The sequence below is a fragment of the Parashewanella spongiae genome (assembly GCF_004358345.1).
Lineage (GTDB): Bacteria > Pseudomonadota > Gammaproteobacteria > Enterobacterales > Shewanellaceae > Parashewanella > Parashewanella spongiae.
Genome location: NZ_CP037952.1, coordinates 1,672,476 through 2,595,221 on the forward strand (window position 1 = coordinate 1,672,476; position 922,746 = coordinate 2,595,221).

The 922,746-nt window shown below is 38.9% G+C and carries 661 protein-coding genes, 17 tRNA genes, 3 rRNA genes, 2 other RNA genes and 28 pseudogenes (2 of these 711 running past the window's edge); 398 read left to right on the plus strand and 313 right to left on the minus strand.

Annotation, left to right across the window (positions count from 1 at the left end):
- Window positions 1–612 carry the 3' end of a hypothetical protein gene (locus E2I05_RS06490; RefSeq protein WP_121852325.1) on the plus strand. Its footprint begins 906 nt before the window's first position, so 612 of the gene's 1,518 nt are visible here — the last part of the coding sequence; its start codon lies off the left edge, out of view; the stop codon is at window positions 610–612.
- A gap of 48 nt (window positions 613–660) precedes the next feature.
- On the opposite strand, the gene E2I05_RS06495 is transcribed toward E2I05_RS06490, so the two are convergent.
- Genes E2I05_RS06495 through E2I05_RS06515 form a run of 5 tightly spaced genes read right to left on the minus strand, consistent with a single transcriptional unit; the run spans window position 661 to window position 18,296 of the window.
- Window positions 661–2,283, minus strand: coding sequence for a PfaD family polyunsaturated fatty acid/polyketide biosynthesis protein (locus E2I05_RS06495; protein ID WP_121852324.1), 1,623 nt, complete (start codon window positions 2,281–2,283; stop codon window positions 661–663).
- A gap of 3 nt (window positions 2,284–2,286) precedes the next feature.
- The gene (locus E2I05_RS06500; RefSeq protein ID WP_121852329.1) at window positions 2,287–7,914 is read right to left on the minus strand and encodes a hotdog fold thioesterase; all 5,628 of its coding nucleotides are present in this window, start codon (window positions 7,912–7,914) and stop codon (window positions 2,287–2,289) included.
- A 22-nt stretch (window positions 7,915–7,936) separates the two neighbouring features.
- On the minus strand, window positions 7,937–10,123 hold the full coding sequence (locus E2I05_RS06505) for a PfaB family protein (protein WP_121852323.1): 2,187 nt from the start codon (window positions 10,121–10,123) through the stop codon (window positions 7,937–7,939).
- Window positions 10,120–17,493, minus strand: coding sequence for a type I polyketide synthase (locus E2I05_RS06510; protein ID WP_121852322.1), 7,374 nt, complete (start codon window positions 17,491–17,493; stop codon window positions 10,120–10,122). The genes E2I05_RS06505 and E2I05_RS06510 overlap by 4 nt, the downstream gene beginning before the upstream one ends.
- Window positions 17,490–18,296 (minus strand): helix-turn-helix domain-containing protein, encoded by an 807-nt coding sequence (locus tag E2I05_RS06515; protein ID WP_243641036.1) that lies wholly within the window; start codon window positions 18,294–18,296, stop codon window positions 17,490–17,492. Before E2I05_RS06515 ends, E2I05_RS06510 begins: the two co-directional genes overlap by 4 nt.
- A gap of 424 nt (window positions 18,297–18,720) precedes the next feature.
- Between E2I05_RS06515 and E2I05_RS06520 the strand changes: the two genes are divergently transcribed.
- Window positions 18,721–19,569 (plus strand): 4'-phosphopantetheinyl transferase family protein, encoded by an 849-nt coding sequence (locus E2I05_RS06520; protein WP_121852321.1) that lies wholly within the window; start codon window positions 18,721–18,723, stop codon window positions 19,567–19,569.
- Here E2I05_RS06520 and E2I05_RS06525 read toward each other — a convergent pair.
- On the minus strand, window positions 19,540–20,361 hold the full coding sequence (locus E2I05_RS06525) for a hypothetical protein (protein WP_121852320.1): 822 nt from the start codon (window positions 20,359–20,361) through the stop codon (window positions 19,540–19,542). The genes E2I05_RS06520 and E2I05_RS06525 overlap by 30 nt on opposite strands.
- 472 nt (window positions 20,362–20,833) lie before the next feature.
- Here E2I05_RS06525 and E2I05_RS06530 point away from each other — a divergent pair, with 472 nt between their 5' ends.
- On the plus strand, window positions 20,834–22,249 hold the full coding sequence (locus E2I05_RS06530; protein WP_121852319.1) for a M16 family metallopeptidase: 1,416 nt from the start codon (window positions 20,834–20,836) through the stop codon (window positions 22,247–22,249).
- Window positions 22,246–23,766: an insulinase family protein gene (locus tag E2I05_RS06535; RefSeq protein WP_121852318.1), complete on the plus strand. Its 1,521-nt coding sequence runs from the start codon at window positions 22,246–22,248 to the stop codon at window positions 23,764–23,766. Before E2I05_RS06530 ends, E2I05_RS06535 begins: the two co-directional genes overlap by 4 nt.
- A gap of 454 nt (window positions 23,767–24,220) precedes the next feature.
- Here the strand turns inward: E2I05_RS06535 and E2I05_RS06540 are convergent, their stop codons facing one another.
- The 6 genes from E2I05_RS06540 to E2I05_RS06570 form a co-directional block, all read right to left on the minus strand.
- A complete protein-coding gene (locus tag E2I05_RS06540; RefSeq protein WP_165905434.1) occupies window positions 24,221–24,538 on the minus strand; it encodes a DUF2834 domain-containing protein in 318 nt (105 codons plus the stop codon).
- Window positions 24,539–24,940: 402 nt separating this feature from the next.
- Entirely contained in the window at window positions 24,941–25,189 is a 249-nt protein-coding gene (locus E2I05_RS06550) for a DUF4282 domain-containing protein (protein ID WP_121852316.1), read from the minus strand.
- A gap of 162 nt (window positions 25,190–25,351) precedes the next feature.
- Window positions 25,352–25,717, minus strand: coding sequence for a hypothetical protein (locus tag E2I05_RS06555; protein WP_133309521.1), 366 nt, complete (start codon window positions 25,715–25,717; stop codon window positions 25,352–25,354).
- Window positions 25,718–25,833: 116 nt separating this feature from the next.
- Window positions 25,834–26,256, minus strand: a complete 423-nt coding sequence (locus tag E2I05_RS06560) for a hypothetical protein (RefSeq protein WP_121852314.1) — start codon at window positions 26,254–26,256, stop codon at window positions 25,834–25,836.
- Between the two features lie 542 nt (window positions 26,257–26,798).
- Window positions 26,799–27,251, minus strand: a complete 453-nt coding sequence (locus E2I05_RS06565; protein ID WP_121852313.1) for a DMT family transporter — start codon at window positions 27,249–27,251, stop codon at window positions 26,799–26,801.
- Window positions 27,251–27,727, minus strand: a complete 477-nt coding sequence (locus E2I05_RS06570; protein WP_121852312.1) for a DMT family transporter — start codon at window positions 27,725–27,727, stop codon at window positions 27,251–27,253. Before E2I05_RS06570 ends, E2I05_RS06565 begins: the two co-directional genes overlap by 1 nt.
- 361 nt (window positions 27,728–28,088) lie before the next feature.
- Here E2I05_RS06570 and E2I05_RS06575 point away from each other — a divergent pair, with 361 nt between their 5' ends.
- On the plus strand, window positions 28,089–31,604 hold the full coding sequence (locus E2I05_RS06575; RefSeq protein ID WP_218939898.1) for a hypothetical protein: 3,516 nt from the start codon (window positions 28,089–28,091) through the stop codon (window positions 31,602–31,604).
- Between the two features lie 84 nt (window positions 31,605–31,688).
- Here E2I05_RS06575 and E2I05_RS22205 read toward each other — a convergent pair whose 3' ends face one another.
- From E2I05_RS22205 to E2I05_RS06585, 3 genes are read right to left on the minus strand one after another with little or no spacing between them, the layout of a single operon-like run.
- A complete protein-coding gene (locus E2I05_RS22205) occupies window positions 31,689–31,949 on the minus strand; it encodes a DUF5062 family protein (protein ID WP_121852310.1) in 261 nt (86 codons plus the stop codon).
- Window positions 31,950–31,964: 15 nt separating this feature from the next.
- Complete coding sequence (locus E2I05_RS06580; RefSeq protein ID WP_121852309.1) at window positions 31,965–32,546, minus strand: VOC family protein; 582 nt, start codon at window positions 32,544–32,546, stop codon at window positions 31,965–31,967.
- A 33-nt stretch (window positions 32,547–32,579) separates the two neighbouring features.
- Entirely contained in the window at window positions 32,580–33,077 is a 498-nt protein-coding gene (locus tag E2I05_RS06585) for a L,D-transpeptidase family protein (RefSeq protein WP_121852308.1), read from the minus strand.
- A gap of 318 nt (window positions 33,078–33,395) precedes the next feature.
- On the opposite strand from E2I05_RS06585, the gene E2I05_RS06590 reads away from it, so the two are divergent.
- Both E2I05_RS06590 and E2I05_RS06595 read left to right on the plus strand, forming a co-directional pair.
- Complete coding sequence (locus E2I05_RS06590) at window positions 33,396–34,229, plus strand: ion transporter (RefSeq protein WP_121852307.1); 834 nt, start codon at window positions 33,396–33,398, stop codon at window positions 34,227–34,229.
- Window positions 34,230–34,287: 58 nt separating this feature from the next.
- Window positions 34,288–35,736: an MATE family efflux transporter gene (locus E2I05_RS06595; RefSeq protein WP_121852306.1), complete on the plus strand. Its 1,449-nt coding sequence runs from the start codon at window positions 34,288–34,290 to the stop codon at window positions 35,734–35,736.
- Between the two features lie 9 nt (window positions 35,737–35,745).
- On the opposite strand, the gene E2I05_RS06600 is transcribed toward E2I05_RS06595, so the two are convergent.
- Complete coding sequence (locus E2I05_RS06600) at window positions 35,746–35,952, minus strand: DUF2986 domain-containing protein (protein WP_121852305.1); 207 nt, start codon at window positions 35,950–35,952, stop codon at window positions 35,746–35,748.
- 1 nt (window position 35,953) lies between these two features.
- Window positions 35,954–36,901 (minus strand): tRNA-dihydrouridine synthase, encoded by a 948-nt coding sequence (locus E2I05_RS06605; protein ID WP_121852304.1) that lies wholly within the window; start codon window positions 36,899–36,901, stop codon window positions 35,954–35,956.
- 809 nt (window positions 36,902–37,710) lie between these two features.
- Here E2I05_RS06605 and E2I05_RS06610 point away from each other — a divergent pair.
- The 3 genes from E2I05_RS06610 to E2I05_RS06620 all read left to right on the plus strand — a co-directional run bounded on the left by E2I05_RS06610 (window position 37,711) and on the right by E2I05_RS06620 (window position 40,174).
- Window positions 37,711–38,187: an HvfA family oxazolone/thioamide-modified RiPP metallophore gene (locus tag E2I05_RS06610; protein ID WP_121852303.1), complete on the plus strand. Its 477-nt coding sequence runs from the start codon at window positions 37,711–37,713 to the stop codon at window positions 38,185–38,187.
- A 401-nt stretch (window positions 38,188–38,588) separates the two neighbouring features.
- Window positions 38,589–39,428 carry an HvfB family MNIO-type RiPP peptide maturase gene (locus E2I05_RS06615; RefSeq protein ID WP_121852302.1) on the plus strand — a complete coding sequence of 280 codons (840 nt, stop codon included), beginning with the start codon at window positions 38,589–38,591 and terminating at the stop codon, window positions 39,426–39,428.
- Entirely contained in the window at window positions 39,428–40,174 is a 747-nt protein-coding gene (locus E2I05_RS06620) for an HvfC family RiPP maturation protein (RefSeq protein ID WP_121852301.1), read from the plus strand. The genes E2I05_RS06615 and E2I05_RS06620 overlap by 1 nt, the downstream gene beginning before the upstream one ends.
- A gap of 302 nt (window positions 40,175–40,476) precedes the next feature.
- Here E2I05_RS06620 and asnB read toward each other — a convergent pair whose 3' ends face one another.
- Complete coding sequence (gene asnB / locus E2I05_RS06625) at window positions 40,477–42,156, minus strand: asparagine synthase B (protein ID WP_121852300.1); 1,680 nt, start codon at window positions 42,154–42,156, stop codon at window positions 40,477–40,479.
- Between the two features lie 226 nt (window positions 42,157–42,382).
- On the opposite strand from asnB, the gene glsB reads away from it, so the two are divergent.
- From glsB to recR, 12 genes and pseudogenes are all read left to right on the plus strand, one after another.
- Window positions 42,383–43,291: a glutaminase B gene (glsB, locus tag E2I05_RS06630; protein WP_121852299.1), complete on the plus strand. Its 909-nt coding sequence runs from the start codon at window positions 42,383–42,385 to the stop codon at window positions 43,289–43,291.
- Between the two features lie 715 nt (window positions 43,292–44,006).
- On the plus strand, window positions 44,007–48,059 hold the full coding sequence (locus E2I05_RS06635; RefSeq protein WP_121852298.1) for a pentatricopeptide repeat-containing protein: 4,053 nt from the start codon (window positions 44,007–44,009) through the stop codon (window positions 48,057–48,059).
- 313 nt (window positions 48,060–48,372) lie between these two features.
- A complete protein-coding gene (locus tag E2I05_RS06640) occupies window positions 48,373–51,387 on the plus strand; it encodes a pentatricopeptide repeat-containing protein (RefSeq protein WP_121852297.1) in 3,015 nt (1,004 codons plus the stop codon).
- A gap of 325 nt (window positions 51,388–51,712) precedes the next feature.
- A complete protein-coding gene (locus tag E2I05_RS06645; protein ID WP_121852296.1) occupies window positions 51,713–52,081 on the plus strand; it encodes a YbaN family protein in 369 nt (122 codons plus the stop codon).
- A gap of 202 nt (window positions 52,082–52,283) precedes the next feature.
- Entirely contained in the window at window positions 52,284–53,753 is a 1,470-nt protein-coding gene (locus E2I05_RS06650) for an ISKra4 family transposase (protein WP_133309522.1), read from the plus strand.
- Between the two features lie 402 nt (window positions 53,754–54,155).
- A pseudogene (locus E2I05_RS22265) lies at window positions 54,156–54,248 on the plus strand (DUF4277 domain-containing protein); the annotation flags it as partial.
- A gap of 92 nt (window positions 54,249–54,340) precedes the next feature.
- Window positions 54,341–55,480 carry an ISAs1 family transposase gene (locus E2I05_RS06655; protein ID WP_133309523.1) on the plus strand — a complete coding sequence of 380 codons (1,140 nt, stop codon included), beginning with the start codon at window positions 54,341–54,343 and terminating at the stop codon, window positions 55,478–55,480.
- A gap of 18 nt (window positions 55,481–55,498) precedes the next feature.
- A pseudogene (locus tag E2I05_RS06660) lies at window positions 55,499–57,037 on the plus strand (IS1634 family transposase); the annotation flags it as partial.
- Between the two features lie 197 nt (window positions 57,038–57,234).
- Window positions 57,235–57,780, plus strand: coding sequence for an adenine phosphoribosyltransferase (gene apt, locus E2I05_RS06665; RefSeq protein ID WP_121854189.1), 546 nt, complete (start codon window positions 57,235–57,237; stop codon window positions 57,778–57,780).
- Window positions 57,781–58,276: 496 nt separating this feature from the next.
- Entirely contained in the window at window positions 58,277–60,661 is a 2,385-nt protein-coding gene (gene dnaX, locus E2I05_RS06670; RefSeq protein ID WP_121854190.1) for a DNA polymerase III subunit gamma/tau, read from the plus strand.
- 72 nt (window positions 60,662–60,733) lie between these two features.
- A complete protein-coding gene (locus E2I05_RS06675; protein ID WP_121854191.1) occupies window positions 60,734–61,066 on the plus strand; it encodes a YbaB/EbfC family nucleoid-associated protein in 333 nt (110 codons plus the stop codon).
- Window positions 61,067–61,068: 2 nt separating this feature from the next.
- Window positions 61,069–61,668: a recombination mediator RecR gene (recR, locus tag E2I05_RS06680; protein WP_121854198.1), complete on the plus strand. Its 600-nt coding sequence runs from the start codon at window positions 61,069–61,071 to the stop codon at window positions 61,666–61,668.
- 83 nt (window positions 61,669–61,751) lie between these two features.
- Here recR and astB read toward each other — a convergent pair whose 3' ends face one another.
- Window positions 61,752–63,086 (minus strand): N-succinylarginine dihydrolase, encoded by a 1,335-nt coding sequence (gene astB / locus E2I05_RS06685; RefSeq protein WP_121854192.1) that lies wholly within the window; start codon window positions 63,084–63,086, stop codon window positions 61,752–61,754.
- A gap of 331 nt (window positions 63,087–63,417) precedes the next feature.
- On the opposite strand from astB, the gene topA reads away from it, so the two are divergent.
- A complete protein-coding gene (topA, locus tag E2I05_RS06690) occupies window positions 63,418–66,066 on the plus strand; it encodes a type I DNA topoisomerase (protein WP_121854199.1) in 2,649 nt (882 codons plus the stop codon).
- 69 nt (window positions 66,067–66,135) lie between these two features.
- On the opposite strand, the gene E2I05_RS06695 is transcribed toward topA, so the two are convergent.
- The 4 genes from E2I05_RS06695 to E2I05_RS06710 all read right to left on the minus strand — a co-directional run bounded on the left by E2I05_RS06695 (window position 66,136) and on the right by E2I05_RS06710 (window position 74,081).
- Entirely contained in the window at window positions 66,136–67,077 is a 942-nt protein-coding gene (locus tag E2I05_RS06695; RefSeq protein WP_207805300.1) for a phosphatidylinositol-specific phospholipase C, read from the minus strand.
- A 202-nt stretch (window positions 67,078–67,279) separates the two neighbouring features.
- A complete protein-coding gene (locus tag E2I05_RS06700; protein WP_121854194.1) occupies window positions 67,280–69,532 on the minus strand; it encodes an aminotransferase class V-fold PLP-dependent enzyme in 2,253 nt (750 codons plus the stop codon).
- Window positions 69,533–70,667: 1,135 nt separating this feature from the next.
- On the minus strand, window positions 70,668–71,636 hold the full coding sequence (cysK, locus tag E2I05_RS06705) for a cysteine synthase A (RefSeq protein ID WP_121854195.1): 969 nt from the start codon (window positions 71,634–71,636) through the stop codon (window positions 70,668–70,670).
- Between the two features lie 180 nt (window positions 71,637–71,816).
- Window positions 71,817–74,081 carry a carbohydrate binding family 9 domain-containing protein gene (locus E2I05_RS06710; protein ID WP_121854196.1) on the minus strand — a complete coding sequence of 755 codons (2,265 nt, stop codon included), beginning with the start codon at window positions 74,079–74,081 and terminating at the stop codon, window positions 71,817–71,819.
- A gap of 289 nt (window positions 74,082–74,370) precedes the next feature.
- On the opposite strand from E2I05_RS06710, the gene E2I05_RS06715 reads away from it, so the two are divergent.
- The 3 genes from E2I05_RS06715 to E2I05_RS06725 all read left to right on the plus strand — a co-directional run bounded on the left by E2I05_RS06715 (window position 74,371) and on the right by E2I05_RS06725 (window position 78,626).
- Window positions 74,371–74,742, plus strand: coding sequence for a hypothetical protein (locus E2I05_RS06715; RefSeq protein WP_121854197.1), 372 nt, complete (start codon window positions 74,371–74,373; stop codon window positions 74,740–74,742).
- A gap of 1,119 nt (window positions 74,743–75,861) precedes the next feature.
- Window positions 75,862–77,142, plus strand: a complete 1,281-nt coding sequence (gene ltrA, locus E2I05_RS06720) for a group II intron reverse transcriptase/maturase (RefSeq protein WP_133309525.1) — start codon at window positions 75,862–75,864, stop codon at window positions 77,140–77,142.
- Between the two features lie 653 nt (window positions 77,143–77,795).
- Complete coding sequence (locus tag E2I05_RS06725) at window positions 77,796–78,626, plus strand: hypothetical protein (protein ID WP_145964466.1); 831 nt, start codon at window positions 77,796–77,798, stop codon at window positions 78,624–78,626.
- A 319-nt stretch (window positions 78,627–78,945) separates the two neighbouring features.
- On the opposite strand, the gene cysZ is transcribed toward E2I05_RS06725, so the two are convergent.
- Window positions 78,946–79,713, minus strand: a complete 768-nt coding sequence (gene cysZ / locus E2I05_RS06730; protein WP_121852816.1) for a sulfate transporter CysZ — start codon at window positions 79,711–79,713, stop codon at window positions 78,946–78,948.
- A 174-nt stretch (window positions 79,714–79,887) separates the two neighbouring features.
- Between cysZ and smc the strand changes: the two genes are divergently transcribed.
- The 3 genes from smc to ligA all read left to right on the plus strand — a co-directional run bounded on the left by smc (window position 79,888) and on the right by ligA (window position 86,339).
- Window positions 79,888–83,307 (plus strand): chromosome segregation protein SMC, encoded by a 3,420-nt coding sequence (smc, locus tag E2I05_RS06735; RefSeq protein ID WP_121852817.1) that lies wholly within the window; start codon window positions 79,888–79,890, stop codon window positions 83,305–83,307.
- Between the two features lie 23 nt (window positions 83,308–83,330).
- Window positions 83,331–84,263 (plus strand): cell division protein ZipA, encoded by a 933-nt coding sequence (gene zipA / locus E2I05_RS06740; RefSeq protein WP_121852818.1) that lies wholly within the window; start codon window positions 83,331–83,333, stop codon window positions 84,261–84,263.
- A gap of 63 nt (window positions 84,264–84,326) precedes the next feature.
- On the plus strand, window positions 84,327–86,339 hold the full coding sequence (gene ligA, locus E2I05_RS06745; protein WP_121852819.1) for an NAD-dependent DNA ligase LigA: 2,013 nt from the start codon (window positions 84,327–84,329) through the stop codon (window positions 86,337–86,339).
- 61 nt (window positions 86,340–86,400) lie between these two features.
- Here the strand turns inward: ligA and E2I05_RS06750 are convergent, their stop codons facing one another.
- A complete protein-coding gene (locus tag E2I05_RS06750) occupies window positions 86,401–87,567 on the minus strand; it encodes an ankyrin repeat domain-containing protein (protein ID WP_133309527.1) in 1,167 nt (388 codons plus the stop codon).
- Window positions 87,568–88,258: 691 nt separating this feature from the next.
- On the opposite strand from E2I05_RS06750, the gene E2I05_RS06755 reads away from it, so the two are divergent.
- The 4 genes and pseudogenes from E2I05_RS06755 to E2I05_RS06770 all read left to right on the plus strand — a co-directional run bounded on the left by E2I05_RS06755 (window position 88,259) and on the right by E2I05_RS06770 (window position 94,373).
- Entirely contained in the window at window positions 88,259–89,314 is a 1,056-nt protein-coding gene (locus E2I05_RS06755; protein WP_133309528.1) for a beta propeller repeat protein, read from the plus strand.
- Between the two features lie 188 nt (window positions 89,315–89,502).
- A pseudogene (locus E2I05_RS22970) lies at window positions 89,503–89,776 on the plus strand (transposase); the annotation flags it as partial.
- A 576-nt stretch (window positions 89,777–90,352) separates the two neighbouring features.
- Window positions 90,353–90,796, plus strand: a complete 444-nt coding sequence (locus tag E2I05_RS06765) for a copper resistance protein CopD (protein ID WP_121852843.1) — start codon at window positions 90,353–90,355, stop codon at window positions 90,794–90,796.
- A 154-nt stretch (window positions 90,797–90,950) separates the two neighbouring features.
- Window positions 90,951–94,373, plus strand: a complete 3,423-nt coding sequence (locus tag E2I05_RS06770) for an ankyrin repeat domain-containing protein (RefSeq protein ID WP_121852823.1) — start codon at window positions 90,951–90,953, stop codon at window positions 94,371–94,373.
- A 39-nt stretch (window positions 94,374–94,412) separates the two neighbouring features.
- Here the strand turns inward: E2I05_RS06770 and E2I05_RS06775 are convergent, their stop codons facing one another.
- Window positions 94,413–94,991: a hypothetical protein gene (locus E2I05_RS06775; protein ID WP_121852824.1), complete on the minus strand. Its 579-nt coding sequence runs from the start codon at window positions 94,989–94,991 to the stop codon at window positions 94,413–94,415.
- A gap of 94 nt (window positions 94,992–95,085) precedes the next feature.
- Between E2I05_RS06775 and E2I05_RS06780 the strand changes: the two genes are divergently transcribed.
- From E2I05_RS06780 to lolE, 3 genes are read left to right on the plus strand one after another with little or no spacing between them, the layout of a single operon-like run.
- Window positions 95,086–96,312 (plus strand): lipoprotein-releasing ABC transporter permease subunit, encoded by a 1,227-nt coding sequence (locus E2I05_RS06780; RefSeq protein ID WP_121852825.1) that lies wholly within the window; start codon window positions 95,086–95,088, stop codon window positions 96,310–96,312.
- Window positions 96,313–96,316: 4 nt separating this feature from the next.
- Complete coding sequence (lolD, locus tag E2I05_RS06785; RefSeq protein WP_244935420.1) at window positions 96,317–97,051, plus strand: lipoprotein-releasing ABC transporter ATP-binding protein LolD; 735 nt, start codon at window positions 96,317–96,319, stop codon at window positions 97,049–97,051.
- Entirely contained in the window at window positions 97,051–98,304 is a 1,254-nt protein-coding gene (gene lolE / locus E2I05_RS06790) for a lipoprotein-releasing ABC transporter permease subunit LolE (RefSeq protein ID WP_121852827.1), read from the plus strand. Before lolD ends, lolE begins: the two co-directional genes overlap by 1 nt.
- Window positions 98,305–99,388: 1,084 nt before the next feature.
- Here lolE and E2I05_RS06795 read toward each other — a convergent pair.
- The gene (locus tag E2I05_RS06795; protein ID WP_121852828.1) at window positions 99,389–99,892 is read right to left on the minus strand and encodes a DUF2062 domain-containing protein; all 504 of its coding nucleotides are present in this window, start codon (window positions 99,890–99,892) and stop codon (window positions 99,389–99,391) included.
- A 40-nt stretch (window positions 99,893–99,932) separates the two neighbouring features.
- On the opposite strand from E2I05_RS06795, the gene E2I05_RS06800 reads away from it, so the two are divergent.
- From E2I05_RS06800 to E2I05_RS06820, 5 genes are all read left to right on the plus strand, one after another.
- A complete protein-coding gene (locus E2I05_RS06800; protein ID WP_243641048.1) occupies window positions 99,933–102,212 on the plus strand; it encodes a DNA internalization-related competence protein ComEC/Rec2 in 2,280 nt (759 codons plus the stop codon).
- Between the two features lie 39 nt (window positions 102,213–102,251).
- Entirely contained in the window at window positions 102,252–104,060 is a 1,809-nt protein-coding gene (gene msbA, locus E2I05_RS06805; protein WP_121852830.1) for a lipid A export permease/ATP-binding protein MsbA, read from the plus strand.
- On the plus strand, window positions 104,060–105,034 hold the full coding sequence (gene lpxK / locus E2I05_RS06810) for a tetraacyldisaccharide 4'-kinase (protein ID WP_121852831.1): 975 nt from the start codon (window positions 104,060–104,062) through the stop codon (window positions 105,032–105,034). Before msbA ends, lpxK begins: the two co-directional genes overlap by 1 nt.
- Window positions 105,035–105,258: 224 nt before the next feature.
- The gene (locus E2I05_RS06815) at window positions 105,259–105,435 is read left to right on the plus strand and encodes a Trm112 family protein (protein ID WP_121852832.1); all 177 of its coding nucleotides are present in this window, start codon (window positions 105,259–105,261) and stop codon (window positions 105,433–105,435) included.
- Window positions 105,436–106,080: 645 nt separating this feature from the next.
- Window positions 106,081–106,800: a lipopolysaccharide kinase InaA family protein gene (locus tag E2I05_RS06820; RefSeq protein ID WP_121852833.1), complete on the plus strand. Its 720-nt coding sequence runs from the start codon at window positions 106,081–106,083 to the stop codon at window positions 106,798–106,800.
- Window positions 106,801–106,852: 52 nt separating this feature from the next.
- Here the strand turns inward: E2I05_RS06820 and E2I05_RS06825 are convergent, their stop codons facing one another.
- From E2I05_RS06825 to E2I05_RS06845, 5 genes are all read right to left on the minus strand, one after another.
- Window positions 106,853–107,713 (minus strand): MBL fold metallo-hydrolase, encoded by an 861-nt coding sequence (locus tag E2I05_RS06825; protein WP_121852834.1) that lies wholly within the window; start codon window positions 107,711–107,713, stop codon window positions 106,853–106,855.
- 84 nt (window positions 107,714–107,797) lie between these two features.
- Window positions 107,798–110,848 (minus strand): efflux RND transporter permease subunit, encoded by a 3,051-nt coding sequence (locus E2I05_RS06830; protein ID WP_121852835.1) that lies wholly within the window; start codon window positions 110,846–110,848, stop codon window positions 107,798–107,800.
- Window positions 110,845–114,093: an efflux RND transporter permease subunit gene (locus tag E2I05_RS06835; protein ID WP_121852836.1), complete on the minus strand. Its 3,249-nt coding sequence runs from the start codon at window positions 114,091–114,093 to the stop codon at window positions 110,845–110,847. Before E2I05_RS06835 ends, E2I05_RS06830 begins: the two co-directional genes overlap by 4 nt.
- 122 nt (window positions 114,094–114,215) lie before the next feature.
- Window positions 114,216–115,307, minus strand: coding sequence for an efflux RND transporter periplasmic adaptor subunit (locus E2I05_RS06840; protein WP_121852837.1), 1,092 nt, complete (start codon window positions 115,305–115,307; stop codon window positions 114,216–114,218).
- Between the two features lie 719 nt (window positions 115,308–116,026).
- Entirely contained in the window at window positions 116,027–117,226 is a 1,200-nt protein-coding gene (locus E2I05_RS06845; RefSeq protein ID WP_121852838.1) for a hypothetical protein, read from the minus strand.
- 934 nt (window positions 117,227–118,160) lie between these two features.
- Here E2I05_RS06845 and E2I05_RS06850 point away from each other — a divergent pair.
- Complete coding sequence (locus E2I05_RS06850; protein WP_121852839.1) at window positions 118,161–119,054, plus strand: hypothetical protein; 894 nt, start codon at window positions 118,161–118,163, stop codon at window positions 119,052–119,054.
- Between the two features lie 431 nt (window positions 119,055–119,485).
- On the opposite strand, the gene E2I05_RS06855 is transcribed toward E2I05_RS06850, so the two are convergent.
- The 9 genes from E2I05_RS06855 to E2I05_RS06895 form a co-directional block, all read right to left on the minus strand.
- Complete coding sequence (locus E2I05_RS06855) at window positions 119,486–119,938, minus strand: hypothetical protein (protein ID WP_121852840.1); 453 nt, start codon at window positions 119,936–119,938, stop codon at window positions 119,486–119,488.
- Window positions 119,935–120,291, minus strand: a complete 357-nt coding sequence (locus E2I05_RS06860) for a hypothetical protein (protein WP_121852841.1) — start codon at window positions 120,289–120,291, stop codon at window positions 119,935–119,937. Before E2I05_RS06860 ends, E2I05_RS06855 begins: the two co-directional genes overlap by 4 nt.
- Window positions 120,292–120,335: 44 nt before the next feature.
- On the minus strand, window positions 120,336–120,710 hold the full coding sequence (locus tag E2I05_RS06865; RefSeq protein WP_121852842.1) for a hypothetical protein: 375 nt from the start codon (window positions 120,708–120,710) through the stop codon (window positions 120,336–120,338).
- Between the two features lie 343 nt (window positions 120,711–121,053).
- A complete protein-coding gene (gene tnpC / locus E2I05_RS06870; RefSeq protein ID WP_133309531.1) occupies window positions 121,054–122,634 on the minus strand; it encodes an IS66 family transposase in 1,581 nt (526 codons plus the stop codon).
- Between the two features lie 96 nt (window positions 122,635–122,730).
- Window positions 122,731–123,078, minus strand: a complete 348-nt coding sequence (gene tnpB / locus E2I05_RS06875) for an IS66 family insertion sequence element accessory protein TnpB (RefSeq protein ID WP_133309532.1) — start codon at window positions 123,076–123,078, stop codon at window positions 122,731–122,733.
- Entirely contained in the window at window positions 123,075–123,377 is a 303-nt protein-coding gene (gene tnpA, locus E2I05_RS06880; protein ID WP_133309533.1) for an IS66 family insertion sequence element accessory protein TnpA, read from the minus strand. The genes tnpB (E2I05_RS06875) and tnpA (E2I05_RS06880) overlap by 4 nt, the downstream gene beginning before the upstream one ends.
- A gap of 387 nt (window positions 123,378–123,764) precedes the next feature.
- Window positions 123,765–125,372 (minus strand): IS66 family transposase, encoded by a 1,608-nt coding sequence (locus tag E2I05_RS06885; RefSeq protein WP_133309534.1) that lies wholly within the window; start codon window positions 125,370–125,372, stop codon window positions 123,765–123,767.
- A gap of 90 nt (window positions 125,373–125,462) precedes the next feature.
- Complete coding sequence (tnpB, locus tag E2I05_RS06890; protein WP_133309535.1) at window positions 125,463–125,795, minus strand: IS66 family insertion sequence element accessory protein TnpB; 333 nt, start codon at window positions 125,793–125,795, stop codon at window positions 125,463–125,465.
- Entirely contained in the window at window positions 125,792–126,163 is a 372-nt protein-coding gene (locus E2I05_RS06895) for a hypothetical protein (RefSeq protein WP_133309536.1), read from the minus strand. Before E2I05_RS06895 ends, tnpB (E2I05_RS06890) begins: the two co-directional genes overlap by 4 nt.
- A gap of 589 nt (window positions 126,164–126,752) precedes the next feature.
- Here E2I05_RS06895 and E2I05_RS23105 point away from each other — a divergent pair.
- From E2I05_RS23105 to E2I05_RS23115, 3 genes are all read left to right on the plus strand, one after another.
- The gene (locus tag E2I05_RS23105) at window positions 126,753–127,313 is read left to right on the plus strand and encodes a reverse transcriptase N-terminal domain-containing protein (protein ID WP_243641026.1); all 561 of its coding nucleotides are present in this window, start codon (window positions 126,753–126,755) and stop codon (window positions 127,311–127,313) included.
- Window positions 127,240–127,635: a reverse transcriptase domain-containing protein gene (locus E2I05_RS23110; RefSeq protein ID WP_243641025.1), complete on the plus strand. Its 396-nt coding sequence runs from the start codon at window positions 127,240–127,242 to the stop codon at window positions 127,633–127,635. The genes E2I05_RS23105 and E2I05_RS23110 overlap by 74 nt, the downstream gene beginning before the upstream one ends.
- Before the next feature lie 77 nt (window positions 127,636–127,712).
- Entirely contained in the window at window positions 127,713–128,153 is a 441-nt protein-coding gene (locus tag E2I05_RS23115; RefSeq protein WP_244935421.1) for a group II intron maturase-specific domain-containing protein, read from the plus strand.
- A gap of 987 nt (window positions 128,154–129,140) precedes the next feature.
- On the opposite strand, the gene E2I05_RS06905 is transcribed toward E2I05_RS23115, so the two are convergent.
- A complete protein-coding gene (locus E2I05_RS06905; RefSeq protein WP_121852112.1) occupies window positions 129,141–130,925 on the minus strand; it encodes a DUF3413 domain-containing protein in 1,785 nt (594 codons plus the stop codon).
- 81 nt (window positions 130,926–131,006) lie between these two features.
- Window positions 131,007–131,225: a YejL family protein gene (locus E2I05_RS06910; RefSeq protein ID WP_121852115.1), complete on the minus strand. Its 219-nt coding sequence runs from the start codon at window positions 131,223–131,225 to the stop codon at window positions 131,007–131,009.
- 76 nt (window positions 131,226–131,301) lie between these two features.
- Here E2I05_RS06910 and yejK point away from each other — a divergent pair, with 76 nt between their 5' ends.
- Complete coding sequence (gene yejK, locus E2I05_RS06915) at window positions 131,302–132,330, plus strand: nucleoid-associated protein YejK (protein ID WP_121852111.1); 1,029 nt, start codon at window positions 131,302–131,304, stop codon at window positions 132,328–132,330.
- Window positions 132,331–132,941: 611 nt separating this feature from the next.
- Here the strand turns inward: yejK and E2I05_RS06920 are convergent.
- Complete coding sequence (locus E2I05_RS06920; protein ID WP_121852110.1) at window positions 132,942–134,288, minus strand: dihydroorotase; 1,347 nt, start codon at window positions 134,286–134,288, stop codon at window positions 132,942–132,944.
- A gap of 314 nt (window positions 134,289–134,602) precedes the next feature.
- Between E2I05_RS06920 and E2I05_RS06925 the strand changes: the two genes are divergently transcribed.
- From E2I05_RS06925 to E2I05_RS06935, 3 genes and pseudogenes are all read left to right on the plus strand, one after another.
- A complete protein-coding gene (locus tag E2I05_RS06925; RefSeq protein ID WP_121852109.1) occupies window positions 134,603–135,481 on the plus strand; it encodes a 6-pyruvoyl trahydropterin synthase family protein in 879 nt (292 codons plus the stop codon).
- Window positions 135,482–135,548: 67 nt separating this feature from the next.
- Window positions 135,549–136,397 carry a M23 family metallopeptidase gene (locus E2I05_RS06930; protein WP_121852108.1) on the plus strand — a complete coding sequence of 283 codons (849 nt, stop codon included), beginning with the start codon at window positions 135,549–135,551 and terminating at the stop codon, window positions 136,395–136,397.
- A gap of 451 nt (window positions 136,398–136,848) precedes the next feature.
- A pseudogene (locus tag E2I05_RS06935) lies at window positions 136,849–137,615 on the plus strand (IS110 family transposase).
- A 355-nt stretch (window positions 137,616–137,970) separates the two neighbouring features.
- Here the strand turns inward: E2I05_RS06935 and E2I05_RS06940 are convergent.
- Entirely contained in the window at window positions 137,971–138,381 is a 411-nt protein-coding gene (locus E2I05_RS06940) for a YccF domain-containing protein (RefSeq protein WP_121852107.1), read from the minus strand.
- A 140-nt stretch (window positions 138,382–138,521) separates the two neighbouring features.
- Between E2I05_RS06940 and E2I05_RS06945 the strand changes: the two genes are divergently transcribed.
- Window positions 138,522–139,439: a 1-aminocyclopropane-1-carboxylate deaminase/D-cysteine desulfhydrase gene (locus E2I05_RS06945; RefSeq protein ID WP_121852106.1), complete on the plus strand. Its 918-nt coding sequence runs from the start codon at window positions 138,522–138,524 to the stop codon at window positions 139,437–139,439.
- A gap of 587 nt (window positions 139,440–140,026) precedes the next feature.
- Here E2I05_RS06945 and E2I05_RS06950 read toward each other — a convergent pair.
- Together E2I05_RS06950 and E2I05_RS22980 are read right to left on the minus strand one after the other, a co-directional pair.
- Window positions 140,027–140,317: a hypothetical protein gene (locus E2I05_RS06950; protein WP_121852105.1), complete on the minus strand. Its 291-nt coding sequence runs from the start codon at window positions 140,315–140,317 to the stop codon at window positions 140,027–140,029.
- Window positions 140,220–140,741 carry a DUF6268 family outer membrane beta-barrel protein gene (locus E2I05_RS22980; RefSeq protein ID WP_425325191.1) on the minus strand — a complete coding sequence of 174 codons (522 nt, stop codon included), beginning with the start codon at window positions 140,739–140,741 and terminating at the stop codon, window positions 140,220–140,222. The genes E2I05_RS06950 and E2I05_RS22980 overlap by 98 nt, the downstream gene beginning before the upstream one ends.
- Before the next feature lie 588 nt (window positions 140,742–141,329).
- Here E2I05_RS22980 and uvrB point away from each other — a divergent pair.
- The 14 genes from uvrB to E2I05_RS07020 all read left to right on the plus strand — a co-directional run bounded on the left by uvrB (window position 141,330) and on the right by E2I05_RS07020 (window position 152,911).
- Window positions 141,330–143,330, plus strand: a complete 2,001-nt coding sequence (uvrB, locus tag E2I05_RS06955; RefSeq protein WP_121852104.1) for an excinuclease ABC subunit UvrB — start codon at window positions 141,330–141,332, stop codon at window positions 143,328–143,330.
- A gap of 750 nt (window positions 143,331–144,080) precedes the next feature.
- Window positions 144,081–146,534, plus strand: coding sequence for an ankyrin repeat domain-containing protein (locus E2I05_RS06960; RefSeq protein ID WP_121852103.1), 2,454 nt, complete (start codon window positions 144,081–144,083; stop codon window positions 146,532–146,534).
- Window positions 146,535–147,118: 584 nt separating this feature from the next.
- Complete coding sequence (gene ybgC / locus E2I05_RS06965) at window positions 147,119–147,517, plus strand: tol-pal system-associated acyl-CoA thioesterase (protein WP_121852102.1); 399 nt, start codon at window positions 147,119–147,121, stop codon at window positions 147,515–147,517.
- Window positions 147,507–148,196 carry a protein TolQ gene (gene tolQ, locus E2I05_RS06970; protein WP_121852101.1) on the plus strand — a complete coding sequence of 230 codons (690 nt, stop codon included), beginning with the start codon at window positions 147,507–147,509 and terminating at the stop codon, window positions 148,194–148,196. The genes ybgC and tolQ overlap by 11 nt, the downstream gene beginning before the upstream one ends.
- Window positions 148,193–148,630 carry a protein TolR gene (gene tolR, locus E2I05_RS06975; RefSeq protein ID WP_165905425.1) on the plus strand — a complete coding sequence of 146 codons (438 nt, stop codon included), beginning with the start codon at window positions 148,193–148,195 and terminating at the stop codon, window positions 148,628–148,630. The genes tolQ and tolR overlap by 4 nt, the downstream gene beginning before the upstream one ends.
- The gene (tolA, locus tag E2I05_RS06980; protein ID WP_121852099.1) at window positions 148,631–149,566 is read left to right on the plus strand and encodes a cell envelope integrity protein TolA; all 936 of its coding nucleotides are present in this window, start codon (window positions 148,631–148,633) and stop codon (window positions 149,564–149,566) included.
- Between the two features lie 8 nt (window positions 149,567–149,574).
- Window positions 149,575–150,909, plus strand: coding sequence for a Tol-Pal system beta propeller repeat protein TolB (gene tolB, locus E2I05_RS06985; protein ID WP_121852098.1), 1,335 nt, complete (start codon window positions 149,575–149,577; stop codon window positions 150,907–150,909).
- 18 nt (window positions 150,910–150,927) lie between these two features.
- Complete coding sequence (pal, locus tag E2I05_RS06990; RefSeq protein WP_121852097.1) at window positions 150,928–151,467, plus strand: peptidoglycan-associated lipoprotein Pal; 540 nt, start codon at window positions 150,928–150,930, stop codon at window positions 151,465–151,467.
- Window positions 151,468–151,521: 54 nt separating this feature from the next.
- Entirely contained in the window at window positions 151,522–152,259 is a 738-nt protein-coding gene (gene ybgF / locus E2I05_RS06995) for a tol-pal system protein YbgF (RefSeq protein ID WP_121852096.1), read from the plus strand.
- 132 nt (window positions 152,260–152,391) lie between these two features.
- Window positions 152,392–152,467 (plus strand) — tRNA-Lys (locus E2I05_RS07000).
- A 35-nt stretch (window positions 152,468–152,502) separates the two neighbouring features.
- Window positions 152,503–152,578: transfer RNA gene (locus E2I05_RS07005), tRNA-Lys, on the plus strand.
- Between the two features lie 35 nt (window positions 152,579–152,613).
- Window positions 152,614–152,689, plus strand: a tRNA-Lys gene (locus tag E2I05_RS07010).
- Between the two features lie 35 nt (window positions 152,690–152,724).
- Window positions 152,725–152,800: transfer RNA gene (locus E2I05_RS07015), tRNA-Lys, on the plus strand.
- 35 nt (window positions 152,801–152,835) lie between these two features.
- A tRNA-Lys gene (locus tag E2I05_RS07020) sits at window positions 152,836–152,911 on the plus strand.
- A gap of 8 nt (window positions 152,912–152,919) precedes the next feature.
- Here E2I05_RS07020 and E2I05_RS07025 read toward each other — a convergent pair.
- From E2I05_RS07025 to E2I05_RS07045, 5 genes are all read right to left on the minus strand, one after another.
- On the minus strand, window positions 152,920–153,153 hold the full coding sequence (locus E2I05_RS07025; protein WP_121852095.1) for a hypothetical protein: 234 nt from the start codon (window positions 153,151–153,153) through the stop codon (window positions 152,920–152,922).
- A 175-nt stretch (window positions 153,154–153,328) separates the two neighbouring features.
- The gene (tnpC, locus tag E2I05_RS07030; protein ID WP_121852094.1) at window positions 153,329–154,930 is read right to left on the minus strand and encodes an IS66 family transposase; all 1,602 of its coding nucleotides are present in this window, start codon (window positions 154,928–154,930) and stop codon (window positions 153,329–153,331) included.
- Between the two features lie 96 nt (window positions 154,931–155,026).
- Window positions 155,027–155,374 (minus strand): IS66 family insertion sequence element accessory protein TnpB, encoded by a 348-nt coding sequence (tnpB, locus tag E2I05_RS07035; RefSeq protein ID WP_121852093.1) that lies wholly within the window; start codon window positions 155,372–155,374, stop codon window positions 155,027–155,029.
- Window positions 155,371–155,673: an IS66 family insertion sequence element accessory protein TnpA gene (gene tnpA / locus E2I05_RS07040; RefSeq protein ID WP_121852092.1), complete on the minus strand. Its 303-nt coding sequence runs from the start codon at window positions 155,671–155,673 to the stop codon at window positions 155,371–155,373. Before tnpA (E2I05_RS07040) ends, tnpB (E2I05_RS07035) begins: the two co-directional genes overlap by 4 nt.
- Before the next feature lie 758 nt (window positions 155,674–156,431).
- Entirely contained in the window at window positions 156,432–158,984 is a 2,553-nt protein-coding gene (locus E2I05_RS07045; RefSeq protein ID WP_121852091.1) for a TonB-dependent receptor plug domain-containing protein, read from the minus strand.
- A gap of 601 nt (window positions 158,985–159,585) precedes the next feature.
- On the opposite strand from E2I05_RS07045, the gene E2I05_RS07050 reads away from it, so the two are divergent.
- Entirely contained in the window at window positions 159,586–160,161 is a 576-nt protein-coding gene (locus tag E2I05_RS07050; protein WP_133372163.1) for a hypothetical protein, read from the plus strand.
- 141 nt (window positions 160,162–160,302) lie between these two features.
- Entirely contained in the window at window positions 160,303–160,698 is a 396-nt protein-coding gene (locus tag E2I05_RS07055) for a hypothetical protein (protein ID WP_133309538.1), read from the plus strand.
- Between the two features lie 84 nt (window positions 160,699–160,782).
- On the opposite strand, the gene E2I05_RS07060 is transcribed toward E2I05_RS07055, so the two are convergent.
- A complete protein-coding gene (locus tag E2I05_RS07060; RefSeq protein WP_121852088.1) occupies window positions 160,783–161,841 on the minus strand; it encodes a 3-deoxy-7-phosphoheptulonate synthase in 1,059 nt (352 codons plus the stop codon).
- A gap of 162 nt (window positions 161,842–162,003) precedes the next feature.
- Complete coding sequence (gene ppsR, locus E2I05_RS07065) at window positions 162,004–162,816, minus strand: posphoenolpyruvate synthetase regulatory kinase/phosphorylase PpsR (RefSeq protein WP_121852087.1); 813 nt, start codon at window positions 162,814–162,816, stop codon at window positions 162,004–162,006.
- A 125-nt stretch (window positions 162,817–162,941) separates the two neighbouring features.
- On the opposite strand from ppsR, the gene ppsA reads away from it, so the two are divergent.
- Window positions 162,942–165,311, plus strand: coding sequence for a phosphoenolpyruvate synthase (ppsA, locus tag E2I05_RS07070; protein WP_121852086.1), 2,370 nt, complete (start codon window positions 162,942–162,944; stop codon window positions 165,309–165,311).
- Between the two features lie 68 nt (window positions 165,312–165,379).
- On the opposite strand, the gene E2I05_RS07075 is transcribed toward ppsA, so the two are convergent.
- Window positions 165,380–168,829, minus strand: coding sequence for a serine/threonine-protein kinase (locus E2I05_RS07075; RefSeq protein WP_121852085.1), 3,450 nt, complete (start codon window positions 168,827–168,829; stop codon window positions 165,380–165,382).
- A gap of 682 nt (window positions 168,830–169,511) precedes the next feature.
- Entirely contained in the window at window positions 169,512–172,883 is a 3,372-nt protein-coding gene (locus tag E2I05_RS07080; protein WP_121852084.1) for a protein kinase family protein, read from the minus strand.
- Window positions 172,884–173,400: 517 nt separating this feature from the next.
- Here E2I05_RS07080 and E2I05_RS07085 point away from each other — a divergent pair.
- From E2I05_RS07085 to E2I05_RS07115, 7 genes are all read left to right on the plus strand, one after another.
- Window positions 173,401–175,056, plus strand: coding sequence for an acyl-CoA dehydrogenase family protein (locus E2I05_RS07085; RefSeq protein WP_121852083.1), 1,656 nt, complete (start codon window positions 173,401–173,403; stop codon window positions 175,054–175,056).
- Between the two features lie 12 nt (window positions 175,057–175,068).
- Window positions 175,069–175,635: a pyridoxamine 5'-phosphate oxidase family protein gene (locus tag E2I05_RS07090; RefSeq protein ID WP_121852082.1), complete on the plus strand. Its 567-nt coding sequence runs from the start codon at window positions 175,069–175,071 to the stop codon at window positions 175,633–175,635.
- A gap of 1,497 nt (window positions 175,636–177,132) precedes the next feature.
- A complete protein-coding gene (locus E2I05_RS07095; RefSeq protein WP_121852081.1) occupies window positions 177,133–177,291 on the plus strand; it encodes a periplasmic nitrate reductase, NapE protein in 159 nt (52 codons plus the stop codon).
- Window positions 177,292–177,337: 46 nt separating this feature from the next.
- Complete coding sequence (locus E2I05_RS07100; protein WP_121852080.1) at window positions 177,338–177,595, plus strand: chaperone NapD; 258 nt, start codon at window positions 177,338–177,340, stop codon at window positions 177,593–177,595.
- 2 nt (window positions 177,596–177,597) lie between these two features.
- On the plus strand, window positions 177,598–180,087 hold the full coding sequence (gene napA, locus E2I05_RS07105) for a nitrate reductase catalytic subunit NapA (protein WP_121852114.1): 2,490 nt from the start codon (window positions 177,598–177,600) through the stop codon (window positions 180,085–180,087).
- Between the two features lie 10 nt (window positions 180,088–180,097).
- Window positions 180,098–180,592 (plus strand): nitrate reductase cytochrome c-type subunit, encoded by a 495-nt coding sequence (locus E2I05_RS07110; protein WP_121852079.1) that lies wholly within the window; start codon window positions 180,098–180,100, stop codon window positions 180,590–180,592.
- Window positions 180,593–180,607: 15 nt separating this feature from the next.
- On the plus strand, window positions 180,608–181,195 hold the full coding sequence (locus E2I05_RS07115) for a cytochrome c3 family protein (protein WP_121852078.1): 588 nt from the start codon (window positions 180,608–180,610) through the stop codon (window positions 181,193–181,195).
- Window positions 181,196–181,527: 332 nt separating this feature from the next.
- On the opposite strand, the gene E2I05_RS07120 is transcribed toward E2I05_RS07115, so the two are convergent.
- From E2I05_RS07120 to queC, 3 genes are all read right to left on the minus strand, one after another.
- Window positions 181,528–184,779 (minus strand): hypothetical protein, encoded by a 3,252-nt coding sequence (locus E2I05_RS07120; RefSeq protein ID WP_133309539.1) that lies wholly within the window; start codon window positions 184,777–184,779, stop codon window positions 181,528–181,530.
- A 336-nt stretch (window positions 184,780–185,115) separates the two neighbouring features.
- Window positions 185,116–185,733 carry a rhombosortase gene (gene rrtA, locus E2I05_RS07125; protein ID WP_121852076.1) on the minus strand — a complete coding sequence of 206 codons (618 nt, stop codon included), beginning with the start codon at window positions 185,731–185,733 and terminating at the stop codon, window positions 185,116–185,118.
- Window positions 185,702–186,403: a 7-cyano-7-deazaguanine synthase QueC gene (gene queC, locus E2I05_RS07130; RefSeq protein ID WP_121852075.1), complete on the minus strand. Its 702-nt coding sequence runs from the start codon at window positions 186,401–186,403 to the stop codon at window positions 185,702–185,704. The genes rrtA and queC overlap by 32 nt, the downstream gene beginning before the upstream one ends.
- A 224-nt stretch (window positions 186,404–186,627) precedes the next feature.
- Here queC and queE point away from each other — a divergent pair, with 224 nt between their 5' ends.
- Window positions 186,628–187,296 carry a 7-carboxy-7-deazaguanine synthase QueE gene (queE, locus tag E2I05_RS07135; protein ID WP_121852074.1) on the plus strand — a complete coding sequence of 223 codons (669 nt, stop codon included), beginning with the start codon at window positions 186,628–186,630 and terminating at the stop codon, window positions 187,294–187,296.
- 73 nt (window positions 187,297–187,369) lie between these two features.
- Here the strand turns inward: queE and E2I05_RS07140 are convergent, their stop codons facing one another.
- Complete coding sequence (locus tag E2I05_RS07140) at window positions 187,370–189,742, minus strand: pentatricopeptide repeat-containing protein (protein ID WP_121852073.1); 2,373 nt, start codon at window positions 189,740–189,742, stop codon at window positions 187,370–187,372.
- Window positions 189,743–190,301: 559 nt separating this feature from the next.
- Between E2I05_RS07140 and tnpA (E2I05_RS07145) the strand changes: the two genes are divergently transcribed.
- Window positions 190,302–190,574: an IS200/IS605 family transposase gene (gene tnpA, locus E2I05_RS07145; RefSeq protein WP_243641023.1), complete on the plus strand. Its 273-nt coding sequence runs from the start codon at window positions 190,302–190,304 to the stop codon at window positions 190,572–190,574.
- Window positions 190,575–190,605: 31 nt separating this feature from the next.
- Window positions 190,606–190,707, plus strand: coding sequence for a hypothetical protein (locus E2I05_RS22750; protein ID WP_312018409.1), 102 nt, complete (start codon window positions 190,606–190,608; stop codon window positions 190,705–190,707).
- 26 nt (window positions 190,708–190,733) lie between these two features.
- On the opposite strand, the gene E2I05_RS07150 is transcribed toward E2I05_RS22750, so the two are convergent.
- The 7 genes from E2I05_RS07150 to E2I05_RS07180 all read right to left on the minus strand — a co-directional run bounded on the left by E2I05_RS07150 (window position 190,734) and on the right by E2I05_RS07180 (window position 194,062).
- Window positions 190,734–191,015, minus strand: coding sequence for a type II toxin-antitoxin system Phd/YefM family antitoxin (locus tag E2I05_RS07150; RefSeq protein WP_121852072.1), 282 nt, complete (start codon window positions 191,013–191,015; stop codon window positions 190,734–190,736).
- Window positions 191,016–191,126: 111 nt separating this feature from the next.
- The gene (locus tag E2I05_RS07155) at window positions 191,127–191,570 is read right to left on the minus strand and encodes a tyrosine-type recombinase/integrase (protein WP_121852071.1); all 444 of its coding nucleotides are present in this window, start codon (window positions 191,568–191,570) and stop codon (window positions 191,127–191,129) included.
- A complete protein-coding gene (locus tag E2I05_RS07160; RefSeq protein ID WP_133372161.1) occupies window positions 191,567–191,767 on the minus strand; it encodes a hypothetical protein in 201 nt (66 codons plus the stop codon). The genes E2I05_RS07155 and E2I05_RS07160 overlap by 4 nt, the downstream gene beginning before the upstream one ends.
- Window positions 191,768–191,817: 50 nt before the next feature.
- Window positions 191,818–192,003, minus strand: coding sequence for a hypothetical protein (locus E2I05_RS07165; protein WP_133309406.1), 186 nt, complete (start codon window positions 192,001–192,003; stop codon window positions 191,818–191,820).
- Window positions 191,961–193,184: an IS4 family transposase gene (locus tag E2I05_RS07170; protein ID WP_133309541.1), complete on the minus strand. Its 1,224-nt coding sequence runs from the start codon at window positions 193,182–193,184 to the stop codon at window positions 191,961–191,963. Before E2I05_RS07170 ends, E2I05_RS07165 begins: the two co-directional genes overlap by 43 nt.
- A gap of 74 nt (window positions 193,185–193,258) precedes the next feature.
- Window positions 193,259–193,516 (minus strand): phage integrase central domain-containing protein, encoded by a 258-nt coding sequence (locus tag E2I05_RS07175; RefSeq protein WP_376707921.1) that lies wholly within the window; start codon window positions 193,514–193,516, stop codon window positions 193,259–193,261.
- A 78-nt stretch (window positions 193,517–193,594) separates the two neighbouring features.
- Complete coding sequence (locus E2I05_RS07180; RefSeq protein WP_165905598.1) at window positions 193,595–194,062, minus strand: Arm DNA-binding domain-containing protein; 468 nt, start codon at window positions 194,060–194,062, stop codon at window positions 193,595–193,597.
- Between the two features lie 277 nt (window positions 194,063–194,339).
- Here E2I05_RS07180 and E2I05_RS07185 point away from each other — a divergent pair, with 277 nt between their 5' ends.
- Entirely contained in the window at window positions 194,340–195,068 is a 729-nt protein-coding gene (locus tag E2I05_RS07185) for a DUF4937 domain-containing protein (protein ID WP_145964468.1), read from the plus strand.
- 129 nt (window positions 195,069–195,197) lie between these two features.
- Here the strand turns inward: E2I05_RS07185 and E2I05_RS07190 are convergent, their stop codons facing one another.
- Window positions 195,198–198,980, minus strand: a complete 3,783-nt coding sequence (locus E2I05_RS07190; protein ID WP_133309542.1) for a pentatricopeptide repeat-containing protein — start codon at window positions 198,978–198,980, stop codon at window positions 195,198–195,200.
- Window positions 198,981–199,300: 320 nt separating this feature from the next.
- On the opposite strand from E2I05_RS07190, the gene E2I05_RS07195 reads away from it, so the two are divergent.
- The 6 genes from E2I05_RS07195 (at window position 199,301) to E2I05_RS07215 (ending at window position 202,358) form a co-directional block, all read left to right on the plus strand.
- A complete protein-coding gene (locus E2I05_RS07195; protein ID WP_133309543.1) occupies window positions 199,301–199,597 on the plus strand; it encodes an FtsB/FtsL family cell division protein in 297 nt (98 codons plus the stop codon).
- Window positions 199,594–200,169, plus strand: a complete 576-nt coding sequence (locus E2I05_RS22270; RefSeq protein ID WP_218939900.1) for a hypothetical protein — start codon at window positions 199,594–199,596, stop codon at window positions 200,167–200,169. Before E2I05_RS07195 ends, E2I05_RS22270 begins: the two co-directional genes overlap by 4 nt.
- Window positions 200,170–200,367: 198 nt before the next feature.
- Entirely contained in the window at window positions 200,368–200,685 is a 318-nt protein-coding gene (locus E2I05_RS22275) for an IS66 family transposase (protein WP_218939901.1), read from the plus strand.
- Window positions 200,686–201,076: 391 nt separating this feature from the next.
- Complete coding sequence (locus tag E2I05_RS07205; protein WP_133309544.1) at window positions 201,077–201,919, plus strand: IS4 family transposase; 843 nt, start codon at window positions 201,077–201,079, stop codon at window positions 201,917–201,919.
- 55 nt (window positions 201,920–201,974) lie between these two features.
- Complete coding sequence (locus tag E2I05_RS07210; RefSeq protein WP_133309406.1) at window positions 201,975–202,160, plus strand: hypothetical protein; 186 nt, start codon at window positions 201,975–201,977, stop codon at window positions 202,158–202,160.
- Window positions 202,161–202,184: 24 nt separating this feature from the next.
- Entirely contained in the window at window positions 202,185–202,358 is a 174-nt protein-coding gene (locus tag E2I05_RS07215) for a DUF234 domain-containing protein (protein ID WP_133309545.1), read from the plus strand.
- A 30-nt stretch (window positions 202,359–202,388) separates the two neighbouring features.
- On the opposite strand, the gene E2I05_RS07220 is transcribed toward E2I05_RS07215, so the two are convergent.
- The gene (locus E2I05_RS07220; protein ID WP_121855102.1) at window positions 202,389–202,760 is read right to left on the minus strand and encodes a helix-turn-helix transcriptional regulator; all 372 of its coding nucleotides are present in this window, start codon (window positions 202,758–202,760) and stop codon (window positions 202,389–202,391) included.
- Window positions 202,760–204,103: a type II toxin-antitoxin system HipA family toxin gene (locus E2I05_RS07225; protein ID WP_121855103.1), complete on the minus strand. Its 1,344-nt coding sequence runs from the start codon at window positions 204,101–204,103 to the stop codon at window positions 202,760–202,762. The genes E2I05_RS07220 and E2I05_RS07225 overlap by 1 nt, the downstream gene beginning before the upstream one ends.
- Before the next feature lie 489 nt (window positions 204,104–204,592).
- Between E2I05_RS07225 and E2I05_RS07230 the strand changes: the two genes are divergently transcribed.
- From E2I05_RS07230 to E2I05_RS07255, 5 genes are all read left to right on the plus strand, one after another.
- Window positions 204,593–206,329 (plus strand): hypothetical protein, encoded by a 1,737-nt coding sequence (locus tag E2I05_RS07230; RefSeq protein WP_121855104.1) that lies wholly within the window; start codon window positions 204,593–204,595, stop codon window positions 206,327–206,329.
- Window positions 206,330–206,413: 84 nt separating this feature from the next.
- Complete coding sequence (locus E2I05_RS07235; protein ID WP_279387050.1) at window positions 206,414–206,689, plus strand: group II intron maturase-specific domain-containing protein; 276 nt, start codon at window positions 206,414–206,416, stop codon at window positions 206,687–206,689.
- Between the two features lie 1,462 nt (window positions 206,690–208,151).
- Window positions 208,152–208,373, plus strand: coding sequence for a hypothetical protein (locus tag E2I05_RS07240; RefSeq protein ID WP_121855106.1), 222 nt, complete (start codon window positions 208,152–208,154; stop codon window positions 208,371–208,373).
- Between the two features lie 620 nt (window positions 208,374–208,993).
- Window positions 208,994–209,284: a helix-turn-helix domain-containing protein gene (locus E2I05_RS07250; protein ID WP_121854928.1), complete on the plus strand. Its 291-nt coding sequence runs from the start codon at window positions 208,994–208,996 to the stop codon at window positions 209,282–209,284.
- 2 nt (window positions 209,285–209,286) lie between these two features.
- Window positions 209,287–210,615, plus strand: coding sequence for a HipA domain-containing protein (locus E2I05_RS07255; protein ID WP_121854929.1), 1,329 nt, complete (start codon window positions 209,287–209,289; stop codon window positions 210,613–210,615).
- A 285-nt stretch (window positions 210,616–210,900) separates the two neighbouring features.
- On the opposite strand, the gene E2I05_RS07260 is transcribed toward E2I05_RS07255, so the two are convergent.
- Both E2I05_RS07260 and E2I05_RS07265 read right to left on the minus strand, forming a co-directional pair.
- The gene (locus tag E2I05_RS07260; RefSeq protein ID WP_121854930.1) at window positions 210,901–212,103 is read right to left on the minus strand and encodes a J domain-containing protein; all 1,203 of its coding nucleotides are present in this window, start codon (window positions 212,101–212,103) and stop codon (window positions 210,901–210,903) included.
- Window positions 212,104–212,341: 238 nt separating this feature from the next.
- Entirely contained in the window at window positions 212,342–215,614 is a 3,273-nt protein-coding gene (locus tag E2I05_RS07265; protein ID WP_121854931.1) for a pentatricopeptide repeat-containing protein, read from the minus strand.
- Between the two features lie 577 nt (window positions 215,615–216,191).
- Between E2I05_RS07265 and E2I05_RS07270 the strand changes: the two genes are divergently transcribed.
- The 5 genes and pseudogenes from E2I05_RS07270 (at window position 216,192) to E2I05_RS07290 (ending at window position 220,032) form a co-directional block, all read left to right on the plus strand.
- Window positions 216,192–216,560, plus strand: coding sequence for a hypothetical protein (locus tag E2I05_RS07270; RefSeq protein WP_121854932.1), 369 nt, complete (start codon window positions 216,192–216,194; stop codon window positions 216,558–216,560).
- Window positions 216,561–217,098: 538 nt separating this feature from the next.
- Window positions 217,099–217,542 (plus strand): annotated as a pseudogene (locus E2I05_RS07275) (IS110 family RNA-guided transposase); the annotation flags it as partial.
- 63 nt (window positions 217,543–217,605) lie between these two features.
- A pseudogene (locus tag E2I05_RS07280) lies at window positions 217,606–218,735 on the plus strand (IS701 family transposase); the annotation flags it as partial.
- 777 nt (window positions 218,736–219,512) lie between these two features.
- Window positions 219,513–219,758: a type II toxin-antitoxin system Phd/YefM family antitoxin gene (locus E2I05_RS07285; protein WP_425325195.1), complete on the plus strand. Its 246-nt coding sequence runs from the start codon at window positions 219,513–219,515 to the stop codon at window positions 219,756–219,758.
- On the plus strand, window positions 219,748–220,032 hold the full coding sequence (locus E2I05_RS07290; protein WP_121855082.1) for a type II toxin-antitoxin system RelE family toxin: 285 nt from the start codon (window positions 219,748–219,750) through the stop codon (window positions 220,030–220,032). The genes E2I05_RS07285 and E2I05_RS07290 overlap by 11 nt, the downstream gene beginning before the upstream one ends.
- A 306-nt stretch (window positions 220,033–220,338) precedes the next feature.
- On the opposite strand, the gene E2I05_RS07295 is transcribed toward E2I05_RS07290, so the two are convergent.
- The 11 genes and pseudogenes from E2I05_RS07295 to E2I05_RS07345 all read right to left on the minus strand — a co-directional run bounded on the left by E2I05_RS07295 (window position 220,339) and on the right by E2I05_RS07345 (window position 234,118).
- Window positions 220,339–221,211 carry an SWIM zinc finger family protein gene (locus tag E2I05_RS07295; protein ID WP_121855081.1) on the minus strand — a complete coding sequence of 291 codons (873 nt, stop codon included), beginning with the start codon at window positions 221,209–221,211 and terminating at the stop codon, window positions 220,339–220,341.
- Window positions 221,211–224,249: a DEAD/DEAH box helicase gene (locus tag E2I05_RS07300; protein ID WP_121855085.1), complete on the minus strand. Its 3,039-nt coding sequence runs from the start codon at window positions 224,247–224,249 to the stop codon at window positions 221,211–221,213. Before E2I05_RS07300 ends, E2I05_RS07295 begins: the two co-directional genes overlap by 1 nt.
- A 12-nt stretch (window positions 224,250–224,261) precedes the next feature.
- On the minus strand, window positions 224,262–224,792 hold the full coding sequence (locus E2I05_RS07305; RefSeq protein ID WP_121855080.1) for a hypothetical protein: 531 nt from the start codon (window positions 224,790–224,792) through the stop codon (window positions 224,262–224,264).
- Window positions 224,793–224,921: 129 nt separating this feature from the next.
- Window positions 224,922–225,684 (minus strand): annotated as a pseudogene (locus E2I05_RS07310) (IS1 family transposase).
- Window positions 225,685–225,883: 199 nt separating this feature from the next.
- Window positions 225,884–227,074, minus strand: a complete 1,191-nt coding sequence (locus E2I05_RS07315) for a Wadjet anti-phage system protein JetD domain-containing protein (RefSeq protein WP_121853933.1) — start codon at window positions 227,072–227,074, stop codon at window positions 225,884–225,886.
- A gap of 17 nt (window positions 227,075–227,091) precedes the next feature.
- Window positions 227,092–230,490, minus strand: a complete 3,399-nt coding sequence (locus E2I05_RS07320; protein WP_121853934.1) for an ATP-binding protein — start codon at window positions 230,488–230,490, stop codon at window positions 227,092–227,094.
- Window positions 230,480–231,091 (minus strand): DUF4194 domain-containing protein, encoded by a 612-nt coding sequence (locus E2I05_RS07325; RefSeq protein ID WP_121853935.1) that lies wholly within the window; start codon window positions 231,089–231,091, stop codon window positions 230,480–230,482. Before E2I05_RS07325 ends, E2I05_RS07320 begins: the two co-directional genes overlap by 11 nt.
- The gene (locus E2I05_RS07330) at window positions 231,091–232,560 is read right to left on the minus strand and encodes a DUF3375 domain-containing protein (protein WP_121853936.1); all 1,470 of its coding nucleotides are present in this window, start codon (window positions 232,558–232,560) and stop codon (window positions 231,091–231,093) included. Before E2I05_RS07330 ends, E2I05_RS07325 begins: the two co-directional genes overlap by 1 nt.
- A gap of 108 nt (window positions 232,561–232,668) precedes the next feature.
- The gene (locus tag E2I05_RS07335) at window positions 232,669–233,028 is read right to left on the minus strand and encodes a hypothetical protein (RefSeq protein ID WP_121853937.1); all 360 of its coding nucleotides are present in this window, start codon (window positions 233,026–233,028) and stop codon (window positions 232,669–232,671) included.
- Window positions 233,029–233,406: 378 nt separating this feature from the next.
- Complete coding sequence (locus tag E2I05_RS07340) at window positions 233,407–233,703, minus strand: nucleotidyltransferase domain-containing protein (protein WP_121853938.1); 297 nt, start codon at window positions 233,701–233,703, stop codon at window positions 233,407–233,409.
- Complete coding sequence (locus E2I05_RS07345) at window positions 233,696–234,118, minus strand: nucleotidyltransferase substrate binding protein (protein WP_121853939.1); 423 nt, start codon at window positions 234,116–234,118, stop codon at window positions 233,696–233,698. The genes E2I05_RS07340 and E2I05_RS07345 overlap by 8 nt, the downstream gene beginning before the upstream one ends.
- Before the next feature lie 518 nt (window positions 234,119–234,636).
- Here E2I05_RS07345 and E2I05_RS07350 point away from each other — a divergent pair.
- From E2I05_RS07350 to galU, 4 genes are all read left to right on the plus strand, one after another.
- Window positions 234,637–235,572: an AraC family transcriptional regulator gene (locus E2I05_RS07350; RefSeq protein WP_207805293.1), complete on the plus strand. Its 936-nt coding sequence runs from the start codon at window positions 234,637–234,639 to the stop codon at window positions 235,570–235,572.
- Between the two features lie 121 nt (window positions 235,573–235,693).
- Window positions 235,694–236,191, plus strand: coding sequence for a YHS domain-containing (seleno)protein (locus E2I05_RS07355; RefSeq protein ID WP_121853940.1), 498 nt, complete (start codon window positions 235,694–235,696; stop codon window positions 236,189–236,191).
- Between the two features lie 159 nt (window positions 236,192–236,350).
- The gene (locus E2I05_RS07360; RefSeq protein WP_218939903.1) at window positions 236,351–236,815 is read left to right on the plus strand and encodes an MAPEG family protein; all 465 of its coding nucleotides are present in this window, start codon (window positions 236,351–236,353) and stop codon (window positions 236,813–236,815) included.
- Window positions 236,816–237,892: 1,077 nt separating this feature from the next.
- On the plus strand, window positions 237,893–238,774 hold the full coding sequence (galU, locus tag E2I05_RS07365) for a UTP--glucose-1-phosphate uridylyltransferase GalU (RefSeq protein ID WP_121853942.1): 882 nt from the start codon (window positions 237,893–237,895) through the stop codon (window positions 238,772–238,774).
- Between the two features lie 784 nt (window positions 238,775–239,558).
- Here galU and ushA (E2I05_RS07370) read toward each other — a convergent pair.
- The 4 genes from ushA (E2I05_RS07370) to E2I05_RS07385 form a co-directional block, all read right to left on the minus strand.
- A complete protein-coding gene (gene ushA / locus E2I05_RS07370) occupies window positions 239,559–241,292 on the minus strand; it encodes a bifunctional UDP-sugar hydrolase/5'-nucleotidase UshA (RefSeq protein ID WP_121853943.1) in 1,734 nt (577 codons plus the stop codon).
- A gap of 94 nt (window positions 241,293–241,386) precedes the next feature.
- Window positions 241,387–244,047: an endonuclease gene (locus tag E2I05_RS07375; protein ID WP_121853944.1), complete on the minus strand. Its 2,661-nt coding sequence runs from the start codon at window positions 244,045–244,047 to the stop codon at window positions 241,387–241,389.
- Between the two features lie 73 nt (window positions 244,048–244,120).
- Window positions 244,121–247,366 carry an ExeM/NucH family extracellular endonuclease gene (locus E2I05_RS07380; RefSeq protein ID WP_121853945.1) on the minus strand — a complete coding sequence of 1,082 codons (3,246 nt, stop codon included), beginning with the start codon at window positions 247,364–247,366 and terminating at the stop codon, window positions 244,121–244,123.
- 33 nt (window positions 247,367–247,399) lie between these two features.
- The gene (locus E2I05_RS07385; protein WP_121853946.1) at window positions 247,400–248,452 is read right to left on the minus strand and encodes a porin; all 1,053 of its coding nucleotides are present in this window, start codon (window positions 248,450–248,452) and stop codon (window positions 247,400–247,402) included.
- Window positions 248,453–250,401: 1,949 nt separating this feature from the next.
- On the opposite strand from E2I05_RS07385, the gene ltrA (E2I05_RS07390) reads away from it, so the two are divergent.
- From ltrA (E2I05_RS07390) to ltrA (E2I05_RS07405), 4 genes and pseudogenes are all read left to right on the plus strand, one after another.
- Window positions 250,402–251,682, plus strand: coding sequence for a group II intron reverse transcriptase/maturase (ltrA, locus tag E2I05_RS07390; RefSeq protein ID WP_133309548.1), 1,281 nt, complete (start codon window positions 250,402–250,404; stop codon window positions 251,680–251,682).
- 215 nt (window positions 251,683–251,897) lie between these two features.
- Entirely contained in the window at window positions 251,898–252,974 is a 1,077-nt protein-coding gene (rfbB, locus tag E2I05_RS07395) for a dTDP-glucose 4,6-dehydratase (protein WP_121855278.1), read from the plus strand.
- Window positions 252,971–253,833 (plus strand): annotated as a pseudogene (gene rfbA, locus E2I05_RS07400) (glucose-1-phosphate thymidylyltransferase RfbA). The gene rfbB and the pseudogene rfbA overlap by 4 nt, the downstream one beginning before the upstream one ends.
- A 1,001-nt stretch (window positions 253,834–254,834) precedes the next feature.
- On the plus strand, window positions 254,835–256,115 hold the full coding sequence (gene ltrA / locus E2I05_RS07405; RefSeq protein ID WP_133309549.1) for a group II intron reverse transcriptase/maturase: 1,281 nt from the start codon (window positions 254,835–254,837) through the stop codon (window positions 256,113–256,115).
- Window positions 256,116–256,627: 512 nt separating this feature from the next.
- Here ltrA (E2I05_RS07405) and xthA read toward each other — a convergent pair.
- From xthA to E2I05_RS07420, 3 genes are read right to left on the minus strand one after another with little or no spacing between them, the layout of a single operon-like run.
- Window positions 256,628–257,437, minus strand: coding sequence for an exodeoxyribonuclease III (xthA, locus tag E2I05_RS07410; RefSeq protein WP_121854838.1), 810 nt, complete (start codon window positions 257,435–257,437; stop codon window positions 256,628–256,630).
- Entirely contained in the window at window positions 257,437–257,736 is a 300-nt protein-coding gene (locus tag E2I05_RS07415; RefSeq protein WP_121854837.1) for a YciI family protein, read from the minus strand. Before E2I05_RS07415 ends, xthA begins: the two co-directional genes overlap by 1 nt.
- Before the next feature lie 2 nt (window positions 257,737–257,738).
- Window positions 257,739–258,281 carry a septation protein A gene (locus tag E2I05_RS07420; RefSeq protein WP_121854836.1) on the minus strand — a complete coding sequence of 181 codons (543 nt, stop codon included), beginning with the start codon at window positions 258,279–258,281 and terminating at the stop codon, window positions 257,739–257,741.
- Window positions 258,282–258,483: 202 nt separating this feature from the next.
- Between E2I05_RS07420 and E2I05_RS07425 the strand changes: the two genes are divergently transcribed.
- From E2I05_RS07425 to E2I05_RS07435, 3 genes are all read left to right on the plus strand, one after another.
- The gene (locus E2I05_RS07425; RefSeq protein ID WP_121854835.1) at window positions 258,484–258,801 is read left to right on the plus strand and encodes a YqcC family protein; all 318 of its coding nucleotides are present in this window, start codon (window positions 258,484–258,486) and stop codon (window positions 258,799–258,801) included.
- Window positions 258,791–259,645, plus strand: coding sequence for a tRNA pseudouridine(65) synthase TruC (truC, locus tag E2I05_RS07430; protein WP_121854834.1), 855 nt, complete (start codon window positions 258,791–258,793; stop codon window positions 259,643–259,645). Before E2I05_RS07425 ends, truC begins: the two co-directional genes overlap by 11 nt.
- A gap of 85 nt (window positions 259,646–259,730) precedes the next feature.
- Window positions 259,731–260,174, plus strand: coding sequence for a flavodoxin (locus E2I05_RS07435; RefSeq protein WP_121854833.1), 444 nt, complete (start codon window positions 259,731–259,733; stop codon window positions 260,172–260,174).
- A gap of 235 nt (window positions 260,175–260,409) precedes the next feature.
- Here E2I05_RS07435 and E2I05_RS07440 read toward each other — a convergent pair whose 3' ends face one another.
- Entirely contained in the window at window positions 260,410–261,918 is a 1,509-nt protein-coding gene (locus tag E2I05_RS07440; RefSeq protein ID WP_121854832.1) for a hypothetical protein, read from the minus strand.
- A 671-nt stretch (window positions 261,919–262,589) separates the two neighbouring features.
- Between E2I05_RS07440 and E2I05_RS07445 the strand changes: the two genes are divergently transcribed.
- Window positions 262,590–263,933, plus strand: coding sequence for an RNA ligase family protein (locus E2I05_RS07445; RefSeq protein WP_121854831.1), 1,344 nt, complete (start codon window positions 262,590–262,592; stop codon window positions 263,931–263,933).
- A gap of 827 nt (window positions 263,934–264,760) precedes the next feature.
- Here the strand turns inward: E2I05_RS07445 and E2I05_RS07455 are convergent.
- From E2I05_RS07455 to E2I05_RS07470, 4 genes are all read right to left on the minus strand, one after another.
- The gene (locus tag E2I05_RS07455) at window positions 264,761–264,991 is read right to left on the minus strand and encodes a hypothetical protein (protein ID WP_121854829.1); all 231 of its coding nucleotides are present in this window, start codon (window positions 264,989–264,991) and stop codon (window positions 264,761–264,763) included.
- A 97-nt stretch (window positions 264,992–265,088) separates the two neighbouring features.
- Window positions 265,089–265,358, minus strand: a complete 270-nt coding sequence (locus E2I05_RS07460; RefSeq protein WP_121854828.1) for a hypothetical protein — start codon at window positions 265,356–265,358, stop codon at window positions 265,089–265,091.
- Window positions 265,359–265,754: 396 nt separating this feature from the next.
- Window positions 265,755–266,117 carry a hypothetical protein gene (locus E2I05_RS07465; protein WP_121854827.1) on the minus strand — a complete coding sequence of 121 codons (363 nt, stop codon included), beginning with the start codon at window positions 266,115–266,117 and terminating at the stop codon, window positions 265,755–265,757.
- Between the two features lie 1,005 nt (window positions 266,118–267,122).
- Window positions 267,123–268,684, minus strand: a protein-coding gene (locus E2I05_RS07470) for an IS3 family transposase (RefSeq protein ID WP_425325192.1) whose coding sequence is annotated in 2 segments (ribosomal slippage) — window positions 267,123–268,204 and window positions 268,204–268,684 — 1,563 coding nt in all. Because the reading frame shifts where the segments join, the coding sequence is not laid out codon by codon here.
- 887 nt (window positions 268,685–269,571) lie between these two features.
- Between E2I05_RS07470 and E2I05_RS07475 the strand changes: the two genes are divergently transcribed.
- The 3 genes from E2I05_RS07475 (at window position 269,572) to E2I05_RS07485 (ending at window position 275,548) form a co-directional block, all read left to right on the plus strand.
- Window positions 269,572–269,808 (plus strand): HP1242/YdcH family protein, encoded by a 237-nt coding sequence (locus E2I05_RS07475; RefSeq protein ID WP_121855311.1) that lies wholly within the window; start codon window positions 269,572–269,574, stop codon window positions 269,806–269,808.
- 201 nt (window positions 269,809–270,009) lie between these two features.
- Entirely contained in the window at window positions 270,010–271,143 is a 1,134-nt protein-coding gene (locus tag E2I05_RS07480; RefSeq protein ID WP_133309449.1) for an IS110 family RNA-guided transposase, read from the plus strand.
- An 814-nt stretch (window positions 271,144–271,957) separates the two neighbouring features.
- Complete coding sequence (locus E2I05_RS07485; RefSeq protein ID WP_121851971.1) at window positions 271,958–275,548, plus strand: hypothetical protein; 3,591 nt, start codon at window positions 271,958–271,960, stop codon at window positions 275,546–275,548.
- A gap of 419 nt (window positions 275,549–275,967) precedes the next feature.
- Here E2I05_RS07485 and E2I05_RS07490 read toward each other — a convergent pair whose 3' ends face one another.
- A complete protein-coding gene (locus E2I05_RS07490; RefSeq protein WP_121851972.1) occupies window positions 275,968–276,579 on the minus strand; it encodes a hypothetical protein in 612 nt (203 codons plus the stop codon).
- Window positions 276,580–277,169: 590 nt separating this feature from the next.
- Between E2I05_RS07490 and E2I05_RS07495 the strand changes: the two genes are divergently transcribed.
- Entirely contained in the window at window positions 277,170–277,739 is a 570-nt protein-coding gene (locus tag E2I05_RS07495) for a PhnA domain-containing protein (protein WP_121852017.1), read from the plus strand.
- Between the two features lie 5 nt (window positions 277,740–277,744).
- Here the strand turns inward: E2I05_RS07495 and E2I05_RS07500 are convergent, their stop codons facing one another.
- From E2I05_RS07500 to E2I05_RS07540, 9 genes are all read right to left on the minus strand, one after another.
- Window positions 277,745–277,966, minus strand: coding sequence for a hypothetical protein (locus E2I05_RS07500; RefSeq protein ID WP_121851973.1), 222 nt, complete (start codon window positions 277,964–277,966; stop codon window positions 277,745–277,747).
- A 143-nt stretch (window positions 277,967–278,109) separates the two neighbouring features.
- Window positions 278,110–278,814, minus strand: coding sequence for a DUF3379 domain-containing protein (locus E2I05_RS07505; protein ID WP_121851974.1), 705 nt, complete (start codon window positions 278,812–278,814; stop codon window positions 278,110–278,112).
- Complete coding sequence (locus tag E2I05_RS07510) at window positions 278,807–279,370, minus strand: sigma-70 family RNA polymerase sigma factor (protein ID WP_121851975.1); 564 nt, start codon at window positions 279,368–279,370, stop codon at window positions 278,807–278,809. Before E2I05_RS07510 ends, E2I05_RS07505 begins: the two co-directional genes overlap by 8 nt.
- Before the next feature lie 87 nt (window positions 279,371–279,457).
- A complete protein-coding gene (locus tag E2I05_RS07515) occupies window positions 279,458–281,098 on the minus strand; it encodes a BatD family protein (RefSeq protein WP_121851976.1) in 1,641 nt (546 codons plus the stop codon).
- Window positions 281,092–283,002, minus strand: coding sequence for a vWA domain-containing protein (locus tag E2I05_RS07520; RefSeq protein WP_121851977.1), 1,911 nt, complete (start codon window positions 283,000–283,002; stop codon window positions 281,092–281,094). Before E2I05_RS07520 ends, E2I05_RS07515 begins: the two co-directional genes overlap by 7 nt.
- On the minus strand, window positions 282,999–284,042 hold the full coding sequence (locus tag E2I05_RS07525; protein ID WP_121851978.1) for a vWA domain-containing protein: 1,044 nt from the start codon (window positions 284,040–284,042) through the stop codon (window positions 282,999–283,001). The genes E2I05_RS07520 and E2I05_RS07525 overlap by 4 nt, the downstream gene beginning before the upstream one ends.
- Window positions 284,036–284,530, minus strand: a complete 495-nt coding sequence (locus E2I05_RS07530; protein ID WP_121851979.1) for a DUF4381 domain-containing protein — start codon at window positions 284,528–284,530, stop codon at window positions 284,036–284,038. Before E2I05_RS07530 ends, E2I05_RS07525 begins: the two co-directional genes overlap by 7 nt.
- Window positions 284,527–285,462, minus strand: a complete 936-nt coding sequence (locus E2I05_RS07535; protein WP_121852018.1) for a DUF58 domain-containing protein — start codon at window positions 285,460–285,462, stop codon at window positions 284,527–284,529. The genes E2I05_RS07530 and E2I05_RS07535 overlap by 4 nt, the downstream gene beginning before the upstream one ends.
- Before the next feature lie 12 nt (window positions 285,463–285,474).
- Window positions 285,475–286,431 (minus strand): AAA family ATPase, encoded by a 957-nt coding sequence (locus E2I05_RS07540; protein ID WP_121851980.1) that lies wholly within the window; start codon window positions 286,429–286,431, stop codon window positions 285,475–285,477.
- A gap of 286 nt (window positions 286,432–286,717) precedes the next feature.
- Here E2I05_RS07540 and fadI point away from each other — a divergent pair, with 286 nt between their 5' ends.
- The 3 genes from fadI to E2I05_RS07555 all read left to right on the plus strand — a co-directional run bounded on the left by fadI (window position 286,718) and on the right by E2I05_RS07555 (window position 291,033).
- Window positions 286,718–288,028 carry an acetyl-CoA C-acyltransferase FadI gene (gene fadI, locus E2I05_RS07545; RefSeq protein WP_121851981.1) on the plus strand — a complete coding sequence of 437 codons (1,311 nt, stop codon included), beginning with the start codon at window positions 286,718–286,720 and terminating at the stop codon, window positions 288,026–288,028.
- Between the two features lie 22 nt (window positions 288,029–288,050).
- Window positions 288,051–290,171 (plus strand): fatty acid oxidation complex subunit alpha FadJ, encoded by a 2,121-nt coding sequence (gene fadJ / locus E2I05_RS07550; protein WP_121851982.1) that lies wholly within the window; start codon window positions 288,051–288,053, stop codon window positions 290,169–290,171.
- A gap of 655 nt (window positions 290,172–290,826) precedes the next feature.
- Window positions 290,827–291,033 (plus strand): hypothetical protein, encoded by a 207-nt coding sequence (locus E2I05_RS07555; RefSeq protein WP_121851983.1) that lies wholly within the window; start codon window positions 290,827–290,829, stop codon window positions 291,031–291,033.
- A 244-nt stretch (window positions 291,034–291,277) separates the two neighbouring features.
- Here E2I05_RS07555 and E2I05_RS07560 read toward each other — a convergent pair whose 3' ends face one another.
- The 4 genes from E2I05_RS07560 to E2I05_RS07575 all read right to left on the minus strand — a co-directional run bounded on the left by E2I05_RS07560 (window position 291,278) and on the right by E2I05_RS07575 (window position 299,192).
- The gene (locus tag E2I05_RS07560) at window positions 291,278–291,685 is read right to left on the minus strand and encodes a hypothetical protein (RefSeq protein ID WP_133309551.1); all 408 of its coding nucleotides are present in this window, start codon (window positions 291,683–291,685) and stop codon (window positions 291,278–291,280) included.
- A gap of 147 nt (window positions 291,686–291,832) precedes the next feature.
- Window positions 291,833–293,035, minus strand: coding sequence for a putative bifunctional diguanylate cyclase/phosphodiesterase (locus E2I05_RS07565; RefSeq protein ID WP_342354319.1), 1,203 nt, complete (start codon window positions 293,033–293,035; stop codon window positions 291,833–291,835).
- Between the two features lie 7 nt (window positions 293,036–293,042).
- Entirely contained in the window at window positions 293,043–296,132 is a 3,090-nt protein-coding gene (locus E2I05_RS07570) for a PAS domain-containing protein (RefSeq protein WP_133309553.1), read from the minus strand.
- A gap of 273 nt (window positions 296,133–296,405) precedes the next feature.
- Window positions 296,406–299,192, minus strand: coding sequence for an insulinase family protein (locus E2I05_RS07575; RefSeq protein ID WP_121852019.1), 2,787 nt, complete (start codon window positions 299,190–299,192; stop codon window positions 296,406–296,408).
- 422 nt (window positions 299,193–299,614) lie between these two features.
- On the opposite strand from E2I05_RS07575, the gene sixA reads away from it, so the two are divergent.
- Window positions 299,615–300,082, plus strand: coding sequence for a phosphohistidine phosphatase SixA (gene sixA / locus E2I05_RS07580; RefSeq protein WP_121851986.1), 468 nt, complete (start codon window positions 299,615–299,617; stop codon window positions 300,080–300,082).
- A gap of 92 nt (window positions 300,083–300,174) precedes the next feature.
- Here sixA and smrB read toward each other — a convergent pair whose 3' ends face one another.
- Window positions 300,175–300,699, minus strand: a complete 525-nt coding sequence (smrB, locus tag E2I05_RS07585) for an endonuclease SmrB (protein WP_121851987.1) — start codon at window positions 300,697–300,699, stop codon at window positions 300,175–300,177.
- A 322-nt stretch (window positions 300,700–301,021) separates the two neighbouring features.
- Here smrB and E2I05_RS07590 point away from each other — a divergent pair, with 322 nt between their 5' ends.
- The 7 genes from E2I05_RS07590 to E2I05_RS07620 all read left to right on the plus strand — a co-directional run bounded on the left by E2I05_RS07590 (window position 301,022) and on the right by E2I05_RS07620 (window position 309,969).
- Window positions 301,022–303,910, plus strand: a complete 2,889-nt coding sequence (locus E2I05_RS07590) for a hypothetical protein (protein ID WP_133309554.1) — start codon at window positions 301,022–301,024, stop codon at window positions 303,908–303,910.
- A gap of 380 nt (window positions 303,911–304,290) precedes the next feature.
- Window positions 304,291–305,229, plus strand: coding sequence for a 50S ribosomal protein L3 N(5)-glutamine methyltransferase (gene prmB / locus E2I05_RS07595; RefSeq protein ID WP_121851989.1), 939 nt, complete (start codon window positions 304,291–304,293; stop codon window positions 305,227–305,229).
- Between the two features lie 2 nt (window positions 305,230–305,231).
- Entirely contained in the window at window positions 305,232–306,326 is a 1,095-nt protein-coding gene (aroC, locus tag E2I05_RS07600; protein ID WP_121851990.1) for a chorismate synthase, read from the plus strand.
- A 73-nt stretch (window positions 306,327–306,399) separates the two neighbouring features.
- Window positions 306,400–307,524, plus strand: a complete 1,125-nt coding sequence (locus E2I05_RS07605; RefSeq protein WP_121851991.1) for an ATP-NAD kinase family protein — start codon at window positions 306,400–306,402, stop codon at window positions 307,522–307,524.
- Between the two features lies 1 nt (window position 307,525).
- Window positions 307,526–307,792, plus strand: coding sequence for a YfcL family protein (locus E2I05_RS07610; RefSeq protein ID WP_121851992.1), 267 nt, complete (start codon window positions 307,526–307,528; stop codon window positions 307,790–307,792).
- Between the two features lie 123 nt (window positions 307,793–307,915).
- Window positions 307,916–309,043 (plus strand): death domain-containing protein, encoded by a 1,128-nt coding sequence (locus E2I05_RS07615; RefSeq protein ID WP_121851993.1) that lies wholly within the window; start codon window positions 307,916–307,918, stop codon window positions 309,041–309,043.
- Window positions 309,044–309,483: 440 nt separating this feature from the next.
- The gene (locus E2I05_RS07620) at window positions 309,484–309,969 is read left to right on the plus strand and encodes a hypothetical protein (RefSeq protein WP_121851994.1); all 486 of its coding nucleotides are present in this window, start codon (window positions 309,484–309,486) and stop codon (window positions 309,967–309,969) included.
- 76 nt (window positions 309,970–310,045) lie between these two features.
- Here E2I05_RS07620 and mnmC1 read toward each other — a convergent pair whose 3' ends face one another.
- Window positions 310,046–312,007: an FAD-dependent 5-carboxymethylaminomethyl-2-thiouridine(34) oxidoreductase MnmC1 gene (gene mnmC1, locus E2I05_RS07625; protein ID WP_121851995.1), complete on the minus strand. Its 1,962-nt coding sequence runs from the start codon at window positions 312,005–312,007 to the stop codon at window positions 310,046–310,048.
- A 251-nt stretch (window positions 312,008–312,258) separates the two neighbouring features.
- On the opposite strand from mnmC1, the gene fabB reads away from it, so the two are divergent.
- From fabB to E2I05_RS07690, 13 genes are all read left to right on the plus strand, one after another.
- On the plus strand, window positions 312,259–313,470 hold the full coding sequence (gene fabB, locus E2I05_RS07630; protein ID WP_121851996.1) for a beta-ketoacyl-ACP synthase I: 1,212 nt from the start codon (window positions 312,259–312,261) through the stop codon (window positions 313,468–313,470).
- 329 nt (window positions 313,471–313,799) lie between these two features.
- Window positions 313,800–313,896: signal recognition particle sRNA small type (gene ffs, locus E2I05_RS07635), an RNA gene on the plus strand.
- Between the two features lie 205 nt (window positions 313,897–314,101).
- Window positions 314,102–316,555, plus strand: a complete 2,454-nt coding sequence (locus tag E2I05_RS07640) for a TnsA endonuclease N-terminal domain-containing protein (RefSeq protein WP_121851997.1) — start codon at window positions 314,102–314,104, stop codon at window positions 316,553–316,555.
- The gene (locus E2I05_RS07645) at window positions 316,555–317,685 is read left to right on the plus strand and encodes a TniB family NTP-binding protein (RefSeq protein ID WP_121851998.1); all 1,131 of its coding nucleotides are present in this window, start codon (window positions 316,555–316,557) and stop codon (window positions 317,683–317,685) included. The genes E2I05_RS07640 and E2I05_RS07645 overlap by 1 nt, the downstream gene beginning before the upstream one ends.
- An 86-nt stretch (window positions 317,686–317,771) precedes the next feature.
- The gene (locus tag E2I05_RS07650) at window positions 317,772–318,965 is read left to right on the plus strand and encodes a TniQ family protein (RefSeq protein ID WP_121851999.1); all 1,194 of its coding nucleotides are present in this window, start codon (window positions 317,772–317,774) and stop codon (window positions 318,963–318,965) included.
- A gap of 5 nt (window positions 318,966–318,970) precedes the next feature.
- The gene (locus E2I05_RS07655; RefSeq protein ID WP_121852000.1) at window positions 318,971–321,055 is read left to right on the plus strand and encodes a type I-F CRISPR-associated protein Csy2; all 2,085 of its coding nucleotides are present in this window, start codon (window positions 318,971–318,973) and stop codon (window positions 321,053–321,055) included.
- Entirely contained in the window at window positions 321,052–322,086 is a 1,035-nt protein-coding gene (gene csy3 / locus E2I05_RS07660) for a type I-F CRISPR-associated protein Csy3 (protein WP_121852001.1), read from the plus strand. Before E2I05_RS07655 ends, csy3 begins: the two co-directional genes overlap by 4 nt.
- A complete protein-coding gene (gene cas6f / locus E2I05_RS07665; RefSeq protein WP_121852002.1) occupies window positions 322,083–322,682 on the plus strand; it encodes a type I-F CRISPR-associated endoribonuclease Cas6/Csy4 in 600 nt (199 codons plus the stop codon). The genes csy3 and cas6f overlap by 4 nt, the downstream gene beginning before the upstream one ends.
- Window positions 322,683–323,829: 1,147 nt before the next feature.
- On the plus strand, window positions 323,830–326,181 hold the full coding sequence (locus E2I05_RS07670) for a type I restriction-modification system subunit M (protein WP_121852004.1): 2,352 nt from the start codon (window positions 323,830–323,832) through the stop codon (window positions 326,179–326,181).
- A 123-nt stretch (window positions 326,182–326,304) separates the two neighbouring features.
- Entirely contained in the window at window positions 326,305–327,705 is a 1,401-nt protein-coding gene (locus E2I05_RS07675) for a restriction endonuclease subunit S (protein ID WP_121852005.1), read from the plus strand.
- The gene (locus tag E2I05_RS07680; protein WP_121852006.1) at window positions 327,705–331,022 is read left to right on the plus strand and encodes a type I restriction endonuclease subunit R; all 3,318 of its coding nucleotides are present in this window, start codon (window positions 327,705–327,707) and stop codon (window positions 331,020–331,022) included. The genes E2I05_RS07675 and E2I05_RS07680 overlap by 1 nt, the downstream gene beginning before the upstream one ends.
- Window positions 331,023–331,146: 124 nt before the next feature.
- Window positions 331,147–332,046: a hypothetical protein gene (locus E2I05_RS07685; RefSeq protein WP_218939904.1), complete on the plus strand. Its 900-nt coding sequence runs from the start codon at window positions 331,147–331,149 to the stop codon at window positions 332,044–332,046.
- A 14-nt stretch (window positions 332,047–332,060) separates the two neighbouring features.
- On the plus strand, window positions 332,061–332,663 hold the full coding sequence (locus E2I05_RS07690) for a hypothetical protein (RefSeq protein WP_121852008.1): 603 nt from the start codon (window positions 332,061–332,063) through the stop codon (window positions 332,661–332,663).
- Here the strand turns inward: E2I05_RS07690 and E2I05_RS07695 are convergent.
- Window positions 332,632–333,588: an IS1595 family transposase gene (locus E2I05_RS07695; protein WP_121852009.1), complete on the minus strand. Its 957-nt coding sequence runs from the start codon at window positions 333,586–333,588 to the stop codon at window positions 332,632–332,634. The genes E2I05_RS07690 and E2I05_RS07695 overlap by 32 nt on opposite strands.
- Window positions 333,589–333,612: 24 nt before the next feature.
- Between E2I05_RS07695 and E2I05_RS22755 the strand changes: the two genes are divergently transcribed.
- From E2I05_RS22755 to E2I05_RS07730, 7 genes are all read left to right on the plus strand, one after another.
- Window positions 333,613–333,954 (plus strand): OST-HTH/LOTUS domain-containing protein, encoded by a 342-nt coding sequence (locus E2I05_RS22755; RefSeq protein WP_165905423.1) that lies wholly within the window; start codon window positions 333,613–333,615, stop codon window positions 333,952–333,954.
- A 358-nt stretch (window positions 333,955–334,312) separates the two neighbouring features.
- On the plus strand, window positions 334,313–334,813 hold the full coding sequence (locus E2I05_RS07705) for a hypothetical protein (protein ID WP_121852011.1): 501 nt from the start codon (window positions 334,313–334,315) through the stop codon (window positions 334,811–334,813).
- The gene (locus E2I05_RS07710) at window positions 334,806–335,543 is read left to right on the plus strand and encodes a hypothetical protein (protein ID WP_121852012.1); all 738 of its coding nucleotides are present in this window, start codon (window positions 334,806–334,808) and stop codon (window positions 335,541–335,543) included. The genes E2I05_RS07705 and E2I05_RS07710 overlap by 8 nt, the downstream gene beginning before the upstream one ends.
- Before the next feature lie 157 nt (window positions 335,544–335,700).
- Window positions 335,701–336,663, plus strand: a complete 963-nt coding sequence (locus E2I05_RS07715) for a reverse transcriptase family protein (RefSeq protein ID WP_121852013.1) — start codon at window positions 335,701–335,703, stop codon at window positions 336,661–336,663.
- Window positions 336,664–336,873: 210 nt separating this feature from the next.
- Window positions 336,874–336,970: signal recognition particle sRNA small type (ffs, locus tag E2I05_RS07720), an RNA gene on the plus strand.
- 737 nt (window positions 336,971–337,707) lie between these two features.
- Entirely contained in the window at window positions 337,708–340,548 is a 2,841-nt protein-coding gene (locus E2I05_RS07725; protein WP_121852014.1) for a hypothetical protein, read from the plus strand.
- Window positions 340,549–340,838: 290 nt separating this feature from the next.
- A complete protein-coding gene (locus tag E2I05_RS07730) occupies window positions 340,839–343,661 on the plus strand; it encodes a hypothetical protein (RefSeq protein ID WP_121852015.1) in 2,823 nt (940 codons plus the stop codon).
- 295 nt (window positions 343,662–343,956) lie between these two features.
- Here E2I05_RS07730 and E2I05_RS07735 read toward each other — a convergent pair whose 3' ends face one another.
- The 3 genes from E2I05_RS07735 to E2I05_RS07745 form a co-directional block, all read right to left on the minus strand.
- On the minus strand, window positions 343,957–347,955 hold the full coding sequence (locus E2I05_RS07735; protein ID WP_133309556.1) for a hypothetical protein: 3,999 nt from the start codon (window positions 347,953–347,955) through the stop codon (window positions 343,957–343,959).
- A 1,523-nt stretch (window positions 347,956–349,478) separates the two neighbouring features.
- Window positions 349,479–353,990 carry a hypothetical protein gene (locus E2I05_RS07740; RefSeq protein ID WP_133309557.1) on the minus strand — a complete coding sequence of 1,504 codons (4,512 nt, stop codon included), beginning with the start codon at window positions 353,988–353,990 and terminating at the stop codon, window positions 349,479–349,481.
- Between the two features lie 326 nt (window positions 353,991–354,316).
- Window positions 354,317–358,201, minus strand: coding sequence for a hypothetical protein (locus tag E2I05_RS07745; RefSeq protein WP_133309558.1), 3,885 nt, complete (start codon window positions 358,199–358,201; stop codon window positions 354,317–354,319).
- Between the two features lie 600 nt (window positions 358,202–358,801).
- Between E2I05_RS07745 and E2I05_RS07750 the strand changes: the two genes are divergently transcribed.
- Window positions 358,802–359,935 (plus strand): IS110 family RNA-guided transposase, encoded by a 1,134-nt coding sequence (locus tag E2I05_RS07750; RefSeq protein WP_133309449.1) that lies wholly within the window; start codon window positions 358,802–358,804, stop codon window positions 359,933–359,935.
- Window positions 359,936–360,806: 871 nt separating this feature from the next.
- Here the strand turns inward: E2I05_RS07750 and E2I05_RS07755 are convergent.
- The 4 genes and pseudogenes from E2I05_RS07755 to E2I05_RS07775 form a co-directional block, all read right to left on the minus strand.
- Entirely contained in the window at window positions 360,807–364,580 is a 3,774-nt protein-coding gene (locus E2I05_RS07755) for a hypothetical protein (protein WP_133309559.1), read from the minus strand.
- Between the two features lie 1,255 nt (window positions 364,581–365,835).
- Complete coding sequence (locus E2I05_RS07760; RefSeq protein ID WP_121855214.1) at window positions 365,836–366,156, minus strand: hypothetical protein; 321 nt, start codon at window positions 366,154–366,156, stop codon at window positions 365,836–365,838.
- A gap of 166 nt (window positions 366,157–366,322) precedes the next feature.
- A pseudogene (locus E2I05_RS22985) lies at window positions 366,323–367,539 on the minus strand (ISAzo13 family transposase).
- Window positions 367,540–368,930: 1,391 nt separating this feature from the next.
- On the minus strand, window positions 368,931–370,316 hold the full coding sequence (locus E2I05_RS07775) for a hypothetical protein (RefSeq protein WP_121854393.1): 1,386 nt from the start codon (window positions 370,314–370,316) through the stop codon (window positions 368,931–368,933).
- 727 nt (window positions 370,317–371,043) lie between these two features.
- On the opposite strand from E2I05_RS07775, the gene E2I05_RS07780 reads away from it, so the two are divergent.
- Window positions 371,044–373,050, plus strand: coding sequence for a hypothetical protein (locus E2I05_RS07780; RefSeq protein WP_133372204.1), 2,007 nt, complete (start codon window positions 371,044–371,046; stop codon window positions 373,048–373,050).
- A 245-nt stretch (window positions 373,051–373,295) separates the two neighbouring features.
- On the plus strand, window positions 373,296–374,387 hold the full coding sequence (locus E2I05_RS07785; protein WP_121854395.1) for a phosphatidylserine decarboxylase: 1,092 nt from the start codon (window positions 373,296–373,298) through the stop codon (window positions 374,385–374,387).
- A gap of 225 nt (window positions 374,388–374,612) precedes the next feature.
- On the opposite strand, the gene E2I05_RS07790 is transcribed toward E2I05_RS07785, so the two are convergent.
- Both E2I05_RS07790 and E2I05_RS07795 read right to left on the minus strand, forming a co-directional pair.
- Window positions 374,613–375,110 carry a hypothetical protein gene (locus E2I05_RS07790; protein WP_121854396.1) on the minus strand — a complete coding sequence of 166 codons (498 nt, stop codon included), beginning with the start codon at window positions 375,108–375,110 and terminating at the stop codon, window positions 374,613–374,615.
- A gap of 649 nt (window positions 375,111–375,759) precedes the next feature.
- A complete protein-coding gene (locus E2I05_RS07795; RefSeq protein WP_165905532.1) occupies window positions 375,760–378,141 on the minus strand; it encodes a TonB-dependent receptor in 2,382 nt (793 codons plus the stop codon).
- A gap of 189 nt (window positions 378,142–378,330) precedes the next feature.
- Here E2I05_RS07795 and E2I05_RS07800 point away from each other — a divergent pair, with 189 nt between their 5' ends.
- The 9 genes from E2I05_RS07800 (at window position 378,331) to E2I05_RS07840 (ending at window position 388,931) form a co-directional block, all read left to right on the plus strand.
- The gene (locus E2I05_RS07800; protein WP_121854398.1) at window positions 378,331–378,615 is read left to right on the plus strand and encodes a hypothetical protein; all 285 of its coding nucleotides are present in this window, start codon (window positions 378,331–378,333) and stop codon (window positions 378,613–378,615) included.
- Between the two features lie 2 nt (window positions 378,616–378,617).
- Window positions 378,618–380,234, plus strand: coding sequence for a PepSY-associated TM helix domain-containing protein (locus tag E2I05_RS07805; RefSeq protein ID WP_121854399.1), 1,617 nt, complete (start codon window positions 378,618–378,620; stop codon window positions 380,232–380,234).
- Window positions 380,231–380,449, plus strand: coding sequence for a hypothetical protein (locus E2I05_RS07810; RefSeq protein WP_121854400.1), 219 nt, complete (start codon window positions 380,231–380,233; stop codon window positions 380,447–380,449). The genes E2I05_RS07805 and E2I05_RS07810 overlap by 4 nt, the downstream gene beginning before the upstream one ends.
- Before the next feature lie 732 nt (window positions 380,450–381,181).
- Window positions 381,182–381,739 (plus strand): hypothetical protein, encoded by a 558-nt coding sequence (locus tag E2I05_RS07815; RefSeq protein WP_121854403.1) that lies wholly within the window; start codon window positions 381,182–381,184, stop codon window positions 381,737–381,739.
- A 19-nt stretch (window positions 381,740–381,758) separates the two neighbouring features.
- The gene (locus tag E2I05_RS07820; protein WP_121854401.1) at window positions 381,759–382,007 is read left to right on the plus strand and encodes a hypothetical protein; all 249 of its coding nucleotides are present in this window, start codon (window positions 381,759–381,761) and stop codon (window positions 382,005–382,007) included.
- Between the two features lie 216 nt (window positions 382,008–382,223).
- A complete protein-coding gene (locus tag E2I05_RS07825) occupies window positions 382,224–384,422 on the plus strand; it encodes an OsmC domain/YcaO domain-containing protein (protein WP_121854402.1) in 2,199 nt (732 codons plus the stop codon).
- 783 nt (window positions 384,423–385,205) lie between these two features.
- Window positions 385,206–386,345: an ISAs1 family transposase gene (locus E2I05_RS07830; protein WP_133309433.1), complete on the plus strand. Its 1,140-nt coding sequence runs from the start codon at window positions 385,206–385,208 to the stop codon at window positions 386,343–386,345.
- 264 nt (window positions 386,346–386,609) lie between these two features.
- Complete coding sequence (locus E2I05_RS07835) at window positions 386,610–386,912, plus strand: YkgJ family cysteine cluster protein (RefSeq protein ID WP_121852934.1); 303 nt, start codon at window positions 386,610–386,612, stop codon at window positions 386,910–386,912.
- Between the two features lie 237 nt (window positions 386,913–387,149).
- Window positions 387,150–388,931 (plus strand): ABC transporter transmembrane domain-containing protein, encoded by a 1,782-nt coding sequence (locus E2I05_RS07840; protein ID WP_207805266.1) that lies wholly within the window; start codon window positions 387,150–387,152, stop codon window positions 388,929–388,931.
- A gap of 93 nt (window positions 388,932–389,024) precedes the next feature.
- Here E2I05_RS07840 and E2I05_RS07845 read toward each other — a convergent pair whose 3' ends face one another.
- The 3 genes from E2I05_RS07845 to E2I05_RS07855 all read right to left on the minus strand — a co-directional run bounded on the left by E2I05_RS07845 (window position 389,025) and on the right by E2I05_RS07855 (window position 395,704).
- Entirely contained in the window at window positions 389,025–391,613 is a 2,589-nt protein-coding gene (locus E2I05_RS07845; RefSeq protein WP_121852932.1) for a TonB-dependent receptor, read from the minus strand.
- 535 nt (window positions 391,614–392,148) lie between these two features.
- Window positions 392,149–394,272 (minus strand): hypothetical protein, encoded by a 2,124-nt coding sequence (locus E2I05_RS07850; RefSeq protein ID WP_121852931.1) that lies wholly within the window; start codon window positions 394,270–394,272, stop codon window positions 392,149–392,151.
- A 388-nt stretch (window positions 394,273–394,660) separates the two neighbouring features.
- Window positions 394,661–395,704 carry a sulfite exporter TauE/SafE family protein gene (locus tag E2I05_RS07855; RefSeq protein ID WP_121852930.1) on the minus strand — a complete coding sequence of 348 codons (1,044 nt, stop codon included), beginning with the start codon at window positions 395,702–395,704 and terminating at the stop codon, window positions 394,661–394,663.
- Between the two features lie 260 nt (window positions 395,705–395,964).
- Between E2I05_RS07855 and E2I05_RS07860 the strand changes: the two genes are divergently transcribed.
- The 5 genes from E2I05_RS07860 (at window position 395,965) to rfbC (ending at window position 401,948) form a co-directional block, all read left to right on the plus strand.
- Window positions 395,965–397,443 carry a DNA-3-methyladenine glycosylase 2 family protein gene (locus tag E2I05_RS07860; RefSeq protein ID WP_243641054.1) on the plus strand — a complete coding sequence of 493 codons (1,479 nt, stop codon included), beginning with the start codon at window positions 395,965–395,967 and terminating at the stop codon, window positions 397,441–397,443.
- Window positions 397,444–397,457: 14 nt separating this feature from the next.
- Window positions 397,458–397,994: a methylated-DNA--[protein]-cysteine S-methyltransferase gene (locus tag E2I05_RS07865; protein ID WP_121852928.1), complete on the plus strand. Its 537-nt coding sequence runs from the start codon at window positions 397,458–397,460 to the stop codon at window positions 397,992–397,994.
- 563 nt (window positions 397,995–398,557) lie between these two features.
- Entirely contained in the window at window positions 398,558–399,913 is a 1,356-nt protein-coding gene (gene glmM / locus E2I05_RS07870) for a phosphoglucosamine mutase (protein ID WP_121852927.1), read from the plus strand.
- A 596-nt stretch (window positions 399,914–400,509) separates the two neighbouring features.
- The gene (gene rfbD / locus E2I05_RS07875) at window positions 400,510–401,409 is read left to right on the plus strand and encodes a dTDP-4-dehydrorhamnose reductase (protein ID WP_121852926.1); all 900 of its coding nucleotides are present in this window, start codon (window positions 400,510–400,512) and stop codon (window positions 401,407–401,409) included.
- Window positions 401,406–401,948, plus strand: coding sequence for a dTDP-4-dehydrorhamnose 3,5-epimerase (gene rfbC / locus E2I05_RS07880; RefSeq protein ID WP_121852925.1), 543 nt, complete (start codon window positions 401,406–401,408; stop codon window positions 401,946–401,948). The genes rfbD and rfbC overlap by 4 nt, the downstream gene beginning before the upstream one ends.
- A 111-nt stretch (window positions 401,949–402,059) precedes the next feature.
- On the opposite strand, the gene E2I05_RS07885 is transcribed toward rfbC, so the two are convergent.
- Window positions 402,060–403,826, minus strand: a complete 1,767-nt coding sequence (locus tag E2I05_RS07885) for a hypothetical protein (protein ID WP_121852924.1) — start codon at window positions 403,824–403,826, stop codon at window positions 402,060–402,062.
- A gap of 344 nt (window positions 403,827–404,170) precedes the next feature.
- Here E2I05_RS07885 and E2I05_RS07890 point away from each other — a divergent pair, with 344 nt between their 5' ends.
- A complete protein-coding gene (locus tag E2I05_RS07890) occupies window positions 404,171–404,758 on the plus strand; it encodes a hypothetical protein (protein WP_121852923.1) in 588 nt (195 codons plus the stop codon).
- Between the two features lie 332 nt (window positions 404,759–405,090).
- On the opposite strand, the gene E2I05_RS07895 is transcribed toward E2I05_RS07890, so the two are convergent.
- Both E2I05_RS07895 and E2I05_RS07900 read right to left on the minus strand, forming a co-directional pair.
- Window positions 405,091–405,492: a hypothetical protein gene (locus E2I05_RS07895; RefSeq protein WP_133309561.1), complete on the minus strand. Its 402-nt coding sequence runs from the start codon at window positions 405,490–405,492 to the stop codon at window positions 405,091–405,093.
- Between the two features lie 14 nt (window positions 405,493–405,506).
- Window positions 405,507–405,716: a hypothetical protein gene (locus E2I05_RS07900; RefSeq protein WP_121852921.1), complete on the minus strand. Its 210-nt coding sequence runs from the start codon at window positions 405,714–405,716 to the stop codon at window positions 405,507–405,509.
- A 749-nt stretch (window positions 405,717–406,465) separates the two neighbouring features.
- On the opposite strand from E2I05_RS07900, the gene E2I05_RS07905 reads away from it, so the two are divergent.
- From E2I05_RS07905 to purF, 9 genes are all read left to right on the plus strand, one after another.
- Entirely contained in the window at window positions 406,466–407,632 is a 1,167-nt protein-coding gene (locus tag E2I05_RS07905; RefSeq protein WP_121852920.1) for a nucleotide sugar dehydrogenase, read from the plus strand.
- Window positions 407,633–407,703: 71 nt separating this feature from the next.
- Window positions 407,704–408,489, plus strand: a complete 786-nt coding sequence (gene truA / locus E2I05_RS07910; protein WP_121852919.1) for a tRNA pseudouridine(38-40) synthase TruA — start codon at window positions 407,704–407,706, stop codon at window positions 408,487–408,489.
- Window positions 408,490–408,502: 13 nt separating this feature from the next.
- On the plus strand, window positions 408,503–409,759 hold the full coding sequence (gene folC / locus E2I05_RS07915) for a bifunctional tetrahydrofolate synthase/dihydrofolate synthase (protein ID WP_121852918.1): 1,257 nt from the start codon (window positions 408,503–408,505) through the stop codon (window positions 409,757–409,759).
- A gap of 3 nt (window positions 409,760–409,762) precedes the next feature.
- Complete coding sequence (locus E2I05_RS07920; protein WP_121852917.1) at window positions 409,763–410,305, plus strand: SPOR domain-containing protein; 543 nt, start codon at window positions 409,763–409,765, stop codon at window positions 410,303–410,305.
- A 109-nt stretch (window positions 410,306–410,414) separates the two neighbouring features.
- Window positions 410,415–411,668 (plus strand): metallophosphoesterase, encoded by a 1,254-nt coding sequence (locus E2I05_RS07925; RefSeq protein WP_121852916.1) that lies wholly within the window; start codon window positions 410,415–410,417, stop codon window positions 411,666–411,668.
- A gap of 294 nt (window positions 411,669–411,962) precedes the next feature.
- Window positions 411,963–412,109: an SPOR domain-containing protein gene (locus tag E2I05_RS22490; RefSeq protein WP_279387028.1), complete on the plus strand. Its 147-nt coding sequence runs from the start codon at window positions 411,963–411,965 to the stop codon at window positions 412,107–412,109.
- A gap of 553 nt (window positions 412,110–412,662) precedes the next feature.
- Window positions 412,663–413,922 (plus strand): hypothetical protein, encoded by a 1,260-nt coding sequence (locus tag E2I05_RS07935; RefSeq protein ID WP_121852914.1) that lies wholly within the window; start codon window positions 412,663–412,665, stop codon window positions 413,920–413,922.
- Window positions 413,923–414,176: 254 nt separating this feature from the next.
- Window positions 414,177–414,662 carry a CvpA family protein gene (locus E2I05_RS07940; protein WP_121852913.1) on the plus strand — a complete coding sequence of 162 codons (486 nt, stop codon included), beginning with the start codon at window positions 414,177–414,179 and terminating at the stop codon, window positions 414,660–414,662.
- Window positions 414,663–414,755: 93 nt separating this feature from the next.
- Window positions 414,756–416,270 carry an amidophosphoribosyltransferase gene (gene purF, locus E2I05_RS07945; RefSeq protein WP_121852912.1) on the plus strand — a complete coding sequence of 505 codons (1,515 nt, stop codon included), beginning with the start codon at window positions 414,756–414,758 and terminating at the stop codon, window positions 416,268–416,270.
- Between the two features lie 669 nt (window positions 416,271–416,939).
- On the opposite strand, the gene E2I05_RS07950 is transcribed toward purF, so the two are convergent.
- Entirely contained in the window at window positions 416,940–419,120 is a 2,181-nt protein-coding gene (locus tag E2I05_RS07950; protein WP_121852911.1) for a M3 family metallopeptidase, read from the minus strand.
- A 507-nt stretch (window positions 419,121–419,627) separates the two neighbouring features.
- On the opposite strand from E2I05_RS07950, the pseudogene E2I05_RS07955 reads away from it, so the two are divergent.
- From E2I05_RS07955 to E2I05_RS07970, 4 genes and pseudogenes are all read left to right on the plus strand, one after another.
- Window positions 419,628–419,969 (plus strand): annotated as a pseudogene (locus tag E2I05_RS07955) (SDR family NAD(P)-dependent oxidoreductase); the annotation flags it as partial.
- Window positions 419,970–420,271: 302 nt separating this feature from the next.
- Window positions 420,272–420,409: an SDR family oxidoreductase gene (locus E2I05_RS07960; RefSeq protein ID WP_376707895.1), complete on the plus strand. Its 138-nt coding sequence runs from the start codon at window positions 420,272–420,274 to the stop codon at window positions 420,407–420,409.
- A gap of 18 nt (window positions 420,410–420,427) precedes the next feature.
- Entirely contained in the window at window positions 420,428–421,018 is a 591-nt protein-coding gene (locus tag E2I05_RS07965) for a LysE family translocator (RefSeq protein WP_121852909.1), read from the plus strand.
- A gap of 690 nt (window positions 421,019–421,708) precedes the next feature.
- A complete protein-coding gene (locus E2I05_RS07970) occupies window positions 421,709–426,772 on the plus strand; it encodes a magnesium transporter (protein ID WP_121852908.1) in 5,064 nt (1,687 codons plus the stop codon).
- A 55-nt stretch (window positions 426,773–426,827) separates the two neighbouring features.
- Here the strand turns inward: E2I05_RS07970 and E2I05_RS07975 are convergent, their stop codons facing one another.
- Window positions 426,828–428,198 carry a DEAD/DEAH box helicase gene (locus E2I05_RS07975; protein WP_121852907.1) on the minus strand — a complete coding sequence of 457 codons (1,371 nt, stop codon included), beginning with the start codon at window positions 428,196–428,198 and terminating at the stop codon, window positions 426,828–426,830.
- A 376-nt stretch (window positions 428,199–428,574) separates the two neighbouring features.
- On the opposite strand from E2I05_RS07975, the gene E2I05_RS07980 reads away from it, so the two are divergent.
- Window positions 428,575–429,591, plus strand: coding sequence for an ISAs1 family transposase (locus tag E2I05_RS07980; protein ID WP_133309562.1), 1,017 nt, complete (start codon window positions 428,575–428,577; stop codon window positions 429,589–429,591).
- Here the strand turns inward: E2I05_RS07980 and E2I05_RS07985 are convergent.
- Window positions 429,572–429,757 carry a hypothetical protein gene (locus tag E2I05_RS07985; protein WP_133309406.1) on the minus strand — a complete coding sequence of 62 codons (186 nt, stop codon included), beginning with the start codon at window positions 429,755–429,757 and terminating at the stop codon, window positions 429,572–429,574. The genes E2I05_RS07980 and E2I05_RS07985 overlap by 20 nt on opposite strands.
- Before the next feature lie 55 nt (window positions 429,758–429,812).
- Window positions 429,813–430,940, minus strand: a complete 1,128-nt coding sequence (locus E2I05_RS07990) for an IS4 family transposase (RefSeq protein WP_133309563.1) — start codon at window positions 430,938–430,940, stop codon at window positions 429,813–429,815.
- 93 nt (window positions 430,941–431,033) lie between these two features.
- Here E2I05_RS07990 and E2I05_RS21980 point away from each other — a divergent pair.
- Window positions 431,034–431,204, plus strand: a pseudogene (locus E2I05_RS21980) (transposase); the annotation flags it as partial.
- Window positions 431,205–431,349: 145 nt separating this feature from the next.
- Here the strand turns inward: E2I05_RS21980 and E2I05_RS07995 are convergent.
- Both E2I05_RS07995 and E2I05_RS08000 read right to left on the minus strand, forming a co-directional pair.
- Entirely contained in the window at window positions 431,350–431,949 is a 600-nt protein-coding gene (locus E2I05_RS07995; RefSeq protein WP_121854914.1) for a pentapeptide repeat-containing protein, read from the minus strand.
- A 92-nt stretch (window positions 431,950–432,041) separates the two neighbouring features.
- Window positions 432,042–432,875, minus strand: coding sequence for a 23S rRNA (adenine(2030)-N(6))-methyltransferase RlmJ (locus E2I05_RS08000; RefSeq protein ID WP_121854915.1), 834 nt, complete (start codon window positions 432,873–432,875; stop codon window positions 432,042–432,044).
- A 274-nt stretch (window positions 432,876–433,149) separates the two neighbouring features.
- Here E2I05_RS08000 and E2I05_RS08005 point away from each other — a divergent pair, with 274 nt between their 5' ends.
- The 7 genes from E2I05_RS08005 to E2I05_RS08035 all read left to right on the plus strand — a co-directional run bounded on the left by E2I05_RS08005 (window position 433,150) and on the right by E2I05_RS08035 (window position 446,406).
- The gene (locus E2I05_RS08005) at window positions 433,150–434,805 is read left to right on the plus strand and encodes a hypothetical protein (protein ID WP_121854916.1); all 1,656 of its coding nucleotides are present in this window, start codon (window positions 433,150–433,152) and stop codon (window positions 434,803–434,805) included.
- A 414-nt stretch (window positions 434,806–435,219) separates the two neighbouring features.
- A complete protein-coding gene (locus E2I05_RS08010) occupies window positions 435,220–436,551 on the plus strand; it encodes a hypothetical protein (RefSeq protein WP_121854917.1) in 1,332 nt (443 codons plus the stop codon).
- Between the two features lie 497 nt (window positions 436,552–437,048).
- The gene (locus E2I05_RS08015; RefSeq protein WP_121854919.1) at window positions 437,049–439,475 is read left to right on the plus strand and encodes a M1 family metallopeptidase; all 2,427 of its coding nucleotides are present in this window, start codon (window positions 437,049–437,051) and stop codon (window positions 439,473–439,475) included.
- Entirely contained in the window at window positions 439,475–439,975 is a 501-nt protein-coding gene (locus tag E2I05_RS08020) for a DUF6702 family protein (protein ID WP_121854918.1), read from the plus strand. The genes E2I05_RS08015 and E2I05_RS08020 overlap by 1 nt, the downstream gene beginning before the upstream one ends.
- A gap of 1,071 nt (window positions 439,976–441,046) precedes the next feature.
- Entirely contained in the window at window positions 441,047–442,327 is a 1,281-nt protein-coding gene (gene ltrA / locus E2I05_RS08025; RefSeq protein WP_133309564.1) for a group II intron reverse transcriptase/maturase, read from the plus strand.
- Window positions 442,328–443,002: 675 nt separating this feature from the next.
- On the plus strand, window positions 443,003–444,961 hold the full coding sequence (locus E2I05_RS08030; protein WP_121851744.1) for a hypothetical protein: 1,959 nt from the start codon (window positions 443,003–443,005) through the stop codon (window positions 444,959–444,961).
- Between the two features lie 44 nt (window positions 444,962–445,005).
- Complete coding sequence (locus tag E2I05_RS08035; RefSeq protein ID WP_165905416.1) at window positions 445,006–446,406, plus strand: M14-type cytosolic carboxypeptidase; 1,401 nt, start codon at window positions 445,006–445,008, stop codon at window positions 446,404–446,406.
- A 547-nt stretch (window positions 446,407–446,953) separates the two neighbouring features.
- On the opposite strand, the gene E2I05_RS08040 is transcribed toward E2I05_RS08035, so the two are convergent.
- Complete coding sequence (locus E2I05_RS08040) at window positions 446,954–450,082, minus strand: hypothetical protein (protein ID WP_121851742.1); 3,129 nt, start codon at window positions 450,080–450,082, stop codon at window positions 446,954–446,956.
- Between the two features lie 536 nt (window positions 450,083–450,618).
- Window positions 450,619–451,611: a LacI family DNA-binding transcriptional regulator gene (locus E2I05_RS08045; RefSeq protein ID WP_121851741.1), complete on the minus strand. Its 993-nt coding sequence runs from the start codon at window positions 451,609–451,611 to the stop codon at window positions 450,619–450,621.
- A 131-nt stretch (window positions 451,612–451,742) separates the two neighbouring features.
- Here E2I05_RS08045 and E2I05_RS08050 point away from each other — a divergent pair, with 131 nt between their 5' ends.
- The 3 genes from E2I05_RS08050 (at window position 451,743) to E2I05_RS08060 (ending at window position 456,093) form a co-directional block, all read left to right on the plus strand.
- Window positions 451,743–452,789 (plus strand): UDP-glucose--hexose-1-phosphate uridylyltransferase, encoded by a 1,047-nt coding sequence (locus tag E2I05_RS08050; protein WP_121851740.1) that lies wholly within the window; start codon window positions 451,743–451,745, stop codon window positions 452,787–452,789.
- Window positions 452,786–453,937: a galactokinase gene (galK, locus tag E2I05_RS08055; protein ID WP_121851739.1), complete on the plus strand. Its 1,152-nt coding sequence runs from the start codon at window positions 452,786–452,788 to the stop codon at window positions 453,935–453,937. Before E2I05_RS08050 ends, galK begins: the two co-directional genes overlap by 4 nt.
- 269 nt (window positions 453,938–454,206) lie before the next feature.
- Complete coding sequence (locus E2I05_RS08060; RefSeq protein WP_165905415.1) at window positions 454,207–456,093, plus strand: methyl-accepting chemotaxis protein; 1,887 nt, start codon at window positions 454,207–454,209, stop codon at window positions 456,091–456,093.
- 53 nt (window positions 456,094–456,146) lie between these two features.
- Here the strand turns inward: E2I05_RS08060 and queF are convergent, their stop codons facing one another.
- Window positions 456,147–457,004, minus strand: coding sequence for an NADPH-dependent 7-cyano-7-deazaguanine reductase QueF (gene queF / locus E2I05_RS08065; protein WP_179952737.1), 858 nt, complete (start codon window positions 457,002–457,004; stop codon window positions 456,147–456,149).
- Window positions 457,005–457,063: 59 nt separating this feature from the next.
- Between queF and syd the strand changes: the two genes are divergently transcribed.
- The gene (gene syd / locus E2I05_RS08070; RefSeq protein WP_121851736.1) at window positions 457,064–457,714 is read left to right on the plus strand and encodes a SecY-interacting protein; all 651 of its coding nucleotides are present in this window, start codon (window positions 457,064–457,066) and stop codon (window positions 457,712–457,714) included.
- Window positions 457,715–457,761: 47 nt separating this feature from the next.
- Here syd and E2I05_RS08075 read toward each other — a convergent pair whose 3' ends face one another.
- Both E2I05_RS08075 and E2I05_RS08080 read right to left on the minus strand, forming a co-directional pair.
- Window positions 457,762–458,538 carry a Zn-ribbon-containing protein gene (locus E2I05_RS08075; RefSeq protein ID WP_121851735.1) on the minus strand — a complete coding sequence of 259 codons (777 nt, stop codon included), beginning with the start codon at window positions 458,536–458,538 and terminating at the stop codon, window positions 457,762–457,764.
- On the minus strand, window positions 458,538–458,894 hold the full coding sequence (locus E2I05_RS08080; protein ID WP_121851734.1) for a hypothetical protein: 357 nt from the start codon (window positions 458,892–458,894) through the stop codon (window positions 458,538–458,540). The genes E2I05_RS08075 and E2I05_RS08080 overlap by 1 nt, the downstream gene beginning before the upstream one ends.
- A gap of 147 nt (window positions 458,895–459,041) precedes the next feature.
- Here E2I05_RS08080 and E2I05_RS08085 point away from each other — a divergent pair, with 147 nt between their 5' ends.
- From E2I05_RS08085 to E2I05_RS08105, 5 genes are all read left to right on the plus strand, one after another.
- The gene (locus E2I05_RS08085; RefSeq protein ID WP_121851750.1) at window positions 459,042–459,440 is read left to right on the plus strand and encodes a DUF3192 domain-containing protein; all 399 of its coding nucleotides are present in this window, start codon (window positions 459,042–459,044) and stop codon (window positions 459,438–459,440) included.
- Between the two features lie 204 nt (window positions 459,441–459,644).
- Window positions 459,645–461,552, plus strand: coding sequence for a molecular chaperone HtpG (gene htpG, locus E2I05_RS08090; protein ID WP_121851733.1), 1,908 nt, complete (start codon window positions 459,645–459,647; stop codon window positions 461,550–461,552).
- Window positions 461,553–461,608: 56 nt separating this feature from the next.
- On the plus strand, window positions 461,609–462,469 hold the full coding sequence (locus E2I05_RS08095) for a tetratricopeptide repeat protein (protein ID WP_121851732.1): 861 nt from the start codon (window positions 461,609–461,611) through the stop codon (window positions 462,467–462,469).
- Between the two features lie 198 nt (window positions 462,470–462,667).
- Window positions 462,668–463,312 (plus strand): adenylate kinase, encoded by a 645-nt coding sequence (adk, locus tag E2I05_RS08100; RefSeq protein ID WP_121851749.1) that lies wholly within the window; start codon window positions 462,668–462,670, stop codon window positions 463,310–463,312.
- Between the two features lie 550 nt (window positions 463,313–463,862).
- The gene (locus E2I05_RS08105; RefSeq protein ID WP_121851748.1) at window positions 463,863–465,167 is read left to right on the plus strand and encodes an inosine/guanosine kinase; all 1,305 of its coding nucleotides are present in this window, start codon (window positions 463,863–463,865) and stop codon (window positions 465,165–465,167) included.
- A 69-nt stretch (window positions 465,168–465,236) separates the two neighbouring features.
- Here E2I05_RS08105 and E2I05_RS08110 read toward each other — a convergent pair whose 3' ends face one another.
- Entirely contained in the window at window positions 465,237–466,541 is a 1,305-nt protein-coding gene (locus tag E2I05_RS08110; RefSeq protein WP_121851731.1) for a dicarboxylate/amino acid:cation symporter, read from the minus strand.
- Between the two features lie 210 nt (window positions 466,542–466,751).
- Between E2I05_RS08110 and E2I05_RS08115 the strand changes: the two genes are divergently transcribed.
- Together E2I05_RS08115 and E2I05_RS08120 are read left to right on the plus strand one after the other, a co-directional pair.
- Window positions 466,752–469,592, plus strand: coding sequence for an Ig-like domain-containing protein (locus E2I05_RS08115; protein ID WP_121851730.1), 2,841 nt, complete (start codon window positions 466,752–466,754; stop codon window positions 469,590–469,592).
- A gap of 458 nt (window positions 469,593–470,050) precedes the next feature.
- Window positions 470,051–470,677, plus strand: coding sequence for a GNAT family N-acetyltransferase (locus E2I05_RS08120; protein WP_121851729.1), 627 nt, complete (start codon window positions 470,051–470,053; stop codon window positions 470,675–470,677).
- Between the two features lie 1,441 nt (window positions 470,678–472,118).
- Here the strand turns inward: E2I05_RS08120 and E2I05_RS08125 are convergent.
- From E2I05_RS08125 to E2I05_RS08135, 3 genes are all read right to left on the minus strand, one after another.
- A complete protein-coding gene (locus E2I05_RS08125; RefSeq protein WP_121851728.1) occupies window positions 472,119–472,502 on the minus strand; it encodes a DUF3301 domain-containing protein in 384 nt (127 codons plus the stop codon).
- 2 nt (window positions 472,503–472,504) lie between these two features.
- Window positions 472,505–473,515, minus strand: a complete 1,011-nt coding sequence (locus E2I05_RS08130; protein WP_121851727.1) for a DUF3549 family protein — start codon at window positions 473,513–473,515, stop codon at window positions 472,505–472,507.
- Window positions 473,516–473,793: 278 nt separating this feature from the next.
- Window positions 473,794–474,147 (minus strand): DUF2200 domain-containing protein, encoded by a 354-nt coding sequence (locus E2I05_RS08135; RefSeq protein WP_121851726.1) that lies wholly within the window; start codon window positions 474,145–474,147, stop codon window positions 473,794–473,796.
- Window positions 474,148–474,336: 189 nt separating this feature from the next.
- Between E2I05_RS08135 and E2I05_RS08145 the strand changes: the two are divergent.
- Window positions 474,337–474,755, plus strand: a pseudogene (locus E2I05_RS08145) (ISAzo13-like element transposase-related protein).
- On the opposite strand, the gene E2I05_RS08150 reads toward E2I05_RS08145, so the two are convergent.
- From E2I05_RS08150 to E2I05_RS08180, 7 genes are all read right to left on the minus strand, one after another.
- On the minus strand, window positions 474,714–475,010 hold the full coding sequence (locus E2I05_RS08150; RefSeq protein WP_121851723.1) for a hypothetical protein: 297 nt from the start codon (window positions 475,008–475,010) through the stop codon (window positions 474,714–474,716). The pseudogene E2I05_RS08145 and the gene E2I05_RS08150 sit on opposite strands and share 42 nt — an antisense overlap.
- Window positions 475,011–475,203: 193 nt before the next feature.
- Window positions 475,204–476,022: a tryptophan synthase subunit alpha gene (gene trpA / locus E2I05_RS08155; RefSeq protein WP_121851722.1), complete on the minus strand. Its 819-nt coding sequence runs from the start codon at window positions 476,020–476,022 to the stop codon at window positions 475,204–475,206.
- Window positions 476,022–477,227 (minus strand): tryptophan synthase subunit beta, encoded by a 1,206-nt coding sequence (gene trpB, locus E2I05_RS08160; RefSeq protein ID WP_121851721.1) that lies wholly within the window; start codon window positions 477,225–477,227, stop codon window positions 476,022–476,024. The genes trpA and trpB overlap by 1 nt, the downstream gene beginning before the upstream one ends.
- Before the next feature lie 14 nt (window positions 477,228–477,241).
- Entirely contained in the window at window positions 477,242–478,636 is a 1,395-nt protein-coding gene (trpCF, locus tag E2I05_RS08165; protein WP_121851720.1) for a bifunctional indole-3-glycerol-phosphate synthase TrpC/phosphoribosylanthranilate isomerase TrpF, read from the minus strand.
- Window positions 478,636–479,673: an anthranilate phosphoribosyltransferase gene (gene trpD, locus E2I05_RS08170; protein WP_121851719.1), complete on the minus strand. Its 1,038-nt coding sequence runs from the start codon at window positions 479,671–479,673 to the stop codon at window positions 478,636–478,638. Before trpD ends, trpCF begins: the two co-directional genes overlap by 1 nt.
- Window positions 479,670–480,260: an aminodeoxychorismate/anthranilate synthase component II gene (locus tag E2I05_RS08175; protein ID WP_133309565.1), complete on the minus strand. Its 591-nt coding sequence runs from the start codon at window positions 480,258–480,260 to the stop codon at window positions 479,670–479,672. Before E2I05_RS08175 ends, trpD begins: the two co-directional genes overlap by 4 nt.
- The gene (locus E2I05_RS08180) at window positions 480,257–481,819 is read right to left on the minus strand and encodes an anthranilate synthase component 1 (RefSeq protein WP_121851717.1); all 1,563 of its coding nucleotides are present in this window, start codon (window positions 481,817–481,819) and stop codon (window positions 480,257–480,259) included. Before E2I05_RS08180 ends, E2I05_RS08175 begins: the two co-directional genes overlap by 4 nt.
- 1,302 nt (window positions 481,820–483,121) lie before the next feature.
- Here E2I05_RS08180 and rnm point away from each other — a divergent pair.
- The 5 genes from rnm to rluB all read left to right on the plus strand — a co-directional run bounded on the left by rnm (window position 483,122) and on the right by rluB (window position 486,927).
- Window positions 483,122–483,976, plus strand: a complete 855-nt coding sequence (gene rnm, locus E2I05_RS08185) for an RNase RNM (protein WP_121851716.1) — start codon at window positions 483,122–483,124, stop codon at window positions 483,974–483,976.
- The gene (locus E2I05_RS08190) at window positions 483,973–484,593 is read left to right on the plus strand and encodes an L-threonylcarbamoyladenylate synthase (RefSeq protein ID WP_121851715.1); all 621 of its coding nucleotides are present in this window, start codon (window positions 483,973–483,975) and stop codon (window positions 484,591–484,593) included. Before rnm ends, E2I05_RS08190 begins: the two co-directional genes overlap by 4 nt.
- A 76-nt stretch (window positions 484,594–484,669) precedes the next feature.
- On the plus strand, window positions 484,670–485,458 hold the full coding sequence (locus E2I05_RS08195; protein WP_121851714.1) for a segregation and condensation protein A: 789 nt from the start codon (window positions 484,670–484,672) through the stop codon (window positions 485,456–485,458).
- A 4-nt stretch (window positions 485,459–485,462) separates the two neighbouring features.
- The gene (gene scpB, locus E2I05_RS08200; protein ID WP_121851713.1) at window positions 485,463–486,056 is read left to right on the plus strand and encodes an SMC-Scp complex subunit ScpB; all 594 of its coding nucleotides are present in this window, start codon (window positions 485,463–485,465) and stop codon (window positions 486,054–486,056) included.
- Window positions 486,049–486,927, plus strand: a complete 879-nt coding sequence (gene rluB / locus E2I05_RS08205) for a 23S rRNA pseudouridine(2605) synthase RluB (protein ID WP_121851712.1) — start codon at window positions 486,049–486,051, stop codon at window positions 486,925–486,927. Before scpB ends, rluB begins: the two co-directional genes overlap by 8 nt.
- A gap of 70 nt (window positions 486,928–486,997) precedes the next feature.
- Here rluB and E2I05_RS08210 read toward each other — a convergent pair whose 3' ends face one another.
- On the minus strand, window positions 486,998–487,735 hold the full coding sequence (locus E2I05_RS08210; RefSeq protein ID WP_121851711.1) for a YciK family oxidoreductase: 738 nt from the start codon (window positions 487,733–487,735) through the stop codon (window positions 486,998–487,000).
- Between the two features lie 261 nt (window positions 487,736–487,996).
- Between E2I05_RS08210 and E2I05_RS08215 the strand changes: the two genes are divergently transcribed.
- The 4 genes from E2I05_RS08215 (at window position 487,997) to E2I05_RS08230 (ending at window position 493,637) form a co-directional block, all read left to right on the plus strand.
- Window positions 487,997–490,594, plus strand: coding sequence for a VolA/Pla-1 family phospholipase (locus tag E2I05_RS08215; protein ID WP_121851710.1), 2,598 nt, complete (start codon window positions 487,997–487,999; stop codon window positions 490,592–490,594).
- Between the two features lie 116 nt (window positions 490,595–490,710).
- A complete protein-coding gene (gene sohB, locus E2I05_RS08220) occupies window positions 490,711–491,730 on the plus strand; it encodes a protease SohB (protein WP_121851709.1) in 1,020 nt (339 codons plus the stop codon).
- Between the two features lie 466 nt (window positions 491,731–492,196).
- Entirely contained in the window at window positions 492,197–493,105 is a 909-nt protein-coding gene (locus tag E2I05_RS08225; protein WP_121851708.1) for an AEC family transporter, read from the plus strand.
- Between the two features lie 34 nt (window positions 493,106–493,139).
- Window positions 493,140–493,637 (plus strand): GNAT family N-acetyltransferase, encoded by a 498-nt coding sequence (locus E2I05_RS08230; RefSeq protein WP_121851707.1) that lies wholly within the window; start codon window positions 493,140–493,142, stop codon window positions 493,635–493,637.
- Window positions 493,638–493,698: 61 nt separating this feature from the next.
- On the opposite strand, the gene fur is transcribed toward E2I05_RS08230, so the two are convergent.
- Window positions 493,699–494,130 (minus strand): ferric iron uptake transcriptional regulator, encoded by a 432-nt coding sequence (gene fur / locus E2I05_RS08235; protein ID WP_121851747.1) that lies wholly within the window; start codon window positions 494,128–494,130, stop codon window positions 493,699–493,701.
- 247 nt (window positions 494,131–494,377) lie between these two features.
- Here fur and E2I05_RS08240 point away from each other — a divergent pair, with 247 nt between their 5' ends.
- The gene (locus tag E2I05_RS08240; RefSeq protein WP_121851706.1) at window positions 494,378–495,127 is read left to right on the plus strand and encodes an NAD-dependent deacylase; all 750 of its coding nucleotides are present in this window, start codon (window positions 494,378–494,380) and stop codon (window positions 495,125–495,127) included.
- Between the two features lie 6 nt (window positions 495,128–495,133).
- On the opposite strand, the gene bioA is transcribed toward E2I05_RS08240, so the two are convergent.
- The gene (bioA, locus tag E2I05_RS08245) at window positions 495,134–496,495 is read right to left on the minus strand and encodes an adenosylmethionine--8-amino-7-oxononanoate transaminase (RefSeq protein WP_121851705.1); all 1,362 of its coding nucleotides are present in this window, start codon (window positions 496,493–496,495) and stop codon (window positions 495,134–495,136) included.
- A gap of 99 nt (window positions 496,496–496,594) precedes the next feature.
- Between bioA and bioB the strand changes: the two genes are divergently transcribed.
- The 4 genes from bioB to bioD all read left to right on the plus strand — a co-directional run bounded on the left by bioB (window position 496,595) and on the right by bioD (window position 500,337).
- Window positions 496,595–497,647: a biotin synthase BioB gene (gene bioB / locus E2I05_RS08250; protein ID WP_121851704.1), complete on the plus strand. Its 1,053-nt coding sequence runs from the start codon at window positions 496,595–496,597 to the stop codon at window positions 497,645–497,647.
- A 20-nt stretch (window positions 497,648–497,667) separates the two neighbouring features.
- The gene (locus E2I05_RS08255) at window positions 497,668–498,867 is read left to right on the plus strand and encodes an aminotransferase class I/II-fold pyridoxal phosphate-dependent enzyme (protein ID WP_243641004.1); all 1,200 of its coding nucleotides are present in this window, start codon (window positions 497,668–497,670) and stop codon (window positions 498,865–498,867) included.
- Window positions 498,868–498,958: 91 nt separating this feature from the next.
- Window positions 498,959–499,636, plus strand: a complete 678-nt coding sequence (locus E2I05_RS08260) for a methyltransferase domain-containing protein (RefSeq protein WP_170179622.1) — start codon at window positions 498,959–498,961, stop codon at window positions 499,634–499,636.
- Between the two features lie 2 nt (window positions 499,637–499,638).
- Window positions 499,639–500,337 (plus strand): dethiobiotin synthase, encoded by a 699-nt coding sequence (gene bioD, locus E2I05_RS08265; RefSeq protein WP_121851702.1) that lies wholly within the window; start codon window positions 499,639–499,641, stop codon window positions 500,335–500,337.
- On the opposite strand, the gene pepE is transcribed toward bioD, so the two are convergent.
- Window positions 500,334–501,044 carry a dipeptidase PepE gene (pepE, locus tag E2I05_RS08270; RefSeq protein ID WP_121851701.1) on the minus strand — a complete coding sequence of 237 codons (711 nt, stop codon included), beginning with the start codon at window positions 501,042–501,044 and terminating at the stop codon, window positions 500,334–500,336. The two genes, bioD and pepE, sit on opposite strands and share 4 nt — an antisense overlap.
- Window positions 501,045–501,230: 186 nt before the next feature.
- On the opposite strand from pepE, the gene E2I05_RS08275 reads away from it, so the two are divergent.
- Together E2I05_RS08275 and htpX are read left to right on the plus strand one after the other, a co-directional pair.
- A complete protein-coding gene (locus tag E2I05_RS08275) occupies window positions 501,231–502,550 on the plus strand; it encodes an oligosaccharide flippase family protein (RefSeq protein ID WP_121851700.1) in 1,320 nt (439 codons plus the stop codon).
- A gap of 980 nt (window positions 502,551–503,530) precedes the next feature.
- Window positions 503,531–504,394 (plus strand): protease HtpX, encoded by an 864-nt coding sequence (htpX, locus tag E2I05_RS08280; RefSeq protein WP_121851699.1) that lies wholly within the window; start codon window positions 503,531–503,533, stop codon window positions 504,392–504,394.
- 49 nt (window positions 504,395–504,443) lie between these two features.
- On the opposite strand, the gene E2I05_RS08285 is transcribed toward htpX, so the two are convergent.
- Window positions 504,444–506,048: a M4 family metallopeptidase gene (locus E2I05_RS08285; RefSeq protein WP_121851698.1), complete on the minus strand. Its 1,605-nt coding sequence runs from the start codon at window positions 506,046–506,048 to the stop codon at window positions 504,444–504,446.
- Window positions 506,049–506,450: 402 nt separating this feature from the next.
- On the opposite strand from E2I05_RS08285, the gene E2I05_RS08290 reads away from it, so the two are divergent.
- The gene (locus tag E2I05_RS08290) at window positions 506,451–507,809 is read left to right on the plus strand and encodes a M20 metallopeptidase family protein (protein ID WP_243641002.1); all 1,359 of its coding nucleotides are present in this window, start codon (window positions 506,451–506,453) and stop codon (window positions 507,807–507,809) included.
- 500 nt (window positions 507,810–508,309) lie between these two features.
- Here E2I05_RS08290 and E2I05_RS08295 read toward each other — a convergent pair whose 3' ends face one another.
- The 3 genes from E2I05_RS08295 to E2I05_RS08305 all read right to left on the minus strand — a co-directional run bounded on the left by E2I05_RS08295 (window position 508,310) and on the right by E2I05_RS08305 (window position 513,830).
- Window positions 508,310–510,070, minus strand: a complete 1,761-nt coding sequence (locus E2I05_RS08295; protein ID WP_121851697.1) for a M61 family metallopeptidase — start codon at window positions 510,068–510,070, stop codon at window positions 508,310–508,312.
- Between the two features lie 404 nt (window positions 510,071–510,474).
- Window positions 510,475–512,553, minus strand: coding sequence for a polyamine aminopropyltransferase (locus E2I05_RS08300; RefSeq protein WP_121851696.1), 2,079 nt, complete (start codon window positions 512,551–512,553; stop codon window positions 510,475–510,477).
- Between the two features lie 248 nt (window positions 512,554–512,801).
- Window positions 512,802–513,830, minus strand: a complete 1,029-nt coding sequence (locus tag E2I05_RS08305) for a hypothetical protein (RefSeq protein ID WP_121851695.1) — start codon at window positions 513,828–513,830, stop codon at window positions 512,802–512,804.
- Window positions 513,831–514,372: 542 nt separating this feature from the next.
- On the opposite strand from E2I05_RS08305, the gene E2I05_RS08310 reads away from it, so the two are divergent.
- The 3 genes from E2I05_RS08310 (at window position 514,373) to E2I05_RS08320 (ending at window position 516,231) form a co-directional block, all read left to right on the plus strand.
- A complete protein-coding gene (locus tag E2I05_RS08310; protein ID WP_121851694.1) occupies window positions 514,373–514,888 on the plus strand; it encodes a hypothetical protein in 516 nt (171 codons plus the stop codon).
- Between the two features lie 288 nt (window positions 514,889–515,176).
- Entirely contained in the window at window positions 515,177–515,692 is a 516-nt protein-coding gene (locus E2I05_RS08315) for a hypothetical protein (RefSeq protein WP_121851693.1), read from the plus strand.
- Window positions 515,693–515,709: 17 nt separating this feature from the next.
- Entirely contained in the window at window positions 515,710–516,231 is a 522-nt protein-coding gene (locus tag E2I05_RS08320) for a hypothetical protein (RefSeq protein ID WP_121851692.1), read from the plus strand.
- Window positions 516,232–517,394: 1,163 nt separating this feature from the next.
- Here the strand turns inward: E2I05_RS08320 and E2I05_RS08325 are convergent.
- Window positions 517,395–520,157, minus strand: a complete 2,763-nt coding sequence (locus tag E2I05_RS08325) for a pentatricopeptide repeat-containing protein (protein ID WP_121851690.1) — start codon at window positions 520,155–520,157, stop codon at window positions 517,395–517,397.
- Between the two features lie 445 nt (window positions 520,158–520,602).
- Window positions 520,603–521,196, minus strand: a pseudogene (locus E2I05_RS08330) (reverse transcriptase N-terminal domain-containing protein); the annotation flags it as partial.
- 1,391 nt (window positions 521,197–522,587) lie between these two features.
- Between E2I05_RS08330 and E2I05_RS08340 the strand changes: the two are divergent.
- From E2I05_RS08340 to E2I05_RS08350, 3 genes are all read left to right on the plus strand, one after another.
- Window positions 522,588–523,040, plus strand: a complete 453-nt coding sequence (locus E2I05_RS08340) for a GNAT family N-acetyltransferase (RefSeq protein WP_121851688.1) — start codon at window positions 522,588–522,590, stop codon at window positions 523,038–523,040.
- 38 nt (window positions 523,041–523,078) lie between these two features.
- A complete protein-coding gene (locus tag E2I05_RS08345) occupies window positions 523,079–523,474 on the plus strand; it encodes a hypothetical protein (protein WP_121851687.1) in 396 nt (131 codons plus the stop codon).
- Window positions 523,475–523,573: 99 nt separating this feature from the next.
- Window positions 523,574–523,948, plus strand: coding sequence for a hypothetical protein (locus tag E2I05_RS08350; RefSeq protein ID WP_121851686.1), 375 nt, complete (start codon window positions 523,574–523,576; stop codon window positions 523,946–523,948).
- A 48-nt stretch (window positions 523,949–523,996) separates the two neighbouring features.
- On the opposite strand, the gene E2I05_RS08355 is transcribed toward E2I05_RS08350, so the two are convergent.
- A complete protein-coding gene (locus tag E2I05_RS08355; RefSeq protein ID WP_121851685.1) occupies window positions 523,997–525,307 on the minus strand; it encodes an aminopeptidase P N-terminal domain-containing protein in 1,311 nt (436 codons plus the stop codon).
- 148 nt (window positions 525,308–525,455) lie between these two features.
- On the opposite strand from E2I05_RS08355, the gene gmhB reads away from it, so the two are divergent.
- From gmhB to E2I05_RS08405, 10 genes and pseudogenes are all read left to right on the plus strand, one after another.
- The gene (gmhB, locus tag E2I05_RS08360; RefSeq protein ID WP_121851684.1) at window positions 525,456–526,019 is read left to right on the plus strand and encodes a D-glycero-beta-D-manno-heptose 1,7-bisphosphate 7-phosphatase; all 564 of its coding nucleotides are present in this window, start codon (window positions 525,456–525,458) and stop codon (window positions 526,017–526,019) included.
- Window positions 526,020–526,467: 448 nt separating this feature from the next.
- A 16S ribosomal RNA gene (locus E2I05_RS08365) occupies window positions 526,468–528,009 on the plus strand.
- Window positions 528,010–528,212: 203 nt separating this feature from the next.
- Window positions 528,213–528,289: transfer RNA gene (locus E2I05_RS08370), tRNA-Ile, on the plus strand.
- Window positions 528,290–528,420: 131 nt separating this feature from the next.
- Window positions 528,421–528,496, plus strand: a tRNA-Ala gene (locus tag E2I05_RS08375).
- 368 nt (window positions 528,497–528,864) lie between these two features.
- Window positions 528,865–531,874 (plus strand): 23S ribosomal RNA (locus E2I05_RS08380).
- Between the two features lie 160 nt (window positions 531,875–532,034).
- A 5S ribosomal RNA gene (gene rrf / locus E2I05_RS08385) occupies window positions 532,035–532,150 on the plus strand.
- The 16S, 23S and 5S rRNA genes sit together here with 3 tRNA genes alongside, the layout of an rRNA operon.
- 91 nt (window positions 532,151–532,241) lie before the next feature.
- Window positions 532,242–532,318 (plus strand) — tRNA-Asp (locus E2I05_RS08390).
- 167 nt (window positions 532,319–532,485) lie between these two features.
- Window positions 532,486–532,668, plus strand: a complete 183-nt coding sequence (locus E2I05_RS08395) for a hypothetical protein (protein ID WP_133309567.1) — start codon at window positions 532,486–532,488, stop codon at window positions 532,666–532,668.
- A gap of 246 nt (window positions 532,669–532,914) precedes the next feature.
- Window positions 532,915–533,694, plus strand: a pseudogene (locus tag E2I05_RS08400) (reverse transcriptase domain-containing protein).
- A 43-nt stretch (window positions 533,695–533,737) separates the two neighbouring features.
- On the plus strand, window positions 533,738–534,883 hold the full coding sequence (locus E2I05_RS08405; protein ID WP_133309417.1) for an ISAs1 family transposase: 1,146 nt from the start codon (window positions 533,738–533,740) through the stop codon (window positions 534,881–534,883).
- A gap of 102 nt (window positions 534,884–534,985) precedes the next feature.
- On the opposite strand, the gene E2I05_RS08410 is transcribed toward E2I05_RS08405, so the two are convergent.
- Window positions 534,986–535,816 carry a hypothetical protein gene (locus E2I05_RS08410; protein ID WP_121855181.1) on the minus strand — a complete coding sequence of 277 codons (831 nt, stop codon included), beginning with the start codon at window positions 535,814–535,816 and terminating at the stop codon, window positions 534,986–534,988.
- A 1,476-nt stretch (window positions 535,817–537,292) separates the two neighbouring features.
- Between E2I05_RS08410 and E2I05_RS08415 the strand changes: the two genes are divergently transcribed.
- Complete coding sequence (locus E2I05_RS08415) at window positions 537,293–539,149, plus strand: hypothetical protein (protein WP_121855180.1); 1,857 nt, start codon at window positions 537,293–537,295, stop codon at window positions 539,147–539,149.
- A gap of 87 nt (window positions 539,150–539,236) precedes the next feature.
- Here E2I05_RS08415 and E2I05_RS08420 read toward each other — a convergent pair whose 3' ends face one another.
- The gene (locus E2I05_RS08420; protein WP_133309568.1) at window positions 539,237–540,097 is read right to left on the minus strand and encodes an ISAs1 family transposase; all 861 of its coding nucleotides are present in this window, start codon (window positions 540,095–540,097) and stop codon (window positions 539,237–539,239) included.
- A 45-nt stretch (window positions 540,098–540,142) separates the two neighbouring features.
- Here E2I05_RS08420 and E2I05_RS08425 point away from each other — a divergent pair, with 45 nt between their 5' ends.
- On the plus strand, window positions 540,143–541,207 hold the full coding sequence (locus tag E2I05_RS08425) for an IS701 family transposase (RefSeq protein WP_133309569.1): 1,065 nt from the start codon (window positions 540,143–540,145) through the stop codon (window positions 541,205–541,207).
- On the opposite strand, the gene E2I05_RS08430 is transcribed toward E2I05_RS08425, so the two are convergent.
- Window positions 541,180–541,503: a transposase family protein gene (locus tag E2I05_RS08430; RefSeq protein ID WP_133309570.1), complete on the minus strand. Its 324-nt coding sequence runs from the start codon at window positions 541,501–541,503 to the stop codon at window positions 541,180–541,182. The two genes, E2I05_RS08425 and E2I05_RS08430, sit on opposite strands and share 28 nt — an antisense overlap.
- Before the next feature lie 775 nt (window positions 541,504–542,278).
- Here E2I05_RS08430 and E2I05_RS08435 point away from each other — a divergent pair.
- The 5 genes and pseudogenes from E2I05_RS08435 to E2I05_RS08455 all read left to right on the plus strand — a co-directional run bounded on the left by E2I05_RS08435 (window position 542,279) and on the right by E2I05_RS08455 (window position 548,257).
- Window positions 542,279–543,019 (plus strand): hypothetical protein, encoded by a 741-nt coding sequence (locus E2I05_RS08435; protein ID WP_121855079.1) that lies wholly within the window; start codon window positions 542,279–542,281, stop codon window positions 543,017–543,019.
- A gap of 292 nt (window positions 543,020–543,311) precedes the next feature.
- Window positions 543,312–543,485: a transposase gene (locus E2I05_RS08440; protein ID WP_121855078.1), complete on the plus strand. Its 174-nt coding sequence runs from the start codon at window positions 543,312–543,314 to the stop codon at window positions 543,483–543,485.
- Window positions 543,486–543,765: 280 nt separating this feature from the next.
- Window positions 543,766–545,117, plus strand: a pseudogene (locus E2I05_RS08445) (IS3 family transposase); the annotation flags it as partial.
- 1,002 nt (window positions 545,118–546,119) lie between these two features.
- Complete coding sequence (locus E2I05_RS08450; protein WP_121855077.1) at window positions 546,120–546,962, plus strand: death domain-containing protein; 843 nt, start codon at window positions 546,120–546,122, stop codon at window positions 546,960–546,962.
- 332 nt (window positions 546,963–547,294) lie between these two features.
- Window positions 547,295–548,257, plus strand: coding sequence for a hypothetical protein (locus E2I05_RS08455; protein WP_121855076.1), 963 nt, complete (start codon window positions 547,295–547,297; stop codon window positions 548,255–548,257).
- Window positions 548,258–548,357: 100 nt separating this feature from the next.
- Here the strand turns inward: E2I05_RS08455 and E2I05_RS08460 are convergent, their stop codons facing one another.
- Window positions 548,358–548,735, minus strand: a complete 378-nt coding sequence (locus E2I05_RS08460; protein WP_121855075.1) for a hypothetical protein — start codon at window positions 548,733–548,735, stop codon at window positions 548,358–548,360.
- A 67-nt stretch (window positions 548,736–548,802) separates the two neighbouring features.
- Between E2I05_RS08460 and E2I05_RS08465 the strand changes: the two genes are divergently transcribed.
- Window positions 548,803–549,930: an IS4 family transposase gene (locus E2I05_RS08465; protein WP_133309407.1), complete on the plus strand. Its 1,128-nt coding sequence runs from the start codon at window positions 548,803–548,805 to the stop codon at window positions 549,928–549,930.
- A 55-nt stretch (window positions 549,931–549,985) separates the two neighbouring features.
- Entirely contained in the window at window positions 549,986–550,171 is a 186-nt protein-coding gene (locus E2I05_RS08470) for a hypothetical protein (RefSeq protein WP_133309406.1), read from the plus strand.
- Between the two features lie 3 nt (window positions 550,172–550,174).
- On the opposite strand, the pseudogene E2I05_RS08475 reads toward E2I05_RS08470, so the two are convergent.
- Window positions 550,175–550,624: pseudogene (locus tag E2I05_RS08475) on the minus strand (protein kinase domain-containing protein); the annotation flags it as partial.
- Between the two features lie 136 nt (window positions 550,625–550,760).
- On the opposite strand from E2I05_RS08475, the gene E2I05_RS08480 reads away from it, so the two are divergent.
- Window positions 550,761–552,041 (plus strand): transposase, encoded by a 1,281-nt coding sequence (locus E2I05_RS08480; protein WP_121855312.1) that lies wholly within the window; start codon window positions 550,761–550,763, stop codon window positions 552,039–552,041.
- Between the two features lie 390 nt (window positions 552,042–552,431).
- Here E2I05_RS08480 and E2I05_RS08485 read toward each other — a convergent pair.
- From E2I05_RS08485 to E2I05_RS08495, 3 genes and pseudogenes are all read right to left on the minus strand, one after another.
- Window positions 552,432–553,046 (minus strand): annotated as a pseudogene (locus E2I05_RS08485) (IS630 family transposase); the annotation flags it as partial.
- A gap of 4 nt (window positions 553,047–553,050) precedes the next feature.
- Complete coding sequence (locus E2I05_RS22990; RefSeq protein ID WP_133309856.1) at window positions 553,051–553,365, minus strand: helix-turn-helix domain-containing protein; 315 nt, start codon at window positions 553,363–553,365, stop codon at window positions 553,051–553,053.
- A 720-nt stretch (window positions 553,366–554,085) separates the two neighbouring features.
- Window positions 554,086–557,559, minus strand: a complete 3,474-nt coding sequence (locus tag E2I05_RS08495) for a hypothetical protein (RefSeq protein WP_121855050.1) — start codon at window positions 557,557–557,559, stop codon at window positions 554,086–554,088.
- Between the two features lie 1,250 nt (window positions 557,560–558,809).
- Here E2I05_RS08495 and E2I05_RS22995 point away from each other — a divergent pair.
- From E2I05_RS22995 to E2I05_RS08515, 5 genes and pseudogenes are all read left to right on the plus strand, one after another.
- A complete protein-coding gene (locus E2I05_RS22995) occupies window positions 558,810–558,878 on the plus strand; it encodes a hypothetical protein (RefSeq protein WP_424450118.1) in 69 nt (22 codons plus the stop codon).
- Window positions 558,851–559,213, plus strand: a complete 363-nt coding sequence (gene tnpA, locus E2I05_RS08500) for an IS200/IS605 family transposase (protein ID WP_424450119.1) — start codon at window positions 558,851–558,853, stop codon at window positions 559,211–559,213. The genes E2I05_RS22995 and tnpA (E2I05_RS08500) overlap by 28 nt, the downstream gene beginning before the upstream one ends.
- Window positions 559,214–560,111: 898 nt before the next feature.
- Complete coding sequence (locus tag E2I05_RS08505; RefSeq protein ID WP_121854880.1) at window positions 560,112–561,059, plus strand: chemotaxis protein CheV; 948 nt, start codon at window positions 560,112–560,114, stop codon at window positions 561,057–561,059.
- Window positions 561,060–561,236: 177 nt separating this feature from the next.
- Window positions 561,237–561,431, plus strand: a pseudogene (gene tnpA / locus E2I05_RS08510) (IS200/IS605 family transposase); the annotation flags it as partial.
- A gap of 275 nt (window positions 561,432–561,706) precedes the next feature.
- Window positions 561,707–564,628, plus strand: coding sequence for an ankyrin repeat domain-containing protein (locus E2I05_RS08515; protein ID WP_121854879.1), 2,922 nt, complete (start codon window positions 561,707–561,709; stop codon window positions 564,626–564,628).
- A 408-nt stretch (window positions 564,629–565,036) separates the two neighbouring features.
- Here E2I05_RS08515 and E2I05_RS08520 read toward each other — a convergent pair whose 3' ends face one another.
- Window positions 565,037–565,690, minus strand: coding sequence for a hypothetical protein (locus tag E2I05_RS08520; protein WP_121854878.1), 654 nt, complete (start codon window positions 565,688–565,690; stop codon window positions 565,037–565,039).
- A 220-nt stretch (window positions 565,691–565,910) separates the two neighbouring features.
- On the minus strand, window positions 565,911–566,282 hold the full coding sequence (locus E2I05_RS08525; RefSeq protein WP_121854877.1) for a DUF2750 domain-containing protein: 372 nt from the start codon (window positions 566,280–566,282) through the stop codon (window positions 565,911–565,913).
- A gap of 90 nt (window positions 566,283–566,372) precedes the next feature.
- Between E2I05_RS08525 and E2I05_RS08530 the strand changes: the two genes are divergently transcribed.
- The 7 genes from E2I05_RS08530 to ushA (E2I05_RS08560) all read left to right on the plus strand — a co-directional run bounded on the left by E2I05_RS08530 (window position 566,373) and on the right by ushA (E2I05_RS08560) (window position 575,636).
- Window positions 566,373–567,563: a lytic murein transglycosylase gene (locus E2I05_RS08530; RefSeq protein ID WP_121854881.1), complete on the plus strand. Its 1,191-nt coding sequence runs from the start codon at window positions 566,373–566,375 to the stop codon at window positions 567,561–567,563.
- Between the two features lie 2 nt (window positions 567,564–567,565).
- On the plus strand, window positions 567,566–568,438 hold the full coding sequence (locus E2I05_RS08535; RefSeq protein ID WP_121854876.1) for a helix-turn-helix transcriptional regulator: 873 nt from the start codon (window positions 567,566–567,568) through the stop codon (window positions 568,436–568,438).
- A 75-nt stretch (window positions 568,439–568,513) separates the two neighbouring features.
- A complete protein-coding gene (locus E2I05_RS08540; RefSeq protein WP_121854875.1) occupies window positions 568,514–568,996 on the plus strand; it encodes an FKBP-type peptidyl-prolyl cis-trans isomerase in 483 nt (160 codons plus the stop codon).
- A gap of 724 nt (window positions 568,997–569,720) precedes the next feature.
- Entirely contained in the window at window positions 569,721–570,605 is an 885-nt protein-coding gene (locus E2I05_RS08545) for a prohibitin family protein (protein ID WP_121853802.1), read from the plus strand.
- Window positions 570,606–570,608: 3 nt separating this feature from the next.
- Window positions 570,609–571,283 carry an alpha/beta hydrolase gene (locus E2I05_RS08550; protein ID WP_121853803.1) on the plus strand — a complete coding sequence of 225 codons (675 nt, stop codon included), beginning with the start codon at window positions 570,609–570,611 and terminating at the stop codon, window positions 571,281–571,283.
- Between the two features lie 363 nt (window positions 571,284–571,646).
- Window positions 571,647–573,575 carry a bifunctional metallophosphatase/5'-nucleotidase gene (locus tag E2I05_RS08555; protein ID WP_121853804.1) on the plus strand — a complete coding sequence of 643 codons (1,929 nt, stop codon included), beginning with the start codon at window positions 571,647–571,649 and terminating at the stop codon, window positions 573,573–573,575.
- Between the two features lie 291 nt (window positions 573,576–573,866).
- Window positions 573,867–575,636, plus strand: a complete 1,770-nt coding sequence (gene ushA / locus E2I05_RS08560) for a bifunctional UDP-sugar hydrolase/5'-nucleotidase UshA (RefSeq protein ID WP_121853805.1) — start codon at window positions 573,867–573,869, stop codon at window positions 575,634–575,636.
- Between the two features lie 89 nt (window positions 575,637–575,725).
- Here ushA (E2I05_RS08560) and E2I05_RS08565 read toward each other — a convergent pair whose 3' ends face one another.
- The 4 genes from E2I05_RS08565 to ppk1 all read right to left on the minus strand — a co-directional run bounded on the left by E2I05_RS08565 (window position 575,726) and on the right by ppk1 (window position 582,152).
- A complete protein-coding gene (locus E2I05_RS08565; protein WP_121853806.1) occupies window positions 575,726–576,919 on the minus strand; it encodes a multidrug effflux MFS transporter in 1,194 nt (397 codons plus the stop codon).
- Between the two features lie 889 nt (window positions 576,920–577,808).
- Window positions 577,809–578,477 carry a glutathione S-transferase gene (locus E2I05_RS08570; RefSeq protein WP_121853808.1) on the minus strand — a complete coding sequence of 223 codons (669 nt, stop codon included), beginning with the start codon at window positions 578,475–578,477 and terminating at the stop codon, window positions 577,809–577,811.
- 45 nt (window positions 578,478–578,522) lie between these two features.
- A complete protein-coding gene (locus E2I05_RS08575; RefSeq protein WP_165905499.1) occupies window positions 578,523–580,010 on the minus strand; it encodes a Ppx/GppA phosphatase family protein in 1,488 nt (495 codons plus the stop codon).
- Between the two features lie 30 nt (window positions 580,011–580,040).
- Complete coding sequence (gene ppk1, locus E2I05_RS08580; protein WP_121853809.1) at window positions 580,041–582,152, minus strand: polyphosphate kinase 1; 2,112 nt, start codon at window positions 582,150–582,152, stop codon at window positions 580,041–580,043.
- A 782-nt stretch (window positions 582,153–582,934) separates the two neighbouring features.
- Here ppk1 and E2I05_RS08585 point away from each other — a divergent pair.
- From E2I05_RS08585 to E2I05_RS08600, 4 genes are all read left to right on the plus strand, one after another.
- The gene (locus E2I05_RS08585; protein ID WP_121853810.1) at window positions 582,935–584,929 is read left to right on the plus strand and encodes a methyl-accepting chemotaxis protein; all 1,995 of its coding nucleotides are present in this window, start codon (window positions 582,935–582,937) and stop codon (window positions 584,927–584,929) included.
- 129 nt (window positions 584,930–585,058) lie between these two features.
- A tRNA-Ser gene (locus E2I05_RS08590) sits at window positions 585,059–585,148 on the plus strand.
- 317 nt (window positions 585,149–585,465) lie between these two features.
- Window positions 585,466–585,666, plus strand: coding sequence for an Arm DNA-binding domain-containing protein (locus tag E2I05_RS22285; protein WP_121853811.1), 201 nt, complete (start codon window positions 585,466–585,468; stop codon window positions 585,664–585,666).
- 135 nt (window positions 585,667–585,801) lie between these two features.
- Window positions 585,802–586,866: a tyrosine-type recombinase/integrase gene (locus E2I05_RS08600; protein WP_279387033.1), complete on the plus strand. Its 1,065-nt coding sequence runs from the start codon at window positions 585,802–585,804 to the stop codon at window positions 586,864–586,866.
- Between the two features lie 77 nt (window positions 586,867–586,943).
- Here the strand turns inward: E2I05_RS08600 and E2I05_RS08605 are convergent, their stop codons facing one another.
- Together E2I05_RS08605 and E2I05_RS08610 are read right to left on the minus strand one after the other, a co-directional pair.
- Window positions 586,944–587,702 carry a hypothetical protein gene (locus E2I05_RS08605; RefSeq protein WP_121853813.1) on the minus strand — a complete coding sequence of 253 codons (759 nt, stop codon included), beginning with the start codon at window positions 587,700–587,702 and terminating at the stop codon, window positions 586,944–586,946.
- A 189-nt stretch (window positions 587,703–587,891) separates the two neighbouring features.
- A complete protein-coding gene (locus E2I05_RS08610) occupies window positions 587,892–588,203 on the minus strand; it encodes a hypothetical protein (RefSeq protein ID WP_121853814.1) in 312 nt (103 codons plus the stop codon).
- Window positions 588,204–588,251: 48 nt separating this feature from the next.
- Between E2I05_RS08610 and E2I05_RS08615 the strand changes: the two genes are divergently transcribed.
- Together E2I05_RS08615 and E2I05_RS08620 are read left to right on the plus strand one after the other, a co-directional pair.
- Window positions 588,252–588,950 (plus strand): SDR family NAD(P)-dependent oxidoreductase, encoded by a 699-nt coding sequence (locus E2I05_RS08615; protein WP_165905501.1) that lies wholly within the window; start codon window positions 588,252–588,254, stop codon window positions 588,948–588,950.
- Between the two features lie 193 nt (window positions 588,951–589,143).
- Window positions 589,144–590,127, plus strand: coding sequence for a receptor L domain-containing protein (locus E2I05_RS08620; protein ID WP_121853816.1), 984 nt, complete (start codon window positions 589,144–589,146; stop codon window positions 590,125–590,127).
- Between the two features lie 23 nt (window positions 590,128–590,150).
- Here the strand turns inward: E2I05_RS08620 and E2I05_RS08625 are convergent, their stop codons facing one another.
- Together E2I05_RS08625 and E2I05_RS08630 are read right to left on the minus strand one after the other, a co-directional pair.
- Complete coding sequence (locus tag E2I05_RS08625; RefSeq protein WP_165905502.1) at window positions 590,151–590,792, minus strand: VUT family protein; 642 nt, start codon at window positions 590,790–590,792, stop codon at window positions 590,151–590,153.
- On the minus strand, window positions 590,782–591,429 hold the full coding sequence (locus E2I05_RS08630; protein WP_121853818.1) for a hypothetical protein: 648 nt from the start codon (window positions 591,427–591,429) through the stop codon (window positions 590,782–590,784). Before E2I05_RS08630 ends, E2I05_RS08625 begins: the two co-directional genes overlap by 11 nt.
- 170 nt (window positions 591,430–591,599) lie before the next feature.
- Between E2I05_RS08630 and E2I05_RS08635 the strand changes: the two genes are divergently transcribed.
- On the plus strand, window positions 591,600–591,905 hold the full coding sequence (locus tag E2I05_RS08635; RefSeq protein WP_121853819.1) for a flagellar transcriptional regulator FlhD: 306 nt from the start codon (window positions 591,600–591,602) through the stop codon (window positions 591,903–591,905).
- Window positions 591,898–592,431 (plus strand): FlhC family transcriptional regulator, encoded by a 534-nt coding sequence (locus tag E2I05_RS08640; RefSeq protein WP_165905503.1) that lies wholly within the window; start codon window positions 591,898–591,900, stop codon window positions 592,429–592,431. Before E2I05_RS08635 ends, E2I05_RS08640 begins: the two co-directional genes overlap by 8 nt.
- Here the strand turns inward: E2I05_RS08640 and E2I05_RS08645 are convergent.
- From E2I05_RS08645 to E2I05_RS08655, 3 genes are read right to left on the minus strand one after another with little or no spacing between them, the layout of a single operon-like run.
- Window positions 592,428–593,132 carry a queuosine precursor transporter gene (locus tag E2I05_RS08645; RefSeq protein WP_121853821.1) on the minus strand — a complete coding sequence of 235 codons (705 nt, stop codon included), beginning with the start codon at window positions 593,130–593,132 and terminating at the stop codon, window positions 592,428–592,430. The genes E2I05_RS08640 and E2I05_RS08645 overlap by 4 nt on opposite strands.
- Window positions 593,099–593,560, minus strand: coding sequence for a hypothetical protein (locus tag E2I05_RS08650; RefSeq protein ID WP_121853822.1), 462 nt, complete (start codon window positions 593,558–593,560; stop codon window positions 593,099–593,101). Before E2I05_RS08650 ends, E2I05_RS08645 begins: the two co-directional genes overlap by 34 nt.
- Window positions 593,560–594,273 carry a class I SAM-dependent methyltransferase gene (locus E2I05_RS08655; RefSeq protein WP_121853823.1) on the minus strand — a complete coding sequence of 238 codons (714 nt, stop codon included), beginning with the start codon at window positions 594,271–594,273 and terminating at the stop codon, window positions 593,560–593,562. Before E2I05_RS08655 ends, E2I05_RS08650 begins: the two co-directional genes overlap by 1 nt.
- Before the next feature lie 209 nt (window positions 594,274–594,482).
- Here E2I05_RS08655 and E2I05_RS08660 point away from each other — a divergent pair, with 209 nt between their 5' ends.
- From E2I05_RS08660 to E2I05_RS08670, 3 genes are all read left to right on the plus strand, one after another.
- A complete protein-coding gene (locus E2I05_RS08660; protein WP_121853824.1) occupies window positions 594,483–594,932 on the plus strand; it encodes a hypothetical protein in 450 nt (149 codons plus the stop codon).
- Window positions 594,933–595,022: 90 nt separating this feature from the next.
- Window positions 595,023–596,069 carry an alkene reductase gene (locus tag E2I05_RS08665; RefSeq protein ID WP_121853825.1) on the plus strand — a complete coding sequence of 349 codons (1,047 nt, stop codon included), beginning with the start codon at window positions 595,023–595,025 and terminating at the stop codon, window positions 596,067–596,069.
- 367 nt (window positions 596,070–596,436) lie between these two features.
- On the plus strand, window positions 596,437–596,703 hold the full coding sequence (locus E2I05_RS08670) for a hypothetical protein (RefSeq protein WP_121853826.1): 267 nt from the start codon (window positions 596,437–596,439) through the stop codon (window positions 596,701–596,703).
- A 9-nt stretch (window positions 596,704–596,712) separates the two neighbouring features.
- Here the strand turns inward: E2I05_RS08670 and E2I05_RS08675 are convergent.
- Window positions 596,713–597,476 (minus strand): IS1 family transposase gene (locus tag E2I05_RS08675; protein WP_425325193.1). Its coding sequence is split into 2 segments (ribosomal slippage): window positions 596,713–597,209 and window positions 597,209–597,476, totalling 765 coding nucleotides; the frame shifts between segments, so codons are not numbered across the junction.
- A 118-nt stretch (window positions 597,477–597,594) separates the two neighbouring features.
- Here E2I05_RS08675 and E2I05_RS22830 point away from each other — a divergent pair.
- Both E2I05_RS22830 and E2I05_RS08680 read left to right on the plus strand, forming a co-directional pair.
- On the plus strand, window positions 597,595–597,666 hold the full coding sequence (locus E2I05_RS22830; RefSeq protein ID WP_342354320.1) for a hypothetical protein: 72 nt from the start codon (window positions 597,595–597,597) through the stop codon (window positions 597,664–597,666).
- Between the two features lie 34 nt (window positions 597,667–597,700).
- Window positions 597,701–599,515, plus strand: coding sequence for a type I restriction endonuclease subunit R, EcoR124 family (locus E2I05_RS08680; RefSeq protein WP_243641120.1), 1,815 nt, complete (start codon window positions 597,701–597,703; stop codon window positions 599,513–599,515).
- Between the two features lie 143 nt (window positions 599,516–599,658).
- Here the strand turns inward: E2I05_RS08680 and E2I05_RS08685 are convergent, their stop codons facing one another.
- The 12 genes from E2I05_RS08685 to E2I05_RS08740 all read right to left on the minus strand — a co-directional run bounded on the left by E2I05_RS08685 (window position 599,659) and on the right by E2I05_RS08740 (window position 610,579).
- Window positions 599,659–601,146, minus strand: coding sequence for a CCDC34 family protein (locus E2I05_RS08685; RefSeq protein ID WP_121854468.1), 1,488 nt, complete (start codon window positions 601,144–601,146; stop codon window positions 599,659–599,661).
- 308 nt (window positions 601,147–601,454) lie between these two features.
- Window positions 601,455–602,018, minus strand: coding sequence for a topoisomerase DNA-binding C4 zinc finger domain-containing protein (locus E2I05_RS08690; protein ID WP_121854466.1), 564 nt, complete (start codon window positions 602,016–602,018; stop codon window positions 601,455–601,457).
- Between the two features lie 385 nt (window positions 602,019–602,403).
- Window positions 602,404–603,402, minus strand: coding sequence for an ArdC family protein (locus E2I05_RS08695; RefSeq protein WP_121854465.1), 999 nt, complete (start codon window positions 603,400–603,402; stop codon window positions 602,404–602,406).
- A gap of 215 nt (window positions 603,403–603,617) precedes the next feature.
- On the minus strand, window positions 603,618–604,544 hold the full coding sequence (gene virB9, locus E2I05_RS08705) for a P-type conjugative transfer protein VirB9 (protein WP_179952738.1): 927 nt from the start codon (window positions 604,542–604,544) through the stop codon (window positions 603,618–603,620).
- A gap of 1 nt (window position 604,545) precedes the next feature.
- The gene (locus E2I05_RS08710) at window positions 604,546–605,271 is read right to left on the minus strand and encodes a VirB8 family type IV secretion system protein (RefSeq protein ID WP_243641118.1); all 726 of its coding nucleotides are present in this window, start codon (window positions 605,269–605,271) and stop codon (window positions 604,546–604,548) included.
- A 156-nt stretch (window positions 605,272–605,427) separates the two neighbouring features.
- On the minus strand, window positions 605,428–606,441 hold the full coding sequence (locus tag E2I05_RS08715; protein ID WP_121854463.1) for a TrbL/VirB6 family protein: 1,014 nt from the start codon (window positions 606,439–606,441) through the stop codon (window positions 605,428–605,430).
- Window positions 606,442–606,465: 24 nt separating this feature from the next.
- A complete protein-coding gene (locus tag E2I05_RS08720; protein WP_121854462.1) occupies window positions 606,466–606,714 on the minus strand; it encodes an EexN family lipoprotein in 249 nt (82 codons plus the stop codon).
- A 38-nt stretch (window positions 606,715–606,752) separates the two neighbouring features.
- The gene (locus E2I05_RS08725; RefSeq protein WP_133309572.1) at window positions 606,753–607,478 is read right to left on the minus strand and encodes a type IV secretion system protein; all 726 of its coding nucleotides are present in this window, start codon (window positions 607,476–607,478) and stop codon (window positions 606,753–606,755) included.
- Complete coding sequence (locus E2I05_RS22290) at window positions 607,412–608,605, minus strand: TraG/VirB4 family ATPase (RefSeq protein ID WP_207805308.1); 1,194 nt, start codon at window positions 608,603–608,605, stop codon at window positions 607,412–607,414. Before E2I05_RS22290 ends, E2I05_RS08725 begins: the two co-directional genes overlap by 67 nt.
- A gap of 50 nt (window positions 608,606–608,655) precedes the next feature.
- Entirely contained in the window at window positions 608,656–609,864 is a 1,209-nt protein-coding gene (locus E2I05_RS22295; protein ID WP_207805307.1) for a VirB4 family type IV secretion/conjugal transfer ATPase, read from the minus strand.
- Complete coding sequence (locus E2I05_RS08735) at window positions 609,861–610,193, minus strand: VirB3 family type IV secretion system protein (RefSeq protein WP_121854460.1); 333 nt, start codon at window positions 610,191–610,193, stop codon at window positions 609,861–609,863. Before E2I05_RS08735 ends, E2I05_RS22295 begins: the two co-directional genes overlap by 4 nt.
- Before the next feature lie 11 nt (window positions 610,194–610,204).
- The gene (locus tag E2I05_RS08740; protein ID WP_243641117.1) at window positions 610,205–610,579 is read right to left on the minus strand and encodes a TrbC/VirB2 family protein; all 375 of its coding nucleotides are present in this window, start codon (window positions 610,577–610,579) and stop codon (window positions 610,205–610,207) included.
- A 248-nt stretch (window positions 610,580–610,827) separates the two neighbouring features.
- On the opposite strand from E2I05_RS08740, the gene E2I05_RS21995 reads away from it, so the two are divergent.
- The 8 genes from E2I05_RS21995 to E2I05_RS08775 all read left to right on the plus strand — a co-directional run bounded on the left by E2I05_RS21995 (window position 610,828) and on the right by E2I05_RS08775 (window position 617,486).
- Complete coding sequence (locus tag E2I05_RS21995) at window positions 610,828–610,989, plus strand: hypothetical protein (protein WP_165905539.1); 162 nt, start codon at window positions 610,828–610,830, stop codon at window positions 610,987–610,989.
- 90 nt (window positions 610,990–611,079) lie between these two features.
- A complete protein-coding gene (locus E2I05_RS08745; RefSeq protein WP_243641119.1) occupies window positions 611,080–611,406 on the plus strand; it encodes a DUF2750 domain-containing protein in 327 nt (108 codons plus the stop codon).
- 73 nt (window positions 611,407–611,479) lie between these two features.
- Entirely contained in the window at window positions 611,480–611,689 is a 210-nt protein-coding gene (locus E2I05_RS08750; RefSeq protein WP_121854458.1) for a hypothetical protein, read from the plus strand.
- Between the two features lie 10 nt (window positions 611,690–611,699).
- Window positions 611,700–612,110 carry a GFA family protein gene (locus E2I05_RS08755; protein WP_121854457.1) on the plus strand — a complete coding sequence of 137 codons (411 nt, stop codon included), beginning with the start codon at window positions 611,700–611,702 and terminating at the stop codon, window positions 612,108–612,110.
- A gap of 61 nt (window positions 612,111–612,171) precedes the next feature.
- On the plus strand, window positions 612,172–612,963 hold the full coding sequence (locus E2I05_RS08760) for a crotonase/enoyl-CoA hydratase family protein (protein WP_121854456.1): 792 nt from the start codon (window positions 612,172–612,174) through the stop codon (window positions 612,961–612,963).
- A 149-nt stretch (window positions 612,964–613,112) separates the two neighbouring features.
- Window positions 613,113–613,364: a type II toxin-antitoxin system Phd/YefM family antitoxin gene (locus tag E2I05_RS08765; protein ID WP_121854455.1), complete on the plus strand. Its 252-nt coding sequence runs from the start codon at window positions 613,113–613,115 to the stop codon at window positions 613,362–613,364.
- A complete protein-coding gene (locus tag E2I05_RS08770) occupies window positions 613,354–613,638 on the plus strand; it encodes a type II toxin-antitoxin system RelE family toxin (protein ID WP_121854454.1) in 285 nt (94 codons plus the stop codon). The genes E2I05_RS08765 and E2I05_RS08770 overlap by 11 nt, the downstream gene beginning before the upstream one ends.
- A 311-nt stretch (window positions 613,639–613,949) precedes the next feature.
- Window positions 613,950–617,486: a pentatricopeptide repeat-containing protein gene (locus E2I05_RS08775; RefSeq protein ID WP_133309573.1), complete on the plus strand. Its 3,537-nt coding sequence runs from the start codon at window positions 613,950–613,952 to the stop codon at window positions 617,484–617,486.
- A 409-nt stretch (window positions 617,487–617,895) separates the two neighbouring features.
- On the opposite strand, the gene E2I05_RS08780 is transcribed toward E2I05_RS08775, so the two are convergent.
- Window positions 617,896–618,783: a hypothetical protein gene (locus E2I05_RS08780; protein WP_121855313.1), complete on the minus strand. Its 888-nt coding sequence runs from the start codon at window positions 618,781–618,783 to the stop codon at window positions 617,896–617,898.
- Window positions 618,784–618,952: 169 nt separating this feature from the next.
- On the opposite strand from E2I05_RS08780, the gene E2I05_RS08785 reads away from it, so the two are divergent.
- Entirely contained in the window at window positions 618,953–620,098 is a 1,146-nt protein-coding gene (locus tag E2I05_RS08785; RefSeq protein ID WP_133309574.1) for an ISAs1 family transposase, read from the plus strand.
- 398 nt (window positions 620,099–620,496) lie between these two features.
- On the opposite strand, the gene E2I05_RS08790 is transcribed toward E2I05_RS08785, so the two are convergent.
- Entirely contained in the window at window positions 620,497–621,711 is a 1,215-nt protein-coding gene (locus E2I05_RS08790) for a peptidase MA family metallohydrolase (RefSeq protein WP_170179623.1), read from the minus strand.
- A gap of 95 nt (window positions 621,712–621,806) precedes the next feature.
- Between E2I05_RS08790 and E2I05_RS08795 the strand changes: the two genes are divergently transcribed.
- From E2I05_RS08795 to E2I05_RS08810, 4 genes are all read left to right on the plus strand, one after another.
- The gene (locus E2I05_RS08795; protein WP_121855149.1) at window positions 621,807–622,346 is read left to right on the plus strand and encodes a cold shock domain-containing protein; all 540 of its coding nucleotides are present in this window, start codon (window positions 621,807–621,809) and stop codon (window positions 622,344–622,346) included.
- A 5-nt stretch (window positions 622,347–622,351) separates the two neighbouring features.
- Entirely contained in the window at window positions 622,352–622,687 is a 336-nt protein-coding gene (locus tag E2I05_RS08800) for a hypothetical protein (protein ID WP_121855150.1), read from the plus strand.
- A 425-nt stretch (window positions 622,688–623,112) separates the two neighbouring features.
- Window positions 623,113–623,373: a type II toxin-antitoxin system ParD family antitoxin gene (locus E2I05_RS08805; protein ID WP_121855151.1), complete on the plus strand. Its 261-nt coding sequence runs from the start codon at window positions 623,113–623,115 to the stop codon at window positions 623,371–623,373.
- Window positions 623,374–623,378: 5 nt separating this feature from the next.
- On the plus strand, window positions 623,379–623,678 hold the full coding sequence (locus E2I05_RS08810; protein WP_121855152.1) for a type II toxin-antitoxin system RelE/ParE family toxin: 300 nt from the start codon (window positions 623,379–623,381) through the stop codon (window positions 623,676–623,678).
- A gap of 570 nt (window positions 623,679–624,248) precedes the next feature.
- On the opposite strand, the pseudogene E2I05_RS08820 reads toward E2I05_RS08810, so the two are convergent.
- Window positions 624,249–624,959, minus strand: a pseudogene (locus tag E2I05_RS08820) (reverse transcriptase N-terminal domain-containing protein); the annotation flags it as partial.
- 848 nt (window positions 624,960–625,807) lie between these two features.
- Here E2I05_RS08820 and E2I05_RS08825 point away from each other — a divergent pair.
- The gene (locus E2I05_RS08825; protein ID WP_133309575.1) at window positions 625,808–629,824 is read left to right on the plus strand and encodes a pentatricopeptide repeat-containing protein; all 4,017 of its coding nucleotides are present in this window, start codon (window positions 625,808–625,810) and stop codon (window positions 629,822–629,824) included.
- Window positions 629,825–630,203: 379 nt separating this feature from the next.
- Window positions 630,204–630,719: a hypothetical protein gene (locus tag E2I05_RS08830; RefSeq protein WP_121854498.1), complete on the plus strand. Its 516-nt coding sequence runs from the start codon at window positions 630,204–630,206 to the stop codon at window positions 630,717–630,719.
- A gap of 679 nt (window positions 630,720–631,398) precedes the next feature.
- Here the strand turns inward: E2I05_RS08830 and suhB are convergent.
- A complete protein-coding gene (gene suhB, locus E2I05_RS08835; RefSeq protein ID WP_121854499.1) occupies window positions 631,399–632,202 on the minus strand; it encodes an inositol-1-monophosphatase in 804 nt (267 codons plus the stop codon).
- A 163-nt stretch (window positions 632,203–632,365) separates the two neighbouring features.
- Here suhB and trmJ point away from each other — a divergent pair, with 163 nt between their 5' ends.
- From trmJ to fdx, 9 genes are all read left to right on the plus strand, one after another.
- On the plus strand, window positions 632,366–633,106 hold the full coding sequence (trmJ, locus tag E2I05_RS08840) for a tRNA (cytosine(32)/uridine(32)-2'-O)-methyltransferase TrmJ (protein ID WP_121854500.1): 741 nt from the start codon (window positions 632,366–632,368) through the stop codon (window positions 633,104–633,106).
- Between the two features lie 22 nt (window positions 633,107–633,128).
- Window positions 633,129–633,950: a serine O-acetyltransferase gene (gene cysE, locus E2I05_RS08845; RefSeq protein ID WP_121854501.1), complete on the plus strand. Its 822-nt coding sequence runs from the start codon at window positions 633,129–633,131 to the stop codon at window positions 633,948–633,950.
- 274 nt (window positions 633,951–634,224) lie between these two features.
- On the plus strand, window positions 634,225–634,686 hold the full coding sequence (iscR, locus tag E2I05_RS08850; RefSeq protein ID WP_121854502.1) for a Fe-S cluster assembly transcriptional regulator IscR: 462 nt from the start codon (window positions 634,225–634,227) through the stop codon (window positions 634,684–634,686).
- Window positions 634,687–634,760: 74 nt separating this feature from the next.
- Window positions 634,761–635,975, plus strand: coding sequence for an IscS subfamily cysteine desulfurase (locus E2I05_RS08855; protein WP_121854503.1), 1,215 nt, complete (start codon window positions 634,761–634,763; stop codon window positions 635,973–635,975).
- A gap of 34 nt (window positions 635,976–636,009) precedes the next feature.
- Window positions 636,010–636,402, plus strand: coding sequence for a Fe-S cluster assembly scaffold IscU (gene iscU, locus E2I05_RS08860; protein ID WP_121854504.1), 393 nt, complete (start codon window positions 636,010–636,012; stop codon window positions 636,400–636,402).
- A gap of 13 nt (window positions 636,403–636,415) precedes the next feature.
- Complete coding sequence (gene iscA / locus E2I05_RS08865) at window positions 636,416–636,739, plus strand: iron-sulfur cluster assembly protein IscA (RefSeq protein ID WP_121854505.1); 324 nt, start codon at window positions 636,416–636,418, stop codon at window positions 636,737–636,739.
- Between the two features lie 81 nt (window positions 636,740–636,820).
- Window positions 636,821–637,348, plus strand: a complete 528-nt coding sequence (hscB, locus tag E2I05_RS08870; protein WP_121854506.1) for a co-chaperone HscB — start codon at window positions 636,821–636,823, stop codon at window positions 637,346–637,348.
- An 87-nt stretch (window positions 637,349–637,435) separates the two neighbouring features.
- Window positions 637,436–639,298 (plus strand): Fe-S protein assembly chaperone HscA, encoded by a 1,863-nt coding sequence (gene hscA, locus E2I05_RS08875; RefSeq protein WP_121854507.1) that lies wholly within the window; start codon window positions 637,436–637,438, stop codon window positions 639,296–639,298.
- Window positions 639,299–639,307: 9 nt separating this feature from the next.
- A complete protein-coding gene (gene fdx, locus E2I05_RS08880) occupies window positions 639,308–639,646 on the plus strand; it encodes an ISC system 2Fe-2S type ferredoxin (RefSeq protein ID WP_121854508.1) in 339 nt (112 codons plus the stop codon).
- Window positions 639,647–639,987: 341 nt separating this feature from the next.
- Here fdx and E2I05_RS08885 read toward each other — a convergent pair whose 3' ends face one another.
- Window positions 639,988–640,443, minus strand: coding sequence for a hypothetical protein (locus E2I05_RS08885; protein WP_133309576.1), 456 nt, complete (start codon window positions 640,441–640,443; stop codon window positions 639,988–639,990).
- Window positions 640,440–640,808 carry a hypothetical protein gene (locus tag E2I05_RS08890; RefSeq protein WP_133309577.1) on the minus strand — a complete coding sequence of 123 codons (369 nt, stop codon included), beginning with the start codon at window positions 640,806–640,808 and terminating at the stop codon, window positions 640,440–640,442. The genes E2I05_RS08885 and E2I05_RS08890 overlap by 4 nt, the downstream gene beginning before the upstream one ends.
- A gap of 212 nt (window positions 640,809–641,020) precedes the next feature.
- Here E2I05_RS08890 and ndk point away from each other — a divergent pair, with 212 nt between their 5' ends.
- From ndk to E2I05_RS22300, 4 genes are all read left to right on the plus strand, one after another.
- Window positions 641,021–641,452: a nucleoside-diphosphate kinase gene (gene ndk / locus E2I05_RS08895; RefSeq protein WP_121854510.1), complete on the plus strand. Its 432-nt coding sequence runs from the start codon at window positions 641,021–641,023 to the stop codon at window positions 641,450–641,452.
- Between the two features lie 167 nt (window positions 641,453–641,619).
- Window positions 641,620–642,654, plus strand: coding sequence for an ankyrin repeat domain-containing protein (locus E2I05_RS08900; RefSeq protein ID WP_121854511.1), 1,035 nt, complete (start codon window positions 641,620–641,622; stop codon window positions 642,652–642,654).
- 514 nt (window positions 642,655–643,168) lie between these two features.
- Window positions 643,169–644,293, plus strand: coding sequence for an ISAs1 family transposase (locus E2I05_RS08905; RefSeq protein WP_121855319.1), 1,125 nt, complete (start codon window positions 643,169–643,171; stop codon window positions 644,291–644,293).
- A 70-nt stretch (window positions 644,294–644,363) separates the two neighbouring features.
- A complete protein-coding gene (locus E2I05_RS22300) occupies window positions 644,364–644,753 on the plus strand; it encodes a hypothetical protein (protein WP_207805360.1) in 390 nt (129 codons plus the stop codon).
- A gap of 537 nt (window positions 644,754–645,290) precedes the next feature.
- Here the strand turns inward: E2I05_RS22300 and E2I05_RS08915 are convergent.
- Window positions 645,291–648,839: a pentatricopeptide repeat-containing protein gene (locus tag E2I05_RS08915; RefSeq protein ID WP_133309578.1), complete on the minus strand. Its 3,549-nt coding sequence runs from the start codon at window positions 648,837–648,839 to the stop codon at window positions 645,291–645,293.
- Window positions 648,840–649,550: 711 nt separating this feature from the next.
- Here E2I05_RS08915 and E2I05_RS08920 point away from each other — a divergent pair.
- Both E2I05_RS08920 and E2I05_RS08925 read left to right on the plus strand, forming a co-directional pair.
- Window positions 649,551–650,033 (plus strand): hypothetical protein, encoded by a 483-nt coding sequence (locus tag E2I05_RS08920; protein WP_133309579.1) that lies wholly within the window; start codon window positions 649,551–649,553, stop codon window positions 650,031–650,033.
- 77 nt (window positions 650,034–650,110) lie between these two features.
- Window positions 650,111–650,890, plus strand: a complete 780-nt coding sequence (locus E2I05_RS08925) for a hypothetical protein (RefSeq protein WP_121855268.1) — start codon at window positions 650,111–650,113, stop codon at window positions 650,888–650,890.
- Window positions 650,891–651,926: 1,036 nt separating this feature from the next.
- Here E2I05_RS08925 and E2I05_RS08930 read toward each other — a convergent pair.
- The gene (locus tag E2I05_RS08930; RefSeq protein WP_243641053.1) at window positions 651,927–652,496 is read right to left on the minus strand and encodes an arylesterase; all 570 of its coding nucleotides are present in this window, start codon (window positions 652,494–652,496) and stop codon (window positions 651,927–651,929) included.
- Window positions 652,497–652,551: 55 nt separating this feature from the next.
- Between E2I05_RS08930 and E2I05_RS08935 the strand changes: the two genes are divergently transcribed.
- Window positions 652,552–653,265, plus strand: coding sequence for an ABC transporter ATP-binding protein (locus E2I05_RS08935; protein ID WP_121852858.1), 714 nt, complete (start codon window positions 652,552–652,554; stop codon window positions 653,263–653,265).
- A complete protein-coding gene (locus E2I05_RS08940) occupies window positions 653,265–655,727 on the plus strand; it encodes an ABC transporter permease (protein ID WP_121852859.1) in 2,463 nt (820 codons plus the stop codon). Before E2I05_RS08935 ends, E2I05_RS08940 begins: the two co-directional genes overlap by 1 nt.
- A gap of 25 nt (window positions 655,728–655,752) precedes the next feature.
- On the opposite strand, the gene gltS is transcribed toward E2I05_RS08940, so the two are convergent.
- The 3 genes from gltS to folX all read right to left on the minus strand — a co-directional run bounded on the left by gltS (window position 655,753) and on the right by folX (window position 658,327).
- On the minus strand, window positions 655,753–656,979 hold the full coding sequence (gene gltS / locus E2I05_RS08945) for a sodium/glutamate symporter (RefSeq protein ID WP_218939905.1): 1,227 nt from the start codon (window positions 656,977–656,979) through the stop codon (window positions 655,753–655,755).
- A gap of 6 nt (window positions 656,980–656,985) precedes the next feature.
- Window positions 656,986–657,882, minus strand: a complete 897-nt coding sequence (locus tag E2I05_RS08950; RefSeq protein ID WP_121852861.1) for a TIGR01777 family oxidoreductase — start codon at window positions 657,880–657,882, stop codon at window positions 656,986–656,988.
- 82 nt (window positions 657,883–657,964) lie between these two features.
- Window positions 657,965–658,327, minus strand: coding sequence for a dihydroneopterin triphosphate 2'-epimerase (gene folX / locus E2I05_RS08955; RefSeq protein WP_121852862.1), 363 nt, complete (start codon window positions 658,325–658,327; stop codon window positions 657,965–657,967).
- A 128-nt stretch (window positions 658,328–658,455) separates the two neighbouring features.
- Between folX and E2I05_RS08960 the strand changes: the two genes are divergently transcribed.
- Window positions 658,456–659,490: an AI-2E family transporter gene (locus E2I05_RS08960; protein ID WP_121852863.1), complete on the plus strand. Its 1,035-nt coding sequence runs from the start codon at window positions 658,456–658,458 to the stop codon at window positions 659,488–659,490.
- A gap of 12 nt (window positions 659,491–659,502) precedes the next feature.
- Here the strand turns inward: E2I05_RS08960 and E2I05_RS08965 are convergent, their stop codons facing one another.
- The 3 genes from E2I05_RS08965 to E2I05_RS08975 form a co-directional block, all read right to left on the minus strand.
- Entirely contained in the window at window positions 659,503–660,975 is a 1,473-nt protein-coding gene (locus tag E2I05_RS08965; protein ID WP_121852864.1) for a hypothetical protein, read from the minus strand.
- Between the two features lie 838 nt (window positions 660,976–661,813).
- On the minus strand, window positions 661,814–663,241 hold the full coding sequence (locus tag E2I05_RS08970) for an HlyD family type I secretion periplasmic adaptor subunit (protein WP_165905454.1): 1,428 nt from the start codon (window positions 663,239–663,241) through the stop codon (window positions 661,814–661,816).
- A gap of 2 nt (window positions 663,242–663,243) precedes the next feature.
- Window positions 663,244–665,400: a type I secretion system permease/ATPase gene (locus tag E2I05_RS08975; protein ID WP_121852866.1), complete on the minus strand. Its 2,157-nt coding sequence runs from the start codon at window positions 665,398–665,400 to the stop codon at window positions 663,244–663,246.
- A gap of 201 nt (window positions 665,401–665,601) precedes the next feature.
- On the opposite strand from E2I05_RS08975, the gene E2I05_RS08980 reads away from it, so the two are divergent.
- The 4 genes from E2I05_RS08980 (at window position 665,602) to E2I05_RS08995 (ending at window position 678,421) form a co-directional block, all read left to right on the plus strand.
- Window positions 665,602–666,333 (plus strand): DNA/RNA non-specific endonuclease, encoded by a 732-nt coding sequence (locus E2I05_RS08980; protein ID WP_121852867.1) that lies wholly within the window; start codon window positions 665,602–665,604, stop codon window positions 666,331–666,333.
- Window positions 666,334–666,476: 143 nt separating this feature from the next.
- Window positions 666,477–671,315 carry a calcium-binding protein gene (locus tag E2I05_RS08985; RefSeq protein WP_133309580.1) on the plus strand — a complete coding sequence of 1,613 codons (4,839 nt, stop codon included), beginning with the start codon at window positions 666,477–666,479 and terminating at the stop codon, window positions 671,313–671,315.
- A 179-nt stretch (window positions 671,316–671,494) separates the two neighbouring features.
- The gene (locus E2I05_RS08990; RefSeq protein ID WP_121852869.1) at window positions 671,495–677,134 is read left to right on the plus strand and encodes a calcium-binding protein; all 5,640 of its coding nucleotides are present in this window, start codon (window positions 671,495–671,497) and stop codon (window positions 677,132–677,134) included.
- Window positions 677,135–677,188: 54 nt separating this feature from the next.
- Window positions 677,189–678,421, plus strand: coding sequence for an SGNH/GDSL hydrolase family protein (locus E2I05_RS08995; RefSeq protein ID WP_121852870.1), 1,233 nt, complete (start codon window positions 677,189–677,191; stop codon window positions 678,419–678,421).
- A gap of 38 nt (window positions 678,422–678,459) precedes the next feature.
- Here the strand turns inward: E2I05_RS08995 and E2I05_RS09000 are convergent, their stop codons facing one another.
- The 5 genes from E2I05_RS09000 to E2I05_RS22210 all read right to left on the minus strand — a co-directional run bounded on the left by E2I05_RS09000 (window position 678,460) and on the right by E2I05_RS22210 (window position 680,300).
- Window positions 678,460–678,753, minus strand: a complete 294-nt coding sequence (locus E2I05_RS09000) for a hypothetical protein (RefSeq protein WP_145964469.1) — start codon at window positions 678,751–678,753, stop codon at window positions 678,460–678,462.
- Window positions 678,754–679,051: 298 nt separating this feature from the next.
- Entirely contained in the window at window positions 679,052–679,243 is a 192-nt protein-coding gene (locus tag E2I05_RS09005) for a hypothetical protein (protein ID WP_121852872.1), read from the minus strand.
- Window positions 679,240–679,377 (minus strand): hypothetical protein, encoded by a 138-nt coding sequence (locus E2I05_RS22000; protein WP_165905455.1) that lies wholly within the window; start codon window positions 679,375–679,377, stop codon window positions 679,240–679,242. The genes E2I05_RS09005 and E2I05_RS22000 overlap by 4 nt, the downstream gene beginning before the upstream one ends.
- Window positions 679,378–679,808: 431 nt before the next feature.
- The gene (locus E2I05_RS09010; RefSeq protein WP_243641052.1) at window positions 679,809–680,021 is read right to left on the minus strand and encodes a transposase; all 213 of its coding nucleotides are present in this window, start codon (window positions 680,019–680,021) and stop codon (window positions 679,809–679,811) included.
- A gap of 33 nt (window positions 680,022–680,054) precedes the next feature.
- Complete coding sequence (locus E2I05_RS22210) at window positions 680,055–680,300, minus strand: hypothetical protein (protein WP_179952739.1); 246 nt, start codon at window positions 680,298–680,300, stop codon at window positions 680,055–680,057.
- Between the two features lie 295 nt (window positions 680,301–680,595).
- Between E2I05_RS22210 and E2I05_RS09020 the strand changes: the two genes are divergently transcribed.
- Both E2I05_RS09020 and E2I05_RS09025 read left to right on the plus strand, forming a co-directional pair.
- On the plus strand, window positions 680,596–681,507 hold the full coding sequence (locus tag E2I05_RS09020; RefSeq protein WP_121852873.1) for a class I SAM-dependent methyltransferase: 912 nt from the start codon (window positions 680,596–680,598) through the stop codon (window positions 681,505–681,507).
- A gap of 408 nt (window positions 681,508–681,915) precedes the next feature.
- Window positions 681,916–683,054 (plus strand): annotated as a pseudogene (locus tag E2I05_RS09025) (IS630 family transposase).
- 352 nt (window positions 683,055–683,406) lie between these two features.
- Here the strand turns inward: E2I05_RS09025 and E2I05_RS09030 are convergent.
- Window positions 683,407–683,922 (minus strand): GNAT family N-acetyltransferase, encoded by a 516-nt coding sequence (locus tag E2I05_RS09030; protein ID WP_121855033.1) that lies wholly within the window; start codon window positions 683,920–683,922, stop codon window positions 683,407–683,409.
- Window positions 683,923–684,367: 445 nt separating this feature from the next.
- Here E2I05_RS09030 and E2I05_RS09035 point away from each other — a divergent pair, with 445 nt between their 5' ends.
- Window positions 684,368–685,810 (plus strand): aminotransferase-like domain-containing protein, encoded by a 1,443-nt coding sequence (locus tag E2I05_RS09035; protein ID WP_121855034.1) that lies wholly within the window; start codon window positions 684,368–684,370, stop codon window positions 685,808–685,810.
- Here E2I05_RS09035 and E2I05_RS09040 read toward each other — a convergent pair whose 3' ends face one another.
- Window positions 685,811–686,227 (minus strand): hypothetical protein, encoded by a 417-nt coding sequence (locus E2I05_RS09040; RefSeq protein WP_121855039.1) that lies wholly within the window; start codon window positions 686,225–686,227, stop codon window positions 685,811–685,813.
- A gap of 423 nt (window positions 686,228–686,650) precedes the next feature.
- Between E2I05_RS09040 and E2I05_RS09045 the strand changes: the two genes are divergently transcribed.
- On the plus strand, window positions 686,651–687,862 hold the full coding sequence (locus E2I05_RS09045) for an RsmB/NOP family class I SAM-dependent RNA methyltransferase (protein ID WP_121855035.1): 1,212 nt from the start codon (window positions 686,651–686,653) through the stop codon (window positions 687,860–687,862).
- 85 nt (window positions 687,863–687,947) lie between these two features.
- Here E2I05_RS09045 and E2I05_RS09050 read toward each other — a convergent pair whose 3' ends face one another.
- Window positions 687,948–689,228, minus strand: a complete 1,281-nt coding sequence (locus E2I05_RS09050) for a hypothetical protein (RefSeq protein ID WP_121855036.1) — start codon at window positions 689,226–689,228, stop codon at window positions 687,948–687,950.
- An 85-nt stretch (window positions 689,229–689,313) separates the two neighbouring features.
- Here E2I05_RS09050 and E2I05_RS09055 point away from each other — a divergent pair, with 85 nt between their 5' ends.
- A complete protein-coding gene (locus E2I05_RS09055; RefSeq protein ID WP_121855037.1) occupies window positions 689,314–689,592 on the plus strand; it encodes a peptidylprolyl isomerase in 279 nt (92 codons plus the stop codon).
- A 500-nt stretch (window positions 689,593–690,092) separates the two neighbouring features.
- Here the strand turns inward: E2I05_RS09055 and E2I05_RS09060 are convergent, their stop codons facing one another.
- The gene (locus E2I05_RS09060; protein WP_121855038.1) at window positions 690,093–691,097 is read right to left on the minus strand and encodes a D-alanine--D-alanine ligase; all 1,005 of its coding nucleotides are present in this window, start codon (window positions 691,095–691,097) and stop codon (window positions 690,093–690,095) included.
- A 979-nt stretch (window positions 691,098–692,076) separates the two neighbouring features.
- On the opposite strand from E2I05_RS09060, the gene ltrA (E2I05_RS09065) reads away from it, so the two are divergent.
- Window positions 692,077–693,357 (plus strand): group II intron reverse transcriptase/maturase, encoded by a 1,281-nt coding sequence (gene ltrA, locus E2I05_RS09065; RefSeq protein ID WP_133309582.1) that lies wholly within the window; start codon window positions 692,077–692,079, stop codon window positions 693,355–693,357.
- Window positions 693,358–694,212: 855 nt separating this feature from the next.
- Here ltrA (E2I05_RS09065) and recD read toward each other — a convergent pair.
- From recD to rmuC, 4 genes are all read right to left on the minus strand, one after another.
- The gene (gene recD, locus E2I05_RS09070; RefSeq protein ID WP_121853487.1) at window positions 694,213–696,192 is read right to left on the minus strand and encodes an exodeoxyribonuclease V subunit alpha; all 1,980 of its coding nucleotides are present in this window, start codon (window positions 696,190–696,192) and stop codon (window positions 694,213–694,215) included.
- A gap of 2 nt (window positions 696,193–696,194) precedes the next feature.
- Window positions 696,195–699,782, minus strand: coding sequence for an exodeoxyribonuclease V subunit beta (recB, locus tag E2I05_RS09075; RefSeq protein WP_121853486.1), 3,588 nt, complete (start codon window positions 699,780–699,782; stop codon window positions 696,195–696,197).
- The gene (gene recC / locus E2I05_RS09080; RefSeq protein WP_121853485.1) at window positions 699,779–703,246 is read right to left on the minus strand and encodes an exodeoxyribonuclease V subunit gamma; all 3,468 of its coding nucleotides are present in this window, start codon (window positions 703,244–703,246) and stop codon (window positions 699,779–699,781) included. Before recC ends, recB begins: the two co-directional genes overlap by 4 nt.
- Window positions 703,247–703,834: 588 nt before the next feature.
- Window positions 703,835–705,316, minus strand: coding sequence for a DNA recombination protein RmuC (gene rmuC / locus E2I05_RS09085; protein ID WP_121853484.1), 1,482 nt, complete (start codon window positions 705,314–705,316; stop codon window positions 703,835–703,837).
- 177 nt (window positions 705,317–705,493) lie between these two features.
- On the opposite strand from rmuC, the gene msrP reads away from it, so the two are divergent.
- The 3 genes from msrP to E2I05_RS09100 all read left to right on the plus strand — a co-directional run bounded on the left by msrP (window position 705,494) and on the right by E2I05_RS09100 (window position 708,939).
- Window positions 705,494–706,531: a protein-methionine-sulfoxide reductase catalytic subunit MsrP gene (gene msrP, locus E2I05_RS09090; RefSeq protein ID WP_121853483.1), complete on the plus strand. Its 1,038-nt coding sequence runs from the start codon at window positions 705,494–705,496 to the stop codon at window positions 706,529–706,531.
- Entirely contained in the window at window positions 706,531–707,130 is a 600-nt protein-coding gene (gene msrQ, locus E2I05_RS09095) for a protein-methionine-sulfoxide reductase heme-binding subunit MsrQ (protein WP_121853482.1), read from the plus strand. Before msrP ends, msrQ begins: the two co-directional genes overlap by 1 nt.
- 159 nt (window positions 707,131–707,289) lie before the next feature.
- A complete protein-coding gene (locus tag E2I05_RS09100) occupies window positions 707,290–708,939 on the plus strand; it encodes a hypothetical protein (protein ID WP_133309583.1) in 1,650 nt (549 codons plus the stop codon).
- A 43-nt stretch (window positions 708,940–708,982) separates the two neighbouring features.
- Here E2I05_RS09100 and gap read toward each other — a convergent pair whose 3' ends face one another.
- The gene (gap, locus tag E2I05_RS09105) at window positions 708,983–709,993 is read right to left on the minus strand and encodes a type I glyceraldehyde-3-phosphate dehydrogenase (RefSeq protein WP_121853480.1); all 1,011 of its coding nucleotides are present in this window, start codon (window positions 709,991–709,993) and stop codon (window positions 708,983–708,985) included.
- Between the two features lie 710 nt (window positions 709,994–710,703).
- Here gap and E2I05_RS09110 point away from each other — a divergent pair.
- The 5 genes from E2I05_RS09110 (at window position 710,704) to E2I05_RS09130 (ending at window position 714,354) form a co-directional block, all read left to right on the plus strand.
- On the plus strand, window positions 710,704–712,140 hold the full coding sequence (locus E2I05_RS09110; protein ID WP_121853479.1) for a glyceraldehyde-3-phosphate dehydrogenase: 1,437 nt from the start codon (window positions 710,704–710,706) through the stop codon (window positions 712,138–712,140).
- 314 nt (window positions 712,141–712,454) lie between these two features.
- Window positions 712,455–712,528, plus strand: a tRNA-Cys gene (locus E2I05_RS09115).
- 64 nt (window positions 712,529–712,592) lie between these two features.
- Window positions 712,593–712,678 (plus strand) — tRNA-Leu (locus E2I05_RS09120).
- A gap of 182 nt (window positions 712,679–712,860) precedes the next feature.
- Window positions 712,861–713,412 (plus strand): DsrE family protein, encoded by a 552-nt coding sequence (locus tag E2I05_RS09125; protein ID WP_121853478.1) that lies wholly within the window; start codon window positions 712,861–712,863, stop codon window positions 713,410–713,412.
- Window positions 713,413–713,430: 18 nt separating this feature from the next.
- Complete coding sequence (locus E2I05_RS09130) at window positions 713,431–714,354, plus strand: pyridoxal-phosphate dependent enzyme (protein ID WP_121853477.1); 924 nt, start codon at window positions 713,431–713,433, stop codon at window positions 714,352–714,354.
- Between the two features lie 50 nt (window positions 714,355–714,404).
- Here the strand turns inward: E2I05_RS09130 and E2I05_RS09135 are convergent, their stop codons facing one another.
- From E2I05_RS09135 to msrA, 5 genes are all read right to left on the minus strand, one after another.
- Complete coding sequence (locus E2I05_RS09135) at window positions 714,405–715,646, minus strand: ABC transporter permease (RefSeq protein WP_121853476.1); 1,242 nt, start codon at window positions 715,644–715,646, stop codon at window positions 714,405–714,407.
- Window positions 715,639–716,337: an ABC transporter ATP-binding protein gene (locus E2I05_RS09140; RefSeq protein WP_121853475.1), complete on the minus strand. Its 699-nt coding sequence runs from the start codon at window positions 716,335–716,337 to the stop codon at window positions 715,639–715,641. The genes E2I05_RS09135 and E2I05_RS09140 overlap by 8 nt, the downstream gene beginning before the upstream one ends.
- Window positions 716,337–717,512, minus strand: coding sequence for an efflux RND transporter periplasmic adaptor subunit (locus E2I05_RS09145; protein ID WP_121853474.1), 1,176 nt, complete (start codon window positions 717,510–717,512; stop codon window positions 716,337–716,339). Before E2I05_RS09145 ends, E2I05_RS09140 begins: the two co-directional genes overlap by 1 nt.
- Before the next feature lie 73 nt (window positions 717,513–717,585).
- A complete protein-coding gene (locus tag E2I05_RS09150) occupies window positions 717,586–718,296 on the minus strand; it encodes a YIP1 family protein (protein ID WP_121853473.1) in 711 nt (236 codons plus the stop codon).
- A 347-nt stretch (window positions 718,297–718,643) separates the two neighbouring features.
- Window positions 718,644–719,123, minus strand: coding sequence for a peptide-methionine (S)-S-oxide reductase MsrA (gene msrA, locus E2I05_RS09155; protein ID WP_121853472.1), 480 nt, complete (start codon window positions 719,121–719,123; stop codon window positions 718,644–718,646).
- Between the two features lie 266 nt (window positions 719,124–719,389).
- On the opposite strand from msrA, the gene astE reads away from it, so the two are divergent.
- From astE to nadA, 5 genes are all read left to right on the plus strand, one after another.
- The gene (gene astE / locus E2I05_RS09160; protein ID WP_121853471.1) at window positions 719,390–720,424 is read left to right on the plus strand and encodes a succinylglutamate desuccinylase; all 1,035 of its coding nucleotides are present in this window, start codon (window positions 719,390–719,392) and stop codon (window positions 720,422–720,424) included.
- A gap of 181 nt (window positions 720,425–720,605) precedes the next feature.
- Entirely contained in the window at window positions 720,606–721,784 is a 1,179-nt protein-coding gene (locus tag E2I05_RS09165; protein WP_121853470.1) for a thiamine pyrophosphate-dependent dehydrogenase E1 component subunit alpha, read from the plus strand.
- 3 nt (window positions 721,785–721,787) lie between these two features.
- Complete coding sequence (locus E2I05_RS09170) at window positions 721,788–722,765, plus strand: alpha-ketoacid dehydrogenase subunit beta (protein WP_121853469.1); 978 nt, start codon at window positions 721,788–721,790, stop codon at window positions 722,763–722,765.
- A gap of 9 nt (window positions 722,766–722,774) precedes the next feature.
- A complete protein-coding gene (locus tag E2I05_RS09175) occupies window positions 722,775–724,307 on the plus strand; it encodes a dihydrolipoyllysine-residue acetyltransferase (RefSeq protein ID WP_121853468.1) in 1,533 nt (510 codons plus the stop codon).
- Between the two features lie 139 nt (window positions 724,308–724,446).
- Window positions 724,447–725,514 carry a quinolinate synthase NadA gene (gene nadA / locus E2I05_RS09180; protein ID WP_121853467.1) on the plus strand — a complete coding sequence of 356 codons (1,068 nt, stop codon included), beginning with the start codon at window positions 724,447–724,449 and terminating at the stop codon, window positions 725,512–725,514.
- An 847-nt stretch (window positions 725,515–726,361) separates the two neighbouring features.
- Here nadA and E2I05_RS09185 read toward each other — a convergent pair.
- On the minus strand, window positions 726,362–727,138 hold the full coding sequence (locus tag E2I05_RS09185) for an IS110 family RNA-guided transposase (RefSeq protein ID WP_133309584.1): 777 nt from the start codon (window positions 727,136–727,138) through the stop codon (window positions 726,362–726,364).
- Complete coding sequence (locus E2I05_RS09190; RefSeq protein WP_133309585.1) at window positions 727,131–727,430, minus strand: IS110 family transposase; 300 nt, start codon at window positions 727,428–727,430, stop codon at window positions 727,131–727,133. The genes E2I05_RS09185 and E2I05_RS09190 overlap by 8 nt, the downstream gene beginning before the upstream one ends.
- 136 nt (window positions 727,431–727,566) lie before the next feature.
- On the opposite strand from E2I05_RS09190, the gene E2I05_RS22305 reads away from it, so the two are divergent.
- On the plus strand, window positions 727,567–727,689 hold the full coding sequence (locus E2I05_RS22305) for a transposase (RefSeq protein ID WP_218939906.1): 123 nt from the start codon (window positions 727,567–727,569) through the stop codon (window positions 727,687–727,689).
- Here the strand turns inward: E2I05_RS22305 and E2I05_RS09200 are convergent.
- Window positions 727,672–729,141: an ISKra4 family transposase gene (locus E2I05_RS09200; protein ID WP_133309465.1), complete on the minus strand. Its 1,470-nt coding sequence runs from the start codon at window positions 729,139–729,141 to the stop codon at window positions 727,672–727,674. The two genes, E2I05_RS22305 and E2I05_RS09200, sit on opposite strands and share 18 nt — an antisense overlap.
- Window positions 729,142–729,326: 185 nt before the next feature.
- Between E2I05_RS09200 and E2I05_RS23000 the strand changes: the two genes are divergently transcribed.
- Window positions 729,327–729,488, plus strand: a complete 162-nt coding sequence (locus E2I05_RS23000) for a transposase (RefSeq protein ID WP_425325196.1) — start codon at window positions 729,327–729,329, stop codon at window positions 729,486–729,488.
- Between the two features lie 53 nt (window positions 729,489–729,541).
- Here E2I05_RS23000 and E2I05_RS09210 read toward each other — a convergent pair whose 3' ends face one another.
- Window positions 729,542–730,090 (minus strand): HPP family protein, encoded by a 549-nt coding sequence (locus E2I05_RS09210; RefSeq protein ID WP_121855122.1) that lies wholly within the window; start codon window positions 730,088–730,090, stop codon window positions 729,542–729,544.
- Window positions 730,091–730,232: 142 nt separating this feature from the next.
- Between E2I05_RS09210 and metA the strand changes: the two genes are divergently transcribed.
- From metA to E2I05_RS23120, 3 genes are all read left to right on the plus strand, one after another.
- Window positions 730,233–731,147 carry a homoserine O-acetyltransferase MetA gene (metA, locus tag E2I05_RS09215; protein ID WP_121855123.1) on the plus strand — a complete coding sequence of 305 codons (915 nt, stop codon included), beginning with the start codon at window positions 730,233–730,235 and terminating at the stop codon, window positions 731,145–731,147.
- 151 nt (window positions 731,148–731,298) lie between these two features.
- Window positions 731,299–732,291, plus strand: coding sequence for a hypothetical protein (locus E2I05_RS09220; RefSeq protein ID WP_121855124.1), 993 nt, complete (start codon window positions 731,299–731,301; stop codon window positions 732,289–732,291).
- Between the two features lie 17 nt (window positions 732,292–732,308).
- A complete protein-coding gene (locus tag E2I05_RS23120) occupies window positions 732,309–732,605 on the plus strand; it encodes a hypothetical protein (RefSeq protein WP_207805339.1) in 297 nt (98 codons plus the stop codon).
- Between the two features lie 47 nt (window positions 732,606–732,652).
- On the opposite strand, the gene rnt is transcribed toward E2I05_RS23120, so the two are convergent.
- The gene (gene rnt / locus E2I05_RS09230; protein WP_121855126.1) at window positions 732,653–733,300 is read right to left on the minus strand and encodes a ribonuclease T; all 648 of its coding nucleotides are present in this window, start codon (window positions 733,298–733,300) and stop codon (window positions 732,653–732,655) included.
- Between the two features lie 144 nt (window positions 733,301–733,444).
- On the opposite strand from rnt, the gene E2I05_RS09235 reads away from it, so the two are divergent.
- The gene (locus E2I05_RS09235; RefSeq protein WP_121855128.1) at window positions 733,445–734,314 is read left to right on the plus strand and encodes a flagellar protein MotY; all 870 of its coding nucleotides are present in this window, start codon (window positions 733,445–733,447) and stop codon (window positions 734,312–734,314) included.
- An 18-nt stretch (window positions 734,315–734,332) separates the two neighbouring features.
- Here the strand turns inward: E2I05_RS09235 and E2I05_RS09240 are convergent, their stop codons facing one another.
- The 8 genes from E2I05_RS09240 to dapA form a co-directional block, all read right to left on the minus strand.
- Window positions 734,333–735,193: a hypothetical protein gene (locus E2I05_RS09240; RefSeq protein WP_121855127.1), complete on the minus strand. Its 861-nt coding sequence runs from the start codon at window positions 735,191–735,193 to the stop codon at window positions 734,333–734,335.
- A 103-nt stretch (window positions 735,194–735,296) separates the two neighbouring features.
- The gene (locus tag E2I05_RS09245) at window positions 735,297–736,337 is read right to left on the minus strand and encodes an IS701 family transposase (protein ID WP_133309586.1); all 1,041 of its coding nucleotides are present in this window, start codon (window positions 736,335–736,337) and stop codon (window positions 735,297–735,299) included.
- Window positions 736,338–736,781: 444 nt separating this feature from the next.
- A complete protein-coding gene (gene rarD, locus E2I05_RS09250; protein WP_165905552.1) occupies window positions 736,782–737,729 on the minus strand; it encodes an EamA family transporter RarD in 948 nt (315 codons plus the stop codon).
- Window positions 737,730–737,878: 149 nt separating this feature from the next.
- Entirely contained in the window at window positions 737,879–738,946 is a 1,068-nt protein-coding gene (locus E2I05_RS09255) for a ketoacyl-ACP synthase III (RefSeq protein ID WP_121854819.1), read from the minus strand.
- A 58-nt stretch (window positions 738,947–739,004) separates the two neighbouring features.
- Window positions 739,005–739,676 (minus strand): GntR family transcriptional regulator, encoded by a 672-nt coding sequence (locus tag E2I05_RS09260; RefSeq protein ID WP_121854820.1) that lies wholly within the window; start codon window positions 739,674–739,676, stop codon window positions 739,005–739,007.
- A gap of 105 nt (window positions 739,677–739,781) precedes the next feature.
- A complete protein-coding gene (locus E2I05_RS09265; protein WP_121854821.1) occupies window positions 739,782–741,359 on the minus strand; it encodes an aldehyde dehydrogenase (NADP(+)) in 1,578 nt (525 codons plus the stop codon).
- A 12-nt stretch (window positions 741,360–741,371) separates the two neighbouring features.
- Window positions 741,372–742,367 carry a 4-hydroxyproline epimerase gene (locus tag E2I05_RS09270; RefSeq protein ID WP_121854822.1) on the minus strand — a complete coding sequence of 332 codons (996 nt, stop codon included), beginning with the start codon at window positions 742,365–742,367 and terminating at the stop codon, window positions 741,372–741,374.
- A 341-nt stretch (window positions 742,368–742,708) separates the two neighbouring features.
- The gene (gene dapA, locus E2I05_RS09275) at window positions 742,709–743,620 is read right to left on the minus strand and encodes a 4-hydroxy-tetrahydrodipicolinate synthase (protein WP_121854823.1); all 912 of its coding nucleotides are present in this window, start codon (window positions 743,618–743,620) and stop codon (window positions 742,709–742,711) included.
- A gap of 173 nt (window positions 743,621–743,793) precedes the next feature.
- Here dapA and E2I05_RS09280 point away from each other — a divergent pair, with 173 nt between their 5' ends.
- On the plus strand, window positions 743,794–744,834 hold the full coding sequence (locus tag E2I05_RS09280; protein ID WP_121854824.1) for a proline racemase family protein: 1,041 nt from the start codon (window positions 743,794–743,796) through the stop codon (window positions 744,832–744,834).
- 32 nt (window positions 744,835–744,866) lie between these two features.
- Entirely contained in the window at window positions 744,867–746,153 is a 1,287-nt protein-coding gene (locus E2I05_RS09285; protein ID WP_243641144.1) for an NAD(P)/FAD-dependent oxidoreductase, read from the plus strand.
- A 566-nt stretch (window positions 746,154–746,719) separates the two neighbouring features.
- Here E2I05_RS09285 and ltrA (E2I05_RS09290) read toward each other — a convergent pair.
- The gene (ltrA, locus tag E2I05_RS09290; RefSeq protein WP_133309438.1) at window positions 746,720–748,000 is read right to left on the minus strand and encodes a group II intron reverse transcriptase/maturase; all 1,281 of its coding nucleotides are present in this window, start codon (window positions 747,998–748,000) and stop codon (window positions 746,720–746,722) included.
- 141 nt (window positions 748,001–748,141) lie between these two features.
- Here ltrA (E2I05_RS09290) and E2I05_RS09295 point away from each other — a divergent pair, with 141 nt between their 5' ends.
- Window positions 748,142–749,287, plus strand: coding sequence for an ISAs1 family transposase (locus tag E2I05_RS09295; protein ID WP_133309417.1), 1,146 nt, complete (start codon window positions 748,142–748,144; stop codon window positions 749,285–749,287).
- 927 nt (window positions 749,288–750,214) lie between these two features.
- On the opposite strand, the gene ggt is transcribed toward E2I05_RS09295, so the two are convergent.
- The 4 genes from ggt to E2I05_RS09315 form a co-directional block, all read right to left on the minus strand.
- Entirely contained in the window at window positions 750,215–751,951 is a 1,737-nt protein-coding gene (gene ggt, locus E2I05_RS09300) for a gamma-glutamyltransferase (RefSeq protein ID WP_121853893.1), read from the minus strand.
- A gap of 387 nt (window positions 751,952–752,338) precedes the next feature.
- Window positions 752,339–752,662, minus strand: coding sequence for a PilZ domain-containing protein (locus E2I05_RS09305; protein WP_121853894.1), 324 nt, complete (start codon window positions 752,660–752,662; stop codon window positions 752,339–752,341).
- 76 nt (window positions 752,663–752,738) lie between these two features.
- Window positions 752,739–753,911 (minus strand): NnrS family protein, encoded by a 1,173-nt coding sequence (locus E2I05_RS09310; RefSeq protein WP_121853895.1) that lies wholly within the window; start codon window positions 753,909–753,911, stop codon window positions 752,739–752,741.
- Between the two features lie 224 nt (window positions 753,912–754,135).
- Window positions 754,136–756,517 (minus strand): ankyrin repeat domain-containing protein, encoded by a 2,382-nt coding sequence (locus tag E2I05_RS09315; RefSeq protein WP_121853896.1) that lies wholly within the window; start codon window positions 756,515–756,517, stop codon window positions 754,136–754,138.
- A 461-nt stretch (window positions 756,518–756,978) separates the two neighbouring features.
- On the opposite strand from E2I05_RS09315, the gene pssA reads away from it, so the two are divergent.
- Window positions 756,979–758,292, plus strand: a complete 1,314-nt coding sequence (pssA, locus tag E2I05_RS09320; protein ID WP_121853897.1) for a CDP-diacylglycerol--serine O-phosphatidyltransferase — start codon at window positions 756,979–756,981, stop codon at window positions 758,290–758,292.
- 139 nt (window positions 758,293–758,431) lie between these two features.
- Window positions 758,432–759,196, plus strand: a complete 765-nt coding sequence (locus tag E2I05_RS09325) for a tRNA-uridine aminocarboxypropyltransferase (RefSeq protein WP_121853898.1) — start codon at window positions 758,432–758,434, stop codon at window positions 759,194–759,196.
- 11 nt (window positions 759,197–759,207) lie between these two features.
- On the opposite strand, the gene E2I05_RS09330 is transcribed toward E2I05_RS09325, so the two are convergent.
- The gene (locus E2I05_RS09330) at window positions 759,208–759,516 is read right to left on the minus strand and encodes a hypothetical protein (RefSeq protein WP_121853899.1); all 309 of its coding nucleotides are present in this window, start codon (window positions 759,514–759,516) and stop codon (window positions 759,208–759,210) included.
- A gap of 386 nt (window positions 759,517–759,902) precedes the next feature.
- Between E2I05_RS09330 and E2I05_RS09335 the strand changes: the two genes are divergently transcribed.
- Window positions 759,903–761,708 carry an AsmA family protein gene (locus E2I05_RS09335; RefSeq protein ID WP_121853900.1) on the plus strand — a complete coding sequence of 602 codons (1,806 nt, stop codon included), beginning with the start codon at window positions 759,903–759,905 and terminating at the stop codon, window positions 761,706–761,708.
- A gap of 63 nt (window positions 761,709–761,771) precedes the next feature.
- Here E2I05_RS09335 and E2I05_RS09340 read toward each other — a convergent pair whose 3' ends face one another.
- Window positions 761,772–763,325 (minus strand): lytic transglycosylase, encoded by a 1,554-nt coding sequence (locus E2I05_RS09340; protein WP_121853901.1) that lies wholly within the window; start codon window positions 763,323–763,325, stop codon window positions 761,772–761,774.
- Between the two features lie 80 nt (window positions 763,326–763,405).
- Window positions 763,406–764,179 (minus strand): hydroxyacylglutathione hydrolase, encoded by a 774-nt coding sequence (gene gloB, locus E2I05_RS09345; protein ID WP_121853902.1) that lies wholly within the window; start codon window positions 764,177–764,179, stop codon window positions 763,406–763,408.
- Window positions 764,180–764,459: 280 nt separating this feature from the next.
- On the opposite strand from gloB, the gene E2I05_RS09350 reads away from it, so the two are divergent.
- A complete protein-coding gene (locus tag E2I05_RS09350) occupies window positions 764,460–765,182 on the plus strand; it encodes a class I SAM-dependent methyltransferase (protein ID WP_121853903.1) in 723 nt (240 codons plus the stop codon).
- Between the two features lie 245 nt (window positions 765,183–765,427).
- Here the strand turns inward: E2I05_RS09350 and rnhA are convergent, their stop codons facing one another.
- A complete protein-coding gene (gene rnhA / locus E2I05_RS09355) occupies window positions 765,428–765,904 on the minus strand; it encodes a ribonuclease HI (RefSeq protein ID WP_121853904.1) in 477 nt (158 codons plus the stop codon).
- Window positions 765,905–765,964: 60 nt separating this feature from the next.
- Here rnhA and dnaQ point away from each other — a divergent pair, with 60 nt between their 5' ends.
- A complete protein-coding gene (gene dnaQ, locus E2I05_RS09360; RefSeq protein WP_121853905.1) occupies window positions 765,965–766,693 on the plus strand; it encodes a DNA polymerase III subunit epsilon in 729 nt (242 codons plus the stop codon).
- 7 nt (window positions 766,694–766,700) lie between these two features.
- Entirely contained in the window at window positions 766,701–768,029 is a 1,329-nt protein-coding gene (locus tag E2I05_RS09365) for a TIGR03503 family protein (protein WP_121853906.1), read from the plus strand.
- Between the two features lie 56 nt (window positions 768,030–768,085).
- Here the strand turns inward: E2I05_RS09365 and E2I05_RS09370 are convergent, their stop codons facing one another.
- From E2I05_RS09370 to E2I05_RS09395, 6 genes are all read right to left on the minus strand, one after another.
- Complete coding sequence (locus E2I05_RS09370) at window positions 768,086–769,027, minus strand: nucleoside hydrolase (protein WP_121853907.1); 942 nt, start codon at window positions 769,025–769,027, stop codon at window positions 768,086–768,088.
- A 460-nt stretch (window positions 769,028–769,487) separates the two neighbouring features.
- Window positions 769,488–769,706 carry a hypothetical protein gene (locus tag E2I05_RS09375; RefSeq protein ID WP_179952740.1) on the minus strand — a complete coding sequence of 73 codons (219 nt, stop codon included), beginning with the start codon at window positions 769,704–769,706 and terminating at the stop codon, window positions 769,488–769,490.
- A 353-nt stretch (window positions 769,707–770,059) separates the two neighbouring features.
- Window positions 770,060–770,803 (minus strand): iron-containing redox enzyme family protein, encoded by a 744-nt coding sequence (locus tag E2I05_RS09380; RefSeq protein ID WP_121853908.1) that lies wholly within the window; start codon window positions 770,801–770,803, stop codon window positions 770,060–770,062.
- A 74-nt stretch (window positions 770,804–770,877) separates the two neighbouring features.
- Window positions 770,878–771,618 (minus strand): HalD/BesD family halogenase, encoded by a 741-nt coding sequence (locus E2I05_RS09385; RefSeq protein WP_121853909.1) that lies wholly within the window; start codon window positions 771,616–771,618, stop codon window positions 770,878–770,880.
- A 24-nt stretch (window positions 771,619–771,642) separates the two neighbouring features.
- Window positions 771,643–772,290 carry a 2OG-Fe dioxygenase family protein gene (locus E2I05_RS09390; RefSeq protein ID WP_121853910.1) on the minus strand — a complete coding sequence of 216 codons (648 nt, stop codon included), beginning with the start codon at window positions 772,288–772,290 and terminating at the stop codon, window positions 771,643–771,645.
- Window positions 772,291–772,599: 309 nt separating this feature from the next.
- Window positions 772,600–772,857: a LexA family protein gene (locus E2I05_RS09395; RefSeq protein WP_121853911.1), complete on the minus strand. Its 258-nt coding sequence runs from the start codon at window positions 772,855–772,857 to the stop codon at window positions 772,600–772,602.
- 52 nt (window positions 772,858–772,909) lie between these two features.
- On the opposite strand from E2I05_RS09395, the gene E2I05_RS09400 reads away from it, so the two are divergent.
- Window positions 772,910–774,031 carry an IS630 family transposase gene (locus E2I05_RS09400; protein WP_121853913.1) on the plus strand — a complete coding sequence of 374 codons (1,122 nt, stop codon included), beginning with the start codon at window positions 772,910–772,912 and terminating at the stop codon, window positions 774,029–774,031.
- A 147-nt stretch (window positions 774,032–774,178) separates the two neighbouring features.
- On the opposite strand, the gene tnpA (E2I05_RS09405) is transcribed toward E2I05_RS09400, so the two are convergent.
- Window positions 774,179–774,625: an IS200/IS605 family transposase gene (gene tnpA, locus E2I05_RS09405; protein ID WP_121853912.1), complete on the minus strand. Its 447-nt coding sequence runs from the start codon at window positions 774,623–774,625 to the stop codon at window positions 774,179–774,181.
- Window positions 774,626–775,073: 448 nt separating this feature from the next.
- Here tnpA (E2I05_RS09405) and E2I05_RS09410 point away from each other — a divergent pair, with 448 nt between their 5' ends.
- Window positions 775,074–775,502 (plus strand): hypothetical protein, encoded by a 429-nt coding sequence (locus E2I05_RS09410; protein ID WP_121853189.1) that lies wholly within the window; start codon window positions 775,074–775,076, stop codon window positions 775,500–775,502.
- A gap of 119 nt (window positions 775,503–775,621) precedes the next feature.
- Here E2I05_RS09410 and E2I05_RS09415 read toward each other — a convergent pair whose 3' ends face one another.
- A complete protein-coding gene (locus E2I05_RS09415) occupies window positions 775,622–776,104 on the minus strand; it encodes a YfbM family protein (RefSeq protein ID WP_133309587.1) in 483 nt (160 codons plus the stop codon).
- Between the two features lie 657 nt (window positions 776,105–776,761).
- Here E2I05_RS09415 and E2I05_RS09420 point away from each other — a divergent pair.
- The 4 genes from E2I05_RS09420 (at window position 776,762) to E2I05_RS09435 (ending at window position 786,014) form a co-directional block, all read left to right on the plus strand.
- Window positions 776,762–779,155, plus strand: a complete 2,394-nt coding sequence (locus E2I05_RS09420) for a pentatricopeptide repeat-containing protein (protein WP_133309588.1) — start codon at window positions 776,762–776,764, stop codon at window positions 779,153–779,155.
- Between the two features lie 33 nt (window positions 779,156–779,188).
- Window positions 779,189–780,324 (plus strand): IS630 family transposase gene (locus E2I05_RS09425; RefSeq protein WP_133309589.1). Its coding sequence is split into 2 segments (ribosomal slippage): window positions 779,189–779,612 and window positions 779,612–780,324, totalling 1,137 coding nucleotides; the frame shifts between segments, so codons are not numbered across the junction.
- 250 nt (window positions 780,325–780,574) lie between these two features.
- Window positions 780,575–781,267, plus strand: a complete 693-nt coding sequence (locus tag E2I05_RS09430) for a pentatricopeptide repeat-containing protein (protein ID WP_133309590.1) — start codon at window positions 780,575–780,577, stop codon at window positions 781,265–781,267.
- Window positions 781,268–781,733: 466 nt separating this feature from the next.
- Window positions 781,734–786,014, plus strand: coding sequence for a pentatricopeptide repeat-containing protein (locus E2I05_RS09435; RefSeq protein WP_121855120.1), 4,281 nt, complete (start codon window positions 781,734–781,736; stop codon window positions 786,012–786,014).
- Window positions 786,015–786,248: 234 nt separating this feature from the next.
- Here E2I05_RS09435 and E2I05_RS09440 read toward each other — a convergent pair whose 3' ends face one another.
- The 7 genes from E2I05_RS09440 to cmoA all read right to left on the minus strand — a co-directional run bounded on the left by E2I05_RS09440 (window position 786,249) and on the right by cmoA (window position 794,045).
- Window positions 786,249–787,571, minus strand: coding sequence for a S41 family peptidase (locus tag E2I05_RS09440; protein ID WP_121855121.1), 1,323 nt, complete (start codon window positions 787,569–787,571; stop codon window positions 786,249–786,251).
- Window positions 787,572–787,949: 378 nt separating this feature from the next.
- Window positions 787,950–789,530: an IS66 family transposase gene (tnpC, locus tag E2I05_RS09445; protein ID WP_133309591.1), complete on the minus strand. Its 1,581-nt coding sequence runs from the start codon at window positions 789,528–789,530 to the stop codon at window positions 787,950–787,952.
- A gap of 83 nt (window positions 789,531–789,613) precedes the next feature.
- Window positions 789,614–789,961 carry an IS66 family insertion sequence element accessory protein TnpB gene (tnpB, locus tag E2I05_RS09450; protein WP_133309592.1) on the minus strand — a complete coding sequence of 116 codons (348 nt, stop codon included), beginning with the start codon at window positions 789,959–789,961 and terminating at the stop codon, window positions 789,614–789,616.
- A complete protein-coding gene (tnpA, locus tag E2I05_RS09455) occupies window positions 789,958–790,260 on the minus strand; it encodes an IS66 family insertion sequence element accessory protein TnpA (protein ID WP_133309533.1) in 303 nt (100 codons plus the stop codon). The genes tnpB (E2I05_RS09450) and tnpA (E2I05_RS09455) overlap by 4 nt, the downstream gene beginning before the upstream one ends.
- Before the next feature lie 248 nt (window positions 790,261–790,508).
- A complete protein-coding gene (locus E2I05_RS09460) occupies window positions 790,509–792,185 on the minus strand; it encodes a gluzincin family metallopeptidase (RefSeq protein ID WP_133372225.1) in 1,677 nt (558 codons plus the stop codon).
- A gap of 139 nt (window positions 792,186–792,324) precedes the next feature.
- Window positions 792,325–793,317, minus strand: coding sequence for a tRNA 5-methoxyuridine(34)/uridine 5-oxyacetic acid(34) synthase CmoB (gene cmoB / locus E2I05_RS09465; RefSeq protein ID WP_121855158.1), 993 nt, complete (start codon window positions 793,315–793,317; stop codon window positions 792,325–792,327).
- On the minus strand, window positions 793,314–794,045 hold the full coding sequence (cmoA, locus tag E2I05_RS09470; protein WP_121855159.1) for a carboxy-S-adenosyl-L-methionine synthase CmoA: 732 nt from the start codon (window positions 794,043–794,045) through the stop codon (window positions 793,314–793,316). The genes cmoB and cmoA overlap by 4 nt, the downstream gene beginning before the upstream one ends.
- 206 nt (window positions 794,046–794,251) lie before the next feature.
- Between cmoA and E2I05_RS09475 the strand changes: the two genes are divergently transcribed.
- The 7 genes from E2I05_RS09475 (at window position 794,252) to E2I05_RS09505 (ending at window position 803,624) form a co-directional block, all read left to right on the plus strand.
- Window positions 794,252–796,996, plus strand: a complete 2,745-nt coding sequence (locus E2I05_RS09475) for a transporter substrate-binding domain-containing protein (protein ID WP_244935431.1) — start codon at window positions 794,252–794,254, stop codon at window positions 796,994–796,996.
- 233 nt (window positions 796,997–797,229) lie between these two features.
- Window positions 797,230–799,008: an aspartate--tRNA ligase gene (aspS, locus tag E2I05_RS09480; protein ID WP_121853628.1), complete on the plus strand. Its 1,779-nt coding sequence runs from the start codon at window positions 797,230–797,232 to the stop codon at window positions 799,006–799,008.
- Between the two features lie 60 nt (window positions 799,009–799,068).
- A complete protein-coding gene (locus E2I05_RS09485) occupies window positions 799,069–799,815 on the plus strand; it encodes a YebC/PmpR family DNA-binding transcriptional regulator (RefSeq protein ID WP_121853629.1) in 747 nt (248 codons plus the stop codon).
- A gap of 8 nt (window positions 799,816–799,823) precedes the next feature.
- Window positions 799,824–800,345: a crossover junction endodeoxyribonuclease RuvC gene (ruvC, locus tag E2I05_RS09490; RefSeq protein ID WP_121853630.1), complete on the plus strand. Its 522-nt coding sequence runs from the start codon at window positions 799,824–799,826 to the stop codon at window positions 800,343–800,345.
- The gene (gene ruvA, locus E2I05_RS09495) at window positions 800,342–800,959 is read left to right on the plus strand and encodes a Holliday junction branch migration protein RuvA (RefSeq protein WP_121853631.1); all 618 of its coding nucleotides are present in this window, start codon (window positions 800,342–800,344) and stop codon (window positions 800,957–800,959) included. Before ruvC ends, ruvA begins: the two co-directional genes overlap by 4 nt.
- Before the next feature lie 21 nt (window positions 800,960–800,980).
- On the plus strand, window positions 800,981–801,994 hold the full coding sequence (ruvB, locus tag E2I05_RS09500; protein WP_121853632.1) for a Holliday junction branch migration DNA helicase RuvB: 1,014 nt from the start codon (window positions 800,981–800,983) through the stop codon (window positions 801,992–801,994).
- A gap of 229 nt (window positions 801,995–802,223) precedes the next feature.
- The gene (locus tag E2I05_RS09505) at window positions 802,224–803,624 is read left to right on the plus strand and encodes a hypothetical protein (protein WP_121853633.1); all 1,401 of its coding nucleotides are present in this window, start codon (window positions 802,224–802,226) and stop codon (window positions 803,622–803,624) included.
- A gap of 41 nt (window positions 803,625–803,665) precedes the next feature.
- Here the strand turns inward: E2I05_RS09505 and gloA are convergent, their stop codons facing one another.
- The 14 genes from gloA to E2I05_RS09575 form a co-directional block, all read right to left on the minus strand.
- Window positions 803,666–804,076, minus strand: a complete 411-nt coding sequence (gene gloA / locus E2I05_RS09510) for a lactoylglutathione lyase (RefSeq protein ID WP_121853634.1) — start codon at window positions 804,074–804,076, stop codon at window positions 803,666–803,668.
- Between the two features lie 459 nt (window positions 804,077–804,535).
- A complete protein-coding gene (gene nth / locus E2I05_RS09515; RefSeq protein ID WP_121853635.1) occupies window positions 804,536–805,177 on the minus strand; it encodes an endonuclease III in 642 nt (213 codons plus the stop codon).
- A 6-nt stretch (window positions 805,178–805,183) separates the two neighbouring features.
- Entirely contained in the window at window positions 805,184–805,879 is a 696-nt protein-coding gene (locus E2I05_RS09520; protein WP_133309595.1) for an electron transport complex subunit E, read from the minus strand.
- Entirely contained in the window at window positions 805,872–806,510 is a 639-nt protein-coding gene (gene rsxG / locus E2I05_RS09525; RefSeq protein WP_121853637.1) for an electron transport complex subunit RsxG, read from the minus strand. Before rsxG ends, E2I05_RS09520 begins: the two co-directional genes overlap by 8 nt.
- Window positions 806,511–806,525: 15 nt before the next feature.
- Window positions 806,526–807,569: an electron transport complex subunit RsxD gene (gene rsxD / locus E2I05_RS09530; RefSeq protein WP_121853638.1), complete on the minus strand. Its 1,044-nt coding sequence runs from the start codon at window positions 807,567–807,569 to the stop codon at window positions 806,526–806,528.
- A 5-nt stretch (window positions 807,570–807,574) separates the two neighbouring features.
- Complete coding sequence (gene rsxC / locus E2I05_RS09535; protein WP_121853639.1) at window positions 807,575–809,674, minus strand: electron transport complex subunit RsxC; 2,100 nt, start codon at window positions 809,672–809,674, stop codon at window positions 807,575–807,577.
- The gene (gene rsxB / locus E2I05_RS09540) at window positions 809,668–810,240 is read right to left on the minus strand and encodes an electron transport complex subunit RsxB (RefSeq protein ID WP_165905489.1); all 573 of its coding nucleotides are present in this window, start codon (window positions 810,238–810,240) and stop codon (window positions 809,668–809,670) included. Before rsxB ends, rsxC begins: the two co-directional genes overlap by 7 nt.
- The gene (gene rsxA, locus E2I05_RS09545; RefSeq protein ID WP_121853640.1) at window positions 810,240–810,818 is read right to left on the minus strand and encodes an electron transport complex subunit RsxA; all 579 of its coding nucleotides are present in this window, start codon (window positions 810,816–810,818) and stop codon (window positions 810,240–810,242) included. The genes rsxB and rsxA overlap by 1 nt, the downstream gene beginning before the upstream one ends.
- Before the next feature lie 121 nt (window positions 810,819–810,939).
- Window positions 810,940–812,835: an EAL domain-containing protein gene (locus tag E2I05_RS09550; protein ID WP_121853641.1), complete on the minus strand. Its 1,896-nt coding sequence runs from the start codon at window positions 812,833–812,835 to the stop codon at window positions 810,940–810,942.
- Window positions 812,836–813,049: 214 nt separating this feature from the next.
- A tRNA-Asn gene (locus E2I05_RS09555) sits at window positions 813,050–813,125 on the minus strand.
- A gap of 30 nt (window positions 813,126–813,155) precedes the next feature.
- Window positions 813,156–813,231 (minus strand) — tRNA-Asn (locus E2I05_RS09560).
- 26 nt (window positions 813,232–813,257) lie between these two features.
- A tRNA-Asn gene (locus E2I05_RS09565) sits at window positions 813,258–813,333 on the minus strand.
- Window positions 813,334–813,355: 22 nt separating this feature from the next.
- Window positions 813,356–813,431: transfer RNA gene (locus tag E2I05_RS09570), tRNA-Asn, on the minus strand.
- A 32-nt stretch (window positions 813,432–813,463) separates the two neighbouring features.
- A tRNA-Asn gene (locus E2I05_RS09575) sits at window positions 813,464–813,539 on the minus strand.
- Window positions 813,540–813,948: 409 nt separating this feature from the next.
- On the opposite strand from E2I05_RS09575, the gene E2I05_RS09580 reads away from it, so the two are divergent.
- The gene (locus E2I05_RS09580; RefSeq protein ID WP_121853642.1) at window positions 813,949–815,811 is read left to right on the plus strand and encodes a hypothetical protein; all 1,863 of its coding nucleotides are present in this window, start codon (window positions 813,949–813,951) and stop codon (window positions 815,809–815,811) included.
- A 47-nt stretch (window positions 815,812–815,858) separates the two neighbouring features.
- On the opposite strand, the gene asnS is transcribed toward E2I05_RS09580, so the two are convergent.
- From asnS to pabB, 3 genes are all read right to left on the minus strand, one after another.
- Window positions 815,859–817,259, minus strand: a complete 1,401-nt coding sequence (gene asnS / locus E2I05_RS09585) for an asparagine--tRNA ligase (RefSeq protein WP_121853643.1) — start codon at window positions 817,257–817,259, stop codon at window positions 815,859–815,861.
- A 565-nt stretch (window positions 817,260–817,824) separates the two neighbouring features.
- Complete coding sequence (locus E2I05_RS09590; RefSeq protein ID WP_121853644.1) at window positions 817,825–818,430, minus strand: CoA pyrophosphatase; 606 nt, start codon at window positions 818,428–818,430, stop codon at window positions 817,825–817,827.
- A gap of 9 nt (window positions 818,431–818,439) precedes the next feature.
- On the minus strand, window positions 818,440–819,843 hold the full coding sequence (pabB, locus tag E2I05_RS09595; RefSeq protein WP_121853645.1) for an aminodeoxychorismate synthase component I: 1,404 nt from the start codon (window positions 819,841–819,843) through the stop codon (window positions 818,440–818,442).
- A gap of 159 nt (window positions 819,844–820,002) precedes the next feature.
- Here pabB and E2I05_RS09600 point away from each other — a divergent pair, with 159 nt between their 5' ends.
- From E2I05_RS09600 to E2I05_RS22005, 3 genes and pseudogenes are all read left to right on the plus strand, one after another.
- Window positions 820,003–821,544 (plus strand): fumarate hydratase, encoded by a 1,542-nt coding sequence (locus tag E2I05_RS09600; RefSeq protein WP_121853646.1) that lies wholly within the window; start codon window positions 820,003–820,005, stop codon window positions 821,542–821,544.
- Window positions 821,545–821,645: 101 nt separating this feature from the next.
- Window positions 821,646–823,717, plus strand: a pseudogene (locus E2I05_RS09605) (S9 family peptidase).
- Between the two features lie 613 nt (window positions 823,718–824,330).
- Window positions 824,331–824,492, plus strand: a complete 162-nt coding sequence (locus E2I05_RS22005) for a hypothetical protein (RefSeq protein WP_165905491.1) — start codon at window positions 824,331–824,333, stop codon at window positions 824,490–824,492.
- 20 nt (window positions 824,493–824,512) lie between these two features.
- On the opposite strand, the gene E2I05_RS22010 is transcribed toward E2I05_RS22005, so the two are convergent.
- A complete protein-coding gene (locus E2I05_RS22010) occupies window positions 824,513–824,677 on the minus strand; it encodes a hypothetical protein (RefSeq protein WP_170179624.1) in 165 nt (54 codons plus the stop codon).
- A gap of 90 nt (window positions 824,678–824,767) precedes the next feature.
- Here E2I05_RS22010 and E2I05_RS09615 point away from each other — a divergent pair, with 90 nt between their 5' ends.
- The 3 genes from E2I05_RS09615 (at window position 824,768) to E2I05_RS09625 (ending at window position 827,166) form a co-directional block, all read left to right on the plus strand.
- Window positions 824,768–825,139, plus strand: a complete 372-nt coding sequence (locus tag E2I05_RS09615; RefSeq protein ID WP_133309597.1) for a hypothetical protein — start codon at window positions 824,768–824,770, stop codon at window positions 825,137–825,139.
- On the plus strand, window positions 825,136–825,468 hold the full coding sequence (gene tnpB, locus E2I05_RS09620; RefSeq protein ID WP_133309535.1) for an IS66 family insertion sequence element accessory protein TnpB: 333 nt from the start codon (window positions 825,136–825,138) through the stop codon (window positions 825,466–825,468). The genes E2I05_RS09615 and tnpB (E2I05_RS09620) overlap by 4 nt, the downstream gene beginning before the upstream one ends.
- Before the next feature lie 90 nt (window positions 825,469–825,558).
- Window positions 825,559–827,166, plus strand: coding sequence for an IS66 family transposase (locus tag E2I05_RS09625; RefSeq protein WP_133309534.1), 1,608 nt, complete (start codon window positions 825,559–825,561; stop codon window positions 827,164–827,166).
- Window positions 827,167–827,216: 50 nt separating this feature from the next.
- Here the strand turns inward: E2I05_RS09625 and E2I05_RS09630 are convergent, their stop codons facing one another.
- Window positions 827,217–828,347 carry an ISAs1 family transposase gene (locus E2I05_RS09630; protein WP_133309598.1) on the minus strand — a complete coding sequence of 377 codons (1,131 nt, stop codon included), beginning with the start codon at window positions 828,345–828,347 and terminating at the stop codon, window positions 827,217–827,219.
- Window positions 828,348–828,428: 81 nt separating this feature from the next.
- A pseudogene (locus E2I05_RS09635) lies at window positions 828,429–828,650 on the minus strand (reverse transcriptase domain-containing protein); the annotation flags it as partial.
- A gap of 168 nt (window positions 828,651–828,818) precedes the next feature.
- On the opposite strand from E2I05_RS09635, the gene E2I05_RS09640 reads away from it, so the two are divergent.
- The 4 genes from E2I05_RS09640 to E2I05_RS09655 all read left to right on the plus strand — a co-directional run bounded on the left by E2I05_RS09640 (window position 828,819) and on the right by E2I05_RS09655 (window position 832,634).
- Window positions 828,819–829,957, plus strand: a protein-coding gene (locus tag E2I05_RS09640; protein WP_133309599.1) for an IS630 family transposase whose coding sequence is annotated in 2 segments (ribosomal slippage) — window positions 828,819–829,244 and window positions 829,247–829,957 — 1,137 coding nt in all. Because the reading frame shifts where the segments join, the coding sequence is not laid out codon by codon here.
- Window positions 829,958–830,235: 278 nt separating this feature from the next.
- Complete coding sequence (locus tag E2I05_RS09645) at window positions 830,236–830,607, plus strand: hypothetical protein (protein ID WP_133309600.1); 372 nt, start codon at window positions 830,236–830,238, stop codon at window positions 830,605–830,607.
- A complete protein-coding gene (gene tnpB / locus E2I05_RS09650; RefSeq protein WP_133309535.1) occupies window positions 830,604–830,936 on the plus strand; it encodes an IS66 family insertion sequence element accessory protein TnpB in 333 nt (110 codons plus the stop codon). The genes E2I05_RS09645 and tnpB (E2I05_RS09650) overlap by 4 nt, the downstream gene beginning before the upstream one ends.
- A gap of 90 nt (window positions 830,937–831,026) precedes the next feature.
- Complete coding sequence (locus tag E2I05_RS09655; protein WP_133309601.1) at window positions 831,027–832,634, plus strand: IS66 family transposase; 1,608 nt, start codon at window positions 831,027–831,029, stop codon at window positions 832,632–832,634.
- A 50-nt stretch (window positions 832,635–832,684) separates the two neighbouring features.
- Here E2I05_RS09655 and E2I05_RS09660 read toward each other — a convergent pair whose 3' ends face one another.
- A complete protein-coding gene (locus tag E2I05_RS09660) occupies window positions 832,685–832,939 on the minus strand; it encodes an ISAs1 family transposase (RefSeq protein WP_133309602.1) in 255 nt (84 codons plus the stop codon).
- Between the two features lie 76 nt (window positions 832,940–833,015).
- On the opposite strand from E2I05_RS09660, the gene E2I05_RS09665 reads away from it, so the two are divergent.
- Window positions 833,016–834,155, plus strand: a complete 1,140-nt coding sequence (locus tag E2I05_RS09665; protein ID WP_133309603.1) for an ISAs1 family transposase — start codon at window positions 833,016–833,018, stop codon at window positions 834,153–834,155.
- 16 nt (window positions 834,156–834,171) lie between these two features.
- Here E2I05_RS09665 and E2I05_RS09670 read toward each other — a convergent pair whose 3' ends face one another.
- On the minus strand, window positions 834,172–835,077 hold the full coding sequence (locus tag E2I05_RS09670; protein ID WP_133309604.1) for an ISAs1 family transposase: 906 nt from the start codon (window positions 835,075–835,077) through the stop codon (window positions 834,172–834,174).
- Window positions 835,078–835,158: 81 nt separating this feature from the next.
- Window positions 835,159–835,380 (minus strand): annotated as a pseudogene (locus tag E2I05_RS09675) (reverse transcriptase domain-containing protein); the annotation flags it as partial.
- A gap of 541 nt (window positions 835,381–835,921) precedes the next feature.
- Here E2I05_RS09675 and E2I05_RS09680 point away from each other — a divergent pair.
- The 3 genes from E2I05_RS09680 (at window position 835,922) to E2I05_RS09690 (ending at window position 838,989) form a co-directional block, all read left to right on the plus strand.
- On the plus strand, window positions 835,922–837,985 hold the full coding sequence (locus E2I05_RS09680) for a hypothetical protein (protein WP_121855188.1): 2,064 nt from the start codon (window positions 835,922–835,924) through the stop codon (window positions 837,983–837,985).
- A gap of 460 nt (window positions 837,986–838,445) precedes the next feature.
- Window positions 838,446–838,715 carry a type II toxin-antitoxin system RelB/DinJ family antitoxin gene (locus E2I05_RS09685; protein WP_121855189.1) on the plus strand — a complete coding sequence of 90 codons (270 nt, stop codon included), beginning with the start codon at window positions 838,446–838,448 and terminating at the stop codon, window positions 838,713–838,715.
- A gap of 1 nt (window position 838,716) precedes the next feature.
- Window positions 838,717–838,989 carry a type II toxin-antitoxin system RelE/ParE family toxin gene (locus E2I05_RS09690; protein WP_121855187.1) on the plus strand — a complete coding sequence of 91 codons (273 nt, stop codon included), beginning with the start codon at window positions 838,717–838,719 and terminating at the stop codon, window positions 838,987–838,989.
- Window positions 838,990–839,238: 249 nt separating this feature from the next.
- Here the strand turns inward: E2I05_RS09690 and E2I05_RS09695 are convergent, their stop codons facing one another.
- Together E2I05_RS09695 and E2I05_RS22015 are read right to left on the minus strand one after the other, a co-directional pair.
- Complete coding sequence (locus E2I05_RS09695; RefSeq protein ID WP_133309605.1) at window positions 839,239–839,841, minus strand: IS630 family transposase; 603 nt, start codon at window positions 839,839–839,841, stop codon at window positions 839,239–839,241.
- On the minus strand, window positions 839,723–840,004 hold the full coding sequence (locus E2I05_RS22015) for a hypothetical protein (protein WP_170179598.1): 282 nt from the start codon (window positions 840,002–840,004) through the stop codon (window positions 839,723–839,725). Before E2I05_RS22015 ends, E2I05_RS09695 begins: the two co-directional genes overlap by 119 nt.
- Window positions 840,005–840,778: 774 nt before the next feature.
- Between E2I05_RS22015 and ltrA (E2I05_RS09700) the strand changes: the two genes are divergently transcribed.
- Window positions 840,779–842,059 (plus strand): group II intron reverse transcriptase/maturase, encoded by a 1,281-nt coding sequence (gene ltrA / locus E2I05_RS09700; RefSeq protein WP_133309606.1) that lies wholly within the window; start codon window positions 840,779–840,781, stop codon window positions 842,057–842,059.
- Window positions 842,060–842,175: 116 nt separating this feature from the next.
- Here ltrA (E2I05_RS09700) and E2I05_RS09705 read toward each other — a convergent pair whose 3' ends face one another.
- Window positions 842,176–842,628, minus strand: a complete 453-nt coding sequence (locus E2I05_RS09705; RefSeq protein ID WP_133309607.1) for a helix-turn-helix domain-containing protein — start codon at window positions 842,626–842,628, stop codon at window positions 842,176–842,178.
- A gap of 22 nt (window positions 842,629–842,650) precedes the next feature.
- On the opposite strand from E2I05_RS09705, the gene E2I05_RS09710 reads away from it, so the two are divergent.
- The gene (locus E2I05_RS09710) at window positions 842,651–842,908 is read left to right on the plus strand and encodes a LexA family protein (protein ID WP_179952741.1); all 258 of its coding nucleotides are present in this window, start codon (window positions 842,651–842,653) and stop codon (window positions 842,906–842,908) included.
- 43 nt (window positions 842,909–842,951) lie between these two features.
- On the opposite strand, the gene E2I05_RS09715 is transcribed toward E2I05_RS09710, so the two are convergent.
- A complete protein-coding gene (locus tag E2I05_RS09715) occupies window positions 842,952–845,702 on the minus strand; it encodes a pentatricopeptide repeat-containing protein (RefSeq protein ID WP_121855059.1) in 2,751 nt (916 codons plus the stop codon).
- A gap of 628 nt (window positions 845,703–846,330) precedes the next feature.
- Here E2I05_RS09715 and E2I05_RS09720 point away from each other — a divergent pair.
- The 8 genes from E2I05_RS09720 to E2I05_RS09755 all read left to right on the plus strand — a co-directional run bounded on the left by E2I05_RS09720 (window position 846,331) and on the right by E2I05_RS09755 (window position 861,742).
- The gene (locus E2I05_RS09720; protein ID WP_121855060.1) at window positions 846,331–849,594 is read left to right on the plus strand and encodes a hypothetical protein; all 3,264 of its coding nucleotides are present in this window, start codon (window positions 846,331–846,333) and stop codon (window positions 849,592–849,594) included.
- A gap of 302 nt (window positions 849,595–849,896) precedes the next feature.
- Window positions 849,897–853,670, plus strand: coding sequence for a pentatricopeptide repeat-containing protein (locus E2I05_RS09725; protein ID WP_133309608.1), 3,774 nt, complete (start codon window positions 849,897–849,899; stop codon window positions 853,668–853,670).
- Between the two features lie 192 nt (window positions 853,671–853,862).
- Window positions 853,863–854,990 (plus strand): IS4 family transposase, encoded by a 1,128-nt coding sequence (locus E2I05_RS09730; protein ID WP_133309609.1) that lies wholly within the window; start codon window positions 853,863–853,865, stop codon window positions 854,988–854,990.
- A gap of 55 nt (window positions 854,991–855,045) precedes the next feature.
- Complete coding sequence (locus E2I05_RS09735; protein WP_133309406.1) at window positions 855,046–855,231, plus strand: hypothetical protein; 186 nt, start codon at window positions 855,046–855,048, stop codon at window positions 855,229–855,231.
- Between the two features lie 136 nt (window positions 855,232–855,367).
- Window positions 855,368–856,501 carry an IS110 family RNA-guided transposase gene (locus tag E2I05_RS09740; RefSeq protein ID WP_133309449.1) on the plus strand — a complete coding sequence of 378 codons (1,134 nt, stop codon included), beginning with the start codon at window positions 855,368–855,370 and terminating at the stop codon, window positions 856,499–856,501.
- A 651-nt stretch (window positions 856,502–857,152) separates the two neighbouring features.
- A complete protein-coding gene (locus tag E2I05_RS09745; protein WP_121854625.1) occupies window positions 857,153–858,760 on the plus strand; it encodes a hypothetical protein in 1,608 nt (535 codons plus the stop codon).
- Window positions 858,761–859,274: 514 nt separating this feature from the next.
- On the plus strand, window positions 859,275–860,081 hold the full coding sequence (locus E2I05_RS09750) for a hypothetical protein (protein ID WP_121854624.1): 807 nt from the start codon (window positions 859,275–859,277) through the stop codon (window positions 860,079–860,081).
- Between the two features lie 434 nt (window positions 860,082–860,515).
- Window positions 860,516–861,742, plus strand: a complete 1,227-nt coding sequence (locus tag E2I05_RS09755) for a nucleoside recognition domain-containing protein (RefSeq protein ID WP_121854623.1) — start codon at window positions 860,516–860,518, stop codon at window positions 861,740–861,742.
- A gap of 20 nt (window positions 861,743–861,762) precedes the next feature.
- Here the strand turns inward: E2I05_RS09755 and E2I05_RS22765 are convergent.
- From E2I05_RS22765 to E2I05_RS09795, 8 genes and pseudogenes are all read right to left on the minus strand, one after another.
- Window positions 861,763–861,909: pseudogene (locus tag E2I05_RS22765) on the minus strand (DUF2897 family protein); the annotation flags it as partial.
- 61 nt (window positions 861,910–861,970) lie between these two features.
- Complete coding sequence (gene kdsB / locus E2I05_RS09765; RefSeq protein ID WP_121854621.1) at window positions 861,971–862,708, minus strand: 3-deoxy-manno-octulosonate cytidylyltransferase; 738 nt, start codon at window positions 862,706–862,708, stop codon at window positions 861,971–861,973.
- Window positions 862,709–862,805: 97 nt separating this feature from the next.
- Window positions 862,806–863,426, minus strand: coding sequence for a carbonate dehydratase (gene can / locus E2I05_RS09770; protein WP_121854620.1), 621 nt, complete (start codon window positions 863,424–863,426; stop codon window positions 862,806–862,808).
- A 110-nt stretch (window positions 863,427–863,536) separates the two neighbouring features.
- Window positions 863,537–864,676: a succinyl-diaminopimelate desuccinylase gene (gene dapE / locus E2I05_RS09775; protein WP_121854619.1), complete on the minus strand. Its 1,140-nt coding sequence runs from the start codon at window positions 864,674–864,676 to the stop codon at window positions 863,537–863,539.
- Between the two features lie 7 nt (window positions 864,677–864,683).
- Window positions 864,684–865,028 (minus strand): ArsC family reductase, encoded by a 345-nt coding sequence (locus tag E2I05_RS09780; RefSeq protein WP_121854618.1) that lies wholly within the window; start codon window positions 865,026–865,028, stop codon window positions 864,684–864,686.
- Window positions 865,029–865,236: 208 nt separating this feature from the next.
- Window positions 865,237–865,746 (minus strand): PTS glucose transporter subunit IIA, encoded by a 510-nt coding sequence (crr, locus tag E2I05_RS09785; RefSeq protein WP_121854617.1) that lies wholly within the window; start codon window positions 865,744–865,746, stop codon window positions 865,237–865,239.
- Between the two features lie 37 nt (window positions 865,747–865,783).
- Window positions 865,784–867,481: a phosphoenolpyruvate--protein phosphotransferase gene (gene ptsP, locus E2I05_RS09790; protein ID WP_121854616.1), complete on the minus strand. Its 1,698-nt coding sequence runs from the start codon at window positions 867,479–867,481 to the stop codon at window positions 865,784–865,786.
- A 56-nt stretch (window positions 867,482–867,537) separates the two neighbouring features.
- Window positions 867,538–867,795, minus strand: a complete 258-nt coding sequence (locus tag E2I05_RS09795) for an HPr family phosphocarrier protein (protein ID WP_121854615.1) — start codon at window positions 867,793–867,795, stop codon at window positions 867,538–867,540.
- A 231-nt stretch (window positions 867,796–868,026) separates the two neighbouring features.
- Here E2I05_RS09795 and E2I05_RS09800 point away from each other — a divergent pair, with 231 nt between their 5' ends.
- Entirely contained in the window at window positions 868,027–868,716 is a 690-nt protein-coding gene (locus E2I05_RS09800) for a DUF3334 family protein (RefSeq protein ID WP_121854614.1), read from the plus strand.
- 58 nt (window positions 868,717–868,774) lie between these two features.
- Here the strand turns inward: E2I05_RS09800 and E2I05_RS09805 are convergent, their stop codons facing one another.
- The 3 genes from E2I05_RS09805 to E2I05_RS09815 form a co-directional block, all read right to left on the minus strand.
- Window positions 868,775–870,106 (minus strand): anti-phage deoxyguanosine triphosphatase, encoded by a 1,332-nt coding sequence (locus E2I05_RS09805; protein ID WP_121854613.1) that lies wholly within the window; start codon window positions 870,104–870,106, stop codon window positions 868,775–868,777.
- Window positions 870,107–870,391: 285 nt separating this feature from the next.
- A complete protein-coding gene (locus tag E2I05_RS09810) occupies window positions 870,392–871,522 on the minus strand; it encodes an ISAs1 family transposase (protein ID WP_133309610.1) in 1,131 nt (376 codons plus the stop codon).
- A gap of 82 nt (window positions 871,523–871,604) precedes the next feature.
- Window positions 871,605–873,791 (minus strand): hypothetical protein, encoded by a 2,187-nt coding sequence (locus E2I05_RS09815; RefSeq protein WP_121855270.1) that lies wholly within the window; start codon window positions 873,789–873,791, stop codon window positions 871,605–871,607.
- 347 nt (window positions 873,792–874,138) lie between these two features.
- Here E2I05_RS09815 and E2I05_RS22505 point away from each other — a divergent pair.
- The 6 genes and pseudogenes from E2I05_RS22505 to E2I05_RS23005 form a co-directional block, all read left to right on the plus strand.
- Window positions 874,139–875,265 (plus strand): annotated as a pseudogene (locus tag E2I05_RS22505) (ISAzo13 family transposase).
- 197 nt (window positions 875,266–875,462) lie between these two features.
- Window positions 875,463–876,589, plus strand: a pseudogene (locus E2I05_RS22510) (ISAzo13 family transposase).
- 67 nt (window positions 876,590–876,656) lie between these two features.
- Window positions 876,657–877,784: an IS4 family transposase gene (locus E2I05_RS09840; RefSeq protein WP_133309613.1), complete on the plus strand. Its 1,128-nt coding sequence runs from the start codon at window positions 876,657–876,659 to the stop codon at window positions 877,782–877,784.
- A 189-nt stretch (window positions 877,785–877,973) separates the two neighbouring features.
- Window positions 877,974–879,100, plus strand: a pseudogene (locus tag E2I05_RS22515) (ISAzo13 family transposase).
- Window positions 879,101–879,322 carry a hypothetical protein gene (locus E2I05_RS09855; protein ID WP_145964471.1) on the plus strand — a complete coding sequence of 74 codons (222 nt, stop codon included), beginning with the start codon at window positions 879,101–879,103 and terminating at the stop codon, window positions 879,320–879,322.
- Window positions 879,323–879,348: 26 nt separating this feature from the next.
- Window positions 879,349–879,430: pseudogene (locus tag E2I05_RS23005) on the plus strand (hypothetical protein); the annotation flags it as partial.
- A gap of 199 nt (window positions 879,431–879,629) precedes the next feature.
- Here E2I05_RS23005 and E2I05_RS09865 read toward each other — a convergent pair.
- The 3 genes from E2I05_RS09865 to E2I05_RS09875 form a co-directional block, all read right to left on the minus strand.
- On the minus strand, window positions 879,630–881,237 hold the full coding sequence (locus tag E2I05_RS09865; protein ID WP_133309504.1) for an IS66 family transposase: 1,608 nt from the start codon (window positions 881,235–881,237) through the stop codon (window positions 879,630–879,632).
- 90 nt (window positions 881,238–881,327) lie between these two features.
- Window positions 881,328–882,026: an IS66 family insertion sequence element accessory protein TnpB gene (gene tnpB, locus E2I05_RS09870; protein ID WP_133309616.1), complete on the minus strand. Its 699-nt coding sequence runs from the start codon at window positions 882,024–882,026 to the stop codon at window positions 881,328–881,330.
- Between the two features lie 711 nt (window positions 882,027–882,737).
- A complete protein-coding gene (locus E2I05_RS09875; protein ID WP_341538253.1) occupies window positions 882,738–883,775 on the minus strand; it encodes a LacI family DNA-binding transcriptional regulator in 1,038 nt (345 codons plus the stop codon).
- Between the two features lie 618 nt (window positions 883,776–884,393).
- Here E2I05_RS09875 and E2I05_RS09880 point away from each other — a divergent pair.
- The 7 genes from E2I05_RS09880 to E2I05_RS09910 all read left to right on the plus strand — a co-directional run bounded on the left by E2I05_RS09880 (window position 884,394) and on the right by E2I05_RS09910 (window position 895,758).
- Entirely contained in the window at window positions 884,394–886,982 is a 2,589-nt protein-coding gene (locus E2I05_RS09880; protein ID WP_121854514.1) for a TonB-dependent receptor, read from the plus strand.
- Between the two features lie 138 nt (window positions 886,983–887,120).
- A complete protein-coding gene (locus E2I05_RS09885; protein WP_243641122.1) occupies window positions 887,121–889,832 on the plus strand; it encodes a family 20 glycosylhydrolase in 2,712 nt (903 codons plus the stop codon).
- A 136-nt stretch (window positions 889,833–889,968) separates the two neighbouring features.
- On the plus strand, window positions 889,969–890,874 hold the full coding sequence (nagK, locus tag E2I05_RS09890; protein ID WP_121854515.1) for an N-acetylglucosamine kinase: 906 nt from the start codon (window positions 889,969–889,971) through the stop codon (window positions 890,872–890,874).
- A gap of 24 nt (window positions 890,875–890,898) precedes the next feature.
- A complete protein-coding gene (nagB-II, locus tag E2I05_RS09895; RefSeq protein ID WP_121854516.1) occupies window positions 890,899–891,900 on the plus strand; it encodes a glucosamine-6-phosphate deaminase NagB-II in 1,002 nt (333 codons plus the stop codon).
- Window positions 891,901–891,917: 17 nt separating this feature from the next.
- Complete coding sequence (gene nagA / locus E2I05_RS09900; RefSeq protein WP_121854517.1) at window positions 891,918–893,057, plus strand: N-acetylglucosamine-6-phosphate deacetylase; 1,140 nt, start codon at window positions 891,918–891,920, stop codon at window positions 893,055–893,057.
- 2 nt (window positions 893,058–893,059) lie between these two features.
- Window positions 893,060–894,199, plus strand: a complete 1,140-nt coding sequence (nagX, locus tag E2I05_RS09905; RefSeq protein WP_121854518.1) for a transmembrane glucosamine N-acetyltransferase NagX — start codon at window positions 893,060–893,062, stop codon at window positions 894,197–894,199.
- Between the two features lie 242 nt (window positions 894,200–894,441).
- Window positions 894,442–895,758, plus strand: a complete 1,317-nt coding sequence (locus tag E2I05_RS09910; protein ID WP_243641123.1) for a sugar MFS transporter — start codon at window positions 894,442–894,444, stop codon at window positions 895,756–895,758.
- A 124-nt stretch (window positions 895,759–895,882) separates the two neighbouring features.
- Here E2I05_RS09910 and E2I05_RS09915 read toward each other — a convergent pair whose 3' ends face one another.
- The 3 genes from E2I05_RS09915 to E2I05_RS09925 all read right to left on the minus strand — a co-directional run bounded on the left by E2I05_RS09915 (window position 895,883) and on the right by E2I05_RS09925 (window position 901,893).
- Window positions 895,883–897,964, minus strand: a complete 2,082-nt coding sequence (locus E2I05_RS09915; protein ID WP_121854519.1) for a hypothetical protein — start codon at window positions 897,962–897,964, stop codon at window positions 895,883–895,885.
- Between the two features lie 393 nt (window positions 897,965–898,357).
- Window positions 898,358–899,493, minus strand: a protein-coding gene (locus E2I05_RS09920) for an IS630 family transposase (RefSeq protein ID WP_133309486.1) whose coding sequence is annotated in 2 segments (ribosomal slippage) — window positions 898,358–899,070 and window positions 899,070–899,493 — 1,137 coding nt in all. Because the reading frame shifts where the segments join, the coding sequence is not laid out codon by codon here.
- A 618-nt stretch (window positions 899,494–900,111) separates the two neighbouring features.
- Window positions 900,112–901,893, minus strand: coding sequence for an ATP-binding response regulator (locus E2I05_RS09925; RefSeq protein WP_121854685.1), 1,782 nt, complete (start codon window positions 901,891–901,893; stop codon window positions 900,112–900,114).
- A 443-nt stretch (window positions 901,894–902,336) separates the two neighbouring features.
- Between E2I05_RS09925 and E2I05_RS09930 the strand changes: the two genes are divergently transcribed.
- Both E2I05_RS09930 and E2I05_RS09935 read left to right on the plus strand, forming a co-directional pair.
- Window positions 902,337–902,978 carry a response regulator transcription factor gene (locus E2I05_RS09930; protein ID WP_121854686.1) on the plus strand — a complete coding sequence of 214 codons (642 nt, stop codon included), beginning with the start codon at window positions 902,337–902,339 and terminating at the stop codon, window positions 902,976–902,978.
- 117 nt (window positions 902,979–903,095) lie between these two features.
- Window positions 903,096–903,185, plus strand: a tRNA-Ser gene (locus E2I05_RS09935).
- 251 nt (window positions 903,186–903,436) lie between these two features.
- Here E2I05_RS09935 and E2I05_RS09940 read toward each other — a convergent pair.
- The 4 genes from E2I05_RS09940 to sppA all read right to left on the minus strand — a co-directional run bounded on the left by E2I05_RS09940 (window position 903,437) and on the right by sppA (window position 910,008).
- On the minus strand, window positions 903,437–903,826 hold the full coding sequence (locus tag E2I05_RS09940) for a hypothetical protein (protein WP_121854687.1): 390 nt from the start codon (window positions 903,824–903,826) through the stop codon (window positions 903,437–903,439).
- 131 nt (window positions 903,827–903,957) lie between these two features.
- A complete protein-coding gene (gene adhE, locus E2I05_RS09945) occupies window positions 903,958–906,555 on the minus strand; it encodes a bifunctional acetaldehyde-CoA/alcohol dehydrogenase (protein WP_121854688.1) in 2,598 nt (865 codons plus the stop codon).
- Window positions 906,556–907,015: 460 nt separating this feature from the next.
- Window positions 907,016–908,032, minus strand: a complete 1,017-nt coding sequence (ansA, locus tag E2I05_RS09950) for an asparaginase (RefSeq protein WP_121854689.1) — start codon at window positions 908,030–908,032, stop codon at window positions 907,016–907,018.
- A gap of 119 nt (window positions 908,033–908,151) precedes the next feature.
- Window positions 908,152–910,008 carry a signal peptide peptidase SppA gene (sppA, locus tag E2I05_RS09955; RefSeq protein ID WP_121854690.1) on the minus strand — a complete coding sequence of 619 codons (1,857 nt, stop codon included), beginning with the start codon at window positions 910,006–910,008 and terminating at the stop codon, window positions 908,152–908,154.
- A 164-nt stretch (window positions 910,009–910,172) separates the two neighbouring features.
- Here sppA and E2I05_RS09960 point away from each other — a divergent pair, with 164 nt between their 5' ends.
- The 4 genes from E2I05_RS09960 (at window position 910,173) to E2I05_RS09970 (ending at window position 916,689) form a co-directional block, all read left to right on the plus strand.
- Complete coding sequence (locus E2I05_RS09960) at window positions 910,173–912,191, plus strand: NADPH-dependent 2,4-dienoyl-CoA reductase (RefSeq protein WP_121854691.1); 2,019 nt, start codon at window positions 910,173–910,175, stop codon at window positions 912,189–912,191.
- A 1,178-nt stretch (window positions 912,192–913,369) separates the two neighbouring features.
- Window positions 913,370–914,650: a group II intron reverse transcriptase/maturase gene (ltrA, locus tag E2I05_RS09965; protein WP_133309525.1), complete on the plus strand. Its 1,281-nt coding sequence runs from the start codon at window positions 913,370–913,372 to the stop codon at window positions 914,648–914,650.
- A 349-nt stretch (window positions 914,651–914,999) separates the two neighbouring features.
- Window positions 915,000–915,137, plus strand: coding sequence for a hypothetical protein (locus E2I05_RS22315; protein ID WP_218939907.1), 138 nt, complete (start codon window positions 915,000–915,002; stop codon window positions 915,135–915,137).
- 37 nt (window positions 915,138–915,174) lie between these two features.
- Window positions 915,175–916,689: a peptide MFS transporter gene (locus E2I05_RS09970; RefSeq protein WP_165905597.1), complete on the plus strand. Its 1,515-nt coding sequence runs from the start codon at window positions 915,175–915,177 to the stop codon at window positions 916,687–916,689.
- Between the two features lie 234 nt (window positions 916,690–916,923).
- Here E2I05_RS09970 and E2I05_RS09975 read toward each other — a convergent pair whose 3' ends face one another.
- Entirely contained in the window at window positions 916,924–918,069 is a 1,146-nt protein-coding gene (locus E2I05_RS09975) for an ISAs1 family transposase (RefSeq protein WP_133309417.1), read from the minus strand.
- A gap of 138 nt (window positions 918,070–918,207) precedes the next feature.
- Between E2I05_RS09975 and E2I05_RS09980 the strand changes: the two genes are divergently transcribed.
- The 8 genes from E2I05_RS09980 to tnpB (E2I05_RS10010) all read left to right on the plus strand — a co-directional run.
- A complete protein-coding gene (locus tag E2I05_RS09980) occupies window positions 918,208–918,465 on the plus strand; it encodes a hypothetical protein (RefSeq protein WP_121855310.1) in 258 nt (85 codons plus the stop codon).
- Window positions 918,466–918,846: 381 nt separating this feature from the next.
- Window positions 918,847–918,990 (plus strand): hypothetical protein, encoded by a 144-nt coding sequence (locus E2I05_RS22020; protein ID WP_165905600.1) that lies wholly within the window; start codon window positions 918,847–918,849, stop codon window positions 918,988–918,990.
- Between the two features lie 429 nt (window positions 918,991–919,419).
- Window positions 919,420–919,722, plus strand: coding sequence for an IS66 family insertion sequence element accessory protein TnpA (tnpA, locus tag E2I05_RS09985; RefSeq protein ID WP_133309533.1), 303 nt, complete (start codon window positions 919,420–919,422; stop codon window positions 919,720–919,722).
- A complete protein-coding gene (gene tnpB / locus E2I05_RS09990) occupies window positions 919,719–920,066 on the plus strand; it encodes an IS66 family insertion sequence element accessory protein TnpB (RefSeq protein WP_133309592.1) in 348 nt (115 codons plus the stop codon). The genes tnpA (E2I05_RS09985) and tnpB (E2I05_RS09990) overlap by 4 nt, the downstream gene beginning before the upstream one ends.
- An 83-nt stretch (window positions 920,067–920,149) precedes the next feature.
- Window positions 920,150–921,730, plus strand: a complete 1,581-nt coding sequence (gene tnpC, locus E2I05_RS09995; RefSeq protein WP_133309618.1) for an IS66 family transposase — start codon at window positions 920,150–920,152, stop codon at window positions 921,728–921,730.
- Window positions 921,731–921,856: 126 nt separating this feature from the next.
- On the plus strand, window positions 921,857–922,054 hold the full coding sequence (locus E2I05_RS10000) for a hypothetical protein (RefSeq protein WP_121855331.1): 198 nt from the start codon (window positions 921,857–921,859) through the stop codon (window positions 922,052–922,054).
- 80 nt (window positions 922,055–922,134) lie between these two features.
- A complete protein-coding gene (locus tag E2I05_RS10005) occupies window positions 922,135–922,506 on the plus strand; it encodes a hypothetical protein (protein WP_133309597.1) in 372 nt (123 codons plus the stop codon).
- Window positions 922,503–922,746, plus strand: the 5' portion of a protein-coding gene (gene tnpB / locus E2I05_RS10010) for an IS66 family insertion sequence element accessory protein TnpB (protein WP_133309535.1). The gene runs 89 nt beyond the window's last position; only the first 244 of its 333 coding nucleotides appear in the window; it begins with the start codon at window positions 922,503–922,505; its stop codon lies beyond the right edge, outside the window. The genes E2I05_RS10005 and tnpB (E2I05_RS10010) overlap by 4 nt, the downstream gene beginning before the upstream one ends.

A 922,746-nucleotide genomic window follows, 5' to 3' on the forward strand; every position in this document is an offset into this window, starting at 1 on the left:
AAAGATATAAAGAGCTTACCAAAGCTTAAGGCTTATCTTACAAAGCACCCTGCTGTGCAAATACCTAAAGTACCGGATATGTATTGGAAGAAAGAATGGGAAGGATGTTATAAATTCTTCGGTACAAAGCCTAATAAGTTTGAAAGTACTGTTACCTTTGAAGAATGCATTGATCTATTCAGAGAAAAACAACTCAAAACATCTAAAGGTTGGTTAGAATACGTGCGGGAAGCAAACAAAACAAGACCTCAAGAGAGCCGGTTGCCTTCAAAACCAAACATATATTTTTCAGATCGTTGCTCCAGTTGGAGTGAGTTTGCAGCCTCAGCACGCCTAGAAGGCTATGATGTAAATCAAGCAAGAATTAAAAGTTTATCGGCAACGAAAGATCCAGAGCTTGATAGATTACCCGTTTTGGATTATGAGAAACATAAAATCGTTGCAAGAAATTGTCTAGTCAAAAATCAAATTGGTTGGGAAGCGTTTGTAGAAGATTGTAGTTATCGACCCCAAGCTTTTGAAGGTTATAGAATTGTTTGTAGGGTTAAAGATTATTTTTCTAAGAGTGGTGAATGGCAAGGCTGGGACAATTTTTGGGGAGAGGGGAACTGAATAAAAAAGGAGACAAAATGCCTCCCAATTTTCATAAAAGCCGCAAGATTATTCTACCTGCCAGCGTTGCAGCTCGACAGGAATATGAGCGCCTTGAGACTGCAACAAATTAATCCTTGCTTGGTAGGCGGCGCCAACCATTAAATGTTTCGCTAAATCAGCCGCGTTTCGTGATTTGTAATCATCTAAATAACTGCCTTTTGCCCACGCATTAAACGCGCCTAAAGCAGGGCCTGCCCATATTTGATAATCCATTTCGCGGCCTGATTCACCGGTGTTTGACCAACGGCTCGACAAACCTAAATACCATCTAAAAATTAGTGCCATTTTTCGCTTAGGGTTATCTAAAGCACGCTCGATTTGTTTTGGATCACGTTCGTTAAAATGGGTAACAGTCCCAGCCCAAATTTCTTCTAATGGCGCTCTGAAAACTTGCTGTTCAAGCTTGCGTTTTTCGTCTGCGGGAATCGCTTCAATAGAGTCATATCGAGTATATATCTCGTAAAGTTTATTCGCGCGCATTGGAAATAAGGTGCCACGTTTCACCACTTGTAATTTTACGCCCATTTCAAACATGTCTGCGGCGGGAGCCATGGTCACATCAGCCATTTCAGTAGTCGAAAGCAGCTTGCGAGTATGCTCGCTTGCACCAGCTTCAATGCAAGTTTGATTAATGGAACCTGTAACAATGTAAGCCGCGCCCATAGTGAATGCTGCGAGTGCAGCGTCAGGTGTGCCAATGCCACCTCCAGCGCCAACACGAAGTGGTACAGGGTACTGGTATTGAGCTTGCATTTTATCTTTTAACGCCAATAAAGTCGGTAAGAGTGTTACTAATGGGCGATTGTCTGTGTGGCCACCGGAATCAGCTTCTGCGGTAATGTCATCAGCCATTGGGACTTGTAATGCCATTTTCATTTGTTCTTGGCTGATCAAACCTTGGTCGACAAGCTTAGTGAGCATTTTTTCGGGTGCGGGAGCCATAAAGTGTTTTGCTACTTCAGTGCGGCTGACCTTGGCAATAACTCTATTATTAATTTGAATGTTCTTGTTCGCATCACGGCTTAAACCAGCGGCACGATAATACACAATTTGTGGTGTGAGCTTTAAAAATGCTGATGCTTCAACAGTACGAACTTTATGTTTTAAAAATAATTCAACACTGCCACGCTCAAGTGCTGGTTCACTTGGACTGTGAATTAAGTTAAATGCATAAGGGCCATTCGGCAATTCAGCTTGAATACGTTGAATGGCTGATTCGACACGGCTTGGGATCAAGCCTGCAGCGCCAAAAGAACATAAGATACCAGCTTTACCAAGTGCAATAACAAGTTCTTCAGACGAAATACCATTAGCCATCGCACCAGCATAATAGGCATATTTAACACCATGAACACGGCGAAAGTTATTGTCTCCCAAACTCTCTGTCCCTAATGCTGGAGCGTAGGCACTGACAGGGAACTCATCATCTTTGGTTTTATGGTTATCACTGACTACTTGAGCTTGTTGACTGATCCCAAGACCTTTACTCGCTCGATTCACTAAGTAACAGGGTTGGTTGAGATCTTTCAGTGCTTTTTTTAGTGAGCTCGTTTCAAAACTCAAATTGGTCTTACGCACTTGCCACGGCCATGGGCTGAGTTTGTTGTTAGTATCTAATTGAATGCTCATTTATTATATTTCCTTCGTCTCAGCCTCTGTGATGCAAATTGCGATATCACTGAGTTCATAAATTCGTAAACCATCTTTGCTTAAGCTGGCATCACCGACGACGACAACTTGTTTATCTTCGGTTCGTATCTCAGTGATGTGTACATCCAATGACATTTGCTTATTATGTGGCGTAATTTGGCCGCGATACTTCCACTTGATATTCGATAGTATCTGCCCGAATCTAGGGTTGGAATAGCCTGCCCCAAGATCTTTTTCGATTGCAAAGGTTTGCATCAACTCGATAATTGCTTCCACACCTAAAGAGCCCGGCATAACGGGATCTTGATGAAAATGAAATTGAAAGAACCAATCACTTGGGTCGACGGTGCGTTCAGCGTAAAGGTAACCTAGTTTTGCTTTGCCGCCATTGCTTACAATGTCTACTTTATCAATAAAATTAAGCTGACCGCCAGCCAGCCTATAATGCGGCTTGTTGGCTGGTGGATTGAAGCTGCGAACCGTTTTATCGAGCAGGTTTATTTGGCAATCTGCTTTAATGCCATTTTCGATGTGCCAAGCTTGTTTAACTTGGCCGTTATCTAGGCCTAGTTGATGGGTTAATGCTTGTTCTTTAAAGTAACCAAACACGGCCGTACCGCGGTAAAAAACTTCGCCATCTGTACTCAACTCAAAAGTGAAGTTTTGAATAATATTACTACCAGCAACAACAGTAGACAGTAACTTTGAGTCATTGACTATGGTTTTGCCTCGTAAGTCGACTTCACGCAATAAAGTTCCTGAGCCGTCCAGATTTCGGAAAAACAACTCATCTTTAGGGAACTTTAATGTGGTGCCCATATAGGCAGATACAAAACCATTCGGTTGCAGTGAAATTTCCATTAACACTGAATAAGGCATCACGCTGTGATGGTTATTTTTAGCAAAATACCATGCATCAGTCGGTACTTCGTACTCAGCGATACAAGATGAAGCTTGCTTTAAATCTCCACGTTGTCCTTGAATATCGATCACTCGTGTAGTTAATTGCAAGTCGCCGCAAGGTGTACGAGGTGGTGTTAATTCTCGGTAAATATTAAATTCTGAACCAAAGCATTTCTCAATATCACCGGTGGCAAATTCAAACAAGTGATAGGGCGTAAACGGCAATGAGTCTGGTTGTCTATTTGGGTAATCAACACAAATAGGCGCTTCAACATGCTGCAGTGGAATAACGCCTTTATTCTTTGGTGCGTTTAAGTCAGGCTTTTGTGCCATTAATGGCGCATTCGGGTTATAACCGAATGGATACACTATGTTGCTTAATTGCTTATTTTGCGCTGGCATTTTTGCCGAATAACGTGCGCATTCGACTTCTTCTTTGATCATCACACCAAGGTTTTGGAAATCGACGACCACTTTTCCATTGAGCAATATATCAATGTTGGCTTTGGCGAATGGGCGGGGTTTCATGCTTATTTCTGTCACTTCCATCCGATAAGTTAATGTGCCATGTTGTGGAAGTACTTGCCCACGACAACGCACTTTTTGGGACGCATCTTTTAGGGGTTGGAAACGACCTTGTTTGACATTAGTGTGCATGCCTATGTGCAACATGAAGAGTTGCAATAACTGACCACATCCTTCCGCCATGAGTGATCCCGCCATCACAGGGTCGTCTTTAAAGTGACAAGGGAAATACCAGTGATTTGGAGCGATTTGTTTCTCGCCTTCAACAAAACCGAGTCCCCAAGCTCCACCTTGTGTATCGAGTTGATTAATTTGCTCGATCATCAAAAACTTCTCAGAAGCAAAGCTTAAGCCTTTTTGCTGAGATGTTTCGGTTTGATGCTGACCACCGAAGCAAGCGCCAATATCACCATTGAGTAAATGATGAATTTGCTGATAGTTAAACTGAGTTTGAGCGCAATGCAGCAAAGGATTAAATTTTGCTTTATTAGGAGAGGTTATCGCTAACTGTCTGGCCTTTATTTCATCCTCGCTGCGAATCACCCCTTTACCATCGGCCAATTCTTGATCGGTAAAGAAACCCGCACAGCCGCCATCCATTTTCAGGATCATTTTATCATTGACAAAACATTCATAAGAGAAGAAAAACAGTAATGTGTCACCATTGCGCGCAAAATGATTGATTGAAATATCGTAACGTAAGGTGTTGCCTCCACGAGGTAAATCGCCTAAGAAAGTTAGTGTGCAATCTAATAGTCGATAGACACGGTCACCTTGATTTTCAAAGTCTATACCGAGATAGCTTATCAACATTAAGTCACATTGCCCCGACTCAACCGCAACCGCCCAAGGAATTTGACCATTCACTAGATAAGGCGCATCCACAGGAATATCATATTCGGTTGTCATGGTGCTGGGTTTATATTGATGAACTGCAGCATTCAACTTCGTCACTCGAGAAACCAATAAGTAATCACTGGTTGGTAGGCGTACTCGACGAGGATAGTTGTCAATGACAGCGTATTCTTGACCAAACACATTGGCGATATCACCTTCAGCGTATTCGACTAAGTCATGGTAATCCCAAATGCATGGCTTAGACGCAGGGATTGGAGGAGTATAAGCTGGCACTTGTGCGTGATTTGGTGCTGTTACATTTTGTTGTGGGCGAGGAGCATGTGTCACAGCTTGGGGTAAACGAGCTGTTTGTTGTAGAAGTGCATCAGCGATTTGTAAACCTTGATGTCTGGTTTTTAAATAAGCTGAATGAGCCTTTCTAGCGAACTGTTGATTAGCGGCCAAGGCTTGCCAGTCAGTTTGACTGGTAGCAGAGTGATCCACATTGGCTGTTGATGTTTCAGGCTTAGTTGACGGTTGAGTTTTCATGTTGTTGGTTTTGTTATCGACACTAGATATCGCTTTTTGTGTGGATGTTTCCTTTAGTGTTCTGTTCGAGGTTGATACTTTTGTGCGAATTGAATCTAGAGCAGAAATGTCAGCATCAGTGATATGTTTAACTATATCTCGACCGCCAAGGGTGACGGTTTTTATCAGATGTTTTTGATCGGACCAAGTTAATTCTTGGCTTAATCGTGTCAGTAAATGGTCTTGTTGACTGACAGATTGACGGATCAATAACTCCGAGCACACTTGTTCGGAGTAGGTCGAGACTTTGGCAAGCTTCTTGTGCCAATTAGGTAAATTCAGCAAGCAGTTTAATATCGACGCCATGCCTGATGCCGAAAAGCAATGACCAATTAAATGTTGAGCACTAATATGCGCGGCTGGGCTATTTTCGCTCTCTGAAATGTTGTTATTAACTTCGGTAAAAGCAATATTTTCAGGATCAACGTGATTTACGGTTAGTAAATCAGTTTGAGTACCTTGGCTGAACCGCGGAGCCAGAATATCACCATAGCTTGTTGAATTAGAGTTTGGTTTAGTCAGGACAAACGCGCCAGCGCCTTCACCCACATTCCAACAATTTTCAGTCGAACTTATGTTTACAGGACGGATTTGATTATGGGTCAGCACTTGCTCTGCACTGCCACTTAAATCAACGGCGGCGATGACAACGGCATCAAGAGACTCTTGGCTCATTAAATTTTCAGCGACATCAATACAACGTGCCACTGAATGTTCAGCTGCTGAAATTGTAAAAGCAGGGCCGTTAAAATCCCACAGCGAAGCAATACGTGACGCCATGATATTGCCAATAAAACTGGTGTACTGATTGAGCTTCGCAGCATCAAGGACGCTGTCCATTGTGATGGCTTCTAACTGTTGATATTCCTCGTCACTTAGTGTGATGCCTTGTTGTTTAAAGCTTTCAGAAAGCTGAGTGTGTAGGTTTACTCGACCTCGGAATAGGTGTAATTCAGGCTCGGTTTCCATTGCAACTAAAACAGCAACTTTACTGCCCGATGTAAGCTTGGCGTCACGAATGGCTTCATCTGCGACTTTTATCAGCAATAACTGTTGAGCGATGAGTCTATCGTCTTCGTTTGGTGGCACTTTAAATCGTAAAAAATCAAAGTCGAAATTTTCGATGTACGCGCCTTGTGGTGCTTGGCTTAAACCAAATTCATTAAGCAGTTCATGATGATGTTGCAGACCTTTCCAACGATTTGGTGGTACAGAAACAAAAGCGGGTTGCTTGAGTTTTACGGCATTGTGTAAAGCGTTAATGCTGGATAGAGGACCAAAGTGCGCCGCAATACCCGCGATGGATAAAGTTTCTGGTTGAGTTTGGCTAAACTCAGATTGTATTGTGTTGGTAGGGAGATAAGATTCTAAAAGAAGGTGTGCATTACAACCACCAAAACCAAAAACGGAAACCCCAGCTTGACGTCGGTCATTTTGCTTTTTATCAGGCCATTGCTTCGTTTCAGTGGGAATATTTTCACCATTAAACAAACCGTTTGGTGAATTGATTGGCTCAGATAAATTAATGCTGGCGGGTAATTTTCCTGATTGCATGGCAAAAATCATTTTCATGATTCCGGGCATACCCGCCGCTGTTAGTAGGTGACCAAGGTTCGATTTAGCAGAGCCGATGAGTGGCGCTTGGCTGTCACGGAGTTTATCGGTAAAAAACTGCTCCATTGAGGTCAGCTCAACTTTGTCGCCTAGTGGGGTACCTGTGGCGTGACATTCGATAACTTCAATATCGTTAGGTGATATTTGAGCCGATTCATAGGCGCGCTCGAAAGCTTGAACTTGGCCTTTGCTGTTAGGGCTTAATACAAATTGCCCTTTACCATCGTTGGATAAGCCTGTACCGCTTATCACGGCATAAATATTATCGCCGTCACGCTCGGCATCGGCTAAACGCTTAAGAGCCAAAACACCTGCGCCTTCACCCGCAAAGAGTCCTTGAGTCTTGCTGTCAAACGGTGCGGATTGATTATTTTCAGGGTAGGCATGAAAAATCGAAAAACCCATATTAATGAAAAAAGGATCAGCGCCTGATATTGCTCCGGCTAACATAATGTCAGCTTTACCTGTGTTTAAGTAATCGCAGGCCAGTTTGACGGCATACACTGAACTGGCGCAAGCCGCATCGATACTGAGCTGACAACCGCCTAAACCTAATGCTTGCTGAACTACTTTTGAAGCAGAGTGTGAGGCAAATAAATTCGAATTGCTATTTGTGGTTCGAGAAAAGGTAGCTTGTTGCTCTCCGTGCTTACCCGTTTGGAAATCCGCAATCCTAAAGTCTGATTTCTGCAATTTTTGCTGTAAGCCTTTTTCCACGGCTTTGTGATAAATCGGTAAAATTTGTTCATTTGATTTTGCTGTAGGGAAGGAGAGGTTTCCCATAACTACACCGCATCGGCTTAATAGCGTTTGATCGTTCAAATTGATATTGGCATCAATAAGTGCTTTTTTACTGCAATCCAATCCCCATAAAAAACTGTCGTCTAATTGATTTAATTGTTCGGTGCTGAGTTGATAATTTGAGGCTTCAAATTCAAACCCATCAATATAGCCGCCTTTAGTACAATAAAAGCGGTCTGATTCACCCTGTTGACCTCGATAATCGCTTGGATTGGCACCGAGCTTTTTAGCGGTTAACTCGCTACGAGAATCGTGTTTATCAAGCAAGTTTTGCCAAAATTCATTTGCGTCTTTGGCATTTGGGTAACGGGCAGCTAAGCCAACAATGGCGATTTTATTCATTGGTTGTTTTTTATTGTTTTGCTTAGGACTGAGCGGCACTTAGGCTCTCCTTGGTGTTGAATTTTTTATTCTCATTGTCAGACCCTTCGAGTGTCGCTAACAATGATGAAAGAGATGATACCAGTGGCGATACAGATAAGGGCACTCGTAAACTGATTAATTGTGCAAGGCACTTTAATAGGCTATTGATGCTAGTTTGTCCTTTGCTGTCTATGGCTATCGTATGAAGCGATGGCTTTAAATCGTGATTAACTGTAGTTTTGTCAATGATCGTGGATGTTTGCCTATCAGCGCCAAGTTCAACAAATATGCGGCTACCATGAATAATGGCTTTGTCGATGATGTCAGTAAAGTCCAAGGGCTGAGCAAAGGTATTAGCAATGCTTGCCGCGATAGTTTGGCTATTAATAGCATGAGCCGTTATTGGTGTTGCATTGGCGGCACTAATAAACTTAATCTTGGTCGTTTCAGTTGGTAGAACTGGCAGTAAAGGGCGATCGTAAAACGCTCGTAACTGTGGAAGTACACACAACGCAGCAGGAGTATGCATTGCTGTCACTTTATTACTGGCGATGCCACGTTTACCCAGTTTTTTGAGTAACTGGCGACAACTCTTTTCGCAACCAGAAAGAATGACACTGTCTCCTTGGCTTATGGCTAAATAAGCTCTAGGAAACTTATCCAATAGCGGTTTGACTTCTTCAGCTTTAGCTCGAACCACAAAACTATTCCATTGAATGTGAAACTGAGGTTTTAGTTGCCAAAGTTGACGGACAGCCAGTAATTGACCTGAAATTTGTTTGTTGAACACTTCGCTTTCGGCCGTGGCTTTTACCAGTTGTTGAGGTTTATCCCATACACCAAGGCTTGCCCACATAGCCGCTTCTCCCATTGAATAGCCGAGAGCTAATTCGGGTTTGATTCCAAATTGTGTTCTCAATAAATGAGTGAGAAGAAAGCTTGCTCCAACACCGCTGATGGCTTGTTGACTCAGGGTTGCTTGTTGGCTTGGCTTATCAGAGGTTGTTAATGAGTAGTACACGTCAGATTGTAAAATATCGGCCAGATTTACTTCGCAATCAATCTGTGAAAATAACTCTGGGAAATATTGGTGTAATGGCATCAGCATACTTGAATAAGTGGTGCCAACACCGGGGTAAACAAATGTGAGACCGTTTTTGGCTTTCGGATTTACTTCATTTTTCCTGTTTGGATTGTGAAAACAACTGCCAGCAGGAGTAGTAAGTGACCAATGCTTATCACTATGATTGTTTAGTTTTTCTTTAAATAAATTCAATTCTTGTCGCAATTGAACAGCGTTTTTGCCTTGCAACACTAGCGCTAGTTTTGCTGTGGGATCATATACTGACAAGGATTGGTGCATCAAAACTAGCAATGATTGAGCATTTGAATGCTCAATTTGTTGCTGTAATTGATTCAGCTCAATCAAAATATCGCTTTGAGTTTGTCCTTGAATAATGAACATCAGTTGTTGCTCATTAAGCAATGACTTTGCAGGCAATAAACCGCTAGCTTGCACTAGTATCAATGAAGTCCAAGTGGAATGTTGATCTGGCAGACTCAGGCAAACCACTCTTGGTTGATGTGCGGGCATGAACCAGTACTGAGCATCATGAGTTTGATAATCATTAGATGTTTTATTGGTTAATGTGTCACTAACCTGAGTCCGTCTTGCTATACATTCAATCGTGTGAGTGACTGCAGTTAACGTTTTGTTAAATACGCGACTTTCATCTTTACTTGCTTCATTGGGCGAGTGTGCTAGTTCACTAAAACGCACTTGTTGTGACTGTCTTTTAGCCTGTTCGAGTGCATTATTAATTGCTTCAGTTTTATCATTGCTATGTGACAAACCAGATAAATAAGCGTGAGGATGCAGCTTTAACTGAGCGCAGATTAACCCGTCGATCAAATATAAAGCTGTTTTATTTGCCGGAGAAAGTTGAATAAGTTTTCCTGATTGCACCAAGGGTAGAACTTCAGTTATCGCTGACGCCATTGATGTATGAGTAACATCGATATTTATTCGTTCTATGTCGATTGAATCAAACTTGTTGTTTAACTCCGAACCGGGTAACAAAAGCGCTACTCGAATTGGAGATGTTAGTGCAGAAGCAGCATGATCATTTGATGCCTGCTGCCTGTTAAGTTGCACTGTGTTAGGAGACTGAACGTCAATTAGACTCACGAATTAACGGCTCCAACACTTTCAAACCCGTTCGTGCTAACAGATGTGCTTTCGTACGGCAGGAAAGTCAGGCTTTTACTGAGTGTCACTTTTGCGTGTCTCATGCAACAACTCAGTTGTCCATTCGCATGATATAAAGCAATGTTAGCGGTCATTGAGCGAGTATTATGTTTGACGATTTGTAGCTTCAATTCACCAACTTCATTGTCGGCCAAAGATGATAAACTAACGAATTCACCAATGCTCACAGGCAAACTTGCAGAGTCGTATTTTAACCTCGCCCAAACCAGCATAGCTTGTAATAAGCAGTCAGCCGCAACGGGTTGGTACTGCTCGGTAGGAGTAAAATAACCATAATTGACATTGCTTCGTTTTGGCAGTTTGATTTCAGCGATTAACCCATCATCGGAGTAATGACTGACGGCATTAATCCCCTGCAATTGAGTACCATGAAACAAAGTACCATTTTGATACAACTCAACACCACCAAGATTTAACTCATTGAGGTTTTGGTGGCTGATATCAAGTTCAATACTTAACTCTTCATCTAATTTTTCATTTGATATAGTTGTGAGCTTTGCTTGGTATTGAGGTTTACCATCACAACTAATTTTACCTAGAGCACCTTGGTTATTTGGTGTTAACTCTAAAGATAACGACTTAGCCGCGTCAGAGTCGAACACAACGCCTTTTAGCAACTGATAATCACGTACAATCACAGTAGAATTGACTGGCTGGTTTGTTGATTGAACAAGCCATTGTAATGCACACACTGTTGGCAATACAGGGTTTCCATTTAGCTGATGCTGCTTAATAAAACCTAACTTTTGCGGACTTAACGTCAACTCGTCCCGAAAAAACTCGATACGATGAGATAAATCCGCTTTAGGCTTTTTTACTTGAGACTCAAATTCATTAGCCGATGAGCTATTAGAACCTTGCATGTCAGAGCCAACGATAATTTGACTGCCAGATTCGTTTAAGATTTTGTCAGCAAATAACTTTGCCCCAGCATCAAGTGGAATTACGTAAACACCACGGTCATCGAACATTTTTTTCAATGTCGCATTGACCATTCCACCATCCCATGGACCCCAGTCGAAACTGATGACTTTCATTGCTGGATACTTGGCGGCTAATTGCAGCGCTGATTTATTGAGTATCTCATTGGCCATGGCATAGTCGCTTTGACCTTCGTTGCCATAAAAACCGGCCGCCGAAGAAAAAAGGGCACACAACTTAAGTTGATCAATTTCGATAGCGTTAAGAATGTAGCTCAAGCCATTAACTTTAGTGCCATAAACTCTCGCAAATTCATCCAGCGTTTTATCTTGAATGTATTTATCCGCCAGTACACCCGCACCGTGAATCAACCCAGTAATAGGCGTAATAGCATTAAGGTTTGATAAGGTAGATCCGACCGCCTGAGCGTTATTCACATCAAGCGCTAAATATTCTGCACTTGCGCCAACGTTTTCGAAAGCTAGCAGTGATTGGTGAATTTCATGACTGTTTTTTACCGGAACAATTAAGGCATCAACAGACTTAGGTGTTGGTTTTTTTCCTTGGCTTTTTAATTCTGCGATTGCGGCCGCTTGCCATTCGGCAGGGACTTTGCTTTTTGACCAGTCAGGTAGTTGAGTTAAATAGTCACTGCGACCCGCTAAAATAAAATGAGCTTGAGTCATTTTGGCTAGCTCAAGGGCGCACTTTAAGGTGACACCTTTTGCGCCGCCTGTGACCAGTATTTTATCATTTTGATTCAGTTGAGCGGCGTGTTGCTGAATATCGTTGGTTGCCTGAGTCACTAAGGTTTGTCGCCCTTGGCTATTAATGGCAATTTCAGCCAGTTCATCATTTTGAGCAAACAACTCATTCACGATAGCTTCAGCGTAATTCAGGGTTTCAATATCAGGGGCGACATCTAAAGCCCGACAAAATACATTAGGCCATTCGTGATTGAGCGTCTTAGTTAGCCCAGATAGTGCACCTTGATTGAGCTCTGCATCAGCTATGATCGTTTGATTAAAGTAACCAAAACCACCGTCAATTCGACTTACACTTAAAAAAGCTTTGCGTGTATTGACAGTTTCAACTGACTCATCTTTACGCGCTTTATTTAGCTCTTTGTTTAGTGTTGGCTGCAAATGCTTCGCCCATAAAAATGCGTGCTCAACATGAGCTTTGCTCAAGTCAGACAAGGCAATCGTTTTTGTATCAAGAGCTAAAGTTGGCTGTAAGTGAATAAAACCTGCTACTTGACCAAGCTTTGAAACCTGAGCCAATACTGAACTAACAGCCTCGTCAGAAATAGTCTTTAATGTGAACTGATGAATCTCAGTGCTTAGTGGAGATTGTTGATTTAATAGAGATTGAGGCGCGTGTATTACAGCGACGATTAAGCCTTTAGCCGACAATTTTTCAGCCACTAAACCAGCGTTTTGACCATCATCAGCAATGATAATGACGCCGTTTTGTGGGAATTGTCCGTTAAAGTTAACCGCCGCTGGCAGCTTTTTTAGCGTTACTTCGCTGTGCGGTGGTAGCTCAATATTGAGTTCAATTACTGGCTCAGGAGCTTTATTTTCTTGAGATACGGCAGCCTCTGAAGCGGTATAGACCGCTTGTTCAGTCGACAATTGGCCGTTCATATAAGTGACAATTTCGCCTAAGGTGCGGCACTCGGCTAAATCTTCAGGGTTCAAGTCAGGTAACTCAGGAAGTTGATCTTGCACTGTACCAAGTATTTCAACCCGTTTAATTGAGTCGATACCTAAATCGGCTTCCATATCCATGGCTAAATCGAGCATTTCAACGGGGTAACCGGTTTTTTCAGCCACTACTTCGAGCATAGTTTGTTGAACTTGGTTGGCTGATAATGAATTTGTATTGTTGATTACAAGGGGTTCTGTAGGGGCTTCATCCGCTGATTTTAATTTCGCACTCATATAAGTGACAATTTCACCTAAAGTGCGGCATTCAGCGAGATCTTCGGGGTTTAGCTCAGGTAATTCAGGCAGTTCATCTTGCACTGTACCTAAAATTTCTACACGTTTAATGGAATCGATACCCAAATCGGCTTCCATATCAATAGCAAGATCGAGCATTTCAGTTGGGTAGCCTGTTTTATCAGCGACCACAGTCAACATGGTGAGCTGCACTTGATCGGCAGATAGCGCACCAGTAGCTGCAATCGTGGTAGGTTTCTCAGTCGATGAAGGCTCAATCTTTGCACTCATGTAACTAACGATTTCGCCAAGTGTGCGACACTCGGCGAGATCTTCAGGATTAAGTTCAGGTAAGTTTGGTAGTTCATCTTGTACAGTACCCAAGATTTCAACTCGCTTAATGGAGTCGATACCTAAATCGGCTTCCATATCCATGGCAAGATCGAGCATTTCGGTTGGATAGCCTGTTTTATCAGCCACAACATCAAGCATGGTTTGTTGTATTTGCGCAGAAGATAAGCCGCTTGCAATCGCAGTCGTGACGGTAGGAGTTATATTGCTCGCTGAAGTGGTATCAAGCTGCGTATTCATGTAGTTAACGATTTCACCAAGTGTACGACATTCAGCAAGATCTTCAGGGTTTAATTCGGGAAGTGTCGGGAGTTCATCTTGTACTGTCCCCAAAATTTCAACACGCTTAATCGAATCAATACCTAAGTCGGCTTCCATATCCATGGTTAGATCGAGCATTTCAATCGGGTAGCCGGTTTTTTCCGCGACAACGGTAAGCATCACCTGTTGTATTGCGTCACTGTTGATTGCTGTATTGCTTGACTGTGTTACTGCTGGAGCGGCGCTTAGCTCTGGAGTTGAAGTCGCTTGTATAGCTTCTACCTGTGGCTCAAAAGTTGGTTCAATGTAAGGTTGAACTTCAGGTGTTACTTTACTTGCAAAAGGTGTTTGAGTTTTAACTACTTCAGTTTGAATATTCGATGTTTGAGCATTTGGAGTTTGGGGCGCAGCAGGCGTTGAAATGGCAATTGATTGACCTGCTTGCAGCAATGCCAAAGCCGCTTGATTCTGGCTGGCTTGCAATTCCATGAATTGCTCATGGCTTTGTAGAGTTTGGCTTTGGTGCTGGTGGAACATCTGCATCGATTGTAACAAGCTTTCAGGGATTGTAATGCCTTGTGCCGCTAACTTGGCTTGTTCAGCCATCAATCCTGCAAAGGTATCGCCATATTGCTTAGGTATGTCTAAAAATTGTTGGTGAAGTTTTGCTACTTGATCTTGGGCTGCAAAAAATGAGCCCAAAGCGTCATTCGATATATTTGGCTCACCACTTATCTGACTACTATTGTTTATATTTTTATCGGTTTTGTTGTTTTGGCTCACAGGGGCTTCCACCGTTTTTACAATTTCTTTAACGATCACTTTTTCAACTTCTTTCTCTACAATGACTTCGACAGGGCGATCTACGTATTCAATACGAGATTCAACTTGTCCATTTTTGAGTGATCGTTGCATTTTTTCTTTTGTTGCAGGACTGATGTAATTTGCGCCATTAAGCTTTAATGTCATTCCTTTTACAGGTTGAGGGTGATTAATTTCGGCTTGGTATGGATCAATATTGCTGAGTTCAATACCCGCGACGGCAAGTTGTATTGCTGCAAGACGTAATTGCTTATCACTGTCGCCTTTGGTATTTGGGTTGAGGCTTACCACACAAATTTCACTTTCATGCTTGGCGAGGTTGGCTTTGACAAGTTTGTTCAAGATATCTTTAGGCCCAAACTCGACAAATATGCGTGCGCCAGCTTGATACATTTGCTGAATTTGCTCACTGAAACGTACCGATTGCAACATGTGTTGTTGGAATTCAGCTTGAATTACACTTGAGTCATTCTGATAGGCATGGCCAGTAGCATTACTGTAAACAGTACAGTTTGCTGACTTAAACACTGCGGTTTTAATTGCTTCAGCAAATGGTGCTTGAGCATGTGCAACAAGTTCAGTATGAAATGCACCCGAAACTGGTAGTGCAATGGCTTTGAAACCCAATTGAGATAAAGCCTTACCGCAAGCCGTGAGAGCATCGCTTGGCCCTGCAATAACTTGCTGGCTAGGTGAATTGTCGTTAGCGACTTTTACGCCATCGAACTGTTGAATACATTCAGCAAGTTTAGCTTGGCTTGATTCATCAGGAAGAATAACAGCCATCATACTACCCGCATCTTTACCTTCTGGCACATTGGCCATTGATTGCCCTCGGGCAAATGCCAGTTGATAGTAATCTTCTTTGCTGATGACGCCAGCTGCATGTAATGCAGATAATTCACCAAAACTGTGCCCACCAACCATATCAGCAGAAAAACCAGCTTGTTGTAATAGCTCAAACTGCGCCATAGAGGTTGCACCAATGGCACTTTGTGCAAATGCAGTATCAGTCAACGCTTGCTGTTGCTGTTTTTTGTCTGTATCTGAAAATGCTGGTATTGGAAACACTTTTGATGAAAGTAACGCCTGTTTAGCTTCAGAAAAAATACGGTCAGCGATTTCGAATTCATGTCGAGCTTCAGGGAAATTGCAAGCAAGCTCTTTGCCCATATTGACGTATTGTGAGCCTTGGCCTGCAAACAACGCCGCCACTTTTGTTTTTTTATTAACTAATGACGAGCTACGATAACTGGCACCCGATGGTAACGTCCACTTGTCTTCAGAGCTTTGTAGTTGCTTCATGGCAATTTGTAATTGCTCAATTAAATCTTCGGCATTAGTCGCAACTAACCCTAATCTGGCATGATCATTCGCAACCGACTTTATAGGGTATTTTTTGCTAACTTGCTCAAAACTCAGTGTTACTTTTTTTACATCATTTAATACAGTTTGTAGCTTATTTTGTAACTCCGTTGAATTCGCCGCTGAAAATAATAAACTTGACGCCACACGGCTTTGGCGATACTGATTATCGCGATTGTGTTCTTGATTGTACTCTTCTAAAACGATGTGGAAATTCGTGCCACCAAAACCAAACGAACTGATGCCTGCACGACGAGGTGTACTATCAGGCTTTGCTAACCAAGGGCGAGTTTCAGTGTTGATATAAAAAGGGGATTCTTCAACTTTGAGCTTCGGGTTAGGTTGTTTGACGTTAATGGTGGCTGGCAATACTTTGTGGTGCAGTGCCAATGAAGCTTTGATTAATCCTGCGGTGCCAGCGGTTGACTTAGTATGACCCACTTGTGATTTAATTGAGCCTAAAGCAATGTGTTGAGTTTGTATATTATTCTCGCTAAATGCGGCTCGTAAACCATTAAACTCTGCAAGATCTCCGGCGGCTGTACCTGTGCCATGTGCTTCAATTAAGCCTACAGTGTGAGCTTCAAAACCTGCGTCATCATAAGCACGCTTTAATGCTTTTACTTGGCCTTCAGGGCGTGGAGCATAAATACTTTTAAATTTACCGTCTGATGATGAGCCTATCCCCTTAATGACAGAATATATCCGATCGCCATCACGCTCAGCATCTTCAAGGCGTTTAATGGCTATCATGCCAATGCCTTCACCAATCATCATGCCGTTAGAGTCAGCATCGAATGGTTTAATTTGCTCCTGATCGGTAAATGCTGGTGTTTGTGAAAAGCTCATGTACATATAAGGTGAATTATCAGTACATACACCACCGGTAATCATCATGTCGCTGCGGCCTTCAACCAACTCCGTAAGCGCCATGCGAATTGCGGCGAGTGATCCTGCACAGGCTGCATCAACAACACAGTTCATTCCGCCTAAATCAAAGCGGTTGGCAATCCGACCTGCAATGACATTACCGAGAGATCCAGGGAAAGAATTTTCCTCCCAAGATACATATTGATCTTGAACTTTTTGAAGCAACATTTCGCTGTCTTCGTCGCTAATGCCACTTTGTTTAAATACTTTACGCAGAATAGGGTGTTGCAATCGCCCATTCATGTTTTGACTGATTTTTTGACCGCCACCTACACCAAGCGTAATACCAATTCTGTCCCTATCAGCGTCATTTGCCAGCTTGGCATCGGCCAGTACTTCTTTGGCTACAACTAAAGACAATAGCTGTGATGAGTCAGTAACTTCGAGGATGTTCGGTGGTAAGCCAAACTCCATTGGATTGAACTCAACTTCAGGTAAAAAACCGCCGCGCTTACAGTAAACTCTATCAGTGGTATTCTTTTTACTGTTATAAAAGTCATCGGCTTGCCAATGGCTGTCAGGTACATCAATGATGCCATCAATTTTTTCGCTGATCAGATCCCAGTATTCATTTAGATAACGAGAGTTAGCAAAAACACTGGCCATGCCAACAATGGCAATGGGGGTATCTTTTAAGCGCCTATTTAGGCGTTGATCTTGCTCTAGAGTGGCTGGTTTGGATTCGTGGCTCATACAGAGTCTCCAGGTAATCGCCTAGCTTGCTCAAGCTTAGGAGCTGACTTCGTTCTATTTATTTTTGGAGTAATATTGGTTTGTACTCCAGGAAAACGAGTCAAAAATAGGTGGTAATTGCGTACTAATAATTTTCGTAAATGAAACGGGCCGCGACTGAGTACATAACCGATGTAACGATTGGCAGCTTGGGTATTACTGTCTTGGTAAATATCGACATACACCCAATCACTTTGAGTATCAATACCAATAAACACAGAGCTGGGTTTAGCCTGAGTAAGTGCTTCAGGAATGGCTAATGACATCACTTGTACGACAGTTTCGCCATCAGAGTCAGGCAGTTTTAACGTATTGGCTAATGTTTCGGGGTTAAGTGTGTAAGTGTTTATCCCTGAGTCTTGTACGATTGGTAGTTCGTTGAAAAATGGTTCAGGAATTTCTTGAACGTCGCAATCATCAATCTTTGATACACCATATCGCTTCAAGCATCGTGCTAACCCAGAGCGTGAAACGTTTGGGTTGATGAACTCTTGAGTGGCTTTTAACAAGCGATCCAGAGACAGTTGATGTTGAGAGCGCAAACCTACCACAACGTATTCTTCGATAGGAGTAAGAGTTGTATTCAAATGATGAGGTGTATGGTTGCCGTCATTCGTTGACTCTCTATTTCGCCATTTTCTAACAGTAGCTTGGCTGATGTTCAATATTTTAGAAAGTTCAGTAACACTCATCGACGACGTTTGAATAAAACGGCGCATTTCAGGTGTTGTGGTAGCATTTCTGTGTCGTTGTGATGAAGCCATTTACTCTTTAGCCATTCCTTGGTGATACACCTTGTCTTATGACTGTTTTAAGCAGAAACAAACTCGCGGGACAAAATAGTAAAAAACTATTTTTAAACCTGAGTACTAACTGTTACTAGTGAAAAGAGTCATTTATAATAATGGAGGGGTAGGTTACCTTAGCTTTTGGGAAGATACAATCATCCGGAACAAGAACTTGTTAGTAAAGATTTCAAGCTGCTTTTTAATCTCTGAGGGTTTAATTCCCCATCCCTTGGGACGAACTACCTTCTTTTGTGAATTTAGATTGATACCCCGCTGCTTGCGGCGGGGTTGTTCATCTTCAAGATATTAAAGTTAAATTGTGCGTTTAACCGATTAATTTAGGATAATGCTTATTAAGAGCTGAGATTTTCGTCTCAACGATGATTTAAGAGAAATATTCATGTCGCCTTTAGCTTTGTATTTTGTGCCATTTAACACTTTAACAAAAAAAGAAAGCATACAGCTGAGAGGTATTATTTCCGACGATGAAGTTGAAAGAGTTGAGAGATACATTGGTGAAAAACAGCAGCAACAGTCTTTATTTGTGCGAGCAGGGCTTCGAATATTATTGTCGAATTATGCTAAAGAGCATTTAATTGGAGTTATTGAACCTCAATATTGGGTTTTTACAAAAGGCAAATACGGCAAGCCAAAGTTAACTGATGAACTATTTAATCAGACAAAAATTGAATTTAATCTTAGCCATAGTGGTGATTGGTTATTGGTTGGTATTATTCATCATACACAACCAATCAATGAAATTAATTCTGAATTCTGTTTGGGGGTTGATGTTGAGCGGGATCGAAAAAATACTAAGATTCATTCTATCTTAAACCGTTATTTTGCAAAGTCAGAAGTAGTTGATTTACTTGCATTACCATCCGAAGCACTACAAAGAGAACGCTTTTTTGATCTCTGGGCTTGTAAAGAATCTTATATCAAAGCGACAGGAAAAGGGCTTTCGACCCCTTTAGGCAGTTTTAGCTTTGACTTGAAAGATACTGCTTTGGTTTCAACTAATGTTATAGGTGATAAAAGTGAAACTACTTGTGATTTTCAATTGGCTTTATCGGAGAAGCTTAAGTTAACCCATAATCCGAACGATATCCACAGCTATTGGAACAGTTACTTAGGTCGAATTGATTCTACATACCGTTTCGCTGTGACTTACAACAAGATCAAAACGAAAATCAGTTTTAAACTCCATAAATTGGAATGTTTATTTAAATTCACGTCTGATGTTTGTTGAATCTACAATTCTGGCTTCTCGCACTGATGATTCGTCCATAAGAGAAGGGACGATAGCAACTTTAGATAATGAGAATTCACGTTGTGATTGAGGTAAAAGGTGACTGCGCAACCCTGATTTTGAAACTGTTACCCAAATTGTGTGTTTACTCCTGTCAAAACCAAGGTTTTTTTCTCGAAAGCTGAACGAAGGAAAAGCCTTTGTGTTAATCAACTCAGCTTGTATCGTGTTTTCCGGAGTTAAAACTTCATTTGATAATGGACATCTCATTAGCTTTGTAGGTTCTGATGGACTCATTCCAGCTTTATTAAGCTCGATTGATAAATCTGTGCATATTGGAATACTTTTGATTGCTTCAACAACTTTCGCTGCTGATTGTCCTTCTTCAGTTTTAATAAATTCAGTTACGTTCGATTGTGTTACGTATAGTATTGTAGCTTTAGATTGCCCATCTGAAGTTATTTCATAGTATTCGCCAAATTTTTCGAATTTTGTATTGTGGGCTTCGAGACTTTTTGTTTCGGTCTCTCTAATTTCAGAAGTAGATATTGGTGTAATACCTTCGGCATTTAGAGCCTTTTTAAGCTCATGAGAATGTGAGTAATTTTTGAGAATGTGAATTGGTTTTAAAAATTTTTTCAATCCATTAAATTGTGGGCTAGTGATTGGAGTCAGCTCCCAGGTTTTTGAATCTTTGGATGTAGAGAAAAATTGTTTTCCACCATTTTTTAAAGGTTCTTGTTTATTGCCCCAGTGAATGTCCGAAACATAATTTCTGACTTCTAAACTCATACTACTTTCCCTCTAGCTTGATGAATTATGTAAAAGTATGGCTCACTTTTTAAAATGAAACACTAGGGTCTGTTGATCTTTTAGGATTAAATTTTGTGCTATTTGAGCATTTATCTGTTCAAGGCGTGAGCAGTGATGCTTAGCCATCTAAGTGAGCTGGTCACAACACAGAACAATGAATGCTCAAAAGCATCGAAGACAGCGTAAATTGGTCGCTCTTTCTAAATAAAAGGTGCTGCGTTATCGTTTTCTTATTTGGAAATGAAGTAACGACAGTTTTGTATGTCGATAATAACCAAACCTCACAAACTCTGCCTTGCATAAAATAACCAATTTATCGCTGCAAAACAATCACGAAAGATCAACAGACCCTAGATATAATTGAGCTGTTTTTTTACCCTATGTATCTCACTTGATAACTACCTGTTTTAACTGCGATAATATATCTTTCTGAAAATATTCAAGGTTCGTTATGGTTAATCGATGGATGTTATTAGGCATATTACTACCAGCTTTCATGGTGCAAGCTGAGCAATGTGAGCTGTCAAAACAAAGCTTGCCGCTTTACGAATTGGAACAAAAAATTTCAACCCGAAAATTAACTAATGGGCTAATTGTACGTTCCCTTGACCTTACTGATAACAATACTATCTCAATTGCTAGTCAATTTAGCGTCGGTTCACGTAACGAACTGCAAGGCCAAACTGGTTATGCGCATCTTTTTGAACATTTGCTTTTTGAGGGCAGTGAACATGCCCCAGGAGATGTATTTGAACAAAAAATGGATGAGATTGGTGCCAGAAAAAACGCTTCTACACATTTTGATTGGACGAACTATTACAGCCAGTTTCCAAGCTATGCTTTAGAGCTAATATTATTTCTTGATGCCGACCGATTTATTTCGCCAAGCCTGACGACTGATACTATAAACATTCAAAAACAAGCCGTACTCCAAGAGAGAGTTATGCGATTGGAATCTCAGCCTTATTTCGAACCTGCAATGGATTTTTTACTGGGTAAGATAAAAGATACTCCTTACGGTCATAGCGTTATAGGTAGCCGTAAAGACATAAAAAATGCAACACGTGCGCAGCTCATAGCCTTCCATCAAAAATTTTATCGGCCAGATAATATGCAGCTCAGCATAGTAGGCAAGTTGCCAAAGCAAACCCGTAAATGGGTTGATAAATATTTTGGTGACTGGAAAAAACCAAATTCTCTATTAGAAAGCGAAGTTGAATTTGATATCAATCTTGAACAAATAAAAGGTGAACTTGTTGATCCTAAAGGGCCTTGGCCTGCAAGTTTACTGCTTTGGAATACTGTTGGTTATAACCATCCTGATGCTGCAGCAGTCCGATTACTGCAAGCACATTTATTTTCAGATAAGGCGAGTTTGTTTTCAATAAATAACCAATATGATCCTGATTTTATGATTTATTTCCCACTCGCTCAGGCGCTGGCCTCCCATGGTGTTGCAGGTCTGGTTATATCTCCAAGAGCTAGAGCTTCTTTGGATGAACTTGTTACAGAAATATTGCAACTAACCGAAAGCGTTAAAAGAAACGGGATGAGCCAGCAGCGGCTTTGTTATTTAAAACAGCTTGAGTTAAATCGAATGGTTGGAAATATAACAGATGACTTATTTTTAGCTAAAAGGCTATCCGCAACAAGTAGACTAGACTTTCAGCATCCCATTACCGCACCATGGGAACGGACGAATGTAGTCACTGTCGCAGATATTCAACGAGTCGCTAATAAATATTTTCAACCCAATCACCAAATTCGTCTCGATCTTTTGCCGCCTTGGTACATTCGTTGGGCTAAGCAATTATTGGAGTGGCTACCTAAAGGCACAGCAGACTCAATCGAGGAGGAAGCATTATGAAGATACCTTGCTTTATTTTGTCTTGCGTTAAATTTTTTCTACTAGTAAGCCTTTTTTTTCTAACGGCTTGCCAACAAAGCGTTATTGAGTTTACTCCAGTATCCACACCACAAGTGCCCACATTTAAAGATAACGGTGATTTTCCAATTGTTAAACCTGATTGGTCTCTTGCTGATTTTAAAAGTACTCAGTTAAAAACGATGAGGTTTGGCGCAAAAGATGGGTTTAATAACGAATTGACGGTTCACTTTCGTACTCGAAAAAAATTGGATAAATGGAGGATTCAATTAGTTGGGATTAATCGAACTGAAGCCGTAAAACATGCTGATGTGCTTGCGAGAACAATGACAAGATACAGTAAATACTTATTGAATGAATCTCAGAGCATTTGTCGAGAGAGTTTGAGTGTGTCCGCCACATATCATAGCATCAGCATTAATATAAAATGTTTTGACTTAGAGTTGTCTGATATTCGTTTACTCAGCAGTTTTTGGAGTAAACAGGCGATTGATAATATTGATATCGACTCAGTACGACGAGGATTAAAGCTCAATACTAAGATTCAGTCGGTAACAGGAAGTGAGATTGATACAGCATTTCAAAAGCGACTTTTGGGTAAAGCTCACCCTTATCTTCAAGTCACAGGTGATAGTGATTTTTATGTAGACTTAAATAAACAAAAGGTCATCGAGTTGCAGCAAAAAACAGCTGAAAAACTTGAATGGCACTTGCTGGTAGAAACGCCTAAGCAATTATCACCTCAAGAATTATTAGAGCTCAGCCAAATAGCAAGTGATCAGTTACCATCGACTATAGAAAATCGAAAGTATGTCGCAAAAGAGATTACAGAGTCTTCACATTCAAAAACTATTTACTTATTAGATGCACCAGATAGTGTAGATATAAGAGTGCGTATTGGGTTTAATTTGAACAAACAAGTTGCAGGTGATAAACACCAGCTAAATGCTTTAGAGCAACTGAATGATCAAAAATCGAGATTTGCTTGTAATACCTTAAGTGCATTATTAGGAAGAGGATCTTTCGGCAGACTTTTTTATGATTTACGTTCAACGAGAGGCTTAACCTATGGAGCCTATGCATATTGTCGTGAACAACCACTATTACGCGCCTTAGTGCTTTATGGCAGTGCATCAATTGAACACAGTGGAGCATTTACCGAGGGCATGTTGGCACACCTTGCGCTTATTCAGAATGCAAAACCTGAAAAAGCTGAAGTTGAGTCATTAAAACTTTCTTTACTTGGTAAGATGTTAATTGCCGATGATCAACGAAAAGTTTTTGAAATCCAACAATTGTTTGAACCAAATTATTATGAAAATAAGCAGCAACACATGATGTGGTTGAGAACGTTAACCAGTGAAAAGATGGCGGAAATGGCGAACAAATACTTGCAGCAAGAACCTGTTGTGGTTTTGAGGGTGGATGCCGACGCCGTCATGAAAGATTTGCAAGAAAAATTGCCTGAATGGGACTTTGTAATCATCGAAGGGGATTAATTAGGGACGTGGCGGAAGAATGTATACCAATTTTATCGTCACTCCTGCGAACGCAGGAGTCCAGAGTCTTTGGTTAATTTGGGCACAAGTCGCTGGATACCTGCGTTCGCAGGTATGACAAATTAAGCGTTGAAATTTAAATTGGTATTATTTGAACTGCGACATCCCTTACTGTAATTGGTATCATTATCCTAAATAAATCGGTTGAACGCACAATTTAACTTTAATCTATTGAAGTTAAATACAAAATTAAACAACCCGAATTCCCCAATCAGGTGAATGCTGAACATTCATATACTTGCCAAAATCACCGCTAGCGGCGTTATAAATTTTGCAAGTAGAAACGAAGTTACGACAGTTTTGTATGTCGGTAACCACTACTTGCTGCTATTCATGCCTTGCTATCAGTAATTTTTTCTGCGTATATGACCGCTCCCAACCAATTTATTTAGGATTATGTCGGTGTTTTGGTTGCTAAATTACCCTTGAGTGACAAATATAGTAATGGCCCTATTGAAACAAAAACTAATGTTAACAAAGCAAACGGTATAAAATAACCAATTGACTTATTGTTTACTTTACAATCTTGATACATCCAAATTAAAGCTAAAAACGCCATAATATATAGATCAATTACCACTTGAGCCGTATCAGGACTAGAAATTAACTGATACCCAAAACTCAATAATGACTGTTCAGCTATGGACATTGTAAATGCTGTGTATCCTGAAAAAAGGATTAGCAAAATTATCGATGTAATTCGTAAACTCATTCCAAACTCCATTTGGCTGATTCGATGATATTGATTATTCGTTATATGTAAGGCTTATCGCTACGAATATAGCCACCTAAAAACTTTTATGAGAATGAAATAAAATCCTGCAACTAAAATAGATTGAACGAGCAAAAAAATATAATAAGGCATTGTGTTAAGCACAGGCTCTTCATAGCCAACAAAACTCAAAGAGAAGTATGCCAGCGCCAATGAAAAAAATGTCGTCACAAAAGTAGTTAACCAATTGTCATTTTTTGTTGAACCATTCATAACTTGTATATATCCAGCAGCATATAACGCCGCATTAAGCTTGCAAACATTCATTGGTTGGCTAAAGTTTAGAATCCAGTAACAAAAGCCAACCAGTTTTAGTCTTTGTGTTATAGCTCGGTAGACTTACTACTCTGATTTGTCGGCAATTTTTTGAAGGTTTTCATGAATTTTGAATAGTACTATCAATAATTCACACCATATTCTAGCACCTATAACACCAAAAATGATTATGCCTAATCCACTGATAAAACCACCACCAAATGAACTAAACATTGTTGTGAGGCCAGATATAACTGAGCCAATTAACATAATCCAGTATACAAAAGTAATAATTTTAGGTGTTAACATCGAATCGAAAAAAAGTATATCACGCATTTTATATCCTTATTTAAATTGAGATTTCCATATGGTTATTAAATTTTACTGTATGTCTAATGCCGCCTCAAGAGGCGTTTTTTAGCGCTTCCTCTTTTGCTTGCCCTGTTATATTTATTCAATCCAATCGGGGTTCGCTTTGCGCCACTCTATCCTTATTTGTTAAGTTTTGCCTTTTTTATTTCTGGGTGGGTTTAATTTTTTTATTAAGTAGGTTTCTAATGCCGCAGCCAAATAGTCTTGGTTTTTGTTGAAACCTATAGTTGCCAAAAATGCTACATCAGACCACTTTTTTTGAGCCTGGTATTCGTTTTCAGAACCGGGCTTTTTTTCAAGTACATGGCTTATCAGCCTATTGACTAAAGGGTGACTTGATTTTGAAATTCCTATACCAATGTAACTAAGGTGACCACATTTATTAAAAAGTGCAACCGCCATCCCTATGATACGGAATCGACCCTTCCCAACTCCATTTTGAATTCCAAGTCGGAGTAGAACCAAGTTTTTCATTACACCAATGGCGCTCAAAAAATACAGTTGTACACTTTTCTAGATCTGTAATTGAGCTCATTGTTTCGATTTTCAAATGCATAACGCCGCCTTGAGCTTGCTTATAGCCAACCAGTATTTGTCTGCTTGAACGGCTAGCTAGCTTTCGGACGAATAACAGACTTAGTAATGTCTCCAGTTAAATTACGACTATGAAAACTAAGTAGGTCTTTAAAATTAAATTCTGTTACTTCTAAAAGATCACTCGACTTCCATGAAACTTTATACTCTAAATTTTCAGGATGTCCGTCTAACCTAATTAATAGATCTTGGTTATCTTTATCATCTGAGTCTCTGACAACCACTTGTGTCTCCCAGTTGGTTGTAGCGCCACAATTTCTTATTAAAATTACAGCTTCTTTTTGCTGGTCAGGAGAAATAAACGATTCATATTCTGTGATTCCACAACTTTCAGAAATCATTATTAATGAAAAAATCCAAAATGGTGAGCCAAAAATAAGAGCACACCAAAAGATAGCTGCACCACTATTCCATAACCATTTTAAAATTGTAGACATACTAGACTCCATAACTGCTAGCTAACGCCCCATTAAGGAGCAAATATTGGTTGGCTAAAATTTTGGTACACAGTGACAAAAGCCAACGATTTTTTGTCATGCTTGAGCGACTTGTATGACATTGTGTTGATTTAACAGTAGTTTCTACTTTACCGATTTTTTAAACGAAGTAAACTGACACGGTACAAATGAATGTGAAATTTTGAGTGTTGCTGAAAAGTAAATCGAGCAAACGCAGTAAAAGGGCAGTTAGATCTTATTTCAGTGGTAACTGCCAATTTTCAACAAACAAAAAGTAAAGGCGACAACATTGAATTATATCAATTACAGTAATTAAATGCCCAACTCAGTGCCAAGCATGCGCAAAAATTACTTTACAAAATTTTCTTAGCGTAGCAATTTAATAGCGACAGTTTTGTATGTCGGTAATAACTATGTTTTCACCAATCTTGATTGTACTTTGAACACGTACAGCGTTCTGAGTAGATCATTTAATTAGTATTAATGAGCAAGTTATTATCTCTGCTCATTATTTTTATCTGTTATTTCGGAGAGTTTTTAATTTTTAAATTAAAGAACATGCCTATTATGATGAGTATTACACCCGCTATTTGTAGTGAGAAATCAATAATACTTTGTTCACTGATAGACAGTAGTACACCTGTAATCATCTGCCCACTTATTACAAATAATGCGGCTTTTAGCGCCTCAATGTGACTCAAAATATGGCTGTTTATTGCTACATATAAAGCACCTAAAATACCACCGGTTAAACTGAGTGCAGGGACATGTTGCCATGAATCGATAGAGAACAGAGATGAAACTGAAATTGAAGTAAATAAAAAGATAATTACCGTAAGTGTTGCAGCCCCTACCCAATGATTATGGAAAGATGCGCGAAAAGGGCCTTTATTTTGACTTAGCGAACCATTTATTGAGCGACATAAGCCAATAAGCAATCCATTAATGAGTGCAATTGAAATCATCCAACCCATTAAGATAACCTCGTATAAATAATCACAAAACTGCCTAAAAGAATTGGAACAATGCTAAACATCCCTTTCCAATTGATGGCTTTTTTTTCTATGCCAAACCAACCCAAATGATCGCATACTAATCCCCAAACTATCTGCCCAACTAACCCTAAAACTAATGTGCCAGCAAGTCCTAACTCGCTATTGATTGTAATTCCAGAAAGTACAACAATAAGTGCTCCAGGTATTCCGCCAGAATACGCCCACAAAGGAGTCTTTTGCTCTGTTGAGTGCTGTTGGTTCTGTTTGCGATTTTTGACTATAAATATCAGTCCAATTGATGCCAAAGCTCCAATAACGTGAGCAAACCACGATGCATGGATTGGCGAGGTCGCTTCAGCTAACTGTCCGTTGTACTGAATCATTACTGCTAGTATCGCTCCGCCAATTAGAGCTGTAACAAGGTGAATATCAAACTTAAATTTTGGCAACGCCATTATAAATCTCTTCCTGAGAAAAAGAGGGCGATGTTACGCGATTTTGTATTATTTGTAAGTATAGAAATTTAAAATTTCTTTGAATTATTACTCGACAGTCATTCAATGAGTTTTTGGTAATTTCGAAAGGATATAAATGTACAAACATTAGTTGATTTGAAAACTCTGACGCAATAAGTACTGAATATAATTCAGTGCCCGTACAGTTAGTCACTTATAAGATAAGCTATATATTTCAGAAGAATAACCCAAAAAGCTTATGTCCCTAACTTTGAACTCCAGTTTATCCACGCTTTCAGCTTTCTTACCAGAAGTTCATGATGAGCCCACAAAACCAGAATCAGTCCAAGCGAGTCAAAGCGTGAGCGAACCTAGTGAAATATTTGAAAGTATTGACAAGCTGAAAGCCAATGACCGAGTTAAATTAGCAAAAACAATTAGAGGCTCGCGATTTGAAACGGGTCTGGTGACGGATTATAAAATGAATGAAGAACTGGAGTTCTACATTACTAACATACCCGATGATGAATTTGAAACTTTGTTGCCGTTTTTAGAGGGTACAGAAACAGATGAAGAGATTCTTTTCGATGATGCTATTTGTTTTCAATTAATTAACCTTAAAGTGAATCACAAGCCAAAGTTTCTCTTTTCCCCCACATGTACTGAGTTGCCACTGGGTGCGGCGGAAAACGTTGAGGTGGTTGATTTTGAGCTGGATTCACCTAAAAGTGATTCTGATTTTGAAGGCTTCGAAACTTCAGAGTTAATTCGGCCTGATGCCCCACAAATTCTTCCAACTGAAGAACATACTATATCTACAAGTCAACCGATGGAGCAAGTTACTACTTTAGATTTAAGATGCTCTGAGAAAATGGATATATCGTCAGAATCTGATATCGTTGAAAAAGACTCTTGCCCACATACACTAAGCGTTACTGGCGCAACACTTCTCCCTAGCCCTTCATTGGAGGAATCAAAGCCCAATCATCAAAAACAACATCTTACTGAACCCTCTGTAAAAAAAGTAAAAAGAGTAAAAACACCTTCTTTAAGGAGTAAAAAAAAGCATCTCCCAAAGGCAAATTTAAAAACTCATCATCATAAAAAAAGAGTCTCTGATCCCTCTTTAGTAAAAGACTCCCAAAAGAAGAATGAAAAAAAGATAGCATCGAAGACAAAAGCAAGCAGAAAAGTCAGTCCAAGCGGATTACGATTAAAAGGCTTAGCAAAAACCATGTATGATTTAGATAAACCTCAATTTAAAAAGCAGTTTCCCAAAAGTATTTATGAGTTTGTCAATATGTACGGCAAAGACGCAACATATGAAGTTAATTCGCAGATAGAAAAGCAGAAAGGGCTGATACAACGAATCAATTTAGCTTGTAGCCTTCAGAGACGAACTTCTAGTCAGCTAGCTGAAATTGCGACAGGCAGTAGACAGTTCATTCAAGGCATGAAACCAGGGAATAGAAACGTATACAGAAATGTTCGGCTTCTGCAAATCGCTGCCATTGCGCATGAATTAAAAGTGCACCCAATATGGTTACTAAATGGCAACGGAGATATGTACCCTAAAGATGAAACGGTGCTTGGTGAATCTGAGGGGGCAATTAGACTTCAGGATATGCCCAGAGCGCGTGTTTGTCGGTATTTACGAACCCAAGCAGCGGAAGAACTGCCTGAGTCAGTCAGGAGCTTCATTACTCAATATTTGCCTGCTCTTTACCTTAATAAGAATGTTGATATTGATTTTGATCAATTTCTTAATAGATTAGACGAAAAGCTAAAAGAACATGATACAAGCTATAGGAAGGCAGGGTTTAAGATAGACCCAAGAAAACCTCATTTAGTTATCGCAATGAGAAAGGAACCAAGTAAAATTAGTTTGATTGATTTCTGTGCCTTATCAATCGCTTTAAAATGTAACCCATTTTGGTTAGCAGGAAAAACTGATGAGACTCAATACCATGATAAGCACTTCAAAAGCTTTTCAATTGAGGTAATGCAAACCATATTCGAACATTGTGTGTCTCCCATAGATCTGGCTATGTCAGGGTTTTCAATTGACAAAAAATCGTTTTGCCGCCCATTTGAAAGCTCTGCATTATCGGAAGCGAAATCTAGATTTATACAGCAGTTTTCTGGAATGGAGATACTTCCTCAAGCTCAATTGATCAACGGCCGCTATCGATATACTTCAAAAAAGCTTGCCCGCTCAGTTCAAAATTTTATTGATGCAGGTTTACCAACTTACACCTTTAATCGTCAACGCTATAAAGTTGTTTATACAAATATGCTAGACAGTATTAAGCAGGGAAATTCAATTACTCCATTGCAAGTGATAAGCTTATCGAATGCGATGCAATGTACGCCTGCTACTCTTTTATCGGGGAAATACCAACCTAAACCAAGCTATACTAGAGAAGGCTTTGACGCTACTGTAAATACAGTGCGCTATGAAAACACTCTTGCCGTTAGACTAATGAGAGCAGGGCTATTTTCGGAAACTGAATACTCAATAAGTATTAGGTCATTACTGGAATCTCGGCCTTGCCTCGATTTTATTGGACTTAAAGATGATTCAGAAAGAAAAGTGGTTTTAAACAGAATCGATTTTCGCAGTGCCACCCTAGGCTTAACCCGAGATCAAATTTTCAGAATGATATATAACAATCCAAATGTTCGCACATACGATTTTTTAAAAGTGAATATGAACTATGTTCAGCTGTGTGGTTTCGCTCATATCCTAGGAGTCCGTCCTCAGTGGCTGTTAGCAGGTGAAGAACAACAGTGTGATCCAGAACAAACACCCCATATGATTGAAATCACTGAACATGAGGAAGCTCACCATAACTTGTTAAAGCGATTGTCTAAAGAAGAGTTTGAGGACAGTAAAAAAGATCTGCCAACAGAGATATCAATGGAGTTGCAACAATATTACGGCGATCCATCATCTAAACAGCTGATGTTAAATGATGAGGAAGAACGCAATGCTATGTGTAACAGAATGAAGCGAGAGGCGTTAGCACAAAATGTTTCACTAAATTATCTAGGCATTTTTGTAACGGGCTTCGAAAAATCAGTTACAAATCTAGTATCAAAAAGATGCCGCTCAGTTGACCGCCTGGTTTTTACTGCTATTGCATATTCGTTAAACCTGTCGCCTCATTGGTTGAAAACCGGTAATGGTCAACAGTATTTAGAACCCAGTCAACCTTCACTCCTACAGAAAAAGCAAGTAGAGAAGCTAGAAGATATACCAGCAACGCCGCCAAAAGCTTATGAGATCATTGATTCAATAATTGCAGAAAAAAATGATACTAAGATAAGTGATAACTTGAAAACATTATTTTTTACATTTTGTAAAAATAAGTCTGTCATTTCGAACAATAGTCGCCAAGAAGGAAATCAGCTAAAGTTTAAAGATGAAAAGCAACGATTGAATTTTATCAAACGACTGGAGCTTGCGGCAAACGCTCAGGGGCTTGTTGGTGATGATCTTGCTAGAGGTTGTAACAAACCTGGCATTTTAACTAGACTCAAGCATAATAGTACTCGTAACAACGAGAGAAGCTTTGTCAGTTTTTACGAAATTGCTTGTCTATCTCTACTTATCGGCGTTAATCCTGACTGGCTAGCGACTGGAGAAGGGATCATTTCACTGCCGGAGCAAAAGCCTCTTCTAATACGATACCCTTCTTTTTGTAAGGTAACTGAAGCCAGCTCTAAACTTAATAAAGGGCTAAAGAAAAAAAGCCAAGAAAAACTGGAAAGTAACCCAAAAAGACATGCTGGCGAAAAAAGATCACATGAGAGTACAACAACTAGTGCATCGAAACGGAGTAAGCAAGAGCATGATATTCCATTAAACGTTTGAGTCTAAAATTAATGTAGATACAGTGTCTCAAATAGAGTTCGCAGAACTTAATGTATGCTGAAAACTCTCTCGAAAACAGGTGCGTTAACTTAACAAAGGATGGTTTTCTGGTAATTGACGGCTGATCCATAAGATCAATTTATGCTTCATATTTGGTCCATCTTCTTTATCTTTCGCAAGTGCTTGAACAAGCTTATCTTGCACTAATAACCGATAAATACATTCAACCTTATATTTTTCAGATACTCCTGTGTCGAATTTAGCAAAGCCACGTTTTACGGCGTAACCTTCGCCGATTTCCATAGCGAGTTTAAGAAGTTGAGCATCATGCTTTTTTTGCTTCATATTCGACCTTTCAATTTATTCCAATTCGCTATCAATAATGTCTTTTATAGAATGAGGATGCAACTTAATACATACATCTTTTTGCTTTAGCGCGATGGTCGGATTGGCTAATCTTTCATGTGTACCACGTGGACTGCTTAATTTAATTTTGATATCACTATTCGTTGAGTCAGTTAGCTTTAATGTGTTTTTCAGGTTAGGGATAATATCAACAACATCAGCGGTAAAGTGTTCACACTCTGCTGCGTTACTGGGGATCACTATTTCTATATGTTCCCAACCTTCTTGGGGATAGCGTTTTTGGCTAGGGTACGGGAGTTCTACACAAGGAATTATCATTCCACCAAGACTTAAAGGCTCATCGAGTTCGATAATTAAAATTGGGCGACCATTGATGATGTTTTCAGAAATAACAGTGCCTCTTTCCTCAAAAAAGTTTCGATATTCATCAGCCTTAGCCGTGGAGTTTGCTCTCAGGGCTACATGGTCGCACTCAAAAACGTGTTGTTCGATACCTAGGCGCTTAATGAAAGATTGAATTTTTGTTGAGAAGGTTAACCATTCAGTGGTTAATAGTGTTTCGGATTGATGCTTCATATTATAACGATGTCTTTAAATAAAGTGGAAAAGTTATGGCCAAAGTTCTATTGGGGTGCCTGTATCTACTAATTGCCAAATTTCATCCATTTCTGAGTTTGTAACGGCTATGCAGCCATTTGTCCAATTGTAGCGCTGTTGCTCACGAGGTGAAATTGTTGAGTTTGGACTTTGACCATGTATCATGATCTGTCCACCTGGAGATACGTTTAATGCATTAGCCGCTAGAATATCAGCGTCGTTAGGGTAGGAGATATGGATTGCGCGATAAAAGTCACTATCAGATTTTTTATAATCTAATATATAGCGGCCTTGTGGTGTACGCTCATCGCCTTCTTTTATTTTATGGTTTTTAGGGTAGTCACCCATCGCAATATGGTAACTTTTAATAACTTTACCTTTTTTGATAAGTTCAAGAGTTGCTTTACTTTTATAAACAATAACTAAATCAGCCTTAGCTAATACGTCAGCCAAGCTAGAGAAACTCGTAACAAGAAATAAGAAGCACATTGTTGTTAGAAAGATTTTCATTTTTTGAGAAAAATAATCTGCGATTTGTTATTTGAACTCATTATAATAGCTTAGGAAAGTTGCGGAAGAAAGTATACCGATGAGTTCTCGTCACTCCAGTTCAGGCTGGAAACGAAGTAACGACAGTTTTGTATGTCGGTAGTCAAGTGCCTTTGCTTTTTCTATAAAAGTCACTGGATACCACCCTTCGCTGACATGACAAAGATTGGTACTTTCAAAATCGCTAGATCCCTTATTCGTTGATTAAAGGTATATACCCACAATTAACGAAGATGCACAAGGCAGAGCACTTTAATTACTCATGGGTACATACATTATATGGCTGAGACTGATTTAAACGACACACCATTAAAGTTACGATTGAGAGCGGTGATTTTTGGTACGGATACACCAGCGGGTAGATACTTCGACATTACTTTAATTGTCAGTATTGTTATTAGCGTAATGCTTATTTTGCTGGACACTACTGGGTATATTCATCAAGAATATGGCGATCTAATTCAAATAGTAGAGTGGTTTTTTACTATTGTATTCACTGCCGAATACGTATTACGCCTTTATTGCAGTGCAAATTCTTGGTCTTATGCAAGAAGCTTTTATGGTGTAATCGATTTACTTTCCATTCTTCCTAGCTATTTAGTTTTTTTCTTCCCAAGTGCAAATTTCGCCCTTGTTATCCGTGTTTTCAGGCTATTTAGAATTTTTAGAGTGCTCAAGCTGTTGCGTTATCTCAGTGAAGGCAACATGCTACTTAGATCCATGTTGCAATCAGCAAGAAAGGTTTTTATTTTTTTCTTTTCTGTCAGCCTAGTTATTATGGTTCTTGGAGCGGTAATGTATGTCGTTGAGGGGCCAAGTAACGGTTTTACTTCAATACCTAAGTCTATTTATTGGACCATTGTTACTATTACCACCGTTGGTTATGGAGACATTACGCCTCAGACAAATTTAGGGCAGGGTATTGCGGCATTCACTATGCTTTTAGGTTATTCAATTATCGCAATTCCTACAGGAATTTTAACTGCTGAAATTTCACAAGAAATGACCAAGCAACGCGATTTACGCAGTTGCAGTAATTGTGCGAAAACCGGTCACCATTCAGACGCTCACTTCTGCTTAAATTGTGGAACAGAATTGCCTGACGAAATTTAAATTTTAAATTATCTCATCCGTTTTTATGAATACGGTATTTAGTTGTAAAAGGAAAATCATGCCTCAAGCTAAGTTTTTAACTGGCTCAATTATGCGTCACATTTGGGTGATGACTTCAACGGCCACAGTGGGTATATCAGCTTTATTTTTAGTTGATTTACTTGATATTTTTTATCTCAGTTTACTTGGAGAGCAAGAATTAGCGGCGGCGGTAGGTTATGCAGGTACCATTACATTCATGACCACGTCAATCGGTATTGGTTTAGCGATTGCTATGGGAGCTGTTGTATCTAAAGCTATTGGTGCTAAAGAAAAAGAACGCGCCAAAAGGCTATTACTGAATTCGACTGTAGTGACACTTATCACTGGCATCATCGTGGCCATCATTGTGTTTACCTTAATACCTACATTGTTAAGTTTAATTGGTGCAACGGGAAGAACCGCTGAGCTTGCGCAAAGTTACCTTTATATACTCGTCCCATCTATGCCGCTTATTTGTTTAGCTATGGCTTTTGGTGCTGCTTTGAGAGCAGTCGGAGATGCCAAATTATCGATGATGTCAACATTGGCTGGTGGTGGAGTTAACGCGGTATTAGATCCAATTTTGATTTTCAGTTTATCAATGGGCATAGAGGGAGCGGCGGTTGCTTCGGTTTTAGCTCGTGTTGCAGTGGTATTTATTGCTGCTCGCGGTGTGTTTAAAAAACATCAACTTGGCACACAGTTTAACTATCAGCACCTTAAAACTGATCTCAAGCCGATATTTGCCATAGCTGGGCCTGCTATGCTAACTAATGTCGCTACGCCAGCTGGCAATGCGGTAATGACGCGCGCAATTGCAGAATTTGGCGACTCATTTGTTGCTGGGTGGGCTGTTTTAGGAAGAATAGTACCAGTTGCCTTTGCGATAATTTTTGCCTTATCTGGAGCGATTGGGCCAATTGTCGGGCAAAACTTTGGGGCTAAAAAATACGATCGAGTAAAACAAGCCCTTACGAATGCACTTCAATTTACGCTCGCTTATGTAATTGGAATGTCGTTGCTGATTATTTTACTTCAAGATTACATTATTTCAGTTTTTGATTTAACTGGAGATGGCGCTAAATTGGTGGTGTTTTACTGTAAATACATCGCAGTGTTTTTTGTATTTGGTGGTGCTTTATTTGTCGCCAACGCCTGTTTCAACAATCTTGGTAAAGCCAAGTACTCAAGCTTTTTTAATATAGGTAAAGCAACATTAGGCACTATTCCTTTCGTTTATTTCGGAGCTCTCTGGGGTGGAGTGTACGGCGTATTAATTGGTCAGGTTATTGGTAGTGTGATTTTTGGGGTACTGGGAGTTATGGTTGCTTATCGATTAATTGATAATGTACATCAAAGAGAAATGGAAAATAAGAAAGATCAAGAAGAGGATGATTTTGAAAGTCTCACTCCACCAGCGAGTAGTCCATTGTCATCATCCTGCTCTCAAATGGCTTCTTTAAATAAAGACACATCGAGTGAATAAATGAAAACTTTATTCAGCTGCACTTTCTTCTGAAGGTGCAGTTGGTTCATTTTGTGCCTCAGTAGCTGCCATTTCAGCTTCAAGTTTTGCGCGGTCAGCTTTCGAAATATACTTAGATTTACTGTGGTGAACCGTAGTGTTACCACTCTTCACTTTATTTAATTTTGCTTTTGCACGTTTGGCAACCAGTTTGGTTGATTTTTGGCGTCTATTCATTTTATTTCTCAAGCTCTAATTGTGCAATTTTTAAAATTGCGACAATTTCTTCGGTTGTTTTAAATATTCGTAACTCTCTAAACAGCTCTTTAGCCTCAGGGTATTGCCGGTTTAAATAACTAAACCACTGTTTGATCCGCGAGGGCAAATAAGTTGATTTTTGGCCTTTAATTTCGCATTCAGTATAACTAAGCATTAAATCTAAAGTTTGCGACCAAGTAAACGCTAGTTTATCAGTTTTAATTACTTCTGCTAAATTGGGTAATGAAATAGCACCGCGACCGACCATGATATCTGGACACCCTGTTGCTTCTATACAACGCAAAGCATCACTTTTATTCCATATTTCTCCGTTAGCGATAACAGGTAGAGGAAGCTTTGCGTTGATGTCAGCAATATAATCCCAATAAGCGGGAGGTTTGTATCCATCTACTTTACTGCGGGCATGAACGGCGAGCTCGCTGGCTCCGGCATCATTTATCGCGATAGCATTTTCCAAATACATTGACTTATCTTCATACCCCAATCGAATTTTTGCCGTCACTGGGAACTCATCGGGTACTGCTTTTCTTACGGCACTAACAATTTGGTTCACTCGTTGTGGGTCTTTTAATAAAATCGCACCACCATTACTGCGATTTACTATCTTAGCAGGACAACCAAAGTTAAGATCGATTCCAGGTGAACCAAGCTCTACTGCTCGCAAGGCATTATCGGCCATTGCTTGCGGATGTTGACCGAGTAATTGCATTCTTACTGGAGTGCCGGAGAGTGTCTTTCCACCTTGTAGTAATTCAGGGCATGTTTTTAAGAACACTTTTTCCGGGAGTAAGCAGTCAACAACCCGAACAAACTCAGTGACAATTAAGTCATAAGGATTGATCGATGATAATATTTCACGCATTAATCCATCAACAACGCCTTCCATCGGGGCTAGAATTACACGCACAAAGTGGCCTTTAATGATCAGCTATAAATAAGGCGCGGAATTGTACCTGTTTGGGATAAAAGGTGTAAGAGCTCGACTTCAGATAAATGAGTTTAAATTCTCTTTGATATTATTGTTGTTGACAAATATGGTTATCTGAAAATATTAAGTTATCGATATAGAGCTTATAAAACAGAGTTGATTTAATGAATTAAGACGGATTTATTTGAATATTAAGTTGAGAAGATTTTTCTTAATTCATGAAAATTAATGTTTCTTATAACTGATACCAATTACAGTAATTAATCTCTTACTCAGCAAGAGATAAAGGTTTTCAGTACAAGGCGCATGTTCGAAGTACTATATTCCCAACGGCCGCCATACAAAGCTGGCGTTCAACGCACTTGGTGCTTTTGTCGGGATAATTCAAGAACGTGCAACGCAGTAATGGAAACCTTTAGCCTTGCCCTTCGGGAGCTTGTATGTGCAAAAATTATTTCACAAAATTATCTCAACGTAGATAACTATGTTTTCACTAATTTCGTTTGTACTTTGTGCGCATACATAGCTCTGAGTTGAGCATTTAATTACTGTAATTGGTATGAGGCTTTAACATATAAAGTTTTTTGGTAGGCACGCTATCTTAGTGATTATTATTGATTTTATTTTTGATTTTTAGTTCAAATTGGCGTAATTTTTTAGACGTATTAAAAAAAAACGTCCATAATGATGAAATATAATTTATGACCTCAGGGTCTTATTAAGCAAGACTGACAAATACCTTTTGGTATCCTAAGTTAAACGATTAAATGTTAAAGAGGGAAGACAAAATGAATACGATTAAGAAAACTACCGTTGCTGTTGCGTTAGGTACCGTTGTAATGGGTTCTGCTTTTGCTGCTCAAGCAAGTTCATTTGGTTTCGAAGAAATGAAAGCAGGTTACCAGTTAGTTGGTGACGAAGGCAAGTGCGGTGAAGGAAAATGTGGCGGCGACAAAGCTAAAGGTAAAGAAGGCAAGTGCGGTGAAGGCAAATGTGGCGGCGACAGCGCTAAGAAAGCACACGAAGGTAAGTGTGGTGAAGGTAAGTGTGGCGGCGACAAAGCTAAAGGTAAAGAAGGCAAGTGCGGCGAAGGCAAATGTGGCGGCGACAGCGCTAAGAAAGCACACGAAGGTAAGTGTGGTGAAGGTAAATGCGGCGGCGACAAAGCTAAGAAAGAAGGTAAGTGCGGCGAAGGTAAATGTGGCGGCGATAAAGCTAAGAAAGAAGGTAAATGTGGCGAAGGTAAGTGTGGCGGTTCTAAGTAATCACCTAGCTTAATCGCTCACAAACTAGGCCAGCTTTTGCTGGCCTTATTTTTTACTATTGTTGTACTATTTCGAATAGATTTTTTCCTTAATCCTAAATAGAACGGTTGGGAGCGTTCATATACGCAGAAAAAATTACTGATAGCAAGGCATGAATAGCAGCAAGTAGTGGTTACCGACATACAAAACTGTCGTTACTTCGTTTCTACTTGCAAAATTTATAACGCAGCTAGCGGTGATTTTGGCAAGTATATGAATGCTCAGCACTCACCTGATGGGTGAATTCGGGTTGTTTAATCTTGTATTTAACTTCAATAGATTAAAGTTAAATTGTGCGTTCAACCGATTTATTTAGGTTAATGTCTATTCGAAAGAAAAAACAAACCAATAGAGGTAGTATCATGGTGAAAACAAATAACTTGGTTGGTTTAGGCTTACGCCGTGAGATGCTGGACGAATTTTGTACTAAGGTTCCAGATCAAATTAATTTTTTTGAAGTAGCGCCTGAAAACTGGATGACATTCGGTGGTAAGTTTGGCCGCCAATTTAGAGAGTTAACCGAAAAACATAAATTCTTTTGCCATGGCTTGTCATTGTCTATCGGCAGTCCTGAAGCGCTTGATATAGAATTTGTTAAACAAGTGAAGTCCTTTATGGATTTGCATAATATTGATACCTATTCAGAACATTTGAGTTACTGTTCAGGCAAAGGACACATGTATGACTTAATGCCAATTCCATTTACCGAAGAAGCGGTACATCACGTTGCAGCAAGAGTAAAACAAGTTGAAGATATTATTGAACGACCATTTATTTTAGAAAATGTTTCTTTTTATGCAGCACCCGGCGCACAAATGGATGAGCTCGAGTTTGTAAATGCAGTTTTGGACGAAGCTGATTGTAAGTTATTGTTAGATGTAAATAATATTTATGTTAATTCAATCAATCACGGCTACGATGCAAAAGAGTTTTTGCGAGAAATGCCTACTCAGCGAATCGAGTACATTCATGTAGCAGGTCATTACGAAGAAGATGTTGATTTAATCGTGGATACGCACGGTGCTGATATTGTTGAACCAGTATGGAAATTACTTCGAGACTGTTACGAAATACACGGTGTTCATCCTACTTTACTTGAAAGAGATTTTAACATCCCGTCGACAGACGAATTATTGGTGGAAATTAATCAAATTCATGCCATGCAAAATGTACAACTTGATCACAATAAGAGGAGTGCATAATGTCTTTTGTCGATATTCAAAATGAGTTTATGGATTATATTAAAGATCCATCATTGCCTTTGCCAAGTAGTATGCCTTTAAAGCGTATGACAGTATACAGAGAGTTATTTTTCAATAATGTAAAAGGCTTTGTTTCGAACTCGTTTCCAGTGCTTGAGAGCTTATATGAAGAAGATGTTTGGGTTGAATTGATCCAGAAATTCTTTGTTACACATGATTGTCACTCGCCAATATTTATTGAGATAGCTCAAGAATTTTTACTTTTCTTACAAAATGAATATGAACTGACTGAAGATGATCCTATTTTCATGTTGGAATTGGCGCATTACGAATGGCTTGAATTAGTTGTTTCAGTTGCTAGAGCTACCCGTGAATTAACATCAATAACACCTAATGATGTTACAGAGAAAACACTGTGCCTATCTGACTCAACTAGAGTGGCTCAGTATTCGTTTGACGTACAACATATTAGTATTGATTATCAACCAACAGAGCCATTAGAAACTCCGGAATTTTTCTGTGTATTTTTAGATACAGATGAAGAAGTCAGCTTTCTCAAACTGACTCCGCTCTCAGCTCAAGTGTTGTCGTACATTGAACAAGCTGAAAAAGTAAAATTTATTGAAATAACTCAGTGGTTGGAGCAAATGTATCCGCAAATGGAGCCTGCTGCGATTCAACAAGGCTGTTTACAATTACTTTCACAAATGGTTGAAAAAAATATTGTTTTAACTCCCGCCGAATAAACCTTTTCGGTCACTATAAATTTAAGAGGTATTTTTATGAAAAATACCTCTGCTTTATGCCGCATTCCCGCTACAATAGCCGCTTTTTTGTGACTATGCTCACATTCTAATAATTATATTGCTACAGGATTAATCATGAGTCAGCCGTTTAAAGACGTATTTAATATTTACCACTTTCTTGGATTTCTTTTCGTGTTGCTTATTCCAACACTACCAGCCTCACTATCTTGGTTAAAACATGCTGGCTTAATTTGATTCTTTTTTATTGTCAAAAAGGCTCCAGGCGGAGCCTTTCACGTTTACTATACCGATTTATCTGAATAACCTTCTTGATGTACATCAAACATTGCACGACCAGATGGATCAGCATTTTCAGCAAACTTTTTATCCCATGCTAAGGCTTCTGGTGTGGAACAAGCGACTGATTTACCACCAGGTACACACTTAATTGCGGAATCGAGTGGGAACAGCTCTTCAAAAATAGATCGATAATAATAGCCTTCCTTAGTGTCGGGCGTATTATGCGGGAAGCGGAATTCAGCACTTTTCATCATTTGATCAGTGATTGATGATTCAGCCACTTCAACTAATGAGTCTATCCAGTTATAACCTACACCATCCGAAAATTGTTCTTTTTGTCGCCACAGCACTTCATCAGGTAAATATCCCTCGAATGCTTCACGTAATATATGTTTTTCCATTTTACCGTTGCCGCACATTTTCATTTCAGGGTTTATGGACATGGCAACATCGATAAATGCTTTATCTAAAAAAGGTACTCTGGCTTCAACGCCCCATGCTGACATAGCTTTATTGGCTCTTGCGCAATCAAACATGTGTAAACGGTTAAGTTTTCGAATGGTTTCTTCATGAAACTCTTTGGCATTTGGTGCTTTATGGAAATATAAATATCCACCAAAAATCTCGTCAGCGCCTTCACCAGACAATACCATTTTAATACCCATTGCCTTTATTTTTCTCGCCATTAGGTACATGGGGGTTGACGCTCTTATGGTCGTAACATCGTAGGTCTCAAGGTGGAAAATCACACTTTTGATTGCATCGATGCCTTCCTGAACTGTGAAATGGATCTCGTGATGTACTGTACCTATAAATTCTGAAACTTTTTTCGCCGCTACTAAATCGGGCGATCCTTTTAACCCAACGGCAAAAGAATGTAGTTGAGGCCACCAAGCGTTAGATTGGCCGTTATCTTCAATACGTTTTTGAGAATACTTTTGAGCGATAGCTGAAATAACTGAAGAATCAAGACCACCAGATAATAAAACACCATAAGGGACATCAGACATCATATGAGATTTTACCGAGTCTGACAGAGCATCATGTATTTGTTTCGCTGTACCAGAATTACCTTTAACGGTATCATACTTTACCCAATCTCTTTTATAGTAGGGTACGAATTTACCATCAAGGCTACTAAAGTAATGTCCCGGAGGAAATTCGTTTACGGTTCTACACACAGACACTAGCGCTTTCATCTCCGATGCGACAAAAAGCTGACCGTTCGTGTCATGACCGTAATATAGTGGAATAATACCAAGATGATCTCTAGCAACTAAATAGCTATTATTGGTTTCATCAAATAGGATAAAGGCAAACATACCTTGTAGTTTATCGATAAAGTTAAGCCCATCTTGTTGGTATAACGCTAAAATAACTTCACAATCAGATTGAGTTTGAAACGAATAATCGATATTCAAACTTTCTTGCAAAGCTTTATGGTTATAAATTTCTCCATTGACGGCGAGTATATTGGTTCGATTATAATTAAAGAGTGGTTGAGAGCCGTTATCTAAATCAACAATTGCTAATCGCTCATGAACTAATATTGCATTGTCATTACACCAGATACCTGACCAATCAGGGCCGCGATGACGCAATAAGCTCGAAAGCTCAAGTGCTTTTGGTCGTAGTTTGCTTACATCCGTTGATATGTCTAAAATCCCAAAAATCGAACACATAGGTGGCACACTCCTAAAAAAGTTATTTCATTTACATTCTATTGTCACAATCTGGCGCTCAGTGAGAAGGGGAACATTTTAAAAGTGTCATAAACTTACATTTATGCCAAGTAATTTTTATAATTTAAACCCTTAAGGCATTAAACTTCATTAAAATGGTAAAAGTTGGTGTTTTAAAAAATAGATTTTGCCAAAGTAGTCACCAAACCAATTAAGTAATATGTTTATGGATTCTCTTTTATCACAGATTTATGCTGATGTTCTCCCTTTAGTCGGACAAGGCAAAGTTGCAGATTATATCCCCGCTTTATCTAAGGTGGAGGCTAATCAATTCGGAATTGCAATATGCAGTAATGATGGAGAGATATTTAGTATCGGTGATGCCGATGTGCCTTTTTCAATTCAAAGTATCTCTAAAGTGTTTAATCTTGTACTTGCTATGGAATATTATGGTGATGCCATCTGGGAAAAGGTAGGTCGAGAACCTTCAGGGTTACCATTCAACTCAATGGCTCAACTAGAATATGAACAAGGCATTCCCCGTAATCCATTTATCAATGCTGGCGCGCTTGTGATCAGTGACATGAACCAGTCAAAGTTTGCGACACCAAATATTGCAGTTCGAGAATTTGTAAAAAAACTATCAGGCAACCCATCGATACAAATTGATAGGATTGTTGCTGATTCAGAATACGATCATCGGTCGCGTAACGCGGCCATGGCCTATTTGATGAAATCATTTAATAACTTTGATAATGAAGTAGAGAAAGTATTGCGTAATTACTTTTGTAACTGTGCTTTAACCATGTCGTGCGTTGATCTTGCCAAGTCGATTAATTTCTTAGCCAATAAAGGCTACAGCCAACTGATGGATACGCAAGTATTGACCCCAAATGAAACGAGGCAAGTCAACGCGTTAATGGCAACAAGTGGTTTGTATGACGAAGCGGGCAGTTTTGCATTTCGAGTAGGTTTACCCGGAAAAAGCGGTGTTGGTGGAGGTATTATTGCTATCGTTCCTGGGCGATTTTCGGTTTGTGTGTGGTCGCCTGCACTAAATAGTGTCGGCAATTCTTTGGCAGGAGCCGCTGCACTTGAGTCGATGACTAAGCATATTGGTTGGTCAGTGTATTAGGGTCTGTTGATCTTTCGTGATTGTTTTTGCAGCGATAAATTGGTTGTTTTATGCAAGGCAGAGTTTGTGAGGTTTGGTTATTATCGACATACAAAACTGTCGTTACTTCGTTTCCAAAATAAGAAAACGATAACGCAGCACCTTTGATTTAGAAAGAGCGACCAATTTACGCTGTCTTCGATGCTTTTGAGCATTCACTGTTCTGTGTTGTGACCAGCTCACATAGATGGCTAAGGGATGTCGCAGTTCAAATAATACCAATTTAAATTTCAACGCTTAATTTGTCATACCTGCGAACGCAGGTATCCAGCGACTTGTGCCCAAATTAACCAAAGACTCTGGACTCCTGCGTTCGCAGGAGTGACGATAAAATTGGTATACATTCTTCCGCCACGTCCCTAAGCATCACTGCTCACGCCTTGAACAGATAAATGCTCAAATAGCACAAAATTTAATCCTGAAAGATCAACAGACCCTAATACCTTAAATGCTCAACTCAGAGCTATGTATGCGCACAAAGTACAAACGAAATTGGTGAAAACAGAGTTATGTTTGAGTCTGAGGTACAACTATGAGCTACCAAGCGGCTTCCCTGTGCGGTGGATAATTTTCTGTTATACATTTATAGAATGCCTTAAAGCTGAATATTTTTGTATTTATCATTTCAGTGCGTTATTTCTTAGCTTGTTAATTCACTCACTTATTGAGTAATGTGATGGCGACAGTGCGCACTTCTGCTGAGCAACAATCAATATATAGATTCATGCTCAAAAGTCTCCAAGAATACCCAAGCGAAGCCGTATCATATCTGAACTTTGAGGTTTCAAAGTTTGATTGTGATGAAAACTTACAACAGTGTTATCAAAGATTAAGCAAAACCGATAGACAAAAGCTGTATGATTTTTTCAACAAGGAACCATCATCGACTCGCTCTAACTCTCGCACACGAGAGGCTCATTATTGTAAGAAGCCAAGTAATGCTTACCGACGTTTTGCAACCGAGCACCGCTCCATTACTCCAAAATCGAGCACTCAGTATCCCAAGCAATTACAGCAATCACCTTCCTCCCCTAATTCCTTTTTTACTCAGACCAGTGAGCTTATTCACTCTTGGAAACTTAAACAGAGAAGCAAAAATAAACTGGGTATTGAGTTAAATGCATTAATTGGTAGTTGCACTAAACTTTCGCAGCTTATTGAAATCATTCACACCCTAAAAAACGACAAACAGGTCATGGAAACATCATGGGACATAAGACTAATCCATAAAATGTTACACAAAGCGGCCGAGTTTTCTGACAGCCATTCATCTAATTTCGACGGCATTTTTAGTGACATAACACGATTTAAGTCGTCCTATGAATCGAAAACATGCACACTATTACTGAAATTAATTAAGTTAAATTTAAATTTTTCAGATGCCAAAGGATTGGTGCTAGGCGATGCAGCTGAAGCCAGCGTAATGCAACAATGGGGCATCAAGCCTGATGTTGCCATTTACAATGCCTTTATCACGGTATGTGCTAAAACGGGCCACTTTGGTAGTGCTTGGCAACTGGTGTGTGGTGATAAGCCCTTGATGGCACCTCATCTACCACTAAAGGCAGATTCAATCACCTGTATAAATTTGCTGACGGCCTGCTCTGTTACGGGGCGTTATACAGAAGCCAAATCATTGGTTTTGGGCGATACAGCTACAGCTAGCTTAATGCGGCAATGGGGCATTAAGCCTAATGTTGCCATTTACAATGCCTTTATCACGGTATGCGCTAAAACTGGCCAGTTTGATAGTGCTTGGCAACTGGTGTTTGGTGATAAGCCTGTGATGGCACCCCACCTACCACTAAAGGTAGATGAGATCACCTGCATGAATTTGCTGGTAGCCTCCGCTGAAGCGGGGCGTTATGCAGAAGCCAAATCATTGGTGTTGGGCGATGGCGATACAGATACAGACAGTTTAATGCAGCAGTGGGACATCAAGCCTAACGTTGCAATTTACAGTGCCTTTATCACGGTATGCGCTAAAACGAACCAGTTTGATAGTGCTTGGCAACTGGTGTGTGGTGATAAGCCCGTGATGGCACCTCATCTACCGTTAAAGGTAGATTCAATCACCTGCCTAAATTTGCTGACTGCCTGCGCTGAAATGGAGCATTATGCAGAAGCTAAATTATTGGTGTTGGGCGATACAGCTACAGCCAGCTTAACACAACAATGGGGCATTAAGCCTAATGTTGCCATTTACAATGCTTTTATCACGGTGTGCGCTAAAACGGGCCAATTTGATAGTGCTTGGCAACTGGTGTGTGGTAATAAGCCCTTGATGGCAACTCATCTACCACTAAAGGTAGATGAGATCACCTGCATGAATTTGCTGACGGCCTGCGCTGAAGCAGGGCGTTATGTAGAAGCCAAATCATTGGTGTTGGGCGATGGTGATACAGCTACAGCCAGTTTAATGCAGCAGTGGGACATCAAGCCTAATGTTGCCATTTACAATGCATTTATCACGGTATGCGCTAAAACTGGCCAGTTTGATAGTGCTTGGCAACTGGTGTGCGGTGATAAGCTCGTGATGGCACCTCATTTGCCACTAAAGGCTGATTCAATCACCTGCATGAATTTGCTGGCAGTCTCCGCTGAAGCGGGGCGTTATGCAGAAGCCAAATCATTAGTGTTGGGCGATACAGCTACAGCCAGCTTAATGCAACAATGGGGCATCGAGCCTAATGTTGCCATTTACAGCGCCTTTATCACGGTATGCGCTAAAACGGGCTACTTTGATAGTGCTTGGCAACTGGTGTATGGCGATAAGCCCGTGATGGCACCTCATTTGCCACTCAAGGCAGATTTAATCACCTGCATGAATTTGTTGACTGCCTGCGCTGAAATGGAGCGTTATGCAGAAGCCAAATCATTGGTGTTGGGCGATGGCGATACAGCTACAACAAGCTTAATGCAACAATGGTGCATCAAGCCTGATGTTGCCATTTACAATGCCTTTATCACGGTATGCGCTAAAACTGGCCAGTTTGATAGTGCTTGGCAACTGGTGTGTGGTGATAAGCCCATGATGGCACCTCATTTGCCATTAAAGGCCAATCAAATCACCTGCATGAATTTGCTGAATGCCTGTGCTGAAATGGATCGTTATGCAGAAGCCAAATCATTGGTGTTGGGAGATACAGCTACAACCAGCTTAATGCAACAATGGGGCATCAGGCATGACGTTGCCATTTACAATGCCTTTATCACGGTATGCGCTAAAACGGGTCAGTTTGATAGTGCTTGGCAACTGGTGTGTGGTGATAAGCCCGTGATGGCACCTCATTTGCCATTAAAAGCCAATCAAATTACCTGCCTAAATTTGCTGACTGTCTGCGCTGAAATGGAGCGTTTTACAGAAGCAAAATCATTGGTGTTGGGCGATACAACCACAATTACAGCCAGCTTAATGCAGCAGTGGGGCATCAAGCCTAATGTTGCCATTTACAGCGCCTTTATCAGGGTATGCGCTAAAACGGGCCAGTTTGATAGTGCTTGGCAACTGGTGTGTGGTGATAAGCCTGTGATGGCACCTCATCTACCACTAAAGGCTGATTCAATCACTTGCACGAATTTGCTGACGGCCTGCGCTGAAGCGGGGCGTTATGCAGAAGCCAAATCATTAGTGTTGGGCGATACAGCTACAGTTACAGCAACAGCAACAGCAACAGCAACAGCAACAGCAACAGCAACAGCAACAGCCAGCTTAATGCTGCAATGGGGTATCAAGCCTAATGTTGCCATTTACAGCGCCTTTATCACGGTATGCGCTAAAACTGACCAATTTGATAGTGCTTGGCAGCTGGTGTGTGGTGATAAGCCCGTGATGGCACCTCATCTACCACTAAAGGTAGATTCAATCACCTGCGTGAATTTGCTGGCTGCCTGCGCAGAAACGGGGCGTTATGAAGAAGCCAAATCATTGGTGTTGGGCTATGGCGATACAGCTACAGACAGCTTAATGCAGAAGTGGGGCATCGAGCCTAATGCTGCCATTTACAGTGCCTTTATCACGGTATGCGCTAAAACGGGCCAGTTTGATAGTGCTTGGCAACTGGTGTGTGGTGATAAGCCCGTGATGGCACCTCATTTGCCACTAAAGGCTGATTCAATCACCTGCATGAATTTGCTGACGGCCTGCGCAGAAATGGAGCGTTATGCAGAAGCCAAAGCATTAGTGTTAGGCGATACAGCTTCAGCCAGCTTAATGCAACAATGGGGCATCAAGCCTGATGTTGCAATTTACAACGCCTTTATAAAAGTATGCATTAAGGTTAAGCAATTAGACACTGGAATATTGTGTTTAGAAAAAATAATGAACAAATGTAACATGAGTACTCTATCACAAATACATGCTCAACTTGCGTCGCTTGAAAAAGATAATTTCGCAAGCATGGTTGATAAAGGGATAACACAAGGAATATATAAAAAAAATGTTGGCTTAATGAATCATTGTATCGATTTGCATATGGATAAAATTTGCGAAGGACATTCAGGCAATGGTACACATATTCGAGGTGTTCCATTAGCTTTCGCAAAACTATTATTTTGTTACCACAAAAAAAACAATGAACCCAAGATTACATCGGTCATAACTGGATACCATGGCAATAATACGTTAAAAAATGGAATGATAAGTTTTCTCAAAGATGAATTTGGACTTGAGTTTATCGAGGATAAATTCAACTCAGGAATAATAGTATTGAATGAGTCTACCCATTAACTTGATACTAGCGAGCACGCTTTTTAGTATGATCGCATCATAAAATGAACATCATAAAACAACGACAATATTATAATGTTAAATGCATTTTTATTTTAATATTCTAAATGTTTTTGGGACAAAACCAATTCACGCTCAATTTCATTATTTTTTGAGTCTGAGATACAACGATGAGCTACGAATCGGCTCCCCTATGCGGTGGATAATTTTCTGTTATACATTTATAGAATGCCTTAAAGCTGAATATTTTTGTATTTATCATTTCAGTGCGTTATTTATTGCTTGTTAATTCACTCACTTATTGAGTAATGTGATGGCGACAGTGCGCACTCCTGCTGAGCAAGGATCAATATATAGATTCATGCTCAAAAGTCTCCAAGAATACCCTAGCGAAGCCGTATCCTATCTAAACTTTGAGGTTTCAAGGTTTGATGGTGATGAAAACTTACAACAGGGTTATCAAAGATTAAGCAAAACCGATAGACAAAAGCTGTATGATTTTTTCAACAATAAATCATCATCGACTCGCTTTAACTCTCGCACACGAGAGGCTCATTATCGTAAGAAGCCAAGTAATATTCACCAACGTTTTGCAACTGAGCCCCGCTCCATTACTCCAAAATCGGGCACTCGATATACCAACCAAATACAGCAACCACCTTCCTCCCCTAATTCCTTTTTTACTCAAACCAGTGCGCTTATTCACTCTTGGAAACTTAAACAGAAAAGCAAAAATCAACTGGGTATTGAGTTAAATGTATTAATTGGTGGTTGCGCTAAACTTTCGCAGCTTATTGAAATCATTCACACCCTAAAAAACGACAAACAGGTCATGGAAACATCATGGGATATAAGATTAATCCATAAATTGTTACACAAAGCCGCCGAGTTTTCTGACAGCTATTCATATAATTTCGATGGTATTTTTAGTGACATAATACGATTTAAATCGTCCTATGAAGCGAAAACATGCATCCTATTACTGAAATTAATTAAGTTAAATCTAAATTTTTCAGATGGTAAAAGATTGGTGCTAGGCAATGCCGCTGAAGCCAGCTTAATGCTGCAATGGGGCATCAAGCCTAATGTTGCCATTTACAATGCTTTTATCACGGTATGCGCTAAAACTGGCCAATTTGATAGTGCTTGGCAACTGGTGTGTGGTGATAAGCCCGTGATGGCACCTCATTTGCGATTAAAAGTCAATCAAATCACCTGCACGAATTTGCTGACGGCCTGCGCTGAAATGGAGCGTTATGCAGAAGCCAAATCATTGGTGTTGGGCGATACGTCTACAGTTAAAACCAGTTTAATGCAACAATGGGGCATCAAGCCTGATATTGGAATTTACAATGCCTTTATCACGGTATGCGCTAAAACTGGCCAGTTTGATAGTGCTTGGCAACTGGTTTGTGGTGATAAACCTGTGATGGCACCTTATCTATCACTAAAGGCAGATTCAATCACTTGCATGAATTTGTTGATAGCCTGCGCTGAAACGGGGCGTTATGCAGAAGCTAAATCATTGGTGTTGGGTGATGGCGATACAACTACAGCCAGCTTAATGCAACAATGGGGCATCAAGCCTAATGTTGCCATTTACAATGCCTTTATCACGGTATGCGCTAAAACTGGCCGGTTTGATAGTGCTTGGCAACTGGTGTGTGGTGATAAGCCCGTGATGGCACCTTATTTGCCATTAAAAGTCAATCAAATCACCTGCCTGAATTTGCTGGCTGCCTGCGCTGAAGCGGGGCGTTATGCAGAAGCCAAATCATTGGTGTTGGGCGATACAGCTACAGCCAGCTTAATGCAACAATGGGACATCAAGCCCAATGTTGCCATTTACAGTGCTTTTATCACGGTATGCGCTAAAACTGACCAGTTTGATAGTGCTTGGCAACTGGTGTGTGGTGATAAGCCCGTGATGGCACCGTATTTGCCATTAAAAACCAATCAAATCACCTGCATTAATTTGCTGACAGCTTGCGCTGAAGCGGGACGTTATGCAGAAGCCAAATCATTGGTGCTGTGCGATGGCGATACAGCTAGCTTAATACAGCAGTGGGGCATCAAGCCTAACGTTGGCATTTACAGCGCCTTTATCACGGTATGCTCTAAATCGGACCAATTTGATAGTGCTTGGCAACTGGTGTGTGGTGATAAGCCCGTGATGGCACCTCATCTACCACTAAAGGCGGATTCAATAACCTGCCTGAATTTGCTGACGGCCTGCGCTGAAGCGGGGCGTTATGCAGAAGCAAAATTATTGGTGTTGGGTGATGGCGATACAGATACAGCCAGCTTAATGCAACAATGGGGCATCAAGTCTAATGTTGCCATTTACAGCGCCTTTATCACGGTATGCGCTAAAACGGGCCAGTTTGATAGTGCTTGGCAACTGGTGTGTGGTGATAAGCCCGTGATGGCACCTTATTTGCCATTAAGAGCCAATCAAATCACCTGCATGAATTTGCTGGCTTCCTGCGCTGAAGCGGGGCGTTATGCAGAAGCCAAATCATTGGTGTTGGGCGATACAACCACAATTACAGCCAGCTTAATGCAGCAGTGGGGCATCAAACCTGATGTTGCTATTTACAATGCTTTTATCATGGTATGCGCCAAAACTGGCCAGTTTGATAGTGCTTGGCAACTGGTGTGTGGTGATAAGCCCGTGATGGCACCTCATTTGTCATTAAAGGCCAGTCTAATCACCTGCCTGAATTTGCTGACGGCCTGCGCTGAAATGGAGCGTTATGCAGAAGCCAAATCATTGGTGTTGGGTGATGGCGATACAGCTACAACCAGCTTAATGCAACAATGGGGCATCAAGCCTGATGTTGCCATTTACAGCGCCTTTATTAAAGTATGTATTAAGGCTAAGGAATTTGACACTGAAATATGGTATTTAGAAAAAATAATGAACAAATGTGACATGAGTACTTTTTCACAAATACATGCTCAACTTGCGCCGATTGAAAAAGATAATTTTGCAAGCATGATTGATAAAGGGATAACACAAGGAATATATAAAAAAAATGTTGGCTTAATGAACCATTGTATAGATTTGCATATGGATAAAATTTTCGAAGGACATTCAGGCGATGATACACATATTCGAGGTGTCCCATTAGCTTTCGCAAAACTATTATTTTGTTACCATAAACAAAACAATGAACCCAAGATAACATCGATCATAACTGGATATCATGGCAATAAAACTTTAAAAAATGGAATGATAAGTTTTCTCAAAGATGAATTTGGGCTTGAGTTTATCGAGGATAAATTCAACTCAGGAATGATAGTATTGAGCGAGTCTACCCATTAACTTGATACTAGCGGGCGCACTTTTTAGTATGATCGCATCATAAAATGAACATCATAGAACAACGACAATATTATAGTGTTAAATGCATTTTTGTTTTAATGTTCTAAATGGTTTTTGGATAAAAATGAGCTAAAAAACAAAATATTATAGCTCATTAAGTATGATACTTTATTACTTGGTATGATACTTTACTGCCTAGTAAGAATCTTTATTACCTCACCGCGTATAACTGAGTTATTTTGGTGAGTAGATTAAAAAATTAGGCTTCGCAGACCAGCTGGCATGCTTACTTAATCGTGTGTTTTGGTTGTAAGAGAAGGAGGTCATTGTGTTGTTGAGAGGCTTATTAATTTTTGTTGGTTTAGTTTCAGTTTTACTTGGTGTGATTGGAATATTTTTGCCTTTGTTGCCAACAGTACCTTTCATATTACTCGCGTTATTTTGCTTTGCTCGTTCGAGTGAAAAACTTCATCAATGGCTAATTAAACATCCTTGGTTTACTGTCTCCATTTCCGATTGGCAACAGCACCGTGGAATACGACAAAAAATCAAAAAGCGAGCAATGGTCGTGAGTGCTTGTAGCTTTATTATCAGTATTATTTTAGCGCCTATATTATGGGTTAAAGCTATGCTTTTGGTTCTTATGTTTCTTCTCATGTTTTTCATGTGGCAGATTCCAACTTTGCCAGATTGATATTATCCTAAATAAATCGGTTGAACGCACAGTTTAACTTCAATCTGTTGAAGTTAATTGGGTGTAGATCTTTTAGATCGACGAAAAGCATGAAAAGATCATTAATTATCAATTGGATGGGTTTAATAAATGGTGCGAAAGGAGCAATTTTATAGTACTTATCAGTTTCCACACACAACAAGTATATAAAAAGGCTCCTTTCATGAAACTAGCATACTCAAACTCACTCGAATTTTCATTCTTTTCTGAAGCCAAATTGAAATTTGAGCGTATTATTTCGCACCTCGAAGACAAACAAGTTAAGCAAGAGAGCCATGGAGAAGTTGAAGCCTATATCGATACCGAAGGAACTGAGTTGTTGCGGTGTTTATTGCAGGGTTTCTTAGATATCAAAACCGCTGAAGAGCCCCGTCAGCAAGTTTGTTCCAACCGTGACATTGCATTGAATTATTTGAAAAATAACTGCAAACGAAACTTAGAAAGTTTATTTGGTACCGTAACGATGCATCGAAAAGGTTACAGTCAACGTCGGTGTGATAGCGTGTTTCCAATGGATGGTGAGCTGAATCTTTCGAAAGATAAATACTCTGATGGTGTACGCCTAAGACTCGCTACAGAAGCAGTCAAAGGCTCATATGATGATGCAGTAAGCTCAATAGATACCACCACAGGTGCGCACGTGCCCAAGCGACAAGCAAGGCAAATTGTGCAGGATATTGCACAAGATTTTGATGGTTTTTATCTCCAGCAGAGATACCTTAAGCCAGAAAATACATCTGATTTACTGGTATTGACTATGGATGGAAAAGGCATCGTTATGCAACCTAATAGCTTGAGAGAGGGCACGCAAAAAGCAGCGAAACAACAGAAGCTCAAAGGACGCCTAAGTGCTGGAGAAAAAAAAGACCGCAAACGAATGGCAGAAGTTGCAGCGGTATACACCACCAAGCCTTTGCATCGTACCCCAGAATCAATCATGTCTAGAAACGATAATTCAAATGTTCGTCCATTACGTGTGCCACCAAGAAATAAACGTGTGTGGGCAAGCGTAGAAAGAAGCGCTGCGACTGTGATTGAAGAAGCATTTTTAGAAGCTCTGGAACGAGACCCTACTCAAAGCCGTCAGTGGGTTGTACTCGTTGATGGTCATCCTCATCAGCTAAAACAAATTTATCGGGTGATGAAGAAACTCAACATCAATGCAACGGTGGTCATGGATTTCATCCATGTGCTTGAATATCTCTGGAAAGCGGCGTGGTGCTTATTTGAAAAAGATGATCCAGAAGTCGAAGATTGGATAGAAAATCGAGCGACTGAAATCTTACGAGGTAATGCGTCACAAGTAGCAAAAGGCCTTGGGATCAGTGCAACAAAACGGAAATTAAAACAACGAGAAGGCATTAATAAGTGCATCGGTTATCTATTGAAAAATAAATCAAGATTAGAATACGGTAAAGCGTTAGAGCAAGGTTTCCCAATTGCTAGCGGTGTCATTGAGGGAGCTTGTCGTCATCTGATTAATGATAGGTTGGATATCACTGGAGCGAGATGGAGCCTTGAAGGTGCAGAAGCTATATTAAAACTTAGGTCGTTAAGATCGAGTGGTGATATTGAAAAGTATTGGGAGTATCACAAAAAGCAATCCAAACAGAGGTTATACAGATGTGGGTAACTTCGTCGTTTTAAAAGACCCACACCCAAGTTAATTACAGGATTAAACAACCCGAATTCACCCACCAGGTGAGTGCTGAACATTCATATACTTGCCAAAACCACCGCCAGCTGCGTTATAAATTTTGCAAGTAGAAACGAAGTAACGACAGTTTTGTATGTCGGTAATAACTATCTCTTCATCAATTTCACTTGTACTTTGAACACATACATAGCTCTGAGCTGGGAATTTAATTACTGTAATTGGTATAATTTTTCTGCGTATATGAACGCTCCCAACCGATTTATTTAGGATTATTCGTTTAAAACAGACATTGATCAGAGCAATCTCAAAAAATCTATTTAATTTAAACGCAATATTTTCAATAACTTGATAGAATATCACTTCAAAACTGAGGTGAATATGAAACTAAAAATCAAACGGTTAGACCATCATGGTATTGTTGCAGGTGTTATTGAAGACTTAAAAATTGTCAATCTTTTAGATCAGTATCTTAGGGCAAACGGGTCAAAAATAAGCAATCAAATTTGATCGTTTGCCAAACTATAGCGATCGTGGTTTATAATAGTCTTTGCTTGTTAATTTCTATGAAAACTACGACAATCAGCGACTTTTTTGATGGCCTACCCGACCCTCGTATGTCACGAACTTTACATCATCCTCTGATTAACATTATAACCATTACTCTATGTGCGGTTATCTGTGGCTGCGATAATTTCAATGCTATTGAAGAATATGGGAAATCGAAGAAAAAATGGTTCGAAACTTTTTTAGATATGCCTCATGGCGTCCCAAGCCATGATACCTTTAACGATGTTCTCAACCGCTTATGTCCTAAGGCTTTTCATGCCGCTTTTATAGCGTGGGCGCAATACCTTTGTACAATTGACGAAGATATCATTCCTCTTGATGGCAAGACACTGAGAAGAACTCTGGATAAAGTGAATGAAGTTCCAGCAATACATATCGTTAATGCTTGGTCAGTAAAAAATAATCTTTGCTTAGGGCAAATGAAAGTTGACGGTAAAAGCAACGAGATAACAGCCATTCCTAAGTTGTTAGAGCTCCTCGATATTAAAGGGGCAACCATTACCACTGATGCAATGGGTTGCCAGTTTAAAATTGCAGATAAAATCATTGAAAAAAAAGCTAATTATATTTTCGCCCTTAAAGGTAGCCAAGGTGAGTTCTTTGAAGATATCAAATTATTTTTAGATACAGAACTCGAGTCTAGATTTAAAAAAATTCACTACGATATGTTTGAGGAAGTCGATAAAGATCACGGTCGAATTGAACAAAGAAAAGTTTGGGTCACGTCTGACGTAGAGTGGCTCAGAAAACGCCATAGTAGATGGTCAAGCTTAAACAGCATTGTAGTCGTAGAATCTACTAGGGAACAAAAAGGGATAGAGAAGACCATGGAAAGACGCTATTACATCAGTAGTCATTTGAAACCTAAAGCTGAGTTTATCTCAAATGCAATACGTTCTCATTGGTTTGTTGAAAATAAGCTCCACTGGCAACTGGATGTAAGCTTTGATGAAGATTCATGTCGGTTAAGAAGTGGAAACGCAGCAGAGAATATGGCTATCATGAATAAAACAGCACTCAACATGCTGAAAAATGAGAAAACAGCAAAAGTAGGAATAAAAAGCAAACGTTTAAAAGCGGGCTGGGATGAAGAATATTTGATGAAGGTATTAACTGTGGGCAAACTGGCTGTCTAATTTAGACCCGTTTGCCCTAATCAGTATCTCCCTCAAGATGAAAAACAAGAAATCACCCCTGGAGAAGCCGTCAAGGGGATGATAATGAACGGATTAGGCTTTGCTAACCGGCCTTTATCGCTTAGCCCTCAATTTTTCACTAACTTACCACTCGAACATTTATTCCGTGAAGGAGTTGAAGCTTCACATTTTAATCGTCACAAATTAGGGCGAACACTCGATCAGTGTTCAGACTTTGGTTGTGAAAGCTTATTCTCATTAGTCTCAGCTCAAGCTTGTGAGCTTGATCAAGTAGATTGTACCTTTCAATCCCTTGACACAACGAGTCACTCATTAACTGGTGAGTACGATGTTGACGATAAAAATACCGATGAAAATGTTATTACTATTACTCATGGATACAGTAAAGCTCACCGCCCAGATTTAAAACAAGTTGTCCAAGAAGTCATTGTTAGCCAAGATGGAGGTATTCCTCTGGCGTGTAAAAATTGGGATGGCAATAGCGCCGACACCGCTATTTTTAAAGCGCGAAGCAAAGCACTTGTTGATGTTTTTAAAAAGAGTCCTTCACCAAAATATCTTGTTGCTGACAGTAAGCTTTATCATGAAAAGAATGCTGAGTTTTTAACTAAGATTAAATTTCTGACGTTGGTTCCATCAACTATATCTCTTGAAAAGTCACTCGTTTCAAATGCCATTAACGCTAATCAATGGACTGAAATAGATGATAATTACCAATACGTTGTTAATGACGTCGAGCATATGGAAATAAAGCAAAGATGGGTGGTTATATATTCTAATGCCGCTAATTACAGAGCGAAAAAGAGCATTGTGAGACAAGTTGAACGGGCAAAACTGAGAATAGATAAAGAGTTGTTTCATTTACAAGCTCAACGTTTTGCTTGCCAAACAGATGCACAAAGAGCGTTAGATAAGATAACAAAAAAAATGAAGTATCATCAGCTAGCAGGAAAAAATGTTATCGAGCAGAAAATATATGAAGGTAAAGGTCGGCCAAAGAAAGATGCCCCAGTGAAACGCATTGAATGGCAAATAACGGCTGAGATAGCAGAAAATGAAGACAAAATTAATGACGCAGTAGAGCAAAAATCATGCTTTGTTTTAGCGACAAATATTGATAAAGAAACATTGTCACCTGAAGAGTTACTTAAACATTACAAAGCTCAGTCTGAAGTAGAAAAAGGCTTCCGTTTTTTAAAAGATCCCTTGTTTTTCGTTTCTTCATTATTTATCAAAAAGCCAAGTAGAATCGATGCTCTGTTGATGGTGATGACACTCTCACTCTTGGTGTACTCAATTGCTCAAAGGAGAATGAGAGCAAACATGAAAAAGCTAAAAGCGACGATACCAAATCAAATTAATCAAGAAACCTCTAATCCTACACTGCGTTGGGTATTTCAGTGTTTTGAAGGAATAAATTTACTTCAGTGTGACAATGAAGCTCGCCTAGACGGCTTTGATGAGCTAAGGGAAAAAATAGTAAAGCTAATTGGAGGTCACACATTGAAACTGTATAAAATCAAAAAAGTGACCTAGGGGTCTGATCAATGTCTGTTAAAAGAGGGATCGTTTAAATTGTGATTCGTATCCAGCATAATTCTCGAAGTTTGTTGCAACGTGATTTAAAGCACCGTAAAATTTGGCAGCATTTTATAAAGCCCTTCTTAATAGGGCTTTTTTATTTTGTCTGCTTTAAAAAGTGGACTATCAAAAAAATTTAAGTGAAGTTTGCTATGAATACTGAAACCTTAGCCATAATTAAGCAAAGCATTAAAACCATTCCTGATTACCCAAAAGTGGGCATTATGTTCCGTGATGTTATGAGCTTGCTTGAAAATGCTAAAGCGTATCAGGCTACTATTTCTCTATTAGTAGAGCAATATAAGTCTATGGGATTCACTAAAGTGGTTGGCACCGAAGCCCGTGGCTTCTTGTTTGGTGCTCCATTGGCATTAGAGTTGGGTGTGGGTTTTGTACCTGTACGTAAGCCAGGAAAACTGCCCCGTGAAACCATCTCTGAAGATTATGAACTAGAATATGGAAAAGATACGTTAGAAATCCATACTGACGCTATCGTTGAAGGTGACAAGGTTTTAGTTATCGATGATTTATTGGCAACAGGTGGCACCATTGATGCGACAGTTAAGCTAATCCGTCGTTTAAAAGGTGATGTAAGCCATGCAGCGTTTGTGATTAACTTACCAGACTTAGGCGGCGAAGCACGTTTGAAAGCACTTGGTTTAGATGTCCTCACTCTGTGTGAATTCGAAGGCGAGTAATACCAATTACAGTAATTAAATTCTCAACTCAGAGCTATGTATGTGCTCAAAGTGCAATCGAAATTGATGAAGGCATAGTTGTTACCGACATACAAAATTGTCGTTATTACATTGCTACGTCAAGACAATTTTGAGATGTATTATTTATAAACCAAAGTGAGCACAGACAAGCTCCTGAAGGGCAAGGCTAAAGGGTTCCATTACTGCGTTGGACGCCAGTTTTGTATTGCGGCCGTAGGGAATATAGTACTTCGAGCTTGTACCTTGCACTGAAACCCTTTAGCTTTTACTGAGTGAAAGATTTGTTACTGTAATTGGATAAGCTACTTTCACGGCTTAACTCGAGTATCAAATGAACTGATAATGTACGTAATATCCTCATTTGATACTCTTGCTTTATCGCTATCTGGTTTACGAACTAGTTGCATGATATGGTGATTAAATTCGCGCAACACAGGAGCCAGCCTGAATATCAGAGGCTAAATTAGGGAGTTTCATGTCATATCAGGTGTTAGCCAGAAAATGGCGGCCTGCCACTTTCGAACAGGTCGTAGGCCAATCTCATGTTCTTCATGCATTAACCAATGCATTAACTCAACAACGTCTTCATCATGCGTATTTATTTACTGGCACACGTGGCGTAGGTAAAACCAGTTTAGCTCGACTTTTTGCAAAAGGTTTAAACTGCGAGAAGGGCATAACTGCAACACCTTGTGGCACTTGTTCGAGCTGTGTGGAAATTGCCCAAGGCCGTTTTGTTGATCTTATTGAAGTTGACGCTGCATCACGCACTAAAGTTGATGACACTCGAGAAATCTTAGATAACGTTCAATATCGTCCCACACGTGGACGCTATAAAGTGTATTTAATCGATGAAGTACACATGCTTTCTCGTAGTAGTTTTAATGCGCTGTTAAAAACACTTGAAGAACCACCAGAGCACGTAAAATTCTTACTTGCGACAACCGATCCTCAAAAACTTCCTGTTACTGTTTTATCGCGCTGCTTACAGTTTAATCTGAAGAGCTTGACTCAAGAAGATATCGCAAAACAGCTAGATTTTGTTCTTGAACAAGAGCAAATGAAGTTTGAATCACAAGCACTGACGCTTCTTGCAAAATCAGCCAATGGCAGTATGCGTGACGCGTTGAGTTTGACCGATCAAGCTATTGCTTTTGGTGCAGGCGAAGTCATGCTCAACCAAGTGCAAACGATGCTTGGCAGTATTGACGAACATCATGTCATTGGTTTATTCAGCGCACTTACCACAGGTAATGTCGCAGAGTTAATGCCTGCCTGTACTAAAGTGATAGAGTTTGGTGCGGAGCCGGAAGAAGTGTTACGTAGTCTACTCGAATTGCTGCATCAAATTACATTGACACAATTCGCACCTGCTGCGGCGCAGTTGTCATTATATGCCGATCAAATTAAAGCTTTCGCTGAACAATTATCACCAGAGCAAGTACAGCTTTACTATCAGATTTTAGTGAGTGGAAGAAAAGATCTTGCTTATGCGCCAGATCCAAAATCTGGATTGGAAATGGCATTACTCCGAGCCATTGCATTTGTACCAGAAACACCCATTACGAAATGGAAAAAATCTGAGAATCCACAACAATCGGTTGCCAGTGTTCTAGTTACACCACAAGTAGAAACTAAAGCAGTTGACGTCGTTGTTGAAGCCAATACAAACGTGGAGGTTGAAGATCCCGCAGTGAAAAAAGCACTGAGTCAGAGCAGTGAGATAACGAAAGTTACAACTGAAACTGTTTCAACTGAAGTTGACAAAGAAAATGATGTGTCAGCATTAGAAGCTGAACAAGCTGTTTTGCTCAGCCAAGCACAAAGTCAGGGCTTTAATGATATTCCTCCACCAGATTTTGATGTGCCTGAAGCCGTTAACCTTGATTTGCAGAGTACGGAATCACCAGAACCTATAAACTATGAAGTTTCGAATAGCACAGAGCAAAACAACAGAGCTCCTCAAGCTATTGCAGATACCGTTGTTTCTGCTACTCAAACGGTTGATATTGACCCTCTCGAAGCTGTACTAGCATCTAGAGATGCATTGCTGTCTGACTTATCGGCGGAAGAAAAAGATAAGGAAGGTGGGGCAAAAAAGCCTAAATCGGTCGCTGAGCGCAAGCCGTTTGCGCGGCGAGACGATGCCAAGCAAACCGATTCGAACTCGGCTCCCTTAGGTGTGAGTGATAATCATGATAGTGCAGAGCTTGCAGATCAAGTTGTTGAAACACCACCATGGGAAGTATCGTCTACGCCTGTTGAACAAAAGATAGAAACAAGCAATGTAACAGATGAAAATGAAGTCGCTCAGTCGGTACAATCAACAAGCATTCCTGTGAAAAGTGAACAACTTTCAGTTGACATTGTTCAATCACAAGAAAGTTTAACCCCTAGTGCACCTTCTTCACTCACTGGTGACGCTACTGATTTATACTGGTATAAATTAATGTCAGAACTTGATTGTGGAGGCCGAATTAGGCAATTGGCTGTAAACTCAGTATGTCGAGAGTTTTCAGAACCTTTACCCTTATTGCTAAAGCCCGATCAAAAGCATTTGTCAGCAGATATTGCTATTAAGCAGCTAGAAGCAGCATTAAGCAAAAATTTTGATAAGCCTATTACAGTGAATATTGAGTTTGGACTTGATAAACACAGAGAGACACCATTAGAAGTTCGCCAGCGTTTTCAGAAAGAACTGCTACAGGATACAGAATTAAAATTAAGAAACGATCCGAGTATACAATGGCTGATGGATAATATGGGGGCAAGTTTAAATATGGACACTGTAGCCTTTCCTCCAGCTAACTTGAGTTTAAAAGGTCAGGCTATAAAGAATCTAGAGTTTGTCTCTACTTAAGTATCTTGGTTTATTTAACGACAAAACTTAAGTAAAATTGGTATCAACTTTTTATATTAAAGAGAAAAAACTATGTTTGGTGGTAAAGGCGGTATGGGTAACCTGATGAAACAGGCCCAAATGATGCAAGACAAGATGGCTAAAGCGCAAGAAGAAATCGCGCGTATGGAAATCACTGGTGAGTCGGGTGCAGGTATGGTTAAAGTTACTATGACTGGCAATCACAATGTGCGTAAAGTTGAAATCGATCCAAGCTTAATGGAAGACGACAAAGACATGCTGGAAGACTTGATTGCTGCAGCATGCAACGACGCTGCTCGCCGTGTTGAAGAAAACCAAAAGAGCAGAATGGCTGACGTCACTGGCGGTATGCAATTACCACCTGGTATGAAGATGCCGTTTTAATGATGAAATTTAGTCCGCTTGTTGACGAGCTGATCCACTCTCTGCGTTGCTTGCCGGGTGTTGGACCGAAATCTGCCCAACGCATGGCGTTTCAGCTGCTAGAACGTAATCGTAAACCAGGATTGCAACTAGCAGAAACACTGGCACAGGCGATGAGTAATGTTGGACATTGCAAGTCGTGTCGTACGTTTACTGAAGAAGAGTTATGTCCGATTTGCGCAAGTAATAAACGTGGAAATTCAGCCACTATTTGTGTCGTTGAAACGTCTGCGGATGTATTAGCTGTTGAAGCAGGTGGACATTTTTCAGGTCGATATTTTGTCCTTTTAGGACACTTATCACCACTTGATGGTGTTGGCCCTGAAGAGCTTGGGCTGTCATTGCTGGAAGATCATTTAAAATCAGGCGATATTAGTGAATTAATTTTAGCGACAAACCCAACTGTTGAAGGGGATGCAACCGCTCATTTCATTGCTGATATGGCTTCAAGACATAATATAAAAGTGAGCCGAATAGCTCATGGGGTGCCAGTAGGTGGTGAATTAGAATATGTTGATAGTACAACGCTTGCGTTGTCATTTAATGGGCGAGTACCTATTTAATTTACTTAAGATTCACCTCATAAAAAAACCAGAAATATGCGATTATTTCTGGTTTTTTTTGGTTTTATAGTGAAAATTAAAAATTAACGTTGGAACTGATAAACACTTCCAAGCTTCATTATCTGAGTTAATTCATCAAGTGCAGTACGAGATTCAATCAATAATTGAGGGTCAGCTAAGTCTTTCGTGGTTAGTCGGTCGCGATAGTGCTTATCAACCCATTGGTTCAATGTAGAAAATAACTGGTCATTCATTAGTGTATGTTGATTGACAGCACTTAATTCATGCTGGTTCATGGCAACACGTAAACGTAAACAAGCTGGGCCACCGCCATTTTGCATACTTTGCTTCACGTCGAAATAAAAGACTTTCTTAATTGGAGTCTCAAGAGTAACGAGCTCATTTAAATAAGCAAACACTGCAGGATTCTCTTGGCAATCTGTCGGTGCAATAATGGCCATCTCACCTGACGGTAAGGTGATTACTTGAGTATTAAACAAGTAGCTTTTAACGGCATCGTTAATAGAAACTTTGTTAGTTGGTACTTCGATAAAATGTGATTCAGTATTGAGTTTGCTTTGGATTTCATCGAGTTTATTTTGAGTGTCAACAAAAGCTTGCTCATGATAGAAGAGTACATTTTGATTTCCAACCGCAATGACATCATTGTGGAATACACCTTGATCAATAACATCTGGGTTTTGTTGAATAAATACAGTATTACTGTCATTCAATTGGTGTAAACGTGCTACTGCACGAGAGGCTTCGAGTGTTTGACGGGCAGGAAATTTAGCTGGACGAGGAGCGTTAGGATTCGTTGCTTCTTGACCGTAAACGAAAAGCTCAACACCAGACTCGCCGTATTGTGCACACATTCTTGTGTGGTTTGCCGCGCCTTCATCGCCAAAGCTGGCGTGTTCAGGTAAATGTCCATGATGATGAAAATGGTTTGGATCACTGAACGTAGATTGAAGGATTAGACCTGTAGTGATAGGTTCGATACTGCGATGTAATTTATCCACTAAGTTTGCTGGAGTGAAATGAATTTTTTTATCTCTCGTGTCAGCACTTGGGGAAATAGTAGCTGCGTTGGCTGTCCACATGCTGGAAGCACTACAACAAGCATTGAGTAAAAGTGGTGCTTGCTCGTGCGCACTTTTTAAAACTTGTGCATCTGTACCGGTAAAACCGATACGACGAAGTGTTGTCAGATCTGGGCGTTCTTGCGGAGCTAACATTCCTTGAACCATTCCCATCTCTGCCAGAGACTTGGCTTTTTTTAAGCCTTGTTTCGCGGCGGCTTTTGGGTTTGAGGCTTGAGCAGCATTATTAAACGAGGCAACATTACCAAAAGACAAACCAGCGTAGTTGTGAGTCGGGCCAACTAGCCCGTCAAAATTCGCTTCAAAATGCTTCATTACATATCCTTCTAAGATGAGATATCTGATTAAGCTCAAATAGGGTATTGAGATGTCGGCCAGTATACATAAGCTAAATGGCATCTCAAGTAGTCAAATTTGTAACATCTACATAAATAGGGTAATAATTGCATAACTATTATGACTAAGATGGTAAATACTGAGATATTAGGTTTTAATAGCGCAATATTATTTTTTGAACTTTATAAGCTTTTGCTTAAAAAGTGACTGGCTGACTCTATTATCTTGGATTGTGACTTGAAACTGAAGCCACAACCCTCTATATATGGAGCCAATTTATCTTCACCAGCATTTTGGCGTATATCAAACTATGGGAAAATCGCTAGTTATTGTCGAATCACCGGCTAAAGCCAAGACGATTAATAAGTATCTTGGTAAGGACTTTATTGTTAAGTCGAGTGTGGGACATATTCGAGATCTACCAACATCTTCCTCTGCTAAAGGAAGCAGTAGCTCCACTAAAACAGCTGCAGAAGTCCGTAAAATGGCTCCTGAAGAAAAAGCTAAGTATAAGAGTGAGCGTGATAAGAAAGCTCTAGTGGCTCGTATGGGCGTTGACCCTGATCGTGGCTGGAAAGCGAAGTATCAAATCCTACAAGGCAAAGAAAAAGTTGTTAAAGAGCTACAGACTTTGGCTGAATCAGCTGATCATGTCTATCTCGCAACGGATTTGGATAGAGAAGGAGAGGCGATTGCATGGCACCTTCAACAAGTCATAGGTGGAGATGAGTCGCGTTACCAACGTGTTGTTTTTAACGAAATCACTAAGACCGCAATCCAAGATGCTTTTAGTAAGCCATCTGAGCTGGATACCAACATGGTTAATGCTCAACAAGCACGTCGATTTTTAGACCGAGTGGTTGGTTTTATGGTGTCACCATTGCTATGGAAAAAAGTAGCACGTGGTTTGTCAGCTGGTCGAGTTCAATCCGTTGCAGTACGTCTTGTTGTTGAACGAGAAGCAGAAATCAAAGCTTTTGTGCCAGAAGAATACTGGGACGTATTTGCTGATCTTCATACGAGATCGAATGAATCATTGAAGCTTGAAGTGACAAAGTTTCGAGGTTCAGCTTTTAAGCCTGTAACTCAAGCAGAAGCTCAAGTTGCTGTAGATGCATTGTCTTCAACGCAATATAGCGTTATAGCTCGCGAGACTAAAGGCACAAAAAGTAAGCCTTCAGCGCCATATATTACTTCTACTTTGCAACAAGCAGCCAGTACACGTTTAGGTTTTGGCGTTAAGAAAACCATGATGTTGGCTCAACGCTTATATGAAGCTGGTCATATTACTTATATGCGAACTGACTCAACCAATTTAAGTAAAGAAGCCGTTGACAGTGCTCGTGAAATGATTGGCAAAGAATTTGGCCAAGCGTATTTACCAGAGCAGGCAATAAGGTATGGCAGCAAACAGGGGGCACAAGAAGCTCATGAAGCCATTAGACCTTCAAATGTTGGTTTAGAAGCTGCCTTTATGAATGATATGGAGCGCGACGCACAGAGGCTTTACGAGTTAATATGGCGTCAGTTCGTCGCATGTCAAATGACATCTGCACAGTATGATGCAACAAAACTTACGGTAAAAGCGGGTGATTATGAGCTTAAAGCCAATGGCCGTACACTCAAGTTTGATGGTTGGACACGTGTTCAGCCAGCATTAAAAAAGAAAAATGAAGAAGAAAGTGATTTACCTTTGCTGGCAACAGGTGATCCGCTTTTATTAGATTCCATTATCCCAACTCAACATTTTACCAAACCGACAGCACGCTTTAGTGAAGCCTCTTTGGTGAAAGAGCTTGAAAAGCGTGGTATCGGTCGACCGTCGACTTATGCAACTATTATTTCGACTATTCAAGATCGTGGTTACGTAAAAGTTGAAAATCGTCGATTTTATGCTGAAAAAATGGGTGAGATTGTCAGTGAACGTTTAGTTAATAGTTTTTCAAATCTAATGAGTTATGACTTTACCGCTGAAATGGAGCAAACATTAGATGATGTTGCTCATGGCGAATTAGATTGGAAAAAAGTGCTTGATGGCTTCTATAAGGGTTTTACTGGTCAACTAGAACAAGCAGAGAAAGATCCCGATGATGGCGGTATGCGCCCAAATGATATGGTTATCACTGATATTGAATGTAAAACTTGTCAGCGGCCAATGGGGATTCGTACGGGGTCAACTGGTGTATTCTTAGGGTGTTCAGGTTACGCTTTACCGCCAAAAGAGCGTTGTAAAACAACAATGAACTTGACGCCTGGTGAAGAAGCTATCAGCGACGATAATGAAACTGCTGAGACCGACGCGCTTAGAGCTATGCATCGTTGTGGTGTATGTGGCACAGCAATGGACAGCTACCTCATCGACGAAACCCGAAAACTTCACGTTTGTGGTCAGAACCCAAGTTGTGAAGGTTATGAAGTAGAAAAAGGTAACTTTAAAATCAAAGGTTATGACGGTCCACTGCTTGAGTGTGATCGATGTGGGCATAACATGGAATTGAAGAATGGCCGCTTTGGTAAATACTTCGGTTGTACTAATGATGATTGTAAAAATACTCGTAAGCTGTTGAAAAGCGGTGAAGCGGCACCACCCAAAGAAGATCCAATCTTCTTGCCTGAATTGAAGTGTACTAAGTCTGATGCGCATTTTGTTTTGCGTGATGGTGCTGCGGGAATATTTTTAGCGGCCAGTACCTTCCCTAAATCTCGTGAAACACGTGCCCCACTTGTTGAAGAGCTTGTGCATTATCGGGATTTGTTATGGGATAAATACAGCTTTTTAGCTGACGCTCCTGTAGAAGATGATAAAGGTAATAAGACTGTTGTTAAGTTTAGCCGTAAGACTAAAGAGCAGTATGTTGTAGGTGAAGCTGAAGGCAAAGTGACTGGCTTTGTTGCTAAGTACATCGATGGCAAATGGGTGGTTGAATCTAAAGTCAAAGTTAAAGTTAAAAAGAAATAATTAGCTTAAAAATGAGCAGGATATGGTTATCTGATACGAAAGCTATGAATAGAAATGTTCATAGCTTTTTTAATCGTCGCATGAAAGCTTTTGAAATAAGTGAGTATAGAAATATGCCCTCGCAAAAGGATTAGTGTAAATGATACTACTGATCAATCCATCACCAGGAAAGTCAGCCGCAATAATACCAACATAGCTAGGATTATACTTCTGTATATACTGTTTGGTGAGTACATTTGTACCTTCAAATGCAATCGAACAAATTCCAATGAAACATGATATACGCGGAAAATCAGGATCACTATTTTTCCATCCAGGTGTTGTTTTTCCAGTTAGCAGTCGAGGCGAGAATGTTGATGGCGATGAATGCCCACTTGCAATAAAATATGGAAAACTACCACCTGATCCACTTAAAAAATTGATGGCGTTTCTTTGATTATTATTAGCTTGCTTAAGCAAGTTTTTAACTTTAATCCACTTACTGTACAAATCCCAATTAGTCGTAAACTTAAAATCGTCTTGTTTATTAAAGTTTCCGTAGTATATACCTGCTCTCTGGCTCACTAAACTACCCATATCATCTAAAACAATAATACGCCCTCGCACACTGCCAAGTTCAGGGTCATATTCAGAGCTTGTCCACATAACATCTGAAAATTCATTTACGTAGTCATTGTATGTTTCTTGCCAGCTTCGGGTATTTTTTCCATCTTTATATTCTTTTCTCAATCGCATGAATATTGTTTCAGAAGGGTTGTTAATTAAAAAAGTTCTCGCTTCATTTAATACGGCGTCAAGGTGCAATTTTTGGGAAATAAAACCATGATAAAGTGAAAATTTATCTGAAGCGTGGCGGAGGCGGATATCGAGAAATCGAATACCACCATTAAGTTGCTGAGTAATTGAAAGGGATTGTGTTTGTGCAGAGTCGCCACCGTGTCTTGCTGCTGAATCGTGTGTACCTGGGATTGAAATGCTACGGATCGGTAGAGAATCTGGGAGCATTTTCATCCAACATTTCTGTTTTGGCAAATCGTCTCTACTATGGTGATACGAATTATCACCATGAGAGAGAACTTGTTGAGAATAGGATATAAGGAATATCATTGTAATAAGCGGTCTTTTGAACATAAGAAACCTGACTGTATTGACATTCTCTGATGAGCTTACCAAAAGATTGTTTGATTACAAGTTTCGTTACTCTTTGTTCAGGTTAATTTAACGCATACCCACCCTGAAGGTGTCCAATATTATTGAAACCGAGTCGTGCTAATGCTTGAGCTGCCACTAACGATCGGCTTCCGCTTCGGCACACCAAAATATATTGGTTGGACTTTTCATTTATGTGGTCAGCTACAAACTGTACTAACCGTGTCATGGGCACATTGATTTTTGCTTGTGTGCTGTGTTGAAGTGCATACTCATGAGGCTCGCGAATATCAATTAACGTATAGTTTTTATCGTGATTGAGAGTATCTTGAAGGCTGCTATTATCGTACTCTCTAATGTGCAATGACTCATCTATGTCCACATAGGCACCACATTGAATTTCCCCACCTTGCTGATCATCAAGATGAGAGTCAAGCTGTGCTTTCCTTTGGCAAAAGTCCTCTACAGTTAGATTACCTAAAAGGACAGAGTTTAATAATGAGTTACGATTACATTCAGATCTAAGTGTCGTGGTGAATTCATTGTGATAATCATGGCTTGAACAGATTAAGCAGTCTTTACCGATTAACTTATCAATTTTAGTTAAGCTCTTATGCATGGCTTTGGAACTACTTGATGAGAAATTAGTGCGCCCTAAGCTTCCCATTAAAATGGTGTCACCGCAAAATGCGTATTTGCATGAAGTGTGTGCATCTATCAAAATGTAGCTGACACTATCGTCTGTGTGACCTGGTGTTGGGACTTTAACGAGTTTGTTACTGCCAATTTGAATTGCAGAATAAACTTCAGACAGCCACGAATGAGTTAACGCATTTTCTGGCCAACCTAAATGATCGGTCAGTTGATTTTCAGGCAGTTGTTCGAGTAAATGATTTCTTGATGATTCATGATCGGCATGACCATGTGTATCGAGCACTGCGATTAATTCAAGTTGTTGGCAAGAAATGATACTTTTTAAACGTTCAGTTAGTTCAGGTAACGGGTCGATGATTATCGCTTTTTTAGTGCTAATGTCTGTGTACAACCAACAACAGCTACTACCTGATCTCAATTCTATAAGCCCATCTAAAGGCAAAGTTTTAACGGTGTTACTGTACAACAAACAGTTCTTACTGAGTGCGTTTGCTGCTAATGCTATTCTTTCGCAAGCTTGTTGACATTCATGCTCTGTCATCATTGGACCAAATGACATTCTGATCGCTGACTCACTCTGCCAAGCAGGTAACCCCATAGCATCTAGTACAAAACTTCTGGTCACTTTGGAGCTGCATGCGGAGCCAGAACTTACTCTAATATTGGCTGCATCAAATAGATCCATAATCTCTTTACTTGAAAAGTTAGGGACAGAAAAGTTAATGGTAGTTGGAACACTACTCTCAAGAGGATGATTTAATACTAAATTTGGAAAGGCGTTTTTAAGAGAATCAATCAGTTTAAGTCGATATTGGTGTAATGTATCTATGCTGGCAAACTGGTGTTCACTATCACCATTTAAAATATCAAAAATTACATTAAGTGCAGCCATACCAGGTAAGTTTTCTGTACCAGAGCGTAAACCACTTTCCTGACCACCGCCTGCTATAAAAGAAGTAAAAGGAGCAGTGTCTTTAATATAAATAAAACCCACACCCTTTGGGGCATAAAGTTTATGGCCACTAAATGGCGCATAATCAATACTGGTTTTTTCAAGATTTAAATTGGTTTTTCCCAGTGCTTGAACACAATCAGCCATCCAAAAAACATTGGGGTTGTTTACTCTAATGACTTGGTCAAGGAGAGTGATATCTTGAAAAATTCCAGTTTCATTATTTACTGCCATTGTACAAATCATGAGAGCACGAGGCACTTCTTTAGTGATAAAATCAACATCAAGTTTGCCATTTTCATCGACAGGTATTGCTTTTATTTCAACATTAATACCCAGTAATTGATTCCAATGCTTAAGTGATTCTGGTACCGCTTTGTGCTCTGTAGCACCATAAAGAATACAGTAATTTTGAGTGTCTTGAATGCGAGATTTTGCAGCAACCAATGCCGAAAGAATAGCCGTCTGAATACCTTCCGTTGCACCACTTGTAAAAATGAACTTCCCATTAGTGATACCCAAAAGTTTTTTACCTGATGCACGGGTTTTTTCCATCAGGCTTTTTGCTCTTAACCCTGTGATATGACTACTGCTGGGATTCCCAAACGTTTGCTCCATCGCATCAAATGAAGCTTCTGCAGCAGCAGGATGAACTCGGGTCGTGGCATTAGAATCTAAATAGATTTGTGAAAGCATATTGTTTTTAGTCATATCGATGGCCTTTGTTATAACTTTTTATTTCTTTTTGGTATATGTAATAACTAAATGCAATACTAGCAGGCTTCAGTGATCCTTCAATTGTTTTTTGACAAATGTTCAGCGAAAAGACAGTTTGAATGTAATTGATATTATACCAATTACAGTAATTAATCTCTCACTCAGCAAGAGCTAAAGGGTTTCAGTGCAAGGCACAAGCTCGAAGTACTATATTCCCTACGGCCGCCATACAAAGCTGGCGTTCAACGCACTTCGTGCTTTTGTCGGGATAATTCAATCTAGAAACATCAGTTGACTGCGTTCTTAAGCGTAGAAAAAATGGCTGATAGTAAGGCGTAGCTTGCAGCAAGTAGTTATTCTACTTGCAAAAGTTACAACGCAGAGAGCAGTCATTTTAGCAAGCTTGTGAGCGTAGAGCACTTCACTCATTGGGTGAAAGCCATGATGATAAAATCATCGTATTGCTCAAACAGTTACTCGTATACTCAGCGTTCAACTGATGTTTTAGGTTCAAGTGCTTGTAACGCAGCAATGGAACCCTTTAGCCTTGCCCTTCGGGAGCTTGTATGTGCTCACTTTGGTTTATAAAGAATACTTCTCAAAATTGTCCTGACGTAGCAATGTAATAACGACAGCTGTGTATGTCGGTAACAACTATGTCATCATCAATTTCGATTGCACTTTGAGCACATACATAGCTCTGAGTTGAGCATTTAATTACTGTAAATGGTATGAGGGTCTGTTGATCTTTCAGGATTAAATTTTGTGCTATTTGAGCATTTATCAGTTCAAGGCGTGAACAGTGATGCTTAGCCATCTAAGTGAGCTGGTAACAACACAGAACAGTGAATGCTCAAAAGCATCGAAAAAAGAGAGAGCGTAAATTGGTCGCTTTTTCTAAATAAAAGATGCTGCGTTATCGTTTTCTTATTTGGAAACGAAGTAACGACAGTTTTGTATGTCGATAATAACCAAACCTCACAAGCTCTGCCTTGCATAAAATAACCAATTTATCGCTGCAAAAACAATCACGAAAGATCAACAGACCCTAGTGGGTATCTCTTTAAACAAAAAAAGCCTAGCAAAAGGCTAGGCAAATTAGGTTGATGGGATTGATATTAGAGTTAGATCACTGGATGTTTTCTAAATCTCCAAACTCTCCAGCAAATAGAGCAGATGATAAGTAGCGCTCTGATGATGAAGGTAATACTACGACAATGGTTTTGTCTTTGAACTCAGGTAAGGCTGCTATACGATTGGCCGCAACGACAGCAGCACCAGATGATATACCGACTAAAATACCTTCTTCTTTCATTAGTCGATGCGCCATTTCAATTGATTCTTCATTACTGACAGCTTCAACACGATCCACAACGGATAAGTCTAAGTTGCCAGGAATAAAGCCAGCTCCGATACCTTGAATTTTATGAGGGCCAGGTTGTACAGGCTCGCCAGCAAGGGTTTGAGCGATAACTGGAGAATCAACAGGCTCAACGGCAACTGAAGTGATCTTTTTGCCTTTGGTGTTTTTGATAAAACGGCTGACACCGCTAATTGTTCCACCCGTACCTACACCAGCTACGAAGACATCAATTTCACCATCTGTGTCATTCCAGATTTCTGGACCAGTGGTTTTTTCATGTATCTCAGGGTTTGCAGGGTTATCAAATTGGCGAACGACATAGTACTTGCTCGGATTGGATTGACTTAACTCTTCAGCTTTATCAATAGCACCTTTCATCCCTTTTGGGCCTTCAGTGAGTACAAGATTTGCGCCTAACGCTTTGAGCAGTTTTCGACGTTCTAAACTCATACTATTAGGCATGGTGAGTGTTAATTTGTAACCGCGAGCGGCTGCAACATAAGCTAAAGCGATGCCTGTATTTCCTGAGGTTGCCTCAATAAGTTCTTTATCTTTCGTTAGCTCACCGCTTTTTTCAGCAGCCCAAATCATGTTGGCACCAATGCGGCATTTGACACTAAAGCTCGGGTTGCGAGCTTCTACTTTTGCTAATACATTTCCATTACTAACACGATTTAACCGAACTAACGGACTGTTACCGATAGTGAGTGAATTATCTTCGAAGATTTTACCCATGACTTATTAGACTCCTCTGATTTGTTGTTAAATCATAGTGATACTGTGGTCAAATTAAAATGATAGTTTAATCTTCTATATATTTTTTTGTTATAAGTGAGAGGTGTTTTGTTGGTTAATTGGAATATGATAGATAAAAGAATGAGAACTCTTTGGTTCTCATTCTGATTAAACGTTAAATTATAAAACCCATGCATAACTCATCTTCATGAAGATCCGTCTTTCATCTGCTGTCAATGAATCGACCTCATCCGAAGATATTAAGCCATCAGAATAGCCAAGATAGAATACACTTAATGGATTTAATTTATAGCCATAAAGTACCTCGTTACTAAGGCTAGAGCTCTTTTTGTTTCGATTACTATTGATATATAAAGTAGGATCTCGAACAATATTGGTAAATACGCTAGAGACTCTCAAAAAGCTGTTGACACTGAACTGCCAATTCAAACGTAAGTCGGTTAGATTCGCAGTGAATAAACGGCCGCCTTCAACGTTCAATCGAGTAAAGTTATGGCCTATTTCTAGCGCTAGATTGTTTTTTATATTCCACTCAAAACCTGGGCGAATTTGTAATCTTTTGCCTAAGCGGTTATTCGAAAAATCAATCGCATCACCCCAAGAAGTTCGATACATTAATGTTAAAGATGAAACAGGGTCAAACTCTGTATTAAACCAAAATTGTGTTTCATCAAACAGTTGAGAATTTCCTTTAACTGAAGTTGAATCGCTATTGTTTCTTCGCCCAACACGGGAGCGTGAGACAGCACCAAATGATATATAGCTTTGATATTTACCTTCAAGATTAACGAAGGATTCAATTTCTCTCTCAAGAATGTCTCCGTCATCATTGCGGCTCATATCCCAATCTCCGCCGACACGAATTAAATTGAAGAAGCTATTTTTTGGAAACCATTTGTAGCTACCACCTGAAACGACTTTATTAAAATCAACTTTATCAACGAAGCCAAGATCGGCTCGAAACCCATCGCTGAAACTTTCATAGTTCGCGAATACATCCCAATTCCGGCGAGCATGGCGATAATTTAAGCGATAAAAGCTTCCGCTAAAGTCGCCGTCTATTTGAGTTCTCAGCACGCTCTCACAGTCATTAACATCACAATTTTGATCTTGGTATAGATTTTTAGGGTATTCAGTTTGAGAAGAGGCGTACTGAAGTTGAAAAGTATCTTGTTCTGTTGATTGGTACTTTACATCTCCACTTAGGACATAGTTGTGATATTCATCAGCTTGCTTAATCGTTAACAAGCCACCTACAGATAACTTTTCTGAAAAATCATATCGATAACGACCTGCGACATTAATACTTTCGCTATCAATTGTTGCGACATTTGAACCTAAATTACCGGGTACTAAAAAGTTCGTTTTATTATCGTTTGCAACGAGTAATGCACTGGTGTGGTTGTCGACTTTGCTTGTGAGTTTTAAGCCGTAATCTGGAGCACCGATATTTCGAGTATGTAATAGATTTTCTTGAGTATCAAAATAGTCTTTATTATCTAAAAAGAAAGGACGTTTTTCGGGATAAAAAAGCGCAAAAGTTGTGTTTACGTCTAATTGTCCTGCGTCTGATTCAATTTGAGAGAAATCAGGATTAATCGTAGCATTTAATAATGTTGAGGGTGTAATAGCCCAGCGAGTATCTAAGCTAACTTCAGTCTGGGTACCATGTTCCCATTCCGATACTGGGTTAGTATCGCGGCTGCTGTGTCTTGCAGCAACTAAAGAAGGAGTTATTTGGAGCCCACGACCTTGGGAAATATTTTTCAAACCACTGGCTGTGCCTATTTGGCATAAGTTACAGTTGTTGTTCCGGTCGTGCTTGTTATTCGATAATCTTATATTTTCACCACGGGGGTAATACCGAATAAAGTCGATTCCCCAAACTTGCTCTTCGAGACTGTCATCAAAATTAAACATTGACAGCGGAAGCTCTATTTCAACTTGATATCCAGTTTGTGTTCGCTTAGCTGCACTGTACCAAATACCATCCCAAGCGTCGCTTTCCCTTCCTGTTAACTCATTCTCTATTGTGTCTGTTTGAACGCCGTATGGGTTAATGAAGAAATTATAAGCAAGGCGAGCATTGTTAAATGTGTCGAATCGAACTCCAACGAGATCTTCTCCCCAAGAACTGTCCCTATCGGTGAGGTTAGCGATAACATTATTTGGTTCAGGATCATGAGCCACGAAACTTACAAAAAGACTTTTTTTAGTCGCAAATATTTTTGCTTCTGTTGTTACTGGAGCATCAGTGTTTTCATTCGGCTGAGTTTCAAAGTTCAGCTTCGTTGTAGCAGCTTGTTGCCAGTAGCTTTCGGAAAGTTCTCCATCAATTTTTATTGTAGCGTCTAATGTTGGTATTTTAATATGGGAGCTTTTTGAATCTCTTGCAAAGGCTGGATTAAACAATCCTAAACTCATACAGCTAGCGTAAATAAGAGTCGAATATTTCAAAATGAAGGGTGCCTGTTATTAGATTGTTGTGATTGTAGTCATTGATGGCTGACTATGAAAATAATCAAAGTGTTATTTTGACAGAAATCAATATGTAATGGCAGTTTTATAATTGTTACAAAATTTTACTCTAGTCGTTTTTCTGAACACTTCTTGAAGCAATAGTCGTTTGTTTCAAAATTAACTTAACAAACACGGCTTGATCTGTTCTGAATAAGGGGGAAATTAGTCGTTTAATACCGTGATGAGGTGAATAATGAAAAAACTTTCTGTGTTGGTTAGCGCTTTTTGCTTCATACAACAAATGGCGTTTGCAAGTGATTTTACCGAACAAATCACACAACTTGATATTGATGTTCAAATGTATCAATGCCCTCAATATGATGAAGTTTTAGCAAACGAACTTGTTCAATTAACCAAGAATAATGAATTAATTCAAAGTGTATGTGAGTTTAGTGGTCACGAAGAAGAATGTCTTAATGGTGCTTTTTCTTTATTTTCAGAAGCTACTGGATTAGCTAATATTGCTTTGGATCCAAATACTGGAAAGTATGGCTGTTATATGGCGCGTTCTGATCAACAAATGTTGCATTTGTATTTCGAGTTGTTTTTAGAAAACAACTTGTAATATCAATTATACTAGGGTCTGTTGATCTTTCGTGATTGTTTTTGCAGCGATAAATTGGTTATTTTATGCAAGGCAGAGTTTGTGAGGTTTGGTTATTATCGACATACAAAACTGTCGTTGCTTCGTTTCCAAATAAGAAAACGATAACACAGCACCTTTTATTTAGAAAGAGCGACCAATTTACGCTCTCTCTTTTTTCGATGCTTTTGAGCATTCACTGTTCTGTGTTGTGACCAGCTTGCTTAGATGACTAAGCATCACTGCTCACGCCTTAAACCTAAAAACATCAGTTGAACGCTGAGTATATGAGTAACTGTTTGAACAATGGGATGATTTTATTATCATGTTTTTCACCCAATGAGTGAAATGCTCTACGCTCACAAGCTTGCTAAAATGGCTGCTATCTGCGTTGTAACTTTTGCAAGTAGAATAACTACTTGCTGCAAGCTACGTCTTACTATCAGCCATTTTTTCTACGCTTGAGAACGCAGTCAACAGATGTTTCTAGGGAGCGCCACGAAGCGCTTTATTCTGTTGTGGGATTTGTCTCAACGTATACGCAGCCAAGCGATTACATGGCCATAAACCAGAGACAGCAACGTTATTATTTATAATAAGTCCATCAGGTTGAAACGTACCTGACGGGATAATTACCAGTTCATCCCGAAATCTGACGGGCATGCATAATGGGTAACCGCTATGACATGAAGCCCTGTGACAAAGGCCTTGAATAAAGGTTGAGATGCAATGTAGGCCGCAGCATCAAGCGAATTCAGTTAAGCGTCGTAAATCAAAAAATGAAGATGGGGAGTCTTTCCTAGTTGACGAACCCTGACACAAACAGAGAAGCAACTGGTAAATGCATCTGTTTGATCTTCCGGCGTAATATGAAGTGGCATGTATTGAAGGAAATAAAGTGAACGTGGGAGAGCCTGAGTGTTGGAAGGTAGTGACTTGCACTATCCGAATATAAGGTAAACCGAAATTTCAGATAGGGCGCTCAGGCAGTCGGATGAGCCCATAGTACCGTTAACCGTGAAGACAACATAACTTTACATCAGGGAAGGGGCTCAGTGTTACACCCGTTTTTTAACGTAACTTTTGAGGTGAAATTGCCATATGGCTAACACTCCAGTAAATATCAGAATATTACAGCGAAAACTTTACTTACGCTCAAAGCTTAACTCGGAGCTTCGATTTTACAGCTTGTACGATAAACTCAGTCGCCTAGATATACTCGAAGAAGCCTATCGACGATGCAAAGCCAATAAAGGCGGAGCAGGAATTGATGGCATCACATTCAGTTATCTAGAGCAGCAAAAGAAAGTCGTTGCGCTGTTAAAAGAAATTCAAACTCAATTACAACAGAAAAACTATCGACCTAGCCCAGTCAAACGAGTAGAAATACTCAAAGACAACGGCAAAACGCGGAAACTTGGGATCCCGATAATCAGTGACAGAATTGTGCAAATGGCGATGACAATAGTGATGCAACCCGTCTACGAACCTCATTTACATGAACACAGTTATGGCTACCGTCCATGTCGAAGCGCCCAGCAAGCGGTAAAAGTCATTGAAATGAGCCTAAAACAAGGCTATCAGCACGTACTCGATGCTGACTTGAGCGCCTATTTCGATACCATTCCGCACGCTAAGTTGATGACAAAAATAGAAAGGCGAATAAGCGACAGCAGCTTTCTGAGTTTACTGAAAAGCTTTATCAAAGCGCCCATCAGCATAGAGACGGTCAACGGGAAATGGCGAATAGAAGCAAGCCGATGTGGCACTCCGCAAGGCGGAGTTATCTCTCCACTACTGGCTAACATCTATCTCAACGATTTCTGTTTGAAAATACACGAAAAAACACCGTGTAAAATCGTTACCTATGCAGATGATTTTGTTGTACTTCATAAGCAAACCTACACACAAGAGCAACTGGACTGGATAACACAGCAATTAAGTGATGAAGGTCTGAAGCTAAATCAAAGTAAAACCCACTGTGTGGATATGGGAAAGCTGATGAATGAGTTTGATTTCCTCGGTTTTAACTTTCAACGGATCACAGGCCTCATCAAAGGCACCAGTTACATCAAGATACAGGCGTCTAAGAAGAGCCAAACAAAGCTGAAAAATAAAATCAGAGACATAGTGAAACACCGAACCTCAAATACACTTGGCGTACTGATAAATAAGGTTAATCAAGTTCTGAGGGGATGGAAACACTATTTTGGTGGGATAGGTTATCCCAGAGGTGTATTTTTCAGAATAAATGGATTTGTAGTAAACCGGTTCTATCGCTGGCATCGTCGCTTAAGTCAACGTCGAAGCAAGTATCTATCACGAGGTGCTTACGAAAAATTACGCCAAGCTGGTCTTGAGTATTTACCCACGACAAGATGATAAGCAAAGTGAAGGGGCTGAGAGAAGTGTAACAACAGAGCCGTGTGAGGGAAAACCTCATGCACGGAATCGAAGAGGGGCTGCTGGATAAGCGATAGCGAAGCCAGTAGCCTACTCTACTTGAACAGATAAATGCCCAAATAGCACAAAATTTAATCCTGAAAGATCAACAGACCCTAATTAAATGCTCAACTCAGAGCTATATAGGTGCTCAAAGTGCAATCGAAATTGATGAAGGCATAGTTGTTTTACGTCAAGACAATTTTGAGAAGTAATTTGAGTGCATACAAGCTCTCGAAGGGCAAGGCTAAAGGATTCCATTACTGCGTTACAAGCACTTGAATTATCCTGACAAAAGCACGAAGTGCGTTGAACGCCAGCTTTGTATGGCGGCTGTAGGGAATATAGTACCGCAAACTTGCGCTTTGTACTGAAACTCTTTAGCTTTTGTTGAGTGAGTTATTAATTACTGTAATCGGTATAATAAACAGATTGAGTCAATTTGCCTAGGTAAAGTTGCGGAAGAAAGTATACCAATGAGTTCTCGTCATTCCAGCGCAGGCTGGAAACGAAGTAACGACAGTTTTGTATGTCGGTAGTCTAGTGCCTTTGCTTTTTTCTATAAAAGTCACTGGATACCAGCCTTCGCTAGTATGACAAAGATTGGCTTTTTTGTAGGTGTTGTTTGCCATCAATACGAGTGTGTGGTGTTTATGTCCGTAATAAAAAGTGAACCTTCTCAAACATGGACTGAATATTTGTATCAAAATTTACCCAGCATGGAAACATATCTTGGCTTTGCGGTCACAGCGGGTGCAGGTTTTGCAGTTGGCGGGCCACTGGGAGCTGGGGTGGCATTGGGAAGTCGTTATTTGATACGAGCACCACTCTCATCCGTTTCACATAGCAGTTTAGGTTATATTCAAGAAAACTTTTTTAATGAGAAAATTCAAAAACGCTCAGACTTTAGTTTTACATTTAACGTGCTTAATATTGCAGGTGATGCCGTGATTATAGGCGTTACCAGTTCTCAAGGAAAATTAGTTGGAACGTTAGCGGCTGCGGCAGGAATAGTCGGTGGAGTTAATGCTGCTAGTTTAATAGGAAAAGTGCTGAAGTGTTATAACATTGAGAATACTATTGGCGGAAGAGTCATCAAGTTTTCAGCAGGTGTTATTGTAGGTTTTTTCACCGCACGTTATTTTGTAAAAAGTATCTCTTGTATGCAAGCCAAAACAGAAAATGAGAATACTAAAAACAAAACTTTATCAATAACAGATCATCGACACCAGCAAAAAGTCAACTTCGCCAAATCGTTAGAAAGTAACGCTCCGCTCGATATCAAACTTCAAATAGCGCCAGAATCAGGTTCTTCACCTTTTACTTGTTCTGACGGTGTCTGTGCCCGTGCTCCAATAAACACAGAGGTATATGTTCAAATTGAAAAGAAGAGAAAGGAAAAGGAAAAGGATAAAAAGCAATAACAAACTTGAATTTTGGATAATCGAATCGCTACAGCACAGCTATTTTCGCCTATTTCAGTGTTGTAGTTTTCTGAAATAGACTCACTATTCCCAAAATTACAGCTCAACAAATTGTTTTAAGGAAAATTGCGGAAGAAAGTATACCGATGAGTTCACGTCACTCCAGCGCAGGCTGGGAACGAAGTAACGACAGTTTTGTATGTCGGAGTTAGTGCCTTTGCTTTTTCCTATAGAAAGACACTGGATACTAGTCTTGGCTTTGGCTGGTATGACAAAGATTGGTACTTTCTAAATCGCTAGATCCCTAAGAGCCCCAAATTTAATCTGGAGCTATCACATTGTTTCGATAAGCTTCACGGTATTTATCGACCCACATTGCCGTGGCTCCACAAATAGCGACGGGCATCACAATGAAGTTTACAATCGGGATCATTGAAAACAGTGACGCGGTTGCGCCAAAACTAAAACTCGACCCACGAGTTTGCTTTAATGCAAATTTCATATCTTCAAATTTTACTTTGTGGTTATCAAATGGGTAATCACAATATTGAATCGCCATCATCCATGCAGTAAACATAAACCAAACGATAGGAAAAACGGTTTGGCCAATGACAGGAACAAAAAAGAGCAATAGGATTAAAACTGCTCTGGGCAAATAGTATTTAAATTTCTGCCATTCTCGTCCCAAGATTCTGGGTAAATCTTTGATCAAATCCATAGTGCCGCCCGTATTCATGGGCTTCCCTGTTAACGATTGCTCAACTTTTTCAGCCAGCAAGCCATTAAAAGGAGCGGATAACCAGTTCATCACAGAACTGAATACAAAAGACATGGTGATCAACATCGTAATGATGGCAATAGGCCAAAGCAAAAAACGAAGCCAGTTCAGCATTTCTGGTAGTTGGGTATCAAGCCAATCGAACAAAATTTGAAGTTGGCTTAATGCTAAATAAAATGCTCCTGCAAATAAAATCAAGTTAATCGTTAATGGAATAAACACAAAGGTTCGAAGACCAGGCTGTTTTATTAACTTAAATCCTTCTAAAAAATAATTTACACCGCTTTTTGCTGGAATTTGTGTACTCATAAAGATTAAGATCTCAAAACTATTGTCTATTATTGATTGTGAATAACTCAATCAAGAATGACAAGTCGTAAATGGTTAACACTTTTATAAAAAACGTTACAAAATGCTGCGTGCTTTGCTAAAGTAACCATTAGATTGTTCTTCCTTTCTTTTAGAGTAACTAACAGCCCATTAATGAAACTAAAACAGATAAAGCTGGCTGGATTTAAGTCGTTTGTTGACCCAACAAAAATCCCTTTTCAAAAAGCTCTAACAGGTGTGATTGGACCCAATGGTTGTGGGAAATCTAATGTCATTGATGCTGTTCGTTGGGTTTTGGGTGAGAGCAACGCCAAACATCTTCGTGGTGGCGCCATGACGGATGTCATATTTAGCGGGTCGAGTGCAAGGCGTCCTGTATCTGTCGCTGGCGTAGAGTTGTTTTTTGACAATCAAGACGGTCGATTGCCTGGGCAATACGCGAGTTATCAAGAAATATCAGTTAAGCGGCAAGTCACTCGTGACGGTGATTCAACTTATTATCTAAATGGCCAAAAATGTCGCCGTAAAGATATTACCGATTTATTTATGGGCACTGGGCTTGGGCCTAGAAGTTACGCCATTATTGAACAGGGCATGATTTCAAGGCTGATTGAATCTAAACCTCAAGATCTAAGGGTATTTATTGAAGAAGCTGCTGGAATTTCACGTTACAAAGAAAGGCGTCGTGATACTGAAAATAGAATTAGACACACCAGAGAGAATTTAGAGCGATTAGGTGATATTCGTGGCGAATTAGCGCTGCAACTCGATAAACTGTCGGAACAATCTAAAGCAGCATTGAAATATCGAGAGCATAAAAAAGTTGAACGTCAAACTCATGCAGAACTGTTGGTTTTAAGATATGAAGATCATGTTAAAAAAACTGAAGAACTATCGGCAAAAATTAATCAGTTAGATACAGAGCTTTTAAAGGCTCAATCTGAAAATCAGACAGTCACAACCAAGCAAACCGAATTAAATATTGGACTCAGTGAGCTTGTTGGAATTGAACAGAAAAAAGTGGCTGAATTTTATCAATCAGGCACTCAAATCGCTAAGCTTGAACAACAGATTAGCCATCAAAAAGAGCGAGAAGAGCAATCAAATCAGCAAGTAAATGAGATAAAAAGCAAACAAAGTGATCTTGAAACTCAAGTAGAACAACAAATTAATCAATTAAACCGTTTGGATGAAGAAGTAAATCATGCTCAACCAGAGTTTGAGCTGATGGATGAAAAGCTTGGGCAACTGATTGATCAAATAGAACAATATGAAAAAACGGGCAGAAGCCAACAAGATAATTTTCACGCGCAAAAACAAAAATTGAGTAATGTTCATTCTCAACAGCAAGTACTTGCCACCCAAATTGAGCACAGTGCAAGTCAAATACTTCAAGTCAGCGATCAAATAAATATTTATCGGCAACAGCTTGCAGTTTTGGAAGACGAAAGCAGCGTTGATAGTGATGATTCAAAAAAATTGCAAGAATTAATCGCGCACATTGCTGATGATGAAAATAGGATACAAAACAACACGAAGGATTTGCAGTCTTTAGAGATTGATATCCATCAATCTCAACAGCAACAACAGCAAAATCAGCAAGCTGTTGCAGTGGATACATCCCGTTTAGCCTTTATCAATAGTGAATTGTTATTGAGTCAGTCAACAACGGAGAAACAATTGTGGCAAGTGATAAATGCTAGTCCTGGGTGGGAAAAAGCCGTAGAAGTGGTTTTAGGGCACTTACTATCATCAAATGTTACCTTAATGGAATTACTTTCGACTGAGCATAATGGCTTTGTCGAGTCTGACGGTAAAACTACCCATAAACTATTGAGCTCGTCTGAAGTGAATTTGTCTCCGTGGTTGGATGGCGTGCACTGCGCTGAAAATTTAACCGAGGCGAAATCGTTACTACCTGATCTTAATCAGTCTCACCTGATAGCAACAAAAGACGGTTATTTATTGGGACATGGATTTTTATTAGGTAAGGCAGAAACGAGTCAATCTCAATTGAGTTTAGTGAGTGAGCAAGAACACCTGACTCAGCAAGTGAAATCACTTGAAGTTAAACAGAAACAATTAAATGAAAGCTTAACTCAGCTTTTGGAGCAACGTACAGAGCTTAATGAAAAGCACAAACAGCTTAATTCGTCTTTACAAGAAAGTAATTTATTAAGAACCAGCATCTTATCAAAGCAAGCTGCCGTTCGGGAGCAAAAAGAAAAAGATGAAGTACAAAAAAAATTATTACTTGAGCAATTAGAATACTCAACAAAGCAACAAGTTGAGTTAGAGTTAACCCGAGAAAGCCATCATGAGAAGCAACTCCAGTTATATGCACTTTCAGAGCAAGTTCAGCAAGAACTAGTTTCTAGTGAAACCAAAGTTCAGACCTATCGCATTGAGCATCAAAATTTAAAGCAACAATCTCAACAAGCGCAACAAAGCAGAAATGAGCTACAAAGTAAGTTACAAAACCTTTTGACACAACAAGCACTTGTTAAACAACAAGTGGAACAAAACAATCTGCGAAAAATAGAATTAGCGGTTCAATTGCAGCGAATCTCGAAAGAGAGCAATGCAAATGAAGCCGTAGGTGAATCTATAAAAGATGCATCCATAGAACTTCAGTTGCAGAAACTATTAAGTAAACAAACGGATCTGCAAAAAGAGCTCAATGAGATAAGAAGCCAACAGCTTGAACTGCAACAGCAAATAGATAGTTTAAAAAGTGAGCAGCAAAAGCATGTGGTTCAAATACAAGGCTTGACTCAGTCAATCAGCGAGTTAAAGTTACAACGTGAAGGTTTAAAGGGGCAAGCTGATAGTCAATTACAATTGTTAAAAGAAGAGGGCATTCAGTTACAAACTGTTATGTCGCAGCTTGACGATAATGCCAATATATCACAATGGCAACAAAAGCTTGAAAGAGTTCGAAGCCAGATCAGACAGCTAGGAGCCATAAACCTAGCCGCGATTAGCGAATTTGAACAACAAAGTGAGCGGAAAAATTATCTAGATGGTCAATGTGATGATTTGAATCAAGCGCTTCAAAGTTTAGAATCTGCAATACGCAAGATTGATAAAGAAACACGAATTCGTTTTAAAACGACGTTCGAGAAAGTGAATGAAGATTTAAGTCAGTTATTTCCAAAAGTATTTGGTGGCGGCAGTGCTTACTTAGCGCTTACCGATGATGACTTACTAGAAACGGGTGTGACGATCATGGCAAGACCGCCCGGTAAAAAGAATAGTACAATTCATTTACTTTCTGGTGGAGAAAAAGCTTTAACCGCTTTATCATTAGTATTCGCAATTTTTAGGTTAAATCCAGCACCATTTTGTATGTTGGATGAAGTTGATGCTCCGCTAGACGATGCGAATGTTGAACGTTTTTGTCGATTATTAAAAGAAATGTCAAAAACAGTACAGTTTATTTATATTAGCCATAATAAAATCACCATGGAATTGGCTGAGCAGTTAATTGGTGTAACGATGCATGAGCCGGGAGTCTCTCGTATTGTAACTGTGGATATTGATGAAGCAGTTGCATTGGCAGATGCAGGATAATGATTGGAAGAACAGGGTAACGAATGGAAGACCTACGACTAATTTTTGGGGTACTGGGTGGAATCGCTATTTTAGGAGTGATGATTCATGGAATTTGGTCTATTCGTCGTCAACAGATGAATAACATAAAGGGACAAAAGAAACCCCATAGAAAAGTTCTTACAAAACAAGTTCGAGATGCTGATGGCTTTGATGTTGATGGCATAAGTGAAGTTCGAGTTCGTTCTGCCCAAAGAGCACGAGCAGAAGTCCAAACTGAAAGCTCAATTAAAGAGACTTCAGTTGAGCCGAATATTAAAACTGAAACACAACGTCGAGTTGAGCCAGCATTAAATGCAGATGTAATGGATGAACCCGCTATTATTGCGAAACGAGATGAGCCTGTTATGGAACCGACACAAGTAGGATTGTTTGATAATCAAGAGCTTAATGCTCAAGAACTAGAAAATCCAGACGTAAATGAAAAGTCAGAGATCACTTCTGAGCCTAGTGCTGATTCTCAAAATGAAGCATCAGTCGAACAGCCACAAGATGTGGAAGAAGAATTACCTGATCCATATGATGTGTTAGTTTTGCATGTAATGGGGAAAAGTGGAGAAATGCTTAAAGGTGCAGAGCTACTTCCATCTATGCTGAGCATGAACTTTAAGTTTGGTGAAATGGATATTTTTCATAGACATCAAGATGCATCTGGAAACGGGAAGGTACTGTTTTCAATCGCTAACATGGTAAATCCAGGCGTTTTTGATCCAGATAATATGGAGCAATTTAGCACTCAAGGCGTAGTCATGTTCATGCGATTACCTTGCCATGGAAAAGCCTTACATAACTTTTCTATCATGTTGAACTCTGCCATGCAGATGGCCGATGATTTAGGCGCAACGGTAATGGATGGTCAGCGAGAGCCGTGGGATGAAGCAAAGAAGTTGGATTACATCAGGCGCATAAAATCGTAAAAGTAAAATTAATATTTTTAGAAAAGGTCGCAATAGCGGCCTTTTTAGTTACAGAGACAAGATATGATCGATATTAAGAAAGCTGCAGCCGAAATCTCTGAATTATCAGAGCTATTAAATAAACACAATATTAGTTATTACGTAGACGATGAGCCAAGCGTACCTGACGCTGAATATGATCGATTAATGAATCAACTTAAAGAGCTCGAGAAATCGTTTCCTGAGTTGGTGAGAGAAGACTCTCCTTCACAGCGTGTTGGTGGTGTAGCGTTAAGCAAATTTGACCCAATCATTCATTTAAAACCCATGCTTAGCTTAGATAATGCCTTTGATGAAGAAGACCTCGGTGCTTTTAACAATCGAAATGTTGAAAAGGTTGGTGAGATTCAATATTGCTGTGAACCTAAGTTGGATGGGCTAGCTGTCAGCATTTTATATCGTAATGGAGTGTTAGAGCGAGCGGCGACCCGTGGTGATGGTAGTGTTGGCGAAGACATAACAATGAATGTAAGAACTATTCGTTCTATTCCATTAAAATTACGAGGGGAATTTCCTCCCTTAGTCGAAGTACGCGGTGAAGTCTTTATGCCCCATGCATCATTCAATAAAGTGAACGACGCAGCAAAAGCAAAAGGCGATAAAGTGTTTGTTAATCCGAGAAATGCGGCCGCGGGAAGTTTACGCCAGTTAGACAGTCGTATTACTGCGAGTCGAAATTTAGGTTTTTATTCTTATGCGCTCGGTGTGGTTGAGCCAGAAAGTTGGCCGCTTAAACTGAGCCACTTTGAGCAATTGATGCAGCTTAAATCTTGGGGCGTACCAGTCAGCGACGAAGTAAAAGTGTGTATAACATTGTCAGATGTGACAGCTTACTACGCGGATATTTTAAGACGTCGAGGTGAATTAGCCTATGAAATTGACGGTGTAGTGATAAAGACCAACTCAATTGATCAACAGTTAGAGCTTGGATTTGTTGCCAAAGCACCCCGTTGGGCAATAGCATACAAGTTTCCAGCGCAAGAAGAAATGACTAGGCTTGAACAGGTAGATTTCCAAGTCGGTCGAACAGGTGCCATTACGCCAGTAGCTCGTTTAAAGCCGGTATTTGTTGGTGGGGTGACGGTATCAAATACAACGTTACATAATGCTGATGAAATTGAGCGCCTTGGCGTAAAAATTGGTGATACCGTTATTGTTCGTCGTGCTGGGGATGTCATTCCGCAGATTGTATCAATCGTCCCTGAAAAGCGCATTAGTGACGCCAGTGATATTGTGTTTCCCTCATGTTGTCCAATTTGTGATTCATTAGTCGAAAGGTTAGAAGGTGAAGCTGTTGCAAGGTGTACGGGTGGTTTGTTCTGTGAAGCACAACGCAAAGAAGCCATTAAACACTTTGCTTCGCGTAAGGCGATGAATATTGATGGTATGGGCGATAAAGTCGTTGAGCAGCTAATTGATAAAGAGCTTATTAAAACACCAGCTGATTTATTTAAGTTAACCGCATCTATGGTGACCATGCTTGATCGTATGGGGATGAAGTCAGCGACGAACCTTGTTCAGGCTATTGAAAAAGCAAAAGCAACAACACTTGCAAAATTTTTATACTCACTTGGTATTCGAGAAGTCGGTGAAGCAACAGCAGCAAACTTAGCGAGTTATTTCAAATCGATAGAAGCATTGCGAATGGCAGACATTGAGCAACTTACAGCCGTTGAAGATGTTGGAACGATTGTTGCCCAGCACCTTTCTCACTTTTTGAAACAGCCACATAATAATGAAGTGATTGATGCGTTAATCGAAGCAGGCGTGCATTGGCCAGAAATTCAAGCTGTTACTGAAGACTCTCAAGCGTTGAAAGGGCAAACTTGGGTATTAACCGGTACATTAACTCAGCTCAATCGCTCAGATGCTAAAGCAAGACTGCAGGAGTTAGGTGCAAAAGTTGCGGGAAGTGTATCTAAGAATACTGATTGCGTGGTTGCAGGTGAATCAGCTGGTTCTAAACTTGCTAAGGCATTAGAGTTAGGAATAAAAGTCATTGATGAAGACGAATTACTGGCTACTATATCTTCATAGTTTATTTACGAATGTATTCAACTGCTTGAATGATTAATTTCAGATAGCTTGGTTTTTATTTTTAGCTTTTTTTTGTTTTCAACTTCAAAGTTAGATTCTCGACTTGCAAGGCTTCATTCAAATGATGAAGCCTTAATCGTTCATCTGTCAATTTTAAAACTTCTTGCTCTAGGTTTGAAATTTGCTTTTCAAGTACTAGGTTAGCTTTGGCTTGCTGAGATATTACTTGTTCTTGCGAACAAGCTTGCTGAGTTTGTTTTGTATATTGCTCTGAGTGAGTGGCAATTTTGGATTTTAAATGAGAAATCTTTTTATTATGATCAAATAAATAGGAGATCCATGCATGACTGAAATCTCTTCTTCTACCACAAGTTTGCATTGGGGTTGTTCGTTTTTTGTTTTCAGCGCCTAAAACAGACATTGAAGCGTTACACAGTAGAAACTCAACGCATTTAAAATCGCCTTTTTTCATAATGATATGTGCGGGCGTATCCCCAAATTGTGTTTCATTGCACAGCAGTTTTTCTTCCAATCCTTGACTTCCATATTGCTTGTACCAAGCATCAATTACGGGCTTGAGTATGGAGTACTCTCCTCTACTTCCTAAAAAGTGAAAGATATTTTGGTTGTTCTCATAAATTAAGTTTAGTGACGCATTATACTCAATTAAAACTTGTAGTAAGGCTATGTTTCCAGTTCTGATTGCAATACAAAGTGGTGAATCCATAGAATTAGCTATGGCATCATGTTTTAAAGCAAGCTGGCCTGTTGCAAGAAATATGGGCGTAAATGAGGGACATTCAAATAAAACCTCATTAAGTTCTGAATTATTTATTTGGAATACCGCGAATAGGTGCCTTGTTCTTAAGCACTGAGGGTATTCTTGCAAAAGATTTTTAATTCTAGAAAGTAAAATAGGCTTAATTTTGTTAGTAGGGTATTCAGAAATGTATTTACTTAGTTTTGAAGTATGCTCTGATATTTGAGCAACTAGCCTCTGATCCCCTAGAGGAACTGTAAGTTGTGCTCGAGAGCTAATGATCGATTTTCTTGTAAATCCAGTCGGTTGAAATGGACCGTTCAATATAGGCGGGAGGAGTTGCTGGTTTGGTTTTACGTCTGGCTTTGTTGTTGTGAGTTGTTTTTTAGGAGGAAATGCAAAGAATTTTCCTGTATCAAGCTCTCGAGATGATGGTTTAGAAACCTGAGAATGAAAACATGAAAGCATGGCCGTAGAGGGGGAGTCTAGCCCTAAAGGTTGCTGTTTTTTGACGTTCGGTGAGTAATAGGCTTTAAGTAAAGTGGGTTGCGGTAATTTTGGATTTTGAAATGATATTTTACTTTCATGAGGAGCAGGTTGCAATAACGGTGATGGCTCGATACTCCATGAATCTTGCCTTGAATGTGATAAAGACAATGTAGAATAGTCAGCACTCATAACGGGCTCCTCACTAGCAGTAATAGCTTAATGTACCACATTCATAGCATTGTTTGGTCAAGGCCACTTCCTTTAAAGCGGCTTTTCATTATGATGCACTGTACACTCTTTGTTTTGGTCATTAATATTATGATTACATTGGATTTAATACGAAAATGCTTTATGCTTTTTTGATGAACAACAGATTAATCTTAAAAAAGCATCAATAATTAGACGATTGAGATCCTTATCTTAATGGTTCAGTTATTACTGTAATTGGTATTAGTTCCTTCCGTCATACACACTTTCAGTATTGAAGGGGATTTATACAAGCAATGAATATTTAATACTAACTTGATATTTAGATTACCATGATAATTAGCATAGTGTTTTTCATAGGGTGTTAGAGAGGTTATTTCCTATGAGATGCATCAAATCAAACTTTATATTATCCAGTTTTATATGGTTAGTTATTACGAATTTTTCTTTTGCAAGTGAACAAATGAAAGAAAGTTACTACCTTGATTTAACTCCGATTAAAGCCTTTTCTAATAAGAATTATATTTCAATAATTAAAAGCAGTGACCCAAATATCTTACTCGCTACAAACGGTTCCACATTATATCGGTCGTATGATAGAGCTGAAACTTGGAAAGATATAAAATGGGTCACAAATCATGGCTGGTGGCAGCAAATTGTTTCCTCGCCAAAAGATTCCCATGAATTCGCTGCTGTTAATAATGATAGGTTGCTGAAATCTTTTGATGACGGAGAGCACTGGGAACAGGTAAAGACATCTTGTCCTTTGGTAATTAAAGATAAACAAAATCATAAAATAACCAGCATTATCAGTTATCTTGGTAAGAGGAATCGGCTTGCGTTTAATAGTCATTCTAACGGCGAAGGGCTATTTTTGTCAGAAGATGGCGGTTTGACATGCCATGAGACTAATTTAAAAGGAAATTATTGGCAAATAACAAGTTCGGAGGGTTCCAATCACATATTTGCTATAAATTCTTGGGATGGAGTTATGGCGCGTTCAGATAATGGAGGTGAGTTATGGAGGACATTGAATTTTAAGGGGGCTGGAGTTCCTTTGATGTTGGCTTTTCCTTTCAAGCGATATCATTTGAATAATGCAATTTATTTTACAATGATCAATCGTGATTTTAAGTATGGAAATTCATCATTAATAAGTAGCTATGATGGTGGGGAAACTTGGTCAAGATTGAAAACTGATTCAGTCCAGCCATTAACAATATTTCCTTTCCATTCGTACCTCAGTTCACTTGGATTCATTGCTTGGGATGTGAAGAGTAATTTTCATGTATTAAAAAAAGTAAGAGGAAAAGAAGAGTTTAAGAAAATGCCTTTAAAGTTTATTTCAGAGAGTGGGGAACCAGTCAGTTTAACAAATTTTAGAGGTTTTAGGTTTACAGCTATAAATACTCAACATACAGAAGGGATACTATTGCTCGTTTTACATGATAATCCAGACGCTATCGATGGAAATGGATATCACTACTTTAAATACAGGTTAAGAAGATCAGTGACCTAAGATTTTAAAGTTCATTACAAGCCAATAGTTTTCTCAACAAATTAACTCACGAATTTTTGCGTAGCTTTGCTCACAAATATCATTCGATAATTTTTACTATTTAATTTCTGTTGAACAGAAGGAGATAGGGCAAACGTTGTCAGCTTGCAGCTAACAATTCTATTTGGATTGGTATAACTCTATCTGATAATCTGCCAAAAAAGTGGGTTGTGGACTGCACCAAAGTCGGTCGAGGAAAACCGGCGTTACAATATCTGTCGAGGTATTTGTATCGCGGCGTACTGCCGGACAAAGAAATTATCAACGTGACTCAAGATGAAGTGACGTTCCGTTATAAAGACAGTAATACGAAACAAACTCAAATCCGTACACTGGCGACGTTGAAATTTCTTTGGCTTATCATTCAACATGTGATACCGAAAGGGTTTCGACGAGTGCGAGATTACGGATTACTGGCTGACGCTAATCGAAAAAAGCTGAAAGAAGTTCAACATCTGCTGGCGATACTTCTGGGCTGTGCATTACCCGAAATCGACACAGTGAGAACCAAAGCCATTAAGCTGTGCGCTTGCTGTAAGCAGCCAATGCAATTTATGGGGATAAAGAAAACATTGAACTTTAGCATGCAGTTCGACTAACCCAAGTAACATCAATAATAAGGATAATGGCACCACTCAATTGAGGGAAGAGTAACCAGAAAAATGACAACATAACGCAACAGGAATATTGGCATTTTTTTTTAAAACTCAAACGGCCAAGGAATAGGCATATCTACAGCAAAGTGAGCCTTTAAAAAGGCTTACTCACATCACAGGTTTTATACAGAGATATTTGCATATATAAAGTAGAAAACACCGAGAATGGCTTATCCAACAACCAGATAAGATGGCGGCTGCGCGCCATCTATCTTTATTTATTCGGGGCTTTTTAAGGTAATTGGTATAAATATAAACTTTTCATGTCTGCTTGCTCAAAATCAATTTTGACGACCTGATAGTTCGTTATGATGCTGTTATTACTCATTTGAAGTTTAAAAATATGTATAGTTTTTCTTTAACTCTCCATTTACTTGCTGCAACAGTTTGGACTGGAGGACATTTAGTTTTGGCCTGCACCATTCTTCCTTCCGTACTCAAGAACAAAGACTTAGCTTTTATTCAAAAGTTTGAAAGCTGCTATGAAAAGATAGGAATTCCTGCATTGATAATACAAATCTCTACAGGTGTATTCTTAATGAAAAACGCAATGGGCGATAATTTAACGCTTTTTGATTTTTCTGATCCAATATCTAAGTTAATCAGTATTAAACTTATTTTACTCGTTTTGACAGGGGTGCTTGCTATGGATGCACGTCTAAGAATAATTCCCAATTTGTCAGAAAAAAATTTAACATCTTTAGCATGGCATATTATTCCTGTTACGATAATTGCGGTGTTATTTGCATTGGCGGGTGTTTCGTTTCGAACAGGATTAATGCTCTAATTTTTATTAAAAATATAGACTTAAGTATTCGTGTTACGGAGTGAGCATAATCTGATTTAAGGTTGTGCTGGCTCTTATTATTAATCAAGTTTAACTAGGTTATCTATCTACTCATATATTATGTAAATACTATTTGTTAAATAGTAGGCATGACATGACAACGTCACATGAGTTACCAACATTACCAGATAATAGCTATTTCGGCTTTACATTACTAGACGTAGATGACGAACTTGGCTTTGATTCTGAAGTACCTTCTTTAGGTGAAATTGTTTCAGCAGATATCGGACTGATTGTTGTTCGGTTTGGCAAGGAATTGTCTACTGTTGAAGTAAAGCAGGCTCATGTTCTAGAGAAAGAATTAGGTCAACTTTCAGCTAAATTTAGTGAGGAAAAAGCATATTTGTCGACCTTTAATGAGGTGTTATCTCTTGTAAATAATGATGAAATAGATAGAAGTATAAAGGTGGTAGCGTTAAAGCAAGTATTGCACTCAAGTGAAGTATCATCATCTAAAATGCCTGATCTTATTCCTGCACTAATAACACTAAAAATGGAAAGTATTGGTGCAACATCACTTCTTAATAACGTGAAGTTCAAATTGCTAGATGAAGCAATTATTATTTTTTCAAGTAAAAACCCAGATATTGAGTTAACAAAGGATACTAAGTTCAAGTTACGCCAATATGCATCTAACTCACTTGGTTTACGTATTTTCAATACCAAGGGCTATCACTCATCAAGGGGCTGCTTACACCAAACTAAAATTCAGGAATTTCAAAAAATAGTAGATGCATTGTCTTCTCCTTATCATGTCACTCAGAAGTTAGCCGAAGTTTGCTCCGTTAACTGTAATGAGTATGTAGAGTTAAATTTGCTAATAAACAAGCTTTTAAGTGCCATGCAAATTCCAAAAGATAAAGTTTCACTTGAGAGTCAAACAAAAGTTCAGCGTTTAGTGTTAACTCAACATTTTCAGATGCAGTTCGCGTTACATTTTTTGAAACTAACTAAAACGGACTTAGCTCATGAGTCAGAGCAACCTGAAGTAGTAATCAGTATCAGAACTGACCCATCTAACCCATCTACTCCCTTGCATTCTCACAAAGGTTGTATTTTTAGTTTTGGAGCATTCACAGAAAACCAAATACCTCTTCACGCCTACCATCTAGAAAAAGTGGACATAAGAGATAATTTAAAGTTTGCTATTTGTTCTCAACTCATTGATTCTTGTAGGTCATTAGAAGATATGGTTTGTGTTTGGGAGAAGTATATTCAACTCCAAGGCTTACCAAATGAGCAGATGGGGGTAGCCGAATACCGTTACTGTGAAAAGTTAAAGCAACTCATTCACGAAGGTTTGATAACCACTAAAGCTAATTATACTTGGTCTACCAATTTACCATTATTAGATAAAATGACTATTGAGGAAATTGGCCATTATCTTAAGCAGGATTGTGCACTGTCAAAACTTGAATATGCTGATTCGTTAGATAATTTTTGTGATTGCGCGAAAGAAAGTTTGTTTGACATGAACGTAGAGTCAGTATTTAAACAAGAAAGAATGAATGAGTTTAAGCAGCAATTTGAAATTTTATATAAAGAAGGCTGCATTCAATTATCAGATGTTTTAAGTTCTCAGAAATTACTTGCAAACTCTCCTATGAAAAATTTTATACAAGAGTTGTACTTATTACAGGTGAAGCGAGAGTTGACTCAGAGTTCTAATGTTTACAAGCTGTTGTACTTCATTGAAGTTTTTAATCAACAAAATTGTTTTGATATGGATAGCGACTTTATTCGTGAAATAAAAAAAGTGTTAATTGAAGATTTATCCAGCCATATCAGCCAAAAGCAAGTGAGTTTAGGGCAGTTTAAGCAGATACAAACAAAACTGAAAAAGTTGGACAAAACGCAACAACAAGCCTTCGATAGATGCGAAGAAAAATTATTAAAAAACTTAGTTGATGACTGTAGTAACGTAACTGATTTTGAGAGAGTGATAAATGCCATTAACTTAAACAGCCTTTCAAAGAGCGCTACAGAAAGAGTGATTCAAAGTTTAAGAGGAAAAATCGAGAGCTTATTAGGAAATTGTTCGAGCTTTAAGAGCGAATTAACAACGTGGATTTCTTCGGCAACGGCTGAGCAAGTCATTAGATGTGAAAGTGCTTTAGATTTGGTTTATTTGCGGTGTAGTTGTATACAAAGGCTTGCTGCTTTAGACGCATTGTCGGAAAAGAGTAAAGCATTTGAGTCGTTAGAAGTGCTTGCTGAATTATCGACGGACTTACTAAAAACTCATTGTGATAACAGACGGCTTACAAATAGCTTAATCAAAGTTTTAAAAACTAAAAAACCGTCAGTGGAATTATGTTCAAAATTGATTGAAGCAGGTGCGGATTTAGCAATCAAAGATTGGGAAGGTAACTGCTTGTTGATGCTTGCGATCAATTCTAAATCGCTTGAAATCATTGATCTGGTTTTAGCTCAAAAAACAACCTACTGTTCAGAGAATAAAAAAGGTGAAACACCTTGTCATTGGGCTATAGGGTTAGAAGATGAGTCAATGAGAATGAAAGTATTTTTAGCTTCAAAAGAGTTAGTTAATCAAATAACACATACAGGTTACGCGCCAATTCATTTAGCTGTTTTAAGGGGGAATATAGCGCTTGTGGAACAATTATTATCTTTAGGTGTAGAAACAGAAACGCAGACCAATATAGTGAAAGCTGGCAGTGGTTCACAACATTCGGATGGTCTATTACACCTAGCTGTTAGGCATGACAAGCAAGAGATGCTCGAATGGCTTTTACAAACTGATTTTGGAAAAGAACAATTGCATATTGCAAATGAGCAAGGCGCAACACCAGTGTTGCTGGCAGCCATGCAGGGGACAATCAGTGCAGTAAGCATCTTGATTAAAGCTGGAGCGAAAGTAGGGCGCAACGATCGCGAACTCGAAGGAAGAAACGCTCTACATTTATCCGCAATGAATGAACGTTTAGACGTTTTTAATTTTTTCTGGGACCAACCACAGTTTTATAAAAAGGATAAAGATAAGAAGAATAAAGATTTAGTTAAAATTGCTATTTCTTGTGAACGCCCTGAAACTTTAAAAGTTATGTTAGCTAGCTCGCATTTTGACCCTCTCGAATATGATAAAAATGGACAAAATTACCTTCATTATGCCGCCGGTTCAAGATCTCCTAAATGTGTCGCTGTGCTAGGGAAAAAAGTACAGGAACTGGGAGGGTTACAACGGCGAATAACAAACCTTACATCAGGTGATAGCAATAAAACTGCTTTAGAAATTGCTTTAACATATAGACGAAGCGAAAATGTTGAGATTTTAAAAGAACTGCTAATGGATTCGAGAAGAGTCCAAAGACTTGTTAAAACACAAACACCAAGTCATTCTGTTAAAACAGAAAATTCGCCTAAAATACAGGATTACTATGCAATACAAAACAGTCTACTAGGGTATTTCCCTATCACTGGAAACCCATGTGCTGATCACTTGTTAAATGATCAAATTTGGCAAAGCACACAGGCAAGGATACATCATGGTCGGTGATATTAAACAAATGTTTTTATCCAAAACCGACAATAATGGTTATTGCTGTCGGTTTTGACTTCGTTTTTTCAGCATCTTTTGTTGCACACTTAAGCTTGCTTTCACGAGTAGTTCAACATCAGCTTCTATAATTTGCTGAAAACTCAATGTTAACACCCATTTGTTTGCTTCATTTGGATGCGGTTGGCAATCATCGACCGATGTTATCGCTAATAATGCAATCAGTTCATCTCGAATAAATACAGTCGATTTATAATGTTGGCCTATTTGAGCAGAAAAGTCGGTTAATACTTCAATTCCACCGCCACCAAACTTTAACCCGAGGGCTGGCTCACCATCTTGAGGTTCGCTTTCGAGAACGTATTGCAAGATGAGGTCAATTTTTTTTGATTGCAGTTTGAGGTAATCAACGACTGACTTAGTGTCACTTTCAAGTTGTCGGAGTTGCATCAAGCAGTTTGATTCAACATTTTTAACTTCACTGAGTAACTGTAATCCAATAGATTGCAGTCCTTGGAGTTCATTTTCTGTGGGTAATCCCTGATCTTTAGGCCAAAGTGTTAAAAAAGCCTTGAAGGAATGAGGCACGCTGAAATACGGGTTAGAGTCGTCGGTCAAGATTTGCCTCTTTATTTATGGGGATAATATCCTTATTATCGTGCCTATCTATATGATTTAGCAAGTTCGACGCACAGGATATCACTCATCTTCCATGAATTTTAAATTCGTTACTTATGTCGGTTATCGTTATTGGCGTTCTAAAAAGTCAAATAGCTTTGCATCTTTCATTACTTTTTTTGCGGTTACTGGGATCTTTCTTGGGGTTGCATCATTAATTATTGTCAGTTCAGTTATGAACGGCCTCGAAGGACAATTGAAAAATAAATTGCTAGGCTCTATCCCGCAGTTAACCATAAAAACAGTCGACCCTATTGATAATTTGAATGATAGATCATCAAAAATCATAAATTTGCCTCATGTGTTAGGCTTAGCGCCCAGTGTAGCGACTGAAGCTATGGCTCAATCACCCAGCACGATATCAGCTGTTCAACTGTATGGAATGTTTCCTCGGGATGCCGAATTAGTCGCTAGCGTAAGTGAGCATATCTACCCAGGGTCAATGGAAGATCTTGTTTCGGGTAAATACAGAATTATTTTAGGTGGTGAATTAGCCAGAAGACTCAAAGTCTCGATTGGTGAGCAAGTTCGCTTGCTAAGTGGTGATGGCGTTATCTATTCACCGATTGGACCGGTTCCCAGTCAGAGGAAATTTACCCTTGTTGGTATTTTTGAAACTGGCTCTCAAGTTGATGCACATGTTGCCTACGTGCATTATAAAGATGCACGTCGATTAACCAGAAAACAACCAAGTGAAGTCAATGAGCTTAGAGTATTTCTTGATGATCCATATAAAACATCGGTATTAGAGGATCAAATAAGGAAAGTATTTGATAAGCAACAAGTGTCAATAACAGATTGGCGTAGCACTTACGGCAGTTATTTCGCAGCGGTTAGGATGGAAAACAATATGATGTCCTTGATGTTGAGCCTAATCATTTTAGTAGCCGCTTTTAATATCATTTCGTCGCTGGTTATGATGGTGATTGATAAAACTACAGATGTTGCAGTATTGAAAACTCAAGGGTTATCTACAGCAAATGTAATGGGCGTATTTATGATCCAAGGGACATTCAATGCAATTTTAGGCCTAATAGCTGGCTTGGTTGTCGGTGTGATCATCAGTTTAAACTTGAATGACATTTTATCAGTAATGGGCATTTCAATATTGGGCGTTGGCCAAAGTTTGCCTGTTGTGATAGAAGGCCACAGACTTTTGGTTATTGGTATTGGTACCTTGGCGATTAGTTTGTTAGCAACAATATACCCAGCGCTAAGTGCAGCTAAAGTTGAGCCTGCAAATGCATTACGACATGAATAAATAAATGGATAAATTGATGAAACAGCAAGCCATATTAGAAATCGAAAATGTCTGTAAAAGCTATCATGATGGTGATGTTACTACTCAGGTATTAAAAAACGTCAATCTGACCGTTTATTCGGGCGAGCAATTAGCAATTGTAGGTAGCTCTGGATCGGGTAAAAGTACTTTACTTCATATTATGGGTACCCTTGATAAACCAACAAGTGGTAAAGCAATGCTTGAAGGAGAAGATCTATATCAAGCAACTGCAGCTCGGAAAAATCAAATTCGCAATCAAGATCTTGGTTTTATTTATCAGTTTCATCATTTATTGCCTGAGTTTTCTGCGGTAGAAAATGTGGCAATGCCAGCTTTGATTCAGGGAGTCAACCGCTCCCATGCGCTTGAAAAAGCAAAAAAACTGTTAGTTAGAGTTGGGTTATCCCATCGGTTGAATCACATTCCTGCTGAGCTATCTGGTGGTGAACGTCAACGAGTAGCAATTGTTAGGGCACTGATTAATTCTCCAAAGTTAGTACTTGCTGATGAGCCTACAGGTAATTTAGATGCAAAAAGTGGTGAAACCATCTATCAGTTGATTCAAGAGTTGGCTGAGCAACTTGGTACTGCATTTGTTGTTGTAACCCATGACAACCAGTTGGCTTCAAAAATGGATAGACAACTACAAATGAAAGATGGCAGTTTGCAAGAAACTACATTACAGCATAATGAGTTAGCTGTAGAAGGTGCCAACTAATGAGTCGTAGTTTGGCATTAACAGTAGGATGGCGGTTTTATCGGGCTAGGCAGTCAAATAAATTTATCAGCTTTATCGCATTTGCATCCACGGCGGGCATAGCATTAGGTGTTGGTGTATTAATTGTTTTGTTATCGGCAATGAATGGTTTTGAGAAAGCGCTTGAAGAGCGACTTCTTGGCGTAACACCTCATGCTGAACTAATTGGTGTAAATGCGCCAATTGATGACTGGCAACGGCTTATTGATGATGCAAAAAAAATACCGGGTATCGCGGCGGCGGCACCGTTTATGAAAATAAATGGATTAGTACAAAAAAAGGGTGGTTTTCAAGCCATTCAACTTGTCGGCATAGATACTCAGCTTGAAGGTGCGGTTTCAACTCTGCCTCAATTTACGGATAAAGTAAGTTGGAATAGTCTTGGTCCAAAACAAGGTAATCATGTCATTGTTGGTAGGAGTCTGCTTAAAAAGCTCAATTTGGAGATAGGCGATACATTGGCATTGTACGTGCCAAAACAAGTTTCTGGTTCATCAAGTAATTTTGCATCAGCTAAAAGTCACCGATTCGTCATTACAGGCACGTATACGCTGGGTGGAGAACTAGAGTCTACTACAGCTTATATCCCCATGGACTATTCTCAGAGTTTACAGGGGTTTGGTAATGAAGTGTCTGGCGTGCGCTTAAAAATGGATGATGTTTTTATGGCTCCTCGATTGGTAAGGCAATTAGGCTATAGCCAAGAACAGATAGTAAATATGCTGGATTGGACGAGAACTCAAGGTCATGTTTATCAAGATATTCAACTTGTTCGATTAGTCATGTATTTAGCTTTAGCCTTGGTTATTGCCGTTGCGTGTTTTAATGTGGTTTCAACCCTAGTGATGTCAGTTCGAGATAAGCAATCTGAAATTGCAATATTAATTACAATGGGGTTAAGTCGCTCGTCAGTCATGCAAGTTTTTATGGTGCAGGGCACGTTAAACGGAATTATTGGTTGTAGTATCGGTGCTTTCATTGGTGTGATTTTAGCGTTAAACCTAAGTGCACTTGCGAAACAAATAGAAGAATTATTTAATGTACAGATTATTTCTGGCGATGTTTATTTTATTGATTTTCTTCCATCTGAGCTGCAGTGGAATGACGTTTATATTTCAGTCGGGTTGGCATTAGCAATGAGCCTGTTATCAACACTCTATCCGGCGTGGAAAGCCACTAAAGTAGATCCGGCTGAAACTTTATCTGGTGGATAAGTCAATATGGACACTAGCACAGGGTTTAAGTAGAGTAGGCTACTTTAACCTAAAAACATCAGTTGAACGCTGAGTATACGCGTAACTATTTGAGCGATATGATGATTTTATCATCAAGGCTTTCATCCAATGAGTGAAGTGCTCTACGCTCACAAGCTTGCTAAAATGACTGCTATTTGCGTTGTAACTTTTGCAAGTAGAATAACTACTTGCTGCAAGCTACGCCTTACTATCAGCCATTTTTTCTACGCTTGAGAACGCAATCAACTGATGTTTCTAGCTTTAATGAACTGGTGATCTCTCCAAAATAATTCATTGAAAATATTAGTTACTATTTCGTCATACCAAGCATAGGCTGGTATCTAGGGGCTGTTTATCTTTCAGGATTAAATTTTGGGCTATTTGAGCATTTATCTGTTCAAGGCGTAAGCAGTGAAGCTTAGTCATCTAAGTAAACGGGTTACAACACAGAACAGTGAACGCTCAAAAGCATCTATGACAGCGTAAATAGGTCATTTCTACTGCGTTATCGCTTGCTTATTTGGAATACCAAACCGCACAAGCTCTGTCTTGTATAAAACGACCAATTTATCGCTGCAAAAATAATCACGAAAGATAAACAGCCCCCCTAGTGTCTTTGTAAAAATTAACAAAAATCACTGGATACTCACCTTTTGAGTATGACATAACGGTTTGAATTTACGTTATTATTAAACAGGCTTTATTTTCTTATCAAACATTAGGGTCTGTTGATCTTTTATGATTAAATTTTGTGCTATTTGAGCATTTATCTGTTTAAGGCGTGAGCAGTGATGCTTAGCCATCTAAGTGAGCTGGTCACAACACAGAACAGTGAATGCTCAAAAGCATCGAAGAAAGAGAGAGCGTAAATTGGTCGCTCTTTCTAAATAAAAGGTGCTGCGTTATCGTTTTCTTATTTGGAAACGAAGTAACGACAGTTTTGTATGTCGATAATAACCAAACCTCACAAACTCTGCCTTGCATAAAATAACCAATTTATCGCTGCAAAAACAATCACGAAAGATTAACAGACCCTAGACGGGAGAACGATTTGTTGTTCCCCTTACTTTCTTCTCTTCCAGCGATTTACTACTGAAAAGCGCCATAACTGTTTAATGATAAAGTAGCTAATAATTGACGATGTGAAACCTAATACTAAACAACCCAGTAAGAATGGAGGGCCTATGGTTGATAAAGAATGTTCTAACCATTGCCAGCTTAGTTCAAACGTAAATTCTCCAATCGGTTGATTGAGTAGTTTAGTACCAAGCCAATAAGCCGCATAAAATAGAAATGGCATGGTAAATGGGTTAGTAAGCCAAACTAATGCAACTGATAACGGCAGGTTAACGTTAAAAAATATGGCTAAAGCCGCTGCCATGATCATTTGAAAAGGAATAGGAGTCCAAGCGCAAAATAAGCCAACGGCAAATGCTCCAGGTGCCGATTTTCGATTTAATGCCCACAAGTTTGGATTGTGGAGCAAGCTCCCAAATATCCTTAAATGTTTATGCTCACGGATGCTGTGAGGGTCTGGCATAAATTTTTCAATAAATTTCTTTGGCATAATGCTACTGCTAGTTTAACTTAATGTAATGAATCGATTTATGTTTGGCTTTTGTGCCACTTCATTATCAGCGATTTTTTGGCATTCGCTGCTGCCGTTTGAATTTTTTGTCCCAGTAATAATGTTGTTAGCTATTATTCTCTATTACCGAGTATGGCTGCTTTCTGGCGCCATAATTTCACTCTTATGGCTTAGTGTTTACAGCCACTTCTTATTGAGTTTTCAAACAAAAAACGACTTAAATGAACTCAAAGTTAAAGCTGAAATCATATCACTTGTCACCCAAAACAGCGACTGGCTTTCAGCAGATATTGCGTTAATTCAACCAAATGTAACTTTTTTGCCCAGAAAAAAACTCAGGATTTCTTGGCGAACTACGCAAACCGTAAAAGTTGGGCAAGTGTACCAATGGCAATTAAAGCCTAAAAGTATTACTGGGATATTAAATAAAGGCGGTTTTAATCAACAAAAGTATTATCTGAGTCGACATATTTTTGCTAAAGCTAATGTGAAAAGTGCGGAACTTACCGGTGAACAACAAAGCTTGAGGCAGCAACTTCTTTTTAGCTTGAGTAAAGCGCTTGGTAAATTCAATAATAGTGACTTAATGTTGGCTCTGCTTTTAGGTGATAAATCTCAGTTTTCAAACCATCGCTGGGAAACATTACGGCAAAGCGGAACTGGGCATTTAGTTGCCATTTCAGGGCTACATCTTTCAGTGATAAGTGCGTGGCTGTTTTTGTGTTCGTTTTGGTTTATGACGCGGTTGAGACAGGCTCAAGGGAAGTCAAATTTAGTATTCGCAATTGTTGTTTCTTGTTTTGGTGCCTTATTCTATGCGTATTTAGCTGGTTTTGCTATTGCAACTCAGCGTGCATTAATTATGTTGCTTGTTGTCATGGGACTTGCTCTATTTCGGCGTTTTTCGTCGCCATGGGAAAGATTGTTGATGGCGTTGTTTGTTATTCTTATTATTGATCCATTAGCAGTGCTTAGTGCTGGGCTATGGCTTTCGTTTACGGCTCTAACACTTATTCTGTTAAGTATCAGTCATTATCAAAAGTCTCGTTCTATAGGGAAAAATACTTATCAAAAAATTAGAGTTCGTCTAAAGCAATTTATACTCATTCAGTTATGTTTATCTATTGGTTTAGGGCTGTTAGGTGCATTACTTTTTGGTGGAATGAGTGTTCACAGTATTTGGGTAAACCTGCTTGTGGTACCTTGGTTTAGTGTTGTAGTCATTCCTTTAGCTTTCATTAGCCTTATTATTTGGTGCGTGGGCCGATTGTTAGGATTGAACTGGGATTACGGCTTTGAGCTGACAGATTTAAGTCTTCAACCTTTTAGCTGGATAGTCGAACAAGTCCATAAGTTGCCATTCAGTTGGGTTCATTTCTCTGAAGTATTAATTATTCCATCAGTCCTTTTTTTAATTGCAATCATTAGCTTCGCGATCATTCATAAGACTCAATACAAATGGATGTCACTAATACTGATGCTGCCATTACTTTTCAATCTAGGTAAAATTCTCATTTCTCAATCAAACAGTTGGAACCTTCATTTACTCGATGTTGGACAAGGATTGGCAGTGGTAGTTGAAAAAAATGGCAAAGGGTTTATCTATGATACCGGAGCGGCTTACGGGGAAAGCTTCAGTTATGCTGAACGAGCTATAGTGCCTTTTTTGAACTCAGTTGGACTGACAGAGATTGATCATATTGTCATCAGTCATAGCGATAATGATCATGCAGGTGGACTGGCCGTGTTGAGGAAACAATTTCCTAACAGTGAAATTATTGCCAATGCAGAAAAACTTGATCCGACTCAGAACTGCTACCCAAAGCAATTTGAATGGCAGGGATTAGAGATCACTATCTTATGGCCAAATAGCCAACTTGAAGGGAATGATGGTTCTTGCGTAATAAAAATTACAGATGGCCGAAATAGCGTATTATTGCCCGGTGATATTGAGCAATACGCCGAATATTCACTTTTGAATGATAGTTCAGAGTTAAAAAGTGATGTGTTGATTGCCCCTCATCACGGGAGTCGTACATCATCATCTCCTGAGTTTGTAAAAGCTGTTTCACCTGAGTTATTACTTGTGCCTGCTGGATTTAATAATCGTTATGGTTTTCCTAAGCAGGAGATTATGCAGCGATATAAGAATATAAATAGTGAGATTGTTGTTTCTGGCTTGCAGGGACAGATTACTGTAACTTTCGATGAAAATGGATACCGATATCAAACATATCGCTCAGATTTTGCACCATATTGGTATAATCAACTGTTTAAGTTTGGCGAGTTAAATGATTAAGAGTAGAATAATGTTATTATCCAAATTCGTACGTTATCAATGACAATTACCTCAGAAGATTCTTTACGTCCTGTATTTAAGCGTTTGCTTGGCTATCTGTCACCAATGAAAGCCATGTTCATAGTGGCTGTTTTGGGTTTGATTACCTACGGAGTCGTTGATGCGACTTTCATTCTTTTCATTAAACCTTTTGTCGATGAAGGATTCTCACAGACTCCAGCAGTAGCAAGTGTTGCTGAAGGGTTAATTCCAGAAAATTCAGGCTTTAATAGTAGCAGCGATATGTTATATAAAGCCCCGTTTTTTGTGATTGGAATGTTTACGCTGCGTGGTATTGCGAATTTCGTATCAACTTATTGTATTTCCTATATGAGCTCTCAGCTTATTATGGTGATGCGACAGCAGGTATTTAATCACTATTTGTGCTTACCAGTAAGTTACATGGATAGAGAAAACACGGGTAATCTTATTTCGCGAGTGACCTTTGATACCGAGCAGATCGCACGGGCATCAGGCAGTGCTTTGATCTCAATTGTTCGAGACAGTGTTACCGTACTCGGTATGTTGTCGATAATGTTTTATTATTCGTGGAAATTATCACTGTGTATTTTGATTATTGGCCCAATGATTGGTTTTGTTGTCAGCTTTGTAAGTCGTCGTTTTAGAAAAGTATCGAAACAAATTCAATCGGCTATGGGCGGAGTGACTGCTGCAACAGAGCAAATGATAAAAGGGCATAAAAATGTATTAGCCTTCGGTGGACAAGAAACAGAGCAAGCCCGCTTTGCGAAAGTAAACAATGTCAACCGTCAACAAAATATGAAACTCGCTGTTGCTCAAGCAATCAGCCAGCCGGTAATTATGATACTGGGTTCATTTGCCTTGGCATTCGTGTTGTATGCCGCCAGCTTTGAGAGCATGAAAAGCGAATTAACTGCAGGTACATTCACTGCTGTGATTGGTGCGATGTTATCTATGCTTCAACCTATTAAAAATTTATCTCGTGTGAATGCTGAGTTCCAGCGGGGTTTAGCGGCTTGCTCAACCGTGTTTGCGCTTCTTGATACTAAGGCTGAGGACGATAAAGGCGAATATAGAACAGAAAGGGCTAAAGGGCATTTAACTTTTGAAAATGTTAAATTCCGTTATCCTGAGCAAGAGAGATTGGCATTAAATGATATTAATCTTGATGTTAAACCCGGTAAAACAATTGCCTTAGTTGGGCGTTCAGGTTCAGGGAAGTCGACCATTGCGAGTTTGGTTACTCGATTTTATTCTGGTCTCGAAAATGGCGACATTAAACTAGACGGAGTGAGTGTAAATGATTACTCACTTAAATCGCTTCGTGATCAAGTCGGGTTGGTCTCTCAACAAGTGACTTTGTTCAGTGATTCGATTGCAAATAATATTGCCTATGCGTATCCGGGCAAGGTGACGAGAGAGCAAATAATTAAAGCGGCTGAATTAGCTCATGCCTTAGAATTTATCGATCAACTGCCTGAAGGACTAGATACGCAAGTAGGCGAAAACGGCGTTCTCTTATCTGGTGGTCAGCGTCAGCGAATTGCCATTGCCCGTGCAATTTTACGAAACTCACCAGTTTTGATTTTAGATGAAGCAACTTCAGCACTAGATACAGAGTCAGAAAAAGCCATTCAATCTGGGTTAGATAATTTACGCCATAACAGGACTTCAGTCGTGATAGCACATCGTTTATCAACGATAGAAAATGCAGATGAAATTCTTGTTATTGAAAGAGGTGAAGTGATTGAACGTGGCGAACACAAAACGTTGCTTGCCCAAGAAGGTCATTACGCCAAACTTTACTCAATGCAGTTTAGTAGCTGATGCAGGGCATAGTTCATAAAATTTGGTATCAAAATCATTGGTTGCAATGGTTGTTGTGGCCTTTATCTTGGTTGTTTGGGCTGATCAGCGGTTTTAGGCGAATGAGTTTTTTGTTTGGCTTGAGTAAACAACACAAAGTCTCTGTGCCTGTGATTATTGTTGGAAACATCACCGCTGGCGGCAGTGGTAAAACGCCGATGGTGATTCATTTGATCGAGCTGCTAAGAGCAAAAGGTTATACACCGGGTGTTGTCAGTCGTGGGTATGGAGCAAAAATTGAAGGTGTAGTTAGCGTAACGGAAGACCATACACCTGAAGACATTGGTGATGAGCCAGCGATGATTTTCGCAAGAACAAAAGTTCCCATGATTGTTGGTGCTAAAAGAGTTGACGCGGCACAAGCATTGATAAATACGTGCAATGTCAACGTGATCATTAGTGATGATGGGCTTCAACATTATGCGCTTGGTCGTGATATTGAGATTGCAATTATTGATGGTGAGCGTCGTTTAGGGAATAAAAAATTGATTCCAGCTGGTCCATTAAGAGAGCCTGTATCAAGGCTTTCAAGCGTTGATTTTGTAATCGTTAATGGCGGTAATACATCGAAAACTGAGTTTTTGATGACATTAGAGCCTTCAGCGCCAATAGCGCTAAAACCGGATCATAAAACATTGTCAGCGTCTGACAGTATTGTGGCTATGGCTGGAATTGGAAACCCTCAACGTTTTTTTAATACTTTAACTCAGCTCGGTTTTAATTGTTATCAGAAATACGAGTTTGCCGATCATCAAATTTATCATCAAGATGAGCTTTTAAAAGTAGCGGTTGATAAGCCGTTAATGATGACAGAAAAAGATGCAATTAAGTGTCGCCAGTTTGCGCAGTCTAATTGGTGGTATTTACCAGTAGCTGCACGCCTTACTCCAAAATTTGATGCAAAGTTGTTACAAAAATTAGCACAAATCACCTAAAAACACGGCTAAGGGACTAGTGATATAGAAAGTACCAATTTTTGTCATACCAGCGAAGGCTGGTATCCAGTGATTTTTATAGAAAAAAGCAAAGGCACTAGACTACCGACATACAAAACTGTCGTTACTTCGTTTCCTGCCTGCGCTGGAGTGACGAGAATTCATCGGTATACTTTCTTCCGCAACTTTCCTAAGCAGTAATTCGTAAATAAAAGGAATCAATAATGGCATTTGATAATAAATTACTTGAGATCATCGCTTGTCCTGTCTGTAAAGGTAAGCTGGATTATGAAAAAGAAAACCAAAAGCTCATTTGCAAAGCGGACAAGTTAGCATACCCAATTACAGAAGGTATTCCAGTGTTGTTGGCTGAACGTGCAGAGCAGTGGCAAGAAAAGTAATATTTTTGGTTTTTAAATGATTGACTTATGAATATCAAAATACCCTTTTTGAGGGTATTTTTTTTCCTGTTTAAAAATGATTTTTACCATCGGATAAAGACTTTATTGAGTTCGAAATGTTTTCATACAACGACCCAATTAATAAATTGGGCATGTTTTTCAATTTTCTTGTTTTTAAATACAGACAAAGCAATCGTCTAGAAGTATTCCCCAGAATGAGAGTTAGCTGAACAAGTGTTGAAAAAAACTTGAAAACATCAATATGTTATAGATAATCCGAAATATAAATTTTTTATTGGTTGTCTAGGGTCTGTTGATCTTTCGTGATTGTTTTTACAGCGATAAATTGGTTGTTTTATGCAAGGCAGAGTTTGTGAGGTTTGGTTATTATCGACATACAAAACTGTCGTTACTTCGTTTCCAAATAAGAAAACGATAACGCAGCACCTTTGATTTAGAAAGAGCGACCAATTTACGCTGTCTTCGATGCTTTTGAGCATTCACTGTTTTGTGTTGTGACCAGCTCACTTAGATGGCTAAGTATCACTGCTCACGCCTTGAACAGATAAATGCTCAAATAGCACAAAATTAAATCCTGAAAGATCAACAGACCCTAGAAAACTCTATAAATAGGTTTGATGTTTTATGGTAAACATGAGTTTTGAGCAAAAGCTGGCTCAAATGCTTGAACTAAATAAGGGGAAACGGATATTTCAATTTGAACATCAAGGACAAAGATATTGGCTCAAACAGGCAGAAAAACTGAAAGGTTTTATGCGTGTACTTAAAGGCAATGCCCAAAAGGCCCTACGCAGAGAAATGTGTGCATTACAGAGATTATCTAGAAAGCATGCTGCCGTACCTAAGATGGTTTGCCATGATGCAGATTTTTTTGTACTTGAAGATTCAGGGGTAACGATTAAAGACTGGCTTTCGAAAGATATTTCACAAGACAATATGCAGCAAATCCTAAATGATTCAAGTAAAGCGCTGGCTGAGCTACATTCTATGGGCTTAAACCATGGTCGTCCTGCGTTAAGAGATATTTGTTGGAACAATGGGCAAGTAACTTTTATTGATTTCGAATCTAAATTCGGCAAAAGCAGTGAAGAGCAAAAGAAAGTACGTGATTTGGTACTCTATATCCATAGCCTATATCGCTCGTTAGGTCCTCAAAATGAAATAGTAGAACAAGCGATTCAACAATATAGAGACGCCGGAGGTGAATGGGTATGGCTTCAAACTCAGGATTTTTTACGCTCTTGGCAGTGGCTATATTATGTAAGTTTCCCATTTAGGAATAATGGTGGTCGAGATTCGAAGCCTGTTTACTGGGTGTTAAGGCATTTTAGATACACAGTATAATGAGCTTTTATTGGCGTAAATTAGTATAACTCACGCCATTAAAATAAACCTATTACTTCTTTAAATCGTAATATAAGGTTTCAATCCACTTATCTTCAGTAATAAATGACCAACTCCATGCTTGTAGTGATGCAGGTAACCCCTGTTTTTTCATTTTTTCTAGTGAGTGCTCTTGGACTAATTGTTGTTGCATCCAGTTAATACTGTCATCCAACATGATTTTGAATTTCATTAAATCATCTTTAGCAGCAAGTGTGCCATGCCCAGGGATCACTTTAGTATCCTTATTAATGCGCTTTAAAACGGCAGCAACATTGTCTCGGTAACCAATGACAGAGCCACCACCTTTAAGATCAACATACGGAAAGTGATCTTTAAAAAATAAATCACCCATATGAACGACTGAATCATCACTCCAATAAACCACACTGTCACCATCGGTATGCCCTGGCTTTAAATGAACAACATTCATTGTGGTGCCATTAAAATGGATTGATATGCCATCATCATAAGTAATAACTGGTAACGCTTTTTGATCAACTTTAGGGTTACTTTGAAGTCGCTTTAAAACATTGTGGTGCGCCATAATAGTACCGCTTTGACTGAAATGTTCATTACCGCCAGTGTGATCACCGTGATAATGAGTATTGATGATATATTTAGGCTCACCAACTTGGATTTCTGATAGGGCTTTTTCAATTTTATCGGCGAGTGGTGCAAATTGATCATCAATAATCAAAATCCCGTCTTCACCTGCAGAAACGCCAATATTTCCGCCTGCACCAGTGAACATATAGGTTGAATGAGTAAGTTTTTGAGGGACAATCTTAATGTCTTTGAAGCGATCGTCTGCGTGGGTGTTTATGGAAAATAGCAAAGCTATTGCGGCTGAAACGGTAGCGATATGTTTCATCTTTTATCCCTTAAGTATAAGTTTTATCCAGAGTAAAAGATAAGAGGCTGAATAACAGCCTCTTATTTCATCTAACTTGTAATTTTATTTTTCAGGAAGCCACGAGAGTATAGATTTCGCCTTATGGTTCGATTTCGATAATTGAATCCCTGCTTTATATCTCATCCGATAAAGTGCTTGATAGCATAAAGGGACAAGGTATAAGCTCGTCATGGTTGAAAATGCCAAGCCACCAATAATTGCAATGGCCATTGGTGAGTAAGGAGGGCCACCGCCACCGATTTTAGTTTCACCTAGAGCTAAAGGAAGTAATCCCAAAATGGTTGTACTGACCGTCATTAATACAGGACGCAGTCGTGTAATACAGACTTCGTGTATAGTCTTGGTGAGGGCGTTAAGTTTAGGTTGCATTTGGTTAATTTGATCTACCAATACAATGCCGTTGTTTACCACAATACCAATCAGGATTAATATCCCAATCATAGCCATGACTGACATTGAGTTTCCTGTAAACATCATTGCCCAAAAGACACCAGTGATGGAATATAAGATTGAAGTGATGATGGCTGTAGGCAACAGCAAAGATTCAAATAATGCCGCCATGACAATGTAAATCATTATGATGGCTAAGAGCATATTGGTTACCATTAATGCTTCGTCTTCATCTTGGCGCTCAAACGCGCCGCGTAATGAATATTTGTAACCATGTGGGAAAGTAACAGCATCCAAAGCACGGGTGATTTTATCTCTTGCTTCATCGGTAGAAAGCTCATCTAAACTGGCACCAATAGTTAAAGCTGTTTGACGGTTATAATGCCGAATATTGTCCAATCTAGGTTGTTCATGAATGGTTGCTAGATTGTCCAAACTATAAACGCGTTCGCCAATCCTTAATACAGGCAGCTGTTTTAATTTATCAAGAGATTGTCGCCAACCCTTTTCATAGGCCAGCTCGATACGTAACTCGCCGTTTGGGTTGTGGCGATATGAACGCAGTGGAACACCACGTAATGCGATAGATATATTTCGAGCAATTTGACGTAATTCGACCCCTAACCTTGATGCCATCACAGGATCAATTTTAATCACAATTTCTTTTTGACCAGCATTAATTTCAGAGCGCACATCGACGAGTCCTTCAATATTACTGATCAAAGGCAAAACTTGTTCACTGATGCGGATCAGCTCACTGGTAGAGCGTCCAGTTAAAGTGATTCTAACACCATTATTATCTCGTCCCCAACCAAATTGCGGCTTGGCGATTGAAAATTTTGGAAACCCTGCTCGTATCGTTTCCTTTAACTCTTTAATATCCGCTTTCGTATCTTTTTTAAGAATTAACGTAGATTGACCACGCTCGGGATTGTAGTAGCTGTATACGGAATCAATATGGAATTTATCTTTGTTGGCATACAAATAATCTTCCATTTCGGTTACTAGTGATTCAATAACCTCGACTGTGTGTCGACCTTCAATCATGTAGTTAATGAAGAGTCTATCGTCACCTTCACCGCCACCATTGTTTTGAACCACGCCTAAAGGAATTGCCGTTGAAACCAAGATCATGACAGCAATAAAACCCGATAGCTTTGGTCTAGATAATGACCAATTGAGTGAGCGTTGATACCAAACTTGTAGCTTATTACTTTTAGGTTTTTGTCTTGGTTTAAAGTTTAATTTCTTTAAAAATAAAGGGATTAATGTCTTAGAAACCAACAATGAAGCGAGCAGCGAAATACATATCGCAATAGCAACATGTTCTAGAAAAATAGTTAACTCGACTTTAACACCAAATATATTAGGTAAAAAAACAATTGCGGTTGTTAAGGTACCGGCCAAAACAGCTAAAGTCACTTTATGAATGCCAGATAATATGACCTCTTCCGCATTTTTATCTTTTGATTTTTCCTGCTCTTGTAGCACGCTTTCTGTTACAACGACCGCGTTATCGATGAGCATCCCAATCGCCAGTAACAGTCCCATCATTGAAAGGATGTTCAAGCTGTATCCGAGGAAATACATTGCAGCGAGCGTCATCCCCATCGAAATCGGTACAGATGACACGATAACGAGCGTCATTTTCAAATCTCGCAAGAAGAAATACAAAATTCCAAAGGAAAGAAAAGCACCTAGTAATCCAGATAAGAGAAGATCTTTCAATGAAGACTTCACACCGGCAGCTTGGTCTTCCATGATATACAGTTTAATACCGTCAAACTGAGAGTCTTTTTTAGTTTTTTCAATCAGATTGATAACACGCTCAGAAACTTGAACAAGGTTAGCCCCTGACTCTTTAAACACATCAAGCCCAACAGCGTACTTTTTATCTAAATGTCGACCTTCAGTGGCTTCTGGTAATGCAAATCCAATCGTTGCGACATCGCTCAAACGTAAATCAGGGCGCAGCCATACATTACGGATGTCGTCTAATGAACGAAACTCACCTTTAGGAGAGACTTGATAGACAGAATTATTGGCCCGAAGCGAACCTGCGTTGACAACGAAGTTTTGTGAAGCCATTTTACGATTAAGTTCAGCCATCGACATACCTGTCGCCAGCAGTTTTTCAGCATTTAACCTCACTTCAATTTGCTTTTTTTCAACCCCATAAAGTGCAACTCGCGAAATCCCGTCAATACGCTCAAGTGGACGTTTTAATTGCTTATCCAGTAAATCAAACGCGCCAGAAAGTTCTCGTTGGCTTGAAATGCGTATCGTCAATATTGACATGTCAGCGGTTGAAAATTGCTGAACAAATATTCGCTCGACATCGTCAGGTAACAAGTGGCTGACTGCGTCAATCTTTTCACGGGCCTCTAAGCCTTTAGTCGCTACATTTTCATCCCATTTCATCTTGAGTCGAATATTGGCGCCATTCTGATCAGAGTCAGAGCGCATTTCGTCAATGCCCGTCATTGTGGCTAATGATTCTTCTAATACTTGAGTGATTTCTCGCTCAACTTCAGCAGGTGTAGAACCGTTGTAGGGAACATTGATATTGATCTCAGGGACATCAATACCAGGATACATTTCCAGTGGTAATAGCCGTGTTGCTGCCATTCCAAATAATAGAATGGCAACGAAGAACATGCTGGTGGTGACAGGGCGTTTAAGTGCAAGTTTGGTTAAATTCATTGCGCCGCCTCCGCATTCACTTCTGCAGGCTCATTAGTCTCAAACTTTTTGTTATCAAACAATGCATAAAGCACAGGGATAACAACAAGAGTAAGTAATGTTGAAAGTATCAAGCCAAAAATTACGGTAATCGCCATTGGCGATCTGATTTCAGCACCATCACCCAGACCAATTGCCATTGGCAATAAACCTAATGATGTGGTGAGTGTTGTCATTAGAATTGGACGCAAACGCGAATGAGCAGCTTCAATGATTGCTGTTGTTTTCTCTTTACCTTGCTGCCTTAACTGATTGATTCTATCTACGAGTACAATGGCATTATTAACGACAATACCAGCCAACATAATTAGGCCGATAAACACAATGACGCTTAAATGTGTTTGAGTAACAAACAAGCCTAAGATACTGCCACTCACCGCCATTGGTACAGCAATCAAAATCAATAACGGATGAAGCAGAGATTCGAATTGACTTGCCATGACGAGATAGACAAGAAATACAGCTAAAGCTAAAGCAATTTGTAATGAGCGAAATGAATGTTCCATTTCTTCATTTTGACCACCAAAGCGTGCTTGTATTGAAACAGGCAATGATTGATTAGCTAATATTATTTTGGCATCGGCTACCGCTTCAGCTAAATCACCATAACCTAGATTCGCAGAAACAATAGCAACACGTTGTTGAGCAACTCGATTAATGGCTGATGGACCTAATTTCAAACTAACATCTGCAACAGCGCTAAGTGGAATAGGGCGGTTACCGTTTGGATTGATGATCATAGAACTGATATCGCTAATTTGATCTCGCTCGTCCTGTTTACTTCTTACCAGAATATCAATCTTTCTATCACGAACATTATATTGACTCGCAACTGTGCCACCGATGCGTCTGGCAATACGGTTGGCGATAGTTGGAGTATCCATACCTAGGGCTGCTATTCGAGAATGGTCAAACTCAATGCTTAATTCTGGCTGGCCATCACGTAAACTACTATTTAAATCTGTGAAACGATTTGATTCAGAAAGCGCAGTAACAAGTGTATTGGCCGTTTGTTTTAATTGGCTTAAGTCGTAACCACTTAATTCAATCTCTAGCGGTGTTTTGAAGCTAAATAGCTCCGGGTGTTGAATTTTTGAGTCAAGCTCAGGGATAACACGTGTAGCTTTGCGTAAAACATTACTGACCGTAGTGTATGCATGGCTGTCATTAAGAACGACTTGCAAACGTCCCCAATTCTCTCCGCCACGACTCGTATCAGATGACATTAGTCCGCCACTTCCCGCTTGGCTGTATAAATGTTTTACCTGAGGGTGGTCTGAAACAGAATTTGCAAGCTGCTGCAAAACTTTGTCTGTTTGCGATACTTCAGTACCAGGTGGTAATTGAACTTCAACATAGAACTCGCCTTGATTCATTGGGGGAATGAGCTCCATCCCTAATCGAGGCAAAAGACTACCGCAGGCAACAGAAATAACGATAGCTACAGACAAACTTAACCATTTTTGTGACATTGCGCCTTTAAGTAGCGCATGATAACCATGCTCGATTTGTCGATACGCAAAATTAAACCCTATTGTGGTGGGTTTTAATATCATGCCAGAGCACCAAGCTACCAGACGTCCTAAAGCTAGAGTGAAGGTAAGTAAAAATGCTGGGAGTATATTAAATATAAGCACAAGAGGGGCAAACAAGACTTTTTTGGTGTAAAACCAAAACTTACCCATACGAGTTGTTGGTACTGGCTCTGGTTCAATGTGTTGTGTCTCAGGAGCCTTTAGTGCCTGACGTGATGCCAGCATAGGGATGGCAGTTAAAGCGACTAACAATGAAGCTAATAAAGCAAAAGCTACCGTTAAGGCTTGATCTGAAAATAAAGCGCCTGCAATGCCGTCGACGAATACTAAAGGCAAAAATACAGCAAGAGTTGTGAGTGTTGATGCGAATATTGCGCCTGAAACTTCTTTTGTGCCTGCAATGGCTGCCTGTACTCGGTTCATTCCTTTGGCTTTATATCGGTCAATGTTTTCGAGCACAACGATGGCGTTATCAACTAACAAACCAACAGCCAGAGCAATGCCACCGAGTGACATGATATTTAAGCTGATACCGGAAAAAAACATCATGTTAAACGTAGCAATAACAGAGAGTGGAATTGATAATGAAATAATAATCGTAGGTACAATATCTCTTAAAAATAAGTAGATAACTAACATGGCCAGCAAGCTACCAATCAATGCCGAAGAAGTGACTTCGTTGATGGCACTTTCGATAAATTCTGATTGATCGTAAATCAGGTTTATTTCACCTAAATTTGGATTCTTATTGAGTTTTTCAATCTCAGATTTTAATCGTTTGGCGACAGCAACAGTATTGGCATCACCTTCTTTATAGATAGCAAGCTCGATTGATTCTTGATTGCCGATACGAGTGACATCGCTACGCTCTTTAAAAGCATCGGTGATGGTTGCGACTTCAAAAAGGCGAACAAGCTTTTGCTCATCGCGATAAATGATGACTTGAGACAGTTCATTCAGGTTATTGAATTGGTTGAGTGTTCTAACTAAGTATTCTTTTTCTCCTTGAACAACTTTACCTGCGGAAAGGTTTAAGTTTTCAGCGGCAATGCGGTTTTTAATATCTTCAGCGTTCAAATTTAGTTGAGCTAATTTGTCTTGATCAAGTTCGATATGTACTTCTTGCTCTAAACCGCCAGATAAACGTACCGAAGCCACACCCGATAGTGCTTCAAGCCTACGTTTAAGTTCTTCTTCACCATAGGTGCGCATTTGTTTAAGCTTTGAATCAGAGGCGTCAGGTACAGATAAAGCTAGTCTCATGATGGGATCGAGATTTGGGTTAAAGCGTAATAGCAGAGGTTTTTTTACGTCTAATGGCAATTCAATGGTATCAAGCTTCTCACGTGAATCTAAGCTGGCGAGATCCATATTGGTTCCCCATTCGAACTCAAGAATCACATCTGACATACCCGCACGTGAGACCGAACTTACTTTTCTTAATCCTTTTACTACTCCGACGGCTTCTTCTATTGGTTTAGCAATGAGTTGCTCAACCTCAACAGGGGCTGCACCTTCGTATAAAGTACGAATAGTTAGTGTTGGGTAACTTAAATCTGGAAGTAGTTTTATTGCAAGACGCGAAAAACCAACCATTCCGAAAAGGATAACGGCCAGCATGAACATCCACACTGTTACGGGCCGCTTCACTGATGTAGCAATTAAAGACATATAATGTTCCTTGCCTATTTTGTCTAACTCAAAAATTTGGTTGTCAGAGATTTTTTAATTAATAGCGTTGGTGAGCTCACTCCTGTGGCTACAGGAGTGACATCAAATTATTCTTATAAAGGCTATTTACTCACGGGTTGTTGAATTGCTGCAACTTCAGCTGAGTTTATAACTTCGACATCTGATTGATCTTTAAGATTATGCTGACCGCGGATAACAATTTGTTCGCCGAGGTTTACTCCAGATAAAATTTCTACCAAACCGTCTTGTTGATAACCAATGGTCACATCTTTCTGGTTAGCTTTACCATTATCAATGACATAAATTGCATAATTGTTGTCTTGATTCACCAGTGCGTTATATGGAACAACAGTTACCTGTTGATGGGTGTCGTACTGTAATTCGGTACGAGTAAACATGCCTGACTTAAATTGGTTGTCAGCGTTTGGCAGCAATAACGTAACTTTAAAAGTACCACTTGTGGCATCGACAACAGGGCTGATACGAATAACATTCGCACTTGCACGATAATCAGGGTTTAAAGTGCTGCTGACTGAAGCTTGCTGGTCAATTTTTAAATTAGAAAGTTGCTGCTCGGGTAGGTGAACAATAGCGTGCAACTCATCTTGGCGGACAACATGAAAAAGAGGCTCAAATTCTTTAATCATATTACCGGCTTTAACAAATCGTTTGGCTATAACGCCATCAATAGGCGAACGAACTTCACTTTCAGTTAATTGAAGCTTAGCTAAATCTCGTTGAGCGGTTGCAGCTTGTAGATTGTATTGAAGTTTAGATATTGAGTCTGCGCTGATAAATTGCTTGTTTGTCATTTTGTTCAAACGTTCAAGCTCTTGTTCAATTACTTTTACTTCAGCTTCAGATTGTTGGTATTGATAGAGTTGACGACGAGAATCAATAGTAGCTAATAGTTGGCCTTTTTTAACTTGCATTCCTTCTTCGGTATGTAATTGTTCTATAAGCCCCGCAACACGGGTAACAACTTCAGCTTCTTCTGGTGCTTCCAATGTAGCTGTGGTGCTATAAAAAGAACCAACATCGCCTGTGGTGACTATTGCAGTTTCAACGGGTATCGCATAAGTTTCTTCTTTCTTTTCTTCTGCATCCCCTTTACTGCAAGCTGTTAGTGCGCCGGATAGGGCTATCGCTAAAATGAGTGAGTAGGAGCGAGCCGTTTTGCCAAAGTTGTCCATTTCAAATCCCTTGTTCAATATAATTTTTCTTTATTAAGCTAGGATTGTGCCAACTGGTGATTGCTGAGTTATTACAATGGGTTAGTGTGTTTTATTTGATTGGTTATATGGTGGTGTTAATAATTAGTTAGTGATTATAAAAACTATTTGATGAATTTCACCAACCGTTAGTTTTGCAATGTGTTGATAGTATTTTGTTTATTATCTTAAATAAATCGGTTGAACGTACAATTTAACTTTAATTTATTGAAATTAGGCACAAAATTAAACAGCCCAGATGCACCTATCAGGTGAGTGCTGAACATTCATATACTTGCCAAAATCACCGCTAGCTGCGTTATAAATTTTGCAAGTAGAAACGAAGTAACGACAGTTTTGTATGTCGGTAACCACTACTTGCTGCTATTCATGCCTTGCTATCAGTTTTTTTTCTGCGTGTATGAATGCTCCCAACCGATTTATTCAGGATTATAAGTACCTGTCGATAAGTTCTTTGATAATTATTGTGTTCAGGTTTAGTGCTATACAAGACGCAATGTAGGGCGCATAGCCGTAGCTATGTAACCGAAGTTGCAACACCGTAGAGTGCTGAAACTGGGCACTAGAAAATCTTAAGAAACTTATGGTCAGGTACTTAGACTTGATATAGGTGGTAAAAAATTTACTTGTATTCATGAGCTTTGATGTGTTCTAGGGATGTAATGAGCTCTATAAAGTATTCATAACTCATCAGGGATAAGCTCATCAAATATAGCTTCAAGTACTTGCTGGTTTGGTTCTGTCATGTTTTTAACGAGTTCAGAAATTTTATCATAATCGTCAGGATAATTTTTCAAGTGTTTGATTAAGTAAATAGCTGTGTATGCCACGTATCGGGTGCAATTGGTAGTATCTTTAACTGCTTGGAAGTTTGTTCTAAGAGTCTTTACACCTGAATGGTGCTTTAATCTCTTTGATTCCACTACGCAAAAGCTGTCGACTTTTATGATGGCAAGAACAGCATGTTGGCTATCAAACATTCCGCATTTCGATAAACCGATAGGCACAAACCACACTTCTTGTTTTTTACTTTCAAGCAACTTACTTTGAAGGGTTATTAAGGTTGATTTTAATTCTGAAGCATCGATGTCGTGCTCTTTTATTAATTTCAAAACACTGGTGCTGTCTAATGAAACTCTATCACTAATTGCGCTGTTAATTTCTTGTGTATTTGCAATAATAGTTGTTTGAGGATTATGTGATTTTATTTTACTCCCCATCTTTTTTCGAAATACAGATATTCTACTTTCAGAACTAGAATGAACACTTAAATGCACTTCAGATTTTTTAGGAATTTCGTCAGCGTTGAATTCTTCAAATGCTTCAATCTCTTCATTTTCAACTGAAGAAGTACTTGTAGAGCCTTCGCTTTCATCACTGGAAGACATGGAAATTAATGTTTCTTCTTCGGAACCTATGTCGTTAGTTTGTTGTGGTGAAGAGGGAAAATCCACCGGAAGCCAAGTTGATTCTACTTTGAATTCATATGTTTTCTGAACTGGATTAAGAAAGGCACAAAGCATTTGATCTCTTTCTACGGGTGAAATTTTATAAAGTGCTAAAATTTCAGAATAATAAGTTTTATCTTGATTGGCCTTCTTGTGCTGTTGAAGCTTTAATTGGCATAGCTGATTCCATGCTGCCGCGATAGATGTTGAGGCCTGTATGATATCTTTTGAATTCCCTTCGTAGGAAGGAATTATTTTAAGTCCGTCGTTTTCAGTACAGAACTTAAATTTGAGTGTAACCTTGTGGTTTTTAGGAGATATATGGCATGTTACGTTGGTGGTATCATTACTGTCTTGGTTCTGTGAAGAAAGAATATCCAAACTATTTATTGCACCAGTGTTTAGATTGATTGCTATTTCACCCACACTCATTTGATTAATCCTATGTAAGTCCAGACCTCTCCTATGTCTATTTTTAATGTTAAATGATGATTTCGAACCATCAACAAAAGATAATTCGCGCATATATTAATGAATAAGAACCTCTTTTTAAATTTTATATTGTTAAATTATACTTAATTTTCAAAAAAACTAAGTGTTTTTATGGGGTTAGATTGTTTTTGCTAACTAAGTTTAATTATAAATTTATTTGAAGTTAATATGAGATTGAATTGCAAATAAAGTTGGTAGTACAATTACAGTAATTAAATGCTCAACTCAGAGCTATGTATGTGCTCAAAGTGCAATCGAAATTGATGAAGGCATAGTTGTTACCGACATACAAAACTGTCGTTATTACATTGCTACGTCAAGACAATTTTGAGAAGTATTCTTTTGTAGTCAGGCAATAAAGATTCATCCTCGATTACTCTGTAGAGCTGATTAATACGTTGAAACTTGAGCTATCAAAAGCTTAAGTTTCATACTGATTTGCTCTTAAAGGCATTTTGACTAGAAAAATGAAGTAATAAAGAATCATACCGAACGAAACACATTATTGGACATAACCAAGTTTCATCCCCTATACATTTTTGGGCAAAAAAGCATATTACTGACTCGGATAAGAAATCTAAAGGAGTTATTTGTTCGAGGCCAAAAGCTCAATGAAAGATTTCAACGAGCGAAGTTAAGATGTTAATTCGCCGTTAGTATCCGATATTCATGCTCTTGCGCTCCAGTATCAGATAAGCTCTAGATTAATATTTATTCTTATTTCATTGTATTTAAGCTAGCCAGATGTATAACAGTAATATTCTTTACCCAATAAAAAACACAAGTTATGGCAACGAGTTCTTATCTAACATCTGTGACGAACCAAAGGCATTTCAATGAAAATACCCCTAACAGTCAATTAGGAACTCGTTTAGTGAAAATAAACGAAAATCATTGGTTAATAGAAATAACGAAAGATTCTGTTATTCGTGATTGTATCCATTGTCACAGCAGGCTAGCTATGGTTAGTTTTTGTGAAAAATTGGAACATAGCGCCTGTGAGCAATGCTTTAACACTATGGGTAATCGTTGCCTTGAATGCATAGGTAAATATCAAAAGTATACAGTTAGCACCAGAATCCAGACTGAGCTGAGCTCAGCCTTAAAACACCTACAATTATCATGTATCGAGTGCGAAAAAAAAGTCAAATATAAAGATATTAATGCTCACTCTAAAGATTGTTTTCGAAAACTTGATGCTCATAGGCACCCAAATCAAACTCAAAAAGAAACAGACTTTAACTTTGCTATCCAACTGCATTTTTCTGAAAACTCTGAACTGTCTCAGCATTCAAACTCTACATCATCTATCGCTGCTACGAGTACTCTTAATGAAGTTCGATGTTCGAGCAAATCAAAGCTCGATGGTTATATTCAACTAAGTGAACCACAAACAAATTCTCACTTATCGACTACCGCAATACCACCACTGGCTGCTACCACAGAGCCACAAGATGCTGATAGTGATTTTGCACTTGCTTGTCATTTTCAGTTGAATGGAGAGCAAGATCAACAAAACTTTATTTCATCAACTGCTAGCGCAGAAACACAACCTACTTATAGTGATGATGCTCAAGAAGTGCTCCCAAGCGCCCCTCCTCTTGCGCAAATACCTTGTGGGCACCAATCGTATCAGTCACATCAGCAACCAGAGTACGCATACAGGCCTCCTCCACCCACATATGCTCAAGCGCTAATTGATGCCGCTAAAGAAGAGGATTGGGATATTATTGAGATGCCTAAGACTAATACTTCGAGCAGTTATTAATTCATGAGTAATTAGGTGTCACGAGCAGGAACTGCAAAAAATAATCTATAATTCAACACGTTCAAATGAACTTGAAACAGAATTGTCACTAATGGTATTGAGTTTTGGCCTTGGTTGGTCACTATAAATAGTATTGCAATGGATAGGTTTTCTTACGTGGATTGGGGCATTTCCGTGTTTCGTCCTGTAAACCATTTCTGGATATAAACGAGTTTCGGTTTCAAAACAATATCAACAGGTTGCATTAGAAAAAGTATCTCTAAAACCAAATTATTAACATCAAATTACTGAAAGCCACGACTAGCCCTAAAAATACAACTTAGGGCTTACACTTACAACACTCGATGCGAGTAGAGCTGCGCACAACGGGGCGTTATGGTAAATAGGTTTTTAAACTAAATAACTAATTATTTCTTTAGGTACCTTTTTAACTAAAGGTTTTCAGTTAAAAGGTACAGATATTCAGGACAATATTTACCATCATGGCAAACGCTATCATCCATTGTTGAGTTGTAGTTAACATTAGAAAAATCTGTTGCTATATTAGTCCACTTTCCAAGTTCACCATCAAAAAGTGTCACAAGAACTTTAAAACACGTTGATACAAATTTATAAACTTCAAAAGGAAATATTCTTCCGTCATCATCTGTAACCCTTACATATAAATCACACTTCATACCAATAGAATCTAGAATTCTATTTGCAGACACGCATATATCAACAAAACGATGAAGTGGTTCATTTTTTAGTTCAAATTTTGATTCATAATTTGTCAATAGCAATATAAGGAAGTCAATTTCATTAGATAATTCCTGATAAAAATCTTGGTTTAATTCAAAATTCCCAAGTTTAGAGAAGCTATAAAATCGATGGTATGCGGTCATAGACCTCTCTTGAATTGATACTCCTTCAATATACCACTTTCAATGTATTTAAGGTTTTTTCTATAGTGATCAATATGATTTTTGTATCTTAAAAGTTGATTATTACTTTTAAGCTCTTCAAGATTTTTACTTTGTATATCTATTACAATTTCTTGCTGGGACAGCCTTTGATATGAAACCAATACTCCCATTAAAATCCCGAAACCTGCAATTACTGAAAAAACCTGCTTATACTTAGTTATGAATGTAGAAATAACACTACTATCTATGCAATTTAACGAAACTAAGATTAATAGCAAAAGGCATAATAAAGAGCCAACCAAAAAAACTACTTTTAAAATCAAATTGTTCAATCTTCATTCCTAAATATGAAGTAACTAATATATTGCACCTGAGGTTAGTTGACGTTTATTGTTGAGTAAGGGCTTTCACTATGTGTAAAAGCATAATTTGCAACTACACCATTAGATATTAAAATATCGAGTATTTTTTGAGTACCAGTTGTCTCAACTTCCATAGAAACAATAAAACTTTGGGCTTTAGCTGTACCTTTGGAGTGCATGTAAATCCATTTTTCATCAGATGATGATAATACGGTTTTTGAATATGGTTCACCAAAAATTGTAAGCAGGTCTGCTGTTGTAGTTTTACCTTTAATTATTTGAGAAACCTTTTCGCTGGCAAATTCTTTACCAACCGAATAATTAGATGTTGCACAGCCAGAAAGAAAACTTAAAAAAATAACTAACCCTAAAATAAAACCAGCTTTCATGAATATCCCTTTATGTATAAATTAGTTACGTATACCAGTGTAAATGCGACTGTGCGTTATCCAATATCAAAAATCAATCAATAATGGATTTATCATAACTTATCTTGGACGCAGACCCAAAACCGACTCACCACCGATTCAGTGCGAACAGCCTGAAAGATCCAATTATCTAGGCAAAAAATGGTAGTTTTCACTACAACAGCACTTGAGGCAAACTTATAGCACGAACCCCTATGAAAGTTAATTATTAGGTCTGCTTTGTTACAAAATAGTCTGTCGAAAGGATATGATTTTTAAAGATTATTTATTAGAAATAGTATCGTGAACGTCCGCTGAACTACATCTAGCCCAGCTTAACATTCCATGGCAGCAAGCTTTCAAGCTCGGTCGGTGATTTTGCGAGTTCTTCTAAGCAATGATTGATGTAATCAAAAGGAATTAGACCGTTAGCTTTTGCAGTTTCGATTATGCTGTAGAGCATTGCACTGGTTTCAGCGCCTTTATGATTGATGTTGAACAACCAATTTTTTCTGCCGATGACGAACGGTTTCACTGCTCGCTCTGCACGATTATTATCGATATTCAGCAGGCCGCTTTCTGTGTAGCGTTTTAATTTACTCCACTGATTTAAGCTGTAAGTAATGGCTTCACCTAGTTTGCCTTTACTTGATACTTGCAGTGCTGACTTATCCAGCCAAGCTTTAAAATCTGCCAAGATAGGTTCGGACTTAATTTGTCTTTTTTTCATTTTTTCATCAACAGATAAGTCAGCAATGTTTTTCTCTATTGCATACAGTTTTTGAATGAAACTGATGGCGACATTGACCTTACCAACTTTGGTTTTCCCTTGCGCTGTCTGAGCTTCAATAAACTTTCTTCTTGCATGCGCCCAGCAACCGACAAGCTCAGCGTTAACCTTTTGATAAGCCGCATAGCCGTCAGTTTGCAGGTAACCATTAAAATCCCCCAAGAACATCAATGGACAAGCACCTGAGCGACTGCCATTTTGATAATCAAACAGCACGATATTACGCATGATGGGAATACCTTTAAATGCGACATTACTCGATGCTGGTGAATCAGCACCTGAGCAGTACACCCAAATATACGATTTCGCTCGTTCATCATTGATGACTTTTACCGTAGTTTCATCTGCTTGAATCACGGGTTGTGAGAGCTGTATTTCTCTCAACCGTTGATGCAAGGGTTTAAATAACGCACCGCATTTCATCATCCAGTCCGACATGGTGCGTCGACTGATTTCAATACCATGTTGTTTGAACATGGTTTCTTGTCGATAAAGCGGTAAGGCATATTGATATTTACTGGTGATAATTTGACTGAGCAAACTCGGCGTAGCATAACCTTTTGGTATTGGGCTGCTAGGCACAGATGCTTGCTTGATGTTGGGTTGAGTACCGCTTTTCTCACAATGCTGGCAGCTGTACTTTAAGCGAATATTTTCTATAACTTTAACTTTAGCAGGGATAAACTCCAGTTTTTCACTGACATCCTTGCCCATTTGTTGAAGCTGATGACCGCAACAGTCACACTGTTTGTCTGCTTCATCAATGTCATGGATCACTTGAACACGTGGTAAGTGTTTAGGTAATGGTTTGCGTTTAGGCTTTTCTTTTGTCTTTGGCGGAGTGGTTTCTCGCTCAGGTGTGGTATCAGCTTCTAAAATATCGTCTTCAACCAGAGTTTCAGCTTCATTAAACAATTCACCTTGAGCCTCACAAACTTCACTGCTTCGACCAAAGCGGTGATGCTGAGCTAAACGAAATTGCTCCAGTAAGGTTTGATATGATTGATTTAACTCTGCAATTTCACTGTCCTTACTCTCAAGCAAAGCCTGTTGCTTCAACAGTAATTGTTGGAGTAAGGCGTTGTCGTCGAGTAAAGATTGGATACTTTTGGTCATGGCATTATTTTACCAAAAACCGAGTGTTAATAGGTGATAACAATGATCTAATTAATGAAATCAACATCCGTTTTAGCGATCAATCAACAATAACTTTCAACAATAACTTTCAACAAAAACTTGTTGATGACCAACGACATCGTAACCTGAAAGTAACCAGTGAAATTGCTGCTCAGAAAGCACCATCTGCTCGGTATCAATCTTGGCTGGCCACTTGAACTTGTCTCTTTCCAGTTGTTTATACCAAAGCGCAAAACCTGTTTTATCCCAATAAAGGATTTTAAGTTTATCTCGGTTTTTGTTGCAGAACACAAACACGCTGCCATCGGTAGAAGGCAATTCCATTTGTTGTTCAACAACGGCGCTTAACCCATTAATCGATTTACGAAAATCAATGAAGTCACGGTATAAATACACCTTGGGCAATTGTTGAAACATAATCATGATTGCAATCCTTTGATGACATCGATAATAATTTGAGGAGGTATTTGAGCAGGGAAAATTAAATCACCTATCTTGGTTTCAAGTTTGATCACTGGCTGTTGAGCTGGAATGGGGGGAGCTGATGCAGTAGTAACAACGGCTTGAGTAAAACTTGATTGTTGCTTCGATTTTTTTTTGTGAGTGTAAAAGCAACTGATGGCCAACTTATACTTGCGGCAAAAAGCGGTAACGGTTAATTCACTTTCGCTTTGCTGCCTTACCAGAGCTTGCCATTGTTCAGGTGTTTTTCGGTTTGTCATGCCGCGTCTCAATAGTTGAAAAGTGGCAAAGATTTTAAGGGATGGTTTTTACTCTGAAAAGATGGGGTTTACTGCACGGTTACATAGTATCGCTACGCATTGGCGTCGCTAACTTGGAAAGGAGCAAGTGTGTGTTAGCAAGGATTGAAAATATCATCATTTCAAGCTGTTTAGTATGAATCTTTATTGCCCAGTATGATTCTTTATTACTCAGTATGAGTCTTTAGTGCGACATGAAGTCGTGTTGATCGCTGTTCTCCGATCTAAGAGAGAACCATCTGTATCACGATGAACCGTGAGCTTACGGCAGCATAGCGTGAAAAACTAATTTATTTCAGGTAAAGCTAGACCTAGGCGATTAGCCCAAGTCCATTTTTTACAGCTATATTATTTTTCAGTGCCGACTGTTTCTCGATAATTCCACGGTAGGTATTCTTCAGGATTGGTTTTCACTTTATCCTTCTCTCTCTGTAAAAATGTGAAATACTCAAACACATTGATGCCAGCTTCACTTGCTGTTGCAATCATTGACGTGATGACATCACCAATCGTAGCGCCAAGTAACGTCTTATGGAACATCGCATTTTTTCGGTCACGAACGATGATTTTTAACATGGCTTCGATACGGTTATTATCGATGTATACACCTTCGTAGTGGCAAAAATAGCTCAAGCCAACATAGTGTTTGACAAAATATCGCATCGCCTTACCTAAACCACTATTCTCTTCAACTGTTTCATCGTTAAGGTGTGTTGTACACCACTGCTTGATGGTTTTCATTACAGGCAACGAATGTTGCTGATGGTAACTCAGCCTTTCTGTTGCCGTAAACTTTTGCTCTTTAGTGTGCTGCTCGTAAGCCCAAATTTCACCATAACGTGTCAGTACGTGCTCGACTTCATCGGGGAAATGGTTAATGACATCAACAAATTGTCGTCTGGCATGACTGTTACACAATGACAGCAGACATTCTCTTACCGTAGGGCGATTACTGACCAGAGCGTCACTCATCATTATCGGCCTAGATTGATGAGTACCGCGTTTGTGCAACAGGCTATCGATGAATTCGCCAGCATGACCAATATTAGTTTCAAACAACACGATACTATCATTGGCTTGAGTGGTCGCAATAACACCTGATGTGTACACGCCGCTGCGCATTTGTGTCTTGTCACTGTTACGCACCGGTTTTTCTATTGGCGTAGCATCCAAAATTCGGTGAGTCGTGTCATCGAGATAATAATGCTTCGCATCGGCCGCGAGGTTAACCAACATTTGATAAACAGGGTAAATATCATTGGCCACATATTCAACTTGGTCAAACACAGTAGACGCAGTGATTTTGACACCAAGCAGCTTTTGAATGCTCCCTTGGCGATAAAACGGCAACCCGGCAAAATACTTGTGTATGGCCATTAATGACCGAGCTGAGTAGCCGTATTTTTGTTGCTCGCTCCCGTCGGCTAACACTTCAACTGGCAAAGCGGCGGTAGCGTAAGCGCCACAAGCATTACAGCGAAAGCGCTCCATGACATGCTGCTCTGGCTTAAACGGACTTTGCCCTGTGATACGCAGTAAACTGCCTGGGTCGGTTTTGTACATTTTACCCATGTGGCACTCTAGGCAGTTATCACCTTTTTTCACATCTGTACTCTGATGCACTATCACAACTGGCTTAGCGGGAGTGAAATCTTCATCGCTCTCTTTGGGTTTACGATTTTTACCCGCAGTGTGTTTACCGCTTCCTTTATTGCTTTTACTGACACGAGACAAGGCTTCTGAAGACTTTTCAATGCCAAGTAACTTACGCAATTTGTGCACGGTGACATCGTGATTGGTTAATCGTTGCTGCATCGTCGATAACGTCACTAAGGCATCAAGTAACAACTGACAATCTTCTGGAGACAGTGCTAATTCATGCTCTTTGGCTTCAGTAACACGAACTATCAGTGCTTCCAGCGCGTTGTGGTCGATATCAGTAAACGGTTTACTCATTAAAGGACAGTCCAGCTTAGGCGAATAGGAAAAATGAATTCGGCGGGCAGTATGATCCGATAAATAAAATAATCAACCGGTAAGTGCGATTTATTTCAATCGACTTGAAGATAAATAAGGTTCACCACTCAGTAATTGCCGTAATTGTGCCGCAGCCATCGGTTGCATAACGCCATGATGACGTGGCCATCCATGAAATTTTCCTTTTGATAACCGTTTGGTCATCAGCCAAAAGCCATTATGCTCATAAGTGAGGGCTCGTATCATGGTTTTGTTGCGATTAATGAAGACGAATATCGAGCCTGAACGCGGATTACTCGACAAGCGCTGTTGGCACACGGCCGCCAGTCCATCGATACTACAGCGAAAATCAGCAGGCTGAGTCGCAATGAAGATACGACTGTTGGAAGTTAAATAGATCATGATTTCATTGCCCCGATAAGGGCGCAAATAAAGTGAACATCCACCACACCTTGTATATGAATATTGTCGCCATTAGATAGATTCAGCTCAAGTTTTACTGGGGAATTGGGCTTGATGACCTCAGGTAAGTTGGGTAATTCAATGAAGTCTGTAATGGACTCTGCCGAGTTTGATACCTGGCACCATTGTTTAAATTGAGAGCCACTGATACGTAAAGCGGTGCAAATTTGTGATGATGAGTAATGCTCTAGCAATGAAGTGGCTTGCTCGCGGAGAGTGTTTGGTATTTTAGTTCCGCGACTCGGCTTATTTATGCGCCAATGGGCGAAGACTGTGGCGACGCGAGTTAATGGCTCTATATTTGGCATGATGGGCTCCGATAATTAATCTGCCATCATTACATCAAATTATTGGGTTAAAGTTGCACTATGCTGCCGTAAACTCACCAGATGAACCTAAGGTTCTGAATAAAGAAGCGAACCTGACAATGTAACGAAGTCTAATCGACGGGAAACGAATCGTGAGAGGACGTTCTTCCTGATAACCACAAAATCGGGTAAGTGCTAGGTAATCAGTATGACGAATGTAAGTGAATCCATGCAGGTGCATTATCGTACGAGCAGCGGAAGTGGTTTATACGCTGTAGCCAAAAGGCATTGAGAGTAGGAAAAGAGTTTTAAAGTTGCTCTTTCGTGATCACTATACTCTCCGCACTAATGTGGGCGACTAACCTGATATTGCGTGATATACGGAACATGGTAAGCCTGTATTGCTCCCAGTGGGAAAGCTGTCTGTGAGGATGGCCGATAGTTGTGCAGGTAAAGGAGGCTGGAGAAAGCAAATGCTGCATTGTAATGATGCAGATACAGATGAATATCTGGCACGAAAGTGAGCCCACTTTCAGCTGGTCTCCCGTTGCAAGAGAGTTTGAGGAACTTTATTAGAGGAGAAACGCAAATGATAATTTCATCAGAGATTAGTGCATCTCCTTGCGGCAAACAGTGGAAATCCATCAACTGGAAATCAGTTGAAGTAGCCGTATTAAAGCTTCAAATGCGTATTGCAAAAGCGATAAGAGATAATAAACACGGCAAGGTAAAGTCCTTGCAATGGATATTAACTCACTCAAGAGCAGCAAAACTTCTTGCTGTGAAACGAGTCTCACAAAATAAAGGTAGTAAAACGCCAGGTGTCGACGGTATCGTATGGAGTACAGACTCCCGTCGAATGGCTGCGGTTAACCAACTGAGTAGAAAAGGCTATAAAGCCAAACCGCTCAGGCGTATTTATATTCCCAAGAAGAATGGCAAACTCAGACCATTAGGTATCCCTTGCATGATAGACAGAGCGCAGCAAGCGTTATATCTTTTTGCATTAGAGCCTGTATCTGAGACATTCGCTGATCCTAACAGTTATGGGTTTAGACCTAACCGCTGTGTTGCTGATGCTATACAACAATGTTTTATATGTTTGTGTAAAAAGAGCTCAGCAAAATGCGGTTCTGGAAGGCGATATTAAAGCTTGCTTTGATAAAATTGGTCATCAATGGCTAATTGATAACATCCCGACGGACAAAAGGATGTTAAAGCAATGGCTTGGGTGTGGTTTTATCGACAAAGGAGTATTCTGCCGAACTGAAGAAGGTACTCCTCAAGGCGGTATAATATCTCCAACGTTAATGTTACTTACATTGGCAGGGTTGGAGGACTTTATCAAGTCAAAAATTCCAACTAAAGCTGATAAAATTCATTTTATATCTTACGCTGATGACTTTGTGATAACTGGTGCATCAAAGGAAGTGCTGGTTAATAAAGTTAAACCGCTGGTTTTGATTTTCTAGGATTCAACATTAGAAAATACAAAAGGAAACTGCTAACAAAACCAAGCAAGAGTAATGTGCTGTTATTTATTCAGAATATGCGTCAACTTATCCGAAAACACCCGACAATTAAAGGGGAAGAACTCATCAGAATGATGAATCCCAAACTTCGAGGATGGGCTAATTACTATAGCTTTAGTGCAGCCAAACGGATCTTCAGTTACGTAAACAGCCAAGTATTCCAAGCCTTATGGAGATGGGCTAATAGGCGTCATCCCAACAAAAGTAAGAAATGGATCGCAAAGAAATATTTCTTGAGCCGCAATGGCTACTGGAGATTTCAAGGAAAGCAGATCATTGCTGGCATGGAGTGCGCTTTAAATCTTGTTGAGATATCTAGAATACCAATTTGTCGACATAACAAAATAAAAGGTGCTGCGACACCTTATGACCCTGAATATGCTACTTATTTAAACGAACGCAAGCTTTGTAAAACAAGTAGAAATTCATGGAACACACCAGTCATGTTGGCTTTGTGATATTGCTGGGTAACAATTAAGCCTTAGTGGAGGCTTGAGCCCAGTGCAGTGAAAGTTGCACGCTGGGTTCTTAGGAGGGCGGCATCTGGTAACAGGTGTCGCCTATCCGACTTACCTCATTACATCTTTATAAACAAAGTGAGCACATACAAGCTCCCGAAGGGCAAGGATAAAGGGTTCCATTACTGTATTACAAGCACTTGAATTATCCCGACAAAAGCACGAAGTGCGTTGAACGCCAGCTTTGTATGGCGGCCGTTAGGGTATATAAGTACCTGACGATAAATTATTAAACATTTTGCTCATATCTTAAGCACTCTACAGCGTTGTGTCTCAGGTTGCATAGCTACGGCTATGCGTCCCTCCCCACGTCTTGTATTGCACTCAAACTATGAACAAAAAAGTACTCAATAACTTATACTCAGGTACTTAGTACTTCGAGCTTGTGCCTTGCACTGAAACCCTTTAGCTCTTGCTAAGTGAGAGATTAATTACTGTAACTGGTATAACGTTCGACCGTACGTTGATGAAGCCATAACGAGTAGAAAGAATTAGTATAACCAGAGATCCTGATTAATATCCCCGTGATAAGTACCCAGTCAAACGTAATCGAATATTTTTCTTGCTGAAACGTCTGTAATTAACGACTTCTTGAGAAAAAAGCATTTGACTAGGTACTTACTTGAAGATACAACTTTCAGAGCATTTTCAACGGTAAGTTTTTCAAGGCGTGAAAGTGCTTGCAGCTATATTATCCTAAAAACATCAGTTGAACGCTGAGTATATGAGTAACTGTTTGAGTCAATAAGATGACTTTATCATCATGGCTTTCACCCAATGAGTGAAGCGCTCTACGCTCACAAGCTTGCTAAAATGACTGCTATCTGCGTTGTAACTTTTGCAAGTAGAATAACTTGCTGCAAGCTACGCCTTACTATCAGCCATTTTTTCTATGCTTGAGAACGCAGTCAACTGATGCTTCTAGGATTATTGATAAAGTCTTCTGCCTTCCCGAATGACTTCAATAAGTTCAGGAGCACTCAATTTTTTCTTCAATCGCTGTGTTAAGTCAGGATTATAAATCCGGTACTTCCCATGATTATCAATGACAGTAACTTCATCATTTTGATAAATAGCGAAAGCTTTTTGATCCGAAACATAAATCCAATCCTGCGAATCAGGGCTCATTAAGCTTTGACCTGAACTGTAATCCGTTGATGGATTGGTGCAACCAAGAATCAGGCTCATTAAGGTTGGTGCAATGCCATAGTGGCTGGTGCGGTAGTTTACTTTTCTAGCGCCTAATTGTAGTCCATGTATGATCAGTGGCACATTCACATTTTCAGGAGTAAGCGAGCTTTTAGTGTTATTTGAATTAATATCAAAAGCTGCACCTTTTGCACCAGTTACGATAACGATTGTGTCTTTATCAATGTTTGAAATAAGTACTTTTAATTGTTGATCAGTAAAGTGTGCCGCTTGTCTGTATTGGTTGAATAAGACTCGTTGTTCTGGTTGGTATTCTATAGGGGCTTTGATGGTTTTAATCCCCAAAAAGCCTACGGGCGTATCGTAAGTGGCTGTGGCGTTTAAAGTGACCAGTGCTAACCAAGGCTTGATTTGTTTTTTACGCCAGTTTTTAAACGATTTAACTACAGCAACGTCAGTCATCGCGCTATTTTGAGGTTTAGGTGTTAGATTCAGCTTGAAGTCATTAAACATTGCTTTGGGTGAGCTGTAGTCGATATTAGTTTGATCTGAAAATAGCTCAAGATCATAACCAGATTTCTTTAATTGTTGAGTGATTACAGGGCTAGTATAAGAGAGCTCGATGGCACTTGAATAGCTGCCTTGTATGGCATAAAGCATAGAAAACATACCGCTATTAAAGCTTGTTCCGCCGCTAAAGTGATGGGTGAAATGTAAACTTTCTTGTGAATATTGATAAAGAAAAGGCATGGTGTCGGAGTTCACCATGTCTTTACGGAAGCTATTAACAGAGATAAAGAGAATATTTGGTTTGATATCTGATTTACATTGTGGAAAAGTTAACGGGTAAGTTAACGAACCATCGTTATGGCTGTTGAGCTTTGTGCTGTCTTGACGTTCGATGCCATGGCGTTCCATAAATGTTTTTGCTGTGGCTGGATAAGACAGTGGGTACGCATCATCATAACGAGTGATATCAGTAACATTAGTCGCATCGGCCCATATATGGGATAAGTGACTGCTAACAAAACAAATCCCAATAATAATAAGCACTTTATGGCCGAAATTACATTTTTGAAGTGTTACGATACGTTTCCATAAATAATTGGCTAAGGTTAATTGAAATGCCAAAAATAATACGGGCGCGAGTAGCAATTTTCCACCACTCAATAGCGAGTTAATATCGGTCCAAGCGAGTTCAAAAGCAAAAGGGCTCAGATGCAGACCATAGTCAGAAAATATGACTGTGTCATATAACAGTATACATTGACCGATTGTCGCAATAGTGGCTGCAAAGCCACGTAATACTCTTGAATAAGGTGCGAGTAAGGTAACTGGAAACAAGAATATCAAATAAATAATAAAAGCAAGAAAGCTGAACTGCCCGACGGTGTAAAGAATTAAATAGCTCCAACCTAACCAAGTATCTGGTTCACCTAGAGTAGAGATATACCGCGAACCAATAATAATGGCGAGTAAGCCATTAAAAAATGCGAACCAATGACCCCAATTGATTAGATTAGAAACCTTATCTCTATTGAGTTGGATATTATGTTCAAACATATTTTTTTGCATCGGTATTATTGGCCCGTCGGTCGATATTTAATTCAGTAATTACGTTTTTATTGTATTGAATTTAATTAATTAATCCAGTTTAGTTGATTGTGCTAATGCTTTTGCAAACTGCTCAGCAACAGCTGGCCTTGCAGAATCGGGGATTTTGGTTTGCAGTAAATGAGAAACACAGTTACCAAGTACCATTAAACTTAGATCTGTTGGCGATTTTTGCTTATCGAGTACTGCAAATATCTCTGTAATTAACGATTCTACTTGAGCATTATTGTATTTTGATTGGATAGCCATAAAAAAATGATTCACAAAGATAGTAATTAGCGGCATATAATACCGAATATTTCACTCACTATCACTACAAACACTTATGACAATTTCTATTGACCAAGCCATTATTCACGAAATTACTCAAGACAGTCAGGGAAAGCTGCGTTGTCGGCTGCGCCCTCAACCGCTATTAAACAGCCAAGCTGCAGAGCATATGCTTGAGGAACTTCATCAAATCTACACAAGTAAGGCTGGAAAAGGGTTTGGCTATTTTGGTGTTCATGGTGAAGATGGTGAGGCAAACTCTGCTTTTTCTGATGCATTAACAAAATATCGTGATAATGAATTAGGCTTTGTTGAGTTTTCAGGTCAAAGTAGCAAATTATTACAAGATGAACTGTCAAAGTATGACTTTAGCCAAGGTGGCTTTTTACTGATGGCTTGTTATACCAGTATCACGAGTGATTATTTGTTCGTTGCACTGTTAAATGCCAAATCGTCGATGACGGTACTTGATGATATGGAGCTAACAGAAAATAACCATCTTGATTTAAGCAACATTCAATTAGCAGCACGAATTGATTTAACCGAACTTCAAGCTGAGCCTGACTCGAAAAAGTATATCTCTTTTATTCGTGGGCGAGCTGGTCGAAAAGTGGCTGATTTCTTCTTGGACTTCATGGGATGTGTGGAAGGCGTCAATACTAAATCTCAGAATAAAAGCTTAATGAATGCCGTAGAAGATTTTGTTTCAGGTAACGAACTGACAAAAGAAGAAAGTCAGCAGGTTCGAGAGAAAGTTTACGATTATTGTACTGAACGTTCAGACGAAGGAAATGATATAGATCTTAAGCAGCTTACCGAAGAGCTCAGCGAGACAGGAATGGATTCATTTTACGATTTTGCTAATGGTGGTGAATACGAACTGGATGACGCCTTTCCTGCGGATAAAGCAACGTTAAGGCAGCTTAAGAAGTTTTCTGGCGCTGGTGGTGGAGTCAGTTTGAGTTTTGATGGTAATCATTTAGGCGATAGAGTGATTTACGATCCGATCTCAAACACCATTATGATAAAAGGTGTTCCAGCAAACCTTAAAGATCAACTTGATAGACGCCTAAAGGGTGAATAACAAAATTTATTTTTAATGCAAAACATAAAAAGCCAAACCGTTAATAGCGATTTGGCTTTTTGATCACAATTTTACGATTGGTGGTTATACCAATTACAGTAATTAAATGCTCAACTCAGAGCTATGTAAGTACCTGAGTATAAGTTATTGAGTACTTTTTTGTTCATAGTTTGAGTTCAATACAAGACGTGGGGAGGGACGCATAGCCGTAGCTATGCAACCTGAGACACAACGCTGTAGAGTGCTTAAGATATGAGCAAAATGTTTAATAATTTATCGTCAGGTATTTATGTGCTCAAAGTGCAATCGAAATTGATGAAGGCATAGTTGTTAGCGACATACAAAGCTGTCGTTATTACATTGCTACGTCAAGACAATTTTGAAAAGTATTCTTTATAAACCAAAGTGAGCACATACAAGCTCCCGAAGGGCAAGGCTAAAGGGTTCCATTACTGCGTTACAAGCACTTGAATTATCCCGACAAAAGCACGAAGTGCGTTGAACGCCAGCTTTGTATGGCGGTCGTTAGGGCATATAGTACTTCGAGCTTGTGCCTTGCACTGAACCCCTCTAGTTCTTGCTGAGTGAGAGATTAATTACTGTAATTGGTATTATCTATCAAACACTAATCGTTGACCGAATTGACGATTGATGAACTTTTCTCCATCGAAAAGATGATTACCATTAACCCAAGTACCAATAATACTGGACTGGAAATTATAGCCATCAAACGCTGACCAACCACAATGGTAGCGAGTGTTTTCTTTATTCGCATGAAAGGGTTTATTCAAATCGATCAAAGTTAAATCTGCATTATAACCCTCGCGTAAATACCCACGATCTTTCAGTTGGAAGCGTTCAGCGACAGCGTGACTGGTCTTTTGAACAATTTTTTCCAAACTAAAATGGCCATTGTGATAGTGTTCAAGCACAGAAATTAAAGCATGTTGTACCAGAGGAAGACCTGATGGCGCTTTAAAATAGCTTTCTGCCTGCTTTTCTTCCCAAGTATGCGGAGCATGATCAGTGGCAATAATGTCAATGACATCATTATTAACTGCATCAATAAGAGCCTGCTGATCGGCTGCTGTTTTTATCGCCGGGTTACATTTAATTAAGCTGCCCAGCTTCTCGTAGTTGCTATCATTGAAAAATAAATGATGAGCACACACTTCAGCAGTAATGTTCGCGCCTTTAAGATCGGCGAGTTGTTTATTTTTTTCAAACAAATACAATTCATCAGCGGTAGTCAAATGCAATACGTGCAGACGAGCTTTATGTTTTATAGCAAGGCTAGTGGCTAATCTAGAAGAAGCAAGACAAGCTTCTCTTGAACGAATTTCACCATGTAAATTCATTGGTATAGCATCACCATATTTAGCACGAGCAACTTCTTCATTAGCTTGAATGATAGGAGATGATTCACAGTGGGTTGCAATTACGGTAGGTGAGTTTGCAAAAATACCATTAAGGGTATCTTCATTATCGACAAGCATATTACCTGTAGACGCGCCCATAAAGACTTTAACGCCGCAAGCTTGGTTTGGATTTAGGCGTTTAATTTCTTCTAAATTATCGTTAGTAGCCCCTAAATAAAAACTGTAGTTGGCTAATGAGCTTGCAGCTGCGCGATGATATTTGTCTTCTAGTGCGTCTAAATTGGTTGTTTGAGGGTTTACATTAGGCATTTCCATGAAACTTGTAATCCCACCAGAAATGGCGGCACGAGATTCACTCGCGATGGTGCCTTTATTTGGAAAGCCTGGCTCTCTAAAGTGCACTTGGTCATCAATCATGCCAGGAATAAGATAATTCCCTTGTGCATCTACAACTTTTGCATCAGCAGGTGCAGTGATCTGACGCGCAATTTTACTTATTCGACCACCTTCGATTAATAAATCTTGTGTGGAAATTTGACCTTCATTTACCAGTTGAGCATTACAAATTAGTGTCTTCATAGGGTACCTAATTTTAAGTGACGACTCGTTAGTCTTAGTTCGAGTTTCTCATACAGAGGTGATTTATATGATACCTCAACTGACTAAATTTTGTGGGTTAAATCACATAAAATGAGAATATATGAGTAGCACTCATAGGTAAAAATTATCTTCTCGCTAACCTAAGTAAAATTAAGTAAAATTACAGGTTCGATTTTATACTTGTGCTGCTCCAATTGGATTTTTGAGCGGGTTATAAGTATCTGTATTCAGGTTTGTTGGCCTTCGCCGATGGAGCCTTAATTTGGCAGACTGTTTTTCTGTCGAGGAGTATTATGCTGTTGTTTGTAAAAGATCTTACTGTAATTGATTTTTCATATTTATGTGAAAAGCGTGGAATGATCGGAGAGAGTTGGATCGTTGATGTTGTGCTTGAGGGCGGCCTTGATGAGCAAAATATGGTTCTTGATTTTGCAAAAGTTAAGCGTGCAATTAAGAATACAATTGATGACGTCGCTGATCATAGATTACTTGTACCTGTTCATTCTGACGCGACGCAGTTTGAACAAACGATTGATAAGACATTTGTAGATTTCGAAAGTGAGGTTGGTGCATTGCACTTGGCTTGCCCTGATGAAGCGTTCGCTTTTATTAATTCAGATTCAATTACCTACGAGAGTGTCGTTGACTTCTTGCGTATCGAGCTTGGAAAAGTGCTGCCTGATAATGTTGAAGGAATAGAGCTTACCCTTCGAACAGAAGCACTAGATAAACCCTTTTACCATTACAGCCATGGCTTAAAAAAACATGATGGAAATTGCCAACGAATTGCTCATGGGCACAGAAGCCCAATATCAGTGTATGAAAATGGCGTAGAATCAATGAAGTGGAATGAATATTGGGCTGAACGTTGGCAGGATATTTATTTAGGTAGTAAAGAAGACATCTATGATGTAATGGCATTAACACTTTCTGAAAACGCTAAAGTTAGTTCAGATGAACACTATGGGTTTAGCTACGTTGCACCACAAGGTTTATTTCAATTAGCCATTCCTAAGTCATGCTGCGAAATAATTCCTCATGACACTACAGTGGAATTACTGGCCGAATTTGTTGCAAATGATTTATCTGCGCAAAGACCAGACAGTGATTTTAAAGTTGTTGCTTTCGAAGGTGTTGGTAAAGGAGCAATTGCTTCTAAAGCTAAACAATAGCAAATTGCTTTTTCAATCGAAATAAATTTATTATACGACCTGTAATCATTAATAATATGGGTCGTAAATGAAATCACCGTTGGTTTTCTTATCGTTATTCCTTTGTTTCTCAAATTTATCACTTGCTGAAGTGACCACCGTGGAAAATCAAGTTCAATTTAATGGTGATTTTAAGCAAGGTGCATTGATCCGAGCCAAAGTTACGCCTAACTCTAAAGTAACCCTTAATGGGAGAGTGCTTAACCTCGCTCCATCGGGTGACTTTGTTTTTGGTTTTGGGCGTGATGCAAAAGTAAAACATGAATTGAAAGTAGTATATCCCAACGGTTTGGCAGAAATAAAGCCGATTACTCTTGTCGCTCAAAAATATAATATTCAGCAAATAAAAGGGATCAGTAAAACCATCATGCAACCCGATCTTAAAGCGATTGCAAGATCTAAAAAAGACAGTAAACAGGTCAGAGAAGCTCGACATATCCATTCGACAAACAAAGCCGTTTTTAGTGATTTTATTTGGCCGTTAACTGGACGGATTTCTGGAGTATATGGGAGTCAGCGGGTGTATAACGGAAAGCCTGGGAGGCCACACTTTGGTGTTGATGTCGCGGCGAAAACGGGAACTGTAGTTATCGCACCCGCCGACGGCGTTGTCTCCCTTGCTGTTCCTGACATGTTTTATTCTGGAGGAACCTTGATTATTGATCATGGCTATGGCGTGAGTTCGAGCATGCTGCATCTCAGTAAGTTATATGTAAAAAAAGGTCAACGAATTAATAAAGGTGATGAAATTGCTGAAGTGGGCGCGACAGGAAGAGCAACAGGACCGCATTTAGATTGGAGACTAAATTGGTATCAAGAGCGGTTAGATCCAACTACTATCGTCTCTGATATGAAAACGGCAATAAAACAAAATTAATAAGTCTTATACAAATTACAGTAATTAATAGTATGGACTCTCCTCACTCCCCCTCGGCGTCAAAATACGCCATGATATGTGGAGGAAAAAGCAACGAAACTTAATGAGGAGAGTCACATGGCTAAAATAACAATCGGAATTGATATTGCAAAGAACATTTTTCATTTAGTGTTTATTAGGGTCTGTTGAACTTTCAGGATTAAATTTTGTGCTATTTGAGCATTTATCTGTTCAATGCGTGAGCAGTGATGCTTAGCCATCTAAGTGAGCTGGTCACAACACAGAACAGTGAATGCTCAAAAGCATCGAAAAAAGAGAGAGCGTAAATTGGTCGCTCTTTCTAAATCAAAGGTGCTGCGTTATCGTTTTCTTATTTGGAAACGAAGTAACGACAGTTTTGTATGTCGATAATAACCAAACCTCACAAACTCTGCCTTGCATAAAATAACCAATTTATCGCTGCAAAAACAATCACGAAAGCTCAAGAGTCCCTAACGCATCTGGAAAGGTCATTAAACGAGTTAAGCGTAAGCCTCAAGAGTTGCTGAAGTTTATAGTGAACACTGAGCCTTCAATTATTGTTATGGAAGCTTGTGGCAGTACCTATCATTGGGCGAGAGAATTTAACAAGCTGGGTCATGAAGTGAAAGCCATCGCACCTCAGTACGTAGTGCCTTTTAGAATGGGGAACAAGAACGATTACAACGATGCTTTGGCAATAGCGGAAGCATCTCAACGAAACTCTATGCGTTTCGTCCCTATTAAAACGGTTGAGCAGCAAGGAATACAAGTACTGCACCGAATAAGAGAGCAACGGACTAAAATGAAAACAGCGCTAGGCAATCAAATCCAGGAATTGGACCAATTATTGCGACCATTTTATATGCCTCAATGGGAGATGGTAATCAGTTCAAAAATGGTCGACATTTCAGTGCTTGGCTTGGCATTGTGCCTAAACAGTACACATCGGACGACAACCCGAACTTAAAAGGGGTAAGTAAGCGTGGCAATGCGTATTTAAGAAAACAATTGATTAACGGTGCTCGCTCTGTCATCACTCGGGTAGAGACGAAAAACGACCGAGTGAGCCGCTGGTGTCAGGAACTAAAGCAAGGCTTGCCGTTCAACAAAGCCGTTGTTGCTTTAGCCAACAAAATGGCTCGTATGGCTTGGGCAATGCTTAACCACAACGAAGAATACAAGCTGAAAATAGCTTAACAGTAAGAAAGAGAATGAGTAGCAAAGCTACTAATTAAGGTTAATGTTCAACGGGTTGCTCCAGAATTTGCAGCACATTAATTGATGAAAAACGGTTCAGCACCGCTCTATTGAAACCTGATAGTACCTAAGACCGTTATAGGTCGTGATAATTGATAAGGTAATAGGAGCGGATAACCATCAAGGCTACAAGGTTAATCTTTTGATAAATAAGCCGAATATATGACAGTAATGAATCCTGTTTTTTAATAATTAATGCCATTGCAAATGGGAGAGTCCATATATGGTATTATTAAAAAATCGCGAGATAGTTTATAGCTACCTCGCGATATATAGCAATGATTACAACCATAAACTATTGAGGTTTGGCTACAACAGATTGTCCAATAGGAGCAAGGCTTAGCAACGCCAGTTTGAGGTGCTGTATTCCAAATGGAATACCTATAATAGTGACAAAACAGGCAACAGCGTGAGTAAGGTGACCAATCGCTAACCAAATTCCAAATAAAAGGAACCAAATTACGTTACCAATAGTTCCAAATAGGCCAGTGCCAAAGTCTTCTCGGCCATAAAGTGTTCGACGGTTTATTTGTTCATTTCCGAAAGGCCAAAAAGCCATCTCGCCGATTACGAAACATGATCTGCCAAATGGAATGCCTATGATACTAATAAAGCAAAGAAGCCCCGCTAACCACCAAGCTAAACCCATCACAAAACCACCTAGAATGAACCACGCAATGTTAAAAATCAATCTAAAAACAGCCAATAATAGCTCCAAAATTAGTTATTGTTGGTAAAGATAAAGCGATAATCATGCCAATATGATAACTCTATGATTTTACTGAAAACCAGCATTGATTTTGATAAGATAGCTCAATATGAAATCGTAAGAAATACTATTAAGTGATGAAATTAACTCATAGCCCAGTCGATGAAATGCAGTTCTCAGAAACGAAGATATTCGTTAAACGAGATGATTTATTACATCCAGAGTTTAGCGGGAATAAGGCAAGAAAATTTAAGTACTTTTTAGACAGTGATTTATCAGGCATAACCAAATTAATTGGTTATGGTTCTTGCCAAGCCAATTCACTCTATTCTTTATCATGTTTAGCGAAGCTTAAAGAAATTCAATTAGATTTTTATGTTGATAAAATTCCTGAATATTTAAAAGAAAACCCTGCTGGAAATTTTTCTGCTTCACTCAAAAATGGTGCAAACATTCTTGAGGTTGACTCGGAGAAAGTTAAACAAAAAGGAGGGAAATTAGAGTGGCTTGAATTTATCAATCATGGGTATGAAGACCAAATTCTCATACCTGAAGGTGGGCGTTGTGAATATGCCAAGCATGGTATTTATGAGTTAGCACAAGAAATAGTGGAATGGCGCAACAATAGCAATATTGGTGGGCTACACGTGTTTTTGCCATCAGGAACAGGTACTACAGCTTTATTTTTACAGCAGTATTTTGTTGATTTGGGCTGTGATATTCAAGTTTATACTTGCGCTGTGGTTGGTGGTGAATCGTATTTATTGCAGCAATTTGAACAACTAACCAATGACACACGGTATTTTCCGAAAATATTATCTGTTGGTAAAAAGTATCATTTTGGTAAACTGTATCTAAATTTTTATTCGATGTGGCAGAAAATCTGTGAAGCAGGCATCGAATTTGAGCTTATTTATGATCCTCTAGGGTTTATTACAATTGAGAAGCACATAGAAGAATTATCGAGTTGTACCTTAATGTATATTCATCAAGGTGGACTTAAAGGGAATGAAACAATGTTGCCTCGATATTGTCGAAAATTTGATCTCAGATAGTATTGTTGTGAATTAGCGTCTAGTAGCAAAAAAATGGTGATAAACAGAGATGTTTTTTCGAATGATTTCTAAGAAAGATAAAGGAGATTAGTTTCAGGTTTTGTAATTTTATTACAGGTTTTTCACTTTGACATTTTTATGAACTTTTCATAAAAATGGCATGAATGCTAGGTTACAGGCAGTTATCCACTAAAACTGTGGATAAGCTTGTGGATGACCGTTAAAAAAGGCCTTCAACCCCTTGATACCTCTGGATTGATGTTAAAATGAGTTCATATTGTTGCAATTATAAAATAACATATAAAACAGTATGATAGGTGAAATCTATTTTTATCTTGATCTGTACAGTATTGTTTCATAAATGTAACAAATTCAAACTATGTTCTTGTGCATTATTTAGCTTTATATTGGTATTAATTCATATGAATTGCTGTTATACCGTCACCTAGAAGAGTAATTCAGGATTTTAAAAGTTTTGCAAGGTGTATCACAAATCTTGTAAATTTTCAGTTTGATTTTTTGCAAAAAGTGTTGGTAGGCGCTTTATGTTTTTTCTAAATGAAGCTTATAGGATTCAAATATCGACGTTAAAAATGGTAACTAAGTTGAATAGCACCAGCAAAATGGTTTGCTCGATCAAATTTACCTAAGCTATCGCTAAATTCCAATTGACTATTTGTATAATAACCAAGATGCATTAGTGCAGTGAATACTGGTGTTGCTTTATATTTCAAACTAATAAAGCTTAACGTATCATTTAATTCAGCAGTTACTTTGTTCTCAGAAATTATAAACCTTTCTCTTTTTACTGTTGCCCCTATACCTAGCGAAGCTTTTTCGTTGAGTTTGTACTGCAACTCTATACCTGCGGGGGCCACTAAAATTGCTTTGGAAAGGGTTTCTTATTGACCACTTGTCGTTGAAGTTCCAATTCAGATAGATGAAAGGCAAGGTTCTTACTTTACTCAAATCGTTTGAATACAAAACACCAAGTCCGAGTAGGTTATTGTTATCAAAACGGTACATCCCAATTAAGGTGGCGCCATAACTATATGCATCAGCGCTTGATAAGTTACTCGTGAAGGCGGTTTTAACTTGAGGCGTAAGAGTAAAAAGCCAGTTCCTATTATAAAAATAGGTTAAGTTTATTGATGTTCTTATACGTTTTATCCTAGTCCATGGTTCGATGAGCAAGGTGTCATATTGCGTACTCCAATCATAGCGAGCTAAGCCGTAACCAATGTTCGTTTTTATATTCCATTGTTTGTTTAGACTGATAGCGGCATTTGCATCGAATGTCAAAGTACCTTGCTGTAAGTCAGTGTCTAACCCTTTAACCTAGAAACATCAGTTGACTGCGTTCTCAAGCGTAGAAAAAATGGCTGATATTAAGACGTAGCTTGCAGCAAGTAGTTATTCTACTTGCAAAAGTTACAACGCAGATAGCAGCCATTTTAGCAAGCTTGTGAGCGTAGAGCATTTCACTCATTGGATGAAAAACATGATAATAAAATCATCCAATTGCTCAAACAGTTACTCATATACTCAGCGTTCAACTGATGTTTTTAGGTTTAACCTTAGAGTTTTGATTTACAATTTTTGTCAATTGAATAGTGTAATTTGGGGACTTCTTATCCGCTTTATTTTCCATTGCTAAAGCTAATGCGCTAAAAGAACATAGAGCGATAATCAGTACGAACTTGGTATAAGTTGTAACTATCATAAGTCACCTAATTAGATCGTTTATTTCTAAATTTAGAATACAAGTATATTGTTACAAATAATTAACATGTTGTTTATTTTACATAATAAAAAATAACTTATGAAAAACTCTGGAGCTTATCTCTGATACTGATAAAATCAATTTCTCAATTATAAGGAACTTGACCAGTGCCGAGCTCAATATTTCAGCTAGAATCTAATTTTAAACCTGCTGGTGATCAGCCGACTGCAATTAAAAAACTTAAAGATGGAATTGAGTCAGGTGTAGCCTGCCAAACTTTGCTTGGTGTTACGGGTTCTGGTAAAACATTCACTGTTGCGAATGTGATCGCCGATCTTGGTCGTCCCACTGTTATTATGGCTCCTAATAAAACGCTTGCAGCCCAGCTATATGGGGAAATGAAAGAGTTTTTCCCTCATAACTCGGTAGAGTATTTTGTATCTTATTATGATTATTATCAGCCAGAAGCTTATGTTCCAGCATCAAACACTTTCATAGAGAAAGATGCCTCGGTTAATGCCCATATTGAGCAAATGCGTCTATCAGCGACAAAGGCTTTACTAGAGCGAAAGGATGTTGTGTTGGTAGCATCTGTCTCCGCAATATATGGCTTGGGTGATCCTGATTCTTATTTAAAAATGCTGTTACATTTACGAGTGGGCGATTTTGTGATACAGCGTGATGTACTCAAAAGGTTGAGTGAACTGCAATATACCCGTAACGATGTAGAGTTGCAGCGAGGTACGTATCGAGTTCGCGGCGAAGTGGTTGATATTTTCCCAGCTGATTCAGATAGAAATGCTATCAGACTAGAGCTTTTCGATGATGAAATTGAGAATTTAAGTGAGTTCGACCCCTTAACAGGAAAGCAAGTTCGTAAGCTTGTTCGCACGACAATTTACCCTAAAACACATTATGTCACTCCTCGTGAGAAAATTCTTGAAGCGACAGAGGCAATAAAGGTCGAGTTAAAAGAGCGGAAAGAGCAATTACTCTCACTGAATAAATTGGTGGAGGAGCAGCGCATCAGTGAACGGGTTATGTATGACCTAGAAATGATGACTGAGCTCGGTTACTGCTCAGGCATCGAAAACTATTCTAGATACCTATCTGGGCGTTCAGAAGGTGATGGACCACCAACACTGCTGGATTATTTACCTGACGATGGCTTATTAATTATTGATGAGTCTCATGTCACAGTTCCACAAATTGGTGCAATGTATAAAGGGGATCGTTCACGAAAGACAACCTTGGTTGAATACGGCTTTCGATTACCATCAGCATTGGACAATCGGCCTCTAAAGTTTGAAGAGTTTGAGGCGTTAATGCCGCAAACGGTTTATGTATCAGCCACTCCAAATGATTATGAAATTGAAAAAAGTGGCGGAGAAATTGCTGAACAAGTTGTAAGACCAACAGGTTTGCTTGATCCTGAGGTGGAGATAAGATCAGTAGCAATACAAGTCGATGATTTGCTTTCTGAAATACCTAAACGTGTGGCGGTTAATGAGCGCGTGTTGGTTACGACGCTGACAAAACGAATGTCAGAGGATCTTACTGAGTATCTCGATGAACACGGAGTGAACGTTAGGTATCTTCATTCAGATATTGATACGGTAGAACGTGTTGAAGTTATCCGTGATTTGCGTTTAGGTAAATTTGATGTTTTGGTGGGAATTAACTTACTACGAGAAGGGCTTGATATGCCTGAAGTATCATTAGTTTGTATTCTCGATGCTGACAAAGAAGGTTTTTTACGGTCAGAGCGTTCATTAATTCAAACAATAGGACGAGCGGCACGGAACATTAATGGTAAAGTGATTTTGTATGCGGATAAAATCACTAAATCAATGAAAAACGCCATTGATGAAACAGAGCGACGTCGAGCAAAACAGCATCAATTTAATCTTGATAATGATATAACTCCAAAAGGTGTCACTAAACGAATAACAGATGTTATGGATGTTGGGAATGATAATGAGGTCGAATCAATACAAGTAGCTGAAGAGCCAAAGACATATCAGGTGAGGAATATCGCAACACTTAGCCAAGAGATTGATCAAACCGAAAAGAAAATGCTTGAACACGCTAAAAATCTAGAATTTGAACAAGCGGCTGCATTGCGAAATCAATTAACAAAGCTCAAAGCGTTAATGACGAGTATCTAGTCGAATAAATTATTATACCAATTACAGTAATTAATCTCTCACTCAGCTAGAGCTAAAGGGTTTCAGTGCAAGGCACAAGCTCGAAGTACTATATACCCTAACGGCCGCCATACAAAGCTGGCGTTCAACGCACTTCGTGCTTTTGTCGGGATAATTCAAGTGCTTGTAACGCAGTAATGGAACCCTTTAGCCTTACCCTTTGGGAGCTTGTATGTGCTCACTTTGGTTTATAAAGAATACTTCTCAAAATTGTCTTGACGTAGCAATGTAATAACGACAGTTTTGTATGCCGGTAACAACTATGTCTTCATCAATTTCGATTGCACTTTGAGCACATACATAGCTCTGAGTTGAGCATTCAATAACTGTAATTGGTATTGCAAGCGTTAAATAATTGTTTTTTATGTTTGTAATAAATTATATTTGTTAAATATTGTCGCTGATAAAAATTAATTACTCACAGTGTTGTGAAAGCTACTTAAAAGAATAAGAATATTTTGATTATTAAATGCTTTTTATGTAACACAGATTAAAGTCAAATTAAATCACCTTCATAGTGTTTCCATTATATATGGAAAACCCTCATCATTAATTTATTGTATTTCTAAATTATTTATATTTTTCACTTACATTTACGAATGATGAGTGAATGTTTTTTATCAAAGTCTAAAAAAATAGAGACGAATAATTTAAGAACATAAAGACTAATAACATTTATATTTGTAAAAAAATTATTTATGAGAGGTAATAATGGCTCTTGAAAAAACAAGTACATTTACTAGTGTAACGCAGGCACTATTAGACGGTTTCAATAAACACATAGCTAGAATTCCACGAGAGGTTGCTGATACCGAAGGATTCATGCAACTCGATACATTTGACGAATCTGATATTCCAAATTTTTCAGAATTAAAAACTGAGGCTTCAAGCTTTGCATCTGAAGAGGATAACTCGTTAAATGATTTTGATATCGATAGTAGATTTCAGGCATTGAAAATAGCTTATATCACAACGATAAACTTAATAGGAATTAAAGATAAAAAAAGAGATATAACGCAAAGTGAGGTTGAGAAGCTGGTCACGCCTCAGTCATTTAAATTTGGTGATGAAAGTGAGGACTGGGGTTACAGCCAGTCAAGTACATCCCAATCCTCATATAGAAGATCTACAGCAGCATCTGAGTTGATCAAAGTAGAGCAATCAACTCTTGGAACCCCAGAGCAACATGAACGCTTAGATTCATTAGAAAGCAACATGAAAGAGTTGCTACGTTTACTCAAAGATTTTGGTATATCAAAGCATGATAAGGAACTCGCTTTATTACAATTAAAGCCAGAGCAGCCGAGTAAACTAGATTCAACTGAGATTGGTTGTACAGTAGTCTCATTGGATTGCAATATCAAACGGGCAGTTGAAACACTAAAGTTGTCGGAAGCAAAAATCTTTAGTCATTTTAAAACCGCAAGAGCTGAATGTGTAGAAAAAATAGCAAGAAGTGTGGTAAAAGCTCACCCTGAATTCGCAGGTAATATTGAAGTAAATGTCAAATACTTGTGTAATCAAGTTGCGACTGAGTTAGGTTTTGAACAAAAATTCATTTCGAAAGGTGATATGGCATACTGCCATAACTTTAACAAAGCAATTTTGAAAGAGTTTGTCGAGTTGGCGCAAAACGAAACAGAGCCAGCTGTGCTAGTCGATCATATTTCTAGAATGCCTACTACTTCGGAACTTGAAACCGATTTCCCCGGATATATAAATGAGCCAACAGAATTTAGTGCAGAGCAAAATTATCAGCAAGCCCAAAGAAGGGTTATTGCAAGTAAATGTCAAACCGTTCTTAAACTAGGTTGTTATGAGTTTGTTTCTTTACCGACCCATGAAACTGTTGCTAGAGGTAGAGAGACAAGAAAAGGTGAAATTAAAAATGATGGAGTGGGCCATTTTTATGTGGCCATTAAAAATGCCAATAACATCGGAGAAACCAACAAGTTATTGACAATTGACCACCTTAAAGAAATCGATCACTTGTGCAAGCAACCTCCTGAAGTTGTACGTAGCATAACTAGACAAGCCGTCGAGCAAACAGATGATCTAGAGGCATTAATAAAGTTTGCTGAAATATATGATGTTGACTCATTAAATCGAGGTATTCAAACAGCATCTTTACAATCTTCAGAAAGTGCGCTAACAGTAATGAGTAGCGCCTTTCGTCAAGCTATGCGTTGTAAGCTACAACTGGAAGAACACACTGATATGGTTGAGAATTTGGTCGAAAAGATCCAAAAAATTTCTTCGAGAGAAGATAGAATGTTTTTTGCAAAGCTATGTGATCATCCAAAAATTACCGCAATTGTCTTATTTATTAATAGTGATTTGGTTATAGATCAAAACTATAGTTTAAACATCAATAGCGAAGTGATAGCTTGCTTAGCGACTAATGTTGTTCAAAATGACGTTGCTCCAAGTGCTTTTAACGATGATGATGATGATGGTGATGGTTTTGGCGAATTTCCATCAACTGTTACTTCAACAAATGTTCCTGGTGCAGAATTTATAAAAGCTCATATTGCCCCTATTTATATAAATGTATTGCTGTGTGAAGCTGCAGCAACCGGCAATGTTGAAGCTGCTAGGGCATTGGTGAAAGCAGGTGCAAATATTCAAACGGTTGATGGCAGAGGCTGCAGGCCAGTGTCATTGGCATGCATGAATGGACACAAAGTCCTTGTAAGTTTTTGTAAAAATACGCCTAAAAACAAACTCGACTTTTCCAGTAAAGAAGTAGAAAACGGGTTAATTTTGGCTTCTCGCTTTGGGCATGCGGAGGTAATTGATTATTTGAAAGGGTTTGATAGGCTTGCACCTCAGATAACAGAAATTAACCTGATGAAGCAAACTCCCTTAATGATCGCGATAGAAAATGGACATTTAGGTGCATCAGAGGCGTTACTTACTTTTTCAAAAGTTAAACATAACCCTATAGATAGAGATGGAAATAACATACTTCATTATGTTGGTAGGCATAACAGATTGGAAATCTATCAAGCAATTGGGCGAAAGTTTACAGGTAATCAATTAAATCAACTAAAGATTCAAACTAACAAAGCTTCTGAGCCGAATGGGCAAGGACAAACACCTGCAAACTTGGCTGCGTTTTGTAAAAATAATCAGATTGCTGGAGAGTTGAGGAAGACACATTAGATAAAAAAAGCCCACTTAAAAAAGTGGGCTGCAAAATAAGCACAAACAATCAACAAATTAAAGGTAGGGAAGTCATACAAAAGAACTGGGAAAACAGCCATTCTACTCACAGCTGTTAAAATGTTCTTGTCTTCTTTAGCTCGCCATTCAGTAAGCTATTCCAGAAAACAACTTCATTTTATGCTCCAACATGAAAACTAACAAACAAGATTTTTTTAACTGTTGATTAGAATATCTAATGCATGCGTTAGTATGTCGCGATAGGTGTTTTGTTTATTTTTATTATTTAATTTGTTGCTAGTTTTGGATGGTTATCTGTTTTTAATTAGGAAACCACTTTTTTGAAATTAGGATAAATTAAGCTTATTGACGGCGAGCGTATTGCTAAAGTGTCTAACATTCTTTCTTGAAAAAAGTTAAAACTGGTTGCTTAAAAATCAGGTTTTACACTGACGATTTGGCTTTTTTCTTGTGAGAAATCTCAACCTATAAAGTAGCAATATCTCATTAGAGTTATTCACAATTTTATCCTCTAGAGGTATAGTTAGTGATTATTGTTTTATAACTATTAATTTGGTTTGTTCATGTTTTCGTGGCCTGTAACAGTTTATTATGAAGATACCGATGCTGGTGGCGTTGTATACCACTCTAATTATTTAAATTTTTTTGAACGCGCTCGTACAGAGTGGATGAAAAATATTGGAATAAGTCAAACAAATTTGTTGACTGAAAATGTTGCTTTTGTTGTAAAACATTGTGAAGTTGACTTTAAAATTGCAGCGCGTTTTGAACAATGCCTAAAAGTGGTGTCTAAGATTACGGAGATGAAAAGAGCCTCAATGACTTTTCATCAAGCGCTAGTAGACGACGATGGTAAACTTTATTGCGAAGCAACTATCGTTGTAGCTTGTGTAAACTTATCGAAAATGAAACCGATAGCGGTTCCTAAAATTATTATTCAGGAGTTAATGCGTGCAAGCTGATATTTCTTTTTTAAGCTTATTTCTCGAAGCAAGTGTACTAGTTAAGTTAGTGATGTTAACACTGCTTGGCTTATCTATTATTTCATGGGCTGTTATTCTTCAGCGACAAAAAGTATTGAAAACCGCTCGTAACCAATCCATTAAGTTCGAAGATAAGTTTTGGTCAGGCGTAGACTTAAACAAACTATTCCAAGAATTATCCGCACGTGGTGATTCGAATGACGGCATGGGCCGTTTGTTCGTTACAGGGTTTAAAGAATACTCCCGTCTTACAAAGTTAAGTGGAAGCATGCCTGAAGCTGTAATGGACGGTACTGCACGCTCAATGAGAGTAACACTATCAAGAGAAATCGAAGAATTAGAATCAAATATCCCAATGTTAGCGACCATCGGCTCGACAAGCCCATATATTGGACTATTTGGGACAGTTTGGGGGATTATGAACTCATTTATTGCTTTAGGTGCTGTCGAAAATGCAACCTTAGCAATGGTTGCCCCTGGTATTGCTGAAGCGTTAATTGCTACTGCTATGGGACTATTTGCAGCAATTCCAGCGGTCATTGCCTACAACCGCTTTACGACTAAAATTGAAAAGTTAGAAATGTCATACGTTAATTTTATGGAAGAATTTTCAAGTATCTTGCATCGACAAGCCTACACAAAAAAGGGGACGGATTGATGCAAGTATATCAACGTAAGCGTCGTCGCCCAGTAGCAGAAATAAACGTGGTGCCTTACATTGATGTTATGTTGGTGCTTTTGATCATTTTTATGGTTACGGCACCGATTGTATCTCAAGGTGTTAAAGTCGACTTACCATCGGCACAGGCTGAAGCTCTACCAGCAGACAGCAAACCACCTTTAGTTGCCTCTATCGATGCAGTAGGTGAATACTTTTTAAATGATGGTGATGGGCCAGCGAGTTCGCCTAAAACACTTGAAGAAATCACCATCGAAGTAGCTGCAATTATAGAGTTAGAACCTGAACGCCCCGTTGTTATAAAAGGTGATAAAAATATCCCATATGACAGAGTGATACAGTTAATGGCAACACTGCAGGCGGCTGGTGTACCTTCCGTTGGATTAATGACAGAATCTCCGGAGGCTAATTAAGTGGTAAAGCAATCGACGTTAACACTATCTATTGTCATCTCACTAGTTGTCCATGTCGGAGTGATAGCTGCGCTTGCTGTCGGAGTTGATTTCAACGAAAAACCTAAAGCCTTACCTCAATCGAATGCTCCGATTGTGAAAGCTATTGTGGTTGATCAAAAATTGGTTGCTGCGCAAGTAGAAAAAATTCGTAAACAAAAAGAAAACGCTAAACAGAAAGAGATCGATAGGCAACGAGAGCTTGAACGCAAACTCGAAGATGCGCGTAAAGCACGCAAAAAAGAACAAGATAAGATTAAAAACCTTGAGAGAGAACGAAAGCGTAAGCAAAATGAAGCAGATAAAGCCGCTGCAGCTGCGAAAGCCCACCAAATAAAGCAGCAAAAAGAGAAGGAAAAAGCCGCCAAGGCTGAGCGAATTCGTAAGCAGAAAGAAAAAGAGCAGCGTTCAGCTGAGAAAGCAGCGCAACGAGCTAAAGAAAAACGACGCCAAGAGGAGGCCGCAGCGAAAAAAGCCGAGCAAGAACGTAAACGTAAAGCAGAAGCCGAACGTAAGCGAAAAGCTGATGCTGCTGAAAAAGCTCGACAAGAAAAGGAGTTGGCTGAAGCCTTAGCTGCAGAGCAGTCGGTGCTTGAAAAAACGCGTAATCGTCAAGTTTTGAGTGAAGTACAGAAATATAAGGCTCTGATCACTCAAACGATTAAACGTAACTTGGTTGTAGACCCTTCAATGAAAGGGAAAACATGCAAAGTAAATATTCGGTTAGCTAAAGACGGGTTTGTCATCTCAACTAAAACCGTTAGTGGTGATCCTGTTGTTTGCCGTGCATCAAAAACGGCAATTACCAAGGCTGGCCGTTTACCTGTTTCAGCCGACGCTCATGTTTACAACCAAATGAAAGATATTAATTTAGAAGTATCGCCAGAGTTTAATTGAGGAATATTATGAAAATCATTGGGAAGTGGCTGCTGTTATTCGTCATCTTTATTGTCAGCCCGGTTAAAGCAGCGCTAGATATTGTTATTACTGAAGGTGTTGATGCTGCAAGACCTATCGCTGTTGCGCCGTTTGTATGGGATGGAATAGGAGAAGCGCCACAGCAACTTGCAGATGTTGTGATGTCGGATTTAACGCGCAGTGGAACCTTTAGTCCTATAGATGTTCGTGCACTTCCTCAGCAGGGGATTTTTACGGCGAAAGATTTTAGGAGTGCTGATTGGGCCAATACAGAAGTTGAAGCCCTGCTTGTAGGTAGAGTAAAGCCTTATGGTAATGGTCAATATCAAGTTAATTTCGAACTCATTGATTTAATAAAATCTCAACTTCCTCAAACTAATGGGCTATTGGATCCGAAGGATTTAGTATTAGATAAAAGTGAAGTGTTGATTTCAGAATCTCAATTTCGCTCATATGCTCATATGATCAGTAATCGAGTTTATGAAAAGTTAACGGGTATTCGAGGCGCATTTTTAACTCGCATTGCTTATGTCGTTGTTGATCACAATCAAGCTTCGCCGTTTCAGTTAATGATTTCTGATTATGATGGTTACAATGAAAACATGCTCTTACGTTCAAAAGAACCATTAATGTCGCCTGTTTGGTCTCCAAACGGTCGTAAACTGGCGTATGTGAGTTTCGAAAATAGAAAAGCGGAAGTGTTCATTCAAGACATTTTTACTCAAGCACGAATTAAAGTAAGCAGTACTCCCGGTATTAATGGCGCACCAGTTTTTTCTCCGGACGGAAAAAAATTAGCCTTAACCCTTTCAAAAGATGGTCAACCAGAATTGTATACGCTTGATATTGCGACGAAACGTTTGCATCGAGTGACGAACCATTACGCAATCGATACCGAAGCCGCTTGGTTTCCAGATGGGAAATCGCTTATTTTCACCTCAGAACGCGGTGGTAGACCACAGATTTACAAGGTTGATTTGGCATCTGGTAAAATTCGTCGTATGACATTTGAAGGAGAATGGAACTTAGGCGGGTCTATTACTCCTGACGGTAAATCAATGGTGTTTGTAAACCGTACGAATGGAAAATTCCATATTGCTCGTATGGATTTATCAACTCGTTTTATGCAAATTTTAACGTCTACCAGTTTAGATGAGTCACCAAGTATTGCGCCTAACGGCACAATGGTGATTTATGGTACAGTATATCGAGGAAAACAAGTGTTATCAGCCGTTTCGATGGATGGACGCTTCAAAGCAAGATTACCAGTCGGTCAAGGTGAAGTGAAATCACCATCTTGGTCGCCATTTTTACAGTACTAAAAAGATAAGGAACAGATAATGGATCTGAATAAGTTGTTTAAAGCTATGTTAGTTGCAATCCCAATGTTGGCACTCGGGGCATGTAGCACAACCTCTGACTCAGAATCATCTCGCGAAGCTGGCGCTAATGGTACAAATAGCGGCACAGAGTTCAATGGTGGTGTTGAAACAGGTAGCGCGAATGCAATTCTGACTCCAGAAGAAAGACAAGCACAGCAAGAAGCTGAATTACGTCGTGAAAACATTATTTACTTCGATTTTGATCGCAGTGATGTTCAATATGATTTTGCACAAGTACTTCAAGCGCACGGAAATTATTTATTAGAACATCCAAATGTTAAAGTGCTTATTGAAGGCCATACTGACGAACGTGGTACGCCAGAATATAACATCGCATTAGGTGAGCGCCGTGCCAAAGCAGTAATGAAATATCTTCAAGGAATGGGCGTTCAGCCTAGCCAAATGAGTGTAGTGAGTTATGGTGAAGAAAAACCACAAGATTTTTCACGCACAGAAGCTGGTTTTGCTAAGAACCGTCGTGCAGTGATGGTTTACTAATAACGGTTTATTAAAATCGGTTTATATTAACTTGCCGGTTAACGGAGTAACACAATGAAGAGAGCCGTAACAATTGCGGCAATTTTCCTTGGTATAGGCGCAGCTCATGCTGCGCCTTCGCCTGTTGAGGATATTGCTGGTGGAACAAAAAATGATCGTGTCTCACGTCTAGAGCGTATTATTAAAGCCAGGCAGCAAACTGAGTTTGAAATGCAACAACGAGTCAGTGCGTTGCAGAGAGAAGTTTTAGATTTACGTGGTTTGAACGAACAACAGGCTTACCAACTAGAACAAATATTGCAACGCCAGCGACAGCTCTATGATGAGATAGCAAAGTTACAAACGCAACAATCGACACCTGTGGTTACAACAAAAGAAAGTAACGTTTCGGTTACAACACCAACTGGAAGTCTATCAGAAACGGATAGTTACCAGCGTGCTGTGAATATGGTGCTGAAAGAGCGTAAGTATGAAGAAGCAATTCCTGCTTTTCAGGAGTTTATTGGGCAATACCCAAAATCATCCTATTCTGCTAATGCTAATTATTGGTTAGCCCAGCTTTTATTTAATAAAGGTGATTTAAGTAAAGCTAAGGCTGCATTTCAAACTGTTATTAATAAATTTCCTGAATCAGGGAAAAGTAGTGACAGTATGATCAAACTTGGAAAAATTGCTGAACAGCAAAATGATAAGAAATTAGCGAAACGATATTATCAAAGAGTGGTTAATGAATATCAAAACAGCGCCGCAGCGAGGGTTGCGAAGTCTAATATCGCTAGATTGAAAGAGTAATTATTGTAAAAAATATGCGCTTAGACTGTTTTTCATGCAAACGATAAAAAAACCTGATATTGCACTTGCATGACAAACTGAAAACGGTATTATAGGCGCCCTCAGCACGGCATGGTCGAGTTGAGATAGAGTGGGTCGTTAGCTCAGTCGGTAGAGCAGTTGGCTTTTAACCAATTGGTCGAAGGTTCGAATCCTTCACGACCCACCACTTCTTGAACCACACAGGAAGTAAAACTCCAAGATGGGTCGTTAGCTCAGTCGGTAGAGCAGTTGGCTTTTAACCAATTGGTCGAAGGTTCGAATCCTTCACGACCCACCACTTCTTGAACCACACAGGAAGTAAAACTCCAAGATGGGTCGTTAGCTCAGTCGGTAGAGCAGTTGGCTTTTAACCAATTGGTCGAAGGTTCGAATCCTTCACGACCCACCACTTCTTGAACCACACAGGAAGTAAAACTCCAAGATGGGTCGTTAGCTCAGTTGGTAGAGCAGTTGGCTTTTAACCAATTGGTCGAAGGTTCGAATCCTTCACGACCCACCACTTCTTGAACCACACAGGAAGTAAAACTTTAAGATGGGTCGTTAGCTCAGTTGGTAGAGCAGTTGGCTTTTAACCAATTGGTCGAAGGTTCGAATCCTTCACGACCCACCATTTTTATTCTATGGCCATGAAGTTTCAAGGAAATCAAATTCTTCGTGTACCGTAGCCACCCTCTCAAAATTGATTACTCTTTGTGTGCTTTCGTCGCCTTCAAATGTATTATCTAATTCGTCAGCCTCTATACCTAACGCAGTGGAATCCTCACCAAAAAGTTGCAATAATTCTGTTTTTGAAAGTGCACTTATATCTTCTTGACATTCTAGGGCTTGAGTTGATGAAGGCTTTTTACCCACATTCCGCACCTTTTAAATCAAATAAAAACATTAAAATTTCAACAGGTTAATAACCAACTTCAAATATCAATTACTTACGATTTATTAAAATTCCTATTTATTTTCAAATAGTTGAAATTTGTATTTTATATAGAATGAAGTTCCATTTGTTTTGTGAACGTCCGCTGAACTACATCTAGCCCAGCTTAACATTCCATGGCAGCAAGCTTTCAAGCTCGGTCGGTGATTTTGCGAGTTCTTCTAAGCAATGATTGATGTAATCAAAAGGAATTAGACCGTTAGCTCTTGCAGTTTCGATTATGCTGTAGAGCATTGCACTGGTTTCAGCGCCTTTATGATTGATGTTGAACAACCAATTTTTTCTGCCGATGACGAACGGTTTCACTGCTCGCTCTGCACGATTATTATCGATATTCAGCAGGCCGCTTTCTGTGTAGCGTTTTAATTTACTCCACTGATTTAAGCTGTAATTAATTGCATCACCTAGTTTGCCTTTACTTGATATCTGTAGTGCAGACTTATCCAGCCAGGCTTTAAAATCTGCCAAGATAGGTTCAGATTTAACCTGTCTTTGTTTCATTTTTTCATCAACAGATAACTCAGTAATGGCTTTTTCAATTGCATACAGTTTTTGAATGAAGCTGATGGCGACATTGACCTTGCCAACTTTGGTTTTCCCTTGTGCTGTCTGAGCTTCTACAAATTTTCTTCTTGCATGCGCCCAGCAACCGATAAGCTCAGCGTTAACCTTTTGATAAGCCGCATAGCCGTCAGTTTGCAGGTAACCATTAAAATCCCCCAAGAACATCAATGGACAAGCACCGGAGCGACTGCCATTTTGATAATCAAACAGCACGATATTACGCATGATGGAAACGCCTTTAAATGCCATATTACTCGATGCTGGTGAATCAGCACCTGAGCAATACACCCAAATATACGATTTCGCTCGTTCATCATTGATGACTTTTACTGTAGTTTCATCTGCCTGAATCACGGGTTGTGAAAGCTGTATTTCTCTCAACCGTTGATGCAAGGGTTTAAATAACGCACCGCATTTCATCATCCAGTCCGACATGGTTCGCCGACTGATTTCAATACCGTGTTGTTTGAACATGGTTTCTTGTCGATAAAGCGGTAAGGCGTACTGATATTTACTGGTGATAATTTGACTGAGCAAACTCGGCGTAGCGTAACCTTTTGGTATTGGGCTGCTCGGCACAGATGCTTGCTTGATATTGGGTTTAGTATCGTGTTTCTCACAATGCTGGCAGCTGTACTTTAAGCGAACATTTTCTATGACTTTAACTTTGGCAGGGATAAACTCCAGTTTTTCACTGACATCCTTGCCCATTTGTTGAAGCTGATGTCCGCAGCAGCCACACTGTTTGTCTGCTTTATCAATGTCATGGATCACTTGAACACGTGGTAAATGTTTAGGTAATGGCTTGCGTTTAGGCTTTTCTTTTGTCTTTGGCGGAGTGGCTTCTGGCTCAGGTGTGGTATCAACTTCTAAAATATCGTCTTCAACCAGAGTTTCAGCTTCATTAAACAACTCACCTTGAGCCTCACAAACTTCACTGCTTCGACCAAAGCGATGATGCTGAGCTAAACGAAATTGCTCCAATAAGGTTTGATACGATTGGTTTAGCTCCAAAATCTTACTGTCTTTGGCTTCAAGTTCACTGTCTTTACTCTCAAGCAAAGCCTGTTGCTTCAACAGTAATTGTTGAAGTAAGGCGTTGTCGTCGAGTAAAGATTGGATACTTTTGGTCATGGCATTATTTTACCAAAAAACGAGTGTTAATAGGTGATAACAATGATCTCATTAATGAAATCAACATTCGCTTTAGCGATCAATCAGTCATCAACTTCAACAATAGCTTTCGACAAAAACCTGTTGATGACCAACGACATCGTAACCTGAAAGTAACCAGTGGAATTGCTGCTCAGAGAGCACCATCTGCTCGGTATCAATCTTGGTTGGCCACTTGAATTTGTCTCTCTCCAGCTGTTTATACCAAAGCGCAAAACCTGTTTTATCCCAATAAAGGATTTTAAGTTTATCTCGGTTTCTGTTGCAGAACACAAACACGCTGCCATCGGTAGAAGGCAATTCCATTTGTTGTTCAACAACAGCGCTTAACCCATTAATGGATTTACGAAAATCAATGAAGTCACGGTATAAATACACCTTGGGCAATTGTTGGAACATAATCATGACTGCAATCCTTTGATGACATCGATAATAATTTGAGGAGATATTTGAGCAGGGAAAATTAAATCACCTATCTTGGTTTCAAGTTTGATCACTGGCTGTTGAGCAGGAATGGGGGGAGCTGATGCAGTAGTAACAACTGCTTGAGTAAAACTTGATTGCTGCTTCGATTTTTTTTTGTGAGTGTAAAAGCAACTGATGGCCAACTTATGCTTACGGCAAAAAGCGGTAACGGTTAATCCACTTTCGCTTTGCTGTCTTATCAGAACTTGCCACTGCTCGGGTGTTCTTCGGTTTGTCATGCCGCGTCTCAATAGTTGAAAAGTGGCAAAGATTTTAAGAGATGGTTTTTACTCTGAAAAGACGGGGTTTACCGCACGGTTACGTATAAGTAGATAGGCTGCGCGCACTAAAATGTGTTGTTAATTTCTGGCAATCAGATTGTAGGCAAAAGTCGCTAAAAGCCCATTTTACCTTCTTAAAGTTAGAAGGTTTACGGTTATACCTTTCTACGCTTTTTACTCTATCGGGGGCATTATTCTTTAACTTAGAAACATCAGTTGACTGCGTTCTCAAGCGTAGAAAAAATGGCTGATAGTAAGGCGTAGCTTGCAGCAAGTAGTTATTCTACTTGCAAAAGTTACAACGCAGATAGCAGTCATTTTAGCAAACTTGTGAGCGTAGAGCACTTCACTCATTGGGTGAAAGCCATGATGATAAAATCATCATATTGCTCAAGCAGTTACTCATATACTCAGCGTTCAACTGATGATTTTAGGTTTAAGATAAGTAAAAATTCGGAACTAATCAAACTTGGGTAACAGTTGATATCAGTTATTTTAAATATCTAAGTGCATATAATTACTTTAACTTTAATGTATTTACTCGAAATTACTCGATAATGAGTATCGAACTGATTTGTTACCTCGATATCCTGTGATTTGATGGGTTCCAAGATATTTAAATATTGTTAATACTGGTTTTTTTTGTTGTATGACAACCAAGTAAATTATAAGAAAAAGCCGAGCACATTGGCTCGGCTTGAGTATTAAAATATTATTTACATTTTAATACTTACGCCCATATAATATTGACGCCCAATCGTATCGTAAACTTCAGGGACTGTTCCGCCAGCGCTGCCATTTGTAACACTTGACGGTAACTCATCGGTAAAGTTCTTAATGCCAACATTTAGGTCTATAGCATCGCTAAAGTGATACGTGCCAGAAATGTTGTGGTAGAGAACAGAATCAGCAGTCGTTGTCGCTAAGTAAGGTTGATCGTTAGTATCATAATCGGTGTAATTATCATCCATTGCACCTATATAACGATTAAAATACATTAAGCTCCAATCTTCTTGCCCGGCTTGAACGCTGAAATTATTTCTTACTTTCGCATAGGCACCAAAGTTACCATCAATGGTGCCAGTGTAATCTTCATCATCTTGTTCAAAGTTCAGCAAATAGGTTGTGTCATTATTGATTTTCCAATCAAGCCCAATCGCTTCAAAGTTATAAGATAAATTGAAATCGATACCTGAAGTATTTTGATAACCAACGTTTGTGAGAGGATTCGTTAAGTTATCAAGATTACCATCGGGGGTAATATTGAATGTTTCACACGCCGCGACATCACCTGATTGACAACTGTTTAACCCTGCTTGAGCATCAAGACGAGAAATTGCATCCGTAACTTTAAAGCTCCACCAGTCCAATGTCAGAGACATGCCATCGATTGCACTTGGTGAATACACTAGTCCAGCAGTATAAGATTCAGATTTTTCAGGTTTAAGGTTTTCATCTGATGTGTAGTTTACAAGAATTTGTGGATCTTGTGCGTTACCCCATGGATCAGTAAGATAATCATACGAACCAGTATTTCCGCCGTAAAGCTCACTCACACTAGGAGCTCGGAAGCCTGTAGCTGCGACAGTTCGAAGCATGAGATCATCGGTGGCTTCATAAGTGAAACCCACTTTCCAAGTCGCAGCACTGCCAAATGTTGAATAGTCATCATAGCGGAGTGCAAACTCACCGATAAGCTTATCAGAAAATGGGATACTGACCTCTTGAAAAACAGAAATGACGTTATAGCTACCGTCAGTTGGATCTTGCTGTGCAGCGGTTCCATCGCCAGCTACGATTACAGCATCAGGGTTGTAATAACCGCTTTCGTAGCGATACTCAGTGCCAATCGCAAACCCAACGGCTCCAGCATCGAGTTCGAATAACTCGCCATTTAAACCGGCAGAAATAACATGCTGCTCATTACCACCATCGGCTTTTTCTGTATAACTTATGTCGTCGATTATCGCTGAAGTGAGAGGATCGCCACTGAACCATTGATCTTGGTTGTCATAAATAGATTGTTTCATGTTGGTTGAATTAATAGAATTTGCAACTGATGTATTTGCTTTGTTATTCCCGTAGGTGTAGGAAACATCCCAATCCATTCCGGTATTAATATCCAGAGAACCAGCTAAACCTGCTGAAAGTCTATAGGTGTCTGTATCTTGAGAGTATATGCGTGGTCCAGCGTCAGTAATTCTTCGGCGATAATTAACCCGTCCTGTATCATCAGCGGCAATTCCGCCGTCTAACATTGATTGATCTAAAGATATGCAAGATTCATCAGCCGTAATATTCGGGTCATTACACACATTCAACATAACATTGGCAGGCTGTGGGGCGAGTTGTTGGCTTGATTTACGTTTAGTGTATAAAAAATCACTGGTTATTGTTAAATTATTACTCAACTCTTCCGTCATGTTAGCAAAAATACTAAATCGTTCGTTTGGAGTTTGATACCAGCTATCTTGGGTATAGTCGTAACCCGTATCACGTGCAACCCATTCACCTTGGTCATTTTGCACTTTGCCGCCTAAAGAGCCTGTTGGTATGAATGAGCTATTGCCTGGATCTGTCCATTCTCTGTCTGATTGCACAACGCCTTCACGACGTGAGTAAGCTCCGCCGAGAGTGTAATTCCCTGTTTCGGTATTGAAGCCATATAAGCCGCTTATTTCCCCATTTTCTCCGTCACTTTTGTCCGTTGCACCAGCTTGTACATCGAGCTGAAAGCCGTCGAAATCCTTTTTTGTAATAATGTTTACAACGCCAGCAATAGCATCAGAACCATATACAGCAGAAGCCCCATCTTTGAGTATTTCAACGCGTGCAATCATCGCCACAGGTATAGAGTTTAGATCAACAGAACTATCGGCACCAGAACCTGAATTGACAATGCGGCGACCGTTCAATAATACCAACGTTCTTTGAGAGCCCATACCTCTGAGATCAACTTGAGCAACACCATCGGCTCCATTATTGGTGCTCGAACCAACAGCCGCTCCCGCCATAGAAGTTTGCGCTTGTAATAACTCATCGACAGAGGTAAAACCTTCTGCACGAATTGATGCTGCATTGATAACGGTTATCGGAGAAGCTGTTTCCATATCTTTGCGTTGAATCCGAGATCCTGTAACAGCAATTCTTTCAACTGGATCAGCCGACTCTTTGGTTTGAGCGGATGCGTTGACATTGACTAGAAGGCTTGATGCGGATGTTGCAATACAAACATTTATCGCAATAGCTAACTTAGAATATTTCTTCATTGAATGCATGTTCCTAATATTATTTTTATGTTTATTTTTTCTGCTCTTAAAGTATTGCAATCCAATGTTTATTTCGTCAATTAACCATATATTTAACGTTTATTTGTAAATGTTGGTAATTTGTTTTTATATTGTTTTAAGAGCTGTATGTGTGCAGTAGATAATATTGTTTAATGTATATTGTTGCGGTATTAATGTTATATAGATGATGGTTTTGATAGAGTTATAAATATAATTTCCATTAACTTTTAAATTACAAAGAAAATAATAGTTTTGTGACACATGTCTAAAAATTACTAAGTAAGCTTGATTTTTTGAAACTTTTAACATTTTAAAATGTCGTGGTTTTTTAATTTTATCTGCGTAATTAATTGAAAATTATGGTTGTTACGATTTCACACTTAAAGTGTTAGCCTGAGTTCGAACATTATTTGAAAATTAAATGTAAATTGAACTTATTTTATTTTACTCAATCTTACCTTTTAATAATCGTGTATTAAGAGGTGATATTTTGTCTAGCGCTTTCATAAAACGAATAGATGCATGTTTAGATGCATGTTCGCTGTTTTTTATAAACTTTTCTGATTTTTGAGTGATGACTATGACTATAATGAAATCTAATATGTGTAAGTTTTTCTTCCTAATTTCTATTGTATTTTCGTTAAATATAAACTTAGCTTACTCATCAGAAAGGCGCTTAGCTAATTCGGATAGAAAAACAGTGGTTGTTGTCAAACCAAAGCCAAAAAGGAATATAACAAAACGTCCAAAAGTAATAGTTGTTGTTCCAAGAAAAAGAACTTATAAAAACATTAGAATACACAGGAGGTTTGGTCACTCTTACCCTGGATATGGTCGATTTTTAGTGGACGATTCGGCTTGGAAGTGGCTTGCTTTTACAGCAATAAGTTTAAAAATTCTTGATAACATCGATGAGCAAGCTCAGCGGGAACATGAGCAAGCACAAATATCGGCCACTACAGCGCCTGTAGGTAAAGCTATCACATGGAATACAGATAAAGCTAATGGACAAGTGCTTGCAACTAAAGAAGGCACTAATGAATCAGGCCAATTGTGTAGAGAATATCAACAGACAATAACTGTCGGAGGAAGCACTGAGCAGGCCTTCGGAATTGCATGTTTAAAAAGCGATGGCTCATGGGAGATTTCTAAGTAACATTACGGATTCATGTGTAAGTGTCTTTAGCTTGATATGGGGAGTGCTCAATGCCTTTATCAACAAAATGTACGAGCTTACTTGTTAAGGTTTTAGTTTTCTCTTATTCTTGATTCAAATGTCTAAATTAGTGATAAGTACATGAAACTGAAAATAATGTTAATTTCATCGGTATTGTTGATGGGCTGTAGTATGAGTGAAAATCTATCAGCCCAGGACAGTAGTAAAGTTGATGTATATATCAATGATGGTTCTGTTCAATGCATGGGTGGTGGTAAAACCGTTAAGCAGACAGAGCGGCTTCTCGAAAAAGAAGGGATTAACGTTTACTCATCAACCTGTGGTGACATCAATGGGATGGCGGTGATAAGTGTTTGCGGCGCAGGCGGACTTCATATTAATGTGCACAGTATTGATGAAGGTAAGGTGCCTGAAGCCGAAAAGTTAGGGTTTAAACCTGTTTCATTGTTAAAAGAAGGTTTTACAAAAAACTGTAAAACTAAAAGCAGACCTTCAAATAGCCTTAACATTCAGTAATTTTTTATACAGGTTTTATCTTGAAATAAAGAAGAGTATGACATTAATTTCATATTCTTCTTTATTGGTTTAATTGAATGTACTTTATCTTTTCAGTCGACGAGCTCGAGCAGCATTCGCAAGCTTACGAAGCAAGAGTTCAGAATCTTCCCAATGCAAACAGGCATCAGTAATGCTTTTGCCGTACTCTAGTTCTTTTCCATTAACGACTTTTTGATTACCTTCAAGAATGAAACTTTCAGCCATAATTCCAGCAATAGCGGTGCTACCATTTTGTAACTGAGTGCAAACATCATCGGCTACATTAAGCTGATTTTTATGCTGTTTATTACTATTACCGTGACTAAAGTCGATAACCATGCGTTGGAATAGGTTAACTTCTGCGAGTTGTTTTCTGGAGTGTTCAATATCTTCTGCAGAATAGTTTGGCTTTGCTCCGCCGCGTAAGATAATATGACCATAAGGGTTACCAGATGTGCGAAAAACAGCCATTGCACCTTCTTTGTCGGGCGAGTAGAAAATATGAGGCTCTCGGGCGGCACGAACAGCATCTACAGCGATTTGAATATTCCCATTCGTGCCATTTTTAAAGCCGACAGGACATGAAAGAGCAGATGCCATTTCACGGTGAATTTGACTTTCTGTCGTACGGGCACCAATGGCTCCCCAAGTGATCAAGTCAGCGATATATTGACCATTGACCATATCTAGAAATTCAGTAGCAATAGGTAGTTTTAGCTCTGTAATCTGCTGTAGTAAATGTCGGGCTTTACGCAAGCCTTTATTTGGACTAAAGGTACCGTCTAAGTCAGGATCTGAAATTAGTCCCTTCCAGCCGACTATAGTTCGAGGTTTTTCAAAATAGACTCTCATCACAATGCAAAGATCGTCTTTGAGTTCATGATGCAACTTTGCAAGACGTTGTGCATAGTCGAGTGCTGCTTCAGTATCATGAATTGAACAAGGTCCAATGATAACGAGCAAACGTTGATCTTTGCCTTCAATAATTGCTTCAACTTCTTTACGTTGCTGGACGAGATAATCAGCAGCTAATGAAGTAAGTGGGTATTCTGAAGCCAATTGTGCAGGTGAAATTACTTTACAAAGTAGCTCAGTTCTTAGTTCGTCGGTTTTAATGGTCATTCAACATCCAAACAATAAAACGGCAAAATTTGCCTAATTGGACAGGATTATAACGAATCGTGGAGTGAAGCACAGTGCTATTTGTATTAAAAGTAAGCAGCTGTGCTCTGTTTTTGCTTTAATCGATGTTTATTTTGTAATAAAAATACGAATAAATCGATCTTAAAACATGTGTCTTTCTAGCCCAGTTGTGTAAAGAATTTTTGTGGCTATTTCTTCAACAGAATGATTGGTCGTGTTTATGAAGGGTATGCGTTCTTTCTTAAACATCATCTCGACTTCTTTAACTTCTACACGGCATTGTCTTAGAGATGAGTAACGACTGTTTTGCATTCTGCTTTGGCGTATTTCATGTAAGCGCTGAGGATCAATTGTTAAACCAAATAGTTTATCTTTATTTTGTTTCAGCTTCTCAGGCAGTTTAAGGTTATCCATATCATCTTCCACAAACGGGTAGTTTGCTGCTTTTATTCCAAACTGCATTGACAAATAAAGACTTGAAGGCGTTTTACCACAACGTGAAACACCTAATAAAATAATGTCAGCTTTATCCATGTGTTTGAGGGTTTGCCCATCATCATTATCCAATGAGTAATTTATCGCATCAATACGGCTTTCATAACTGGCATTTTCTTTACTGTGAGTTCGGTGAACTTTGGGCGTTGCTTTTATCCCCAGCTGATCTTCCAATGGCGCAACAAAAGTGTTGAGAAAATCGTAATCGGCTCCTTTACTGTTTGAAATTATCTCTCTGATCTCTGGCTTTACGATGGAATGGAAAACGAGTGGTTGCAATCCTGTTGTAATAAAACAATCATCAATTTGCCGTTGAACGGCTTCAGCTTTCTTGATTGTTTCTACAAACGGAATGGTAACCTGCTCAAATTCCATAGGAAATTGTGATAAAACTGCGTGTCCAAATACCTCTGCTGTGATGGCCGTACCATCGGAAATAAAAAAAACTTGGGGTGCCATATAAGCCTCATGTAGTAATAAAATTACAAATAAAATTATAGATTTACGCCTGTTGTGACGGAGTGTAGAATGCCTCTGCCCTCGTGTGAAGGGGCCACTGAAATAAAACTTGCGGAGATAGAACTGTGCAACAATATGTACTCTGGTATCAGGAATTAGGCATGGGCGACGTCAACTTGGTTGGCGGTAAAAATGCTTCTCTAGGCGAGATGATCAGCAACTTATCGAATGCTGGTGTACAAGTTCCTGGAGGCTTTGCAACAACGTCTCATGCATTTAATGAGTTCTTAGAACAAAGTGGAGTTAACCAGAAGATTTATGACATCCTAGATACATTGGATGTTGATGATGTAAATCAACTTGCAAAAGTTGGCGCACAGATCAGGCAATGGGTTATCGATACCCCTTTCCAACCAGAATTAGAGCAAGCGATCCTCGAATCCTACAACAAGCTTGCCTCAGAAACTCAAGAAGCTTCATTTGCTGTCCGCTCCTCTGCAACTGCAGAAGATATGCCGGACGCTTCATTTGCTGGTCAACAAGAAACTTTCTTAAATGTGAAAGGTTTTGATTCAGTCTTGGTTGCGATTAAACACGTTTTTGCTTCACTATTTAATGATCGTGCGATTTCTTATCGCGTACACCAAGGTTACGATCACCGTGGTGTGGCTTTATCTGCTGGCATTCAAAGAATGGTACGTTCTGACAAAGCGGCGTCAGGTGTAATGTTCACAATGGATACTGAGTCAGGTAACAATGATGTAGTCTTCATCACCTCATCGTTTGGTTTAGGCGAAATGGTTGTTCAGGGCGCTGTTAATCCAGATGAATTTTATGTTCACAAGCCAATCTTAGCGCAAGGTCATCAAGCTGTTGTTCGTCGAAATGTTGGTAGTAAGATGATCCAAATGGTTTACTCTGATGATGTTGGTCATGGTAAACAAGTTAAGATTGAAGATGTTGATGTTGAGTTACGTCGTGAATTTTCTGTGACTGATGAAGAAGTTATGGAACTTGCTAAACAAGCTGTCATCATTGAAAAGCATTATGGCCGCGCTATGGATATCGAGTGGGCTAAAGACGGCAACGACGGTAAGCTTTATATTGTTCAAGCACGACCAGAAACAGTTCGAAGCCGTGAAGATGTTCAATTGATTGAACGTTATCATCTTAAAACACGTGGTGAAGTGTTAAGCGAAGGTCGTGCAATTGGTCATAAGGTTGGTTCTGGCGTAGCTAAAGTACTTGCTTCAATTGACGATATGGATCAAATCCAACCGGGTGATGTGTTAGTCACAGACATGACAGATCCTGACTGGGAACCTATCATGAAGCGTGCGAGCGCTATCGTCACAAATCGTGGTGGTCGTACTTGTCACGCAGCCATTATTGCCCGTGAACTTGGCGTTCCAGCTGTTGTGGGTTGCGGTGACGTTACGGACTTGATTAAAACAGGTCAAGAAGTAACGGTTTCTTGCTCTGAAGGTGATACTGGTTTCATTTACGAAGGTAAGCAAGAGTTTGATGTGGTGACAAACCGTGTCGATACGCTTCCTGACTTACCAATGAAAATCATGATGAACGTGGGTAACCCTGACAGAGCATTTGACTTTGCTCGTTTGCCAAATGAAGGTGTAGGTCTTGCTCGTCTTGAGTTCATCATCAACCGTATGATAGGTATTCACCCTAAAGCATTACTTGAATTTAATAAGCAAGATGCTGAGCTTCAAAATGAAATTCATGAAATGATTGCTGGATATGAATCTCCGGTTGAATTTTATATTGCACGTTTAGTGGAAGGTATTGCAACAATTGGTAGCGCCTTCTATCCGAAGAAAGTGATTGTTCGTATGTCTGACTTTAAGTCTAACGAATATGCTAATTTGGTTGGAGGTGATCGTTATGAGCCTGAAGAAGAAAACCCAATGTTGGGCTTCCGCGGTGCAAGTCGCTATATTTCAGAATCATTTCGTGATTGTTTTGCACTTGAGTGTGAAGCGATTAAACGTGTTCGTAACGAAATGGGCTTGACGAACGTTGAAATCATGATCCCATTTGTTCGTACGCTTGATGAAGCTTCTCAGGTTATTGATCTTCTTAAAGAAGAAGGTTTAGAGCGTGGTAAAGATGGTCTACGCGTCATTATGATGTGTGAGCTACCTTCAAATGCTTTACTTGCAGAAGAATTCCTTGAATACTTTGATGGTTTCTCAATCGGCTCAAACGATTTAACTCAGCTTACGCTTGGTTTAGATAGAGACTCAGGTATCATCAGTCACTTATTTGACGAACGTAATCTTGCTGTTAAGAAGTTACTTTCTATGGCTATTCAAGCGGCTAAAGCCAAAGGGGCTTATGTCGGTATTTGTGGCCAAGGCCCATCAGATCATGCAGACTTTGCAGCATGGTTAGTAGAGCAGGGCATTGATACCGTTTCATTGAACCCTGATACAGTGATTGACACTTGGTTGTACCTTGCTAAAGAGCACGGATAATTAATTTTCAGAGTTTTAAAAGGTCGCTAAAATGCGGCCTTTTTGTTTTTACAGTAGTTAGTTTTTATCTAGTTAGTCCAGTCGATAATTTCATGTAACGAGGCTGTTAAAGGGTTCTTTACTGGATCGGTAAGAAATTGTTGTACGCTTTCCAAATAATTTTCTTTTATAATTCTTTTAAGTACCGTACGGATTGATGCTTTGGTGTATTCGTCAGTATTTTCTTGATCTAAAATGCCGTGTTCATATGTATCGTTAGCACCATCTTCATAATCTGTATCGTTAGCACCATCTTCATAATCTGCTGGGCATAGGCATAAATTGACCGTTTCATCTCCTGAGGTATCAAGTATTGTGAGTATTGCAGCGTAATCATCACAAGATTTTAAAATTTTAGGGTTTCCACTGCATTTTAACTCGATTAATACTTTTGTGGAATAATTGAGGGTGCCGCATTCTTTGCTAACATCTTCAGGTTCTCCTGTAAATAAATCATCGAGATCGATTATGGATAATTGAGGTGAGTCTAATTTATATCTTCTTCCTTTGGAGTTGGTGACAGTTTCTTTATAAAGAAAATTACAAGGCTTTATGTCTCTAAAAAATATATGGTTTTCATGTAATTTAGCCATGTCATAACAAAATTGGTTGAAGACTCGGTAGTTTAATGACATAAAAGGGGATAATTGTTCTCTGTAATTAATAATGTCATCACCTCCAAATACAGCCGTTATCTTTCCTTTTCTGACTACAATGCCTTGTAGTCCTGGTTGTATAGAACACTGTGCCCAAGACTTTATTCCGAGTGCAGCTTTTACTTTTTTGAGCTTACTTTTAAAAATCTCATTCCGATCTGTTTCTACTGGACCACACATTGCGCTTGTGTCTGTTTGAACCGACTCTTGGGTATCTTCAGCATCAAAACTGATATATTGGGAGTCTATTGCGCTTGCCTTTTTAAAACCGCCAGATAACTTAGCAAATTCATCTTTTTTTAATCGGTGAAAAGGAAGTCTCATTGGTGGAAACACTTTATCTTTATCATAATAATATTCAATGGGTTCTACACCTGGTGTAGAACCTCTATTTGTTAATTTAACAAAGCCAATCGGAGTATTTATATGGCGAAACATTGGTTTTGCTTCTTCTAGCTTTGTGCTATGTGCTTTGTAGTTACGCTGAATAATAATTGCTTTCTTATTAGCATCTTGTAACTCACCTAATAGATATGCAATTTCTTTTTTTAATGTACTATTACCTTTTTGATCTGCTGTTTTGATTTGCCATAACAAAGTTATTAATTTCTCTGCAATTGCAGCGGGTTTAACAAAAAGAATATGAATTAGCTCTAATGTTTTACCTTCTGACAAGAAAAATAAAATGGTTAAAATATTAGTGGCTTTAGAGTGAGTCGAAATTGCTGTAATGAATTGAGCCTGAATCTCTATTGTTAGTGAAAACAACGCTGCTGCAAGTTGATAATCAGTAAAATGAGATAGTAAAGCAGACCATTCAGTGCTAGGTACGGTTCGAATAATATGTTCTAATTCAGTGGGGTCTTTGTACTTTGTTTGCCAATAACTGAGTTTTTGAGGATGCTCGAAATCAGTAAAATCTAATAAATCTTTATCTGTTAGTTCTTGTGCAATTTCAAGCCAATTCGAAAATGTAAACAATTGTGATATAGCTTTTTTCTTGACTAAAGATAGTCTTAAAAATTGGGCCATTAATTGTTCATTATGTTCCGTCGCTTCAAAAAATTTTTGTCTCCAAAATCGGTCGTTTAAACAATTTGCTATTTCATTTTTGATGTCAGGGTTGAGCAAATGAGACGTTAGCAAGGTATTAAAGTTGAAATGCTTATCACCACCACTTTCGATTAATGTGGCCAACATTTTACACGGTAAATGTTTTTGGCACTTATCGTAGTATTCTTGAAAAGTTGTTCCATCAACGTTCAATACTGCTAGCATGGATTTACAAAGCTCAGCTTGTTTACAAGGGGACATGGTGGCTGTAATTAGTGAGCAGCTTTTTAATTTAAACCCAAGCATTATTATTGTGATGAGCTCTAAATGGTGGGAGCAAGTAAATTCTCTTAATTGTTGTAATAAGTCATCATCTATTTCACCAATTACGGCTGGAATTAAACATTCATCAAAGACCTTAAGTGAGTTTAAAGGGGAAAACATTTTGCATGCGACTCTTTCAGGAAGAGTTCTGATTAAATGTATCACTTGAATTGGTAATAGCCGACATAAAACGAGATCAATAAAGTCATGATTGTTACTATCTATAATAGCGATTATCTTTTTTATTTCTGTCGTTTTTATTATTTGTGGAGGTTTTAGTATTTTATCAAAGTATAGGGTGATGAGCGGTAATTTCGATCTCCCTCTTGCTTGCTTGACTAACCAATACAAGTTTTGATCATCTAAATAATTTAGTAACTCTTTCGATTCAGGGCTGAATACAGTCGTGTTCAAGTCACAATCAAATATCAGAAACTCTCGAAGCAAAAGTTCAAGTTCATTAAATTTTGATGTATTTGAATCAAACTCAGGTGTTATGCCAAGGGTGTTAGATTCAACTACACACCAGTCATCTATATCGTTGGGCTTACTTGATTCCTCTTTGATTTGTTGAAATTGAGCATTGGTAATTAATTGCTGAAATACCACCGCGGCAACTGTTTTTTCAGTTTTTATTAATATCTTAGCTAATTCTACTATATTAAAATTAGAAGCAATTTTCACAGCAATATTGGGTGGAACTCTAGGAAAAACTTCAAAAGTAAAGGGAAAATTCTGTTGAGAAATTAATTTAGCTAATTGTTGTTGCAAATTTTCAGGGATATCCTGCCAAACTGAATTATCAGATTCAAGAGAGAGTAACGTTTTTGCGAATTCTGGTTGTTCAGTGATTACTACTTTGACTTGTTCAACAGGTAAGCAAGCGATTATTTTTGTTCTTTTAAGTTTATTCCAATATGGCGTTACAAGTAGCCTTGTTCTCATTTCATGATCCATTTGGGATAAAATGTCAGCGGCTTTTTGTGACGATAATTGTTGTAAAGCAGATTGGATAACTGTAATTTTGTTTTGCGGCTCAGAATCACTAAGGGTGTTTAGAACTTGCTTTCCTACATTATTTGGGGCTCTTTCTAAGAGTAAAATTTGTTCTTCAACGGTTACGTTTTGAGAAGAAATACTTGTTACAGCTATATCTGAAGAAAGACTAGGGTGAGTCGCGAGGGAAAGTAAAAAGTTATAGCATTTTTGGTCTGAACTGTCCTTTCCTACGACATCGCCTAATTGCAATTTTTTTCCATCATGAAAAAAACCAATATATTGACCTAATAATTTATTATTTTCTATTGTAATGAGGTATTTTTCATTTGAAAAAGTGCCAATTTTTATACTCACTGTGGCTTTTTTTGTTTCATGTAATTGAGATATTGAAGCTTCATCAATACTAGAGAAAGCCTGTTTAGATAAAAATACTTCAGGAGAAGCCATGTTGTTTCCCTGTTTTTTTACTATCTCATTATGCATTTTTGAATCAAATATAAGTTTGATCTTTTATCGCAATCAGGATAATTATTTAACCTGAATTTTGCGTAATGAAATCCATAAGAGTTTGATTCAATATATTATCTATAGTGCAGGTAGTTATTTGAATTTCAAGGCGTGTTGTGAATAAATAGCCTGCTATTTTAAGCAATCACAACGCTAAAATTCTCATAAGTAGCTGTACTGTAGATGTTTTTTTATTCAGGGTTCAGGTTGTTTTGCATAAACATTATCATTTTAGCTTAAGAGTTACGCGGTATTATTTACATAGAATTATGTTTGTATTAATAATTGTTAATTCGCGTTTTAAGTGGATAATATCTCCGTGTAACCTGAAAATGCATCTTTAACCTAAACATTCATGATAGGCATAGATGTCATATGCGTTTACTTTGACTACTATTTTTCTATCACCCTACACCATGAAAATTGTATTCGCTGAGATTTGAAGATTATTTCCAACCTAAAGCTAAAGGCGAAGTGATTTTTAGCTTTTATGCTTTCACTAACAGGCTTGGGAATAGGTGTTAGCGGCTATTTTCACGGTAAATAAATCGGTTGAACGCACAATTTAACTTAAAAATTTGGGTTGTGATTGAGTATTCATTAAATTTTTCGAGTTTTTTATTTATTTTGACCAATCTATCATGTCATGCAATGGGATTCTTAAAGAGTGACTTACTGGGTTCGCAAGAAAGTTTTTTACTGTTGTAAAGTGTTCGTCTTTTATCATTCTTTTGAGAGCAGTGACAATGCCTTCCTTCGTTTTCCTGTGAGTATTTTCAGCATTTAAGATACCATATCTAAAAATCATTTCCTCAAGAGTTCCATGTAATCTTGGGGTCGTTTTCATGTCAAAAGTTTCTGGCGCTGTCGTTAATAACATAGTTATTAAGGTTGCGTATTCATCACGGGCTTTTAATATAATTAAGTTTCCAGTGCTTTTTTTGAGTAATTCAGCTGTTATATAGGCTGGTGAACCACAAATTCTGGCTTCCTCTCCTGGCTCACCTGTATATAAGTCATCAAGGTCAATTATTGCGAGCTGTGGAGAATCTAATCTTACAGATTTTCCACTTTCAGAGGTCGCAGTCGTTTTATAAAGTAAGTTTTCACCTTTAACATCTCTAAAGAATATGTTGTGCTGATGGAGTCGCGCCATCTCATTGCAAAACCTTTCGAAGACATGATAGTCAACAATTCCATTTTCTTGAGTAAAGTTTGTAATATCTTGACCACCAGCTACAGAAGTTATTTTTCCTTTTTCTAGTACTACACCTTGTAATCCAGGCTGTATCGAGCAATTAGTCCATGATTCTATTTGAAGTGCATTTTTTATTTTTTTAAGTTTTTCTTTTAAATGGGTATTTCTACTTGTCTTTACAGAAATAAATCTTTGAGTGTATTTAGAAGCTTTATCTGTTAGAACAATTTCTTGAGCTTTAAATTGGATGTAGTGAGCGTCTCTTGCTTTGGCCCTCTTAAAAGAGCCTTTTACCTTTTGGCTTTCTTGGCTTGATAGCTCTTTTGAAGGTATTCTTATTGGAGGAAAGACTCTATCTTTATCGAAATAGTATTCTATGGGTTGACCATTTAATTTATGGTTCTTATTTTTTAATGTACGAAAGCCTTCAGGAACGTATGTGGGTCGCATCTCTAGTCGATTATTTTTTACTTTATCGAGGTGACGTCTAAAGTGGCTCTGGATCATGCTTGCTTTGAAGTTTGCCAGTTTTAATTCACCGAGGATAAAAACTATTTTCTTTTCTAAGGTGGTTCTACCTTTAATTTTTGTGGTATTAACTTGTTGTAAAAGAGATATTAATTCTTTTGTTGATTGTTCTGAGAGATACCCAAGCTGGCTAACGAGTTGTGAGGTTGAGTGTTCTGATAATTTATATAATTGAATTAAAAGTTGCACCACATTTGGCTGAGTTGAAACTGACTGTATGAATTGTACTTGCACATCAATTGGCATTTTGCACAACTCTCCAGCAAGAAGCTCGGCATCAAAACAAAGTAACAAATTAGGCCATTTATTTGCAGGAATTGTTTCGATAATGTGTGCTATTTCGGTAGGTTTTTTATGTCTAGAATGCCAATATTTAAGTTGTTGTGGTTTATCTAGATCAGTAAAATCAAGCAGGTCTTTAGGATTTAATTTTTCTGCAATTTTTAACCAAGTATTCTGTTGAAACCATCTCCCTATCATTCTTTTTTTCTCCGGTTCGAGTTTTGAAAATAATGATATAACTTTGTTGGCAGGCGAACTTAAAAACTGTCTGGCCCAGCATTTATTCTCTAAACAAACACATAGCTCATTGATATCATGCTGATCGAAATAGCTTGAGTCAGATAGATCAACCAAGCTTAATCGGGTGGGTTGTCTTCCCATTAAGCGTGCAATCATAGGTATTGGTATATGCTCTTTACATTTTTTCACGAGCTCTTGATTGGATGGAGCCGCGACTAGTTTGATCATTAGGTCGCACAGTTCATCTTGCTTTGTTTGCACTAGTAGCTGTGTAATAAGGTGGCAGTGTTTAGAACGAGATCTAAGCATAAATGTGGCAACTACATTCGGTTCTGAATTTTGGGCAAATTCTTGTAAGCCGTTTAATACTTCAACATTATCTTGATGCACTAGGGCAGGAATTAAAAGATCATTAATGATTCTAGCTGAGTAATCTTGTGAGAATAATTGTGTTGTTACTTCACTAGGAAGTACACGAATAAGAGATATCACCTGTACTGCCGAAAGTTGGCAAATTGAATCAATTATAAATTCGTTTTTGTGTTCATTGATTATGAAAGCAACATTTTCAACTTGATTTTTATCTACACTCAATGGCGATTTTAGTACTTTTTTTAAATACGCGTTGATTAAATTCGCTTTGTTTTGTCCATCTGCATACTTTATTAAGTGGTAAGCACTTTGATCATCAAGAGCATTGAATATAAATTCAAAATCAACATTGAACCCCATGAAGCTTGAGTGCTCATCATACTCAAAAAACTCTTGTAAAAATTCATTAAATTTTGCTGAGTCATTGATGAAGGATTCAGAATCTGTAACGACTCCTAAGGAATTGTCGCTGACAACACACCAGTCTTGACTTTCATTTATTACTTTGGACATTGCTAATGACTGTATGTCAGCATTGGCTATTAATTGACTGAATAATTGTACCGCCCTGTCTTTTTCAATATTTTTTAGTAAACATGCTAAATCTTTACCATTAAGCTGGCATAAAACTCTTGTTGCTAAATGATTGGGAAGATTTGGTATTTCTTGAGTTATAAATAATAAACTTCTTTGAAGTACTAATTGCTCTAATTCGGGCTGAAATGAACTGGATAAACCTTCCTTAGTTTGACATTGCGCTTCAAGAAATAATATCTGATTTGCAAATGACTCTAAGAAAACACCGCATTGCTCTGTAGACAAGAGGGCAATTACTTTGGTTCTATTTTTTATGTTCCAGTTTGCATCTGAAAGCAATGAACTCATTAATTTATCGTCCATTGATGATAAGATTTCAGCCGCTTTTGAGGCAGATAATTGTTGTAAAATGTAAAGTGCATTCTGAGTTTGATTTTTATGGTCATGCTCAAGGAGTTTACTAAGAACTCGTAGCCCGACCTTTGTAGGAGCGTGATCGAGAAGTAAAGCCTGTTCTTCTTTAGATAGTTGCTCTGATTGAATAGTGTTAACGGCAATGTCTTCAGGAAGGTTTGGGTGCACCGTGATGGTATATAAAAGTTTAAGACCTGGTGTATCCGATTTATCACCAAACCGCACTGGTTTATCTTTAAATAATCGATTAACTTGTTGACCAACAAGTTGATTGTTTTGCACTGTTACACTGTACTTATCTTCAAATAGTACGCCTTCCTTCACTGAACAATTGAGTGTATTTCCCTCACTCAATTGGCTTAATGAGTAATCATCAAAACCTGAATATACTTCTCTGTCTAATAACAACTTTGAAGAAGCCATATATTTCCTAAAAGCGCAGTAATACTGAATAAGTACATCTGACTGTTAATTTAAAATGAATATCGTTAACCTATGGATAATTTGTAGTAAGTTATATTTTGTTTGTTCAATAGTAATCCAAGTTTAGTCTAAAACTAATGCTAATTAGAGTTACAAGGCCGTTCGATTAATTAAAATTTCTTAATTTGTATTAATGCTTATTTCAATTATAAATGATGACCTTTATGTATTTAACCTGAACTCGGGATAATGAAATCTTCATCAATTTCGATTGCACTTTGAGTACATAAATAGCTCTGAGTTGAGCATTTAATTACTGTAATGGTATAAGTTTAAATTCAATCTACAGTGTGGCTGGTTTCGTTTTGTACGAGGCGTAACTATTTGTAATAGCCAGTTTATTTTAGAGAAGTCCAATATTGAAGTAGGCGAAAATAGCTGTGCTGTAGAGGTTTGCTTATCCAGAGTTCAGGTTATTTAAATCATTTGCATAATCCATTTAATGAGATAAACGTCTATGACTTCAGAAAATATTAAGCAAGCAGCAAACAGTGAGTGTGTGTTGAGTGTGTCACCTCCGCTTCTAAACCTTTATAGCAGTGATTCTATTCTACAAAAGTGGGTTAATGAATTTAAGCAGGCCTTTTCTATCAATGAATTAGCATCGCTAGGTGATGTGTACGGTAAAGATTTGTATGAATCGGGGGAAGATGCAAATCGCTCAACACCTGAGTTTCATTCCCATGACCGATTTGGCCGACGTATTGATAAAGTGGTATATCACCCTGCTTATCATCAGTTTATGCAATGCGCTATCCAAGCTCAAATGCCTTCATTGCCATGGGTTGAATCTAAATCTGGTGCACACGTTATTAGAACAGCAATGCAGTATATGCATATGCAAGTTGAAGCAGGTTCAGCTTGTCCACTCACAATGACTTTTGCTTCAGTTGCAGCGATTAAACATTCTCCGGTGATAGCTCAATTATGGATACCCAAAATACTGTCAGCTGAATATGATTATCGGGACATTCCCTATTTTGATAAAAAAGGCTTAACAATTGGAATGGCCATGACTGAAAAGCAGGGTGGTTCGGATGTGCGAGCTAATTCGACTCATGCTTTAGCTATTAGCAGTGAAGGAAATGGTGAGGCATACGAACTAACAGGACATAAATGGTTTTGCTCTGCACCAATGTGTGATGCTTTTCTCGTTCTAGCTCAAACAGAACAGGGATTATCATGTTTTTTATTACCTAGATGGCGTCCTGATGGCAGTAAAAACCAATTTCATATTCAAAGATTAAAAAATAAATTAGGTAATAGATCTAATGCCTCTTCTGAAGTTGAGTTTAATAAAGCGTTGGCTTGGATGATTGGTGAGCCCGGAAAAGGGCTGAAGTGTATTATGGAAATGGTAGCTTTAACTCGTTTTGATTGTATGGTTGGCTCTTCCGCTCTTATGCGCGCGTCACTCGCTCAAGCATTGTTATTTACTCATGAAAGAAAAACTTTTGGTGTTCAGCTTCAAAAACACCCTTTAATGCAAAATGTTTTAGCTGATCTTGCAATTGAATCGGAAGCTGCGATTGCATTTTCCATGAGAGTGGCGAATGCTTTTGATAATTCTGATTCAGAGTCAGAAAAATTATTTATTCGAATCGCAACTGCTATTGGCAAGTACTGGATATGTAAAAGAGCTCCGCATTTTGTTTACGAAGCGATGGAATGCTTAGGAGGCATTGGATATGTGGAGGATAACTATATTGCAAGAATGTACCGAGAAGCGCCAGTAAATGCAATTTGGGAAGGTTCAGGAAATATCCAATGTTTAGATTTTATGAGAACGGTAGTAAAAGAAAAGGAGTCTCTTACTGCTCTCGTAAATGAGTTGGGCAAAGGTAAAAATAAATATATTGAATATGATCATCATTTAACCGATTTACTCAAGCAGCTTAAATCTATAGGTAATAAAGAATTTAGCCTCAGAGTGTTGATTGATAAAATTGCAGTTGCAACTCAAGCATCAATTTTAATTCAATATGGCGATCCGCTTATTGCTAAAGCCTTTTGTCAATCACGACTTGTGCCTACTGCGACGGTAAATTTTGGTACACTAGGAGGAGATATAGATGCGAGCGCAATTATAAAGCGTGCAATGCCAAGTTTATGAATAAGGAATGTTATGGGGAAAGTATTTGAATCGATGACACAGCAACAAATGGAGTTCATTGAGAAACAACAAATGTTTTTTGTCGCTACCGCCGCGACAGAAGGAACGGTAAATTTATCGCCTAAGGGAATGGATTCCCTCAGAATTATCGATAGTAATACCATTGCTTGGTTAAATGTCACTGGTAGCGGAAATGAAACATCGGCTCATGTTCAGCAAAACCCTAGAATGACCGTGATGTTTTGTGCATTTGAAGGTGCGCCACTTATTTTGCGCCTTTATGGACAAGCCCGTATGCTGCATCAGGCAGACGGTGATTGGGGAAAATATAAAGATCTTTTTCCTTCGTTACCAGGCACTCGTCAGATTTATCTTTTAGATATAGATAAAACTCAATCGTCTTGTGGGATGGGAGTACCACTATATGATTTTGTTGCTCAAAGGGACTCGCTTAACCGCTCTCACGAAAAGAAAGGCCAAAAAGGTGTTGAAGCTTATTGGACAAAAGCGAATCAAAAAAGTTTAGATGGCTTTCCTACTTCTATTGTAGAGCTTTCAGGTCTCACAGTAGAAGAATAATACCAATTACAGTAATTAAATTCCCAGCTCAGAGCTATGTATGTGTTCAAAGTACAAGTGAAATTGATGAAGACATAGTTAATACCGACATACAAAACTGTCGTTATTATATTGCTACGTTGAGGCAATTTTGCGTAGTAATTTGAACACATACAAGCTCCCGAAGGGCAAGGCTAAAGGATTCCATTACTAGGTTACAAGTTTTTGAATTATCCCGACAAAAGCACGAAGTGCGTTGAACGCCAACTTTGTATGGCGGCCGTAGGGAATATAGTACTTCAAACTTGCGCCCTGTACTGAAATCCTTTAGCTCTTGCTGAGAGGGAAGTTAATTACTGTAATTGGTATAAAATAACGAATGACAATAGTCTTTTTGACACTAGAAGCGTTGTTCGGCTTCTAGGGTCTGTTGATCTTTCAGGATTAAATTTTGTGCTATTTGAGCATTTATCTGTTCAACCTAGAAACATCAGTTGACTGCGTTCTCAAGCGTAGAAAAAATGGCTGATAGTAAGGCGTAGCTTGCAGCAAGTAGTTATTCTACTTGCAAAAGTTACAACGCAGATAGCAGTCATTTTAGCAAGCTTGTGAGCGTAGAGCACTTCACTCATTGGGTGAAAGCCATGATGATAAAATCATTATATTGCTCAAACAGTTACTCATATACTCAGCGTTCAACTGATGATTTTAGGTTCAAGGCGTGAGCAGTGATGCTTAGCCATCTAAGTGAGCTGGTCACAACACAGAACAGTAAATGCTCAAAAGCATCGAAAAAAGAGAGAGCGTAAATTGGTCGCTCTTTCTAAATAAAAGGTGCTGCGTTATCGTTTTCTTATTTGGAAACGAAGTAACGACAGTTTTGTATGTCGATAATAACCAAACCTCACAAACTCTGTCTTGCATAAAATAACCAATTTATCGCTGCAAAAACAATCACGAAAGATCAACAGACCCTAGTGTCTAGTGCTGCCAGTAATCCAAAGTGCCGGTGCCATTTTTATTTCTATTTAAGCAATTTTAAGCTTATTTCTATATTTATTTCACGTCGATTACAAAGTCGTTAATATTAATTTAGTTCGTTGATATTTAACAGTTAATAAGGTTTTTAGGCTGTTTCTTGTCAGTTTGCGAAAAAATATATTTATCGAGTAGCGGGTTGTTTAAATATCACGCATAAAAAGTCAATTTTAATGGTATTTAACGCTGTTAAATCTCCAGCCGTAGTGTGACTGAGCTCACATCAAAAAAATGCTTAGAAACTATACTGTTTATCTACTGGAATACCAGTCCTCAATGAACATTAATGTTTGTATGATCTGGATCAACTAACTGAGTCATTTAGACAGCTTTTGCTATATAGCTTACCCGCAAGTCGAGTTACTATTTTTATACCAAATAAATTCGAAAACGTTGTTGGTGACGATTGACTGAAAAGTCAGAGTATAAATATTCAGATTTGAATGTCAGGGTTACCGTAAATATCCGCAAGGAGAATACATGAGTGCCACTTCGAGCGATGAAAAAAAGTTAGAGTTCAAAATTTTCATTTTTCTAACTGTGTTTTTAGCACCGCTACTGTCTGTAATATTAGTAGGAGGGTTGGGTTTTGCGATATGGATCAGTCAAATCTTAACAGGCCCTCCAGGTCCTGGCTAATAAACAAAAATCGAATAATAAAATCAATTAATTTTAGAGTGTAATAATGAGCAAAGAACTTCACGTGACCAGCCTGGTTGTCCAAGTTATTCCTGAAAAAATGTCTACCGTGCGTGAGGCCATTATGGCCATGGAAAATGCTGAGCTGTCGGTAAATGATGAGGTTAAATTGGTAGTGGTGATTGAAGGTACCAGCAAGCGCGGTTTAATGGAAGATGTCGATGCTGTGGGTAATTTACCCGGTGTACTTTCATCATCTATGGTCTATCACCAATGTGAAGAGCTCGAAGAGGGCGAAATATGAATATGAATAGACGTGAGTTTATGAAGGCAAATGCAGCGATAGCTGCAGCCAGTGCTGCCGGTTTATCGTTGCCAGCAACAGCAAGCAACCTCATAACCAGTTCAGAGCAAACAAAGCTTGATTGGAACAAAGCGCCATGCCGTTTTTGTGGAACGGGTTGTTCTGTGATGGTGGGAACCAAAAACGGTAAAGTGGTAGCAACGAATGGTGATCCAGATAGCGAAGTAAACAAAGGTCTTAACTGTGTTAAGGGTTACTTCCTATCTAAAATTATGTACGGAAAAGATCGTCTGACTAAGCCATTGCTACGTATGACAAACGGAAAATACGATAAGCATGGTGATTTCACCCCAATTTCGTGGGACAGCGCCTTCGACATCATGGCTGATAAATGGAAAGAGACCATTAAGAAAAAAGGTCCAACAGCGATTGGTATGTTCGGCTCTGGTCAATGGACAGTTTGGGAAGGTTACGCTGCAAGTAAGTTAATGAAAGCAGGATTTGGTTCTAATAATATTGACCCTAATGCTCGCCATTGTATGGCATCTGCGGTAGGTGGCTTCATGCGTACTTTTGGTATCGATGAGCCGATGGGTTGTTACAACGATATGGAAGAAGCTGACCGTTTCGTGCTTTGGGGTTCGAACATGGCAGAGATGCATCCTATCTTATGGACTCGTGTAACTGATCGTCGTCTGAGTGCGCCGCATGTACGTGTTGGTGTGCTATCTACGTATAAACATCGCTCATTTGATTTAGCTGATTTACCAATGGTATTTACACCACAAGGTGATTTAGCAGTACTTAACTTTATTGCCAACTACATCTGTCAAAACGATGCCGTGAATTGGGATTTTGTTAAAAAACACACTAATTTCCGTAAAGGTAATACGGATATTGGTTACGGCTTACGTCCAACGCATCCTGTACAGAAAAAAGCTAAGAATGCCGATAAAGCTGGTGGTTCACAACCAATTGACTACGAAGCATTTAAGAAGTTTGTTTCTGAGTACACGGTAGAAAAAGCCAGTGAAATTTCTGGTGTTCCAGAAGATAAACTTATCGAGCTAGCTAAGTGGTACGCCGACCCTAACTTGAAGATTACTTCATTCTGGACAATGGGTGCTAATCAGCATACTCGTGGTGTTTGGTGTAATAACTTACTCTATAACATCCACTTATTAACAGGTAAAATTGCGACACCGGGTAACAGCCCATTCTCACTGACGGGGCAGCCCTCAGCGTGTGGTACTGCTCGTGAAGTGGGTACATTTGCTCACCGTCTGCCTGCAGATATGGTGGTTAAAAACCCTAAGCATCGTGCAATTGCTGAAAAAATTTGGAAAATTCCAGCTGGCATTATCCCACCGAAACCAGGTTTCCACGCGGTATTGCAAAGCCGTAAATTGAAAGATGGTGAGATGAACTGCTATTGGACTCAAGTTACCAACAATATGCAAGCAGGGCCTAACATCAATGAAGAAATTCTTCCAGGTTGGCGTAACCCTGAAAACTTTATTGTGGTTTCGGATCCATACCCAACAGTTTCTACTCAAGCGGCTGACTTGATCCTTCCAACAGCAATGTGGGTTGAGAAAGAAGGGGCTTACGGTAACGCTGAGCGACGTACTCAGTTTTGGCATCAAATGGTTAAAGCGCCAGGCGAATCAAAATCTGACTTATGGCAAACCATGGAGTTCTCAAAGCGTTTCACTACTGATGAAGTTTGGCCAAAAGATGTATTAGCAGCGAATCCTGAATTTAAAGGAAAAACACTGTTTGAAGTGCTTTATCAAAACGGTCAAGTAAATAAGTTTCCAATGTCTGATATGGACGAGAAGTTCGAAAATCATGAGTCAGAAGACTTTGGTTTCTACGTTCAAAAAGGTCTATTTGAAGAATATGCTACATTCGGACGCGGCCATGCCCATGATTTAGCGCCATTTGATACTTATCACGAAGTTCACGGTTTACGTTGGCCTGTCGTTGACGGCAAAGAGACTTTATGGCGTTTCCGCGAAGGTTCAGATCCATATGTAACACCGGGTAAAGGTTTCGAGTTTTATGGTAAACCTGATGGTCGCGCTGTTATTTGGGCACTACCTTACGAGCCAGCAGCAGAATCACCTGACGAAGAATACGATTTATGGCTATGTACAGGTCGTGTTATTGAACACTGGCATACAGGCTCTATGACCCAACGCGTTCCTGAGCTTTACAAAGCGTTCCCGAATGCAGTTTGTTTCATTCACCCTGAAGATGCGAAGAAAAGAGGTTTACGCCGTGGCGATGAAATGATAGTTCGCTCTCGTCGTGGTGAAATTCGCACTCGAGTTGAAACACGTGGTCGTAATAAACCACCTGTAGGTCTGGTTTATGTACCATTTTTTGACGCCAGTCAGCTAATCAACAAGGTAACGCTTGATGCAACGGATCCACTTTCTAAGCAGACTGATTTTAAGAAGTGTGCTGTAAAAGTGATAAAAGCATAGGGAGTCGGTTATGAAATCAATAAAAAATAATATGTTGAGAGTGATTGTACTTTTCACATTAGCTTGCTCTGCAGTTACAGTTGCCGCTAAAAATGAAACAGTACCAGCCGATGATGTAGCAACTTTAAGGCTGCATCCAATTGATATTGAACCTACGCCGCCAGCATTAAAAAATGAGGTCGATCATGAGGGTACTTATGGTAGGGCTTACCCTACTCAAGCACCAATGATTCCGCATAAGGCGAATAAATATCAGATGAACCTAAAAGTCAATCAGTGTTTAAGCTGTCATGATCGCTCTCGTATTAAAGAATCGAAAGCGCCAATGGTGAGTGTTACGCACTTTATGACTAGAGATAATGAGGTTTTAGCGCAAGTATCGCCACGTCGATATTTCTGTACCCAATGTCATGTTCCACAAGATAATGCGAAGCCATTGGTTGAGAATATATTTATTGATGTTGATAAGTTGCTAGAAGCCGATGCAGCTAAAAAAGGCCGCTAAGCACTAGGAGGTAAAATGTTGGATAAGATTAAAAAAATCTGGTGCATCTTAGCTAAACCTAGTGTTCATTATAGCTTAGGTTTCCTGACAGTCGGCGGTTTTATTGCTGGTATAATCTTCTGGGGTGGTTTTAATACCGCATTAGAAGCAACTAATACAGAAACATTCTGTATTAGTTGTCATGAAATGGAAAACAACGTCTATCAAGAGTTACAGACAACGATTCATTTCACTAACCGCAGTGGTGTTCGTGCAACTTGCCCTGATTGTCATGTTCCTCATGAATGGACGGATAAGATTGCTCGTAAGATGCAGGCTTCTAAAGAAGTTTGGGGCAAAATATTTGGCACCATTAATACTCGTGAAAAGTTTGAAGGAAAACGTCGTGAACTAGCTGAGCACGAATGGGCGAGGTTAAAAGCGAATGACTCATTAGAATGTCGTAATTGTCATAACTTCGACTATATGGATTTTACGAGACAAGCACCGCGAGCAGCCAAAGCTCACTCAACATCACTTGCAAGTGGAGAAAAAACTTGTATAGATTGCCATAAAGGTATTGCTCACCACTTACCTGATATGACAGGTGTTGAAGGGTATTAGTTGATTAAATAACAGTTAATCTGTTTTATTGAAAAGCTAGGTAAACACTAGGGGCTGTTTATCTTTCGTGATTATTTTTGCAGCGATAAATTGGTCGTTTTATACAAGACAGAGCTTGTGCGGTTTGGTATTCCAAATAAGCAAGCGATAACGCAGTAGAAATGACCAATTTACGCTGTCTAAGATGCTTTTGAGCGTTCATTGTTCTGTGTTGTAACCCGTTTGATGACTAAGCTTCACTGCTTACGCCTTGAACAGATAAACGCTCAAATAGCACAAAATTTAATCCTGAAAGATAAGCAGCCCCTAGAGCTTTTTTGTAAGTAAAGTACTTAAACACCTCTTTTTAAATTAATTTTTGTTCTAATAATAGATTTTAACTCTCCATTTAAACTTTCTAAAACTGCAGCGTAGTTTTGTACCGAAAGAGTCATTAATAACGAGGTGATATTGGCTTCGTCTTTCAGCCATAGTCGGCCTATTATTGCGCTAAAAGTAGCTGTGTTAATTGTTGAAGTTAAACTTACTAAATCTGAGTTAGTTTTTTTTAACAAATATAATAATAATTCTTCTTGGGTTACTTTATCACTTATTTTACTCAGTAATTCTTCATACTCTTTTACTTGTAGTGAATCTATGAGCTCTTTGCATGTTACTGGGTCAGTTTTCCAGAGTATGCTTACGATCTGTGTTTTTACTGAGGAAAGTTGCTTGAATGCTTGTTTTAATTTGTCTAGTTCAGTATTTAATAATTCATTCAGTATGTTTGTAAAGTTTGTTTCTCTTGGTAATGAATTTAAGAAGTTGATGAAATCTTCGTGCTTTAATTGGTGGATAAATGCAACACAAAAAGTCTGTTTTTCTGTCCACAATAAATTAATTAACGCTATTTGTGCTGATAGACTGACGTTGTTAAGTAAGTCTACAAATAATCTTTGATCAGACACTCGAGTCATTACTGCCTGTTGATTCTTTAATGAATAAAAGCGAAGGGGACCTGACAAAAATTTAGAGGGATTTTGTATTAGAGCTTCTATAAAAGCATTAGCACTGCTTATTTGAGACTGTTGTTGGGGGCTTGCAACGACTCGATAACCGATCGCCATATTAAATAGTTGGCCCACATCGCGATAAGACGATAAATATTCAGAGAATGATAAAACTCTATTTATAGGCATCTTAATTAACTCTGAAAAAAGTTGATCTTTGGGTATAGTTTTTTCATCGTGAATTTGGTGTAACGGTATTGGTGGCAAGGCAGTAAGTAATTCTGTAAGTGAATCATTATTAGTGTGCATAAAATTGAGTATTAAACCTGCCAGCGTATTAACAGGAATTTCAGGGTTGTTGAAAATTTGACTAACTTGCAGTGAACTTAATTTAGTAAGTAGTTGGATTGTTTCTGCTTCTGTGAGTTTTTTGCTTGAAAAAAGCACATTAATTTGTTCATCTTCTAATTCCTCCCAACTTAATTGTAAGTTCGAAGCTGAAAATACTTCTATTATCAGTTTGAGTGAGCTGTCTTCACGCCTTAGAGCGTAAGACAAATATAGGATTAAATCTGCTTCAGTGGCTTGTGCTTGTATCACTTTTCTCGCTAGTTCTAGGTCTTCACTTAATGTAATAATTGTGAGTCTATCTTTCACCTTTAGTTTGTTGATCGAGAGTATTAATTGCTCTTCATTGAATGTGTGCAATTTATCAATGACCAATTTTTTGATAGCAGGGCTTTTAACTTGTATGATGTATTCATTAAAATCATTGAATTCGTTACGGCTAAGTAGAGTCACAAGTTGCTCTACACTTAAGCTATTTAATATTTCGGAGTAACTGAGTTCACTACAGCCTTTGTGATGTAACTTATCAATGGCTTGTATATCTAATCGTCGTAACAAACTTTCTTTAAAGGTACGGCTGCCTTTGATAGGGGTGGTTTCGAATAGCAGAGATATAACAAAAGAATTAGCAATAGTCTCATGAATTTCAGCGCTGTTAATGAATGCAGCAAGGTTTTCTTCTGGAAGGTTTTTAATCAGGGATTCAATAGATTCTCGCTCCTTTGAGGATTTGTTTTGTTTGCAAAGCGCCACGTATGAAGTAGTCCAAAAACTAGTAGGAAGATGTTTTTTTATGTTATTTACTTTACTTGGCGAAATTTGAGCTAACTCTAGGAGTATGCTGGTACGAATTTGTTGTGTTAGTTTTGAATCATTGAGCACTTGAATGGCTTCTGCTTCATCAAGCTTTGAAAGTAATAACGCTTTGTTGGAAATAGGTATGCTGCTTACTTTGAGAAATTCATTTTTTTTAACTGACGTTATTGCAGCCCATGCACTTCTTAGCTGGCTTGTGGGACAAACGGTTAAAAAATGTGGAAAATGCTGAGTTGCTTGGCACGCAGAAAATAAATTTACTATGTTTTTAGCTGATAGGGGGGCCATGTAGCTTTCGGCTGCATCTTTATTTAAAACTGAACATAGCCAAGTTATTTTTTTATTGTCGTTTAAGGAATCAATCATTTCATGTAATTGAGGTTTTGGGATCAGCACAGCTAAAGTTTTACATGTGTTGATATCTGAGATTTCTTTTAATAAAGCTTGTTGTGCTTCAGGTTTTAGTTCGAGGAAGTAATGTGCTTGTAGATGTGAGGTTTCAGTGAGAAATTTACTGATGACATCTTGTGTACCTATTAACTCTTTGTTGAAAAGTTTTATTAATTCAGAGAGCGAGAGCTGATTTAAGTTATCTGGAGATTGGCATAATAAGACGAAAAGTGTTGCTTCCTCTCTCGTTGTATCTCTTGCTTTTGCTTTGCTATTAGGAGACTCAATCAACACATAATCATCGGCTGTTTTGTTCGCTCTAGATTTCATGAGTTGTTCAACTTTTTTTACTTCATCAACAATAGAAAGTTTATCTTTGCATGAGCATATGGCTTTAAGCGCTTTATTTTTTTCTAATTGAGAAAACAGTTCAAGCCTATTTTCTTCTGGGCAAGCAAGTAAAAAGTTGGGTTGCTCTTGGTTTGTTGATAACTTCGTATAAATAAGAACAGCTTGCATGCTATTGGTTTTAACAAGTTGTGAGAAAATTTGTTCAGCTTTATGGTGTCCACCTTCTTTATCTTTGATAATTTCTATTAAGACTTCAGCAACTCGTTCTGAATTTGTTCGGCTTAAAGCTTTAGAGGCATTTTTAATACTTGCTTGCAAAATACTCTTAACAACAATAGCGATAGGGGTTTTAGGAGATGCCAATACATGAAAAAGAATGTCGTGTCGGGTGTCTTGAGACTTATGTTCTTGTCCCAAGTTTGTGTGAGTAAAGTGGAAATATACGTCAATTTGATTATTAACAACAGTCACATCATAAGTATGCTCTACCCAGTCATTTTTAGAAGGATCTTTGAAGCCTATTTGGAGCTTTTTTCCTTCTTTAAGACTAGATAATTGATCTGCTTCATTTAAATAACTCAGAGAAGATATTGAAACTTTATCAATTCGACTTTCAGACACTTTTACTTCACCTTTCGACAATACACGTATATATGCATAAATACTGTAAATAGTAGTTATTAAATGCATTGTTTTCAAAGTTTTAAGTTAATATATGTACGCTGTTCAGTTTACCTTCAGGGAAAGGCTTATTTCTTAAGTGGTTAAAGTGTTCAGAAGTATGAGTTAAAGCCCTAGCGTTTGTTTTGAACCTAAAATCATCAGTTGAACGCTGAGTATATGAGTAACTGTTTGAGCAATATGATGATTTTATCATCATGGCTTTCACCCAATGAGTGAAGTGCTCTACGCTCACAAGCTTGCTAAAATGACTGCTATCTGCGTTGTAACTTTTGCAAGTAGAATAACTACTTGCTGCAAGCTACGCCTTACTATCAGCCATTTTTTCTACGCTTGAGAACGCAGTCAACTGATGTTTCTAGGTTGAAAGATAATGATTGACATAGAGAGGATCAGTCCTGAAATGGCACCAACCAAGTGTGACTCTGTTGCAACTCGAGCTCCTATCATTGTTGTAACATCAGCGCTTGCACCATAAACTTGTTCGTAGCTTACTTTTGCAATAACACCGATAAATAATAGCCAACCAGAAGTCATCTTCCTTTTTATATCGGCTACCGCACCAAAAGCAAACAACCCATGTAGAACACCGGACAAGCCAACATAACCCAGTAATGCAGGGTAAAAGAGATACAGCCCTAAACCTTCCAGTAAACACAAACCAGCAAATAATAGCCATAAGCTTTTAGTGGAGTAATGCATATCATGGAGAGACAAAATGACCCACAAACCAGCTAGGTTCATGATAAGGTGCCAATGATTTGTGTGAAGGAGGTTGCCTGTAATAAGTTGCCAGAAATCACCTGATTGAATGTCTAATCGCTGATAGGACAACAAACTATCTACTTGGCTTGTCATTAAGCCAAGTAGATATAATGAAACTGAGAGAAAACTAATACTCAGTCCGAATGATAAAGTGTTTTTAAAGTAATCAGTTAATGTTTTTAGCACGATTTTTCTCATCCAATGAGTGCATTACTTTTTGCTTATTTTCTAAATAGTCATGTAATCCTTTGCTTCGCAGGTCACAAGCTGGGCAGTCTCCACAGCCATCGCCGATAATGCCGTTGTAGCATGTTAATGTTTGATTTCGTACCACGTCTAAAGAGTCATACTTGTCTGCCAGCGCCCATGTTTCTGCTTTATTAAGCCACATTAATGGGGTCACAATATCAAGTTTACGATCCATGCCTTGCACTAAGGCTGACTCCATTGCTTTAACAAAATCATTTCTGCAATCAGGATAACCTGAGAAGTCGGTTTCACATACACCAGTAATGACTGAATCCGCACCTAATTGGTACGCATAAATGCCTGCAAGAGTAAGAAAAAGAATATTGCGACCCGGAACAAAAGTATTGGGTAATCCATTGTCCATTAGTGTATGAGAGACTGGAATAGAATCTCGGGTTAAGGCTGAAATTGCCAATTCGTTCAGTAAAGTAACGTCCATGACTTTATGGCTAGCGATATTAAATTGTTTGGCTAATGCTTTTGCTCGCTCGATTTCTTCATCGTGACGTTGTCCGTAATCAAAAGTAATAGCATGAACTTCATCATACTGGGTTAAGGCTTGAATGAGGCAAGTAGTAGAATCTTGACCTCCACTGAATACGACTAAGGCTTTAGACATAATTAAAAAATCACTTAAAACAAACTTATTTATTCGAATCGGTCAGTTTACAATACTCTTGCGCTGTTGAGTATGAGTGCTCAGGATTTCTTTCAATATCATGACTTCATTCACGGTATTACTGTAACTTCTTCACGGTAGGATCGTATAATGCTTGCTGCTAGCTTAAAAATCTACTATAAAAGCTGCCCGAAATTAAAGTCAGCAATATTTGGTGTCAACTAATGAATTACCCAGTAAACGAAGTTTTTGAAACGATTCAAGGTGAAGGCAGCAATACAGGGGTGCCTGCTGTTTTCGTACGTTTACAGGGCTGTCCAGTTGGTTGCAGTTGGTGTGACACTAAACAAACATGGGACATGACTGCTGAAAATGAAGTCGCGGCTAAAGATGTCATTCAAGTCGATGGCACAATAGGTCGATGGGCCAACCATTCTGCAGAATCATTGATTACAGCTTTTAAAAGTAAAGGCTTTACTGCCAAGCTGATTGTTATTACGGGTGGCGAACCTTGTATGTATGATTTGACCAAATTAACCAATGAGTTAAACCGAGCAGGCTACATCACTCAAATAGAAACAAGTGGTACTTTTGAAGTGCTTTGTAGTTCGGATACCTATGTGACCGTTTCGCCAAAGATTAATATGAAAGGTGGTTATGACGTTCTCGAACAGGCTTTGAATCGGGCAAATGAAATTAAGCACCCGATTGCAAAACAAAGCCATATTGATGAGTTGGATGAGTTACTGGCCGATATTGATGTCACCCGAAAAACGATTTGTTTACAGCCTATCAGTCAAATACCACGTGCGACAGAACTCGCGATGTCGACTTGTATAGCTCGTAATTGGCGTTTATCAATACAAACACATAAATATTTAGATATAGATTAGGGTCTGTTGAACTTTCGTGATTGTTTTTGCGTCGATAAATTGGTTATTTTATGCAACGCAGTAGTGGAAGCCTTTAGCCTTGCCCTTCGGGAGCTTTTACCTCGATGATTCCAGTATTTGATGCGCAAGGCTTAAACTCTAGCTGATGTTCTTCTTTTAAAAACGAAATAAAATTCGTTTTTAAAGTCTGACCTAAATGATGGCCCGTTATAATTTTTTTAATGGCGCTCCTTCCCTTGCGACGGCAATGATATTTATATAGAGCCTTAGCAAACTCGAAGGGTACACCATAGCTGATACCCTTACTCAAACTACAACTAAATATACTGTCAACATGGCAGTTAAAAAAACTCCCTACAAGTCCAAGTCGTTTTTGACATAAGTCTAAGCGGCACAATTTATCCAGAGACTTGTCGAAATCATTTTCATTGACCAGTGCCCAGTAAGCATAAATAAGGAAATTAGGGGTTATCTTCCACTCTAAGAGGTAGCTTTTTTCTTGTTCATTACCAAACACCAAACGCTCAGCAGCCTCAAACTGTTTTGTTGCGGCATAAACGGTTAACAGGGCGACACAAGTGATGGCATCGGGCTTTATTTGGTCTTTAGGCTGTATGGCTCTGAGATTATCTTTCAGTATGGTCAATACCTTCTGAGCGGCTTTAAATTGTTCGGTTTGAGCGCATACACCAAGGAAGGCGTTATAAACCTTAATATTAATGGCTACATTCCATTCTGACATATAACTTCGCTCGCCCATTACTAAACGCTCAGCAGCCTCAAATTGCTTTGTTGCGGCATAAACAGTTAACAGTTCGATACAAGTGATGACATCGGGTTTTATTTGTTCTTTAGGCCACTTGGCTCTGACATTATCTTTCAGTATGGTCAATACTTTCTGAGCGGCTTCAAATTGTTCGGTTTGAGCACATACACCAAGGAAGGCGTTATAAACCTTAATATTAACTGCTCCCTTCCATTCTGAAATATAACTTCGTCCATGCTCATTACCCAGTACCAAACGCTCAGCAGCCTTAAACTGCTTTGTCGCGCCGTAAACAGTTAACAGGTTGGTGCAAGTGATGGCATTGGGCCATATTTCGTCTTTAGGCCTCCTGGCTCTGACATTGTCTTTCAGGATGGTCAATACCTTCTGAGCCGCTTCAAATTGCTGGGTTTGAGCACATACATCAAGGAAAGCACTATAAACCTTAATATTAACGGCTACCTCCCATTCTGACATATAACTTCGTCCATGCTCATTACCCAGTACTAAACGCTCAGCAGCCTTAAAGTGCTTTGTTGCGGCGTAAACAGTTAACAGGTCGATACAAGTGATGTCATCGGGCCATATTTCGTCTTTAGGCCACATGGATCTCGCATTGTCTTCCAGAATAGTCAATACCTTCTGAGCGGCTTTAAATTGTTGGGTTTGAGCACACACACCAAGGAAGGCACCATAAACTTTAATATTAACGGCTATCTTCCATTCTGAAATATAACTTCGTACATGCTCATTACCCAGAATCAAACGCTCGGCAGCCTTAAAGTGCTTTGTTGCGGCGTAAACAGTTAACAGGTCCATACAAGTGATGGCATCGGGCCATATTTCGTCTTTAGGCCACATGGCTTTTGTATTGTCTTTCAGGATGCTCAAGACCTGCTGAGCAGCTTCAAATTGCTGGGTTTTAGCACATACACCAAGGAAGGCGTTATAAACCTTAATATTAACGGCTCCCTTCCATTTTGAAATATAACTTCGTCCATGCTCATTACCCAGTACCAAACGCTCGGCAGCCTCAAACTGTTTTGTTGCGGCATAAACGGTTAACAGGGCAACACAAGTGATGGCATTGGGCTTTATCTGTTTTTTAGGCCGCATGGCTCTGGCATTGTCTCTCAAGATGGTCAATACCTGCTGAGCGGCTTTAAATTGTTGGGTTTCAGCACATACACCAAGGAAGGCGTTATAAACTTTAATATTAATGGCTACCTCCCATTTTGAAATATAACTTCGTCCATGCTTATTACCCAGTATCAAACGCTCAGCAGCCTCAAACTGCTTTGTTACGCCGTAAACGGTTAACAAGTTGATGCAGCTGATGTCGTCGGGAGTGACTTTCATTGCTCTCATAAGCGCTATGATTTTTTCTGCCTGTTGAGCTAAATCATTCTCTGAAAGGTGCTGTAAATGTTTATTTTTGTATAAATCCAACGCCTTGGATAAATAAGCATTGTAAGGCTCTGGTTGCTCACGCAGTACACATTTATCTTTCCTAAATATTGCTTTTAAATTATTGAGTAACGCTAGTGAGTCACTCAGGTTTTTGCTTTCATTAATGCAAAAAATTGTTACTCCGATGACGTCTATGATTGTTTTATCTTCTCCTTCCCGAACAAGAAAATTATCTATCACCCACATGTTATTAGGGATAATTCTAGACATTGGGTTAGATTTGACATTGTCTGAATGAACACGTGCACAGTGTGAGTAGTGAGATTTCCCTCGTTTGTTTGCTTGAGGATTTCGATTAGTGGTGTGTCTTGAACGACTAAATTTAAAGTGTTTATAAGAAGGCTTGGGTTTCAGTTGTGGCTCTGGTTGAGGAGAAAAGTATGATCTGATTTGGTTGCAATGTCTTTTTGACTGTGACGCGTGGTACGCTGCGGCATCAGTACGAGTGCGTTTACGAGAATATAACGCAGTGGAAATCGAGTTGTACTCAACTTCAGTATATTGGCTTGAGATTCTAGGATATGGTTGAATAGTAACCTCTCAGACAAATCAATACTTAATCGCAGCTTACCATTTTAATGTGGGAAGTAGAAAAATTTGGGTACACACGCCGCTTACCAATATCTTCTATATGTTCAGTAAGTTTTAACGCGCGTAGCGAAAATTTCGGGGGCTTGCCCCGTGCTGGATAGTGTAGACTGGGCGAAGCTCGGTCTATATTATCCTGTATATGGAACTTCTAAGAAATTCACATCACGTATACAGATTAATGTATCACCTTGTATGGATACCAAAATATCGGCGCAAAGTGTTTATAGAGCCTTATCGTGAAGGCTTAAAATCAATTAGTTATAAAATTGGTTACGACTATGACATTGATATAGTTGAATTAGAAATTCCAGTTGATCATATCCACATGGTCATTAGAGGTGAGCCGAAGATATCACCAAGCAATGTCATGCAAATAATCAAAAGTATTTCAGCGAGAGAATTCTTCAAGCGTTACCCAGATATAAAAAGGCGTTACTTTTGGGGGAGGTAAGCTTTGGACACAAAGTTATTCTGTCGAAACTATAGGAAACGCTACTGAAGAGGTCATACGAAAATATGTTCAGGATCAATTGTCGGAATTAGATAAAAAAGAGAAAAGTGCGGATCAACTTGGGCTTTTCTAAAACTCGGTTGCTTGCGGCCGAGTTTTTTATAGTGAATTAAGAAAACTTTCGCCATCGATTGCCAATCCATTTTCTAGATCGTTTTTAGCTGATTCGAAGCAATATTTAAGATAATCAGCCTTCATTGTTTCTAATTCATCAAAGTCTTTAATTGACATAACCACAACAGTATCTTTGTTGTTTTTACTGATTTTAACAGGCTCGCGTTGAGCGCTGAGGAGGAGTTCACCAAAATTTCTTTTGGCATCATTGGCGGTTAGAGTGCATTGTTTCTTCCAAGCATGAAGTTTAGTTAGATTATAATGCATTGCACAAATCAATCTAATTAAATCGTGCGATTTTGATTTTGGCGATTATTAATAACTTTGTAGAAGTATGCCTTTTACCGTGAGCTAATGAAATCCTTTTTAATATTACAGTTAAGGGGAAAATAAGTATGGGTTGACTTCCGCCGCTAACCTTTTTAACGCTTCCTCTCGTTTCTCTATATAGTCATGTTGATTATATATTGCCATTACGCTCATAAGTTCGTGATTCAGAACTTTTTCTATCACAATTGGGTCTGTATCAAGTTTTCTTAATAGAGTTGCAGATGTTCGCCTAAGATCGTGCGGAGTGAACGGCTCAAGCCCTAAGTTATCAATATTTCGATTTACCGCTCTGGCGACAGATCTTTTATCAATGTTTTTTTCACCTGGAGCCATTGAAGTGCAGGATAGACTCGGAAATATGAACTCAAATCTTAAATAACCGTATGCGTGTTTGGCTTCGTTCAGCAGTTTGATTATGTGTTCGTTGAGGGGGATGAGGTGTTCTTTTTCTGAGCTTTTTTTGCCTTCACATTTTCTTTTGGAATAAGCTATTGCATTTGGTCAAAATCGATATGGCTCCATTTGGCCGATACCAATTCATTCACTCTGCACGCTGTAAGTACAATGAGCTTGAGGATAGTAATGACTTGGTGAGTTACACCTAACGTTGGAAGTTTATCAAAAACTACTTGAATATCATGAAGTGACAAGTTACGAGTTCTGGCTGTTTCTTTGCCGCCTATCACCATACGCTTGGTTCCAGATAAAGGGTTATACTCCAATGGCACTAACTTAAGAATTACTTCTGATATACCTTAAGCCTACGTGCTTGTTTTCTTGAATGTTGTAACCTTGGTGTCGGTTTCGGTCGCCTTTTCTTTGCTCTCGGTTCTTTTCTCCCCGGGCGATTGCCAACGATATGCTCGCCGATAATATCTGCTATCACATCCAATAAAGTGTCAATGATCCCTTCGGTGGCTTGCAAAAGTAATATCTGAAAATCTTGTAATGCGTCATGTGCGGCTTTAAAACTTGCCTATCTAGGCGATATTCCTTTTTTTCTGCCGCTCGGCACATAAGTGCCCTTATCATGTTGTAAACTAACAAATGAACATCAATTTCCTTACGCACCATATCTGGACTACCACACCTTAAAATATCCATTTTCATCATGGTCTTGATTGACCTAAAATCCAACTCGATATGCCATCGTGAAACGTATAAATCAATAATATCTTGCTTCGGATAGACTTCTTTATCCGTGAGCGTGGTAACAATGATACGTTTCTTTGTTCCTACCATTCTGACGATAAGCTCTTCTGGCACTTGAGCGTAATCCTCTGGGGTCATCCATTCTGGACAGGATGGACGAATTAGCTTAAATAAACCATCTCGCTTACCCAGCTTTTCTTCACAGGTTCTGAAATCGACATTTCTGGCTCCGTTTTTTTCGAAAACAGCATCAACGCCTAACCCCATTAGTCCTGCAAGAACAAAGTAGTTTTCGAAATTAGCATCTCCCAGCACAATGTCACCTTGTTTCAAGTCTGACTGCATACTTCTTAATAGTGCCTGCTCGCCAGTACCTTTCCCTTTACAAGGTGAAACAGCCGAGTCAATGACTGCACCGCTACCCAAAGAAATTAACACTAAAATCCGCAGCTGAGGAAAGCCCAGCACTTCTTTTTGTGATTTAGGTTGAGGGAATTGGGCTTGGTTCTCGTGCGTATCAGGCATAGATAGTGTTGAGCCGTCAGTTAATAGCACTCTACGGCCATGCCATAAGTATTTCCCTTGAATCGCTTCATCTAAGTTTTTTCCTGATTTCTTCAATAGCGATTTAATTGACTCTGGAGATAACCGTTTTCTTGCTTTGCAGTAGGGACCTGTAATTGTGCTGTTTTTCTCTCGACCTATAGCAATTTGATCTCTAGCGTCACTGATTAGTGTGCAACGACAAGACTTGTTTTCACTGGCAACTTGCTTCATGAAAAGCGAAAGTGTGTGGCAGGCGGGATACTTGCGTACTCTTTGAGTATTATCTTTTTGAAAATCTTCTAAATCTTGCAGAGTGAGAATTGAAGAAAGTTCATCTTCTTCCGTTTGAGCAAAGCGACGTAACAATTCTGGGGCATCATTGAAGAATTGGCGAGTTGTAGTATTCATGGCGTGACACTAGAAAAACCTTAATCTGTATGATTTACTCTCTATTGTTCAATTAGTAAACCTTCAGCTAAATCTTAAGTTAGTGCCATTGGGTTATACTCAAGCAAACCACGTTGGATGCCAAAGTCGAACATTTGCTTGAGTAATGAGAGGGTTTTATTCGCTTGAACTTTAGAGCCTCTAGCGGTGATAGGATCTAATGCCTTACTGATCAGATTGCGACGAGTCAGTTTGCTTATTTTTATATTGCCTATGGTCGGGATAATATCCACTTGCAGCATTCGACGAACTTCTTCTGGTCGTTTTCGATGTGGCGTTAGGGATCTAGCGATTTAGAAAGTACCAATCTTTGTCATACCAGCGCAGGCAGGTATCCAGTGGCTTTTGTAGAAAAAAGAAAAGGCACTAGACTACCGACATACAAAACTGACGTTACTTCGTTTCCAGCCTGCGCTGGAGTGACGAGAACTCATCGGTATACTTTTTTCCGCAACTTTCCTTACATAAATATCCATAAATTCTTTAGATAGTAGGGCAATGTCGGGCTCTACCTTGGCTTGGTAAACTGCTGTATTTTGCTGCTGTTTGGTAAGAAAGACATCTTCGCCTAAACTGATCCTGCCCTTCAATCGTATTGCTTTCTTGCGAGCATCAGAGGTTGTTAACCTATCACCTTTACCGATAGCATAACGTCTTTGAATTCCATCTCGACCACCAAAGCGATAATAAAGATAAAAGGTGTATTTTCGAGATTGTTCAGATGTTAGATTTCCCACATGAGCATAGAACTCTGACACTTCAGTGTCGTTAATGCGATTTATTTCTTCAGGTACCTGTTTTAGAAGGGAATCGGTCAGCTTCATCTTAATACTTGTCATTTGTAGCACCATTTTTTGTGCTACAAAAAAATGTAGCACTATATGTAGCACGGAGTTTGAAGGTAGCATAGTAGGCTGAGTTCGATTAAAGATAGTCACATACTAATTAAATATGATATATATCAGTCGTATGGGTATAATAACGGGCAGTAGTAAGTAGTAGTAATAGAAAGTCTCAAAAATAGGTTTGAAATTGAAGGGGACGGAGGTTCGAATCCTCTCATACCGACCAAATTACTATATGAATTAAAAGGGATTTTTAACTCATATCGCACGATTGAATTTTAAAATGCGCAAAATTCGCGCAAAACATCAGTTGTTTTCAAAACATTTTTTCGATTTATACATCTTCGATAATTTTCGTTTAAATGGTGTTTTTACAAGGACGAAAATGTACGCCAAGTTAATCAAGTGTGATGTGCTGCCTGATAAAAAAGAACAATTCTCAATAGGTCAACAATGCTGGGAAGAAACTGCAAACGCTAAAGGTTTTATCAAACAACTTGGCGGTTGGGACGGTGATCAAGCAATCATATTTGCACTTTGGAATGACAAAAATTCCGTTGAGCAGTTTATGCAGACGCTTCATGATTCAATTGCCGCTAAAGCCAACCAAGTCAATACTTATTCATCCAGTAATGTTTCATATTTGAATCATGCAATGAATATTCCTGCTTATCACAATTCAATAATCTCTAAATCTCAATTTATCCGGATCGCTGATTGCACAATTCATGAAGGCAAGGAGCGAGAATTCTTAGATGTTCAAAATAATGTTTGGAATAAAGGGATGTCATCGGTAAGAGGAATGCTTGGTGGATATGTTTGGAGTTTTGAGAAAGAGCCATTAAGGTACTTGGTCAGCACATTTTGGAGTTCTGAGGCTGCTCATGGGCATTATATGCGTGAGTATTTCCCAGTGTTAAAGTCTGTTGCTAGTGTTGAAACATATTTCACCGAGTTGAGTAGTAATTCAGTTTTGGTTGAAAATAATTGGTTTGCCTAAGAAGCATTTGCCCCAAAATCATTTAGAACATTAAAACAAAAATGCAATTAACATTATAATATTGTCGTTGTTCTATGATGTTCATTTTATGATGCGATTATACTAAAAAGTGTGCTCGCTAGTATCAAGTTAATGGGCAGACTTGCTCAATACTATCATTCCTGAGTTGAATTTATCCTCGGTAAACTCAAGTCCAAATTCATCTTTGAGAAAACTTATCATTCCATTTTTTAACGTATTATTGCCATGGTATCCAGTTATGATCGATGTTATCTTGGGGTCATTGTTTTTTTTGTGGTAACAAAATAATAGTTTTGCGAAAGCTAATGGAACACCTCGAATATGTGTACCATCGCCTGAATGTCCTTCGAAGATTTTATCCATATGCAAATCGATACAATGATTCATTAAGCCAACACTTTTTTTATATATTCCTTGTGTTATCCCTTTATCAATCATGCTTGCGAAATTATCTTTTTCAAGCGGCGCAAGTTGAGCATATATTTGTGAAGGAGTAATCATGTTACATTCGTTCATAATTTTTTCTAAATACCATATTCCAATATCAAATTCTTTTGCCTTAATACATACTTTAGTAAAGGCATTGTAAATGGCTATATCAGGTTTGATACCCCATTGCTGCATTAAACTGGCTGAAACTGTATCGCCATCACCCAACACCAATGTTTTGGCTTCTGCATAACGCCCCGTTTCAGCGCAGGCCGTCAGCAAATTCAGGCAGGTGATTGAATCTGCCCTTAGTGGTAGATGAGGTGCCATCACGGGCTTATCCCCACACACCAGTTGCCAAGCACTATCAAACAGGCCCGTTTGAGCGCATACCGTGATAAAAGCATTGTAAATGGCAACATTAGGCTTGATGCCCCATTGTTGCATTAAGCTGGCTGTAGCTGTATCGCCATCGTCATCGTCATCGGCCAACACCAATGATTTGGCTTCGGCATAACGCCCCGTTTCAGCGCAGGCTGTCAGCAAATTCGTGCAGGTGATTTGATTGGCTTTTAATGGCAAATGAGGTGCCATCACGGGCTTATCACCACACACCAGTTGCCAAGCTCTATCAAACTGATCCGTTTTAGCGCATACCGTGATAAAAGCATTGTAAATGGCAACATTAGGCTTGATGCCCCATTGTTGCATTAAGCTGGCTGTAGTTGTATCGCCATCGTCATCGGCCAACACCAATGATTTGGCTTCGGCAAAATGCCCCGTTTCAGCGCAGGCTGTCAGCAAATTCGTGCAGGTGATTTGATTGGCTTTTAATGGCAACTGAGATGCCATCACGGGCTTGTCACCACACACCAGTTGCCAAGCACTCTCAAACTGGCCTGTTTTAGCGCATACCGTGATAAAAGCATTGTAAATGGCAACATTAGGCTTGATGTCCCATTGTTGCATTAAGCTGGCTGTAGTTGTATCGCCATCTCCAAACACCAATGATGTGGCTTCTGTATAACGCTCCATTTCAGCGCAGGCAGCCAGCAAATTCATGCAGGTGATTTGATTGGCTTTCAATGGCAAATCAGGAGCCATCACAGGCTTATCACCACACACCAGTTGCCAAGCAGTCTCAAACTGGCCTGTTTTAGCGCATACCGTGATAAAGGCGCTGTAAATGGCAACATCTGGCTTGATACCCCATTGTTGCATTAAGCTGGCTGTAGTTGTATCGCCATCACCCAACACCAATGACTTGGCTTCTGCATAACGCCCAGTTTCAGCGCAGGCTGTCAGCAAATTCATGCAAGTGATTGAATCTGCCTTTAGTGGTAGATGAGGTGCCATCATGAGCTTATCACCACATACCAGTTGCCAAGCAGTCTCAAACTGGCCTGTTTTAGCGCATACCTTGATAAAGGCGCTGTAAATGGCAACATTAGGCTTGATGTCCCACTGTTGCATTAAACTGGCTGTAGCTTTAGCTGTATCGCCCAACACCAATGATTTGGCTTCTGCATAACGCTCCGCTTCAGCGCAGGCCGTCAGCAAATTCAGGCAGGTGATTGAGTCTGTCTTTAGTGGTAAATGAGGTGCCATCACGGGCTTATCACCACACACCAGTTGCCAAGCACTATCAAACTGGCCAGTTTTAGCGCATACCGTGATAAAGGCATTGTAAATGGCAACATCAGGCTTGATGTCCCACTGCTGTATTAAGCTGGCTGTAGCTGTATCGCCCAACACCAATGATTTGGCTTCTGTGTAATGCCCCGTTTCAGCGCAGGCCGTCAGCAAATTCAAGCATGTGATTGAATCTGCCTTTAGTGGTAGTTGAGGTGCCATCATGGGCTTATTACCACACACCAGTTGCCAAGCACTATCAAACTGGCTCGTTTTAGCACATACCGTGATAAAAGCATTGTAAATGGCAACATTAGGCTTAATGCCCCATTGTTGCATTAAGCTGGCTGTAGCTGTATCGTCCAGCACCAATGATTTGGCTTCGGCATAACGCCCCGCTTCAGCGCAGGCCGTCAGCAAGTTCATACAGGTAATTTGATTGGCCTTTAATGACAAATGAGGTGCCATCACGGGCTTATCACCACACACCAATAGCCAAGCACTAACAAACCTGCCAGTTTTAGCGCATACCGTGATAAAGGCGCTGTAAACGGCAACATCAGGCTTGATGCCCCATTGTTGCATTAAGCTGGCTGTATCGCCATCGCCCAACACCAATGATTTGGCTTCTGTATAACGCTCCATTTCAGCGCAGGCAGCCAGCAAATTCATGCAGGTGATTTGATTGGCTCTTAATGGTAAATGAGGTGCCATCACGGGCTTATTACCACACACCAGTTGCCAAGCACTATCAAACTGACCCGTTTTAGCGCATACCGTGATAAAAGCATTGTAAATGGCAACATTAGGCTTGATGCCCCATTGTTGCATTAAGCTGGCTGTAGCTGTATCGCTATCGCACAACATCAATGATTTAGCTTCTGCATAACGCTCCATTTCAGCGCAGGCCGTCAGCAAATTCATGCAGGTGATTTGATTGGCCTTTAATGACAAATGAGGTGCCATCACGGGCTTATCACCACGCACCAGTCGCCAAGCACTCTCAAACTGGCCAGTTTTAGCGCATACCGTGATAAAAGCATTGTAAATGGCAACATCAGGCTTGATGTCCCATTGTTGCATTAAGCTGGCTCCAGCTGCATTGCCTAGCACCAATTCTTTGGCATCTGAAAAATTTGAATTTAACTTAATTAATTTCAATAATAGGATGCATGTTTTCGATTCATAGGACGATTTAAATCGTGTTATGTCACTAAAAACGCCGTCGAAATTAGATGAGTGGCTGTTAGGGAAATCGGCGGCTTTGTGTAACAATTTATGGATTAATCTTATATCCCATGATGTTTCCATGACCTGTTTGTCGTTTTTTAGGGTGTGAATGATTTCAATAAGCTGTGAAAGTTTAGCGCAACCACCAATTAATGCATTTAACTCAATACCCAGTTGATTTTTGGTTTTCTTTTTAAGTTTCCAAGAGTGAATAAGTGCACTTGTCTGAGTAAAAAAGGAGTGAGCGGAGGAAGATGGTTGCTGTATTTGCTTGGGATACTGAGTGCTCGATTTTGGAGTAATGGAGCGGGGCTCAGTTGCAAAGCGTCGGCAAGCATTACTTGGCTTCTTATAATAATGAGCATCTTGTGTACGAGAGTTAAAGCGAGTCGACGATGATTTATTGTTGAAAAAATCATACAGCTTTTGTCTATTGGTTTTGCTTAATCTTTGATAACACTGTTGTAAGTTTTCATCACCATCAAACTTTGAAACCTCAAAGTTAAGATATAATACGGCTTCGCTTGGGTATTCTTGGAGACTTGTAAGCATGAATCTATATATTGATTGTTGCTCAGCAGGAGTGCGCACTGTCGCCATCACATTACTCAATAAGTGAGTGAATTAACAAGCAAGAAATAACGCACTGAATAGATAAATACAAAATTATTCAGCTTTAAGGCATTCTATAAATGTATAACAGAAAATTATCCACCGCATAGAGGAGCCATTTCATAGCTCATCGTTGTACCTCAGACTTAAAAAATAATGAAATTGAGCGTAATTTGGTTTTGTCTAGAAATGTAATTACTCAATAAGTTGTGGTAAGCCGACAATTTGTAAGACTTTGTAACGATCGTGCGATCAATTTGACTGCTTATTTTAAGGCTTCATACTCTCATCAAGTTTAATTATTTCACTTGATTCTGAAGCTAAAAATTCCTGATTTATCTGGTTCAGTTTGCCCTGAATGTCGTCCTACTGTCGAAACTCTACAACAAACTATTGTAGAGCTTTCTGAGCGTGTTCAAATTTTAGAAGATGAAATCAAAGAGCTTAATACTGACCCTGATAACGATGAAAACGGCTCTAACAAAGGGAAGTCTAGCAAGCGAAAAGGAAAACGCAGTAAAACGGCTAACCTACAAATTAATAATGAAAAAGTCATAGAGCCTGAAGCTCATATTCCATCAAACAATACCATCATTGCCAAGTGACTCAGTCACTACTGCTTGAGCAACTCAGAGAATGGGGCGTTGATATTTCAGCAGGCCAACTTAACCGTTTGTTATCAGAAAAATATGATGACTTTCATCAAGAAAAGGATGATTTACTGAACAAAGGGCTAGGCAGTACCGGTTACATCACGACTGACGATACAGGTGGACGCCATCAAGGCAAAAATGGCTTTGTCACTCATATAGGTAATGAGCTTTTTGCTTGGTTTCAAAGTTCAAGAAGTAAAAGTCGAGTAAATTTCTTGTCCTTGCTGTGCGCAGACCAACTCGGATATCGCATTAATACGGCTGCGCTGAATTACATGAAACAAAAAAAATTACCCATTGCACAGCGGAAAAGTCTTGCCAATCATCCATGTCAATTTTTTAATAACGAAGCACAATGGCAAGAGCATTTACAACAGCTAGGCTTTTCCTCTGACCGTCATATGCGATGGGCGACCGAAGGGGCGTTATTTGCTCAGGCTCTTGAAGTGCAACCTATCGAATCCTTGGTTGTTGTCAGTGATGGTGCAGGACAATTTAAAGTACTCATTCATGCGTTGTGCTAGGTTCATGCAGAAAGGCTCATTCACAACCTAATTCCACTTTGCCCTGAGCACCGGAGCGATATCAAAAAAGTGAGAAATGAGATTTGGGATTTTTACCGTGAGCTTAAATGTTATAAAGTTCAGCCTTGTGCCAAAAAAGCAGAACAACTCTCTAGAAGGTTTGATGATATTTTTACGTAAAAGACCAGCTATCAAACCTTGAATCAACAACTAAAACGACTGCACAAACATAAATCGTCTCTACTTCGAGTGCTGGAACGGCCTGAAATTCCGATACATACCAACGGCAGTGGAAACGATTTGCGAGAACATGTCAAAAGGCGAAAAGTAAGTGGTGGAACAAGAAGTGATTTAGGACGCCAATGTCGAGACACCTTTTCGAGTTTGCGCAAAACCTGCCAAAAACAAAACTTGTCATTTTGGGCGTTTTTAAATGACAGGCTTTCTCTTAAAAACACCATCCCTTTACTGGGAGACTTGGTGATGAAAGGGACTCGAACTACCACAACTTATTGAGTAGTTACAAGAAATAGCCTATTTACCCATAAAAAGGCACAGGAAAATTAAAAGCGAAGCTACACCTTATGATCCTGAGTATGAAGTTATTTAAATGAACGGAAACTCAGCAAGGGAAGTAGAAACTCTTGGTTTGCGCCAATACTGTCAGCGTTGTGAGTTGCTGGGTAACATAACACGCCTTCGTGGAGGCTTGAGCCCAGTGCAGTGAAAGTTGAACGCTGGGTTCTTAGGAGGCGGCATCTGGTTACAGGTGCCGCCTATCCGACTATGATACTTTATTACTTCATTTCCTTTGTAAAAATACCTTTAAGAGCAATTCAGTATGAAACTTTAGACTTTTGATAGCTAGAGTTTCAACGTACTAATAAAGGCTACAGGCCGATTGAGGATGAAACTTTATTGCCCGACCACATCTCCAGAATCCATTAAATCGCTATTGAAGAAATCAGGAAAAAACTTAGATGAAGCGATTCAAGGGAAATACTTATGGCATGGTCGTAGAGTGCTATTAACTGACGGCTCAACACTATCTATGCCTGATACGCACGAGAACCAAGCCCAATTCCCTCAACCTAAATCACAAAAAGAAGGGCTGGGCTTTCCTCAGCTGCGGATTTTAGTGTTAATTTCTTTGGGTAGCGGTGCAGTCATTGACTCGGCTGTTTCACCTTGTAAAGGGAAAGGTACTGGCGAGCAGGCACTATTAAGAAGTATGCAGTCAGACTTGAAACAAGGTGACATTGTGCTGGGAGATGCTAATTTCGAAAACTACTTTGTTCTTGTAGGACTAATGGGGTTAGGCGTTGATGCTGTTTTCGAAAAAAGCGGAGCCAGAAATGTCGATTTCAGAACCTGTGAAGAAAAGCTGGGTAAGCGAGATGGTTTATTTAAGCTAATTCGTCCATCCTGTCCAGAATGGATGACCCCAGAGGGTTACGCTCAAGTGCCAGAAGAGCTTATCGTCAGAATGGTAGGAACAAAGAAACGTATCATTGTTACCACGCTCACGGATAAAGAAGTCTATCCGAAGCAAGATATTATTGATTTATACGTTTCACGATGGCATATCGAGTTGGATTTTAGGTCAATCAAGACCATGATGAAAATGGATATTTTAAGGTGTGGTAGTCCAGATATGGTGCGTAAGGAAATTGATGTTCATTTGTTAGTTTACAACATGATAAGGGCACTTATGTGCCGAGCGGCAGAAAAAAAAAGGAATATCGCCTAGAGAGGCAAGTTTTAAAGCCGCACATGACGCATTACAAGATTTTCAGATATTACTTTTGCAAGCCACCGAAGGGATCATTGACACTTTATTGGATGTGATAGCAGATATTATCGGAGAGCATATCGTTGGCAATCGCCCGGGGAGAAAAGAACCGAGAGCAAAGAAAAGGCGACCGAAACCGACACCAAGGTTACAACATTCAAGAAAACAAGCACGTAGGCTTAAGGTATATCAGAAGTAATTCTTAAATTAGTGCCATTGACACATAGCCAGAGATTTTGAAATCTACTCAGGTTGGGAGCTTGAGTCTTTATTTGAAGCCATTTTGATGGAATCAAATCAGTTTGATCGCATTGGTGGTTACTGGGATAGTAAAGGCAAAAATGAGATTGATATCGTCGCGATTAACGATAAGAGAAGTCCAGATACACAGTTGTGAGTCATAGAGTGTTTGTCTCTTATCTGTGATTCATTCTGAGTTTAGTTCTGTAAAAAGCGTTGCTAATAACTGAGGCGATCTCGGCATTAACCCTACTTTCAAACCAAACGGCTTAAAGACTTTATTGACCACTTCAGCGGTATAATTGCCACGGTCATTTTCAATCTCAGAAATGGTTTTACGAGACACTTTCACTAACTTAGCATAAGCATCTTGCTTTAAACCAATGATGTCCATTCGCAAAACCTTCAAAGCTTGCCCTTGAGTAAGCTCAGAAGTCACTACCTTAAAGATCACTTCACGGATTTTTTGGTTTCTCTCAAATGTGCTCACACCTTTTGTTGTTTTTGAGGTACGTTTTCTCATCGGTGTACTGAGTTCTTTTGGCTTTGTATCTTCCATTAACGTAGCCCCCAACGTGTGAGTTTTTCGGTTATGAAGTCAAAGCCAATGCTTGGCATTGATAAAATTTGCTCAGGAACACCTCTCTGTTCAAGTCGTGACTGTAAATCAATGAGTTGCTTAGCGGTTTTGTTGAGTGAATTCAGTAACACATCTTTATCAACGAATTCGGCTAATGAATCGGCAATAGCAACGAAATTATACTCTCCACCAATTTCTAATGAATTGCCCCAAATGGTTGTTCTGGCAACACCTTCAGGATCGGCTTTCATTGGTGCAAAGTCGTAAATTGGTGCTAACCGTATCTCACCTTGATGACGTATAAACGAGGTGTTTCTGCCATGGTTGTCGCTATTACCAAATACGATATTAAGTAAGTCTCTGTTTACCCACTCGATAACAAATTTTTGCTGATCAAACTTGAAGCTTTGTTTTTCGACCATATAAGAATGTGTGATCTTTGTTATTAGCTCACGAATAACGGTTCCATGATAAAGCGTTGTTCCTGCAGCTTTATTAAGTATTGAGTAGACAGACTCCATTCCAAAGCGATTCAGGCCATTCTGATCACATTCAACGTCAAATCTTGGTAACCAAATAGACGGATACTTTATGCCTTCTTCCAGACGCATATTATCGGTTGCTATGGTGCTGAATCCCATAGTGTCAAGCTCGTGATAAAAATGGTACTCGGCTCGTAAGATGTCACAATCGATCTCAGCTCGTGAGCCTCTAGGATATTTCACCAAATAATGAATATCTTGGTTGGTTAAGTCATCTTGGTAGGTATCTATCCAAATTTGCTGCTTTTCATTGCAGCGTAATAGTAGCTTTGGTGCTTCACCACCAGCACCAGTTGCACCGCCAGCTACAGCTCCTCTTTGTTGAGCATAATCTAAAAAGTCACCCGCACGATTAACGACGTCTTCAATGGTGAAGAAAAGGTTTTCTGCCAACGGGTTTTTTTGAGGCAAGGACTCTTTAATGCGAAGATTTCCTACCGGTGACATTGTGCCATTTTTTAGTAGTAGGTAATTTTGCTCATCAAGGGGGATCCCTTCAAGTCCCAAATATTTCATCCAATAGCGTCTGCTCGCACCGCTAGGCATAATGTCATCAATAAAGCCAGGCCATGTTTTATTTACAGTGTCAAAGAATAAGGCTACTGGATAATTGAGTGAAACAGCGTATTCGTCATCTTTATCTATATACTCAATAACATAGTCATCGTTGTAGATGAATTCCGCCACATTGAATTTGTTTTTGTTGCCATATGGAAAGGCGATATCCCCAACATCTTTCCATTGCTTATCTAAAAAAGCCTGTACAGTAAGATGCTTCATGTTTCTACTCGCTTGAGTTGCCAATGAGTTTTATATTACTCATAAAAGGCTGTTTTTTCAATTTGTGTAACCAATATAGCTCATAATATTGGGTTTTACTGTTTTGCAAAAGCGAAAGGGAGCTGGTTGAATTAAAATGAAGTCGTGCGTTCAACCGAACTATTTAGGTGATAGTCTTTCAAGTAAAAGCAACACTGTAACGTGCTTGAAATGGATGTTAAAAGATATAATTTCACTTGTATGGGTACTTAACATTCATATAAACACAGTTAATTGATGTGGACGGTATAATCCATTGAAAATCATGATTGTCAGATTTATACTCCCGCGTCTTGAGGTTTTATATTGTACTTTTTATGGCTTAACTTTGCGTTAGGGCAAGTTTTTAGTCAAGACGATGTCAATCTGGCAACTTTGATGAATGATTGTTTGAAGAGATGTTTGGTCATTGATTGGTATTTTAATTTTTCATTATGATCTGGGGATCCTATGACGCTTGTTCAAGCCATGATGCTGTTTACTGTCGATGAATTAAAATCTTATTATCTTACCTACTTCGGAAAAAAGCCGTCTGTAAGTAGAAAAGCCGATATAGTCGATGCGCTAGAAAAAGGCTTATCAGATCCTTTTTTGCTCAAGACATATTGGGATGCACTGCCTGAAATTGAACAACACCTTGTGCGGGAGTCTATCTACAATTATCAAGGTGTGATCGATAGGGGTAGGTTTACGGCTAAATACGGTTATCTTCCTTCATCAAAAAGGCGTAATAGCTGGCAGGTTGAAAAGTTGTTAGGTTATTCGGTATTTTTTTATAAATCGAATGTTCGCCGTGAACACTCAATCCCTTTATCTTTACAAAAACAGTTGAAACAATGGGCAATGCCACCAGAAAAAGAGTCGATAACATCGGTCGTCTTGAGTGAGCCCCTTGACGCTTCTTTTCGCATTCATCATCGTGAACCACGTGTTTTCACTGAGCTCAACTTGTTATTAACAGCTATTCAAAACCAAAAAATCAAAGTGAGCGATAAAACAGTGAGTCCAACCGCAGCAACCCTAAAATATTGCTCAAGGTCTTTAGAAGAATATTATCCCAGTTTTGACTTTTACGAGGTTTCAGGGGAAGAGCATATATTGTCGTATGGCTGGATAAAATTATTGGCCAATAGCCGTTTTACCCAAAAGAACACCACAGTGTTGACTATGTCATCCACGCCAGCCATGTCTAATGCTGAGACCATCCGCTTTATTTGGAATGACTGGGTGTTTAAGAGTGTCCAAGATGAGTTTAATCGAATTAGTGCTATCAAAGGGCAAACGGGTAAAGGTCGTCGATATATGACTGACGTGTCAGGGCGTCGCATGGATATCGTTGAAGGTTTAAAAGCCTGTCCTGTCGGGGAATGGGTAAGTTTTGATGATTTTTCACGATACCTAGAAGCCATTGGTTCAGACGTTGTCGTGACGACTGCGCCAGAATACTTGTATGCCTGTGACTCGCATTATGGACGCTTTTATGATGCGGATTGGAATGTGCTCGCCGAGCCTTATTTACAGTGTGTGTTATTGGAGTATGCGGCCACCTTAGGGTTAATTGATATTGTATTATGTGATCTCGATAAAACCGATAGCTCAAATGAGCAGTATTGGGGCTTGATGGATCTGGAGTGTTTTCATCGCTATGAAGGGGTGACGTATTTTCGGCTCACCAAACTTGGGGCTTATGTCTTGGGGGAAAGTGACCATTACGAACCAGAAACAGTCAACCTTGATGTCACCCCAGTGACGTTAATGCCAAAAGGACGATTTTACTTTGCGAGCACACCTATGCCATGGGAAATCCAGTTTATTGGTTTGTATTGTAAGCAAAAAGACGAGTTGCTTTGGGCGTTAGACCGCAAACTTATTGTGGAAGCCCTGCAGTCTGGTGGCAGTACCGATGAGCTACAAAATTTTGTACTTAAACGTGACCCTCAGCCGTTTTTACCACAAGACTGGGAAACTCTGTTTAAGCAAGTTAACCAACGTATCGATGGCGCAACAGCCCAATTTGAGGCGATGGTATACTGCTGCAAAAATAAGGAAGTGTTAGCGTTGATCTTAAGTAATAAAGTACTGACCAAATATTGTCAGCCACTGGATGAATTGCAATTGGTTATCCCTAAAAATAAAGCATTAAGTTTTAAAAATAAGCTTAATGAAATGGGCATTGGCTGTCAGTAATTTCTTATCTCATTTTTAGGAACCCATCAGATACGGGTAACAAATAGATGAGAAAATCTGAGGAGAAAAACGTTATTTATTGAGATAAAAAATAAACTCAGAGACATAGTGAAGCATCGAACCTCAAATACACTTGGCGTACTGATAAATAAAGTTAATCAAGTTCTGAGGGGATGGAAACACTATTTTGCTGGGATAGGATATCCCAGAGGAGTATTTTTCAGAATAAATGGATTTGTAGTAAACCGATTCTATCGATGGCATGGTCGCTTAAGTCAACGTCGAAGCAAGTATCTATCACGAGGTGCTTACGAAAAATTACGCCAAGCTGGTCTTGAGTATTTACCCACGACAAGATGATAAGCAAAGTGAAGGGGCTGAGAGAAGTGTAACAACAGAGCCGTGTGAGGGAAAACCTTATGCACGGAATCGAAGAGGGGCTGCTGGATAAGCGATAGCGAAGCCAGTAGCCTACTCTACTTGAAGCTCAAGAGCAGGCTAAGTTATTTAACGAAAAAGTGTCGCTATCAGCCATAAAGAGTGTGGCCATCGATGAGATGTTCAGCCAAGGTGACCCCGTACTTGCTGGGATAGATCTCAAAGGGTGCTCAGCCTAAATAATGTGAAGATATAAGAAGAAAGTTCCTTTGTTTTAAAAAGTTAGGAACATGTAAAGGTAATATGTCCACTTAGTTCTTTCTGAATGATGTTAGCTAAAATTTCAAATTCAAAAAAATGCCAGATTTTGCTGTTTTAACCTTTCCTTTCAGGATTAAATTTTGTGCTATTTGAGCGTTTATCTGTTCAACCTAAATATATCAGTTGAACGCACAATTTAACTTTAATCTATTGAAGTTAAATACAAGATTAAACAACCCGAATTCACCCATCAGGTGAGTGCTGAACATTCATATACTTGCCAAAATCACCGCTAGCTGCGTTATAAATTTTGCAAGTAGAACCACTACTTGCTGCTATTCATGCCTTGCTATCAATAATTTTTTCTGCGTATATGAACGCTCCCAACCGATTTATTTAGGTTCAAGGCGTAAGCAGTGAAGCTTAGTCATCTAAGTAAACGGGTTACAACACAGAACAGTGAACGCTCAAAAGCATCTAAGACAGCGTAAATTGGTCATTTCTACTGCGTTATCGCTTGCTTATTTGGAATACCAAACCGCACAAGCTCTGTCTTGTATAAAACGACCAATTTATCGCTGCAAAAATAATCACGAAAGATAAACTGCCCCTAACAATGCTGAATTTTACACCTTCGGATTTACACCACTAAGCACTCACAAACTTTGTGTGATTTGTGATTTACGGTAGCGGTTCAACTGTGGTTGAGCTGGCGATCTCTCTTTGATTTGTTGCCTTTAAGCCCTATGTTTTGATCAGTCCTAAAAATACAATAGATAACCTAGCATCGATTTCTTAACTTGACTCAAGGCACAAATGTTATGCTGTACTAAGAAGTAAGGGGGGCTCAGGCGAATCACATAGTACAAGAAAACTGGTTGAGGATTTAATAGCTGAAGACAAAAATATAATCGTATGTTTTCAAGATGATCAGCATGTTTTCTACCAAGCAAAGTGCCTTTGTATCAAAAACCTTAGCTCATATGAAAGCTTGTTAGTTGAAAGCCGTGGATTAATAAAATGTGATTGGACGATATTCGATCACCTAAATGAACTGATATTAGCGTTAAATAATTCTCCTAAAGACTTTGCAGTCATTTTCACATGAGGAACTTCCTCAGGAGGGAAGTTCAGCGAACGGATCAATCCAATTGCGCATTTGTGTGACTCAATCTTTATCAGTGTGAACTCTAAAATTGAAAACTCTGTTAACCCAGCAAAAGATTTATACGGTGATTCTGAACCATTTTTAGGTAGTGTTAAAATATCATGGTGGTATGAACCGACGCGAAAAGTTTTTCAAATGGGGATATTCGAATTACGAGATCTGCACCGCTATTTAGTAGATGAACTAAATAAGCAAACTTTGACATTAGACAGCTTTTCTTTGCTTAATTTTGGTTAATCAATGCATAAGACTTATTTAAAAAACGCAAGTATCGTCTCAGTGTTTGATTACAAAGATTTTGAAAAAATACACTTAGCCGATGTGTTGACCGGGACAGTATTGGAAGATGAAACATTTCGCTTTCGAGCATTCCAACAAATAGTGACATCCAAAATAGTTACTAAGGGACGTGGCGGAAGAATGTATACCAATTTTATCGTCACTCCTGCGAACGCAGGAGTCCAGAGTCTTTGGTTAATTTGGGCACAAGTCGCTGGATACCTGCGTTCGCAGGTATGACAAATTAAGCGTTGAAATTTAAATTGGTATTATTTGAACTGCGACATCCCTAAACAAATTAAAGGAGAGAAATTGGAGGTAATAACACATAGCGGTAGTTGTTACGTTATTGAGATGAGAGACATATTAAAGCAACTCAACAAAAATCGACATTGAAATTGATTGCCGCAGTGATGATCATTTCTTAACTAGATAAATAATCACTACTATCGGTTATTTATTGGGTGTACTTTTCCCGAAAGTATTACAATCACCATTATCGGTGAATATATTTGAAAATCACTCAGATTCATCTATAATCACTAAAATCGGTGATTAATTTTAATAAGGTGCGATTGATGGCTAAGAAAGTAACTGCTTCAAAAATGCCTAGCTCCGCACATATAGAGAGTGCAGAAGTTTTAGGCCAACTCATCAAGGCAAAGAGAACGGAACTCGGCTTAAAATTAGCAGATTGTGCCGCGCTATGCGGGATTGGTATCAATACTTTGTCTCGCATTGAAAATGGTAACGCTAACTGCACCTTATCTGCGGTATTTTCTGTTCTAAGTGGGCTAGGTATTAAGCTAACCTCTAAAGAATTAACCCCCATAGATAAGATTTCATCAAATAATGATGAGTGGGTTTAGATATGACAAAAGCTAACGCATACAGGCTAGACATCAAATACGCAGGTCAAGTGATTGGAAATTTATCTTTAGATAGCACGACCAACTTATTAAAGCTTAGCTATTCACCACTGTGGCAAAGCGAAGGTTTTGCTATCTCGCCTCATTTGTCACTGGATAATCAACACTCATCAGAAGTCGCATACAACTTTCTGGATAACGCCTTACCTGAAGGTGAAGCGAGAAAGTTATTAGCTGAAAATCTGGGAATCTCGGAGAAAAATGTTTATTCACAAGTCCGTGTCATTGGAAATGACTTAGCCGGGGCCGTGACATTTTTACCGTCATCAGAAAAAGAACAAAACCAGCCATCTTTTAGAATACTTGAAGAAGAAGAGTTAATTACAAGACTCGACAATAAAGAAGAATTTGGCCTACTCACATGGGACGATCAGCCACGTCTTAGCGTGGCCGGAGTTCAAGATAAATTAAATGTTTTTATTGATGAGAATGGCAATATTGGCTTTGGTGATGGCTCACTCTGTTCTACCCATATTTTAAAATTTGAAAAGAGAAACTGTCATAATCTCGTCTTGAACGAATTCTTTTGTATGAAGCTCTCTAGTGCGGTTGGATTACCAACTGCTGATGTTGAATATAGACATTTTGGACCGCACCCCTCGCTCATCGTAAAACGATTTGACCGCAAATATGATGCCGACTCCAACAAAGTAATGAGGCGTCATGTTATCGATGTCTGCCAAGCGTTAAATTTACCAAGAGACTACAAATATGAGCGAAACTTAGGTGACGGAAGAGATGTTCAACATATTAGAGATGGAGCTAGCTTAGTAAAGCTATTTGAATTCACTGAACATATGTCTTCGCCAATTGAAAGTAAGCAATGGCTTATAAACTGGCAACTCTTTAATTTAATGATCAGCAACTACGACAGTCACGGAAAGAACGTTTCACTATTCTTTGATAGAAATAACGCACGATTCACTCCAGCTTATGATCTGGTCAATATCGCGTTGTTCCCTCAATTTAAACACGTATTGGCGATGGCTATGGGAGATGAGTTTGAACCTAATGATATTCACGCTTATCAACTGGCTGATTTCGCAGAAACCTGTGGCATCGATAAAAAACTGCTATCTAGGTTGTTAACTGAATTGGCAAATAAAGTGATAAAGCAACTATCAACTGAATCGTTGATTGACAGTCTAAAAACTCAATCTCGTTTTTCTGATGCTGATGTTGGCTACTTTAAGCAACTGAGTGACAACATATTAACAAGAACTGAGTACTTAAAAGCTCAAGCAGTTGAAATACCTTATATTGAAGTATAGACAGAATTAGTCAGTCCACACTGAAGAATGGCGATTTAATAAAATAAATTTACTTCTAGATGAAGTATAAAGACTTGTAGCAGTGCTTGGATAAACATATTGCCGTTTATCTATTATCTGCTTTATTTTATATTTGGCAATGTCGTGCTTCACCTTTTCAAATAACCTGTCCAATTCATGTTCAATCTCTGCTCTTTCCTTATTAACGAATCTTCAAATTCGGCTCAAGTAAAAAGATTAAGACGTTCGTCTATTGAACGTCTCCTCTTTTATCAATATAGAGCCTTAGAATGGGCAACCATGCATATCACCAACGTTCGGGAAATAATTCCAGCGCTCTTCTTCAATTCGTTCTTTCAAATAAGCGTTAACTGATTTTACTGTCGTTAATGTATCGATACATTCTTGTATATCAGCTTGGCAAACTATCAACGAGTCAATATGTTCTTGAATGTTAGTTTGCTGCTGTTTTTTACTGCGAGCTGAAAACCGATTCCAAACTATGCCTTTTAAACTCGAATCTGAGCTGATATCTCTGTGTTGATGGTTTAAACTTTTCACTTTGGTTTCGAGTACTCTTATCATCGATTTCAATGCTGATGGACTCAAATCAAGCTCAAAATCAGGAAGCCATTTCTGTCCCATTTGAAGTAACGTAAATACATCACCATCACGCTTTGCTTTTGATAGTTGCTGCATCAACTCATGCTTTTCTCTTTTCAATGACTCATCACTTTCTTTGTCAGGATGCAGACGTGACGCCACTTTTTTATACAGTTTATTGAGGTCGGAAGATTTAAAAAGCATTTTTATATCATCAATAGAAGGAGCACTTTCTTCTTGTTTGAAATTATTAAATGCTCGCTCAAAAAAATCTTCGTCTAATTCATCTTCGTCCATTGAATCAATATTTTCAATATCAGCGTGTTTTTCTTTGTGAGACAGAGCGATATCGTGAAAATATTGTTCAAAGTCTTGAGGATTTTTCATCATTTCGACCAGCTTCTCGTGTTCGAAGTCAATATCGACGCCCAACATGTCTTCCAGCATGTCACGAAACGCCTCTGTTTCGAATTCATCTGGCTCTGGTGATTTTTCTGCTTGATTCTGCGCATCTGCTGCTATTTGGTTTTGGAAACTATTGCGTAATTCAGCTGTACTTTCAGTCCAAAACGGATTTGATTCCAGTGCAGTCAGTTCTTCATGAATTAACTCATACAGCGCATCTCTTCGTTCGCCTTTAATGGTTCTGCGAGCAATGAAACTTATCAACCGTTCGACTTTAATGGCTGTTAAAGAACAGGTTTGAATTTCATAACTTTCAAACTGAAGTTTAGCCTGCTCATAGAAAGTTGAAATTTTGGATTCTAAACGTTGGTTTCTAGTTTGTAGCTTAGAAATTTGATCCCACAAAGTGGATAGTTTTTTCCAATTTTTATTAACTGTAACGTCACTGCTTTGAATGTCAGATACTCTAACTCTAGTCATAAATTAAGTACATTAGTGAAGAATGATGACAAGATAATTGATTTTCAAAGTAAGTCAATTGTATTGAACCGTAGCAGTTACAATGTTACTAATAAGTTAATACACAAGTAACTTCTGCCCCAAAATCAATTTAAAATATTAAAACAAAAATGCGTTTAACATTATAATACTGGTCGTTGTTCTATGATGTTCATTTTATGATGCGCTCATACTAAAAAGTGTGCTTGCTAGTATCAAGTTAATGGGTAGACTCGCTCAATACTATCATTCCTGAGTTGAATTTATCCTCGATAAACTCAAGTCCAAATTCATCTTTGAGAAAACTTATCATTCCATTTTTTAACGTATTATTGCCATGGTACCCAGTTATGATCGATGTTATGTTGGATTCATTGTTTTGTTTGTGGTAACAAAATAATAGTTTTGCGAAAGCTAATGGAACACCTCGAATATGTGTATCATTGCCTGAATGTTCTTCGAAAATTTTATCCATATGCAAATCTATACAATGATTCATTAAGCCAACATTTTTTTTATATATTCTTTGTGTTATCCCTTTATCAATCATGCTTGCGAAATTATCTTTTTCAAGCGGTGCAAGTTGAGTGTACATTTGTGAAAGAGTACTCATGTTGCACTTGTTCATTATTTTTTCTAAATACCATATTCCAGTGTTTACTTCCTTTGCCTTAATACATACTTTAATAAAGGCATCGCAAATGGCAACATCAGGCTTGATGCCCCATTGTTGCATTAAGCTGGTTGTATCTGTATCGCCATCGCCCAACACCAATGATTTTGCTTCTGTAAAACGTTCCATCTCAGCGCAGGCAGCCAGCAAATTCATGCAGGTGATTGAATCTGCCTTTAGTGGTAGATGAGGTGCCATCACGGGCTTGTCACCACACACCAGTTGCCAAGCACTATCAAACTGGCCCGTTTTAGCGCATACCGTGATAAAGGCGCTGTAAATGGCAACATCAGGCTTGATGCCCCATTGTTGCATTAAGCTAGCTGTAATTGTATCGCCATCGCCCAACACCAATGATTTGGCTTCTGCATAACGTCCCGATTCAGCGCAGGCAGCCAGCAAATTCATGCTGGTGATTTGATTGGCTTTTAATGACAAATGAGGTGCCATCACGGGCTGATCACCACACACCAGTTGCCAAGCACTATCAAACTGGCCCGTTTTAGCGCATACCGTGATAAAGGCATTGTAAATGGCAACATTAGGCTTGATGCCCCATTGTTGCATTAAGCTGGCTGTATCTGTATCGCCATCGCCCAACACCAATGATTTGGCCTCTGCATAACGCCCCATTTCAGCGCAGGCCGTCAGCAAATTCATGCAGGTGATTGAATCTGCCTTTAGTGGTAGATGAGGTGCCATCACAGGCTTGTCACCACACACCAGTTGCCAAGCGCTATCAAATTGGCCCGTTTTAGCGCATACCGTGATAAAGGCGCTGTAAATGGCAACGTTAGGCTTGAAGCCCCAAAGTTGCATTAAGCTGGCTGTATCTGTATTGCCATTGCCCAACACCAATGATTTGGCTTCTGCATAACGCCCTGATTCAGCGCAGGCTACCAGTAAATTCATGCAGGTGATTTGGTTGGCTTTTAATGGCAAATGAGGTGCCATCACTGGTTTATCACCACACACCAGTTGCCAAGCACTATCAAATTGGCCCGTTTTAGCGCATACCGTGATAAAGGCGCTGTAAATGGCAACGTTAGGTTTGATGCCCCACAGTTGCATTAAGCTAGCTGTATCGCCATCGCCCAGCACCAATGATTTGGCTTCGGCATAACGCCTCGCTTCAGCGCAAGCTGTCAGCAAGTTTGTGCAGGTAATTTGATTGGCTTTTAATGGCAAATGAGGTGCCATCACTGGCTTATCACCACACACCAGTTGCCAAGCACTATCAAAGTGGCCCGTTTTAGCGCATACCGTGATAAAGACGCTGTAAACGGCAGCATTAGGTTTGATGCGCCATTGTTGCATTAAGCTGGCTGTAGCTGTATTGCCATCGCCCAACAGCAATGATTTGGCTTCTGCATAACGCCCAGTTTCAGCGCAAGCAGTCAGCAAATTCATGCAGGTGATTTTATCGGCTTTTAATGGCAAATGAGGTGCCATCACAGGTTTGTCACCACACACTAGTTGCCAAGCACTACCAAAGTGGTTCGTTTTAGCGCATACAGTGATAAAGGCACTGTAAATGGCAACATTAGGCTTGATGTCCCACTTCTGCATTAAACTGTCTGTATCTGTATCGCCATCGCCCAACACCAATGATTTGGCCTCTGCATAACGCCCCATTTCAGCGCAGGCCGTCAGCAAATTCAGGCAGGTGATTTGATTGGCTTTTAATGGCAAATGAGGTGCCATCACAGGCTTATCACCACACACTAGTTGCCAAGCACTACCAAAGTGGTTCGTTTTAGCGCATACCGTAATAAAGGCATTGTAAATGGCAATATCAGGCTTGATGCCCCATTGTTGAATTAAGCTGGTTGTAACTGTATCGCCATCGCCCAACACCAATGATTTGGCTTCTGCATAACGCCCCGTTTCAACGCAAGCATTCAGCAAATTTATGCAGGTGACTGAATCTGCCTTTAGTGGTAAATGAGGTGCCATCACAGGCTTATCACCACATACCAGTTGCCAAGCACTACCAAAGTGACCCGTTTTAGCGCATACCGTGATAAAAGCATTGTAAATGGCAACATCAGGCTTGATGCCCCATTGTTGCATTACGCTGGCTTTAGCTGCATTGCCTAGCACCAATTCTTTGGCATCTGAAAAATTTAAATTTAACTTAATTAATTTCAGTAATAGTGTGCATGTTTTCGCTTCATAGTACGATTTAAATCGTATTATGTCACTAAAAATGCCGTCGAAACTAGATGAATGGTTGTCAGAAAACTCGGCCGCTTTGTGCAACAATTTATGGATTAACCTTATGTCCCATGGTGTTTCCATGACCTGTTTGTCGTTTTTTAGGCTGTGAATGATTTCAATAAGCTGCGAAAGTTTAGTGCAACTACCAATTAATGCATTTAACTCAATACCCAGTTTATTTTTGCTTCTCTGTTTAAGTTTCCAAGAGTGAATAAGCTCACTGGTCTGAGTAAAAAAGGAATTAGGGGAGGAAGGTGATTGCTGTATTTGCTTGGGATACTGAGTGCTCGATTTTGGAGTAATAGAGCGGTGCTCGGTTGCAAAACGTCGGTAAGCATTACTTGGCTTCTTACAATAATGAGCCTCTCGTGTGCGAGAGTTAGAGCGAGTCGACGATGGTTCCTTGTTGAAAAAATCATACAACTTTTGTCTATCGGTTTTGCTTAATAGTTGATAGCACTCTTGTAAGCCTTCATCACTATCAAACATTGAAACCTCAAAGTTCAGATAGGATACGGCTTCGCTTGGGTATTCTTGGAGACTTTTGAGCATGAATCTATATATTGATTGTTGCTCAGCAGGAGTGCGCACTGTCGCCATCACATTACTCAATAAGTGAGTGAATTAACAAGCTAAGAAATAACGCACTGAAAAGATAAATACAAAAATATTCAGCTTTAAGGCATTCTATATATGTATAACAGAAAATTATCCACCGCACAGGGAGCCATTTCATAGCTCATAGTTGTACCTCAGACTCAAACAAGAAGTAATGAAATTGAGCGTAAGTTGGCTTTATTCAAAAATGAGCCAACCCACCATTCTAATGGAGTTAATAAAAAGGAACCTTGTGTGTCGAAGTCGCTGGTATATAATTTTTTGATATGAATAATCAGTATATTTGGCGAACATGCAAATGCCAGCAATTCTGCACGTATTTGTCGGCTCTGTTGTAATTTCTGTTGGTCTTAAAAATTAGAATTCTGAAAGCCTTGATATGACTGCTCTCAGCTAAAAAATACCAAATAAGGTAACTGACTTAAGAATAAAGTAAATTTTGTCATACCAAAAGGTACTTTCAACACAGCCTATTTGCCATCACTTTGCGAACCCTGCATTAGTAAATAAAGAGTGTGGGTGGTATAAGGGGCTACTGTATTTTTGATGGGTCATTGCTATGAGTAATATTGTCAAAAGGCAAAAAAGGGCGAAGCACAAAGCCAAAAGTTTCAAAATTCACAAGCAACATCAACTCGAACTAAAAAACCTCTTTAGAGATATTACATCAATCTCACCAGAGTTAGAGTACCTCTTTGAAACTCTATTGGATTACGATACAGACCTAAATTCTCTCATACCAAAGATGAAACTGTTTGTTGCTCAAACAGGCAAGGTAGGGAATGAGTTAATGGCTGAAACGGCAATTGTGTTTTCTTTGTATATGTGGTGGAAACATAACTCTAGCGAAAAAGTGTATGTGCCGATCATTGCCGAAGTTGCAGATACATTGGTTATTCAACCAGAATTTCAAATGTACTTTCGATAACGTTACAGCTTATCTTTCTCATGCAGTTTATGAAGGAACAATTAAGTGTAGACTTGCCAAAGGATATTGAGGTCACGATGGCCTGTTATACCAATTACAGTAATTAATCTCTCACTCAGCAAGAGATAAAGGTTTTCAGTACAAAGGCACATGTTCGAAGTACTATATACCCTAACGGCCGCCATACAAAGCTGGCGTTCAACGCACTTCGTGCTTTTGTCGGGATAATTCAAGAACTTGCAACGCAGTAATGGAATCCTTTAGCCTTGTCCTTCGGGAGCTTGTGTGTGCTCACTTTGGTTTATAAATAATACTTCTTAAAATTGTTTTAACGTAGCAATGTAATAACGACAGTTTCGTATGTCGGTAATAACTATGTCTTCATCAATTTCACTTGTACTTTGAACACATACATAGCTCTGAGTTGAGCATTTAATTACTGTAATTAATGGTATGGACTATCCTCATTCCCCCTCGGCGTCAAAATGCGCCATGATATGTGGAGGAAAAAGCAACGAAACTTAATGAGGAGAGTCACATGGCTAAAATAACAATCGGAATTGATATTGCAAAGAACATTTTTCATTTAGTGTTTATTAACGCATCTGGAAAGGTCATTAAACGAGTTAAGCGTAAGCGTCAAGAGTTGCTGAAGTTTATAGCGAACACTGAGCCTTCAATTATTGTTATGGAAACTTGTGGCAGTACCTATCATTGGGCGAGAGAATTTAACAAGCTTGGTCATGAAGTGAAAGCCATCGCACCTCAGTACGTAGTGCCTTTTAGAATGGGGAACAAGAACGATTACAACGATGCTTTGGCAATAGCGGAAGCATCTCAACGAAACTCTATGCGTTTCGTCCCTATTAAAACGGTTGAGCAGCAAGGAATACAAGTACTGCACCGAATAAGAGAGCTACGGACTAAAATGCAAACAGCGCTAGGCAATCAAATTCGTGGTCTATTGGCTGAGTTAGGACTTACGCATTGACAGGTTTGCGTAGTTAATGATAATCCTTCAAAAATTTAAATATTGTAACTGATGATAAGAAGTACCACTCGACCAACTACAGCCCGCTGCAATTTAACTATGTATATGGGATTTTTGATCAGTGAGCCCAAGTCATCCACTTGCACTCGATTGTCCGAGGTAACTGGTATTTCTCATCACAGTGTAAACCGTTTTCTTCAAAGAGAACTGTTTGAACCATTTGATTTATTTAATCTCAGTAGGGTAAATTCCTCGCCGCTTGCGGCGGACTAACGTCTTTATCTAACTAATAGATACCTCGCCCCTTGGGGCGGGGTGATTCATTTGAAATAAAAACCAGTGACAACTTGATTGGTGGCACTCTTAGCGTTGATGACAGCGTTCTGGATAAACCTTATAGCAAGTATATGGCACTTGTTGGACATTTTTGGTCAGGTAAGCATCATCGAGTTGTGAAAGGGATTAATCTCATCACTTTATACTACACAGATCCAGATGGTCAGCACATGCCAGTCAATTATCGTATTTATGATAAGTCTGAAGGCAAAACTAAAAATGATTATTTTCAGGATATGCTGGGTGAAGTCTTAACATGGGGTTTGAAGCCAGCATTTGTCACGGGGGACTCTTGGTACAGCGGCGTTCCAAATCTGAAGAAGGTAAAAAATCACCAAACAGGTTTTATGTTTGCAGTTGAAAGCAATAGAGCAGTATCGCTTGAAAAGGGAAAGTTGCAGCAAGTTCAAGCCCTAGATGTACCTGATGATGGTCTCGAAGTCTGGTTGAAAGACTTTGGTAAAGTGAAACTTTTTCGGACGATGCTAAAAGACCAGCAACGCCATTATGTTGTCTACTTACCAGAAGGCAACTTTAACTATTTGCTGAGAAAAGAGTTTTTAAGCATCCATGACCATCACTGGCAGATTGAACAATATCATGGTGCAATTAAACAAGTCTGCCATATTGAGCACTTTCAAGTACGCAATGAGCAACCTATAAGAAATCATATATTTGCATCAATTTGCAGCTTTGTTCATCTTCAAAAAATGCAGGCTGCTGATGTCATATCTAATGTGTATAAACACCAACGTGATCTTTACAAGGGTGTAGTCGCAGGTTTTATTGCAACATTTTCAGAAGGTAAAAGTTGTCTCGAACCAAAATTTCAAAATTTTGTCAATGCGCAATTCCTAAAACATTATTCCAAGATCCCACAAGTATTCGATGCCTTGTATGAAGAAGATTATATGGAACTATCGGATTATCAAGAACACCAAGCAAGTACAATGAAACTGGGCGAAGATGCAAGGGTAATCGCCAGCGCTATGACATAGGAGGCGATTAACAAGAAACTATTTGAAGATGTCTCTCAAATAGACAAATTGGTACTTGATATCAGCTGCACCATGCATGTGACATATGACCATGCATTTGAAATTGTAGAGCTCATTAAAAGTAGATTATGCAGGTAGACAGTTTATTACATAATAGGTAATAAACGGTATGCCAAATTCAATTTTACTGTGCTTTCATTGTGAGTTGATAAACATCAACACCCCCGCTGGGGGGTAATATTGGTAACCTCTCTAATTTTTGCCGTTAACCTTATGAAAATAAAAGTCTTTAATGATTACCATTTTTAGGTCATAAAGCGTTACCTTTAAGGTTATAGAGCAAGTAACGCATGATACTACCCTCTTGTGTGTACGGAATCTTGTACTGCGACTTCACGGCTTCTTTCAAAACATTCTGCCAGATCGGAAACATTGACCAGCCAAGGTGACATGTTGCTGCTAAATTTCAAATTAATTCGATGGCTCAAAATTGGATCGTGCCTGCTTGCTATCAAGTAAATAATCATAGCTAAAAGCTCGTTAGTATTTTTTGTTTTGATTTCACTTTTAAAAAGACCTAATATAAGACCTGTTAGTAGGTTTTAAAGGTGTTTTGTTATGTTATCAATTAGACCCATATTGGCTGAAAATTCAACAAGTATTTCTGAGCTAAAAAAAAATCCGATGGCCGTTGTAGAGCAGGCCGATGGTTTTCCTGTTGCTGTCCTTAACCGAAATCAACCTGCATTTTACTGTGTACCTGCTGAAGCCTATGAGTTGCTTATGGACAAGCTTGAGGATGTTGAACTCGCTAAGTTGGTTGAAGAACGAAAAGAGCAACCAGAAATAGAGATTAGCATAGATGACTTATAAACTTGTATTCAAACAAGATGCTGAAAAAGAATGGCGAAAATTGGATTCAACAATCAAGCAACAATTCAAAAAGCGACTTATTGAACGACTAGAAAATCCAAGAGTAGAACCTGCACGACTTAGTGGTGTGAAGGACTGCTATAAAATTAAATTAAGAAGTGCTGGTTATCGACTCGTATACCAAGTTAGAGATGAAGAAATCGTTGTTTCTGTTGTCGCAGTTGGTAAACGTGAGCGGCATGAAGTTTATAAGGCAGCTATAAAGCGAATATAGCTATATAATGTCGTGATATTCTAATTTATCTGAATTAGGGGCTGTATATCTTTCAGGATTAAATTTTGTGCTATTTGAGCGTTTATCTGTTCAAGGCGTAAGCAGTGAAGCTTAGTCATCTGAGTAAACGGGTTAAAATACAGAACAGTGAACGCTCAAAAGCATCTAAGACAGCGTAAATTGGTCATTTCTACTGCGTTATCGCTTGCTTATTTGGAATACCAAACCGCACAAGCTCTGTCTTGTATAAAACGACCAATTTATCGCTGCAAAAATAATCACGAAAGATAAACAGCCCCTAGGGTTTTATCCTAAAACCTTCTTATTTCTCTTTCTTACATTTTGATAAATTTCCTCCATAGCGGCAACAAATGAATTATTTCGATGCCAAAAAGCGGGATAATCGCCCTGTTTTTTGATTAATGGAGCAGATATGGTTTGTTGCTCAACTTCTAACTCCTTTGCTGGCCAATCGGTCATATGCCAAAACGTTTTGACTGTGTGATTTGATTTGAGAGCGCTATTGCTGGTTTTATTTGTATTGCTGTTAACTTCTTTTTTGGCAATAAAAGGGGAGTATTTAAACTTAGATGTATAGATCTCAGTATTGACTTGTGTATCAAGATGCTCAGAGAAAAGTTGCCCTAATTCTGTTTTCTTAAGTGCTGTTTGCAGTTCTTTTGTAGTCAATCCCTTAAGCTGAAATAACAGCATAGGATCATAATCAAGGATATCGGCCAACCGATAATAAACACCTGCAATGTGTTTACACGGATTAGCATAATCGGGGCAGCTACATTTCGCCGTGACATCGTTAAATGACGTAGGCAAAAAGCTGTTAGCACCAAATGCTTGCTCAATGTTTGCTGGTATTTCATTAAGCATGAGTTTGGAAATCCAGCCGGGGTTCTGACAAATCTGACTAATGATTTCTGTCCAGCGTTTTTTTTCAATAGATTTTAACGACAACGTTACTATGTACTTTGGTTCTTTGGTGACACCAAAATAGGGATTGATATTCCCTCTAATTGTGGCTTTTATGGTGTTTTTATTAAGATCAAAAGCTAGCATACGATGATCAGTGCGGTAAGCTCGACCTCGCTGTAAGCGACCTGAGTCAATAAATTGAGTCAATGAATCAATAAACGCTAATCCCCACCATGTTTTTTGCGATGTCATTAGGTGTTTTCCCGGCTTAATTGAATGAGTTTTACAAAAGCTTTCGCATCGAGTTTAGATAGCCATGACTCATCAGCACCAACGATTGAATCTGCAATTTTTTGTTTACTTTCTAGCATGTCATCGATTTTTTCTTCAATGGTTCCGATGCTAATGAACTTGTGTGCAAATACAGTTTTATTCTGACCAATACGGAAAGCTCTATCTGTGGCTTGATTCTCTACTGCAGGGTTCCACCATCGATCAAAATGAATTACGTGATTCGCTTTGGTCAGTGTTATACCTACACCACCCGCTTTGAGCGATAGAATAAAAATACTTGGTGCCGTTTCGGTTTGTTGAAATTCATCCACCATTTTTTCCCTTTTTGTACGGCTGGTGCCTCCGTGAAGGTAATAAGTATTAAAGCCATGTTGCTTCTTCAGTAGCAACTCAAGTTGTCCACAAATATCAGTAAATTGGCTGAAAATCAAAATGCTTTCCTGGTTGTTCATAGCCTCAGTACATAATTCGACTAAACGTTGCAGCTTAATAGATCGCTCAACACTGAAATCACTGCCATCTTGTAATAATTGAGCTGGATGATTACAACATTGTTTTAATTTTAGTAATGCCGATAACATCACGGCTTTTTGCTTGGCGTTATCGCTTTCAGCTTCTTCAATTTGCTCGGTGATTTCATCAACTAACGTCTGATAAAGACTGGCTTGCTCACCACTCAGTTGACAATAGACTTTTTGTTCAATTTTATCGGGCAAGTCCTGAATGATATTTTTGTCCGTTTTTAAACGACGTAAGATGAAAGGTTCGACAATACGTTTGAGTAGCTTGTTTTGAACAAGATTATTATCTCGCTGAATTGGTGTTTCGAATTGCTTTCTAAAACTAGCTTGACTGCCCAATAAGCCAGGGTTTAAAAAGTTAAATATTGACCATAAATCCATCAGTCGATTTTCAATTGGCGTACCTGTTAATGCAAGTCTTGACGGTGCTGATAAACTGAGCAAAGCTTTTGTTTGCTGAGCCATCGGATTTTTAATATTCTGCGCTTCATCAATAATGATCCTTGACCAGTCGATGTCCTTTAATATGGTTTTGTCTTTTCGGAGTAAACCATAGGACGTGATAACAACCTGATATTGTGCAACCTGATCGGCAAATGCTATATTTTTTCGATTACTACCGTGATGAATTAACGCTTTTATTTCTGGTGCGAATTTTTGTAATTCTTTGAACCAATTACCCACGACGGAAGTAGGAGCGATAAGAATTGCAGGCTGTTTCTGCGGACTTCGCAATAACAATGAAATTACCTGCATGGTTTTACCTAACCCCATGTCATCCGCAAGACACGGATTCATTCCTAGGCTTTCCAGATAGGCTAGCCAAGAAAGACCACGATTTTGATACGGCCTTAAGGTCGCTTTTAAATTTTTAGGTTGAGCTACTGACTTAAAGGCATCTTTATTCAGTAGCTGATCGAACATTTGCTGAACTTGAGTATCCAGCTCGACATCATAACTGTCTGAATCTGCACTCAGGGAAATGAGATCGGCTACGTTACCTTGTTTTCTATCCTTATTAGCGGTTTCAATCAATTTTTGCATTTTAAGCATTTCATCTTTATTGATTTCGACCCAATTGCCACGGAAATACACAAGTTCGGATTTCGCTTCTAATAATTGTTGCCATTCATTTGCATCTAATTCGTGCTCACCCATGGCGTAATTAAAGTCAAATTGAATTAAATTATCCTGACTTAAAAATCCACCGTCGGCTTTGCTTGTACTGCTATTATTTTTCTTGGCTTTTAACTTCGCTTTAGCTTTCAGTCGGCCTTTGGTTGTCCACCAAGCCGGGACGATAATTCGATAACCACAAGCGCTTAAAGACCAAGCGTCTTCTTTTAGAAATTGAAAAGCTTGATCGTGAGTTAAGGCTGCGAATGGCAGTTGCATTTTTGCTTCGAAAAAGCGTTCAATAATCGGATAAATGCGACTGGCATAGCCCAACTGCAACAGTAAAAAACGTTCTATATGTTGACCAAGGAGCTTTGTATAGAGTTTATGCTCATTATCTTTTTGCTTCCAGAACTCGCAAAGCGATACCATAAATGACGGATCACGCTTAGATTGCAGTTGAATATCCAGTCCCCAGTTATCCCCAAGTCCATCACTGGCTTCAATTAACTTAAAACAAATAGTAAACTCAGAACCTTGTTGTTCACTTTGAAGACGGCTAAACCATGTGTACCAGTGATGGTACTGTTCATCATTTAAATATATCGATTCATCTTCAATGGTTGACTGAACAAAGGTATCAGTAACGCCTTTTAACGCTTTCTGTGTAAATGAGGTTTGCTTGATGAATTGATTTAGACAAACATCCGAAAAATGGTTCAGTGCTGAAATTGCATCGAACTGATTGAAATCGCCAAGACAAGCTGAAAACGGCATACACGCCGCAATGTGATGGATTCGGTTATTAAAAGCTTCATCAACCCATTGCCACTTAGTGTAAAACGGCTGATTTGAATATTGATGTTGCTGATGCGGTAATAGCTCTGGTTTTATTAGCCTTGGTACATATAAATCTTGTTTTATTGTGTCGATAAGTTCGTAAGCAAACTTGATCCAGAATTTTGCATCATCGGCCAAGTTTAAGTCGTCGTCAAAATGGAAACTTTTAAAATTTAGCTGTTTTAGAAATTCAATCGGCTGAGATAATTCAATAATATTGAGCTTTTGTTTGCCATGTTGATGGTAATCCAAATCAATCACATCACACAAGTTAGCAATGATCGGCGACGGAATCGCATTGCTTTGCTTATTACAAGGCATCAAAACAGACTTTATTTTAGGTTTGCTGGCAGTAGAGAGTAGATCACTGCACAATTCACTAAGCAATGCAGAATCTAATTGATACGGGTAATATCCATTTTGTCTTGTGATGTGTCTGCTTTCTATCCACAAATATAATGCGCCAGAATTATCGAAATCGTCTAGGTTTGCTTGCCAAAAAAGATGAATTAATTTCATATGAACCGTCAACTATTGTTCAATTAATATGCCAGTTGTTTGAGTATCAACAGCATGCGAATCCAAAATAGGAAACACTTGGGAATAAGGCACATTCCAAAGCCCGTCTTTAAGATGAATAACCACTCTTTTGGGATTAAGCTTCATTACTGTGCCGATACATTCTTGGTTATCTCTGCTGCGAATAAAGCCTAAAGTGTCACCAAGGGCAATTTCAGCTTTAGACATTCCAACCTTCATATTACTTTGAAGACTGGTTTCAATGTGATCTAAATTCAAAAAATAAAAAGGCATATTCCAGCCCTTTCCAGTTTCAATTTCTCTAATGTTAACTTGCGTGCGGTTTACTTTTAACACTTCACATAAGATGGCTTTGTTTCTGTCTGGACAGAAGTATTCTACCTTCATGCCCAGTGACAGCTTTGCTTTTAGGTTGTTGCTTCGATCAGGATCTTCTAATACTTTGTCAATGGCACATTTTAGCCGGAATAGTTCAAAGTCACTCGCTGTTTCGAGTTGTTGGAAGACATCTTGAATGTTCATTGAATTGCCTGAGTTTATTAAAAACAAACAGAATCTAGCAAGTGATGGCTCCTATATCAATCACTTGAGTATGTTCGGTTATTCCAATTGTAAATGTCACTTGTGAGAATTATTCGGTAGTGGGCTAATTTAGTGGTAGGCATGAATATCAATCCCAAATTCTACTCGATTGATTAACAAACCTATTACCGTATCGTGCATACTTTCTAACTTTGAAAAACAAATCGTTCTTCGTGCTAATCTTTTAATCCAAGTTCTAAAATTGAGGTTTTTCCTCTCAATCTTTTGGGTATTAGTTTTTCCTACTTCATGCTGTTCTGGTGGCAAATTTCGCTTATACGCACCCCAGTCATCGGTATAATATTTCTTTATGTCTAGTGGCTCGAGCAATGTCTGTAACTCTTTGAAAGCCTCGTCTGTTCTTTTCCTCAAGACATAAGCTACAACTGTATTCGTACTATGGTCTATGGCATGCCATAGCCACCTCTGGTTAACCTTTTTACCTACAAATGACCATTGCTCATCGATCTCTGCTTCTTCGCAGACCAACTCTATATCGATTTCAATGTTTGAGTTGCTATCTCTTTGAGTGTAACTAGGATTTACGTGGACAATGCTCTTTTCTTTTTTTTAATGGCGTTTATCACTGTATTCTTGTGTATATTTAACACTCTACCTGTATCCCTTATTCCGCTAACATTAAGTACCATGTCAATGGCTGTTTCTTTTACTTCATCTTCCCAAGCACGCTTAACATAATGAAGTAAGAATGTTTTTTCGGGCACTCAGAATTGGTACATAAATATCTTTGCTGCCCCTTTGGGCTTTTTCCTGCTTTTGATATTGAAGTACTTTGACAGTGAGGGCATTGAACATCTACAGAGTGACGCATGATATTCTCTAAAATAAATGAAACTAGAGTGCAACCATGATAGATCAATTCACTGCTTCAGCCCACTACCCCTTTTTGCTCTAAAAAAGAAAAAGACGCTGGATTCCTGCCTTCGCAGGAATGACGATATGAGCAATTTCAATGAGTTATAAGATTCACACATCAGGTTGTAATTAGAGTTGAAATAGGTAACTTAGGATCATGGTAGTAAATTTAATGCATCATTTAGCCAATCAAACGGAATAATTTCTTGCTCTAAGCGTACATGTTTCGTCTTAAATCCATCAGCCAGTTGTTGATAAATCTGTTGTTCCTCGGGGCTAAGAAGAGTTAACTGCTCAAAGGTTAATCTGCAAGGGGTCACTTCAGACTGCCACTGTGTTTTGCAGGCCATTAAGACGATAGTATTCATCAATAATGATTGCGTTTTCGGATAGTAGTGTCGGATTTGAGAAAGCATGGCGAAACCATGACTGTCCATATCTCCCCAGTAATGGATTTGACATTGTCTTAGCCAATCAATGTTTTTGAGCTGTTGTATCCCATAGCCTAAGCCGAAAATCACGATACTGTTTTTTTTGTTTGGAAAAGATAAGCCATTGGTCTTATTTTCAGTAATGAACACCCGATCAACGAGTAAATCAAGCTTAGCAAATTCTTCGATGGGTAAGCTAAGATCGCTGATGTCATTAAATTCAGAGAAAAGCTGCGGATCCAGCATACGAAAACGGATTAAGGGTTGGTCGTATTTTAAACCGAAGCGTCTAGCAAACCCATGGTTGCTTAACCCGCTAACCTCATCGTTGATCGCACTTTCTGGTAATAAAATATCAAGCAATTCCTTTAACATGGCTTGGTTACCTTCAATAAACTTAGTGTCAACTTGGGGTATCGTCAGTTCACGAAGGTAGCAATTGGGTTTGGGGTTTTCTAGAAAGTAATGGCAAACCTGAATGAGCCGTGGCCATTTACCTTGATGTTGCCAGATTTTACGAGCTGATTTTTTTTGCCATTCAGCTAATTGAGGATATGTGTGTGAGAGTTGGTGTGCATCTTGTGTAAATTGTTGCCAGTTCTGATTTTCTCTCACAAAACTAAGTAGTGAAGCTAAATCTGAGATTTCAATGGCTTCTGGTACCTTTTGCGTGCCCATGACGTTAAAATTCCGTGACGTCCAGCACAGCGTTAACATCGGGTATTTAACCATATCTTGTTTGAGTGTTTGCCACTGCTCGGTGATTTTCGCAAAATCGTGCAGCAGTTGCTTGTCTGTCACTTTTGGCAGCGGAAATCGCAATGGGAACGGGCTTTCTCCACAAAGAAAGGCGTTATGCAGGGCAAAGCTTTGCCATTTCTTGTGGATTTTTTTTCGAATATCGTTCAATGTCATTGGACTTCCTTCACCGACTAGAGCTTAACGCTTTCTTGCTCAGTATTTTTAGAGGTAACCATCGCCCGATACTTCTGCAATTCTTGGCTCTGTTTCAGTTTTTCTTGGTACTGCTCAATAGTCATATTGAGCAGTATTGAACGATTATTTTTTTGATCTACAAAATGTACGTTTTGAATATAGTGCTCAATGATATCCAGTTTTTGCATGGGCGTAACCAAAAGCAATTGCAAACCGAGTTTTTTAAAGAGCTCTAATCCAAAACGAGTACTGTCTTTTGATCCTCTGGCAAAGGCTTCATCAATCACCACTAAGTTAAATTGGCGTTTTTTGTTTGATGTGGTCTGGTCGCTGATCAGTTGATACTGCAATAAAATGGCAGCAGCGAGAATTGAATAGGCCAGTTTCTCTTTTTGACCGCCTGATTTGCCGCCAGAATCTGAGTAACATTCCTTTTCAGAGTGATCTTCACGGTAGCGCTCAACCACATTAAACAAAAACCAAAAACGGACGTCGACGACTTTTTGAGTCCATTTAGGCTCATTGCGCAGTTGCTCAATCAGCGATTTTACTTGCTCAAATTTCTGCTCTGAATACAGGTTGTCGTCACTGCTGTATTCGACGCATTGTTTCAATCTTTGTTTAAATTCGCGAATGTCAGTGTCGCCAGCATTGATAGCATCAATTTCAATATACGTGCCGTTTTGGTAGTCGAGCTGTAAAAGTGCACGGTTAATTAATTGAATACGGCTTAAGATCTCTTCCTCTTGCTTATCCAATTGGCTTCGAAATAGCGCCATCGAGCGAATGGTATCTCTGTTTAGCATGTCTTTGAAGCGTTGTTCATGGCGAGGCAGATCTTCTTCAACTAACTTGGCTAAAATGGTGCAGTATTCAGCTAATGCCTGCAAGCTGGTATCGAGCTCACTGCAATCGTTAGGAAATTGATTGGCAAACTCACGCATAGCCAGAGCCATCTTTTGTTCTCGTTTACTGCGTTTGTCTTCGAGCTGGTGGATTTTTTGATTAAGCTTTTGTCTGAGCAGGCTGGTTTGCTTACTGAGCATATCAATACGCAAGCCTTTGCTGGTGCCATATTGTTCGAACACTTGTTGTAAGCTAGTGACTTGCTCTGCCGCCGCAGTGTCAAGCTCTTTTGCCACCTCCTGCGTTGAGGCCAGTGCTTGTTGAAGGTGCTCTAATGTGATTTCTAGACCACCTAAGTCTTTCAATTTTTCTGTACGCTGTTGCTGATGATCAGCGAGTAAGGTTTCAATGTGTTGTTTTTGTTTTTCTAACTCAGCTAATTGGCTGTCAGCGGACATCAGTTGTTGACGCTCGGTCTCAAGTTGCTCCATTCGCTGGCTAAGCTCAAGGTGATCTAACCGTTCAAAGTCAGGGCTGAATTCGGCGAGATTGAGCGCCTTTCGGTGCAACTGAGTGAGATCACGACTGAAAGCTTTATATTGCTCTAATGAAATCTTGATTTGTTTTTCTTTGCGCAAGGTGTGTTGCAGCTCGGCTTCAAGTAGCTCAACTTTCTCTTTGTTACTCCAACCCAACACATAACGGCTTTTATCCGCGATGTTGTGGCGGTCATCTTTTTCATGACGGGCTTTGCTGCTTTTAATTAATCCAAGCGCTGTGATGGCTTTATCGAAGCGACGAAAGTGAGTGAGATCGTCACAGCATTGGTAATTGAAGCGTTTTAGTATTTCACTGAGTAACCAAGTGTAATATGGCGTATCTGGCTTAATAATGATCTTTGCGGGCAGCTGATCTTGTGATTGGCTGTTTTCAATGGGTTTAATGTCTTCATCAGCCCGAAAATACACCAACTTTCCGCCTAAATGGGTTTGATTGATGTAGCGGTTAATGGCGTCATAATAGCCTTCGGGTACGACTAAACTGAGTGCAAAGCTGTGTAATACGCGTTCAATGACACCTTGCCACTGCTGTTGTTCGCTTTTTACCTGAATGAGTTCACCCACAAATGGCAGTTGGTCTTCACTGAGATCCAACGCATCGCAGATCATTTCTCTGATATGCAGTTGGCGAGCCGGAATATTTGAGGTGCGCTTTTTTAATGCGTTAAGTTCGTCATTAAGTAACGTTTGTTGCTGCACATGCTGGTTCAGCTGAAGTTTTAAGTCATCACTGTGATGTTCGTGCTGCTCAAGCTCTGTTTCACATTCTGAGGCTTTAACTTTAGCTTTGGCAATATTCTGAATCACTTGCTCTGGCGATAAAAAGTCGTTGAACTCCAGTGCCTGTACCAGTTTGATATATTCTTGATGGTGCAATTGCCTTTGTTGATGTTGTTTTCGATGATCTTCAATCTGGCTCGTAAGTTGTGACAAGCGGTGACCGCCACTGCTGGCAATGTCTTGCTCAATACCTCTAAGACTCTGGAGTTCTGTGCGTTCTTGGCTTTCAACTTTGGCAATTTCTTGGAAAGTTTGTTGATGCTTGAGCTGTGTACGCTGAATATTCTTTTGATAAAGGGGGAGGGCGATATTGGCCATAAAAGCATCCACTAATTCCCGACTTAGCTCAAAGTGCTGCTTTTGTTGTCCAGCTTCAAGGGCTTGTTGTCCGAACTGTTCAACCGGTTTGAGTAAGTCCACTTTCAGACGTGCACTAACTACTGCATCATGCATACGTTTTAAGTCATCATAATTGCGCTCAAGCTCCGATACCTGGGCTTCTATATCTGGCGTGCTCAACATGTTACTGCGCACAAATTCAGTTACTGAACCGACGGATTTCATGGAAATGGTTTGGTTGAATAACTCTAACGCCTTACCGTCAGCACCAAGACCAAGCAGTTTACTGAAGCTTTGTTGATATGGCCCAAAAGTGTCGAACATATCGATGTCGTTTTGTTTTCGCAGGCGTTTCCGTAAGTCGAGGATTTTGCTTCCAAAGTCGGTAAACTCTCTAGCAATGGTTAACGGTTTCTGTGCCACAACAAATAAGCGTTTCACTTTGTGTTCATCGGGTTTAATCCAGAACACTTGTGCCATAGTGATCCATTCATTACGGTTTTGTGAGTAAAATTGCCCCAGTACTACCGTATAATGGACTTTGTTTCTGAGGCCGATTGCCTGTGCTTTACCATTGGCGTCTTGCTGAGAGGTATAGTAGCCATGAAAGTAAGACTCAAAGGTACGCTCTTTGTCTTCGGCACCAGCGGCTTTGTTGAACGCCAGTTTTCGAGTTGGCACGAGTAAGGTAGTTAATGCATCAATGAGCGTGGATTTACCGCTACCAATATTACCCGTCAGTAAGCTGTTACCGCTTTGAGCGTGCAAATTCCAGATCTGTCCATCGAACGTACCCCAGTTTAAAACTTGTAAATCATGCAATCTGAAACCACCTAAAGATGTAGAGGCTGGTGTATTATTACTGATCATGATTTTCCTCATTTTCTTCGGTTTTTAGACGTTGCTCTAGCAGCAATGTGAAGCTGGCAATATCTTCGGCGGTGACAAAGGCTTTAATAATGCGCTTGATTTCAAACTCATCGCTGTGCTGTGGCAACGCTTTCAAAAAGCCCCATTCACTGACCTTTTTGATTAAGGTATCAAATTGTTTGATCTGTTTGATCTCGTTGGCAGCATCAGAAAAATAAGGCTGCAACCATTGGTGAATTTCTTGGCGATGAACAAATAATCTAGGGGCACTTTCTTCGCTGTCGTGTTCGGCGAGACGCTTACGGATCATCACCAAGAGCAGCGATTGATGAAAAGTTAAGCTGCGTCTGACAATTAAACTTGGCGTGTTATCGTCCTCCTTGTCTTCTTGCTTTAAAAACGCATAACCTTCAACATCGTCAATCCGCAGTGACAACCCAATTTGACTGAAATAGGTACGCAACAAGGTTTGATCACGCTCCAGAACTTCCCATTCTTGACGCTGGTTTTCTCGAAAAACAGGCCCTTTGAGTAAGCGTATTTTGAGTGTTTTGTGCAGGGTTTCCAGCTGAGCATTAAAGTTATTTTCTTCTGATTGCATTAATTTGTTTCTCTGAAAAAGCGAATGGTAGGCAAAGTTGCGCTCCGGGGCGCACCGTCAATGTGCCATTCAATTTTTTGTAAATTATCAAAATCAATATTGGCGGAAATTGGACCTTCACAGGCCAGCTTTACGTAGGTCAGCAGTTCGTCTAAGCCAAATTCAAGTGGGTAAGTGTTAATGATTTTCTGAAGGTTGGTTTGGCCTTTTTCATGAGTCAGTTGATGCTGAATATGCTGAACGAGTTGATCTTCGTCGATGTGGCTGAGAGCAAATAACTGGCTGAGATCAGCGCTGTGGGGATCGATTTGCTGCTCTGGCTGTATTGAAAACTGCTCTTGTTGGGGTTCTTGGTAAAGCTTGCGACTGAATAGAGATGAAATTTCAATACTTGCAGAATCGAGTTCAGTGATGGCCTCTGTTGTTATAGGCATTTTTTCGATGCTGGTGTGCAGTGTTTTTTCATAATCTCGAATGAGTTCTAAAATGCGGCGGTTATCTTGAGATTGCTCTTGTACATATCGCCGAAGTTGATCGGTAACCTGCTGTCTTGTGGTATTCACTTTACGGCCTGCATCCAATAAGTAGCTGTATAGATGACGCAATAAAGTGTCGCTTGCCACAATCTCTTGAGCTTCTTTATGTTTGAGTAACGCTTGTAAATTTTTACGCATACCATCACGCATTTCTGGCGTCATCAATAACTCAAAAAAAGTCGAAAATGATTGTCCTTCGTCGGAATTTTCAATGACGTCTTGATATTCAAAAACTTGATCCAGTACTTGACCTTTTTGCGCCTGAGAAAGAGTAATGGTTTTTCGGGTTTGTTTATCGAGGGTTCGAAAGTTGGCTTCAACTTGTCTAAAGTCACCGAGTAACTGCCGAGAAAGATCCGATAAAAAAAATAGACGCTCTTTGACTTGCGTGTCGGATAAATTGATGTCTTGCCCGTTTTCCACCGCTTCAATATCGTTTTGAATTTGTGCTTGTTTACGTTTTAGGTAAGTGAGCTTTTCCTGCGTATTTAGGTTGATGCCTTGGCTCAACTCAGTGATCAGTTGCAGTAAATTTTGCAAGCGGGATTCGGTGCCTACAAAGCGGCGACCTTGGAGATCTTCGAGCCAGCGCAGTACTTTTTCAATATCAGGTTGTAAGTCACATTCTGGTTCATCAGTCTCTTTGGGTAAGTATTTTCTCAAATAACCTGTTTGGGTGTTGATCCAATCATCTAGGTAGCTTTTCGCTGATTTTGGAAATAGCGCCTCACCGTGGGTGTCTCTGATCTCTTGAATGTGATTTTCCAATAGCCCAACAAGCTCGGTATAGGCAATGGTACGCCGATTAGAGAGGATAAAAACCTGATGTAAGAAGCTGGCAATAAATGATAGATGTGGTGAGCGTAGCAACTTAAGCGCCATGCTATGAGATTTTAGCTCTTCAATAAAACCATAATTGAAGGAAAGTGGCATGGCTTATCCTATTTTAGTCTTTGACATATTGATGCTTTAAGTGGTGTGTTATCAGTCTGTTAAATAGCAAATGTGATGGTCTAACAACAGAAATACAATGATAAAATTTTACACAAAGCGATCGATAAAAGTTAAATAACCCTGACGGCCATTCTGCTTATTCCAACGTTTCACTGATTTTCTGACGGTTTTTAAACAGTTAATTACATCTTCTACTGTTAAATCCGTCTCATCTTCAAGTAAGGTTTGAGTGGTTTGTGAAATGGTTTGATAAAGCTGTAAGTCGACACCGGAATAAGAGTTTGGTTGACTCGGCCTGTTTTTCTGTTGTGCTTTTAAGTTACTGATCACGGAACCGAGTGCTCTATCGACTTGGCTGTCGTAGGTTTCAGAGTTTGACCGATACACTTCAGCAATTGCAGTTTCAATGGCTTCAAGTTCAACGATAAATTTATCTTCAAACCTCATAGGTTGACCTATTTATTTTTAAAGGAAGCGTAAAGGTACTAAAAGATATTCATCAAATAAAGTAAAGCTGATTAAAAATAGTTCAATTGATTTAATGTAGACAAGTTTCTTGATCATTATTACCAACATACAAAACTGTCGTTATTACATTTTGTTCAGGTTTAGTGCCTTTACAAGGTGCAATGCAGGTCGCATAGCCGTATCGATGTAATTGGTATTACTTCGTTTCCAACCTGCGCTGGAGTGACGAGAACTCATCGGTATACTTTTTTCCGCAACTTTCCTTACTCAATGTCATCAAAAGCCAGTCTCGTATAAAGTACTTTGCTAAAACTATTATTTTCTAGAGGGTTAGGTTTAGGATGTTGTTGGAAGCGTTCAGAACAGTATTTCTTCGTAGCAAGTTTTTATGCTTGCTTTAAAATGTTCTGGTAAGTACTCCCATCCATAAGCTTGTACTAGGATGGGAAGCGTGGATTCTTGCAGCTTTTCTCGAAAATCAACGATATCATTCACTTTACCTTTAGGTGTGATGATAACCAAATCAAGATCGCTGGCTTCATAAGATGTACCTTTTACTCTACTGCCATAGGCCCACAGTTTTGAGCCATCAATTAATGTGTTGGCAGCAATGTGTTTAATGGTGAGTAAGTCTTTTTTTCTTATTTCAATCATAATCTTGTTCAGATAACGTTTGTGCTAATTGCGTTGCGTCATTAATAAAAGTATCAAGTAAAATTAAGGTTTTTTCAGCAAAACCTTCGCCATAATCATGGGCTGTTTGGTTACGATTATCACGATATATTAACCATCGTTCAGTTTCTTCTAAGCTGAGTAAATCAAATCGAGCCGCATGACGAAAAACGTCTTTAAATGAGAGTGTTTTTACTGCTTTGATTGAGTGAAAATAGGGGATTAACGCTTGTTTTAGTAGCTTACCCGATTGCTCAATGATAATTTCAAATTCTTTAACGCAGGCTGCCCGATATATGTCATATTGAATGTCGGTTGACTCTAACTCATTCAACTTCTTTTTTGCTTCAAAAAGGGTTTTGATGCACTTTGATAAATAACGTGTATCGATAGGCATGACATAAACTCTACTGATTTAATTAATATAATTATATAGGCTAGATGATGCTCATGGAAGACGCTAAGTCTTAATATCCGCTCGATATATGTGTAAGCCGTGAACTTCAAGTTTCATGAGGCCATTCTAGGGGCTGTTTATCTTTCAGGATTAAATTTTGTGCTATTTGAGCGTTTATCTGTTCAAGGCGTAAGCAGTAAAGCTTAGTCATCTAAGTAAACGGGTTACAACACAGAATAGTGAACGCTCAAAAGCATCTAAGACAGCGTGAATTGGCCATTTCTACTGCGTTATCGCTTGCTTATTTGGAATACCAAACCGCACAAGCTCTGTCTTGTATAAAACGACCAATTTATCGCTGCAAAAATAATCACGAAAGATAAACAGCCCCTAATCATTGGTTAAAAAGCATTATCTGTTTGTAGCCAAGCTCATTGACCGAGTTTTGTTGTTACAGTCTAGTCATTGACTTTTATGATTGATTATCATACAAATCATCCCATGTTTTGATACAAACTATGGCTTTTATGGATATTCTTGATGATGTTTTTAATACCCTTAATCTACAAGGTGCTTTGTACTTCCGTACTGATTTTTCATCTCCTTGGGGGGTAACCGTACCGCAATATTCAAATGCAGCTCGTTTTCATTTAGTACTGCAAGGACACTGCTATGTAAAAATATCAGAAGAGAAAGTCATTCACCTTACAGTAGGAGATCTTATTTTAATCCCGAGAGGGGTATCTCATATTATTTCCGATGTCCCAAACGGAAAAGCACCTCCGTTAGAACGTTTACTCACGGATGTAGGTTACACTGGTGACGGTGTGTTAACGGTTGGATCTGGTGACATAAACGCATCAACACAATTAGTTTGTGGTCACTTTTCATTTCGGGAGCAAGCTGATCACCCAATTCTTCGCGCTCTGCCAGATTACTTAGTAAGCTCTGCAACTTTTAGAGCCAAACATCCTCTTATGGACGAAATATTGCGAATGATTTCACGAAGAGTTTTCGATGATCACCTTGGCTCGGCAGCCTCTGTAACTCGGTTATCTGAAATCGTATTTATAGAGTTGATCCGCTCAGGAATTCAGCAAAATTCTGCACTTTCGTCAATTCTAGAAGCCTGCCGTGATCCTAAGATAAGTCAATCTTTAAAGCTAATACACTCACAACATTCTCAACCTTGGACAGTCGAAAGTCTGGCATCTAAAGTAGCCATGTCCCGTAGTCGGTTTTCAGATAGGTTCAGTAAACTAATAGGCACAGGCCCTATGGCCTATCTTTCAGACTGGCGCTTACAAAAGGCATTAGCTTTGTTAGACAGCTCTCGTATGAGTGTCCAACAAATTGCTGATCAAACTGGGTATCAATCTCCCTCTGCTTTCACTAGAGCATTTTCGGGTAAGTTTGGAGCTTCACCGTCTGATTATCGGCGGAATATGCTATAAATCATACAATTTGTCCCAAACAATGTGCAGAAAGTGCCAAGTTAATGCTCGTAAGTTGAAATATTGCTCATAGCTCGTCATTGTTACTCCCGAACTTATTAACTACATATTGGAGTACACAATGTCATCACTGAACTTATCAAAACTGAGCATCGCAGCAGTTATTATTGCTACCAGTCTATCTTTCACTGCACCCGCTTTCTCGGCGGATGAAAACAATGTTGCGCCTGGTTTAACTACAGTGGGAGCACCATTAGGATTACATGGAATTGATCCTGTTGCATTTTTAGATATTAATAATCGTATTGCAGGTAATGCAAGTTACGTAGAGACTTACCAGAATGTTGCGTATTATTTTTCAAGCGAAAAAAACAAAATAGCATTCAAAAACAATCCAAGTAAGTACGTTCCCCAAAATGGTGGCTTTTGTACATTTGGTGTTTCAGTTGGTAAAAAGTTTGATGGAAATCCAAATTTTGCATCTGTCGAAAACGGTAAACTTTATTTGTTTTTAAATGAAGATATTTACAATGAATTTAAAAAAGATAAAAAAGGCACCATTAAAAAAGCATCTAAAAATTGGAAAAAAATTAAACATACTGCAGCTTCAGCTTTGTAGTAATAAGCCCATGACACTAAATTAACCTAACTTTGTGAAAGCAAGTCCTTATAAACTTCATTACACAAAGTTTAGGTTAATTCAGTAGATACGTCGCGAGTAATTGTGAAGGCAATACTAGACACAATCGTAAGTTAACGGTCGCGCTGGAACGAGAGATTGTATATCAGCGAAACAACAGCTCCTTTTTATAACGATTTTAAAGGATCACCAAAGGAATTAATCATGGAAACTGCAAATTATTATTTGGCTTTAAGTGGGGTATTGACAGTATTACTCTGGATCCCTTACATACTATCTCGAATGATCACATGGGGGCTACCAGGATTTCTTCACAGCTATCCTAAAGTCATCCCTCAGCAATCAGAGTGGGAGAAACGTGCTCAACGTGTACATTTAAACATGGTTGAAACCATGCCAGCTTTTATTGCTGTAGTGTTAGCGGCTAATTATCTGGCTGTAGATACGGCTATCGACACTATTGGATTATGGGCACAAGTATTCTTTTATGCTCGAGTTGTCCATGCATTCGTCTTTAGTTTAGCGATACCTTACCTTCGAACGCCTACGTATTTGGTATCATGGGCTGCTATTCTCATGATTGGTGCACAGGTTATCATGTAGTCAGTATAATTAATTTTGTGCTGTCTCGAAATATCTAAGGGAGCTAGCGATTTATTTAGAAAGTACCAAGCTTTGTCATACCAGCGAAGGCAGGTATCCAGTGATTTTATAGAAAAAAGCAAAGGCACTAGACTACCGACATACAAAACTGTCGTACTTCGTTTCCTGTCTGAGCTGGAGTGACGAGAACTCAGCGGTATACTTTCTTCCACAACTTTCCTAAAAATGTACTTAATACCAATTACAGTAATTAAATGCTCAACTCAGAGCTATGTATGCGCTCAAAGTGCAATCGAAATTGATAAAAACATAGTTGTTACCGACATACACAGCTGTCGTTATTACATTGCTACGTCAAGACAATTTTGAGAAGTATTCTTTATCCTAGAAACATCAGTTGACTGCGTTCTCAAGCGTAGAAAAAATGGCTGATAGTAAGGCGTAGTTTGCAGCAAGTAGTTATTCTACTTGCAAAAGTTACAACACAGATAGCAGTCATTTTAGCAAGCTTGTGAGCGTAGAGCACTTCACTCATTGGGTGAAAGCCATGATGATAAAGTCATCATATTGCTCAAACAGTTACTCATATACTCAGCGTTCAACTGATGATTTTAGGTTTATAAACCAAAGTGAGCACATACAAGCTCCCAAAGGGCAAGGCTAAAGGGTTCCGTTACTGCGTTACAAGCACTTGAATTATCCCGACAAAAGCACGAAGTGCGTTGAAGGCCAGCTTTGTATGGCGGCCGTAGGGAATATAGTACTTCGAGCTTGTGCTTTGCACTGAAACCCTTTAGCTCTTGCTGAGTGAGAGATTAATTACTGTAATTGGTATTACTCAATTCCTGATGGTTGAATGCTCTTAAAAGGGCTTTCGACCATCAATATAAAATATCAGGTAAATTTTTATTTGATATCATAGAGCGATAACTGAGCAATAAGTTTTGAAAGTGCTTGGTTTATATATACACCAAAGGTACTAATGATGGATCATTTAATCGGGGGAATTAAGTTTTTCTTCACAAATAGAAGCGTACATGAAAAGATATTGTTCTTGATTTCTATGGATTGATATAAATGAAAGCTGTTATACCTGTTGCGGGTTTAGGGACTCGGATGCTACCTGCAACCAAGGCTATCCCAAAAGAAATGCTTCCGCTTGTAGACAAACCGCTCATTCAATACATCGTTAATGAATGTGTTGAGGCTGGCGTCAAACAAATTGTATTGGTGACTCATGCCAGTAAAAACGCAGTCGAAAACCACTTTGATAAATCCTACGAGCTTGAATCGACATTAGAAAAGAGGGTTAAACGACAGCTGCTTGATGAGATCCAATCGATTTGCCCCAAAGACGTAACTATAATGCAAGTTCGTCAAGGCGAAGCTAAAGGGTTAGGGCATGCGGTAATGTGTGCGAAACCTTGTATCGGTGATAATCCATTCATGGTGGTATTGCCTGATGTAATATTGGATGAGTATACCGCTAACCAAAAGACAGATAACTTAGCGGCCATGAAAGCGCGCTTTAATGAAACAGAGGCGAGTCAGATTATGGTGGCGCCAGTCCCTAAGTTTGAAGTGAATAAGTACGGGATTGCAGATTGCAATGGTGCCGTCCTTAAGCCTACTGACTCGGTAAAAATCAAAAAAATGGTTGAAAAACCGAGTGTGGATGAAGCTCCTTCAAATTTAGCGGTCGTAGGACGCTATGTATTATCAAAAAATATTTGGCCATTATTAGCCAAAACACCGACTGGTGCAGGTGATGAAATTCAGCTCACCGATGCCATTGATATGTTGATTGAACAAGAAACGGTTGAAGCCTTTCATATGTCAGGTAAGTCACACGATTGTGGCGATAAGCTTGGCTATGCTACGGCATTTGTAGAATATGGTTTGAATGATCCAAAGTTAGGCGGCGAGTTTAAGAAAAAGTTGATTGAGTTACTGAAATAGTTTGAAGTCGTATCTAACATTTTGAGTGTCAGTGGTCTAGTGGCTTTTATAGAAAAAAGCAAAGGTACTAGGGGCTGTTTATCTTTCGTGATTATTTTTGCAGCGATAAATTGGTCGTTTTATACAAGACAGAGCTTGTGCGGTTTGGTTATTATCGACATACAAAACTGTCGTTACTTCGTTTCCAGCCTGCGCTGTAGTGACGAGAGCTCATCGGTATACTTTCTTCCGTAACTTTCCTAAGTATCATTGATACATTAGATGGTGTGATTCACAGTGAAATGATTGACATAATCTAACCAAGTCAAAGTTATAGTCAGAAAATTCGTTATTATACCAATTACAGTAATTAATCTCTCACTCAGCAAGAGCTAAAGGGTTTCAGTGCAAGGCGCAAGCTCGAAGTACTATATTCCCTACGGCCGCCATACAAAGCTGGTGTTCAACGCACTTCGTGATTTTGTCGGGATAATTCAAGTGCTTGTAACGCAGTATGGAACCCTTTAGCCATGCCCTTCGGGAGCTTGTATGTGCTCACTTTGGTTTATAAAGAATACTTCTCAAAATTGTCTTGACGTAGCAATGTAATAACGACAGCTGTGTATGTCGGTAACAACTATGTCTTCATCAATTTCGATTGCACTTTGAGCACATACATAGCTCTGAGTTGAGCATTTAATTACTGTAATTAATGGTATTATCCTTTAGTCAAAACCCAACCATAAGGTTGGGCTTTGTTGTTGTACGCCGATTATCAGAGAACGAATCGCATTAAATGATAAGGCTAACTGCCACAGCCATCAGTATTTCTGGAGTTGATATAGCGAACATCTTTTGCTCTGTTAAAGTCGCCCGGGTCGAGCTGATCATGCTTTTTGATGAATTGATAAAGCATATCCGCATCAATAAAGCCGGTGTCTCTCGCCTTTTCCTTTAACTTTGGATATTTGTTACCGCCCGCCGCGTTATAGCTTGGGAGGGTAAATCGATATTTATCCTCTAGATTGAACGCTTTGCCTCCGACAGATTGGATATCAACATCTTTAGCTTTACAGTCAACCGTCATCTTGATACCACTGAAGTGAGCAAAACCTCCTGAACCTCGAGTCTTAAGTGCAACTCTAGACAGATACTTCTTTAGTTCGAGCCCATTCATTTCAGCTACAGTCACACTGTTAGAAAAAGGTTGCACCGTAAGGACATCACGATAGCGAATAGGTCCTTTTTTTATGCTGGCGCGAATACCGCCAGAGTTGATGATGCCAAAATCAGCTGGTACAGGAAGCTGAGTCTGAGCATGGGCTATCATTATGCCTAAAGGCATCGCTTGGTAACGAACAACCTTACGCTTACCAATGAAATCTGCCTTGGCAACACCAATCTTCTCCCTTAACTTCATTTGACCATTACGCTGATAAGGGCGAAGCAGTTCAAGGGTTTCTTTATCCTTAGGAGTCAGCATATGAGCCGGATAGTGGGCACCAAACTTAGTTTCTGTATTCACAGGCACTAACTGGTATTTTGCCAAATGTAACTTACCACCATAGTATTCAAAATCGGCGCGACCAATGTACTTGCCCCATTCGTGGGCTTGCATGATCCAAGTGCCATTTTGACGATCAGGTCTACAAGGCTCATCTCGGCCATAATCTTCCACGTACTTGCCTGTGTCTCCTTCCATACAAACAGGCAACTGTGAATGTCCGCCAATGATGGCTTGGATTTGACCAGTTTTTAGGCTTTTAGCAAGGGCTACATCACCAGGGGCATTACTACCATGTTCCCCATTTTCATAGTGCCCCATATGGGTGAGACCGAAAATGAGATCTGGTTGATGCTTCTCTTCAAGTTCCGCTAAAACAGATTTCGCTTCAGTTTGAGCCGCTGTAAATTTTAGATATTCAACGAACTCTGGATTGCCTATTTCAGCGGTATGCTCGGTGGTAAGGCCAACGACGGCTAACTTCAAGCCTTGAATCTCGAAAAGCTTGTAGGGCTCAAAGTAACGCTTCCATTCACCATCTACTTGACGATAAATATTGGCCGATAACCAAGGAAATTTTGACCAACCTCTCTGTTTGTCCATAACTGTTGATGGATTATCAAACTCATGGTTGCCAACGGCCATGGCGTCATAGCCAAGGTGGTTCATGCCGATAAAATCGGGCTCAGCATCTTGCAGATCAGACTCAGGCACCCCAGTGTTAATGTCGCCACCTGAGAGTAATATCGTCTCTCCACCTTGTTCGGAGACCTCTTTGCGGATTTGGTCAAGTATAGTTTTACGCGCAGCCATACCATACTCACCTCTGGAGCCTTGCCAGAAACGGCCGTGATGATCGTTGGTATGCAGCAAGGTGAAGCGCTTACAATCATCACCTGCATTTTGACAGGCATAAGAGGCTGTCACCTTGAGCGCCTTTTCAACCTGTTTGTTACCACCGTCGATCACTGCTGCCGCAAGGCCAATAGCAAATAAAGCAACAAACACGTAAGAAGGACGAAGTGAAGTATTCATAATAATTCTTCAATATAATTAAGATATATCTGTTAAGTAAAAAAGCAGCACAAAGACGACTCCCAGTGCTGCTTTTTATTCACTTAACGCATGATTAGCTCTGGCGACGACGCTGCCAAAGCAGAGGTAGTAACAGCGTCATAAGGCCACCTAAACTACCTGCACCATCAGGCTTCTTCCAACCTTCTTCAGGAGTGTTAGTTACCTTAATGCTCACTGACTTACTGAAGCTTTCTTCGCCAACAGTTGTAGTAAGTTCGAATACAAGATCTTGATCGATACTTACGCTTGGAGAAGTCACATCAAGTGTTAGATCAGTTGCAGTAAACTCAGCCGCAGAACCAGCAACCTGTTTCCAGCTGTACGTTGCACCTTCAGGAGCATCAGCAACAGTCGCTGTAATGGTTGTTTTCTCACCTTCGTTAATTGTAGTTGTACCAGCAAACTCAACATCAAAAGTTAAAGGTACGTTAACAACCTTGATGCTAACCGTTTTAGTGTTTTGCAATGTATCGTTGCTGATAGTGAGAGTGAAACTCAAAGTTTCATCTGATTTTACTTTTGGCGCAGTCAAAGATAGTACGGCATCAGTGCCCACTTCCGTTTTTTCTTCGCCAATTACCTGTTCCCACTTATAAGTAAGAGTAACGTCTTCACCTGCAGTAAGCGCAGAAGCATCAATAATATATGCACTTTCTTCGTTTACAGTTTCAGGAACAACAATCTTACCTTCTAAGTCCAAGCTAGGAGCTGGGGCAGATTCATCACCACAAGCAGCACCATAAACCTGTTGTACTAACTCTGGGCGGTCAATAAATGGGTTACGGTTACCTTGATATTTATAAACTTCGTTATTGCGATTATTCTCGAAGTCAGATACTGGATCGGCTTCATGCCAAGCGTATAAATCACACAATGTACCGATTACAGGGTTTTTATCATCTTCTGAGGTGGTTAGATGATCTACAGCCACTAGATCAGGCATACCAGTAATTGCAGTATCAGTGCCTTGATAGCGAGTATCCATATACATGATCATACGCGCGACATCACCTTTCATCTCATCACGAGGCTCCCAGCAATCTTTAGCTTTATCTAGGTAGTTACCTGTACCTTTACCATCGAACTGAACTTCTTCACCTGTATCCTTACATGCACCAAAATCGTTGTTGCTGCGTTTAGTATTGATACCTGTGTCCGCTGGACGCAAGTGATGAGCATCAGTAAAGCCCCATTGTGATTCGCTTGGGAAGCCATGACTTTTAGCCCAAACGTGTTCACGGTTCCATTTACCTACAGCGCTACCGCTTTGTTGGTTGCTGAACTTAGAAATAGATTTACCCGTGTAGATCTCAATCACATTTTTATCATTAGCAGGGTCTTGGTCTGCGTAAGTCAATACGCTCCAAACCTGCTTATAAGTTAGCTGTTTGTGATCTTTGGCAATAACGGTAGACAAAGTATTTTTGAGTGCCTCTGCATTAGCAAAGTCACCACTCAGTACATCTGAGTAATAAACTTCATCATTGAAAGTTTCTGGATCAGCTACTGGTGTCAATATTTCACAGTTTGTACAAGGTCCAGTTTCAGGATCTGGCGTTGGCTCTGGATCAGGGTTTGGTTCAGGATTTGAGTCATCACATGCGCTCTCACCAGCACAACCAAGGCCGTCAGCAGTATTTATATCAAATACAGCCCACTGATCGCCAGTTGGGAAATCAGCTGCTGCATCAGTATCACCAGAAGTTACACTTACTTTACGTCGTAATGTTTTATCCTTACTGGAAAAGTCAGCGTTACTTGAATCTTTCCATTCAGAACCAGGATCTTCTCCTAATTTACCGAATCGGTCGATTACTGCATCATCCTTTGTTAGAACTAAGGTATCATCACCGTTGAACCAAGTAATTTGAGATGCGGTGCCGACCTTAAAATCATCTCCGGCATCAGCATTATGGAAAACAATACTCTTACCAGCATCCAATGTGCCGCTCAGAGTTTCCGTCTTTCCAGCTTCAGTTTTACCATTGAAATAAAGGTTTAGCTTGTAAACGTTAGCATCCAGATCAATAGCGCTACCACCAACATTAGAAATCTCAATAGCTTTATTGCTAGCACCGCCTTCTACGTATTCAGTAATCAACAGCACACCAGGTGTAGATGTTGAGTTACAAGCATCTACGCCTGAACAACCAAGACCATCTGAAGTATTTTTATCAAATACTTCCCATTGGTCTCCGCTTGGAAAATCAGCAGTTGTTTCAGAATCACCAACGGTTACACTTGCTTTACGGCGTAACGTTCTATCCTTACTTGTGAAATCAGCGTTGTCTGCATCTTTCCACTCAGAACCAGGATCTTCACCTAGTTTACCGAATCGATCGATAACACTGTCATCCTTGGTTAATACGATAGTGTCATCACCATTAAACCAAGTGATCTGGGACGCTATACCAACTTTAAAATCATCACCGGCATCAGCATTATGGTAAACAATGCTCTCACCTGCACCTAATGTACCGCTTAGCGTTTCTGTCTTTCCAACTTCAGTCTTGCCGTTGAAGTAAAGGTTTAGCTTATAAACGTTGGCACCTAAATCGATAGCACTGTTACCTACATTAGAAATCTCCAATGCTTTATTACTGCCGCCACCCTCAACGTACTCAGTAATAACTAGATTAGCATTCGCCGCTGTAGACAAAGTACCCAAAACCATAGCTGTCGCCGCAGCAACTGCATTCATTTTAATTTTCATAATGTTATCTCTTTTTAATTTTTATAAGAAGCGCACTGCCTTAGAGCAGGCGCTTCACTGTCGAGAACAATGCTTATTTGCGTAGACGACGGCGCACTGCAGCAAGTCCGAACAGGGATAACAAGCTGATGAAACCAGCGCTACCAGCTTTACCATTACCACCAGTGTGATCGACTTCTTCTTCGATAATGTCTGGAATCAAGCTGTCGCGGTTAGATACCTTCGCTTGGAACGTTTGCTCAGATCCCTCCACAAGTTTGCCATCACGTTGAAGGCTAACAGTAACGTCGTAGATAGCTGATGGCGCACCAAATACCTCAAAATTCACTAATGCTGTAGTGTCATTAGAAATGACAACATTAGGGAGTACCATTTGAGTTAAATCTAAGCGCTCTTCATCATTTTCAGGGCTCATACTGACAGTCGCAACATCCCCAACTTGAGCAGAGATACCAGCAGGGATCTGATAAGGAACCGTTAGCAGTTTTCTAAGCTTTGGTAGGTATAGCGGCACATCTTTATCCGTATCTCCCGGCTTATAGCTAAGGGTAAGTAGTGCAGGGTCGTGATCTGATGCACGATAGATATCAGGTCTGTAGAACTTATGCGCACCTGTACCGTCAATGGTGCCTTTAAAGCTGTTTTGGTAGTCGTATAGACCTGTTTCAGCTGCATTTACGTGCCAGTCAGTAGCATCAATTACACGATCTTTAAGCGATGGAGAGACCAAAATGTGGTCAAGCGAACCAATTTCGTCACTGAAAGAGTAACTCCAAGGTGTCTTGCCTTTTTCTTTGAACTTTTCACCAACAATATCGATGTAACCGTAAGTCTTAGTAATGGTTGCTGGAGAACCATCTTCGTTAAACTGAGGCTTAGGTCCTAAGAACGTGTGGCTAGCAGTAACAATCGTTTTGTTACGTGGGTTTTCAGTCAGAACTAGAACAGGATCTTCTTTTCCGTAAGCGTTTAAGTCACCAAGGATGATCTTATCGCCAGGAATGTCTTCCATCTCTTCACCTAAGTGAACAGCACCGGCAACACGGAATTCAGCACAAGAACCTTGGAAGTCTGCATCTGGAGCATTACGATTGTTCCAAGTTGTTGCGTCACCAAACTCAACACCTTGCCATTCTTCCCAACACGTAGAACCTTTTGACTTAAGGTGATTTACAGCTAGGGTTAGGCGCTTACCTGTTTGGTTTACAACAAAGGTTACAACCAAAGCATCACGGTGATAGTTTTGACCATTCTCAAGAATCTCTTGGTTTTGATCTTTAATCACTTCGCCTAAATCGTTGACGATTGTTGGTGCTTTTTGTTGAGGCATTGGGATAACGCGGGTGCGCTCAATGCTCAATTTACTTGGGCGATAGATAATACCTGTTGCAATGGCGTCAGAGCCAATAGCGTCTAGGTTATCCAGCATTTGGTTACCGTTGTTATCAAAGCCAACGAATACATAACGGTTTTCTGTAGAAGTAGGCCCGTTGTTATCTCGAGCACGCTCATCCACATACAGGACGTTAACTTCGTTTACAATTTCAGCGATAGCACTTTCAGCACCAAAACCGTTGTTTTCGATTTCCATAAATGCCATAACATCAGCATCTTGGGCACGAATAATTTCAACTAACTTGGTTCTTTGGTTAATGTACTCATCGAAGCTCTCAGCACCACGACTTTGACCAAATCTATTGTTATCGCCACCAAACGGAGAGTTAAAGAAGTTGAACAAGTTTTGGCTAGAAATACGAATAGCAAAATCGTCTTCTGCAACTTCCTCACTAAGCTCAGGCTCGTCTGTACGAGGTAAGTTATGAATGAAGTTAGCACTTGTTAAATCGTTGCTGATAGTTAAGCTGTAGTCTTGCTCAAATTTATCAGTACCTGCGATTAACTCAGTCTCATATTGGCTGATCATACCCTGAGCATTAATAAGGCTATCGTCAATGCGAACGTAGTTAGTGTGTGGGTCACTGTTAAAATCAGGGTAATAAGGTAGAACATCATTACTTGCTTTAGTAGCACTTTCAATCACTAAACGATAGTCATTGTTTTGCTCATAAGCCGCTTTAGACTCTGGGCTACCTGCCACATACAAGTGGTTAGGCTGTAAGTTAGGGCGTTTATAAGCCGCTACCATGTTGTTACGAGTATTACCACTGTCAAACAAGAAGTTAAAGCTGAAGCTACGCGTAATACGCATATCTTGCTTACCTTCAGTATTTTCATCTAAATCTTCAGGCAGATTAACGAACATACCTTCGTAACGTTCTAAGGTCTTGTCGAAAGAACCATTATCAGAGCTAATTACCTTAATATCGGTAGCTTGAGTAGCAATGTCAGTATCGGTAACATTCCAAGCAAAAGCTGTGTCTGCAGACAGTTGAGTTTGACCGCCAAATTCAGCTACTTTACTACCAATACAGATAGTTTGACCAACTTTAAGATCGCCAGCAGCGCTGGTGCTAACGAAGATACCATCAGATGTTTCAGGGTTACCATCTGGAGTGATATTGCGAAGATAGAAACCCTCATTTGGGATAGCTCCCATCGCAGAGATAATACCTTCTACCGCCACTCTTTCATCTGACTCAGTTTTGCCTTCTGCGATTAACGGCGAAGTAAAACCTGTACCTTGAACTTGGCTAGGAGACATGATTGTATTCTGGTCGCTAGGACATTCGAAGATGTCCATGATGTCTTCTACATCAGCAGCTGGAAGCTCTGATTTACCTAAGTCATCGGTTCTTAATGGCAGAATTTGTTGCCATTGAGTGATGTCGAAAGTCGCAGCTTGTGCAGGAATAGCACCTTCTGCAGTCAATTTACGGCGTAAAGTGGTATTTGGAGCCCACTTACTGCCTTCCCCTTCCATACCTACGCGGTCAATAACTGTGTCATTATTCGTCAGGTAGAAGCCATCATCACTGCTTAAGAACAGATTAGTAAATCTGTCTTTACCTTCGGCGACTAGAACTTGACCACCGTTTTCTTCAATATCGGCTTTAAAGTCGTCTTTAGCGAATTTGTTTACTACAACGACTGATTCACCTGGCTCAAGTACAACACCAGTGAGAAGCTGAGTACCATCACCTTTTTGCAGTTTGTTGTTAAATCTGCCATTTGAATGCTGGAAAGCAACAACTGAATCGTCAAAGGTATAAGCTGCGCTACCAGTGTTAGTGATCTCAACAGTACCAACTTCGCCATTTGAACTTTGTGTCATTTCAGTGATCAGCAGATCATTAACATCAGCAAAAGCGCCCATGCTGATAGTGCTGGCAATGGCCAGCGATAAGAAACTTTTTTTCATAATGAACTCTATAAAACTTGGATTAGATTCGGATTAGAAATACATACGCGCGTAAGCGTAAGCCGCTTCAGGGGCTTCGCCTACTCGGCCTTCTAGAGACAGTACGATGTCACGGGCAGGACGATAGTTGAAACCTAAGCTGGCCCAACGACGCTCTTTTCCGTACTCAGCAGGTAGCTCTGAATAATCGTAATTAGGACCAATAAGATCCCAGCCTTCGTATTCTTCGTGGTTTACAGAGCTGATTAACTCCCAGCGTTCACCCAGATCATACTTGGCACTCACTGTCATACCTATGTTACGGAAGGTCTGATAATCTAAATATACGTCACCACTTCTTTGGGTAGACAAGTCTTCATCTTCTAAAAAGCCATTGAAACCAAGAGATAAATTCGGCATTAACTTGAGGCGAACACCTAAACCAACTTGCTTCTGTTCGCCATATCTACTGACGCCGTTGGAACCGCCACGAGTTTCTAAGCCCACGACAACAGATAACATGTCTGACATCCAACCTGCATATCCGTTAATGATGTCACCTTGCAGGGCACCACTCTTATGTTCACCGTCATATGAATATGAGGTACCAAAAATAAGATTTTCAAACTTAGCTTGATACTTTATGGTGTTCTCTTGGTCACCCGCTTCACCAGTTTCAACAGATTTATTGAATGTGAAATCACCAAAGTGGTCGAAATCATCGAATGCAGTGTCAGTTAAGCCTACTTCGATCCACTGCTGCTCAGTGATGAGATAGCCGACGTACATTTTGTCGACCGCCAGCTCGAACTCACCGTCGCCGCCAAGCCAATTACGACGCTGGTAATCCAGCTCTAGGCGATAAGTGAACTGTTCACGTTGACCCTCTACGCCCATAGTCGCAAAACTATCATCCACATAGCCTTTAGTGTCGTAGAACTCATCGTGGTTATAATCTGGATTAGTATCAAAATGGCCACCTACACCGACTTCGCCATATAAGCGAATGTGATCACCTTGACTGTCACCATCTAGTATTACAGCGCTTGCTGAAGCCGCACTAAACATAGTGAGGATAGCGATTGCAATTGTTGATTTTTTTAACATTACTGTTACTTCCGATTAGTAATTTGTCAGCCCATATTTGAAGGCCGAATTCAAAATTAAAAATGTTTTCAACATGGATTTACGTAATAAAATCAATAACGATTTGATATACACAACATCTGAAATGTCGAATATGCAGTGCAGATGATTATGTGAAGTTCAAGGTGTAGTTGTGGGCAAATAGTGTACTATTTTAAGCCAATACAACTCTGAATTTTCATAACTACCTGTACAGAAATCACGCAAAGCTCAGGTTTATTAAACTGCTAGCTGTTCAAGTCAGTGGAGAGTTCGATGGCGGAAACGCCGAGAGTGTTATCATAAATTTCATCATTTTAACCCCTGTTATTATAATGTTTACGCTATTTTTATCTAGCAACGCTGGATTTTACAGGGATACAACATAAATAAAAGTGACATATGTAGGACTATTGAGTGAGTGCTTGTTTTTTAACCAGAATTCTCAAGGCTAGTTTTAAGAAGTTTTTAAAAAACTAAATGCTCATAAAAAGGTGCTCGTGTTTAAAAACGGTAAAATAGAACAGCTTAGCTTAACAAATAATACCCATTTTAAATTCTATTGACGGTCCGGAATGACAAAAAGTAAATAAGCCGTAATGAAGTTTTTTATAATGACAAAAACTCGTTAAATTACTGGAATAGGTTTAACCTAAACGTTCATGATAGGCATAGATGTCATATGCGTTTACTTTGACTACTATTTTTCTATCACCCTACACCATGAAAATTGTATTCGCTGAGATTTGAAAATTATTTCCAACCTAAAGCTAAAGACGAAGTAATTTTTAGCTTTTATGCTTTCACTAACAGGTTCGGGAATAGGTGTTAGTGGCTATTTACACGGTAAACATCAGTTGAACGCTGAGTATATGAGTAATACCAATTACAGTAATTAATCTCTCACTCAGCAAGAGATAAAGGGGTTTCAGTGCAAGGCACAAGCTCGAAGTACTATATTCCCTACGGGCGCGATACAAAGCTGGTGTTCAACGCACTTCGTGCTTTTGTCGGGATAATTCAAGTGCTTGTAACGCAGTAATGGAACCCTTTAGCCTTGCCCTTCGGGAGCTTGTATGTGCTCACTTTGGTTTATAACGAATACTTCTCAAAATTGTCTTGACGTAGCAATGTAATATCGACATCTGTGTATGTCGGTAACAACTATGCCTTCATCAATTTCGATTGCACTTTGAGCACATACATAGCTCTGAGTTGAGCATTTAATTACTGTAATAGGTATAACTACTTGCTGTAAGCTACGCCTTACTATCAGCCATTTTTTCTACGCTTGAGAACGTAGTCAACTGATGTTTCTAGGGAGCGCCACGAAGCGCTTTATTCTGTTGCGGGATTTGTCTCAACGTATACGCAGCCAAGCGATTACATGGCCATAAACCAGAGACCGCAACGTTATTATTTATAATAAGTCCATCAGGTTGAAACGTACCTGACGGGATAATTACCAGTTCATCCCGAAATCTGACGGGCATGCATAATGGGTAACCGCTATGACATGAAGCCCTGTGACAAAGGCCTTGAATAAAGGTTGAGATGCAATGTAGGCCGCAGCATCAAGCGAATTCAGTTAAGCGTCGTAAATCAAAAAATGAAGATGGGGAGTCTTTCCTAGTTGACGAACCCTGACACAAACAGAGAAGCAACTGGTAAATGCATCTGTTTGATCTTCCGGCGTAATATGAAGTGGCATGTATTGAAGGAAATAAAGTGAACGTGGGAGAGCCTGAGTGTTGGAAGGTAGTGACTTCCACTATCCGAATATAAGGTAAACCGAAATTTCAGATAGGGCGCTCAGGCAGTCGGATGAGCCCATAGTACCGTTAACCGTGAAGACAACATAACTTTACATCAGGGAAGGGGCTCAGTGTTACACCCGTTTTTTAACGTAACTTTTGAGGTGAAATTGCCATATGGCTAACACTCCAGTAAATATCAGAATATTACAGCGAAAACTTTACTTACGCTCAAAGCTTAACTCGGAGCTTCGATTTTACAGCTTGTACGATAAACTCAGTCGCCTAGATATACTCGAAGAAGCCTATCGACGATGCAAAGCCAATAAAGGCGGAGCAGGAATTGATGGCATCACATTCAGTTATCTAGAGCAGCAAAAGAAAGTCGTTGCGCTGTTAAAAGAAATTCAAACTCAATTACAACAGAAAAACTATCGACCTAGCCCAGTCAAACGAGTAGAAATACTCAAAGACAACGGCAAAACGCGGAAACTTGGGATCCCGATAATCAGTGACAGAATTGTGCAAATGGCGATGACAATAGTGATGCAACCCGTCTACGAACCTCATTTACATGAACACAGTTATGGTTATCGTCCATGTCGAAGCGCCCAGCAAGCGGTAAAAGTCATTGAAATGAGCCTAAAACAAGGCTACCAGCACGTACTCGATGCTGACTTGAGTGCCTATTTCGATACCATCCCGCACGCTAAGTTGATGGCAAAAGTAGAAAGGCGAATAAGCGACAGCAGCTTTCTGAGTTTACTGAAAAGCTTTATCAAAGCGCCCATCAGCATAGAGACGGTCAACGGGAAATGGCGAATAGAAGCAAGCCGATGTGGCACTCCGCAAGGCGGAGTTATCTCTCCACTACTGGCTAACATCTATCTCAACGATTTCTGTTTGAAAATACACGAAAAAACACCGTGTAAAATCGTTACCTATGCAGATGATTTTGTTGTACTTCATAAGCAAACCTACACACAAGAGCAACTGGACTGGATAACACAGCAATTAAGTGATGAAGGTCTGAAGCTAAATCAAAGTAAAACCCACTGTGTGGATATGGGAAAGCTGATGAATGAGTTTGATTTCCTCGGTTTTAACTTTCAACGGATCACAGGCCTCATCAAAGGCACCAGTTACATTAAGATACAGGCGTCTAAGAAGAGCCAAACAAAGCTGAAAAATAAACTCAGAGACATAGTGAAGCATCGAACCTCAAATACACTTGGCGTACTGATAAATAAGGTTAATCAAGTTCTGAGGGGATGGAAACACTATTTTGGTGGGATAGGTTATCCCAGAGGTGTATTTTTCAGAATAAATGGATTTGTAGTAAACCGGTTCTATCGCTGGCATCGTCGCTTAAGTCAACGTCGAAGCAAGTATCTATCACGAGGTGCTTACGAAAAATTACGCCAAGCTGGTCTTGAGTATTTACCCACGACAAGATGATAAGCAAAGTGAAGGGGCTGAGAGAAGTGTAACAACAGAGCCGTGTGAGGGAAAACCTCATGCACGGAATCGAAGAGGGGCTGCTGGATAAGCGATAGCGAAGCCAGTAGCCTACTCTACTTTAAGGTGTTTTCACTTTCTTAGTGACCACTCCGTGTTAAAATTGCATTTTGAAGTGGATTTTTCTAACGTTTATAGAGTAGCTCATTATTACGATGAAAATATTGATAACAGGTGGTTCAGGCTTTATTGGTTCAGCGTTGATTCGGTATTTTATCGATAATACTCAGCATCACATCATTAATGTCGATAAAATCACTTATGCGAGCCAAATCGATGGGCTCTGTGAGTATCAAGCTCATGAACATTATACATTTTACCAATTTGATATTTGTAATGCTGAGGTCTTATCTCAAGTTTTAACACAGCATACGCCCGATGTGATTTTTCATCTTGCGGCCGAAAGCCACGTTGACCGCTCCATTTCTGGGGCCATGCCGTTTATTGATACCAATATTGTTGGGACGTTTACTTTATTAGAATCTGCAAAGGCATATTGGTCGGCTTTACCTGAATCAAAACAAGCGGATTTTCGTTTTATCCATGTTTCTACCGATGAAGTTTACGGTGATTTGCCTTTTGACAATGAGGAAAATAAACCTTCAAAATTTACCGAATCAAGTCCTTACTTACCGAATAGTCCCTATTCAGCTTCGAAAGCGGCCAGTGATCATTTGGTTCGTGCATGGCACCGCACTTATGGGTTTCCTGCGATGATTACCCATTGCTCCAATAACTATGGTTCGCATCAGCACAATGAAAAGCTGATCCCAAGAGTGATTGCTTGTGCCTTAGCAGGAAAACTTTTACCAGTATATGGTGAGGGTAAACAAGTACGTGATTGGTTGCATGTGGATGATCATATTTCTGCGTTAATTGCTGTGATGGAAAAGGGGCTATTAGGCGAAGTTTACAACATTGGTGGTGACTGTGAGATGAGTAATCTCTCACTGGTTAAGCAGCTTTGTCGTACTCTTAACGAGTTAACTCAATCCCAAACTGATTATCAAGAAAAGATTGAATTTGTGGCAGATAGGCTTGGTCATGATCGTCGGTACGCGATTGAAAATCATAAAATCTGTTCAGAACTCGGTTGGTCACCTAAGACGGATTTTACTTCTGGACTATATAATACGGTAAAATGGTATCTCGATAATCCACAGTGGCTTAAAATTGACGGCGATGAAATAATGAAACCACTTTTTTCAGGCTCCAGCCTTAAAAAGTCATGAAAGGCATTGTTCTAGCTGGGGGGGCAGGTACTCGCTTATACCCTTTAACAAAAGCCACTTCAAAGCAATTGCTGCCAGTTTACGATAAGCCGATGATATTTTATCCGTTGTCAGTATTGATGCTGGCTAAAATACGCGACATTTTGATCATTACCACAGAGCAAGATCAATCTGCTTTTCAGCGACTGCTTGGTGATGGCTCAGAATATGGGATTAATCTAAATTACCAAGTTCAAAAAAGGCCAAATGGCATTGCTGAAGCACTCATTTTAGCGGAAGAATTTATCGGTGATGAACGTGTTAGTTTGATCTTGGGTGACAATATTTTTTATGGTCAGGGGTTTGTTCATCAATTGCATGCAGCAATGGCGAGACCATCAGGCGCGTCGATTTTTTGCTATCAAGTAACACACCCTGAGCGATTTGGCGTCGTAGAATTTCATGATCAAACGCCTATCCGAATTGTTGAAAAGCCAACGTCTTACATTTCTAAGTGGGCCGTAACAGGGTTGTACGTCTATGATAATCATGCGGTTCAAACAGCTAAAGAGTTAACGCCTTCGGCTAGGGGGAACTTGAAATTACTGATATTAACCAAGCGTATTTAGAGCAGGGGCTATTACATGTTGAAAAACTTGGGCGTGGGATGGGGTGGCTAGATACCGGCACCTTTGAAAGTTTACATCGTGCCAGTGCTTTTGTTGAAACTTTGGAGCAAGTTCAAGGGCTAAAAATCGCTTGCTTAGAGGAGATTGCGTGGCGCAATCATTGGCTGACTGATAAAGATATTCAACAAATTGCTCAAAATCACATGAATAATGACTATGGTCAATATTTGAATGCGCTGATTGAAAACTAAAACACCAGCACTTAGGAAAGTTGCGGAAGAAAGTATACCGATGAGCTCTCGTCACTCCAGCGCAGGCTGGAAACGAAGTAACGACAGTTTTGTATGTCGGTTGGGTCTGTTGATCTTTCAGGATTAAATTTTGTGCTATTTGAGCATTTATCTGTTCAACCTAAAAACATCAGTTGAACGCTGAGTACACGAGCAACTGTTTGAGCAATACGATGATTTTATCATCATGGCTTTCACCCAATGACTGAAGTGCTCTACGCTCACAAGCTTGTTAAAATGACTGCTATCTGCGTTGTAACTTTTGCAAGTAGAATAACTACTTGCTGCAAGCTACGCCTTACTATCAGCCATTTTTTCTACGCTTGTGAACGCAGTCAACTGATGTTTCTAGGGAGCGCCACGAAGCGCTTTATTCTGTTGCGGGATTTGTCTCAACGTATACGCAGCCAAGCGATTACATGGCCATAAACCAGAGACAGCAACGTTATTATTTATAATAAGTCCATCAGGTTGAAACGTACCTGACGGGATAATTACCAGTTCATCCCGAAATCTGACGGGCATGCATAATGGGTAACCGCTATGACATGAAGCCCTGTGACAAAGGCCTTGAATAAAGGTTGAGATGCAATGTAGGCCGCAGCATCAAGCGAATTCAGTTAAGCGTCGTAAATCAAAAAATGAAGATGGGGAGTCTTTCCTAGTTGACGAACCCTGACACAAACAGAGAAGCAACTGGTAAATGCATCTGTTTGATCTTCCGGCGTAATATGAAGTGGCATGTATTGAAGGAAATAAAGTGAACGTGGGAGAGCCTGAGTGTTGGAAGGTAGTGACTTGCACTATCCGAATATAAGGTAAACCGAAATTTCAGATAGGGCGCTCAGGCAGTCGGATGAGCCCATAGTACCGTTAACCGTGAAGACAACATAACTTCACATCAGGGAAGGGGCTCAGTGTTACACCCGTTTTTAACGTAACTTTTGAGGTGAAATTGCCATATGGCTAATACTCCAGTAAATATCAGAATATTACAGCGAAAACTTTACTTACGCTCAAAGCTTAACTCGGAGCTACGATTTTACAGCTTGTACGATAAACTCAGTCGCCTAGATATACTCGAAGAAGCCTATCGACGATGCAAAACCAATAAAGGCGGAGCAGGAATTGATGGCATCACATTCATTTATCTAGAGCAGCAAAAGAAAGTCGTTGCGCTGTTAAAAGAAATTCAAACTCAATTACAACAGAAAAACTATCGACCTAGCCCAGTCAAACGAGTAGAAATACTCAAAGACAACGGCAAAACGCGGAAACTTGGGATCCCGATAATCAGTGACAGAATTGTGCAAATGGCGATGACAATAGTGATGCAACCCGTCTACGAACCTCATTTACATGAACACAGTTATGGCTACCGACCATGTCGAAGCGCCCAGCAAGCGGTAAAAGTCATTGAAATGAGCCTAAAACAAGGCTACCAGCACGTACTCGATGCTGACTTGAGTGCCTATTTCGATACCATCCCGCACGCTAAGTTGATGACAAAAATAGAAAGGCGAATAAGCGACAGCAGCTTTCTGAGTTTACTGAAAAGCTTTATCAAAGCGCCCATCAGCATAGAGACGGTCAACGGGAAATGGCGAATAGAAGCAAGCCGATGTGGCACTCCGCAAGGCGGAGTTATCTCTCCACTACTGGCTAACATCTATCTCAACGATTTCTGTTTGAAAATACACGAAAAAACACCGTGTAAAATCGTTACCTATGCAGATGATTTTGTTGTACTTCATAAGCAAACCTACACACAAGAGCAACTGGACTGGATAGCACAGCAATTAAGTGATGAAGGTCTGAAGCTAAATCAAAGTAAAACCCACTGTGTGGATATGGGAAAGCTGATGAATGAGTTTGATTTCCTCGGTTTTAACTTTCAACGGATCACAGGACTCATCAAAGGCACCAGTTACATTAAGATACAGGCGTCTAAGAAGAGCCAAACAAAGCTGAAAAATAAACTCAGAGACATAGTGAAGCATCGAACCTCAAATACACTTGGCGTACAGATAAATAAAGTTAATCAAGTTCTGAGGGGATGGAAACACTATTTTGCTGGGATAGGATATCCCAGAGGAGTATTTTTCAGAATAAATGGAGTTGTAGTAAACCGATTCTATCGATGGTATCGTCGCTTAAGTCAACGTCGCAGCAAGTATCTATCACGAGGTGCTTACGAAAAATTACGCCAAGCTGGTCTTGAGTATTTACCCACGACAAGATGATAAGCAAAGTGAAGGAGCTGAGAGAAGTGTAACAACAGAGCCGTGTGAGGGAAAACCTCATGCACGGAATCGAAGAGGGGCTGCTGGATAAGCGATAGCGAAGCCAGTAGCCTACTCTACTTCAAGGTGTGAGCAGTGATGCTTAGCCATCTAAGTGAACTGGTCACAACACAGAACAGTGAATGCTCAAAAGCATCGAAAAAAGAGAGAGCGTAAATTGGTCGCTCTTTCTAAATCAAAGGTGCTGCGTTATCGTTTTCTTATTTGGAAACGAAGTAACGACAGTTTTGTATGTCGATAATAACCAAACCTCACAAACTCTGCCTTGCATAAAATAACCAATTTATCGCTGCAAAAACAATCACGAAAGATCAACTGACCCTAGTCTAGTGCCTTTGCTTTTTTCTATAAAAGCCACTGGATACCAACCTTCGCTGGTAAGACAAAGATTGGTACTTTCTAAATAGCTAGGTCCCTTAGGCTGGTGTTTATTGAGGAGCTGATGGGGTTGTTTAGCTCTTGAACTTGCTCCAAATGGGCGCATGATCGGAGGGCTTTTCAATCCCTCTTAAGTCATAATCAACATCAGATTCAACAAGTCGCTCAACAAGTGATTTAGTGGCCAATACCACATCGATTCGCAGTCCACGGTTATCGACAAAGCCTTTACTGCGATAATCAAACCACGAGTAACGTGCCTCTCGAGTGGGGTGTAATTGTCTGAACGTGTCGACCAATCCCCAATTCATCAATGTTGCTAACCATTCTCTTTCTTCAGGCTGGAAACTGCATTTTCCGGTCTTCAACCAACGCTTGGCGTTCACGTCGCCAATACCAATATCTAAATCAATCGGCGAGATATTGATGTCACCGATAATCGCGATATCTTCATCAGCACTGTGATGTTGATTTAAATGAATCATTAAATCTTGATAAAATTTACGCTTCGCAGGGTATTTTGTTTCATGGGCAATATTTTCACCTTGCGGGAAGTAGCCATTAAATATCGTCAACAATCGACCATTTTCTTGTTTAAACGAGCCAATGATCATTCGGCGCTGGGCTTCTTCATCGTCCGTAGGAAACCCTTTAATCACTGATTCAGGCTCAACTTTGGATAACATTGCCACACCATAATGTGCTTTGCCACCATGATAATGTACCTTGTAGCCCATGGCTTCAACGGCTTCTAACGGGAATGCTTCATCATGCACTTTGGTTTCTTGTAGACCAATCACATCGGGTTGATGAGTGTCGATGAGGGCTTGAAGTTGGTGCAGCCTAGCTCTGAGGCCATTGATATTAAAAGATACAATTTTCATTAAGGCAATACTCGTTTAAAAGGTTTTACGATAACGTGTTCGTACACGCCTGCGGCAACATAAGGATCGTTATCCGCCCATTGCTGCGCGGCTTCAAGGCAATCAAACTCAGCAATCACTAATGAACCCGTGAATCCGGCTTCACCCGGCTCATTGTTATCAATAGCTGGGTGAGGTCCTGCGACCATTAAGCGGCCTTCTGAAGAAAGTTGAGTCAATCGCTCAATGTGTGCGGGGCGAGCTGATTTTCGCTTATCTAGGCTATTTTCAACATCTTGAGATGAAATCATATACCACATGGTTAATCGTCCTTTTTTTGTTCTTCGGGTAGATAACGAAATAAATATACTATGGTCAGTACAGTATTAATCAATGACAAAGCCGTGAGACCAAATACTTTAAAATTGACCCAGGTTTCTAAAGGCAGATTAAACGCGACATAAATATTACCTATCGCACATGCTAGGAAAAATGCAGCCCAATACCAAGTTACCCGTTTCCATACCAAATCAGGTACAACCATTTCTTTACCAAGCATGGATTTAATCACGGATCGATTCATTAATTGACTGCCCGCTAAAATGCCTGCAAACAGTATGTAAATGAAGGTGACTTTCCATTTAATAAAATTTTCGTCATGTAAGAGAATCGTTAAAGTGCCAAATACCGTAACCATGGCAAAAGTAACCAAAAGCATTTTTTCTACTTTACGATAAAGGTAGTAAGTGATGATTAATTGTATGCTGGTCGCGACAATCAATGCGCCACTCGCGATATAAATATCGGCAAATTTATAAACCGCAAAGAAAATGATCAGGGGTAAAAAATCGAGTAACTGTTTCATTCTGATAGATACTTATTGAAAATGGGCTAATTTATTGAGGAAATCAGTGTATCACGCTCCGTTCTTGTAACCCAAACTCAATGAAACCCACGCGAATTACTGAAAATGATGAATTAACATGGTACTGGCTTACGGTTTGGATTAGCATGGTCCATTCAAAAAACGTGTCGTACTTATTTAATATCGTGAAATTAACGCCCATATGAAAGTAAACTTGGTTAAAAACAAACTCGCGGAGATTGAGCTTAGCTTACAGCAACTGCAGCTTTGGTCAGACACTCTACCCTCAGCACAAGCGTTAGCCAGTACTACGCCTTTTGCCTGTGATGTCATGACATTAGAGCAATGGCTGCAGTTTATCTTTTTACCTAAAATGCATTTGCTGATTGAACACCACCAACCTTTGCCAACTAATGTAGCGATTGCCCCTATGGCTGAACATATATGGGCAAATACTGATGTTCATTCTCCTTTGATTAATCTTATAACCGAAATGGACGACTTGTTAAATGACACCTGAATCGTTCGACCACCTCGATACCCAAGAAGCCGCTTTGCCGCAAGATGAGGGCAACCGAGATGAGATCTCACCTGAACTTCATATACTTTATGAAGATGAGTTTATTGTGGCCATTCACAAACCTGCGGGCTTGTTAGTACACCGCAGTTACTTGGCTCGCCGAGAGCGTTTTTTTGCGATGCAGCTCACCCGTGACTTAGTGGGGTGCCACGTATTTCCTGTACACCGTTTAGACCGTCCAACTTCTGGAGTCTTACTGTTCGCGAAAAACAGCGAAGTAGCGAACAACCTTTGCAAACAATTTGAAGAGCACAGTATTGAAAAGCAGTATTTAGCCCTTGTGCGAGGTCATGTGACTGAGGGAGGGAAACTGGATTATGCCTTGCGAGAAGAGCTGGATGATGTTGCAGATAAATTCTCTAAAAAAGACAAAGACGCTCAAGCGGCTATCACCTTGTATCAACCACTCTTAAATACGGAAGTCCCTTACCAATCAGGGCGCTATCCAACCAGCCGTTTTGCTTTAGTACAAATGCAGCCGTTAAGTGGTCGTAAACATCAGCTACGCAGACACATGGCGCATTTGCGACACCCTATCATTGGCGATACAACCCATGGTGACGGTAAACAGAATAGATTTTTCCGCGATTTCCAAGGTCTTAACCGACTTTGGCTTATTGCTAAAAAGTTGGTCATTACTCATCCGATATCGGGAGAAAGAATAAGTATTGAAACAGAGCTAGAAGATCACTGGTTGAATATGTTTGAAATGCTCGGTTGGGACGAATCAGCATTAAGTACGGGTGATACACAAAAATCATTACTTGCTAATAGAGTAGAGTGATCTTAGTTTGGCATAATGTAATATAGTTATACAGTTATACAGTTATACTGATGTCTGTGAACTGAACACGTAAAGGATGAGCGAATTGAAAAAGGTAAATATTGTATTTGGGACGGTTTATGGTAGCGCGCAGTTTGTCGCTGAAACGTTAGCGGAAGCTGTATCAGCAGCAGGTCATGAGGTTCAGCTCGTTGAGTCAGAGGCGTTAGCTAATTTTATTCCATCAGAATCAGATTTGTTGCTTATTATCAGCTCAACTACTGGGCAGGGAGATTTGCCAGACAATATCCTTCCATGGTTTGAATTCATACGTTCCAAGGGACTGTATTTACCTAATTTACAATATGCAGTAGTAGGCTTGGGAGACTCAAGTTATGAGACATTTTGTGGCGCAGCCAACCAACTGGAAGCTTTATTTACTGAATTGGGCGCACAACTTATAACACCTACATTAAAACTCGATGCCTGCGAAACAATGGAGCCAGAAGTGGATGCGTCAGCTTGGCTTAAAACTTGGATTGATGAATGATTTTCAATGATTCATTGGTTTAAGGGATCTAGCGATTTAGGAAGTACCAATCTTTGTCATACCAGCGAAGGCCGGTATCCAGTGGCTCTTATAGAAAAAAGCAAAGGTACTAGACTATAGCCTGCGCTGGAGTGACGAGAATTCATCGGTATACTTTCTTCCGCAACTTTCCTAATACCAATTACTGTAATTGGTATAATACTTCTTATCATGTGAAAAAAGCACAAACTGGTATTTAATGACTTGTTGACCAATTAATAACTTGGTGTAGATCAAGTATAAGTGGGTATTCATGTGGTGAAGTTAAGAATAAGATCACATCACTAAGATACTGTGGTTTAATGACTTTGTTTAACCATGGGGAGAGTACTGGCGCAGTATATTCATTGTAAAAATCTGTCGTTTGATTACTTAAGCCATCAGGATCGCGTAGACCTAATTGGTGAGCCTTGTCAAAACAACTTTCAATCATTGTTAACAGCAATGCGTAATTATCAGCAGCCCTGATTAATTTTTTATCTCCTCTTTTTTTGGCTTCCATTAGTTTTATTGTGGTGTATAAATCTGTACCTAATTTATGCTCATATCTTTCATACTCTTCTGACACCATAAAATCTAAATCGATAAAATATAGTTTACTGGTTTCGAGTGGTAATAATGCACCTGTTTCAAGAGTAACATTTTGTTTTATTGTCATATTGTGAGGTTTAATATCACGCACAAAAATAAACATTTTATGGACTTTAGCAAGATCAATGCATAAGGGTTTGAAAAGAGTGTAATCGATAGTTCTTCCTATGCAAATAAAGTGTGTATATAGATCTTTGCCTACGTTACAAGCAAGCACTGTTTTTAAGCGAATGGCTCTGGTTTTGGAAAAAGAGGGAAATTCTACAAGTCTATCCATTAATTTATTGTAATTATTGACATCAAAGGATTTTGCGAACATTGATCTAGCTAGAAAGGTTAACTCTAAAAAGTCACAATCAAGCTTGGTGACTTTCTTGAACATACCTTCCATTTTGAGAGATAAATCATCGTGCACTTTGGTTGGCTCCCGAATTAGTGGAGCTTTTATATTATCGGTAACATAATAAGTTACAGGGACACCAGAAGGATGTTTGACGTGTTTGAGTGTTGATAATCTACATTCGAGAAACTTGTTCTTTTTGCTTGCTTGTTCGACTTTCTGTTTTTTTGTTACCATGAATTCAGCAAATGCTTGTTTAATTTTTTTTTGGGCACTATGCATAGTTTTAGAAGATCTATTTAAACGAAGAAACTCATCGAATTCTCTGATGCTGTTTGTTTTTTCTGTTTGTGCTTGAGCTCGTTTTGATTCAGTTTTTTTCAGTTCTGCATCCATTTCAAGAATGCTGCAGTCTCCCTTAAAGGTAACAGTTTCATCCTGCAGATGTGGAGCTACATCCCATTGTTCTAAAGCGCGTTCAATGATTTTATTTCTTATTGTTAGGTGAGAGTTTAAAAACTGGGAAACTCGTCTACAGTGTGTAGTTGATGATACAAATGTTTCTATTCGCTTTAGTGAGAACAGCTGGTGATTGTCGGGGTTAAGGTGAGTAACATGATTTACTTTCCAGTTACCTCTAGAAAAACGGACGAGAAATCGATTTCCATCATTTAAGGCTAAGACGAGTTCATTATGATCCTTCCCTGTTTCGACACTTTGGAAATTTGTGTTAGCTATGGAAAAAAGGTCGTCAGATAATGAAGGTAAACTCAATTTTCTACCCTTGGCAGTCAAGGTTCAAGTATTAAAATGAGAACTATTATTCGTTTATATTCAGTATAATAAAAGTGAATTCTTGTTTATGCTTGGATATAACTCTTTATCGATAGAATATTTAGCTTCACTGCTAACGCCTTAAACAACTAAGGGATGTCGCAGTTCAAATAATACCACTTTAAATTTCAACGCTTAATTTGTCATACCTGCGAACGCAGGTATCCAGCGACTTGTGCCCAAATTAACCAAAGACTCTGGACTCCTGCGTTCGCAGGAGTGACGATAAAATTGGTATACATTCTTCCGCCACGTCCCTAAGGGTTCAAAAAGCACAAAAATCAATCCTAAAAGCTCAACAACCTAGAAAAAGCATTTCTAAAATATTTACTTCATACTGCTTTAATGACTCAAATTGACATTCATTGAACCTTGATGAATACAATTAAAGTTCCAATCCTGATGAAAAAACGAGTTTTAAAATGGGTTAAATTAATTTGAGTTAATCTGTATGGAAATATTAATATCAATATTATAAATTGCTCTAAAGATGAACAAAATCGATTAAAGCAAAGCTACTTATTTATCGCTGTTGGCTTATACAGTGTGTTGTTTTTACAAGTTCATGTACACCAAATTTATTTCAAGTAACTTCTTATTAGGAGCTATTTATGGCTGCGATAGACGTCCAAACTAACCAACTCTTAACTTCCTCTTCAGAACCATTTAAATTTAAATCATTTCCTTCTATTCCTAGGTCTCAAGATTTGGCTCCACTATTAGAGCTTGAAGGAGTACTTGCTAGCAAGATTTGGGTTGTGACAGAAAAAGTGGATGGAGCTAACCTCAGCTATTGGTATAGCTCCCATAACGGCATATCTCACGCAAGTCGGAATGGGTGGATAAAGCCATCAGCGAAGTTAAAAGAAGTTGACCAGCAGAACCAGTCAGCATCAGGCTCTAAAACTAATGTGGAAGATAAACTGGGGGTTGAGACCTTTTCTATTCATCTTGATTATGATAGAAAAATCAAAGATTTGTTCGAAGAACTTCAAAAAGATAAACCTCAATTAGTTAAGCCAGATTCGGTTTTGGTTGTCTATGGTGAGTATGCTGGACCCAATTCACCGGGCAGCTTTGTTAGCATAACTGAAGACGGCAGATATTGTGATTCCCGGCATGCTGCAGAACTTAAGCCCATAGCCTCAGGTGATAAAACAAGTGTTACACAATATAGAATCCCTTATGTTAATAACGAATTTTATGCGTTTAAAGTTTGTATTGATGGGAAACCTTTGGACTTTGATACAATGGAAACGTATCTTGAAAAAGTTCGCATCCCATGTGTCAAGACTATTACCCGACTCAATAGCTTGCAAGAAGCTCTTAATTATGACACTAAGCGCATAGCGACTCGTCATGAGGTTTCTCAAAAGGTAGGCGACCGTCCTGTCGTGGTTTCTGATACAAAATTGAACACCTTATGCCCATCAGCCAAGTCTTTTGAAGCAGAAACGATACCACTTGATATTCAAACTGAAGGGATTGTTACTTGGGATAAAGATTACGGTGTTTTAGTCGTTGGCAACCATTCGTATGATTTGGTTTTTAAGAAAAAAACTGATCTGCACAAAGAGAAGGGAGATAAGATTGGTGAAGTAAAAAGCAAATTGTCAGTACCTGAAAACATCAAAGACGAAGTTAGAGAGATCCGCGGTGGGATGACAAGTGAAGGCGCCAAAGAGTTTATTCTCAAGAATAAAAAAGACGATAGTATGACTATGGAGGCACGAAGAAAGAACTATACCAAATTAAGAACTGGTTATATCCAAAGTGAAATAATAGGTTTTATACAAGATAGAGCTGATTCTCAGCTTGCTAAACAGATAAATGATTCAGATAAAGAGCAGCTTGAAAAAAATTCAAAAAAATATATTAGATATTTTCTTACGCAAGCGCAGGTTATTTTGAGTGATAGTGTTTTAGATTCACTATTTAGCAAAGAAAATGTGTGAACCGAATTATTTCGCATCTTAGAGAGGGCGTTTTGAATTATGCAAGCCTAACTCTTTAAAATTCTGATAAGCCATTAAGGCTAGATAAATAAGTTTAGAAAGCAAAGTAACGCCATCTTTATAGGGTGGTAAGTCAAGTTAGCGCCTGCGATTGGATATATCAAAAGTTTGGAGTGCTTGTTATAACAAACCGCGCGAGTGAGTGATATATACACAACTCCATGTGGTAATTTCGTCGTTCCCACGAAAATGGGAATCCCCTGTAACATGATGACTATTTGTTACTTTACAAAATGATAAATTATTAAGGACATTGTTTTTATAGTTGTATGTATACCCTTTTACTTTATCAGTATCTGTGAAAATTATGTTGTCGATTTCGATAGCTTGGTGATTGTTCGCTATTGCTGAGTCAACTAATGTAAGATTCATAAATTCTTCAGGGATTTCAATTTTACATTCTGCTGATGCATGTGCTCCAAAAAAATAAGGCACTCGAAACGCCACAAATTCGCAAATATTTCCTAAAGCCTGACATAAAACTCCGATTTTTTGTATAGTGCGCTTGGTTATCTTGAATTTTTGATGATATTGTATTCATCAATCACGATCATAACAAAGTAGATACAAGTGAAGAATTATTTTCAAAACAATCTATTTGTGCTGTTGATTTAAAATAAAAGCTTGTTCATCAGTTATGACACCTTGCTTCTTTAATAAACCGATGATTGAACTTGGCTTTCGAGCTTGTTCATTCGCAATTTTATCAATAGTTACCTCTGATCTGTACTGATTAACCACTGAATCAATATCATCTTCAAGCCAAGCTAAACTAAACCATAATTTTTTGGAAGACCTTTATCAATGTTTTCCTGTTGTTTTTGTTCTGTCGTTTTTTTAGTTTTCTTCACTTTCGGAATCAATTTAGTTACTTGAAAAAGGGCACGAATAACTTCAGGTTGATTATATGGAGAGCTATCCGGTAGGATTTCACCTGTTGTAGGGTCGACTCCGTTAGCTAAGGTTTCAATAATATTAATTATTCTTTCTTGATTCATATTTACACCTCCATAATGACCACTGGCAACGAACGCTCAAATAACAGTAGGCTAAATTCTAGAAGCCAACCAGTTATATCTTCGTTGATTTGCCTCGTTATATGTTGTTTCGTTTAGCGAGTTCCTTGTGAAAACTACTTTCACCAAAGTACCAGACAATTAGACCAAATACCGCTCCTGCTATTGCCCATATAAGCGCATTGACAACAATAAATTGAGAAGTGAAACCAGCTTCAGGTTTGTTGATAATAAAAGTCATGAAAATAAACATTGGAATACCCCATGATAAAACTCCACGAAGTAAAACAAATTTTAGTTTCCCTTGCACTCTAGACTTCTTCCAAGATTCAAATTGATTATTTGTCACAGTGATCTATAACCCTACCGATTAAACATATAGCCCCGCATTCAGCGAGCATAAAATAGCTGACTAGTTTTGCACAGGCAGGAACAAAAGCTAGCGATTTTTGTTCCTATTGAATGCCTGTTATAAGCAAGTTATACCAATTACAGTAATTAAATGCTCAACTCAGAGCTATGTATGCGCACAAAGTACAAACGAAATTGATGAAAACATAGTTATCTACGTTGAGAAAATTTTGTGAAGTAATTTTTGCACATACAAGCTCCCGAAGGGCAAGGCTAAAGGTTTCCATTACTGCGTTGCACGTTCTTGAATTATCCCGATAGTACTTCGAACATGCGCCTTGTACTGAAAACCTTTATCTCTTGCTGAGTGAGAGATTAATTACTGTAATTGGTATTATACGATTACAGCGTTGCCGATAATTGCAGGCAATAAGAATAACGTAGAGAACAAAAATGACCCCGTAACGACAAAACCAATTAAGCAAAAAGAAGATTGTAAGGTAAAAATCCTAGGCTTAAAAAAAGCAGCAGTTTGAATCGAATAATGTAGTTTTAACATGCTATTTGGCAAAGATTCATATTTGATTTTTAGCCAATCAGTTAAAGGTTTGAAATAAACGACTAAACAAGCAAACGCAAATTCAAGACCTGAGAAATCGATGACCAACATAACTTCTGGAGCAAGGAATGCTCCGAAAATTAAAAAAGCCCCAAAAAATAATTTCCAAAATAAGTTTAAATTCTTCCAGTGACTCATGTGACTCCCTGTGCTTATAACGTCAAGTTAAAGTTTTTTGTAATTGGCTAGAGTGTGAAGCGTAGCTGAACCACATTAAGTAAAAAGTCCAGTATTAACAGTTTGTTATATTGCTTATGATTATTTGGATATAAAGAAAGCATTAAAACTAATGAATGAAATGTTTTAACATTAATTTTGGGTTGGACTATTGGAATGACTGACATCATCCCGAATAAATAGACAAAGCTTGGAGAAGAACCTAAAAAGATATCCAAAACAAGATTGAAACCAAATATATCAGTTCTGGCTAGCTTCACTGCAATCACGATTAACCTAGAAACATCAGTTGACTGCGTTCTCAAGCATAGAAAAAATGGCTGATAGTAAGGCGTAGCTTGCAGCAAGTAGTTATTCTACTTGCAAAAGTTACAACGCAGATAGCAGTCATTTTAGCAAGCTTGTGAGCGTAGAGCATTTCACTTATTGGATGAAATACATGATAATAAAATCATCGTATTGCTCAAACAGTAACTCGTATACTCAGCGTTCAACTGATGTTTTTAGGATTAACGTCATCCATGTACCAAGCGATGCTCCGTTACAGAGCTCATACTCAAGGTGTGAGTCAATGAGATTGCAACGACTGTCAGCAACACATCGAATTTCTATTATATTGCGGCCATCGAATTTGTGGAAGAAAGTATACCGATGAGTTCTCGTCACTCCAGCGCAGGCTGGAAAGGAAGTAACGACAGTTTTGTATGTCGGTAGTCTAGTGCCTTTGCTTTTTTCTATAAAAGTTACTGGATACCAGCCTTCGCTAGTATGACAAAGATTGGTACTTTCTAAATCGCTAGAACCCTTAGTTGTGAACCTCTGACAGTTTTGAACGATAAGTACCTGTCAATAAGTTCTTTGATAATTATTGTGTTCAGGTTTAGTGCGATACAAGACGAAATGTAGGGCGCATAGCCGTAGCTATGTCGGTGTTTTGCAAGACAGTTGTCACTCTTTGCTTGAAATTTAAGCTACATATTTTTCATCTTTCTCAGTATCGTTTTCATTATCTGGGTTTAACATCACATCCCCAGCAGGTTCGCAGTTCCTAACATCACCCGACCAGCGAGATGGATGCTCAGCTTTTGCAGACTTCAATACTTCTTTTCGCTTCATTAATACCAAATTGTCTCTCTCTTCATGCCTCTCTTGAGGGGTGACGTAATTGATCTTGCTGTGTTTATGTTCTTTGTTGTACCACTGTACAAAGCTTTCAACCCAATCTTGAGCCTCTTCTAAGCTTGCGAAACCTTTCGCCTGCCAGTCTGGGCGGTACTTTAATGTTCTGAATAATGCTTCAGAGTAAGGATTATCATTACTCACACTTGGGCGACTCAATGATGGTGTAACGCCTAATTCTTCTAGCTTTGCTTTCATAGTAAAAGACTTCATTGGCGCACCATTATCTGAGTGCAAAATCAGTGGTGTATTAAAGCATTGCTCTCGTAACATCGTCCTCTGTATAAGCTCTGCGGCCTTAATTCCACACTCTTGTTCATGGACTTCATAACCAACTATTTTTCGGCTGTAAATATCTTCAAACATATACAGATAATAGAACTTACCTTTGATGATCGACGCACAATAAGTGATGTCCCATGACCAAATCTGATTCGGCTTTGATGCCTTGTAGCTCTTTGGTTTGCTTCTCTTTTTCACTTCTTTTTCTCGGCCTCGACGATTAAGTTGGTTATGTTGCTTTAGCACTCGATAGAAGCTCGACTCTGACGCAATATAAATCCCTTTATCCAACAAAGACGGAACAATTTGTGACGGTGGCAAACTGGCATATTCATTTTGATTACAGGTATCTAAAATCAGCTGACGTTCCTGCTCAGACAACTTGCTTTGAGGCTCGGGGCGAACCGAGTCAGGGCGTAAATCTTTTTGAACTTGACCATCTTTATACCAACGGCGATAGGTTCTTTTGCTCAACGGAACTTCCTTACAAGCAGGTTCTAGTCTCGCACCTGCACGGCACGCTTCTTGGATTAATTCGATAAGTTGCTGCCTTAGATTCAGTGGCGTTAATTCTCCTCGTTTTCGTCCTCCCATAAGAGGTTGAGCTTTTTTCTTAGCACCAACAAAGCCGTTGTTTCTGCTAAGGCTTTTTCCTTTCGTCTTAGATCTAATTTCAGTGATTTAATCTCAGATTTGTCGAGTTTAGCCTGTTTTTTTGCTTCTACTTTTTGCGCTGTGCTTGACTGAAAACCACTGAGGCAATCTTGTTTCCATTGCTTGACTTGCTCTTTAAATATTCCTTTCTCACGACAATACTGATTTAACTGAGATTCAGTCATTATTGCGGTTTCAATGACAACAGCTAGCTTTGCTTCGGCTGACCAATTGTCTGTATTTAAGGTTTTCCCTGACACTGGATGTCCTGCTTCTTTTGCTTTATCTCGCCAATAATACAGGGTATGTACAGAAATGCCTTCTTCTCTTGAAATCGCAGCGATTGTCATATTGTGTGGAGGAAGCATTTTACTCAGTACAGCTTCTTTACGTTCAATTGAATAATGTGTCATTTAGGTGTCTAACTTCCGCTCCCTAAACAGTTTAAATTGATTAAATTTTAGGAGTGACAACAAGTCTGACACAGGGGGATGTAACCGAAGTTGCAACACCGTAGAGTGCTGAAACTGGGCACTAGAAAATCTTAAGAAACTTATGGTCAGGTACTTATATGGGTATAAATTTGAGTGGTTGATATATCAGCATGCCTTCGGCCTTGAGGAAAGATTAGCAGGGGTTAAGTATATTCTTCGCACCGATATGTTGATCGAGTTATAACTTCGAGGAATACCGTATAGCAAATTTTTGCTTTCATTTGTCCTGCAAGCTCGTCAAAGTTTGCAGGACATCGCTAAAAGATAACAGGTGGATGTATGAAGGTATTGGTTGAAAGCCTTATGGAATAGTAGTACAAGCGGTTGTGCGAAAGTAATAAAAAGTGACGGAGGAGTGAAAGCTGTTGTACGGGAACAATCTCAAATAAAGAAGTTAAATGAGATAGACAAGGACGATGCTATCACTCTTATTTACATAACGATTCAAGCAGGTGGCTGCTGAATTGTGTTATTTAATTCTGTCTTCTCAGGTCGTCCATATAAGGGTTTGAAAACGTAGGATGTAACTTTCATGCCAATCTTACGGCTGATACTAACACTTAATCTTTAGTAATTGATTACACGATTGTAAGACCCGCCTTTTAATTGATGAATAACCAGTAGGAAAAGTTTTTATTTGTAATGCATTAGATAATAATGAAGCGAAGATCAGTCGACTAAACGTCGAATAATTCAATGTTCAATGTTTAAGTTTGGACTTCACTATTGGTAAAACATTTGTAGTAATAAAAGGTAATAAAGATATAAAAACTGCACTGATAAATTGAGTTTAAAGAGGTATAACAATGTTAGGTGAAGATCATTCTTTAATTAAAGATTTCTCTGCTCATAAAGATAAAATTATCAAACTGACAGCAAGTGATTCGTCGTTCAAAAAAATGGCGAACGAGTATCATAGGTTGGATAGTGAGATAAGAGAGATTGAACTTCAAGGGGTTCCCGTTGCAGATGAGCGTTTTAATCAGCTAAAGCATCAACGCTCAGCACTAAAAGATAAACTATACAAATTGATTATTCATTGATAACAATTTTTAGATATATGCCTTAACCGTTCGGTTAAGGCTTTAAGCATAAGGGATCTAGCGATTTAGAGAGTACTAATCTTTGTCATGCCAGCGAAGGCTGGTATCTAGTGACTTTAATAGAGAAAAGCAAAGGTACTAGAAACTATGAAGGACAGTAACTCAACTACCCTTTAGTTACCACAACACAAGGGGAATATTATGAGCACCGTCCTTCAAGTAAAAGATAACGCAAAATTTGTTAATTTGTACATTGCTTTTGAACTTAGCAGTAAAACTTGGAAGCTTGGCTTTTCAAATGGTGAAAAAAAGAGAGTCAAAACGATTGATTCCCGAGACTGGAAAGCCCTACATCATGAAATAGCCTTAGCAAAAGAAAAGCTATTCTGCGTTGAAAACTGCAAAGTCATTAGCTGTTACGAAGCAGGTAGAGACGGATTCTGGATACACAGAGCGTTAATTAAAGACGGCATCGAAAATCATGTGATTGACTCAGCCAGTATTGAAGTCAGCCGAAAACAGAAGAAAGTCAAAACCGATAGAGTTGATGTGATTGCTTTGCTCCGTTTACTGATGCGTTATCACTCTGGAGAGCAAGAAGCTTTAAATATCATCAATGTTCCAAATGTAGAAGCTGAAGATAAGCGACGAATTAACCGAGAGCGAGAACGATTAGTAAAAGAGCGTGGCAGTCACAGCGCACGAATTAAGTCACTTCTGTGTTTGCATGGTATCAGCGTGGAAAATATCTCTAAACTAAAGGGGAAAGTTAATCAACTTAAGACGGCGGTTCTCAATAAGCCTTTACCGACAGATTTAGTGACGGAAATAGAGCGAGAACTTGATAGGCATGAAATTGTCGACAAGCAAATTAAAGCAATTGAGAAATTACAAAAACAACGTGTTCTTGATGACTGTGATGACGCATCGCAAAAAATTAATCAGCTCATGCAGCTTAAAGGCGTAGGCTGGCAATCGAGCTGGGTATTAGTAACAGAGTTTTTCCATTGGCGAGAATTTAAAAACGCTAAACAAGTGGGAGCTTGTGCAGGAATGACACCAACGCCTTACGATAGTGGTGACAGTCAAAGAGAGCAAGGCATTTGCAAGTCAGGTAATCGACGAATACGAAAGATTATGGTTGAACTCAGTTGGTTTTGGTTACGGTATCAACCCAAATCAGAATTGAGTTTATGGTTCGAACAGCGTTTCGCTCATGGCAGTAAACGAATGAGACGCATCGGCATTGTTGCTATGGCACGTAAACTTCTTATCAAACTGTGGAAGTATTTAGAGCATGGAGAAGTGCCATCAGGTGCAACGATGTCACTTTAATCAAAATAACCAAGTAAAGAGTAAAATGTAGTAAAGCGTTGTTCGATGCTAACTGTACAGCCCCTTGATAAGCAAGGCTAAATCGTTTTTCTAGAAGAGTTAGTATCATTATTCAGGTTAGGCGTGATAATGCGCATGCAATTTAAGGTGACTGACTAAAGTCAGAACGGATAGAAGGTGGTTAGCCATTAAGCTGACACAACAAAACCTGAGCAACACTTTTAACCAGAGAAACTGAATGAAATAAATTAAAAACTGAAGGGCTTGACAAAGATGTCCTCATAGAAGGGGCTGTTTATCTTTCGTGATTATTTTTGCAGCGATAAATTGGTCGTTTTATACAAGACAGAGCTTGTGCGGTTTGGTATTCCAAATAAGCAAACGATAACGCAGTAGAAATGACCAATTTACGCTGTCTTAGATGGTTTTGAGCGTTCACTGTTCTGTGTTGTAACCCGTTTACTTAGATGACTAAGCTTCACGGCTTACGCCATGAACAGATAAACGCTCAAATAGCACAAAATTTAATCCTGAAAGATAAACAGCCCCTAGTATTTATTGGAATAAACGAAGATTGGATTCTGACTATAGATATACTTGCTGCTATTCATGCCTTGCTATTAGTAAATTTTTCTGCGTATATGAAGGCTCCCAAACAATTTATTTAGGTTAAAGAAAGGTGACAGACACATACGATGATTTCGATTAAATTATGTGTCATTCAAAAAATATTAAGGTTTAAAATGTTATATTAAAGTAGCTTTATTTCTGCTCAATGTTAAAAGAGATTGCACATCTAAATTCGGAGAAATGCATGGCAATATCAGGGGTGAATCAACAGGCTGTAGAATATGAAGCTTGGCCTGATATTGCGCCTAGTGTCCCACCTAAGCCACATAAACCCCTAACAACGTCAAAAACTGAATGTAGCATTCAAGAGGCGACAGATTCAGAGCCAATAAAGTCTAAAATTCAAGATGATGGACATGTCGCTGCATTTCAGCCCCTTGATACAACAGTGGACTTATATGATAAGTGTCATCCTCACGCCTTGGTTGTTGGGGGACAAACTTATGTTGAACTATATAAACAAAGAAGGTTTTCACGTTATTACACGCAAGCATTAAGCATCTCTAAAGCGTTTAAAACATTCGTTGATGACATGAATAATCCAGATTCAAGCTTGAAAGAGAAACCTACAGCTAGCGTTTTAACAAAGCAAATGAGAGCAGTAAGGTTATTAGGTGAGATTCAGGAATTAAAGGTTTTATATGGTCAGTACTTGGAGCGATTTTCTGATGAAGTAACATGGCTAAAGGCGATTCGAAAAGCAAACACCAGTACGCCGTCATCCAAAGCGCTCATAAAAATGCATACAAAGGTTGCACATTGCACAGTTGTGATCTTTGCAAAGCTTTGCACAACAGTAAATTATAAAAAGATATTATCGGAGCTTTTTTGTGAACAACTTTTAGACAGCAATAGTGTTATAAAAAAAGCTGATCTACCTGAAAAAACAATCATGAGACAGTCACTAAAAGGTAGTAATTTTTGTCAAAACTTATTGTTTCATTGTGAGATTTCACAATTATTTTTTCGCCTTTTAGAAGATGATAATAATCATAATTTGTCAAAAGAATTTTTTATTTCTCATATTGAATGTGTCACCAATTTTTCGGCAATATTCTGGGATATCGAGGTTGGGGGAGCAGAGATGGCCCTAAAAAAACAGCTTGAACCTTTTACCAGCTCAAGAAAGCAATACGAAGCATTATTTCAAAGTTTTGAACATTATGTGTTAGGTGACGAGAATTTGCTTGATAATCCCCAACATAAAAAAATTAATATGAGTTGTGATTATTTAATTTTTACAGCCTTATTTCGAGAACCCATTCATGCCGCTCCATGCTTGAAGTTAATGTATGAACATTTGCCGAGTATGAGCCATCGACAAATCAATTGTTTGCGTAGGGGCCTTATTTTTCTGTGTAATTCGATTTGCGATACTCATGAAAAATTTGAAAAAAGCACTTTGCCATGGAAGTTTCATTTACATGCTTTATCCAGTTTATTAATTCGTGATGAGTTAAAGTTGGGCAATAGTAAGGAAGGTAATCATCAAGAGTTCTCAAAAACGGTTAAGAGGTTTGAACAAGCTATTGCTCCGGCAACCATAGAAAGTTGCCCTAATTTTCCTCATTTGCCCGTAATGAGTACCGAGAAATATCAACTCCCACCATCTTTTTCAATTGAATTTAAATCCTTGAGCATCAGTGATTGTATTCCTCATTTTAAGTCACAGGCTTACAAGGGGTATTTTGGTACTATTTTTGACTGGTTTATAAAGGAAGTGTCAAAAGAAGAGGTAGATTACGGACGATTGAATGTCTATTTATCGCTTAAGAACACAGCTTTTAATGGGCATCAAACTGAGCTACAAAGTTACAGTGAAGCAGCACGTTGTTATATAGAACAAATATTTGGGGAATATCAGAATATAAATAAGTTGAAATATGGAAGTAATGATGATTTAGCTAAAAAAAAAGTAACAGCTTCAAAAGCTTGGCTTAATAAAGTTGATGAGCTTATGGAGAACTATGAAAGTTATTTATTGAAAATATCAGGGCAACGAATGCTACGAATTGCTGATGAACATAAAATACAAGGCAAAGCTCGAAATAAAATTTTCAATAGATGTAAACAGTCATTTGATAAACATGCCACCCTTTCTGAACTTGGATTTTTGCGAGATATTTATCAACTAAAAATGAGTTTTTCCGAGACTCAAGAAATGTTTATTTTGGAGTTATTAATTAAAGCGAAAACCACTCAGCAAATACAACAATTCGACAACAAAATGAGTGAGTTTTACACAAGGAAACAAAAGTTATTTTATCGAGCATGTGGGTTTCGTTTTATCTCAATTACTAAGTGTCAAAAAAAATCAGACACGGCTTTTTTAAGTAAAACTATGCTGGAACTAGGGAGAGATTTATGCCTACTCTATTCAGGCTTTTATGAAGCATTAGAGCGCATAACTTGCTTGAAACTCCATGGTGATGTAGTCGCTGTAAAAGTAAAATTGGCATTAGAGGGGATCGTCAACGATCCTACTTTGATAGATTTCACAGTTAAGACTTTGGATTGCATGCATAAATCTTTTCAACTATCCGCACCATTGTTACAGCAAATTTATATATTGGAAATACTTTATAGGCCAACGACTTTAATTGAGAGCTTAAAACAATTGGATCAATTAGATTTTAAAGCTTGTGGAATCCCCAGAGAATTTTCATTATTGAGTGTCTTAAGGCGCATCGTGGTGCTAACGGTTGAACAATGTGCTAGCTCAAAGCTTCCTGCTTCAGTGGTTGATATTAATCGACAGGAAGACTTTTTTAAAATTGTGTTTCACAGTTTGCAATGTGGCTGGTTGTCAAATGTGTATTTGCAAGCTGTCAAAACGGTCAGTGATAAAGAATTGGATTTTGCTCGTTATGACCTTTTTGCCGTTTTTGAATCGAATAAAGAAAAGGTTAGATCGATAAGTCAGGAATATTTACACATTCAGACTCAAAAAAAGCAGCAAAAGGATAGTGAAATGAGTGCATTGTCTAATATTCCAAAAGCCATGAAAATTAAGCCAGTTAAACAGCATTTTACTCCAGCTACGAGAGATCTTACTGTTGAGGAACGTCATAGTCCAATACCTCCAGAAAGATCAAAAGAAGATCAATTACTTGAGCCTATAGAGAAATTCTCCTTGGAAAACCCGAAACAAGCGATACAAAAATTTTTAGAATTGATTGCAAAAAACACTCATGATTTGCAATTGTGTATACGCGGTCGAGTAGGCATTGTTGAAGCTGCTATTTATATGATCCCAAAAGAATTAAAACAATTAACAACATATCAAAAAAAGTTAGAGACATTTTGCAATATGCTTATTAAAGCAAATGAGAAACATCCATTTAAACCCGATGATCTTCAACTATTTAGCCATATTAAAGAGGGGTGTTTAGTAATGGTGTCAGAATTACCTGAAAAATTCTTTAAGGATTTGTCAGAAATACAAATTCAGCTAATGGGTGCTGCAGATATAGCCATAAAAGATGATGAAGCATACACTTCAGCTTATATAACAATGGATAGAGTGGGAAAAGCAAAAATGGAAATTCAAGCATTTCTACATTTTTGTGAAACCGCACAAACAGCCATTTCATTGAGAAAGAAAAATACTCAATTACGCACACCAATTATAAAACAAGGAGATAGATTTGGACGAGACTGGATTCCGAAAAGTGAAAGAGAGAAATCGGCTCAGATTTTTTTATCTGCTGAGGAAAACGTAACCCGACTAAAGCATCAATTATCGGAAATAAGTGTATTACTCTCTTTTTCATAAAACCTTAAACTTAGGGATTTAGCAATTTAGAAAGTACCAATCTTTGTCATACCAGCGAAGGCTGGTATCCAGTGATTTTATAGAAAAAACAAAGGCATTAGGGGCTGTTTATCTTCCAGGATTAAATTTCGTGCTATTTGAGCGTTTATCTGTTCAAGGCGTAAGCAGTGAAGCTTAGTCATCTAAGTAAACGGGTTACAACACAGAACAGTGAACGCTCAAAAGCATCTAAGACAGCGTAAATTGGTCATTTCTACTTGCAAAATTTATAACGCAGATAGCATCCATTTTAGCAAGCTTGTGAGCGTAGAGCATTTCACTCATTGGGTGAAAACCATGATAATAAAATCATCTTATTGCTCAAACAGTTACTCATATACTCAGCGTTCAACTGATGTTTTTAGGTTCAACCGATTTATTTAGGATTGTGTAAAATATTTAATTCTTGCTTGCCTAATGTCGTCATTTTGTTGTTTTTCAATAAGTTGATGTTTTTCAGTTAAGCGCTTGCCATCTTTTGATAGTAACTGATTACCTGCTCCAGAGAAGGCACTGGTGTTTGTTTTTTGTTTTACGTCCTTGTCACTTTTCTTGATTACGTGAAAGCATTTCTGAGAACTGCTTGCATTATCGCTAGAACAAGAAGCAGGTGCCAAATGGGAAGAACCTAACTGCATCCTTTTCTTGGAAGCAGCATCTAAAATGCCACTTGAACTGTCAGTGGCTTGAACAGCTTTTACCTCCCTAGCTACATTGGAAAGAGCTCCAATATCGTCAGGGATGAATACCATTTCTCCGGCCTGCTCAGCATGTCCGGTCATATTTTCAACGGTAAGATGTGTTGTTGATGGTGTACTATTCAGTTGCATTTGTAATACTGTTTCGTGAGGTGTTGGTACGTCTCCTTCTTGCAAAGGTTTCGATTGAACTTTAGGATTTGGTGATTTTAATTCGCAACTTTTTCTATGTTCAGAATTATTATCAATAACAAAGTTTTTTGAGGACTCTACTCCTCCTATAGGCGTGGACATTATTTACATTCAGTCAATTATTATTAAGTTAACGTCATTGTTTATCAGGTTTTATAAATTAGATCCAGAAGCTGAACAATTATTAATCTATGGTGGTTCTAAAATAGTCCGAAGTGTTGTTGCACCAATTACATTAAGTACCTGATGTGTGGTTAATTTTTGGTGGGCATTATCATACCTTAGAATGATTGATTCTATGGCATGGAGAATACGATCAAGTCGCTGGGTTCCTGCTTTCGCAAGGATGACGAAATAAGCAATTTCAATGAGTTATGAAAATCTCACATTAGACAAAACCGTCGTGACTTCGTTTCTACTTGCAATTCGTTTCTACTTGCAAAATGTATAACGCAGCTAGCGGTGATTTTGGCAAGTATATGAATGTTTAGCACTCACCTGATGGGTGAATTCGAGTTGTTTAATCTTGTATTTAACTTCAATAGATTAAAGTTAAATTGTGTGTTTAACCGATTTATTTAGGATAATAGATATCTGGATTAGAGTCGCAAGATTTGACGGTCTCGATGGTACGTAAAAGCGAGAAGTGCTAGCATGCGTACCATTTAATGCATATCAAAGAAGATAGATTAATGAGTTTACCCTCCGAGTTGTTAGGCCGCTGTGGCGGTAAATGTGAATTATGTTCAGCAGAAACAGAATTAAAACAGTTTGATATCCCAGCATCAGATGGACACATTGATTCAGATATTGCACTTTGCGGCGTGTGCGCCGAGCAGGTCATTAAAACTGAAGATTTTGACGTGAACCACATGCGCTGCTTAAATGACAGCATGTGGAGTACGGTGCCAGCGGTGCAAGTAATGTCAGCACGTATGTTGAATCGTTTGAGTTCAGAAACATGGGCTCAAGACTTGAAGGATATGTTGTATCTCGACGAAGAGCTTCAGGCGTGGGTGGATGCCGAACCGTCAAACGAAGAAGACGATGATATTAAACATGTGGATAGCAATGGTGCCGTTTTGAGTTCAGGTGATACAGTAGTGATCATCAAAGATTTAAACGTAAAAGGTACAAGCTTTGTGGCTAAACGTGGCACTTCAGTTAGAAATATTGGGTTAACCAGTAATCCTGAACACATCGAAGGCCGCGTGAACGGCACTCGAATCGTAATTTTGACTCAATACGTTAAAAAAGCGTAATTGTTTTAATGTACGGCTTCGAGTTCAAGCTCGATGTCCGTACAGCCTTTCTTGCAGTATATTCCTGGGTTTTTATTGGCATTTTTTGTTTCAGGAAGAATGAGTTCTAGTTCTTTTTTACATTCAGTGCATGTCGTCGACTTTCCAAGAAGAATACGCTTGATAAGTCCTTTTTGTTTATTGAATGACTGGCTGGTGAGTTTATTTTTAATGCTAAAATCGGTCATTAAGATATGGTTACTCTCTACTCGTTGAAGCGGTTAATTTATCAAACTTTTGAAGTTTTATCTTAATATTCTCGCTCAATAGACATAAAAAAAGCAGCTAAGATAAATCCAAGCTGCTTATTAAGTTTGTAAGGAAATGAAAGTTAAATAAAAGTGCCTTCAATTTCTTTTTTTACGTAATTTAGATCCGATTGATTTTCACCAACCATAATCATATAGGCACCATCTTTTTCAAAACCCATGCCTTTATACTTGTCATCAGAGAATGACTTTTCAAATTTCATTCTTTCTTCTGCTGGCACAATAAAGAGAGTAACTTTACCGTTATCGCCTTGCATGACCATGTGTAAACTGCGTACACCTTGGAAGTCACAATAGGAGGTGTAATAGACTTCACCAGGCTGTTTCGTAAACTTAGAATCTTGCATGTTTACTAATGAAACCAATTGTTTGTTAACTTGTTGATAGCTCACATTTTGGTTTATGTTCATGGCCATACCTTCATGCTTGACATGGGCAATAGCATGATCAGCTAGATCGACAGGCGCTGCACGCAACAAAGTAAAGCTTACACCAGCGGCGAAAGCCACTGAGGCTGCCATCGCTAACATGAACCCAGTTTTTCGCTTATGGGTATGATGCTGCTTTAGTTGTTGCCGTAATATTAAATTCTCAGTCAAGCGTTCAGGTACGTCTACATTCATTGCTTTTGCAATTTGTTGGTCAAGGGCTTTTAACCCATCGACCGTCGCAGCTTTACCCGCATCATTGTTCATGGCTTGCAAAAAATCAGGTTCTTGGCAGTTGGGCTCAGCATAAGCCTTACGCCGAAACTGTAGCTCATCCATTTGATTGCCCTCTCATTTCGGGTTGTTCTAATGCATCTTTCAATTGATTACGTGCTCTAAATAACCGAGTCATTACAGTATTTCGATTTAATTCTAATATTTCAGCTATCTCTTCCCCGCTGAAACCACCGATGACTTGTAACAATAAGGGCTCGCGGTATTCCATTTCCAATTTGCCAATTTGTCTTCTGAGTAAATACTGCTCAGCGTGTTCTTCGTTACTACCTGAAAACACATCTTCAAGGTGATCTTGTTCAATATCAGAATAATCAAACTGCTTACGTTCGAAACGTCTGGCGTTTTCTCTGCGTAATATCGTAATCAACCATGCTTTAGCGGCTTTATCATCTTTTAACGAATCTAAAGCGCGCCATGCACGTAGAAAGGTCTCTTGTGTTATGTCTTCAGCAATGTGTTTGTCACCACACAGCCAATAGGCATAACGATAAATGTCAGTGTTAAGCGCCTTGATCAGGCTTTCATAACGTCGTTGTTTACTTATCATGTCTAAAGAGACCGCATCATCTGATTTTTTCTTTCGCAAAATATCAAACATATTTAATTCTTAATATTATGTTGAGGCGGTTAGCTTAAAGTGACTGAGCTGAATAACAAGTCCAATCAGTGCAAGCTCGCTTAGTTTTTATGGGTTTAGATCAATAAGTGCACTTTTTTGTCCATTTTGTTGTATATCAATAGCCGATTTCACTGCTTGAGATAACTCTTGTTCCGTAATTTCCACTTCTTTTTGACCAAAGCGTGCCATTTGTAATTTGTTAATTATTTGGGCAAGCAAAGGAGACAATGCCGTAATTTCTGTCAAATTCATATTTTTATTTTGTTTCTGAGAAAAATAATTTTGAATTGCATTCAACACCGCACTGTAATTTTTGAGTTTAATAGCCTGTTTCATCTCTTTTTCAATGTGACTTAAAGGCAGGCTTGATGAAGTGGCTGGCGTGGTTTTTATTTCAGAAGTCAACGGCTTCTTAGTGAACCATGTCACTAATGTCACAAGCCATAAACAAGCGAAAAGTAGCGTAGCCCACGGCCAATATCCAGCAGAATATTGGTTTTCAACTTGTATATCAGACGCAGGGATTGAATTAGTTGGAATCGTTGCTGGCAAAATGCCGCCTTTAACCATAATGGTTCGTGCTGGAAGTACGGCATATTCTTGACGTTTTAATTGTGGATTCCACCAAGGTACTTTTAACTCTGGCAATGTAAATTTACCGGGTTTGGTGGGAATTATCGCTTCAGTAAGGCTGAGCTCTGCCACCATATTGCCATTTCGAACATAGGTTTTTCGAACTGGCTTTTCAGGGTAACTCTTTAGTGAGTCGGGTAACGCGTAGTGAATGCTGGGTAAACTGTTATCATCAGCATTTGAGGCGAGTAGCTTCAATGTACGAGTGATTGGAGCCCCTAATTCATATTCTTCCTGCTCTTGTGGCCACTCTTCATTCAGTAACACCAAGTCTGAAACCAGCCAGTTTCCTTGGTAGCCAGCGGGTTTTTCAAGGACTTTGACTGTATTGGTTGTTGTACCAATTTCAACAGGTCGGCTTTCGTTAAATGAAAACATACTACGGCGTTGTTGAGTATTAACTAAAACATCGCCTTTAAAGCTTGCGCTCTGAATGCGAAGATCGCCGGCTTTATCGGCAATGATCCCATAGGTACGCTTGATGACTCTGAATCGGCGACCATTGACTATCTCTGTCCCATCTTGATCTTCACCAATCTGCTTGACTTGAGCCCCTTCAGCGAGTGGGGCATTCAGTACACCGCGTTGCAAATCAACGGCGAGAAACAGTTTCACCTTGTACAGTAAAAGCTGCCCGACGTAACTTTGATCGTGTGAAAGTTCAGTTTCAATATAAACGTCATCATTTTTATTGGAAGTAGGGCTGTTGCCAGAAACCACTTGTAATGCTATTGGATTGGAACTGACGCCATCAATGGTAAAACTAGGAATGGTGGCAATCCCTTTCTTCTTGGCTGCCAGTAGGATCTGCCAACGCGTTTCTTTGGCGGTATTAAAGTTTACAATCTGAGTACTGCGGCTGACATTGGTACGACCTACTATGAAATCTTTTAAAAGAGAGGTGGTTTTTAATGACTCGCCACTGACTTCGTCATCCACCACAATACTCAAGGCAAAATATTGACCTTGTGCAACAGGATTTCTGTCCACAGAAGCTTCTACCTTAGTGACCGCAAATGCAGAGCCTGTATAGCTGGATAATAATAAAAAAATAACAATAAGTCGGTTTACCACTGTTCTTTTTCCTTCAGTAGACGGCCTTTCTGACGGCGTTTTTGATATTCTAATTGCATTTTGTTGCGCAACAAAAGTTGAGGATCATCTTGAATTGCATTCAGCACTCGCTGCATTTCAGGAGGGAGATCTGCAGGTAACTCTGATGGATCTATTGGCTTAGCATGCGCCGATTGCTGCTCAGATTGAGGATTTTCTTGGTTTTGTTGTTCCTGAGTTTTTTCGGCTTCAGCTTGTTGTTGCTCAGCCTTTTGCTCTTCGTTGTTTTGTGGTTGAGGTTGTGACTCTGATTGTTGGTTTTTGTCCTCGTCTTGCTCAGATTGTTGTTGAGACTCTGACTCAGATTCAGACTGATTTTGTTGTTCTTGGTTTTGCTGATCGGCGTTTTTTTGTTTGCCTTGATCACCTTGCTGCTCAGAGTCATCACCGTTTTGCTGATTGTTCTTATCTTGCTGATCTTGTTTATCCGTTTTGTTTTGTTCTTGGTTGTTTTCGTTTTTACCTTTGTTATCTTGATCTTTATTATCGTCTCCATTGCCTGACTGGTTTTGCTTTTGCTGCTGTTCAAGCTGTTTGGCTAAATCCAAATTGTGTTTAGCGTCAGCAAAGTCAGGGTTTTTATCAATCGCTTGCTGGTAACGTTGTTGTGCCTCTTTGAGCTTATTTAGCTGCATCAGACTATTGCCTTGGTTATACAAACTTTCAGCGGAGCTATCTTGTTCAAATCCCTCTAATGCTTTTTGGTAATTGCCAGCTTTGTAATCGGCACTGGCCTGCCATTGAGGGTCGTTAAATTGCCCTGCTGCGCGTTGGTAATCTTTGTCTTGATACGCTTGCTGAGCTTGTTGATTTTGGGTTTGCCATAGGTCTTCCCACAGGGCTGCCTCAGCAGGCGCTGGTGGCAAGCTCAAAACGAAAAATAGCGCTGCAACAGAAAATCCCTTACGAAAGCTTAGTAACAACAGGGGGAGCAAAAGCAGGCTGAGATAAGGCCCTAAGTCCAACCAAGCTTCCCCTTGTTGATCAGTGAGTTTTGCTGAATCATCAACAGAAAACCAGTGAGCGATGCGTTTTACGTCACTGTCATCAACACTGTTGTGAGTGACAACCCCTTGGTAATCGTTGGTGAGCTGGCTGAGGATGTCGTATTCGGTTTTGGCAACAACCACTTGATCCGCGTTATCTCTTAGTAATTGTCCGTTAGGTAAGCGAATGGCCGCGCCTTGCTTAGTGCCAAATCCCATAATTGCGAGTCGGTAGTTTTCACCAGCTAAGGCTTTTTTAGCATCGCTTAATTGGTTTGAATTTATGCCATCGGTAAGCAAAATAATGTCACCTTTGAGGTGCCCACCATTTTTTAACAGAGTAACCGCTTGGGTTAAACCAGAAGCCGCATCAGATCCAAGTACTGGCATGATATCGGGCGTTAATGTCGGTAAAAGGTTTTGCAGAGTTGCACTGTCACGAGTTAATGGACTTATTGTGAATGCGTCTCCGGCATAGGCAATCAAGCCAGTTTCACCTTCTTTTATTTCTTTTAGCAAATCAATCGCTTTAAATTTTGCTTGGGATAGTCGATTGGGCGCCAGATCCGTTGCGTACATTGACAAGGACATATCCATAACGATGACACGACCTTGTGTGCTTGCAAAAACAGGCAGGGTTTCTTTTGTTAGTGCAGGCCCTGATAATGCCAGTATGCCGATAAGCCAAATGAATGACGCGACCAATAACGACGTTCTTGAGCTTTGTTTGCCAGAGTCCATAAGCAAATGAGCTAAGTGAGGGGCAATATAGCGACTCCATGCCGTATTTGAGTCCTGATTACGCCAAAGAAAGAATAATAAGCCAAGAAGTGGCAGCAGTGCCCATAACCATTCTGGGCGGATAAAATGAAGGCTCATGAGTGTCCTCCATTACTCTTAGGTTGGTAGACTTTAGACTGAGATCTTGCCTGAGAATGCACTTTGGCAGTGTTAAAGCGGTTAAATAAAGACAGTTTACTCATGTTTAAAATGACACTAATGATTAACATAATACTTAACGGCCAATAGAAAAGTTCAGATCGAGGGCGATAAGTTTGTTGATCGCGGCTCACAGGCTGAAGCTGATCAATCACTTGATAAATGCGTTCAAGTTCTTCGGTGTTTTTAGCTCGAAAGTATTGCCCGCCTGTCATGGCCGCAATTTTTTCTAATGTGGCTTCGCCTAGATCGCTTGAAGGGTTAACCCGTTGGCGACCAAAAATACTCCTCTTTTCTATGACGGAAGCGCCAACACCAATGGTATATATAGTGATACCACGTTTAGCGGCGATTTCAGCCGCTTGTGTTGGTTCGGCTTTACCGGCGTTATTTGTGCCATCAGTCAGCAAGATTAAAATACGGTTGCTGTCCTCGACGCGATCGAAGCGTTTTACAGCCAGTCCAATGGCTTCACCAATGGCGGTTTGTTTACCGACTAAACCGATTTGAGATTCTTGCAAATAAGTGGCTACAGACCGTCTATCCAGTGTGAGTGGTGATTGTAGATAAGCATGATCAGCAAAAAGAATTAATCCAATTCTGTCGCCTTTACGGCGTTCAATAAATTCACTGACGACTTTTTGTACCAGCGTAAATCGATCAACCGTCTTATTGTCGAGTACCATATCTTCAATTTGCATACTGCCGGATAAGTCGAGCGCGACCATTAAGTCACGGCCTTTGCTCGGCAGTTCAATGGGCTCACCCAACCATTGTGGTCTGGCAACAGCAAACACTAAAAGTACCCACATAGCCCAATACCAGCGGCGAGAAAATTTAGTGGAAATGGTACCAATCAACTGAGTAGTACTGGTTGTTGGCAGCAGTAAGTGACCACCTTGTTGTGGTTTTTGTTGGTTTTTAAAAATAAGCGGTAATGGCAATAATAGTAATAACCAAGGCCAAATTAGCGTTAACATATAGCCTCCGGTTTCATCGGTAGGGCTTTGTTTAACCAGAATTTGGCTAATTCCATGAGTTCGATATTTTCTTGAGTTGTAAGCCCGTCTTTTTGGTAACGCTTATTGAGTAACGCGGCAAATTTCCCTTGCATGTTATCTGGTAAAGATTTATCTAACCATTGATGCCACTCTTCTCCATCGCTGGATGCAACGGTAGCACGTGAAATGTAACTCATGGCGGCACGTTTTAGCACAGCATTAATTTCTACCGCGCAATTTTCACCAGAAGTGTTTATGTTATTCAGTGCATTCATTGCGGCTTTTTTGGGGGCTGTTTGCTTTACATAGCGACGGATCAATAAAAAAATGCCGACAATTAATATGATAGCGAGCACAATCAGTAACCAGTACCCGCTGGCTAATGGCCACAGTCCAATAGGATCAGGCGTGTGAATGTCTTTCATATTCTGTAAAGCGGGGTTGATAGCGGCTGTATTGGTGGTCATTGGCGCAATAACTCCAATTGATCACTCAAACGTAAACCAGCATCGATTTCATTAGGGTAAACATTAAGTTGGTTCATGATTGAAACAAATACACTCTGTTTTTGTTTTTCGCTTTCGAGCCAAATTTGATAACTCTGGCGAGTTAGAAGGGTTTTATGGCTACCTTGGCGGATAGGCAGACTGAACTGCTTAGGCAATTGAGCCGTGCCAGTTCTTAGCGGATCCGTCACTAAAAATGATTTTAACTCACAATGACGTTGTAACTCGCTTAGTGGCGCTAAACAGTCAGGAGTAAAGTTTTGACCATCAGTGATTATCCATACTAATGAACCGGGCTTAGCCAGTCGCTTTAGTCGTTGGCAAGCTTTAACAATATGATCTGGTTGATAATCTTCGTCACCAATGTGATTCAATTGATTTTTGTGTAGCTTGGTCAAAGAACTGACCAATTGTAAAATGCCCAAACGACGACTGCGCGGTTTGAGCTCAACGTGTTCGTTCTCAGTTGCGATTAAAGCGCCGAGTCGGTCACCATGATTAATGGCATTCCAACCTAAGGTGGCAGCTACGTGCGCGGCTTGTACCGATTGCAGCAATAACTTAGAACCGAAATATAAGCTATGACTGAGATCGATAAAAATCAGGATAGGGCGCTCACGTTCTTCGACAAAAAGTTTCGTGTGCGTTTTACCTGTTCGGGCTGTTACGCGCCAATCGATGGTTCTGACATCATCGCCTTGCTGATATTGCCGAACTTCGGCAAATTCCATTCCACGCCCTTTTAGGTTGCTGCTTCTATGTCCTGCAAGGTGTGCTTGCGCTCGATTACGACTTTCTGGCAAGGCACGGGCAAGGCTTTGGCATGAGAGTAGCTCTTTTTCAGTTAAGGTTAACCCGTCAGCAAAAAGTGGCAGAACTTGATTATCTGTCATCTTGCCTACCATTTAGGGTACCGCGACTAAACTGATTATCTGACGTATAACATCGTCAGTACTGATGCCTTCAGCTTGTGCTTGGTAACTGAGCAGTAAGCGATGACGCAGTACATTTGGTGCTACGGCTTGTATGTCTTCTGGTGAGACAAAGTCACGATCTTGTAACCAAGCACGAGCACGGGCACAGCGTTCAAGAGAAATGGTAGCACGGGGACTTACGCCATATTCCAGCCATGAAGCGAGTTCATCGCTGTATTGTTGCGGTTGGCGGGTTGCCATTACAATATCCACAATATATTTTTCAAGCGGCTCAGCGAGGTAGAGCTGCAATGACGCATCACGGGCAGCAAAAATATCTTCTTGGCTGATTGGTTCCATTTTTAATTGTTTGTGAGTTTGAGCTTCTTTACGAGATTGACGCAAGATTTGAAACTCAGTTTCAGCACTTGGATAATCGAGGTTCAAATGCATTAAAAAACGGTCGAGTTGAGCCTCTGGCAGCGGGTAAGTCCCTTCATTTTCCAATGGATTTTGAGTTGCCATGACTAAAAACAGTTTTGATAGCGGGTAGCTTTGCTTACCAACAGTGACTTGACCTTCTGCCATCGCTTCTAATAATGCCGATTGCACTTTTGCTGGTGAGCGGTTAATTTCATCAGCGAGGATCAGATTATGAAAAATAGGCCCTTTTTCGAATTCAAATTCACCGGTTTGCGAACGGTAAATATCGGTTCCGGTTAAATCGGCTGGTAATAAGTCAGGCGTAAATTGGATCCGCTGAAAATTACCTTGGATACCATCGCATAATGCTTTTACCGCGCGGGTTTTGGCTAACCCCGGTGGGCCTTCGACTAATAAATGACCATCAGCGACTAATGCTGTCATTAAGTTCTCGGTCAAAACAGGTTGACCTAAAATCACCATGTTTAAATATTTTCTAAGCGTTTGAAAGCGGTTCAAGGACATGTGTTAACTCATATAATTAAATCAAATACGTTCTTATTAAAGCGCATAATACTAAATGAAATCTTTAGTATCAGATAGTAATGCTATTTTTAACATTTATAGATAATAGAGGGCAAGAGGTGATGTAAGTTCCTTTGGTTTGGAAATATTCTAAACAAGTGTTTGAAACTTTCTATTAAATAGTTAGAATCAGATCACAAAACTTATGGTCTGACCTGTAAAATTTTTCTTAAATATGGGAAGTGGCAGCTAGACTTTGATGGATGAACAGTAATAGGGGTTATACATGGGTGGTAAGCAACAGCTCACTAACAGTAAAGGTGAACGGATAGCCATAGTCGCAGGCTTGAGAACACCGTTTGCTAAACAGGCAACCGCATTACACGGTTTGTCGGCTTTGGATTTAGGGAAAATCGTTGTCAATGAAATGTTGGCTCGCTCAGAGTTAGACCCAAAATTAATCGAACAACTTGTTTATGGACAAGTTGTTTTAATGCCAGAAGCCCCAAATATTGCCCGTGAAATTGTACTTGGTACGGGCATGGACGTGAAAACCGACGCTTACAGCGTAACTCGCGCCTGTGCAACCAGTTTCCAGTCTACTGTTAATGTGGCTGAATCAATATTAACTGGCAACATTGATATTGGAATTGCTGGTGGTGCTGATTCATCATCAGTGGTACCCATTGGCGTTTCAAAAAAACTTGCTCGTGGTTTAGTTGATTTAACGAAAGCCAGAAGTTTAGGGCAAAAATGGAATATCATCCGCAAACTGAATTTAAAAGATTTACTGCCTGTACCGCCTGCTGTAGCCGAATACTCTACCAATTTGAGTATGGGACAAACCGCTGAGCAGATGGCAAAAACTCATAATATTAGCCGTGACGATCAAGATGCGCTTGCTCATCGTTCTCATACGTTGGCAACCAAAACATGGGATTCAGGTGTACTCAAAGACGAAGTGATGATAACGCACGTACCGCCTTATAAATCCTACCTTGAGCGCGATAATAATATCCGTACGAACTCAACACTAGAAGGTTACGCCAAACTGCGACCTGTGTTTGATCGCAAACACGGCACGGTTACTGCGGCCACAAGTACGCCGCTTACCGATGGTGCATCGGCGGTTATTCTAATGAATGAAGCTAAAGCCAAAGCACTGGGATATCAACCAATTGGATACATTAAAAGTTATGCCTTTAGTGCCATTGATGTGTGGGAAGACATGTTAATGGGGCCATCGTATGCCACTCCGCTTGCATTGCAACGCGCGGGAATGCAATTAGAAGATCTCGACCTAATCGAAATGCATGAAGCTTTCGCAGCACAAACATTAGCGAATATGAAAATGTTTGAATCGAAAAAGTTTGCTGAAGAGCAGCTTGGTCAGTCCCGTGCGATAGGCGAGATTGATATGGACAAATTTAATGTATTGGGTGGTTCATTAGCATACGGGCATCCATTTGCGGCAACAGGTACACGTTTGATCACTCAAGTTTGTCGAGAGTTAAAACGTAGAGGTGGTGGTACAGGACTGGCAACAGCATGTGCGGCTGGTGGATTAGGTGCTGCAATGATAGTTGAAGTGGAGTAACGGCTTTATGAGTACGAATACAATGGAAAAAACATTCAATTTAACCCGCCGTGATGATGGCATCGCCGTATTAACTATGGATGTTCCGGGCGAGTCAGTAAATACACTTCGTGCTGAATTTTCAGCCGAAATTAATGAACTGTTATCTGAAATAAAGTCAGACAGCAGTATTAAAGGTTTAGTGATCATTTCAGGCAAAAAAGATTCATTTATTGCAGGCGCAGACATCAGCATGCTGGATAAATGCAAAACGTCAGAAGATGCGAAAACGCTATCTCAGCAAGGGCATCGAGTCTTTTTTGATTTAGAAAATCTGCCTTTCCCTGTAATTGCGGCGATCCACGGTAGTTGTTTAGGTGGCGGGTTAGAGCTCGCCATGGCATGCCATCAACGCATTTGTAGTGACGACACTAAAACGGCATTGGGCTTGCCTGAAGTGCAGCTTGGTTTGCTTCCCGGCGGTGGCGGTACACAGCGTTTACCGCGCTTAGTCGGGATTGCCTCCGCACTTGATATGATGTTAACGGGTAAGCAGCTTCGCCCGAAACAAGCCAAAAAATTAGGTATTGTGAGTGAAGTGGTACCTAAAACCATATTGCTAGAGGCCGCCATTAAGCTTGCCAAAGCGGGTCACAAAAAAGCTAAGCCAGTAAAGCAATCGTTGGTTAACCGAGTATTAGAAGCTACGCCAATAGGTCGAAACATTATGTTCGATCAAGCGACCAAACAGGTTCAGCGTAAAACACAAGGTAACTATCCAGCGCCAAATAAGATCATTGATTGTGTAAGAGTAGGGATGTCAAAAGGCATTCATGCTGGCCTTGAAGTCGAAGCTCGTCACTTTTCTGACTTAGTGATGACCAAAGAGTCAGCCGCACTACGCAGTATCTTTTTCGCGACAACGGAAATGAAAAAAGAAGCTGGTGAAGCCAATTCAAAATCCGTCAAAAAAGCGGTTGTTTTAGGTGGCGGTTTGATGGGCGGAGGTATTGCCTCTGTCACATCAACCAAAGCAAAAGTGCCTGTACGTGTAAAAGACATTAACGAACAAGGTCTGAGTAATGCTTTGTCTTATGCTTATAACCTGCTGGATAAAAAAGTAAAACGCCGACACATGACAGCCAATGACCGTGACAATATTATGGCACTCATGACAACCACTACTGAATATAAAGGCGTACAAGACGCCGATATTGTGGTCGAAGCCGTGTTTGAGGATTTGTCGCTTAAACACCAAATGGTAAAAGATATCGAGCGTGAATGTAGCAAAGAAACCATTTTTGCTTCTAACACATCGTCTTTACCAATCGGGCAAATTGCTGAAGTGGCAGAGCGCCCTGAAAATGTCATTGGCTTACACTATTTTTCACCCGTAGATAAAATGCCATTGGTAGAAGTGATTGCTCACGAGAAAACATCAGCTGAGACGATTGCAACAACGGTTAATTTTGCACGTAAACAGGGTAAAACGCCAATTGTGGTAAAAGACGGCGCTGGTTTTTATGTAAATCGTATTCTTGCGCTTTATATGAATGAAGCTTCGCAAGTATTGTTAGAAGGGCAACGCATCGAGCACTTAGATAAGTCTCTGGTGAAGTTTGGGTTCCCTGTTGGACCAATGACATTGCTGGATGAAGTAGGCATTGATGTCGGTGCCAAAATATCGCCAATTCTTGAAAAAGAACTCGGTGAACGATTCGTAGCCCCGCAAGCTTTTGATAAATTACTCGGCGACGGTCGTAAAGGCCGTAAGAGTGATAAAGGTTTTTATCTTTATGGCAAACAGGCTAAAAAAGGTAAAAAGCAAGTCGATGAGTCGGTTTATGCTTTATTTGGTTTAACCCCAAAGCCTAATAAAGAGGCGAGTAAATTGTCACAGCGATGTGTTGTGCAAATGCTAAATGAAGCTGCACGATGTCTAGATGAAGGCATAATTGCTTGTCCAAGAGATGGCGATATTGGTGCTATTTTTGGCATCGGCTTCCCCCCGTTTTTGGGTGGACCATTCCGTTACATGGATGAGCTCGGTGCTAAAGCCCTCGTTGAAACATTGCAAAAGTATCAAAATGAGTTTGGTGATCGATTTACTCCGTGTGATTTGTTAGTAAAAATGGCACAAGAAGAGCGTAGCTTTTATGAATAACTTTCTAAGGACTAGCAGCGAAGGGAAAGGGAACTAGCGATTTAGAAAGTACCAATCAATATTTTAAATTTTTTTGTCATACCAGCAAAGGCTGGTATCCAGTGACTTTTATAGAAAAGCTTAAAGGCACTAGACTCCAGCCTGCGCTGGAGTGACGAGGATTCTTCATCGGTATACTTTCTTCCGCAACTTTCCTATGAACTAACGGCTATTGTAAGTAAGAGTTTGATAAGTTAATTAATGTCAAATAAATGGCGTTACCAATTTTAATCTAGAAACATCAGTTGACTGCGTTCTCAAGCGTAGAAAAAATGGCTGATAGTAAGGCGTAGTTTGCAGCAAGTAGTTATTCTACTTGCAAAAGTTACAACGCAGATAGCAGTCATTTTAGTAAGCTTGTGAGCGTAGAGCACTTCACTCATTGGGTGAAAACCATGATGATAAAATCATTATATTGCTCAAACAGTTACTCATATACTCAGCGTTCAACTGATGATTTTAGGTTTAAGGTGGCGTCATTTTTTTATCTCTGAACAACTCAGGTGTGTCTTAAAAAGCCGCAAGAAAATAATAAAAAATTTGAGGTTCGTGGGTTTAACTGTAATAAAGAAGTGATTATAATCTGCGCGATTTTGAAATGTGCGGTGGTTGAGATATGTTATTTATATCAGCAGTAGCTATAGGTTTGATAGTGTCGGGCGCATTAATTGGTTTTAGCGCCTATTACTCAGGCATGGCCGTAAAGCGTTGGGGGTTGGCTGGTTTGTTATTAGGCCCTGCAGCGTATCCGTTATTTAACGCGCATAAGCAGTTAGCGAACCGAAAAGTTGTTGCGTTTAGTGATGTCAGCGTTATTTGTTAACACTAAAGTGGTTAAAATAAAATATCAGCAATGTTGGAGGATAACTCCAACACATGCTGGTACTTTTTTCACAATATTTCCAAACTTTTTCTTAGCTCAGTAGACTAATTCCACCAAGCTTTTGCTTGAACAACTTCCATTTTATTTAACCCTTCAGGAAGCTTAACCTTTATACGCTCTGGCTTAGCTAGCCCAAGTGAAATAAGTAGTGATTTAAACATAGCATTCTCCTTAGGTTGTTTGGTTAAGCTATGGCTTGGGGTTTATATTTCACATTAGGTGCACCAGCGAGCTGAGTTTGTGTATATTTCACGTTAGGTGCGGCAGCGAGCTGAGTTTGAATATATTTAACATTAGGTGCGGCAGCTAGCTGAGTTTGAATATATTTAACATTAGGTGCGGCAGCTAGCTGAGTTTGAATATATTTAACATTAGGTGCGGCAGCTAGCTGAGTTTGAATATATTTAACATTAGGTGCGGCAGCTAGCTGAGTTTGTATATATTTAACATTAGGTGCGGCAGCTAGCTGAGTTTGTATATATTTTACGTTAGGGGCAGCAGAAAGTTTCTCTTTTTCACTATTCTTTATTAAAGCAGAAAAACTAAGTGCTGAAACAGAAGTTACGACAATAAAGGCAGTTATTTTTTTCATTTTTATTCTCACTAAGTAAGTTTTTTGACGACACATACAGAACTGCATGTGTTATGCCAAAACTTATTAAAAGAATAATTAACAACATCAATTCATCTGTTCGAAAATACAAACAATGGTTCACTTGTAGACAACATTGAATTAAGCTCATTTCTGTTTTAGTAACTCTCCAAAATCAGATCTTGGTACGGGTTTACTGAAAATGTATCCTTGAATTTCTTCGCAGTTCAGTGCGCGTAATACGCTGAGTTGGCTTTGCTCTTCAACCCCTTCTGCAACGACTTTTAAGCCCATATTGTGGGCAATGGTAATAATCGAGTCGACCATTTTTAAATCGCGATCAGATTTATCAATATCATCGATAAAGGCTTTGTCGATCTTTAAAGAATGAATTGGGAATCGCTTCAAATAGGTTAAAGACGAATAACCCGTACCAAAGTCATCCAATGCCAAGTGAATACCCATTCTCGTGAGTTTTTGCATAACTCGAATGGCTTTTTCGGGGTGTTCAATCACTGTGCCTTCAGTAATCTCAATTTCTAGGTTAGAGGCTGGTAACCCAGTGTTAAACAAAATTGTTTTGATGCGTTGCTCTAAGTCTGGTAATGCAAACTGCCTTGACGATAAGTTAACGGCAACTCGGCCTGTAAAACCATAATCTTCACGCCATTGTTGTGTGGCTACGCAGGCTTTTTTAAGTACAACCTCACCGACATCGACAATTAAACCCGTTTCTTCCGCAAGGGGGATAAATTCTGCAGGTGATACTATGCCATTTTCAGGGTGTATTAATCGAACCAGCGCTTCCATGCCGATAATGTTGTTGGTTTTTAAGCACATTTTTGGTTGATAATAGACTTCGAAATAATCGTGACGGAGCCCTTCACGGATCTGATTTTCAACGTCTAATTGTCTTAGGGCATTGTCATTGAGTGAATCCGAATAAAAATGATATCGGTTACCGCCTGCGGTTTTAGCGGCATACATAGCAATATCAGCTTTTCGTAATATAGCTTGCTCGTCGGTTTCGTCATCGGGATAAAATACAATACCTAAACTCACACCTACTACTAACTGTTGGTCTTTAATAGCTAATGGGGAATCGAGCGTGCCAATTACACTACTTGCAAGGGTAGCTGCTGAGCCAATATCCAATTGGCTTTCGATCAAAATTGCAAATTCATCACCGCCTAAACGGTATAAATTAGCACCAGATGGCAAAGCAAGGTTGATGCGATTTGCAATCATTTTTAATAGTTGATCACCAACGTTATGTCCTAATGAATCATTAATCTTTTTAAAGTTATCCAAGTCCAAGATCATCAGTACATGGGGCACTTGGCGTTTCACTAAGTTATTAATGGTGACTTGTAAAAAGGATCGGTTCGGTAGGGCCCGTTAAATTATCGCTGGTGGTCAGTTTGCGCAATGCCAACTGTTGCTGCTTTTTATAAGTAATATCTGTAAATACCGCGACATAATGATTGGTTTGATCGCGCTCATCAAAAATTGCATCGATGCTCATTTCCATTTGGAAAGGTGTACCATCGCCGCGAAGGGAATCAACTTCATTGGTCCAACGACCATGATTACGAAGCATATGCATGACTTGGTGTGAAAAGCTGTCAGGGTATTCCTTAAACTTTAAACGCTGACCAATAAAATGGTTACGATTAGTTTGAGTAATGTCACAACAAGCTTGGTTTACCTGAATAAATCGGAACGAGTGATCTAAAATAAACATACCTTCTGAAATATTCTCAATCGCACGTTCAAAAAGAGTAAGCTGCTCTTCGGTTTGTTTAAATTCATTAATATTTTTAATGGTTCCCGTCATACGTAACGGCTTATTATCGTGTGAACGCTCAACGACTTTGGCTCTATCAAGGATCCAAATCCACTTTTTGTCTTTACTTTTTACTCGATAAGAAACTTCAAAATGTTCAGTTTTATTTTTTAGGTGATCTTCGAGTAGCTGCTTGACACGGTTTCGATCCATAGGGTGAATATTACTGCTTTGCCCTACGGTATTTACTCGTTGACCTACTACAGGGAAGTCTAGAGTACCCCACACATTTGAGCGATATATTTTGCCTGTCTCTAAGTCCCAATCCCATATTTCGTCACCACTACCCCAAAGAGAAAGTTTTAAACGTTCTTCACTTTTATTAATTTGTTTTTGGATTTCACGGCGGCGAATAATTGAACGAATAAATAAAGCTATGATCAGCAAACACAAGAAGGCATATGCAATTTTAGCTTCAAAAGAAAGCCACCAAGGTGGGGTTATTTCGATGAATAAAGACTTAACTCTACTTCTTTCTTTTGTAAGCGGGTTAACGCCGTAAATATTAAAAGTGTAGTGACCTGGCGACAAGTTTGTGTAAGTTGCACTATTAATACCTTCGGATTTAATCCAGTCTTCAGATAACCCTTTTAACTGATAGTAATGCTCGACACTCTTTGCTTGCATTTTTAAAGATGCAAACTCTATTGAAAATGGGTAATCAGTAAATTTTAATTTAATTTTGTCTGTTTTATCTACGACTTTGGTTAGAACGCTATTATCAAGTGATAATGGAACATTAAATAAAAATAAGCTTGTTAACGTTATAGAGGTATCTAGGTTATTTGCAATATCAAGTAAAGTGTTGATGTTAACAATGGAAACACCATCCATGCCGCCCAAGAAAAAATTATCTTTCCAAAAAGTAGCGCTTTGTGTGTTATATTCATTTTGACTGCCATACTTGTCATTAATTTTATATTTAATGTTATTAATGATATCAATTACTAGCACTTCTTTTAATGAGCTGGCAACTATTATTCCGTTGTTTTCTGCCAAGGAATAAACTGGTTTTCCAATATTCTCGATTAAAGTTATAGAATGATTCTCTATATTGAAAGAGTATATTGATGTACTGGTTCCGAAAAAAACTAGTTTATCATTCGATGCAATGCTGTAAACGATATCTTTATTAAATAGTTTTGTTTTTTTATTTTCACTGAAAAGAGTAAGACCTTCTTGTTCAGCTATAAATATATGATTGCGACTGTACTCATGCATCTTAAATATAGAAGAACTTTTTGAAAGTTCTAGAATTTTATTAAAGCTTTTAGTTTTTGTAGAGTATTTTAGAATATTATTTTCAGAAGTTGCTATTAGAAGGTGACCGTCAAGTGATAACTCTAGTGACGAAATGTTTAAATCTAATATTTTTTTTTCTTTCTTTGTATGTAACGATTTTTCTATCAATCCTTTGTGGCTACCAATGAATATGTCATTATCTATCACTCTTGCTGTTTTATAACCCATGACTCCAGAGTCAATTTTTTTATTCCCATCATCAGTGATAAAATTTATAATATTGTTGTCACTAGTTATTAGCATTCCATTATTTGTGGAGTTTATGTTCCAAACACTACCTTTCAAATCGAAAGTTTTAATTAAGTTCGAATGCTTCCTAATAATCTTAAACCCTGAAGAAATAGAAGGAATTAAGATGGAGTTATCGTTTGAAATAATCCTAGAGTAGTCAAGTTTAGTTGAGGAGTTTGAAATTTCGCCTATGAAACTAGAAAGATTTCCGTCTTCAGATAAATAGTATAATTTCCCATTAGTCACACCAATTATTTTGTTTTTATATCTGGTGACTCCATTGAAATTAATTCTGTTGGTTTTTTTTAATTTTCCATTTATTAAGGTTTGAACTCCGAGTGGTGAAAATATCAAAGTTTTGTTATTTATTGTTAATATATTATTAGTATCTGATATTATCTTTTTTGTTTTTTCTGTTTTAGGGTTTAAATAATATGTGTCACCGTTGTAATTTGTGAAAAGGTAACCATTATCATACTTAGATATTTTCTTTACGTTTTTAAAAATATTGTTTGAGTGTATTTTTTTAATTTTATATGTTTTATTTTCTAGAATATATATGTTTTCATTAGTTCCGATAGCTATGCTGTTGCCAACTTTTTGAATAGACCATATATCTTCTTTTATATTTATAATAGGGGTGAAGTTATCTGTGTTTTTGTTGTAAGTAGAAACACCTTTATTAGTAGCAATAAAGAGTGTTTCTTCAATAATTACTATTTTTTTTATAAATGAGCTTTGTAATTCTGGGTGTGTATTTAAAAAGTACTTTTTAAAATTACGACCATCGAATCTATTCAGACCATTAAGTGTACCAACCCAAAGATATCCATCATTATCTTGAACAATAGAAGTTACCGTACTCTGCGACAACCCCTCAGCTACGCCATACGTCTCAGTGTTCAGGATAATATGCGAATCTGGAATAGGCTCAAACAGCTCTTTAAGTTCTGACTCAACAGCAATGTCGCTGGTTTTTTGGTCAGCTGTGGTGTTGGCGTGTGCTGAAATAGCGAAAGAAGCACTGAAAAGAAGAAAAAAAGTGGCACAAATGTGTCTAAAAAGCATAAGTAATTATAATTTTTGTTAGTTATTGCATCTAGGATGCTAATTTTTTTAGTCACTTTTTCAGAAACCGATGCATTTGTCAAAGCGTTCTGTTTAATTATTCGTTTTTTGTGCTCACTAGGTGTAATTATTGTCATAAAGCTGTTGAGTGACAGAAAATTGACTCAAAAGTTTCTGTTGTATATAAGGTTAAATCTATATTTGCTCACTAAATTGTGGCTGTTTTTTAGTTTATAATGTTTATGGTTTGTTAATTCGTGGTGAGTAGAAAATCTACAGCTTAAATTTCTTTGAGTCACTTTTAAAATCAGTAATGCTAGTGTCGATTTTTTGGCCTTTTGTGATGTGCTCGTTAAGATGCGTTTGTCCGCAACTGTATAATATCAACCTATCTTTTTTGCTGTTATTCATTTTATCCATTAAAAACTTAATGAGATCGGCTCGTGTTAAGTGATTTATCTCATTAACGACTTGTTCTCTGTGGTCGAACTTATGATCTTTGTTACCAATGCTTGTCCAAAATCTCTGGCCTCGTGTTTTTAGATTTGGATCATGCTCCATGATTTGGTTGGTTAATCCTTGTTTAGTTTGAGCCCATTGTTGCTCGGTGAGCTCCATGACTGTGTATGCAAAGTCTGAAAGGAAAGTATCTATTTCGTTTAATAGTGTTTTCGGGCCGCAGTTAGGTGACTGAATGTAGAAAATCATCCCGGGGTGTCGATTAAGTGGTAAGTAATTTGTACCGACCATATAGCCCAACTGTTTTCGGGTGCGTAGCTCATGGAAAAATTTTGATGACATAGTGTGGTTTAATAAACTGAATAAAGCCATTTTCAGAATACTGGTTTGTTTTGATTGATAGTAGACCAATATTGCACTGTCTTGATGATCAATATTAAGCTGTCTCACTAACGTACCTCGGTTAGTGAGTTTAATCAGTTCTCGGTTAGCTTCAGGACTAGGAATCGATACTAAGGATAAGATATTCGATAAATTATTACTCAGTTCTTGGGCTTCTTCTTTAAGCCAGTCACCGTATATGAGTCCTTCAAGATACGTTGCTTCGTAAAAATTACGCACATGCTGGTGCAACTCATCGAGCGATGCCGTTTCTAACTCATTGGCCAGTTCAAGTGGTTCGTAACTACGCTGTTGTATGGTTGCGGTCAAGCTTGAGAATAGCTGAGAAATCGGCCGAGTTTTACTGATGTTGTTCCAGTTACGTAAAATCTGCTTTTTAATGAGCTTGAATCTATCTTCACTGAAATTTCGTTCTTTAGCTTTGTTGATGATCAGTGTCAGCAAGTCTCTTTGTTTTGGTGTGAAGCCACTGATATGCAGAGTTAATCCGGCTTGATTAGGGTAAATATTGAAATTGAGACCTGCTACTTCTGCCGCATAAGTATGTTCGGTTAAATAATCGAGCAGCATTTCAATGTACAAGCGGGTAAGGGCGGCTTGCCGAACATCGTTACAAGCATGCAATGAGTCAATAGCTAAATAAATGTGTCCTTTTGGTAGGTTGAACGTTTCATCTTTTTTATACCAAAACCGATAACCTTTGTTTTCAGATATTACTATGGGCACTTTAAGCTGATAATTTGTTGAGCGGGGTTTTACTTCTGAAAGCACAAAAGGATTTACTTCTGGCAATTGAAGTTCTGTGCGAGGTATGCCGTTTTTCCATTTAGATAACCGTTGTGGACAGATGGCTTCTACTTTATAGGGTGTTTTGTACCATTTGCTTTCGTTTGACGTCGTAATCCCTTGCGCGACGATTTGTATTCGCATGTTGTCACAGTTAAGGCGTTCTAATTGCTCATTCACTTCTGCTACATCAAGTTTATCCATGCGGTAGTCGCCAAAAATGACATCTTGTGGCGGATAATGCTGCAAGTTCAAACTGAGATGACTGGCTAACTCAATAGGGTTGGCTTGTTCTTGAAACTCGAAGGCTTGTTTGAGTAAATTAGACCGTTCAAGGTAGCGCCATTGCTCGATGCCTGAAGCTTGGATAAGTACCAAAAACTCAAAGGTTGACTGCACAATATCATCTACATTTTCCAAGCCCTTATCAGTGAGCTGAAAATTTATTGCAAAATCTTTAAAATTATAGCCTGATACACCACCACCTGAAGTTAGGTTATTGACTAAGCCCTGATCCTTTAGATAGGACAATAAACTGCCTTTTGACTCATTGCCTAGTAAATGACTAATAAAAGTTAATGGTTTATTTGGATAGTTTTTCTCAATTGATGGAAACGCAAAACTCAAGTTGAGTCGCTTTTGCTTTTTTACTGGGCATATCGTGATTTGATTGGCTAGGTTCTCAGGGTTGTAAAGGGGCACACTCGGATAATTTTTTTTGTAATTATGGTTAGGTACATCGCTAAAAAAATGCTGTATATATTCTTGCTGCTGATGCAAACATATTGGTGCCACCAAGCAAACGGTCATGAGATTAGCGCTATAGTGCTTGTGGTAAAAGCTTAACAGTTCTTCTCGTAAATCGTTTTCATTACCACTTAGTGTTGATAAATTACCGACTGAAAACTTTGATAAAGGGTGTGCTTGATTACAGGTTTCTTTTTCTACATCGTAAATTCGGCGCAGATCATCATTAAGCTTTAGGCTAAATTCGGACTCAATAGCATGACGTTCACGATCGACTAACTCAGGGTTAAACAGTGGAGCAATGAAAAACTGGCTAAAACGGTCGAGTAAGGATTCAAGTGCATCGGTTTCTACAGAGCAGTAAAAATTAGTATGCTCTGTGCCTGTCCATGCATTGTGGCTACCACCGTGATGATTTATAAAACTGTGGTATTCGCCAGCATCAGGGAATTTCTCAGTGCCGAGAAAAAGCATGTGCTCTAAAAAATGCGCCATGCCGGGACGATTTTTGGGATCATCAAAATGGCCAACGGCCACCGTGAGAGATATCGCTGATTGAGTTATTTTATTATCTTCAACTAATAAAACCTTGAGTCCATTATTGAGCGTGAGAGAACGGTAACTACGGTGATCGTTCGGGCTTTGAATAACTGAATCTATTGGGATCAATTACTATTCCTATTAGCTGAAAGTAGTCATACTTTTGTATCATTCTAGCCGACTAATAAAATAAAATTTGTGAGTGTTGTGACATAGTTCAAAAAAATGTGTGAAAAGTATTGTGTCGCAACCACAATATATAGTGGTAGTGGATCTGATTTTTAGCAAATGTAGATATGAATATTTAACAATAAAAATTGGAACTAAGGTTTTTTTAATGTCTTAGACTTTTGGTTATTGTGTTCATATTTTGTTAAATCATAAAAATATTGTGGGGCTATGGCACTGATTTCTGGTTCCAATTTGTCGTTACTGAACAGCATGAAAGATAGGTTTGATGTAAATAAATAGAAGATTTTTTTTGTTGATTATCGTTTTAGCGTTACAATTGGGTTAACTTAGAAGTAACACCTGTTCAAGAGATCGATATGCAACTATTTTTGATGCGTCATGGCGAAGCAAGCTTTGAAGCCAACTCTGATAAAGAGCGCATCCTAACTTCATTAGGGCAGCAGCAAGCCGCTCAAATGTCCTCAACGTTAACGCAATATGCATCAGAGTTCGATTTGGTGTTGCTTAGCCCTTATATAAGAGTGCAACAAACTTGGGCGCAAGTGAGTCAAATCTTTTTAACTAGTTCAAATGTACATATTCTTGACGATCTTATTCCTTCGGCTGATCCCAAGCAAACCGCCGTGGTAATTCAAGCCTATGCGGAACAATTTGAGGCAAAAAAAGTATTGGTTATCGCACATATGCCATTATTGGGGTATTTAGTGAGTGAAATGGTTGCAGGAACAGAACCGCCGCTTTTTGCGACCGCCGGTGTCAGTTTAATTGACTTTTCGACAGGCTCTGCTGAATATGTGTGGCAACAAAGCCCGTTAACAAAATAGCACTTATCCTATTTGTGTGATTTTTATAGCTTGTTGAATTTACTTGTTTCGCTGGTATGACAGTGATTGGTACTTTCTAAATCGATAGATCCCTAAGGGTGTAATTCTTCGATATCAATTAAAATGAGTAGGGCGGCATCGCTTCCCCATTCTTTTGAAGCTTGATGAAACGCGAGCACCTTCGGGTGCTGAGCTAACCAAGAAGGCACTTTCTGCTTTAGTATCCCCGTTCCGTAGCCATGCATGATGCTGCAACAATTAACGCGTTGTTTTACACACGCTTGGATGAGTGCAGCTATCTCCAGCTTGGCTTCAGACTGCCTTAACCCGTGCAAATCGAGTAATAATTCTGGTATGTAGTCACCACGACGTAATCGTTTTAGCTCAAAACTGTCAACACCATCTTGCTTCCAACGCATTGGTCCTTCACTGGGTAGTAAAGGGTGATAGGTGTCCGAAAAATAGCTATCGACATGAATTTTTTGTTCATTTAACTCGAGCACTTTTTTTGATTTCTTGGAATGTTTAAAATGAACTTTGTCTTGCGGAATTGGCTTAACGCCTTTCATTAAATCAGCAAATGAATCAAATTCATTGTTGTCAGTCTTCTTATTCATTTTTTTATTTTACTTCATTTTAATATGAGAGACGTGAGTATTTTATTTAATGGAGATAATGTTTGTTTATTTGTCAAAGATAAAGTTTGTGAGGTTAAATTTTCAACTTTTTAATTGATAGAAATTTACAGTGCAAATCGAAGAATTTAGCTGCTGTTGGGTCATTGAGTGGTGAGTGATTACTTTGAGGGTTTTCGTTTTTATGAAAGATAATTAATTTGTTTGTGATTAATAAGACAAATAAAATCATTGTGATAGTGTAAGTTTTACTGTCTTTAACTCATCACAACTGTCTTTAAATCATCACAGAATAAGGTACGCAATGGCTTCTTCTTTCGTATCAGCATCAGCTTCAATTACCCCATACATGAGATCAACACCACCTTCTGATATTTATATAGGTAAAGAGGATGGTTTCCCGTTAGCTTTAGCATTGCAAGAAGCTATAAAAAATAAAAACTTAAGGGAGCTGACAATATTTTGCCAATTATTGGTTCAAAAAGGCTGCCTTGATAAAAAAGCATTGTGTAAAATTCACGAGTTTAGTGAGAAGCCAAGTAGCCTAGCAGTAATGTTGTGTTCAAGACGTAAGATGCTGAACATGTCAATATTACTGGAAGCTTTAGCTAATAGTGGGTTGATGAGTAATAAAGTAAATTTCACCCAATTATTTCTTGCAAAAAAGGCAAGTTTCGTAAGCACTTTGACGGATCTTGTTGCAGAACCTATCTCCATTTCAGGATATCAAACACAGATAGTTCAACGGCTTAAATCAATAAATGAAGAACCTGAGGCTTTAAATTTACTTGCGATGGGTCTGAAACTTATGCCCGTACACCATCAAAGTTTAGAGTCGATCGTTGAGTCTTGGTTACAAGAGCCTACTGCAAGTTTAAAACATTTAGATGCTGTGTTAACGCTAATAGGCCAAACTGAATTAGCCACTAGGATGCGGGAAATTAATGAGAAAGCCACTGAAGATAGCTTTCAGTCACAGCAGTGTCATTTTTTTAAGCCCTGTGCGTTCATAGGGGTACAAAAGACTGCAACTGTAACCAGACATGACGAAGCAGCAAATATAAATAGTTCTCACGGCCAAAACATGGCTAACTTCAAAGCATCAATAGAATTATTAGACATAAAAAGTGCCAGCGCTATCTGCGTGGCAATAAAGGAAATATCGCCGAATAATTTAGAAGAGCTTGGTGTTTATTTAGGCTTAAGTCTTTCAAGGGTACAAAGTTTAAATGGTAACTTGATGAATTTGATTTGTTATTGGTTAAATGGTGCCGATCAGGTTCTAACGGAGTCAAGTTGGCCATCATGGGGTAGCTTAGTTCAGGTGCTTCAGGAATTAGATGAAAATGTCATAGCGAAGAGTATCAGCGAAGCACACCCATATATAGTAGGGGCTTCAACACCCATAATAAATATGCAAAGCACGGCAAATTCTCAGAAGCTTAGCACAGGTGCTCACTCAGCAATTGTGAGGTTACTATCAGATCTTCTTCCTGAAGACTTTTTGGAACTTGGAGGAGAGCTTGGCATAGCAAGTAGTAGCTTAGCAGTTGAGAGAAGAGTGTTAAATTATCATGTGATTCAATGTTGGCTAGACAGTATTGACTCAGTGAGTAAGTATTGTAAGTACCCTTGTTATAACGTCTTGGTTGAAGCTTTGCTTAATTTAGGCTTGAATGGTACGGCCTATAAAATTGCAGCAAAACACCCGAGCGTACCTAATGCCGAATTGGTGCATTTGACACCTCCTTTAGACATTGGATTTGATGATGAAATTGATTATTCAAGTATTGAGTTAAGCGAGCCTGAAAAAGCAGATATTCAAACTGAAATGGCTCGAGCGTTAACCACCTCTGATCATTATGAGGTTTTTAAACCGATATTTGAATTAGATCTTGAAGGTTTTATGGCCTTAAGCATGGCTCTAGGGGTAAACCATACCAGAATATCAAGATTAGATTTACAACACAGAAAATTGGAAATTATAAATAGTTGGATAATGAAGAGTGATAATGTTAGTAAAATATCAGGCGAGCCAACTTATAATTCTTTAGTCTCCAAGCTGACCGAGATACGTCAACTTGGATACGCAAAAAAAATTGAAAACAGTGTAATAAAAGGTGTTGTTACAAAACGTGAAAATGTATCAAGCAATAAAAACACAAACCATTTTGAAGCTGAATCTAAGATTTTAACAACAGTAGATTTAAGTAATATACTCGTTTATTTAAACTCGTTGGATGAAGGAAAGGCTCTCTTGTTAGGAATCTCGCTAGGGGTTAAATACTCAACAATGAGAAGGGTTTATAGAGCAGAAGTAATTAAAGTTGTAATTGAAACATGGATAGTTGGCGAAGATAATACTCGTATAAAAGGGGCTGCGAACTATAAGACATTAATGGAAAAACTGAGGGAGATAGGCGAGCATGGCCTTGCTGATTCTCTTGAAGTAGACATAAAAAATGACCTTTTGCAGGTTGGCGTTTGTGGAATTATTCCTTCAACCAGTAGCTTAGAACCCATTAGTGTCGATGTGTCGACATGTGTTATTCAAACCTGTGAAATTCATTGGGTGGCGTTTTATTTAAGTGGCCTAAGTCTAGCTGAACTGGGCGAGTTAGCAGGCCAGCTTGAGTTAGCTCCTCATTATACTCGAGATTATGATTCACATAAAAAATTATATGTTGAACTGATGATTTCAGACTGGCTTGTTGATGAATTTAACGAGATTAACAATACTCAAACTTGGGCACAACTATGCTTAGCGCTTACAAACATTGGTAAAACAGGTTGTGCAAAAGAAATAGCGCGAACACATGGTAAGGATGAATACCAGAGCCACGCAACACATCAGTTACCAACATTTGAATGTGTTAAGCCTGAAAGCACTATGTGGAATAACGATTTAAGTGATTTGATTGATGATATTGCTATAAAACAAATTTTTGCTGATTTTGCTGATTTTGCTGAATTGTTTATGTCAGATCTTGTTAAAATAGCATCCTGTTGCAAGCTTTTTTTTAGAGGAAGTCAGATTGATATGAGTATTAGAGATCTGTTGCTATTAGATATTGATCAATTACAGGATGCTGTTATCAACGGTATTACCCTTAAGCAGTTTTATAATGCTTTAAAGTTTACTAATCATACTGGCTTAGCATTGAAAGTGAATGAATACGTCAGAAATAGTTAATCAATCACAAACACAGGGTAAACGAATGAATGTTTTTCGATCAAAAACCGTAGGTTTTATAATACGTCATTCCAGTGAAAACGGGAATCCAGTGACTTTAGGTATTTAATAATAAGGCACTAGATTCCCACTTTAGTGGGAATGACGAAATTACCACATGGCGTTGTGCATATATCACTCACTCACGCGGTTGCCCTGTTCACAAAGGTTGTTAGGCTTTAATTACCTCTTTTTTGTAGGTAATTCAGTTACGATATCAACAAAGTTTCGATCGCTTCTCGTTCTGAGTTGTGGTTAATCAAATTATAAGTATGACGGATTCACATTTCCATGAATAATCCAATAGGGTAGAATATTAAAAAAGTATATTGGAGCCTATTTTGGACAGAATTTTCGTGGAAGAAGCCGTAAGCGAGTTGCGGACAGTCGGAGACATGTTGCGCTGGTCTGTGAGCCGCTTTAACGATGCTGGCATTTATTATGGACATGGAACAGATAATGCGTGGGATGAAGCGATTGCTTTAGTATTCCATGCTTTGCATTTGCCACATGAAATTGGTCAGCAGGTCATCCACTCAAACTTAACCAGTTCTGAAAAGCACAAAATTGTTGAATTGATCATTCGTCGCGTTCAAGAACGTCTACCCGTTCCATATCTAACTAATAAAGCATGGTTTTCTGGCCTTGAGTTTTACGTTGATGATCGCGTTCTCGTACCAAGATCGCCAGTATCTGAACTTATTGGAAACCGTTTCAGCCCTTGGTTATACAACAAACAAGTAAATCGTATTTTAGATTTATGTACAGGCAGTGCTTGTATCGCTATTGCTTGTGCCTATGAGTTTGAAGATGCAGAAGTTGATGCATTAGACATCAGTGGTGATGCGCTTGAAGTCGCTCAAATCAATGTTGAGTCTCATGGCATGATGGAGCGAGTGTTCCCAATGCAATCTGATGTTTTCGCATCCATTCCTAAGGGGCCGCAATACGATCTTATTGTGTCTAATCCACCTTATGTTGACCAAGAAGATATCGACGATATGCCAGACGAATATCATCATGAGCCAGAATTAGGCTTAGCTTCTGGTCGTGATGGTTTAGATCTTACCAAGCGTATTTTGGCGAATGCGGCTGATTACTTAACAGAAGAAGGCGTACTTGTAGTTGAAGTGGGCAATTCTATGGTTCACTTAATGGAGCAGTTCCCTGACGTACCGTTTACTTGGATTAACTTCGAACACGGTGGTGATGGTGTATTTGTATTGACTCGAGATCAATTAGTTGAGCATGAAAGCTTATTTGCAATCTTTAAGGATTAAATGTGTCAGGAAATAGCATTGGATCTAGTTTTATCGTAACTACTTTTGGTGAAAGTCACGGCAAAGCATTAGGCTGTATTGTCGATGGCTGCCCACCGGGTATTGAGATTTCAGAACAAGAAATTCAAAAAGAATTGGATAGACGCCGCCCTGGTACATCTCGTTACACCACAGCTCGTCGTGAGCCTGATGAAGTTAAAATTCTTTCAGGTGTGTTTGAAGGCAAAACGACAGGCACATCGATAGGATTATTGATTGAAAATACCGATCAGCGTAGCCAAGACTATTCGAATATTAAAGATAGCTTCCGCCCGGGTCACGCAGATTACACTTACGAACAAAAGTATGGCTTTAGAGATTATCGTGGTGGAGGGCGTTCTTCTGCGCGTGAAACCGCAATGCGTGTTGCAGCTGGAGCCATTGCTAAAAAATTCCTGTTAGAAAAGTATGGTATCCAAATAACTGGCTACTTATCTCAGTTAGGGCCTATTAAAGCGGAAAGCTTAGATTTAGAACTCATTGAAACAAATCCATTCTTTTTCCCTGATCCATCAAAGCTTGAAGCATTAGATGAATATATGCGTGATTTAAAAAAGGAAGGGGACAGCGTTGGTGCAAAAGTTTCAGTTATCGCAACGAATGTTCCTGTAGGCCTTGGTGAACCCGTATTTGATCGTTTAGATGCTGATATTGCTCATTCTCTAATGAGTATTAACGCTGTAAAAGGCGTTGAAATTGGTGATGGCTTTGGTGTGATTGAACAAAAAGGTTCACAAGGTCGTGATTTGATGTCATCAAAAGGGTTTGACTCCAATCATGCTGGCGGCGTATTGGGTGGAATATCTTCTGGTCAGCCAATTGTTGCTTCAATTGCATTAAAACCAACATCAAGTATTAGTATTCCGGGTAAGACAATTGATAAGCAAGGTAATGAAATTGATATCGTGACAAAAGGTCGTCACGACCCTTGTGTTGGTATTCGTGCAGTACCAATTGCAGAAGCGATGTTAGCCATTACTTTAATGGATCATATGTTACGAAACCGTGGTCAGAATTCCGATGTTGCTCGTAATACTCCTGAACTAGGAATGACTTAAGAGATTAAGATTTTAATTTTAAGTACAGTGTAAAGTTGTAATTGGAAATAAAAATAATAAAGAGGATTTAACTATGCAGTTTCGACTTGGGTTGATTGTGAATCCGTATGCCGGTCTTGGTGGAAGCGTAGCTCTAAAGGGCAGTGATGGTGTTGCAGAGGAAGCTATAGCGCTAGGAGCTGTGCCCAAAGCTCATCTTCGCATGGTTGAAGCTCTGAAAGTTTTATTACCTTTCAAAGATAAAATTGAGATCTACACCGCAAGTGGTGAAATGGGTGAGAATATTGCCAGTGAACTTGGTTTCAATATCAAAATGGTCTATCAAGCCCCTCACAGTCCTGAAGCTAAAGATACTCAAGAGTCTGTAAAATTACTCAATCAAACAAACCTCGACTTATTACTATTTGCCGGAGGTGACGGTACTGCAAGGGATGTATTCCAAGTCGTTCGAGAAGACTTACCTGTTTTAGGCGTACCAGCTGGTGTGAAAATTCATTCTGGTGTTTATGGTATTACGCCTAAAGCTTCAGGTTTAGTTGTAAAACTACTACTTGAAGGTGAGTTGGTGAGTTTGATGCACGCTGATGTCATGGATATCGATGAAGCCGCATTTAGAGATGGCGTAGTAAAAGCGAAGCGTTTTGGTGAAATGCTGGTACCGGCTGAGCCTCGCTATGTGCAAGCCGTTAAAATGGGCGGCAAAGAAAGTGATGAGCTTGTGCTTTCTGATATCGCAGCTGATGTTATCGAGTCAATGGAAGATGAATTCTATATTATGGGCTCTGGTTCAACCGTTGCAGCGGTTATGGAGTCACTTGAACTTGATAACACCTTGCTTGGAGTCGACTTAATCTTAAATGAAGATATTGTTGAATCAGATCTTACTGCTCAACGACTTCTTGAATTAACAGAAGAAAGACCAACTAAATTAGTCATAACTCTAATTGGTGGACAAGGGCATATTTTCGGACGTGGTAATCAACAACTCTCACCTGAATTGATCCGTCGCATTGGAAAAGAAAATATTATTATCTTAGCGACAAAAACTAAGTTAAAAGCACTTGAAGGTCGACCATTAATCGTGGATAGTGGCGACCCGAATTTAGACAGTGAATTGAGTGGGTATTATCAAGTCATTACCGGTTACCATGACAGCGTAATGTATCAAGTTGCCACACCAGAAGAGTTGGAGATGTAAGATGTTAGAACAATACGAAGCAGCACTAGAAAACTGGATTGGAGAAGTTGTTGCTCATGGTGATGATGATGCACTGTTTGCTAGTGGATACTTACAAGGCCATATTGCAGTAGTGCTTTCTGAACTTGACATTGAAGGTGATTGCTCTTACGTAGCCTTGGAAGATAAAGTGAAAAGTTGCATGTTGTTAGCAAAAGATGAATTAAATGAAGGGGATTTTAAATTGGTAGATACCGCTTGGCTTGAGTTAAAAAACAGGTTGAAATGAATTCAGGATATCTTCTAGTATTATTTATTCCTGAATAATAGCTTAATAAATAAAAGCTTTTTAAAAACTATAAACAATATGAGGGTAAAGTGTTTCCAATTATTCATCTATTGGGAGACTATCATGGCTTTACCCACAGTGGTCAATCCTCCAAATTCAATAAATTTTCATTTATTATTACCGAATAATAGAGGGCTAGTGACTTGCAATGGAACAGAACTATTTTTTTGTTTTAAGGATGGAGCTAAACGCAGTTTTAATTTAACTGAGGTTCCGCGTGATGGCAATCTAATGAGTTTTCAGCAAGTGAGCCTCTCTGATTCTACAGAACCAACCGAGAAACTATCTACTCCTAGAAAACAGCTTTTGAGTACCGTGCAGCGGTATGCGATTGCGAAGAACATTGCAGATCAATTAAAGATTTATGCTTTTAAATGGAGAGAGATTGGATCTGGTCTAGATTTACAGTACGGAGATTTAGAAATTATTAAACAAAATACAGCTTACAACCCTTATGAAAGACTAGAATCTGTTCTTATCGAATGGATAACGAATTCTAAAAATACCATTTACTCGAATAGCGAATTAGAAGGAAAGTTAAGAGTAGCTCTGCGCAGTAGAGTTGTAGCTCTTGGTGCTGAATCGCAAAGTATAAAGTGGCCAATTACAGATGAACAAGGAGAAGTTACTAGTTATACAAATTCATTGGACGAAATAAATCCACACGCAAGCTCTAGAGGTAGCACTCATAATGCTTTATCGTCTTCGGCTCCATATAATCCTCAGAATACCTTTACACCAGCTGCATATTCTCCAGCACCAACGCAGACTCGTGCGCAAGACCATCAAGCCCCAACGTATAATTATTATTCAAAACCTCACTCGGTTGGGGCGCAAGCTATTGATCCAGATAGAATATTAGAGAAAGGTATAAACAGTAAACAAATGAGCACGCCTTTTAAGAGTAGACATGTTAATCATGTTTTTAATTTTCTGTTTGTTCGAGCTGCTCAATGGAAAGAGTTTGGAATTGCTTTAGGTTTTCAACTATGCGCACTTGAATGTATCGAACTTGAGAGGTCTAATTTAAACCAGCGTTTGATGGGGGTTTTGACTGCGTGTGCTGATTCGGGCGATAAAACTTTTGACGATTTAATTGAAGCAGCGAAAAAGGAATTTGTTATGTTTGGTTTTGAGATAATAGAAAAATTGGAAGCAGCTAAACGAAATCATGACATTATAGGTAGTTAATCGTCACTTTTGGTTCTAAGGAAAGTTGCGGAAGAAAGTATACCGATGATTTCTCGTCACTCCAGCGCAGGCAGGAAACGAAGGAACGACAGTTTTGTATGTCGATAATAACCAAACCGCACAAGCTCTGTCTTGTATAAAACGACCAATTTATCGCTGCAAAAATAATCACGAAAGATAAACAGCCCCTAGTATAAATCGGTTGGGAGCCTTCATATACGCAGAAAAAAAGGCGGATAGCAATGCATTTTTTCTACGCTTGAGAACGGAGTCAACTGATGTTTCTAGGATCAAATATCTTTATTGCGCTTGAGGGTGGGCACTGGTCAGACATCTTTAATGGTTTTAGTTAGTATTTACAATATCTAAAATTTTTACGTTCTATAGACTTTAAATGCTACACCCATTTTTTGATTGTAATTGGTATAAGTGAGGTATTTATGAATATTAGCTCAACATCTACTGACACTTTGAACGGAGTATCTTCAAGCTCGACAGATATACATGATCAAAATACCGACTCTCAATGGCAGGCTATTCAAGTTTCGATGCAACAGTTGATGGGGCAATTAATGCTGCTACAGCAACAAATGGGTTCATCAAACAGTGATTCTGATAAACGGAAAAGAGAAACCGATTTATCCCATGTGAAAAGCATGAGCGATATTATTCGTGATGCTGTTTTAAAAAATAGCAAATTCAGCGCGGGAGCAGAGATTTTTTGGGTTGTTGATCATACTTTATTTCATCAAGTGAGTGATGGTATAGGCCATAAAATAACCCACAGTGAAGCAATGGTTAAGCCTGAAGTCCACTTACAGCCTTTGAAATATGGACTGATTGAAACATCTAAAAATATGAGCGCTTTATACAAAGGTTTAAATGATTTAATGCAGCCACTTAATCAAGCACTTGTTAATGGATAAAACTGATAATACCAATTACTGTCATTGGTATAACCTTTTCATTCCCATTTGAAGCGAACGAGCTCAAACCGCTTGGTCAAAGCGGTTTACTGCTCGCTAATTTTCTTATCCAAATTCGATTTGGATTCATTTTTGTGAGTAAGTCGTAGCTAACAGGTGGAAGTTCGTCACACAACAATGCAGCTAATGTTTCTGCTGCAAGTGGACCTGAACATAAACCACGAGATCCCAAAGCTCCTAGAATGTATAAGCCTTTGAACACTGGTGCGTCGATATTTTTCCAGAAAGCCATTTCTACTTTGCCTTGTCTGGTTTTTCGGCTATCACGGATCTGCAAAAGTGAATGATAGTCTGGAGCACAGCCTAACATAGGGAAATGATCGCGAGTAACCATTCGTACTCCAACTCGTGCGTTATTTTCAGTTATATCTATGTCTTCAAGCCAGTTTTGATGTGGGTAGCTTTGCTGAACTTTTTCAAGATTCTCTGTGTGTTCTTTAAGCACAAAATTTCGATCCAAAGTATCTTTTACATAACTGGCGCCAATACAGTGATGTTGATTGTGCATTGGCGTTACGTAACCATGAGCGCATAACACTGCATTGAGTTTAGAAAGATTAGGTGTCGTTGGAATGTGACTGACCTGACCGCGAAAGTTAGAGGCAGGGAGCTCATGAGTTTGGATAAATTGAGTTAAGTCAGAACCCGTAGCGTTTACTACTTGCTCGAACGGGCCAAAGCTGGTTTCACCACAATGCAGCAGCCAACCTTCAGGCTGATGTTCTAGTCGAGTAATTTTTAAATTGAATTCTATGCTAATGTCAGACAGTTGCTGTGCTTTGGCAAATGTGGCTCTGGTGTACTCGGCAGGGCAAACCCATCCTGCAAGAGGGTAATAGGCGCCAGCTTTATCGATATTTAATCCTGCTAGCTGGTTTGCTTGTTCGGCATCAATTGAATGGATGATATCTTGCGGCCAATCTTGAACAGAGAGAATTTTATTGATTCTGGCACTTGAGCGATCATTGTGGCCTGTTTGAATCACACCACAAAAGTCATGACTGATCTTATAACCCTCTTTAACTAACTGTTGAATACGGCGACGACTGAACAAATAAGCTTGTTGATAAAACTGACTTAACAGATCATTTTCAGGAGTAAGAAGTGGATATAAAGCACCTTGCCTATTCCCTGAAGCACCTTCGGCTAATGAATTGTCTTTACAAAAAACTTTAACTGACTTTCCTCGCTCAGCAAGCGATAAAGTAAGGTGAGCACTCGCTAATCCACCACCAATAACTGCAATAGGTGTATCGTTATCGCAAGAACTTGATTGAGGCAATGGGCAATAAGGTCGATCATTCTCTATAGGATTTTTGTCATTTTGTTCGGCATTCTGAGCAGAAAGCATACCTGTCAATTTATCAGATAGCTCAGAATGAATGGGTGAAAATGTAGATGCATATGGCTCGCTTACTCGAGCGAAAGATTCAACCAAACTCGAAGGTGTGGGCTTACTGTTATCATCAGATATCAGCCAAGCTTGAATTTTGTCACGATTCTTTGTTGGTAGTGTATTGAGCTGATGAGAAATATCACCCAAGTAATAATCAATCACGAAACGGTTGTCATCAAACTTTAATCGTTGGCACCCTAAAATATCTAAAAGAGAAATATTCCTAAATGTGTTACTGGTTGATGTCCAAGCAGGATCTGGAATTTGCAGTAGTTCACTAATTATGGTTTTATCTTGAACACCGCCAAACACCTTAGCGTTGATCTGAATCTGTCCGGCCTTCTTCTCAGGTAAATTCTGTTGTAAAAAATATAAACAGAGTAGCTCGACAATAGTTTGTGATCCAAAGAAGCCGAGAACAATCGGCTGATTGCGAACGAGCAGTTGGCTTTGAAATGTAAATAGTTGTTCAGCGTAATTAGGCGTTGAAGGGTATAGTTGACGAAAGTGCTTGATAATAGCATCTGGATAGCGCTTAATTTGTGCGGTTTTATTGTTATCGATGTGAAAAGTCAAAGGCATACCCAATTCGTCTACTGCAATATGTTTATTTTACCCATGGATATGGAAAGCTGACCACTTAATAAAAGGAAAACAGCTACTATTGTCGCAGAAAAATGGGTGCCAATGCCAAATCGCACAGATAATAAGCGATATTTCAAAAGGTGAAGGTGCGGTAAGACTGCAAAAATTTAGTTTTACAATAAGTACTTAAAATTCTCGCTGAATCAATATCAGCGTGGGTTGGTATAGACAAAATGGATAGTTAACAAATGAAAAGAGTCGTCATTAGCGGTATTGGTGTTGTTTCAAGCATTGGTAACAATAAACAAGAAGTCACAGAATCATTAAAAGCTGGCCGTAGTGGTATAACTCACTCTGAGCAATTCGTAGAAATGAAACTGCGTAGCAATGTGTGGGGGAAAGTTAACATTAATCCTGCCGATCACATTGACCGTAAAGCTTTTCGTTTTATGGGCGATGCAGCAGCATACTCCTACATTGCAATGAAAGAAGCGATTGAAGATGCACAGTTGACAGAAGAACAAGTCAGTGATCCAAGAGTTGGTTTGGTGACAGGTTCAGGTGGCGCTTCATCAGCTTGCCAAGTGCGTTCAGCCGATACATTACGTGAACGTGGAATTAAGCGTGTAGGCCCTTATATTGTGCCAAAAATTATGGCCAGTACCACCAGTGCCTGTTTAGCGACTCCATTTAAAATCAAAGGTGTTAACTATTCTATCAGTTCAGCTTGTGCAACGAGTGCACACTGTATTGGGCACGCTGTCGAGCTTATTCAGCTTGGCAAACAAGATATGGTATTTGCTGGTGGCGGTGAAGAATTAGACTGGACATCGGCCATGGGTTTTGATGCTATGGGCGCGTTATCAACTAAGTATAACGACACACCAGAAAGAGCCTCACGTACTTATGATGCTGATCGTGATGGCTTTGTGATTTCAAGTGGTGGCGGTATCGTTGTCGTTGAAGAACTTGAACATGCCTTGGCACGTGGTGCAAAAATTTATGCTGAAGTAGTAGGTTATGGCGCGTCTTCTGACGGTTATGACATGGTTGCTCCGTCAGGTGAAGGCGCTGTGCGTTGTATGCAAATGGCACTTGCTGATGTAGATACTCCTGTTGACTACGTAAATACACATGGTACATCGACTCCAGTGGGTGACGTGCGTGAACTTGAAGCCATCAAAGAAGTGTTCGGTAATGATTGCCCTGCGATTGCATCAACTAAGTCGCTGACGGGTCATGCACTTGGAGCAGCAGGTGTACATGAAGCAATTTACAGCATGTTGATGATGGAAAATAGCTTTATTGCACCAAGCATTAACGTTGAAAATGTAGATGAAGCGGCAGCTGGCCTACCGATCGTTACAGAATACCGTGAAGCTGAACTGAATACTGTTATGAGTAATAGTTTTGGTTTCGGTGGTACAAACGCTTCACTTGTTATGAAAAAGTATAAGTAGTTATACTTTCAGGCGCCCTCAGTCTATGGGGGCGTTATTTCATTAGGTTATTCGTTCTATTCATGCTTATTTCTCATGAGTTGCATGTAATTTTACGCTAAATTCTTAAACTTGATACTTTCTTGCCTATTTTCAACTTGCTGTCATGCAAAGAGCAATGATTAAAGATAAAGTCCCGCAAGCGTTCCTTGACATTTATTTTTTAAAGATATTGCCCATTTGTTACGCGATCAACACAGTCTAAGTTAATCTTTGCTTGAACCGTATCGTTTGATTGTGGATAATGCATGCGTTCTTTAAAGTAATTCTTAAAGAAATCTATGGTGACTCTAGGGTCCCTTCGCAATGATAATTCGTGAACTCGGCCAGATCCGGAAGGAAGCAACCGCAGCGAATGACTCATGTGCCGGAGTGTGGCTCTAGAGGAACCTCCAAAACTTCCTCTTTTTTTGTCGCTTTCAACATAAGTTGTCATTATTTTCAGGAAAAGCTGTCGAGTTTTCAGGAAAAACTGTCATAACGTTAATTCTAAATTAACTTCAGATTAAGATTTACGAAAAGCTCTCAAAAAAATTGAGTTTATCCGATAAGCGTTCAGTATGTGATCTTCAGTTAGTTGAAGGTGAGCGCTATGCCTATATCGCGTCGAAATATTAGTCACTCAAGAGTTAAAAATCTTTCTAAGCTCTCTAACTTCAAAAATCCTAACAGTGAAAAACGAATTGCTGAGTCTCACAATGAATTTTTAGCTGCTCATTTTCTGAATTATTTTCCTATTGTTAAGTCTTTCCAGTTCCAGCCATTAGCTTTTGATTATGAAAATCAAGATGAAATACATTCATACACTAGTGATTTTCTAGTAGAACTAGAAACAGGAAAATTTGTTTATATAGAAGTAAAAGAAGAGAAAGCATTATATTCAGAAGACTTTAAATCAATTTTTGAAGCTAAAAGAGCAGCTGCAAGACAGTTAAATAAAGAATTAATTCTTATTACAGAGAACCAGTACAACATCCCTCCTCGAATAGACAATATAAAATCTCTTTTGAACGTTGGAGGTTTTTGGGCTGACGACAATATATCTAACCTAGTGGTTGGTATAGTAAAAAAAAGTGAAACGATCGATATAGAGGGTATTGCTTATCATTTAAGTCAATTTTCTAGAGAGGAAATCTTTAAAGCAATACGTATATTGATTCTAAAACGAGAGATATATTTTGATTTATCTAGTTCTGAACTCACATTTGATTCGAAAGTATCAAGCGATACTACGCAATACAATAATGCAGAGTTTTTCATTGATGAATTCGTTGAGTTTGATTTCAACAAAAAGCCGGCAAAAAATGAGGTGAAATTATTTCCAAAAGATATGGATATTTTCCCTGAAAAGTATAAACAAGAAGCTCTAGCTAAGAAGCGCTATATTAAATGGGTTGAACGTAAGCTCGTAGGAAAGTGGACAGAAAAGAATATAAATTTACTTTTACATGAAATACCAAATTTTGGGGTTAATCCGACACCGTGTTCGAGAAGTATAATGCGTTGGAAAGATGCGTACACGAAAGGAAGTCGAAAACTAATAGCTCTTGTTCCCAAGCATGTGTCTAAAGGCAGGACTATTGCTGTCAGTGAACATGACGAGTTTATCGAACATGGAATCAGTAACTATCTAACTGAACTAAGATTATCAATTAATGAATGTTATAAGAAATATGAAACACAACTGCGAACTAATACCGACTTAGAACCTGTCAGTTATAATACTTTTAAGTTGCGCATAGATAAATTGCCTAAGTACGATGTTAAATGTGCGAGAGAAGGGAAAGCAGCTGCTGATATAGACTTTAACAATTATGACGAACATTGCCCACCCAAAAGGCTTTACGAACAAGTAGAAATAGACCATACGGTATTGACTGTTATTTTGCTTGATTCTGAGTATTTATTTCCAATTGGTAGGCCAACCTTAACCGTTTTAATTGATAAATTAAGTCATTGTATTTGTGGTTTTTATGTTAGCTATGAACCTCCATCTTACAATAGTGCTAGGCAGGCAATTCTTCACAGTATCAAGCCTAAAGATTATATTAAAAACTTATATCCTTCGATAAAAAACGAGTGGAACTGTCACGGAAAAATTGAAAATTTGATAGTCGATAACGGTGCCGAATTTTGGAGTACCAATTTAGAGGTTGCTTGCGAGAATTGGATGAACATTCAGTTTAATCCTGTAGGGAAACCTTGGAAGAAGGCATTTGTTGAGAGGTTTATTGGAACTACTTGCCGTGAATTTACTGCACGGTTTAAAGGAAAAACATTTTCTAATATTTTAGAGAAAATGAAATACGATCCTAAAAAAGATGCTGTCATGAGGTTTGATTTGTTTCTTGAGCTATTTCATAAGTGGATTATCGATGATTATCATCAAAGAGCAGACAGTAGATTCAAATACATTCCAAATGAGCTCTGGCAGAAAAATTATCTTAAAAGCCCAGTTTTAAAGTTAGATCAAGCTGAGGAAGAAAAACTGGAAAATGACTTCCTTTGTACTGAATGGCGTGAGTGGCGAAAGGGTGGAATACATATATTTAATCTTCGTTATGATAGCGAATATCTTTCAAAGGTGAGAAAACAGTACGTTAAGGAAGGAAATGATAAAAAACAGAAGATTTTAGTTAAATACTCTCCTGAAAATATTAATACTATTAGAATTTACATTGAAGACTTAGGTAAATACATCGAAGTCCCTTGTGTGGATAGCGTAGGTTATACAAAAGGTCTATCCCTATTTAATCATCAGGTAAACCTTAGAGTTCATCGAACTTACATTAAATCGAAAATTGATGTCGTGTCATTAGCAGAAGTAAGAAAATATGTTAATGATCGTGTTGAAGAAGAAGAGGAGTTTGTAGAAAAGGGTAGAAAGAAGAACCTTTCGGCCAATAAAGCAAGATCGAGGTATAAATCAATAAACAGTAAAAACAGTATAAGTAAAAAAGACAATAAATTTGAAGATATTGAAAAAAGTGAAGATGCTTCACCTGAAGATTGGAATAACTTCGCTGAAGGTTTGGAGGGTTTCTAATGGCTAGACTTTCTACAGAGCAATGCGTTTTACTTAAAAATTTCAAAAATGAATTTATTCCCCATGCTATAGCTGAAACTATTCATGACGATTTCGAACGTTTGAGAGAGAATCATAGGTTAGGCGGCGAACAATTGTGCATGTTGATTTATGGCGACGAAGGAAGCGGAAAAAAATCTATTATAAAGGCTTATGAAGATAAATGTAAAAATGAAGAGGTTATTGATGAAGGGAAATTTAAAGTACCCGTTTTATTTTCTGAAGTGAAACTGCCAATAACTGTGAACTCATTCTTTACGCAACTTCTTATAGATTTAGGTGAGTTCGCTGGGGCATATAGAAAAGCTGAGGGTAAGAATAAGAATAAGGATATGAGTAAACAGCTAGAAGATATATTGAAAGAACGCCTTATAAAGCTTGAAACTGAACTCATTATAATTTACAAATTTGAACTGTTATTGCAATTTGATAAAAAAATGAGGATAGATGAGCTTGCAAACCAATTAAAAAGCATGGCTCAAGAGCTTGGAATCCCTTTGGTGATCATCGGAATGCCATGTATCAAAAGGTTGATGTTAACTTCAGGATGGAGAAGCTATATTCATATTTGTCGGTTAATTCCATATTTCAAATTAAGTAATGAACTTGAAAAGGCATTTTACGTTAAGGTTATCAAGGGGCTTTCGAATAGAGCCCAAAAACTATTTTCTTTTGCACCAAAATTAGAGGATAAAAGCATTTCTTATCCTCTATTTGCTGTTTCGTCAGGATGTTTTAGAACAATTAGAAACTATACTAATAAAGCTGTATTACTAGCAGTAAATGAAGGTGCTGAAGAATTGACAATAGAGCATTTTTCTAAAGTTTTCGAAAGGGATAATGAGTACCCGTTATTAGGAAAGGTTGATTCAACGAATGATGATTCCATGAAAAAGTTGAATGAAAGTATTAAAGATGAAAGGGACAAAAGAGATTCTATTAACCCTTTTAAAATATCTGTAGATAAACTAATGGTCAATGAGGTGATAGATTATGCAACTTATAAATATGACGAAGAGTCTGCTTCAGAAGTAAAATTTGACACTAGGTTTGCCGATAAAATTTCAATAAATGATTTATTGAGAAAATAATATCTAAGTGTTCAGGAAAATTAAGTTAATTTAATTGGGCTTTTTGCCTTAAAAGGTTAAGGATAAGTAAAAATTAGTGGTGCATTATGAGATTTACAGTTCAAACCGAGCTGTTTAAGGATGAATCGCTTGAAAGTTATTTGCTTAGATTAGCAGTTGATAATACGTACATTGATTACAGTGAGTTCGCTGACGTCATTGGCCGCTGGCTGGTCGATCATGATCATGAATTAGAAGGTGCATTTCCCTGTTCTTTAGACTTGGTCAATCTTTATCATGCTAAAGACAGTAGTATTTTTAGAGTACGAGCATTAAAACTCTTCGAAACCCTTACGAGCTTTAAACCTTCAACGTTATTATCTCAATCTCTTTTACGCACGAACTATAAATTCGCTCAATATACGGCATTAAAATTTGGTTCCAGCTTAATACCAAGAGTAATGCTTCGAGAAAACAAAGCACCAATTCCTATTTGCCCACAATGCATAAAAGAGTCAGCTTATATAAGGCAATGCTGGCACTTAAAACCTTATACCTTTTGCCACAAGCATAATCTAAGGCTTCTCAATGAATGCCCTAAATGCGGCGACGAAATCAATTATATACGCTACGAAGTAATTGAAAAGTGTATATGCGGAGCTGACCTGTCAAAAATGGCAGCAGTACACGGAGATATTAAGTATCAGAAATGCATTAAAAATTTATTTAACGAAATAGAAGGCGACAAATCATCAGAAATAGGTAAGTTGCTTTGGTTTTCAAAGTATAAAAATATTGAGTTAGATGATACTGAATTACTCAATGAGTTTTATGATTATTTTGAATTCTGGCCCGCTACCTATCTAAGCGAACTTGAGCAATTTGAATTAGGTGGAATTAACAAGCAAATAAGACCTTTCAACCAGACTCCAGTAAATGATATTTGGAAGGAACAAATAGCACTGTCAAAATTGGCGTCCCCATTTAAACAGAACAATGAAGTATTGAAGGTGCTCTCAGAGTATTTTGTTGATCTTGTTTATCGATATCCTAAATCTGAAACACTAAACCCTGCGGACACATTGCTTACAAAGTTAGAAGCATCAATTTTGTTGAGAACGCCTCTAGAGCAAGTGAATCGACTATTGAACGAGAACTATTTACATCGAGCTATTAAGCCAAAAAAACACGAAATAATAGAGCCGTTCAAACCGCTTTTGTATTTAAGGCAAGTCATTGAGCTAATGGAAGTAAGAGGAATCAATCAAGCTTATTCTAATTTATATACAACAACTTGGTGAAAGCGATGCTGACTATAAATGAGTTGTTAGAAATTGCTGATATTGAAGAGCGCAACAAAGCTATCAGGAGCAGACTTAGGCCTTTTCATGAGCCATTAAATGTTGACGGTTCTGAAAAAGAAATACTCATTGTGCTGTTAAATTTGGGTTACAGCTCAAAAGAACAAGTTGATTTGCTAGAGCAGAAGTCAGCACAACAATTTCTTAAAGGCGAAGAGCTTTTTGGAAAGACGATCTCTGAAGCTGAATGGATACATACGCACAATTTAAAGTATCCGGACATCAGAGTAAGTAAGCAAACAATTCGAGCGACCCTTCCTGAAGATGTAGAAGGCGTTTGCAGTAAAGATATCCTAGAAAGCATAGAGTTAGGTTGGTCTCATAATGCAACGTTTGTCGGTAAAGTAACACCATTAATTACAGAGTTTAAATGGCAAGGTAAAGTGACCTGTCTTATAAATTTACTGTTAAGTGAGAGTGCCTTCTGGGTTAACTTGCTCATAACGTTAGGTGTCTCAAAAAGGTGGGTGAACCGAACTAAAATACAACTTGCAGATATAACGGCAAATTCTTTTCCTGAAGAAGTAGATCGTTACTCTCCACAGTTAAGATTCTATAATCAACGAGGCTATGTATCAGTCACACCAGTTACAAACCATAAACTACTATCTGAAATACAAAAGCGTTGTTTTAATAAAGAATTTCGATGTCGTAAGGTCAAACATCCAAGGGCAACATGCGCAGGTCACTTGATAACATCATTGGGCGGATACGTTTCAGTATTGGCTTACTATCCCGACAGAGGCTTTAATCGAAATATTAACCAGTATATTGACGACAAGACTGATAGTAACTTTTTTAATTCGAAGTACCTCAACAATCATAACTTCTTAGAGGCTTTAGGTGAGCTGGTTTTTTCACCGAAACGAGAAACGTTGAAGCTAACTCGCATTGCTAGGGTAGCAGCAATAAAGTCAATAAGGCAGACACTGTATTGGTGGTTAGCTAAAGCTACAGATTACAAAAAGCATGCGAATATATCATCGGATGTTTCTTCTAACGCAAAGTTATTCAAAAGGTATTTGAATCAAGGCGAATCAAAGAATGAATTAGCGAGTGAGCTTAGTAACTTAATTCATGAGCAGTTAGCACAAGCTAATCAAACAAAGCAGTTTGCATATCACTCTAAGCTAATATCACCAATTAAACGGCAACTCCAATTCTTACTAAAAAATAGAGCTAATAGTGAAACAGAGCAGCAAGAACAAAGAGTTTTTTATCTTCATCTAAAACGACTTAGGGTTGAAGATCTGGAAACCCTGAGTTGTCCATATTTATGGGGGATGCCTTCAATAATAGCTTTTGCTGGTTTTGCCCATAAATTTGAACTTAATTTAAAAAAGCTGGGTTTTCATAATATTCGAGTAATGGGGGTCGCTTGTTTTGTTCATTTATATCAAGTAACAGCTAAAACATCATTGCCTGCATATTCACATTTAAAGAAAGAAAAACAAAGTGATCAATTAAGGCCTACACGACCTGCTTTAGTTTCAGCGCCAAAGAGTCAAATGCTATTTGATTTGGTGTTAAGGCTTTGGAATGGAGGTAATGAGTACAATTTAGAAAGTTTACCTAATCCTGTACAGATAAGGGAAGCATTACCCACTCGCTATGCAGGTGGAACTATTTTCCCAACAATCCGGAAGCTAGAGGAGCGATTTACGACCTCACATAACCTTACAGAGTTATTTAACTCTCTAAGCTTTATGCCAGCAAAAGGTTGTTGGCTATACCCATCTCAATTCAAAGTTCATTCATTAGATGAACTCCATAAGGCATTAGATACAGATTTGAATCTAAGACCAGTAGCTATTGGCTATCAGTATCTTGAAGAACCAAAGTATAGGGATGGTGGCATAAGTGAACTGCATTGCTATGCAGAAAACTTACTTGGCCTGACTCGATGCACTAACAGTGTGGATGTTAGAGTTGGTGGAGCTCAAAGGTTTTTAAGAGAGGCGTTTTGGGCTCAAAAAACAACTGATTCTGAAGTGCTTATGGTTAAATCACGTTTCGAGTTTAAATTATGAAAATACCTACACATCTATCTTACATGAGATCATTGTCGCCATCGCCAGCGTTATTCTTTTATAAAACAGACGAGTCCGACTTTAATCCTATTGAAGTCTTTAGCGAAGGAATCAATGGCAGGATGTCAGGTTCCGCAGTTGCATATAATAAAGATGGTAAACTTAAAAATGTAACGGCTAATGATCTTGGTCACGCAAATTTACATGCGAGTGAATATTGTTATGTACCTCCAAAAATTAAGGAATTTTACTGTAAGTTTTCATTGACCATTGCTCCCAATAGTCTTTCTCCCTATATATGCAATGATCAAGATTTAGTAATGTATTTGGAAAAGTTAGCTCAATGTTATGCTGAGAAAGGCGGTTATCAAGAGTTAGCAACCAGATATGCAAAGAATATTTTAAATGGATTGTGGCTATGGCGGAACAAAAAGTCTCCTAAAGTTGATATTTCTGTGTATGACTTTTTGAGTGAACAAGAGGTTGCTAATACAGCGGGTGTTCAATCGCTGTCTTGGGATGGAAACTGGGGGAAATATCACGATGAGCTACAAAAATTATCTAAGATAATTGCTCAGGCTCTTCATAATAATGAAGCATGCGAACTGGAAGTTGTTGCAACAATTCGCAATCGCTTTATGCAAGAAATATATCCAAGTCAGCTTTTACCTGAAGAAAACAAAGTCCACAAGCAATTAGCTACAACAAGGGTTGAAGATGGCTCTGAAACTACCTGTTTGGGTCGTTTTAAAGTTGGAGCAGCAATACAGATAATTGATGATTGGCATGGTGGAGATAAGCCTCTAAGGGTGAGTAGTTATGGTTCTGTACCAGAAAGGTTAGTCGCATTACGAACTCCTTCAAACAAAAAAGATGTTTATTCACTCTTACCTAAAATTATCGATTACATTAACTTTTTAGAATCTAATAACCTCGGTGAAAATGAGACTTCAAATGAAATTAATTATCTAATGGCTATGTTGGTAAAAGGTGATGTATTAGGCATGGGATCGGAGAAAAAAAGCAAATGAGAAGTTATTTTTATATCACTTATTTGCCTGAAAATGTGAACAATGAACTGCTTGCAGCTCGATGTGTCAATGTGCTACATGGTTTTGTTGCTAAAGAAGATGTTGTCGATATTGGTATTAGTTTTCCGGCGTGGAGTGAACATACAGTAGGGAATCAACTTGCCTTTGTATCGACAAGTAAAAGTAAGCTGACAAGGATACTTCATCACAATTATTTCTCAATGATGAAAGAAGATGGTCTTTTTTATATTTCTAACATTGAGCCAGTGCCAACAGGGTTAAAAGAGATTCAATTTTTAAGAAATAATACAATTGCAAAAACAACGCTTGGTGAAAAACGACGCAGAAATAAAAGAGCGTTTGAAAGGGCTGAAGCTAGAGGAGACGAATACGCGCCTGTTCAAAATAATCAAGCTCAATTCATCCACAATTATCATATTCTCAATTGTACAAGTGGTAGTAAAAACATGTCATTCCCTCTTTATATTCAAAAGAGGGAAGATACCTCTCACCAAAACTGTGACTTTAATCACTACGGCCTCGCTTCTAATAAGTTATATAGTGGAACTGTACCAGAGTTTAACTTTGACCAATAAATTGTCTGTTAATATTTATATCAACCTTTTCAATGAGTTGGGTTTGTGGTGTAAATAATAGGTTTTACAAGGAAAGTGATGTTAACTAGTTGATTTTCTATTTATTAGAGGTAAAGCAACTCTAGTGCTCCGCCGAATAGGCAGCTAAAAAGAAATTAGAAGACATCACTTTTTTTTTCTTACTGTGCTCCGCCGAATAGGCAGCTAAAAAGGGTTACACTTGCGCCCGTTACAAAATTATCGGGTGCTCCGCCGAATAGGCAGCTAAAAAGAAATACGACACACCACCATCTTGCAGAGTCGAGTGCTCCGCCGAATAGGCAGCTTTAAAAATTATTAACTCAAAATGACATTTGTTTAATAACAACCTAATTAAATTGACTAAATATAAGTTTGTGGTTTTATGTTCGGTAAAAGGAACTGCCGAACAGGTAGCTAAAAAAAGACCAGGAAGTAAGCAGCCACAACAGGTAGCCTTCTGCCGAACAGGTAGACTAAAGGCACTTTAGAAATCTAAAGTGCCTTTTTATTTTAAAATGAGTATTAGAGCAGTCAAAAAGGCCTGTACGAGTATCAAAATTACGAAAGTTTAAATGTTAGTAAAATAAAAAATATCGTATATATTTGATAATAAAAATAATTTAATTATTATTCATTTGATTGCCCGCAGGTGTTCATATAAATTTATTCGTAATATTCCAAAGTAAATACCGAAAAATAGATATGAACTTATTTCAAGCAGCTTTACTTGTTATTCCAACCATGATTTTAAACCTTGTTATAGCCACAGTCCCTGCTTATTTCCTTTGGAACTGGATAGTGCCAAGCTTATTCTCACTCCCGAATATTGGTTTTTTTCAAATGTTAGGGCTGATCGTGTTAGTTAAATGCATATTCAATGAAGGCTACTTTAAAATAAATACTGCTGAATAGAAGTGGATAGAGTTAATTTGAGTGTGAAATGATGACTTTCTCGTTGTTATTGAGTTAGGTTTTTAGTAATTCTTTTATTTTATTAATAACAGTCGCTTACTAAAAAACGACATTGCTCAAACTCTAATCAATCAAAACCAAATTCTTCACGACAGCAAATAAAAAGTGAGTATACTCGGGTAATTATTTTTCCGAGCAGTAGTGAACTTCATTAATGTCTTCTTCGCACAATAACCTTGCCGCATTCATCTGGTCTGTAGCTGACCTTCTCAGAGGTGATTTTAAACAATCGCAATATGGGCGCATCATTCTTCCGTTTACCCTCCTGCGTCGCTTAGAGTGCGTTCTAGAAGTCACTAAAGATGATGTGGTTGCTCAACACGAAAAAGTAAAAGCGATGAGCCTGCCTGAAGATGGTATGGAGAAAATGCTGCTCAGGGCGGCCAAGCTGTCGTTTTTTAATATTTCACCCATGAACCTGTCAAAAATGGGGCAAGGTGATATTAAAGACAACCTAGAAAACTACGTTCAATCTTTCTCTAAAGATGCCCGTGAAATCTTCGAGCACTTCAAGTTTGATGAATTTGTTGGCACCCTTAACGAAGCGAACTTGCTGTTTAAAGTGGTGCGTAAGTTCGCCAACATCGATCTCAGCCCAACAGCCGTGTCGAACCACGAAATGGGATTGGTGTTTGAAGAGCTTATCCGCCGTTTTGCGGAATCCTCAAACGAAACCGCTGGTGAACACTTTACCCCACGAGATATCGTCGAACTCACTACCTCGCTGGTGTTTATGGAAGACGACGATGCCCTGACCAAAGAAGGCATTGTTCGCAGTATATACGACCCAACGGCAGGTACAGGCGGCTTTTTGTCTGCGGGAATGGAGTATGTCTACAAACATAACGCTCAAGCTCGAATGACAGCCTTTGGGCAAGAGCTAAACCCAGAGTCCTACGCTATCTGTAAAGCCGATATGTTGATCAAAGGTCAAGACGTCAGCCGCATCAAACTGGGGAACACACTTTCGAACGATCACTTAGTCAATGATAAATTTGACTACATGCTGTCTAATCCGCCGTTTGGGGTAGATTGGAAGAAAATCGAAAGCAGCATTAAAGACGAGCACACCTTTAAAGGATTCGATGGACGATTTGGCGCAGGCTTACCAAGGGTCTCCGATGGCTCATTGTTATTCTTAATGCACCTCATCAGCAAGTTTAAAGATGCGCCAGCAACCCAGAATGCACAAGACAGCGATACACCCAGTCGTATCGGTATTATTCTAAACGGCTCGCCTTTGTTTACAGGCAGTGCAGGCAGCGGTGAAAGTGAAATACGCCGTTATATTCTTGAGTCTGACTTGCTCGAAGCCATTGTTGCTTTACCCACCGATATGTTTTACAACACAGGTATTGCCACTTATGTGTGGGTGTTGAGTAATAAAAAATCCACCGAACGCAAAGGCAAAGTGCAACTCATTAACGGGGTCGATTTATACGGCAAAATGCGTAAGTCATTAGGCTCTAAGCGCAACATTATGAGCGATGCAGACATTAAAACCATCACTCGTTGCTATGGTGGCTTTGAAGCTGTTGAACAGCAAGTGCTTGATAAAACGCCAGAGCAAAAAAGTAACCGTGGTAGGCAATCAGCAAATCCGAAACAAGAAGCACCAAAAACCTTTGCCAGCAAAATATTCGACAGCCATAAATTCGGCTACCGTCGTATTACCGTTGAGCGCCCATTGCGTCTATCTGCTCAAATTACCGATGAAGCCGTAGCAAGCTTACGCTTTGCACCCAAGCCGTTTAATGCCGTAATGCGCTGGATGTTTGAAACATTCCCTCTTGATGGAAAGAGCGAGTACCAGACACTGCTAGCAGACAACGAAACCGCCATTCGCACTAAAATAAAAGCTGACTTCAAAGAGCTGAAAGAAAAGCAAATCAAAGAGGTTTTGAGCGACAAACTCTGGTTGTTCCAAAAGGGTTTGATGGAGAAAGCCCAAAAGCTACAAACTGAGATTGGAACGCAGTTATCTAACGACTTTAACCAGTTAGACAGCGACCTAAAAGCGGCGCTTAAAGCCACCAATCTCAAGCTCGAAGCCAAAGAAAAGAAACAATTCCTCGATGCCGTTACCTTCAAAAATCCAGCGGCGCAGCCAGTAATTAAAAAGGTACTCAAGGAAGACGAACAACCACTTTACGGTGCATTTACCTACAACGGCACCATAAAAGAATACCAAGGTAAAGTGGTTGAGTACCAAACTGATGGCGACCTGAGGGATAACGAGAACATTCCACTCGATCCATCTGTTACCACCACTGAGCTGATTGAAACTTACTTTAAGCGTGAAGTAGCACCTCATGTACCTGATGCGTGGATAAATGCTGACAAGCGGGATGAGCAAGATAAAGAAATCGGTATTGTCGGTTACGAGATCCCATTTAACCGACACTTCTATGTGTATCAGCCACCACGTAAATTAGAAGAAATTGATGCGGATTTGGATGCGGTGAGTAAGCGGATTATGAAGCTGCTAGCGGAGGTACACTCCTGATGGTCTTTTTCACCGATAGCGGCGTTGTGGCTGTGCTCACTCAGTCACATAGTTTATCTATGCTCCCTCGCTGTGCGCAGGCACGCCTTGCTCTAGGCGAAAAATCCACATCAGGAGGCCAGTATGAATAAATACAAGGCTTATCCAGAATATAAGGATTCTGGGGTTGTGTGGTTGGGGAATGTTCCAAAAGACTGGAATATCATTCCAATAAAACATTTAGCTGAATTGACCCCGAAAAAATCAACTATTGATTCATCATTGATGGATAAAGAGTGCAGCTTTCTCCCTATGGAAAAGCTAAAGCTGAACTCTATTGTTTTGGATGAAAAGCGCAAAGTCAGTGATGTTTGTGATGGTTACACATACTTTGAAGATGGTGATGTTCTCATAGCCAAGGTAACACCATGCTTTGAGAACAAGAATATGGCTGTTGCCTCTGGGCTCACCAATAGCATTGGCTTTGGATCTTCAGAAATTTATGTTCTCCGTACTAACAAGCGGATGAATAATCGGTTTCTGTATTATCGCTTGCAGGAAGACAGTTTTATGGACATTGCCACAGCGGCAATGACTGGAGCTGGAGGATTAAAGCGTGTTCCTGCTGAAGTAATAAACACTTATTCGCTTGCGAGTCCTAAGTTTGCAGAGCAAACGCAAATCGCCAACTTCCTCGACCACGAAACCGCCAAAATCGACACCTTGATCGAAGAACAGCAATCTTTGATTCGGTTGTTGAAAGAAAAACGACAGGCGGTGATCAGTCATGCCGTCACCAAGGGGCTAAACCCCAACGCCCCAATGAAAGATTCCGGCGTAGAGTGGCTTGGGGAAGTGCCAGAGCATTGGAATGTCTGCAATCTGAGCCATGTCCTTAATGCTATCGGGGATGTAGATCATTATATGCCGAAATCTATTGATGAAGGCGTGCCATACGTGATGACAGGGGATTTAACTGAGTTTGCAAGTGATATTAATTTTGCGAAGTGTAAACAAGTCAGTCAGGGCGATTATCTAAATCTGTCGAAGAGAATAAAGACTTCTGCGGGAGATGTCATCATGGCTCGGTACGCTACCATTGGAACGGCATCATACGTAGATATAGATAGAGACTTCCTTGTTTCATACTCGTGTGTAACGATCAAGCCCTCTCCTTCCAAGGTTTTGGGGCTATATCTATTTTATTACTTCAAATCTCAAACATTTTTGAATGGTATTCAAAGTCATATAAACACCAATACACAAGGAAATGTTGGAGTAAATGATTTAAAAAAAGTTAAAATCACACTCCCAGATTTGGTCGAGCAACAAAAAATCATTGCCCATTTGCAATCAGCCATAAGTAAATTCGATCACCTGACAACGAAGTCGGAATCAGCCATTAAATTAATGCAAGAACGCCGCACCGCCTTAATCTCTGCCGCTGTCACTGGAAAAATCGACGTCCGAGAATGGATTGCGCCTGTGGATTCCCGCCTTTGTGGGAATGACGGAATAGAACAACAAGAAACAGAGGCCATGTAATGAGCAAGGATGCCACGTTTATTCATACCATCGACAACACCAAAGAATCCGTATTCCAGAACGACATGATTGCCCGTATGCAAGCCAAAGGTTGGTTGTTAGGCAACAGTGACCAATACGATTGCAAAACGGCGTTGTACACCAGTGATGTGCTGGATTTCGTGAAGCACACTCAACCAAAAGAGTGGACGAAGTTTTGTAAAAACTTCCCCGTTGATTCAGAGCAGCATTTTATCAGCCACTTGGTCACTCAGCTAAAAAAAGCCGATGCTAATGCGGTGGATAAAGAGCTTCGCAGTTTCGGTACGTTGGGCGTATTGCGTCATGGTTTGAAAATCCGCAATGCACGTTTTTCGTTATGCCAGTTTATGCCTGAGCACAAGCTAAACCCTGACACCTTGGCTCGTTTTGAGCAAAACCGCTGTCGCATTGTACCTGAGCTAGTGTACTCGCCTTACGCAACGGCTGAGCACATGGCGCTGACGGGTAAAAAAGCCAAAGCATGGCGCATCGATTTAGTGTTATTTGTTAACGGCTTACCCGTAGCAACATTAGAGCTGAAATCAGAGTTTAAACAGGCCATTGAAAACGCCAAGCGCCAATATCAAAAAACTCGCTTACCAAACGACCCTGAAACTAAAAAGCCAGAGCCACTGCTGACCTTTAAACGAGGGGCATTAGTGCATTTTGCCGTGAGTCAGTTTGAGGTCTACATGGCGACCAAACTGGCAGGTGATGACACCTTCTTTTTACCCTTTAACAGAGGCACAGCAGAAGGTGGTGCGGGTAATGAAATACCCGCAAATCAAAACGAGTACGCCACCGAATATCTGTGGAATGAAGTGCTGCTGCCAAGCAACCTGCTGAACATTCTTGGTCGATTTGTGCATTTGCAGATTGAAGAAAAAGAAGACTGGGAAGGTCGAAAGTCGAAAAAAGAAACCCTGATATTCCCACGTTATCATCAGTGGGATGTGGTAAGCCGCTTAATTAATGCAGCAAAACAAGAAGGCACAGGCCACAAATACTTAGTGCAGCACAGCGCTGGCTCGGGTAAGTCGAACTCAATTGCGTGGACGGCGCATCAGCTGTCGACCTTGCACGATGACGAAGGCAATAAACAATTTGATTCAATCATTGTTATCACTGACCGAACGGTATTGGATGACCAGCTGCAAGACACCATTTATCAGTTTGAACACGCCGATGGAGTAGTGGGACGGATCAACAAAAAAGAGGGCGATGGCTCTAAGTCAGAAAAGCTTGCCACCGCACTGGAAAATGCTCAGCCTATCATCATCGTCACCATTCAAACCTTCCCGCATGTGTTAGAAGCCATTGAAAACAGCGTCAGCTTGCAACAACGCCGTTATGCCGTGATTGCCGATGAAGCGCATTCCTCACAAACAGGCAGCACGGCAAAACGCTTAAAGGAAGTGCTGATGGTAGAAGGCGAAGCAAAAGACGCTGAGCTTGCGGCAAATAACCCTGAGTTGTCGTCAGAAGACCGATTAAATGCCTCGTTAGCGGCACGAAAGCACAACAGCAATTTAAATTATTATGCATTTACTGCAACGCCTAAAGCTAAGACCTTGGAGCTATTTGGTCGTCTGCCTTACTCTGATTTACCTGCATCTAAAAACGGTTCTAAAAAGAACTTACCGCAAGCCTTTCATGTGTATTCGATGCGCCAAGCCATTGAAGAAGGGTTTATTCTTGATGTGCTGAAAAACTACACCAACTACAAAGTAGCGTATCAGTTAGCACAAAAGATTGAAGCCGCCGATGAAGAGGTCGACAGTAAAAAAGCCAAAGTGAAACTGAGCCGCTGGGTAAGGCTGCATGAGTACAATATTGCGCAGAAGGTGAAAGTCATCATTGATCACTTTAAAGAGCACGTAATGGGCTTATTAGGCGGTCAGGCGAAGGCGATGGTGGTGACCAGCTCTCGTAAAGAGGCTGTGCGCTATAAGTTAGCTTTTGATAAGTATTTGGCAGAGCATTCGGCGACTAACAAGCAAAGTGCCATTGCGGTGATGGTTGCGTTTTCTGGTGAGGTGGAATTTAATCAAGACGACCCTGATAGCACCGCTTTATTGGATCAAAAGTTTACCGAAAAAGGCATGAACCCAAACTTAAAAGGTCGGGATATGCGTAAGGCTTTTGATTCTGATGATTACCAAATTATGTTGGTGGCGAATAAGTTTCAAACAGGTTTTGACCAGCCAAAACTTTGCGCCATGTACGTCGACAAGCCTTTAGGCGGCGTCGAATGCGTGCAAACACTGTCACGACTAAACCGAACTTATCCTGGCAAGGCAGAAAGCGGTACCTTTGTATTGGATTTCGTTAATGAACCCGACGAGATTTTAAGCGCCTTTCAACCTTATTATCAAACCGCTGAACTGGCGGATGTGTCTGATCCCGACAAGCTTTACGATTTAGAAGAAAAGCTCAGAGCCAGCGGCATTTTTACTTGGAATGAAGTCGAGCAATTTTGTGATGCTTTTCTCACGCAAAAAAAGAGCAATGCAGCGGTAAGTAACATTTGTAAGCCAGCGGTAGATCGCTGGCAAAAGCGTTATAGCTCGGCAGTTGATGCTTATATTCAGTCAAAAGAAATGTTTGAGCGCACCAAGAAAACCAAAGATGCCGTGTTGATCGCCAATGCGGAAAACAGCTTTAAAGAATGCAAACAAGAAAAAGACCGTCTGGAAATTTTCAAAAAGGATTTAGGCAGTTTCACCCGTTTTTATGAGTTTATGTCTCAGATTGTTGACTACGACAATATGGAGTTAGAGAAACTGAGCCTTTATGCCCGTTATCTACGCCCATTGCTGCGTGAAAAGGTGATTGAAGAAGACGACATCGATTTGGACAATGTGGTGATGAGCCATTATCGCCTGTCTAAAATCCGTCAACAGCACATCAAGCTAAAAGAAGACGAAGAAGGCAATGAGCTAGAACCCAGCGATGACGTGGGTACGGCTAAAGCTAAAGATAAGAAAGAAGAGTTCATGTCACAAATTGTGGCAAAACTGAATGAGTTATTTATCACAGATGGGTTAACCGATGGCGATATGATCAGCTTTCTGTACAGCAAAACAAGTAAAGTCGCTGAGAATGAGACTGTGATGAAACAGATCAAGAATAATACGGCTGAACAAGCATTTCTGGGCGATTTCCCACAAGCCTTTGATAACGCAGTGATGGACAGTGACGAAGCGCACCAAGAAATGATGATGCAATATTTGTCGAATCCGTTAATCGCAGAAGGACTAAAACGATTAGCGTTTGATATGTTGAAGAGCAGGTAGGTGCCTGCTTTTTTTATTATGGATTTATACATTAAGGATAAGTATGACAAGGCAGTATTGGGGATACCGAATCAACAAATCTCGTATTTCATTTTTCAGAAGTGAATTAGAGCAAAACCACCGTTTGCGCCAAGGTTGGGGTTGGGATGAACGTCAGAATCTCAGAAAGCTTGAATTAAATGAAGGGGCTAAGCGCAACTTACCTATCTTCAACAAAGTCAAAAAAGGCGATATCCTAATTATTCCAAGGCTCCCTACTTGGAGTGAAGTTGCTATTGTTGAGGCAACTGAAGATTTTTGTGACGGTTACGAATTTAAAATTGATTCGGAATTGAAAGACTTTGGACACTGCTTCCCTGCAAAAATTATTAAACCATTTGTTCGCCAGAATAAGCATGTAAATGGCGATATTCGAGCCTCAATAAAGAATCCAAGCCGCTTTTGGAATATGAATCAATGTGCAGATTCAATTGAAGCATTGATAAAGCAAAGTAGTGACTTAAAAGATACTGTTACGCATAGCGCTAGATTCAATAATGCACTTAATGACGGTATCTGTATTGCTCTAGACCAGAGTGATTTCTACGAAAACCTCTACTCATCTTTAAATGAAACTTTAAGCAACGAAGAATGGGAATATGCCCTTGTTGAAGGTTTAAGAAAGATTCTCCCTGAACCAATAATGGTTGAACGAACTGGTGGAATAACTGAAAAAGAGCACGGAACCGATATTTTGATTAAGTATCCGGGGTTATTAGGACGAACTTATGGTGTTGCTATACAGGTTAAGGATTACGAGGGTGTAATGAGTGGCTTAGCCATTCATCAGATTAATAAATCCACAACGTATTGGGACAGCGAAAACATTAAAATCATTGAAAAGTACGTGATTGTCACTAAGTGCAAGAAAGAGAATAACCAGCAGTTAGAACATATTTCTGGCGATGTGAGCATCATCTTCTCTTGTGAGTTGAAAGACTTATTGAAACAGATAGCTGATGGTTATATCGGCTTGTCAAATTGAGCTTTGTGTCAGTTATGAAAAGTGAAGTCGCTACAAACCATGCTCCTGAATTAAAGAGTGCTGTTGATGAGGTTTTAAGGAAGATTGGCAGAAATATGCTGCTGTTCCAACAGCTTGAAGGATTGCTGAAGTATATCATTGCGAATGGCCAGTTTTCTGGTTACAGCAGTGAACTAAAACGCATTATAGAAAAGCGAACATCAACCGTAAATAAACAAACTATGGGGCAGTTGGTTGGGCAATATATTGAGCAAACCACATCTCAAACCAGCAATGAACAATCAGATGAAGAAGAGCTAAAAGAAGCTCATTTTGCATTTAATTTTCACATTGAAACAGATGAAGCTTATGCAGCAGAAAGAAAAGAGTCGTTAGCTAAATTGGTTTCTGAGCGAAATGAATTAATTCATCATTTTTTACCAAAATTTGATTCAACTTCAATGAGTAGTTGTGAAGAAGTTGATGAGCTTCTTGAAAAACAAAGCAAAACAATTCGTCGAGAAATCGAAAATGTTAAGGCTATAGCAAAAGCATTAATGGATGGTCGAAAAGCTCTTGCTGAAACCTTAACATCTAAAAGTGTGGCTATGTTCCCACTAACTGTTGTTGAATTTTAAACAAGCTGTTTTCGTTACAATTTTCTTTATTGTCCATAAATCTGAACCAACCTAGATAATGAGTTAGATATTTCGTAGCGACACCGTGAAACTTTGCAAGCCACAGCTTTAATTTGCTGTGGTAAGAGTTTACATTCTGTATGTGGAAAACATTTTCGATTACCCTGATACCAGCTGATACATTCAGGCGTTTATGAGTGAGTTCATTGTCTTTACTAAACTTGATGTAGGTTTTAAATCCATCAGAGCACAACACACTGTCTTTCTGAACTTTTCCTTCTAGCTCTTTCGTGAGTGCATCACTTGTCACATGAGCAAAAGTATTATCGTATGTATGCTGGTTCCTATCCCTGACGGTAACGACTTTTACCCAATCATCACTCGAACGTCCTGATTTTTTTGCTTTCATTCCTCGCTTTCTTGGTTTACGAATTAAATGACGTTCACCCTTTTCTGAATAAGGATAAAATGTTTCGTCAGCTTCAATAATTCCTTCTAACGTAGAAGGTTGGAGGAGTGTTGGTATTTCAAGAAATCTATGGCGCCAACGAAAAGACGTGGTAAGAGTAATACTGCAATGGCTAGCGGCTTCCCTTAAAGGCATGCTCTTAATCATGCAATAAAAGTAATCTTTCCAGCGTTCTTTATGTCTTAGTCTGGCAAGTGGTGTTCCTGTTGCGGCAACAAAGGTTTTAAGACAATTTTTACAGCGATATCGTTGAGTGCTTTGTGTTTTTCCATGTCGGTTGATAAGGCTGCTATGGCAATGTGGACACTCAGGTTGTTCAACTAAACGTTCTTCGAGTAAGTGATATATCGACTCTGATGATGAGTATTGATGGAGCGCTGATTCAATTTCCAATCTTTGTTTGTCATTCAATCCTTGTAGACTTTTTATCAGCTTATGAAAATTGGCTATGTTCATAATTGATGGCCTGACGCTACAATTTTGCTCAGTATACGCCTACCAACAGTTTATAGAAACATAGCCAAAAGTGTTAGGAAATTATGGTTTTTAAGAAGTAGCAAAATAATACATCTACTTTGTGATATCTCAGAGCAAAGTATAGAGAACAATGGCTGGGTGCTATTAAGTACGGCAGGAAACATCATCAAAAAGCAATTACCTGATGAACTTGAGCATATGAAAGAAAGGTATGGTCATAGCTCGCTGAAGAGTTTGATTCTAGCCTCAGAATTGTTTGATGTGGGTGAAGAGAAAACGCCTAAAGGTGGAAAGCGGGTTTTGTTTAGGTTGAGTGATTTAGGAAGTACCCCTGATTATTCATAACCTTGTTGAAGCCAGTGCTCTAACGAGGCTATGCTCCAAAGTGTACTTGAATTGCGGTTCATAAAGTGCGGTTTGAGATTTACGAACGGGAAGCTTTTGCTCCAAAGTAAGTTTAAAAAGATCTGGGGAGTGAGGAATTGAGCTTATAAAACGTAAAGTTCATTCATACTAATACTATCTTAATAGTTTTTTGTAGTTCGTTGAATCGTTGGTCATTAAAGTGTAGATTTGCTATTTACATTTAATTGGTATGGCTCCGGCCTCAACTAATCCTATAGAGCTTATAAACAATGATTCTATATGATTTAGGTAGAGAACTGTTTAAAAATGCCTATGGATATATAGATGAGCATGATTAATGCAATATGTGGGTAGCGAATTAGAGCGATTGGCGCTGAAAAATACAGATATTAACCATGCAGATTTGTTAGGAAGGAGTGCATTTAATCGATACTATTATGCAGCTTTTCTTATTACAAGAGAAACACTTGGATTTATGCAATCAAATTGGATAGGGACTGCACATGCAGAGATCCCTAATTTGTTGGAAAAAGGGCTTCGTAAACCTGCGAAAGCAGCTTTGAGAAAGCAAGTTAGTTCAGGGCTGCTTGATAAAGGTAATGAGAGTCGATTGTTAACGGAATTAAATGCCACAGGAAGTGAATTGTCACAGCTTCTTAGACAAGCTTATGATGCAAGAATTTTAGCCGACTATGAACCAGAAGTTAAAACAAAGAAAGATGGCGGTGTAATCTATCTGAGAACGCATAAATTGACTACTGCAAGCCAATGGCCAAACCAAGCGGAAAGGCAGTGTGCGAAGCTCAAACGAATTTGGAAGGAGATAGGTCTTGCCTAATCAACTTATGATCCCTGGTTTTGAAGAAATACAGGCTGAGTATTTTATTTCTGATTTTTTTGTTCGAACATCCGATGATTGCATTGTTCTATATGTTCCTAAAGATAAGGTTAGCGATAAGGCTCAAAAAGGATCTGTGTCTTTAAAGCAACTAGACAAATTGCAATGCACGTTAAAGCAGAAATATGGTGTAAACAGTGAATTGGTTTTGTTGGATTCAGACAATTTAGCAAAGATGAGTCAAGGCTTTGAAACACTTATTAAAACAACTTTTCCAAAAATTGTAGATAGGGCGGAGGTTTCTTTTTTAAATGTTCAAAAGGTGAGCGTAAACATTAAGACTTCTGATGCTATTGAAAGTACCCAGAAGGAATCTATTGAAGCTTTTTTAAAAACAGTTTTAACCTCGGCAAAAATTGAAATAATGGCTCTACATTGGGATCAAATAGAGCTGCCATCCTTAATTGAAATATTAACGGTTATAAAAAAATTGCAGCCAGTGAAACTAGAATTGGCATATACAAACTTGTGTGAGGGATACTCGTCTTTACAACAGGATTGGCTTAATAAACAATTAGATAAGTTAATAAAAAAACAGTTTCTAGTGCGAGAGCAGTCTAAAGAAACATATGTATTGACGGCTCAAAGCTTAAACGTATTACCTAAAATAGCTAACCGCAACAACTCTGATATAGTTCGTGCACTTGATTTAGGAAGAAGAAAATGGTGAAATTCAAATACGGAGCGGCGAAAAATTGTCGCGAGGGTGTGCATCATGCCCGTTTGCGAAGGCTAGACACAGAAACACCGATGGACAAACGTCCATTCGTGCTTCGCCCGACTGGACGTTTGTCCATCGTTGTAAATTTGATGAAAAGTACAGTGTCATGAATGCCGCGCCGCTCCTAGTTTCCTTTGATACCTTAAAAAAATTTTTAGATGCTTTACCAGAAAAGCATCGTAAGAGTTATCAACAGCAAATCGAAAAACTGTTTACTCAGTCCCTCCCTCCTAGTGTATCGGAAACTTGTTTAGCTGTACTATTTGGTTATTCCGTTGATTTTGTGTATGCCTTGTCCAAAAAACAACACAAGTTCTATCGAAGTTTTAAAATTAAACAAGGTAAGAAGGTTCGTATAATCCACTCACCAAGAGTTGCACTAAAGGTTGTTCAAAAGTGGTTAGGAACTCACCTAAGTAACGCTATATCATTTGAACCTCACGTCTGTGGTTTTGTGAAAGGTAAATCTTTTGCTGATGCAGCTAAAATTCATCAGGGAGCTAGGTGGGTTTACTCTGTGGATATCGAAAATTTTTTCCCTTCTATAACAGTTGTCCAAATATCAGGTGCTTTAGAAAAGCTAGGTTACTCGGAGGAGTCAGCAAAGTTTCTTGCTAACATTTGCTCACTCAACGGCACTTTAGCTCAGGGATCACCTGCTAGCCCAGTAATTTCAAATATTATTATGAAGGATATAGATCAGCGACTAATAGAGCTGGCAGAAAAATATGTTTTGAAGGTTTCACGTTATGCCGATGATATTGTTTTTTCGGGTAAAGAACCGTTCAGCACAGATATTCCGAACGAGCTGAGTTCTATTTTCGGCCTGACACCATTTTTACTTAACAAAAACAAAGCTTACTTTGCTGATTCTCAAAAAGGCCAAAGACTGAAAGTTCATGGATTATTAGTTAAGGAAGATAAAATTTTGCTGACCAAAGGGTATAGAAATAAAATCAGAGCTTTTCGTCATATGGTTGCTCAAGGGAAAGTTTCTGAGGGTGATTTACCAAGATTAAAAGGACACTTAACTTTTGCTGAGTTCATTGAGCGCAATAACCAAGTTTAGAGGGCTAGATATTTATTTAATCTTTTTACTCTGTTCTTTTTACTTTGTTGTTAAAGCAAAAGCTCTAACGCATTTTCCCCCAAAATGTGCCATGGCAGGTAGAATTAATTATTGGTTAAGGATGTATCCAGCCTACATCTTGCTTTGTTTGTTACATCATTAGATAATCAGGCGATCTTCAATTTCCAACTGAAGAATTCAATGGTGACTCTAGGGTTCCTTCGCAATGATAATTTGTGAACTCGGCCAGGATCGGGAGATAGCAACCGTAGCGAATGATTCATGTGCCGAAGTGCAGCTCTAGAGTAACCACCACTCTTATACATTATCCTCTATAATTTCACTTTTTTCTTCTAATCGAAGGGGCTAATCAAATCGAGTTTTCTGGTACTATTTTAGCATTGGAAACTGAGCAGTTTTATGACAGTTATTACTGCAATAAATTTGCTTTATGACAGCTATTACTGAAAATTATGACAGCATTAACTGACAAACCGTTCTTTACAGTCCGCATTCACTTGTTCGTCTTATGACAATAATTCCTGAAAGCAACATTTTTTGTCGCTTTCAATTTTGAATTGCATAATTTTCAGAATTAAATGGCATATTTTCAGAAATCCCTGAAAGCAGCATTTTTTGTCTTCATCAATTTCGATTGCACTTTGAGCACATATAAGTACCTGACCATAAGTTTCTTAAGATTTTCTAGTGCCCAGTTTCAGCACTCTACGGTGTTGCAACTTCGGTTACATAGCTACGGCTATGCGCCCTACATTGCGTCTTGTATAGCACTAATCCTGAACACAATAATTATCAAAGAACTTATCGACAGGTACTTATAGCTCTGAGTTAAGCATTTAATTACAGTAATATAATGGTATTAGAACAAGCAATTTCGAATTACCAGACACAATAAAGTGCTAATATCGACTAACTATAATTGGTATAAGCTCAGCTATAGTAAATGATGAATTAAGATTCACTTGAGGTTGACTAATCTTTAAATAATACTGCCGTAAGCAGAAGTTTAACAATGAATTACTCATGACAGCAATATCCAGAGTTTGCGATAACAATGCGTTATCCCCAGAGTACGCAAAAGGTCAGGATTTATCGGGCTCATGTCAACTTTCTACTGATGACAGAACATATTCATTAGCTCCAGAAGACAATACCATAGCAAAGCCAACGGGTTTTTCTAATTTTCATGGTGATAAACATAACATTGAGTCCGACAGGGCTGGTGGTACGAAACGTTTAAAAGCACCTGCCCCAGATGCTGTGTTTCTGGCAACATTGCGGCTAAGACTGGGTGACGCTCTTAAGTCGGCATTTTGTGGTGATGTCTCATCACTTAACCAAGTGATTGGCGAAGCGATCTTCGAGTTGGACTTTGGTATACTAAAAAATACTTTATTTGGCAGACATAAAGAAGCACGAATTTTTGAGATAGAATTAGCCTACATTTTAATTATTAAACTGCAATTAGAGAGTCACCTTTCTTATACTACAGCCACGGCCCAAGCCTACCACCGATTTCATATTGAACTATTAGAAAAATTCATCGGTATTACTGGTAAGCATACTGATTTTAACTGGGACGCCCATCACTTGCTTTCCGCCTGCGGACAAACAACACATCCTTTGATCATCAACCAACAAGACTTTGTCGTCTGGTTAAGCGAGCATAAAGAAGCGGACTGGAGAAAACTCTCAGATACAAGCCTAGAAAAATTAGACTCTGTAATTGCAGATGAAAAGGAATCAAAAAAAAATTACCGCTCACAGCGCTCACAGCGCTCACAGCGCTCACAAGATTGCTATCAAGAAATACTATTAAAGCAGCTCAATCTTTTACACATACAAATCCGTTTATCTAAATTAGACGGGAGTATAAGTGAGCAAGAAGTGAAAGTAAAAACGTTGTGGAAACAGGCTTGTAGAAGGTCTTATAAGGAAATATATGAGCCCCCTTGTTTTTCAGAATATCGACTCTACCAGGATTTGGATGAAATGGAATTGTTTCTCAAGCACGAGCGAGTCAGACAAACACCGCCAGAAGACTATAAGGATTTGCTAGAACTGAGATCTTACGCTGAAAACTTGCTAAGTAATAACCCAATTGACGAGAATATTAAAGCTTTTTATGAAGATGTATCCAGAAAGTATTTTTTAAGGCTCGCAGTTCGAATCGCCAATGAGCATGAACCCATTTCTAAGAGAGAAATTGATTCATTCGTTAAAGAAAGAGCGGCTAACGAAACCAGATTAGGTGCGGAACAATTAACATCAGTAGACAGACATCTTCTCGCCGAAGCCGAATACAAATCGGCTGAATATCTCTCGTTTCGGCTAGTGGTCAATAGGACTACACGCTTATTTGAGGATGATCTTTCCACGATAGAAAAATTACACAGCAGCGCCACCGAGCACGGGATATTTCCCGGTGATGAATTTTTAAACCAGCTGACCTTGCTTCGGCTTGAAAGGCAATGCCGGGTGAGCATTCGCGCTCATGGTATTATTGAGGCTAAGCCTGAGTTACTAAAAAAGCAGCACTATGCCGATGTGCCATTAATTCCGAAAGATAACTTGAAATTAAATGCATTGGCGGAATATAGGGAAACACTAAACACCCAGCTCACGTATTATAGTAAAATGCCATTTGAGCATGGTTTATCTCAGTTTCTTACCCTTATTCAACAAGTAAAGCAACAGTCGGAGCATGATGAAGTTTACTTGCCTGTTTTAAATAAAGTGATTTTCGAGAGCGCAACATTTTCATATCATTGTGAGAAAGCTATTCCAGAAGCATTAATCACCGAAGCGCAAACCGTTTGGAAATTAGGAAAAACGGAGCTAAATGAAGTGCTCAGCTTGCTCAGTAAACACGCTGTTATCCAAGAAATTCAAAATTCCAACGACAGGCTGTTAGCACTGGATGAATTTGTTACCGAGATTTTTGCCGAAAATAGAAAGTTGACTTGTGTTCTCTTTTCAAAGCCTCCAAAATCAGCCCCCATCGACCGATTGATGTGTGAAAAGTCATCTATTGGCTACGACGCAGACCATTGTTTAGAATGGAAGTCCCCCCCCAAAAATAGAATTAAACAGCAAATTCTTTACGAGTTTCTTTATGAGCTAACAATTGATAAAGTGAGGGCGCTGTTATCTCTAGGCAAGGATGCGGTAATAGCTGAGGAGCACAGCGAATACATATGGCACCTATTTTCGGTTGTGACCGATCATGCACTATTTAAAAATATTGCTTTTGCTGATCTCTGCATGCTTGAGCTGAAGGTTAAGGTATTTGCTATAGTGACACAATCACTTTACGATTCCCCTAACCATTTATGCGGCTGGAGAAATGTGTATCTGGAGCTCACCTCAGAAAAACGTAAATCAGCTTTAGAGCCTGACTCCGCAAAATATCAGCTCGCTGAGCAACAGCTATCTGGGGCCTTGATTTTTGTCTCATATTCAAAGCAGCAAGTGAATTTGAAACAGCTTACACAATGTCTATATCAGTTTATTGCAACTTATCGCTCACCAAATGAGTATCCACCTTTAGAAATTGTAGAATTATACGCAAAGCAGATATATACGCTTTTGAGGGCTAATCCTGATGGCACCTGGTTAGACGTTCACTTAATGCGCTTAATCCCCTTACTTAAGAGAAAGTTAAGTTGGGTGCACAGCAGACCTTCAAAGCAATTAGTTCAGGTATCTTGGTTGATTTGGACTCATTTAATAAAAAGTCAGAGTAAGTATGAGGAAGAAAGGAGGGGTATCTCAAAATTATCACAAGAAACGGGGTTTTCAGCGGTTATGGTAGCAATAAGCAAGGCAAATCTTTTACCTGTGTTTGGCATAAAGGAAGTATAATTAATGGCTTTCTGTGATGGTTGCTTATGGGGGCAAGGCACTCGCATAACGGGAGTCCATTTACCTGTTGATACTATCTAAGTTGACTCAGTGAAATCAATGTGATGTTGGATATAGGAGTGAAGTGGGATATCACAAAGATGAACAATAAGGCTCTTCGTCGTTTAGGGAGGCTACGATTTATCTCATTAATTACTGTAATTGGTGTAAATGATGAATCAATATTCACTTGAGGTTGACTAATCTTTAAATAATACTGCCGTAACCTGATGTTTAACAATGAATTACTTATGACAGCAATATCCAGATCTTGCGATAACAATGCGTTATTCCCAGAGTACGCAAAAGGTCAGGATTTACTGGACTCATGTCAACTTTCTATTGATGACAGAACATATTCATTATCTTTAGAAGACAATACTATAGTAAAGCCAACGGGGTTTTCTAATTTTCATGGTCGTAAACATAACATTGAGCCCGTCACGCCTGGTGGTACCAAACGTTTAAAAGCATCTACGCCCGATGCTGTGTGTCTAGCAACACAGCGGCAAAGATTGGGTGACGCTCTTGAGTCGGCATTTTGCGGTGATGTCTCATCACTTAACCAAGTGATTGACGAAGCGCTCTTCGAGTTGGAGTTTGGTATGCTAAGCAATACTTCATTTGGCAGACCTGAAGAAGCACAAATTTTAGAGGTAGAGTTAGCCTACATTTTAATCATTAAACTGCAATTAGAGTGTCACCATTCCTATACTACGGCAACGGCTCAAGCCTATCACCGATTTCATATTGAACTATTAGAAAACTTTATCGGTATTACTGGTAAGCCTACTGATTTTAACTGGGACGCCCATCACTTGCTTTCCGCCTGCGGACAAACAACACACCCTTTGATCGTCAACCAACAAGACTTTGTCGCTTGGTTAAGCGAGCATAAAGAAGCGGACTGGAGAAAACTCTCAGATACAAGCCTAGAAAAATTAGACTCTGTAATTGCAGATGAAAGGGAATCAATAAAAAATGGCCGCTCACAGCTCACACAGAAAGAATACTATCAAGAAATACTATTAAAGCAGCTCGATATTTTACACTTACAAATCCGTTTATCTAAATTAGACGGGAGTATAAGTGAGCAAGAAGTGAAATTAAAAACGTTGTGTAGACAGGCTTATGGACTGGCTTATAAGGAAAGATATGAGCCCCCTTGCTTTTCAAAATATCGACTCTACCAGGACTTGAAAAGTATGGAATTGTTTTTCCAGCACGAGCGAGTCAGACAAACACCGCCGGAAGACTATAAGGATTTCCTAGAACTGAGATCTTACGCTGAAAACTTGCTAAGTAATAACCCAACTGACGGGAATATTAAAGCTTTTTATGAAGATGTATCCAGAAAGTATTTCTTAAGGCTCGCAGTTCGAATCGCCAATGAGTATGAACCCATTTCTGAAAGAGAAATTGATTCATTCGTTAAAGAAAGGGCGGCTAACGAAACCAGATTAGGTGCGGAACAATTAACAGCAGTAGACAGGCGGCTTCTCGCCGAAGCCGAATACAAATCGGCTGAATATCTCTCGCTCCGGCTATCGGCCAATATGACTACACACTTTTTTGAGGATGATCTTTCCACGATAGAAAAATTATACAGCAGCGCCGCCAAACACGGGATACTTCCCAGTGATGAATTTTTAAACCAGCTGACCTTGCTCCGGATTGGAAGGCGATGCCGAGTGAGCATTAGCGCTCATGATATTATTGAGGCTAAGCCTGAGTTACTAAAAAAGCAGCACTATGCCGATGTGCTATTAATTCCGAAAGATAACGTGAAATTAAATGCATTGGCGGAATATAGGGAAAAGCTAGACACCAAGCTCACGTATTATAGTAAAATGCCATTTGAGGATGGTTTAGCTGAATTTCTTACCCTTATTCAACTAGTAAAGCAACTGTCGGAGCATGATGAAGCTTACTTGCCTGTTTTAAATAAAGTGATTTTCGAGAGCGCAACATTTTCATATCATTGTGAGAAACCTATTCCAGAAGCATTAATCACCGAAGCGCAAACCGTTTGGAAATTAGGAAAAACCGAGCTAGATGAAGTGCTCAGCTTGCTCAGTAAACACGCTGTTCTCCAAGAAATTCAAAATTCCAACGACAGGCTGTTAGCACTGGATAAATTTGTTAGCGAGATTTTTGTCGCAAATAGAAAGTCGACTTATGTTCTCTCTCCAATGCCTCCAAAATCAGGCCCCATTAACCGATTGATGTGTGAAAAGACATTTGTTGGCTACGGAGACCAATATTTAAAAAGGAAGTACCCCCCAACTAATAGAGTTAAAGAGCAAATTTTAAGCGAACTTTTTTATGAGCTAACAATTGATAAAGTAAGGGCACTGTTAACGTTAGGCAAGGACGCGGTAATACTTGAGGAGCACAGCGAATACATATGGCACCTATTTTCGGTTGTGACCGATCATGCAATGTTTAAAAATATTGCTTTTGCTGATCACTGCATGCTTGAGCTGAAGATTAAGGTATTTGCTGTAGTGACACAATTACTTTACGATTCCCCTAAACATTTATACGGATGGATAGATCTATATCTGATGCTCACCTCAGAAAAACGCAAATCAGCTTTAGAGTCTGAATCCGTAAAATATCAGCTCGCTGAGCGTCAGCTATCTGGAGCCTTGATTTTTGCCTCATATTCAAAGGAGGAAGTGCTTTTGAGTGAGCTTACACAATGTCTATATCAGTTTATTGCAACTTATCGCTCACTAAATGAGTATCCACCTTTAGAAATCGTAGAATTATACGCAAAGCAGATATATACGCTTTTGAAGACGGCTCCTGATGACACTTGCTTAGACGTTCACTTAATGCACTTAATCCCCTTACTTAAGAGAAAGTTAAATTGGGTGCACAGCAGTCCTTCAAAGCAATTAGTTCAGGTATCTTGGTTGATTTGGACTCATTTAATAAAAAGTCAGAGTAAGTATGAGGAAGAAAGGAGGGGGATCTCAAAAATATCACAAGAAACGGGGTTTTCAGCGGTTATGGCGGCAATAAGCAAGGCAAATCTTTTACCTATGTTTGGCATAAAGGAAGTATAATTAATGGCTTTCTGTGATGGTTGCTTATGGGGGCAAGGCACTCGCATAACGGAAGTCCACTTAATCTGTTGATATGGTATTAGGTTATACCGAGGTATAATCCAAACAGTGAATGCTCAAAAGCATCGAAGACAGCGTAAATTGGTCATTTCTGCTGCGTTATCGTTTTCTTATTTGGAAACGAAGTAACGACAGTTTTGTATGTCGGTAGTCTAGAGCCTTTGCTTTTTTCTATAAAAGTCACTGGATACCAGCCTTCGCTGGTATGACAAAGATTGATGGAGATAATGTGTAATCAGATAAAACCCATAACGGAAAGCTCGTCCACACGGTTTGCGGCATTTTTAAGTAACATGGTTTTTTGCTGGATATCATATGCACTTTCTAGTTGTTTGACTAACCTATTATTGACATCACTGCTTATTTTGCTCAGCATAATTGTTAACTCTGAGAGGGGGAAGTCCTCAATACTCGCTAACAGCACCTCAACGTCTTCTGTACCCAGTTGAGGCTTGTCTAAAAGTGGGTTGGGGCTTGCTTTAGGTGGTAAATCTACAAATAAACTGCTGGTCCATTCCTCATCAAACACACTGATTTTCACAGGCTGATTAACCTTGCTTAACGAGGCCGTACCCCAAAAGGCATCGTCTTTTATTAAAGGAGACAAAGCCTCATCTTCACTACCTTGGCTGACGCTCGTTTCCATAGGCTCAGGCTCTTGCGCAGTGTCACTCGTTGTTGCACTATCCTGGTGCCATGAAGCGAGCTGTATATTTTGGTACCGCACGGATAAACTTAATCTCTCTCTTAATTGGCTAGGTATGTCGCAGAACGAATACTTATCAACGAGCGCTTTTATTGCAGGAGTACTCAGAGAATCTGCATGATATACGAGACTGCGGCAGACTTCCGAGGTCAGGCGCAAGCCTTTTTGTAAACACTTTTCAATGAAGGCCAAATCAAGTAAGCTTTCCTGCTGTGCCTCCGTGTTGCCTGTGGCGCTTGGCACTTGCTTTTGTGATAACCGTTCTTCTCGTCGTGTAACATAAGTACTGACAATACTTTGTTCACTGCTGTCAGCAAACTCAATTGGAAAGTCACTGCTTAGTGTATCAATAAACAAAGAAAGCTCATCGGCAGACCAGTTGCTAATAGTGACACTATTTTGACGACTTTGGCTTAACTGAGGAAAGGGCAGCTCAATCATTTCCTCATCAATATTGAGCAGCGTTATTTGAGCTTGGCTAATATGGTAAGGAGTCGGGGCACTGGCAAAGGATAAACTGAACCAATAACTAAAAAGCACCATGGGGCAATCTGTTTGTTGTGCTTGTGTATTAATGCATAATGTGACCCCTTTATCTGTATCCATACTGTCGGAAGATACACTAAACGTCACGGCATTTAATGTTGAAGGATGCTTTACTGGCAAGACTAACCCTCTGGTGACTAGCCCTAAATTCAGTGTGTTCATGGTTTTCACTTTGGGTTTTACGGCCGTGTTTAGATACTGACCGTAATCTTTCCCTGCTAGGCAAAGGGTATGAAATTTCTTAGCTGGTAATGACATCGATAATTGATATAGGTCATTAGCGGTACTGAACACTTTGCATAACATTCGGCAACAGTTGGTATCGTTAAGCAATTTCTTAGTTTCAGGCGTAGATGAAAGCAGGCAGGCCGCGATTAAATACGCCTGAATCTGATTCACATCTTCATCCTCAACGCCCTTTAGGACGACCGGATACAATGTATTAATCCATTGTTCTGATGTGGGGCATGAGCGGATTACTCTGCAAAAACGGAAGTAATGGCTTACACTCTCATGGCTCAGGCCTTTCAAATCGAGCGCACAGGACAGGATGGTTTTATTAATTGGCTGACTGAGCAAACGTTCCCAGTGGGATAGTTTCTGCACTTCCTCAGCGGCCAGAGTGTGCCCTCTCTCTGGACAAGGCGCATTTGCAAAGAACAATTTTAATCCCAGCTGGCCGTTGGCGAAACAGATTTTACCGAGCGCGTTCAATATTCCTTGATGGCTTTCTATTACGCATGGGAATGTTGATCCCATTATTTCGATCGAACTCAATGAGCAGTGGTTATTCAATTTATCTAGCAGCTCAGGCTCACCTTTAACGGCTAGCGCCAGTGCTTTTATCGATATTAGTTCATTGTTCTTATGAAAGTGAACGAGCAACTTTGCGACAAGCGAGCAGGAAAAAGCCTTTTCCACAGCTAAAAGAGATGATTGTTTCCACTCGTGAATGCAGAGTTTCAGTAGTTTATCGTTGGGTTGACCATCAATGCTTAATAAAGACAGCAGCTTAGTTACCTCATCCTGTTTCGGCGGCAGAGGGAAAACCGCAAAGACACAAGCTAATCTGAGAAGGTGGAATTGACCATTTAGCTGCAACTCTGGGTGATCAAGTAAGCAAAGCCAGCCGTTTGCCTTATCTGGCCGATTCATCACTTTAACTAATAACAGCTTATACAAGGGAAGGTTTAACGTGCCACCCTCCTGCAGTTGCGGCAGTTTCAGCAGTTCAATAAATAGTGTTTTTGTCGCTTCGTCAGGCAGGCCGCGGCTATGAAATATCGATGATAAGGATTTGAACAGTGGAAGGTTCAATCTGCCGTGCTCCTGCAGTTGCGGCAGTTTCAGCAGTTCAATAAATAGTGTTTTTGTCGCTTCGTCAGGCAGGCCGCGGCTATGAAATATCGATGATAAGGATTTGAACAGTGGAAGGTTCAATCTGCCGTGCTCCTGCAGTTGCGGAAGCTCCAGCAACTCAATAAAGCGCCTCATCGCCGTTTCGTCAGGTAGACCGCAGCCATTAAATATAGACGATAGGGATTTGAGCAGCGGCAAACATAATCTGCCACCCTCCTGCAGTTGAGGTAATTTCAACAATTTAATAAAACGCGCCATCTCCGATTCGTCAGGTAAACCGCGGCCACTAAATATCGACGACAGGGATTTGAACCTCGGCAGGCTCAATGTGCCGCCCTCCTGTAGCTGCGGTAGTTTCAGCAGATCAATAAAGCACTCCATTGCCACTTCATTAGGTAGACCGCGGCCACTAAATATCGACGACAGGGATTTGAACAGCGGCAGGCTTAATCTGCCGCCCTCCTGCAGTTGCGGCAGTTCCAGCAGCTTATTAAAGTGTGTCATCGACGCTTCGTCAGGCAGGCCGCGGCCATTAAATATCGACGATATGGATTTGAACAGTGGCAGGCTAAGCCTGCCACTGTCCTGTAGCTGCGGTATTTCCAGCAGCTTAATAAAGTGCTCCATTGCCACTTCGTCAGGTAAACCGCGACCATTAAATATTGACGACATGGATTTGAGCAACGGCAGGCTAAGTCTGCCGCCTTCCTGTAGTTGCGGTAGTTTCAGCAGCTCAGTAAATTGTGTCATCGCCACTTCGTCTGGTAAACCGCACCCATGAAATATTGACGACAAGGATTTGAACAGCGGCAGGCTTAATGTGCTGCCCTCCTGTAGCTGCGGCAGTTCCAGCAGCTTAATAAAGCGCGCCATCGCCGCTTCGTCAGGTAGGCCACTACCATTAAATAACGACGACAGGGATTTGAGCAATGGGAGACTTAATTTTCCGCCCTTTTGCAATTGCGGCAGTTCCAGAAACTTAAAAAAGCTTGTTATCGCCGCGTTACTAGGCAGACCACAGCCATGATATATCGACGACAGAGATTTAAGCAGCGGCAAATTTAATGTGCCGCCCTCTTGCAGTTTCGGCAGTTTCAGCAAGTTATTAAAACCCTGTATCGTCGATTCGTTAGGCAAGCCGCAGCGATGAAATATAGACGAAAGGGTTTTCATGGGTTGGGTTTTTGCCACCAGAATGATGTGTTTATTACTGTAGAGAAAGAACTGTCTTATTTTACATGATGTATTAATTATGCTAGTAAAAAAGCTGGTATCTTTCACCTTTGTATCGGCGATGTTTATGAAAAAAAGTGTTAGTTTATTGCTATAGTCCTTTTGTTGCTCTAGGGATTTAATATTGACCGCTGATAATAACTTTGTGAATGCAGATGTAACTTTAATGCCTTTGCTGTTCATTGTATCCTGAAGCTCTTGAGGCAGTTTGTTATCCTGCGATACTAAGTAACATTTACTTGCCGGAGATGTGATACATAATCTTTTAGGGGCAGGGTTGCCTTCATTATTCCTCCCTCTCTTACGGTTTGACTTCCTAGCGCCATTTGAAGTCGAGGGAGTTTCATACATGGCATTGGAAGTAGCATTTGAAGTGGAGGTGATTGCCATATTTATTACCTTTTTTAAGGACAGATAAGTACAGCTGTTTTTGAGTTTATAAATCCGTGTTACCTAAAAATGCCCTGAAAGCTGCATCTTTAAGTATCACGGTGATAGTTTGATGAAATCTACTATCCCCTTTGCCAACCATCCCACTGCATTCAGAATTTTTCAAAGCAAATCTCTCTAAAACTCAAGCCGCAACTAGCAGCTGGGATTCGAAATGGTAAATGTCATTTAAAACGAGTACAAATGAAATATAGTTAAGATTTATACCAATTACAGTAATTAAATTCCCAGCTCAGAGCTATGTATGTGTTCAAAGTACAAGTGAAATTGATGAAGACATAGTTATTACCGACATACAAAACTGTCGTTATTACATTACTACGTTGAGACAATTTTGCGTAGTAATTTGAACACATACAAGCTCCCGAAGGGCAAGGCTAAAAGATTCCATTACTAGGTTACAAGTTTTTGAATTATCCCGACAAAAGCACGAAGTGCGTTGAACGCCAGCGTTGTATGGCAGCCGTTAGGGTATATAGTACTTCAAACTTGCGCCTTGTACTGAAATCCTTTAGCTCTTGCTGAGTGGGAAGTTAATTACTGTAATTGGTATTACAAACTGCGGCAAGGAGTTAATTGCGCGAAATTAATCACTCATAAAGCCAAGACATAAGGAAAGCTGCGCAGCGGAAGAAAGTATACCGATGAGTTCTAGTCACTCCAGCGCAGGCTGGAAACGAAGTAACGACAGTTTTGTATATTGGTAGTCTAGTGCCTTTGATTTTTCTATAAAAGTCACTGGATACCGGCCTTCGCTGGTATGACAAAGGTTCGTACTTTCTAAATCGCAAGATCCCTAAGTTGTCAAACTTCTAAAGTCCGTCATTCCCGTATGTTGTAAGCGGGAATCCAGTGCCTTTTTGCTCAAAAAATAAAAAGTCTCTGGATTCCTGCTTTCGTAAAAGTGACGAAATAAGCAATTTCAATGAGGTATAAAAATCACACATTAGGGGCTGTTTATCTTTCAGGATTAAATTTTGTGCTATTTGAGCGTTTATCTGTTCAAGGCGTAAGCAGTGAAGCTTAGTCATCTAAGGGAACTAGCGATTTAGAAAGTACCAATCAATATTTTAAATTTTTTTTGTCATACCTGCAAAGGCTGGTATCCAGTGACTTTTATAGAAAAGCTTAAAGGCACTAGACTCCAGCCTGCGCTGGAGTGACGAGGATTCATCGGTATACTTTCTTCCGCAGCGTCCCTAAGTAAACGGGTTACAACACAGAACAGTGAACGCTCAAATGCATCGAAAAAAGAGAGAGCGTAAATTGGTCGCTCTTTCTAAAGAAAAGGTACTGCGTTATCGCTTGCTTATTTGGAATACCAAATAAGCAAGCTCTGTCTTGTATAAAACGACCAATTTATCGCTGCAAAAATAATCACGAAAGATAAACAGCCCCTAGGTTCATTACCTAAATTTTTCCAGTAAACGATGATATTGATGTTATGGCGGTGGGGTTGGATGTTATATGCAATCAGAAAAATCCATAATGAAGAATTCGTCTTCATGGTTCTCGGTATTAAAATGTAATCTGGTTTGTTGCTGGATATCATATGCATCATCTAGTCTTTTGACTAACCTACTATCGACATCACTGCTTATTCTGCTCAGCATAATTGTTAACTCTGAGAGGGTGAATTCCTCAATACGAGCTAGCAGCATCTCAACGTCTTTTGAATCCAGTCGGGGCTTATCTAAAATTGGGTTAGGATTTGCTTCAGATGATAAACCTACAAATAAACTGCTGACCCATTCCTCATCAAACTCTTTCAATTGCACAGGCTGATTATCCTTGCTTAACGAGGGGGTGTTCAAAAAATCACCGCCACCCATTAAAGGCAACAAAGCCTCATCTTCACCACCTAGGCTGACGCTGGTTTCCATAGGCTCAGGCTCTTGCGCCGTGTCACTCGTCGCTGCACCATCATGATGCCATGAAGCAGGCGGAATGTTTTGGTACTGCACGGATGAACTTAATCTCTCTCTTAATTGGCTAGGCATGTCGGCGAGGGGATATTTCTCAACGAGCGCTTTTACTGTAGGAATGCTCAGAGAATCGGCATGATACACGAGATTGTGGCGAATTTCCTGGTTCAGGTGCAAGCCTTTATGTATACACTTTTCGATGATGGCCAAACTAAGCCAACTTTCCTGCAGTGTCTCTGTGTTGCCTGTGGCGCTTGGCGCTTGCTTTTGTGATAACCGTTCTTCTCGTCGTGTAACGTAAGTACTGGTAATGCTTTGTTCACTGCTGTCAGCAAAATCAACCGGAAAGTCACTGCTTAATGTTTCAATAAACAAAGAAAGCTCATCGGCGGACCAGTTGCGAATTGTGATACTACTTGGATTGCTTGGACTACTTTGGCTTAACTGAGGAAAGGGCAGCTCAATCATTTCCTCATCAATATTGAGTAGCCTCATATGAGCTTGACTAATATGGTAAGGAGTCGAGGCGCTGGCAAAGGATAAACTGAACCAATAACAAAAAAGCACCATGGGGCAATCTGTTTGTTGTGCTTGTGTATTAATGCATAATGTGACCCCTTTATCTGTATCCACATTGTTGGTAGGTACACTAAACGTCACGGTATTTAATGTTGTAGGATGCTTTACTGGCAAGACTAACCCTCTGGTGACTAGCCCCAAATTCAGTGTGTTCATGGTTTTCACTTTGGGTTTTACGGTCGAATTTAGATACTGACCGTAATCTCTCCCTGCTAGGCAAAGGGTATGAAATTTCTTAGCTGGTAATGACATCGATAATTGATATAGGTCATTAGCGGTACTGAACACTTTGCATAACGCTCGGCAACAGTTGATATCGTTAATCAATTTCTTAGTTTTAGGTGTAGATGAAAGCAAGCAGGCCGCAATTAAATACGCCTGAACCTGATTCACATTTTCATCCTCAACGCCCTTTAGGACGACCGGATACAATGTCTTATCCCATTGTTCTGATGTGGGGCATGAGCGGATTACCCTGCAAAAACGAAAGTAATGGCTTATACTCTCATGGCTCTGACCTTTCAAATTGAGTGCGCTGGACAGAATGGTTTTATTGATTGGCTGACTGAGTAAACGTTCCCAGTGGGATAGTTTCTGCACTTCCTCAGCGACCAGAGCGCGGCTTCCCTCTGGACGAGGCGCATTTGCAAAGAACAATTTTAATCCCAGCTGGCCGTTGGCGAAACAGATTTTACCGAGCGAGTTCAATATCCCTTGATGGCTTTCTATTACGCATGGGAACGTCAATCCCTTTATTTTTTTTGTGCTCAGCGAGCAGTAGTTACGCAATTTTTTCAGCATCTCAGGCTCACCTTTAATGGCCAATGCCAGCGCTTTTAGCGATGTTAGCTCATCATCGCTAACGCGAAAGTGAGTGAGCAGTTTGGAGAAAGGTGAGCAGGAAAAAGCCTTTTCCACAGCTAAAAGAGATGATTGTTTCCATTCGTGAATGCAGAGATGCAGTAGTTTATCGTCGGGTTGACCATCAATGCTTAATAAAGAAAGCAGTTGAGTTACCTCATCCTGCTTCGGTGGCAGAGGGAAAACAGCAAAGACACAAGCTAATCTGAGAAGGTGGAATTGACCATTTAGCTGCAACCCAGGGTGACCAAGCAAGCAAAACCAGCAGTTTGCCTTATCTGGCCGATTCATCACTTTAACTAATAACAGCTTATACAAGGGAAGGTTTAACGTGCCGCTCTCCTGCAGTTGCGGCAGTTTCAGCAGTTCAATAAATTGCGTCATCGCCTTTTCGTCAGGCAAACCGCGGCTACTAAATATCGACGACAGGGATTGGAGCAACGGTAGAATTAAACTGCCGCCCTCCTGCAGTTGAGGCAACGTCAACAATTTAATAAAACGCGCCACCTCCGATTCATCAGGCAGACCGCGGCCATTAAATATAGACGATAGGGATTTGAGTAGCGGCAAACTTAATCTGCCGCCCTCCTGCAGTTGAGGCAACGTCAACAATTTAATAAAACGCGCCACCTCCGATTCATCAGGCAGACCGCGGCCATTAAATATAGACGATAGGGATTTGAGCAGCGGCAAACTTAATCTGCCACCCTCTTGCAGCTGCGGTAGTTTTAGCAACTCAATAATACGTGCCATTGTCGCTTCGTCAGGCAAACCGCGGCTACTAAATATCGACGACAGGGACTGGAACAACGGTAGAATTAAACTGCCGCCCTCCTGCAGTTGAGGCAACGTCAACAATTTAATAAAGCGCGTCATCGCCTTTTCGTCAGGCAGACCGCGGCCATTAAATATAGACGATAGGGATTTGAGCAGCGGCAAACTTAATCTGCCGCCCTTCTGCAGTTGAGGCAACGTCAACAATTTAATAAAACGCGCCACCTCCGATTCGTCAGGCAGACCGCGGCCATTAAATATAGACGATAGGGATTTGAGCAGCGGCAAACTTAATCTGCCACCCTCTTGCAGCTGCGGTAGTTTTAGCAACTCAATAATACGTGCCATTGTCGCTTCGTCAGGCAAACCGCGGCCATGAAATATCGACGACAAGAACTTGAATAGTGGAAGGTTCAATCTGCCGACCTCATACAGCTGCGGAAGTTCCAGCAACTCAATAAAGCGCGTCATCGCCTTTTCGTCAGGCAGACCGCGGCCATTAAATATAGACGATAGGGATTTAAGCAGCGGCAAACTTAATCTGCCGCCCTCCTGCAGTTGAGGCAACGTCAACAATTTAATAAAACGCGCCACCTCCGATTCATCAGGCAAACCGCGGCTACTAAATATCGACGACAGGGATTGGAGCAACGGTAGAATTAAACTGCCGCCCTCCTGCAGTTGCGGCAGTTTCAGCAACTTAATAAAACCCCTTATCACCGCTTCGTCAGGTAGACCGCAGCCATGGAATATCGACGACAGGGATTTAAACAACGGCAGGCTAAGTCTGCCGCTGTCCTGTAGCTGCGGTATTTCCAGCAGCTTAATAAAGTGCTCCATTGCCACTTCGTCAGGTAAACCGCGACCATTAAATATTGACGACATGGATTTGAGCAACGGCAGGCTAAGTCTGCCGTTTTCCTGTAGCTGCGGCAGTTCCAGCAGCTCAATAAATTGTGTCATCGCCACTTCGTTTGGTAGACCGCATCCATGAAACATCGACGACAAGGATTTGAACAGCGGCAGGCTTAATCTGCCGCCCTCCTGTAGCTGCGGCAGTGCCAGCAGCTTAATAAAGCGCGCCATCGCCGCTTCGTCAGGCAGGCCACTGCCATTAAATATCGACGATAGGGATTTCAGCCGCGGCAGACTTAATTTCCCGTCCTCCTGCAGTTGCGGCAGTTTCAGCAGCTTAAAAAAGCGAGTTATCGACACGTTATCTGGCAGACCACAGCTATGATATATCGACGACAGAGATTTAAGCAGCGGCAAATTTAATGTACCGCCTTCTTGCAATTTTGGCAGTTTCAGCAAGTTATTAAAGCCCTTTATCGTCGATTCGTTAGGCAGACCACAGCGATGAAATATAGACGAAAGGGTTTTCATGGGTTGGGTTTTTGCCACCAGAATGGTGTGTTCATTGCTGTAGCGAAAAAACTGTCTTATTTTACATGATGTATTAATTATGCTGGTAAAAAAGCCGGTGTCTTTTACCTCTGGATCGGCGATTTTTATGAAAAAAAGTGATAGTTTATTGTAATACTTCTGTAGTTGGTCTTCGGAATCAATCTCGACCTTTGATAATAACTTTATGAATGCAGGTAAAACTTTAATGCCTTTGCTATTCATTGCATCCTGCAGCTCTTTAGGCAGTTTTTTATCTTGCGATACTAAATAACATTTACTCGCCGCCGATGTGATACGCGATTTTTTAGAACTGGGTTTGCCTTCTTCAGCCCTCGGTCTTTTACGGCTTGATTTAATAGCATTGCTTGAGATCGAGGGAGTGTCATACATGGCGCTGGAAGTAGCATTTGAAGTGGAGGTGAGTGCCATGTTGATTACCTTTTTTAAGGACAGCTTTTTTGAGTTTATACACGGGTATAGATTGATGAAACCTATTACCTTCCTTGCTAGCTATCCTCATTTTACTCTGGATTTCTCAAGGTAAATCGGTTTATTTCCCGCTTGAAACCAAATCGCAACTAGTTGCAGGAATTTAGAATGGTAAATATTATTTAAAATGAGTACAAATGAAATTTTTTTAAGATTTACAAAGGTGTGGCAAGAAGTTATACCAATTGCTGTAATTGGTATTAGGTTCATTACCTAAGTTTTTCCAGCAAACGATGGCCTTGATGTTATGGTTGTGGGGTTGGATATTACATGCCATCAGAAAAATCCATAATGAAGAATTCGTCTTCATGGTTCTCGGTATTAAAATGTAATCTGGTTTGTTGCTGAATATCATATGCATTATCTAGTTGTTTGACTAACGTATTTTCGACATCACTGCTTATTTTGCTCAGCATAATTGTTAACTCTGAGAGGGTAAACTCCTCAATACGAGCTAGCAACATCTCAACGTCTTTTGAATCCAGTTGGGGCTTATCTAAAATTGGGTTAGGATTTGCTTCAGATGATAAACCTACAAATAAACTGCTGACCCACTCCTCATCAAACTCTTTCAATTGCACAGGCTGATTATCCTTGCTTAACGAGGGAGTGTTCAAAAAGTCATCGCCATCCATTGAAGATAACAAAGCCTCATCCTCACTACCTTGGCTGACGCTCGTTTCCATAGGCTCAGGCTCTTGCGCCGTGTCGCTCGTCGCTGCACCACCCTGATGCCATGAAGCAAGCGGTATGTTCTGGTACTGCACGGATGAACTTAATCTCCCTCTTAATTGACTAGGTATGTCGCAGAACGAATACTTCTCAACGAGCGCTTTTATTGTAGGAGTGCTCAGAGAGTCTGCATAATACACAAGATTGCGGCGGACTTTCTGGTTCAGGCGCAAGCCTTTTTGTACACACTTTTCAATGAAGGCCAAATCAAGTAAGCTTTCCTGCTGTGCCTCCGTGTTGCCTGTGGCGCTTGGCACTTGCTTTTGTGATAACCGTTCTTCTCGTCGTGTAACATAAGTACTGACAATACTTTGTTCACTGCTGTCAGCAAACCCAATTGGAAAGTCACTGCTTAGTGTATCAATAAACAAAGAAAGCTCATCGGCAGACCAGTTGCTAATAGTGACACTATTTTGACGACTTTGGCTTAACTGAGGAAAGGGCAGCTCAATCATTTCCTCATCAATATTGAGCAGCGTTATTTGAGCTTGGCTAATATGGTAAGGAGTCGGGGCACTGGCAAAGGATAAGCTGAACCAATAACTAAAAAGCACCATGGGGCAATCTGTTTGTTGTGCTTGTGTATTAATGCATAATGTGACCCCTTTATCTGTATCCATACTGTCGGAAGATACACTAAACGTCACGGCATTTAATGTTGAAGGATATTTTACTGGCAAGACTAACCCCCTGGTGACCAACCCAAAATTCAGTGTGTTCATGGTTTTTACTTTGGGTTTTGCGGCCGTGTTTAAATACTGACTGTAATCTTTCCCTGCTAGGCAAAGGGTATGAAATTTCTTAGCTGATAATGACCTTGATAACTGATATAGGTCATTAGCGGTACTGAACACTTGACATAACACCCGGCAACAGTTGATATCTTTAATTAATCTCTTAGTTTCAGGCGTAGATGAAAGCAGGCAGGCTGCAATTAAATACGCCTGAATCTGGTTCACATTTTCATCCTCAACGCCCTTTAGGACGATCGGATACAATGACTTAGCCCATTGTTCTGATGTGGGGCATGAGCGGGTTACCCTGCAAAAACGAAAGTAATGGCTTACACTCTCATGGCTCTGACCTTTCAAGTAGAGCACACAGGACAGGATGGTTTTATTGATTGGCTGACTGAGTAAACGTTCCCAGTGGGATAGTTTCTGCATTTCCTCAGCGACCAGAGCGCGGCTTCCCTCTGGACGAGGCGCATTTGCAAAGAACAATTTTAATCCCAGCTGGCCGTTGGCGAAACAGATTTTACCGAGCGCGTTCAATATCCCTTGATGGCTTTCTATTACGCATGGGAATGTTGATCCCATTATTTCGATCGAACTCAATGAGCAGTGGTTATTCAATTTATCTAGCAGCTCAGGCTCACCTTTAACGGTCAACGCCAGTGCTTTTATCGATATTAGTTCATTGTTCTTATGAAAGTGAACGAGCAACTTTGCGACAAGCGAGCAGGAAAAAGCCTTTTCCACAGCTAAAAGAGATGATTGTTTCCACTCGTGAATGCAGAGTTTCAGTAGTTTATCGTTGGGTTGACCATCAATGCTTAATAAAGACAGCAGCTTAGTTACCTCATCCTGTTTCGGCGGCAGAGGGAAAACCGCAAAGACACAAGCTAATCTGAGAAGGTGGAATTGACCATTTAGCTGCAACTCTGGGTGATCAAGTAAGCAAAGCCAGCCGTTTGCCTTATCTGGCCGATTCATCACTTTAACTAATAACAGCTTATACAAGGGAAGGTTTAACGTGCCACCCTCCTGCAGTTGCGGTAGTTTTTGCAGCTCAATAATGCGTGCCACTGTCGCTTCGTCAGACAAACCGCGGCCATGAAATATCGACGATAAGGATTTGAACAGTGGAAGGTTCAATCTGCCGTGCTCCTGCAGTTGCGGAAGTTTCAGCAACTCAATAAAGCGCCTCATCGCCGTTTCGTCAGGTAGACCGCAGCCATTAAATATAGATGATAGGGATTTGAGCAGCGGCAGACTCAATCTGCCGTCTTTTTGAAGCTGCGGTAGTTTTAGCAACTCAATAATGCGTACCATTGTTGCTTCGTCAGGCAGACCGTGGCGACTAAGTATCGACGACAGGGATTTGAGGCGCTGCAGGCTCAATGTGCCGCCCTCCTGCAGCTGCGGCAGTTCAAGTAGCTGGATAAAACACTCTATTTCTACTTCATCAGGCAGTCCGCGTCCGCTAAATATCGACGACAGGGATTTGAGCAACGGCAGACTTAATCTTTCATCCTGTTGCATCTGCGGCAGTACCAGCAACTTAATAAAGTGCTCCATTGCCGCTTTGTTGGGTAGGCCGCGGCGATTAAATATCGACGACAGGGATTTGAGTCGCGGCAGACTTAATCTACCGCCTTCTTGCAGCTGCGGCAGTTTCAGCAACTTAATGAAGCCCTTTATTGCCGCATCGTCAGGTAGACCGCGGCCATGAAATATTGACGACAGGGATTTTAGTAACGGCAGGCTTATTCTGCCGCCCTCCTGCAGTTGCGGCAGTTCAAGCAGCTTAATAAAATGCGCCAATACCGATTCGTCAGGCAAACCGTGGCAACAAAGTATCGACGACAGAGATTTGAGGCGCGGCAGACTTAATCTGCCGCCCTCCTGCAGCTGCGGCATTTTAAGCAACTCAATAAAACGCGTCATCGCCGCTTCGTCAGGCAGACCGCGGGCATGAAATATCGACGACAGGGATTTCAGCCGCGGCAGACTTAATTTTCCGCCCTCCTGCATTTGCGGCAGTTCCAGTAGTTTAAAAAAGTGCGTTATCGGCACTTTACCTGGCAGACCACAGCCATGATATATCGACGACAGAGATTTAAGCAGCGACAAATTTAATGTGCCGCCCTCTTGCAGTTTCGGCAGTTTCAGCAAGTTATTAAAGCCCTTTATCGTCGATTTGTTAGGCAAGCCGCAGCGATGAAATATAGACGAAAGGGTTTTCATCGGTTGGGTTTTTGCAACCTGAGTGATGTGTTTATTACTGTAGTGAAAGAACTCTATTATTCTATATGGCGTATGAATTATGCTGGTAAAAAAGCTGGTATCTTTCACCTTTGTATCGGCGATGTTTATGAAAAAAAGTGTTAGTTTATTGCTATAGTCCTTTTGTTGCTCTAGGGATTTAATATTGACCGCTGATAATAACTTTGTGAATGCAGATGTAACTTTAATGCCTTTGCTGTTCATTGTATCCTGAAGCTCTTGAGGCAGTTTGTTATCCTGCGAAACTAAATAACATTTACTCGCCGCCGTTGTGATACGCGATTTTTTAGAGCTGGGTTTGCCTTCTTCAGCCCTCGGTCTTTTACGGCTTGATTTAATAGCATTACTTGAGGTCGAGGGAGTGTCATACATGGCGCTGGAAGTAGCATTTGAAGTGGAGGTGAGTGCCATGTTGATTACCTTTTTTTAAGGACAGATTTTTTGAGTATATACACGGGTATAGATTGATGAAGCCTATTACCTTCCTTGCTAAGGGACGTGGCGGAAGAATGTATACCAATTTTATCGTCACTCCTGCGAACGCAGGAGTCCAGAGTCTTTGGTTAATTTGGGCACAAGTCGCTGGATACCTGCGTTCGCAGGCATGACAAATTAAGCGTTGAAATTTAAATTGGTATTATTTGAACTGCGACATCCCTAACTATCCTCATTTCACTCTGGTTTTCTCAAGATAAATCGGTTTATTTCCCGCTTGAAACCAAGCCGCAACTAGTTGCAGGGATTTAGAATGGTAAATACTATTTTAAATGAGCACAAATGAAATATATTTAAGATTTACAAACTGCGGCAAGGAGTTAATTGTGCGAAATTACTCATTCATAAAGCCAAGGCGTAAGGAAAGCTGCGTGGCGGAAGAAAGTCCGATGAGTTCTAGTCACTCCAGCGCAGGCTGGAAACGAAGTAACGACAGTTTTGTATGTCGGTAGTCTAGAAACTATGAAGGACAGTAACTCAACTACCCTTTAGTTAACACAACACAAGGGGAATATTATGAGCACCGTCCTTCAAGTAAAAGATAACGCAAAATTTGTTAATTTGTACATTGCTTTTGAACTTAGCAGTAAAACTTGGAAGCTTGGCTTTTCAAATGGTGAAAAAAAGAGAGTCAAAACGATTGATTCCCGAGACTGGAAAGCCCTACATCATGAAATAGCCTTAGCAAAAGAAAAGCTATTCTGCGTTGAAAACTGCAAAGTCATTAGCTGTTACGAAGCAGGTAGAGACGGATTCTGGATACACAGAGCGTTAATTAAAGACGGCATCGAAAATCATGTGATTGACTCAGCCAGTATTGAAGTCAGCCGAAAACAGAAGAAAGTCAAAACCGATAGAGTTGATGTGATTGCTTTGCTCCGCTTACTGATGCGTTATCACTCTGGAGAGCAAGAAGCTTTAAATATCATCAATGTTCCAAATGTAGAAGCTGAAGATAAGCGTCGAATTAACCGAGAGCGAGAACGATTAGTAAAAGAGCGTGGCAGTCACAGCGCACGAATTAAGTCACTTCTGTGTTTGCATGGTATCAGCGTGGAAAATATCTCTAAACTAAAGGGGAAAGTTAATCAACTTAAGACGGCGGTTCTCAATAAGCCTTTACCGACAGATTTAGTGACGGAAATAGAGCGAGAACTTGATAGGCATGAAATTGTCGACAAGCAAATTAAAGCAATTGAGAAATTACAAAAACAACGTGTTCTTGATGACTGTGATGACGCATCGCAAAAAATTAATCAGCTCATGCAGCTTAAAGGCGTAGGCTGGCAATCGAGCTGGGTATTAGTAACAGAGTTTTTCCATTGGCGAGAATTTAAAAACGCTAAACAAGTGGGAGCTTGTGCAGGAATGACACCAACGCCTTACGATAGTGGTGACAGCCAAAGAGAGCAAGGCATTTGCAAGTCAGGTAATCGACGAATACGAAAGATTATGGTTGAACTCAGTTGGTTTTGGTTACGGTATCAACCCAAATCAGAATTGAGTTTATGGTTCGAACAGCGTTTCGCTCATGGCAGTAAACGAATGAGACGCATCGGCATTGTTGCTATGGCACGTAAACTTCTTATCAAACTGTGGAAGTATTTAGAGCATGGAGAAGTGCCATCAGGTGCAACGATGTCACTTTAATCAAAATAACCAAGTAAAGAGTAAAATGTAGTAAAGCGTTGTTCGATGCTAACTGTACAGCCCCTTGATAAGCAAGGCTAAATCGTTTTTCTAGAAGAGTTAGTATCATTATTCAGGTTAGGCGTGATAATGCGCATGCAATTTAAGGTGACTGACTAAAGTCAGAACGGATAGAAGGTGGTTAGCCATTAAGCTGACACAACAAAACCTGAGCAACACTTTTAACCAGAGAAACTGAATGAAATAAATTAAAAACTGAAGGGCTTGACAAAGATGTCCTCATAGAAGGGGCTGTTTATCTTTCAGGGTTAAATTTTGTGCTATTTGAGCGTTTATCTGTTCAACCTAGAAGCATCAGTTGACTGCGTTCTCAAGCGTAGAAAAAATGGCTGATAGTAAGGCGTAGCTTACAGCAAGTAGTTATTCTACTTGCAAAAGTTACAACGCAGATAGCAGTCATTTTAGCAAGCTTGTGAGCGTAGAGCACTTCACTCATTGGGTGAAAGCTATGATGATAAAATCATCGTATTGCTCAAACAGTTACTCGTATACTCAGCGTTCAACTGATGTTTTTAGGTTCAAGGCATAAGCAGTGAAGCTTAGTCATCTAAGTGAGCTGGTCACAACACAGAACAGTGAATGCTCAAAAACATCGAAAAAAGAGAGAGCGTAAATTGGTCGCTCTTTCTAAATAAAAGGTACTGCGTTATCGCTTGCTTATTTGGAATACCAAATAAGCAAGCTCTGTCTTGTATAAAACGACCAATTTATCGCTGCAAAAATAATCACGAAAGATAAACAGCCCCTAGGTTCATTACCTAAATTTTTCCAGTAAACGATGATATTGATGTTATGGCGGTGGGGTTGGATGTTATATGCAATCAGAAAAATCCATAATGAAGAATTCGTCTTCATGGTTCTCGGTATTAAAATGTAATCTGGTTTGTTGCTGGATATCATATGCATCATCTAGTCTTTTGACTAACCTACTATCGACATCACTGCTTATTCTGCTCAGCATAATTGTTAACTCTGAGAGGGTGAATTCCTCAATACGAGCTAGCAGCATCTCAACGTCTTTTGAATCCAGTCGGGGCTTATCTAAAATTGGGTTAGGATTTGCTTCAGATGATAAACCTACAAATAAACTGCTGACCCATTCCTCATCAAACTCTTTCAATTGCACAGGCTGATTATCCTTGCTTAACGAGGGGGTGTTCAAAAAATCACCGCCACCCATTAAAGGCAACAAAGCCTCATCTTCACCACCTAGGCTGACGCTGGTTTCCATAGGCTCAGGCTCTTGCGCCGTGTCACTCGTCGCTGCACCATCATGATGCCATGAAGCAGGCGGAATGTTTTGGTACTGCACGGATGAACTTAATCTCTCTCTTAATTGGCTAGGCATGTCGGCGAGGGGATATTTCTCAACGAGCGCTTTTACTGTAGGAATGCTCAGAGAATCGGCATGATACACGAGATTGTGGCGAATTTCCTGGTTCAGGTGCAAGCCTTTATGTATACACTTTTCGATGATGGCCAAACTAAGCCAACTTTCCTGCAGTGTCTCTGTGTTGCCTGTGGCGCTTGGCGCTTGCTTTTGTGATAACCGTTCTTCTCGTCGTGTAACGTAAGTACTGGTAATGCTTTGTTCACTGCTGTCAGCAAAATCAACCGGAAAGTCACTGCTTAATGTTTCAATAAACAAAGAAAGCTCATCGGCGGACCAGTTGCGAATTGTGATACTACTTGGATTGCTTGGACTACTTTGGCTTAACTGAGGAAAGGGCAGCTCAATCATTTCCTCATCAATATTGAGTAGCCTCATATGAGCTTGACTAATATGGTAAGGAGTCGAGGCGCTGGCAAAGGATAAACTGAACCAATAACAAAAAAGCACCATGGGGCAATCTGTTTGTTGTGCTTGTGTATTAATGCATAATGTGACCCCTTTATCTGTATCCACATTGTTGGTAGGTACACTAAACGTCACGGTATTTAATGTTGTAGGATGCTTTACTGGCAAGACTAACCCTCTGGTGACTAGCCCCAAATTCAGTGTGTTCATGGTTTTCACTTTGGGTTTTACGGTCGAATTTAGATACTGACCGTAATCTCTCCCTGCTAGGCAAAGGGTATGAAATTTCTTAGCTGGTAATGACATCGATAATTGATATAGGTCATTAGCGGTACTGAACACTTTGCATAACGCTCGGCAACAGTTGATATCGTTAATCAATTTCTTAGTTTTAGGTGTAGATGAAAGCAAGCAGGCCGCAATTAAATACGCCTGAACCTGATTCACATTTTCATCCTCAACGCCCTTTAGGACGACCGGATACAATGTCTTATCCCATTGTTCTGATGTGGGGCATGAGCGGATTACCCTGCAAAAACGAAAGTAATGGCTTATACTCTCATGGCTCTGACCTTTCAAATTGAGTGCGCTGGACAGAATGGTTTTATTGATTGGCTGACTGAGTAAACGTTCCCAGTGGGATAGTTTCTGCACTTCCTCAGCGACCAGAGCGCGGCTTCCCTCTGGACGAGGCGCATTTGCAAAGAACAATTTTAATCCCAGCTGGCCGTTGGCGAAACAGATTTTACCGAGCGAGTTCAATATCCCTTGATGGCTTTCTATTACGCATGGGAACGTTAATCCCATTATTTCGATCGAACTCAATGAGCAGTGGTTATTCAATTTATCTAGCAGCTCAGGCTCACCTTTAACAGTCAACGCCAGTGCTTTTATCGATATTAGTTCATTGTTCTTATGAAAGTGAGTGATCAGCTTTGCGACAAGCGAACAGGAAAAAGCCTTTTCTACAGCTAAAAGAGATGATTGTTTCCACTCGTGAATGCAGAGTTGCAGTAGTTTATCGTCGGGTTGACCATCAATGCTTAATAAAGAAAACAGCTTAGTTACCTCCTCCTGTTTCGGCGACAGCGAGAAAACTTCAAAGACACAGGCTAATCTGAGAAGGTGGAACCGACCATTTTGCTGCAATGCAGGGTGTTCAAGCAAGTTAAACCAGCTGTCGGTATCATCAGGTTGACTTTTCTTCACCTTAACTAATAACAACTTAAACAAGGGCAGATTTAATCTGCCGTCCTCATGCAACTGCGGCATTTTCAGCAGTTCAATAAAGCGCATCATCGTCGCTTCGTTAGGCAGACCGCCTTGGTGAAATATCGACAACAGTGATTTGTGTAGCGGCAGGCTCAATCTGCCGCCCTCCTGCAATTGCGGAAGTTCCAGCAGATCAATAAAGCGCTTCATCTCCGATTCGTCAGGCAAACCTCGGCCACTAAATATCGACGACAGGGATTTGAGCAAAGGCAGATTTAAACTGCCGCCCTCCTGCAGTTGCGGCAGTTCCAACAACATAATAAAGCGCGCCATTGCCTTTTCGTCAGGCAGACCGCGGCGACCAAGTATCGACGACAGGGATTTGAACCTCGGCAGGCTCAATCTGCCGTCCTCCTGCAGTTGCGGCAATTCCAGAAGATTAACAAAGCGCGTCATCGCCGTTTCCTCAGGTATGCCGCGACCACAAAATATCGACGACAGGGATTGGAGCAGAGGTAGACTTAATCTGCCACCCTCATGTAACTGCGGCAGTTTTAGCAGCTCAATAAAGCGCTTCATCTCGACTTCGTTAGGTAAACCGCGGCCATTAAATATTGATGAAAGGGATTTGAACTTCCGCAGGCTTAATCGACCACCCTCCTGCAGCGGCGGCAGTTCGAGTAGTTTAATGAAACGCGTCATTTCCACTTCGTCAGGCAGGCCGCGGCAATTAAATATCGACGAAAGGGATTTGAGACGCGGCATGCTTAATCTGCCACCCTCCTGCAGCTGTGGGAGTTCCAGAATATTAACAAAGCGCGTCATCTCCGCTTCATCAGGTAGACCGCGGCCATGAAATATCGACGATAGAGATTTAAGCAACGGCAGATTTAATGTGCCGCTCTCCTGCAGTTGCGGCAGTTCCAGTAACTTAACTAAGCGCTTCATCTCCGATTCGTCAGGCAAACCGTGGCCATTAAACAATGATGACAGGGATTTGAACTGCGGCAAATTCAACGTGCCTTCCTCTAGTAGTTGCGGCAATTTCAGCAGCTTATTAAAGCGCTCCATCTTCGACTCGTTAGGAAAACCGCGACACCTAAATATCGACGACAGTGATTTCATCGGTTTGGTTTTCGCCACCTGAGTGATGTGTTTGTCACTGAACCTAAAGAACTTTTTTATCTTACTCGGTATATGAATCATGCTGGTAAAAAAGCCAGTATCTTTTACCTTTGCATCGGAGATGTTTATGAAAAAAATTGTCAGTTTTTTGCTGTACTCGGTTCGTTCCTCTTCGGATTTAATCTCGACCTTAGATAATAACTTTATGAATGCAGGTAAAATTTTAATACCTTTGCGATTCATTGCATTTTGAAGGTTTCTAGGCAGCTCTTGATCCAGCAAAAAAAAATAACGTTCACTCGCCGTAGTAGTGGTACACAATCTTTTAGGAACGGGGCTGCCTTCATCAGTTCTCGATCTTTTACGATTTGACTCACCAGCATAATCTGAGGGCGAGGATGTGCCATGCATGGCACTGGAAATTGTATTTGAAGTGGAGGTGAGAGCCATGTTTACTACCTCTTTTAAGGAAAGTTATTTTTAGTTTATACAAGGATATAGGTTGGTGAAATCTATTACCTTTTTTGCTAGCCACCCTCATTTTACTCAGGTTTTCTCAATGTGAATCGTGTTACTTTATACCAATTACAGTAATTAACTTCCCACTCTGCAAGAGCTAAAGGATTTCAGTACAAGGCGCAAGTTTGAAGTACTATATTCCCTACGACCGCCATACAAAGCTGGCGTTCAACGCATTTCGTGCTTTTGTCAGGATAATTCAAAAACTTGTAACCTAGTAATGGAATCCTTTAGCCTTGCCCTTCGGGAGCTTGTATGTGTCCAAATTACTACGCAATACTGTCTCAACGTAGCAATGCAATAACGACAGTTTTGTATGTCGGTAATAACTATGTCTTCATCAATTTCACTTGTACTTTGAACACATACATAGCTCTGAGCTGGGAATTTAATTACTGTAATTGATATTATTATTATTATTGAACTCAAGACGTAACCAGCAGAGATTTAAAAGAGTAAATGTCATTTAAAATGAGTACAAATGAAATTATTTTAAGGTTTACAAACTGTGGTAAGGAGTTAATTGTGCGAAATTAATCATTCGTAAAGCCAAGACATAAGGAAAGTTGCGGAAGAAAGTATACCGATGAGTTCTCGCCGCTCCAGCGCAGGCTGGAAACGAAGTAACGACAGTTTTGTATGTCGGTAGTCTAGGGACTGTTTATCTTTCGTGATTATTTTTGCAGCGATAAATTGGTCGTTTTATACAAGACAGAGCTTGTGCGGTTTGGTATTCCAAATAAGCAAGCGATAACGCAGTACCTTTTATTTAGAAAGAGCGACCAATTTACGCTCTCTCTTTTTTCGATGCTTTTGAGCGTTCACTGTTCTGTGTTGTAACCCGTTTACTTAGATGACTAAGCTTCACGGCTTACGCCTTGAACAGATAAACGCTCAAATAGCACAAAATTTAATCTTGAAAGATAAACAGCCCCTTCTAGTGCCTTTTGCTTTTTTCTATAAAAAACACTAGATACCAGCCTTCGCTGGTATGACAAAGGTTGGTACTTTCTAAATAGTGAGATTCCTAAGGCAAAGTATCACGGGTATATCAGTGCGAAATGTCAGATTTATACTTGATAACTCATACAAGGGCAGATTTAATCTGCCCTATTCCTGCAGTTGCGGCACTTTCAACAGTTTAATAAAAAGCGCCATCTCTGACTCGTCAGGCAAACCGCCGCCATTAAATATCGACGACAGGGGTTTGAATGTTGGGTAGTTTCAATAGCTCAATAAAGTGTTCAATCTCACCTTTCTCAGGCAAACCGCGGCCATTAAATATCGACGACAGGGATTTGAGCAGCGGCAGGCTTAATCTGCCACCCTCCTGCCGTTGCGGCATTGTTAGCAATTTTTTAAAACGCTCTATCTCCCATCCTTCTGGCTGACCGGCGTGATGAAACATTGACGACAAGGGGGGCATCGGTTGGGTTACCGCTATCTGAACGATGTGCTCATCACTGAAGTTACAGAACGTTTCTATCGTATGTTGTGCATCAAGCATGCTGGTAAAGAAGCCGGTATCTTTTACCTTTTTATCGGCGATGTTTATAAAAAAAAGTGTTAGCTTATTGCTGTACAGTGTTCGTTGCGCTTCGGATTTAATCTCGACTTTTGATAAAAAATCAGTGAATGCAGATAAAACTTTAATGCCTTTGGGGATCTAGCATTTAAAAATCTACCGCAATTGGAGTGATTGTAAGATCCCACTTTGGTAATTCACTATTTCTGACTATTTTACTTTCCAGCTCTTCTTTTTCTTTGTTATTGAGCTTGACTCCTTTTGAGTAAATTTTATCAATTAAATTGACTACTGGGCTCATCGCTTTCCATGTCATTGTTTTTGTCCATTCTATTACCGTTTTGGCTGTACTCAGTAATGTGCCATTCCAATGCCTCTCTAACGATGACCAGACTCGTTCTATCGGGTTGTACTTACTGTGGTATGGCGGGTAGTAGACGTTTCGAATCTTGAGTTTCGATTGTTCACTAAACGCTACTAATCTAAACAGGTATTGAGTACGACAGCCACTATTTTCAGGACCATTATCTGAAAAAATAATGAGTTCTTCCACTTCTAGATTTTCACTTTTAACTGAATCCCACCACCATTCAAGTGCGTCACAAATGAAGTCACTTGTTTTATTTGAGTTGCCATAAAAAACATGAAGTTGATCATTGTCGAGGTTAAGAATTCCGAACGGGATCATTTTCTTTTTTATTTCCATATCATGATCCAACGCTTGAACAGCATCAGCACTACGAGATTTACCGTAACGGGAATACTCACCAACATTAACTGTCGCTTTACAGTCGATACTAATACGGATGACTTTTTTATTACCGGTTGTTTCTTTATTGATTTTGTTTACGTTTTCAAAGATAGCGTCTGTTTGAGGAATTTTTTTTGGGGTTTAGTTTTTTGGACTCGTCGAAGTCTGTATCCCAGTCGATTTAATATGTCGTTAATGGTTCTTTCTTTAGGTAATTCTTCAGGTAGCCAGCCTTTTTCTTCAATTAACTTTTTTCTGACGCCTTTCGCTGTAATTCGGGTATACACAAACGTATTTTTAAACTTCGGGTCGGCTTGCGATTCAGGATCTACTAACGCTCTAATATCTATTTCTAATTGAGGCTGACTCACTTCACTTCGAGGTTTTCCGTCATAGTTTCCGAAACACTCGAAGCCCGTTTCTTGTTCATGAAGCCCAAGCGCAACAGCCTTTCGACACCAGCCAAATTCTGTTTCAGTTAAGCGTGGACTCCCACAGCAGAAGGTTTTGGATACTTCGGCCATAAAAACTCTTTTCTCCATCCCATGAAGTTTACTGGATGCAAGTTTAATTATCCTTTTGGACTCACTAGAAAGGTAAATTGAAGTAGACATTTGGCTGCAACCGTAAATTACTCTGTTTGGATTATACGTCGGTATAACCTAAGTCGCAGCATCCCTTGAGATTCATTGCATCTTGAAGTATTTGGGGTAGCTTTTTATCCTGCGATACTAAATAACATTTACTCGTCGCAGTTATGGTACACAATCTTTTAGGAGCGGAATTGCCTTCATCAGTCCTCTCTATTTTACAGTTTGACTCATCAACGTAATTTGAGTACGAGGGTGTGTCATACATAACTCCGGAAGTAGTATTTGAAGTGGAGATGAGTGCCATTTTTACGACCTTTTTTAAGTACAAGTGTTTTTGAGTTTATAAACCCGTGTTACCTGAAATGCCCTGAAAGTTACATTTTTAGGTATCACAGTAATAGGTTGATGAAGCCTTACTCTTGAACTCATGCAGTAACTAGCAGCAGGATTTAAAATGATAGATGTCATTTTAAATGAGGGCAAATGAAATTTAATTAAGATTTATAAACATCGGTAAGGGCTTACGGGAACGAAATCAATCATTCGTAAAACAAAGTGTCACGGGTATATCAGTGCGAAATGACGGACTTATAGTGGGTGGAGTATAAATAGTGGGTGGAATATAAAATTGCATCTAAAACTAAAAATTTGATAAGAGGTTTACTTTTTTAATATATCCCCGTGATAATTGAAGGTGAAACTTTCAGGGTATTTTCAACGGTTCATTTTTCAAGGCGTGAAAGTGCGGGGCTAGTTAGCCAATTTAAGCTGACATGGTCAACTAAATTTTGACACCTCAGGGATCTCGTGATATTAGAAAGTAACTATCTTTGTCATACCAGCGAAGGCCACTACCCCAGAATGTAGAGTTACAGTAGTTCATCGTCGAGTTTATTATCAATGCTTAATCCTAAATAAATCGGTTGAGAGCGTTCATATACGCAGAAAAAATTACTGATAGCAAGGCATGAATAGCAGCAAGTAGTGGTTACCGACATATAAAACTGTCGTTACTTCGTTTCTACTTGCAAAATTTATAACGCAGCTAGCGGTGGTTTTGACAAGTATATGAATGTTCAGCACTCACCTGATGGGTGAATTAGGGTTGTTTAATTTTGTATTTAACTTCAATAGATTAAAGCTAAATTGTGCGTTCAACCGATTTATTTAGGTTAATAAAGAAAGCAGATGAATTACTTGAACCGATGTCTGCGGCAGCGAGAAAACAGCAAAGACACAGGCTAAACAGAGAGGATGGAACCGACCAATACACTGCAATGCAGGGCATTCAAACAAGCAAGCAATGCCAGCCTTCGGTATCATAAGGCCGACTCATCACTTTAACTAATAACAACTCATACAAGGGCAGATTTAATCTGCCGTCCTCCTGCAGTTGCGGTACTTTTCATTGTTTAAAAAAGCGCCACATTTGATTCATCAGGCAAACCGCGGCCATGAAATATCGACGACAGGGATTTGAGCCTCGGCAGACTTAATGTGCCGCCCTCCTGCAGCTGCGGCAGTTCCAGAAGCTTGAAAAAACGTGCTATCTCTGATTCGTCAGGCAAACCGCGACCATGAAATATCGATGACAGGGAATTAAGCAGCGGCAAACTTAATGTGCCGCCCTCCTGCAGCTGCGGCAGTTCCAGAAGCTTAATAAAGCGCATTGTCACGGCTTCGTCAGGCAAACCACGACCATGAAATATCGACGACAGGGATTTGAACCTCGGCAGACTTAATGTGCCGTCCTCTTGCAGTTTCGGCAGTTCCAGAAGATTAATAAAGCGCCTGATCGTCGCTTTGTCAGGCAAACCGAGACCATGAAATATCGACAACAGGGAATTAAGCAGCGGCAAACTTAATTTGCCGTTCTCCTGCAGTTGCGGCATTGTTAGCAGCTTTATAAAGCGCCTCATCGTCTCTTCGTCAGGCAAACCGCGGCCATGAAATATCGACGACAGGGATTTGAGCCTCGGCAGACTTAATGTGCCGTCTTCCTGCAGTCGCGGCTGATTCAGCGTATCAATAAAGCGCATCATCGTCTCTTCGTCAGGCAAACCACAGCCATTAAGGATCGACGACAGATAATTGAGTCGCGGCAGGTCTAATTCGCCGTCAACCTGCAGCAGAGGTAGTTTCAGCAGCTTATTAAAGCGCTCCATATCCCATTGGTCAGGCACTTCACAACCAAGAAATATCGACGACAGGGATTTTAGCCGCGGCAGGCTTAATCTGCCACCCTCCTGCAGTTGCGGCATTGTTAGCAACTTATTAAAACACTCTATCTCCCATCCTTCTGGCAGATCAGCGTGATGATACATTGACGACAAGGGGAGCATCGGTTGGGTAAACGCTATCTGAACGATGTGCTCATCGCTGAAATTAAAGAACGTTTCTATCTTATGTTGTGCATCAAGCATGCTGGTAAAGAAGCCGGTATCTTTTACCTTTTTATCGGCGATGTTTATGAAAAAAAGAGTTAGCTTATTAATGTACAGTGTTCGTTGTGCTTCGGATTTAATCTCGACTTTTGATAAAAAATCAGTGAATGCAGATAAAACTTTAATGCCTTTGCGATTCATTGCATTTTGGAGTATTTGAGGTAGCTTTTTATCCTGCGATACTAAATAACATTTATTCGTACTCGTACTCGTCGTAGTTGTGGTACACAATCTTTTAGGATCGGGATTGTCTTCATCTGTCCACGCTCTTTTGCGGTTTGACTCATCAATAGAAGGCGAGGGAGTATCATACGCGGCACCAGTGGTAGTATTTGAAGTGGAGATGAGTGCCATTTTTACGACCTTTTTTAAGTACAAGTGTTTTTGAGTTTATAAACCCGTGTTACCTGAAATGCCCTGAAAGTTACATTTTTAGGTATCACAGTAATAGGTTGATGAAGCCTTACTCTTGAACTCATGCAGTAACTAGCAGCAGGATTTAAAATGATAAATGTCATTTTAAATGAGGACAAATGAAATTTAATTAAGATTTATAAACATCGGTAAGGGCTTACGGGAACGAAATCAATCATTCGTAAAACAAAGTGTCACGGGTATATCAGTGCGAAATGACGGACTTATAGTGGGTGGAATATAAAATTGCATCTAAAACTAAAAAATCAGATTTAGGCTTCTACCAATTACAGTAATTAAATGCTCAACTCAGAGCTATGTATGCGCACAAAGTACAAACGAAATTGGGGAAAACATAGTTATTACCGACATACAAAACTGTCGTTGCTTCGTTTCCAGCCTGTGATGGAGTGACGAAAACTCATCGGTATACTTTCTTTCGCAACTTTCCTTAGTTAAGAGACTTTTTACATAAACACTTTAATTGAACTTCCCCTGTCATACAGGGATTAAAATCCAGCAATTGATTGTATTAAAGGTGAGAAAAATTAGACTGAGCAATTAGAGAACAAGAATGTCGTGCCAATCTCCCTCCTAATTGTTCTTTTGCTAACATTAATCGAAGTTAGAGGTAAGTATCATGCTGTCTGAACTAAACGTTAATTGTATGTCGAAATTATTACCTCCTGCAAAACAACTTACGCAAGATCTTACAGATATCTGCGGGCAGACATATCATACAGTGGCAACATCCAGCCAGAAAGTTATGGAGTTTCTGGCTTCATCGACATCCGATGCGGCTTATTCAGTATCCGTTGGGGCAACGACGGGGGCGTTAGTCGGTTCAGTAACTGGCCCCGCTGGTGCAGCGGCAGGAGCCGTTGCAGGTGCCACAGTGGGGGCTGGTCATGTCGCGTTGAAAAAAGGCCTTCAATTAGCTTTGTCGCCATTTGTTTCAAAACAAACAGCAGAAACCACAGCCTCTACTGTGCAATTGGCTTGTGGCGTGGGTACGACGTATGCAGTAACCGAAAGTATTCCTAAGGCGGCCTTGTCTATCGCTTGCAGTTTCGCAGGTAAAAAACTGTCAGATAAATTAGTCGACACTAAGTCGGCTAATCCCGTATTTAAAGGTGCAACAGATGCTACCTTTGCAGCCTTAGGAACCCTTGCAGGCCACGCCATCGGCTCCAGAATTGACACGGCGACGAGTAAAGCACCCAATGACTTTTCCGATAGTCACAATGTCAGGCGGCAGGCTGATACATCACACCCTTGCGGCAACAATAGAGCTAGCACAAGATTTATCAATGGGGATACTACGGTAAATGGATCTAATGGCGAGTGTGGTCACTTTGTTGTATCTGGAACAACTTTAATTCTTGAACAGCAAGCGGCTCAAAAAGCTAAAATTGATTTGAATATAGACAGTACTGTTATTGCTAGACAGCAATCTGCAAAAAAAGCAGAGATTAATGAAAATTCTGATTATCACTATGAAGAATTTTATGATGATGCAGCAGAAGAAGCTGTGATTAATCGTAATGGAGATAGTGTCAGCCGTAGGCGTCTAAACTTCCATAATGATGCGGGACGAAAAGTAACAATAAATGAAAATATTGACAACGACCAGCAGGTACTTTTTGTAAACAATGCAGGAAGAGAGGCAACTATAAACCAAAAAAGTAATCAAAATAGGGTTGTTTTTTCTGATTATTCAGGGAAAGAAGCGACAGTAAATCAATTGGCTAATAATGATAGAGCTGAATTTCGAGATAATGCAGGCCAGCAGGCCAGAGTGAATTTGAACGGCGATGCTGATGAGACTTTGCTGCAGGGTGATTCATTATTTCAGGCACAAATTGATGTTAAAGATCGTCTAAACAGGACAGCCAACGATACTCATATTAATTTGCAGGCCACTAATGCTTCAGGCGCGGAAGCTGACCTTACCGTAGGTCAAAACGGCTATGTTGTCTCCAGTGGTAACGCATTCATAAATGCAAGTGTTCAGATTCAAGAAGGTGGGCAATTTGATGCAATTGATAATGCCTGTCAAGGGTGTTCAATTTCCGTCTCTGGCGGTAAACTAAAATTCAACCCGAACTCAGCATTAGCGAATGCGGATATCGTTATTTGTAAGGGTGGTCAAGTATTTGACCAAGATGGTACACCACTCAATCGCACTGAAGTTGAGCAAAGTCACGTGCGTTCCATAAATGAGCTAAGCGGACAAGATTTCGATGCATCATGTAATCCAGTCACTCCTACTAATCCGACCATTCCTTCCGAGAATACTAGCGGTACCAGTAAAGCGGCAGGTATCGCTCTTGGTATTTTGGTTCCTGTAACCGTGGTCGTTGTCGTGGTCACACCGACAGGCATCATTTTATATGTAAAACGAAATGAGGTTAAAAGGTGCTGTCAGAGCTTGAGACAAAAAAATATCTCTTTTATTAAGCCTAGATTCTCAGGTAGCCCTGACAAGCAAACAAAGGGGGGCGCTGTCGATTTGGTCGCAATTAATATTGATTTACCAACAGAAGCAAAAACTAAATCTAAACCTCTACCCACTAAGAAAACTAAGACTAACCCTGCTTCAGCCAACGAATTGCCTAAAGTAAAAACTAAAGAGGTTGGTGATACAGTAATAATCGATATGAAGAGACATTAACTTCCTCTTGGTCAGCCTTACGCCGAATGCCGACTAATCACTCATTTGGAAACGAAGTAACGACAGTTTTGTTTATCGGTAAATAACCAAACTGCATAAGCTCTTCTTTGCATAAAATAACCTTGGGTTTGTGAGGAGCTCTTTTGACAATTAAAAGTAAAAATTAAAACATGTACTAAACTTTAGCTTTGTAATCAGCAATTACTATATTTACCAAATGAATAAAAGCTAAGTTGAGGGACCACATGAAAGCTATCAGCCTTTTACTCGCAATTGTTACTTACTCGTGTTTTATTTCAACATCTTTCGCAAGCCAAACTTGTATTTCTAGTCAAATCCATTTAGACAAAATGTTAAAAGAAGATGGTAATTTACAACTTAAATTAATGGATGCACTCGATAGTAGACCTTCTACTTCTTATTGGTATAAGAAAAAAAACAAGGATTTTATTATATTTTTTAAAGATTGGCAGTGCTATGTTCCTCACCCTGATACTTTATCAAAATACAATATAATAATGGCAGATTTTGTAGAAACAAAAGAAGGCTATTACTTCATGTCAATACCATTTGTAAGGTCTTGGTTTATATCTTTTTTAAACGAAAGAAAAGCTTTTTTGAACTCACCTGAATCAGCGGCGAATATTCAAGAGTTTATTGATGACACTAAAACAAAAATTAATGAATTTATCGTACCTAAGTCCGGTTTTATGAACTTCAATAGTTTCTTCCAAAGAAAACTTAAAAAGAATGCTCGCGTTGTTTCAATGGCGAACAATGAAAAGTGTTTAAATTCTCCAGTTGATGGAACTTTTAACAAAGAAGACAGTATATTGCCCAATTTTTTGAACACTCAGGTTAAGCTTAAAACTGACACATTGAGTACAAAAGAAGTTTTCAATAATTCACCATACGCATCAAAGTTTGTAGGTGGTAATGTATTGAACATTACACTGAATTATTACAACGCGCATTGGCTTTATTCTCCAGTAAACGGAAAAATTGTCGATCAAAATATCCTTGCGGGACTTTATAACTTAGAGTCAAGTAATCAAGATCTTCCTCAGCATAAAAGAGGATACCTAATTGTTAATACTGAAAAATTTGGATATGTAGGCATTGTGGCTGTCGGTCTGCAAACTGTTTCTGAAGTAAACTTTTTATCATCTATTAATGACGATGTAAAAAAAGGTGATGTACTTGGACACTTTGGCTATGGCGGCTCTACCGTCATCGTATTCTTTGAGTCAAATTTGCAAATGGATTTTAAGATTGACCTAAACAAAAGTGGTACTTCACTTGAGATAGGTCAAATATTAAGCTGCATAAGTAAATAAAACTTTTGTTGATTTCGTGGCACAAAGCTCAGGTTGATTACTTTAATTGAGTAAATCTGTAATTCAATTTTCTTTTAGGGACGCTGCGGAAGAAAGTATACCGATGAATCCTCGTCACTCCAGCGCAGGCTGGAGTCTAGTGCCTTTAAGCTTTTCTATAAAAGTCACTGGATACCAGCCTTTGCAGGTATGACAAAAAAAATTTAAAATATTGATTGGTACTTTCTAAATCGCTAGTTCCCTTAAGTCACTTTTCAATTTATAAAAGTAGTCTGTCAAATATGAAACATACAAAGACTTAAGAACAAGGAACATTGCAGAGCGTTTGGGTAATTTAAAAACCTCTGCCACCATTTCAAACATCATTACAATTGCTTTTTCTAATGTATGTTTTGCAACAGATAATGATTTTGAAAAAGTCACCTTCTTATCTTGGTTGATTACACATTTAACCGCCCAACCGGATTTCTTTTGTGGCGGGGCAATAATGATATGCTTGAGCCGACCGTTTGGGTGACAAAACTGAGACATAACAGACTGGTTTGATGAAGTTTGCCTCGCTGCGAGTTCTTTATCAAGAGTCTTAGCATCATGTTTTTTAAGTGCTAACTCTTTACCGAATAACCCCGTAATATTGATAAATCGATTAAACTCTTCTTTGTTCACTTTTCTGTGGACATGGAGGTACTCTCTACCATTGAGTTCTCTATAAACTACCGACATAACGACTCACTTAACAGGCGCATTCTTGCGAATGGTTTTATTGTTAATGTATTTAAACTACATTGGGTCATGCGTTTGAAAGAATACCCAATGAAGCACAATATTGATTTAAGGCGCATATTATAATATTGAAAGATAAAAATTTAAAAGTAGTACATTATTTTGGTTATGCGAGAGGATATTTAACATTTCGATTTGGCTTATCTAAGGAAAGTTGCGGAAAAAAGTATACCGATGAGTTTGCGTTACTCTAGTGCAGGCTGGAAACGAAGTAACGACAGTTTTGTATGTCGGTAACAACTATGCCTTCATCAATTTCGATGGCACTTTGAGCACATACATAAATAATAAGTTCTTTGATAATTACTGTGTTCAGATTTAGTGCTATACAAGACGCAGTGTAGGGCGCATAGCCGTATCTATGTAACCGAAGTTGCAACACCATAGAGTGCTGAAAATGGGCACTAGAAAAACTTAAGAAACTTATGGTCAGGTACTTAGCTCTGAGTTGAGCAATTAATTACTGTAATAGGTATTACTCGAGTCTTGCCAACAAAATGTTGGCAAGACTCGGTTTAGAGTTTTAAAACAGCAAGAACGCTTGAATCAAAATCCTTTAGATTTCATTCTGCAAAGCTCAGGTAACGGATTAAAATTTAGCTTCAAAACTTAAGCTAACTTGACGCTCTGCACCATATTCAACTGATGAAGTTGTACGAGTACCACCTTCAGTTCTAAATGCATAATAGTCATTATCAAGTAAGTTTTTAGCCGTTAAGAACAAGCCAAAGTTATCCCAGTTGTACCCGACACGTGTATTAACAATAGTTCGAGCACTACTTCGAGTTGCTGCATTTTCATTCATCGCTACTAACTTGTCTGCAGAAGAGTCTTGATAGTTAGCGTTAACATTCATGAAAAAACCATTATCAGCGGTATAAGTCGCACCGAAGTTCGTGGTCCATTTAGGCGCACGAGCAAAAGACTGACCCGTATAGATTTTGTCTTTACTTCTGTCGTCTTGATTTACGATATCTATAAAGTCTGTAAATTCACTTTCTGAGAAACCAAATCCGAAATTGATTTTCAAGTTGTTATTTAGGGCATAAAATGACTCAAGTTCGAAACCTTTTACATTAGAGCTACCGGCATTAACTGTTTTATAGTTAAAGCGACTGGTTGAGCGTTGACCTGTGCGAGGGTCAAGCGCATCACCTTGTACTGAAACTTGCTGATCTTTCCAATCAAGGTAGAACAAGTTTGCATTCACGACTAAATCATCATTTAACCATGCAGAACGAAGTGAGATCTCATAATTATTTGTGAACTCGGCATCGTACTCATAGATTTCGTTGTTTGCGATGTTTCGACCTACGCCACCACTACGATAACCACGTTGATAGGTAATATGAGTGCTCATCGAGTCATTGATGAAGTAGCTTGCACCTAGTTTAGGAAGTAACTCAGAAAAACTTTCGTCAACAGGATTTTCTTTACCTGTTGCTTCAGCCGCAAATTGAATGATTTGACTGTTAAGTGTAGCTAAAATACCAGGCAAGTACTGCCCGAATACAGGATGTAAAGAAGGGTATAGTGGGTTAGTCGGGTCGGGTAATTGATCAACGTTCTCAATTGTAGTGATTGTTTCGCTATGGCGAGATTGCTTCTCGTAATCGTAACGAAGACCACCAAACACTTCAAAATTGTCATTGAGTTGATAGCTTAGCTCTGAGTAGAGTGCAGCGCTGGTAATTTCTTCACCTGAATTTCCGTATGCGCGAACTGCGGCAGGATCAAACCCTGTTTGTGAATAGATTGGCATCACCAGCTGATTAGTCACAAGTGTGGCAACCTCTTCAGTAAGGCCAAAACCTCTTACTAACTGACCTGTTAGCAATGCTGGTACACCAAGATCTTCGTCTAAACTCAGCTGTCTTGGACCATCGAACACATCTTTTACTTTAATGTTTGAATAGTAAGCACCGAATACCGCGTTTAGCTTGTCACCTTCATAAGTAAAACGTATTTCTTGGCTCTTAGTCTTATCGTTTCTGTCATCAATTAATTGTGATTTAGATTCAAGACCTTGATCGCCATCCCAACGATAGCCATAGTCTGAGTTCAAGTAAGTACTGATTGCATCAAATGACCAATCATCACTGATGTCGTAGGCAACTGTTAGCGTTAGAATATCATTATCAGTGAACTCATAAGTTTCATCATTGAAAATGTTAAAGCGATTATCTGAAGTAGATTCTGGAGCTACAAAAGGTACGCCAATTTCACTGTCGTTATAGGTATAGCTTAGGGTTGCACTTAGACCTTCAATCGCATTTGGTTCAAACAAGAACTTTAAGCGATATGTTTGGTTTTCGTTGTAGTCAGAATAGTCATTACGAGTGATATTTTTATTGACGCCGTCAAAGTTGTTGTTTTCACCACTAAAACGGAATGCAACTTGGTTATCAACTAATTCACCACCAACAGCGACTGCGGCTTCGCGCTGGCCGTTTTCTCCAACAGTAATTCGAGTTTTGCCACTCCAATCATAAGTTGGCTGCTCGGTAGTGATCCAAATTGCACCAGCTAAAGCATTTCGTCCTTGAAGTGTAGACTGAGGGCCGCGCAATACCTCAACTTGATTAACATCCCAAACATTGAATGCGCCTTGCTGAATCATACGGTATGGAAGAATTGCACCATCAACATAAACACTGGTTAGATAACTTGTACCACCGCCAGAGACATTAAATGAGTTGATACCACGAATACTAAAATCGCGACCAAATTGACCAGATACATTAGGGATTTGATCCAAAACTTCATATAAGTTAATTAATTGTTCATCTTCAATTTGAGATTCAGTGATGACAGCAACACTTGTTGGTGTTTCTTGGAGTTCGCGGTCAATTTTTTGTCCTTTAACGATGATTCTTTCTATTTGATCATCAGCAAAGGCTGTTAGAGAGGTTGACGCTATTGCTGTGAAAAGTGCGAGCTTTACATAACGGGCGAGTAAGCTGTGTTTCATTGTACCTTCCATGTATTAAAAATGATAATGATTTGCATTTATTTTATTGTATGGAAAATAATATGTGAAGTGTTTTATGGTACGAAGTTCTAATTTAATTACTATTGCTAATGTTAATAATTTTTATTTGCACTTAATGTTGTGAAAACGTTATCCTTATGTTGTTCTATAAACAGTTGATGAATGATCATGAGCAAGAAACAAACTTTTAGTGCGATAAAACGAAGGAACGTAATGGCAATGCTCTTAGCACTCATTACGGCAACAATAATGATTCCAGGGATGACGACTTATCTTCCGTTTGAAATGGAACAACAAATCTTAATTCCAATTTTATTATTTCCATTCATATGGGCTGGGTTATTTATATATACATATATGGCTGAAAAAGCGTGGCAGCCATTTGTCTTAATGTTGTTGCTCATTATTAGTCACCTTGCTCTTAGCTATGATGCTTTGATGGGAGGCGCTTAATAATGAAAAGTTTAACCATTAAAAAGTTATTTCGAATGCACAGTTGGGTAGGAATCGTTACGGGTATTCTGCTGTTTGTTGTTTCGTTCACTGGCGCGCTTGCTGTGTTTGCAAAACCTCATTTGAGTATTTGGGCGAGTGCAAGTGAAAGTTATGTCACTAGTCATGTACCAACTCAAGCTGTAGAAAATCTCATTAACGAATACGCTCAAAAAGTACCACAAGCGTTTCGTGAAAATATTCATGTTTTTATGCCAAACGGTTATGGCTTTACTAAATTGGTATTACTTTACGAGTCTCATGATGGTGACGAAAATTACCAAAAAGAGGCGGCATATGTTTATGAATTCAACAGTCAGACTTATGCGCTCGAACATAAATTTTATGGGGAAACAGGAGACTATTATGAAAACCGCCAGTCAAATATGGCACGTTATATTGGGCATTTTCATGCGGATCTGCATTTAGGACGACCAATAGGATTGATATTAACAGGTTTCTTAGGGTTGACTTTGATGGTGTCCGTCATCACCGGATTATACATCCATCGTGATATGTTTAAGCAGATGTTTACCTTCAGAAGAAACAAAAGTGTCGATGTAGTCGTTGCTGATGGACATAAACTCTTTGGGTTGTGGGGCAGTCTTTTTCATATTGTCATTGGTTTTACAGGGGCAATTTTAGGTTTAGCGACAATCATTATGCTGCCAGCAGCGGCATATGTAAGCTTTAACGGTGATCAAGAAAGATTAATAGAAACCTTCACAGCAATGCCTGAAACAGTAATTTCACATGAATATCAAAAAACTCAAATTGTTGACGTAATGGTAAACGTGAAATCGCTAGACGATAAAGCGGTATTACGTGATTTAACGATTATGGCGCTGAATGACAAAAACTCGGTTGTTTATGCCAGAACGATAGGCGGTGAAAATGTAGCATCCAGTATTGTTAAATATTCTGGAGAAGGCGAGTTTATTAAGCGAATGAGTAGCCTAGGAGATATTCTGGGGCCCGCAATCAAAGTGGTAGAGTGGATTTATCCTATGCACTTTGGCAACTTCGGAGGCTTGTTCGTTAAATTTATATGGAGTGTACTCGGCTTAACCACAGCTCTTATTCCATTATCTGGCGTCATGATGTGGCTTGCTAAACGCAGTCGAGGGCAAAATCCTGATTTATCCTTGAAAGCATACCAGAGATGGAACCGCTTAATCATAGGAAGTTGTGGAGGTGTCGTGCTCGCGTGTGCATTGTTATTTCCCGCACAAGTTTTGATGAATACCTTTATTGAAGGTTCGCAGCATAATGCTTATTTTGGCTCCATTTTCTTTGGTAGTTGGTTAGCATGGTTGTTAGTTTGTATTGCACCGATGGGTTATCGTTATTTATTAAAGATAAATGCGCTACTTGTCGCTGTTTGCTTTACTTTTGTTGTGCCACTTAAACTGGTTTTTCAACATAACTATCTAAGTCAATTGACGAATAGCAACTATCAAATCGTCACTTCAGTCGATTTAGTGTGCATTGTTTTTGCTGCTCTGTTTTTCTATCTATTCAATAAAGTTGAGATGAAAGAAGTAGAGATGTTGGCTGGATTAAAGGAGCAAACCCTATGAGCTTTATCGCACTCGCTTTATTATTGATTGCAATGTTTCTTATAAGAAAGCAGCTATTCATTCCGGCAATTCGTTTTGCTTTAATCGGTGCTTTAATTTTGAGCGCGGCTTTAATTTTAGTGACAACGCTAGGAGTGGCGCCTGCTATTGTGTTGGTTTTAGCTTGCCTTATGCTTTCAGGAATTGTTATCACTAGCATTGTTTCAAAGTTATAGGTTTTAATCACTCCGAGTTTAACTCCTCGCCCCTTGGGGCGGGGTGATTCATTTCGAGCAGAGCTATTTTAGGATCTGTTGATCTTTCGTGATTGTTTTTGCAGCGATAAATTGGTTATTTTATGCATGGCAGAGTTTGTGAGGTTTGGTTATTATCGACATACAAAACTGTCGTTACTTCGTTTCCAAATAAGAAAACGATAACGTAGCAGAAATGACCAATTTACGCTGTCTTCGATGCTTTTGAGCATTCACTGTTCTGTGTTGTGAACAGCTCACTTAGGGACGTGGCGGAAGAATGTATACCAATTTTATCGTCACTCCTGCGAACGCAGGAGTCCAGAGTCTTTGGTTAATTTGGGCACAAGTCGCTGGATACCTGCGTTCGCAGGTATGACAAATTAAGCGTTGAAATTTAAAGTGGTATTATTTGAACTGCGACATCCCTTAGATGGCTAAGCATCACTGCTCACGCCTTGAACAGATAAATGCTCAAATAGCACAAAATTTAATCCTGAAAGATCAACAGACCCTAATGTCGGTAATAACTTAATTGGTATTACACTGACCTAAAGTGAACTTTGGGTTATGATAAGAAAAACTTAAATCGGTAGAACCAATTAATCACGCTTTTAAGGGTTATGGATAAAAACTATGATAAAAAAATTAGCCTACGTTAGCTTATTATTAGCGCCATGTTCCCTATATACGTTTGCCGCTGAATCGCCCAAAATGAGTAAAGCTAACGTCATTAAACCAGCGAAGTTAGTGAGTATTGCAACTCATGACGCTTTTTTTGAACGTCTAAAAATGTACTGTGGAAAAGCTTTCCAAGGTAAAGTGACCGTAGACAATCAAGATAACGGATCTTTTAGTAATAAAAAATTGGTTATGCATGTAAGAAAGTGCACAGATATAGAATTGCAAATCCCATTTCATGTCGGAAATGATGCATCTAGAACGTGGATAATCACCAAAACGGGTTCTGGCCTGAGTTTAAAACACGATCATCGCCAAGGAAACGGTGAATATGATGACTTAACCATGTATGGTGGCCATACTCTCGATGCTGGTAAAGACCATGCTCAATCGTTCCCAGCGGATCAATATTCGAAAGAGTTATTTGTGAAACAAGAAATTTCACAGTCTGTTGGTAACACTTGGCAAATTTTGATACGTCCTGAAAAGTATACTTATCGCTTATTTAGACAAGGGCGAGAGTTTCAAGTTGATTTTGATCTCACTCAGCCAATTACTGCACCATCAGCGCCTTGGGGTTACCAAGACTGATAGCGCTATTAGCTGTTTTTTGAACCGTTATACTCGCTGGATATTTCCGCAAGGTGATGATGGTCTTAGGGGTGAATCATCTGTCTCTCTTTCCGATGGAAGTGGCCCTGTTAAATATTCTAGATGGATAACACCAGAAACCTTATCTGTTGTGACTAAAAGCTTTTGGGTTCAAATTGATACGTTTACTGATAATGATGAAGAGAATCAGCACTTCGACCACGTAGAGATAAAGCGCAACAAAATTTGGGATAACGCCTGTGTGTAATTGGTATAATAGGTGTGTTCGAGTTTAAACCAATGAAATAGCGCCAAACAGAAGACAGATTTATTTGTCAATTTGTATGATTTTCCAAGACTAATGCCACAAAAAAAACGATAATCTCCACCATTAATGTCATTTCGCAGGCTGGTAGTAGCATAACACTTTACGACTACACCGATTTATTGCTCAGTGTGCGAAGTTTTACTGTGGAAGTATTCAATGGAAATCAAAGTCAATTTTCTCGATAACCTCAGGCTTGAAGCAAAGTTTGATGATTATACTGTCGTTGCTGATCAGCCTATTCGCTACAAAGGAGATGGTTCAGCACCTAGCCCGTTTGATTACTTTTTAGCTTCATCGGCACTTTGTGCGGCTTACTTTGTAAAAGTGTACTGTGTAAGCCGAGATATCTCGACCGATGGTATTAGGCTGTCACAAAACAACATTGTTGATCCAGAAAATCGTTACAACCAAATATTTCAAATTCAAGTAGAGCTTCCAGAAAACCTATCTGAAAAAGATCGCACGGGTATTTTGCGATCTATTGACCGTTGTACAGTAAAAAAAGTGGTTCAAACAGGCCCTGAATTTAAAATCGAAACTGTCGAAAATCTTGAAGAAGATGCACAAGCCATGTTGATGGGGCAGGCCGATGAGGGTTCGAAGACTTTTATTTTAGGTAAAGACCTACCGCTTGAGCAAACTATTGCAGATATGACAGGCTTATTAGCCGATCTTGGGATGAAGATTGAAATTTCATCTTGGCGTAATATTGTACCAAACGTTTGGTCATTACACATCCGTGATGCCGCTAGCCCAATGTGTTTCACTAACGGTAAAGGTTCAACGAAAGAAAGCGCGCTTTGCTCAGCACTTGGCGAGTTTATTGAACGCTTAAACTGCAATTTCTTTTATAACGAACAATTTATCGGGCAAGATATTGCTAACAGTGAGTTTGTTCATTACCCAAATGAAAAGTGGTTTAAGCCCAGTGATGATGACGCACTCCCAACTGGTATTTTGGATGATTATACTCGGGCAATTTATGATCCAGAAGGAGAACTTCGGGGCTCTCAACTTGTTGACACCAATTCAGGTAATCGTGAACGTGGTATTTGCTCCATTCCCTATGTTCGTCATTCAGACGGAAAAACAGTGTACTTTCCATCGAATTTGATTGAAAACTTATACCTGAGTAACGGGATGAGCGCTGGAAACAACAGTAATGAAGCCAAAGTGCAGTGTTTATCAGAAATTTTTGAACGTGCAGTTAAACGACAAATCATTGAAGAAGAAATTGTCTTACCTGACGTACCACAAGATGTGCTGAATAAATACCCAAGCATTGTAGAAGGGATAAAGGGTTTAGAGGCACAGGGCTTCCCTGTGCTTGTTAAAGACGCTTCATTAGGTGGTCAGTTCCCAGTGATGTGTGTGACCCTAATGAACCCTAAAACCGGCGGCGTTTTTGCATCATTTGGTGCTCACCCTAGTTTTGAGGCCGCATTAGAGCGCAGTTTGACAGAACTCCTGCAAGGGCGCAGTTTCGAAGGACTCAATGACGTACCAAAACCGACGTTTAATAGCATGGTTGTGGCTGAGCCAGAGAACTTTGTTGAACACTTTATTGATTCAACGGGTGTCATTTCTTGGCGTTTCTTTAGTGCAAAACATGATCACGCATTCTGTGAGTGGGATTTCTCAGGCACGAACGAAGAAGAATCAGAGTGTTTGTTTGGTATATTAAAAGATCTAGGCAAAGAGGTTTATATCGCCGAGTTTTCTGATCTAGGTTCAGCTTGTCGAATTTTAGTACCAGATTATTCTGAAGTGTATCCAGTTGAAGATCTTATCTGGGATAACACCAACAAAGCACTCACATATCGTGAAGACATATTAAACCTACATTCGCTCAATGATGACGCTTTAGAAGGCTTGTTAGAGCGATTAGAAGAAAACCAGCTAGATAACTACACCGACATTATCACGCTTATTGGTATTGAGTTCGACGAAAACACCGTCTGGGGTCAGCTGACAATTTTAGAGCTTAAGATTCTAATATATCTCGCCTTAGGTGGACTGGAAGATGCGATTGAACTTGTCGAAACCTTCTTACAGTTTAACGATAATACAGTCGAGCGCAGATTGTTCTATCAAGCGGTTCACGCTGTCCTTGAAATCACACTCGATGAAGAGTTAGAGCTTGAAGATTTTATCGCTAATCTTAATAGAATGTTTGGTGAAGGTATCATGAATAATGTGGTGGGCTCCGTCACTGGTGAAGTGAGATTCTTCGGTTTAACTAAAACAAGTATGAAATTGGAAGGATTAGATAAACATTTAAGGTTGATTGAAAGTTACAAAAAGCTACACAAAGCCCGTGCGTTAAAGGCTGGTATAAGTCTGACAAATCAATAAATTCAGCTGTGAAAGATGAATTTATTGAGAGATTGATGAAGTCAATACCCATGAGCCGTTTAATACTCATGGGTATGAACCCGATTTTATAAATGTTGTATACACGTGATGCTTGAACCTAGAAACATCAATTGACTGCGTTCTTAAGCGTAGAAAAAATGGCTGATAGTAAGGCGTAGCTTGCAGCAAGTAGTTATTCTACTTGCAAAAGTTACAACGCAGATAGCAGTCATTTTAGCAAGCTTGTGAGCGTAGAGCACTTCACTCATTGGGTGAAAGCCATGCTGATAAAATCATTATATTGCTCAAACAGTTACTCGTATACTCAGCGTTCAACTGATGTTTTTAGGTTGAATATGTAACTTTCAGGGCATTTTCAACGGTTCATTTTTCAAGGCGTGAAAGTGCTGGACTAGAGGGCTAATTCAAGCTTTCACAACGTAGAAAAATAAGCGTTGAAATGCCCACGTAGTAAGACTTCTCTTAACGACAAGTATTGCCATTTATTTTGTGTTGCTTATCCTTGTAATTGAGTCACTATTACCTCGAATAAGCGCCTTGTCTAAACGGCAATTTACTCTCGCTGAAATCGAAATTGATGAAGGCATAGTCGTTCTACGTCAACACAATTTTGAGAAGTAATTTGAGTACATACAAGCTCCCGAAGGGCAAGGCCAAAGGGTTCCATTATAGGGCAAACGGGTCAAAAATAAGCAATCAAATTTGATCGTTTGCCAAACTATAGCGATCGTGGTTTATAATAGTCTTTGCTTGTTAATTTCTATGAAAACTACGACAATCAGCGACTTTTTTGATGGCCTACCCGACCCTCGTATGTCACGAACTTTACATCATCCTCTGATTAACATTATAACCATTACTCTATGTGCGGTTATCTGTGGCTGCGATAATTTCAATGCTATTGAAGAATATGGGAAATCGAAGAAAAAATGGTTCGAAACTTTTTTAGATATGCCTCATGGCGTCCCAAGCCATGATACCTTTAACGATGTTCTCAACCGCTTATGCCCTAAGGCTTTTCATGCCACTTTTATAGCGTGGGCGCAACACCTTTGTACAATTGACGAAGATATCATTCCTCTTGATGGCAAGACACTGAGAAGAACTCTGGATAAAGTGAATGAAGTTCCAGCAATACATATCGTTAATGCTTGGTCAGTAAAAAATAATCTTTGCTTAGGGCAAATGAAAGTTGACGGTAAAAGCAACGAGATAACAGCCATTCCTAAGTTGTTAGAGCTCCTCGATATTAAAGGGGCAACCATTACCACTGATGCAATGGGTTGCCAGTTTAAAATTGCAGATAAAATCATTGAAAAAAAAGCTAATTATATTTTCGCCCTTAAAGGTAGCCAAGGTGAGTTCTTTGAAGATATCAAATTATTTTTAGATACAGAACTCGAGTCTAGATTTAAAAAAATTCACTACGATATGTTTGAGGAAGTCGATAAAGATCACGGTCGAATTGAACAAAGAAAAGTTTGGGTCACGTCTGACGTAGAGTGGCTCAGAAAACGCCATAGTAGATGGTCAAGCTTAAACAGCATTGTAGTCGTAGAATCTACTAGGGAACAAAAAGGGATAGAGAAGACCATGGAAAGACGCTATTACATCAGTAGTCATTTGAAACCTAAAGCTGAGTTTATCTCAAATGCAATACGTTCTCATTGGTTTGTTGAAAATAAGCTCCACTGGCAACTGGATGTAAGCTTTGATGAAGATTCATGTCGGTTAAGAAGTGGAAACGCAGCAGAGAACATGGCTATCATGAATAAAACAGCACTCAACATGCTGAAAAATGAGAAAACAGCAAAAGTAGGAATAAAAAGCAAACGTTTAAAAGCGGGCTGGGATGAAGAATATTTGATGAAGGTATTAACTGTGGGCAAACTGGCTGTCTAATTTAGACCCGTTTGCCCTAGGTTCCATTACTGCGTTACAAGCATTTGAATTATCCCGACAAAAGCACGAAGTGCGTTGAACGCCAGCTTTGTATGGCGGCCGTTAGGGTATATAGTACTTCGAGCTTGTGCCTTGCACCTTGCACCTTGCACCGAAACCCTTTAGCTCTTGCTGAGTGAGAGATTAATTAATGTAATTGGTATAACACGGGTATGTTAGGTTAATTTAAGGTAAAATGCAGCATTCTTCCTGCTGATGATACTCATGGCGGCTCACATTAAACATATTCCCGAAACCACCATTACATGCTCAGACTGTCAGGCCTGTTGCTGTCGATTAGAAGTTATGATCATCACAGATACTGGTGTGCCGGAAGAACACATATCCCGTGATCAATGGGGTGCTGAAACAATGTTACGCTTAGATGATGGCTGGTGCTCCGCATTAGATCGTGAAACTTATATGTGCACCATTTATGAAAATCGACCTTGGATCTGTCGTGAATTTGAAATGGGTTCACATGAATGCCGTGAAGAAAGGGCGATACCAGTGGTTGTTTCCTATTGACTAAGGGATCTAGCGATTTAGAAAGTACAAATCTTTGCCATACCAGCGAAGGCTGGTATCCAGTGACTTTTATAGAAGAAAGCAAAGGCACTAGACTACCGACATACAAAACTGTCGTTACTTCGTTTCCAGCATGCGCTAGAGTGACGAGAACTCATCGGTATACTTTCTTTCGCAACTTTTCTAATTTATACCAATCCGCTCCCATCCAATTTATTTAGGTTTAAGTAGGAAATGATGTCGTCAGAATTGTCTTCACCGAGTGTCAAAAATAACAAACTGAGTATTTTGGCTGAGCTCATTAAATACGTAAGGCCTTATAAAGTCAGAGTATTTGCTGCTGCAGTTGCATTGTTATTTACAGCGGTCGTTATGCTATCCGTTGGACAAGGTGTTCGAATGTTGATTGATCAAGGCTTTTCTCAGCAATCCCTTGAACAACTTAAAATGGCCGTTATGTTTATTTTTACTGTGACTATTTTGATTGCTGCAGGAACATTTGCACGATTTTACTTAGTGTCTTGGTTAGGTGAAAGAGTCAGTGCAGACATTCGACTGGCTGTATTTAATCATGTCATTACTTTGCACCCTAGTTATTTTGAAACCAGTGGCAGTGGTGACATTATGGCGCGCATCACAACCGATACGACCTTACTCCAGAGCATCATTGGCTCTTCACTTTCGATGGCACTACGCAGTGCACTGATGTTTTTAGGCGCATTAGTAATGTTATTTGCAACCAATATCAAACTCACATTGGTTGTACTGGTAGCCGTGCCTTTCGTGTTATTACCCATTTTATTTTATGGTCGCCGAGTAAGAAAATTATCTAAAAAAACTCAAGATTCAATGGCAAATGTAGGCAGTTATGCAGGTGAAGCTATTGAGCATATAAAAACGGTGCAAAGCTACACTCATGAAAATGAAGAAAGGCTGGCTTTTGCTAAAGAAGTCGAAAAAACATTTGTAATAGGACGTCGTCGAATTCAGCAGCGAGCAACCCTTGTGGCTGGGGTTATTGTTATTGTGTTTGGTGCCATAACAGGAATGCTCTGGGTAGGTGGTCGTGATGTGATTGCAGGGACCATGACTGGTGGCGATCTGGGCGCTTTTGTTTTTTACGCCATTTTAGTGGCTTCATCATTAGCAACCATTTCAGAGGTACTTGGTGAATTGCAACGGGCAGCGGGTGCAACAGAAAGGCTTGTTGAGATTTTACAAGTTAGTAGTCATATACATTCACCAACTCATCCAGCATCGGTTGAAGGAATAAAACCTGAACTTAGGTTTGAAAGTGTTTCTTTTAGTTATCCATCTCGGCTTGAGCAGATTGCGACAAAGTCACTTTCATTAAACGTAAACGAAGGGCAAGTGTTAGCACTTGTCGGGCCGTCAGGGGCGGGTAAGACAACATTATTTGAATTACTGCAGCGATTCTATGATCCTCAAGAAGGCCGAATTTCCCTCGGTGGGATTGATATTCGTCAGTTTGAACCTCAAGAGCTACGTCAACAAATGGCACTTGTGCCGCAACAACCCGCATTGTTTAGTGATGATGTATTTCACAATATACGTTATGGCAGAGCGGAGGCGAGTGATGAAGAGGTTATCGCCGCAGCCAAGAAAGCACATGCTCATGAGTTTATTGTTAATTTACCCGAAGGCTATAACAGTTTTTTGGGCGATAAAGGCGTAAGGCTTTCAGGAGGTCAGCGACAGCGTATCGCCATTGCTCGTGCGATTTTAAAAAATCCAAAAATTTTATTATTAGATGAAGCAACTAGTGCGCTAGACAGTGAAAGTGAGAATCATGTTCAGCAAGCTTTAAAAGAACTGATGCAAAATCGCACCACGATTATTATTGCTCATAGATTATCAACGATTCAACATGCGGACAAAATTGCGGTGTTAGAGCAGGGTGGTCTGGTTGATTTAGGAAAACATCAGTCGCTAATGGAAAGCTGTGAGCTTTATCAACGACTTGTTGAACTTCAGTTCAAACAAGCGGTAAGTGAATAATTTAAACTGACTCAATTGTATTAAAAAAGGCTTGTTTGAGCTGTTGAGTCTCAAACAAGCCTATCGAATAAGCAAATTAAATCAATTCTGTGATTAGAATTGGAAGCTTAATTTAGTGTAAATGTATCGCCCTCTCGGGTTGTGAGTCGCCAATACGTATCCGTATAAATCACTATCAGCATCACCGATGGCAAACGGAGGTGTCTCATCCAGTAAGTTATTAATACCAACAGTCCACTTAAGGCTATCTGTGAGCATATAACTGCCTTGAACATCAACCAATATTTGAGACTTTACGATTCGAGATTGATTTTGCTCAAAATCGAGTGAGCCATCAAAATTGATATCTGGCGTATCTTCAAACTCACCAATGTAAGATAAGTTAAGATTTGCTGTGAACCTGTCCATGGACCAATTCGATGTCGCTAACCAGCGGTACTGAGGGTAGCGGTACTCACCAGTATAATCTAAGCCGTCTTTCTCGAAGTTGTGCATGTAGTTCCATTCTAAACCAAACTTCAAGTCGCCATAGTTATCCATTTCTAACCCATAGTGGGTTGAAATATCTAAGCCTTGCACTTCTTGTGAACTCAAATTTTTCAGGCTTGTGTGGATAACATCAAGTGTACCTAATCTTTGTCCAGCTAAGGGTTGCAAACGAACACAAGTTTGACTGTTTTGGTCATTACAATTTGCTTGATAGATATCACCTAACGATTCAGCATCAATTTTACCGTCTTGGGTGATGCTCCAAATATCGAAACCTATGTCGAATTGCTGACTTGGAGCCCAAATCATGCCGACATTCCAAGTCTCAGACTCTTCTGGTTTTAATGGTTCGCCACCCGAATAATCGCTACCCGCAAATAATACGTTGTAATCTAACACACCACAGTCGGCGTTATCCGCACTACAGCGATAAGTGTCTTCAAAAAAGATACTTTTTTCAGATGGGCCTAAACCAACTTGTGCCAGCGATGGTGCTCTAAACCCTGTAGACCATGAACCTCTAGCACTTAAATCGTCCGATATTCCCCATTTGAAGGCGATTTTAGGGTTGGTGGTTGAACCAAAATCGCTATAGTGATCGTAACGGCCTGCTAATTGGAGTTCAAACGTGTCAGTAAGTGGTACTGAAAACTCTAAATAACCCGCATATTGGCTACGTCCACCTACAGCCATTACGGCTTCAGTACCAAAGATTAAGCCTTTTTGAAATTGGATGTCAGGAATGTCCGAAACGTCTTCTTTACGGTATTCTGCGCCTGCCGCCATCATAACTTCTCTACCTGCAAACTCAAAAGCGCTTCCCGTAATGTGAGCGTCATAAGAGGTCAAGTTTGATTTACCAAGGCGGGTAAGGTTGGTTGTGATGTCATTAATGACTTCTTGTGGGTTAATTGTTCCCCCAAATGGATTGTAACGGCCAGCATCAATTTCACGTTGCAAATAATCGACGCGTATCCAACCTTGGGTCTGATCACCCGTTTGAACGCTTTTACTACGACCCTTCTGTGCGGAAACTTCCCATTCCCATTCGTTGATGTGACCGCGTAATCCTAAAACTGCACGTAAAGAGTCAGACTCGATATCCCAGCGACGAGGGCCAGCATCAACTGTGCGGAATCGACCAATTTTAATGTCTTGAGCCCAAGGGTTATTAGGATGCGTTCCCGGAACAGTTAAACCCGCTTTTTCATCTAATGGTGTTGCTGCACCACCGGCTTCAGAAGTATTGTGCTGAACGGCAACTTCTAAAAATGCGGTTAAATCTTCACTGAGGTGATATTCAAATTGACCTATCGCTCCGATACGCTCTGATGCAGGGATTGAAAGATTGTATGGACCGTAATCAAATAAGCAGCTTCCACTTGACGTTGCTGAGTCTGCAGGGCAATTTGGGTCAATGGTTTTCACGTCATTTACATAAAAATAGCCCGGAAACCCACGAGATGAGCGAAAATCTTCACCACCGTAAGGCGTTTGATTGGCTGTACCAAAACGACCTAATTGATCAGCGGTTAATGCATCATTCTTAAAATAATCTAATATTATCGAAGCATTACCTTTATCTGACGTATTGCCCCAAACAATGCTTGCCGTTTCTTCATTATAATCGGTGCCATTTTCTTCACCGTAACCAAGATTGACCTGCAACCCGTCAATATCTTTTTTAAGGATAATATTGACAACACCCGCTACAGCATCTGAGCCGTAAATGGCTGATGCGCCGTCTTTTAATATATCAACGCGCTCAATCGCGGATACAGGAATACTATTAATATCGACAAATGAGTTAGTGGCATCTTCAGCGAAGGCACTTATAGAAACACGTCGACCGTTAATTAAAACAAGAGTCGCATCTGCGCCTAGTCCTCTCAAACTGACTGCTGCACCACCATTTGCTGTCGAATCTTGGCTATTACCACGGGTTGAAAAGGTTCCTGCGCCGACTGCGGGCATACGCTCAAGTAATTGCTGTAAATTATCAAAACCAAAGTTAGCAATATCATCTTTGTTGATAGATTGAACTGGCGAAGGTCCTGCTATATCAGTACGTTTGATGCGCGATCCAGTGACTTCAATGCGTTCAACATTTTCGTCAACAGCATAAGCTTGAGGCGTGAGGCTTAAAGCAACACCGAGAGCACAAAAACTTAAACTAAAATGTTTCTTGTTCATAATCATCCTTAATGTTCTAGAATTATCGTCAGCGAGAACGACTGCTTTCTGTTACCGCTTCCATTTGTTACAAATACCAACATAAAGGTATAAAAAACAAAGTCAATTACTTGGAAGATAAAGATATGTAACGAAATGATAGTGTTATTTAAGTAAATTAGAGTAATTACTCAATATTATAAGGTGTTCCGATGCTGAGTTTATTAGGGTCTGTTGATCTTTCAGGATTAAATTTTGTGCTATTTGAGCATTTATCTGTTCAAGGCGTGAGGAGTGATGCTTAGCCATCTAAGTGAGCTGGTCACAACACAGAGCAGTGAATGCTCAAAAGCATCGAAAAAAGAGAGAGCGTAAATTGGTCGCTCTTTCTAAATAAAAGGTGCTGCGTTATCGTTTTCTTATTTGGAAACGAAGTAACGACAGTTTTGTATGTCGATAATAACCAAACCTCATAAACTCTGCCTTGCATAAAATAACCAATTTATCGCTGCAAGAACAATCACGAAAGATCAACAGTCCCTAATGAAGCGTTTTTTTAAGCAAAACTAGGTTGAGAGACATGTTCAAAATATTGCTTTGATACTTCAGTAGCATCGATCCTCATAAATTTTTTAAATTGTTCGTAGGTGAGCTTGGCTTGTGCCGCCTTAATCGCCGCCTCTTTTTCAGCCGATTCGGCTGTATATGCTTTTGTATCTAGTGGGGAGTATCGTATGGGTTCGTGAAGTTGTTGTTGCTGGTGAAGGAATTTTAATCTCCCAAGAATGTATTGTGTATCTGCATCAATTTCTTCAGCGTTTCTTGGGCAATGAAAAAAACGAAATTCTACAGTGCTTGATGGCTTCACATTCATATCAATAGAATGTTCGGCATCATCAATATGCTGAAGATTTAATGGTATGTTTTTCATGCCAAATGAACTGTAAATTTTAAGTAGGCGTACAAACTTAACAAATTCTTTGTAATTCAGACTTTTTCTTTGATCCTTATTTAGGATCTTTTCATTGAGTTTAGCAACTAGCTTTTTTAGCTCGCTGAACTCTTTTTTGTCGCCTTTTGCAAAAAAAAAGAACATCATATCTTCGACTCTTTTTAATACTACAGGTAACCAAGTAGACTCTTCAATGTCGGCGAGAAGCCTAAGAGATAGTTCAGGGTTTTTAGCTAACACATTATACGTATCCATATGTTTGTGTCCGGATACACCTGTTAATTGTTCAGACTCTACGAGTGGAGTTATTATTTTTTTGACGAGTTGGCTTGTTTCTAGTAATTTTTCCTCTCCATCTTGTTCTATACAGAACTGTTGACGAAACTTGTATGGTTTTGTGTGAAACTCAAGAAAATGTCCGTCAAAAAAGAATGCAAACTCCCAATCGCCAAGTTTAAATGATTTTTTTTCGGAGTAATCAATGCTTTGAGAAGAATGGGCGATTTTTTCTTTTTTGAGCTGTTTTTGAAAAGTAGTTTCAAGCTCATCAAGATAAGCTCTTCTAGTAGCCTCATTTTTTAAGTGTTTTTCTTTAACACTATACTCATGTTCTTCACCAAATGTGATTTCATCAAGGTTAAGTTCACTGTCATCGACTCTTTCAGATAATGACTGCTCATATACCATCGACACTAATAAGCGAAATGAAATTCGTTCGAATTGATCGTATGGAGGGAGTCGATGTTCAATACTTGCTATAGGGACGCATTCTGGTTGAATGATTGGAAGGTTGCCGAGCAATTGGGGAAAAAGTATTTTTTCTCTATATGTGTTTAAGTGCAAAATACACTCATCGTTTAATTTTAATGAGTTAAGCTTTTGGGTTAATTTTTCTTGATTTCCAGTTAAATGGGCCTGAATGAATTTTTCAGCATAGCCATCAAAAAATATTAATAGCTGATGATGAGTTAATTTGGTGCTAAAAAATATTAAATCAATATCCAAGGATTTTGTGTAGTTATAAAATATGAAGTTTATAGAGTTTAGAAGTTTAAGCTTGAATAAACATTTTGCTAACATGAACCGAGTAAATAATAATTGTTTTGATATGCCACTAGAATCAAAAATACATTTAGCAGTATCTACAGAGAAAGGATGAAAAGACGATTGAGCTAACCGATATATATCTTGATGGCTATGTTTATTTAATATAAATTCGCTTTCAATTAATTTAGCGAAACTTAAAAGCATATCTATATTATTTTCATTATCTTCACTTTTTTTTAATAAATTGATTAAATGAACCATAGTGTTTGGAAGGCACAAGTAATTGAAGTCCGCTCTTGGTGCATACCTCTCACTAACAGTACTTTTAATTGAGCTAATAGTGTGAAATAGCAAACAAAGGGTCTCTCTTAACTCTGTGGATTTTATCTTTGATAATGAAGGCGTAATCTGAGCTGTTACTATGGTTTCAAAATCATCACTTTCACTTCCAATCTTGTTGTCGATAGCTTTTAATAATTTCTTTAATTGGTTTGGATTTCTAGTTGAAATTGGCTTAGCAGATTCAGTTTTTAATTCAGGTCGACTTGAAAACCATTCGTGATTAAGTCCTTCTGATTGCGCAGTGTTAACAGAATATTCATCATATAACAGCGCTTCGGAAGTGAGAGAACAAGAATGTGCGCTATTCGAAGCCTCTGCAATTGAACCAACAGATAACAATTTTATTCACCTAGTAACTAGTTTTAACATTATTATTACTAATTTTTACTTTACACAGGCTGAATAAAGGCGTGAAAATTGAAATATTAACGGGTTGATAGTGATTAGGGGCTGTTTATCTTTCAGGATTAAATTTTGTGCTATTTGAGCGTTTATCTGTTCAAGGCGTAAGTTGTGAAGCTTAGAAACGGGTTACAACACAGAACAGTGAACGCTCAAAAGCATCTAAGACAGCGTAAATTGGTCGCTCTTTCTAAATAAAAGGTACTGCGTTATCGCTTGCTTATTTGGAATACCAAACCGCACATGCTCTGTCTTGTATAAAACGACCAATTTATCGTTGCAAAAATAATCACGAAAGATAAACAGCCCCTAGAATAATGATGGCTCAAATAGCCTTTAACCACTTAATTTTGTGATGGGTGATACCACGGTTTTTATATAAACAATGTATCTCATAATCAGTGCCGTGAAATCCGAATCTCTCACGTATGAACATGCGTTGGCTTTGAACGCACATATTGCGAAGCTGACGTCTCTGTAGGGGCGAATAACGAGTAAATTCAATGTGTTTTTTTATGTTTAGGCCCTCGTCTTTTTTAAAAGTGAGGAAATAATGTTGGTTGTCCCAAATCATCTGCAACAAATCACCTTCTGGAGTGAAATAGCTAGTGATATGGGGATCATGTTCAGCTTTGATATTAACCGCCGCGTCGTTAAGCATGAAAAGACCTGATACCACCATTGCAGCGTAGCCTATCTTTACAAATATCTTTCTAGGGATTTTGTTAATGAATAACTTAACGATAAGCGTTGCTAATATTGACGATATGGCAACTAAGGCTCCAAACTTGAATGTTTCTAAGCCTAAGATTCCTAACCATGTATAAATACCTAATTTAATAAGATGAATCACTATTTCATTAGCTGCTCTTGTTGCGATCACTTCTTCATTGGTAAGGCCATATCTGAAATATATTCGATTGTAGAGGACACCAACCGCACCGATTAAGGACGATATAATTCCGATTGAGAAACCCACTATAATAAGTATCCAATTGGGCAGTTTGTTACTAAACTCCTCCTTAGATCCTTTTTTAAAAATCATGACTAAGTTACTGATTAAGAACAAACTTAAACAGAGTTCAATAATGATTGGATTGAGGTAAGAAAGTAAATAAGCACCAACGGCAACACCAGGTAGAGAAGACAGTACGATCCAGCTAACCATTCGCCATTGAATATTCTTGTAAAACATTAATATTCTGGTAAGAGAACTGGTAGCAGTACCTATGGTTATAGCAGCGGGAACCTGCGCAGGGTTTAAAAATTGACTGAGTATAGGAATTAATATTAAGCCAGCTCCACCGCCAGATAATGCACTGATGCAAAAAGCGATGAATGAGATAGTAAAAATAATTAAAAAACTCATAATCTTGACTCCGTAGACTGTCTAGCATGCTTTTATGGCAACAGCTAAGCAGTATATTCGTCCAAAACTATTAGACCTCAGCGTATTGTTAAAGCTCCTCATGTTATTGAACGAGACCTGAACAGAGTTCATCAAAGATGACTTAACTTTTTGGATCCGTCACAGTGAGGTAGAGTTCCGTTTTCTGCTAGTTATTCACACTTACTTTCATATACAGTGTCATTAACGATATTTTTCAAAGTAGTGCGAGATAGATTGATTTGATCCATGCAATATGTGAAGCCACAAAGCAAAATTACCAGCAAGCTCGACTGTCGAGAGATCCGAGGTTTGATGGTTTATTTTTTATAGGGGTAAAAACGACTGGCATTTATTGTCGCTCGATTTGCCCTGCTGTTGCCCCTAAAGAAGAGAATATTGATTACTATCATAGTGCAATAGCAGCGGCTCAAGTCGGGTTAAGGCCTTGCTTACGCTGTCGCCCAGACAGTGCTCCACACTCTTATGCTTGGAAAGGAGTAAAAACAACGTTAGAGCGTGCCATTAAACTCATTGATTATGCCCGACAAAATAACCAAGTGATCGAGATGGAGCATTTGGCTGAGCGGCTAGGCATAACCAGTCGATATTTAAGAAAATTATTTCAAGATCAGTTTGGCACTTCGCCTAAGCAGTTTATGCAATATCAACAATTGCTCTTTGCTAAAACCTTACTTCATCAAACCAAATTAAGTATTACGGATATTGCTTTAATTTCAGGATTTCACAGTGTTAGAAATTTCAATCAAATTTTTAAACAAAAGTTGTTATTAACACCGTCACAGTTTAGAAAAGGCCGCCACGAAATAAATGGTGATCAAACGAAACCTTTACAACTCTACCTTTCATATCGACCGCCATTTAATTGGGATCATATGCGAGCATTTTTATCTTTTCGTGCAGTCCCAAATATGGAATGGTTGCCTGACGATAACACTTATGTAAAAACCTTTAGTATTGACGAAATGAAAGGTTACTTTGTTGCTGAACATCAAGCTGAAAAATACCGATTTAAGGTGAAGGTTTTTTTGTCTGATCAATCAAATTTATCCAGTCTCTATAAGCTGGTGGCAAACATCAGGCGCATATTGGATCTTGATGCAGATATGCAACAGATAGACGAGGGTATCACTCACTTAAAGCTGCTTGGTGTAAACGCTATCTCAGGGCTACGTGTAGTGGGGACTGGTAGCGTGTTCGAAGGATTATGCCGTGCAGTGCTTGGTCAACAAGTATCAGTGAAACAGGCTATTAATTTACTGACTAAATTGGTTCACCATTATGGGGATCAAGAGGTAGTTAATGGTAAAACGATTTACTACTTTCCAGAGCCTCAATCTCTTAGTGATTCAGACTTTGAGATGTTAAAAATGCCCGGTGCAAGAAAACTTGCGTTACGGAGTTTAGCCGCTTTTTTGCGGAATAAACCCAATGCTGAAGTCGAAGAATGTTTAGACGTTAAGGGCATTGGTCCATGGACGGTAGAGTACGCTAAAATGCGAGGATTGAGTGATCCTAATGTGTTTTTAGCCACCGATTTAGTGGTTAGAAAACGCTTAATGGCATTATTGGCGCAAGAAAATAGTTCGTACCCTCCCATCAACACGAATGCGGATTACGGTGGTGTAATTACTTCGCTCAAAAATGCTACCAGTCCATGGTGCAGTTATGTCACCTTTCAATTGTGGAATTTACAGTGAGTAGGGAATTTAGAATGAAACTAACAATAATGAGTACAACAAACACTCAACCGTCTTTGGCGGCGATAATTTTTGATTCTCCAGTAGGAAAGTTATTACTAAAAGCAAATAGCTATGGATTAACTCATCTAACCGTTACAACAGATTGCGAATATGAGAAACAAAATTTAACAGCGAGTGATGCTGAATTGTCCGATGAATACAATCGAGCTGTCCAACATGTTAACCAGACTCGTGAGCAGTTAAGTGAATATTTTGATGGAAAACGAACTTCTTTTGACTTGGCACTTGCCCCCAAAGGAACAGAATTTCAACACCAAGTATGGCAAGCGCTAGTCGAAGTTAATTATGGCGCAAGTTGTAGTTACAGTGATATTGCAAATAAAATAAACCGTCCCAAGGCGGTGAGAGCGGTCGGGGCAGCCAACGGTGCAAACCCAATCGCTATTATTGTGCCCTGTCATCGAATTATAGGTAAGAGCGGTAAATTAACGGGTTATGCCTATGGCCTAAAAATGAAACAAAGTCTGCTTGATTTGGAAGCGAAATAACCTGAGCTTTGGGTGACGAAATCGATAAATGTTTGATTTACAAAAATTGCCGTCGAACAAATATGCTTATTGGGTGCAAAAAAATACGACGGTATATTGCTGAGTTTTGAAGATTTTTGCAAAATTCCATTACTGCGTTGTATGTTTTTGAATTATCCCGACAAAAGCACGAAGTGCGTTGAACGCCAGCTTTGTATGGCGGCCGTAGGGAATATAGCACCTCAAACTTTCGCCTTGTACTGAAATCTTTGATCTCTTGCCTGTTTCTGTAGGACTTGTTTTACTGTGTTGCCATGTTAAGTCATTGAGGATTAAGGTTTTAGAGATAAAGTTGGTTACATCGCCCTGAACGGAGTCATTACCAAAACCTATATCTGGTCATAAAGAAGCGTCGCGAGTTAGGTCTTCGTTTTGATACCTTGATCACATGCCTTAAAAAAGAACTACATGGTTTAGAGTTTACCTTTCAAGCACATATCCACAGAATAAGCTATGTGGCAGCAATTTTGAGGTGTGTTATCATTCGATGCTTATAGGTAAGGATATAAATAGAAAGGAAGAATATGTCTCGGAAGTATTTTGGTACTGATGGTGTACGTGGCAAAGTTGGCGAATTTCCAATAACACCTTCATTCGCGATGAAATTAGGTTGGGCAGCTGGAACCGTTTTGGCTTCTACTGGCACCAAAGAAGTACTCATTGGTAAAGATACACGCATAAGTGGTTATATGTTGGAATCAGCAATGGAAGCTGGTTTTTCTGCTGCAGGTGTTAATGTTGCACTTGTGGGGCCTATGCCGACACCAGCTGTCGCTTACTTAGCATCAACGTTTCGGGCTGATGCAGGTGTTGTGATCAGCGCATCTCACAATCCTTTTTATGATAATGGCATTAAATTTTTTGGTAATTCAGGCATAAAGCTGAATGATGCCCAAGAGCAAGAAATCGAAGAGCTTCTTGAGCAAGCCATTAAGTTCAATGCAATGGGATGCGTAGAGTCTGATAAATTAGGCAAAGCTCGCCGGATTGATGATGCGGCCGGCCGTTACATTGAGTTTTGTAAAGGCACGTTCCCTAAACATCTATCGCTTTCAAATTTAAAAGTTGTCGTCGATTGTGCTAATGGTGCGGCATATCATATCGCACCTAATGTGTTCTCAGAACTTGGCGCTAATGTAATCAACATTAACGATAAGCCTGACGGTTTAAACATTAATGAAAAGTGTGGTGCAACGCATTTAGAAAGTTTACAAAAATCCGTAATTGAAAACGAAGCTGATCTAGGAATTGCAGTCGACGGTGATGCCGATAGAGTGATGTTTGTCGATCATTTAGGCGAAGTCGTTGATGGCGACGAGATATTGTTCATTCTTGCACAAGCAGCAAAGAAAAATAATGAACTTGATGGCGGTGTTGTTGGCACCTTAATGTCGAACTTAGGTTTAGAGCTCGCACTAAAAGGTATGGATATTCCTTTTATTCGTGCAAAAGTGGGTGATCGTTATGTAGTTGCACAGCTTAAAGAAACGGGCTGGCAATTAGGTGGTGAGGGCTCTGGTCACATATTAAGTTTACGTCATACTTCGACGGGTGATGGTATTGTGGCGGCATTGCAAGTGATTAAAGCCGTACAAGAGTCAGGAGTATCACTGTCTGAATTGAAAAAGGGTATGTCAAAACTGCCTCAAGTATTAATCAATGTAAAACTGAAAGCGGATAATGCTGATGAGATTATGGCGTCAGATGTGGTGGCACAAGCGGTAAGAGACGCAGAAGGTGTGCTAGCTGAAAATGGCCGAGTATTGCTTCGTAAATCAGGCACTGAGCCACTCATTCGCGTCATGGTTGAATCAACAGATATTACTATGACTCAATCTCAAGCGGAATTTATCGCTAAAGCCGTTAAGCAAGCATCATAATATTGCTCAGATATCATTCAGAGTAAGGAAGGTTGCGGAAGAAAGTATACCGATGAGTCCTCGTCACTCCAGCCTAGGCTGGAAACGATAACGCAGCACCTTTTATTTAGAAAGAGCGACCAATTTACGCTGTCTTCGATGCTTTTGAGTATTCACTGTTCTGTGTTGTGACCAGCTCACTTAGATGGCTAAGCATCACTGCTCACGCCTTGAACAGATAAATACTCAAATAGCACAAAATTTAATCATGAAAGATCGGCAGAGCCTAGTGCGTTTGCTTTTTTTCTATAAAAGTCACTGGATACCAGCCTTCGCTGGTATGACAAAGATTGGTACTTTCTAAATCGCCAGAGCCCTTAACTCATGAATGTTGTTCGAGCAAAAACCGTAGACGTTATAGTCCGTCATTCCCGTTGAAAACGGGAATGACGTAATTACCACATGGAGTTGTGCATATATTACTCATTCGTGCGGTTGCCCTACGATATGATGGGTATAATTGTTAATTAAAAAACTCCATGTTATAAGCGTGTAATTTTTGTTTTCAGTTTGGGCTTATTGAGTAAAAATTAATTGATATTTTTGGGGTTGGATAAATGAAAGTTGTTCAATCAACCGTTAAATTAGCTATTACGGGTGCTTCTGGCCAGTTAGGCCAAGAGCTAATTAATTTGTCTCTTGATGGTGTAGAGATTATAGGTTTTACTCATCAAGATTTAGATGTAACGGATTTTGATGCTGTAGACAGAACCATAATAAGTTTAAAACCAGACGTAATTATTAATGCAGCAGCGTTTACTGATGTTGAAAAGGCCGAGTTATCTTGTGAACTAGCTCATCGAGTGAATGGTTTGGGAGCTGAAAATTTGGCTTGTGCGGCAAATACAGTTGGTGCGGCACTTATTCATATTTCAACGGATTATGTTTTTGATGGCAAAAAGCAAATCGCTTATTGTGAAACAGATACTCCTAACCCGATAAATCAGTACGGCAAGTCTAAAATGTCGGGTGAGCAGGCTGTAATTTCGCACTGCCAGCGACATATTATCGTTCGAAGTTCTTCATTGTTCTCAGCAGCCGCTAAAAATTTTTGTCGCACTATGCTTCAACTTGGTGTCTCACGTTCTGTATTGAATATTGTGAGCGATCAAGTTTCAGGGCCTACGAGTGCGGCGGACTTAGCAAAAGGAATTATGATCATCGCAAAAGAAATAAGAAACTGGCCAGCGTCTTCCGAAAAGTGGGGCATTTACCACTTTTGTGGTGAACCATTGGTGAGTTGGTTTCAGTTAGCGAAACAGGTTGTTCAGTCACAATCGAATAAAGTCCTTATTGCTCCCAATTTAACGATAAACCCAATTCAGGCTAAAGATTATCAAAGTTATGTAGAACGCCCAGCTTTTTCTGGATTGGATAACAGTAAAATAAATAAAGTGTTTGGTATTAAACCAAGCAATTGGCAACATGCACTGACCGAGATTGATTTCAAACTATGAATATTCTTGATACAAGGTTTGATGATGTAAAAATTCTTGAACCTCAAATTTTCGAAGATGAACGAGGCTTTTTTCAAGAAAACTGGCATCAGAACAAGTTTAAGAAAAACATAGCCGATGTAGATTTCGTGCAAGACAATTATTCACGTTCCATCAAAGGCACGTTAAGAGGTCTGCATTTTCAGCAACAACAACCGCAAGGGAAGTTAATACAAGTGCTTGCAGGTAAAATATTTGATGTCGTGGTTGATGTAAGGTCTGATTCAGCCACATATGGTCAATGGTTTGGGGCCACATTATCGGCAGAAAATTATCGGCAATTATGGGTTCCTGCAGGTTTTGCTCATGGGTTTTATGTTTTGTCAAATACTGTTGATTGTTTATATAAATGTACTAATTTTTATCATCCAGAATCTGAGGTTTGTATTAAGTGGGATGATCCTGAACTTGCTATTGATTGGCCGTTATCTCAAGCCCCATTACTATCTGACAAAGATGCTAGGGGCATCAATTTTTCGAGTTTATTTGTAGCAGTGTGAAATACCCATTATTGCCAAAATAAGTGGCGAAATTACTGTAGTGAGGTAATAAAGTCTCATACTGGGCAATAAAGTATGATGCGATCATACTAAAAAGTGTGCTCGCGAATATCAAGTTATATGGGTAGACTCGCTCAATACTATCATTCCTGAGTTGAATTCATCCTCGATAAACTCAAGTCCAAATTCATCTTTGAGAAAACTTATCATTCCATTTTTTAATGTATTATTGCCATGATATCCAGTTATGACCGATGTTATTTTGGGTTCATTGTTTTGTTTGTGGTAGCAAAATAATAGTTTTGCGAAAGCTAATGGAACACCTCGAATATGTGTATCATTGCCTGAATGTCCTTCGAAGATTTTATCCATATGCAAATCTATACAATGATTGATTAAGCCAACATTTTTTTTATATATTCCTTGTGCTATCCCTTTATCAATCATGCTTGCGAAATTATCTTTTTCAAGCGGTGCAAGTTGAGCATGTATTTGTGAAAGAGTATTCATGTGACATTTGTTCAATATGTTTTCTAAACACCATATTCCAGTGTCAAATTCCTTAGCCTTAATACATACTTTAATAAAGGCACTGTAAATGACAACATCAGGCTTGATGCCCCATTGTTGCATTAAGCTGGCTGTAGTTGTATCGCCATCACCCAACACCAATGATTTGGCTTCTGCATAACGCCCCGCTTCAGCGCAGGCCGTCAGCAAATTTAGGCAGGTGATTAAATCTGCTTTTAATGGTAGATGAGGTGCCATCACGGGCTTATCACCACACATCAGTTGCCAAGCACTATCAAACTGGCCCGTTTTAGCGCATATCGTGATAAAGGCATTGTAAATGGCAACATTAGGCTTGATGACCCATTGTTGCATCAAGCTGGCTGTATCGCCATCGCCCAACACCAATGATTTGGCTTCGGCATAACGCCCCGTTTCAGCGCAGGCCGTCAGCAAATTCGTGCAGGTGATTTTATTGGCCTTTAATGACAAATGAGATGCCATCACGGGCATATCACCACACACTAGTTGCCAGGCACTATCAAATTGGCCCGTTTTAGCGCATACCGTGATAAAGACATTGTAAATGGCAACATTAGGCTTGATGCCCCATTGTTGCATTAAGCTGACTTCAGCTGCATTGCCTAGCACCAATCTTTTGGCATCTGAAAAATTTAAATTTAACTTAATTAATTTCAGTAATAGTATGCATGTTTTCGCTTCATAGGACGATTTAAATCGTGTTATGTCACTAAAAACACCGTCGAAATTAGATGAGTGGCTGTTAGGTAAATCGTCGGCTTTGTGTAACAATTTATGGATTAATATTATATCCCATGATGTTTCCATGACCTGTTTGTCGTTTTTTAGGCTGTGAATGATTTCAATAAGCTGCGAAAGTTTAGTGCAACCACCAATTAATGCATTTAACTCAATACCCAATTGATTTTTGGTTTTCTGTTCAAGTTTCCAAGAGTGAATAAGCGCACTGGTCTGAGTAAAAAAAGAATCAGGGGAGGAAGGTGGTTGCCGTATTTGCTTGGTATATCGAGTGCTCGATTTTGGAGTGATGGAGCGGGGTTCAGTTGGAAAGCGTCGGTAAGCATTACTTGGCTTCTTACAATAATGAGTTTCTCGTGTGTGAGAGTTAGAGCAAGTCGATGATGATTTATTGTTGAAAAAATCATACAACTTTTGTCTATCGGTTTTGCTTAATAATTGATAACACTGTTGTAAGTTTTCATCCCCATCAAACCTTGAAACCTCAGAGTTCAGATAGAATACGGCTTCGCTTGGGTATTCTTGGAGACTTTTAAGCATGAATCTATATATTGATTGTTGTTCAGCAGGAGTGCGCACTGTCGCCATCACATTACTCAATAAGTGAGTGAATTAACAAGCTAAGAAATAACGCACTGAAAAGATAAATACAAAAATATTCAGCTTTAAGGCATTCTATAAATGTATAACAGAAAATTATCCACCGTACAGGGAGCCGTTTCGTAGCTCATAGCTGTATCTCAGACTCAAAATATAATGAAATTATGCGTAAATTGGTTCTGTCCAAACCTGTGCCATTTCAAGCTGGCAATGGCAATCCATAAAAATACTAATCTTATAATGAGCTTTTAAAGCTCATTTTCAAATGACCCGCGAATAGTATGATTTTAAGTTATAATAAATACATGAAATCAGATTCTTATGGACATATTATGATCACAGCTTCAAATCTCCCCCCTGCTGTACCTAGCAGTGTTCGAGGTGATATAAAATCTACAAACCCATCATCATTGCAATATAAAATCAATAATCATCAGTACCGAGTTACATCTTCATCAACGGAATCCAAATCAACATGGTGGCACAGCATAAAAACACGGCTTATCGAGTTCTTTCGTTCATTATCTGATAGTAGTCCTTCAATTCAGCATCATCCTTTGCATAAGAAATCATTCAAGTGTTCAACACAAGCTGTTGATGTTGACAGTAAAAAATTAGAAGTGATATATAAAGGCCGCTATACCAAAGTTGAAACTGAGCAAATAACACAACAATGGCAACAATATAAGCGAAGTGAAATTGAATCCACGCTATTATTGTTCCGACCTGAAGATGGATGTTTAGCAGACTCTAGAATACTTCCTGCAAGAATGGAAACGGTAATGGATATGGGGTATTACCCACATTACGACGAAGCCTCAGATACGGTTTCGGTTGGTGAAAAACTTACTTTTGAGAAAATGCAGAGTAAATATAAAGGACAAGAAATGTGGATATTGGTTAAGGATAAGTTGGAGTAATGTCATCTTCAATTTTACCTAGCTTTACGTCGCAGAAGCATTTTTGTTTGGACTCAGTTAAGTGAGTAAAGCTAAGATAAAATTAAGTGATACTAAACGTAAACAGAGATAACCTCGTTGATAAAAGTTACTTCCCTACTAACCAACTTATGTCCAATAACGTGTTTCGTTCGGTATGATTCTTGATTACTTCATTTTTCTAGTCAAAATGCCTTTAAGAGCAAATCAGTATGAAACTTTAAGCTTTTGATAGCTCAAGTTTCAACGTATTAATGAACTCTACAGAGTAATCGAGGGTGAATCTTTATTGCCCGACTACAATTACAGTCAGTTCATAACTGTTCGTTAATAGCATTTTCTGTTTGTCCAAAACGAGGGGAAGCAAAGTTGGCTGGTTTCAGATTGGGTTTTGATTTTGATTCTAGCTCTGGTTCAGGTTTTTCTATTATATCCCAATAGCTTAACTCAATTTGAAAGTTAATAAAGACAACCAAAGGATGTTGAGCTTGTAGCTCTTTGAATTTTCGATTAGGTTCTTCTCTGCCTTTTAGAAAAGCTTGAGTCGCTTTACCATTCATAAACCGGACTTGATAACTGATAATTCCACATAATGTAGATTCACAGGGAAATGTTACATCAGTGCCATTCTTTGCTTCAGGTTTTTTTTTTACTTCTTCTAATGCTTTAACACCTTCTGGCAGTAAAGAAAGAGTCTTATCTATCGCTATACTCATCGCTATGCCCCTCATTATTCAATCACATTAAACCTAAAAACATCAGTTGAACGCTGAGTATATGAGTAACTGTTTGAGCAATATGATGATTTTATCATCATGTTTTTCACCCAATGAGTGAAATGCTCTAGGCTCACAAGCTTACTAAACTGGCAGCGATCTGCGTTGTAACTTTTGCATGTAGAATAACTGCTTGCTGCAAGCCACGCCTTAATATAAGCCATTTTTTCTACGCTTGAGAACGCAGTTAACTGATGTTTCTAGGTTAAAAATAACAGTTTTGTTACTTACAAAATTTTCATGTTTGTTATTAAGGAAAGTTGCGGAAGAAAGTATACCGATGAGTTCTCGTCACTCCAGCGCAGGCTGAAGTCTAGTGCCTTTGCTTTTTCCTATAGAAAGTCACTGGATATCAGCCTTCGCTGGTATGACAAAGATTGGTACTTTCTAAATCGCTAGATCCCTAAATGAATTTTTGGTAACAAAATCTACCTGTTTTCATTTTAATATTAACGTAGTTAGCGCGTAACGATAGGCTTTTAAACTGGAATTAATCTTTTGTTTAATCGAAATTTAAATTATAAGGGCATTTGGTATGAGTTATGTGGATGAAACATTTTAACGGATCTTATACCTTGTAATCGGTTATTCATAAAAGTCGACTAAATTGAATTGGTATTACTTCGTTTCTACTTGCAAAATTTATAACGCAGTTAGCGGTGATTTTGGCTAGTACATGAATGTTCAGCACTCACCTGATGGGTGAATTCGGGTTGTTTAACTTTGTACTTAATTTCAATAGATTAAAGCCTAAATTGTGCGTTCAACCGGTTTATTTAGGTTCAAGGCGTAGTAGCGAAAAAATAGCAGGTTATTTCGAGCTGCTACAACGCTTAATCCTTATAAATAGCTGTGTTGTAGAGGTTTGCATACATAGTTCTCTGATTACCTATATTGCAACAAGGAAGGTTCAATGAAAATAGCCGTCGCTGGTCTCGGATACGTAGGGTTGTCTAATGCGATTTTGTTTGCACAGCATCATCAAGTTATAGCGTTTGATATTGATGCCGAAAGGGTGGATTTAGTTAATCATAAGTTTTCACCAATTGTTGATCATGATATCGCTTATTTCTTGCAACACGAGTCGTTAAATTTACAGGCCACTTCTTGCTCTAGAACAGCGTTTAGAGAGGCTGATTTCATTGTTGTTGCTACGCCAACTAACTATGATGACATTACACATGGCTTTGATACCTGCTCTGTCGAAACCGTGATTAACATGGTGATTGAAGTCAACCATTTTGCGACTATCATTATCAAATCCACCGTTCCAGTCGGTTATAGCGCTTCGCTTAATAAAAAGTTTAATTGTGATCGTATTATTTTCTCACCTGAGTTTTTACGAGAAGGAAAGGCATTACATGATAATTTATATCCTAGTAGGATTATTGTGGGTGAGCGTTCTGATCGGGCACAGCTATTTGCAGATTTGATGCTTGAAGCAGCCAAGAAAGAGGGCGTTCCCGTTTTACTTACAAACTCAACAGAAGCTGAGGCCGTAAAACTCTTTTCAAATACATACCTTGCAATGCGTGTCGCTTATTTTAACGAGCTTGATACTTACGCTGAAATGCATGGATTAGAAACAGAGCAAATAATTAATGGTGTTTGTTTAGATCCAAGAGTGGGCGAAGGTTATAACAATCCATCATTTGGATATGGCGGTTACTGCTTACCTAAAGATACGAAGCAGTTGTTAGCGAATTATAAAGACGTGCCAAATAATATGATCTCCGCGATAGTAAAAGCGAATGTTACTCGAAAAGATCATATTGCTGATGAAGTCGTTGCTCGCAACCCCAAAGTCGTAGGAATTTATCGACTGGTAATGAAGGCTGATTCCGATAATTTTCGATCATCAGCGGTTCAAGGAATAATGAAACGTATTAAAGCAAAAGGCATTGAAGTGCTTGTTTATGAGCCGCAGCTGACAGAAAGCACTTTTTTTAATTCGAAGCTCGTGAATGATATTGAGTTGTTTAAACGATTATCGGACGTCATAGTGGCGAACAGGTTTGCAGCAGAACTCGCAGATGTTGAAAGTAAAGTGTATTCCAGAGATATATTTCATACCGATTAATTTATTCAGCCTTTGAAGTATTTGCTCCCTACATATAGAATGCGCGACAAATAGTGATTAGAGACAAGTTTATGCGCATTGCCTTAGGTATCGAGTATTACGGCAACAATTATTTTGGTTGGCAAAGGCAGAGAGAAGTAGACTCTGTTCAAGCTCAGCTTGAAAAAGCCTTATCCAAAGTGGCTAATGAGCCTATTCAAGTTCAATGTGCAGGCCGAACCGACTCTGGCGTTCATGCGACAGGGCAAGTTGTTCATTTTGAAACAACAGCAGAAAGAAAACTCAGCGCATGGACCTTAGGTGTCAATGCCAGTTTGCCAGATGATATTGCTGTTCGCTGGGTGAAAGAAGTTGATGAGAGCTTTCACGCTCGTTTTACCGCCACAGCAAGGCGTTATCGTTACGTGATTTATAACCATAACTTGCGGCCTGGTATATTAAGACATGGCGTGAGTCATTACTCCGGTGAAATCGACGAACAAAAAATGAATGAAGCCGCGCAGCAATTACTGGGTGAGAATGATTTTACCAGTTTTAGAGCTGTTCAATGCCAATCTAAAACCCCTTTTAGAAATTTGCACCATATCAAAGTAAGTCGCCAAGGCATGTATGTGGTGGTGGACATTGCGGCTAATGCTTTTTTGCATCACATGGTGCGCAATATTGTTGGCTCTTTGCTTGAAATTGGTCTAGGACGTCAACCAATGGATTGGATGAAAATTCTGTTGGAACTTAAAGATAGAGATCAAGCGGCGGCTACAGCCAAAGCTGAAGGGTTGTATTTGGTGGATGTCACTTATCCAGAGCGTTATGAATTACCAAAACTAGCGCTCGGTCCACTATTTTTTGTTGACTAATCGAGGCTTTCTAATGGCAAAATCTACACTTGGCGCCCATTCAACTCTTCAAGAATGGCTTGATTACATCTTTGCAAAGCATCCGACTGAAATAGATATGGGTACAGTCAGGGTTTCTAGCGTTGCCAAGCGCATGTCTTTAATGGAGTTATCACCAGCTAAAGTTATTACCGTTGCGGGAACAAATGGTAAAGGCAGCACCTGTGCATTGTTAGATAGCATTTTGAGGCAATCTGGGCAAAAAGTCGGTGTATACAGCTCTCCGCACTTAATTCGGTTTAATGAACGTATCATAATTAATGGTGAGGAAGTAAGCGATAGCCAACTCATTGAAGCCTTTGTGGCGATTGAAACAGCCCGCGAAGAAATCTCTCTAACTTTTTTTGAGTACGCGACGCTAACCGGATTGTACTTATTTAAAGCGGCTAACCTTGATACTATCTTGCTTGAAGTGGGGCTTGGTGGACGTTTAGATGCCACCAATATTGTCGATGCCGATATCAGTGTAATCACTTCGATCGATTTAGATCATCAAGAATATTTAGGTAATACACGCACAGTGGTGGCTCTTGAAAAAATGGGCATATGTCGTGAAAATCGTCCAGCCATTATTGGTGAACCAAACTTTCCTCCATTAGCCATGCAGCAATTGAAAGCAACGGGCATAGCTCCTTTTATTGTTGGAGAAAACTTTACATACATTCAACAAGCTTTTCATTGGCAATATCAAGGGAAGCGTACCATAAGCGAGATTGCTCTGCCTCAGTTGCCGTTACCAAATGCCGCGACAGCGATTGCAGTAGTAGAACATTATTTACCTGATTTGGACGAAGGAATCATTCGTAAAGGTATAGAGGCTGCAAAGGTGGCAGGGCGGTTAGAAGTAGTCAGTGAAGCACCTTTGGTTTTGTTGGATGTTGCTCACAACCCTCATGCCGCTCGTTATTTGAATCAACAATTACAACAATACTCAGGAAAACGACTTTTTGCTTTATGCGGTATGCTTAAAGATAAAGATTACTCATCGGTGCTTAATTTATTATCTAAAACCATTCATCATTGGTCTTTCGTTACTTTGGATGAAGCCCGTGGTGCAAGTGCTTTAGAGCTATTAAAATCCTTGCCTAAAACGGCGTCAGCTGATTGTTATGATGAAATGAATGAAGCTTGGGAAAATTTACAACAACAAATATCTGCGGATGATGTGGTAATTGTGTTCGGGTCATTTTACACTGTAGCAGGCTTTAAGCTAATAATGAGTAAAGGATAAACTGTGTCGAATCAATTTCAGAATCGTTTAGTCGGTACAATCGTTGTCGTTGCCCTCGGGGTGATTTTTTTGCCTGATATGCTTGATGGCAAAAAGCCTCGGCAAGAAGAAAACTTTTCTGAAATTCCTTTACGTCCAGCATTTAGTGGTGACATTAACAAAAACAATAGTGAAGTGATTGGGGCTATTGAGTTGCCTCAGCCTGAAACCGTTGACTCAACTCAACCTGAAAGCTCGACAACGGAGGTTGTTAATTCTGAACCCGTCAAAACAAAATCGACGCCTAAAAAAATAGAAGTGGGATTTACTTTACAGTTGGGTAGTTTTAAAAATGCCGCCAATGTAAACGCCCTCGTTAAAAAATTACGTAAATCGGGTTTTCCTGCTTATACACTACCAAAAATTCCAGTTGATAAGGAGTTGACCAAAGTTTTTGTTGGGCCAAATGTCTCGAAAGAAAAGTTAATTGCTATTCAAGCTCAAGTTTTAAAGCAAACAGGGCTTAAAGGAAGAGTGATAACCTATAACCCATTAGAAAGAAAATAAGATAATATCTCTTGACTGACTTATGCCTATTAATTCTATTCGTTTTATTGTTTTAACATTGGTCATTAGTTAATACTTTAAAGTAGTTATACTTCAGAGTTCTGATATTATGAAAGCACTACTTTTGAGTTTTATGTTATTGGTCGGTCATATAAACTTGGTTTTTGCTGAAAGTCATAGTGACTGTGTTCAGACATTTAAACAAATAAACTACCAATCGAAATATAAACAATTTTGTATTACAGACGAGCGACCAGAGTTATATACTTTTAACGACGCCGAACCAATCAAAATTGCATCAATAATTATCCCAAAAAATAGAGCAGCTAGGCTGTGTATACGAAATGATTCGGATGGTGATAAGTTGTGTCAAACGTTTTTAGAATCGCAGACACATCTACCAGAAAAATTCCAACAGATGGTGATTGAGCTTAACGTTCTCAAGTTCACCCCGAAAGATTTTTATATGGCTATTGATGCAGACCCACAATATCCGTGGACTTGTAAAACACATTACGAGAAATGTGATGATGAAATAAGGGCACAATTAGATAATAAAATTCGAGTTCAAAGTATCAATGATTTAAATAACAAACTCAAAGGAAAGCTTGCGGGTTTGATCACTAATGGAGATTTAACGGCTTTTGGTCATGACTGGCAACTTGAAAAATACCAAGAGTTTTATGAAAGAGATTTACAAGTTAATAATTATCCTGGGCTTGGAAATCATGACTATTCAGATAATGTTAATGATTGCTATGAAAACAACTGTGCAGAAAGAATGATTCATTACTTCATTGATAAAATTCAAAGCATTCCAGTACATTCTGACTTTAGTATAAGTGGAGCTTATTATAAATTCCCTTCTTATCGAAAAGATTACGATGGAAGCTTTGGCTATTCGTGGGATATTGGTAATGTTCATTTTGTACAATTAAATTATTACCCTACTTACGAAACAGAATGGAGCCTTTGGAATTTTGGTCATGCCAGAAGAGATTATTTTTATATTCGCTCGTCACTAAATTGGTTAGATCAAGACCTGACAAATGCAGAAGAACAGGGTAAAAAAACAATACTCAATTTTCATTCCTTAGATTTTACTAAAAATTCCGACTTTCAACACATACTAGAGAAGCATCCGGTTTCAGCAATATTCGCGGGGCATTATCATGTATGGAATGGTTATTTTAAAACAATCACTGCAAACAATAGATCAATACCAGTGTTTCAAAGTGCAGCGGCCTATAAAAAAAGGTATCTTTTAGTGCATTTTCAAGGTGACCGTTTTTCATTACAATCAGTGTGGAATAATGATGATGGAAGTTATAATCTGTTTGATATAGGAAGCTATATGTTGTAGTTCGTCTGATTGCTAAGGAAAATTACGGAAGAAAGTATACCGGTGAGTTCTCGTCACTCCAGCGCAGGCGGGAAACGAAGTAACGACAGTTTTGTATGTCGGTAGTCTAGGGGCTTTGCTTTTTCCTATAGAAAGTCGCTGGATACCAGCCTTCGCTGGTATGACAAAGATTGGTGCTTCTAAATCGCTAGCTCCCTAATAGAAATAAACAAACTTATTGTTAACTCTGAAAAGATTGCAAGCAGTCCAACCGACCCTAAAACGACGCCTAAAAAAATTGAAACGGGGTATATATTGCCGTTGGAGAGTTTTAAAAATGCTGCCAATGTAAACACGCTCGTTAAAAAATTACGTAAAGCTGGTTTTCCAGCTTATACATTGCCAAAAGTATCTGTTGATAAACAGTTAACCAAAGTCTTCGTTGGTACTAGGGGCTGTTGATCTTTCATGATTGTTTTTGCAGCGATAAATTGGTTATTTTATGCAAGGCAGAGTTTGTGAGATTTGGGTATTATCGACATACAAAACTGTCGTTACTTCGTTTCCAAATAAGAAAACGATAACGCAGCACCTTTGATTTAGAAAGAGCGACCAATTTACGCTCTCTCTTTTTTCGATGTTTTTGAGCATTCACTGTGTTGTGACCAGTTCACTTAGATGGCTAAGCATCACTGCTCACGCCTTGAACAGATAAATGCTCAAATAGCACAAAATTTAATCCTGAAAGATCAACAGCCCCTAATGTCTCGGAAGAAAAGTTAATTGTTATTCAAGCTCAAGTTTTAAAGCAAACAGGACTTAAAGGAAGAGTGATAACGTATAATCCATTAGAAAGAAAATAAGATAATACCTCTTGACTGACTTATACCTATTAATTCTATTTGTATAATTGTTTTTAAATTGGTTATTAGTTGATACTGACGCGGTTTGACTTTTTTGACTTTTTTGACTTTTTTGACTTTTTTGACTTTTTTGACTTTAGAGTTCTTATATTATGAAAGCATTACATTTGAGTTTTATTTTATTGGTAGGCCATATAAATTTTGTTCTTGCTGAAAATCACAGTGAGTGTGTTCAGGTATTTAAACAAATAAACTACCAATCGAAATATAAACAATTTTGCATTACAGACGAACGACCAGAGTTATATACTTTTAATGACACCGAACCAAGCAAGATTGCATCAATAATTATCCCAAAAAATAGAGCTGCTAGGCTATGTGTTCGAAATAATTCGGATGGTGATAAGTTGTGTCAAACGTTTTTAGAATCGCAGACACATCTACCAGAAAAATTCCAACAGAGGGTGATTGAGCTTAACGTTTTTAAGTTCATGCCGAACGATTTCTATATGGCTATTGATGCAGACACACAATATCCATGGGCTTGTGGTCCAAATCTAGAGGACTGTGATGATGAAATAAGAGCGCAACTAGATAATAAAATTCGAGTTCAAAGTATCAATGATTTAAATAACAAACTCAAAGGAAAGCTTGCGGGTTTGATCACTAATGGAGATTTAACGGCTTTTGGTCATGATTGGCAATTAGAAAAATTTCAAAAATTTTATGAAAGAGATTTACAAGTTAACAATTATCCTGGGCTTGGAAATCATGACTATTCAAATAATGTTAATGATTGTTATGAAAACAACTGTGCAGAAAGAATGATTCATTACCTCATTGATAAAATTCAAAACATCCCAGCAAACTCAGACTTTCGTATAAGTGGAACTTATTATAAATTCCCTTCTTTTCGAAAAGACTACGTTGGAAGCTTTGGCTATTCGTGGGATATTGGTAATGTTCATTTTGTTCAATTAAATTATCACCCTACATACGAAACAGAATGGAGCGTTTGGAATTTTGGTCATGCCAGAAGAGATTATTTTTACATTCGTTCGTCACTGAATTGGTTAGAACAAGACCTGACAAATGCAGAAGAACAGGGTAAAGCAATAATACTCAATTTTCATTCCTTGGATTTTATTAAAAATTCCGATTTTCAATATATATTGAAGAAACATCTGCATCAGGTTGCTGCAATATTTGCTGGGCATTATCATACATATAATGGTTTATATAGAATTATTGTAAATGGTATGTACTTACCAGTGTTTCTAAGTGCATCGGCCTATAGAAGAAAGTATCTTTTAGTACATTTTCAAGGTGACCATTTTTCAATACAGTCAGTGTGGAATAACGATGATGGAAGTTATAAGCTAGTAGATGATTTAGGAATCTATTTGTTGTAGTTCGTCTTATTGCTAATAAGTGCCTAATCAAATTTTTTCTCAAGAAGTCGTTAATTACAGGCGTTTCAGCCAGAAAAATATTCGATAAGATTTGACTGGTTACTTATAAACAAAAAAACTTATTGTTAAATGATAACAACAAACACGTTTATTATTTTTTGTAAACACTCTGTTTGCATTAATAAATGGTGAGCTTTTGTTAAAGCTCTGCTAAAATCTTGCCGTCAAAAAGCCCATTCAGGACTGCCCATTTAATGGTTTGGATCGATTACGCAATACTCGGCATTATCGGATTATCAACAATAATAAGTTTGATCCGAGGCTTCGCAAAAGAAGCCATGTCATTAGTCGTTTGGTTTGCTGCATTTTTTGTTGCTAGCCAGTTTTATTTAGATCTCGCCGTATTTCTCACTCAGTTACAAGATCAGGTGCTCCGTAATGGTATCGCCATTACGATTCTTTTTGTTACTACTTTGATTCTCGGCGCATTACTCAACTATTTACTCGGCCAACTTGTTTCAAAAACAGGGTTAACCGGAACCGATCGCGTTCTAGGTTTATGCTTTGGCGCTCTTAGAGGAGCACTGGTTGTGAGTGCATTATTATTTTTTATGGATGCTTTTACTGGCGCACCGAGCGCAGAATGGTGGAAAACCTCAAAATTAATCCCAGAATTTGGTGTTGTTATCCAGTGGTTTTTTAACTACTTGGAAACAACCTCTAGCTTTGTACCTAAATGAAAAACACTGCACTCATTCATTGAATTGTTCCAGAGAGAACGAGCAATCGTAGTGCAAGAGTATTAGAACATCTTAATATGAGGAAACACACCCATGTGCGGGATAGTCGGAATTGTTGGTCATTCTTCTGTTAACCAAACGATTTATGATTCATTAACAGTATTACAACACCGTGGTCAGGACGCTGCAGGTATTGTAACGGTCGATAAAAATGCATTTAGATTACGTAAAGCAAACGGCTTGGTAAAAGATGTCTTTGAAATTAAACACATGCAACGGCTACAAGGGAATGCAGGTATTGGGCATGTCCGATATCCAACCGCAGGCAGTTCAAGCTCGTCTGAAGCGCAGCCATTCTATGTGAATTCCCCTTTTGGTATTTCACTGGCTCATAACGGGAACTTAATTAATACCTTAGAGTTGTTAGAAGGCCTACAACGTAAGCGCCGTCATATTAACACTTCATCTGATTCAGAAATCTTGTTGAATCTATTGGCGGATGAACTACAACAAGTCAGCGGTTTGTCTTTGACTCCTGATGAAGTGTTCTTAGCGGTAAAGCAAGTTAATAAGAAAGCAAGTGGTGCTTATGCCGCGGTAGCAATGATTATTGGCCAAGGCTTAGTGGCATTTCGAGATCCTTATGGTATCCGTCCATTAGTGTTGGGTAAAAACGAAACTGAAAACGGCACTGAATACATGGTCGCATCAGAGTCAGTAGCGCTTGACGCTGTTGGATTTGAAGTGATCCGCGATGTTGCACCGGGTGAAGCCATTTATGTTGATTTAGAAGGTAACTTGCATACCAGAATGTGCACAAACATTCAGCAGCACGCACCTTGTATCTTCGAGTTTGTGTATTTTGCTCGCCCTGATTCATCCATTGATAAAATGTCTGTATACGCGACACGACTGAATATGGGCACTAAATTAGGCGCTAAAATCAAACATGAGTGGGATGAGCACGACATTGACGTAGTAATACCGATTCCTGAAACTTCTTGTGATGTTGCATTGCAAATAGCCAAAACGCTTGATTTACCATACCGCCAAGGTTTTGTGAAAAACCGTTATATTGGGCGTACTTTTATTATGCCGGGCCAAGTGGAGCGCAAAAAGTCGGTTCGCCGTAAGTTGAATGCGATTGGAACAGAGTTTAAAGGCAAAAATGTATTGCTTGTAGATGATTCTATCGTCCGTGGCACAACGTCCGAGCAGATCATTGAAATGGCTCGTGAAGCTGGGGCTAAAAAGGTGTATTTTGCATCAGCAGCGCCTGAAGTCCGTTTCCCGAATGTATATGGGATTGATATGCCAACATCAGAAGAGTTAATCGCATACGGCCGTGAAGTGGATGAAATTGCTAAAATGATTGGTGCTGACGGCATGATTTTCCAAAATTTGGACGATTTAATCAGTGCTGTGAAAATGGAAAATCCTGAAATTGAGCAGTTTGATACTTCAGTGTTTGATGGCAAGTATGTTACAAGTGATGTTGATCAAGCTTATTTAGATCACTTAACTCAATTACGAAACGATGATGCTAAAGCTTCACGTGATCAAGATTTAGGTACCAATTTAGAGTTGCATAATGTTTGTCATCCTTAAGTAGATAAGCATTATTTGCTGCTTATTCTTGCAAATCAAATCTTAAATACCTCGCTATAGATAGCGAGGTATTTTTTTAGCTAATGGTATGTAATATCACTATTAACAGTACACTATGCCAATTACAGTAATTAAATGCTCAACTCAGAGCTATGTATGCGCACAAAGTACAAACGAAATTGGTGAAAACATAGTTATCTACGTTGAGATAGTTTTGTGAAGTAATTTTTGCGCATACAAGCTCCCGAAGGGCAAGGCTACAGGTTTCCATTACTGCGTTGCACGTTCTTGAATTATCCCGACAAAAGCACTAAGTACGTTGAACCTAAAAACATCAGTTGAACGCTGAGTATACGAGTAACTGCTTGAGCAATATGATGATTTTATCATCATGGCTTTCACCCAATGAGTGAAGTGCTCTACGCTCACAAGCTTGCTAAAATGACTGCTATCTGCGTTGTAACATTTGCAAGTAGAATAACTACTTGCTGCAAGCTACGCCTTACTATCAGCCATTTTTTCTACGCTTAAGAACGCAGTCAACTGATGTTTCTAGATTGAACGCCAGTTTTGTATGGCGGCCGTAGGGAATATAGTACTTCGAACATGCGCCTTGTACTTAAAACCTTTATCTCTTGCTGAGTGAGAGATTAATTACTGTAATTGGTATTACTGGCTTAACAACCCACGGCTGCGAAGTAATGGCTCAATGCCAGCTTCTTTACCACGGAACTGCTTATACAGTTTCATTGGATCGTCACTACCACCTTGTGATAATACGTTATTCATAAACGCATCAGCAGTCGTTTTATCGAAGATACCGTTTTCTTTAAAGGCTTCAAAGGCATCAGCACCTAAAATGTCAGACCAAATGTAGCTGTAATAACCTGCACTATATCCACCTGAGAAAATGTGTGAAAAATAAGTGCTGCGGTAACGCGGTGCTATCTCGTTGATTAACCCCATGCGCTTTAAAGAAGCGGCTTCAAATTTAGCGGCATCTTTAGGCGTGGTATCAGTAATGGTGTGCCAATCTAGATCAAGTAAAGTTGCCGCCATGTACTCAACAGTTGCAAAGCCTTGGTTGAATTTGCTTGCCGCTTGAATTTTATTCACAAGCTCTTGTGGAATTACTTCACCAGTTTTGTAGTGTTTAGCAAATGTGGCTAACACTTCTGGTTGCGTCATCCAGTTTTCCATAACTTGTGATGGAAATTCTACATAGTCGCGTGGTACAGAGGTACCAGACTGTGAACGATAATGAACGTTAGAAAGCATACCGTGCAGTGCATGCCCAAATTCATGGAATAGAGTGCTGGCTTCGTCGAATGTCAATAATGCAGGTTCACCAGCAGCAGGGTGAGGGTAGTTAAGTACGTTAACGATGATTGGCTTAGAGTCAACGCCATTCATGTTGTACTGTTGGCGGTATGCATTCATCCATGCACCACCACGCTTACTATCACGGACGAAATAGTCACCTAAGAACACAGCCATTAAATCACCGTTGCGATCATAAACTTCCCATGTACGTACTTCTTCATTGTACTTAGGTAAGTCTGTGCGCTCTTTTACGGTAATACCGTATAAACGGTTTGCTGTGTAGAACACGCCTTTTAAGGTGTTTTCTAGTGAGAAATAAGGACGAGTTTGTTGCTCGTTAAAGCTGTATTTAGCGACACGGATTTTATCGGTGTAATAAGCCCAATCCCAAGCTTCAATTTTGAAGTTACCGCCGTTTTTATCGACCATAGCTTGCATGTCAGCTTCTTCAGCTTTTGCTTGAGCTAGCGCAGCAGGCCAAATACGGTTTAGAAGTTTATAAACATTTTCAGGGCTCTTAGCTGTACGTTCTTCTAATACAAAAGCAGCATGATTTTTATAGCCCATGAGTTGGGCGCGATCAGCACGTAGAGCTGCAATTTCAGCCAACACTTTCTTATTGTCATTGGCGTTGTCTTGATTCGCGCGTTCTACATAACCTTTGTAGAGCTTTTCACGAAGTTCGCGATTGTCGGCGTAAGTCAAAAATGGCGTGATGGATGGACGTGCAGTAGTAAATACCCATTTTCCTTCATGACCACGCTTTTTAGCCACAGCGGCAGCACTTGCGATTACATCGTCTGGCAAACCAGCAAGTTGAGCTTTGTCATCTACAACGAGTTCGAAAGCATTAGTTTCAGCCAGTACATTGTCACCGAATTGAAGATTAAGCTTGCCGATCTTTGCATTCAAATCACGAAGCTTTTGCTTGTCTTGCTCGTTTAGATTTGCACCACCGCGAGTGAAGGACTTGTAAGTCGAATCGAGCAAACGAGCTTGAGAGGTGCTTAAATTCAACGAATCACGTTGCTTGTATACAGCTTTCACTTTTTGAAATAGCTTATCATTCAGTGAAATATCGTCACCAAGTGCTGAAAGCATAGGTGATACTTCTTTGCTGATTTCTTGCAGTTGGGGCGTTGTATCTGCGCCTGTAAGGTTATAGAAAACAGAAGCGACTTTTGTCACTAAGTCACCAGAAAACTCCATGGCTTCGATGGTGTTTTCAAAAGTAGGCTTTTCTGGATTATCAATGATGGCTTGAACTTCAGCTTTTTGCTGAGCAACACCGGCTTTAAATGCTGGTAAATAATGCTCTTCTTTAATTTTAGAAAAATCAGGGATGCCGAAGAAAGTATCGTATGGTTTGAAAAATGGATTATTCGCATTCTTGGCAATGATATTTTGAGCTACAACGGCGTTGTTGACTTCCACAGAACCTGAAGTGTTGCTTGTGCTATTACAGGCCGTTAGCGATATCGCTAAGGTAATGGCTGCAGCGAGAGGCTTGAGTGCCGATCCTTTCATAATTATTTCCTCAGAGAGTTGTAGAGCTGATTAGTCCAAGTAGGTACAGCTCAATATTTATGGTGTGTTTATTTACCACGGTAGAAAGCGCAGTGCTATCAGTTTTTGAATATTGTTTGTAACAAATGATTGTGTGGTTGTGTTTTAGCCAATCACCCATTCTTGTGTTTTAAAATTGTTAATAAACAGATGTTAAATGTTACAGTTGAATTTTTGGAGGATTAGAAATGGTAAAAGTGGTTGTTGTAAGGAACTGTCTCAAAATAACTTACCGATTTGTTACTGCTTAAAATTGTCAATATCAAGGCACGAAGAATGAAGTTTAGTATTCTAAATAAAAAATGAGTAACGCAGAGAGTGGCAATTTTAAGCGTAACCCTTTGGGCTGTGTTTATTTTTGGCTTCTACTGTGTTGTCGAAAGCTTATGTAGAGTAACTACACCACACTTTCTTCGCCTTGTATAAGCTCAAAAATAAACGACAGCAAAACAGGGAAGTTATTTGGGGACAGTTCCTAAACAGTTTGGGGCAATTACCCATCTCGTCAACAATGCAGGCAGTTTAATGAAGCAATCAAGACTAATTGATATTAGCGCAGAACGCATAAGAAAGGTCATTAATACTAACGTAATAGGTAGCTTCATTTGTTGTCGTGAAGCCATTAAACATATGCCATTTGGCGGTTCTATCGTTAATGTGGGCTCTGCGGCGTCACGCTTAGGTGCTCCAAACGAGTATATTGATTATGCCGCTTCAAAAGGTGCGATTGACTCCCTCACTACGGGCTTATCGTTGGAACTAGCAGCACAAAATATACGAGTAAACTGTGTTCGACCTGGTTGTATATACCCGTGATACTTGAAGATGCAATTTTCAGGGCATTTTCAACGGTTCATTTTTCAAGGCGTGAAAGCGCTGGACTAGCGGGCTAATTCAAGCTTTCACAACGTAGAAGAATAAGCGTTGAAATGCCCACGTAGTGCGAGTTTAATTGCCATTTATCCTGCGTTGCTTATCCTTACAATAGAATAACTATTACCTCGAATAAGCGCCTTGTCTAAACGGCAATTAACTCTCGCTGAAATCATGCATCTTCAGGTAACACGGGTATTGATACATAAATACATGCTGATGGTGGAGAACCTGAACGAGTGAAACGGCTAGCGTCTCAAATACCGCTACAACGCGGAGGTACAACTGAAGAAGTGGCGCAAGCTATCTGTTGGTTGCTGTCAGATTACGCCTCTTATGTAACAGGCGGTTTTATAGATTTAGCTGGTGGGAAATAAAAATAAAAGGAACAATCAATGTTTGAAGCTTGGTTCACTCTAATTGTTACAACTGGAGCGTTATTCGGCTCACCAGGACCAGCCCCATTAGCGTTAGCGGCTGTGGGTGCTACATCTGGTTTTCGAAAAGGGGTTCCTTTTCTTTTTGGCATATTAACTGGGCTAGTTGTTGCTATTTTAGGTACTTTGTTTGGGCTGGCCGCATTGTTTTCTGCAGTGCCAGAGGCCAAGCTAATTTGCCAAATTGTAGCTTCTCTTTATATGGTCTATGTGGCTTACAAAATTGCTTCTGCCAATTTTGTCGCAGGTAATATAGACGAAAAAATCCCTGACTTTAAAGATGGGTTCGTTTTAAATCTTTTTAATCCTAAGGCTTATGCTGCTTTCTTAGCCATTTTTTCACAATTCCTATTGCCAGTGGAGTCAATTGAACTTAGTTATGCGCTCACTGCAATAAGTTGTTTTTTGATTGCATTAATAGTAGACATCTTATGGTTAGCGGCAGGTGGAATGCTAAAGCCAGTATTTAACAAACCTAAACAGGCTCGAATGATCCGTTTAATTTTTGCTGCTGTGATGTTGATTGCCGTAGGTTGGGCACTATTTTGATATTAATTGAATGAGGAGTAATAGTGTTTGTTTTTTTCTTTAAAAAAGGGGCTATTTATGTCAAGTAACCCCTTTTGCTTTGGGAGGTACGTATTAGGAAAGTTGCGGAAAAAGTATACCGATGAGTTCTCGTCACTCCAAATAAGAAAACGATAACGCAGCACCTTTTATTTAGAAAGTGCGACCAATTTACGCTCTCTCTTTTTTCGATGCTTTTGAGCATTCACTGTTCTGTGTTGTGACCAGCTCACTTAGATGGCTAAGTATCACTGCTCACGCCTTGAACAGATAAATGCTCAAATAGCACAAAATTTAATCCTGAAAGATCAACAGCCCCTAATCAGGGTTAACGCATGGATGTTTTTCGAGCAAAAACCGTGGACTTTATAATCCGTCATTCCCGTGAAAATGGTAATCCAGAGACTTTGGGTATTCCAATATAAGGCACTAGATTCTCACTTTCGTGAGAATGACGAAATTACCACATGGAGTTGTGCATAAACCATTCACTCGTGCGAATGCTCTGAAATATTTACACTAATTTAGCTTGTTGGTGATAAACAAAGTTTTAACGATAAATTAAATTATATTAACTGGTGGCATACAACCTATAGATTGTAACTATAGTTATAAATGAGTTTCCTTATATTGGGCACTTGTTTATCTTGAATTTTCTATATGGAGATATTTATGGCTACGCCAACACCAAAAGGAGAAAAAATACTTTGGGCGTTTGCTCAAAATTTTAATCCAGAAGAAGGGGCTGATTCGGAAAAAGACCTCTCAGTTTCTGGGTATAGCCTTATAAATAATACATATAAAATAATCTATAAAGATGGCCGAATAGGAGTGCAAAGAGTTAAGTTTGCGTCTTTTTTAGGGAAGTCTGAAATTACATACCTTGATTCTCCCCAAGAAAGCTCTCCTTCGACACGAAGTTGGATTGTTCGTTCCTTGGTCGTCTCTGACAAAGGAATTGCTGCTAAATTTGTTTCATCAACGTTAAATCATACGAGCAAAAGAGCATTAGTTGAAACTTATAAACAGATTGGCGAAATAAGTCATGAACGACAGCGAGAAGTGTTAAGTGGATTAGGTTTCATTAAAAGGAAAGAGCTTATCACTGAGCTGGGTGTGAATGAATGTGCCGAGATGTTGCATGAATTATCGTTAAACACTAATCCACATGCTGCAAAAGTAATTTCCATCAACAATCAAAAGGTTAAAGAACTTTATCATTTTTTGGTTCAATCGGATCCTGAAAAAGCTATCCAAGTCTTTGAAAAGCTATCTGACTGGGACGTTGAGGTTCAGTTACTGGAAAAGTTATCTAAAGATGAAAAATCCTATGTGTTAGAGCATCTAAGTCCTGAGACAATTGCACAAATATTACCTAAACAGGAAGAAAGCCAGCTCGATATTTTTTTGCAATCAAGTATGCCATGCACTACAAAGTCTCCAATGGATTCTGATGAGTTAAATGAAGACGTAGTAGACGATGACAAATTAGACGATAATTGGGATTGGCAAATAATAGATGCTGATAATGAAGAGGATATTAGTGACAAGCCACATGTAGATCATAATGAGGTCGCTCTACAGGATATGGTTTCAACTAGTAATCCAAAAACTTCTCATTCAAAGCCAGCTGTAAGTGGTCAGCCTCTGAAAGTACAAGTAGAAACCCCTGAGAAACCAGAAGTATCAATACAAAGAGCTAATTCTATTCTTAGAGCGTGTTCAGTAAAAATAGCAGCAAAATTACTGCTAGATTTAAGCGATTCTGATAAAAAGCTCGCTTTCAATTTATTAACTCAATCGGCTAGAAAAACTGAAATTTTTCAAGCTATGGTTTCTCAAGCTGCCAATGTTGGCGAACCATCAATATCTTCTGTTAGTGTTCTTTTTTGCCAACTTGAGGCTACAGATAAAGAGCATGCGAAACAGCTCCTTCGTCGAGTTGAACATGAACAAGATTATGGAGTGCTATTTAAAGAAGTTAGAGCAGACAAAGCCGCTGAAATTTTATTTGGTGAATCCCCTGAACTAGTTTCAGAAATAATTAAACACGTATATCCAAAAAATGTAGAGTTAGTTTTAGAAGTTTCAGGTTTAAACCCTAGAACAGGCTTGGCCAAAGAAGGCAACAAAAATAATGAGTGTTTAAATAAATTTAAAGCGGTTTTTGTTTTACTACCTGAACACCTTCAAATTCAATTATTATCTTTATTGCCTGAAGAACAAACGATAATTGTTGCGGCTGATATAGAAGCAAAGCTTATTATTAGTTTATTACTGAAAGTAGATCCAAAAATAGCGGCAGCAATTATTAATCAAGACGCTTTCAAAACAAAATCATTGGCTGATTTTATTTCTGAAAATAATTCTGAAGCAAGAATGTCTGATGTTTTGCAATTGGTAAAAATATCCAAATTGCATGAGGCGTTAATACGTGTCTCATCTGAAATAGCAAAGGTCTGTATTTCTCAACTAAAGGGTGAGCAATATATAGAAGTATTAAAACAGGATTTAAAAACTCAAGAATGTTTTTTGGCTAAAAAATTTCCTTCACTTTTTAGACGAGAATTAGGCCAATTTTCTGTATTGGAGCAAGCAACATTAGTTAATGCATATTTCAGTGTTGATGACTTAAGACAAGATGCAAGATTAATTTATGGTCTTGTAATTTCAGCAAAAGAAGTTTCTCACCAAGCTGTGTTTTTACTGGCTATGAACCCTGATTGTTTCTGTGAAGCTGTTGTAGAGTCAAAATTATCGCCTGAAGCCATTACATGTATTATTAAGAAAGTTGAAGAAGGTGAATTTGAAAGTAGTAATTTGGCAAAAAAAATAAACTTATTGCCGCTGGATAACCGCATTAAATTTTTTATGGTTCCAACGACTAAAGCTCAAGTTAAAAATTACCTCTCTCAAATGGAACCTAAAGCTGCAGCTGAAGTAATGTTTGAGTTGCTACAAGCTGATAGAGAAACTTGGGCCACAGAATTTATGAACTATGAGGTGGAAGTTCTGTATCCAAGGCTTGGAGCGGGTGTGATAATTAGTTCGGCTATTAAATATTGCCTAATGAAAAGGGATGTCGAGTTTCAATTAAACACTTTGATTTATTTTGGAAAAAAATGTCCAGCTATAGGGATTTCAGTATGGGGTAAATTGCATAATGCCCCTGAAGGATTTTCTGAGCGTTTAATAAGAAAGCCTGCATTTGAGATTGCGCCGCTTATTGCTGCAGGGATAGATAAAAAAGTTGAAGGGATTGCTAATATTTGTTCTCAATTATCAACTGAAGAACTACAAGAATTATTGGGTAACCTTAATAAATTAAATAAAGTTGACCAAGCCGCCAAATTAACATTTGCGATAAGCCAATTGAAAGATGGCAAACAAAAAATTGTAGATTTACCGACAGCTCTAATCGTATCAATGCTTAAGGCAATTGTGCCAGAAGAAAACAAAAATCATTTTTTAACTTTCTTAAGCCGTGAAAATTCTGAAAAATTACTTAACTGTTGGGCTGCCATTCCTACAAGAGAATTAGCTGAATTTGTTAAAAACTGTGATGAGCAAAACCTGTCATTCATTTGCCAAGCATTGCCAGAAGGTGAGCTTATAGAAACCATTAAAGCGATATTAAAAAGTAATGTTGAAAAATGCTATCAAGCTATCAATGTGGTTAACCCTGTGGTAATTGTTTCTGTTTTTAATCAATTATCGCGTCAAGAACAATTGAGAGCCCTACCTAAGATTATCGCTCAACAGATAGAACAATCGACTTATCTTTTACAAACATTAGATGATGACAAATTGTTGTCATTACTCAATGATTTAGAAAAAGAATATATAGAACTTGTTGTGCTTTATATGATCAACAATACCCCAATAAAGTTGAAAAATCTTTCGCATAACCCGAGTAGTTACCCAATCATTCAAAGTGTGTCAGATCAAATTTTTGTAAGTGAGTTAGCAGTATTTGATGTACCTGTTGTAAAAAAAATATTGAACTCGATGTTAAATCGAGACTTAGTAAGGATTACTAAAAGCTGCGCTGAACATGATGGCGTAGTTATTTTGCAAAATTCGAATGACTGGGTTCGCAAAGAAATACTCGAAGATTTAGTTAACAATGAAGAACGAGTCACTCTGTCTCATTTACTCAAAACGATTTCTCAAGATGAACTAGCCGCGTTATTTATGCTTTATCCTGAGTTTAATAATTTGAATATGACAGGGAGTATATGCGAGTGTGCGCCGAGTGAACTGATTATTCCGGCATTAAATCAAGCGGATCAACAAGCATACCTTAGCTTTAGTTCATTATCAGCTTGTGACGTTCTTCAAATGAAAATGGCGTATGAAAAGTCGGTTGAAGAATTAGGTAACAACGAAACAATATATGACGCCAGTCATTTGATCCAAGAATTTAATGTGCTTTTATTGGAGCAAACCAAATTCACTCAAGAATTCATAGAGTGCATTCCAGCAACAATTAAATGGCAATTACTCGCTGACAACTGTGACGAAGAATGGTGTAAGGAATATTTGCTTACGGCCTCTGAAGAGTCGATAATGAACATTCATTCGAAGCTAATAGGCGATGGAAAACATCACAAAGCTGAGCAAATAATGGAAGAGTGGGTATTTATCCATAGAGAGGTAACTCAAATTGGAGAAGCCTTTATACAAGAGCCTGAGGTTACCTCTGTTTTCGATCAAATTTCTCAGCACTTATTATCCAGTGATCTAGCAAGCGCTTCTACATTATTTATTTCACAATCGTTTGACAGTCAGGTAGTTGTGCTCAATCAACTCGAAGCAGCAGATTGCGGTAGTATTCTGCTACAAATGGATTTTGAAGAAGCAAAAATGCTACTCATCGAGTTAGCTAAAATTTCGAATAGTACACAGCAAGATTATATTAAGATAAATCAAATTCTAAATGTATTGGAGAATCAAGAGCTAATCTTAGCTGTATGGAAGCAAAATATGGCTTTAATTAGTTATATTGACCCCTTTACAAATGTTGATACAGGTCCTGTTATTAATAAGCTTTTTGCCTTCGATGAAGGAAGCTCAGGAGAGGAAGAATTTGGTGGTTTTGACGATGATGATCCTGCTCTTCAGCAGGCTATTGCTGCTTCGACTGCAACGGCAAATGGGATTCTTCAATACGCACCTGTAGAAGTACCGGAAGGTTTTGAGTTTTATGCAATATCTGATAATGGCGATTGCTTTTTTAGAGCAAAGTTAGCGATTGAAAGACGTGATCGAGCTTGGTTAAAAGATAAAACTAAAATGGACGTTCATCGGATATTAAGCACTTCAAAAGATATAAAAAAAGTCACCGAAGCCGTTGAGTCGAGCCTTAAAAACGCCGTTGAGGTGCTTCAAATAGATTTAAATTTCTTGCTTAGAATTGCAGGAGAAAAGGGGTTTGAGCGAAGTGTAAAAGGAGCCGCTGAATTAATTTGTAAAAAGTGCATAAGACATGATGAGTTTCAAATCTATTCAAACCAAGGGTTAGAGCAGGCTATTGAAGGTTCTGAACTTCAAGTAGAAGAGCAAGAGAGTAAACAAACTTTATTTTATTATTTACCCGATATGATCGGGAATATAATGGTAGAAAAATTTAACATTGCTTCACATCAAGTAGATGATGTAACCCCTTATATATGTAAATTATCTGCAGGCCATATTGATTTAATTGCACCGATAGGCTTTTTTGACAGAACATGAAAATAATTTTGATTGCTTAACAAACTAACCTGTTAAGCAATCAAAGCTTTTCACGTTAAGAACGAGTGCGAGGTTTATTGCCAGAAGTTGAAGACAGTCTCGGTTTTTTATTGTCGCTTCTTACTCTTGGCGTCGAATTTGAGTGTCGCGACTTGTTACTTTTAGTATTAGAATTTTCTTTCTTGTTTGATTTATTGTCTTGTTGGGTTCGAGCACTTGAATCTTCTTGTTGTTTCTTTGGTTTTTTAGCTTTTTTAGCTTTAGGCTGAGTTAAAATAGTTTCTGGTAATGTATGGACAGGTTCATAACCATTAATAGGCTCACGGCTGATCAATTTTTGGATCAAATTTTCGATATCTTTTAATTGCTTCGATTCTTCAGAAGAAACCAAAGATACCGCCTGTCCGGTTGCACCAGCACGACCAGTACGACCAATACGGTGAACATAATCTTCCGCGACAGTCGGTAAGTCGAAGTTAACTACTTGAGGGAGCTGGTCGATATCTAAGCCTCGCGCAGCGATGTCTGTTGCAACCAGCACTTTAACAGCACCACTTTTAAATTCAGCTAATGCTTTAGTACGTGCACCTTGGCTTTTATTACCATGGATAGCGGCGGCTTGAATACCCGATTGAATCAGGTTTTTGGTAATTCGGTTTGCACCATGTTTAGTGCGACTGAATACCAAAACCTGTTTCCAGTTGTTTGATTTAAATAACTTTATCAACACCTTGGTTTTTTGGCTTTTATCAACAATATGCAGCCATTGTTTTACGGCTTTTACTGTTGAATTTGGCGGAGTTACCGACACTTCAATTGGGTTGTGAACAATCGTTTTAGCTAATTTTCGAATGTCGTCTGAAAATGTTGCCGAGAACATTAAATTTTGTCTTTGCTTAGGAATAATCGCCAAAATTTTACGAATATCGTGAATGAAACCCATATCTAACATGCGATCAGCTTCATCTAGCACCAGCACTTCGAGTTGTTTAAATTTAATGGCGTTTTGATGATATAAATCGAGCAAACGACCCGGTGTTGCCACTAAAATATCAACCCCACGGCGTAGTTTTATCATCTGAGGATTGATTTTTACGCCACCAAACACAACGGTAGAACGCAAGGGTAGGTGCTTACTGTAAGTTTCAACATTTTCATGAACCTGCGCCGCTAGCTCACGAGTTGGCGTTAAAATAAGTGCTCTGACTTCATTTTGGCCAACTTTCTGTCCACCGCTCAATAATTCTAGTAAAGGCAAAGTGAATCCAGCTGTTTTCCCCGTTCCTGTTTGCGCAGCAGCCATGACGTCTTTACCTGAAAGCACCGCAGGAATGGCTTGTTCTTGGATCGGAGAAGGAGTTTTATATCCTTTATTGGCGACAGCTTTAAGAATAGGTTCTGATAAACCAAGAGAAGTAAAACTCATAAAAAATGGACTCACAGTTAGCCGCTTACGCTTGAAAAAAGCTGGGGTCTAGATGAAGGTGCGCTAGCTTACCCTAACTGTGCGTAGAGTGCCATGAATACTCGTTTGTTGCTTCAACCTAAATAAATCGGTTGAATGCACAATTTAACTTTAATTTATTGAAGTTAAATAAAAAATTAAACAACCCGAATTCACCCATCAGGTGAGTGCTGAACATTCATATGCTTGCCAAAATCACGGCTAGCTATGTTATAAATTTTGCAAGTAGAAACGAAGTAACGACTAGGGCAAACGGGTCAAAAATAAGCAATCAAATTTGATCGTTTGCCAAACTATAGCGATCGTGGTTTATAATAGTCTTTGCTTGTTAATTTCTATGAAAACTACGACAATCAGCGACTTTTTTGATGGCCTACCCGACCCTCGTATGTCACGAACTTTACATCATCCTCTGATTAACATTATAACCATTACTCTATGTGCGGTTATCTGTGGCTGCGATAATTTCAATGCTATTGAAGAATATGGGAAATCGAAGAAAAAATGGTTCGAAACTTTTTTAGATATGCCTCATGGCGTCCCAAGCCATGATACCTTTAACGATGTTCTCAACCGCTTATGCCCTAAGGCTTTTCATGCCACTTTTATAGCGTGGGCGCAACACCTTTGTACAATTGACGAAGATATCATTCCTCTTGATGGCAAGACACTGAGAAGAACTCTGGATAAAGTGAATGAAGTTCCAGCAATACATATCGTTAATGCTTGGTCAGTAAAAAATAATCTTTGCTTAGGGCAAATGAAAGTTGACGGTAAAAGCAACGAGATAACAGCCATTCCTAAGTTGTTAGAGCTCCTCGATATTAAAGGGGCAACCATTACCACTGATGCAATGGGTTGCCAGTTTAAAATTGCAGATAAAATCATTGAAAAAAAAGCTAATTATATTTTCGCCCTTAAAGGTAGCCAAGGTGAGTTCTTTGAAGATATCAAATTATTTTTAGATACAGAACTCGAGTCTAGATTTAAAAAAATTCACTACGATATGTTTGAGGAAGTCGATAAAGATCACGGTCGAATTGAACAAAGAAAAGTTTGGGTCACGTCTGACGTAGAGTGGCTCAGAAAACGCCATAGTAGATGGTCAAGCTTAAACAGCATTGTAGTCGTAGAATCTACTAGGGAACAAAAAGGGATAGAGAAGACCATGGAAAGACGCTATTACATCAGTAGTCATTTGAAACCTAAAGCTGAGTTTATCTCAAATGCAATACGTTCTCATTGGTTTGTTGAAAATAAGCTCCACTGGCAACTGGATGTAAGCTTTGATGAAGATTCATGTCGGTTAAGAAGCAATGGCACTAACTTAAGAATTACTTCTGATATACCTTAAGCCTACGTGCTTGTTTTCTTGAATGTTGTAACCTTGGTGTCGGTTTCGGTCGCCTTTTCTTTGCTCTCGGTTCTTTTCTCCCCGGGCGATTGCCAACGATATGCTCGCCGATAATATCTGCTATCACATCCAATAAAGTGTCAATGATCCCTTCGGTGGCTTGCAAAAGTAATATCTGAAAATCTTGTAATGCGTCATGTGCGGCTTTAAAACTTGCCTCTCTAGGCGATATTCCTTTTTTTTTCTGCCGCTCGGCACATAAGTGCCCTTATCATGTTGTAAACTAACAAATGAACATCAATTTCCTTACGCACCATATCTGGACTACCACACCTTAAAATATCCATTTTCATCATGGTCTTGATTGACCTAAAATCCAACTCGATATGCCATCGTGAAACGTATAAATCAATAATATCTTGCTTCGGATAGACTTCTTTATCCGTGAGCGTGGTAACAATGATACGTTTCTTTGTTCCTACCATTCTGACGATAAGCTTTTCTGGCACTTGAGCGTAATCCTCTGGGGTCATCCATTCTGGACAGGATGGACGAATTAGCTTAAATAAACCATCTCGCTTACCCAGCTTTTCTTCACAGGTTCTGAAATCGACATTTCTGGCTCCGTTTTTTTCGAAAACAGCATCAACGCCTAACCCCATTAGTCCTACAAGAACAAAGTAGTTTTCGAAATTAGCATCTCCCAGCACAATGTCACCTTGTTTCAAGTCTGACTGCATACTTCTTAATAGTGCCTGCTCGCCAGTACCTTTCCCTTTACAAGGTGAAACAGCCGAGTCAATGACTGCACCGCTACCCAAAGAAATTAACACTAAAATCCGCAGCTGAGGAAAGCCCAGCCCTTCTTTTTGTGATTTAGGTTGAGGGAATTGGGCTTGGTTCTCGTGCGTATCAGGCATAGATAGTGTTGAGCCGTCAGTTAATAGCACTCTACGGCCATGCCATAAGTATTTCCCTTGAATCGCTTCATCTAAGTTTTTTCCTGATTTCTTCAATAGCGATTTAATTGACTCTGGAGATAACCGTTTTCTTGCTTTGCAGTAGGGACCTGTAATTGTGCTGTTTTTCTCTCGACCTATAGCAATTTGATCTCTAGCGTCACTGATTAGTGTGCAACGACAAGACTTGTTTTCACTGGCAACTTGCTTCATGAAAAGCGAAAGTGTGTGGCAAGCGGGATACTTGCGTACTCTTTGAGTATTATCTTTTTGAAAATCTTCTAAATCTTGCAGAGTGAGAATTGAAGAAAGTTCATCTTCTTCCGTTTGAGCAAAGCGACGTAACAATTCTGGGGCATCATTGAAGAATTGGCGAGTTGTAGTATTCATGGCGTGACACTAGAAAAACCTTAATCTGTATGATTTACTCTCTATTGTTCAATTAGTAAACCTTCAGCTAAATCTTAAGTTAGTGCCATTGGGTTAAGAAGTGGAAACGCAGCAGAGAACATGGCTATCATGAATAAAACAGCACTCAACATGCTGAAAAATGAGAAAACAGCAAAAGTAGGAATAAAAAGCAAACGTTTAAAAGCGGGCTGGGATGAAGAATATTTGATGAAGGTATTAACTGTGGGCAAACTGGCTGTCTAATTTAGACCCGTTTGCCCTAAAGTAACGACAGTTTTGTATGTCGGTAACCACTACTTGCTGCTATTCATGCCTTGCTATCAGTAATTTTTTCTGCGTATATAAACGCTCCCAACCGATCTATTTAGGTTCAAAGAGTGCAAAAATGTTAATCCACTAACTCAATCTCTAGGCTTTCTAATAAATTAATGGCTTCATAACGAGAGAATTTAGCTTGAGTAAGTTTATTTTCAAAAATATCTATTTGAAAATTTATCGATTCGGTAAAATCAACACACTGTAGGTTAGTTCTCATGAATAAACTATGGTGGAAATCGCAATAGATCATTGTTGAATTTGAGAAGTCACCTTCACGAAAATCTACATCGTTTAATTTACATTCTTCGAATATCAAACTGTGCATGCTTAATTCAAAAAAAGATGAATCATTAAGAATGCATTTTTTAAATGATATTTCTGGCTCTAAGTTGAATCTCGACCAATCTGCATAAGTCCAATCAATACCTAGCAATTTACATTCAAGAAAATTGATTTGATAAAAGTGACTATGAGTGAGTTTCACTAAGCTCAAGTTACAGCGATTAAACGTGCAATCGTTGAACTTGCAGTTTTGGAACTTAGCTTCAGTGAAATCACAATCAATGAATTCGCAATTTTCAAATTCTATTCCTATAAACACAGAGCTAGAATCTGATTGTTGATGAAAGGTTTGCTCAAAATATTGTTGATTGTTCTCTATCTCAGTCATAGGTTTGTTTTGTTAAATGGGCGTAAGTAACTAATTACTTTACGCCATTGTGTTATTACGTCAATTTGTTAATGAATAGTTTATAGAGCGAGTTACTCTTCGACTAAGGTAATGCACTTAAATAACTCAGCGTTGCCAGCAAGTGTTTGGGCAAGCTTAGGGAGTAAAGAGGACATTTTGCTTTTGATTGTCCACGGTGGATTGATGACAAACATACCTGAAGACGTCATGCCGCGTCCGCTTGAGTCCGAAGCTATGCCTAATTCAAATTGTTGAATATTCTTTATGCCGCTATTTTTTAGCTTTCTCTCCATCATATTGATGGTATTTCGCTCAACAACAGGATACCAAATGGCATAAACGCCAGTGCTAAATTTTCCATAAGCTTTTATGACACTTTCGATAACCAGTTCATACTCAGCTTTTACTTCATATGACGGGTCGATGAGTATCAGCGCTCGGCGACTTTTAGTAGGAACTATGCTATTCATTCCTTTTAAACCATCTTCTTGGGCAATTTTAACTTTTCGGTTCTGACCGATGTTACTCGTCAAATGTTTAAAATCCTGTGGGTGAAGTTCATACAACCAAGCGCGATCGTGAGTACGCAAAAAGTGTTTTGCTATCGCCGGTGAACCTGGATAAAACTCTAAACGCTTAGATCCGTTATAAGCTTGAATAGCCTCAAAGTAACTGCTGATTTCCGGAAAGTTATTTGAATCTAATTTAGCGATACCATTGTTGTATTCTTGTAGTTTTTGCATGTCATCAGATTTTATGCTGAATAGCCCAGCCCCTGAGTGAGTGTCGATATATTCAAATGGTTTATCTTTTTTCAATAAATGTTCCAGTATTTCAACTTGAACTATGTGCTTAATTACGTCGGCAAAATTACCGGCGTGAAAAGAATGTCTGTAGCTGAGCAAAGTAGTGTCTCTGTAATTAAAAACCACATAATGTGGGATGAGGTGCGAGTTATGATCTGGCGGCTGACGGTATCAGTCAACTAGTTTATTGTTATTTTTTAGCAAAGCATGATGGAAATTGTGACCGCCATAAAAAATATCAATTAATACTAAGTGAATAATATTTAATTACTCATTAAAAAATAATGTCTTAGACTTATTTTATGGTGTTTTCTATGTGTTTTCATAGAGAAGAATGTTAATTAAAATGATGTAATCCCACTGGGGAGGATTTATGGCTGTATCTGGATCAAATGATAGAGTATTAATTGAAGGTTATGAATTTAACCAAGAAGAATTAGAAAGGATTGTCACTGCGGATAAACCGAGAGAAACGAGTTTTGGCAGTAAAATTGGAGATTTGTTGAACGGCGGGAAAAAACAAAAAGCTATTAATGCGATTGTAGGGAAATTTAGCATAATAAGTACAAAAGATGATGCCCTAGTACAAATGGTAAAAAGGTTTGATGTAGTACGGAAATTAGCCTCTGCAGAACATCAAAAATTATTCGTGATTTATGAGAAGCCATCTTCAAAGGATGACAGCAAAATAAATATCTGGCTGAGTATTCAAAATTATGATTTAAAATTAAGAGATGGATCCTCTCTAGGACAATTGACAGCATCTTCCGAAGACCATTCGAAAGTAGTTTCACATGAAAACTTAAATGATGTTCTTCAACCTTTATGTGATGCGAGTTTACTTCGAGCAGCTACTATATTTGATATAGAACAGGGCCTTAATAATGACGACTCTGAGGTAGAATTCGTTGGGACAGCATTAGAAGTCAATGAGGAAATTCAACAAGCTCACTTTAAAAAGTTACTCGTGTGCTGTGAAAAGGTTTATAAATTAGATGCTGCCTCAAGTGCTGGGTTTGCTGTTGAAATCTCAAAAACAAGCGAAGTCTCGCCACATTACAAGGTTGATTGTAAGCGTGATGGTAAAAGCATATATTCCGTTTCGGATATCACAGAATCGCAGTGCAATGCTCTAGCCTTTACTGTGGCAAAAATTAATGCACGTAGCAAAACAACACAGCAAAACCTTGACGATTTAGTAACATTGCAACAAGGGGTGTTTGGGTTAGATGCTTCTGCTTGCTCAGGATTGAAAATTGATTTAACGGCTTCTGATGATAGCCCCGCAAAATATGGAGTGGTTTGTAAAATGAAGGGGCAAGAAGTATTTTCCGCCCAAGAAATTACTAAAGAAGAGTATCAACAACTTGCTGTTTCTGTCGCCGTTATAGAGGCGAAAGAAATTGTCGAAAAAATGCATAGAGAGTACAAGAAGGAAGAATATTTCACAAAAACGATAACTTATATGACGGAAGATGGCTCTGATTCTCGTGCTTTACTGCTTAATGACCGTGATGAATCGTTTAACAGTGCTAAGTTTGTCAGCTGTGAACAGGGTGATGAGGTAGCGGGCGCAAGGCATTACACACTCACTTTTCAAGCTCAGCACAATTCGGTTAAAACTACTTTTGATATCAAGTACCCCTTCCCGTTATCACTGCATAAGGCTGAGAGTAATGTTCCTGGTCAAAGATTCATGATTACTCCTGGACAAATTTATCGTGGTCATACAAAAGCAAGACAATCTCTGCAGTTGAAGGAATTGTTTAAATCAGACCAAGCCAACAAATACACGAATATTAGGGATGTTTTAGATCCATATTTTTATTCATCTCAAGATATTGTGTTATTTGAGGCTGTTAAGCCAATATTAATGAAGCTTGACGAAAGAACTGGTGGTAAAGGTGAATGCTTCCACAATATGGAAACAATGAAAGTGCTTCATGAAGTCAAAGTAGGGGATACGAGTGTGGCAGAGCTCGCTCAAGAGCCAACGGTTATTGAAAAATTAGAGAAAAAGAGCAATTAACAGAAGCTGAAAGTTAAATCCTTAAGTTGCTAGATTACAAGGTTTTTTAATATTTAGTTTTTCATATCAATGCTTCCAAAATAGGGAGCATTTTTTTACAAGTCTCCTAAAATTGAACATACATAATAGTTGTATCATTAGTGTCTTATAGATCCCCACTATCGTAGGAATTACGAAACTACCACATGGAGTTGTGCATATAACACTCACTCGTGCGATTGCTCTGCTTTCCCGTTAGTTAATAATAAATAAGTAGATATTAGAATTATTCTCTCTAATGACATTCTACTATTTATTAAACAAAGTGTTAGTTATATTTCCAACCACATTTGAAAAGACGGTTAGCAGCTTGAATATCAGAAATAAGATAATATTTGAGTCAGTTCGATTTTAGTCGGTGATAGGAAATAAAATATGGCTGCACAAAACACAGCTAAAGCAAATGTAAACGGGTTTTATTTTCAAGCAGACAATCTAGCAAAAATCATCACGGCAAATTCAGAAACTGAAGCAAAGCAAATGGGCATTTTCAGGTCGATTAGAGATTTGCTTTTGCAAAAAAGAGTGGAACAAAAAACGATTGATAAGATAGTTAGTGAGCTTAGAGAAAATGATCCTTCAAGTACGACAATCATGCAAAGGATTAAGCGGTTTCAAGATTTAAAGAGTATGACGACAATCAATGACCAAAGTCTGTTCTCGATTACTACTACTCCAGCACTAGATGCTTCTAGAATTGTTGTGGTATTAAGGATTGACCATTATGAAGTTGCTAGAGGTGAAATAGATAAAAATTCAGCGAGCCATGACGTCGTTACAGAGTACCAGAGTTCGGGAGATCTTGCCGATACCTTGCTTCAAAATACACAAGCTGATTGTTGTCAATATATTGAAAAAGTGTTGACTTGTTGCCAACAGATTCAAGGTAAAGGAGTGAAAGAAAGTAAAAAACTCATTGTAGCGATAACTCAAAAGAGTGAAACACCAAAGCAATATTCTGTGATGTGTGAATATGAAGAAAAAGAGCTTTATCATGCTCATGATTTATCTGAACAAGAGGCTAGTCAATTTATTAGATTAGAAGCGGCTTTGAAGGCAGAGCACAGTATCGCAAGTAAGCAAGAGGAGTATTTAGATGAAGAATACTTTTTAAATGCAATTAAGTACATGACCGAAGAAGGATCGCCGACAAGAACGGCATTAATGGACGAGTCTGATGGCTCATTTAATAGTACAAAATTTGTCAGTTGTAGCCCATGTCCGGATAAAGATGGTTTTTATGAGATACAGTTTAAATCTCATTTTGATGGCAAGGCTGTGCTTTATGAAATTAAGTACCCATTTCCACTACCATTTCATGTTGATAAAAGTAATGAAGTGGGCTCAAAAGCAAGCAAAGTAGGTGCAGGTTGTATCGGAAGAGGGCATTCCAATGTCGCACGACTGAGTGAGTTAAAGAGTCTATTAAGTAATGCTAAGCCCTACGTTTCAATAAGAGAATTTTTAGTTCAATTTAAAGGAACGTATCGTGATACTGCATTATTTGAAACAGTAAAACCTGCTCTAATGGATCTCGATAAGAAAACCGGTGGAAAAGGGCAATGTTTTATGGATGTTGTAACTATGAGAATGTTGCATGGTATAAAGATACAACAAACATCAGTTGCAGAGCTTTCACAGGAAACTTCAATGCTGCCTAAATTAACTGGAGAACCACCTAAAGTAAGACCAGACAATAAAATGTAAAGCGGGCGGTGATATAACTATTTACATAATTCTACTGCCAACTTGATCAAGTTTCAGCTATTATTCCAAGTCGCTTTTTACATAATAATACCAATTACAGTAATTAAATGCTCAACTCAGAGCTATGTATGCGCACAAAGTACAAACGAAATTGGTGAAAACATAGTTATCTACGTTGAGATAATTTTGTGAAGTATTCTTTATAAACCAAAGTGTGCGCATACAAGCTCCCGAAGGGCAAGGCTAAAGGTTTCCATTACTGCGTTGCACGTTCTCTTGAATTATCCCGACAAAAGCACGAAGTGCGTTGAACGTCAGCTTTGTATGGCGGCCGTAGGGAATATAGTACTTCGAACATGCGCCTTGTACTGAAAACCTTTATCTCTTGCTGAGTGAGAGATTAATTACTGTAATTGGTATAATAAGTACTTCGTCACAGATGGAGCTTTAATAAAAAAGGAATAACCGTGCGCTTATCACGATATCTCATAGTATTGATGACCTTAAATTTGGTCACTGTTCATGCCAACGCCTCAATAATTGAACAAACTAAAGGTAATTTTCAAGACAAGTTTCGCCAATTAGAAGAACACCTTCCTACACCCAATGATTATCGTAATGCTGCGGGCGAGCCTGGTAAAGATTATTGGCAACAACAAGTTGATTATAAAATTGATGTACGGCTTGATGAAAAAAAACGTCGTTTATCGGGTAGCGAAATCATCACCTATCATAATAATTCTCCTTACACGTTAAAATACTTATGGTTTCAGCTAGAACAAAACCGATTTAAGACTGACTCAGCCGCAGAAAGAACGAGTGTATTCAAGGGGATAAATAATAATGTTGATGCCCATAACACCCACGAAGCAAAAGCGTTTGCAAAAATTGGGTTAAAGCAATTACGTCGTCAACAATTCATGACCGATAATGAACTAGGCTATGTATTATCGAGTGTGACAGATAAAAAAGGTAAGCCACTCAAATACACCATTGTCGGCGCACAAATGCGAGTTGACTTACCTATGCCATTAAAACCAAATCACAGTACAAAGCTGAATATAGAGTACGGATATAACATTCTAGAAGAAGACGCTGTTGGTGCTCGCTCAGGTTATGAACATTTCCCTGATGATGTTCGAGAAGGTGGCAATGATATTTACTTGTTAGCCCAGTGGTTTCCTCGAGTCGCCTCTTATTCTGACTACGAAGCTTGGCATAACAAAGAGTTTTTAGGCAGCGGTGAGTTTACCTTAGAGTTTGGTAATTATGATGTCAAAATGACGGTTCCAAGCGATCATATTGTTACAGCAACGGGCACATTACAAAATCCAAATAAAGTATTAACAGGCGAACAACAAAAACGTTTAAAGAAAGCTGAAACGGCTAAAAAACCGTTATTTATTGTGACTCCGGAAGAAGCACTTAATAATGAATCAAGCGTAATCAATGACGAAAAAACATGGCATTTTAAAGCCGAAAATGTTCGTGATTTTGCATGGGCTTCTTCACGTAAGTTTATTTGGGATGCACAAGGCTATCAGCAGGGAGGAGACATTAACCCTCACGTTATGGCCATGTCATTTTACCCGAAAGAAGGCGGTGAGTTATGGGAGAAATACTCGACGGCTTCTGCTATCCACACTATGGAAGTCTATTCACGATTTACCTTCGATTACCCATACCCAACAGCCATTAGTGTCAATGGGCCAGTTGGCGGTATGGAATATCCAATGATAAGTTTTAACGGACCAAGAACGATTTGGCATGATGATGGTTCACGTACGTACACATTGTCTGAAAAGCAGTTTCTTATCGGTGTTGTGATCCACGAAGTAGGGCATAACTATTTTCCAATGATTGTGAATTCAGACGAACGCCAGTGGGGCTGGATGGATGAAGGATTAAACAGCTTCCTTGATGGTATTTCCACGCGAGAATGGGACTCAAGTTTAGATTGGGGCCGTGAACCAGAAGATATCATCGATTATATGAAGTCGAATGTTCAAGTTCCTATTATGACTCAAGCTGACAGTGTGTTGAGATTAGGCCCTAACGCTTACATCAAACCAGCTGTGGCTCTAAATATATTGCGTGAAGTTGTACTTGGACGTGAGCTTTTTGACTTTGCTTTTCGTGAATATAGCCAACGTTGGATGAATAAGCGCCCAACACCGAGCGATTTTTTCCGTACGATGGAAGAAGCGTCAGGTGTTGACTTAGATTGGTTTTTTAAAGGTTGGTTTTACACCACAGATCATGTCGATATCTCCTTAGACAGCATTTATAAATTGCGTTTAGACACAAGCGATCCAGATATCGATTACGAACGTCGCCGTCAGTCATATCAAGATAAACCTATGCCATTAGCCGTTAAGCATAACCAGCGTGATGAGTATCAAGAATGGGTTAAAATGAACAGTGACATTCGTGATTATCATGACGAGAATGATCGTTTTAGTGTCACTAATAAAGAACGTAATAAGTACCAAAGCAAGCTGGCGGGGCTTGAACCTTGGGAGAGGAAAGTATTAGACAGAGCGCTTGAAGAAGACAAGAACTATTACGTTTTTGATTTCTCTAACTTAGGCGGACTAGTGATGCCTATTTTACTTGAGTTGACATTTGAAAATGGCGAAACAGAGTCATTAATGATCCCAGCAGAAATTTGGCGCCGCTCACCTAAACAGGTTAATAAACTGATTGTTACAGATAAAGACAAAGTGCTTGTATCTGCGGTTATTGACCGAGGACGTGAAACCGCTGATGTTGATATTGAAAACAACTATTACCCAAGGCAAATAATTCAATCACGCATTGAAGCCTTTAAATCTAAAAAACGCAAAGGTAATAAGCATCGCGATATCATGCATGATAATAAACAAGAACTGAAAACCCCTGACGTTAAGGTGAAAAAGAAGTAATGCGTTTATTATTGTTAATGTTTGTTTTGCTTTTTGCTGGTAAGCCTTTGGCTCATCAGCAAAAAGAAGCCTATACCAACATCAAATTCAACCAGAGAACTGACATGTTGGAAATTCAGCACCGCTTTTATTTACATGATGCGGAGCATGCGGCGCAGCGAGTTATTGATAAAAGTGCTGATCTTATTAGTGATCCTGTGAGCCGAGAGGCGTTCGCCTATTATGCAACGTCAACATTCTCATTGAAAAATGAGAGCGAGATGACATTAGCTCTTGAGTATGTGGGAACTGAGTTACAAGGTAAATACCTGTGGGTTTATCAAGAAACGCCCATAACTAAAGATATGAACCGTTTTTATATTAAAATGACAACCTTGCAAGAGATTTGGTCTGATCAAGTAAATCACATCAATATTGAACGGAATAAAAAAGTTAATTCAGTAAGGCTACATTTTGAAGATAAGTGGCAACAAGTTTTACTAAGGGATCTAGCGATTTAGAAAGTACCAATCTTTGTCATACCACTGACATTGCGCACACGGAATAGTTATGTGGTCAAGGCTGAATAAGAAATCACTTTTTATCTATGTTTTACTTAAAACTAACCGATATGAACATTTTCACAACGCAAAAGTGAGTAAGTATTCATTAATTTTGGTTTTTTAATGGATGTGCTCAATGTCAGATACCAGCGAAGGCAGGTATCCAGTGACTTTTATAGATAAACCTAAAAACGTCAGTTGAACGCTGAGTATATGAGTAACTGTTTTAGCAATAAGATGATTTTATCATCATGGCTTTCACCCAATGAGTGAAGTGCTCTACGCTCACAAGCTTGCTAAAATGACTGCTATCTGCGTTGTAACTTTTGCAAGTAGAATAAACTACTTGCTGCAAGCTACGCCTTACTATCAGCCATTTTTTCTACGCTTGAGAACGCAGTCAACTGATGTTTCTAGGGAGCGCCACGAAGCGCTTTATTCTGTTGCGGGATTTGTCTCAACGTATACGCAGCCAAGCGATTACATGGCCATAAACCAGAGACAGCAACGTTATTATTTATAATAAGTCCATCAGGTTGAAACGTACCTGACGGGATAATTACCAGTTCATCCCGAAATCTGACGGGCATGCATAATGGGTAACCGCTATGACATGAAGCCCTGTGACAAAGGCCTTGAATAAAGGTTGAGATGCAATGTAGGCCGCAGCATCAAGCGAATTCAGTTAAGCGTCGTAAATCAAAAAAATGAAGATGGGGAGTCTTTCCTAGTTGACGAACCCTGACACAAACAGAGAAGCAACTGGTAAATGCATCTGTTTGATCTTCCGGCGTAATATGAAGTGGCATGTATTGAAGGAAATAAAGTGAACGTGGGAGAGCCTGAGTGTTGGAAGGTAGTGACTTCCACTATCCGAATATAAGGTAAACCGAAATTTCAGATAGGGCGCTCAGGCAGTCGGATGAGCCCATAGTACCGTTAACCGTGAAGACAACATAACTTCACATCAGGGAAGGGGCTCAGTGTTACACCCGTTTTTTAACGTAACTTTTGAGGTGAAATTGCCATATGGCTAACACTCCAGTAAATATCAGAATATTACAGCGAAAACTTTACTTACGCTCAAAGTTTAACTCGGAGCTACGATTTTACAGCTTGTACGATAAACTCAGTCGCCTAGATATACTCGAAGAAGCCTATCGACGATGCAAAGCCAATAAAGGCGGAGCAGGAATTGATGGCATCACATTCAGTTATCTAGAGCAGCAAAAGAAAGTCGTTGCGCTGTTAAAAGAAATTCAAACTCAATTACAACAGAAAAACTATCGACCTAGCCCAGTCAAACGAGTAGAAATACTCAAAGACAACGGCAAAACGCGGAAACTTGGGATCCCGATAATCAGTGACAGAATTGTGCAAATGGCGATGACAATAGTGATGCAACCCGTCTACGAACCTCATTTACATGAACACAGTTATGGTTATCGTCCATGTCGAAGCGCCCAGCAAGCGGTAAAAGTCATTGAAATGAGCCTAAAACAAGGCTATCAGCACGTACTTGATGCTGACTTGAGCGCCTATTTCGATACCATCCCGCACGCTAAGTTGATGGCAAAAGTAGAAAGGCGAATAAGCGACAGCAGCTTTCTGAGTTTGCTGAAAAGCTTTATCAAAGCGCCCATCAGCGTAGAGACGGTCAACAGAAAATGGCGAATAGAAGCAAGCCGATGTGGCACTCCGCAAGGCGGAGTTATCTCTCCACTACTGGCTAACATCTATCTCAACGATTTCTGTTTGAAAATACACGAAAAAACACCGTGTAAAATCGTTACCTATGCAGATGATTTTGTTGTACTTCATAAGCAAACCTACACACAAGAGCAACTGGACTGGATAACACAGCAATTAAGTGATGAAGGTCTGAAGCTAAATCAAAGTAAAACCCACTGTGTGGATATGGGAAAGCTGATGAATAAGTTTGATTTCCTCGGTTTTAACTTTCAACGGATCACAGGTATCATCAAAGGCACCAGTTACATTAAGATACAGGCGTCTAAGAAGAGCCAAACAAAGCTGAAAAATAAAATCAGAGACATAGTGAAACACCGAACCTCAAATACACTTGGCGTACTGATAAATAAGGTTAATCAAGTTCTGAGGGGATGGAAACACTATTTTGGTGGGATAGGTTATCCCAGAGGTGTATTTTTCAGAATAAATGGATTTGTAGTAAACCGGTTCTATCGCTGGCATCGTCGCTTAAGTCAACGTCGAAGCAAGTATCTATCACGAGGTGCTTACGAAAAATTACGCCAAGCTGGTCTTGAGTATTTACCCACGACAAGATGATAAGCAAAGTGAAGGGGCTGAGAGAAGTGTAACAACAGAGCCGTGTGAGGGAAAACCTCATGCACGGAATCGAAGAGGGGCTGCTGGATAAGCGATAGCGAAGCCAGTAGCCTACTCTACTTAAAATATCTCCGTGATAAAAGAGTGTTGATTTATTACGGAGATAATCCCCAAATAACCTATTTATACCAATTACAGTAATTAACTTCCCACTCAGCAAGAGCTAAAGGATTTCAGTACAAGGCGCAAGTTTGAAGTGCTATATGCCTTAACGGCCGCCATACAAAGCTGGCGTTCAACGCACTTCGTGCTTTTGTCGGGATAATTCAAAAACTTGTAACCTAGTAATGGAATCCTTTAGCCTTGCCCTTCGGGAGCTTGTATGTGTTCAAATTACTACGCAAAATTGTCTCAACGTAGCAATGTAATAACGACAGCTTTGTATGTCGGTAATAACTATGTCTTCATCAATTTCACTTGTACTTTGAACACATACATAGCTGTGAGCTGGGAATTTAATTACTGTAATTGGTATTACTTCCAATCTCTTCTTTCTAAACAAATATTAATCATTTTAAAGCTTAAAAGTGTGTATCTTTCAGTTTTAGCTATTCCTTTTTCATCGAGTAAATTATGAAAATAGGAATTTTTATCGGTTTATAATAGAGATTTTTAATGGCGTACGCTTCGACCCCGACAAGTCAACAACGAATCAATTTCCCTGAATACATGAGCGATAATTCAGCAAAAACAACACATAAGCTTTGTGTTAAGGGGAAAACATTCAAAGTACAAGCAGGTGGAACTAAAAGAAGCCTTGTTAGGCAGTGTGAGAAGGATAATATTGTAAGAGGCCCTCAGCGAAAACAATTAAATCATTCAAAATCAACTACATATAAGCAGTTTGGAAAATTGGTAAGGGTAGAGCTAAAAGAGAATCCTGATAAGTTAAAAAAATTATTTATACAATTTGTTGAAGATTACGATATACAAAGAGTGCTTGGGCAACCAGGTAACAAGGAAAGTGAAGCCTATTTAAACTCAATTATAAGTGTTTCTAAAGCTAACATAAAGAAAGCTGGTGAAAATCATCAATATGATGCAATTTATTGTATCTTGAATCAATTAAGTCAAGCTCAGTTTTCTCACCAACATTTAACCGAAATATATACTGTAGTGATCCCATATTATTGTAAAGCGGGAATACGAGATGGCTTTTGGGCTAGAAGAGTTTGCGCAATAGAAGATAGATTAAGGACGGGTAAAACAGCAATAGATGTTCCTTTGTGCGTAGCTTTACTTCATGGATTTGGAACCTTGTCCGAGTACGATCAGCATGGCGTATGGGGAAGTAAAATTTATTCATTTGTCGATGTGTGCGCTAAACAAGGACTTGTAGAGTTGCGGTTATTAAATGTAGCATTACAAGCGCTGAGCTTAGCTATAAAGAACGACAGAGAGCTCAATTTGCTCGAGGATTTGGATAAAATAATCGAATTTATCGAAGCTAACGGTTTTAAATATGACCTGTATACGGTAATGGCCTTAATTAAAGTATATGGTCGTGTATCGAAGTTTGACGCTTCCCATCAAGCGATTAATAAAGCCCATGAACTTTTCTCACGAGTAGAAGAAATGGAGATCAAAGTTGACTTATACATGTTAAATTCAATGATCAGTGCCTATGCCTGCGCATGCCGACATGATGGCGCTCAACTATGGCTTAAGCGTATTGAGGTACTTCTTCGAAAGTTTGAAACAAAGAATATTCAGAAAACCTTCTATACATGGAACTCAGTGATTGCAGCCAAAGCCAACGCGGCTCAAAGAGACTCCTCAAAAAAGGTGATTGAAAGTGCATTATGTGACCTTGCACAGTGTCGGGCATCAGGTATAGAACCAGATGAGTATACCTATACGTCATTGGTTTTAGGCTTGGCGTTTGGTATCGATTTTGATGGCGGTGAGCCTTTTGCTGAAAAAGTGTTGAGTTTATATCATGAGTATATAGAAAAGTGTCGTTATCCTGATACACAATTTCTTAATGTAGCTTTGCAGGCGATGGAAAGTATCATCAGACATGAACTTATGCCAATAGAAGAAGCTAAGGATCTTGTTTTACAAATTTATGGGAAATGCCGATTAAATTGTAAACCTAAGCCTGTAGGAATTAATACAATTCAATGGATGATGGTGGTTTACTTCAGGATATCTGAAGCTTTAGATACCCCTCGGAAAAAAGATCATTTTTTTACAAAAGCAGTATCAATGTATGAACTTGCTGTTACAGAAAACTATTATCGATCAGAAATATTAGAGATCACCGAAGATGACGGAACAAGCCCGTCTCGAACAGCAATGCTTGATTTACATTCAAACGCAATATTGAAAATTACTAGCGCGACTCTGCCTTCAAAAACTGCTGGATTTATACTTGTCAAAATAATTCGAGAAATTGAGAAGAGTAAAAGCATTCATGAATTGACCGTTATTACGGGGTTTAATCAAGGTACGGTTTGCCGAGATGAAGTTGAACGAGTATTACCGCAACAATCTTGCGTTAAGTCTTTCGCGAGACAAGCTAAAAATGAAGGTGCTATCGATATTGTTTTTGACTGGGCTAAAGAGCTATGAACCGATATCGTGGCGCTTTGATATTACTTTTTGTGGTAGCTTTAATGGCTTGTCAACTAGAAAGTGACATTCAGCTTTTAGCCAACTTTCCTTCAGCAAATTTGGGGAAAGTTTCTCAGCTTCAGGTTAGCAAAAATAGCAGTCAAATTGTGCTTGATAACGATAATGGTGATAACTCTTTATATCAAATACCTAAGTGGAGAAATTGGTGGAACATTAAACTCGAAGGGTTACCAATCGATCGACTATATCAATTCGTAGTTAACGATATTTTTGATAAGACAAATCGAGGATGGGAATATCGCTATACGCCATTATTTTCGTACGACAATAAATCTTGGCATCGGTTTGAAAGTGATGAGATTACCCATTCGTCAGTACTGAACGCACTAGGAATGGTGAATCATCAAGTGAAGATTGAAAGACAGTACGATAAAAAGCAGGTGTTTATTGCAAGGTTTTACCCTTACACTCAGACAGATTTTGACCATTTTTATACCTTATTAATGAAAGAGTACCCTGAATTAGAGGGTGAGGGTTACTTTAAAAAACAAACGCTTGGTTTTTCTCCTATGCACCATTTACCAATAGACATGATTACGGTGACTAATCCTTATATTGACGCAAACAATAAAAAGAGTGTTTGGATTCAGGCTCGCAGCCATGCCGCAGAAACAGGTGGCTCATTTGTCACCGAAGGGATATTAAGTTGGCTCGCAGATCGAGGACGTGTCGATGTCAATAAGGCGCTAGATAACTTCATTTTTTATATTGTGCCTATGCATAATGTTGATGGCGTATATACAGGGAATTATCGATTGAATAGCAAAAGCGAAAATTTAGAAAACACTTGGTATCGTTCCCAATCGAATCCGTTATATCTTGATGATGACTCTCCTCTGGAAAATCAAATAATCAATAAAAAGTTACGTGAATTATCTCAGTCATCAGCGCCTTTTTCCATAGCATTGAACCTCCACTCAACACAAAGTAAACCTAATACACGGGCTTTCTTTTTCCCACATTTTGGCACAATGCAGCAAGGTTACAGCGAAAGGCAAGCTAATTTATGGCACAACTCGATTCGTTTTATTCGAGCAGTGAGCCAAGAGTACAGCAATGAATTTGGTGATCGATTAATAGAGCCTACGCCAGTTGAAGGTGGGAGTAAGTTTGCCAGTCAAAATTTCCCCGAATCATGGTGGTGGGCCAATTTTGGAGATCAAGTGATGGCTGTAACATTAGAAACAACATACGAACATGCAGGGTTTCAGCCTGGTTTCATTACACCCGATAGGTTAAGGGCATTAGGTGAGTCACTGATGAAAGGAGTTTTGAAATACCATTCACTATCTCATGGTGGTTTGATACAGCTATTGAATTCTGAGCACTTAAGCTCAAGCGAAAAGTTTGTGATTCCGAGTGAAATTGATACTAAAAATTAAATAATAGTTTTAGGAAAGTTGCAGAAGAAAAGAAAGTATACCGATGAGTTCTCGTCACTCTAGCGCAGGCTGGAAACGAAGTAACGACAGTTTTGTATGTCGGTAGTCTAGGGTCTGTTGATCTTTCAGGATTAAATTTTGTGCTATTGCTGCGTTATCGTTTTCTTATTTGGAATAAGGGATGTCGCAGTTCAAATAATACCAATTTAAATTTCAACGCTTAATTTGTCATACCTGCGAACGCAGGTATCCAGCGACTTGTGCCCAAATTAACCAAAGACTCTGGACTCCTGCGTTCGCAGGAGTGACGATAAAATTGGTATACATTCTTCCGCCACGTCCCTAACCAAACCTCACAAACTCTGCCTTGCATAAAATAACCAATTTATCGCTGCAAAAACAATCACGAATGATCAACAGACCCTAGTGCCTTTGCTTTTTTCTATAAAAGTCACTGGATACCAGCCTTCGCTTAATGCAGGCATGAAAAAGATTGGTACTTTCTAAATCTCTAGAGCCCTTATGCCATTAATTACTGTAATTGGTATTACTCAGTATCCACATAAATCCCAAAATCGGCTTGCATCCCTAAGTCTTTTCGCAAATCCAGTAACCAATCATGTATACAGCGAGTTTGCCATCGATCAAACAATTTCCAGCGTTGGATATGATGACTCATCAGTTCGCAAAGCGCTTCAGATATATCACCATTATCAACATAGTTTGTCATTTTTCTCAAAGCACGCTTTACGTTTCTTATGACCAAAGAATCGTTACATTTGCTCAGCAGATGCTCAATGATGGTTTCTACAGCATCTTGAATTTGATCCGTCTCTTTTGTGCTTAGATCTTCGTAAGCAGAAGCTTGTGATCTCGATGTTAACGCATTATGTTTTGCTAACTTCAACTCTTCAAAGGCATTAACTAACTTTTCACTGAGTTTCATTTCGTTGACATCACGAGTTGGAAGCAGCGGTATTCTGACCTTCCAATCTGTATCAGGAGTTTGCTTGATAATACAGATAAAATCGCCCTTGGATTTTTTGACGGATGCCGGCGAATCCATTATTTCAGAACGGCCACTTTCCGATGTACTTGAGTGGATAGAAGTCGTTGAGCCAGCAGTTGAAGTGAGACTGTGAGAGCTCCCAGAAGCCTGAAGATCATTTTTTACTTTTGTGAGTGGTGAACAAGAGCCTAGAGCATTAAAAGCAACTTGAGCCCATGTAATGTTTGATTCGGGTACTGAGTGAGGTGTGGGTAGTAAAGCCTGCTTAGGTATTGGCGGAGGTGTTGGTAATAAGACCTTTTTAGTTAGTGGCTGGAATTGGGAAGGTGTTGTTGTCGATGCTGGGGGCTCTTTTGGAACGACGAGCTCAGGTTTAGGTGTAGTTTTCTCTCTTTTTAAAATAGTTACTGATTTAGGTTTGTTTTGTACAATACCTGCCCAACTTTTTGCTGGGGGGGAAACCGGTTCAGCTTGATTGAATTTAGGCACTTCAAGCTTTCTTGTGTCAGTATGTTCACGTTGAGAAAATTGAAATTCTAATGTTTTCCCTAGTGCTTTTAATTCGTCAAAGCTTGCAGTTTGTGTATAACTACTTCGTTGTGTTTTTTCTTTTTGGCCATACACTTCAATTGCCCAAGACAATATCACCTGAAGCAATTGATGTTCAGAAATTGTAATCTCTTTCCCAGTGGTTGCGAGTGTTAAATAACGATGAACAGCATTTATAAATTGACCAAAAAGTGGAAGTGAACTGAGTTTTGGTTTGAGGAGGCTGAACTGATGAAGGCGCTCTAGGCAATCATGATCAATACTTTTTTCATTATTGGCCTGCTGGAAATCAGCAAGCCAAGCGTGCCAAATAATATCGTTCCATGCGAAATAGTCGTTTCTAGACCGAGTACCTGAGCCTAAACCTAATACTCTGACGAATGGTTGCATTGAGGCAAGCTGAGTTTGTAGGTGACCAAAATTTGAGATCATATCTTTTGAGTAGTTAATTAGTTTAGTGTCTTCTTTATGCTGAGCTTTTAAATCATTTCGAGTGGAAATAAGTGGGCTGAATACTCTACCTTTTATTCTTTCCATTGCATTATTTAACGATTCACCCGATGACTTCGTCTGTAATTCTTTGAATTTAGTTAAGGGCAATTGAAAAATGGGTAACAAACAACTCGCTTCAGAAATTAATTGATCATGTGTGAGTTTTTTTAAGAAAGACGTTTTTGTAAAAAATAATGTAACGAATCGAGAGCAATCTGCAGGGGTTACACTTAGCTGGTGGCTTTTTTTTGATGACTGACTCCTTAAATCAGGATTATTTGCGCAATTAAACTTACGCCAGTTCTCTGCACAGGGTTCATGTTTCAAGAGACCATCTTGTTCACATAAAAGTTTGATCATATTTTTGTGTTTTTCTGTTAACTTTGTATCTTTTCGCCAGCAACAACGGTCGATGATCCTATCAACAATATGGCCGTATCCTTGAATGAAGTTACCACCCAATCGAGGTACTTTACTGATAATCGGGAATGTACATAGCAGAAAATCATAGGTGCTCTCTAAAAGATGTACGTAGGCATCACCACGCAATTTTTGTTCATGCATAAAGCCTGATATTTCATCAAAGGCTGCGTTTGCCATGTCACAAAACATTCTGTGTTCAATGGATGTGGCATATTTTTGTTCGATGTTTTTAGCCACTTCATCAAATTTACGTTCTAATAGCAGACGAGTTACCTTAGAACAAGGAACACAAACAGTTGGGATAAAATCTGATTTTTTCGATTCTTCAAATTGAGTGTCAAGTTTTTCTATTTCTTCACAAAGGGATACTAACTCATCATCATTATAAATATTGAAACGAGAGCACACCCCTCTAGGAGATACCGATTTTTTTAATAAGTTTAACGTTGGAGAAAGGCCCATAAGATCTCCAAATTGACAACGGAAATCAGCATATGCCATTTCTGATTCAAGTAAGCACTTGATTGCTTGGTTTTGTTCAATTTTGCGATGTTCGGGGATGGCTGTGGGTTTGTTATCAACCCAACTATTAATTCGGTCAATGATTTTTATTATACGTTGTGCATAAAGCCTTCCTAAATGATCTTTAGAAACTTGATGTATAAATGATATTAGTGCAGGAAGGTGAGAAGAAACATAAACATCAATCGCACATCCTAGAAGCACATTGAAGTGATGTTCTTTTTTTGCTTGAGGCTGTAGCTCATCAAATTTTTTAAAAAATGTTTCAATATCAGCGATTGGATCAGAATTCTTTGCTTTACTCATTGTGAGTTCTGTCTGATAGAAATCGTATTCTTTTCTAGGCTTAGCTTGGCTAGGTACCTTGGCTTTTGTTTGAGGCAATTTACCCGGTGAATTCAAAGCGGTTTTTCTTCTACGAGAAGTCGGTGGTTCAGATGTTTTTTGCTGATGACCGTGAACCGCACTTTGTGTTCTCGATGTTTTTCGTTTTCCTTTAAAAGCTACTACTTGAGTCCACTCTTCGTTGGGTTCTTGGGCAAATTCAGCATCGTGCAAACTCTTACATGCTTTATCTTCTGACCTATTGACTTCAAATCCATTTAATAAATTTGACTTTTCTTGACTGGCAGCCGTCGTTTCTGGTGCAGCCAAACTCGGGTTGATTGCTGGGGTACTCATAACTAAAGGCTCCGGATTTGTATAAACAAACGATGGCCGATTAATACCAGTTACAGTAATTAATCTCTCACTCAGCAAGAGCTAAAGGGTTTCAGTACAAGGCACAAGCTCGAAGTACTATATTCCCTACGGCCGCCATACAAAACTGGCGTTCAACGCACTTAGTGCTTTTGTCGGGATAATTCAAGTGCTTGTAACGCAGTAATGGAACCCTTTAGCCTTGCCTTTCGGGAGCTTGTATGTGCTCAAATTACTTCTCAAAATTGTCTTGACGTAGCAATGTAATAACGACAGTTTTGTATGTCGGTAACAACTATGCCTTCATCAATTTCGATTGCACTTTGAGCACATACATAGCCCTGAGTTGAGGATTTAATTACTGTAATTGGTATAAACAATGAAATCAGCCGTGAGCACTACAGATGAAAACATGAAACAATTTGATAGCTGCTTCTAAAATAACGGAAAATCTCTCAAGAGGATATTGAATAAAATTAATTTTAATTAATGAATTCAGAGAGATGTTGAAGCCATATTTAACTTGAAAAGCGTTCAATTAATTTTGGTAGATAGCAATGTGACTGTATCTCTTTTCTATCACCCTTATTCACGTTTTGAGAAATTGCCAGTTCCGCTGCGTACATTGCCATATCTTCAATAGGGTAACTGAGAGTAGTGAGTTTGGGCTGACTATAGCGAGCCAATATGACATCGTCGAAACCGATAACAGAAATATCTTCGGGTATTTTTATCCCCTTGTCGATGAGTGTCGCGATTATACCCATTGCCATAGCGTCATTATATGCAAAAACAGCATCAAATGATTGCTTTTCGTTTAACAGAGCGCTTGCTGCAAGCTCTCCACCTTGTTGATTTGGTGTGTGGTTTATTTCTTTGCTATAAACATTCGTATCGAGAGAAGCAAGGTAATCATTAAAACCGCGTTTACGTTCGATAGGATCATTAATATCTAAATTACTGTTTGCAATAGCAATGCTCACAGCACCTTTTGAAATGAGGTGTTGGGCCGCTAACTGCCCGCCTGCATAGTTATCTAACCAAATACATTTGTGCTCTAATCCCGGAATGAGACGATTAATGATAATTAACCCCGCTGCTTGTTTTGATAAGGCCATTAACTCGTTATCAGAGATTTTTTTACTGTGCACCACCATAACTTCACAGCGTCTTGCGAGTAACAACTCAATGGCTTTGCGCTCACTGTCAGCATCTTGTCCACCAGTACTAAGTAGTAACTGAAGTTGATGTTTTTTAGCTATGGTATCAACGCCTGAAGCGAGGCAAGCAAAAAATGGGTCACTTACATCAGGAACCACTACGCCCAGTGTGCTGCTTCGTTTAGTCACTAAATCTCTAGCATTGGCATTTGGGCGATAACTGAGCTCTAGCATGGCTGACTTAACTTTTTCGAGTGTTTTTTTACCAACTTTGTTACTGCCATTTACAACACGTGACACTGTGGCAACGGATACATTCGCAAGCTGGGCGACATCTTTAATGGTAGCCATGAATTACTTTTTTAGAATAAGTGTAGGGGAAGTATCAATATTAATATGTGAGATTGCAAGATCCAAAGCTGTTGATTTTGCATTATGTAAACGTTTACACTGGATGCATCAGAATAATAACGGATTTTAAAATGAGCCTAGTTTTTGACCCTACAGAGCATCCACACCGACGTTTTAACCCATTAATTAACGAATGGGTATTAGTTTCACCACATCGAGCGAAGCGTCCTTGGCAAGGACAAGTTGAAAAACCTGATGTGGAATTACGTCCAAGCCATGATTCAAGTTGTTTTTTATGTGCTGGCAATACACGTGTCAACGGTGAGGTTAATGATAAGTATGAAGACACCTTTGTTTTTGCCAATGACTTTGCGGCGCTCAAAGTCGATACGCCTAAGTATTCTGTTGATGATCCTCTTTTTAAAATGACAACAGAAATTGGTGAAAGTCGTGTGATCTGCTTTTCATCTGATCACAGCAAAACACTGCCTCAAATGGACATGAAAGCGATTACCAAAGTGGTCGATACGTGGCAATTACAGTGCGCAGAGCTTGGAAAAACCTATCAATGGGTTCAAGTTTTTGAAAACAAAGGTGCGCTCATGGGGTGTTCAAATCCGCATCCTCATGGCCAAATTTGGGCTCAGCAACAGCTTCCAACTCTGGTCACTAAAAAACAAATTGCACAATCAAATTATTATCAAGAGCACCAAGCCAATTTGTTAAATGATTACGTGAAACGTGAAGTTGATGATGGTGAGCGTACTGTAGTACAAAACGATGATTGGGTTGTGATTGTGCCTTACTGGGCGGCGTGGCCTTTTGAAACAATGCTATTACCTAAATTCAGTGTCTCACGTATGACAGAGCTGAATGAAGAACAAAAACTATCTCTGGCTGACATCATTAAACAAATAACGATCCGTTACGATAATCTATTCCAATGTTCTTTCCCATATTCAATGGGTTGGCATGGCGCGCCTTATGACCAATTCTCTCATCCTGAATGGACACTTCATGCGAGTTTTTTCCCTCCATTATTACGTGATGCAACCGTAAGAAAATTCATGGTGGGTTACGAAATGATGGCTGAATCTCAACGTGATTTAACGCCTGAGCAAGCCGCAGAACGCTTAAGAAATACCAGTAGTGTTCACTATATGGAGCAAAGCAGATGAAAAATAACAACATGCTGTTTAAACAATCGTTCCACGAAAAATTTAATCTTGCCGCAACACTTATCTGCCATGCTCCTGGACGGGTAAATATTATCGGTGATCACACGGATTATAATGACGGATTTGTTTTGCCTGCAGCGATTAATTTTGGCACTGATATCGCGGCAAGCCGCCGTGAAGATGATTACGTAAAAGTGATTGCTCTTGACTGTAATCAAGAATTTGTTGAATTCTCAATTGAAGATATTCAATTTGACGAGCGATACAGCTGGAGTAACTACGTACGTGGTGTGTTGCAAGTTTTGAAACAAGCATTTCCACAAATACGTGGAGCTAACTTGTTAGTGAGCGGCAATGTACCTCAAGGAGCGGGGCTGAGTTCATCAGCGAGCTTTGAGGTGGCGGTGCTTAAAACTTTTTCTGAGTTATATCAATTGCCACTTGATGGTATAAAAGCCGCGTTAATGGGGCAGTCGGCTGAGAATAATTTTGTTGGTTGCAATTGTGGAATTATGGATCAGCTAATTTCAGCGATGGGCAAGCAAGGGAATGCCATGCTACTCGATTGCCGTAGCTTGACATTCGAAGATGCGCCCATTCCAGAAGGCATTGGGCTGTTTATTGTAAACTCGAATGTGAAGCGTGGGTTGGTCGACAGTGAATATAATCTACGCAGGGAGCAGTGTGAGCAGGTTGCAGCTTATTTTAAGAAATCAGCGTTAAGAGATGTCAGTTTATCTGAACTTGAAGCTGCAGAATCTATGCTTGATCCTGTTTTGTTTCGCAGAGCACGACATGTAGTGACTGAAAACTTACGGACTGAAGCTGCATTAGCTTGTTTTAAAAATGCTGATATGGCTGGGTTAGGGCAATTAATGCGAGAATCCCATGAATCATTAAAGTCTGACTTTGAAGTGACCACAAAGGAGTTAGATGGCTTAGCTGATATGTTGAATGAAGTTCTCGGTGATTCAGGCGGTGCTAGAATGACAGGAGGAGGATTTGGTGGCTGTGTCGTGGCGTTATCGCCAATCAATCAACTCCATGTTTTGCAAAAGACGATAGACGAATTGTACTCTAAAATATTCGGGTTGAGTGCAGACACTTATGTTTGTTCAATTGAACAAGGGGCATTTAGAGTCATTTAAATTAGAGTCATTTAAATGTTTTTATGGAAAATCATCTAAAACCTAAGTAATCACTTAGGTTTTATCTTTTTCGGCCGATATCAATTATTCATAAGATTGACAGAGAAGACTGCTGTGATTTTAAGCGGTGAATCAAAGGCTTCGCAATAAAGTGTTGTAAAGCTTGGTCAGTTAAATTGGTGTATTTATTCTAGGTGTCGAGAACAATGTCAGGAATCTTTTCTTTAGGAATAAACCTTTTCAACCTGCTGTGTTTTAAAAGAAAATTCATGTTACTGGCAACGGTAACGCTTTTTCCATTAGTTTTTGGAGCATATAATTTTATTGATACGCAGCTATCCGTCGTTCAAGCAAGCCAACAAAAACTCTCAGGAAAATATGACATTGATGCGTTAAATGCTATTGAACAACACTTGATGGACTCAAGAGTTAATGGTTCTACCGGTAATTTAAAAGCTAAGATATTATCCGGATTGGATTTCTGGAATGGCTCAGGCGAAGAGTATCCACGTTCACAGATTCAATATTTTGAATTCAAACAAAAGTTGAGAAAAAATACATTTGATCAACTTGGAATCAACGATTTAACGGATTCAATCTCTTTATTAAAAGAGCACATGGCCGCAGAAAGCGGTTTATCGTTAGATTCTGATCCTGCGACTTTTTATTTAAATGATTTATATCTTACAAAGCTTCCAATCGTGACGGACTTCTCTTCGAGAGTAAGCGCACAAGCTCTGCAAATTCTTAAAACGGGCAACTTTACTCCACAAAGCTATACATACCTAGTTGCTGTTACTAAGCGTTTAGATGAATTGAACCAAACCTTAAATAAAAGTACAAAACGCTTGTACGAATTTTATGAAGATTACAGTGAGTGGATGAATGCAGTAAAAGTTTTACAAACCAGCACTCAGTCACTTATCCATTCAGTGAATCAGAAAATTCTTGAGCCTGACGAATTTGCAATAAGTTCAAATGAATTTTCACAAAATGTATCGAAGCAGCAACGAGCTTTATCACGATTACAGCAAAGCACCAGTGATCTGGTAGAGAATATACAAAAAGTAAAAGTAGAGCAGCAAGAATCGAACATGCTGTATCTTGCCTTGTCTATTCTGAGCGTGGTCATGGTGAGTTTATATTTCTTCTTTTCTGCATTTAAGGCGATAAGCCAAAATGTTCAGCTGATCAATCAAATGACGTCGAATGTCGCTAATGGAGACTTGAGTCAGAACTTAATGATCAACAGTAATGATGAGTTTAATGAAATCGCCAATGCATTTAACCAAATGCTCGCAAGTATTCGACATTTGATTAGTGAAGTGCAGAAACTCAGTCAAGATGTTGTTACCGCGAGTGAGCAAGTGCAACAAGTGACGGCAGACGTTGAGCAAAACTTGCATGCTCAACAAGAGGATACACATCAAGTCGCATCAGCAATTAGCCAGCTTGTTTCATCTGTTGAAGCTGTAGGTAGAAATACTGAACAAGCTACAGATATTACAGCATCAGCTCAGGAGGATGTTGAACAAGGGCAAGAGGTTATTTTACGCACAGTCGATGGTATTAATCTTATTGCTAAAGAGGTGAGCTTAGGCGCAGAAGCCATTAATCAGCTGGCTCAACATGCAGATGATATTGGAAAAGTCGTTGATGTGATTCATGGGATTGCTGAGCAAACCAACTTATTAGCATTAAATGCCGCCATTGAAGCCGCAAGAGCTGGAGAGCAAGGGCGAGGTTTTGCTGTTGTTGCCGATGAAGTGAGAACGCTAGCGAGTAGAACCGCAGCATCTACCGATGAGATCCGTCGTATGATCGAATTAGTACAATCCGCGACATCTAAAGCGGTCGAAACAATGGAGTCAGGATCACAACGAGCGAATCAAGGCGTAGAGCATGCAAACGAAGTAAGCATTAGCATTGATAATGTTACAAAACGTGTGCAAGAGGTTGTTGTGCTAAGTCAACAAATTGCAGAGGTTGTGGCTGAGCAAAGATCGGCTACAGGGCAAGTTGATGAGAAAACACATGCCATTGAACGTGGTGCTACGGGGTCATTATCTTCCGCTCAAAGTGCAAGTGAAATAGGCAAAGTGCTTGCGCAAGATGCTAAAAAGCTTGCCGCTCAGATAAGTGACTTTAGGATTTAAAAATTGAGGATGGTGGTACACCAGTGCTTTTACTGGTGTACATGGTGTGAATGTTACTGTCTAGCAAGACGCAAATTGATACTAGGCTGTTCAAAATCACTTCTGAAAGGATTAATATCTAAACCGCCTCTGCGAGTATATCGGGCATAAACGGTTAATTTACTGCAATGACAATACTTCTTTAGATCGACGAAAATACGTTCAACGCATTGCTCATGAAATTCGTTATGCTGCCTAAATGATATTAAGTACCTAAGGAGTTTTTCTCGATTTATTTTAGGGCCTTGATAGCGGATCATGACGCTGCCCCAATCTGGCTGAGAAGTAATTAAACAATTAGATTTCAGTAAGTTTGAGTTGAGTGTTTCAGCCACGATTTGCTTATCATCCGTGCCATCGACTAGATAATCAGGGTTAAAGCTATAGTCATTTACTTCGATATCTAAATTGTCAATACAAGTACCAGGGAACTCAATAACCCGCTGAGTTGAAAAATGCTTAGGTTCAATAATATTAACGGTAACAGCGCCATTGGAACAAAGAGATAAATCTTGTTTCAACATTTGCTGAAGCTGTTCAACTGAATCAAATTTTGTCTGATTAAAGCTATTTAGATAGAGCTTAAAGGATTTTGATTCAATTAAGTTCTCTGAGGTATGACTTAGTTGAACTTCAACAATAGCAACCATCGGTTTGCCTTTCGAATTCAGCCATGACAGTTCATACCCTGTCCAAATATCAAAGCCATGAAAAGGAAGCGTGGAAGTTAAAGAAATCGCATCTCGGTTTAGCTTTCGTGGCACGCCTTGCAATAGGTTTGGATTGTAGACCTCATCATAACCAGTTGCTTTACCTAACGTCAACTCCGCCAATGCTTCTGCTTCGTTATAGGGATCGTGATTTTGTGTCATCAATACGGTTTCCGTGTCAAAATATACCCACATTATACCGATTTTTGGAACGTTCTTAAGTGTCTTGTCTCTCTGTATTAGAAGATTTTATAAATAAATATCACTTGGCTTATTCAGATTCTACCAATAATTCACCCACATTTTATCCGTTAGGTGAAGTATCAGACTGTATTATCGATAAATATGAAGGTGATGTAGAAGCTGTTGTTCACTGGAAACCGTTTAAACGTAAAGTATATGGTACTTTTGAAAATATCGAAACAGCGCTAGAAATCACTTTATTTCCTGATGTTGATCCGTATTTTGGTCATTATTTTTCTGGGCCAATGACATTTGATTCACCGTGGGGCGCGGGTGAGTTGCTTCAATCGTGGAACCAAGATGATTTTGAGAGACTTCAGAAAAATATTGTGGGTCATCTGATGATGAAGCAAAAGCTGAAGCAGCCGCTAACATGGTTTGTCGGTGTGATGGATGAAGCGGATAAAATGATCACCGTAAATAACGAAAATGGTAGTGTTTGGCTAGAAGTTGCAGGAGAGACACAAAGTACTCAATTAGCTGGTTCTTTGAGTGACTTTATTAAAGCACTCAAACCAAAAGTGTTGCCAGCCACTAAACCTAAGTTCGATGACAATGTGTCCATCGAACATCCCGGCATAATTTCAAACTTAAGGCGAATGTGGGATAATTTATTTTCTAGAAAATGAATGAAACTGAATAATCTGAGCTTTTGTAATGAAATCAATCATAGAGCTCAGGTTACATAATCCCAAGAAATATTAGAAACGATTCGACATGGCTCACAGCGGAAGTGAAACAAGTCGAGAAGCGGTTCATCTAATAACCATTCCTTGTTACCACATTTGGGACAAGGGCGATTTCTTTCTTGCTCGAGACTGTCGCCTCCAACTTGATATAAATAGTAATAAGTTGGAATGTTAGTAAGGTACTCGACTCGACCTCGAATATCCCAACCTCTTCTAAATAAATCACTATTGCAATCACTGATTTCATTTAAAGTCGCAAACTCGGCTTTTGTGGCGGCCGCCATCTGTATTTCATCACAAGCCTGCCATTCTGTCTGCCAACGGATCATTTGTTTATGATCACCGTTAAACGTGGCTGGAATACGATACAAAGGAATAGGTTGTAACGTGTCGCCACTGCGAAGTGGTGAACACATGTGAACATAACTGGTATAAAGCAGCTGCCAACTGGGTGTTTCATCAGTAGAGGTTTCTGAGTTAATATCCTGACCGATAAACTTTTCACGAGGAGCTAAAATTTTAGCTTCAGTGAGTTTAGCTAATGCGACCTTAACCCATGGACTGTTGAATCGACTACTAAGGCTTGATTTTTCTGGAGTGAGTATTCGACAGCGAAACTCACCATCATTGAAGGCAACGGCAAACTCTCGACCCAGTATTTGACCATTGGCACGCAGTGCTTCGAGTAAATTATTAATCGCTTTTTCTGCAGCTGTAATTGTGGTGTCATCAAAACACTCAAAACGTAATTCTGAAACGTACATTATTGATACTTTTTCTCTTGTTCAACTTCAAGTTTTTCTATTCGTTTTTCAAGCTCAGTATTAATAGCAATAAGCTGCTCGACTTGGGATGTTAGTTTTTGTAACTCAAGGTTTGTATCGCGCGATCCGGTACTCAGTTTATTGGTCGTAGTAAAAGTAGTTGGTTGAGATCCAATGTGTTGAGCCAAAGAAACTCTTTCATCAGCACTCATTGATTTAAAACGCTGCAAACCTTGGATAAGAGTTGGCATCGGAACACTTGAACCTAATCGGGACTTTAATAATGCAATGGTGGGGGTTTTATTTTGCCCTGAAATAATGCATGCCGCGTTAATAACTTGGTCTATTGCGCACATTTTTAGTGATGTTCCTTAATAAATTAGGCGAAAATTATTATTCGAATGAATATGAGAATTATTATTTCCCATTAAATCAATTGGTTATTCTTTGGCATGTTTCGTGCTTTAAAGCAATTCGACAAAATAACACATGGGAAGTTAATAATGAAAACAAAATTTATTGCGATGACGGTTTTGACAATGGCAACAATTGGGTTGAGTGGGTGTGTCATTAATGTCGGAGAGGGAGAATATGATAAAAATAGTATTCATCCGAAAGGCTGGGAATACGCCCAAAAACAAAATCGCCAACATATTGAAGAACTGACTCTGGGAATGAGTAAAGAGCGAGTGTTGAGCTTAATGGGTAGACCTGACATCAATGAAGCCTTTTTAACAACTAAAAACGAAGGTGAAGAAGGGCAAGAAGTGCAAGTGTTGTTCTATCGTACACAACATAATTCAGGTGACGGAAAAACCACCAAAGATGAATGCACGCCGCTTGTTATAAAAAATGGAAAATTAGTGGGCTGGGGCGAAAAAGCATACCGTTACGTCCATTAATATCAAGTGACTTTTCTTATTTCAAGAGAGAGCTTTCAAGAAAGAGCTTTCTCTCTTGAATAATTTTTTGCTTTGTTTTTAAACAATTGAATCAATTTTTTCATTCCCCTCTTGAAAATTCATTTTATCCACCCCATCTATTTGTTAACGATTTAGTTAGACGCGATCATTTAAGGTCGCATGCCAAGTAGAAAGGATAATTTCATGTCACAACAAGAAACTCATGGTTTTCAAACCGAAGTTAAACAATTACTTCATTTGATGATTCACTCTTTGTATTCGAATAAAGAAATTTTCTTGCGTGAGCTTGTCTCAAACGCTGCCGATGCCGCCGATAAACTGCGTTATAACGCACTGACGAATGATGCTTTGTATGAAGGCGACGGTGACCTAAGAGTTCGCATTTCAGCTGACAAAGAAAAAGGCACAGTGACAATTGCCGACAACGGTATAGGTATGACTCGCGATGGTGTTATTGAACATTTGGGTACGATCGCTAAATCAGGCACGGCTGACTTTTTTAAAAGTCTTTCCGGTGACGAGTCAAAAGACTCACAGCTGATTGGTCAGTTTGGCGTCGGTTTCTATTCTTCATTTATCGTTGCTAAAAAAGTAGAAGTGAAGACACGTGCAGCAGGCCACAATGCAGATGAAGGTGTTCACTGGGTATCAGAAGGTGAAGGCGAGTTCACTGTTGATAATATCAACATCGAAAACCGTGGTACTGAAATTATTCTGCATTTGCGTGACGATGAAAAAGAGTTCGCTGATGATTTCCGTCTACGCTCAATTATCACTAAATACTCGGATCACATTTCAGTCCCTGTAGAAATGTTTGAAGCAGGTACACCAGAAAGCGAAGGCGAAGACGGCGAGAAAATACCAGCAACAGAAGGTAGCTGGAAATCAATGAACAAAGCAACGGCGCTTTGGACTCGCAGTAAGTCAGACATTACTGATGAAGAATATAATGAATTCTATAAGCATATTTCAAACGATTATGCTGATCCATTATTAAAAGCACACAACCGTGTTGAAGGTAAGCAAGAGTACACCAGCTTATTATATATTCCAGCTAAAGCACCTTGGGATATGTTTAACCGTGATGCTAAGCAAGGTCTTAAATTATTTGTTCAACGCGTATTCGTAATGGATGATGCTGAGCAATTCATGCCTTCATACTTGCGTTTTGTAAAAGGTTTGATTGACTCAAATGACTTACCGCTAAACGTGTCTCGTGAAATCTTACAAGACAATAAAGTCACCACAGCATTACGCTCAGGTGTTACTAAGCGTGTATTAGGTATGCTTGAAAAGCTGGCTAAGAATGACGAAGAAAAATATCAAACATTCTGGGCCGAATTTGGTCAAGTGTTAAAAGAAGGCCCAGCTGAAGATTTTGCAAACCGTGAAAAAATTGCAGGTCTGTTACGCTTTGCTTCTACTCATACTGATTCTGCAGCACCAACGGTTTCTTTAGACGCTTACCTTGAGCGTATGAAAGAAGGTCAAGACAAGATTTATTACATTGTTGCAGACAGCTATGAAGCCGCGGCAAATAGCCCACACATTGAATTGTTACGCAAAAAAGGCATCGAAGTGTTATTGATGTCAGAGCGTATCGATGAGTGGTTAGTGAATCACTTAACTGAGTTTAAAGAGAAGAAACTGCATTCTGTGACCCGTGGTGATCTTGAACTTGGTGAGCTTGAAGACAAAGAAGAGAAAGAAGAAGCAGAAAAGCTTGCTTCAGAATCTGAAAGCTTAGTAAAACGCATTAAAGATGCTTTAGGCGATAAAGTTAGCGATGTTAAAGTGACAACACGTCTAACCGATACACCAGCCTGTGTAGTAACAGGTGAAGGTGATATGTCGACACAGATGATTAAGCTAATGGAAGCTGCCGGTCAAACGGTTCCTGAATCGAAACCACTGTTCGAAGTAAATCCTAACCACCCTCTAATGACGCGTTTAGATACCGAACAAGATGAACAGCTGTTTGCAGATTGGAGTAACTTGATGTTACAACAAGCTCAACTTTCAGAGAAAGGAAGTCTGGCCGATCCGTCAAGCTTTATTAAGTTGATGAACCAAATGCTAATGGCCAAGTAAAAGTCTTTTAATGGTAATGGCGGGGTTATCCCGCCATTTTTATATGGGATATTAGAATGACTAATGTTTTGGATCTAACGAAAGAAAACATTCAACAAGTTGTTGATGCTTCTATGGATCATATTGTTGTACTGACGTTTGCATCACAACAAATGCCAGAGAGCGCAGCATTTACTGGACAATTAGAACAGCTTGCTGCAAAAAATAGCGATCGTTTTATTTTGGCAAAAGTAGACTGTGACTCTCAAGTTGAAATCGCTCAATACTTTCAAATTCAAAGTGTTCCTACCACGCTAATATTAAGTAAAGGTCAACCAGTAGATGGTTTCTCGGATGTAAAGCCAGAAGCTGAAGTGTTGGCTCTTTTAGAAAAACATCTTCCAGCGGCTTGGGAGTTACAGCTTAAGCAAGCTCAAGTTATTTTAGCTAATGAACAACGCACTGCAGATGATTTAGTTAAAGCATCGGAACTGTTGACTCTTGCGCATCGTGAATCACCAGTGGCAGAAGTCACAACCGCTTTGGCTGACGTGAGTCTAATGCTTAATGATGTCACTCGAGCAGAAGCACTGCTTAAAACAATAGGTTTAGCTGATCAAGATAGCTATTATCAAAGTTTAATGGCAAAGCTGGCGCTAGCTAAAGATGCTTCTGACACGCCAGAAATTAGATCGCTTCAAAGTCAATTTGATGCTGCCCCTGATGATTTACAGGTGTTGATTGATTTAGCAAAAGCCATGCATCAAGTACAACGTAATGAAGAAGCATTGGAGTTATTGTTTACGGTTTTGAGTAAAGATCTGTCAGCACTAGATGGTGAAGTTAAAAAAGCGTTTATGGAAATTCTTACAGCGCTTGGCCAAAGCAATTCATTAACGAACCAATATCGACGCCGTCTATACACGCTTTTGTATTAGGTGTTTTTAAAGGATTGCATCAAAGATCACATTATTTTGGTAAATTGAGCTTTAATTAATCATTAAGATAAAGTTAGTTCTTTTCATTTCGGGTATCTAACTTAATGAATATGCATGAAGCAAGTACTTTCATTAATTACGGGTATATGCGAAGATCTGCTTCTAACAAGAAAATCAATGCGAAAGAGGACTCTTGAAATGCGCATTATTCTATTGGGCGCGCCAGGTGCCGGTAAAGGTACTCAGGCTCAGTTCATCATGGAACGTTATGGTATCCCACAAATCTCGACTGGAGACATGCTTCGTGCGGCTGTAAAAGCAGGCACTCCTCTTGGTATCGAAGCTAAGAAAGTGATGGATGCTGGTCAATTAGTCTCTGATGAACTTATCATCGGGCTGGTTAAAGAACGCATTGCTCAAGACGATTGTGTAAAGGGTTTCTTACTTGACGGCTTCCCACGTACAATCCCTCAAGCCGACGCTATGACTGAAAATGGTATTGATGTCGATTATGTCATTGAAATTGATGTACCAGATGAAGAAATTGTTAAACGTATGAGTGGTCGTCGTGTACATCCCGGTTCTGGTCGTGTGTATCATGTGGTTTATAATCCACCAAAAGAAGATGGTAAAGACGATATAACTGGTGAAGAACTTGCCATTCGCCCAGATGATGAAGAAACAACTGTACGTAAGCGTTTGGATATTTACCACGAGCAAACTAAACCATTAGTCGATTTCTATGGCAAAGTTGCGGCGGCGGGTAACACTGAGTATCACAAGTTTGATGGCACTAAAGCCGTTTCTGTTGTCAGCGAAGAGCTAGCGTCCATTTTAAAATAATTTGAGTACTTTTAAAAAACCTGCCGATGTGCAGGTTTTTTTATGCCCGTAAAAAGTTCAATTTGCAGTAATACCAATTACAGTAATTATTCTCTCACTCAGCAAGAGATAAAGGTTTTCAGTACAAGGCGCATGTTCGAAGTACTATATACCCTACGGCCGCCATACAAAGCTGGCGTTCAATGCACTTCGTGCTTTTGTCGGGATAATTCAAGAACGTGCAACACAGTAATGGAAACCTTTAATCTTGCCCTTCGGGAGCTTGTATGCGCACACTTTAGTTTATAAAGAATACTTCACAAAACTTTCTCAACGTAGCAATGTAATAACGACAGTTTTGTATGTCGGTAATAACTATGTTTTCACCAATTTCGTTTGTACTTTGTGCGCATACATAGCTCTGAGTTGAGCATTTAATTACTGTAATTGGTATAAGGTGAGTTTTAATATGATAAAATCTGCCGAAATTTATTATAGAGAACACTGTTATCCTATCAGAGGACAGCGTTTTCCAAAGTTCGGCATGGAAGCCAGAAATAGAGAATCTAATATGAAGTTTCCTGGTCAGCGAAAATCTAAACATTACTTTCCTGTCGCTAATCGCGACCCTATTCTTGAACAACTTACTCAAGTTGTACAACCTAAAAGAACTTACATATGTGGTATCGACCAAACCTTGGTGGATATAGAAGCCAAAGTCGCTGATGAATTATTAACCCGTTATCAATTACCTAAAGGGAACTCAACGTTAATTGATGACGAAAGTGCTCATGCTCTTTATCAAGAAATAAAGCAGCAAGCATTGATAAGTGATGAGTTTGCTGGTGGGACAATTGGTAATACGGTTCATAATTACTCGATATTGGCCGATGATCGTTCAGTTTTGTTTGGTGTCATGAGTAAAAATATCGAAGTGGGTAGTTATGCTTACCGATACTTATGTAATACTTCTTCTAAAGTTGATCTTAACCACTTGGAGCCAGTAAACGGCCCAATAGGACGTTGTTTTACACTTATCTCGGATGGTGGTGAGCGTACTTTTGCGATTAGCAAAGGTTCTATGGATAAACTCACACCTGAATTTATTAATAAAGATATTGTTCAAAATAGCTCAGCGCTTGTCATAACAGCTTATTTGATGCGAGCGAGTGGTGAAGATCAAATGACCCAAGCGGCATTACAAGCTATTGAATATGCAAAACAAGCAGATGTACCTGTTGTGCTCACACTGGGAACACGCTTTTTGATTGAAGAAGACCCACAATGGTGGCAACAATTCATAGAAGATCACGTTACGATTCTTGCAATGAATGAAGACGAAGGAGAAGCACTGACAGGGCTTTCTGATCCATTATTAGCCAGTGAAGCAGCACTAGAATGGTGTGATATGGTGTTAACTACTGCTGGACCTTTAGGGCTTTATACTGCGGGTTACACACAAGAAACTGAAAAACGGCAAACTAGTCACACATTACTACCAGGCGCTATTCCGGAGTTTAATCGCTACGAGTTTTCAAGGCCTCAGCGTAAAAGTGATTGTGAAGAACCAATCAAAGTTTATGCGCACATATCTCCGTTTATGGGTGGGCCAGAAAAAATCCGTAATACAAACGGAGCGGGTGATGGAGCACTTGCGGCTTTACTTCATGACTTAGCAGCTAACACATATCATAAATCAAACATTCCAAGCTCTAGTAAGCATAAGAGTGATGGTTTGTGTTATTCCTCTTTCTCCCAAATCTGTAAATATGCAAATCGAGTAGCATTTGAAGTGTTGGCACAACACAGTCCAAGGTTGTCACGGGCTCTACCAGAAAGAGAAGATAGCCTTGAAGAGAGTTACTGGGAAAGATAAATAGCGGGTGTAATTGGTATAAATAAAAAAGACGTGAAATTTCACGTCTTTTTAAATCCAAAACAAAGTTTATTTTAAATTAACTTGTTCTGATAAAGTACTTTTCAGCTTTCCGGCATCAGGATCATTGAAAACCTCAGCATCAAATTCATTTTCAGATTTTGCTACGATACAAGTAACGGTACAATCACCAGTTACATTCACCGCTGTTCGAACCATATCAAGTAATCTATCAACACCGATAATTAAGCCAATACCTTCTACTGGCAAACCAACTTGGTTAAGTACCATAGCTAACATTACTAAACCAACACCGGGTACTCCAGCTGTACCGATAGAAGCCAAAGTTGCAGTTACAACAACAGTGATATAGTCGGTGATAGATAAATCGATTCCATAAACCTGCGCAATAAAGACTGTCGCAACACCTTGCATAATTGCAGTGCCATCCATATTAATGGTTGCACCTAATGGCAGAGTGAACGAAGCAATTTTATTGTTCACACCCATTCGATGTTCAGCAGTTTCAATTGTCACTGGTAATGTCGCACTTGAACTTGCTGTACTGAATGCAAATAAGTGAACGTCACGAATTTTCTTAAGAAAAATGAAAGGATTTAGCCCCGATAGCACTTTCAGTAAAACCGGATAAACTACAAGTCCATGGAAAATAAGCACGCCTAATACAACGAAGAAGTATACAAGTAACTCTTTAAAGGCATTCTCGTCGACAGTCAAAGCAAGTTTTGCTATCAAAGCAAATACGCCATAAGGAGCAAGTTGCATAACCAGTGTCACAACTCGCATGATGATCTCATTAATGTCATCGAAGAAGGCTGCTACTCGTTTACCACGTTCACCAATGTGAGAAATCGCAAAACCGAAAATCACAGCAAAAATGATGATCTGTAGCATTTTTCCTTCAGTCATCGCTTTAATCGGATTGGTAGGAACAATATCAATAAGCACTTGGCTTAAACTTGGTGCCGCTTTAGCGGTATATTCAAGAGAGTCTGTGGCTAAAGAAGCGTTGCCGGGTTGAATTAACACAGTGGCAAAAATGGCTAATGAAATGGCTAGGCAGGTAGTGAACAAGTAAAAGCTGATGGTTTTACCACCTAAACGGCCTAGGCTACTTGGGTCACTTAAAGAACATGTTCCGCAAACGAGAGAAACAAAGACTAAAGGAACAACCAACATTTTAAGACAGCTGATGAAAATAGTACCCACAACATGAAGTAAGCCGTTGGTGATGTACTCGTCTACAAAGTTAGCTTCAGGTAACAAATGGCGCAAGCCAAATCCGAAAACTAAACCTACTAACATACCAATTAAAATTTTGGCTGTTAACCCAAGTTTGCTTGATTTTGTCAAAACTTAGCCCCTTATTTTAAAAATTTGTGAAGGCGTACGCAAGAATGCTGATGATGCTAGCAAGAAATAGATGTAATTGAAATCTTCGGTTAAAAAGCGAACTGTGAGTGAGTGAATAAAATTACGTAAAATGTAATCTAAACATTGCGATAAAGATGTGTTTTGGTAGCCTATATGTGTTTGGGAAAATAAAATGACAGGGAGACTGGCATGAAGTCAGGTTACAAAATAATACTATGGTTTTTTAGTGCGCTAATTCTAACTGCTTGTGGTGGTGGCGGTGATCTCAAGAAAGATGGGGAGACTGGTACAGGAAATGGTGTCCCCCCTCCGACTTCTTATCGAATTTCTCTTGAAACAAGTGATGTCTCGATATCTGAAGATTCTCCAGCTACTTTAACTGCGACTGTAACAGACAGTAATAATCAACCACAGTCAGGTCTTGCTGTTTCATTTTCTTTGGATAATGAACAAAGCGGAACTTTTAGCGTTGAAAACCAAAAAGTGGTAACTGATTCGAGCGGAATCGCAAGCATAAACTTATCAACAGGAAATATTGAAGGAGCTGCGACGGTTTCAGCGATGTTAGATGTTGATAATAATATAGTTGATACGGTTGTGGTTAATATGGCAGGTGATGCAGGCACTGGTCAATTAAGTATCGAACTGACGACAACAAACTCTAAAGTTTCCGCTGCGGCTCCAGCGATTTTAACTGCTTTAGTGACAAATGGTCGGGGTGAGCCACAGTCTCAGCAGTTAGTTGTTTTTACTCTATCTGATCCTGAACTTGGTGTGTTCGATGTTGCTAATCAAAAAGTTGTCACTGATGAATTAGGAAATGCAAGAATTGAATTGTCATCAAGCAATATCCAAGGTGCAACATCTGTAACTGTAAGCTTGGAGTCGAATACTGAAGTAAACGATAATATTGTTGTGACGATGAAGGGAGATGGTGGAAGTGGTAATGGAGCTCAAATAGCAGTAAGTATTGTAGGTGTAGATGGATCTCCAATAGACTCAATAAACTCCTTATCACAAGCTAGAGTGAGGGCGACAATTACGGGTATTAACCGTCGTGTAATTGTTACTTTCACATCAACAATAGGTAGTTTGCCCATTGCGACAGCTGCAACAGAAAATGGAGTTGCTGAAGTGCCTATTCGAGCAGGTAATGATATTGGTGCAGGTACTGTCACAGCAAGCATTGCATCAGGAGAGTTGGGCGAGTCAATTGTTGTAATTGGTGCCAGCGACTTATCTATGGGAAGCGGTGAACCATTTGTTTCGAACAGAGCTCAAGTTAGTATTAATGAAGTTTCAGCTGGAGGTACAGCGACTATTTCAGTTGAAATTAGAGATGAAGATGGAAACTTATTCACTCAACCAATTGATGTTAACTTTTCTTCCAGATGCTCTTCAATCACTTCTTCAGAAGCTTCAATTAGCTCTCCAGTGGCTACAATTAACGGTGTCGCTACTACGACATATAGAGCTCAAGGGTGTATAGGGGATGATCAAATAAGTGTAAATGCTAATGCAGGAGGGTTAATACTTAATGCCTCAGCAGTATTAAGAGTTTTACCTGCAGATGTTGGAAGTATAGTGTTTGTATCTTCAACTCCTGAAAGGTTAACGATTCTGGGGACAGGAAGCCTTGAATCATCAGATGTGAAGTTTAAGGTATTAGATAGAAATAATAACCCTGTTGCAAACCAACGAGTTAACTTCTCACTCAATACAGATTTAGGTGGAGTATCACTTGATCCTAGTACTGCGACAACTGACTCAGAAGGAGTGGTGATAACCACTGTAAGCACAGGTACCACAGCTACCTCTGTTAGAGTGACTGCAGAAATTGATGCTAGTTCACCAGTGATTTCTAGTCAGTCAAGTTTATTGGTGGTATCCACAGGAATTCCTGATCAAGATAGTTTTTCTTTGTCAGCAGAAGTGTTAAATGCGGAAGGTTGGAGCATCGATGGCAATAGAGTTCAAGTTACTGCACGCTTAGCAGATGCATCTAATAATCCAGCACCGGATGGGACTGATGTGGTATTCACAACTGAAGGTGGGGCAATAGGAACTGATGGTGATGATTCTGGAAGTAGCAAAGGAAGTTGTACAACAATTAATGGTGCTTGTAGCGTAATCTGGCGGAGTCAAAATACTCGCCCTGAAGGGATCAAGTTAATCAATGAACGTGGAGATCAAATAAATGATCCTGTTGCCGATTTAGCTTTAAACCTTGGAAATCATTATGGCCAAAAGTACGGCGGACGAGCAACTATCACTGCACATGCTCTCGGTGAAGAATCTTTTACTGATTCAAATAATAATGGACGATTCGACTCAATTGAAGCCAATCAATTTTTAAATGGTACAGATGTGAACGGAGAATCGTTCGATTTAGATGATGCATATACAGATTACAACGAAGATAGCGTATTTAACCATCCTGAATTGGGTGGGGACGTCGGGGAAGTTGGAGGAGAAAACGAAGAGTTAATCGACTTTAATAGTAACGGACGTTTTGATCGTAAGGATCGGAAATACAATGGTGTGCTTTGTGCGATAAATCCGGATGGATCATCGGCAAATGAACATTGTTCTGAAGAACAAAAATCAATCAGAATTCGTCGTAGTATTGTTATGGTTATGTCAGGTAGTAGGGCATTTGCGACTCGCCCTGAGAATATAACTATTGACGATTCCTTTGCAATGAATACTGATGAATCAATTGATATTCGTGGAGAAGGAAGTGCAACAGTGTATTTCACTATTTCTGATCTGCACAATCAACAAATGCCAGCTGGAACAACGGTTACTTTCACTGCTTCTGCTGGATCTGTTATCAGTAATTCCTCTTATATATGGCCAAGTAGTAACCATAATGGCGGGAGAAGTTTTGCTGTTACTATTAAAGGCGAGACAGAAGCAAATTCAGGAGTGTTTATTGTTAATGTAACCACCCCTGGAGATACTGAAAATGGAATTTTAGGCACCTCAACACAAGTAATTAGTATTCCAATTAACATTACAGTTCTTTAAAAGATTAATACCAATTACAGTAATTAAATGCTCAACTCAGAGCTATGTATGTGCGCAAAGTGCAATCGAAATTTATGAAGACATAGTTGTTACCGACATACAAAACTGTCGTTATTACATTGTTACTTCAAGACAATTTTGAGAAGTAATTTGAGCACATACAAGCTCCCTAAGGGCAAGGCTAAAGGGTTCCATTACTGCGTTACAAGCACTTGAATTATCCCGACAAAAGCACTAAGTGCGTTGAACGCCAGTTTTGTATGGCGGCCGTAGGGAATATAGTACTTCGAGCTTGTGCCTTGCACTGAAACCCTTTAGCTCTTGCTGAGTGAGAGATTAATTACTGTAATTGGTATAATCTTCAGTTTAAAATGAATCGAGAGTGCAAATACTTTGTTATTTGCACTTTTTTTTTACCTTGGTACATTTAAGTGTGGCTTTGGAACTGGGACGATTAAATGGTAAATGCGGAAATTAATAATGCAAGGGCTGTATATCTAACAGCCGAAGATCTTCGCGTGGCATCCTCAATAATCTATAACTCTTACTATGATGACCCATTCTTTACTGAGGCCTTAGGTGCAGAGAATAAATTAACTTATTCAAAAAAGTTACGCTCTGCAATTAGGGAAGAGTTAAATAGTCTTTGGCAACAAGAGCAGGCATTAATTGGTCTATTCGATGAAAGCCGAATGGTTGGAGTTGCTTGCGTAATGACTCAAGAGTTACCAGTAGGCGAAGACCGGTACTGGAATTGGCGACTAAAAATGGTTTTGGGAACAGGTTGGAAATCCACCCAAAGCATTATGGAAAAAGAATCATGTATACAAGATCATTTACCCAATAATAATTGTGGGGTAATTCAATTTATTGCTATTTCTCCAATAGAGCAAAGTAAAGGGTACGGAATAATCCTTGCGAATGCTGCATTAAGCTGGGGTGAAGAAAACCCTAGCATTAAAGGCATTGGGGTATTTGTAAATCAACAAGATCATTATGATCTTTTTTTAAAGGTGGGTTTTAAACCGTTAACTGAAGTGCAAATCTCCAATATAAAAGGGCATTTATTATTTGTTAATTGTTAATATTAGCTTTTTTCAGAAAGTAATACCAATTAGAGTAATTAACCTCCCACTCAGCAAGAGCTAAAGGATTTCAGTACAAGGCGCAAGTTTGAAGTACTATATACCCTAACGGCCGCCATACAAAGCTGGCGTTCAACGCACTTCGTGCTTTTGTCGGGATAATTCAAAAACTTGTAACCTAGTAATAGAATCCTTTAGCCTTGCCCTTCGGGAGCTTGTATGTGTCCAAATTACTACGCAAAACTGTCTCAACGTAGCAATGTAATAACGACAGTTTTGTATGTCGGTAATAACTATGTCTTCATTAATTTCACTTGTACTTTGAACACATACATAGCTCTGAGCTGGGAATTTAATTACTGTAGTTGATATAACTCATTCTAAATAGATTTTCAATGACTCTAAGTCACTTAAAATAAAATGCAATTTTTAGTTAACCTCATATTGAACAGGGTAAACGCATGAATGTTTTTCGAGTAAAACGGTAGACTTTATAGCCCGTCATTCCCATGACTTTGGGTATTCAAGTATAAGTCTCTAGATTACCGCTTTCGTGGGAGTGACGAAATTACCACGTGAAGTTGTTTATATATCACTCACTCGTGCGGTTGCTCTGTTATATTGGTTGTTCTTAATCTGCAGGAATATTGCTCTGGATAATAGAACAGCAAAATAAATATCAAAACAATATTTCCATTTTCACCCTGGAGCGTGTGAGATATATCTCACATGATTGTAAGACAAATATTTAGGTCGCATGCATTAATAGTCTAAGAATATTAACTCTAAATTAAAAAGCTATAAATAACAGTTAATTAACATTGTTATTTTGTTAAAAAAGGATAATTGAATTTTACTACCCTGTTACAATTTATTTTGTAACCTTTTTTTATCTTAAATTTGAACTATTATATGTTTCATAGGAAAGGCAATCAAAGCACTGGAAGCTCAGGATGAGTATCAGAGCAAATGGATAGCTGCTCTTAGGATAATACCGAGGAATTTGTTGATTTAGGATAAATCATCAAAGGTATAAGGAAAGTAATACAACGGATGTTGTAACAGTACGGACGTTGACTCAGTAGGGATACTGAGGGCATGGAAGATTAGATACAGGACGTGTCGATTCAGGATTGTCATGGACGTATTGTCAAGGATGAGTTTGCAAGGATGAAATAGGACACGCTCAGGATGGAGCACGCTTGGTCAAGGAATAACCAAGAAAAGGGAAAGTACGTAAGTACAAGGATTCAAGGATTGGTCACGGATGATGCAGGAAGCACATTAGACGCAAGGAAGGTGCAGGGAGCATAGTTATAGCAGGAAAGCTTAACAGAGAACCAGAAGGGCGAGATCGAAAGATCCCGCCCTTTCTTTTTAATATCTTTAACAGTTAAAGCATAGATTATTTACATAATCGATAAAAAATCAATGTAAAAGACTAACTCTTGCGACTACTGCAACTTGTTTTGCTGCCACAGCATCCACCAATCTTCCCTTTAGGCTCAGGAGCATGCTCCCATTCAGGCTCCGGAAATACAGGCCAGTTGATACTATGTATTCGATTATGGTGCATAATAAAATCTGATCTGAGCTGATTGATTCCATCTGTACTAAATTCCATTACAAACTTAGCTTTCCAACACAAGCCTGTAGCTCCCCCAATTGATGGGTGTGCTGAAGCCATTGCAACAGATAACAGTTGAACACGTTGTCTTGATGCTTCTCTTTCAGCGAACTTACGACTTGTTTCAGCCATTTGTCGTAATTGCCAAAAAAAAGCAGAAATAAGAAATATACCAAGAATTAATAGTAAATCAGTCATAGTTACGATGTTGCCTTAAACAAACCGCCAATGGCTTGTGATAATTGATTGCTGCGATCAGGGTTTCTTAATTCAGCAAGAACCTTATGTCTTAAGCTGGGTATAGCTACAATATCAGCAAATACTTGATTAAAAAAGTGTTGTGATTGATGTGCCAGAGCCTCTAAAAAAATGGTTCTTAATTCATCATCTCTTAATAAGCTCCAGTTTCTAGCTGCAATTGTGATTAACGCACTATCACTCAATTTATTTTGCTGGCTAAGAGATATGAATGCTTCGGAACTTGAAGCAAAGTGACTTGATAACGCTCGAAAAAAATACAATTGATATTCATTATCAGCAGAATAAAATTGAGTTAAAAGTCTATCAGCTAACTTTTCAGAAATAGAAATATTCTCTAAGCATTGGCATAAAGCGATTTTAACTTCAAGAGCTGCAGTTTCAAGACCAGACATTAAGTAGTTCTCGTGATTTAATTGATTATAACGAATACAAATATCAGCGATACCTTGAAGACCGACATCTTGCCAGTTTTCTTTCGCTATTTGGCCAGAAAGATATTGAACGGCAGTTTCATATTGGGAAGATGCAGGTAAATTGAGCTGTTTTCTTACTAGCGCGTTGAACACAGCTAATTTTTCTTGGGTTGGTTTAAAACTAAATGGATTGTTTGCTAGTGCTTGTTGCTGTTGTTCACTCAAATGCTGAGTAGGATCACGGCCTAATGCTTCTAAAATCATTTGAATGAACTGGGAACGAGCAGAAGGCAATAACAAACCTTGTTCATCTAAAGCTAATTTAACAAACCAGATGTAAGGCTGTTTTTCTTGATTCCAAAAAACAATTGCAAACTGAGCATGGCCTTGAATTGGAAAAGGATAAGGTGACTCTAACGATTCAATTTTTGAAAAAGTCATCATATCTATGTGTTGAACTTTACGGCCTAAATCATAGATTTGAAATTGAGTTTGAGCAGTGGTGAGAAACTGAGTCAGAGTGTTGATTTCGGTCATACGTAATACTGTTGTTTAGCTGCATATTTGGATACATTGTATCATTTGCTGGGTTAAACTCTAAGTTCTGTTTAGATGTAGTGCTGATGACAAATTTCATTCAGTATTTATTTTGTTGCTTTATTCTGGATATTGTACGAATGCGTCAAACTTGCAACTATCAATGGCAGAACGAAATTATGAGGGGATCTCTAGTGTTTCAATAAGGACTAAAAATGGTGGAGAACTGCCTGCTGTATATAGTCCTACTTGATTGACTTGTTTAACTTTCAACGCGACTACAACGACCGCAAAATCTTTTCCATAGATTTTCCCTTGGCAAGTTCATCAATCAATTTATCGAGATATCGAATTTTACGCATCAGTGGTTCTTCGATATCTTCAACATGAACCTCACATACAACCCCTTTTATGAGAGATACGTTGGAATTAATTGTTGGAGCCTCAGCAAAGAAAGTCGCTAAGTAATTTTCACTTTCAATCTGATTAGTCAGACCATTTGAATTATAACCTGTGAGCCAACAAATAATTTGGATGACTTCCGCTTCAGTTCTGCTATTTTTCTCAGCCTTTTGAACGTAGAGAGAATATATTTTTGAGAATACAAATGAAAAAGCTTTGTGATCAGACATCTCTTCACCTCATGAGAGTGCTAATGCCCCCAACTGTATAATTTATGACAATCTTTTAAGCAGATCTTTCATCTAAACTATTGTCTTAAAATTTGGCGACAGATCTGTAGAAAAAAGCTGACACAAACTTTTCCCGATTTAGATGATAATTTGCAGGCAATTCTAAAAAACCATACCGCTGGTGATCCTATGCGCCAAGATTTAAGGTGGACAAACCTGTCACGTCGACAAATATCTCGCAAGCTATACGCCAACGGAATACCCGCCAGTAAAACCTCGTTTCAAGATTATTGCGTCAGCAGGGTTTTCACCGTCGTAAGGCTCAGAAAGCCAAAACGATGAAACAACATGTCGATCGTAACGCTCAGTTTGAAAAACTGGCTCAACTGAAACAAGACTATCTTGATAAGGGGAAACCCGTCCTGAGTATCGATACAAAAAAGAAAGAACAATTAGGTAATTACTTTCGTGATGGAGTCACAGATTCCGCAGAGCCGGCAACCGTTAATGATCATGATTTTCCTAGTAATGGTCATGGTAAACTCATACCTCACGGCATCTACGACCTAAAAAATAATTGCTCGAATAGAGTTAGGTGCTGTGATTGATAAAGCCACAATAGAACGGCGAAGATGTGGTACGTCAACATTTACAGATGTAATGACATCAGATTCGTCATTGGTAGTAACAAGGCACTTTAGTGCCGATTGAGCCGCATATTTAGCGGAGTAAACGGCTTTACGAGAAACATTAAATTCATCAGAAAGAGAAGAAACTGCACCATGCACTTGGCAAGCGATAGTTTTTAAGAGAAGATCGAATTTGTCTGAGGAGTTAAGCGGTGTTCGGTCGAGTATCGGCATTTTATTTTGAGAATAGTTTTAGTCGGCTTATTATCTCAATAAATAACGTTTTTCTCCTCAGATTTTCTCATTTATTTGTTACCCGTATCTGATGGGTTCCAAAATGTTATAAAAATCATTATTTATCAGCCGGGTAGCAAGCTTCTCAGCGAGCATTGAGAAGCTTGGATCAGATATTGTTATCAATGACGCTCTAATCTTTGATGGTTGCGGCTTTCATTTGTTGGGTGAACTTGGCTAATTTATTTAACATAATATCAGGTTTTGATAGATTAGCGCTTATGATTTTCACTGTGGCTGATCCTGATATTGCTCCAGCAGCACCAGACTTTATCGCTTCTCGTACTTGCTCTGGTTGAGATATACCAAAACCAAGGATTGGAGGTGGTGCATCATGTTGATTTAAACTTGTTAAGATATTCTCTAAAGGCATACTGGCTTTGTTATCGGTTCCTGTTACGCCTGCGCGAGACAGCAAATAAGTATATCCTTCGCTATATTGACTCACTTTGGACAGTGTTTCTTCATCACCATTAGGTGGTGCAATAAATATTGGAGCAATATCATGAGCTTTTGCACTTTCTCTAAATTCTGCTGATGCTTCTACGGGCACGTCTGCGATTAATACAGAATCAACACCAGCTTTTTGGGCTTTTGAGTAAAAGTTATCGATGCCATTGGAATACACTAAGTTTGCATATAACAATAGTCCAATGGGTATATCGGGATACTTAGTGCGTATTTGCGTGATCAGTTCAAAGCATGAGTCCGGAGTAACGTGGGAATTTAGTGCACGAATGTTGGCCTGTTGGATAACAGGGCCGTCAGCTAATGGATCAGAGAAGGGGATGCCTAACTCCAAAGCATCGGCACCGTTTTCAATCAGTGTTTCGATTATTTTTTGAGAGAGCTTTAGATTTGGATCACCAATGGTAACAAAGGGAACAAAAGCAGCTTGATTTTTTGCTTCGAGTTGAGCAAATGAATGTTGATATCGGTTTGATGCAGTCATTACTTTTGCTCCATTTCATTCATTTTTTTAGATAAGATGTCAGAAACTGCGAAAATATCTTTGTCTCCACGGCCGGATAAATTAACGACTAACAGCATTTCTTTATCGGCATTTTTTGCAATTTTATAAGCATGTGCAAGAGCATGAGCAGATTCCAGAGCCGGAATGATGCCTTCGCTACGTGCTAGTACTTGGAAGGCTTCTAATGCTTCGTCATCAGTGGCTGAAACATAGGTACCACGACCTGTTGCATGTAAATGCGCATGTTGAGGGCCTATTGATGGAAAATCTAACCCTGCAGAAATTGAGTAAGATTCTTCAATTTGGCCATGCTCATCTTGCATCAACGGTGATTTCATGCCAAAAAAAATACCGTTACGGCCTTCAGTTAATGGGGCACCGTGCTGGTGGGTATCAATGCCTTTCCCTGCGGGCTCAACCCCAATAAGTTGGACGCTTGTTTCATCAATAAAATCAGCGAACATACCGATTGCATTTGAGCCTCCACCAATACATGCTACTACAGCATCTGGTAAACGGCCTTCACGTTGTTGAATTTGATGTTTCGTTTCTTCACCGATCATTTTCTGGAATTCACGGACAATCGTTGGATAAGGGTGTGGGCCTGCTGCTGTACCCAATAAATAATGTGCTGTTTCATAATTGCCTGTGTAATCTCGCATGGCTTCATTACAGGCATCTTTTAATGTTGCTGAGCCTGAAGTCACAGAAATAACTTCAGCCCCCATTAAACGCATGCGAAATACGTTTGGAGATTGACGCTCAATGTCTTTTGCGCCCATGTAAACGCGGCATTTCATATTTAAAAGTGCGCAAGCTAAAGCGGTAGCAACGCCATGTTGACCCGCGCCCGTTTCTGCGATGATTTCATTTATCCCCATTCGCTTTGCCAACAACGCTTGGCCTAGCACTTGGTTTGTTTTATGGGCTCCACCATGAAGCAAATCCTCACGTTTTAGATAAATTTTAACAAGCGGGTTTGGACTGAAGTTCTTAGTCAGCGTAAGCGCTGTCGGTCGACCAGCGTAATTTTTAAGTAATTCCGTAAATTCTTTCTGGAACTCAGGGTCATTACTGGCATCAATAAATGCTTGCTCAAGTTTCCGTAAAGCTGGCATTAGAGTTTGAGGTGTATATGCGCCGCCAAACTCTCCGAAAAATGGATTTAATTTAAACTGGGTCATTGTTGTATCCTAACTTAATATTGTCTGAGGGCACGAAAGGCTTGTTCAATCTTTTGTTTATCTTTTATTCCGGGTGCTGATTCTAAACCGGAGTTAAAATCTAACCCAAAGAACCCTTGTTGCATGGCGCTTATTGCATTTTCTGAATTTAAACCACCGGCTAACCATGATAATTGTTTGTCATCAATGACAGTGTTCCAGTCGAATGTTTCACCACTTCCACCAAATTGTGAGTCTGATTTGCTGTCATATAACTTTTGACTGATAGATGGGCTGGTAACTTGTTTAATTTCATTGTTGGCCGTGTCAACGGATATCGCTTTCCATATTTTTGTGTTGATGCTGTTTTTGTCAAAAAGTGCGCGAAGTTCGTCGATGTAAGTTTGTTCCTCACAACCATGTAATTGCACGGCATATAAGGAAAGTGTTTGCGCGGCTTTAATTATTACATTGTGAGATTGGTTTACAAATACACCCACGAATCGAAGACCTAAATGACTTTTTTGATGGTGCTCTGTAATCGCTTGAGCGTGTTTAAATGAAATACAGCGAGGTGATTTTTCGGCAAAAATTAAACCTGCATAACTTGCTCCAGCATTCGCTATGGCTGAGCTGTCTTCAATTCTTGTTATTCCGCAAACTTTATTGTGGCCGAAAATCAAAGTGCGACAAGCTAAATCAAGATCTTCTTCAGCCATCAAGGAGCTGCCCACTAAAAAGCCATTAACTAAAGGTGAAAGACGTTTGACCTGATCCGGAGTATAGATTCCCGACTCGCTAATAATAACGCGATCTTCAGGGATATTAGGCGCGAGGGCTTCAGTGGTCGCTAAATTAGTGCTGAGGTCACGTAAATTACGGTTGTTAATACCGATAATTTTGGCATCCAATTTAACGGCGCGTTCAAGTTCTTCTTGATTAGAAACCTCAGTCAAAATATCCAACTTGAACTGATTTGCTATGGAGGATAATGATGTGTACTGAGCGTCATCTAAAACCGATAGCATCAATAATATTGCGTCAGCACCATGATGTGCAGCAAGCTTAATTTGGTATTCATCAACAAAAAAGTCTTTACAGATAACTGGTTGATCGACCATTTGTCTCACTTGGGCTAAGTATGAAAAACTGCCTTGAAAAAATTGCTCGTCGGTTAATACTGAAACGGCTCCTGCATACTTGCGATATACACTAGTGATAAAGCCTAAATCGAAATTTTCACGGATCAACCCTTTAGAAGGGCTAGCTTTTTTGCATTCTAAAATGAAACTCGTATTCGGTGAGCTGAGTTCTTCAAAAAGGCTGCGAGTTGATACTTTGGGTGATAACTTTGTTTCAGGATATTGCAATTTTAGCTGGGCAATGTGTTCAGCTTTAGTGGAAACAATGCGTGTTAAAATGTTACTCATTACTTAGAATCCCCACCACAGCTAGCCGAAGCAAGTTGGGTTAGTTTTTGGAAAGGTGTACCAGAATTAATAGTGTCTAACGTGAGTTGCATGGCTTGCTGAATATTGTCGGCTTTTCCACTGATATATAAAGCACACGCAGCGTTTACGGCAACAGCGTGTGTATGTGATGATTGGCCTTTTCCTTGCAAAATGGCTGAAGTTATCGCGGCGTTGTCTTCAGGTGTTCTCCCAGTCAATTCATCAATCGAATAGGCGGTAGTTATGCCAAAATCTTTGGGCGTTAATTGATAACGGTTGAATTCACCATTATTGATTTCAGTTACCTGAGTGATCCCGTGAACGGCGACTTCATCAAGCCCACTTCCGTGTACGACCATTGCCCTTTTTACGCCCATAGAATTAAGTACTGTAGCAATAGGGTCGATAAGTTCAGGTGAATACACGCCCAGCAACATATAGTCAGGTCGAGAAGGGTTAATAAGCGGCCCTAAAATATTAAATATGGTTCGGGTTTTAAGTGCTTGCCTTACTGGAACTGCGTGTTTGAATCCACCGTGGTAATGTGGCGCAAAAAGAAAACAAATGTGATTATCCTTTAGGCTTTTACTGGCTGACTCTGGTGACATAGTAATGTCGATACCTAAGTGAGAAAGTAGATCCGATGAACCTGATTTACTGGAAACACTTCTACTACCATGCTTAGCTACTTTGGCACCAGCAGCAGCGGCAACGAAAGCTGCAGTGGTTGATATGTTAATTGTGTTATAGCCGTCACCGCCAGTTCCAACTAAATCAACCAACTCTTCCGAGGCTTCATACGGGAAGGGCTTAGCAGTCGCAATAGAAGCATCTGCAGCACCGCAAATTTCTTCAACCGTTTCGCCTTTCACTTTCAAAGCTGTGAGTAATCCAGCCAAGCTTATATCATCAATGTCGCCTTTAATAATGGCTGAAAACACTTCAGCACTTTCGTGACGAGTCAGCGAGTTTCCTTGATAGACTTTTTCGAATAATGATTGAATTTCGGTATTCATGAGGCTGACAATTCCTTAGTCAAAAAATTAATTGATTGAGTTAATAGATCACTGCCTAGAGTGGTGAGAATAGATTCTGGATGAAATTGAAATCCGACCGACTTGTGTTGTTTATGTGCAATGGCCATAGGTAAAGATTCGGTAAATGCAATAACTTCTAAAGACTCAGGCACTACAGTGGCAACTAAACTGTGATAACGACCAACGGGCAAAGGCGAGGGTAAGTCACCAAATACAGCGTGTTGAGTATGCGTAATTTGGCTGGCTTTACCGTGAACGACAGCTGGAGCGCGTTCTACTTTACCGCCATAGTGTTCGACTAATGCTTGGTGGCCTAAGCAAATCCCTAAGATAGGGACTTTACCTGCGACTTTTGATAATAAATCCATCATACACCCTGCTTGATTTGGTGCGCCTGGGCCGGGGGACAATACTAAGGCCGCATCATCTTCTGAAAGTAATTTAGTGGCAATAAAGTCAGGAGCAATGTTATTGCGGTAAATAACGACATCAAAATTTAAGCTTCGAAATTGGTCGACTAGGTTATAAGTAAATGAGTCAAAATTATCTAATAGGTAAAGTTTCATAGTCCACCTCCGATTTTTATCGCTGAAATAACTGCTTGAGCTTTTTGCCGTGTTTCGTCTGCTTCAGCTTGTGGATCAGAATCATAGACAACACCTGCACCAGCTTGAATATGCGCAACGCCATTTTTAACGTAAGCTGAACGAATTACAATGCAAGTATCCATGTCACCATTAGAGTTAATGTAACCTACTGCACCTCCATAACTGCCGCGACGTTGGCCTTCAACTTCTCTGATTAACTGAGACGCACGGACTTTAGGTGCGCCTGTTAGGGTTCCCATGTTCATACAGGCTTGATAAGCGTGCAATGCATCGAGTGATTCACGTAACTGGCCTGTAACTCGACTGACAAGGTGCATCACGTGTGAATAGCGATCGACTTTTAATAATTCAGCTACCTTGCGGGTACCGCTTTGACTAATTCGGGCTACATCATTTCGTGCTAAATCTACCAACATAAGGTGTTCTGATAATTCTTTTTGATCAAGTCTAAGCTCCAATTCAATTCGGCCATCTAAATCGAAATCAATTTGACCATCTTCCCTTTTTCCACGCTTACGAGTGCCAGCTATCGGATAAATTTCAACTTGATTTGTTTGGGCGTCGTATTTCAAAGCACTTTCAGGGGAGGCACCAAATAAAGTGAAATCAGGCCCATTAAAATAGAACATATAGGGACTTGGGTTCGTTTGCTTTAATGCTTGATAAGCACCTAGAGTGTTCGGACACGGTAAACTGAAACTACGTGACGGAACTATTTGAAATATATCACCAGCGATAATGTGTTGTTTTAGCGAGTTCACATTATTTTTGAATTCTGTGTCTGAAATATTTGTACTGACTTCGTTTTCAATTGTTGACGAATGGATCTGAGTTTGAAGCTTTTTTGCTTGATAAGTTAATTGCGCCACTCTTTCAGCCAGTTGCTCAGTGATAGTGGTGTCGTTCGAAAATGAATAGCTAATAATACACGACTGTTGAGTGGTGTGATCTACTTCTATTAAGGTTTCAGCGACATAAAATAAATAATCAGGGCAGTCATTGTCAGCATTTGGTACCTGTTGAAGTGGTTCGACTGTGTCAATTAAATCATAAGACAGTACACCTCCGAGAAATATAGGCTCAGCGTTTATTTTTGTGCGATTAAAATGCTGAATTAAAGCTCTTAGCCCATCAAGTGATGATGCGACAAGTAATCTTTCGTCTTCATCAAGTTGCTCTGTGGTAGGGGAAAGAGTAACTACCAACTCAGCACCCAATTCAGTTTTTGCTGTACTAATGATGGCTTCAGAGAAAAAATCAACAATCGTCGGCAATAACTTTTGACCATTATTACTCAATGCCGTGAATGTCAATTTAAAGCGGTCACAGCGGATCATGAGTGCGCTGTCTGTGACAATAATGCTTTTTAAATGATCTTTACTTTCAATTTCAGCTGACTCGAGCAGCATAGTGTGGCTGGCATTTTGAGTTAACCTTTGGTAAAGATTCAAAGGATCATCCTGATAAAGAATGCTCGATTTTTGTGTTGTCAGTTGAGCCTGAGTTGTCATATTCATGAGCCTGTTTTTCTCTAATGTTTCTTAGGGATCTAGCGATTTAAAGAGTACCAATCTTTGTCATGCCAACGAAGGCTGGTATCCAGTGACTTTTATAAAAAAAGCAAAGGCACTAGGGTCTGTTGATCTTTCAGAATTAAATTTTGTGCTATTTGAGCATTTATCTGTTCAAGGCGTGAGCAGTGATGCTTAGCCATCTAAGTGAGCTGGTCATAACATAGAACAGTGAATGCTCAAAAGCATCGAAGACAGCGTAAATTGGTCATTTCTGCTGCGTTATCGTTTTCTTATTTGGAATAACCAAACCTCACAAACTCTGCCTTGCATAAAATAACCAATTTATCGCTGCAAAAACAATCACGAAAGATCAACAGACCCTAGACTACCGACATACAAAACTGTCGTTACTTCGTTTCCAGCCTGCGCTGGAGTGACGAGAACTTATCGGTATACTTTCTTCCGAAACTTTCCTTAGACCGTTCTATTGTTTCCGCAGTTTCAATTTTAATAGTGCAATTTTCTTTCAGGCAACAAAAAAGCCCGCAAGTTGCGGGCTTTTTTGTTGAATGTGTCTCTTAATCTATTGAGCACACAGCTTCACACAACCCGCTAGTTTGGGAAGTGCCACCACCAACAGGTGTTTTGAGAAGCGAGTTGAATTTGCATAAATATTAGTTTGGTTGCTCAATTAATTTGAGTGATAGAAGACTATAAAATGTCGGTAATGTCAAGCACAATTGACGATAACTAATATCTATTACAGTAATTAAATGCTCAACTCAGAGCTATGTATGCGCACAAAGTACAAACGAAATTGGTGAAACCATAGTTATTACCGACATACAAAACTGTCGTTATTACATTGCTACGTTGAGATAATTTTGTGAAGTAATTTTTGCGCATACAAGCTCCCGAAGGGCAAGGCTAAAGGTTTCCATTACTGTGTTCCACGTTCTTGAATTATCTCGATAGTATTTCGAACATGCGCCTTGTACTGAAAACCTTTATCTCTTGCTGAGTGAGAGATTAATTACTGTAATTGGTATAAATTACTTAAAGTGTATATTTTATAGGTTGCATGGTATTTAGCTATTCATCAGATAAATCTACCAAGAGGCAAGTTCTTCACTAAGTTTTTGTCTATGCTGTTGCCATTAATAATGTTGACGGCCTAAAAAAGGATTAAGAAACCGACATTATCAAATGAAAATGCTTCAACTTTCGAAATTATAGTGTTCGAGCAATAATGATCTAAATATTTTTTCAGACGCTATTTCTATTATTTTCAGTTACAATAGCGTAATGAATGATGAATCAAAATTAGTTGACTTACATTGCCATACCACGGCATCTGACGGCCAGCTTACTCCTACTGAAATAATCAGAAGAGCCATAACCAATCAAGTCGATGTACTTGCTATCACCGATCACGATACAGTTTCAGGTTTGCGTGAAGCGCATGACTTTAATCGGCAACAAGATAACTCTATCGAATTGATAAATGGCATAGAAATATCTACTTGTTGGCATAACCACGATATTCATATTGTAGGTTTAAATGTCGATATTGAAGCCGATGAACTTGCCCAATTACAAAAGAGGCAGCGTGAATTAAGGGACATTCGTGCCCGTGAAATTGGGCGAAGATTAGAAAAAGCTGGTATCGAAAGTGCGTATGAAGGGGCTAAAGCACTAGCGGGTGATGCGGCATTGAGTCGCGGCCATTACGCTCGTTGGTTAGCTCATCATGGGTATGCTAAAGACACGCCCAGTGTATTTAAAAAATTTTTGTCACGAGGTAAAACGGGTTATGTACCCAATAATTGGCAAGATATGGAATCAGCGATCACACTTATCCATAACGTCGGTGGTCAGGCAGTATTAGCACACCCAAGTGGATATAAGTTTTCTGCAAAGTGGTTAAAACGTCTTGTAAGAGAGTTCAAGGAAGCTGGTGGAGATGCAATAGAGGTGGTTCAAGGACAACAGTCCATTGGCGATCGTTCTAATTTAATTGCGCTCAGTAATCAGAATCAACTTTTTGCTTCACTAGGAAGCGATTTTCATTTTCCAGGTGGCTGGTTAGATTTAGGTAAAAAATTGTTTCAACCACCCGGAGTTAATTGGATTTGGCACTCAGAAGGCTGGAATAAATGAGTCAATTTTTTTATGTACATGAAGAAAACCCGCAATCAAGATTAATCGTACAAGCCGTTCATATTTTGAAGCAGGGGGGGGTTGTTGTATATCCAACAGATTCAGGATACGCCATTGGTTGTTTAATTGGTGATAAGAATGCAATGACGAGAATTACGAGGATCAGGCAAATCGAAAATGACCACCATTTTTCATTGATGTGTCGTGATTTATCAGAATTGGCAACATATGCAAAAGTTGATAATCAAGCTTATCGATTATTGAAATCTTGTACGCCGGGGCCGTATACCTTTATTTTTAAAGCTACGAAAGAAGTGCCAAAGCGTCTGCAAACTTCCAAGAAAAAGACCATAGGGATACGAGTGCCAAGTAATATTATCGCTGCGGCCTTGCTGGAAGAACTTGATGCTCCTTTAATGTCGACAAGCCTAGTGATGCCAAATGAAGACTATGCAGAGTCGGATCCCGAAAATATAAGGGACATGTTAGAACACCAAGTGGATTTAATTATTCATGGTGGTTATTTAGGCGAAAACCCGACCACCGTAGTTGATATGTCGGAAGATACGATACAAGTTGTTCGTGAAGGTGCTGGTGATACAAGTATATTCATCTAATGTTGCTTTAAGTCGGAGACCGTTCCCGATATAATGCATAACTGATATTGAACGCTTCTCATGGATAAGGACTCGGATGCAGGTTGCTCAGCAAAGTTTGCCTTTAGCTACTGTTCGGGGTAAATCAGTTAGCGAAATGCCTGCGGATTTATTTATTCCTCCAGAAGCGCTTGAGGTATTTTTAGAAGCCTTTGAAGGACCTTTAGACTTACTACTTTATTTGATACGTAAACAAAAGTTTGATGTTGTTGACCTGCCTATCCAGCAAATAACCTCCCAGTATTTAGAGTACATTGAACTACTCACTGACGCTCGAATTGAGTTGGCTGCGGATTATCTCGTAATGGCGGCAACATTGGCAGAGATTAAATCAAGGCTGTTGCTTCCTAGACCTGAGTTTGATGAACACGATGAAGAAGATCCAAGAGCTCGATTAATCAGGCAACTCAAAGCTTATGAGACGATAAAAAATGCCTCATTAGAAATCGATGAGTTACCTAGATTAGAGCGGGATTTTCATCTTGCATCGGTAAAGGTAGCTAAAAATATTGAAGTGAAAGTACTCGCTCCTGATGTGTCGTTGAGTGATTTAGCTCAAGCGTTTTCGAATGTATTGAAGCGTGTTGAAGCTTATCAACATCATCACGTAAAGAAAGAAGCACTTTCGACGCGTGAGCGTATGATCCAGATCCTTGAATTACTGAATAGTGAGACTTACACACCGTTTCAAGCTTTATTCAGTGCTGAAGAGGGGCGAGCTGGCGCTGTCGTGAGTTTTTTGGCTTTAATGGAGTTAGTCAAAGAGATGTTAGTTGAGCTGGTTCAAGCAGAGCCGATGACAACGATACACGTAAGGGCATTTTAATCTAATGCAAATTAATGATATTCAGCTCAAACAGCTTATAGAAGCGAGTTTATTTGTACTTGATAAACCACAAACGATGACACAAATGAAAGACTCATTTTTGAGTAATTTTTCGGTGTCGAAAGATCGAATTAAAGCGGTGATATCAGAGTTAGAGCAAGATTATCAAGAAAGAGGTGTACAACTTGTCCAAGTAGCTGGTGGATATCGGTTCCAAACGGCAGAGTTTTTAAGTCCATTGTTGCAGTCACTGTGGCAAGAGAAAGCACCAAAATATTCAAGAGCGACATTAGAAACTTTAGCGGTAATTGCCTATCAGCAACCCGTGACACGTGGAGATGTTGAACAAGTTCGTGGCGTTACAGTAAGTAGCCATATAATTAAAACCTTATCAGACAGAAGCTGGATTAAGGTTGTTGGGCATAAAGAAGTTCCTGGTCGACCAGCACTGTATTCAACAACCAATGATTTTTTAGATTATTTCGGATTGCGAAATTTATCTGAATTACCTCAACTGTCTGATCCTGAATCATTACAAGCATTGTTTTCAGTGAGTGAATTGGTTCCAGATATAAAAGAAGAGTCTACTAATGAGTGAAAAATTGCAGAAAGTCTTGGCCCGAGCAGGCCATGGCTCCCGTCGTGAGATGGAGGCATGGATTGCTGCAGGTCGAGTTAGTATAGATGGAGAAATCGCAACCATTGGAGATAGGGTTGAATCTGACGCCAAAGTTCGTCTTGATGGCCGTCTAGTTTCAATAAAGTCAGCTGACGAAGTGATTTGTCGAGTACTTGCCTATCACAAGCCCGAAGGTGAGATTTGCAGTCGTAAAGATCCAGAAGGTCGTCCAACCGTTTTTGATCGTTTACCAAGAGTACGAGATGGTCGCTGGGTTGCTGTAGGGCGTTTAGACATCAATACTTCAGGTTTATTACTGTTTACATCAGATGGTGAATTAGCGAATAAGCTCATGCATCCATCTAATGAAGTTGAGCGAGAATATGCCGTAAGAACTTTTGGTCAGGTCGAAGATGCATCCGTTCAAAAGCTTAGGACAGGTGTGATGTTAGAAGACGGACCAGCTAAGTTTGATAAAGTGAAACCAGCGGGTGGTGAAGGCATTAACCAATGGTGGCACGTGACGTTGAAAGAAGGGCGAAATCGAGAAGTTCGTCGTCTTTGGGAATCACAAGAAGTTCAAGTCAGCCGCTTGATCCGTATTCGTTATGGCATGATTGATTTGCCTAAAAGCTTACCAAGAGGCGGTTGGATTGAACTACCTATGGAGCAAGTTAACTATCTACGTAGAATGGCAGATCTGGAGCCTGAAACAAGAAGTATAATAGGCACGGATAAACATAGTATTGCGCGCACAAAAATCAAAAGTGCAAAAATACGCCGTGAAGTAAGAAAGCAGAAAACAGCGAAAGCGACAACACGTAACAAATCGGCTCGTCAAAGAGGTTAATTGTTAATCGCGTATTAAATTTTATTTAAAAAAAGGAGCCGATGGCTCCTTTTTTTAATGGGTTAGTTAACTATTGAGCGTTTAACTCTTTTCCATTAACGTCTTTGGAATCACTGCACATTAAGTAAGCATAAGAGGGCATGATCTCTTCTGGTGTTTTCAATGTCATAGGGTCTTCACCTGGGTAAGCTTGAGCTCTCATTCCTGTGCGTGTTGCACCTGGATTAATACTATTAACGCGTATATTAGTGCCTTCACATTCATCGGCAAGGACTTGCATCATGCCTTCTGTCGCAAATTTAGAGAAGGCATAAGGCCCCCAATAGGCTCTGCCATTGCGGCCAGCACCGCTGGAAGTAAAAATTATTGATGCTGAATCTGATTTTCGCATCAGAGGAAGTAGAGCTTTTGTAAGCATGACTTGGGCTGTAACGTTCACCTTAAGCACGTCTTCTAGTGAAGAAATGTCAATGTGCTCAAATGGCCCTAAGGCCCCTAAAAGGCTGGCATTATGTAATAAACCATTGAGCTTGCCAAATTGCTCTTGGATGGTATCAGCCATGTCTCGGTAATTTTGTTCAGTAGCACCCTTTAGATCAAGAGGCACAATTGCGGGTTTAGCATAACCCGCAGTTTCTATTTCATCGTAAACAGCTTCGAGCTTTTTGACTGTTTTCCCTAATAAAATTACCGTGGCACCACATTCAGCATACTTTAAAGCAGCCGCTCGACCAATACCTGCACCAGCGCCTGTAACAAGGATAATCTGTCCAGCTAAGCTATCGGATGCTGCTTGAAATTCTAACATGAGTAATTATCTCCAAATCACGGGAATGCCCGTCTACTCTGACCTATATAAAAAACATTGGTTGCGTTTTAAACGTGTGATTAAATAACCTTCAATTATATGCTAGATGAATGTAACAAACTTATAGCGTGGATCACATTTTTGGGTTACGGTAAATCACAAATTAAGGACAACTTATAGTCCTATATGGTCTCAAATATTTACTATAGAGACCAACCTTTGGGGAAAAATAATTATTTCAACCAGATTTGAGGAGAAAAAATGAAAAAGCTCTTATTGAGTGCTGTGATTGCATCCACCTTGGGGTTGACCGCGTGTGGTGGTGACAGTGTAGATAAAATTGATGATTCAACAGTTCCGCTCATCCCTCAGTCACATCTTGTGTTTGATCCAACGAATGCAAAATTACCTTTACCAAATGATCTACTTTTTAGTGGAACACAAGATGGCACCTTAAACATTCCAGGGGAAGAAACAGGTGATTTTGCCAATCCACAAATAGCACTGGGCGCTCTTGATGGTTGGTCACTCACACAACCTATTTCAATAAACGTAGATTTGCCTAAATTTGACCGTGATGGTACACCGATAGAATTAAGCATTACAGAATCTAGCGTACAGCAACCAGGCGCGGTAAGAGTATTTGAAGCTACGACAGGTGGGCCATTATCATCAGATCCAGAATGTACAAGTGCACCATCATTAACAGCGTGTAAACTTGGTGATGAATTGCAATTTGGTGTTGATTTTGTCACAGCGGTGTCTGGGAGCAGCATTGCAATCGTACCCATTAAGCCATTAAAAGCTGAACAGTCTTACCTCTACGTAACTACGGATAAAATCATGGACTCAGAAGGGCGATCGATTGCCGCTTCTGCCACTTATAATTTACTTAAGTTGGATTTAGCAACACAACCACTCGGTAGTGACGCGCAAAAACAATTACAAGGCGTTGTTAATAATTATGAAAATAGCTTACAAGCTGCCCATGATGTTGACCCTGACTCCATAACCTATGCAGGAATGTTCACTACACAATCAATAGGCAAAGTTTTAGAAGTTACTAAAGCTAAAATGGCGCAAGACTTTTTAGCTGGATTACCAGTCGCCGCTGGTGGACAAGGTGGTGACTTTGGACCATATGCTCCTCTCGTTATGCCTAGAAGTGTTAAACCACTTTTTAATGGTGATGGAAGTATTAAGAATGCTGCTGATGTTTTAGGGATAGAAGATCCACTTCAAAGAGGTTTGTTAGAGAGCGCACTAGTGTTTACTGCAAAGTTACGTTTGCCGATTTTTAGTGCCTGCTCATCACAGAAATGTGGTACTCGTGCAGCTCCCGACGTTAATGGCATGTGGCATGCCCAAGGTGACAGTCCAATAGCCGTATTGTCAGCACTTCAGTCAGGCAAATTAACTCAAGCTGAGTATGGAGCTCAAGCCGTTGCTCAAGGGATTTCAGATCCTGTTGCAGCATTAAGTAACCCTGCTTTGTTAGTCGGTAAACAGTTCAAATTAGCCGATGGAACTTCTGTTGACACTCAAAAGCAGTTGACTAGATTTAATCCATTACCAGCACTGCAACTTGATGAAAATGGTGCACCGGTTTATGAAACAGTAGATGTTCAAATTACAATTCCAAAATTAGCGGAAGGTGAAACACCACCTGCAGGTGGTTTTCCTGTCGCTATTGCAATGCATGGACTCGGTGCAGCTAAGGAAAGTAATTTAGCCTTTTCAGGACTATTTGCGTTATCTGATGATGAAAAGTCGGAAGTGGCGACAATATCTATCGATATGCCTTTGCATAATAAACGCTCTTTCTCTGGGGATGGGAGCTCGAATTATGTGGTGAGTTCTACAGAGGCTGATGTTGCAGAGACATTAGGTCTTGAAGGTGATTTTACAAGGGGGACGCCTTTAGCATTCGTAAATGTGAGTAGTCCACTTTCAATTACGAGTAATTTCCGCCAAGCAACCATTGATCATTTGGCGTTAAGACTTGTCTTACCGGTTATTGCTCAAAATATTGCTCTAAATCCTCAGCTTGCACAATATGCAATTAATCCTCAAAACCCTACGGTACTAGGTCTAAGCTTGGGTGCAATCGTAACAACTGATTTTTCTGTTCTCGCTAAAAGTGGATTACGCAATCCATTTACCGATGAAGTATTACCAAACCCTTATGACATTAAGAGCGCTTCTTTAGTGGCTCCAGGCTCAGGATTAGCGGGATCTTTTGCCAGTTCACCAACCTTTGGGCATTTGCTCTATAACAATATAATTACTCGCCCAGAGTTTATTCAACTTGTGAATACGGCTAATACCAATGGTGCAGAAGCAAGCAGTGCAGAATATGAAGCCATTCAACATGCCGTTTATCAAGGTTTCGTTCCACAATTAGGATTTGCAGTACAAACGGTCCTTGATAAAATTGATCCGATTAGTCACGCCGCTGCTTTAAAAGCATCGGAGCTTCCTGTTCATGTTATTGAGATTGTAGGTGATGGTTCACCTAACAATTTACCTGATCAGGTTTTACCTAACCGATTTAATGGGTTGTCAATTGACCAGTCTGGAACAGTGTTACCTTTAGCAGGATTCCCTTTATCCGGCACTGAACCATTTATTGCTGCCTTGGGATTACCTTGTGTCGATACTACAACAGAAGGCTCAGGAGCTGTGCGGTTTGTTAAAGGCCATCATTCTTCTTTAATCAGTCCTACTGCAGACACTTTAGATGTGACGCTTGCGATGCAGCAACAAGTATTTAAATTTTCAGAGTCTGCTCATGATGGAAATGCACAAATATTTGTTGATGAAAATAGCTCACCTTTGCTTAAAGGCTGCTCTGATTAAAATTTAGAGACATAATAAAAGCCCAGCAATAATTGCTGGGTTTTTTTATTGCTAAATAGACTGTTAGAATAGCAAAAGCAATAATCTCGTTTAAGATCGGTCAACTGGAGTTTCATTTGGAATTTTTATATGAATATGGCTTATTTTTAGCCAAAGCAATCACTTTTGTTATTGTAATATTAGCAATAGTAACAATCGTTATTTCAGCATCATCCAAACAAAAGCATGGTAAAGGTGAGTTGAAGATCACTAACCTAACTGATCAATTAGAATCGTTAACTCACGAACTTAAACATGAATTGATGGATAAAAAACAGTTCAAAGCTTATGAGAAATCATTAAAGTCAGATAAGAAGAACAAAGACAAAACGACAAAAAATGAAGAATTAAAGCCTAAAACTTTCGTCGTTAACTTTAAAGGCAGCATTGACGCGAATGAAGTTTCTTCTTTAAGAGAGGAGATAACTGCGATTTTAGCTGTAGCAACAAAAGCTGACGAAGTGATTGTGAATGTTGAGAGTGGCGGCGGAATGGTTCATGGTTATGGCTTAGCATCAAGTCAACTCGACCGTGTTCGTCAAGCTGGAATCCATCTAAGCGTTTGTGTTGATAAAGTCGCGGCCAGTGGCGGTTACATGATGGCTTGTGTCGCCAATAAAGTTTATGCAGCGCCTTTTGCAATTATCGGTTCTATCGGTGTTGTAGCGCAAATTCCTAACTTTAATCGCTTGCTGAAAAAGCATGATATTGATTATGAGCAGCACACTGCAGGTGACTTTAAACGAACATTGACCTTATTTGGTGAAAACACCGATGAAGGAAGGGTTAAATTTCAGAAAGAATTAGAAGAAACCCATGTATTGTTTAAAGAGTTTGTGGGTAAGTATCGCCCTGAACTTTCGGTAGAGAAAATAGCCACTGGTGAGCATTGGTATGGTCAACAAGCTATTGATCTTGGTTTGGTTGATGAAATATTAACCAGTGATGATGTCATTATGAATTTGGCTAAACAACGCGACGTTTATAAAGTTCAATATCAAATTAAGAAGAAACTGTCTGATAAGTTCGCTCATGGTGTTTCTCTTTCTATAAACGCATTATTTAATCGATTAGCTGAAAAAAATCACAGTATATAAGCGACTAATACAACTGTAATTGGCTTAAGGGATGTCGCAGTTCAAATAATACCAATTTAAATTTCAACGCTTAATTTGTCATACCTGCGAACGCAGGTATCCAGCGACTTGTGCCCAAATTAACCAAAGACTCTGGACTCCTGCGTTCGCAGGAGTGACGATAAAATTGGTATACATTCTTCCGCCACGTCCCTAAGTTCGTTTACGTTATGGCAAATACGTGTATTTGCCTTTTTTGTACGTGGGCTCAAACTATTTTGAATTCGAATTGCTGAAGGATCTAGCGATTTAGAAAGTACCAATCTTTGTCATGCCACATAAGACAGGTATCCAGTGAGTTTTATAGAAAAAACATGCACTAGACTACCGACCATACAAAACTGTCGTTACTTCGTTTCCAGCCTACGCTGGAGCGACGAGAACTTATCGGTATACTTTCTTCCGCAACTTTCCTAAAGAACTTCACATGACTATTTTCTCGATTATTTTCCCATTGATTTTTGTCGTTATTTTGGGCTATTTCTCAAGCCGGTTTAGCATAATAAACCGAGATGGTATTAGCGGTCTGAGCAGATTTATTTTCAATCTTTGCATTCCAGCAATGTTATTCATCAATATGGCTAAAGCTGATTTATCAGAAGTAGCTGACTTAAATAGCTTGTTGAGCTTTTATGTTCCTATTGTGCTGTTGTTTGGTGTCAGTTTTTTTATTTTTAATCGATTCAGTAAGCGTTCGGCTTCCGTTTTAGCATTGGGTGCCAGCTACTCAAATACGGTTTTAGTTGGTTTACCTATTATTAGTGCTGCGTTAGGTGAGAGCTTTATTAGCCGAGTGTTCATTATCATTCCTTTGCACAGCTTAATTTTGTTTTCACTGACTTTTATTTTGAGTGCGAACAAAACAGGAAAATTGATTTCTGCAAAAGAATTTGCCAATTTAGTCGTATTTAATCCAGTCGTTCTTAGTATCTCTTTGGGGATAATCGTTAGTTTAAGTGGTATCCCTTTACCTGAATTTGTCGTTGAATCTTTAGTATTAATTGCTAAACCTGCTACAGCAGGAGCTCTGTTTGTCTTAGGCGCCAATTTATTCTTTTTAAAATTAGGTGAGAACTTAACAACCGCGTTTTATTTGAGTGCGATCAAGCTTATTTTTCTTCCTGCTTTGGTGTATTGCTCGGCCAGTTACATCTGGCCAAACTCTCTAGAGCAAATAGCCATACTTGTGTTATTGGCCGCTTCGCCATTGGGCGTTAATGCTTATTTGATTGCTTCTGAACTTAAAGATGAGCCTGCGATTATTGGGAGTACAGTGGTTATATCAACTATTCTTTCTTTATTTAGTTTTAGCTTTTGGTTGTATTTGTTATTGTAATGTCTATTAAAACAATAAAAGAAAAGGCATGGACATGATTGTTGAAACGGAACGTTTAATTTTAAGAAAATTCACAGAAAATGATATTGATGCACTTTTTGAAATGAATCGAATTCCTGAAATTTTAGCCTATATTCCCACCGAGCCATTTATTAAAAGAGAACAAGCGACCAAACTTTATAAAACGGTAATATTACCCAATTACGAAGAATTTGGATTTGGGCGTTGGGCTGTACACCATAAAACCGATGATAAAGTAATTGGCTTTTGTGGCCCAAAATACATAGAAGAGTTAAATGAAGTTGAGTTAGGTTATCGATATTTCCCAGATTATTGGGGGAAGGGAATTGGTTTTGAGGCTGCAAAAGGGGCATTGAGTTCTTTTCCTGAACATGGGATTAAGTCTGCTATTGCTATGATATTAGAAGGGAATGTTGGCTCTGAAAACATCGCTAAAAAAGTAGGTATGAAATGGCGTAATGAAGATAAATTTATGGGTGCAACGATAAACGTTTTTCATAAAGACTTATAAATTTTTCTTCGTCCAATAAAAAACCAGCTAAAACGCTGGTTTTTTATTAAACAGTAACGACTTACTCGTCATTATGCTCACAATCTTCATTAGTACATACACCATAAAGATATAAACTGTGGTTTGTCAGCTTAATATTATGTTTATCAGCGATTTCAAGCTGACGCTGCTCAATGACATCATCGTTAAATTCAATCACTCGGTCACAGGTTAAGCATACTAAATGGTCATGGTGATGTTGAGATGACAATTCAAATACCGCTTTACCACTTTCAAAGTGATGACGAGTAACAATGCCCGCATCGTCAAATTGGTTTAATACACGGTACACAGTCGCAAGGCCAATTTCTTCACCAATTTCCAATAAGCGCTTATATAAATCTTCTGCACTGATGTGTTGGTTTTCGGGCTCTTGCATCAATTCTAGGATCTTGACGCGTGGTAAGGTGACTTTTAAGCCGGCTTTTTTCAGTGCTTGATTTCCATCTGTCATCGCTAATCTCTTGATTGCAGAACCATTGGGTTCGTCCATAGGGTTATAAATTCATTATAAAGAGATAATTGAAAACATAAACCTTTACTCATGTTTTGTTGGTAAAATTTTGGTTATTATTCGAGCATTAATTGTAGTTTGCATACAAATTCATCGAGATAGGCTTACTAAATTTAAGGATATATGTCAGAATCCGAAAGTTGCAGAAGGATTTAGCAGCATGATTTGTTAAAAGGAAATACAGTTAATGATACAAGATTACAGCAATGCAAATATTGTCATTTTGACGGGAGCAGGCCTTTCAGCTCCTTCAGGAATTGAAACGTTTAGATCTCAAGATGGCCTTTGGGAGCAGCATTTGATTGAAGATGTTGCCACACCTGAAGGTTATGCGAGCAATCCTGAGTTAGTTGACACCTTCTATAATCAACGCCGCGCACAATTGAATGATCCCCTTGTTAGTCCAAATGCTGCTCATGTTGCCCTTGCTAAGCTTGAACTAGCGCATCAAGGTAGATTATTTGTAATTACCCAGAATGTAGATGATCTTCATGAACGAGCAGGGAGTAAGCAAGTCCTGCATATGCATGGAGAGATACGCAAAGGTCGCTGTCCAAGATCCAATTTAAGCTTTTTGATGAAAAAGGACTTCTCTTCTGAACAATTGTGTAGTTGTTGCCAACCAGCTCAGCGTCTAAGACCACATATTGTTTGGTTTGGTGAAATGCCTATTGGAATGGGCATGATTGAGCGTGCGTTAACTGAGTGCGACTTATTCATATCTGTGGGTACATCGGGTGTTGTTTACCCTGCTGCTGGCTTTGTTCGATTGGCGAAAGCCTTTGGTGCCAAGACCATCGATGTAAATACTGAACCATGTTATACGGGTTCTTTTGATGCCCAATATAAAGGGTGTGCAACGGAAACGCTACCTAAACTCATTGATAAAATATTAAATGGACAACCTCTCAGTCATAAAGAGGTTGAATTGGTTTAAAATTTTTTAGCCATGGCTGATAAATACTTTTTTTGTTGAAGCGGGTGTGTCACTGATCATTTTGGCAACCACTTTCATTGCAGTAGTCAGTTGAGTAAGTTGTTTTGGAGAAATTGTATACGGCGGCATAATATATATGACACTGCCAAATACTCTTATCCAAACTCCAAGCTCAGTAAAGTGAGGTTGCAGTTCGGCTGCATTGAGTGAGTGATCCATTTCAATGACACCAATACTACCAAGTACTCTAACGTCTTTTACCGCGGTATAACATTTGGCTTCTTCTAACTCAGCCACCATTTGTTTTTCTAAGTTTATGACTTGTGACTGCCACTTCCCCTCGTTGATTAAATCAAGGCTGGCATTAGCCGCAGAGCATGCAAGCGGGTTTGCCATAAATGTTGGTCCATGCATGAAAACACCTGCTGGAGAGTCACTGATACCTTTTGCAACTTTATCCGTACATAAGGTTGCAGCAAGGCTAATATAACCGCCAGTTAGTGCTTTACCTAAACATAAAATGTCTGGTGTAATATCTGCGTGTTCATAAGCAAATAGTTTTCCTGTACGCCCAAAGCCTGTTGCAATTTCATCAATAATGAGAAGGACATTAAATTCGTCACACAGTGCTCTTACTTCTTTTAAGTACTCAGCACTATAAAAGTACATGCCTCCTGCACCTTGCTTAATTGGTTCTAAAATCATTGCCGCAATGGAGTTGTGATGTGAGATAAATTTGTGTCTCAGTGCTTCGACATCACCTGAGTTAACGGGCTCACCAAACTTAGCTTGTGGCGCTTTAACAAAGTGTTGTTTAGTGACTGCATCGCCAAACATAGTATGCATACCATTGTCAGGATCACAGACGCTCATCGACGCGAACGAATCGCCATGATAACCGCGTTTTATCGTAATTAATTTCTGCTTATTGGCTTTTCCGATGCCTTGCCAATATTGGAGAGCCATTTTTATGGCTACTTCTACAGCAATGGAACCAGAATCACTAAAAAATACTTTTGTGAGTGGTTTGCAAGTCATCTCAATGAGTTTTTTAGTTAATTCAATGGCTGGTGTGTGAGTGATGCCGCCAAACATAATGTGGGGCAACATATTCAACTGCTTTGACATGGCTGAAATGATTTTTGGATGGTTATAACCATGAACGCAAGCCCACCAAGAGCTGGTGCCATCAATTAGTTTTGTTCCATCATTTAGTGTTAGCTCGCAACCGTCAGCGGATTCTACTCCTATAACCGGAAAGGCCTGATTCATCGACGTGTATGGATGCCAGATGTGCTGGCGATCAAAGTCAAAATCCCATGCTTGGTTTTCAGAATTTACAGAATTTACAGAATTTTCATTGTTCATATTTTAACCATTGGTAAATCGGTTGTGTTATCTGGCATTGACAGCAGCTTAGTTGTGGCTATCCTAGCCAACATAACGATGAAATAAAAGAGATAAATTATGTCGCAGCTTGAATGTCGGACTGATTGGAAACGAGAAGAAATTGAAACCTTGTTTGCACTTCCAATGAATGACTTATTGTTTAAAGCACACAGTATTCATAGAGAAACCTTTGATCCGAATGAAGTTCAAATCAGTCGTTTGCTGTCGATTAAAACAGGTGCTTGCCCTGAAGATTGTAAGTATTGTCCTCAAAGCGCTCGTTATGATACAGGCCTTGAAAAAGAACGTTTATTGGCAATGGAAACGGTATTAACAGAAGCTAAAAGCGCTAAAGCTGCAGGCGCTTCACGTTTTTGCATGGGGGCGGCTTGGCGTGACCCAAAACAACGAGATATGCCATATTTGACTCAAATGGTAAGAGAAGTCAAAGCCATGGGTATGGAAACTTGTATGACGTTAGGGATGCTTGATACTGATAAAGCGAGTCAATTAGCGGATGCAGGCCTAGATTATTATAACCATAACCTTGATACCTCACCTGAGTACTATGGTGATGTAATTACGACTCGTACTTACCAAAACCGTTTAGATACCTTGGATAATGTTCGCTCTGCTGGCATGAAAGTGTGCTCCGGCGGTATTGTTGGTATGGGTGAACAAGCTAAAGATCGTGCTGGTTTATTGCAGCAACTTGCTAATCTTGAACAACACCCAGACTCAGTACCGATTAATATGTTAGTTAAGGTTGCAGGCACTCCTTTTGCCGACTTAGATGATCTTGATCCATTAGAGTTTGTTCGAACCATTGCTGTGGCGCGTATCCTTATGCCTAAATCTCGGGTTCGATTATCAGCAGGGCGCGAGAGTATGAGCGATGAAATGCAAGCTATGTGTTTCTTTGCTGGGGCAAATTCAATTTTTTATGGTTGTAAGTTATTAACGACACCTAATCCTGAAGAGAATGATGATTTAACCTTGTTTAAGCGCTTGGGTCTACACCCTGAGCAAGGGCCAGTAGCTAAATTAGAGCAAGAAACTGAATTGCTAGAAAAAGCGTTAGCTCAACATGATAAGTCAAATGGCGCATTTTATGATGCAGCAGCGCTATAAAGCTGCCTTTAATGGTGTCAATGAGCGAAACTAATAGAATGACGAACGCTAATCATATCCTCGAGAAAAAAATGCAAGCTGCCATCGACTTGAGTGCTGAAAAAGGTGTGTTGCGTAGGCGTGTTATAGTGAACTCAATACCTGAACACACGACACAAATAGACGTTGAGGGTAAGAGGTACATTAATTTTAGTAGTAATGACTATTTAGGATTGAATAGAGAACCTGCATTGCTCGATGAACTTCACAAAGCAACCTTAAAATATGGTTTAGGCAGTGGCTCATCACCACTGGTTTCTGGGTATTGCGATGCACACATGAAGCTTGAGCAGTTATTATGCCAGCAAACTGGACACCAAGCGGCCTTGTTATTCAATTCAGGTTTTAGTGCTAATCATGGCTTGATGACGGCATTGTTTGATAAGACCGATCACATTATTGCTGATAAGTTAATTCATGCCTCAATCATTGATGGAATAAGCCACTCTGGCGCAGTATTAAAACGTTTTATTCATAATAAGGTTGAACACGCTGAAACCTTGTTAAAAAAATACAATACTTCCGCATTGGTTACGGAAAGCGTGTTTAGCATGGATGGTGACTGCGCTCCCGTAGAATACCTATCAATGCTCTGCCAGAAATATCATACCCAACTCATTGTTGATGATGCTCATGGCTTCGGAGTGATTAACTTATGTGTTGCGCCTAATGTGCAACCAAAATGCAATATACAGATCATCACCTTTGGTAAAGCTTTGGGTTGCCAAGGTGCGGCTGTATTGGGCAGTAAACAGCTCATTGATTATTTAGTCAGCCATTCTAGAGAGTATATTTATTCAACGGCGCTTTCTCCCATTAATGCTTGTTTGGCTTATTCAGCCTGCAAATACATCGCGGATAATCCGGAATTACAATCTCAATTAATGAGTAATATTGCCTATTTTAAACAACAAGCAAAACGGAGAAATATCGATTTAATAGAATCTGAAATGCCGATCCAAGGTGTTATAATTGGAGATCCTGAAAAAGCAGTCGAAGCATCTAACCAATTAAAATCTGATGGATTATGGGTAGGGGCGATTCGAACACCTACTGTGCCGAAAAATACTGATAGGCTAAGAATAACAATAACAGCAAAACACTCAACAGAAGATATTGATCAGTGTATTACCGCATTGGATAAGCTGTTTATGAATGAGGAATATTGTCATGCTCGCTGAAAAGTGGTCATGTGAGTCTCAATCGTTCGCTGAACATTCGCCAGTAAGTAAAGGTTTTTCGGCAGCCGCAAAAACTTATAGCTCTCATAATGTGGTACAAACCATTTGTTCTTCAGAATTAATAGAGGGGCTAAATTTACAAGGAAATATTGTTGATTTAGGTGCTGGACCTGGAACGCAGTATCATGTTAATCCAGCATCGAGTGTTTTGTGTCTCGATGTCGCATTTGGAATGCTATCTTTTTTAAAATCAAAATTTCCTTCTTACAGTCCAATTAATGCGGATGCTCAATCTTTACCACTTTTATCAGAGTCAATTGATTACATTGTTTCAAATCTAGCATTGCAGTGGTGTTCAGATTACAAGAGTGCGATTGATGAAGCTCAGCGGGTACTTACTCATGGCGGTGAAATTCACTTAAATCTTGTCGCTAATAATAGTTTGCCAGAACTCAAAGCACTTGGGTTTAGTGTTAATCAATTTCGTGAATTATCTGAGTACCAACAAGCATTTGAAACAAGTAATTGGAAAGTTCTCGAAGTAGAATTATCAAAAAAAGTGGTTTATTTTTCTACTTTAAAAGAGCTGTTATATTCAATAAAAGGTGTTGGCGCATCAGTGAAATTTCAGAACTCTGATTCTCAAGTGCAGATAAGAGGTAGGAAAGATTGGGACAAGCTGATTAAATTATCGAAGCAACAAACCACGAAACGTGGCTTACCACTCACTTATGAAATTGTCCGAATAAGAGCTAAAAAAATAGGTTAAGAATGAATTACTTTGTGACGGGAACTGATACTGATAGCGGTAAAACAGTAGTTTCATCGGGGATATTAATGGCCGTAAACCGCTGGGCTAAGATCCATAATAAATCGATGAAAACAGCAGGGTTTAAACCGATAGCTTCAGGTTGCGAACAAACATGCAATGGCTTACGTAACTCGGATGCTTTAAGCCTTATGGCTGCATCGTCACAAGAAATTGACTATTCTATTGTTAATCCCATTAGTTTTGAACCCGCTATAGCGCCTCACGTAGCCGCCAAGCAGATTGGTTTTGAACTAACAAGTGAGAGGGTGTTAGGTCACCTTTCCACAGATGTTTTTTCCGAAAGTGACTTTAACCTTCTAGAGGGAGCTGGAGGCTGGCGATTACCGTTAAATAACGAGGAATTCCTTTCAGAAGTTATCCAAAAGTTAGATTTGCCGGTTATTTTAGTCGTAGGCTTAAAATTGGGCTGCTTAAATCATGGAGTTCTTACTCAAGAAGCAATCTTGTCTGATGGTCTTAACATAGTCGGATGGGTCGCAAACTGTGTTGATAAAAATATGCAAGCGCAACAAGATAATTTAACGAGTTTAAATGTGATGATGAAGTCACCATGTTTGGGTGTTGTTCCTTATTTAAATAAGCCGACCGCGGATAATGCAGCCGACTATCTTGATGTGTCTCATTTATTGAATTGCTAATTCAGTAAATGAGACAAATCGCTTCCTGCTGGAATGACAACTTCTTGCTGTTCACCACAAAATAAATAGCCATCCTCATCACCGATAAGAGTTAGCTTATCTCCTTGACGTAATAAAGCGGTACCTTCGACGATGCCAACAACAGGGGTTCTAGGATCTACTTTGGTGAACTCAAGTAAGCGTTGTGCACGTGTTTCACCATTATGGCCGGGTGCCTGATAATTGGTGTAATGAGGATTGACCTGAAATGGCAAAATATTCAATGCGGCAAAAGAAGGCGGTTCAATAATCGGCATGTCATTGGTCGTGCGAATGCTTAATCCGGTTATATTTGATCCCGCACTCCAGCCTACATAAGGAATGCCACTGCTGACCTTATTTTTTATTAAATCAATTAAATTATAACGATATAATTCATGCAATAAATGAAAGGTATTTCCACCGCCAACCATAATACCTTCAGCTTCTTCTAGGGCTTTTTTGGGGTCGTCATGCTGATGAATACTTGAGATTTCAATATTAAGTTCGGTTAGTGCCGTTGCAACAATATCTAAATACTTATCGTAACTGAAACTTACGCCTGCATAAGGGATGAAAACCCATTTTTTTGCGTTTTTGGTCATCGATTTTATAAGAGATAAAGCATGCTTTAAGTAAGGAGTATTTCCTGCACGCGAACTACTCAGCAATAGGGCGTTTGTTGTCATTCTTTTATCCAAGAGTCTTTTGTGTTGCTAAGAGTGTAACAAAGCACTTCCTGATGTTGAAGATGCTCGAGTGAGTTCGCGTATTTTGTGAATAAGTTTCAAGTAGTAATGAGGATCTATATGGCAAATATATTAGCCCTGATCTAACCTCATATTAATCAATATTAAAACTTTGGAAATGGACTTATGGCAAGTGCTCAAGACTCATCTATTAAAAAAAGTGGTTTCACCAGTACCACAACAATTATGATGATTTTTGTCAGTGGTTATTTTATTGATTTTGCTTTTAATATATTTCTAGCTCGCCATATGGGATCAAACGATTATGGTAACTTTAAGGTTGCAGAAGCTTTTATCTATTTAGGTAGCATTATCACTATGATGGGAGGCGCGAGTGCTGCTCCAAGATTACTGCTTCCACACATTAAAAACCCGAATAAAGAAGGGGTATGGGGGTACGTTCGTTTTTACATTATAGTTTCAACTATAGTTTCGATTGTTCTGTTAGTTTTAATTGTTATTGGACATTACCTGCATATATCAACGTTTAGCGGTAATGGTTATCATCCACTACTTTTGGCTGCTATAGTGATTCCTCTAGCTGGAATTTCAGGTTTGTTGTGCGGAGTGCTGCACGCTGCGAATCGGCTCGATCTGGCTTTTATTCCTTGGGGATTGGGTTATTCTACACTCGCATTTTTATTTTGTTTTATTGCTAGCTTAATATTTGGACAAATTAGTAGTTTTATGGCCGTAGGGCTTGTTGGTGCAGTCGTTCTTTCTCTTATATTTTTCAGTTTAGTATGTATATATAGGCTTTCTTTAATGCCACTGAAAAATATAGTGCGAGTAGGTAATCGGTCCCAGTGGTTAAAGATATCTTTTCCAATTATGGTTGTTGCTGCGCTACAAATGTTTATGCGCCAAGTCGATATTTACATGATCGAATTCATGGCTGGTGAAATTGCCGTTGGCCACTTTGCTGCGGCAACAGTAACAACATTTGTGATCATTGTGATACAGCTTGGGCTTATCGCCTTGTTTTCACCGCAGGTTGTAGAGGCATTAAATAAAGGGCAGGGCACTATACGCGCATTAAATCGAAAAAGTATGGTGTTGAGTTTTTTGCTTGTTCTACCGTTAAGCCTATTGCTAATTTTATTTGGTCATCAAATTCTTGATTTTTTTGGGCATGATGTTGATTTAGCATTCAATGCACTAAAAGCACTAACTATTGGATACGCCATTACGGCATTGATGTCAGTACCCATTATTTGGCTACAATATGGCGGTGCTGAAAAATCAATTATGGTCTTACTCATTATTAGTGTCGTTTCAAATATATTTTTAAATTGGTTGCTGATCCCTATTTTAAATATTGAAGGGGCAGCGATAGCAACAAGTTTAGCTATGAGTATTTCGGCCGTTGGAGCAATAATCATTATGAAATTTAAATTAGGCATATTTCCTTGGTCAGGACAGTCACGAATGGCTAAAGCTGAATAATTAGTTTGTCTTTTAATCACTTTTGGTTTGATTTCTCGACCCTTGGGGCGGATTAACACAATTTGTCATACCTGCGTAGGCTGGTATCCAGCGACTTTCTCTAAACAAGAAAAAGACGCTAGACTACCGACAACAAAGCTGTCGTTACTTCGTTCCTTGCCTTCGCTAGAGTGACTATAACGTTAAATCTAAAGCATCAGTTGAACGCTGAGTATATGAGTAACTGTTTGAGCAATAAGATGACTTTATCATCATGGCTTTCACTCAATGAGTGAAGTGCTCTACGCTCACAAGCTTGCTAAAATGACTGCTATCTGCGTTGTAACCCACTTTCCGAACCTGAATATAGTTAAGAAAACAATAAATTACTGAATTGGCCATACCAGTAGTATCGCACACGGTTAAAAATGGTGAAGTCAACTTGTTGAATTTAAATTATAAAGCAAATAAATCGTAACTTATTGATTTTAATTTTTATCCTTTAACCTTTTGATGTATCAGTGTTTAAAATGCAATTTTCAAGGTGCGGAATGTCGGTTGTAACCTTTGCAAGTAGAATAACTACTTGCAAAATTTATAACGCAGCTAGTGGTGGTTTTGGCAAGTATATGAATGTTCAGCACTCACCTGATGGGTGAATTAGGGTTGTTTAATTTTGTATTTAACTTCAATAAATTAAAGCTAAATTGTGCGTTCAACCGATTTATTTAGGTTAAACGATACCTCGCCCCTCAGGGGCGGGATGATTCATTGTTTGTTTCATTTGTAACAACTTGAAAATTGATATTACTAAACCAAAAGCACAATAATCTTTTTGATGATTTAATTCTTTATTTAGCAGTTAGTTAGAGAGAAATCAGCCTTCCTCACTCAAATTTAGTTATCAACTTTTGTTAAACAGCTCTTGATATTTTATTTCTTGGACATATTATGTCTTCATAATGTGATTATGACACAATTGTTTTTTGTTGGAGTGTGTGATGAAGAGAATATTTTTATTAATTGTGACGAATATGGCGATCTTGCTTGTTGCTTCGATTGTTATGTCCATTCTGGGTGTGAATACTAAAACTATGGGTGGTTTATTGATATTTGCGGCCATATTTGGTTTTGGTGGTGCATTCGTAAGTCTAGCAATATCTAAATGGATGGCTAAAAAAACGATGGGGTGTGAAGTCATTACAACCCCAAGAGATGATAATGAACGTTGGCTGGTAGATACCGTAGCAAAACAAGCAAAACAAGCAGGAATTAAAATGCCTGAAGTTGCTATTTATCACTCGCCAGAGTTAAATGCTTTTGCAACAGGGCCAAGTAAGGACAACTCATTGGTTGCTGTAAGTTCTGGGCTACTCTACGGAATGACACAAGATGAAGTCGAAGGCGTATTAGCTCACGAAGTCAGTCATGTTGCTAATGGTGACATGGTAACTTTGACGTTAATTCAAGGGGTTGTAAATACCTTTGTTATTTTTGCTGCAAGAGCCATTGCGCAAGCTATTGACTCCTTTGTTTCGAGTAACGATGAGGAAGGTGAAGGAATGGGATTTTTTGCCTATATGGCAGTCGTGTTTGTTCTAGATATGCTGCTTGGGATCTTAGCGTCAACAATTGTGGCTTATTTTTCTCGTATTCGTGAATATAAAGCAGATGCTGGTGCAGCAAAGTTAGCGGGTTCAAGTAAAATGATTGCAGCGTTGGAACGATTACGTAAAGGCCCTGAAAGTACAGCAATGCCTGCACAGATGTCAGCATTTGGTATTAATGGAAAACGCTCAATGGCTGAAATTTTTATGAGTCATCCGCCGCTTGAAAAGCGAATTGATGCTTTGAAGTCTCAATAGTAAGCTTTTATGAATGATAAAAAAGGGGCTTATGCCCCTTTTTATAAAATCAACTCTTACTACTCTCGTCTGAATTGCAAGCTAGTCCTACATTAGAGAACGCACTAATTACCGCTTCAGAGTTATAATGCATATCACGAGCCGCATTGATAACACCGCAAGCTCCTGACTTCATTGTGCTATTGGGTTGCCAATAGAGAATATTTGCAATTGCAAAAGTAACAAATGCTTTTGGCGTATCCCACCCTTCCGTTGTCGCTAAGTTGTAAAAAGCTCGGTTATATATTCCTGAAATGTAATGTACATTAAGTTTACCAAAATCATTCCAGCTAGAGCATTGAGGCTTTTCACTACTATCAAAATTAACGTAGTCTTCGTAATTTGAAACCGAGCACCCATCTAGTCTAGGGTTTTTCATGTAACGGAGTGGACCATAAGATTTAGTTATATCTATACCTAAAAGCCAATCATTGTAGCCTTGAGAATAATATTTAGCTGCTTCTCCAGCCATATCAGAAAATGCTTCATTCATTCCACCTGATTCACCTGAATACTCTAAATTTGAATTCATTTCAGTAAAACCATGACTAATTTCATGCGCGGCTACATCTAACCCTACAAAAGGATAAAATAAATCATCGCCACCATCTCCAAAGTTCATGGTCTTGCCATCCCACCACGCATTCTCTGGTCCAGGATACATATTGTAGTGAACGTTCATTACAAGCTGAAAAGGAAGTGGTTGGAGATTTAACCAGTAGCCGTACATTCCAAAAATCACATCTCCGAAGTAATGGGCATCATTAACAGGAGAAAATGCGCCATTAGTTTCTTTATATGTATTTCGATATTTATTAACGCACGGAAAATTATAAGCTTCATCGTCAGGTTTTGGTTTAGTGAATCTCCCTGCCATGTTCACTGTTTTAACGTGCTTAGACTCCATATAGCACTTATCACCAATTTTTTTAATGTCTAGAAATGGTTTATCAGTACCATATTCATAACGACCGGTTTTTAAATTCCCTCCAGGCCCTGTTCCCATTTTTTGTGTTGTGAGTCCGTTCCATTGTTTAAGAACTACTTTGTTATGGGCATCAACGATAGAGAAAGGCCGTGTAATTTTTTGATCTTTAATCTGCAAATAATTGATAATATAGACAAGATGCTCTTTATTGTTTGAGTCAAAATATACCCATAGTTTCACTTGTGGATCATCAACTTCCTTTTTGACTCCAACACTATACGCACTGTTAGTTTGTGCATTCATCGCAATACTTATAGCTTCTTCTTTGGAAATAGATGGTGTTGTAAGCTGTGAGTTATTGTTGAAATTATTTGCCGCTAAGCCTTTTGCTTCACTATATTTTCCAGCTTTATTTTTAGAAACAACTAAAGACATACCGAAAACGGGAACGTCATGAAAATATTGCTGTAATTTTACTTTTGTTGTTGAGTTAGGAAGCTTAATTTCTTTGCTTGGTTGGTAACTGGTTCCGTAATCAAGACTTAGATCTTGGGTTAAGTTTTGATTATTGGTAGATAACATTGCGCCTTGATCCACCACAAAAATATTTGCAGAAAAGGCGTTATGTGTGAACACAGATAGACAAATAGCAGTAGTAAGAAATAGTTTATTTTGAGCAATTGGCATAATCGAAATCCTTAATCGTATTAATACTAACGTCGATTTGAGCTGTAGTGACGTTTCGATTAAGTCAATTTGAAATTAAATTTTAGCAACATCCAAATTGACCCTAAGTGTTTCAATAAAAGTCAAAGAAGTTGACTCTTTGACAGCTTACTCCGTGAAATAGGTTAATTTACATTCCTCAGTAATACATTCGTTGTTATTGATGAACGTTGAATGCTACCTATTTATATGGTGCAAAATGCTAATATTGCATGGACATATACCATGACCATGCCTAAGTTATTAAAAGAAGTAAATTAACCAGAGCTGACTTAAACTGGATTAGAATTGGTCACCAGTACTTTACTTTGGCTGTGTTTGCTTAGTTTGTTGATTAGATACTGAATAAAGAGAGGTGACACTGTGTTGCTAAAATTAAGAGTAAATATTTTCAAACTCATGTTGGCTTGTTATGTCTTGATTTTACCTAGTATTGGTTATGCTAACGATCACTTAGATCAAAAATACCTAAATATTTTATCAAGTGTTGAACAGCAATTACCAGATTTAGAAAGCTTGTACCTACATCTGCATCAACACCCTGAACTTTCATATCAAGAAAAAGCAACGGGTGAATTGTTAGCTAAAAAACTCAAACAACTCGGTTTTGAGGTGACTAAAAACATAGGTGGTTATGGTGTAGTTGGGCAGCTGAATAATGGCGATGGTCCAACTATCATGATTCGAACTGATACTGATGCATTACCAGTGGTTGAACAGACAGGAAAGCGCTACGCCTCAAAAGTAAAAACACACGATGCCGATAATAATTTGGTTGGTGTCATGCATGCTTGTGGACACGACTTACACATGACGAGTTTTATTGGCACCGCTACTTTTCTTGCTCAAAATAGAAAAGAGTGGAAAGGTACTTTAATGATGGTGGCCCAGCCTGCTGAAGAAGTAGGTGGTGGAGCAAAGGCATTACTAAAAGACGGATTGTTTAAAAACTATCCTATTCCCGACCACATTATTGCACTCCATACTCATGCCAATCTAGCCGCTGGTACTGTGGGTATAGCAACAGGTTACACAATGGCAAATGTCGATTCTGTAGATATAAAAGTAAAAGGTATTGGCGGACACGGAGCGTATCCAAATAAAACCATTGATCCGATTGTGCTGGCTTCACGAATTGTCTTAGCATTACAGACGATCACCAGTCGCGAAATTTCACCTATAGAGTCCAGTGTTATTACTGTTGGTGCGATACAAGGTGGTTCTAAAAGAAACGTTATCGGTGATGAAGTTATCTTGAAACTTACGGTTCGTTCATATAAACCTGAAGTGAGACAAAAACAACTTGATGCCATTAAACGAATAGCATCAGGCATTGCGTCAAGTGCAGGGTTAAAAAGACCATTGTTACCAGAAGTCATTGTTTATAATGATGAAACCGCACCAGCTCTGTTCAACGATCCAAATCAAACCCACAAAGTTAAGCAAAGCTTAGTTAATGTATTGGGTAGTCAGAATGTAATTAAAGCAGTACCGTCTATGGTCGGTGAAGATTTTGCTCGTTATGGGCTTACTGTTGATAAAAAACCTATCACCATGTTTTGGCTAGGAGGCGTTGAACCTAAACAGTATAAGCAAAGTAAGAAAACGGGAAAGGCACTGCCAACCTTGCATTCGAGCGAGTTTGCTCCTGATTACCCATTAGCAATTAAAACAGGTGTAACAGCAATGACAACGAGTGTGTTGGATTTGTTTAATCAATGAAAATAACATGGTTTCATTTTTTATGAATGAAACCATGCCATTGAACCTTTTTGGCGATTCAACCTAAAAAAATCGGTTGAACGCACAATTTATTAACCTGACATTGAGCACATCTATTAAAAACCCAAAATTAATGAATGGTTACTCATTTTTCGTTATGAAAATGTTCATATCGGTTAATTTTAAGTAAAACATAGATAAAAGGTGATTTCTTATTCAACCTTAACCACATACTATTCCGTGTGCGCAATGTCAATTTAACTTTAATTTATTGAAGTTAAATACAAAACTAAACAACCCTAATTCACCCATCAGGTGAGTGCTGAACATTCATATACTTGCCAAAACCACCGCTAACTGCGTTATAAATTTTGCAAGTAGAAACGAAGTAACGACAGTTTTGTATGTCGGTAACCACTGCTTACTGCTATTCATGCCTTGCTATCAGTAATTTTTTCTGCGTATTTGAACGCTCCTAATCAATTTATTTAGCTTTAAAATTAAAGCCAAGTTTTTGCTTTAGATTTGTCACTGATTAAAATTGAAACGGTATCTAATGGTGCAGCTTCGATTTGAAGAAAACCTGTCATCAATTCATCACGCCTAAACCAATGCAGTTGTATTTTTTCACTAATTGAAGCATGTTGTATTTGTTGCTCTAAATCAGATGAAACTTGTAAGTTATTGGCCGATATCAAGAGATCGTCAGCACTCAACCCAGCTTTTTGTGCAGCACTGTCATTAATGACCGAAAGAATCTTTAGCCCAAATGGCTCAGGTTTAAATTTAGCGCCAAAATCAATATTGAAACCTTGAACATCACCACCACCGATATCTTTTACTCCATTATTGCTTCGCATTCGTAATTCTATACCCACATCATTTAGCAGAGGCGTAAGAGGGATGTCATCGGTTACATCTAAATAGGCAAAAATATCATCACAATTTCGCCCGAGTAGTTGTTCAATAATCTCTTGGTGACTATTTTCCTGAGTTCCCTGTTTTTTTAAACCAAAATTTTGCCACAGCAAACGCATTACATCATCTAAGCTTTTTTGATTATTTGTCTCTTTTCTAATGGTTAAATCCAAAAAGAGAGCAAATAATGCTCCTTTAGTGTAATAACTTACAATAGCGTTGGCGGCATTTTCATCCTGTTTGTAGAATTTAGTCCAAGCATTGAAGCTAGACGACTTAAGAGATTGAATGAAACGTCCCTTACCACGATAAACGCGAGTGAATGTTTCACTGAGCATGTTTAAATATTCTTGTACATCGACAGTGCCTGCTCGGTAGGTAATCATGTCATCGTAATAAGAGGTAATACCTTCGTATGCCCAAAGCTGCTTTGTATAGCTTTCTTGTTCTAATTGATAGGGCGAAAATTCAATGGGTTTAATACGTTTGATATTCCAGTTGTGAAAATATTCATGGCTACATAGTGATAAATAAGTGCGGTAACCTTTATTCATTTTCGTCATGCCATTAAAAGGTAAATCAGTACGGGAACACATTAATGCTGTAGAAGCTCTATGTTCAAGTCCACCAAATCCATTGCCTAAAACCGTAGTTAAAAACAAATAACGTTCAAAAGGGGCGGGTGCGCCAAATAAGTCTAATTGATATTCACAAATTGCTTTTAAATCAGCTTTTAGTCTTTTGAGATCTGTGTTGTGCTTTCCGGTCAAAACAATGTCATGGGGTATACCGTTTGCTTCGAAAGTTGCACTGGTAAAATTGCCCATTTCAACGGGATGATCGATCAGTTCGTCATAATTCTCAGCAACAAATGAACCAAATTCAAAATGTTCACCAGATTGACGAGTCATACTTGTGGCTAGTTTCCAATCGTTGAATTGTTTGGTTTTAGGCTTATTAATCGTCACTTGATGTGGCGTTGATTCCATCCCTTTAACAGCAAGAAAAACACTACTGCCATTAAAAAAACCATGTGTACTATCTAGATGGGCACTGCGAACCGATAAATCCCAAGCGTAAACTTGGTATGTCACGATGAGTTGATTTACTTCACCAAGAGCTTGCCAAGTTTGCTTATCTAATTGATTCAAAATGATAGGCGATAAATACTGATCCGTTGCTTTTATATCGATTATGTTACGTGCAAAGTCTCTGACCATGTAGCTTCCAGGCAACCAACTTGGCAACCATAGTTGTTGATCTAAATTTGGGTCATCGATGATTATCTCAACACTTAATAGGTGAGCATTAGGATTTGATGGGAAAACCCGATAGTGGATCATGGAGGAACATCTCAGTTGTTCAAAATTAATATCATTATATCGGTAATTGGATGAGTTTGTCGTAGGCTTTATGAATGTTAGCGATGGCTTTAAATTTTTATTTACTTCATTTATTATGAGATTTTAACAATTATATTTCACTCGATTTAGTGCTTATCTCAATCTTGAGTTTGGTAGAGATGCAATGAGATTTGAGGGAATGTTGGCAGTCTAACTGCGCCACTGAACTTTTCAAACGTCCGTCGTTCCCGCATGTTGTAAGCGGGAATCTAGTGCCTTTTGCTCTAAAAAAGAAAAAGACGCTGGATTCCTGCCTTCGCAGGAATGGCGATGTAAGCAATTTCAATGAGTTATAAAATTCACACATCAGGTTTTTATTTTATGTTTACAAACCTTTTTATGCGCTAAAGCTTTAAAACTGAAAGGACACTTGAATAGTTATCTGTCCACCTAGGCTGCCCACTGAGTATTTCACTATTAGAAATCAAATTCGGATGATTTTTAAAATATTCAGATAAACTGTTATCTCTTGTTAGTATCACCCATTCGGCTCCAAATTCAATTCCATTATTTTGATTAACGGTATGGATAGTCATCATTCCTAGCTTTGAAGCATGCTGTTCAATTACCGAAGCGAGATTTAAATATCGATTCGAAATATGTACTGCAATTACTCCATTTTCCAATGAAACATGTTTGTTATAGAGTTCAAATGCTTCAAAAGTCAACAAGTGAGTAGGGATTTGATCGCCAGAAAATGCATCTAAAACAAAAACATCATAATTGGCACTTCCTTGTGACAGGTATTCTTTTTGTAAATTTATGCGAGCATCGCCAATTTCGACGTTTATCTCTGATTCAGATTTTTTAAGGAATGAAAAATGAGTTTGAGCAAAAGTTAAAACTGCAGGATTGAGTTCGTAAAATTTTATGGTGTCGATTTCACGACCATATACTGATAATCCACCAGCACCAAGCCCGATAATGCCTATTTTTAGGCTTTTGGGTTCATTCAGAAATTCAAAAAGATGACCAACCCCTGTATCTTTCGAATAATAATTAAGAGGTGTGAGTTCATTTCCTTTAGTCAATGACTGGCTACCATGAGAAGTATTGCCATCGGATAATCTTTTTTCATTAACACCATTTTCTCTGATTTCTTTGACAGCTAATATGCCGTAAAAGTTTCTATGCTGAGCCACATTGTATTGTTCATAATCTTTGTTAATTTCTAAGAAAGCTAGAAGCCAAAATATCGCAAATACGGATATAGGAAGTATCTTGGAGGCCAAGCTTTTTATACCAAACCTTTTATTTTTGTTACTGTTACTTGTGCTTATAAAATCGCAAACTACAAATAAAACTAGAACGCTGACAACGGCAATCGGTAGCTCAAAAAAATTATCGAAAATATGCTCAGCCACAAATGTGATTAAAAATGTTCCTGTAACTCCACCAGCGGACATCACAAGATAAAAAAGAGTTGTATCACTGTGTTTTGGTCTTAAAGTATGTAATTCGCCATGACATATGACGCACCCACAGAGTAATAACATTAGATAACAAACTAATTGAGAAACGATATCAAGCTGCCCAGCAATGAAAAAAATAAAAATAAATATCAGTGATAAAGGGATGTAAAGCCCAAGCCAAAACCATTTTTGATACATCTTATCTTTATTGAAAACGAAGATAAAACTGCACAAATACACAACCAATGGGGTAATCCAAATAAATGGTATCGGCGGAAGATTTTGAGAAATAGCTTGCGTGATGGATACTAATAAAACAACTCCAACTAATGATAACAGAAACCATATAGATTTTGTTTTAAGTGAAATAAAATCACTTTCTTTAGTTCTATTATGAGTTGACTTAATAGCAGTTTCAGGGGCTAACTTAACCAGTTTATATATCATGAACACAAAGGTTATACTGAAAACGAGGAAGGCATATTTCCAAATAAGTTTTTGTATATCAAGTGGAATAAAGGGTTCTATTAAGAAGGGGTAGATGATTAGCCCGAGCAAGGAACCTGCGTTTGAAACAGCATAGAAATAGAATGTATATTGCTTACTATCATTTTTACTTGACCAAATTTGCAATAGAGGTGTGCTTGCTGATAAGCAGAAAAATGGAACTCCGATACTAGAGGCTAATAATATTATGACTCCAATGCTATGAGGATAATGAGATGTGATGTATTGAAGCGAATTTATATCTGCGATTAAGACTAACGTACTCACGACAAGCAATACGCAATGTGTGAAATATTGAGTATGAATATTTTTAAGTTTAGAAATACCGTATGAATATAGGTAACCTAAAAAAAGGACAAACTGAAAGAAAAATAAACAAGTCGTCCAAACTCCAGCTCCACCTCCAAACCAAGGTAACACTATTTTTGAGATTATAGGTTGTATCTGAAAAAGTAATAGAGCACTAAAAAAGGCTTGGATAAGTAAAAGTCTTGGCAACGTCATTAAACTTCCGTTTTAATTATAATTTTTGTAATTACAATGCCATACACTTTTGTAGTTAACAAGATTGTTACAAAAATGGAGGGGTAATTCAGCTGTAGATAAATCCAGCAGTAAAGAAAGAGCCATCGACATAGCAATGGTACTTGTTGCTATACGGTATATATGGAAATTAAGCCAACAATTACGTGTCCCAATCCACAAATCTGAAGGGCATATGACGCCGTAGAAGGTATTTATCCATTAGAAAGCTACTTTTTCAGATATTTATCTTCTATTTTTTCACTTAAGCTCGTATTATTCCCTCCCATGGAGCTTTTGACAGCATAAACGATAGTCTGCCAATTGATTGGCTTTCTTAATTCACCGATAGCGACTTCTCTATTTTTCTTTGTTTCTCTAACCCCATTACCATTTAGCCAAGTCTCTACAACCTCCGACAAACTTTCTGCAGATTCCATTCTTTTCATTTTTATGTCCTTCACTTGAGCGTATGACAGCCCAATTGAAGTACCTATTTGGCGCCAACAGCTTTTAACCTCACTTAACCATTCTAGGATTTCATCAAGATCGCTGTTATCAAGATTACCATTAGAACTATCAATGGCCTCAGCAGAATCTGAGGCTACTCTATCGGTTTGCTGGTCTCCTCTTTGAATAGGGGCTGAAGGCACAAATACTTTTGATTCATACGGCATGAGCTTATCGGGTGTGCCAATAAAAATTTGTTGGATACATTCAGTAATTCTTTTAGCCTCTTCACTTAATTCAACATCATTTAATAATTCAACAAACCCACCCCAAGTAAATAAATAATTCGGATTCTTGACACTCTGCGAGGACTCTGCCCACTTTTTGATGAGCTTAACTAATATATCTTTCAAGTTTATATTGCCAGCGTTTTCGAGTTTATGTGTCTCAAATGCATCGAATAAACCAAGATATAAGGCAATGTCACTTGCTTTACATACAAGCTTATCTTTATTGACAACAAACTGACCATTTGTATCTTTAAGCGAGAACATTCTGTCAAAAATAATTGGCAAATCCATATAGTTATGTGAATCTTCCTTCGATTTCTGGCTTACTATTTCTGACGTAGCCGATATAAAGTTACACATGTGCTCATCTTGTATTGTTTCACCACAAGAATATTGCTTACCAGAAGGTGAGCGCATAGTAGATTGTTGCTCTGGGTCTGCAAGAACTGGAGATAGTCCCATCGAGTTAAATTTATCTGAAATATTGTTAATACCTGATGCAGTTGATGAGCAAGACATAATTACCTTTATAAACAAGTTATTTGCTCAAAAAATACCTCAAAAGAGTTCATTAGGGTTAAATGTGAAGAAAATTTAATTTTCCATTGATATCACCATTTGATTTAGCAGCACTTAATATCGGGAGGGTAAGGGATCTAGCGATTTAGAAAGTATCAATCTTTGTCATACCAGCGAAGGCTGGTATCTAGTGGCTTTTATAGAAAAAAACAAAGGCACTAGACTTCAGCCTGCACTGGAGTGACGAGAACTCATATATACTTTCTTCCGCAATTTTACTAAGAGGTTATAAAGTAGTGCTTAATGCTTAATAGTGATACCTATTCAAAGTCACTACAACCATTGTAGATAAAGGTTACAAAGGGAGTATGCAATATGTCGAGCAAGAGGTCGTTATCCCAAGTCGGCCATTAAAACGATACGATGAAGTACAAGAACAGATGAAGGGGGATACTTATCAAGCTCTTGAATTGCAGAATTACGAATTAGAAAGAAAATTAGACTATTTACCAACAATTACATAAACATAATGGGGGCTAACTATGATTAAAATTATAAACGAATATCAACCACTACCAGCTCTACTACCTATTAACGATAGTAGTTTAACTTTAAGTGGTGATGAAACTATACATACTCTTTCAACAAAACTAGCCAATTACAGGGTCGATTTAGAATTTAGGTGTCCTTGGATCTCATGGGTCAATTTTTTTAAAGCGAATAATGGTGAGGAAAACAAACAAATTAAAGCTAATTTAAGAAAACCAAGATCATGGTTTAAAAGACAGTTGTTTAGTTCTGATTCTCGAAATGGTTCAACTTTATTAGTTGAAATATTGATGAAAACCACAACATCAACACAAGCTATAGAGTTGATTGAGGGTTTAGGTGAAAAACATGAAACGAAAGTAAAATGTTTAAGAATCATGCAATATCTAGATTCAATTTTTGGGAAACATCTACAATATACCTTTAATGACGAACAAGTTGAATATGGTTTTAGCGTAGCTGATATTCACGCTTTAAGTATGGCTGCTCGAAATAATAAAGAAACGTAAGTAAAAGAGGGCTAGCAAGGGGGGATTTAACAGGCGAATACTATCTAGCTGGGCATTAAAACGAGACTCAAAAGCCATAAGAAAATGCAAAAATGAATTCTGTAAAAAACGGACAACGATTGAGCCTGTAATCGGTCATTTGAAACCAGCGTTGATCAAAAACGACACGATGAAGTACCAGAATAGAATAAGCGTGATGCTTATCAAGCTCTTGAATCGCAGAACTACGAATTAGAAAGAAAATTAGACTATTTACCAACAATTACATAAACATAATGGGGGCTAACCATGATTAAAATTATAAACGAATATCAACCACTACCAGCTATATTACCTGTTAACGATAATAGTTTAACTTTAAGTGATGATGAAACTATACATACTCTTTCAACAAAATTAGCCGATTACAGCGTCAATTTAGAATTTACGTGCCCTTCGGCCTCATGGCGCAATTTTTTTAAAGCGAATAATGGTGAAGGGAACAATCCAATTAAAGCTAATTTAAGAGAGCCAAGGTCAAGCTTTAAAAGACACTTGCTTAGCCCTAACTTACGAAGTGGTTCAAGTTTATTAGTTGACATATTGATGAAAACCACAACACCAAAACAAGCTTCTGAGTTGATTGAGGGGTTAGGTGATAAACATAATTTGAAAGTAAAACGTTTTAGAACCATGAAATATCAAGATTCACTTTCTGGAAAACATTTACAATATGACTTTAATGAATTAGAAGCTAGAAATGGTTTTAGCGTAGCTGATATTCACGCTTTAAGTACGGCTGCTCGAAAAAATAATGAGATGTAATTTAAATAGGGCTAACAATGATTAAAAGTCAAAACGAATATCAACCACTATTGCCTGTTAACGATAACAGTTTAACTTTAAGTGGTGATGAAACTATACATACTCTTTCAACAAAATTAGCTGATTACAGGGTCGATTTAGAATTTACGTCTCCTGAGGCATCATGGCACAATTTTTATAAAGCAAATTGTGGTGCTGAAAACAAACCAATTAAAGCTAATTTAAGAGAGCCAAGGTCAATGTTTAAAAGATACTTGCCTAGTGCTAATTTACGGCATGGTTCAAGTTTATTAGTTGACATATTGATGAAAACCACAATACCAACAGAAGCTTCTGAGTTGATTCAGGGGTTAGGTGAAAAACATGAATCGAAAGTAAAACGTTTACGAACCATGCAATATCATGATTCACTTTCTGGAAAACATCTACAATATGGCTTCAATTACGAACAAGCTAAATATGGTTTTAGCGTAGCTGATATTCATGCTTTAAGTACGGCTGCTCGAAAAAATGATGAAACGTCAGTAAAAGAGGGCTAACAATTAGGGAAAACGGGTCAAAATAAGCAGTTAAATTTGATTGTTTGCCAACCAGAATTGATCGTGGTTTATAATAGCCTTTGCCTGTTAACTGCATTTACCGAATGTGTAAAGCGCCTTTGTACAATCGATGAACACATCATTCCCCTTGATGGTAAAACATTGCGAAGAACTCTGGATAAAATGAATGAAGTTCAAGCAATCCATACAGCTGACATTGAGCACACCTATTAAAAACCCAAAATTAATGAATCCCACATTCCGCACCTTTTAAATCAAATAAAAACATTAAAATTTCAACAGGTTAATAACCAACTTCAAATATCAATAACTTACGATTTATTAAAATTCCTATTTATTTTCAAATAGTTGAAATTTGTATTTTTTATAGAATGAAGTTCCATTTGTTTTATCCATTTAAATTTAATTATTTGTCAATCGAATACAGGTGCGGAACGTGGGATGAATGGTTACTGATTTTTGTGTTGTGAAAATGTTCATACCGGTTAATTTTAAGTAAAACATAGATAAAGGTGATTTTTATTCAGCTTTAGCAACATAACTATTCCGTGTACGAAATGTCAGATACAGTTAATGCTTGGTCGGTAAAGAACAATTATGCGATCATACTAAAAAGTGTGCTCGCTAGGGTCTGTTGATCTTTCGTGATTGTTTTTGCAGCGATAAATTGGTTATTTTATGCAAGGCAGAGTTTGTGAGGTTTGGTTATTCCAAATAAGAAAACGATAACGCAGCAGAAATGACCAATTTACGCTGTCTTCGATGCTTTGAGTATTCACTGTTTTGTGTTGTGACCAGCTCACTTAGATGGGATGGCTAAGCATCACTGCTCACGCCTTGAACCTAAAAACATCAGTTGAACGCTGAGTATACGCGTAACTATTTGAGCAATATGATGACTTTATCATCATTGCTTTCACCCAATGAGTGAAGCGCTCTACGCTCACAAGCTTGCTAAAATGACTGCTATCTGCGTTGTAACTTTTGCAAGTAGAATAACTACTTGCTGCAAGCTACGTCTTAATATCAGCCATTTTTTCTACGCTTGAGAACGCAGTCAACTGATGTTTCAAGGTTGAACAGATAAATGCTCAAATAGCACAAAATTTAATCCTGAAAGATCAGCAGACCCTAGTATCAAATTAATGGATAGACTCGCTTAATACTATCATTCCTGAGTTGAATTTATCCTCGATAAACTCAAGTCCAAATTCATCTTTGAGAAAACTTATCATTCCATTTTTTAAAGTATTATTGCCATGGTATCCAGTTATGATCGATGTTATCTTGGGTTCATTGTTTTGTTTGTGGTAACAAAATAATAGTTTTGCGAAAGCTAATGGAACACCTTGAATATGTGTATCATTACCTGAATGGTCTTCGAAGATTTTATCCATATGCAAATCGATACAATGATTCATTAAGCCAACATTTTTTTTATATATTCCTTGTGCTATCCCTTTATCAATCATGCTTGCGAAATTATCTTTTTCAAGCGGCGCAAGATGAGCATGCACTTGTAAAAAAGTACTCATGTCACATTTGTTCATTATTTTTTCTAAATACCACATTCCCGTGTCAAATTCCTTAGCCTTAATACATACTTTAATAAAGGCATTGTAAATGGCAACATCAGGCTTGATGCCCCATTGTTGTATTAAGCTGGTTATAGCTGTATCGCCATCGCCCAAAACCAATGATTTTGCCTCTGTAAAACGCACCATTTCAGCGCAGGCCGTCAGCAAATTTATGCAGGTGATTAGACTGGCCTTTAATGACAAATGAGGTGCCATCACGGGCTTATCACCACACACTAGTTGCCAAGCACTATCAAACTGGCCCGTTTTAGCGCATACCGTGATAAAAGCATTGTAAATGGCAACATCAGGCTTGATGCCCCATTGTTGCATTAAGCTGGTTGTATCTGTATCTGTATCGCCATCGCCCAACACCAATGATTTGGCTTCTGCATAACGCCCCGTTTCAGCGCAGGCAGCCAGCAAATTCATGCAGGTGATTGAATCTACCTTTAGTGGTAGATGAGGTGCTATCACAGGCTTGTCACCACGCACCAGTTGCCAAGCACTATCAAAATGGCCAGTTCTAGCGCATACCGTGATAAAGGCATTGTAAATGGCAACATCAGGCTTAATGCCCCATTGTTGCATTAAGCTGTCTGTATCGCCATCGCCCAACACCAATGATTTGGCTTCTGCATAACGCCCCGCTTCAGCGCAAGCAATTAACAAATTCATGCAGGTGATTGAATCTGCCTTTAGTGGTAGATGAGTTGCAATCACGGGTTTGACACCACACACCAGTCGCCAAGCACTATCAAACTGGTCAGTTTTAGCGCATACCGTGATAAAAGCATTGTAAATGGCAACGTTAGGCTTGATGCCCCATTGTCGTATTAAGCTGGCTGTAACTGTAGTTGTATCACCCAATACCAATGATTTGGCTTCTGCATAACGCTCCATTTCAGCGCAGGCAGCCAGCAAATTCATGCAGGTGATTTGATTGGCTCTTAATGGTAAATAAGGTGCCATCACGGGCTTATCACCACACACCAGTTGCCAAGCACTATCAAACTGGCCTGTTTTAGCGCATACCGTGATAAAGGCGCTGTAAATGGCAACGTTAGGCTTGATGCCCCACAGTTGCATTAAGCTAGCTGTATCGCCATCGCCCAACACCAATGATTTGGCTTCTGTAAAACGCTCCATTTCAGCGCAGGCTGTCAGCAAATTCGTGCAGGTGATTTGATTGGCTTTTAATGGCAAATGAGGTGCCATCACGGGCTTATCACCACACACCAGATGCCAAGCACTATCAAACTGGCCAGTTTTAGCGCATACCGTGATAAAGGCGCTGTAAACGGCAACGTTAGGCATGATGCCCCATTGTCGTATTAAGCTGACTGTATCTGTATCGCCCAACACCAATGATTTGGCTTTTGCATAACGCCCCGCTTCAGCGCAGACCGTCAGCAAATTCAGGCAGGTGATTTGATTGGCTTTTAATGGCAAATGAGGTGCCATCACGGGCTTATTACCACACACCAGTTGCCAAGCACTATCAAATTGGCAAGTTTTAGCGCATACCGTGATAAAGGCATTGTAAATAGCAACATTAGGCTTGATGCCCCACTGCTGCATTAAGCTGGTTTCAGCTGCATTGCTTAGTACCAATCTTTTGCCATCTGAAAAATTTAAATTTAACTTAATTAATATCAGTAATAGTATGCATGTTTTCGCTTCATAGGACGATTTAAATAGAGTTATGTCACTAAAAATACCGTTGAATTTAGATGAATGACTGTCAGAAAACTCGGCTGCTTTGTGTAACATTTTATGGATTAGTCTTATGTCCCATGATGTTTCCATGACCTGTTTGTCGTTTTTTAGGGTCTGAATGATTTCAATAAGCTGCGAAAGTTTAGTGCAACCACCAATTAATACATTTAACTCAATACCGAGTTGATTTTTGCTTTTTTGTTTAAGTTTCCAAGAGTGAATAAGTGAACTGGTCTGAGTAAAAAAGGGATCTGGGGAGGAAGGTTGTTGCTGTAATTGCTTGGGATACTGAGTGCTCGATTTTGGAGTAATGGGACGGGGCTCAGTTGTAAAACGTCGGCAAACATTACTTGGCTTCTTACAATACTGAGTCTCTCGTGTGCGAGAGTTAAAGCGAGTCGATGATGGTTTATTGTTGAAAAAATCATACAGATTTTGTCTATCAGTTTTGCTTAATAGTTGATAACACTGTTGTAACTCTTCATCACTATCAAACTTTGAAACCTCAAAGTTCAGATATAATACGGCTTCGCTTGGGTATTCTTGGAGACTTTTAAGCATGAATCTATATATTGATTGTTGCTCAGCAGGAGTGCGCACTGTCGCCATCACATTACTCAATAAGTGAATGAATTAACAGGCTAAGAAATAACGCACTAAAAAGATAAATACAAAAATATTCAGCTTTAAGGCATTCTATAAATGTATAACAGAAGATTATCGACCACACAGGGAGCCGTTTCGTAGCTCATAGTTGTGCCTCGGAATCAAAAAAATAATGAAATTGAGCGGAAATTGGTAATATTGAGGAATGGGTTCGTTCGATATTAAACTTTTTTATCCATTACAATTGCTCATGCCTTAAACAGATAGACTCACAAATAGCACAAAATTCAATCCTGAAAGATCAACATACCCTAATCACATCCTCTGAATTGCCTAAAGAATTGTCAAAATACTAGGGTCTGTTGATCTTTCGTGATTGTTTTTGCTGCGATAAATTGGTTATTTTATGCAAGGCAGGGTTTGTGAGGTTTGGTTATTCCAAATAAGAAAGCCATTGATGGCCAATCTTATCAAAGCAAGCTTGAATGTCTCCCTCAAGAACCCAATGCGCCGAGCCTCTTTTACACAAGCAATTGAAGCATTGTGTGGTTGCGTCTGATGCACAACGGTTAGGATGAAACCCATAGCTGTTTGGGTCGGCGAGCGTTTCTGCTATAGGCTCTAATGCTAGAAGATGAAGCGCTTGGTGCGCTCTGTCTATCATGCAAGGAATGCCTAATGGTCTAAGCTTGCCGTTTTTCTTGGGGATGTAGATACGCCTGAGCGGTTTGGTTTTATAGCCTTTCCTGCTCAGTTGATGAACCGCAGTCATACGGCGAGCATCAGTATTCCATATTATGCCGTCTATTCCCGGCGTTTTACTGCCTTTGTTTTGTGAAACTCGTTTTACAGCCAGTAGTTTGGCTGATTTCGAGTGAGTTAGCAGCCATTGCAAAGCCTTAGCTTTGCTCTTTCTGCCTTCTCGAATTGCCTTTGCAATACGTATCAGAAGCTTTAATACGTGCTTTTCAACCGCCTTCCAGTTAATGGATTGCCATTGTATGCCGCAGGGAGAGGCACTTATTTCAGGTGAAATAATCATTTGCGTTTCTCCATAAATAAAGTTCTTCAAACTCTCTTGCAACGGAAGACCAGCTGGAAGTGGGCTCACTTTCGTGCCAGATATTCATCTGTATCTGCATCATTACAATGCAGCGTTTGCTTTCTCCAGCCTCCTTTACCTGCACCACCATCAGCTTTCTTCGCAGACAGCTTTCCCAAAGGGAGTGATACAGGCTTACCGTGTTCCGTATGTCACGTTAGATGCCTACTATAGTGCGGAGAGCGTGTCGATCACGAAAGAACACGAGGAAATTTCTTTACCTGCTCTCGGTGCCTTTTGGCTACAGCGTAATAACCACTTCCGCTGTTTCAAGCATGACGCACCTTACATAGGTTCACTTACATTCATCATACTGACTACCTAGCACTTACCCGATTCATGTGGTTATCAGGAGGAACGTCCTCTCACGATTATTTTCCCGTCGAATCGACTTCGTTACATTGTCAGACTCGCTACTTTATTCAGAGTCCTAGGTTGGGGACTCAGCCTAAATAATGTGAAGATATAAGGAGAAAGTTCCGTTGTTTTAAAAAGTTAGGAACATGTAAAGGTAATATGTCCATTTAGTTCTTTCTAAATGATGTTAGCTAAAATTTCAAATTCAAAAAAATGCCAGATTTTGTTATTTTAACCTTAAAAATAAGGTTAAAACTAGATGTTTTTACCGAAATGGCGACTAAGTGGTTTTAAAAGTGAAAGCCATTTACAGGTATTTTTATTTGTTCGCTTACAGAAAATCAATAAGTTAAAAAACTAACATCAATTAGGCTGAACACCCCCTAGGTTCATCTGGTGATACAGAAGGTTCACTCAAAGCGGTGAACAACGCTTCATACGACTTCACGTCGCACTCATCGCCGCTTGCTGCTGGGTAGTTTATTTTAAAAATCGATAGATGATGTTAAGGCTTCAGCTGTGAGTCGTGTCATGCTTGTATTAACCTAGATACATCAGTTGACTGCGTTCTCAAGCATAGAAAAAATGGCTGATAGTAAGGCGTAGCTTGCAGCAAGTAGTTATTCTACTTGCAAAAGTTACAACGCAGATAGCAGTCATTTTAGCAAGCTTGTGAGCGTAGAGCACTTCACTCATTGGGTGAAAGCCATGATGATAAAGTCATCTTATTGACTCAAACAGTTACTCATATACTCAGCGTTCAACTGATGTTTTTAGGGTTAATGATTGCAATTACAATAATGCTTGGCATGTTACCGCTTTGAATGATGCGTTTTTATGTGAACTTGAAAGGTTACAAAATAAGACAAAAGTATAATAGGTATTTCTGTGCTAATCTCGTGTAATAATAGTGTCATTATTAGTGATGTAGGATAGAGCTATTTAATCTCAATATGCCATAAAGTGGAGCTTGAATGGATTGCAAAATAGTAAAGGCCACAATAGATGATTTAGCAGAAGTTGCAAGGTTATTCGATGAATACAGACAATTTTACAGCCAATCATCGGATATTGAACTTGCTACACATTTCATTAAAAGTCGAATACTAGAGCAAAGCTCAGTCATTTTTTTAGCAAAAGATAGCTTGAATGTGGGATTGGGTTTTGCTCAATTATATCCGAGCTTCTCTTCAATAAGCGCAAGACCAACACTTATTTTAAATGATTTATATGTCTCAAAATTTGCTCGGTGTGTAGGGGTAGGAAAAACTCTTATTTCACGATGTAATAGCTATGCAATAATGGAAGGTATTGTTCATATAGGATTACAAACTCATAAAGAAAATAAACAAGCTCAATTATTGTATGAACGTTTAGGGTTCATTCAAGATGAAGAGTTTTTATCTTATGGCTATGAGGTGTGTTAGTCTGCCTATATTAGCCATTAATTAAGTTTGAATTAAGTATGAATAGAATTACTCAACTAGTATTTATCTGCTTTGTACTCGTTCTACCATTACCAACCTATGCTGATACGGCCGAAAATAAATTTTTGAATGAAGTGATCCAATGTGCTTCATATTATAAAATCAGTAGCGACGCCCTTATTGCAATGAATGCTCCGCAAATGAAGGGGATTGCAGATAAACTCAAGCTATCTCATCAAAAAAGTCTGGAACTTGCTCTTAAATATGATAAATCAGCCACAAGTAAATTTGCTGAAATAGAGAATCAGCAAATTGCAGAAATGAAAGCTAGTAGTGGGTTGCGGGAGTTAATGAATCAATACCGCACTAAATGCCAGCAAATTTTAGCTGCCCCTGATGAAAGGCTGAAATATTGGCAAATGGTCGAAATGTAGGGTTGATTTAAAATTTATATTTAATGTTTGAAATAAGAAATAAGTTTTACCTGTCTACTACACTAGGTTTTTAGCTTAGCTGAGCAAGGTACAATTAATATGTTTTTCATTGCAGGTTTTTTAGCCGTTTTAACAGTGTTTGTTTGCCATTTGTTAGGCTTTAGATCTAAATTCCCTCGACAAGAGTCTTTGGTTCAAGCATTAGATGTAAAAAGTGAAAAAATTTACTATCACTACATAACATTATTTCATATTGTTTCAGGAGCCGTGCTGTTTTTGACGTGTTTTGACGTTATTGCGAAAACTCACTTATATGGTTTGTTATCCTTTATCGCTTTAAACTACTTTTTGTTTTTTGTGTGGAGAGCATACTCCATTTTTGTTAGTGGCTATAAATCGACTGTTTTTGGAAAGATAGAGTTGTTAGGTTTGTTATTGGCAGGTGTTTTTTGTTTGTCTTCTTTATATATGTGAATTTTTAGCCGCCTCTATTCATTGATGGCGGCATTTTAAATCAATTCATTATTCGCTTTGCATAATATTCTCGATATCTTCAATAGTTCTTGGTATGGCGGCAGATAAATTTTCGTGTCCAGTTGTTGTCACTAAAATATCGTCTTCTATTCTAATACCAATCCCCCTATAAGCTTCAGGTATATCATCCGCAGACTCAGGTATGTAGATTCCGGGTTCAATAGTGAACACCATATTTGGTCGAAGTTTTATCCAGTTGTCTTGCTCATCATGGTATGGTCCTACATCATGAACATCCATTCCAAGCCAATGGCCGGTTTTATGTACAGTAAATCGCTTATATGCATGGGAGGCCATGACTTCTTCGAAAGTGCCGGTTAATAACCCTAGTTCTATTAAGCCTCTGGCCATAACTTCCATGCATGTTTCGTAAAGAATATTCCATGAGGTGTTGGGCTCGACTTTCGATATAGCAGAATCTAAAGCTGAAAGTACTATGCTGTAAATTTGTTTTTGTTCAGCACTAAAACGTCCATTGATAGGGTAGCTTCGAGTAATATCAGAAGCATATTTTTTGTATTCAGCACCAGCATCTATGAGAAGCATTTGGCCATTTTTCAAAACAGAATTGTTAGCTTCATAATGTAAACACATAGCATTATTGCCGCTAGCAACAATATTTGGATAAGCTACCTCTTTACAACCATGTGCTCCAATCGATTGATAGAATTGTGCTGAAAGTTCGGCTTCATTGACATTCGGTGCGCAACGTTTCATCACTTCTTTATGTCCGTCAATCGAAGCGGCAACAGCAGCTTTTACTGTGTTTATTTCTAGTTCTGACTTGATAAGGCGGGTAGCGTGTATAATCGGGGCTAACGATTCAATACTACGGTATTGTTTAATAACATCAAATCCACAGGTTTGGCGTTGCCGGTTAACAATCGGAATCAATGAAGAGCTAATGATATTAAGTTCATCACTCAGGTATATGCGCTTAATGCCTTCAAGATATTTTTCAAACTCAGATGGAAAACTATCTATGGGTAGGGCATTTGTTGCGCCATGAATTTTAACTGCTCCTTCTATACCTGCACGCTCTCCAAAATTTGTTTCTTGATGGGGATTTTTGGGTCTACAAAAAAGCGTGAAGTTATCATTTGACTCATCTCTTGAAATTAATGCAATCGCATCGGGTTCATCAAAGCCAGTAAGATAATAGAAGTCATTATCCTGCCTAAAGGAATACTTTATGTTCTTACTGCGAACTTTTTGTTGATACCCTACTAAAATGACAAGGCTAAACTCTGGTAATTTATCTAAAAGTTCAGTGCGACGCTTTTGAAAAACATTTTCCATTCCTTGGCCCCTAAAAATTTCCTAATTAAGTAACTTGTATATAATATTCATTACAATACCTGTTGATGGTTTTTATAACAACTCTGGCATTATTGGTGATTTTTGAATAAATGAATGAAATAATGACAATGTACAATAATTCATAAAAATGTTGGAGCAGCGCTTGAATAAAGCCATTTTTTTAGATCGTGACGGTGTTATTAATAAAGACTTCGACTATGTCCATAAAGTCGATGACTTTGTATTCATAGAAGGTGTATTTCAGGCGTGTAAAGAGCTTAAAGCCATGGGATACATGCTAGTTGTAGTCACGAATCAGTCGGGTATCGCTCGTGGTATGTATTCAGAAGATGAGTTCCACTCTTTAACAGAATGGATGGATTGGAATTTTGTAGATAAAGGTATCGAGTTAGATGGGATATATTTTTGCCCGCATCACCCCGAGAAAGGTATAAATGAGTATAGGCAAGAATGTGATTGTCGAAAACCGAAACCCGGTATGATTACAAGCGCAGCTAGTTTTTTGAAAATCGATTTATCTCAATCAGTGATGGTAGGTGATAAGCATGATGATATGTTAGCAGCACATAATGCAGGTGTTCCAACTCGAGTGTTAGTTCGTTCTGGTAAAAAAATTGCGGTGAGTGATGTAGCGTCAACAGTCATTGACAGTATCGCAAGCTTGCCAAAATATCTTCAAAGTATGCAATAAACGCAATATTTTGTTGGTTTGTTGAGCGTTAAGGGTGAAAAGTGTACGGCTGAATGATTTGGTGTTATTTTTATTAAAAAAGCACTTGCAGAGTTCGTTCAGATCTCTATAATGCGCAACCACTGACACGGCAGATGACGTGTTTATGATTAACTTCAACAAGTTAATCAATGCTCTTTAACAATATATCAAGCAAATCTGTGTGAGCACTCACAGAGATTGACAAAATCGAAACTGTATTGGTTTATCACTTCGGTGAATAGATTAAGCAGTCAAAAATTTTCTCAATTAATTGTGTTCACGCAAACTTTCAAAGTGATTACTTACGTTAAGTAAATAAGCATTTTGAACATGCAAATTTGGTTTACTTTCCTTTTCATAAAGAGAAGTAAGTCAAATCGACAGAATTCATTGAGCAGAAGCTTTCATTAGCTTCGAGCAAAAACTTTAATTGAAGAGTTTGATCATGGCTCAGATTGAACGCTGGCGGCAGGCCTAACACATGCAAGTCGAGCGGTAACAGAGAGTAGCTTGCTACTCTGCTGACGAGCGGCGGACGGGTGAGTAATGCCTGGGAATTTGCCCAGTTGTGGGGGATAACAGTTGGAAACGACTGCTAATACCGCATAAACCCTACGGGGAAAAGCAGGGGACCTTAGGGCCTTGCGCAATTGGATAAGCCCAGGTGGGATTAGCTAGTAGGTGAGGTAAGAGCTCACCTAGGCGACGATCCCTAGCTGTTCTGAGAGGATGATCAGCCACACTGGGACTGAGACACGGCCCAGACTCCTACGGGAGGCAGCAGTGGGGAATATTGCACAATGGGCGAAAGCCTGATGCAGCCATGCCGCGTGTGTGAAGAAGGCCTTCGGGTTGTAAAGCACTTTCAGTGGGGAGGAAAAGTTGTTGGTTAATAACCAGCAGCCGTGACGTTACCCACAGAAGAAGGACCGGCTAACTCCGTGCCAGCAGCCGCGGTAATACGGAGGGTCCGAGCGTTAATCGGAATTACTGGGCGTAAAGCGTGCGCAGGCGGTCTGTTAAGTCAGATGTGAAAGCCCCGGGCTCAACCTGGGAATAGCATTTGAAACTGGCAGACTAGAGTCTTGTAGAGGGGGGTAGAATTTCAGGTGTAGCGGTGAAATGCGTAGAGATCTGAAGGAATACCGGTGGCGAAGGCGGCCCCCTGGACAAAGACTGACGCTCATGCACGAAAGCGTGGGGAGCAAACAGGATTAGATACCCTGGTAGTCCACGCCGTAAACGATGTCTACTCGGAATTTGGTCTCTTGAAGACTGGGTTCTCAAGCTAACGCATTAAGTAGACCGCCTGGGGAGTACGGCCGCAAGGTTAAAACTCAAATGAATTGACGGGGGCCCGCACAAGCGGTGGAGCATGTGGTTTAATTCGATGCAACGCGAAGAACCTTACCTACTCTTGACATCCAGAGAACTTTCCAGAGATGGATTGGTGCCTTCGGGAACTCTGAGACAGGTGCTGCATGGCTGTCGTCAGCTCGTGTTGTGAAATGTTGGGTTAAGTCCCGCAACGAGCGCAACCCTTATCCTTATTTGCCAGCACTTCGGGTGGGAACTTTAGGGAGACTGCCGGTGATAAACCGGAGGAAGGTGGGGACGACGTCAAGTCATCATGGCCCTTACGAGTAGGGCTACACACGTGCTACAATGGGCAATACAAAGGGTTGCGAAGCCGCGAGGTGGAGCTAATCTCATAAAGTTGTTCGTAGTCCGGATTGGAGTCTGCAACTCGACTCCATGAAGTCGGAATCGCTAGTAATCGTAGATCAGAATGCTACGGTGAATACGTTCCCGGGCCTTGTACACACCGCCCGTCACACCATGGGAGTGGGCTGCAAAAGAAGTGGGTAGTTTAACCTTCGGGAGAACGCTCACCACTTTGTGGTTCATGACTGGGGTGAAGTCGTAACAAGGTAGCCCTAGGGGAACCTGGGGCTGGATCACCTCCTTATCGACACGATTTTGTTGTTTTTGTAGAGTGTTCACACAGATATGCTTGATATAAAGAAAGAATAAAAGCTCAAAATAGACATTTTTGAGGATTTTGTGCGTTAATCAAGGCACTTGAAGAGACTCACAAGGAGTGAACATAAGTTCATGACTTAGAATCGATGAGAGTAACGCTGAGTAACACGCAAAAGGCCAAAAAGAAATGGGTCTGTAGCTCAGCTGGTTAGAGCGCACCCCTGATAAGGGTGAGGTCGGTGGTTCAAGTCCACTCTGACCCACCAAATCTTCGTTATTTCTGCGTTAGATTTCTCCTCGTTTATAAAACTAAACGTCGTCAAAATCTGCCTTGAATTAACTCGATTTGGCTTTGCCAACTTGATTGGTTTTTTGATTTTTATTCATTGCATGTAATGGGGCTATAGCTCAGCTGGGAGAGCGCCTGCCTTGCACGCAGGAGGTCTGCGGTTCGATCCCGCATAGCTCCACCATTACATCTTATAATGTTAATTATGAGAGGCATGCACAGTTAGAGAGGCCAAAGATAAAACATAATTTATCTTTGGCTTTTTTAAGCCCGTTCTTTAACAATTTGGAAAGCTGATAGTAGGATTTATTGTTCATTTGAATAGTAAATCATACGAAAAATCTCAAAAACGATGCATTACATTAAATGGTAAAGCATCAAGAGTTCTCAAACACTTTATTAAGTGTCTTGAATATTCAAAACTAAGGCGATATCAGCATCAACTTACCCGTTGATGCAATGATTATCAGTAAAAACCAGCTAGTTGCAATGCAGCTCAATGATGTTAACGACTTGTTTTTTAGCAAGAAGTGAAACTCATCTGGGTTGTATGGTTAAGCGACTAAGCGTATACGGTGGATGCCTTGGCAGTCAGAGGCGATGAAGGACGTGTTAATCTGCGATAAGCTCAGTTAAGTCGATAAAAGGCGTTACAGACTGAGATTTCCGAATGGGGCAACCCAATCACATAAGTGATTATCATACAGTGAATACATAGCTGTGTGAGGCGAACGTGGGGAACTGAAACATCTAAGTACCCATAGGAAAAGAAATCAACCGAGATTCCCCTAGTAGCGGCGAGCGAACGGGGATTAGCCCTTAAGTCTTTGGGGTGTTAGTGGAATACGTTGGAAAGCGTAGCGGCACAGGGTGATAGCCCCGTACACGAAAACTAACCGAAGATGAAAACGAGTAGGACGGCACACGTGACATGTTGTCTGAACATGGGGGGACCATCCTCCAAGGCTAAATACTCCTGACTGACCGATAGTGAACCAGTACCGTGAGGGAAAGGCGAAAAGAACCCCTGTGAGGGGAGTGAAATAGAACCTGAAACCGTATACGTACAAGCAGTGGGAGCGGCCCAACTCTTTATGGGTAAGAAGCCGTGACTGCGTACCTTTTGTATAATGGGTCAGCGACTTACATTTTGTAGCGAGGTTAAGCGAATAGCGGAGCCGTAGGGAAACCGAGTCTTAACTGGGCGTTGAGTTGCAAGGTGTAGACCCGAAACCCGGTGATCTAGCCATGGGCAGGTTGAAGGTTGAGTAACATCAACTGGAGGACCGAACCGACTTATGTTGAAAAATGAGCGGATGACTTGTGGCTGGGGGTGAAAGGCCAATCAAACCGGGAGATATCTGGTTCTCCTCGAAAGCTATTTAGGTAGCGCCTCGAGCGAATACCATTGGGGGTAGAGCACTGTTAAGGCTAGGGGGTCATCCCGACTTACCAACCCTTTGCAAACTCCGAATACCAATGAGTACTACTCGGGAGACACACGGCGGGTGCTAACGTCCGTCGTGGAAAGGGAAACAACCCAGACCATCAGCTAAGGTCCCAAAGTTATTGCTAAGTGGGAAACGATGTGGGAAGGCTTAGACAGCTAGGAAGTTGGCTTAGAAGCAGCCATCTTTTAAAGAAAGCGTAATAGCTCACTAGTCGAGTCGGCCTGCGCGGAAGATTTAACGGGGCTAAGCAATACACCGAAGCTATGGGTGTTTGTGCATCACCAGATGCGATTTCAGCTAACTGACATTTGTTTTTTAAATGTCAGTTTAAGCACGCAACACGTTGAGGCGGTTGTGGAGAATAAGTCGTATGTGGGATGCACAAACGCGGTAGAGGAGCGTTCTGTAAGCGGTAGAAGGCGAAGGGGTAACCCACGCTGGACGTATCAGAAGTGCGAATGCTGACATGAGTAACGATAAAGGGAGTGAAAAACTCCCTCGCCGAAAGACCAAGGGTTCCTGTCCAATGTTAATCAGGGCAGGGTGAGTCGACCCCTAAGGCGAGGCCGAAAGGCGTAGTCGATGGGAAACCGGTTAATATTCCGGTACTTCTGCTTACTGCGATGGAGAGACGGAGAAGGCTAGGCGAGCGCGGCGTTGGTAGTCCGCGTTTAAGGCTGTAGGCTGTAGACTTAGGCAAATCCGGGTTTACATTAGGCTGAGAGCTGATGACGAGTCACTAAGGTGATGAAGTCGTTGATGCCCTGCTTCCAGGAAAATCTTCTAAGCTTCAGGTAAGTAGGAATCGTACCCCAAACCGACACAGGTGGTTGGGTAGAGAATACCAAGGCGCTTGAGAGAACTCGGCTGAAGGAACTAGGCAAAATGGTACCGTAACTTCGGGAGAAGGTACGCTCTTGACGGTGATGAGACTTGCTCTCTAAGCTGTTGGGAGTCGCAGATACCAGGTGGCTGCAACTGTTTATCAAAAACACAGCACTGTGCAAAATCGCAAGATGACGTATACGGTGTGACGCCTGCCCGGTGCCGGAAGGTTAATTGATTGGGTTAGACTTAGGTCGAAGCTCATGATCGAAGCCCCGGTAAACGGCGGCCGTAACTATAACGGTCCTAAGGTAGCGAAATTCCTTGTCGGGTAAGTTCCGACCTGCACGAATGGCGTAATGATGGCCACGCTGTCTCCAGCCGAGACTCAGTGAAGTTGAAATTGCGGTGAAGATGCCGTATACCCGCGGCTAGACGGAAAGACCCCGTGAACCTTTACTATAGCTTGGCACTGAACATTGACCCTACATGTGTAGGATAGGTGGGAGACTTTGAAGCGTTGTCGCTAGATGATGTGGAGTCAACCTTGAAATACCACCCTTGTAGTGTTGATGTTCTAACTTGGCTCTCTCATCGAGAGTAAGGACAGTGCCTGGTGGGTAGTTTGACTGGGGCGGTCTCCTCCCAAAGAGTAACGGAGGAGCACGAAGGTTGGCTAAGTACGGTCGGACATCGTACGGTTAGTGCAATGGCATAAGCCAGCTTAACTGCGAGACAGACACGTCGAGCAGGTACGAAAGTAGGTCATAGTGATCCGGTGGTTCTGAATGGAAGGGCCATCGCTCAACGGATAAAAGGTACTCCGGGGATAACAGGCTGATACCGCCCAAGAGTTCATATCGACGGCGGTGTTTGGCACCTCGATGTCGGCTCATCACATCCTGGGGCTGAAGTCGGTCCCAAGGGTATGGCTGTTCGCCATTTAAAGTGGTACGCGAGCTGGGTTCAGAACGTCGTGAGACAGTTCGGTCCCTATCTGCCGTGGGCGTTAGATGATTGAGAGGAGCTGCTCCTAGTACGAGAGGACCGGAGTGGACGAACCGCTGGTGTTCGGGTTGTTATGCCAATAGCATTGCCCGGTAGCTACGTTCGGAATCGATAACCGCTGAAAGCATCTAAGCGGGAAGCGAGCCTCGAGATGAGTCATCTCTAGAGCTTTAAGCTCTCTAAAGGGCCGTCCGAGACTAGGACGTTGATAGGCAAGGTGTGTAAGCGTTGTGAGGCGTTGAGCTAACTTGTACTAATGACCCGTGAGGCTTAACCATACAACCCAGATGGGTTTTACAACCTTAGTGAATATATAAGCGCTTAATAAAGTAAGAACTTTGAGATAATTTCTTGTAAAAACAAGTATCAGCTAACCAAATTATTAATTTACGGCTAAAAGAGCGGTAAATAAAGAAAAGAACAAGCAAACAGAATTTGTCTGGAGACAATAGAGCTGTGGCACCACCTGAATCCATTCCGAACTCAGAAGTGAAACGCAGTATCGCCGATGGTAGTGTGGGGTTTCCCCATGTGAGAGTAGGTCATTTCCAGGCGCCAAATCACTTTTAATAAAGTAAATTTCACTGGTGACAGAGTGAAGTAAAAGATTAATTTTATTTGCAAAGCAAATAAAGTGAAAGAGTTGGAGCGGTAGTTCAGTTGGTTAGAATACCGGCCTGTCACGCCGGGGGTCGCGAGTTCGAGTCTCGTCCGTTCCGCCAACACAACAAAGCCTCGTCAGAAATGACGAGGCTTTTTTGTTTGCCCAGCGAAGCTGGCAAACCCGAAGGCAGAAAGAAGCCTGTATCACCCAGACTAAGGGGGAAGATAATCCGAGTGGCAAGAAGCTTTTATACAAGAGGAAACTCAAGGTAGAAGTTGGTGCGAGGTGGCCGATGAGCCCGTAGTAGTGAGTAAAATCCAGCCGATGAAAGCCAGTAATGGTGTGGAGGGCAAAACTGGATTGACCAATGACGTAGTTTATTGGCGGCCTCAACAGCCAAAAGCCAAAAGCCAAAAGCCAAAAGCCAAAAGCCAAAAGCCAAAAGCCTTGATGTTGGCGAAGGGTTGAAGCTTAATTTAAGTTTGTGATGGACAGGATTTTTTTTCACAGATACAGAAAATCACAAAAAGATGAATGAGGCATTTCCGACTGGAGGCATTAGGAATAATGACTCTGGAGACCGAAGCCGTATACGGGAGTAATTCAGTCATATCAAAGTAAATTGCCAAGGGCTAGAAGGCTTTGAGGCTGAGTGAAATACACCAACTGATGAAAACAAGACACTGAACCCAAACAACGCACACAGAGAGGTCAATGAGAGTTTATTACAGCTTGTATGGTCGCTTACTTAACAAAGAAGCACTGTACAACGGATTTAAGAAAGTGTGGAGAGCCAAAGGCACTGCTGGAATTGATGAGCAGAGCTTAGAGCAATTCGCCTCAAATCTGAGTAACGAACTTGATAAACTTCTTATCGAACTCAAGACCAAGCAATACCGACCTTCAGCCGTCAAACGGGTAGAAATCCCGAAAGATGATGGTGGAGTGAGAAAGCTTGGGACACCAACAGTTCGAGACCGAATCGTACAACAATGCCTAAACGATATACTAAGTCCGATATTTGAAGAGCAGTTCCATCCATCAAGCTATGGATATCGACCACACAGAAGCGGCCATGATGCCATAAACAAAGCCACGATGTTTATCCGTCAATATGACTTAAAACATGTGGTGGATATGGATTTATCCAAATGCTTTGACTTACTCGACCAAGAGCTAATCTTAACGAGCATAAGCAGAAGGGTAAAAGATGGCAGTATCTTAAGGTTGATAAAACAGTTCCTTGAAAGCGGTGTTATCGTAGGAGGCAACTAGCAAGCAACAGTAGCAGGAAGTCCACAAGGTGGCGTTATCAGTCTACTGATAGCGAATATCTACCTTGATGCCTTTGACCAAGAGATGAAACGTAGAAATCATCGATTGGTCAGATACGCAGATGATATCCTGATATTATGTCGCAGTCGCAAAGGTGCAGATAATGCACTGAAGCAAGCAGGGCGGGATCGCGCTTTAGGTCTTGAAAAAAATAATTAAAGAAATTTTGAACTTTCCTCTATAACGATGATCAGATCGACAAATGAATACTGATTTGAGCCTGATTATGGACGTAATGAAAGAGATTGAGCAAATTGAAGACCATCGTGTAGAAGCCAATAAAGAGTATGATTTAGCGGATATTATTTTTCTTACTATTGCCGCAGTGCTTTGCGGTGCGACAGGGTGGAAAGCCATCAACATTTTTGGGGAAGCTCAATTAGATTGGTTAAGACAATACCGTCCATTTAGTAACGGTATCCCGACAAGACATTCAATTGGAAGAATAATTAGAGGTGTTAAAGCCGAAAGTATGATGTCTTGCTTTATTAACTTTTCCAACACATTACGGGAACGAGATGGTAAAGAGCATATCAGCTTTGATGGTAAAGTGGCTTGTGGTTCTAAGCACGGGGATAACGTAGCAGCGCTTCAACTAATGACGGCAATGGTTGTGGATAATGGACTGATAATACGTCAAAAAGAAACGTCGACTAAAACGAACGAAATCCCTGTAATGCAATCCATGCTAAAACACATGGACATTGAAAATGCAGTTATTACCGCTGACGCCATGCACTGCCAGAAAGAAACTACAGCCTTAATACGTGAGGGAAAAGGTGATTACGTTCTTCAAGTGAAAAAGAATCAAGGTAAATTACTTGCTGAAATTGAAGCTTATTTTCATAAGTGCTATAGAGATACACCAGAGCTTTTAAAAAAGAATCACTTTACAGAATTAGACGGTGAGCACGGACGAATTAATGAAAGACATTATCGCCTTTTGCCAATTACAAATTGGTTTGACGAAACAGCTAAATTTGTAGGCAGTCATGCCGTTGTTGAAGTCACTCGAATGCGAGAGCTGAAGAATAAATCAAGTCAAGAAACGTCTTACTACATAACTTCGTTAGCCAGTGATGTGAAAGATATCGCTAAATATATACGGAAGCATTGGGCAATTGAAAATAGTCAGCATTGGGTTCTCGATGTCACTTTTAAAGAGGATGCCTGTAAAATTTATGCTGATGATGGTGCAAAAAATTTGGCTACAATCAGAAGAAAGATTTTGAACTTAGTTAAAAGTCACTCTTCAAAAGACAGTGTTGCTGGCAAGATGCAGAGAGCCTGCTGGGATGCAAAATTTAGGGCTGAGATTTTGTTTGGTGAATATTTCATCAAAGCATAATCCCGCCCTGCAACAGACCCTAGATATTGAATGAAAGATAGTAAAGTATTTTAAAGTTGAGAGTATCAAAGTCAGCAAGTGATTGGTTCTTGTTGATTGATACTAAGGTCGTGTTTTACACAAACGAATATATGACTGAAGAGCCGGATGCGGTAATTTCGCACTTTCGGGTCTGTGTGGGGTCGATTCAGTAATGGGTCGCTCTACCACAATTTTTTCGAGAATAAATTGCTCACAACTCTCTCTAAATTCTAAAATACCTTTTTTGGAAAATCGGATATCTTCTTCATACCTTAACTTAGAAAAATCAGTCATAATTAGAGAGCCGTTATAACTCAACATAAAGTCTTTAATATCGCAAAGTAATACATCAAAATCTAACTGATTAAGATTAAAACAAAGTTCGGCAAGTAAGTCAGCTGCACGATCTTTTGTCAATAAGCCTTGATTAATTGAAAGATCTAATGTTAATCCATCGACAAAATCATAAAATACAATTATATATTCTTTACCTCCAAAACCGTATTGAATAACTTCACGCACATTAATTGTATATTTGGAATGCAAAATTTTATCAGCAAGATGTGCATTTGTATAATTTTTTCTAGCAAAATTATATTCATCCCTATGTATTTTAACAGTAAAGCAGTTAAACCTTTCTTTATGCTTAAATCTAAAAACTATGGCATCGTATGTTCCTTTTGACTTCTTTAACAATTTAATATCATAATCTTTCATACTCGACAATTGACTCAGAAGTTCAATGTTATTTACTAAGTCCACTCTCCCATTTAAACATTTTTTTTCAAAATCTAGTTTAAATTCTACCAAATCTAAATGTGAGTCAATTTGTTTTTGTGATTCACGCAGATGTCTTAAATCTGGTGTGTGATATTCAAAGGCTTTATATAAACCATTACAAAATGTAGACATACAGACCTTTATTTAATGATAAACTTTTTATTGTGAATTACTGCATGTCAATCAACTAGCTCTAATTGTTATAAAATATAATAAAATGTTGTTACGGAAAGCCACTATGTGCGTTTCTCAAAGCTATGCGTTATATTACTCTCTAGTATGTATAAGGTGTTTGATTCAACCTTATTTTTCAAAATACACATTAGAAGAATTACTAGATATTGAACGAAAGTTCGATAAGAATGTGTTTCCTGAAATTATGAAATAGTTTATAAGCTTATAAAGGTTAAAGAAGCTGACCCTGTCGAAATTGACTCAACTAAATTAAAAGAAAAGTCTTTTAAAACCTACCGAGTTTTATATATTGTGGCTTTTGGAACTTCATTCAAATATTAAAGGTGAATTAAATCTTACACCGCAACATATGCTAACGAACCTTTAGCTTTCTTTTGTAACGTTGGCTTTTAAGTACCTATGCAAATGAAACCACACATTCTGACTCGCTATCTCAGCACACTACTACGTTCCAGCTCAGGTTACATAGAGTGGCTATGCGCCCATCGCTGCGCCTTGCTATTGTGCAAATATATCAAGCTAGAATTATTCGATTACATTTGCATAGGTACTTATTTCCGGCTTTGGTTTATATCCATATTTACTGTTTAAAAAGGAATATACAGGGTAAACGCATGAGTGTTCCCCAAGCAAAAAACGTAGACATTATAGCCAGTTATTCCAGTAAAAACGGGAATCCAGTGACTTTGGGCATTCAACTATAAGGCGCTAGGTGACCGACATACAAAACTGTCGTTATTTCATTACCCGCTTTAGTGGGAATGACGAAACTACCACATGGGGTTGTGTATATTTCACTCACTCGTGCGTTTTCCCTGAATATAACAAACTAATAAATAAAGTTGCGAACAAATAACCAACTAAAATTTTTTAAGGTTTATCAATACACTAATTTTATTCAAGTTTTGTTCAGAGTGTTATGGTTATATTGCAATGTATTATTGAAAAAGGAATTTACCCGATTACATTTTAAACTGCATAAATAGAGATCGTTGGCAAGAGAAGTTGTTATACCAATTACAGTAATTAAATTCCCAGCTCAGAGCTATGTATGTGTTCAAAGTACAAGTGAAATTGATGAAGACATAGTTATGACCGACATACAAAACTGTCGTTATTACATTGCTACGTTGAGACAATTTTGCGTAGTAATTTGAACACATATAATCTCGAAGGGCAAGGCTGGCTAAAGGATTCCATTACACGTTACAAGTTTTTTAATTATCCCGACAAAAGCACTAAGTGCGTTGAATGCCAGTTTTGTATGGCGGCCGTTAGGGTATATAGTACTTCAAACTTGCGCCTTGTACTGAAATCTTTTAGCTCTTGCTGAGTGGGAAGTTAATTACTGTAATTGGTATTATTAGAGCTTCATTAAAAAATGAAAAGATTTGAGTACATTTGGAGATGTGTATGACAACACCAATTTCTGGAGCAAGCTTAGGATTTAATTCATATACAAATCTTGAGGTTGAACCTACTAAACGAATTGACGTTAGCGATAATGGTTTATTTTCTCCGTTGGATTGCGAGCTTACTATAAAAGACTTCCCCCTAGTTGTTGACAGTCTAAAAGGTATCAGATTTTCTAACATTTATTTTCTCGGGGTTGGTTTAGGTTTAGATGTGGCGGTATTAGGATTAAATGACCCAAAAGGTGATGCTAAATTTCTTAACGTCGTTGTTAAACACTGGCTATCCGAATCCGATGCAGTTGTGGAACCTTTGGGCCCCCCTACATGGAGAATTTTAGTCGAACAACTCAATGAAATAGAGGAAGAAACGCTCGGGCATAATTTACAAGAAAAGCTTGAACGGGGGGAGATACCTCCTAACTTTTCTCCGTTGGATTGCGAACTTACTATAGAAGACTTACCCCTAGTTGTTGGTAGTTTAAAATGTATTAAATTTTCTAACATTATTGATCTCGGTATTGAGTTAGGTTTAGACTCTGAGGTATTAAAATTAAATGAATTATCAGAGGGTGCTAATTTTCTTAACTTCGTTGTTGAACGTTGGTTATCCAAATCCGATGCGGGTATGGGCTCTTTGGAAACCCCTACATGGAAAACGTTAGTCAAACAACTCAATCTAATAGGGGAAGAAACTCTCGGACATAATTTACAAGAAAAGCTTGAGCGGGGTGAGATACTTCCTAACGTTTCTCCGTTGGATTACGAGCTTACTATAAAAGAGCTTCCCCTAATTGTCGAAAGACTAAAAGAAATCCTCCCTGAAAACATATCTTATCTAGGGGTTGGTTTAGGTATAAATTTAAGTGTATTAAACTCATCCCAAGCTGATAATAATCAGCTTCTATGTCAAGTAGTTCAACGTTGGTTATCCAAAAACGATGAAGTTATGACTCTTTCTGGCCTCCCTACATGGAGAAGGTTAATCGAGCAACTCAATAAAGTAGATGAAAATTTTATTGCACATAATTTAGAGGAAAAGCTTGAGCTTAGGGAAGTACCTCCTAAACTTCCACAACGTTTAGTACCCAAAGCGTCAAACACGCGTCTTACTAGGAACGATTTTGCTAGTGTTTCCAAAATCTTAATGAGACTTCCAATCGGAGATTTGAGCGAGCTGTTAATTGCCCTTGGGGTTAGCTTTTCCACAATCGATAAATTGAATAAAAATCGAGATTACATGGTAATTAGATGGATTGACGCTACTGATGGTGTTTTGCAATACTCAAAGTATCCTTGTTACAACGTGTTATCACAAGCCTTATGTCAAAATGGACACTGGGGATTAGCAGAGGAAATTGCAAAAACTTACCCTGCGGAACAAGGTTTAGAAGAAGTCGAATTGAGCCTACCCCAGTTTAATGAAAGCTGCTCATCTATGGTGCCTGATATGCCTCTAAGTCACGCAGAGCAACAAAAATTGGATAAAATGCTTGATAAAAATATATCAAAAGGTGACTTTGTGTATGGGGGGATAGTTTACCGTTTTATTAATAAACTGACGGTAGCAAGCTATATGGAACTGTGCCTGTATTTAGGAATATCGCAATCAAGAATATCCCGCATTGAATCACACCATGCTATTTTAATAAAGGATTTCTGGTTACAGGGGATGGATAATGCCATTCGTACCACCCGCTCTTTACGTACACTGCTGAATGCATTTAAGTCGATGAACCAAAATGGCATAGCAAATGATCTTAAAGCGTACTGCATAGAGCAAATTAGGAAAGGGGTTACTCACGATAGTGTGCCAACACCTTCACTTATGACACCACCATTAAATTTCCGCTCATAGATTGTTCCATATCAATTACCCGCGCCATCTACTTTAACATTCATTCAAAGTTTAATCCCTTCAACTTCAGTTAAGGCCAGGGCGGGATTATGCTTTGATGAAATATTCACCAAACAAAATCTCAGCCCTAAATTTTGCATCCCAGCAGGCTCTCTGCATCTTGCCAGCAACACTGTCTTTTGAAGAGTGACTTTTAACTAAGTTCAAAATCTTTCTTCTGATTGTAGCCAAATTTTTTGCACCATCATCAGCATAAATTTTACAGGCATCCTCTTTAAAAGTGACATCGAGAACCCAATGCTGACTATTTTCAATTGCCCAATGCTTCCGTATATATTTAGCGATATCTTTCACATCACTGGCTAACGAAGTTATGTAGTAAGACGTTTCTTGACTTGATTTATTCTTCAGCTCTCGCATTCGAGTGACTTCAACAACGGCATGACTGCCTACAAATTTAGCTGTTTCGTCAAACCAATTTGTAATTGGCAAAAGGCGATAATGTCTTTCATTAATTCGTCCGTGCTCACCGTCTAATTCTGTAAAGTGATTCTTTTTTAAAAGCTCTGGTGTATCTCTATAGCACTTATGAAAATAAGCTTCAATTTCAGCAAGTAATTTACCTTGATTCTTTTTCACTTGAAGAACGTAATCACCTTTTCCCTCACGTATTAAGGCTGTAGTTTCTTTCTGGCAGTGCATGGCGTCAGCGGTAATAACTGCATTTTCAATGTCCATGTGTTTTAGCATGGATTGCATTACAGGGATTTCGTTCGTTTTAGTCGACGTTTCTTTTTGACGTATTATCAGTCCATTATCCACAACCATTGCCGTCATTAGTTGAAGCGCTGCTACGTTATCCCCGTGCTTAGAACCACAAGCCACTTTACCATCAAAGCTGATATGCTCTTTACCATCTCGTTCCCGTAATGTGTTGGAAAAGTTAATAACTCATGTTACGCACCGCCTAAAAATTAGTGGCATAATCAAGCTATGAACGATGAATTACTAGAGCTGTATAGCGATTACCAACTATCTAGCTTTGGACAAGTAACAGCAACAGGGATGTCAGACTTACTAGATGGTGCTTACAGTCATGATCAGGTAACAAGACTCCTTTCTACTAACGAGTTCACCAGTAAAACTCTTTGGGGAATGGTTAAATCCACTGTAAGACAGGTCGAAGAAGATGATGCCGTTCTTATTTTCGATGATACGATTGAAGAAAAGCCTTATACGGACGAAAGCGACTTGATCGCTTACCACTACGACCACACAAAAAATCGAACCGTTAAAGGGATTAACCTTCTTAATTGTCTTTACTACTCCCAAGGTGTATCAATTCCAGTATCTTATAAGTTGATCACTAAGCCAATTCCCTATTGTGATCTGAAAACTAAGAAAGTTCGCAGAATGTCTGAAACAACTAAGAATGAAGATTTTAGAGAGCTTTTACAAATTAGTTACCAAAACCAACTTAAATTCAAATATGTTCTAGCAGACAGTTGGTTCTGTTCAAATGAAAATATGGTGTTTATCAAACACAAATGCCACAAGGATTTTATCATGGCGTGCAAATCTAATCGTCTTGTTTCTTTGAGTGAAGATGATAAGAAGCATAAGAAATCACAACGGGTTGATACACTTGAGTTTCAAGAAGGGCAGTCTGTCAAAGTTTGGATATCTGGGGTAGATTTTGAGTTACAGTTATCCAAGAAAGTCTTTAAAAACAAAGATGGAAGTACAGGCGAGCTTTACTTGTTATGCAGTGATTTAAGTTGTGATGATGAGTTCATCCAAGCGGTCTATCAAAAACGATGGAACGTTGAACTCTTCCATAAAAACCTGAAGTCAAATGCGGCAATTACCCGTTCTCCAGCACATACAGTTAAAACACAAAGTAATCATCAATTTTTATCAATTTATAGTGCATTTAGGCTTGAAACCTTAGCTTTAAAACTGAAAATGAATAAATTTCAACTGAGGGCGAAACTGTATATAAAAGCATTAAAAACAGCCTTTACAGAACTTCAAACTCTAAAAGCTGTTAGTGCGTAACATGAGTTAATAAAGCAAGACATCATACTTTCGGCTTTAACACCTCTAATTATTCTTCCAATTGAATGTCTTGTCGGGATACCGTTACTAAATGGACGGTATTGTCTTAACCAATCTAATTGAGCTTCCCCAAAAATGTTGATGGCTTTCCACCCTGTCGCACCGCAAAGCACTGCGGCAATAGTAAGAAAAATAATATCCGCTAAATCATACTCTTTATTGGCTTCTACACGATGGTCTTCAATTTGCTCAATCTCTTTCATTACGTCCATAATCAGGCTCAAATCAGTATTCATTTGTCGATCTGATCATCGTTATAGAGGAAAGTTCAAAATTTCTTTAATTATTTTTTTCAAGACCTAAAGCGCGATCCCGCCCTGGGGTCTGTTGATCTTTCGTGATTGTTTTTGCAGCGATAAATTGGTTATTTTATGCAAGGCAGAGTTTGTGAGGTTTGGTTATTACCGACATACAAAACTGTCGTTACTTCGTTTCCAAATAAGAAAACGATAACGCAGCAGAAATGACCAATTTACGCTGTCTTCGATGCTTTTGAGCACTCACTGTTCTGTGTTGTGACCAGATCACTTAGATGGCTAAGCATCACTGCTCACGCCTTGAACAGATAAATGCTCAAATAGCACAAAATTTAATCCTGAAAGATCAACAGACCCTAGTAATTCTTCTAAGTGATCTAGCGATTTAGAAAGTACCAATCTTTGTCATACCAGCGAAGGGAACCCACATAAGGCTGGTATCCAGTGACTTTTATAGAAAAAAGCAAAGACACTAGACTACCGACATACAAAACTGTAGTTACTTCGTTTCCAGCCGTGCTGGAGTGGCGATAACTCATCGGTATACTTTCTTCCGCAACTTTCCTAATGTGTATTTTGATCAATCATGTTGCATCAAACGCCTTAACTAGAGAGCAATATATCGCATAGCTTTGCGAAACGTACGTAGTGGCTTTCCGTAACAGAGTTCTGTTATATTTTATAATAATTAGAACTAGTTAATTGACATACTCTAATTCAAAATCAAGCGGTTTATAATTAAATCAAGGTAAGTATGTCTGTATTTTGTAATGGCTTATCACAACCCTTTGGATATCACACACCAGATTTAAGACACCTGCGTGAATCACAAAAACAAATTGACTCACATTTAGATTTGGTAGAATTTAAACTAGGTTTTGAAAAAAAATGTTTAAATGGGAGAGTGGACATAGTAAATGATGTTGAACTTATGAGTCAATTGTCGAGTATGAAAGACTATGATATTAAATTGTTAAAGAAGTCGAAAGAAGAATGTGATGCCATAGTTTTTAGGTTTAAGCATAAAGAAAGGTTGAATTGCTTTACTGTTAAAATACATAGGGATGTATTCGATTTTGCTAGGGTGAATTATACAAGTGAATCTCTTGCAGATAAGATTTTGCATTCCAAATATACAATTAATGTACGTGAAGTTATTCAATACGGTGTTGGAGGTAAAGAATATATAATTGTATTTTATGATTTTATCGATGGACTAACATTAGATCTTTCAATTAATCAAGGCTTATTGACAAAAGATCGTGCAGCTGAGTTACTTGCCGAACTTTGTTTTGATTTTTGGCAGTTAAATTTTAATATAACACTAACCGATATTAAAGACTTTATATGGAGTTATAACGGCTCTCTAATTATCACTGATTTAGCTAAGTTAGTGTATTTGACAAATATCCAATTTCCCCAAAAAAATATTTTAGAGTTTAGAGAGCGTAGTTCTCGATTCATTCTCAAACAACGCCAATTTCAGCCGCTGTGAAGTAGGCGCAGTTAGCAGAATTTGGCGTTATGTGCTCTGACATATACGTTCGAAGAACATTGAATAAGTACCTGTCGATAAGGTCTTTGATAATTATGTTCAGGTTTAGTGCTATACAAGACGAAAGGGGGCTCAGCCTAAATAATGTGAAGATATAAGGAGAAAGTTCCGTTGTTTTAAAAAGTTAGGAACATGTAAAGGTAATATGTCCATTTAGTTCTTTCCCCCCTCTGTCAGAATAGCTGTCACCCCTAAGATTTAACCAATAATTAAGGGGCGAAAAGGCAGCTAAATGACAAGTTATTCAGAAGAAAGAAAAGAAGCCGTTCTTAATAAAATGCTTCCCCCTCGCAATATGACCGTACCTCAAATATCAAAAGAAGAAGGTATTCCACTTCAAACCTTGTATAGTTGGCGCAGCAAAGCAAAGCAAAGCAAAGCAAAAAGTAGTGACAGGAAAGCCTGAGTCAGAGAATTGATCAGCAGAAGCCAAATTAGCCGTAATCATTGAACCTAGAAACATCAGTTGACTGCGTTCTCAAGCGTAGAAAAAATGGCTGATAGTAAGAAGGCGTAGCTTGCAGCAAGTAGTTATTCTACTTGCAAAAGTTACAACGCAGATAGCAGTCATTTTAGCAAGCTTGTGAGCGTAGAGCATTTCACTCATTGGATGAAAAATATGATAATAAAATCATCGTATTGCTCAAACAGTTACTCGTATACTCAGCGTTCAACTGATGTTTTAGGTTGAAACAGCAGCAATGACAGAATCCCAACTCAATCAATATTGCAGAGAGAAAGGCTTATTTAAAGAGCAAATTAAGCAATGGAAGCAAGATTGTCTTAGTGGCTTCCTGTCAACGGAAGCTCAAAAAAAAGAAGCTAAGAAGCAAGCTAAACAGGATAAAGTTGAGATAAAATTTCTTAAAGCGGATTTAAGAAGAAAGGAGATGGCGTTAGCGGAAACGACGGCTTTACTGGTGCTCAGAAAAAAGCTCAATGCCTTGTGGGAGGAAGAGAACGAGGAGAATTAGTTCCACTGTCTTTAAGGCAGAAACTCATTGAGTTAATACAAGAAGCTTGTAAGGCTGGCGCAAGACTCGATAATGCTTGTAACGAAGTTCCACTGAGTAAAAGAACCTATCGAAGATGGTCTAAAAACGGTGAAGTTCAAGCTGACTTTCGACCAACAGCCAAGCGCACTGAGCCTAAAAACAAGTTAACAGAATGAGCGACAACAAGTATTAGAAGTTTGCAACCAGAGTGAGTATGCCAGCTTACCGCCATCGCAAATCGTACCTTCGTTGCTGGATAAAGGTGTTTATATTGCTTCAGAGTCGAGCTTTTATCGAATACTAAAGCAACATGGCCAACTGAATCGAAGAGGACGAACACGAGCACCACAAAATCGGAGTAAACCTAAGAGCTACAAGGCTTCTAAGCCAAATCAAGTGTAGTCTTGGGATATTACGTATTGCCCAAGTATTACCAAAGGCAAGTTCTATTATCTGTATATGTTTGAGGACATTTATAGCCGAAAAATCGTAGGTTATGAAGTCCATGAACAAGAGTGCGGCACAAAAGCTGCGGAACTCATTCAGCGTTGCATGTTGAAAGAGCAATGTTTTAATACACCGCTGGTTTTGCACTCAGATAATGGTGCCCCGATGAAATCCTATATGATGAAAGCTAAGCTTGATGAACTTAGTGTAACCCCATCATTAAGTAGCCCAAGTGTGAGCAATGACAATCCGTACTCAGAATCACTGTTTAGAACATTAAAATACAGGCCAGACTGGCCAAGCAAAGCAAAGGGTTTAAAAGCCTAGAAGAAACGCAAGACTGGGTTGAGAATTTTGTAACTTGGTACAACCATGAGCATAAACACAGTCAGCTTAATCATGTAACGCCTCATGAGAGACATAAATCTCAAGATAGTGTTGTACTAATGAAACGCAAAAAAGTGTTAGAGGAGCAGAAAGCTAAACATCCACTTCGATGGTCAGGTGAGGTTAGAAACTGTGAACCAATCGGTGCTGTAATGTTAAATCCTGACAAGGAAACAGACTTGGAAAAATCTAGAAGAAATATAGCATAAGTTTTAATCAAACGGTGACAGGTGTCTTGAAAACCGCCGATTTAATTACTGTAATTGGTATTAGTTAATATAGGTGGTTGAGTCTTAAGTTGATTTGAATTCGTTAATAATCTTAAAGTTAAATGTAACCTTTTGATTGGTTCGCCTTTGCTACCTGTTTCCTGATAATACTAGGGCAACCGCACAAGTGAGTGATATATGCACAACTCCATGTAGTAGTTTCGTCATTCCCACGAAAGTGGGAAACTAGCGCCTTTGAATACCCAAAGTTACTGGATTCCCGTTTTCAAGGGAATTACGGGCTATAGTGCCTACGTTTTTGCTCAAAAACATTCACGCGTTTACCCTGCTGAAAAAAACAGAACAATTTTAGCCTACAGACCGAAGTATATAAACTGACTATCTTTGTATTGTAGTGGTCTAAGGAAGCTAGTGCTTTGGAAAATACCAATCTTTGTCATATCAGCGAAGGCTAGTATCCAGTGACTTTTATAAAAAAAAGCAAAGGCACTAGGGTCTGTTGATCTTTCGTGATTGTTTTTGCAGCGATAAATTGGTTATTTTATGCAAGGCAGAGTTTGTGAGGTTTGGTTATTATCGACATACAAAACTGTCGTTACTTCGTTTCCAAGTAAGAAAACGATAACGCAGCAGAAATGACCAATTTACGCTATCTTCGATGCTTTTGAGCATTCACTGCTCTGTGTTGTGACCAGCTCACTTAGATGGCTAAGCATCACGGCTCACGCCTTGAACAGATAAACGCTCAAATAGCACGAAATTTAATCCTGAAAGATAAACATCCCCTAGACTATCGACATACAAAACTGTCGTTACTTCGTTTCCTGCCTGCGCTGGAGTGAGGAGAACTCATCGGTATACTTTTTTCCGCAACTTTCCTAACTGAGTGATTTAAAAATGAATAAAGGTTAATGTGAATTAATGATAAATTCTCATAAATTAACGATATTATTTTCTAGTACTAATTGCTGGAGATAAAAAGTGGCGTTATCAACTGTTCTGCAAACCGAACCCTCAAATTCCCTTGTAGAATACCTGAAAGGTTTGGGTGATATAGAGATTACTACTAAAACGGAGCTATATTTTGATAGTGGAACAGGGCATAAGTTTGAGGTTTTATTTAAGTGCACTCACTGCGACTCACCTCTCTACCGCTTTTACAAATTCACTGATCATAAGTGCCATAATTTTGCGTCTAATGATTCACACAAAAAAGTGTTTTCAAAAGAGGCAGACAATAAAAAAGTTCCGCCTGCCATTAGGACGACTATTAAGACGGCTCAAAATTACTTGGAAATAGTGATTGATTTCTACCAAATAAACCAACAACAAAACCAACAACAAAACCAACAAAAAACAATAGTCATGACTTTCCATGAACTGAATGGAACACGTGAACTTACAGCGGTTTTGTTTTGTCACAAATGCAATCTTAAAACGAGTGATCTGGGTGATTTCAGGCTGAAAAAGTGTACTAGTAACACCCCTTTTACCAATCAAGCTAAAGAAATAAATATTGCCCAAATAGACATCAGGACACTAGATGTCGCAATGATAAATATTATTGAACTATTTGAATGTGCGTCGGAAAAATATCAATTTCTGGGTATGGAGCTTGGTCTAAAATCAGCTCAGATTAAAGAGGTTGAAACAAGTATCCTTTTTCATAATGATGTATCTAGGATGACGCAAGTATTAAGTGTTTGGGAGCAATGTGGAGAACAATCTCCAACCTTTTATCAACTCATCGCAGCCGCTGAAAATCAGGGTGAAAATATGCTTGCGCAAAATCTGTTAAAACTACTTAAAAGCGTTAAGTTATAATGAAAGATATTAAGTGCTTGACCATAAATTATCTTACATTTTCTGTTGTCCATCTTTTGCACTCTACTGTGTTGCAATTTCGGTTACACAGCTACGGTTATTCGCCCTACGTTGTGTCTTGTATAGCACTAGGATCTGTTTGTCCTATATTTGAAAAAACTTATCGTAAGGGAGCTAGCGATTTAGAAAGTACCAATCTTTGTCATACCAGCGAAGGCAGGTATCCAGTGGCTTTATAGAAAAAAGCAAAGGCACTAGACTCCAGCCAGCGCTGGAGTGACGAGAACTCATCGGTATACTTTCTTCCGCAACTTTCCTAAGGTACTTTGTTTATGACACCATTAGTAAACCCTAACTTAAGGTACTTCCACATACCTGAAGAAAAGTTCGAGCAGACACAATTAGATTGTTGGGAAGTAAGTAAAAAACTGACAGACGAGAAAAAAGCTGTTGAGTTTCGAAAATTAGCATCTGAAATGGGTTCACTCTCTAAAAGGAAAATACCAGAAAAGCTTGCTGATTGGTCGGTAGTGAATCCAGTTTTGTCCTTAAGTGAAAAAGATAAAATCACTGCCGTTGGTGGCGATGAGCACTGTGCAAAAAGATTAAGTATACTTGGTGATTATCTTTTGGAATTTGGATATAGGTTTGTTTACTATTCTGGCATAGATCGTCAAATAAAGGATAAGTTACAATTCTTCTTTCGAAAAACTGAGTGTTTAAAAGTTCTTGAGTTAGGTGCTGGACTAGGTTGGTGGGCGAAGGCAATCCATAATGATACGGATTTATTTTTTAGGCGAATACATGTCACAGCAATAGATAATGGGGCTAGTATTGCATGGATTAATAAAGGAGATGTAATAGAACGGAATCAAGCATACTGCAAGGCGGTTATAGAGCAATTTGAAGCTGTGACAGATACAGATAAATCAAAAGCCTCAAAAAAACTCGAAAGCCTTAGTCCTAAAGCTGCGGCTTCGGATTTCAACCAGTGTGTTTTTCCTGTTAAACAAATGAATGCTTCTACGGCAATTGCTAAATATAAAGATACCCACGATCTGTTGTTAGTTGTTAATCCGGTAAGTGGAATAACTGATTCACTTGTACACTGGCCTAAAGATAAGCCTGTTTTGATGATAGCTGTTAAATCAATTGTTGATATGGTTAGAGCTGGTTCTTCTGACAAGGCAAGTATTGAGGCATTAGATAAAGGCTCGCTTAAAAGCCTTAGGGTTACATCTTATATAGCTGACCATCCCTTAAAAGTAGAACTATTCAAGGGGTTTCGAGCGTAATTAACCTGAACTCTGGATAAGAAACTCTCTACAGTATCACGAACTCAGGTTAATTAAGTCAATCGTTAGACCACGTCACATATCCATTATTTAATCAATATTATTCTGGCTGGTTAAAAATGTCGGAAATAAGATCTTGAGGCTGAAGTAGCTCTCTGTGACTAATTAAAGCTGAAGCTTCATTAATTGCTGCTGTAGAATTTCTTTCTGTAGAGCCATTATACTTTATAAAATAAGTCATCATTTGTTTACAGTAGTGTGATAAATTATCTAACCAAACAGATTCAACTTGAAATAAATCCACTAACTTTTCAGATTTGAACTCATAAAATTTATCTTGAGCTTCCTTATGTTTTGACGTGCATTCTCCACCAGTTGCATATTTTGCGTGCAGTTGAAGCTCATTCAAGATCTCACTGCATCGATAAAAAGTTCGCAGAGGCTCTTTATATCCCAATGGCACTAACTTAAGCTTCATCTGAAGGTTTACTAATTGAACAATAGAGAGTAAATCATACAGATTAAGGTTTTTCTAGTGTCACGCCATGAATACTACAACTCGCCAATTCTTCAATGATGCCCCAGAATTGTTACGTCGCTTTGCTCAAACGGAAGAAGATGAACTTTCTTCAATTCTCACTCTGCAAGATTTAGAAGATTTTCAAAAAGATAATACTCAAAGAGTACGCAAGTATCCCGCCTGCCACACACTTTCGCTTTTCATGAAGCAAGTTGCCAGTGAAAACAAGTCTTGTCGTTGCACACTAATCAGTGACGCTAGAGATCAAATTGCTATAGGTCGAGAGAAAAACAGCACAATTACAGGTCCCTACTGCAAAGCAAGAAAACGGTTATCTCCAGAGTCAATTAAATCGCTATTGAAGAAATCAGGAAAAAACTTAGATGAAGCGATTCAAGGGAAATACTTATGGCATGGCCGTAGAGTGCTATTAACTGACGGCTCAACACTATCTATGCCTGATACGCACGAGAACCAAGCCCAATTCCCTCAACCTAAATCACAAAAAGAAGGGCTGGGCTTTCCTCAGCTGCGGATTTTAGTGTTAATTTCTTTGGGAAGCGGTGCAGTCATTGACTCGGCTGTTTCACCTTGTAAAGGGAAAGGTACTGGCGAGCAGGCACTATTAAGAAGTATGCAGTCAGACTTGAAACAAGGCGACATTGTGCTGGGAGATGCTAATTTCGAAAACTACTTTGTTCTTGTAGGACTAATGGGGTTAGGCGTTGATGCTGTTTTCGAAAAAAACGGAGCCAGAAATGTCGATTTCAGAACCTGTGAAGAAAAGCTGGGTAAGCGAGATGGTTTATTTAAGCTAATTCGTCCATCCTGTCCAGAATGGATGACCCCAGAGGATTACGCTCAAGTGCCAGAAGAGCTTATCGTCAGAATGGTAGGAACAAAGAAACGTATCATTGTTACCACGCTCACGGATAAAGAAGTCTATCCGAAGCAAGATATTATTGATTTATACGTTTCACGATGGCATATCGAGTTGGATTTTAGGTCAATCAAGACCATGATGAAAATGGATATTTTAAGGTGTGGTAGTCCAGATATGGTGCGTAAGGAAATTGATGTTCATTTGTTAGTTTACAACATGATAAGGGCACTTATGTGCCGAGCGGCAGAAAAAAAAAGGAATATCGCCTAGAGAGGCAAGTTTTAAAGCCGCACATGACGCATTACAAGATTTTCAGATATTACTTTTGCAAGCCACCGAAGGGATCATTGACACTTTATTGGATGTGATAGCAGATATTATCGGCGAGCATATCGTTGGCAATCGCCCGGGGAGAAAAGAACCGAGAGCAAAGAAAAGGCGACCGAAACCGACACCAAGGTTACAACATTCAAGAAAGCAAGCACGTAGGCTTAAGGTATATCAGAAGTAATTCTTAAGTTAGTGCCATTGCTTTATATCCGGGTACTTTTTCAGTTTTAGCTACACCAAAATCTATTAACTTTATTTTATCGGTACTAAAAAAATACAATAAATTTTCTAACTTAAAGTCACCATAATATAGCTTTATTTGTTCCATATACGAGTAAATTTCCAATAGCTGTTTACATACATTATTTACATGGGCAGTTTGCATTCGAAGAGTGCATTGATGTTTTGAATAAAACAAATCATCTAAATTGCAAGTACCTAACTCAAGAACTAAATAATTCACCCTCTCTCCAGCTGTTATCACCCCGAAGAATTTAATTATATTGGGACTCGAAGGTAACGTTCTAATAATATTTATTTCATTACAATGAACAGATAAATCTCCATATCTATTCTCAGACTTTAATTCTTTTATTGCCACATCACAGTCGTTCATTGAGCATTTAGCTTTGAAAACTACCCCATAAAAGCATTAGTATCTACACAGCACGGTCAATATTTAACCACTTGAGCAATGATCATTATTTTTAAGGAACTGATCTAATGATCTGTGATCACAGAATCAAATTTTGCCAATAAAAACAAATTCTATGGACTTGTTCGCTGAAAATAATTTATCTTGCCTACTAGAATCTCGCCTTAAAGAAAGATACCAAATTTTGATTAAAGAGCATCTTAATGTCGCGCCTAAACTTGCTCAAGGCGTAAAAGCATTGTCTCATCATGAAAGTGCATGGTCTAACACTCAAGGCGCTTGGCGATTTTTCTCAAATGATAATGTCACTTTTCCAGCACTTAGTTTGCCTTTGCTTCAATCAGCAAGACAAGAATTAGCATCAAGTCATTCATCGTATGGATTAGTCGCTCATGATTGGTGCAGGAACAATTATCTAAAGCACGACAGCAAATTAGATAAAACCCAGATGTCTCACGAAAAAGATGTAGGATATGAATTATTTGCCTCACTATTGCTAGACTCAGATACTGGCCAACCGATTGCACCACTGGGTTTAGATTTAAAAACCGAAAAAGGCACTTACCGCTGCCGAGATTTTGAATATCAAAAAACTCAACCCCACCTTGAGCAACTTGTAGAACGTATTGAATGGCAAGATAATTTACCATTAGATAAAACACTTGTTCATATTGTTGATAGAGAAGCTGATTCAGCGCAACACCTACGACAGCTAATGGGCACTCAGTGGTTAACGAGAGGGAAGAAAAATTCGACTGTTAAATACGGTGAAGAATTCATTTCACTAGAAAAACTAGCCAACAGAATCGATAGCGATGTACATGGTATTGTCGATTTCAAAGGCAAAGATGCCTATTTATTTGTCGGTGAAGCAGAAGTTATTTTACAGAGAAAATCAGAGGGAGAAGTTAAAAATGCACCTACCGTTCGATTTGTAGTTAGTACCTTATGTAACGATAAAGGCGAACAACTCGCTCAATGGCTATTACTCTCGAATGTAAAAGAAGTCAGCGCGCTTACATTAGGAAATTGGTATTACTGGCGTTGGTCAATTGAGTCTTGGTTCAAGGTACTGAAAGGTCATGGATTTCAACTTGAACACTGGCAACAAGAAACAGCAGACAGAATTTTTAGAAGATTAATAGTCAGTTCAATGGCTTGCGTTTTAGTTTGGAAACTTTACAACGATGAGTCGTCTGGTGCTAAAGAACTAAAAACGTTTATGATAAAGCTCAGTGGTCGACTGACGAAACGAAGTAAGCCCGTTACCCATCCAGCATTATTAGCAGGCTTGTGGGTATTTTTACAGCTCATGGAAATGCTCAATAATTATTCAACAGAAGAAATTGAAATGTACAGAGAATTAGCCAGTTCGTTTTTTGGTCAGCCTGTGTAGATACGAATGCATAAAAGCCATGACCAATTTCTTGTAAATCAAAAAAATTAGACAAACCATTTTTGTGATTAACACTCATTTCAAAACCATGAAGACATTGTTGTGCAGTAAGTTCTGTTTTTTCTGGACTCTTTCTTGTTGGTTGTGAGAAGCAGCAAATTTTAGATAAAGCCATATATACGATTACCTATTATACCAATTACAGTAATTAAATTTCCAGCTAAGAGCTATGTATGTGTTCAAAGTACAAGTGAAATTGATGAAGACATAGTTATTACCGACATACAAAACTGTCATTATTACATTGCTACGTTGAGACAGTTTTGCGTAGTGATTTGAACACATACAAGCTCCCGAAGGGCAAGGCTAAAGGATTCCATTACTAAGTACCTAACTAAAAGTTATCTCATATTTTGAATGATAATTATCCAAAATAGTTTCGACTGCTTTTTTGAGTTTGGAGTAAGTTTCGTAAGCACTAATGGATAACCACTCGTATTTGATTTTTCGCCATAGAATTTCGATGGCATTAAGTTCGGGGGAATACGATGGCAAGTATCTAACCTCTAAATTGTATTGCCCTGCCCATAACCAAGCATGGTTTATGAATTTTTCCGATGTGTGAGTTGGAGCATTATCAATATAAACAATGGTTTTCTTATTACTTGAAAGCTCTTTTGCCAACTTTTCAAAGGCTTCGATAACGATGTCTGTATTCACTGTGCACTCAACTTCGTGGTAAACAACCTTACCTTGCCTACTCAAAAAGCCAAGTACGTTTAGTTTCTTGCTGTTTTGATATGCAGTGCATTCAATAGCAACGCCTTTTTCACTCCAACCATACGGTAAGTTCGACTTCTGGGAAAAGCCAGATTCATCAAAATAATAAAGATCTATTACCCCTTCCTTTTCCATTTCTACACAACTCACTAATTCATCGTAGGCTCTTTCAAAATAGACTTCATTTCGCTGTTTTTTAAATGAATGTCTCATGCGTTTATGGCTGTAGTTAAATTTTTTTTATCGTCCGTTTTACTGTGCCTAGACTGCACTCTTTACCTGTTGAATTCTGTATTAAAGACTGCGCTCTTTTAAGTTGATGAGGCTCTTCATCAACAAATGATTTTAAGAGTGAAGCTTCCTCTTGAGAGTAAATACTAGGTCGACCTGAACGTTTGTCATCAAATAAACTTGAGACACCTTGCTCGTACCAAGCGGTAATCCAGTTTGATACTGTAATTTCGCAAACTTCGAAAATGTCAGCTATCTGTTTAATCTCAGTAGGGTAAATTCCTCGCCGCTTGCGGCGGACTAACGTCTTTATCTAACTAATAGATACCTCGCCCCTTGGGGCGGGGTGATTCATTTGAAAACTTCTTATTACTTAACAGAAATGCGTGTGCTCTGGTTCGACTACGATGTTTGGGATGATGTGCTATGGCTGCTTTCAATGTTTCAATTTCAAATTCTGAAAGTGCTACGACTCTTTTCATGATAACTCTCGCACATGAGATAAAACTATATTTAGGGTACTAAGATTTAAAATAAAATTTTATGAGGAACTTCAATTTTCTGAATAGTTTTGTGGTATAAAAAACTTTTAGTCGACTGCTTACGTTACAAGTTTTTGAATTATCCCGATAGTACTTCAAACTTGCGCCTTGTACTGAGATCCTTTAGCTCTTGCTGAGTGGGGTTAATTACTGTAATTGGTACTAGTTACTTTTTCAATTGAATGGAAGTACACATATGACCTCGCAAGGTATCATATTAACACAAACAAGCATTGGGACATTTCCGAGTTGCAGATGTAGTTTTGTATCAACCGGTTACATTACAAAAATATTCATAAAATAAAACGCCTTGCTGATGATCATCGCGAGCCCTAACAAGTTAACTGAAAATTACAATCTAGGGTCTAATACAGATATAGTGACAGGTGTCGCTTATGCAACAGGTTCCTTTTCCTGTCTTGTTGAAATATAAAAGTACACTGCAGAAAATTAAAATAATCGACTAAAGCTATGAGCGTAGCTTGAATTATTTAAGTCATTAATTCTTGGAAGCAATTCTCTTTAACTAAGATAGTGATTGCTAATTTTAACTTATTAAGTTCACTTTCATTCAAACCCCGTTTATTAAAAGCGCTATCACGGGATTGCGCTGGTGGAATCGTATGTGCTTTGTATATCTCTTGTGCTTTTTTTATTAAATCAGCTCTTAGAGCCTCTGTTTTATCAGGCGCTAAACTTGTAAGATCCTCAGAAATTATAGCGGTAAGTAATTCAAATTGACCTTGAAAACTGGATTGTTTTACTGCTTTGTCTATCTGACTTTTAATGTGAGTTTTGTTGACGGAGGTGGGTCTTAAAACACAAAATGTTGGTTCATCAACAAGTCGGTTAAAAAAACTGATAAAAACAGGTTGTATGTGTTCAATTCTTTTGGCTTTCAGGTGTGATGGCATTTGACACAAAATGGCAAGTTGAAGATCTTTAGAAAGTAAATTAAAGGCGAAATTTTCCTTTGGAGCTAATTTAGTGGTTAATACGATGAAGGTTTTTTCAAGTAATCTTGGGTGTTCCTTGTTTAAATGGGTGATTAACTGCTCCCTTAAATGCGAGGGGAATTTTTGTTCTCTCCATAAGGCATCAATGGTACGTGAACTCAGCATACCAATATGGTGTTGTTCAACAAGCTGAAGATATAAAGGCAGAAAATTCTTAGATTTTACTGAGTTAGGAGCGCTTGCAATTTTTGCGGTCAATTCAGAGTCTTTTATTTCATATAATGTTTGCACTATCACTTCTGGATAAACGTTTAAGCATTCAATTGAAATATCGCAAAAGCACTGTTTGAATTCTGAGGATGGAGGAGTGGTGATTAGAATTGATTTTAGTAACTTAAATGCCGCTTTAGCTTTTGAACCGTCAACATAAGGTTTTGATAATAGCCTTGTCTTTATTTTTGTCGCAAGTGACATAGTTACGAATTCGGTACTTTCATCATCTAAATATGCGAAGTAAGTCATGAAAAGCTCATGCGCTTCGGGTATTAACTCGGCATCCGATTCAGTGAGTATTTCAATAAGAAGGGGGAATTCTGTTATGTCTTTTAGTAATGGGATCATTGAACAGAAATTTGTCTTTAGTTTTGTAACAATGAGTTGCTTAAAACTTGCTTTAGTCTCATCTGTAGGGGAAAAATCTAATAATAATGCTTTTAATACACTAAGCCTATCCATGGCCTGGTATCCTTTACATGTTTTAAGTTCAATATAGGATGCCTGAGCGGCACAAACTCTATCTCTTTCTTCAAGTCTTATGTCTTCTGTTAAAGATTGTAGAAGTTTATTAATAGCAGGCTGATTAGCTGAAATAAAGGGGATGTAATTCAATAATATTTTAATGCAGTCTAAATTTAAATCATAGGTGCTTGATTCTACTAAAGTAGAAAGTTCAATTAACAGCTTTGCTATATTTATTGTTGGTTTAGTTTTGTGTGAATGTAAATCTACTTCTGGTAATTCATTAGGTAATTTTTGCAGTGTAAAGTCGCTCAATTGCTTTTTTATACTATCGATTTTTATTTTTTTTGTTGCTTCTTGTTGTTCTAAAGACACTGTGGGGATTCGATATTTTTTTGCGAGACCTAAAAAAGCAGGGTGAATAGGTTCAATGCATTCTGGAAAATCTGAGTTTTTAATTCTTTCATATTCATACTTTAATCGACTCATTGCTTTCAGGGCTATTTCTTTACATTCTGAATCTTTAATCCAATTTTTTTTCTGAAAATCCATTAAGAGCTTATTTATTGATTTAAGGTCCCCTAAAATCCAGAGATCTTTATATAGGTCTTTGCTTTGGATGATCTCAAGATAGAAAGCATCTTTTATTCTTGTTGGAAAGTTTACATCTTTTATTCTATCCATAACGAGAATTAAACTAGCTGCATTTAATGGTTCAAGTACTAATGCCTCCGAAGCTTGCTCGGTAACATTTGTTACACCCCAATCGAGCATTAAATGAGTCAATATAGTGACAGCATGATTGCTTGTCTCAGAGCTAATAATAGCGCTATATTTGTTAACTCTTTGTTTTATCATTTCAAAATCTGAAATTGACCTTCCCATTCCTTGTAAATCCATTAAAACCATATGTAAAAGGGCTGCAGCCTCAGGATTTTTTAGATTAACAGCGAGTACTAAAATGGTTTCGTAGAGAGCCAAATCGGATTTGATTTTTTTACTTGAAGGCTGAAAATTTGCACATGAAATTTGACATAACTTAGAAGATTGGGGTTCGTTAGCTGTAATAATACGAATCGATTTTGCCAACGTACAACAAAATTGAGGTGAATCTACAACATGTTCAAATGAAATTCTTTGTACTATAAAAGTATAATGCTCTAATAGAGCTTCTTTGTTCTTTGTTTTTATCGTGTGCATGAGTAAATCTTGTGCTGCTGAAATCATAAGGCATTCTGATAATTTTTTTAGTCTTTGCTCTCCAAGTATTACTCTTTCAGTAGACGAACCATTCGCTATCATAGTTTTGGCAACTAAGTAGTCTAGAATACGTTCTTCGGTGAAAGATTTAACTTCTGGCTTCAATAGTTGAAGATAATGATCCGCTTTTTTAGCATCTATCGAACCAAAAATTGTGGATAGAAAAACCAAAGGTGCCGTAAATTTTATATGAATATTGGTATCGTTAAACAATTTATCCGCAAGCTCTACTCGATGTTCATAAATCACAGACTCTTCATTAGTTTTATTTTTGTTTACTTCTTCAAGCATTATTATATCGAGTAGGATTTGAATAGGTTTTGGAAATACTACAAGCTTCGCTGCAGAATTAATCAATCGGCCACGAGCCATTTTAAAAAGAATTGGTTCAATTTCTGTGGGGCAATATTCATATTCAGGATTTGAAGAAAATAAATGCATATTGATAAGCTGTATGCTTGCTTTTCGATCTCCTAATGCAGCAAGAACTCGACGAAATAGAGTTAGTTGTTTAGTAGGTGTAGAAAAATGAAGGTTATTTTTTTCAAAAGAATTGACTAAATGTTGGTAAATTAAGAGCTGTTCATTTGGATCTTCAGTGACCATTGAATTTATTAATATAATAACGTCGTTCGGTTTACATTTTAACGTTGCAAGTAGCAAGAAATTTCTTATCGTATAAATGGCATCGGGACTACATGTTGGACCCATTATGTGCAACATAGCAATACGGCATGCTTCAATAGCACAGTTATAATTGCCATCTGTATAATGTGTATAGATGTTTCTTAACAATTCATTGATTTGTGGGTCAGTATGGGTAGGCAATGAAGGAGTAGTATATAAAAAATCAAAGCTATGAAAATGTTCACTTGATTGTTGTATGGCGGGGTACATAAGTTGAACAGAACCTGACTCTACAGGTGGTGTATGTTCACCGTTCTTTATCGTTTCAGTTTCAGGATAACAAGGAGGTACACCATGATTGGTTAATTGACCTAATGCTGACATAACTACTCCATGATTAACTAAAACTCTATTATTACTACAATGGCTGAATTGCTACTGACTGCATGAGTACTACCTTTATTTATTTGAAAAAATAACGAAAAGTTTGCTCTTTTCTTCATTCCTACCTCGACCATTAATAATGTTAATCATTAGAAATAGTATTGCAGTAGATGGGGGGCCTTGTAACCTAAACAAATCGGTTGGGAGCGTTCATATACGCAGAAAAAATCACTGATAGCAGGGGATGAATAGCAGCAAGTAGTGGTTACCGACATTACTGGTTTCCAAACGCTGCTGAAACTGAAGCAAAGAAGAGTCTTGGAAGTACATGCAAGCAAAGCCGCTCATTACAACATCATGATGAGTATACTGTGACATTGAGCTGTTTCTTGCATCTGTACTTGCGCTGATGTGCTGAGACAAGCTCTTCCTAAGCGCATCAAAACAGAGATGTTTTTTCTTGTATCCGAGAGGCCAAGCTAAATACTTTCTGATTAAAAAGTAATGCTCTACATGGTAATACAGAAATTACTGATAGCTTGTGATTTATCGCTGAATGTTTGATTTCAGCTTTAGGTTTGTGCGAAAAGAAAAATTTCGTTATCAATTTACCCATTGAATATTAAAGAGTTATTTTTCCATCGAGAATTGCTGTACACTGAATCTACTTCTATTTACTTGCTCAATAATACAAATCAGGTTTTTGTTGTAGCAAAGCAAAATAGTAGCGATATAAGTACCTGACCATAAGTTTCTTAAGATTTTCTAGTGCCCAGTTTCAGCACCCTACGGTGTTGCAACTTCGGTTACATAGCTACGGCTATGTGCCCTACATTTCGTCTTGTATAGCATAAACCTGAACACAATAATTATCACAGAACTTATCGACAGGTACTTAGTGCTTTCAAATTTTGAATCGATACTCGATGAGCAATCAAAAGAGCAATTCTTTGTTCTAGAGGCTGATGTGGATTCGTCAACTGGTTATAAAGTAAGCATATTCAATCAAAATTAGAATTGTTAAATTCAGCAAGGCCGAAGGAATTGAGACTATTTCTTGCTGAATTTGAAGATGCTTCTCCTAGATTTCTTTCGAAGAAGCTCCCATACCAAGGTGGTTGACATTTAACGCGCGTAGCGAAAATCTCGGGGGCTTGCCCCCGTGCTGGATAGTGTAGACTGGGCGAAGCTCGGTCTATATTATCCTGTATATGGAACTTCAAAGAAATTCACATCACGTATACAGATTAATGTATCACTTTGTATGGATACCAAAATATCGGCGCAAAGTATTTATAGAGCTTATCGTGAAGGCTTAAAATCAATTATTTATAAAATTGGTTACGACTATGACATTGATATAGTTGAACTAGAAATTCCAGTTGATCATATCCACATGGTCATTAGAGGTGAGCCGAAGATATCACCAAGCGATGTCATGCAAATAATCAAAAGTATTTCAGCGAGAGAACTCTTCAAGCGTTACCCAGATATAAAAAGGCGTTACTTTTGGGGAGGTAAGCTTTGGACACAAAGTTATTTTGTCGAAACTATAGGAAACGCTACTGAAGAGGTCATACGAAAGTATGTTCAGGATCAATTGTCGGAATTAGATAAAAAAGAGAAAAGTGCGGATCAACTTGGGCTTTTCTAAAACTCGGTTGCTTACGGCCGAGTTTTTTATACAGTTTAAATCCGTTCAATATCTAAACCGACGAAATGGTAAAGAACAATATCTCCCTGCCGATAAGTCATTTGAGTAACACACTTTTCGAATATAGAACACAAAAACGATTAGTTTATACCATTCACACTGGTTAACTATGGCTATTAGGAAGCATTAGCAAAGTCAATACAAGACTAAATGAATGACGAGGACATAGCACTAGCTATGGTGAGGAGTTTCAACGCAGTAATGGCAAAGCAAATGCTCAATCTATAAAATAGTTAATTGGTGCGAATAGTATTATTCAAATAATAGAAAAAGAGTTTATAGGCGTCATTTGTCTTTTCCTAGTTACAAACGATTGAAATACCAATTACAGTAATTAATCTCTCACTCAGCAAGAGGTAAAGGGTTTCAGTGCAAGGCACAAGCTCGAAGTACTATATTCCCTACGGCCGCCATACAAAACTGGCGTTCAACGCACTTAGTGCTTTTGTCGGGATAATTCAAGTGCTTGTAACGCAGTAATGGAACCCTTTAGTCTTGCCCTTCGGGAGCTTATATGTGCTCAAATTACTTCTCAAAATTGTGTTGACGTAGCAATGTAATAACGACAGTTTTGTATGTCGGTAACGACTATGCCTTCATCAATTTCGATTGCACTTTGAGTACATACATAGCTCTGAGTTGAGCATTTAATTACTGTAATTGGTATAATGAGGTAGTAGCTGTTCTATAGGGTATGTTTAATCCTTTTAGTAAATTATCATAAAAGAATCAGTATATTCAAAGTGTTCATGAGTATACGAAATTATAATGGTCCCCAGCTCAAGGGAGCGTTGCACAAATATAATGAGCGACAAACTTACGGGAAATGAGATAAAGCATGACAAGAGTACTTGATAGCGTTGATCAGCGAACAAAATTAGTGGGAAAAAATCGATTAGAGTTGTTGTTGTTTAAAATTAATGCAACTCAATTATTTGCGATAAATGTGTTCAAAGTGAAAGAAGTTGTAAAACTGCCACACCTCAATGTAATGCCTGGTAGCCATCCGCATATTAGTGGCATTGCAAATATTCGTGGTGTTTCTATTCCAGTTATCGATTTACGTAAGGCTATCGGCTTTTCACATTTCGCAACAGATGAGCATGCAAATTTAATAATTACCGAATATAACCGAACAGTGCAGGGCTTTTTAGTAGGCAAAGTTGAACATATTATTAATATGACTTGGGGCGATATCTTACCGCCACCAAAAACTGTGGGTAAGAATACATATCTAACAGCAATAACACGTATCGAGCACGAAGGGGCAAACAAATTAGTTTCTATTATTGATGTAGAAAAAGTGCTCGCCGAAATAATTGATTATGATGTTCGATTATCTGATGGCGTTTTAGATGAAAGTTTACTGGCTGAAATGGTTGGCCGTAAGCTCTTGATTGTTGATGATTCAAGCACTGCGCGCCGGCAAGTATCCGATACTTTGAGCCCATTAGGTATCGAAGTCATAGAAGCATCGGATGGGTTGCAAGCGTTAAAAATGTTACAAAATTGGCGTGACCAAGGTATTAATGTGGCCAGCGAATTACTTTTGATGATCACCGACGCTGAAATGCCTGAAATGGATGGTTATAAACTATCCCATGAAATACGAAGTGATAATAAACTGTCAGATTTATATATTGTTTTAAACACTTCGTTGAGTGGTGATTTTAATAATGCAATGGCAGAAAAAGTTGGTTGTAATAAATTTATTTCAAAATTTCAGCCTGATGTTTTAGTTGATACAGTACAAGAGAGACTGCGTGAAATATTAGTTGATAAATAATTAAACTTTTATCCGACCTTTATATTGATGATTCAGTATAAAGGTTAATTAAGAAAAGTTTGAATTTAATTAATCTGAGGTAAACCCCCAGCTCTTTTGGGGAGACTCGCATAGATTCCACCTTTACGACGGTATCGCTATCTTCTTAGCTCGACCAAAAGCTAGAAGGTAGTACCTATGCGAGATTATAAGAGTTTGTCTCATACTAGATGGGATTGTAAATACCATGTCGTTTTTATTCCAAAGAGAAGACAAAAACTGATTTTTGGTGCAATCAGAAAACACCTCGGTGATGTATTTCATAACTTAGCAGCTCAAAAAGGAATTGTAATAGAAGAAGGGCACTTGATGATTGATCATGTTCAAATGTTGGGCTGAACACCCTGTACTTTTAACACATACATAGCTCTGAGTTGGGTATTTAATTACTGTAATTGGTATTAAACTTAATCTCAATCAATAAGCTACTCGTTTTATTAAGTTAAGTTTCTGTAAATTTAACTTAATAAACATGTAATCCACTTTTCATACTTTAACTTTTCTAGATGCTAAATTTAAAACTTGAATAAACAATATCTTAACTGGAAGTTTAAGGTGTGAAATCATACCTGGTTGTTATTTTACCAATTTTAAATTCGGAGTATCTAATGGCTTTAGAAACAGTAGATAGGGGCGATCTTAAAGTACACCTTGAGGACATTGAATTAAAAGATATCGTGACTCAAAATATAGTACAACAAACGCTATGCCCAGAAGCAGATGCTCTAGTTAAAATAGCTAAAGACAAATGGCCTAACAACGAAAATGTAAAAGAAAGGCTTATAACATTTGCTGAAAACTGCTGTGAGGTTGGTGAGCATCATTTTGAAACCAGCAAAGAAATTTTATACTCCACACACCAAGTACAGCTAAAAGAGTTGACTGACTTTTTAAATGACAGAACGAAGCCAAATTATCTGAAAGAAAAAATCATTCTTAAATTACCATCAAGTAAAGAAGATTTTGATTTTAAATTATGCGGCATTTCAAAAGCGTTACGCACACTTCACATCGACGAAGGTTCAAAAGAGTTCGTCGATGAGGTAACTCAAAAAGCAGTGGTACGAGGTTTTGGTTTATATGTGGAATATACAGGCGACACAACACCAGAAGAAACAGATTATAACCAAATTGCGACAAAACTAGGGATCAAACTTGGAGCCACTGAACGTGGCGAACCTGAAGGGAACCAACGAACAAGATTTGTATTATCAAGGATGAGTGAACATTACCTTTGTTTACGCCTAGCTAGAGAGTTAATTCAAATGTTAAGTATTAACTCTGAAGATGAAGTAGCATTAAAGCAATTAACATTATTAACAGGTAACGCTGATTATAAGACTCATTTATTGAGTGCAGATAAGCATCAGCATGGTCGACATGCTCAGATCCCTCAATTAGCGCAATATATTTTTGCTCACACAACTCGTGCTAAATTAAGTGAACCAATTATAGTAGGTACTTTCAATATAATCGGTAATCCAGCCCGATATAATATTGAAACGAGTAATTTTCAACATTTCGATGTTGTGTCAGAAAGTGGAAAGCGTACAGAAATAACTTTAAAAGAGTATCAAGCCTGCAATTCGGCAATGCATCCTCATATTAAAGATGCATTGTTAAGAAATGCGGCTTTAAATACAAAAAGTTTAATCAACTGTGTTGAATTTGCACGTCAAAACGAGCTTTTTGTTCCTTCAGTGTCGAGAGATGAAACAAATAAGATTGAGATGAAAAAAGAGTGTCTAAATCGGATATCTGAGTTAGCCACCTCGACGGCACTAGATGAATGGTTAAGCACCTTAACTGAACGTGATTGTCAAACTCTTAGATCCGTGGAAAAGTTGATAGATGTTTCAGAGCTTAAAGCAAAATGCTTTGTGAGGCTTAGTGAATTGAAAGGTTTGTGGACAGATGACAATTCAATGCTATCCCCTGCAGTGTTAGTTCACATGCCAAGCGAGATATTACAAACAGCGCTAAGCGACAAAATGAAACAAACACTCCTTTGTCAGCATTGCTATTTGAAGAAAACTCAAGTGCGAGCGTCTTCAATAAGTATAGAACTAGTCAAAAAGTTGCTGGAATTAGACTTTGATCATAACTGCAAAGATTCAGGTCAATATCATCCAATATTAATCGTTTGTTCAGGCGGTAATTTGGATATGCTAAAAGTGCTTTATGAGTATAGCAATGATAATTTCGAAAAAAATCCTTGGAGTGGTACTGGGTATAATGGTGCTAATTTTGCGGCTCTTAAGGGGCATGTTGATATTCTAAAATACATTTTCTCTAGGCGCGCAGGTCCGGTGATTACTCAGGAAAATATGAATGGACAGACGGTAATGTACTTCGCTGTCCAATGCACAAATACAGCGTGTATGGAGTATTTGTTATCACAGCCAAGTCTAGACGTTAATGGTCTAGATACCCCTTCTCAATACTTTCTCAACTATATTGAACACAATGGTACAAAAGAAGCCATGTTAGTGGCCTTAAAAGCTGATCACTGGAAAAACCATTTTGCTTTTAGGGCTTACTCTCAAAAGTATATGAGGGCTAACTCTGATAATACAGTAGCGGTTAAACGTAAAACCTATGCTCAGTTAACGCTTAAAGAAGTTACAGAACTCAGCCTTTACGATAAACGCAAATGCCTTGTCGAATATTGTAGAACAGGTAATACTGAAGGAGTGAAAGTACTTCTCAATACGGGTATGTCGGCCGAATTCTTTATTTCTGACACTTTAAAACAAACCCCTTTAGTTTTAGCTGCTTCACTTGGCCATTTAGATGTTGTTAAGGAATTGAATTCTCAAAGTACTGATTCAGAGGATAATCGTGAATGGGCTATTTTCCTTGCTTGTGTTGAAGGCCATCATGAAGTTGTTAAGCATTTGGCATCATTTTACGACAGTGAAGGTATTAAGGGAGTAATTAGCAGTGTCAGAGCATTGGATGGCATGGGCTTGCCGCACATTGTCGCTAACGAAGGACATGTTGAGACGATGAAAGTCCTTGTGCAACGAGATCCTAGTTTACTGAGTAGAGCTGTAAAATTTAAACCTGATATCGACAGAGGAAAAGGGAACTTAGCACTTGAAGGTGACACACCTCTTATTGTGGCAAGCCGTGCTGGTCATGTTGAAATGGTTGAATACTTGATGGCTTTTACGGACTATGGTTCAAGCTTTAAGAACTGTGAAAATGGTCAAAATGCTTTACATGCGGCGGTTCGAGCAAATAAGCCTGAAGTTGTTCAAGCATTGTTTGATATCATGCCTGATGAATACATAAAAGCAGTTGAAAGCATTAAGGGTGGTCAATCTATTTTTGATTATGTAAGAGTTAATCAAAAATCTGCAGGGCTAAAAGGCTCACTTGAGTTTTATAAACAAGATTACTCTGAAATGCGTGCAGTTTTTGATAAACGTCGGCAAGTTGAACTTACTGAATTTAGTAAAACATTCAAAGAAAAACAGGAAGCAGCGGGTGTACATGGAGATGGTGAAAGTTTTGAATTTCTTTAATCATTCAGTGATGAGTATTTAACGGTTTGATTAAATCAAATTTTCAAATTATGCCTAGCCTCTTATTTGTATAAACAAATAAGAGGCTAGGGGCTGTTTATCTTTTAGGATTAAATTTTGTGCTATTTGAGCGTTTATCTGTTCAAGGCGTAAGCAGTGAAGCTTAGTCATCTAAGTAAACGGGTTACAACACAGAACAGTGAACGCTCAAAAGCATCTAAGACAGCGTAAATTGGTCATTTCTACTGCGTTTATCGCTTGCTTATTTGGAATACCAAACCGCACAAGCTCTGTCTTGATAAAGCGACCAATTTATCGCTGCAAAAATAATCACGAAAGATAAACAGCCCCTAGAAATAATAATATTTAAAACGGACGCCTGAGAACTTTAAGAGGATAAGTTTTAAATTAATGCTCAAGTGAAAAAGGTGAATAAACGGGTGGTTTTACCCAATTAATACCAATCACACCAGAACCTAAACGTCCTCCATGAGGGCCATATTTTAAGTTACCATTTTCATCAACAACTCTTTTTATCTCTTGATCATCTTTAATGCTAATTGAGAATTTTATGTTGCCTGAAAATGTACGAGCTGAGTTTTCTTGTTTTCTAAATGCGCATCCACCGTCATAATAATTATACTGATAATTGGCGCTTTTAGCCGCTCCTTCATCATACGCCATAGCGCATGCTGCGATAGGTGAGCTCTTAACAGGGTTTATAGTAACTGAGCTTAGTTCATTCATAGCTAATGAAACGACAAAACCATTTTCATAAACCTTCCCATCTTTTTTATATGGGATGTTTTCAAAATTATATTGATAGTAAATAGTATCATCAGCGTAAGAGAAATTATGGTCATCTGCACTTTCACTTTTCACTAATGTGATGTCACAAAGATCGTACCCAAGGACGAGTTGGTATGGGTCATCAACTGTACCGCTTCCTTTTTTAAGAGGTGTACCAGGGTCACCTAAACACGGGTTAGCAGCATATGCGAATGGCGTAGCAATGGTAAAAAATAGTAATAATAAACTTTTTAAATTGAAAATTGATTTCATGGACTTCACCTTAGTTATTAATACTTACTTAGAGTACTGAATTTGAATGTGTATCCAGCAAGGTAGATGACTATGAATGGCGTGATAAAGTCTTTTTAAGTATATTGATATACTTATTTGAAATAAAAAAAGATATATTTTATATGTGACTGAAAAGTAAGTGATTTAACGGTAAGGCTGAAGTTTTAAAATCAACAACTTTACCGTATATTAATTCGAATTAATTTTCTTCGGCTTCAGCCTCTATTTCAACGAAGTGTTTTGCAAGTTCAATTGGATCAATCTCAGTATGATCATTATTGTGCATCCAATCTAAACCTACCATAACGTCATCATCATTGAGATCACTGACCCAAAACTCTAAGAATTCAGTTACAGTAATTGCCGCTGGTTTGTAGTCTTCCCATTCGTCAATGCAATGTTGTTTTGCTAATTTCTCACTCGACCAAATAGGCATTGTATCTGTGTCTTCGAAATTTGGGGAGTCACAGACAACCCAACCTTCACCGGTTTCGTCCTGTAATGCCCAAAGCTTCTGGCTTTCTTCGATACTTGCGACGAAAGTGGTCAGTGTTGGTGTGATCTCTGTCATAGTGTATTCTCATGGAAATTAATGTTCGCAGACATTATACCTTATCGTTATGATAATGTAGATGTAGGTTGTGATGGAGTTTTGCTGTTAATGAAAAAAATACAATTATTAGGGTTACTCTTTTTTTTCAGTGTCTCAAGTAGTTATGCTGCAGAGAACGATTTTCAATCATGTGTAGCCAATTTAACTAAAAAGGCTAAAGCCGAAGGTATTTCTAACAAAACCATCGAAGAAACACTAGCTATAGTAAAGCCTAAGCCACAGGTTATTAAGCTGGATAAAAAGCAGCCTGAGTTTTCAAGTACTTTTGCTGATTATTTCAATAAGCGTGTTACTGATTGGAGGATTAATAAAGGTAAAATATTGTGGAAAACCCACCATGAATTGTTAAAAGAATTAACGGTAAAATATGGTGTTCCAGGACAATACATATTGGCTTTTTGGGGGCTTGAAACCAACTATGGCTCTTACAAAGGGAACTTACCTGTAATTGACTCATTAGTTACCCTTGCATGTGATCCACGTCGAGCAAAGTTCTTTTCTAAAGAGCTTATCCAAGCGCTTAAAATTAAACAACGATATGGGTTCGCCTACAAAGACATGAAAGGTTCTTGGGCAGGTGCAATGGGGCATACTCAGTTTATGCCCAGCACGTACGCAAAGTATGCCATTGATGCAGATAAAGACGGAAAACCTGACTTATGGAATAGCTCAACAGATGCCCTGACTTCTGCAGCCTATTTCTTGAATCAATTAGGTTGGAAGAGAGCTGAGCGATGGGGGCGAGAAATTAAGCTGCCAAAAGAATTTGATTATACCTTAGTGGGGGCTCAACAAAAAATGCCTTTGAACCACTGGAAACTTAACGGCGTGATGAAAGCCGATGGCAGTCAATTAGCTGTGGCCGATATGAGCGCTGCTGTATACCTGCCTGCTGGTCATACAGGCCCAGCTTTTCTTGGGTACAATAACTTCAAAACCATCATGCGTTGGAATAATAGTGAATTTTACGCTATTGCAGTAGGGCACTTAGCGGATCGTATTGTTGGTGCGCCGCCACTCAGTGTCGCACCACCTGTCAATCAACGATTAAAGCGTTCAATGATAAAAGAGTTACAACAAAAGTTAGCCAATCAAGGCTATGATGTTGGGGAACCAGATGGAATTTTGGGCAATAAAACATCTAACGCCCTGCAAGCGTTTCAAAAATCCAAAGGCTTGATTGCTGATGGTTTTCCTGATGCAACTACATTTGAATCTATTGGTATTAAAAAGGAATAAAGATGGCGGAATTAACTCTGGATGAGTTGAGTTTTGAACAAAAGCAGCGATTAGCATTTATAGATTTTAGTCTCCAATATTTTGGTCATATATCGGTACAGGATTTAGTTTCAAAATTTGCCGCTGGCTTAGCAGCGACGAATCAAGATTTTCACATATACCGTTGCTTAGCAAAAGATAATATGCAGTTGAACCAGCAATCTCATCAATATTTTCGTTTGCCTAGCTTTGCTGCGCTGTTTAACCACGATGCTGGATCAGTCTTGCATGGTTTAGCCAAAGGTTTTGGTGATGGCTTGTCTCAATCGGTGGCGCCAAGTCAAGTGTGTTTTGATGCGATTAGTCTTATTCATCCGGATACAAATGTAATTGCGACCATTATGAGAGCAATTCAGCACCAAAAAGCAATCCGCGTGACTTATGTGTCTACCTCTTCAGGTGAAAGTCAGCGTGAAATTGTACCTCATGCATTAGTGAATAATGGGCAACGCTGGCATATAAGAGGTTATGATCGCGTTCACAAACGTTTTGCTGACTTCGTAATAACTCGAATTAAAAATATTAATGGTAGTGACTCTGAAGTAAAAACTGAAGAAAGATCAGATGCCGATTTAAATTGGCAAAAAATGGTGTTATTGAAACTCATTCCGCATCCGTCATTAACATACCCAGAAGCGATTGAACTTGATTATCAGATGAAAGATGGTGAGCTTGTTATTCATTCCCGCTCAGCCTTAGCCGGTTATCTGTTAAGACAATGGAGTGTGGACTGTTCTAAATCACATCATTTTAATAGCGGTGTTTGTCAATTGGCACTCAAAAATCACAACATATTGCAAGATATCGAACACACGAGCATAGCTCCAGGAGCCTGATTATGGGTATAAAGATTGGAATTCGGACGTGGCTTTGTTAATCTGCGGCTCAAAATATAGAGACTAGGAATGATAATGGCGATTGCTGACGATCAAGTTGTAAATTTTAATTACACGCTTCGTGATGAACAAGGCGAAAAAATAGAAGCTAATGACAAAAACGAGCCATTGGCTTATCTTCATGGTCACAATAATATGATGCCAGGTATTGAAAAGTCAATCAGCGAGCATAGTGTTGGTGACTCGTTCACAGTGACACTTCCAGCATCTGAAACATATGGTGAGCGTCTAGAAGATGCAGAGCAACGGGTTTCTGTAAAACATCTTGTTGGTGCCAAAGTTTGGAAAGCTGGAATGCCAGCATTGGTCAACACAGATCAAGGTCAGCGCCAAGTTACGGTAGTTAAAGTGGGTAAGTTTATGGCAACAATTGATACTAACCATCCGTTGGCCGGTCGTGAATTAACTTTTGATATCGAAATTGTTGACAGTCGCGAAGCTACAGCTGAAGAAATTGCTCATGGACACGTACATGGTAAAGGCGGACATCAACATTAATTTTAATGATTAAAACATGAGTAGCATCTGAGTAGGTGCTATTTTTATCTTGTTTTCTCTGATTTATACCAATTACAGTAATTAATCTCTCATTCAGCAAGAGCCAAAGGGTTTCAGTGCAAGGCACAAGCTCGAAGTACTAAGGGACGTGGCGGAAGAATGTATACCAATTTTATCGTCACTCCTGCGAACGCAGGAGTCCAGAGTCTTTGGTTAATTTGGGCACAAGTCGCTGGATACCTGCGTTCGCAGGTATGACAAATTAAGCGTTGAAATTTAAATTGGTATTATTTGAACTGCGACATCCCTAATTACCTGTCGATAAGTTCTTTGATAATTATTGTGCTCAGGATTAGTGCTATACAAGACGCAATGTAGGGCGCATAGCCGTAGCTATGTAACCGAAATTGCAACACCGTAGAGTGCTGAAACTGGGCACTAGAAAATCTTAAGAAACTTATGATCAGGTACTTATATCCCCTAACGGCCGCCATACAAAGCTGGCGTTCAACGCACTTCGTGCTTTTGTCGGGATAATTCAAGTGCTTGTAACGCAGTAATGGAACCCTTTAGCCAATTTCGATTGCACTTTGAGCACATACATAGCTCTGAGTTGAGCATTTAATTACTGTAATTGATATTACTTCTCCTAAATAATCCATCTTTGTTGTCAAAATGTAGATAGCTGGTAAAGTAATCCCACCAAAAAGAAAGGGAAGAATAAATGGCTATCACGGATAAATTTTCAAGCAAACAAATTTTTAAATTTTTACCGATTGTTGCAATTATTATTGCAGGTATTAATGCATACTACACGGTAAATGAAGGACACGTTGGGGTAATTAAACGGTTTGGAGAAGCGAAAGATCAACAGCCTCCAGGTTTGCACTTTAAGATCCCATTTATTGAAACCGTCGAAATGATTGAAGTGCGCACACGTAAAAATGCAGAAAAAATGGCATCAAGCACTAAAGAACAAATGCCTGTTACCATAGAAGTTTCGGTTAACTGGACAGTAGAAAAAGAAGCGGCTCTCGATCTCTTTAAGCGTTATGGTGGTTTAAGCCAATTTGAACAACGTATTCTAGATCCTCGTTTTAGAAGTGCAACTAAAGATACCATTCCACAATTCGAGGCTGAGCAATTGATCCAAGATCGAGCGTCAGCAATTCAAGGTATAGAACGACGATTAACCGAAGAAATGGCTGGTTTTCCAGTTATCGTTGATAACATCCAGATTGAAAATATCATCTTACCTGCGAAATACATCAGTTCGATTGAAATAAAACAAACGGAAAAAAACCTTGCAGCAGCTGAAGAGCATAAATTAGAACGTCAACGTTTTAAAGCTATGCAAGCAGTCAATACAGCAGATGCAGAAGCACAAAGTATTTTAAAGGTCGCTGAAGCCGATGCTCAAGCTATTTTGCTAAAAGGCAGAGCCGAAGCACAAGCTATTGAGGCGAAAGCCAAAGCACTTAAGAATAATCCACTTATCGTTAAGCTTACAGAAGCGCAAGCATGGGATGGGAAGTTGCCAGCAACAATGCTAGGCAGCGGTACAATGCCAATTATGGATTTGCGCAACTCACAAGAAAAAGGAAACTAAAAAATGTCACTAGACTCCAATGAAGCCATTGTTGTTGAACCTGATACAAAAGCAACAGCATGTGTTATTTGGTTACATGGACTCGGCGATTCTGGCGCAGGTTTTGCGCCAGTTGTTCCAATGTTAGGTTTACCACAAGATCACTCAGTCCGTTTTATTTTTCCACACGCACCAGAGCAGCCTGTAACTATCAACGGCGGAGCTGTTATGCGTTCGTGGTATGACATAAAAAGCATGAACTTACTCGAAAGGGCAGATCTGGACGGTGTGAAACAGTCTGAATTAAAAGTAAAACGTTTTATTGAATCTCAAATGGACTCAGGGATTCAATCAGAAAACATCATCTTGGCAGGTTTTAGCCAAGGTGGGGTGCTGAGCTTGTTTACAGGTTTACGTCTTCCATACAAATTAGCGGGCATCATGGCGCTATCATGTTACTTGCCAGCTGGAGATAAATTGCCAGAAGGTATAAATGAAGTAAATAAAGATACACCAGTTTTACAGCATCATGGACAGCAAGATCCAGTAGTTCCTGTAGATGCAGGGAAAATGGCGAACACGGCATTAATTAATGCTGGTTATTTAGCCGAGTGGAAATCGTACCCGATGCCGCACAGTGTTTTACCTCAACAATTGGCTGAAATTGGTCAATGGTTAAGCAAACAGCTTAATGTTTAAAATGATATCTACAGCATAGAGAAAAATTATAAATATTGGTCACTGTTTGTTTTATAAAATAATTAACTACGGTTGTTAATTTGTTTTTTAATTAATAAATTTAGGTGTTTAAGTTAAATATTTGCTTGAACACTTTTTAAATAGATGGTGTTTAGTTAAATATTAAATTACTTGTTTAAAATTAAAGACAGTAAGGTGTTAGTTATTTTAATAAAAATAATAACTTAGTTCACACTTCTTACTTTTTATTGTCACAATTTAATGACTCTTGTTGTTATTATGCGCCCCAATGAATCGATATGACTTCATATAAATAAAAGCTAAAGAATAATTTTAGCGATATAAAATCAAGGGGTTGATAAAATGAGTAATGCATTAATTAAAGGCTTAGTTGCTACCGCAGTTTTAGCCGCGTTAACTGGTTGTGGAAGTGATAACAAATCAACAACAGAACCTACACCAGTGCCGCCTATCGATACAAGATTTGATATGACAATCGCACATATCAATGATGTCCATTCTAATTTTGATGCACATGATTTCGATTTCACTGCTCAAGTCGATGAAGCCGACTTTAAAGTGAGAACTCAAGCTGGCGGTTATCCTAGAATCACTAAAAAACTCAAAGATCTACGAGCTACTGCTGAAAATAATGAACAGCCATTTCTAGCGTTATTAGGCGGAGACGCTTTCCAAGGCTCCCTATACTTTAGTTTACTAAAAGGTGAAGGTAACGCTCGATTATTGAATGAAATGAAACTTGATGGCATGGCTATCGGTAACCATGAATTTGATTTAGGCAATGGGCCATTAATTGACTTTATTGAAAAAGCTAACTTCCCATTACTAGCTGCAAACATGGACACCAGTAATGATGCAGATATGGACGCACTAGATAATTTAATGCCATATATCATTAAAGAGTTTGATGGCGTTAAAGTTGGTGTATTCGGACTTGTTTTAGAAGACCTAGAGACGATTTCTTCACCTGGTGAAAATTTAATTTTCAATAAAGAAATTGAGTCTGCACAAGCGACAGTTGATTCTCTTGCAGAACAAGGCGTTAATAAAATAGTTATGGTGAGCCACATCGGAGTGGATCGAGATGTTAAAGTAGCCGAAGGGGTTAATGGTATCGATGTAATCGTGGGTGGCCATTCTCATTCTCTACTAGGCGATTTTACGAATATTGGACGTGGTAGCTCTAATGTTGCTTATGCACAAATGGTTACTAATCCAAACGGTAATACGAAGACTTGCATAGTTCAAGCAGGTCAATATGCAGAAGCAGTTGGCAAAGTTGATGTCTCATTCTCAAATGGTGAAGTGGACACATGTGCTGGTGGGAATACACTTCTTATAAACGATGAGTTCAAGCACAAATATGATGGAAAAAAACGTACTCCATTAACCGAGGATGACCAAAGTAAAACCGTTAATTTTGTCGCTGCTCAATCAAACATTGAGATAGCAGATGAATCTAACATTGTCAGAGCTATTATTGATGAGGACTTTAAACCACTTCTAAATGAGTTTGAAAGTGAAGTGGTTGGCACGATTAATGATGCAAATGATGAGCAAAACCAATTAGATCATGTCCGTATACCAGGAAAGCGCAGAGATGGAGCATCTTTAGCTGAAACAGGTTCCGAAGCAGGAGCTCATGTAGCAGCATCAATGGTTTGGAAACTGAACAATCATAATTTTAATGTTGATATGGCAATTACAAATACTGGTGGTGTTCGTGATCATATTAAAGAAGATAATGAAAATGGTATTAGCATTGGTTATGTTGTAGGTAGCTTACTGTATTTTAATAATAAACTATCAGTGGTTACGCTCAATGGTCAGAGTGTTAAAAAGCTTCTTGAAACAACAATTGATTATGGTATTAATACTTCCGATGGTGCTTTCCCAACTTTCGCAAATATTCAATTTACTTATAATGGTAAAGCTGTAAAAGGTGAGCGTATTGAAAGCCTGCAAGTTTGTCCTGGTGGCGTAGCTGCAAATATGTGTGCCGATATTGATGTTTCGCAAAATTACCGCATTGCAACTAATGAATATGTAGCGACAGGTAAAGATGGATATACTGTATTTGCTGAAGATAAAATTGGTGAAGTAGAAAACGCTGGCTTTATTGATAATGAAGTAATGGTTGAGTACATTAAGGACGTGAAAGTACTTGAAGAAATTCCAACAGGCCTTAACTTTATTGCTCCTGATTTTAAAGAAGATGGTAAGCCTTTTATCATTGACTCTCCGCTAATTAAGCCAGAAGATAACCAATAAAAAATAAATTTTTGAATTTTAGGCCGCTATTTTGCGGCCTTTTTTTACAGCGATTAAAAATAATAAAATGTGACCAATGCAACACTTTTGATGGTATTTACTGTCACTGAATTTTTATAGCTTTTATATTGTTCACTTCTTTCTCAACAAATACTTTTCTGTTTTCAATTCAATAGTTCTAATCTCTCATGCTGGACTGCATGGAGGTTACATTTCAATTAACATCAAACGTCAAGGCTGACCCAATTAGGTTAACTCTAGGGTTAACTATGTCTAGTTGTGAGGTTAAAAATGAAAAATACATTCTCGAAAGGCATTGTTGTATCAGCAATAATGATCGCTCTATCTGGTTGTGGTGGTAGCAGTAATAGATCAACTCTAACAAATCCAGCAACATGCGCAGATGCTGGAGACGCATGCGTAAAATTCACCATAATGCATACAAATGATAATCACGGACGTTTTTGGGAGAACAGCGATGGTGAGTACGGGATGGCTGCTCGAAAAGCATTAATAGATAGCATACGAACAGAAGTGAGACAAAATGGAGGTGAAACTCTTTTGCTTTCAGGTGGTGACATTAATACAGGTATACCAGAATCGGATCTTCAAGACGCGGAGCCAGATTTCGTGGGCATGAACGCCATAGGTTATAATGCAATGGCGGTTGGGAACCATGAATTTGACAATGCATTAACTGTTGTGGAGAAACAACGTGAATGGGCTAACTTCCCAATGCTATCTGCCAATATTTATAAAACCGAAAACGACACTCTAGTGAGGTACTTCGATCCTTATAAAGTGTTTACAATCGGTTCCTTACGTATAGCTGTAGTTGGTTTAACAACAGAAGATACAGAGACAATTGGTAATCCACAGTTTATTGGAGATCTGACATTCACGAAACCCACGGATGAAATTAAGAAAGTTATTAGTGAAATTAAAGCTAATGATGAAGCAGATCTTATTTTTGCTGTAACGCATATGGGGCATTACGCTGATGCTGCGTTTGGGAGTAATGCACCTGGTGATGTGAGCATGGCTCGAGAGCTTCCTGAAGGTGATCTAGCAGCAATTATTGGCGGACACTCACAGGTTGCTGTGTGTATGGAATCAGGCACTAATACATATGCAAACTTTAAAGCAGGAGACGCCTGTACACCAGATCAACAAAATGGCACCTACATTATGCAGGCCAGAGATTGGGGAAAATTTGTTGGTCGTGCTGATTTTGAATACTTCAATGGAAAATTAAACCTAGCAAGCTATAAACTGATCCCTGTCAATTTGAAAGAAGAAGATTCAAATGGAAATTTGGTAACAATCGGTAATGCCCTAACTCCAAATATAACTTTGCGTGATACATTAAAAGTGTTTCAAGATAAAATACAACCAACACTCGAAAAAGAAATAGCTAATATTTCTGAAAAGCTAGAGGGCGACAGAAAGGTTGTTAGAAATCAACAGACTAACCTTGGCCATTTTATTGCCGCAGCTCAAAAAAGTTCTCTTGATGATGTTGATTTTGCGATATTAAATTCAGGAGGTGTAAGAGCATCTATTAAACCTGGAGTTGTAAAAGTGAGAAATGCTTATATAGTTCAGCCTTTTAATAATAGTGTGAACAAAGTAACTATGACAGGAAGCGATATTGCAAGATATTTAGGTAGTGTTGCAACTATAAAAGTTGGTTCAGGGGGGTATGCCCAAATAATAAATGTAAATATGTCTGTTAACTGCGACAAACCAACAGAGCCTGCGATCATAAACTCTATCGGTGGAGAGACATTTTCACCTACAGAAAAATATTCTTTTACAATCCCAAGCTTTAGTGTTGCTGGTGGTGATAAATACCCAAATTTAAGAGCAGATGATAATAACTTTCAGGATGCAGAAATTTTTGTTGGCAAACTTGATGTGGACGTATTAAGGCAGTTTCTTGAATCTGAATCGGCTAAAGACTCTGAAAACGGAATTATAGACCTTTCACCTTTTGAGCCAAATATTGAAGATATTACTTATGAAGGTTCTAATAATGTAAATGGGTGTGAAACACAATAACGTTAGTCTATGAAAACTAAAGCCAATCACGAGGTTGGCTTTAGTTTCAAATGTTTATTGTTGAACCTTAGTCTTTCAAGCATAAATGATTACTTACAACTTTTCATGTACAGCAAAACTCCAACTCCGACAACAGTAACTAACATCAATCCTGAAAACGGAACTGCAGTACCAGTATAAAGGAGGGCAAGTACAGGGCCTGCTAGTGCGCCACAACCAAAGCGTAAAGTGCCTATTACTGCAGTTGCAGTTCCTGTTTCTTTCTTGAATTTCATTAATACAATCGCATCACAGCTTACAGACATGACGCCTAAGCTTGCCATAAGTGGCATGAGAAAAATCATGGTAAATTCATAACTGAGCGATAATATATTTACAGAAACTAAACCTGTAGCTGAAATGATTGCAATAACAGTTGCAGCATACAGCATGCGTTTCGCTCCGAATTTAGTGACTAACCTTGAGTTAATAATGTTTGCCGTCATCAAGGAACCAACATTTAAGCTAAAAATGACTGCAAAAAGGGTGCGATTTACCCCAAAAACTTCCATAAATACAAAAGCAGAAGCAGTGAGGTAACTGAAAAAAGCAAAGGAAGTTAATACGCCACTGGCTATGTATAATTTAACGCCTTCTTTCGTAAAAACGACAGAATATGCACCTAAAAATGATTTCTCAGTTCTTACGTTTTTATCTTTATCACTGGGCAATTTTAATTGAAAAATAACCATGAAAAGCATAAGTGCACTGTAAATAGAAAGAAATCTAAATATCCATTGCCATTGTGAAATACCCAAAATAAGCGTGCCAACTGCTGGTGCAATTAAGGGCGCTATCATCATGATTAAACTTACATATGACATACCTTTTGCTGTATTTTCTTTATAAACTTCCTTTATATATCCAGGAACTACGACAGTGGCTGCCGCACCTATAAGCGCTTGTAAAAAACGTAGAATAAAGAAACTGTTTATGTCACTTGAATAGCTAATCAATAGGCTGACTATTGAAAACCCTGTTAAGCCTAATATAACAAGAGGTCTGCGCCCAAACTTATCGGCTAAATACCCAAAAATAAGCATACCTAAGGCATAACCAGCTAAATATGTGCTTAAAGATTGCTGAACAACGGTCACCTCTGACGAAAACGTTTCAGCTATGTCTGTGAGAGCAGGCAGATACATATCAATTGCTAGAGGTGTAATGGCGACTATGGCAGCAAGCATCGGGATTAAAACAAGCTTTGAAATGTTTTTGGGTGATAAACCTGAAGAAGAACTCATTGATACCTCTAAAAATGACAACGTTATCTGCAATTTTTAAGTTGCGGATAGGCTTTTTGAAATCGAAATATGCTTGGGTTATCAACTGTGACAACCAAGGCAAAAATGTTAGGAATTCAATCCATTAGAAAACTTAAACGATGATAAAATCGTAGGAGAGTTGTTTTTAAAAAATATTGATTGAAACTGGCTCAGTCACTTCTATGTCTACATTTTTATGAAGATATTAGGGTCTGTTGATCTTTCGTGATTGTTTTTGCAGCGATAAATTGGTTATTTTATGCAAGGCAGAGTTTGTGAGGTTTGGTTATTATCGACATACAAAACTGTCGTTACTTCGTTTCCAAATAAGAAAACGATAACGCAGCACCTTTGATTTAGAAAGAGCGACCAATTTACGCTCTCTCTTTTTTCGATGCTTTTGAGCATTCACTGTTCTGTGTTGTGACCAGCTCACTTAGATGGCTAAGCATCACTGCTCACGCCTTGAACAGATAAATGCTCAAATACCACAAAATTTAATCCCGAAAGATCAACAGACCCTAGGTAAGAAATATTAAATCAATTTTACTCTTTTTAAACAAACTAGTCATGTAAATTTACGCTAAGAAAGGAATTATTTATCTCGATGAGATTCAACAATTATCGAAAATGGCAGTTTAGAAAGAAAATAATAATAACCTACTGCACCGAAACAAAAGCCAAGGACTGACCACAAGATTCTTTGATTTGTTGGTACATTAACCGGAGATATCACAGGTTTTAATGCAAAAATAACATGAACGGTCACTAAAAAGATGACTAAACATGTAATGAGAGTACTAATATTAAAATCGAACACAGGATATTCCTTATCTAGTTTCAATTATGGAATTATTATATTGCCTTATCAGTTATCTAATTTACCTAATTGGTATTCTTGTTCCATCAATAACCAAGGTTGATACTTTATCATAGCTCTTGAGAATATTTCACTTTTTAACCAGTATGACAACCATTTTTTCAAATTATGATATTCAGATCCATCAAACCACGATTTATCGACATAAGCAAACTGCCTAATAAATGGGAAGATAGCGATATCGATGAAACTCGCGTCAACGTCGAGTAAAAAGTCTTTATCTTGAAGTAAAAACTCAAGTTCTTGTAAGAATATCTCAGCTTGCTGTCGATAGTATTTTTGAGAATGCTCGGGTTGTCTATCAAAATATTTGTATTTATCGAGCCACTTTTTAAAATAATTATCGTTGGTATTAATTAATTGCTGTGTTTTGTGCTCGCTGTAGGAATTTTTGCGCGGCAAAATATTCGAGGGGTCTTTAGCATTTAACGCCCACAGCATAATGTCGATACTTTCATCAATAACTTTTGTGCCGTCTTTTTGCTTAACGGTCAACACAGGCACAGTGCCTTTAGGAGAATGTCTTAACAATATCTCAGGTTTATTTTTTAATTCTATTTCTCGTAAAGCTACTGGAGTTTGAGAATATAAAATACCTAAGCGTGCGCGGATGGCATAAGGGCAGCGGCGGAAAGAGTATAATGTCGCTGTATTCATTATTGATAAGCTACTTAGAGGTTATTTTGTCGCTGGAGTATATTGTTAGTGCAATACTAATTCAACTCCAATAGCTGCTAGTTTCTTCTGCTCCCGCTGTAGATCCTTTATCAACAAGCGGCTGTGTTTAGTTGTTTGGGGTAGCGATAAAATGATTTTATCGTCTTCTGCATGTACATGGTTAAAGTCAAATTGAGTACCGATTCGGCCAAGATTAAACAAAACTGCGAGCCGTAGAAGAGTGATTAAATAGGCTATCGATCTATTCATCGAAGTGGGGAGGTGCTTAATTGCTACTGGATGTAACTTTTTTCTGTGATGAGTGATGAGTATAGATAAATGATGTTGAAGGGATTCGCTAAAACCAGGTAAGTCACTATTGCTGATGATATAACCACCATGCTTGTGGTGGGATTTAGAGTTAATGTGAATACCTATTTCATGAACATTAGCTGCAAAGGATAATAAGCGAGCATGTTGGCGAATATGCCATTTTTCAGCAACATGTTCGAAAAGCTCCATTGCGGTTTGTCTTACACTTTCAGCATGCTGTATATCGACATGATACAATTTTGCAATGCTATTGATTGTACGTTGTTGAATATCTTGGTATTGACCGATCTTTGCCAATTCGTATAAAACGCCTTCACGCAATGCACCTTGAGCGTATTGGAGCTCGTCGACTGATAAACGTCTAAAGAAACTAATCAAAATGGAAAGGCCAGCAGGAATTAAAGCCGTTCTTCTTTCATCGATATTTTCAAAAGTAAGGTTTTTAACATTCTCAGCTTTAATTAATTCGTTTTTTAAATATTTTAACCGCTTTAAAGTAATAAGGTTATCGGCAAAAGTCTCGTTAATGGCAGCTGCTATCGCTTTAACAGAGCCGGAACTTCCTAAAGCCAGTTGCCAATTTCCTGCAAAATACTCTTTTGATAATGTAGCGAATTGTTTATCTGCGGCGGCCATTGCACCTTTAAAATTTTCTTTCTTTAAACTCCCATCGATAAAAAAACGCTCATTGTAACTGACGCAACCACAACGAAGGCTTGATAAACGAATCGGTTGTGTTTGTTTACCTATAATCACTTCTGTTGAACCGCCACCAATATCAATAACGACATTCAAATCAGATAACACTTGGTTTTGAGCAATACCACTATAAATTAATCGTGCTTCTTCGTGGCCAGATATGATTTCAATCGGATAGGGCATGACCTCTAGCGCCGCATCAATAAAAACATGTGTATTATTTGCGATGCGAAGAGTATGTGTAGCAACTGGCCGAACTTGGGCTTGTGATAAATTAGAAAATCTTTGCATAAAGTCTTTTAAACAGTCGATGCCTCGACTAATGCTTTCTTGGCTCATTTCCCCTTTTTCGTTTAACCCTAAAGCCAATTGAACAGGTTGTTTTTCTTTATGGAGAATTTGTAAGCTACCGTCTTGCTCTCTGGCAATCACTAGATGAAAACTATTCGAACCCATATCAATTGCGACGAAATGTTTATGGGTAAGCAATATTGAGGTCATGAATGTCCTTACAAAAGTAGACGGAAGAATTTATTTATTCTGGCTTGTTAATTGAGTTTGTTCAAATTCTTTGGCAAGTTGGTTTTCTAAATTAACAAAATACTGAAAAATGGCCTCTTGCGAACGAATTTTCTTCTTGTTGCCCCTTCTTTTATAAGGATTAGATTGCTCAGCATTGATAATACGAGCTTTAGTGTTATCGCTGAAATGAATATTTAAAATATCGATTATGATCTTTTTAAGCTTTAGATCATAAATAGGTGTACCGACTTCCACTCGGTTATCAATATTTCTTGTCATCCAGTCTGCAGAACATAAGTATACTTTTTGCTCTCCGCCAGCATGAAACAACATCAACCTTGAGTGTTCAAGATAGCGATCAACAATACTGATGACTTCAATGTTCTCACTCACATTGGGTATTTTGGTAACTAGAGAACACATCCCCCTAATTAACAATTTAATTTTTACCCCAGCTTTAGAAGCTTGATACAATTTTTTGATTAAGGATTTATCAACCAGATTATTTAATTTTAATATTATCTGCGCTTTTTTATTCTGTGTTGCTTCATAAATTTCGGCGTCAATAAATTGCTCTAATCGGCGGCGAGAGTTATAAGGTGATACGATTAAATGCTTAAATTGATATTGGCGATATGGGTGCTGAATTAAGTCAAATAGTTTTTGAGTCTCATTCGAAATTTCCTCATTCGCGGTGAATAAAGACATATCGGTATACACTTTCGCAGTTCGTTCATTAAAATTACCTGTGCCGATATGGCTATAGAGTTTTATTGCATCGTTTTCTTTTCTTCCTATAACACACAGTTTTGAATGAACTTTTAAATTTGGAATTCCATGATGTACCGTTACGCCAGCAGCCATCAGGACCTTTGTCCATTCAATGTTGGCCTCTTCGTCAAAGCGAGCGCGAAGTTCAAGGATTACGGTCACTCGTTTGCCATTACGTACAGCATCAATTAATGACTCAATCACACGAGATTTTTTTGCAACGCGATATAAAGTGATATTAATAAACTTCACGGCAGGATCGTATGCCGCTTGTCTAATAAGTTCAGTGAAATGAGAGAATTTATAAAATGGATAGTTTAGTAAAATATCACCATAAGAAATAGCATCAAACGCATTATTAAATCTAGTGAAGTTTGTGCAATCCAGCGAGAGCATTTTTTCAAATTCAAGATATTTTCGACTTGGATTGGGAAAGTCCATAAAGTCTTTAAAACTGTGATAGCGACCACCAGGAATTAAAAATTCAGATGAGCGAATCTTTAATTGGGATTTGAGCATCTGTAAAGTGTGTTCGGGCATTTCTCTGTCATAAACCAATCTAACTGGCTCAGCGGTTAAGCGCTTTTTTAGCCCTTTCGTCATTTTTTCTAGCTGGGTATGTTCTAATTCATCGGTGATATCAAAGTCAGCATCGCGGGTGAGTTTCATTGAATGTACGTCGATTTCATCGTAGTCAAAAAATGGATTGAATAGCTCATCAGCACAGAAACGGATGATGTTATCAAGCAAAATAAGCCGTTTTGTTGTTTTAGAATCTTCGGACGGAAGCTGAACAAAGCGAGGAACATTTTTAGTAGGTACTTCGATAAGTGCGTATTGTTTACGCTTATCTTTATATAAACAGACAGATAAATAGGTAATGCCATCAGAAATGTTTTTGGTTAGCTCTCTATTCTTACTAACAATAATAGGCGCGATGTGTCTTTTTAAGTGGTTTCGAAAATATTTTCTTATCCACGATTGGTGGAAGTCTGATAACTGTTGTTCGTTGACCAAAAATATATTACGTCTTATCAATTCACGCATGAGTTCGTTATAAGTGTTATCAAAACTCTCTTGTAATGACAGTACCTTAGATTGGATTTGTGTCATGAGAGAAAGCTTGCAACTGTCTTTATCAGTCTCTATTGATTCAATTAAAATCGCACGTCTCACAGCGGCAACTCTGACACGGAAAAATTCGTCCATATTGCTTGAAAAGATACCAAGAAATCTAACACGTTCTACAAGAGGGACATTCGGATCGAAGGCTTCTTGTAGTACGCGCTCATTGAAAGATAACCAAGAAAGCTCTTTGGCAATAAACAGACTATGATTTGTTCGAGACACTGCAATAACTCCTTTAACAGAGCATCATAACGCATAAAATGATGTATGTTTTTCTTATGATTATTTAATAATTATCTTTAAAATCTTAAGTTTATACTATTACATTCACATGACAATTGTGACTCTTTTGTTACCTTTTGAGTTGGTTTTTGGCGATTAGATTTCTTAAAAATCTAGAAGTCTAAATTTAAAAGGCTCTAAAGTATTGCATAGCCTAAATGATGCTTAGAGATCAACAACCCCGCCGCAAGCAGCGGGGTATAATTTTACAGTATCGTCACTCCAGCGAAGGCTGGAGTCTAGCGCCTTTGCTTTTTTCTAGAAAAGTCACTGGATACCAGCCTTCGCCGATATGATAACAAAAGTATCTCATTGGTTACTTCGCCCCAAGGGGCGGGGAATTAAACCCACAGAGATTAAAACTCTATCCTTGAGGCTCCCTATGCGTCACCATTAGAATTAAGTTATGCAATTGCTTATTTTAACAATGTTAAATTAACAGCTTTAAAGTAATTACTTAAATTTAATTTTTTATTAAAAAGTGCATAACATTATATATTTGCTGCGTTTAATGCATATTTAGCATTTTGATTTGATATTTTTTTAGCCAAATTAACTTTTCATGATCGAAGTCAATATTACAATTGTTTTGAGTGAATATTGAACACTGTTGACAGTAATGAACGTTTACTCATTCTAGTTTTCACATTATTTTATCGCATCTTATTTTGTATCAAAAAAATGTTAGTAGAAAGCCTGCTAGCGTGAACGAGGAAAACCTGATGCGGTTGCGTTGGATTGAAAGTTTAGGTATTACAAAAAAGCTTGCGTTGTTAATTTTGCCATTGTTTTTTGGGTGTTTGGCTTATTCAGGAATCCTTATACAAAATAAAATTAGTGCAAATCAAAATCTAACAGAAGTTCTAAATTTAACTAAACTTGCTGAAAACAACAGTAACTTGGTACATGAGCTACAGAAAGAACGTGGCATGAGTGCTGGTTTTTTGGGTTCAAATGGTCGATCATTTCAAAACGAAATTGGCGGTCAACGTCGTGCTGTCGATCAAAAAGTCCAAGCTTTAAAACGCACTATCGCAGAGCTTAAATTTGATAGAATCATATCATCTCAGTTAAACCGAATCATTAATCAATTAGCTGAGCTACCCAGAAAGAGAAGTCAAATAGACAGCTTATCGATTACAGTCGGCAAACAGGTTGAATTTTATTCTTCGATAAATGAGCTGTTACTGTCAGTTATCGATAAATCGGTCATGCAGTCTAAAGATCATGATATTTCAGTTAAGGTGGCCGCGTTCAGTTCATACCTACAATTAAAAGAGCTGGCAGGAATAGAGCGAGCGGTACTTTCTTCAATGTTTGGGAACAATGAGTTTTCTGAAGACAAATTTGTTAAATTCGTGAGTTTATTATCAAAACAAGAAAGTTATCAAGAACGTTTTTTAGCGCTCTCTAATTCAGAAAATATTGGGCAATATCAAACTATTTTGCGTTCAAAAACCCACGCAGACTTACAAACATTTCGCGAGTTGGTACTCAACCGTAGTCTAATTGACATATCTTCACAATCTCCTGAAGTATGGTTTAGCGTAGCCACCTCAAGAATCGATTTATTGAGACAATTTGAAAAAAAGCTAACAGATGAAATCACCTGGCTGACACAGGCAAAATTAGCTAAATCAAATAGGTTGTTAGTTATACACCTGATAACCCTAGTTGTATTAGTTTTGTTAATTGCGAGCTGTAGTTTTGCCATCGCGAAATATCTTCAAAGAACCATTAAGGCGATCAGTGACAAAGTCATGTATGCAGGGCAAAGATTAGATCTTACCGTAAGAATAAATCACGAAAGTGATGATGAATTTGGCGAACTATCAAAATCATTTAATGGCATGATGGATGAATTTGAGCAAGTCATTAATAATGCAAAAAACAGTGCTGAAACTATCTCAGAAGTTGTCGACTTATTATCAAGTAGTAGCAAACAAATGCAATCGGATGTTGATACAGGAACGTTAGAAGCAGAGCAAGTTGCATCAGCAATGACAGAAATGAGTGCAACCGTTAGTCAAATTGCAGGTAACGCAGCAGACGCCTCTAAAGCATCAAATGAAGCTAATCAAGAAGCACGTGAAGGTAATATTGAAGTAGAGCAAACAGATCGCTCAATAAAGGAGCTTGCTGAAGAAATGAAAGTTGCGTCCAATACGATAAATAGTCTTGATAAAGAAATTAACAGCATTGTTGGTGTACTTGATGTGATTTCAGGCATTGCGGAACAAACTAATTTATTGGCATTAAATGCTGCGATTGAAGCAGCAAGAGCTGGAGAATCAGGGAGAGGTTTCGCCGTAGTTGCAGATGAGGTTAGGGGACTAGCACAACGAGCAAAATCATCAACCACGGATATTAAGAGTATGACTGAGAGGCTTCAAATAGGTGCAGAGGACGCCGTTCAAGCCATGACACGAGGCTTAATCAAAGCTGACGAAAGCGTTAAAGACGTACAAAATGTAGGGCAAGATTTAAAGAAAATAGCTGAATTTGTCGGTGTGATTGATAACATGAATATACAAATCGCAACAGCAACACATCAACAATCATCAGTTACTGAAGACGTTAATTCAAACGCGATTAAGATAAATGAGCTCTATCAAAGTTCGCAATCTATTACCCGCGAGATTAATGAGTTAAATATTCATTTATCTAAAGCAACTCACATGCTTACAGAGCGTGTAAATCAATTTACAGTTTCTTAATGTAAAACAATGAACAGCTTTTGTTCGGTTAAATGCAAAAGGCCTAATTTCGCTTGACCGTACAAGGGCTTTTGCGTAGAGTACGCCCTTGTTAACTCAAGCATAAAAGCTGTTGGTTAATAAAAATCTGGTGAGCTGGCTGAGTGGCTGAAGGCGCACGCCTGGAAAGTGTGTTTAGGTTAATCCCTAACGAGAGTTCGAATCTCTCGCTCACCGCCAAATTTCATAATTTAGACGACCTAGGACGTCTTTTTTATTGCCTATAATTTATTAATATCAATTACTTATTATCTACTATCTTCCATTGCTTTCCAGTAAAGTCCGGCGTTTGCATGTATGACAAAGTGTATGATTTAATCGTAGGTAATGAATTCGTCATACACTTATTCTGCATTCAATTTGAATCTATAACTTAGTTTCTTTGTCAGTGTTTCCATTGTATAACTTAATGATTTTAAATAATTTAACTTGGTAAGTGTATGACGAAAAAAACAAGGCAGAATTAATAGATTTAAGTCATACATTTTGAGGTGCAAATGGGCGTTTTAAATAAACTTACTGTAAAAGGTATTGCATCATTGAAAGCAGCCGAAAGTGCCATACGTAAATCGGATGGTGGCGGTTTATACGTTCTAGTTAAACCCAATCAAACGAAATTTTGGGAGTTTAGGTATACCAAACCATCAACAAAGAAAAAAACCTTTAGGGATGTCGCAGTTCAAATAATACCACTTTAAATTTCAACGCTTAATTTGTCATACCTGCGAACGCAGGTATCCAGCGACTTGTGCCCAAATTAACCAAAGACTCTGGACTCCTGCGTTCGCAGGAGTGACGATAAAATTGGTATACATTCTTCCGCCACGTCCCTTATTGGACTTGGTCCTCATTCTGATGTGACTCTTGCTCAAGCAAGGGAAAAAGCAACGCGCTATCGCCAAAAACTTAGTGAGGGTATTGATCCTCAACTTTATATGGCAGAAACAAAACGTAAACTATTCGAAGAGCAAGTGAACACATTTAGAGCTGTTGCTGAACTTTGGGTTGCCACTAAAAAAGGGGCATTAAAAGCACGAACCATTTCTGATAATTGGCAGAAGCTTGAAAAATACATAATGCCAACTCTTGGCGAAGTACCAATTAAAAGTATCACAGCACCTATTGCAATAGCTGCACTTCGACCTACCGAGCAAAGAGGGCGGTTAGAAGTCGTTAAACGTTGCTCCCAGTTAATGAATGAAATATTGAACTTTGCAGTGAACAGTGGATTGGTTCATGCAAACCCGCTGACAGGAATTCGCTCAGTATTTCAAAAGCCAATTGTTACACATCTTAGAGCGCTGCAGCCTCATGAGAACAAAGTGTTATTGCAAGCACTGGCTTATGCTAATGTTTATTTGATCACCAGGTGTCTTATTGAATGGCAATTGCATACCATGGTGAGACCTGCTGAAGCGTCGGGTGCAAAATGGAGTGAAATTGATATCGAGAAAGGTATATGGATTATTCCAGTTGAACGAATGAAGATGAAGAAAGAACATCGAGTGCCTTTAACAAAGCAAGCTTTAGCAATATTAGAAATGGTAAAGCCATTAAGTGGTCGTTCTGAATTTGTTTTTCCATCAACCAAGAAATATCGCAAATCGACTGATCCGGAAACCATAAACAGAGCGTTAGGAAGGATGGGATTAAAGGACAGAACTACAGCACACGGTTTGAGGTCGTTAGCCAGTACCACACTTAACGAGAAAGGTTTTAATCCTGATGTGATCGAAGCGGCTTTAGCCCATAGTGATAAAAACACGATTAGATCTGCATATAATCGAACTACTTATTTCGAACAAAGAGTGAAAATGATGCAATGGTGGAGTGATCACATTAGTGCGTCTGCAGTAGGATCGTATCAAGTTATCGATTGTGATTTTTTAAAATCATAAAGCGTTTTCTGGCATAGTTTCTTATTGATTTATAGCTAATTTTTGGACAAGAATGAGTTTTACGGAGTTATTTTCTTTTAAGTGATATTTTCTTCATCAAACATAAATTTTACAAATTTTTTACATTTTGATTCTACAGTCTCTACTGAATTTGTATTATGTGTTCGAAACATTTTATCCCAATCAGTAATAACGATCTCTTTCGTTACAGTTACAAGAAAATCAGTTCGATCTTTCAAGAAAATATTAAACCCTTCTCTTTTAAGCTCTAGACTCAAATCAATTAAACCTTCTATTGCTTGTTGATTGGTTAAATCTTTTCTTAATAGAGCTTGATCTAATGTGGAACCAACAACAAAATCATAAATTACTGCAAAATAAAATTTACCTTTCGCAGAAGCAATTCTAACCGCTCCATATACATTCGAAAGATGAGTACAGCGATTTAAGGCCAGTCTATTCGAGCCATGATAATTTCTCCGACATGTTTTGAAGCTATTTTCATGAACTTTAATTGCATAAGCTCTTTGGCTTGTTTTATGAACAACTTTTAAAATTATCGAATCTTTTGTCCATCTTGCATACTTTAAAATCGTACAATTGAAATCACAAAGTCTGTCGAAACTTTTTAGTAAGTCTGTTTCGGATACAAGATTGATACTTCCGCAATCCCAGTTTTCCAAAACGAATTTTTCTAACTGCACAAAATGGTCATCAGCTTTTGCTATTTCACCCTCAAGATTAACAGCTTTTATTGTAGTTTTATGAGATACATCTATTTCTTTTGGCAAATGAAAATGATCTGGTGTGGCTGTGAAGCTAGATACTTGGCTCATGTAAACATCCAATGAAACAGTTTCATGCTTGGCTCGATTCAATGGAGCCAGTTGAACGGGGTGGTGTGATAATACTTATCGTCACTGTACTTTTGATATATATGCTGGGATTAGGTGTAAAGGTAGGTCAGTTTTTTGGTCAATTTTTGCTATGACGTTCGTCACCGACAATTCAACTGTATTATCATTTTAAACCAACGATTTCAAAATCTCTAATGCTTCAGCGGTGCTTTTACATCGCTGAATTTGTTTGAGTAGCGCGTCATGATTGACCGCAGCTTTATCTCCATTTTCGTATTCAATTAAGTAATTATCATCCATAAGTGATGTGATGCGAGGCTGCTCTCGATTTTGATTGAGTACTTTCATGAGGGCAATAAGCTCGGCATCTTTACCTGCAAATTTAGAGGCATCAGCTTCAATAATCGGGATGTCTATTGAGTCGTATACTGAATAGTTGTGTAATCGCTGCTGCCAAATTTTTGATGCTTTTATATGCAATGTGCTACCTTGTTGATAAATATCCGTAATCCTCAACGAGTCATTAATATGAAAGCAATTGTTACTGGCCATGCGAGTGGCATAGGTCTTTATACGGTTAAACAATTTCATCAGCTTGGCTACGAGGTTTATGGTTTAGATATTAAGGTTAATAACATCTTACCGAATGAAATTAAACAAAAAAGATGTGATCTCAGGTATGAACCTGAAGTGAAAGAAGTGTTTAAGTCCATTCCAAACTTTGATGTTGCAGTTAACTGCGCAGGTGTTGCGGGACTTCGTAAACCATTAGCAGAGTTTTCGTTATCTGAATATCAAGATTCCTTTAATGACGTATTCTCACCACTGTTCAATGCGTTGACCCATGAAATCAATCTCGTAAAAGATGACATGTCTAAGCGCAGACGAATTATTAACATTGCCAGTATTACAGCAGACTTTGGCGCAAAGAACATGGCGGTATACAGCGCGGCCAAAGCCGCCATTGTAAACCTCACCAAGGTGGCTGCCGTCGAACATGCACCTCATCTGTTCGTAAATTCTATATCTCCAGCGAGTATCGACACGCCAATGCTAAGAAATAAGCACAACGAAAAACTACCCGATTACAGACAAAGCTATCTTACTGGAGATTGTGGGCAAGAGAAGGATGTGTTTTCAGTTATTGAAATGCTGCTCAAAAATGACTTTATGACGGGACAAAATGTGAAGTTGGATGGTGGGTATTCTTCTGTTTTTAAATTGTAAAAAAAACAGAAAAACAGCTAGTATTATTAAATCTTTTATATACAAAGTTAGCTTTGCTTCACTTCGAAATTGTTAGTAGTGTATTTATAAAAGATTGTTCATAGCCTAATTAGAAGTAGGCTTTGTGAGCAATAAAAGTTCAATAAAAGTTGTATTCATGAGCAGGATGCCTAAATTGATGTAGGTGAATAGCATGAAAGCGAAAATATTCTTATTAATTAGTATTATTTCAATAGGCACGTCGTATGCTAACGATGAGCTGTTGTCAGATCCAAATCTTTGTCCAAGTTTAACAGCGACTAATAGGGCACAAATAACTACATATACAGGTAGTTGGCCTAACTGCAAACATCTTATTGATCACCTTACTATTCGGGATGTTAATTATGATAAAAGTAATACATCAAGCTATTTGATAAAAGATTTTGATAAAATTGAAGAAATTGATAATTTAATTATCAGTTCTACTGCCAAAAACTACGCAGATCTATCTCTGTTTTTCTTTAGCTCATTAAAAAAAATCAATTCTGATATTACTCTAGATAATATAAGCATTAGCAGTGGCTTCCAAAACCTGACTTCAATCGAAAACATGACTTTAAAAAATGGTAACAATGCGAAATTCCCACTAGTTGAAAAAATAAATAATTTGTCAATATTTGGCGAAGAAAATAATATAATTTACGGTTTTGAGAGTTTTACTACCCTTAAAGAGGTTGATGGTGAATTGAAGATTTCAAACTTACTAATAAAAGATCTTTCCGGATTACCAAAATTAAAGTCTGTAAACAATTTCATCATAAAAAATAACCCATGGCTTGCTGAGCTTAATCTTCCTTCAATCAGAACTATCAATTATTTATCCATAGAAAACAATTCGTTTTTTCAAGATTTAAAATCATTAAGTAAAAGTGAAGTTGGCACTTTACGCCTAATAAACCTTCAAAACTTATATTCACTTAATGGAATCCCTTATCACCTTGATAAGCTGATTATTGACAACGTTCCTCTCAACGATGTGTCAGCACTAGAAGGGGTAAATATTGATATAAATAAGCCGCTTGAAATTTCTTTGATAAATGCCACTGGATCAGAGGATTATCTTTGTGAACTTCTAGAACCTGTCATTGAAAAAAATCAGAATATTAGCGCTCCACAATGTGATTTTAATCATTAAGTTAAAGCAAGTTGAAATAAAAATTACAGAGGAAATGGAGTTTTCTCAGATGCATTTCTGTTAATACCCACCGAAATAATCCCCGATAAAATCAAGGTAGCAAACACTTTGTAGCCGACAATAAACGCAATAGATAAAAACTGGCTAGAATTAAGATGATTTTGATACATCATCACTGGGACAGATAAAAAGCTTACCGAGCACTCGGCAGCTAAACAGGCAATAAAGAAGCAAAAGAACGGATGCATTTTACCACTCATCACGCTAAACAGTTTGAAGTTAATGGTGTTGCTGAGCCAGACAAAGAAAAACGTCATCAGCATAATTGTCGGGATCTCATCGTAAACACTCAAGTAATCTTGCCGTTCACCAATATGACTAAGAAGCCAAGCTATCATCACCAAAGTTAAATCACCTAAAAAGCCATATCTCACGGCAGTATTGGCGAACAGTACGCCATAACGGTACTGCATCATGTTAGAAATACTAAAAGTAACAGGAAAGAACAATAAGCCTACAGAAAAGTGCAGTTCATGCTCAAAGATGAGAATGGATTTGTAATCGAAAAAGAAAAATGTGGTTGAAGTGAGGAAAACAGTAAAGGCAATAGGGTAGATAAATATCCAATGGTCTTTTTGAGTATTGCCGAAAAGCCTAGTCAGCATAATTGACGTAGCCGGGTGACAGAGTAAGCAAAATTGGAAACAAATGCTCGTCATCCTTGATAGTGATTTCGTTACCATCATTTAAAATTGCATTGTTCCTATCGACTAATTTTACAATTTGAATTACGCGGCCAAGGTGCAAGCAAAACTGACCTTGTTTGACCATCGCCGTAGTGTTTACAAATAGGATGTCAGTTGTCGAAATGAAAGGCTCAAAGCTAATGCGCTCGGCTTGGAAGCAATAAGTTTTTCGGTAATCTTGAATGTGGTTCAGTATATTTTTGCTGAGATTGATGACATTTCTTTGCTGTACGGGCAAAGGCACTTTCTCAGTCACGCCATAAAGCTCTTCAAGTTTTAATACAGGAACCAGAAAATATTCGTGTTGTTCATCATATTTGGTGAGTGGGATATTAAATTCAGCTTCATTAAAAAGGTGGTCATCGTCGACACCAAACTTATCTGCAATACCTAATCTTTTGCCTTTTGAGGGCATTTTGTTGTTAAAAAGCCAATTGCGAACGGTAGATTCTTTCTCTCCGCTAACTTGCGCCATACAAGCTGTTTTATTTTTCTCTTTAGGCAGAAAGCTTTGTGACAGAGAAATCGCTTTTTTTAAAAAGGCTTCATTATTCAAAAGTGTGATCCTGTTCAAACTTTGCTAAAGTTTCTTTTGTTAAATAGAAATTAAAGTTTAGGCTTAATTTCTATTTAACACCAGAGAAATTCAACTAACTTCAATTTAAAAACACACGGACGACTATCAGCAAATCTTGGAGATGATCAATATTTGATAGGAGCACGAACATGTTTATTGATAACCCGTTTTACCAGTTGAACCTTTGCTACCTCTCTACATTAAAAGAAATGGCGCTCAGAGAGCCTAAATCAGCTCAATTCACTTTTGGTTTATCAGCCAGTTTGATAAATACCATAGCAAAGTGCAGCTTTCCGCAGCTTGAACAAATAGCTAAAAAGAATACCATATGCTTTAAACTCTCAGGTAGCGAGCAATTCTTTTACAAAATACTACTGCAACCTGATGATGATATTTCTCGTTTGTCTTTTATTGTTTCTGAACACACCGACAATGAGCAAAACGAGCATGAATAAACTTCAACACAGTGAGCAAACGATAAGAGCCGCTACCTTCGTTGAATACGGAGTGAGAACGAGCATTATTGTCAAGGAAACTGGGCTATCCCATAAATACGTCAGAGCATTAGCTAAAGAGATCACAGGAAAATCTCCCATATCAGGTCAGTTAGCTGAAGTAACAAGATTAATTAAAACGAAAAAGTCGCTTATGCTCAGTACCTTGTTGCTTTCAATTCATCGAAAGCTACACACTCAATCGTTATTCAAGCCAGGCAGTGAAGGATGTTTTTTAGAGCAGGTGATCCAAGCTTACGAGCATCTCGAAATTCAAGTGGACAATTTAGAAACATTCAGTATAAATGCAACTCCGCAGCTTATTACCATAAACGAGGCGTGGGTGTTACTGCGCTCTTATCTGAATTATGAAATTCAGCTCTCTGTGTGTACCTGTGGTTGCTTAAAGCTTCATGTTATTGGCCAAAAGAAGCAAGCCTGTCCTTTTTGTTTTTACCTGCAGCAATCAAGTAAGTCATATCACTAAAATCTAAACGGATTAAAATTAGTATTTACATCAAAAACATCGATTTTGTAGTGTTCTTTTAAATGCTTCACAAGCATCCATGCTGGCATGATAAAAAATAGACTATAAGCCATTTTTACCGTCCAGCCTGAAAACATCATCCAAGCTAATTGTGAATGAGTCATCTTGCCATAAAACGCTAAAAAATCTACGATGATACTTAATATCGCTTGTCCAATCGCCGTAGTACAAAAGCTTCTTAGGGCAAAAAATTGACCTGAAACTTTAATTTTCCATTTTGAAAGAATGTAGAGGTTAAGAAACTCACCAAAAAAGAAACCTGCCATGCCAGAAATAACGTAACGAAGAGTAGGGCTAAATACAGTGTCATAAGCGGCGGCGTGTTGAAAAAACTCAGGGTGAGGAGATTTAAGGCTAAGTACAGCAAAGCTTGAGAAAAGCAGCTTTGAAATCATGCCAACCCAAATAAACATGCGAGCAACGCTAAAACCGTATACTTCGCCGACCACATCGCAAATAATAAATGTGATAGGGAAAACGAAAATACCACCGGGTAACGTCATACCAAATACCGTGATGAAAAAGTTGGCAAAACAAACGGTTAGGCATAGCAATAAAACATAAGCAGACATTAATAACGAGAGAATATTAACCTTTACTTGAGGGGTTATTTTTTCTTCTGGGATTGACTGCTGCCACATATAAAACCTATTTTAAGTAATTCTTCGCGTTTAAATTGATTGATGATGTCAGGTCTTAAGCACAATTCTTCGTAAGTCATTTTTATTGACTGTGAATTTTTTTTGTCTCTGATATCAAAATAAACTTGCTTAGGATCAGCGAGTTCAATATCAATCAATTCGAATTTATCTTGCATATGGCAAAACATTGAATATAAGGACAAACTGCGAGCATCTTGTACAGATAAACCAGCAAGAAGCTCATCGTCAGCCACTGCTTTTTCAAGCTTTTTCTTAAACACCATATGAGAGAATCGCAGACCAATTAAGGCGTACTTTTCACTACCTTGGTGTTTAATTTCGATTAATCGATAAGTGGTTTGATAGTCAGATTTGAAATCTTGCCAAAGGTTTTTAAATTTATCGAAAAAACCATTGTTTTCAGACATTACTTTGGCCTCCGACCTATAATACCTACACTTTCCCTTCCATCTAATAAAAGACTTTCAGGGAATTGACCCGCTCTGTTGATGTAATCGACTTCAACAATCTCAAAGCCAACATCTTGAAATAGTTGAGTCAAAGTATCGGTATCAAGCCAATGGACAAATTCAGGCAAATTATCAGACCAAGTGTTTTCCCAGCTTTTCGGATCAGTAATTTCACCGGGGTAAACTTTGCCTTCGGCTTTACGTTTTTCATATTCAGGAATAAAGGTGCGCCAGTTAGTAAGGAAAGTCGTTTCGCAAACCACATACAACTCACCACCAGGCTCCAGCCAGTCGTAAACTTCTTTGAGGGATGATTTAATATCTTTACCCTTAAAGAAGTGCAGCACTCGGCAGATAAGTATTTTTCGAAATGAATTGGCGGCAAAATTTAAGCCGGATGGAAATTTTGCTGCAATGGTTTTTAGCATGGTGAACCCTCTATCTTTAGCCGTTTGTTCAAGTTCACTGAGGTGACGTTCGTCCATATCATTCGCAACCACTGAAGCTCCATTTTCTAATGCTTTTAGTGTGGTGTATCCAAAAGCAGCACCAATTTCTAAAAATTGGCCATCAGCATATTGAGTAAATTTTTTAGAAAATGGATCAATATTAACCGTGGCATATCCTTGTTGGTTAAGGGTAGGAACAAATAACTGATTATCACTGCTCACAGGTTAAATCTCCTTGAGTCGTACATAAAACGAACTGCGTAAGATTTACTTAAACGATTACAGGATAATAAAGCAAGTTAACTATGGGCTGATTAATTTTTGGTTAGTCAGTATTCAGATAAAAAATTAAATTTTGTCAGCGCAGTTATGACGTGTAGCTTATTGTCATATTAGGGAAAAATTTAGTGTTGCAGGGAACTCTCACCAATATGAACTATGGAAAACCATTACTATTTTTCGTTGCTTTCCTCGCTTTTGGTGTTGTCATCGCTCATATGTCTTGCATTTATTTAGGCGAGCAGTGTTATTCGGCACAAATGGCGCCTCAAATACTAATTGAATCGGCGAAAGCCGGCACATTAGTAGCGCCTGTTGCCACAATCATCGTGTCGTTCATGTTTTTTATTGTTGGTTTGTATGCGCTTTCTTCTGCACGAGTTATCACAAATTTACCATTCCTTAACGCTGCTGTTATTACCATCTCAGTATTGTGTATTATTCGTGGTATTTTGCCGCTCCAACTTTGGCTGCGAAAACCTGAGTTGATGCCCTTGGATGGGTTAATCGTTGGGATTATTTGGTTGGTCAGTGGGGTAATATTTTTTGCAGGGCACCGAAAAGTTAAAAAAGAATTAAAGAGGTCACATTTAAATGAATAGTATGATGTTTATGATATTCATGAACTATTCAAGACTTGTACAGCGGTAATCTATTCTAATACTCACTCATTCTTTATAAGTAGACACCTTATGCCTAAGTCACTTCTTGCACCAATAGAACTTTCCTCGTCAATCGAATTGCAAAACCGAGTTGTCATGGCGCCAATGACTAGAAGGTTTTCTGATAAAAATGGTTGCCCCGTAGAGCAAGCTATCAACTACTATTCAAAAAGAAGTGATGCAGGATTAATTGTTACCGAAGGTACGCTAATCTCTGAAGACGCTATCGGTTACGGCAACATACCTGGTATTTACACAGAAAACCAAATTACAGCATGGGAAAAAGTGACGAAAGCCGTTCACGATAAAGGTGGAAAAATATTTCTACAAATATGGCATTGTGGACGAGTTTCGCACTCTCATTTTCATAACGGGAAACTTCCTATTTCATCATCAGAAACGGTGATGACTACAGAATTAGGCAACAGTGGCTTTCAATGTGAAGCATCTAGGGCGGCGACCTTAACTGAAATTACAGCCCTCATAAAAGATTACGGCCGTGCAGCGGTTAACGCGCGTAAAGCAGGTTTTGATGGGGTAGAGATACATGGTGCAAACGGCTACCTTGTAGATCAATTCCTTCATCACTGCACCAACAAGAGAACTGATTCATACGGTGGTTCACATCAAAAGATGGCGAAATTCTGCCTTGATGTTGTAAAGGAGTGTGGTGAACAAATTGGCTTTGATAGGGTAGGGTTGAGGCTTTCACCTGCAGGTCACATGGCTGAAATTGAGGCACATCCAGATGATAAATTTGTTTTTGCTCACTTATTAGGCGAGCTTAACGCGATGGCATTATGTTATGTCCACACTGGAAATTTTGATGATTCAGTGGTTTTTACTGAGTTAGATGGGATGACGATGACAGGGTTTATTCGAAAGCATTACAAAGCCAATGTCATTGCTTCAGGTGGTTACGATATTTCGACAGCTTTAGAATTTTGCGATGAAAATTGTAATAACCTCGTTGCTTTTGGTCGACCATTTCTAGCTAATCCTAATTTGATTACATTAATTCAAACAGAACAAAAATGGATTGAGTACAATAAACAGATGTTAGAAACATTAGAATAAATGCAAATTCCTGTTCAATTTCGACGCTGAATATTGCGATGCTCATGGTCACTGAAATTTGCTTTAAGTAGACTCTTTTTTGCTATTTATGGATGCTTATCTCGTAAAAAAGCCAATTCGAAAAAACGAGGGCTAAAATCTAAAATTTGGATTTTTTTGGCTAGTGCAGGATTCGCAAAGTGACTGCGTTTAGTGCTAATTTCATCTGCGTTTAGTACTGCTTTTGTTTACGTTTAGTCCCAAAGATAAACATTTCACAATATATTTCCCCATTCAACTGATTTCCCCCATTTTAGCTATGGCGCTCTCATCCAAAAAATGAAATAACACTAAATTGATCTTCGGTAACTGATATTGGGAGTAGGGCATGAATAGAAATACCGTAAAGACTTTGCTGAGTGATTCGGAGAAACAAAACAGGCAACAGTTTTGCGATGACTGCGGAATAAGCCAATCGAATATGCTGCGTATGATGATCAATAAAGTGACGCCAGATGCAGGTTGCGATGACGACTTTAAAGAAGTTAAAACTGATCATGTGACTATTCGGTTCACCAATACATTATTAAAACGTATCTGTCACCAAGCCAAATCAGAAGGCTACCTTTCACAAAGTAATTGGATAAGAGGGTAGTGGGCTAATTTAGTGGTAGGCATGAATATCAATCCCAAATTCTACTCGATTGATTAACAAACCTATTACCGTATCGTGCATACTTTCTAACTTTGAAAAACAAATCGTTCTTCGTGCTAATCTTTTAATCCAAGTTCTAAAATTGAGTTTTTTCCTCTCAATCTTTTGGGTATTAGTTTTTCCTACTTCATGCTGTTCTGGTGGCAAATTTCGCTTATACGCACCCCAGTCATCGGTATAATATTTCTTTATGCCTAGTGGCTCGAGCAATGTCTGTAACTCTTTGAAAGCCTCGTCTGTTCTTTTCCCCAAGACATAAGCTACAACTGTATTCGTACTATGGTCTATGGCATGCCATAGCCACCTCTGGTTAACCTTTTTACCTACAAATGACCATTGCTCATCGATCTCTGCTTCTTCGCAGACCAACTCTATATCGATTTCAATGTTTGAGTTGCTATCTCTTTGAGTGTAATTAGGATTTACGTGGACAATGCTCTTTTCTTTTTTTTAATGGCGTTTATCACTGTATTCTTGTGTATATTTAACACTCTACCTGTATCCCTTATTCCGCTACCATTAAGTACCATGTCAATGGCTGTTTCTTTTACTCCATCTTCCCAAGCACGCTTAACATAATGAAGTAAGAATGTTTTTTTCGGGCACTCAGAGTTGGTACATAAATATCTTTGCTGCCCCTTTGGGCTTTTTCCTGCTTTTGATATTGAAGTACTTTGACAGTGAGGGCATTGAACATCTACAGAGTGACGCATGATATTCTCTAAAATAAATGAAACTAGAGTGAAACCATGATAGATCAATTCACTGCTTCAGCCCACTACCAACTTGATTAAGAGCGAAAGCCATCTGCCTATCTACAATAAGCAAGTGGTGTTCATTTTTGATGAATGTCACCGCAGCCAGTTTGGTGAAGCGCAAAAGAACCTAACAAAAAAAGTTTAAAAAGTATTATCAATTTGGTTTTACGGGCACGCCAATTTTCCCTGACAATGCGCTTGGTGCAGAGACAACGGGAACGGTATTTGGCCAACAGCTTCACACTTATGTGATCACCGATGCAATTCGTGATGAAAAAGTACTTAAGTTTAAGGTGGACTATAACGATGTTCGCCCTAAGTTTAAAAACATTGAAACCGAACAAGACGAAAAGAAACTGAAGGCGGCTGAGATTAAAAAAGCGTTTTTGAATCCTGAACGAATTCGTGGGATATCTCAGTATATTTTAGATAACTTTAATCAAAAGACGCATCGTGCTTTCATGGGAGCTAAAGGCTTTAATGCTATGTTTGCGGTAAGTAGTGTGGATGCCGCTAAAGCTTATTATGAAACGTTCTCGAACTTGCAAACAGATGCTAAAAAACCATTAAGAATTGCCACTATCTTCTCTTTTGCAGCCAATGAAGAGCAAGATGCCATTGGTGATATTGAAGATGAAAGCTTTGAAGTCTCTGCGATGAACAGTTCGGCAAAAGAGTTCTTGAATAAGGCTATTGCTGATTATAACGGTATGTTCAAAACGAACTTTGGTGTGGACAGCAATGGTTTTCAGAACTATTACCGTGATCTTGCTCAGCGAGTGAAAAAGCAAGACATCGATTTGCTTATTGTTGTTGGAATGTTTTTAACGGGGTTTGATGCACCAACACTTAATACGTTATTTGTTGATAAGAACTTACGTTATCACGGATTAATGCAAGCTTACTCACGTACAAACCGTATTTATGACGCCACCAAAACCTTTGGCAACATTGTTACTTTCCGAGATTTAGAGCAAGCCACCATTGACTCCATCACACTTTTTGGTGATAAAAATACCAAAAACGTAGTGCTGGAAAAAAGCTACAAAGAATACATGGAAGGCTTTAACGATAAGGAAGCGAATAAAGCTCGTCGTGGTTTTGTTGATATTGTTAATGAGCTGCAGGAACGTTTCCCTAACCCTGAAGAAATTGTTAAAGAACAAGACAAGAAGGACTTTGCCAAGTTGTTTGGTGAATACCTGAGAGCGGAAAACATTCTACAGAACTATGATGAGTTCTCTGCGCTAAAAGCTTCAAAAGATCTTGATACGGATGATGAAAAAGCCGTTGAAGAATTCAAAGCTAAATACTATTTGAGCGATGATGATATTGCAGAAATGCAACAAGTTGAAATGCCAAGTGAACGAGCTATTCAAGATTATCGTTCCACTTATAATGACACCCGTGAATGGTTACGCCGTCAGAAAGAAGGCAATGGTGATGACAAAGGCAAGGGTAAGGGTAAGGGCAAAAATGAGCCAGAAGTCGACTGGGATGACATCGTTTTTGAGGTCGATTTACTTAAATCGCAAGAGATTAATTTGGATTACATTCTTGAGTTGATTTTCGTTAACAACAAGAAGAAGAAAAGCAAAGAAGACTTAGTTGAAGAAATACGTCGCCTGATCAGAAGTAGCCTTGGAAACCGCGCAAAAGAAAGCTTGATTGTTGATTTTATCAATCAAACAAATTTGGATGAGTTTGATGATATAGCCAGTATTATCGATGCGTTTTACAAGTTCGCACAAGCCGAGCAAAAACGTGAAGCTGATGACATTATTGATTCTGAACAATTAAATGAAGAAGCGGCTAAACGCTATATTGCTGTATCACTAAAACGTGAATATGCCAGTGAAAACGGTACTGAGCTGAATTCAGCTTTACCGAAGATGAGCCCGCTTAATCCGCAGTATAAAACGAAAAAGCACAGTGTTTTTCAGAAGATATCTGTGTTTGTCGAGAAGTTTAAAGGTGTCGGTGGGAAGATCTAGTCTGAGCTACTACAGCTAATACACTTAAATGTATTCATTCGGCTATATCTGACGCTTCAATTCATGATTAAAGGAAGACAGTTTTATCCACTTTGAATACAAATAAGATACCCTGCCGCACGCAGCAGGGTATCAATTTGTGACTATTGAAAGTTAGCTTGGTTCATAAGCTTTAAAATAGGATTATCTGTGATAAAGCAAGATTCTACTTTTAATGAGTCTACTCTGATTATTACCCCAGGTTCAGTAGACAAAGAGTCTAGATACATTTTCCCAACACCAAAACGATTGTATAGCTCTCTATCTTGATCTGGAATATTTGCTAATCCGCTTACCCTCATTTCTATAAATCCATTTTCAAATTTATTGACTATATAACCGTAAACACTTCCCGTAGTTTGATTATCACGACAAGAGTTAGAAAAATTGGCATTTGAACAAACTCGATATTTTACGGTTCCTGCATGACAAACTTGGGAACCTTTACCAAATTGTTCTGCTACTCGTTTTCTTTTTACGTCAACCGAAGCAAGTTTTTTTTGTAGCAATTGTTTAGCTAAGACCAAGCGCTTTTTTTCTTCTATTTCGCGCTTCATATTTTCTTCTCTTCTTTTCTTGCCTTTGGCAATAGCTATTTGACGTTTTTTTATCAAAGGATCAAGAATCTTTTTATGTTTACGTTGCATTTCAAGCAATTTAACTGAATTCTTTATAGAATCGTCTCCGATATAAATTCGTTTAATACCATTCAGGTTTCTAAAGTTCATGACTTCATGTTGGCCATTTTTGTTAACAACAATGTTAAGGCCGTTGATACCAAACGTAGAGGATACATTTAAGGACTCTCTGTGCCTGACAGAAACGGAGTTTAACATTCTATAACGTCCATCTATGAGTAACACACCAATATTAGAACCGCTAGCTTCTGGGTAGAAGTCCAGATATGCGACATCTTGAATTGGATAATGGATTGAATTGAATGCACCTCCAAATTCGAGTTCTAAAACGAGATTATCTTCTAATGTGCCAAAGTTTAAAAAGTTATATTTTTCTCCATTTTCTAATTCGATAACTCCAGTCACTTTTTGTGTCTTTCTTGACTCGAAGCTGTCATCAGTTCTCCCGTTTTGCACATTATGTTGATTTGAAAAATATCTTACCCCGAGAGACCAATATTCAGCTCCCGGCGAAAAAACTCTATTAGGAGGGTTTTTAAATATTCTACTAACCTTTAGACGTCCAGTGGTGGCTTTGTTTGTTGACTTGCAATTCATTATTGTATGTGTTTGAGAATTTGAGTTTATTATTTCGCCACCATATGTACGACAAAATCGTTCGTAACCATTAATCAGAGCTTGTTGTCCTTTAAGAGCAGATATTTTGCCATCAGGGAATCTTAGTGATGATTTCCTGTGAGGATCTGTATTTGGATATATCCAATTATTGTACAGTACATACCAATCGTTTCCGTATTTTTGGATTTCGGCATCGCTAAGATAAAGAGCGCTATCATTTAATGATTGTGGTATTGGTACTTCTATGTTTGTTCCATTGTCGATTGTTGGTGTAGATAAGCATCCTGTTAAGTTAATGCTCAAAATTAAAACAAAATTCACTAAAATTAGTCTCATTTTTATCTCCGTTAAAAATTCAGAAAATTAAATAATTTATGTTTTTATTTCTTAAGTGAGAGTAAGGCCAACGAAAATGAAAGAGCACATTGAATAAGCAGTCCAATTGTTAGTAAATATAAAAGCCATGAATTATCAGTAAGTAAATGAAGCAGTTCTTGGAACTTCAAAAGGGTTGTATTAGTCTCTGCAGATACGCTTAATGTTGCTATTGCACAGATAATTATACCTAGTAGCGAGTAAATTCCATTTAGTATAGATAATAGCTTTCCTTGCATTTTTATTTCCTTTTAAATAAATTAAAATAATTACCGTTCAAATAATGCTAATTCTTCTTTCTTGAGATATTTTCGACTCCAACATGTAGGGAATGTTGAGCATCCCCAGAAATAGTACCCTCGACCATCTCTTAGACGCATTTTACTTCCGCATTTTCTACAATCTGGTGTTTGCGCACTTAATGTACTTATTGCTGATGCAGCAACATGGCTGACATGTTTTTCTTTTGCGCTGGGTAGTTCTTTTCGCTTAGTCGATAATTCTCTTATTTCTTTTAATACCCGCTTAGACACAGCAAGCCCTTCGGTTTGTTCGACAACGTTATATAAATTAGAGATTGTTTCGTCTACGTCCTCTTGCGTTTGCAGGTATGGGAATTCATCGAGTTCTTCAATAAAAGTATCGACATTTGAAATTAACTGACCGAGATTCTTTAAATCCAATATTATTTCAGAAGAAAAATCATCTTTGGCGACGTGCCAGTGTTTTCGTAATTGAGTAAGCAGCACATTGCCATTTTTAACGATGTTACTTTCATTTAACTCTGTTTGAGTGAGCTGCTTGAGCTCTGCTACTGTCTTATCCACATCCATATGGCGACTCCATTTATATTAAACGGACAAAAGTTAGTTTATATCTGTTATATCAATAAATTAACTTATCACCACATTGATGAAGAAATCAACTTTAGAGTTTGTCTGATTTAGTCTCGAATAATCGGCATCATTCATAGTTCCAACCAGCGGCAAACGTCGAGTTTTAGCATTTCTTATATGCTTCTAGGGCGAATGGCATTTCTAGTTTGAAACAATCTAGCATTGTGTAATCTTTACAAGGCTCAGCACCAGCTTACAAAAATGAATGTTCGATGTTATTTGCCATTATATATACCAGATCTTCTAGCGTAGTTGGATCGGTAATTTCTACATTTCGGATAAGTTTCTTTCGCATTAATAACCCTTTTGCTTAGGGTTTATGTCAATCATGCTCTGCTTGAGCTTGCGGTTGTGAAATGAGTTGCTTCGATGTTTGGATACTGCTGCTTTCATCAGTTGAAGTTTGAACTTTGGGCTGGACTGTTTGATTTTGATACTCATATTCCAATACGAATTTGTTAATCTTTTCTGCATCTCTTGATGCCCTTAAAATCTCTTTAGGATCATCTTGCAGCACCTTAATCCAGTGATCGACATAGGCGGCATGTTGGCCAAAGTCGTGACCGATTTGAAGTTCGTCGCCGAGCATGAGTGAGCCGATTTCTGCTCGTAATTCTTCTTTGGCGTATGATTCATCACCGAAGCGACCTGTCATATCTCGGTTAAGTCTGTTTAGGTGTCCTGTGCTGTGGCCAAGTTCGTGAAGTACAGTGGCGTAATATTTATCGTCAGTTGCGAACTGGTTTCTGGCGGGTAAATGTATGTCATCTGTGGCAGGGCAGTAATAAGCGTTGTTGTATTGGTCGTGATGAATCAGCACGCCTGAGTTTGTTAAGATCTTTTCAGCTCGTTCGTGTCTTAGCCATTCTGGATGTGTTTTCACTTCGAGCTCTGGCAACCCATCGACTTGTTCAGCGTTAAATACGACAGCAGAAAATACTCTGGGTTTATCGAGCTTTACATGTTGTTTAATCGGCTTTCCATCGGCACCTAGAATTTTAATACCGTTATTGTCAGTCTTGTCGACAAACTCAGATGTTTTCCAATATTGTACAATAGTGCCGTGTTGACCTTTTCTGACTTGAGCATCTATTGAGTTAGCTTGTTTATAGGTCATCCATCTTGGATCATCTCGATTTTGCATTGCTAACCAAAGGGAATTTGAACCTTTATAGCGTGTGCCACTGAATGGATTGTGAGGTAACCTTGGTACGCCTGATTCCCAAGGCACTTGCCATGGTGCTGTGCCAGCTTTTAACTGCTCGATGAGTTTATTGGCGATTTGCTCATGATAAGGCGGCTTTTTAGAGTGTTCAGGCATAGCTTAATCCTCATCTTTAGTTGCAGAAACTGACTCAGCCTCAACTTCTAATTCATTGGCGGGTAATGCTTCGTCTTCTGTCAGTGCATCTTCTTCAAATGCGCCAAGTTCTTCAGCTTCTTTAGCTGTTAGTTCAACGATATTGCCAGGGATGTTTAGATTGAGTATTAATCAGCTCTTCATCTGGTTGAATATTTTGATTATCAGCTGAGTGATTAGGCTCCATGCTTACCTCCCTTTAACTTGCGTTTTATTTTCGGAATGACGGTGGTTTGATATTTCGCTGCAGTTTCAGTGGCAAAGCCTTTATTGAATAAACACAAGACGGTATTGCCTCGGCGTAACACAAGCTGCTTAACCACTCGCTGAACAACAAGGGTGTTTGGGAAGTGCGGATTGATGTGCGAGTTCACTATGCTTTCACTGTTATCAGTCGCGACGGTATACACTGTTGGTAAATCTTGTTTTTGGCTAAATGTAAGGTAGGTAAAACGGCCATCATCAAAGGCTTGCATCGGCAAAATAGATTCATCGCCTTTGTAGAAATAATTTTGATTTTTGACTTGAGGTTTTGCGGTTGAACTTAGTTGTTTTTGTAATTGCTGCTTTTCTTCTTTAAGCAACTGCTGCTGTTTGTTTCCATTAGGATATTGAAACTGCACCGCAAACATCATGTCGTTAGGATGTGGGTGAGCACCGTTTTTAGACCAATGCGCCGATAATTCGAAGTTGTAAACATGTTTGCTGGTCAGTACCGTCATGTTGGTAATGGCTAGTTCAGCTTTGGGTTTGATGAAGATGTGATTATCGACTGGCGTTACTGACCACGCATCAGCATCCCCCATAGCGATTTGTTTGATTGATTCTGTAGCATCAAAGGCAATGTCAGTGGAAAAGCCATAATGACCAATCAACTTAACCACTTGTTGCTGGTTGTAATTGATGTGTTTAACACGGCTATCGAAGTGACCACCATGCGGTGTTTCTAATGCAAAGGTATTTTGACTAATCAGCACAAACATCGTCATACCTGCGAAGGCAGGTATCCAGCGTCTTACTTTATCAAGTGAAAACAAAGGCACTAGACTCCCGCATTCGCGAGAGTGACGAAGTTGATGATGACTGCTGAAAAAAAAATTCATATCAATCACCTCCAGTAGCTTGATCATTACGGTAACTCACCACCTGAAAACCGAGTGGATTTAGTCTTCTGTCTTCCAGCTTCATTGGCGAATTTCGATAAACAAAAGTGATGGTGGCGACCCAATGTGTGAGAGGATGGTTTTCACCAATTCGCTTGATCTGTTTGTTGTATCGTACAAGTGCTGTGGTTCGCTTTTCGCCATTGACATCATCATGAGCAATAAAGCTGATGGCATTAATATGAATGTTTACTTGAGCATTCTGGCCGAATTCATTCACTGGCGCTTTTGAGTTTGACTTAGGATCAGTTAATAAGGCGTAGTCTTGTTGAATAAGCTCGGCCGACATTAAGCCGACTAATGTTCGATCATAACTGCGCGTTTCCCATTGATAACTTTCTCGATGACGCAGATATTGTCCTAGCCAATATTTATCCATCAACTCTTGAGCTTGCAGCTTGATTTCACCATGACTGGCCAATGTCGATATCACATCAACTAAGCCAGTATTGTTATCCACTCGAACTACGAAGGGCTCAATGGTTTTTAGTGGCAGCAAACACACTAAACCAATGCCTTGCAGCACCGCGATAAGCGTGAACAAGATGCAGCAACGCCAAGCACGCTTTTCAGATTGTTTGATGCGCAGACTGATATCCGCATCCCAGCCTCTGGCTTCAGCGAAGTATTGATCTGCGAGTTGTTTTTGAGTGAGCGCGTCAGTCATGCTTATTCTCATTTTTTGTTGCAACAGATGAGTGATTTACAGAATTCAAACCTCTGCCGTTATCTTTACAATGTGGCGGTTTAGGTACACTGCTACAGTGACTTAGATTAAGAACAAGCAGTAAGCTAGTAATCAGTTTCAACAAGTTCTTTTTCATCATTCCGACCTTCCTGAGATAGTGTTACCACCAAATCGTTTTTGATAAGCGTGATAGCTCGCACCAACAGGTCTCAATGGACTGGCTAATGCTTGACCTGCATAGTTCATATCACGGCGAACATTACGATATTGGTTGCGTAGTGTTGTTGGTCGCATTGAATGCAAACTGCTGGCAATTGCGCCATTGGCGGCAATGGCTACGCCACCACCGAGCGCTGAGGCCATGGCGGGTATTTGTTTCATCACAAGAATGCAGAGCGCCAACACGATACACAGCATCGAGCTGTCACTTAAGGTGCTGATGGTGGAATGGTTATGAGCGATTTGCTCAAGATAACTGGTTGCAACCGAAGTCATTAGCTGACCAGAAGCAACACCAAGTAAAAGGATAAAACCAAAGTTGAGCACCATGCCAAGCCAGCTTTCAAAGAATCGTTGTGTAGCCTGAAACAGCAAAAGCACAAAGAAAGCCGGACCGATGGCCAGAAGAATGCTGACCATGACTTTACTCAGTAAAATGAAGAACGCGACGATGAGTGTGAGACAACTGCCAATCAGCAACACTGCGATAGCAAGGAAATACATACCAAAGTTGCCATCCATCACGCCACCTTGTCGCCAAGCATTATCTGCAAGGGTAAAAATTTGACTGAATAGATGATCTAACAGTGTCGCTGCGTCTTGAGAATGACCGCCTGAAATCACAGAGGCGAGCAGTTGTGGTGTTTCACTTAAAAATCGGACGACGGTCTGATTGTAACGGCCGACAGTTAAACCAAGGGTTAAAATAAAGCCTATCCGTAGTATCCGATAATAGCCTTCTTGCAATGGCTGTTCACTGCGACCAAATATTAATGAATAGCCCCAAATGGCAACCCAGATAATCATCATGCTAGTAAATACGGGTACCAGAAATTCAATCATCCGCGCAGAGCCTTGCTGAACATAGTTGTTCAACGATTTATCAACCATGTGGAAGATGCTTTGGTAAAGATTACTGGTGGCAGCCATAGCGCTAATCCTTCTTTATTAGCCTTAATGCCAATCAATCGGATGCAGCTCACCAGCACTTCGCTGGTTTGCTGCACGCAAGGCGTTAATACAGTTAGGTTGTTTGTGGTATTTGGCTGGATTATTGCTACACATTTGTAGGGTGCCATCGAGTTCTTGATTGTGTTTTAGAAACCAGCTGACAGTATGGACTGATTCAGTGGATGCTTTGTCAAAGCACGCGGTTAACGCTAATGAGCTGAACGCGATTATGGTTAGATATTGAATTTTCATGAATACCTCTACTTATCAATATCCGTCCTTGGTAAGTTCTACTTCCAATTAATAGGTTGCAATTCTCCAGCTGATTCCACCGCCATTTGGGTGATCCGCTGCTTCGATAATGCTTCACTGGCCTTGGCTTGCGCACTTAACAGTTGTAACTTGGCTTGTTCGTTAGCCAACATGACGCCTTCAGCATCAATGCGAGCTTGTAAGTCTTGAATGTCTTTTTGCTGTGGAGCATTATCGATGCGGCGAATGAGTCCCATTAGGTCGTTATATCTGGATTTAGTCTGCTGAAGTGATACTTGAGTTTGGCCAAACCAGCGGCCACGATAGTGATTTACATCATCGAAGAGTCCAGCAATATCGCCGCCGAGTTTGAGTGTTTGGCTGTTGTGCAGCCCTTGCTGTTTAAGCGTGAGGTTTGGGTCGACTTTGACGCTAATGTCATAAACAGAGTCAATGGCGCCAGACATATGGCGAACACCGTTAATACTGCTCAGTTGTCGATTGGCCGTATCAAGTTGACGTTTTAGCGTATCGATTTCAGTGAGTAGATGTTTCACTTGCACGATGTTCTGCTGCAAATTGGCCACATCAATCACTGGAAATGCATGACTACTGAGTGGCACAAAGAGCATGATGATCATCAATCGTTTTAGTCTGTCATACCAACGAAAGTTGGTATCCAGTGCCTTTTTTCTAGTTAAAACAAAGCCGCTAGACTCCAGCTTAAAACATGCTGGAGTGACGGATATAAGCTGACTCTGCATTTCCCACCTCGCTTATCTGCCAAGGCATCATAGTAAAGCGGCAACCAGTCCTCTGGATTGCTGCCGACTTCCTCGACCAAATCATGCACCAGTTTTACTTTGTCGGTAGTGCCTGAAATCACCGCAAGCTCATCGTCAAAGCCGCTTAAATCCAGCCCTGTTACTAAGCTTTCATGACCTTGTTTAACGATAAATTGTCGTGAGTTAGGTTGTAATTCAGTGTTAATGATTTCAAATTCTCGTTCGGTGAGGTTTAAGCCATCAATGTAATCTTCACGTTTGGCTTTAGGATTGGGCATCAAAATGAAAGTGGCGCATTGCTCAATTAAGGTGTGAGCAATTGGAGAGTTGAGTACATCTTTCGCTGACTGGGTGGCATACACCATAATGCCATTTTGTTTTCGAATGACTTTTTGTTTGTTTTGGGCTAAATCTTCAAAAAACTCATCAGCCAGTAGTTTCCAAAATTCATCCATGATGATTTGCAGACGTCTTCCATCAATCAACTTTTCGATGCGATGAAACAAATACATGACAATGGGCGTTCTAACTTCTTCGCAGTCTAAAAAATCAGTCACATCGAAAGCCATCAGTTTTTGATTGCTGACATCCAGTTGGTCGATTTTGTTATCAAGTATCCATGCTAATTCGCCTCCATCGCACCACTTTTGTAATCGAGCATGGCAGCCATCACTTTCAACCGGATCGAGAAACTCCAAGCAGCGGCTTAAGCGTCTAAATGGTCTTTCTAAACTCATGACGCCGTTTACTGCAGCAGCGAGTTCTTGCTGCTGATTATGTTTGAGTTCACCATCACAAAGTTTTGTAATTAATGCCGTTAAAAACAAACGATTTTCTGGTGTGTTCTCGATATGAAATGGATTAAAGCCTGTAGGTTTGCCCATTTGCAATGGCAGATACAATCCAGCACAAGCTCGAACGTATATCTCTAACCCTCTGTCTTTATCAAACACGATTTGTGTTGGAGCGTATTTTTTACTCTGTGAAATTAGAAACCCTTGCAGCACGGTTTTACCTGAGCCTGATGCACCAATTATCAAAGTATTCCCCAAAGCGCGATGCTCGTCCTTAAGCGGGACATCCTTATTGGAGGCATTACTTGCCACATGGTCACACAACACTTTGGGTGAGTTGCTCTGCTGGTGAGCTTTTAGCGTTATTCGTTTTGGCCGGATGGATAATTGTGTAAGCTGCAAAACCCTGCAAAGTTACGCGATGATATTGGTGAAGGTCTTGGCCTGTATCTGCTGTTTGATGGCAGTTGCGACCAAAAGGCGGCCGCCATTGCCCAGTCTTCACGAATAGGAATAATCGCGCTGTCTGCTAACTCTGACTTTAATGATGAAAGGTTTTGGTCGAGTTGCGATAATGAGCTTGCCATAACCGTTAACACTAAATGATGTTCACCATACACAATGCGACCTGATGTTAAGTCATCAAGACCATCACCAATGGCATGTACCTGTGAATGAGCTAGGTCTCCTGTGCTCTGCAAGCGGTTTTGCTGCCGGAGCAATAATTCTGTTGCTACAGGTTTGGATAAAAACTGAAAGCTTTGAGTTAGCACTAATTCAAATGGAGTTGATAACAATGCATTAAGCAAACCCGCTTCCGTGTTTTCTGGATATTCCGAAATCCCCAAACATGCACCAAAACGGGTTTGCGTAATACCTTTCAATGCAAACGTATCACCGCCAAATAATGGCCTGACTCGGCTAATGATTTTTGAAATGTCGGCTTTGGGGATAATGCGAGGCTGCCATTCACCATTAACAAGATAATCCAAGAAAGTCAGCACTTCAGAATAGAAATGGTCGTTTTTAAAATAGATGTCTAATCGCTTGGGTTGATAAGCGCTTAGTGACGCCATAACTGTATCAACAATACTGTCTAACGCTTTAAGCGCTTTAACTTGCTTGTCGATTAATTGCGTATGCTTAGCGCTTCGGCTCAACCAGCTTAATTTATTGTTTTCTCCAGTGGTATACACCACCGTTAGATAAAGTTCATTCACCATCAACTGACTTTGACAGACTTTTTTGGCGTATTTTTCGTTTAGCTTACGGTCAAACTCACAATCAAACGTCCCTTCCGGAAATACTTTATGCTCACGACGAATAATATGAGTCCAGAGGCAAGCGTTAGGGCTGCTAATATTTCGCAGCAACAAGTTGAATTGCTCTTTCCAAAGATTGATTTGCTCTGCATCTAAGGTTTCGTGTGGCACACCTTTAAGCTTTATGACTTGCAGTAAATCACCATTGTGAGTATTCACAGTATGCTCATCAATATGAGTTTGAAATGGAATGAACTCAGCAACCGTATTTTCACGCTGCCATTCATGAGTTACAGCCTCTGCTGTCATGCGAGTTTCCTCTTTTTTATAATGGTTCTTTCACTAGCTCTTGTATTTGCAAATGGGCTGGCAGTAGCTGTACCAAAATGACGCCAACCTAACGATTTAGCTTTGGTTGAAAGCCATAATTGAATGAGTCGAAATTGTCTTGGGTCGCGTAAGCAAAGGCTATACATGCCAATGTGAACAGGAATATAAAGCAGTAATGTGAGCGGATTTTTAGTGGCTATCATCACCATAGCGACTAAGCCGCCAGCGACAATAATGCCATCTAAAGTCACGCCCCATTTCATCGCTGGACGAGTGGCCGCAACAAATAACGGATCTTGGTTATTCATAGTCAATATCCTCAAGAAACTGCAGAGATAATGAGATCAACAATGGTTGCACCACCGAACACCAATACGATGCCAGCAATGTATTTGCCGCAGGTCTCGCCAGTAATTCTCCTGAACCAGGCTAGATAGCCTAAGATTGCAATTCCGATAATTGCAGCACTGCGAGCAATGCCATTGGTGAGCAAGTCCATCACCCAATCCACACCTTCAGTAATCGGGTTAGCAAACGCCAGTTCAGGCACAAAGAACAAAATGAGCAGTAAAAAAAGACGGGCAAACATCGCCCGAGAAGGTGGTTGTGGAAACTGTGCTGATTGAATGTTGAGTCGTGAGTTTACTTTTATCTTTGCACTCCAATCTCTTAACTGAGTTGAGCATAAAGACACTTAACATCCCTGATAGCATCAAGCTGAATAAGTCGATTTCAGGATGCTTGCACCAAGACAAGAGACTGTAAATACTTAAAAGTAAAAATAATTTCAAATGTTGAAGAGAGTGTAAATATGTTGAATGTAGGAAAGTTTTAACTATAAGTTATCCATACAAACGAGCGTATTTTACAGTGGTCTTACCTTAATACTTCTGTTAATGTCAGGTTAAATAATAAGTTCGAATTTTTACATGGAGGTTTCGAATGGGTATTTTAGAAAGCATTTTGGTTTTGTTAGGGCTAGTACCATCAATAGATCTTGCTGAGTCAATGTCACAGTCAAAAACGCTAACCATGATGGTTATTGTAGGTATTTGCTTTTTTAGTGGTTTCGCTTTTTTCTTGTACAAAATGGCAAATTTATAATTGGCGCAACGTTATGGATAATAAGAGAATTCACCCAAAAAAATAGAAAAATTACTTCAACTATCAACCGTTAAAAGATATGAATTTTTCATTCGTTATTGTGCTGACTTTGAAAATGTTTGGGGATTAAGTTCTGGAGCCGATAATTGGATTATTTACAATAAAGCGAATGGCGATGAAGTTTTTCCATTATGGCCGCATCTTGATTTAGCAAAGACCTGCTGTTACGACGAGCACCTTGAAATGGGAGCAACTCCGCAATCAATAAGCTTGGAAGTTTTTATTGCAGAGTGTATTCCCGACATGAATTCACATGGCGTTAAATTTGTAATTTTCAGTAACTCAGAAGGAGAGGGCGTTATTGTGGATGGGTTAAAGGCTGAACTTGAATATAAAGCGCGTGCGGTGTGGGAATAATGGATCACATTGAACGCTTAACTCCCATGATAGATTGGTTTTGGTTCACTAAAAGAAGTAACGAGTTAATTTAATGAATCCATTTGTAATTAGTCGAATTAATACATCTGCTGGTATTTTTAGAATTTCAGGCAGAATTGTCCGTAATGAAACCACTGCTGATGTAATCGTTATTAATGAACTAGAAATTATGGGTACTGATGGATGGTTTGAATTGAACATAGAAAAATCACAAGAAATAATTGATCAAATACTGCCAGAGATCAAGGCGCATTTATCTTAGAGGAATAAATATGTACGAAGGAAGTTGTCTTTGCGGTAATGTGAAATTCGAAATTCATACAGAAATAACCGATATTATTCACTGTCATTGTTCTTTATGCCGTAAGTCCAGTGGTACAGCCTACGCGACCAATGGTTTTGTTAATGCTGATAAATTTAACCTTGTGCAAGGTAAGAACCAGATAAATTTTTTTGAATTACGGCCTGGAAAGAAGCGGCATTTTTGTTTGAACTGTGCATCTCCAATCTTTAGCTCTAATGATTCTGATGTATCCAGAATTCGCATAAGATTAGGTGTCATAGACTCTCCGATCATGGAACGACCGCTCTCCCATAATTTTGTAACTTCAAAAGCTTGTTGGGATAACCTTGATGACCAGTTGCCACGATACGAAGGATTAGAGCCAAGTCGATCAAAGTAACCAAATTAATGATCGAACTTTAGGCTTTCTATGAAAATCAAAAGAATCACTTTAAGCATATATGACTAATAAAATTGTAGATTTATCAATTCAAGATGGCATAGCATTCGTGACGCTTAATCGTGCTGAAAAACATAATGCGCTAAATATGGATATGTTTTCTGCGATAGATAATGTTATCAAAACGGTCAGTAAAAATAAAAGTATTAGAGTGGTTATTGTTTCAGGTATGGGTGAAAGCTTTTGTTCCGGTTTAGACATTAAATCCGTTCTTTCAGACCGAAAAAGTGCCATTAAATTACTTTGGAAGTGGATGCCTGGCAATGCCAACTTAGCGCAAAGAGTAAGTGTTGGTTGGAGACGATTAAATGTACCTGTCATCATGGCATTACATGGAAAGTGCTGGGGTGGAGGACTGCAAATTGCGCTAGGTGCAGATTTTAGAATAGCCTCACCAGACTGCTCTCTTTCAATAATGGAAGCTCGATGGGGCTTGATCCCTGATATGGGCGGTACAGTCTCTTTAACTGAATGCATGTCATGTGATCAGGCAATGAAACTGTCAATGACTGCTGAACCAATTGATGCACGATCAGCATTATCAGTAGGGCTCATTACTGAAATATCTGAAAAACCTCTTGAATCTGCATCAGAATTAGCGAAAAAGCTGATTGAACGTTCGCCTGATACTAATCGAACGATCAAAAAAATGTATCAAAATAGTTGGGGCTCAAATATTCGCAGAATGCTGGCTAAGGAAACTTGGAATCAATTGAAAATTCTAGTAGGTAAGAACCAGCGAATTACTGTAAAGCGAGAAAGGGGGGATGACAAAGCCAAGTATAAACTGTAGAAAAAACAGTCAAAACAGACGTTAAAAGTTAGTGATGATTGTCAGAATACATTTTTCATTCCTAGATAGATTCAAAGAATTTAACTACTAGCTCTTTCGTTTATAAAGGTCTAAAATAAGTACTGATTTTAGACCTTTATTGGTGATATATGAGACAAATTTTAGCTGATTGTTCAGCAAGTATTTCTGAACTTAAACAAAATCCAACAGCATTGCTAAACGAAGCTGATGGTTCAGCAATTGCAATTTTAAATCATAACAAACCTACGGCTTACTTAGTACCTGCTGAAACTTACGAGTATCTTATGGATGCTTTGGATGACGTTGAACTTGGTGAAATTGTCAAAGAAAGGCGAGCTGATTTAACCCAGGCAGTAGAAGTAGATATTAATGACTTATAAGTTAAAGTTTCTTCCTGCCGCACAAAAAGAGTGGGGTAAGTTGGGCGCTCCAATACAAAAACAGTTTAAGAAAAAGCTCATAGAGCGATTAGAAAATCCGCATGTACCAGCAGCAAAACTCAAAGGCTATGAATCAGTTTATAAAATTAAACTCAGAACCGCAGGTTATCGACTGGCGTATGAAGTCATTGATGACGAAATTGTGGTCTATGTTCTGGCCGTTGGCAAGCGAGATAAGAATCAAGTTTATAAAAAGCTAGCTTCCCGCTGTTAGTGCTAGAGTAGGAGAGAGGTTTACCTCTAATGGCACTAGTATAGAAATATTTTTACCGAACGAAACACGTTTCTGGACAGAAATACGCTAGCCGACCAAGTTGGCAAGGGAGGAGCAAAACCAATTTACGCTCAATTTAATTATTTTTTTGAGTCTGAGATACAACTATGAGCTATGAAACGGCTCCCCTGTACGGTGGATATTTTTTTGTTATACATTTATAGAATGCCTTAAAGCTGAATATTTTTGTATTTATCATTTCAGTGCGTTATTTCTTAGCTTGTTAATTCACTCACTTATTGAGTAATGTGATGACGACAGTGCGCACTCCTGCTGAGCAACAATCAATATATAGATTCATGCTCAAAAGCCTCCAAGAATACCCAAGCGAAGCCATATCCTATCTTAACTTTGAGGTTTCAAGGTTTGATGATAATGAAGAGTTACAACAGGGTTATCAAAGGTTAAGCAAAACCAATAGACAAAAGCTGTATGATTTTTTCAACAATAAATCATCGTCGACTCGCTTTAACTCTCGTACACAAGATGCTCATTATTGTAAGAAGCCAAGTAATGCTTGCCGACGTTTTGCAACTGAGCCCCGATCCATTACTCCAAAATCGAGCATTCAGTATCCCAAGCAAATACAGCAACCACTTTCCTCCCCTGATCCCTTTTTTACTCAAACCAGTGGGCTTATTCATTCTTGGAAACTTAAACAGAGAAGCAAAAATCAACTGGGTATTGAGTTAAATGCATTAATTGGTGGTTGCACTAAACTTTCTCAGCTTATTGAAATCATTCACAGCCTAAATAACGATAAACTGGTCATGGAAACATCATGGAACATAAGATTAATCCATAAATTGTTACACAAAGCCGCCGAGTTTTCTGACAGCCGTTCATCTAATTTCGACGGCGTTTTTAATGACATAACACGATTTAAATCGTCCTATGAAGCGAAAACATGCATCCTATTACTGAAATTAATTAAGTTAAATCTAAATTTTTCAGATGGTAAAAGATTGGTGCTAGGCAATGCAGCTGAAGCCAGCTTAATGCTGCAATGGGGCATCAAGCCTAATGTTGCCATTTACAATGCTTTTATCACGGTATGCGCTAAAACTGGCCAGTTTGATAGTGCTTGGCACCTAGTGTGTGGTGATAAGCCCGTGATGGCACCTCATTTGCTATTAAAAGCCAATCAAATCACCTGCATGAATTTGCTGACGGCCTGCGCTGAAACGGAGCGTTATGCCGAAGCCAAATCATTGGTGTTGGCCGATGACAATGGCGATACAGATACAGCCAGCTTAATGCAACAATGGGGCATCAAGCCTGATGTTGCCGTATACAGCGCCTTTATCAAGGTATGCGCTAAAACAGGCCAGTTTGATAGTGCTTGGCTATTGGTGTGTGGTGATAAGCCCGTGATGGCACCTCATCTACCACTAAAGGCAGATTCAATCACCTGTCTGAATTTGCTGGCTGCCTGCGCTGAAGCGGGGCATTATGCAGAAGCCAAGTCATTGGTGTTAGGCGATGACGATACAGATACAGCCAGCTTGATACAACAATGGGGCATCAAGCCTAATGTTGCTGTTTACAGCGCCTTTATCACGGTATGCGCTAAAACTGGCCAGTTTGATAGTGCTTGGCAACTGGTGTGTGGTAATAAGCCCGTGATGGCACCTCATCTACCACTAAAGGTAGATTCAATCACCTGCACGAATTTACTGACGGCCTGCGCTGAATCGAGGCGTTATGCAGAAGCCAAATCATTGGTATTGGGCGATGGCAATACAGCTACAGACAGCTTAATGGAGCAGTGGGACATCAAGCCTAATGTTGCCATTTACAATGCCTTTATCACGGTATGCGCTAAAACTGGCCAGTTTGATAATGCTTGGCAACTGGTATGTGGTGATAAGCCCGTGATGGCACCTCATTGGTCATTAAAAGCCGATCAAATCACCTGCATGAATTTGCTGGCTGCCTGCGCTGAGAATGGACGTTATGCCGAAGCCAAATCATTGGTGTTGGGTGATAGTGATACAGCCAGCTTAATGCAACAATGGGGCATCAAACCTAATGTTGCCATTTACAATGCCTTTATCACGGTATGTGCTAAAACGGGTCAGTTTGATAGCGCTTGGCGACTGACGTGTGGTAATAAGCCAGTGATGGCACCTCATTTGTCATTAAAAGCCAATCTAATCACCTGCATGAATTTGCTGGCTGCCTGCGCTGAAGCGGAGCGTTATGCAGAAGCCAAATCATTGGTGTTGGGCGATACAGCTAAAGCAACAGCCAGTTTAATGCAGCAATGGGGCATCAAGCCTGATGTCGCCATTTACAATTCCTTTATCACGGTATGTGCTAAAACTGGCCAGCTTGATAGCGCTTGGCAACTGGTGTGTGGTGACGAGCCTATAATGGCACCTCATTGGCCATTAAAAGCCAATCAAATCACCTGCATAAATTTGCTGACGGCCTGCGCTGAAACGGGGCGTTATACAGAAGCCAAATCATTGGTGTTGGGTGATGGCGACACAACTACAGCCAGCTTAATGCAACAATGGGGCATCAAGCCTGATATTGCCATTTACAGCGCCTTTATCACGGTGTGCGCTAAAACTGGCCAGTTTGATAGTGCTTGGCAACTGGTGTGTGGTGATAAGCCCGTGATGGCACCTCATCTACCACTAAAGGCAGATTCAATCACCTGCATGAATTTGCTGACGGCCTGCGCTGAAACGGGGCGTTTTACCGAAGCCAAGTCATTGGTGTTGGGCGATGGTGCTACAGCTACAGCCAGCTTAATGCAGCAGTGGGGCATCAACCCTGATGTTGCCATTTACAGTGCCTTTATCACGGTATGCGCTAAAACGGGTCAGTTTGATAGAGCTTGGCAACTGGTGTGTGGTGATAAGCCCGTGATGGCACCTCATCTACCATTAAAGGCAGATTCAATCACCTGCATGAATTTGCTGGCTGCCTGCGCTGAAGCGGGACGTTATGCAGAAGCCAAATCATTGGTATTGGGCGATGGCGATACAGCCAGCTTAATGCAACAATGGGGCATCAAGGCTGATGTTGCCACTTACAATGCCTTTATCACGGTATGCGCTAAAACGGGCCTGTTTGATAGTGCTTGGCAACTGGTGTGTGGTGATAAGCCCGTGATGGCACCTCATTTGCCATTAATAGCCAATCGAATCACCTGCCTGAATTTACTGACGGCCTGCGCTGAAGCGGGGCGTTATGCCGAAGCCAAATCATTAGTGTTGGGCGATGGCGATGGCGATGGCGATACAGCTACAGCCAGCTTAATGAAACAATGGGACATCAAGCCTGATGTTGCCATTTACAATGCCTTTATTAAAGTATGTATTAAGGCTAAGGAGTTAGGCACTGGAATATGGTATTTAGAAGAAATAATAAACAGGTGTAACATGAGTACTCTTTCACAAATACATGCTCAACTTGCGCCACTTGAAAAAGATAATTTCGCAAGCATGATTGATAAAGGGATAACACAAGGAATATATAAAAAAAATGTTGGCTTAATGAATCATTGTATCGATTTGCATATGGATAAAATCTTCGAAGGAGATTCAGGTGATGGTACACATATTCGAGGTGTTCCATTAGCTTTCGCAAAACTATTATTTTGTTACCACAAACAAAACAATGAACCCAACATAACATCGATCATAACTGGATACCATGGCAATAATACGTTAAAAAATGGAATGATAAGTTTTCTCAAAGATGAATTTGGACTTGAGTTTATCGAGGATGAATTCAACTCAGGAATGATAGTATTGAGCAAGTCTGCCCATTAACTGTAGTTGCTTGCATTTATAAATCGGTTTGCTCGCATTTATCCGTCATTTTCTGCTCACAATAAATGACTTTATAAAAACGAGCTTGCTCACAATAATCGCTTTTATCAAATTAGTTGCTCAGATTAAGTGATTTAATAAAGCTATGTTGCTCACTTTAAATGATTCTATAAATGAACCAATTTAAATGAGATACAAATTAAATAATATCATATGGTTGACTCGTTTTTGGACATAAATGAGTTTCGGTTTCAATTCGTAATCAATAGATTGCATTAGAAAAAGTATCTCTAAAACCAAATTACTAACATCAAATTGATAAAAGCCACAGCTAGCCCTAAAAATTCAACTTAGGGCTTGTGTAACAGCGCTGCGCACAACGAGGGTTATGGTAAATAAAGGACTATAATTAGTTAACTAACGCAGGGAATTTATTTGATATTATTAATTTTTTAAGGGATTTTCTATCAAAGACCTCAGGGAACAAAAAATCACAATAACTATCACCAAATTCGTTAATATGCTCTATCACTAGAGACTGAGCTTGTTGTGATAAAAGATATTGTTCAGGCAGCTTATTTATTTTTTTCAAATGCAATTTTGACATGTTAAATATAGATTCTGGTGCTGGATTTATCACATTTAAATTAAGTTTTTTATTTTCTCTTCTTAATCCCCAATAATTAAAACATTGAGATTTTCTATGACTGTTATACTCATCTCTCCATGTTAAAGCTAAAGGTTTACGTTCGAAAGCTGATTTTATAGCTGAACTAAAATGGTTTAATTCATGAATTATTGTGCCTAGCTTTATGGATAAAGACTTCTTGTCTAGTGATAAATCTATAGGTAAGTACAAAGTTTTTGATTTTTCTCCCAAAGTATAAACATATCTAAAATAATCGTAATGGCCTTCATTTTGAAGTAAAACTATTTCTTTATATGGCAATTCAATAGATTGGATGGCTAAATATAAAAGTAAAAATTCTTTTTGAGGAAGGGTAATGTTTTCGTTTAAAACACCAACTTTTAACTCTAAGTTTAAAGCAGCGTTTAACTCAATTTCATGAAAGCCTATCATCTTATGATTCAAACCGTCTTCGTCTAATATTTTTATCTTACCTTCACTTCTTTTTTTTCCTTTAAGCCATAATTCAATTGTTTCGTTTTCTCTGTTAGTTACAACGCTTCCATTTATTTTATCATTTGCCACTTTTTCAATGAAGTAAGGCAAACTTGAGGAATTTGAACATGAAGCGGTTAAAACACAGGCGATAATTGTTAATATTATTCTCAATCTAAAACCCAATATTTATTTTTAAACTTCAATAATATCTTATAATAAACAATTTGATAACAAATTTATTAAGAGCATATTTAGCCAGGGCGGGATCGCGCTTTAGGTCTTGAAAAAAATAATTAAAGAAATTTTGAACTTTCCTCTATAACGATGATCAGATCGACAAATGAATACTGATTTGAGCCTGATTATGGACGTAATGAAAGAGATTGAGCAAATTGAAGACCATCGTGTAGAAGCCAATAAAGAGTATGATTTAGCGGATATTATTTTTCTTACTATTGCCGCAGTGCTTTGCGGTGCGACAGGGTGGAAAGCCATCAACATTTTTGGGGAAGCTCAATTAGATTGGTTAAGACAATACCGTCCATTTAGTAACGGTATCCCGACAAGACATTCAATTGGAAGAATAATTAGAGGTGTTAAAGCCGAAAGTATGATGTCTTGCTTTATTAACTTTTCCAACACATTACGGGAACGAGATGGTAAAGAGCATATCAGCTTTGATGGTAAAGTGGCTTGTGGTTCTAAGCACGGGGATAACGTAGCAGCGCTTCAACTAATGACGGCAATGGTTGTGGATAATGGACTGATAATACGTCAAAAAGAAACGTCGACTAAAACGAACGAAATCCCTGTAATGCAATCCATGCTAAAACACATGGACATTGAAAATGCAGTTATTACCGCTGACGCCATGCACTGCCAGAAAGAAACTACAGCCTTAATACGTGAGGGAAAAGGTGATTACGTTCTTCAAGTGAAAAAGAATCAAGGTAAATTACTTGCTGAAATTGAAGCTTATTTTCATAAGTGCTATAGAGATACACCAGAGCTTTTAAAAAAGAATCACTTTACAGAATTAGACGGTGAGCACGGACGAATTAATGAAAGACATTATCGCCTTTTGCCAATTACAAATTGGTTTGACGAAACAGCTAAATTTGTAGGCAGTCATGCCGTTGTTGAAGTCACTCGAATGCGAGAGCTGAAGAATAAATCAAGTCAAGAAACGTCTTACTACATAACTTCGTTAGCCAGTGATGTGAAAGATATAGCTAAATATATACGGAAGCATTGGGCAATTGAAAATAGTCAGCATTGGGTTCTCGATGTCACTTTTAAAGAGGATGCCTGTAAAATTTATGCTGATGATGGTGCAAAAAATTTGGCTATAATCAGAAGAAAGATTTTGAACTTAGTTAAAAGTCACTCTTCAAAAGACAGTGTTGCTGGCAAGATGCAGAGAGCCTGCTGGGATGCAAAATTTAGGGCTGAGATTTTGTTTGGTGAATATTTCATCAAAGCATAATCCCGCCCTGCATATTTAGCACATCGATAGTAACTAAATAACGTTAAATGCAGTGATAATTATCTACTGCATTTACCATAACGCCTTCTTGCGCGCATGCCGAAAAGCCACTCGACATCCACATAGAGCGAACGGCTTGAAAGCTGTGCATAACTTGGCGGAAAATGGCTGGTTTAAGTCAGTTAACAAATTGTGATTTTCACTACATCAGCACTTGAAGCAAATTTATAGCACGAACCACTATAAAAGTTAATCATTAGGTCTGCTATGTCATAAAATAATCGTTCCAAAGAATATGATTTTTAACGAGTAAACATTAGAAATAGTATCGCAATGAATGTTCGTTTCCAGCACACAATGGGCAAAACCGTGCCAGCAACAACAGTAGGCCTTTTACCTCAAAAAGATTGCGTTCGATACTTTCCTTTCTGCATCCAGTTGTGCCAATCTCTCTCTAGCCCTTTAATACCTCTCGGGTACTTCTTGAAAAACTGTTTGATGTTCGATGTTGCGCAACGTGTTTGAGCAAGATGCTGAAATATGTTTTTTATGAGTTTTTTACCTTTAGGTGTACTCATTAAAAAATGAACAAATGAGTGTGAGGCCGAATACATTATTGATTGGTTTTTGCCACTCCAATGCTGGTTGGTACCGTTTAACAAGGTAGAGAGCGAAATGCGCTTTACTGATGCATCATTTTTCCAGTCGAGAGGTGATATTTTTGCTGCCAAGCCCATTATTTTAACAGTTTCAAAGTATTCGGCTAACCCTTCGTTCAACCAACGGGGTGTTGAGCCAAATAAGCCAGAGTTGATCACATGAGCTGATTCATGAAGTGCAGTTTGCTTTGCTTGCTCAGCATTTTTATACCAAACCATGGCTAAATTATGTTTACCGCTGTAAAAGCCTTGACTAGCGCCTAATCCTGGTGCCTTTTTGTGTTGAATGGCTTGGTACGCTCGTTTTGAGTGTGAAAATTGGAGATTTACATTGACGGGCTTAATGTATTTTTTATCAATGTAACTGCTGATTATTTCATAAATTTTCTTAATACCAACAGTGATGTCACGCTTGAAATTAATAGGCAGAGTTTTTTTGCTTACAATGGATAATTCAAATGGCTTTAGCTCAATGCGGTATTGTTCGTGGACTTGAGATTTTCCATTGCTGCCATATAACGTATCAGAAAAATGGGTCACACCATTATCGTCTTCCCACGAAAATATGAGGTTGTTTTTCTGTTTATTTGTACGCTCGGCCATCTGTTTATCAGTGATAACTGCATTAGAGCAGGTGGTATTATGAAGCTCATTTACATATTCGGGTTGGATGTTAGGTTTGATTAAAGCAGGGCGGTCATGGGTGTTGCCAGCTGCTTTATTGCTCGCAGAACCACTGGATTTTGATTGTGGGTTATCGTCGCTTTCTTCAAAAAAATTGACCACATTTTTTAACCAATGGGTGATGTAATTGTTGAGCCACTTGCCTTGGTAGTGGTCGACCCAAAGAGCAATAATAAATACTGAAATTACAAATAAAAGATAGCGACTGAATTTACGTTCCATGTACTCAATACTGCTTCGATAAAAATGTATGATACTTGAAGTTTGCACAGTGGCGCAATTCTTTCGTGGGCTTATCAATGAGTTGCGAGTAACATTTGAATTCTGTAGTCTTCATTTTTTTGAAAGTCAGAAGTGAGCTGTTGATGTATCAAGGACAATTAAAATCATGGAATGATAGACGAGGCTTTGGCTTTATTTCATCAAATGAAGTGAAAAGTGATGTATTTATACATATCTCGTCATTGAAACATATGCAAAGAAGCCCTAAAAATGGCGATGTAATTTATTTTGATGTTACTAAACAAGATGATGGCAAGTTCAGAGCTACAAACTGCAGGATTCAAGGTGTAGCGTTTAAAAATAAACCCACGAATCGCAGACATAAAAATAATAGTCGCTTTCTCTCAAAATTGATCTTGATCGCTGTTGTTCTAGCTGCTGTTTTTATTTATCAGAAATTTACATTATCTACAGAGCAAGTTGAAAACAAAAGTTTGACGGCTGAACCCGTTGATACTTGGTTTGAAAAATCACAAAATTTTAGTTGCCAAGGTAAACAACATTGTTCAGAAATGACTTCCTGCGAAGAGGCTGAATACTATTTGAGCAACTGCCCAAATACAAAAATTGATGGCGATCATGATGGCACTCCCTGTGAGCGACAATGGTGTACAGGATGGTAATTTGAATGTTGCGGCATAAAAGAACGCTGAAGTTATCAAATGAAGATGTGAAGTTTCAATATAATTGGTTATCAGGTGTTTTATCTGTAACGCACGATGGAACGACTTTGTATAAAAAAACGCTCTGGAAGCCATACTCAAAAATGAAGCTGGAAATATTGGAAGAGCAATATGTTTTGAAAGTGCTACTCATACCATTGAGTAGTTTTTTATTATCAAGATCTGGTGAAAATGTAGTGTGTAGCAATCTTTTTCCTAAGCTGCGGCGTTATAGCATCATTACTTTTATTGTCAGTATAATTAAGCGACTCGCTCTTTTACTAGCAGCAGGGTTCAGCTAATCCAGCTTTGCATTACTGAAATTAAAAAATCTCTCTCATCATTTCGGCATCGGGTAATGTAGGTAATTGAGCTTAAAGCCTTGCTTTAACTATCTGTTTTAAATCAAATGTCATAGTTACCTTCGAAAGGTGATTTTGGGTAACTAAAAAGGTAATGTCATTGATATATAAGCCTTTTCAATATGAGAATATTACTGTTGCATAAGGTAATTAAATTACTCACAGATTACCCATATATTACCTATTTACTGTAATAATAAAGTTGTTATTATTCTGTAGGTTAGTAGTGTTAACTGGCATTAATTACCTTCGTTACCCATTTCCTGAAAACACTAAAAAAATTTCACAGATTTGAATAGATACAAACATTGACAATCTTTGTATTTATAATTACATTACTAAATGAGAACCAGTAGGAGAAGAACATGCATGTATCACTCACTCCTGAGTTAGAGTCTCGGGTAAAGTCTAAAGTTGAAAGTGGTCTGTACAACAACGCGAGCGAAGTTGTTCGTGAAGCACTTCGTTTCATGGATCTTCATGAAGATTGGATCAACGAACTCAAACTATCAAAGCTACGTGAGCAATTAAAAGTTGGAGTGGAGCAACTTGATGCAGGGCAGGGTATAGCGATTAACACCAAGGCTGAGCTTGATCAATTGTTTGATGAAATCAAAGGTCAGTAATACATATGACTGCATTGAACTTAGTATTATCTCCCATTGCCAAGGTGGACATACAAGATATTTATCGTTATGGATTATTAAATTGGGGCAGCAAGGTTGCTACCGTATACATTGATACCTTGAAATCGCATTTGTATTCACTAACCGAACAGCCTTTCATGGGCGTAGAACGCTCAATATTACTGCCTAATATTAGAAGTTTTCCATCAGAAAAGCACATGATATTTTATCGTGTTGAGTCTGAAAAAATAGAGATTATTCGTATTCTGCATGAACGCCAAGATCCACAAAGACATATTCTGTAAATCATTCTAGAAAAATAGAAGTCATTACGACATCATTCGAATATCTGTTAAATGCGGTTTTGTAGGGTGAGTACTTGCAGAAAATTTTCAGTTGACTCTGTTTTGTCATTTTATGAGTGATTTTAAGTTAGATTTATTTTTGATGTATGACTGAGTGTATGATTCTGATTTTCTGCAATTGAAACCTTCGGTTATTTCAATTGGTTACATGTTAAAGTCGAATCTCTCGCTCACCGCCAAATTTCATAATTGAGACGTCCTAGGACGTCTTTTTTATGGCCTAAAAAATATTAATATCAATCAGTTAAATTATATTTCCGTAACTACTCAATAAGTTGTGGTAGTTCGAGCCCCTTTCAGCACCAAGTCTCCCAGTAAAGGGATAGTGTTTTTAAGAGAAAGCCTGTCATTTAAAAAACGCCCAAAATGACAAGTTTTGTTTTTGGCAGGTTTTGCGCAAACTCGAAAAGGTGTCTCGACATTGGCGTCCTAAATCACTTCTTGTTCCACCACTTACTTTTCGCCTTTTGACATGTTCTCGAAATCGTTTTCACTGCCGTTGGTATGTATCGAGATTATTCCACCTTGCGGTGTTCCTTCTGCCGTTTTGTAGAAAAGTCCCTTGTCGATAAAACCACATCCTAGCCATTGCTTTAACATCCTTTTATCCAGTTGGATGTTGTCAATTAGCCATTGATGACCAATCTTGTCAAAGCACGCTTTGATGTCACCCTCAAGAACCCATTGCGCAGAGTTTTTGCGACTTAAACAAATAAAACATTGTTCAATTGCATCGGCGGTACTACGGTTTGGTCTAACCCCATAGCTGTTAGCGTCGGAAACGGTTTCAGATATTGGCTCCAATGCTAGAAGATACAACGCTTGTTGCGCTCTATCATCCATGCACGGAATACCTAATGGCCTGAGTTTGCCGTTTTTCTTGGGGATGTAGATACGTCTGAGTGGTTTAGCTTTGTAGCCTTTTCGACTCAGTTGATTGGCCACAGTCATGCGACGGGCATCGGTGTTCCAAATGATGCCGTCTATTCCTGGCGTTTTACTGCCTTTGTTTTGTGATACTCGTTTAACAGCAAGTAATTTTGCTGATGTAGAGTGAGTCAGTATCCATTGCAAAGCTTTAACTTTGCCTCGTTTACCTTCTCTAGTTGCTTTTGCAATACGCATTTGAAGCTTTAATACATGTTGCTTAATCGCTTTCCAATTTATGGCTTGCCATTTTGCACTGTGCGAAGAGGCACTAACTTCTGATGAAGTCATCATTTGCGTTTCTTCATAAATAAAGTTCCTCAAACTATCTTGCAACGGGAGACCAGCTGGAAGTGGGCTCACTTTAGTGTCAGATATAAATCTGTATCTGCATCATTACAATGCAGCATTTGCTTTCTCCAGCCTCCTTTACCTGCATTGCTATCGGCTGGCTTTGCAGTCAGCTTTCCCAAAGGGAGCGATACAGGCTTACCGTGTTCCGTATGTCACGTGATGTCAGGTTAGATGCCCACTATAATGCGGAGAGCTTGTTGATCACGAAAGAACACACACAAATTTCTTTCCTGCTCTCGTTGCCTTTTGGCTACAGCGTATCAACCACTTCCGCTATTTGTGAAATAACGCACCTTTGTGGATTCACTTACATTCATCATACTGACTCCCTAGCACTTACCCGATTGATGTGGTTATCAGGAGGAACGTCATCTCACGATTATTTTCCCGTCTAAAAAAAGACTTTGTTACGTTGTCAGGCTCGCTGCTTTATTCAGAGCCCTAGGATCACCTGGTGATACAGGTGGTTCACGCTATAGTGGTGAACAGCACTTCATGCGACATCACGTCGCACGGGCAAAGCCGAGTTAGTTAATGTTCAGAACAGACTCGCCAATGGACGTGCGCCAGCCGACCAAGTTGGCAAAGGAGGGATAAAACCAATACACGTTCAATTTCATTATTTTTGAGTCTGAAGGGCAACTATGAATTATGAAACGGCTCCTCTGTTCAGTAGATAATTTTCTGTTATACATTTATAGAATGCCTTAAAGCTGAATATTTTTGTATTTATCATTTCAGTGCGTTATTTCTTAGCTTGTTAATTCACTCACTTATTGAGTAATGTGATGGCGACAGTGCGCACACCTGCTGAGCAACAATCAATATATAGATTCATGCTCAAAAGTCTCCAAGAATACCCAAGCGAAGCCATATCCTATCTGAACTTTGAGGTTTCAAGGTTTGATGGTGATGAAAACTTACAACAGTGTTATCAAAGGTTAAGCAAAACCAATAGACAAAAGCTGTATGATTTTTTCAACAATAAATCATCGTCGACTCGCTTTAACTCTTGTACACAAGATGCTCATTATTGTAAGAAGCCAAGTAATGCTTGCCGACGCTTTGCAACTGAGCCCCGATCCATTACTCCAAAATCGAGCATTCAGTATCCCAAGCAAATACAGCAACCATCTTCCTCCCCTAATTCTTTTTTTACTCAAACCAGTGGGCTTATTCATTCTTGGAAACTTAAACAGAGAAGCAAAAATCAACTGGGTATTGAGTTAAATGCATTAATTGGTGGTTGCACTAAACTTTCTCAGCTTATTGAAATCATTTACAGCCTAAATAACGACAAACAGGTCATGGAAACATCATGGGACATAAGGTTAATTCATAAATTTTTACACAAAGCGGCTGAGTTTTCTGACAGCCGTTCATCTAATTTCGACGGCGTTTTTAATGACATAACACGATTTAAATCGTCCTATGAAGCGAAAACATGCATCCTATTACTGAAATTAATTAAGTTAAATCTAAATTTTTCAGATGGTAAAAGATTGGTGCTAGGCAATGCAGCTGAAGCCAGCTTAATGCTGCAATGGGGCATCAAGCCTAATGTTGCCATTTACAATGCTTTTATCACGGTATGCGCTAAAACTGGCCAGTTTGATAGTGCTTGGCACCTAGTGTGTGGTGATAAGCCCGTGATGGCACCTCATTTGCTATTAAAAGCCAATCAAATCACCTGCATGAATTTGCTGACGGCCTGCGCTGAAACGGAGCGTTATGCAGAAGCCAAATCATTGGTGTTGGGCGATACAGATACAGCCAGCTTAATGCAACAATGGAGCATCAAGCCTGATGATGCCATTTACAATGCCTTCATCACGGTATGCGCTAAAACTGGCCAGTTTGATAGTGCTTGGCAACTGGTGTGTGGTGATAAACTCGTGATGGCACCTCATTTGCCATTAAAAGCCAATCAAATCACCTGCATGAATTTGCTGGCTGCCTGCGCTGAAATGGAGCGTTATGCAGAAGCCACATCATTGGTGTTGGGCGATGGCGCTACAGCTAGCTTAATGCAACAATGGGGCATCAAGCTTAACGTTGCCATTTACAGCGCCTTTATTACGGTATGCGCTAAAACGGGTCAGTTTGATAGTGCTTGGCAACTGGTGTGTGGTGATAAACCCGTGATGGCACCTCACCTACCACTAAAGGCAGATTCAATTACCTGTATGAATTTGCTGACGGCCTGCGCTGAAACGGGGCGTTATGCAGAAGCCAAATCATTGGTGTTAGGCGATGGCGATACAGCTACAGCTACAGCCAGCTTAATGCAACAGTGGGGCATCAAGCCTAATGTTGCTATTTACAATGCTTTTATCACGGTATGCGCTAAAACTGGCCAGTTTGATAGTGCTTGGCAACTGGTGTGTGGTGATAAGCCTGTGATGGCACCTCATTTTCCATTAAAAGCCAATCAAATCACCTGCATGAATTTGCTGGCTGCCTGCGCTGAAGCGGGGCGTTATGCAGAAGCCAAATTATTGGTGTTGGACAATGGCGATACAGCCAGTTTAATGCAGCAGTGGGACATCATGCCTAATGTTGCCATTTACAGTGCCTTTATCACGGTATGCGCTAAAACTAGCCAGTTTGATAGTGCTTGGCAACTGGTGTGTGGTGATAAGCCTGTGATGGCACCTCATTTTCCATTAAAAGCCAATCAAATCACCTGCATGAATTTGCTGGCTGCCTGCGCTGAAGCGGGGCGTTATGCAGCAGCCAAATTATTGGTGTTGGACAATGGCGATACAGCCAGTTTAATGCAGCAGTGGGACATCATGCCTAATGTTGCCATTTACAGTGCCTTTATCACGGTATGCGCTAAAACTGGCCAGTTTGATAGTGCTTGGCAACTGGTGTGTGGTGATAAGCCTGTGATGGCTCCTCATCTACCACTGAAAGCAGATTCAATCACCTGCACGAATTTGCTGACGGCCTGCGCTGAAGCGGGTCGTTATACAGAAGCCAAATCATTAGTTTTGGGCGATACAGCTACAGCCAGCTTAATGCAGCAGTGGGACATCAAGCCTAATGTTGCCATTTACAGTGCTTTTATCGCGGTATGCGTTAAAACGGGCCAGTTTGATAGTGCTTGGCAACTGGTGTGTGGTGATAAGCCTGTGATGGCACCTCATCTACCACTAAAGGCAGATTTAATCACCTGCATGAATTTGCTGGCAGCCTGCGCTGAAATGGAGCGTTTTACAGAAGCCAAATCATTGGTGTTGGGCGATGGCGATACAGCTACAGCCAGCTTAATGCAAAAATGGGGCATCAAGCCTAATGTTGCCATTTACAATGCCTTTATCACGGTATGCGTTGAAACTGGCCAGTTTGATAGTGCTTGGCAACTGGTGTGCGGTGATAAGCCCGTGATGGCACCTCATTTGCCATTAAAGGCCAATCAAATCACCTGCACGAATTTGCTGACGGCCTGCGCTGAAGCGGGGCGTTACGCAGAAGCCAAATTATTGGTGTTGGGCGATACAACTACAGCCAGTTTAATGCAGCAATGGAAGATCAAGCCTGATGTTGCCGTTTATAGCACCTTTATCAAGGTATGCGCTAAAACTAGCCAGTTTGATAGTGCTTGGCAACTGGTGTGTGGTGACAAGCCAGTGATGGCACCTCATCTGCCACTAAAGGCAGATTCAATTACCTGCATGAATTTGCTGGCTGCCTGCGCTGAAATGGAACGTTTTACAGAAGCTAAATCATTGGTGTTGGGCGATGGTACTACAACTACAGCCAGCTTAATGCAGCAATGGGGCATCAAGCCTGATGTTGCTATTTACAGCGCCTTTATCACGGTATGTGCTAAAACTAGCCAGTTTGATAGTGCTTGGCAACTGGTGTGTGGTGATAAGCCCGTGATGGCACCTCATTTGCCATTAAAGGCTAACCAAATCACCTGCATGAATTTGCTGACGGCCTGCGCTGAAGCGGGGCGTTATGCAGAAGCCAAATCATTGGTGTTGGGCGATACAGCTACAGCTACAACTAAAGCTACAGCCAGCTTAATGCAGCAATGGGGCATCAAGCCTGATATTGCCATTTACAATGCTTTTATCACGGTATGTGCTAAAACTAGCCAGTTTGATAGTGCTTGGCAACTGGTGTGTGGTGATAAGCTCGTGATGGCATCTCATTTGTCATTAAAGGCCAATCAAATCACCTGCATAAATTTGCTGACGGCCTGCGCTGAAGCGGGACGTTATGCAGAAGCCAAATCATTGGTGTTGGGTGATGTCGACACAACTACACCCAGCTTAATGCAACAATGGGGCATCAAGCCTGATGTAGCCATTTACAATGCCTTTACTAAAGTATGTATTAATGCAAAGGAATTTGACATTGGAATATGGTATTTAGAAAAAATAATGAACGAATGTAACATGAGTACTCCTTCACAAATACATGCTCAACTTGCGCCGCTTGAAAAAGATAATTTCGCAAGCTTGATTGATAAAGGGATAACACAAGGAATATATAAAAAAAATGTTGGCTTAATGAATCATTGTATCGATTTGCATATGGATAAAATCTTCGAAGAACATTCAGGCAATGGTACACATATTCGAGGTGTTCCACTAGCTTTCGCAAAACTATTATTTTGTTACCACAAAAAAAACAATGAACCCAACATAAAATCGATCATAACTGGATACCATGGCAATAATACGTTAAAAAATGGAATGATAAGTTTTCTCAAAGATGAATTTGGACTTGAGTTTATCGAGGATAAATTCAACTCAGGAGTAATAGTATTGAGCGAGTCTACCCATTAATTTGATACTAGCGAGCACACTTTTTAGTATGATCGCATCATAAAATAAACATCATAGAACAACGACAATATTATAATGTTAGATGCGTTTTTGTTTTAATATTCTAAATGGTTTTGAGGCAGAAATGCGCCAGCCGACCGAGCTGGCAAGAGTTTGGATATAACCAATTTACGCCCAATTTCATTATTTTTTTGAGTCTGAGATACAGTTATGAGCTACCAAACGACTCCCCTGTGCGGTGGATAATTTTCTGTTATACATTTATAGAATGCCTTAAAGCTGAATATTTTTGAATTTATCTTTTCAGTGCGTTATTTCTTGCTTGTTAATTCACTCACTTATTGAGTAATGAGATGGCGACACAACTACAGCCAGCTTAATGCAACAATGGGGCATCAAGCCTGATGTTGCCATTTACAATGCCTTTATCAAAGTATGTATTAAGGCTAAGGAATTTGACACCGAAATATGGCATTTAGAAGAAATAATGAACAAAAGTGACATAAGTGCTTTTTCACAAATACATGCTCAGCTTGCGCCGATTGAAAAAGATAATTTTGCAAGCATGATTGATAAAGGGATAACACAAGGAATATATAAAAAAAGTGTTGGCTTAATGAATCATTGTATCGATTTGCATATGGATAAAATCTTCGAAGGACATTCAGGCGATGGAACACATATTCGAGGTATTCCATTAGCTTTCGCAAGACTATTATTTTGTTACCACAAACAAAACAATGAACCCAACATCACATCGATCATAACTGGGTACCATGGCAATAATACGTTAAAAAATGGAATGATAAGCTTTCTCAAAGATGAGTTTGAACTTGAGTTTATCGAGGATAAATTCAACTCAGGAATGATAGTATTGAAGGAGTCTGCCCATTAATTTGATACGAGCGAGCACACTTTTTAGTATGATCGCATCATAAAATGAACATCATAGAACAACGACAGTATTATAATGTTAAATGCATTTTTGTTTTAATATTCTAAATTGATGTATGGAATCCACTCCCATTAATCGTCGAACTATGGTGTAGTGTCGGCATTAAAGAACAGAGGGTTTCATTATGTTGACCAGTAATATTATCGCAATCGATCTCGCTAAAAACATTTTTCAAGTTTGCCATATCAGTGTTGATAGCGAGCTCCTTAGTAATAAAGCTGTTAGCAGACAAAACTTAAAGAACTGTTAGTTAGCCAAAGCTAAGCCATCTATTATGTCTATGTAAGGTTGCTGCCGTTGCCATTATTGGAGCCGGTATACAGAGCAATTTCATCACCAAGCACGGATCATTAATCCTAGAAAAGTTAAAGCTTATGTCGAAAGTCATAAAACAGATTGAAATGATGCCCTTGCTATTGCAAACGGAGCTATGCAAGTTGGGTTAAAATTCAGTTCTCCTAAATCAATCGAACAACAGTTTATTTTTGTTTAAGAAAAATAGGCCACAACTTGCGCTGTGGCTATTGGGAAGCCTAGTGAAAATCGTTCAATTAGCTAAGCTATAACGATCGGCATTAAGATATTAATCTCGGCTTGTTTGTGAAGAAAGAATGAAAACTTATCGTTTTAGACCTTCATTTAGTAATGGTCGGATGGTCTTAACTAAGTTACTTGTTACTTTTGGAGCGCCCGCGACGATATTTCCAGAACTCAAGTAGTTATGGTTTCCGGAAAAGTCGGTAACAGTACCGCCTGCTTCACGGCAAATTAAGTCACCGGCCGCAATATCCCATGGTTTTAAACCAATTTCGAAGAAACCATCTAAACGGCCTGAGGCAACATATGCCAAATCTAATGCTGCAGAGCCTGCGCGACGTAGATCTGCACATTCATTAAATACTTCACCAAAAATGTTCATGTATGTTTCAGAATGTTGGCGTGCTTTGAATGGAAATCCTGTGCCAATGATAGTGTTATTTAAATCATTAGGGTTGGTAACACGGATACGGAATTCATTAAGTTTAGCGCCTTTTCCGCGAACGGCTGTAAACAGCTCTTCACGTACAGGATCGTAAATTGCTGCAACTTCAGTTTTGCCTTTTTGCTGTAATGCAATAGAAACCGCAAAATGAGGAATGCCTCTAACAAAGTTGTTAGTTCCATCAAGGGGATCTACTATCCACATAAAATCTTTGTTTGAACCGCGATCTTCTCCACCTTCTTCACCTACAATGGTGTGGTCGGGATAAGATTTACGGATCTGATAAATAATTGCAGCTTCTGCTTCCTTGTCTACACTAGTTACGAAATCGTTAATTCCTTTTTCAGAAACTTCGATACGATCTAATTCAGTATAAGCGCGCATAATTGTTTGGCCGGCGGCGCGAGCTGCGCGAACGGCAATAGTCAGCATTGGATGCATTGCAATCCCCTGGATGTTAAAGAACGAAAAAATAGCAGCGCGAATTATACGTTAATAATTGTTATTGGCAAACCTCTGCTCCAAACTATATTTACAGTATCTTGAATTGAGTTGGTTGTGATAAAATTCTAAATCTGGTTTTTTTAAAATAAATAGTATTTTCATGCTCAGTAATATTCGTGTGGTTTTGGTCGGTACATCCCACCCTGGGAACATTGGTTCAACAGCAAGAGCTATGAAGACGATGGGATTATCAAATCTTTACCTTGCTGAGCCAAGAACTGAAGTTGATGGTCATTCAATCGCACTTGCGGCTGGCGCATCTGATATATTGCAAAATTTGGTAAAAGTAGATTCATTTGAAGAAGCAATTTCTGATTGTAGTTTAGTGATTGCGACAAGTGCACGAAGCCGCACGTTAGATTGGCCTATTATTGAGCCCAGAGGAGCTGGTGAGCAATTAGTAGATGAATGTAAAACTGGCCCTGTAGCGATAGTTTTTGGCCGCGAAAATCACGGTCTATCAAATGAAGAATTACAAAAATGTAACTATCACGTAGTTATTCCTGCCAATGCTGAATACAGTTCACTTAATTTGTCACAAGCTGTACAAATTATCTGTTATGAAACACGAATGGCATTTTTATCTGAACAAAATCTTGATAATAAGAGAGAGATTGAACAGCTCACGGATAATTATCCAGCATCTAAAGATCAAGAACGTTTTTTTGAGCACTTAGAGAACACGCTTTTATCAACAGGGTTTATCATTAAGAATCACCCTGGACAAATTATGACGAAGCTTAGGCGTCTCTTTGGCCGTGCACGAATTGAAACTCAAGAGATGAATATTCTGCGTGGTATTCTGACATCAGTCGATAAATTCACTAAATCTAAAGACTAGACATTCAAAGGTAACTGAGATAATGAGCGTGATTTCTAGAATTAAAGAAGACATCGAATCAATTTATCATCGTGATCCTGCTGCTCGCAGTACGCTTGAGATTGTTCTTAACTATCCCGGTATGCATGCAATTTGGCTTCACAGAATAAGTAATAAGCTTTGGAAAAAGCGCTTTTTTATTTTATCACGCTGTATATCAACATTCTCTCGTTGGCTTACTGGAGTTGAAATACACCCTGGAGCGACTATTGGCCGCCGTTTTTTTATTGATCATGGGATGGGAATCGTAATAGGTGAAACGGCACAAATTGGTGATGATTGCACGCTTTACCATGGGGTAACTTTAGGCGGAACTACTTGGAAAACAGGAAAGCGACACCCAACATTAGGCAATAATGTTGTAGTAGGTGCTGGCGCTAAGGTACTGGGGCCAATTGTTATAGAAGACAATGCTAGAGTCGGGTCGAACTCTGTTGTTGTTAAACAAGTCCCTACAGGGCGAACAGTACTTGGTATTCCTGGGCGAATCGTTGCCGAAGTATCAAACGAAAGCAAAGAGCAAAATGAGCGGCGTAGTGCAATGGCAGAAAAGTATGGCTTTGATGCTTATGCTGTTGCACCTGATAACCCAGATCCAGTAGCTAACGCAATAGGACAAATGCTCGATCATATGCATTTGATGGACTCAAAATTACAAGACGTTTGTCACGAAGTTCAACAACTTGGTGGCGAAGTTTGTACAGAAAAGCTTCCAGAACTTGATATTGAAGAATTCAGTGACGCAGAAAGAGACGCTGCAGAAAAAAGAAAGCAAGCAATGGATGAGTTTGATCCAATAATATAATCTACTTTTAAATCTGAATCACCGAAAGTTTTATATAAGACTTCGGTGATATTTAATATGTTTCATATTAAAAACTCCTCATTTCTAATACGAAAAATATTCATTTTCCGTTGAATCTTTAATAATAAAAAGGTTAAATACGCATCTGATATTTCATAGCTCAATTTGTTCTTGAAAATGGTTAATACTTGACTAGTTCACTAGGCTAAATACTTGACTAAAATAGTCGGGTATGTTTCAATTTAACTATACTAAAGTAGGAACAAATTCTGTCATGAAATTAACCTCTAAAGGTCGTTACGCTGTTACAGCTATGCTGGATGTTGCCATACATTCTTCTATGGGGCCTGTTCCATTAGCAGACATTTCAGAGCGTCAAGGAATATCACTATCTTACCTTGAGCAACTCTTTGCTAAATTAAGACGAAATGGTTTGGTCTCTAGCGTAAGAGGACCGGGTGGTGGTTATCGACTTGGTTTAACAGCTAATGAAATATCAGTGGGTATGGTTGTACAAGCGGTTGATGAATCCGTAGAAGCAACACGATGCTATGGGCAAGGCAATTGCCAAGGTGGTTCTCGTTGTTTGACTCATTCTTTATGGGATGACTTAAGTCGTCAAATTTCAGACTTTTTAGATGGAATTAGTCTAGCAGGATTAATGCAAAAGCGTGATGTTCAATATATTGCGGTTAAGCAAGATAAAATGCAGCAAGAACAGAGATTTTCTCTTTAATTTCTTGCTATAAGAATAAATTTTTATTTGTACTTTGAATGCCATATAAATGGCGACGTTGTACGGAGTGTGTAATGAAGTTACCTATCTATTTAGATTATGCAGCAACAACGCCAGTGGATACTCGGGTTGCTGAAAAAATGATGCAGTATATGACTATGGACGGTGTGTTTGGTAATCCAGCATCTCGTTCTCATCGTTATGGTTGGCAAGCTGAAGAAGCGGTTGATATTGCGCGTAATCAAGTTGCAGAATTGATCAATGCAGATCCAAGAGAAATTATTTTTACTTCAGGTGCAACTGAATCAGATAACTTGGCGATAAAGGGTGTAGCACATTTTTATCAAAAGAAGGGTAAACACATTATAACAAGTAAAACCGAGCATAAAGCGGTTTTAGATACTTGCCGTCAACTAGAGCGTGAAGGTTTTGAAGTTACTTATCTTGAGCCTGAATCAAACGGTATCATTCCAACTTCAGCTATCGAAGCTGCAATACGTGAAGATACAGTTTTGCTCAGTTTAATGCATGTTAATAACGAAATTGGCGTTATTCATGACATTGCTGAAATTGGTGAATTATGTCGTTCAAAGAAAGTTATCTTTCATGTCGATGCAGCGCAAAGTGCTGGCAAATTACCTATTGATGTACAGAACTTAAAGATTGATTTAATTTCGATATCTGGTCATAAGATGTATGGCCCTAAAGGTATTGGTGCGCTGTATGTTAGCAGAAAACCCCGCATCCGTTTGGAAGCCGCTATGCATGGTGGTGGACACGAACGCGGTATGCGTAGTGGTACATTAGCTACTCACCAAATAGTAGGTTTAGGTGAAGCAGCAGCTGTCGCTAAAGCTGATATGGACAAAGACAACGAACGCATTCGCAGACTACGTGATAGATTGTGGGCTGGAATCAAAGACATTGAAGAAACATATATTAATGGTGACTTTGAACAACGTTATTGTGGTTCATTAAATGCCAGCTTTAACTTTGTTGAAGGTGAATCTTTGATAATGGCATTAAAAGATCTTGCTGTATCTTCTGGTTCGGCATGTACTTCAGCCAGCTTAGAGCCTAGCTATGTGTTAAGAGCTCTAGGATTAAATGATGAAATGGCTCATAGTTCAATTCGTTTTTCAATTGGGCGTTTTACAACAGAAGAAGATATCGACTATGCGATTGATGTTATTAATAAATCAATCGGTAAGTTAAGAGATATGTCTCCATTATGGGAAATGTATCAAGATGGAATCGATTTAAACACAGTTCAGTGGGCTCACCACTAATTGTTGAGCGAACAGATAAAGACGGAGCAGTATCATGGCTTATAGTGAAGAAGTTATTGACCACTACGAGAACCCTCGTAACGTAGGCTCAATGGACAAAAGTGATCCATCAGTTGCTACCGGAATGGTTGGTGCGCCTGCTTGTGGTGATGTAATGAAGTTGCAACTAAAGATAAGTGATGAAGGTATCATTGAAGATGCTAAATTCAAAACTTATGGTTGTGGTAGTGCGATTGCTTCAAGCTCGCTAGTTACCGAATGGGTAAAAGGTAAGAGCATTGAAGAAGCGGCATTAATTAAAAATACCGACATTGCTCACGAACTTGCTCTGCCACCAGTAAAAATCCATTGCTCAATTTTAGCTGAAGATGCTATTCAAGCGGCACTAGAAGATTACAAATCAAAGCACTCATTAGCAGCAGGTTAATGACGGAGTAGTAATGGCAATAACAATGACGCCAGCCGCTTCTGAACGAGTAAAGTCGTTTCTAAAAAACCGCGGCAAAGGCTTAGGTCTGAGATTGGGTTTAAGAACAGCAGGCTGCTCAGGTATGGCTTACGTACTTGAGTTTGTTGATGACCTTAATGACGATGATGAGATGTATGAAGTCGAAGGCTGCAATATTATTATTGATGCTAAGAGTTTCATTTATCTACAAGGGATTGAGTTAGATTTTGTGAAAGAAGGCTTAAATGAAGGCTTTCAGTTCAATAATCCTAATGCCAAAGGTGAATGTGGGTGTGGTGAGAGCTTTACAGTTTAATCATCGTATCTAACGATACCATTTAATGCCGTCATCTTGTTTTATAACATTGACGGCATTTTAATAGTAAGAATAAATTAAATGAATTTTTTTGAATTATTCGGCTTTTCAGTTAATTTCGATATTGATAGCACTCAATTGTCTGAGCGTTATCGCGAGTTGCAACGCACTGTACATCCAGATAAATTTTCGAGTGGAAGTGAACAAGAAAAGCTTTTAGCTGTGCAAAAAACAGCACAAATAAATGATGCATACCAGTCACTGAAAGATCCTATTCAACGTGCCGAGCATATCCTTAAATTACGTGGCATCGATATTAGCCATGAAACTATGACAGTTAAAGATACAGCTTTTTTAATGCAGCAAATGGATTGGCGTGAAGAGCTAGAAGATTTACGAGGTCAAGCTGAACCTCATTTAGCTATTGAGCAACTCCAAGCATCGTTTGAATTGCACCGTTCACAAATCATGTCCTTTTTGATGACTTTGTTATTATCTGAAAGTGAAAAAGATTTGCTTGCAGCAGCAGATCAGATACGAAAGCTAAAGTTCATGACAAAGCTGCAGGACGAATTACTCCGTATTGAAGACAGTTTATTCGATCTCTAGTTTAAAGATATGAGTTACTCATCTTTAATAAATAAATTTAAGCTGATTTATTAATCTAAGTTCGCTTTACAAGTAAGTAGAAATAATATGGCCTTTTTACAGATTGCCGAGCCAGGACAAAGTGCGGCACCTCATCAACGCAAGCTTGCAGTAGGTATCGATTTAGGTACTACCAACTCTTTAGTCGCCGCAGTACGTAGTGGTGAGTCAACGACACTCGCTGATCAGTTGGGGCGTTCATCATTACCATCCATCGTAAGATACGCATCTGATTCAATACAGGTCGGATACGAAGCTGCAGCGCAGTCAGCTGTAGATCCTAAAAATACGATAGTGTCAGTTAAGCGATTTATGGGGCGTAGCCTTGCAGATGTTATTGAGAATGAAGAATCGCTACCTTATGACTTATTAACAAGTGAACAAGGTTTGCCGATTTTCGATACAGCACAAGGTAAAATCAACCCAATTCAGGTTTCAGCTGAAATTTTACGATCGTTAATCGCTCGTGCAGAGAAGACATTAGGTGATGAGCTGCAGGGAGTTGTTATTACTGTTCCTGCGTATTTCGATGATGCTCAGCGACAAGCGACTAAAGAAGCTGCTTCTCTACTGGGAGTTAAAGTACTAAGGCTTTTAAACGAGCCGACAGCTGCTGCTATCGCATACGGTTTAGATAGTCAGCAAGAAGGTGTCATAGCCGTTTATGACTTGGGTGGTGGCACTTTTGATATTTCTATATTGCGATTAAACAAAGGCGTATTCGAAGTATTAGCAACTGGAGGTGATTCAGCTCTAGGAGGCGATGATTTCGATCACAAATTGCAAGAATATCTGCTAAAAAGCTGGAACCTTTCAGAGTTAAGTAATACCGAGTCACGCCGCTTGTTGATTGAATCAAGGCGGTTGAAAGAAGCATTAACAAATGCTGAACAAGATACAGCGCGTTTAGTATTGGATAACGCTCAAGTTTTGGAATTATCAGTAACAAAGAACCAATTTGAAAGTTTGATCTCGGCATTAGTTAAAAAAACTATTATGAGCTGTCGCCGTGCTCTGCGTGATGCGAGAGTTTCAACTGACGAAGTTTTACAGACAGTGATGGTAGGTGGCTCTACGCGCGTTCCAATGATCAGAGAGCAAGTTGAAGAATTCTTTAAAAAAATACCGCTGACGTCGATTAATCCTGATACAGTCGTCGCGTTGGGCGCTGCTATTCAAGCCGATATACTCGTTGGAAATAAACCTGATTCAGATTTATTGTTATTAGACGTGATCCCTTTGTCATTAGGGATTGAGACTATGGGTGGATTGGTTGAAAAAGTTGTTTTAAGAAATACCACAATACCAGTCGCGAAAGCCCAAGAGTTTACCACCTTTAAAGATGGTCAAACAGCAATGATGATCCATGTAGTTCAAGGTGAGCGTGAATTGGTAGCAGACTGTCGTTCATTGGCAAAGTTTGTACTGACCGATATTCCACCTTTAGCAGCAGGCGCTGCACATATACGAGTGACCTTTCAAGTCGATGCAGACGGCCTGCTTAGTGTTACTGCTATGGAAAAGTCGACAGGTGTACAAGCAAGTATTCAAGTTAAGCCATCTTTTGGCTTATCAGATACTGAGATAGCATCAATGATCAAAGACTCTATGGCAAATGCTAAAGATGATATAACTCGCAGAATGCTCGCTGAACAGCAAGTCGAAGCAAGTAGGGTTTTAGAAAGCTTAACTTCTGCATTAGAAAAAGATGGCGATTTACTTAATGAGCAAGAGCGCACAGCCATTGAACAGAGTATGGCTCTTTTGGCACAGCTTGCTACCCAAAGTGATACTGATGCTATCGCGAAAGAGATTGAATTGCTCGATAAACAAACACAGTCATTCGCTTCAAAGCGAATGGATAATTCGATTAAGGCCGCATTAACCGGCCAATCAGTAGATACGTTATAGGTAACACTTATGCCACAAATTGTTTTTCTTCCAAATGAAGATCTTTGTCCAGATGGTGCTGTTGTTGAGGCTGAAGTCGGTGAAACTATTTTAGATGTAGCATTAAAAAATGGTATTCATATTGAACATGCCTGCGAGAAATCATGTGCTTGTACAACTTGTCACTGTATCGTGCGTGAAGGATTTGACGAACTCGAAGAAAGTGATGAGTTAGAAGACGATATGCTTGATAAAGCATGGGGATTAGAGCCTGAAAGTCGTTTAGCTTGCCAAGCTAAAGTTGTTGATGCGGATATGGTAGTTGATATTCCTAAATACACGCTTAATATGGTGAGTGAGTCGCATTAGAAAGTTACTTACACATAAAGAAGAGGCTGTTCATAGCTTCTTCTTTATCGTTATAAAAATCACAATCTGAAGCGCTAATTAGGGCTGTTTATCTTTTAGGATTAAATTTTGTGCTATTTGAGCGTTTATCTGTTCAAGGCGTAAGCAGTGAAGCTTAGTCATCTAAGTAAACGGGTTACAACACAGAACAGTGAACGCTCAAAAGCATCTAAGACAGCGTAAATTGGTCATTTCTACTGCGTTATCGCTTGTTTATTTGGAATACCAAACGGCACAAGCTCTGTCTTGTATAAAACGACCAACTTATCGCTGCAAAAATAATCACGAAAGATAAACAGCCTCTAGTTAGTTTGATAATAATAAAGGGTGTTAGATAATTTCACTACATCATCATACTTGAACCCAAGGCTATTTGTTCCCCCAATTCTAGGCTGCTCATTTACTTTGTGAGAAATTTTGATTCCCCAGTGGTTATTACTTATGCCGCCAAAGATCACATTGGTCAGAGAATTACTTTCTTTAACGATTGCGATTATTGAAAATTGTTTCATCAAGTTTCTTAAATCATTTGTTTGTTTAGTATGGTTAGCATAAGGCTGAGTAGATAAATTGGTAATATTTGTTGCCTTGGCTGAAGGTACAAATCCAGCAACGTCTGATGGTTCAAATTGAATAATTACTGTTGGTGTAAAGAACGCATTATTGATTCTGTATACACTGTCATCAAGTCGTTGAACGATTTTGATATCAGAATTATTATTAAAAAAATGGTCAATTTTTTCAGCTCTATTCATCATCTTTTTGATAGAGGATAATCGTTTTTCTCTACAAGTGTTTTCATGACATAAAACAATTTCTGGTAGTTTTTTAAAATATTGGGCTCTAAATCAGAAATGATAGATCCAGCTGCTCCCAAATTGAAATTAGCAAATTTGTTTTTGTTTTCGTCAGATGAAAACTTGGTGGGTTGTATGTCGAGTATTCCATATGGGGAAGCAAGCATTAATAATAACTGTGGTGGTCCCTTGTCGGGAAAAATGGCTCTTAATTCATGCAGAGTTTTTAAATACTCTTCGTTGGCTTGACCTTGCAAGTATTCAGGAGGTATAGGGGCGGCGAAAGGTATCAATGGGAACAAGAAAAGTAGCAAAAAATATTTCATGGTTACACATAGTTGTTATTAGGGGCTGAATACTTTACTACACCGATTTTTTATTTTATATATCATCCCAATCGTTTAATTCACTGAATTAGTATTTTTAGAACTGAGTCATTAACAATTCATAATAAAACAGTGATCAAAGGTAGGTTTTTAGGAATATTTTTCGTATAATCCGCGCGAATTCTAAATATTGCTAGTAAAGGAAGCTTACAATGGCTATCGAACGTACTTTTTCAATCGTTAAACCTGATGCAGTTGGTAACAACAAAATCGGTGCTATCTACAGCCGCTTCGAAGATGCTGGCCTAAAAATTGTAGCATCAAAAATGTTGCACCTTACTAAAGAGCAAGCTGAAGGTTTTTACGCTGAGCATAGCGAGCGTCCTTTCTTCGGTGCTTTAGTCGGATTTATGACTTCAGGTCCAATCATGGTTCAAGTTCTTGAAGGTGAAAACGCTGTACTTGCACATCGTGATATTTTGGGTGCTACAAACCCAGCTGAAGCAGACGCTGGCACTATTCGTGCTGATTTCGCGACAAGCATTGATGAAAATGCCGCACACGGTTCAGATTCATTAGAATCCGCAGCACGTGAAATCGCTTATTTCTTCAGTACTGAAGAATTATGTGCACGTACTCGTTAATTTGAGTATTTTTTTGAGAAAAAGCTCGCTTACAAGCGAGTTTTTTTGTTTTCATAGCGATTAAAATATATCAAATAGCTAAATAGTTGTCTCACATAAATATTTAACTTCAAATTTCCATTCTATTGCATTATAAATTGTTTCATAACTTGTAGTGTGGACAAACGATGGCAGTTGATAGCACAAGCAGAAGCAGAAGCCAAGACTCTCCTTCATCTTATGTCGATTTAGAGCTTCGAACTCCGGAAAAACCTTCTGGATTACAAAGACTAGAATCTAAAAGTGATGAAGTTGCGGAAGCACCTTGTCAGTCCATTGAATTAGATGAAAATGTTGTTCATCCAGAAAATTTATCCGGTTCGTCTAGTGCAATTAAGTCGAAAATGCTTGCAAAGGAAGGTACTAGTAATGGTATTGATGGAATTAAAGACGCTATAAAAAATCATAAAATTGAAATAATTTCAGATTTACTTGAAAAACTATCTTTGCCTTTAAATCAATTAGCAAAAGCTGTAGACAATATTTTAGCCGATTTTATGTCCACTGATTTTGAATATGAAATTTCTGTTGCTATTGAGTTTTTTATAAAAAGTGAAATACCTTTCAATCATAGTTTATATTTGTACACCGCATGTCACTTAAGCCTTTTTAAGTTAGCAGATTCTTTGCTTATGAGTAATAATATTGACCCAAATTACGAATATGAAGGACGTAAACTCATTCTGGTAGCAAGTGATAATCAACTTTTTAATGTTATTGCTTTCCTATTAGAGAAGCCAAACTTAGATTTAAGTGCAGATGATACGAAACAGCTCATGAAGTTAGCTTATACAAACAAGTGGACAAAGGTATTCGTTTTGCTGGAAAAACAACCAGAATTTGATCTTAATACAGTTGATGCGAGAGGGAATAACTATTTGCAGTATTTGCTTTCGACTTGTGAAATGAAGATGGCTTTAGATGTTGTGAGACAACTGAAAACTGGGCAGAAAAAAATTGATCTCAACTGGCAAAATAATGCAGGAGAGACGAGTTTGATGATGATAATTAAAATAGAAAAAATTGAATTAATTCATGAGTTTATTAATGTTTACGGTATTGATTATACACTGGAAGCTAAAAATGGAGACACAGCACAAAAATTGGCTAGTGCCGCAAGGAATCATTTTATTCATTTTTTAATTTCACAGAAAAGCGTGTAAAGACGAAAGTTATGCTTCATTTTAGCAAGTTTTGTAAGCTCTATACTCGGGATACCAGAAGATGCATCTTCTGGTAACATGGGTATATGCTACTTCATGATATACAGTGCGCCTTCAAGTTAGAGGAGTGACTTGCTACTTCTGATAACTTATATGTTGATGGCTGTAACCCATAAAATCCCCATGTATTATTGTTGTAGAGTAATAAAGAATCATACTGAGTAATAAAGTGTCATACCAAGTATTAAAGTATCATACTGAATTACCTTTGATTCTTCTCTAGTTGACTCACTTCAGCCCCGAAGTCAAAATGAAAAAAGCTGTAATTGAAATTGACTTAGCGAAAGGTGAACACCTTGATTAACGATAATACTCACTTAATCTGGTTTCCACTATATCTCGAGCGCAGCCCAGGGCAAGATCGCGAACGCTTTTTAACCGATTGGGAAATAAAGTTTGACCCAGATCTTACTTTGTGATCATATACTTCTTTTTGCGGAAGTACCCGATGACGATGAATCTTACCTCTTTTAGAAAGCATTTCGAGCTACTCGATGACCAGCGTCAATCAGCGAAAGTTACCTATCCAATGTTTGATATATTTTTTATCACATTATGTGCTGTGATAGCAGGTGCAGAAGGCTGGAAAGAAATTAAAGAGTATGCAGAAGGCCATTTAGATTGGTTTCAAAAGCATGGTTTTTTAAAGTCTGGAGTCCCTGTTGATGACACTATTGCGAGAGTTATTAGCAGAATTAAGCCTGAGCAATTTAACCAGTGCTTTGTCAAATGGATGCAGTCAGTTAATCGTTTATCTAAAGGGGAAATTATAGCGATTGACGGGAAAACACTAAGAGGCTCATACGATAGAGAGGATCGTCTTTCCACCATTCATATGATCAATGCTTTTGCGAGCAAAAATAAGATGGTACTAGGGCAACTAAGTACCGATGTGAAATCAAATGAAATTACAGCAATCCCAGAACTACTGAAGTTATTAGAAATAAAAGGCGCGATAGTTTCTATTGATGCAATGGGTTGCCAAAAAGAAATAGCCAAGACGATTATCAAACAAGGTGCTGACTATTTGCTGGCTGTTAAAGGGAATCAACCGTCACTACATGAAGCGGTGCAAAGCATGTTTGATGATTTTAGAAACGCTAAAGCCGACAATCTAAAAATAGAAAAAAACCGCAGTAGGCTTGAAGCGAGAGCTTGTCAGATCCTAAGTGCCAAAAGACTTGCGAAAGAATTTCCTGAATGGCCGTCATTAAAAACGGTTGGGGTTACGATGAGCTATCGACAGGAAAAAGGGAAAGAACCGAGTTTAGAGTACCGCTACTACATCTGTTCAACAGAATTAACAGAAGATAAGTTCGCAGAAGCTGTCCGTGAGCATTGGGCTGTAGAGAATAGCCTGCACTGGGTGCTAGATCTAACAATGAGAGAAGATGCCTGCCAGATTTATAAGGACAACGGTGCTGAAAACTGGGGAATACTACGTCAAACAGCACTTAATATGCTGAGAAAAGAGAAAACGAAAGTCAGTATGCCAACTAAAAGAAGGCGAGCTTGGATGAACACATCCTTTTTAGAGAAAGTATTAACAGCGGGATTTTCCGACGCGGTTAAAATATGAACACTCATGCGTTTGCCCTGGAGCGCAGCCCCACATGCAGGCGTTAAGCAAAAGAAGGAGTTCTTACCACATGATGGTGAATGATGAAAAGTATAAAGAGCATAAGGTATTCTCTGAACTAGATGAATACATAGATTTCTATCATAGGCTGTCCATGTCAGTGACGTTTTTTGCCACTATGGAGACTACGGCTATAGGTATGGATTCATACGTTTATTCTTCAATTCAGGGAACAGTTGACTCTATGAAGGCTCTTTTGGAGAAAGGTAGAATCAATGACTGCTATAGCTTAGACAGGAAGTATTTTGATTCCGTAATAATAAATACGTACTCAAATTTATATCTTGAAGATCATCGCAGTATTGGGTCTATAGTAGATAAAATAAACAACTGGCTGCATGGCAAGGAAAAGCTGCCAGAGTATAGGGTAATGTCGAAATCGATAGTGATGTCTATCTAGAAAATCGATCTCAATCACTTAATGAGCTATCTGAAGATATAAGATCTATATTCATTCTTCATTTGAGTTATATTCTTACAGTCTGCCCACATTATATGATCTCTAATGATTATCTTGACCATCTAGAATGTGGCATGACTCCACCAGAAGACTCCCAATACTGGGTTGCTCCATTTGTTCAAAGTGTATTTACAAATATATTAGACAATGAAAGACCAGATATAGGTTCAACTATTCTAAAAAACACATTCATGCACTTGGACGCAGGGGTGCAGTAAGATCTATACCCCTGCACTTCATTTTTTACATTCTATAAACAGCTTTTGTCCAAAAACGAGTCAACCAGCTGATATTATTTAATTTGTAGCTCATTTAAATTGGTTTATTTATAGAATCGTTTAAAGTGAGCAACATAGCTTTATAAAATCACTTAATCTGAGCAACTAATTTGATAAAAGCAATTAATGTGAGCAAGCTGGTTTTTATAAAGTCATTTATTGTGAGCAGAAAATGACGGATAAATGCGAGCAACTACAGTTAATGGGCAGACTTGCTCAATACTATCATTCCTGAGTTGAATTCATCCTCGATAAACTCAAGTCCAAATTCATCTTTGAGAAAACTTATCATTCCATTTTTTAACGTATTATTGCCATGGTATCCAGTTATGATCGATGTTATCTTGGGTTCATTGTTTTGTTTGTGGTAACAAAATAATAGTTTTGCGAAAGCTAATGGAACACCTCGAATATGTGTACCATCACCTGAATCTCCTTCGAAGATTTTATCCATATGCAAATCGATACAATGATTCATTAAGCCAACATTTTTTTTATATATTCCTTGTGTTATCCCTTTATCAATCATGCTTGCGAAATTATCTTTTTCAAGCGGCGCAAGTTGAGCATGTATTTGTGAAAGAGTACTCATGTTACACTTGTTTATTATTTCTTCTAAATACCATATTCCAGTGCCTAACTCCTTAGCCTTAATACATACTTTAATAAAGGCATTGTAAATGGCAACATCAGGCTTGATGTCCCATTGTTTCATTAAGCTGGCTGTAGCTGTATCGCCATCGCCATCGCCCAACACTAATGATTTGGCTTCGGCATAACGCCCCGCTTCAGCGCAGGCCGTCAGTAAATTCAGGCAGGTGATTCGATTGGCTATTAATGGCAAATGAGGTGCCATCACAGGCTTATCCCCACACACCAGTTGCCAAGCACTATCAAACAGGCCCGTTTTAGCGCATACCGTGATAAAGGCATTGTAAATGGCAACGTTAGGCTTGATGCCCCATTGTTGCATTAAGCTGGGTGTAGCTGTATCGCTATTGTCATCGGCCAACACCAATGATTTGGCTTCGGCATAACGCCCCGTTTCAGCGCAGGCTGTCAGCAAATTCGTGCAGGTGATTTGATTGGCTTTTAATGGCAAATGAGGAGCCATCACGGGCTTATCACCACACACCAGTTGCCAAGCATTCTCAAACTGGCCTGTTTTAGCGCATACCGTGATAAAAGCATTGTAAATGGCAACATTAGGCTTGATGTCCCATTGTTGCATTAAGCAGGCTGTAGTTGTATCGCCATCACCCAACACCAATGATTTGGCTTCTGCATAACGCTCCATTTCAGCGCAGGCCGTCAGTAAGTTCAGGCAGCTGATTTGATTGGCTTTTAATGGCAAATGAGGAGCCATCACGGGCTTATCACCACACACCAGTTGCCAAGCACTATCAAACTGGCCTGTTTTAGCGCATACAGTGATAAAGGCGCTGTAAATGGCAATATCAGGCTTGATGCCCCATTGTTGCATTAAGCTGGCTGTAGTTGTGTCGCCATCACCCAACACCAATGATTTGGCTTCTGCATAACGCCCCGTTTCAGCGCAGGCCGTCAGCAAATTTATGCAGGTGATTTGATTGGCTTTTAATGACAAATGAGGTGCCATCACTGGCTTATTACCACACATCAGTCGCCAAGCGCTATCAAACTGACCCGTTTTAGCACATACCGTGATAAAGGCATTGTAAATGGCAACATTAGGTTTGATGTCCCATTGCTGCATTAAGCTAGCTGTAACTGTATCGCTCAACACCAATGATTTGGCTTCTGCATAACGCTCCGCTTCAGCGCAGGCCGTCAGTAAATTCATGCAGGTGATTAGATTGGCTTTTAATGACAAATGAGGTGCCATCACTGGCTTATTACCACACATCAGTCGCCAAGCGCTATCAAACTGACCCGTTTTAGCACATACCGTGATAAAGGCATTGTAAATGGCTATATCAGGTTTGATACCCCATTGCTGCATTAAGCTGGCTGTAACTGTATCGCCATCGCCCAACACCAATGATTTGGCTTCTGCATAACGCTCCATTTCAGCGCAGGCCGTCAGCAAATTCATGCAAGTGATTGAATCTGCCTTTAGTGGTAGATGAGGTGCCATCATGAGCTTATCACCACATACCAGTCGCCAAGCACAATCAAACTGGCCCGTTTTAGCACATACCGTGATAAAAGCATTGTAAATAGCAACATTAGGCTTGATGCCCCATTGTTGCATTAAGCTGGCTGTAGCTGTATCGCTATTGTCATCGGCCAACACCAATGATTTGGCTTCGGCATAACGCCCCGTTTCAGCGCAGGCTGTCAGCAAATTCGTGCAGGTGATTTGATTGGCTTTTAATGGCAAATGAGGAGCCATCACGGGCTTATCACCACACACCAGTTGCCAAGCATTCTCAAACTGGCCTGTTTTAGCGCATACCGTGATAAAAGCATTGTAAATGGCTATATCAGGTTTGATACCCCATTGCTGCATTAAGCTGGCTGTAACTGTATCGCCATCGCCCAACACCAATGATTTGGCTTCGGCATAACGCTCCATTTCAGCGCAGGCCGTCAGCAAATTCAAGCATGTGATTGAATCTGCCTTTAGTGGTAGTTGAGGTGCCATCATGGGCTTATTACCACACACCAGTTGCCAAGCACTATCAAACTGGCTCGTTTTAGCACATACCGTGATAAAAGCATTGTAAATAGCAACATTAGGCTTGATGCCCCATTGTTGCATTAAGCTGGCTGTAGTTGTATCGCCATTGTCATCGGCCAACACCAATGATTTGGCTTCGGCATAACGCCCCGTTTCAGCGCAGGCTGTCAGCAAATTCGTGCAGGTGATTTGATTGGCTTTTAATGGCAAATGATGAGCCATCACGGGCTTATCACCACACACCAGTTGCCAAGCATTCTCAAACTGGCCTGTTTTAGCGCATACCGTGATAAAAGCATTGTAAATGGCAACATTAGGCTTGATGCCCCATTGCAGCATTAAGCTGGCTTCAGCTGCATTGCCTAGCACCAATCTTTTACCATCTGAAAAATTTAGATTTAACTTAATTAATTTCAGTAATAGGATGCATGTTTTCGATTCATAGGACGATTTAAATCGTGTTATGTCATTAAAAACGCCGTCGAAATTAGATGAACTGCTGTCAGAAAACTCAGCCGCTTTGTGTAACAATTTATGAATTAACCTTATGTCCCATGATGTTTCCATGACCTGTTTGTCGTTATTTAGGCTGTAAATGATTTCAATAAGCTGAGAAAGTTTAGTGCAACCACCAATTAATGCATTTAACTCAATACCCAGTTGATTTTTGCTTCTCTGTTTAAGTTTCCAAGAATGAATAAGCCCACTGGTTTGAGTAAAAAAAGAATTAGGGGAGGAAGATGGTTGCTGTATTTGCTTGGGATACTGAATGCTCGATTTTGGAGTAATGGATCGGGGCTCAGTTGCAAAGCGTCGGCAAGCATTACTTGGCTTCTTACAATAATGAGCATCTTGTGTACAAGAGTTAAAGCGAGTTGACGATGATTTATTGTTGAAAAAATCATACAGCTTTTGTCTATTGGTTTTGCTTAATCTTTGATAACACTGTTGTAAGTTTTCATCACCATCAAACTTTGAAACCTCAAAGTTAAGATATAATACGGCTTCGCTTGGGTATTCTTGGAGACTTGTAAGCATGAATCTATATATTGATTGTTGCTCAGCAGGTGTGCGCACTGTCGCCATCACATTACTCAATAAGTGAGTGAATTAACAAGCTAAGAAATAACGCACTGAAATGATAAATACAAAAATATTCAGCTTTAAGGCATTCTATAAATGTATAACAGAAAATTATCTACTGAACAGAGGAGCCGTTTCATAATTCATAGTTGCCCTTCAGACTCAAAAATAATGAAATTGGGCGTAAATTGGTTTTGTCCCTCCTTTGCCAACTTGGTCGGCTGGCGCATTTTTGCCCCAAACCTTGCTAGTAACGAACATTCACCGCAATACTATTTCTAATGTTTACTTGTTAAGTAAATAGTACTCTTTCGAGAGACTCTTTTGTGACAAAACAGACCTAATAATTAACATTTAATAGTCCGAGCTATAAATTTGCATCTAGTGTTGTTGTGGTGAAAATTATCGTTTGATAGCTGACATAAATTCTTCACCTTTCGTCAAGATAATATGTTCTTTTGTAGCATTAGTGGTGGCTTTACTCTGATTGGATATTTAAGGTATTATTTTTTAAACTTTTTAAACTTTTTAAACTTTTTAAACTTTTTAAACTTTTTAAACTTTTTAAACTTTTTAAACTTTTTAAACATTTAGTTATGCGCAATTATAGCTTGAATATCAAGCCGTCTTAATGGGTCGGTGCATGATTAAACCGTTAAGGCTTTCGAGAATATTGTGGATTATTTGATACCCAAAAAACTACCGTACGACTTTTTGAAATCAATAGATATTATATTTATTGAGCGAATAAAAGTTGATGCTCTAAGTGCAAGTGCAAGTGCAAGTGTAAAACTAGAATGTTATAACAACGTAATCGAATACCTTAAAACTAACAACGGAGAAGTACAGTTCGGTTGGACTTTCTCTCAACTCGGTAACATAGTTTTAAAGCTAATAGCTCATGTCGTAGTCAAGTTACCTGATGGTACTTTCAAATGCGTAACTCCATCAGAACACAATGTTAATGAAATATACTTTTCACCAGATTGTACTGTAGTTTCATTACTAAATAATGGAAGGCTACCAGCAAAATTTTATTCTCTGGTCGATGATGAGGTAATAGCCAAATTTGTAAAGCTTGAATCATTGCAGGACAAGGTGCGACTTGAAGGTAATTTGATTGCTATTAAATACATAATGAATGAAAAACATTTATTATCTAAGCAGTTAATTAATTCGTTTAATACTTATATTTAAAGTGTAAAAACCCCTAATAAAGCTTTTCAACATGGATAACACTGATTTGCTTTTAAGCACTAGAGAAATTTAAGAATATGAGCAAGAAAAATAAAATATTACCAAGAAAAGAATGGCTTGAATTTGTTACTGAAACTGATTGTAATGGCGAACTCAACATTAATTATTCAATAGATGGTTCTGGCGATATAAATAGTATTAATAATTTAAAAGATAGCTTTTTAACTCACTTTAGAAGCTATCAAGGCGAGAATAAAGAGAAAAAATTATCGGTTATAAGTTCAGGAGAAAAACCTTCACTTAGTCAAGAAAGGTTTAGCTTCGAAAATTTTGATAAAATTTACTTTATTGATACAAATGACTCTACATTTAGAGGCCAGAAAAGTTGCTCGACAGCAGTTTACGAGTTGCTCTACTTCAAAGATGCGTTAGCTACGCTTGGAGGGAAGCTATGTTTTAAATTTTTAGTTGGATTCTACCAATTTGATGTTCTAGAGGTGGCTAAAGGAGAAAGAATTGGTTGGCATTTATTTATTGAGAATTCAAGAATACTTCTAGATGCAATTGAAAGTAAAAAAGATATCCTTTTAGTTACAGATCATGAGCTTGGATTACATGAGAAAATAAATAATCGAGAAATACCTTACTATTTGGATTTTTTCTTACCTAAAAATGTAACACTTGGGTATGCTAAAGCAGATAAAGCGGGGTCGGTTCTAGAGTCTGGAATGAAAGTAGCTGACAAAATGTCGAATAAAATAAAAGAAGATTTTCACAAGTATTCGAGTAAGCGACTTAAAATCCAAACATTGAAATATGATAATAATTTCAAGGGTTATATAGAAGTGCCCAACTAAACGCACAGCAAGTGAATAATAAACCTATGATTTAAACGGGCGTAAGCCAAAACCTGTTTACCATAATTATCGTTGTGCGCATTTCAGTTGCAAGCCCTAAGTTGAATTTTTAGGGCTAGTCGAGACTCACAGCGATTTGATGTTCATAATTTGATTTTAGAGATACTTTTTCTAATGCAATCTATTGATTATGAACTGAAACCGAAACTCACTTTTGTCCAAAAGCGTGTTTCGTTCGGTATGATACTTTATTACTTCATTTCCCTTGTAAAAATGCCTTTAAGAGCGAATCAGTATGAAACTTTAGACTTTAGATAGCTAAAGTTTCAACGTACCAATCAAGGCTACAGAGCGATTGAGGATGAAACTTTATTACCCGACTACAATTATGAACCTAAATAAATCGGTTGAATGCACTATTTAACTTTAATATATTGAAGTTAAATACAAAATTAAACAACCCGAATTCACCCATCAGGTGAGTGCTGAACATTCATATACTTGCAAAATCACCGCTAGCTACGTTATAAATTTTGCAAGTCGAAACGAAGTAACGACAGTTTTGTATGTCGGTAAGGAACTGTCCCAAAATAACTTCCCTGTTTTGCTGTCGTTTATTTTTGAGCTTATACAAGGCGAAGAAAGTGTGGTGTAGTTACTCTACATAAGCTTTCGACAACACAGTAGAAGCCAAAAATAAACACAGCCCAAAGGGTTACGCTTAAAATTGCCACTCTCTGCGTTACTCATCTTTCATTTAGAATAACTAAACTTCATTCTTCGCGCCTTGATACTGGCAATTTTAAGCAGTAACAAATCGGGAAGTTATTTAGGGACAGTTCCTAACCACTACTTGCTGCTATTCATGCCTTGCTATCAGTAATTTTTTCTGCGTATATGAACGCTCCCAGCCGATCTATTTAGGATGAAGGCTAAAAATTGCAGTTATAGTTAAACTTTTTATATGCAAGAGGTGGATATACTTGGTATTTTTGTAGTTTAAGAAATCAATTGTGTATCGCATAATTGTCACGAATTATTGCAAAACGGCTTTTTCAATCCAAGGTTTGACAAAATCAGTGATCTTTTGCTGAGCAGCTGCATTTGGGTGAATCCCGTCACGTTGCATCAATTCCTTATGTGGAGCAATATCCATCATAAAAAATGGCATCAGGGTTATATCTTCTTTATCTTCGAGTTGGTGATATACCTGATTAAAGCTTTTACTGTAACGTGGGCCGTAATTGGGTGGGACAACAACTTCACTGAGTAACACCTTGGCTCCTGATTCTAAGCTTAATTTGATTAATTTTGTAAGATTTGATTTCAATTTTGTAGGTGAAAAACCACGTAGTCCATCATTTCCACCCAATTCGATAAAGACAACGTCAGGATCGTTAGACTCAAGGAGCTTGGGCAGTCTGCGTAATCCGCCCGCCGTAGTTTCACCGCTAACAGAGGCATTTATTATGGTATGTTGTGTCAATTCTGGTTTGAGTTTTGCCACCCAACCTTCATTTTCAGGCATTCCATAACTTGCGCTTAGGCTATCACCTAGGATTAAAATGGTGTCAGCGAATGTTGGTGCTGCTGTTAAGCATAAAATACTTACAGCTATTACTTTCTGTTTTACTGAACGATGACATATAAAGGATCGAATTTTGAGCGAAAATAATGCAAATAATCTAGCCATAAAAGTGGTTAACCTCGAAAAATCAGTAAAAACTCAAGAAGGTGAGCTTACTATCCTTAAAGGCATAGATCTAGAAGTCAAGCAAGGGGACAGTGTTGCGATTGTAGGACCATCGGGATCTGGGAAGTCGAGCTTGCTTGGTTTATTAGCAGCGTTAGATTCTCCAACGAAGGGAGAAGTGTATCTTGATGGTCAAGGACTATCCGATTTGAATGAAGAGCAGAAAGCGGCCATCAGGAAACAAAAAGTAAGTTTTATTTTTCAATCATTTATGCTGGTAGATACGTTAACAGCACTAGAGAATGTCATGTTGCCAGCCGAACTGGCTGGAATTCCAAATGCTAGAAGCAAAGCGCTTTCAATGCTTGAAAAAGTTGGCTTATCTCATAGGTTAAACCACTTACCCAAACAACTATCTGGTGGTGAACAACAACGGGTTGCTATTGCTCGTGCGTTTATATCTAAGCCTAAAGTATTATTCGCTGATGAACCAACTGGGAATCTTGATCAAGAAAACGGTGACAAGATTGAACAAATGTTGTTTGAATTGAATAAACAAAGTCAAACGACCTTAGTTGTAGTGACTCATGACTTAGCTTTAGCTGAGCAGTGTCGACGTCAGCTAAAGATGGAAGATGGGCACTTATCTGAAATTACACCAGCTGCGGAAAGGATAGCTTAATGGAATTAAAAATTGCATGGCGCTTATTTAGGCGTGAATTATTGCAAGGTCAGTTAGTCCTCATTTTGCTTGCAATTACACTCGCCGTCTTATCGGTTAGCGGTTTAGCCCGCGTAAGTGAGCGACTTCAGGCTGCCATATCTGGGGAAGCCAGTAAGTTTATCGCTGCTGATCGTATTATTGATTCTCCAATTAAGCTGGATGCTTCTGTTTTGCAGCAAGCAAGTACCTTAGGTTTAAAGCATATTGAAAACATGGAGTTTAATTCTATGGTATATGCGGATGATAAATTTCAGCTTGTCACAATTAAAGCGGTAGAAGACGGTTATCCGCTTAAAGGTACAATTGAACTCTCATCTGAGACATCAGACAAGTTACCGAAAGCCGATCAAGTCTGGTTTGAGACGAGATTAGCTGGGTTATTGGGGTATCCAGATCAAATTGAAATTGGCCGTAAAAGTTTCAAAATGAGTCAGCAAATCTCACGCTTACCAGATGCAGGTTTTAATCCATTTGCATCAGCACCTGTAGTGTTGATGCGTATAGATGATGTGGCTAAAACTGGAATTGTTCAGCCGGGTAGCCGAGTAACTTACCTGTATCAGTTCACGGGAACTTCAGTTCAGCTAGAAGCGTTTGAAGAATTTGTAAAACCATTATTGAACAATAGTCAACGGTGGCGTGATGTAGAGTCAGGTGACTCACCGCTTGCAGGCGCTATAAAACGGGCCGAAAAGTTTTTATTGCTTGCCAGCTTATTAGGTATCGCTTTAGCCTGTACATCGATAGGTATTGCTGCACAACGATACTGTCAACGCCATTATGATGCAGTAGCTATGCTAAAAACATTCGGGGCGAGTGCCAAGCAAATACGTTTTATTTTTGCTTTTCATCTGTTGTTGATTTGCTCACTAGGTATCGTATTAGGTTTAGCTGGTGGATTGCTGCTTGATCTCAGTTTGACAGAGTTTTTACCTCCCGAAATAGCGGCTTATTCACCTGCTGCTACTCGCCCACTTCTATTAGGAGTTAGCACAGGTCTACTGAGTGCTTTTATGTTCTCAGCATATCCTCTTCTACGTCTGCTCAGTATTCCACCTTTACGAGTTTTACAAAGGCAATTACAAACAGTATCCGTTGGGCAATGGTTAAATGTCCTATTAAGCATGACCGCTTTAGGTGGATTAGGATATTTGTATTCTCAAAATTTAGTTTTAACAGTTATTGTTATTGCCACAATCATTGTTTTAGCTTTGTTATTGTTGCTTGTGGGCTACTTAATGGTGCGCATGGGACAGGGAGCGGGCTTAAAGATCAGCAATCCTATGCAACTTGCACTCGCAGGTCTTAGACGACGAGCAAAGCAAAATGCAGTACAATTGGTGGGTTTTAGCAGTGCATTAGTTTTATTACTCACTATTTTCGCTCTGAGGCAAGATCTACTCGAAGAATGGCAACAACAATTACCAGAAAAAGCACCTAATTATTTTTTAGTGAATATTGCGCCAGAAGATACTAAGCCATTAGCTGACTTTTTTGAAAAACATGATTTGAGAGCCACAGACATTTACCCTGTAATCCGAGGTCGTATGACCAAGATCGGTGGACAAAGTGTTGTCACTCAATCTCAACTTGATAAAGGTGAGAAAGGGCGGTTAGGCGTTTCAAGGGAATTGAATTTAACATGGCGAGACACGATACCTCCAAATAATGAGATATTATCAGGGGAGTTTACGCAATCGGAGAGCGAAGTTTCACTCGAATCCGGTTTAGCTGAAAGGCTAAACATAAAGGTTGGCGAACAAATGACCTTTGTAATCGATAGTCAAACTATCGTTGTGAACGTATCGAGTATACGGCAAGTTCATTGGGAAACGTTGCAACCCAATTTCTATGTGATATTCAATAAAAAAGCCTTAGAGTCTTTTGCTTTTACTTCTATTACGAGCTTTTATCTTGAAGACAAAAAACTTCAGAAAGATGATGTCATTTTACAGTTGATACAGCAGTTCCCAACCATATCAATAATTGATGTAGGTGCTATGGTGGGGCAGTTAAGGCAGATAATAGATCAAGTTTCGCTCTCATTAACTTTAGTCTTAATATTGGTTATTCTAGCGAGCTCGCTAGTTTTAGTCGCTCAAACCGAGTCAGGCATGGCTCAACGTAAGCGCGAGTTAGCCGTTTTAAGGACCTTTGGGGCTTCAGGCTGGTTGTTGCGTTTATCTACCTTGCTCGAGTTTGCTTTACTCGGAGCCATTGCGGGCTTACTTGCGGTTTGGGTCGCTGAATTTGCTTTATACATGCTTAAGACTCAAGTTTTTGAACTAAGAGTCATGATGCATTGGCATTGGTGGTGGATGGCACCTGTCTCTGGAGTTACTATTGTAGCATCATTGGGCTTGTGGCGTTGTTGGGCGTTACTAAAGCAAGATTGTTCAAGCTTGTTACGTGAAAGCTAACAATCGTTACTGACTGAATCGAAGGCTATTTCAAAAAGTGTAAATAGCTTTCGATTATTACTAAGTTTATTAAGTCATTGAAAAAGGCCCCTGCAATTGGGATAACTAAAAATGCTCGATTTGATGGTCCATGATGAGCAACAATTGAATTCATGATAGTTACAGCTGTTGGTGTAGAACCTAAACCGAACCCACATTGCCCTCCTAAAATAACCGCTGCATCGTAATTTCTACCCATAAAATTAAAGGTTATCCAATATGAAAATATGACCATTAACATGGTTTGGAAAAAGAGAATAATCAATAAAGGAATCGCCAAATCAAATATATGCCATAGTTTTAGGTTAACAATCGCCATGGTCAAAAATAATGACAAGCAAAGGTTCGACACAAAGTCTAAGCTGAACTTTTCTAGCTTACATTTTGGTAGCAGCTCAAGGCAGTTAGTCATTATAATGCCTATAAAAATGGCGTAGACAAAAACCGGCATTCTAAACCAGCTAATTTCAGCCGTAACGACATTTTGTGCAATTAACTTAGCGGATGAAACACAAAAAATTAGCGCTAAAAGTACTTTTAAAATTTCTACAGATGTTGTGGTTTGGGATGAGTTTTGAGGCATTTTAACGGTGGAGGCGCATGAGTTGAAACATTTCGCCTTTAAGCTAGAAATTCTTTTATGGGCTAAAGGTCCTCCAATAATACCACCTACAATTAAACCAAATGTAGCGGAAGCAATACTGAGTTCAAGCACATTTAAACCAAAGTTCTTTTCAATCACCCCAGCCCATGCGATTGCCGTCCCATGTCCACCTGTTAACGTAATCGAACCTGCTACAAGTCCTATTATTGGTTCAAGCCCTAGTATTTTTGCGAGTGTTATGCCAAGCCCGTCTTGCAAAAAGATAAATGCGGCTGATAAAGCAAGAAAAACTAGAATACTGTGCCCACCTTCGATGATTTTCCTAACGTTAGCGTTCAAGCCTACAGAACTGAAAAACATCAGCATCAACATGTCTTGTTGAGGTACAGATAAAGAAACACTAATACGATTAAAGTGAAGCAAGGTAATAACAAAAGCCGCAAAAAGGCCACCAGTTATTGCAGGTGGAATATTAAATTTTTCGAGTATCAAAATCTTGTTATTGAGAGTATACCCCAAGAGTAATATTCCAATCACAATCACAAATGACCATAAAGAATCAAAAATAAAGACACTCGGCATATTTACCTCAACCTCAGATATCGGCAATTAACTTTATGTTCCTAAAATTTGAGTTAGGGCGTTATTTAGAGTTGGGTAATTAAACTCGAAGCCTGCACCCATTGCCTTTTGTGGGCTGACATATTGGCCCTCTGTAAGCAAATCACTCATTTCGCCCATGAGCATCTTTAAAACAAAAGATGGCATTGGGATAAAAGCGGGGCGCTTTAACACACGACCTAATGTTTTACTGAGTTCTCTATTGCTAACAGGATTAGGCGCAGTGGCATTAAAAACGCCTCTACAGTCTTGATGAGACATCAGGAATTGAATTAATCTCAATAAGTCTCGCTCATGAATCCAACTCATTCCTTGTTTTCCAGAACTGATCGGCCCTCCTAATCCATACTTAAATAGGGGCAACATTTTTTCAAGAGCTCCTCCTTTACAGCCTAAAACAACACCAATACGGAGAATACATACACGTGTGTTGTCGTTTTGAGCTAATAGGGCTAAACGTTCCCATTCGTGGCAAAGATGATGGGTGAATTCTGGGGTAGGGGGAGAACCTTCGGAAATTGAAGTTGCGTTTTGTCGCCCATAATATCCAATAGCAGAGGCACTGATAAAACAACTGGGGGGCTCAGAACTGTTTAGGATTAATTCGCTTAATTTGGCCGTTATATCCCATCGGCTTTTACATAAAGTATTTTTGTGCTCGGTGGTCCATCGCTTTTGAACAATTGGCTCGCCGGCAAGGTTAATAATTAAGTCGTAATCATTTAGGTCGTTAAGTTGCTCGAGACTAAAAATAAATTCGGGCCTTGAGCCTAAGTTTTCGGCTGCTCGCGTAGGGTTTCTCGTTAAAACGGTAATTTGGTGGTGAGTACTGAGTAATGCAACAAGTTGTCGACCAATGAAGCCGGTACCACCAGTGATTAATATGTTCATATCGCCTCTATACTGCTTTCTTAAAGACAAAATTTTGCGAGACTCACAATCTAAACTAAGCTAATCCGTTAGACAGGGAAACTCATTTTTGATAACGCACTTCTAAGGATACTGAATCAGCGAATCTCAGTGCGTGTGGCTTATCTATCTCAACGATAGCGTATTCAACCCAATCGTGTTCACTGGCTATCGAAAGCACTTGATCGGTTAAATGTTCAAGTAGCGAAAATCGATTGTTTTCGACTAACGCGATAATTTTTTTTGTAATGACTTTATAGTTTAGTGCATCATTCATGTTATCGCTTTGGCGAGCCTTTATTGCTGGGTAATGGATGGTTGCATTAACGATAACATCTTGTTTGTTGATGATTTCATCTTCATTGATACCAATATATGTACGTAAACGAAGATTTTTAATGCGAATGATGGCAATTTCTGGTTTCATAAGTAAATTTAGTGAGTTATTTAGTTTTATGTTTAAAAGACTAGCAACTTTAACCTAAATAACAAGAGATACCGATAATCAAAAGACCTTATTGATTATCGGTGAATATAAAAAGGATTAAAGGCGAAATGAATCGATTTGACCATAGCTCGGCGGCTGTGAAAAGTTTTGTAATTCTTGCTTGTGTGGTTGTTTTACTTGCTGGAGTAAAAACAGCGAGCACGATAATAGTTCCATTTGCATTGTCGATATTTATTGCGGTGATCTGTAACCCTGCCATCGTATGGATGACACGATATCGAGTACCAAAATGGCTAGCTGTTTTGATGTTGATGGTTTTTATCGTATTGATGGGGTTATGGCTAGCTAGCATTGTAGGCAGCTCAATAAATGAGTTTTCAGAACAATTACCACACTATCGAGATCAACTTATACAAAGGTTTAGTTGGCTGTTAGAGCGCTTACAAAGCTTTAATATTCAAATTTCTAAGCAACAGGTTTTGAATTATTTTGACCCTGGAATCGCCTTGTCGATGACGACAAACATGCTTTCAGGAGTCGGTAATGTAATGGCCAATATGTTTTTGATCATACTAACCGTCGTTTTTATGTTGTTTGAGGCAAGCTCGTTACCTAAAAAGTTGCATATTGCTCTAGATGATCCAGAAATGCGGTTACAGCAAATAGATAAATTTTTGCAATCAGTAAACCAATATATGGTGATTAAGACGTTAGTAAGTCTTGCAACAGCAGTTGTAGTAGGAATAGGTCTATGGATTATCGGAGTTGATTATGTGCTGTTATGGGCGGTTGTTGCTTTTCTATTCAATTATATTCCTAATATTGGTTCAATCATTGCTGCAATTCCAGCTATTTTATTAGCATTAATTCAAATTAGTCCAGCGGCGGCTGGTGCAACAGCTGTTCTGTATGTCGCGACCAACATGGTTATGGGGAATATAGTAGAACCTCGCTTCATGGGACGAGGTCTTGGTCTGTCAACGTTGGTCGTATTTTTGTCATTAATATTTTGGGGATGGTTGCTAGGTTCAGTCGGCATGTTGTTGTCAGTTCCACTTACTATGGTTGTAAAAATAGCTTTAGAATCCAGTCAAAGCGGCGGTTGGTTGGCTGTGTTGTTATCTGATGACGGAACAGCCTGATAGTAAATGTTGTTATGCGTGTAGCTCGCGTGATGTATTGCGAGCTACTTTAGTATAAACGATGTTAAATTCTTTATCTGTGAATGCCTTGATATTTGCTCGCTTGATGACCGCAATTAACCACTCCTGACCTAGTTTTAATAATTCATCAGATTGGTAATCTGCATTTGGACGCGGCACATCACTCCACTCAGAGTCGATAGATTTTTTAAAATCTTTTATAACATAACTGCCAAGTTGAGGGTTCTCAAAAATTTCTTTAGGTAAATATCCCCCTTCATGAGTAACATCAAACATCATCATTTCACCGACGAAGTGTATTTCACATCTTATTCTGTCTTGCAAAGTATAAAAAATAATGACGGCTGAATGGCCCTGTTGCTTTTCGGGAGAGTTAGAAATTCTACAAGAATTAATGTTAAGCTCGTGCCATATATCATGAAATGTAAGTAAGCCAGAAGACATATTGATTTCATCGTGAAGGCAGAGGTTTCTAGTCGTCAATCCGATAGGTACTAATGCGGTATGTTGGCATAGATTTATACTTTTTACACTATGGCCTGTAAAAGATGGTACTAAGATCTTCTCTCCAAAGCTGTTAGCAATCATGTATCTATATAAATTAATGTAATTTCTCCCCTCGATTATATTGAAGGCTGTTGAGCCAAAAAGGAAAAATAAAATAGCTGAAATTTCTCGATATTCTTCTTCGTTATCATGTTCAGAACTTGATAAGCACGACGTACTTTTTTCGTTAAATTTAGACAGTAACAATCCCCATTTTCTTTTCAAAAAGTGTGATAAAGTTATTGTGTTTTCAGTATAAAAATTATTAGCACTACTATCAGAGGCGAGGATTTTCAGTTGTTGGAAGTAATTAATACGAGTTCGAATCATTCCAACACATGTTGAAAGTATTTCTTGTCTTGGTTCATTTTCACAAAAAGGAATTGATTGAAAGGCGAAAACATCTTGAGTAATTGCGTATACAATTGCTATTTCTAAAGATTCTCTATATTCATAATTTTTATGCGAAAGCTCCTCTACTCTTTGTCTAAAGCGAATTAAAGCATCTTTATCCGATTTAGGTAACCATTCTGATTTGATTTGTAAATCTAGTTGTTTTTTTATTGCATTTGCCGTGTGATACATACATGGCATTTGGCAGTCAATAGTAGCTGTTTTTTCTGCAAGTATATCTAACTGATATGCAAAGTGATGCCAGTCTTTTTCAGTATCAAAAAACTCTTCTGGTGTCATAAATGCGACTTTATCAAATTTAGAAAAAGAAATTTTTGCTGTTAAATATGAAACACGAGCACTTTTATTAACACTTAAACTGGACGGAATTAGTGTTTCTGTCTCAGTTTCTGTTTCAATGGTATTTTCGAGCTGAGGGTTTATATTTGGGACTGCTGGCGTTTTTAACTGAGTGCCAGTTGAATAATCCTGAGTTAAATGAACTGGGGAGCCTATAAGCGTCATTTATTAATATTTCAACGTATGAAGATATAAAATAAGATGTTAGCCCAGTTAGTTACTTTATTCGCATAATGTTAATTAGAATTAACCCAAGATTTATGTGCATTAAATAAAAGTTGAACTGTTATAACTCAAGTTTCGGAGTTCATTTTTAGCTAAAATCATGGGTACTTTCCAGTAGAAATAGCCTCTTGGCGTAATGTAAAAGTATCCATTTGCAAGACTTGATTAAAAAACGAGGTCACTTCTTCGTTGATTTTATTCAGTATGATTTCGCTTTCTGTTGTTGATAACGAAGAAATACTAGAAACTGCATCGCTGATCAAAGCCTTAAATAAGCCCCATAATTTACAAGCAAAATCTAAATTTTGTAGACTGTCGCAAAGCAGGTTTCTTGAGTCCGGTAGTTATAATTACAGTCTTTGCATATCAGCAGTGGAATACTGTTTTGATATACAGGTGTGTATACTTCAATAGTTTACAAAGTTGCTAGGATGATTACTTCGAGATGCTAAGCGAGATTTAAAGTGCTATTGAGTTTTCAATTAATGTCTTTCTTCTATAATATTGTGTTTTACTAGGATGTACGCCTCAATTGTTAAAAAATAAAATGTCATCTTATGGTGTAATTTAAGGGATTTGTGACAATGTTATGGTGGAATTTATTCTTTTTTAAAAAAAAATCGCTGCCCATTCTATGAGCCTTGTAGACTATTTTTAATGTCAACTTATGTTGTAATCACCAAATTGTTTAACCAGATCTTTGAACCGAATTATAAAAGAGCCTAATGATCATACTTGTTTAGACTTATTTGTTAATTGGAAAATACTATTTAATAATCTATCTTTCTTTTAAAGACTCATCTTGGTATTTCAAAAATGGTGCTAGGAAGTATTCTAACAGCCTTCTTTTACCTGTTTTTATTTCTACAGTAACGCTCATTCCTGATTGAAGGGGGACATGTCGATTGTCAACGAGAATTTGGGTTTGCTCTATTGATACCCTGATTGGGTATACGCGTCCAATCCCCTTTTGCTCTACAGAGTCATTAGAAACATGACGAACTGTCCCGTCAACTAATCCATAACGAGTGTACGGGAAGCTTTCAATTTTTATTTCAGCATGCATATCTTTGTGTATGAAACCTACATCTTTATTTAAAAGCATTGCTTCAACTTCCAATGTGGCATTTTCAGGGACAATGACCATAAGTGGTTGTGCAGCTTGAATAACACCGCCTAAAGTATGAACTTGTAACTGTTGTACGGTTCCAGAGACAGGAGCTGTGAGGTAGCGGTTTTGTTCTCGCTCTTCAGCTTTTGTTAAAGTCAGTTTATAAGACTTTATTTCTTTTCTTTGTGCGCCGAGCTCTTTTAGTTTTTCAGAATGAAACTGCCTATCTTGCTGGACACCTGAACTTTTTAAAGCGGCAAGTTTAGCTTTAGCCTCTTCTAGTCTACTTGCTTGTACTTTTAGATTTTGTGATGTTTCTACTTGTTTCTCTTTGTATGCAAGCCAATCTACATATGAAACATGTCCTTTATCTCTTAGCTTTTTGGTAACTTTTTCTTGCTCTGTAAAAAGCGGGGTTAGCTCTTTTAGCCTTTGTATATCTGTTTTTACTGACTCAATTGTAGCTTGTTGTTGTTTTATGGAAGCTGCTAAGCTTGCTTTCATTGAGTTAAATAACTCCAAGTCTTTGTAAAATTGTTGATTTTGAAGCTGTATTTGTTGCTTGTTTGCAATTGATAAAAATTCTTTATTAACCTTTTCTAATTCACTGTTGAAATTAACCTTTTGTGTCGTTTCCATTTTAGATAACAATAACTCTATACGAAATGCATTAAGTTGTGCCGACAATAGGTTTGCTTTTACTTGTTTAACGTCTACTTCTGTATCAGTTGGATCCAGTTTGATTAGCGCCTGTCCCGCTTTCACTTTTTGGCCTTCAGTAACATAAATTTGCTCGACCTTACCAATTTCAAGCGCTTGAATTGATTTGACTTGGCCTTGAGGAATGATTTTTCCTTGTGCTACAGCTTCGATGTCAATTTTTCCGAACCATGCCCATAAAACGGCAATAGAAAATAGAGCAAGGATTGTAAGCGAAACGGTTCTGCCGATTGGCGAAGCTGGGGTTTCCAAAATTTCTACTGCGGCAGGTAAAAACTCTAGCTCGTTACCGCTGAGTTTTCTGTCTGGAATTTTATCATAATGCTCTTTAGCCGCTTTCCAGAGTTCACGGTATTTTTTTAATATTTCTAACATTACTATGCTTCTCCTATTTGTGCCGACCATAACATCGCATAGCGCCCTTTGCTCTCAAGCAATTCATCATGAGATCCATCTTCTATGATGACTCCTTCTTCGACAGTGAGAATTCGGTCACAGTGCCGAACAGTTGAAAGACGATGAGCAATAATAATCACTGTTCTTCCACGGCAAATACTCTGCATGTTATCTTGAATTGCTCGCTCAGATTCATAATCCAATGCTGATGTTGCTTCATCAAAAATCAAGACTCTCGGATTCGTTACAAGAGCTCTGGCGATAGCTATACGTTGGCGTTGCCCTCCTGATAGGCCTGCGCCTCGTTCACCTAATAAGGTATCGTAACCTTGAGGTAGTTTTAAAATAAACTCGTGAGCACCTGCCATTTGTGCTACTGCAATTATGCGCTCCATTGATAGTGTTGGATCCGTCAGTGCGATGTTATCTTTTATCGAGCGGTTAAATAGAATGTTTTCTTGAAGTACAACTCCTACTTGACGTCTAAGCCATGCTGGATCTAAAAGTGCTAGATCATTGCCATCGATCATAACTCTTCCTTGCTCTGGAATATAAAGACGCTGTATTAGTTTGGTAAGAGTGGATTTACCTGAACCGGAACGACCAACTACCCCAATGATTTGTCCAGCACCTATTTCTAAGTTAACCCCTTGTAGCACCTTTTGAGCAGTCGGTGAGTAACGAAAATGTACGTCATCAAATTGAATTTTTCCTCTAATCGGTGGAAGTGTTGGACGATTTAAGCTTTGCTGTGGTTCTTGGGGGACGTTCAGTACATCACCTAACCTGTCGAGAGAAATTCGAAATTGCTGAAAGTCCTGCCATAGTTGAGCAAGACGTAAAATAGGCGCTGCTACTTGTCCTGAAAGCATATTAAAAGCAATTAGCTGACCAACGGTAAGATCTCCATTGATCACCAATTGAGCACCTTTCCAAAGTAGAATAGCTGATACAATTCTGCTCACAAGTTGAACAGATTGCCCTCCAAAAATACCTAACACCACCGACCGAAAAGAAGCTTTGACATAACCTGCCAGCTGTTCTTCCCATCGTTGGCGCATTTGGGGTTCTACTGCCATTGATTTAAGCGTTTCCATTCCGGTTATGGATTCGGTTAGAAACGCTTGATTAACGGCTCCTCTTTGAAATTTTTCTTCTGTTCGAGCTCTTAATTCTGGGGTAATTAAAAATGAAATAATGAAATAAACAGGAATCGAACCTAATACAATGTAAGTTAGGGTTGGCGCATAAAAATACATCACAATGAAAAAGACAAATGTGAAAAATAAATCTAAAACAACAGTTAATGCATTTCCTGTTAAAAATGATCGTATACTTTCTAGTTCTCTTACCCTAGCTACAATTTGACCTACTGGTTGAGAGCTAAAATAAGCAATTGGCAGCCTCATCATGTGATCGAATAGCCGAGAACCTAATTCAACATCAACTCTACTTGTCGTATGAGAAAAAACATAAGTTCTTAGCCCGTTTAGAGTTATATCAAAAATTGTTATGACTAATAGTCCAACAACTAATACATCAAGTGTTGTTAATCCTCTATTAACCAAAACCTTATCCATAACGACTTGAAAAAAGAAAGGAGTAACTAAAGCAAATAATTGAATAAAAAAAGAAACAAGTAATACTTCTTTAAATAGTTTTCTATATTTTACAACGACAGGAATGAACCAACTAATATCGAACTTTCTGTCTTTGCCTGCCAACATTGCTCTACTTGTCATAAAGACTGCTTGACCATCCCATCGGGCCCATAAAGATTCAAGTGGCAGTTGTTCAGGTTTTTCTCCTGGAACCTGTATTAAGGCTTTGCCATCTTTAACTGCAGCAATAATAAAAAATGTTTTATCTTTTGAATGAGCAATGAGCGGAAATGCAGCTTTTTCTAATCTATTCTGTTTAATTTTTCCATATCTGGCTTTAACTCCAAGTTTTTTTGCTGTTCTAACCATTGTTATTGGTGTGAGATCTTCTCCACCAGGACAATATTCATGTTTTATGGTTTCAGGATCTGCTGGTTTTTTTAAATATTGCAATAACATAGTAAGGCAAATTAAACCTGTAGGAACTTGTTCTTGCTCATTATTATTATTCTCATCAGATGAGTTTTTTTCTTTCATATTAAACTTCTTATATAAAACAAAAGTGTTAAATAATTAAGTAAAGGTGAATGTTAATGTGTTAAATATAAATTCTAATTAATTAAATTTAAACAATAAATTAACAAATAACTTTAACTTGTGACTTTGATCAACGAATAATTGATTATTTAAATATATTATTTTTACAATTTAAATTACTTAATCAAAAGTGAGATTGTCATGAAAAAAATATTATTTGCATCAGTATGTTTAAGCTTTTCATCATTTATTAATGCTGCTTGCCATAATCATTTAGATATGGGAACACCAAACGATAGTGATCAATTATTATGTAGAGACGGTTACGCAGTAGGCTATAATTATCAAAAGAAAGTAGCTAATTGGGTTTCGTATTACATAACAAAAGATAGTGTTAACGCATTTTATAAACGCTCAAATAGTTTCAAAACTGATAAAGAACTCCCATCTCAATTTCAATCAACTTCAACTGACTATTCTCGAACAGGTTATGACCGAGGGCATTTGGCTCCATCAGGCACTGTTGACTTCAGTAAAGACTCAATGCAACAGAGTTTTCTAATGTCGAATATGGCTCCTCAATTACCTGGTTTTAATCGAGGTGGCTGGAAAGGATTAGAAGATAAAATTCGGAATTGGGCAAATACTTATAATGAATTATATGTAATTTCTGGTCCAGTTTGGGATGGTAATGAAGAATATATTGGTAATGGTGTATATATACCAAATGCATTTTTTAAAGTGATTTTAGATCCTTATTATAATGATTCAATAGCTTATCTAATTCCTCATCAAAAAGTTAAATCAAGTGAGATGTCAAAATATATTACAACTGTCAATAAAGTGGAGGAATTAACTGGGTTTGATTTCTTCTCTGAATTAAATGATGGGGTTGAGGAAGACGTGGAATCACAATTATGGGAAACGTGGTAATTAAGTTTTTAATATTTATAACTTTATAATTGTTTAGTTGTTGTCTAAATAACGAAGTTTGAAAAATGTATTTATTAGATAACTAGTTAAAATATATTTGGATTGTTATTTAGACAATATTGTTCTAGATCAAAGATGGAATTTTGAACAATGAACATATTGGTAGAAAAGTTAAACAGGTATTTATTATGGGTTTATGGAGTTGGGTTAAATCTGCAGTTACGGGGAATTGGGAAGGCGATGGTAGTAGTGAACACAAAACGCTTATTCATCTACGTGCTCAGATGTGGGGAAACGGTGGTAATGATCATTTAACTGCTTATGGAGCATGGGCCAATATATGGGGTGGCTCAGGAAGCGATACATTAGAGGCATGGGCTGGAAATGCTCGTTTGTATGGTGAATCAGGCAATGACCGTATAGTGAGCAACGGTGCAAACGCAGAAGCCTATGGTGGCACCGAAAATGACTATATCGAAGTGACAGGCATAAAGGCAAAAGCTGACGGCGGGGATCACAACGATACGGTTATTGGTCGAGGTATCCATGCTACGTTGAGTGGCGGAAATGGTAATGATACGGTTAAAGCGTATGGTGCTTACGCAACTGTCTCAGGAGGAAGCGGTAACGATATTTTACGTGCTTATGGCCTCTACGTAAAAGTGTACGGTGGTATTGGCGATGACAGAATTAGCTCGGTCGCAGGTGGTGCAAAGATTTACGATTGGAATGGAAATAATAAAATATATGCAGCCGCAGGCGCAAACATCATTGAAACTGGTTGGGCATTTAGTAAAGGTAATGACCGAATTGAAGCGATAGGTGGTGCAAATATCATCAGTGCTGGTGGTGGTAACAATGATATTGATGTATTGGGTGGTGGAAATCTCATACAAACAGCGCATGGCAACAGTGATATTGTAGCGGGCGGCTTAGCTAATATTGTACTTTCAGGCAATGGTAACAACGATGTCACAGCACTAGGTGGCGCAAATATTCTATTGCTCGGTCATGGCTCTAATGACGTCAATGCTGGCGGTGGTGCAAATGTTGTAATGTCAGGAAATGGCGATAATGACATTTTAGCTGCTGGAGGTGTCAATATTGTAATGACTGGAAACGGGCATAATGACATTACAGCTTTGGGAGGAGGCAATTTAATTACTGCAGGAAACGGCAATGACGAAATAAAGGCAGGCGGTCTGGCCAATGTAATTGTTGCAGGCAATGGTAATAATAATATTAAAGCTCTTGGTGGCAGTAATTTTATCCAGTCGGGTAAAGGTGATGATCATATTGTTGCTGGTGGAGGCGGAAATGCCATCGTCGCAGGTGATGGAAGAAACGAGATATATGCGCTTGGATATGCCAATGGCATTTGGGGTGGTAAAGGTGATGATCATGTTGCCGTTGGTGGTCGATATAATACCAGTATTCTAGGGGATGGAAATAATAATCTAATCTCTGTAGGCGAGTTAAATGTTGCTTTCTCGGCTGGAGGAGATGACTTCATTGGCATGTATGGAATGAGTAACATTGCACATGCTGGTGGTGGTGACAATGTTATTGCAGCACTAGGTAATTCAAATGTCCAAATAACAGCATCAGGTGACGATCTATTACTCGCAGGCGGTGTTGGTAATCTTCAGGTTGCAGGTGATGGTGATAATGCTCTGGCAGCAGCAGGTTTGGTTAATATCCAATGGGCTGGCTCAGGCGACGACACCATGTTAGCAGCGGGTAAAGGTAACATCCAACTTGCTGGTGACGGAAACAACAGTTTATTTGCAGCAGGTCAGTATAACTTCCAACTATCTGGCTCTGATGATGATTTCGCAATTGCCCTTGGGCAGTACAATATTTCAGTGACTTCGTCAGGCAAAGATACTGTAGTCGCTGGCGGACAATATAATGTTGTATTCTCTGGTGGTGATGATGATACCTTACTCGTAGCGGGTGAAACTAATGTTGTTGCTACAGGCTGGGGAAATGATACTGGCATATTTGGTGGTAAAAACAATATTGTACTACTTGAAGGTGGTGATGATACAGCGATTGTTGGTGGTAAAACGAATGTTGTCTTTGCTGGTGGCGGCGATGATAAGCTTTTAATTGCTGGTGAAAGTAACTATGTTACCGCTGGTAGTGGTTCAGATTTACTCATTGTTGGTGGCAAAAATAATTGGGTTGCTACTGATAATGAAGTAACTTTCAACTTAGAAGATTTACCCGGTGGTGGAGAGTACTCTTTCGATTACTCAAAAAATAAGAACTTAGGGGAGTATGTTGATAGTAACTCTGCTCGTAATTTGGAGGCAAACCTAACGGCTTCTGCTGAAGTACGAATGAGCGGAGAATTAGCTGCAATTTTCCCAGATATTGAGTTTTCGCAAGCTGATACCCCTGACTGGTCTATTCCAACATTAACCATTCCGCAATTTGATTTTGAGATCCCAGATCTTCCAGAACTGAAATCACCTGAAGCTGACTTCAAATACGGAAGCTTACCAAGTTATGGTGTTCCAAGTATTTCACTTCCAACTCTCTCTACTCCTGAGCTACAAATTCCAAATATCACATTACCTTCAATTACCATTCCACGTTTAGCAGATATGAACATCGATCTTCGTGATTGGAACATTGCGGGCAGTTATGATCTTAACTTTGGGATAGATGGTACAGGTGCCGCTGCAAGTGAATTACTCAATGGCTTAACGGGCGGTACACAATACTTGGGTGAAGAGCTTGATAGTAAAGTTAGAGAAGCGGCCAATACTGCTGAAAGTAATGATTTAGGTATTTTTGCATCAGGTGAGTTTGATTTAACAGACAGTCCAAATCGTGAAAGTACTGAGAGCAATAAAATAGGTATTAATTACATTGTTGGTGAGCAAAGCAAAGAGTTCGAATTCTTTAAGCCACTAGTAGAATCTATTGATCAAGACCGTGATACGACTCCAGAGTCCTCAGGTGAGCGTGCAACTAATGAATTCCGCTTACCCACGATTACTATTGGGGCATTAACAGCGCCAAATATCAGATTAAATTCATTCAGTTTTGAAGGTTTTAGTTCTCTATTAGCCAAGAAAATTAGTGGTCGTGACTTTTACGGTCATGAAGCGCAAGAGTTTACATTACCTACGTTAGCAACACCTGAATTTGATCTTCATGATGTAATTGGTAAAGAAAATCTAACGTCTAAAGAAAAGACATTTGAATTACCAACCATCACATTACCTGAAATTCAAGGCGTTGATTGGGCTAAGTATCTCCCAGATCTCGATAGTCAATTTGATTTGCTGAAAGATAATGGTGACATGGCACTTGTTGCAGGTGAAACAAATAAAGTATTAATGGGAAGTGGTGGTGATGCCGCCATTGTTGCAGGTCGCAGTAACTGGTTACAGTCCGGTGACGGTAATGACATTGCTTTACTCGCTGGTGAAACTAACCAGTGGTACGGTAATGATGGCAATGACTTGGCAATCGCAGGTGGTAAAGAGAATACTCTCTTTGGCGGTAAGCATAATGACGTGCTCATCAGCATGGGACAAGAAAATACGATTGAAGCAGGTACTGGGCGAGATATCTCAATTGCTATCGGAGATCAAAACCAGATTTCCAGTACAGATGGTGATGACTTATCTGTTGCAATTGGTAATCAAAACAACATTGAAGCCGGTAATGGCAAAGCCAATACTCTGATTGCCATTGGTCGTACGAATGATGTCAGAGGTGCGAATGCAGATGATTTGGTTATCACTATTGGTGAAACCAATAATGTTTACGGAAATTCAGGCCACGATACTCTTTCAGCTATTGGACAAAACAATACTATCTACGGTGGCGATGGCAATGACGTGCTGCTTGGTGTTGGTGATGAGAATACGTTGAAAGGAGATGCGGATAATCGTTATTCCGGGAATGATGTCGTTATTGGTCTTGGCGGTGAAAATTACCTGACAGGTGGAAAAGGTGATGATGCCCTTTACGGTGTAGGCCAAAGCAATGAAATCATTGGTGGCTCTGGCAACGACTTTGGTGTTGTTGCAGGTGAATACAATGAAACTAGTATGGGTTCAGGTAACGATATCACCATTGGTATAGGCAGAAATAATGATTTATCAGCAGGCAGTGGAGATGATTTTCTTATTAATTTGGGAGTAGACACTTATTTAGGTGGAGGCTCTGGAAATGATATCTTCTTCAACTTCGGTACTTCAGGTGAGAACGATGGAGGAAGTGGTGATGATGCTTTCTTAAGCTTTGGCTGGGGTACGCTAGATTTAATGCAATCTTCTGATCTTACTGATGATTTATATCTTCTTTACAAAGGCATGAATACTCTCCTTGAAGCGAATACCAGTTTTTATGTTGATGCTTTAAGCAACTGGATAAACACAGACAATACTCTGACGTTAGAAGGCGGCGAAGGTAATGACTACTTTGCTTCTGGATTTGGTCATCAAATAGCTAAAGGTGGTGAAGGTGCAGATACTTATGCATTTTATGCTGATAGTGGTGAATTCACTATCGAAGATAGTAAAGGTATTGATACTCTTGAAATTAAAAATTTAGGTTTGGACTTTGTTTTAGATTTAGATAATTTATTTTATAAAGACGGTCAGTTAACGGTAGTAAATAATTATCAAAGCTATGGCAGTATAAATATTTCTGGTTTTGATTCATCAGACAAACTGGTATTTGGTAATACTGAAATAAACTTTAGTGAATTAACAAACTATTGGGATAAGCAAGAAGACAAACTCTATTCATCAATTCGTGCAGAACTTCCTAACTTTTCTGAATTATCTTCTGGATTAACAGATATCTACGACAGTCTTAATGGAAGTGTTTTAGATGCAAATAATCCTTGGGTCACAGACTTCTTTAGTAAAGGCTTAACAGGGGCGTCAGATTCATTGCAAGGTTTATTTTCTAATGTTGATTCACAAATAAGAAGTTCATCAATGTTTAGTTGAAAATATTGAGCTCTAATTTAATTAGAGCTCAATATGAAGGAGGAGAAAATTAAATTTGGGGTTTAATTTAAATAATTAAAGTAAACAAGTATTAGTTAAAAGTTAGCAAGCCAATAATTACTTTCATAATTCATATTTAAATGATGGCTTCGCTCAACATTAAGTAAGTGAGTAGTAAAATGACGAGTCAAACAAATAATCTTCAGGGTGAACAATTAGTTGATGTTCTGAATTCAGAGATCAGTGAAACTACAACAAATGATATGATTGCAACCTTTGTTGCAAAATATCAAAAGTTTTTATCTCAAAAATTAGTAGAAGCACGAACAAATAAAACTGAAGTAAATATTACTTCAAATGATTTGGTGTCATTGCTGACTGATGCGGCTACAGAAGTAGGAGTTGAAAACGGATCGGCAGTAATAAATGAACTTATTGAAGATCCAAGTATAAAAAGTATTCTTGATTCATTTCTAGCAGATCCATCGACGTCTGCTCAACAAGAAAGTGATAGTTTATTAAAAGACTTTGATGATGTTGTTAATTTTGAAGATAACGTAGATGTTTCAAATATTGACACTTCAGAATTTAATACAACGGCACTTGATTTTGCTCAAACTCAATTATCATCATTGGGAAGTATTGCATCTGGCACCTATTCAGAAATTGGAAATGCCAAAAGAGGGTTAGTAAGCCACCAATATAATAAGTATCTAAATATTCTAAAAGATCCTGATGTTGCAGATACATTTAAAGATATTGCTTTTGAAAAAATAGTGAGTGACACAGGAACGCTTAGGCATTTAACGCTTTTAGCTAGAGATTCTAGTGTTGATTTAAATTATAGAGGTGCGGCTTATCGAACAATCATGGCCAACTTCAAACGTCATGGTGTAAAAGACGGAATTCTTAATACAATAGGGTCGAAAGTATCAGATACCGTTTATGATAGTGAAATTGTTGGTTCAGATGTTCTACAAAAAATAGGTAAAAAAATTCTAGGAGATACTCCTCCTGAGTGGCTTTATGAACGCTCAGGAGACTCACGAATTGTAGGGGCATCAACAGAGCTTGAATTCGTAGCTACTCCAGTTTCCGCACTTACTGGTATCGGAACAGGGGCTGTTAGTGCTGTAAGTGGAATATATGGTGCAGCCACAAGCGGCTTACTTGCAACAGAGGCGCAAGGCCATGAACGAGCACAAGCAATTTTAGGATCTGTTGCTGGAGGTACAAGCTTTTTAAGAGGTATTTATAGCATAACAGATACCATTGCAACTCAAATAGCGAAACGAGGTGGAACAGGTACAGTAACTAAGGTTGCTAGTTTTCTTAGCACAACGGCAACGAAAACGGCAGGAGGATTAACCTCAACATCTAGGCTTACAAAAGCTGCATCAGGGTTTGGTATCGCTGTGGGTAGTGCGTTAGCAATCGGAACAGGTGTAACAGCGATTACAATGGCATCACTTGATGCTGATGCCGCTAGACGTAGCGGCAATCATGGTCGTGCAGCAATGTACGGTATTCAGGCAACATTAGACTCAATTGGACTTGTGCTTGATGTAGTAAGTTTAGTTGCTGACTTCTTACCGCCAATAGGCACAGTAGTGAGTGCCGTTTTGGATATTATTAATCTTGGTATTGCCGGTTTAAGCACTTTATTTGGCGCATTAGCGGATCTTGTTGATACTCGTTCCGATGAAGAAAAATCAGAGCAGGCTCTTGATGCATTAATTGCTAGTGAAGCATTTACTCAACAAATAGATTCTTTAGCATCAGATTTTAAAGAGCAAGGTTATGATGTTTTTGAATACATCGTAGATGCGGAAAATACAGGAACAACTGAAGGGGACGCTGACGGTTCAGAAATTGACAGAACGATTACTCGATATCTCACTGACGAAGCGCAAAGGTTGAACGAAGATAATAATGCTCGAAAGGCTATCGTTGATGCATCTTCAAGTGGACGAGAGCTTGATGGTGGCAATAAGGATGATTTTATTGATGGAGGCCAAGGAGCTGACACCATTCGTGGACATAAAGGTGACGATATTCTTCGGGGAGGTTCAGGACAAGATAGCATCTTCGGCGGAGAAGGCGATGATGATCTATCAGGAGGTTCGGGCGCAGACTCATTGTTCGGCGGTCCAGGAAACGATACGTTAAGGGGCACACCAGGAACTGACCGCATTATTGATGGTGGAGAAGGCGATGATACATTTGTTTTAGAGAACCTCTCATCAACACTCTTCCCTGTACTGAGATACAGTCACGCAGATAGAATTAAAGTTACTCAACAGTCAAGTAGCGGAACTTCACGCCATAGCAGTGGTTTTTCAGAAATTTTCACATTAATGGGCAGTGAAATCAATCTACAAGATGAAAAGGCTTATTACCGCTTTACTCCTGACTTTAAAGCCTTACAAAAACATGGACTATTAGATAGCTATAGTTTCAATGGTACTGGCGATAACAAAGTTCGCGGTCCTATTGTGCAAAACGCAGATCGTTTACTAGGATTGGACTCTCAACATTGGACAGAAATTGGCTCAGGGAATGCGATATACGATGTGGCTCAAACCGAAAAGCTACAAGTTTTATATACACATCAAATTGATAGTCGCGGTAATATTGTTGGGCTTAAATATCAAACGGATATCAAAAATTCAAATTTAAGAAACCAGAGAAACACAAAACAATTTTTTGTAACAGATGGTGCGGATATCTTTGTTGCAGTAAAACAAGGTGATGAATTAACTTGGTTTAACACAGGTAAAACCGTTCAGCCAATTCTTGCTCATTACTCAGATACATTGTTTGATGATGGGTTTGATGGTAGAGCAAAAATACGTGTCTCTAGGGGAGGACGTACCTATAACATACAAAACCCAGATTATGGTTCTATCAATATCAACCCCACACAACTTCTTGCTTTCATCATTCATAATGGATACGTAGGTACAACTATTCAAGACGTTGAAACTATTATCGCTGATACCGATGGCACTTATCGCGAAAACCATGCGCTGAATGCAAATACAGTAGTTCAAGGTTCGAATAAAGATGAAGCAATTAGGATTAAGTTGGACTCTACTGTCAATGCTGCAGGTGGGAATGACACAATTGTTATCCAAGATGCTAAAGGCGATATAACCCAACGACTTTCTGTTGATGGAGGTGCTGGAGAGGATACCTTAAGAATTAATAGCGGTTCTGACGTTACAGTTACACTTTCGGATCCTGATTCAGATTCTACGAGTTCCAGTTATATTACTGGAGTGGAAAATATCATGTCTGACAGCGGCAATGATACCCTCACAGGAAATCGGTTAGCCAACGTAATTGCTGGTAGTGAAGGAAATGACACTATCAATGCAGGAGATGGTAACGATGTTATTTCAGGTGGCATAGGTTTGGATACCATTGATGGTGGTTTAGGTAGTGATACTTTAAATTATTCACTTGAAAATAATACTACCCTTAATGCTTCTGGCGTTAGAGTCTCTCTTGAAGACGGGGAAACTTACGACAATGCTCATCACTTTGGTGAAGGTTTACTTGACAGGTTTGAGAATATTGAAAATGTATTTGGTACAAGGTTTAACGATAGGATTGTAGGTGATAGTGCCGATAATACTTTAGGTGGTGGAGCTGGTAATGACAGAATTTTTGGACATGGCGGCAGTGACTTTTTATTAGGTGGAAGTGGTGATGATACTTTAACTGCAGGATATGCAAACGAAACCACACCAATTACAGAACAAAAAGCCAGCTACTTTTCGGGTGGTTTAGGAAGCGATACTATAATTGGTGATGGCGGTGGTGACACTGTAAGTTATAGCATTGATAAAGAAGACGCCAAGCTAGCACATAGAATTATCTTAGGTGAAGAAGGCGTATATGGCAGTACCCAGTCAAGTTCAACATTGCAAACGTCAAGAACTGGGCAAGCAGTAGATCCTGTGGCAACCCGCAGCCAATTTACTGATAATGATAAGTTATTAAATATCGATAATGTTATCGGTGGTGAAAAAGATGACTATATCGTCGGTAATAGTCAGTCAAATGTTTTAAATGGTGCTGATGGGAATGATCGAATCTTAGCTGGAGAAGGGGCTGATTCAGTTTACCTTAGTTCAGGTAATGATGTGTTAAGTGGCGGTGGAGGTCAAGATACTCTAATTGTTGATACCAAGAAACACGCCCACTTTATTGATTTAGAAGAAGGAACCGCACGTAATTCCGCAAGCTTTGCCGAACGATATTCAATTGACGGCTATACAATAGGAAAACTGAAAAAAGGCGATGTTGTAACCATAGAGCTAACGAATGATGATGGTTCTACTTACTCAGAAGATTTTACTTTAAAAGGCAACTTAGCAGCTTGGGCTTGGCCAACATTTATAAACCGACAAATTAATGAAAGCTCAACGCTTTCAAAATTCATTTTAGGCACTCAATTAAATTCCGGTTACCGAGATTATGTGACACTACTAAACAATTGGGAGGGTAGCGGCGTTCGCTTGTTGATTAATGGTGAGGATAAGTCGTCAAAGCTTTACAGTATAAGTTCAAAGGCTTTACCTAAAGAATCTGCGATAGCTTCATTAGACTCATTTGAGTCAGTTGATGCATCTCAAACCAATAGACATGCGGATATAAGAGGAACTCAAGGCGATAATGTCATTAAGTCAGGTTCTGGTAGTGACTATTTGGAAGGTAAAGCAGGAGATGATCAATTATTAGCAGGCGCAGGAGATGACACTGTATACGCTGGAGCAGATAACGATTCGATACTTGGTGGAGCAGGGCGAGATAATCTCTATGGCGAAAGTGGCACTGATCTAATACTTGGTGGAGAAGGTGACGATAATATTTTCGGTGGAACAGAGTCAGATGTTCTATATGGTGGTCTAGGTAACGATGTAATTAAAGGCGGTGAAGGGAATGACTATCTCTTTGCAGATGGTGGTTCAGATGTTCTAAAAGGTGGTGCAGGTGACGATACTTATACCATTTTTGAAAACAGTAAATACAGCCATATTGAAGATAATGAAGGCAAATCAAACCTCACCTTTGAAGGTATTCGTAAACAAGATATAGAAATTCAATTTACGGACAGCACAAGCCCGACAGGCCATAACAACCAAATGTATTTTGTGGATAGACACTCAGGCAACGTACTTGTCGGTATAACGTTAATTAGATCAGTTGAAGAGTTAGTCCACTATCAAAATGAGTCGAATGTATTTAACCTTTTGGTTAAAGCTAACTTGAGCACTCTTGGCACTGTTTCTTTTTCAGATGGCGAACTCAGTGGAGCAGATTTACACAGCTTCATTGTAGAGCAAAGCTTACCAGCAATAGAGCGCTTAAGTTGGGATCAAGGAGCTCGAACATTTGGTATAAATAATCCAGCAGAAACGCAAGGAGATCAAAGTTACACCTTCACAGGTGGTAACCTGCAAGTGCAGGATATAAATGGTACTGACAGCCTTAATGTAGAGAACCTTGATCATGTCAGCTTTTTTAGAGAAGGAAATGATTTAAAGATTTTTGATCTAGATGGCATTGGGCAGTTTGACTCGGCAAAAACAGACCATTCAATCACATTGCTTGACTACTTTGGAGAGGGTGAAATCGAATCGATTTCGCTCACTGAAAGCAATCAAACCTTATCTTCAGATGATGTATCTCGCCTTGTTCAAGCCACATCTCAGTTCTTAGCTGAACATGGTGTTTCTGATATTGGTTCAGCAGATATTAGTGAATATAGAGATGAGTTGATCAATTTAACAACTACAACACTCGGATAAAAATAATAACGATAAGTGGGCAAAGCGATTTGCCCACAATAAAAAGGGTTAATTATGAAAAAGTTTAAAACAGCGCTTTTAGTTGGTGCAATGGCAGCAGTCGGTTTGATAATGCCTCAAGAGTCAATTGCTGCTCAGAAAATTGACAAGTTAATCGTGCTTGGTGATAGTCTTTCTGATGATGGTGGTGATAACTCAACTTGGTATCTGTTAAAAACATTAAATGGTCAGACAGGTGAAGCAGGGCTTCAACATATGCAACCTTGGGTTCGTTCTTGGTTGTCTGAAACCATTCCTGGTTATGAATGGAGTTGCAGTTGGTCATGGGTTCCATGTAAAACAACTGAAAGAACAGCTCTCAAAGGTGTTATCAAATTATTAAGTGCTTCAGGAGCCGTACCAGTAGCACCTGCAGAACATTATGATAATGGTCGTTGGAGTAACGGCCCAATGTGGCCTGAGTACCTTGCTGGAAAAATGGGTATCTCAGTTAGCGATAAAAACCGCTATCGGAATATTTCTCATGCTGGCGGCTGGTCTTTGTGTGTTGGTGATAAATCATTAAGTATTAGAGACTTAACTGGTGATATTGCAACAGTTGCACAAAATATGGTTAACGGTAGCTTGATCCCACCTTGTTTAAAATTGATGGCTAAAGGTTACAACTATAAATATGGTAACTATGGGAAGAACGACCTTGTTGTGGTCTTTTTTGGTGGTAATGACTACTTGAATCGTTTTCAAGATCCAGCTCGTGTTGTAGCGGCTCAGCTCGAAGTTATTCAAGATGCAGTAGAGAAAGGTGCGAAAAACATCGCTTGGTTAAATATGCCTGATATCTCACAAACCCCTCGTTTTTTAACTGGGGGCGCTCAAAACCATGCTGAAGAAACATCAAAATTGATTGAAACACACAATGTAATTCAGAAGGCATTTGGTAGTTTGTTTCAAATATTTTATAAACAACAAGGTGTAAACCTCATCAATATTGATGCAAACAAAATTTTCAGGGATATCTTAGACAACTCTAGCTCGCATGGATTATTTGTACTAGATAGACCTTGTTCAACAATCCCTGCACCGGGTTTAGATGACATTGAAATTGTAGAAAATAATCCTAGTTTCAATGCCATCAATGAAATGGCTGAACCTAATGGTGGAATTTGTGAAAGCCAAGATGAATATGCATTTTGGGATGGTGTGCATCCGACTACAGCAACACATCGTATTATTGCTGATAAAGCCTGTGAAATTTTAAAAGAAAAAGGCTATCAGTGTAATATTTAAATTTTAACTCAAGTTTCGGAGTTCATTTTTAGCTAAAATCATGGGTACTTTCCAGTAGAAATAGCCTCTTGGCGTAATGTAAAAGTATCCATTTGCAAGACTTGATTAAAAAACGAGGTCACTTCTTCGTTGATTTTATTCAGTATGATTTCGCTTTCTGTTGTTGATAACGAAGAAATACTAGAAACTGCATCGCTGATCAAAGCCTTAAATAAGCCCCATAATTTACAAGCAAAATCTAAATTTTGTAGACTGTCGCAAAACAGGTTTCTTGAGTCACAGACTTTGCTGTTTTCATCATTTTGCTTCGCATGCAGAAGCAAGCAAAACATCAACCCTTTTAGATGAATTGAAGCAATATAAGCACTGTAATGACGACTTTGCTCACTCAAAAAGCCAAGATGTTGTTTGGCTTCCTTGAACCTAGAAACATCAGTTGACTGCGTTCTCAAGCGTAGAAAAAATGGCTGATAGTAAGGCGTAGCTTACAGCAAGTAGTTATTCTACTTGCAAAAGTTACAACGCAGATAGCAGTCATTTTAGCAAGCTTGTGAGCGTAGAGCACTTCACTCATTGGGTGAAAGCCATGATGATAAAATCATCGTATTGCTCAAACAGTTACTCGTATACTCAGCGTTCAACTGATGTTTTTAGGTTAATCCAATTCGGCTCAATCTTTGCCGTTTCCGCTAGATTCAACTCAACGACAATGGACTTTGTTTGATAAGGCAACCCTGCTAGTTTTTGCCATCGCCCTTTTACTTGAGTTTTGAATAGTTCGGCGGCACTGCACTCTGATTTATCCGCCAAGCGGTACTTCATTTTGTTTTTTTCATTCGGAAAATAGCTGTCAAATCATGCTCAAGCGTCATGCTGATAATAGGCTTGGTGGCAAACCAAGAGTCTGCAAGAAAATAATCAACTTCAATACCTACTCCCAGAGCACGTTTAACCATACCTGCAACCATAGCAGGCTTAGTTTAAGCCACAGATTGCTTGTAACGTTTAGCGACTGTTGAGCGTTCATCTTTAAATTTACGGGTTAGAAGGTTGTGCTTTGGTTTGACTGATGAAGAGTTCATTATCCAGTGGGACAAATTGACTATCAGAAGCGTAGCCAAAACTCAGTACTTGCTGTCCCATAACACAACGCCCTGTTAAACCTAAATAAATCGGTTGAACGCACAATTTAGCTTTAATCTATTGAAGTTAAATACAAAATAAACAACCCTAATTCACCCATCAGGTGAGTGCTGAACATTCATATACTTGTCAAAACCACCGCTAGCTGCGTTATAAATTATGCAAGTAGAACCACTACTTGCTGCTATTCATGCCTTACTAACAGTAATTTTTCTGCGTATATGAACGGTCACAACCGATTTATTTAGGTTAAATGGTCGAAGTGGCTGGATACTCCGGGCATTTTCTTACCACGACGTTGTTTTACTGAATCATCGACAACAAAAGCTCTGACTTTACTCTTGCCTTCCTGTTTTATGAGTTTTTTAGCGGTGTAAAGTTGCAGTTTTCTCCAATTCAAGTCTTCTCGGTTGAGTAAATCATAAAGCACATCTTTCTTAGGGATGTCGCAGTTCAAATAATACCAATTTAAATTTCAACGCTTAATTTGTCATACCTGCGAACGCAGGTATCCAGCGACTTGTGCCCAAATTAACCAAAGACTCTGGACTCCTGCATTCGCAGGAGTGACGATAAAATTGGTATACATTCTTCCGCCACGTCCCTTAGCAGAAGAAAAGCTGAGTAGCGACTCTTTGGCAAACATAGATATGGTATCAACCTTCAACCAAACCCAAAACATTAGCAAATAAACGACTTCGGTTGCTTCAATACCCGAGCGTTTACTAAGCCGCAAGATGCTAGCATTGAAACAAAGCCAAGCTGTTTCCATGATGTGCTGAACGAATTATCAATTTGAATGCCTGAACGCTGTAAAAAATTAGAAGTAAGGGATGGTAGAGAAAGTGATTTTATGTCAATATTTGTCTGAGAGTTGGTGTGTTTTAGTTTTTGTCTAAGTAACAAGATTATAACACATTAACCTCCATATTTTCTTTATATATCAGCAAAATACGCTCACCTTATTATTGAATTTGAACTCCGAAACTTGAGTTATAATATTCCTTCACGTTGAGTATAAGAGTTTTTAAATGCAAGCATTTTTAGAGACAGTTACAAATTTGCGGCTACCAAAGGGCGCTTGTCGCTTATTTCATGGTCGCGGCGGTCTTTTTCCAGATTGTGAGCACCTTTGTTTGGATTGGTTTGCACCAGTCTTGTTATTAACAAGCTTTAAAGTTTTGGGTGAAGAAGAATTACAAACAGCAATTTCCGCAATTAAGCAGCGTTGGAAGCAAGTAAGTACAGAACCGCTGAATTTGGTTTTTCAGTTTCGTTCAGGGCTGGGCACTCAAACTCAATTAATTACTGGTGAAATACCAGAATCACATATCGTTACAGAAAATGGCGCGCAGTTTCATATTCATTTGCTTCGAGGTCAAAATCATGGATTGTTTCTTGATATGGCGAATGGGCGGCAATGGGTTAGAGAGCATGCTGAAGGGAAAAAGATTCTTAATTTATTCTCCTATACGTGTGCCTTCTCTGTTGCGGGAATGCAAGGTGGTGCGAGCTCTGTCGTTAATATTGATATGGCAAAAGCTGCACTTGCAATTGGCAAACGAAATCATCACCTAAATAATTTAGTTAGTAATGTGAGTTTCTTGGGTCACGACATTTTTAAATCGTGGGGAAAGCTTAAAAAGAATGGTCCTTACGATATGATCATTGCCGATCCTCCTAGTAATCAAAAAGGCTCTTTTGTTGCGACTAAAGATTACGTCAAACTGTTAAGAAGATTGCCTCAATTAATGGCTGATGAATGTGAACTTCTGTTGTGTTTAAACGCTCCTGAGTTACCTGAGTCATTTTTAAAAGACCAAGTTTCTGATTGTGTTCCTGAGCTTAGTTTTATCCAGCGGTTGAAAAACCCATGTATCTTTGCAGACATTGACACTGACAAGTCATTGAAGGTGTTGAATTACCGACTTGAAAAGTTGTAAGTCTTTCTGTTTCACTTTCATGTTTTGTGAGGCTTTTGGTTTTAACTGCGATTAGCTCGCTTTTTAGAACAATCAGTTCTGTAAGTTTTTCGTAAGTTTTGTGTGTGAGTTTGGTATAATTCATTTGCACAGTAGATTGTTCAAGTATGGCTAAATGTCATTTGTTAACACGAAAAATAGACATGCCTTTGTACACCTACACGAATTCTTGTAATAAATAGTGGAGTTGATGATGGACTTTAATGAATACGAAAGCGCATATTACCAAGTTAAAGATGATGTGATTGACTCTCTACCAATCGAAGTTGAAGATGATGTACTTTTTGACTAGTAGTCCATTCAAGAACAAATAATGACCGAATGGTTATATCCTAACAACTCCTGAACACAAGAAACACTGGAGTTGTTATGAGGGTTAAATACCACGTTCGTTTGAGTAATGAAGAACGTTCAATGCTTGAGGCTTTGATAAAGCAGAAGAAACCACGTGTTGCTCAACATAAGAAACGACACGCCCAAATTTTACTTGCTATTGATGAGAATAATTCGCCACTGACCAATCAACAGATTGCTAAAGCACTAAACATCTCACCACTTGCAGTAACGAGCCTTAGAAAGCGTTTTGTCGAAGAAGGATTAGAAGTCGCTGTGAATAGCAAACACAGCCATCAAGGCCGCAGACGCATAATGGATGGCGAAGCCGAAGCCCACCTAATTGCACTGGCCTGCTCTACGCCTCCTGAAGGACGTTGCCGTTGGACATTAAATCTTCTTAGAGACAAGATGATTGAACTCAAATATATCGATAACATATCAAGAACTTCTGTTCATTATGATGCTTTAAAAAAAACGAACTTAAACCATGGCTTAAAGAAGAGTGGTGTATACCTAAAGAGGAAAACGCTGCTTTCGTGAGTGCTATGGAAGATATATTAGAACTCTATAAACTTCCTTACAATCCTAAGCGTCCTTTAGTATGCCTTGATGAAACCAGCAAACAACAAGTTAAAGAAGTTCGCAATCCGTTACCCTTAGTTTCAGGTTATCCAGAGCGATACGATACAGAGTATGAGCGTAACGGTGTCAGCAACCTGTTCATGATATTTGAGCCTTTAGCGGGCTGGCGACATGTTGAAGTCACTGAACACAGAACGGCCATTGATTGGGCTCATCAAGTAAAAGCCTTAGTAGACGGGCGTTATAAGGACGCTGAGACAATTGTATTAGTTGAGGATAACTTGAATACTCATACACCGGCTTCATTTTATAAGGCCTTCGAACCAGAAGAAGCTCGTAGGTTGATCAATAAAATAGAATTTCATTACACGCCAAAGCACGGAAGTTGGTTGGATATGGCTGAAATTGAATTAAGTATCTTGAGCAGGTAATGCTTAAACCGAAGAATACCCGATCAGGAAACACTAAATACTGAAGTCGAAGCCTGGGTTACCGAGCGTAATGAGTCCAAGGCTAAGATGAACTGGCAGTTCACGACTGAGGAGGCACGTATAAAATTAAAGAAACTTTACCCCGTACTCCCAGAGTAAAGTGAGCCTTTTAACAGAAGTTCACTGATTAACGAAATCCAGTTACACATTCGTTAATCAAAGCATGAAAAGCTAGAATCCTACTGACTTGCCAAGGGGTGGGAGGAGGTGTTTTGTTCAGATATCACTTATTTGTCAATTGATTGTGAACAAAAGTTAAGTAAGAGTTTAAAACAATAAATATCGATATATGATTCTTAGCTCTCCTATGACTATGGTTTACCAGAACAGCTTTAACTGTAGAATTCATATGAATGGACTACTAGACGCTAGCAAAATTACTTCTTTAGATGCAAATAAACCCCGCTGTAATCGTGCGGGGTTTATATTTTGTGCAAATAGAAATTGATAACTACAAAATCAATTCATAGCGATTTAAAATGAAGTCAAGTTCTTGATATTGGCTGTGATAGCTAAAGCCTAGCTTTTTTAACACATTACTAGAGCCTGTATTATCAACGACTACATCACCCAGAATTTGTTCTAAACTCATATGTTTTTTTGCATATTCGATACAGGCTAACCCAGACTCAGTGGCTAGGCCCTGTCCCCAATACTCAGGTAAAAAGCGATATCCAATATCGGTTGCTTGCACAGTAGAGCGAGTTTCAAACTTAAAACCAGTAAAACCAATTACTTTGCCAGTTTCTTTTAACTCAGTTGCCCACCTTGCATAGCCATATTTTTGATATTCATACAGCCAAATTTCACGGATGATTTTTTTGGCATCTTCAATTGATTTAAGACAATCATCACCGGTAAATCGATTCACTTCATTATTGCTATTAAACATAAAAACATCTTCAGCATCTTCAAGTGTGAACTCTCGAATAATAAGACGTTCTGTTTCTGTTATAATCTTCGTCATTTTTTTCCTTGTTTATACCAATTACAGTCTTTAACCTCTCACTCAGCAAGAGCTAAAGGATTTCAGTGCAAGGCACAAGCTCGAAATACTATATTCCCTACGGCTGCCATACAAAGCTGGCATTCAACGCACTTAGTGCTTTTGTTGGGATAATTCAAGTGCTTGTAGCGCAGTAATGTAACTCTTTAGTCTTGCCCTTCGGGAGCTTGTATGTGCTCACTTTGGTTTATAAAGAATACTTCTCAAAACAGTCTTGACGTAGCAATGTAATAACGACAGCTTTGTATGTCGGTAACAACTATGCCTTCATCAACTTCATTTGCACTTTGAGCACATACATAGCTCTGAGTTGAGCATTTAATTACTGTAATTGGTATTGTTCTCGTTTTTATTGACTTCAAGCTGTATGCTACAGAAATAAAAAAATCATAACAGATACAGTTTTGTGACAAATAAACCAGTACAGATAAATGCTAAATTTAAATATCAAAAACTCGTTGATGAAATAGTCGTTGCTATTGAATCTGGACTATTAACTGGGAAATTACCTTCAGTACGAAAAGCATCAAAAGATAGAAGCGTAAGCATATCTACAATTTCACAAGCTTATGCGGAACTCGAGAGGTTAGGGTGGATATTTTCAGAAAGTAAGCGCGGCTATTTTATTCATCAAACTCGAAATGAAAATAGCAAGCCACAATATGGCCATGATATCACTAGTATAAGCAATGGACGAAGTCTTGCTGAGTCTGTTCAGTATTCTTTAAATGATCCAAATGTGTTTCCTTTATCATCTACAGCGCCAAGTAGTGTGCTTGATAATGAAAAGGTTCTAAATCGATTATCAAAAAAAACTTCAAATAATAGGGTCTTCCAAAAAAATCTAGAAGAGCCAATAGCAGGTTTACCTGAATATCGACAAGCGTTAAGCCGATATTGGTTATCGCAATCTTTGTTGCTTACTCAAGACCAAATCATAGCCACTCACGGTCGAAATGAAGGTTTGTTAACAGCATTACTTGCTATGAATAAGTCAGGTAAGGCTGTAGCGGTTGAATCACCAACAAGCTTTTATTTTCAAGCTGTAATATCACAGCTTAATTTTGATGTGATTGAAATTCCTCAACAGCATAATTATCAAGATGAACTGATGCTGTTAGAGCTTGCTTATTCAACACATAAATTTGATTGCTTAGTTGTTAATCCTAGTTTTAATGATCCCACAGGTAGGCTTTTGTCCAAAGGAGATAAACTTGATCTATTGCATTGGGCTTCACGGAATCAGGTTACTATTATTGAATACGATAGAAGTGAACTGTACTTTTCTTGCGACAAACCTTCAAGCTTGGTTAATTTAGCCATTAATCATTCGATTGATAATCTGAGACTCATTAGCATTGGAGACTTTTTTGATACTTTGTCCCCAACCTTAAAATTGGGTTATATGGTTTGTCTGAATTGTTTTCAAGAATGCTTACTTACAAGACAAACAACTCTAGAGCCTGTTAATCTCCATATGCAACACATCATTACTGAATGCTTGGAAAGCGGACAGTATAGTAAGTTGTTAAGAAACCTACGCCATCAATTAAGAATTAATTACATCAAGGCGAATACTATTTTTAGTGAGCTTCTTGAGTTAGGGACATATATCAGTCAACCAAATGGCGGGCCGTGTTTGTGGTTTCAGTTACCGAAAGGTGTTTCCAGTCATGGATTGTGGGAAATGGCTATTAACGCACAGCTTTCGATAGCTCCGGGGACTGTATTTTCATTTTCTAATAATTTTGAGGACTTTTTTAGAGTAACGTTTGCTTTGCCATGGGATGATTCAATGGAGTCAGCATTAATTAAACTAACCAAGCTCACGAAGGACTTTGTCAAGTAATCATCTGATTCTTTCAGGTAAAAGTTCAACAATCACCCAACTGTCGTCTCTACGTTTGAGCCGAAGGGTACGATCATCTACCCAAGGGGAACCTCCTTTTAACCCTCTGAACTTTACTCTGACAGTGACATCTTTGGTGAGCCGCCTAAAAAAATCGATGTCGATATCTTCGATTTCAAATTCTACGTCAGTCATGGATAAACCGATCACATTTCTTTGTACAGCAGAAGCTATATGATAATGATTGAGTAATTGTTTTATATCAGAAGTAACAAACTGAGTTGATTTTTTAATATCACGTTCAATGTAAATAGAACTAAAGAACTTTATGGAAATATCTTCCGGTGAACCTTTTTCGACTTGCTGGGGCCCACAACCACTTACAATCAACGTAAGTATGATTACTATCCATTTCATTAATGATACCGAAGCATTTTCAATTGTATTCATACTTTATATAACACGGAATGTGCTATAGCAACATTGACCAGTCAAAAGTTCGAATAATCAGTAAATTATGGTGTAGAAAATGAACAGGTAATTAAATTATACAAAAAAGAAAAAGTTATCCACAAAACCTGTGGGAAACTTTGTTGATGACATTATATAAGTTATGTAAGCAACTAATGTTGCAGGCTTTAAACGGTTGGTTGAATTTTGAGCTGTAGTTAGCTTGCTGTAAAAAAGGCCTAAATAAAGTTTTATCGTGTAGCGATTTTATAACATTATTTCAATTAATTTGTAGTTTTTCATATTTTTATTTGAATATGAATAAATCTAACTTGCTTGTTGGCTTGGTACTCAATAAGATCCGCTAGTTTTCCGTCAGAGTATGTCTCAATGTTAAAATTTTCACTTTCGGCAAGTTCAACTCAATTAGTTATTAATGTTCTCGACTTAGTACTGTCACGGGGTAAACCTCTTGACAGAGCTTATTCAGAGTTTTTTTCTGGGCAGCGTCTTGAAAGTGAAGAGTTAGCACGCATCACAATCGTTACTGGAGATATACTAAGACGTCTAAATTTATATTGCTATTTAGCTTCTGTTGAACCAGAGGAGATAGAACGCTTAGGCTCAAGACTGCTTAATGTGTGGCACCAGTTCCACGACTTAGAGTTACCGAAATTAGAATATTCATTACCTATTGATCAGAAGGAATATGCTATCCGGTTGGAAGAAGCTAAACAAAACGAAGCACTTTGGGACGGCTGTCCTGAATGGCTGGATGAACTTGGACAAAAAAGTTTGGGTGATAGCTGGGCCGCTGAGCGAAAAGCGCTCACATTCATGCCTAAGCGTTACTTAAGAGTCAATGAATTAAAAGGTAATCGAGAAGAACTAGCTACGGCTTTACTCGCTGAACATATCACAACAAAACAAGTTGATGGTGTTGATAGCGCTTTGGAAGTGACTTCTAACTCTGCACTATTTCGTAGCGAAACTTTCAAAAAGGGCTTGTTTGAGCAACAAGATGCAGGTTCACAGCTAGTGGCTGCTGCAGTTGATGCACAGCCCGGCATGAGAGTTATTGATGCCTGTGCGGGTGCTGGTGGCAAAACGCTTCATATTGCGGCTCAAATGCAAGGTAAAGGGCGGTTACTCGCTATGGATGTTGAACAATGGAAGTTAGACGCATTAAAGCAACGGGCTCGACGAAATGGCGCTCATAATGTTGAAACACGTATCATTGCTAGCAGCAAAACCATCAAGCGTTTGAAGCTTTCTGCTGATAGAGTGTTATTGGATGTGCCTTGTTCTGGACTTGGTGTATTGAAGCGCAACCCAGATGCTAAATGGCGTGATACTTCAGAGCGTCTACCTGTATTAATCAACTTGCAAAAAGAAATTTTACAGAGTTACAGCCGTATGGTTAAGCCTGGTGGAATTTTGATTTATGCGACTTGCTCAATCATGCCACAGGAGAATCGTGAACAAGTTGATTTATTCTTAGAAAATAATTCAGATTTTAGACTTATTGAAGATGAAAACATCTCACCAGCTAAAACTGGATTCGATGGCTTTTACTTAGCCAAATTAGAGCGGGTTAGTTAATGAAAATTGATAAATTTCACTAAAAAATTCAAGTTATCATCAATTCTCATGCTATGGAGATATTGAATTAAAGTAATTGATATGACTACAGAATCGTGCACCGACACCAAACTCTGGATGTCGGTAATGGTTCAAGCTCAGAAGTACTGTCAGAGCCTAAACCTGATGTTTTACTCGACAATTCTTTGTATCCAACTTTCTTATGAAGCTCTTTATCAAGAATCAAACACAAATTTAGCTTTTGGAGTTTTGAAGCAATTTCTAATGCTGTTGAGTTTTCGTTTAAATCATTGTGAATTGTTGGAATAGGTGAATCTTCTTTAGATATTGCTTTTAGCCACTTAATTGCGGAACTAAAATCGGTAAGAATTCTTGTTAAGTCGTATTGTTCCTCAGGTATTAATTGAATTAAAGCAATTTTTAGGTGTAGAAGCGGAGTGCTCTCATCTATAGTAGAAATTAATAGGGCTATTGTAGATAGTGCAACTGGAAATTGTTGATATAAACACTTGAATGCATCTAATGACATTCGTTTTGGAGGCGTATAAGCTCTTGAAAGCAATTGTTTTAAAGGGAACACTAGGTCAGGCTCATTAGGGAATACATTTTCAATAGCGTTTAATAGGCAACCAATATTGGTATGAACATTTTGATCGACGCCCTTTGTATCTGGCGATTCTGTAAAGAAAATCGTATCAATTTCACTTTCGTTTCTTAAATAAATCCTTTTATCCACGGTTGTCTTGGGTTCAAGAATTAATATTTTGATTAAATCTCTTCGATTGAATTTCATGGCAAGCTTCATGAAGGAAGAAACTTCTTGATCAGTTTCGTATTTATGAATGAGCAATCTTGCTTGACAACTTTCTGATTTCATTAACGAAATTATACTGCTAAATTGTTTGAATATTTTTTTAAAATATACATGATCACTTTCACGTTCTGGTTCCATGCAGAATGGCACCAGCATTACAGCCATTTTTTTTCGAAGTTCTAATGGTAATTGTTTGAAATCTGCACTGGTCAATATCGTCGTTAAATTTTCTAGCAATGAAGGTAACTGTCTATATATTTCTTTAAACAACTTTTCACTAACAACACGAGCACTTTCAAGTACGCAAACTTCAAAATGGGTAAAAATTGAAGCAATGTAGTTTTCATTTGGGAATTCATCTAAAAAATATGTTCGCAAAGTTTGAATATCTTGCTTTAGTTTTGAATTTATAGATTGGAATTCGTCACTCTTGATAAAATCGCGGATAGTCGGATAATGCGTTGTAACAGACATTTGAGACTGACTAGGGTTAAGGTTTTTTCTTTCAAAAAGATAGGTATTAGGTATTGCTGATTCGAGAGATAGTGACATGATTATAAGCACAAAAATTCAGTTTGACATATTTAGCCTATTCAATTAGTTAATTATTATTCATTTTAGATTTGAGGTATTAAGCATGGCCAGAGCATGCGCTCGTCATATTTTAGTAAAGACGAAACAAGAAGCTGAAAAGCTGATGAAACAGCTTGAGAAAGGGGCTGACTTCGGCAAGCTTGCTAAGCAGTATTCGACTTGTCCATCAAAAAAGCGTTTCGGGGATTTAGGTGAGTTTGGGCAGGGTGATATGGTCAAAGCATTTGATGATGTTGTGTTTAAAAAGCCAGTATTAGAAATTCACGGTCCGGTAAAAACAAAATTCGGATTTCATATTATCCAAACTGTTTACCGGACTTAGGAAAGTTGCGGAAGAAAGTATAACGATTAGTTCTCGTCACTCCAGCGCAGGCAGGAAACGAAGTAACGACAGTTTTGTATATCGCTAGTCTAGGGTCTGTTGATCTTTCAGGGTCAAATTTTGTGCTATTTGAGCCTTTATCTGTTCAAGGCGTGAGCAGTGATGCTTAGCCATCTAAGTGGGTCACAACACAGAACAGTGAATGCTCAAAAGCATCGAAAAAAGAGAGAGCGTAAATTGGTCGCTCTTTCTAAATAAAAGGTGCTGCGTTATCGTTTTCTTATTTGGAAACGAAGTAACGACAGTTTTGTATGTCGATAATAACCAAACCTTACAAACTCTGCCTTGCATAAAATAACCAATTTATCGCTGCAAAAACAATCACGAAAGATCAACAGACCCTAGTGCCTTTGCTTTTTTCTATAAAAGTCACTGGATACCCGCCTTCGCTGGTATGACAATGATTGGTACTTTCTAAATAGCTAGATCCCTTAGCAAATTTATCGAGTTTCTTTTTTGATTGTATTTAACAGGAACTCGGCAAAATTGTCCCCGTTGTTTTCAAGCATTTTCGGGAACATAGAAATAGGTGTCATACCAGGGAAAGTGTTAATTTCATTTAGTAGAATGTCATTTTTGTCAGTTAAAAAGAAATCAATTCTGGCTAAATGTTTCAATTTCATTCCGACAAAAGCTTTGATTGCGAGTAAACGAATTTTGTCGGTAATTTCTTTACTTAATTTTTTAGCTTCGATATCTGTGCGAGCTTTACTATTTTCTGAATATTTCTCATCAAAATCGTAAAACGTGTTTTTATCACAGATAATTTCACCAGGAAGTGAAGCAACGACCTCACCATTATGCTCGTATACCGCGACTTCCAATTCACGTGCAAGGATTGTTTTTTCAACGAGTACATATGGCGAATATTGAAAAGCTTGTGCAAGCGTATTTTCAATGTCATTTTTATTTTCTACTTTGTAACAACCTACAGAAGAACCTTGGCTTGATGCTTTTATAAAAACAGAGCCCCATTCGTCAAACGCTTTTTCAGTTGTTTCAATTGTTGCTTGGGTGTATTCAGATAAGAATAAGTAAGGGGTATTTGGTATGCCTAACGAGGTGAACCATTGTTTTGCGGTTACTTTATTAAAACAGCAAACACTGGTTTCTGCGCTTGCACCCAAATATGGAAGGTTGAGAAGTGTTAAGAATGATTGTATATCACCAGTTTCGCCAGGAAAACCATGAAAACATGGGATAACAAAGTCAATATTCCAATTAAGTTCGTTTTGGGTTTGATGTTGCAAGTAGCCTTCATGAGTGATTTGAAAGACATTACCTTCAGTATCGCTGTATTGACCTTTTGCATCTAACTCTAGTTTTTTAAGACTGATTTCAGGCTGAGTTTCGAGGCGTGATTGGATGTACCCTGCAGAAATAAGCGATATATCATGTTCATCACTGCCTCCACCACAAAGTAAAAGCACATTAAATTTTGACATTCTTGCCCTAGGTTATAAAAAGAAGAGTATTGCCCATGTTAGACAGCAACAAGGCTATCTATCAAGAGCTGTAAGCGATTTAATTGCCTAAGTGTTGAAGTTTAAAGCAGAGATTATTTTTTTTATTATGTTTATCCTAAAAACATCAGTTGAACGCTGAGTATATGAGTAGCTGTTTGAGTCAATAAGATGACTTTATCATCATGGCTTTCACCCAATGAGTGAAGTGCTCTACGCTCACAAGCTTGCTAAAATGACTGCTATCTGCGTTGTAACTTTTGCAAGTAGAATAACTACTTGCTGCAAGCTACGCCTTACTATCAGCCATTTTTTCTACGCTTGAGAACGCAGTCAACTGATGTTTCTAGGGAGCGCCACGAAGCGCTTTATTCTGTTGCGGGATTTGTCTCAACGTATACGCAGCCAAGCGATTACATGGCCATAAACCAGAGACAGCAACGTTATTATTTATAATAAGTCCATCAGGTTGAAACGTACCTGACGGGATAATTACCAGTTCATCCCGAAATCTGACGGGCATGCATAATGGGTAACCGCTATGACATGAAGCCCTGTGACAAAGGCCTTGAATAAAGGTTGAGATGCAATGTAGGCCGCAGCATCAAGCGAATTCAGTTAAGCGTCGTAAATCAAAAAATGAAGATGGGGAGTCTTTCCTAGTTGACGAACCCTGACACAAACAGAGAAGCAACTGGTAAATGCATCTGTTTGATCTTCCGGCGTAATATGAAGTGGCATGTATTGAAGGAAATAAAGTGAACGTGGGAGAGCCTGAGTGTTGGAAGGTAGTGACTTGCACTATCCGAATATAAGGTAAACCGAAATTTCAGATAGGGCGCTCAGGCAGTCGGATGAGCCCATAGTACCGTTAACCGTGAAGACAACATAACTTTACATCAGGGAAGGGGCTCAGTGTTACACCCGTTTTTTAACGTAACTTTTGAGGTGAAATTGCCATATGGCTAACACTCCAGTAAATATCAGAATATTACAGCGAAAACTTTACTTACGCTCAAAGCTTAACTCGGAGCTTCGATTTTACAGCTTGTACGATAAACTCAGTCGCCTAGATATACTCGAAGAAGCCTATCGACGATGCAAAGCCAATAAAGGCGGAGCAGGAATTGATGGCATCACATTCAGTTATCTAGAGCAGCAAAAGAAAGTCGTTGCGCTGTTAAAAGAAATTCAAACTCAATTACAACAGAAAAACTATCGACCTAGCCCAGTCAAACGAGTAGAAATACTCAAAGACAACGGCAAAACGCGGAAACTTGGGATCCCGATAATCAGTGACAGAATTGTGCAAATGGCGATGACAATAGTGATGCAACCCGTCTACGAACCTCATTTACATGAACACAGTTATGGTTATCGTCCATGTCGAAACGCCCAGCAAGCGGTAAAAGTCATTGAAATGAGCCTAAAACAAGGCTATCAGCACGTACTTGATGCTGACTTGAGCGCCTATTTCGATACCATCCCGCACGCTAAGTTGATGGCAAAAATAGAAAGGCGAATAAGCGACAGCAGCTTTCTGAGTTTGCTGAAAAGCTTTATCAAAGCGCCCATCAGCGTAGAGACGGTCAACAGAAAATGGCGAATAGAAGCAAACCGATGTGGCACTCCGCAAGGCGGAGTTATCTCTCCACTACTGGCTAACATCTATCTCAACGATTTCTGTTTGAAAATACACGAAAAAACACCGTGTAAAATCGTTACCTATGCAGATGATTTTGTTGTACTTCATAAGCAAACCTACACACAAGAGCAACTGGACTGGATAACACAGCAATTAAGTGATGAAGGTCTGAAGCTAAATCAAAGTAAAACCCACTGTGTGGATATGGGAAAGCTGATGAATGAGTTTGATTTCCTCGGTTTTAACTTTCAACGGATCACAGGCCTCATCAAAGGCACCAGTTACATCAAGATAGAGGCGTCTAAGAAGAGCCAAACAAAGCTGAAAAATAAAATCAGAGACATAGTGAAACACCGAACCTCAAATACACTTGGCGTACTGATAAATAAGGTTAATCAAGTTCTGAGGGGATGGAAACACTATTTTGGTGGGATAGGTTATCCCAGAGGTGTATTTTTCAGAATAAATGGATTTGTAGTAAACCGGTTCTATCGCTGGCATCGTCGCTTAAGTCAACGTCGAAGCAAGTATCTATCACGAGGTGCTTACGAAAAATTACGCCAAGCTGGTCTTGAGTATTTACCCACGACAAGATGATAAGCAAAGTGAAGGGGCCGAGAGAAGTGTAACAACAGAGCCGTGTGAGGGAAAACCTCATGCACGGAATCGAAGAGGGGCTGCTGGATAAGCGATAGCGAAGCCAGTAGCCTACTCTACTTTATTAATCGATGCTCTAATTTTTTTACTTGTTACTCACAATTAGTACGTGATTTTCCAGATTTATTCTTGCATTCGTCGCCTTTACAGCCTTCGCGAACTAATGATGCTAATAGATAAGCCGCTGCATCTAATTCGTTGCATCGGTGACTTTTATCCTAAATAAATCAGTTGAACGCACAATTTAACTTTAATTCATTGAAGTTAAATACAAAATTAAGCAACCCTAATTCACCCATCAGGTGAGTGCTGAACATTCATATACTTGCCAAAATCACCGCTAGCTGTGTTCTAAATTTTGGAAGTAGAAACGAAGTAATACCAATTACAGTAATTAACTTCCCACTCAGCAAGAGCCAAAGGATTTCAGTACAAGACGCAAGTTTGAAGTGCTATCGGGATAATTCAAAAACTTGTAACGTAGTAATGGAATTCTTTAGCCTTGCCCTTCGGGAGCTTGTATGTGTTCAAATTACTACGCAAAATTGTCTCAACGTAGCAATGTAATAACGACAGTTTTGTATGTCGGTCATAACTATGTCTTCATCAATTTCACTTGTACTTTGAACACATACATAGCTCTGAGCTGGGAATTTAATTACTGTAATTGGTATAACGACAGTTTTGTATGTCGGTAACCACTACTTGTTGCTTGGCGATGCTTGCAGTTATTGTGTTCCTTTTCATTCTTATTTATTCTTTAACTAGCGCATATAATTGATTCATTACTTTGGATTAGTTCCATAGCTTTTCACCAAGGCCAGAAGCTCTTTTGGTCGCGTGTTCAACAGCATGCTCAAAAACTTGTCGAGAGCCTAAGCATGAAAAATGCGACTTAGCTCTAGTTATGGCTGTGTAAACAAGCTCTTTCGTTAACAATTGCCATTGCGCTTGACTCGGTTTAGGCTGCAAGACTAACGCGACACGTTCAAACTCGCTCCCTTGGCTTTTATGCACAGTCATAGCAAAACAGGTTTCATGCTTTGGCAAACGAGCAGGAAGCACCTTTAACACCGACCCATCAGCTTTAATAAAGTGTACCATTAACCTCTTAGGTTGAGCAGAATCTTGCAAAATAATGCCGATATCACCGTTAAAAAGTCCAAGGTTATAGTCATTGGATTTGATAATAATTGGTCTACCAAGGTAAAACTCTTGTTTAGCATCGATAAGTTTTCTTTTTGTTAGAATGTCTGCCATTTGCTGATTAATGCCTTCTACACCATAATCGCCAGCACGAGATGAACATAGAAGTCGATAATCATTAAATTTATCTATGATGCCAATAGCAGCTTCATCTCCTTCACCCATTCCGACAGTGTAGGCGACTTTGAGTTGCTGAATGAGTTGTAAATAAGGGCGATAATACTCGACAGATTGATTAATTAAAGTAACAAGGCCAATATTTTCTTGTTTGTTTGCAGATATAATTCCGTGCCCAAGCCAAGCGAGTTCGTCATAATTCTGTTGCCAAACACCTAAAACTTTAGATAAGTCAGATTGATTGACTGCAGTGGCTAATAAACCTATGCCTGCATCGCCTTTAAATCTATGACTGTGTTGTAGCATGCACAAACTGTCTCCAAACGGAGTTTTATCATCAATAAACCCAGTTAATTGGGTTTCAGTTAATTCTGATAATAAGTGAGCTTGCTGAGCCGAATATCGCATCCGCCATGGTTGCTCTTTACTTGTTGGATCCTGTAAGCCTGCACAAATATCAGCTAAAACTGCTCCTGCTTCGACTGATGCAAGCTGATCTTGGTCTCCTAATAATATGAGTCGAGCATGTTCAGGGAGAGCCGTTAAGAGTTTATGCATCATTGGCAAGTCAACCATTGAAGCTTCATCAACGATCAATAAATCTAGACGTAACGGATTGTCTTTATTAAATCTGAATCGATGAGAATCTGGAATAACACCTAATAAGCGGTGCGCGGTTGAGGCTTCTTCTGGAATTTCTTTTATCACTGATAGATCAATGTTATCAGCCTCAAAAGAAAGCTGCTTAGCAAGTCTTATTTTTGAAGCTTTAATCGACTCACTGAGTCTTGCAGCGGCTTTTCCAGTGGGAGCAACCAAACGAATTGTCAGTTTTTGGTTTAAAAGGAGCAATAATAGAAGCTTAGTTACTGTTGTAGTTTTCCCTGTACCCGGACCACCGGTAATAACGGCCAGTTGCTTAGTGATTGCGGTTGCTGCTGCAATTTTTTGCCAATCTATACCTTCAAGATTATTAGGAGGAAAAACAAGTGAAAGCTGCTGTTTAAGTTTTTCCTTTTTAACTTCTAGTGTAGGCCGAGATAAACGAGTCAGTACGTCACTGACTTGAGTTTCAAACTGGTGATAACGCTGGAGGTATAAGCGGTTTCCGTCTATGACGAGTGGGGTTTGTGCTTTAGTTTCTTTGTTAAATTGACTAATCGCAGTAAATGATAATAAGGCCGATACTAGTTCAGTTGGTTGAATATTTATAACGCACTGTCTAGGAGACTCATTCATTGGATTAGAATGTTCGATTTGGTCTAAAACAAGGCAGCTATTTTGGTTTGACAGCTGTTTGCTCAATAAAGCACAAATGAAAATGAAAAATGGATCACTTGTATTGTGCATTTTTGCCATTTCGACAGCGAAATGTCTGTCTAATGCCGTGAGCTGTCCTTGTTGCTCCCAATACTTGAGAAGTTCGGGCATAGGTTTGTTTGTGTGGATCATGTTTATGCCCTCAAATCTTGTTTTGTTTCGGTGCCATTCATAAATAGCTCATCAAGTCTATTGATGAGTGCAAGAGGCGGTTTATCATAATAAATACCTGATTTTGGCTGATTTGCTGACATCCCACGCAGGAATAAATAGTAACAACCACCGATATGTTTATCGTAATTGTAATCATCAATTTTCGGTTTTAGGTATCGATGTAAAGCCAATGTATAAAGAATGTATTGTAAATCATAACGATGATCTAAAATCGCTTGAGACATGTTTCGGATGCTATAACATTCAAAGTCATCTCCGAGATGGTTAGACTTGTAATCTGCAATATAATATTTACCGTTAAACTCGAAAGTTAAATCAATAAAACCTTTAAGCATTCCAATTAAGTCATCAAAAACCAAATTATCACCATAACCAAAATCTTGAAGTGCTTTATTGACTTGAGTTGCCTTAAGCTTCTTAATTGGCAGGTAAAACTCCATTTCGACAAGTTTTGCACTATTTGGCAGTTTATAGAGGCATAGCCCTTCAGAGTTCAATGGTGAGCCAAGTAAATCTAAGTACCATTCCATGAGCGGTGTTGTCCATTGTTCATCAATACCGTACTGGAGCATGGCTGCAGGAAGGTGCGTCTCTAAATCAGATTTTGCATTGGTGAAATCGATTAATTCTAATACTAAATGCATGAAGCTGCCGGCATTAGCACCTTTTTCAAAGTTAAACCTATCTTGCTTGGTGAAGGGGTCGATGATTTCTTTCTTATTTTGGCTTTCACTGAATGCTTCGGACAGGCTAAGACCTTCGTCATCGGCTCCGGGATGCACTCGTTCATGAGTCTGGTGTTTTACTAAACCCGAATAACTTCCAACGCGCCAAGGTGTTGTTATCATACGATTGAGTTCTTTTGTTGTAAATTCATCAGTGGCTTGATTTTTAGGTGAAAAGTTCGTTGTAGATAGTGCTTCAACATTTATTGTACTGATGTTTATCGCTTCAGACTGTAATGACAAAGCTTGCTCTTGCAGTTTATCAAAATCACAATCTTTACTATCAACACCTAAAAGATAACCGATAGCTGTTTCAAAGAGTTGACTACTTAACCCTGACTTTTTAGTGAATCGACTGTGGTTGGCAATGGCTAAATAACAACGATAAACAGGACGAGTAAGCGCAACATAAAGTAAACGCAAGTCTTCAGCGAGTGTTTCACGTTTTTGTTTTTCCCAGCCTTCATCCGTTTGTTCAATATCCCATGTGAGCTTACCGTCTAAATGATAAATCATAGGCGATGGTCGGCGGCGGTTATCACGAGCTAGACTTACGAATGGCACAAAGCAAACAGGGTATTCGAGTCCTTTACTTTTGTGAATAGTAACAATTTGAACTAAGTTTTGTTCGCTTTCTAACCTAAGCTGTTGGTCGTCACTGTTGTTGCTGTTGACCAATTGCTGCTCATACCATGCAAGGAGGGCGCTTACACCATCAATCTCGGTAGATTTTTGTTGGAGAATTTCTGATAAATGGCGAAAATCAGTTAATCGCCGTCCGCCATCTTCATCATTTAATAATCGCGCAATAAGCTGAGAGTTTTTAGCAAAGGTGAGTAGTGTTGGCATGATCCCACGTTTATGCCACACGTTATGTAGTTCAAAACATTGCTCTAACAGTTGTTGGCGTAAGGTTTCATCGTTATTAAATTGATCAATTTGTAGTGCGGTAAATCCAAATAACTTTGTGGCTAAGGCGCTTCTTAAAAGGCGTTCATTTTTGGGATCTGCAAAACTACGTAAAATAATGGCAAGTTCTTGTGCTTCGAGACAATTAAGTACACTGTCTCGACTTAAAAAAACGCTACCTACATTTCTATCGATTAATGCTTGCTTAATGACTGCCGCTTCATTGCGATCCCGAACAAGAATGGCAATGTCTTTGGCTTTTATAGGGTTATTGTCATTAGCGTTAGCACTCATTGAGCTCTGACCCGACTCACTTTCATTGAGTAGCCTTACGATTTCTTCCGCAGCATCTTCAGCAAGTATTTTTCGTGCCGTTGTTTTATTTAAACCTTTTTCAGGCTCTTCGCTCAACAATCTTATGCGCAAAGCGGAAAGATCGTTTTCTGAATCTTGAATCACTTTATTTGCAGCATTAGGAGGTGTGCTTACTGCTTCAAATGGAATTGCTGCATTAATAAATGGATCTTTTGACTTTTTGAATAATTCATTCACACCTTCAACCATTTTGGTGCTCGAACGCCAGTTTTTTGCCAAAAAATATTGGTCATTCGTTTGATTTCTCGCGTTAATGTATGTGTGAATATCGGCACCACGAAAGGCGTAAATAGCTTGCTTAGGATCACCAATCATCAGCAATCCAGATTGATCAGTATGTTGGTAAATTTTTGAAAAAATATTGAATTGTAGTGGGTCGGTATCTTGGAATTCATCAATTAGCGCAACAGGAAAACGCTGATTAATTTGTTGTGGTAATGATTCAGAATTTTGAGAAATGGCTTGTGATAGTTGAGTCAATAAATCATCAGGCGTCAGTACATTTTTTTGAATTTTTTGCTGGGCAAAGCGTTCTCGAATATCAGTCAGTGCCTGATACAAAAAGGCTGGTTTTATTTGATTCGTCAGTTCATTGATTCTTTCAATGTGAGCAAGTAGCTTGGCTTGTTTAGGATGAGGTAGCACTCCACCTTTGTTAAGTTTAATGTTCGATAATGCCAGCATCTCCATCTCTTTTTTAGGAGGAAAACCTACACCATAATTTGCCCAATTATTGAGCCGATCGAACATTTGTATCAGTTTTGGATATCCGTCTGATTTTTTACCAAATCGAACACCACTTAAGGGTAAATCCATTAGTTGCTTGAGAGCGGAGTTGTGCTCTGAAGGCCAGCGAGCCTTAAATTGACTCAAGCTTTGGGTTAATTTTTCAGAAACCTCACTAAATTTGCCCGGCTTTACTAATGGCGTATTGTCGAAACTATTAAGCAAAGGGCGTAACTGTTTTATCAAAGTATCAGGATCTGAAAACTCATTTTGAATTACTTGAGCCATTTCAGGTGGTAACGTGTAACAATACTGACGCCAATAATCACGAACAGCGTGGTGCATGTATTCGCTGTCATCTAAAGTAAATTCGGTTTCAAACAGCAATGACGACTCGAACGCCATGTCGGTAAGTATTCTCTGACAAAAACCGTGAATAGTAAAAATTGAAGACTCATCGAGTGATTTAAGTGCTAAATCTAGCCTTTTTAAAGCTGCTTGTTTATCGGCTTTAGGTGTTTCTTTTAATAGCTGGTTTATAAAATCATCATTACATTCAAGCCCTAAAAAAGCGTGGTAGGTAGCTCTGATACGATTACGAATACGATCACGCAACTCTTCTGTCGCTGCATTGGTGAATGTTACAACCAAAATTTGCTGGCAGGTAAGGGGAGTGTTTACTCCTCTACCGAGAAGCAGTCTTAAATAGATCCCTGAAATCGTATAGGTTTTACCTGTGCCAGCACTAGCTTCGATGAGTCCTTTTCCATAAAGAGGGATGGTTAATGGGTTTAACACTTGGGCTTGACTCATTTTACAGCCTCCTTATTTTTGTTAAGTAGCTCGGCATCGACGTAATTACTCAATTTCGCTAGAGTATCTGAAGAATAAATTGAAATCATTGGCAGCAATACATCGTGGCTTATTGCGCCAAATGTTTGCTCTGAAAAATCATCAGGAAACTGATATAACCGACGATAATGTGGGTCGTTACTTTCACCTAGCTGGCTTTGTTCGTCCAGCCATTGTTTTTGGCAGGTGGCAAGTTTTTTTGCATGCTCACCTTCTTCATTGGCATAAGCTAATGATGTTTTCGGGAGAAAAGGTAATGGAAAAGTTAAACCGTTAAAGTAATGGCTTAATAGTCCAGCTAGTTTTTCTTTGGCTGAGTCAGCTTTTAAGGGTAACAGTGCATGATAATGGCTAATGTCAAGAAGGAAACTGTGATGTTTATGACCCATAGCATTTAATGCTAAGTGTCTGATGTATAGCCTGATTAAATCGCGCCCGTGGGCTTTACCGGGACGAACATTAATTAAGCCTTTTGCACAAACATCATCAATTCGACCAACAAGTGTTAAACTTTGTGCGACTTCGTCAAATGATAGGTTGATATCGATGTTTGATGATTTTTCTTCGCCCCTTAAAAACAAACAACGGCCAATAAGTGGTGCTAAATCTTGTTTATATTGGCTGAGTAATATGTCATCAAATGGCGAAACAGGTAATTCACCAGTGGCTTTTATTTTGGAATAAAAGCCATCGTCAACATCTTCAACTCCTTGAGAAATCGACTGTGTTAACAATGAGTCTTGTAGTTTATAACGCTCTAATGCATTGAGTGTGAATGGTTCATCGTTTTCATCTTGGTCGATATTGATGCCAAGATCTAAATTTAAGGTTCGGTTAAAAAAGTATTGTGCAGGATTTCGATAAAATCGGATCAATGCGGATAAATCAAGTTCTTCAATAGCATCTTGAGTTGTATTTATTTTTATATCGGAATTGATAAACGCTTCAGGTTCGATAAGCTTGTTTGGTGGACACCACTGCGCATCATAGCTGGCAATTTTTTTGGATATTTCTGCATTCTCACTTTCATATAGTGAAGTGTCAAATGGCTGTAACGGCTGTGATTTTATCAGTTTATTAATTAGTCCTTTTTCATAGTTAGGTGACGTTTTAGGTAATTGATAACAGAGCTGGCAATACTCTTGGAGTTCAGAAACCAACATGGACGGTATACGCTCACTGTTGTCACGCTCACTGTTCCCTATGTAACTGATGTAAAGTTGTTGTCTTGCAGAAAGCAATGCTTCTAAAAACAGGTATCTATCATCTAGCCTTCTCGAACGATCACCTTTACGAGGTGCATATTTGGAAACTAAATCAAAGCCCACAGGATGTTGGGTTCGAGGGTATACACCGTCATTCATGCCCAGCAAGCATACAAGTTTAAAGGGAATAGAGCGCATTGGCATCAAGGTGCAAAAATTGATTGAACCTGCAAGGTAGCGTTGGCCTACTCTGGACTCGGTGAGGCTTGCGGTAAACCAATTGTTTAAAATGCTAACGTTTAAATCGTCGTAGAAACCCGCGTCGGTGAGTTCTGTTTTTAATTTTGTTATCGCATCGCGGATCTCTTGTAACTGTGGACGCTCGTAATCATCGGCTACATAAAAAGCATCGACTAATGTGTTTAATTGTTCAAGACGTTCTGTTGCATTGATAGGTTGATTAAATAATTGGTGATATTCATCAATGGCCTCTATGAAGTTGAGCAGCTTTCCTAAGGATTGAGCTGACATGCCTTCAACGCCTTCAACTTTTAAACTGTCGTGGTAAAGTGGACTATCGTCACTGAAAGCGTACCCTAGGATTAATCTTTTTAAGCCAAAAGCCCAAGAGTTTTGCTCAAAACTTGGAATACCAAGTTCAGCACGGTTATCTTGATCTCTGCCCCAGCGAACGCCCGCTTGATTTAGCCAACGTTTAATAAGTTGAAGTTCGTCATCGTCAATGTTGAATTTTTGTAATACGGCAGGTACTTCGAGAATACTGATAATATCAGTGACCGCGTAGCGGCTTATCGATATTTTTAATAAACTTAAAAAGCTATTCACTAACGGAGATTCTTGAGCTACACCGCGATCTGCTATTGCATAGGGTAAGTAGTGTTGACCTTGCTTTGATGAAAATACTGCATCAATATATGGCGCGTATGAAGCGACATCAGGCAACATAATTACGATGTCTTTAGGTTTTAGTTTCGGATCCTGTTCAAGTTTTGTAAGAAGGTGATCGTGCAAAGTTTCAATTTCACGTAATGGGCTATGGCAACTTACAAACAGGATGGAATCATCACTTTCAGATACGATTCTTCGTTGATCTGATTTACGATATACGTCAGCATCAGGCCCTAAAGGTTGCCCGAGTGTTTCCATTTCAAGGATATCGTGCTGAATACCATGCAAAATTGTCGGTGAATTTTGATTTAACGGGCTTTGATAATATTCAATACTGAGATCTGAGTTCAGTTCAGGTAGCTCCAAAATTAAATCCAGTAATTCTCGCCCCATTTTACCATTGTTTGCAAGCAGAGGGTTTCCTACTTCAAGTTTATCTTCCCATAACTCAGGCAATTGATGCTTATCGGCAAATTGAACCGCCATTTTAGCTCTTAGCTTTGGATCAACAATATCACCCCAATAATGTTGGCATGGACTCAAATTAAACATGAAGACATCAATGCGCTGTGCGAGACCATGAAGGATCTCTATAAACTGCGGCGGCATTGATGAAATACCAAAGACGAATAAACGTTTAGGCAATGAGTCATAATTCGAACTTTCATCTATGAGTTTATTGATTAAATGGTGATGTAAGTTAGCGCGGTGATATTGGCTTTGTTCTAATACATTGTTATTAAAATCGATTAAACATCGCCATAAAATGGGTTGCCATTGTTGATCTGGCTCTAGTTCAATGAGTGATTCATTGTTTTCCCAAGATTCAATCCAGTCAGGCCTAAAAACTAAATATTGATCGAAAATGTCAGCGATTCGGTTACAAAGTTGATAATGCTTTTGATCATTAATTTGTTGTTGATTTTTTTGATAATTGATCGATACGGAATCATCTTGAGACTTGAGATACTGCTTTAAAGGTAAAAACTCGTCTTTATCAATGACTGTTGGTAACAGACTCATTAACTTCCATGTCATCATCGCTTTTGTGAATGCATTTTCTTTTGGTACTTGGGGCAATAAATCGTGGCAGAGTTGCCAAGTAAAACTAGATGGAAGAGGAAAGTCAATTGCGGCAGCAATACCATTATGCTTTGCAATTTCAAGTCGTAACCAAGTCGACATTCCAGGGCTTTGCACCAACACTTGTTCTGGTTGAAGAATTGAACGGCCATTTAAAGGTTGCGATAGCAAACTGGCGAGCTTTTCACTAAGTGATTCCATTCGGTTTGACTGGATAAGATAAAACATATTTAGCCCAAATGATTTTGTAAAAATTGATAGTTAAGCTCATAATCATGCGATATGCAGTGTTACTGCCTGATTTTGAGTATATGTGTCTGATTTACCTAGTTCAACAAACTAATCTATTTATTACTTTGATAAAACACTTTTATACGTAACTACAACTTTTAAGGTGAGTAAGGCGATAGCATTCAGACCTTAAAAATGATGGTTTCATTTACCTTAAGTTGCACTTAAAATAATTAGTTACTTTCTACTACCGATGTTGTAGTGTTGGGTCAAATTTAGTCTGTTTTTTATATAGTTATCAAAGTGTAGCATGAGTTGCTAACTAAGCTGGCTCATTACAATATTATATCCAGCTTTGGAAAGTTGCGAAAGAAAGTATACCGATGAGTTCTCGTCACTCCAGCGCAGGCTGGAAACGAAGTAACGACAGTTTTGTATGTCGGTAGTCTAGTGCCTTTGCTTTTTTCTATAAAAGCCACTGGATACCAGCCTTCGCTGGTATGACAAAGATTGGTACTTTCTAAATCGCTAGATCCCTTAGTATATGCAATTCTTTTTGCTCAATCTTTTCTTTGACGGCAAAATTTATGTTTTTGGTGAATCCTCCAAATCATTATTCAATGCGTTATCCAGTATGTGCGTGTCAAGTTTTTTGCTGGTATCAATACCCAACTGCTGCATTTGGTGAGCTTGCCTGATGACGTTCCCTTTTCCTGTTGACAGCTTACCCATGGCATTTGCAAAACTTTTATCAGCTGTTTCAAGAGCACGACCGAGTTTATTCATGTCGTCAACATAACCGCACAGTTTGTCATAAATTTTACCTGCATGTTGCGCGATACGCTGTGCATGTTGGTTTTGGTATTCATAACGCCATATGTTATGAATCGTTCGCAAAGCAACTAATAAATTCGTAGGGCTGACCAACATAACATTATTCTCAAGCGCGAAAGTTACCAGATCAGGATCGTTTTCTAGTGCAATTAAAAATGCTGGCTCAATAGGGATAAACATCAACACATAATCAAGACTTTTGAGCCCATGAAGTTGCTGATAGTTCTTTTGACTTAACCCTTTAATATGTGAGCGTAGCGAGAGTATGTGCTCTTTAATGGCTTTTTGACGTTCGATGTCATCATCACTATTAAAGTAACGTTCATAACTGATCAATGATACCTTTGAATCGATAACAACATCTTTATCTTCAGGTAAGTGCACAATGACATCAGGTTTGAAGTGCTTGCCATTGTCATCCTTTAAATCTGTTTGAGTTTGATACTCATGCCCCTCTCGCAATCCACTTTCTTGTAAAACACGATCGAGAATAACTTCTCCCCAATTACCTTGCTGTTTATTGTCGCCTTTTAAAGCATTAGTAAGGTTTACTGCATCTTGACTCATTTGAATATTTAATTGTTGCAGTTGCTTTAGCTGATGCTTTAAAGCGCTGCGCTCTGATTGTTCGTGTGTATAAGATTCTTTAATCTGTTGACGAAAGCCTTCAAGTTGTTGCCTAAACGGGCCTAGTAGTCCCGTGAGTTGATTGTTATTTTGATTATTGAGCTTTTCGCTACGTTCTTCAAAAATACGAGTAGCCAAGTTTTCAAACTCTGTTTTCAATCTTGCTTCTGCTGACTCTAGCATTAACACCTTGTCATTTAAGGCTTGAGACTCAGCCTCATACTTGGCTTGCAATGTTTTTTGCATTGCATTTGACTTTGATAGTGCGAGTTGAGATTCCATATGTTTTCGCTGAGCGTCATCGAGTTTTAATTCTAAGTCAGCAGCTTGATCAGCTTGTGCCTGATATTTCCCGAGAGATTGTATGCTATCCTCAAATTTTGCTTGATAAAGTTGTAATTGTTCTGTTGTATCATCCAGTTTAAACTGCAATTGTTGTTTGATATTTTGATGTTCTTGATCTTTTATTTCAGCAACCTGTTCCCAGCGCCTTCGTGTGAGTTTTTGATTCAGCAATGCCCCGATTAGAATAGATAAGCAACTCACTGCCAAGAAGGCTATAATTTGAGCTGTCGAGAGAGAATCAAGAATGGTTAAATTTGGCATAAAAATGAATAGTTCAGATAAAAAGTTTAATCGAATAAGGATGTCACGCTTAGTAATTAGCTTCAAGTATTGGAAGCTGTTGTACGGAATAATTTATTGATAATTTCACGAAACTAAAATCAAATTATCTCTGTCTAATCTTGCATTGAGGACATCGTAATCTGTGAGAGGTATAAAGTGACGAATAAACGAGTATTCATAAAAGGTATTTTGAACAAAGCTACATGGAACACATCTGATAACGAAGTAACTCCGGAAGCCGTTTTTAAGTCGCGTCGCCAGATCATAAAAACGTTAGGTCTTGGTGCTGTAGGGGCTAGCTTGTCTACTAATGTAAACGCAGGATTAATTGATTTATTCGGAGACTCAAAGCCCGCTGAAAAATTTACGATTAAGCCTCTTGATTTTAGTGAAAATCAAGCATTCAAAATTTCAGAGCAACTCACTCCTGAAACAAAAGTAACCAGCCATAATAATTTTTATGAATTTGGTACCAGCAAAAGTAACCCAATTGAGAACGCGCAAGGTTTAAAAGTTGAGCCTTGGACTCTCACCATTGATGGTGAAGTTGATCATCCAATCACTCTGAATTATGACGATTTATACAAAATAGTGGCTTTAGAAGAACGGACTTATCGCTTAAGGTGTGTTGAAGCATGGTCGATGGTTATTCCTTGGGTTGGTTTTTCTTTAGCTGATTTAATCAAGAAAGCCGCCCCAAATAGCAAAGCTCGATATGTTGCTTTTGAAACTCTGTATGATCCTGAGCAAATGCCAGGGCAGAGAAATCGTTTTGTTGGTGGTGGCATTAACTATCCTTATGTTGAAGGGTTAACACTCGCAGAGGCCATGAATGATTTAAGCTTTTTAGCTGTAGGTTTGTATGGAAAAACATTACCACCTCAAAATGGTGCGCCAATTCGCTTAGTTGTGCCATGGAAGTATGGTTTTAAAAGTATTAAGTCAGTGGTAAAAATCCGCCTTACCGATAAAAAACCGCCAACCAGTTGGAACTTACTCGCTTCTCACGAATACGGGTTTTATGCCAATGTAAACCCAAATGTTGACCACCCAAGATGGTCACAGGCATCCGAACGAAGGATTGGTGCGGGAGGCTTATTCTCAGCTAAACGTATCCCAACCTTGCCGTTTAATGGCTATGGTGAACAAGTTGCCAACCTATATAAAGGGCTTGATTTACGGAAAAATTTTTAATGAAAGTAAATCGAAAACATTTACCGTGGGTGAAAGCTGTCTTTCACCTATTTGCACTTGCACCAATAATCTATCTGTTCTTACTTGTTTTTGCGGATCAAGCTGGTGGCGATCCTGTGCAATTTATTATTCACTACACAGGTATTGGGGCTTTAAATACATTATTGCTGACATTATTGATTAGCCCAGCCGCTAAAAAATTTAAAATGTCTTGGTTAATGCAAACCCGTCGATTAGTAGGTTTATATGTTTTTGCGTACGCGACGTTACATGTTGCATCGTATTTTAGTTTTGACTTATTGTTTGAGTGGTCACTATTAGGCGAAGAAGTAATTAAACGTCCTTATATATTAGTTGGTGCAGTTGCATATTTAATATTGTTTGCATTGAGCGTGACATCATTTAAAAAAGTAATGGCTAAAATGGGTCATAATTGGCAAAAACTTCATAATTGGGTTTATTTTGCTGTTATATTAATATCTATTCATTTTTATTGGTCTGTGAAGTCAGAAATAATTGAGCCAAGTATCTATATTTTTATTGGGTTATTACTTGTGGGTTTACGTTTTAAAAAATTGACTTCCAAAAAAGCTAGATAATACTCAAATTTTAAAACTCATCTATTATTTGTTTGATGAGTTTTAAACCTCGGGCATAAATGTTCATTAATTTAACTATTAAGATGATAAATGTTTAATTTATAAATGTTAAATGTGCATGATATTCTACATTTAATACTTTATAAATAGGTGAGTAATTTGGCTATATACAAAGCTGGTATATCCGCTACCTCTCAGCCTGGAAGTGAAGGAGACTTCATGGACATTGAGTATTCTGTTGCTACAGAAGCTGATAGTGTTTTGTGGAAAGATATATCAGGAAGCCTTCCATTATTTGGACGTGCCGAATATAAAAAACAATTCGAAAAGCTTATAAATGTATCACTGAGCTGTAGTGAGCGATTGGCCGCTTTTGATATTTTAAAGCCCAAAATAAACAGAGGTAAAACGGATAGAATTCTAGCCAAACTGAATTCCAGCGGAGTTCCATGTTTTGTATTTGCGTTAAAGAATAAACCAATTGAATATTCGGTTAAACATTCCGCTTTAGAAAATAAATTAGATGCTGAACTTCATGATGAATTTAAAAAATATAATTTTATTCACTGGGAATCAGCTTTTGTCGGCGATTTAAATCGAGCTTGTTATGTATTTAAAAATGAATTTACTAAATTTTCATTTTCACATACAGACAATATTGCCCTTGAGGTAAAAAAGGAAAAGGCAGAGGCTATATGTTGTAATCCATTTCAAAAAGAAGTTGTTTATTGCCTTGGACATCAGCTCGTAGCTGGTATGCTTATGCAGACTTTTTCTGCATTGAAAAGCCCGCTTTTAAAAAAAGTGAATGCTGATTACGAATTTGAGAAAACGGCATTAAATACTATTAGATTCAATTATAAACAAGTGATGAAGTATGAAGCGAGTCGTCGAAGTTTTGTAGATGCAGAGTCAGATGAGTGCGATTATGAAACGGTGACGTGTAAACTTTCTTTTTTGATTAGTCAATTACACTTTTCATGTATTTCAGTCACAATTGAAACGACTCCTAGAGAAAGTATCGATGGAGTAACACTAAGGCAGCAGAAGCTTCAGAATGCACTACTGTTGAGTAATAATTCAGCGCAATCTAATATATATCTCCATACCCTAGTTCTTTTTAACTCTAATAATACTAATTCAGCCCGCCTCGATGCTTATAGTGAGTTAAGGTCTTTGAGTGGTGAAGATTCGGGTATTGATTTCAAATTAGGATTATTAAGAAATCAATCTTGTTTATTATCAATGTCTCTTCCAAGGGAAAAACTGCGAATTGAATTGAAAAGAACAATTGAAGCGAGTCAGTTGCAAAGTAAATTCGAAAAGCAGTTGTTAGAACTCAACAAATCTGAAATATCAGATCAATTTTTTAAGGATTTAACAAGATCAGAATATAGGTTTTATTTTGATGGCAAGGCAAAAGAGTATACTAGAGTAAAAGAGTCTAATGTAAAAGCGGTTGAAGAAGCTATAAACTCACTATGTGAAAGTGACTATCAGCGAAATGTAGTACGTTTTTTAGGGTCTCAATTAATGTTTAACGAGGCTAAAAGAGTTATGCGGCGCTTTAATGTGTCATATCATCAAGGAACGAGTACACAATATAAATATACAAAACTTCAGGATAGCGTTGTGAAGTTTGATTTTGAATACAAAACCGAACTTAAAATGAAAACTGAATGTTCTCCTGTAGGCTTTGATTTGAAGTTTCGTTCATTGAAGTGGAAGGTGTCTTGTCTTATTTTTCAAAGCAAGTTGTTGTGTACGGATATGCACGTTGAAAGCGAATTGATCAATTCAGGTGAGTAATAAAGTAAAGTACGGCCTGAGCCGTACTTTAAATAAATATGAACTATTTAGCGTTCATAAGGGCGACGGCATTATCTAACATACGATTGCTGAAACCCCACTCATTATCATACCAAGCCATCACTTTAACAAGACGGCCATTCACTCGGGTTTGAGTTGCGTCGAAGTTTGATGAATGTGGATCATGATTGAAGTCAATAGAAACTAATGGCTCTTCATTTACATGAAGTACTTCTGACATAGGTGCTACGCTGGCTGCATCTCTAATGATTTGATTCACTTCTTCAACCGTAGTATCACGTGAAGCAACAAAAGATAAATCAACCAAAGATACATTAATAGTAGGTACGCGGACCGCTAAACCGTCAAATTTACCTTGAAGCTCTGGAACAACTAAACCCACAGCAGCAGCTGCACCTGTTTTGGTTGGTATCATTGACATTGCTGCAGCGCGAGCGCGACGAACGTCAGTGTGGTAAACGTCAGATAAGCGCTGATCATTAGTATAAGCATGAATGGTAGTCATTAAACCCGATTCGATGCCAATTGCATCATTTAAAGGCTTAGCAAATGGAGATAGACAGTTAGTCGTACATGATGCACTTGAAATTACAGTCATGTCTGAAGTTAAAACATCATTGTTTACACCGTAAACAATCGTAGCGTCAACATTCTTTCCAGGAGCGGAAATGATGACTTTCTTTGCACCTGAATTCAAATGTGGTTGCACAGCTTCTTTTGAAGCGAAGATTCCAGTACATTCGAAAACGACATCAACATTAAGTTCTGCCCATGGAAGCTTGGCAGGATCTCGCTCTTGAAGAGTAACAATTTTGTCACCGTTTACATATATCGCTTCATCGTCGTGATCAACTTTGGCATTAAAACGGCCGTGAACAGAATCATACTTTGTCAAATGGGCATTAATTGCCGCGTCACCGAGATCGTTAATAGCAACAATCTTGATTGGGTAGTTTTTTTCGCTTTCATATAAAGCACGAAGTACATTTCGACCGATACGGCCATAACCGTTAATTGCAACGCGGATAGTCATTCGATATCCCTTAATGTGAGTTTTAAAAATAAGTTAGTTATAAAATTACCAAACTGACATTATCAGTCAAGTGAGATCGTTAAAAGAGTGATGTTTTCGTCAAATAAAGTTCGTTTTTCCAACCTTGATCTCTATTTTGGATGGTTTTATTCAGGTTGTCGATAAAAAATTACATTCTGTTCTATGATTTTACACGTAAATTGTATTTTAAATTTGAGCTCAGAATCATTTTTCACCCAATCTTCTTATTGCCAAACTGTAGCACTTTATTCGAGTGAGTTTTCGTGACCTAATTCTCATGTTTTAGATTTTAAAATGAGCAACAAGCTGATCATTTTATTGTCGCTGGTCAAGTCGTTAGTTAAATGTACTCATTAATGAAAATATTTTGATTAATTTTTAAGGAATTATTTTTACAGTTGTCATGCTAAGTAACTGATATATTTCAGTCTCAAATCATAATTATTAACGATTTATTTCTATTTGTTGTAATGATTACAACATTCAGCTTTTTCAAGCACAATAGTAGGCTTTTTATCTAATAAAATTACAGTCTTGTTGTAAGCGAGTAGGCTGGCTTGTGCATAAAGTTTTCATTACAATTGCGCCGAATCTGCTGCGCAGATATCTCATACCCTACTTTTGATCGATTTTCACCGAGTGCTCTAATTTGTGGAGTCACTAAAGAAAGTGAAATAAAGGATTTTTAAATGAATGCTGATAAACACCTAAATAGCTGGCAAGAACGTTTCGAACTAGCAGAATCTATGCAGCCTCTGCTAGGTAAGTTATATCGAAACCAAGGTGTAGAAGTTGAAGTTTATGGCAAGCCTCTTTTGAATGCCTCTACTATCGATATAATTAAAGCTCATCGGTTAGTTAAACATCACGTAGGCAATAAATTGCGTTTACGTGAGAGTTTCCCCTTTGTTGATGCATTAAGTAAGTTATCGGTTAAGCATTGTAAAGTTGATATCGGCAAATTAGCGGTTAATTATTGGCGTAATCATGGTGATGAAAGCAATGTAGAAGCATATATGGCGCTTGAGCTTGCTCAAGGTATTGAACATGCATCTGATATTGAACCAAAAGATGTCGTTTTATATGGTTTTGGTCGTATCGGTCGTTTATTGGCTCGACTGTTGATTGAAAAAACAGGTCGCAGTAATAAACTACGTTTGCGCGGTATTGTTTTACGTGGTGGTAAAAAAGGTGACCTAGAAAAACGTGCTAGTTTACTACGTCGTGACTCTGTACATGGTCCATTTAATGGTTCAATCGATGTCGATGAAGAGAATAATGCAATCATCGCCAATGGTACCTATATCCAAGTTATCTATGCCAATTCACCAAATGAAGTTGATTACACTCAATATGGCATCAACAATGCGCTTGTTGTTGATAATACAGGTATTTGGAAAGATGAAACTGGTTTAGGTCTACACCTTAAGTCAAAAGGTGCTGCAAAAGTGCTATTAACTGCTCCTGCGAAAGGGCAGATTAAGAATATTGTATTTGGTGTAAATGAAAATGATATCACGTTAGAAGACAATATTGTTTCAGCAGCAAGTTGTACAACCAATGCAATTACTCCTGTCCTGAAAGCGTTGAATGACAAGTACGGGATTGAAAACGGACATGTTGAGACCATTCACTCGTATACGAATGATCAAAACTTGATTGATAACTATCATTCTGCAGATCGCCGTGGACGTAGTGCACCACTTAATATGGTTATTACTGAAACAGGTGCAGCCAAGGCAGTATCTAAAGCACTGCCAGAAATGGAAGGCAAGCTTACAGGTAATGCTATTCGAGTTCCTACGCCTAATGTATCAATGGCAATTTTAAGCTTAAACTTGAATTCAGAAGCCAATAAAGAAGGTGTTAATGAATTTTTGCGTGAAACTGCTCTACATTCAGAATTACGTAGCCAAATCGACTTTACTGAATCGACAGAAATTGTATCAAGTGATTTAGTTGGTTCTCGTTATGCTGGCGTAGTTGATTCACAAGCTACTATTGCAAGCGGTAAGCGCGCCACATTATATGTATGGTATGACAATGAGTTTGGTTATAGCTGTCAGGTTGTTGGTGTTATGCAAAAAATGCTTGGCTTGAACACGCTATCTTTACCAAATGGCTAATAATTCACCATTGGTTTTAGGTGTGAGACAGTAATTTAGTTTGCTGTAGTAATGAAAAATAATTAAAGCATCTTTGTTTTATATTTTGGTATAGAAGAAAGGTGCTTTTTTGTGGCTGAAAATAACGCACATTGCTGAATTAATAAGTGTTTTGGCGCATTATTATTCAAACAAACGCTTTTATTAATATTATTGCAAAATGATGTTTGACTCTGATTAATAAATCCGTAGAATGCATCTCGCAGTCAGGGGGTGGGACACATCAACTGATTAAGCAGTTTGGCGATAAGGTACTGGGAAGTATTGGCTAAGCTGGCGCGATGGCAGAATGGCTATGCTGCGGATTGCAAATCCGTCGATCTCGGTTCGACTCCGGGTCGCGCCTCCACTTCCTAATTAGGAAGTATGTAAGAATTTAGTTTTATTGTTTTGAACAGTAAAGCAAAGAGTTTGCCCGAGTGGTGGAATCGGTAGACACAAGGGATTTAAAATCCCTCGCTTAATAGGCGTGCCAGTTCAAGTCTGGCCTCGGGTACCACATTGCTTTTCGAAGCAAGCAAAAAAGCCTCAACATATGTTGAGGCTTTTTTGTATTCAAAAATTAATTTGTCTATAAATTTCAATTTCCATATCACAAAGCAACCCCTTTTAAAGACCAATAATCAATTTTGAGATATTATCGATAACGTTGATCTTAAAAATTGTCGCTAAGGGATTAAAATGTACGCAAGTTCAGCTAAATTGTTTCTCCTCTTTCTAATCAGCTTATATGCTCATTCTGCTTATGCAGGTAGTGAAGTATTATCTTCTGGTCCAGTATTCAAAAAGTTCGGAAAAATCGCTGCCGTAGATACCTCTTTTAACATACCTAAGGATATGAAGTTCAAAGTTGCTTTCGACATGAGTAAAGCTGCGGAAGTTGGTGAACCTAATCGAAACCTCAATACATTAGGGCGTTTTATTAATATGCACGTTGCATCTGGGGTAGAGCTAGAAAACATAACGTTAGCAATGGTAGTTCATGGCAAGGCGGTAGCTGACTTAGCGAATGATGATTTCTATGGAAAACGAAATGATGGTGCAAATAATAGTAATAAAAGCATGGTTGCCTCATTAACAAAGCAAGGTGTCAAAATTATTATTTGCGGTCAAAGTGCAGCTTATTATGATTTAAAGCAATCTGACTTACTTCCTAATGTAGACATGGCGCTTTCGGCAATGACGGCTCATGCAATACTTGTACAACAAGGCTTTTCATTAAATCCGTTTTAGTACTTGGAATAATTAGTAATGAAACTTCATATCAATACACCACTTATAGAATCCTTATCTGTGGGAAAAGGGTTGAATGGCAAGGTTTGGTTAAAGTTAGAGAACTGTCAGCCATGCGGGTCTTTTAAAGCAAGGGGAGTAGGTTACGCTTGTCATCAACACGTTATAAATGGCGCTAAGAAACTTGTTACCTCATCAGGTGGCAATGCAGGCTTAGCGGTTGCTTATGCTGGTAGAGTGCTTAATATTCCTGTGACAGTGGTTGTGCCGACAACAACAAAAATATCTGCAATAAACCTTATAAAAGAGCAGGGCGCAGAGGTCGTTATAAAAGGTGATGCGTGGGATGAAGCTCATCAATATGGGTTACAACTTACCGAAAAAGACGGGGGGTACATACATCCATTCGATGATCCTTTGTTATGGGAAGGTCACTCAACGTTGATTGATGAAGTTATCGAAACAGGCATTAAGCCTGACGCTGTTGTTCTGTCAGTAGGCGGTGGTGGATTGTTGTCTGGAATAGTCAAAGGACTTCGTAAGAATAAGTTATTTGATGTCCCAGTTATAGCTGTTGAAACAGATGGTGCTTCGTCTTTAGCTGCTTCTATGAACGCAGGTAAATTGGTTAGTGTCAGTCAAATTATGAGTGTGGCCAGTTCTCTAGGCGCAAAAAAGGTATCTCAGCATGCGTTCGAGCTAACAAACACACATCCGATCTATAGCCATATTGTAACGGATAAACAAGCTATTAAAGCATGTTCACAATTTTTAAATGAACATCGTTATTTAGTAGAGCCAGCTTGTGGCGCGAGCTTAGCCGCAGTTTACGATTCTCGGGTTATTTTAAAAGAGAAATCGAATATTTTGATTGTTGTGTGCGGCGGAGTAGGTATCAATACTGAGCAATTGAAAGAATGGAGTCGTTCTTTGGGTGTATAAACGTTCAGTGGAAAAGTGGTGCCGCTTTGCGCGACACCATATATTCGATTTTATTCGTATCTTAGGGCATCGATCGGATTTAATCGTGCCGCTTTAATTGCAGGTGCTAATCCAAAGATAATACCAATTGCAGATGTGAAACCGAATGAAAGCATAACGGCCCAGCCAGGAATATGGGCGTCTGGCATATTAGGGGCAATAACCGAAATAAACGATGACAAACCATAACCGATGGCTAGACCTATCATTCCTCCAAAGAGGGATAAAACAACGGCCTCAACTAAAAATTGAAGCATGATAAATCCTGGAGTGGCACCCAGTGCTTTTAGAGTACCAATTACTCTTGTTCGCTCTGTTACTGAAACCAACATGATGTTCATCACACCAATTCCCCCAACCACGAGACTGATCCCAACGATACCGGCTGTAATTGCAGTTGCACTGTTGGTGAATTTATCAAAGTTTTCTCGTGCTTTTTCAGCCGTTTCAAATTCAAAATCGTCACCTGATTCAGCAGAGAGCTTATGCTTTTGACGTAATATACGAGTCATTATTGCTTTGGTTTGTTCCACATCAGCATCAGGCTTGAGTCGATAGGATATTTCAAGATAGTTACTTCGACTATCTCCACCTTCCAAAATATTCATGGTGCTGATAGGAATGTTAATATAATCATCTTGATCGAAACCAAAAAGACTTCCCTGAGCTTCAGCTACGCCAATGATATGAAACCATTCTCCGCCAAGTTTAATGTATTCCCCAACAGGGTTTTCGGGTAAGTGAAGCTTTTCAATAATGCTTGGGCCAATGAATGCTACGCGTCGTCGTTTATCATCATCGATTTTACGGATAAATCGCCCTTTCTCTGGGTATGTTTTATAAACTTTTTGGTATTCTTCTTGAGTACCCATAATTCGGGAACTATGAGTGTAACTGCGATACTCTGCACCGCCAGAAAAACGTCTAGAAACCATAATGGCAGTCATGGTTTCTGCTTGATCAATTTTGTTCTTTAAAAGGAGAAAATCACTGTAAGTTAAGCGTCCTCTCTTTCCGACCATCTCTTGCTGAATGCTTGTGTAGGGTTTAATCGTGGTAACATCAGGAGATAAATCTGAAAATTGATCGTTGATTTGCTTAGTAAAACCTTGCATAACAGCGACAACCGTGATGACTGCTGCAACACCAATAATAATACCTAAACACGTTAGTGCAGAACGCATAGCATTGACTTTAATTGCCGTTAAGGCTGCTTTTGTTCCTTCCATAACAGCGATGGCTGATTTAAACATGAAGCACCTCCTTGCGACTATCGTTTACTACCTTTCCATCAACAAGTCGAATGACACGCTGGCAGTGATCGGCTATTTCTTGTTCGTGAGTGACCAAAATAATGGTATGGCCTTCGTCGTGTAATTGATCGAATAGCGCCATAATATCTTTTGTAGTTTTGCTATCGAGGTTACCCGTTGGTTCATCACCTAATAAAATATGCGGTTTTGTGACCAATGCACGTGCGATAGCAACGCGTTGCCTTTGCCCGCCAGAGAGCTGGCTAGATAAATGGTTTACTTTGTCTTCTAACCCCACGCGTTTTAAAGATTCAAGTGCCATAGCTTTGCGTTTACTTGCTGTAATAAAACGATAAACAAGAGGCTGCATCACATTTTCATGTGCAGTTACTCTAGGCAGTAAATTGAAACTTTGAAAAATAAAACCGACGCTTTTATTTCGCTGCTGAGCCAGTTCAGTTTCAGTCATATCTTTTACTAAACTGTTTTTTAAATAATATTCGCCAGATGTTGGGCTGTCTAAACAGCCGAGCAAATTCATGAGGGTCGATTTTCCTGAGCCTGAAGGGCCAATAATCGCAACATACTCATTTTCTTCAATTTCAATATTGACATCATCGAGCGCTTTAAAAACTTGAGAGCCCATTTGGTAGTGCTTATTGATATTTTTAAGCTTGATAACGGCACTCATTACGCATTTTCCTCAGTGCTGTCATCATTGTCAGTTTTTATCTCAATAATGTCACCATCTTTAAGCTTACTTACTGGGCGAGCAGGTCCAGTAATAATTTTGTCTTTTTCAGTCAAGCCACTCTTTATTGATTGCTCAATATCAGAAGATATACCCACTTTTACATTTTGTTTTTTGATCGAGTTATCAGATGAAACAACCCATACATAGTATTTATTATCATCTTGGTGAACTGCTTCAATAGGCAGCTTTAGAGCTTCATCAGAGATGAATGAGGCAATTTCTGCACGACTACTCATACCTGCATAGAGTGGGCGGTCAGTTTTATCTAGGAGTACTTTAACTTTAAAAGATAACCCATTCGAGCCAGCTTGATTCTTAGCTGAGGTACCAATATTAATGACTTTTCCTGTAAATGGCTCATCTGGGTAAGCGGCTGCAAAAATATCAGCTTTCTGGCCAAGCTTTATACTGGATATGTCCGTTTCATCTACTCTTAGCTCAGCAAGAATGGCACTTGGGTCGGCAATTAACATTAAATTTGAGCCGATGATATTTGTCGTACCAGCAATAACTGTTTCACCAGCTTTAATATCAACTGAGGCAAGCAACCCTGTCATTGGAGAGCGGAAAACACTTTTATTCAATCTATCTTTAGCAATTGATAAAGAAGCTTTTGCTTGATCTAGTTGTGCGCGTTTGGCTTCAATATTAATTGTGGCTAATTCAAGTTGGTTGGTTAGGTCGTCATAAGTTTCAGCGTCTGATAAACCAACTTTGAACATTTTTTCTTGTCGCTTGAGTTTTCTTTCGATGTTTTTTAAGCCCACTATTGCACTTTTAATGTCTATTTCACTGGCTTTAACTACGGCTTCTGACCGTTCAACATCAGCCTCAAATGCTTTCGTGTCCAAACGCATTAGCACATCACCTTTGGCGACATTTTGGCCTTCTTCAACTAATACTTCAGCCACTCGTCCTGTCACTTCTGAACGCATTTGAACTTGAGTATTAAAAACTAAATTGCCAGAGGCTAAGATGGAATCGGCTATTTGACCTTTTGTCGGATGAGTGACTTCTACTTTAATGGATTCTTTAGAGCCGGTAATTTGTTTGCTAGCCAGTATCCCAATAAAAGCGACTATAGCTAATATAATAATGATGTTTTTTTTCATGATTAACTCTTAATAAAACGGTTGTTTAGAACTTTAAACAACCGTTAAGTGGAAATGTTATGAATTAATAAACTTATACAAGAGCGATGATGAGCCAAACACCGTAAACCAATGCAAAAGGCAGCAGACTATAAAGTACAGCTTTATTGGTACTGAAGTTCGTCCAGCATTTAAGGCCGATTATAGTCAGTGCGATTGTCCAAATACTGAAAATTCCAATACTTTCAGTAAGCGTAAACAGTGAGCTAGTAGGATCTAGGCCCAAAAGAAGTTGATTTAAAGAGGCGTAGTTGGGTAAATAAATTGAAAGTTGGTCAGTATTTGCCGTTACTATCAACACAATGACGCCAATGCTATTGATGACTGCAGGCATCATGGTCCAAATACTAAAACCATACCAATCACCATACTTTGCGTCAGAAGTAGGGTCAATTTTGCTAACCAACATAAAATAAAGAGCATATATCGCATTTATGATTGGAAGACCAACAATAATTCCTATGACGGTTGTCCATACCATAGAATCTTGCATCATTAAGATGCCTTGCTTTGCAGTTTCATAATCTTTTGCAGATATGTCGGCATCTAAGGTTGCCAATTGCTGATCTGTAAGATATTGAGGATCTATGCTCGAAAATAAAAGGTAGGACGCAGCTGCGCTAAATCCTGCTACAAGAATAAACGCTAACCAAGACCAGCCTTTTGCTTCTTTCAAACCATTAAAGGCTTTCGACGGAGAGAGGTAAATATCAGTAATCGCACCAAACACTGTATTAGATTTCATGATTGAGTTCCTTTAATCATTAAGTTGGCGTAAATCTAACATTTATATGTTTTTTTATTAACATTTTTTTATCAGTAATTCTTGATTGAGTTAGAAACTAATCCACTCAAATAGCATCAAAGCGAGTTGTGATGACATTTTATGTCAATAGTGCAGGAGGAGACAATAAATGTAACTAAATATTTCCAAAAGTAATAATTGGTTGTAAGAGCGATACCAATGCTAATTATTTAACCTGACCTTTGCGCAACGAAATAAATTACTGAAATTTGTGAATTCACTGTAACGACTATTTATAAACAGAAAAGCCAACGCTAAAACGGTGGCTTTCTATTGCTAATTGACGATTAAAAGCTAATGTGACAACTTGGCAATCCATTTTTTTCAATGTAGTTTTGATGGAAATCTTCAGCTGCGAAAAACTCTTGAGCAACAAGTATCTCAGTAACAACGATCCTGTTACCCCATTTTCCACATTCAATGAGTTCAGCTTTTGATTGTTGAGCAAGCTCTTTTTGGTATTCAGAATGAAAAAATACAACACTGCGGTACTGATGACCAATATCTTCACCTTGTTGGTTTAAGGTCGTAGGATTGTGGTTACTCCAAAATACGGCAAGTAAATCATTGTAAGAAACTACAGATTCATCATACTCAACTTGAACAACTTCAGCATGACCTGTTGTACCTGACTTTACTTCTTCGTAGCGGATGAGGGTCTCGTCTCCACCCATATAACCACTTGTAGCACTAATGACACCATTTACTTGTCTAAAGAAATACTCAACGCCCCAAAAACATCCGGCACCGAAAGTTGCTAATGCCATAACTACCTCTACTAAAAAAATACGCCCAACCGTCTAGATGGCTATATTGCTAAACAGCTAAATCAATTGCAAGTAATTTTTATAAAGAATTTTGCTTTTGGGGTTTTTATATACAAAAGAGAGGGAACATAATTTTAGAGCTATATGTGTTAATATGTTGGCCATAAAATAGTTGGGATCTTGATCACATATTACGAGTCATACACAACCTAGTAATGTCTATCTACATTAAGAAGCCCTAAACCAATAATCATAAGGAGCCGAACGTGCTACAAACGTTAATGGAATCCAAAGACTTTCTTGCTTTCACTCTAGACAACCCAAACAATATTTCAGAAGCTTTCTCTTTTGCTATTTCAGATCACACTAATGTACATGTGTGGGATACTGGCGTTATTGTTTTTGAACCTAAAATCGACCTAGGGAAAGACGTTGTTTTATCATCGGCGGTTCATGGCAATGAAACTGCGCCAATTGAAATTTGTAATCGTTTGATTAAAGAATTATTGGATGAAAAAATTGTAGCAAAGCAACGTACGATGTTTTTAATTGGCAACCCTGCAGCCATTCATAACGGTACTCGGTTTGTTGAAGAAAACATGAATCGATTATTCAACGGCGCCCATTCAAAAGGGCAAGGGTTAATAAATAAGGAGCGTATTAGAGCTAAAAATCTCGAGCAATATGTCGATCGTTTTTATACTTCTCAAACAGATGGTCGTCATCGTATCCATCATGACTTGCATACAGCAATCAGAGCTTCAAAACATGAAAAATTTGCGATCTACCCTTACAGGCCGGGTAGAGCATATAGTGCAGAGCAGATGATGTTTTTAGGTGCTTGTGGTGTGGATACTATTTTGTTTCACCATGAACCCACAACGACGTTCAGTTATTTTTCATCCGAAAACTATCAGGCTGATGCATTTACGGTTGAGTTAGGCAAAGTCAGACCATTTGGTCAAAATGATATGACTCGTTTTATTGCGACACATGAAATGCTGTCTCGCCTAATATCAGCAAAACCTTTAGAACTCGATTCTTTCTCAGAAGAAAAATTAAATCTGTATCAAGTTTGCCGTGTAATCAATAAAAGCTATGAAGATTTTGAATTTACATTCGCGAATGACGTTGAGAATTTTCGATCTTTTCCGAAAGGTTTTGTTCTAGCAAAAGAAGGCGGTTCAGAAATAAAAGTGGAACACGAACAAGAGGCAATAGTGTTCCCTATCAGCAATATTCCTGTAGGCCAACGAGCGGTGCTTACTCTTATACCAGCAGTTAATATTAATGTTCAGTAATTGTTTATCGGTACGGCTGCACTGTAAAGTAAACAATACATTGCAGCTAAGTACTACTTTATATGTGACATTGGCGAAAAGTTGCTAGCTTATTTACGTTAACGTAATGTGCATGTCGCGTATTAAAACATTTTGATTTTGGTTGAAACTGACCGGAGTTAGGTAATAAAAAGAGCACAATATGAGCAACGCAACACTGAATAATGAAATAGTGCATAGCGTCAATTTTCTTGACAAAGAATCATTAACGATTCCAATGTTAAAAGTCATGAAAGCCGACGGCACCGTCTATCAAGACGCTGTTTTACCGAATATTGATGAAACACTCGCAAAGCGAATTTATGATACTTGTGTGTTTACACGAGTATTAGATGAACGGATGCTTGGCGCTCAACGCCAAGGGCGTATCAGTTTTTACATGACTTGTACCGGTGAAGAAGCGGCAGTTATAGGTAGTGCCGCTGCACTTGATGACAAAGATGTTATTCTGGCTCAATATCGCGAGCATGCAGCATTACGTTATCGTGGTTTTACGACTGAACAATTCATGAATCAAATGTTCAGTAATGAAAAAGACTTAGGTAAAGGTCGCCAAATGCCAATTCATTATGGCAGTGCAGACTTGTGCTATCACACAGTTTCTTCTCCTTTAGGCACTCAAATACCACAGGCGACGGGTGTGGGCTATAGCTTAAAAATGAATGGACAAAAAAATGTGGCGGTTTGTTATTTTGGTGAAGGCGCCGCTTCTGAAGGTGATTTCCATGCTGGTATGAATATGGCGGCCACGCTTAAATCGCCGACTATTTTCTTCTGCCGTAACAATGGCTATGCGATTTCAACACCGGCTGAGGAGCAATTTAAAGGTAACGGCATTGCGAGCCGCGGTGTTGGTTATGGCATGCATACTATCCGTGTTGATGGCAATGACATGCTAGCAGTATTTGCAGCGACTCAAGCCGCACGTGATTTTGCTCTCGAAAACAATGCACCTGTATTAATTGAAGCGATGAGTTATCGCTTAGGTGCACATTCTTCTTCGGATGACCCTTCAGGTTATCGTACTAAGGAAGAAGAAGATGCTTGGCGGGATCAAGATCCTGTTTTGCGCTTTAAAAACTGGATGCTTCATAAAGGATGGTTGACTGAAGCACAAGATGCTGAGATGTACAAACAGTACCGTGAAGAAGTGCTTGCTCAAGTAAAAGTATCAGAGAAAATTGACGTTCCAGCGCTTGATGAAATAATTGAAGATGTTTATGACACTCCAACACCAGCCCTGAAAAAACAACTGGATGAACTCAAAACACATATAAGAAAGTATCCAGAATCTTATCCAAAAAGTTCAGGGAGAATCTAAGCCGTGGCTCAAATGAATATGTTACAAGCGATTAATGATGCGCTTGCCATCGCAATGAAATCTGACGACAAAATGCTTGTTTTTGGTGAAGATGTCGGCCATTTTGGTGGTGTTTTCCGTGCTACGTCAGGATTAAAAGAACAATTTGGATCAGATCGTTGTTTTAACACACCACTTACTGAACAAGGCATTGCTGGCTTTGCTAATGGGTTAGCGGCTAACGGACATACTCCAGTTGCTGAAATTCAGTTTGCTGATTATATTTTTCCAGCGTTTGATCAAATCGTTAATGAATCAGCAAAATTCCGTTATCGCAGTGGTAATGAGTTTAATGTTGGTGGCTTGACGTTCCGATCCCCATACGGCGGTGGTATTGCTGGTGGTCATTATCATTCACAATCACCAGAAGCTTATTTTACTCAAACTCCTGGTTTGAAAGTCGTGATACCAAGAAACCCTGAACAAGCCAAGGGGTTGTTATTGGCTTCGATACGCGATAAAAATCCAGTAATATTTTTCGAACCTAAGCGTTTGTATCGTGCATCAGTGGGTGAAGTACCAGAAGGCGATTACCAGCATGAGCTAGGTAAAGCCGATGTTGTTCAGAAAGGAACAGATATCACAGTGTTGGCTTGGGGTGCCCAAATGGAGATCGTCGAAAATGCAGCAGAAAGGGCGGCAAAAGATGGGATCTCTTGTGAAATAATTGATTTACGCTGTTTATCTCCTTGGGATGTTGAAACAGTCGCGGCTTCAGTTAAAAAGACGGGCCGCTTGCTTATCAATCACGAAGCACCTTTGACTGGTGGTTTTGCTGGTGAGATAGCCGCAACAATTCAACAAGAGTGCTTTTTACATTTGGAATCACCAATCAGTCGAGTATGTGGATTAGACACTCCTTATCCGCTTATTCACGAAAAAGAATATATGCCAGATGCGCTTAAAACTTATGAAGCCATCAAAGCGACAATGGACTATTAGGAGTCGGCAATGATTAAAAATTTTATTTTGCCGGATATTGGCGAAGGTGTTGTTGAGTGTGAACTTGTTGAATGGCTAGTTGCTGAAGGTGATACTGTCGTTGAAGATCAGCCAATTGCCGACGTAATGACTGATAAAGCTTTGGTTCAAATTCCTGCGCCTTTTCCTGGTGTGGTTACCAAACTTTATTATGCTAAAGGCGAAATCGCGGTTGTACATCAACCACTTTATGCAGTTGAAGTTGATGGTGAAGCCCCTGCAACTATCGAAGATATTAATGTTGATGAACCTGTTATGACTCAACTAGGCACTCAGGTTGAAGATTTCTTATTGCCTGATATCGGGGAAGGAATCGTTGAGTGTGAACTGGTTGAGTGGTTGGTTAATGAAGGTGATGAGGTCATTGAAGATCAGCCAATTGCTGATGTTATGACGGACAAAGCTTTAGTCCAAATTCCAGCTATAAAAGCCGGTAGAATTTCTAAGCTTTATTATAAAAAAGGTGAGTTAGCGATAGTTCATAACCCCTTATTTGCTATAGAAGTCGCTGGTGAAATTGTAGTTGAATCATCTGCTGCTGTTATGGTTGAACAAACCAGCACTGTTTCGAAAGGTGCGACTCCCGTGCCACAAAGCAAAGCTTTAGCAAGTCCAGCTGTGCGCCGTATGGCCAGAACTCATGATATCGATATCAGTACAGTTACAGGTAGTGGTAAAAATGGTCGTGTTTATAAACATGACATTGAAGCCCATATGTCTGGAAAACAAAATACATCAACAGAAGTAGCTGTTGTTGCTGAGTCAAATGTGACTACATTGGTGACTACAACTAACAATGCTGATCGCGTAGAACCTATTCGTGGCGTCAAAGCTGTTATGGCTCGGATGATGCAAGAATCTGTTTCGACAATCCCTCACTTCACTTATTGTGAAGAAATTGATATGACAGATCTTATGATTCTTCGTAAGAGTATGAAAGAAAAATACTCAAGTGATGAACTTAAACTGACCATGATGCCATTCTTCATAAAAGCGCTTTCGCTCGCTATTAAAGAATATCCGATAGTAAATAGCCAAGTAAATGCAGATTGTACTGAGCTAACTTATTTATCAAGCCACAATATTGGCATGGCTGTTGATTCTAAAGCTGGCTTGCTTGTACCTAATGTAAAAGATGTTCAAAACAAGAGTATTCTTGAAGTTGCAGCAGAGATTACACGCTTAACTACGGCTGCACGAAGTGGACGAGTATCTCCTGCTGATTTAAAGCAAGGTACTATTTCGATTTCTAATATCGGTGCTTTAGGTGGAACTGTAGCAACGCCAATTATTAATAAACCTGAGGTTGCTATTGTAGCTTTAGGACGAGTGCAAAAACTGCCAAGATTTAATGCTAAAGGCGAAGTTGAAGCACGTAATATTATGCAAGTAAGTTGGTCAGGGGATCACCGTGTAATTGACGGTGGAACGATTGCGCGTTTCTGTAACTTGTGGAAGCAATACCTTGAGCACCCACAAGAGATGTTATTAGCAATGAATTGATGGTATAAACTAAATCTTCTTGAGCAAAAAGGGACGCGATTTGCGTCTCTTTTTCATTATTATAAGCCGATCATTATTAGATTTTAATTGCTCAATTTCGTATAATTCCTAGATTGATGTTACTCCATTGGAAGTTCTAATGAGCCAAGCGGCACCTAAGATAGAAACGATTGATTATCCTTTTCCTCCAAAACCGATCCCATTGTCAGATTTTCAAAAACAACAATATAAAGATCGTATTAAAGCCTTACTAAAAGATCGTGATGCTGTACTTGTGGCTCACTATTACACGGATCCTGAAATTCAAGCTTTGGCTGAAGAAACAGGTGGTTGTGTGTCAGATTCTTTAGAGATGGCACGTTTTGGACGAGATCATCCAGCAAAAACATTAATTGTTGCTGGTGTTCGGTTTATGGGAGAAACGTCGAAAATTCTTAGCCCTGAAAAGACAGTGTTGATGCCAACGTTAGAAGCAACGTGTTCATTAGATATTGGTTGTCCAATAGAAACTTTTAGTGAATTTTGTGACGCACACCCAGAGCATACTGTAGTTGTTTATGCGAATACTTCAGCGGCTGTTAAAGCTCGAGCAGACTGGGTTGTTACGTCAAGTATTGCACTTGAAATTGTCGAACACCTCGATAGTGAAGGCAAAAAGATTATCTGGGGGCCTGATCGCCATCTAGGGAGTTACATTGCCAAAGAAACAGGCGCTGAAATGTTAATGTGGCAAGGAGAGTGTATCGTTCATGATGAATTTAAAGCCAAAGCATTACGTCTGTTGAAGTTAGAATATCCTTCTGCCGCGGTTTTAGTACACCCTGAATCACCTGCCGCTGTAGTAGAAATGGCTGATGCTGTTGGCTCTACAAGCCAGCTTATTAAAGCGGCTCAAACGATGAATAACGATACTTTTATTGTTGCAACCGATAAAGGTATTTTTTATAAAATGCAACAAGCTGCGCCGGGTAAAACTCTAATTGAGGCGCCGACTGGTGGCAATGGAGCAACGTGTAAAAGTTGTGCTCATTGCCCTTGGATGGCGATGAATGGCTTGAAAGCCATCGAAGAATCATTATCAGCTATTGACACTAAACCACATGAAATTTTCGTAGATGATGAATTAAGGCATGACGCCTTAATTCCATTAGATCGAATGTTAAATTTTGCTAAAAATTTAAACATGAAAGTGAAAGGTAACGCCTAATTCGTTGTCATAAAGAGAGTTTTTCCTCTCTTTATGACATTATTGAAATATGCGAGAATGATTTAATTTCTACAACTACCATCAGCGTTTCAATTACAAATCGAATAATCATTCCTAGCCAATTTTGACCAATAAACTCCCATATTTTCGGCTTAGAGATAAAGTCAGGGCATCCGCACGAGTGAGTGATATATTCACAACTCCATGTGATAACTTCGTCATTTCCACAATAGTGGGAATCTAATACCAATTACAGTAATTAAATTCCCAGCTCAGAGCTATGTATGTGTTCAAAGTACAAGTGAAATTGATGAAGACATAGTTATTACCGACATACAAAACTGTCGTTATTACATTGCTACGTTGAGACAGCTTTGCGTAGTGATTTGGACACATACAAGCTCCCGAAGGGCAAGGCTAAAGGATTTCATTACTACGTTACAAGTTTTTGATTTATCCCGACAAAAGCACGAAGTGCGTTGAACGCCAGCTTTGTATGGCGGCCGTAGGGAATATAGTACTTCAACCTAGAAACATCAGTTAACTGCGCTCTCAAGCGTAGAAAAAATGGCTGATAGTAAGGCGTAGCTTGCAGCAAGTAGTTATTCTACTTGCAAAAGTTACAACGCAGATAGCAACCATTTTAGCAAGCTTGTGAGCGTAGAGCACTTCACTCATTGAGTGAATGATAAAGTCATCTTATTGACTCAAACAGTTACTCATATACTTAGCGTTCAACTGATGTTACCATGAAAATTAATAGTATTAGACGCAACATAGTCCTCCCCACAATTATTGAAGGGATAAAAATAAGTCTGGCTGTCTGTTAAGCTTTTTGCTTAACTGTTTATACCATATTGTATTTAACCATCATTTGAAGCCATCGGGGACTATTTCTCCTGACCATTAACTCCTCGTAGTTAATATCTGGGTCAAAATAGGCTTTCCTTCGGCTTAATACTGTGTAGATAATACGTAAAAGTTTGTGGGCGATAGCAATGATACTTCTCTTGTGTCCTCGACGGATGACCAAACCTTGGTACTTGCCTTTGAATTGGCTTTTCGTCTTAACGGCAGCATTAGCTACTTCACACAAGAGTGTTTTGACCATTTTGTTTCCTTTACGCATTCGCCCACTTTTTCTTTTTCCTGCACTTTCATTATTTCCCGGACATAAACCTGCCCATGAGCTGATACCCTTCATTCCATCGAAGCAACTCATGTCGTCACCGATTTCACCAATAAGACAAGCTGCACTGATAACACTAGTGCCCGGTATCGTTTGCAAAAGTTCCAGAGCCTCATTCCACGGTTTTATCGTTTCAATAATTAAGGTTTCTAGCTCAGCAAGCTGCTTCTCTAGAAACTCAATGTGACTTTTGATATTACGCAAGATATAAAGGTGTGACGGAGTAAGAGTTTCGTCCATACTCGCCATAAGTTCACTTCTATCGGCTTTCAGTCTTGGGTCGACCATTTTTATCAAGTCACACAATGGCTTTCCTTCAATCAGACCGTTCACGAGTATTTGCCCTGATTTCCCGTTAATGTCGCTAATAAACCCGCCCAGACGAATACCAGCATCATCTAAGGTTTTATGTAATCGATTTTTCTCATTACTCAATTCCTTTTTTTGTTTTGTCTCTTCTGCGAGTCAGTAATCTGAGTTGCTCCTGCTGTGGCGCTGGAACGAAACTTGACCGAACGAGTCCATAGTGACCAAGTGAAGCGAGCCATTGACTGTCAATGACATCTGTCTTTCGACCGAGAACATTCTTGACATGACTTGCATTAACGACCTGCGTTTTTATGCCAGCTGTAACAAGTGAAAGGTAGATGCTTTTCCAGTAAACACCTGTACTTTCCATTACTGCTAGCTCAATATGATGCTGCTTGAGAAAATGGCATAATTTCAAGCGTTCTTTTTTTAACGAGCGTAGCGAAAATCTCGGGGGCTTGCCCCCGTGCTGGATAATGTAGACTGGGCGAAGTTCGGTCTATATTATCCTGTATATGGAACTTCAAAGAAATTCACATCACGTATACAGATTAATGTATCACTTTGTATGGATACCAAAATATCGGCGCAAAGTATTTATAGAGTCTTATCGTGAAGGCTTAAAATCAATTGGGTGTGGGTCTTTTAAAACGACGAAGTTATCCACATCTGTATAACCTCTGTTTGGATTGCTTTTTGTGATACTCCCAATACTTTTCAATATCACCACTCGATCTTAACGACCTAAGTTTTAATATAGCTTCTGCACCTTCAAGACTCCATCTCGCTCCAGTGATATCCAACCTATCATTAATCAGATGACGACAAGCTCCCTCAATGACACCGCTAGCAATTGGGAAACCTTGCTCTAACGCTTTACCGTATTCTAATCTTGATTTATTTCTCAATAGATAACCGATGCACTTATTAATGCCTTCTCGTTGTTTTAATTTCCGTTTTGTTGCACTGATCCCAAGGCCTTTTGCTACTTGTGACGCATTACCTCGTAAGATTTCAGTCGCTCGCTTTTCTATCCAATCTTCGACTTCTGGATCATCTTTTTCAAATAAGCACCACGCCGCTTTCCAGAGATATTCAAGCACATGGATGAAATCCATGACCACCGTTGCATTGATGTTGAGTTTCTTCATCACCCGATAAATTTGTTTTAGCTGATGAGGATGACCATCAACGAGTACAACCCACTGACGGCTTTGAGTTGGGTCTCGTTCCAGAGCTTCTAAAAATGCTTCTTCAATCACAGTCGCAGCGCTTCTTTCTACGCTTGCCCACACACGTTTATTTCTTGGTGGCACACGTAATGGACGAACATTTGAATTATCGTTTCTAGACATGATTGATTCTGGGGTACGATGCAAAGGCTTGGTGGTGTATACCGCTGCAACTTCTGCCATTCGTTTGCGGTCTTTTTTTTCTCCAGCACTTAGGCGTCCTTTGAGCTTCTGTTGTTTCGCTGCTTTTTGCGTGCCCTCTCTCAAGCTATTAGGTTGCATAACGATGCCTTTTCCATCCATAGTCAATACCAGTAAATCAGATGTATTTTCTGGCTTAAGGTATCTCTGCTGGAGATAAAAACCATCAAAATCTTGTGCAATATCCTGCACAATTTGCCTTGCTTGTCGCTTGGGCACGTGCGCACCTGTGGTGGTATCTATTGAGCTTACTGCATCATCATATGAGCCTTTGACTGCTTCTGTAGCGAGTCTTAGGCGTACACCATCAGAGTATTTATCTTTCGAAAGATTCAGCTCACCATCCATTGGAAACACGCTATCACACCGACGTTGACTGTAACCTTTTCGATGCATCGTTACGGTACCAAATAAACTTTCTAAGTTTCGTTTGCAGTTATTTTTCAAATGATTCAATGCAATGTCACGGTTGGAACAAACTTGCTGACGGGGCTCTTCAGCGGTTTTGATATCTAAGAAACCCTGTAATAAACACCGCAACAACTCAGTTCCTTCGGTATCGATATAAGCTTCAACTTCTCCATGGCTCTCTTGCTTAACTTGCTCGTCTTCGAGGTGCGAAATAATACGTTCAAATTGCAATTTGGCTTCAGAAAAGAATGAAAATTCGAGTGAGTTTGAGTATGCTAGTTTCATGAAAGGAGCCTTTTTATATACTTGTTGTGTGTGGAAACTGATAAGTACTATAAAATTGCTCCTTTCGCACCATTTATTAAACCCATCCAATTGATAATTAATGATCTTTTCATGGTTTTCGTCGATCAAAAAGATCTACACCCAAATCAATTATTTATAAAATTGGTTACGACTATGACATTGATATAGTTGAACTAGAAATTCCAGTTGATCATATCCACATGGTCATTAGAGGTGAGCCGAAGATATCACCAAGCGATGTCATGCAAATAATCAAAAGTATTTCAGCGAGAGAATTCTTCAAGCGTTACCCAGATATAAAAAGGCGTTACTTTTGGGGGAGATAAGCTTTGGACACAAAGTTATTTTGTCGAAACTATAGGAAACGCTACTGAAGAGGTCATACGAAAGTATGTTCAGGATCAATTGTCGGAATTAGATAAAAAAGAGAAAAGTGCGGATCAACTTGGGCTTTTCTAAAACTCGGTTGCTTGCGGCCGAGTTTTTTATATTTATTTAGACAGGAATAAATAAATCTGGCCGATAATACAAGTGTGACTGAGCAAAGCAAAACGGGAGTAATCATAAAGCTCCAACTCTGTGAAGTGAGCATGATTAATATCGGATTTGCTCCTGCAGGTGGGTGAATTGTTTTAGTCAGTATCATCAATGTGATAGCCAACCCTGTAGCTATTGCTATTGAGAGTGAGGTAGCATCAAAAAAATTAACAAAACATAGACCAATAAAAGCTGTAAGCAAGTGGCCAAAAATAACATTTCTAGGTTGAGCTAACGGGCTTTCAGGAACAGCAAAAACTAAAACAGCTGTTGCTCCAAATGGAGCCATTAATAGTGCTATGTTGAAAGGCATATTACATACAAAAGACAGCAGCCCAATAGCCAAAGCTGCCCCTAAACCGGCAGTACAAGCGTATCCTATTTTTTTCATCAATCTATTTTAACCACTGCATAAAAGCGAAGCATAATAGAAAATGTGAGGGGATTAGCTAAAAGTAATGAATAGCCATGGACATCTAGATGTCTTAAAGGCTATTATTGTTAAATGTCTTTAACATATTTTGGATCTTAAAGTGCCTGTAAGAATCCCTGATAATTTACCAGCTGGTAAGATATTAAATGCTGAAAATATTTTCGTGATGCCAGACTCTAGAGCCTTGCATCAAGATATTAGACCAATACGAGTTTTAGTTTTAAATCTAATGCCAAATAAAATAGAGACAGAAACTCAGCTGCTAAGAATGCTTGGAAATACACCATTACAGATTGAAATTGATCTTATGCGAATACATGAAAAACAATCTAAGCATACTTCTGTTGATCACATGGCAACTTTTTATTGTGACTTTGAACAAATAAACCATAGAAACTATGATGGGATGATCGTAACTGGTGCGCCACTTGGTCAGATTAATTTCGAAGAGGTGAGCTACTGGACACGTATATGTGAAATTATTGACTGGTCTCAACAGCACGTAACTTCAACCTTATTTTTGTGTTGGGCTGCGCACGCTGCTTTTTATCACCTGTATGGACTTAAAAGACAGCTACTTAAGCGTAAAAGAGTAGGAGTTTTCAAACATGTTTGTTGTAAACAGCATGTGCCACTTCTACGCGGATTTGATGATCAATTCACAGCGCCTCATTCTCGATTTTCTGAAATAGATATTGAAAAAATAGTCAGTCACCCAGACTTAGAGCTGCTGGCAGTATCTGATGAGGCAGGGGCTTACATAACGCTCAGCAAAGATATGAAAAACTTATTAATAACCGGGCATCCTGAATACGATAGAGAAACTTTAGCTCAGGAGTATGAGAGAGACTTACAACAAAACCTTCCAGTTGAAAAGCCAGTAAATTATTTTCCAGACGAAAACCCTCAATGCACGCCTATAACAAATTGGCGTAGTCACGGCAATTTGTTAATCAGTAATTGGTTAAATTATTATGTATACCAAGAGACCCCTTATAAATTAGAGAAAGTTTAATACTCATATAAAGAACTTTAAAGTAATGAATGTTTAATTTTTTGATGGTTAATTTTTAATGAAGAAAAAGGATTAAAGTGAGATACAATATTTGATTAGAAAATAGCAGTTATTTTTCAATTGGATATTAAATAATTAGTATTGGAATTCTATGTCAGTTTTATATAATGAAAACTTAAGTATCCCAGCTTCAACAGTTGAGGTTATAAATCTACTAGAAATAGATGTTCCAATACAAAATGAAATCTATGAGCTTGAATTTAAAACTGGAAGCGGTCAATTACGATTTTATCGTGTTCATATTATTAATAATGAGGTTGAAAGTGTAACTAGGGCCTCGGGTTTTTCTGATGTTGTTGGATTTGTGACAGGTACTCACGGTGGATTAACTTGTAAATCTATAAGAAAGTTTATGAACTCAAAACTTGATAAATTAAGATTAAAAGTTAAAGAGAATAGTCAAGAATATACAGTTATTAAAAATACAAAATGTAAAGCGATATTACCTTGTAGCCATAAATTTTCTCCAGTTACACCGAGTAATACTTTAGATTGGCTGAAAATAGCACAGACAAGAAACTTTGGTGCTCAAACCGAATTGACCTTAGCAATAGTATTTAATTTGGCCTCTTTTGAAAGAAGATATTATGAATTAAGTGTTGGTCAGCCTTCTCACAGACCTATAGACGAATTATCACTTGAAGAAATTAAATTTAAAGAATTTATAGTACATGGAGTGAAGTCTTTCGATTTATCCATTAAACATGAGATGTACAAATTAGATACTAGGAATTTTGAAGTACTAAAACAGATAAAAGATAACGTCCATAGACTGGTTGTTATCAATGAATCTCCTCTAGAATGTGATGAAGTCAAAGCAATTTTTGGCGCTGAAGGTATTACTATAGATTCTGTTGATTATGTTGAAAATAGAAAAAAAGGTAATCGAACTGCACAAGTAAAAGGCAAAAATAAGAAAGAAGAATGGATTAAAAGTAGTGCCAATTTAGGTAAAAAACTACTCATAATAGACAATGAAATAAGTGAATCTGGAATTGCTAATAATTTAATGCTTCATGGAGAGCGCTCGCCTTATCAGAAATTGGTCTGTCATTCTTCTTCGAAACGAAGAGCAACATTATAAGTTTTTTTATTGCTCGTTTGAACCTAAATAAATCGTCTCTACTTCGAGTGTTGGAACGGCCTGAAATTCCGATACATACTAACGGCAGTGAAAACGATTTGCGAGAACATGTCAAAAGGCGAAAAGTAAGTGGTGGAACAAGAAGAGATTTAAGATGCCAATGTCGAGACACCTTTTCGAGTCTGCGCAAAACCTGCCAAAAACAAAACTTGTCATCTTGGAAGTTTTTAAATGACAGGTTTTCTCTTAAAAATACCATCCCTTTACTGGGAGACTTGGTGCTGCAAGGGGCTCGAACTACCACAACTTTTTGAATAGTTACCAATAGATTAAAGTTAAATTGTGCGTTAAACCGATTTGTTTAGGTTGAATTTGTATTTAATAAAGGCCAGCCACCTAACGCTTTCCACTTGTTAACGATATAACAAAATAACTCTGCAGTCCTTTCTGTGTCATATAGTGCGGAGTGAGCCTCTTTGTTATCAAAAGGAATTCCAGCTATTGAACAAGCTTTAGCTAGTACTGTATGCCCTAAAGCTAAACCCGAAAGCGCAGCTGTATCGAAAGTTGCAAATGGGTGAAATGGGGTTCTTTTAATCTTATTACGCTCAATCGCTTTCGTAACGAATCCATGATCAAATGTCGCATTGTGGGCAACAATGATGCTTCTGTGACATTCAGATGCTTTTTGCCCTTTTTTGATTTCTTTAATTATTTCAAGGAAAGCTTCTTTTTCGCTTACAGCCCCACGCAAAGGGTTTGTAGGATCAATTCCATTAAATGCTAAAGCTTCAGGCTCTAAATTAGAACCCTCAAAAGGCTCAATGTGATAATGCATTGTTTTATCAATGATCAACTCGCCTTCGTTAGTCATTTTCAGCATTGTTACAGCAATTTCTAATAGAGCATCGGTTTCTTTATTAAATCCAGCAGTTTCTACATCAATAACGACAGGGTAATACCCACGAAAACGGGATTTTAACTTATTGTGTTCCACTAAATCACTCATGTAATTGCTCATAAAAAAATGTCCGTGTTATTATCCTTAATACTGACTTATGTGTCATGTTTGTTTGTGGTTTATTTAAGCTAAAGATATAAAAAAATATGCCGATAAACTTAATAATAAGAACTTCAATGAGAAACAATGAATATGTGGCGACAATTAATCATTTTATTGGTTTGTTGCGTACCCTTAACTGTCGGTGCCGAACTGCGTCATTTTGTTGCCTCTTTAGAAGAATCACAGTGGCGAATTACAAGTAATAGTCCAATAGCTTGCCAGTTAGAGCATGAAATCCCTATGTATGGCAAAGCTATTTTTGCGAGCCAAGCCAGTAAAGATATGAATTTGAATTTTGTATTGGATATGTGGGTAAAACCGAACGAAGTAACGAAAGCAGAATTAATCAGTAAAGCACCGAGTTGGCGTCCAGGTATTGCAAATAAAAAGCTAACGGCGATTACTTATCAGAAATACTTTGACGGTGAAGTGCCAAAATTGGCCGCTTGGTCAATGCTTAATGAATTAACAAAAGGAATGCAGCCAACTTTTTATTATGCAGATTGGAATAATAAGTCTAGACGTGTTGCCGTTGGGTTATCTTCAGTAAATTTTCATAGAAAATACAATATCTTTAAACAATGCTTATCGAACTTATTACCTTATTCTTTTAATGACATCGCATTTACAGTATTAAACTTTAAAGAAGGAGGAACTGAGCTCACCCGACTTTCTCAACAACAAATGAATAAGGTTCAAGAATATTTATCTTATGATGCTGATGTTGAGTTAATCCTTATTGACGCTTATACAGACAGTTATGGTGGCAGAGGGATAAATAAAAAAGTATCACAACAAAGAGCAGACTCGATAAAAGAGTATTTTATTTCAAACGGTGTGCCTAAAGATAAGATTGTTACTCGAGGACACGGGGAAACTCGTCATGTGGCTGGAAACGATACTTTAGCTGATAGAGCGCGAAACAGAAGGTTAGTCATTCAAATCGACAAAGCAAGTTAGTTATAGTTATGGTATAAATTATGTTTCAGAAGAGTTCGGACAAAAAGAAAAATAATCCGGACCAGTATCTGAACCTACAGTATAAGAAGCATGAACCCCAATAATATCTGTGCCTTTAATTACAAAAGAACATTTTACATGCATCGACTTGATGTGCCCTGGTTGCTCTTTAATTGCATTAACAATGTCATCTGCTTTGGAGCTACTTGCGTCTTTGTGAAGTACTACATTTAGCATTAAATAACTTTCTGCCCCTGGGCTTCGGTTGTAGTGATAAGTTTCATCAGACTCACCGATTGAGATGTAATGCTCGCTAGGGTTATTGAGCATTACGTTTTCCATTATAGTTGCTAATAATCTTTGATTAACAATCTCTTTAACAGTTTGAAATTCACTTCCACAACGTTTTTTTAGATCTACTTGAGAAAAAATTTTATCATCTTCCCACTGATGTTTTGCACGATAAAAGTCTACATCGAAAATAGTAACGTCTGTGTCAGGTTTATTAATATCTTTTTGGAGTGTTTCTTGTAACTTTCTCAAATCGATCGCTAACCGTTTTAATTTAAACGAGCAAGGTCCAAGTTCATAGGTAGTATAGTTATTTTCATCTTTTACACTAAATTCTTTTTTACCAATAGATGTAGCGTTTGTTTTGAGTGCATAAAATAAGTCAGGTTTGTCTCTATCATACGTTCTTAAGTCAGACAAAAGTTCGAATTTAGCTTTGCTCTCTTGCTTTAGGGAAGGCTGAAACAGCTTACTTATTTTTTTCCAACAATCATTGGTAGATTGATCTATGTTTGGATCAGATTCAAAGCTGGCTTTATCTTGTTTATTAAATAAGCTTGGAATTGCACTGCCAATCCTTGAAAGCATGAAGTACTCCCTGTTTGCTGCTAAATTGCATGTAGCTCTATTGAGTTAATTATAGTGAAGGGTTTTAGTATTGCTAAATTGGATTAAGTTACTGGTGTAGGACTTACGCATTGACAGAATTTTGAAATTTTGGTTCGAGACAACTTTTACCTTCTGAAAATGTTGCAATAAAACCTGCGACTACACCCTTGTAAAGAACACGTTGGTGTTTATACACATTAGATATGACATCAGCAGCCTGCATTTTTTGAAGATGAACAAAGCTGCAAATTGATGCAAATATATGATTTCTTATAGGTTGCTCATTGCGTACTTGAAAGTGCTCAATATGGCAGACTTGTTTAATTGCACGATGATATTGTTCAATCTGCCAGTGATGGTCATGGATGCTTAAAAACTCTTTTCTCAGCAAGTAGTTAAAGTTGCCTTCTGGTAAGTAGACAACATAATGGCGTTGCTGGTCTTTTAGCATCGTCCGAAAAAGTTTCACTTTACCAAAGTCTTTCAACCAGACTTCGAGACCATCATCAGGTACATCTAGGGCTTGAACTTGCTGCAACTTTCCCTTTTCAAGCGATACTGCTCTATTGCTTTCAACTGAAAACATAAAACCTGTTTGGTAATTTTTTACCTTCTTCAGATTTGGAACGCCGCTGTACCAAGAGTCTCCCGTGACAAATGCTGGCTTCAAACCCCATGTTAAGACTTCACCCAGCATATCCTGAAAATAATCATTTTTAGTTTTGCCTTCAGACTTATCATAAATACGATAATTGACTGGCATGTGCTGACCATCTGGATCTGTGTAGTATAAAGTGATGAGATTAATCCCTTTCACAACTCGATGATGCTTACCTGACCAAAAATGTCCAACAAGTGCCATATACTTGCTATAAGGTTTATCCAGAACGCTGTCATCAACGCTAAGAGTGCCACCAATCAAGTTGACGCTGGTTTTTATTTCATTAAATAAATCAAATGGTTCAAACAGTTCTCTTTGAAAAAAACGGTTTACACTGTGATGAGAAATACCAGTTACCTCGGACAATCGAGTGCAAGTGGATGACTTGGGCTCACTGATCAAAAATCCCATATACATAGTTAAATTGCAGCGGGCTGTAGTTGGTCGAGTGGTACTTCTTATTATCAGTTACAATATTTAGATTTTTGAAGGATTATCATTAACTACGCAAACCTGTCAATGCGTAAGTCCTATGGTGTTTTAAATATTTATAGAGATGAAAGATATAAACAGAAAATGATGTCGTTTTATCAATGATATTTAATGTGAGCCTATTATATGAGGAATAAATCGGTTTATTATCTTTATTAAAGTTTTATATCTTTTGTTATATTTGAATGTTTAGAACTGAGCATAACTCTTGATAGAGATATTCTAGGGTAAACGCAAGCATGTTTTTCGAGCAAAAACCGTAAACTTTGTAACCCGACATTCCCGTAAAAACGAGAATCCAGTGACTTTGGGTATTCAGGTATAAGGTGCTAGACTCCCACTTTCGTGGGAATGACGAAATTACCACATGCAGTTGTTCATATCACTCATTCGTGTGGTCGCCCTGATAGATATTCATACCTTTTTAGTATGTTTTGAGCTTTTAGGTTCATCAATAAAAATTTTGAAACTGTCAAAGAGAGAAATAAGTGTAGCTGACCATATGAAACCATAGAATATTAAATGTGACGTTTCAACTTGTTCATGAATTACTATTGTTGCAACGACAAAAAGAATTGATGGTTCAAGATAACTGAGCATACCAAACAAGCTAAGAGGTAAAAGCATTGAGGCTTGAATGTATAGAAACACTGAAATTATCCCAACAATCCCAAATAATAAAATCAAAACTAAAGAATATGGTGTGGTATAAAGTGAGCTAAAAATATTAGGAGTATTTTTAAAAAATAAAATAGAGACAGGGATCAAACAGAGGTGCTCGAGAAAAAGAATTGATGCCACTTTCTCCTTCATCATTTTCCTGATAGTAAAGTATAGTGGATAACCACCAAAAACAATCACTGAAACCCATGATATTGAATGGTGTTGCATGAGCTCTATAACTAACCCTATCAAGGCTAAAGATATGGCTATTCTTCTTAAGAAATTTATTCTTTCTTTAAAAATAAGTTTGCCTAGTAAAGCTGTGCTTAACGGTAGCATGAAATAGCCCAAGGATAGCTCTTTCGTTAAACCGTTAGCTGGTGCCCATATAAATATCCACCATTGAACACCAATCAAGCAGGCTCCAATGAGCAATAATGAGAGTCTTTTGGGGCTTTTAAGTATATCTTTTGCTGAATTGAACAGATCTATGTATTTTTTTGAAAATGAAAAATAAGCAGTTAAAAATACAAAGCCTATTATTATCCTCAACGAAAATAACGTATTGCCATCGATATTTATTAAATTAATCAACCATGGAATAATGCCGAAAATTAAAGATGCAATAACGGAAAATGTTATGCCAGCTCTATAATCATAATTAGTTAGCAAGAGATTTATACCGATTTTTAAGTTCAAAATTAATTTACGAGTGTATGTCTTTTATCGATTTTAGAGTAATTAAGATTTATTAACTTATGTGGAAGGCAAGTAATGAGAATATAATTAAAGAGTTAATAAATAAAGGCTCTGTACTGAGCCTTTATTTATTAACGGGATAAAATCGATCAAGAGTCGCAGAAGTGATCAGCGGCACGTTTAACAAGCTCTAAAGCTGTTTGATTACACTCTGGAAGCTCTGCGTCACTCTCTTTCAATGGTGTCACCCTGTCTCCCCATTTCATTAGTACGGCTGCAGAAGTTAAGCCAGCGCCAAAAGCACAAGATAAAATGTTTTGATTTGGCTTTAAAATTCCCTGTTCTAATGCATCACAAATTGCAATCGGGATGGTGGCTGCTGATGTATTGCCATAATTAGCAATGTTTACGAAGGCTTTGTCTTTTGGCAATTTCATTTTGGAAATTAATGTATCGATGATGCGCTCATTTGCTTGATGAGGGATCACTAGGTCTATTTGGTCGATTGGAAGATTACACATATCAATAACTTGGGTGCTTAAATTCTTCATGCCATTAATTGCACGTTTAAATATTTCTTGGCCATCAAATTGTATGTGGAAGTCTAATGAAGCCGTGTCAAACCTATCCATTGTCGTTCCAAACCCTGCTTTAAGAAATTCACGACCAGCTGGGTCATTATTTAACTCGTACCCTAAAATACCGCAATCTTGCTCTGTTGCTTCCACGACCACGGCACCAGCACCGTCTCCAAAAAGTACAGCTGTATCCCGACGTGACCAATCAAGAAAAAAGGTAAGGCGCTCGGCACCAATAACAAGAACTTTCTTGCTTTGGCCACTTTTTATTTGGGAGTTTGCTAAACCTAATCCGTACAAAAAACCACTGCATGCAGCGTTTATATCGAAAGCACCGCAAGTAGCACCGATGTTTGCTTGAACAGTAGATGCAATATTTGGAATTAGGGTATCGGGACTTGCCGTAGCCAAAATTATCATGTCAATTTCACTGCCTTCAACATTAGCTGCCGCTAATGCTCTTTTTGCAGCTAAGGATGCAAGCTCAGATGTTTCAACATGACTTACATGACGTTGATGAATGCCGGTTCGAGTTTTAATCCACTCATCAGAAGTATCAATAAATGTGGCTAGATCGTCGTTTGTTAGTATTGCAGGAGGAACACATTTTCCCCAACCAGTGATCTTAGCATTGTGCATAATATATTCTCTTAACCTTAAGAATTACAGTTCTGATCTGTAAATAATTGTTGTATTTCTAATCGATTTGCTGAGCCACTAACGATTTAATTGTATCTGCCGAATGTAATATGTGTTGTTTTAATAAAGCTGTAGCCTTATCAATTTGGCGACTTTTGCAAAACTCAAGTAGGTCTCTATGCTCCTGTTCAGCTCTGGGTATCCCACCGCCCAATAATAACTGTAAACGAATATAGCGATCGCAGTTTGTGTTTAGACCTTGTACTACTTCAAGTGTATGTGGACGATTTGCTGGTTGGTATAAAAAGGTGTGAAATTGTGTGTTGAGTTCACTCCAGCTTGCAACAGCGTTTTCATGCTTAAAAGCAGATTCAAGAAGTTCAAGAACTTGCTCTGCTTTTGCAAAATCTTCATCGCTTATGTTAGGAATTGCTTTAGCAAGAAGATCTGTTTCAATCATTGCGCGTAACTCAAATAACTCGGTTACTTGTTCGACTGAAAGCATTGTAGCTGTAGCTCCTTTATGGGCTTCAAACTTTACTAAGCCTTCAGCTTCAAGTTGTAAAAGCGCTTCCCTGACAGGGATACGACTTACATTGAGTTGTTCTGCTAGTGCACTTTGTCTTAAAGGCTCTCCAGCTGCTATATCACCAGAAAGAATTTTCTCTCTTAGAACTTCAACAACTACTTGCGTACGAGTTTTGTGGACGATAGGGGGGGTTCGACTCATGGATACCGTCTGTCATTAATTAAAATTGATTATTGCAGCCAAGATACCGTTTACGGCAAGATAAATAAAGGGAAATACAGCATTTCCCTCTATTTAATTGCAGTTTTATTTCACTATTAAGTTAGAAAAGCTATCTTGAAGATCGGCCGGTAATAAATATGTAGGACTATTTTGATAACAAATAGGTCGCAAAAATCGTTTTATTGCTGAAACGCCAACTGATGTAGACTGAACATTAGTGCTTGCAGGGTAGGGGCCACCATGATTCATTGAATAACAAACCTCTACACCTGTAGGCATTTGATTGAAAATAATCCGGCCTACCTTGTAGCTGATAGAGCGAATAAGTTCTTGAAGTTGTTCAAAATCACTTTCAAAGCCATGAATACTTGCACACAATTGACCTTCTAATTTATTAATGACAGATTGCATTTTATTAATATCAGAACACTCTACGATGATAGCGGAAGGTCCGAATATTTCATCGCGTATTTGCGGGTTTTGATTAAAACATTCAGCAGATGTAGAAAAAATGATTGGTTGTGTGTGATGCGGTTGCTCAGGGCTTATTCCTCTGCCGACAACTGTCATTCCTGAATGCTTTTCAAGTCGTTCGATTTGTTGTTGATAGGTTTTGGCTATGCCGTTTGATAACATTGGAGCGCTGGCTTGTTGGCTGATTTCTTCTGATAGAGTTGCTTTGTAACGTTCGAGTCCTTGGCTTGATAAGCTTATTAAAACTCCTGGACTCGTACAAAATTGACCATGACCCATCATCAGCGATTGAACTTGTGAAATTGCTAATGATTCAGCATCTTTTTCAAGGATATTAGGTAAAATGAATTGTGGATTAACCGATCCAAGCTCACCAAAAAAGGGAATTGGAGTTTCACGCGCTGCACATAAGTCGGCGAGTATTCGTCCTACTTTAAGAGAGCCTGTGAAGCCAACGGCTGCAACTTTATCATTAGTGACTAGAGAGGCGGCAATATCAGGCAAAGAGCTTTGTAATACACTAAAAACACCGGGGGCAATTGAACAAGATTCGATCGCTCTTGAAATTGCTTTACCAACAAGCTCAGTAGTTGCTGGGTGAGCAGGGTGGCTTTTGACTATAACAGAACAACCAGCAGCTAATGCTGAAGCAGTGTCTCCTCCTGCAGCTGAGAAAGCGAGGGGAAAGTTAGATGCTCCAAAAACCACTACAGGACCAAGTGGAATGTAACCGAGTCTAGATTCTGGTTTAGGAGCAGGAGTTCGATTGGGATCCGCTTTGTCCATATAGCGTGGCTCAGTAGGATTTCTCAAATGTTGCGCGAACAATTTCAACTGGTTGCAGGTTCTAGCTGTTTCACCTTGAAGTCTAGCTATTGGCAATCCGGTTTCTATTTGTGCTACTGCAACAATGATAGCGATGTCTGAATTTAATTCAGTTGCAATGGCGTCCAGAAAATCAGCTCGCTGGGCTGGGGTTGTATTTCTATAAGATTGAAATGCATCTGTTGCCGACTGAGTGGCAAGATCAATATCTTTTGCTGTTGCTTCAAAAAATTTCCACTTTAGCTTTTGGTTTAAAACAGGGTTATGACTGGAAAATATATCTCTATCATTATTTCCAATCCATTGCCCGCTTATGAAGTGTTGGCCTGTGAGTTTTACAGTTTGTAAGTGTTGAGTGTTCATCTAAAATCCTTATTAAACTTGAAAACCGAATGCATATGGATCATCATCATCTACTGTGATGGTGTTATTACCTGTTACCCTAGCCCAACCTTGAATACTCGGTTTTATGGCTTTATAAGTGCCTACTTGCGTTTCAGATTCAATTTTTCCTATAAATTGACTGCCGATAATGCTTTCATGTGAATAAACATCACCTACTGATAAAAGTCCTTTTGCATGAAGTTGTGCAAGACGGGCGCTTGTACCAGTGCCGCAAGGTGAACGGTCAATGGCTTTATCGCCATAAAAAACTGCGTTTGCGCCATTAGAGCCATCAGTAATTGTGTCGCCGGTCCAAAGGACATGAGAAACACCGCGAACCGTTGGATCACTTGGGTGAATACACTCAATATTTTGAGCAGCCTTACGTACGATGGGACTCCAGTGTAGTATTTCTGAAGCCGACCATTTCCGAAGACCTGGGAAATTTTCTTGTGGATCGACGATACAATAAAAATTTCCACCATAAGCAATATCGACCGTCAGTTTGCCGAGCTCTGGTACATTTAATTCAACGTCTTTATGGGCTAAGTAAGCCGGAACATTATAAATTTTGACCCATTCTACTTTTCCATTAGTGAGATGGTAATTAACCATTATTTGGCCCGCAGGAACGTCAATTATAAGTTGACCTGCTATTTTTGATTGTAAAAGACCTGATTCTAAAGCTGCAGTTATGGCACCAATCGTTCCATGCCCGCACATAGGTAAACAACCACTGGTTTCGATAAATAGGATTGAGGCATCGGCATTATCGGTGCAAGGAGGATATAAAAATGCTCCAGACATCATGTCATGACCTCTTGGTTCAAACATGAGTGCAGTTCTTATCCAGTCGTGATGAGTTAGAAAGTCTTGTCGTTTTTCACTCATAGTATTGCCACGCAGAACTGGGTGGTCACTCGTGACCAGCCGAACTGGATTTCCGCAGGTGTGAGCATCAATGCAAAAAAAGGTGCCTTTAATCATTAAAAGCGTTCCAAAAATTGTTATTAATATGGGGCACTGACTGAATATTAATACAGTCAGTGCAATTCTTTAATCTAATTAAATCAGTTGAACGCATAGTTTAAATTTAATTTATTGAAATTAAATACAAAATTAAACAACCCGAATTCACCTATCAGGTGAATGCTGAACATTCATATACTTGCCAAAATCACCGCTAACTGCGTTACAAATTTTGCAAGTAGAAACGAAGTAATGACAGTTTTGTATTTCGGTAACCACTACCTGCTGCTATTCATACCTTGCTATCAGTAATTTTTTCTGCGTATATGAACGCTCCAACCGATTTATTTAGGTTTAAGTTAGAAGTACTTAGATAAATCTAATCGTGTTTTCAATGCTTCAGAAATTACTTTTTCAACATAAGCTCTTTCATCGCCCTCTAGCATCATTCTTGGCATACGCACATTTTCACTTCCACGGCCTACAAGTTGCTCAGCATACTTAATACATTGGACAAGCGTTGGGATAGTATCAAGGCGTAAAAGTGGCATAAACCATCGATAAATTTCGCGAGCTTCTTCAATTCGACCAGCTTTAGCAAGTTTAAATAGGGCAACAGATTCACGTGGGAATACATTTGTTAAACCAGAAATCCAGCCAGTTGCTCCAAGGAATATGCTCTCTAAAGCGATATCATCAACACCACAAAGTAAACTGAATCTATCACCGAAGAGGCTTTGGAGTTCCGTTAATCGGCGAGTATCTGTGGTCGATTCTTTGATCGCGACAATATTTGATTCTTTAGCAAGCTCAGCGGTCATTTCTAGATTAATATCGACACCATAACTCACAGGGTTGTTGTAAATCATAATTGGAAGGGTTGGAACGGAACGCGCTACTGTTTGATAATGGGCTACGACTTCGCGATCTGTTCCGCGGTAAACCATAGCTGGTAACAGCATTAATCCATCTACGCCAAGGTGTTGAATATCTTTAGCATACTGAGAAGCCATCTGAGCCGTATTTTCTGTACAACCTGAAATTACTTTAATACGGCCATTTACTGTTTCGACAGTGTGCTTAATGAACTCTCTTTTTTCTTGAGCACTAAGGGATGCATTTTCCCCAATTGTACCTAGAGCAATAATTCCATCGATACCGTCGCTGATTAACTCTTCAAGCATGCGAGCATTGGATTGAAAATTGATAGAACCGTCTTCATTAAATTGAGTTGAAATTGCCGGAAATACACCTTGCCAATTTACTTTCATTTTTAAACCTCATTGAGCAATCGCCAGTAACGATCTAAATTAACTTTTTATTTTGTGGATATTGTATACAATATTGTAAAAAATAAAAGTCTTAAGTTAATTTCTTTGAAATATATTTGTGTTTACAGAATTTGAAATATGGCTTTAACAACTAAGAAAAGTAAGGAAACTCAATGGATATCTTTCAAATAAGTGACAGTATCTTACATGGTTTTAACAAAATTACTACATTGGATGCTCATACAGAAGGGGAGCCTTTACGGATTATTACCAGTGGCTTTCCCGAAATTAAGGGGAAAACAATTCTTGAAAAACGTCAATACGTCACGAAATATTTAGATTGGTATCGAAAAGTTTTAATGTTTGAGCCCCGAGGACATGCAGATATGTACGGTGCAATAATAACTGAGCCAGTGACACCTGATGCTGATTTTGGTGTGTTGTTTTTACATAACGAAGGTTATAGCAGTATGTGTGGACATGCGATCTTAGCTATCGTTAAAGTCGCCTGTCAAACGGGAGCAATAAAACTAAATAATGAACCTAGAATTGTAAAAATTGATGCTCCTGCTGGGCTGGTAGTAGCAAAAGCCCAAAGAAATATAGCTAATGAAATTTTAGTGAGTTTCGAAAATGTCTTGTCTTGGCCAGAAGCATTAGATTGTAGTGTTTATGTCGAAGGAATCGGTGATGTTAAATATGACATAGGTTTCGGTGGTGCATATTATGCATTTGTGGATGCAGACGAGTATGGTATTTCCTGCGAGGCGAACAATGTTGCCCAACTGATTGATGCAGGTCGTAAAATTAAGCAAGCCGTCATGGCTTCACGCACGTTAGATCATCCAGTTGAACATGATTTAAGTTTTTTATACGGTACCATTTTCACTAGCAAAAAAGTAAGTCATGAGGACTATCATTCAAAACATGTGTGCGTATTTGCAGATGGTGAAGTAGACAGATCTCCGACAGGTACTGGTGTGTCGGCTCGAATTGCACTTCTGTATGAAAAAGGAAGTGTTGCTTTAAATGAAAAAATTACCATAGAAAGTATCGTTGGTGGGAAAATGAACGTTTCGGCACTGAGTGAAAGTATTTTCTACGGAAAGAAATGTATAACTCCTGAGGTTTCTGGTCGCTCATATATTACCGGTCAGCATCAGTTTTTAGTTGATAAAGAAGATATTTTTCAAAATGGCTTTTTAGTACGCTAATACTTATTAAACTACAAATGTGTGAGGCACTTATGCCAAATCAACAAAAAATGGTTACCAACGACCAATTACATGAACAAATATGGGTTGTAGGCGCTGGAATAGTAGGGTTAACCTCAGCGCTTCAGCTACAAAGTCAAGGCTATCAAGTTACTATTGTAGATAAAAAAGGTGTTGCTGCAGGGGCATCCCAAGGTAATGCAGGACACTTTGCAACAGCCGAAATTTTTCCTCACGCTGAAGCTAGCTTGTTATTTGAACTGCCGAAAATGCTTCTCGACCCCCTTGGGCCAATTCGGATTTTACCTCGATATTTCTTAAAAGCACTCCCTTGGTTCAGTCGTTTCGTCATCAATATGCTGCCTAATAGAAGGTTAAAAAACACTAATGCAATAAAAGGCCTTAATTATTCAGCTATTCATGAAATGCGAGAGCTTGCCCAATCTTGTAATTGTGCCAACTTAATCGTAACTAAAGGTAGTTTATTGGTTTTCGAACAAACACCACTTCCTAAAGTCATTCAGCAATGGCGAAGGTATGCAGACGAAGGAGTGCCGGTTAGGCTACTTACTGGGAATGAAGCAAGGGAACTAGAGCCATCATTATCTTTTAATATCCAACATGCATTATTTTTTACTGAAACGGCTCATACCAAAAACCCTAAGTTTCTCTGTGAAGCTTTTGCAGCAACGTTTATTGAGCGTGGTGGTAAAATCTTGCAGGCAGAATTAGATGATATAGATACAATCGACAAATTGAGTTTAAAATACACCAGCACTGATAACCAGGCTGAGCACATGGTGAATCCTGATAAGATATTATTAACTACGGGTGCATGGTCTAAAAAGTTTACCACAAAGTTAGGTTATAACGTGCCTTTAGACACAGAGCGTGGTTACCACTTGATGCTGCCAAATAAAATTCCGTTAAACAGACCTGTAACATCTTTTGAAAGAAAATTCATTATTACACCAATGAATGATGGAACAAGACTTGCTGGAATGGTGGAGTTTGGAGGTTTACATGCACCAAAGTCGAAAGGGTGCACAGAACGGTTTTTAGTGCATGGGAAAGCAATAATACCTATGTTAAATGTGGATGAACCTCATAATGGTATTGAGTGGATGGGATTCAGGCCGTCACTGCCCGATAGCTTACCGGTGCTGGGGAAAACAAAACATTCAAGTGTATTTGTATCCTTTGGACATCAACATCTTGGATTAACTTGGTCTGCATTGACAGCAAAACTTGTAGCACAACAAATTACCGGCCGTACAGTGGATATTGATATGAAACCGTACAGTATTGAACGATTTTAATATTAATAAACCACATTCGCCCCTTGTGAAAATATATTCATAAAGGTCGAGTGTTACACCAATTACAGTAATTAAATGCTTAACTCAGAGCTAGGTATGCGCACAAAGTACAAACGAAATTGGTGTAAACATAGTTATTACCGACATACAAAACTGTCGTTATTACATTGCTACGTTGAGACAATTTTGTGAAGTATTCTTTATAAACCAAAGTGTGCGCATACAACTGACATTGAACACATCTATTAAAAAACCAAAATTAATGAATAGTAACTCATCTTTGCGTTGTGAAAATGTTCATATCGGTTAATTTAAAGTAAAACATAGATAAAAAGTGATTTCTTATTCAACCTTAACCACATAACTATTTCGTGTGCGCAATGTCAGATACAAGCTCCCGAAGTGCAAGGCTAAAGGTTTCCATTACTGCGTTGCACCTTCTTGAAGTAGAGTAGGCTACTGGCTTCGCTATCGCTTATCCAGCAGCCCCTCTTCGATTCCGTGCATGAGGTTTTCCCTCACACGGCTCTGTTGTTACACTTCTCTCAGCCCCTTCACTTTGCTTATCATCTTGTCGTGGGTAAATACTCAAGACCAGCTTGGCGTAATTTTTCGTAAGCACCTCGTGATAGATACTTGCTTCGACGTTGACTTAAGCGACGATGCCAGCGATAGAACCGGTTTACTACAAATCCATTTATTCTGAAAAATACACCTCTGGGATAACCTATCCCACCAAAATAGTGTTTCCATCCCCTCAGAACTTGATTAACCTTATTTATCAGTACGCCAAGTGTATTTGAGGTTCGGTGTTTCACTATGTCTCTGATTTTATTTTTCAGCTTTGTTTGGCTCTTCTTAGACGCCTCTATCTTGATGTAACTGGTGCCTTTGATGAGGCCTGTGATCCGTTGAAAGTTAAAACCGAGGAAATCAAACTCATTCATCAGCTTTCCCATATCCACACAGTGGGTTTTACTTTGATTTAGCTTCAGACCTTCATCACTTAATTGCTGTGTTATCCAGTCCAGTTGCTCTTGTGTGTAGGTTTGCTTATGAAGTACAACAAAATCATCTGCATAGGTAACGATTTTACACGGTGTTTTTTCGTGTATTTTCAAACAGAAATCGTTGAGATAGATGTTAGCCAGTAGTGGAGAGATAACTCCGCCTTGCGGAGTGCCACATCGGCTTGCTTCTATTCGCCATTTCCCGTTGACCGTCTCTATGCTGATGGGCGCTTTGATAAAGCTTTTCAGCAAACTCAGAAAGCTGCTGTCGCTTATTCGCCTTTCTACTTTTGCCATCAACTTAGCGTGCGGGATGGTATCGAAATAGGCGCTCAAGTCAGCATCAAGTACGTGCTGATAGCCTTGTTTTAGGCTCATTTCAATGACTTTTACCGCTTGCTGGGCGCTTCGACATGGACGATAACCATAACTGTGTTCATGTAAATGAGGTTCGTAGACGGGTTGCATCACTATTGTCATCGCCATTTGCACAATTCTGTCACTGATTATCGGGATCCCAAGTTTCCGCGTTTTGCCGTTGTCTTTGAGTATTTCTACTCGTTTGACTGGGCTAGGTCGATAGTTTTTCTGTTGTAATTGAGTTTGAATTTCTTTTAACAGCGCAACGACTTTCTTTTGCTGCTCTAGATAACTGAATGTGATGCCATCAATTCCTGCTCCGCCTTTATTGGCTTTGCATCGTCGATAGGCTTCTTCGAGTATATCTAGGCGACTGAGTTTATCGTACAAGCTGTAAAATCGAAGCTCCGAGTTAAGCTTTGAGCGTAAGTAAAGTTTTCGCTGTAATATTCTGATATTTACTGGAGTGTTAGCCATATGGCAATTTCACCTCAAAAGTTACGTTAAAAACGGGTGTAACACTGAGCCCCTTCCCAGGGCGGGATCGCGCTTTAGGTCTTGAAAAAAATAATTAAAGAAATTTTGAACTTTCCTCTATAACGATGATCAGATCGACAAATGAATACTGATTTGAGCCTGATTATGGACGTAATGAAAGAGATTGAGCAAATTGAAGACCATCGTGTAGAAGCCAATAAAGAGTATGATTTAGCGGATATTATTTTTCTTACTATTGCCGCAGTGCTTTGCGGTGCGACAGGGTGGAAAGCCATCAACATTTTTGGGGAAGCTCAATTAGATTGGTTAAGACAATACCGTCCATTTAGTAACGGTATCCCGACAAGACATTCAATTGGAAGAATAATTAGAGGTGTTAAAGCCGAAAGTATGATGTCTTGCTTTATTAACTTTTCCAACACATTACGGGAACGAGATGGTAAAGAGCATATCAGCTTTGATGGTAAAGTGGCTTGTGGTTCTAAGCACGGGGATAACGTAGCAGCGCTTCAACTAATGACGGCAATGGTTGTGGATAATGGACTGATAATACGTCAAAAAGAAACGTCGACTAAAACGAACGAAATCCCTGTAATGCAATCCATGCTAAAACACATGGACATTGAAAATGCAGTTATTACCGCTGACGCCATGCACTGCCAGAAAGAAACTACAGCCTTAATACGTGAGGGAAAAGGTGATTACGTTCTTCAAGTGAAAAAGAATCAAGGTAAATTACTTGCTGAAATTGAAGCTTATTTTCATAAGTGCTATAGAGATACACCAGAGCTTTTAAAAAAGAATCACTTTACAGAATTAGACGGTGAGCACGGACGAATTAATGAAAGACATTATCGCCTTTTGCCAATTACAAATTGGTTTGACGAAACAGCTAAATTTGTAGGCAGTCATGCCGTTGTTGAAGTCACTCGAATGCGAGAGCTGAAGAATAAATCAAGTCAAGAAACGTCTTACTACATAACTTCGTTAGCCAGTGATGTGAAAGATATCGCTAAATATATACGGAAGCATTGGGCAATTGAAAATAGTCAGCATTGGGTTCTCGATGTCACTTTTAAAGAGGATGCCTGTAAAATTTATGCTGATGATGGTGCAAAAAATTTGGCTACAATCAGAAGAAAGATTTTGAACTTAGTTAAAAGTCACTCTTCAAAAGACAGTGTTGCTGGCAAGATGCAGAGAGCCTGCTGGGATGCAAAATTTAGGGCTGAGATTTTGTTTGGTGAATATTTCATCAAAGCATAATCCCGCCCTGGAGCCCCTTCCCTGATGTGAAGTTATGTTGTCTTCACGGTTAACGGTACTATGGGCTCATCCGACTGCCTGAGCGCCCTATCTGAAATTTCGGTTTACCTTATATTCGGATAGTGGAAGTCACTACCTTCCAACACTCAGGCTCTCCCACGTTCACTTTATTTCCTTCAATACATGCCACTTCATATTACGCCGGAAGATCAAACAGATGCATTTACCAGTTGCTTCTCTGTTTGTGTCAGGGTTCGTCAACTAGGAAAGACTCCCCATCTTCATTTTTTGATTTACGACGCTTAACTGAATTCGCTTGATGCTGCGGCCTACATTGCATCTCAACCTTTATTCAAGGCCTTTGTCACAGGGCTTCATGTCATAGCGGTTACCCATTATGCATGCCCGTCAGATTTCGGGATGAACTGGTAATTATCCCGTCAGGTACGTTTCAACCTGATGGACTTATTATAAATAATAACGTTGCTGTCTCTGGTTTATGGCCATGTAATCGCTTGGCTGCGTATACGTTGAGACAAATCCCGCAACAGAATAAAGCGCTTCGTGGCGCTCCCTAGAAACATCAGTTGACTGCGTTCTCAAGCGTAGAAAAAATGACTGATAGTAAGACGTAGCTTGCAGCAAGTAGTTATTCTACTTGCAAAAGTTACAACGCAGATAGCAGTCATTTTAGCAAGCTTGTGAGCGTAGAGTACTTCACTCATTGGGTGAAAGCCATGATGATAAAATCATCATATTGCTCAAACAGTTACTCATATACTCAGCGTTCAACTGATGATTTTAGGTTGAATTATCCCGATAGTACTTCGAACATACGCCTTGTACTGAAAACCTTTATCTCTTGCTGAGTGAGAGATTAATTACTGTAATTGGTAGAAGATAAATAGTTCAATCTCAACTGTAGGATTAATATCCTACAGTTTCACTTCCACCACGACGTAAATCAGAAGCCCCAAATAGCCCATCATCAGTGATTTCAATTGATTGAGTACTTCCCATAGCACGTTTAATTTTAACAGTATGACCTTTTTCTTTTAATAAACGTATGGTGTCACCATTTAAACTTTTTTCAACGCGAATTTCGTCAGGTAGCCATTGGTGATGAACTCTTGATGCATTGGTTGCTTCAGCGATGTTCATGCGGTGATCAATGACATTCATAATAATTTGAAGCGTTGTTGTAATAATTCTCGATCCCCCCGGGCTACCTGTAACAATAAATGGTTTATTGTTTTCAAACACAATCGTTGGACTCATTGAACTTAATGGACGCTTTCCACCACTCACTTCATTAGCGCTGCCACCAATAAGATCGTAGCCGTTGGGAACCCCTGCTTTTGCGGAAAAATCATCCATTTCATTATTCAGCAAAATCCCCGTTCCTTTTGCGACAAGACCAGATCCATAGCTGAAGTTTAAAGTGTAGGTATTTGATACTGCGTTACCCCATTGATCTACCACTGAGAAGTGAGTGGTTTGATCGCTCTCATAAGGGGAAAGCTTACCTGGTTTCACTTCATCTGAAGGCGTAGCCTTATTCAGTGCAATGCTTTTTGTGAGCTCTTTGGCGTAGAGTTTACTTGTCAGTTGATTTAAAGGGACATGAGTGAAGTCTGGATCACCAAGAAACTCACTTCGATCGGCATATGCACGTTTCATTGCCTCTGACATTAAGTGGATTGTTTGTGCGGTATTATGACCAAATTGGTTGATAGGATAATTCTCAAGGATATTCAACATCTCAATGATATGAACACCCCCAGATGATGGTGGAGGCATTGATACGATTTGATATCCGCGATATGTTCCAGTGACAGGCTTCCTTTCAGCAACGGAATAATTTTCAAGATCTGATAGTGTCATTATTCCACCAGCTTCTTGAACCGCTGACACAATTTTTTGAGCAGTTCTGCCTTTATAAAACCCTTTTGAGCCATGACGAGCGATGAGTTCAAGTGATTGGGATAAATCTGTTTGAAAAAGGCGATCACCTATCTCATAGTTATCACCATTCTCTTTATAAAAAATTTCAACAGAACTGGGCCATTGCGAAATTCTCCTTTTTCCTGAAGCGAGCGACGTTGCTAAATCTGGCGTCACTTTTATTCCATTTTTTGCGAGTTTAATAGCTGGTGAAATAACCTGTTTGAGTGACAAGGTGCCATATTTTTCGAGTGCATGGGTTAGGCCTAGTACTGTACCGGGCACGCCAACCGCTAAGCCATGCTCTCGACTCAATTTTGCAACAGCATTTCCGTGTTCATTAAGAAAAATATCTTTATGGGCTTTGGACGGAGCCATTTCACGGTAGTCGATCGCAATGGTTTTTTTCTTATCAGCAAGATAAACGAGCATGAAGCCACCACCACCCAAATTACCAGCCCGAGGCAATGTGACAGCTAGAGCAAACCCTACAGCAACAGCAGCATCAACGGCGTTACCTCCGTTTTTTAGCACTTCAATACCAATTTGACTAGCCAAAGCTTCTTGGCTAGATACCATTCCATGTTTAGCCCAAACAGGTTGAGCCGTAGCCATTCCACTATAAATAGCTGATGGATTAGCAGAAGTTTGATGTGGAAGAATTATGATAAAAGACACAAATACAGCCAGTAGCATTTGTGTAGTCTTCAATGAGCGCATGAACAATCCCTAGTTTTCTATTTATAAAAAGGAATGTGCCACATTTAGTTAATAATAGGAATTAATTATTTTAATGCTAACCAGATTCCGACATTGGAAATTACATTACCAGTAAATTAAAATTAGAAGGATTCACTATGGGGCTGTGACAAGTATTTTTTAGTTTTTTTACCCAGCAACAAATAAAAATAGTTAATTGATGACAGCCTCGAGCTGACATTCCGCACAAGGAATAGTTATGAGGTTAAGGTTGAATAAGAAATCACTTTTTATCTATGTTTTACTTTAAATTAACCGATATGAACATTTTCACAACGCAAAAATGAGTAACCATTCATTAATTTTAGGTTTTTAATAGATGTGCTAAATGTCAGCTCTAGTATAAATTTAATTCATTTCTCCAAAGTCTTGCGGGGCATCTTCTAAGTTTATTTGAAGTGCTACGTGAAATGTATCAAGAGCTTGTGTTGCACATCGACAAACTTGACCTGTCACAGATATCGCAATATCTGTACCTGGATTAAAAGTGATACAAACGTATGAACCAAGTGAAAATGGGAAAGGGCACTCAAAACGAATGCCTATTTGAGATATATCCATACAAGAAACTATTTGATGCCTTGGTAGTCCATTGTCGTCAGTCCATTCAAGTTGAACTTTTAAATAATCGAGTTCAATTCTGGTTGAACGGCGTTTTTCGGTCGTAGGCATTATTCAGCCTTCCTTGGCGAATTTTCATAAATATTGTTTTTAATCATAGAACTAAAACAATAAAAAACCTAATAAATCAACCAGGGCGACCATCAATTCTTGCTTTGCAAAGCATTGAGCTATAAAAAATTACAAAAAGTCCAAACGCAATTATCCATAACACAGCGGTTAAAATGAGTAATGGTTGGTAATAAGTAGGGATTAATGTTGCCACTATTCGACTAAGAGTAGCTAACAGAATACAGCCGAAACCCAACACTACCGGCTTTGGCGGCACAAGTTGACGGCCTGTGTGCCCAAGCGAAACTCTTGCCATCATCCCTAATATCATTCCCGCCATACCACCAACCGTGATAGCGTGAATACCTGCAGACAGAGGTAAGCCAGCTGCAATCATTAGCAAGCCAATCGGAATAAATACATAGCTTAAATGAAGTGACCATAATAAAGGTACTTTAAAAGTATGCGTCCAGCCCCATCGACTCCAGCGAATAAGCAATATAGATCCTGACAGTGCAGCAAAAATAGTAATGGCTGTTTGTTGTTGGATAAGAATAGAACCTATTAGTAAGACCAACGAAGTAAAGGTAAGTTTTTCGATCCAATTTATGCTTGGTTGGCGTTTCCAATCACTTGCACGATCAGTAAAGAATGGAATGACTCTTCCTCCAATCATGGTTACTACTATCGTAATAGTGAAAACTCCGCCATAGTGTGCACTTTGAATTAATTCAGGGTTATTGGTCACTAATCCATAATAAGAAATGGCATTAGTCAAAGTCAGCAGAAATAAAATCGGTACAAAAGTAAAGTTTTGCCATTGTTTTACGGGCAAAACAGCTTTTGCCATAAGAAATGCTGTTATGGGTAAAAATAGCAAGTCTAATGCTGCGACGATTGGAAATATCACCCAATCTTGATTTAAGAGTAAAATTCGTGGAGCTGTCCACAGAGCAAATAGTAATGCCAGAGGAATCCCTTTTATGCTTGGACGGCCTGTCCAATTTTGAACTGCAGTTAATAGAAAGCCTGCAATAATAGCTGTTACAAATCCAAATAACATTTCATGTGCGTGCCACCAAACAGTATTACCATGTGGACTGAACTGGAAATTGCCAGTCAAAAATAATATCCATAACGTTAATGCTATTATGCTAAACACACTTCCGAAAAGGAAAAATGGGCGAAAACCGAGTCTAAATAATGGCACTTTAGGTTGCTTCTGGGCAGGTTCATCAATATTGAGCATAGATATTCTTATATCCGAGTGATCTTATCAAGTATTATAAAGTAATTTAAAATCTGACTTTCTAATTTAGATCATAAAAACGTGATTTTGATTCATCTTTGTTGGCTAATATAGACATGTTTAGAGTTCATCAAGATTAAAGATAAAGTAACTCGCTATCATTAGGATCGTGACCATCACAACTTGTTATCATTATTTTGTAGATCTTTGTTAATAGTATAATTTTAAAGAGGTAATAAGTCATTGGTTTCATCTTCGTTTGTTTCACCGTCTTCTTTCTTTAGGTCAGCCATTTCTTTAGTTAAATCAACATATTCTTCATATACAGAATTATCTAATAGATTTATAACTTGTTCTAAACGATGCTGAACACTTGTTCTGGAGAGCTTTTTCGATAAATTAAGTGGAGTATCGCCTTGTGGATCGCGCTGGGTTATTATGTTAGCCAGATTGTTCTTATAAGCATGCTCAATTAATAGTAAAGCTATTCTAATATTACCCGTTTCAATAGCTACTGTGAGTACATTTCTTGTTTTAGATTCGGTTAATGTTGCACCTTCCTCAAGTAGTGTTAGAACAATGCTTTCAAACTCCGCCGGTCCCTCCTTTTTTCTTATGGAAGCTGCTATATAAAGTGCAGTTTCTCTAAATTTATTCATGGCATCTAAGGAAAACATCTTTGTATTTATTAATGCGAGCACGGCAGTCTCTAATCCTGAATGACAAGCCAGCATTAATAAGTTGTTTTTATAGTTGTCTGTTAGTTTTAAATTACTTGAGTGAACGACATTGCTACCGAGTGCCTGTTCATCTGTTTTAAGCTCATGCTGTATCAATATTAAAGAGGTGCTACTTGATCTATTTTTTATAGCTTGCATTAAAGGGGTATAGCCTTCTTGATTGGTCAAACTTGTATCTGCTTCGTTTTCGAGAAGGTATTGAGTCGAAATTGCGTGATTCCGAGATGCAGCACATGTAAGAGGAGTCCAATAATCGTCACTGTCAGAAGCATTCGGGTTTGCACCATTTCGTATAAGTAAATCAATGGCTCTGTATGAGTCGGCATTAGCGGCATACATAATAGGGCTCCAATTTCTACCACTCGTAGCCGAGACCGATGCACCGAAATTAAGTAAGTATTCAATTTTGTCAACATCATTTTTTTTTGCTGCTTCACACAATAAAGTTAACCCAACTTCGTTTTGTTCGTCTATGCTATTTCTTCTATATATTGATTTTAAAAGTGAATGTTTTCCGGTAGCAGAATCAGATAACCGTTGGATCTGTCTATCTGATGTAAAGCTACGCTCATTAGAGATAAATTGTTGCCAATGTTGCTGGCAATATTTTACAAAGAGAAGCGTTTCTGCTGGACGGTACCTCTTTGCGGCCTCAATCAAATTTAATTGATTGACGCAAGGTAGAGAAAAGAAATCCAGTGATTTCATGTTAATTGCATGCTGAGTCAAAGAGAAAGTACATGCAAAAGAATCTGATCGTATTGATGTGCCAAGTGGTGTCTCATTATAATTGTTTGTAAGGAACTTTGGTTTTTTTTCTAATAGTAATTCTACGATGTCAGCTCTATTATTGCGTGCAGCAATATGTAACGCTGTGTCTAATTTTTTGTTTATGGCATCTACATTTACGTCACCACTCAATAATTGTTGACATACTATGTAATTGTTTTTTCGACTGGCGATCATGAGTGGAGTATCACCAACTTCATTGGCAAGATTAATGTTAGCGCCCAGCTCTATGAGTAATAGTGAAAACTTATGTTGCTCATTTTCGATGGCACGGCTTAAAGGTGTAAACCCTTTGCCATCTTGTGCATTTATATTAGTGCCGACTTCAATGAATTTAAGAATGAGTAATTCATTACCACTCATTACCGCATTGCTTAGCGGAGGCCAACGTTCATTTTTATGTGCATCTACAATATTTGGATTTGCGCCCATTGTAAGGAGCTTTATTGCAAGTATTGAGTGGTCATTGATTATTGCTCTTTTCAAAGCCGTGAAGCCCATTTGATCTTGAGTGTTAATATCTACCTTTTCAGATAAACCTTCAATTATGAGTACCCATCCCTTTTGGGCAGCAAGGGGAAAAACTTGATTGGCAGTTTCTTTACTTAAAGGGCACTTTGTGAGTTCAGATGCTATATGGTAATGGTCAAGTTCAACTGCGATTAATAATGCAGATTTACCCTCAGAATCCATTGTATCAACACAACACCCTTCAATAATTAGCCTTGAAACAGTTAATAAATTTCCATCCTTTACTGCTGAATGTAATAACTGCGAGTTGCGAGCAAGAGAAGTGACTTTAGCTTTTATTCTACTAATCGCAGCTTTACTTTCTGCCGTTAAGGGTTTTGATTGGTTGGTTGCTAAATGCCATTTTTCTTCTTTACTCAAAGACGATTTCTTTAGCGTTACAGTGAATGTTATGGAAATATCTCGTTGATCATCATCTTTACAATTTAAAGTAAAGAGCTGAGGTTTCTTGGAATCTAAAGTTAATCGACAAGCAATATCATGAGAAACGGCAAAGGTATTGTCTTTTGTAATAGGGCGACAGATCGCAGTTGCATCGAGCGACACAAATACCTCGAATGTGATGAATGAAATATGATTATAGGATAAAACTTGAATAAAATTGATTAATTTTCGATTAAATATAAAATCTGAAATCAGGTGATGGCTTTACTCTTTTAATATTCAAAATTAATGAAGTAAGCATAGAAAACTTTGTTTGGTTTGATCCAAGAAGAGTCGACAGAAGAGCTCGTTGCAGTATTAAAAGAGAAAGCCGCAGAGATTGAACAAAGCACAGTGTAAAGTTGTTAATGATGTCTATGTTTGATGCTTAATTGAGCGGTTAGTTAATCAAATTTTCTTGTTAATGAAATAATCTTCTGAAAACGCCATAAACCACTTGCCGAAAGGCTGACAAATAGGTACTTTTTAAAGTTATACATATTTAATAATATGCTCAGTGTTTTGCTTCGACTTTTATCGAAGGAAAAGTGAGCATTTTTTGTTTTTGAGTAAAGGAGATTGTCTTGCTAAATCAGCTGAGTGGCGTTCCTGTCACAGCAGATTCAATATCTTGGCTTTTAACCCCGCAACGATTTCGCGAAGCATTGTTATCTAAAATTGCTCAAGCAGAAAAATGCGTTTATTTGTCGGCATTGTATTTAGAAAATGATGAAGCTGGGCGTCAGGTACTAGATGCTTTGTTACAAGCTAAAGAATCCAATCCTCAACTCGATATTAAAGTGTTTGTTGACTTCCATCGTGCACGCAGGGGCTTAATTGGCCATAAAAGCGATAGCGGTAATGATAAAATGTACCGTGAACGAATGGCAAAAGCTCAACAACCGATAGAAATATACGGCGTTCCTGTGAAAGCTAAAGAATTTTTAGGTGTATTGCATCTTAAAGGCTTTGTCATTGATGATACTGTATTCTTTAGCGGAGCAAGTTTGAATAACATTTATCTTCATTTCGGAGATAAATATCGTTTTGATAGATACTATACTGTTGAATCAGCTGAACTGGCTAAGTCAATGGTATCTTTTATGAAAAACATATTGGCTCAAGACGACGCTGTGAAGCTGTTATCTGAATCAAAAGATAAAGAATTACTCCCAACTAAAGCACAGATACGTAGCCTTAAAGGTAAGCTATCTCGACAGCAGTACGAATTTTCGGGCTCAAAAGAAGGCTCTCGAATAACGCCTATCGTTGGGCTCGGCCGAAAAAAGAACTTACTGAATAAAGTCGTATTATCTTTGGTAAAAGAAGCTGAAAAGTCGCTGTTCATTTGTACGCCATATTTTAATCCTCCCTATGCGTTAACTAGAGTGCTTATTAAGCAGCTCAAGAAAGGAAAACGTGTCGACATCGTGGTAGGAGATAAAACGGCAAATGACTTTTTTATTCCTCCAGAAGAAAAGTTTTCTACCATAGGCGCTGTGCCATATATCTACGAACAATCGTTAAGAACCTTTGTTAAACGTCAGCAATGGGCAATAGATGCAGGGCTATTAAATATTCACCTTTGGAAACATGAGCATCATAGTTTTCACTTGAAAGGGATAAGTGCAGACAACTGTCGTCATTTGGTTACTGGTTCTAATTTAAACCCAAGAGCTTGGGCGTTAGATCTTGAAAATGGATTGTTCATTAATGATGAAAAACGGTTGTGGAAAAACGAGTTTTCTGAAGAGCAAAAGCATATTTTACAGCATACTCATCGACTATATCATTATAGTCAACTTGAAACTCTGCAAGTATATCCAGATGGTGTTAAAAAGATATTGTTAAGGATAAAGCGATTACGTGCTGGTTTCTTATTGAAGCGAATATTATAACTGTTTCTAGTTATTAAAACCTTAAATAAGATTGCACTTAGACTTATTCATTGAGTGCACTTTTTTAAAAGCAACTTTTTATAAACGCTTTGAGTTAAGTTCATATAGAATTAAGCACTGTCATCCATTACGAGTATATATGTCAATTCTTCACCATCAGTTTCATAAGCTATACCAATACAGAAAGTCAATTTCGACAAAGGTGTTCAGTTCGAGAGGGAAAAATTTAAGTCGCTGTGATTTCTGTTTACAAGGTATTAGTTTTTGTGTTTGTGATAGCAGAAGGCAGCTCATCAGTAATACTAATTTTTTATTACTGATGCACGATGATGAAATTCTCAAGCCTTCTAACAGTGGTCGACTGGTTGCAGATTTAATTCCAAATACCACTGCATTTTTGTGGTCAAGAGTTGATGTTGAACAAGCGCTTATCGATTTGATCGATAATGACACTTATCAACCAGTGCTTATATTCCCCAGTGATTATGCAAAACCTGAGCGTGAGGTGTTTGAATCAGTTAGTGATATTCCAGCGCTAAAAACTAAGCCGCCATTATTTATTCTGTTAGATGGAACATGGCGACAAGCTGTAAAAATATTTCGCAAGAGCTCATATTTAGATAAAGTACCAATGCTTTCATTCTCGCCAGAGCATATTGCAAGCTATGCGGTTAGAAAGGGGCAACGTGACTTTCAAATGGGTACTGCAGAAGTTGCAGCATTGGCAATTGACTCATTTGGCGAAAAAGATAATGCCAATGCATTAGTTCTTTGGTGTAATGTTTTTAAAGAGGCAACGTTAAGGGGCAGAAACAAGCGATCCGCTGCTGAATTACAACCCTTTAACTTATATAAAGATGCTTTTAGTAATGCGCATAAAAAAGCCATTCAAAATATGCTGTGAGTTTCCTATAGTTAGCGTTTAGCCATTACCTGCAATACTTCATCGTATGTCATATTGTATTCACGGGATAAGTTAATTATTTTAGTTTTAAACGTTTGAATATTTTCTTGTAAAATTAAGCGCTGATTTTCTTCTTCAACCATTTCATTTACAGTGTCTTGTAATATCACCAAGCGTTTCAGGCTGTAATTTAAGGACTGAAGGTACTTACGCATTTGGTTTTTGTTTCGGGATTGCTCAAGGCTCGAAGACTGTTTCTGATCGTAGTTGTAGGAATCAAGCGCAGATAAAGCTTGTTCGAGATCTATATTATGTGTCATAAAAATATCGCTTTAACTCTCTATATTAATTTAAACTGAATAATCAATTTGGTAGTCGGACTGATTATCTTAAGATGTAACTCGTTGCTTATTTATTGATTATTAAATGCGAGGAGATACCTAAAAATCGTATAAGATTATTAGCGAGATAATCCTCGTGGTATTGTGCGATTAACAAAACAAGTTAAGTGAGTGCATCTGCGTGCAATTATACGTAAAATGCAGCTTTAGACAATATTTATACAGTTAATAGGCAACAAATTTTCAAATTAAAATTATTATTTGAAATAAATAGAAAAGAAGTTAAACACATTGCTGCAATACAATCGACATTGTAGGACAGTGAAGATATAAATTGAAAGTTCATGGGTTGAAGGAAATAATTTATGAAGATAATTAAATGGTTAGTTGGATTGTGCTTATTTTCAATAGGCTTGTTGGTCGTATATTTAACAATGTTATTTGATTTGAACGACTTTAAACCTCAAATCATTGAAGCGGTAAAAAAACAAACTGGCAGAGATTTAGTTATTTCAAAAGATTTGAGTTGGACAGTTTTCCCTAATGTAGGAATTGAAATTGAAGCCGTAACACTCTCAAACCCATCGGGTTTTTCTATCAAAAATATGGTAACGATAGATAAAGCTGTAGCTGAAGTGGCATTTATGCCATTACTAAGTAAAGAAATAGAAGTGATTCGTTTAAAACTAGAGGGCATTGATGTCAACTTAGTAACTAGAGCCGATGGCAGTTCTAGCTTGGATGGCCTTTCTAGTAAGAGCAATAAAAGCACTAAATCTGATGCAAATGAATCAGCAAGTGAAAGCAATAATGAACTAAATAAGTTACACATAAATGGTATTGATATTAGCGATACAAAACTATCAATTATCAATGAAGCCAGTAATACTAAGCAAGTTGTTCAACTTAATGCCTTCTCAGTAACTGAATTTGATCTTGGAAAAGAAGCAACACTTCATTTTGATTTTAATGCTGATACTGGTGGCATTAAAGTTAACAGTGTTGGAAATAGTACCATTATTCTCGCTAAAGATTTTAATGACTTAACTTTGAAACAGTTTAAAGTTGAAACTGAAGTAGAAGGTGAGCCAATTCCAAATAAGCGAATTGTACATAATCTTGACTCCGATATTCATGTAAATCTAGCCAATAAAAAGGTTAATCTAACCTTAAATAATTTTAAGCTTGCAGATATTGTTGCTAAAGGTGAAGTTTATGCCGAATATGGAGGTAGAAAGCCATCCGTTAACGTTGAACTCGAATTTAATGACATTGATTTAACACCTTATATGCCTAAGTCTGTTGAAGATGATACAAGGAGTGATAATAAAATTGCAGTCAGCAAAAATGCTGATGATTCTGAGCCTGATTTATCTGTATTGAGCAGTGTTAACGCTAAGATAAATGTTACTATTAAGTCTATAAAAGCTAAAAATATTGAAACTTCCAACTGGGTGCTAAATACATCGCTAACCGATGGTTTGCTTAATTTGACTAAGCTTTCTGCAGATCTTTATGAAGGAAGTTTATTAGTAACTTCTAGTTTAGATGCTCGTAAGTCATTACCTCAATATGCATTTTCTAGCGAACTTTCCAATGTAAAAGTGCGCCCTTTACTCACTGCAGCTGCAGATCTTGATGTTTTAGCAGGTACGGCAGAGTTCCATGTAAAAGGCAGCGGACAGAGTTTAAGACCAAGTAAAATTAAAACGGCAATTAAAGCGAAAGGTAACTTAAGGTTTAGTGACGGTGCGCTTTATGGGGTTAATATACCGCTTATGGTTCGAAATGCTAAAGCAAAACTAACAGGTGGGGCAGGGCAGGAAGATACTGTACGAAAAACTGACTTTACATCCCTGAGTAGTGATTTTAATTTAGTAAATGGAATTTTCGGCTTAACTAATACTAAAATGATTTCACCGCTCATTAGAGTAAGTGGACAGGGTAATGTTAATTTAGTCACTGAAGCGTTGAATTATCGGCTCGAAACAGAAATTGTAGCAAGCCTTGAAGGTCAAAGCTCAGAGTTAAAAGAGTTGAGTGGCGTACCCATTCCTTTGCATATAAAAGGGACTATTACCGATCCTAAAGTTTCACTAGATACGAAAGCTTTGCTTAATAATAAGCTTGATAAAGAGAAAGATTCGTTATTTAAGAAATTTGGGTTTTAAAGTAAGAAAATTGTGAGTAGAAAAATGCCAGCGTGAAAACACTGGCATTTTTTTATGAATGGATTACGAAGAATACTTTTTTACGTCAACAAAGAGGCTTAATGTTTGTCCCGGCTGAATGTATTTAGATTCATCGAGATTATTCCATTTGAGAAGATCTTTTACTGTAACCTTAAACTTAGTTGCAATCCGCGCCAAAGAATCACCAGAACGAACTTTATAATTAACCGTTCGTATAACACTGTTTGACTTAGCTGATGATTTGTTTTGCCAAATAACCAGTTTTTTGCCGATTTGTAATCGATCTTTAGGCGCCATATTATTCCAGCGTGCTAAACTGGATGTCTTTACTTTATGATTTTTTGCTATTTCCCATAAAGAATCACCTGATTTGACGGTATAGTTCAATTTAGTGTTACCGCGACGGATCCCTTGTTTATGTTTTAGTCTTGCATTGGCGGTAAGAGTGTAGTGGCTAGCATCTTTTGCAGAGACAGGGATTAACAAATGCTTTCCAGCAATAATTGTATTTCCATCTAAGTTGTTTACGCTTTTAATTACTGAAGGAGTAGTGTGGAAGCGTTTAGCGACAACTCCTATGCTATCACCGGATTTAATTTTATATCGTTCCCATTTCACACGCTTCTTTGGGTCCGTTTCAGCGAGAGCAAGCTCAAAATCATCGGCGTTTTCGATAGGCAATACAATGTGGTGCGGCCCATTAGGGCCTGTCGCCCAGCGGTTAAAACCAGGGTTAAGTTTATAAAGAGCTTCAGTAGAAATACCAGCAAACTCTGCGGCTAACGCTAAATCGATTTGAGTATCTACTTTTATTACTTTTATTTGTGGCTCATTAGGAATAGGGAATAAATCAATACCATATTTTTCTGAATTTTTAATGACATCAGCTAAGGCTATTAACTGAGGTACATAGCGCTCTGTTTCAGTGGGTAAGTCTAAGGCCCAAAAATCAGTGCTTTTACCACGTCTCTTGTTATTTCTTACGGCTCTTAGTACGCGGCCTTCACCAGTGTTGTATGCCGCTATAGCATATGACCAGTTTTTATGGGTTTTTTTATAAAGGTATTCGAGCATATCAAGTGCTGCAATAGTTGCTGAGTAAACGTCTCTACGGCCGTCATACCACCAATTCATCTTTAAACCGAAATGTCTTGCCATTGGTGATGTAAATTGCCACAACCCCGATGCTGCTCCATGCGAATATGCAAAAGGATCAAAAGAACTCTCAACAATAGGAAGTAAGGCAAGCTCAAGAGGTAAATCTCGTTTCTCAATTTCTTCGACGATCATATGCATGAAAGGAAGGGCGCGTTTTGATACCCGCATTAAATGTTTTGGGTGTGTCAAATAGTATTTACGATATTGCTTGACTAACTTTTGATCCGTTACTGGTAGTTTCATTCCAAGACGAATACGTTCCCAAACATCAATGGGTGTTTTTGATTCTTCGATGTCATTTGTAACACTTGGTTCAGGCTCGATCAATAATTGAGTAGGCACAACCTCGGGAACAGACTGTTGAGGTATATTTGTAATGGTTTGGCAACCCGATAACACGATAATGCTGCTAGCTATAAGATAGTGCGTAACTCTCATATTTGTGCGCAATCCTTGAATAATTTATTTAGTACGTGACGAACATTTTTTGTACAAAGTTGGCAATTCTAATATATATTTTAAAAATTGTCTTTCCATTTCCTTAATTGTGCAAAATATTGAGTTTTATTTTCGAGTTTGTTTAGTGGGTACTCTCGACAAATTGTCTGTTGAATAAGTGGGTTATCACACCGTAAAAATGGATTTATTTTTAGCTCTTGTTTTATGGTCGAAGGTAACGTTATTTGATTTTGATTCCTTTGTTGCTTTACCCAATTAAAATATTCGGCTAGCTCTTTGTTTTCGGGATCAACATGTACAGCAAATTCCATATTACTTTGGGTATATTCATGCGCGCAGTACACCATAGTTTCAGGTGATAATTTGGTAATTTTAGACAATGAATCAGTCATTTGCTCAGGTGTACCTTCGAATATTCGCCCACAACCTCCACTGAACAATGTATCACCACAGAATAAGTGCCCCTCGATTAAATAGGCAATGTGATCGAGAGTATGGCCCGGAATTGAAAGCACTTCTGCAGTACTGTTAATATTCTTTATAAAAAGTTCGCCTTCAGATACAGGCTGCGTGATTTGTGGAATGTGACGAGAGAGAGGGCCATAGACTGGAATATCCAATCCGTGAGTATTTAATAGCTCAGTAATTCCACCAGTATGATCGGCATGGTGGTGAGTAATTAAAATTCCAGCAAGGCTCATTTGATGTTTTACTAAGTGTTGTGTAACGGCCTCGGCATCACCGGGATCAACAACAAAAGCATGCTTATTGTCTCTTGTTATGCACCAAATGTAATTGTCTTGAAAGGCGGGAATAGCTTTTATTGAGATCATAATAGGGTTTTATCATATATATCTTAATATACAACTTTACATAAATTGATAAAATATTGCATTGAATTCGGTAAGTAATGTCAGATTTGAGCTGTAAATTGACAGTCGAAATACCAGATATTTATTTTTGAAGCAAAAGGAGAGATAATAATTGTCTATTAGAATACCTTACTATCTCATTGGAAACCTTATAAATCGAAATCAAGTCGTGGCCTTTGTATGCTAAGAGCGAAGGTGCTAATCTACTAATGACAAAGGGATAGGTATCTGGGTAGTATTCATGAAACATAAACCAAAATCTTGGTCAGCAATACCAAATGGTGATGATGTTAAAAACGCATTGAATGAATCAATATCGAAAATGATGCCCAGCATGTTTGGCTATCATTTAGCAAAACTCGGTACCCTTGCAGCGGATTTTGATACTTCGGACTCACCAATCATTCATCAATTTAGTGTCAAAGAAGTTGAACCTTCGAATATTATTGCTGATTTTACACATTTGCCATTCGAAAAAAAATCTATTGATTGTGTTATTTCAGTTCTTCTTTTGGAGTTTGAACGAAATCCTTTTCGTATACTGCGCGAGATAAATAGAGTGCTTATTTCTGGAGGGCACCTTGTGATTGTTGGTTGCAATCCACTCAGTTCAATGGTTTTAGGGAAAATGCTTCCAAATAAAAAACAAAAATTCCCTTGGAGTGGACAGTTTTTTTCAGCGCATAGAGTGAAAGATTGGCTTGAAGTTTTAGGGTATCAAGTGCTTGAGGAAAAACGACTCGTTTATCATCCGTTGATAGGCAGGTATTGTGAGAACAGCCTTTGGCAAAGCTGGATGGAGTCATTACTGCCTTTTTCAGGTTCTTTTTATGTCATTAATGCCAAAAAAATTGAATGCCCGTTAACGCCATCAAGAGCTTGGAAAAGAAAACGAGCAAGGAATTGGTCGACAGCACCAACAGCCGGAAGAATCTCTGAGTTTAATTCAAAAGAAAGTGATTGAATTTTTTCAACGACTCATTGAGAGAATTCTGTTATCCTAAATAGATCGGTTGGGAGCATTCATATACGCAGAGAAAATTACTGATAGCAAGTATATGAATGTTCAGTACTCATCTGATGGGTGAATTCGGCTTGTTTGATTTTGTATTTAATATCAATAGCTTAAGGTTAAATTGTTCATTCAACCGATTTATTTAGGGTTATGCATATTATATCATTAATTACAGTAATTGGTATTAATAGAGCTTAAACACTTGCTTCATAAGCAGCATCGATTGCTGTAGGGTTTGCTTCAGCGGCTTCTCTTGCTAAGTCATCACATCGTTCATTCTCAGCATGACCTGCGTGACCTTTAACCCATTTCCAATCTATGGTGTGGATTTTTTGTGCTTCGTCCAAGCGCTTCCATAAGTCGACATTTTTAACTGGCGCTTTCGATGAAGTTTTCCAGTTATTTTTTTTCCAACCATGTATCCACTTTGTGATCCCTTGGCGCATATACTGGCTGTCACTTGTGAGTACAACATTGCATGGTTCTTTTAGTTCCTCAAGTGCTAATATTGGTGCTAAGAGCTCCATACGATTATTAGTGGTGCGTGCAAATCCTCCCTGCATTTCTTTTCGGTGAGATTTATAATTCATCACGATACCGTAGCCACCGGGTCCAGGGTTTCCAAGGCAAGATCCATCAGTAAATATATTAATGAGTTTGAGTTCGGACATCAAGTTGTTACCATAGTCAATAATTGTTAACGAGTATACAAAGATAGTAGTTTAAAGCCTATGAATATTGTTTCTTCAGCCAAACGTCAGATTATTTTAGATACAGAAACTACAGGTATGAACCAAAGTGGTGGCGGTGTTTATATTGGGCATCGAATCATTGAAGTAGGGTGTGTTGAAGTTGTTAACCGACGATTAACAGGTCGACATTTTCATGAATATATCAGACCTGATCAACTGATTGACGAAGAAGCAATTGGTGTTCACGGTATTACTAATGAGTTTGTAGCCGATAAACCAAGGTTTCATGAGATTGCTCCTCAGTTTTTAGAATTCATAAAAGGAGCTGAAATTGTCGCACATAATGCCAGCTTCGATATTTCATTTATGGATCATGAGTTTTCAATGCTGAAACCTAGTGGACCTATAACTGCAGATATTTGTTCGGTTGTTGATTCGCTCTCGATTGCTAAGTTTTTACACCCCGGACAAAAGAATAACCTTGATGCCCTATGTAAGCGTTACGGTATAGATAATTCTCGTCGTGAATTACACGGCGCACTGCTTGATGCCGAAATTCTTGCCGATGTGTATTTGCTGATGACCGGAGGGCAGACTAAATTCAATCTCAATAGTGATAAAGCAGGGCAACAGACAGGTAGTATACAAAGGCTGCCAGAAAACAGAGAAAAACTTAAAGTGGTCGCTGCAACAGCCGATGAAATAAGTGACCATGAGCAACGACTTGACTTAGTTGCTAAATCTGGAAATTGCATTTGGAGAGCTTAATTTTTTCATGATGAAAAATTGCGTAAAATCGATCATCTTATCTTTAGTGTTAATGCTCTCATTAAGCACCAATGCTGATGTACAGTCTTTTAAATTTGCAGGTGAACTCAAGAACCGTTTTCGAATCGATCATATGGTTTCTCACATAACCTTATTTGTACAAAGAGAGTACGGTTCTCCGCCTGTCATTGTTGTGCTTCCTGATGGTACTAAGTGGTATTCGTCGCGTCATCCGGAAGATGTAAAGTGGGTTGATGGTATGACTGGAGATATCATTTATATTCCAAATCCTGTTCCTGGACCATGGCAATTATTAGGGCGAGTTGTTGAGGGCTCAAATATTAATAAGGTGAGTAGCCTAAATATTGAGCTCGCACCGTTTCCACAGCCTATTTTTCAAGGTGAAAAATTAAAGGTTACCGCTCATTTTAATTCAGATGGCAACATAATGCGGTTACCAGGGCTCGATTATCTTGTGGATTGGACGGCTCGATTAAAGCGTGTTGATACTTCAACAACCCCTACATCAAGAAGTACAGTTCGCCATATTGGTACTTATAAAGATGATGGAAAACTACTCGATGAATACCCAGATGATGGTGTATTTACAAGCAATTTTAATCTTGATGTGGATGCTGGAGAATACATTTTCTCTGTAAAGGCTAAAAATGAAGTATTTGAAAGGACTGTATCAACACCAATTCATTTAACTGAGAACCCAATAAAAATCAATTTAGTTCCTCCTTTCGACATTAAAACTGGTAATTATCGTCTTGAAATATTTACGGATCCTGAACGTGTTAAATTGGAGGACACGCATATTGAATATGAGTTGTTTGGCCCTAATGGCTTTAAGGACAAAATATATTTAAACGACATTTTTATCTCAGAAATGGATATTTCTTTACCAAAAGTTAACAGCTTTGGTAACTATTTATTAAAAGGACAAGCGGTAACGACGACTGCTGAAGGCCGTGAGATTATTCTTTCACTTCCTGAAACTTCATTTCATTTGAAAGAGCCTGAAATAAAGGGGCCAACAGAAGCTGAACTTGCCATACAAGCAGCAAAAAAAGCTATTTTGGATGAGGAATTAGCTCAGAAAAAAATCGTAGCATGGACAATTAGCATTAACCTGTTTTTACTCATTGCAAGCCTTGGAGGCTTTATTTATTGGAGGAAGCGCCAAGTAATGATAAAAGCAATGAAAGTCGCTCAGCAGAATATTATTGATGAAGCAGTGAGAGAAGACGAAACTGATCATACACTACAAGCTGAAGATATTGATCTCACTATGCCTGACGATGAATCATCAGATAAACCTAATAGAGCTTAAGTGTTAAGTGCAACAAAGCTATTTTACAAGGCTTTGTTGCGCTTTCATTGAACGTGTTAAAACAAATCTTCTAGCCAATTTTTGACTGCCTTGACATTAACATTCACTGCAACATCAATAATAGGTTTGTTCTGCCAAGGGTTCACTCTATGGGTATAACCAGTATCGTGATGAAGCATAAGTTTTCCCATACATTCCCCTTCACAAATCACCCTAACTTGGCCGCTTTCCATTACAAACCACTCTGGATGAATGGCACAGGCAATTGCTGATGAATCATGGACATGGCATCCCTCCATAATGTATGAATCTTGATAAAAATTCATATAGAATTGGGTGATGACATTTAAAAATTTCCCCTTTTCGGGGAGTTTTTGTTCGAGTTTTTCAAAAAAGCTGTTTTTAACTCTGATTTGGTGAGTGACATCTAAACCTACAACACTTACGGGCCAGCCAGCGGTATAAACCTGATCTGCAGCATGAGGATCACAATAGACGTTTGCTTCAGCTGCTGCACTAACATTACCTGCAACATGCAAGTTTCCTCCCATTGTTATGACACGCTTAATTTTTTGAGCAATAGAAGCATCTAAAGCGAGTGCTAATGCTAAATTAGTGAGAGGGCCTAGTGCAATAATAGTGATTTCATTTGGAAATTGGTTTGTTGTATTGACAATAAACTGAGCGGCACTTATTGCCTCGGCTTGCTTTTTGGCTTTAGGTTGAGGAATGTTTCCTAATCCATTTTCTCCATGGACAAAAGCAGGATATTCCTTTGCTTGCATCGTTAATGGTCTGTGTGCTCCAGAATAAACAGGAATATCTTGCTCAAAAATTTCTAATATTCGCAATGCATTTTCAGTGGTTTGTTGAACTGAAGCATTACCGAATATAGTGGTTAGTGCAATTACATCAATCTCTGGGGCATTAAAGGCACAAGCTAATGCTAGGGCATCATCTATACCTGGATCTGTATCAATAATTATTTTGTTATTCATAGTGTGTTTCTTAAGGTGATTAAGGTAAATTAACTTGAATGTAGATATCAGTACGTGAAATTGGTCATATTATACTAATCCGCATTCATAATGATCGGTGATCGCTCAGCAAGAACGAAAGGCTTTCAGTACAAGGCGCAAATTTGTAATATTATTGGGATAATAGTAGTTGGGTAATAAAGTTTCATACTAATTAGCTCATAAAGGTATTTTGACAAGAAAAACGAGATAATACAGTATCATACCGAACGAAACACGTTTATGGACATAAACGAGTTTCGGTTTCAAAACAATATCAACAGATTACATTAGAAAAAGTATCTCTAAAACCAAATTGTGAACATCAAATTGCTGAAAGCAACGACTAGCCCTAAAAATATAACTTAGAACTTGCAACAGAAGTGTGCACAATAAGTTACAACAAGTTTGAGTTAAGGGTTATTGATACTTGCTATGTCAATTATTTACCGTACCTACGAATGGCAGAGACTTGACCATTTTCTAACTCAATAACATCCAGCACTTTTTTCCTATAACTAAATTCTGAGCCGTCAGAGTGTGAGCCTTTTGCCGAAAAAACCTGCTTAAGAGCAATTGAATTATGACCAATAATATGACTAATTATTTTTATCTTGCAGTCAGTATGAACACCTAAATAATGAGACGTTATTTTTCGCATTAAATTTTTACCATCAGGTTCTCTAAAATCATCGGGAGCATTTAAGAGGAAGGTCGAGTGGAACAGTCAAAATTACTCTAACCTGCCCCCTTGTTAGTATAGAAATTATGCTATATGAAAGCATTAGGGATGTCGCAGTTCAAATAATACCACTTTAAATTTCAACGCTTAATTTGTCATACCTGCGAACGCAGGTATCCAGCGACTTGTGCCCAAATTAACCAAAGACTCTGGACTCCTGCGTTCGCAGTAGTGACGATAAAATTGGTATACATTCTTCCGCCACGTCCCTTATGGAATAATTAAAATTCACATATCGAGTATATCTTTATTGATTCTTCCACAGCTCTTTATTAGGTCTTAGCAATTAACTCTCCCACTCCATCCCAAAAATCTTCAACTAGTTGAAGAAATTCATACACACCTAATTCAAACTCTTGTCGATACTTGTATTCATCCGAATCAACATATGGTGCAACGGCATTGAATATGCTATTGCTATGACCTACTTCAAGATTAATATGCAACTGCCAAAAATGCCGAACCGATTCATCATAACCCTGATTAATTAAACCGTCATTGAGCTTGCCGACCATTATAGTTGACATGGTTTCGTCAGCATAGAGTGCCCCTAAACTGCAAATAATCGGTGAGTCCGTGTAGAGTTTACGAATACCTTGATTAAGTCTGAGCGTGACATCTAGGGGCTTATAGTTTTCAATGTTTTCATAACTAATATCAATGTCTTCCATAAATTGTCTATACAGTGTGGAGTGAGTTGGATCACGACCCACTTCGTCTGTAACGTTAAATGAAATCTCTCGTAATATTCGCTCATCGGTAGTGTTGTTTGCCATGCCCGCAATATAGAAAGGTAAATAACGGAAGAAATAAAAGCATTCACAATACAGTCTCCTCTCTTGCGATTTTGTCAGCATATGGGTGCGGTAATGGTTAAGAAAAGGATGTTCAACTGCTCTGTTTTTGGCTATTTGGGCAAGAATATTATCCAAATAACTTTTGGTACTCAGTGCAATCTCTTTACGTTGTCGAATTCCTATTCCAGCTTTGTCAAATTTTTTTAATATATCATTCATAAAATACCCATTTAAGTCCAGTAAAAGGGGCTGCAACGCCACAACACAAAAACTCGTTTATGACGATTCAGCCCTTATTTTTGAATTGCCGCATTGACACTTTCGTCGTCCCACCAACGATCATCACCTTCTATGTCTTTTGTTAAGTCAGCATTACTCGCCCATGTCATATTAAGCATTATGCGGGTCATATCCTGTTGTAATGGAATGGTGCGGTGTAAGGTACTATCTGCTTTCAGAAAGTACACATCTCCTGAGCCAAAATAATAGGTATTAATAGGGTTCTCACAGAGGTAGTTAAAAATTCGTGGCTTTTGCTTATTCCAGCTCGTGTGCGGCACACACTGCAACAACCCTCCAACTTCAATTGCCGGTGCTTGTAACACCCAAATAAGTGCATACCGAAAATCGCCCCAATGCCAACCATGGGTGTCACCAGCCTTTTCATGCCGAGAAATCAAAAACTCTTCATCTTTTTTCGGACAATGACACAAGGTTTCTCCCGCGATATCCTCAAGCATAGGTCGAAGCGCATCATTGAAATACAGAAAGGGAATACGATCGCCATGATTAGCAATGTTTTCACTGGTGACTACAGACATTGAACGTGGACTAAAATCGGTTGTTGCCAAGTGTAAATCCCGTCGTTCAGCAAAATTACTCAATAACTCTTTGGCTTCATTGAGAACTAGACTACACAATGACTCAGAAATTAATTCCGTAACTTTAACAACGCCATAACGACTAAAATGATGAGAAAAATCGCGCAGTTCTTTCTTATTTACATTTATGTAAACTTCAGCATTTTTATTCATAATATAGTACCTACCGTATTAGGACTAGCTAACCGGAACATCAGTCAGTCCTTTCTGACTAATAGTAACAACTAAGATATCTCTGTAACCTAGTTCGTCATTGAGGTGCATGACAGGCGTTGTGTAGTGATAAAGCACATTGTCTTTTACTAACACAATTTCACCTTCCAGTAATATTTTTTTAAAAACTTGTTTTGAATCATCCTGTTTGCCTACATACAAACTCGTTATACCCCCAACAATGTTATGTCGGGCAATACAGCAAAGCAGCACATATTCATAACCATCTTGATGTTTCCCCTCAGGTACAGTAATCGATTCTTGTCCTTTCATTGTGAGGGCTCTATGTTGGTGAAGGGTGTAAACAGCACTCGACGGAGAGTGAGTTATACCGGCAGCTAACTTTAGTAAATCCGAACAGGCTGAGTGAGATGTTAGACATTCATTAATGGGTGGGTAATCACGCACTATATTCCCTGCCACCGAATTGAAGTACTGCGTTTGAATATAGCCTTGATGTGGCAATATCGTCACCTTGTCATCAATGACAGTGAATCGACTAATCGCTTTAAATCGATCTCCAGGGTAATAAATATCACGGGCCATATTATCGAAATAAGGTGTTAATTTTAATAAGGCTTGATTTTTAATTAAAGTAAAGTTCTCTTGCACACTTCCCCCCTTAGTCCAGAATATTTATTGGGTATACTTAAAGTTATGAACCGATAAAAACGTTATCTAAAACAGCTAAACATGGTTGATTAACCTAGTTTTAAATTCGAGCATAAAGTCATTTGGGTCCGATTTCTAAGTTCTATAAATTCTAATAAATAATCGATACTGCCGTTTTCTTAAAAAACAACCTTGTGGCATAATGCATATTTTGTATTTCTTTCATGATATTTAAATGAAGGAGTTTCTTCTTGATTGCCTAGGTATATCTACCTAGTACCCAAACACAGTGAAGATGATCGATTGAACTCACTTTAAAGCTGGTATTAATTCATCTGGAGCAAGCACTGAAATATTGCGTGGCGTTTTAGGTTTCTTTCTAATTAACCCTTTATTTTCCAGTGTCTTTATCATTTGATTAACGGTCGGTGGGGTAACGTCAAAATACTCTTGAAAATCCGTGTGTGCAGGCGGGATTTTATTTACCTTTATGTACATTTTTATGAACGCTAAATACTGACCTTGTTTCTCTGTAAATGGTACTTTCTCTGACGCTGGGATCGACATATTTCTCATTTTGTGATCAATTATGGTAATTGTTAACTACTTCCATAATGCCATGAACATCAAATATTTAGTAGAGCTTTCAAACGAAGAGGAATCGTCCCTAGTCGACTTGATAGCAAAGGGGAAAACATCTGCTAGAAAATTGAAACGAGCCAACATCTTGCTCATGTCGAACAATAGAATGAGTCAAGATAAAGAAATATCTTCAGCGCTTAATGTTGGTACAGCAACCATTTATAGAACAAAGAAACAGTTTGTTGAGGAAGGTCTTGAAGCGGCTCTGAATGAAGGAGCCCGAAGCGGTATGCCTCGTTGTTTAGATGGTAAGCAAGAAGCCTTGCTTATTGCCTTAGCCTGTAGCAAACCACCAGAAGAACTTTGTCGATGGACACTGAGTTTAATCACAGAAAAACTTGTAGCCTTAACTGAACTCGATGCAGTTTCGACAGAAACCGTACGAAGACGTTTTAAAGAAAATGACTTGAAGCCATGGCAGAAAAAAATGTGGTGTGTTGGCAATATGAATGCAAATTATATTGCACAAATGGAACATATTTTAGATGTTTATGCACGCCCTGAAAATTCAGCTGAGCCAATTGTTAATTTTGACGAAGCGATGAAGCAATTGGTTTCAGATATTGCACCACCATCCCCAGTCAAATCAGGGCAACCAGCCAGAATCGATTATGAATATAAGCGAATTAGCGTGGCTAATATTTTCATGTTTTTTGACCGGCATCGAGGCTGGAGGAAAGCCAAGGCAACACAGAGTAAAACAGCAGTCGATTTCGCTCAGTGCATGAAAGAACTTGTAGATGAACACTATCCGGATGCACGTAAAATCCATGTGGTCATGGATAATTACACGACACATACGGCAGGCTCGTTATACAAGGCATTTAAGCCAGAAGAGGCGCTGAGGATTTTGAACAAACTTGAATTTCATTTCACGCCTAAGCATGCCAGTTGGTTAAACATGGTTGAAATAGAAATCGGTAATATGAACCAACAATGCTTAGACCGTCGCATAGAAAGTTGGGAAATACTGCACAAAGAACTTGCGGCTTGGGAGAAACGAAGAAACGATGCACAGGCAAGCATAAATTGGATGTTTAATGTCGACGGCGCACGTGAAAAATTCACGAAAGCCTATGCAAGTCTCAATCAATCATAACTTTTGTGTCGAGGTACTAGGTGTCACCAGACATTAAAGTTTGAAACTTTTATCGATCAAAATCGCATTCATGCCATGCCGATAAGGACATCGGACACAATAAAAATTAAAATTTTTATAAAAAACTCGGCCGCAAGCAACCGAGTTTTAGAAAAGCCCAAGTTGATCCGCACTTTTCTCTTTTTTATCTAATTCCGACAATTGATCCTGAACATACTTTCGTATGACCTCTTCAGTAGCGTTTCCTATAGTTTCGACAACATAACTTTGTATCCAAAGCTTACCTCCCCAAAAGTAACGCCTTTTTATATCTGGGTAACGCTTGAAGAATTCTCTCGCTGAAATACTTTTGATTATTTGCATGACATCGCTTGGCGATATCTTCGGCTGACCTCTAATGACCATGTGGATATGATCAACTGGAATTTCTAGTTCAACTATATCAATGTCATAGTAGTCGTAACCAATTTTATAAATAATTGATTTTAAGCCTTCACGATAAGGCTCTATAAATACTTTGCGCCGATATTTTGGTATCCATACAAAGTGATACATTAATCGGTATACGTGATGTGAATTTCTTTGAAGTTCCATATACAAGATAATATAGACCGAGCTTCGCCCAGTCTACACTATCCAGCACGGGGGCAAGCCCCCGAGATTTTCGCTACGCGCGTTAAATTTAATGCCGATAAAGTACGCAATAAAACAATAAAGATTGAAACGTTTCGGGGCAGAAGTTAGCCAGCTGTTCAAGCTAGCAAGGGTTTGGACAATTCCGTGTTTCGGTTTCAGTTCATAATCAACAGATTGCATTAGAAAAAGTATCTCTAAAATCAAATTATAAATATCAAATTGCTGAAAGCCACTACTAGCCCTAAAAATACAACTTAGAGCTTACAACGCTCGAAGTGCGCACAAAAGGTGGTTATGGTAAATAAAACCTGAATTAACATATGAAGTTAGAAAACTCTATTAATTTTCAATTTTTAATTTTATTATCTTTTTGAGCTTTTCTATAAAAATAATCAGGATGATAATAATGAAAAAAACGATACTTATGAGTTTGCTATTAGTTAGTTCGTTCCCTAGTTTGGCTGAAACAAAAAATACTATTGGGATCGGATATCAGTATGGTGGAGTATTTGGGTATAAATTTAGTTCAATAAACAATAACAACATTTATTTTATATCAGCTGGATTAGTTGGTGGTGCAGCAGGTTATCAATTACTACTTGATGGAGAAAAAAAGCATTCTATTGGTATTGCTCTGGGCTCTGAAGTGCTTACAAGTGAAAAGGGATTTGGATTAGCAACATACAACTATTATTCTCAAGGTGTTAATAAATCTGGATTCGTTTTCGGTTTAGGTATAGGTGTAAGACGTGAAGATGAAGGTGGTGTTTTCGGCAGTTATGGGAAAGTTGAAAGTAAGTTCACCGCCGATGTTAACTTAGGCTATCAATTTTAGTTCAGTTAAAGGTAGAGCTAATAGCCTTGTAACCAATCTACATCAATGCTACTAGATTGCTCTGATGTAGATTAAGAGCTTGCAAACATAGGTGGTTATGGTAACTGACCGTTTTCAAGTCAATTTAAAAACAGTATCATTGCCATTTTCTGATCGGATGCCTTTATAAATGCGCTTCTAACATCATTATAAAAAGTAGAAACGTAATCCAAAGTTTCTATATTATCATCCCAAAGTTGAGGGTAAATATCATGTTTAATTAACTCTTCACTATTGAATTTAGCTCTAAAATCTTTTTCCTCAATTTTTGTAAGAGCATTTGAAACTTCACTGACTTGTTTAGGTAAAAGTGAACGAGCAGGGCCATAGCCTATATCTTCTTCACTAATTTGCTCCCCGCCCAGCACAACATTAAACAAAGGCTCTATACCTTCCCATTTCCTTTCATTCAGAGTGTAATGAATTGCATGCCAAGCTTTATCTATTTCTATTATTTCTTCTTCTTTTTCTTCGTATAAAAAATCAGATAATAGGTCAGGGTCATCCAAAAGCTTGTTTAGATCTTCTTCTGTTACTGGAAGGTAGTTTCCATTCATTGACATGCGACTAATTATCCTTGATGTATAGCTTTTTTAATCATGATCTAGCTCATTGATATTTTAAAATCATAACTTAATTGTAGTTTTTGTGTAAACAGACTGGCGAGCCACCTCACAAGTCATAATTACGACCATATACCATAACGCCTGGACGCATAACCAGAAAGTAACTTCGAGTTAAATCATCGCTAACATCACAAAAGAACATATTATCATGACGAAAAATGGCTGGTTTAAGTCAGTTAACAAATGGTGATTTTCACTACATCAGCACTTGAAGCAAATTTATAGCACGAACCGCTATAAAAGTTAATAATTAGGGCTGCTATGTCATAAAATAGTCGAGCCCAAAAACATGATTTTTAACAAGTAAACATTAGAAATAGTATTGCTATGGATGGGCGTTGCCAGCACGAAAAGGGGCAAAAATGCGCCAGCCGACCAAGTTGGCAAGGGAGGGACAAAACCAATTTACGCTCAATTTCATTATCTTTTGTTTAAGTCTGAGGTGCAACTATGAGCTACCAAACGGCTCCCCTGTGCGGTGGATAAATTTCTGTTATACATTTATAGAATGCCTTAAAGCTGAATAATTTTGTATTTATCTTTTCAGTGCGTTATTTCTTAGCTTGTTAATTCACTCACTTATTGAGTAATGTGATGGCGACAGTGCGCACTTCTGCTGAGCATGAATCAATATATAGATTCATGCTTAAAAGTCTCCAAGAATACCCAAGCGAAGCCATATCCTATCTGAACTTTGAGGTTTCAAGGTTTGATGGTGATGAAAACTTACAACAGTGTTATCAATTATTAAGCAAAACCGATAGACAAAAGTTGTATGATTTTTTCAACAAGGAACCATCGTCGACTCGCTCTAACTCTCGCACACGAGAGGCTCATTATTGTAAGAAGCCAAGTAATGCTTACCGACGTTTTGCAACCGAGCACCGCTCCATTACTCCAAAATCGAGCACTCAGTATCCCAAGCAAATACAGCAATCACCTTCCTCCCCTAATTCCTTTTTTACTCAGACCAGTGCGCTTATTCACTCTTGGAAACTTAAACAGAAAAGCAAAAATCAACTGGGTATTGATTTAAATGCATTAATTGGTAGTTGCGCTAAACTTTCGCAGCTTATTGAAATCATTCACAGCCTAAAAAACGACAAACGGGTCATGGAAACATCATGGGACATAAGGTTAATCCATAAACTTTTACACAAAGCGGCCGAGTTTTCTGACAGTCGTTCATCTAATTTCGACGGCATTTTTAGTGACATAATACGATTAAAATCGTCCTATGACGAGAAAACATGCACGCTATTACTGAAACTAATTAAGTTAAATTTAAATTTTTCAGATGCCAAAAGATTGGTACTAGGCAATGCAGCAGTAGCCAGCTTAATGCATCAGTGGTGCATCAAGCCTGATGTTGCCATTTACAGTGCTTTTATCACGGTATGCGCTAAAACTGGCCATTTTGATAGTGCTTGGCAACTGGTGTGTGGTGATAAGCCCGTGATGGCACCTCATTTGTCATTAAAGGCTAATCAAATCACCTGCATTAATTTGCTGACGGCTTGCGCTGAAATTGAGCGTTTTACAGAAGCCAAGTCATTGGTGTTGGGCGATGGCGCTGCAGCCAGCTTAATGCAGCAGTGGGACATCAAGCCTAATGTTGCCATTTACAATGCCTTTATCACGGTATGCGCTAAAACTTGCCAGTTTGATAGTGCTTGGCAACTGGTGTATGGTGATAAGCCCATGATGGCACCTCACTTGTCATTAAACCCCAATCAAATCACTTGCATAAATTTGCTGACGGCCTGCGTTGAAACGGGGCGTTATGCAGAAGCCAAATCATTGGTGTTAGACGATAGCGACACAGATACAGCTAGCTTAATGCAACAATGGGGCATCAAGCCTAATGTTTCCATTTACAATGCCTTTATCACGGTATGCGCTAAAACGAGCCAATTTGATAGTGCTTGGCAACTGGTGTGTGGTAATAAGCCCGTGATGGCACCTCATCTACCATTAAAGGTAGATTCAATCACCTGCATGAATTTGCTAATGGTCTGCGCTGAAACGAGCCGTCATGCAGAAGCCAAATCATTGGTGTTGGGCGATGGCGATACAGCTACAGCCAGCTTAATACAACAATGGGGTATCAAGCCTGATGTTGCCATTTACAGTGCCTTTATCACGGTATGCGCTAAAACAGGCCTGTTTGATAGCGCTTGGCAACTGGTGTGTGGTGATAAGCCCGTGATAGCACCTCATCTACCACTAAAGGCAGATTCAATCACTTGCATGAATTTGCTGACAGCCTGCGCTGAAACGGGGCATTACGCAGAAGCCAAATCATTGGTGTTGGGCGATACAGATACTGCCAGCTTAATGCAGCAGTGGGACATCAAGCCTAATGTTGCCATTTACAGTGCCTTTATCACGGTATGCGCTAAAACTGGCCAGTTTGATAGTGCTTGGCAACTGGTGTGTGGTGACAAGCCCGTGATGGCACCTCATTTGCCATTAAAAGCCAATCAAATCACCTGCATGAATTTGCTGGCTGCCTGCGCTGAAGCGGGGCGTTATGCCGAAGCCAAATCATTGGTGTTGGGTGATAGCGATACAGCCAGCTTAATGCGACAATGGGGCGTTGAGCCTAATGTTGCCATTTACAATGCCTTTATCACGGTATGCGCTAAAACAGGCCAGTTTGATAGTGCTTGGCGACTGGTATGTGGTGATAAGCTCGTGATGGCACCTCATCTACCACTAAAAGCCAATCTAATCACCTGCATGAATTTGCTGACGGCCTGCGCTGAAACGGGGCGTTATGCAGAAGCCAAATCATTGGTGTTGGGCGATGACGATGGCGATACAGCTACAGCTACAGCTAGCTTAATGCAGCAATGGGACATCAAGCCTGATGTTGCAATTTATAGCGCCTTTATCACGGTATGCGCTAAAACGGGGCAGTTTGATAGTGCTTGGCAACTAGTAGTCCATTCAAGAACAAATAATGACCGAATGGTTATATCCTAACAACTCCTGAACACAAGAAACACTGGAGTTATTATGAGGGTTAAATACCACGTTCGTTTGAGTAATGAAGAACGTTCAATGCTTGAGGCTTTGATAAAGCAGAAGAAACCACGTGTTGCTCAACATAAGAAACGACACGCCCAAATTTTACTTGCTATTGATGAGAATAATTCGCCACTGACCAATCAACAGATTGCTAAAGCACTAAACATCTCACCACTTGCAGTAACGAGCCTTAGAAAGCGTTTTGTCGAAGAAGGATTAGAAGTCGCTGTGAATAGCAAACACAGCCATCAAGGCCGCAGACGCATAATGGATAGCGAAGCCGAAGCACACCTAATTGCACTGGCCTGCTCTACGCCTCCTGAAGGACGTTGCCGTTGGACATTAAATCTTCTTAGAGACAAGATGATTGAACTCAAATATATCGATAACATATCAAGAACTTCTGTTCATTATGCGTTAAAAAAAATGAACTTAAACCATGGCTTAAAGAAGAGTGGTGTATACCTAAAGAGGAAAACGCTGCCTTCGTGAGTGCTATGGAAGATATATTAGAACTCTATAAACTTCCTTACAATCCTAAGCGTCCTTTAGTATGCCTTGATGAAACCAGCAAACAACAAGTTAAAGAAGTTCGCAATCCGTTACCCTTAGTTTCAGGTTATCCAGAGCGATACGATACAGAGTATGAGCGTAACGGTGTCAGCAACCTGTTCATGATATTTGAGCCTTTAGCGGGCTGGCGACATGTTGAAGTCACTGAACACAGAACGGCCATTGATTGGGCTCATCAAGTAAAAGCCTTAGTAGACGGGCGTTATAAGGACGCTGAGACAATTGTATTAGTTGAGGATAACTTGAATACTCATACACCGGCTTCATTTTATAAGGCCTTCGAACCAGAAGAAGCTCGTAGGTTGATCAATAAAATAGAATTTCATTACACGCCAAAGCACGGAAGTTGGTTGGATATGGCTGAAATTGAATTAAGTATCTTGAGCAGGCAATGCTTAAACCGAAGAATACCCGATCAGGAAACACTAAATACTGAAGTCGAAGCCTGGGTTACCGAGCGTAATGAGTCCAAGGCTAAGATGAACTGGCAGTTCACGACTGAGGAGGCACGTATAAAATTAAAGAAACTTTACCCCGTACTCCCAGAGTAAAGTGAGCCTTTTAACAGAAGTTCACTGATTAACGAAATCCAGTTACACATTCGTTAATCAAAGCATGAAAAGCTAGAATCCTACTGACTTGCCAAGGGGTGGGAGGAGGTGTTTTGTTCAGATATCACTTATTTGTCAATTGATTGTGAACAAAAGTTAAGTAAGAGTTTAAAACAATAAATATCGATATATGATTCTTAGCTCTCCTATGACTATGGTTTACCAGAACAGCTTTAACTGTAGAATTCATATGAATGGACTACTAGTGTGTGGTGATAAACCCGTGATGGCACCTCATCTACCACTAAAGGCAGATTCAATCACCTGTCTGAGTTTGCTGGCTGCCTGCGCTGAAATGGAGCGTTTTACAGAAGCTAAATCATTGGTGTTGGGTGATGGCGATACAGCAACAGCGACAGTCAGCTTAATGCAACAATGGGGCATCAAGCCTGATGTTGCCATTTACAATGCCTTTATTAAAGTATGTATTGAAGCAAAGGAATTAGACACTGGAATAGGGTATTTAGAAAAAATAATGAACAAATGTAACATGAGTACTTTTTCACAAATACATGCTCAATTTGCGCCGCTTGAAAAAGATAATTTCGCAAGCATGATTGATAAAGGGATAACAGAAGGAATATATAAAAAAAATGTTGGCTTAATCAATCATTGTATCGATTTGCATATGGATAAAATCTTCGAAGGAGATTCAGGTGATGGTACACATATTCGAGGTGTTCCATTAGCTTTCGCAAAACTATTATTTTGTTACCACAAACAAAACAATGAACCCAACATAACATCGATCATAACTGGATACCATGGCAATAATACGTTAAAAAATGGAATGATAAGTTTTCTCAAAGATGAATTTGGACTTGAGTTTATCGAGGATGAATTCAACTCAGGAATGATAGTATTGAGCAAGTCTGCCCATTAACTGTAGTTGCTTGCATTTATAAATCGGTTTGCTCGCATTTATCCGTCATTTTCTGCTCACAATAAATGACTTTATAAAAACGAGCTTGCTCACAATAATCGCTTTTATCAAATTAGTTGCTCAGATTAAGTAATTTAATAAAGCTATGTTGCTCACTTTAAATGATTCTATAAATGAACCAATTTAAATGAGATACAAATTAAATAATATCATATGGTTGACTCGTTTTTGGACAGAAATACGCTAGCCGACCAAGTTGGCAAGGGAGGAGCAAAACCAATTTACGCTCAATTTAATTATTTTTTTGAGTCTGAGATACAACTATGAGCTATGAAACGGCTCCCCTGTGCGGTGGATAATTTTCTGTTATACATTTATAGAATGCCTTAAAGCTGAATATTTTTGAATTTATCTTTTCAGTGCGTTATTTCTTGCTTGTTAATTCACTCACTTATTGAGTAATGTGATGGCGACAGTGCGCACTTCTGCTGAGCATGGATCAATATATAGATTCATGCTCAAAAGCCTCCAAGAATACCCTAGCGAAGCTCTATCCTATCTTAACTTTGAGGTTTCAAGGTTTGATGGTGATGAAAACTTACAACAGGGTTATCAAAGATTAAACAAAACCGATAGACAAAAGCTGTATGATTTTTTCAACAATAAGTCATCGTCGACTCGCTCTAACTCTCGCACACGAGAGACTCATTATTGTAAGAAGCCAAGTAATGTTCGCCAACGTTTTGTAACTGAGCTCGATTCTATTACTCCCAAATCGAGCACTCGATATACCAGGCAAATACAGCAACCACCTTCCTCTCCTGACTCCTTTTTTACTCAGACCAGTGCACTTATTCACTCTTGGATACTTAAACAGAAAAGCAAAAATCAACTGGGTATTAAGTTAAATGCATTAATTGGTGGTTGCACTAAACTTTCGCAGCTTATTGAAATCATTCACAGCCTAAAAAGCGACAAACAGGTCATGGAAACATCATGGGACATAAGGTTAATCCATAAACTGTTACACAAAGCGTCCGAGTTTTCTGACAGCCATTCATCTAATTTCGACGGCATTTTTAGTGACATAACACGATTTAAATCGTCCTATGAATCGAAAACATGCACACTATTACTGAAATTAATTAAGTTAAATTTAAATTTTTCAGATGCCAAAAAATTGGTGCTAAGCAATGCAGCTGAAGCCAGCTTAATACAACAATGGGGCGTTGAGCTTGATGTTGCCATCTACAATGCCTTTATCACGGTATGCGCTAAAACAGGCCAGTTTGATAGTGCTTGGCGACTGGTGTGTGGTGATAAGCCCGTGATGGCACCTCATTTGCCATTAAAAGCCAATCAAATCACCTGCATGAATTTGCTGACAACCTGCGCTGAAACGAAGCATTATGCAGAAGCCAAATCATTGGTGTTGGGCGATGGCGATACAGATACAGCCAGCTTAATGCAACAATGGGGCATCAGGCCTGATGTTGCCGTATACAGCGCCTTTATCAAGGTTTGCGCTAAAGCTGGTCAGTTTGATAGTGCTTGGCAACTGGTGTGTGGTGATAAGCCCGTGATGGCACCTCATCTACCACTAAAGGCAGATTCAATCACCTGCATGAATTTGCTGGCTGCCTGCGCTGAATCGGGGCGTTATACAGAAGCCACATCATTGGTGTTGGGCGATGGCGATACAGCTACAGCCAGCTTAATGCAACAATGGGGCATCAAGCCTAATGTTGCCGTTTACAGCGCCTTTATCATGGTATGTGCTAAAACGGGCCAGTTTAATAGTGCTTGGCAACTGGTGTGTGGTGATAAGCCCGTGATGGCACCTTATTTGCCATTAAAAGCCAATCAAATCACCTGCACGAATTTGCTGACGGCCTGCGCTGAAGCGGGGCGTTATGCAGAAGCCAAATCATTGGTATTGGGCGATACAACTACAGTTACAGCCAGCTTAATGCAGCAATGGGACATCAAGCCCAATGTTGCCATTTACAATGCCTTTATCACGGTATGCGCTAAAACTGGCCAGTTTGAGAGTGCTTGGCAACTGGTATGTGGTGATAAGCCCGTGATGGCACCCCGTTTGCCTTTAAAAGCCAATCAAATCACCTGCATGAATTTGCTGACGGCCTGCGCTGAAGCGGGGCGTTATGCAGAAGCCAAATCATTGGTATTGGGTGATACAACTACAGCCAGCTTAATGCAGCAATGGAACATCAAGCCTAATGCTGCCATTTACAGTGCTTTTATCACGGTATGCGCTAAAACTGGCCAGTTTGATAGTGCTTGGAAACTGGTGTGTGGTGATAACCCCTTGATGGCACCTCATTTGCCATTAAAAGCTAATCAAATCACCTGCATGAATTTGTTGGCAGCTTGCGCCAAAGCGGGGCGTTATGCCGAAGCCAAATCATTGGTGTTGGCCGATGGCGATACAGCTACAGCTACAGCCAGCTTAATGCAACAATGGGGCATTAAGCCTAATGTTGCCATTTACAATGCTTTTATCACGGTGTGTGCTAAAACTGACCAGTTTGATAGTGCTTGGCGACTGGTGCGTGGTGATAAGCCCGTGATGGCACCTCATTTGCCATTAAAAGCCAATCAAATCACCTGCATGAATTTGCTGACGGCCTGCGCTGAAGCGGGGCGTTATGCAGAAGCCAAATTATTGGTGTTGGGCGATGGTGATACAGCCAGTTTAATGCAGCGATGGGACATCAAGCCTAATGTTGCCATTTACAGTGCTTTTATCACGGTATGCGCTAAAACTAGCCAGTTTGATAGTGCTTGGCAACTGCTGTGTGGTGATAAGCCCGTGATGGCACCTCATTTGCCATTAAAAGCCAATCAAATCACCTGTATGAATTTGCTGACGGCCTGCGCTGAAGCGGGGCGTTATACAGAAGCCAAATCATTAGTGTTGGGCGATGGCGATACAGTTACAGCTACAGACAGCTTAATGCAGCTTTGGGACATCAAGCCTAATGTTGCTATTTACAGCGCCTTTATCACGGTATGTGCTAAAACAGGCCAGTTTGATAGTGCTTGGCAACTGGTGTGTGGTGATAAGCCCGTAATGGCACCTCATCTACCACTAAAGGCAGATTCAATCACCTGCATGAATTTGCTGACGGCCTGCGCTGAAACGGGGCGTTATGCAGAAGCCAAATCATTGGTGTTGGGCGATGGAGATACAGCTACAGCCAGCTTAATGCAACAATGGGACATCAAGCCTGATGTTGCCATTTACAGTGCCTTTATCACGGTATGCGCTAAAACTGGCCAGTTTGATAGTGCTTGGCGACTGGTGTGTGGTGATAAGCCCGTGATGGCACCTCATTTGTCATTAAAAGCCAATCAAATCACCTGCGTGAATTTGCTGGCTGCCTGCGCTGAAACGGGGCGTTATGCCGAAGCCAAATCATTGGTGTTGAGCGATATAGCTACAGCCAGCTTAATACAACAATGGGGCATCAAACCTAATGTTGCCATTTACAGCGCCTTTATTACGGTATGCGCTAAAACTGGCCAGTTCGATAGCGCTTGGCAACTGGTGTGTGGTGACAAGCCTATGATGGCACCTCATCTACCACTAAAGGTAGATTCAATCACCTGCACGAATTTGCTAACGGCCTGCGCTGAAACGGGGCGTTATGCCGAAGCCAAATCATTGGTGTTGGGCGATGCAGCTACAGACAGTTTAATGAAACAATGGGGCATCAAGCCCCATGTTGCCATTTACAATGCCTTTATTACGGTATGCGCTAAAACTGGTCAGTTTGATAGTGCTTGGCAACTGGTGTGTGGTGATAAGCCCGTGATGGCACCTCATCTACCACTAAAGGCAGATTCAATCACCTGCATGAATTTGCTGGCTGCCTGCGCTGAAGAGGGGCATTATGCAGAAGCCAAATCATTGGTATTGGGCGATGGCGATACAGCCAGCTTAATGCAACAATGGGGCATCAAGGCTGATGTTGCCATTTACAATGCCTTTATCACGGTATGCGCTAAAACTGGCTACTTTGATAGTGCTTGGCAACTGGTGTGTGGTGATAAGCCCGTGATGGCACCTCATTTGCCATTAATAGCCAATCGAATCACCTGCCTGAATTTACTGACGGCCTGTGCTGAAGCGGGGCGTTATGCCGAAGCCAAATCATTAGTGTTGGACGATGGCGATACAGCTACAGCTACAGCTACAGCCAGCTTAATGAAACAATGGGACATCAAGCCTGAAGTTGCCATTTACAACGCCTTTATTAAAGTATGCATTAAGGCTAAGGAGTTAGACACTGGAATATGGTATTTAGAAGAAATAATAAACAAGTGTAACATGAGTACTCTTTCACAAATACATGCTCAACTTACGCCGCTTGAAAAAGATAATTTCGCAAGCATGATTGATAAAGGAATAACACAAGGAATATATAAAAAAAATGTTGGCTTAATGAATCATTGTATAGATTTGCATATGGATAAAATCTTCGAAGGACATTCAGGCGATGGTACACATATTCGAGGTGTTCCATTAGCTTTCGCAAAATTATTATTTTGTTACCACAAACAAAACAATGAACCCAAAATAACATCGATCATAACTGGATACCATGGCAATAATACGTTAAAAAATGGAATGATAATTTTTCTCAAAGATGAATTTGGATTTGAGTTTATCGAGGATAAATTCAACTCAGGAATGATAGTATTGAGCGAGTCTACCCATTAACTGTAGTTGCTTGCATTTATAAATCGGTTTGCTCGCATTAATTGCTTTTATCAAATTAGTTGCTCAAATTAAGTGATTTTATAAAGCTATGTTGCTCACTTTAAATGATTCTATAAATGAACCAATTTAAATGAGCTACAAATTAAATAATATCAGATGGTTGACTCGTTTTTGGACAAAAATGCGTTAGAGCCGAAGGACGACTCTGTGCCAAAAGCGGACAATGGTAACGCCCTAATCAGAAGCTGCTTTAACGGTTGGCTGAGTTAGTTTGTTATGTATTGTTCTTGAATTTATATCGTTTATTATCCATTCAAACTGTCTATCTTTACCTTCTGAATAATCAGGCCATGACGTTTTAATTATAATGTCTGGTTGTAACCCATTACTTTGTTCGTCTTGCATTTTGAATAAGCGTTTAGAGAATTGAACAGGCCAATTTGAGTTAGGTAATACAAACCTATCGGCATCTTGGTACCCGTACGGATTTCCACCAGTGGGTTCACCTACTAACTTAGCATTAAGAATCTGCCGATACTGAGCTGCGTTACTCACTCCAGCAGAAAACGTCGCTTTTCCGACTAATGCATAAATACCATTTTTCCAATCCAGTCCATCTACTATAACGAGCATTTGAGCTAACAAAAGTCCTTCAAAAAAGTTACCTCCGCCATTATGTCTAAAGTCAATTATCAAATTGGTAATCTGACTTCGGCTCAAATGTTTTTCAACACTATCAGCAAACATTAACATTTTGATAATGCCAGGATATCCGTCAAACCTAATGTATGCTGATTTTGTATGAGCATTTGCAGAAAGCCATAGCCCATCTGTAGACTCTAATACTTCCCCAAACAATGAATTGTGTTTTACTATACTTTCCGTTACTGCTTTTTTTAGTTTATTGTGAGGGATTGAAGTAAGCGTTATTGATATTTTTTCTTCAGTTTCTCCCGAGAATTCGAAGTTCGCTACATTGAGTTCTTTTGTAATACCTAGTCCAAAGAGAACTTCAGCGACATTAATCGTTGAAGGTAAATAGTGTTCGAGAGAATGTTGATTGTCTACGGCTTGGACAACAGGCTTAACTCGTTTCATAGCTTCATTAATGTCTACACCATCAATACCCACTAACTTTTTCCCGAGAAGGTGACTGAGTTCTGGTGAAGTTTTTATCACTCTCAGCTGTTCATCAAATAACTTAAAATAAATAGGAAATCTTGAATATTCATGTCCCCGATAACTAAATAAAGTATGCCCATCACCAATCAGTCGAGTAATCCTCATCATTTCAGTCATTAATTGGTACTTGTTAATACTTGGTAAAGATGTTTTTAAATTTAATAACTCTGATTTTAAATCTTCCTCACTAATCGTGTGGTAAAGGTTGATGTGCCTTTTTTCCAATTCTGAAGAAAAAAAGTCTATGTCTGATGACCACTGACTAACCTGAGCGGGATTAAATGGGAGTAACCGCTCATCAAGCTGATTATCGGTTGACTGTTCGCAACTCAGCATGAGTATCAATACGGTTATCAATGAAAATATTTTATTCAACAACAACTCCTTGTATATAATATTGAATTAGCGAGACCTTGCAAGGTAGGCTACCTTGCAAACTTTATAAAAACAATAGTAAAGCGAACGTCTGATATTCGCTCAAAAGCCTACTTTAGAGTATTTGCGTTAACTAGCTTTGGGGCAAAAACGAGCTAGAAAACAAAACATTACAGCTCATTCAGTGTGATACTTTATTATTTGGTCTGACACAGGGGGTTATTGCCCAGTATGAATCTTTATTACCTCACCACAATAATATAAAAACTTGTAACGCAGTAATGGACGCCTTTCTTCTTGCCCTTTGGAAGCTCATCAGTGACCAAACTACATTCCTAATTGGCTTGACGTAGAACGTAAACGTCCGCTGAACTACATCTAGCCCAGCTTAACATTCCATGGCAGCAAGCTTTCAAGCTCGATCGGTGATTTTGCGAGTTCTTCTAAGCAATGATTGATGTAATCAAAAGGAATTAGACCGTTAGCTTTTGCAGTTTCGATTATGCTGTAGAGCATGGCGCTGGTTTCAGCACCTTTGTGATTGATGTTGAACAACCAATTTTTTCTGCCGATGACGAACGGTTTTACTGCTCGTTCGGCACGATTATTATCGATATTCAACAAGCCGCTTTCTGTGTAGCGTTTTAATTTACTCCACTGATTTAAGCTGTAAGTAATGGCTTCACCTAGTTTGCCTTTACTTGATACTTGCAGTGCTGACTTATCCAGCCAAGCTTTAAAATCTGCCAAGATAGGTTCGGACTTAATTTGTCTTTTTTTCATTTTTTCATCAACAGATAAGTCAGCAATGTTTTTCTCTATTGCATACAGTTTTTGAATGAAACTGATGGCGACATTGACCTTACCAACTTTGGTTTTCCCTTGCGCTGTCTGAGCTTCAATAAACTTTCTTCTTGCATGCGCCCAGCAACCGACAAGCTCAGCGTTAACCTTTTGATAAGCCGCATAGCCGTCAGTTTGCAGGTAACCATTAAAATCCCCCAAGAACATCAATGGACAAGCACCGGAGCGACTGCCATTTTGATAATCAAACAGCACGATATTACGCATGATGGAAACGCCTTTAAATGCCATATTACTCGATGCTGGTGAATCAGCACCTGAGCAATACACCCAAATATACGATTTCGCTCGTTCATCATTGATGACTTTTACTGTAGTTTCATCTGCCTGAATCACGGGTTGTGAAAGCTGTATTTCTCTCAACCGTTGATGCAAGGGTTTAAATAACGCACCGCATTTCATCATCCAGTCCGACATGGTGCGTCGACTGATTTCAATACCATGTTGTTTGAACATGGTTTCTTGTCGATAAAGCGGTAAGGCATATTGATATTTACTGGTGATAATTTGACTGAGCAAACTCGGCGTAGCATAACCTTTTGGTATTGGACTGCTAGGCACAGATGCTTGCTTGATGTTGGGTTGAGTACCGCTTTTCTCACAATGCTGGCAGCTGTACTTTAAGCGAATATTTTCTATAACTTTAACTTTAGCAGGGATAAACTCCAGTTTTTCACTGACATCCTTGCCCATTTGTTGAAGCTGATGACCGCAACAGTCACACTGTTTGTCTGCTTCATCAATGTCATGGATCACTTGAACACGTGGTAAGTGTTTAGGTAATGGTTTGCGTTTAGGCTTTTCTTTTGTCTTTGGCGGAGTGGTTTCTCGCTCAGGTGTGGTATCAGCTTCTAAAATATCGTCTTCAACCAGAGTTTCAGCTTCATTAAACAATTCACCTTGAGCCTCACAAACTTCACTGCTTCGACCAAAGCGATGATGCTGAGCTAAACGAAATTGCTCCAGTAAGGTTTGATATGATTGATTTAACTCTGCAATTTCACTGTCCTTACTCTCAAGCAAAGCCTGTTGCTTCAACAGTAATTGTTGGAGTAAGGCGTTGTCGTCGAGTAAAGATTGGATACTTTTGGTCATGGCATTATTTTACCAAAAACCAAATGATAATAGGCGATATCAGTGATCTAATTAATGAAATCAACATCCGTTTTAGCGATCAATCAACAATAACTTTCAACAAAAACTTGTTGATGACCAACGACATCGTAACCTGAAAGTAACCAGTGAAATTGCTGCTCAGAAAGCACCATCTGCTCGGTATCAATCTTGGCTGGCCACTTGAACTTGTCTCTTTCCAGTTGTTTATACCAAAGCGCAAAACCTGTTTTATCCCAATAAAGGATTTTAAGTTTATCTCGGTTTTTGTTGCAGAACACAAACACGCTGCCATCGGTAGAAGGCAATTCCATTTGTTGTTCAACAACGGCGCTTAACCCATTAATCGATTTACGAAAATCAATGAAGTCACGGTATAAATACACATTGGGCAATTGTTGAAACATAATCATGATTGCAATCCTTTGATGACATCGATAATAATTTGAGGAGGTATTTGAGCAGGGAAAATTAAATCACCTATCTTGGTTTCAAGTTTGATCACTGGCTGTTGAGCTGGAATGGGGGGAGCTGATGCAGTAGTAACAACGGCTTGAGTAAAACTTGATTGTTGCTTCGATTTTTTTTTGTGAGTGTAAAAGCAACTGATGGCCAACTTATACTTGCGGCAAAAAGCGGTAACGGTTAATTCACTTTCGCTTTGCTGCCTTACCAGAGCTTGCCACTGTTCAGGTGTTTTTCGGTTTGTCATGCCGCGTCTCAATAGTTGAAAAGTGGCAAAGATTTTAAGGGATGGTTTTTACTCTGAAAAGATGGGGTTTACTGCACGGTTACCGTAGAACAGCTATGACTTCACCAATTACGCTTGTATTTTGCCCGTTGATTGAGCAATGAGTAGAACGTAATTGAGTGCAGATTGGTATAATTAACAAGTAGTTAAAGATGATATCCAAAAAATATTTGTTTTACTCAGTTTTAGGTGGCTTATGTGAAAGTAGGCTAATGTGTTTCGAAAGATAAATATACATCATCGATTAATTCGGATGGTGAAATATCTATTTTTAATATTTTCTCAACTTGTTGTTGAAATGAAAACCTGTTTTCATTGACTACCAATATGTCAAAAAATAGATTGTTATTTTGCTGACTTTTACTTTGTCTGTATAAATATCCGCCTACTTTTTTTTGCCATAGCTTTTGATAATACATGGGTCCCTGTTCTATGATGCCGTTAAAACTGAGTGGGAATGAAACGTTCGAAGAAAGCGCTGAACCAAAATGGGCTTGAAAAAGTGCATCAACATCAGATTGCAAATGATTTTTTCGATAAAGGTTTAATGCCACTTTTGCACGAAGTATTTCGAGTTGTTCAAGATATTGGTTTGCAAGTAATAGCCTTGGGTATGAACCTAAGCCTTTAATTTCAAGTTGATCGACTAAATACTCTGCTAACCATTTATCACTAATTTTACTGTAGTCATTGTTATTTAATGATTTACTGGTTAAATAATTTGGTGAAGCATCACTAAACGCTGCAACAATTTTTGATAGTCGTTGTACAAAATTATCTACTTTACGGAAACTTTTTAATTCAGTGGGCGATGATAAGCTTGCTTGTCCGAATTGATAACCAACGATAGGGTAGCGTATTGTTTTACTATAAATTTTTGTGTGTTTATTGGAAAGGTTAATTGTAATATCACCGAGTAAGCGATTATGTAACCACACTCGGTAAAGTTCAGCGTTTATCTCCTCGAATTTTAATCCTAATTTTTGAAATTTTGTGAAGCTTTCTGTTAAAAGTGAATGGGTACTAATTGGCTTAAAGTTTTGCTCAGAAATAGCCTGTAATTCTCGACCAATACTCCAAGGTGCAATATCTAAAGAATCTGAAAAATGAGTTAGAAATTGTTCGACTAGTTCGGGGCTATTCAAATAATTATTTGCCAATTTAAGTTGGGAAAAATCATCAAACCCTTTTGATGTGGCCTGATGCTGGCGTAAGTCAACAACTTCAAGAAGTGGACGCTTCAACATGTCTCTTTGGTAATACGTTTCCCATACTGCTTTTCTACATGAGTTATTTGGCTGCCTCAAAAGGTATCGGGCTATGGTGATTTCCAATTCATCTTCTTGTTTTTCCTGTAATGAAGGATCTAGCTTACAATTAATGTCATGAATTATTAATCGTGGTTTTAATGCCAAAAACTCACTGCGAAATACCGATTCGTAGGTTCTTAATTTCGCTTTTTGAGTTTCTGTTAGTTGATGCAATATTGAATTTTCAATTTGTGTTGCAAGTTGACGGTAAGAACGATGAGAAGAGCCTTTCAATTGCAACAAAAATTGCTGTGTACTGTCATTTAATAAGAATTGATTCCAAATGTCGCTCAATCTGATTTGGCAGTTTATTAGTGATGCTTTATCGTCGTGATTTAACTTGTTATGTAGAAAATAATTGATATTGTCATTGATATTATTAATCGTGAGATTTTGTTGCTCAAAATGATGTAGAGTATTATCTAATCCTTTGCTATTAATTATATTAATAGGTTGAATATTGAGGCATTGGGCAGTGATAAAATCAACAGGTGCGGTTTTGGCTGATGCAATGGTTGAAAAAAACACCAGTGCTGTCAATCTGAAGATCATTTTTATATGTAAGCTACACTTCAACACATAACACCTTTAATAAATTTAACATTGATTACATCTCGATTACTCTGAAGAAATGAATACACGCCCTTCACGAAGTGACTAAGTAAAAGTAGCTTTATGATAAGCGCGTAGATTCATAGACTAAATGGATGTTTTGTTAAAGTAAATCAGAGTTTGGCTGATTTTTAACGGCAATTATCGTTGCTCTCTTCGGAGCAGGGTAGCCTTCAACTGTTTTGGTTATATCATTTGGATCGAGGTAGTCAACAAGAGACTCATTCCGCATCCAATCAGTGCGTCTTTGCTCAGCGAGTGATGTTATGTCTTCGTCTACACATCGTACATTAATAAAATCACACTTTTCTAACCAACGAATAAGTGTTGCAACAGAAGGCAAGAACCAAACATTACTCATTTTTCCGTATCTATCAGCCGGAACTAATGATGAGTTTTCATCACCATCAATAACCAATGTTTCTAAAACTAACTCTCCACCAGTTCTCAGTTGATCACGTAGTTGTAAAATATGATCAATGGGTGAGCGACGATGATACAAAACTCCCATCGAAAACACAGTATCAAAAGCATCAAGTGGTGGTAACTCTTCTATACCCAAAGGTAATAGGTGGATTGGTAGTTCAGCACCTGCAATGCGTTTTACCGCTTCGAATTGGCATAAAAATAATACAGACGGGTCAATCCCAACTACACGTTTAGCACCGCAGCCGAGCATTCGCCACATGTGATAACCACTGCCGCAACCGACATCAAGCACCGTTCTGTTCGCTACTGGCGAAAGGTGTGGAGCGATACGTTCCCATTTCCAATCACTACGCCATTCTGTGTCAATATGAATACCATGTATATGAAAGGGCCCTTTACGCCAAGGGTGAAGCAGTTGTAGCAGATTATGCAACTTTTCTCGTTGTCCATCGCTAAGCTGCTCTCCGCTTCCAATTTCAACTTTATCATTAAAATTAAGAGTGTCAGGAACTGGGTAATGCAACTTATTGAGTATCTTTTCCCATTTAGGAAGGTTTCCATGTTTATTATTTCGTTGCCATTTGCCAAGTAAACTAGGCACAGTTTCAAGCCAATGCTGAAGGTTTGAATCAGAAATTTGCTGATAAAAAGAGCTGAAGTTAATCACTTAATTGCCACCATTGAAGCAAAGTTAAAACACTGAAACCAAATATTAAAATGTTGAAAGCCACATTCATTCATGCGTTGCTGATGTGTTTCAAGCGTGTCTGTTCGCATGACATCTTCAAGCGCGGTTCTTTTTTGGCTGATTTCGAGTTCGCTGTAACCATTTGCACGCTTAAAATCCAAATGTTGAGAATCTAAATGTTGCTGTATTATCTCGTCATTAAATTTCAATTTTTCTGATAGCACTAATACCCCACCAGGATTTAGTCCGTTATAGATTTTTTGAATTAATGCTCTACGATCACTCGGATCTAAAAATTGAAGAGTGAAATTTAGGACGACCATTGAAGCGTTGTTGATATCCACGTCACGAATATCACAGCAAATAAGTTCAACTTCAGTACTACTTTTGTAAGCGTTTATGTTTTCATAGCATCGTTCGATCATTGACTGGCTACTATCAACGGCAATGATACGGGAATTTGGGTGTTGAATATTACGACGTAAACTTATTGTCGCAGTACCTAAAGAGCAGCCAAGATCATAAACGTTAGTTTCAGGTTTGACGAACTTGTAAGCCATGTCACCAATTGTTTGAATGATTGTCGAGTAGCCAGGAATAGAACGTTTTATCATGTCATCAAATACACCAGCAACATTCACGTCGAAACTAAATTTGTCTATTTGCTGATTAGGTTCTGCATAGATAGTGTCTTGCTTGGGGGTCATTTAAGTAGATTCTTTTGTAAATCAATAACGCATTTTAACGAACCTAATGCAAATTCAGCAAGGGAGTGACTGGATATTTGTTGAGAAATCTTGTCTAATACAAACTGTAAACATTTTTGTTACATGTGCTCGTGTGCTAAGGAACGGCCTTGAAATCATATCTTTTAACTGTGTTTTATATCTTTTTTAGTTTTTTATCCTTCAATGTGAATTCAGAAGAAACTCCTCTTACTATCGCGGTAAGTGCTGAAAGTTTTCCATACCAATATAAAAGCGAGCAAGGCAACCCTAACGGTTTATTGATTGATTTGTGGAAAGAGTGGTCTAAAGTAAATAATCGAAAAGTTGAGTTCAAACTATTAAAATGGCAGCCATCACTGGATGCAGTTAAAGATGGAACAGCAGATATTCATGCTGGTATGGCGATGACTGAAGAACGAAAGTCTGACTTTATATTCGGCCCGAAAATCGTCAATGTTACTACCCATCTTTATTTACATCAGTCTCTCGCAAATAAAAATAAAATCGAACAACTCGCACCTTATCAAATAGGTATTGTTAAAGGCTCTGCACACAAAGGCAAACTCGATGGGGTTGGTGTAAAATTTTCGTATAAAGAGTTTTTATCCCGGAGTGATTTATTAAATGCAGCAATTAAGGGAGAGATATTAGTTTTTGCGGGAATGGAAGGGTTCTTACGCAAACGAGAGCGAGAAGAAAATGTTACAAGTTTGTATCCCTTAGAATCTCGTTTAGTTATTAGCGAAGTTAATCTTCACCCCGTAGTTAGGGCAAATAACGTTAAATTATTACAAAAAATTAAAAATGGTTTTAACCGTATTCCTAATACAAGAATCGAACAATTACAGCAACACTGGCTGGGTAATGAAAGTCGAGCTTCAGGTATCAGCATTGCTCTTGTTAAAGATAACAATCCATACTCCGATATAGGTGCTGATGGTCTACCTCATGGTATGCTTGTTGATATGTGGCGCTCATGGGGACAAAAAGTAGGTAAAGATGTCAACTTTATTTTCTTTGACGCACCTGATGGTAGAGAGGCTCTTCAAAATGGGCAAGTTGAAATTGCCCTTTCAAATACAAGTAGTGATGAACTTCCCGAATCCTTAATGCACTCTTGGAGGTTGTTTAATGTAAAGCATAGGTTTTTTGCCTACAAAAAACCTTTAAAAAAAATGCAAGACATTAATAACTTATCTGTAGGAGTTTTAAGCACTTCTAATTATTTAGAAATAATCAAAAGGCAGTTCCCGAAGATCACGATTACAGAGTTTAATTCTATTCAAGAAATGATACAAAGCAGTGAAAACAATGAAATTCGAGGTTTCATTGCACCAGCGGCGTGGGCACAACATCAATTATTGAAACTGAAAGTTTGGGCTGATTTTTTTCAGGAGCCTAATATTGAATACGTAGACGCTGTACATAGTTTGATTCAAGAAAAAAATATTGGCCTTAATTACAGTATTATTGATGGCTTTAATAAAATAGGACATAAAGAATTATCGGCACTTGAGAATAAGTGGATATTAAATTCATCTGATCGTGTCTTTTTTGAAACTGAAACGACATTACCTCTATCATCTGAGCAATTTGATTATTTAAATAAGCTTTCACCGCTGAAATTCGGATACTTAAATAGCTGGGCTCCTATGGAGTTCACTAATAAGTCAGGTTTATTTTCGGGAGTTAATAGTGAAGTTGTTGATCTTATTGAGAAACAATTAAAGCTCAATATTGAGCCAATAAGCTTTGATGATTGGCAATCTTTATATTCAGCCTTAGAAAAGGGTCATATTGACTTTGCTGGTAGCATGGCATCGACTGAAACTAGACAGGATTCTATTTTATTTAGTCAACCATACTGGCCGTCATTTTGGGCATTAGTTTCAAGTATTGAACATGCGGGGTTGTTTCGTTTAGATCAACTCGCAGAGTTAAGAGTTGCGGTTGTCGAAGGCTATGATTTACCGAATAGAATAATGTTAATTGAACCCAATATAAAGTTAATTTTAGTACCAGATAGTCAATCTGGTGTTAATGCTGTTGCCAATGATGATGCAGATATTTTCATTGATAATCTAATGACTTTATCACATTTATTAAATGAGTCTAAACACTACGATTTAAATTTATCTATGCTACCGGAACTTGGTACTCAGCAGAGTCATTTGGGTTTTAACCATAAGCTTAAGTATTTAATTCCAATGGTAGACAGCGTATTAAGGCAAGTTACCCAAGAAGAAAAGCAATTGTTTTATAAACGTTGGACACCTAAAGCAATCACTAACAACAATCATAAATATCGTAACTGGTTAATTTATGTCTCCATCGCTTTTGCTATTTCAGCTATTAGCTTTTTTATTTATTGGTTGTCTAATAAACGCTTACAAGCAGAAGTCACAAGAAGACAAAAAATTGAACAACAAATACAATACATGAATTCACATGACAATTTAACGGGATTATTAAATCGTAGGTTACTTGATGATCGTTTAACATCTGCGGTATTGACTCATAGTAGAGAGCAAACACGTTTTGCGGTGATGTTTATCAGCTTAGATAATTTTAAGTTGGTAAACGATACACGAGGGTATAATTCTGGCGATGAATTACTCATTGGTTGCGCCAATGCTATAGCGGGCACGATAAGAAGATCTGATACCTTGGCTAGGTTCGGTGGAGATGAATTTGTCATCATCCTTAATCGAGCACAAGAATTTGATGCAGTCTGCCAAGTAGCTGAAAATGCCCTTGCAGCTATAGCTAGAGTGGTAGAAGCAAAGGTACCTGAAATAAATGTGTCAGCGAGTATAGGAATTGCTTTCTATCCGATGGACGCAGACAGTCCGATTGAATTGTTAAAACAAGCAGATAAGTTAATGCAGCTTACTAAAGGCAATGATGAAAATAGCTACATGACAAGTTAATACCAATCACAGTAATTGGTATAACTCTAATTCGTTTAAATGAATTTTGGATGAAAAGCAAACAAAGTCTGTTGTTGTATATTGCCACGATGCTTTGGAAATGGTCGATAGTTCAGCTTCTGATTGTTTATTGCTTTGGTTGTGCGCATTAATTATCTATAATGTCGGCATTTCTCGGGTATATAACTCGTAATATTCTAAATAAAATTATTCGAACTAAGGGTATAAAATAAATGCGCAGTCATTATTGTGGAGACGTGAACAAATCTCACGTAGGCCAAGAAGTCACGCTAGTGGGTTGGGTTAATCGTAGCCGCGATCTTGGTGGTGTTGTATTTTTAGATTTAAGAGACCGTGAAGGTATCGTTCAGGTCGTTTATGATCCAGATTTAAAAGAATCATTTGAAATTGCCAGCACCTTACGAGCAGAGTTTTGTGTTCAAGTTAAAGGGTTGGTTCGTGCAAGACCTGATAGTCAAGTCAATTCTGGTATGAAAACCGGTGAAATTGAAGTGTTAGGTAAAGAGCTAATGATTATCAACAAATCAAAACCTCTACCTCTTAGTATGGATGATCATCAAAATAACAGCGAAGAACAGCGTCTTAAATATCGCTATTTAGACTTACGTCGCCCCGAAATGGCAGAGCGTTTAGTTTTTCGTTCAAAGGTGAGTAGTTTCGTTCGTCGATTTTTGGACGAAAATGGTTTTTTAGATATAGAAACACCTATCCTCACCAAAGCAACACCAGAAGGTGCTCGTGATTATTTAGTGCCTAGTCGTACTTATAAAGGCCAATTTTTTGCGTTACCTCAATCACCGCAAATCTTTAAACAATTGCTAATGATGTCTGGTTTTGATCGTTATTATCAAATCGTAAAATGTTTCCGTGATGAAGATTTACGTGCAGATCGACAGCCTGAGTTTACTCAAATTGATATTGAAACATCCTTTATGTCTGCTGAGCAGGTGATGGCTAAGACTGAAGAAATGGTTCGAGGATTATTTACTGAATTGCTTGGCGTAGAGTTAGGTGAGTTTCCTCGAATGAGTTATCAAGAAGCGATGCTTCGTTATGGTTCTGATAAACCTGACTTACGTAATCCACTTGAATTAGTAGATGTTGCTGATTTAGTAAAAAGTGTCGAATTTGCAGTATTTAGTGGACCTGCAAATGATGTGGAAGGCCGTGTTACAGCATTAAGAATCCCTACTGGGGCATCACTTTCACGCAAACAAATTGATAATTACACAAAATACGTCAACATCTATGGAGCTAAAGGCCTTGCTTGGATGAAGGTCAATGACTTGAGTGCAGGCCTTGATGGTATTCAATCACCAGTGCTTAAATTCTTAAACGAAGACATTGTAAATCGCATTATTAAACGCACACAAGCTGAAGCGGGCGACATTATATTATTTGGCGCAGATAAAGCGAACGTAGTTGCTGAGTCCATGGGAGCTTTGCGAATTAAAGCTGGTGAAGATTTTGAATTACTAAGTGGTGAATGGCGTCCTCTTTGGGTTGTTGATTTCCCAATGTTTGAAAAAGCAGCTGGTGGATTACATGCTGTACATCATCCATTTACAGCGCCACGTGGTATTACTCCTGAAGAACTAGAAGCAAATCCTGCAGATCAGATTTCAGATGCTTATGATATGGTTCTAAATGGTTGTGAATTAGGCGGCGGCTCAGTACGTATACATGACGCTAACATGCAGGCTGCTGTATTTAGAATTCTTAGCATTTCAGATGATGAAGCCGAAGAAAAGTTTGGATTCTTACTTGAAGCACTGCGTTACGGAACACCACCTCATGCAGGTTTAGCATTTGGTTTAGATCGCATAATCATGCTAATGACCGGTGCTCAATCCATTCGTGATGTGATGGCTTTCCCAAAAACAACAACGGCCGCATGTCCACTCACTGATGCACCAGGTTTTGCAAATCCTGTTCAACTTAAAGAACTCGGTGTTGAAGTCGTTGTTGAAGAGTCTGAAAAAGAAACATAATTTCTAGTCATATAAAAAGCCGAGGTTTTCCTCGGCTTTTTATTTTAGGTAGGAGTCGTTATGGCAGGACATAGTAAATGGGCCAACATTAAGCACAGAAAAGCAGCCCAAGACGCAAAACGCGGTAAGTTATTCACTAAACTCATTCGTGAGTTAACCGTTTCTTCGAGAGAAGGAGGGTCTGATCCGGACTCTAATCCTCGTCTTCGCACAGCAATAGAAAAAGCGCTCGCAGGTAATATGACACGAGATACTATTGAACGTGCTGTGAAAAGAGGTGCCGGTGAGTTAGATGGTCAGCAGTTAGAAGTTATTATTTATGAAGGCTATGGGCCAGGCGGGACAGCTGTTTTAGTTGAAACGATGACGGATAATCGCAATCGGACTGTAACTGGTGTTAGGCATGCATTTAATAAATCAGGTGGTAACTTAGGTACTGATGGCTCTGTATCATATTTATTTAATAAACAAGGTATTATCTCATTCGGAAGTAATGTTGATGAAGATACTCTGATGGATGCAGCACTTGAAGCCGGTGCGGAAGACGTTATCACTCATGAGGATTTAAGTATCGATGTGGTTACAACTCCAACTGAATTCTATACTGTAAAAGATGCATTAAAAGCTGGTGGTTTTGAACCAGAGCATGATGAAATTACTTTAATTGCATCCACAAAATCTGAACTTGATGCCGCTACAGCGCCTAAGTTTTTACGTCTCATTGATATGTTAGAAGAACATGATGATGTACAAGACGTTTATCATAATGCAGAAATTTCAGATGAAATAATGGAACAACTTGATTAAGGCAAACTATGCCCATAATTTTAGGGATCGATCCCGGCTCGAGGATAACTGGCTACGGCATCATTGACTGTAGAGGTCGCAAGCAATTATATCTGGGAAGTGGTTGTATTCGAACCAGTGGTGATGAGCTTGCTCCGAAGTTAAAACAAATTTTTGATGGTTTATCTGAAATTATACGTCAATACCAACCAGAAGAATTTGCCATAGAAAGAGTTTTTATGGCAAAAAATGCTGATTCTGCATTAAAACTGGGGCAAGCACGTGGTGCAGCCATTGTTGCAGCAACAAACGCATCTCTACCAGTCGCTGAATATTCAGCGACTCAAATAAAAAGTGCTGTAGTTGGGACGGGTCGAGCTCAAAAAACACAAATTCAACATATGGTACAACAGCTATTAAAGCTTCCAAGCTCACCACAAGCAGACGCAGCCGATGCGCTCGGTGTTGCGCTATGCCATTTTCATACAATTCAGAGTCTTGCTTCAATGTCAGGACATGTAAAATCAAGAACATATGGGCGATATAAATGATAGGTAGAATTGCAGGAATACTCGTAGAAAAACAAGCTCCGGAAATATTAATAGATGTTCAAGGAGTAGGGTACGAAGTGCAAGTGCCATTAACATGTTTTTATGAACTACCAGAACTTTCACAACAGGTAAGTTTATATACTCACTTTATTGTTCGGGAAGATGCCCAACTTCTATATGGTTTTACTACAAAGCAAGAAAGAGCCTTGTTCAGACTATTAATAAAAACCAATGGGGTAGGACCGAAACTCGCATTAACTATTTTATCAGGAATGACAGCCTCAGAGTTTGTTTCATGCGTTGAGCATGATGATGTTGCAACTCTTGTTAAGTTACCGGGTGTAGGAAAGAAAACTGCAGAACGCTTATTAGTTGAAATGCGAGATAAACTGCAAAGTCTAATGGAAGCTTCAGTAGGAACAGAGCGAGAATTTGTACTCAAATCTGATTATAAGCCTAAAGTCGATGTAAATACTGCAGAAGAAGATGCAATAGCCGCTCTTTTAGCCTTAGGTTATAAGCCTACTCAAGCAAGTAAAGCCGTATCAGCTGAATATCAGGATGGAATTGATTCTGAAACCTTGATTAAAGCCGCATTGAAGTCAATGCTTTGATAATTGTGTTAAGGGATAAAAATGATAGAAGCAGATAGATTAATTCAATCACATCCAGAGCCTCAAGAAGAGGTTATTGATCGTGCAATGCGTCCGAAAATGCTGGACGAATATACTGGCCAAGACGATATACGCACACAATTAAAGGTTTTCATTCAAGCTGCAAGAAATCGAAAAGAAGCCTTAGATCATATGCTGATTTATGGCCCTCCAGGTTTGGGTAAAACAACTCTAGCAATAATTGTCGCAAATGAGATGGGCGTGAATATAAAATCAACGTCAGGTCCCGTGTTAGAAAAAGCTGGTGATTTGGCTGCTTTATTAACAAATCTAGAAGAAGGCGATGTTTTATTTATTGATGAAATTCACCGATTAAGCCCTGTAGTTGAAGAAATTTTATATCCTGCAATGGAAGATTATCAACTTGATATTATGATAGGCGAGGGTCCAGCAGCTCGTTCAATTAAGCTTGAACTCCCTCCGTTTACATTAGTCGGAGCAACAACGAGAGCGGGAGCACTAACATCTCCTTTAAGAGCACGGTTTGGTATTCCTTTAAGATTAGAGTTTTATAACAATAAAGACCTCACTACAATTGTTCTTCGTTCTGCAAAAGTAATGGATTTAGATATAACAGTAGAAGGTGCGTTTGAAATTGCAAAACGCTCAAGAGGAACACCTAGAATTGCAAACCGATTGCTACGAAGAGTGAGAGATTATGCTGAAGTAAAATATGAAGGTAAAATAACCGATAAAACTTCAGCATTAGCTTTAAACTTGCTTGATGTAGACAGTGAAGGTTTTGATTACATGGATCGTAAGTTATTGTTGGCAATCATTGAAAAATTTGATGGTGGACCTGTTGGCCTTGACAACTTAGCTGCTGCAATAGGAGAAGAAAGAGAAACAATCGAAGATGTTATCGAACCTTATTTAATACAACAGGGATTTATTCAAAGAACCCCAAGAGGGCGCATGGCAACTCAAAGAGCTTATTCGCATTTTGATTTAACAATGACTACAAAAGAGAGTTAAATAAGTTAATAAACATTAATGGTCAATGAGTGTTTTTGGTGCTAAGGAAGTATTACAATTGTTACCTATTCTTAGTGCTGCTAACAACATTGAAAGTTAAAAGTATTGCAGGGATTATTCATTATATTTTGTTTTTCCTCTTTGAATTTGAAGTTGATGAAAATAATCGGAGTAGCATTAATTAAAAGTAAATTATTTGACTGAATATTCTTAACCTATGGGGGCAGTCATGGGAATGTTAATTCAAGGCGGCCATCGCTTAAAAGGTGCGTACGAACTTAGTCCAGAACGTGTTAGACATACACAGCGAGAAGACATTTCTGAAAAGGAAGCTTGTTCAATGGGACTTTGGGATAAATTCAAAAATTGGATAAGAGGCACAGATAAAAAGCTCGCATGCAAATGTTTATATCGGTTACATCACAAAAACAGTGAATCCTCTGTTGAAGATGCCGCAATTAAAATAAAGGCATTTAGGCAGTTAAAGGCTTTAGCAGGATCTTTGCACGAAAAAGATTTTTATGAAAATGTAGAACCTCTTGAAGATAACAAAACGTACGAGTGCGTTTTGAATATAACAGCTTTAGAATCTCCAATCATACTCCGATATTCACCTGGAGATGAAGTTCAATCTATTGAAGATTCATTGAAAAAAAGCATAGTAAATCAACTCAAGGAAGATCAGGATTTTGCAACAAATTTAAATGTTTTACTCAATGATTCAACCCAATGTTTGACCCCTTCAATCGCAGCTCCTTTATTGGCCAAGTGCCTGACAAGCCAGCTTAGTAAATCAGACGTATCGTCAATCAAAGAGACTGTTGGAAAGAAAATACATAAAGGTACTTACTACCAATATGAAATTGAAGGTGTTTTGCCTCCAGTTAGAATTTATTGCAAGAGAGAAGAGCTCAATAATTCATTTAATAGATTTAAAACAGTTGCTTTACAATCAGTTGCTGATTCAGAAAAACCTTTAATATCTAGATGCATCGAACATTTAGCTTCACCTGAAGTGACACCTGTTTATATTGATGCTGAATTTAAGCTTCATGCACTAAAAACCTTATATGCGTATTTACCATTTGAATTAAGAAGTTTGATTGATGTCAGTATCACGCCACTAACAACTGATGAATGCTCATATAAACTGCAATTTTGTATTCAAGGTTATACTCCCATTGTAGCTATCGAATACGGTGGAAAAACTGATTTCAAAAATGAGGTGAAGCTATTCATTACGCAAGAGCTCAACGATGAAGCCGGTTATTTCAGAGGAACTAAGAGTATTGAAGAAAAACTTGGCTCTTTGACTATAAATGCTAAGGGAGTCATTTCTTCTAGTCTGAGCGCCTCAGTTGAGCGTTCTGGCGCACAGTTTCTAGATTTACAGACAAAGAGGGAGTTGAAAAAGAACCCTGAACACCTTAAAGCATTCATGGCACTGAAGATGAAAAGAACCAGTGCGTTAAGAAAGGAACTTGGTGTTATATATTCTACTGTGAGTTCAGGAGCTATGTGTGGAGATTTAGGCTGGTTTTTGGAAGGGATGGAATCTATTAAAACAATAAAAAATTATTGCGAACAGGTACGTATACCAAATTATATGAGGAATTTAATAATTGGTTAGCCGTACTTAAATAAGCTAATACGGCAATGATCACGGGTAAATTAACCTAAACCATCCGTAATTGCTTTAATTTGAATCAGCTCAATTTTATATCCATCAGGATCTTCAACAAATGCGATTTCAGTTGAACCACCGGCAACAGGACCTGGGGCACGAATTATCTTCCCGCCAGCGGCTGAAATCACATCACATTGCGAATAGATATCGTTAACACCAATTGCTAAATGACCGAAACCAGACCCAAGATCATAGCTTTCAGTACCCCAATTATAGGTCAGCTCAATAACAGCTTGTCCGCTAGACTCTTCGCCATAACCAACAAATGCAAGGGTATATTTGTATTCAGTATTTTCTGACTTTCTTAATAACTTCATGCCTAATACACGAGTGTAAAAATCAATACTTGTATCTAAGTTTCCTACACGGATCATTGTATGTAATAGTTGAGCCATAAATACCTCAAAATTTTAATTGAATTATATTAATACCAATACAGTAATTAATCTAGCACTCAGAAAGAGCTAAAGGGTTTCAGTGCAAAGCGCAAGCTCGAAGTACTTTATTCCCTACGGCCGCCATATAAAACTGGTGTTCAACGCACTTAGTGCTTTTGTCTTAATAATTCAAGTGCTTGTAACGCAGTAATGGAATCTTTTAGCCTTACCCTTTGAGCACATACATAAGTACCTGACCATAAGTTTCTTAAGATTTTCTAGTGCCTAGTTTCAGCACTCTATGGTGTTGCAACTTATGTTACATAGCTACGGCTATGCGCCCTACATTGCGCCTTGTATAAGGCTAAACCTGAACACAATAATTATCAAAGAACTTATCGACAGGTACTTAGCTCTGAGTTGAGCATTGAATTACTGTAATATTGGTATAATAACTATCTCTGTTAGAAATTGGCACTATTCATCAGGATATACTTTTCCAGAGAATTCACACAAGTCTTCAATAATACAGCTTCCACACCTTGGCTTTCTAGCTAAACAAGTGTATCTGCCATGAAGAATAAACCAATGATGGACATCAACTTTAAATTCAGCAGGAACCACTTTTAGCATTTTTTCTTCGACTTGATCTACGTTTTTTCCAGAAGCGAATCTCGTTCGATTTCCAACTCGAAAAATATGAGTGTCCACAGCAATGGTTGGCCAACCAAAAGCAGTATTTAACACTACATTCGCTGTTTTTCTTCCAACTCCCGGTAAAAACTCAAGTGCTTCGCGGTTTTCAGGGACTTTACCATCGTGTTTTTCGATCAATATCTTACAAGCCTTAATAACGTTAATGGCTTTATTGTTATAAAGACCAATAGTCTTTATGTACTCCTTTAGCCCATCAACACCTAAATCATAAATAGATTGCGGGGTATTAGCGACAGGGAAAAGCTTATCAGTTGCTTTATTCACTGAAACGTCAGTTGCTTGAGCTGAAAGGGTGACTGCTACTAATAACTCAAATGGGCTCGAAAAATTGAGCTCAGTTTCTGGATTGGGGTTATTTGCTCTAAGTCTTTCTAAAATTTGCCGACGCTTATTATTATTCATTCTTGATTACCCGACTTTGGTGATACGAGCACGTGTTACTTCTTCTACTTGCGGGGCAGGTTTGGCTTCTTCGATTTTTTTATCAACAACATTTTTGAATGCAATTAATAAACCCATCCCAATAAATGCACCAGGAGGTAACATTGCAATTAGAAAGCTAGTATCTAAATGCCATAATTGAATGGTTAAATTCTTAGCCCAATCGCCTAAAAGCTGCTCAGAACCCGAAAGCAAAGTGCCTTGACTCAATATTTCTCTAAATCCCCCTAAGATAACAAGTACAAGAGTAAATCCGATACCCATCATCAAGCCATCAAATGCAGATGATATAACATTATTTCGGGAAGCAAACGCTTCAGCTCTGCCAATAATGACACAGTTGGTTACTATTAAAGGTAAGAAAATGCCTAAAGAAAGATAAAGTTCATAGGCATAAGCATTAATAAGGAGCTGAACAGCGGTCACTAATGCAGCGATTATCATCACAAAAACAGGAATGCGAATTTCTTTTGGAATAAATGTACGCACTAATGAAACAAAAACATTAGAAAATACTAAAACGATAAGCGTAGCTAATCCTAAACCAATTGCATTAGTAACAGTTGCCGTAACGGCAAGTAAGGGGCAAAGGCCAAGTAATTGAACTAGCCCAGGATTATTTTTCCAAAGTCCCTGAATTGCGATGTCTTTATAGTTAACCATTGGAATCCTCACATGCACGGTTCTGTCGACTTATTCGGTCAAAATTATTCCTGAGATAAAATGAAGCTTTTGACACGGCTTGCACGTAAGCTCTAGGAGTGATGGTTGCACCAGAAAACTGATCGATTTCTCCACCATCTTTTTTCACTTTCCAGCTTTTTTTATTCGCTTCTACAATGGGTTTATTTGTAAAAAAATTAACCCAATCCGACTTTGATAACATAATCTTATCGCCAAGCCCTGGTGTTTCATTATGGTTAAGTGTGCGAACGGCAAGTAATTCATTTTTGTTATTTACGGCAATGATCAGTTTAATTGCGCCGTTGTAACCATTTGGTGCGATGGTTTCTAAAGCAATTGCTGTTGGTTTACCGTTTGTTGTCGCAATAAACGCGGGTAATGCTTCTTCGCTGCCTAATATTTCTGGCTCATAAACTAAGGTACAGTGCTCAGTAAGATCATTGTCGTGAAGTGCTTTTGGTATTATTTGTTGAAGCACTTTAAGACGTTGTGCTTGTTTTTGCTCCGCGATGCGTTCAGCCGTAAGTTTATCAATAAATGCGACAGCAGCTGTACAAACCATTGCAAATATTGCCAAAATCAAGCCATTTCTAATCATAGGGTTATTCATCTACCAAACCTACCTTCAGACTCTATGTCCATAACTTCGTGGACGAACATAATAATCGATCAATGGTGCAGATAAATTGGCCAGAAGCACGGCAAAAGCGAATGCGTCTGGATAGCCACCAAAACTTCTTATTATATAGACACATATTCCGATCAAAGCCCCAAAAATCAACCTTCCCTTTGGGCTAGTTGCCGCTGTAACTGGATCAGTTGCAATAAAAAACGCCGCTAGCATAGTTGCACCAGAAAATAATTGATTAACAGGAGATATATGCGTATCTGGCTGCAATAGGAAACTAAAACTTGAGCAAATAAATAATGCCAATAAAATGCCGCCAGTGATATGCCAGCGAATTATTTTTAGTTTTAATAAGGCAAGCCCACCAAGAAAGTACCCGATATTTATCCAAAACCAACCTAGACTGTGATGCCCATCGAATGCGACACCTTTTAGTATTTCATTACTTGTCAATTCTAATGAAAGACCCGTTTTGAAGCTGTCGAGTGGTGTAGCCATAGCAACACCGTCGTATGCTTGGCGCCAATGTTCGGTTGAATTTTTAGTAACCCCAAGTATGGTTTGTAGCGTGTCAAAGATAGTCGGTATATTCAGCGCTACTGGCAATGGAGCGTTCCAATTGGTCATTTGCATTGGAAATGAAACAAGCAAAAGTATATATGCAGCCATAGCAGGGTTAAATATATTGTTTCCTAAGCCACCATAGAGTTGTTTTACAATCAAAATAGCAAAAAGAGTACCGATAACAATAATCCACCAAGGCGACATAGATGGAATGGAAACCGCTAATAAAACCGCAGTAACAACCGCACTATAATCGGTTAAAGCATGTTTAATGCTACGTGCTCTTATTTTCATTACAGCAGCTTCAGCGGCTAAAGCCACTAAAACAGCGATGAATATTTGAATAAATACCCCCCAACCAAAAAAATAAGTTTGTGCAGCAACACCAGGAAGCATGCACATTAAGACTCTTTGCATGACTATATGAGTCTGTAAAGGCTGCTTTATGTGAGGCGATGAGGCTATCTTAAATGCCATAGGGTTTATTGCTCCTCGTCAGCAGCTTTAGCTGCTGTTTTTTGTTTGGCTCGTAACTTTGCTTTAGCTACAGCAGCGGCAATTTTAGCTTTTTTGTCACTATTTTCGTTAGCTGGGCTGACTTCATTTGTTTCGCTTTTATTAGAGGAGAGCAGAGCCTCTGAATTTTGAGCATCAAGCTTTGCCTGTTTTTTGGTTTTTGCCTTTGCTACAGCAGCGGCGATCTGTTCTTTTTTAGCTTGGGCACTATTGTCTGCGCTCTCAGAGTTTGCCTCAATCGATTTACTCGCAGCAAGCTTCTTAGCTTTTGCTCGTGCTACTGCTGCCGCAATTTTTTCTTTTTTATCTTGAGCACCGTTGCCTGCGCTCTCAGAGTTTGTATCATTCGCCTCACTAGTAGCAAGCTTCTTAGCTTTTGCTCGTGCTATTGCCGCCGCGACATTTTCCTTTCTATCTTGAGTGCCATTACTTTCAATCTCGGTATTCTGATCAAGTGATTTATTAGCCGCCAGTTTTTTAGCTTTAGCGCGAGCTATTGCTGCAGCAACTTTCGATTGAGAGTCATCCTCTTGCGTTGATTTTTTGGCCTGAATACGAGCTAAAGCTTCAGCAACGGCATTTTTATCTTTACCTGACATGCTAGATTGTCTTCTAGCTGCAGCCTGTTTGGACTTTTCTTCTCGTGCTAACTTTTCTTTTTCTAATCGAGCGAGGCGTTCATCGAATCGCTTTTTAGCTTGTTCAGCTTCAAGCTTACTTTGTGCTTCAGCTTTTATTGCAGATTTTGCAACTCGATAATATTCAACCAATGGAATATCGGAAGGGCAAACGTAACTACAACAACCGCACTCAATACAATCCTTAAGATTATAACTTGCTGCTTTGTCATACTCTTCAGCTTTAGAATGCCAAAATAATTGTTGAGGTAATAATTTTGCAGGGCAAGCTACTGCGCATTCTCCACAACGAATGCATGCCTTCTCGTTTGGTTCAGGTGTCATTTCGTTGCTACTAGGCGCTAAAATGCAGTTAGAACCTTTTAAAATAGGCGCGTTTGGGTTTCTTAATTCGTAGCCCATCATTGGTCCACCTACAATAATTGGTAGTCCTAATTCTTCTTTATATTCAGCGTATCTGAGTAAATGTTCAACAGGTGTACCAATGGGTACCCAGTAATTCCCAGGCCGCTGAAGACTCTCGCCTGTGACAGTGACAACTCTTTCTATTAAAGGTTTCCCGTCTACCACGGCTTTAGCTATTGCTTTTGCTGTGGCAACATTATGAACCAAAACACCTAATTGAGCAGGAATGCCGCCAGATGGGACTTCCTTACCTGTGATAATTTGAATTAATTGTTTTTCGCCACCAGAAGGGTATTTAGTTGGCACAGAAGTCACTCGCGAAATCGGCGATAGAACTTCACTCTTTGCTAATGACTTAGCCATAACTTTTATGGCTTCAGGTTTATTATCCTCAATCGCAATAACAATCCTTTCAGGCTCAATTAATCGATTAATTATTTCAATTCCATGAATAATATCGTCAGAATACTCTCTCATTAATCGATCGTCAGAGGTAATATATGGCTCACACTCAACACCGTTTATGATGACGAGCTCTACATCACTGACAGGATCGAGTTTTATATGACTTGGGAACGCAGCACCACCCATACCTGCTATTCCAGATTGCTGAATACGTTTTAAGATTTCATTGTTGGTTTTTGTCGAGTAATCCTCACAATTTAAATTTACGTCCCATTGATCTTTGCCATCAGCAGAGATAACTACACTAACAACTAATATACCAGATGGATGGTTGCTAGGACGAGGCTCTATTGCAACTACTGTTCCAGAGGTTGGTGAATGACTTGGAAGATGAGCTGCTCCTTCAGTAAGTGGCGTACCTTTAAAAACATTAGTGCCAACTTTGACCGCTAACGTGCAGTTTTGCCCAAGTGTAGGAATAGGAATCACATACTCTGAAGCTAATTTGATTCGCTCTATATGAGTTTGATTGGATGTACGCTTATTACCTTGAGGGTGAATACCACCAGGTACTGGCCATAGTGTTCCTTGGTCAATTTGATCCAATAACGTTAGCACTTGTTTTCCTCTTGCAACAACTTAATGGGGATTGAATTTAAGCGCCAATCCCAATTTGTAAGATTTGTTTCAACTGGGATCATATCAATACAATCAACAGGGCAAGGTTCGACACACAAGTCACAGCCCGTACAGTTTTTTTCGATAATAGTATGCATGACTTTGCCAGCACCAAGAATGGCATCGACAGGGCAGGCTTGTATACACTTAGTACAACCGATGCACTCATCTTCTCGGATAAATGCAACCTTCTTTATTTGGGTTTCTTTACTTGCATTTAATGGCTCTGGGTCAACGCCCATGATGCTGGCAAGCTTTTCCATTGTAGCTGTACCACCTGGAGGACATTTGTTGATTTTCTCTCCATTGGAAATAGCTTCAGCGTAAGGTCGGCAACCAGGATAGCCACATTGACCACATTGGGTTTGTGGCAAGGTTGAATCTAATTGATCGATAACAGGGTTACCTTCGACTTTAAATTTTTGTGAGGCATAACCCAATCCTATGCCGAAGATTAATGCGATGAGCGATAAAATAATGACCGCGGTAAGGATATCTACAATCATTATTTAACCAATCCTGTGAAGCCCATAAAGGCTAAAGACATAAGCCCAGCAGTTACCATGCCGATAGCCCCACCTTTAAAAGGCATTGGAATATCAGCTGCAGCGAGGCGCTCTCGCATTGCAGAAAACAATATTAATACCAGAGAAAACCCTACGGCTGCACCGAATCCATATACCGCTGATTCTAAAAAGTTATGTTTTTCGTTAACATTTAGTAATGCTACGCCTAACACAGCGCAATTTGTGGTAATGAGAGGAAGATAGATCCCTAAAGCTCTATACAGAGTGGAGCTGGTTTTTTGTACGACCATTTCAGTGAATTGTACTACAACAGCAATCACAAGAATAAAGCTAATAGTACGCAGGTACCCTAAATCGAAAGGGATTAGCAAATATGAATTTACTAAGTAGCTTAAAACCGATGCTAGAGTTAAAACAAATGTTGTCGCCATTGACATCCCAATCGCTGACTCCAGTTTGCTTGAAACTCCCATAAAAGGGCAAAGCCCTAAGAATTTCACTAAAACAAAATTGTTTACAAGCACCGTACTGATAAGCAGTATCAGATATTCTGTCATTACAAGCCGCAGAGTATAAATAAATTATCTTATATTATCGGCTTTTCTCAATATAGAAACAACATAGTGACGAAAAACAATGTGTTGTTTTGCCTAAAAAGTGCGCAAGCATTCTACTTTTCTATGAAGGCATTAACTTTTTGGGTGTAGAAATATAGAAACCTTGTAAGCCGTCAACAAGAAGTTTCTCTAGTTCCTGTTTTTCGGATTGACTCTCAATGCTTGTAGCGATTACCGGTACGTTAATACGCCGAGCAATATCGACCATCATTTTAACAAAAAATTTATTTTCTTCGTCAGATTCGATTTCTCGTGTAAAGCTGCTATCCAATTTGACAAAGTCGGGACGAATGTCTTTAAAAAATTTGAACGCTGTAAATCCGGTTCCGAAACTCTCAATAGAAACTCTAGCGCCTATTTTATGGGCTTGATCTACGAAGTTTGCCGCAGCTAACACATTTGTCTGCATACCAGTTTCTTTAATTTCTAAAATTATCTTGGAAGCGAGTTTTGGATGTTGTTTAAAAAGATCTTTCATCCAAGCAATAAAACTTGGTTGTAAGGCAGAGGCTGCGCTAATGTTTATGCCATAAGTAGAGTTTAATTTAGGGTTGTGTTTAACTAACTTTAAGACATTTTCGATTATCATCTTATCAAGTTCAATGATCAGCCCATGTCGCTCTGCCATAGCTATTACAGCTGCCGTCGGTAAAGCTTTACCTTCTCTATTTGAGAATCGTGTCAACAGTTCCTGATAAAATATTGACTTTGTATTATTACGACAAGATTGGATAGGTTGCTGATAAAAAGTTAGAGTTCGACGTTTTAGAATATTTTGTATTGTAATTTTCCACCGATTATCTCCAATTTGCTCATCAGAATTAAGCTCTTTTGTTGCATGATAAGCATTTGGTCCTAATGTTTGAGCAATGCTGATGGCTGTGTCAGCCATCGCAACGAGAGATGAAGGTTGTGATCCACTCTTGTACGGTATTAACCCAACATGACCCGCCGATTGTGCTTTTAGCGTCTGTTGATATTCATCTAATGTAGCTTTAAGTGACTCTAGGAGCTTTTTAGAGTCATTAAAGGATAAATTTGGAAGTACAACAGCAAATTCAGCGCTTGAAATCCTAAAATGATCGGAATCAGGGTGTTTTTTTGTAACTTCTGTTAAAATATTTGCAATTTTAATTAAATATTGATCACCTGACGTTCTTCCTCGTTCATGATTTATGCTTGATAATTCACTAGCACGTAAGAAAATCATACAACCAAATACGGGCTTTACTTCATCACGAATGCTCGTTAAATAATGAGAAAATTTTTGCCGGCTTTTTAATTTTGTAATGTCATCGACAAAAACATTTCGGTTGAGTTTTTCATTTTCTTGAATGATAAGATCAAATTTGCTCGCGATTAAATTTCTACAATTATTTACAGATTCAATAATCGGCTGATAATTTCTTGGTAATCTAATGTGATGAAGGTTTTTTGAATTAGGAATATCATTGATAATTTCTGCTAAAAATTTGATTAATAGTTTTTTGTCTCGGAAACAAATATAAGCCACAATAGCAGCAGTGAAATACATAACAACGAGGGCAATCAGTAATATTTTAGTTTCATTTAGTATTTTTTGTCTTTCAGTTCCGAGTTCAAGTTTTACTTGTAAGCGCCCCGGTTTTATCGAAGAAGTCATCCCAAAATTATCAGGCAGAAAATATGACAGCAAATGCTTCTCTTTTGATAAAATTTGACCAGAAGTGTAGTTGTTATCGCTATTTTGTGGGTCGATATACTGAAAAAAACGAATCAGATTATGTGTAGACAGTTCTTTGTAGAGTGCCTTTCCAGTTCCTTCCCAAGTTTTTATTTCTTTAATTGATTGCTGATATTGGGAAATAGCTAGAGAGCCTACAGTATCTAATTTACTTTTTTGATAATGTAAAGCGAGCACTGTAACCGTACTGAAAAGTACTAATAAAAAAAATTGATAAATTTTTGACGTGAACATAAGTAATCCGATCCTTCAGATTTTACATAAAAACTTATGCCTATTCATATTATGGCGTAAGTTTTGTTCTATGAGTTCAATAGCTTTTGCCGCAATCATTTGCTTTATCTCATTGAATTCAATTTCCATGAATATAGCATTGTAACGACTTTCTTTGAGGAACTAAATAAGTAATTAGATTAATTTTTTTGAAACAATTGAGATAAGAAGGAGATGGCTCCCCAGACTGGACTCGAACCAGTGACATACGGATTAACAGTCCGCCGTTCTACCAACTGAACTACAGGGGAATGGTATATGAAATTTTATTTGAATTTAGTTGGCTCCCCAGACTGGACTCGAACCAGTGACATACGGATTAACAGTCCGCCGTTCTACCAACTGAACTACAGGGGAATAACTAATTTAAAATCTTATATAAATGGCTCCCCAGACTGGACTTGAACCAGTGACATACGGATTAACAGTCCGCCGTTCTACCAACTGAACTACAGGGGAATCGAATATATATTTATAAATATGGCTCCCCAGACTGGACTCGAACCAGTGACATACGGATTAACAGTCCGCCGTTCTACCAACTGAACTACAGGGGAATATACTTATATATGTTAACAAATCAAAAGAATGGCTCCCCAGACTGGACTCGAACCAGTGACATACGGATTAACAGTCCGCCGTTCTACCAACTGAACTACAGGGGAATCGTTTACTTCTTCTCTTTGAGAACGGAGCGCATATTAAAACGGTCTTTGGAGTGAGTCAACTCGCGTATTGAAAAAAAGTGTAATTAAGCTGTTAAGTGCTCATGTTATGTTCACAATAACACTTATTAGAGTGCAAGCTGTACAGTAATTGATATTTTTGAAGTGAATATACTCATTTTTTTTTACTGAATTGTTTTATCTTTAAAAACCGCTGTTGGAAGTCTAAGTTAATTCAGTCATATGATGTTTCATTCCCTGACTTTTTGGCTTAATTAAAGTACTTGAGATGAATTAAGTTTCACTCGTCAGTTGGGGATTTATAGTCTAAAAATAGAATATGGGAGTTTTTATTTTAGTGTTACTCACTAATTTATAATTCGTTACATAATTCATTACGGTACATTATATGTCAGTTAGTAGACAATTACTTAGCGATGAGGGTAATACTCAACTCATGTATACGGAAACTGTAGTTTCATCCGAGGGATTTGATACTGGGTTTGTTGCTTATGAAGTAGAGAGTGTTGCTAGTAAAAAAAATAGATTAATATCGGTTGAAACCCCGGCAGGAATGTCTTCTATCAAAAATGCCGTTGATGGTTTTCACAAATTAAGCACAGACAGAAGTTGCCCGTCTTTAAGTAACTCTTGGGATAACATCACAAAACTTGGGTGTGAAAGTAGTAGTCAGACTCGACTAAGTAGGGCTACTTCAACATCAACCTTATTGTCGACTGATGAAAATGGCGAAGGGCTTGTTAAAGAGAATTATACACCGAATCTCGACACTTATGCCGATTCAGGCATTTCAACTGAAAGTGAGGGTAGAATAAGCCCTGTCGTCTCTTTTGGAGCCAGCAATTTATTGTCGACTGAGGAAAATGGCGAAGGGCTTGTTAAAGAGAATTATACACCGAATCTCGACACTTCCGCCGATTCAGGCATTTCAACTGAAAGTGAGGATAGAGCAAGTTCTGTCGTATCTTTTGAAGGCAGTGATACTGATGCAGCAAGAACAAACGAAGAAGAATTATTAGCTTCAGTAGTAAGTCATTTACTTTCAGGTCAAAGAAATATGCCAAAATATAGTTTAGATTATTATGTAGAGGTTGCCCAACGTCGCGAATCTTCTCGGTTATTAGAACAAAGTGTGAAATCTTATAACAGTACTGTACATTCTTATCAAGTTTTCGATGGCGAGTTTGACACAATGGAACCAATACACGTTTTGGCTGTAGATCTCATTTTTCCAAGAAGAACACTTCGCTCTATTTCCACTGAAAAACCAAATCCTTATAAAGGCTTGAAATATATAGAAGGTTATGAAAACTTGGACAGTTTGATTGAACGTCATAGAAAAATACCAGAAAAACTTATGTCACGAAAAGTATCTGGTGTGAAAGCAACTTCATTACGTGATCCAATCTGGTTAAAAGGCAGTTTATTACCGATATCAGCACGGCAGATGAGGGAATTGATAAAAAGAGGAGCGATTAACACTAATACCAAAAAACCATATAACTATCGAGATTTGCAATCACCAAATGAATACTCATTAGAGCAGAAGAAAAAAATTCAATTCTATTATAAAGGCTTTAAGTTACTGGACACTGAAAGATATGGAGAACTTGACTACCATTTAGGATTATCACTTCCTTGTAAATTAATCTCACAAGATATTGATGGTGCTAGAGGTAGGCCTTTGAGAGATCCTGTATTTATTCAAGGGATAGAAAAGCCATTAGCAAAAGAGCAAGTTAGTCACCTGATAAGAAGGTCTGAGCCTACAAAGCTTTTTGAACAAAGTGATATTATTCCTTATGAAGAACTCACAAATGAACAACAACAAGAAATTGAGTTTTTGAGGCTTGGTTTTCATTATTTAGATAATGAAACGTTAATGTTACTAGATAAACATGTGGGTATCGAAATTCCTCCTGAATTAATGTCTTCATTTCCTGACGACCCATTCTCATTAAAAGAAAGGTATTTTATAAAGCGCTCGTCTACCCCAATTTCAAAAAAATTATTTGAATTAATGTTAGCAAAAGGTGGGGTGGTATATAACGACGGATCTTTGGTTTCAAGAGATGATATTGCAAAACCAGAGGCATACACTAAATCTCAGACTAAAATGTGTAATTTTCTAGATGAAAGTTTTGACCTGTTAGAGCAGGGAAAGAAGAATGAGTTATATCAATTAATAAAACGGAGAAACTCAAAACAGTTGCAATTACAAACAATGAAAGAACTAAGAAGAAAAAGCTAAGAAGTTCAGCATAACTGAATCTTCTTAACTTTTTTAGCGTATTAACTTTAGAAATTAGCGCTTTTTGCTGCTCTTGGAAATGGGATCACATCTCGGATGTTTGATACACCTGTTACGTACGAAACTAAGCGTTCAAAACCAAGACCAAAGCCAGCATGTGGTACAGTGCCATAGCGGCGTAAATCCCTGTACCACCAATAATCTTCTTTATCTAAATTCATCTCGTCCAAACGAGCATCAAGAACATCTAGGCGTTCTTCACGCTGTGCACCACCGATGATTTCACCAATACCTGGAGCAAGTACATCCATAGCAGCAACCGTTTTACCATCATCATTTAAGCGCATATAAAAGGCTTTAATATCTTTCGGATAATTTTTAACAACAACTGGTGCTTTGAAATGTTCTTCAGCTAAATATCGTTCGTGCTCAGAGTGAAGATCGATGCCCCAATCTACAGCAAATTCGAACTTTTTATCACAAGCTTTTAAAATGTCGATTGCATCAGTGTAATCGATTTGAACGAAATCTGAATCTACAAAAGATTCTAAGCGGGTGATAACCGTTTTATCAACTCGTTGAGCGAAGAATTCAAGATCATCACGACACTCATCAAGTGCAGCTTTAAACGCATATTTCAACATATCTTCAGCTAAACCAGCGACATCATCAAGATCGGCAAACGCGACTTCAGGCTCGACCATCCAAAACTCAGCAAGATGACGACTGGTGTTAGAGTTTTCAGCACGGAAGGTTGGTCCGAAAGTGTAAACTTTTGACAATGCACAGGCATATGTTTCAGCATTTAACTGACCAGATACGGTTAAAAATGCTTCTTTACCAAAAAAGTCTTTATCGTAATCAACTTGACCTTTATCTGTTAATGGTAAATTTTCCATGTCTAAAGTTGAAACTCGAAACATTTCACCAGCGCCTTCACAGTCAGAAGCTGTGATGAGCGGGGTTGAAGCCCAAATAAAACCTTGTTCATTATAAAAACGGTGAATGGCTTGCGATAAGCTATTACGTACACGAGAAACGGCGCCAATAATGTTTGTTCTAGGGCGTAAGTGAGCGAGTTCACGCAAATGTTCAATTGAGTGACGCTTGGCTGACATTGGGTAAGTATCAGGATCATCTACCCAGCCAACTACTTCAACGTTGGTTACATGCATTTCAAAGTTTTGACCAGCCCCTGGAGACTCAACAATGTCTCCAGTCATAATTACAGAACAACCAGCAGTAAGCTTAAGTACTTCTTCAGAGTAATTATTAAGCGTATTCGGGATCACGCCTTGGATTGGATTAAAACAAGAACCATCATAAACGGCTAAAAAAGAAATACCGGCTTTAGAATCACGACGAGTTCTTACCCATCCGCGAACGGTAACCTGTGAACCTACTGGATGCTTTCCGTCAAAAACAGAAGCGACTGATGTGATAGTCATTGTTGCTTGATTCTCCAACAAAACGATGATTAATAATTAATGGACGACTATATTACCGAGCTTTAAGCATTTCTCAAGCGCTAAAATCAGTAAATTGAGCGGTTTTCAGTGTTAAACCTAAAAACATCAGTTGAACGCTGAGTATACGAGTAACTGTTTGAGCAATACGATGATTTTATTATCATGTTTTTCACCCAATGAATGAAATGCTCTACGCTCACAAGCTTGCTAAAATGACTGCTATCTGCGTTGTAACTTTTGCAAGTAGAATAACTACTTGCTGCAAGCTAGGCCTTACTATCAGCCATTTTTTCTACGCTTGAGAACGCAGTCAACTATGTTTCTAGGTTAAAGAATGAGATTGAGAGTCGAAAACAGGGAACATGATGTTTGACGTTAGGGTCTGTTGATTTTCGTGATTGTTTTTGCAGCGATAAATTGGTTATTTTATGCAAGGCAGAGTTTGTGAGGTTTGGTTATTCCAAATAAGAAAACGATAACCCTGCAGAAATGGCTAATAAATGCTCAAATAGCGCAAAATTTAATTCTGAATGATCAACAGACCCTAGTATTCGTTTGTAATCAGGCCAAGTTTTGAACAAAGTACATGAATGATTGAGGCGGTTACTCCCCAAATTATTTTACCGTTAACTTTATAGGCTAATACTTCGTAATCAATACCTTTTTGAGAGGTACGTATTGGTTTAATATTATTTATTTTAGCAAAGTCCAAAAGGGGAACTGTAAAGCAATTATCAACCTCATTAGAGTCAATGTTTAAATTGTGTAGGTTGTTAATAACTCCAACAACAGGATTAATTTTAAAGCCAGTGTATGTGTGTTGGATGGGTAATTTACCGAGTACTTTAATTCTTTTTTTAACAATCCCGACTTCTTCTTCTGTTTCCCTCAGGGCAGTAGTGATTATATTATTATCTTCTTTTTTTACTTTTCCACCGGGGAAGCAAATTTGACCAGAGTGATGTTGTAAAAACATAGGACGTTGAGTAAAAAACAAGTGTATTTGACCTTGTAACTCTACTAAGGGAACAAGGACTGCTGATTCACGGTATTTTATATTGATTGCGATTTTATCAGGAATGCAAAACCTGTCCGCATTTTTGGGTTGCGGGCTTAAATGAAATAGTCGTTCAAGTGATTCTGCATTCATAAATAATTTTTATTGGCTCAAAATGGGTAAAATACGACTCACTTTATCAAAGCTTTCTTGGTACTCTGCTTCAACTTTTGAATCCGCAACAATTCCACCTCCAGCCCAGCAGTATATTTTATTGGCTTCGGTGACTAAGGTTCTTATTGTGATACTGGTATCCATTTTTCCATCTTGGCTTATATAACCGATTGAACCACAATAAATACTTCTTCGGCTTGGCTCAAGCTCTTCGATGATCTGCATAGCACGGATTTTTGGTGCGCCTGTTATCGAACCTCCAGGAAAAGTGGCTAATAGAATATCTGTGGCGTCTAGCTCAGGTTTTAAACATGCCGTAATTGTGGAAACTAAATGATGAACAGCGGGAAAACTTTCAATATCGAAAAGTTTTGGTACTATTACGGTTCCTGCTTGAGCTACTTTGCCTAAATCATTACGGAGTAAATCTGTGATCATGAGGTTTTCAGCCCGATCTTTGATAGAGGATTGTAGCGTTTTAGCCGCTTGAATATCTAAAGCTTGATTGGACTCTCTTGGTAAAGTCCCTTTGATGGGTTTTGTTTGGATATTTTTACCATCAAGTTGGATAAATCGTTCTGGTGATATTGAAAGAATAGAATGCTGTTCAAGTTTCATAAAAGCAGAAAAAGGCGCTTTATTTTCGGCTCGAAGCTTTAAGTAAGCGTTCCATTCACAGCCAAAGTAATCAGCACAGAAACGTTGAGTTAAGTTGATTTGATAACAATCACCACTTTGTAGATAATCTTGGATAGTATTAAATTTTGACGTGTAATCATTCTTGGTTATTTGCGTATTCCACGGGGTAGATAAATTGAATTGGCTACGCGGTGCCTGTTGAACGCTTAGCCCTGTATATAAATATTCTAATGTCTTTTTAAGCGCAGATTCACCTTGGGTATGTACAAGAAACCACTCATTCTGTTCATAACAATAAATAAGTGACCAGTCGTAAAATCCAACATTCATTTCAGGTAAATTGATATCACGCAAAGAGAGAGGAGAGATCGATTCAATGTGGCGGCCTAAGTCGTAACTGAACGATCCAATTACACCACCTGAAAATGGAAGAGAAGATTGTTTTTTTTCAGGATAAAGTATATTTAGATACTCTTGTAGAAGAGTAAAGGGTTGTTCAGCTCTGGTTACTTTTGTTTTGCTTTGGCAGCGAAGGGGGTTTATCGGTGTGTAAGTCGTTAATTGACCATCTGTGCAAAGTGTCGCTATTGGGTCAAAAGCAATAATGTCGTAACTTGCATCAGGGTGATTAGCGTCAGCCGAGTCGAGTAAAACGGCCCAAGGTTTATTTGCAAAAAATGAAAAAATTTCTGTTGTAGTTAAATTGATATCAATTTTTCTAACTGCAAGTGGATTTGACATCCCTGTAACCATTTTATGAACCTATTTTTTATCGTTTGTATGTACTCGCTAAAATGAAGTTTACAGCGAGATTTTATAGCTGGAACAATTCGAAAATAGTATCATAAAGAGCAATAGCTAAATCATCTATAATGATAAAAATAATCGAACAGGCATTGGAGCGCAGGTAAAATGACATCAAACCAACAGAATTCTGTTAACAAAATAATTAAGCAAGCTGATTTTATCGACAGCATTACTGACGCTTTGCAGTATATTTCATATTACCACCCCAAAGACTTTGTTGATGCAATGGCTGAAGCTTATGACCGTGAGCAAAGTGCTGCTGCGAAGGATGCAATCGCACAAATTCTAATAAATTCGCGTATGTCAGCTGAAGGAAAACGTCCGCTTTGCCAAGATACGGGAATCGTAACGACGTTTGTCAAAGTTGGTATGGGCGTTCAATGGGACAAGACGGACATGACGATTCAACAAATGGTTGATGAAGGTGTGCGTCGTGCTTATTTAAATCCTGATAATCCGTTACGTGCATCAATTGTTGCCGATCCTGCGGGAACACGCAAAAACACCAAAGACAATACGCCGTCAGTGGTGCATATTGAGACAGTAGTTGGAAACCATGTAGATGTTGCCATAGCAGCCAAAGGTGGTGGCTCAGAAAACAAAGCTAAAATGGCGATGTTGAACCCATCAGACGATGTGGCCGCGTGGGTAGAGCGTACACTTCCAACAATGGGAGCAGGTTGGTGTCCACCAGGAATGTTGGGCATAGGCATTGGCGGCACAGCCGAAAAAGCAGCTGTCATGGCAAAAGAAGCACTTATGGAAAGTGTAGATATTCACGATTTGCTGAAAAATGGCGCTGAAACAACAGAAGATAAACTTCGTTTAGATATTTTCGAACGTTCTAATAACTTAGGTATAGGTGCTCAAGGCTTGGGCGGATTAACAACGGTGCTTGATGTAAAAATCAAAACTGCACCGACTCACGCAGCTTCTAAACCTGTGGTAATGATCCCAAATTGTGCCGCCACTAGACATGTGCATTTTCATCTAGATGGCACTGGCGCAGCAGATTTAACGCCTCCATCTCTTTCTGACTGGCCGGAGATTACTCGTGAAGTGGGCAATGATGTCCGTCGAGTTGATTTAAACACCGTGACTCAAACTGAGATTGAAACATGGAAAAGTGGCGATACCATTCTTTTAAACGGTAAAATGCTCACAGGTCGTGATGCGGCACATAAACGTATCCAAAGCTTAATTGAATCCGGCGAAGGTTTGCCAGAAGGTGTCGACTTTAAAGGGAAATTTATTTACTACGTTGGGCCGGTTGATCCGGTTGGTAACGAAGTCGTTGGTCCAGCTGGCCCAACAACGGCAACACGTATGGATAAATTCACCGATTTGATGCTTGAAAAAACAGGCTTAATGGGGATGATTGGTAAAGCGGAACGCGGCCCAGCTACCGTGGAATCAATTAAAAAACATAAAGCAGTGTATTTAATGGCAGTTGGTGGTGCAGCCTATTTAGTTTCCAAAGCTATCAAGAAGTCTCGAGTAGTAGCATTTGAAGACTTAGGTATGGAAGCCATTTATGAGTTTGATGTTGTGGATATGCCAGTGACAGTTGCTGTTGATTCAAATGGCGTAAATGCCCATGAAACAGGCCCTGCAATTTGGAAAGTTAACATTGCTAACGCAAAGTAATCCTTAGAGTTAAATATTATATCGCTCAAGTAATTGCTTGAGCGATTTTGTTTCGATAAGGTAACCCTTCAAAGTCAATTTCAAAAAATAAAGTGAAAAAGATGATTAAAACAACAATAAAGCACTCAGCACTGACTATTGCGCTTGGACTATCAAGCATTTCGATATTTACTTATGCTGCAGAAACACAAGCAACTTCTTTTACCGTTCAGCATTTAGTTAATCTAAATAAGCTTCATAGTACAGCTGTTTCCCATGACGGTAAGACCTTAGTTTACGCTGTAAAAACAGTAGCCGAAGATGGCAGTAAATCATCAGATCTATATCTACTTGAACTTAAAAATCCCAAAGCAAAACCTCTTCAACTTACTAGCGCAAAAGGTACAGAACACAGTGTACAGTTTGCTGAAGACGACAAGTCAATTTACTTTTTAGCAGCAAGAAATGGCTCAAGCCAGCTTTACAACCTGTCATTAAATGGTGGTGAAGCTATTCAGATCTCAGATTTAGCATTAGGTATTGATGATTACAAGTTATCTGCAGATACAAAACAAGTGGTTATGAGCATTCGAGTATTCCCAGAATGTAAAACCTTAACTTGCTCAAAAGATAAGTTTGAAAAAGAAGCTGAGAGAAAATCATCAGGACGTAATTACAAACAGTTGATGGTTCGGCACTGGGATACTTGGTTTGATCATGCTCGTAATCACCTATTCGTAGCCTCGATCAATGGCAATAAGCTTTCTAAAACCGTTAATGTAACTCAAGGATTAGATACAGAAACGCCACCTAAACCGTTTTCAGGCATGGAAGAAGTAACCTTCACACCAGACGGAAAATATATTGTTTACAGTGCAAAAGCCCCGAGTAAAGATCAAGCTTGGACAACAAACTATGACTTGTGGCAAGTTCCGATAGCTGGTGGCGAAACGATCAACTTAACAGAAGAGAACAAAGCATGGGACTCGCACCCAACATTCTCAGATAATGGTCGTTACATGGCTTATTTTGCAATGAAAAAGCCAGGGTTTGAAGCGGACCGCAACGGCATTATGCTTCGTGATATGGTGACGGGTCAGACTAAAGAAGTCGCACCTTTGTGGGATCGAAGCCCTAGCTCACTTACTTTTGGTAGTGATGCGCAAACACTATATGTTACCGCTCAAGATCTTGGTCAAGTGAGTATGTTTGAGGTGAACACCCATTTTGGTGATGTTCGTCCAATATATAATTCAGGCTCAAATAGCCTAATTACAGTTGTAGATGGTAAAGCGATATTTGCTCATAAAAGCTTATCACAACCCAGTGATGTATTTAGCATTAATTTAGACGGTGAAAACCTAACTCAAGTCACGCACGTTAATGAAACTAAGCTGAGTAAAATTAAATTTGGTGAATACGAGCAATTTACTTTTAAAGGCTGGAACGAAGAAACCGTTTATGGATATTGGATTAAACCTGCTAATTATGAAGCAGGTAAAAAGTATCCTGTCGCATTTTTAGTACATGGCGGACCACAAGGTTCATTTGGTAATAGTTTTAGTGGTCGTTGGAATGCACAACTATGGGCCGGAGCAGGTTACGGTGTTGTAATGGTCGACTTCCATGGCTCAACTGGTTATGGTCAAGCGTTTACTGATTCAATTTCAAAAGATTGGGGTGGCAAGCCACTTGTAGATCTTAAGAAAGGTTTAGCTGCTGTTGGTCAGCAGCAAGAGTGGCTTGACGTAAATAATGCTTGTGCTTTGGGGGATCCTACGGTGGCTACATGATGAACTGGATCGAAGGCAACTGGAGTGATGGATTTAAATGCTTAGTAAATCATGCTGGTTTGTTCGATATGCGTTCTATGTATCACGTAACTGAAGAACTTTGGTTTCCTGAATACGAATTTGGCGGCCAGTATAAAGACAACAAAGAATTGTATGAAAAGTTTAATCCAGTCAATTATCTTGAAAACTGGAAAACACCAATGTTGGTCATTCATGGTGAGAAAGACTTCCGTGTACCTTATGGACAAGGATTAGCCGCCTTTAGCTTTATGCAGCGTAATAATATTCCGTCAGAATTACTGATTTATCCAGAAGAAAATCACTGGATCCTTAACCCAGATAACCTAGAGCAATGGTACGCTAATGTTCTTGGTTGGATGGAACGCTGGACCAATAAATAAGTTATATTTCCTTATCATTTACCTGATGTGTGAATTTTATAACTCATTGAAATTGCTTACATCGTCATTCCTGCGAAGGCAGGAATCCAGCGTCTTTTCTTTTTTAGAGCAAAAAGGCACTAGATTCCCGCTTACAACATGCGGGAATGACGGACGTTTGAAAGGTTCAGTGGCGTAGTTAGACTGCCAACATTCCCTCAAATTTCATTGCATCTCTACCAAACTCATGATTGAGATAAGCACCAATGGTTAATCCCAGCATCTTTCTTCCCATTCGACTGGTCAAGTGCCACAAGTCTCGGCAGTTAACATGCTCAATATCAAAATATTTAACAAGTTCTCCTATGGGGGGGCAACCCTTCTACATACATTCATTAATAGTTTTACTGCCCATTTAGGACGACTATCTTTCATATTTTTTCGAAACGGTGTTTGTAAATCAATGTCAGCTTGAAGACAGTCTTCATTGAGTATTGGTCTAATAAGCCCTTTATTACCAATTAAAAGGCCTTTGATATTATTGATAATTTCTTAAGCGGCATCACGTTCGTCAACATTTTCGGCAGTTAAAGTGAACTCTACTGGAATGCCTCTTTCATCAACAAAGATGCCCATGAAAACCGTAGTATCTCATACCCCTAGAGGCACAGTAGCCATAATTTGCATATCCTTTAAAGCTTTTGCTCTTTCTGACACGGGTGAGCTTACAAAGCTCAATGGGAAATCCATCAATCAAATGAACATTACAAGTATCGGCTCTGAGTTGATGGCATAAATATTAATGAAATAATTGCTTTACTTTCCAAAGGTTACTTGTTTTACTTTCCAAAGGTTACTTGCTTGTCTGACAAACTGTGAACGAGCAGGTAAATTGGGAAATAAGGGCAGCCAATATCCCTTGAAATACTCCCAAATTCCTTTATCTGTATGATGTCCACTCCACTCACCAACAATTTCCATTGTAATTACTTCGTGAGTTTACGGAAGCATAGTGCAACTTTAACCCAATAATTTGATGTAATGATGGCAGATTAATTATCGGAGCCCATCATGCCAAATATAGAGCCATTAACTCGCGTCGCCACAGTCTTCGCCCATTGGCGCATAAATAAGCCGAGTCGCGGAACTAAAATACCAAACACTCTCCGCGAGCAAGCCATTTCATTGCTAGAGCATTACTCATCATCACAAATTTGCACCGCTTTACGTATCAGTGGCTCTCAATTTAAACAATGGTGCCAGGTATCAAACTCGGCAGAGTCCATTACAGACTTCATTGAATTACCCAACTTACCTGAGGTCATCAAGCCCAATTCCCCAGTAAAACTTGAGCTGAATCTATCTAATGGCGACAATATTCATATACAAGGTGTGGTGGATGTTCACTTTATTTGCGCCCTTATCGGGGCAATGAAATCATGATCTATTTAACTTCCAACAGTCGTATCTTCATTGCGACTCAGCCTGCTGATTTTCGCTGTAGTATCGATGGACTGGCGGCCGTGTGCCAACAGCGCTTGTCGAGTAATCCGCGTTCAGGCTCGATATTCGTCTTCATTAATCGCAACAAAACCATGATACGAGCCCTCACTTATGAGCATAATGGCTTTTGGCTGATGACCAAACGGTTATCAAAAGGAAAATTTCATGGATGGCCACGTCATCATGGCGTTATGCAACCGATGGCTGCGGCACAATTACGGCAATTACTGAGTGGTGAACCTTATTTATCTTCAAGTCGATTGAAATAAATCGCACTTACCGGTTGATTATTTTATTTATCGGATCATACTGCCCGCCGAATTCATTTTTCCTATTCGCCTAAGCTGGACTGTCCTTTAATGAGTAAACCGTTTACTGATATCGACCACAACGCGCTGGAAGCACTGATAGTTCGTGTTACTGAAGCCAAAGAGCATGAATTAGCACTGTCTCCAGAAGATTGTCAGTTGTTACTTGATGCCTTAGTGACGTTATCGACGATGCAGCAACGATTAACCAATCACGATGTCACCGTGCACAAATTGCGTAAGTTACTTGGCATTGAAAAGTCTTCAGAAGCCTTGTCTCGTGTCAGTAAAAGCAATAAAGGAAGCGGTAAACACACTGCGGGTAAAAATCGTAAACCCAAAGAGAGCGATGAAGATTTCACTCCCGCTAAGCCAGTTGTGATAGTGCATCAGAGTACAGATGTGAAAAAAGGTGATAACTGCCTAGAGTGCCACATGGGTAAAATGTACAAAACCGACCCAGGCAGTTTACTGCGTATCACAGGGCAAAGTCCGTTTAAGCCAGAGCAGCATGTCATGGAGCGCTTTCGCTGTAATGCTTGTGGCGCTTACGCTACCGCCGCTTTGCCAGTTGAAGTGTTAGCCGACGGGAGCGAGCAACAAAAATACGGCTACTCAGCTCGGTCATTAATGGCCATACACAAGTATTTTGCCGGGTTGCCGTTTTATCGCCAAGGGAGCATTCAAAAGCTGCTTGGTGTCAAAATCACTGCGTCTACTGTGTTTGACCAAGTTGAATATGTGGCCAATGATATTTACCCTGTTTATCAAATGTTGGTTAACCTCGCGGCCGATGCGAAGCATTATTATCTCGATGACACGACTCACCGAATTTTGGATGCTACGCCAATAGAAAAACCGGTGCGTAACAGTGACAAGACACAAATGCGCAGCGGCGTGTACACATCAGGTGTTATTGCGACCACTCAAGCCAATGATAGTATCGTGTTGTTTGAAACTAATATTGGTCATGCTGGCGAATTCATCGATAGCCTGTTGCACAAACGCGGTACTCATCAATCTAGGCCGATAATGATGAGTGACGCTCTGGTCAGTAATCGCCCTACGGTAAGAGAATGTCTGCTGTCATTGTGTAACAGTCATGCCAGACGACAATTTGTTGATGTCATTAACCATTTCCCCGATGAAGTCGAGCACGTACTGACACGTTATGGTGAAATTTGGGCTTACGAGCAGCACACTAAAGAGCAAAAGTTTACGGCAACAGAAAGGCTGAGTTACCATCAGCAACATTCGTTGCCTGTAATGAAAACCATCAAGCAGTGGTGTACAACACACCTTAACGATGAAACAGTTGAAGAGAATAGTGGTTTAGGTAAGGCGATGCGATATTTTGTCAAACACTATGTTGGCTTGAGCTATTTTTGCCACTACGAAGGTGTATACATCGATAATAACCGTATCGAAGCCATGTTAAAAATCATCGTTCGTGACCGAAAAAATGCGATGTTCCATAAGACGTTACTTGGCGCTACGATTGGTGATGTCATCACGTCAATGATTGCAACAGCAAGTGAAGCTGGCATCAATGTGTTTGAGTATTTCACATTTTTACAGAGAGAGAAGGATAAAGTGAAAACCAACCCTGAAGAATACCTACCGTGGAATTATCGAGAAACAGTCGGCACTGAAAAATAATACAGCTGTAAGAAATGGACTTGGGCAGGGCGGGATTATGCTTTGATGAATTATTCTCCAAATAAAATCTCAGCCCTAAATTTTGCATCCCAGCAGGCTCGCTGTATCTTGTCAGCCACACTGTCTTTTGAAGAGTGATTTTTAATTAAGTTCAAAACCTTTCGCCTAATAGTTGCTAAATTTTTTGCACCATCATCAGCATAAATTTTACAGTCATCCTCTTTAAAAGTGACATCGAGAACCCAATGCTGACTATTTTCAATTGTCCAGTGCTTCCGTATATATCCAGCGATGCCTTCCACGTCACTGGCTAACGAGGTTATGTAATAAGACGTTTCATGGCTTGATTTATTCTTCATTTCTCGCATCCGAGTGACTTCAACAACGGCCTGACTGCCTACAAATTTAGCCGTTTCGTCAAACCAATTTGTAATTGGCAAAAGGCGATAATGTCTTTCATTTATTCGTCCGTGCTCACCGTCTAACTCTGTAAAGTGATTCTGCTTTAAAAGCTCTGGTGTGTCTCGATAGCACTTATGAAAATAAGCTTCTATTTCAGCAAGTAATTTACCTTGATTCTTTTTCACTTGAAGAACGTAATCACCTTTTCCTTCACGTATTAAGGTTGCAGTTTCTTTCTGGCAGTGCATGGCGTCAGCGGTAATCACTGCATTTTCAATATCCATGTGTTTTAGCATGGATTGCATTACTGGGATTTCATTCGTTTTGGTCGACGTTTCTTGTTGACGTATTATCAGCCCATTATCTACAACCATTGCCGTCATTAGTTGAAGCGCCGCTATGTCATCACCGTGTTTAGAGCCACAAGCAACTTTACCATCAAAACTGATATGCTCTTTACCATCTCGCTCCCGTAATGTATTGGAAAAGTTAATAAAGCAAGACATCATACTTTCGGCTTTAACACCTCTAATTATCCGTCCGATTGAGTGTCGTGTCGGGATGCCATTACTAAATGGCCGATATTGTCTTAACCAATCTAATTGAGCTTCACCGAAAATGTTGATGGCTTTCCAGCCTGTAGCACCACAAAGCACCGCGGCAATTGTAAGAAAAATAATATCAGCTAAATCATACTCTTTATTAGCTTCAACACGATGATCTTCAACTTGTTCAATCTCTTTCATTACGTCCATAATCAGACTCAAATCAGTATTCATTTGTCGATCTGATCATCGTTACTCAGGAAAGTTCAAAATTGATTTAATTATTTTCAAGATCTAAAGCACGATCCCGCCCTGCAGAAAGTCAAAACCGTCATTGATATGAGTCATGTGTGTTTTCTCATCAGAAAGGGTTAGCCCTCTTTGCTGTAGGAATCGTGCAATTTGCGGTTTGACTTCATTTATAAGCACTTCTTTTGAAGTACCTGTAATAACAAAGTCATCGGCGTATCCGATAAAGTTGATTCTTTCACCAGTTCTACGTGCAATAGACTTAACCAGTTGTTCTAAACCAGGTAAGGGATGCTGCGACTTAGGTTATACCGACGTATAATCCAAACAGAGTAATTTACGGTTGCAGCCAAATGTCTACTTCAATTTACCTTTCTAGTAGTCCATTCAAGAACAAATAATGACCGAATGGTTATATCCTAACAACTCCTGAACACAAGAAACACTGGAGTTATTATGAGGGTTAAATACCACGTTCGTTTGAGTAATGAAGAACGTTCAATGCTTGAGGCTTTGATAAAGCAGAAGAAACCACGTGTTGCTCAACATAAGAAACGACACGCCCAAATTTTACTTGCTATTGATGAGAATAATTCGCCACTGACCAATCAACAGATTGCTAAAGCACTAAACATCTCACCACTTGCAGTAACGTGCCTTAGAAAGCGTTTTGTCGAAGAAGGATTAGAAGTCGCTGTGAATAGCAAACACAGCCATCAAGGCCGCAGACGCATAATGGATGGCGAAGCCGAAGCCCACCTAATTGTACTGGCCTGCTCTACGCCTCCTGAAGGACGTTGCCGTTGGACATTAAATCTTCTTAGAGACAAGATGATTGAACTCAAATATATCGATAACATATCAAGAACTTCTGTTCATTATGATGCTTTAAAAAAAACGAACTTAAACCATGGCTTAAAGAAGAGTGGTGTATACCTAAAGAGGAAAACGCTGCTTTCGTGAGTGCTATGGAAGATATATTAGAACTCTATAAACTTCCTTACAATCCTAAGCGTCCTTTAGTATGCCTTGATGAAACCAGCAAACAACAAGTTAAAGAAGTTCGCAATCCGTTACCCTTAGTTTCAGGTTATCCAGAGCGATACGATACAGAGTATGAGCGTAACGGTGTCAGCAACCTGTTCATGATATTTGAGCCTTTAGCGGGCTGGCGACATGTTGAAGTCACTGAACACAGAACGGCCATTGATTGGGCTCATCAAGTAAAAGCCTTAGTAGACGGGCGTTATAAGGACGCTGAGACAATTGTATTAGTTGAGGATAACTTGAATACTCATACACCGGCTTCATTTTATAAGGCCTTCGAACCAGAAGAAGCTCGTAGGTTGATCAATAAAATAGAATTTCATTACACGCCAAAGCACGGAAGTTGGTTGGATATGGCTGAAATTGAATTAAGTATCTTGAGCAGGCAATGCTTAAACCGAAGAATACCCGATCAGGAAACACTAAATACTGAAGTCGAAGCCTGGGTTACCGAGCGTAATGAGTCCAAGGCTAAGATGAACTGGCAGTTCACGACTGAGGAGGCACGTATAAAATTAAAGAAACTTTACCCCGTACTCCCAGAGTAAAGTGAGCCTTTTAACAGAAGTTCACTGATTAACGAAATCCAGTTACACATTCGTTAATCAAAGCATGAAAAGCTAGAATCCTACTGACTTGCCAAGGGGTGGGAGGAGGTGTTTTGTTCAGATATCACTTATTTGTCAATTGATTGTGAACAAAAGTTAAGTAAGAGTTTAAAACAATAAATATCGATATATGATTCTTAGTGAGTTTACGGCAGCATAGTGCAACTTTAACCCAATAATTTGATGTAATGATGGCAGATTAATTATCGGAGCCCATCATGCCAAATATAGAGCCATTAACTCGCGTCGCCACAATCTTCGCCCATTGGCGCATAAATAAGCCGAGTCGCGGAACTAAAATACCAAACACTCTCCGCGAGCAAGCCATTTCATTGCTAGAGCATTACTCATCATCACAAATTTGCACCGCTTTACGTATCAGTGGCTCTCAATTTAAACAATGGTGCCAGGTATCAAACTCGGCAGAGTCCATTACAGACTTCATTGAATTACCCAACTTACCTGAGGTCATCAAGCCCAATTCCCCAGTAAAACTTGAGTTGAATCTATCTAATGGCGACAATATTCATATACAAGGTGTGGTGGATGTTCACTTTATTTGCGCCCTTATCGGGGCAATGAAATCATGATCTATTTAACTTCCAACAGTCGTATCTTCATTGCGACTCAGCCTGCTGATTTTCGCTGTAGTATCGATGGACTGGCGGCCGTGTGCCAACAGCGCTTGTCGAGTAATCCGCGTTCAGGCTCGATATTCGTCTTCATTAATCGCAACAAAACCATGATACGAGCCCTCACTTATGAGCATAATGGCTTTTGGCTGATGACCAAACGGTTATCAAAAGGAAAATTTCATGGATGGCCACGTCATCATGGCGTTATGCAACCGATGGCTGCGGCACAATTACGGCAATTACTGAGTGGTGAACCTTATTTATCTTCAAGTCGCTTGAAATAAATCGCACTTACCGGTTGATTATTTTATTTATCGGATCATACTGCCCGCCGAATTCATTTTTCCTATTCGCCTAAGCTGGACTGTCCTTTAATGAGTAAACCGTTTACTGATATCGACCACAACGCGCTGGAAGCACTGATAGTTCGTGTTACTGAAGCCAAAGAGCATGAGTTAGCACTGTCTCCAGAAGATTGTCAGTTGTTACTTGATGCCTTAGTGACGTTATCGACGATGCAGCAACGATTAACCAATCACGATGTCACCGTGCACAAATTGCGTAAGTTACTTGGCATTGAAAAGTCTTCAGAAGCCTTGTCTCGTGTCAGTAAAAGCAATAAAGGAAGCGGTAAACACACTGCGGGTAAAAATCGTAAACCCAAAGAGAGCGATGAAGATTTCACTCCCGCTAAGCCAGTTGTGATAGTGCATCAGAGTACAGATGTGAAAAAAGGTGATAACTGCCTAGAGTGCCACATGGGTAAAATGTACAAAACCGACCCAGGCAGTTTACTGCGTATCACAGGGCAAAGTCCGTTTAAGCCAGAGCAGCATGTCATGGAGCGCTTTCGCTGTAATGCTTGTGGCGCTTACGCTACCGCCGCTTTGCCAGTTGAAGTGTTAGCCGACGGGAGCGAGCAACAAAAATACGGCTACTCAGCTCGGTCATTAATGGCCATACACAAGTATTTTGCCGGGTTGCCGTTTTATCGCCAAGGGAGCATTCAAAAGCTGCTTGGTGTCAAAATCACCGCGTCTACTGTGTTTGACCAAGTTGAATATGTGGCCAATGATATTTACCCTGTTTATCAAATGTTGGTTAACCTCGCGGCCGATGCGAAGCATTATTATCTCGATGACACGACTCACCGAATTTTGGATGCTACGCCAATAGAAAAACCGGTGCGTAACAGTGACAAGACACAAATGCGCAGCGGCGTGTACACATCAGGTGTTATTGCGACCACTCAAGCCAATGATAGTATCGTGTTGTTTGAAACTAATATTGGTCATGCTGACGAATTCATCGATAGCCTGTTGCACAAACGCGGTACTCATCAATCTAGGCCGATAATGATGAGTGACGCTCTGGTCAGTAATCGCCCTACGGTAAGAGAATGTCTGCTGTCATTGTGTAACAGTCATGCCAGACGACAATTTGTTGATGTCATTAACCATTTCCCCGATGAAGTCGAGCACGTACTGACACGTTATGGTGAAATTTGGGCTTACGAGCAGCACACTAAAGAGCAAAAGTTTACGGCAACAGAAAGGCTGAGTTACCATCAGCAACATTCGTTGCCTGTAATGAAAACCATCAAGCAGTGGTGTACAACACACCTTAACGATGAAACAGTTGAAGAAAATAGTGGTTTAGGTAAGGCGATGCGATATTTTGTCAAACATTATGTTGGCTTGAGCTATTTTTGCCACTACGAAGGTGTATACATCGATAATAATCGTATCGAAGCCATGTTAAAAATCATCGTTCGTGACCGAAAAAATGCGATGTTCCATAAGACGTTACTTGGCGCTACGATTGGTGATGTCATCACGTCAATGATTGCAACAGCAAGTGAAGCTGGCATCAATGTGTTTGAGTATTTCACATTTTTACAGAGAGAGAAGGATAAAGTGAAAACCAATCCTGAAGAATACCTACCGTGGAATTATCGAGAAACAGTCGGCACTGAAAAATAATACAGCTGTAAGAAATGGACTTGGGCAGGGCGGGATTATGCTTTGATGAATTATTCTCCAAATAAAATCTCAGCCCTAAATTTTGCATCCCAGCAGGCTCGCTGTATCTTGTCAGCCACACTGTCTTTTGAAGAGTGATTTTTAATTAAGTTCAAAACCTTTCGCTTAATAGTTGCTAAATTTTTTGCACCATCATCAGCATAAATTTTACAGTCATCCTCTTTAAAAGTGACATCGAGAACCCAATGCTGACTATTTTCAATTGTCCAGTGCTTCCGTATATATCCATAGGGCAAACGGGTCAAAAATAAGCAATCAAATTTGATCGTTTGCCAAACTATAGCGATCGTGGTTTATAATAGTCTTTGCTTGTTAATTTCTATGAAAACTACGACAATCAGCAACTTTTTTGATGGCCTACCCGACCCTCGTATGTCACGAACTTTACATCATCCTCTGATTAACATTATAACCATTACTCTATGTGCGGTTATCTGTGGCTGCGATAATTTCAATGCTATTGAAGAATATGGGAAATCGAAGAAAAAATGGTTCGAAACTTTTTTAGATATGCCTCATGGCGTCCCAAGCCATGATACCTTTAACGATGTTCTCAACCGCTTATGTCCTAAGGCTTTTCATGCCGCTTTTATAGCGTGGGCGCAATACCTTTGTACAATTGACGAAGATATCATTCCTCTTGATGGCAAGACACTGAGAAGAACTCTGGATAAAGTGAATGAAGTTCCAGCAATACATATCGTTAATGCTTGGTCAGTAAAAAATAATCTTTGCTTAGGGCAAATGAAAGTTGACGGTAAAAGCAACGAGATAACAGCCATTCCTAAGTTGTTAGAGCTCCTCGATATTAAAGGGGCAACCATTACCACTGATGCAATGGGTTGCCAGTTTAAAATTGCCGATAAAATCATTGAAAAAAAAGCTAATTATATTTTCGCCCTTAAAGGTAGCCAAGGTGAGTTCTTTGAAGATATCAAATTATTTTTAGATACAGAACTCGAGTCTAGATTTAAAAAAATTCACTGCGATATGTTTGAGGAAGTCGATAAAGATCACGGTCGAATTGAACAAAGAAAAGTTTGGGTCACGTCTGACGTAGAGTGGCTCAGAAAACGCCATAGTAGATGGTCAAGCTTAAACAGCATTGTAGTCGTAGAATCTACTAGGGAACAAAAAGGGATAGAGAAGACCATGGAAAGACGCTATTACATCAGTAGTCATTTGAAACCTAAAGCTGAGTTTATCTCAAATGCAATACGTTCTCATTGGTTTGTTGAAAATAAACTCCACTGGCAACTGGATGTAAGCTTTGATGAAGACTCATGTCGGTTAAGAAGTGGAAACGCAGCAGAGAATATGGCTATCATGAATAAAACAGCACTCAACATGCTGAAAAATGAGAAAACAGCAAAAGTAGGAATAAAAAGCAAACGTTTAAAAGCGGGCTGGGATGAAGAATATTTGATGAAGGTATTAACTGTGGGCAAACTGGCTGTCTAATTTAGACCCGTTTGCCCTATATATATCCAGCGATGCCTTCCACGTCACTGGCTAACGAGGTTATGTAATAAGACGTTTCATGGCTTGATTTATTCTTCATTTCTCGCATCCGAGTGACTTCAACAACGGCCTGACTGCCTACAAATTTAGCCGTTTCGTCAAACCAATTTGTAATTGGCAAAAGGCGATAATGTCTTTCATTTATTCGTCCGTGCTCACCGTCTAACTCTGTAAAGTGATTCTGCTTTAAAAGCTCTGGTGTGTCTCGATAGCACTTATGAAAATAAGCTTCTATTTCAGCAAGTAATTTACCTTGATTCTTTTTCACTTGAAGAACGTAATCACCTTTTCCTTCACGTATTAAGGTTGCAGTTTCTTTCTGGCAGTGCATGGCGTCAGCGGTAATCACTGCATTTTCAATATCCATGTGTTTTAGCATGGATTGCATTACTGGGATTTCATTCGTTTTGGTCGACGTTTCTTGTTGACGTATTATCAGCCCATTATCTACAACCATTGCCGTCATTAGTTGAAGCGCCGCTATGTCATCACCGTGTTTAGAGCCACAAGCAACTTTACCATCAAAACTGATATGCTCTTTACCATCTCGCTCCCGTAATGTATTGGAAAAGTTAATAAAGCAAGACATCATACTTTCGGCTTTAACACCTCTAATTATCCGTCCGATTGAGTGTCGTGTCGGGATGCCATTACTAAATGGCCGATATTGTCTTAACCAATCTAATTGAGCTTCACCGAAAATGTTGATGGCTTTCCAGCCTGTAGCACCACAAAGCACCGCGGCAATTGTAAGAAAAATAATATCAGCTAAATCATACTCTTTATTAGCTTCAACACGATGATCTTCAACTTGTTCAATCTCTTTCATTACGTCCATAATCAGACTCAAATCAGTATTCATTTGTCGATCTGATCATCGTTACTCAGGAAAGTTCAAAATTGATTTAATTATTTTCAAGATCTAAAGCACGATCCCGCCCTGCAGAAAGTCAAAACCGTCATTGATATGAGTCATGTGTGTTTTCTCATCAGAAAGGGTTAGCCCTCTTTGCTGTAGGAATCGTGCAATTTGCGGTTTGACTTCATTTATAAGCACTTCTTTTGAAGTACCTGTAATAACAAAGTCATCGGCGTATCCGATAAAGTTGATTCTTTCACCAGTTCTACGTGCAATAGACTTAACCAGTTGTTCTAAACCAGCTAAGGGATGCTGCGACTTAGGTTATACCGACGTATAATCCAAACAGAGTAATTTACGGTTGCAGCCAAATGTCTACTTCAATTTACCTTTCTAGTTGTAGCGGCTCAATAACATAATCAGTTGGGCTCGATTACATCCGAAATTCTGAGACCACATTAAATGATAATAAGCCGAAACACCGACTCACATTAAATGATAATGAGACCACATTATGTGAGAATGGGCTCGATAACATATTGGTCGAGTCCACATTAAGTGATAATAAGAGTGGTGATGCGGTGAATGCTGCTAACAAAGGCTATTTTACCTACTAATTCTGCCAAAAAATGCCATTAACTTAGGGTGTTACTAACAAGGTTCTGCCCCAAAGCTTCTCAGAAAATTAATATGTTTCATTACTTAATCTAATCATATAATTGAAATTATTTGAGCTTTAACACTCCTTTTAGTACAAAATATCATCTACAGATTCGTTAACATTCAAATAAAAAGCTGATAATGTAACCAAATAAGAAAAAATATTGAGTTATAGGGACATAGCGCAATGAAAACTAACCTTTTGGGTCATAATACACGTTCATTTTTATGCTTACTGCTTCTAATCACGTTTGTTTCGACAACGGCATCCCTTCAAGCCAAGACCAAAGACACAATACAAGTTGGTACGTGGAAAAATAAAGATGAAGACGGCGATGGCGTGCTTGATGAGCACGACGATTACCCGTTCAATCCAAACAAATCGTCATTTCCTCTTATTAAAGAAAAAGAATTCAATAATAATCTAACCGTTGCGAATGATGCGGGACAGGTGCCATTTATCTCAACTGGCAGCTTTGAATTAGACATTGATATTGATGATTACAAATTTATCGTTACCCAAGATGATATTGAAAGTCGTATACCGTTTCATTTTATTGTATTAAGTGAGAACTCGACATTATCACCAAGGATAAGTGTTCTGAATGCGAATGGTAAAGGTGAGCTAGCAGCTACAGCTGATGGTAATTTGAAAAACGTAGGGTTAATAAAAAATTCACGTTTATTTTTCCCCGAAAAAGCAGGTATATATCACCTGACTGTAGGTAATAGAAATAATAAAGCTGATCCAAATCTAACTTATAGAGTTCTCGCAATTAAAGATACCGATATGGATGGCATCCCCGATGAAAAAGAAAAAGCCTTGGGGAGTCATTATGAAATACAAGATACTGACGGTGATGAAATTTTTGATGGGAATGAGTTTTTTATTCATCAAAATATCACCACAATAATTGCGGATGTTGACTCAGACGGTATTCCAAACTGGTTAGATAAAGACACAGACGGCGACAGTATTCTTGACTTAAGAGAAGGTCTCGTCAATCAGGACTTCGACATTATCCCCAGCTTTGCTGACTTTGATAGTGATGACGACGGCATTAATGATATCGATGAAGCATCAGCAGGTCGTTTGTATATAGATAAGGATCGCGATGGAGCTTTAAATTATCAAGATATTGATGATGACGGGGATGGTGTAATTAATACCTATGATAATGATGATAAACAATCAATAAAGTTTAATAAAAAGGTGAAACTTTACAACGTTAATACTACTGTCGGTGAAATGGATCTAACCAATAAAGTGAAGCCATTTTACCCGACTAAACTATTTTTCTCAGGTGAGCATAGTCGTGATGCCGTCAAGTTAAGTGATGGCGCCGTTTTGGTACTTCGTAAATTCGGTAGCCAACCTTCAACAATAAATATAAAACTAAAACCATTTGAAGATTCAAGAAGAAATCTAGAGTTTGTTGTGCCTAACTATCAGAAAATTGATAGTGGAGGCAATAAAATAAGCTTGTCATTAGTTACTGACGGTAAGAAAACTAACGATATTCATTTAACGTTAATACATCATAGAGGCCCTTTGCTGAGTGAAGTCAAACCCGATGTCAATATCATAGGTAAGCAAGCTTTCATTGAGGGCATAAATTTTACGGGTGATTTAAAAGTTAAATTAAACGATTTTGAAATCATTCCTGAAATTGTTTCTCGTACTAGTGCAAGTTTTATCATTCCCAAAAGAGCCAGATCAGGTTTGCTTTCAATATCCAATGAATATGGCGTTAGTAATGATGTTGATTTTACTGTTGGCGATGAAATAAAAATAAGCACTAGTATTCCACCAAGTTTTCTATCAATCGATGGCGGAGTTTTTATCCGTGATAATGAATTTTCTAGCGTCAGCGACCTAAAGGAAACATCTATACCTATTGTAAGAGAAAGATATAACTTTGTTTCTGCTTACTCAAACTCACCCCTAGCAGAGATTTTTCAGTCCATTTTAACCGAAAATGACAACGCCATTGTTTTTGACATGGACTCAACAGCAGAAGCCGTATTAATGAATGGTTTTGTTGAACGTTATCCACTGGAAACCTTTATCAATATCCGCAAGTTTTTAGCAACTAATGACGATTACATTCACTATAAAAAATACGTCAAAGACGGTTTAGAACATAATATCGACTTTCTTTCCGTCGCTAATGATGAGTTATATAAGAAAGTAGTTTTTATTCAAAGCCAGATTAGGAATGAATTAAACTCAAGACGTTTAGTGAGGTAGCTGAGCGTTTCTATATGGTAAAACGACTTACTTAAGCTGATGTTTGAATACGCAATTGCAGATATAAAAACAGTACAAGGAAGAATACAATGAAAAAGTTGCTTTTAATCGTGATGCTATTACCTGCCTTTGCTGCTCAAGCCAAAGAAAACGACAATTACAATTTTTATGCGGAGAACCGCTTTGCTCCATTGATGAGTCAGTTATGAACGTAGCCTGACTAAAAACGCATCAAAGTATGCGAAACAGCTCTTATCACTTAACTGAGCTTAGTCTCAAATTATCAAGCTTCTGCATATTCCAACGGATTGGATCAGTGATTCCCGCTATATTTCATGGTATGTTGAGAAAAGTTATCTGTTTTAAATGCTTGATACCTGAAATTTCATCTTATTTACATTTGAGTGTTGCACTGCAGTTCGCTACAATTGTCATGCAATGTATAACAAATGGTAATATTATGAAGACAGAAATGCTCAGCACTCGTATCGATCAAGATACCAAATTGGCCTTCATTCACATCTGTGATGAGGTAGGGTTAAGCCCATCACAAGCGCTCAAATTGTTTGCTAAAGCGGTGATCAATTATGGCGGTATCCCGTTTGAACTGCGCTCAAGAACACCTAATGCAAAGACACTGGAAGCTATTAAAGAACTTGAAGATAGTAAAGGCAACAAAGCTGATGATGTCAAAGCGTTATTTAAAGAGCTCGGAGTGAATGAGGCATAAAATGTATCAACTCGAATACTCGAGCCAATTTAAGAAAGATTTTAAAAAGGTCGCTAAACTTGCAATTCCAGATGTGATTGAAGTCGGTCATGTCATAACCGCATTGCAGCAAGGGCAAACGCTAGCGGCGAAATATGTAGATCATGCTTTATCAGGTAATTGGGCTAATTATCGAGACTACCATGTTAAGCCTGATTTAGTTTTGATATTTAAAGTAGAAGATAATACCCTGAAGCTCGCAAGAATTGGCTCACACAGTGAATTGTTTCGTTAAGCCTCTTTTCTTTCAAAATCTAAGTGGCCTTGTTTTTAACTGCATAAGAACAAATCTTAGTTATTTTTGCTTATTCATAAAAGTGTTGGGATGTATCTTCGTGTATAGACACTTTAAAACTTTTGGGTGTACCGGAAAATGGTTATTTTGGTAACATCAAAAAAATAATCAACAAAAGCAGTTAATTAAGCTTTTGGAGATGGTAATCAAAATAGTAATTTTATGGTAACTAGTACCTCGACACAAAAGTTATGATTGATTGATATTTGCATAAGCTTTCGTGAATTTCTCACGTGCACCGTCGACATTAAACATCCAATTTATGCTTGCCTGCGCATCGTTTCTCCGCATCTCCCAAGCCGAAAGCTCTTTGTGCAGCATTTCCCAGCTTTCTATGCGACGATCTAAGCATTGTTGATTCATATTACCGATTTCTATTTCAACCATATTGAGCCAACTGGCATGCTTAGGCGTGAAATGAAATTCAAGTTTGTTCAAAATCCTTAGCGCCTCTTCTGGCTTAAATGCTTTGTATAACGAGCCTGCCGTATGTGTCGTGTAATTATCCATTACCACATGAATTTTATGTGCATCCGGATAGTGTTCATCGACAAGTTCTTTCATGCACTGAGCGAAATCTACTGCGGTCTTACTCTGTGTTGCCTTAGCCTTTCTCCAGCCTCGATGGCGGTCAAAAAACATGAAAATATTAGCCACGCTAACCCGCTTATATTCATAATCGATTCTGGCTGATCGCCCTGATTTTACTGGGGATGGAGGGGCAACATCTGAAACCAATTGCTTCATCGCTTCGTCCTGGCTCAGCTGAGTTTTTAGGGCGAGCATAAACATCTAAAACATGTTCCATTTGTGCGATGTAATTTGCATTCATATTGCCAACACACCACATTTTTTTCTGCCAAGGTTTTAAGTCGTTTTCTTTAAACCTAAAAACATCAGTTGAACGCTGAGTATATGAGTAACTGTTTGAGCAATACGATGATTTTATTATCATGTTTTTCACCTAATGAGTGAAATGCTCTACGCTCACAAGCTTGCTAAAATGGCTGCTATCTGCGTTATATCTTTTGCAAGTAGAATAACTACTTGCTGCAAGCTACGCCTTAATATCAGCCATTTTTTCTACGCTTGAGAACGCAGTCAACTGATGTTTTTAGGGAGCGCCACGAAGCGCTTTATTCTGTTGCGGGATTTGTCTCAACGTATACGCAGCCAAGCGATTACATGGCCATAAACCAGAGACAGCAACGTTATTATTTATAATAAGTCCATCAGGTTGAAACGTACCTGACGGGATAATTACCAGTTCATCCCGAAATCTGACGGGCATGCATAATGGGTAACCGCTATGACATGAAGCCCTGTGACAAAGGCCTTGAATAAAGGTTGAGATGCAATGTAGGCCGCAGCATCAAGCGAATTCAGTTAAGCGTCGTAAATCAAAAAATGAAGATGGGGAGTCTTTCCTAGTTGACGAACCCTGACACAAACAGAGAAGCAACTGGTAAATGCATCTGTTTGATCTTCCGGCGTAATATGAAGTGGCATGTATTGAAGGAAATAAAGTGAACGTGGGAGAGCCTGAGTGTTGGAAGGTAGTGACTTCCACTATCCGAATATAAGGTAAACCGAAATTTCAGATAGGGCGCTCAGGCAGTCGGATGAGCCCATAGTACCGTTAACCGTGAAGACAACATAACTTTACATCAGGGAAGGGGCTCAGTGTTACACCCGTTTTTTAACGTAACTTTTGAGGTGAAATTGCCATATGGCTAACACTCCAGTAAATATCAGAATATTACAGCGAAAACTTTACTTACGCTCAAAGCTTAACTCGGAGCTTCGATTTTACAGCTTGTACGATAAACTCAGTCGCCTAGATATACTCGAAGAAGCCTATCGACGATGCAAAGCCAATAAAGGCGGAGCAGGAATTGATGGCATCACATTCAGTTATCTAGAGCAGCAAAAGAAAGTTGTTGCGCTGTTAAAAGAAATTCAAACTCAATTACAACAGAAAAACTATCGACCTAGCCCAGTCAAACGAGTAGAAATACTCAAAGACAACGGCAAAACGCGGAAACTTGGGATCCCGATAATCAGTGACAGAATTGTGCAAATGGCGATGACAATAGTGATGCAACCCGTCTACGAACCTCATTTACATGAACACAGTTATGGTTATCGTCCATGTCGAAGCGCCCAGCAAGCGGTAAAAGTCATTGAAATGAGCCTAAAACAAGGCTACCAGCACGTACTCGATGCTGACTTGAGTGCCTATTTCGATACCATCCCGCACGCTAAGTTGATGGCAAAAATAGAAAGGCGAATAAGCGACAGCAGCTTTCTGAGTTTGCTGAAAAGCTTTATCAAAGCGCCCATCAGCATAGAGACGGTCAACGGGAAATGGCGAATAGAAGCAAGCCGATGTGGCACTCCGCAAGGCGGAGTTATCTCTCCACTACTGGCTAACATCTATCTCAACGATTTCTGTTTGAAAATACACGAAAAAACACCGTGTAAAATCGTTACCTATGCAGATGATTTTGTTGTACTTCATAAGCAAACCTACACACAAGAGCAACTGGACTGGATAACACAGCAATTAAGTGATGAAGGTCTGAAGCTAAATCAAAGTAAAACCCACTGTGTGGATATGGGAAAGCTGATGAATGAGTTTGATTTCCTCGGTTTTAACTTTCAACGGATCACAGGCCTCATCAAAGGCACCAGTTACATCAAGATACAGGCGTCTAAGAAGAGCCAAACAAAGCTGAAAAATAAAATCAGAGACATAGTGAAACACCGAACCTCAAATACACTTGGCGTACTGATAAATAAGGTTAATCAAGTTCTGAGGGGATGGAAACACTATTTTGGTGGGATAGGTTATCCCAGAGGTGTATTTTTCAGAATAAATGGATTTGTAGTAAACCGGTTCTATCGCTGGCATCGTCGCTTAAGTCAACGTCGAAGCAAGTATCTATCACGAGGTGCTTACGAAAAATTACGCCAAGCTGGTCTTGAGTATTTACCCACGACAAGATGATAAGCAAAGTGAAGGGGCTGAGAGAAGTGTAACAACAGAGCCGTGTGAGGGAAAACCTCATGCACGGAATCGAAGAGGGGCTGCTGGATAAGCGATAGCGAAGCCAGTAGCCTACTCTACTTAAAGCGTCTTCGCACGGTTTCTGTCGAAACTTCATCGAGTTCAGTTAATGCGATAAGTTTTTCCGTGATTAAACTCAATGTCCATCGACAAAGTCCTTCTGGTGGTTTGCTACAGGCTAAGGCAATAAGCAAGGCTTCTTGGTTACCATCCAAACACCGAGGCATGCCGCTTCGGGCTCCTTCATTCAGAGCAGCTTTAAGACCTTCCTCAACAAACTGTTTCTTTGTTCTATAAATGGTTGCTGTACCAACATTAAGCGCTAAAGATATTTCTTTATCTTGACTCATTCTATTGTTCGACATGAGCAAGATGTTGGCTCGTTTCAATTTTCTAGCCGATGTTTTCCCCTTTGCAATCAAGTCGACTAGGAACGATTTTTCTTCGTTTGAAAGCTCTACTAAATATTTGATGTTCATGGCACTATGGAGGTAGTTAACAATTACCATAATTGATCACAAAATGAGAAACATGTCGATCCCTGAGCCAGAAAAAGCCCCATTTACAGAGAAACAAGGTCAGTATTTAGCGTTCATAAAAATGTACACAAAGGTAAATAAAGTCCCGCCTGCACACACCGATTTTCAAAAATATTTTGACGTTACCCCACCGACCGTCAATCAAATGATAAAGACGCTAGAAAATAAAGGCTTAATTAGAAAAAAACCTAAAACGCCACGCAGTATTTACGTGCTTGCTCTGGATGAATTAATACCAACTTTAAAGTGAGTTCAATCGATCATCTTCACTGTGTTTGGGTACTAGTATCAAGTTAATGGGTAGACTCGCTCAATACTATCATTCCCGAGTTGAATTTATCCTCGATAAACTCAAGTCCAAATTCATCTTTGAGAAAACTTATCATTCCATTTTTTAAGGTATTATTGCCATGGTATCCAGTTATGATCGATGTTATCTTGGTTTCATTGTTTTTTTTGTGGTAACAAAATAATAGTTTTGCGAAAGCTAATGGAACCCCTTGAATATGTGTATCATTTCCTGAATGTTCTTCGAAGATTTTATCCATATGCAAATCGATACAATGATTCATTAAGCCAACATTTTTTTTATATATTCCTTGTGTTATCCCTTTATCAATCATGCTTGCGAAATTATTTTTTTCCAGCGGCGCAAGTTGAGCATGCATTTGTGAAAGAGTACTCATGTTACATTTGTTCATTATTTTTTCTAAATACCATATTCCAGTGTCTAATTGCTTAGCCTTAATGCATGCTTTAATAAAGGCATTGTAAATGGCAACATCAGGCTTGATGCCCCATTGTTGCATTAAGCTGGCTGTATCGCCATCTCCCAACACCAATGATTCGGCTTCTGTAAAACGTTCCATTTCAGCGCAGGCAGTCAGCAAATTCATACAGGTGATTGAATCTGCCTTTAGTGGTAGATGAGGTGCCATCAAGGGTTTGTCACCACACACCAGTTGCCAAGCACTATCAAACTGGCCAGTTTTAGCGCATACCGTTATAAAGGCGCTGTAAATGGCAACATCAGGCTCGATGCCCCATTGTTGCATTAAGCTGGCTGTAGCACCATCGCCCAACACCAATGATTTGGCCTCTGCATAACGCCCCGCTTCAGCGCAAGCGCTAAGCAAATTCATGCAGGTGATTGAATCTGCCTTTAGTGGTAGATGAGGTGCCATAACGGGCTTACCACCACACACCAGTTGCCAAGCACTATCAAATTGGCCAGTTTTAGCGCATACCGTGATAAATGCGCTGTAAATGGCAACGTTAGGCTTGATGCCCCATTGTTGCATTAAACTGGCTATAGCTATATCGCCCAACACCAATGATTTGGCTTCTGCATAACGCCCCGTTTCAGCGCAAGCGCTCAGCAAATTCGTGCAGGTAATTTGATTAGCTTTTAATGGCAAATGAGGTGCCATCATGGGCTTATCACCACACACCAGTTGCCAAGCACTATCAAACTGGCCCGTTTTAGCGCATACCGTGATAAAGGCACTGTAAATGGCAACATCAGGCTTGATACCCCACTGCTGCATTAAGCTGGCTGTAACTGTATCGCCATCGTCATCGCCCAACACCAATGATTTGGCTTCTGTAAAACGCTCCATTTCAGCGCAGGCCGTCAGTAAATTAATACATGTGATTTGATTGGTTTTTAATGCCAAATGAGGTGTCATCATGGGCTTATCACCACACACCAGTTGCCAAGCACTATCAAATTGGCCAGTTTTAGCGCATACCGTGATAAAAGCATTGTAAATGGCAACATCAGGCTTGATGCCCCATTGTTGCATTAAGCTGGCTGTATCGCCATCTCCCAACACCAATGATTCGGCTTCTGTAAAACGTTCCATTTCAGCGCAGGCAGTCAGCAAATTCATGCAGGTGATTGAATCTGCCTTTAGTGGTAGATGAGGTGCCATCACGGGCTTATCACCACACACCAGTTGCCAAGCACTACCAAATTGCCCCGTTTTAGCGCATACCGTGATAAAGGCGCTGTAAATGGCAACGTTAGGTTTGATGCCCCACTGCTGTACTAAGCTAGCTGTATCACCATCACCCAACACCAATGATTTGGCTTCTGCATAACGCCCCGTTTCAGCGCAGGCGGTCAGCAAATTTATGCAGGTGATTGAATCTGCCTTTAGTGGTAGATGAGGTGCCATCACGGGCTTGTCACCACAAACCAGTCGCCAAGCGCTATCAAACTGGCCCGTTTTAGCGCATACCGTGATAAAGGCATTGTAAATGGAAACATTAGGCTTGATACCCCATTGCTGCATTAAGCTGGCAACTGCTGCATTGCCTAACACTAACCCTTTAGCATCTGAAAAATTTAAATTTAACTTAATTAATTTCAGTAATAATGTGCATGTTTTCGATTCATAGGACGATTTAAATCGTGTTATGTCACTAAAAACGCCGTCGAAATTAGATGAATGGCTGTCAGAAAACTCGGCCGCTTTGTGTAACAATTTATGGATTAATCTTATGTCCCATGATGTTTCCATGACCAGTTTGTCGTTTTTTAGGGTGTGAATGATTTCAATAAGCTGCGAAAGTTTAGCGCAACCACCAATTAATACATTTAACTCAATACCCAGTTGATTTTTGCTTTTCTGTTTAAGTTTCCACGAGTGAATAAGCGCACTGGTTTGAGTAAAAAAGGGATCAGGGGAGGAAGGTGGTTGCTGTATTTGCTTGGTATATCTAGTGCTCGATTTTGGAGTAATGGAGCGAGGCTCAGTTGCAAAACGTCGACAAGCATTACTTGGTTTCTTACAATAATGAGCCTCTTGTGTGCGAAAGTAAGAGCGAGTCGACGATGACTTACTGTTGAAAAAATCATACAGCTTTTGTCTATCGGTTTTGCTTAATAGTTGATAACACTGTTGTAACTCTTCATTATCATCAAACCTTGAAACCTCAAAGTTCAGATATAATACGGCTTCGCTTGGGTGTTCTTGGAGACTTTTAAGCATGAATCTATATATTGATTGTTGCTCAGCAGGAGTGCGCACTGTCGCCATCACATTACTCAATAAGTGAGGGAATTAACAAGCTAAGAAATAACGCACTGAAAAGATAAATACAAAAATATTCAGCTTTAAGGCATTCTATAAATGTATAACAGAAAATTTTCCACCGCACAGGGGGGAGTCGTTTGTCGTTTGGTAGCTCATAGTTGAATCTCAGATTCAAAAAAAATAATGAAATTGAGCGTAAATTGGTTTTGTTTCTCCCTTGCCAATTTGGTCGGTTGACGCATTTCTGTCCAAGAATGTTTTTATTTGTTATATGGCACAGACATAAGTACCTAACTAAAAGTTATCTCATATTTTGAATGATAATCATCCAAAATAGTTTCGACTGCTTTTTGAGTTTGGAGTAAGTTTCGTAAGCGCTAATGGATAACCACTCGTATTTGTTTTTCGCCATAGAATTTCGATGGCATTAAGTTCGGGGGAAAGGGATCAATCTTGTGGGGTATTCATTGCAGTATGTATAACTATAATCAACGGCAAGGGAAGTTTTAAAGAAAAATAAAGTTGCACACTATTTGATCGGTGAGGGCAGGTGAACTTCATTTATTGGTTCAGCTAAAATTCAGTATAAGAATTATACTCTAGTTGCCTGTATAGCATCACAGAAAACATTATGGCAACCAATTCCTCCTCACTTTCTAATGTTATACAAGCATACTTATCACTTGATGAAACAGATCCTGTTGTGGTAGAAAGTGCGGCAAAAGTGGTTGCTCAAATCGAGACGGCTGTGATTAATGAGCGCCGCACTTGTGCCGATTTTGGCGGTGAAAATCCGATTCAGTGGAAACCAGATTGGGAACAAGAGTTTTCATATGGCTGTTACTTCAAAGTATTTAAAACCTTACCTGAAATTCCAGAAGTGTCGCCTATTTGGCAGAAAATTGGGATTAAGGAATCGCACCTTGCAGAATTGCTACATGGAATGCGTGGTGGAAATTATTTTGAAGTACATAGTAAATGTTCAACGCATGTAAGAAATTTGAAAGATGAATCTGCTTTGGAGTCAGACAAAAAACTAACTGGTTTTCTCTATCAACTAATAATTGTTTGTCAACATAAGATTAACCCTGAGGATGTTCTAACCAAGTTTGACAGTGATGTGAGGGGGGAAAACTCTTTTCGAAATTACTGTCTTCACTTGGCAGAAATATTTCGTTTTGGCAGTCCGTTATTCGCCAAATGTAAGCATTTACAGCTGGATTATTTGAAACGTGCAGCAGAGATCGGGAATACATTTGCATTTAATGAGCTTTTTAAAATTCAAGTCATTAAACCAGAAAGTGTCAGCTGTTATCTACCACACGAAATGACGAGGTTGCTTGCGCTCACAGCTAAACAAATTGAATTAGGCAAACTTGAACAGAACAATTATTACCCCGAAGTTAACTTACTAATTGAAATTTTAATAATAAATAATAAATGGAGACTAACTACCGAAAATTTAGTGGAACAAAAACGAGTTTTTCAGGCACAAGTAGAATCGAAAATTTCAAATTTTATAGAGCATGAGATACTGACAGTTAAGTGCTTAGCATTATATGTGGTAACCAGCCCTGAATTTGGTCTCTGTGATTTTACAATTGCTAAACAAATACTAACACGCATAAATGAATTGCTTCTAGACAGAAGTTTAACTGAGGTTGAACAATGCATATTAAGTTATTGGCAAGAAAATATCGGTCTTCATACAAACTCATTCCCCAATATTCACCTCGATAGGCTAATAGAACTAACACTGGACAATAGAATGCCGTCAGCTCTATACAGTGTAGGGCGTTTTTGTTTTACACAAGGTGATATTGAAACATATAAACAAGTTGTTATTCAAATTTCACCGTCACTATCAAACTTAAAACAAGAGTTACTTTTATCTCCCAGTACTATCCCTATAATTATTGATTGTGTAAAAGTCATAAGCAAAATTAATACAGCTCATAAAAAACGGCATAATCCAACGAGGAGGACCCTTACCTTTCTTGATAGTATGTTAGACAATGGTCTTTCGATGCAAAATAAAGCCTGTATGTATTCATCACTGATGGAAGCCCATCGAGAGCTAAGTCGAAAAAAGGGTAGCACTGGAAGGCATTATAGCAAGCAAGCCGTACATAGATTAAAAGATAGAGTTGGAGACTTTAAGACCAAAAGAGCTAATGAACTGAACCATTCTTTAGATCCAATTTATCGAGCGTTCGCAATCACATTTATGACACAGAAAGAAGCTGAACAGTATGTAGATCGAAAACAAATGCTCAACCCTTTAGTACAGTTTGATAGAGTCAATAATCTACTTTTTCTGTTTGCTTGCATTGGTGATCGACTCGGTGAAGATACACACACAATACTTCAGCATATTGGAATACTTGCAAATGAATTTGCACATGTTCCGGCACCCAATGAATTGCATGTATCATGTCAGGATATTAATTTCCATGCCTTGCTTGAACCTTCGATTTCCACACTTTTTGATTATTTCAAAACTCGGCCAGAAGAAGCAAAAGCCTTATATCAATTTTACTTGTTTCACCGAAAACATGTAGGCTTAGCAACGGGTAAAGAAATAAATTGTAAAGCTGAGCCATTATTCAAACAATTGTCGTCTTCAAGTTCTCCGGAGGCTTTGGGGGGGAGAGCACCTAAATATAAAAAAAAACGAAGTGCAAGTATTCAGCGAACAGCAAAGCTAAGTTTAGAGGACAAAATTAAGATGTTAACAATGACAGTTGTGCAAGCGTTAAAGGATGTACAAAGTCAATGTGGAACACAATCTAACTCTAGTGAATTAATAAAAGAGAATCTGGTGCAACTACGAAAAGACCTTAACTTTGTATGCTTGCAAAATAGAAAAGAAAACTGGTTAAACACTGATGAAATTGTTGCAGAGATAATGAGTACTTTACGGGTATTGCCTGCAAATAAGAAATTTCGAGAGTGGAAGACATTTTTGGGCAGTTTAATGAAAGCTGAAAAAGTGGGTCATTTTTTAAATAGCGTACTTTTATCATCAAGTAGTCAACCTGTTGATGTAGCTATCGATAATGAGACAGTTAAGCAAGAATTAGTTTTGGCGTTGCTTTCAGTAAAAATAACAATTTCAGAGGGTTGTGAGGAAGAAGTTTGTTCAATCTTAGCTGAGAGCATGCATGATTGGCCTGAATCCATTATTGAGTTTTTTTGTGTGGCAGAGAATTATCCTCTACTTGAACTTACTGTTTCAAAGAATACTGGAAACCACATGCTTCCTTTTGTACTTGTTGAAAGGCGAACCGAGATCTTAAATAAAATGACTGTCGAGCAGCAAAATCAAATTTGGCATTTGACGGAATTATCACTAGGTACTCGTAAACAAATTTTTTCGTTCTTATCTGAGTCGAATTTTAATTATAATGAAGCACTCACTTGGGTGTTGAATGAACACACTTTTTCGAGTACTACAGAAGCGCTAGAGCTGGTAAAATCGATTCCACTAAAAAAAATGATTCTCATGATGTCTAAGTCGAGTAGTGCAGACGTTGAATTATTAGAAAGCAAAACTCGGGTGTTTAAAGAGGAACGAAAACAATGCCTTGATCGTAGAGCAAGAACGCTTAACCCTCATGCTTTTTCTTCTCATGTAAATGAGATAATACAAGAAACCAAAAGCAAAGCTAACAACAAAGCTGTATTCATTAGTGGTATAAGCTTTTTAATCAACTTTAGTGAAGAATTTGTTGGATATTATCCGGAGTTAAAGACTCAACTGGATGAAAGGTTAAAATTTATGGCTCAAGCCTATGTAACTGATATAGAAAACTTGGTGCTAGAAGAGAAAACTTGTTACCCAAACAGAATATTCTATATGTGCTGTAAGGTGTTTTTAGCTATGGGATGTTGATCTTTTTAGGGGATGTAAACCCAAACCCCAGATTTTTTCCTCAGCTGTACGGATAACAATAGCTAGTTGAAATATAAATAATTTGGGTGTAGTTACCTCACTTTTGGACAAAACCAATTCAGGCTCAATTTCATTATTTTTTGAGTCTGAGATACAACGATGAGCTACCAAACGGCTCCCTGTGTGGTCGATAATCTTCTGTTATACATTTATAGAATGCCTTAAAGCTGAATATTTTTGTATTTATTTTTTTAGTGCGTTATTTATTAGCCTGTTAATTCACTCACTTATTGAGTAATGTGATGGCGACAGTGCGTACTCCTGCTGAGCAACAATCAATATATAGATTCATGCTCAAAAGTCTCCAAGAATACCCAAGCGAAGCCGTATCCTATCTAAACTTTGAGGTTTCAAAGTTTGATGATGATGACGACTTACAACAGGGCTATCAAAGATTAAGCAAAACCGATAGACAAAAGCTGTATGATTTTTTCAACAATAAATCATCGGCGACTCGCTCTAACTCTCACACACGAGAGACTCATTATTGTAAGAAGCCAAGTAATGCTTGCCGACGTTTTGCAACCGAGCACCGCTCCATTACTCCAAAATCGAGCACTCAGTATCCCAAGCAAATACAGCAACCACCTTCCTCCCCTAATTCCTTTTTTACTCAGACCAGTGAGCTTATTCACTCTTGGAAACTTAAACAGAGAAGCAAAAATAAACTGGGTATTGAGTTAAATGCATTAATTCGTGGTTGCACTAAACTTTCTCAGCTTATTGAAATCATTCACAGCCTAAAAAACGACAAACGGGTCATGGAAACATCATGGGACATAAGGTTAATCCATAAATTGTTGCACAAAGCGGCCGAGTTTTCTGACAACCATTCATCTAATTTCGACGGTATTTTTAGTGACATAATACGATTAAAATCGTCCTATGACGAGAAAACATGCACGCTATTACTGAAATTAATTAAGTTAAATTTAAATTTTTCAGATGGCAAAAAATTGGTGCTAGGCAATGCAGCTGAAGCCAGCGTAATGCAACAATGGGGTATCAGGCCTGATGTTGCCATTTACAATGCTTTTATCACGGTATGCGCTAAAACAGGCCAATTTGATAGTGCTTGGCAACTGGTGTGTGGTGATAAGCCCTTGATGGCACCTCATTTGTCATTAAAGGCTAATCAAATCACCTGCATTAATTTGCTGACGGCCTGCGCTGAAACGGAGCGTTATCCAGAAGCCAAGTCATTGGTGTTGGGCGATGGCGCTACAGCTACAGCCAGCTTAATGCAACAATGGGGCATTAAGCCTAATATTGCCATTTACAGCGCCTTTATTAAGGTATGCGCTAAAACGGGTCAGTTTGATAGTGCTTGGCAACTGGTGTGTGGTGATAAACCCGTGATGGCACCTCATCTACCACTAAAGGCAGATTCAATTACCTGCATGAATTTACTGGCTGCCTGCGCTGAAATGGAGCGTTTTATAGAAGCCAAATTATTGGTGTTGGGCGATGGCGACACAGCTACAGCTACAGCCAGCCTAATACAACAATGGGGCATCAAGCCTAATGTTGCCATTTACAATGCCTTTATCACGGTATGCGCTAAAACGAGCCAGTTTGATAGTGCTTGGCAACTTGTGTGTGGTGACGAACCTGTGATGGCACCTCATTTGCCATTAAAAGCCAATCAAATCACCTGCACGAATTTACTGAGCGCTTGCGCTGAAATGGGGCGTTATGCAGAAGCCAAATTACTGGTGTTGGGCGATGGCGATATAGCTACACCCAGCTTAATGCAACAATGGGGCATCAAGCCTGATATTGCCATTTACAGTGCCTTTATCACGGTATGCGCTAAAACGGGCCAGTTTGACAGTGCTTGGCAACTGGTGTGTGGTGATAAGCCCACGATGGCACCTCACTTGTCATTAAAGGCCAATCAAATCACCTGCCTGAATTTGCTGAGCGCTTGCGCTGAAACAGGGCGTTATGCAGAAGCCAAGTCATTGGTGTTGGGTGATGGTGATACGGCTACAGTTACAAGCTTAATGCAACAATGGGGTATCAAGCTTGATGTTGCCATTTATAGTGCCTTTATCACGGTATGCGCTAAAACTGGCCACTTTGAGAGTGCTTGGCAACTGGTGTGTGGTGATAAGCCCGTGATGGCTCCTCATCTATCATTAAAGGTAGATTCAATCACCTGCACGAATTTGCTGACTGCCTGCGCTGAAACGGGGCGTTATGTCGAAGCCAAATTATTGGTGTTGGGCGATGGCGATACAGCCAGCTTAATGCAACAATGGGGTATCAAGCCTAACGTTGCGACTTACAGCGCCTTTATCATGGTATGCGCTAAAACCTGCCAGTTCGATAGTGCTTGGCAACTGGTGTGTGGTGATAAGCCCGTGATGGCACCTCATTTGTCATTAAAGGCCAATAAAATCACCTGCCTGAATTTGCTGACTGCTTGCGCTAAAATAGAACGTTTTATAGAAGCCAAATCATTGGTGTTGGGCGGTGGCGATACAGTTACACCCAGCTTAATGCAACAATGGGGCATCAAGTCTGATGTTTCCATTTACAATGCTTTTATCACGGTATGCGCTAAAACTGGCCAGTTTGATAATGCTTGGCGACTGGTGTGTGGTATTAAGCCGGTGATGGCACCGTATTTGCCATTAAAGGCCAATCAAATCACTTGCATGAATTTGCTGACTGCCTGCGCTGAAGCGGGGCGTTATGCAGAAGCCAAATCATTGGTGTTGGGCGATACAGTTACAGCTAGCTTAATGCAACAATGGGGCATCAAGCCTAATATTGCCATTTACAGCGCCTTTATTAAGGTATGTGCTAAAACGGGTCAGTTTGATAGTGCTTGGCAACTGGTGTATGGCGATAAGCCCGTGATGGCACCTCATCTACCACTAAAGGCAGATTCAATCACCTGCACGAATTTGCTGACGGCCTGCGCTGAAGCGGGGCGTTATGCAGAAGCCAAATCATTGGTGTTGGGCGATGGTGACACAGCTACAGCCAGCTTAATGCAGCAATGGAGCATCAAACCCAATGCTGCCATTTACAATGCTTTTATCACGGTATGCGCTAAAACGGGCCAGTTTGATAGTGCTTGGCAACTGGTGTGTGGTGATAAGCCCTTGATGGCACCTCATTTTCCATTAAAAGCCAATAAAATCACCTGCATTAATTTGCTGATGGCCTGCGCTGAAGCGGAGCGTCATGCCGAAGCCAAATTATTGGTGTTGGGCGATGTCGATACAACCAGCTTAATGCAACAATGGGGCATTATGCCTAATGTTGTCATTTACAATGCTTTTATCACGGTATGTGCTAAAACTAGCCAGTTTGATAGTGCTTGGCAACTTGTGTGTGGTGACGAGCCTGTGATGGCACCTCATCTACCACTAAAGGCAGATTCAATCACCTGCCTGAATTTGCTGACGGCCTGCGCTGAAATGGAACATTTTACAGAAGCCAAATCATTGGTGTTGGGCGATGGCGACACAACTACAACCAGTTTAATGCAACAATGGGGCATCAAGCCTGATGTTGCCATTTACAATGTCTTTATTAAAGTATGTATTAAAGCTAAGGGATTTGACACTGGAATGTGGTATTTAGAAAAAATAATGAACAAATGTAACATGAGTAATCTTTCACAAATACATGCTCAACTTGCGCCGCTTGAAAAAGATAATTTCGCAAGCATGATTGATAAAGGGATAACACAAGGAATATATAAAAAAAGTGTTGGCTTAATGAATCATTGTATCGATTTGCATATGGATAAAATCTTCGAAGGACATTCAAGCAATGGTACACATATTCGAGGTATTCCATTAGATTTCGCAAAACTATTATTTTGTTACCACAAAAAAAACAATGAACCTAAGATAACATCGATCATAACTGGATACCATGGCAATAATACGTTAAAAAATGGAATGATAAGTTTTCTCAAAGATGAATTTGGACTTGAGTTCATCGAGGATAAATTCAACTCAGGAATGATAGTATTGAGCGAGTCTACCCATTAACTTGATACTAGCGAGCACACTTTTTAGGTTGAACGCCTACAAGTAGAAGCGCTGGTTGCTACGATTCAGTCTGTGCCAATGATCCAAATGCAGCTTTAGATCAATGGCACTAACTTAAGATTTAGCTGAAGGCTTACTAATTGAACAATAGAGAGTAAATCATACAGATTAAGGTTTTTCTAGTGTCACGCCATGAATACTACAACTCGCCAATTCTTCAATGATGCCCCAGAATTGTTACGTCGCTTTGCTCAAACGGAAGAAGATGAACTTTCTTCAATTCTCACTCTGCAAGATTTAGAAGATTTTCAAAAAGATAATACTCAAAGAGTACGCAAATATCCCGCTTGCCACACTCTTTCGCTTTTCATGAAGCAAGTTGCCAGTGAAAACAAGTCTTGTCGTTGCACACTAATCAGTGACGCTAGAGATCAAATTGCTATAGGTCGAGAGAAAAACAGCACAATTACAGGTCCCTACTGCAAAGCAAGAAAACGTTTATCTCCAGAGTCAATTAAATCGCTATTGAAGAAATCAGGAAAAAACTTAGATGAAGCGATTCAAGGGAAATACTTATGGCATGGCCGTAGAGTGCTATTAACTGACGGCTCAACACTATCTATGCCTGATACGCACGAGAACCAAGCCCAATTCCCTCAACCTAAATCACAAAAAGAAGGGCTGGGCTTTCCTCAGCTGCGGATTTTAGTGTTAATTTCTTTGGGTAGCGGTGCAGTCATTGACTCGGCTGTTTCACCTTGTAAAGGGAAAGGTACTGGCGAGCAGGCACTATTAAGAAGTATGCAGTTAGACTTGAAACAAGGTGACATTGTGCTGGGAGATGCTAATTTCGAAAACTACTTTGTTCTTGTAGGACTAATGGGGTTAGGCGTTGATGCTGTTTTCGAAAAAAACGGAGCCAGAAATGTCGATTTCAGAACCTGTGAAGAAAAGCTGGGTAAGCGAGATGGTTTATTTAAGCTAATTCGTCCATCCTGTCCAGAATGGATGACCCCAGAGGATTACGCTCAAGTGCCAGAAGAGCTTATCGTCAGAATGGTAGGAACAAAGAAACGTATCATTGTTACCACGCTCACGGATAAAGAAGTCTATCCGAAGCAAGATATTATTGATTTATACGTTTCACGATGGCATATCGAGTTGGATTTTAGGTCAATCAAGACCATGATGAAAATGGATATTTTAAGGTGTGGTAGTCCAGATATGGTGCGTAAGGAAATTGATGTTCATTTGTTAGTTTACAACATGATAAGGGCACTTATGTGCCGAGCGGCAGAAAAAAAAAGGAATATCGCCTAGAGAGGCAAGTTTTAAAGCCGCACATGACGCATTACAAGATTTTCATATATTACTTTTGCAAGCCACCGAAGGGATCATTGACACTTTATTGGATGTGATAGCAGATATTATCGGCGAGCATATCGTTGGCAATCGCCCAGGGAGAAAAGAACCGAGAGCAAAGAAAAGGCGACCGAAACCGACACCAAGGTTACAACATTCAAGAAAGCAAGCACGTAGGCTTAAGGTATATCAGAAGTAATTCTTAAGTTAGTGCCATTGAGCTTTAGATAGCTTAATTACGGCATTCCATGACTCATTGCCCGAACGGGACTCTAGAAACTATGAAGGACAGTAACTCAACTACCCTTTAGTTACCACAACACAAGGGGAATATTATGAGCACCGTCCTTCAAGTAAAAGATAACGCAAAATTTGTTAATTTGTACATTGCTTTTGAACTTAGCAGTAAAACTTGGAAGCTTGGCTTTTCAAATGGTGAAAAAAAGAGAGTCAAAACGATTGATTCCCGAGACTGGAAAGCCCTACATCATGAAATAGCCTTAGCAAAAGAAAAGCTATTCTGCGTTGAAAACTGCAAAGTCATTAGCTGTTACGAAGCAGGTAGAGACGGATTCTGGATACACAGAGCGTTAATTAAAGACGGCATCGAAAATCATGTGATTGACTCAGCCAGTATTGAAGTCAGCCGAAAACAGAAGAAAGTCAAAACCGATAGAGTTGATGTGATTGCTTTGCTCCGCTTACTGATGCGTTATCACTCTGGAGAGCAAGAAGCTTTAAATATCATCAATGTTCCAAATGTAGAAGCTGAAGATAAGCGACGAATTAACCGAGAGCGAGAACGATTAGTAAAAGAGCGTGGCAGTCACAGCGCACGAATTAAGTCACTTCTGTGTTTGCATGGTATCAGCGTGGAAAATATCTCTAAACTAAAGGGGAAAGTTAATCAACTTAAGACGGCGGTTCTCAATAAGCCTTTACCGACAGATTTAGTGACGGAAATAGAGCGAGAACTTGATAGGCATGAAATTGTCGACAAGCAAATTAAAGCAATTGAGAAATTACAAAAACAACGTGTTCTTGATGACTGTGATGACGCATCGCAAAAAATTAATCAGCTCATGCAGCTTAAAGGCGTAGGCTGGCAATCGAGCTGGGTATTAGTAACAGAGTTTTTCCATTGGCGAGAATTTAAAAACGCTAAACAAGTGGGAGCTTGTGCAGGAATGACACCAACGCCTTACGATAGTGGTGACAGTCAAAGAGAGCAAGGCATTTGCAAGTCAGGTAATCGACGAATACGAAAGATTATGGTTGAACTCAGTTGGTTTTGGTTACGGTATCAACCCAAATCAGAATTGAGTTTATGGTTCGAACAGCGTTTCGCTCATGGCAGTAAACGAATGAGACGCATCGGCATTGTTGCTATGGCACGTAAACTTCTTATCAAACTGTGGAAGTATTTAGAGCATGGAGAAGTGCCATCAGGTGCAACGATGTCACTTTAATCAAAATAACCAAGTAAAGAGTAAAATGTAGTAAAGCGTTGTTCGATGCTAACTGTACAGCCCCTTGATAAGCAAGGCTAAATCGTTTTTCTAGAAGAGTTAGTATCATTATTCAGGTTAGGCGTGATAATGCGCATGCAATTTAAGGTGACTGACTAAAGTCAGAACGGATAGAAGGTGGTTAGCCATTAAGCTGACACAACAAAACCTGAGCAACACTTTTAACCAGAGAAACTGAATGAAATAAATTAAAAACTGAAGGGCTTGACAAAGATGTCCTCATAGAAGGGGCTGTTGATCTTTCAGGATTAAATTTTGTGCTATTTGAGCATTTATCTTGTTCAAGGCGTGAGCAGTGATGCTTAGCCATCTAAGTGAGCTGGTCACAACACAGAACAGTGAATGCTCAAAAGCATCGAAAAAAGAGAGAGCGTAAATTGGTCGCTCTTTCTAAATAAAAGGTGCTGCGTTATCGTTTTCTTATTTGGAAACGAAGTAATGACAGTTTTGTATGTCGATAATAACTAAACCTCACAAACTCTGCCTTGAGGTTATCTGCTTTTTGTTCAGATTTTATCAATAGTTAAGAGACTATTATATGAGGCGTTGCAAAGTTAAATATAATTCAAACTCACTAGCTCTGGAGGCGTTATGGAAGATTCATTTCAAGTTACACCACCACCACCACCTTATAATTTTAATATCCCAACAGCTCCAGTTCTTAATGACAGAGAGCAAAATCATACTTCACACTGTTCGTTTTCGAATAGTAAGGAGGCACAGGTTCACTATGATTGTAATCAAGTTCCTCCACCAGATCCTGTTGCGGTTTTCCCTTATAATCCAGCCGTTGCAGGAGGGTATCCAAATCACAATAATATCGTTGGAGATGGTGTACAAACTTTATACTCTCAACATCAAGTTGAGCAGCCACTTAGAGCCTTGCATCCGCTTTCATCCTCTTCAAGACAAGGTTATCCTCCAGCGACTCCTTTTCAAGCTTCACTTCAGCATGTCGGGCAGTCACAACTACAGCAGCAAGATCAGTTTATTAAATCTGAAGCCACTGTAACTTCAGAATTTCAAGAAGTTAGTCACTTTGAGTTTGATCTAAATAAAGCTAAGAAAGAGGATGTTAAGAAAAGTGCTTTCATGCACAGGATTGAATCTGGAGTTGCACAATTAAGCAAGGGGGAAGTTAAATCTGCCATTGGAAAGATGTTTGGCGGGAGTGTAACTGAAACACAAAAAACTAAAATACAGAGTAAAGCAGGGATTAAAGATATAGGGAAAGTTGAACCTACGGATAGAGTAAATTTATTTTCAGAATGTTTTGATTTATGGTTACAATCACCGGAAGCTGAGTTGAAGCACTTGAGTGCTGCGCTGGCTATGATTGATAAAAAAGGACAGAAAGGTGAATTGGCCAATTTAGTTGGGCTACTGAAGCATCCTCATACAGAAGATCTTAATAGAAAAAATGTTCAAGTAGCAAGTTTGCAGTCTGAATTGTCTCAGTTAAAAGGACACAACAGTCAGCTTTCTCATCAAGTTGGGCAATTACAGCAGCAGCTTAAACATTCTAAAGCTGAATTTGCATCTTATAAGGACAAACTCTCAGATTCTCAATTAGCTTATGAATGTCTAAGTAAACACTCTATTGACAAAGACGAGCAGCTAGTGAAATTACTAGGACTCTTGAGTACAAAAGAATCTGAGAATTTGGAGCTTAAAGCTGAAAAGCTAACTCTACAGCAGGCTCCTACAGTAAGTGTTGTGCCTTCTTCGGTATCGCAACAGCCAGCAGCTGCACCAACAAATATCAGCGTACATGTTTCTCCATCTTTTAATCAATCTACAATGCAAGTTGCTCCTCAGGCAACTTTAACTAAAAATCAACCTACTTTGAGTCTACCTGAATGGAACGATCTTCAAATATTGAAAAGCAGATATAAAAATATTTGGGCATCTAGAGATGAAAACTTTAAGTATTTATTAAGCTTTATTAATAAATACACGGCAGTGATTGAGATTTTTTGTACTCACGTAGGAGCAAAGCCACACATGGTTGCGGGTAAAATTAGGTCTCAATCGGGGAATGTTGGATATGCAATGCTTAGTATTGTTGATTTCTTGGCGGGAACTCCAAAACCGTTTTCTGTATACGTTGAAGCAGCGGCAAGTGCAGAAGGGAAGGATCCAAGTGTTAATGAAGATGTCTATCCATATTATGTACAATTAGATAGACTTTTTAAATAATAGATAGCTATGAGCATTCCTATCTACACCGTATGAATGATATTCGACCACATTAACGATGATCATTATTTATAAGGAACTGATCTAACGTTCAGATGACACATTAGCAACTAAAGTAAACGGGTAAACTTTATCTACGTTAGGTTTTGTTCTTGGATCATTTTCCTGCTTTTGATATTGAAGTACTTTGATATTGAAGTACTTTGACAGTGAGGGCATTGAACATCTACAGAGTGACGCATGATATTCTCTAAAATAAATGAAACTAGAGTGTAACCATGATAGATCAATTCACTGCTTTAGCCCACTACCCGATAGCGAAGCCAGTAGTCTATTCTACTTAATGGTCAGCTTAATATCTTGGTTAATCTTACGTTAAGTAAATTTAACAACGGCACTATTAATTGATTGATATATTTATCCTTAATTACATGCAGTTATTAATGATTTCTAACGAGAGTCGGCTGATGAAGATTCGAATTTGTTCGTCATTTTTGGTTAAGGTAGGTACTTAATGGCTTATATATTACTTGAGGATAGAGTATTAGTTTCAACAGAATCTTTTGAAACTATTGAACGTCTACATAAAACGGAGTTGAAGGATGAAGAAATAGAAATTGTAGTAAAATCTGGCATGATGAAATGGAAATATAAAGCTAAAGTGAACCGAATTGGCCTTGATGTCAAGGTAAAAGTTATCAAAGAGCAAGGTCCTGTTACTGATCTGGTACGCTTTTTTGATTCATCTCCGAAAGGCTGCACGTCAGACTTTCTTGAACATTATGTTTTTAATAGAGTTGTCAATAATACGAATGATGCATTCGTGAATTTAGCGGATAGTAATAAATATGAATATTATGATGACGGCACTATAAAACCTCTTTTGAAAAGCGCTTCTTTTAGGGCTCTGTCCGAAGCAGAAAAAATTGATGGCATGGCCAGTTCGTACGTATTAATAGAGCCGGAAGAACAGATCTTAAAATTAAAAATTGGGACTGTGGACTACGAAAAATTTAGTGTGAAGATTGATGAGATTAAAATAAAAGTGCCTACTGAGAGGAGAGATGATCAGGTTGAGCGTGTAGAGCACGCTCAACTCATTGAACGAGAATTAGAACAAATAGAAATATTAGATTGCCATATGGATCCTTCGGATTTAAGACAGCTAGAAAGCAAAATAAAAAAGGAAATTGAAGACGAACTAGTCCAAAGTAAGTATAAAGAAGAGCAGGATCTTAAAGCTTTATGCGAACGATGTAATCAAATTGAAAGGAACCTTAAAGAACTTGATTCAATGATAAAGATGCTAGAATCCCTGTGAGTAGTAATCCAATTTTGATGTATGGAATCTTTACGAGTATCAATTTATAAACTTGCTCTTTGACTAGGGGTTGTTTATCTTTCGTGATAATTTTTGCAGCGATAAATTGGTCGTTTTATACAAGACAGAGCTTGTGCGGTTTGGTTATTATCGACATACAAAACTGTCGTTACTTCGTTTCCAAATAAGCAAGCGATAACGCAGTAGAAATGACCAATTTACGCTGTCTTAGATGCTTTTGAGCGTTCACTGTTCTGTGTTGTAACCCGTTTACTTAGATGACTAAGCTTCACGGCTTACGCCTTGAACAGATAAACGCTCAAATAGCACAAAATTTAATCCTGAAAGATAAACAGCCCCTAATAGTTTATAGTTATTGAAAGGATGAGTTTATCCTGACAAACTAAAAATTCGAATTTAAATTGGGACAGCCTGTGCTGAATCGTGTTTGGTGGTATCTTTTCGTCATCGCTTTCGTTGTAATTGTTTTCAAAGTGATTGTCGGTGACACACAAGTATTGAGTGCTTCAGTTGATGCTTTATTTAATAGTGCCAAACAAGCGGCACAAATATCGTTAGGGTTAATCGGGGTATTGGCGCTTTGGATGGGACTAATGCGTGTCGGTGAGAAAGCGGGTATGGTCGCTTTAATTGCACGCGCTACAGAACCTTTACTTGCTAAACTTATGCCTGATGTACCTCGAGGGCATCCTGCGTTTGGTAGCGTTACCATGAATCTAACAGCAAATATTTTGGGTTTAGATAATGCCGCGACACCTTTAGGCTTAAAAGCGATGCAAGATCTTCAATCGCTTAACCCCGAAAAGCATGTCGCGACAAATGCACAAATTTTATTTTTAGTACTGAATACATCTTCAATTACTTTGATTCCTGTGACAGTGTTTTTGTATCGAGCACAACAGGGGGCAGCACAACCCGCAGACGTTTTTCTTCCTATTTTATTAGCGACTTGCGCCTCAACAATTGCGGGATTACTTGTGGTCTCGATTGTGCAAAGAATCTCACTGCTAAATAGCGTGATACTTGGTTACGGTGCATTGATCCTTGGCAGTATCATGGCCCTTGTTGCTTATTTATCTACATTAGGCGCAGAAGCAATCGGATCGGTATCTACTTTATTGGGCAATGGTATTTTACTGAGTTTAATATTCAGTTTTATATTAATGGCCGGACATAAAGGCGTTGCGGTTTATGATGAGTTTGTAGAAGGAGCAAAAGAAGGTTTTGCACAAGCAGTAAGATTGATTCCATTCTTACTGGCCATGCTTATTGCAATAGGCTTACTTCGTGGATCTGGCGCAATGGAGTCGTTCCTGCACCTTATTGCTTCAGTGGTGAATTTTTTGGGCTTTGATACTCGATTTGTGGATGCATTACCAACAGCAATTATGAAGCCGTTTAGTGGATCAGGTGCGAGAGCAATAATGATTGAAACCATGGAACATTATGGCGCTGATTCATTTGCAGGTAGGTTATCCTCAATCATAAACGGAAGCACAGAAACAACATTCTACGTATTGGCTGTTTACTTTGGTGCCGCAGGGATCAGGAATGGTCGACATGCATTAGCATGTGGTTTATTTGCCGATTTTGCAGGAATCGCTGCTGCAATAGGTGTTTGTTATTGGTTTTATGGTTGATCAAAGCCGCCTAATTTGGATTTTGGATCTTTCTTATTCTTTTTGAGGTTGGAAGGAGATTTAAAGGGCGGTAGCTTAAACTTAGCGCTATATTTTAAAACCGCTAAGTTACTGAACACAACGCCCACAACCAGTATGATGATAATCCAAACTTCGAATGTCGTCATGAATAAAACTCTTTAATTAAGTGTTACGATGACGAATACCATAACACTTATTTGCTATTAATTAATCGACAGATAATCGTTGTTCACATTTTCGAACATCGTCAGGTGTATCCACTTCCTGAGAATTAAACGCACTAATGGCAATCTTTATTTTATGTCCGTGTTCTAATGCTCTAAGCTGTTCAAGGTTTTCAAGCTGCTCTAATTTTCCGTAGGGAAGTTTTGCAAACTCTTGAATGAAGCGGCTGTTATAAGCATACATACCAATATGTTTATAAACAGGATAATCGTTGGTATCACGGCCAAATGGTATACGTGAACGGGAAAAGTAAAGTGCATGATGATCATTATCAAATACAACTTTTACCTGCATTGGGTCGTCTATATCGCTGTCATTAGTAATTTGATATGCCAATGTTGCCATTTCAAATTCACTAGGATGACGTTCAAATAAGTTAATCAGCTGCTCAATTGATATAGGGTCAACCAAAGGTTGATCACCTTGTAGGTTAATGATGATTTCATCATCAGGCAGACCTAAGCTTTTAATTGCCTCATTGATTCTGTCAGTACCGGTTGCCGCGTCAGAACTTGTCATCACTACTTTTCCGCCAAAGTCTTCGACGACTGATTGAATACGTTGGTCATCAGTTGCGACAAAAATTTGAGAAAGCCCCTTCGCAAGAGATGCACGTTCGTAAACATGCTGAATCATGGGCTTACCTGCAATCTGAGCGAGTGGTTTACCGGGAAATCGAGTGGAGCCATATCGAGCAGGAATAATCAGTGTGAAATTCATTTTATAACCCTAAAAACTATCAAAGCACAGTGATCATAACATTTGATAATGATCATTGCGCTTTGATTTAGCCTAAGTTTTTTTGCCTGCTACCTTTTTATTCGCCAGAAACAGCAGTATGTTTATCAACAGTTACATCAAGGTCATTTAAGAGACCATTTTCGATACTGTATATCCAGCCATGAACCGAAACGTTTTGACCGCGTTTCCAAGCATGCTGGATGATGGTTGAGTCAACGACATTGGCAACTTGTTCAATAACATTTAGTTCACAAAGACGGTTGAACTTTTCGTCGTCATCTAGTTGATTTAATTCTGTAGAATGACTTTTATAAATGACTCTTAAATGATCGAGCCAATGATCAATTAAGCCAATGCGTTCACTTTCGGCATCCATTGATGCTCGAACGCCACCGCAGCCGTAATGACCAACAACCATAATGTGTTTTACTTTTAGGACTTCTACAGCATATTGAATGACCGACAAGCAATTGATATCGCTATGAACAACCATGTTTGCGATATTACGGTGTACAAATACTTCACCCGGCATCAAACCAATAATCTGATTAGATGGAACACGGCTGTCTGAACAACCAATCCAAAGATATTCAGGAGCTTGTTGAGTCGCTAATTCCTCAAAGAACTGTGGCTTTTCGTTTTTTATTTGTTCTGCCCACTGGCGGTTCTGGTCAAAAAGAGGTTTGAGTATTTTCATAGTGCCTCGTAAGGTTTTAAAAATGCTAACTAATTGAAATCGATTATAACAGGGATTAACTCATAGCTGGTCTATCCATAATGCTAGAAATTTTCTAATATATTTCTCTTTTAAGCTTCTTCACTTAATAAATTAGTTAAAATCTGCTGATAACAATCGGACAATTTGATTAAGTCATCAACTTTTACACATTCGTTAATTTTATGGATAGTCGCATTGACTGGCCCAAGCTCAATGACTTCTGCACCTGTTGGTGCAATGAAGCGACCATCAGACGTCCCGCCAGTCGTTTGTGGTTCTGTTTCATAACCTGTGACTTTTACTATTGCTTGTTTTGTTGCATCGAGTAAAGGGCCTTTGTCTGTTAAAAATGGAAGCCCGTTGTATACCCAATTAATCCCATAATCTAGACCATGAGCGTCAAGAATATTTAATACACGTTTGACGAGTTCGTCAGCTGTTACTTCTGTTGAGTAGCGGAAGTTAAACATTAATTTGACGTCACCCGGAATGACATTTGAAGCGCCTGTTCCACCGTTAATGTTTGCAATTTGAAAACTAGTTGGAGGAAAAAACTCATTACCATTATCCCAAGTCATTTGTGACAGCTCAGCTAATGCAGGAGAGACTCGGTGAATTGGGTTATCTGCAAGATGAGGGTATGCGACATGTCCTTGAATGCCTTTAACAACAAGATTACCTGTAAGGCTTCCACGACGACCATTTTTAACAATGTCACCTAGCTTGTTTGTCGAAGAGGGTTCACCAACGAGCGCCCAAGTAATTTTTTCGTTTCGAGCTTCAAGCGTATCTATGACGCGAGTGGTACCGTTGATAAAAGGTCCTTCTTCGTCACTTGTGATTAAAAACGCAATTGACCCTTTATGGTTAGGGTTATCAGAAATAAAGCTTTCGGTCGCTGTTATCATGGCGGCAAGAGAGCCTTTCATGTCTGCCGCGCCACGTCCGTGTAGATACCCATCAATAATAACTGGATCAAATGGCGGAGTATGCCATTGTGCAATATCACCCGTTGGAACAACATCGGTATGTCCTGCAAAACAAAATACTGGGCCTTCAGTACCACGCCGAGCCCACATATTAGTTGTGTCTTCAAAGATCATAGATTCAATGGTAAAACCAAGTTTTTCAAGTCGTTTTGCCATTAAAGCTTGGCAACCTTCATCAGCAGGAGTAACGGATGGGCGTGAAATTAAATCTTGAGCTAAAGGAATTACAGGATGGTTCATAGGGTACTCATTTAATGAATAATTCTTGATATTGTGCAGGTTTAAAGCCGATGTGGAGCTGTTTATTATTGATAAGGATTGGTCGTTTCACTAAGGTAGGATGTTCAACCATTAATGAAATAGCTTTAGACTGGATAATATTTGACTTTTGTGTCTCTGTTAATGAGCGAAAGCTTGTGCTACGTTTATTGAACAACAACTCCCAAGATGTCAAATCAGCCCATTCTTGCAACATTGCTTCTGTAAGACCATCTTCTCTCAGATCATGAAAAGAATAATTGATCTTATTAGATTCTAACCACTTTCGAGCTCTTCGAACGGTATCGCAGTTTTTTATGCCGTATAGTTTCATTTAATTTTTATTCAATAGTATGAAGATACTGAGATAGTAGCATGACAAATAACGAATTCGGAACGATGTTAACTGTTATTTTGACACTAATCGGGACGTATTATTAGATTTACATGAAAATATTGAAATGGGATTATCAAAAAATGATATAGAAATATTATCTTTAAATAAACCAGCTCGAGAAGAGTTTTCGCTAGCCACCATGACTTCACATGGTGACTGAAAAAATAATATCCTTGCCCGCTGTCACTTTACCTTTTGATTTTATAATGTTGTTTATGTCTTCCATATTAGCTAATACGACAGGTGTTAGCGTGCTTTCAACTTGCCCATTTATGTATGCTAAATCAAAAGTTAAAATTGAGTCTCCCGCGCTCACAAATTGTCCTTCTTCTGCAAGACGCGCGAAACCATTACCTTGAAGTTCGACGGTGCCAATACCAAAATGAACAAATAACTCAAGCCCTGACTCCGACTCAATACTGAAAGCGTGGTTGGTTTCGAAAATTTTTCCAATGGTTCCTGTAATTGGAGCATGTATCGTATTACCTTCAGGTGATATGGCTATGCCATCACCAACGATTTTTTCTGCAAATACGATATCAGGTACCTTCTCTATATCAACAATTTCGCCAGATACAGGAGCATAAATTGCAACACCTTGTGGTTGACTCTTTTTTCCCAATATATGTTTTTTAAGTTGACCTAAGAGTCTCATTAACTGCCTCTCACAATATTCTTTCCCTATTGATAGTTTAATTACATACAAGCTCGTGCAACTCACTGACTCTGGATGTTTTGAGTGCACTATTGGCTAATGTTTGCCAGTTATTATAATTGCCGTCACAAATAGTAGACTTGATTTCAAGCAATGAAGATAAATTAATACTTAATTCTTCCAACCCCATGCCAACTAGAACAGCTACGGCTCTTTTATCGCTGGCAAGCTCACCGCAAAGCGACACTTTAACATCGAAAACTTTCGCAGCTGTTATTGTCATTTTTATTAGATTAAGAATAGCTGGCGATAATGAAGGAAACGCTTTTGTCAATTGTGGATTTCCTCTATCTGCTGCCATTGTATATTGAGTTAAGTCATTGGTTCCTATACTAACAAAGTCTAAGTGTGGTAATAATGAATTAATATTCATGACAGCCGCCGGTGTTTCTATCATCAATCCAATTTCAAAATCGCCAAAGCCAACTTCTTCAGACACAAGCTCTTGCTTACATATTTCAATTTCTTGAAGAATCGAGTCTAGCTCTTCGATTTGATTGATCATGGGGAACATTAATCGAATTGAACCATGATTTGCAGCACGAAGTGCCGCTTTCAATTGAGGTTTCAATAATTCAGGATGTGCGAGTGTGTATCTACACCCTCGGATGCCAAGCGCTGGGTTTTCTTCATGAGCGTGATGTTCGAAAGGTAAGTCTTTGTCAGCGCCGATGTCTAAGGTTCGGATTGTTAGGGGACAACCATCAAGAACATGTAGAGCATCACAATAAAGTAAAAATTGGTTTTGTTCGTTGGGGTACTCGGTTGCATTCATTAACATGAATTCTGTACGAAATAATCCGACTCCCTGTGCGCCAAGTTCAGTAGTACGAGTTATTTCACTGAGGTTCCCCACATTGGCATATAAAGCAACTTTATGCCCATCTTGTGTGATGGCTTCTTTATCCTTAAACGTTAATAATTGTTGAAGTCGTTCTGACTCGTTTAATTGTTTTAATCTTAAGGCGGATTGTAATTCTTGAGATGGTTTAGCGTGAAGCACACCGCTAATGGCATCTAAAATTACAGTTTGTCCGTTTCTAATTGATAATTCCTGATAAGAGCAATTAAATAAGGCTGGAATTCCTGCGGCTCTCGCGAGAATGGCGGTATGGCTAGTTAATCCACCGGTCTCTAAAATTATGCCTGATATATTCTGTTGCGGCAGCATCGCAAATTCGGCTGGGGTTATGTCTTTTGCGAATAAAATACTGGCTTGTCGAAGGTGAGATAAATCCCATGTAAGGGTGCCATTAATTGAGGCAATGAGACGGTTAGATAGGCAGCGAATGTCATAAGCCCGACTTGCCAAAATGGGATCGTTTAATGCTTCAATTTCAGAAGCTTGAAAATCAAAAATTCGATCTACGGCAAGGGAAGCTGAAAAACGCTGATTTTCAATCGCAATAAGCATGTCGTTAAGCAGATCTTCATCTTGCAGCAATAAAATATCAGCATCGATGAGCTGAAAATTCTCGCTGTCGATTTCAAGACCGTTTTGACCAGTCTCTAAAATACTAATCAGTTCTTTAACGGCTTGAGTTAGTCGTTGTTTTTCAGGCTTGATTTCACTTTTGGGCAGTAAATGAAAATCAACCGAGCAATCTTGCTCAATTAAATGAACGGCTTGGCCAAATGCAACTCCAGATGAAACAGCTACTCCAGCTAATGACATGACACACCTTTGTAATTGAACATATCGAATATTTAAAATGATATATTGAGATATAATCAGCTTAATGTTTTTAAAAGCGTTAATACACTTTCTACAGCTTCCTGTGCTTGCTTTCCTGTAGCAAAGACCTTTACTTCAACACCTTGATAGAGCCCTAAAGTTTGTAATTTAAACAAGCTCTTAGCGCTTGCTTGCTTGCCATTGCACTCAACGATGACATCGCAATTGAATGATTTAGCGGCTTTAACAAGTAATGCTGCAGGACGGGTATGAATACCATGTTTTGCTGTAATAGTTATATATTTTTCGTACATAAATTCAGGCTTTCTTAAAGAACCAAAGGACTGACACGATAAATTCTAATTAAATGAAAAGTAAAACTCGTGTTTTTGAGTCGCTATTATCCAGTATTTTGTGCCTGATGGCTCATAATAAGAAAGAATATTGCTCAATTGGGCAAACTATAATCATAATCTGTTTGATTATCTTTGATTTTTGCTAACTTTGTGCGCAGTATTAGGTGAAGTAATTAAAAGAGAATACTCATGGTTAGCAATAAAATTATCAAATCGGATGATATATTACTGAAGTTATGCCACTCAGTATCACACATATTGACGACTACAACGGACAGTTCTATTAGTCATGCGGGAATGATCCAGAGCATCAGCCGAACGAGATTAAAGCCAGATATCGGTTGTTTCTCTATTTTTGATGGCGGATTTTCTGGCTTAGTCATTATGAACTTTTCATCGGATGCCGCGATGGATATCTATCGTCGATATATGCTCAATATGGGGATTCAAGAGTCTGATCTTGCAATTTCATTTACTTCGGATGAAGTCAGTAATGTATTAGGCGAATTAATGAACCAGATACTTGGATATTTTATTAATAAAGTATCCAAAGAGCTTCAAACATCTATTAAGCAAAGCCAACCGAAAATGTTAACGGTAAATAGAGAGTTAAGCATTTCAGTTGATGCGAACTTAGATGCACCTCAAGCAAGAAGAGTGTCATTTACAACTGAAGATAATCACAACTTTTATCTTGAATTTGCTATGGATAAGACTGAATTTATTCAGCTTGATGAATTTGAATTTGATGAAGACTTCGACCCAGACAGCTTAATTGAAATTCATGGCATTGATTTACCTCGTAAACATCAATCTGCGCCTAAAGCTAATCCTGCAGTTGATTCCGCTGATGACCTACTTGATGAGCTTGGATTATAAAATTGGTGTAAATGCCCCGTAAAATTTGTCGTTCAACGTTATACGGGGTGTAAATTTTTTATTGAGGTCCGAAATCAATAATACCTTCGGTTTTTGGGCTAAATAGCTGTTGATATAACTTTCCTGCAAAATCATCTGTCATTCCTGAAATGTAATCACAAATGACTCTTAAGCCGTTCTCTCCTTGTGTTATCGCTTGCTTCCAACGCTCTTGGGTGCTGTATGGGAGTAATCTTTCAGGATCAGATGCAAAGGCTTCAAATAATTCCATCACAATTTGCTGGCCTTTAAATTCTAACATTTGAATTTCAGGGCGGCGGATCACACGTTTGTATACAAACTGCTTAAGGGTTTCTAATACTCTATCAAACTCAGGTTCCAATACGGCGTTAAATCTAAGGAGCGGTTCATCAAAAATGGTATTTTCAGTGATATGAATTGCGGTGACGAGAGTATTAACCAGTGTTCCAATTGCATTTTTTCTGACATGGTGCTGTGGACTAAATAAAGCTGAATCTAAATTGAGTACTTCATTTGTAATCCATTCATTCTTGATAACGTTAAGCTCTGTTTCAATGGTTTCTTGCCATTGCTCCTTGGTGACGATACCCATGACAATTGCATCTTCTAAATCGTGTACAGCATAGGCAATATCATCTGCGAGTTCCATGATTGAACAATCCAACGATTTGTACTTGCTGCGTTTATGATGATAAGTGTCTACCTGTTCACCACTAAGAAATAACGCTTTATCATTACTGGATAGTGGTGCAATCACCCAGTGTAGAATGTTTTTGTCATCATCAAAAACGCCTTTAACAACGGGCCAGTGAGAAGGTTTTAACTGGCGATAGTTTGCGACTTGGCTTTGAGAGTAAGGCTTAAACAACTGGCTGTAGGTTACTGGATATTTTAAAATGCCTAGCAAAGTTCGTCGGGTTAAGTTCATACCCCATTCAGAAGTGTAGGGCTCAAGCAGGCTGAGAATACGAAACGTTTGCCCGTTGCCCTCAAAGCCACCATCATTGCGCATCATGTAATTGAGCGCGGTTTCACCTCCATGACCGAATGGAGGATGGCCAATATCATGAGCAAGGCACATGCTTTCGATTAAACTATCAGAGTTCAATAGTTCACTAAGTTCAGGGTTTCGTTGATTAAGCTGGGCTAAAATTCCAGTACCTATTTGAGACACCTCAAGCGAATGCGTCAACCTTGTGCGGTAAAAATCATTCATGCCAACACCTAAAACTTGAGTTTTAGCTTGAAGACGACGGAAAGCAGCAGAATGTAAAATTCTTGCTCTATCACGTTGATAAGGACTTCGGTGATCATCTCGGCGGTGTTTATCTTCAGAGGAGCGTCTTGCTTGCCAGAGCTGATCTAACATAGGTTATCCTTTTTCTTAATCTAAACGTATTCGTTTTTTTAATACTATATATGATCTAATACCGATTACAGTAATTAAATGCTCAACTCAGAGCTATGTATGTGCTCAAAGTGCAATCGAAATTGATGAAGACATAGTTGTTACCGACATACACAGCTGTCGTTATTACATTGCTACGTCAAGACAATTTTGAGAAGTAATTTGAGTGCATACAAGCTCCCAAAGGGCAAGGCTAAAGGGTTCCATTACTGCGTTACAAGCAGGGCGGGATTATGCTTTGATGAATTATTCTCCAAATAAAATCTCAGCCCTAAATTTTGCATCCCAGCAGGCTCGCTGTATCTTGTCAGCCACACTGTCTTTTGAAGAGTGATTTTTAATTAAGTTCAAAACCTTTCGCCTAATAGTTGCTAAATTTTTTGCACCATCATCAGCATAAATTTTACAGTCATCCTCTTTAAAAGTGACATCGAGAACCCAATGCTGACTATTTTCAATTGTCCAGTGCTTCCGTATATATCCAGCGATGCCTTCCACGTCACTGGCTAACGAGGTTATGTAATAAGACGTTTCATGGCTTGATTTATTCTTCATTTCTCGCATCCGAATGACTTCAACAACGGCCTGACTGCCTACAAATTTAGCCGTTTCGTCAAACCAATTTGTAATTGGCAAAAGGCGATAATGTCTTTCATTTATTCGTCCGTGCTCACCGTCTAACTCTGTAAAGTGATTCTGCTTTAAAAGCTCTGGTGTGTCTCGATAGCACTTATGAAAATAAGCTTCTATTTCAGCAAGTAATTTACCTTGATTCTTTTTCACTTGAAGAACGTAATCACCTTTTCCTTCACGTATTAAGGTTGCAGTTTCTTTCTGGCAGTGCATGGCGTCAGCGGTAATCACTGCATTTTCAATATCCATGTGTTTTAGCATGGATTGCATTACTGGGATTTCATTCGTTTTGGTCGACGTTTCTTGTTGACGTATTATCAGCCCATTATCTACAACCATTGCCGTCATTAGTTGAAGCGCCGCTATGTCATCACCGTGTTTAGAGCCACAAGCAACTTTACCATCAAAACTGATATGCTCTTTACCATCTCGCTCCCGTAATGTATTGGAAAAGTTAATAAAGCAAGACATCATACTTTCGGCTTTAACACCTCTAATTATCCGTCCGATTGAGTGTCGTGTCGGGATGCCATTACTAAATGGCCGATATTGTCTTAACCAATCTAATTGAGCTTCACCGAAAATGTTGATGGCTTTCCAGCCTGTAGCACCACAAAGCACCGCGGCAATTGTAAGAAAAATAATATCAGCTAAATCATACTCTTTATTAGCTTCAACACGATGATCTTCAACTTGTTCAATCTCTTTCATTACGTCCATAATCAGACTCAAATCAGTATTCATTTGTCGATCTAATCATCGTTACTCAGGAAAGTTCAAAATTGATTTAATTATTTTCAAGATCTAAAGCACGATCCCACCCTGCTTATTTGTTATAAACTGGTGCAGTTTTTTTGTAAACGCCAGCACTTTGTTGTTGAAAATTTAGAGAATGTTCTGCTAGTTTAGCTGAATAACACTCGGCTAAAAAAATTAAAGTATCTAGAAATACTGGCATGTAGATTTCTTCACGATATAACGAACCATCGCTAAGTTTTAAACAGCCAGAATGCATTCCCAATCTATCTTCGTGGTACTTGGTTGCAGATGGCAACGTTTTATGATGATCGCAATTGTTGTTTGGAACTTCAGTAAAGAAAACTATCTCGTGAGCAACTTTTTTTATGAGAGCATTGAATGTTCTTACATCACCAAAGAAAGAACTAAAGGTGCAATTTGGTAGATGCGGCGTGGCTCGAGCCAAAAATTTATCTGTAATCGTAATAAAAAATTTTTCAGTTTTTGTTACCATTGATAAATTATCGCAATTGTATGAAGGCTGCTCTCTGTTACAAGCCGCAAATGTTAGCATTGCACCTAAAAAGTAGCTACAAACAGAGTTCATCATATCAAGCTTATTATCTAATTCTTTCTCCAACGGTTTTTTGCAATCAAACCATCGAAAGAGCACACTATCTTCCCACTTGTCATGTAATGAAACATGCATCGTGTTATTTCGAGAATCTCCTCTATCCCTTAATCCTGAAAAGCCAAAATCTGATCTTGCAACACCCTGTAACCAGCACCGAATAATTCCCCCCAATTTAAAATCAAGCTCTTTATTAGAGGGTTTTTCTTGAGCATCTTGTAAGATACAATACCTTTCCCAATACCGAGCAACTCGCTCTGTGCCATGATGAAAAATAGGGATGACACTATGATAATAAATTCCACAACTTGCCATGAATGCTAAATCAGATATAGATTTTATAATTCCATTTTCGGCCCTTTTTAGAGACCATTCAATAGTACGTTCACTCTTAGGTGTAAAACAGTAAATGATATAATTTAAAGTCGTTTTAAATTGATATCCAATTACCCATTTTTCACCTTTTTTATCTGATTCAATATGGAGGCAGGTTTTAAATTGTTGTTCTTGCGGCAGCTCCTTTAAATGGACTTTGAATATTGAAATGGGCTTAATGAAATCACTGTCAAGTTTAGAACTCAAACCAAACTTATCAGATGCTTGGTGCATCAGCATTTCATTTAAAAATTCAGACCACGCTTCGCCTTCTCGTAAGAACTTGAAACAAGTAATGTTTCCATCAGCTTCTTTTTTTGCAACAGATCGATTCCCATAAATAATATTTGCTAAACAAACCTCAGTACTGATGGGTAAGCTTGCAATATCTAAATTGTAAAAATTATCGTCAATATATTGAGCTACATTGTTCCCTAGTTTTTCATTAGGGTGATAAAAATGTAAACACTCTTCTAAAGTTGATATGAGTCCTTTTAATGAGTAACTAAAATAATTTACGCAAACGCCACTCATTATTTTAGGTCTAGGCGGTTTTAGCAAAATTTGACTGTTTGTATGGGGTTGAATTTCTGGTCTTGATTTTACCATTTTAACCAGCGACTGGCGGAGTTCACTTTGGTTTAATCTAAATATTGAAAAATACTGCCAATTGATAACTCTTGTCGTTTCAATAGTGTCAACACTTTCATTCAAAATATGAAGTAAGTTTACTGGAGTACTATACTTTATTGGGAGATAAAACAATGAAAGAGGTTGAAATTTTATAACTCTAAAACAAAAATCTAAACTTAGTTGGTCGGAAGGAAAATATGCGAGTATTGGTTCTTTTACATTGGTAAGTGCTATTTTTAAATTTTCATCAGACATTGAACTTAGATTTAGTATCCTGACTGTTTCTAATAAAAAAGATTGACACAGTCTTATAGAATCACTTCCTAGATAGTTTGGTATCGATTCCAGTGTTAATATGTACTTATTAATTTTCTTAATAGATTCAATACTATTCTCAGCACTACTTTTCAAAAAAAGATCTGTTTTAAGTTTAAGTTTAAGTTTTTTTTCTTGTTGTCTAAAGCTAGAGCTATAATCGGATAGCTCATCACCTGACTCTGTATCGCTGGAAAGGCTTTCATAATCTAAAGCATCGGAATTTACTTCTGTTTTTTTTTGATGACTTTCTATGAGGGAATCTAAAGGTGATGTTTCTGTATAAGCATTAGATAAACTTGGGGTAGTGTTCAGGAACATAATTGTCGCTTTTTAGAAACAAAAAATTCAGTGAAGTATAAAAGAGTATTGTCATATAAAGTCTGTTTTTTAATCAAGATTAATCTATAGTTAATGTTAAGTTATCAAGGTGTCATCAAATAACAATAAGCACTATCCTCACTATTAAAAACTCTTGGTACAAGTCTTGTTTTTTTAAATCTTTTAGGCTTAGGGATGCTGCGACTTAGGTTATACCGACGTATAATCCAAACAGAGTAATTTACGGTTGCAGCCAAATGTCTACTTCAATTTACCTTTCTAGTGAGTCCAAAAGGATAATTAAACTTGCATCCAGTAAACTTCATGGGATGGAGAAAAGAGTTTTTATGGCCGAAGTATCCAAAACCTTCTGCTGTGGGAGTCCACGCTTAACTGAAACAGAATTTGGCTGGTGTCGAAAGGCTGTTGCGCTTGGGCTTCATGAACAAGAAACGGGCTTCGAGTGTTTCGGACACTATGACGGAAAACCTCGAAGTGAAGTGAGTCAGCCTCAATTAGAAATAGATATTAGAGCGTTAGTAGATCCTGAATCGCAAGCCGACCCGAAGTTTAAAAATACGTTTGTGTATACCCGAATTACAGCGAAAGGCGTCAGAAAAAAGTTAATTGAAGAAAAAGGCTGGCTACCTGAAGAATTACCTAAAGAAAGAACCATTAACGACATATTAAATCGACTGGGATACAGACTTCGACGAGACCAAAAAACTAAACCCCAAAAAAAATTCCTCAAACAGACGCTATCTTTGAAAACGTAAACAAAATCAATAAAGAAACAACCGGTAATAAAAAAGTCATCCGTATTAGTATAGACTGTAAAGCGACAGTTAATGTTGGTGAGTATTCCCGTTACGGTAAATCTCGTAGTGCTGATGCTGTTCAAGCGTTGGATCATGATATGGAAATAAAAAAGAAAATGATCCCGTTCGGAATTCTTAACCTCGACAATGATCAACTTCATGTTTTTTATGGCAACTCAAATAAAACAAGTGACTTCATTTGTGACGCACTTGAATGGTGGTGGGATTCAGTTAAAAGTGAAAATCTAGAAGTGGAAGAACTCATTATTTTTTCAGATAATGGTCCTGAAAATAGTGGCTGTCGTACTCAATACCTGTTTAGATTAGTAGCGTTTAGTGAACAATCGAAACTCAAGATTCGAAACGTCTACTACCCGCCATACCACAGTAAGTACAACCCGATAGAACGAGTCTGGTCATCGTTAGAGAGGCATTGGAATGGCACATTACTGAGTACAGCCAAAACGGTAATAGAATGGACAAAAACAATGACATGGAAAGCGATGAGCCCAGTAGTCAATGTAATTGATAAAATTTACTCAAAAGGAGTCAAGCTCAATAACAAAGAAAAAGAAGAGCTGGAAAGTAAAATAGTCAGAAATAGTGAATTACCAAAGTGGGATCTTACAATCACTCCAATTGCGGTAGATTTTTAAATGCTAGATCCCTAACTTAAGATTTAGCTGAAGGTTTACTAAGGGATGCTGCGACTTAGGTTATACCGACGTATAATCCAAACAGAGTAATTTACGGTTGCAGCCAAATGTCTACTTCAATTTACCTTTCTAGTGAGTCCAAAAGGATAATTAAACTTGCATCCAGTAAACTTCATGGGATGGAGAAAAGAGTTTTTATGGCCGAAGTATCCAAAACCTTCTGCTGTGGGAGTCCACGCTTAACTGAAACAGAATTTGGCTGGTGTCGAAAGGCTGTTGCGCTTGGGCTTCATGAACAAGAAACGGGCTTCGAGTGTTTCGGAAACTATGACGGAAAACCTCGAAGTGAAGTGAGTCAGCCTCAATTAGAAATAGATATTAGAGCGTTAGTAGATCCTGAATCGCAAGCCGACCCGAAGTTTAAAAATACGTTTGTGTATACCCGAATTACAGCGAAAGGCGTCAGAAAAAAGTTAATTGAAGAAAAAGGCTGGCTACCTGAAGAATTACCTAAAGAAAGAACCATTAACGACATATTAAATCGACTGGGATACAGACTTCGACGAGTCCAAAAAACTAAACCCCAAAAAAAATTCCTCAAACAGACGCTATCTTTGAAAACGTAAACAAAATCAATAAAGAAACAACCGGTAATAAAAAAGTCATCCGTATTAGTATCGACTGTAAAGCGACAGTTAATGTTGGTGAGTATTCCCGTTACGGTAAATCTCGTAGTGCTGATGCTGTTCAAGCGTTGGATCATGATATGGAAATAAAAAAGAAAATGATCCCGTTCGGAATTCTTAACCTCGACAATGATCAACTTCATGTTTTTTATGGCAACTCAAATAAAACAAGTGACTTCATTTGTGACGCACTTGAATGGTGGTGGGATTCAGTTAAAAGTGAAAATCTAGAAGTGGAAGAACTCATTATTTTTTCAGATAATGGTCCTGAAAATAGTGGCTGTCGTACTCAATACCTGTTTAGATTAGTAGCGTTTAGTGAACAATCGAAACTCAAGATTCGAAACGTCTACTACCCGCCATACCACAGTAAGTACAACCCGATAGAACGAGTCTGGTCATCGTTAGAGAGGCATTGGAATGGCACATTACTGAGTACAGCCAAAACGGTAATAGAATGGACAAAAACAATGACATGGAAAGCGATGAGCCCAGTAGTCAATTTAATTGATAAAATTTACTCAAAAGGAGTCAAGCTCAATAACAAAGAAAAAGAAGAGCTGGAAAGTAAAATAGTCAGAAATAGTGAATTACCAAAGTGGGATCTTACAATCACTCCAATTGCGGTAGATTTTTAAATGCTAGATCCCTAATTGAACAATAGAGAGTAAATCATACAGATTAAGGTTTTTCTAGTGTCACGCCATGAATACTACAACTCGCCAATTCTTCAATGATGCCCCAGAATTGTTACGTCGCTTTGCTCAAACGGAAGAAGATGAACTTTCTTCAATTCTCACTCTGCAAGATTTAGAAGATTTTCAAAAAGATAATACTCAAAGAGTACGCAAGTATCCCGCCTGCCACACACTTTCGCTTTTCATGAAGCAAGTAGCCAGTGAAAACAAGTCTTGTCGTTGCACACTAATCAGTGACGCTAGAGATCAAATTGCTATAGGTCGAGAGAAAAACAGCACAATTACAGGTCCCTACTGCAAAGCAAGAAAACGGTTATCTCCAGAGTCAATTAAATCGCTATTGAAGAAATCAGGAAAAAACTTAGATGAAGCGATTCAAGGGAAATACTTATGGCATGGCCGTAGAGTGCTATTAACTGACGGCTCAACACTATCTATGCCTGATACGCACGAGAACCAAGCCCAATTCCCTCAACCTAAATCACAAAAAGAAGGGCTGGGCTTTCCTCAGCTGCGGATTTTAGTGTTAATTTCTTTGGGTAGCGGTGCAGTCATTGACTCGGCTGTTTCACCTTGTAAAGGGAAAGGTACTGGCGAGCAGGCACTATTAAGAAGTATGCAGTCAGACTTGAAACAAGGTGACATTGTGCTGGGAGATGCTAATTTCGAAAACTACTTTGTTCTTGCAGGACTAATGGGGTTAGGCGTTGATGCTGTTTTCGAAAAAAACGGAGCCAGAAATGTCGATTTCAGAACCTGTGAAGAAAAGCTGGGTAAGCGAGATGGTTTATTTAAGCTAATTCGTCCATCCTGTCCAGAATGGATGACCCCAGAGGATTACGCTCAAGTGCCAGAAGAGCTTATCGTCAGAATGGTAGGAACAAAAAAACGTATCATTGTTACCACGCTCACGGATAAAGAAGTCTATCCGAAGCAAGATATTATTGATTTATACGTTTCACGATGGCATATCGAGTTGGATTTTAGGTCAATCAAGACCATGATGAAAATGGATATTTTAAGGTGTGGCAGTCCAGATATGGTGCGTAAGGAAATTGATGTTCATTTGTTAGTTTACAACATGATAAGGGCACTTATGTGCCGAGCAGCAGAAAAAAAAAGGAATATCGCCTAGAGAGGCAAGTTTTAAAGCCGCACATGACGCATTAGGGATGCTGCGACTTAGGTTATACCGACGTATAATCCAAACAGAGTAATTTACGGTTGCAGCCAAATGTCTACTTCAATTTACCTTTCTAGTGAGTCCAAAAGGATAATTAAACTTGCATCCAGTAAACTTCATGGGATGGAGAAAAGAGTTTTTATGGCCGAAGTATCCAAAACCTTCTGCTGTGGGAGTCCACGCTTAACTGAAACAGAATTTGGCTGGTGTCGAAAGGCTGTTGCGCTTGGGCTTCATGAACAAGAAACGGGCTTCGAGTGTTTCGGACACTATGACGGAAAACCTCGAAGTGAAGTGAGTCAGCCTCAATTAGAAATAGATATTAGAGCGTTAGTAGATCCTGAATCGCAAGCCGACCCGAAGTTTAAAAATACGTTTGTGTATACCCGAATTACAGCGAAAGGCGTCAGAAAAAAGTTAATTGAAGAAAAAGGCTGGCTACCTGAAGAATTACCTAAAGAAAGAACCATTAACGACATATTAAATCGACTGGGATACAGACTTCGACGAGTCCAAAAAACTAAACCCCAAAAAAAATTCCTCAAACAGACGCTATCTTTGAAAACGTAAACAAAATCAATAAAGAAACAACCGGTAATAAAAAAGTCATCCGTATTAGTATCGACTGTAAAGCGACAGTTAATGTTGGTGAGTATTCCCGTTACGGTAAATCTCGTAGTGCTGATGCTGTTCAAGCGTTGGATCATGATATGGAAATAAAAAAGAAAATGATCCCGTTCGGAATTCTTAACCTCGACAATGATCAACTTCATGTTTTTTATGGCAACTCAAATAAAACAAGTGACTTCATTTGTGACGCACTTGAATGGTGGTGGGATTCAGTTAAAAGTGAAAATCTAGAAGTGGAAGAACTCATTATTTTTTCAGATAATGGTCCTGAAAATAGTGGCTGTCGTACTCAATACCTGTTTAGATTAGTAGCGTTTAGTGAACAATCGAAACTCAAGATTCGAAACGTCTACTACCCGCCATACCACAGTAAGTACAACCCGATAGAACGAGTCTGGTCATCGTTAGAGAGGCATTGGAATGGCACATTACTGAGTACAGCCAAAACAGTAATAGAATGGACAAAAACAATGACATGGAAAGCGATGAGCCCAGTAGTCAATTTAATTGATAAAATTTACTCAAAAGGAGTCAAGCTCAATAACAAAGAAAAAGAAGAGCTGGAAAGTAAAATAGTCAGAAATAGTGAATTACCAAAGTGGGATCTTACAATCACTCCAATTGCGGTAGATTTTTAAATGCTAGATCCCTTACAAGATTTTCAGATATTACTTTTGCAAGTCACCGAAGGGATCATTGACACTTTATTGGATGTGATAGCAGATATTATCGGCGAGCATATCGTTGGCAATCGCCAAGGGAGAAAAGAACCGAGAGCAAAGAAAAGGCGACCGAAATCGACATCAAGGTTACAACATTCAAGAAAGCAAGCACGTAGGCTTAAGGTATATCAGAAGTAATTCTTAAGTTAGTGCCATTGGGATATATACGGAAGCACTGGGCAATTGAAAATAGTCAGCATTGGGTTCTCGATGTCACTTTTAAAGAGGATGACTGTAAAATTTATGCTGATGATGGTGCAAAAAATTTAGCAACTATTAAGCGAAAGGTTTTGAACTTAATTAAAAATCACTCTTCAAAAGACAGTGTGGCTGACAAGATACAGCGAGCCTGCTGGGATGCAAAATTTAGGGCTGAGATTTTATTTGGAGAATAATTCATCAAAGCATAATCCCGCCCTGCCCAAGTCCATTTCTTACAGCTGTATTATTTTTCAGTGCCGACTGTTTCTCGATAATTCCACGGTAGGTATTCTTCAGGATTGGTTTTCACTTTATCCTTCTCTCTCTGTAAAAATGTGAAATACTCAAACACATTGATGCCAGCTTCACTTGCTGTTGCAATCATTGACGTGATGACATCACCAATCGTAGCGCCAAGTAACGTCTTATGGAACATCGCATTTTTTCGGTCACGAACGATGATTTTTAACATGGCTTCGATACGGTTATTATCGATGTATACACCTTCGTAGTGGCAAAAATAGCTCAAGCCAACATAATGTTTGACAAAATATCGCATCGCCTTACCTAAACCACTATTCTCTTCAACTGTTTCATCGTTAAGGTGTGTTGTACACCACTGCTTGATGGTTTTCATTACAGGCAACGAATGTTGCTGATGGTAACTCAGCCTTTCTGTTGCCGTAAACTTTTGCTCTTTAGTGTGCTGCTCGTAAGCCCAAATTTCACCATAACGTGTCAGTACGTGCTCGACTTCATCGGGGAAATGGTTAATGACATCAACAAATTGTCGTCTGGCATGACTGTTACACAATGACAGCAGACATTCTCTTACCGTAGGGCGATTACTGACCAGAGCGTCACTCATCATTATCGGCCTAGATTGATGAGTACCGCGTTTGTGCAACAGGCTATCGATGAATTCGCCAGCATGACCAATATTAGTTTCAAACAACACGATACTATCATTGGCTTGAGTGGTCGCAATAACACCTGATGTGTACACGCCGCTGCGCATTTGTGTCTTGTCACTGTTACGCACCGGTTTTTCTATTGGCGTAGCATCCAAAATTCGGTGAGTCGTGTCATCGAGATAATAATGCTTCGCATCGGCCGCGAGGTTAACCAACATTTGATAAACAGGGTAAATATCATTGGCCACATATTCAACTTGGTCAAACACAGTAGACGCAGTGATTTTGACACCAAGCAGCTTTTGAATGCTCCCTTGGCGATAAAACGGCAACCCGGCAAAATACTTGTGTATGGCCATTAATGACCGAGCTGAGTAGCCGTATTTTTGTTGCTCGCTCCCGTCGGCTAACACTTCAACTGGCAAAGCGGCGGTAGCGTAAGCACCACAAGCATTACAGCGAAAGCGCTCCATGACATGCTGCTCTGGCTTAAACGGACTTTGCCCTGTGATACGCAGTAAACTGCCTGGGTCGGTTTTGTACATTTTACCCATGTGGCACTCTAGGCAGTTATCACCCTTTTTCACATCTGTACTCTGATGCACTATCACAACTGGCTTAGCGGGAGTGAAATCTTCACCGCTCTCTTTGGGTTTACGATTTTTACCCGCAGTGTGTTTACCGCTTCCTTTATTGCTTTTACTGACACGAGACAAGGCTTCTGAAGACTTTTCAATGCCAAGTAACTTACGCAATTTGTGCACGGTGACATCGTGATTGGTTAATCGTTGCTGCATCGTCGATAACGTCACTAAGGCATCAAGTAACAACTGACAATCTTCTGGAGACAGTGCTAATTCATGCTCTTTGGCTTCAGTAACACGAACTATCAGTGCTTCCAGCGCGTTGTGGTCGATATCAGTAAACGGTTTACTCATTAAAGGACAGTCCAGCTTAGGCGAATAGGAAAAATGAATTCGGCGGGCAGTATGATCCGATAAATAAAATAATCAACCGGTAAGTGCGATTTATTTCAAGCGACTTGAAGATAAATAAGGTTCACCACTCAGTAATTGCCGTAATTGTGCCGCAGCCATCGGTTGCATAACGCCATGATGACGTGGCCATCCATGAAATTTTCCTTTTGATAACCGTTTGGTCATCAGCCAAAAGCCATTATGCTCATAAGTGAGGGCTCGTATCATGGTTTTGTTGCGATTAATGAAGACGAATATCGAGCCTGAACGCGGATTACTCGACAAGCGCTGTTGGCACACGGCCGCCAGTCCATCGATACCACAGCGAAAATCAGCAGGCTGAGTCGCAATGAAGATACGACTGTTGGAAGTTAAATAGATCATGATTTCATTGCCCCGATGAGGGCGCAAATAAAGTGAACATCCAACACCTTGTATATGAATATTGTCGCCATTAGATAGATTCAACTCAAGTTTTACTGGGGAATTGGGCTTGATGACCTCAGGTAAGTTGGGTAATTCAATGAAGTCTGTAATGGACTCTGCCGAGTTTGATACCTGGCACCATTGTTTAAATTGAGAGCCACTGATACGTAAAGCGGTGCAAATTTGTGATGATGAGTAATGCTCTAGCAATGAAGTGGCTTGCTCGCGGAGAGTGTTTGGTATTTTAGTTCCGCGACTCGGCTTATTTATGCGCCAATGGGCGAAGATTGTGGCGACGCGAGTTAATGGCTCTATATTTGGCATGATGGGCTCCGATAATTAATCTGCCATCATTACATCAAATTATTGGGTTAAAGTTGCACTATGCTGCCGTAAACTCACATTTTATGCAAGGCAGAGTTTGTGAGGTTTGGTTATTATCGACATACAAAACTGTCGTTACTTCGTTTCCAAATGAGAAAACGATAACGCAGCACCTTTTATTTAGAAAGAGCGACCAATTTACGCTCTCTCTTTTTTCGATGCTTTTGAGCATTCACTGTTCTGTGTTGTGACCAGCTCACTTAGATGGCTAAGCATCACTGCTCACGCCTTGAACAGATAAATGCTCAAATAGCACAAAATTTAATCCTGAAAGATCAACAGACCCTAATCAGTTTCACAAATTCTACTTTATCGTAAGCCACTATTTACTGATTTGGTTCTACTAAATTTTTATACAGATATGTAGTTGCTTGGGATCACAGTGGTTGAGCATAGCGTGAAATAATTATCCGGTGAAAGGTTGGAGTATGCTTTGGTGCATTATTCAACAATTAACTATCAACCCTAAAAATTGCATATCAGAGATTTTCTTGCTGAACAGGCGACACCTGTTATCAGATGCCGTTCTCATAGGAAACGAGCCTGATGCTTCCATTGCATTTTCAGAAAGCAGGTATGAAAGGCTTAAGTCAAGAGTATATATTTTTTTATCATTGCAAAAAATGTAGGCCGAATACAAGGTTTAATTTTTTACTTCTTCGTTAAAGTCACAGATGAATCTCTCAGCACGACATTCGGAGTAAATATTCGATACTTTTGAGCTGATAGGTGTTTATTATTGATTAACATTTCGGTTGCTACTTTTGCAATTTGTTTCAATGGTTGGTCGACAGTGGTTAATTTAGGTAAGGTTTGACGAGAGAAAGGGCTGTTCTCAAAGCCGACAATTGACAGTTCATTAGGTATATTTATTCCAGCAAGACGAGCTGCAAATAGCGCACCTGCGGCCATTTCATCGTTACTGGCGACAATCGCAGTAGGTTTATGACGCATAGTGACTAATTGCTCAGTCCCAGCAATCCCTGATTCAAAAGAGTAATTACCTGAAATAATAAAATCTGGATCTAGTTTGATGTTATTCTCTTTTAGTGCTTGCCGATAACCTTCTAAACGCTCGATGGAAGATTTATGCCTTATGTCTCCACATAAGAATGCAATATGTTGATGGTTAAGATTTATTAGATGTTGCGTGAGTTGTTTTGCACCAAATTTATCGTTTATGAGTACTGATAGTTTAGGTTTTTCAGATTCTTCATTGCCAGCAATAATGCATACATAATTAGCATTTACTTCATCTAGTGCAGATAGGAGTTGTGGATCTTCTGACATAGGTGGTGTAAGTACTACGCCTGCTAATCGAGAGCGCTTTATTAGTGAAATTATCTGATCACTGACATCCTCTGCAGTTGAATCACAAGGGTGAATTATGAGCTCATAGTTCTTTTCATTACAAGCGGTAAGAATTCCATTTTGCATATCAATAATGTAATAAGCATTTGGGTTGTCATAAACAAACCCAATAGCAAAAGAATGAGAAGCCGCAAGGTTACGTGCAGAAATATTAGGTTGATAATTTAAAGCAGTGATTGCTGAATTCACTTTATCTACAGTAGACGGTTTGACCGATGGTTCATTGTTCGTAACACGAGAAACTGTCTTAATTGACACTCCGGCATAACTCGCTACGTCTTTTATCGTTACTTTCATTTGTTTTCTATAACTACCCAATGCTTATAATAATTAGATAAATTTGGCTGTTTACATAATAGGTGAGATTAATGTTAGCGCATATTTTATTGGACTAATTTTTCTATAAAGTTCGATTCTAAGCGTTTTTTGTCTACAGGTGTTAGTAAAATTTAGTAAAGTTCAACTAAGTACAAGGTATTAAGTTCGACTAAAAATTAAGCTGTTTAGCTAAGCACAAAAAGTGCCTTTTTCTTTTATGTTTAATTCAATTTTTATAGTAAACACAGAATAAACTTTTACCAAAACAATTTGTAACAGTCTAGTATTTGGTTTCTAAAAATTAACAAAATAGATACAAATGTCAGGCAAAACCGCCATAAATTAACTTGAAACTGCCCTAGATTGTTAATTATTTAACTTGGAGCTATAAACAGCTACAATCAGGTGGTTATTGTGTTTAATTTAATAATTGGTCGCCAAAAAAACACCTTACTTTCGATTTATGTTGCATTTAATTTTTATTTTTATTACATTTTATTAAAAATGACAGCGTTGTCATGAATTGTCGTTTTTTAATGACATCTGCGCTATCTAAGTTTTAGCTGACTGCGCAGTATAAAAAATATAATGACTATATAATGACTAAAGGAATGAAAAATGAAGACATCTGCATTCAAGAAAACAACTCTTGCTGCAAATATAGCTTTGTTATTAGGCGTTTTACCCCTTGCAAGTTATGCAGCCGACTCTGAAGAATCAGAAGCAGAGAACATTGAGCGAATTCAAGTAACTGGTGTTCGTGCATCGATGAAAGCTTCTATCAATGATAAGCGATTTTCTGATGCTGTTATTGACACAATTACCGCTGAGGATATTGGTAAGTTCCCTGACAGTGATATCGGTGAGTCACTTGGTCGAATTACTGGTGTAACGGTAAGTCGCCAGTTTGGCCAAGGACAGCAAGTATCTATCCGTGGCGCATCCTCACAATTAACTAATACTCTACTTAATGGTCATACTGTTGCATCAACAGGTTGGTATGATCAACAAGCTATCGACAGAAGCTTCAACTATACGTTACTTCCACCTGAAATAGTGGGTGATATAGAAGTATATAAATCTTCACAAGCAAATATTGCTGAAGGTGGTATCGGTGGTACTGTTATTGTTAATACACGTAAGCCCTTAGATTTAGAGAGTAACACTCTATTTTTGAGTGCTAAAGGTGATTACGGTACAATTTCTAAAGACACAGATCCACAACTGTCAGGTCTTTATAATTGGAATAACGAAGACGAAACTTTCGGTGTTTTAGTGAGTGGCGCCTATGCTAATACTAATTATCAACGTAATGGTATTGAAACATTATTAGGCTGGGGTGAAATTGTTCCAACAGCATTTCGTCAAGATCGTGAACGTACTGCTACAAATCTAGTATTTCAATATCGTCCAACCGAGCAATTAGAGCTTGGTTTAAATGTGATGCACCTAGATCTAGGCGCAAACAATACTAACACTTCAATCTTTTTATTCCCGACCCAACAAGGCGAACATACTTGTGAGCAAACCAATGCAGCAGGAGTTTGTGTAAGAGTTACACATGGTGAAGAAGGTGGTTTTGCTTGGGCACAAAGCTGGGCACGTAAAACCAGCATGAATTCAAACACAGTTGACTTCAATTTTGAATACGAAGGTGATGTGTATACGCTTGCAGGACGTTTAGGTAGAACTAAAGCTGAGGGGGGTACAGACTTAACGGCCAATTTTGGTAACTCAATTGGAAACCCAGCTGATTTTGCAGGCACTTACGATGCGACCGGTGATGTTATTCAAATCGATATTGCGAAAGAGCATTTTACTGCCAACGATTTTAACGGTCAATTATCAACGGCTGGATGGGCACTTAAAAAGCAACCCAATACAGACGAAGAAACTTATGCACAGATTGATTTAGATTACTCTGTTGAATGGGGCGCAATCAGTACAATTTCAACAGGAATAAGTTACGCTGACCATAAAGTGACTCAGCTAACTGATAATGCAATTTTAAATCCTTCGAAAGTTGTTTCAAGAGACGCCTCAGAATATTACAATGGAACCATGTCAGCAGGTGCTGGTTTTACTCTTCCTGCGCCTGACTTTGATCGCATGATTGCTGATTCTTATGCGGCAATTGACGGTTTTACCTTGAATAAGTCTGGCTACGGAACTTTGGATGAGGAAAACCTAGCGCTTTATGCAATGGCTACATTTGAGGCTGACGGTCTACGTGGCAACTTTGGTTTACGGTACGTTTCAACCGATATTTCTTCTGACTACTACGGATTAAATGCTCAAGGTCAATTTGCTGACAATTTAAGTACAGACACTGCTAGCTATAGTGACGTTTTGCCAAGTGTTAATATTGTTTTCGACCTTTCTGAAGATGTTATTCTTCGTATGTCTGCGGCTCAAGTCATTTCTCGCCCTAACTATGCTGACTTGTTTGCAACTAGAACCTTACCAGGCTACAACGATGGTACTCCAGGCAATGAAAAATTGGTTAGCGGTAACGTTGCAATTGAACCATTTAAAGCTTCACAAGCTGACTTAGCTTTAGAGTGGTATTTCGGCGAAGAAGGCTTATTAGCAGCGACTTATTTCCTTAAAGATGTTGGCTCGTTTATCACTACCCGTCAGGTTTTGAATCAGTCAATTGGTATTGTTGACCCAAATTCTGGTGTTGATAACTGGACAGTGAGTGAAAAGTACAATGCTAGCGGCGGTAAAATTGAAGGTTTAGAACTTCAAATCCAAGATGCCTATGACAACGGCTTCGGTTACTCGGCGAACTATACTTACGTCGATGCAAAGTCTCCAGCTGAAAATTATCCTGACGGCATTGGTGTTTTCAGTGATTCATCTAAGCATACTGTTAACTTAGTTGGTTACTATGAAAAGGATGATTTCTCAGCTCGTATCGCTTACAACTGGCGTTCAGAGTATATGATCCGTGAATTACCTGGATTTTATGGTAACCGTCAACACGAGTCATATGGCACGCTTGATTTAACAGCAAGTTATGCATTGACTGATTATCTAGATCTTACATTCGAAGCAGTAAACATTACTGAAGAAGATAGTATTCAAAAGGGTATTTCGGCAGTGGATAATCCGAACGTGATTTCTGAGTACAAAGCAGACTACCCTGTATGGAGCTTCGACGGCGAAGCCAGATATCGTGTAGGTATTGCTTTTAGGTTCTAAGTCAAGTGTTCGAAGAGTGCATACATAAATGCACTCTTCGTTTTTCTTTTTCTTAATCACTCTATACACCCGTAGAACAGACAAAGCTCTGGATGTAAATACATCTTGAATTTTAATATTGATGAAAAAGGCGCAATAATGAAAACAATAATTCAACAGTTAATGTGCTTATCCAAGAATTTACCAATGCGCTTAGCTATAAGCTTAGTTATTGTGACAGGAGCTCACGCTCAGACTTCTGTTAATCAAAAAGAACAACCAATTGGTTCCCTTACCCAAGAAAGGGCTCTTACATCACAAGAAACATTACACCAGTTTGCCCAGTACCTAGATATTAAATATCAACTCATATCTAATTACCCAGAACAAATTTGCGATTCAGAAAAAAAAGACAAACGATGTTTTCTTGTGCGTATTTCATTCACCCCTAAACATGATTTTATTGCAAAAAACTGGAGAATTATCTTCAGTCAAATGCGACCAGTAAAGAAAGTGCTTTCCAATGATTTTGGTATAAAAATCATTCAAGGAGACCTCAATGAAATTATCCCTCGTGAGCACTTTAGTGGTTTTAAAGCCGATAACACTTATCATCTCGATTTTCTTGCTGAGCATTGGCAACTAGCCGAATCAGATGCTATGCCAAATTATTATATTGTGGCGGGTAATCTAAAGCCTGAAATCATAGCTAGCACTCAGCTCAATTACGATCTTCAGACTCAGTTAGAAGTTCGTCCATATGCGCCAGCTTTTAATGACTTGGAAGTGCAATACAAACGAAGTAAGACTGATAAATTGCCGTATGATGGTGCCAAGCAAGTTTTTAAAGATAATCGCGATATAAAAGCGATCCCAACTAAAATTCAAGGGCAAATATTGCCTACTCCAAAGCGTTTAAAAATCAATCAGAGTCAAATGGTTTCTTTAGCGAACGGATTGTTTTTTGATTATCAAAACCTATCAAAAAAAGTAAAACCTGAAGATCTAGATCCCGCCATTAAGCGTTTACAGGTTTTAGGTGTAAAACAAAATGAAAAAGGAATAGTGGTTCGATTTAAAACTAATCCTATGCTGGTACCGGAGTCTTATCAGCTAACGGTAACTCCAAAACTAATTACCATTTATGGAAAGGATGCTGCAAGCTACTCCTACGGGTTAAGTAGCATTGCCTCAGCTGTACACTTATCAAGTTTAAGTTTACCTGAGATGGTGATTGAAGATTCGCCACGGTATGAATTTCGTGGCATGCACCTAGATGTGTCTCGAAACTTTCGTAGCAAAGAATACGTGCTAAAACTACTCGATCAAATGGCAGCATATAAACTGAATGCGTTACATTTACACATGGCTGATGATGAAGGCTGGCGCTTACAGATCCAAGACTTGCCAGAATTAACCCAAGTTGGCAGTCGTCGTTGCCACGATCTGACAGAAAGTCGGTGCTTATTACCTCAATTAGGTAGTGGCCCAGATGATAAGGCGAATCCAGATGTAAATGGTTTTTACTCTAAGCAAGATTACATTGAAATTTTAACCTATGCCGCCGCAAGACAAATTCAAGTTATTCCGTCTATGGATATGCCGGGGCACTCAAGAGCGGCTATTCGCTCAATGGAAGCTAGATATCGTAACTTAATGGCAAAAAATCAGCCAGAAGAGGCTGAAATGTATCGTTTACTTGATCCTCTAGATAAAACCGAATACCGCTCAGTTCAGTATTATAACGACAATACACTAAATGTATGTTTACCTAGCACCTATGCTTTTGTAGATAAAGTAATTGAAGAAATAACTCGTTTGCATGAACAAGCAGGTGCACCATTAGCTATTTACCATATTGGTGCAGACGAAACAGCAGGTGCGTGGCTCAACTCACCGGCTTGTGAAGGTTTTGTGGCTAATAGAAACAATGGAATTGAAGACAAATCACAACTCGGAGCCTATTTTATTGAACGTATCGCTAATATGTTGGACGACAAAGGCATTAAAGCAGCAGGTTGGAGTGATGGCTTAGGTCATGTAAATCCTGAAAAAATGCCAAACAGCGTTCATACTAACTTATGGGATATACTCTCACATGGTGGACATAAAAACGTACACAATCAGTTAGCACTGGGTTGGGATGCCGTGCTTTCTACTCCTGATGTATTGTATTTTGATATGCCTTCAGCTGCTGATCCAAGAGAGCATGGTTATTATTGGGCTAGCCGTAAAACCAATAGTCGCCAGATTCACAGTTTTATGCCGGATAATTTGCCTGCTAATGCTGAGCAGTGGCGAGATATTGAGAATAAACCTTACCAAGCAGATGACCGATTAGAAAAAAAAGTCGGGAAATTTGCAAACCAACCAAAAGAAAGAAAGCATCATGTGGCAGGTCTTCAAGGACAATTATGGACGGAAACCATTCGCAGTGATGTAATGGCTGACAGTATGATTTACCCAAGAATGTTGTTGTTAGCCGAAAAGGCATGGCATAAACCACAATGGGAGGTGCCATATGATTATGGAGGGCTTCTTTATAATGCTGAATCGGAATATTTCACACCTTTTGCTCGTGAACAACAACGTACAGATTGGCAAAGAATAGCAAACCATCTTGGACATAATGAACTTGCAAAATTAGAACTGCAAGGTGTGATTTATCGTCTACCTCCACCCGGAGCTAAAATAATCAATGGAAAGTTACATGCTAATGTGAGCTTTCCTGGACTTGAGATTCAATTTAAGCTACCAGGCAAAGACTGGCAGACTTATACAAATCCAATCTCAGTAAAAGCTCCGGTAGAGTTACGGAGCGTATCACACCTTGGTAATCGTGCAAGCCGAAGTCAATTCATAGAAGAATAATGTTCCTTTTATTATATCTTCCTTACATTATTTGTTTGGAAATAGAAGGGCGTTTTAACTGCAAGTTGTGTAAGTAATATGAATGTGATTACTGTGGCATGAAATTCTTAGTAATGTAAAAGAAATGAGGTTAAGAATGGAGCAAGACTCTAATCAACAACGGCCATTATTTATTGGCATTGATGGAGGTGGAAGTAAATGCCGAGCCGCCATTTATGACGCTGATAACCGAAAGCTTGGTGAAGGCATAGCGGGGAGAGCTAATCCATTATTTGGGGTAGAGCAAACATTTTCAGCGATCCACCAAGCTACAGAAAAGGCGCTTGTAGATTCAAACTTACCATTAGATATGCAAAAGTCACTTATTGCAGGTGTAGGCATTGCCGGAGTCAATGTGCCTGCTTTATTCGATAAAGTTGCACAATGGCGTCATCCATTTAGCGAAATGTATCTAACGACAGATTTACATATCGCATGCGCTGGAGCACATTTGGGGGGCAATGGTGCCGTGATCATCACTGGTACTGGGTCATGCGGTTTTGCTCAGGTTGATGAGCGACAATTGACTTTAGGTGGTTATGGCTTTGCCCTCGGGGATAAGGGAAGCGGTGGTTGGTATGGTCTAAAAGCGGCCGAATATGTATTACTTTCACTCGATGGTTTTAAGCCTCACACTCAACTCACGGAAAAATTGCTTCATCATTATTCTGTCGATAATGCATTAGGCATAGTTGAAAACCTAGCGGGTAAGCCCTCTAGTAATTTTGCTGAATTAGCGGCTTATGTATTTATTTGTGCAAAAAACCAGGATAAAGCTGCTATTGAGATCCTTAAAGAAGGTGCGAACTACATAAGTGATTTGGCTCGTAAATTATTAGCTATAAGAACAACTCGTTTTTCAATTATTGGTGGATTAGCTGAGCCATTATTACCATGGTTGGATGATGATATTGCTAATCAAGTACAGCCAGCGTTAGCTTCACCTGAAGTCGGTGCTATTTATTTTGCTCAACAACAAATGCAAAAAAAGCTTGTTGGGTAAGCGGCTATAAAATTAGGAAATTTAATGTTAACAAAAACGATTATGGAGCAAGAGGCGCGCTCAGTGCCGGAGATAATAAAGCAGCAACTTAAAGATAATGAACCTTTAGTTAAGGCTTTGGCAAAACAATTAAAAGAAAAGCCTTATAAATTTGCCATGGTTATTGGCCGAGGTTCATCTGATCATGCTGGAGTATTTGCAAAATATTTACTAGAAATTGAATTAGGATTACCAACATTTGCTGCTGCTCCTTCAGTATCTAGTGTGTATAACAAACAGCTTAGTCTACATGAAGGTATTGCCATTATTATCTCTCAGTCAGGGCGAAGCCCAGATATCTTAGCTCAAGCAAGAATGGCTAAAGACGCTGGGGCATTTTGTATCGCATTAGTGAATGATGAAACTGCACCAGTTAAAGATATTGTTGACGTGTTTATCCCTTTAAGAGCTGGTGAAGAAAAGGCTGTTGCGGCAACGAAGAGTTATCTTGCTACTTTAAGTGCATTACTTCAAATCACTGCTTACTGGAAACAAGACGCTAAATTAATCTCCTCACTAATTGATTTACCGCAATCACTACAACAAGTAATAGAAAGTAAACAGCAGCTTACTACTGAATCAGTGGCCGAATACCGCAATCTAATCGTATTAGGTCGTGGTATTGGAATGGGGATTTGTAAAGAGATCGCATTAAAACTTAAAGAGGTCTGCTGTATTCATGCAGAAGCTTTTTCAAGTGCTGAGTTTTTACATGGCCCTGTTACTTTAGTACAGACCCAATTGAAATTACTAGATGTATCAGTAGCTGATGAAGCATTTGAATCACATAAGACCCAAGTGAATGAAGTGAAGCAGCGAGGTGGTGATATTACGCTCTTACATCAAGTGTGTAACAAATTACACCCAAGGCTCGCACCATTAGCAGTATTACAACGATTTTATATTGATGTTGCCGCTATCGCTATTGCTAAGGGTATTAATCCAGATGAGCCCGCGGGATTGAAAAAAGTTACACAAACGCTTTAACGGAATTTGAGGTAATTATGGCACAGCAGTATATTGCTCGCCGCCTGTTTGATGGTGAACGCTATTTTGAAAATTTAGGGTTTTCAGTGGAAAAAGGGGTAATCACTGAATTTGATATATCCGTGGATAATACAGCACTTTTGTTAACAGGAACTGTGATGCCTGGTTATATTGATGTTCAAGTTAATGGCGGTGGTGGTGTGCTATTTAATGCTACGCCAACTGTCGATGCCATAAAGACCATTGCACAAACCCATGCTCGTTTTGGAACGACAAGCCTACTACCAACATTAGTTACTGATGATTACGACACCATGCATTGTGCAACTGAGGCAGTAGTTGAAGCGTTAGAGCAAAAAGTAAACGGAGTCGTTGGCGTTCATTTTGAAGGCCCACACCTTTCGGTTACAAAAAAAGGGGTTCACTGTGCTGAGCATATCCGCACGATTTCCGATAAAGAGTTAGCGTTATTTATGCGTAAAAATATTGGAAAATGTGTTGTAACTCTCGCTCCTGAAAATATTTCGGCCGATATCATCAAAGAGTTGGTTCAAGCAGATGTTACCGTATGTTTGGGCCATTCTAATGCAGATTATGATACTACTCTTTTAGCCTTAGATGCGGGAGCAAAGGGCTTTACACATCTATTTAATGCAATGTCACCAATGACTTCGCGTGAACCGGGGATGGTGGGAGCTGCACTATATGATGAACACTCATGGTGCGGTTTAATTGTTGATGGTTTACATGTTCACCCTCTTTCTGCGCAAGTAGCTTTAAAAGCCAAACCCAAAGGCAAAATTATGTTAGTAACTGATGCCATGCCTCCAGTAGGGCTTGAGGATGATGTCAGTTTTGAGTTCTTTGGACAGGTTATAGTTCGACGTGGTAATCAACTTAATGCGTTAACTGGTGAACTTGCAGGCTGTGTACTTGATATGCATACAGCGGTAACAAATTCAGTAGAAAAATTACAAGTAAGTATAGAGGAAGCAAATCGAATGGCATCTTTATATCCAGCTGAATTTTTGGGCTTGAGCAGCACGAAAGGTCGGCTGGTGAAAGGGGCTAATGCCGACTTTGTTGTAATTAATGACCGCCAACAACTGCAACAAACCGTAATTAGTGGGCAAAATGTATTCCAGAGCAGAGTATAACTATGACAAATCAACATACTGAATCCTTAAAATCTAACTCTCGTTTGTTATCTCTAGATGCACTAAGAGGGTTTGATATGTTTTGGATCATTGGTGGTGAATTTTTGTTTTCTGCATTTTTTGTTTTCTCTGGCTGGTCTGGATGGCTTTGGTTCGATGATCAAATGAAACATAGCCAAGGGCATGGTTTTACTGCTTATGATTTGATTTTCCCTCTATTTATTTTTCTTTCAGGTATTACGCTGGGTTTGTCGGCCAAATGTATCACAGATTTAGATTTCAAAGCGCGTCTGCCTACTTATCGCAAAGCGGTTTTTAGGCTCTTTTTATTACTTAGCTTTGGTGTACTTTACAATCATGGTTGGGGGACCGGACTGCCTGCAGCCGAAGATATTCGGTATGCTAGTGTACTAGGGCGGATTGCTTTTGCATGGTTCTTTGCTTTCTTGCTTGTTTACCATACCCAACTGCGCACTCAAATATTTTGGGTTATTGGTATTCTAGTTGGTTATAGTTCGCTACAACTTTGTGCGCCATTGATGAATTCAGAATTGAGTCAATTTGATCCTGAAACCTCAATCAATGCTTGGATTGATTCTCACTTTTTACCTGGACAAATCTACCAGCAAAAATCCTATGATCCTGAGGGACTATTATCAACACTTCCAGCTATATGTAATGCACTTTTTGGGTTTTTCGTAGGTCAATACCTAATACGTATGGCAGCCAATTCTAAAATTAAAGTTGCTATTGTTTTGACATTAATTGGAGTAGTTATTCTGGGATTAGGCTGGCTTATAGATATGGTAATTCCTGTAAATAAAGATTTATGGACAAGCAGTTTTGTGTTGGTCTCAGTGGGCTGGAGTGTATTGATATTTAGTTTGTTTTACATGCTGGTTGATGTATTGGGTTTCAAAAAATTGGTTTTTCCATTCGTGGTAATCGGCTGTAATGCCATCATTGTTTATCTGGCATCGAGCCTAATAAATTGGAAGTACACTTCAAATAGTTTATTTGGACAGTTGATCACTAATACGGCTCCGTATGCTCAGCCTTTAATGGCAACAGTAACCCTATTACTGGTGCAATGGTTAGTATTGTGGTGGCTTTATCAACGAAAAATTTTCATTCGAACGTAACAGAAGTTGGGGCATTAATTAGTAACCTGATCTCGGGGTAATGAAATATATAACTCATTGTTTCATAAGTGGTAAGTTTTGAGCCCAATCTACGGTGCTGTAGAGGTTTGCTTATCCAGAGTTCAGGTTAAGTATATAAGATACCATCGATAAATTCTTTGAGAATCATTGTGCTGAAGTAGCGCACTTAATAACGTCAGAAATTTATGGTTGGTAATTTAATAACAAAAGGCAAAATAATTATGACAATTGCAACTCCATTATCCACCTCAAATAGAAGCAGTATCTTGCCAATGACTATAGTCGGGATATTGTTTTTTATCTTCGGCTTTGTGACTTGGCTAAATGGTTCACTTATTCCATTTTTACAAATTATTTGTGATCTTAATGAATTTCAAGCACTCCTAGTAACCTTTGCTTTTTACATAGCGTATACGGTTATGGCTTTGCCAATGTCGTACCTTCTCAAACGTACAGGTTATAAAGATGGTATGGCTATAGGTTTGGCCATTATGGTAGTGGGGGCTTTGCTTTTTATTCCTGCAGCTATGAGTGCGAACTTTTTAGTTTTTTTATTGGCGCTTTTCATCTTAGGCACAGGTTTAACCATTCTACAAACGGCGTCAAATCCTTATGTTGTGTTAATTGGCCCAAGTGAAAGTGCGGCAATGCGTATTTCCATTATGGGGTTAATCAATAAAGCGGCGGGGGTATTAGTACCAATTGTTTTTACAGCATTAGTGCTTTCAGACTTAACGAGTTTTAATGCCGAATCTATCGCACAGCTGAGTGAAAAAGACCGCGAAGTTCAAATAGTTGAATTGTCCTCACGATTGGTAATGCCTTACCTATTTATGGCCGCTGCATTGTGTGGATTAGTTGCTTTAGTAAAGTTATCTTCTTTACCTGAAATTGAATTTGAGGAAGAAGATAAAGCAGAAGATAAACTTGGAATCATGCAATTCCCACAAGTCGTTTTAGGTTCTGTTGCAATTTTTGCTTACGTTGGGATCGAAGTTATCGCTGGAGATACTATTGGTCTTTATGGCTCTAGTTTAGATCTAGAAAACTTTGCGTCATTCACTTCGTATACCATGATGTTTATGGTTGTAGGTTATATTATTGGTGTTATATGCATTCCGAAATATTTTAGTCAAGAAACTGCATTAATTTCCTCAGCTATAGCTGGCGGGCTGTGTACTTTAGGTGCAGTATTTGGATCTGAAACAAGCCATTTAATAAGCGATATTTTATGGGGCTGGACTGGAATTCAAACCCTTCCTAATAGTTTAACTTTTGTAGCTATGATGGGTTTAGCTCATGCTTTGGTATGGCCTGCTGTTTGGCCTTTAGCGCTACAAGGTCTTGGCCGTTATACTGCTCAAGGCTCTGCTTTGCTTATTATGGGTATTTCAGGTGGTGCAATTTTGCCACTGGCTTTTGGCGCTATTGCAGATGGTGCTGGCAGTTTACAAATTGCATACGTCTTAGGCTTCGCCTGTTACGCATTTATCTTTTTCTATGCTATCAAAGGTCATAAGATGCGCAGTTGGAAGTAATCCAGTTTGAGACAAATATGTCTCGATGTTTGACTCTATTTGGGTTATCTAATCACACTGATTAGATAACCCAAGTTTCTCGCAAGAAAATGGATTAATATGCTTGATGCCTGATAAGCAGTTCTTAATGAAGTGTGAAGGTATTGGGTAATATTTTTTGTTCAAGTCGTAAACGTAAACGTATTTCTTTTATTACTTGCGAATCTGTCGCATTTATTTCTATATCTGTGGTTTTCTCTTGAAAAGTATCAAAGATTTTTAACAGTTCTTCTACGATATTAAGCTTATATGGTGCAAATGCTTTTTCATTTTCAAAACAGCAAAGCATTTCTATTATTTGCTGAAGTGATATCTTTTCCTTTTCAACAATTGTTTTTAGTACTTTTTGAATAAATGAAGAAGTCATTCCGTTGAAACGGTAATCTGTAACTTCTAGCCCATTAATTAATTGCAGCAAAGCAATAATACTTTCAGCTGAGTAAGAATATGGAGATTCTTCTAGTGACCCCATTGCACCTTTGTATCGAGAGGCCGTGTCAGAGTCAATATTGAATTGTTTTTCTCTCTCTGAACAATATAATTTTGCCGCAATCTCAAATAATGGAGCCAGCTCGTAACTGGAAATTTTTTGCAATATAGCATCTCTAATTTTAGTGGTATTACGGCAAGCAAACCGTCCAAGTAGCTCAAGATATAAACAGAGCTCATCTGGTTTATTACTAAAAATAGATATAGCAAATTCAACCAAGTCTGGTAAAGGAACAGAGCCTTCACAATCAGAATCTTCACCACTAGAGTCTATTGAGTACAAAGATTCGAGAAACATTGAACGATTCGTCAATGTTCTAGAGTGCCAAAAAGCTCTAGTTTGCGGATCACCTACTTGGGTTATATATTCAACGGCCTCTCTTGCTGACTCAAGTGTTTCATTTATTAACGAGTTATACTTGGTAAGGAAAAGTAAATCTATCTCCAATAATTGCTGATTTTTACATTCCGCAGTACGTGGTTTTTTTAAAAGATGATTGTTTGCAAATTCTCTTAATTCTTTTACATCAACAGTCATTTCCATAGCTTGTTCTACAATAGGTAAAAGAGTGTTAGATGGTAATAACATCAAATCAACCTTTGATAAGTGAGAAAGACATAGTGGCATCGAACCAGCTTCTGATCCCACAAAATAGCATAAGCTGCTTAAGGTGCTAATATTAAACCCTGCACCAATACTCATAATTACTTTGGGTTGTTGTTTTGTACCAAAAGAATCCATAGCGAAGCAATCAGCAATATCAAAATGAATTTGTGCTGTAAGTTCTAATTTTAAACGTGATTTTGACAGATTAACTATTTCTTCTTCTTCGTACTTTGCACAAAATACAGTTGTTGAATATAGAGAGCATTTTCCGGTTATAGTATTGATTTCTCTTAGGGGTAACTTTTGTTTAGTTTCATTAAATTTTCCTGTTTCTTCCTCATAGCAGTCAACGCATTTTTGAGCAAATATATTTGCCATAAAGCCGATCATTGAACAGGGTAACCCTCTTTTAAAAACCAAATCCTTAATTAATCTGAATTCTTCTTGATTGATATGATCTATTGTATTTTGTTCCACTTGTGCGAAACAAAAATGGGCCCTCATCTGCTTAACTGTTGCTTTAAACACTTTCTCTTCTTGTTTAGAAATCTCTTTAGGAGTTCCTGTAAATCTTAAAGCAAGCCTTAAGGGAACTGTGACTGTTTGAACAGACTCTTCTAACTTTTGAATGCAATAATCTTTTAACTTATCCAATTTAAATGAACTTTTTACAGATATGTAATTGGCATAAAAAAAAATACCTTCTAAATTAAGCGCCGAAAATTCAATTTCATTTTGTGCGTGATGGATAAGTGATCGAATAATAGGGTTTAAATCATCTTCATTTAGTCCTGATAGGATGTTTACAGTGACATCTAAAAAATTGAGATTGGCCGAATCTTTTTCTGATAAATATTGCTTTTGATCTAACTGTTCCAATAATTGTGAATACAATAATTTTGCTTGGCGTAACTGTCGGCTGAAATATACTGACTCCTTAAATTGGTCAATTTTGTCGTTGATTGTTGCATTAAGTTGTTCTTTAACTTCACTTACTCGAGTAAGGAGTATAGGTTTTCTTTCTGAAAATGGAGTAACAACTTGTAATGTAACTGAAGTAACCGCAGCCATATAAATACCTCAATACGTTAAAAGTGAATGGTTAATTTTATATTGAGTGAAACATTAAAGGAAAAAGACTTACAATCGGTTCAGCTTAAATTAGGCTTCAGAAAAAAGACTATTGATTATCTGTGAACTAGTAGTCCATTCATATGAATTCTACAGTTAAAGCTGTTCTGGTAAACCATAGTCATAGGAGAGCTAAGAATCATATATCGATATTTATTGTTTTAAACTCTTACTTAACTTTTGTTCACAATCAATTGACAAATAAGTGATATCTGAACAAAACACCTCCTCCCACCCCTTGGCAAGTCAGTAGGATTCTAGCTTTTCATGCTTTGATTAACGAATGTGTAACTGGATTTCGTTAATCAGTGAACTTCTGTTAAAAGGCTCACTTTACTCTGGGAGTACGGGGTAAAGTTTCTTTAATTTTATACGTGCCTCCTCAGTCGTGAACTGCCAGTTCATCTTAGCCTTGGACTCATTACGCTCGGTAACCCAGGCTTCGACTTCAGTATTTAGTGTTTCCTGATCGGGTATTCTTCGGTTTAAGCATTGCCTGCTCAAGATACTTAATTCAATTTCAGCCATATCCAACCAACTTCCGTGCTTTGGCGTGTAATGAAATTCTATTTTATTGATCAACCTACGAGCTTCTTCTGGTTCGAAGGCCTTATAAAATGAAGCCGGTGTATGAGTATTCAAGTTATCCTCAACTAATACAATTGTCTCAGCGTCCTTATAACGCCCGTCTACTAAGGCTTTTACTTGATGAGCCCAATCAATGGCCGTTCTGTGTTCAGTGACTTCAACATGTCGCCAGCCCGCTAAAGGCTCAAATATCATGAACAGGTTGCTGACACCGTTACGCTCATACTCTGTATCGTATCGCTCTGGATAACCTGAAACTAAGGGTAACGGATTGCGAACTTCTTTAACTTGTTGTTTGCTGGTTTCATCAAGGCATACTAAAGGACGCTTAGGATTGTAAGGAAGTTTATAGAGTTCTAATATATCTTCCATAGCACTCACGAAAGCAGCGTTTTCCTCTTTAGGTATACACCACTCTTCTTTAAGCCATGGTTTAAGTTCGTTTTTTTTAAAGCATAATGAACAGAAGTTCTTGATATGTTATCGATATATTTGAGTTCAATCATCTTGTCTCTAAGAAGATTTAATGTCCAACGGCAACGTCCTTCAGGAGGCGTAGAGCAGGCCAGTGCAATTAGGTGGGCTTCGGCTTCGCCATCCATTATGCGTCTGCGGCCTTGATGGCTGTGTTTGCTATTCACAGCGACTTCTAATCCTTCTTCGACAAAACGCTTTCTAAGGCTCGTTACTGCAAGTGGTGAGATGTTTAGTGCTTTAGCAATCTGTTGATTGGTCAGTGGCGAATTATTCTCATCAATAGCAAGTAAAATTTGGGCGTGTCGTTTCTTATGTTGAGCAACACGTGGTTTCTTCTGCTTTATCAAAGCCTCAAGCATTGAACGTTCTTCATTACTCAAACGAACGTGGTATTTAACCCTCATAACAACTCCAGTGTTTCTTGTGTTCAGGAGTTGTTAGGATATAACCATTCGGTCATTATTTGTTCTTGAATGAACTACTAGGGTCTGTTGATCTTTCGTGATTTTAGCAAGCTTGTGAGCGTAGAGCACTTCACTCATTGGGTGAAAGCCATGATGATAAAATCATCGTATTGCTCAAACAGTTACTCATATACTCAGCGTTCAACTGATGTTTTTAGGATTAACGGAATCCAGTTACACTTTCGTTAATCAAAGCATGAAAAGCTAGAATCCTACTGACTTGCCAAGGGGGGAAGGAGGTGTTTTGTTCAGACGTTATTTATTTGTAAATTGATTGTGAGCAAAAGTTAAGTAAGAGTTTAAAACAATAAGTATCGATACATGATTCTTAGCTCTCCTATGACTATGGTTTACCAGAACAGCTTTAACTGTAGAATTCATATGAATGGACTACTAGTGCCTTTTTGCTCTAAAAAAGAAAAAACGCTGGATTCCTGCCTTCACAGGAATGACGATATAAGCAATTTCAATGAGTTATAAAATTCACACATCAGGTTATTTTTTAATAAGTAAGCAAACGTGGGAAGTTTAACCACGAAATAGTTTATTATTGTTCTGCTAATTCGGATAAGACTGTAGGGTTTGGGTTAGTGCAAGCCTGAGCTTTGCGGGTTGTATCGGCTTATGCATCAATAGCAAACCCGTTTCTCTAGCTTCTGCAATGCGTTTTGGGTCTGTATCTCCAGTAATAAGCATTGCTGGAATTTTTATTTGCCTTGTTTCTCTGAACAGTTCGATCAGCTCACCACCAGTAACTGATTTTGGTAAACGATAATCAGAAACAATAATATCTGGTGTATAGTCAGTATCCAATAATTTCAGTAGTTCTTGTTTGTCTGCGATCGAAACTACATGTAAATTCCACTTCCTTAATAAATTTTCCATAGCTTCCCTAATATCCATTTCGTCGTCAATGACCAAAACTTTTTCATTATTAAAGTCATGCAACTGGCGCCGACTACCTGAAGTTATTGGAGTTGTATGGGTAATGGATATGGGAAGTTGGACAGTGAATGTTGTTCCTTTATTGGGTTCGGAGTCAAGAGATAAAGGGTGATTAAGTAAAGTGAACATGCGTTTGACTATGGCTAGACCTAAACCAAGCCCCTTATTTCTATCGCGCTCAGGGTTGTTGAGTTGATGAAACTCTTCGAAAACAGACTCTTTATCTGTGATCGGTATGCCGCAGCCATTATCTGAAATTGTAACAACGGCATTATTATTGTTTTTAACTACGTTCACCGAAATCAATTCGCATTGACTATGAAGTACAGCATTATTTATTAAATTTGAAAAACACCGTAAGAGTAATTCTGGATCGGATTGCACTACAAGTTCAGTATCTTGAATGACTAGCTTTATGTTGTTGGTAGCACATTGAGTAGCGAAGTTTCGATTTAATTTCTCGATAATGAGCTTGAAAGGAATCGGTTGTATTATGGGTTTTATATCACCAGCGTCCAATCGTGATATATCCAGTAATCGGTTGAAAAGTGAATTCAAAGCCGAAATAGACTGAGTCATTTTCCCGAGTGTTCTCTCGCTACTTTCATCTAGTTCATTGTATTGTAATACTTCACTGAATAGAGTTAGTGATTGTAAAGGTTGGCGTAGGTCGTGACTTGCCGCAGCTAAAAACTTTGATTTCTGTTGATTAGCATTTTTTACATTCTCGATTTGTTCGTTAAGTGCATCATTTTTTTCTTCTAACAAATTTAATAAATCAATATTTTGATAGCGTAAACGCAAGGATTCAAGTACTGATTTGTGGTTAGCGTAAGCGAAACCAAGAAATCCTACAGTAAGACTGAATGCAAAAAAACCTAGGATAATGTAGCTCTGTTCACCAATGCTCATAATACGAGCGCTCAAAGCTAACATTATTGGCATTGCGAAGGCTAAAAAGCCAGGAAAGTGAACCCCATTTGAACCAATGCTACCGGCAGACATTCCTATCCATGTGACAGCAATAAAAGTAATTAAATGTGGCTCAGATTCTATGATGAAAAACCATCCTCCGTACCCCCATGTTAATCCTGCAACGAGAGTGAGAATGGTAAAAATTAAGGACCATGAGTCAACTTCCTTTGAGGAGAAAATCTTTTTAGAGGTATAGTGGTTACGGACAATTACCCTAATAAACGTCCAAAGCACTATGAAGCCGCACCAAGAGTACAATTTAAAATGCTCGATAACATCGAACATAACGTAAATAGTGAATATACTAACAACGATATTGGCATAGGCGATGGAGTTGTAATTTCCTGCTAGAACATCGAGTTTATCTTTTAGTATCTGGCTTTCAACTGATTCTATTTTGTGAGGGGACGAGGTATCCATTACCAACCTTTTTAAATTCCCGCTTCTTGCAAGAACTCTTCGTTTACACTGTATGTTTCTTATTAAAAAGGCATGTCTTACTTGTTAAGCTCAAAACTCAAAAAATACTTGTTTCTAGCTAAATTCATAAGTAATAAAGCAAGAGAAAGACATGGCCTAAATGAAATACAACAGCTAAAACTAATTTATTCTTACCTCAAATAATGAGCAAGACGTTGACTTTGTATGTTTTTATATTAGCTTGAGCTTAAGTGACGAGCGATAAATTAATTGCATTTGTTGTCCACTGTGACAATTTATAGCTTGCTTTGTAATTTTGGTTTAGTGGCAAAAATTGCATAATTAAACAATTAAAACCTTTACTGAATTAATATTACGGAAGATAATGTTTTAGCGCATCACCCTAAAGAGTGATATTCAATAATTATAAAAAATGGATTTTTATGAAATTCTTATTGGTAGATGACCACTGGTTATTCTTGGATGGCTTAGCCAATGTACTTACGATCCAAAACCCTAAGTTAGAAGTGTTGAAGGCTGGTTCAGTAGATGATGCTTTAAAAATGCTTGATGAACATTCAGGTATTGATTTAATTTTGGTTGATCTCGCCATGCCAACTACTGACGGACTTTCATTGTTGAACTCGCTGTCGACGCAAAATTATTTAATACCTGCCGTAGTTTTATCCGCAAGTGAAGATTTGACTCAAATATCTAAAGCAATGAGGCTAGGCGCGTCAGGATTCATACCTAAAACATATGGCACAAAGTATTTGAGTGTAGCGATTGATCGAGTGTTAGCTGGCGAAATCTTCCTACCTGAAAATATGCAGAATGAATTAGATATGATTTGCACGGAAGCTCAAACCAAAAACGAGATTGCCCATCAATTTCAAATCACTCCAAGGCAGCTTGAAGTTATTTCAATGCTTAAGAAAGGCTATTCTAATGGAAAAATTGCTGATTTACTGTTTATTTCAGAGCATACTGTAAAATCTCATTTGAAGCAGATTTTTCAAAAATTAGACTGTGAAACTCGATTAGCCTGTATTAGTAAAGCGCAATCATTGGAGCTGATTAATTAGTTTCAGGGAATTATGTTGTTTAAGTTTGCGTTTAGAATAAAAAACCAGCATTCAACTTACTGGAAGGCAATATTTAGTATACATTCTGATAATGAATGGATATATTGATTTCCGTTCGGAGGGGTGGCAGAGTGGTCGAATGCACCGGTCTTGAAAACCGGCAACGGTTTATCCCGTTCCAGGGTTCAAATCCCTGCTCCTCCGCCACTTTAAGAAAAGGCTACTCAATTGAGTAGCCTTTTTGCATTAGTTTCGAAAAACACGATTTTCATTTACGAGTACTTTTACACTATTAAAAACAGCCTTTTATATTTTATATAGAATCTTATCATCTTGATAAAGTTGTCGAGTAATTGTATTTTCTGCAAATTTACAACTCAATAAACTCACTAACTCTTGTGAAATACCTTACCTGAACAAGTGCTAACTCCTCGGTAACGGCCAGAGCTTGTATTGTTTTACGAATGTGATTTAGGGATGCAGTAAGCGATCTCTGATCTATCTGTATAATCATGACCTTCTGGAACAAATACCGTAGTGTCACCATTGTCGATAGTGATTTGTTTGGATTTTTTCTCTATTTCAGATCCATCTTTAGAAATCCGCTGTATTAATGTTTTAGCCGCAAATTCGCAACTTTGTCTATTTGGAAACTCTTGATTTGTTGCTTCACCGTAACCGTAACCGTCACCATAGCCGTATAAACCGCTTGAAATCCAAACGCCATTATGCTCGGTAAAATGTTTGTTATAAAATTGAAAGAGTATGTAAGCGGAGTCTGAACTGGCGAAAGAAGTATTAGCAAAGAATACGTTAGCAACGATTAGTGCTACTGGAAGTAATTTCATTTTGATACTCTTAATTACAATAAATAATAGGATCCTTTTACCATACTAAATATAGACAGCCGCTGAACATATATAAAAATACCTCAAGCAAAGTTGAGGTATTTTTATATATGTTACAGGCTATTTAGGTTTTAATCTTTGTATTCTTTTCCGTAGAAGCATGCCAGTAAAAGCTCTTTAAGCTCAGAGATGAGAGGGTAGCGGGGGTTAGCGCCTGTACATTGGTCATCAAATGCATCTTCGGCTAGTTCATCGATTTTTGCTAAGAAGTCAGCCTCATTCACTCCAGCTTCTTTGATTGATGCAGGTATGCCAATCGCCTTCTTGATTTGATTGATTTTTTCAAGCAGTTTTTCGACCTTTTGTTCATCAGAACTTCCTCCAAGGCGCAAGTAATCGGCAATTTGCGCATAACGACATAAAGCTTTAGGGCGATCATATTGACTAAAGGCCGCTTGTTTAGTCGGTATATCGGTCGCATTAAAACGGATTACATTTGAAATTAGTAAGGCATTAGCTAAACCGTGGGGTAAATGGAATTCAGCACCAAGTTTATGTGCCATTGAGTGACAAATACCTAAGAAAGCGTTAGCGAAAGCAATGCCGGCAATAGTGGCGCCATTGTGAACTTTTTCTCTAGCAATCGGCGCTTCTGAACCTTTTTCGTAGGCCTCTGGCAGGTATTTTGTTAATAAATCCATTGCTTGTAATGCTTGACCATCACTGTACTCATTTGCCATAACGCTAACATAGGCTTCTAATGCATGGGTGATTGCATCAATACCACCAAATGCAGTTAATGACTTAGGCATATTCATCACTAGATTTGGATCAACAATTGCCATATTAGGTGTTAATTCGTAATCAGCAATAGGATATTTTTGACCTGAAACTTCATCTGTGACCACAGCAAAAGGGGTTACTTCAGAGCCTGTTCCTGAAGTTGTAGGAATTGCTACCATCTCGGCTTTGTTGCCAAGTTTAGGGAATTTGTAAATTCTTTTACGAATGTCCATGAAACGAAGTGCAAGCTCGGCAAAATCAATATCTGGGTGTTCATACATAACCCAAATTATTTTTGCCGCATCCATAGGTGAGCCGCCGCCGAGAGCTATGATAACGTCCGGTTGGAAACTACAAGCCACAGCAGCGCCTTGTTTAACTACTGACAAAGTTGGATCGGCTTCCACATCATAGAATGCTTCAGTTTCAAGCCCTTGAGCCTTGAGAATTTTAAGAGTTTCATCGCAGTAACCGTTGTTGAATAAATACTTATCAGTGACGATGAGTGCGCGGCGCTTTGAGCTTAACTCTTCTAATGCAATTGGGAGACTTCCGCGACGGAAGTAAATAGATGATGGTAGTTTATGCCACAGCATATTTTCAGCCCTTTTTGCGACCATTTTTTTGTTGATCAAGTGACTAGGTCCAACATTTTCTGAAATCGAGTTTCCGCCCCAAGAGCCGCACCCAAGAGTAAGTGATGGCGCTAACTTAAAGTTATAAAGATCGCCAATTCCTCCTTGAGAAGCAGGAGTATTAATTAATATCCTAGCTGTTTTCATCCTGAAACCAAATTGCTTTACGCGTTCAGTCTGTGTGTCTTGATCGGTATATAAACCCGAAGTGTGACCAATGCCGCCTAAGGCTACAAGTGCTTCAGCTTTATCTAAAGCGTCTTCAAAACTGCTTGCGTGGTACATTCCGAGTAATGGTGATAGCTTTTCGTGGGCAAAAGCTTCGTTATTGCTAATTTCAGTAGCTTCCCCAATTAATACTTTCGTAGTTGAGAGAACATTAATGTCAGCCATTTTGGCAATGGTAATCGCACTTTGCCCTACAATTTCTGCATTTAAGCTTCCGTTTTTCAGAATGATTTTTTGAACCGCTTTGGTTTCTTTGTTGTTAAGAATATAACCGCCGTGTGATGCAAAGCGTGCTTTTACTTGTTCATAAACACTATCTAGTACAACAACAGCTTGCTCAGACGCACAAACAACACCATTATCAAATGTTTTTGACATAAGAATAGAGCTTACTGCACGTTTAATGTCAGCAGTATCGTCAATAATTATAGGAGTGTTACCAGCTCCAACGCCTATTGCTGGTTTACCTGACGAATAGGCCGCCTTAACCATTCCGGGCCCGCCAGTGGCGAGGATAAGGTTTATTTTCTCATGAGTCATAAGTTGATTAGATAAAGCAACACTTGGCTCATCGATCCAACCAATAATGTCTTTCGGTGCACCGGCTTTAATCGCTGCGTCAAGTACAAGTTTAGCTGCGCTTGCTGTTGATTGTTTTGCTCTTGGATGTGGTGAAAAAATAATTCCATTTCGAGTTTTTAAGCTTATTAGAGCTTTAAAAATGGCGGTAGAGGTCGGGTTGGTGGTTGGTACGATACCGCAAATTATTCCGACTGGCTCGGCAATGGTAATTGTACCAAATGTGACGTCTTCATCTATTATTCCACAGGTTTTATCATCTTTGTATTTGTTATAAATATACTCAGATGCAAAATGGTTTTTAATAACCTTATCTTCAAGAACACCCATACCTGTTTCTTGTGCAGCCATTTTTGCAAGTGAAATACGTGCATCAGCCGCCGCTAATGCAGCTGCTCTAAATATCTTATCTACTTGCTCTTGACTGAAATTGGCAAATTTAGCCTGAGCCTCAGCCGCTCGACTAATTAATTGGTCGAGTTCTTGAGTATTTGTCACTGTCATATTAAGTTTCCTATAAAAATTATTTAGGCAACGTTAGATTTGACTAAATACTTTCAACAACATGAAATTTACCGATTTAAGGCAATTAATTCTGTGATCCCTTTGGCAAATTCACCTTTGTTTTGTAATAAAATTACAAATTGAAGCAAGATAAGGAATTTAAAGCAGAAAATGAGATAAGAAGATGTGTAATAATGAGCGGTGCGTTATTTTAAGTAACTGACTCATTGGGGATTGTATTAAACATAAAAAAGGTTGGTTTTATATGGTTATTAAAAATTAACTGCATTAATCTAAATTGAAAGCCACTGTACACGACAAAAATAAAGCCTGTTTTGTAATAACGTAAATTCAAACCATTACGACATACTCGCGAAGGCGGGTATCCAGTAACTTTTGTCGTATACAAAATTGAAAATCACATCACTTTGTACTCATATCGGTTTACATTCACCTTAGATTAACTGGTGGTTAGTTCGCCTATTGTGTTTTCTTGCATAATTTTTTTAATCTCCTCACAACAGAGGTTTTGAGATAAAAGTACATGTAATTTTGCTAATGCAGCTTCAATAGTGAGATCTGCACCACTGATAACACCGGCTTCAGCGAGAGCATTCCCCGTTGCATAGCCAGACATGTTTACTTTTCCCTGAAGACACTGTGTCAAGTTTACTAATATAATTCCCTCTTGGTCTGCTTTTTGTAATATATCAAGCATTGCAGGGCTCTCTGGCGCGTTACCCACGCCAAAAGTTCTTAAAATCAAAGCTTTTACAGGTTGACGGAGAATGTTTTCGAAGAGCTTAGTATCTATACCAGGGTAAAGTAAAATCACTCCAACTGGTTGCGGTTCAATGTTGACGACTTCAAGTTCACTATTCATTCTAATTTTGAATTCAGGCTTAATATGTTGTTTTATTTTAATGCCTGCTTCAAGTAATACTGGAAAATTAGGTGAGGCAAAAGCTTCAAAACCATCAGCATGGGCTTTAGTGGTTCTATTTCCTCTGAATAATTTATTATTAAAGAATAACGTCACTTCTGGAATAGAATGACTCGCAGCAATATATAAAGAATTTAATAGGTTAGCCTGACCATCAGATCGAAGTTGTGCAAGTGGTATTTGGGAACCTGTTACTATTACGGGTTTACAAAGATTCTTTAACATAAATGATAATGCAGAAGCCGTGTAAGCCATGGTGTCAGTACCATGTAATATGACAAATCCATCGTAATTATCGTAATTACTGGCAATGTCATCAGCAATTCGTTGCCAATCACTTGGCATCATGTTGGAAGAGTCAATTAGTGGGCTGTATTCATGAATGGTAAATTGCGGCATTTCATCATGGTAAAACTCTGGCATATCACGAACACATTGAGTTAAAAATCCAGCTACAGGGATAAAACCTTTATCGGTCTTTTGCATACCAATTGTCCCGCCTGTATAGGCAACATAGATGGATTTTTTATTCATAATAACGATAACTTAAGAAAGGATTATAGTGACAATATTTTACTATATCTTTAACTAACAGCAATAAAAAAGGGCAATTAAATATTGCCCTTAGAGTTCTTGTGTTGACTCATTTTATATTAGAAATTACATGTGTCACAGAACATGTACATGTTCTTTGGATCATCAAACTGATTGAGTCTCTCTATGGAGTTGGCCCATTTTTTAAATGTTTTTTCTAAAATGCTTGTCGAAGCATACGACTTTGGTAAATATGCTGTGGCTGAAGCGAATAACTCTTGAATAATCAATTCCTCAGCAGTGAGTTGCTTTTGAATAATTTGAGTGTCAAAGTTTTTTAATTGAGCAAACTCGGCGGCTTTAGCAACGGCTTTATCTAAGTCACCAAGCTCATCAACTAAACCTAGCTCTAATGCTTTTTTTCCACTCCAAACACGGCCTTGGGCTACTTTGTCCACTTGTTCAAGGGTCATTTCTCGCTCTTTAGCAACCAGTGAAATAAAATTGTGATAGCCACGATCTACTTGCTTCTGTATGACTGCTTTTATTTGAGGTGATATACCACGAGTGCTTGAAGCTTTTGTCCATTCAGATGTGCCAACGCCATCACTGAAAACTCCAATAGATGCTAATGAATCTTCAATTGTATTGAACATCCCAAAAATACCAATAGAACCTGTCAATGTTGTCGGAGTTGCGAAAATATAATCAGAGCTGGCTGAGATCCAGTATCCACCTGATGCAGCATAAGTGCCCATACTTACGACTACAGGCTTCCCTGCTTCTTTCAAGGCCAATAATTCTTGTCTAATTTGTTCAGAAGCGAATGCACTTCCGCCAGGACTATCTACGCGAAGAACCACAGCTTTTATTTGTCGGTCAAATCGAGCTTGGCGTAAAAGATCAGAGGTACTTTTACCACCAATTGTTCCAGCAGGTTGATTTCCATTTAAAATGGTACCTTTGGCTACAATGATACCTACAGCGTCACCTAACACTATATTATGCTTCGGTTTGACTAATGATAAATATTCACTGAACTCTATATTTTTATAACTAGTTCCAGAGTCTGCTTTGCCAACTTTTTCAATCATTGATAAACGGAATTGTTCAGGTGTGGCTAACTCATCGACGAGCTTTGTATTAAGTGCCATCTGACCTGATTCACCTTCCGCTTTATCGAGTGCCGTAAGAAAGTCAGTAGGTGTTAATACCACATCATTTTGATCGATTTGTCGGTTTTGACTAATGATGGTTTCGTAATTACTCCAAATGTCATTCAGTAAAACCTCATTTGCTTTTTTAGCCGCTGCAGACATGTCATCACGGATATATGGTTCTACAGCTGATTTAAAGGTACCTACGCGGAAAATGTGAGTATTAATCTTTAATTTTTCAAGCGCTGACTTGTAATAAAGACGATATCGACCAAGCCCTTCAAGGCTAACGCTGCCTTGAGGGTTTAAATACACTCTGTCGGCATAACTGGCAAGCAAATATTGGTTTTGGTCAAAATAATTTCCGACAGCGAAAATTGATTTTCCTTGCTTTTTAAATCGTTCTAAAGCTTGGCCGATGGACTCTAATTTACTGATCCCCGAACCTCTTAATTGCGAGAGTTCAAGTACAATACTATCTATTCGTTTGTCATGTGATGCATTATCAATGACATACAAAACGTCAGAAAGGAGGACTTCACTATCACTTTTATCACCTTGGCTTTCTTTAATTGTAGCTTCAAAAGGATCAACATATCTTTTTTGGTCTACGATTCTTCCGTTTAAATTAAGCAACAAAGCTGTTCCTTCGTCGAGTTTGATTTCATCTCCAGTGGAAAGGGCAACGATAAAAGCAATTAAGCCAATTAAAACTAAAGGAAAAAATACAATATTGATAATAAGTTGACGTGTAAAATTAATGACTTTCCATATCAAAGATAAAGTATTTTTAGTTGTAAGTGGTTTTTTCGTGGACATAGCCACTCCAGTAAATTAGAACATAATTCTATGCTACCTGAAATATTGACGGAAAACGAAACACAATTGTAACCGTTTTTATCAGTATGGGGTTGAGCTTAAAGAGTGTGCAATGTATGTTATGAAATATCATTTTCAATCGTGCGTTTTAAAAGGGTGTTTAAATGGCGTATCCGCATTTGTTAGAACCTCTAAATTTAGGTTTCACGACATTAAAAAATAGAGTGTTAATGGGTTCCATGCACACAGGGTTGGAAGAAGAAAAAGGTGGATTTGATAAATTAGCCACATTTTATCAAGAGCGGGCCAAAGGTGGTGTTGGACTAATCGTTACAGGCGGTATATCTCCAAACTTTCGTGGACGCTTAACACCACACGCAAGCCAGTTAAGTTTTCGATGGCAAGTGAAAAAACATAAGTTAGTCACTGATGCTGTTCATCAAGCTGATGGGAAAATTTGTATGCAAATATTGCATTCAGGTAGATATGGTTATCACCCGTTTTCAGTTGCACCAAGTAGAATAAAATCTCCTATCACCCCTTTTAAGCCAACAGCTTTATCTAAAAGACAAATTTCTAAAACGATCAAACATTATGCAAATTCAGCTATGTTGGCACAAAAAGCTGGTTATGATGGCGTTGAAGTGATGGGCTCAGAAGGATACTTAATCAATCAATTCATTTGTACTCGATCAAATATCCGTACAGATGAATGGGGCGGAAGTATTGAAAACCGCTGTAAATTTCCATTGGAAATTATACAAGCGATTCGAGAGCAAGTAGGGCAAAAATTCATTATCATTTTTCGACTATCTATGCTGGATTTAGTCGAAAAAGGCTCTTCATGGGAAGAAGTCGTTTACCTTGCGAAACGTTTAGAAAAGACTGGAGTGAACATAATAAATACTGGCATCGGTTGGCATGAAGCGAGAATTCCGACAATTGCAACCAGTGTGCCTAGAGGTGCATTTAGTTGGGTGACTGAACGTCTAAAAAAAGAATTATCGATACCATTAATTGCAACAAACAGAATTAATACTCCTGAAATTGCTGAGCGAATAATAAGCAGTGGACAGGCTGATATGGTATCAATGGCTAGACCATTTCTAGCTGATCCTGAATTTGTAAATAAAGCCAATGCTGATTTAGCTGATGAGATAAACACTTGTATAGGATGTAACCAGGCTTGTTTAGATCACTCTTTCGTATTAAAGCGTGCAACTTGTTTGGTGAATCCAAGGGCATGCTATGAAACCGAACTTAATTTCGTTAATGCTCAAACAAAAAAGAAACTCGCGGTCGTTGGGGCGGGGCCAGCTGGGCTCTCTTTCTCAGTTTATGCCGCTCAGCGAGGTCATGATGTTGTACTGTTCGAAGCTAAGAGCGAAATAGGTGGCCAATTTAACTTGGCAAGAAAAATACCAGGAAAAGAAGAATTTGATGAAACAATAAGATATTTTAAGAAGCAACTGGAAAAATATAAAGTTGATTTGAAACTCAATACTAAATTTGAAGCCCATTATGTAAATGAATTGGAATTTGATGAAGTGATTGTAGCTTCTGGCGTCACTCCAAGACAGATTTCTTTCCCCGGAAGCGATCGAGATAATGTTGTCGACTATCAACAGGTACTAAAAGGTGATGTTTCAGTTGGAAAGCGCGTTGCCTTAATAGGTGCTGGTGGCATTGGTTTTGACATGGCTCACTATTTAGGAGAGCCGGAATCTAAAACAATGCAGCCTGATCAATGGCTAAAAAACTGGGGAATAGATAAGAGCTATACAAATGTGAGTGGACTTTTAGACTCGCCTGTTGAGCATTCTCCAGAAAGAACTATTTATTTGTTGCAACGGAAAAATAATAAACTGGGTAAAGGGTTAGGGAAAACCACAGGTTGGATACATCGTTTAGTGATTAAGCAACATAAAGTTATCACTAAATCCGGTGTAAATTACGTCAAGGTTGATGATGACGGCCTTCATATTTCGATTAATGATCGCCCCGAGGTTTTAAATGTCGATCATATCGTTTTATGTGCAGGGCAGGAATCCAATAAAAAAATCATTCCTGAATTAGAAGACTGTGGGAAACCAATACATGTAATAGGTGGGGCAGATTTAGCGGCCGAACTTGATGCGAAACGAGCAATAAGGCAAGGCGCTGAATTGGCCGCAAGTATATAATATTATTAGTAATACCAATTACAATAATTAATTTTTCATTCAGCTAGAACTAAAGAGTTTTAGTGCAAGGCACAAGCTCTAAGTACTATATTCCCTACGGTCGCCATACAAAACTGGCGTTCAACGTACTTAGTGCTTTTATCGGGATAATTCAAGTGCTTGTAACGCAGTAATGGAAACCTTTAGCATTGTCATTCGGGAGCTTGTATGTGCTCTGAGTTGAGCATTTAATCTCTGAGGGTTTAATTCCCCGTCCCTTGGGACGAACTACCTTATTTCGTGAATCTAGATTGATACCCCGCTGCTTGCAGCGGGGTTGTTCACTTACTGTAATCCTAAAAACATCAGTTGAACGCTGAGTATATGAGTAACTGTTTGAGCAATACGATGATTTTATTATCATGTTTTTCACCTAATGAGTGAAATGCTCTACGCTCACAAGCTTACTAAAATGGCTGCTATCTGCGTTATATCTTTTGCAATTAGATTAACTACTTGCTGCAAGCTACGCCTTACTATCAGCCATTTTTTCTACGCTTGAGAACGCAGTCAACTAATGTTTCTAGGGAGCGCCACGAAGCGCTTTATTCTGTTGCGGGATTTGTCTCAACGTATACGCAGCCAAGCGATTACATGGCCATAAACCAGAGACAGCAACGTTATTATTTATAATAAGTCCATCAGGTTGAAACGTACCTGACGGGATAATTACCAGTTCATCCCGAAATCTGACGGGCATGCATAATGGGTAACCGCTATGACATGAAGCCCTGTGACAAAGGCCTTGAATAAAGGTTGAGATGCAATGTAGGCCGCAGCATCAAGCGAATTCAGTTAAGCGTCGTAAATCAAAAAATGAAGATGGGGAGTCTTTCCTAGTTGACGAACCCTGACACAAACAGAGAAGCAACTGGTAAATGCATCTGTTTGATCTTCCGGCGTAATATGAAGTGGCATGTATTGAAGGAAATAAAGTGAACGTGGGAGAGCCTGAGTGTTGGAAGGTAGTGACTTGCACTATCCGAATAATAAGGTAAACCGAAATTTCAGATAGGGCGCTCAGGCAGTCGGATGAGCCCATAGTACCGTTAACCGTGAAGACAACATAACTTTACATCAGGGAAGGGGCTCAGTGTTACACCCGTTTTTTAACGTAACTTTTGAGGTGAAATTGCCATATGGCTAACACTCCAGTAAATATCAGAATATTACAGCGAAAACTTTACTTACGCTCAAAGCTTAACTCGGAGCTTCGATTTTACAGCTTGTACGATAAACTCAGTCGCCTAGATATACTCGAAGAAGCCTATCGACGATGCAAAGCCAATAAAGGCGGAGCAGGAATTGATGGCATCACATTCAGTTATCTAGAGCAGCAAAAGAAAGTCGTTGCGCTGTTAAAAGAAATTCAAACTCAATTACAACAGAAAAACTATCGACCTAGCCCAGTCAAACGAGTAGAAATACTCAAAGACAACGGCAAAACGCGGAAACTTGGGATCCCGATAATCAGTGACAGAATTGTGCAAATGGCGATGACAATAGTGATGCAACCCGTCTACGAACCTCATTTACATGAACACAGTTATGGTTATCGTCCATGTCGAAGCGCCCAGCAAGCGGTAAAAGTCATTGAAATGAGCCTAAAACAAGGCTATCAGCACGTACTCGATGCTGACTTGAGCGCCTATTTCGATACCATCCCGCACGCTAAGTTGATGACAAAAATAGAAAGGCGAATAAGCGACAGCAGCTTTCTGAGTTTACTGAAAAGCTTTATCAAAGCGCCCATCAGCATAGAGACGGTCAACGGGAAATGGCGAATAGAAGCAAGCCGATGTGGCACTCCGCAAGGCGGAGTTATCTCTCCACTACTGGCTAACATCTATCTCAACGATTTCTGTTTGAAAATACACGAAAAAACACCGTGTAAAATCGTTACCTATGCAGATGATTTTGTTGTACTTCATAAGCAAACCTACACACAAGAGCAACTGGACTGGATAACACAGCAATTAAGTGATGAAGGTCTGAAGCTAAATCAAAGTAAAACCCACTGTGTGGATATGGGAAAGCTGATGAATGAGTTTGATTTCCTCGGTTTTAACTTTCAACGGATCACAGGCCTCATCAAAGGCACCAGTTACATCAAGATACAGGCGTCTAAGAAGAGCCAAACAAAGCTGAAAAATAAAATCAGAGACATAGTGAAACACCGAACCTCAAATACACTTGGCGTACTGATAAATAAGGTTAATCAAGTTCTGAGGGGATGGAAACACTATTTTGGTGGGATAGGTTATCCCAGAGGTGTATTTTTCAGAATAAATGGATTTGTAGTAAACCGGTTCTATCGCTGGCATCGTCGCTTAAGTCAACGTCGAAGCAAGTATCTATCACGAGGTGCTTACGAAAAATTACGCCAAGCTGGTCTTGAGTATTTACCCACGACAAGATGATAAGCAAAGTGAAGGGGCTGAGAGAAGTGTAACAACAGAGCCGTGTGAGGGAAAACCTCATGCACGGAATCGAAGAGGGGCTGCTGGATAAGCGATAGCGAAGCCAGTAGCCTACTCTACATTATGGCTTTCACCCAATGAGTGAAGTGCTCTACGCTCACCAGCTTACTGAAATGACTGCTATCTGCGTTGTAACTTTTGCAAGTAGAATAGCTACTTGCTGCAAGCTAGGCCTTACTATCAGCCATTTTTTCTACGCTTGAGAACGCAGTTAACTGATGTTTCTAAGTTAAATTTACAATTAAAAATAAACTAATAAGTTGCTGTTTATTTGTTGAATATTAGCTGTATGGCGGCACTATTCTTAAGTGGAATTAATGACGATATTTTAGATGGTATTGTAGTATCAGAAGATAGCATAGAATTTTTTAGTGCTTTGCTTGTTGTGTTTTATGTGTGTATTCATACGCGCAATTGGCAATTTTGATGCAGACTAATTTGCTTTCGATATCTAGCGAGGAACTATGTCAGAACAACTTAAGCCACAAGTTAGTAAAAAACGTTCATTTATGGCGGTATGCTTAATTGAAGTGTGGGAACGGTTTGGTTTCTATGGCATGCAAGCACTGATTATTTATTATATGGTGCAACGTTTAGGTTTTGAGGATTCTAAAGCGAATCTAGTTTGGGGTGCTGCAGCGGCACTTATATATGTATCTCCTATTGTTGGTGGATGGATTGGAGATCAAATTTTAGGCACTAAAAGAACCATGGTACTTGGTGCAGTTATTATGAGCCTTGGTTATGCGTTAATGACAATACCTACAGTAAACACTTGGTTTTTATACGTTTCTTTAGGGGTTGTTGTTGTCGGCAACGGTTTGTTTAAACCTAATGCTGGAAATTTAGTTCGAAAGATATTTAAAGGTGATGATGAGCGATTAGATAGTGCTTTCACCATTTATTATATGGCTGTAAACATTGGTTCTACAGTTTCTATCTTACTGACACCGATTATAAAAAGTAAATTAACCGCAGTTTATGGCGTTGACATCGGTTGGCATGGTGCATTTAGTGTAAGTTGTGTTGGTTTAATTATTGGCCTAGCTCATTACTTCGCTATGAAACAAACTCTTGTTTATTATGGTTCCGATGCTGACGATAAGCCTTTAAATATTAAAAAATTAGTGTTTGTAATTATAGGCTCGGTTTTGGCCGTCCTAGCTTCTGCGCTAATACTTGAATACCAAGCTTTAGCTCGAGCTTTTGTATATATTGCGGTCTTAATTACAACGATTATATTTGTATATTTAATCGCTAAAAGTGAAATTAAGGAGCGCTCTGGTTTAATTGTTGTATTTATTCTAACAATTCAAACTGTTTTCTTTTTTGTGTTTTACCAACAAATGTCTACTTCATTAGCTTTATTTGCACTCCGCAATGTTGATTGGAACTTTAATGTATTTGGATTTCATATGTGGACCTGGCAACCGGCTCAATTTTTTGCCTTAAATCCATTATGGATTATGATATTAAGTCCTTTTCTAGCTTGGCTCTATAATTGGACAAATAAAAACAATATCAATTTCTCTGTTGCCACTAAGTTTTTCTTAGGTTTTGTTGTTGTTGCGCTCGGTTTCTTCATTTTTAGTTTTTCTGGAGAGTTTGCTGTTGATGGTAAAACGTCTTCATGGGTGATGATTTGGGGATATGGTGCCTATTCATTAGGTGAACTTTTAGTATCAGGACTTGGACTTGCAATGATAGCTCGCTTTGTGCCTGAGAGAATGGGTGGTTTCATGATGGGAGCTTATTTTGTCGCTTCAGGAAGTTCACAATATCTCGGTGGTGTGGTGGCAAATTTTGCAAGTATTCCAAAAAATGTCACAGATCCGCTTCAAACTCTTCCTATTTACACCGATTTATTCAATAAATTGGGTTATGCTGCCATTGGATGTACATTAATTTCGTTAGCAGTTTTACCTAAGCTGTTGAGCCTTACTAAACATCATGAGAGCTATGTTGCTTTACAAAAGTGATCATTCATTCAGATTGTTTTTGTTATAGTGAAAGCTTCATATTACATATGTGTCGTTAGATATATAAGTACCTGTCGATAAGTTCTTTGATAATTATTGTGTTCAGGTTTAGTGCCATACAAGACGCAATGTAGGGCGCATAGCCGTAGCTATGTAACCGAAGTTGCAACACCGTAGAGTGCTGAAACTGGGCACTAGAAAATCTTAAGAAACTTATGGTCAGGCAGGGCGGGATTATGCTTTGATGAAATATTCACCAAACAAAATCTCAGCCCTAAATTTTGCATCCCAGCAGGCTCTCTGCATCTTGCCAGCAACACTGTCTTTTGAAGAGTGACTTTTAACTAAGTTCAAAATCTTTCTTCTGATTGTAGCCAAATTTTTTGCACCATCATCAGCATAAATTTTACAGGCATCCTCTTTAAAAGTGACATCGAGAACCCAATGCTGACTATTTTCAATTGCCCAATGCTTCCGTATATATTTAGCGATATCTTTCACATCACTGGCTAACGAAGTTATGTAGTAAGACGTTTCTTGACTTGATTTATTCTTCAGCTCTCGCATTCGAGTGACTTCAACAACGGCATGACTGCCTACAAATTTAGCTGTTTCGTCAAACCAATTTGTAATTGGCAAAAGGCGATAATGTCTTTCATTAATTCGTCCGTGCTCACCGTCTAATTCTGTAAAGTGATTCTTTTTTAAAAGCTCTGGTGTATCTCTATAGCACTTATGAAAATAAGCTTCAATTTCAGCAAGTAATTTACCTTGATTCTTTTTCACTTGAAGAACGTAATCACCTTTTCCCTCACGTATTAAGGCTGTAGTTTCTTTCTGGCAGTGCATGGCGTCAGCGGTAATAACTGCATTTTCAATGTCCATGTGTTTTAGCATGGATTGCATTACAGGGATTTCGTTCGTTTTAGTCGACGTTTCTTTTTGACGTATTATCAGTCCATTATCCACAACCATTGCCGTCATTAGTTGAAGCGCTGCTACGTTATCCCCGTGCTTAGAACCACAAGCCACTTTACCATCAAAGCTGATATGCTCTTTACCATCTCGTTCCCGTAATGTGTTGGAAAAGTTAATAAAGCAAGACATCATACTTTCGGCTTTAACACCTCTAATTATTCTTCCAATTGAATGTCTTGTCGGGATACCGTTACTAAATGGACGGTATTGTCTTAACCAATCTAATTGAGCTTCCCCAAAAATGTTGATGGCTTTCCACCCTGTCGCACCGCAAAGCACTGCGGCAATAGTAAGAAAAATAATATCCGCTAAATCATACTCTTTATTGGCTTCTACACGATGGTCTTCAATTTGCTCAATCTCTTTCATTACGTCCATAATCAGGCTCAAATCAGTATTCATTTGTCGATCTGATCATCGTTATAGAGGAAAGTTCAAAATTTCTTTAATTATTTTTTCAAGACCTAAAGCGCGATCCCGCCCTGTATGGTCAGGTACATAGATGAATCTTTCATTGTACTTTCCGGTTGAGGTGTGTGTATGGCAGCAGGTGAAATTGGTGGCTCACTAGATATTCCCAGAATATTCAAATCAGATAAAGTTGCCGTTGTTAGTTGGGACTCAGACCATGACAGAATTCATAATATAGATGGTGAATTAAATTTTAATTCCGAAAGTATACTTGAAGTTGATTGTCATCAGACTGGAAGTAGTGAATTAGGGTCTGTTGATCTTTCAGGATTAAATTTTATGCTATTTGAATATTTATCTGTTCAAGGCGTGAGCAGTGATGCTTAGCCATCTAAGTGAGCTGGTCATAACACAGAACAGTGAATGCTCAAAAGCATCGAAGACAGCGTAAATTGGTCATTTCTGCTGCGTTATCGTTTTCTTATTTGGAATAACCAAACCTCACAAACTCTGCCTTGCATAAAATAACCAATTTATCGCTGCAAAAACAATCACGAAAGATCAACAGACCCTAGTTAGAAAACAATATAAAGCAACTTCAATAGGGCAGTTTGAAATTTTTAGGCCAGGCATTGACAAAAAAATTATCCGTCAAAGAGTACATTTGACACGTGAAGGGATTAGGGGGGGTATTGCCTATTTTTTGGATATAAAGGACTTATTCCAATTGGGTTTGGAGGAAAGTTATCGAAAGCATTGGCAGATACAATGAATAACTCTGGCAGAGATATGTTCGCAGTAGTTGTTGACGATAAAGATGGAACTATTGTTAACTTTGAAAATCTTGACCTTTTAAATCAAATAAATGCAGGTGCTGATACCAATGAACCTGACATTGAGCACATCTATTAAAAATCTAAAATTAATGAATAGTTACTCACTTTTGAGTTGTAAAAATGTTCATATCGGATAATTTTAAGTAAAACATAGATAAAAAGGGATTTCTTATTCAACCTTAACCACATAACTATTCCGTGTGCGCAATGTCAGATGAACCTCAACAATTCGAAGTTAAAATATTTTTCAAAGAAAGCCATGATATTGAATATCGAACTTATGCCGTTGAGAACCTTTTTTCTTTAGGTGAAAACAGAGTTAAAATTTCTATTTAGATGAAAGAGGTAGATTTGATGATAATGTACATGAAATGTTCGGAAGAGGCAGGCCGTTTATAGATCAGTTACAGTTATATTGTAATGTAACCGTGCAGTAAACCCCATCTTTTCAGAGTAAAAACCATCCCTTAAAATCTTTGCCACTTTTCAACTATTGAGACGCGGCATGACAAACCGAAAAACACCTGAACAGTGGCAAGCTCTGGTAAGGCAGCAAAGCGAAAGTGAATTAACCGTTACCGCTTTTTGCCGCAAGTATAAGTTGGCCATCAGTTGCTTTTACACTCACAAAAAAAAATCGAAGCAACAATCAAGTTTTACTCAAGCCGTTGTTACTACTGCATCAGCTCCCCCCATTCCAGCTCAACAGCCAGTGATCAAACTTGAAACCAAGATAGGTGATTTAATTTTCCCTGCTCAAATACCTCCTCAAATTATTATCGATGTCATCAAAGGATTGCAATCATGATTATGTTTCAACAATTGCCCAATGTGTATTTATACCGTGACTTCATTGATTTTCGTAAATCGATTAATGGGTTAAGCGCCGTTGTTGAACAACAAATGGAATTGCCTTCTACCGATGGCAGCGTGTTTGTGTTCTGCAACAAAAACCGAGATAAACTTAAAATCCTTTATTGGGATAAAACAGGTTTTGCGCTTTGGTATAAACAACTGGAAAGAGACAAGTTCAAGTGGCCAGCCAAGATTGATACCGAGCAGATGGTGCTTTCTGAGCAGCAATTTCACTGGTTACTTTCAGGTTACGATGTCGTTGGTCATCAACAAGTTTTTGTTGAAAGTTATTGTTGATTGATCGCTAAAACGGATGTTGATTTCATTAATTAGATCACTGATATCGCCTATTATCATTTGGTTTTTGGTAAAATAATGCCATGACCAAAAGTATCCAATCTTTACTCGACGACAACGCCTTACTCCAACAATTACTGTTGAAGCAACAGGCTTTGCTTGAGAGTAAGGACAGTGAAATTGCAGAGTTAAATCAATCATATCAAACCTTACTGGAGCAATTTCGTTTAGCTCAGCATCATCGCTTTGGTCGAAGCAGTGAAGTTTGTGAGGCTCAAGGTGAATTGTTTAATGAAGCTGAAACTCTGGTTGAAGACGATATTTTAGAAGCTGATACCACACCTGAGCGAGAAACCACTCCGCCAAAGACAAAAGAAAAGCCTAAACGCAAACCATTACCTAAACACTTACCACGTGTTCAAGTGATCCATGACATTGATGAAGCAGACAAACAGTGTGACTGTTGCGGTCATCAGCTTCAACAAATGGGCAAGGATGTCAGTGAAAAACTGGAGTTTATCCCTGCTAAAGTTAAAGTTATAGAAAATATTCGCTTAAAGTACAGCTGCCAGCATTGTGAGAAAAGCGGTACTCAACCCAACATCAAGCAAGCATCTGTGCCTAGCAGCCCAATACCAAAAGGTTATGCTACGCCGAGTTTGCTCAGTCAAATTATCACCAGTAAATATCAATATGCCTTACCGCTTTATCGACAAGAAACCATGTTCAAACAACATGGTATTGAAATCAGTCGACGCACCATGTCGGACTGGATGATGAAATGCGGTGCGTTATTTAAACCCTTGCATCAACGGTTGAGAGAAATACAGCTCTCACAACCCGTGATTCAAGCAGATGAAACTACGGTAAAAGTCATCAATGATGAACGAGCGAAATCGTATATTTGGGTGTACTGCTCAGGTGCTGATTCACCAGCATCGAGTAATGTCGCATTTAAAGGTATTCCCATCATGCGTAATATCGTGCTGTTTGATTATCAAAATGGCAGTCGCTCAGGTGCTTGTCCGCTGAAGTTCTTGGGTGATTTTAATGGTTACCTGCAAACTGACGGCTATGCGGCTTATCAAAAGGTTAACGCTGAGCTTGTCGGTTGCTGGGCGCATGCAAGAAGAAAGTTTATTGAAGCTCAGACAGCGCAAGGGAAAACCAAAGTTGGTAAGGTCAATGTCGCCATCAGTTTCATTCAAAAACTGTATGCAATAGAGAAAAACATTGCTGACTTATCTGTTGATGAAAAAATGAAAAAAAGACAAATTAAGTCCGAACCTATCTTGGCAGATTTTAAAGCTTGGCTGGATAAGTCAGCACTGCAAGTATCAAGTAAAGGCAAACTAGGTGAAGCCATTACTTACAGCTTAAATCAGTGGAGTAAATTAAAACGCTACACAGAAAGCGGCTTGTTGAATATCGATAATAATCGTGCCGAACGAGCAGTAAAACCGTTCGTCATCGGCAGAAAAAATTGGTTGTTCAACATCAATCACAAAGGTGCTGAAACCAGCGCCATGCTCTACAGCATAATCGAAACTGCAAAAGCTAACGGTCTAATTCCTTTTGATTACATCAATCATTGCTTAGAAGAACTCGCAAAATCACCGATCGAGCTTGAAAGCTTGCTGCCATGGAATGTTAAGCTGGGCTAGATGTAGTTCAGCGGACGTTTACATTGTAATTTACGTTTTGTAAAAGATGATCAAGCGGCAGATAAATATTTAGTTATTGGTTGGGATTCTAACAAAGGGGTTGTAGAGGGTATAAGAAATGTAAGTTTGTTTGATTTTAAAGCTAAAATATTTCCTGTTTGTATAGAATCTTTAGGCAGAAATGTAATTAGAATATTCCGTGCAACAGTTGTTAACAATGAAGGAAGAGCAGAAATAAAAATAGAGGATGTTACTAATCGTGTTTATAAAAAGAATGAAGCTATAAAACTCACTATTTGTACAATGCAACTTGAAAGTTTTTAACTGTGAGTTTACGGCAGCATAGTGCAACTTTAACCCAATAATTTGATGTAATGATGGCAGATTAATTATCGGAGCCCATCATGCCAAATATAGAGCCATTAACTCGCGTCGCCACAGTCTTCGCCCATTGGCGCATAAATAAGCCGAGTCGCGGAACTAAAATACCAAACACTCTCCGCGAGCAAGCCATTTCATTGCTAGAGCATTACTCATCATCACAAATTTGCACCGCTTTACGTATCAGTGGCTCTCAATTTAAACAATGGTGCCAGGTATCAAACTCGGCAGAGTCCATTACAGACTTCATTGAATTACCCAACTTACCTGAGGTCATCAAGCCCAATTCCCCAGTAAAACTTGAGTTGAATCTATCTAATGGCGACAATATTCATATACAAGGTGTGGTGGATGTTCACTTTATTTGCGCCCTTATCGGGGCAATGAAATCATGATCTATTTAACTTCCAACAGTCGTATCTTCATTGCGACTCAGCCTGCTGATTTTCGCTGTAGTATCGATGGACTGGCGGCCGTGTGCCAACAGCGCTTGTCGAGTAATCCGCGTTCAGGCTCGATATTCGTCTTCATTAATCGCAACAAAACCATGATACGAGCCCTCACTTATGAGCATAATGGCTTTTGGCTGATGACCAAACGGTTATCAAAAGGAAAATTTCATGGATGGCCACGTC

Excerpts from the sequence above, each read along its gene's own strand:
- E2I05_RS07085 (WP_121852083.1), top strand. The coding sequence starts at position 173,401 with ATGACTTCAGAAAATATTAAGCAAGCAGCAAACAGTGAGTGTGTGTTG.
- E2I05_RS07060 (WP_121852088.1), bottom strand. The coding sequence starts at position 161,841 with ATGACCATTAAAACCGACGAACTAAGAACTGAGCTACTTTGTAAAGTA.
- E2I05_RS08010 (WP_121854917.1), top strand. The coding sequence starts at position 435,220 with ATGGCTGCACAAAACACAGCTAAAGCAAATGTAAACGGGTTTTATTTT.
- can (WP_121854620.1), bottom strand. The coding sequence starts at position 863,426 with ATGAAAATACTCAAACCTCTTTTTGACCAGAACCGCCAGTGGGCAGAA.
- E2I05_RS07330 (WP_121853936.1), bottom strand. The coding sequence starts at position 232,560 with ATGCCACTTTCCTTCAATTATGGTTTTATTGAAGAGCTAAAATCTCAT.
- E2I05_RS08540 (WP_121854875.1), top strand. The coding sequence starts at position 568,514 with ATGGCGATTGCTGACGATCAAGTTGTAAATTTTAATTACACGCTTCGT.
- E2I05_RS07250 (WP_121854928.1), top strand. The coding sequence starts at position 208,994 with ATGGCTAAGAAAGTAACTGCTTCAAAAATGCCTAGCTCCGCACATATA.
- cysE (WP_121854501.1), top strand. The coding sequence starts at position 633,129 with ATGAGCGTGATTTCTAGAATTAAAGAAGACATCGAATCAATTTATCAT.
- E2I05_RS07420 (WP_121854836.1), bottom strand. The coding sequence starts at position 258,281 with ATGAAACAGTTACTCGATTTTTTACCCCTGATCATTTTCTTTGCGGTT.
- E2I05_RS22010 (WP_170179624.1), bottom strand. The coding sequence starts at position 824,677 with ATGGAAATTGTTGGTGAGTGGAGTGGACATCATACAGATAAAGGAATT.
- E2I05_RS06830 (WP_121852835.1), bottom strand. The coding sequence starts at position 110,848 with ATGAATTTAACCAAACTTGCACTTAAACGCCCTGTCACCACCAGCATG.
- rnm (WP_121851716.1), top strand. The coding sequence starts at position 483,122 with ATGAATGATGAATCAAAATTAGTTGACTTACATTGCCATACCACGGCA.
- E2I05_RS07110 (WP_121852079.1), top strand. The coding sequence starts at position 180,098 with ATGAAATCAATAAAAAATAATATGTTGAGAGTGATTGTACTTTTCACA.
- E2I05_RS06865 (WP_121852842.1), bottom strand. The coding sequence starts at position 120,710 with ATGAAAGCTGGTTTTATTTTAGGGTTAGTTATTTTTTTAAGTTTTCTT.
- E2I05_RS07055 (WP_133309538.1), top strand. The coding sequence starts at position 160,303 with ATGAAACTGAAAATAATGTTAATTTCATCGGTATTGTTGATGGGCTGT.
- E2I05_RS06530 (WP_121852319.1), top strand. The coding sequence starts at position 20,834 with ATGGTTAATCGATGGATGTTATTAGGCATATTACTACCAGCTTTCATG.
- E2I05_RS07290 (WP_121855082.1), top strand. The coding sequence starts at position 219,748 with ATGACTTATAAACTTGTATTCAAACAAGATGCTGAAAAAGAATGGCGA.
- E2I05_RS06600 (WP_121852305.1), bottom strand. The coding sequence starts at position 35,952 with ATGAATAGACGCCAAAAATCAACCAAACTGGTTGCCAAACGTGCAAAA.
- E2I05_RS23115 (WP_244935421.1), top strand. The coding sequence starts at position 127,713 with ATGCGTCAACTTATCCGAAAACACCCGACAATTAAAGGGGAAGAACTC.
- E2I05_RS08795 (WP_121855149.1), top strand. The coding sequence starts at position 621,807 with ATGTATCAAGGACAATTAAAATCATGGAATGATAGACGAGGCTTTGGC.
- rmuC (WP_121853484.1), bottom strand. The coding sequence starts at position 705,316 with ATGCCAAATTTAACCATTCTTGATTCTCTCTCGACAGCTCAAATTATA.
- ltrA (WP_133309582.1), top strand. The coding sequence starts at position 692,077 with ATGGCTAACACTCCAGTAAATATCAGAATATTACAGCGAAAACTTTAC.
- E2I05_RS08570 (WP_121853808.1), bottom strand. The coding sequence starts at position 578,477 with ATGAATACAGCGACATTATACTCTTTCCGCCGCTGCCCTTATGCCATC.
- E2I05_RS09430 (WP_133309590.1), top strand. The coding sequence starts at position 780,575 with ATGAATGGACTACTAGTGTGTGGTGATAAACCCGTGATGGCACCTCAT.
- iscA (WP_121854505.1), top strand. The coding sequence starts at position 636,416 with ATGGCAATAACAATGACGCCAGCCGCTTCTGAACGAGTAAAGTCGTTT.
- E2I05_RS09550 (WP_121853641.1), bottom strand. The coding sequence starts at position 812,835 with ATGTTCACGTCAAAAATTTATCAATTTTTTTTATTAGTACTTTTCAGT.
- E2I05_RS09665 (WP_133309603.1), top strand. The coding sequence starts at position 833,016 with ATGAAAACTACGACAATCAGCAACTTTTTTGATGGCCTACCCGACCCT.
- E2I05_RS07375 (WP_121853944.1), bottom strand. The coding sequence starts at position 244,047 with ATGAAAATTAAAATGAATGCAGTTGCTGCGGCGACAGCTATGGTTTTG.
- fadI (WP_121851981.1), top strand. The coding sequence starts at position 286,718 with ATGGGTGGTAAGCAACAGCTCACTAACAGTAAAGGTGAACGGATAGCC.
- E2I05_RS07170 (WP_133309541.1), bottom strand. The coding sequence starts at position 193,184 with ATGAATACTACAACTCGCCAATTCTTCAATGATGCCCCAGAATTGTTA.
- hscB (WP_121854506.1), top strand. The coding sequence starts at position 636,821 with ATGAATTTTTTTGAATTATTCGGCTTTTCAGTTAATTTCGATATTGAT.
- E2I05_RS07160 (WP_133372161.1), bottom strand. The coding sequence starts at position 191,767 with ATGGTGATAGGCGGCAAAGAAACAGCCAGAACTCGTAACTTGTCACTT.
- E2I05_RS09715 (WP_121855059.1), bottom strand. The coding sequence starts at position 845,702 with ATGGCGACAGTGCGCACTCCTGCTGAGCAACAATCAATATATAGATTC.
- fabB (WP_121851996.1), top strand. The coding sequence starts at position 312,259 with ATGAAAAGAGTCGTCATTAGCGGTATTGGTGTTGTTTCAAGCATTGGT.
- tnpB (WP_133309535.1), top strand. The coding sequence starts at position 825,136 with ATGATCTATTTAACTTCCAACAGTCGTATCTTCATTGCGACTCAGCCT.
- E2I05_RS06710 (WP_121854196.1), bottom strand. The coding sequence starts at position 74,081 with ATGAGTTTAGGATTGTTTAATCCAGCCTTTGCAAGAGATTCAAAAAGC.
- ggt (WP_121853893.1), bottom strand. The coding sequence starts at position 751,951 with ATGCGCTCATTGAAGACTACACAAATGCTACTGGCTGTATTTGTGTCT.
- E2I05_RS09580 (WP_121853642.1), top strand. The coding sequence starts at position 813,949 with ATGTCAGTTAGTAGACAATTACTTAGCGATGAGGGTAATACTCAACTC.
- E2I05_RS09615 (WP_133309597.1), top strand. The coding sequence starts at position 824,768 with ATGCCAAATATAGAGCCATTAACTCGCGTCGCCACAGTCTTCGCCCAT.
- E2I05_RS08885 (WP_133309576.1), bottom strand. The coding sequence starts at position 640,443 with ATGATGAATAGAGCTGAAAAAATTGACCATTTTTTTAATAATAATTCT.
- E2I05_RS07050 (WP_133372163.1), top strand. The coding sequence starts at position 159,586 with ATGACTATAATGAAATCTAATATGTGTAAGTTTTTCTTCCTAATTTCT.
- E2I05_RS07940 (WP_121852913.1), top strand. The coding sequence starts at position 414,177 with ATGGTTTGGATCGATTACGCAATACTCGGCATTATCGGATTATCAACA.
- E2I05_RS09295 (WP_133309417.1), top strand. The coding sequence starts at position 748,142 with ATGAATACTGATTTGAGCCTGATTATGGACGTAATGAAAGAGATTGAG.
- E2I05_RS09235 (WP_121855128.1), top strand. The coding sequence starts at position 733,445 with ATGTGGCGACAATTAATCATTTTATTGGTTTGTTGCGTACCCTTAACT.
- ushA (WP_121853805.1), top strand. The coding sequence starts at position 573,867 with ATGAAAAATACATTCTCGAAAGGCATTGTTGTATCAGCAATAATGATC.
- lolD (WP_244935420.1), top strand. The coding sequence starts at position 96,317 with ATGGATAAATTGATGAAACAGCAAGCCATATTAGAAATCGAAAATGTC.
- E2I05_RS07950 (WP_121852911.1), bottom strand. The coding sequence starts at position 419,120 with ATGAAAGGATCGGCACTCAAGCCTCTCGCTGCAGCCATTACCTTAGCG.
- trpD (WP_121851719.1), bottom strand. The coding sequence starts at position 479,673 with ATGAATACCGAAATTCAATCATTATTCGAAAAAGTCTATCAAGGAAAC.
- suhB (WP_121854499.1), bottom strand. The coding sequence starts at position 632,202 with ATGCATCCAATGCTGACTATTGCCGTTCGCGCAGCTCGCGCCGCCGGC.
- E2I05_RS08465 (WP_133309407.1), top strand. The coding sequence starts at position 548,803 with ATGAATACTACAACTCGCCAATTCTTCAATGATGCCCCAGAATTGTTA.
- E2I05_RS08135 (WP_121851726.1), bottom strand. The coding sequence starts at position 474,147 with ATGTCTGATCACAAAGCTTTTTCATTTGTATTCTCAAAAATATATTCT.
- E2I05_RS06570 (WP_121852312.1), bottom strand. The coding sequence starts at position 27,727 with ATGGCGTTGCCAAAATTTAAGTTTGATATTCACCTTGTTACAGCTCTA.
- ybgF (WP_121852096.1), top strand. The coding sequence starts at position 151,522 with ATGAAGAGAGCCGTAACAATTGCGGCAATTTTCCTTGGTATAGGCGCA.
- E2I05_RS07415 (WP_121854837.1), bottom strand. The coding sequence starts at position 257,736 with ATGTGGTATATGATTTCATCTCAAGATGTTGAAAATAGCCTAGATAAG.
- ltrA (WP_133309438.1), bottom strand. The coding sequence starts at position 748,000 with ATGGCTAACACTCCAGTAAATATCAGAATATTACAGCGAAAACTTTAC.
- sixA (WP_121851986.1), top strand. The coding sequence starts at position 299,615 with ATGCAACTATTTTTGATGCGTCATGGCGAAGCAAGCTTTGAAGCCAAC.
- E2I05_RS08225 (WP_121851708.1), top strand. The coding sequence starts at position 492,197 with ATGACTATTTTCTCGATTATTTTCCCATTGATTTTTGTCGTTATTTTG.
- E2I05_RS09325 (WP_121853898.1), top strand. The coding sequence starts at position 758,432 with ATGTCAATTCTTCACCATCAGTTTCATAAGCTATACCAATACAGAAAG.
- dnaQ (WP_121853905.1), top strand. The coding sequence starts at position 765,965 with ATGAATATTGTTTCTTCAGCCAAACGTCAGATTATTTTAGATACAGAA.
- E2I05_RS08425 (WP_133309569.1), top strand. The coding sequence starts at position 540,143 with ATGAACGATGAATTACTAGAGCTGTATAGCGATTACCAACTATCTAGC.
- E2I05_RS08295 (WP_121851697.1), bottom strand. The coding sequence starts at position 510,070 with ATGATCCACTATCGGGTTTTCCCATCAAATCCTAATGCTCACCTATTA.
- E2I05_RS09330 (WP_121853899.1), bottom strand. The coding sequence starts at position 759,516 with ATGACACATAATATAGATCTCGAACAAGCTTTATCTGCGCTTGATTCC.
- E2I05_RS06945 (WP_121852106.1), top strand. The coding sequence starts at position 138,522 with ATGAAATTAACTCATAGCCCAGTCGATGAAATGCAGTTCTCAGAAACG.
- msrQ (WP_121853482.1), top strand. The coding sequence starts at position 706,531 with ATGAAAGTAAATCGAAAACATTTACCGTGGGTGAAAGCTGTCTTTCAC.
- smc (WP_121852817.1), top strand. The coding sequence starts at position 79,888 with ATGAAACTAAAACAGATAAAGCTGGCTGGATTTAAGTCGTTTGTTGAC.
- smrB (WP_121851987.1), bottom strand. The coding sequence starts at position 300,699 with ATGAATAAGAAGACTGACAACAATGAATTTGATTCATTTGCTGATTTA.
- E2I05_RS08825 (WP_133309575.1), top strand. The coding sequence starts at position 625,808 with ATGGCGACAGTGCGCACACCTGCTGAGCAACAATCAATATATAGATTC.
- zipA (WP_121852818.1), top strand. The coding sequence starts at position 83,331 with ATGGAAGACCTACGACTAATTTTTGGGGTACTGGGTGGAATCGCTATT.
- E2I05_RS08285 (WP_121851698.1), bottom strand. The coding sequence starts at position 506,048 with ATGCCAATTGCTCAAAATAAACTATTTCTTACTACTGCTATTTGTCTA.
- E2I05_RS07905 (WP_121852920.1), top strand. The coding sequence starts at position 406,466 with ATGAAAATAGCCGTCGCTGGTCTCGGATACGTAGGGTTGTCTAATGCG.
- tnpB (WP_133309532.1), bottom strand. The coding sequence starts at position 123,078 with ATGATTATGTTTCAACAATTGCCCAAGGTGTATTTATACCGTGACTTC.
- E2I05_RS08695 (WP_121854465.1), bottom strand. The coding sequence starts at position 603,402 with ATGCCTGAACACTCTAAAAAGCCGCCTTATCATGAGCAAATCGCCAAT.
- E2I05_RS08525 (WP_121854877.1), bottom strand. The coding sequence starts at position 566,282 with ATGACAGAGATCACACCAACACTGACCACTTTCGTCGCAAGTATCGAA.
- E2I05_RS09655 (WP_133309601.1), top strand. The coding sequence starts at position 831,027 with ATGAGTAAACCGTTTACTGATATCGACCACAACGCGCTGGAAGCACTG.
- bioA (WP_121851705.1), bottom strand. The coding sequence starts at position 496,495 with ATGAACAATGAAAATTCTGTAAATTCTGTAAATTCTGAAAACCAAGCA.
- E2I05_RS08080 (WP_121851734.1), bottom strand. The coding sequence starts at position 458,894 with ATGTGCGCAATAGACCAAGTTATTAACGCGGCATGCATTATTTCAGGG.
- E2I05_RS07535 (WP_121852018.1), bottom strand. The coding sequence starts at position 285,462 with ATGACAGATAATCAAGTTCTGCCACTTTTTGCTGACGGGTTAACCTTA.
- E2I05_RS09240 (WP_121855127.1), bottom strand. The coding sequence starts at position 735,193 with ATGCTTTCAAGGATTGGCAGTGCAATTCCAAGCTTATTTAATAAACAA.
- tnpB (WP_133309535.1), top strand. The coding sequence starts at position 830,604 with ATGATCTATTTAACTTCCAACAGTCGTATCTTCATTGCGACTCAGCCT.
- E2I05_RS08735 (WP_121854460.1), bottom strand. The coding sequence starts at position 610,193 with ATGAATAACCAAGATCCGTTATTTGTTGCGGCCACTCGTCCAGCGATG.
- E2I05_RS09915 (WP_121854519.1), bottom strand. The coding sequence starts at position 897,964 with ATGGCTGCGGTTACTTCAGTTACATTACAAGTTGTTACTCCATTTTCA.
- E2I05_RS09395 (WP_121853911.1), bottom strand. The coding sequence starts at position 772,857 with ATGTCGATCCCAGCGTCAGAGAAAGTACCATTTACAGAGAAACAAGGT.
- E2I05_RS07560 (WP_133309551.1), bottom strand. The coding sequence starts at position 291,685 with ATGAAAAAAATAACTGCCTTTATTGTCGTAACTTCTGTTTCAGCACTT.
- E2I05_RS08810 (WP_121855152.1), top strand. The coding sequence starts at position 623,379 with ATGACTGCATTGAACTTAGTATTATCTCCCATTGCCAAGGTGGACATA.
- E2I05_RS08125 (WP_121851728.1), bottom strand. The coding sequence starts at position 472,502 with ATGACTGATTTACTATTAATTCTTGGTATATTTCTTATTTCTGCTTTT.
- E2I05_RS10005 (WP_133309597.1), top strand. The coding sequence starts at position 922,135 with ATGCCAAATATAGAGCCATTAACTCGCGTCGCCACAGTCTTCGCCCAT.
- E2I05_RS09270 (WP_121854822.1), bottom strand. The coding sequence starts at position 742,367 with ATGATTAAAGGCACCTTTTTTTGCATTGATGCTCACACCTGCGGAAAT.
- E2I05_RS08350 (WP_121851686.1), top strand. The coding sequence starts at position 523,574 with ATGTTTTTCATTGCAGGTTTTTTAGCCGTTTTAACAGTGTTTGTTTGC.
- ltrA (WP_133309564.1), top strand. The coding sequence starts at position 441,047 with ATGGCTAACACTCCAGTAAATATCAGAATATTACAGCGAAAACTTTAC.
- E2I05_RS08455 (WP_121855076.1), top strand. The coding sequence starts at position 547,295 with ATGACACCATTAGTAAACCCTAACTTAAGGTACTTCCACATACCTGAA.
- E2I05_RS09050 (WP_121855036.1), bottom strand. The coding sequence starts at position 689,228 with ATGTCACTATCTCTCGAATCAGCAATACCTAATACCTATCTTTTTGAA.
- E2I05_RS08720 (WP_121854462.1), bottom strand. The coding sequence starts at position 606,714 with ATGAAAATTCAATATCTAACCATAATCGCGTTCAGCTCATTAGCGTTA.
- E2I05_RS07670 (WP_121852004.1), top strand. The coding sequence starts at position 323,830 with ATGTCTTCTTCGCACAATAACCTTGCCGCATTCATCTGGTCTGTAGCT.
- E2I05_RS07520 (WP_121851977.1), bottom strand. The coding sequence starts at position 283,002 with ATGAGCCTTCATTTTATCCGCCCAGAATGGTTATGGGCACTGCTGCCA.
- E2I05_RS08640 (WP_165905503.1), top strand. The coding sequence starts at position 591,898 with ATGAATAAACTTCAACACAGTGAGCAAACGATAAGAGCCGCTACCTTC.
- E2I05_RS22300 (WP_207805360.1), top strand. The coding sequence starts at position 644,364 with ATGATGGTGAATGATGAAAAGTATAAAGAGCATAAGGTATTCTCTGAA.
- E2I05_RS08770 (WP_121854454.1), top strand. The coding sequence starts at position 613,354 with ATGACTTATAAGTTAAAGTTTCTTCCTGCCGCACAAAAAGAGTGGGGT.
- E2I05_RS07780 (WP_133372204.1), top strand. The coding sequence starts at position 371,044 with ATGTCGAAATTATTACCTCCTGCAAAACAACTTACGCAAGATCTTACA.
- E2I05_RS08460 (WP_121855075.1), bottom strand. The coding sequence starts at position 548,735 with ATGAAGCTTAAGTTAGTGCCATTGGGATATAAAGAGCCTCTGCGAACT.
- gloA (WP_121853634.1), bottom strand. The coding sequence starts at position 804,076 with ATGGCTCAACTATTACATACAATGATCCGTGTAGGAAACTTAGATACA.
- E2I05_RS09645 (WP_133309600.1), top strand. The coding sequence starts at position 830,236 with ATGCCAAATATAGAGCCATTAACTCGCGTCGCCACAATCTTCGCCCAT.
- E2I05_RS07495 (WP_121852017.1), top strand. The coding sequence starts at position 277,170 with ATGAGTTTACCCTCCGAGTTGTTAGGCCGCTGTGGCGGTAAATGTGAA.
- E2I05_RS08045 (WP_121851741.1), bottom strand. The coding sequence starts at position 451,611 with ATGGCTACCATTAAAGATGTCGCCCAGCTTGCGAATGTATCCGTTGCC.
- E2I05_RS06700 (WP_121854194.1), bottom strand. The coding sequence starts at position 69,532 with ATGACTAAAAACAATATGCTTTCACAAATCTATTTAGATTCTAATGCC.
- E2I05_RS07315 (WP_121853933.1), bottom strand. The coding sequence starts at position 227,074 with ATGACATTGAACGATATTCGAAAAAAAATCCACAAGAAATGGCAAAGC.
- E2I05_RS07605 (WP_121851991.1), top strand. The coding sequence starts at position 306,400 with ATGCAGTTTCGACTTGGGTTGATTGTGAATCCGTATGCCGGTCTTGGT.
- E2I05_RS06650 (WP_133309522.1), top strand. The coding sequence starts at position 52,284 with ATGAAACTAGCATACTCAAACTCACTCGAATTTTCATTCTTTTCTGAA.
- E2I05_RS07705 (WP_121852011.1), top strand. The coding sequence starts at position 334,313 with ATGCAATATGTGGGTAGCGAATTAGAGCGATTGGCGCTGAAAAATACA.
- cas6f (WP_121852002.1), top strand. The coding sequence starts at position 322,083 with ATGAGAAGTTATTTTTATATCACTTATTTGCCTGAAAATGTGAACAAT.
- ruvC (WP_121853630.1), top strand. The coding sequence starts at position 799,824 with ATGCCCATAATTTTAGGGATCGATCCCGGCTCGAGGATAACTGGCTAC.
- E2I05_RS07530 (WP_121851979.1), bottom strand. The coding sequence starts at position 284,530 with ATGACCACCAATACAGCCGCTATCAACCCCGCTTTACAGAATATGAAA.
- E2I05_RS08760 (WP_121854456.1), top strand. The coding sequence starts at position 612,172 with ATGACTAATAAAATTGTAGATTTATCAATTCAAGATGGCATAGCATTC.
- E2I05_RS08410 (WP_121855181.1), bottom strand. The coding sequence starts at position 535,816 with ATGTCTACATTTTGTAATGGTTTATATAAAGCCTTTGAATATCACACA.
- E2I05_RS09685 (WP_121855189.1), top strand. The coding sequence starts at position 838,446 with ATGAAGACAGAAATGCTCAGCACTCGTATCGATCAAGATACCAAATTG.
- E2I05_RS06560 (WP_121852314.1), bottom strand. The coding sequence starts at position 26,256 with ATGTCTACAATTTTAAAATGGTTATGGAATAGTGGTGCAGCTATCTTT.
- E2I05_RS08195 (WP_121851714.1), top strand. The coding sequence starts at position 484,670 with ATGCAGGTTGCTCAGCAAAGTTTGCCTTTAGCTACTGTTCGGGGTAAA.
- E2I05_RS07735 (WP_133309556.1), bottom strand. The coding sequence starts at position 347,955 with ATGGCAATCACCTCCACTTCAAATGCTACTTCCAATGCCATGTATGAA.
- E2I05_RS07825 (WP_121854402.1), top strand. The coding sequence starts at position 382,224 with ATGGAAATCAAAGTCAATTTTCTCGATAACCTCAGGCTTGAAGCAAAG.
- E2I05_RS07385 (WP_121853946.1), bottom strand. The coding sequence starts at position 248,452 with ATGTTAAAAAAATCAACAATTGCAATCGCTATCCTCACTATGTTTAGT.
- asnB (WP_121852300.1), bottom strand. The coding sequence starts at position 42,156 with ATGTGTTCGATTTTTGGGATTTTAGACATATCAACGGATGTAAGCAAA.
- ushA (WP_121853943.1), bottom strand. The coding sequence starts at position 241,292 with ATGAATACTTCACTTCGTCCTTCTTACGTGTTTGTTGCTTTATTTGCT.
- E2I05_RS07510 (WP_121851975.1), bottom strand. The coding sequence starts at position 279,370 with ATGTTTGATATTTTGCGAAAGAAAAAATCAGATGATGCGGTCTCTTTA.
- E2I05_RS09005 (WP_121852872.1), bottom strand. The coding sequence starts at position 679,243 with ATGAAGTACCGCTTGGCGGATAAATCAGAGTGCAGTGCCGCCGAACTA.
- iscR (WP_121854502.1), top strand. The coding sequence starts at position 634,225 with ATGAAATTAACCTCTAAAGGTCGTTACGCTGTTACAGCTATGCTGGAT.
- ltrA (WP_133309549.1), top strand. The coding sequence starts at position 254,835 with ATGGCTAATACTCCAGTAAATATCAGAATATTACAGCGAAAACTTTAC.
- E2I05_RS07090 (WP_121852082.1), top strand. The coding sequence starts at position 175,069 with ATGGGGAAAGTATTTGAATCGATGACACAGCAACAAATGGAGTTCATT.
- E2I05_RS09865 (WP_133309504.1), bottom strand. The coding sequence starts at position 881,237 with ATGAGTAAACCGTTTACTGATATCGACCACAACGCGCTGGAAGCACTG.
- E2I05_RS06495 (WP_121852324.1), bottom strand. The coding sequence starts at position 2,283 with ATGAGCATTCAATTAGATACTAACAACAAACTCAGCCCATGGCCGTGG.
- E2I05_RS06835 (WP_121852836.1), bottom strand. The coding sequence starts at position 114,093 with ATGTCTTTAATTGCTACATCAGTGAAGCGGCCCGTAACAGTGTGGATG.
- tnpA (WP_121852092.1), bottom strand. The coding sequence starts at position 155,673 with ATGACAAACCGAAGAACACCCGAGCAGTGGCAAGTTCTGATAAGACAG.
- E2I05_RS06520 (WP_121852321.1), top strand. The coding sequence starts at position 18,721 with ATGTCGCCTTTAGCTTTGTATTTTGTGCCATTTAACACTTTAACAAAA.
- E2I05_RS08635 (WP_121853819.1), top strand. The coding sequence starts at position 591,600 with ATGTTTATTGATAACCCGTTTTACCAGTTGAACCTTTGCTACCTCTCT.
- apt (WP_121854189.1), top strand. The coding sequence starts at position 57,235 with ATGAATACTGAAACCTTAGCCATAATTAAGCAAAGCATTAAAACCATT.
- trpA (WP_121851722.1), bottom strand. The coding sequence starts at position 476,022 with ATGACTGCATCAAACCGATATCAACATTCATTTGCTCAACTCGAAGCA.
- E2I05_RS08950 (WP_121852861.1), bottom strand. The coding sequence starts at position 657,882 with ATGAACATATTAATCACTGGTGGTACCGGCTTCATTGGTCGACAACTT.
- E2I05_RS09125 (WP_121853478.1), top strand. The coding sequence starts at position 712,861 with ATGTACGCAAGTTCAGCTAAATTGTTTCTCCTCTTTCTAATCAGCTTA.
- E2I05_RS06540 (WP_165905434.1), bottom strand. The coding sequence starts at position 24,538 with ATGAGTTTACGAATTACATCGATAATTTTGCTAATCCTTTTTTCAGGA.
- E2I05_RS09135 (WP_121853476.1), bottom strand. The coding sequence starts at position 715,646 with ATGTTTAAATCAGCCATCGCTGTTATGGAAGGAACAAAAGCAGCCTTA.
- E2I05_RS07425 (WP_121854835.1), top strand. The coding sequence starts at position 258,484 with ATGAAAGTAAACTTGGTTAAAAACAAACTCGCGGAGATTGAGCTTAGC.
- E2I05_RS06960 (WP_121852103.1), top strand. The coding sequence starts at position 144,081 with ATGGCTCTTGAAAAAACAAGTACATTTACTAGTGTAACGCAGGCACTA.
- E2I05_RS09165 (WP_121853470.1), top strand. The coding sequence starts at position 720,606 with ATGAGCAACGCAACACTGAATAATGAAATAGTGCATAGCGTCAATTTT.
- E2I05_RS07490 (WP_121851972.1), bottom strand. The coding sequence starts at position 276,579 with ATGTCCACGCCTATAGGAGGAGTAGAGTCCTCAAAAAACTTTGTTATT.
- rluB (WP_121851712.1), top strand. The coding sequence starts at position 486,049 with ATGAGTGAAAAATTGCAGAAAGTCTTGGCCCGAGCAGGCCATGGCTCC.
- E2I05_RS08505 (WP_121854880.1), top strand. The coding sequence starts at position 560,112 with ATGACAAGAGTACTTGATAGCGTTGATCAGCGAACAAAATTAGTGGGA.
- E2I05_RS09780 (WP_121854618.1), bottom strand. The coding sequence starts at position 865,028 with ATGAAACTATACGGCATAAAAAACTGCGATACCGTTCGAAGAGCTCGA.
- E2I05_RS09975 (WP_133309417.1), bottom strand. The coding sequence starts at position 918,069 with ATGAATACTGATTTGAGCCTGATTATGGACGTAATGAAAGAGATTGAG.
- E2I05_RS09910 (WP_243641123.1), top strand. The coding sequence starts at position 894,442 with ATGACAATTGCAACTCCATTATCCACCTCAAATAGAAGCAGTATCTTG.
- E2I05_RS09380 (WP_121853908.1), bottom strand. The coding sequence starts at position 770,803 with ATGAATGATATATTAAAAAAATTTGACAAAGCTGGAATAGGAATTCGA.
- E2I05_RS09420 (WP_133309588.1), top strand. The coding sequence starts at position 776,762 with ATGGCGACAGTGCGCACTTCTGCTGAGCATGAATCAATATATAGATTC.
- E2I05_RS08555 (WP_121853804.1), top strand. The coding sequence starts at position 571,647 with ATGAGTAATGCATTAATTAAAGGCTTAGTTGCTACCGCAGTTTTAGCC.
- E2I05_RS08535 (WP_121854876.1), top strand. The coding sequence starts at position 567,566 with ATGGCGGAATTAACTCTGGATGAGTTGAGTTTTGAACAAAAGCAGCGA.
- E2I05_RS09365 (WP_121853906.1), top strand. The coding sequence starts at position 766,701 with ATGATGAAAAATTGCGTAAAATCGATCATCTTATCTTTAGTGTTAATG.
- E2I05_RS08340 (WP_121851688.1), top strand. The coding sequence starts at position 522,588 with ATGGATTGCAAAATAGTAAAGGCCACAATAGATGATTTAGCAGAAGTT.
- gloB (WP_121853902.1), bottom strand. The coding sequence starts at position 764,179 with ATGATCTCAATAAAAGCTATTCCCGCCTTTCAAGACAATTACATTTGG.
- purF (WP_121852912.1), top strand. The coding sequence starts at position 414,756 with ATGTGCGGGATAGTCGGAATTGTTGGTCATTCTTCTGTTAACCAAACG.
- E2I05_RS07320 (WP_121853934.1), bottom strand. The coding sequence starts at position 230,490 with ATGATCAGTAATAATACACCAGCCTCTACATCTTTAGGTGGTTTCAGA.
- E2I05_RS07965 (WP_121852909.1), top strand. The coding sequence starts at position 420,428 with ATGTTTGAAGCTTGGTTCACTCTAATTGTTACAACTGGAGCGTTATTC.
- E2I05_RS09055 (WP_121855037.1), top strand. The coding sequence starts at position 689,314 with ATGGCCAGAGCATGCGCTCGTCATATTTTAGTAAAGACGAAACAAGAA.
- galU (WP_121853942.1), top strand. The coding sequence starts at position 237,893 with ATGAAAGCTGTTATACCTGTTGCGGGTTTAGGGACTCGGATGCTACCT.
- E2I05_RS07795 (WP_165905532.1), bottom strand. The coding sequence starts at position 378,141 with ATGAAACACAGCTTACTCGCCCGTTATGTAAAGCTCGCACTTTTCACA.
- E2I05_RS08685 (WP_121854468.1), bottom strand. The coding sequence starts at position 601,146 with ATGAGACTAATTTTAGTGAATTTTGTTTTAATTTTGAGCATTAACTTA.
- E2I05_RS08665 (WP_121853825.1), top strand. The coding sequence starts at position 595,023 with ATGCCTAAGTCACTTCTTGCACCAATAGAACTTTCCTCGTCAATCGAA.
- E2I05_RS07805 (WP_121854399.1), top strand. The coding sequence starts at position 378,618 with ATGAAAAGTTTAACCATTAAAAAGTTATTTCGAATGCACAGTTGGGTA.
- truA (WP_121852919.1), top strand. The coding sequence starts at position 407,704 with ATGCGCATTGCCTTAGGTATCGAGTATTACGGCAACAATTATTTTGGT.
- rfbD (WP_121852926.1), top strand. The coding sequence starts at position 400,510 with ATGAAAGTTGTTCAATCAACCGTTAAATTAGCTATTACGGGTGCTTCT.
- E2I05_RS09210 (WP_121855122.1), bottom strand. The coding sequence starts at position 730,090 with ATGAAAAAAATAGGATACGCTTGTACTGCCGGTTTAGGGGCAGCTTTG.
- E2I05_RS06500 (WP_121852329.1), bottom strand. The coding sequence starts at position 7,914 with ATGAATAAAATCGCCATTGTTGGCTTAGCTGCCCGTTACCCAAATGCC.
- E2I05_RS09130 (WP_121853477.1), top strand. The coding sequence starts at position 713,431 with ATGAAACTTCATATCAATACACCACTTATAGAATCCTTATCTGTGGGA.
- E2I05_RS08575 (WP_165905499.1), bottom strand. The coding sequence starts at position 580,010 with ATGACCTCAATATTGCTTACCCATAAACATTTCGTCGCAATTGATATG.
- E2I05_RS07690 (WP_121852008.1), top strand. The coding sequence starts at position 332,061 with ATGAAAAGTGAAGTCGCTACAAACCATGCTCCTGAATTAAAGAGTGCT.
- pal (WP_121852097.1), top strand. The coding sequence starts at position 150,928 with ATGGATCTGAATAAGTTGTTTAAAGCTATGTTAGTTGCAATCCCAATG.
- E2I05_RS07800 (WP_121854398.1), top strand. The coding sequence starts at position 378,331 with ATGAGCAAGAAACAAACTTTTAGTGCGATAAAACGAAGGAACGTAATG.
- E2I05_RS09960 (WP_121854691.1), top strand. The coding sequence starts at position 910,173 with ATGGCGTATCCGCATTTGTTAGAACCTCTAAATTTAGGTTTCACGACA.
- E2I05_RS09400 (WP_121853913.1), top strand. The coding sequence starts at position 772,910 with ATGAACATCAAATATTTAGTAGAGCTTTCAAACGAAGAGGAATCGTCC.
- E2I05_RS08230 (WP_121851707.1), top strand. The coding sequence starts at position 493,140 with ATGATTGTTGAAACGGAACGTTTAATTTTAAGAAAATTCACAGAAAAT.
- dapA (WP_121854823.1), bottom strand. The coding sequence starts at position 743,620 with ATGAAAGTAAATTGGCAAGGTGTATTTCCGGCAATTTCAACTCAATTT.
- E2I05_RS07680 (WP_121852006.1), top strand. The coding sequence starts at position 327,705 with ATGAGCAAGGATGCCACGTTTATTCATACCATCGACAACACCAAAGAA.
- E2I05_RS09110 (WP_121853479.1), top strand. The coding sequence starts at position 710,704 with ATGAATGCTGATAAACACCTAAATAGCTGGCAAGAACGTTTCGAACTA.
- dapE (WP_121854619.1), bottom strand. The coding sequence starts at position 864,676 with ATGAACCATCCTGTAATTCCTTTAGCTCAAGATTTAATTTCACGCCCA.
- E2I05_RS08435 (WP_121855079.1), top strand. The coding sequence starts at position 542,279 with ATGTCTGTATTTTGTAATGGCTTATCACAACCCTTTGGATATCACACA.
- iscU (WP_121854504.1), top strand. The coding sequence starts at position 636,010 with ATGGCTTATAGTGAAGAAGTTATTGACCACTACGAGAACCCTCGTAAC.
- csy3 (WP_121852001.1), top strand. The coding sequence starts at position 321,052 with ATGAAAATACCTACACATCTATCTTACATGAGATCATTGTCGCCATCG.
- E2I05_RS07990 (WP_133309563.1), bottom strand. The coding sequence starts at position 430,940 with ATGAATACTACAACTCGCCAATTCTTCAATGATGCCCCAGAATTGTTA.
- E2I05_RS09410 (WP_121853189.1), top strand. The coding sequence starts at position 775,074 with ATGAAAAAAACGATACTTATGAGTTTGCTATTAGTTAGTTCGTTCCCT.
- E2I05_RS08015 (WP_121854919.1), top strand. The coding sequence starts at position 437,049 with ATGACCTTAAATTTGGTCACTGTTCATGCCAACGCCTCAATAATTGAA.
- sppA (WP_121854690.1), bottom strand. The coding sequence starts at position 910,008 with ATGTCCACGAAAAAACCACTTACAACTAAAAATACTTTATCTTTGATA.
- fadJ (WP_121851982.1), top strand. The coding sequence starts at position 288,051 with ATGGAAAAAACATTCAATTTAACCCGCCGTGATGATGGCATCGCCGTA.
- E2I05_RS06770 (WP_121852823.1), top strand. The coding sequence starts at position 90,951 with ATGACAACGTCACATGAGTTACCAACATTACCAGATAATAGCTATTTC.
- E2I05_RS22305 (WP_218939906.1), top strand. The coding sequence starts at position 727,567 with ATGTATCACTTTGTATGGATACCAAAATATCGGCGCAAAGTATTTATA.
- E2I05_RS07975 (WP_121852907.1), bottom strand. The coding sequence starts at position 428,198 with ATGAGTTTTACTTCTCTTGGTTTATCAGAACCTATTCTTAAAGCTGTC.
- E2I05_RS07150 (WP_121852072.1), bottom strand. The coding sequence starts at position 191,015 with ATGCATTATAATCTAACTAAACTTCATGCTTGGAAGAAACAATGCACT.
- E2I05_RS07485 (WP_121851971.1), top strand. The coding sequence starts at position 271,958 with ATGGCAATATCAGGGGTGAATCAACAGGCTGTAGAATATGAAGCTTGG.
- E2I05_RS08775 (WP_133309573.1), top strand. The coding sequence starts at position 613,950 with ATGACGACAGTGCGCACTCCTGCTGAGCAACAATCAATATATAGATTC.
- E2I05_RS09200 (WP_133309465.1), bottom strand. The coding sequence starts at position 729,141 with ATGAAACTAGCATACTCAAACTCACTCGAATTTTCATTCTTTTCTGAA.
- rnt (WP_121855126.1), bottom strand. The coding sequence starts at position 733,300 with ATGAGTGATTTAGTGGAACACAATAAGTTAAAATCCCGTTTTCGTGGG.
- E2I05_RS07045 (WP_121852091.1), bottom strand. The coding sequence starts at position 158,984 with ATGAAGAAATATTCTAAGTTAGCTATTGCGATAAATGTTTGTATTGCA.
- E2I05_RS08905 (WP_121855319.1), top strand. The coding sequence starts at position 643,169 with ATGAATCTTACCTCTTTTAGAAAGCATTTCGAGCTACTCGATGACCAG.
- E2I05_RS06920 (WP_121852110.1), bottom strand. The coding sequence starts at position 134,288 with ATGAAGACACTAATTTGTAATGCTCAACTGGTAAATGAAGGTCAAATT.
- mnmC1 (WP_121851995.1), bottom strand. The coding sequence starts at position 312,007 with ATGCCTTTGACTTTTCACATCGATAACAATAAAACCGCACAAATTAAG.
- E2I05_RS08020 (WP_121854918.1), top strand. The coding sequence starts at position 439,475 with ATGCGTTTATTATTGTTAATGTTTGTTTTGCTTTTTGCTGGTAAGCCT.
- E2I05_RS06580 (WP_121852309.1), bottom strand. The coding sequence starts at position 32,546 with ATGAAGCATCAATCCGAAACACTATTAACCACTGAATGGTTAACCTTC.
- E2I05_RS07335 (WP_121853937.1), bottom strand. The coding sequence starts at position 233,028 with ATGAGGTTTGAAGATAAATTTATCGTTGAACTTGAAGCCATTGAAACT.
- E2I05_RS07075 (WP_121852085.1), bottom strand. The coding sequence starts at position 168,829 with ATGGCTTCTCCTGAAGTATTTTTATCTAAACAGGCTTTCTCTAGTATT.
- E2I05_RS06590 (WP_121852307.1), top strand. The coding sequence starts at position 33,396 with ATGGCTGAGACTGATTTAAACGACACACCATTAAAGTTACGATTGAGA.
- E2I05_RS07270 (WP_121854932.1), top strand. The coding sequence starts at position 216,192 with ATGAGTAATATTGTCAAAAGGCAAAAAAGGGCGAAGCACAAAGCCAAA.
- E2I05_RS08075 (WP_121851735.1), bottom strand. The coding sequence starts at position 458,538 with ATGTACGTTTCAGAATTACGTTTTGAGTGTTTTGATGACACCACAATT.
- E2I05_RS07815 (WP_121854403.1), top strand. The coding sequence starts at position 381,182 with ATGAGTAAAGCTAACGTCATTAAACCAGCGAAGTTAGTGAGTATTGCA.
- E2I05_RS09375 (WP_179952740.1), bottom strand. The coding sequence starts at position 769,706 with ATGCGAAAAATAACGTCTCATTATTTAGGTGTTCATACTGACTGCAAG.
- nagB-II (WP_121854516.1), top strand. The coding sequence starts at position 890,899 with ATGTTAACAAAAACGATTATGGAGCAAGAGGCGCGCTCAGTGCCGGAG.
- rnhA (WP_121853904.1), bottom strand. The coding sequence starts at position 765,904 with ATGTCCGAACTCAAACTCATTAATATATTTACTGATGGATCTTGCCTT.
- E2I05_RS09925 (WP_121854685.1), bottom strand. The coding sequence starts at position 901,893 with ATGGATACCTCGTCCCCTCACAAAATAGAATCAGTTGAAAGCCAGATA.
- E2I05_RS08190 (WP_121851715.1), top strand. The coding sequence starts at position 483,973 with ATGAGTCAATTTTTTTATGTACATGAAGAAAACCCGCAATCAAGATTA.
- E2I05_RS07725 (WP_121852014.1), top strand. The coding sequence starts at position 337,708 with ATGACAGCAATATCCAGAGTTTGCGATAACAATGCGTTATCCCCAGAG.
- E2I05_RS07205 (WP_133309544.1), top strand. The coding sequence starts at position 201,077 with ATGAAACTTTATTGCCCGACCACATCTCCAGAATCCATTAAATCGCTA.
- xthA (WP_121854838.1), bottom strand. The coding sequence starts at position 257,437 with ATGAAAATTGTATCTTTTAATATCAATGGCCTCAGAGCTAGGCTGCAC.
- E2I05_RS07650 (WP_121851999.1), top strand. The coding sequence starts at position 317,772 with ATGAGATTTACAGTTCAAACCGAGCTGTTTAAGGATGAATCGCTTGAA.
- E2I05_RS08255 (WP_243641004.1), top strand. The coding sequence starts at position 497,668 with ATGAGCGAAACTAATAGAATGACGAACGCTAATCATATCCTCGAGAAA.
- E2I05_RS08965 (WP_121852864.1), bottom strand. The coding sequence starts at position 660,975 with ATGACGCTTATAGGCTCCCCAGTTCATTTAACTCAGGATTATTCAACT.
- E2I05_RS08620 (WP_121853816.1), top strand. The coding sequence starts at position 589,144 with ATGAAAGCGAAAATATTCTTATTAATTAGTATTATTTCAATAGGCACG.
- bioB (WP_121851704.1), top strand. The coding sequence starts at position 496,595 with ATGTCGCAGCTTGAATGTCGGACTGATTGGAAACGAGAAGAAATTGAA.
- E2I05_RS07305 (WP_121855080.1), bottom strand. The coding sequence starts at position 224,792 with ATGAACATTCAAGATGTCTTCCAACAACTCGAAACAGCGAGTGACTTT.
- E2I05_RS09855 (WP_145964471.1), top strand. The coding sequence starts at position 879,101 with ATGCTAGATCCCTTACAAGATTTTCAGATATTACTTTTGCAAGTCACC.
- gmhB (WP_121851684.1), top strand. The coding sequence starts at position 525,456 with ATGTTGGAGCAGCGCTTGAATAAAGCCATTTTTTTAGATCGTGACGGT.
- E2I05_RS09745 (WP_121854625.1), top strand. The coding sequence starts at position 857,153 with ATGGAAGATTCATTTCAAGTTACACCACCACCACCACCTTATAATTTT.
- tnpC (WP_133309618.1), top strand. The coding sequence starts at position 920,150 with ATGACCAAAAGTATCCAATCTTTACTCGACGACAACGCCTTACTCCAA.
- E2I05_RS07810 (WP_121854400.1), top strand. The coding sequence starts at position 380,231 with ATGAGCTTTATCGCACTCGCTTTATTATTGATTGCAATGTTTCTTATA.
- E2I05_RS06930 (WP_121852108.1), top strand. The coding sequence starts at position 135,549 with ATGAAATCACCGTTGGTTTTCTTATCGTTATTCCTTTGTTTCTCAAAT.
- E2I05_RS22205 (WP_121852310.1), bottom strand. The coding sequence starts at position 31,949 with ATGAAGCAAAAAAAGCATGATGCTCAACTTCTTAAACTCGCTATGGAA.
- E2I05_RS06565 (WP_121852313.1), bottom strand. The coding sequence starts at position 27,251 with ATGGGTTGGATGATTTCAATTGCACTCATTAATGGATTGCTTATTGGC.
- glmM (WP_121852927.1), top strand. The coding sequence starts at position 398,558 with ATGTCTCGGAAGTATTTTGGTACTGATGGTGTACGTGGCAAAGTTGGC.
- E2I05_RS07970 (WP_121852908.1), top strand. The coding sequence starts at position 421,709 with ATGGCTACGCCAACACCAAAAGGAGAAAAAATACTTTGGGCGTTTGCT.
- aspS (WP_121853628.1), top strand. The coding sequence starts at position 797,230 with ATGCGCAGTCATTATTGTGGAGACGTGAACAAATCTCACGTAGGCCAA.
- tnpA (WP_133309533.1), bottom strand. The coding sequence starts at position 790,260 with ATGACAAACCGAAAAACACCTGAACAGTGGCAAGCTCTGGTAAGGCAG.
- E2I05_RS06620 (WP_121852301.1), top strand. The coding sequence starts at position 39,428 with ATGTCTTTTGTCGATATTCAAAATGAGTTTATGGATTATATTAAAGAT.
- kdsB (WP_121854621.1), bottom strand. The coding sequence starts at position 862,708 with ATGAATTTCACACTGATTATTCCTGCTCGATATGGCTCCACTCGATTT.
- E2I05_RS08785 (WP_133309574.1), top strand. The coding sequence starts at position 618,953 with ATGAATACTGATTTGAGCCTGATTATGGACGTAATGAAAGAGATTGAG.
- E2I05_RS22005 (WP_165905491.1), top strand. The coding sequence starts at position 824,331 with ATGAAAACCGTAGTATCTCATACCCCTAGAGGCACAGTAGCCATAATT.
- trpB (WP_121851721.1), bottom strand. The coding sequence starts at position 477,227 with ATGACCCAGTTTAAATTAAATCCATTTTTCGGAGAGTTTGGCGGCGCA.
- E2I05_RS08550 (WP_121853803.1), top strand. The coding sequence starts at position 570,609 with ATGTCACTAGACTCCAATGAAGCCATTGTTGTTGAACCTGATACAAAA.
- virB9 (WP_179952738.1), bottom strand. The coding sequence starts at position 604,544 with ATGAATTTTTTTTTCAGCAGTCATCATCAACTTCGTCACTCTCGCGAA.
- E2I05_RS09370 (WP_121853907.1), bottom strand. The coding sequence starts at position 769,027 with ATGAATAACAAAATAATTATTGATACAGATCCAGGTATAGATGATGCC.
- E2I05_RS06510 (WP_121852322.1), bottom strand. The coding sequence starts at position 17,493 with ATGAGCCACGAATCCAAACCAGCCACTCTAGAGCAAGATCAACGCCTA.
- E2I05_RS09335 (WP_121853900.1), top strand. The coding sequence starts at position 759,903 with ATGAAGATAATTAAATGGTTAGTTGGATTGTGCTTATTTTCAATAGGC.
- E2I05_RS07655 (WP_121852000.1), top strand. The coding sequence starts at position 318,971 with ATGCTGACTATAAATGAGTTGTTAGAAATTGCTGATATTGAAGAGCGC.
- E2I05_RS07885 (WP_121852924.1), bottom strand. The coding sequence starts at position 403,826 with ATGGCGACAGTGCGCACTCCTGCTGAACAACAATCAATATATAGATTC.
- E2I05_RS08650 (WP_121853822.1), bottom strand. The coding sequence starts at position 593,560 with ATGTCTGAAAACAATGGTTTTTTCGATAAATTTAAAAACCTTTGGCAA.
- E2I05_RS09150 (WP_121853473.1), bottom strand. The coding sequence starts at position 718,296 with ATGAAATCTAATACAGTGTTTGGTGCGATTACTGATATTTACCTCTCT.
- ndk (WP_121854510.1), top strand. The coding sequence starts at position 641,021 with ATGGCTATCGAACGTACTTTTTCAATCGTTAAACCTGATGCAGTTGGT.
- rsxA (WP_121853640.1), bottom strand. The coding sequence starts at position 810,818 with ATGACAGAATATCTGATACTGCTTATCAGTACGGTGCTTGTAAACAAT.
- E2I05_RS09840 (WP_133309613.1), top strand. The coding sequence starts at position 876,657 with ATGAATACTACAACTCGCCAATTCTTCAATGATGCCCCAGAATTGTTA.
- pepE (WP_121851701.1), bottom strand. The coding sequence starts at position 501,044 with ATGACAACAAACGCCCTATTGCTGAGTAGTTCGCGTGCAGGAAATACT.
- E2I05_RS08315 (WP_121851693.1), top strand. The coding sequence starts at position 515,177 with ATGATTAAAATTATAAACGAATATCAACCACTACCAGCTATATTACCT.
- crr (WP_121854617.1), bottom strand. The coding sequence starts at position 865,746 with ATGAGACTCTTAGGTCAACTTAAAAAACATATATTGGGAAAAAAGAGT.
- E2I05_RS06910 (WP_121852115.1), bottom strand. The coding sequence starts at position 131,225 with ATGGCTATCCAATCAAAATACAATAATGCTCAAGTAGAATCGTTAATT.
- E2I05_RS07480 (WP_133309449.1), top strand. The coding sequence starts at position 270,010 with ATGAGCACCGTCCTTCAAGTAAAAGATAACGCAAAATTTGTTAATTTG.
- nth (WP_121853635.1), bottom strand. The coding sequence starts at position 805,177 with ATGAATAATAATAAGCGTCGGCAAATTTTAGAAAGACTTAGAGCAAAT.
- E2I05_RS08085 (WP_121851750.1), top strand. The coding sequence starts at position 459,042 with ATGAAAACAAAATTTATTGCGATGACGGTTTTGACAATGGCAACAATT.
- E2I05_RS07750 (WP_133309449.1), top strand. The coding sequence starts at position 358,802 with ATGAGCACCGTCCTTCAAGTAAAAGATAACGCAAAATTTGTTAATTTG.
- msbA (WP_121852830.1), top strand. The coding sequence starts at position 102,252 with ATGACAATTACCTCAGAAGATTCTTTACGTCCTGTATTTAAGCGTTTG.
- E2I05_RS06610 (WP_121852303.1), top strand. The coding sequence starts at position 37,711 with ATGAATACGATTAAGAAAACTACCGTTGCTGTTGCGTTAGGTACCGTT.
- E2I05_RS07230 (WP_121855104.1), top strand. The coding sequence starts at position 204,593 with ATGACGCTTGTTCAAGCCATGATGCTGTTTACTGTCGATGAATTAAAA.
- E2I05_RS08275 (WP_121851700.1), top strand. The coding sequence starts at position 501,231 with ATGGCAAGTGCTCAAGACTCATCTATTAAAAAAAGTGGTTTCACCAGT.
- ruvB (WP_121853632.1), top strand. The coding sequence starts at position 800,981 with ATGATAGAAGCAGATAGATTAATTCAATCACATCCAGAGCCTCAAGAA.
- E2I05_RS06800 (WP_243641048.1), top strand. The coding sequence starts at position 99,933 with ATGTTTGGCTTTTGTGCCACTTCATTATCAGCGATTTTTTGGCATTCG.
- tnpB (WP_133309592.1), top strand. The coding sequence starts at position 919,719 with ATGATTATGTTTCAACAATTGCCCAATGTGTATTTATACCGTGACTTC.
- E2I05_RS08320 (WP_121851692.1), top strand. The coding sequence starts at position 515,710 with ATGATTAAAAGTCAAAACGAATATCAACCACTATTGCCTGTTAACGAT.
- E2I05_RS08030 (WP_121851744.1), top strand. The coding sequence starts at position 443,003 with ATGGCGTACGCTTCGACCCCGACAAGTCAACAACGAATCAATTTCCCT.
- tnpC (WP_133309591.1), bottom strand. The coding sequence starts at position 789,530 with ATGACCAAAAGTATCCAATCTTTACTCGACGACAACGCCTTACTCCAA.
- tnpA (WP_121853912.1), bottom strand. The coding sequence starts at position 774,625 with ATGGAACTTCAAAGAAATTCACATCACGTATACCGATTAATGTATCAC.
- E2I05_RS07260 (WP_121854930.1), bottom strand. The coding sequence starts at position 212,103 with ATGACTAGAGTTAGAGTATCTGACATTCAAAGCAGTGACGTTACAGTT.
- rsxD (WP_121853638.1), bottom strand. The coding sequence starts at position 807,569 with ATGGCATTTAAGATAGCCTCATCGCCTCACATAAAGCAGCCTTTACAG.
- E2I05_RS07845 (WP_121852932.1), bottom strand. The coding sequence starts at position 391,613 with ATGAACAAGAAACATTTTAGTTTAAGTTTTTGTGCTCTCGGTGTTGCT.
- E2I05_RS06535 (WP_121852318.1), top strand. The coding sequence starts at position 22,246 with ATGAAGATACCTTGCTTTATTTTGTCTTGCGTTAAATTTTTTCTACTA.
- E2I05_RS07265 (WP_121854931.1), bottom strand. The coding sequence starts at position 215,614 with ATGGCGACAGTGCGCACTCCTGCTGAGCAACAATCAATATATAGATTC.
- E2I05_RS08970 (WP_165905454.1), bottom strand. The coding sequence starts at position 663,241 with ATGTTAGAAATATTAAAAAAATACCGTGAACTCTGGAAAGCGGCTAAA.
- adhE (WP_121854688.1), bottom strand. The coding sequence starts at position 906,555 with ATGACAGTGACAAATACTCAAGAACTCGACCAATTAATTAGTCGAGCG.
- E2I05_RS22315 (WP_218939907.1), top strand. The coding sequence starts at position 915,000 with ATGGCGGCACTATTCTTAAGTGGAATTAATGACGATATTTTAGATGGT.
- E2I05_RS08855 (WP_121854503.1), top strand. The coding sequence starts at position 634,761 with ATGAAGTTACCTATCTATTTAGATTATGCAGCAACAACGCCAGTGGAT.
- E2I05_RS08915 (WP_133309578.1), bottom strand. The coding sequence starts at position 648,839 with ATGGCGACAGTGCGCACACCTGCTGAGCAACAATCAATATATAGATTC.
- topA (WP_121854199.1), top strand. The coding sequence starts at position 63,418 with ATGGGAAAATCGCTAGTTATTGTCGAATCACCGGCTAAAGCCAAGACG.
- E2I05_RS08440 (WP_121855078.1), top strand. The coding sequence starts at position 543,312 with ATGACAAGTTATTCAGAAGAAAGAAAAGAAGCCGTTCTTAATAAAATG.
- ybgC (WP_121852102.1), top strand. The coding sequence starts at position 147,119 with ATGTTTTCGTGGCCTGTAACAGTTTATTATGAAGATACCGATGCTGGT.
- E2I05_RS07995 (WP_121854914.1), bottom strand. The coding sequence starts at position 431,949 with ATGACTGAGATAGAGAACAATCAACAATATTTTGAGCAAACCTTTCAT.
- E2I05_RS09630 (WP_133309598.1), bottom strand. The coding sequence starts at position 828,347 with ATGAATACTGATTTGAGTCTGATTATGGACGTAATGAAAGAGATTGAA.
- E2I05_RS06655 (WP_133309523.1), top strand. The coding sequence starts at position 54,341 with ATGAAAACTACGACAATCAGCGACTTTTTTGATGGCCTACCCGACCCT.
- E2I05_RS08305 (WP_121851695.1), bottom strand. The coding sequence starts at position 513,830 with ATGTCTTGCTCATCAACTGCATCAGGTATTAACAATATTTCAGATAAA.
- E2I05_RS08005 (WP_121854916.1), top strand. The coding sequence starts at position 433,150 with ATGGCTGTATCTGGATCAAATGATAGAGTATTAATTGAAGGTTATGAA.
- E2I05_RS07785 (WP_121854395.1), top strand. The coding sequence starts at position 373,296 with ATGAAAGCTATCAGCCTTTTACTCGCAATTGTTACTTACTCGTGTTTT.
- tnpB (WP_133309592.1), bottom strand. The coding sequence starts at position 789,961 with ATGATTATGTTTCAACAATTGCCCAATGTGTATTTATACCGTGACTTC.
- E2I05_RS09705 (WP_133309607.1), bottom strand. The coding sequence starts at position 842,628 with ATGGTAATTGTTAACTACCTCCATAGTGCCATGAACATCAAATATTTA.
- E2I05_RS08625 (WP_165905502.1), bottom strand. The coding sequence starts at position 590,792 with ATGCTGACTAGGCTTTTCGGCAATACTCAAAAAGACCATTGGATATTT.
- E2I05_RS09710 (WP_179952741.1), top strand. The coding sequence starts at position 842,651 with ATGTCGATCCCTGAGCCAGAAAAAGCCCCATTTACAGAGAAACAAGGT.
- E2I05_RS22000 (WP_165905455.1), bottom strand. The coding sequence starts at position 679,377 with ATGGTTAAACGTGCTCTGGGAGTAGGTATTGAAGTTGATTATTTTCTT.
- E2I05_RS07610 (WP_121851992.1), top strand. The coding sequence starts at position 307,526 with ATGTTAGAACAATACGAAGCAGCACTAGAAAACTGGATTGGAGAAGTT.
- E2I05_RS06595 (WP_121852306.1), top strand. The coding sequence starts at position 34,288 with ATGCCTCAAGCTAAGTTTTTAACTGGCTCAATTATGCGTCACATTTGG.
- E2I05_RS06750 (WP_133309527.1), bottom strand. The coding sequence starts at position 87,567 with ATGCTTTCATGTTTTCATTCTCAGGTTTCTAAACCATCATCTCGAGAG.
- tnpC (WP_133309531.1), bottom strand. The coding sequence starts at position 122,634 with ATGACCAAAAGTATCCAATCTTTACTCGACGACAACGCCTTACTCCAA.
- E2I05_RS07115 (WP_121852078.1), top strand. The coding sequence starts at position 180,608 with ATGTTGGATAAGATTAAAAAAATCTGGTGCATCTTAGCTAAACCTAGT.
- E2I05_RS06765 (WP_121852843.1), top strand. The coding sequence starts at position 90,353 with ATGTATAGTTTTTCTTTAACTCTCCATTTACTTGCTGCAACAGTTTGG.
- E2I05_RS07190 (WP_133309542.1), bottom strand. The coding sequence starts at position 198,980 with ATGGCGACAGTGCGCACTCCTGCTGAGCAACAATCAATATATAGATTC.
- E2I05_RS06695 (WP_207805300.1), bottom strand. The coding sequence starts at position 67,077 with ATGAAAATGCTCCCAGATTCTCTACCGATCCGTAGCATTTCAATCCCA.
- E2I05_RS08830 (WP_121854498.1), top strand. The coding sequence starts at position 630,204 with ATGCAACAATGGGGCATCAAGCCTGATGTTGCCATTTACAATGCCTTT.
- tnpB (WP_121852093.1), bottom strand. The coding sequence starts at position 155,374 with ATGATTATGTTCCAACAATTGCCCAAGGTGTATTTATACCGTGACTTC.
- E2I05_RS07620 (WP_121851994.1), top strand. The coding sequence starts at position 309,484 with ATGAATATTAGCTCAACATCTACTGACACTTTGAACGGAGTATCTTCA.
- E2I05_RS09695 (WP_133309605.1), bottom strand. The coding sequence starts at position 839,841 with ATGTTTATGCTCGCCCTAAAAACTCAGCTGAGCCAGGACGAAGCGATG.
- E2I05_RS06755 (WP_133309528.1), top strand. The coding sequence starts at position 88,259 with ATGAAAGAAAGTTACTACCTTGATTTAACTCCGATTAAAGCCTTTTCT.
- rfbB (WP_121855278.1), top strand. The coding sequence starts at position 251,898 with ATGAAAATATTGATAACAGGTGGTTCAGGCTTTATTGGTTCAGCGTTG.
- E2I05_RS07255 (WP_121854929.1), top strand. The coding sequence starts at position 209,287 with ATGACAAAAGCTAACGCATACAGGCTAGACATCAAATACGCAGGTCAA.
- E2I05_RS09000 (WP_145964469.1), bottom strand. The coding sequence starts at position 678,753 with ATGTTTTGCTTGCTTCTGCATGCGAAGCAAAATGATGAAAACAGCAAA.
- rrtA (WP_121852076.1), bottom strand. The coding sequence starts at position 185,733 with ATGAGAAAAATCGTGCTAAAAACATTAACTGATTACTTTAAAAACACT.
- E2I05_RS08990 (WP_121852869.1), top strand. The coding sequence starts at position 671,495 with ATGACGAGTCAAACAAATAATCTTCAGGGTGAACAATTAGTTGATGTT.
- E2I05_RS09815 (WP_121855270.1), bottom strand. The coding sequence starts at position 873,791 with ATGTTCCTGAACACTACCCCAAGTTTATCTAATGCTTATACAGAAACA.
- E2I05_RS09040 (WP_121855039.1), bottom strand. The coding sequence starts at position 686,227 with ATGAAATGGATAGTAATCATACTTACGTTGATTGTAAGTGGTTGTGGG.
- E2I05_RS09350 (WP_121853903.1), top strand. The coding sequence starts at position 764,460 with ATGAAACATAAACCAAAATCTTGGTCAGCAATACCAAATGGTGATGAT.
- E2I05_RS08660 (WP_121853824.1), top strand. The coding sequence starts at position 594,483 with ATGAACTATGGAAAACCATTACTATTTTTCGTTGCTTTCCTCGCTTTT.
- E2I05_RS07120 (WP_133309539.1), bottom strand. The coding sequence starts at position 184,779 with ATGCATTTAATAACTACTATTTACAGTATTTATGCATATATACGTGTA.
- E2I05_RS07675 (WP_121852005.1), top strand. The coding sequence starts at position 326,305 with ATGAATAAATACAAGGCTTATCCAGAATATAAGGATTCTGGGGTTGTG.
- E2I05_RS07740 (WP_133309557.1), bottom strand. The coding sequence starts at position 353,990 with ATGGCACTCACCTCCACTTCAAATGCTACTTCCAGCGCCATGTATGAC.
- E2I05_RS09340 (WP_121853901.1), bottom strand. The coding sequence starts at position 763,325 with ATGAGAGTTACGCACTATCTTATAGCTAGCAGCATTATCGTGTTATCG.
- dnaX (WP_121854190.1), top strand. The coding sequence starts at position 58,277 with ATGTCATATCAGGTGTTAGCCAGAAAATGGCGGCCTGCCACTTTCGAA.
- E2I05_RS09520 (WP_133309595.1), bottom strand. The coding sequence starts at position 805,879 with ATGGTTAACTATAAAGACATCGCAATTCAGGGACTTTGGAAAAATAAT.
- E2I05_RS07500 (WP_121851973.1), bottom strand. The coding sequence starts at position 277,966 with ATGACCGATTTTAGCATTAAAAATAAACTCACCAGCCAGTCATTCAAT.
- E2I05_RS09060 (WP_121855038.1), bottom strand. The coding sequence starts at position 691,097 with ATGTCAAAATTTAATGTGCTTTTACTTTGTGGTGGAGGCAGTGATGAA.
- E2I05_RS08940 (WP_121852859.1), top strand. The coding sequence starts at position 653,265 with ATGGAATTAAAAATTGCATGGCGCTTATTTAGGCGTGAATTATTGCAA.
- rsxG (WP_121853637.1), bottom strand. The coding sequence starts at position 806,510 with ATGAATAACCCTATGATTAGAAATGGCTTGATTTTGGCAATATTTGCA.
- E2I05_RS08130 (WP_121851727.1), bottom strand. The coding sequence starts at position 473,515 with ATGACCGAAATCAACACTCTGACTCAGTTTCTCACCACTGCTCAAACT.
- E2I05_RS09730 (WP_133309609.1), top strand. The coding sequence starts at position 853,863 with ATGAATACTACAACTCGCCAATTCTTCAATGATGCCCCAGAATTGTTA.
- E2I05_RS07590 (WP_133309554.1), top strand. The coding sequence starts at position 301,022 with ATGGCTTCTTCTTTCGTATCAGCATCAGCTTCAATTACCCCATACATG.
- E2I05_RS07890 (WP_121852923.1), top strand. The coding sequence starts at position 404,171 with ATGATCACAGCTTCAAATCTCCCCCCTGCTGTACCTAGCAGTGTTCGA.
- E2I05_RS08975 (WP_121852866.1), bottom strand. The coding sequence starts at position 665,400 with ATGAAAGAAAAAAACTCATCTGATGAGAATAATAATAATGAGCAAGAA.
- E2I05_RS06825 (WP_121852834.1), bottom strand. The coding sequence starts at position 107,713 with ATGAAACATATCGCTACCGTTTCAGCCGCAATAGCTTTGCTATTTTCC.
- E2I05_RS07345 (WP_121853939.1), bottom strand. The coding sequence starts at position 234,118 with ATGCCTATCGATACACGTTATTTATCAAAGTGCATCAAAACCCTTTTT.
- E2I05_RS08405 (WP_133309417.1), top strand. The coding sequence starts at position 533,738 with ATGAATACTGATTTGAGCCTGATTATGGACGTAATGAAAGAGATTGAG.
- E2I05_RS22285 (WP_121853811.1), top strand. The coding sequence starts at position 585,466 with ATGGGCGTTTTAAATAAACTTACTGTAAAAGGTATTGCATCATTGAAA.
- bioD (WP_121851702.1), top strand. The coding sequence starts at position 499,639 with ATGAATTACTTTGTGACGGGAACTGATACTGATAGCGGTAAAACAGTA.
- E2I05_RS08890 (WP_133309577.1), bottom strand. The coding sequence starts at position 640,808 with ATGAAATATTTTTTGCTACTTTTCTTGTTCCCATTGATACCTTTCGCC.
- E2I05_RS06925 (WP_121852109.1), top strand. The coding sequence starts at position 134,603 with ATGCTGTTGTTTGTAAAAGATCTTACTGTAATTGATTTTTCATATTTA.
- E2I05_RS09045 (WP_121855035.1), top strand. The coding sequence starts at position 686,651 with ATGTTAAAATTTTCACTTTCGGCAAGTTCAACTCAATTAGTTATTAAT.
- adk (WP_121851749.1), top strand. The coding sequence starts at position 462,668 with ATGCGCATTATTCTATTGGGCGCGCCAGGTGCCGGTAAAGGTACTCAG.
- hscA (WP_121854507.1), top strand. The coding sequence starts at position 637,436 with ATGGCCTTTTTACAGATTGCCGAGCCAGGACAAAGTGCGGCACCTCAT.
- E2I05_RS07615 (WP_121851993.1), top strand. The coding sequence starts at position 307,916 with ATGGCTTTACCCACAGTGGTCAATCCTCCAAATTCAATAAATTTTCAT.
- E2I05_RS09885 (WP_243641122.1), top strand. The coding sequence starts at position 887,121 with ATGAAAACAATAATTCAACAGTTAATGTGCTTATCCAAGAATTTACCA.
- E2I05_RS06815 (WP_121852832.1), top strand. The coding sequence starts at position 105,259 with ATGGCATTTGATAATAAATTACTTGAGATCATCGCTTGTCCTGTCTGT.
- ltrA (WP_133309548.1), top strand. The coding sequence starts at position 250,402 with ATGGCTAACACTCCAGTAAATATCAGAATATTACAGCGAAAACTTTAC.
- E2I05_RS08750 (WP_121854458.1), top strand. The coding sequence starts at position 611,480 with ATGAATCCATTTGTAATTAGTCGAATTAATACATCTGCTGGTATTTTT.
- E2I05_RS09880 (WP_121854514.1), top strand. The coding sequence starts at position 884,394 with ATGAAGACATCTGCATTCAAGAAAACAACTCTTGCTGCAAATATAGCT.
- trmJ (WP_121854500.1), top strand. The coding sequence starts at position 632,366 with ATGCTCAGTAATATTCGTGTGGTTTTGGTCGGTACATCCCACCCTGGG.
- E2I05_RS07475 (WP_121855311.1), top strand. The coding sequence starts at position 269,572 with ATGTTAGGTGAAGATCATTCTTTAATTAAAGATTTCTCTGCTCATAAA.
- tnpA (WP_243641023.1), top strand. The coding sequence starts at position 190,302 with ATGTATCACCTTGTATGGATACCAAAATATCGGCGCAAAGTGTTTATA.
- E2I05_RS07835 (WP_121852934.1), top strand. The coding sequence starts at position 386,610 with ATGGCGGCTCACATTAAACATATTCCCGAAACCACCATTACATGCTCA.
- E2I05_RS09720 (WP_121855060.1), top strand. The coding sequence starts at position 846,331 with ATGGCAACCAATTCCTCCTCACTTTCTAATGTTATACAAGCATACTTA.
- recD (WP_121853487.1), bottom strand. The coding sequence starts at position 696,192 with ATGATCCACACAAACAAACCTATGCCCGAACTTCTCAAGTATTGGGAG.
- E2I05_RS07455 (WP_121854829.1), bottom strand. The coding sequence starts at position 264,991 with ATGAATCAAGAAAGAATAATTAATATTATTGAAACCTTAGCTAACGGA.
- fdx (WP_121854508.1), top strand. The coding sequence starts at position 639,308 with ATGCCACAAATTGTTTTTCTTCCAAATGAAGATCTTTGTCCAGATGGT.
- E2I05_RS09030 (WP_121855033.1), bottom strand. The coding sequence starts at position 683,922 with ATGACGAAGATTATAACAGAAACAGAACGTCTTATTATTCGAGAGTTC.
- astB (WP_121854192.1), bottom strand. The coding sequence starts at position 63,086 with ATGAAGCATTTTGAAGCGAATTTTGACGGGCTAGTTGGCCCGACTCAC.
- E2I05_RS08175 (WP_133309565.1), bottom strand. The coding sequence starts at position 480,260 with ATGAAACTTTACCTATTAGATAATTTTGACTCATTTACTTATAACCTA.
- E2I05_RS09750 (WP_121854624.1), top strand. The coding sequence starts at position 859,275 with ATGGCTTATATATTACTTGAGGATAGAGTATTAGTTTCAACAGAATCT.
- rsxB (WP_165905489.1), bottom strand. The coding sequence starts at position 810,240 with ATGATTGTAGATATCCTTACCGCGGTCATTATTTTATCGCTCATCGCA.
- E2I05_RS07505 (WP_121851974.1), bottom strand. The coding sequence starts at position 278,814 with ATGGATGAGCTACAGTTTCGGCGTAAGGCTTATGCTGAGCCCAACTGC.
- E2I05_RS07380 (WP_121853945.1), bottom strand. The coding sequence starts at position 247,366 with ATGAAAAAAAGTTTCTTATCGCTGGCCATTGCCAGCACTATCAGCATG.
- E2I05_RS08925 (WP_121855268.1), top strand. The coding sequence starts at position 650,111 with ATGAGCAAGAAAAATAAAATATTACCAAGAAAAGAATGGCTTGAATTT.
- E2I05_RS09265 (WP_121854821.1), bottom strand. The coding sequence starts at position 741,359 with ATGAACACTCAACACTTACAAACTGTAAAACTCACAGGCCAACACTTC.
- E2I05_RS08710 (WP_243641118.1), bottom strand. The coding sequence starts at position 605,271 with ATGACTGACGCGCTCACTCAAAAACAACTCGCAGATCAATACTTCGCT.
- E2I05_RS07745 (WP_133309558.1), bottom strand. The coding sequence starts at position 358,201 with ATGGCACTCACCTCCACTTCAAATGCTACTTCCAGCGCCATGTATGAC.
- ppsR (WP_121852087.1), bottom strand. The coding sequence starts at position 162,816 with ATGGCACCCCAAGTTTTTTTTATTTCCGATGGTACGGCCATCACAGCA.
- E2I05_RS22295 (WP_207805307.1), bottom strand. The coding sequence starts at position 609,864 with ATGACAGCAGAGGCTGTAACTCATGAATGGCAGCGTGAAAATACGGTT.
- E2I05_RS07445 (WP_121854831.1), top strand. The coding sequence starts at position 262,590 with ATGGCTGCGATAGACGTCCAAACTAACCAACTCTTAACTTCCTCTTCA.
- ruvA (WP_121853631.1), top strand. The coding sequence starts at position 800,342 with ATGATAGGTAGAATTGCAGGAATACTCGTAGAAAAACAAGCTCCGGAA.
- tnpC (WP_121852094.1), bottom strand. The coding sequence starts at position 154,930 with ATGACCAAAAGTATCCAATCTTTACTCGACGACAACGCCTTACTTCAA.
- E2I05_RS07300 (WP_121855085.1), bottom strand. The coding sequence starts at position 224,249 with ATGAAATTAATTCATCTTTTTTGGCAAGCAAACCTAGACGATTTCGAT.
- E2I05_RS09285 (WP_243641144.1), top strand. The coding sequence starts at position 744,867 with ATGCCAAATCAACAAAAAATGGTTACCAACGACCAATTACATGAACAA.
- E2I05_RS09930 (WP_121854686.1), top strand. The coding sequence starts at position 902,337 with ATGAAATTCTTATTGGTAGATGACCACTGGTTATTCTTGGATGGCTTA.
- E2I05_RS06895 (WP_133309536.1), bottom strand. The coding sequence starts at position 126,163 with ATGCCAAATATAGAGCCATTAACTCGCGTCGCCACAGTCTTCGCCCAT.
- fur (WP_121851747.1), bottom strand. The coding sequence starts at position 494,130 with ATGACAGATGGAAATCAAGCACTGAAAAAAGCCGGCTTAAAAGTCACC.
- E2I05_RS06515 (WP_243641036.1), bottom strand. The coding sequence starts at position 18,296 with ATGGCTTCATCACAACGACACAGAAATGCTACCACAACACCTGAAATG.
- E2I05_RS08585 (WP_121853810.1), top strand. The coding sequence starts at position 582,935 with ATGCGGTTGCGTTGGATTGAAAGTTTAGGTATTACAAAAAAGCTTGCG.
- E2I05_RS08310 (WP_121851694.1), top strand. The coding sequence starts at position 514,373 with ATGATTAAAATTATAAACGAATATCAACCACTACCAGCTCTACTACCT.
- E2I05_RS07895 (WP_133309561.1), bottom strand. The coding sequence starts at position 405,492 with ATGAGTATAGCGATAGATAAGACTCTTTCTTTACTGCCAGAAGGTGTT.
- E2I05_RS07100 (WP_121852080.1), top strand. The coding sequence starts at position 177,338 with ATGAGCAAAGAACTTCACGTGACCAGCCTGGTTGTCCAAGTTATTCCT.
- E2I05_RS08095 (WP_121851732.1), top strand. The coding sequence starts at position 461,609 with ATGACTAATGTTTTGGATCTAACGAAAGAAAACATTCAACAAGTTGTT.
- rfbC (WP_121852925.1), top strand. The coding sequence starts at position 401,406 with ATGAATATTCTTGATACAAGGTTTGATGATGTAAAAATTCTTGAACCT.
- E2I05_RS07295 (WP_121855081.1), bottom strand. The coding sequence starts at position 221,211 with ATGACATCGCAAAAAACATGGTGGGGATTAGCGTTTATTGATTCATTG.
- E2I05_RS06675 (WP_121854191.1), top strand. The coding sequence starts at position 60,734 with ATGTTTGGTGGTAAAGGCGGTATGGGTAACCTGATGAAACAGGCCCAA.
- E2I05_RS08240 (WP_121851706.1), top strand. The coding sequence starts at position 494,378 with ATGATACAAGATTACAGCAATGCAAATATTGTCATTTTGACGGGAGCA.
- E2I05_RS08515 (WP_121854879.1), top strand. The coding sequence starts at position 561,707 with ATGGCTTTAGAAACAGTAGATAGGGGCGATCTTAAAGTACACCTTGAG.
- E2I05_RS07935 (WP_121852914.1), top strand. The coding sequence starts at position 412,663 with ATGAAAGCATTACATTTGAGTTTTATTTTATTGGTAGGCCATATAAAT.
- folC (WP_121852918.1), top strand. The coding sequence starts at position 408,503 with ATGGCAAAATCTACACTTGGCGCCCATTCAACTCTTCAAGAATGGCTT.
- nagK (WP_121854515.1), top strand. The coding sequence starts at position 889,969 with ATGGAGCAAGACTCTAATCAACAACGGCCATTATTTATTGGCATTGAT.
- E2I05_RS08725 (WP_133309572.1), bottom strand. The coding sequence starts at position 607,478 with ATGCAGAGTCAGCTTATATCCGTCACTCCAGCATGTTTTAAGCTGGAG.
- ltrA (WP_133309525.1), top strand. The coding sequence starts at position 913,370 with ATGGCTAACACTCCAGTAAATATCAGAATATTACAGCGAAAACTTTAC.
- E2I05_RS09725 (WP_133309608.1), top strand. The coding sequence starts at position 849,897 with ATGGCGACAGTGCGTACTCCTGCTGAGCAACAATCAATATATAGATTC.
- E2I05_RS09505 (WP_121853633.1), top strand. The coding sequence starts at position 802,224 with ATGGGAATGTTAATTCAAGGCGGCCATCGCTTAAAAGGTGCGTACGAA.
- E2I05_RS06550 (WP_121852316.1), bottom strand. The coding sequence starts at position 25,189 with ATGCGTGATATACTTTTTTTCGATTCGATGTTAACACCTAAAATTATT.
- E2I05_RS09600 (WP_121853646.1), top strand. The coding sequence starts at position 820,003 with ATGACATCAAACCAACAGAATTCTGTTAACAAAATAATTAAGCAAGCT.
- E2I05_RS06840 (WP_121852837.1), bottom strand. The coding sequence starts at position 115,307 with ATGGACAACTTTGGCAAAACGGCTCGCTCCTACTCACTCATTTTAGCG.
- E2I05_RS08520 (WP_121854878.1), bottom strand. The coding sequence starts at position 565,690 with ATGAAATCAATTTTCAATTTAAAAAGTTTATTATTACTATTTTTTACC.
- cysZ (WP_121852816.1), bottom strand. The coding sequence starts at position 79,713 with ATGAGTACACAAATTCCAGCAAAAAGCGGTGTAAATTATTTTTTAGAA.
- E2I05_RS09625 (WP_133309534.1), top strand. The coding sequence starts at position 825,559 with ATGAGTAAACCGTTTACTGATATCGACCACAACGCGCTGGAAGCACTG.
- E2I05_RS09810 (WP_133309610.1), bottom strand. The coding sequence starts at position 871,522 with ATGAATACTGATTTGAGTCTGATTATGGACGTAATGAAAGAGATTGAA.
- E2I05_RS08050 (WP_121851740.1), top strand. The coding sequence starts at position 451,743 with ATGAGCCTAGTTTTTGACCCTACAGAGCATCCACACCGACGTTTTAAC.
- E2I05_RS09175 (WP_121853468.1), top strand. The coding sequence starts at position 722,775 with ATGATTAAAAATTTTATTTTGCCGGATATTGGCGAAGGTGTTGTTGAG.
- ligA (WP_121852819.1), top strand. The coding sequence starts at position 84,327 with ATGATCGATATTAAGAAAGCTGCAGCCGAAATCTCTGAATTATCAGAG.
- E2I05_RS08355 (WP_121851685.1), bottom strand. The coding sequence starts at position 525,307 with ATGGAAAATGTTTTTCAAAAGCGTCGCACTGAACTTTTAGATAAATTA.
- E2I05_RS06635 (WP_121852298.1), top strand. The coding sequence starts at position 44,007 with ATGGCGACAGTGCGCACTTCTGCTGAGCAACAATCAATATATAGATTC.
- E2I05_RS08210 (WP_121851711.1), bottom strand. The coding sequence starts at position 487,735 with ATGTTAGAATTTCAAGCAGCATCCGATAGCTTAGCTGGACAGATTATC.
- htpG (WP_121851733.1), top strand. The coding sequence starts at position 459,645 with ATGTCACAACAAGAAACTCATGGTTTTCAAACCGAAGTTAAACAATTA.
- E2I05_RS08325 (WP_121851690.1), bottom strand. The coding sequence starts at position 520,157 with ATGGCGACAGTGCGCACTCCTGCTGAGCAACAATCAATATATAGATTC.
- E2I05_RS07180 (WP_165905598.1), bottom strand. The coding sequence starts at position 194,062 with ATGACAAGTATTAAGATGAAGCTGACCGATTCCCTTCTAAAACAGGTA.
- queE (WP_121852074.1), top strand. The coding sequence starts at position 186,628 with ATGAATTACCCAGTAAACGAAGTTTTTGAAACGATTCAAGGTGAAGGC.
- E2I05_RS09805 (WP_121854613.1), bottom strand. The coding sequence starts at position 870,106 with ATGTTAGATCAGCTCTGGCAAGCAAGACGCTCCTCTGAAGATAAACAC.
- E2I05_RS08215 (WP_121851710.1), top strand. The coding sequence starts at position 487,997 with ATGAAAAAGCTCTTATTGAGTGCTGTGATTGCATCCACCTTGGGGTTG.
- E2I05_RS07755 (WP_133309559.1), bottom strand. The coding sequence starts at position 364,580 with ATGGCTCTCACCTCCACTTCAAATACAATTTCCAGTGCCATGCATGGC.
- nagA (WP_121854517.1), top strand. The coding sequence starts at position 891,918 with ATGGCACAGCAGTATATTGCTCGCCGCCTGTTTGATGGTGAACGCTAT.
- E2I05_RS09940 (WP_121854687.1), bottom strand. The coding sequence starts at position 903,826 with ATGAAATTACTTCCAGTAGCACTAATCGTTGCTAACGTATTCTTTGCT.
- E2I05_RS09385 (WP_121853909.1), bottom strand. The coding sequence starts at position 771,618 with ATGAATAAAAATGCTGAAGTTTACATAAATGTAAATAAGAAAGAACTG.
- lpxK (WP_121852831.1), top strand. The coding sequence starts at position 104,060 with ATGCAGGGCATAGTTCATAAAATTTGGTATCAAAATCATTGGTTGCAA.
- E2I05_RS09670 (WP_133309604.1), bottom strand. The coding sequence starts at position 835,077 with ATGAATACTGATTTGAGTCTGATTATGGACGTAATGAAAGAGATTGAA.
- tnpB (WP_133309535.1), bottom strand. The coding sequence starts at position 125,795 with ATGATCTATTTAACTTCCAACAGTCGTATCTTCATTGCGACTCAGCCT.
- E2I05_RS07355 (WP_121853940.1), top strand. The coding sequence starts at position 235,694 with ATGTCATCACTGAACTTATCAAAACTGAGCATCGCAGCAGTTATTATT.
- E2I05_RS07325 (WP_121853935.1), bottom strand. The coding sequence starts at position 231,091 with ATGCAATCAGAAGAAAATAACTTTAATGCTCAGCTGGAAACCCTGCAC.
- E2I05_RS08715 (WP_121854463.1), bottom strand. The coding sequence starts at position 606,441 with ATGGCTGCCACCAGTAATCTTTACCAAAGCATCTTCCACATGGTTGAT.
- asnS (WP_121853643.1), bottom strand. The coding sequence starts at position 817,259 with ATGACTATCACATCAGTCGCTTCTGTTTTTGACGGAAAGCATCCAGTA.
- recC (WP_121853485.1), bottom strand. The coding sequence starts at position 703,246 with ATGTTTTATCTTATCCAGTCAAACCGAATGGAATCACTTAGTGAAAAG.
- E2I05_RS07855 (WP_121852930.1), bottom strand. The coding sequence starts at position 395,704 with ATGAGTTTTTTAATTATTTTTACTATCTCATTCATCGCTTTTTGCATC.
- yejK (WP_121852111.1), top strand. The coding sequence starts at position 131,302 with ATGACAATTTCTATTGACCAAGCCATTATTCACGAAATTACTCAAGAC.
- E2I05_RS09140 (WP_121853475.1), bottom strand. The coding sequence starts at position 716,337 with ATGAGTGCCGTTATCAAGCTTAAAAATATCAATAAGCACTACCAAATG.
- E2I05_RS08345 (WP_121851687.1), top strand. The coding sequence starts at position 523,079 with ATGAATAGAATTACTCAACTAGTATTTATCTGCTTTGTACTCGTTCTA.
- E2I05_RS07140 (WP_121852073.1), bottom strand. The coding sequence starts at position 189,742 with ATGTCTAGAATTATCCCTAATAACATGTGGGTGATAGATAATTTTCTT.
- E2I05_RS06585 (WP_121852308.1), bottom strand. The coding sequence starts at position 33,077 with ATGAAAATCTTTCTAACAACAATGTGCTTCTTATTTCTTGTTACGAGT.
- E2I05_RS07350 (WP_207805293.1), top strand. The coding sequence starts at position 234,637 with ATGGCTTTTATGGATATTCTTGATGATGTTTTTAATACCCTTAATCTA.
- E2I05_RS08180 (WP_121851717.1), bottom strand. The coding sequence starts at position 481,819 with ATGAATATGACAACTCAGGCTCAACTGACAACACAAAAATCGAGCATT.
- E2I05_RS06820 (WP_121852833.1), top strand. The coding sequence starts at position 106,081 with ATGGTAAACATGAGTTTTGAGCAAAAGCTGGCTCAAATGCTTGAACTA.
- E2I05_RS08495 (WP_121855050.1), bottom strand. The coding sequence starts at position 557,559 with ATGTCAGCATTAGGTCAATTAACCAATCATGGTGTACCTCCTTGTTAT.
- E2I05_RS08480 (WP_121855312.1), top strand. The coding sequence starts at position 550,761 with ATGGACTTGTTCGCTGAAAATAATTTATCTTGCCTACTAGAATCTCGC.
- E2I05_RS07095 (WP_121852081.1), top strand. The coding sequence starts at position 177,133 with ATGAGTGCCACTTCGAGCGATGAAAAAAAGTTAGAGTTCAAAATTTTC.
- E2I05_RS09305 (WP_121853894.1), bottom strand. The coding sequence starts at position 752,662 with ATGCCTACGACCGAAAAACGCCGTTCAACCAGAATTGAACTCGATTAT.
- cmoA (WP_121855159.1), bottom strand. The coding sequence starts at position 794,045 with ATGACCCCCAAGCAAGACACTATCTATGCAGAACCTAATCAGCAAATA.
- ptsP (WP_121854616.1), bottom strand. The coding sequence starts at position 867,481 with ATGTCATTAGCTGGAGTAGCTGTTTCATCTGGAGTTGCATTTGGCCAA.
- E2I05_RS08605 (WP_121853813.1), bottom strand. The coding sequence starts at position 587,702 with ATGAGCCAAGTATCTAGCTTCACAGCCACACCAGATCATTTTCATTTG.
- E2I05_RS23110 (WP_243641025.1), top strand. The coding sequence starts at position 127,240 with ATGCTATACAACAATGTTTTATATGTTTGTGTAAAAAGAGCTCAGCAA.
- E2I05_RS09280 (WP_121854824.1), top strand. The coding sequence starts at position 743,794 with ATGGATATCTTTCAAATAAGTGACAGTATCTTACATGGTTTTAACAAA.
- tnpA (WP_133309533.1), top strand. The coding sequence starts at position 919,420 with ATGACAAACCGAAAAACACCTGAACAGTGGCAAGCTCTGGTAAGGCAG.
- E2I05_RS09145 (WP_121853474.1), bottom strand. The coding sequence starts at position 717,512 with ATGAAAAAAAACATCATTATTATATTAGCTATAGTCGCTTTTATTGGG.
- cysK (WP_121854195.1), bottom strand. The coding sequence starts at position 71,636 with ATGGGTAAAATCTTCGAAGATAATTCACTCACTATCGGTAACAGTCCG.
- E2I05_RS08690 (WP_121854466.1), bottom strand. The coding sequence starts at position 602,018 with ATGGATGTGGATAAGACAGTAGCAGAGCTCAAGCAGCTCACTCAAACA.
- E2I05_RS07695 (WP_121852009.1), bottom strand. The coding sequence starts at position 333,588 with ATGAACATAGCCAATTTTCATAAGCTGATAAAAAGTCTACAAGGATTG.
- E2I05_RS08615 (WP_165905501.1), top strand. The coding sequence starts at position 588,252 with ATGAAAGCAATTGTTACTGGCCATGCGAGTGGCATAGGTCTTTATACG.
- E2I05_RS06525 (WP_121852320.1), bottom strand. The coding sequence starts at position 20,361 with ATGAGTTTAGAAGTCAGAAATTATGTTTCGGACATTCACTGGGGCAAT.
- E2I05_RS22015 (WP_170179598.1), bottom strand. The coding sequence starts at position 840,004 with ATGATAATAAAATCATCGTATTGCTCAAACAGTTACTCATATACTCAG.
- E2I05_RS08530 (WP_121854881.1), top strand. The coding sequence starts at position 566,373 with ATGAAAAAAATACAATTATTAGGGTTACTCTTTTTTTTCAGTGTCTCA.
- E2I05_RS06725 (WP_145964466.1), top strand. The coding sequence starts at position 77,796 with ATGACAAAGATTGGCTTTTTTGTAGGTGTTGTTTGCCATCAATACGAG.
- E2I05_RS09435 (WP_121855120.1), top strand. The coding sequence starts at position 781,734 with ATGGCGACAGTGCGCACTTCTGCTGAGCATGGATCAATATATAGATTC.
- E2I05_RS08415 (WP_121855180.1), top strand. The coding sequence starts at position 537,293 with ATGACAACACCAATTTCTGGAGCAAGCTTAGGATTTAATTCATATACA.
- E2I05_RS07465 (WP_121854827.1), bottom strand. The coding sequence starts at position 266,117 with ATGAGTCACTGGAAGAATTTAAACTTATTTTGGAAATTATTTTTTGGG.
- E2I05_RS08565 (WP_121853806.1), bottom strand. The coding sequence starts at position 576,919 with ATGAGTTCTTCTTCAGGTTTATCACCCAAAAACATTTCAAAGCTTGTT.
- E2I05_RS08040 (WP_121851742.1), bottom strand. The coding sequence starts at position 450,082 with ATGAGTACCCCAGCAATCAACCCGAGTTTGGCTGCACCAGAAACGACG.
- E2I05_RS07925 (WP_121852916.1), top strand. The coding sequence starts at position 410,415 with ATGAAAGCACTACTTTTGAGTTTTATGTTATTGGTCGGTCATATAAAC.
- nadA (WP_121853467.1), top strand. The coding sequence starts at position 724,447 with ATGAGCCAAGCGGCACCTAAGATAGAAACGATTGATTATCCTTTTCCT.
- gap (WP_121853480.1), bottom strand. The coding sequence starts at position 709,993 with ATGACTATCCGCGTTGCAATTAACGGTTATGGCCGTATCGGTCGAAAT.
- ltrA (WP_133309606.1), top strand. The coding sequence starts at position 840,779 with ATGGCTAACACTCCAGTAAATATCAGAATATTACAGCGAAAACTTTAC.
- E2I05_RS07220 (WP_121855102.1), bottom strand. The coding sequence starts at position 202,760 with ATGGAAGATACAAAGCCAAAAGAACTCAGTACACCGATGAGAAAACGT.
- E2I05_RS07340 (WP_121853938.1), bottom strand. The coding sequence starts at position 233,703 with ATGATTGAAATAAGAAAAAAAGACTTACTCACCATTAAACACATTGCT.
- E2I05_RS09795 (WP_121854615.1), bottom strand. The coding sequence starts at position 867,795 with ATGTACGAAAAATATATAACTATTACAGCAAAACATGGTATTCATACC.
- E2I05_RS07760 (WP_121855214.1), bottom strand. The coding sequence starts at position 366,156 with ATGCTTGATGCACAACATACGATAGAAACGTTCTGTAACTTCAGTGAT.
- recR (WP_121854198.1), top strand. The coding sequence starts at position 61,069 with ATGAAATTTAGTCCGCTTGTTGACGAGCTGATCCACTCTCTGCGTTGC.
- E2I05_RS08900 (WP_121854511.1), top strand. The coding sequence starts at position 641,620 with ATGGCAGTTGATAGCACAAGCAGAAGCAGAAGCCAAGACTCTCCTTCA.
- E2I05_RS09255 (WP_121854819.1), bottom strand. The coding sequence starts at position 738,946 with ATGCACAATGCTAAGATCACTGGTTGGGGAAAATGTGTTCCTCCTGCA.
- E2I05_RS07715 (WP_121852013.1), top strand. The coding sequence starts at position 335,701 with ATGAATGCCGCGCCGCTCCTAGTTTCCTTTGATACCTTAAAAAAATTT.
- tolB (WP_121852098.1), top strand. The coding sequence starts at position 149,575 with ATGAAAATCATTGGGAAGTGGCTGCTGTTATTCGTCATCTTTATTGTC.
- tnpB (WP_133309616.1), bottom strand. The coding sequence starts at position 882,026 with ATGCCAAATATAGAGCCATTAACTCGCGTCGCCACAATCTTCGCCCAT.
- E2I05_RS09020 (WP_121852873.1), top strand. The coding sequence starts at position 680,596 with ATGCAAGCATTTTTAGAGACAGTTACAAATTTGCGGCTACCAAAGGGC.
- E2I05_RS07775 (WP_121854393.1), bottom strand. The coding sequence starts at position 370,316 with ATGGCACTCATCTCCACTTCAAATACTACCACTGGTGCCGCGTATGAT.
- ansA (WP_121854689.1), bottom strand. The coding sequence starts at position 908,032 with ATGAATAAAAAATCCATCTATGTTGCCTATACAGGCGGGACAATTGGT.
- E2I05_RS06905 (WP_121852112.1), bottom strand. The coding sequence starts at position 130,925 with ATGTTTGAACATAATATCCAACTCAATAGAGATAAGGTTTCTAATCTA.
- ltrA (WP_133309525.1), top strand. The coding sequence starts at position 75,862 with ATGGCTAACACTCCAGTAAATATCAGAATATTACAGCGAAAACTTTAC.
- E2I05_RS09980 (WP_121855310.1), top strand. The coding sequence starts at position 918,208 with ATGGCAGCAGGTGAAATTGGTGGCTCACTAGATATTCCCAGAATATTC.
- E2I05_RS06855 (WP_121852840.1), bottom strand. The coding sequence starts at position 119,938 with ATGACCGCATACCATCGATTTTATAGCTTCTCTAAACTTGGGAATTTT.
- E2I05_RS09310 (WP_121853895.1), bottom strand. The coding sequence starts at position 753,911 with ATGCTCAATATTGATGAACCTGCCCAGAAGCAACCTAAAGTGCCATTA.
- E2I05_RS07790 (WP_121854396.1), bottom strand. The coding sequence starts at position 375,110 with ATGTCGGTAGTTTATAGAGAACTCAATGGTAGAGAGTACCTCCATGTC.
- E2I05_RS07830 (WP_133309433.1), top strand. The coding sequence starts at position 385,206 with ATGAAAACTACGACAATCAGCGACTTTTTTGATGGCCTACCCGACCCT.
- E2I05_RS06885 (WP_133309534.1), bottom strand. The coding sequence starts at position 125,372 with ATGAGTAAACCGTTTACTGATATCGACCACAACGCGCTGGAAGCACTG.
- E2I05_RS23105 (WP_243641026.1), top strand. The coding sequence starts at position 126,753 with ATGATAATTTCATCAGAGATTAGTGCATCTCCTTGCGGCAAACAGTGG.
- queF (WP_179952737.1), bottom strand. The coding sequence starts at position 457,004 with ATGACACAAAATCACGATCCCTATAACGAAGCAGAAGCATTGGCGGAG.
- E2I05_RS09415 (WP_133309587.1), bottom strand. The coding sequence starts at position 776,104 with ATGTCAATGAATGGAAACTACCTTCCAGTAACAGAAGAAGATCTAAAC.
- E2I05_RS07645 (WP_121851998.1), top strand. The coding sequence starts at position 316,555 with ATGGCTAGACTTTCTACAGAGCAATGCGTTTTACTTAAAAATTTCAAA.
- E2I05_RS08430 (WP_133309570.1), bottom strand. The coding sequence starts at position 541,503 with ATGAATACTGATTTGAGCCTGATTATGGACGTAATGAAAGAGATTGAG.
- E2I05_RS07980 (WP_133309562.1), top strand. The coding sequence starts at position 428,575 with ATGAAAACTACGACAATCAGCGACTTTTTTGATGGCCTACCCGACCCT.
- recB (WP_121853486.1), bottom strand. The coding sequence starts at position 699,782 with ATGAGTCAAGCCCAAGTGTTAAACCCATTAACCATCCCTCTTTATGGA.
- E2I05_RS08765 (WP_121854455.1), top strand. The coding sequence starts at position 613,113 with ATGAGACAAATTTTAGCTGATTGTTCAGCAAGTATTTCTGAACTTAAA.
- queC (WP_121852075.1), bottom strand. The coding sequence starts at position 186,403 with ATGTCTAAAGCCTTAGTCGTATTCAGTGGAGGTCAAGATTCTACTACT.
- E2I05_RS09220 (WP_121855124.1), top strand. The coding sequence starts at position 731,299 with ATGTCAGTTTTATATAATGAAAACTTAAGTATCCCAGCTTCAACAGTT.
- E2I05_RS06615 (WP_121852302.1), top strand. The coding sequence starts at position 38,589 with ATGGTGAAAACAAATAACTTGGTTGGTTTAGGCTTACGCCGTGAGATG.
- napA (WP_121852114.1), top strand. The coding sequence starts at position 177,598 with ATGAATAGACGTGAGTTTATGAAGGCAAATGCAGCGATAGCTGCAGCC.
- E2I05_RS08755 (WP_121854457.1), top strand. The coding sequence starts at position 611,700 with ATGTACGAAGGAAGTTGTCTTTGCGGTAATGTGAAATTCGAAATTCAT.
- E2I05_RS08960 (WP_121852863.1), top strand. The coding sequence starts at position 658,456 with ATGAATCGATTTGACCATAGCTCGGCGGCTGTGAAAAGTTTTGTAATT.
- E2I05_RS08670 (WP_121853826.1), top strand. The coding sequence starts at position 596,437 with ATGAATAGAAATACCGTAAAGACTTTGCTGAGTGATTCGGAGAAACAA.
- E2I05_RS22020 (WP_165905600.1), top strand. The coding sequence starts at position 918,847 with ATGAATAACTCTGGCAGAGATATGTTCGCAGTAGTTGTTGACGATAAA.
- E2I05_RS06780 (WP_121852825.1), top strand. The coding sequence starts at position 95,086 with ATGAATTTTAAATTCGTTACTTATGTCGGTTATCGTTATTGGCGTTCT.
- E2I05_RS09485 (WP_121853629.1), top strand. The coding sequence starts at position 799,069 with ATGGCAGGACATAGTAAATGGGCCAACATTAAGCACAGAAAAGCAGCC.
- E2I05_RS07900 (WP_121852921.1), bottom strand. The coding sequence starts at position 405,716 with ATGGCTTATATTAAGGCGTGGCTTGCAGCAAGCAGTTATTCTACATGC.
- glsB (WP_121852299.1), top strand. The coding sequence starts at position 42,383 with ATGGATTCTCTTTTATCACAGATTTATGCTGATGTTCTCCCTTTAGTC.
- E2I05_RS06715 (WP_121854197.1), top strand. The coding sequence starts at position 74,371 with ATGAAAAAACTTTCTGTGTTGGTTAGCGCTTTTTGCTTCATACAACAA.
- E2I05_RS09800 (WP_121854614.1), top strand. The coding sequence starts at position 868,027 with ATGGTTAGCAATAAAATTATCAAATCGGATGATATATTACTGAAGTTA.
- msrA (WP_121853472.1), bottom strand. The coding sequence starts at position 719,123 with ATGGCATTAGCAACTTTCGGTGCCGGATGTTTTTGGGGCGTTGAGTAT.
- E2I05_RS08800 (WP_121855150.1), top strand. The coding sequence starts at position 622,352 with ATGTTGCGGCATAAAAGAACGCTGAAGTTATCAAATGAAGATGTGAAG.
- E2I05_RS09260 (WP_121854820.1), bottom strand. The coding sequence starts at position 739,676 with ATGAGTCGAACCCCCCCTATCGTCCACAAAACTCGTACGCAAGTAGTT.
- E2I05_RS07080 (WP_121852084.1), bottom strand. The coding sequence starts at position 172,883 with ATGGCTTCTTCAAAGTTGTTATTAGACAGAGAAGTATATTCAGGTTTT.
- E2I05_RS06845 (WP_121852838.1), bottom strand. The coding sequence starts at position 117,226 with ATGAGTGTGGGTGAAATAGCAATCAATCTAAACACTGGTGCAATAAAT.
- E2I05_RS07640 (WP_121851997.1), top strand. The coding sequence starts at position 314,102 with ATGCCTATATCGCGTCGAAATATTAGTCACTCAAGAGTTAAAAATCTT.
- E2I05_RS08980 (WP_121852867.1), top strand. The coding sequence starts at position 665,602 with ATGAAAAAAATATTATTTGCATCAGTATGTTTAAGCTTTTCATCATTT.
- E2I05_RS08035 (WP_165905416.1), top strand. The coding sequence starts at position 445,006 with ATGGCTTGTCAACTAGAAAGTGACATTCAGCTTTTAGCCAACTTTCCT.
- E2I05_RS09690 (WP_121855187.1), top strand. The coding sequence starts at position 838,717 with ATGTATCAACTCGAATACTCGAGCCAATTTAAGAAAGATTTTAAAAAG.
- E2I05_RS08995 (WP_121852870.1), top strand. The coding sequence starts at position 677,189 with ATGAAAAAGTTTAAAACAGCGCTTTTAGTTGGTGCAATGGCAGCAGTC.
- E2I05_RS09590 (WP_121853644.1), bottom strand. The coding sequence starts at position 818,430 with ATGAATGCAGAATCACTTGAACGACTATTTCATTTAAGCCCGCAACCC.
- htpX (WP_121851699.1), top strand. The coding sequence starts at position 503,531 with ATGAAGAGAATATTTTTATTAATTGTGACGAATATGGCGATCTTGCTT.
- E2I05_RS08150 (WP_121851723.1), bottom strand. The coding sequence starts at position 475,010 with ATGCCGATACTCGACCGAACACCGCTTAACTCCTCAGACAAATTCGAT.
- E2I05_RS06640 (WP_121852297.1), top strand. The coding sequence starts at position 48,373 with ATGGCGACAGTGCGCACTCCTGCTGAGCAAGGATCAATATATAGATTC.
- E2I05_RS07555 (WP_121851983.1), top strand. The coding sequence starts at position 290,827 with ATGTTATTTATATCAGCAGTAGCTATAGGTTTGATAGTGTCGGGCGCA.
- E2I05_RS08645 (WP_121853821.1), bottom strand. The coding sequence starts at position 593,132 with ATGTGGCAGCAGTCAATCCCAGAAGAAAAAATAACCCCTCAAGTAAAG.
- E2I05_RS07730 (WP_121852015.1), top strand. The coding sequence starts at position 340,839 with ATGACAGCAATATCCAGATCTTGCGATAACAATGCGTTATTCCCAGAG.
- E2I05_RS21995 (WP_165905539.1), top strand. The coding sequence starts at position 610,828 with ATGGGTATTTTAGAAAGCATTTTGGTTTTGTTAGGGCTAGTACCATCA.
- E2I05_RS07225 (WP_121855103.1), bottom strand. The coding sequence starts at position 204,103 with ATGAAGCATCTTACTGTACAGGCTTTTTTAGATAAGCAATGGAAAGAT.
- E2I05_RS07570 (WP_133309553.1), bottom strand. The coding sequence starts at position 296,132 with ATGCTTTTTAGACACATTTGTGCCACTTTTTTTCTTCTTTTCAGTGCT.
- E2I05_RS08120 (WP_121851729.1), top strand. The coding sequence starts at position 470,051 with ATGGTAAATGCGGAAATTAATAATGCAAGGGCTGTATATCTAACAGCC.
- E2I05_RS09680 (WP_121855188.1), top strand. The coding sequence starts at position 835,922 with ATGAAAACTAACCTTTTGGGTCATAATACACGTTCATTTTTATGCTTA.
- E2I05_RS07865 (WP_121852928.1), top strand. The coding sequence starts at position 397,458 with ATGAAACTAACAATAATGAGTACAACAAACACTCAACCGTCTTTGGCG.
- scpB (WP_121851713.1), top strand. The coding sequence starts at position 485,463 with ATGCAAATTAATGATATTCAGCTCAAACAGCTTATAGAAGCGAGTTTA.
- pabB (WP_121853645.1), bottom strand. The coding sequence starts at position 819,843 with ATGGTTACAGGGATGTCAAATCCACTTGCAGTTAGAAAAATTGATATC.
- trpCF (WP_121851720.1), bottom strand. The coding sequence starts at position 478,636 with ATGAGTAACATTTTAACACGCATTGTTTCCACTAAAGCTGAACACATT.
- tnpA (WP_133309533.1), bottom strand. The coding sequence starts at position 123,377 with ATGACAAACCGAAAAACACCTGAACAATGGCAAGCTCTGGTAAGGCAG.
- galK (WP_121851739.1), top strand. The coding sequence starts at position 452,786 with ATGAAAAATAACAACATGCTGTTTAAACAATCGTTCCACGAAAAATTT.
- lolE (WP_121852827.1), top strand. The coding sequence starts at position 97,051 with ATGAGTCGTAGTTTGGCATTAACAGTAGGATGGCGGTTTTATCGGGCT.
- folX (WP_121852862.1), bottom strand. The coding sequence starts at position 658,327 with ATGAAACCAGAAATTGCCATCATTCGCATTAAAAATCTTCGTTTACGT.
- E2I05_RS09970 (WP_165905597.1), top strand. The coding sequence starts at position 915,175 with ATGTCAGAACAACTTAAGCCACAAGTTAGTAAAAAACGTTCATTTATG.
- E2I05_RS08545 (WP_121853802.1), top strand. The coding sequence starts at position 569,721 with ATGGCTATCACGGATAAATTTTCAAGCAAACAAATTTTTAAATTTTTA.
- E2I05_RS08105 (WP_121851748.1), top strand. The coding sequence starts at position 463,863 with ATGAAGTTTCCTGGTCAGCGAAAATCTAAACATTACTTTCCTGTCGCT.
- E2I05_RS07525 (WP_121851978.1), bottom strand. The coding sequence starts at position 284,042 with ATGTTAACGCTAATTTGGCCTTGGTTATTACTATTATTGCCATTACCG.
- E2I05_RS09740 (WP_133309449.1), top strand. The coding sequence starts at position 855,368 with ATGAGCACCGTCCTTCAAGTAAAAGATAACGCAAAATTTGTTAATTTG.
- E2I05_RS06795 (WP_121852828.1), bottom strand. The coding sequence starts at position 99,892 with ATGCCAAAGAAATTTATTGAAAAATTTATGCCAGACCCTCACAGCATC.
- E2I05_RS07540 (WP_121851980.1), bottom strand. The coding sequence starts at position 286,431 with ATGTCCTTGAACCGCTTTCAAACGCTTAGAAAATATTTAAACATGGTG.
- truC (WP_121854834.1), top strand. The coding sequence starts at position 258,791 with ATGACACCTGAATCGTTCGACCACCTCGATACCCAAGAAGCCGCTTTG.
- E2I05_RS08060 (WP_165905415.1), top strand. The coding sequence starts at position 454,207 with ATGTTACTGGCAACGGTAACGCTTTTTCCATTAGTTTTTGGAGCATAT.
- E2I05_RS08300 (WP_121851696.1), bottom strand. The coding sequence starts at position 512,553 with ATGACGTTGCCAAGACTTTTACTTATCCAAGCCTTTTTTAGTGCTCTA.
- E2I05_RS08115 (WP_121851730.1), top strand. The coding sequence starts at position 466,752 with ATGAAGTCAGGTTACAAAATAATACTATGGTTTTTTAGTGCGCTAATT.
- E2I05_RS08805 (WP_121855151.1), top strand. The coding sequence starts at position 623,113 with ATGCATGTATCACTCACTCCTGAGTTAGAGTCTCGGGTAAAGTCTAAA.
- nagX (WP_121854518.1), top strand. The coding sequence starts at position 893,060 with ATGACAAATCAACATACTGAATCCTTAAAATCTAACTCTCGTTTGTTA.
- E2I05_RS07840 (WP_207805266.1), top strand. The coding sequence starts at position 387,150 with ATGTCGTCAGAATTGTCTTCACCGAGTGTCAAAAATAACAAACTGAGT.